Annotated in this window: 831 protein-coding genes, 14 pseudogenes, 2 CRISPR repeat arrays and 4 riboswitches (2 of these 851 running past the window's edge); of the genes and pseudogenes, 403 read left to right on the top strand and 442 right to left on the bottom strand. The window is 46.4% G+C overall.

What is annotated here, in order from left to right; genetic code table 11:
• Positions 1 to 110, bottom strand: partial view of a helix-turn-helix domain-containing protein gene (locus tag TSUB_RS20780; RefSeq protein ID WP_246616469.1) — the 5' portion only. Its footprint begins 418 nt before the window's first position; 110 of the gene's 528 nt are visible here — the first part of the coding sequence; its start codon is at positions 108 to 110; its stop codon lies off the left edge, out of view.
• 125 nt (positions 111 to 235) lie between these two features.
• On the opposite strand from TSUB_RS20780, the gene TSUB_RS20775 reads away from it, so the two are divergent.
• The 4 genes from TSUB_RS20775 (at position 236) to TSUB_RS20760 (ending at position 2,648) form a co-directional block, all read left to right on the top strand.
• On the top strand, positions 236 to 1,378 hold the full coding sequence (locus TSUB_RS20775) for a phage/plasmid replication protein, II/X family (RefSeq protein ID WP_087016515.1): 1,143 nt from the start codon (positions 236 to 238) through the stop codon (positions 1,376 to 1,378).
• A 26-nt stretch (positions 1,379 to 1,404) separates the two neighbouring features.
• Entirely contained in the window at positions 1,405 to 1,686 is a 282-nt protein-coding gene (locus TSUB_RS20770; RefSeq protein WP_087016516.1) for a single-stranded DNA-binding protein, read from the top strand.
• Positions 1,687 to 1,753: 67 nt separating this feature from the next.
• Positions 1,754 to 2,473, top strand: a complete 720-nt coding sequence (locus TSUB_RS20765) for a helix-turn-helix domain-containing protein (protein WP_087016517.1) — start codon at positions 1,754 to 1,756, stop codon at positions 2,471 to 2,473.
• The gene (locus tag TSUB_RS20760) at positions 2,466 to 2,648 is read left to right on the top strand and encodes a hypothetical protein (protein ID WP_087016518.1); all 183 of its coding nucleotides are present in this window, start codon (positions 2,466 to 2,468) and stop codon (positions 2,646 to 2,648) included. The genes TSUB_RS20765 and TSUB_RS20760 overlap by 8 nt, the downstream gene beginning before the upstream one ends.
• Before the next feature lie 866 nt (positions 2,649 to 3,514).
• Here the strand turns inward: TSUB_RS20760 and TSUB_RS20755 are convergent.
• Positions 3,515 to 4,042, bottom strand: coding sequence for a helix-turn-helix domain-containing protein (locus TSUB_RS20755; protein WP_246616469.1), 528 nt, complete (start codon positions 4,040 to 4,042; stop codon positions 3,515 to 3,517).
• A gap of 125 nt (positions 4,043 to 4,167) precedes the next feature.
• Here TSUB_RS20755 and TSUB_RS20750 point away from each other — a divergent pair, with 125 nt between their 5' ends.
• The 5 genes from TSUB_RS20750 to TSUB_RS25105 all read left to right on the top strand — a co-directional run bounded on the left by TSUB_RS20750 (position 4,168) and on the right by TSUB_RS25105 (position 7,188).
• Positions 4,168 to 5,310: a phage/plasmid replication protein, II/X family gene (locus tag TSUB_RS20750; protein ID WP_087016515.1), complete on the top strand. Its 1,143-nt coding sequence runs from the start codon at positions 4,168 to 4,170 to the stop codon at positions 5,308 to 5,310.
• Between the two features lie 26 nt (positions 5,311 to 5,336).
• Positions 5,337 to 5,618, top strand: a complete 282-nt coding sequence (locus TSUB_RS20745; protein ID WP_087016516.1) for a single-stranded DNA-binding protein — start codon at positions 5,337 to 5,339, stop codon at positions 5,616 to 5,618.
• Between the two features lie 67 nt (positions 5,619 to 5,685).
• The gene (locus TSUB_RS20740) at positions 5,686 to 6,405 is read left to right on the top strand and encodes a helix-turn-helix domain-containing protein (protein ID WP_087016517.1); all 720 of its coding nucleotides are present in this window, start codon (positions 5,686 to 5,688) and stop codon (positions 6,403 to 6,405) included.
• Entirely contained in the window at positions 6,398 to 6,580 is a 183-nt protein-coding gene (locus TSUB_RS20735; RefSeq protein ID WP_087016518.1) for a hypothetical protein, read from the top strand. Before TSUB_RS20740 ends, TSUB_RS20735 begins: the two co-directional genes overlap by 8 nt.
• Before the next feature lie 389 nt (positions 6,581 to 6,969).
• The gene (locus TSUB_RS25105; RefSeq protein WP_246616470.1) at positions 6,970 to 7,188 is read left to right on the top strand and encodes a DUF3653 domain-containing protein; all 219 of its coding nucleotides are present in this window, start codon (positions 6,970 to 6,972) and stop codon (positions 7,186 to 7,188) included.
• Between the two features lie 449 nt (positions 7,189 to 7,637).
• Here the strand turns inward: TSUB_RS25105 and TSUB_RS20725 are convergent, their stop codons facing one another.
• The 8 genes from TSUB_RS20725 to TSUB_RS20695 form a co-directional block, all read right to left on the bottom strand.
• The gene (locus tag TSUB_RS20725; protein ID WP_087023011.1) at positions 7,638 to 8,828 is read right to left on the bottom strand and encodes a zonular occludens toxin domain-containing protein; all 1,191 of its coding nucleotides are present in this window, start codon (positions 8,826 to 8,828) and stop codon (positions 7,638 to 7,640) included.
• A 1-nt stretch (position 8,829) separates the two neighbouring features.
• Entirely contained in the window at positions 8,830 to 9,150 is a 321-nt protein-coding gene (locus tag TSUB_RS20720; protein WP_087023013.1) for a DUF2523 family protein, read from the bottom strand.
• Between the two features lies 1 nt (position 9,151).
• Positions 9,152 to 10,747: a hypothetical protein gene (locus tag TSUB_RS20715; RefSeq protein WP_159064952.1), complete on the bottom strand. Its 1,596-nt coding sequence runs from the start codon at positions 10,745 to 10,747 to the stop codon at positions 9,152 to 9,154.
• Positions 10,748 to 10,884: 137 nt separating this feature from the next.
• On the bottom strand, positions 10,885 to 11,019 hold the full coding sequence (locus TSUB_RS25215; protein ID WP_281422936.1) for a hypothetical protein: 135 nt from the start codon (positions 11,017 to 11,019) through the stop codon (positions 10,885 to 10,887).
• Between the two features lie 243 nt (positions 11,020 to 11,262).
• A complete protein-coding gene (locus TSUB_RS20710; protein WP_087023019.1) occupies positions 11,263 to 11,589 on the bottom strand; it encodes a DNA-binding protein in 327 nt (108 codons plus the stop codon).
• Complete coding sequence (locus TSUB_RS20705; RefSeq protein WP_087023021.1) at positions 11,579 to 12,799, bottom strand: replication initiation factor domain-containing protein; 1,221 nt, start codon at positions 12,797 to 12,799, stop codon at positions 11,579 to 11,581. The genes TSUB_RS20710 and TSUB_RS20705 overlap by 11 nt, the downstream gene beginning before the upstream one ends.
• Positions 12,796 to 12,993, bottom strand: a complete 198-nt coding sequence (locus tag TSUB_RS20700; RefSeq protein WP_087023023.1) for a hypothetical protein — start codon at positions 12,991 to 12,993, stop codon at positions 12,796 to 12,798. The genes TSUB_RS20705 and TSUB_RS20700 overlap by 4 nt, the downstream gene beginning before the upstream one ends.
• Positions 12,990 to 13,274: a hypothetical protein gene (locus TSUB_RS20695; RefSeq protein ID WP_159064953.1), complete on the bottom strand. Its 285-nt coding sequence runs from the start codon at positions 13,272 to 13,274 to the stop codon at positions 12,990 to 12,992. Before TSUB_RS20695 ends, TSUB_RS20700 begins: the two co-directional genes overlap by 4 nt.
• 117 nt (positions 13,275 to 13,391) lie before the next feature.
• Here TSUB_RS20695 and TSUB_RS20690 point away from each other — a divergent pair, with 117 nt between their 5' ends.
• Entirely contained in the window at positions 13,392 to 13,754 is a 363-nt protein-coding gene (locus TSUB_RS20690) for a hypothetical protein (protein ID WP_221274593.1), read from the top strand.
• 719 nt (positions 13,755 to 14,473) lie between these two features.
• Here TSUB_RS20690 and TSUB_RS20685 read toward each other — a convergent pair.
• Complete coding sequence (locus TSUB_RS20685; protein ID WP_246616469.1) at positions 14,474 to 15,001, bottom strand: helix-turn-helix domain-containing protein; 528 nt, start codon at positions 14,999 to 15,001, stop codon at positions 14,474 to 14,476.
• 125 nt (positions 15,002 to 15,126) lie between these two features.
• Here TSUB_RS20685 and TSUB_RS20680 point away from each other — a divergent pair, with 125 nt between their 5' ends.
• From TSUB_RS20680 to TSUB_RS20665, 4 genes are all read left to right on the top strand, one after another.
• Positions 15,127 to 16,269, top strand: a complete 1,143-nt coding sequence (locus TSUB_RS20680) for a phage/plasmid replication protein, II/X family (protein WP_087016515.1) — start codon at positions 15,127 to 15,129, stop codon at positions 16,267 to 16,269.
• A 26-nt stretch (positions 16,270 to 16,295) separates the two neighbouring features.
• The gene (locus TSUB_RS20675) at positions 16,296 to 16,577 is read left to right on the top strand and encodes a single-stranded DNA-binding protein (RefSeq protein WP_087016516.1); all 282 of its coding nucleotides are present in this window, start codon (positions 16,296 to 16,298) and stop codon (positions 16,575 to 16,577) included.
• A 67-nt stretch (positions 16,578 to 16,644) separates the two neighbouring features.
• Complete coding sequence (locus TSUB_RS20670; RefSeq protein WP_087016517.1) at positions 16,645 to 17,364, top strand: helix-turn-helix domain-containing protein; 720 nt, start codon at positions 16,645 to 16,647, stop codon at positions 17,362 to 17,364.
• Positions 17,357 to 17,539, top strand: coding sequence for a hypothetical protein (locus tag TSUB_RS20665; protein ID WP_087016518.1), 183 nt, complete (start codon positions 17,357 to 17,359; stop codon positions 17,537 to 17,539). The genes TSUB_RS20670 and TSUB_RS20665 overlap by 8 nt, the downstream gene beginning before the upstream one ends.
• Positions 17,540 to 18,202: 663 nt before the next feature.
• Here TSUB_RS20665 and TSUB_RS20660 read toward each other — a convergent pair.
• The gene (locus TSUB_RS20660; protein ID WP_281422946.1) at positions 18,203 to 18,859 is read right to left on the bottom strand and encodes a ribosome recycling factor family protein; all 657 of its coding nucleotides are present in this window, start codon (positions 18,857 to 18,859) and stop codon (positions 18,203 to 18,205) included.
• A 100-nt stretch (positions 18,860 to 18,959) separates the two neighbouring features.
• The gene (locus TSUB_RS20655; RefSeq protein ID WP_087023031.1) at positions 18,960 to 19,922 is read right to left on the bottom strand and encodes a patatin-like phospholipase family protein; all 963 of its coding nucleotides are present in this window, start codon (positions 19,920 to 19,922) and stop codon (positions 18,960 to 18,962) included.
• Between the two features lie 135 nt (positions 19,923 to 20,057).
• Positions 20,058 to 20,142, top strand: a riboswitch (Fluoride riboswitch).
• Positions 20,143 to 20,210: 68 nt separating this feature from the next.
• Between TSUB_RS20655 and TSUB_RS20650 the strand changes: the two genes are divergently transcribed.
• On the top strand, positions 20,211 to 21,389 hold the full coding sequence (locus TSUB_RS20650; RefSeq protein ID WP_087023033.1) for a cation:proton antiporter: 1,179 nt from the start codon (positions 20,211 to 20,213) through the stop codon (positions 21,387 to 21,389).
• Positions 21,390 to 21,422: 33 nt separating this feature from the next.
• Here the strand turns inward: TSUB_RS20650 and TSUB_RS20645 are convergent, their stop codons facing one another.
• Positions 21,423 to 21,674 carry a hypothetical protein gene (locus TSUB_RS20645; protein ID WP_087023035.1) on the bottom strand — a complete coding sequence of 84 codons (252 nt, stop codon included), beginning with the start codon at positions 21,672 to 21,674 and terminating at the stop codon, positions 21,423 to 21,425.
• Positions 21,675 to 21,995: a stress response translation initiation inhibitor YciH gene (yciH, locus tag TSUB_RS20640; protein ID WP_087023037.1), complete on the bottom strand. Its 321-nt coding sequence runs from the start codon at positions 21,993 to 21,995 to the stop codon at positions 21,675 to 21,677. It lies immediately after the preceding gene.
• Positions 21,996 to 22,356: 361 nt separating this feature from the next.
• On the opposite strand from yciH, the gene TSUB_RS20635 reads away from it, so the two are divergent.
• Complete coding sequence (locus TSUB_RS20635) at positions 22,357 to 22,857, top strand: ATP-dependent zinc protease family protein (protein ID WP_087017096.1); 501 nt, start codon at positions 22,357 to 22,359, stop codon at positions 22,855 to 22,857.
• Positions 22,858 to 22,907: 50 nt separating this feature from the next.
• Here TSUB_RS20635 and TSUB_RS20630 read toward each other — a convergent pair whose 3' ends face one another.
• Complete coding sequence (locus TSUB_RS20630) at positions 22,908 to 23,273, bottom strand: DUF3319 domain-containing protein (protein WP_087017098.1); 366 nt, start codon at positions 23,271 to 23,273, stop codon at positions 22,908 to 22,910.
• A 238-nt stretch (positions 23,274 to 23,511) separates the two neighbouring features.
• Here TSUB_RS20630 and TSUB_RS20625 point away from each other — a divergent pair, with 238 nt between their 5' ends.
• Positions 23,512 to 24,432: a tyrosine-type recombinase/integrase gene (locus TSUB_RS20625; RefSeq protein ID WP_087017099.1), complete on the top strand. Its 921-nt coding sequence runs from the start codon at positions 23,512 to 23,514 to the stop codon at positions 24,430 to 24,432.
• A 29-nt stretch (positions 24,433 to 24,461) separates the two neighbouring features.
• Here TSUB_RS20625 and TSUB_RS20620 read toward each other — a convergent pair whose 3' ends face one another.
• Complete coding sequence (locus tag TSUB_RS20620) at positions 24,462 to 25,463, bottom strand: D-alanine--D-alanine ligase (protein WP_087017101.1); 1,002 nt, start codon at positions 25,461 to 25,463, stop codon at positions 24,462 to 24,464.
• A gap of 128 nt (positions 25,464 to 25,591) precedes the next feature.
• Complete coding sequence (locus TSUB_RS20615; RefSeq protein WP_087017172.1) at positions 25,592 to 26,107, bottom strand: SPOR domain-containing protein; 516 nt, start codon at positions 26,105 to 26,107, stop codon at positions 25,592 to 25,594.
• Between the two features lie 453 nt (positions 26,108 to 26,560).
• Between TSUB_RS20615 and TSUB_RS20610 the strand changes: the two genes are divergently transcribed.
• Positions 26,561 to 29,233: a bifunctional acetate--CoA ligase family protein/GNAT family N-acetyltransferase gene (locus tag TSUB_RS20610; protein ID WP_087017174.1), complete on the top strand. Its 2,673-nt coding sequence runs from the start codon at positions 26,561 to 26,563 to the stop codon at positions 29,231 to 29,233.
• 46 nt (positions 29,234 to 29,279) lie between these two features.
• On the opposite strand, the gene TSUB_RS20605 is transcribed toward TSUB_RS20610, so the two are convergent.
• A complete protein-coding gene (locus TSUB_RS20605) occupies positions 29,280 to 30,170 on the bottom strand; it encodes a LysR family transcriptional regulator (RefSeq protein WP_087017103.1) in 891 nt (296 codons plus the stop codon).
• 143 nt (positions 30,171 to 30,313) lie between these two features.
• Between TSUB_RS20605 and TSUB_RS20600 the strand changes: the two genes are divergently transcribed.
• A complete protein-coding gene (locus TSUB_RS20600) occupies positions 30,314 to 31,228 on the top strand; it encodes a YeiH family protein (protein WP_087017105.1) in 915 nt (304 codons plus the stop codon).
• Positions 31,229 to 31,242: 14 nt separating this feature from the next.
• On the opposite strand, the gene TSUB_RS20595 is transcribed toward TSUB_RS20600, so the two are convergent.
• From TSUB_RS20595 to TSUB_RS20585, 3 genes are all read right to left on the bottom strand, one after another.
• Positions 31,243 to 31,392 (bottom strand): hypothetical protein, encoded by a 150-nt coding sequence (locus tag TSUB_RS20595; RefSeq protein WP_159064789.1) that lies wholly within the window; start codon positions 31,390 to 31,392, stop codon positions 31,243 to 31,245.
• Positions 31,393 to 31,567: 175 nt separating this feature from the next.
• Positions 31,568 to 32,914, bottom strand: coding sequence for a sigma-54-dependent transcriptional regulator (locus tag TSUB_RS20590; RefSeq protein ID WP_087017107.1), 1,347 nt, complete (start codon positions 32,912 to 32,914; stop codon positions 31,568 to 31,570).
• A 200-nt stretch (positions 32,915 to 33,114) separates the two neighbouring features.
• Positions 33,115 to 34,302 carry a cystathionine beta-lyase gene (locus tag TSUB_RS20585; protein WP_087017109.1) on the bottom strand — a complete coding sequence of 396 codons (1,188 nt, stop codon included), beginning with the start codon at positions 34,300 to 34,302 and terminating at the stop codon, positions 33,115 to 33,117.
• A gap of 503 nt (positions 34,303 to 34,805) precedes the next feature.
• Between TSUB_RS20585 and TSUB_RS20580 the strand changes: the two genes are divergently transcribed.
• Positions 34,806 to 36,071: a hydroxymethylglutaryl-CoA reductase gene (locus TSUB_RS20580; RefSeq protein WP_087017110.1), complete on the top strand. Its 1,266-nt coding sequence runs from the start codon at positions 34,806 to 34,808 to the stop codon at positions 36,069 to 36,071.
• A 45-nt stretch (positions 36,072 to 36,116) separates the two neighbouring features.
• Here the strand turns inward: TSUB_RS20580 and TSUB_RS20575 are convergent, their stop codons facing one another.
• Positions 36,117 to 36,782, bottom strand: a complete 666-nt coding sequence (locus TSUB_RS20575; RefSeq protein ID WP_087017112.1) for a hypothetical protein — start codon at positions 36,780 to 36,782, stop codon at positions 36,117 to 36,119.
• Positions 36,775 to 37,839, bottom strand: coding sequence for a plasmid segregation protein ParM domain-containing protein (parM, locus tag TSUB_RS20570; protein WP_087017114.1), 1,065 nt, complete (start codon positions 37,837 to 37,839; stop codon positions 36,775 to 36,777). The genes TSUB_RS20575 and parM overlap by 8 nt, the downstream gene beginning before the upstream one ends.
• 280 nt (positions 37,840 to 38,119) lie before the next feature.
• Between parM and TSUB_RS20565 the strand changes: the two genes are divergently transcribed.
• The 6 genes from TSUB_RS20565 to TSUB_RS20540 all read left to right on the top strand — a co-directional run bounded on the left by TSUB_RS20565 (position 38,120) and on the right by TSUB_RS20540 (position 50,537).
• Positions 38,120 to 39,001: an NAD(P)-dependent oxidoreductase gene (locus tag TSUB_RS20565; protein ID WP_087017116.1), complete on the top strand. Its 882-nt coding sequence runs from the start codon at positions 38,120 to 38,122 to the stop codon at positions 38,999 to 39,001.
• Between the two features lie 4 nt (positions 39,002 to 39,005).
• Complete coding sequence (locus TSUB_RS20560) at positions 39,006 to 39,590, top strand: leucine-rich repeat domain-containing protein (RefSeq protein ID WP_087017118.1); 585 nt, start codon at positions 39,006 to 39,008, stop codon at positions 39,588 to 39,590.
• 208 nt (positions 39,591 to 39,798) lie between these two features.
• On the top strand, positions 39,799 to 41,757 hold the full coding sequence (locus TSUB_RS20555) for a PKD domain-containing protein (RefSeq protein WP_087017120.1): 1,959 nt from the start codon (positions 39,799 to 39,801) through the stop codon (positions 41,755 to 41,757).
• 257 nt (positions 41,758 to 42,014) lie between these two features.
• Entirely contained in the window at positions 42,015 to 45,323 is a 3,309-nt protein-coding gene (locus TSUB_RS20550) for a leucine-rich repeat domain-containing protein (RefSeq protein WP_087017122.1), read from the top strand.
• A 212-nt stretch (positions 45,324 to 45,535) separates the two neighbouring features.
• The gene (locus tag TSUB_RS20545) at positions 45,536 to 47,977 is read left to right on the top strand and encodes a leucine-rich repeat domain-containing protein (protein WP_087017124.1); all 2,442 of its coding nucleotides are present in this window, start codon (positions 45,536 to 45,538) and stop codon (positions 47,975 to 47,977) included.
• 154 nt (positions 47,978 to 48,131) lie between these two features.
• On the top strand, positions 48,132 to 50,537 hold the full coding sequence (locus TSUB_RS20540; RefSeq protein WP_159064790.1) for a PKD domain-containing protein: 2,406 nt from the start codon (positions 48,132 to 48,134) through the stop codon (positions 50,535 to 50,537).
• Between the two features lie 194 nt (positions 50,538 to 50,731).
• Here TSUB_RS20540 and TSUB_RS20535 read toward each other — a convergent pair whose 3' ends face one another.
• A complete protein-coding gene (locus TSUB_RS20535; protein WP_087017130.1) occupies positions 50,732 to 51,610 on the bottom strand; it encodes a DMT family transporter in 879 nt (292 codons plus the stop codon).
• Positions 51,611 to 51,885: 275 nt separating this feature from the next.
• Here TSUB_RS20535 and TSUB_RS20530 point away from each other — a divergent pair, with 275 nt between their 5' ends.
• The 3 genes from TSUB_RS20530 to TSUB_RS20520 all read left to right on the top strand — a co-directional run bounded on the left by TSUB_RS20530 (position 51,886) and on the right by TSUB_RS20520 (position 53,933).
• Positions 51,886 to 53,358, top strand: coding sequence for a carbohydrate-binding protein (locus TSUB_RS20530; RefSeq protein WP_159064791.1), 1,473 nt, complete (start codon positions 51,886 to 51,888; stop codon positions 53,356 to 53,358).
• A 227-nt stretch (positions 53,359 to 53,585) separates the two neighbouring features.
• Complete coding sequence (locus TSUB_RS20525; protein ID WP_159064792.1) at positions 53,586 to 53,732, top strand: hypothetical protein; 147 nt, start codon at positions 53,586 to 53,588, stop codon at positions 53,730 to 53,732.
• Between the two features lie 6 nt (positions 53,733 to 53,738).
• Positions 53,739 to 53,933 (top strand): hypothetical protein, encoded by a 195-nt coding sequence (locus TSUB_RS20520; RefSeq protein ID WP_159064793.1) that lies wholly within the window; start codon positions 53,739 to 53,741, stop codon positions 53,931 to 53,933.
• Between the two features lie 125 nt (positions 53,934 to 54,058).
• Here TSUB_RS20520 and TSUB_RS20515 read toward each other — a convergent pair whose 3' ends face one another.
• The 3 genes from TSUB_RS20515 to TSUB_RS20505 form a co-directional block, all read right to left on the bottom strand.
• On the bottom strand, positions 54,059 to 54,448 hold the full coding sequence (locus TSUB_RS20515) for a hypothetical protein (protein WP_087017133.1): 390 nt from the start codon (positions 54,446 to 54,448) through the stop codon (positions 54,059 to 54,061).
• Positions 54,445 to 55,269, bottom strand: a complete 825-nt coding sequence (locus TSUB_RS20510; protein WP_087017135.1) for a hypothetical protein — start codon at positions 55,267 to 55,269, stop codon at positions 54,445 to 54,447. The genes TSUB_RS20515 and TSUB_RS20510 overlap by 4 nt, the downstream gene beginning before the upstream one ends.
• A gap of 146 nt (positions 55,270 to 55,415) precedes the next feature.
• Positions 55,416 to 56,378, bottom strand: a complete 963-nt coding sequence (locus TSUB_RS20505) for a LysR family transcriptional regulator (RefSeq protein WP_087017137.1) — start codon at positions 56,376 to 56,378, stop codon at positions 55,416 to 55,418.
• 115 nt (positions 56,379 to 56,493) lie between these two features.
• Between TSUB_RS20505 and TSUB_RS20500 the strand changes: the two genes are divergently transcribed.
• Entirely contained in the window at positions 56,494 to 57,432 is a 939-nt protein-coding gene (locus TSUB_RS20500; RefSeq protein WP_087017139.1) for a sodium-dependent bicarbonate transport family permease, read from the top strand.
• Positions 57,433 to 57,658: 226 nt separating this feature from the next.
• The gene (locus tag TSUB_RS20495) at positions 57,659 to 58,288 is read left to right on the top strand and encodes a DUF2238 domain-containing protein (protein ID WP_087017141.1); all 630 of its coding nucleotides are present in this window, start codon (positions 57,659 to 57,661) and stop codon (positions 58,286 to 58,288) included.
• Between the two features lie 116 nt (positions 58,289 to 58,404).
• On the opposite strand, the gene gcvT is transcribed toward TSUB_RS20495, so the two are convergent.
• Together gcvT and TSUB_RS20485 are read right to left on the bottom strand one after the other, a co-directional pair.
• The gene (gene gcvT, locus TSUB_RS20490; RefSeq protein WP_087017143.1) at positions 58,405 to 59,523 is read right to left on the bottom strand and encodes a glycine cleavage system aminomethyltransferase GcvT; all 1,119 of its coding nucleotides are present in this window, start codon (positions 59,521 to 59,523) and stop codon (positions 58,405 to 58,407) included.
• Between the two features lie 45 nt (positions 59,524 to 59,568).
• Positions 59,569 to 60,162, bottom strand: coding sequence for a helix-turn-helix domain-containing protein (locus TSUB_RS20485; protein WP_087017145.1), 594 nt, complete (start codon positions 60,160 to 60,162; stop codon positions 59,569 to 59,571).
• 340 nt (positions 60,163 to 60,502) lie between these two features.
• Between TSUB_RS20485 and gcvH the strand changes: the two genes are divergently transcribed.
• From gcvH to TSUB_RS20470, 3 genes are all read left to right on the top strand, one after another.
• Complete coding sequence (gene gcvH, locus TSUB_RS20480; RefSeq protein ID WP_087017147.1) at positions 60,503 to 60,880, top strand: glycine cleavage system protein GcvH; 378 nt, start codon at positions 60,503 to 60,505, stop codon at positions 60,878 to 60,880.
• An 84-nt stretch (positions 60,881 to 60,964) separates the two neighbouring features.
• On the top strand, positions 60,965 to 63,847 hold the full coding sequence (gene gcvP / locus TSUB_RS20475) for an aminomethyl-transferring glycine dehydrogenase (RefSeq protein WP_087017149.1): 2,883 nt from the start codon (positions 60,965 to 60,967) through the stop codon (positions 63,845 to 63,847).
• A 143-nt stretch (positions 63,848 to 63,990) separates the two neighbouring features.
• The gene (locus TSUB_RS20470; RefSeq protein ID WP_087017151.1) at positions 63,991 to 64,590 is read left to right on the top strand and encodes a DUF4291 domain-containing protein; all 600 of its coding nucleotides are present in this window, start codon (positions 63,991 to 63,993) and stop codon (positions 64,588 to 64,590) included.
• Between the two features lie 196 nt (positions 64,591 to 64,786).
• On the opposite strand, the gene TSUB_RS20465 is transcribed toward TSUB_RS20470, so the two are convergent.
• The 5 genes from TSUB_RS20465 to nirB all read right to left on the bottom strand — a co-directional run bounded on the left by TSUB_RS20465 (position 64,787) and on the right by nirB (position 70,980).
• Entirely contained in the window at positions 64,787 to 65,905 is a 1,119-nt protein-coding gene (locus TSUB_RS20465) for a GNAT family N-acetyltransferase (protein WP_087017153.1), read from the bottom strand.
• A 144-nt stretch (positions 65,906 to 66,049) separates the two neighbouring features.
• Positions 66,050 to 66,898, bottom strand: a complete 849-nt coding sequence (gene cobA, locus TSUB_RS20460; RefSeq protein WP_087017156.1) for a uroporphyrinogen-III C-methyltransferase — start codon at positions 66,896 to 66,898, stop codon at positions 66,050 to 66,052.
• Positions 66,899 to 66,976: 78 nt separating this feature from the next.
• Positions 66,977 to 67,849, bottom strand: coding sequence for a formate/nitrite transporter family protein (locus TSUB_RS20455; protein WP_087017158.1), 873 nt, complete (start codon positions 67,847 to 67,849; stop codon positions 66,977 to 66,979).
• Between the two features lie 243 nt (positions 67,850 to 68,092).
• Positions 68,093 to 68,419 (bottom strand): nitrite reductase small subunit NirD, encoded by a 327-nt coding sequence (nirD, locus tag TSUB_RS20450; protein WP_087017161.1) that lies wholly within the window; start codon positions 68,417 to 68,419, stop codon positions 68,093 to 68,095.
• Positions 68,419 to 70,980, bottom strand: a complete 2,562-nt coding sequence (gene nirB / locus TSUB_RS20445; RefSeq protein ID WP_087017163.1) for a nitrite reductase large subunit NirB — start codon at positions 70,978 to 70,980, stop codon at positions 68,419 to 68,421. Before nirB ends, nirD begins: the two co-directional genes overlap by 1 nt.
• A 750-nt stretch (positions 70,981 to 71,730) precedes the next feature.
• On the opposite strand from nirB, the gene TSUB_RS20440 reads away from it, so the two are divergent.
• Entirely contained in the window at positions 71,731 to 73,419 is a 1,689-nt protein-coding gene (locus TSUB_RS20440) for an L-lactate permease (protein ID WP_087017165.1), read from the top strand.
• Positions 73,420 to 73,757: 338 nt separating this feature from the next.
• Complete coding sequence (gene lldD / locus TSUB_RS20435) at positions 73,758 to 74,903, top strand: FMN-dependent L-lactate dehydrogenase LldD (protein ID WP_087017167.1); 1,146 nt, start codon at positions 73,758 to 73,760, stop codon at positions 74,901 to 74,903.
• A 91-nt stretch (positions 74,904 to 74,994) separates the two neighbouring features.
• Here lldD and TSUB_RS20430 read toward each other — a convergent pair whose 3' ends face one another.
• A complete protein-coding gene (locus TSUB_RS20430) occupies positions 74,995 to 75,672 on the bottom strand; it encodes a hypothetical protein (RefSeq protein WP_087017170.1) in 678 nt (225 codons plus the stop codon).
• Positions 75,673 to 76,062: 390 nt separating this feature from the next.
• On the opposite strand from TSUB_RS20430, the gene TSUB_RS20425 reads away from it, so the two are divergent.
• The 4 genes from TSUB_RS20425 (at position 76,063) to TSUB_RS20410 (ending at position 83,124) form a co-directional block, all read left to right on the top strand.
• A complete protein-coding gene (locus tag TSUB_RS20425; RefSeq protein WP_087018342.1) occupies positions 76,063 to 76,821 on the top strand; it encodes a DUF1266 domain-containing protein in 759 nt (252 codons plus the stop codon).
• Positions 76,818 to 79,439 (top strand): hypothetical protein, encoded by a 2,622-nt coding sequence (locus TSUB_RS20420; protein WP_087018344.1) that lies wholly within the window; start codon positions 76,818 to 76,820, stop codon positions 79,437 to 79,439. Before TSUB_RS20425 ends, TSUB_RS20420 begins: the two co-directional genes overlap by 4 nt.
• A gap of 215 nt (positions 79,440 to 79,654) precedes the next feature.
• Positions 79,655 to 80,404, top strand: coding sequence for a DUF1266 domain-containing protein (locus TSUB_RS20415; protein WP_087018346.1), 750 nt, complete (start codon positions 79,655 to 79,657; stop codon positions 80,402 to 80,404).
• A gap of 2 nt (positions 80,405 to 80,406) precedes the next feature.
• Positions 80,407 to 83,124, top strand: a complete 2,718-nt coding sequence (locus TSUB_RS20410; RefSeq protein WP_087018348.1) for a J domain-containing protein — start codon at positions 80,407 to 80,409, stop codon at positions 83,122 to 83,124.
• Between the two features lie 62 nt (positions 83,125 to 83,186).
• Here the strand turns inward: TSUB_RS20410 and TSUB_RS20405 are convergent, their stop codons facing one another.
• Together TSUB_RS20405 and TSUB_RS20400 are read right to left on the bottom strand one after the other, a co-directional pair.
• Complete coding sequence (locus tag TSUB_RS20405; RefSeq protein ID WP_087018350.1) at positions 83,187 to 84,869, bottom strand: Hsp70 family protein; 1,683 nt, start codon at positions 84,867 to 84,869, stop codon at positions 83,187 to 83,189.
• Positions 84,870 to 85,010: 141 nt separating this feature from the next.
• On the bottom strand, positions 85,011 to 85,724 hold the full coding sequence (locus TSUB_RS20400) for a siderophore ferric iron reductase (RefSeq protein WP_087018352.1): 714 nt from the start codon (positions 85,722 to 85,724) through the stop codon (positions 85,011 to 85,013).
• A 394-nt stretch (positions 85,725 to 86,118) separates the two neighbouring features.
• Between TSUB_RS20400 and TSUB_RS20395 the strand changes: the two genes are divergently transcribed.
• The 10 genes from TSUB_RS20395 to cas6f all read left to right on the top strand — a co-directional run bounded on the left by TSUB_RS20395 (position 86,119) and on the right by cas6f (position 100,521).
• Entirely contained in the window at positions 86,119 to 86,883 is a 765-nt protein-coding gene (locus TSUB_RS20395; protein ID WP_087018353.1) for an ABC transporter ATP-binding protein, read from the top strand.
• A gap of 9 nt (positions 86,884 to 86,892) precedes the next feature.
• A complete protein-coding gene (locus TSUB_RS20390) occupies positions 86,893 to 87,828 on the top strand; it encodes an iron-siderophore ABC transporter substrate-binding protein (RefSeq protein WP_087018355.1) in 936 nt (311 codons plus the stop codon).
• Positions 87,825 to 89,801, top strand: coding sequence for a Fe(3+)-hydroxamate ABC transporter permease FhuB (gene fhuB, locus TSUB_RS20385; protein ID WP_087018357.1), 1,977 nt, complete (start codon positions 87,825 to 87,827; stop codon positions 89,799 to 89,801). The genes TSUB_RS20390 and fhuB overlap by 4 nt, the downstream gene beginning before the upstream one ends.
• Positions 89,802 to 90,145: 344 nt before the next feature.
• A CRISPR array of direct repeats spans positions 90,146 to 91,253; the repeat unit is 28 nt; unit sequence CTTCACTGCCGCACAGGCAGCTAAGAAA.
• A gap of 229 nt (positions 91,254 to 91,482) precedes the next feature.
• Positions 91,483 to 92,289 (top strand): helix-turn-helix transcriptional regulator, encoded by an 807-nt coding sequence (locus tag TSUB_RS20380; protein WP_087018359.1) that lies wholly within the window; start codon positions 91,483 to 91,485, stop codon positions 92,287 to 92,289.
• A gap of 118 nt (positions 92,290 to 92,407) precedes the next feature.
• Complete coding sequence (gene cas1f, locus TSUB_RS20375; protein ID WP_202819737.1) at positions 92,408 to 93,379, top strand: type I-F CRISPR-associated endonuclease Cas1f; 972 nt, start codon at positions 92,408 to 92,410, stop codon at positions 93,377 to 93,379.
• Positions 93,376 to 96,684, top strand: a complete 3,309-nt coding sequence (gene cas3f, locus TSUB_RS20370) for a type I-F CRISPR-associated helicase Cas3f (RefSeq protein ID WP_087018361.1) — start codon at positions 93,376 to 93,378, stop codon at positions 96,682 to 96,684. Before cas1f ends, cas3f begins: the two co-directional genes overlap by 4 nt.
• 60 nt (positions 96,685 to 96,744) lie before the next feature.
• Entirely contained in the window at positions 96,745 to 98,028 is a 1,284-nt protein-coding gene (csy1, locus tag TSUB_RS20365; protein ID WP_087018363.1) for a type I-F CRISPR-associated protein Csy1, read from the top strand.
• Positions 98,028 to 98,960 (top strand): type I-F CRISPR-associated protein Csy2, encoded by a 933-nt coding sequence (gene csy2 / locus TSUB_RS20360; protein WP_087018365.1) that lies wholly within the window; start codon positions 98,028 to 98,030, stop codon positions 98,958 to 98,960. The genes csy1 and csy2 overlap by 1 nt, the downstream gene beginning before the upstream one ends.
• A 17-nt stretch (positions 98,961 to 98,977) precedes the next feature.
• Positions 98,978 to 99,964, top strand: a complete 987-nt coding sequence (csy3, locus tag TSUB_RS20355) for a type I-F CRISPR-associated protein Csy3 (RefSeq protein ID WP_087018366.1) — start codon at positions 98,978 to 98,980, stop codon at positions 99,962 to 99,964.
• A 2-nt stretch (positions 99,965 to 99,966) separates the two neighbouring features.
• Positions 99,967 to 100,521 (top strand): type I-F CRISPR-associated endoribonuclease Cas6/Csy4, encoded by a 555-nt coding sequence (cas6f, locus tag TSUB_RS20350; RefSeq protein ID WP_087018368.1) that lies wholly within the window; start codon positions 99,967 to 99,969, stop codon positions 100,519 to 100,521.
• Positions 100,522 to 100,658: 137 nt separating this feature from the next.
• Positions 100,659 to 101,226: direct repeats of the CRISPR family, unit length 28 nt; unit sequence CTTCACTGCCGCACAGGCAGCTAAGAAA.
• Between the two features lie 66 nt (positions 101,227 to 101,292).
• Here the strand turns inward: cas6f and TSUB_RS20345 are convergent.
• The 3 genes from TSUB_RS20345 to TSUB_RS20335 all read right to left on the bottom strand — a co-directional run bounded on the left by TSUB_RS20345 (position 101,293) and on the right by TSUB_RS20335 (position 103,142).
• Positions 101,293 to 101,877: a 3TM-type holin gene (locus TSUB_RS20345; protein ID WP_087018370.1), complete on the bottom strand. Its 585-nt coding sequence runs from the start codon at positions 101,875 to 101,877 to the stop codon at positions 101,293 to 101,295.
• The gene (locus tag TSUB_RS20340; protein ID WP_087018372.1) at positions 101,870 to 102,424 is read right to left on the bottom strand and encodes a glycoside hydrolase family 108 protein; all 555 of its coding nucleotides are present in this window, start codon (positions 102,422 to 102,424) and stop codon (positions 101,870 to 101,872) included. The genes TSUB_RS20345 and TSUB_RS20340 overlap by 8 nt, the downstream gene beginning before the upstream one ends.
• 247 nt (positions 102,425 to 102,671) lie before the next feature.
• Positions 102,672 to 103,142 (bottom strand): Dps family protein, encoded by a 471-nt coding sequence (locus tag TSUB_RS20335; protein WP_087018375.1) that lies wholly within the window; start codon positions 103,140 to 103,142, stop codon positions 102,672 to 102,674.
• A gap of 219 nt (positions 103,143 to 103,361) precedes the next feature.
• On the opposite strand from TSUB_RS20335, the gene TSUB_RS20330 reads away from it, so the two are divergent.
• The 4 genes from TSUB_RS20330 to TSUB_RS20315 all read left to right on the top strand — a co-directional run bounded on the left by TSUB_RS20330 (position 103,362) and on the right by TSUB_RS20315 (position 107,020).
• Complete coding sequence (locus tag TSUB_RS20330) at positions 103,362 to 103,790, top strand: hypothetical protein (protein ID WP_087018377.1); 429 nt, start codon at positions 103,362 to 103,364, stop codon at positions 103,788 to 103,790.
• A gap of 20 nt (positions 103,791 to 103,810) precedes the next feature.
• Positions 103,811 to 104,959: a winged helix-turn-helix domain-containing protein gene (locus TSUB_RS20325; RefSeq protein ID WP_087018379.1), complete on the top strand. Its 1,149-nt coding sequence runs from the start codon at positions 103,811 to 103,813 to the stop codon at positions 104,957 to 104,959.
• Between the two features lie 72 nt (positions 104,960 to 105,031).
• Positions 105,032 to 105,925 carry a LysR family transcriptional regulator gene (locus tag TSUB_RS20320; RefSeq protein WP_087018381.1) on the top strand — a complete coding sequence of 298 codons (894 nt, stop codon included), beginning with the start codon at positions 105,032 to 105,034 and terminating at the stop codon, positions 105,923 to 105,925.
• A gap of 87 nt (positions 105,926 to 106,012) precedes the next feature.
• Positions 106,013 to 107,020, top strand: a complete 1,008-nt coding sequence (locus TSUB_RS20315; protein ID WP_087018383.1) for a linear amide C-N hydrolase — start codon at positions 106,013 to 106,015, stop codon at positions 107,018 to 107,020.
• A gap of 67 nt (positions 107,021 to 107,087) precedes the next feature.
• On the opposite strand, the gene TSUB_RS20310 is transcribed toward TSUB_RS20315, so the two are convergent.
• From TSUB_RS20310 to hutW, 5 genes are all read right to left on the bottom strand, one after another.
• Positions 107,088 to 108,887 carry an ABC transporter ATP-binding protein gene (locus tag TSUB_RS20310; protein ID WP_192867829.1) on the bottom strand — a complete coding sequence of 600 codons (1,800 nt, stop codon included), beginning with the start codon at positions 108,885 to 108,887 and terminating at the stop codon, positions 107,088 to 107,090.
• A gap of 91 nt (positions 108,888 to 108,978) precedes the next feature.
• Positions 108,979 to 111,114, bottom strand: a complete 2,136-nt coding sequence (locus TSUB_RS20305) for a TonB-dependent hemoglobin/transferrin/lactoferrin family receptor (protein WP_087018385.1) — start codon at positions 111,112 to 111,114, stop codon at positions 108,979 to 108,981.
• A 235-nt stretch (positions 111,115 to 111,349) separates the two neighbouring features.
• A complete protein-coding gene (gene hutZ / locus TSUB_RS20300; RefSeq protein ID WP_087017989.1) occupies positions 111,350 to 111,886 on the bottom strand; it encodes a heme utilization protein HutZ in 537 nt (178 codons plus the stop codon).
• Positions 111,883 to 112,398, bottom strand: coding sequence for a heme utilization cystosolic carrier protein HutX (gene hutX / locus TSUB_RS20295; protein WP_087017987.1), 516 nt, complete (start codon positions 112,396 to 112,398; stop codon positions 111,883 to 111,885). Before hutX ends, hutZ begins: the two co-directional genes overlap by 4 nt.
• A 65-nt stretch (positions 112,399 to 112,463) precedes the next feature.
• Positions 112,464 to 113,825, bottom strand: coding sequence for a heme anaerobic degradation radical SAM methyltransferase ChuW/HutW (gene hutW / locus TSUB_RS20290; RefSeq protein WP_087017985.1), 1,362 nt, complete (start codon positions 113,823 to 113,825; stop codon positions 112,464 to 112,466).
• Positions 113,826 to 113,968: 143 nt separating this feature from the next.
• On the opposite strand from hutW, the gene TSUB_RS20285 reads away from it, so the two are divergent.
• From TSUB_RS20285 to TSUB_RS20255, 7 genes are all read left to right on the top strand, one after another.
• Positions 113,969 to 114,772 (top strand): energy transducer TonB, encoded by an 804-nt coding sequence (locus tag TSUB_RS20285; protein ID WP_087017983.1) that lies wholly within the window; start codon positions 113,969 to 113,971, stop codon positions 114,770 to 114,772.
• A gap of 35 nt (positions 114,773 to 114,807) precedes the next feature.
• Positions 114,808 to 115,500, top strand: a complete 693-nt coding sequence (locus TSUB_RS20280) for a MotA/TolQ/ExbB proton channel family protein (protein ID WP_087017981.1) — start codon at positions 114,808 to 114,810, stop codon at positions 115,498 to 115,500.
• Positions 115,497 to 115,919, top strand: coding sequence for an ExbD/TolR family protein (locus tag TSUB_RS20275; protein ID WP_087017979.1), 423 nt, complete (start codon positions 115,497 to 115,499; stop codon positions 115,917 to 115,919). Before TSUB_RS20280 ends, TSUB_RS20275 begins: the two co-directional genes overlap by 4 nt.
• A complete protein-coding gene (locus tag TSUB_RS20270) occupies positions 115,916 to 116,773 on the top strand; it encodes a heme/hemin ABC transporter substrate-binding protein (RefSeq protein ID WP_087017977.1) in 858 nt (285 codons plus the stop codon). Before TSUB_RS20275 ends, TSUB_RS20270 begins: the two co-directional genes overlap by 4 nt.
• Entirely contained in the window at positions 116,773 to 117,831 is a 1,059-nt protein-coding gene (locus tag TSUB_RS20265; protein ID WP_087017975.1) for a FecCD family ABC transporter permease, read from the top strand. Before TSUB_RS20270 ends, TSUB_RS20265 begins: the two co-directional genes overlap by 1 nt.
• On the top strand, positions 117,828 to 118,595 hold the full coding sequence (locus tag TSUB_RS20260) for a heme ABC transporter ATP-binding protein (RefSeq protein WP_087017973.1): 768 nt from the start codon (positions 117,828 to 117,830) through the stop codon (positions 118,593 to 118,595). Before TSUB_RS20265 ends, TSUB_RS20260 begins: the two co-directional genes overlap by 4 nt.
• 106 nt (positions 118,596 to 118,701) lie before the next feature.
• A complete protein-coding gene (locus TSUB_RS20255; protein ID WP_087017971.1) occupies positions 118,702 to 119,343 on the top strand; it encodes an SDR family NAD(P)-dependent oxidoreductase in 642 nt (213 codons plus the stop codon).
• A 356-nt stretch (positions 119,344 to 119,699) separates the two neighbouring features.
• Here the strand turns inward: TSUB_RS20255 and TSUB_RS20250 are convergent, their stop codons facing one another.
• Positions 119,700 to 122,048, bottom strand: coding sequence for an arylsulfatase (locus TSUB_RS20250; protein ID WP_221274657.1), 2,349 nt, complete (start codon positions 122,046 to 122,048; stop codon positions 119,700 to 119,702).
• Positions 122,049 to 122,616: 568 nt separating this feature from the next.
• On the opposite strand from TSUB_RS20250, the gene TSUB_RS20245 reads away from it, so the two are divergent.
• Positions 122,617 to 123,018 (top strand): Crp/Fnr family transcriptional regulator, encoded by a 402-nt coding sequence (locus TSUB_RS20245; protein WP_221274656.1) that lies wholly within the window; start codon positions 122,617 to 122,619, stop codon positions 123,016 to 123,018.
• 115 nt (positions 123,019 to 123,133) lie between these two features.
• Here the strand turns inward: TSUB_RS20245 and TSUB_RS20240 are convergent, their stop codons facing one another.
• Positions 123,134 to 123,772 carry a Crp/Fnr family transcriptional regulator gene (locus TSUB_RS20240; protein ID WP_087017967.1) on the bottom strand — a complete coding sequence of 213 codons (639 nt, stop codon included), beginning with the start codon at positions 123,770 to 123,772 and terminating at the stop codon, positions 123,134 to 123,136.
• Positions 123,773 to 123,838: 66 nt separating this feature from the next.
• Complete coding sequence (locus TSUB_RS20235) at positions 123,839 to 125,086, bottom strand: anaerobic sulfatase maturase (protein ID WP_087017965.1); 1,248 nt, start codon at positions 125,084 to 125,086, stop codon at positions 123,839 to 123,841.
• A gap of 186 nt (positions 125,087 to 125,272) precedes the next feature.
• On the opposite strand from TSUB_RS20235, the gene TSUB_RS20230 reads away from it, so the two are divergent.
• The gene (locus TSUB_RS20230; protein WP_159064823.1) at positions 125,273 to 125,416 is read left to right on the top strand and encodes a hypothetical protein; all 144 of its coding nucleotides are present in this window, start codon (positions 125,273 to 125,275) and stop codon (positions 125,414 to 125,416) included.
• Between the two features lie 133 nt (positions 125,417 to 125,549).
• Here TSUB_RS20230 and TSUB_RS20225 read toward each other — a convergent pair whose 3' ends face one another.
• From TSUB_RS20225 to TSUB_RS20210, 4 genes are all read right to left on the bottom strand, one after another.
• Positions 125,550 to 126,440 carry a phosphotransferase gene (locus TSUB_RS20225; protein ID WP_159064822.1) on the bottom strand — a complete coding sequence of 297 codons (891 nt, stop codon included), beginning with the start codon at positions 126,438 to 126,440 and terminating at the stop codon, positions 125,550 to 125,552.
• A gap of 259 nt (positions 126,441 to 126,699) precedes the next feature.
• Positions 126,700 to 127,728, bottom strand: coding sequence for a hypothetical protein (locus TSUB_RS20220; protein ID WP_087024659.1), 1,029 nt, complete (start codon positions 127,726 to 127,728; stop codon positions 126,700 to 126,702).
• A gap of 4 nt (positions 127,729 to 127,732) precedes the next feature.
• Complete coding sequence (locus TSUB_RS20215) at positions 127,733 to 128,170, bottom strand: hypothetical protein (protein ID WP_087024657.1); 438 nt, start codon at positions 128,168 to 128,170, stop codon at positions 127,733 to 127,735.
• Positions 128,171 to 128,322: 152 nt separating this feature from the next.
• Complete coding sequence (locus TSUB_RS20210) at positions 128,323 to 128,799, bottom strand: hypothetical protein (protein WP_221274655.1); 477 nt, start codon at positions 128,797 to 128,799, stop codon at positions 128,323 to 128,325.
• A 338-nt stretch (positions 128,800 to 129,137) separates the two neighbouring features.
• Here TSUB_RS20210 and TSUB_RS20205 point away from each other — a divergent pair, with 338 nt between their 5' ends.
• From TSUB_RS20205 to sufE, 9 genes are all read left to right on the top strand, one after another.
• Positions 129,138 to 131,390 (top strand): ribonucleoside-diphosphate reductase subunit alpha, encoded by a 2,253-nt coding sequence (locus TSUB_RS20205; protein WP_087024653.1) that lies wholly within the window; start codon positions 129,138 to 129,140, stop codon positions 131,388 to 131,390.
• A 113-nt stretch (positions 131,391 to 131,503) separates the two neighbouring features.
• On the top strand, positions 131,504 to 132,436 hold the full coding sequence (locus TSUB_RS20200; protein WP_087024651.1) for a ribonucleotide-diphosphate reductase subunit beta: 933 nt from the start codon (positions 131,504 to 131,506) through the stop codon (positions 132,434 to 132,436).
• A gap of 13 nt (positions 132,437 to 132,449) precedes the next feature.
• Complete coding sequence (locus tag TSUB_RS20195; protein ID WP_087024649.1) at positions 132,450 to 132,692, top strand: glutaredoxin; 243 nt, start codon at positions 132,450 to 132,452, stop codon at positions 132,690 to 132,692.
• Between the two features lie 141 nt (positions 132,693 to 132,833).
• Complete coding sequence (locus tag TSUB_RS20190) at positions 132,834 to 133,202, top strand: iron-sulfur cluster assembly accessory protein (protein WP_087024647.1); 369 nt, start codon at positions 132,834 to 132,836, stop codon at positions 133,200 to 133,202.
• Between the two features lie 3 nt (positions 133,203 to 133,205).
• Positions 133,206 to 134,678 carry a Fe-S cluster assembly protein SufB gene (gene sufB / locus TSUB_RS20185; RefSeq protein WP_087024645.1) on the top strand — a complete coding sequence of 491 codons (1,473 nt, stop codon included), beginning with the start codon at positions 133,206 to 133,208 and terminating at the stop codon, positions 134,676 to 134,678.
• Between the two features lie 5 nt (positions 134,679 to 134,683).
• Positions 134,684 to 135,430: a Fe-S cluster assembly ATPase SufC gene (gene sufC / locus TSUB_RS20180; RefSeq protein WP_087024644.1), complete on the top strand. Its 747-nt coding sequence runs from the start codon at positions 134,684 to 134,686 to the stop codon at positions 135,428 to 135,430.
• Positions 135,423 to 136,685, top strand: a complete 1,263-nt coding sequence (gene sufD / locus TSUB_RS20175) for a Fe-S cluster assembly protein SufD (RefSeq protein WP_087024642.1) — start codon at positions 135,423 to 135,425, stop codon at positions 136,683 to 136,685. Before sufC ends, sufD begins: the two co-directional genes overlap by 8 nt.
• The gene (locus tag TSUB_RS20170; protein ID WP_087024640.1) at positions 136,685 to 137,944 is read left to right on the top strand and encodes an aminotransferase class V-fold PLP-dependent enzyme; all 1,260 of its coding nucleotides are present in this window, start codon (positions 136,685 to 136,687) and stop codon (positions 137,942 to 137,944) included. Before sufD ends, TSUB_RS20170 begins: the two co-directional genes overlap by 1 nt.
• 3 nt (positions 137,945 to 137,947) lie before the next feature.
• A complete protein-coding gene (sufE, locus tag TSUB_RS20165) occupies positions 137,948 to 138,358 on the top strand; it encodes a cysteine desulfuration protein SufE (protein WP_087024639.1) in 411 nt (136 codons plus the stop codon).
• Between the two features lie 112 nt (positions 138,359 to 138,470).
• Here the strand turns inward: sufE and TSUB_RS20160 are convergent, their stop codons facing one another.
• Positions 138,471 to 139,361 (bottom strand): EamA family transporter, encoded by an 891-nt coding sequence (locus TSUB_RS20160; protein WP_087024637.1) that lies wholly within the window; start codon positions 139,359 to 139,361, stop codon positions 138,471 to 138,473.
• 103 nt (positions 139,362 to 139,464) lie between these two features.
• On the opposite strand from TSUB_RS20160, the gene TSUB_RS20155 reads away from it, so the two are divergent.
• The 6 genes from TSUB_RS20155 to TSUB_RS20130 all read left to right on the top strand — a co-directional run bounded on the left by TSUB_RS20155 (position 139,465) and on the right by TSUB_RS20130 (position 145,410).
• Positions 139,465 to 140,868 carry an aminotransferase-like domain-containing protein gene (locus TSUB_RS20155; protein ID WP_087024635.1) on the top strand — a complete coding sequence of 468 codons (1,404 nt, stop codon included), beginning with the start codon at positions 139,465 to 139,467 and terminating at the stop codon, positions 140,866 to 140,868.
• Between the two features lie 198 nt (positions 140,869 to 141,066).
• Entirely contained in the window at positions 141,067 to 141,825 is a 759-nt protein-coding gene (locus TSUB_RS20150; RefSeq protein WP_087018930.1) for a hypothetical protein, read from the top strand.
• Between the two features lie 189 nt (positions 141,826 to 142,014).
• The gene (locus TSUB_RS20145) at positions 142,015 to 142,461 is read left to right on the top strand and encodes a hypothetical protein (protein WP_087018932.1); all 447 of its coding nucleotides are present in this window, start codon (positions 142,015 to 142,017) and stop codon (positions 142,459 to 142,461) included.
• 97 nt (positions 142,462 to 142,558) lie between these two features.
• Entirely contained in the window at positions 142,559 to 142,756 is a 198-nt protein-coding gene (locus tag TSUB_RS20140) for a hypothetical protein (RefSeq protein WP_087018934.1), read from the top strand.
• 317 nt (positions 142,757 to 143,073) lie between these two features.
• Positions 143,074 to 144,240, top strand: coding sequence for an enoyl-ACP reductase FabV (gene fabV, locus TSUB_RS20135; RefSeq protein WP_087018936.1), 1,167 nt, complete (start codon positions 143,074 to 143,076; stop codon positions 144,238 to 144,240).
• 222 nt (positions 144,241 to 144,462) lie between these two features.
• Entirely contained in the window at positions 144,463 to 145,410 is a 948-nt protein-coding gene (locus tag TSUB_RS20130; protein WP_087018938.1) for an alpha/beta hydrolase, read from the top strand.
• 100 nt (positions 145,411 to 145,510) lie between these two features.
• Here the strand turns inward: TSUB_RS20130 and TSUB_RS20125 are convergent, their stop codons facing one another.
• The 7 genes from TSUB_RS20125 to TSUB_RS20095 form a co-directional block, all read right to left on the bottom strand.
• Positions 145,511 to 145,837, bottom strand: coding sequence for a hypothetical protein (locus TSUB_RS20125; RefSeq protein ID WP_087018940.1), 327 nt, complete (start codon positions 145,835 to 145,837; stop codon positions 145,511 to 145,513).
• Between the two features lie 128 nt (positions 145,838 to 145,965).
• On the bottom strand, positions 145,966 to 146,262 hold the full coding sequence (locus tag TSUB_RS20120; RefSeq protein WP_221274654.1) for a hypothetical protein: 297 nt from the start codon (positions 146,260 to 146,262) through the stop codon (positions 145,966 to 145,968).
• A 206-nt stretch (positions 146,263 to 146,468) separates the two neighbouring features.
• Positions 146,469 to 147,152, bottom strand: coding sequence for a T3SS effector IpaJ family cysteine protease (locus TSUB_RS20115; protein WP_087016222.1), 684 nt, complete (start codon positions 147,150 to 147,152; stop codon positions 146,469 to 146,471).
• Complete coding sequence (locus TSUB_RS20110) at positions 147,152 to 147,637, bottom strand: helix-turn-helix domain-containing protein (RefSeq protein ID WP_087016224.1); 486 nt, start codon at positions 147,635 to 147,637, stop codon at positions 147,152 to 147,154. The genes TSUB_RS20115 and TSUB_RS20110 overlap by 1 nt, the downstream gene beginning before the upstream one ends.
• 227 nt (positions 147,638 to 147,864) lie before the next feature.
• Positions 147,865 to 148,935, bottom strand: coding sequence for a ribosome small subunit-dependent GTPase A (gene rsgA, locus TSUB_RS20105; protein WP_087016225.1), 1,071 nt, complete (start codon positions 148,933 to 148,935; stop codon positions 147,865 to 147,867).
• 376 nt (positions 148,936 to 149,311) lie between these two features.
• Positions 149,312 to 149,482, bottom strand: a complete 171-nt coding sequence (locus TSUB_RS20100; RefSeq protein WP_159064745.1) for a hypothetical protein — start codon at positions 149,480 to 149,482, stop codon at positions 149,312 to 149,314.
• Between the two features lie 171 nt (positions 149,483 to 149,653).
• Entirely contained in the window at positions 149,654 to 149,992 is a 339-nt protein-coding gene (locus TSUB_RS20095; protein WP_087016227.1) for a zinc ribbon domain-containing protein YjdM, read from the bottom strand.
• 262 nt (positions 149,993 to 150,254) lie between these two features.
• Here TSUB_RS20095 and TSUB_RS20090 point away from each other — a divergent pair, with 262 nt between their 5' ends.
• Positions 150,255 to 150,758 (top strand): glycine cleavage system transcriptional repressor, encoded by a 504-nt coding sequence (locus tag TSUB_RS20090; protein ID WP_087016229.1) that lies wholly within the window; start codon positions 150,255 to 150,257, stop codon positions 150,756 to 150,758.
• Positions 150,759 to 150,804: 46 nt separating this feature from the next.
• Here the strand turns inward: TSUB_RS20090 and TSUB_RS20085 are convergent, their stop codons facing one another.
• The 3 genes from TSUB_RS20085 to TSUB_RS20075 all read right to left on the bottom strand — a co-directional run bounded on the left by TSUB_RS20085 (position 150,805) and on the right by TSUB_RS20075 (position 153,757).
• A complete protein-coding gene (locus tag TSUB_RS20085) occupies positions 150,805 to 151,470 on the bottom strand; it encodes a DUF3047 domain-containing protein (RefSeq protein WP_087016231.1) in 666 nt (221 codons plus the stop codon).
• Positions 151,471 to 151,541: 71 nt separating this feature from the next.
• Complete coding sequence (locus TSUB_RS20080) at positions 151,542 to 152,570, bottom strand: metal-dependent hydrolase (RefSeq protein ID WP_087016233.1); 1,029 nt, start codon at positions 152,568 to 152,570, stop codon at positions 151,542 to 151,544.
• Between the two features lie 68 nt (positions 152,571 to 152,638).
• The gene (locus TSUB_RS20075) at positions 152,639 to 153,757 is read right to left on the bottom strand and encodes a GGDEF domain-containing protein (RefSeq protein ID WP_087016235.1); all 1,119 of its coding nucleotides are present in this window, start codon (positions 153,755 to 153,757) and stop codon (positions 152,639 to 152,641) included.
• Positions 153,758 to 153,953: 196 nt separating this feature from the next.
• On the opposite strand from TSUB_RS20075, the gene TSUB_RS20070 reads away from it, so the two are divergent.
• The gene (locus TSUB_RS20070) at positions 153,954 to 154,145 is read left to right on the top strand and encodes a DUF2986 domain-containing protein (protein ID WP_087016236.1); all 192 of its coding nucleotides are present in this window, start codon (positions 153,954 to 153,956) and stop codon (positions 154,143 to 154,145) included.
• 36 nt (positions 154,146 to 154,181) lie between these two features.
• Here TSUB_RS20070 and TSUB_RS20065 read toward each other — a convergent pair whose 3' ends face one another.
• On the bottom strand, positions 154,182 to 155,777 hold the full coding sequence (locus TSUB_RS20065; RefSeq protein WP_087016238.1) for an ABC-F family ATPase: 1,596 nt from the start codon (positions 155,775 to 155,777) through the stop codon (positions 154,182 to 154,184).
• Positions 155,778 to 156,160: 383 nt separating this feature from the next.
• Here TSUB_RS20065 and TSUB_RS20060 point away from each other — a divergent pair, with 383 nt between their 5' ends.
• Complete coding sequence (locus tag TSUB_RS20060) at positions 156,161 to 156,697, top strand: hypothetical protein (RefSeq protein ID WP_202819717.1); 537 nt, start codon at positions 156,161 to 156,163, stop codon at positions 156,695 to 156,697.
• A gap of 72 nt (positions 156,698 to 156,769) precedes the next feature.
• On the opposite strand, the gene TSUB_RS20055 is transcribed toward TSUB_RS20060, so the two are convergent.
• The 5 genes from TSUB_RS20055 to TSUB_RS20035 all read right to left on the bottom strand — a co-directional run bounded on the left by TSUB_RS20055 (position 156,770) and on the right by TSUB_RS20035 (position 160,929).
• Positions 156,770 to 157,117, bottom strand: a complete 348-nt coding sequence (locus TSUB_RS20055) for a DUF805 domain-containing protein (protein ID WP_087016240.1) — start codon at positions 157,115 to 157,117, stop codon at positions 156,770 to 156,772.
• A gap of 341 nt (positions 157,118 to 157,458) precedes the next feature.
• Complete coding sequence (locus tag TSUB_RS20050; protein ID WP_087016243.1) at positions 157,459 to 157,884, bottom strand: ClpXP protease specificity-enhancing factor SspB; 426 nt, start codon at positions 157,882 to 157,884, stop codon at positions 157,459 to 157,461.
• 14 nt (positions 157,885 to 157,898) lie between these two features.
• A complete protein-coding gene (locus TSUB_RS20045; RefSeq protein ID WP_159064746.1) occupies positions 157,899 to 158,624 on the bottom strand; it encodes a hypothetical protein in 726 nt (241 codons plus the stop codon).
• Positions 158,625 to 158,681: 57 nt separating this feature from the next.
• Complete coding sequence (locus TSUB_RS20040; protein WP_087016247.1) at positions 158,682 to 159,098, bottom strand: NlpC/P60 family protein; 417 nt, start codon at positions 159,096 to 159,098, stop codon at positions 158,682 to 158,684.
• 136 nt (positions 159,099 to 159,234) lie between these two features.
• Positions 159,235 to 160,929 (bottom strand): mechanosensitive ion channel family protein, encoded by a 1,695-nt coding sequence (locus tag TSUB_RS20035; protein ID WP_087016249.1) that lies wholly within the window; start codon positions 160,927 to 160,929, stop codon positions 159,235 to 159,237.
• A 402-nt stretch (positions 160,930 to 161,331) separates the two neighbouring features.
• Here TSUB_RS20035 and TSUB_RS20030 point away from each other — a divergent pair, with 402 nt between their 5' ends.
• On the top strand, positions 161,332 to 162,042 hold the full coding sequence (locus TSUB_RS20030; RefSeq protein WP_087016251.1) for a DJ-1/PfpI family protein: 711 nt from the start codon (positions 161,332 to 161,334) through the stop codon (positions 162,040 to 162,042).
• Positions 162,043 to 162,177: 135 nt separating this feature from the next.
• Here TSUB_RS20030 and TSUB_RS20025 read toward each other — a convergent pair whose 3' ends face one another.
• The gene (locus TSUB_RS20025) at positions 162,178 to 162,648 is read right to left on the bottom strand and encodes a RidA family protein (protein WP_087016253.1); all 471 of its coding nucleotides are present in this window, start codon (positions 162,646 to 162,648) and stop codon (positions 162,178 to 162,180) included.
• Between the two features lie 12 nt (positions 162,649 to 162,660).
• Complete coding sequence (locus TSUB_RS20020) at positions 162,661 to 163,317, bottom strand: HD domain-containing protein (protein ID WP_087016255.1); 657 nt, start codon at positions 163,315 to 163,317, stop codon at positions 162,661 to 162,663.
• A 401-nt stretch (positions 163,318 to 163,718) separates the two neighbouring features.
• Here TSUB_RS20020 and TSUB_RS20015 point away from each other — a divergent pair, with 401 nt between their 5' ends.
• A complete protein-coding gene (locus TSUB_RS20015; RefSeq protein WP_087016257.1) occupies positions 163,719 to 165,164 on the top strand; it encodes a sulfatase-like hydrolase/transferase in 1,446 nt (481 codons plus the stop codon).
• Positions 165,165 to 165,252: 88 nt separating this feature from the next.
• Here TSUB_RS20015 and TSUB_RS20010 read toward each other — a convergent pair whose 3' ends face one another.
• From TSUB_RS20010 to TSUB_RS20000, 3 genes are read right to left on the bottom strand one after another with little or no spacing between them, the layout of a single operon-like run.
• Positions 165,253 to 166,356 carry an ABC transporter ATP-binding protein gene (locus TSUB_RS20010; RefSeq protein ID WP_087016258.1) on the bottom strand — a complete coding sequence of 368 codons (1,104 nt, stop codon included), beginning with the start codon at positions 166,354 to 166,356 and terminating at the stop codon, positions 165,253 to 165,255.
• A gap of 4 nt (positions 166,357 to 166,360) precedes the next feature.
• Positions 166,361 to 167,215 (bottom strand): carbohydrate ABC transporter permease, encoded by an 855-nt coding sequence (locus TSUB_RS20005; protein WP_087016260.1) that lies wholly within the window; start codon positions 167,213 to 167,215, stop codon positions 166,361 to 166,363.
• Positions 167,212 to 168,135, bottom strand: coding sequence for a carbohydrate ABC transporter permease (locus TSUB_RS20000; RefSeq protein ID WP_087016262.1), 924 nt, complete (start codon positions 168,133 to 168,135; stop codon positions 167,212 to 167,214). The genes TSUB_RS20005 and TSUB_RS20000 overlap by 4 nt, the downstream gene beginning before the upstream one ends.
• A gap of 127 nt (positions 168,136 to 168,262) precedes the next feature.
• Here TSUB_RS20000 and TSUB_RS19995 point away from each other — a divergent pair, with 127 nt between their 5' ends.
• On the top strand, positions 168,263 to 169,288 hold the full coding sequence (locus TSUB_RS19995) for an IS110 family RNA-guided transposase (RefSeq protein WP_221274520.1): 1,026 nt from the start codon (positions 168,263 to 168,265) through the stop codon (positions 169,286 to 169,288).
• 383 nt (positions 169,289 to 169,671) lie between these two features.
• Here TSUB_RS19995 and TSUB_RS19990 read toward each other — a convergent pair whose 3' ends face one another.
• The 3 genes from TSUB_RS19990 to TSUB_RS19980 form a co-directional block, all read right to left on the bottom strand.
• Positions 169,672 to 170,919: an ABC transporter substrate-binding protein gene (locus TSUB_RS19990; RefSeq protein ID WP_087016264.1), complete on the bottom strand. Its 1,248-nt coding sequence runs from the start codon at positions 170,917 to 170,919 to the stop codon at positions 169,672 to 169,674.
• A gap of 250 nt (positions 170,920 to 171,169) precedes the next feature.
• Entirely contained in the window at positions 171,170 to 172,606 is a 1,437-nt protein-coding gene (locus TSUB_RS19985) for an ATP-binding protein (RefSeq protein WP_087016266.1), read from the bottom strand.
• Positions 172,603 to 173,319 (bottom strand): response regulator, encoded by a 717-nt coding sequence (locus TSUB_RS19980; RefSeq protein WP_087016268.1) that lies wholly within the window; start codon positions 173,317 to 173,319, stop codon positions 172,603 to 172,605. The genes TSUB_RS19985 and TSUB_RS19980 overlap by 4 nt, the downstream gene beginning before the upstream one ends.
• Positions 173,320 to 173,719: 400 nt before the next feature.
• On the opposite strand from TSUB_RS19980, the gene TSUB_RS19975 reads away from it, so the two are divergent.
• Positions 173,720 to 175,384, top strand: a complete 1,665-nt coding sequence (locus tag TSUB_RS19975; RefSeq protein ID WP_087016270.1) for an asparagine synthase-related protein — start codon at positions 173,720 to 173,722, stop codon at positions 175,382 to 175,384.
• An 84-nt stretch (positions 175,385 to 175,468) separates the two neighbouring features.
• Here TSUB_RS19975 and TSUB_RS19970 read toward each other — a convergent pair whose 3' ends face one another.
• The 4 genes from TSUB_RS19970 to TSUB_RS19955 all read right to left on the bottom strand — a co-directional run bounded on the left by TSUB_RS19970 (position 175,469) and on the right by TSUB_RS19955 (position 181,840).
• Positions 175,469 to 178,555 carry an error-prone DNA polymerase gene (locus TSUB_RS19970; RefSeq protein ID WP_087016272.1) on the bottom strand — a complete coding sequence of 1,029 codons (3,087 nt, stop codon included), beginning with the start codon at positions 178,553 to 178,555 and terminating at the stop codon, positions 175,469 to 175,471.
• Positions 178,555 to 179,994, bottom strand: a complete 1,440-nt coding sequence (locus TSUB_RS19965; RefSeq protein ID WP_087016274.1) for a Y-family DNA polymerase — start codon at positions 179,992 to 179,994, stop codon at positions 178,555 to 178,557. The genes TSUB_RS19970 and TSUB_RS19965 overlap by 1 nt, the downstream gene beginning before the upstream one ends.
• Before the next feature lies 1 nt (position 179,995).
• On the bottom strand, positions 179,996 to 180,670 hold the full coding sequence (imuA, locus tag TSUB_RS19960) for a translesion DNA synthesis-associated protein ImuA (RefSeq protein WP_087016276.1): 675 nt from the start codon (positions 180,668 to 180,670) through the stop codon (positions 179,996 to 179,998).
• 375 nt (positions 180,671 to 181,045) lie between these two features.
• Positions 181,046 to 181,840 (bottom strand): substrate-binding periplasmic protein, encoded by a 795-nt coding sequence (locus TSUB_RS19955; protein WP_087016278.1) that lies wholly within the window; start codon positions 181,838 to 181,840, stop codon positions 181,046 to 181,048.
• 364 nt (positions 181,841 to 182,204) lie between these two features.
• On the opposite strand from TSUB_RS19955, the gene TSUB_RS19950 reads away from it, so the two are divergent.
• The 3 genes from TSUB_RS19950 (at position 182,205) to TSUB_RS19940 (ending at position 184,199) form a co-directional block, all read left to right on the top strand.
• Positions 182,205 to 182,600, top strand: a complete 396-nt coding sequence (locus TSUB_RS19950) for a DUF805 domain-containing protein (protein WP_159064747.1) — start codon at positions 182,205 to 182,207, stop codon at positions 182,598 to 182,600.
• Positions 182,601 to 182,749: 149 nt separating this feature from the next.
• A complete protein-coding gene (locus TSUB_RS19945) occupies positions 182,750 to 183,373 on the top strand; it encodes a Crp/Fnr family transcriptional regulator (RefSeq protein ID WP_087016281.1) in 624 nt (207 codons plus the stop codon).
• A 64-nt stretch (positions 183,374 to 183,437) separates the two neighbouring features.
• Entirely contained in the window at positions 183,438 to 184,199 is a 762-nt protein-coding gene (locus TSUB_RS19940) for an SDR family NAD(P)-dependent oxidoreductase (protein ID WP_087016283.1), read from the top strand.
• A gap of 44 nt (positions 184,200 to 184,243) precedes the next feature.
• Here TSUB_RS19940 and TSUB_RS19935 read toward each other — a convergent pair whose 3' ends face one another.
• Both TSUB_RS19935 and TSUB_RS19930 read right to left on the bottom strand, forming a co-directional pair.
• Complete coding sequence (locus TSUB_RS19935; RefSeq protein ID WP_087016285.1) at positions 184,244 to 185,557, bottom strand: oligosaccharide flippase family protein; 1,314 nt, start codon at positions 185,555 to 185,557, stop codon at positions 184,244 to 184,246.
• Positions 185,558 to 185,656: 99 nt separating this feature from the next.
• Positions 185,657 to 186,658 (bottom strand): bile acid:sodium symporter family protein, encoded by a 1,002-nt coding sequence (locus tag TSUB_RS19930; RefSeq protein ID WP_087016287.1) that lies wholly within the window; start codon positions 186,656 to 186,658, stop codon positions 185,657 to 185,659.
• A gap of 79 nt (positions 186,659 to 186,737) precedes the next feature.
• Here TSUB_RS19930 and TSUB_RS19925 point away from each other — a divergent pair, with 79 nt between their 5' ends.
• The 3 genes from TSUB_RS19925 (at position 186,738) to TSUB_RS19915 (ending at position 189,106) form a co-directional block, all read left to right on the top strand.
• Complete coding sequence (locus tag TSUB_RS19925) at positions 186,738 to 187,535, top strand: AraC family transcriptional regulator (RefSeq protein ID WP_087016289.1); 798 nt, start codon at positions 186,738 to 186,740, stop codon at positions 187,533 to 187,535.
• Positions 187,536 to 187,952: 417 nt separating this feature from the next.
• Complete coding sequence (locus TSUB_RS19920; protein ID WP_159064748.1) at positions 187,953 to 188,669, top strand: winged helix-turn-helix domain-containing protein; 717 nt, start codon at positions 187,953 to 187,955, stop codon at positions 188,667 to 188,669.
• Entirely contained in the window at positions 188,654 to 189,106 is a 453-nt protein-coding gene (locus tag TSUB_RS19915; RefSeq protein ID WP_087016292.1) for a hypothetical protein, read from the top strand. The genes TSUB_RS19920 and TSUB_RS19915 overlap by 16 nt, the downstream gene beginning before the upstream one ends.
• A 122-nt stretch (positions 189,107 to 189,228) precedes the next feature.
• On the opposite strand, the gene TSUB_RS19910 is transcribed toward TSUB_RS19915, so the two are convergent.
• Together TSUB_RS19910 and TSUB_RS19905 are read right to left on the bottom strand one after the other, a co-directional pair.
• Positions 189,229 to 190,665, bottom strand: a complete 1,437-nt coding sequence (locus TSUB_RS19910; RefSeq protein WP_221274547.1) for an IS1182 family transposase — start codon at positions 190,663 to 190,665, stop codon at positions 189,229 to 189,231.
• Between the two features lie 117 nt (positions 190,666 to 190,782).
• Positions 190,783 to 192,063 (bottom strand): hypothetical protein, encoded by a 1,281-nt coding sequence (locus tag TSUB_RS19905; RefSeq protein ID WP_087020037.1) that lies wholly within the window; start codon positions 192,061 to 192,063, stop codon positions 190,783 to 190,785.
• A gap of 551 nt (positions 192,064 to 192,614) precedes the next feature.
• A riboswitch (TPP riboswitch) is annotated at positions 192,615 to 192,719 on the top strand.
• 56 nt (positions 192,720 to 192,775) lie between these two features.
• Here TSUB_RS19905 and thiD point away from each other — a divergent pair.
• The 5 genes and pseudogenes from thiD (at position 192,776) to TSUB_RS19880 (ending at position 196,734) form a co-directional block, all read left to right on the top strand.
• Complete coding sequence (thiD, locus tag TSUB_RS19900; protein ID WP_087020043.1) at positions 192,776 to 193,582, top strand: bifunctional hydroxymethylpyrimidine kinase/phosphomethylpyrimidine kinase; 807 nt, start codon at positions 192,776 to 192,778, stop codon at positions 193,580 to 193,582.
• Entirely contained in the window at positions 193,579 to 194,331 is a 753-nt protein-coding gene (locus tag TSUB_RS19895; protein WP_087020046.1) for an ABC transporter ATP-binding protein, read from the top strand. Before thiD ends, TSUB_RS19895 begins: the two co-directional genes overlap by 4 nt.
• A 28-nt stretch (positions 194,332 to 194,359) precedes the next feature.
• Positions 194,360 to 195,079 (top strand): annotated as a pseudogene (locus TSUB_RS19890) (ABC transporter permease); the annotation flags it as partial.
• A 32-nt stretch (positions 195,080 to 195,111) separates the two neighbouring features.
• Positions 195,112 to 196,050, top strand: a complete 939-nt coding sequence (locus tag TSUB_RS19885) for an ABC transporter substrate-binding protein (RefSeq protein ID WP_087020053.1) — start codon at positions 195,112 to 195,114, stop codon at positions 196,048 to 196,050.
• A gap of 9 nt (positions 196,051 to 196,059) precedes the next feature.
• Positions 196,060 to 196,734, top strand: coding sequence for a TenA family protein (locus tag TSUB_RS19880; RefSeq protein WP_087020055.1), 675 nt, complete (start codon positions 196,060 to 196,062; stop codon positions 196,732 to 196,734).
• Between the two features lie 67 nt (positions 196,735 to 196,801).
• Here the strand turns inward: TSUB_RS19880 and TSUB_RS19875 are convergent, their stop codons facing one another.
• The 5 genes from TSUB_RS19875 to TSUB_RS19855 form a co-directional block, all read right to left on the bottom strand.
• A complete protein-coding gene (locus tag TSUB_RS19875) occupies positions 196,802 to 197,428 on the bottom strand; it encodes a YdcF family protein (RefSeq protein ID WP_087020058.1) in 627 nt (208 codons plus the stop codon).
• Positions 197,429 to 197,490: 62 nt separating this feature from the next.
• Entirely contained in the window at positions 197,491 to 198,027 is a 537-nt protein-coding gene (locus TSUB_RS19870) for a YaeQ family protein (protein ID WP_087020061.1), read from the bottom strand.
• The gene (locus tag TSUB_RS19865) at positions 198,002 to 198,361 is read right to left on the bottom strand and encodes a GIY-YIG nuclease family protein (RefSeq protein ID WP_087020066.1); all 360 of its coding nucleotides are present in this window, start codon (positions 198,359 to 198,361) and stop codon (positions 198,002 to 198,004) included. The genes TSUB_RS19870 and TSUB_RS19865 overlap by 26 nt, the downstream gene beginning before the upstream one ends.
• On the bottom strand, positions 198,361 to 199,023 hold the full coding sequence (locus tag TSUB_RS19860) for a YceH family protein (protein WP_087020069.1): 663 nt from the start codon (positions 199,021 to 199,023) through the stop codon (positions 198,361 to 198,363). Before TSUB_RS19860 ends, TSUB_RS19865 begins: the two co-directional genes overlap by 1 nt.
• A gap of 127 nt (positions 199,024 to 199,150) precedes the next feature.
• On the bottom strand, positions 199,151 to 200,089 hold the full coding sequence (locus tag TSUB_RS19855) for a GGDEF domain-containing response regulator (RefSeq protein ID WP_192867841.1): 939 nt from the start codon (positions 200,087 to 200,089) through the stop codon (positions 199,151 to 199,153).
• 622 nt (positions 200,090 to 200,711) lie between these two features.
• On the opposite strand from TSUB_RS19855, the gene TSUB_RS19850 reads away from it, so the two are divergent.
• Complete coding sequence (locus TSUB_RS19850) at positions 200,712 to 201,164, top strand: DUF3069 domain-containing protein (RefSeq protein ID WP_087020075.1); 453 nt, start codon at positions 200,712 to 200,714, stop codon at positions 201,162 to 201,164.
• Positions 201,165 to 201,225: 61 nt separating this feature from the next.
• Here the strand turns inward: TSUB_RS19850 and TSUB_RS19845 are convergent, their stop codons facing one another.
• On the bottom strand, positions 201,226 to 201,942 hold the full coding sequence (locus tag TSUB_RS19845; protein WP_087020080.1) for a GGDEF domain-containing protein: 717 nt from the start codon (positions 201,940 to 201,942) through the stop codon (positions 201,226 to 201,228).
• A 376-nt stretch (positions 201,943 to 202,318) separates the two neighbouring features.
• Here TSUB_RS19845 and ovoA point away from each other — a divergent pair, with 376 nt between their 5' ends.
• From ovoA to TSUB_RS19825, 4 genes are all read left to right on the top strand, one after another.
• Positions 202,319 to 204,442, top strand: coding sequence for a 5-histidylcysteine sulfoxide synthase (ovoA, locus tag TSUB_RS19840; RefSeq protein ID WP_087020083.1), 2,124 nt, complete (start codon positions 202,319 to 202,321; stop codon positions 204,440 to 204,442).
• A gap of 120 nt (positions 204,443 to 204,562) precedes the next feature.
• Positions 204,563 to 205,039, top strand: coding sequence for a hypothetical protein (locus TSUB_RS19835; RefSeq protein WP_087020086.1), 477 nt, complete (start codon positions 204,563 to 204,565; stop codon positions 205,037 to 205,039).
• A 124-nt stretch (positions 205,040 to 205,163) separates the two neighbouring features.
• Positions 205,164 to 205,793, top strand: coding sequence for a chemotaxis protein (locus tag TSUB_RS19830; protein ID WP_087020089.1), 630 nt, complete (start codon positions 205,164 to 205,166; stop codon positions 205,791 to 205,793).
• A complete protein-coding gene (locus TSUB_RS19825) occupies positions 205,771 to 206,505 on the top strand; it encodes an oxygen-binding di-iron domain-containing protein (RefSeq protein ID WP_087020092.1) in 735 nt (244 codons plus the stop codon). Before TSUB_RS19830 ends, TSUB_RS19825 begins: the two co-directional genes overlap by 23 nt.
• A 63-nt stretch (positions 206,506 to 206,568) precedes the next feature.
• On the opposite strand, the gene TSUB_RS19820 is transcribed toward TSUB_RS19825, so the two are convergent.
• On the bottom strand, positions 206,569 to 207,372 hold the full coding sequence (locus tag TSUB_RS19820; RefSeq protein ID WP_159064890.1) for an EAL domain-containing protein: 804 nt from the start codon (positions 207,370 to 207,372) through the stop codon (positions 206,569 to 206,571).
• A 370-nt stretch (positions 207,373 to 207,742) separates the two neighbouring features.
• Between TSUB_RS19820 and TSUB_RS19815 the strand changes: the two genes are divergently transcribed.
• Complete coding sequence (locus TSUB_RS19815; protein ID WP_246616522.1) at positions 207,743 to 208,444, top strand: HAD family hydrolase; 702 nt, start codon at positions 207,743 to 207,745, stop codon at positions 208,442 to 208,444.
• Positions 208,445 to 208,531: 87 nt separating this feature from the next.
• Here TSUB_RS19815 and aroG read toward each other — a convergent pair whose 3' ends face one another.
• Positions 208,532 to 209,584 carry a 3-deoxy-7-phosphoheptulonate synthase AroG gene (aroG, locus tag TSUB_RS19810; RefSeq protein WP_087020101.1) on the bottom strand — a complete coding sequence of 351 codons (1,053 nt, stop codon included), beginning with the start codon at positions 209,582 to 209,584 and terminating at the stop codon, positions 208,532 to 208,534.
• Between the two features lie 212 nt (positions 209,585 to 209,796).
• Here aroG and TSUB_RS19805 point away from each other — a divergent pair, with 212 nt between their 5' ends.
• Entirely contained in the window at positions 209,797 to 210,033 is a 237-nt protein-coding gene (locus TSUB_RS19805; protein WP_087020104.1) for an HP1242/YdcH family protein, read from the top strand.
• A 375-nt stretch (positions 210,034 to 210,408) separates the two neighbouring features.
• Here TSUB_RS19805 and TSUB_RS19800 read toward each other — a convergent pair whose 3' ends face one another.
• Positions 210,409 to 211,569: a cyclic di-GMP phosphodiesterase gene (locus tag TSUB_RS19800; RefSeq protein WP_087020107.1), complete on the bottom strand. Its 1,161-nt coding sequence runs from the start codon at positions 211,567 to 211,569 to the stop codon at positions 210,409 to 210,411.
• 217 nt (positions 211,570 to 211,786) lie between these two features.
• Here TSUB_RS19800 and TSUB_RS19795 point away from each other — a divergent pair, with 217 nt between their 5' ends.
• Positions 211,787 to 212,269: a hypothetical protein gene (locus TSUB_RS19795; RefSeq protein WP_087020110.1), complete on the top strand. Its 483-nt coding sequence runs from the start codon at positions 211,787 to 211,789 to the stop codon at positions 212,267 to 212,269.
• 884 nt (positions 212,270 to 213,153) lie between these two features.
• A complete protein-coding gene (gene ylqF, locus TSUB_RS19790) occupies positions 213,154 to 214,101 on the top strand; it encodes a ribosome biogenesis GTPase YlqF (protein WP_087021093.1) in 948 nt (315 codons plus the stop codon).
• 77 nt (positions 214,102 to 214,178) lie between these two features.
• Here the strand turns inward: ylqF and TSUB_RS19785 are convergent, their stop codons facing one another.
• Complete coding sequence (locus TSUB_RS19785) at positions 214,179 to 214,832, bottom strand: SDR family oxidoreductase (protein WP_159064908.1); 654 nt, start codon at positions 214,830 to 214,832, stop codon at positions 214,179 to 214,181.
• A gap of 297 nt (positions 214,833 to 215,129) precedes the next feature.
• Between TSUB_RS19785 and TSUB_RS19780 the strand changes: the two genes are divergently transcribed.
• The 6 genes from TSUB_RS19780 (at position 215,130) to TSUB_RS19755 (ending at position 222,031) form a co-directional block, all read left to right on the top strand.
• Positions 215,130 to 216,116 carry a CobW family GTP-binding protein gene (locus TSUB_RS19780; protein ID WP_087021099.1) on the top strand — a complete coding sequence of 329 codons (987 nt, stop codon included), beginning with the start codon at positions 215,130 to 215,132 and terminating at the stop codon, positions 216,114 to 216,116.
• Positions 216,117 to 216,158: 42 nt separating this feature from the next.
• Complete coding sequence (locus tag TSUB_RS19775; protein ID WP_087021102.1) at positions 216,159 to 217,547, top strand: TldD/PmbA family protein; 1,389 nt, start codon at positions 216,159 to 216,161, stop codon at positions 217,545 to 217,547.
• Entirely contained in the window at positions 217,544 to 218,875 is a 1,332-nt protein-coding gene (locus TSUB_RS19770; protein WP_087021105.1) for a TldD/PmbA family protein, read from the top strand. The genes TSUB_RS19775 and TSUB_RS19770 overlap by 4 nt, the downstream gene beginning before the upstream one ends.
• Positions 218,876 to 219,026: 151 nt before the next feature.
• Entirely contained in the window at positions 219,027 to 220,670 is a 1,644-nt protein-coding gene (locus tag TSUB_RS19765; RefSeq protein WP_087021110.1) for a methyl-accepting chemotaxis protein, read from the top strand.
• A gap of 264 nt (positions 220,671 to 220,934) precedes the next feature.
• Positions 220,935 to 221,471 (top strand): cytochrome b, encoded by a 537-nt coding sequence (locus TSUB_RS19760; RefSeq protein ID WP_087021113.1) that lies wholly within the window; start codon positions 220,935 to 220,937, stop codon positions 221,469 to 221,471.
• The gene (locus tag TSUB_RS19755; protein WP_087021116.1) at positions 221,468 to 222,031 is read left to right on the top strand and encodes a YceI family protein; all 564 of its coding nucleotides are present in this window, start codon (positions 221,468 to 221,470) and stop codon (positions 222,029 to 222,031) included. Before TSUB_RS19760 ends, TSUB_RS19755 begins: the two co-directional genes overlap by 4 nt.
• 153 nt (positions 222,032 to 222,184) lie before the next feature.
• Here TSUB_RS19755 and TSUB_RS19750 read toward each other — a convergent pair whose 3' ends face one another.
• Positions 222,185 to 222,406 carry a hypothetical protein gene (locus TSUB_RS19750; RefSeq protein ID WP_087021119.1) on the bottom strand — a complete coding sequence of 74 codons (222 nt, stop codon included), beginning with the start codon at positions 222,404 to 222,406 and terminating at the stop codon, positions 222,185 to 222,187.
• 407 nt (positions 222,407 to 222,813) lie between these two features.
• On the opposite strand from TSUB_RS19750, the gene TSUB_RS19745 reads away from it, so the two are divergent.
• Positions 222,814 to 224,295, top strand: a complete 1,482-nt coding sequence (locus tag TSUB_RS19745; RefSeq protein ID WP_087021121.1) for a SulP family inorganic anion transporter — start codon at positions 222,814 to 222,816, stop codon at positions 224,293 to 224,295.
• A 12-nt stretch (positions 224,296 to 224,307) separates the two neighbouring features.
• The gene (locus TSUB_RS19740; RefSeq protein WP_087021124.1) at positions 224,308 to 225,165 is read left to right on the top strand and encodes a universal stress protein; all 858 of its coding nucleotides are present in this window, start codon (positions 224,308 to 224,310) and stop codon (positions 225,163 to 225,165) included.
• Between the two features lie 112 nt (positions 225,166 to 225,277).
• On the opposite strand, the gene TSUB_RS19735 is transcribed toward TSUB_RS19740, so the two are convergent.
• Both TSUB_RS19735 and murQ read right to left on the bottom strand, forming a co-directional pair.
• A complete protein-coding gene (locus TSUB_RS19735) occupies positions 225,278 to 226,150 on the bottom strand; it encodes a PhzF family phenazine biosynthesis protein (protein ID WP_087021127.1) in 873 nt (290 codons plus the stop codon).
• Between the two features lie 92 nt (positions 226,151 to 226,242).
• Positions 226,243 to 227,145, bottom strand: a complete 903-nt coding sequence (gene murQ, locus TSUB_RS19730) for an N-acetylmuramic acid 6-phosphate etherase (RefSeq protein ID WP_192867846.1) — start codon at positions 227,143 to 227,145, stop codon at positions 226,243 to 226,245.
• 285 nt (positions 227,146 to 227,430) lie between these two features.
• Here murQ and TSUB_RS19725 point away from each other — a divergent pair, with 285 nt between their 5' ends.
• Complete coding sequence (locus TSUB_RS19725) at positions 227,431 to 228,309, top strand: 6-pyruvoyl trahydropterin synthase family protein (protein WP_087021133.1); 879 nt, start codon at positions 227,431 to 227,433, stop codon at positions 228,307 to 228,309.
• Positions 228,310 to 228,393: 84 nt separating this feature from the next.
• On the opposite strand, the gene TSUB_RS19720 is transcribed toward TSUB_RS19725, so the two are convergent.
• The 6 genes from TSUB_RS19720 to TSUB_RS19695 all read right to left on the bottom strand — a co-directional run bounded on the left by TSUB_RS19720 (position 228,394) and on the right by TSUB_RS19695 (position 231,965).
• Entirely contained in the window at positions 228,394 to 229,242 is an 849-nt protein-coding gene (locus tag TSUB_RS19720) for an alpha/beta fold hydrolase (protein WP_087021136.1), read from the bottom strand.
• 74 nt (positions 229,243 to 229,316) lie between these two features.
• Positions 229,317 to 229,925 (bottom strand): TetR/AcrR family transcriptional regulator, encoded by a 609-nt coding sequence (locus TSUB_RS19715; protein WP_087021178.1) that lies wholly within the window; start codon positions 229,923 to 229,925, stop codon positions 229,317 to 229,319.
• A gap of 103 nt (positions 229,926 to 230,028) precedes the next feature.
• Positions 230,029 to 230,556, bottom strand: coding sequence for an NUDIX hydrolase (locus TSUB_RS19710; protein ID WP_087021181.1), 528 nt, complete (start codon positions 230,554 to 230,556; stop codon positions 230,029 to 230,031).
• A gap of 103 nt (positions 230,557 to 230,659) precedes the next feature.
• Positions 230,660 to 231,259, bottom strand: coding sequence for a pentapeptide repeat-containing protein (locus TSUB_RS19705; RefSeq protein WP_087021139.1), 600 nt, complete (start codon positions 231,257 to 231,259; stop codon positions 230,660 to 230,662).
• A gap of 78 nt (positions 231,260 to 231,337) precedes the next feature.
• A complete protein-coding gene (locus tag TSUB_RS19700) occupies positions 231,338 to 231,691 on the bottom strand; it encodes a DUF2750 domain-containing protein (protein WP_087021142.1) in 354 nt (117 codons plus the stop codon).
• Between the two features lie 31 nt (positions 231,692 to 231,722).
• Positions 231,723 to 231,965, bottom strand: a complete 243-nt coding sequence (locus TSUB_RS19695; RefSeq protein ID WP_087021145.1) for a DUF2960 domain-containing protein — start codon at positions 231,963 to 231,965, stop codon at positions 231,723 to 231,725.
• Positions 231,966 to 232,543: 578 nt separating this feature from the next.
• On the opposite strand from TSUB_RS19695, the gene TSUB_RS19690 reads away from it, so the two are divergent.
• A complete protein-coding gene (locus TSUB_RS19690) occupies positions 232,544 to 233,581 on the top strand; it encodes a Preprotein translocase subunit SecY (protein ID WP_087021149.1) in 1,038 nt (345 codons plus the stop codon).
• 179 nt (positions 233,582 to 233,760) lie between these two features.
• Here TSUB_RS19690 and hppD read toward each other — a convergent pair whose 3' ends face one another.
• The gene (gene hppD, locus TSUB_RS19685) at positions 233,761 to 234,834 is read right to left on the bottom strand and encodes a 4-hydroxyphenylpyruvate dioxygenase (protein WP_246616521.1); all 1,074 of its coding nucleotides are present in this window, start codon (positions 234,832 to 234,834) and stop codon (positions 233,761 to 233,763) included.
• A 278-nt stretch (positions 234,835 to 235,112) separates the two neighbouring features.
• On the bottom strand, positions 235,113 to 235,562 hold the full coding sequence (locus tag TSUB_RS19680) for a GNAT family N-acetyltransferase (RefSeq protein ID WP_087021154.1): 450 nt from the start codon (positions 235,560 to 235,562) through the stop codon (positions 235,113 to 235,115).
• A 274-nt stretch (positions 235,563 to 235,836) separates the two neighbouring features.
• Between TSUB_RS19680 and TSUB_RS19675 the strand changes: the two genes are divergently transcribed.
• From TSUB_RS19675 to TSUB_RS19650, 6 genes are all read left to right on the top strand, one after another.
• Complete coding sequence (locus TSUB_RS19675) at positions 235,837 to 236,127, top strand: DUF406 family protein (RefSeq protein ID WP_087021157.1); 291 nt, start codon at positions 235,837 to 235,839, stop codon at positions 236,125 to 236,127.
• A 438-nt stretch (positions 236,128 to 236,565) separates the two neighbouring features.
• The gene (locus TSUB_RS19670) at positions 236,566 to 237,549 is read left to right on the top strand and encodes a chemotaxis protein CheV (protein WP_087021159.1); all 984 of its coding nucleotides are present in this window, start codon (positions 236,566 to 236,568) and stop codon (positions 237,547 to 237,549) included.
• A 143-nt stretch (positions 237,550 to 237,692) separates the two neighbouring features.
• A complete protein-coding gene (locus TSUB_RS19665; protein ID WP_087021162.1) occupies positions 237,693 to 238,571 on the top strand; it encodes a LysR family transcriptional regulator in 879 nt (292 codons plus the stop codon).
• Between the two features lie 173 nt (positions 238,572 to 238,744).
• The gene (locus TSUB_RS19660) at positions 238,745 to 239,641 is read left to right on the top strand and encodes a cation diffusion facilitator family transporter (RefSeq protein WP_087021165.1); all 897 of its coding nucleotides are present in this window, start codon (positions 238,745 to 238,747) and stop codon (positions 239,639 to 239,641) included.
• Between the two features lie 163 nt (positions 239,642 to 239,804).
• Positions 239,805 to 239,966 (top strand): hypothetical protein, encoded by a 162-nt coding sequence (locus TSUB_RS19655; protein ID WP_159064909.1) that lies wholly within the window; start codon positions 239,805 to 239,807, stop codon positions 239,964 to 239,966.
• A gap of 200 nt (positions 239,967 to 240,166) precedes the next feature.
• Complete coding sequence (locus TSUB_RS19650; protein WP_087021169.1) at positions 240,167 to 240,823, top strand: YoaK family protein; 657 nt, start codon at positions 240,167 to 240,169, stop codon at positions 240,821 to 240,823.
• On the opposite strand, the gene TSUB_RS19645 is transcribed toward TSUB_RS19650, so the two are convergent.
• Positions 240,810 to 241,469 (bottom strand): DNA alkylation repair protein, encoded by a 660-nt coding sequence (locus TSUB_RS19645; protein WP_246616520.1) that lies wholly within the window; start codon positions 241,467 to 241,469, stop codon positions 240,810 to 240,812. The two genes, TSUB_RS19650 and TSUB_RS19645, sit on opposite strands and share 14 nt — an antisense overlap.
• A 430-nt stretch (positions 241,470 to 241,899) precedes the next feature.
• Here TSUB_RS19645 and TSUB_RS19640 point away from each other — a divergent pair, with 430 nt between their 5' ends.
• Positions 241,900 to 242,247 carry a hypothetical protein gene (locus TSUB_RS19640; protein ID WP_087021175.1) on the top strand — a complete coding sequence of 116 codons (348 nt, stop codon included), beginning with the start codon at positions 241,900 to 241,902 and terminating at the stop codon, positions 242,245 to 242,247.
• Positions 242,248 to 242,401: 154 nt separating this feature from the next.
• On the opposite strand, the gene TSUB_RS19635 is transcribed toward TSUB_RS19640, so the two are convergent.
• On the bottom strand, positions 242,402 to 242,551 hold the full coding sequence (locus TSUB_RS19635) for a hypothetical protein (RefSeq protein WP_192867845.1): 150 nt from the start codon (positions 242,549 to 242,551) through the stop codon (positions 242,402 to 242,404).
• 254 nt (positions 242,552 to 242,805) lie between these two features.
• On the bottom strand, positions 242,806 to 244,137 hold the full coding sequence (locus TSUB_RS19630) for an NCS2 family permease (RefSeq protein WP_343231791.1): 1,332 nt from the start codon (positions 244,135 to 244,137) through the stop codon (positions 242,806 to 242,808).
• Positions 244,138 to 244,628: 491 nt separating this feature from the next.
• Between TSUB_RS19630 and TSUB_RS19625 the strand changes: the two genes are divergently transcribed.
• From TSUB_RS19625 to TSUB_RS19605, 5 genes are all read left to right on the top strand, one after another.
• Complete coding sequence (locus TSUB_RS19625) at positions 244,629 to 246,419, top strand: choice-of-anchor I family protein (RefSeq protein WP_087023087.1); 1,791 nt, start codon at positions 244,629 to 244,631, stop codon at positions 246,417 to 246,419.
• 147 nt (positions 246,420 to 246,566) lie between these two features.
• Entirely contained in the window at positions 246,567 to 247,031 is a 465-nt protein-coding gene (locus tag TSUB_RS19620) for a hypothetical protein (RefSeq protein ID WP_087023089.1), read from the top strand.
• 260 nt (positions 247,032 to 247,291) lie between these two features.
• The gene (locus tag TSUB_RS19615; protein ID WP_087023091.1) at positions 247,292 to 248,194 is read left to right on the top strand and encodes a LysR family transcriptional regulator; all 903 of its coding nucleotides are present in this window, start codon (positions 247,292 to 247,294) and stop codon (positions 248,192 to 248,194) included.
• A gap of 132 nt (positions 248,195 to 248,326) precedes the next feature.
• Entirely contained in the window at positions 248,327 to 249,208 is an 882-nt protein-coding gene (locus TSUB_RS19610; protein WP_087023093.1) for an aspartoacylase, read from the top strand.
• 101 nt (positions 249,209 to 249,309) lie between these two features.
• Complete coding sequence (locus TSUB_RS19605) at positions 249,310 to 249,735, top strand: DUF3010 family protein (protein ID WP_087023095.1); 426 nt, start codon at positions 249,310 to 249,312, stop codon at positions 249,733 to 249,735.
• 137 nt (positions 249,736 to 249,872) lie between these two features.
• On the opposite strand, the gene ald is transcribed toward TSUB_RS19605, so the two are convergent.
• Positions 249,873 to 250,991 (bottom strand): alanine dehydrogenase, encoded by a 1,119-nt coding sequence (gene ald, locus TSUB_RS19600; protein ID WP_087023096.1) that lies wholly within the window; start codon positions 250,989 to 250,991, stop codon positions 249,873 to 249,875.
• Between the two features lie 642 nt (positions 250,992 to 251,633).
• On the opposite strand from ald, the gene TSUB_RS19590 reads away from it, so the two are divergent.
• Together TSUB_RS19590 and TSUB_RS19585 are read left to right on the top strand one after the other, a co-directional pair.
• Entirely contained in the window at positions 251,634 to 252,053 is a 420-nt protein-coding gene (locus tag TSUB_RS19590) for an META domain-containing protein (RefSeq protein ID WP_159064955.1), read from the top strand.
• An 821-nt stretch (positions 252,054 to 252,874) separates the two neighbouring features.
• Positions 252,875 to 253,084 carry a hypothetical protein gene (locus TSUB_RS19585; protein ID WP_087023102.1) on the top strand — a complete coding sequence of 70 codons (210 nt, stop codon included), beginning with the start codon at positions 252,875 to 252,877 and terminating at the stop codon, positions 253,082 to 253,084.
• A gap of 108 nt (positions 253,085 to 253,192) precedes the next feature.
• Here the strand turns inward: TSUB_RS19585 and TSUB_RS19580 are convergent, their stop codons facing one another.
• The 4 genes from TSUB_RS19580 to TSUB_RS19565 form a co-directional block, all read right to left on the bottom strand.
• Entirely contained in the window at positions 253,193 to 254,953 is a 1,761-nt protein-coding gene (locus TSUB_RS19580) for a lysophospholipid acyltransferase family protein (RefSeq protein WP_414718397.1), read from the bottom strand.
• A 549-nt stretch (positions 254,954 to 255,502) separates the two neighbouring features.
• Positions 255,503 to 256,066, bottom strand: a complete 564-nt coding sequence (locus TSUB_RS19575; protein ID WP_159064956.1) for a rhomboid family intramembrane serine protease — start codon at positions 256,064 to 256,066, stop codon at positions 255,503 to 255,505.
• Positions 256,067 to 256,118: 52 nt separating this feature from the next.
• Positions 256,119 to 256,649 carry a 3'-5' exonuclease gene (locus TSUB_RS19570; protein WP_087023108.1) on the bottom strand — a complete coding sequence of 177 codons (531 nt, stop codon included), beginning with the start codon at positions 256,647 to 256,649 and terminating at the stop codon, positions 256,119 to 256,121.
• A gap of 130 nt (positions 256,650 to 256,779) precedes the next feature.
• Positions 256,780 to 257,421 (bottom strand): DsbA family oxidoreductase, encoded by a 642-nt coding sequence (locus TSUB_RS19565; protein ID WP_087023109.1) that lies wholly within the window; start codon positions 257,419 to 257,421, stop codon positions 256,780 to 256,782.
• Between the two features lie 582 nt (positions 257,422 to 258,003).
• Here TSUB_RS19565 and TSUB_RS19560 point away from each other — a divergent pair.
• From TSUB_RS19560 to TSUB_RS19535, 6 genes are all read left to right on the top strand, one after another.
• Positions 258,004 to 259,869: an ABC transporter ATP-binding protein gene (locus TSUB_RS19560; RefSeq protein ID WP_087023111.1), complete on the top strand. Its 1,866-nt coding sequence runs from the start codon at positions 258,004 to 258,006 to the stop codon at positions 259,867 to 259,869.
• A gap of 15 nt (positions 259,870 to 259,884) precedes the next feature.
• Positions 259,885 to 260,202, top strand: a complete 318-nt coding sequence (locus TSUB_RS19555) for a YbjQ family protein (RefSeq protein ID WP_087023113.1) — start codon at positions 259,885 to 259,887, stop codon at positions 260,200 to 260,202.
• Between the two features lie 248 nt (positions 260,203 to 260,450).
• Positions 260,451 to 260,678 carry a hypothetical protein gene (locus tag TSUB_RS19550; RefSeq protein WP_159064957.1) on the top strand — a complete coding sequence of 76 codons (228 nt, stop codon included), beginning with the start codon at positions 260,451 to 260,453 and terminating at the stop codon, positions 260,676 to 260,678.
• Between the two features lie 132 nt (positions 260,679 to 260,810).
• A complete protein-coding gene (locus tag TSUB_RS19545; RefSeq protein WP_087023115.1) occupies positions 260,811 to 261,914 on the top strand; it encodes a phosphoribosylaminoimidazolesuccinocarboxamide synthase in 1,104 nt (367 codons plus the stop codon).
• A 164-nt stretch (positions 261,915 to 262,078) separates the two neighbouring features.
• A complete protein-coding gene (locus tag TSUB_RS19540; protein WP_087023117.1) occupies positions 262,079 to 262,408 on the top strand; it encodes a hypothetical protein in 330 nt (109 codons plus the stop codon).
• 300 nt (positions 262,409 to 262,708) lie between these two features.
• Positions 262,709 to 264,367 (top strand): AMP-binding protein, encoded by a 1,659-nt coding sequence (locus TSUB_RS19535; RefSeq protein WP_087023120.1) that lies wholly within the window; start codon positions 262,709 to 262,711, stop codon positions 264,365 to 264,367.
• Between the two features lie 166 nt (positions 264,368 to 264,533).
• Here the strand turns inward: TSUB_RS19535 and TSUB_RS19530 are convergent, their stop codons facing one another.
• The 15 genes from TSUB_RS19530 to TSUB_RS19460 form a co-directional block, all read right to left on the bottom strand.
• Complete coding sequence (locus TSUB_RS19530) at positions 264,534 to 265,454, bottom strand: sensor domain-containing diguanylate cyclase (protein WP_087023123.1); 921 nt, start codon at positions 265,452 to 265,454, stop codon at positions 264,534 to 264,536.
• A 76-nt stretch (positions 265,455 to 265,530) separates the two neighbouring features.
• Positions 265,531 to 267,495: a TonB-dependent receptor gene (locus TSUB_RS19525; RefSeq protein WP_087023125.1), complete on the bottom strand. Its 1,965-nt coding sequence runs from the start codon at positions 267,493 to 267,495 to the stop codon at positions 265,531 to 265,533.
• A 216-nt stretch (positions 267,496 to 267,711) separates the two neighbouring features.
• Entirely contained in the window at positions 267,712 to 269,400 is a 1,689-nt protein-coding gene (locus tag TSUB_RS19520; protein ID WP_087023127.1) for an ABC transporter ATP-binding protein, read from the bottom strand.
• A complete protein-coding gene (locus TSUB_RS19515) occupies positions 269,393 to 271,045 on the bottom strand; it encodes an ATP-binding cassette domain-containing protein (protein ID WP_087023129.1) in 1,653 nt (550 codons plus the stop codon). Before TSUB_RS19515 ends, TSUB_RS19520 begins: the two co-directional genes overlap by 8 nt.
• Positions 271,046 to 271,122: 77 nt before the next feature.
• Positions 271,123 to 271,986 carry an AraC family transcriptional regulator gene (locus TSUB_RS19510; protein WP_087023131.1) on the bottom strand — a complete coding sequence of 288 codons (864 nt, stop codon included), beginning with the start codon at positions 271,984 to 271,986 and terminating at the stop codon, positions 271,123 to 271,125.
• A gap of 261 nt (positions 271,987 to 272,247) precedes the next feature.
• Positions 272,248 to 272,691 carry a cupin domain-containing protein gene (locus TSUB_RS19505; RefSeq protein WP_087023132.1) on the bottom strand — a complete coding sequence of 148 codons (444 nt, stop codon included), beginning with the start codon at positions 272,689 to 272,691 and terminating at the stop codon, positions 272,248 to 272,250.
• Between the two features lie 26 nt (positions 272,692 to 272,717).
• Positions 272,718 to 273,776: a UDP-glucose--hexose-1-phosphate uridylyltransferase gene (locus TSUB_RS19500; protein WP_087023134.1), complete on the bottom strand. Its 1,059-nt coding sequence runs from the start codon at positions 273,774 to 273,776 to the stop codon at positions 272,718 to 272,720.
• 30 nt (positions 273,777 to 273,806) lie between these two features.
• Entirely contained in the window at positions 273,807 to 274,817 is a 1,011-nt protein-coding gene (galE, locus tag TSUB_RS19495) for a UDP-glucose 4-epimerase GalE (RefSeq protein ID WP_087023136.1), read from the bottom strand.
• A gap of 161 nt (positions 274,818 to 274,978) precedes the next feature.
• Positions 274,979 to 276,289 (bottom strand): MFS transporter, encoded by a 1,311-nt coding sequence (locus TSUB_RS19490; protein ID WP_343231792.1) that lies wholly within the window; start codon positions 276,287 to 276,289, stop codon positions 274,979 to 274,981.
• Positions 276,290 to 277,242: 953 nt separating this feature from the next.
• Entirely contained in the window at positions 277,243 to 278,331 is a 1,089-nt protein-coding gene (locus TSUB_RS19485; RefSeq protein WP_246616519.1) for an ROK family protein, read from the bottom strand.
• A gap of 244 nt (positions 278,332 to 278,575) precedes the next feature.
• A complete protein-coding gene (locus tag TSUB_RS19480; RefSeq protein ID WP_087016860.1) occupies positions 278,576 to 279,118 on the bottom strand; it encodes a hypothetical protein in 543 nt (180 codons plus the stop codon).
• Positions 279,119 to 279,640: 522 nt separating this feature from the next.
• Positions 279,641 to 281,605 (bottom strand): peptidase U32 family protein, encoded by a 1,965-nt coding sequence (locus tag TSUB_RS19475; RefSeq protein WP_087016862.1) that lies wholly within the window; start codon positions 281,603 to 281,605, stop codon positions 279,641 to 279,643.
• Between the two features lie 206 nt (positions 281,606 to 281,811).
• On the bottom strand, positions 281,812 to 284,172 hold the full coding sequence (locus tag TSUB_RS19470; protein ID WP_087016864.1) for a Lon protease family protein: 2,361 nt from the start codon (positions 284,170 to 284,172) through the stop codon (positions 281,812 to 281,814).
• A 412-nt stretch (positions 284,173 to 284,584) separates the two neighbouring features.
• Complete coding sequence (locus TSUB_RS19465; RefSeq protein ID WP_159064774.1) at positions 284,585 to 285,334, bottom strand: arylamine N-acetyltransferase family protein; 750 nt, start codon at positions 285,332 to 285,334, stop codon at positions 284,585 to 284,587.
• 49 nt (positions 285,335 to 285,383) lie between these two features.
• A complete protein-coding gene (locus TSUB_RS19460; protein WP_087016868.1) occupies positions 285,384 to 286,292 on the bottom strand; it encodes an ROK family protein in 909 nt (302 codons plus the stop codon).
• A 127-nt stretch (positions 286,293 to 286,419) separates the two neighbouring features.
• Here TSUB_RS19460 and TSUB_RS19455 point away from each other — a divergent pair, with 127 nt between their 5' ends.
• Complete coding sequence (locus TSUB_RS19455) at positions 286,420 to 288,129, top strand: NAD-dependent malic enzyme (RefSeq protein WP_087016870.1); 1,710 nt, start codon at positions 286,420 to 286,422, stop codon at positions 288,127 to 288,129.
• Positions 288,130 to 288,361: 232 nt separating this feature from the next.
• Here TSUB_RS19455 and TSUB_RS19450 read toward each other — a convergent pair whose 3' ends face one another.
• Positions 288,362 to 289,771, bottom strand: coding sequence for an FAD-dependent oxidoreductase (locus tag TSUB_RS19450; protein WP_087016872.1), 1,410 nt, complete (start codon positions 289,769 to 289,771; stop codon positions 288,362 to 288,364).
• A 290-nt stretch (positions 289,772 to 290,061) separates the two neighbouring features.
• On the opposite strand from TSUB_RS19450, the gene TSUB_RS19445 reads away from it, so the two are divergent.
• Entirely contained in the window at positions 290,062 to 290,496 is a 435-nt protein-coding gene (locus tag TSUB_RS19445) for an NUDIX domain-containing protein (RefSeq protein ID WP_087016874.1), read from the top strand.
• Positions 290,497 to 290,824: 328 nt separating this feature from the next.
• Here TSUB_RS19445 and focA read toward each other — a convergent pair whose 3' ends face one another.
• Positions 290,825 to 292,294: a formate transporter FocA gene (focA, locus tag TSUB_RS19440; RefSeq protein ID WP_087016876.1), complete on the bottom strand. Its 1,470-nt coding sequence runs from the start codon at positions 292,292 to 292,294 to the stop codon at positions 290,825 to 290,827.
• Between the two features lie 232 nt (positions 292,295 to 292,526).
• Here focA and TSUB_RS19435 point away from each other — a divergent pair, with 232 nt between their 5' ends.
• Positions 292,527 to 293,432, top strand: coding sequence for a LysR substrate-binding domain-containing protein (locus tag TSUB_RS19435; RefSeq protein WP_087016878.1), 906 nt, complete (start codon positions 292,527 to 292,529; stop codon positions 293,430 to 293,432).
• 56 nt (positions 293,433 to 293,488) lie between these two features.
• Here TSUB_RS19435 and TSUB_RS19430 read toward each other — a convergent pair whose 3' ends face one another.
• A complete protein-coding gene (locus TSUB_RS19430) occupies positions 293,489 to 294,406 on the bottom strand; it encodes a DMT family transporter (RefSeq protein WP_087016880.1) in 918 nt (305 codons plus the stop codon).
• A 135-nt stretch (positions 294,407 to 294,541) separates the two neighbouring features.
• Here TSUB_RS19430 and TSUB_RS19425 point away from each other — a divergent pair, with 135 nt between their 5' ends.
• Positions 294,542 to 295,354 carry an AraC family transcriptional regulator gene (locus TSUB_RS19425; RefSeq protein ID WP_087016882.1) on the top strand — a complete coding sequence of 271 codons (813 nt, stop codon included), beginning with the start codon at positions 294,542 to 294,544 and terminating at the stop codon, positions 295,352 to 295,354.
• 35 nt (positions 295,355 to 295,389) lie between these two features.
• On the opposite strand, the gene TSUB_RS19420 is transcribed toward TSUB_RS19425, so the two are convergent.
• The 6 genes from TSUB_RS19420 to TSUB_RS19395 all read right to left on the bottom strand — a co-directional run bounded on the left by TSUB_RS19420 (position 295,390) and on the right by TSUB_RS19395 (position 303,866).
• Positions 295,390 to 297,282 (bottom strand): BCCT family transporter, encoded by a 1,893-nt coding sequence (locus tag TSUB_RS19420; RefSeq protein WP_087016884.1) that lies wholly within the window; start codon positions 297,280 to 297,282, stop codon positions 295,390 to 295,392.
• 153 nt (positions 297,283 to 297,435) lie between these two features.
• Positions 297,436 to 298,050, bottom strand: a complete 615-nt coding sequence (locus TSUB_RS19415; protein WP_087016886.1) for a hypothetical protein — start codon at positions 298,048 to 298,050, stop codon at positions 297,436 to 297,438.
• Complete coding sequence (locus TSUB_RS19410; RefSeq protein ID WP_159064775.1) at positions 298,047 to 299,597, bottom strand: vWA domain-containing protein; 1,551 nt, start codon at positions 299,595 to 299,597, stop codon at positions 298,047 to 298,049. Before TSUB_RS19410 ends, TSUB_RS19415 begins: the two co-directional genes overlap by 4 nt.
• Positions 299,598 to 299,606: 9 nt before the next feature.
• Positions 299,607 to 300,770, bottom strand: coding sequence for a toxic anion resistance protein (locus TSUB_RS19405; RefSeq protein WP_159064776.1), 1,164 nt, complete (start codon positions 300,768 to 300,770; stop codon positions 299,607 to 299,609).
• Positions 300,771 to 300,793: 23 nt separating this feature from the next.
• Positions 300,794 to 301,879, bottom strand: a complete 1,086-nt coding sequence (locus TSUB_RS19400) for a hypothetical protein (RefSeq protein WP_087016892.1) — start codon at positions 301,877 to 301,879, stop codon at positions 300,794 to 300,796.
• 412 nt (positions 301,880 to 302,291) lie between these two features.
• Positions 302,292 to 303,866, bottom strand: a complete 1,575-nt coding sequence (locus TSUB_RS19395) for a cytochrome-c peroxidase (RefSeq protein WP_246616518.1) — start codon at positions 303,864 to 303,866, stop codon at positions 302,292 to 302,294.
• A gap of 174 nt (positions 303,867 to 304,040) precedes the next feature.
• On the opposite strand from TSUB_RS19395, the gene TSUB_RS19390 reads away from it, so the two are divergent.
• Positions 304,041 to 305,597 (top strand): ATP-binding protein, encoded by a 1,557-nt coding sequence (locus TSUB_RS19390; RefSeq protein ID WP_087016894.1) that lies wholly within the window; start codon positions 304,041 to 304,043, stop codon positions 305,595 to 305,597.
• A gap of 17 nt (positions 305,598 to 305,614) precedes the next feature.
• The gene (locus tag TSUB_RS19385) at positions 305,615 to 306,301 is read left to right on the top strand and encodes a response regulator (RefSeq protein ID WP_087016896.1); all 687 of its coding nucleotides are present in this window, start codon (positions 305,615 to 305,617) and stop codon (positions 306,299 to 306,301) included.
• A 27-nt stretch (positions 306,302 to 306,328) separates the two neighbouring features.
• On the opposite strand, the gene TSUB_RS19380 is transcribed toward TSUB_RS19385, so the two are convergent.
• From TSUB_RS19380 to TSUB_RS19360, 5 genes are all read right to left on the bottom strand, one after another.
• Positions 306,329 to 307,651: a sensor histidine kinase gene (locus tag TSUB_RS19380; RefSeq protein ID WP_159064777.1), complete on the bottom strand. Its 1,323-nt coding sequence runs from the start codon at positions 307,649 to 307,651 to the stop codon at positions 306,329 to 306,331.
• The gene (locus TSUB_RS19375; protein ID WP_087016900.1) at positions 307,632 to 308,306 is read right to left on the bottom strand and encodes a response regulator transcription factor; all 675 of its coding nucleotides are present in this window, start codon (positions 308,304 to 308,306) and stop codon (positions 307,632 to 307,634) included. The genes TSUB_RS19380 and TSUB_RS19375 overlap by 20 nt, the downstream gene beginning before the upstream one ends.
• Before the next feature lie 274 nt (positions 308,307 to 308,580).
• Complete coding sequence (nagE, locus tag TSUB_RS19370; protein WP_087016903.1) at positions 308,581 to 310,029, bottom strand: N-acetylglucosamine-specific PTS transporter subunit IIBC; 1,449 nt, start codon at positions 310,027 to 310,029, stop codon at positions 308,581 to 308,583.
• 674 nt (positions 310,030 to 310,703) lie between these two features.
• Positions 310,704 to 311,654, bottom strand: a complete 951-nt coding sequence (locus tag TSUB_RS19365; protein ID WP_087016905.1) for a TAXI family TRAP transporter solute-binding subunit — start codon at positions 311,652 to 311,654, stop codon at positions 310,704 to 310,706.
• 226 nt (positions 311,655 to 311,880) lie between these two features.
• A complete protein-coding gene (locus tag TSUB_RS19360) occupies positions 311,881 to 312,810 on the bottom strand; it encodes an exopolyphosphatase (protein ID WP_087016907.1) in 930 nt (309 codons plus the stop codon).
• A gap of 235 nt (positions 312,811 to 313,045) precedes the next feature.
• Here TSUB_RS19360 and arfA point away from each other — a divergent pair, with 235 nt between their 5' ends.
• A complete protein-coding gene (gene arfA / locus TSUB_RS19355; RefSeq protein ID WP_087016909.1) occupies positions 313,046 to 313,282 on the top strand; it encodes an alternative ribosome rescue factor ArfA in 237 nt (78 codons plus the stop codon).
• Between the two features lie 99 nt (positions 313,283 to 313,381).
• Positions 313,382 to 314,353, top strand: coding sequence for a phosphotransferase family protein (locus TSUB_RS19350; RefSeq protein ID WP_087016911.1), 972 nt, complete (start codon positions 313,382 to 313,384; stop codon positions 314,351 to 314,353).
• A gap of 50 nt (positions 314,354 to 314,403) precedes the next feature.
• On the opposite strand, the gene trpB is transcribed toward TSUB_RS19350, so the two are convergent.
• The 3 genes from trpB to TSUB_RS19335 form a co-directional block, all read right to left on the bottom strand.
• Complete coding sequence (gene trpB, locus TSUB_RS19345) at positions 314,404 to 315,627, bottom strand: tryptophan synthase subunit beta (RefSeq protein ID WP_087016913.1); 1,224 nt, start codon at positions 315,625 to 315,627, stop codon at positions 314,404 to 314,406.
• 219 nt (positions 315,628 to 315,846) lie between these two features.
• The gene (locus tag TSUB_RS19340; RefSeq protein WP_246616517.1) at positions 315,847 to 316,941 is read right to left on the bottom strand and encodes a mechanosensitive ion channel family protein; all 1,095 of its coding nucleotides are present in this window, start codon (positions 316,939 to 316,941) and stop codon (positions 315,847 to 315,849) included.
• 135 nt (positions 316,942 to 317,076) lie between these two features.
• Positions 317,077 to 317,721 (bottom strand): HAD family hydrolase, encoded by a 645-nt coding sequence (locus TSUB_RS19335; RefSeq protein ID WP_087016915.1) that lies wholly within the window; start codon positions 317,719 to 317,721, stop codon positions 317,077 to 317,079.
• Positions 317,722 to 317,935: 214 nt separating this feature from the next.
• Here TSUB_RS19335 and TSUB_RS19330 point away from each other — a divergent pair, with 214 nt between their 5' ends.
• Both TSUB_RS19330 and TSUB_RS19325 read left to right on the top strand, forming a co-directional pair.
• A complete protein-coding gene (locus TSUB_RS19330; RefSeq protein WP_087016918.1) occupies positions 317,936 to 318,634 on the top strand; it encodes a hypothetical protein in 699 nt (232 codons plus the stop codon).
• Positions 318,635 to 318,775: 141 nt separating this feature from the next.
• The gene (locus tag TSUB_RS19325; protein ID WP_087016920.1) at positions 318,776 to 319,051 is read left to right on the top strand and encodes a zinc-ribbon domain-containing protein; all 276 of its coding nucleotides are present in this window, start codon (positions 318,776 to 318,778) and stop codon (positions 319,049 to 319,051) included.
• Positions 319,052 to 319,103: 52 nt separating this feature from the next.
• On the opposite strand, the gene TSUB_RS19320 is transcribed toward TSUB_RS19325, so the two are convergent.
• On the bottom strand, positions 319,104 to 319,838 hold the full coding sequence (locus TSUB_RS19320) for an SDR family oxidoreductase (protein ID WP_087016922.1): 735 nt from the start codon (positions 319,836 to 319,838) through the stop codon (positions 319,104 to 319,106).
• Between the two features lie 139 nt (positions 319,839 to 319,977).
• On the opposite strand from TSUB_RS19320, the gene TSUB_RS19315 reads away from it, so the two are divergent.
• From TSUB_RS19315 to TSUB_RS19295, 5 genes are all read left to right on the top strand, one after another.
• Positions 319,978 to 320,910 (top strand): LysR family transcriptional regulator, encoded by a 933-nt coding sequence (locus tag TSUB_RS19315; RefSeq protein WP_087016924.1) that lies wholly within the window; start codon positions 319,978 to 319,980, stop codon positions 320,908 to 320,910.
• A 16-nt stretch (positions 320,911 to 320,926) separates the two neighbouring features.
• Positions 320,927 to 322,141 carry a retropepsin-like aspartic protease gene (locus tag TSUB_RS19310; RefSeq protein ID WP_087016926.1) on the top strand — a complete coding sequence of 405 codons (1,215 nt, stop codon included), beginning with the start codon at positions 320,927 to 320,929 and terminating at the stop codon, positions 322,139 to 322,141.
• Positions 322,142 to 322,387: 246 nt separating this feature from the next.
• Positions 322,388 to 323,044, top strand: coding sequence for a Qnr family pentapeptide repeat protein (locus TSUB_RS19305; protein WP_087016928.1), 657 nt, complete (start codon positions 322,388 to 322,390; stop codon positions 323,042 to 323,044).
• 431 nt (positions 323,045 to 323,475) lie between these two features.
• Positions 323,476 to 324,174 carry a hypothetical protein gene (locus tag TSUB_RS19300; protein ID WP_087016931.1) on the top strand — a complete coding sequence of 233 codons (699 nt, stop codon included), beginning with the start codon at positions 323,476 to 323,478 and terminating at the stop codon, positions 324,172 to 324,174.
• Between the two features lie 21 nt (positions 324,175 to 324,195).
• Entirely contained in the window at positions 324,196 to 325,059 is an 864-nt protein-coding gene (locus tag TSUB_RS19295) for a hypothetical protein (RefSeq protein WP_087016934.1), read from the top strand.
• Between the two features lie 152 nt (positions 325,060 to 325,211).
• Here the strand turns inward: TSUB_RS19295 and TSUB_RS19290 are convergent, their stop codons facing one another.
• The 9 genes from TSUB_RS19290 to TSUB_RS19250 all read right to left on the bottom strand — a co-directional run bounded on the left by TSUB_RS19290 (position 325,212) and on the right by TSUB_RS19250 (position 334,756).
• Positions 325,212 to 326,033 (bottom strand): siderophore-interacting protein, encoded by an 822-nt coding sequence (locus tag TSUB_RS19290; protein ID WP_087016936.1) that lies wholly within the window; start codon positions 326,031 to 326,033, stop codon positions 325,212 to 325,214.
• Between the two features lie 13 nt (positions 326,034 to 326,046).
• Positions 326,047 to 326,868, bottom strand: a complete 822-nt coding sequence (locus TSUB_RS19285) for an ABC transporter ATP-binding protein (RefSeq protein WP_087016938.1) — start codon at positions 326,866 to 326,868, stop codon at positions 326,047 to 326,049.
• A 164-nt stretch (positions 326,869 to 327,032) separates the two neighbouring features.
• Positions 327,033 to 328,079, bottom strand: a complete 1,047-nt coding sequence (locus TSUB_RS19280) for a FecCD family ABC transporter permease (RefSeq protein WP_087016940.1) — start codon at positions 328,077 to 328,079, stop codon at positions 327,033 to 327,035.
• Complete coding sequence (locus TSUB_RS19275) at positions 328,076 to 329,038, bottom strand: FecCD family ABC transporter permease (RefSeq protein WP_246616525.1); 963 nt, start codon at positions 329,036 to 329,038, stop codon at positions 328,076 to 328,078. Before TSUB_RS19275 ends, TSUB_RS19280 begins: the two co-directional genes overlap by 4 nt.
• Before the next feature lie 85 nt (positions 329,039 to 329,123).
• Positions 329,124 to 330,065, bottom strand: coding sequence for a Fe2+-enterobactin ABC transporter substrate-binding protein (gene fepB / locus TSUB_RS19270; protein ID WP_246616516.1), 942 nt, complete (start codon positions 330,063 to 330,065; stop codon positions 329,124 to 329,126).
• A 518-nt stretch (positions 330,066 to 330,583) separates the two neighbouring features.
• Positions 330,584 to 331,060, bottom strand: coding sequence for a hypothetical protein (locus TSUB_RS19265; protein WP_221274653.1), 477 nt, complete (start codon positions 331,058 to 331,060; stop codon positions 330,584 to 330,586).
• Positions 331,050 to 331,541 carry a hypothetical protein gene (locus tag TSUB_RS19260; protein ID WP_221274652.1) on the bottom strand — a complete coding sequence of 164 codons (492 nt, stop codon included), beginning with the start codon at positions 331,539 to 331,541 and terminating at the stop codon, positions 331,050 to 331,052. Before TSUB_RS19260 ends, TSUB_RS19265 begins: the two co-directional genes overlap by 11 nt.
• A gap of 322 nt (positions 331,542 to 331,863) precedes the next feature.
• Positions 331,864 to 333,387, bottom strand: a complete 1,524-nt coding sequence (locus TSUB_RS19255) for a methionine--tRNA ligase (RefSeq protein ID WP_087016948.1) — start codon at positions 333,385 to 333,387, stop codon at positions 331,864 to 331,866.
• A 373-nt stretch (positions 333,388 to 333,760) separates the two neighbouring features.
• Positions 333,761 to 334,756: an alpha/beta hydrolase gene (locus TSUB_RS19250; protein ID WP_087016950.1), complete on the bottom strand. Its 996-nt coding sequence runs from the start codon at positions 334,754 to 334,756 to the stop codon at positions 333,761 to 333,763.
• 564 nt (positions 334,757 to 335,320) lie between these two features.
• Between TSUB_RS19250 and TSUB_RS19245 the strand changes: the two genes are divergently transcribed.
• The gene (locus tag TSUB_RS19245) at positions 335,321 to 336,265 is read left to right on the top strand and encodes a bile acid:sodium symporter family protein (RefSeq protein WP_087016952.1); all 945 of its coding nucleotides are present in this window, start codon (positions 335,321 to 335,323) and stop codon (positions 336,263 to 336,265) included.
• 385 nt (positions 336,266 to 336,650) lie between these two features.
• Positions 336,651 to 338,033, top strand: a complete 1,383-nt coding sequence (locus TSUB_RS19240) for a short-chain fatty acid transporter (RefSeq protein ID WP_087016954.1) — start codon at positions 336,651 to 336,653, stop codon at positions 338,031 to 338,033.
• Between the two features lie 309 nt (positions 338,034 to 338,342).
• Here TSUB_RS19240 and TSUB_RS19235 read toward each other — a convergent pair whose 3' ends face one another.
• The gene (locus TSUB_RS19235) at positions 338,343 to 339,200 is read right to left on the bottom strand and encodes an NAD-dependent epimerase/dehydratase family protein (RefSeq protein WP_246616515.1); all 858 of its coding nucleotides are present in this window, start codon (positions 339,198 to 339,200) and stop codon (positions 338,343 to 338,345) included.
• 301 nt (positions 339,201 to 339,501) lie between these two features.
• Here TSUB_RS19235 and TSUB_RS19230 point away from each other — a divergent pair, with 301 nt between their 5' ends.
• The 3 genes from TSUB_RS19230 to TSUB_RS19220 all read left to right on the top strand — a co-directional run bounded on the left by TSUB_RS19230 (position 339,502) and on the right by TSUB_RS19220 (position 342,582).
• On the top strand, positions 339,502 to 340,398 hold the full coding sequence (locus TSUB_RS19230) for a LysR family transcriptional regulator (protein WP_087016958.1): 897 nt from the start codon (positions 339,502 to 339,504) through the stop codon (positions 340,396 to 340,398).
• 1,427 nt (positions 340,399 to 341,825) lie between these two features.
• The gene (locus tag TSUB_RS19225) at positions 341,826 to 342,212 is read left to right on the top strand and encodes a DUF2750 domain-containing protein (protein WP_087016960.1); all 387 of its coding nucleotides are present in this window, start codon (positions 341,826 to 341,828) and stop codon (positions 342,210 to 342,212) included.
• 16 nt (positions 342,213 to 342,228) lie between these two features.
• A complete protein-coding gene (locus TSUB_RS19220) occupies positions 342,229 to 342,582 on the top strand; it encodes a HopJ type III effector protein (protein WP_087016962.1) in 354 nt (117 codons plus the stop codon).
• Positions 342,583 to 342,630: 48 nt separating this feature from the next.
• Here TSUB_RS19220 and TSUB_RS19215 read toward each other — a convergent pair whose 3' ends face one another.
• The 12 genes from TSUB_RS19215 to TSUB_RS19160 form a co-directional block, all read right to left on the bottom strand.
• On the bottom strand, positions 342,631 to 342,930 hold the full coding sequence (locus TSUB_RS19215; RefSeq protein ID WP_087016964.1) for a DUF1330 domain-containing protein: 300 nt from the start codon (positions 342,928 to 342,930) through the stop codon (positions 342,631 to 342,633).
• A 107-nt stretch (positions 342,931 to 343,037) separates the two neighbouring features.
• Entirely contained in the window at positions 343,038 to 343,232 is a 195-nt protein-coding gene (locus tag TSUB_RS19210; protein ID WP_159064780.1) for a hypothetical protein, read from the bottom strand.
• A gap of 96 nt (positions 343,233 to 343,328) precedes the next feature.
• Positions 343,329 to 343,634, bottom strand: coding sequence for a DUF1840 domain-containing protein (locus tag TSUB_RS19205; protein ID WP_087016967.1), 306 nt, complete (start codon positions 343,632 to 343,634; stop codon positions 343,329 to 343,331).
• Positions 343,635 to 343,645: 11 nt separating this feature from the next.
• Positions 343,646 to 344,158 (bottom strand): GNAT family N-acetyltransferase, encoded by a 513-nt coding sequence (locus TSUB_RS19200; RefSeq protein WP_087016969.1) that lies wholly within the window; start codon positions 344,156 to 344,158, stop codon positions 343,646 to 343,648.
• Positions 344,159 to 344,292: 134 nt separating this feature from the next.
• On the bottom strand, positions 344,293 to 344,769 hold the full coding sequence (locus TSUB_RS19195; protein WP_087016970.1) for a GNAT family N-acetyltransferase: 477 nt from the start codon (positions 344,767 to 344,769) through the stop codon (positions 344,293 to 344,295).
• A gap of 171 nt (positions 344,770 to 344,940) precedes the next feature.
• Positions 344,941 to 345,468, bottom strand: a complete 528-nt coding sequence (locus tag TSUB_RS19190) for a GNAT family N-acetyltransferase (protein ID WP_159064781.1) — start codon at positions 345,466 to 345,468, stop codon at positions 344,941 to 344,943.
• A gap of 18 nt (positions 345,469 to 345,486) precedes the next feature.
• Positions 345,487 to 345,993 carry a peptide deformylase gene (def, locus tag TSUB_RS19185; protein WP_087016974.1) on the bottom strand — a complete coding sequence of 169 codons (507 nt, stop codon included), beginning with the start codon at positions 345,991 to 345,993 and terminating at the stop codon, positions 345,487 to 345,489.
• 232 nt (positions 345,994 to 346,225) lie between these two features.
• Entirely contained in the window at positions 346,226 to 346,660 is a 435-nt protein-coding gene (locus tag TSUB_RS19180; RefSeq protein ID WP_087016976.1) for a hypothetical protein, read from the bottom strand.
• Positions 346,660 to 347,145 (bottom strand): RDD family protein, encoded by a 486-nt coding sequence (locus tag TSUB_RS19175; protein ID WP_159064782.1) that lies wholly within the window; start codon positions 347,143 to 347,145, stop codon positions 346,660 to 346,662. Before TSUB_RS19175 ends, TSUB_RS19180 begins: the two co-directional genes overlap by 1 nt.
• Before the next feature lie 28 nt (positions 347,146 to 347,173).
• A complete protein-coding gene (locus TSUB_RS19170; protein WP_159064783.1) occupies positions 347,174 to 348,073 on the bottom strand; it encodes a DUF1444 domain-containing protein in 900 nt (299 codons plus the stop codon).
• Between the two features lie 1,096 nt (positions 348,074 to 349,169).
• On the bottom strand, positions 349,170 to 349,565 hold the full coding sequence (locus tag TSUB_RS19165; protein ID WP_087026489.1) for a hypothetical protein: 396 nt from the start codon (positions 349,563 to 349,565) through the stop codon (positions 349,170 to 349,172).
• Between the two features lie 164 nt (positions 349,566 to 349,729).
• Positions 349,730 to 350,260: a chloramphenicol phosphotransferase CPT family protein gene (locus TSUB_RS19160; protein ID WP_087026492.1), complete on the bottom strand. Its 531-nt coding sequence runs from the start codon at positions 350,258 to 350,260 to the stop codon at positions 349,730 to 349,732.
• A 235-nt stretch (positions 350,261 to 350,495) separates the two neighbouring features.
• Here TSUB_RS19160 and TSUB_RS19155 point away from each other — a divergent pair, with 235 nt between their 5' ends.
• The gene (locus tag TSUB_RS19155; protein WP_192867884.1) at positions 350,496 to 351,005 is read left to right on the top strand and encodes a DUF7000 family protein; all 510 of its coding nucleotides are present in this window, start codon (positions 350,496 to 350,498) and stop codon (positions 351,003 to 351,005) included.
• Between the two features lie 6 nt (positions 351,006 to 351,011).
• On the opposite strand, the gene TSUB_RS19150 is transcribed toward TSUB_RS19155, so the two are convergent.
• Positions 351,012 to 351,896, bottom strand: a complete 885-nt coding sequence (locus tag TSUB_RS19150) for a DMT family transporter (protein ID WP_202819791.1) — start codon at positions 351,894 to 351,896, stop codon at positions 351,012 to 351,014.
• Positions 351,897 to 352,397: 501 nt separating this feature from the next.
• On the opposite strand from TSUB_RS19150, the gene TSUB_RS19145 reads away from it, so the two are divergent.
• The 3 genes from TSUB_RS19145 (at position 352,398) to TSUB_RS19135 (ending at position 354,467) form a co-directional block, all read left to right on the top strand.
• A complete protein-coding gene (locus tag TSUB_RS19145; protein WP_087026498.1) occupies positions 352,398 to 352,802 on the top strand; it encodes an MbcA/ParS/Xre antitoxin family protein in 405 nt (134 codons plus the stop codon).
• A 5-nt stretch (positions 352,803 to 352,807) separates the two neighbouring features.
• Entirely contained in the window at positions 352,808 to 353,524 is a 717-nt protein-coding gene (locus TSUB_RS19140) for an RES family NAD+ phosphorylase (protein WP_087026501.1), read from the top strand.
• Between the two features lie 223 nt (positions 353,525 to 353,747).
• A complete protein-coding gene (locus tag TSUB_RS19135) occupies positions 353,748 to 354,467 on the top strand; it encodes an aspartate/glutamate racemase family protein (RefSeq protein WP_087026504.1) in 720 nt (239 codons plus the stop codon).
• A 97-nt stretch (positions 354,468 to 354,564) separates the two neighbouring features.
• Here the strand turns inward: TSUB_RS19135 and TSUB_RS19130 are convergent, their stop codons facing one another.
• From TSUB_RS19130 to TSUB_RS19110, 5 genes are all read right to left on the bottom strand, one after another.
• Entirely contained in the window at positions 354,565 to 357,336 is a 2,772-nt protein-coding gene (locus TSUB_RS19130; protein ID WP_087026507.1) for a calcium-binding protein, read from the bottom strand.
• Positions 357,337 to 357,364: 28 nt separating this feature from the next.
• Positions 357,365 to 357,443: riboswitch (cyclic di-GMP riboswitch) on the bottom strand.
• 1 nt (position 357,444) lies between these two features.
• On the bottom strand, positions 357,445 to 358,791 hold the full coding sequence (locus tag TSUB_RS19125) for an HlyD family type I secretion periplasmic adaptor subunit (protein ID WP_159065057.1): 1,347 nt from the start codon (positions 358,789 to 358,791) through the stop codon (positions 357,445 to 357,447).
• A gap of 1 nt (position 358,792) precedes the next feature.
• Complete coding sequence (locus TSUB_RS19120) at positions 358,793 to 360,505, bottom strand: type I secretion system permease/ATPase (RefSeq protein ID WP_087026513.1); 1,713 nt, start codon at positions 360,503 to 360,505, stop codon at positions 358,793 to 358,795.
• Between the two features lie 463 nt (positions 360,506 to 360,968).
• Positions 360,969 to 362,600, bottom strand: a complete 1,632-nt coding sequence (locus tag TSUB_RS19115; protein WP_087026516.1) for a methyl-accepting chemotaxis protein — start codon at positions 362,598 to 362,600, stop codon at positions 360,969 to 360,971.
• 173 nt (positions 362,601 to 362,773) lie between these two features.
• The gene (locus TSUB_RS19110) at positions 362,774 to 363,259 is read right to left on the bottom strand and encodes a GNAT family N-acetyltransferase (protein WP_087026519.1); all 486 of its coding nucleotides are present in this window, start codon (positions 363,257 to 363,259) and stop codon (positions 362,774 to 362,776) included.
• 247 nt (positions 363,260 to 363,506) lie between these two features.
• Here TSUB_RS19110 and TSUB_RS19105 point away from each other — a divergent pair, with 247 nt between their 5' ends.
• Entirely contained in the window at positions 363,507 to 363,767 is a 261-nt protein-coding gene (locus TSUB_RS19105; RefSeq protein ID WP_087026521.1) for a hypothetical protein, read from the top strand.
• 47 nt (positions 363,768 to 363,814) lie between these two features.
• Here TSUB_RS19105 and TSUB_RS19100 read toward each other — a convergent pair whose 3' ends face one another.
• Entirely contained in the window at positions 363,815 to 364,987 is a 1,173-nt protein-coding gene (locus TSUB_RS19100; RefSeq protein WP_087026524.1) for a hypothetical protein, read from the bottom strand.
• Between the two features lie 350 nt (positions 364,988 to 365,337).
• On the opposite strand from TSUB_RS19100, the gene TSUB_RS19095 reads away from it, so the two are divergent.
• On the top strand, positions 365,338 to 367,194 hold the full coding sequence (locus TSUB_RS19095) for a 5'-nucleotidase C-terminal domain-containing protein (RefSeq protein ID WP_087026527.1): 1,857 nt from the start codon (positions 365,338 to 365,340) through the stop codon (positions 367,192 to 367,194).
• Between the two features lie 108 nt (positions 367,195 to 367,302).
• Here TSUB_RS19095 and TSUB_RS19090 read toward each other — a convergent pair whose 3' ends face one another.
• Entirely contained in the window at positions 367,303 to 367,767 is a 465-nt protein-coding gene (locus tag TSUB_RS19090; protein ID WP_087026581.1) for a GNAT family N-acetyltransferase, read from the bottom strand.
• Positions 367,763 to 368,323 carry a class IV adenylate cyclase gene (gene cyaB / locus TSUB_RS19085; RefSeq protein ID WP_087026584.1) on the bottom strand — a complete coding sequence of 187 codons (561 nt, stop codon included), beginning with the start codon at positions 368,321 to 368,323 and terminating at the stop codon, positions 367,763 to 367,765. The genes TSUB_RS19090 and cyaB overlap by 5 nt, the downstream gene beginning before the upstream one ends.
• Positions 368,324 to 368,547: 224 nt before the next feature.
• On the opposite strand from cyaB, the gene TSUB_RS19080 reads away from it, so the two are divergent.
• Entirely contained in the window at positions 368,548 to 368,961 is a 414-nt protein-coding gene (locus TSUB_RS19080) for a VF530 family protein (RefSeq protein ID WP_192867885.1), read from the top strand.
• A gap of 99 nt (positions 368,962 to 369,060) precedes the next feature.
• On the opposite strand, the gene TSUB_RS19075 is transcribed toward TSUB_RS19080, so the two are convergent.
• Positions 369,061 to 370,320 (bottom strand): DEAD/DEAH box helicase, encoded by a 1,260-nt coding sequence (locus tag TSUB_RS19075; protein ID WP_087026530.1) that lies wholly within the window; start codon positions 370,318 to 370,320, stop codon positions 369,061 to 369,063.
• Positions 370,321 to 370,657: 337 nt separating this feature from the next.
• On the opposite strand from TSUB_RS19075, the gene TSUB_RS19070 reads away from it, so the two are divergent.
• Entirely contained in the window at positions 370,658 to 371,137 is a 480-nt protein-coding gene (locus TSUB_RS19070) for a YehS family protein (protein WP_087026533.1), read from the top strand.
• 192 nt (positions 371,138 to 371,329) lie between these two features.
• On the opposite strand, the gene TSUB_RS19065 is transcribed toward TSUB_RS19070, so the two are convergent.
• The 10 genes from TSUB_RS19065 to TSUB_RS19020 all read right to left on the bottom strand — a co-directional run bounded on the left by TSUB_RS19065 (position 371,330) and on the right by TSUB_RS19020 (position 377,221).
• Complete coding sequence (locus TSUB_RS19065) at positions 371,330 to 371,560, bottom strand: Imm32 family immunity protein (RefSeq protein ID WP_087026537.1); 231 nt, start codon at positions 371,558 to 371,560, stop codon at positions 371,330 to 371,332.
• Between the two features lie 19 nt (positions 371,561 to 371,579).
• Positions 371,580 to 371,927 (bottom strand): hypothetical protein, encoded by a 348-nt coding sequence (locus TSUB_RS19060; protein ID WP_087026539.1) that lies wholly within the window; start codon positions 371,925 to 371,927, stop codon positions 371,580 to 371,582.
• Positions 371,928 to 372,001: 74 nt separating this feature from the next.
• Positions 372,002 to 372,520, bottom strand: a complete 519-nt coding sequence (locus TSUB_RS19055) for a GNAT family N-acetyltransferase (protein ID WP_087026542.1) — start codon at positions 372,518 to 372,520, stop codon at positions 372,002 to 372,004.
• A 215-nt stretch (positions 372,521 to 372,735) separates the two neighbouring features.
• Positions 372,736 to 373,086: a hypothetical protein gene (locus TSUB_RS19050; protein ID WP_087026545.1), complete on the bottom strand. Its 351-nt coding sequence runs from the start codon at positions 373,084 to 373,086 to the stop codon at positions 372,736 to 372,738.
• A 57-nt stretch (positions 373,087 to 373,143) separates the two neighbouring features.
• Positions 373,144 to 373,680 (bottom strand): RNA 2'-phosphotransferase, encoded by a 537-nt coding sequence (locus tag TSUB_RS19045; protein ID WP_087026590.1) that lies wholly within the window; start codon positions 373,678 to 373,680, stop codon positions 373,144 to 373,146.
• 233 nt (positions 373,681 to 373,913) lie between these two features.
• Positions 373,914 to 374,345 (bottom strand): NUDIX hydrolase, encoded by a 432-nt coding sequence (locus tag TSUB_RS19040; protein ID WP_087026548.1) that lies wholly within the window; start codon positions 374,343 to 374,345, stop codon positions 373,914 to 373,916.
• A gap of 301 nt (positions 374,346 to 374,646) precedes the next feature.
• On the bottom strand, positions 374,647 to 375,153 hold the full coding sequence (locus tag TSUB_RS19035; RefSeq protein ID WP_087026551.1) for a hypothetical protein: 507 nt from the start codon (positions 375,151 to 375,153) through the stop codon (positions 374,647 to 374,649).
• Between the two features lie 72 nt (positions 375,154 to 375,225).
• Positions 375,226 to 376,056, bottom strand: coding sequence for a DUF2262 domain-containing protein (locus TSUB_RS19030; RefSeq protein WP_087026554.1), 831 nt, complete (start codon positions 376,054 to 376,056; stop codon positions 375,226 to 375,228).
• Positions 376,057 to 376,266: 210 nt separating this feature from the next.
• On the bottom strand, positions 376,267 to 376,620 hold the full coding sequence (locus TSUB_RS19025) for a hypothetical protein (protein WP_159065058.1): 354 nt from the start codon (positions 376,618 to 376,620) through the stop codon (positions 376,267 to 376,269).
• A 106-nt stretch (positions 376,621 to 376,726) separates the two neighbouring features.
• Positions 376,727 to 377,221 (bottom strand): DUF7832 domain-containing protein, encoded by a 495-nt coding sequence (locus TSUB_RS19020; protein ID WP_192867886.1) that lies wholly within the window; start codon positions 377,219 to 377,221, stop codon positions 376,727 to 376,729.
• 301 nt (positions 377,222 to 377,522) lie between these two features.
• On the opposite strand from TSUB_RS19020, the pseudogene TSUB_RS19015 reads away from it, so the two are divergent.
• Positions 377,523 to 377,699 (top strand): annotated as a pseudogene (locus TSUB_RS19015) (IS110 family transposase); the annotation flags it as partial.
• Between the two features lie 54 nt (positions 377,700 to 377,753).
• On the opposite strand, the gene TSUB_RS19010 reads toward TSUB_RS19015, so the two are convergent.
• Positions 377,754 to 378,077: a low molecular weight protein tyrosine phosphatase family protein gene (locus TSUB_RS19010; RefSeq protein ID WP_087026560.1), complete on the bottom strand. Its 324-nt coding sequence runs from the start codon at positions 378,075 to 378,077 to the stop codon at positions 377,754 to 377,756.
• A 99-nt stretch (positions 378,078 to 378,176) separates the two neighbouring features.
• Here TSUB_RS19010 and TSUB_RS25100 point away from each other — a divergent pair.
• A pseudogene (locus TSUB_RS25100) lies at positions 378,177 to 378,359 on the top strand (IS110 family transposase); the annotation flags it as partial.
• 148 nt (positions 378,360 to 378,507) lie between these two features.
• Here the strand turns inward: TSUB_RS25100 and TSUB_RS19005 are convergent.
• Positions 378,508 to 378,927: a hypothetical protein gene (locus TSUB_RS19005; RefSeq protein WP_087026563.1), complete on the bottom strand. Its 420-nt coding sequence runs from the start codon at positions 378,925 to 378,927 to the stop codon at positions 378,508 to 378,510.
• Between the two features lie 65 nt (positions 378,928 to 378,992).
• Between TSUB_RS19005 and TSUB_RS25295 the strand changes: the two are divergent.
• Positions 378,993 to 379,208, top strand: a pseudogene (locus TSUB_RS25295) (IS110 family transposase); the annotation flags it as partial.
• Positions 379,209 to 380,043: 835 nt separating this feature from the next.
• Here TSUB_RS25295 and TSUB_RS19000 read toward each other — a convergent pair.
• Entirely contained in the window at positions 380,044 to 380,367 is a 324-nt protein-coding gene (locus tag TSUB_RS19000) for a hypothetical protein (RefSeq protein WP_087026569.1), read from the bottom strand.
• A gap of 125 nt (positions 380,368 to 380,492) precedes the next feature.
• Positions 380,493 to 380,966 (bottom strand): hypothetical protein, encoded by a 474-nt coding sequence (locus tag TSUB_RS18995; RefSeq protein ID WP_159065059.1) that lies wholly within the window; start codon positions 380,964 to 380,966, stop codon positions 380,493 to 380,495.
• A 97-nt stretch (positions 380,967 to 381,063) separates the two neighbouring features.
• Here TSUB_RS18995 and TSUB_RS25290 point away from each other — a divergent pair.
• The 4 genes and pseudogenes from TSUB_RS25290 to TSUB_RS18980 all read left to right on the top strand — a co-directional run.
• A pseudogene (locus tag TSUB_RS25290) lies at positions 381,064 to 381,234 on the top strand (IS110 family transposase); the annotation flags it as partial.
• A gap of 327 nt (positions 381,235 to 381,561) precedes the next feature.
• Positions 381,562 to 382,442 (top strand): annotated as a pseudogene (locus TSUB_RS18990) (tyrosine-type recombinase/integrase).
• Positions 382,439 to 383,371: pseudogene (locus TSUB_RS18985) on the top strand (IS91 family transposase); the annotation flags it as partial. The pseudogenes TSUB_RS18990 and TSUB_RS18985, both read left to right, overlap by 4 nt.
• A gap of 50 nt (positions 383,372 to 383,421) precedes the next feature.
• On the top strand, positions 383,422 to 384,525 hold the full coding sequence (locus tag TSUB_RS18980) for an ISAs1 family transposase (RefSeq protein WP_221274624.1): 1,104 nt from the start codon (positions 383,422 to 383,424) through the stop codon (positions 384,523 to 384,525).
• Positions 384,526 to 385,835: 1,310 nt separating this feature from the next.
• Here the strand turns inward: TSUB_RS18980 and TSUB_RS18970 are convergent.
• Positions 385,836 to 386,246: pseudogene (locus TSUB_RS18970) on the bottom strand (peptidylprolyl isomerase).
• 222 nt (positions 386,247 to 386,468) lie between these two features.
• On the opposite strand from TSUB_RS18970, the gene TSUB_RS18965 reads away from it, so the two are divergent.
• Positions 386,469 to 387,800 (top strand): site-specific DNA-methyltransferase, encoded by a 1,332-nt coding sequence (locus TSUB_RS18965; RefSeq protein ID WP_087025042.1) that lies wholly within the window; start codon positions 386,469 to 386,471, stop codon positions 387,798 to 387,800.
• Positions 387,801 to 387,847: 47 nt separating this feature from the next.
• Here the strand turns inward: TSUB_RS18965 and TSUB_RS18960 are convergent, their stop codons facing one another.
• Positions 387,848 to 388,741: a hypothetical protein gene (locus TSUB_RS18960; protein WP_087025044.1), complete on the bottom strand. Its 894-nt coding sequence runs from the start codon at positions 388,739 to 388,741 to the stop codon at positions 387,848 to 387,850.
• A gap of 13 nt (positions 388,742 to 388,754) precedes the next feature.
• Between TSUB_RS18960 and TSUB_RS18955 the strand changes: the two genes are divergently transcribed.
• The gene (locus tag TSUB_RS18955) at positions 388,755 to 389,339 is read left to right on the top strand and encodes a DNA-3-methyladenine glycosylase family protein (RefSeq protein ID WP_087025046.1); all 585 of its coding nucleotides are present in this window, start codon (positions 388,755 to 388,757) and stop codon (positions 389,337 to 389,339) included.
• On the opposite strand, the gene TSUB_RS18950 is transcribed toward TSUB_RS18955, so the two are convergent.
• The gene (locus TSUB_RS18950) at positions 389,336 to 389,806 is read right to left on the bottom strand and encodes a TetR family transcriptional regulator (RefSeq protein ID WP_087025048.1); all 471 of its coding nucleotides are present in this window, start codon (positions 389,804 to 389,806) and stop codon (positions 389,336 to 389,338) included. The two genes, TSUB_RS18955 and TSUB_RS18950, sit on opposite strands and share 4 nt — an antisense overlap.
• 218 nt (positions 389,807 to 390,024) lie before the next feature.
• On the opposite strand from TSUB_RS18950, the gene TSUB_RS18945 reads away from it, so the two are divergent.
• The 11 genes from TSUB_RS18945 (at position 390,025) to TSUB_RS18895 (ending at position 397,933) form a co-directional block, all read left to right on the top strand.
• Complete coding sequence (locus tag TSUB_RS18945) at positions 390,025 to 390,561, top strand: hypothetical protein (protein WP_087025050.1); 537 nt, start codon at positions 390,025 to 390,027, stop codon at positions 390,559 to 390,561.
• A complete protein-coding gene (locus TSUB_RS18940; RefSeq protein WP_087025052.1) occupies positions 390,561 to 390,758 on the top strand; it encodes a hypothetical protein in 198 nt (65 codons plus the stop codon). Before TSUB_RS18945 ends, TSUB_RS18940 begins: the two co-directional genes overlap by 1 nt.
• A gap of 8 nt (positions 390,759 to 390,766) precedes the next feature.
• Positions 390,767 to 391,237 carry a hypothetical protein gene (locus TSUB_RS18935; protein WP_087025054.1) on the top strand — a complete coding sequence of 157 codons (471 nt, stop codon included), beginning with the start codon at positions 390,767 to 390,769 and terminating at the stop codon, positions 391,235 to 391,237.
• Positions 391,224 to 391,694: a hypothetical protein gene (locus tag TSUB_RS18930; RefSeq protein ID WP_087025056.1), complete on the top strand. Its 471-nt coding sequence runs from the start codon at positions 391,224 to 391,226 to the stop codon at positions 391,692 to 391,694. The genes TSUB_RS18935 and TSUB_RS18930 overlap by 14 nt, the downstream gene beginning before the upstream one ends.
• A gap of 175 nt (positions 391,695 to 391,869) precedes the next feature.
• Entirely contained in the window at positions 391,870 to 392,043 is a 174-nt protein-coding gene (locus TSUB_RS18925; protein ID WP_159065017.1) for a hypothetical protein, read from the top strand.
• A 113-nt stretch (positions 392,044 to 392,156) separates the two neighbouring features.
• A complete protein-coding gene (locus TSUB_RS18920) occupies positions 392,157 to 392,807 on the top strand; it encodes a hypothetical protein (protein ID WP_087025057.1) in 651 nt (216 codons plus the stop codon).
• Positions 392,808 to 393,023: 216 nt separating this feature from the next.
• Entirely contained in the window at positions 393,024 to 393,404 is a 381-nt protein-coding gene (locus tag TSUB_RS18915) for a hypothetical protein (RefSeq protein ID WP_087025059.1), read from the top strand.
• Positions 393,405 to 393,660: 256 nt separating this feature from the next.
• On the top strand, positions 393,661 to 394,356 hold the full coding sequence (locus tag TSUB_RS18910) for a hypothetical protein (RefSeq protein ID WP_087025061.1): 696 nt from the start codon (positions 393,661 to 393,663) through the stop codon (positions 394,354 to 394,356).
• Positions 394,357 to 395,302: 946 nt separating this feature from the next.
• Positions 395,303 to 396,250, top strand: a complete 948-nt coding sequence (locus TSUB_RS18905) for an IS30 family transposase (protein WP_221274651.1) — start codon at positions 395,303 to 395,305, stop codon at positions 396,248 to 396,250.
• 877 nt (positions 396,251 to 397,127) lie between these two features.
• Positions 397,128 to 397,799 carry a recombinase family protein gene (locus TSUB_RS18900; RefSeq protein WP_087016401.1) on the top strand — a complete coding sequence of 224 codons (672 nt, stop codon included), beginning with the start codon at positions 397,128 to 397,130 and terminating at the stop codon, positions 397,797 to 397,799.
• Positions 397,799 to 397,933, top strand: a complete 135-nt coding sequence (locus tag TSUB_RS18895; RefSeq protein ID WP_221274650.1) for a protein rep — start codon at positions 397,799 to 397,801, stop codon at positions 397,931 to 397,933. The genes TSUB_RS18900 and TSUB_RS18895 overlap by 1 nt, the downstream gene beginning before the upstream one ends.
• A gap of 28 nt (positions 397,934 to 397,961) precedes the next feature.
• Here TSUB_RS18895 and TSUB_RS18890 read toward each other — a convergent pair whose 3' ends face one another.
• Both TSUB_RS18890 and TSUB_RS18885 read right to left on the bottom strand, forming a co-directional pair.
• Complete coding sequence (locus TSUB_RS18890; RefSeq protein ID WP_087016402.1) at positions 397,962 to 399,455, bottom strand: recombinase family protein; 1,494 nt, start codon at positions 399,453 to 399,455, stop codon at positions 397,962 to 397,964.
• 68 nt (positions 399,456 to 399,523) lie between these two features.
• Positions 399,524 to 399,757 carry a peptidylprolyl isomerase gene (locus TSUB_RS18885; protein WP_087016414.1) on the bottom strand — a complete coding sequence of 78 codons (234 nt, stop codon included), beginning with the start codon at positions 399,755 to 399,757 and terminating at the stop codon, positions 399,524 to 399,526.
• 245 nt (positions 399,758 to 400,002) lie between these two features.
• Here TSUB_RS18885 and TSUB_RS18880 point away from each other — a divergent pair, with 245 nt between their 5' ends.
• Both TSUB_RS18880 and TSUB_RS18875 read left to right on the top strand, forming a co-directional pair.
• On the top strand, positions 400,003 to 401,649 hold the full coding sequence (locus TSUB_RS18880; protein WP_087016403.1) for an ABC-ATPase domain-containing protein: 1,647 nt from the start codon (positions 400,003 to 400,005) through the stop codon (positions 401,647 to 401,649).
• Between the two features lie 8 nt (positions 401,650 to 401,657).
• Positions 401,658 to 402,245, top strand: coding sequence for a GNAT family N-acetyltransferase (locus TSUB_RS18875; protein ID WP_087016404.1), 588 nt, complete (start codon positions 401,658 to 401,660; stop codon positions 402,243 to 402,245).
• A 129-nt stretch (positions 402,246 to 402,374) separates the two neighbouring features.
• On the opposite strand, the gene TSUB_RS18870 is transcribed toward TSUB_RS18875, so the two are convergent.
• From TSUB_RS18870 to TSUB_RS18830, 9 genes are all read right to left on the bottom strand, one after another.
• Positions 402,375 to 403,418 carry an FAD-binding oxidoreductase gene (locus TSUB_RS18870; RefSeq protein WP_087016415.1) on the bottom strand — a complete coding sequence of 348 codons (1,044 nt, stop codon included), beginning with the start codon at positions 403,416 to 403,418 and terminating at the stop codon, positions 402,375 to 402,377.
• 62 nt (positions 403,419 to 403,480) lie between these two features.
• Positions 403,481 to 405,142 carry a hydroxylamine reductase gene (gene hcp / locus TSUB_RS18865; RefSeq protein ID WP_087016405.1) on the bottom strand — a complete coding sequence of 554 codons (1,662 nt, stop codon included), beginning with the start codon at positions 405,140 to 405,142 and terminating at the stop codon, positions 403,481 to 403,483.
• Between the two features lie 286 nt (positions 405,143 to 405,428).
• Positions 405,429 to 406,964, bottom strand: a complete 1,536-nt coding sequence (norR, locus tag TSUB_RS18860) for a nitric oxide reductase transcriptional regulator NorR (protein ID WP_087016406.1) — start codon at positions 406,962 to 406,964, stop codon at positions 405,429 to 405,431.
• 295 nt (positions 406,965 to 407,259) lie between these two features.
• On the bottom strand, positions 407,260 to 408,300 hold the full coding sequence (locus TSUB_RS18855; RefSeq protein ID WP_087016407.1) for an HlyD family secretion protein: 1,041 nt from the start codon (positions 408,298 to 408,300) through the stop codon (positions 407,260 to 407,262).
• Positions 408,301 to 409,614 carry a glycosyltransferase family 2 protein gene (locus TSUB_RS18850; RefSeq protein ID WP_087016408.1) on the bottom strand — a complete coding sequence of 438 codons (1,314 nt, stop codon included), beginning with the start codon at positions 409,612 to 409,614 and terminating at the stop codon, positions 408,301 to 408,303.
• Complete coding sequence (locus TSUB_RS18845; RefSeq protein WP_087016409.1) at positions 409,607 to 410,947, bottom strand: TackOD1 domain-containing metal-binding protein; 1,341 nt, start codon at positions 410,945 to 410,947, stop codon at positions 409,607 to 409,609. The genes TSUB_RS18850 and TSUB_RS18845 overlap by 8 nt, the downstream gene beginning before the upstream one ends.
• Positions 410,948 to 411,167: 220 nt before the next feature.
• Entirely contained in the window at positions 411,168 to 413,405 is a 2,238-nt protein-coding gene (locus TSUB_RS18840; RefSeq protein WP_159064755.1) for a hypothetical protein, read from the bottom strand.
• Positions 413,406 to 413,621: 216 nt separating this feature from the next.
• A complete protein-coding gene (locus tag TSUB_RS18835) occupies positions 413,622 to 414,755 on the bottom strand; it encodes an ABC transporter substrate-binding protein (RefSeq protein WP_107924948.1) in 1,134 nt (377 codons plus the stop codon).
• A gap of 89 nt (positions 414,756 to 414,844) precedes the next feature.
• Complete coding sequence (locus TSUB_RS18830) at positions 414,845 to 415,801, bottom strand: hypothetical protein (protein WP_087016412.1); 957 nt, start codon at positions 415,799 to 415,801, stop codon at positions 414,845 to 414,847.
• 234 nt (positions 415,802 to 416,035) lie between these two features.
• On the opposite strand from TSUB_RS18830, the gene TSUB_RS18825 reads away from it, so the two are divergent.
• The 4 genes from TSUB_RS18825 (at position 416,036) to TSUB_RS18810 (ending at position 419,763) form a co-directional block, all read left to right on the top strand.
• Positions 416,036 to 416,452 (top strand): VOC family protein, encoded by a 417-nt coding sequence (locus TSUB_RS18825; RefSeq protein WP_246616514.1) that lies wholly within the window; start codon positions 416,036 to 416,038, stop codon positions 416,450 to 416,452.
• Between the two features lie 124 nt (positions 416,453 to 416,576).
• Positions 416,577 to 417,251, top strand: coding sequence for a DUF4336 domain-containing protein (locus tag TSUB_RS18820; RefSeq protein WP_087016525.1), 675 nt, complete (start codon positions 416,577 to 416,579; stop codon positions 417,249 to 417,251).
• Between the two features lie 115 nt (positions 417,252 to 417,366).
• Positions 417,367 to 418,305, top strand: a complete 939-nt coding sequence (locus tag TSUB_RS18815; RefSeq protein ID WP_087016526.1) for an NAD(P)-dependent oxidoreductase — start codon at positions 417,367 to 417,369, stop codon at positions 418,303 to 418,305.
• 528 nt (positions 418,306 to 418,833) lie between these two features.
• A complete protein-coding gene (locus TSUB_RS18810; RefSeq protein ID WP_087016527.1) occupies positions 418,834 to 419,763 on the top strand; it encodes a polyprenyl-phosphate transporter in 930 nt (309 codons plus the stop codon).
• 111 nt (positions 419,764 to 419,874) lie between these two features.
• Here TSUB_RS18810 and TSUB_RS18805 read toward each other — a convergent pair.
• Positions 419,875 to 421,308: pseudogene (locus tag TSUB_RS18805) on the bottom strand (IS1182 family transposase).
• Between the two features lie 198 nt (positions 421,309 to 421,506).
• On the opposite strand from TSUB_RS18805, the gene TSUB_RS18800 reads away from it, so the two are divergent.
• The 3 genes from TSUB_RS18800 to TSUB_RS18790 all read left to right on the top strand — a co-directional run bounded on the left by TSUB_RS18800 (position 421,507) and on the right by TSUB_RS18790 (position 423,479).
• Entirely contained in the window at positions 421,507 to 421,956 is a 450-nt protein-coding gene (locus TSUB_RS18800; RefSeq protein ID WP_087018944.1) for a hypothetical protein, read from the top strand.
• Positions 421,957 to 421,960: 4 nt separating this feature from the next.
• Entirely contained in the window at positions 421,961 to 422,527 is a 567-nt protein-coding gene (locus TSUB_RS18795) for an SCO family protein (RefSeq protein ID WP_087018946.1), read from the top strand.
• A gap of 676 nt (positions 422,528 to 423,203) precedes the next feature.
• On the top strand, positions 423,204 to 423,479 hold the full coding sequence (locus TSUB_RS18790) for an Lpp/OprI family alanine-zipper lipoprotein (RefSeq protein ID WP_087018948.1): 276 nt from the start codon (positions 423,204 to 423,206) through the stop codon (positions 423,477 to 423,479).
• A gap of 78 nt (positions 423,480 to 423,557) precedes the next feature.
• Here the strand turns inward: TSUB_RS18790 and TSUB_RS18785 are convergent, their stop codons facing one another.
• The 3 genes from TSUB_RS18785 to TSUB_RS18775 form a co-directional block, all read right to left on the bottom strand.
• Positions 423,558 to 424,457, bottom strand: coding sequence for a L,D-transpeptidase family protein (locus TSUB_RS18785; RefSeq protein ID WP_087018950.1), 900 nt, complete (start codon positions 424,455 to 424,457; stop codon positions 423,558 to 423,560).
• A 111-nt stretch (positions 424,458 to 424,568) separates the two neighbouring features.
• A complete protein-coding gene (locus tag TSUB_RS18780; RefSeq protein ID WP_087018952.1) occupies positions 424,569 to 425,702 on the bottom strand; it encodes an acyl-CoA desaturase in 1,134 nt (377 codons plus the stop codon).
• A gap of 75 nt (positions 425,703 to 425,777) precedes the next feature.
• Complete coding sequence (locus TSUB_RS18775) at positions 425,778 to 426,203, bottom strand: hypothetical protein (protein WP_087018954.1); 426 nt, start codon at positions 426,201 to 426,203, stop codon at positions 425,778 to 425,780.
• 428 nt (positions 426,204 to 426,631) lie between these two features.
• Here TSUB_RS18775 and msrP point away from each other — a divergent pair, with 428 nt between their 5' ends.
• Together msrP and msrQ are read left to right on the top strand one after the other, a co-directional pair.
• Complete coding sequence (gene msrP / locus TSUB_RS18770; RefSeq protein ID WP_087018956.1) at positions 426,632 to 427,633, top strand: protein-methionine-sulfoxide reductase catalytic subunit MsrP; 1,002 nt, start codon at positions 426,632 to 426,634, stop codon at positions 427,631 to 427,633.
• Positions 427,624 to 428,247, top strand: a complete 624-nt coding sequence (gene msrQ, locus TSUB_RS18765; RefSeq protein ID WP_087018958.1) for a protein-methionine-sulfoxide reductase heme-binding subunit MsrQ — start codon at positions 427,624 to 427,626, stop codon at positions 428,245 to 428,247. The genes msrP and msrQ overlap by 10 nt, the downstream gene beginning before the upstream one ends.
• A gap of 447 nt (positions 428,248 to 428,694) precedes the next feature.
• On the opposite strand, the gene TSUB_RS18760 is transcribed toward msrQ, so the two are convergent.
• Positions 428,695 to 429,720, bottom strand: a complete 1,026-nt coding sequence (locus tag TSUB_RS18760) for an IS110 family RNA-guided transposase (RefSeq protein ID WP_221274520.1) — start codon at positions 429,718 to 429,720, stop codon at positions 428,695 to 428,697.
• Positions 429,721 to 429,979: 259 nt separating this feature from the next.
• Here TSUB_RS18760 and TSUB_RS18755 point away from each other — a divergent pair, with 259 nt between their 5' ends.
• Positions 429,980 to 430,612: a hypothetical protein gene (locus TSUB_RS18755; RefSeq protein WP_159064864.1), complete on the top strand. Its 633-nt coding sequence runs from the start codon at positions 429,980 to 429,982 to the stop codon at positions 430,610 to 430,612.
• A gap of 254 nt (positions 430,613 to 430,866) precedes the next feature.
• Here the strand turns inward: TSUB_RS18755 and TSUB_RS18750 are convergent, their stop codons facing one another.
• The 5 genes from TSUB_RS18750 to TSUB_RS18730 all read right to left on the bottom strand — a co-directional run bounded on the left by TSUB_RS18750 (position 430,867) and on the right by TSUB_RS18730 (position 437,060).
• Positions 430,867 to 431,166: a hypothetical protein gene (locus TSUB_RS18750; protein WP_087018962.1), complete on the bottom strand. Its 300-nt coding sequence runs from the start codon at positions 431,164 to 431,166 to the stop codon at positions 430,867 to 430,869.
• Positions 431,167 to 431,428: 262 nt separating this feature from the next.
• Positions 431,429 to 432,085, bottom strand: a complete 657-nt coding sequence (locus tag TSUB_RS18745; protein ID WP_087018964.1) for a hypothetical protein — start codon at positions 432,083 to 432,085, stop codon at positions 431,429 to 431,431.
• Between the two features lie 874 nt (positions 432,086 to 432,959).
• On the bottom strand, positions 432,960 to 434,111 hold the full coding sequence (locus TSUB_RS18740; RefSeq protein WP_087018968.1) for a patatin-like phospholipase family protein: 1,152 nt from the start codon (positions 434,109 to 434,111) through the stop codon (positions 432,960 to 432,962).
• A gap of 113 nt (positions 434,112 to 434,224) precedes the next feature.
• On the bottom strand, positions 434,225 to 435,931 hold the full coding sequence (locus TSUB_RS18735; protein WP_087018970.1) for an SgrR family transcriptional regulator: 1,707 nt from the start codon (positions 435,929 to 435,931) through the stop codon (positions 434,225 to 434,227).
• Positions 435,932 to 436,037: 106 nt separating this feature from the next.
• A complete protein-coding gene (locus tag TSUB_RS18730) occupies positions 436,038 to 437,060 on the bottom strand; it encodes a sensor histidine kinase (RefSeq protein ID WP_087018972.1) in 1,023 nt (340 codons plus the stop codon).
• A 277-nt stretch (positions 437,061 to 437,337) separates the two neighbouring features.
• On the opposite strand from TSUB_RS18730, the gene TSUB_RS18725 reads away from it, so the two are divergent.
• Positions 437,338 to 437,814, top strand: a complete 477-nt coding sequence (locus tag TSUB_RS18725; protein WP_087018974.1) for a hypothetical protein — start codon at positions 437,338 to 437,340, stop codon at positions 437,812 to 437,814.
• 48 nt (positions 437,815 to 437,862) lie between these two features.
• Here TSUB_RS18725 and TSUB_RS18720 read toward each other — a convergent pair whose 3' ends face one another.
• Positions 437,863 to 439,044, bottom strand: coding sequence for an amino acid aminotransferase (locus TSUB_RS18720; RefSeq protein ID WP_087018976.1), 1,182 nt, complete (start codon positions 439,042 to 439,044; stop codon positions 437,863 to 437,865).
• A gap of 365 nt (positions 439,045 to 439,409) precedes the next feature.
• Here TSUB_RS18720 and TSUB_RS18715 point away from each other — a divergent pair, with 365 nt between their 5' ends.
• A complete protein-coding gene (locus tag TSUB_RS18715; protein WP_087018978.1) occupies positions 439,410 to 440,354 on the top strand; it encodes a chemotaxis protein CheV in 945 nt (314 codons plus the stop codon).
• A gap of 106 nt (positions 440,355 to 440,460) precedes the next feature.
• A complete protein-coding gene (locus TSUB_RS18710) occupies positions 440,461 to 441,177 on the top strand; it encodes an SPOR domain-containing protein (RefSeq protein WP_159064865.1) in 717 nt (238 codons plus the stop codon).
• A 243-nt stretch (positions 441,178 to 441,420) separates the two neighbouring features.
• Here the strand turns inward: TSUB_RS18710 and pdsO are convergent, their stop codons facing one another.
• Positions 441,421 to 442,119, bottom strand: a complete 699-nt coding sequence (gene pdsO, locus TSUB_RS18705) for a sortase-associated OmpA-like protein PdsO (protein ID WP_087018982.1) — start codon at positions 442,117 to 442,119, stop codon at positions 441,421 to 441,423.
• A gap of 177 nt (positions 442,120 to 442,296) precedes the next feature.
• Here pdsO and pdsR point away from each other — a divergent pair, with 177 nt between their 5' ends.
• From pdsR to TSUB_RS18650, 11 genes are all read left to right on the top strand, one after another.
• Entirely contained in the window at positions 442,297 to 442,989 is a 693-nt protein-coding gene (gene pdsR / locus TSUB_RS18700) for a proteobacterial dedicated sortase system response regulator (RefSeq protein WP_087018984.1), read from the top strand.
• Positions 442,990 to 445,149, top strand: a complete 2,160-nt coding sequence (pdsS, locus tag TSUB_RS18695) for a proteobacterial dedicated sortase system histidine kinase (RefSeq protein ID WP_087018986.1) — start codon at positions 442,990 to 442,992, stop codon at positions 445,147 to 445,149.
• 152 nt (positions 445,150 to 445,301) lie between these two features.
• Positions 445,302 to 445,841 (top strand): isochorismatase family protein, encoded by a 540-nt coding sequence (locus TSUB_RS18690; RefSeq protein ID WP_087018988.1) that lies wholly within the window; start codon positions 445,302 to 445,304, stop codon positions 445,839 to 445,841.
• Between the two features lie 59 nt (positions 445,842 to 445,900).
• Entirely contained in the window at positions 445,901 to 446,458 is a 558-nt protein-coding gene (locus tag TSUB_RS18685; protein ID WP_087018990.1) for a nucleotidyltransferase family protein, read from the top strand.
• Positions 446,459 to 446,568: 110 nt separating this feature from the next.
• Positions 446,569 to 447,501, top strand: a complete 933-nt coding sequence (locus tag TSUB_RS18680; RefSeq protein WP_087018992.1) for an ABC transporter substrate-binding protein — start codon at positions 446,569 to 446,571, stop codon at positions 447,499 to 447,501.
• A gap of 8 nt (positions 447,502 to 447,509) precedes the next feature.
• Positions 447,510 to 448,955 carry a PAS domain-containing protein gene (locus TSUB_RS18675; RefSeq protein ID WP_221274649.1) on the top strand — a complete coding sequence of 482 codons (1,446 nt, stop codon included), beginning with the start codon at positions 447,510 to 447,512 and terminating at the stop codon, positions 448,953 to 448,955.
• A complete protein-coding gene (locus tag TSUB_RS18670; protein WP_221274648.1) occupies positions 448,943 to 450,247 on the top strand; it encodes an ATP-binding protein in 1,305 nt (434 codons plus the stop codon). Before TSUB_RS18675 ends, TSUB_RS18670 begins: the two co-directional genes overlap by 13 nt.
• Positions 450,248 to 450,824: 577 nt before the next feature.
• On the top strand, positions 450,825 to 451,994 hold the full coding sequence (locus TSUB_RS18665; protein ID WP_087018996.1) for a D-alanyl-D-alanine carboxypeptidase family protein: 1,170 nt from the start codon (positions 450,825 to 450,827) through the stop codon (positions 451,992 to 451,994).
• Between the two features lie 254 nt (positions 451,995 to 452,248).
• Positions 452,249 to 453,073 (top strand): ABC transporter ATP-binding protein, encoded by an 825-nt coding sequence (locus TSUB_RS18660; RefSeq protein WP_087018998.1) that lies wholly within the window; start codon positions 452,249 to 452,251, stop codon positions 453,071 to 453,073.
• A complete protein-coding gene (locus TSUB_RS18655; RefSeq protein ID WP_087019000.1) occupies positions 453,070 to 454,014 on the top strand; it encodes an ABC transporter ATP-binding protein in 945 nt (314 codons plus the stop codon). Before TSUB_RS18660 ends, TSUB_RS18655 begins: the two co-directional genes overlap by 4 nt.
• Positions 454,011 to 454,430: a hypothetical protein gene (locus TSUB_RS18650; protein WP_087019002.1), complete on the top strand. Its 420-nt coding sequence runs from the start codon at positions 454,011 to 454,013 to the stop codon at positions 454,428 to 454,430. Before TSUB_RS18655 ends, TSUB_RS18650 begins: the two co-directional genes overlap by 4 nt.
• A 97-nt stretch (positions 454,431 to 454,527) precedes the next feature.
• Here TSUB_RS18650 and TSUB_RS18645 read toward each other — a convergent pair whose 3' ends face one another.
• Positions 454,528 to 456,426 (bottom strand): alkaline phosphatase D family protein, encoded by a 1,899-nt coding sequence (locus TSUB_RS18645; protein WP_087019004.1) that lies wholly within the window; start codon positions 456,424 to 456,426, stop codon positions 454,528 to 454,530.
• A gap of 559 nt (positions 456,427 to 456,985) precedes the next feature.
• Between TSUB_RS18645 and TSUB_RS18640 the strand changes: the two genes are divergently transcribed.
• From TSUB_RS18640 to TSUB_RS18590, 11 genes are all read left to right on the top strand, one after another.
• Positions 456,986 to 457,642 carry a beta-ketoacyl synthase chain length factor gene (locus tag TSUB_RS18640; protein WP_087019006.1) on the top strand — a complete coding sequence of 219 codons (657 nt, stop codon included), beginning with the start codon at positions 456,986 to 456,988 and terminating at the stop codon, positions 457,640 to 457,642.
• A 62-nt stretch (positions 457,643 to 457,704) separates the two neighbouring features.
• Complete coding sequence (locus TSUB_RS18635) at positions 457,705 to 457,977, top strand: phosphopantetheine-binding protein (protein WP_087019008.1); 273 nt, start codon at positions 457,705 to 457,707, stop codon at positions 457,975 to 457,977.
• A gap of 12 nt (positions 457,978 to 457,989) precedes the next feature.
• A complete protein-coding gene (locus TSUB_RS18630; RefSeq protein ID WP_087019010.1) occupies positions 457,990 to 459,396 on the top strand; it encodes an AMP-binding protein in 1,407 nt (468 codons plus the stop codon).
• Complete coding sequence (locus TSUB_RS18625; RefSeq protein ID WP_087019012.1) at positions 459,393 to 459,755, top strand: ApeI family dehydratase; 363 nt, start codon at positions 459,393 to 459,395, stop codon at positions 459,753 to 459,755. The genes TSUB_RS18630 and TSUB_RS18625 overlap by 4 nt, the downstream gene beginning before the upstream one ends.
• Before the next feature lie 7 nt (positions 459,756 to 459,762).
• Positions 459,763 to 461,295, top strand: coding sequence for an HAL/PAL/TAL family ammonia-lyase (locus tag TSUB_RS18620; RefSeq protein WP_087019014.1), 1,533 nt, complete (start codon positions 459,763 to 459,765; stop codon positions 461,293 to 461,295).
• Positions 461,295 to 461,768 carry an acyl-CoA thioesterase gene (locus TSUB_RS18615; RefSeq protein WP_087019016.1) on the top strand — a complete coding sequence of 158 codons (474 nt, stop codon included), beginning with the start codon at positions 461,295 to 461,297 and terminating at the stop codon, positions 461,766 to 461,768. Before TSUB_RS18620 ends, TSUB_RS18615 begins: the two co-directional genes overlap by 1 nt.
• 36 nt (positions 461,769 to 461,804) lie before the next feature.
• A complete protein-coding gene (locus tag TSUB_RS18610) occupies positions 461,805 to 462,998 on the top strand; it encodes a beta-ketoacyl-[acyl-carrier-protein] synthase family protein (RefSeq protein ID WP_087019018.1) in 1,194 nt (397 codons plus the stop codon).
• Positions 462,991 to 463,455, top strand: coding sequence for a hotdog family protein (locus TSUB_RS18605; protein ID WP_087019020.1), 465 nt, complete (start codon positions 462,991 to 462,993; stop codon positions 463,453 to 463,455). Before TSUB_RS18610 ends, TSUB_RS18605 begins: the two co-directional genes overlap by 8 nt.
• A gap of 1 nt (position 463,456) precedes the next feature.
• Complete coding sequence (locus TSUB_RS18600) at positions 463,457 to 464,197, top strand: 3-ketoacyl-ACP reductase FabG2 (RefSeq protein ID WP_087019022.1); 741 nt, start codon at positions 463,457 to 463,459, stop codon at positions 464,195 to 464,197.
• 249 nt (positions 464,198 to 464,446) lie between these two features.
• Positions 464,447 to 465,079 carry a LysE family translocator gene (locus TSUB_RS18595; protein WP_087019024.1) on the top strand — a complete coding sequence of 211 codons (633 nt, stop codon included), beginning with the start codon at positions 464,447 to 464,449 and terminating at the stop codon, positions 465,077 to 465,079.
• A gap of 234 nt (positions 465,080 to 465,313) precedes the next feature.
• A complete protein-coding gene (locus TSUB_RS18590; RefSeq protein WP_087019026.1) occupies positions 465,314 to 467,125 on the top strand; it encodes a YncE family protein in 1,812 nt (603 codons plus the stop codon).
• Between the two features lie 9 nt (positions 467,126 to 467,134).
• On the opposite strand, the gene TSUB_RS18585 is transcribed toward TSUB_RS18590, so the two are convergent.
• Positions 467,135 to 468,055 carry a LysR substrate-binding domain-containing protein gene (locus TSUB_RS18585; protein ID WP_087019028.1) on the bottom strand — a complete coding sequence of 307 codons (921 nt, stop codon included), beginning with the start codon at positions 468,053 to 468,055 and terminating at the stop codon, positions 467,135 to 467,137.
• Between the two features lie 109 nt (positions 468,056 to 468,164).
• Between TSUB_RS18585 and TSUB_RS18580 the strand changes: the two genes are divergently transcribed.
• Entirely contained in the window at positions 468,165 to 468,356 is a 192-nt protein-coding gene (locus TSUB_RS18580) for a hypothetical protein (protein ID WP_087016416.1), read from the top strand.
• A gap of 184 nt (positions 468,357 to 468,540) precedes the next feature.
• Entirely contained in the window at positions 468,541 to 469,518 is a 978-nt protein-coding gene (locus TSUB_RS18575; protein ID WP_087016417.1) for a DUF3179 domain-containing protein, read from the top strand.
• A gap of 28 nt (positions 469,519 to 469,546) precedes the next feature.
• Here the strand turns inward: TSUB_RS18575 and TSUB_RS18570 are convergent, their stop codons facing one another.
• Positions 469,547 to 471,379 (bottom strand): flavohemoglobin expression-modulating QEGLA motif protein, encoded by a 1,833-nt coding sequence (locus TSUB_RS18570; protein ID WP_087016418.1) that lies wholly within the window; start codon positions 471,377 to 471,379, stop codon positions 469,547 to 469,549.
• 477 nt (positions 471,380 to 471,856) lie between these two features.
• On the opposite strand from TSUB_RS18570, the gene hdfR reads away from it, so the two are divergent.
• Positions 471,857 to 472,717, top strand: coding sequence for an HTH-type transcriptional regulator HdfR (hdfR, locus tag TSUB_RS18565; protein ID WP_087016419.1), 861 nt, complete (start codon positions 471,857 to 471,859; stop codon positions 472,715 to 472,717).
• Between the two features lie 70 nt (positions 472,718 to 472,787).
• On the opposite strand, the gene TSUB_RS18560 is transcribed toward hdfR, so the two are convergent.
• The 3 genes from TSUB_RS18560 to TSUB_RS18550 form a co-directional block, all read right to left on the bottom strand.
• Positions 472,788 to 474,818: a bifunctional metallophosphatase/5'-nucleotidase gene (locus TSUB_RS18560; protein ID WP_159064756.1), complete on the bottom strand. Its 2,031-nt coding sequence runs from the start codon at positions 474,816 to 474,818 to the stop codon at positions 472,788 to 472,790.
• A gap of 1,030 nt (positions 474,819 to 475,848) precedes the next feature.
• Positions 475,849 to 476,529 carry a response regulator gene (locus TSUB_RS18555; RefSeq protein WP_087016421.1) on the bottom strand — a complete coding sequence of 227 codons (681 nt, stop codon included), beginning with the start codon at positions 476,527 to 476,529 and terminating at the stop codon, positions 475,849 to 475,851.
• The gene (locus TSUB_RS18550) at positions 476,523 to 478,103 is read right to left on the bottom strand and encodes an ATP-binding protein (RefSeq protein ID WP_087016422.1); all 1,581 of its coding nucleotides are present in this window, start codon (positions 478,101 to 478,103) and stop codon (positions 476,523 to 476,525) included. The genes TSUB_RS18555 and TSUB_RS18550 overlap by 7 nt, the downstream gene beginning before the upstream one ends.
• Positions 478,104 to 478,395: 292 nt before the next feature.
• On the opposite strand from TSUB_RS18550, the gene TSUB_RS18545 reads away from it, so the two are divergent.
• Positions 478,396 to 479,808: an anion permease gene (locus TSUB_RS18545; protein ID WP_192867811.1), complete on the top strand. Its 1,413-nt coding sequence runs from the start codon at positions 478,396 to 478,398 to the stop codon at positions 479,806 to 479,808.
• A gap of 103 nt (positions 479,809 to 479,911) precedes the next feature.
• Here the strand turns inward: TSUB_RS18545 and TSUB_RS18540 are convergent, their stop codons facing one another.
• Both TSUB_RS18540 and TSUB_RS18535 read right to left on the bottom strand, forming a co-directional pair.
• Positions 479,912 to 480,445, bottom strand: a complete 534-nt coding sequence (locus TSUB_RS18540) for a porin family protein (protein ID WP_087016423.1) — start codon at positions 480,443 to 480,445, stop codon at positions 479,912 to 479,914.
• 107 nt (positions 480,446 to 480,552) lie between these two features.
• A complete protein-coding gene (locus TSUB_RS18535; protein ID WP_221274647.1) occupies positions 480,553 to 481,095 on the bottom strand; it encodes an outer membrane beta-barrel protein in 543 nt (180 codons plus the stop codon).
• Positions 481,096 to 481,509: 414 nt separating this feature from the next.
• Here TSUB_RS18535 and TSUB_RS18530 point away from each other — a divergent pair, with 414 nt between their 5' ends.
• The 3 genes from TSUB_RS18530 to TSUB_RS18520 are packed head-to-tail and all read left to right on the top strand — an operon-like array spanning position 481,510 to position 488,613.
• A complete protein-coding gene (locus TSUB_RS18530; protein WP_087020421.1) occupies positions 481,510 to 482,706 on the top strand; it encodes an EAL domain-containing response regulator in 1,197 nt (398 codons plus the stop codon).
• A gap of 7 nt (positions 482,707 to 482,713) precedes the next feature.
• On the top strand, positions 482,714 to 487,462 hold the full coding sequence (locus TSUB_RS18525; protein WP_087020424.1) for a PAS domain S-box protein: 4,749 nt from the start codon (positions 482,714 to 482,716) through the stop codon (positions 487,460 to 487,462).
• An 11-nt stretch (positions 487,463 to 487,473) separates the two neighbouring features.
• Complete coding sequence (locus TSUB_RS18520) at positions 487,474 to 488,613, top strand: response regulator (RefSeq protein WP_087020427.1); 1,140 nt, start codon at positions 487,474 to 487,476, stop codon at positions 488,611 to 488,613.
• Here TSUB_RS18520 and TSUB_RS18515 read toward each other — a convergent pair.
• The 3 genes from TSUB_RS18515 to TSUB_RS18505 are packed head-to-tail and all read right to left on the bottom strand — an operon-like array spanning position 488,597 to position 489,802.
• Entirely contained in the window at positions 488,597 to 489,049 is a 453-nt protein-coding gene (locus TSUB_RS18515) for a YeeE/YedE family protein (RefSeq protein ID WP_246616513.1), read from the bottom strand. The genes TSUB_RS18520 and TSUB_RS18515 overlap by 17 nt on opposite strands.
• Before the next feature lie 10 nt (positions 489,050 to 489,059).
• A complete protein-coding gene (locus TSUB_RS18510; RefSeq protein ID WP_087020431.1) occupies positions 489,060 to 489,485 on the bottom strand; it encodes a YeeE/YedE family protein in 426 nt (141 codons plus the stop codon).
• Positions 489,479 to 489,802, bottom strand: a complete 324-nt coding sequence (locus TSUB_RS18505; RefSeq protein ID WP_087020453.1) for an ArsR/SmtB family transcription factor — start codon at positions 489,800 to 489,802, stop codon at positions 489,479 to 489,481. Before TSUB_RS18505 ends, TSUB_RS18510 begins: the two co-directional genes overlap by 7 nt.
• Before the next feature lie 219 nt (positions 489,803 to 490,021).
• On the opposite strand from TSUB_RS18505, the gene TSUB_RS18500 reads away from it, so the two are divergent.
• On the top strand, positions 490,022 to 491,689 hold the full coding sequence (locus TSUB_RS18500) for an FAD-dependent oxidoreductase (protein ID WP_087020434.1): 1,668 nt from the start codon (positions 490,022 to 490,024) through the stop codon (positions 491,687 to 491,689).
• 149 nt (positions 491,690 to 491,838) lie between these two features.
• Here TSUB_RS18500 and TSUB_RS18495 read toward each other — a convergent pair whose 3' ends face one another.
• Both TSUB_RS18495 and cuyB read right to left on the bottom strand, forming a co-directional pair.
• Positions 491,839 to 493,371: a methyl-accepting chemotaxis protein gene (locus tag TSUB_RS18495; protein WP_087020437.1), complete on the bottom strand. Its 1,533-nt coding sequence runs from the start codon at positions 493,369 to 493,371 to the stop codon at positions 491,839 to 491,841.
• 565 nt (positions 493,372 to 493,936) lie between these two features.
• Positions 493,937 to 494,668 carry a cysteate racemase gene (gene cuyB / locus TSUB_RS18490; protein ID WP_246616512.1) on the bottom strand — a complete coding sequence of 244 codons (732 nt, stop codon included), beginning with the start codon at positions 494,666 to 494,668 and terminating at the stop codon, positions 493,937 to 493,939.
• A 93-nt stretch (positions 494,669 to 494,761) separates the two neighbouring features.
• On the opposite strand from cuyB, the gene TSUB_RS18485 reads away from it, so the two are divergent.
• The 3 genes from TSUB_RS18485 (at position 494,762) to TSUB_RS18475 (ending at position 498,426) form a co-directional block, all read left to right on the top strand.
• Positions 494,762 to 495,736, top strand: a complete 975-nt coding sequence (locus TSUB_RS18485) for a LysR substrate-binding domain-containing protein (RefSeq protein WP_343231787.1) — start codon at positions 494,762 to 494,764, stop codon at positions 495,734 to 495,736.
• A 225-nt stretch (positions 495,737 to 495,961) separates the two neighbouring features.
• Complete coding sequence (locus tag TSUB_RS18480) at positions 495,962 to 497,002, top strand: porin (RefSeq protein ID WP_087020444.1); 1,041 nt, start codon at positions 495,962 to 495,964, stop codon at positions 497,000 to 497,002.
• Positions 497,003 to 497,286: 284 nt separating this feature from the next.
• Entirely contained in the window at positions 497,287 to 498,426 is a 1,140-nt protein-coding gene (locus TSUB_RS18475) for a DUF481 domain-containing protein (RefSeq protein ID WP_087020447.1), read from the top strand.
• An 84-nt stretch (positions 498,427 to 498,510) separates the two neighbouring features.
• Here the strand turns inward: TSUB_RS18475 and TSUB_RS18470 are convergent, their stop codons facing one another.
• A complete protein-coding gene (locus TSUB_RS18470) occupies positions 498,511 to 499,377 on the bottom strand; it encodes a MurR/RpiR family transcriptional regulator (protein ID WP_087020450.1) in 867 nt (288 codons plus the stop codon).
• A 200-nt stretch (positions 499,378 to 499,577) separates the two neighbouring features.
• On the opposite strand from TSUB_RS18470, the gene dcuC reads away from it, so the two are divergent.
• A complete protein-coding gene (dcuC, locus tag TSUB_RS18465) occupies positions 499,578 to 500,942 on the top strand; it encodes a C4-dicarboxylate transporter DcuC (RefSeq protein ID WP_087023945.1) in 1,365 nt (454 codons plus the stop codon).
• A gap of 125 nt (positions 500,943 to 501,067) precedes the next feature.
• Here the strand turns inward: dcuC and TSUB_RS18460 are convergent.
• Positions 501,068 to 502,503 (bottom strand): IS1182 family transposase gene (locus TSUB_RS18460; RefSeq protein ID WP_221274646.1). Its coding sequence is split into 2 segments (ribosomal slippage): positions 501,068 to 502,287 and positions 502,287 to 502,503, totalling 1,437 coding nucleotides; the frame shifts between segments, so codons are not numbered across the junction.
• Between the two features lie 140 nt (positions 502,504 to 502,643).
• Between TSUB_RS18460 and TSUB_RS18455 the strand changes: the two genes are divergently transcribed.
• From TSUB_RS18455 to TSUB_RS18445, 3 genes are all read left to right on the top strand, one after another.
• The gene (locus TSUB_RS18455; RefSeq protein WP_087025131.1) at positions 502,644 to 504,014 is read left to right on the top strand and encodes a class-II fumarase/aspartase family protein; all 1,371 of its coding nucleotides are present in this window, start codon (positions 502,644 to 502,646) and stop codon (positions 504,012 to 504,014) included.
• 166 nt (positions 504,015 to 504,180) lie between these two features.
• Entirely contained in the window at positions 504,181 to 505,185 is a 1,005-nt protein-coding gene (locus TSUB_RS18450) for an AraC family transcriptional regulator (protein ID WP_087025133.1), read from the top strand.
• A 102-nt stretch (positions 505,186 to 505,287) separates the two neighbouring features.
• On the top strand, positions 505,288 to 506,127 hold the full coding sequence (locus TSUB_RS18445; RefSeq protein ID WP_087025135.1) for an NAD-dependent epimerase/dehydratase family protein: 840 nt from the start codon (positions 505,288 to 505,290) through the stop codon (positions 506,125 to 506,127).
• A gap of 52 nt (positions 506,128 to 506,179) precedes the next feature.
• Here TSUB_RS18445 and TSUB_RS18440 read toward each other — a convergent pair whose 3' ends face one another.
• The 13 genes from TSUB_RS18440 to TSUB_RS18380 are packed head-to-tail and all read right to left on the bottom strand — an operon-like array spanning position 506,180 to position 516,806.
• A complete protein-coding gene (locus TSUB_RS18440) occupies positions 506,180 to 507,580 on the bottom strand; it encodes a VWA domain-containing protein (protein ID WP_087025137.1) in 1,401 nt (466 codons plus the stop codon).
• Between the two features lies 1 nt (position 507,581).
• On the bottom strand, positions 507,582 to 508,058 hold the full coding sequence (locus tag TSUB_RS18435) for a TadE/TadG family type IV pilus assembly protein (protein ID WP_087025139.1): 477 nt from the start codon (positions 508,056 to 508,058) through the stop codon (positions 507,582 to 507,584).
• Positions 508,042 to 508,512, bottom strand: a complete 471-nt coding sequence (locus TSUB_RS18430) for a TadE/TadG family type IV pilus assembly protein (RefSeq protein WP_087025141.1) — start codon at positions 508,510 to 508,512, stop codon at positions 508,042 to 508,044. The genes TSUB_RS18435 and TSUB_RS18430 overlap by 17 nt, the downstream gene beginning before the upstream one ends.
• The gene (locus tag TSUB_RS18425; RefSeq protein ID WP_087025143.1) at positions 508,512 to 509,243 is read right to left on the bottom strand and encodes a tetratricopeptide repeat protein; all 732 of its coding nucleotides are present in this window, start codon (positions 509,241 to 509,243) and stop codon (positions 508,512 to 508,514) included. Before TSUB_RS18425 ends, TSUB_RS18430 begins: the two co-directional genes overlap by 1 nt.
• A 4-nt stretch (positions 509,244 to 509,247) precedes the next feature.
• The gene (locus tag TSUB_RS18420; RefSeq protein WP_246616511.1) at positions 509,248 to 510,135 is read right to left on the bottom strand and encodes a type II secretion system F family protein; all 888 of its coding nucleotides are present in this window, start codon (positions 510,133 to 510,135) and stop codon (positions 509,248 to 509,250) included.
• Positions 510,135 to 511,034 (bottom strand): type II secretion system F family protein, encoded by a 900-nt coding sequence (locus TSUB_RS18415; protein ID WP_246616510.1) that lies wholly within the window; start codon positions 511,032 to 511,034, stop codon positions 510,135 to 510,137. Before TSUB_RS18415 ends, TSUB_RS18420 begins: the two co-directional genes overlap by 1 nt.
• The gene (locus TSUB_RS18410; RefSeq protein WP_087025145.1) at positions 511,031 to 512,320 is read right to left on the bottom strand and encodes a TadA family conjugal transfer-associated ATPase; all 1,290 of its coding nucleotides are present in this window, start codon (positions 512,318 to 512,320) and stop codon (positions 511,031 to 511,033) included. Before TSUB_RS18410 ends, TSUB_RS18415 begins: the two co-directional genes overlap by 4 nt.
• Positions 512,320 to 513,414 carry a CpaE/TadZ family protein gene (locus TSUB_RS18405; protein WP_087025147.1) on the bottom strand — a complete coding sequence of 365 codons (1,095 nt, stop codon included), beginning with the start codon at positions 513,412 to 513,414 and terminating at the stop codon, positions 512,320 to 512,322. The genes TSUB_RS18410 and TSUB_RS18405 overlap by 1 nt, the downstream gene beginning before the upstream one ends.
• The gene (locus TSUB_RS18400; RefSeq protein ID WP_087025149.1) at positions 513,407 to 513,961 is read right to left on the bottom strand and encodes a hypothetical protein; all 555 of its coding nucleotides are present in this window, start codon (positions 513,959 to 513,961) and stop codon (positions 513,407 to 513,409) included. Before TSUB_RS18400 ends, TSUB_RS18405 begins: the two co-directional genes overlap by 8 nt.
• Before the next feature lie 12 nt (positions 513,962 to 513,973).
• Positions 513,974 to 515,350, bottom strand: a complete 1,377-nt coding sequence (locus TSUB_RS18395; protein WP_087025151.1) for a type II and III secretion system protein family protein — start codon at positions 515,348 to 515,350, stop codon at positions 513,974 to 513,976.
• Between the two features lie 3 nt (positions 515,351 to 515,353).
• Entirely contained in the window at positions 515,354 to 516,193 is an 840-nt protein-coding gene (gene cpaB / locus TSUB_RS18390) for a Flp pilus assembly protein CpaB (RefSeq protein WP_087025153.1), read from the bottom strand.
• A gap of 18 nt (positions 516,194 to 516,211) precedes the next feature.
• A complete protein-coding gene (locus TSUB_RS18385) occupies positions 516,212 to 516,625 on the bottom strand; it encodes a prepilin peptidase (protein ID WP_087025155.1) in 414 nt (137 codons plus the stop codon).
• A gap of 4 nt (positions 516,626 to 516,629) precedes the next feature.
• Complete coding sequence (locus tag TSUB_RS18380) at positions 516,630 to 516,806, bottom strand: Flp family type IVb pilin (RefSeq protein WP_087025216.1); 177 nt, start codon at positions 516,804 to 516,806, stop codon at positions 516,630 to 516,632.
• Between the two features lie 272 nt (positions 516,807 to 517,078).
• Here TSUB_RS18380 and TSUB_RS18375 point away from each other — a divergent pair, with 272 nt between their 5' ends.
• The 4 genes from TSUB_RS18375 to TSUB_RS18360 all read left to right on the top strand — a co-directional run bounded on the left by TSUB_RS18375 (position 517,079) and on the right by TSUB_RS18360 (position 525,182).
• Positions 517,079 to 520,066, top strand: coding sequence for an Lcl domain-containing protein (locus TSUB_RS18375; RefSeq protein ID WP_087025156.1), 2,988 nt, complete (start codon positions 517,079 to 517,081; stop codon positions 520,064 to 520,066).
• 10 nt (positions 520,067 to 520,076) lie between these two features.
• Positions 520,077 to 520,985, top strand: a complete 909-nt coding sequence (locus TSUB_RS18370; protein WP_087025158.1) for an Lcl domain-containing protein — start codon at positions 520,077 to 520,079, stop codon at positions 520,983 to 520,985.
• Between the two features lie 395 nt (positions 520,986 to 521,380).
• Positions 521,381 to 524,248 (top strand): Lcl domain-containing protein, encoded by a 2,868-nt coding sequence (locus tag TSUB_RS18365; RefSeq protein WP_159065020.1) that lies wholly within the window; start codon positions 521,381 to 521,383, stop codon positions 524,246 to 524,248.
• A gap of 10 nt (positions 524,249 to 524,258) precedes the next feature.
• Positions 524,259 to 525,182, top strand: coding sequence for an Lcl C-terminal domain-containing protein (locus TSUB_RS18360; protein WP_159065021.1), 924 nt, complete (start codon positions 524,259 to 524,261; stop codon positions 525,180 to 525,182).
• A 59-nt stretch (positions 525,183 to 525,241) separates the two neighbouring features.
• Here TSUB_RS18360 and TSUB_RS18355 read toward each other — a convergent pair whose 3' ends face one another.
• From TSUB_RS18355 to phhA, 6 genes are all read right to left on the bottom strand, one after another.
• Positions 525,242 to 526,141, bottom strand: a complete 900-nt coding sequence (locus TSUB_RS18355; RefSeq protein ID WP_087025164.1) for a helix-turn-helix transcriptional regulator — start codon at positions 526,139 to 526,141, stop codon at positions 525,242 to 525,244.
• A gap of 126 nt (positions 526,142 to 526,267) precedes the next feature.
• A complete protein-coding gene (locus TSUB_RS18350; RefSeq protein WP_087025166.1) occupies positions 526,268 to 529,366 on the bottom strand; it encodes an efflux RND transporter permease subunit in 3,099 nt (1,032 codons plus the stop codon).
• Positions 529,363 to 530,535 carry an efflux RND transporter periplasmic adaptor subunit gene (locus tag TSUB_RS18345; RefSeq protein ID WP_087025168.1) on the bottom strand — a complete coding sequence of 391 codons (1,173 nt, stop codon included), beginning with the start codon at positions 530,533 to 530,535 and terminating at the stop codon, positions 529,363 to 529,365. The genes TSUB_RS18350 and TSUB_RS18345 overlap by 4 nt, the downstream gene beginning before the upstream one ends.
• 2 nt (positions 530,536 to 530,537) lie before the next feature.
• Positions 530,538 to 531,404: an ABC transporter six-transmembrane domain-containing protein gene (locus TSUB_RS18340; RefSeq protein WP_202819778.1), complete on the bottom strand. Its 867-nt coding sequence runs from the start codon at positions 531,402 to 531,404 to the stop codon at positions 530,538 to 530,540.
• Positions 531,405 to 531,581: 177 nt separating this feature from the next.
• Positions 531,582 to 531,917: a 4a-hydroxytetrahydrobiopterin dehydratase gene (locus TSUB_RS18335; protein WP_087025170.1), complete on the bottom strand. Its 336-nt coding sequence runs from the start codon at positions 531,915 to 531,917 to the stop codon at positions 531,582 to 531,584.
• A complete protein-coding gene (gene phhA / locus TSUB_RS18330) occupies positions 531,910 to 532,701 on the bottom strand; it encodes a phenylalanine 4-monooxygenase (RefSeq protein WP_087025172.1) in 792 nt (263 codons plus the stop codon). Before phhA ends, TSUB_RS18335 begins: the two co-directional genes overlap by 8 nt.
• A gap of 362 nt (positions 532,702 to 533,063) precedes the next feature.
• Here phhA and TSUB_RS18325 point away from each other — a divergent pair, with 362 nt between their 5' ends.
• The 5 genes from TSUB_RS18325 to TSUB_RS18305 all read left to right on the top strand — a co-directional run bounded on the left by TSUB_RS18325 (position 533,064) and on the right by TSUB_RS18305 (position 538,495).
• The gene (locus TSUB_RS18325) at positions 533,064 to 534,200 is read left to right on the top strand and encodes a homogentisate 1,2-dioxygenase (protein WP_087025174.1); all 1,137 of its coding nucleotides are present in this window, start codon (positions 533,064 to 533,066) and stop codon (positions 534,198 to 534,200) included.
• 31 nt (positions 534,201 to 534,231) lie between these two features.
• Positions 534,232 to 535,248, top strand: a complete 1,017-nt coding sequence (locus TSUB_RS18320) for a fumarylacetoacetate hydrolase family protein (RefSeq protein WP_087025176.1) — start codon at positions 534,232 to 534,234, stop codon at positions 535,246 to 535,248.
• An 11-nt stretch (positions 535,249 to 535,259) separates the two neighbouring features.
• The gene (maiA, locus tag TSUB_RS18315; RefSeq protein ID WP_087025220.1) at positions 535,260 to 535,877 is read left to right on the top strand and encodes a maleylacetoacetate isomerase; all 618 of its coding nucleotides are present in this window, start codon (positions 535,260 to 535,262) and stop codon (positions 535,875 to 535,877) included.
• A gap of 19 nt (positions 535,878 to 535,896) precedes the next feature.
• Positions 535,897 to 537,876 carry an acetoacetate--CoA ligase gene (locus TSUB_RS18310; RefSeq protein ID WP_087025178.1) on the top strand — a complete coding sequence of 660 codons (1,980 nt, stop codon included), beginning with the start codon at positions 535,897 to 535,899 and terminating at the stop codon, positions 537,874 to 537,876.
• 181 nt (positions 537,877 to 538,057) lie between these two features.
• Complete coding sequence (locus tag TSUB_RS18305) at positions 538,058 to 538,495, top strand: acyl-CoA thioesterase (RefSeq protein WP_087025180.1); 438 nt, start codon at positions 538,058 to 538,060, stop codon at positions 538,493 to 538,495.
• A gap of 98 nt (positions 538,496 to 538,593) precedes the next feature.
• Here the strand turns inward: TSUB_RS18305 and TSUB_RS18300 are convergent, their stop codons facing one another.
• A complete protein-coding gene (locus TSUB_RS18300; protein WP_221274645.1) occupies positions 538,594 to 539,421 on the bottom strand; it encodes a hypothetical protein in 828 nt (275 codons plus the stop codon).
• A 121-nt stretch (positions 539,422 to 539,542) separates the two neighbouring features.
• On the opposite strand from TSUB_RS18300, the gene TSUB_RS18295 reads away from it, so the two are divergent.
• Positions 539,543 to 540,511 carry an IS110 family RNA-guided transposase gene (locus TSUB_RS18295; RefSeq protein ID WP_246616343.1) on the top strand — a complete coding sequence of 323 codons (969 nt, stop codon included), beginning with the start codon at positions 539,543 to 539,545 and terminating at the stop codon, positions 540,509 to 540,511.
• A gap of 214 nt (positions 540,512 to 540,725) precedes the next feature.
• Here TSUB_RS18295 and TSUB_RS18290 read toward each other — a convergent pair whose 3' ends face one another.
• Together TSUB_RS18290 and TSUB_RS18285 are read right to left on the bottom strand one after the other, a co-directional pair.
• Positions 540,726 to 543,710: a zinc-dependent metalloprotease gene (locus TSUB_RS18290; RefSeq protein WP_221274644.1), complete on the bottom strand. Its 2,985-nt coding sequence runs from the start codon at positions 543,708 to 543,710 to the stop codon at positions 540,726 to 540,728.
• A 51-nt stretch (positions 543,711 to 543,761) separates the two neighbouring features.
• Positions 543,762 to 544,610, bottom strand: a complete 849-nt coding sequence (locus tag TSUB_RS18285; protein ID WP_087025184.1) for a hypothetical protein — start codon at positions 544,608 to 544,610, stop codon at positions 543,762 to 543,764.
• Positions 544,611 to 545,013: 403 nt separating this feature from the next.
• Between TSUB_RS18285 and TSUB_RS18280 the strand changes: the two genes are divergently transcribed.
• Positions 545,014 to 545,808 (top strand): helix-turn-helix domain-containing protein, encoded by a 795-nt coding sequence (locus tag TSUB_RS18280; RefSeq protein WP_159065022.1) that lies wholly within the window; start codon positions 545,014 to 545,016, stop codon positions 545,806 to 545,808.
• An 814-nt stretch (positions 545,809 to 546,622) separates the two neighbouring features.
• On the opposite strand, the gene TSUB_RS18275 is transcribed toward TSUB_RS18280, so the two are convergent.
• The 8 genes from TSUB_RS18275 to TSUB_RS18240 form a co-directional block, all read right to left on the bottom strand.
• Positions 546,623 to 547,582: an ABC transporter ATP-binding protein gene (locus TSUB_RS18275; protein WP_087025187.1), complete on the bottom strand. Its 960-nt coding sequence runs from the start codon at positions 547,580 to 547,582 to the stop codon at positions 546,623 to 546,625.
• Entirely contained in the window at positions 547,575 to 548,594 is a 1,020-nt protein-coding gene (locus TSUB_RS18270) for an ABC transporter ATP-binding protein (RefSeq protein WP_087025189.1), read from the bottom strand. Before TSUB_RS18270 ends, TSUB_RS18275 begins: the two co-directional genes overlap by 8 nt.
• A 10-nt stretch (positions 548,595 to 548,604) precedes the next feature.
• Complete coding sequence (locus TSUB_RS18265) at positions 548,605 to 550,404, bottom strand: extracellular solute-binding protein (protein ID WP_087025191.1); 1,800 nt, start codon at positions 550,402 to 550,404, stop codon at positions 548,605 to 548,607.
• Positions 550,405 to 550,475: 71 nt separating this feature from the next.
• Entirely contained in the window at positions 550,476 to 551,519 is a 1,044-nt protein-coding gene (locus TSUB_RS18260; RefSeq protein WP_087025193.1) for an ABC transporter permease, read from the bottom strand.
• A gap of 3 nt (positions 551,520 to 551,522) precedes the next feature.
• Positions 551,523 to 552,542, bottom strand: a complete 1,020-nt coding sequence (locus TSUB_RS18255; protein ID WP_087025195.1) for an ABC transporter permease subunit — start codon at positions 552,540 to 552,542, stop codon at positions 551,523 to 551,525.
• A gap of 562 nt (positions 552,543 to 553,104) precedes the next feature.
• Positions 553,105 to 553,371, bottom strand: coding sequence for a hypothetical protein (locus TSUB_RS18250; protein ID WP_087025197.1), 267 nt, complete (start codon positions 553,369 to 553,371; stop codon positions 553,105 to 553,107).
• 118 nt (positions 553,372 to 553,489) lie between these two features.
• Entirely contained in the window at positions 553,490 to 553,927 is a 438-nt protein-coding gene (locus tag TSUB_RS18245; protein WP_246616509.1) for an RNA-binding S4 domain-containing protein, read from the bottom strand.
• Positions 553,928 to 554,105: 178 nt separating this feature from the next.
• On the bottom strand, positions 554,106 to 554,612 hold the full coding sequence (locus tag TSUB_RS18240) for an outer membrane beta-barrel protein (RefSeq protein ID WP_087025199.1): 507 nt from the start codon (positions 554,610 to 554,612) through the stop codon (positions 554,106 to 554,108).
• 191 nt (positions 554,613 to 554,803) lie between these two features.
• On the opposite strand from TSUB_RS18240, the gene TSUB_RS18235 reads away from it, so the two are divergent.
• Complete coding sequence (locus TSUB_RS18235) at positions 554,804 to 555,301, top strand: NUDIX hydrolase (RefSeq protein ID WP_087025201.1); 498 nt, start codon at positions 554,804 to 554,806, stop codon at positions 555,299 to 555,301.
• Here TSUB_RS18235 and TSUB_RS18230 read toward each other — a convergent pair.
• The 16 genes from TSUB_RS18230 to TSUB_RS18155 all read right to left on the bottom strand — a co-directional run bounded on the left by TSUB_RS18230 (position 555,298) and on the right by TSUB_RS18155 (position 569,834).
• The gene (locus TSUB_RS18230; RefSeq protein WP_087025202.1) at positions 555,298 to 555,483 is read right to left on the bottom strand and encodes a hypothetical protein; all 186 of its coding nucleotides are present in this window, start codon (positions 555,481 to 555,483) and stop codon (positions 555,298 to 555,300) included. The two genes, TSUB_RS18235 and TSUB_RS18230, sit on opposite strands and share 4 nt — an antisense overlap.
• A 493-nt stretch (positions 555,484 to 555,976) precedes the next feature.
• Positions 555,977 to 556,462 carry a peptide deformylase gene (gene def, locus TSUB_RS18225; protein WP_087025204.1) on the bottom strand — a complete coding sequence of 162 codons (486 nt, stop codon included), beginning with the start codon at positions 556,460 to 556,462 and terminating at the stop codon, positions 555,977 to 555,979.
• A complete protein-coding gene (locus TSUB_RS18220) occupies positions 556,443 to 557,966 on the bottom strand; it encodes a GTPase family protein (protein ID WP_159065023.1) in 1,524 nt (507 codons plus the stop codon). Before TSUB_RS18220 ends, def (TSUB_RS18225) begins: the two co-directional genes overlap by 20 nt.
• A complete protein-coding gene (locus TSUB_RS18215) occupies positions 557,966 to 559,069 on the bottom strand; it encodes a YcjF family protein (protein ID WP_159065024.1) in 1,104 nt (367 codons plus the stop codon). Before TSUB_RS18215 ends, TSUB_RS18220 begins: the two co-directional genes overlap by 1 nt.
• A 175-nt stretch (positions 559,070 to 559,244) precedes the next feature.
• A complete protein-coding gene (locus TSUB_RS18210) occupies positions 559,245 to 559,574 on the bottom strand; it encodes a Rap1a/Tai family immunity protein (protein ID WP_087025210.1) in 330 nt (109 codons plus the stop codon).
• Positions 559,575 to 559,700: 126 nt separating this feature from the next.
• Positions 559,701 to 560,276, bottom strand: coding sequence for a hypothetical protein (locus tag TSUB_RS18205; RefSeq protein WP_221274643.1), 576 nt, complete (start codon positions 560,274 to 560,276; stop codon positions 559,701 to 559,703).
• 362 nt (positions 560,277 to 560,638) lie between these two features.
• The gene (locus TSUB_RS18200) at positions 560,639 to 561,226 is read right to left on the bottom strand and encodes a hypothetical protein (protein WP_087016465.1); all 588 of its coding nucleotides are present in this window, start codon (positions 561,224 to 561,226) and stop codon (positions 560,639 to 560,641) included.
• Between the two features lie 382 nt (positions 561,227 to 561,608).
• The gene (locus tag TSUB_RS18195) at positions 561,609 to 562,097 is read right to left on the bottom strand and encodes a hypothetical protein (protein ID WP_221274642.1); all 489 of its coding nucleotides are present in this window, start codon (positions 562,095 to 562,097) and stop codon (positions 561,609 to 561,611) included.
• A gap of 229 nt (positions 562,098 to 562,326) precedes the next feature.
• Entirely contained in the window at positions 562,327 to 562,938 is a 612-nt protein-coding gene (locus TSUB_RS18190) for a hypothetical protein (RefSeq protein WP_221274641.1), read from the bottom strand.
• Between the two features lie 33 nt (positions 562,939 to 562,971).
• Entirely contained in the window at positions 562,972 to 563,265 is a 294-nt protein-coding gene (locus TSUB_RS25285; RefSeq protein ID WP_414718402.1) for a hypothetical protein, read from the bottom strand.
• A gap of 100 nt (positions 563,266 to 563,365) precedes the next feature.
• Positions 563,366 to 563,953, bottom strand: coding sequence for a hypothetical protein (locus TSUB_RS18180; protein ID WP_221274639.1), 588 nt, complete (start codon positions 563,951 to 563,953; stop codon positions 563,366 to 563,368).
• Between the two features lie 311 nt (positions 563,954 to 564,264).
• Complete coding sequence (locus tag TSUB_RS18175) at positions 564,265 to 564,723, bottom strand: hypothetical protein (RefSeq protein ID WP_087022802.1); 459 nt, start codon at positions 564,721 to 564,723, stop codon at positions 564,265 to 564,267.
• Between the two features lie 304 nt (positions 564,724 to 565,027).
• A complete protein-coding gene (locus tag TSUB_RS18170; protein ID WP_221274638.1) occupies positions 565,028 to 565,723 on the bottom strand; it encodes a hypothetical protein in 696 nt (231 codons plus the stop codon).
• A 206-nt stretch (positions 565,724 to 565,929) separates the two neighbouring features.
• Positions 565,930 to 566,430, bottom strand: coding sequence for a copper chaperone PCu(A)C (locus TSUB_RS18165; protein WP_087016464.1), 501 nt, complete (start codon positions 566,428 to 566,430; stop codon positions 565,930 to 565,932).
• 175 nt (positions 566,431 to 566,605) lie between these two features.
• Positions 566,606 to 568,579 carry a BCCT family transporter gene (locus TSUB_RS18160; protein WP_087016463.1) on the bottom strand — a complete coding sequence of 658 codons (1,974 nt, stop codon included), beginning with the start codon at positions 568,577 to 568,579 and terminating at the stop codon, positions 566,606 to 566,608.
• Between the two features lie 367 nt (positions 568,580 to 568,946).
• On the bottom strand, positions 568,947 to 569,834 hold the full coding sequence (locus TSUB_RS18155) for a DMT family transporter (protein ID WP_159064759.1): 888 nt from the start codon (positions 569,832 to 569,834) through the stop codon (positions 568,947 to 568,949).
• 101 nt (positions 569,835 to 569,935) lie between these two features.
• On the opposite strand from TSUB_RS18155, the gene TSUB_RS18150 reads away from it, so the two are divergent.
• The 5 genes from TSUB_RS18150 (at position 569,936) to TSUB_RS18130 (ending at position 574,561) form a co-directional block, all read left to right on the top strand.
• The gene (locus tag TSUB_RS18150; RefSeq protein ID WP_087016461.1) at positions 569,936 to 570,460 is read left to right on the top strand and encodes a MarR family winged helix-turn-helix transcriptional regulator; all 525 of its coding nucleotides are present in this window, start codon (positions 569,936 to 569,938) and stop codon (positions 570,458 to 570,460) included.
• Between the two features lie 146 nt (positions 570,461 to 570,606).
• Entirely contained in the window at positions 570,607 to 570,855 is a 249-nt protein-coding gene (locus TSUB_RS18145) for a DUF6868 family protein (protein WP_087016460.1), read from the top strand.
• A gap of 125 nt (positions 570,856 to 570,980) precedes the next feature.
• Positions 570,981 to 572,360, top strand: coding sequence for a DNA-3-methyladenine glycosylase 2 family protein (locus TSUB_RS18140; protein ID WP_087016459.1), 1,380 nt, complete (start codon positions 570,981 to 570,983; stop codon positions 572,358 to 572,360).
• On the top strand, positions 572,353 to 572,817 hold the full coding sequence (locus TSUB_RS18135) for a methylated-DNA--[protein]-cysteine S-methyltransferase (RefSeq protein ID WP_087016458.1): 465 nt from the start codon (positions 572,353 to 572,355) through the stop codon (positions 572,815 to 572,817). The genes TSUB_RS18140 and TSUB_RS18135 overlap by 8 nt, the downstream gene beginning before the upstream one ends.
• 82 nt (positions 572,818 to 572,899) lie before the next feature.
• A complete protein-coding gene (locus TSUB_RS18130) occupies positions 572,900 to 574,561 on the top strand; it encodes an RluA family pseudouridine synthase (protein WP_246616508.1) in 1,662 nt (553 codons plus the stop codon).
• 85 nt (positions 574,562 to 574,646) lie between these two features.
• Here the strand turns inward: TSUB_RS18130 and TSUB_RS18125 are convergent, their stop codons facing one another.
• Both TSUB_RS18125 and TSUB_RS18120 read right to left on the bottom strand, forming a co-directional pair.
• Positions 574,647 to 575,666: an alpha/beta fold hydrolase gene (locus TSUB_RS18125; RefSeq protein ID WP_087016456.1), complete on the bottom strand. Its 1,020-nt coding sequence runs from the start codon at positions 575,664 to 575,666 to the stop codon at positions 574,647 to 574,649.
• 281 nt (positions 575,667 to 575,947) lie between these two features.
• A complete protein-coding gene (locus TSUB_RS18120; protein WP_087016455.1) occupies positions 575,948 to 576,877 on the bottom strand; it encodes an endonuclease/exonuclease/phosphatase family protein in 930 nt (309 codons plus the stop codon).
• An 83-nt stretch (positions 576,878 to 576,960) separates the two neighbouring features.
• Between TSUB_RS18120 and TSUB_RS18115 the strand changes: the two genes are divergently transcribed.
• Entirely contained in the window at positions 576,961 to 577,347 is a 387-nt protein-coding gene (locus TSUB_RS18115; RefSeq protein WP_087016454.1) for a ribosomal maturation YjgA family protein, read from the top strand.
• 236 nt (positions 577,348 to 577,583) lie between these two features.
• On the opposite strand, the gene TSUB_RS18110 is transcribed toward TSUB_RS18115, so the two are convergent.
• Positions 577,584 to 578,096 carry a metal-dependent hydrolase gene (locus tag TSUB_RS18110; protein WP_087016453.1) on the bottom strand — a complete coding sequence of 171 codons (513 nt, stop codon included), beginning with the start codon at positions 578,094 to 578,096 and terminating at the stop codon, positions 577,584 to 577,586.
• A gap of 36 nt (positions 578,097 to 578,132) precedes the next feature.
• The gene (locus TSUB_RS18105; RefSeq protein WP_087016452.1) at positions 578,133 to 579,080 is read right to left on the bottom strand and encodes a LysR substrate-binding domain-containing protein; all 948 of its coding nucleotides are present in this window, start codon (positions 579,078 to 579,080) and stop codon (positions 578,133 to 578,135) included.
• A gap of 108 nt (positions 579,081 to 579,188) precedes the next feature.
• On the opposite strand from TSUB_RS18105, the gene TSUB_RS18100 reads away from it, so the two are divergent.
• A complete protein-coding gene (locus TSUB_RS18100; protein WP_087016451.1) occupies positions 579,189 to 580,013 on the top strand; it encodes an aminotransferase class IV in 825 nt (274 codons plus the stop codon).
• Between the two features lie 111 nt (positions 580,014 to 580,124).
• Here the strand turns inward: TSUB_RS18100 and TSUB_RS18095 are convergent, their stop codons facing one another.
• Entirely contained in the window at positions 580,125 to 580,508 is a 384-nt protein-coding gene (locus TSUB_RS18095) for a hypothetical protein (protein WP_087016450.1), read from the bottom strand.
• 558 nt (positions 580,509 to 581,066) lie between these two features.
• Here TSUB_RS18095 and TSUB_RS18090 point away from each other — a divergent pair.
• Both TSUB_RS18090 and TSUB_RS18085 read left to right on the top strand, forming a co-directional pair.
• Positions 581,067 to 581,996 carry a TAXI family TRAP transporter solute-binding subunit gene (locus TSUB_RS18090; protein WP_087016449.1) on the top strand — a complete coding sequence of 310 codons (930 nt, stop codon included), beginning with the start codon at positions 581,067 to 581,069 and terminating at the stop codon, positions 581,994 to 581,996.
• Positions 581,997 to 582,026: 30 nt separating this feature from the next.
• The gene (locus TSUB_RS18085; protein ID WP_087016448.1) at positions 582,027 to 583,925 is read left to right on the top strand and encodes a TRAP transporter permease; all 1,899 of its coding nucleotides are present in this window, start codon (positions 582,027 to 582,029) and stop codon (positions 583,923 to 583,925) included.
• Between the two features lie 229 nt (positions 583,926 to 584,154).
• Here TSUB_RS18085 and TSUB_RS18080 read toward each other — a convergent pair whose 3' ends face one another.
• The 5 genes from TSUB_RS18080 to TSUB_RS18060 all read right to left on the bottom strand — a co-directional run bounded on the left by TSUB_RS18080 (position 584,155) and on the right by TSUB_RS18060 (position 587,185).
• A complete protein-coding gene (locus TSUB_RS18080) occupies positions 584,155 to 584,454 on the bottom strand; it encodes a hypothetical protein (protein ID WP_087016447.1) in 300 nt (99 codons plus the stop codon).
• 14 nt (positions 584,455 to 584,468) lie between these two features.
• Positions 584,469 to 584,780, bottom strand: a complete 312-nt coding sequence (locus TSUB_RS18075; protein WP_087016446.1) for a hypothetical protein — start codon at positions 584,778 to 584,780, stop codon at positions 584,469 to 584,471.
• A gap of 553 nt (positions 584,781 to 585,333) precedes the next feature.
• The gene (locus TSUB_RS18070) at positions 585,334 to 585,816 is read right to left on the bottom strand and encodes a pilin (protein ID WP_087016445.1); all 483 of its coding nucleotides are present in this window, start codon (positions 585,814 to 585,816) and stop codon (positions 585,334 to 585,336) included.
• 2 nt (positions 585,817 to 585,818) lie between these two features.
• A complete protein-coding gene (locus TSUB_RS18065; RefSeq protein WP_087016444.1) occupies positions 585,819 to 586,697 on the bottom strand; it encodes a hypothetical protein in 879 nt (292 codons plus the stop codon).
• A complete protein-coding gene (locus tag TSUB_RS18060) occupies positions 586,694 to 587,185 on the bottom strand; it encodes a hypothetical protein (RefSeq protein ID WP_087016443.1) in 492 nt (163 codons plus the stop codon). Before TSUB_RS18060 ends, TSUB_RS18065 begins: the two co-directional genes overlap by 4 nt.
• A gap of 366 nt (positions 587,186 to 587,551) precedes the next feature.
• A riboswitch (FMN riboswitch) is annotated at positions 587,552 to 587,717 on the top strand.
• Positions 587,718 to 587,824: 107 nt separating this feature from the next.
• On the opposite strand from TSUB_RS18060, the gene ribB reads away from it, so the two are divergent.
• From ribB to TSUB_RS18025, 7 genes are all read left to right on the top strand, one after another.
• A complete protein-coding gene (gene ribB, locus TSUB_RS18055) occupies positions 587,825 to 588,493 on the top strand; it encodes a 3,4-dihydroxy-2-butanone-4-phosphate synthase (protein WP_087016442.1) in 669 nt (222 codons plus the stop codon).
• Between the two features lie 409 nt (positions 588,494 to 588,902).
• Complete coding sequence (locus tag TSUB_RS18050; RefSeq protein ID WP_221274637.1) at positions 588,903 to 589,577, top strand: hypothetical protein; 675 nt, start codon at positions 588,903 to 588,905, stop codon at positions 589,575 to 589,577.
• 851 nt (positions 589,578 to 590,428) lie between these two features.
• On the top strand, positions 590,429 to 591,292 hold the full coding sequence (locus TSUB_RS18045; protein WP_221274636.1) for a hypothetical protein: 864 nt from the start codon (positions 590,429 to 590,431) through the stop codon (positions 591,290 to 591,292).
• Between the two features lie 337 nt (positions 591,293 to 591,629).
• Positions 591,630 to 592,130: a hypothetical protein gene (locus TSUB_RS18040; protein WP_087025759.1), complete on the top strand. Its 501-nt coding sequence runs from the start codon at positions 591,630 to 591,632 to the stop codon at positions 592,128 to 592,130.
• 44 nt (positions 592,131 to 592,174) lie between these two features.
• A complete protein-coding gene (locus TSUB_RS18035; protein WP_087025763.1) occupies positions 592,175 to 592,744 on the top strand; it encodes an SMI1/KNR4 family protein in 570 nt (189 codons plus the stop codon).
• 35 nt (positions 592,745 to 592,779) lie between these two features.
• A complete protein-coding gene (locus tag TSUB_RS18030; protein WP_159065036.1) occupies positions 592,780 to 592,944 on the top strand; it encodes a hypothetical protein in 165 nt (54 codons plus the stop codon).
• A gap of 238 nt (positions 592,945 to 593,182) precedes the next feature.
• A complete protein-coding gene (locus TSUB_RS18025) occupies positions 593,183 to 593,827 on the top strand; it encodes a hypothetical protein (protein WP_221274635.1) in 645 nt (214 codons plus the stop codon).
• A 138-nt stretch (positions 593,828 to 593,965) separates the two neighbouring features.
• Here the strand turns inward: TSUB_RS18025 and TSUB_RS18020 are convergent, their stop codons facing one another.
• A complete protein-coding gene (locus TSUB_RS18020; RefSeq protein ID WP_087025125.1) occupies positions 593,966 to 594,436 on the bottom strand; it encodes an Lrp/AsnC family transcriptional regulator in 471 nt (156 codons plus the stop codon).
• Positions 594,437 to 594,555: 119 nt separating this feature from the next.
• Between TSUB_RS18020 and TSUB_RS18015 the strand changes: the two genes are divergently transcribed.
• Positions 594,556 to 595,497, top strand: coding sequence for a hypothetical protein (locus TSUB_RS18015; RefSeq protein WP_087025124.1), 942 nt, complete (start codon positions 594,556 to 594,558; stop codon positions 595,495 to 595,497).
• A gap of 333 nt (positions 595,498 to 595,830) precedes the next feature.
• On the opposite strand, the gene TSUB_RS18010 is transcribed toward TSUB_RS18015, so the two are convergent.
• Together TSUB_RS18010 and TSUB_RS18005 are read right to left on the bottom strand one after the other, a co-directional pair.
• The gene (locus TSUB_RS18010; protein WP_221274634.1) at positions 595,831 to 596,031 is read right to left on the bottom strand and encodes a hypothetical protein; all 201 of its coding nucleotides are present in this window, start codon (positions 596,029 to 596,031) and stop codon (positions 595,831 to 595,833) included.
• Between the two features lie 386 nt (positions 596,032 to 596,417).
• Positions 596,418 to 596,957, bottom strand: coding sequence for a phosphatase PAP2 family protein (locus TSUB_RS18005; protein ID WP_246616507.1), 540 nt, complete (start codon positions 596,955 to 596,957; stop codon positions 596,418 to 596,420).
• Between the two features lie 129 nt (positions 596,958 to 597,086).
• Here TSUB_RS18005 and TSUB_RS18000 point away from each other — a divergent pair, with 129 nt between their 5' ends.
• On the top strand, positions 597,087 to 597,674 hold the full coding sequence (locus TSUB_RS18000; protein WP_087025120.1) for a DJ-1/PfpI family protein: 588 nt from the start codon (positions 597,087 to 597,089) through the stop codon (positions 597,672 to 597,674).
• A 4-nt stretch (positions 597,675 to 597,678) separates the two neighbouring features.
• On the opposite strand, the gene TSUB_RS17995 is transcribed toward TSUB_RS18000, so the two are convergent.
• Positions 597,679 to 597,984 carry a hypothetical protein gene (locus TSUB_RS17995; RefSeq protein WP_087025118.1) on the bottom strand — a complete coding sequence of 102 codons (306 nt, stop codon included), beginning with the start codon at positions 597,982 to 597,984 and terminating at the stop codon, positions 597,679 to 597,681.
• A gap of 243 nt (positions 597,985 to 598,227) precedes the next feature.
• Between TSUB_RS17995 and TSUB_RS17990 the strand changes: the two genes are divergently transcribed.
• On the top strand, positions 598,228 to 602,163 hold the full coding sequence (locus TSUB_RS17990) for an AsmA family protein (protein ID WP_087019530.1): 3,936 nt from the start codon (positions 598,228 to 598,230) through the stop codon (positions 602,161 to 602,163).
• Positions 602,164 to 602,243: 80 nt separating this feature from the next.
• Here the strand turns inward: TSUB_RS17990 and TSUB_RS17985 are convergent, their stop codons facing one another.
• The 5 genes from TSUB_RS17985 to TSUB_RS17965 all read right to left on the bottom strand — a co-directional run bounded on the left by TSUB_RS17985 (position 602,244) and on the right by TSUB_RS17965 (position 606,708).
• Positions 602,244 to 602,744: an ankyrin repeat domain-containing protein gene (locus TSUB_RS17985; protein ID WP_087019526.1), complete on the bottom strand. Its 501-nt coding sequence runs from the start codon at positions 602,742 to 602,744 to the stop codon at positions 602,244 to 602,246.
• 341 nt (positions 602,745 to 603,085) lie between these two features.
• On the bottom strand, positions 603,086 to 603,820 hold the full coding sequence (locus TSUB_RS17980) for a hypothetical protein (protein ID WP_221274633.1): 735 nt from the start codon (positions 603,818 to 603,820) through the stop codon (positions 603,086 to 603,088).
• A 224-nt stretch (positions 603,821 to 604,044) separates the two neighbouring features.
• Positions 604,045 to 604,641, bottom strand: coding sequence for a hypothetical protein (locus TSUB_RS17975; protein ID WP_221274632.1), 597 nt, complete (start codon positions 604,639 to 604,641; stop codon positions 604,045 to 604,047).
• 676 nt (positions 604,642 to 605,317) lie between these two features.
• The gene (locus TSUB_RS17970) at positions 605,318 to 605,746 is read right to left on the bottom strand and encodes a hypothetical protein (protein WP_221274631.1); all 429 of its coding nucleotides are present in this window, start codon (positions 605,744 to 605,746) and stop codon (positions 605,318 to 605,320) included.
• A 224-nt stretch (positions 605,747 to 605,970) separates the two neighbouring features.
• Positions 605,971 to 606,708 carry a hypothetical protein gene (locus TSUB_RS17965; RefSeq protein WP_221274630.1) on the bottom strand — a complete coding sequence of 246 codons (738 nt, stop codon included), beginning with the start codon at positions 606,706 to 606,708 and terminating at the stop codon, positions 605,971 to 605,973.
• Between the two features lie 464 nt (positions 606,709 to 607,172).
• Between TSUB_RS17965 and TSUB_RS17960 the strand changes: the two genes are divergently transcribed.
• Positions 607,173 to 608,009 (top strand): class I SAM-dependent methyltransferase, encoded by an 837-nt coding sequence (locus TSUB_RS17960; protein WP_087023083.1) that lies wholly within the window; start codon positions 607,173 to 607,175, stop codon positions 608,007 to 608,009.
• A gap of 55 nt (positions 608,010 to 608,064) precedes the next feature.
• On the opposite strand, the gene TSUB_RS17955 is transcribed toward TSUB_RS17960, so the two are convergent.
• Together TSUB_RS17955 and TSUB_RS17950 are read right to left on the bottom strand one after the other, a co-directional pair.
• Positions 608,065 to 608,577 carry a M23 family metallopeptidase gene (locus TSUB_RS17955; RefSeq protein ID WP_087023082.1) on the bottom strand — a complete coding sequence of 171 codons (513 nt, stop codon included), beginning with the start codon at positions 608,575 to 608,577 and terminating at the stop codon, positions 608,065 to 608,067.
• 221 nt (positions 608,578 to 608,798) lie between these two features.
• On the bottom strand, positions 608,799 to 609,227 hold the full coding sequence (locus TSUB_RS17950; RefSeq protein ID WP_087023080.1) for a VOC family protein: 429 nt from the start codon (positions 609,225 to 609,227) through the stop codon (positions 608,799 to 608,801).
• 191 nt (positions 609,228 to 609,418) lie between these two features.
• Here TSUB_RS17950 and TSUB_RS17945 point away from each other — a divergent pair, with 191 nt between their 5' ends.
• Together TSUB_RS17945 and TSUB_RS17940 are read left to right on the top strand one after the other, a co-directional pair.
• Positions 609,419 to 609,922 carry a tetratricopeptide repeat protein gene (locus TSUB_RS17945; protein ID WP_087023078.1) on the top strand — a complete coding sequence of 168 codons (504 nt, stop codon included), beginning with the start codon at positions 609,419 to 609,421 and terminating at the stop codon, positions 609,920 to 609,922.
• A gap of 10 nt (positions 609,923 to 609,932) precedes the next feature.
• Complete coding sequence (locus tag TSUB_RS17940; protein ID WP_202819763.1) at positions 609,933 to 610,523, top strand: HD domain-containing protein; 591 nt, start codon at positions 609,933 to 609,935, stop codon at positions 610,521 to 610,523.
• On the opposite strand, the gene TSUB_RS17935 is transcribed toward TSUB_RS17940, so the two are convergent.
• From TSUB_RS17935 to TSUB_RS17900, 8 genes are all read right to left on the bottom strand, one after another.
• Entirely contained in the window at positions 610,506 to 611,738 is a 1,233-nt protein-coding gene (locus TSUB_RS17935; RefSeq protein ID WP_087023075.1) for a phosphopentomutase, read from the bottom strand. The two genes, TSUB_RS17940 and TSUB_RS17935, sit on opposite strands and share 18 nt — an antisense overlap.
• Positions 611,731 to 612,945, bottom strand: a complete 1,215-nt coding sequence (locus tag TSUB_RS17930) for a YhfX family PLP-dependent enzyme (protein ID WP_087023073.1) — start codon at positions 612,943 to 612,945, stop codon at positions 611,731 to 611,733. The genes TSUB_RS17935 and TSUB_RS17930 overlap by 8 nt, the downstream gene beginning before the upstream one ends.
• 101 nt (positions 612,946 to 613,046) lie before the next feature.
• Complete coding sequence (locus tag TSUB_RS17925) at positions 613,047 to 614,348, bottom strand: YhfT family protein (RefSeq protein ID WP_087023071.1); 1,302 nt, start codon at positions 614,346 to 614,348, stop codon at positions 613,047 to 613,049.
• 9 nt (positions 614,349 to 614,357) lie between these two features.
• The gene (locus tag TSUB_RS17920; RefSeq protein ID WP_087023069.1) at positions 614,358 to 614,717 is read right to left on the bottom strand and encodes a DUF2620 domain-containing protein; all 360 of its coding nucleotides are present in this window, start codon (positions 614,715 to 614,717) and stop codon (positions 614,358 to 614,360) included.
• Positions 614,718 to 614,750: 33 nt separating this feature from the next.
• Positions 614,751 to 615,626: a phosphotriesterase family protein gene (locus TSUB_RS17915; RefSeq protein WP_087023067.1), complete on the bottom strand. Its 876-nt coding sequence runs from the start codon at positions 615,624 to 615,626 to the stop codon at positions 614,751 to 614,753.
• Positions 615,627 to 615,640: 14 nt separating this feature from the next.
• Positions 615,641 to 616,006: a hypothetical protein gene (locus TSUB_RS17910; protein ID WP_087023063.1), complete on the bottom strand. Its 366-nt coding sequence runs from the start codon at positions 616,004 to 616,006 to the stop codon at positions 615,641 to 615,643.
• Positions 616,007 to 616,024: 18 nt separating this feature from the next.
• Complete coding sequence (yhfZ, locus tag TSUB_RS17905) at positions 616,025 to 616,921, bottom strand: GntR family transcriptional regulator YhfZ (RefSeq protein WP_087023061.1); 897 nt, start codon at positions 616,919 to 616,921, stop codon at positions 616,025 to 616,027.
• Positions 616,922 to 617,260: 339 nt separating this feature from the next.
• A complete protein-coding gene (locus TSUB_RS17900) occupies positions 617,261 to 617,665 on the bottom strand; it encodes an ABZJ_00895 family protein (RefSeq protein WP_087023059.1) in 405 nt (134 codons plus the stop codon).
• A gap of 333 nt (positions 617,666 to 617,998) precedes the next feature.
• Between TSUB_RS17900 and TSUB_RS17895 the strand changes: the two genes are divergently transcribed.
• Positions 617,999 to 618,850, top strand: a complete 852-nt coding sequence (locus tag TSUB_RS17895; RefSeq protein ID WP_087023057.1) for an AraC family transcriptional regulator — start codon at positions 617,999 to 618,001, stop codon at positions 618,848 to 618,850.
• Between the two features lie 93 nt (positions 618,851 to 618,943).
• Here TSUB_RS17895 and TSUB_RS17890 read toward each other — a convergent pair whose 3' ends face one another.
• The 3 genes from TSUB_RS17890 to TSUB_RS17880 all read right to left on the bottom strand — a co-directional run bounded on the left by TSUB_RS17890 (position 618,944) and on the right by TSUB_RS17880 (position 625,193).
• Positions 618,944 to 621,670, bottom strand: a complete 2,727-nt coding sequence (locus TSUB_RS17890; RefSeq protein WP_087023055.1) for a M16 family metallopeptidase — start codon at positions 621,668 to 621,670, stop codon at positions 618,944 to 618,946.
• A 464-nt stretch (positions 621,671 to 622,134) separates the two neighbouring features.
• Positions 622,135 to 623,508: a Re/Si-specific NAD(P)(+) transhydrogenase subunit beta gene (gene pntB / locus TSUB_RS17885; RefSeq protein ID WP_202819764.1), complete on the bottom strand. Its 1,374-nt coding sequence runs from the start codon at positions 623,506 to 623,508 to the stop codon at positions 622,135 to 622,137.
• Between the two features lie 143 nt (positions 623,509 to 623,651).
• Positions 623,652 to 625,193, bottom strand: coding sequence for a Re/Si-specific NAD(P)(+) transhydrogenase subunit alpha (locus TSUB_RS17880; protein ID WP_087023051.1), 1,542 nt, complete (start codon positions 625,191 to 625,193; stop codon positions 623,652 to 623,654).
• 925 nt (positions 625,194 to 626,118) lie between these two features.
• Between TSUB_RS17880 and TSUB_RS17875 the strand changes: the two genes are divergently transcribed.
• The 6 genes from TSUB_RS17875 to tkt all read left to right on the top strand — a co-directional run bounded on the left by TSUB_RS17875 (position 626,119) and on the right by tkt (position 634,772).
• Positions 626,119 to 626,289: a XapX domain-containing protein gene (locus tag TSUB_RS17875; RefSeq protein ID WP_087023049.1), complete on the top strand. Its 171-nt coding sequence runs from the start codon at positions 626,119 to 626,121 to the stop codon at positions 626,287 to 626,289.
• Between the two features lie 52 nt (positions 626,290 to 626,341).
• Positions 626,342 to 627,052, top strand: coding sequence for a purine-nucleoside phosphorylase (gene deoD, locus TSUB_RS17870; protein ID WP_087023047.1), 711 nt, complete (start codon positions 626,342 to 626,344; stop codon positions 627,050 to 627,052).
• A gap of 41 nt (positions 627,053 to 627,093) precedes the next feature.
• Positions 627,094 to 628,557, top strand: coding sequence for a hypothetical protein (locus tag TSUB_RS17865; RefSeq protein ID WP_087023045.1), 1,464 nt, complete (start codon positions 627,094 to 627,096; stop codon positions 628,555 to 628,557).
• Between the two features lie 79 nt (positions 628,558 to 628,636).
• The gene (locus TSUB_RS17860; protein ID WP_087023042.1) at positions 628,637 to 631,330 is read left to right on the top strand and encodes a sensor histidine kinase; all 2,694 of its coding nucleotides are present in this window, start codon (positions 628,637 to 628,639) and stop codon (positions 631,328 to 631,330) included.
• Between the two features lie 427 nt (positions 631,331 to 631,757).
• Complete coding sequence (gene tal / locus TSUB_RS17855) at positions 631,758 to 632,708, top strand: transaldolase (protein WP_087023085.1); 951 nt, start codon at positions 631,758 to 631,760, stop codon at positions 632,706 to 632,708.
• A 60-nt stretch (positions 632,709 to 632,768) separates the two neighbouring features.
• Positions 632,769 to 634,772, top strand: a complete 2,004-nt coding sequence (gene tkt / locus TSUB_RS17850; protein WP_192867859.1) for a transketolase — start codon at positions 632,769 to 632,771, stop codon at positions 634,770 to 634,772.
• 615 nt (positions 634,773 to 635,387) lie between these two features.
• Here tkt and TSUB_RS17845 read toward each other — a convergent pair.
• Positions 635,388 to 636,224 carry a hypothetical protein gene (locus TSUB_RS17845; protein WP_087023039.1) on the bottom strand — a complete coding sequence of 279 codons (837 nt, stop codon included), beginning with the start codon at positions 636,222 to 636,224 and terminating at the stop codon, positions 635,388 to 635,390.
• Positions 636,225 to 636,462: 238 nt separating this feature from the next.
• Here TSUB_RS17845 and TSUB_RS17840 point away from each other — a divergent pair, with 238 nt between their 5' ends.
• From TSUB_RS17840 to TSUB_RS17825, 4 genes are all read left to right on the top strand, one after another.
• A complete protein-coding gene (locus TSUB_RS17840) occupies positions 636,463 to 636,753 on the top strand; it encodes a MazG nucleotide pyrophosphohydrolase domain-containing protein (RefSeq protein WP_087023038.1) in 291 nt (96 codons plus the stop codon).
• Between the two features lie 247 nt (positions 636,754 to 637,000).
• Positions 637,001 to 637,858 carry a hypothetical protein gene (locus tag TSUB_RS17835; RefSeq protein ID WP_087025751.1) on the top strand — a complete coding sequence of 286 codons (858 nt, stop codon included), beginning with the start codon at positions 637,001 to 637,003 and terminating at the stop codon, positions 637,856 to 637,858.
• Positions 637,859 to 637,863: 5 nt separating this feature from the next.
• Positions 637,864 to 638,493 (top strand): hypothetical protein, encoded by a 630-nt coding sequence (locus TSUB_RS17830; RefSeq protein WP_087025754.1) that lies wholly within the window; start codon positions 637,864 to 637,866, stop codon positions 638,491 to 638,493.
• The gene (locus tag TSUB_RS17825) at positions 638,468 to 638,722 is read left to right on the top strand and encodes a hypothetical protein (protein WP_087025757.1); all 255 of its coding nucleotides are present in this window, start codon (positions 638,468 to 638,470) and stop codon (positions 638,720 to 638,722) included. The genes TSUB_RS17830 and TSUB_RS17825 overlap by 26 nt, the downstream gene beginning before the upstream one ends.
• A gap of 20 nt (positions 638,723 to 638,742) precedes the next feature.
• Here the strand turns inward: TSUB_RS17825 and TSUB_RS17820 are convergent, their stop codons facing one another.
• The 4 genes from TSUB_RS17820 to TSUB_RS17805 form a co-directional block, all read right to left on the bottom strand.
• Positions 638,743 to 639,078: a hypothetical protein gene (locus TSUB_RS17820; RefSeq protein WP_192867880.1), complete on the bottom strand. Its 336-nt coding sequence runs from the start codon at positions 639,076 to 639,078 to the stop codon at positions 638,743 to 638,745.
• Between the two features lie 626 nt (positions 639,079 to 639,704).
• Positions 639,705 to 640,148, bottom strand: coding sequence for a hypothetical protein (locus TSUB_RS17815; RefSeq protein ID WP_087024113.1), 444 nt, complete (start codon positions 640,146 to 640,148; stop codon positions 639,705 to 639,707).
• A 141-nt stretch (positions 640,149 to 640,289) separates the two neighbouring features.
• Positions 640,290 to 641,027, bottom strand: a complete 738-nt coding sequence (locus TSUB_RS17810) for a metallophosphoesterase (protein ID WP_087024115.1) — start codon at positions 641,025 to 641,027, stop codon at positions 640,290 to 640,292.
• A 175-nt stretch (positions 641,028 to 641,202) separates the two neighbouring features.
• Complete coding sequence (locus tag TSUB_RS17805) at positions 641,203 to 641,574, bottom strand: MmcQ/YjbR family DNA-binding protein (protein ID WP_087024117.1); 372 nt, start codon at positions 641,572 to 641,574, stop codon at positions 641,203 to 641,205.
• Between the two features lie 273 nt (positions 641,575 to 641,847).
• Between TSUB_RS17805 and rarD the strand changes: the two are divergent.
• A pseudogene (gene rarD, locus TSUB_RS17800) lies at positions 641,848 to 642,732 on the top strand (EamA family transporter RarD).
• 45 nt (positions 642,733 to 642,777) lie between these two features.
• Here the strand turns inward: rarD and TSUB_RS17795 are convergent.
• On the bottom strand, positions 642,778 to 643,461 hold the full coding sequence (locus tag TSUB_RS17795) for an MOSC domain-containing protein (RefSeq protein ID WP_087024119.1): 684 nt from the start codon (positions 643,459 to 643,461) through the stop codon (positions 642,778 to 642,780).
• A gap of 364 nt (positions 643,462 to 643,825) precedes the next feature.
• On the opposite strand from TSUB_RS17795, the gene TSUB_RS17790 reads away from it, so the two are divergent.
• From TSUB_RS17790 to TSUB_RS17780, 3 genes are all read left to right on the top strand, one after another.
• A complete protein-coding gene (locus tag TSUB_RS17790) occupies positions 643,826 to 644,671 on the top strand; it encodes an AraC family transcriptional regulator (RefSeq protein ID WP_087024121.1) in 846 nt (281 codons plus the stop codon).
• A gap of 100 nt (positions 644,672 to 644,771) precedes the next feature.
• A complete protein-coding gene (locus TSUB_RS17785) occupies positions 644,772 to 645,386 on the top strand; it encodes a LysE family translocator (RefSeq protein ID WP_087024123.1) in 615 nt (204 codons plus the stop codon).
• 154 nt (positions 645,387 to 645,540) lie between these two features.
• Complete coding sequence (locus TSUB_RS17780; RefSeq protein ID WP_087024125.1) at positions 645,541 to 646,458, top strand: Gfo/Idh/MocA family protein; 918 nt, start codon at positions 645,541 to 645,543, stop codon at positions 646,456 to 646,458.
• Between the two features lie 134 nt (positions 646,459 to 646,592).
• Here the strand turns inward: TSUB_RS17780 and TSUB_RS17775 are convergent, their stop codons facing one another.
• From TSUB_RS17775 to TSUB_RS17765, 3 genes are all read right to left on the bottom strand, one after another.
• Positions 646,593 to 647,219 carry a LysE family translocator gene (locus tag TSUB_RS17775; protein WP_087024127.1) on the bottom strand — a complete coding sequence of 209 codons (627 nt, stop codon included), beginning with the start codon at positions 647,217 to 647,219 and terminating at the stop codon, positions 646,593 to 646,595.
• A gap of 345 nt (positions 647,220 to 647,564) precedes the next feature.
• Positions 647,565 to 647,810 carry a hypothetical protein gene (locus tag TSUB_RS17770; RefSeq protein WP_087024129.1) on the bottom strand — a complete coding sequence of 82 codons (246 nt, stop codon included), beginning with the start codon at positions 647,808 to 647,810 and terminating at the stop codon, positions 647,565 to 647,567.
• Between the two features lie 250 nt (positions 647,811 to 648,060).
• The gene (locus TSUB_RS17765; RefSeq protein WP_087024133.1) at positions 648,061 to 648,552 is read right to left on the bottom strand and encodes an acyl-CoA thioesterase; all 492 of its coding nucleotides are present in this window, start codon (positions 648,550 to 648,552) and stop codon (positions 648,061 to 648,063) included.
• A 469-nt stretch (positions 648,553 to 649,021) separates the two neighbouring features.
• On the opposite strand from TSUB_RS17765, the gene TSUB_RS17760 reads away from it, so the two are divergent.
• Positions 649,022 to 649,789 (top strand): hypothetical protein, encoded by a 768-nt coding sequence (locus tag TSUB_RS17760; RefSeq protein ID WP_414718394.1) that lies wholly within the window; start codon positions 649,022 to 649,024, stop codon positions 649,787 to 649,789.
• A gap of 189 nt (positions 649,790 to 649,978) precedes the next feature.
• On the opposite strand, the gene TSUB_RS17755 is transcribed toward TSUB_RS17760, so the two are convergent.
• Complete coding sequence (locus TSUB_RS17755; RefSeq protein ID WP_087024131.1) at positions 649,979 to 650,659, bottom strand: hypothetical protein; 681 nt, start codon at positions 650,657 to 650,659, stop codon at positions 649,979 to 649,981.
• A 348-nt stretch (positions 650,660 to 651,007) separates the two neighbouring features.
• Here TSUB_RS17755 and TSUB_RS17750 point away from each other — a divergent pair, with 348 nt between their 5' ends.
• The 4 genes from TSUB_RS17750 (at position 651,008) to TSUB_RS17735 (ending at position 657,847) form a co-directional block, all read left to right on the top strand.
• On the top strand, positions 651,008 to 652,201 hold the full coding sequence (locus tag TSUB_RS17750; protein WP_087022721.1) for an OmpP1/FadL family transporter: 1,194 nt from the start codon (positions 651,008 to 651,010) through the stop codon (positions 652,199 to 652,201).
• Between the two features lie 83 nt (positions 652,202 to 652,284).
• Entirely contained in the window at positions 652,285 to 653,652 is a 1,368-nt protein-coding gene (locus TSUB_RS17745) for a TolC family outer membrane protein (protein ID WP_159064941.1), read from the top strand.
• A 12-nt stretch (positions 653,653 to 653,664) separates the two neighbouring features.
• Positions 653,665 to 654,708, top strand: coding sequence for an efflux RND transporter periplasmic adaptor subunit (locus tag TSUB_RS17740; protein WP_087022727.1), 1,044 nt, complete (start codon positions 653,665 to 653,667; stop codon positions 654,706 to 654,708).
• Positions 654,709 to 654,721: 13 nt separating this feature from the next.
• Positions 654,722 to 657,847, top strand: a complete 3,126-nt coding sequence (locus tag TSUB_RS17735) for an efflux RND transporter permease subunit (protein WP_087022730.1) — start codon at positions 654,722 to 654,724, stop codon at positions 657,845 to 657,847.
• 171 nt (positions 657,848 to 658,018) lie between these two features.
• On the opposite strand, the gene TSUB_RS17730 is transcribed toward TSUB_RS17735, so the two are convergent.
• The gene (locus TSUB_RS17730) at positions 658,019 to 658,381 is read right to left on the bottom strand and encodes a hypothetical protein (RefSeq protein WP_087022733.1); all 363 of its coding nucleotides are present in this window, start codon (positions 658,379 to 658,381) and stop codon (positions 658,019 to 658,021) included.
• Between the two features lie 105 nt (positions 658,382 to 658,486).
• The gene (locus tag TSUB_RS17725; RefSeq protein WP_087022736.1) at positions 658,487 to 659,404 is read right to left on the bottom strand and encodes a sensor domain-containing diguanylate cyclase; all 918 of its coding nucleotides are present in this window, start codon (positions 659,402 to 659,404) and stop codon (positions 658,487 to 658,489) included.
• A 301-nt stretch (positions 659,405 to 659,705) separates the two neighbouring features.
• Here TSUB_RS17725 and TSUB_RS17720 point away from each other — a divergent pair, with 301 nt between their 5' ends.
• A complete protein-coding gene (locus TSUB_RS17720) occupies positions 659,706 to 660,137 on the top strand; it encodes a GNAT family N-acetyltransferase (RefSeq protein ID WP_087022747.1) in 432 nt (143 codons plus the stop codon).
• A gap of 100 nt (positions 660,138 to 660,237) precedes the next feature.
• Here TSUB_RS17720 and TSUB_RS17715 read toward each other — a convergent pair whose 3' ends face one another.
• A complete protein-coding gene (locus tag TSUB_RS17715; protein ID WP_087022739.1) occupies positions 660,238 to 661,287 on the bottom strand; it encodes a CobW family GTP-binding protein in 1,050 nt (349 codons plus the stop codon).
• A 4-nt stretch (positions 661,288 to 661,291) separates the two neighbouring features.
• A complete protein-coding gene (locus TSUB_RS17710; RefSeq protein ID WP_087022741.1) occupies positions 661,292 to 662,638 on the bottom strand; it encodes a dihydroorotase in 1,347 nt (448 codons plus the stop codon).
• Between the two features lie 565 nt (positions 662,639 to 663,203).
• Between TSUB_RS17710 and TSUB_RS17705 the strand changes: the two genes are divergently transcribed.
• Positions 663,204 to 663,734 carry an outer membrane beta-barrel protein gene (locus TSUB_RS17705; RefSeq protein WP_221274629.1) on the top strand — a complete coding sequence of 177 codons (531 nt, stop codon included), beginning with the start codon at positions 663,204 to 663,206 and terminating at the stop codon, positions 663,732 to 663,734.
• 368 nt (positions 663,735 to 664,102) lie between these two features.
• Here TSUB_RS17705 and TSUB_RS17700 read toward each other — a convergent pair whose 3' ends face one another.
• The 10 genes from TSUB_RS17700 to TSUB_RS17655 form a co-directional block, all read right to left on the bottom strand.
• Entirely contained in the window at positions 664,103 to 665,239 is a 1,137-nt protein-coding gene (locus tag TSUB_RS17700) for a patatin-like phospholipase family protein (protein WP_087019860.1), read from the bottom strand.
• Positions 665,240 to 665,329: 90 nt separating this feature from the next.
• Positions 665,330 to 666,544 carry a sodium/glutamate symporter gene (gene gltS / locus TSUB_RS17695; RefSeq protein WP_087019863.1) on the bottom strand — a complete coding sequence of 405 codons (1,215 nt, stop codon included), beginning with the start codon at positions 666,542 to 666,544 and terminating at the stop codon, positions 665,330 to 665,332.
• Between the two features lie 42 nt (positions 666,545 to 666,586).
• Positions 666,587 to 668,047: an efflux transporter outer membrane subunit gene (locus TSUB_RS17690; protein WP_087019866.1), complete on the bottom strand. Its 1,461-nt coding sequence runs from the start codon at positions 668,045 to 668,047 to the stop codon at positions 666,587 to 666,589.
• Complete coding sequence (locus tag TSUB_RS17685) at positions 668,028 to 671,087, bottom strand: efflux RND transporter permease subunit (RefSeq protein ID WP_087019869.1); 3,060 nt, start codon at positions 671,085 to 671,087, stop codon at positions 668,028 to 668,030. The genes TSUB_RS17690 and TSUB_RS17685 overlap by 20 nt, the downstream gene beginning before the upstream one ends.
• The gene (locus TSUB_RS17680) at positions 671,084 to 672,175 is read right to left on the bottom strand and encodes an efflux RND transporter periplasmic adaptor subunit (RefSeq protein ID WP_087019872.1); all 1,092 of its coding nucleotides are present in this window, start codon (positions 672,173 to 672,175) and stop codon (positions 671,084 to 671,086) included. Before TSUB_RS17680 ends, TSUB_RS17685 begins: the two co-directional genes overlap by 4 nt.
• Positions 672,176 to 672,261: 86 nt before the next feature.
• Positions 672,262 to 673,152, bottom strand: a complete 891-nt coding sequence (locus tag TSUB_RS17675; protein WP_087022718.1) for a LysR family transcriptional regulator — start codon at positions 673,150 to 673,152, stop codon at positions 672,262 to 672,264.
• A gap of 610 nt (positions 673,153 to 673,762) precedes the next feature.
• Positions 673,763 to 674,350, bottom strand: a complete 588-nt coding sequence (locus TSUB_RS17670; RefSeq protein ID WP_087018254.1) for an HD domain-containing protein — start codon at positions 674,348 to 674,350, stop codon at positions 673,763 to 673,765.
• 119 nt (positions 674,351 to 674,469) lie between these two features.
• Positions 674,470 to 675,555 carry a baeRF10 domain-containing protein gene (locus tag TSUB_RS17665; protein WP_087018253.1) on the bottom strand — a complete coding sequence of 362 codons (1,086 nt, stop codon included), beginning with the start codon at positions 675,553 to 675,555 and terminating at the stop codon, positions 674,470 to 674,472.
• A 206-nt stretch (positions 675,556 to 675,761) separates the two neighbouring features.
• The gene (locus TSUB_RS17660; protein WP_221274628.1) at positions 675,762 to 676,937 is read right to left on the bottom strand and encodes a patatin-like phospholipase family protein; all 1,176 of its coding nucleotides are present in this window, start codon (positions 676,935 to 676,937) and stop codon (positions 675,762 to 675,764) included.
• Between the two features lie 538 nt (positions 676,938 to 677,475).
• The gene (locus TSUB_RS17655) at positions 677,476 to 679,455 is read right to left on the bottom strand and encodes a putative ATP-dependent zinc protease (RefSeq protein ID WP_087018251.1); all 1,980 of its coding nucleotides are present in this window, start codon (positions 679,453 to 679,455) and stop codon (positions 677,476 to 677,478) included.
• Positions 679,456 to 679,770: 315 nt separating this feature from the next.
• Here TSUB_RS17655 and ggt point away from each other — a divergent pair, with 315 nt between their 5' ends.
• Together ggt and TSUB_RS25260 are read left to right on the top strand one after the other, a co-directional pair.
• Positions 679,771 to 681,507, top strand: coding sequence for a gamma-glutamyltransferase (gene ggt / locus TSUB_RS17650; protein ID WP_087018249.1), 1,737 nt, complete (start codon positions 679,771 to 679,773; stop codon positions 681,505 to 681,507).
• Between the two features lie 425 nt (positions 681,508 to 681,932).
• Entirely contained in the window at positions 681,933 to 682,829 is an 897-nt protein-coding gene (locus TSUB_RS25260) for a GNAT family N-acetyltransferase (RefSeq protein ID WP_343231786.1), read from the top strand.
• A gap of 48 nt (positions 682,830 to 682,877) precedes the next feature.
• On the opposite strand, the gene TSUB_RS17635 is transcribed toward TSUB_RS25260, so the two are convergent.
• Positions 682,878 to 683,468, bottom strand: a complete 591-nt coding sequence (locus TSUB_RS17635) for a LysE family translocator (protein ID WP_087018247.1) — start codon at positions 683,466 to 683,468, stop codon at positions 682,878 to 682,880.
• Positions 683,469 to 683,686: 218 nt separating this feature from the next.
• Between TSUB_RS17635 and TSUB_RS17630 the strand changes: the two genes are divergently transcribed.
• On the top strand, positions 683,687 to 684,130 hold the full coding sequence (locus tag TSUB_RS17630; protein ID WP_087018245.1) for an Lrp/AsnC family transcriptional regulator: 444 nt from the start codon (positions 683,687 to 683,689) through the stop codon (positions 684,128 to 684,130).
• Positions 684,131 to 684,173: 43 nt separating this feature from the next.
• On the opposite strand, the gene TSUB_RS17625 is transcribed toward TSUB_RS17630, so the two are convergent.
• Complete coding sequence (locus TSUB_RS17625) at positions 684,174 to 684,818, bottom strand: hypothetical protein (RefSeq protein WP_159064831.1); 645 nt, start codon at positions 684,816 to 684,818, stop codon at positions 684,174 to 684,176.
• Positions 684,819 to 685,100: 282 nt separating this feature from the next.
• Between TSUB_RS17625 and TSUB_RS17620 the strand changes: the two genes are divergently transcribed.
• Both TSUB_RS17620 and TSUB_RS17615 read left to right on the top strand, forming a co-directional pair.
• Positions 685,101 to 687,215, top strand: coding sequence for a marine proteobacterial sortase target protein (locus TSUB_RS17620; protein ID WP_087018241.1), 2,115 nt, complete (start codon positions 685,101 to 685,103; stop codon positions 687,213 to 687,215).
• Positions 687,215 to 687,952 (top strand): class GN sortase, encoded by a 738-nt coding sequence (locus tag TSUB_RS17615; protein ID WP_087018239.1) that lies wholly within the window; start codon positions 687,215 to 687,217, stop codon positions 687,950 to 687,952. The genes TSUB_RS17620 and TSUB_RS17615 overlap by 1 nt, the downstream gene beginning before the upstream one ends.
• Before the next feature lie 60 nt (positions 687,953 to 688,012).
• Here the strand turns inward: TSUB_RS17615 and TSUB_RS17610 are convergent, their stop codons facing one another.
• From TSUB_RS17610 to TSUB_RS17585, 6 genes and pseudogenes are all read right to left on the bottom strand, one after another.
• The gene (locus TSUB_RS17610) at positions 688,013 to 688,234 is read right to left on the bottom strand and encodes a TIGR02450 family Trp-rich protein (RefSeq protein WP_246616506.1); all 222 of its coding nucleotides are present in this window, start codon (positions 688,232 to 688,234) and stop codon (positions 688,013 to 688,015) included.
• 79 nt (positions 688,235 to 688,313) lie between these two features.
• On the bottom strand, positions 688,314 to 688,709 hold the full coding sequence (locus tag TSUB_RS17605) for an ACT domain-containing protein (RefSeq protein WP_192867828.1): 396 nt from the start codon (positions 688,707 to 688,709) through the stop codon (positions 688,314 to 688,316).
• 180 nt (positions 688,710 to 688,889) lie between these two features.
• The gene (locus TSUB_RS17600) at positions 688,890 to 689,354 is read right to left on the bottom strand and encodes a hypothetical protein (protein ID WP_087018235.1); all 465 of its coding nucleotides are present in this window, start codon (positions 689,352 to 689,354) and stop codon (positions 688,890 to 688,892) included.
• A 155-nt stretch (positions 689,355 to 689,509) separates the two neighbouring features.
• Complete coding sequence (locus tag TSUB_RS17595) at positions 689,510 to 690,934, bottom strand: 6-phospho-beta-glucosidase (protein WP_087018233.1); 1,425 nt, start codon at positions 690,932 to 690,934, stop codon at positions 689,510 to 689,512.
• Positions 690,935 to 690,996: 62 nt separating this feature from the next.
• Positions 690,997 to 692,472, bottom strand: coding sequence for a PTS cellobiose/arbutin/salicin transporter subunit IIBC (gene ascF / locus TSUB_RS17590; protein WP_087018231.1), 1,476 nt, complete (start codon positions 692,470 to 692,472; stop codon positions 690,997 to 690,999).
• A gap of 209 nt (positions 692,473 to 692,681) precedes the next feature.
• Positions 692,682 to 692,789, bottom strand: a pseudogene (locus tag TSUB_RS17585) (bifunctional 4-hydroxy-2-oxoglutarate aldolase/2-dehydro-3-deoxy-phosphogluconate aldolase); the annotation flags it as partial.
• A gap of 246 nt (positions 692,790 to 693,035) precedes the next feature.
• Here TSUB_RS17585 and TSUB_RS17580 point away from each other — a divergent pair.
• Together TSUB_RS17580 and edd are read left to right on the top strand one after the other, a co-directional pair.
• Positions 693,036 to 693,578, top strand: a complete 543-nt coding sequence (locus TSUB_RS17580; RefSeq protein ID WP_087018229.1) for a gluconokinase — start codon at positions 693,036 to 693,038, stop codon at positions 693,576 to 693,578.
• Positions 693,575 to 695,371, top strand: a complete 1,797-nt coding sequence (gene edd / locus TSUB_RS17575; protein ID WP_087018227.1) for a phosphogluconate dehydratase — start codon at positions 693,575 to 693,577, stop codon at positions 695,369 to 695,371. Before TSUB_RS17580 ends, edd begins: the two co-directional genes overlap by 4 nt.
• A gap of 111 nt (positions 695,372 to 695,482) precedes the next feature.
• On the opposite strand, the gene TSUB_RS17570 is transcribed toward edd, so the two are convergent.
• Positions 695,483 to 696,949: a DUF1254 domain-containing protein gene (locus tag TSUB_RS17570; RefSeq protein WP_087018225.1), complete on the bottom strand. Its 1,467-nt coding sequence runs from the start codon at positions 696,947 to 696,949 to the stop codon at positions 695,483 to 695,485.
• A 130-nt stretch (positions 696,950 to 697,079) separates the two neighbouring features.
• Positions 697,080 to 697,913 carry a LysR family transcriptional regulator gene (locus TSUB_RS17565; RefSeq protein ID WP_087018223.1) on the bottom strand — a complete coding sequence of 278 codons (834 nt, stop codon included), beginning with the start codon at positions 697,911 to 697,913 and terminating at the stop codon, positions 697,080 to 697,082.
• A gap of 146 nt (positions 697,914 to 698,059) precedes the next feature.
• On the opposite strand from TSUB_RS17565, the gene TSUB_RS17560 reads away from it, so the two are divergent.
• From TSUB_RS17560 to TSUB_RS25075, 5 genes are all read left to right on the top strand, one after another.
• A complete protein-coding gene (locus TSUB_RS17560; RefSeq protein ID WP_087018221.1) occupies positions 698,060 to 698,701 on the top strand; it encodes a Crp/Fnr family transcriptional regulator in 642 nt (213 codons plus the stop codon).
• Between the two features lie 166 nt (positions 698,702 to 698,867).
• Positions 698,868 to 699,431, top strand: coding sequence for a hypothetical protein (locus tag TSUB_RS17555; protein ID WP_087018219.1), 564 nt, complete (start codon positions 698,868 to 698,870; stop codon positions 699,429 to 699,431).
• A 259-nt stretch (positions 699,432 to 699,690) separates the two neighbouring features.
• Positions 699,691 to 700,011 (top strand): hypothetical protein, encoded by a 321-nt coding sequence (locus TSUB_RS17550; protein WP_087018217.1) that lies wholly within the window; start codon positions 699,691 to 699,693, stop codon positions 700,009 to 700,011.
• A gap of 255 nt (positions 700,012 to 700,266) precedes the next feature.
• Positions 700,267 to 700,491, top strand: coding sequence for a hypothetical protein (locus TSUB_RS17545; RefSeq protein ID WP_087018215.1), 225 nt, complete (start codon positions 700,267 to 700,269; stop codon positions 700,489 to 700,491).
• A 114-nt stretch (positions 700,492 to 700,605) separates the two neighbouring features.
• Entirely contained in the window at positions 700,606 to 701,538 is a 933-nt protein-coding gene (locus tag TSUB_RS25075; RefSeq protein WP_087018213.1) for an SEC-C metal-binding domain-containing protein, read from the top strand.
• A gap of 291 nt (positions 701,539 to 701,829) precedes the next feature.
• Here TSUB_RS25075 and TSUB_RS17535 read toward each other — a convergent pair.
• The 4 genes and pseudogenes from TSUB_RS17535 to TSUB_RS17520 all read right to left on the bottom strand — a co-directional run.
• Positions 701,830 to 701,985 (bottom strand): annotated as a pseudogene (locus tag TSUB_RS17535) (IS110 family transposase); the annotation flags it as partial.
• 101 nt (positions 701,986 to 702,086) lie between these two features.
• On the bottom strand, positions 702,087 to 702,356 hold the full coding sequence (locus TSUB_RS17530; RefSeq protein ID WP_087018209.1) for a type II toxin-antitoxin system YafQ family toxin: 270 nt from the start codon (positions 702,354 to 702,356) through the stop codon (positions 702,087 to 702,089).
• Positions 702,343 to 702,627, bottom strand: a complete 285-nt coding sequence (locus TSUB_RS17525) for a type II toxin-antitoxin system RelB/DinJ family antitoxin (RefSeq protein ID WP_087018207.1) — start codon at positions 702,625 to 702,627, stop codon at positions 702,343 to 702,345. The genes TSUB_RS17530 and TSUB_RS17525 overlap by 14 nt, the downstream gene beginning before the upstream one ends.
• A gap of 353 nt (positions 702,628 to 702,980) precedes the next feature.
• Positions 702,981 to 703,148: pseudogene (locus TSUB_RS17520) on the bottom strand (IS110 family transposase); the annotation flags it as partial.
• Positions 703,149 to 703,242: 94 nt separating this feature from the next.
• Between TSUB_RS17520 and TSUB_RS17515 the strand changes: the two are divergent.
• Entirely contained in the window at positions 703,243 to 703,692 is a 450-nt protein-coding gene (locus TSUB_RS17515; RefSeq protein WP_159064829.1) for a DUF4265 domain-containing protein, read from the top strand.
• A 46-nt stretch (positions 703,693 to 703,738) separates the two neighbouring features.
• On the opposite strand, the pseudogene TSUB_RS17510 reads toward TSUB_RS17515, so the two are convergent.
• From TSUB_RS17510 to TSUB_RS17500, 3 genes and pseudogenes are all read right to left on the bottom strand, one after another.
• A pseudogene (locus TSUB_RS17510) lies at positions 703,739 to 703,905 on the bottom strand (IS110 family transposase); the annotation flags it as partial.
• 115 nt (positions 703,906 to 704,020) lie between these two features.
• Positions 704,021 to 704,338, bottom strand: a complete 318-nt coding sequence (locus tag TSUB_RS17505) for a CcdB family protein (protein WP_087018203.1) — start codon at positions 704,336 to 704,338, stop codon at positions 704,021 to 704,023.
• Positions 704,338 to 704,583, bottom strand: coding sequence for a type II toxin-antitoxin system CcdA family antitoxin (locus TSUB_RS17500; RefSeq protein ID WP_087018200.1), 246 nt, complete (start codon positions 704,581 to 704,583; stop codon positions 704,338 to 704,340). The genes TSUB_RS17505 and TSUB_RS17500 overlap by 1 nt, the downstream gene beginning before the upstream one ends.
• A 514-nt stretch (positions 704,584 to 705,097) precedes the next feature.
• Between TSUB_RS17500 and TSUB_RS17495 the strand changes: the two genes are divergently transcribed.
• A complete protein-coding gene (locus tag TSUB_RS17495; protein ID WP_087018196.1) occupies positions 705,098 to 705,601 on the top strand; it encodes a hypothetical protein in 504 nt (167 codons plus the stop codon).
• Between the two features lie 132 nt (positions 705,602 to 705,733).
• Here TSUB_RS17495 and TSUB_RS17490 read toward each other — a convergent pair whose 3' ends face one another.
• Complete coding sequence (locus TSUB_RS17490) at positions 705,734 to 706,741, bottom strand: substrate-binding domain-containing protein (protein WP_087018194.1); 1,008 nt, start codon at positions 706,739 to 706,741, stop codon at positions 705,734 to 705,736.
• Between the two features lie 334 nt (positions 706,742 to 707,075).
• Between TSUB_RS17490 and TSUB_RS17485 the strand changes: the two genes are divergently transcribed.
• A complete protein-coding gene (locus TSUB_RS17485; protein WP_087018192.1) occupies positions 707,076 to 707,855 on the top strand; it encodes a TSUP family transporter in 780 nt (259 codons plus the stop codon).
• Here the strand turns inward: TSUB_RS17485 and TSUB_RS17480 are convergent.
• On the bottom strand, positions 707,782 to 708,651 hold the full coding sequence (locus TSUB_RS17480; protein ID WP_087018190.1) for a LysR family transcriptional regulator: 870 nt from the start codon (positions 708,649 to 708,651) through the stop codon (positions 707,782 to 707,784). The genes TSUB_RS17485 and TSUB_RS17480 overlap by 74 nt on opposite strands.
• A gap of 69 nt (positions 708,652 to 708,720) precedes the next feature.
• A complete protein-coding gene (locus tag TSUB_RS17475; protein ID WP_087018188.1) occupies positions 708,721 to 709,209 on the bottom strand; it encodes a GNAT family N-acetyltransferase in 489 nt (162 codons plus the stop codon).
• A 228-nt stretch (positions 709,210 to 709,437) separates the two neighbouring features.
• On the opposite strand from TSUB_RS17475, the gene TSUB_RS17470 reads away from it, so the two are divergent.
• Entirely contained in the window at positions 709,438 to 710,598 is a 1,161-nt protein-coding gene (locus TSUB_RS17470) for an MFS transporter (RefSeq protein WP_087018186.1), read from the top strand.
• A 67-nt stretch (positions 710,599 to 710,665) separates the two neighbouring features.
• Here TSUB_RS17470 and TSUB_RS17465 read toward each other — a convergent pair whose 3' ends face one another.
• The 5 genes from TSUB_RS17465 to TSUB_RS17445 all read right to left on the bottom strand — a co-directional run bounded on the left by TSUB_RS17465 (position 710,666) and on the right by TSUB_RS17445 (position 716,156).
• A complete protein-coding gene (locus TSUB_RS17465; RefSeq protein WP_087018184.1) occupies positions 710,666 to 711,370 on the bottom strand; it encodes a class I SAM-dependent methyltransferase in 705 nt (234 codons plus the stop codon).
• A 56-nt stretch (positions 711,371 to 711,426) separates the two neighbouring features.
• Positions 711,427 to 711,984, bottom strand: coding sequence for an RBBP9/YdeN family alpha/beta hydrolase (locus TSUB_RS17460; protein ID WP_087018182.1), 558 nt, complete (start codon positions 711,982 to 711,984; stop codon positions 711,427 to 711,429).
• A 244-nt stretch (positions 711,985 to 712,228) separates the two neighbouring features.
• Complete coding sequence (locus tag TSUB_RS17455; RefSeq protein ID WP_087018180.1) at positions 712,229 to 713,866, bottom strand: methyl-accepting chemotaxis protein; 1,638 nt, start codon at positions 713,864 to 713,866, stop codon at positions 712,229 to 712,231.
• Between the two features lie 23 nt (positions 713,867 to 713,889).
• Positions 713,890 to 715,569, bottom strand: coding sequence for an ABC transporter substrate-binding protein (locus TSUB_RS17450; RefSeq protein ID WP_087018178.1), 1,680 nt, complete (start codon positions 715,567 to 715,569; stop codon positions 713,890 to 713,892).
• A gap of 227 nt (positions 715,570 to 715,796) precedes the next feature.
• Positions 715,797 to 716,156 (bottom strand): DUF5329 family protein, encoded by a 360-nt coding sequence (locus TSUB_RS17445; RefSeq protein WP_087018176.1) that lies wholly within the window; start codon positions 716,154 to 716,156, stop codon positions 715,797 to 715,799.
• Positions 716,157 to 716,382: 226 nt separating this feature from the next.
• Between TSUB_RS17445 and TSUB_RS17440 the strand changes: the two genes are divergently transcribed.
• Positions 716,383 to 716,598 carry a ParD-like family protein gene (locus TSUB_RS17440; RefSeq protein ID WP_087024849.1) on the top strand — a complete coding sequence of 72 codons (216 nt, stop codon included), beginning with the start codon at positions 716,383 to 716,385 and terminating at the stop codon, positions 716,596 to 716,598.
• Positions 716,588 to 717,364, top strand: coding sequence for a type I methionyl aminopeptidase (map, locus tag TSUB_RS17435; RefSeq protein ID WP_087024851.1), 777 nt, complete (start codon positions 716,588 to 716,590; stop codon positions 717,362 to 717,364). The genes TSUB_RS17440 and map overlap by 11 nt, the downstream gene beginning before the upstream one ends.
• A 427-nt stretch (positions 717,365 to 717,791) precedes the next feature.
• Here the strand turns inward: map and TSUB_RS17430 are convergent, their stop codons facing one another.
• A complete protein-coding gene (locus TSUB_RS17430) occupies positions 717,792 to 719,264 on the bottom strand; it encodes a peptide MFS transporter (protein ID WP_087024853.1) in 1,473 nt (490 codons plus the stop codon).
• 416 nt (positions 719,265 to 719,680) lie between these two features.
• Here TSUB_RS17430 and TSUB_RS17425 point away from each other — a divergent pair, with 416 nt between their 5' ends.
• The 3 genes from TSUB_RS17425 to TSUB_RS17415 all read left to right on the top strand — a co-directional run bounded on the left by TSUB_RS17425 (position 719,681) and on the right by TSUB_RS17415 (position 723,440).
• A complete protein-coding gene (locus tag TSUB_RS17425; protein ID WP_087024855.1) occupies positions 719,681 to 720,967 on the top strand; it encodes an alpha/beta fold hydrolase in 1,287 nt (428 codons plus the stop codon).
• A 156-nt stretch (positions 720,968 to 721,123) separates the two neighbouring features.
• Complete coding sequence (locus TSUB_RS17420; RefSeq protein WP_087024857.1) at positions 721,124 to 722,011, top strand: LysR family transcriptional regulator; 888 nt, start codon at positions 721,124 to 721,126, stop codon at positions 722,009 to 722,011.
• A 94-nt stretch (positions 722,012 to 722,105) separates the two neighbouring features.
• The gene (locus TSUB_RS17415) at positions 722,106 to 723,440 is read left to right on the top strand and encodes an MATE family efflux transporter (RefSeq protein ID WP_087024859.1); all 1,335 of its coding nucleotides are present in this window, start codon (positions 722,106 to 722,108) and stop codon (positions 723,438 to 723,440) included.
• Between the two features lie 91 nt (positions 723,441 to 723,531).
• Here TSUB_RS17415 and TSUB_RS17410 read toward each other — a convergent pair whose 3' ends face one another.
• Both TSUB_RS17410 and TSUB_RS17405 read right to left on the bottom strand, forming a co-directional pair.
• Complete coding sequence (locus TSUB_RS17410) at positions 723,532 to 725,475, bottom strand: cation:proton antiporter domain-containing protein (protein WP_087024861.1); 1,944 nt, start codon at positions 725,473 to 725,475, stop codon at positions 723,532 to 723,534.
• The gene (locus tag TSUB_RS17405; protein ID WP_087024874.1) at positions 725,475 to 726,092 is read right to left on the bottom strand and encodes an NAD(P)H-dependent oxidoreductase; all 618 of its coding nucleotides are present in this window, start codon (positions 726,090 to 726,092) and stop codon (positions 725,475 to 725,477) included. Before TSUB_RS17405 ends, TSUB_RS17410 begins: the two co-directional genes overlap by 1 nt.
• Positions 726,093 to 726,535: 443 nt before the next feature.
• On the opposite strand from TSUB_RS17405, the gene TSUB_RS17400 reads away from it, so the two are divergent.
• Positions 726,536 to 726,910 (top strand): VOC family protein, encoded by a 375-nt coding sequence (locus TSUB_RS17400; protein ID WP_087024863.1) that lies wholly within the window; start codon positions 726,536 to 726,538, stop codon positions 726,908 to 726,910.
• A gap of 189 nt (positions 726,911 to 727,099) precedes the next feature.
• Positions 727,100 to 729,001, top strand: a complete 1,902-nt coding sequence (locus TSUB_RS17395; protein ID WP_087024866.1) for a leucine-rich repeat domain-containing protein — start codon at positions 727,100 to 727,102, stop codon at positions 728,999 to 729,001.
• A 196-nt stretch (positions 729,002 to 729,197) separates the two neighbouring features.
• Here TSUB_RS17395 and TSUB_RS17390 read toward each other — a convergent pair whose 3' ends face one another.
• Positions 729,198 to 730,901 (bottom strand): pyridoxal phosphate-dependent decarboxylase family protein, encoded by a 1,704-nt coding sequence (locus tag TSUB_RS17390; protein ID WP_087024868.1) that lies wholly within the window; start codon positions 730,899 to 730,901, stop codon positions 729,198 to 729,200.
• Here TSUB_RS17390 and TSUB_RS25210 point away from each other — a divergent pair.
• Positions 730,900 to 731,028 carry a hypothetical protein gene (locus TSUB_RS25210; RefSeq protein WP_281422941.1) on the top strand — a complete coding sequence of 43 codons (129 nt, stop codon included), beginning with the start codon at positions 730,900 to 730,902 and terminating at the stop codon, positions 731,026 to 731,028. The two genes, TSUB_RS17390 and TSUB_RS25210, sit on opposite strands and share 2 nt — an antisense overlap.
• On the opposite strand, the gene TSUB_RS17385 is transcribed toward TSUB_RS25210, so the two are convergent.
• The 3 genes from TSUB_RS17385 to TSUB_RS17375 form a co-directional block, all read right to left on the bottom strand.
• Positions 731,015 to 732,925 (bottom strand): methyl-accepting chemotaxis protein, encoded by a 1,911-nt coding sequence (locus tag TSUB_RS17385; RefSeq protein ID WP_087024871.1) that lies wholly within the window; start codon positions 732,923 to 732,925, stop codon positions 731,015 to 731,017. The two genes, TSUB_RS25210 and TSUB_RS17385, sit on opposite strands and share 14 nt — an antisense overlap.
• 743 nt (positions 732,926 to 733,668) lie before the next feature.
• A complete protein-coding gene (locus tag TSUB_RS17380) occupies positions 733,669 to 734,601 on the bottom strand; it encodes a LysR family transcriptional regulator (RefSeq protein ID WP_087020334.1) in 933 nt (310 codons plus the stop codon).
• A 121-nt stretch (positions 734,602 to 734,722) separates the two neighbouring features.
• Positions 734,723 to 735,178, bottom strand: coding sequence for a dCMP deaminase family protein (locus TSUB_RS17375; RefSeq protein WP_087020336.1), 456 nt, complete (start codon positions 735,176 to 735,178; stop codon positions 734,723 to 734,725).
• Positions 735,179 to 735,386: 208 nt separating this feature from the next.
• Between TSUB_RS17375 and TSUB_RS17370 the strand changes: the two genes are divergently transcribed.
• The gene (locus TSUB_RS17370; protein WP_087020339.1) at positions 735,387 to 735,851 is read left to right on the top strand and encodes an NUDIX domain-containing protein; all 465 of its coding nucleotides are present in this window, start codon (positions 735,387 to 735,389) and stop codon (positions 735,849 to 735,851) included.
• 78 nt (positions 735,852 to 735,929) lie between these two features.
• On the opposite strand, the gene TSUB_RS17365 is transcribed toward TSUB_RS17370, so the two are convergent.
• On the bottom strand, positions 735,930 to 736,547 hold the full coding sequence (locus tag TSUB_RS17365; protein WP_087020342.1) for a sugar O-acetyltransferase: 618 nt from the start codon (positions 736,545 to 736,547) through the stop codon (positions 735,930 to 735,932).
• A 354-nt stretch (positions 736,548 to 736,901) separates the two neighbouring features.
• Here TSUB_RS17365 and TSUB_RS17360 point away from each other — a divergent pair, with 354 nt between their 5' ends.
• Together TSUB_RS17360 and TSUB_RS17355 are read left to right on the top strand one after the other, a co-directional pair.
• The gene (locus TSUB_RS17360; protein WP_087020345.1) at positions 736,902 to 737,837 is read left to right on the top strand and encodes an alpha/beta hydrolase fold domain-containing protein; all 936 of its coding nucleotides are present in this window, start codon (positions 736,902 to 736,904) and stop codon (positions 737,835 to 737,837) included.
• Positions 737,838 to 738,073: 236 nt separating this feature from the next.
• Positions 738,074 to 739,339, top strand: a complete 1,266-nt coding sequence (locus tag TSUB_RS17355) for a DUF1835 domain-containing protein (protein WP_087020347.1) — start codon at positions 738,074 to 738,076, stop codon at positions 739,337 to 739,339.
• 48 nt (positions 739,340 to 739,387) lie between these two features.
• On the opposite strand, the gene TSUB_RS17350 is transcribed toward TSUB_RS17355, so the two are convergent.
• Complete coding sequence (locus tag TSUB_RS17350) at positions 739,388 to 741,469, bottom strand: TonB-dependent siderophore receptor (protein ID WP_087020350.1); 2,082 nt, start codon at positions 741,467 to 741,469, stop codon at positions 739,388 to 739,390.
• Positions 741,470 to 741,610: 141 nt separating this feature from the next.
• Between TSUB_RS17350 and TSUB_RS17345 the strand changes: the two genes are divergently transcribed.
• Together TSUB_RS17345 and TSUB_RS17340 are read left to right on the top strand one after the other, a co-directional pair.
• Positions 741,611 to 742,603 (top strand): AraC family transcriptional regulator, encoded by a 993-nt coding sequence (locus TSUB_RS17345; RefSeq protein ID WP_087020353.1) that lies wholly within the window; start codon positions 741,611 to 741,613, stop codon positions 742,601 to 742,603.
• 208 nt (positions 742,604 to 742,811) lie between these two features.
• Entirely contained in the window at positions 742,812 to 744,440 is a 1,629-nt protein-coding gene (locus tag TSUB_RS17340) for a methyl-accepting chemotaxis protein (RefSeq protein ID WP_221274627.1), read from the top strand.
• 1 nt (position 744,441) lies between these two features.
• Here the strand turns inward: TSUB_RS17340 and TSUB_RS17335 are convergent, their stop codons facing one another.
• The 4 genes from TSUB_RS17335 to kduD all read right to left on the bottom strand — a co-directional run bounded on the left by TSUB_RS17335 (position 744,442) and on the right by kduD (position 747,208).
• Positions 744,442 to 744,993: a sugar O-acetyltransferase gene (locus TSUB_RS17335; protein ID WP_087016538.1), complete on the bottom strand. Its 552-nt coding sequence runs from the start codon at positions 744,991 to 744,993 to the stop codon at positions 744,442 to 744,444.
• A 394-nt stretch (positions 744,994 to 745,387) separates the two neighbouring features.
• Positions 745,388 to 745,714, bottom strand: a complete 327-nt coding sequence (locus TSUB_RS17330) for a cupin domain-containing protein (protein WP_087016540.1) — start codon at positions 745,712 to 745,714, stop codon at positions 745,388 to 745,390.
• A gap of 120 nt (positions 745,715 to 745,834) precedes the next feature.
• On the bottom strand, positions 745,835 to 746,332 hold the full coding sequence (locus TSUB_RS17325; protein WP_087023996.1) for a YgjV family protein: 498 nt from the start codon (positions 746,330 to 746,332) through the stop codon (positions 745,835 to 745,837).
• Positions 746,333 to 746,446: 114 nt separating this feature from the next.
• The gene (gene kduD, locus TSUB_RS17320; RefSeq protein WP_221274626.1) at positions 746,447 to 747,208 is read right to left on the bottom strand and encodes a 2-dehydro-3-deoxy-D-gluconate 5-dehydrogenase KduD; all 762 of its coding nucleotides are present in this window, start codon (positions 747,206 to 747,208) and stop codon (positions 746,447 to 746,449) included.
• 299 nt (positions 747,209 to 747,507) lie between these two features.
• Between kduD and kdgK (TSUB_RS17315) the strand changes: the two genes are divergently transcribed.
• The 3 genes from kdgK (TSUB_RS17315) (at position 747,508) to TSUB_RS17305 (ending at position 751,091) form a co-directional block, all read left to right on the top strand.
• Positions 747,508 to 748,446 (top strand): 2-dehydro-3-deoxygluconokinase, encoded by a 939-nt coding sequence (gene kdgK / locus TSUB_RS17315; RefSeq protein ID WP_087023998.1) that lies wholly within the window; start codon positions 747,508 to 747,510, stop codon positions 748,444 to 748,446.
• A 14-nt stretch (positions 748,447 to 748,460) separates the two neighbouring features.
• Entirely contained in the window at positions 748,461 to 749,084 is a 624-nt protein-coding gene (locus tag TSUB_RS17310) for a bifunctional 4-hydroxy-2-oxoglutarate aldolase/2-dehydro-3-deoxy-phosphogluconate aldolase (RefSeq protein ID WP_087023999.1), read from the top strand.
• A 243-nt stretch (positions 749,085 to 749,327) separates the two neighbouring features.
• Positions 749,328 to 751,091, top strand: a complete 1,764-nt coding sequence (locus TSUB_RS17305; protein WP_087024000.1) for a sodium:solute symporter family transporter — start codon at positions 749,328 to 749,330, stop codon at positions 751,089 to 751,091.
• A gap of 78 nt (positions 751,092 to 751,169) precedes the next feature.
• On the opposite strand, the gene TSUB_RS17300 is transcribed toward TSUB_RS17305, so the two are convergent.
• The 3 genes from TSUB_RS17300 to TSUB_RS17290 all read right to left on the bottom strand — a co-directional run bounded on the left by TSUB_RS17300 (position 751,170) and on the right by TSUB_RS17290 (position 755,665).
• A complete protein-coding gene (locus TSUB_RS17300; RefSeq protein WP_087024001.1) occupies positions 751,170 to 752,915 on the bottom strand; it encodes a sodium:solute symporter family transporter in 1,746 nt (581 codons plus the stop codon).
• 165 nt (positions 752,916 to 753,080) lie between these two features.
• A complete protein-coding gene (locus TSUB_RS17295) occupies positions 753,081 to 753,797 on the bottom strand; it encodes a 3'-5' exonuclease (protein WP_087024002.1) in 717 nt (238 codons plus the stop codon).
• On the bottom strand, positions 753,794 to 755,665 hold the full coding sequence (locus TSUB_RS17290; protein WP_087024003.1) for a DUF294 nucleotidyltransferase-like domain-containing protein: 1,872 nt from the start codon (positions 755,663 to 755,665) through the stop codon (positions 753,794 to 753,796). Before TSUB_RS17290 ends, TSUB_RS17295 begins: the two co-directional genes overlap by 4 nt.
• Before the next feature lie 220 nt (positions 755,666 to 755,885).
• On the opposite strand from TSUB_RS17290, the gene TSUB_RS17285 reads away from it, so the two are divergent.
• Both TSUB_RS17285 and TSUB_RS17280 read left to right on the top strand, forming a co-directional pair.
• Positions 755,886 to 756,524, top strand: a complete 639-nt coding sequence (locus TSUB_RS17285; RefSeq protein ID WP_087024004.1) for an RpiB/LacA/LacB family sugar-phosphate isomerase — start codon at positions 755,886 to 755,888, stop codon at positions 756,522 to 756,524.
• A 255-nt stretch (positions 756,525 to 756,779) separates the two neighbouring features.
• Positions 756,780 to 757,499 (top strand): FadR/GntR family transcriptional regulator, encoded by a 720-nt coding sequence (locus TSUB_RS17280; RefSeq protein ID WP_087024008.1) that lies wholly within the window; start codon positions 756,780 to 756,782, stop codon positions 757,497 to 757,499.
• Positions 757,500 to 757,555: 56 nt separating this feature from the next.
• Here the strand turns inward: TSUB_RS17280 and TSUB_RS17275 are convergent, their stop codons facing one another.
• Positions 757,556 to 758,869 carry an anaerobic sulfatase maturase gene (locus TSUB_RS17275; RefSeq protein WP_087024010.1) on the bottom strand — a complete coding sequence of 438 codons (1,314 nt, stop codon included), beginning with the start codon at positions 758,867 to 758,869 and terminating at the stop codon, positions 757,556 to 757,558.
• A gap of 352 nt (positions 758,870 to 759,221) precedes the next feature.
• On the opposite strand from TSUB_RS17275, the gene TSUB_RS17270 reads away from it, so the two are divergent.
• Positions 759,222 to 759,866, top strand: coding sequence for a hypothetical protein (locus TSUB_RS17270; protein ID WP_087022694.1), 645 nt, complete (start codon positions 759,222 to 759,224; stop codon positions 759,864 to 759,866).
• 139 nt (positions 759,867 to 760,005) lie between these two features.
• The gene (locus tag TSUB_RS17265; protein WP_087022697.1) at positions 760,006 to 760,794 is read left to right on the top strand and encodes a DUF2989 domain-containing protein; all 789 of its coding nucleotides are present in this window, start codon (positions 760,006 to 760,008) and stop codon (positions 760,792 to 760,794) included.
• Positions 760,795 to 760,914: 120 nt separating this feature from the next.
• On the opposite strand, the gene TSUB_RS17260 is transcribed toward TSUB_RS17265, so the two are convergent.
• Positions 760,915 to 761,295: a hypothetical protein gene (locus tag TSUB_RS17260; RefSeq protein WP_087022700.1), complete on the bottom strand. Its 381-nt coding sequence runs from the start codon at positions 761,293 to 761,295 to the stop codon at positions 760,915 to 760,917.
• Positions 761,296 to 762,113: 818 nt separating this feature from the next.
• Between TSUB_RS17260 and TSUB_RS17255 the strand changes: the two genes are divergently transcribed.
• From TSUB_RS17255 to TSUB_RS17245, 3 genes are all read left to right on the top strand, one after another.
• Positions 762,114 to 765,443 (top strand): glycosyl hydrolase family 18 protein, encoded by a 3,330-nt coding sequence (locus TSUB_RS17255; protein ID WP_087023175.1) that lies wholly within the window; start codon positions 762,114 to 762,116, stop codon positions 765,441 to 765,443.
• An 87-nt stretch (positions 765,444 to 765,530) separates the two neighbouring features.
• Positions 765,531 to 768,392 carry an Ig-like domain-containing protein gene (locus TSUB_RS17250; RefSeq protein WP_087023173.1) on the top strand — a complete coding sequence of 954 codons (2,862 nt, stop codon included), beginning with the start codon at positions 765,531 to 765,533 and terminating at the stop codon, positions 768,390 to 768,392.
• Between the two features lie 315 nt (positions 768,393 to 768,707).
• Positions 768,708 to 769,484, top strand: a complete 777-nt coding sequence (locus tag TSUB_RS17245; protein ID WP_087023172.1) for a glycosyltransferase family 25 protein — start codon at positions 768,708 to 768,710, stop codon at positions 769,482 to 769,484.
• A gap of 88 nt (positions 769,485 to 769,572) precedes the next feature.
• Here the strand turns inward: TSUB_RS17245 and TSUB_RS17240 are convergent, their stop codons facing one another.
• The 3 genes from TSUB_RS17240 to TSUB_RS17230 are packed head-to-tail and all read right to left on the bottom strand — an operon-like array spanning position 769,573 to position 774,897.
• The gene (locus tag TSUB_RS17240; protein WP_087023170.1) at positions 769,573 to 770,691 is read right to left on the bottom strand and encodes an ATP-binding response regulator; all 1,119 of its coding nucleotides are present in this window, start codon (positions 770,689 to 770,691) and stop codon (positions 769,573 to 769,575) included.
• 40 nt (positions 770,692 to 770,731) lie between these two features.
• The gene (locus tag TSUB_RS17235) at positions 770,732 to 773,434 is read right to left on the bottom strand and encodes an ATP-binding protein (RefSeq protein ID WP_221274625.1); all 2,703 of its coding nucleotides are present in this window, start codon (positions 773,432 to 773,434) and stop codon (positions 770,732 to 770,734) included.
• A gap of 20 nt (positions 773,435 to 773,454) precedes the next feature.
• Positions 773,455 to 774,897, bottom strand: a complete 1,443-nt coding sequence (locus TSUB_RS17230) for a sugar ABC transporter substrate-binding protein (protein ID WP_087023166.1) — start codon at positions 774,895 to 774,897, stop codon at positions 773,455 to 773,457.
• Between the two features lie 438 nt (positions 774,898 to 775,335).
• Between TSUB_RS17230 and TSUB_RS17225 the strand changes: the two genes are divergently transcribed.
• Together TSUB_RS17225 and TSUB_RS17220 are read left to right on the top strand one after the other, a co-directional pair.
• A complete protein-coding gene (locus TSUB_RS17225) occupies positions 775,336 to 777,402 on the top strand; it encodes a TonB-dependent receptor (protein WP_087023164.1) in 2,067 nt (688 codons plus the stop codon).
• A gap of 2 nt (positions 777,403 to 777,404) precedes the next feature.
• Positions 777,405 to 778,583, top strand: coding sequence for an MFS transporter (locus tag TSUB_RS17220; protein WP_087023162.1), 1,179 nt, complete (start codon positions 777,405 to 777,407; stop codon positions 778,581 to 778,583).
• Between the two features lie 107 nt (positions 778,584 to 778,690).
• On the opposite strand, the gene TSUB_RS17215 is transcribed toward TSUB_RS17220, so the two are convergent.
• Positions 778,691 to 779,128, bottom strand: a complete 438-nt coding sequence (locus TSUB_RS17215; RefSeq protein ID WP_087023160.1) for a MarR family winged helix-turn-helix transcriptional regulator — start codon at positions 779,126 to 779,128, stop codon at positions 778,691 to 778,693.
• Between the two features lie 82 nt (positions 779,129 to 779,210).
• Between TSUB_RS17215 and TSUB_RS17210 the strand changes: the two genes are divergently transcribed.
• From TSUB_RS17210 to TSUB_RS17200, 3 genes are all read left to right on the top strand, one after another.
• Positions 779,211 to 779,648, top strand: coding sequence for a hypothetical protein (locus TSUB_RS17210; RefSeq protein WP_087023158.1), 438 nt, complete (start codon positions 779,211 to 779,213; stop codon positions 779,646 to 779,648).
• 144 nt (positions 779,649 to 779,792) lie between these two features.
• Complete coding sequence (locus TSUB_RS17205) at positions 779,793 to 780,086, top strand: Fis family transcriptional regulator (protein WP_087023156.1); 294 nt, start codon at positions 779,793 to 779,795, stop codon at positions 780,084 to 780,086.
• Between the two features lie 241 nt (positions 780,087 to 780,327).
• The gene (locus TSUB_RS17200) at positions 780,328 to 781,302 is read left to right on the top strand and encodes a serine hydrolase domain-containing protein (protein ID WP_087023154.1); all 975 of its coding nucleotides are present in this window, start codon (positions 780,328 to 780,330) and stop codon (positions 781,300 to 781,302) included.
• 315 nt (positions 781,303 to 781,617) lie between these two features.
• Here the strand turns inward: TSUB_RS17200 and TSUB_RS17195 are convergent, their stop codons facing one another.
• The 3 genes from TSUB_RS17195 to TSUB_RS17185 form a co-directional block, all read right to left on the bottom strand.
• The gene (locus tag TSUB_RS17195) at positions 781,618 to 781,983 is read right to left on the bottom strand and encodes a hypothetical protein (RefSeq protein WP_087023152.1); all 366 of its coding nucleotides are present in this window, start codon (positions 781,981 to 781,983) and stop codon (positions 781,618 to 781,620) included.
• A 284-nt stretch (positions 781,984 to 782,267) separates the two neighbouring features.
• Positions 782,268 to 782,777, bottom strand: coding sequence for a peptidylprolyl isomerase (locus TSUB_RS17190; RefSeq protein ID WP_087023150.1), 510 nt, complete (start codon positions 782,775 to 782,777; stop codon positions 782,268 to 782,270).
• Between the two features lie 216 nt (positions 782,778 to 782,993).
• Entirely contained in the window at positions 782,994 to 783,359 is a 366-nt protein-coding gene (locus TSUB_RS17185; protein WP_087023149.1) for a hypothetical protein, read from the bottom strand.
• Between the two features lie 639 nt (positions 783,360 to 783,998).
• Here TSUB_RS17185 and TSUB_RS17180 point away from each other — a divergent pair.
• Positions 783,999 to 787,313 carry a VPA1262 family protein gene (locus tag TSUB_RS17180; protein ID WP_087023147.1) on the top strand — a complete coding sequence of 1,105 codons (3,315 nt, stop codon included), beginning with the start codon at positions 783,999 to 784,001 and terminating at the stop codon, positions 787,311 to 787,313.
• Positions 787,314 to 787,731: 418 nt separating this feature from the next.
• Here TSUB_RS17180 and TSUB_RS17175 read toward each other — a convergent pair whose 3' ends face one another.
• Together TSUB_RS17175 and TSUB_RS17170 are read right to left on the bottom strand one after the other, a co-directional pair.
• Positions 787,732 to 788,097, bottom strand: coding sequence for a hypothetical protein (locus TSUB_RS17175; RefSeq protein WP_087023145.1), 366 nt, complete (start codon positions 788,095 to 788,097; stop codon positions 787,732 to 787,734).
• Positions 788,098 to 788,320: 223 nt separating this feature from the next.
• Complete coding sequence (locus TSUB_RS17170) at positions 788,321 to 789,181, bottom strand: SDR family oxidoreductase (protein WP_087023143.1); 861 nt, start codon at positions 789,179 to 789,181, stop codon at positions 788,321 to 788,323.
• Positions 789,182 to 789,306: 125 nt separating this feature from the next.
• Between TSUB_RS17170 and TSUB_RS17165 the strand changes: the two genes are divergently transcribed.
• Positions 789,307 to 790,230: a LysR family transcriptional regulator gene (locus tag TSUB_RS17165; protein ID WP_087023142.1), complete on the top strand. Its 924-nt coding sequence runs from the start codon at positions 789,307 to 789,309 to the stop codon at positions 790,228 to 790,230.
• Positions 790,231 to 790,380: 150 nt separating this feature from the next.
• Here the strand turns inward: TSUB_RS17165 and TSUB_RS17160 are convergent, their stop codons facing one another.
• Positions 790,381 to 794,367 carry a hybrid sensor histidine kinase/response regulator gene (locus TSUB_RS17160; protein ID WP_159064959.1) on the bottom strand — a complete coding sequence of 1,329 codons (3,987 nt, stop codon included), beginning with the start codon at positions 794,365 to 794,367 and terminating at the stop codon, positions 790,381 to 790,383.
• A 108-nt stretch (positions 794,368 to 794,475) separates the two neighbouring features.
• Between TSUB_RS17160 and TSUB_RS17155 the strand changes: the two genes are divergently transcribed.
• Positions 794,476 to 795,567 carry a response regulator gene (locus TSUB_RS17155; protein WP_087026594.1) on the top strand — a complete coding sequence of 364 codons (1,092 nt, stop codon included), beginning with the start codon at positions 794,476 to 794,478 and terminating at the stop codon, positions 795,565 to 795,567.
• 63 nt (positions 795,568 to 795,630) lie between these two features.
• Here the strand turns inward: TSUB_RS17155 and TSUB_RS17150 are convergent, their stop codons facing one another.
• Positions 795,631 to 795,996, bottom strand: coding sequence for a glyoxalase superfamily protein (locus tag TSUB_RS17150; protein ID WP_087026598.1), 366 nt, complete (start codon positions 795,994 to 795,996; stop codon positions 795,631 to 795,633).
• 147 nt (positions 795,997 to 796,143) lie between these two features.
• A complete protein-coding gene (gene ppsA / locus TSUB_RS17145; RefSeq protein WP_087026601.1) occupies positions 796,144 to 798,510 on the bottom strand; it encodes a phosphoenolpyruvate synthase in 2,367 nt (788 codons plus the stop codon).
• Positions 798,511 to 798,688: 178 nt separating this feature from the next.
• Here ppsA and ppsR point away from each other — a divergent pair, with 178 nt between their 5' ends.
• The 3 genes from ppsR to rimK all read left to right on the top strand — a co-directional run bounded on the left by ppsR (position 798,689) and on the right by rimK (position 801,118).
• Positions 798,689 to 799,522, top strand: a complete 834-nt coding sequence (ppsR, locus tag TSUB_RS17140; RefSeq protein WP_087026604.1) for a posphoenolpyruvate synthetase regulatory kinase/phosphorylase PpsR — start codon at positions 798,689 to 798,691, stop codon at positions 799,520 to 799,522.
• A 131-nt stretch (positions 799,523 to 799,653) separates the two neighbouring features.
• Positions 799,654 to 800,022: a MaoP family protein gene (locus TSUB_RS17135; protein ID WP_087026606.1), complete on the top strand. Its 369-nt coding sequence runs from the start codon at positions 799,654 to 799,656 to the stop codon at positions 800,020 to 800,022.
• 196 nt (positions 800,023 to 800,218) lie between these two features.
• Positions 800,219 to 801,118, top strand: coding sequence for a 30S ribosomal protein S6--L-glutamate ligase (gene rimK, locus TSUB_RS17130; RefSeq protein ID WP_087026609.1), 900 nt, complete (start codon positions 800,219 to 800,221; stop codon positions 801,116 to 801,118).
• A gap of 83 nt (positions 801,119 to 801,201) precedes the next feature.
• Here the strand turns inward: rimK and TSUB_RS17125 are convergent, their stop codons facing one another.
• Positions 801,202 to 802,227, bottom strand: a complete 1,026-nt coding sequence (locus TSUB_RS17125; protein WP_159065060.1) for a DUF2860 family protein — start codon at positions 802,225 to 802,227, stop codon at positions 801,202 to 801,204.
• Between the two features lie 448 nt (positions 802,228 to 802,675).
• Between TSUB_RS17125 and TSUB_RS25280 the strand changes: the two genes are divergently transcribed.
• The 4 genes from TSUB_RS25280 (at position 802,676) to TSUB_RS17105 (ending at position 806,004) form a co-directional block, all read left to right on the top strand.
• Positions 802,676 to 802,924, top strand: a complete 249-nt coding sequence (locus tag TSUB_RS25280) for a hypothetical protein (protein ID WP_087024626.1) — start codon at positions 802,676 to 802,678, stop codon at positions 802,922 to 802,924.
• 47 nt (positions 802,925 to 802,971) lie between these two features.
• Positions 802,972 to 804,075, top strand: a complete 1,104-nt coding sequence (locus TSUB_RS17115) for an ISAs1 family transposase (RefSeq protein ID WP_221274624.1) — start codon at positions 802,972 to 802,974, stop codon at positions 804,073 to 804,075.
• 475 nt (positions 804,076 to 804,550) lie between these two features.
• On the top strand, positions 804,551 to 805,120 hold the full coding sequence (locus TSUB_RS17110) for a hypothetical protein (protein ID WP_221274623.1): 570 nt from the start codon (positions 804,551 to 804,553) through the stop codon (positions 805,118 to 805,120).
• Positions 805,121 to 805,434: 314 nt separating this feature from the next.
• Positions 805,435 to 806,004, top strand: coding sequence for a hypothetical protein (locus TSUB_RS17105; RefSeq protein WP_087024573.1), 570 nt, complete (start codon positions 805,435 to 805,437; stop codon positions 806,002 to 806,004).
• Positions 806,005 to 806,010: 6 nt separating this feature from the next.
• On the opposite strand, the gene TSUB_RS17100 is transcribed toward TSUB_RS17105, so the two are convergent.
• From TSUB_RS17100 to TSUB_RS17085, 4 genes are all read right to left on the bottom strand, one after another.
• A complete protein-coding gene (locus TSUB_RS17100; protein WP_087024575.1) occupies positions 806,011 to 806,418 on the bottom strand; it encodes a hypothetical protein in 408 nt (135 codons plus the stop codon).
• 121 nt (positions 806,419 to 806,539) lie between these two features.
• A complete protein-coding gene (locus tag TSUB_RS17095) occupies positions 806,540 to 807,769 on the bottom strand; it encodes an MFS transporter (protein WP_087024577.1) in 1,230 nt (409 codons plus the stop codon).
• A gap of 117 nt (positions 807,770 to 807,886) precedes the next feature.
• Positions 807,887 to 809,446 (bottom strand): ABC transporter ATP-binding protein/permease, encoded by a 1,560-nt coding sequence (locus tag TSUB_RS17090; RefSeq protein WP_087024579.1) that lies wholly within the window; start codon positions 809,444 to 809,446, stop codon positions 807,887 to 807,889.
• Between the two features lie 14 nt (positions 809,447 to 809,460).
• Positions 809,461 to 810,519: a P-loop NTPase family protein gene (locus tag TSUB_RS17085; RefSeq protein ID WP_087024582.1), complete on the bottom strand. Its 1,059-nt coding sequence runs from the start codon at positions 810,517 to 810,519 to the stop codon at positions 809,461 to 809,463.
• A gap of 272 nt (positions 810,520 to 810,791) precedes the next feature.
• On the opposite strand from TSUB_RS17085, the gene TSUB_RS17080 reads away from it, so the two are divergent.
• Genes TSUB_RS17080 through TSUB_RS17065 form a run of 4 tightly spaced genes read left to right on the top strand, consistent with a single transcriptional unit; the run spans position 810,792 to position 814,113 of the window.
• Positions 810,792 to 811,268, top strand: coding sequence for a hypothetical protein (locus TSUB_RS17080; protein WP_107925028.1), 477 nt, complete (start codon positions 810,792 to 810,794; stop codon positions 811,266 to 811,268).
• Between the two features lie 55 nt (positions 811,269 to 811,323).
• Complete coding sequence (locus TSUB_RS17075) at positions 811,324 to 811,986, top strand: response regulator transcription factor (protein WP_087024585.1); 663 nt, start codon at positions 811,324 to 811,326, stop codon at positions 811,984 to 811,986.
• The gene (locus TSUB_RS17070; protein ID WP_087024587.1) at positions 811,973 to 813,346 is read left to right on the top strand and encodes an ATP-binding protein; all 1,374 of its coding nucleotides are present in this window, start codon (positions 811,973 to 811,975) and stop codon (positions 813,344 to 813,346) included. The genes TSUB_RS17075 and TSUB_RS17070 overlap by 14 nt, the downstream gene beginning before the upstream one ends.
• A complete protein-coding gene (locus TSUB_RS17065; RefSeq protein WP_087024589.1) occupies positions 813,343 to 814,113 on the top strand; it encodes an SH3 domain-containing protein in 771 nt (256 codons plus the stop codon). Before TSUB_RS17070 ends, TSUB_RS17065 begins: the two co-directional genes overlap by 4 nt.
• Before the next feature lie 57 nt (positions 814,114 to 814,170).
• On the opposite strand, the gene TSUB_RS17060 is transcribed toward TSUB_RS17065, so the two are convergent.
• From TSUB_RS17060 to TSUB_RS17050, 3 genes are all read right to left on the bottom strand, one after another.
• Entirely contained in the window at positions 814,171 to 814,593 is a 423-nt protein-coding gene (locus TSUB_RS17060) for a GNAT family N-acetyltransferase (protein WP_246616505.1), read from the bottom strand.
• Positions 814,594 to 815,027: 434 nt separating this feature from the next.
• Complete coding sequence (locus TSUB_RS17055) at positions 815,028 to 815,417, bottom strand: hypothetical protein (RefSeq protein WP_087024593.1); 390 nt, start codon at positions 815,415 to 815,417, stop codon at positions 815,028 to 815,030.
• A 44-nt stretch (positions 815,418 to 815,461) separates the two neighbouring features.
• Positions 815,462 to 816,034, bottom strand: coding sequence for a hypothetical protein (locus tag TSUB_RS17050; protein WP_087024595.1), 573 nt, complete (start codon positions 816,032 to 816,034; stop codon positions 815,462 to 815,464).
• A 465-nt stretch (positions 816,035 to 816,499) separates the two neighbouring features.
• Here TSUB_RS17050 and TSUB_RS17045 point away from each other — a divergent pair, with 465 nt between their 5' ends.
• The gene (locus TSUB_RS17045) at positions 816,500 to 817,555 is read left to right on the top strand and encodes a porin (RefSeq protein ID WP_159065001.1); all 1,056 of its coding nucleotides are present in this window, start codon (positions 816,500 to 816,502) and stop codon (positions 817,553 to 817,555) included.
• A gap of 159 nt (positions 817,556 to 817,714) precedes the next feature.
• Here TSUB_RS17045 and TSUB_RS17040 read toward each other — a convergent pair whose 3' ends face one another.
• Positions 817,715 to 818,770, bottom strand: a complete 1,056-nt coding sequence (locus tag TSUB_RS17040) for a permease (RefSeq protein ID WP_087024599.1) — start codon at positions 818,768 to 818,770, stop codon at positions 817,715 to 817,717.
• A gap of 225 nt (positions 818,771 to 818,995) precedes the next feature.
• On the opposite strand from TSUB_RS17040, the gene TSUB_RS17035 reads away from it, so the two are divergent.
• Positions 818,996 to 819,286, top strand: a complete 291-nt coding sequence (locus tag TSUB_RS17035; RefSeq protein ID WP_087024601.1) for an ArsR/SmtB family transcription factor — start codon at positions 818,996 to 818,998, stop codon at positions 819,284 to 819,286.
• A gap of 84 nt (positions 819,287 to 819,370) precedes the next feature.
• Here TSUB_RS17035 and TSUB_RS17030 read toward each other — a convergent pair whose 3' ends face one another.
• The 4 genes from TSUB_RS17030 to TSUB_RS17015 all read right to left on the bottom strand — a co-directional run bounded on the left by TSUB_RS17030 (position 819,371) and on the right by TSUB_RS17015 (position 822,823).
• Positions 819,371 to 820,858, bottom strand: coding sequence for a tripartite tricarboxylate transporter permease (locus TSUB_RS17030; protein WP_087024603.1), 1,488 nt, complete (start codon positions 820,856 to 820,858; stop codon positions 819,371 to 819,373).
• Between the two features lie 9 nt (positions 820,859 to 820,867).
• Complete coding sequence (locus TSUB_RS17025) at positions 820,868 to 821,308, bottom strand: tripartite tricarboxylate transporter TctB family protein (protein ID WP_087024605.1); 441 nt, start codon at positions 821,306 to 821,308, stop codon at positions 820,868 to 820,870.
• Between the two features lie 61 nt (positions 821,309 to 821,369).
• Positions 821,370 to 822,296, bottom strand: coding sequence for a tripartite tricarboxylate transporter substrate binding protein (locus tag TSUB_RS17020; RefSeq protein WP_087024607.1), 927 nt, complete (start codon positions 822,294 to 822,296; stop codon positions 821,370 to 821,372).
• A gap of 56 nt (positions 822,297 to 822,352) precedes the next feature.
• On the bottom strand, positions 822,353 to 822,823 hold the full coding sequence (locus TSUB_RS17015) for a hypothetical protein (RefSeq protein ID WP_087024609.1): 471 nt from the start codon (positions 822,821 to 822,823) through the stop codon (positions 822,353 to 822,355).
• Positions 822,824 to 823,202: 379 nt separating this feature from the next.
• On the opposite strand from TSUB_RS17015, the gene TSUB_RS17010 reads away from it, so the two are divergent.
• From TSUB_RS17010 to TSUB_RS16960, 11 genes are all read left to right on the top strand, one after another.
• Positions 823,203 to 823,871 (top strand): spondin domain-containing protein, encoded by a 669-nt coding sequence (locus TSUB_RS17010; protein WP_087018558.1) that lies wholly within the window; start codon positions 823,203 to 823,205, stop codon positions 823,869 to 823,871.
• A 10-nt stretch (positions 823,872 to 823,881) separates the two neighbouring features.
• Entirely contained in the window at positions 823,882 to 824,574 is a 693-nt protein-coding gene (locus tag TSUB_RS17005; RefSeq protein WP_087018556.1) for a spondin domain-containing protein, read from the top strand.
• Positions 824,575 to 824,707: 133 nt separating this feature from the next.
• Positions 824,708 to 825,436 carry a response regulator transcription factor gene (locus TSUB_RS17000; RefSeq protein ID WP_087018554.1) on the top strand — a complete coding sequence of 243 codons (729 nt, stop codon included), beginning with the start codon at positions 824,708 to 824,710 and terminating at the stop codon, positions 825,434 to 825,436.
• A 12-nt stretch (positions 825,437 to 825,448) separates the two neighbouring features.
• The gene (locus TSUB_RS16995) at positions 825,449 to 826,837 is read left to right on the top strand and encodes a sensor histidine kinase (protein WP_087018552.1); all 1,389 of its coding nucleotides are present in this window, start codon (positions 825,449 to 825,451) and stop codon (positions 826,835 to 826,837) included.
• Positions 826,838 to 827,142: 305 nt separating this feature from the next.
• Positions 827,143 to 828,309 (top strand): hypothetical protein, encoded by a 1,167-nt coding sequence (locus TSUB_RS16990; protein WP_087018550.1) that lies wholly within the window; start codon positions 827,143 to 827,145, stop codon positions 828,307 to 828,309.
• Positions 828,299 to 829,258: a metal ABC transporter solute-binding protein, Zn/Mn family gene (locus TSUB_RS16985; protein ID WP_087018548.1), complete on the top strand. Its 960-nt coding sequence runs from the start codon at positions 828,299 to 828,301 to the stop codon at positions 829,256 to 829,258. The genes TSUB_RS16990 and TSUB_RS16985 overlap by 11 nt, the downstream gene beginning before the upstream one ends.
• Positions 829,259 to 829,314: 56 nt before the next feature.
• The gene (locus tag TSUB_RS16980) at positions 829,315 to 830,487 is read left to right on the top strand and encodes a leucine-rich repeat domain-containing protein (RefSeq protein ID WP_087018546.1); all 1,173 of its coding nucleotides are present in this window, start codon (positions 829,315 to 829,317) and stop codon (positions 830,485 to 830,487) included.
• 217 nt (positions 830,488 to 830,704) lie between these two features.
• Complete coding sequence (locus tag TSUB_RS16975; protein WP_087018544.1) at positions 830,705 to 831,190, top strand: DM13 domain-containing protein; 486 nt, start codon at positions 830,705 to 830,707, stop codon at positions 831,188 to 831,190.
• Positions 831,191 to 831,235: 45 nt separating this feature from the next.
• Positions 831,236 to 831,625, top strand: a complete 390-nt coding sequence (locus TSUB_RS16970) for a VOC family protein (RefSeq protein ID WP_087018542.1) — start codon at positions 831,236 to 831,238, stop codon at positions 831,623 to 831,625.
• A 334-nt stretch (positions 831,626 to 831,959) separates the two neighbouring features.
• A complete protein-coding gene (locus TSUB_RS16965; protein ID WP_087018540.1) occupies positions 831,960 to 833,309 on the top strand; it encodes a CoA transferase in 1,350 nt (449 codons plus the stop codon).
• A 64-nt stretch (positions 833,310 to 833,373) separates the two neighbouring features.
• Positions 833,374 to 833,706, top strand: a complete 333-nt coding sequence (locus TSUB_RS16960) for a YnfA family protein (RefSeq protein WP_087018538.1) — start codon at positions 833,374 to 833,376, stop codon at positions 833,704 to 833,706.
• Between the two features lie 72 nt (positions 833,707 to 833,778).
• Here the strand turns inward: TSUB_RS16960 and TSUB_RS16955 are convergent, their stop codons facing one another.
• The 3 genes from TSUB_RS16955 to TSUB_RS16945 form a co-directional block, all read right to left on the bottom strand.
• On the bottom strand, positions 833,779 to 834,768 hold the full coding sequence (locus tag TSUB_RS16955) for an arsenic resistance protein (protein WP_202819739.1): 990 nt from the start codon (positions 834,766 to 834,768) through the stop codon (positions 833,779 to 833,781).
• A gap of 21 nt (positions 834,769 to 834,789) precedes the next feature.
• Positions 834,790 to 835,911, bottom strand: a complete 1,122-nt coding sequence (locus TSUB_RS16950) for an NAD(P)/FAD-dependent oxidoreductase (protein ID WP_087018536.1) — start codon at positions 835,909 to 835,911, stop codon at positions 834,790 to 834,792.
• 127 nt (positions 835,912 to 836,038) lie between these two features.
• A complete protein-coding gene (locus TSUB_RS16945) occupies positions 836,039 to 836,947 on the bottom strand; it encodes a DMT family transporter (RefSeq protein ID WP_087018534.1) in 909 nt (302 codons plus the stop codon).
• A 199-nt stretch (positions 836,948 to 837,146) separates the two neighbouring features.
• On the opposite strand from TSUB_RS16945, the gene TSUB_RS16940 reads away from it, so the two are divergent.
• Positions 837,147 to 838,574 (top strand): aminotransferase-like domain-containing protein, encoded by a 1,428-nt coding sequence (locus tag TSUB_RS16940; protein WP_087018532.1) that lies wholly within the window; start codon positions 837,147 to 837,149, stop codon positions 838,572 to 838,574.
• On the opposite strand, the gene TSUB_RS16935 is transcribed toward TSUB_RS16940, so the two are convergent.
• From TSUB_RS16935 to TSUB_RS16925, 3 genes are all read right to left on the bottom strand, one after another.
• Positions 838,571 to 840,484: a tetratricopeptide repeat-containing diguanylate cyclase gene (locus TSUB_RS16935; RefSeq protein WP_087018531.1), complete on the bottom strand. Its 1,914-nt coding sequence runs from the start codon at positions 840,482 to 840,484 to the stop codon at positions 838,571 to 838,573. The genes TSUB_RS16940 and TSUB_RS16935 overlap by 4 nt on opposite strands.
• Positions 840,485 to 840,931: 447 nt before the next feature.
• The gene (locus TSUB_RS16930) at positions 840,932 to 843,178 is read right to left on the bottom strand and encodes a hypothetical protein (RefSeq protein WP_087018528.1); all 2,247 of its coding nucleotides are present in this window, start codon (positions 843,176 to 843,178) and stop codon (positions 840,932 to 840,934) included.
• Between the two features lie 894 nt (positions 843,179 to 844,072).
• Positions 844,073 to 845,269, bottom strand: a complete 1,197-nt coding sequence (locus TSUB_RS16925; protein WP_087018526.1) for a CobW family GTP-binding protein — start codon at positions 845,267 to 845,269, stop codon at positions 844,073 to 844,075.
• Positions 845,270 to 845,460: 191 nt separating this feature from the next.
• Here TSUB_RS16925 and TSUB_RS16920 point away from each other — a divergent pair, with 191 nt between their 5' ends.
• Both TSUB_RS16920 and TSUB_RS16915 read left to right on the top strand, forming a co-directional pair.
• Positions 845,461 to 846,225: a hydratase gene (locus TSUB_RS16920; RefSeq protein ID WP_087018524.1), complete on the top strand. Its 765-nt coding sequence runs from the start codon at positions 845,461 to 845,463 to the stop codon at positions 846,223 to 846,225.
• Between the two features lie 206 nt (positions 846,226 to 846,431).
• On the top strand, positions 846,432 to 846,809 hold the full coding sequence (locus TSUB_RS16915) for a ParB N-terminal domain-containing protein (RefSeq protein ID WP_087018522.1): 378 nt from the start codon (positions 846,432 to 846,434) through the stop codon (positions 846,807 to 846,809).
• A gap of 43 nt (positions 846,810 to 846,852) precedes the next feature.
• On the opposite strand, the gene dbpA is transcribed toward TSUB_RS16915, so the two are convergent.
• Entirely contained in the window at positions 846,853 to 848,232 is a 1,380-nt protein-coding gene (gene dbpA, locus TSUB_RS16910; protein WP_087018520.1) for an ATP-dependent RNA helicase DbpA, read from the bottom strand.
• A 272-nt stretch (positions 848,233 to 848,504) separates the two neighbouring features.
• On the opposite strand from dbpA, the gene TSUB_RS16905 reads away from it, so the two are divergent.
• From TSUB_RS16905 to aqpZ, 3 genes are all read left to right on the top strand, one after another.
• Positions 848,505 to 849,215, top strand: a complete 711-nt coding sequence (locus TSUB_RS16905) for a HupE/UreJ family protein (protein WP_246616504.1) — start codon at positions 848,505 to 848,507, stop codon at positions 849,213 to 849,215.
• Between the two features lie 16 nt (positions 849,216 to 849,231).
• Entirely contained in the window at positions 849,232 to 849,849 is a 618-nt protein-coding gene (locus tag TSUB_RS16900) for a transmembrane anchor protein (RefSeq protein ID WP_087018516.1), read from the top strand.
• A 106-nt stretch (positions 849,850 to 849,955) separates the two neighbouring features.
• Complete coding sequence (aqpZ, locus tag TSUB_RS16895; RefSeq protein WP_087018562.1) at positions 849,956 to 850,657, top strand: aquaporin Z; 702 nt, start codon at positions 849,956 to 849,958, stop codon at positions 850,655 to 850,657.
• Positions 850,658 to 850,739: 82 nt separating this feature from the next.
• On the opposite strand, the gene TSUB_RS16890 is transcribed toward aqpZ, so the two are convergent.
• Both TSUB_RS16890 and TSUB_RS16885 read right to left on the bottom strand, forming a co-directional pair.
• Positions 850,740 to 851,099, bottom strand: a complete 360-nt coding sequence (locus TSUB_RS16890) for a GFA family protein (RefSeq protein WP_087018514.1) — start codon at positions 851,097 to 851,099, stop codon at positions 850,740 to 850,742.
• A 36-nt stretch (positions 851,100 to 851,135) separates the two neighbouring features.
• Positions 851,136 to 851,411 (bottom strand): hypothetical protein, encoded by a 276-nt coding sequence (locus tag TSUB_RS16885; RefSeq protein ID WP_087018512.1) that lies wholly within the window; start codon positions 851,409 to 851,411, stop codon positions 851,136 to 851,138.
• A 140-nt stretch (positions 851,412 to 851,551) separates the two neighbouring features.
• Between TSUB_RS16885 and TSUB_RS16880 the strand changes: the two genes are divergently transcribed.
• Entirely contained in the window at positions 851,552 to 852,268 is a 717-nt protein-coding gene (locus TSUB_RS16880) for a transglycosylase domain-containing protein (protein WP_159064849.1), read from the top strand.
• A gap of 67 nt (positions 852,269 to 852,335) precedes the next feature.
• On the opposite strand, the gene TSUB_RS16875 is transcribed toward TSUB_RS16880, so the two are convergent.
• Positions 852,336 to 852,893: a TFIIB-type zinc ribbon-containing protein gene (locus TSUB_RS16875; RefSeq protein WP_087018509.1), complete on the bottom strand. Its 558-nt coding sequence runs from the start codon at positions 852,891 to 852,893 to the stop codon at positions 852,336 to 852,338.
• Between the two features lie 181 nt (positions 852,894 to 853,074).
• On the opposite strand from TSUB_RS16875, the gene TSUB_RS16870 reads away from it, so the two are divergent.
• Positions 853,075 to 853,377, top strand: coding sequence for a PTS fructose transporter subunit IIB (locus TSUB_RS16870; RefSeq protein ID WP_087018507.1), 303 nt, complete (start codon positions 853,075 to 853,077; stop codon positions 853,375 to 853,377).
• Positions 853,374 to 854,189, top strand: a complete 816-nt coding sequence (locus tag TSUB_RS16865; protein ID WP_087018505.1) for a PTS sugar transporter subunit IIA — start codon at positions 853,374 to 853,376, stop codon at positions 854,187 to 854,189. The genes TSUB_RS16870 and TSUB_RS16865 overlap by 4 nt, the downstream gene beginning before the upstream one ends.
• Here the strand turns inward: TSUB_RS16865 and TSUB_RS16860 are convergent.
• Both TSUB_RS16860 and TSUB_RS16855 read right to left on the bottom strand, forming a co-directional pair.
• The gene (locus TSUB_RS16860; protein ID WP_087018503.1) at positions 854,186 to 854,716 is read right to left on the bottom strand and encodes a cytochrome b; all 531 of its coding nucleotides are present in this window, start codon (positions 854,714 to 854,716) and stop codon (positions 854,186 to 854,188) included. The two genes, TSUB_RS16865 and TSUB_RS16860, sit on opposite strands and share 4 nt — an antisense overlap.
• A 230-nt stretch (positions 854,717 to 854,946) precedes the next feature.
• A complete protein-coding gene (locus TSUB_RS16855; RefSeq protein WP_087018560.1) occupies positions 854,947 to 855,798 on the bottom strand; it encodes an AraC family transcriptional regulator in 852 nt (283 codons plus the stop codon).
• A gap of 417 nt (positions 855,799 to 856,215) precedes the next feature.
• Between TSUB_RS16855 and TSUB_RS16850 the strand changes: the two genes are divergently transcribed.
• From TSUB_RS16850 to TSUB_RS16840, 3 genes are all read left to right on the top strand, one after another.
• Positions 856,216 to 858,111, top strand: a complete 1,896-nt coding sequence (locus tag TSUB_RS16850) for a fructose-specific PTS transporter subunit EIIC (protein WP_087018500.1) — start codon at positions 856,216 to 856,218, stop codon at positions 858,109 to 858,111.
• Between the two features lie 519 nt (positions 858,112 to 858,630).
• Entirely contained in the window at positions 858,631 to 860,667 is a 2,037-nt protein-coding gene (locus TSUB_RS16845) for a methyl-accepting chemotaxis protein (protein WP_087021081.1), read from the top strand.
• Positions 860,668 to 860,984: 317 nt separating this feature from the next.
• A complete protein-coding gene (locus TSUB_RS16840; protein ID WP_087021078.1) occupies positions 860,985 to 861,422 on the top strand; it encodes a hypothetical protein in 438 nt (145 codons plus the stop codon).
• A gap of 29 nt (positions 861,423 to 861,451) precedes the next feature.
• On the opposite strand, the gene TSUB_RS16835 is transcribed toward TSUB_RS16840, so the two are convergent.
• Positions 861,452 to 862,171, bottom strand: coding sequence for a glutamine amidotransferase-related protein (locus tag TSUB_RS16835; protein WP_087021075.1), 720 nt, complete (start codon positions 862,169 to 862,171; stop codon positions 861,452 to 861,454).
• 131 nt (positions 862,172 to 862,302) lie between these two features.
• Here TSUB_RS16835 and TSUB_RS16830 point away from each other — a divergent pair, with 131 nt between their 5' ends.
• The gene (locus TSUB_RS16830; protein WP_087021072.1) at positions 862,303 to 863,190 is read left to right on the top strand and encodes an AraC family transcriptional regulator; all 888 of its coding nucleotides are present in this window, start codon (positions 862,303 to 862,305) and stop codon (positions 863,188 to 863,190) included.
• On the opposite strand, the gene TSUB_RS16825 is transcribed toward TSUB_RS16830, so the two are convergent.
• Positions 863,169 to 864,041, bottom strand: coding sequence for a MaoC family dehydratase (locus TSUB_RS16825; protein ID WP_087021069.1), 873 nt, complete (start codon positions 864,039 to 864,041; stop codon positions 863,169 to 863,171). The genes TSUB_RS16830 and TSUB_RS16825 overlap by 22 nt on opposite strands.
• A 410-nt stretch (positions 864,042 to 864,451) precedes the next feature.
• On the opposite strand from TSUB_RS16825, the gene TSUB_RS16820 reads away from it, so the two are divergent.
• The 4 genes from TSUB_RS16820 to ileS all read left to right on the top strand — a co-directional run bounded on the left by TSUB_RS16820 (position 864,452) and on the right by ileS (position 872,026).
• On the top strand, positions 864,452 to 865,885 hold the full coding sequence (locus tag TSUB_RS16820; RefSeq protein WP_087021066.1) for a glyceraldehyde-3-phosphate dehydrogenase: 1,434 nt from the start codon (positions 864,452 to 864,454) through the stop codon (positions 865,883 to 865,885).
• 434 nt (positions 865,886 to 866,319) lie between these two features.
• The gene (locus TSUB_RS16815) at positions 866,320 to 866,865 is read left to right on the top strand and encodes a hypothetical protein (RefSeq protein WP_087021063.1); all 546 of its coding nucleotides are present in this window, start codon (positions 866,320 to 866,322) and stop codon (positions 866,863 to 866,865) included.
• A gap of 10 nt (positions 866,866 to 866,875) precedes the next feature.
• The gene (locus TSUB_RS16810; RefSeq protein WP_087021060.1) at positions 866,876 to 868,591 is read left to right on the top strand and encodes an LruC domain-containing protein; all 1,716 of its coding nucleotides are present in this window, start codon (positions 866,876 to 866,878) and stop codon (positions 868,589 to 868,591) included.
• A 303-nt stretch (positions 868,592 to 868,894) separates the two neighbouring features.
• Positions 868,895 to 872,026, top strand: a complete 3,132-nt coding sequence (ileS, locus tag TSUB_RS16805; RefSeq protein WP_087021056.1) for an isoleucine--tRNA ligase — start codon at positions 868,895 to 868,897, stop codon at positions 872,024 to 872,026.
• Positions 872,027 to 872,077: 51 nt separating this feature from the next.
• Here ileS and TSUB_RS16800 read toward each other — a convergent pair whose 3' ends face one another.
• Positions 872,078 to 872,758: a glutamine amidotransferase-related protein gene (locus TSUB_RS16800; RefSeq protein WP_087021053.1), complete on the bottom strand. Its 681-nt coding sequence runs from the start codon at positions 872,756 to 872,758 to the stop codon at positions 872,078 to 872,080.
• A gap of 70 nt (positions 872,759 to 872,828) precedes the next feature.
• Here TSUB_RS16800 and TSUB_RS16795 point away from each other — a divergent pair, with 70 nt between their 5' ends.
• The gene (locus tag TSUB_RS16795; protein WP_087021050.1) at positions 872,829 to 873,038 is read left to right on the top strand and encodes a hypothetical protein; all 210 of its coding nucleotides are present in this window, start codon (positions 872,829 to 872,831) and stop codon (positions 873,036 to 873,038) included.
• 299 nt (positions 873,039 to 873,337) lie between these two features.
• On the opposite strand, the gene TSUB_RS16790 is transcribed toward TSUB_RS16795, so the two are convergent.
• The gene (locus tag TSUB_RS16790) at positions 873,338 to 874,018 is read right to left on the bottom strand and encodes a type 1 glutamine amidotransferase (protein ID WP_087021047.1); all 681 of its coding nucleotides are present in this window, start codon (positions 874,016 to 874,018) and stop codon (positions 873,338 to 873,340) included.
• The gene (locus TSUB_RS16785; protein WP_087021043.1) at positions 874,015 to 875,151 is read right to left on the bottom strand and encodes a permease; all 1,137 of its coding nucleotides are present in this window, start codon (positions 875,149 to 875,151) and stop codon (positions 874,015 to 874,017) included. Before TSUB_RS16785 ends, TSUB_RS16790 begins: the two co-directional genes overlap by 4 nt.
• A gap of 613 nt (positions 875,152 to 875,764) precedes the next feature.
• On the opposite strand from TSUB_RS16785, the gene TSUB_RS16780 reads away from it, so the two are divergent.
• On the top strand, positions 875,765 to 876,376 hold the full coding sequence (locus tag TSUB_RS16780) for a LysE family translocator (RefSeq protein ID WP_087021041.1): 612 nt from the start codon (positions 875,765 to 875,767) through the stop codon (positions 876,374 to 876,376).
• A complete protein-coding gene (locus tag TSUB_RS16775; RefSeq protein WP_087021038.1) occupies positions 876,373 to 877,212 on the top strand; it encodes an AraC family transcriptional regulator in 840 nt (279 codons plus the stop codon). The genes TSUB_RS16780 and TSUB_RS16775 overlap by 4 nt, the downstream gene beginning before the upstream one ends.
• A gap of 2 nt (positions 877,213 to 877,214) precedes the next feature.
• Here the strand turns inward: TSUB_RS16775 and TSUB_RS16770 are convergent, their stop codons facing one another.
• The 5 genes from TSUB_RS16770 to TSUB_RS16750 form a co-directional block, all read right to left on the bottom strand.
• Positions 877,215 to 878,843 carry a response regulator gene (locus TSUB_RS16770; protein ID WP_087021035.1) on the bottom strand — a complete coding sequence of 543 codons (1,629 nt, stop codon included), beginning with the start codon at positions 878,841 to 878,843 and terminating at the stop codon, positions 877,215 to 877,217.
• Between the two features lie 136 nt (positions 878,844 to 878,979).
• Positions 878,980 to 880,452 carry a sulfatase family protein gene (locus TSUB_RS16765; protein ID WP_087021032.1) on the bottom strand — a complete coding sequence of 491 codons (1,473 nt, stop codon included), beginning with the start codon at positions 880,450 to 880,452 and terminating at the stop codon, positions 878,980 to 878,982.
• A 78-nt stretch (positions 880,453 to 880,530) separates the two neighbouring features.
• Positions 880,531 to 881,166, bottom strand: coding sequence for an HAD family hydrolase (locus tag TSUB_RS16760; RefSeq protein ID WP_087021030.1), 636 nt, complete (start codon positions 881,164 to 881,166; stop codon positions 880,531 to 880,533).
• A 77-nt stretch (positions 881,167 to 881,243) separates the two neighbouring features.
• Positions 881,244 to 883,397, bottom strand: coding sequence for a heparinase II/III domain-containing protein (locus TSUB_RS16755; protein WP_087021027.1), 2,154 nt, complete (start codon positions 883,395 to 883,397; stop codon positions 881,244 to 881,246).
• Positions 883,397 to 885,544, bottom strand: a complete 2,148-nt coding sequence (locus TSUB_RS16750; protein ID WP_087021024.1) for a heparinase II/III domain-containing protein — start codon at positions 885,542 to 885,544, stop codon at positions 883,397 to 883,399. Before TSUB_RS16750 ends, TSUB_RS16755 begins: the two co-directional genes overlap by 1 nt.
• 301 nt (positions 885,545 to 885,845) lie before the next feature.
• Here TSUB_RS16750 and TSUB_RS16745 point away from each other — a divergent pair, with 301 nt between their 5' ends.
• From TSUB_RS16745 to TSUB_RS16735, 3 genes are all read left to right on the top strand, one after another.
• Positions 885,846 to 887,600: a sodium:solute symporter family transporter gene (locus TSUB_RS16745; protein ID WP_087016534.1), complete on the top strand. Its 1,755-nt coding sequence runs from the start codon at positions 885,846 to 885,848 to the stop codon at positions 887,598 to 887,600.
• 107 nt (positions 887,601 to 887,707) lie between these two features.
• Positions 887,708 to 888,643 (top strand): 2-dehydro-3-deoxygluconokinase, encoded by a 936-nt coding sequence (kdgK, locus tag TSUB_RS16740; RefSeq protein ID WP_087016532.1) that lies wholly within the window; start codon positions 887,708 to 887,710, stop codon positions 888,641 to 888,643.
• Between the two features lie 10 nt (positions 888,644 to 888,653).
• Positions 888,654 to 889,277, top strand: a complete 624-nt coding sequence (locus tag TSUB_RS16735) for a bifunctional 4-hydroxy-2-oxoglutarate aldolase/2-dehydro-3-deoxy-phosphogluconate aldolase (RefSeq protein WP_087016530.1) — start codon at positions 888,654 to 888,656, stop codon at positions 889,275 to 889,277.
• Between the two features lie 279 nt (positions 889,278 to 889,556).
• Here the strand turns inward: TSUB_RS16735 and TSUB_RS16730 are convergent, their stop codons facing one another.
• The gene (locus tag TSUB_RS16730; protein ID WP_159064764.1) at positions 889,557 to 890,957 is read right to left on the bottom strand and encodes a hypothetical protein; all 1,401 of its coding nucleotides are present in this window, start codon (positions 890,955 to 890,957) and stop codon (positions 889,557 to 889,559) included.
• 605 nt (positions 890,958 to 891,562) lie between these two features.
• Here TSUB_RS16730 and katG point away from each other — a divergent pair.
• Positions 891,563 to 893,749, top strand: coding sequence for a catalase/peroxidase HPI (gene katG, locus TSUB_RS16725; protein ID WP_087024202.1), 2,187 nt, complete (start codon positions 891,563 to 891,565; stop codon positions 893,747 to 893,749).
• Between the two features lie 227 nt (positions 893,750 to 893,976).
• Here katG and TSUB_RS16720 read toward each other — a convergent pair whose 3' ends face one another.
• From TSUB_RS16720 to TSUB_RS16705, 4 genes are all read right to left on the bottom strand, one after another.
• Complete coding sequence (locus tag TSUB_RS16720; RefSeq protein ID WP_192867869.1) at positions 893,977 to 894,870, bottom strand: alpha/beta hydrolase; 894 nt, start codon at positions 894,868 to 894,870, stop codon at positions 893,977 to 893,979.
• Position 894,871: 1 nt separating this feature from the next.
• Positions 894,872 to 896,809, bottom strand: a complete 1,938-nt coding sequence (locus tag TSUB_RS16715; RefSeq protein ID WP_087024204.1) for a TonB-dependent receptor domain-containing protein — start codon at positions 896,807 to 896,809, stop codon at positions 894,872 to 894,874.
• Positions 896,810 to 896,959: 150 nt separating this feature from the next.
• Positions 896,960 to 897,898 (bottom strand): LysR family transcriptional regulator, encoded by a 939-nt coding sequence (locus tag TSUB_RS16710; protein WP_087024206.1) that lies wholly within the window; start codon positions 897,896 to 897,898, stop codon positions 896,960 to 896,962.
• Between the two features lie 183 nt (positions 897,899 to 898,081).
• Entirely contained in the window at positions 898,082 to 898,351 is a 270-nt protein-coding gene (locus tag TSUB_RS16705; protein ID WP_087024208.1) for a hypothetical protein, read from the bottom strand.
• A 340-nt stretch (positions 898,352 to 898,691) separates the two neighbouring features.
• On the opposite strand from TSUB_RS16705, the gene TSUB_RS16700 reads away from it, so the two are divergent.
• Positions 898,692 to 899,057: a hypothetical protein gene (locus TSUB_RS16700; RefSeq protein WP_087024210.1), complete on the top strand. Its 366-nt coding sequence runs from the start codon at positions 898,692 to 898,694 to the stop codon at positions 899,055 to 899,057.
• 930 nt (positions 899,058 to 899,987) lie between these two features.
• Here the strand turns inward: TSUB_RS16700 and TSUB_RS16695 are convergent.
• Entirely contained in the window at positions 899,988 to 900,446 is a 459-nt protein-coding gene (locus TSUB_RS16695; RefSeq protein WP_087024212.1) for a hypothetical protein, read from the bottom strand.
• A gap of 201 nt (positions 900,447 to 900,647) precedes the next feature.
• Between TSUB_RS16695 and TSUB_RS16690 the strand changes: the two genes are divergently transcribed.
• Positions 900,648 to 901,730: a PQQ-dependent sugar dehydrogenase gene (locus tag TSUB_RS16690; protein ID WP_087024214.1), complete on the top strand. Its 1,083-nt coding sequence runs from the start codon at positions 900,648 to 900,650 to the stop codon at positions 901,728 to 901,730.
• A gap of 45 nt (positions 901,731 to 901,775) precedes the next feature.
• Here TSUB_RS16690 and TSUB_RS16685 read toward each other — a convergent pair whose 3' ends face one another.
• Complete coding sequence (locus tag TSUB_RS16685; protein WP_087024216.1) at positions 901,776 to 902,570, bottom strand: sulfite exporter TauE/SafE family protein; 795 nt, start codon at positions 902,568 to 902,570, stop codon at positions 901,776 to 901,778.
• A 121-nt stretch (positions 902,571 to 902,691) separates the two neighbouring features.
• Here TSUB_RS16685 and TSUB_RS16680 point away from each other — a divergent pair, with 121 nt between their 5' ends.
• From TSUB_RS16680 to TSUB_RS16660, 5 genes are all read left to right on the top strand, one after another.
• Positions 902,692 to 903,387, top strand: coding sequence for a Crp/Fnr family transcriptional regulator (locus tag TSUB_RS16680; RefSeq protein ID WP_159064986.1), 696 nt, complete (start codon positions 902,692 to 902,694; stop codon positions 903,385 to 903,387).
• A 214-nt stretch (positions 903,388 to 903,601) separates the two neighbouring features.
• Entirely contained in the window at positions 903,602 to 904,144 is a 543-nt protein-coding gene (locus TSUB_RS16675; RefSeq protein WP_087024219.1) for an outer membrane beta-barrel protein, read from the top strand.
• 79 nt (positions 904,145 to 904,223) lie between these two features.
• Positions 904,224 to 904,688, top strand: a complete 465-nt coding sequence (locus tag TSUB_RS16670; protein WP_246616503.1) for a GNAT family N-acetyltransferase — start codon at positions 904,224 to 904,226, stop codon at positions 904,686 to 904,688.
• A 217-nt stretch (positions 904,689 to 904,905) separates the two neighbouring features.
• A complete protein-coding gene (locus TSUB_RS16665; RefSeq protein ID WP_087024222.1) occupies positions 904,906 to 905,910 on the top strand; it encodes a substrate-binding domain-containing protein in 1,005 nt (334 codons plus the stop codon).
• Positions 905,911 to 905,985: 75 nt separating this feature from the next.
• Positions 905,986 to 906,162 carry a DUF6435 family protein gene (locus TSUB_RS16660; RefSeq protein WP_107925021.1) on the top strand — a complete coding sequence of 59 codons (177 nt, stop codon included), beginning with the start codon at positions 905,986 to 905,988 and terminating at the stop codon, positions 906,160 to 906,162.
• Positions 906,163 to 906,264: 102 nt separating this feature from the next.
• On the opposite strand, the gene TSUB_RS16655 is transcribed toward TSUB_RS16660, so the two are convergent.
• Positions 906,265 to 906,627, bottom strand: a complete 363-nt coding sequence (locus TSUB_RS16655) for a VOC family protein (protein WP_087024224.1) — start codon at positions 906,625 to 906,627, stop codon at positions 906,265 to 906,267.
• A 211-nt stretch (positions 906,628 to 906,838) separates the two neighbouring features.
• On the opposite strand from TSUB_RS16655, the gene nfsB reads away from it, so the two are divergent.
• From nfsB to TSUB_RS16640, 3 genes are all read left to right on the top strand, one after another.
• Positions 906,839 to 907,495: an oxygen-insensitive NAD(P)H nitroreductase gene (nfsB, locus tag TSUB_RS16650; protein ID WP_087024226.1), complete on the top strand. Its 657-nt coding sequence runs from the start codon at positions 906,839 to 906,841 to the stop codon at positions 907,493 to 907,495.
• 218 nt (positions 907,496 to 907,713) lie between these two features.
• On the top strand, positions 907,714 to 908,109 hold the full coding sequence (locus TSUB_RS16645) for a hypothetical protein (protein ID WP_087024228.1): 396 nt from the start codon (positions 907,714 to 907,716) through the stop codon (positions 908,107 to 908,109).
• A gap of 19 nt (positions 908,110 to 908,128) precedes the next feature.
• Positions 908,129 to 908,539 carry a GFA family protein gene (locus TSUB_RS16640; RefSeq protein WP_087024230.1) on the top strand — a complete coding sequence of 137 codons (411 nt, stop codon included), beginning with the start codon at positions 908,129 to 908,131 and terminating at the stop codon, positions 908,537 to 908,539.
• 16 nt (positions 908,540 to 908,555) lie between these two features.
• Here TSUB_RS16640 and TSUB_RS16635 read toward each other — a convergent pair whose 3' ends face one another.
• The 5 genes from TSUB_RS16635 to TSUB_RS16615 all read right to left on the bottom strand — a co-directional run bounded on the left by TSUB_RS16635 (position 908,556) and on the right by TSUB_RS16615 (position 913,490).
• The gene (locus TSUB_RS16635; protein WP_087024232.1) at positions 908,556 to 909,836 is read right to left on the bottom strand and encodes an ABC transporter substrate-binding protein; all 1,281 of its coding nucleotides are present in this window, start codon (positions 909,834 to 909,836) and stop codon (positions 908,556 to 908,558) included.
• The gene (locus tag TSUB_RS16630) at positions 909,833 to 911,275 is read right to left on the bottom strand and encodes a sensor histidine kinase (RefSeq protein WP_087024234.1); all 1,443 of its coding nucleotides are present in this window, start codon (positions 911,273 to 911,275) and stop codon (positions 909,833 to 909,835) included. The genes TSUB_RS16635 and TSUB_RS16630 overlap by 4 nt, the downstream gene beginning before the upstream one ends.
• A gap of 6 nt (positions 911,276 to 911,281) precedes the next feature.
• On the bottom strand, positions 911,282 to 911,992 hold the full coding sequence (locus TSUB_RS16625) for a response regulator (protein WP_087024236.1): 711 nt from the start codon (positions 911,990 to 911,992) through the stop codon (positions 911,282 to 911,284).
• 520 nt (positions 911,993 to 912,512) lie between these two features.
• Positions 912,513 to 913,052: a CueP family metal-binding protein gene (locus tag TSUB_RS16620; RefSeq protein WP_087024240.1), complete on the bottom strand. Its 540-nt coding sequence runs from the start codon at positions 913,050 to 913,052 to the stop codon at positions 912,513 to 912,515.
• Between the two features lie 69 nt (positions 913,053 to 913,121).
• On the bottom strand, positions 913,122 to 913,490 hold the full coding sequence (locus TSUB_RS16615; protein ID WP_087024242.1) for a hypothetical protein: 369 nt from the start codon (positions 913,488 to 913,490) through the stop codon (positions 913,122 to 913,124).
• A gap of 196 nt (positions 913,491 to 913,686) precedes the next feature.
• On the opposite strand from TSUB_RS16615, the gene TSUB_RS16610 reads away from it, so the two are divergent.
• From TSUB_RS16610 to TSUB_RS16595, 4 genes are all read left to right on the top strand, one after another.
• A complete protein-coding gene (locus TSUB_RS16610) occupies positions 913,687 to 914,073 on the top strand; it encodes a MerR family transcriptional regulator (protein WP_087024244.1) in 387 nt (128 codons plus the stop codon).
• 69 nt (positions 914,074 to 914,142) lie between these two features.
• Complete coding sequence (locus tag TSUB_RS16605) at positions 914,143 to 914,523, top strand: carboxymuconolactone decarboxylase family protein (RefSeq protein WP_087024246.1); 381 nt, start codon at positions 914,143 to 914,145, stop codon at positions 914,521 to 914,523.
• 105 nt (positions 914,524 to 914,628) lie between these two features.
• The gene (locus TSUB_RS16600) at positions 914,629 to 915,756 is read left to right on the top strand and encodes a DUF3626 domain-containing protein (protein ID WP_087024248.1); all 1,128 of its coding nucleotides are present in this window, start codon (positions 914,629 to 914,631) and stop codon (positions 915,754 to 915,756) included.
• Between the two features lie 42 nt (positions 915,757 to 915,798).
• Positions 915,799 to 916,605, top strand: coding sequence for an HAD family hydrolase (locus TSUB_RS16595; protein WP_087024250.1), 807 nt, complete (start codon positions 915,799 to 915,801; stop codon positions 916,603 to 916,605).
• 300 nt (positions 916,606 to 916,905) lie between these two features.
• Here the strand turns inward: TSUB_RS16595 and TSUB_RS16590 are convergent, their stop codons facing one another.
• Together TSUB_RS16590 and TSUB_RS16585 are read right to left on the bottom strand one after the other, a co-directional pair.
• The gene (locus tag TSUB_RS16590; protein WP_087024252.1) at positions 916,906 to 918,441 is read right to left on the bottom strand and encodes a sensor domain-containing diguanylate cyclase; all 1,536 of its coding nucleotides are present in this window, start codon (positions 918,439 to 918,441) and stop codon (positions 916,906 to 916,908) included.
• 420 nt (positions 918,442 to 918,861) lie between these two features.
• Positions 918,862 to 919,113, bottom strand: coding sequence for a DUF2999 family protein (locus TSUB_RS16585; protein ID WP_087024254.1), 252 nt, complete (start codon positions 919,111 to 919,113; stop codon positions 918,862 to 918,864).
• Positions 919,114 to 919,366: 253 nt separating this feature from the next.
• On the opposite strand from TSUB_RS16585, the gene TSUB_RS16580 reads away from it, so the two are divergent.
• The 3 genes from TSUB_RS16580 to TSUB_RS16570 form a co-directional block, all read left to right on the top strand.
• Positions 919,367 to 920,551 (top strand): multidrug effflux MFS transporter, encoded by a 1,185-nt coding sequence (locus TSUB_RS16580; RefSeq protein ID WP_087024256.1) that lies wholly within the window; start codon positions 919,367 to 919,369, stop codon positions 920,549 to 920,551.
• A gap of 212 nt (positions 920,552 to 920,763) precedes the next feature.
• Complete coding sequence (locus TSUB_RS16575) at positions 920,764 to 921,315, top strand: hypothetical protein (RefSeq protein WP_087024258.1); 552 nt, start codon at positions 920,764 to 920,766, stop codon at positions 921,313 to 921,315.
• Positions 921,316 to 921,481: 166 nt separating this feature from the next.
• A protein-coding gene (locus tag TSUB_RS16570) for a vWA domain-containing protein (RefSeq protein ID WP_087024260.1) crosses the window boundary here: on the top strand, positions 921,482 to 922,746 show its 5' portion. Its footprint extends 469 nt past the window's final position; the window shows 1,265 of its 1,734 coding nt (coding positions 1-1,265); it begins with the start codon at positions 921,482 to 921,484; the stop codon falls past the right edge of the window.

Genomic DNA, 922,746 nt, shown 5'->3' with positions numbered 1-922,746 from the left:
ACTGTTTGAACAGTTACATTCATCTGCTCTGCAATATCTTCCTGCTTAATACTCAGTGCTAAACGTCGGTCTTTAAGCACTTCACCAATACTCATCGTTAAGTCATCCATATCCACACCTATTAATGTTTAAGTTTACACCTACCTTTATATACCTTATGATTGGCATATACAAGTGTGTATGTTGGCAAACACAAAAATGTAAGTTTAACTTCTTGACAGGGTTTTCTGAGAGCATGTTTTTTATAGACCAACTTTTTATGCAGCAAGACCATCATGAAGGTGGTCTTCCGCTTGTTGGCCGACATGTTATTGAACGGGTAGAGCTAGAAACAGGTGAAAAGCTTCCTCCATCTGTTAATCAGAAAGTATTGGAAGGTTCATTCAGTACTAAGTTGACCGTTCGTTGTGATGGTATGCGTGTGCGTGTTGAGGGGAACCCGTCTCGCTGGCAAAGGGTGGATAATGTGTTCGGCCTTCAGACACTGGATGAGTGTGTTGAGGTCTATAACCATGTTCTGGCCTCGTTCGACTTACCATTGTTTACCAAGAACACACGATTACACCACCGCCAAACTCCAGAGAGCAAAGCGTCTTCATTGGTTGGTGATGGGGCGGAAATCACCTTGATAGATTGGACTCGAAATCACTCAGTAGGCAAGGGCAAGGAGCAGTCATTTATCCGAGGCTTGTCATCAATGCAGATAGGGCGTGGTCGAAAACCGAAACTCTATCCAGATGGACAAACATGTAACTGGGGTGAAGGGTCTACGTGGGTGATGAGTAAGCTCTATAACAAGGCTGTTGAGCTACAACGACACTTAAAGAAAGACCAAAGAAAGAAGCTAGGCGTCGCACCTGAAATCGTTGAATACATAAAAAATTTAATCGACTACTGCGAATCGACGGGCGTCGTTCGTGAAGAGCACAGTTTAAGACAAACCATGTTGAAACGACATAACCTCCAGTTCTATGGAATCGTCACCGAAAAAGACTTCTATCCGCACTTACAAGACATTGAGAATGCCATGAATACAATCCAGATATCCCATGACGAACACCAGTCTATAGCTCATCAATTACTAGCCGCAGGCGCGGTCGATACCATGCGGAAAGCCAATGTCACTATGCATTATTTTACCATGTGGCAACTTGGTGAAGACCTACGTCAGGTTCTCTCTGAAAGACAGTTTTATGAGCATAAAGCGCGCTTAAAAGTCATTGGTATCGATATAGGTCAGATGTTCGATGTCAGCCGTATGTGTCCGACGCTTAAACGCTCTGAGCGCATTGAAGTACAGCCGCTAACTGCACCGGACTGGTACAAGATGCCAGTCGTTGCCGAATCAAACGTATTGCCATTTAAAGCTATCGCTTAACAACAACCAATCTAGGAGCAATCACCATGTTAAAAATCGAAATCTTCCAAGACGATGTGAAAATTAATACACGTATATCCCCTGGTAAGGAAGGAAAGCCACCGCGAACGATCAGGGAGCAAGATGCTTATGCTCATATCTCAGGTCGCTTTCCTACGTTAATGAAATTACAAGTTGAGGAGGGGCAACCGCCTTATGAAGCCGGAGTTTATACAGTTCATAGCTCTAGTTTTGTTGTTAATAACTTTGGTGCACTTGAATTAAAAAGGTTCGGGCAAATGATAGAACCGTTGGAACTGGAGCTTTAAGGAAAGGGTGCGCCAAGGTCTCTCACCACCTTGGCGCGTTCCACAATCATGGCTAGGAGGCCAAATCATGGAAGGCACTAATTTATCACAACCGGCATGTATGTTCAGCGACTTACTGAAGAAGGTTAAACCTGACAACATACAGGAAAATATCAATACACTTCATAAGCCTACATCTACATCGTCCAAACCACAGCCTAAGATTAGGCGCTACACTAAGCTTGAAATTAGACAATTAAAAGAGATGGTAGAGCAGGGGAAAACCATTAAGCAAATTGCTAGGAAATTAGAGCGTTCTCCATCATCAATCCGCGTCAAACTGAAAGCCCTTGGTGTTACAACTAGCCCAAAGGTGCCTCAAGACAAAGTTGAGTATATTGCTCGTCACTACGCATTATACGGCGCGAAAGCTATCGCTGATAAACTTCGAATATCAGTTGATAAAGTGCGTCGTGTTGCGGGTTCACTTGGGCTCAGTTATAAGTCGCGTAATGCTTATAATCCACCGTTACCACGTAGTCCGTTACCGTATGAGATGACACAGCGTGTGGCTTTTTTACAGCGCGATAATCCATTATCGAAAGACAAGGTAGATGACTGTGTGATGCTGCTTTATAACACGCAAGGTCCATCAACTCCGATGATAGCTATCCACATGAATGACTTAATGATGGCGGTTGAAGATCACTTCGAACGTCGTCGTGGTGTTGTCAGTTCTGCATGTATGTTCGGTTGGCGACGTAAACAGAATATAAGCGATTCCATGTTGGAGAAAAACGATGAATGAGTATGATGAAGAACGTTACTGTATCTGCGGTGACTGTGGTGCCATCGTTGCTTTTACTCATGAACTACACAATGAAGAAAAGCTGTGTTCATGTGGTGGTCAAATGTGTGGCTGTGACTTCTGCAATGAGAAGTATGCTAGTCATCTTAATCCAATCCTGATAAACAAAATCTAGTTGTAATAAGGTACTGGTCAGTGAGCAACACGCATCATCGTTGCTTGCTGGTCAGTGCTCGACAAGTGATAACGCGTCAGAAAAGATTTAATAATCATGGCGTTACAACGTCCCAGTGCGTATTAGATGTACTGACATTATGTTGAGTGGTTGCGGTCAGTATCATTGCGCCAGCACTGACCGACTTTTGAGCCAGTAAGAGTGGGCGAGTGAAGTGCTCATTGTGGTTGTCAGCTTGCTGGCAAACGACATGCCGAGAGGGAGAATCGCTTACCAGCAAAAGCCCGTACACATAATGTTTCTAATACGCACTAAGGGGATAGGTGCGACGTCTTAATTCCTTTCTTCATACTTTTCATGAACAAAAGCACGCTTTGTCGTGGCTTCCTTTTTCGGTGTGGTTTCAATGTGGGTTCGAATGATGGCCTGCGCTCTCATCACCGCCAAGCGCTCGATGTTTCCTCTGTTCTTGATCTATCCAAAAATAAAAACCGCTTCACTACTAAGCTCGCTCTTTGCTGAATCTTCAACAACTCGGATTTTGACTGTCGAATGACAAGAGAAAGCATCAGCAAGAGAGTGATAGAGTGAGGTGAGAAGAGAGAAAATCGCACGGGGATGTGGGCGAAGCTTGCTGCCCAGACCTGTGCGCTTTTCTCGAACCACATACTTTAATAGTGGTTTATGGTCGGAATATCATATTCTTCTTACTGGCTTTCTCAGACTGGACTGTTACTGAAATGTTATCAAAGCAAGTTGGGGTTTCTGTTACACCCCAACTAACTGCGGAATTCCGCATAACTTCACTATCTCAAGTATGAAAAAAACCGCACCGGCATAAGCAGTGCGGTTTTGATTTTAAGTGATTAGATCTCGGATTTAAGGTAGTTGTCTACACCTTCCTGACCTTCTGCTTCATATATATCAGATAAAATCTCGTTCCGCTCTTGGCGTTTTTTGTACTCTAAATAAGCAAACCAATTCTCTTTTTCTGCTTCATCGATCACCATCCAGTGCTCTTCTGCTTGTTGTCTTAGTAGCTCATGCTCAAGTTTATCTAATAGCCCTTTTTTGTCAGGGATGTAATCGTAGACGGTCGAGAAAAATGCCACATCATCGAGTTTCATTTTTATGCTGGCGATTTTCTTCATGAAATCCATTTTAGAGACATTGGCCGAGTTAAGTTCTCCACGGCAAATTTCGCCTTCGGTTACGAGCAAAATCTCAGCGAGTTTACTTACATCACGAGCTTTGGGCTCTGTGACGCCTCGTTCCCACTTGCTAACTGTTTGAACAGTTACATTCATCTGCTCTGCAATATCTTCCTGCTTAATACTCAGTGCTAAACGTCGGTCTTTAAGCACTTCACCAATACTCATCGTTAAGTCATCCATATCCACACCTATTAATGTTTAAGTTTACACCTACCTTTATATACCTTATGATTGGCATATACAAGTGTGTATGTTGGCAAACACAAAAATGTAAGTTTAACTTCTTGACAGGGTTTTCTGAGAGCATGTTTTTTATAGACCAACTTTTTATGCAGCAAGACCATCATGAAGGTGGTCTTCCGCTTGTTGGCCGACATGTTATTGAACGGGTAGAGCTAGAAACAGGTGAAAAGCTTCCTCCATCTGTTAATCAGAAAGTATTGGAAGGTTCATTCAGTACTAAGTTGACCGTTCGTTGTGATGGTATGCGTGTGCGTGTTGAGGGGAACCCGTCTCGCTGGCAAAGGGTGGATAATGTGTTCGGCCTTCAGACACTGGATGAGTGTGTTGAGGTCTATAACCATGTTCTGGCCTCGTTCGACTTACCATTGTTTACCAAGAACACACGATTACACCACCGCCAAACTCCAGAGAGCAAAGCGTCTTCATTGGTTGGTGATGGGGCGGAAATCACCTTGATAGATTGGACTCGAAATCACTCAGTAGGCAAGGGCAAGGAGCAGTCATTTATCCGAGGCTTGTCATCAATGCAGATAGGGCGTGGTCGAAAACCGAAACTCTATCCAGATGGACAAACATGTAACTGGGGTGAAGGGTCTACGTGGGTGATGAGTAAGCTCTATAACAAGGCTGTTGAGCTACAACGACACTTAAAGAAAGACCAAAGAAAGAAGCTAGGCGTCGCACCTGAAATCGTTGAATACATAAAAAATTTAATCGACTACTGCGAATCGACGGGCGTCGTTCGTGAAGAGCACAGTTTAAGACAAACCATGTTGAAACGACATAACCTCCAGTTCTATGGAATCGTCACCGAAAAAGACTTCTATCCGCACTTACAAGACATTGAGAATGCCATGAATACAATCCAGATATCCCATGACGAACACCAGTCTATAGCTCATCAATTACTGGCCGCAGGCGCGGTCGATACCATGCGGAAAGCCAATGTCACTATGCATTATTTTACCATGTGGCAACTTGGTGAAGACCTACGTCAGGTTCTCTCTGAAAGACAGTTTTATGAGCATAAAGCGCGCTTAAAAGTCATTGGTATCGATATAGGTCAGATGTTCGATGTCAGCCGTATGTGTCCGACGCTTAAACGCTCTGAGCGCATTGAAGTACAGCCGCTAACTGCACCGGACTGGTACAAGATGCCAGTCGTTGCCGAATCAAACGTATTGCCATTTAAAGCTATCGCTTAACAACAACCAATCTAGGAGCAATCACCATGTTAAAAATCGAAATCTTCCAAGACGATGTGAAAATTAATACACGTATATCCCCTGGTAAGGAAGGAAAGCCACCGCGAACGATCAGGGAGCAAGATGCTTATGCTCATATCTCAGGTCGCTTTCCTACGTTAATGAAATTACAAGTTGAGGAGGGGCAACCGCCTTATGAAGCCGGAGTTTATACAGTTCATAGCTCTAGTTTTGTTGTTAATAACTTTGGTGCACTTGAATTAAAAAGGTTCGGGCAAATGATAGAACCGTTGGAACTGGAGCTTTAAGGAAAGGGTGCGCCAAGGTCTCTCACCACCTTGGCGCGTTCCACAATCATGGCTAGGAGGCCAAATCATGGAAGGCACTAATTTATCACAACCGGCATGTATGTTCAGCGACTTACTGAAGAAGGTTAAACCTGACAACATACAGGAAAATATCAATACACTTCATAAGCCTACATCTACATCGTCCAAACCACAGCCTAAGATTAGGCGCTACACTAAGCTTGAAATTAGACAATTAAAAGAGATGGTAGAGCAGGGGAAAACCATTAAGCAAATTGCTAGGAAATTAGAGCGTTCTCCATCATCAATCCGCGTCAAACTGAAAGCCCTTGGTGTTACAACTAGCCCAAAGGTGCCTCAAGACAAAGTTGAGTATATTGCTCGTCACTACGCATTATACGGCGCGAAAGCTATCGCTGATAAACTTCGAATATCAGTTGATAAAGTGCGTCGTGTTGCGGGTTCACTTGGGCTCAGTTATAAGTCGCGTAATGCTTATAATCCACCGTTACCACGTAGTCCGTTACCGTATGAGATGACACAGCGTGTGGCTTTTTTACAGCGCGATAATCCATTATCGAAAGACAAGGTAGATGACTGTGTGATGCTGCTTTATAACACGCAAGGTCCATCAACTCCGATGATAGCTATCCACATGAATGACTTAATGATGGCGGTTGAAGATCACTTCGAACGTCGTCGTGGTGTTGTCAGTTCTGCATGTATGTTCGGTTGGCGACGTAAACAGAATATAAGCGATTCCATGTTGGAGAAAAACGATGAATGAGTATGATGAAGAACGTTACTGTATCTGCGGTGACTGTGGTGCCATCGTTGCTTTTACTCATGAACTACACAATGAAGAAAAGCTGTGTTCATGTGGTGGTCAAATGTGTGGCTGTGACTTCTGCAATGAGAAGTATGCTAGTCATCTTAATCCAATCCTGATAAACAAAATCTAGTTGTAATAAGGTACTGGTCAGTGAGCAACACGCATCATCGTTGCTTGCTGGTCAGTGCTCGACAAGTGATAACGCGTCAGAAAAGATTTAATAATCATGGCGTTACAACGTCCCAGTGCGTATCGCTTATGTTAAATAGGTTAGCTAACTCGAAAATCGTTTCAAAACAATTGTTTACAATCCTTCTTTTGGAGAAATTATCAAAGGAAAGGTAAGAGATAATGCACATAAATACGAAGAATTTTAGATACAGACAAAAGAATGTATATTTTCGTGAAGTTGTATGTGGATTGACCGTTGAAGAGGCCGCCGCGCTATGTTTTAAAACTGCGAGCTGTGTCAAAAAATGGGACTCGGGAAAAGAGATACCACCGATATGCAAAAGGCTAATGCGAATGGCGAAGGGGCGGACATTACAGTGGTTCGATGAAGAGTGGCAAGACTGGAAATTCAACGGAAAGTATTTGATAACGCCGGAGGGGTGGGAGTTAAAGCCACATCAAGTCGTCACAGGGTACTATCTACTGCAAATAGGAGCAGAGCCGGACATCTCCGAAGTGACAACGCTAATGAAGACCGCCAGAGCTTTGCAAAGGTATTTAAGATAAAGAGACTAGAGGAGGGCGCCCTTTGAGGCGACCTGATTTTAAGAGCAAAAGCGGGACAGCGAATAAAAGAGAGTTATGTGTGTGGGGGAGTTTCTTCCCCCCGTTTTACTAGACGGGGGGCGCCCACCGACAGAACCGCAGAGCAAAAAGAGCAAAAGCGGGCTTATTAGGGCAAGGGGAGTGAGGGGTGGTAAGTGAGCCAAAAGAGACGATGCTAAGCATGCGCAGCGATGATGCGATACACCAAAGCTCATTCGAACCCACATTGATGCAAAATCGAAAAATGAGACGCCCACGAAGCGCGCTCTTGCTCAGTTAGCGTCCTGAGAGTGAGGGATAAGCGTCGCACCTATGAGCACATCAAGGGCGGGTAGAGGGCATTTAGGGGATAGGGTGCCCATATAGCAAATTAGGACAACCTCCCCGCAAGCGGGGTCCCCTCCTAATTTCTATATAGGCATTGCATCATCAAGAGTTATAAAGCCAGAATCATCTGATTTGTATACATCTCTACGGCAAAACGCATATATCTCTTCATTCTCATACGTCAACTTGCTAACGCACTCATCATAGACAGTGACCGTGTAACCCATCTTTTCTATTGCCTTCTTTGTGAGTTGAAATTGCTCGTTGCCACTAGAATACATAGAATAGTAGACTTTTGTGTAATTAAGAGAAGGGTCATAAGTCTCCACGCTTTCAAACTTAACCGCTTGGCTGATATATCCTTTTGTGTAGATTCGAAACTCCGAAAGAGGGTGTTTTTTTGAAGACTCTGAATGTTCTTTATTATTTTCTTGAGTTGGCTCTGTTATTGATTCCGGATTTTCAATGGATGAACTAAGTTGCTCGATGGTATTTATTTCGATTTCTTCAATCTGATTCGTCTCGAATGACTCATCTTTAACTTTCTCCTCGGTTCCTTTATTAAGAATACTTGACATTGATGAAGCGGCAAAATATAGAGTAATAGGCAACAACACAGCAGGCGCTAAAACGTACCATTTTTTCCAAATAGGCGTTATATCACTACTTCCTTGCTCATTAACAGAGCCTTTAGAGGCAGTGTGAGACTTATAGAACTTAAAGTAGCGCTTTTCATACTTTCTTATCTCCTCTTTAACGACAGCGCCAGTAACACCATCTTGCACCTTATACACATAACGATTATCAGCACCAAGAGCAGAAGCTTTTTGACAACGATAGCAGTTTTGAACCATGTCACACACGTCCCTGTGTAACTTCTTGTGACTCTGAGTAATAAACGTAATGTCATAGCCGTGATGTCGATGCATAGATAAGAATTCAAGCGTTTTAACATCAGCGCCTTGGCGTGGTAGCACCATATGGCACTCATCAACAACAATTAACGGCGCACGGCCATGACTGTCACGCCAGTCAGACTGGTAATGCTCAGGAGCCGAAAAAGCACGGTCGCGGTTTCCGTATTGGTCGTAGTTGGTTTCAACGATTTTAATAAGATAACGACACTGCTCGCCGTACACTGCGCAGAACTGGTCAACTTCAAGAGGGAGATTAGTTATCACCATGCGCCCCGTCTCGATAGCAGGAATGACATGCGTCTTTACCGCCTCGTAACTCTTTCCGCCACCTGGTCTACCCACAATTAGATTTAACATATTATGACCCCAATCGAACAAAAGGAATAAGCTGCAAGATAATACGAATTCCGATAGCCACCATTATTATGTTCATTGCCTCAGGTATCCCAATTGCCCCCATTATTCCCGCAACCGCATCAGGAAGCATATCAACGTACGCTTTCAAATCGAACAAATCGAAAAGCCCTTCAAAAACAGCCTCAATCACGGGAATTAAAATATCAAAGAGTATTTCTATGATAATGAAGAGCAAATCAAGAAGGGCGTCTAGAAGCGTTTTCAAGACACGCAATATAAAGTCGAGCAAATATCGAAAAGACTCACCAATCCATTCAAACATATTAACCACCGAATACGAGCATACGAGCAACGAAAACTGAAGTAATTATGATGATGATACGAATGAAGCCCCAAACGCTATCAGGAACACTCAACTCATGACACCCAAAATTACCGAGGAAACCCAAGTTAAAACAAATACGCCAAGACGGTACGTGATTAGGAAGATTTATTTTAAATGTATCTAGGAACGAAAATATCTCACCGCTTTTAAATTCATCAATATAAGAAGTAAATATCACTTTATAGCCATTTGGATAAACAGACGTGTAAAAGCCCTTACATGATGAAAAATCTTCCTGACAAGGCGTAGACGTTTCTATTTTCAAGTTTGCAAGCGCGTCAATATTGCCCTCAATCGAATCAAGGCTTTGCTCGACACCAGTCAAATCAACCGCACCGGACGCGATTGACGCAAATCCCTCTCTATTCACCTCGATAAGCTCATCAAAGCCCGTGCCGACCGCAGACGATACCGAAGCAAATCCACTCTGGTTGTTATCGATAAGCTCTTGCACCTTCTCGTTTGTCGTGTTGATGCTCGCATCGATGCGTTCTAGATTTTCATTCGGGTCAATCGCCTCAATAGCCTGAACAACATCAACCGTTTGCTGATTCACCGAATCATTGACATCACCAAGCGCGTTAAGGTTTTCATTGCCGAGCGTGATAACCTCTGATTGATGTTTGTAGACATGGTCAAAATGAGTACCAAACTGCCCACGAATATCTTTAAGCACTGCAAGCTCTTGCTCTGTGAAGTTCGCCATATGCTCGATATGACTTGCGGAAGTTTTGTATGTCTCGAAGTACTTATCTACAAGAGAGTATTGCTTATCAAGTGCGAGTAGCTCATCTAGCTGATTAGTGCGGATGAAGCCCAAGTGCTCGGTTATCTGTTTGTTGTTCGCGTTGACGGCATCAATAAGTCTGTCAAAATCATCGCTACCAGTGTCACCACCAGAGCCACCATCAGCCCCGCCGTCACTCCCACTCCCACCATCGCCTTCAGAGCCCCCTCCTGTGTCACCAGTCCCTCCATCAGAGCCTGTTCCATCGCCGTCACCCGCTCCGGAATCTCCACCACTGCCACCATCGCCAGTATCACCGCCGCCAGAATTATCACCCGTTCCATTATCGCCTCCATTTATTTCTTCACATAACACGCTTGCTGTTCTTGTTTGGTTATCACATGACGGAGTTGCTCTGCGATTAACTTCAGACAGACAGATATCGATTTCAGACTCGATGTACGCTTTTGTTTCTGGTAAATCACAAAAAGGCACATCTGAATTACACTGAGTATCAGGATATGATGGCTCATCACCGCTAGGGCATGACCCTCCATATCGATGGACATCATAGTACGCAACAACATCCCCATACGGAACATTCCAAGAGCAACTTACAAGCTCGAATTGATGCTTGGGAGGTGGATACTTGCCAAGAATATTTACATCAAACTCTGAACTCACAGCATCAGCGCATGATGAAAAATAACGCGACATAGCCTTCTCGGTAACTCTCATAGTAATCCAGTCAGAAGCGAGCGAATCTAAAGAGAGAAAACAAAGAAATATAATCGTAAATCTGTTCATTTATAATGCGTCAAAAAAAAAGGAGCCGAAGCCCCTTACGTTTCAGACCATCCTTTTAGTGTGGCCTGTGCAATTAATACACCGACCAACACCAAAATGACATGTATTAAGCTATGCAGTAGCGGAGCCATACATATTTAAGCAGCACGAACAGCGCGCTTACCGAGCCCAATTCCCTTGAATCCCATAGCAATCAAAATAATTGTTGCGCCAGTAGCAGCAACAAAAGCAGAGACGGTTGTGAAATCGACAGCAGCAAAGATATCAGCCATAGTGTTTTTCCTCTTATAAAAGATTGATTAAGTATTTAACGATTTTTACTGGATAAGCACTGAAATAAGCACCCATCACAATACTAAAACCAAAACCTATCGACATTCCGGCAGATTCCGGTGTTAGTTCATAGCTCACCCAGAAGTCGTTATATTCTTGCAGCGTAAGTGCTACATACTGACAATTTTCTATATCAGAGCGTTGAATATAATTCTCCGAATCCCGAGCGAGACAAACTGGCATTATTTACCCTCGACCACATCCACATTGCGAGCATTATCGAGATTGTATTGAGCCTGAGCCCCTGAGTTACCCGCCCACGCAGATACCCAGACAGGAACGCGACAAACCTTACCTTTAAGGCTATTTAGATGTGCAGGCATACCGCTTTGAACAGCGTCTTTTGATAAGCGAACGATAACAGTCTGTGACTCGTTGCCGCCGAAGCCGTCATCCCTTGGTAGAACGATACCCAACTCATGAAGCTCTGTATTTTTAGCGCCGACAACACGAACACGAGCACCTTTAATAATTCCCGTTACTGTAACACCCATTTCTTTATTTTCCATGATTCTCAGTCCTATCGTATATATGTGGTTTCAATTGACTTGCAGGAATATCTAAGCCTTCAATGCCTTCATCTAGAGGCGGTATGTTTAATCTGTCTGGTATTTCATCTATTTCTAAATGCTGAGTCATTCGGTCAACAATCTCTTTATCAGTCTTACCCATGACATTGCGCATGAAATTAACTAATTTACCGAAGCCAACAGCCGCATTTTCTACAGCTAATTCTACAGAGCGGATATAAGTTCGCTTTGTTGTTTTTATTGGTTTTCCATCTTCTTTTAAAATAGCAGCGAGGGCAGGGTAGGCACCCGCGAAATAATCATCCGTTTCAGTTAAAGCCGAGAAAGGAATAACTCTATCTTTCGCCCTGAATTCTACTTCCCAGCGAACCCAGTCTGGATTATTTTCAGATTGAACCTGTTTTCCTTTTTCGTAACAGCGTAACATCTTGCCGTTTTCGCGCTTACCGACATAGAAAGTGCGACCGTCGCAAGCGTCCAGTTTCGACATTTTGCCGTGATTGAGTTGACCGCCAACGAATATTTTGTATTTTGGAGCCTTTCTGTTTGGCAAAGAGAAAAGATTGCGCTTATAAAGCTTTGAGCAAGTTGCAAAGTTCGCAGAGCCGTCGAGTGAATCATAAGCCAAATCTAAACGTGTCAGCTTTGCACCAGGGACGCTATCAAAGTAACGGCGAATACTGTGCATATCTACAGCGCGGCAACCCATCCCCGTCAAAGAGATATAGCAACCATTGTTCTTACAGCCCCAAGCGACTTTCCCGACATCTGAGCCATTGCAAAGAAGTGAAGCGGAGTAGTCATAGCCAAACAAGCCTTTTTCACGTTGCTGAATTTCCCACTCAGCACCCGTAATATCAAACTCTCGGTTAAACATCGCTATGAACTCAACAAGCTCTGCATGACACAGCTTATCAAGTGCAGCAAGTCCGACGTGGCTCAAAAGCTCTTTACGGCAATGGTTGTAGTCATGCTTAACGCCATCACTGTCAGCGCTGTACTCAAAATCGAACTCACTCAGAAGGCGCTTCAGCTCAGCGCGATAATCACAGCCGACGTCTTGCAACGCAATGCGCCCTTGATAGCTTGTCACCGCTTTAACGCTTGCACCTTGTCTAGCCAGCTCATTGATTTGATTTATCACGTCCGGCGTATAGCTAATGCTGAGGTAATCGACAAACGTTTTCATGCGAACGCCCCAGAGTCCCTAAGAGACTGCCAGTTATCTTGCGTTACCTCACAAAGTTCAAAGTTGCCGTTAGAGTAGCTGGACACAATATCAATCAGCTCAGAGTAAGCAGAAAAGAATTCAGGCTCACCATCGACAAGCACAAAGCCAGAGCCGTCTAGCTCAATTTCGTAATAGAAGATAACGACGCTCATCGAGAAGCCCCAAAGTCAAAAGCCTCTTGAGGGCGCGCTTTTATAGAGCGAGGTGACATGCGCTTAGGTGGTTGATATTTGAACGATTTAATACGCGTTTCAGCAGTCTTACCAGCGAAATCAAGTGCAGAGCGAAAGGCATCGTTTTTATCGAGGTTTGAGCCGTTTTCGTAGTAGTACTTTTCACCGACACGAGCATAGTAAGAGGCAGAAGCGCGAGGCAGGCCATTTTCAAGCAAGTGCTTTTCGATGTTCGTCCTTACAAAATCGTTCCATGACATAAGCAACCAATCCACCATAATTTCCAATTTCGGAAAGTGTAAATTCCGGATTTGGAAATTTCAAGATGACAATTCCGGAAAGTAATGCGCTATCATTAGCTCAGGAGGTATTGATTTATGTACACAAACTATCTGTTAGATGCCTATAAACAGGCGAAAAACTACGTACAAGACAAGCAAATTGCACATGATTTGGGCGTGAGCGGTAGCCAAATAACCAAAATCAGACAAGGACATCGATTTCTTCCGGAAAATCAAGTAATTATGTTGGCGAAAGAAGCAAACATAGACTTAGAAGAAGCCATCTTGGGGCTAGCTGCTGATAAATCAAAGACTTACGAAGCGAAAAAAATTCTCGAAGGGATTTTGGAAAAGCTACAAAGGCAAGGAATTAGCCGCTATGTCCATGTTATTTCAGGAATTATGGCTGGTTACATTGTCACGCTTGAGTACGCATTAGATGTACTGACATTATGTTGAGTGGTTGCGGTCAGTATCATTGCGCCAGCACTGACCGACTTTTGAGCCAGTAAGAGTGGGCGAGTGAAGTGCTCATTGTGGTTGTCAGCTTGCTGGCAAACGACATGCCGAGAGGGAGAATCGCTTACCAGCAAAAGCCCGTACACATAATGTTTCTAATACGCACTAAGGGGATAGGTGCGACGTCTTAATTCCTTTCTTCATACTTTTCATGAACAAAAGCACGCTTTGTCGTGGCTTCCTTTTTCGGTGTGGTTTCAATGTGGGTTCGAATGATGGCCTGCGCTCTCATCACCGCCAAGCGCTCGATGTTTCCTCTGTTCTTGATCTATCCAAAAATAAAAACCGCTTCACTACTAAGCTCGCTCTTTGCTGAATCTTCAACAACTCGGATTTTGACTGTCGAATGACAAGAGAAAGCATCAGCAAGAGAGTGATAGAGTGAGGTGAGAAGAGAGAAAATCGCACGGGGATGTGGGCGAAGCTTGCTGCCCAGACCTGTGCGCTTTCTCGAACCACATACTTTAATAGTGGTTTATGGTCGGAATATCATATTCTTCTTACTGGCTTTCTCAGACTGGACTGTTACTGAAATGTTATCAAAGCAAGTTGGGGTTTCTGTTACACCCCAACTAACTGCGGAATTCCGCATAACTTCACTATCTCAAGTATGAAAAAAACCGCACCGGCATAAGCAGTGCGGTTTTGATTTTAAGTGATTAGATCTCGGATTTAAGGTAGTTGTCTACACCTTCCTGACCTTCTGCTTCATATATATCAGATAAAATCTCGTTCCGCTCTTGGCGTTTTTTGTACTCTAAATAAGCAAACCAATTCTCTTTTTCTGCTTCATCGATCACCATCCAGTGCTCTTCTGCTTGTTGTCTTAGTAGCTCATGCTCAAGTTTATCTAATAGCCCTTTTTTGTCAGGGATGTAATCGTAGACGGTCGAGAAAAATGCCACATCATCGAGTTTCATTTTTATGCTGGCGATTTTCTTCATGAAATCCATTTTAGAGACATTGGCCGAGTTAAGTTCTCCACGGCAAATTTCGCCTTCGGTTACGAGCAAAATCTCAGCGAGTTTACTTACATCACGAGCTTTGGGCTCTGTGACGCCTCGTTCCCACTTGCTAACTGTTTGAACAGTTACATTCATCTGCTCTGCAATATCTTCCTGCTTAATACTCAGTGCTAAACGTCGGTCTTTAAGCACTTCACCAATACTCATCGTTAAGTCATCCATATCCACACCTATTAATGTTTAAGTTTACACCTACCTTTATATACCTTATGATTGGCATATACAAGTGTGTATGTTGGCAAACACAAAAATGTAAGTTTAACTTCTTGACAGGGTTTTCTGAGAGCATGTTTTTTATAGACCAACTTTTTATGCAGCAAGACCATCATGAAGGTGGTCTTCCGCTTGTTGGCCGACATGTTATTGAACGGGTAGAGCTAGAAACAGGTGAAAAGCTTCCTCCATCTGTTAATCAGAAAGTATTGGAAGGTTCATTCAGTACTAAGTTGACCGTTCGTTGTGATGGTATGCGTGTGCGTGTTGAGGGGAACCCGTCTCGCTGGCAAAGGGTGGATAATGTGTTCGGCCTTCAGACACTGGATGAGTGTGTTGAGGTCTATAACCATGTTCTGGCCTCGTTCGACTTACCATTGTTTACCAAGAACACACGATTACACCACCGCCAAACTCCAGAGAGCAAAGCGTCTTCATTGGTTGGTGATGGGGCGGAAATCACCTTGATAGATTGGACTCGAAATCACTCAGTAGGCAAGGGCAAGGAGCAGTCATTTATCCGAGGCTTGTCATCAATGCAGATAGGGCGTGGTCGAAAACCGAAACTCTATCCAGATGGACAAACATGTAACTGGGGTGAAGGGTCTACGTGGGTGATGAGTAAGCTCTATAACAAGGCTGTTGAGCTACAACGACACTTAAAGAAAGACCAAAGAAAGAAGCTAGGCGTCGCACCTGAAATCGTTGAATACATAAAAAATTTAATCGACTACTGCGAATCGACGGGCGTCGTTCGTGAAGAGCACAGTTTAAGACAAACCATGTTGAAACGACATAACCTCCAGTTCTATGGAATCGTCACCGAAAAAGACTTCTATCCGCACTTACAAGACATTGAGAATGCCATGAATACAATCCAGATATCCCATGACGAACACCAGTCTATAGCTCATCAATTACTGGCCGCAGGCGCGGTCGATACCATGCGGAAAGCCAATGTCACTATGCATTATTTTACCATGTGGCAACTTGGTGAAGACCTACGTCAGGTTCTCTCTGAAAGACAGTTTTATGAGCATAAAGCGCGCTTAAAAGTCATTGGTATCGATATAGGTCAGATGTTCGATGTCAGCCGTATGTGTCCGACGCTTAAACGCTCTGAGCGCATTGAAGTACAGCCGCTAACTGCACCGGACTGGTACAAGATGCCAGTCGTTGCCGAATCAAACGTATTGCCATTTAAAGCTATCGCTTAACAACAACCAATCTAGGAGCAATCACCATGTTAAAAATCGAAATCTTCCAAGACGATGTGAAAATTAATACACGTATATCCCCTGGTAAGGAAGGAAAGCCACCGCGAACGATCAGGGAGCAAGATGCTTATGCTCATATCTCAGGTCGCTTTCCTACGTTAATGAAATTACAAGTTGAGGAGGGGCAACCGCCTTATGAAGCCGGAGTTTATACAGTTCATAGCTCTAGTTTTGTTGTTAATAACTTTGGTGCACTTGAATTAAAAAGGTTCGGGCAAATGATAGAACCGTTGGAACTGGAGCTTTAAGGAAAGGGTGCGCCAAGGTCTCTCACCACCTTGGCGCGTTCCACAATCATGGCTAGGAGGCCAAATCATGGAAGGCACTAATTTATCACAACCGGCATGTATGTTCAGCGACTTACTGAAGAAGGTTAAACCTGACAACATACAGGAAAATATCAATACACTTCATAAGCCTACATCTACATCGTCCAAACCACAGCCTAAGATTAGGCGCTACACTAAGCTTGAAATTAGACAATTAAAAGAGATGGTAGAGCAGGGGAAAACCATTAAGCAAATTGCTAGGAAATTAGAGCGTTCTCCATCATCAATCCGCGTCAAACTGAAAGCCCTTGGTGTTACAACTAGCCCAAAGGTGCCTCAAGACAAAGTTGAGTATATTGCTCGTCACTACGCATTATACGGCGCGAAAGCTATCGCTGATAAACTTCGAATATCAGTTGATAAAGTGCGTCGTGTTGCGGGTTCACTTGGGCTCAGTTATAAGTCGCGTAATGCTTATAATCCACCGTTACCACGTAGTCCGTTACCGTATGAGATGACACAGCGTGTGGCTTTTTTACAGCGCGATAATCCATTATCGAAAGACAAGGTAGATGACTGTGTGATGCTGCTTTATAACACGCAAGGTCCATCAACTCCGATGATAGCTATCCACATGAATGACTTAATGATGGCGGTTGAAGATCACTTCGAACGTCGTCGTGGTGTTGTCAGTTCTGCATGTATGTTCGGTTGGCGACGTAAACAGAATATAAGCGATTCCATGTTGGAGAAAAACGATGAATGAGTATGATGAAGAACGTTACTGTATCTGCGGTGACTGTGGTGCCATCGTTGCTTTTACTCATGAACTACACAATGAAGAAAAGCTGTGTTCATGTGGTGGTCAAATGTGTGGCTGTGACTTCTGCAATGAGAAGTATGCTAGTCATCTTAATCCAATCCTGATAAACAAAATCTAGTTGTAATAAGGTACTGGTCAGTGAGCAACACGCATCATCGTTGCTTGCTGGTCAGTGCTCGACAAGTGATAACGCGTCAGAAAAGATTTAATAATCATGGCGTTACAACGTCCCAGTGCGTATTAGATGTATTATGTTAAATAAGGTATTGGGGATTGATGGCGAATGTATCAACTTGTCTACTACATCGCCATTCTCTCCCCTTAAAGTGCCATTTTTACGGGGCTATCAAAAGTACTGTGCATTTAACCAGTGCGTGCTATTTACCATAAAATAGCTAATAAACACCTTATTTTTCATCCGTTCGCGAATGCTCTCTGTATGACAAAAAGCTGCTAATTAGCATTGAAGTGCTTTTGTTGTGCTGATCGATGAATAAACTGGCGTGCGCTACGTGAAATCTGCGCGAGTTTATGGGTATTTCCTTTAAAGAAATTGCGTAGCGTAAGGCCATCGTCAACGGTAACTAACTCTGGAAAAGTTTGTGTTTGCCGTGACGAGAACGCCTGTGAGTTTTGTGCGCACTTCGTTGATTGTATAACTCCGTTTAGCTTGAAACTCGAATAATGGCAATTTAACGATTCCTTGTTAATTTAATTGGTTTTTCCACTCTAGCGATGATGAATGTGATTCCGGAAACCTTATTAGCCGCATTGCCATGCTTTACAACAAAAACTCGTACTCATCCAGCGCTTCTCTGGCGGCTTTTGTTGTGCAGCCAAACTGAAAGCAAAGCTCAGCAACGGTGATACTGGGGTTAGCTCTAATTGCATTGATCAGTGATATCTTGGAGTCAACACGTGGAAGCGTTGCGCCAAGGGATTTCAACTGACGCTGCAGTGTATTGGTGACTGGCTGTAGTGATTGGACGGCGGTGCTATCTAATGCATGAGTGAAGGACGTCAGTTGTTCAACTTGACCAGTAATGTCGATATGGCGGCCATAGCGGATTCTTTTCATCGTCAAGCGCGTCTCAGTGATGAGTGCTATGAGCGCGTCTCTGTCCTGCTTATCAAGCGCATTGAACTTAGAAATACGTAGGGTATGCGTGGGTGTCAACACCCCTACCCTTAGCGTTTCTTTGTAAATAGACGCATGAACGCGTTTTAAACTGGCGCTGTCTTCAAGTTCAGCGTGCTCTTTGACCTCGATAAGTGACGCCAAGATACAGTCGTACTCGCCAATGAGTAGATAATTACGGCTGCGCCCGATGCGTTTTAGCTGGCATTGATGTGCTGCAAACAGCTCCGATAGTCGGTGCACTTCGATGCGACCGACACGACGCATGAGTGAGTTGATGGGTATCTTGATCGAGTGCAACGTGGGAAAATATCGCTGGTTGTAGATGCAGTGAATGGTACCAACTAGCGTAGCTCGCCACAATGCGAGTTACGCTATCCGTTATGCTGTTAGTTTGGGATTAAGTACAGTATTGATTGTCCTTTTCACACAGCAACGCTTTTATTTCTGGCATTTTGGCCATTGTGGCATCATAGCCATTCTTGATGGCTTCTCGCCTACCCGCGTCATCACCAAAATCATCAAAGCGCGTGTTTGTTGGTACCGGGGTGATGAGTATGTCTGCAGTGGTAACTTCGTGTTGTGGCTCAGCACAAGATTGCAACCAAAACGTACTGGCTAGCGTGCCAATGGCTGTCGGTTCGACTGGTGGCGGCGCGCCACACATGACATCAATCCCTATAACGATATCGGCTCCTAGATCTCGAGCGCCATAGACAGGTACCATTGAGAGGATGCCGCCATCAATAAAGGTATCCCCTTTAAAGCTGACAGGAACAAAAACACCCGGAACACTGGAAGATATCTGAACAGCCTGACCAGGATTCCCGCCTGTAAATAGGTACACTTCATGTGTTGTTAAGTTAGTCGTCGCAATGCCAACGGGAACTGGCATCGTGCTAAGATCAGTGTGAACAATTTGATTGTTTACCCAATCCGCGAGCGCTTTGCCTTGAATAAGGCCCTTTCGAGAGATAATAAAATCTTTGATAGCGCGGTCGGAAAAAGAAAGAATCGTCGGTGCCAGTACGTCATAGTCGGGATTGTTTGCATAGAGAACCGCCGCAATTGACCCGACCGAAGTCCCGGTGACAACATCAGCATAGATACCCTCTTCTTGCAGCGCTTGGATAACACCTAAATGCATCACGCCTCTCGCTGCACCGCCGCCAAAAGCAATGCCGATTGAAACTGTATCTCTTTCGTGTGGTTTTGCACTGTTCCCGCTGACTGGGGAGCCTTGTAATTCATCGTACTCATTAGGTACGGCACATCCGAATAGGGCCAATGTTGACGCGATAACGAGTGCGCCTTTTAGAATACCTTTCACCGTATGCTGGCTCCGTTGGTGAGTTAACTGCATGATGTTTCGAGTATATTCTCTATTGCATCAATTGTACATTGTTCGTATAAATCGAGTAAGTGTCTGTTCAATTTTGTGAATCGATATAATTCACGCTTGACTCGACAGGTGATCGCAGTAAACTTGTCGCGTAACTATCTATACGGTGATGGGGTTCCACCTTTAACCGCTCCATAAGTAGCCAAACAGTACTTATGCAGCTGATGACTCCTGTGTTTAGACCCGTTTAATTTGGGAGCACAGGATAGATCTAGCTGTTGTTTCCCGTTGTATTGTTTTGGAGGCTTTATGTCACTCGGCATTCTCTTTTTCTCTGTCCTTTTCTTTGGCTTATACGCAAGTAAACTTGTCGCAAAGTTTCGCCTGCCAGGTGTACTCGGTATGGTTTTCGTTGGGGGTGTGATTGGCCATTATGTTGGTGACAACCTCCCTGCCTCATTTGATGAAAGTGCCACTTTTTTGAAGTCGCTCGCCTTGACTATCATTCTTCTCAAAGCGGGATTAGGGATCAGTGTTGATCAACTGCGTCGTGCTGGGCGAGCTGCGGTACTTATGACATTTGTGCCCTGCTTGTTCGAAGGTGCAGCGCTAACATACATTTTTCACTGGCTTTTCGGGTTTGACTGGGCGGTAGCGGGCTTAACGGCTTTTATGATTGCAGCTGTTTCACCAGCGGTTGTCGTGCCGACAATGCTTGAAATGAAAGCAAAGGGGTTTGGCAAAAAACGAGAAGTGCCGACTATCGTGCTGGCTGGCGCGTCGGTAGACGATGTCATCGCTATTACGCTCTTCTCGGTTTGCTTGGGGCTTGCAACGACGGGTGATTCAGCAATCGGCGCTGCGCTATTAAGTATTCCAACGTCGATTATTATTGGCCTGATACCCGGTCTTGTTCTTGGTATGGTGCTCGCTTGGGTTTTTACGCGCTTCTCGGTTTCAATGATCGAGAAAGTACTACTGCTACTTACGTTATCAGTGCTATTAGTTGAAGTGGGGCATTATTTTGAAAGTGCAGCGCTATTAGGTGTCATGGCTGTCGGTTTTATCTTGTTAGAACACGCTCAGAAAAGTGCCAATGAGCTAGCTTCCCTGCTCGGGCACTTATGGTTTTTTGCCCAGATCGTTTTATTCGTGTTGATTGGTATGTCGGTCGATCTGGGCGTCGCTATGGAGTCTGGTGCAATGGGCTTGCTAGCCATTACTTTAGGTTTAGTCGCACGGTCAATTGGGGTCATGGTCGCAACGCAATTTTCATCGTTAAATTTAAAGGAAAGACTATTCTGTGTTGTTGCGTATTTGCCGAAAGCGACGGTACAAGCAGCACTGGGTGGTGTCGCTTTGGCTGCGGGCGTCCCGGAGGGACAAACTATTTTAGCGCTTGCCGTACTCGCCATTATATTTACAGCGCCTTTAGGGCTAATCGGTATCACAACGTTTGCGCCGAGATTGCTTGAAAAAGATGAATAGCGTGGATAGTAAGGCGATGTATCTCATCGCCTTTTATTTACACGTAACTTTGCCACCGATCATTTTGTACGCGGGCGTGCCACGCACTAAAGTTTCGCGGGCAAACTGGATGCCGCATCCGGGACATAGACAAGGTGTGTCTGTATAGTCGGTAACGATGCGTTCCTTAAAGCACTTTACTAAGCTCCCCTTGCCGCCTTTGCGATAATGAAACAACTTGTGTTTACATTTAGCGCAACTCACATCCACCGTTTTTGACGGCCCTTTCGGATTGGGCTTAGCCACTTAACCGCCAGCAAGTTTAACGGTGTGGCCTTTCTTTTCTAAGTAAGCTTTGATCTGATCGCGTTTGTCACCTTGAATTTCTACCGTACCGTCTTTCACCGAACCACCACAACCACATACCTTTTTGAGTTCTGCGGCAACAAGTTTCAACTCGGTGTCGGTAAGATCAAGTCCGGTGACAATACACACGCCTTTGCCCTTACGGCCTTTGGTTTGACGCTGGATACGGACAACACCATCTCCTTTGGGACGTTCTGCTTTGGGAGCTTCTTGTTTAATACGGCCAGTTTCTGTTGAGTACACTAGGTTATCGTTGCTCATGACATTCTCTTTAAGATGACTATCTCGCTATTATGCGTGGCGGAGCGTGAGGTCTCAAGACTGTCTACGCTGTGTGGCGATTTGCTGCACGATTTTTGTCATGAAGTGAAACTAATGTATGAAGATAACAAACTGTAAATAAGTATATTTTGTTGATATTCCCCTTACATTTCGCAGGTATTATGGTCGCCTTATACTCAAGCAGTCACAAGTTACGCGAGTCCGTATGAGTACCCCGCAACTTGTTGTAATGCGAGTATTTAGGTCATTCAAGTGATCAAAGAATGGCATTCTATATTTAATCAGAGTCTGTTTTGAGCAATGGATGCTTGTAACGCCTACTCTACGGAGAACAATAACGATGAAAGCGTTTTTAGCGTCAGTCCTATTGGCTATTACCTCATTCTCGGCGTCCGCCGAAAACAGTGCCCTCAACGAGAATATGCAGATCGTTGGCGAAACTGAGTACATTTTAGTAGAAGATGTCGCCATGAACTATTTGGCGCGTATTGATACCGGCGCGAACAGTACTTCTATTCATGCGATTGATATTGAGGTTGAAGGTGCGACAGATGATAAAAACATGCGCGATCATGTGGGTAAAACGGTTCACTTTACGACGATTAATGAAAACGATGAAAAGATCAGGCATCAAGCTGAAATCCATAAAGTCAGTATCATTCGTAACGCGCAAGGCGAGGAACGCCGATATAGTGTGGTGATGAATTTGAACTTTAACGGAGAGACTCGACCTGTGATTGTGAATCTTCGAGACCGTAGTCGAATGACCTATAAGTTGTTGATTGGCCGAAACTGGTTACGCGGTAACTATCTCGTTGATGTATCCAAATCAGCACATTGATGGGTTGGAGAAAAGAAAAAAAGCGCCTAGGTTTATAGGCGCTTTCTCGTTTAGGCTTTAATCTTATCGATATTTTTGTCTAGGAAGGCTTTTACGGCGGGCAATGAGCCTTTGAGCAGCTGTCCCTTCACGATGAGATACCATTCGTTATCTTTACCGGTATCATTGATGATTTTGAAGCCAAGGTGGGTATCAGTTTTCGTTTGAGGTTTCTCTTTCTTACCTAAGCTTGCATTGTGATTTGCTACTTGCTCTGGGCTGATAAACGTACGCATTTCAGTAGACCAGTCGATGCTTTTCTTAATCGCATCGAGCTCGCCTTTCACATCGTGCCCTTGAACTTTCGCTTGCCAATGACCAGGTTCACCGGTCGGATTATCAATAGTCACGCCTCGATGGAACACGCGCTGTCTCATGATGTCTCCTTAAGCCAACACCGAATAATGTACTAATATGGTGTTGCTTAGATTATTCATAGCCTTAATACGTTAATTGAAGCATCAAAATTATGTCATGTATAGCTAATTGACATGTTAAATTGAGATATAGTTAACGTTTTTTCATTTAGAAGTAAGTCTAACATAATTTCATCATAATAAATAAGTTATAGTGCGCTAGTGTTGCTATTAAGTTGATTTAAAAGTGATTAATGCCATGAAACCCACAAAAAAGTGCTTTTTGACCCCCGTAGAGGATATAGATATTTGGCGTTCTGTGACGGAAAACAAATATGCTCATAACTCCTTGCTCTCGTTAAAAAACGATTGGCATCACTTTCTTTCCTATTGTCATGCTGTCAGCGAATCTCCCTTGCCCGCCCATCCTAAAGTGGTCGTCCGTTATATCGATAAGGTGCAACGCGAGCGAAAATTCTCTACGCTTCGTCGTTATCTAATCTCTATCAACACCATGCATAAACTCTTTAGTCAGCCAGAACCGGGCAGGTTTAGAGAGGTACAAACCTTTATGAAGCGATGCCAAGAGAGCAAAGGAGAAGATCAAATCCAAGCCGATGCTTTTCGACATTCTCACCTTGAGGCGCTGATAAAGAAACTCGAGAAAAGCCAGCGGCTCAAAGATAAGCGAGATCTCGCTATCTGGTCTGTCATGCTTGACACCATGCTAAAGCGCAGTGAACTGATCAAACTCACACCTAGCCATCTTAACAAAGACACTGCTGTCTTACTTATCGAGGATATTGAATACCCTCTCAGTGAATTGTCATTGTCACTACTTAATGACTGGCTATTCAACGCGAATATCCTAGATGGCCCACTGTTTAGAAGCATGGACAGGCATGAAAATGTCGCTGAAACCGCAATGGACCCATCGGCAGTCTATCGAGTATTCCGGCGCGCCAGTACTTTGTTGGATTTACCTAAACATATCACTTTCTCTGGTCAATCCTCACGTGTCGGCGCCTCAAAAGACTTGTCCGCACAAGGGCTAACCTTAACAGAGATTCAATCTGCTGGCCGATGGCGAAGTCCAGCGATGCCTGCACAATACATCGATAACAAACAGAAAAGTGAACGCGAAAAAGCGCGCTACAAAAAGAAAAAGCAGTGGTTATAGCCACTGCTTTCGTCCTTTCTCAGAACCTTCTAAACGGCTTTAGCCTCAATCGCTCGATGAACCGCTTGAGCGAAGAAAGTTTGAATGTCATGCCCATTGGCAGTGAGCATCTTTGGGAACATCGAGATAGGTGTCATGCCCGGAAACGTATTGATCTCATTGAGTAATACCTCGTTGTCTTCCGTCAAAAAGAAATCAATACGGGAGAGGTCGCGAAGCTTCATATGTTCAAACGCTCGCTTCGCTAACAACATCATTTCATCACGAACTGCGTCGCTGATGTCCGCCTTGATCACGGTTGTGGAATGGCTGTCATTGCTGTACTTCTCTTCATAAGTGTAAAAAGTATCACCGGGCGCAACAACTTCACCGGGAACCGTCACCACGATGTCGCCATCATACTCATAAGCAGCAATTTCAAGCTCTCTCGGTTTAACCGCTTTCTCAATCAAGACCTGATTGGAGAACGAAAACGCATCTTGCAGCGCTTTTCTCAAATCACCCACATCAGAGACTTTATAGCAACCAATTGAAGAGCCTTGACTTGCTGCCTTAACAAAAATACTTCCCCACTCAACCAAGGCTGCTTCAGCTTTAGCAATCTCACTCTCTGTAAACTCAGACATGAAGTAGTAAGGCGTATTGGGAATGTGAAGCGTATCAAACCAGAGTTTGGTCGTGATTTTGTTGAAGCAGTTCTTGCTCGCCTCGGCGTCACAGCCGATGTAAGGCAGGCCAATCAACTCAAAAAAGGATTGCAGATCACCGGTTTCTCCAGGAAAGCCATGAACTACGGGAACAACGGCGTCTATTGTCAGTTGGCGATCGCCCACCGATAGCACGCGATCGAAACCTAGCTGACAAGCTTGGCCTTGTTCTGTCATCCAACCTTCAGGCTTAATCTCAACTCGAACAACGTCAAACCCCTCAACCTGCTCAAGTTGTGACTGAACATAACTTGCAGAAACAAGGGAAACTTCGTGCTCGGCGCCACCGCCGCCACACAGTAGCAAGATTTGCTTGGAACTCATTTAAAACCTTTTAATTCGCAATGGCTTAATCGCCAAAGAAAGATGCGCATTAGTTTATAAAAAAACAACGCCAGATGGCAGTAATGAATCCATCTGGCGTCAATTTAACGATGATACCTCGTCAGTGTTTATCGAAGTTGACGAAGGTCTGGTGATGATGAACGCTTAATGTCATCAAGACTGCGAATAAATGGACCGTATTGACGCACAGAAGATGGCAATGCGTTCAAGGCACGCTTGGCTTCTGCTTTAGAACTGTACTCACCGTATAGCAAGGTATACCAAGGCAAACCGTTAAGCATTTTCTTATTTACGTAGATAGGTTTACCTGAGGGCAAACGGTCAACATACTCTTGGAATCCACCGTCGTGGCTTAACGCCAACACCTGTATTGAATAGCGACCGCCAGACGTCATGGCGGGTTTCGTCGGTTTGTTGAGAACAATTTTGTTCTCTTCAACAGGCTTAACGACTTGTGCCATCGGCTCTTCTGCGGGCAGCGTCAGTATCGGGTCTGACTCCATTGGCATTGCGTTATTGTATTGTTCAATTTCAGCCTCAGACGCAACAACCGTAGTCGTTACATCACTGCTTGCACAGCCTGTCAATACGAGTACTGCGCCGATAAGCAACGTTTTTTTCATTATAGAAACACCTAACTCCATGATTAGATTCATATTGCCGTTGCAACGCGGATCATTCAAGAGACAATACGAAAAATTTCGCCACAACTAGCCTTAGTTCACATCGATAAATATGAAACACCGCCACTTTCGATGTTGAGGCTGCGATGGCATCCATCAGTCTTTTCGCACCGAATGGGTGCTAGCGGCTGAGCATCTGGCAACCAGCGCCTCCTCGCTTATATTTTTTGTACCGCCGACATACTAACAAAGGTCGCTAGTGTATAAGCATAGTCAATCTAGGCTTAGTTTTTGATTTTGTTTCAAATCGTCCGACGAGTGATGTAAGACAAGAGTCACACGAATGGCCTGAGGGCGTATCCGTCGTCAACTTATTGGGTAACAATGAAGCATATTGAAGAAAGGCTACCTGAAAATCCAAAGAACGTAGAACTAAAACTGGAAGGTGTATTTATGCTCAATGGCTTGGATGCTCTACTTAAACCTCGCTCTATCGCGATCATCGGCGCGTCAGATACTGAAGGCCGTGCCGGGCATATTGTCGTTAAAAACCTTTTAACGGCGGGTTTCCGTGGCCCCATCATGCCAGTGACACCCAAGTATGACGCCGTTTGCGGTGTACTTGCGTATGCCTCGATAGACAAACTCCCACGCGTACCCGACCTCGCTGTACTCTGTACAAACAGTCACCGAAACCCTGATCTCATCAGTGAATTAGGTAAACTAGGCGTGAAAGCAGCGATAGTCATGGCCTCTGGCATGCACCTTGGTGAGCCTTCTCATCTCGACCTAATGAAAGAAAATGCGCGTAAGTACGGCATTCGTCTGATCGGCCCCAATAGTATGGGACTGATATTACCTTGGCTAAACGTCAACGCCAGTTTCGCACCCATCCCCGCTAAACGTGGCAACATTGCCTTTGTGTCACAATCTGCAGCAGTCTGCACAACGATTCTGGACTGGGCAAGCAATAAAGATATCGGTTTTTCGACTTTCCTATCCATTGGTGATGGCAGCGATGTCGACTTTGACGAACTGCTCGACGTCCTTTGTCGTGACAGCAAGACGAGCGCGATATTACTTTACATCGACTCCGTCTCGGACCCACGACGCTTTATGTCTGCTGCACGCGCAGCCTCTCGAAACCGGCAAATTCTTGTACTCAAGAACGGCCGTACGACACAAGGCGCGATTGCTTCCCAACTCCATACCGGTGGCCCGCTAGGAATCGACCCCGTCTATGATGCGGCAATTCGTCGTGCTGGTATGCTTCGGGTACATACCACCCATGAACTCTTTGCCGCAGTTGAAACCTTAACTCACTCCGTACCTTTACGTGGCGAACGACTCGCCATTGTGACTAACGGCGGTGGGCCTGCGATTATGGCGGTTGATGCCTTGATGGAGCGCGGCGGTAAACTCGCCAAGTTGAGTGACGCCACCATAGAGAAGTTAAACAAGGTATTACCAACATCGTGGTCGACAACCAACCCCATCGATATCATGGGCGATGCGAATGTTAAACGGTATACGGAAACACTGAATATTCTGCTAGATAGCGATGATTTTGATGCGCTGATGATCATGCACTCGCCGTCCGCCATTGCACCGAGTACCCAAACTGCTGACGCTGTCATAGAAACACTTAAACACCATCCGCGGACCAAACGTTTTAACATCTTGACCAACTGGGCTGGAGAAGTGAGTGCCATAGAGAGCCGCAAGCGTTTTTTCCAAGCGGGTTACCCAACTTATCGTACACCTGAAAGTACCGTCGCTGGTTTCATGCACTTGGTCGAGTACCGAAGAAACCAAAAGCAGTTGATGGAGACCCCATCCTCCATCAATGAAGAACGCGCACTTGCGCCCCAAGCGCTAGGGATGATTGAAAACGCTCTGTTACAAGGACAAACTCAGCTACAAACCCATGATGTGAGGCCGATACTGGAATGCTATGGGCTGAGAACGCTACGGACTTGGCTCGCATCCGACCCCAGCGAAGCTGTCTATATCGCTGAACAAATCGGCTATCCGGTTGCCGTGAAGCTACGTTCGCCTGACATCGTACATAAGTCGGAAGTACAAGGTGTCGTGCTACAACTACGTGATGCAAAAGAAGTCGCTTCGGCCTCACAGGCCATTCTTGACCGTGTTGCACTCAATTTCCCTGCTGCCCATATCGATGGTCTACTTGTACAATCCATGGCCAGTAAAACAGGCTCCCAAGAGCTACGCCTTGGCGTCTATCGAGATGCGGTCTTCGGCCCAGTGATCGTCATTGGCGAAGGGGGTTCCGAATGGAATCTCAATAAGGATGCAGCGATAGCAATTCCTCCCGTCAACATGGCGCTTGCCCGTTATCTTGTCATCAATGCTATCAAGAGCGGAAAAATCCGCCAACGAAGTTTCCCTTACGAAATCAATATTCCCGCGCTGTGTAAGATACTGGTCCGAATCTCAAACCTCATCATCGATTGCCCACACATTCTCGAACTCGATATTAATCCGCTGTTGATATCCGGGGAAGATCATACGGTCATCGATGCTCGGATAACATTGCAAGATGGTCAGTTCAAACATAACAACCACCTTGCTATTCGTCCCTACCCGAAAGAGTGGGAAAAGGACATTACCCTACGTAATGGTGAAACCTTACTTCTGAGACCGATCTTACCGGAAGACGAACCTTTGCATAAAGATTTTATCAGTCACGTATCTGAAGAAGATCTTTATAAGCGCTTTTTTTCAGATGTCGGCGAGCTCGATCATGAAGCGTTGGCCAACCTCACGCAAATTGACTATGCGCGAGAAATGGCCTTTGTCGCGGTCACCAAATCGAATCAGATATGGGGGGTCGCGCGCGCCCTGTCCGACCCAGAAAACACCGAAGCAGAGTTCGCTATTTTGGTCCGTTCTGATTTGAAAGGGTTTGGCTTAGGGCGAATATTGATGGAGCAGATCATCGAATACTGTCGTTCTCGAGGAATGAAACATATGACCGGCATGACGATGCCTTCCAATAGCGGAATGATCGCCCTAGCGCAAAAGGTCGGCTTTCATATCGATGTACAACTCGCCGATGGGATCGTTGAAATGTTATTGCCGCTCTCCGTCAGTAATTCTTAGCGATACACTATAGGGGCGTAAGCATAAACAAGGCGACATTGTCGCCTTACTCCGTTAACTTCACCTTCTTTTTTACATTCTCGATAAGCCAACTTTTGGCGCGCCCCATCTGGCTGCGACGCCATGCCAAAACGAGATCGAGGGTATGCACCGGGTCGTTACCAACGATGGCAAGTTCGCCGGACTTAAGCTCGGCATCAATATCATCGACGTTAAATGTCCCAATACCTAATCCCGCTTTCAACGCTTTCAATTTGTCACTCATAGAGCGTACACGAAGCACGGCTTGCTTATCTAAAATGTTATAACTAATTGGCGGCGCGTTAATTGCGCTGTCACGCACCGCAATGACCCGGTGCTTGCGGCGCTCTTCTGGGTTGAGTGGGTCATTAGATTTAAAGATTGGGTGGTTAGGCGATGCCACCCAGTTCATAGAAAGTTGCCCAATCGTAACCACTTTCACATCATTTGGCACAACGGTTGGCATAGAAGCAATCAATAGATCAATGCGATCTTGGCTAAGCGCTTCCCAACTGCCTGCCAATATCTCCTCCTGAAGGTGCAATCGTGTCCCGCCTTTCTCTTCTAATGCAGGAACCAAAGGGAACAAACGGTTAATGTCTACAATGCCGTCGAAACCAAGCGTAATGTCTAACTCCCAACCATGCGCTAACGATACCGCATCGTTGACCATCTCATCCGCAGCATTTAGCAACTTACGGCCGCGTTCAAGCAAGAGTTCGCCGGCTTTAGTAAACGCCGCGCGATGACCAGAACGATCGAAAATAACAAGATCAAGATCTTGTTCAAGCTTTTGTACTTGGTAACTCAGTGAAGACGGAGCGCGTTGCAGTTCTTCTGCTGCCGCCGCAAAGCTACCCCGACGGTCGATAGCATCGAGTACTAACAAAGATTCAAAAGATAGTAACTTGTTCATAAAAGCCTGTTCGATAAAACAAAATAACGCATAGGGCTAAACTAACAGATAGTTAACACAATCGCCAAGTCGATGCACTCAGTATTTAATTCCCAAGGGTGACCCGTTATACTGCGCGCTCGTTACCTGATAGAGTTGTCATCATGCCTCAACGCGCTTTTGTGTTTTATTGTGTTGCTTTTGCGTGTTTTTTCCCGATTATTCAGTCACCCACGGCACTCATCTTGGGCTTTCTTCTCGCCAGTGTTGGCCTAGTACCGAAACACGTTGACCTCGCTGCACTGAGCAAAAGACTCCTCTCCTATTCCATTATTGGACTTGGTTTTGGTATTCAAATTGACGCGGCCATTTACTCAGTATCATCGAATATTGGCCTCGTGATTGTCAGCCTAATGATGACACTCATCTTAGGTGCGTGCATTGGGCGCTGGTTAAACATAGATAGCCGCACATCTCACCTTATCGCCTCTGGTACTGCCATTTGTGGCGGAAGTGCCATTGCCGCTGTTGCGCCAGCTATCAACGCTAAGAATGAGCAGATATCAGTCGCTTTGGCGACCGTATTTATATTAAATGCCATCTCACTTTACGCTTTCCCTATCATCGGCCACGCCCTGTCGCTAGATGAAGTTCGGTTTGGCACCTGGGCAGCGATCGCGATTCACGATACATCGTCGGTTGTCGGCGCGGCTGGCGCGTATGGAGAGCAGGCACTTCAGGTTGCAACGACGACCAAACTTGCAAGGGCCCTTTGGATCATTCCCATCGCGTTGATCAGCAGTTGGATTTTTAAAGGCGACAGCAGACGATTTACGTTCCCGGCGTTTATTGGCTGGTATATTGTTGCCTTACTGATTTCCAGCTATGTGCCGCAGTTCGGTACTTTCTATGGCGTCATCTTTCAAATTGCAAAGCAAATGTTGGTGGTTAGTCTGTTTTTGGTGGGCGCTTCAATGACAATCTCACAGTTTAAACGTGCTGGGATTAAGCCATTCATACTTGCACTAACCTTGTGGGTACTGATTTCAGTCGGTAGCTTGGCGTATTTGTTAATCTAGAGTGAAGCGAAGCGTTATTCGGAAGAGTGCATTGCCATATAGCCATGTGCGACCAATAAGCCAAAAGCGAGCGCATGCATTAATGATGCAATAAAAGGCGAGACAAACAAGGAAACCATCACTAAAGTAATGACCGTAATCGATGTCCATTTTCGGCTTCGCATCTGCTCTTCTCCCTAAGAAACAGTGCTTATTATGCCCGCTCAGAAATGACCTTGAACAATATCGCTTTACGATTACTTAGTGCTAAATTGAATATGCTTTCTATCAATACTGAAATAAAAGTATAAAAAAGCGCCTCCAATAGAGACGCTCTATCGAGATAACTACATACGGTAGTTAGCTGCTATTACGTATTTCTGCTAGCAAGTTGTGCTTGTTCAACAAGCGATACATGGTTGCTCTCGAGACACCTAACTCTTTAGCTGCAGACGAGATCTTCCCTTGATGCGTTTCAAGTACATTTAACAATGCTTCACGTTCAGCATCATTCTTCGCTGAGCGAAGGTTAGCTTTATTGCGCGCACTATCTGGCAGATCGAAGTGATCTACATCTATAGTCGCGCCCTCACACATTAGCGCAGCACGTTTGATTTGGTTCATCAATTCACGGCAATTACCAGGCCATTCATATTGTCCAAGTAGCTTATAAGCTTCTTCGCTGTAGTGTGTTGCATTGATATTGTATTCCGCTCTAAATTCTTGCAAGTACTGCTCAGCCAGTTGCGGAATATCAAGCATACGTTCACGCAATGCAGCGACTCGGATATGCATGACATTGAGGCGATAATAGAGCTCTTGATTAAATCGTCCTTCTTGCACCAGAGTTTCCATGTCGGCTGAAGAGGATACGACAATACGAAGCTCGGCCATATTCTGACTAAAGTCTCGATTTTCAAGGGCTTGAAGATAACCAAGAAGCTGAGTCTGCAAAGAGGGTGACAGCATCTCTATATTGTTGATGTACACCGTCCCTTCAGAGAAAGCTTCGTTATCGGGCTCGGTAAACTCAAGCTTCTCGATTGCATTGGCATTCAGCGAATGAAAAATGGTGCCACGACGATTCGACTGGTAGTGCACTTCCTCGGCAACCGTGGACTTTCCAACGCCCGCTTCCCCGGAAATGACAACATGCATATCTGTCATCGCAACACGTCTCACCAACTCACGCAACTGGCTGGCGGACTTAGATTCACCAATGATACCCGGCCTCTCGTTGTGAGGGCCGCTGCCTACGACACTACTCTCAATCGCTAGCATACCGAGTTGGTGACCGATCGTCGCAATCAGTTGGCTATGTGGTATTGGCGTCGTGAAGTAGTCAATACAGTAGTTGTTAATGAAAGTGCAGATTGCACTTAAGCTCAGTTGCTGTTTATTCAGTAACGCAATCCAACGCACTTGGTTAGATTTACTCGCCCGTTGGGCGATACTTTGAATACTGAAATCATTACTGCTTAAATCAACAACACAAATGCACGGACTCATGGTTTGCAGCATGTCGTCCGCTGCACGCAAATCGTAGCAACAATGGGTAATCCAACCGTCTTTCTCTAGCTGAGCTAGCCACGGTTCGTAATTACATCCAATCGCAACTAGCCTTGCGTTCTCTTTTTTAGATTCACTATAGGTTGCCACTGATTTCCCCTTCACAATCAATACGTCAGGCAGTTGGGCACTAATCATTTACGAAAACTTACAAAATTACTGTCTCAATATTGAGTCAGCTCCTTAAAACATAGCAGTGATTATCAGAAACACCACATTATGCCGCAAGAAGCCAACTTAATACGCTCAAGCTATATACAAGGTAAAGTTAATCCCACCATCATGTCTAGGAGGAAACCCCGTGTTGTAGGCCCAACTTTGTATTAAAAATGAGACCCTTATTGAGAAAGTACTTTATTAAATCGCTCGAATCCTGCTTCAAGGTCAGCGATCAAGTCATCAGTATCTTCTAAACCAATATGAAGTCTGATCAGTGGCCCCGCGAAATCAGGGGAAGTGGCGGTACGCAAATTAGCTATCGATTCGTTGGCAAGTATTAGGCTTTCGAACCCCCCCCACGAATAGCCCATACTAAAGTGTGTCATACCATCTAGAAGCGCCGTTAGGGCTTCGGTATTTCCTCGATTGAGGACAACAGAAAACAATCCGTTGCAGCCTTTAAAGTCGCGTTTATAGAATTCATGTCCCGGGCAGGTAGGAAACGCAGGATGTCTAACATGATCAACTTCCGGTCGTAATGCCAACCATTTCGCTACTTTGATACTGTTCTCTTCATGCTGCTTAAGACGAACGCCAAGCGTACGTAAGCCCCGACTAGCCAAGTAGATATCATCGGGCGAGGTGCACTGCCCCATTAGGTAACTTTGCTCGCGCAGTTGTGGCCACAAGGCTTCGGTAGCAACCGCAGTGCCGAGCATCACGTCTGAATGACCCACAATGTACTTAGTTGCGGCTTGCACTGAGATATCGACACCGTGGTCGAATGGAGAAAAGTTCACTCCCGCTGACCACGTGTTATCAAGCATCACGATGATATCGTGCTCATGAGCAATCGCAGCTAAGGTTGGGACATCTTGTACTTCCATCGTAATGGAACAAGGTGATTCCAAGAAAAGAAGCTTAGTGTTGGGTTGAATAAGATCGCGAATCCCCTCACCTATCATCGGATCGTAGTAAGTTGTTTCAACACCTAACTTCTTCAAAATTTTGTCGCAAAAGTCACGCGTCGGCTCATAGGTGCCATCGACCATTAGGATATGGTCGCCCTGCTCGACAAAAGAGAGAATTGCGTTTGAAATAGCCGCTGTGCCGCAAGGGTACAAGGCGCAACCAGCACCACCTTCTAGCTCAACCATTGCTTCTTGAAAAGAGAAACTCGTATTGGTACCTCGGCGACCATAAAAGAGCGTTTTGTCACCGCGATGCTTTGTCGCATGCGTTTTTTCTTCCACCGTATCAAATACGATAGTAGAGGCGCGGCTTACTGGAGTATTGACTAAACCTTGGGTCCATTTTTTGCTTCGCCCAGCGGTAACGAATTTGGTGTTAAGTTTTTTGCTGCTCATTGTTTTTTAGGGTCCTTGTTGAGCTAGTCCTCTCGATGCCCCTAAGTTACTGTGCCTTAATACAAACAGCAAGCTAGCACGCCTTTTTATTGAGCATATGCTATGTGTTATGCACGCTTTCTGAACGCTTCTTGCATGGTGCAGTTTTCTCAAGGTGCATCGTTAAGTCACGTTTAGCAACCAGTTCTAAAGGCTATTGCACAGTTCACCAAGCAATAAGTACGCATTTAAACCGTCCTAGAGAGAAGTATTGCGCTAAGGTTACCTATACGCCCAGCACATCAGACCAGAAGCAAAAATTGCGATTATGTGACGATAAGATGAATGAAAATCCCTAAACTCATTCGAAAGTGAGGCGTATACAATGCTACCGAAACGACCCTATACCGAGTAATAATTCATTTACAACAAACATTGATACAAATTTCTGATATTTTAAACGCGTAATTATCGATAAAAATAAGTACAATTGTTCGCCCAAAATGCAGTAACCAAAGAAGCAAATGCCTAAACTCAATTTCCAGCAGAAAAGTTTCGAACATGCCAAGCTCGGCAACCTATGCAGTGATGCGATTTCAGAAAAGCTTAGCCGCCCTGAAACACCGCTTCGTGCTGTTCAAACTCGCAATCCTTACATTTCCCCTAAGCAAGTAAGCAAACGCTGGAATGTGTTGGATAATGAAGATGCAAAAAGGCAGCTGTTCGATAGCAAAACCGAACAGGATATGGATGCCTATCAAAAGAACATTGAGAACTTTATTGGCACGGCAAAAATGCCCATTGGTTTGGTCGGCCCGATGCGTGTTAATGGGCTGTTTGCTAATGATGACTTCTACTTGCCGCTTGCGACAACGGAAGCCGCATTGGTTGCGTCCTATAATCGTGGTGCACAACTGATCAGTGAAGCAGGTGGTGCCAGTGCTATGTTGGTGAGCGAAGCCGTGTTACGCACACCGGGGTTTTGCTTCGATACACTCGCACAAGCTGGCCAATTCGTGGCTTGGGCGGTAACACGCTACGATGATTTTAAAGCTGTGGCACAAAAAACGACGCGTCACGGCAAGCTGATTGATATTAGCGTCAACATAGAAGCAAATAATGTTTACCTCATCTTCGAGTTCACTACAGGTGATGCCTCAGGGCAAAACATGGTGACAATCGCTACGAATGAGGTCTACAACTACATTCTTGACCATTCACCAATAACGCCGAAATATGCTTACGTTGAAGCAAACTTGTCAGGTGACAAAAAGGCGACAGCACAGAGCCTACGCAACGTACGTGGCAAAAAAGTCTCTGTCGAGATCATCATTCCCGCAGAGCTTGTTAAAAAGCGCTTGCACACCAGTGTTGACTCCATGGTGAACTATTGCCGACTTTCTGCGACAGGCGGTGTGTTGAGTGGCTCTATTGGCGTACATGGCCACTACGCGAATGGTCTTGCAGCACTTTATATCGCCTGCGGACAAGATGCTGCATGTGTCGCCGAGTCTGCGGTGGGCATTACGCGACTTGAAAAAACTGATGAAGGCGCACTGTATGCCTCGGTCACAATGCCTAACCTGATGGTGGGAACAGTTGGAGGCGGCACGTCACTGCCTAGCCAAAAAGCGTGTCTTGATATCGTCGGCTTAGCTGGTGAAGGTAATGCAAAAGCGCTGGCAGAAGTCACTGCCACCCTCTGCTTAGCGGGTGAACTTTCCATCATTGGTGCGCTTAGCGCTGGCCATTTCTCTCGCGCACACCACAAGCTAGCGCGACATAAATAACGCGCTTCTTTTGTCGTCACTCATGATCTGCCGCATTGAAGGGCATTAGAAAATGCCCTTTTTCTTCAACTTCTGTACGTGCTTCAATCGCGTATTAAGATCATCGACAACCTGAGTTTCTTTGCGCTGAGGTTTCACCGAACTTCCCTCTGATAACGCCGCTTTTAACTCGTTTACTGTTTTTTTCAGTTCAGCAATCTCGCTCGTTTGCTTATCAAGTTGCTGAACCAATTGACGGCAATCACGTTCGGCTGTTTTGCCCAAACGCGTATCCAAGCTATCCGATATTTTCGATACAATGCCATCAAAATGTGCATCTGTGTCTTGTCGCTGTCGTTCTAACAGTGCCCCTATCCGAGATAAGAGCGTGTCATGTCCTTCGCTCTTATCACTTTCCATTAGCCGCAACGGCTCGAGGCCAGCCCCTTCTAATGTGTTAAACAACGTGTCCGGCGTAATTTGTTCTTCCGTCAATTGCAGGCTCAGTCTTTGCGTCATCTCGGGTGAGAGCAAATGCAAGAACAGGCCACTTAAGTAGACCTGCTTATGAACATGAATGGCATTGTGCTTCTCGAGTGTTGACTGGTTGGAAGAAGGTGCCTGACGCGCCTTCGCCCACTGGTGCATAATCTGACTTGCATATAAGTCAGAAGGATTGTTGAGAGGGTCAAGAAAGATGGAATAGCTGATCCGCTTTAACCGACTAGCCATTAACAACCTCTACCGGGCGCGCGTATACATCCACCTCTTGATCCGGAATGCTGATCGTTTCACCATCAGCATGGTACAAGCAAAGTTCTCTTGCGAGTGCTTCTTGAGGTTGTTCAACAAGTACGACTTTTTCTCCGAGTGTCGCGTAAGCATTCTTTATCGCAGGGTAAATGAGACTAGCGCCTCCACCGACGAGATAGACACGGTTAGGGTTCTTGGCGAACTTTTTTGCTTCATACGCTACTTGTTTGCCCAATTCTTCAATTTTGGTATTAATCTTTTCGAGGATCATGGGGATCTGAGTTTCATCGTTCACGACTTCTGTTACGAACCCTTCATCGCCACGTCGCTTAATAAGTTCGTTTGCCACTAAGTAACTCGCATCACTGTCCGCGACTGCCAACGACTTTCTCGCGACATCTGTCACCATGGAAACACCAATTTCATTGTTGCCATAAATAGCAGAAACATCATCAAACTCGCCCACAACGACGCCCATATCGAGTGTCGTTCCGCCAATATCAATAACCAGTGAACGGTTGAAGGCACTGACATTTGATAGGCTTAACGTCGATAACACAGCAGGTAAACTCTCTGGCATCACCTCTACATCGACAATTTCAAATAGATTTCCCTTGTTCAATGAAATATCGCGCATTAGGTTTGCACGCTTTCTGGCTATTTTTTCTTCATTCTTTTGGCAATCTTCAGCATTGTAGTACTCAGTGATAGGCAAGGTCACAACTAACGCAACAGGGCCTGGCTCAATACCGGTTTGCAGTAAGGCATGATGTACGCTCAATAAGTTGAGGTCGTCATATTGATAGTCAACATGGGTGGTTTCAAGTGCCTTATCAGACGTCGCATCATAAGTGTATTTAGAGGTTCCGACGGTGTAGTTATAGATCTTTTTGTCTTTGCGAAGTGCAGCACTCTTCCAATTCGTTCGAAAGGAATTTGGTGAGATGATAGTGTTTAACTTACCATTATCTAACCAACTCACTTTCACGTTGGTAGAACCATCGTCAACTGCAAACTTTCTTACTACTTTGTTCATTGCTCGTCCAAATAAAACTTAGCTAACCCCAACGCCGTTCAGTGCTTTACCAACCACCGCCATTGAGCATGATATTTGTGCGACATTGAAACCAAATGCGCAATACACAGCAACTTTACCGAACGGGAATTGAAGCAAGCCATCAGATCCGCAATTTATTTAAAAATCCTTTAATTACACACCATTAATGGTCGTTACAGAGCACATCACCAGCGCTATCGCTAGCGCGCCTCAGTGCAGCGCGTTAATATAACCACCTTAAGAAACTCAACAGGAAAAAATAATGAGTCTAAATGTCGCTTTCATTGGATTAGGTACTATGGGCTATCCCATGGCTGGCCATCTGGCTAAGCACGGATACAACGTCACGGTCTACAATCGAACCACAAGCAAGGCTGAAAAGTGGGTCGAAGAGTACGCTGGTAGCTTTGCTACGACGCCAGGCGAAGCCGCTGAAAACGCGGATATTGTTTTTACCTGCGTTGGAAACGATAACGATGTGCACGAGGTTTATTGTGATGAACAAGGTATTTTCAGCCACGTTAGAGAAAATACCCTGCTTGTTGACCACACAACTGCGTCACCCGATATTGCAAGAAGACTCAATGCACTCGCCATCGAACATGGTTGTCGTTTCATTGACGCGCCGGTATCTGGTGGTGAAGCTGGGGCAGTCAACGGCGTGCTAACGGTGATGGCTGGAGGCGCTCTCGAAGACTTTGAAAGGGCAAAGCCAGTTATGTCAGCGTTTGCCAAGTCTTCTGCCTTGATGGGCGACTCAGGTGCGGGGCAAGTCACGAAAATGGCGAACCAAGTGTGCATTGCCGGCATCTTACAAGGCTTGTCCGAAGCCGTAACATTGGCACAAGCATCGGGCTTAGACATCGAAAAGATGGTTGATGTATTAAAGCATGGCGCAGCGGGTTCATGGCAAATGGAAAACCGTGCGGCTACTATGGCAGCTGACAAATTCGATTTTGGTTTTGCTATCGATTGGATGCGCAAAGATCTGGCGATTTGCTTCGAACAAGCCGATAAGCTCAATGTTGAGTTACCGCTTTCTAAGCAAGTTGACGCGGAATATGCCAAACTTCAAATAGCTGGCGAAAACCGCAGTGATACTTCGGTACTTATTAAGCAGTTCAAACGCGAAGCAGAATAAACCCATGATGAATGCCTTCTTCCAATTTCTTTCGACTTTTTCAGTTCGCCGCTTTTGGTGGAAGGCATGGTTACTGTGTTTTACTGCTTCGAGCTTTGCGGCAGGCCCCGGCGTCGCCGAGTTAAAAATGCTCGATTTTACGGATAGCTACGGTAACGTCAGAATGCGCCACCAGCCCAAATTTGACTTTCCTGACCCTCTGAAAGTTGAACGCGACTTTAATCTAGAAGGCTCCGACATTGCCCGCCTCCCTAACGATTTAACCGTAAATGGGAACCTCAATCTGTCCTATACGCCGATATCTCGCTTACCCAGAAAACTCTACGTCGGTGGGTATTTGAACCTCGCTTACACCAAAATAACACGATTAAAAAACGGCCTTAGAGTCAGAGGTGATCTTTCTTTGATCGGCACACCAATGACGCAGTTGCCGCAACGTATCACCATAGAAGGTGACCTTTATATCGGCAATACACAGATTAAAGCGCTTCCCGCTCTCCTGCGGCTAAAAGGTAATCTTTATTTAGGCGGTAATCCCATGCCTGAAATACCACAATCAGCGCAAATTGACGGTATGATTTATTACTGATAACGTATCTTTTTCGTAGTACTTTCACCCCATCCTATAACAACGATGTTTGTTTCACGATCGCCACAATTCACTTTAACCGTTTAAATACGCGTAGAGTAATATCACACTTGAATAGGTTGAAATCGATTACGATACAATTGCTCACAAATTAGCCAAAAACAGGTCATTAACCTTGTTCATAAGTTAGTCAACAAGGAAAAGACCAATGAAAGCCAAATACTATGCGTTTATATTTACGGCCATTTTGGGTATATCTGCATGCGGAAGTAGTACGGATGATGTAAAAAAGTCAAACAAGCCACCAACTGCAATCGCAGGGCCTGACTTCAGTGCCAATGGTAATACCACCCTGACTTTAAAAGGCAAGGGAATCGATCCTGAGAAAAGGCCATTAACGTTTAAATGGCATCAAATCGATGGACCTAAAGTGACACTTAACAATGAAAACACCGCTAACGCCCATTTTGTAACGCCTGTTTTAGACGCTCAAACCAAACTCACATTCCGCTTAACCGTCACTGACGATAAAAAAGCCAGTGCTACTGATGATGTAGTGGTGACAGTGAATGCCCATCGCCCGCTCAAACCTACATTTACATTAGAGTTAGATGACGAGTACTACGCCGCACCAGAAAGTGTGTTTATCGTCCCGTTAAAGATTAACTTAACGACACCACAAACAGTGATTACATCAATAGAATGGAAGAGAGTTGATGGATTAGACTTGCCTGTGACAATAAAAGATGACAAGGCAAAGCCACGTATACTTATCCCAAGTCGTGTTAAAAAGAATGACTATATCGCATTGCAAGTCACTGTTTCCTCCGAAGATGGCTATACATCATCTAAAGTTGTAAAGGTGATCTTTGAATCAAAACATGCGCTTATCAAAGACCTCTATTTTAATGACGATGCACTTGGTAAGTGTGTTAAGAGTAATATTAATAATAGTCAAACAAAAACAACGGAAGACATAAAGAGGCTATTCTGTGGTTCAAAATTCAACATTGTAAACTTAATGGACTTGAGCTTTTTCCCCAACCTAGAGGTTCTGAATATAAGCTCAAGAGCGCTAATCGACGTCAACAGTATTTCTTTTTCAAACGTTAAGAAACTCCACTTAAAGGGAGAAAACATTCAGTCCCTTGATTTTTCATATCTAAGACGACTCAAAGAGCTGCACTTACGTAACATGCCTGATGTCCAAGACGTGAAAATATCACACTCAAATTACTTGACCAGAATTGATATCAGAGCCCTACCTATTACTGAGTTCATCATACCTAAAGGTGCAGACAACCTTGAAATATTAATGCTAACATCGACGAGAATAAATTCTATAGACACGACAGAACTCGTAAAACTAAAAAGGCTATCACTTGTAAACAATACACAGCTGAACGATTGGAAGAGTGGCGTCCATAAGCATCTACAAGCACTCAAAATCACTCATACGAATCTACATGAAATTTCAGTAAGCGATTTTAAGAACCTGATGGTCCTGGAACTTAGTTCGATGAAGCATTTACAGCATCTCAATATCAAAGAGAATGTGAAAATGACGTACTTGACAATCTCGGATGTTGCACTTGATACCATTACGCTAGAAAACAACACACAATTAGAAAGAGTTATGATATCAGGAACTAAAGTAAGTAAAATTGATCTAAACAAAAATAAAAATTTAAGCATCCTAGAACTCAATAACAATCTCCTTGAAGAAATTTTCGTCAATGAAATACCCAATCTTCAATACGTTAATATTGAGAACAACCGACTTTCTTCAATAAGATTCAATGACTCATTTACACCCATCGAGATGAGACTATCGAACAACGTGGATTTAGACATTCACTGGTATTTTATGGAGCTAAAAGACCTCGTTACACTCACTATCGAAAATACTAAAGTCTTTGACATTGAGTTAGATTCAGCTCAGAGTCTTGAACAGCTAAACCTCGTAAATTCTGATGTAAAAACACTCACGTTCCACGATGACGCATTTACAGGCGATCACGCCTGCATCATGTACTTTGACTCCCAGTTGAACCAAGCAACCATTAATACCATCGATAGCTTCGCTAATTCTCGTGACAGTATAAAACTGTATAAGCAAAAACCTAGCGGCAGTGCGAGCTTCAGCTCACTTTGCCCTACTCCCTAAACCTATCGCCAGCGCGACAATCGCGCTGGCTTCTTGATTAACCTGCCCGTAGAGGTTACGCGCTCATTAATATACTCAAGCCGTACATTAACGATAATTAATGGCATTATTGACCCAACATAATTATCCATTGCGCGCCAAAATTAGCGACAGCATCCAATTTTCCTTTCAAGCCCCAAGTTAAAACAAACTATTACAAATATAGCACATAGCAGTTTTTATGATTACTCCAATGTCTACTATAGGGAGTAATATCCATGAATACAGTGCAGAAACTCTTCATTCTGCTTTCCACCATACTACTGCTCGCTTGTGGTGGAGGCGGCGGTGATAGCAATGAGCCCTCGCCCAATAAACCACAAAATCACGTCCCCACTGCCAACGCTGGTGACGATCAAACTGTTCTTTCAGGCGCACACGTGTCGATAAAAGGGACTGGCACCGACGCGGACAAGGATCCTCTCACCTTCCACTGGCAACAACTTTCCGGCGACTCGCTCACACTAATTGCGTCTTCAGATGAAGTACTCTCATTTAACGCGCCTATTGTTGAACAGGAAACCCATTTTCGCTTTGAGTTGACGGTCGCCGATCATCGCCAAGGAAAGGCGACAGACACTGTCACAATTACGGTAAAACCTAAACCCTCAGGTCCGCAACCCACGTTAACTGTAGACTTGGGTTTAGACCACAACACCCATGAAAAAATGCAGCACCATTTGGCCGCCAATATCACCACACTGAATGGTGCGAAAGTCGTTGCTTATAAATGGGAAGTCATTGAAGGTGTTGTCAATAGTCCAATTGTTGACCAAGTCAATTACTCTTTCATCGCCCCAACCGTTGAGCAAGCAAAGAAAGTTGTCATTCGACTGACTGTGACTGATCAACATGGGCAAACATATTCCGATGATGTCACGTTCACCATCAACCCTTTACCAGCTAAACCGCACGTTGAGGCAGGTGAGAATCAAACTGTCATCGCTGGCGAAACCGTGACCCTGACAGGGACTTTTGATAGCACACTCGAAGGAACCTGGTTTCAAGATGCAGGCACAAAAGTCACGCTAGCGGTAGTCAATTCACACACGGTGACATTTACTGCCCCCGACCTCAGCGATACTGAAACATTACGCTTTGAGTTGCTGGTCAAACACCCTGACCATCCTGACCAAGTTTCAAATGATGCTGTTTACATCACCATCAAACCTAAGCCAACCCTATCCTTTGTATTAAAAGGTCCCCGACTTGGCATAGAGGAAGGCAAAGCAGCAACCATTCACAATGAAATCACGCTAATGAATGGCGAAACCTTGGATAAGGTTACTTGGACACAAACCCAAGGTGAAACCGTCACGATTCAGAGCCAATCCGACGCGCAGCTCACCTTTATTGCCCCCAACAGTAGCGAACAAACACCCATCGTTAGCTTCAGTGTGACGGTTAAAGGCCAAAGTGGCGTATCCGTGACAGAGAGCATCGATATTCATATATTCCCGAAACCCAAACGCCCAATTGTTGACGCAGGCCCTAACAAAACTATCTTATCCAACCATACGACCTACTTATTGGGCAGTGTCAAAGGGAATGTTGCCGTTCAATGGGAGCAAGTCTCTGGGCCACAAGGGAAGATAACATCGCCCAATACTCAATCGACGGGATATATCGCGCCAAAAGTGACCGAGGCAACCCAAGTCGTCCTGCAACTTTGGGCATATAACGCTTACGACCGTGAGATAAAGTCGAGTGATGAAGTCACTATTACGGTGCTTCCTATCCAAGACCAAAGTAGTGAAATAGCATTAGATTTAGGGAGTAACCTGAAAAAAATGGCAGGTGAGGAAATCACCTTTAGACCCGTCATTCACAACCCTTACAAGCTAAAACTGTCCGAGCCGAAATGGCAACAAACGCTTGGCAGCAACGTCCTCGATGGCAACTCTCGCAACCAACTTGGCTACCTCCGATTTAGGCTTCCTCGCGATGCACAAGAAGGAGACCGTTTCAGTTTTAAATACAGTGTCACTACAGAAACGGGGAACGTTTATAGCGATGACATTACCATCACCATCGTAGACAAACATATTGTGATTAACGATATTGTCTTTACTGACGCTGCGATGAAAGCCTGTGTACTTGAGAATGCTGAGCGACACAGATGGACCACAACAAATCAGGTAGACAACCTCAATTGTGAATCTGGCCACAGAATCCAACATATTGATGACCTCAGTCACTTCGATCAGCTCAGCAAATTGAAGATTGCATCGCGCGACTTAACACAGTTTGACACACAAAAGGTGCCTGAACTTCGACATCTAAACCTGTCGGTGAGTCGTGATTTAAATACAATCGATTTTGCACTGGCACCTAAGCTCAATCACCTTACCCTCGTCGGCGAGATGACTCCCTATCAGGTCGATCTCTCTCCCTTATCTGCTTTACGCTATTTGCGCATTACTTGGTTAAAAATCGATACTTTCGACATTCAAAGCAACACGTTTCTTGAGCATGTAAGCCTAATGTCGCCATCGGTGAGGTCTCTCGATTTTAGCCAGCAACAAAAACTCGTCGGATTGACGATCTACAATGCCAAAAACCTCGCTGAACTTGTCGTAGAGAAGAAGCCGCTGATGCGAACCTTGCTCGTATCGCGCAGTGCACTCACATCTGTTGATGTATCAAGTGCGCCGAGCCTCGATCATCTTTGGCTATTTAAGAATACAAACCTCACCGCTCTCGATCTGACTGAAAATACCGTTCTAACAGGCTTAATAGCGACAGAGACAGGCCTAACTGAACTGAATGTGGGTCACCTTGGGCAGCTTACTGAACTCAACATTTCAGGCACAAGAGGCGTTGTCGACCTTGATATTACTCCTTTAACAGTGCTTGAAACGTTGAATATCAGTAACACGGGATTAAAGGGTATCGATTTGAGTAAACTTTCGAAGCTCAAACACTTAGAAGCGGCGGGCATGGAATGGACAGAAATCGATCTTAGCCACTTTGATCGGCTCGAAACCCTCTATCTTGCTAACAATCTGTTATCGGGTTTTGACTTTACTGATGCCAAAACGCTGAGACGGTTGGACCTAAGTAACAACAAGCTCGAAAGCTTCGACGCATCTGGCACTAACCAGTTGGTATACCTAAATCTAGCCAACAACCAACTGACAGATCTTACCCTCAGCCAAGATGTGCGCGCCCTTAAGCAATTGCGCATTGATGGAAACAATTTTGCTCAGTTCGAATTACCCAACCTCGAGAACTTGCAAGCATTAACGGTAGCTGGCGTAAATATTGATACGCTAAACCTGACACTTGTACCCAAACTGCGCTATCTCGACGTCTCTAATACGCCTTTGACCAGCCTAGAGCCGCATGAAAACATGACCAAACAGGACAGTTGTATCATTGCAATCAACAACCAGTTAACGGATGAGGTAAAAGACGCGCTCACTCAACTGGCGCGTGATCACTACCAATTCGGGGTTTACTTCCAAGAAGACGACTTATATTTGGATTGTCCAGACTTGAACTACTTAGGAAGGAATTACGACTAAATCGCAAAAAGCCCCAGCCATGGTGGGGCTTTTTGTCATCATCTTACTGAGATCGAAATGGTGCGTTACTGGCACATTACTACTGATTTCACAGTGATGCATGCCCATATGGCATATACAAACAAATTCAAACGTTAAACCTACACTCACTAACAATTTCAACTGTTTATATCAGTAGCATATAAGCCCTGAATCAAAGAAGGAGCTTATTCATGTTTCACCGTTCATCGATTGCGGTACTGATCGCATCTCTTGGGTTGGCTGGTTGTGGTAGTAGCAGCGGCGGCGACGCTGTTACCCCTACTCCTCCTGCTGGAAATAAACCACCGATTGTCGAAGCTGGCCCGAAAGATAATATTGGCTCAGAAAATGAATATACCTTGAATGGTGTTGCGGAAGATCCAGAGAAAAAAGCCCTCACTTATAGTTGGGCTCAGGTCAGCGGCCCACGTGTCATTGTCATTAATGCCGATAGCGCGAATGCCAAGTTCAATGCCCCAAGCGTTGATAAGGATACAGACCTTGTTTTCCGGCTCACCGTCACCGATGACAAAGGCGCGCAGGCAAGCGATGACGTAACCATTACGATCAAACCTATCCCGAATCCCCCAATGGCAAAAGCGGGACCTGACCAAACCGTTGTCGCAGGTGAGACGGTGCATTTGCGCGGTGAGTTTGACCTCAACACCTCACTTCGCTGGACACAGGTAGGCGGGACTCCAAAAGTAAACTTGCTTCGCGAAGTTACCCATTTTCCAGAGTTTGTTGCCCCTGAAGTTGATACCCCTACGCAACTGACTTTTCGTTTTAAAGTGACGCGAACCAATAACACCGATTCCTATGGCAGTGATGATGTCACTATCACCGTCAATCCAAAGCCATCTATTGCCATAGATTTAGGTGCTGATCTGACCGCTAACGAAGGCGAAAAAGTCACCCTGTCACCGAAAATCGTTCTTCACTACGGCGCGAAAGTTAAGGAGACAGACTGGACACAGTTAAATGGTGAGACACTCAACATTGATACACCAATTAATAGCAATTTGACGTTCACCGCGCCTTTAGACGCTGCCGCCTTCCCCTATGTCGAGTATCGCCTCACTTTGGTAGAAGAACACACAAACAAAACCTACAGCGATACCGTCCGCATCAATTTTAAAGACAGTGCCAGCACCATCGCTGAGATTAACTTTGCCGATCCAGGCATGGAAAAGTGTGTCAAAGACGCAGCCAAGGATAAAAAATGGACACACCCATCTCAAGTGACTCACCTCAACTGTTGGCGTGAAGCTGATTTGGTGTCAACGCGTGATCTGTTCCATTTCGATAATCTCACCAAGTTTGAAGCAAGAGGAGCCGGTATAACCGATTTCGATGCCGGTGCGTCCAAACATTTACGCGAGCTAAGACTGGCCACCGACAAACTCGCCTCAATCGATTTTAGCAAGATGCCGCGACTGGAATTTCTTTACTTAGAAGATATGGATTCGATGGCAACCCTTGATCTGTCGGCGCTACAAAGACTTGAGATACTGCACATTTACGGCATGCCAATTGGGGCTATCAACCTTGATGACAATGCCTTGCTAGAAGAAATTTATTTGCAAAGCACCAAAGTATCCACCCTGAGCACTGAGAAACTAGCGCATCTTAAGCTACTGAGTTTAAAGAAAAACCCCGACTTCAAACAACTTGACTTGCGTGCACACATTAAACTCCGCACTATCCTTGTAGAAGATAGTCAAATGGCAACCATAGACCTTTCCGAACAGAGAAATCTATGGTCTCTTTCACTCGCGAATACACCAACACTGGGAAATATTGACCTCTCAGCAAATACTAAACTTACCTCCCTTGATCTCACAAACACTGCAGCGACAGCCATAGCGCTTGATAAAAACACCCAATTGAAAGAGCTGAAGGTCAAAGGTAATCCCGCACTTGCGCAGCTCGATCTCAGTAAGCACAGTGAACTCGTTAAACTCGTTGCAGATGGAACAAAACTCGGCGATATCGATTTATCAGCGAATACCAAGCTTCAGACGATAGATTTATCTGGTCTTGGTATCACTACGTTTGATCCAAGTCGCTTCCCTAACCTTGGATGGCTGGATTTGAGCGAAAATGACATAGCAACATTAGACGTTTCGAAGAACGGTCAGATTCAATCGCTTTACTTAGCAAACAACAAAATTGCGGAATTGGATCTTTCTCATGTTAAAGACCTGATCACAATCGATATTCGCAACAACAACACACAAACACTGAACTGGCACCCAACGTCCACTCAGGAAGTGCTACGAACGGTTCGCATCGACAACAACAACGCCTTGCTACCACTACCCATCGATAAGATTAGCCGAGCAACAACGCTAACCCTGTCGAATACCCAGCAAGGGGATTTGGATCTAACCGCGCTCACACGTTTGCGCCTACTTGATATTTCAAATACCCAAGTGGCTAACCTTACGTTCCACGACAACTTGCGAGGAGATAATGCTTGTTTCTGGGTTCATGGCGCGCCAATCAACGAGACGACTCGAACCCACTTAAACACACTAAATGGTGACCCCCAGTCTACTGTCCATTTCACAAAGCCGGCTACTAGCTTTGATGAAAGTTGTCATTACTATCGGTACTACAATCATGATTAAGGTTAGACACATCGACTTAACAACGTACAAAGAAAAAATACGTTGGATAAAAATTCAATAACCCAAGGCCTCGGAGACGAGGCCTTTTTTGTGGTCCACATTCTGGACCAATAGATTTATCAATAAAATGACCCTCACGATAATAGGAAAAATAATGAAAGCTAAATTTAGACTCTCCCTCGTCGGTTTCGCACTATTACTTGCTGGCTGCGGCAGCAGCAGTGGAGATGGAAATACGCCGCCAGCGCCAAACATGCCACCGTCCGTGCAAGCTGGCGAAGATATCGCAGCCCATATGGGCAATATCGTTACGCTTACGAGTAAAGCAAAGGACCCTGAGAAAAAGCCATTGACTTATTTATGGCAGCAAACCCAAGGTCCTAAAGTCACCTTGCTTTCACCGACAACCGAAGAAACGCAGTTTGTTTTTCCCACGTACCGTAAAGACTTAAAACATGGTGATACACTGAGCTTTGAAATTACTGTTACGGATGATGGTGGTAAAACAGCGACGGACACGATAAATGTCAGCTTAGATACCAGCTTGATGGCAAACATTACCCAGAACGATTTTCATGCACAGAGCGGCACTGAAGTGCGTCTTTTTGCCGATGTGGTTGGGCAATCACGATTAGGAAAAACGTTAACCTGGAAGCAAACACAGGGACCAAAAGTAGACTTGTATACCAACCAGGGTGGGTATAATAAGTTTACAACACCCGATGTCGAGCGCATGGCTGAGGCGAGATTTTCCTTTACTGTCACTGATGATACTGGCAAGGTTTCGAGTGACTACATAACCATTACCTTTGTCCCTAAGTCAACGCAAAACACCCCTCCCACTATAGAACTGCCAGAAGCGTTAACCATTGAAGAAGGCGAAACCTTCACACTAACCGCTAATGGTAAAGATATTGACGGAGACGTTGTTGGCTATGAGTGGTATTTTTATATGCCAAACAGTGATGAAGCTGACTCCGCTGTTGTCAGCGACTTAAGCCAAAAAACCATCAAGGTCAGGCTTCCGGACAATCAGCCGGGCGCGCCTGGCACCCCCGGGGAGTACCGCTTTCAGTTTGACGTCGTAGCGCGAGATAACTTAGGTGCTATTGCCACAAAGACAATTGATATTAACGTTGTTCAAGCTAAAGATAGAATCAGCAACGTGGTACTTAAAGATCTTGGTGTGTGGATATGCTTGGATGAAGCTGCCAAAGAATTTGGCTATTTACGACTGGAAGAAATCGAAGACTTTAATTGTTCCAATGATAAAGTCATTCATATCGATGACTTATCGAAGTTCACTAATCTGAAAAACCTAAGCATAACCAGCAAAAACTTAATGCGATTTAACGCAAATAATGTTCGCGCTCTTGAAGAACTGACCCTAACCGATGGGGTAGTTACTGAGCTTGATTTATCTGAACTTGAACACCTCCGCAATGTCGATCTCCTCGGACAAGGTAATCTCAGTAAGGTCATCTTTGGTAACCATCCAGCACTTGAACACATTGCCATTCATGGTTCAGCACTCAGTGAGTTCAGCTTTGGTGACTTAAATTTGTTAAGTAGTCTAGCGCTTGAGCCTACCACGATGGAGCGTTTAAATGTTTCATCTCTCGAGAAGCTAAAATCTCTCGTGATAAAAGGCCCTCATCTCGAGCAACTGACGTTATCCGCTGATGTTAGCTTGTTCGGGATCTATCTAGATACACCGCAGTTGCAAGCATTAGACCTATCTACACAAAGCAAGTTAAAGTTCATTTGGCTACACTTATCACCTCAATTTAACGACATTTCTGTCTCTAACAAACCCGATTTAGCGCTACTGAGTTTACAAAACTTAGGGGTTAATACGCTCGATCTGTCAGCAAACCTAAAACTTGATGTGCTTAACCTAATCGGTCTAGTGAAGCTCACCTCAACAGAATTGACATCACTAACGCAGCTTGATGTTCTGCAAATGCAGAATGTCCCGTTATCGACAATTGATCTCTCTGCTAACACCAAACTGCGCGTCCTTGCATTAGAGAATGCCAACATATCAAAACTTGATTTGAGCAAAAACACCGCGCTTGAGCGGATCATTGTTAACGAGAATAACTTAAGCTCACTCGACCTATCGGCTCAATCCGACTTAATTGCGCTCTATGCGAGCAACAACTCACTCACCTCTATCAAACTACCAGAAAGGACAACATTACTGCGGTCACTAATGGTGGATGGCAACCCATCGCTTGCCCTCCCCTCTGAGGTATACAATCGCGAATCAATCAAAGCGTTAGACTTAAGTGCGACAGCGACTAACCTACTGAATTTTGACCAACTCAATGATCTGCGTTACTTAAATGTTTCTGAGATAGATGCAACACAGTTTTATTATCCTATGAACTCACTACGTTGCTTAATTACCTATGATACGCCTTGGAGCGCAACAACGCTTGCACACATACAAGCAATAAAAACCGCCAAACCTAGTATGACGTTAGTTACTCAAAAAACAGACAAAGACATGCAAAAAGCCTGCTCTGTGAATTGGGAGTATTTCTACTTAGATTGATCTTAGTTAGCCTAAAACGACAAAGGGGCATATCGCCCCTTTTTACCATCACTCTTAATGCCCAACTAACATCGCGGCCACTATTCAACGAGACTATATCGCTTTTTGATTTACCCACAAGATCTTCATGACAAGCCTAGAAATTCTCGCTGAACAAGTATTTTGACTTGGATTAAGTACAGATACCGACATTACTATGCCTGCTTTTTGCTCAAGGGTAACCTAAACCCAGTGACCAACGCCGTTCCAATGAGGGTCACAATCGCGCCGATCACAGTGTGAAAGCCGATAGGTTCATCAAGGAAAACGTTCCCCCAAAGCACACCAAATACTGGAATAAGAAATGTTACCGTCAGTGTAGAAGACGCGCCTATCTCAGTAATCAAATGGAACAGTATTAAGTACGCCACTGCCGTGCAGACAATCCCGAGCAAGAGTACATTTAATACCACTAGACCGGAAGGCGGCGTGTTTATCGGCATAAACCACGTCAATGGCAATACCCAAAGGCTAGCGGCCCACAAACAACCGTGTGCATTTTGCTCAGGTGATAACTTAGGCGCTGTTTGCGCATAGGTTGCGCCAATGCCATAGCTCATCGCTGCACAAACGGCAGCAGCGGCGGCAATATAAGCGTGTTTATCCACCATAACCGGGTCAAAACCCACTAAAATCGCCACACCTAGCAGACCGACGAAAAGCCCAACTAGCACTTTCGCACTGACTTTTTGTTTAAACCAAACGGCAGTAATCACCGTTCCCCACAGTGGCGCTGTTGCATTGAGGATTGAAAGAAGTGACGCGGTCACTGTTTGCGCGGCAAAAGCGTAGAGCATGAATGGGAGTGCTGCATTGAACAGGCCAATAACGAGAAAATGGCGCCAGCGAGCAACGGGCGGCATCTTGCGCTTGAGCAACATCGCCACGATCCAAAGTGTTAAAGCGGCAGAACCAACACGACCCAGTATCAATACTGCGGGCCCTAAAGATGGCACACTCACACGCATGAAAAGGAAAGAAGCGCCCCATATAAATGCGAGAAGTAACAACAGCAAAGCATGATTGAGTTTCATCTATGAATACTTCAGTTAGGTAACATGGGGCAAGACTAATACGAAACAGCCACCATGCATAGCCATTTTCGGCAATAAGCCTTTGTTTTATTTAGGACAAAGTACCTTTTTAACACAGTGAACCGACTGAAAGAATCAGGATTATTAATTACATAAACCAATGAAGTCACACGTAATATTGATCATATCCCATCCCATCGCACCTTCTATTGATTAGCTAAATGTTAGGGTTTCACTTGTCTAAACAACCAACTAAAAATCCAAGGACAAACGAGATGAATAGACATGCTTTAAGCGTCGCAATGGCCGTTACTATTGCCGTCAACGCCCAGGCTGAAACACCCACCAATACCACTCCTGCAGATGCCTATTATCTAGGCGTCGCAAATAATGTGGTCGAGTACTTTGACAAAACCGGTCAATTGCTAAAAAGTACCGAAATTCAAGACCCAGATCGCGAGATTGAAGTGCGTGACTTGGTCATGTCACCGCAAGGACTCGCCTACTACAATGGCACCTTTAATGCAGAGTTGGTCGTACAGACAGCCAATGGTGACTTCATTCAAACCCTTGAGGGGCTGAGCACTGCAAACAATTTAACTTACGGAGGCATTGCTGCTCTCGGACGCTATGTTTATCTGACGGACACAAACACGGCCTACGAAGGTCAACCTCAAGGCATTGTTCGCTTTGACATTGAGGGCCAATTGCCGCCGCAACGCTTTCTCAGCGATGAGTCTTATATCGATATCACTGTTGGTAATGATGGCTTGCTTTATGCCTTGCAAGATACATATGGCCATCTTGATGTGTTGGAACCCATTACTCTCAACAAGGTGAAATTCTTAGACCTTGGTCATGTCATCTCTTCGCGTGCGGTTACCGCAGATGATCAGGGCAACATCTATCTCGCCAGTTGGGATGGCCATGTCTATAAGTTCGACAGTCAAGGTGTTGAGTTAGACAAAGTAAACCTCGACACAGTAAGCCTAGCGGACATTGATATTAACCGACACAATGAGATGTTGGTGACAACACGCGATGGTGGTCTTTTTGCGTTAGAAAGCAACCTCAATGGTCATCTTGTCACCTACTTGAGCTACGGTTGGCGAAACTTTGCAGCATTTGCAGAGCCTCTCTCCAACTTCTCTCCTGTGCTCAGAACAAGCGGCCTTCCGTCTATGATTACCCAAGGCGAGACCCTTTCCCTCGACCTGACTAACAGTTACGACCCTGAGGGCCAGCCATTAAGCTACAGTGTCACAAGTGATCTACCCGGTTTAACGGTGCATCAGGCACATGATGGCGTATTTGAGATAACGGCTGAAGCGGAAGGATTTTATCAAGTTAATGTCTCAGTCCACGACGGTTTCGCTTCAGACGTTGATACTTATCGCATTGACGTTCCAGCAAAGAACTGCAGAACAGATCAAACTGACCCAACAGCCGATCAATATCCACAGTGGCAACCTGATACGGTCTATACCCATCAAACCGTCTCTTTTCAGGGGCTAGTCTGGAAATCGAAATGGTGGAACATCAATCAAGCGCCAAGCTTCTCCGGACCATGGACGCTCGTCAGTGACGTGAGTTTGCCATGGGATGCTACTCGCGCTTACCAAAGTGGTGAGACGACCGTTCACAACGGCAAAAAGTACATTGCAAACTGGTGGACTCGAGGTGAAGAACCGGGTTCAGGCAGCGCTTGGAACTATGTCGGTGATGTTAATGGTTGTAATGCGCAATAATCCCCTGCTGTCGCTTTAGTATACAAACTCGCTAACTCAAGCGTAGCGAGTTTTTATACGCACGCCCCAACTATATCTGTATTACCATCTGAATTTATGGGACAAATGTAACGTACAGCACCGCGAGTTACCTTTGTGATATAGACGCCATATTGTCAAAGTTGTCATTTTAATCACCTCCAAATAAATAGACATTAAATGCTTAATGACAATACAGAGGTAAGCGTATGAACAAGGTGGACAACCCCGTTCCTTTTGAAATAGATCAACTAGATAGCTTCGGACAACAGCACAACCAAGTTTGGCCTACACCACAGATCAACGATGGCGAGATCATTAAGCCAGTCCAGTATGTTAGCAAACCGCCAACATAAGAAGCGGTGGACACAAAACCCGTGACATTAGCGGATACTACCCACAGTGGCGAGACAGCAGCCGTGATGATAGAGATCTCAGAGCATCAACACACCGACATGGCATTAGCACCATTAATTGGGGCTACCATCCTCATCGGACTATTAATGATGTATTTAGGTCGCAAAAAGAGCAAAGTCTTCACGACGTTGAACAGCTAATTTTCCCTCAATCGGTTTGTTCGTTGAATTAGTCCAGACTTGGCAACAAGGTACTGCATTGGTGGTCTAGCGTACTTACTCCGCGGCAGTAGCACCCGTGACGAGCCTGGACATAAGCACGCTGACTATATCGATTCATGCACTAAATAGGGTGCATGTGGCGATAATCGAAACAGTGAGAAATAGCCCGTTTCTCTATCTGTTTCAATACCATCGCCAAGTTCCCAACGCGCGCTATACACGTTTTGCTCATCGAGAATCAGTTCTACAAGGACAAAATCAACATCTGACAGGGTGAGTTCCAAGCTACCTGCATCACAAAGCGCTTGCGTGCCGAATATCATCTCTTTCACCCCTTCCTCTTTTGCACTGGCGATACGCATATGGATGTTTCCGTCAATCGACCCGTCACATCTCGCAATAAGTGCATAGGTGCGAGCTTGATAGTCATGGTAAAGGTAACCCGCAATGGACATCATCACGACGGCTGTGAGCACGCCTACCGCTTTTTTCATAAGGTTGCCTCATTGATGTAATCAACAGCATCCTGCCGGTTTTGATTAATCAACTCAGCTTCAATGGGCGCCCAGTTAACGATATCGTTGACCTGCTGTTGAATGCTAACAACCGTTTTATACATACCGTGATAGAGCGCAACGGCAAACTTTAACGTATCTTCAGGTGTGCGTCCTTGCTTGGTCGCTTTATGAATACGTATCGCGAGATAGCCCGCAACGACAAAGTCTTCGAGCGAGGTTTCTGGATACACAACACTGTAGTTACTGGGTACCGTTACGCTATAAGGCGGCATATTAATTTGTGCGACACGCTGCAGCGGGTTGTTGAGCTGCTTAGCGATGAAATAACATTTAGCATATTGTTCGAAGGGAGATTTTAAGTAGTTAGGCGACGTGACATCAGTAAACGCGGATTGACCTAGCTGCCCTCTTCCTACTGTTTTTCCATCAATCCCCATCCGTTCGAGAAAACTGAGCCGTTGGTCTTCAACCCGATAGATACCCTTAACAAGCTTCGCTGATAAATGACTTTGCACAACTGGAGACTGTAAAAAATGCGCTTTCACACTGTCGACGGCAAGCTGCGGGGTAAACAAGGCTTTTTCAAACTGCGTTTGCGAAGCGAGGACCTTTACTGCGGCTTTATCACGTTGGGAAACGATTCTGGGTCTCAACTGGGTCAGTGCTTCAAAGAGCCTGAGCACATCCTCAGCACTTAATGCTTTAAGTGCTGAACGCGATAATGAGTGGATGATCTCTTGCGCGACGTTGTCTTTTTGGTTTCTAGGCGCTTGCGCTAATCTCGCTTTGATGTTCATACGGAATTCCTAACAAAAAACGCCATACTTCCATCTACCCTGTTGAACACAACATTGTCTCAATATTCACTAGACGCATTTCGCAAACTGCAGTGAGCTTGATACATTGGTGTCTTCAAATGCGCGACCAAGATCTCTATCGTGCTTTATACACCCAATCGATTGATGTCGGTTAACAGCGCTTCCATACCGTGCTCTGCCCACACTTTGCCCAAGCAGGCTTCGATATTGATGTCGGTATATTTGAGGAAGCCACGCGATGCTTTCGACAAGTAGCGATCATTCCGGACAATAAAATGCCAATGACTTTCTAATGGAAAGCCATCGATATTGAGTACATCAATCTGCTGTTCATATCCCTGAATCACATGTTGAGACAACAATGCCAGTCCCATACCTGATGCCACACCAGTACGTATCGCCTCGTTTGAGGCCATTTGAATACTGTCGGAAATGGTTAATCCACGTGATTGCAACACACTATCAAACATCATACGCGTTGCACTGCCTGGTTCACGCAACAAAAAGCGCGCTGACTTAACATCCTCCCAAGTCACACGCGCTTTCTTCGACAAAGGATCATTTTTTGCGGCGACCACGACTAATGGGTTTAACAGGAAGCGACCTGCCGTTGCGTGTTCTAACGAGGGCGGATGGCTAAACACATAAATATCATCAAGCCCTTGTTCAAAGCGTTCTAGCACCTGCTGTCGATTACCTATCTCGACGGTGAGCTCAACATTGGGATAGGCTTTTGAATAGGGGCCTAACAAGCGGGGTAAAACATACTGTGCCGTGTTCACCATCGCGATTTTACAGTGCCCTGCTGCGCCTTGACGCATTTCTACCAACGCACTTTTAAAATCCGCCACCTCACCAAACACATTGTTACATAAATTATACAAAGCATATCCGGCATCCGTCGGCATGATACGTTGCTGGTGAACCACGTACAAAGGTTCACCTACTGCTTCTTGCAGTCTTTTCAACTGCTTAGAGATAGTTGGTTGCGTCAAATGCAAGATTCGTGCAGATTCACTGACAGAACCAGTGTCAATGACCATTTTATAAACCTCTAAGAGCCGGAATGTGAGCTGCCTTTCAATCATCTGACCTCTCTATAGACAATCATCTATGGGGTTATCATCTAACTTTCATTATGTTCAATGTATCAGTACATATAAGATGACGCCAGTTTTAACATTGTTAGCGCGGATGCTTTACATGCCAGATATAGTTGTAATGTTCTTCTTACTCGGATTGTTCGCAGGGATTGTGCGTTCCGATCTTTCGATTCCCAAAGCCGTCTATGAAATTCTTAGCCTACTACTCATGCTTACCATCGGTCTCAAAGGAGGCATGGCGTTACATGGTAACTTAAGTTGGAGCCTTATCCCTTCGCTTGGTGGCGTAATGTTAATAGGTGCGGCGATTCCATTGCTCCTTTTTCCACTGCTGGTCAAAGTTGTTCGCCTTAACTTCGCCGACAGTGCCAGTATCGCCGCCCACTACGGCTCCGTCAGTGCTGGCACCTTTGCGGTCGCGCTCGCTTATGCCGACAGTCATGGCTTGACTGTCGATGCTGAAATTACCTTGTATCTCGTGTTGATGGAACTCCCTGCCATCATCGTTGGCCTGTTGCTTTTCCGTCAATTTTCTAAAGGCGAACACAACGTTTCAATCAAAGCGATGTGGCATGAGGCACTGACCAACAAAGGGGTAATCCTACTCGTCGGTGGCGTACTCATTGGTTTCATGTACGGGCCTCAACAAGGCGCTGCCGTGACCGACTTACTCATGGGTGGTTTTAAAGCGGTTCTCGCACTCTTTTTATTGGAAATGGGCTTAGTCGCGTCGCAAACACTGCGCCCATTCCCACTTCATCAATGGCGTATGATGCTATTCGCTCTCATTGCGCCGCTGTGTTTAAGCTTGGTAGGTATTGGAGCAGGTATTGCACTTGGTCTCAGTCATGGTTCTGCCATCGTCCTAGCGAGCTTAACTGCCAGTGCCTCTTACATCGCTGCGCCAGCAGCCGTCAAAGGTGCTATCCCAGAAGCAAACATTGGCTTAGCCATGCTAGCTTCCTTGGGTATTACGTTCCCCTTCAACGTAACTATAGGAATCGGACTCTATGACCAAATCATTCAGTGGTTAATGTAACCGGAATACAGTGTGACATTGTCACATAGCCAACCTTCACTGCGATGAAAAACGGCGAGACTACTTTTTCATATTCATGCCTTATGGTTTTAGCGCACTTCAATCGAAGTGCGCTTTTTTTTTGTTGCAATTACTCAACAATATGACATGATAGCAACAAATGAACGTCGTTCATTATTTTTAACTTATATTTTGCACACTGTTTTATAACGTTCAGGATGACATTATGAAGAACTCAATCCAGCGTTTTCCGCTCATACTCAACGTATTGAGCGGAGTATTTATTGCGACGCTGCTTTTCTCTATGTACCAGCCCCACTCAAGGCCAGTCTGGATTGCTGAAATCCTACCTGTAGTCGGCGTGTTTTCTATTGTCTTGTTAATTTCCCGCCGTTTCACATTCAGCAACACTGCTTATCTACTTATGTTTGTTTGGCTCATTTTGCACACCATTGGGGCAAAATATACGTTCGCAGAAGTGCCCTTCGATTGGTTTAACCATTTGATTGGGTCAGAACGAAACCATTTTGACCGCGTGGCCCACTACTCTATTGGTTTCTATGCTTATCCCATCGCTGAATACCTCTACCGCAAAGGTCACGCTAAACCGCTGATCTGTTCTCTTTTCGGATTGTTTGCCATTATGGCTATCGCAGCGGGCTATGAGATCATTGAATGGTGGTATGCCGAGCTTGCTGGTGGCGATGAGGGTATCGCTTTTCTGGGCTCTCAAGGCGATATCTGGGATGCACAAAAAGATATGCTGTGCGATACCTTAGGTGCGTTGACAAGCCTTGTGTTGTTTTCTTTTGCATTTAAAAGAATGCCCAAGCAACACATCACGGTTTATGTTTAAGCAATCGATAGCCAGTTAGAACGAAGACGACCCATGGTCAAAAACGCACGGTTACGGATGAAAAAAAGGAGCAAAAACTGTGCTCCTTTCTGTTTAAAATTCATGTTGTTGAACAATCAACCACGATAGTAGCGTTGCGGTACGAATGGCATCTTTTCTACCGTCATCGGCAGTTTTTTACCACGTACTTCTGCAAAGACTTCAGTACCAACCACAGCCAGTGCCGTCGGTAAGTACCCCATTGCGACAGGCGCGCCCTTTGTAGGGCCGAACGTACCTGATGTAACGATACCAATTTCATTGTCTTCTGCATCAAACAGTTTTGTGCCTTCTCGCACCGGTGCTTTACTGTGTCCGATCAAGCCAATACGTTTGCGATCCACGGCCTTTGTTTCAATCTGCTCAAGAATGATATCAGCGCCCGGAAAACCGCCTTCACGTTCACCACCGCGGCGGCGATTCTTGCTGATAGCCCACAGTAAGCTGGCTTCGACTGGCGTTGTTGTTGTATCAATGTCATGACCATAGAGACACAGGCCGCATTCTAGGCGAAGTGAGTCACGTGCGCCAAGGCCAATCCACTCAACGAGTTCATGATCGGTTAATACTTTAGCTAGCGCTTCCGCCCCATCTGCTGGTACAGAAATCTCAAAACCATCTTCACCGGTATAGCCAGAGCGACTGACAATACACTCCACACCATTCAGTTCAAGGCGGGCTGAATCCATAAACACCATTGTGCTAACGGCTGGGTTCAATGTCGCTAACACTTCTGCCGCTTTAGGCCCTTGTATCGCCAGCAATGCATGGTCGTCAAGACGCTCCAAGGTGACGCCGTCACTTAAATTCGCTTCCATATGGGCAATGTCTTGTGCTTTACACGCCGCATTGACCACAACGTAAAGGTGATCACCGTAGTTTGTGACCATTAAGTCATCCATCAGACCACCCTGTTCATTGGTGAACAACGCATAACGCTGTTTGCCAACAGGTAGGTCCACGATATCGACAGGAACCAGCTTCTCAAGCACCTTGGCAGCATTATCACCCCGTAAGATCACCTGCCCCATGTGGGAAACGTCAAACAGACCAGCGTTCTCACGACAATGAATATGCTCTTTTTTAACACCAAGTGCGTACTGCACTGGCATGTTATACCCGGCGAACGGAACCATTTTCGCACCAGATGCGATGTGCAGATCGTACAAAGGGGTATTTAGCAATGTTTCAGACATGTGTTCTCCTTGAGAAATTGCGTGTCGGCAGCGCCCGATGACAACTCATGATGTTGTCACCCATAAGATTTGGGCATCTTCCTCACTGTGTGATACCAACATATGTCCCATGGTGGCATCGTAGTAGGTGGAGTCTCCTTCATGGAGAATCCGTGGTTCATAAAATTCGCTATAGAAGAGAATGCTGCCACGGAGTACTAACAAGAACTCCTCGCCATCGTGGCGTATCCAATCAGGATAGTCTTCAAATTGACGTGCCCGCACGATAGTTTTAAACGGCATCATTTTCTTGTTGCGAAGCTGGGTCGCCAGCAACTCGTGTTCATAGGTTGTGGTTGGGTGTGGTTTGCCCTGCTCTTTTAACGTGACATCCATTCGGCCTGTCGCAACCACTTGCTTTGGCGGCGAAAACAGCTGTGGCATGTCGATGTTCAAGCCGCTGGCGAGCTTTTGCATTGCCTGAAAGGTAGGCGAAATTTGCTCATTTTCGATTTTAGATAACGTCGACCGCGCCAATCCCGTTAACTTGCTCGCTTCTTCGAGCGTTAAGCCTTGCTGCGCACGTATATCCTTGATCCGTTCGCCAAGCTTTAATGGTGCGACACTGTCCGTTTGTCCCTCACGACGTTCAATCGCCATCGATGGGTATTCATCCTGATTTTTCACATCAAACTCGCTTTACCATTGAAGATCTCGCAAAGTTTCACATAGGAAACTTCTGGTACAAGTAATTCTTGTCAAGAGTGTGAATAAGATAACCAAAACCATAACCGAGCCGATAAAACAATGAGGTGGCTCACTTTAACAGAGGAAATCGCTTTAAAAACACCCATTCAGTGGTCAATATTGTAAGAAACAGAGTGACAAGAAGCAAACGTTTGCTTAACATATTAGCAATATTACTTAAAACCAATTTCCACTATAAGAAACATAGTCATTACACTGCACTGTGTGTCTAGCGACAAGCAAGGAGAAAACAATGGAAAATACCCTGAAGTTCACTGAGTCTCACGAGTGGGTTCTGGATAACGGCGACGGTACCATCACGGTCGGTATTTCTAACCACGCTCAAGGACTATTGGGTGATGTGGTATTTGTTGATTTGCCAGAAGTGGGTGACGAAACAGAAGCGGGTGAGTCTTTCTCACTGGTTGAGTCAGTAAAAGCGGCATCAGACATCTACGCGCCAGTAACAGGCGAAATTGTTGAAATCAACGAAGAGCTAGAAGATAGCCCTGAGCTGGTTAACGAAGAACCTTACGAAGGCGGCTGGATTGCTAAGATTAAACTTAGCGATGCGAGTGAGCTAGAGAACCTTAAAGATGCTGAGACGTATCTAGAAGGTCTAGACGACTAAAAGCGTGCGCGAAGACGTACACAGAAAGTAAAGATACCCAAAGAGCAGCACTATGCTGCTCCTTTTCATAACAGGGACACCATTATGACAGAGATGACTTTCCTGCAATCACTGAGTGGCGATAGCGATTTTATTCGTCGTCACAACGGACCAGATGCTGCTCAACAATCCAAAATGCTGGACGTTGTCAACGCAACCAGTGTTGATCAACTGATTGAGGAAACCGTACCTGCCTCTATTCGACTGCCTAAGCCGATGGAATTGGATGCACCGCAAAGCGAAGCCGATATGCTGGCTAGTTTGCGTGCTATCGCAGAGAAAAACGTCGTTAACCGCAGCTACATTGGTCAAGGTTACTACAACACATTTACCCCAAACGTGATTCTTCGCAATGTGCTGGAAAACCCAGGTTGGTATACAGCATACACACCGTATCAGCCAGAAATTTCGCAAGGGCGCCTAGAAAGCCTGCTCAACTATCAACAAATGGTGATGGACCTGACGGGCATGGATCTCGCGAACGCATCGCTACTCGATGAAGCGACTGCCGCGGCTGAGGCAATGACATTGTGTCAGCGAGCAGGTAAGAGTAAAAGCAACCTGTTCTTCATTGCGAGCGATGTTCACCCGCAAACGATCGACGTCGTTAAAACGCGCGCGGAATTCATGGGCTTCGACATCGTCATCGCTGACACTGAATCGCTGCCACAGCATGATGCATTCGGCGCATTGTTGCAGTACCCAGGAACAACCGGACAAGTCCGTGACCTGACCGACATCATCAATGCAGCCCACGGTAACAAGACCTTAGTGGCGGTTGCGTCTGATCTACTAGCTCTGACAGTACTCACCCCACCTGGTGAGATGGGTGCGGATGTGGTTATCGGTAGTGCTCAACGTTTTGGTGTCCCAATGGGCTTTGGCGGTCCTCATGCCGCATTCATGGCAACCCGTGACAAATACAAGCGTACCATGCCGGGTCGTGTGATTGGTGTCTCTAAAGACCGTCACGATAACCAAGCACTGCGCATGGCGATGCAAACCCGTGAACAACACATCCGTCGCGAAAAAGCGACCTCAAACATCTGTACGGCACAGGCATTGCTTGCCAATATGGCCGCCTTCTACGCGGTTTATCACGGTCCTGAAGGTCTGAAAACCATCGGCCGTCGTGTACATCACCTAACCGCTGTACTTGCCAAGGCACTAACAGATGCAGGCGTATCACTCGCGCACAAGGCCTTCTTTGATACCGTGACAGTTGATAGCGGCGAAAATACCGATGCTATCTATGCACAAGCACTCGCCAGCGGTCTCAACTTGCGTAAGCTCCCATCGCAACTGGGTGTTAGCCTCGATGAAACCACAACACTGGATGACGTCAACGACATCATCGCGGTGTTTACTGATGCAAAACTGGATACGCAGGCTATCTCAGCCGCGATTGCCGCTGAAGAGTTTTGCGCGATTCCAGCCGCTTGTCGACGCGAATCTAAGTACCTCACCCACCCTGTTTTCAATACGCACCACAGTGAAACGCAGATGATGCGTTACCTAAAAGCACTTGAAAACAAAGACTTCTCACTGACTCACGGCATGATCCCACTGGGTAGCTGTACCATGAAACTCAACGCTGCCGCCGAGATGATTCCAGTGACTTGGCCCGAGTTCGGTGCGCTTCACCCGTTTGCGCCAGCAGCGCAAACTGAGGGTTATGATGAGCTGGCAACACGCTTAACCAAAATGCTTTGCGAAGTAACCGGTTATGACGCGTTCTCGCTACAGCCTAACTCAGGGGCGCAAGGTGAGTATGCAGGTCTCATTGCCATTCAGCGTTACCATCAACACAACGGTGAAGGCCACCGTAATGTGTGTCTCATCCCAAGCTCAGCTCACGGTACGAACCCGGCATCTGCCGCCATGGTATCAATGAAAGTTGTCGTTGTAGGATGTGACGATGACGGCAACATCGATGTCGATGATCTGAATGCAAAGATTGAAAAACACCGCGATAACCTGTCGTGCATCATGATTACCTATCCGTCAACGCATGGCGTGTATGAAGAAGCGGTACAGGAAGTGTGTGAGCTTGTTCATGAAGCGGGCGGTCAAGTCTATCTTGATGGTGCAAACATGAACGCACAGGTTGGTCTGACAAGTCCGGGCTTCATCGGCTCAGATGTTTCACACCTTAACCTCCACAAGACCTTCTGTATCCCACACGGTGGTGGTGGTCCGGGTATGGGCCCAATTGGTGTGAAGTCACACCTCGCGCCGTTTATCCCGGGTCACGTTGAGTTTGCAGATCAGAAAGAAGAGACCCAGTACGCGGTTTCTGCGGCACAACTTGGTAGCGCCTCTATCTTGCCGATCTCTTATGCATACATCGCGATGATGGGTGAACAAGGTCTTACTGAAGCAACCAAGCTTGCTATTCTAAATGCAAACTATGTGATGGAGCGTTTACGCCCACACTACCCTGTACTCTACCGTGGTACGCAGGGCCGCATTGCCCATGAATGTATCGTTGATATTCGCCCAATCAAAGAAGCATCTGGCATCAGTGAAGAAGATATTGCGAAGCGCTTAATGGACTACGGTTTCCACGCGCCAACCATGTCATTCCCTGTTGCGGGCACCTTGATGATAGAGCCAACGGAATCAGAAGATTTGGCTGAACTCGATCGCTTCTGTGATGCGCTTATCGCCATCCGTGAAGAAATCGAGAAAGTCCAAAACGGAGATTGGTCACTTGAAGACAACCCGCTTGTTAATGCACCGCATACACAAGTCGATTTGTCGCTCACGGAATGGCCGCATGCCTACAGCCGTGAAGTTGCCTGTTTCCCATCTGCTCAGGTGAAAGCATCAAAATACTGGCCGACCGTCAACCGTGTCGACAATGTATTCGGCGACCGTAACCTCATCTGTTCATGTCCTTCAATCGAAAACTATATTGAAGATTGATATGAGCAATGAATAACACAAAGGCGATCCGTTGGGTTCGCCTTTTTTGTTTGCTATCTTCCATTATTCTGAATGTTCGTTTGCAATCTGCTCAACTAAACAAAAAAATCTGTCACTAGTTACCCACAGAGGACATTTCTTTGATGCCCAATCGCCAGATTCGCGCTCTATTCAGCGATGAAACAATTCGTGTTTATCAGGCCTTTAATGACGCTATAGCCGATAGTGCGCTGTCTCACAAAACGTTTCAGTCTCCCCCTTTTAAACTAGAACGGATGACTTGGATAAAACCGTCATTTCTGTGGATGATGTATCGCGCCGGATGGGGCCTGAAAGATTCTGGACAGAACCGTATTCTCGCTATTGATATCACGAGGAAAGGGTTCGAGTGGGCGCTCGAAAACAGTGTGCTGAGTCATGATTACAAAAAGTATGCTGATAAAGAAGAGTGGCAACGCGTGAAAAAAAGCACACCGGTGCGTATCCAGTGGGATCCTGAGCGAGACTTTCACTTTAACCCTCTCGATCACAGATCAATTCAAATAGGCCTATCAAATCAGGCCGTCGAAAAATATGTCAATGAATGGATAGTGGCGATAGAAGATATCACACCATTAGCAGCCAAGATGCATAGCCACATTCAACTCGGAAATTTACAAGCGGCTAATCATCTATTGCCGAAAGAACAGCCTTACCCACTAAGCAATAAATTAACGAACCATTTATCATGTGAAAATTGTTAACCTCGCGATGCTACTTTCGACTGACACACTGTTAGTCTTGATATGCGAAGTCACCAACGCGATCCTCAAATGACTGGCACTCACAATCTGATAATTCACCAAATATCCTCAAGCCACTCGGCTATTATATCAAGGCCACCATAGTGGGCACACTTGTCTGCACCACTATGACGACGCTTTTTATTGGTCGGATCAATTAAATCAAATAAACCAGTCCGGCGGTTGGCAGTGCGATTAGGCCCCATATCACCTTGTTCCATTCCCATAATCGCCTGCCGTTATAAGAGGCTAACGGAAAGAAAGGTAACAGAATATCGATCACCAACAGGTTCATACCGAAGGTTAATAGTGTCTCACCGTATGGCAGATATTCAGCAGGCAGTCCGCCATAATTTACTAGCCAGTACACGGCGCTTAGCAACACTAGTAATCCGATTGAGGCAGTGAGGGCCATTTTAGCCATCAAAGGCATCTCATTTTGGTATTTCCACTGCTCACCTTTTGGATAGTAACTGCCGGGGGCTATGACACCACCGCCAAATACCGTCGCTATGAGCGTCGACAGTGTTAAGCCTGACTCCCAGATTCTAAATTCATAAGCGTGTTTGGCCGTTGTTGCCACGATTACCATTAAACTACTTCGTACCACAAACAGTGTGGTAAATGAAAATGCCAGTAAGCAAAACACCTCTGATTGCCACGTACCCATACGGAAATAAGAAAGCGAGAAAATCGCAATGTGCGCAACTAAGACAAACAACCAAGCAATCGCTTGATTGCCACTAGGTGGGTTAACACCTTGGCTGACTTGCTTATCTTCATTATTGGAAGTGTCTTTTTCCCACAAGAAAAATCCAATATCGAAGATGTGCAAGCTTTGGAACCAAATAGGTAAAATAGCAAGGCCATATCCTTTAAACTGTTGCCAAAGCGATAAACGCTCAAAGCCTTGGGCGACAAACAGTCGACTTGAGTTTGTATTATGCCCTTCAACACAAGCGAAGATTTTATCGCAACCTTCTTTCTCTAATAACTGAACCCCATCAGCCGCAAGTGCCTTTCCTACTCCGCGGCCAGCATGCTCACTTGAGGCAAAGATTAGCGACACGAGCCCCGCTTTTAAGCCCTTAGGCAGGGCAAACATCTTTAACACAACGCCACCTACAAGCGCGCCGTTACGTTCCGCAACTAACACCCATGGCGAAAATGAGAGAAAAAGCCGCATCAACAAGGGAAAAGCTCCTTGCATTAACGCTTTAACTAGTGGCCGCTCATCAGAGCGCATTCGACGGATAGTGACTGCCTGATCATTCACGATTGGACTCCTTAACGCATCGTGGTTGATTTCCTTTTAAAAACACAGGCAGATTAAAACTCCGCTATTGAGCTTTCAATAAACAAGAAAAATATCGCCTTTAATTGCGACTCATCGTTGATAGTATCTAAACTCTTATCGTTATTAATCCAATATTTCGTACTCATTAACCAGTACATTGGCGTGTGGGTTTTCGTTATTACAACATGAATCTATGTCGGATACGGAAAACCAATTTAGCTTTCGGTGCAGCTTTGTTACCTCACCGACCACGATGAGTGCTGGGCTTTTCGCTGCTTTCGCGGCTTCTGAAAGATGCGTTAAATCAGTCAACCATACTTTTTGATTCTCCGTCGTACCTTGTTGAATAATGGCGCAGGGGGTATGCGTATCCATACCGTGTTCAGACAGCTTTTCACTAATATACCCACTCTGTTTCAAACCCATATAGAAAACCAAGGTGTTATTCGTTGCCGTTAAGTTTTGCCATTGGACTTCCTCGCCCTGCTTTTGGACATGGCCAGTAATAAACTGCACGCCTTGCGCATAATCGCGATGGGTCAGTGGAATGCCAGCATAGGATGTCGCACCAGCCGCTGCGGTAATTCCGGGAACGACTTCATATTGAACATTGTGTTCTGCCAGAGTCTCTAACTCCTCACCACCTCGACCGAAAATAAAGGAATCGCCGCCTTTTAAACGCACCACGCGATTGCCTGCTTGTGCGTATTCCACCAGCAATTGATTAATCAGCGGTTGTGGCACTGAGTGGTAATCCAATTGCTTGCCGACGTAGACCATTTCCGCGTCCGCAGGCGCAAGCGCTAAGATGTCTTTCGAGACCAAGCGGTCGTAGACCACGACTTCGGCGTTCTGTATGACTCGCAACCCTTTGACAGTAAGCAGATCAGGATCGCCTGGGCCTGCGCCAACCAAAGACACAAAACCCGCGTTAGGTGTGTGAGTAGAATGTGAATGACGTACCGATTTCATTGTAACCCTTCTTGCTTCAGCAACTTATTCATTGATGAGTGAAAGGCGGCACCTAGTTTACCGCCTATCACGCTACACCTACACCAGCTCGCGCTCACCACTTGGCAAACACGCGTCGTTTGGCGTTTGCTCGTTTTGTGCAATTTGATTTCGCGCTGGCAACGTTCGACCGTGGGTAATGTAAAGGCTCATACCCGTTACTAGCAGTCCGCCAATGATATTCCCTAAGGTAACGGGAATTTGATTCCAAATAAGCCAATCCATCACCGTAAATTCAGCGCCAAGCATCATACCAAGTGGGAATAAATACATATTTACCACCGCATGCTCAAACACCAAGCCAAAGAAGATGAAGATAGGGAACCACATTGCCAGCACTTTACCGCCAACACTTTTCGAAACCATCGCTCCGACAACACCTAAGCACACCATCCAGTTACATAAGATGCCTTTCACAAACACCGTGATCCAACCATTCAGACCGTGCTCAGCAAAACCGAGTGTTCGAGCTGTGGACGCTTTTATAAAAGCTTGACCAACAGCTGTCGGCTCAAGGCTAAAGTTCATTGTAAAAGTTAACGCAACCAGAAACGCCACCGTGACTGCACCGATTAGATTACCAAGACCAACAAGCGCCCAATTTCTCAGTACCCCTTGCATTGTTACCCCGGGGCGCTTTTCTAGTAGTGAAAGAGGTGCTAGCGCGAACACGCCCGTTAACAGATCAAACCCCATCAAGTTGAGAATACAAAAGCCGACTGGGAATACTAATGCCCCGACAATGGGCATCCCTGTTTGCACAGTCGCAGTGATCGCAACAGCCACAGCAATCGCCAAAATGGCTCCAGCCATAATGCCGCGAATAACCGTGTCTCGCGTCGACATAAACACTTTACTTTCGCCAGCGTCGATCATGTTTTGAACAAATTCAGCGGGTTTGATATATGACATATGCGCCCCTTATTTCCTTATAAAAGTAAAAAATAAATAGTGAAGGCGTTGACGCACACTGAGCAGTTGGCAAATTCAAACGATACCTTTGCTATTTATTCTTTTTGGATGCATTTACTCAAGTCACTTCATGCCTTCACACCTTTGCCTTGAACTCGATGTGCTAGCCAGCATCTGATTCCTGCATTTTGAAATGACTTGAATATAATTTGGTGTTAGTTAAATAGGGCTTTCGCCCTACTTTCATTGAGTGGCCACGCTCACCTTGCCATCGTCAACACGCACTTGAAACGACGCGACGCTAAACCGTTCATCTTCTAAACATTGGCCTGTTTGAAGATTAAATCGCTGCTTTTTCAGCGGGCTGGCCACCCAAAGCTGGTTGTCGTGTTCACAAATGAGCCCTCGTGATAACACATTCGCGCGCGCAAAAGGGTCAGTATTGCTGATGGCATACACTTCATGTCCTTCTGTCGGTCTAAATAGCGCAACTTGTCGTTGATTAACCAAGGCGCAAACACCTGTACCCGCAATAATGTCATCGATATGACAAACTTGAATAAATTCCATTATTCACACTCCAACGCGACATGGAGAATATCGCCTTTTTTAGATTGGTCTTTCTCTTCTACTGTTGCTGGTCGATGCTGGTCGCGCTCAGGCACAACAACAATATTCTCATCACGCCCATCAGCATTGATAAAATGCGCAAAACGTTTTAGCTGCGACTCATCATTTACTGTCGACTGCCATTCACATTGAAATGCCTCCACCAAGCGCTCAACATCGGCTTCAAGTTGATGATTAATCCCCAGCTTGTCATCGACAATCACTTCACGCAGGTAGTCCACACCCCCTTCGAGATTATCAAGCCACACTGAGGTACGTTGCAGTGGTGCTGCGGTGCGAATGTAAAACATCATGAATCTATCGATGTACTGCACGAGTGTTTGCTCATCAAGGTCGGAAGCGAGCAAGTCGGCGTGTCTTGGCTTCATTCCACCGTTTCCACAAACGTACATGTTCCAACCGGCATCTGTTGCAATAATACCGAGATCTTTACCTTGCGCTTCAGCACACTCACGGGTGCAACCCGAAACACCAAACTTCATTTTGTGAGGCGTCCGAATCCCCTTGTAGCGATTCTCCAGCATCGCCCCCAAGCCCACAGAGTCTTGCACACCAAACCGACACCAAGTCGAACCGACACAGGTCTTCGCCATACGCAATGCTTTGGCATAGGCTTGCCCCGTCTCAAATCCGGCATCAATTAACTTGCGCCAGATCTCGGGTAGATCATCTTTGTGCGCGCCAAACAAACCCACCCTTTGTGCACCGGTTACCTTGGTATAGAGTTGATACTCTTCAGCAACTTCAGCTAAACGGCCTAATGCTTTTGGCGTGACTTCTCCACCCGGCATGCGTGGAATCACCGAATAAGTGCCATCTTTTTGGATGTTGCCCAGAAAGTTGTCGTTGGTATCGTGCAACTTAACTAGCTGAGGCTTAAGGATGTGCTCGCCCCAGCAAGATGCGAGAATCGAGCCGACCAAAGGCTTGCAGACTTCACAGCCATACCCTTGGCCATGCTTGGCAAGTACCTCATCAAACGTTTTGATTTCTTCGATGCGAATGAGATGGAACAACTCTTGGCGAGAGTAAGGAAAGTGTGCACAAACATCGCTTTTGACTTCGACACCCGCTTTTTCTAGTTCTGCATTCAACACCGACGTTACCAGCGGAATACACCCGCCGCACCCTGTTCCCGCGCCGGTTTCTGCTTTGATGGCAGCCACGGTATGATGCCCATCCGCCACCGCTTGCGCCACTTGCGACTTCGTCACATCAAAACAAGAACAGATCACAGCGCTATCAGGTAGTGCATCCGCACCCAGTGTTGGCTTTTCAGCCCCAGCATGTGCTGGCAAGATCAAGCTATCCGGATGTTGAGGTAGCTCAATTTGATTGAGCTTTAACTGCAGTAAGTCTCCATAATCCGCAGTATCGCCAACTAAAACAGCACCGAGCAGGTGTTTACCATCTTCCGAGACAGTCAGGCGTTTATAGACTTCCTCATCATCATTCTGATAAACGTAGGCTTTGCTACCGGGCGTTCTGCCATTGGCATCGCCAATTGAGCCGACTTTCACACCCAATAGCTTGAGTTTTGCGCTCATGTCAGCGCCTTCAAAGCGGCTTTCATTGCCTAGCAAATGATCAACCGCAACCGTCGCCATCTTGTAGCCCGGTGCGACCAAACCGTAAAACTGGCCGTTCCATGAGGCGCACTCACCAATTGCGTAAATATCGGCGTCAGATGTTTGGCAGACATCATTAATTTCAATACCACCGCGAGGCGCGATACCTAGCCCCATCTGTCGCGCGAGTTTGTCCTGAGGGCGAATACCCGCGGAAAAAACGATAAAGTCAGTATTCAGCTCTGTACCATCTGCAAAACGCATTACATTGCGTGATTCCCCATCTTGCGTGGCAATTTCCAGGGTGTTTTTGCTGGTATGAACCTGTACGCCCATCTGCTCTATCTTGCGGCGCAGTTGCAAACCGCCTTGTAGATCAAGTTGTTCCGCCATCAAGACTGGCGCAAACTCAACCACATGGGTTTGAACACCCAGCGCTTTCAGCGCGCCCGCCGCTTCTAATCCCAATAAACCGCCACCCACCACAGTGCCGACTTTGCTGCCCTTTGCAGCTTTTTCTATTGCTTTTAAATCTTCTATCGTGCGATAGACAAAACAGTCTTTATTTTCGCTACCTTTAATGGGTGGGACAAAAGGAAAAGAACCTGTCGCAAGTACCAGCTTGTCATACGTTATTTCGCGACCGCTGCTTGAATATACAGTCTTGTTTTCTCGGCTAACATTCATCGCTCGTTCACCGAGCAACACTTGGATGTTATGTTTTTCGTAGAAACCCTCTTTTACTAAAGAGAGCTCATCAGCAGTATGGTGTGAAAAATAGGAGGAGAGGTGGACTCTATCATAAGCGACGCGAGGTTCATCGCAGAACACGGTAATATCCATGTTGGAGACATCGGTTTTATCAACTAAATCCTCGATAAAACGATGACCGACCATACCATTACCGATAATGACCAGCTTCAACTTGCTCATTGCATTCCCTAACTTTTGTTATCCTGAATGAGCACATATTCTTCCTCGCAAATTAAGTAGAGTATGATTCAAGTCAATTCTGACTCTAAACTACCCTAAAGGGTTAGATGAAAAATCAAAACTGCCACCCTATCGCTACACAAAAACCCACTCAAAAAAACAAAGTGATCACATAATCAACAAAAAATCCACATGCCCCAAAAACCCAAAAACGAAGGGATAGACTTATAGAGCTAGGTCGTCATTTAGGGCAACACACGTTCGAAGCGCCGACATGGCGTTGGCGGATAAACATTAACCATGGGTGATCAAGGCGTTGTCGGATAACACTGAGCCAGTAAAAACCGAGCGATATTGCTCCGCCAGTCAAACCAACACAGTTCACAGTTTTAGGGTTTCATCATCCATCTATACCGGCGAAGGTTTCTCGTTTTACGTTCTATAACCTTAATTTATGCATGGAATAATACCATATCAAGACTGCCCCAAATTCAATTTAAATGACTGAATTAAATAGAAATATTCAGAATACAATGTATTTATAACGTCTACACAACGTCATCAAAAGCCACTATTCGTCAATCGCATCCGATCATTATGTGATTTTGGGAATCAATCTATTTCATTATTTCTATATATCACGCAAATCAATACCCCTACAATCCAAGCGATTTAACAAAACCTACACATAACAACAACGATCCATAAAGTCCGCCCAAGGAAAATATGAGCTCGTACGAGGATGTACCTATGAGTGAAACCCTTCTTGCCCTAGTCGCTTTTTCGCCCATTGTGGCAGCGGCTATCCTACTTGTTGGCCTCAACTGGCCAGCCAAAAAAGCGATGCCTGTCGCATTCGGCTTAACCGTCGCGATTGCCCTAATCTGTTGGGATATGTCAACGACCCGCGTGTTAGCTTCTATCTTCCAAGGGTTGGGGATCACCGTCTCTGTGCTTTGGATTGTTTTCGGCGCTATCTTCTTACTCAACACCTTAAAGCACACTGGTGCAATCGCGACTATTCGCAATGGCTTTACTGGCATCTCATCCGATAGACGTGTCCAAGCCATTATCATTGCATGGTGTTTCGGGTCTTTCATTGAAGGCGCGTCCGGATTCGGCACCCCTGCCGCGATCGCGGCACCTTTACTTGTGGCGATCGGTTTCCCAGCCCTTGCGGCGGTGCTAATGGGCATGATGATTCAATCTACACCCGTCTCATTTGGTGCCGTTGGTACCCCTATCTTGGTCGGCATTAACAAGGGTTTAGACACACACAACATCTCGGAAACCCTCGTCGCCAATGGCTCGAGCTGGGAAGCTTATCTTGCCCAAATTACGGCAAGTGTGTCCGTCATCCATGCAATTGTCGGCACCTTAATGCCCGTCTTGATGGCGATGATGCTGACCCGTTTCTTCGGCAAAAAGCGCAGTTGGACAGAAGGCCTTGATATTTTGCCTTTTGCATTATTCGCAGGGGTTGCCTTTACAGTCCCTTACGCCCTAACTGGCCTATTCCTTGGCGCAGAATTCCCATCGCTAATTGGTGGCTTAGTTGGTCTCTCTATCGTTGTGACTGCGGCGAAACGTGGCTTCTTAGTACCGAAAACAACCTGGCAGTTTGAGGACGAGCAACAATGGCCTGCAGAGTGGCTTGGCTCTTTGAAAGTGGACCAAGATGACGCGCCTGCGAAACCGATGAGCATGGCAATGGCATGGCTGCCTTATGTGTTACTTGCCGTCGTCCTTGTTGCGAGCCGTGTTAGCCCAGACTTTAAAGCGCTACTAAAGAGCGTTAGCCTCTCTTTCAGTAACATCCTAGGTGAGACCGGGGTGAGCACAGCGATCCAACCACTTTATCTTCCTGGTGGTATCCTAGTTTTTGTCGCTCTGATTGCCGCACTGCTCCATACTCGCAGCGCTACCCCTCTCGTCAAAGCGTTCGGTGAATCGAGTAAAACCTTAATTGGTGCAGGATTTGTGCTGGTCTTTACCATTCCGATGGTGCGTATTTTTATTAACTCCGGCGTCAATGCGGCAGACCTAGCCAGTATGCCAGTCACCACCGCCAACTTTGCAGCGGGATTAGTTGGCGATGCCTTCCCAGCACTCAGTGCAACAGTCGGTGCATTAGGTGCCTTTATCGCTGGCTCAAATACGGTATCGAACATGATGTTTGCTCAATTTCAGTTTGAAGTTGCCCAAACATTGTCTATCTCTACCGTCGCCGTTGTTGCACTGCAAGCCGTCGGTGCGGCAGCCGGCAACATGATAGCAATCCACAACGTGGTTGCCGCCTCCGCGACGGTCGGCCTCCTTGGTCGTGAAGGCGCAACCTTACGCAAAACCATTATCCCAACCCTCTACTATTTATTTGCGACCGCAATCGTGGGCTTAGTCATGGTTTACGGACTCACTGTGACCGATACGTTGATGTAACGGGTGTTTGATCTCTATTACACAACACGCATAAGCAAACTAGGATATTTAAGGCATATACTCAAACCACCTCAAGATACTCGTTCAGCGAGAATTTCTAGGCTTGTCAACAAGACACTGTTTTGAAGATCTAGTGGACTAAATCAAAAAACAGTAACGACGGTGGCGAGCCTAGAAAACTCGCCCTTCGGGAAGCAACTAGCGTCCCGACTTCTGCGTTAAAGGTGTTTGAAAGGGAAAGCCATTCCTTCACACCTTTGTCTTGAACTCGACCCGCTAGGCCGCTTCTGAATCTAGCATCTTGAGGTGGTTTGAGTATATTAGATTAGGAAACACATATGATTATTTCTGCCTCGACTGATTACCGCGCAGCGGCCAAAGCTAAACTGCCGCCATTTTTGTTTCACTACATCGATGGAGGGTCATACAACGAACACACCTTGCATCGCAACACGGCAGATTTAGCAGACATTGCCCTAAGACAGCGCGTCTTAAATGATATGTCTGAACTCAACTTAGAATCTGAGCTTTTCGGCGAGAAACTCGCGCTACCCATCGCATTGGCACCAGTAGGCCTGACTGGCATGTATGCGCGCCGTGGTGAGGTACAAGCAGCGAAAGCCGCAGATAACAAAGGCATCCCTTTTACCATGTCAACGGTGTCTGTCTGCCCGATTGAAGAAGTTGCTCCTAAAATTGAACGCCCGATGTGGTTCCAGCTCTATGTGCTTAAAGACCGCGGCTTCATGAAAAATGTTCTTGAGCGAGCGAAAGCCGCAGGTGTGACCACCTTGGTGTTTACCGTCGATATGCCAGTCCCCGGCGCCCGTTACCGCGATATGCACTCAGGGATGAGCGGCCCAAATGCAGCGGCACGCCGTGTGTTCCAAGCCATGCGTCATCCACAGTGGGCATTCGATGTCGGCTTATTCGGCAAGCCCCATGACCTCGGTAACATTTCGACTTATCGCGGCGAACCCACCAAGCTTGAAGACTATATTGGCTGGCTAGGTGAAAACTTTGACCCATCGATCAGTTGGAAAGATCTTGAGTGGATCCGCGACTTCTGGGACGGCCCTATGGTCATCAAAGGTATTCTCGATGAGGAAGATGCCAAAGATGCAGTCCGTTTTGGCGCGGATGGGATAGTGGTCTCTAACCACGGTGGTCGCCAACTTGATGGTGTGATGTCATCAGCACGCGCCCTTCCAGCGATCGCAGATGCGGTGAAAGGCGACCTTAAAATCCTCGTTGATTCAGGGATCCGTACTGGTTTAGATGTTGTCCGTATGCTGGCACTTGGCGCAGACTGCACCCTGCTCGGTCGTTCTTTTGTCTATGCATTGGCCGCCCAAGGACAGAAAGGGGTTGAAAACTTACTGGATCTTTATGAGAAAGAGATGCGGGTGGCAATGACGCTAACAGGCGCGAAAACCATTCAAGATTTAAACCGCGACTCACTGGTTTCCATTGACGCTAAATAAGCCCGAATTCAGATAATAGCTGCGGCAGTAAATAATAAGGCGAGCAGAGGCTCGCCTTTGTTAGACTTTTTATTAATAGCGGCGACTTTTGCTAGAACTTAATCTCGCGCTCTATGGTATGCCCAGACTTAGATGCCTGAATTACCAAACTATAACCATCATAGGGGCTCAAAACTAATGCCGCATATCCCGCGGTCCAGCTTCCCTCTAGCTCAGCGTTACTACAAGAAGTTGCGAAGCCATTAATGGCATAATAGCCTTCTGCTTCCGTAAGTTTAAAGTCAAAATCACAGCCTTGATAAAATTTAACACTCACGGCTTCGACGCCATCAACAATCTCTGTTTCTGTACGAAGTGCCTCAGCAACTGCTGCTACAGGAACGACGGTGCTAACCTTGACTAGACTGCCCTCAAATGGCGTCCCATCAACAGTTCCACTGTAGGTTGCGTTTATTTCCTCCGCATCAAAAGCCAACCTCAAAGTACCCGGCATCTCATAAGTTCCGGATATAAAATTAGATAACGTAAGCGTCTTGTTGTCATACCTAGCTGCTCTCGATTCTACCTGAATATAGTAATCCACATCTGCGAATAATACGTTATTAGGCACACCCAAGTGTGGATAGTGCACCAATATTCTATTTCGAGATGGGCTAGCCCAACTACCATAAGGCATACCACTCATATCAGAAGTGAAACCACCATCGGAAGAACTACCACAACCAACTAACGCCAACGAAATGCCAGCAAACAATAAACCCCGTTTCATTCTCTCACCATTTTTCTTCGAATAATCAATATCATTTTAAACATATTAGAGAGAAAACTAACGCCGCAAAGTAGTTACATTGGGTTAACCAGATCGCATTACAAAATGTAACTAAAGCACTTTGATTTCAATCATAAAAACTTAAACAGAAGATTAATCAATACCTAAATAGAAAGCAGGCCTCGCTACAAATGCCACAGAAGAATCATGCACATAACAAATTAAAATAAAAAAATAAGACATAAAGAGAATATTAATCACGCTACTTATTTAATAATCAATAGTCTTTTTCGACACAATACACATTCTTTAACGTTTTCGTTTTAGGCTGTTTTATTTGATTTTCTATTCATTAAAATCAAATAAATTAACGCCTTTGATTACATTATTATGTCCTTTGATCCTCTTTCTTTCGACACGTCACGGCAACATATTCGCTGGTGTTTAACACTTAGCGGCCCACTACATTATCAGCACTTTAGTACCGAGTTCTCCGATATCAACCCATACGATGGTTCGGATTTTACGCCAGAGCAAGCGAGAGGCAGTTTACGAGAACAGATACGCGTTGAAACCGAGCCTGAGTTCAAAGCGTTTGTTTTTGATGCATGCCGGAACGGAATAGACAAAGAGCCCTTGTTAAACGTCATTGACCAATGTGCCTGCACACGACCAAGCGAATGGTCAGAAACCTTAAAAACAGCAGAATCTCACACTCACCGTATTGAACTAGAATACGCAGCATTGGTTTGGCACATGGTCCAGCATAAAAAATTCAAAGCTTGGGATTTCGCACGGTTGGTCATGTTTACCCGACAAGCTCATTACGCTTCGATTATTACCAATAAAGAAGCCGAGTATTATCTGCTCTATGTCGGCCACATTGCACAAACTACGTTTTCTTCATGGAAAGAGTATTTGATCAGCTATACCTTAGGGGAACACTGGTTTAGCTACCAAGAAGGTCTATGTGATGCAGAGGCCCTCACAGAAAGCGATATGGTAATTGACTACAGCTCTGACCGCCTTGGCAAGTCATCTCGTTTTAACCTTCACCTCAATGACATTCCATGGCACACCCCTCTGCCAGAGGTAAATAGCCAATCATGGTTATTAACCCCACAAGTGGTCGATAAGGAAATCAAATGAATCACGCAAACCAAGGTAGGGTTCGTGTCCCTTTTCCATTGCTCAATCAAGCTGCTGAGGAACTGATAAGAAATTTGATAGAAATCTATGATGACCCTATGACGCGATACTGCAAGGCGACTTGGATAGCATGGCGTGTACAATATCTTGCAGCTCCACTATCAATCCAGGTTGAGTTATCACCCATCGTCTTAACGTGGATCTTCACGCACCGACAGTTACCTAGCGAGCTTATACAGATATTGTTCGACGCGCTGAATTGGCAACAACTACAAAGAGGAAGCGAAGAGGAACAAGGCATGTTCGACGCTTTGATTGCGTGGCGTCAACGACCAGAGTGGATAAACCCTGAAACGCTATGTCAGCTTCCTGAGCATATGCATCGGGCCATTTTTCACTATTACCTGAGCCTCGCGTTAGCGCTTAGTGACAAACAGCCAAAAGCGATTACCCAAGTCCTAGAACAGCACACTGTATTGCCGGAATATTTTCATTCCACCATCGCACCCAAAGTGCTCCAATGTTTCTATGCGATAGCATTTACAAACAAAACGATAATGCTGCCGTTCACTCTGGCCGCTGTCAACGAACCTTATAACGCATTCACAGCCGATGAATGGCACTACGTCGCTTGGGCATGTAGCCAACTAGGCCAAGAAAAGATGCTGTTTTCCGTGATCGATAAACTCATTGATCTCGACGCATTCGACATTGCTGCTTTTCACCTCAGTCAGTGGTGTGCCTACCGCTCCCCCGAACTCAGCATCGCCACCGCCTATACTTATCATCTTGTCTCACCTCAAATGCCTGCCTATTGGGAAATGCAGTTCACACTGTTAGAAAAAAAACATGACGTAGAAGATGCGCGCTACCAGCAGTTGCTGACGGTACTGAGAGATTATGAGACCAACTATTTCACATCGAATAAAACACTAACGGGCAGCTCGCCCTTTGATCAATTTTTCAATGCGTATTGGAAGATAAACTTTGGCAATCTTGCACAAGCAAAAAGCGCTATCAGCGATATAGATTGCAGTGCTCAGTGCGACAGGGCTTGGCAGCTTACACTTAAACTCTTTTCTCGATACCAGCTATTCAATCATCCAGACCACGCGTTACCTGAGTCAATCAAGTCGCTGCTTGGTGAATATGGCAAAGACAGTTGGCTTAATACACCTCCTATCTCTAATGAAGTCGTTGCAAGTATACCATCGCACCAGTGGCTCGCCATCTATCGACGTCACCCTCTTCTTTCTGATTCGTGGTTCAACGCGCTATGTAAGCAAGGTATTATCAACAAAGACATTCTTGACGACGAACCTTACAATGCGTTACATCGAAAACTAGGTATTTCGAGGATAAACAATCCAAGCTTTCGTATCACTTCGCCGATCAACGATACGCAATTTCCAGGCTGTTTTAAATGGTTAGAAAACTACTACCGATGCCTTTTACGCACCACCATCACTGACGAGTTCCACTCTCCCTTGCCTGCATTTTTAAATAACAGCCCTGTTGCTGTTGTCGCATCACATTACAAAGAAAATACGCCATCTACGACACCTGATCTTTCTTCATTTGAACCATTTTCAAGTCAATTTGTTATACAAGATCTTTTCGAGCGCACCGCTGAAGATCTTGCACATCAATACGATTTTGACTCGTTACTCACCGCTTACCAGCAACATGTACATCCTGCCAATCAACAGGTCTACCTAGCGGCGATATACATTCGAAGCCAATCAAAACATGAGCGCTTTACTGGTATTTTAAGTTGGCACTTGCTTAACCTAACGAGTCATAAAAGTACGCTTTCGCAAGCTTTCATCATAGAAAAAGCAAAGCAGTTGGCTAATAGAACTGACGATCAACCGCTAAAAATTAAAGACGAGGACTATGTTTACTCCCTAGTCGCCACTTCAAGAGATAGAATTCCTTGTCCATCAACACTCGACCTACATGCTCCACATCATGCTGATAATGAACTCAATTATTGCGCAAGCTACTTGATATCCCTGCTCTATCATGACATCGACCCAAACGGCACTCGACTTGAGAATCTTGCGGTTTTCACCAAGGAGTTTGTCCCAGAACAAAAGCACATGGAAACACTGATCGGTTTATTACTGGCGCGCGTTGAAAGTAAACTCGATTGTCACCTGCAAGACACAATACTGAAAGAAAAAAATGCTAACGCACACCGTTCAATCTCCCATAACCGACGTCTATTGACGCGATTAGTTTTTGTTCCTTTAATCATCACTCTGATTATTTCTCTAAGTACACTCGGGTTTATGGAAAACCCTGATCTGGCACCTTATTCTCACTATTTAGGGCTTTTAGGTGTTGCCGAAATCGGGTATTGGATCTGGCTCTGTAAAAGGCTTGAACTGGCGATCATCAAACCGAGCAATCGTAAGTTGCTTTATTGTCTGAGTATCCCGCTATTTGTCATCTTACTCTACACTCAGAGTGACATCCCAACATGGATTTTGATGTCCATCTATTACCAAACAGCTAAAAACCTCACTCCGATTAACACAAAGCGTGGTTGGGATTCGAAAACATACCAGCAGGGAAATACCAATCTAAAGAACCTGCTTAAAAATTACCTATAACTTCAGAAGCCGATGCAAGTTATGTAACAGAACGACTCTCGTTGAAAGATCTCGATCCAAAGCAAATCTTCGATTGTTTTGGTTCTGTTTTTTCATCGAGAATGCGAGCTAACATTCATTTACCATAAGCAACAACATGCACTTAAAGTAAAGCAGTCCTTTCTCCTATAACTTACACCCATATTCCGTTTCACATTGACAGATATAGTAAAATAATGAACCCCAAGTATATAGATACTCGCCCGCAGGAGATCCGACGAGGATTAGCGCTCACAGCCCCCCTTTTCGGTATTCTAGATCCATCCATTTACGATATTCCTCGTGTGGACGATAAAAACGAAACAAGAGAATACAACCTTCAAGCGCTATCAAAATGGTGGGGGATCACAGAAAAGTCCAAGCTAGTTGCAATGATACAGCGCCTCACAGTCGGTGATGCACATGGGTACTGCATTGACCACCTGTTTAAGATGCGTGCTTGTCTTACCCCAACAGAATGGAAACAGAAACTCGAAACGACAGAAGATTCTAACAAGCTCAACGAGTTGCATTTTATTAACCTCGTCTGGCAGGGCGTTGGGGCCCCTCAGCTCCTTGCTTGGGACGTTGCACGGGGTGCAATGTTGGTGCGCACTGGTTATATGGGCGATTTACTAAATAAAGAGGAGGCACTCTTTCTGTGGCGTGATATCGCTTGTCAAACTCAACATGCTTTTTCAAACTGGCAACAGTACTTCAATAGTTTTCAATGTGGCTCAAATTGGTACAGTCACGGCGACAATGAAGAAGATAATCGCGGGCTTCTCAATCACAATGAGCATTGGTTCAAGGAAGATACCAGACACTGTTACGCGCAAAAATTACAGGCGTTCATTAAAGAAATCCCATGGTCCATGCACATAAAAAATATCCCTATGCCTGAAAGCCTCACCCCTTTTTTGAATGCTAATTCGATCGCGGAGTAATAATGATGAGCTTCTGGAAAACATTAGATATTTCGCCAACCATCGACCAAGATATAATTAAAAAAGCCTACCGTGAAAAATTGCGATACTGCCACCCCGAAGATGACCCGGCGGGTTTCGCGGCCTTGAGAAAGGCTTACGATCAAGCATTGAGCGCGACTCAGCAAGAAGCGGTCATCGTTCCAGAGGCACACGATACGCCTAAGACTCAAGATTACATTTCATCAAAGACACTCATCGAAGAGGCAACTGCACTTATTGAGCACGGCTTGCCGATAGAAAACTGGCAATCTTGGCTTGTGAACTTTCAAGATGCCTCCCTCTCATCCCAAGCTGAAGTCAGTGCGACTGTGCGAGATAGAGTACTCAAATCGCCTTGGTTATCAGCCTCAATCATCACGAGACTCTGGCGCCCATTAGGATGGGATAAACTCAAGCGAGGAGACCGTAACGACTACGAAACGGCTGAATATCTAGAGCAATGGATGCGTCGTCGAGAATGGTTACCACAAGAAGTCATTGCCGATTTACCGATTAATATTCAACGGACTACACTTAACTATTACCATCGCTTAACCCAAATGCTCGCTGCACTTGAGCCTCATGCTTTGAGATATACGCTAAACCAACACACCGTTTTGCCAACCATCGCTTACCCAAAAGTACTTGTTGGCTTGATACACTGCTGTTACGCGACAGGCTATGGATCATCAACCTTACTGCTTTCTCTGATAGAAGACTTAGTGACCTTGCCAGCGACGATATTCACTCGTGACGAATGGCACTATATTGCCTGGGCATGCCGCGCGCTGGATCAAGAGTTATTTTTCTATCAAGTGATTGAAAAACTTTTGGAGCTGAGTGCATTTGATTTGGTATCAGAACATCTTTGCGAGTGGTTAAGCTACGAAGTCAGTGAATACACATTACTCAGCGCTTATATTCAACAGCTGCTTGCTCCACAAGTGCCTGGGTTTTGGCGAATTCAATATCACTTGCGTCAATTTTGCGATCAACATGACGATCCACGTTACGCACATATAGAATTGTTTTTACATGGAAAAACACAGAACCAGTTAACGAGTGTCGAGGCTTTACCTTCTCAAACCGACTTTGATCAATTATTTAAAGCGCTATGGCTCGCCCAGTTTGGCAATTACGCTGAGAAAAAGTCGTCATTGAACGGTATAACCCTGTCAGATAAAACACCGAAACCCGTCGAGTTTCTGTACCAACTACTCTGCGCTTGGTACACAAAACAACATGAAAAATCGCCCATTCCAGCCTCTTTGCAAGCAAAACTGGAACACTATCAATCTGACCAGTGGTTTGAAATCGAGCCACCCAGTGCACTTGAGATTTCTGCATTAGGACAACAACAATGGCTAGAGATTTATCGACAGCATCCGTTGTTGCCTGATAGTTGGTTTAAAGCACTATGTAACCACGGCCTTATTTCCAGTGCAGTGTTACTCGAAGAGCCTCGGAGCTTACTTTCTTCACAACTTGGATTACATCGACTCTCTAACACTGAGTTCCAACTGACTTCGCCTGCTTACAATAAGGCATTTATAGGATTATTCTCTTGGTTAAACGCCTATTATCATCAACTCGTACCATCTGACAAACAGACACAGCTTTTGCCAGAATTACCTCTTGAACTAGACACGAGCCCTTTAAAAGCAGCCGAGCCGTATCTCTATCATCATTTCGATGTAACTACCGAGAGAATTGAGAAGATGCTGGCGTTTTCTGACCAATTTGTGCTCGAAGCAATACTAGATAGACTCATTCAGCACCATGCTCAACATGGAAGCGATGATGATCTTTGCTTACTCGCAACTGAAAGCCCGTTTGGTTTCGCATGTTTAGCGACACGTGCGAAGACAGAACAAAATTATGTGTCCGAGTTACTCGCATGGCAGGCTTTTTTAACCGAGCCTAACTTGTCACCGCTATATCACAAGTTCAAAAACCAGTATCAAAAGCACCTTTTTGAGCGATATGGCCATCTTGAATGCGGGCCTGAACATAGCGACTTCATTTTTAGTCAATATAGCGCCAATCACAGTAATATCGCCTCTCCCGAAACATTACGAGAAGTCAATCTAACGGCAAGCGACAACCCACACCACGTCGCACTCGCTTACCTTATCTCGATGCTACACCACGGAGCCGATAGCAAAGGGATAAATATCAGCCTCTTGAAACAAGTTCATCAATCAAGCGATGATACGTTGCAGGCCAACCTAACCCGACTTTGCATTGATAAACTCGAGAAGCAGTGTGATCAAACACTCCGTCAGGACAAGATCGCAAAAAACGTAAAAATATCACACTCAATTCGTTTCCTGAGCCTACTGTCCTTCATTGTCCCGATATTGATTACAGGACTTATCGCGCCTGCCATTTTATTCACGGGGGAAGAGAACAGTATTTCAATTCCATTCACACTTGCCCTACAGTGCACACTTCATCTTGGGTTTTGTTGGTATTATTGCCGCAACCTGCTAGTTCAGAGTTCGCGAGTGTTAATGTGGATAGTAATAACCCCCTTATTAATTGGTACTGTTTTCTTTAATAGCGGATTCGCAATGATAGGTTTGATGCTAGTCTACTTTATAACAAGTCGATCACTTACTCGCCTCAACACCGCAAGAGGATGGGAAAGTAAAGCCTTCAAACGCGGCACTTGCATGTTGTCGCAGCAACTACGCTGATAGCGCCATACAGGGTGTTTTACAATACCCTTTGTTTGACATGCTAGAGCGCGACCTCACTGCTAGCGATAACCTAACTCTGCTAACCTAAGTGTGATCTCTTCGCGCACTTGATCTATCTTTTTGAGGTTTTGACCTTCAAGTACTTCGATGAAATAGCGAATGACTTGATTTAACCATTCGCGTTCCTCTTCCAGCTTTTCAGCATGCAACTGATTGAGTTTTTCAAGTAATGCGATGTTAGGTAGGCTGTCTCGCGGATGTTGCTTTAATAACGCTAATCGCTTTAGTGATGCTGCTCGTGCTTGCTCAGATACTCCACTTGGAGATTGATCGATTATACGATGATAGTGTTTCCCTGTTGAAAGCACCGTTGCATCGACTTCTAGCAGTCCGTTGATATCATAGGAAAAGCGCACCTCGACACGCTCATGCCCCGCAGGCGCCGGCGGAACATCAACGTGAAACTCGGAGATAGACAGATTATCTTTCACCCAAGGACTTTCGCCTTGAAACACCTCAACACAGATTCTGCGTTGATTATCGCTAACAGTATTGTAGATACTGGATCTGGAGGTCGGAATGACCGTATTTCGCTCTATAATAGGGGAGAAATAGTGCCCATTTTGATGGCCATGCGATGTCGTCGCTATTCCCATGCTATATGGACAAACATCAGTCAATATCAACTCTTCAACATCGCTTTCACGTGCACGACATGCCGCTTGCGTTGCCGCGCCTAGCGCCACAACATGATCTGGGTCCAAACGGTTTTCACCAAAGCGACCAAACAATCTTGTCGCCGCCTGCTGAACCTCTCTTAAACGGGTTGATCCTCCAACGTAAATAAGCGAATCGAGCGCATCAGTTGAAAGCCTTGAATCCTCAAGCGCCTGAATAATGGGTTTGCTTAACCGTTGTAGCGTTCCTTGCCATATTTTTTCTAAATCATGAGGACCAAAATGTAGCTCCACATTGTAAGGATCATTTAATTGAACCGTTACGCCTTCACGGCGCGCTAATTTAGCCTGTTCGCAAACAGCGCCTATACGGCTTAAATCCGCGAGAGAAAGATCAAAACGCTCTAACCCCAATCTCTCTAGTACCGCATCGACGAGATCGGCGGTGAAATCCTCGCCCCCAAGATAGTTGTCTCCTGTGGAGGCACAGACTTCGATCATACTATCTTGATACTCTACGATAGTGACATCGAACGTACCGCCACCAAGATCAAACACCATAAATTTTCGCGCTTGATTATCATAAAGCGAATAAGCCATACAAGCCGCTGTAGGCTCATTGATCAATCTAACAACATTCAAACCTGCAAGATCAGCGGCATACCGGACTTCTTTACGTTGAAAATCGTTGAAGTAGGCGGGGACAGAAATCACAACATCTTTAATCTTCTGGTCGAGATAGCTTTCTGCATCAGATTTAAGCGACTGGAGAACAATCGCGCAGAGTTCTGCAGGTGAAAACTGCTTATCCCCTAATTTATAGCGCTTTTCTGTGCCGAGAAAGCGCTTGAAGGCCATCGCACACTGACGAGGATAGGTATACATTCGAGACTTCGCTGCGTCACCAACAAGCACATTATTTTCATCGTCAATACTCACCACACTTGGTGTCAACACGTCGCCCAACGCATTGGGTACAAGAATGGCTTCGCCGTCTTGCCAAACGGCTATTGCGCTGTTTGTGGTGCCAAGATCAATTCCTATTAGCGTTTGCTGATTATCCACTCCCTTCCCTCCTGAGTTCAGTGTGATGGAAAATCAGTCTACTTAACGTGTATCGCTAAAACAGGAAAAGGAAAATTAGAATCTAAACAATGCGATGAGTTCGAAACTTCCATGAAATTAAGCTACCGTCTCACCCAGGCTTTAAGCTCGATTCTGCGGATGTCTCGGGCAGTCAAGACATAACGCTTGCCCTTCACACTTGTAAACTAAACAACAACTGGTTCTCACCAAGCTCAGTCTATCGGTGCGAGGATCAACACGCAGGCTATCAAGTAATTTCATTGGCAGTTGGCAGGCGTCTAACCAAAGTCGGCCTTGTTCTCGCAAGTATAGGGACGGAATATGAGGTAGAAACTGTTGCAGCTTTACTAAACTCGCTAAGATCAAATCAGCAAAGAGATGACGGGTAAACCCAGGGCGAATGCGGGTCCATTCACTCACCGCCTCGCGATAATGTTCAAACAATCGTCTGAGCCCTTCGCCTGCTTGTGGAATCAGCGTCTCTTCATCACCATGCGTGTGCGTCCTATCCGAAAATTGAAAACCTGCGACACCATCAAGACTAATGGATTGCCCCATTCGCGCTATATCCGGCAGTGTTTTAAAACCGTAGATAGAAAGAAAAGCGACATAAACGGGTTGCCAACAGAGAAGGTCCCATGTACGTGTTAACCAGTAGGCTGACCCTGCCTCTGGGTTTGCTTTGGCAATGTTTTGATAGAGCTGTTTTATCTTCTCTCCATCGTTAGCACCCAGTTGTAAACTCTCTGCCGGCATATGGCCAATGGACCCAACAAGGAACGGCGACACCTGCTGCGAATGTTCAAAAAGTTGTTCAAAAAATTGCTGTGACATGCTTGGTTTTTGGCGAGTTATTCTTTGATAAATAGCTTATTAGGACAAGATATCAATTGCAAATAGCAATTATTTTAAAAAAATATCGCAATGGTGATCTCACTATTTCTGTCCCAACCCTTGATCGTTCGCACTGCTCTAGACACCGCCACGAAAGGGTTTCGCTCATCTTCTATCGTTCAAACTGATTCGAAAAAACGTCCGCATCACTCTGCACCAAAATGATAACTATTGGCATTATCAGTTGCGCTAATATATAAACCGCTGATAATCCACTTATTAACAACTTACGCATTATTGCCAAGGCCATCGCGTAGCAAGTAGTCGACCTATCAACCGCTTATTTCTACTTTTGGACTTGTTCATGACGGTGATGTGCTAGAAAGGAAACACCATGCTGGAAGCCAAAGCGTTGCAATTTAATATCGATCAACGCCCCTTGCTCAACGCCTTTTCGAAGACATTTGAACCGGGCAAAATCTATGCCCTTGTCGGCCACAATGGTTCGGGAAAATCAACCTTGTTAAAGTTGCTTGCGAATCAACAACAAGCCTCTTCTGGTAATGTTTTACTGAAAGGGAAGCCCGTTAAGCAATGGTCAGACAAAGCCTTTGCACAACATGTCGCTTATCTGCCTCAGCATTTGCCAACCACCGACAGTCTTGCAGGCCGTGATCTCGTCAGCTTTGGCCGTTACCCTTGGCATGGCCTTTTAGGAAGACTATCAAAAACTGATCATGCTATCGTTGATGAGGCGATGGCGCTAACAGACACTACTCAATATGTTCATCGACTTGTTGATTCACTGTCAGGCGGAGAGCGACAACGCCTTTGGTTCGCGATGTTACTTGCTCAAAAAACGCCGTTTTTGCTTCTCGATGAGCCCTTATCTGCACTCGATGTCGCGCACCAAGTCGAAATGCTTAGCCTCATTAAATCGCTGAGTAATAAGCTTAATTTGGGCGTCATCATCGTGATTCACGACATCAACATGGCAGCGCGCTTTTGTGATGAAATTGTAGCGCTTCACTCCGGCAACTTGATTGCTTCAGGCTCCGTCGCATCCATTTTCCAAGAAGCGCAGCTCAACTCTATATTCGGATGTGATATGCATATTGTCGATCACCCTGCGGGCTATCCTGTCGCCATGCCATCATAAGAGGTCGAGATGATATACCTATCGACATTTCAAAAGAGATTATCAGCGTCGCTTCTTGTCGGCCTAGCGCTTTGCTGCTTCAGCGAAGCCTATGCAGAAACGCGCGGCGCACACGGCATCTCTATTCAATCGACATCACCATCAATTGCCGTCATTGATTGGACCCAAACCGAAACTTTTCTCGCATTAGGTGTCACACCGTTAGCGACCGCGCAGCAAGTAGATTACAACGCCTGGGTCAAGACGCCACCCATTCCCAATCACGTTGCGGATATGGGCTTGCGAAGCCAGCCCAATATGGAGCGGCTGACAGAGCTAGCACCCGATACCATTTTTATCTCTCCCATGTTTGAAGCGTTAACGGATCAGCTATCCCGTGTTGCCCCAGTGAAAAACATCCCACTTTACAAAGAAGGTGAGCTTAACTGGCTGGCGCTGAAAACCTATACACGCGCGTTAGCGAAAGAAGTGAATGCTGAAGGGGCAGCCGAAACCTTAATTCAAGACGCTGAAGATCTATTTTTGAACCTCAAAACCAACAATCATACCCCTAACGAACCTCTGCTCATCATCCAATTTATGGACTCCCGGCATGTTCGTGTCTACGGCGAAAATAGCTTATACGCCATTAGCGCGCGCCAAATTGGTTTTCATAACGCATGGAAAGAGAGCACCAGTCATTGGGGATTCTCACTCGTCGGCATCGATAAACTCCTAGGCATTAACGCACGCATTGTTGTTGTCGATCCTCTCCCCGCAGGCGCTGAAAAAAGACTCCAGCATGACCAGCTATGGCAACAAATTATCGCGCAAAGTACTGGCTCACTCATCCATATTGATTCGGTCTGGAGCTATGGCGCGATTCCATCGGCAACACGATTTGCCTCCCTGCTCTTCCAAGCCATAAAAGTATCTCAGACCAGTAAAGAAAGAGGGCCACAATGAACCGCCGTGCTTACCTGATGATTGGCACACTCACTGTGCTCTTTTTTGCCGTTTTCGGACTGCATGTTGCAAGTAACCCCCTCACTCAAGGCTATTGGTCCAGTATGTGGGTAGCAGATTGGACATCAAATCATTCCATTACCTTGCACCTCGCATGGTGGCCAAGACTCATCACGACTCTCTTGGCAGGGAGTGCGCTAGCCATCGCCGGTGTGTTGATGCAGCAAGTATTACGAAACCCGCTAGCGTCTCCCTCCACACTCGGTGTTGCCAGTGGTGCAAGCTTCAGTTTAATGCTCGCTTCATTATATGCCCCATGGTTGATCGAGATTTCACAAAGTGGTGTCGCGCTAGCGGGCGGCATCATCACAATGGCGCTGGTGTTTGCACTATCATGGCGAAGAGCGCTCTCACCCACTGTCGTTGTTGTCTCTGGCCTTGTTGTTAATCTCTATTTTGGTGCGGTAACAACGGTACTGTTAATGATGCACCAAGAACAGCTGTCGGGTTTAATGATTTGGGGAGCTGGATCATTAGTGCAAACAGGCTGGGATAATGTCGTCTACTTACTTCCCCGTCTTAGCGTTGCCGCTATTGCCACTCTATTGGTGTTGCGACCTTTAAGCTTGTTAGCACTCTCTGAGCAAGGGGCGAAAAGCCTCGGTGTTTCACTGTTAAAACTGCGTATCGTTTGTCTCGGTCTTGCAGTCATTTTAACCTCATGGGTAGTCGCAAGCGTCGGTGTGATTGGCTTTGTTGGTCTCGCTGCACCGGCTATCACCCGCCTACTTGGCATACATAAATTGTTACCGAAACTGCTTGTTTCCATCTTGATTGGTGCGTTATTGCTCACTCTTACCGACTTGATCATCCAACTCATGCCGGGGCTTATCGCCATGTTCTTACCGACAGGCGCTGCCACTGCGGCCTTAGGTGCACCTCTGTTACTATGGCTATTACCTAAACTCGCAACACATAATCAAGCCCAAACCCAGACCGTTCTCACCCGACAAACAACCCAGCCCAAAAAACTGAGTAAGCACGCGGTTGCCATCGCAGCGGTATTCACCGTTGTTGGGTTGATCGTCTTCACTACGTTTTCGATACAAGACCAAGGTTGGTCAAGTCTATTCACAACAGAAGACTGGCATCTTGTCGAATGGCGCCTACCTCGGTTACTTGCCGCGGGCCTCGCTGGCGCTATGCTAGCGAGTGCTGGCACCGTTATCCAACGGCTAAGTGGCAACCCAATGGCAAGCCCTGAAGTGATAGGTATCAGTTCAGGTACCGCGCTAGGGTTGATCATTGCGGTTTTCACGGGTCTTGGAACCAGTTTGATTGGCATGTACACCGGGGGGTTATTCGGCGCTCTTGGAGCCATGGCCTTGATAGTCTTTCTCAATCGGCGTAGTAGTTTTCAACCGGAACGGGTCTTACTCACAGGTGTCGCGATTACAGCGCTGATGAACGCGATTCAAGGTTTTGTTCTCGCAGGCGGCGACCCTCGCGCCTATCAAGTTTTATCTTGGCTTGCGGGCACCACATACTACGTCAACATGCAGACACTGACCCCGTTAGTCATTTCCGCTTTGGTGCTTGTCACCTTAAGTTTTCTCGCCGCACGCTGGCTAGACTTGTTACCGCTTGGCCAACCCAACGCAAAAGCGCTGGGCATCAATGTCAGCCGCGCTCGTATCCTTCTGCTTGTCCTCGCCGCGTGCTTAACGGTCAGTGCAACGTTAATCGTCGGCCCACTCAGTTTTGTCGGCCTTATGGCTCCCCATATGGCGCGTTTATTTGGATTCAGTCGAGCCCACCAACACCTGCTTTGCGCCGCGCTGGTGGGGACGGTATTAATGTTGGTGTCTGACTGGCTTGGCCGTCAATGGCTCTATCCTGCCGAGATTCCCGCAGGAATGGTCGCTGCCATCATTGGTGGTATGTACTTACTGTGGGGGCTAAAGCGGCTTTGAAGCTCTAGTCGAAGAAATCAAAAAGAAGTTACAAATATGGTGAGCCTTATAAACTCGCCCCTTGGGAAGTGACTATCGCCCGCAATTGCGGGCGAATTTCTAGCGTTGCTTTTCAAGGTTTCAATCACTTTTCATGCCAAAGTGAGAATTCTCTTTCAACACCATCATCGCATTATCAGTATCATAGCTCTTCCGGATACGTATACCGCGAGCCAACCCTTTTTTATTTGCCGCTCTAACCTACTGATTCTTGGGCTCGGTTTTGCCACCCCAAAAAAAGGGTTCTCGGCCGTTATTGTGATGTATGCTCTTTAACAACAAGCAGATAGGTTTAATTATGTCCACTTCACTGCCGCACAGGCAGCTAAGAAATACTGGAAAAACAAGCTACTACTACTGTGATGCTTCACTGCCGCACAGGCAGCTAAGAAAGTGCATTGTTAGAAGACCGCACGCTCGCTGTTCTTCACTGCCGCACAGGCAGCTAAGAAATTACAGCTAAAGGCGTGAGCGACATTTGCCAGCTTCACTGCCGCACAGGCAGCTAAGAAACGTCAAAATCAAAGCTAAGCGCGCATAGCTCACTTCACTGCCGCACAGGCAGCTAAGAAACTAATACGGGCGAAATTACACAAAAAGGTACGCTTCACTGCCGCACAGGCAGCTAAGAAAAGAAATTTTAGGTACAGAAGAAACAGAACCAGCTTCACTGCCGCACAGGCAGCTAAGAAAAACATCTAAGAAAAGCCCTGATATTTATCGACCTTCACTGCCGCACAGGCAGCTAAGAAATGAGATATTGCATCATTAAATTCCTGCTCCTTCTTCACTGCCGCACAGGCAGCTAAGAAAAAAAGGAAATATCGATTATGACAATGTTTCTCCTTCACTGCCGCACAGGCAGCTAAGAAATGCTAAGTATTTCCTCGAAAACTGGGTGATGGCTTCACTGCCGCACAGGCAGCTAAGAAACGACAGCCGCAACTGTCCTTAATAGGCGGCATCTTCACTGCCGCACAGGCAGCTAAGAAATGTTTCAGCATGCAGCTATAGGCGCGCTAGGACTTCACCGCCGCACAGGCAGCTAAGAAATTGCCGTTAAATTTGTAATACATAATGGCTGTCTTCACTGCCGCACAGGCAGCTAAGAAATAACAGAAATCCGCAAGTCAGTAGAGAAAGCTCTTCACTGCCGCACAGGCAGCTAAGAAATGGTAGGCCTGAGTAAGTATCTCGATATACGACTTCACTGCCGCACAGGCAGCTAAGAAACACTTAATAGCCGCAGCGCCTGAGATGTATCACTTCACTGCCGCACAGGCAGCTAAGAAACAGAGGCAAACCCACCCAGCCAGAGCAGAAAGCTTCACTGCCGCACAGGCAGCTAAGAAATGAAGGGGTGTTTGCGGGCGTCATCGGTGGCTCTTCACTGCCGCACAGGCAGCTAAGAAATACAGACAGCGCGTCTGATGGTATCACATCACCTTCACTGCCGCACAGGCAGCCTCTTCCTATCTGCTTTGTTAACTCAACGGACTTCTATCAACCAAGTTGTCTCACTGTCACGACATCTACAAGCGCTTGTTTTGTCAAGACGATAAATGTGACCCGAGATGCATAACAGCTTGCGCTAAACCCGTAAGATAAACTGACATGGAGATTTAAACAGTCAAGGACGTCGATGGCACCCCACAAGCATCAAGAGAAGCACTTTTTCTACATCGAAATGGTCGGTTACTGGCAAGTGCACCTTGCGATTAATGAGCTCAGTGATACGTTCGCGGTTTCTCGACAACGTGGTAGTGAGATATTCAAGCATTATCGCGAAGCCCATCCTGATAATTTTTATCAAGCGGGTAATCGCTGGTTCGCCAATAGTGAGTTTAGTTGCCATTACATTAACAAAAGCCCCCACCAGTACCTCAACTGGCTGCTCGGCAATACCGCCTTCTCTGCCAACACCTATCGACCACAACATCCGGCACGGAATATAGACGCCGACATTCTTCGTGATGTCTCCATTGCCCTTACCCGTCAACAAGCGGTCGATATCCGTTACACCGCGATGAAAGGCAAGCCAGAAGAACGTTTGATATCACCTCAAACATTAGTGTTTGCCGCAGGACGCTGGCATATACGCGCTTGGTGTTTTATGCGAAGCGAGTACCGTGACTTTGTTTTAACGCGTATCACGGACGCCGAAATCGACGATCTGAAATCTTGCCATGACCTGCCTATCGACCATCACTGGCAAGAGCAGGTTGATATCATTCTTGCCCCTGACCCAAGGCTCGATGCCCTAAGGCAACAACTGATTGCCGATGAATATGCCATGATTCAGGGCCGACTTACCCTATCGGTCAAGCGCGCAATGGTCACTTATCAACTGCACGAAATGGGGATCAGTTTTCCCTATACCGCACTAAGTGAAATCGAGCAGCAATTGGTGATAGTCAATAAATCTGACGTAGAAGCGTGGTGTTTTTAACCACTTTGCCCATTTAGGTGTTTTGTAAGTCAGCTTATCTGACATGGATAAATCACCATATCGCTTCACAATGCATGACGCGTAATACTGCATGAAACCACCAACAAGAGCATCCTGTATGAAAGACTTCACACCCAGTGAAATGAAAACCATCCTGCACTCGAAACGGGCAAACTTATATTACTTGCAACACTGTCGCGTGCTTGTCAACGGCGGGCGTGTGGAATATGTCACCGACCAAGGGAAAGAGAGTCTTTATTGGAATATCCCGATTGCGAACACCACTGCCATCTTGCTAGGCACGGGGACATCCGTGACACAAGCCGCCATGCGAGAGCTTGCTAAAGCGGGTGTCCTTGTTGGTTTTTGCGGCGGCGGGGGCTCACCACTGTTCACAGGAAATGAAGTCGACGTAGAGGTGTCATGGTTAACGCCACAATCAGAATATCGCCCAACCGAATACCTGCAAAAATGGGTCAGTTTTTGGTTTGATGATGCAAAACGCTTAACCGCTGCGAAGCATTTTCAACGAGTGCGCCTTGCGATGATTAAAAAACACTGGTTAGCAGCATCAACACAACAGCAGTTTCCTGTTCCTGAAACGCAGTTAACCAGTGTCTTAGCGCGTTTCGAGCGCCTACTTACCGATTGTGAGACAACCCAAGACCTCTTGTTGCTCGAAGCAACAACCACAAAAACACTCTACAAACTGGCTAGCCAAGCCGTTGACTACGGCGACTTTACCCGTTCAGAACGTGGCAACAGTAACGATGTTGCCAATCAGTTTCTCGACCACGGTAACTACTTAGCTTATGGCCTTGGCGCCACTGCCTGTTGGGTAATCGGTCTACCGCATGGATTGGCAATCTTACACGGTAAGACTCGACGTGGCGGCTTAGTGTTTGATGTCGCTGATATCGTTAAGGATGCATTGGTGTTACCGCAAGCCTTCATCGCGGCAATGGCAGGCGATGATGAACAAGAGTTTCGTCAGCGCTGCCTTAATCAACTACGTGCGGGTAACGCCCTTGATGTGATGATAGAGACATTGCAAGACACAGCTGAACGCTGCGCGGAGATAACACAATGAATATTCTGCTTATCTCCGAATGCAGTAAGCAAGCACTGGTTGAAACTCGTCGGGTGCTGGACCAGTTCGGTGAGCGCAAAGGACAGCGCTGCTGGCAGACGCCCATTACCTATGAAGGCATGAAAACCCTGCGCATGTTGTTAAAAAAACGTGCCCGCAAGAATACCGCCGTAGCTTGTTATCGTATCTACGGTAAGAACCACACAGAACTGATGTGGGTCGTGGGTAAACGCAGCAAATTTAATCTCGAAGGCACAGTGCCGACGAATCGTACTCAGAGAGATGTATTGCGAGCAGGCGATGAAAGCAGTATGCACAGTAATCAGGCCATCGCGATTATGGCAGGCATCGCTGGCTTGTTTCATGATTTTGGTAAAGCCAATGCCCTGTTTCAAGGTAAGTTACGCGGTAAAGGGGAAGGGTTTGAGCCATTTCGTCATGAGTGGATTTCCATGCAGCTCTTTTTGGCGTTTGTCGCTGAGCGTGACGATAAAGTCTGGCTCAATGCGCTTTGCGAACTCAAAGCAGATAGCGACCAAGATCTATTGGCAAAGTACAAACTCACGAAAAGCGTCACGTTTGGTGATATCGCCGCCTACAGCCCACTCGCCGCCGCCATCGCATGGTTAATCGTTTCTCACCATCGTTTACCTCAGCAGCAAGGAAAAAATCCTCCGAACACCAAACTGGACCAAGCTGACAATTGGGTAGCAGAGGAGATCGGCGTCGAATGGAACGCTTGTAACCATAAAAGCGACAAGTTTTCCGAGAGTACTTTTCAGCAATGCAGTGTGTTCCCCTACGGCTTACCCATGCAAAGCCGCACTTGGCGGGCGAAAGCAATCTCTTTGGCAACACGGGCACTGCAACTACCTAATTTAGCCGAGTATGCGCGCCTTGAATGTGCCTACCCAATGCACCTCGCCCGCATGGTGTTAATGCTCTCGGATCACACTTATTCGTCAGATAAGGCCCACACAGATTGGCAAGACAGCCAATATAACGCCTATGCCAACACCGATCGTCAAACCCGCCAGCTGAAACAGAAGCTTGATGAACACTGCGTCGGTGTTGCGCACAACGCCTATCTGCTTGCAAAAGTACTGCCTAACCTTCGCGGCGCGTTACCAACGCTGATTCGTCACCCGATACTGAAAAAACGGGTCAGTCAGCCTAAGTTCCGTTGGCAAAACCGCGCATTTGAAACACTCGTGGGCGAGCGCAGTCGCGCCGCAGCACAAGGGTTGTTCGCCGTGCTCGCGAGCTCGACAGGCACAGGTAAAACCATTTGCGGAGCAAAAATGGCTTACGCACTTGGCGACTTACATCAGGGGTGCCGATTTAGCGTTGCTCTAGGCCTACGCACATTGACCTTGCAAACAGGCGATGCGCTGCAACAAGCCTTGCATCTTGACCCTGACGAAGTTGCTGTCACCATCGGCTCGCAGGCAGTGAAAGATCTTTATGACCAATACAAAGAAAACGCCAACGGCAAGAAACAGCAAGACACCTTTACAGGCAGTGAATCACAGCAGATGTTTGATGATGACTATGTCAAGTACGATGGTGAACTAGAGAATACCTACTTAAACCGTTGGCTCGATGATCACAGTCGCGCAAGTTTACATAAGTTGATCAGTGCGCCGATATCCGTCAGCACCCTAGATCACTTGATTCCCGCCACAGAGGGCGTTCGCGGTGGGCGTCAGATTGGCCCCATGTTGCGCTTAATGACCAGCGACCTCATTCTGGATGAACCTGACGATTTTGGTGTTGACGACTTACCCGCCCTGTGTCGACTTGTTTACTGGGCTGGGCTGCTTGGCTCACGCGTTATCCTCTCCTCGGCGACCCTGCCACCCGCGCTTGTTAGCGAACTGTTTGACGCCTATCAACATGGCCGTATGCAGTTCAATGCTGCCAATGGGCATGCGACGAGTAATGCCGTTGTCGCCGCTTGGGTAGATGAGTTTAGTGCAACCAGCGCGCTCGTCGCCAACAAAGACGACTTTAAACAACAGCATGATACGTTCACGGACACCAGAGTCAGCCATCTTTCCACATCGCGTGCTCCGCTTCATCGCGGTAAGGTCATAGCACTGGATGTACAAGAAAACCCAGTCGATACCTTTGCAACGGCCATCTTAACGCACAGCCAAGTCTTGGCACGTCAACATCATACTGATAACAACGGCAAAACCTTTTCGGCTGGATTAGTTCGAATGGCAAACATAGAGCCCATGTTAGCAGTGGCGCAACAGCTACTGGCACGCACCCCTGCCCCAGATACCCGTATTCACTATTGCCTCTATCACAGCCAACACCCGTTAATTGTCCGCTCAAGCATTGAGAACCAGTTGGATAACTTGCTTAAGCGTGATCCGAATACGCCGATCACCACACACCCAGCCGTGCAAGAAATCTTCGCCGAGTACCCTGAAAAGCATCATATTTTCATCGTATTGGCGACCCCCGTAGCCGAAGTAGGCCGCGATCATGACTATGACTGGGCGATTGCCGAGCCAAGTTCGATGCGCTCTATCATTCAGCTTGCAGGACGCGTCCAACGTCATCGCGAGCTCGCCCCAAAAGAAGCCAACATTCTGGTATTCAATAAAAACTTTAAAGCGTGCAACAATCAATCTCCGGCATTTTGTAAACCGGGCTTTGAATCAACAAAAGAGTATTACGCCAAGCAGTCTGATCCGAACACAGAAGAAAAATGGCTAAGTCTACCAAGCCACGACCTCACCGATCCTGCATTACTGCCAGACAATGCGCTTGATGTCATCAGCGCAGTTCCACGTGTCAAACAACCCGATCCGCTGGCAAACGGTAAAACCAAAACCGCTGCAGGTTTCGTGGCGCTCGAGCATCTTGCCTTGAACTTTAATCTACGTGACAAGGGGCGGGTTTGGTGGACTTCTCCCTATTCACATTTGTTTGGCGAGATTCAGCGCCAAACCCGGTTTCGCAAAAGCACTTCAAACATTGAGTACGTTTTGGATATCGATGAGCACGGCATCGAAGTGAAGTTATTAGAGTGGGACGATTTAGCTCAAGCGTTTGAGAGTCAGGGCAATATCGAGCTCATCCCGCCCGTGACGCTTGCCAAAGGTGTGAGTGTCCTTGGGCAAGCCAATCTTTTTGAACTCGTCAGCGACTTGGCAGAGCAGCGAGATTTGGAACTTGAAGAGGCCCTACACCGCTACAGCACCATTCAGTTGCGCGAGTTAACCAGCGGGAAGAAGTGGCGCTACTCACCCTTGTTAGGGCTGTTTGAGGGGCAGTTTTTCTCATCATGAATCAAGAATCAAGAATCAAGAATCAAGAATCAAGAATCAGTATTATTGAAAGGAGGTGGTATGCCATCACTACTCACCGAGCGAATTGTTGCCTATATCGCAGAACGCAAGGCATTAAAACAAGAGGCGCTCGATAAAGAGATTAGCAAAGCGAGCGACGATAACGCATTGCTCGCCAAGCTGTCTGAAAAGCAACACAAGTTAAACGCCGATTTTACCGTCAGTGCTTGGCTCGACAGCGCAGCGACACGTGCAGGTCAGATAAGCATGGCAACCCATGCGGTAAAGTTTACCCACAGTGCGGCCAAAGGCAGCAACCTATTGGCCGAGCAATTAGGCAGTGACCCACGCTACCTAGATACCTTCTGCCTAGCCCAACCCGCAGTAGATGCGGTAGGCAACGCGGCCGCACTGGATGTCGCTAAGCTTCTGCAACTGGCTGATAGTGAGGGTGTCGCCCTGCTTGAGTACCTCAAGCAAAACGATGCTTTGCCACTGCGTCCATTGGCTGGTGATGAACAACAACTTTCGGCTTGGCTAGAAGGGCTGTCTGCGGCCTTGGTCGATCGCGCACCCAGTAGCCATACACTCAGTAAGCAAGTCTATTTTACCGTTGAAGAAGATCCATCCGGTTATCATTTGCTTGCGCCTGTTTACTCGTCGTCACTATCACACGCTGTTTATCAACAGGTTCAACATAGCCGATTCAGTCAAGAGATGAAGGCGATCCGTACGGCACGAAAAAATGCGCAAGCCTCTGACGGCACGCTAATTGGCTATCCCAATTTAGCCATCACAGTGGCGGGCGGCTCTAAGCCACAAAATATCTCGCAGCTTAACTCTGGTCGCGGCGGCTTAACGTATTTGTTCGATGCTCGGGCACCACACTGGCAAACCCAGATCCCTCAGCTAAGTAATACCCCAGTCATCTTTGAGCAATATACCTTGCGGCGGGTTGCTGGCCCGATGATCTATCGTTTAGCGCGGTTTATTAAAGTAAACATGCATGAACAAAGTACTCTCCCCCACCGTGAAAAACTCGCGCAGAAAGTCGATGAAATTGCTGAGGCACTGTTTAACGCAGTCGCGCCATGGCAGACCCAAGCGCCGGGTTGGAGCGACGCGCATCCACAACTATCACCCCATGCGGCTCGCTGGATTGATCCACATAACCCCAAATGGCAGCAGGAGAATTGCGATTGGCGTGAACCATTGAGCGCCGAATTTGGACTCTGGCTAAAAGAGAGTGTGGTCAAAGCAGCCAAGCGTGAGTTTGCTCTTAGCGCTGGGGAAGCGGATGAATGGCGGCAACAATTTAAACAACTGCTTTGGGAGGTCAGCTAATGGACTACTTAGTACTCAAACACATCGCGATTGCAAACGCCAATGCGATAGCGGGTATGACATGGGGATTTCCAGCCGTCAGCCATTTTTTGGGCTTCACCCATGCGCTGTCTCGTAAGGCGCAACAAAGCGAGCACGCACTCCAACTGCACGGTTGCGCGATAATTTGTCATCAACACCAAGTGCACTGCCATCGTGACACTCCTTATGAGCCATACGGCTTTGCGTTAACGCGAAACCCATTGACCAAGGAAGGTAAAACCGCGCCCATTGTTGAAGAGGGTCGGATGCATCTCACGGTGTCACTGATTATTGAATGTGAAGGATTAAACACCGCGAGTGAGGAAACCTGTCAAACGCAGCTTGCTTACATTCAGCAACTCGCCCAACAGCATAAACTCGCGGGCGGCGTAATTACCGACATCGCCGCGTGTTACCTGTTTGATGACGCCAACCACAAACGCGCGCTACGTCAGTTACTCCCCGGATTTATTTTGGCTAATGCCAGCCATCACCTCGCCACGCTCAATGCGTCGAGCCCCAATAATGCGCTACAACATTGGCTCGATTTCTCCGCCATCAAACACGCGTGTGAAATAACCCAAGACGCAGACGGCAATGACACCGTCGAATGGAATCGCGTCGAGAAACCTTTTCCCGGCTATCTCGTTCCAGTGCAAATTGGCTATAAGAAAATTGCTCCAACCTTACCCGCGGGTGAAGTGGCCAATGTACGGGATACCCAATCACCGGTGAGTTTTGTCGAATCGGTTTATAGTGTCGCCGAATGGATAGGCAGCCCCAGCCGTATTGCTCACCTCAACGAGGTGGTATGGCGCTACCAATACCACGACCCTTTTTATGTCTGCCACACCGCATCAACCACGCAGAGGTCAATGACGTCTGATGAAGCTGTCGAATTTGATTTTTAAGCATAAGGAAAACACAGATGACTAAATTAACTACACCTTCGGTTTTAGCATTCGAATCAAAACTCGCATGCTCTGACGCACTCATGTTCTCTGGTCGCTGGCAACAGCGTGACAAAGCGGTCAACTGGCTACCTATTCCCGTGATTGAAAAATCGGTCCGCGGCACCATTTCAAACCGAGTTAAAGGGGCGAAAGCCAGTAAAATAGATGCGGAAGTTGAAAAAGCAAACCTACAGACTGTTGATAACGCCGCTCTGCCCTTCGATGCCGATACGCTGAAGTTGCAATTTACCCTGCGCCTATTGGGCGATCTCTCCACGCCCTCAACTTGCAACAACCCAGAGTATCAAACAGCCCTAGCAGGGATTATTCGTGAATACGTCGCAGAGCATGGGTTTCATCACATCGCGCTGCGTTACGCGACCAACCTCGCCAATGGGCGTTTCTTATGGCGAAATCGTGTTGGCGCTGAAGCAGTAGAAGTACGGATCTCTCATGAAGAACAACAATGGGTATTTGACGCTCACACATTGAGCTTAAAACACTTTGATCAAGCCAACTCTGCAGTCGAAGAGATTGCCAATATCATCGCGCAAGGCTTACTAGGTGAAAAAGCCACCCTGTTAAAAATCGAGGCTTTTACTCAACTCGGCGATGGTCAAACCGTCTTCCCTTCACAAGAGCTAGTGATGAATACCGGCAGTGGCAACAAGAGTAAATACCTCTATCAACTCAATGGCCAAGCGGCGATGCACTCACAGAAAATCGGCAACGCGCTGCGTACAATTGATACTTGGTATCCAGAAGCAGATGCCTATGGCCCCATCGCCATCGAACCGTACGGCAGTGTGACAAATCGCGGCGTCGCCTACCGTAAGCCTAAAGAAAAAACCGACTTCTATACCTTGTTAGATAACTGGTTGCTTAAAGGCCAAGTGCCCGAACAAGAACAACAGCATTACGTGATGGCGATGCTTATTCGTGGCGGCGTATTCGGAGAGTAAGTATGGATTATTACCTCGATATCCACGTTAACCCTGACCCGGAAATTTCTGCCGCAGCCCTAATGAATAATCTGTTTGCGAAGTTTCATCGTGCTGTTTCGCAACATTTACCCGGTGAGATAGCAGTCAGCTTTCCCAAGTATCAGCGCTCATTGGGTGATGTCTTGCGCTTACACGGATCGGAAAATGGCCTAAACCAATTCATGGCATTGCCTTGGTTAAAAGGGCTGGGTGATTACACTGAACTCAGCCCAACCACCGCCGTGCCAACCGAAGTAAAAGGCTACCGAAATGTCTATCGTGTGCAGAAAAAATCGGTTCACAATCGACGTAAACGTTCTATCGCCAAAGGTTGGCTCACTGAGGAAGAGGCGTTGCATCGTATCCCTGACAGTGCAGAAGCAACACTCAAACTGCCGTTCTTGCAATTCAAAAGCTTATCGAGTCAGCAAATGATGCGGGTCTATATTGGGCTTGGTGAACTTCAGCCTCACCCAGCACAAGGCACACTTAACAGCTATGGGCTAAGTAAAACCCAAACGGTGCCTTGGTTCTAACCTTCTTAACCCTTTTTTTAGGAGTGTCTGTAAGCTTTTGATTTTTAGAAATCCTTACGGCAACCTGAAAAAAGGGTTTTCTCACGATTTTCACAAAAAGCTCTTTCACAATATGATCTTAGTGCGTATTCTTTCCACTTCACTGCCGCACAGGCAGCTAAGAAATTGAAATTACCAATTCCGGACTTTACACTTTCCTTCACTGCCGCACAGGCAGCTAAGAAAATAGAAAGGGCAATCGTCATACTGTCCTTCATCTTCACTGCCGCACAGGCAGCTAAGAAATACAGAATGACACTGCAAATAACGCGACTAACCTTCACTGCCGCACAGGCAGCTAAGAAATTGACCTGTAATACCACCGCTTACGTATGGACCTTCACTGCCGCACAGGCAGCTAAGAAATTTGAGAAACGGATCTATTTAATAACTCGCTACTTCACTGCCGCACAGGCAGCTAAGAAAAAGATTTGCACGATATGTCATGCAGGCTTTGGCTTCACTGCCGCACAGGCAGCTAAGAAAAATCCGTATTCTTTTAAGAAGAAGCCAAAATTCTTCACTGCCGCACAGGCAGCTAAGAAATTCGATTTTCAAATATAACCACACTTTAAAAACTTCACTGCCGCACAGGCAGCTAAGAAACGAAAATTCGATAAAAACTGTGTCATTGTTACCTTCACTGCCGCACAGGCAGCATTAAAAAAGGTGATAAGCCGAACGCTTATCACCTTTTTTCTTTCTAACTCTTTCGCCAACGCGCAGGAGCCACTAATGATTCGGTCCGTGTCGTCGCCAACGCTCGATAACCGTATTGGGTTTAACGATTTGCGGATCTTTTACTGCATCTTCGTACATTAATGATTCGGTGGTTTCGAGTTCATCTTCAAACGGTGTTTCATCGCGCTTTCTTTCCATTAGAATACCCGCAGCAGTGAGGGCCTCTTGGGTCACGGCAAAATCTTGTGCTTTGAGCTGCATTCTTCCGCCAAAATAGAAACCGACGATCACGCTAAGCAAGGCCCAGTAGCCTGCGGGCATAGCAGTATATGCCTGTGCAATCTTTAAGAAGTGATCTGGGTACATTGGCGCAACGATGAAAAAACCCAAGATAGAAAATGTCATCAATGGTCGCGGTAAACGGTTCAATCCATCAACAAATGCATCCCACCCAGTGCGGTTTTGTCTTGCATGAAACTCTGTCGCAAACTGCGCTAAGGTTGCGGCGTCGCGGTCAATATCGGCGATCGCTTCAATGTGCTTATGGCTATCGCGCGCGCTTTTACTGCCCAATAGCACACTGAGTAAGCGCCCCGCACTGTCGAGTATCGGGGTAATCAAGGGGATGTTAGGCATTTCGTAGCCTCCTCACTTTAGATTCAAACTCGGCGAGTCGATTCTCCCACCCTTTTAAAAAGACTTTTTGGCTGGGATTGGCTGCCACAATAATGTGATAAAAGTTGCGTCTTTCTTCAATTAGGGCTTCAAGAAAGTGCCCTTGCATCGCATTAAGGGTGTCCTTTACCGCACTCAAGGTGTTTGGCCCTATCGCACCATCTTCTTTGATCACCCGCGATACCGCCGCTTGGTTACAGACGCTTTGCACAAACTTAATCGCTCGGCGCGGGCCGTGATTAATCGCTGCATCAAAGATGAACGGTTGAATCTCTGGCGGTAGGCGATGAATGCTTGGTTTGAGATAGTAGTTTTGTAAGAAAATCTCTTTTGCCACGCTGACATCAAGGGATTTCACCTCTTCCCTGCTTGCTTGTCGGCCAATATAGCGCGATAGCGTTCGCTGCGTGACCCCATATTTCGTGGGTCCACCACGGTCAAACGGGTGATTAACATAACCACCCTCGCGTTTAAGTACATCCGCGATCATTGTCTCTATGGATTCCATTATTTCAGTTCCTTTCTTGTGAATAAGGTTTTCTCAACAAAGACGCTGTTGCTCAGTAGGCTGTGACAAGTTGGAGTACGCCTTGCCTTATTCGCCTGAAAGGTAGCTTTGTGGTTCTGGATGACAGAAATAATATGCGCGGCTTTCAATCCTGTGCTGCGATGAAAACTTCCTAAGTCCGTCGCAACATTCTGTGTAGACAATGAAAAAGCGGCACGATGGCCGCTTTGTTAATTCTTCGTTTCGATTATTGAAGGTATGCATTCAGCATCCACAATAGCTTTTCTTGCTCTCGGATATAGTCACCCATTAATGCCGCTGTCCCTTCATCGTTGGCTTCACCAGCCTGTTCTAGAATAACCCGTTGCTTACTGAGTAATGCACTGAAGCCTTCGACCAAACCACCAACACAAGCTTTTCCTGATGTGGCATTTTGATGTTCTTCAATCGCGCTCACGGCGAGGTAGCGGCTAAAGGCATGGTCAGGGGTTTGGCCCAACGTCAGGATACGCTCTGCGAGCTCATCAATTTTGGTTTGAAGATCTGTATAGATCTCTTCAAACTTCACATGCAGTTCAAAGAATGCCTCACCTTTGATGTTCCAGTGATAACCTCTCGCGTTCATATACAGGACTTGATAGTGCGCGAGTAGCGCGTTAAGTTCAGATGCCAGTGCCACTGCTTTATCATTGTCTAAGCCAATAAAGTTCTTCGCCATAATCGCCTCTCTATCATCAATTCTTTAGGTTAAACACGCTGTCGTGTTGATGTAGTTAATGTACTACCGAAACGTAGATAGATAAAAACGTTTGAAGTTATGAATTCGATAGGTGAAAGCAATCAAACTTGGGTGACCATCACATTGTGTCGATTCGGTATCCGGTGTGAAACCCGACTCAGGTATACTCTATGCAACTTTTGCTTGTATCGGTGCGCCATGACGACTGACATCCATCTTCAATTGTTTCTTCGTGAAACTGGTGATCAACGTCTTGTTGATCTTACCGATATTCCCAATGCGCTGGCGTCGACACCAGCATTCAACGCCTGGCTGAAAACGAAAAGAGCAATGACAACCGAAGACGTCGCAAACACGCTTTGGATAAAAACCTGCACCGCTGGCTACATCACTGAACTGCACTTTCACCCGAATGGGACCCTAGATGAGTTTCGCTTGTTTGATCGTTTTCATACTGAAGGCCATTGGCAACTCGCCGACGGCTTACTCCATGTCACGATATTCAAGGGTGAAAACCGTTACACCCACTGTGTTGTCGCGAACAAGACAAGCAATATTCACTCTGCGATTGAATACAAAAATGACCAGTTGCATGCCTATCTCAAGCATGCGCAAGTGAAGCCTTAACCTATTATTAATGGATTGTTATGCTGTCTCTCTCCCTTCATCAGGCGAGAAAGCTCGCCCTGCTCAGCCAAGGTTTATTGAGCTCTCTCCCCAAAGGTGCGGCACTCGATAAAGCACATGCAGTGATAGCGCAGTTGAGCTACGTCCAAATTGACACGATTTCCGTCGTTCAGCGTGCCCATCATCACGTGTTTTGGTCTCGTTCACCCAGCTATAAGCCTCAACACCTCAATCAACTCGTTGCCAGCAAGCGCGTCTTCGAATATTGGGCTCATGCAGCGGCGTATCTCCCTATGTCTGACTATCGCTATAGTCTGCCACGTAAGCACGCACTAAAAACAGGCCAACAGCAACATTGGTATAAGAAAAACCCGGCCTTGATGGCCGAGGTGTATCAACGCATTAAAGATGAGGGTCCTTTGATGGCAAAGGATTTCGAATCAGAGCGTAAAACGGTACAAGGCTGGGGAAGTAAACCGACCAAGCAGGCACTCGAGTCCCTGTTTATGCAAGGCGATTTGATGATCAGCGAGCGACGCCAGTTCCACAAGGTGTACGATCTCACTGAGCGCGTTTTACCCGCTGAGATCAACACGCGTCTGCCAACACCGCTTGAATATGGTGAGTATCTCGTCTTACGCTATCTCAAAGCGCACGGCATTGGTCAACTTGGTCAGTTCTGCTATCTATTGAAAGACGTAAAAACACCCGTTTCCGATGCCGTTAGATCGTTACTGGATAAAGCGAAGATTTGTGAAGTCACTGTCGAAGGAGAAAACTACTACGCCAGTTGTGACGCTTTAGCTCGGTTAGGCTCGCGTCTCAATCGAAAACGAGCCAAAATATTGTCGCCATTCGATAACCTCCTCATACAACGCAAACGCGCGTTGGCACTGTTTGATTTCGATTATCAAATAGAGTGCTATGTCCCAGCAGCGAAACGTCAGTTTGGCTATTTCAGTTTACCGGTATTATGGGATGGACGATTGGTGGCGCGCGCCGATTGTAAAGTCGACAAAAAGGCCGCTACCCTCAACCTCATCCACCTCTGTATCGAACCTCACGTCAAGCAAGCGGATTTTTTAGATGCCTTGCATCTAGAACTCGATGCCTTTGCTCACTTTAACCACTGTGACACCGTTAACATACAGCGAATCAGTGTTCGTTGAATAGACTCAGCCACCTCATCTTCGTGTTATCTTGTGATTATTCGATCCTCATAAAGAAAGAAAAGCAGCAATATGAAGATAAGTTATGAGCAAGTACAAGCTTTCGTTGCAGTCGCGGACACGGGATCTTTCAGCGCTGCTGGAAAGTTGCTTGGTAAGCACAGAACAACCTTGGGTCAGATCATCAGTAACCTCGAAATTGAAACTAACATGACCCTGTTTGACAGAAGCGGCCGTTATCCGTCACTGACGTTACAAGGCGAGACATTATATCAACAGGCTAAAGCACTCTCCGTCGCTTCCAGCGCATTCGAGCAACTCTGCCTTTACCAAGCCAAAGGTATCGAAACAGAACTGAATGTTTACTATTCCGAGCAACTGCCTGACAGCGTCATTGTTAAGACTATGATTGCATTGCACAAACACTATCCCAAAGTCCGTGTTCACTGGCGAAAGGACAATAATCAACAGATTCTGTCTAAGTTAGAACAAAACCAAGCTGATCTTGCGCTGGTTATCTGCCCGAATGGCAACTCAGTAACGTCGATAGAGTTTAGTTACATCGCAGGTATGCCCTATACCCTTTGTGCAAGTCCGAGCTTTGTTGAGCTACATCGACCTCAAGGTATGGTTTCATTGCAACAGTTACCCCAGTTAACCTTAACTGACTTTTACTCCAGTGGGATCGACCGATCTATTTGCACCTCAAATCACATTCAACAGTTTGATTCAATGCGCATTCTGACATCCCTGCTCATTAACGGCGAAGGTTGGGCAATCCTTCCTCGCCATGCTGTCATCGAAGCGATCAACAACGGTGACTTAATTCAGATGGATATTCAAGCGCTACAAGGAACGCTAAGGTTTCCCGTTGTGTCTTGGCAAGCGTCAAAAATGATGGGCCCCGTCGCCAGCTTTATCCTTGAACAGTTTAAAGCATTTGCGCCGACACTCGAATCTGTATGAGGATCTAATCATCACATAGCGAGTTTGGATTTTCTCTTAGACGAATTACTCTTTTCCGCGTACCCAATCACTACGTGGAATAACAATATGAATCTTAAACCTATCGCTTTTGGTCTTCTTATGGCTGGTCTCTCCGCTAGCGCAGCCCATGCTTGTACTTCTATCGCATGGAACACAGAATCACATGGTACGATCACTTCTCGGACTAATGATTGGATGGAAGCAACAAATCCTGATCTTGGCGGCATCGTCAAAGGTGAAAAGCGGCTTATCCAAGGACCCGGTGCAGGTGTTGAGTATACCGTTAAGTACGACGCAGTTGCGGTACTTCCCTACGGACTGGAGCTAGTGCACGATGGCGTCAATAGCGCTGGGTTACAAATTAACACGTTGTACTACCGCCCAATGACGATGGAGCAAGTATCAAAAGAGACCCAAATATCTCAACTTACCTTTAGTGAGTACATTCTTACCCAATACGGTTCGGTGGAAGAAGCCGTGACTGCAATTCCTGATCTCGACTATGGTTACCTTGCTCTTGAAGGTATGCCTGCAGATATTGTTTTACATTGGTCAATCACAGATAAAAGTGGCGACCGAGCCGTCATTGAGATGGATCCTGATGGCCTAAAAATCTATCGTGGCGAAGAAGCTGCAGTGATGACCAATGATCCTTCATTGCAAGAACACATCGATAACCTTAAAGAGGTCAAGCCGTCATGGGAAGGTGCCGACCGCAACCTACCGTATGGCTCTAACGGTAACAGTGCTTCACGTAGCCGTTTTGTCCATGCTAGCTACTTTTTGAACTGGCTGGATGAACCAAGCAGCCACTTCAATGGCATGATGAAACTTTCAACTGTCCCTTACCGTGTACCTGCAGATGCACCATACATGGACTTTGGACAAGGCATGACAGGCTATGCCACTGAATGGACCCTGTCGCAAAGCCTTGAAACCGGTGACAGTGTATTTGAATATAACTTCGGTGAAAGTTGGAACACTGTCCGATTTAACGTTTATGAACTTATGGGGCAATCATTCCGCGTTTCATTGACTGAATCTTCAATGGGCGAGCTCAACTTCTCACAGTAAGCAACCTGATACCATTAAAAACGGCAAGCGTTCGCTTGCCGTTTTTTATTAGGTATAACACCCTGACTTAACTCGCTTGGAGTTGTCCGTACAAAGTTTGGTAGAGCCCTTCTTCTTTGACTAACTCTTTATGGCTGCCCGACTGACTCACCTTTCCATCTTCAAGTACATAGATGAGATCAGCTTGCTTCACAGCTGAAAGGCGATGCGCAACGATCAATGTGGTTCGGTTGGCTAAAAACTCATTCAGCGCCTTGTGCAGCGCGGCTTCGGTTTTGGTATCCAGCGCTGAGGTTGCTTCATCAAGAATCACGATGTCAGGGTTGGTGAGCACCATACGTGCAATCGCTAATCGCTGACGCTGGCCTCCAGACAACCTTAAGCCTTGACGACCTAATTGCGATTCTAACCCTTGCGACAGCTTTTCGGTGACATCTGAAAGCTGGGCAACGCGTAACGCTTGCCAGAGGTCATCATCACTGTATTGCTCATCGCCCAGCGTCAGATTTTGCCTTAGCGTATCGTTAAAGAGGATTGGTTGTTGCAATACCACCGCCATCTTATCGCGCAGCGCTTCATAGCTAACGTTTTCGATCGTTTCACCATTAATAAGAATATCACCGTCATCCTTTTGATAGATGCCCATTAACAGCTGAATCAAGGTCGACTTACCGCCCCCCGATGCACCCACCAAAGCAACGCGCTTACCCGCAGGCACATGCAGATTAAGGCCATTCAAGACTTTACGTTCTGTGTTGTAAGCAAAATCGATATTTTTAAACACAATATCAACGGGTTGGTCGGCGGTGAAGGGGTTAACTGTCGCGACGGGTCGCTGCTCTTCTTCCAACGCTAACAAGGTATTGAGGCGGCCAATCGCAGCAGAAGCGCCATACCACGCATATTGAATGCCCAGCAGTTCCTGAACCGGGGAGAGCATAAACCATAAGTAACCAAACACTGCGAACGTTTGGCCAATTGTCATATCGCTCACCAGCACCATGATCATGGTCGCGGCGCGGAAGATCTCAAAGCCAATAATGAACATCAAGAAAGAGAGCCGATTCGCGGCTTCAGACTGCCAGGCAAACTGATCGGCATCGCGGCGAATGCCTTCTGCATCTTGTTTTAACGAGGTTAGGTAGTCACGTTCACGATTCGCGGCACGCAGCTGGTATAAGCCTTCAAGCGTTTCGACTAACCGTTGTTGAAAACGCTCAAACGACTGGTTTTCACGTTTCTTGAGATGCTTAACGCGTCGGCCCAATCGCTTAGAAAGAAACACTATGACAGGGTTAAGTAACAAGATGAACAGGCCTAATCGCCAATCAAGCCACAACAAGATACCGCCAATCCCGATAATGGTCAGCACACCGACAACGACCCGACTCAAGGTATCACCAATAAACTTATCGATGGTTTCTATGTCAGTCACAAGGTGTGCCGTAATGCCGCCACTGCCTTTCTCTTCGTACTGCTGCATGCTCACGCGACCAAGCTTATCGAGTAATTGCTGTCGAATGAGACAGGTAATTGACTTAGCGACCAAGGTAAACTGTCGACTCTGTAAGATATTCAACGCCGCACTTGAAGCACGCATCGCGATGATCATGAACAAGGCAAACCCGATATACACCATGGGCAGGTGCCATGCTTCTGGCAACACCGCATTCATCATGCCTACCCCGGTCGCCGGTTTTTCGAGTAACACTTCGTCTACCATTAACGGCAACAACATAGGAATAGGTACACTGATCATGGTCGCCAACAAGGCAATAACATTGGCGAAGACAAGGCGCTTTTTATTTTTCATGGCCTCGTTATAGATCCAACGGGTAGATAACTTGGTTAATACAGCACTGCTCACCAGCGTCTCCTATAAAACTAAAACAGCCCTTCCGAAGATCGGAAGGGCTTTTCTCTATACTGAGCGTATAGCGTTATGATAACTCAAATGATTAGAATTCGTAATCGAACTCGACACCCCAATTGCGGCCTGGTTGAGTACGGCGATCAATACCTTGTGTCTCATTGTCTGCACCGCTGAGGTCAGTGTAATGCCAGTACTTCTTATCAAAAGCGTTAAACAGGCCTGCGCGCAACGTCATCGCTTGTGATGGTTTATAATAAGCCGTGATATCTGTGACCGCGTAACCCGGTGCTTTCAGGTTATCGGCATCAGACCAATCACTGCCCTCTTTACCCTGTACCGCTTCAACAGACACGCGGCTTCCCCAATCCCCTTTCGGTGCATCATAACCTAGCGCAAAGTAGGACGTTAATGGCGCTACGCTATCAATGGCATCGCCAGTTTCTTTGTCTTTACCGTCAGCATACGCCAGAGAGAAGTCAAAATATGTCCCTGCAGGCGCAGACACTAAACGATTCAGGTCAGTGTGCGTACTGAACTCGGCACCATAGATTCTTGACTTGGCAACGTTCACTTTTGTCCAGATTTCACGGCCATCTTCAGTTAAGTCGCCCGTATTCTGATCTTCGATGAAGTTTTTGTAATCATTGTAGAATGCCGATAGTTCTAAACGACCATAACGGTGCGCCCAACGCGTACCGATCTCATAAGCAATGCTCTCTTCTGCTTTCAGATCTGGGTTTGGCATCAACTCAACACCCATTGAGTACTCGTAGTACAAATCTTGAATCGTTGGCGCTTTAAACCCTTGGCTGATCTGACCATAGGTACTGAAATTATCAGTCCAGTGATAAACCGCACCGACACGGCCGGTAAAGGCATCGTTGCTTGCTTTCGGGTATTGTGAACCATGGTTTGGTCTGGCTTCAAACGAGTCGTAGCGCCCGCCAAGCGTGAAGACTAACTGATCATCCAATAGGAAGATTTGATCTTGGGCGTAGATGCCCCAGGTCTTCGATTTTGCATTCGGTACTTCTGGCGTTGCATCAACAACAGAGCCATCTTTAAACATGAAGTTAGTGTAATCGAGCTCAAACTGGTTCACCAAGTAGCTCGCACCATAGCTAAACTCGTGGTAAGTATTGCCTTTTTCGAAGCCTTTAAATAGCTTTACATCAAACTGAGTGGATTCGTCAGTGCCATTACGCTCCCGATTTCGGTAACCCATCATAGGTGTGTGATCGTAGTTTTTGTGGAACGATTCACTCTGTTGCCACGCGAGTAGCCATTCGAGATCATCAACCAGCTTGTGATTCACTTGCCACTCATGCTCAAGGCTAAACCGCGTGCGAGTATCCTCGTCATCTGCTCGATTCTGAGTGTAAAGATAACCCGGCATCATCTCATAGCCTTCGTTATGAAGCAGGTCGCCTTGCGCTGTACGATTGAAGCGTTCAGCCGTGAAGCCAATGCGGTGATCGTCGTTCACTTGGTAAAAGAGCTTACCCAGAAAGTTATCTTGCTTAATATCAAATGGGTCTGCCTGACCACGCTCGCGGCCGAGGATATCAGCGCCACTGCTGTGAGTTTGGGTTTCATGACCATCACGTTTGGTATACATGATCAAAGATTCCCAGTCCCCTGTGCGATTAGCAATGGTAACCGTGGTTTTAAAGGCGTCGTTCGCACTGGTGTAGCCCGCAGAAAAACCTGCGTAGGTATCGTCACCCGTCTCTGCCAGAAAATCACTCGGGTTCTTGGTTCGCATCACAACCAGTCCTGCTAAGGCATCAGAGCCATACAAGCTTGATACAGGACCTTTGTTGATTTCGACGCTGGTCAAGGTATCCATCTCAAACATACCCTGATACTTACGCATTTGGTCGGCACCGGGGTTATAGATACTCGCCTGCTGAACGCCATCCACCAATACCTTGACATAGTTGTCTTCTCGACCACGGATGTTAAACCCGGATAAGCCAAATCGACCTTGGCCTTCCATGCTCACACCGGGTTGAGATTTTAAGGCGTGTTGCAGGTCCGAAGACATCGTCTTGGCCATATCATCGCTCGATAAAGTCGACACAGAAGCGGCAACATCGCGAACTTCCTGTTCGGTTCGTGTCGCTGAAACGACAACCTCGTCAAAAGTAAAAACCTCTTCAGCATTTGCCAATGGCGTACAGGCAATACTGACTAATACTGCTACTTTTGAAAGTTTCATTTTATTTCCCCAGAATTTTAAATTAAGTGAAGCCTATTTCTTAAAACCACACGCAACTCACAAGCACATTCAAACCATCTTTAGGTGCTCGAGTACAAATAGTCTTAAGAAATACAACTGAAATATATTTCAGCGCAGCTGCAAGCTAAACGCGTGTAGCGGAAATTAAACCCCCTCAATACACTTGCGCTGTTAGAGGGAGCTTTTCATTTACCGAATATCTAATTTGAAAATATTAGATATCTTCTTTCATGTTTTTAACATGACCTTCATTGAGATGAACAATATCTACCATTTCAAAACCTGTGACATCAAACGCTTTACCAAAGCCCTTTACATAACGGCCTTTTTCAGGCGTTAACAAGTAAAGTCGAAAATCACCCAGGTTGCTTAGATTATCTATCATCTCGCCAAAGCGATTTGTCAGCGTTTGAATGCCTGCGGCCCACGCTGGGGTGTCGCGTTCAATAAGCTGCGCGGCGGTATCAAAAGACAATCGGCGACGGGCAAAAATACTCTTTGCGTCTTGCTCGTCATCAATCATCATGATCGACAAGCTTTTGTTATGTTTTAGATTTTGACCGTGCGCCGCAAGATCACTCACCAAGATGTAAAAGCCCGCTTCATCAAAGGCGAAAGGGGCATAACTCGCGCTAGGAAGACCATTTTTCCCAATAGTTGCCAGTTGCAACGTCAAGCAATTATCGCGAAATTCTTGCATTTCAGGGACTAAACGACTTTCTAAGCGCGCTTGTTTCACTTCAGGGTTCATGCGAATTCCTTTTTCATTGCATGGAACTTTTCAACTTGTTCGGGAATAAGGTTACGTGCTTTGTCGCGACCAAGGTAGACTTTAAAAACACACTCGCCTTGTGCATTAAAGAAAGTAATTTGATGGGTCTCCATGCCGTGAAAAGGCTTACTAACAAATGCAATATCCGTAATTAAATCAAGTCTAAGGTGACCGTTTAATCCTTCGCGACTTAATAAATTGTAATAGCCATGATTTGTTTTTCCTTTTGGAAAGGTACCTTTAATTTCAAAGATAGAGCCAAAAGAAACAATGATCGTAGTTACCTTACCCCATTCAGGTAATTGAGTCAGGATGGCTTCAGCGTGTTTACCCTCTACCGCAGTGACCATTTCAGATGGCATCACGAGTGTCACTTCGGCTTCTTTTAGCCCAATGTTTTCTGCCATGTCAGGAATTGACATGCCAGCGTTTTCTTCAATCAGTGCTGCGACTTTTTGCTTTGCTTCTTCACGTGTACAAGTGGTGTACATGGTATCTCCTAGATTGAACCATGAGGTTCTTAATATTTTAGTCGTTAGAGTTTCTACAATTTTCGTTATGCCGCGACATGGTCAGATTGTGACGCGTCATTGAGCATGCCGATGGTGCGAATCATGGCTTGTGCTAAGGTGACATTCCAAAACTGCCCTGCGAGAGTTAGCGTGACATAACCTTCCGTTAACTTTACTAAGCCATTCTTTTCCCACGCCTGAAACAGGGGCATCAAGCGACCAAAAAGGTCTTCATTGACGATTAGGTTGAGTGTTCGTTTTGCAACTACACCACGATCAAATGCCGCTTTAACATAACTCGTTAATTCTCCACCCGGTGCAGCACGCATCATCATCGGCACTGGATACTGGTCTGCGTTTATCGCGGCAATGTAGTCTTCCATTTTGCGCGTTTGCATCATTTGTAGTCCACCAACATTCCCCCCGGCCCCAGCGCCGATCGGTAATACTTCAGCGGTGGTTTTAGCCAAACTGTTATAAATGCTGCGCTCGCGGTTATCTTTCGCCCAGTGGTTACAACTCAGCCTTCTTTGATGGTGGGTTGCCATAAACTGCACGCCACGTTCGAACATTGTCGCTTTGGTAGGTGTGTCAGCTGGCATAGGGAGTTTGCCTTGCTCAACCATGCGGTGCATCGGTAACCCTTGCATATCAATCAGTTGATAAAGGTCGACACCATGCGCACCCGACGCCAAATACCCTTCTAAGTCAGACTGCCAAATATCCAGAGTTTGATATGGCAAACCAAACAACAAGTCGATCACGATAGGGGCACTGTTATACGCCACCAGCTCTTGAATTCGCTTGATGACAACATCGCCATCATCAAGACGTTTCGCGGCACGGCGAACCTTGGAGTCAAAACTCTGCACACCAAATGAGAAGCGGTTAAAACCGCCAGCCAGCGCAGATTCAAACTTGTCGTTGCCAAATTTGTTGATGCGACCTTCTAATGTCAGTTCGCAATCTGGCGTCAATGGAAAATGATCATGAATCGCACGGCCTAAGATACGGAGTTGCTCAGCGCTCAAGTCTGTCGGCGTGCCGCCACCAATGTAGACCGCTTGAAAAGGCGCAGCTTGTGTCCAAGGTTGTGCCGCTTTTCGTTTTAGCTCCACCATCAATGCGGTGAAGTAGTCATCAATCATTGTTTTACTCGACGCATATTGAAAGAAATTACAATACGTACACCGAACGCGACAAAAAGGAATATGGATATAGAGACAACGTGCACCGCTTTGTGTAGGTACAGAATCAAGCGCCATTTGCAAAGCAGACTGAACTTGTGGAGGAGGAACAGGCGCGGACTTACCACCGCTGTGTGGTGCCGCTTTTCTTGCAAAAGCGTAACGAAGTGGGTCCGGCGTCGACTGCCCAACTAGTTCAACATTGTTAAAATCAATCATACTACTCACAGATGCCTCTATAATATTTAACACTCTCAAAACAAGTGATATCAGCTACTTGACGCATCATACAAAGTTTTATTGAGAATGCAATTGATAATTGATCTTATTCGGATTGTCTGTATTATTGATCATGTTTCGACATGACACGCATTTTTAAGACTATGAACCTACGCCGTTACATTACCTCTGGCGCTGTCGCACTACTGATACACGGTGTCGCTTTTCCAGATCAAAAACCGCATCTCGTCATCGGGCCGCAATCTGATACTGACGGGCACACTATTGCGTTGACTTTTGCTGCCCCTGCAGCACAAAAACCGACCATCGAACCCATAAAAGCTGAACCCGAGCTGAACCAACCAGCAGAAACACCTGAACAACCCCTGAACGAACCAGAAATACAGCCAACACCTGAAGACGTGCCACCAGAGCCAATACCAGAGCCAGAGCCAGAAAAAGTCAGACCGGTACCACAAGAAAACCCTCAACCCAAACCAGTACAGGAAAAACCAAAAAGGGAGCCTGTGGCTGAGGAACAACCTCAAGACGTAGAAAAAGAGGTGGTAGAGGAAGAGATTGAAAACACTGCTGTTGAAGAAATTAATGACGCGTCGCCAACAGAAGTCACGCAACAAGAAACCAACTTTGCCCAGTCAGCACCCGCTAAGTTGATTGAGAATCCTACTTTCTCGACTAAGCCCGGGCCAGTGAACTATCCACGTCAAGCGCGCCGACGCGGTATGCAAGGGACGGTTTGGCTAGACATTGAACTCGATGTCAACGCGTCTATCCGCAATATCGTTATCGCAGACTCATCCGGCCATGACGTACTCGACGACGCGGCAATCAAAGATGTCGCTAAGTGGCATTTTTCACCTTATTTAGAAAACGGACATCCCATCGCCTACCGTGTGCGGGTCCCTGTGCGTTTTAAACTGAATTAATTCACTGACGTGAAACTATACATAGAGAGACAATAATGAGTATTTTTTCAACAATCCAATCTCAGCTTGGTGTCATGAGCTGGCCGTTGATTGCCCTTTCCGTTATCACGCTGACGATCATCATTGAACGCCTCGTCTATATCGTGCTTAACAGCCGCTTTCATGGCCGGGCGATACTGAGTGCACTTTACGAGTTAGACGTCGCAGACCAGCAGCAACTTGCAGACTTTGCACAGGCCCATGGTAGTCAACGCTCTCCGCTTTCTCGTGGTGTGTCAATGTTGTTCAATCATCGTCATTTCCCAAAACAGTTGCGTGAAGAAGCGGTCTCTATCTGGCTTCACACCCAGCGTCAACGCTTTGTTTCTGGACTACGCGTTCTGAATATCATTGGTGTGATCAGTCCTTTAATTGGACTTCTCGGCACCGTATTAGGTCTGATTGGTATGTTTGAAGGCATTGCACAAACAACCGGTTCTGTCACCCCCTCTGACTTAGCTGATGGTCTCGGTCTCGCGATGGCAACGACTGCCGCCGGTTTGATCATTGCGCTACCTTCGATTACTTGTTCACAGCTTTTTTCGGTCTGGGCCGACAAGGTTATCGCGAAAATTGAGTACACACTGAATCATTGCAATCTCTATTTAGAAGGCGTCTCTATCGATAAACCGCACTGCCCTAAACCTTGTGAAGAGCACTGTGATAAAGAAGAGAAGTGTTGCGCATGATTAGTTCTCAAAGCCATCAATCATCACAAGATTTCAAGCCGGATTTAACGCCATTGCTCGATATCATCTTTATCGTCATGGTTTTCCTGCTCCTCACGGCAAGCATCAATATCCAAACGCTAGAAATTGATGTGCCTCAAACTGACGAAGAGAGTGTGCTAACTAACGTTGAGCAAGATGTCATTGCCATCAATATCAAATCGACGGCGCCGCATTGGGCCATCAATGGTACGACATACACCCATTGGGATGAGTTTACCCAAGCCTTGCTCGACAACGTTGCCGAGCACCCTGAGCATTCTTTGATTCTCGGTGCAGATAAGCAGGCCAACGTCGAGCTCATGTTGAAAATGCTTGCCTTTATGCAAAAGCACCATCTCTCACAGACACAAATTATTATGGAAGAGGCACCACAGTGAAAAAGACCTTCATCACCGCAATCACACTATTAGCAAGTGCTGTATCTAACAATGCAATCGCGGAGACTGAGCAACGCATCATCAGTGTTGGCTCCACGGCCACCGAAATTATCTACGCGCTCAATAAGCAAGATACACTCGTCGCGGTTGATTTCTCTAGTCGCCACCAAACGGCTGGCAGTGACATTCCTGAAGTGGGTTACCATCGTCAACTGTCGGCCGAAGGCTTACTTTCTCTCGCGCCGGATACGATCGTAGGCTCTGCCGAAATGGGTCCCGCTTCCACTATCAATACCTTGAAAAGTGCGGGCGTCGATGTCCGAGAAGTCTCTACAGGTAATGACAGCAGCGATCTCCTTACCCGTATTGACGAAGTGGCAACGCTGACCCATGCGGGTGACGAAGCCAATCTGTTAAAAGCCACAGTATCAAACCGCTTCAATGCCCTTGAAGAAAACCAACCTGCGCAAGCACCCAAAACTGTGTTTGTGATGCTCGCGGAAGGGCGTCCGATGACTGTCGCTGGTGAGAATACCCCAGTGAACTCGATCATCACACTGGCAGGCGGTATAAATCCCGCACAGGCGCAATTTGATTCTTACAAACCTATGTCCATCGAAGCCATCATAGAAATGCAGCCAGACTACATTCTGGTTGCTGAAAGAAGTTGGGAAGCGATGGGCGAACTCGACGGGATACTAAAGAAGATTCCGTTGCTTGCGGCGACACCAGCAGGCAGTGAGCAGCGCATCATTCCGGTACGTAGTGCTGCTATTATTAACGGGTTTGGCTTGCAAAGCTTAGATCTTGCTGAAACCCTTCAACACGCGTTTGTGAACGGAACAGCCAAGTAATGCAATCTTCAACCTCTAGACTGCCCTTTGGCATGTTATTGATGGGCGCGTTTGTCGCCCTTTATGTTGCGGTCATCAGCTCGATCACCCTTGGCCCGATGGACATTAGCTTCTTTGATAGCTTAAAAGCCTTGCTACCCAACAGTTGGTTAACGGGCGAATCCTCCCTCCCGGCCCATGTTCAGATGGTCATTCAGCAAGTGCGCTTACCAAGAACTTTACTCTGCATAGCGATTGGGGCTTTACTGGCGATGTCGGGTGCGGTGATGCAAGGTTTGTTTCGCAATCCTCTCGCCGACCCCGGCATTATCGGTGTCTCGGCGGGTGCGAGTTTAGGTGCTGCCATCGCTATCGTCATGTTTGGCTCCCTTGCCGCAAGCTTTCCTATTCTTCTTCTCTTTGGCACCGTGCCCTTATTCGCCTTTTTGGGTGGTGCGATAACGACTGTACTGGTTTACAAACTGGGCACGAGTGAAAACGGGACATCTGTTGCGATGATGCTGCTTGCGGGTGTTGCAATCGGGGCATTGGCTGGTGCGGGTTTAGGCCTGATGAACTACTTCGCTGATGATCAAGCACTCCGTGATTTGGCACTTTGGAGTATGGGTTCGTTAGCCGGTGCCAGCTGGAATGGCATCTTATTAAGCTTTTCTGCATTGGCGATCTTATTCGTCTTGTTCTATCGCGATGCCAACAAGCTGAATGCGTTGTTGCTAGGCGAAGCGGAAGCGAACCATATGGGGATTAACGTACAAGGACTAAAGCGCCGCTTGATTCTGCTAACCGCAGCGGGAGTCGGCATCACCGTTTCGCAAGCAGGGATGATCGGTTTTATCGGCCTCATCGTTCCCCATGTCGGTCGCATGATCTGCGGTCCAAATCATCGTCGGTTAATTCCCTTAGCCGCGATACTCGGCGCCCTACTCTTGCTTGTGGCTGATATGCTCGCCCGCACCATTGTTGCGCCGCTCGATATGCCTGTTGGTATTGTCACCGCAATTTTGGGTTCACCTTTCTTTATCTGGCTATTGATTCAACAAAAAGGAAAGCTGGCATGAGTGCGATCTCTTTTCAACATCTTGATCTGACGTTGGGACCAAAATGCATACTGAAGGATGTATCATCAGACATCCATGCGGGCGAAGTCACCATACTGTTGGGCCCAAACGGCACAGGCAAAAGCAGCTTGCTTAAATTGATCAGTCGCGAGTGGAAAACCAAAGGTGATGTCGCCTACTTTGGTAAAAACCTCAAAGACTGGCAGCCTTCTGACCTTGCTAAACACTTAGGCGTCCTTCCCCAACACAGTAACCTCACCTTTGGGTTTACAGCGCGAGAAGTCGTTGAACTCGGTGGGCTTAATTTAGACGCTTCACAGAAAATGATCGCACAAATCGCTGAAGATCATATGCGAACCACCGACACACTGCATTTAGCCGATCGTTTATTTCCTTCCCTTTCCGGAGGTGAAAAGCAACGGGTTCAACTCGCACGCGTATTAACGCAGATAAAACAAAGCGGTTCGCACCGTGCGTTACTACTCGATGAACCGACCTCGGCGCTGGATCTCAAGCACCAACACAAAACACTGGCTCTCGCAAAACAGATGGCAAAACAAGGTGCAGCCGTGGTTGCCGTTATTCATGATCTCAATCTGGCGGCACAATACGGGGATCGCCTACTCCTCCTCAACGCAGGCCACATTGTTGCTGACGGTACACCAGAAGAGGTACTTACCGCAGCGCGCATAGAAGAAGTTTATGACTGGCAAGTAACGGTAATGACTCATCCTCAACAAGGATATCCGCTGGTGATTGGCTAAATGATCATATTTTTCAACGTTTCTCCCTGCAGTAGACATAAATCTCTAGTGAAAACGCTGTAACGTGAGTGATAATTATTATCAAATTACATTAAAGGAACCATTTATGAATCCAATCGTAGTGTGGGGCGCAAGTAGCGGCCTTGGTTTGGCTATTGTTGAATACTTTTCTCAAGCTGGATTCGAGGTCATCGGTGTTGCACGTAATCCCGACAAATCCCCCGAGTTGAAGGCGGCTTGTAAAGCGACCCACATTTGTGACGCGACCGACCAACAGCAAGTTGAGGCGGTGGTTAATGCCTTACCAAATGACGCCTGGGTTATCTCGACCATGGGCAGTTTCCGCGCCCCTGTACCTGTTGATTATATCGGTCACCGCTACTTAATTGATGCCCTGCAAGAAAAGAATCTAATGCGCTTTTTCCTTGTCACCTCGCTAGGGTGTGGTGACTCTTGGCAGTTCCTGTCTGAACGTGCTCGCCAAGGCTTTGGTGACGCGGTTCGCGAAAAATCGCTTGCAGAAGCTTGGCTACAAAGCAGTGATTTGGACTATACCATTCTGCGCCCTGGTGGCTTAGTCAATGGCCCAATGACAGAAAGTGGCGAGTTATCACAAGGAATAGAAGTACACGGTATTATCCACCGCAGCGAAGTCGCGCGTCTTGTTCATCAACTCCTCGATTCACCCGACAGCGTAGGACAAGTTTACGCCTGTGTTGATAAGCAAGCAGTTGTCGCTGGCAAGTAGAACTTCAAGTGCATGTTAATACTCGGCTTGTTTTATCATCACTTGTGTTTCTGATGGAATACGTATGATTGAAACAGACTTATATTCAGCCCACCTCGCGATATAGGATTCAGAAGCGGCTACGTCGAGTCCAAAACAACTAACCCCTATGCACAATGTGTGACTAGGGGTTATTTTAAATACTTCAATAAATCTCTTTGTCGCCATGTCCCATTGGCCTCACTCGTTGTTACAACTGCTTCTCGGTATCCACAGGAACCTCGAAGTCAAACGGTGGAGCAATGAGCAACCTATGCCGTCATTGAAAAAGCCGCTTATGCAAAGCGGCTTAGTTTCATAACGCGATTGAGACGAGACTACTTATGAATAGCATGTAGCTTCATCGTTGCATTTTTCAGCTCATACGGGGCTTTATCGAAGTAGTACGCTGAGACTGGCGAACCGACATCGATACCCACATCAAAGGTGCTTGAGAAGCTGTAGATGAGTGGCGTTGTACGCGGGATAACCGTTTCAACAAGTGACTTACCATTGTAGGTAATATCCACACTCAACTCACCACCCCAGTTCTTGTCTAGACGACGAGACTCAATCAATAGCTGGCCTTCACCTAGTGGCAGCGGTTTCTCCGAGCGATGGATAAAGCGCTCTACAGCCATTTGGTTGAACTCATAGACAAGGTGACGATCTTCGTCAATATAGACAGCAACACCACCGGCAACATTACCCAGAGCAAACAACACACCCTCTGCACCTTCTTCAAGGTCCAAATCAATGGTTACATCGTTGTCCACCATACCTACTTTCGGGGCGTTAAACTCTGGAATACGTGTTTGACCTGCAATGAGTGACCATTCAGTCAAGCCAGCACTTACAATTTGGCTTGGATCAAGCATTGGCAACAAAGAAGCACCCAGCGGCAGTACTTTGTTATCAGCAGCTTGCTCCATGAATAACGCCTTCATTTCTTCCAGTTTTTCAGGGTATTGTGCAGCGACGTTGTTCTTTTGGTTGAAGTCTGAACGTAGATCAAACAGCTCCCACTCATCGTTATCTGGGTGCCAATTGATCACTTCTTGAATGGTTGGGTTCCAAGGCGTTCGAGCACCAAAGGCAGAGGCCATCCAGCCATCATGGTAAATAGCGCGACTACCAAAGATCTCAAAGTACTGAACCTTATCAGCAGCTTCAACATTGGCATCTTCGAACGTATAAGTCAGAGACACGCCATCAATCTTTTCTTGCTCGTGCCCATCAACGACTTTTGGTGCCGGAATATCTAGAACATCATAGATAGTTGGTGCAATGTCGTTCAGGTGGTGGAACTGGCTACGAGGCGCTTTATCTGCCTTAATACCGTCAGGCCAGTGAATGATCATCGGTGTTCTTGTACCACCAAAGTACGACGACGTTAGCTTCGTGTATTGGTAAGGAACATTACCAGCCCAAGCCCATGAAGCCGCGTACATTGAGTCAAGCTCCGGACCACCGAGTGCATCGAGGCCACCATACATTTCATCCAACGCATTCATTTGCGTTTCAGTATCATAGACGTGGTTTAGGTTGTTAATGGCGATCATTTCGTTGATCGTACCAAAACCACCTTCAGCAGATGCACCATTGTCACTGAAGATATAGAAAATCAGCGTGTTATCTAGCTCTTCTTGCGCTTTCAGTTCATCGATAAGCTTGCCAATGTTGTAATCCGTGTGCTCAAGGAAGCCAGCGTAAACTTCCATTAGCTTAGCTTGGTAAGCCTTTTCGCGATCACTCAGTGTATCCCACTCAGCCATACCTTCTGGCATAGTATGGTCAACGGCATCTTCAGGGATCCAACCTAACGCTTTTTGATTCTCAAAGACTTCGTCACGGTATGCTTGCCAGCCGGCGTCGAACTTACCTTCGTACTTTTCAATCCACTTTTTGTGCACTTGGTGTGGACCATGAACCGCACCTGGTGTCCAGTACATAAAGAATGGGCGATCAGGCGTCAGTGCTTTATGATTGCGCAACCAGCCAATCGCTTGCTCAGCCATATCATCGGTTAAGTGATAATCCGGATCGTGTGGGGGCTCGATTGCAACCGTGTTCTGATATAGGCCCGGTTCGTATTGGCTCGTCTCACCACCAAGAAAACCATAGAAGTAGTCAAAGCCATGGCCGGTTGGCCAGCGATCAAATGGGCCCATCTCAGTTGCGTATTGAATAGGGGTGTTATGCCACTTACCAAAAGCAGATGTGTTATACCCATAGTGACCAAGCACTTCAGCAATGGTTGCCGTCGTCTTTGGAATTTCTGCAGTGTAGCCTTCGAAATCACTGCCTACCTCTGGAACACTACCATTACCTACACGGTGATGATTGCGACCAGTCAGTAGCGAAGCGCGGGAAGGCGAGCATTGTGCTGTAGTATGGAAGGCATTGTAAGAAATACCGCCCTCTGCCAACTCAGTCATCGCTGGTGTGTCAATCAGCCCGCCGAACGTACTAGGATGGCCAAACCCCGCATCATCAAGCATGATGATCAGGATATTGGGTGCGTCCTCTGCCAACTTATCTTGGACCGGGGTTTTAACATAAGTTGACTCCGCTAACGCGTCATGAATCACACTTGGATTGGGTATTTTTGGAAACGGCAAGACATCCGATGCTTGTACAGCAGTCGCTGCCATCATCGCTGTCGCAATTACAGAAAGCTTATTCATGATATTCTTCTACCTTGAGAATACAATAACTACTATTGAAAAAATAAATTTCAGCCTAAGTTACTCTTTATTATTGGCAAATAGCCATGAGAAACACATTGTTAGCTATCTTTAACTTAAGACCAATTAAAAGAAACAACATCCTATATTTTATATGCTATTCAATTGCAAAGTAGCAAAACAGGCTCTAAAATGCTTAAATTAGACATTTCACGCTAAGTATGACCGTAGCGCGAATCATTTTATCGAAGGCCTTGGACAATGCCTTTGGTTTAGCAACGATAAAAGGCGAAAGGAAAGTGAAATTTACTTTTGAAGTTAGAAATGTGTTCAACACTTCCACAACACTATCCAACAAACTAATAACCTCTGGAAATATCGAATTACACCCGGCTGGTCATATTATTAGAGATCGTCAAGACTTCTCCGAACATGTCTATTTCATCTTAAGTGGACTGGTCTATGTCAGCAGCTACAGAGAGAACTGCACGCATCTCAATGCCATTTTGAATCAGGGAGACATCAGTAATATACTTGGTGTTCTAACAAAAACAAAATGCCATTAAAAATGGATTCATTAACAGATGTTAGGCTTCTCTCGATCCCTACCCATATAGCGATTGATATATTCGAAAATGATTTTGAATATGCAAAATTAATCGCAAAGGCGTCCGCAAATAATCTTTTCAAAGTCAATAATATTTTAGAGGTTCAACGACTGAAGAACCAAGCGAGTAAAGTAAAGTCAGTACTCTATTTCTTGTTTAGCTTGTCAGATCACGAATTCATTACAATAACCACGATGCAACTATCTGAATTTATTGCAATTTCAAGAAGCACCGCCACCAAGGTTTTAAAAGAGCTAGAAGCACAAGAATTGATCAAGATTAGCTATGGAAAGATTGAAAAAGGTGTGAACTGGGACGAGGAGTGGACCCCTTTTGGACAACAGGTGTTTACACTGAATTGAATTATGGAAATTAAATCAGGTTGTTACTGTAAGGTTTAGCTATTGATATGTGTAAGCACATATCTTTAGTAACTAATAAATCATAGCCTATGACGCAGTAAATCTAAGTTAGCCACTACTCCTTCAAGAGGTGAACTACTTTATTTTCGACTTTTATATGCCCTTCCTGCTCTAGCTCTTTAAGTACTTTTGGCATTGCATTTCTAGAGATATAACACATCGATGCTAAGTTTTTAATGCTCATTTTTATACTATTCTTTCCATTAAAAGAGGTAGCGGCTCTGAGCATACCAAGCACTTTCTTTTTATGATCTTTCTCAATACGAAAGTGAAAAGACAACCCCGCTATTTGAGATTTCTTCGCCAACGATTTTAAAATAACCCGATTAAACTCTATCGACGAGTCTAATAATGTATAGAAGTGATCGACTGGCAAAATAGCAAGTACCCCACTCGTTGTACATAAGATACTTTCGGTTTTAAAGCTATTATTAATGCTTGCACCATCGTTAATAATACTGCCAGAAGAAAAAACCGCATAATGATAGTCTACGCCTTCATGAAAAGGGGCTTCCATGGCAAGTTCTCCCTTAAGCACAAAAATAATATGCTCAGGGATCCGTCCTGAAAAACGGGCAAAGTTGCCTTTTTTTACTTTTTTAACAATGGAACGACTAAGTATGTCTTTAGCAAGATCAATGGATAGATTGAACTCTTCGACCAACAAAGAAACCTCTGCCTTATTACTGCTCAATATTACGACCTTTGATTCTTACAGTATAGTGATTGGTGCTGAAACCGTACTCGCTAATCATAGTTTTTAGAAACTTGGTGTCAAGCCTCTCGCATCCATATCACTTGCTAGGCGCATAATACCTGACGTGCTTTGATCCATCTTAATCAGCTCACGCATCGCTTTCATATACGGCGCAGTGCGCTCGAAAAACAGCTGATAACTTGCACAAAAATAGTTATGGTTTGGTACGCCTGTTTTAGACATCGCAAATCGATGCTTCGGACACCCACCATTGCAGAGTGGCTTCATTGGGCAGTGTTGGCAGTTAGCACTCAACCCTTTCTCTTTGTCTAGACCAAATTCGACAGCTTGACTCGATTGGTTAATCGCCTTAATGGTCGTGTCATGAATGTTACCCAGTAAATGCTCAGGATAGACAAAGTGATCACAGTTATACACATCCCCATTCGCTTCAAGGATGAAGGCATGACCACAATTTTGCTGGTGATGACATATTTCAGATCCCGCTCCAATCCAGAGACTAAGCGTACTATCAAAAGCATTCACGAAGATACGCCCTACATCATTTCTTACCCAATAAAAAAAGATCTGCCACAAAAACTCACCGTAGGCCTTGGCAGGCACAGACCATTCAGTCACCTTTGCGATCTCTTCACCCGGCATTACAAGTCGAAGTGTTTCATTTTTCGAATCCACACCATGTTGTAACTCGCGTTCAACCAAAGGAATGAACTGCATATGCTGAGCGCCTAAATGCTTAAAGTAGTTGTATACCTCTAAAGGCTGCTTGGCATTTTCTGCATTGACAACACAGAGGATATTAAACTCAACACCATGCTTTTTCAGAAGCTCGATCGCAGCGACAACCTTAGCGTGGCTACCTCGGCCTGCTCTGTTGACACGGTAATGATCGTGCAACGCTTCTGGACCATCTATTGAGATACCAACTAAGACATTATGTTGTTTAAAAAACTGACACCACTGCTCATCAACTAACACGCCATTCGTCTGAAACGCATGATGAATTTCTTTACCTTCACCGTAGCGATCACATAGCCTCATCGCATGTTCAAAGAACTCAATGCCTGCCATCGTAGGTTCGCCACCTTGCCAAGCAAAGTTCACGACACCACTGTCTTGTGCGTCAATGGTTTGCCTAATATAGATTTCGAGTGTTTCTAGTGACATCTGCCATGCTTTATCACGCGTTGGATAGAGCTTTTCTTTCTCAAGATAGAAACAATATTCACATGATAGATTACAGACCGGACCCGTTGGCTTGGCCATCACATGGCAATTGCTTGGACTCATTAGGCATACCTCTCTATTGAAAATAGCGCAGAAATTATATGCTCTCTGAAAATCCTAAACGCACTAAGAGTGCATGAATAGCCAATCATCATCTTAAATGACAATAGATCCCTCTAAAGCTGTTTAAAGATAGAAAGTAATGGAAACGGTGTTTTCTAGCAGGTATAGCATGGTAGGTGCCAATTTGTGGCAGTCACAAAAGTAGAAGTCGACGGCATTACCCACCGCAGTGTAGCCGCACGTTTTGTTCATCAACTACTCGATTCAACCGACAGAGTAGGACAAGTTTACGCCTGTGTTGATAAGCAAGCAGTCGTTGCTAATAAGTAGGCCGATTTCGCTTGCTAGATTAAGCCGAATTTACCTCGGGTTTAATTATCTATTTGCATGTAATTTTTTATGATCGGAGTGCTGTTTAATTGCGTAGAGACTCAGCAAACGAGCGCTATTAGCTCAACCTACATCACTTAGGCATCACCGAAGAGAGAAAACCAATGTGATGAGCAAAGAACTTTTCATGTAAATAGCCTGTCGCTACCGCAACGTCAATTTGTAATGCAATGATCCAGAGATGGCGGATTGCAACAAACATGTCAACGGCTTCAAGTTCTTGGCTTGTTAATGTGCGATGCTCTGTATATGCCTGAATAAAGCTTTCCCATCTCATATCTAGTTTATCAACGAGATGCGCTCGCCATTTAAATACAGCCAGATCATATGCTCGGTAGCCATAACCACAACAGTCAAAATCAAAAAATGTCAGCTGCGAACCATCATAATGGGCGTTTCCACCATGCAAATCGCCATGGCAAAAGCCATGCTTTAGCTGAGATGGCTCGATAGACTTAAGTCGTTGAAAGAGCTTATCTGCACCATTTTTTAACTCTTCCCACAATGCCGGATAACGGTATTCTACAAGAGGAGAAATCACTTGCATCGGTTTCTTAATAAGGTAATCGCCGTCAAGTACTCTTTCATGATTCACCGTCATTTTATCCGTTATATCATGGATTTTCGCTACTGCTCGGCCGTACATCGCACCGTCTTCATGACGACTAAAAGCTAACTCATCACCGGATGCATATGACATAAGTACCGCATATCTTGGCCCTTCAGGTGCGCTTAATTGCTGTACGCTGTTTCCCATTCTATCTTTCAAAGGTACAGAAACATTTACACCCATGAGAGAAAGGTATTCGACGGCCGCTATTTCGTATTCAATTTCTACCAATGTCCGCCATTGATAGCGATAAACGCGTAATAGATAACGCCCTGAAGCTGTCACGACTTTATAACTATCGTTAACCCCTTGGCAGATTAAGGTACAAGATTCGATTGAATCTAGTTTATACATGGACAGTATTTGCTTTTGTAATGACTGGCCACATAGTACAGAGCAGCTAGCTTTAACCACGGGGGACTTATTTATAAGTATAGACATTTGTTCACTTAATAAAAACGCACGAGAACTCGTGCGTTACTGAATCAGGTGAGCAATAGTAACAACTTAATTCCTTTAGTCCAGTTACAACTCTTTTTTAACCGTTATAAATCAACTAAAGCGAATAATATACACGCTAAATCTGAGATAAATTTTCATACTGGCTAATTATCTAGACAGATTTAAGATACCGAATCGCTTCTTTTTCTTCCGAAGACGTCCAACCACTCTCCATCGTTTGAATCAAATATTGTTTTAGTGCAGTATGTATTTTTAATGCCTGTTGTGTCACCGGATAATTTCCGTGTCTTACCGTATTCACATAGTGAGCAGCGACATCGTCTGCATCGGTCGAATACTTATCATTTAATTCGATAAATACTGCCATCACCTTGTCTAATTCATATCGACACTCTGAAACCAATGCTTCAGCCATTTTCTTTTCATTTGTCGAGACAAGATTAGTAAATCGAGGAATAAAGTTTCTCGCAAACTCACCATCAGGTCCGGCGAGCTCTATGTAGACCTGATCTGCCATGATCGCGCCTAAAACGCCACCCACAACGATACCCACACCGACCCCAATAGGACCAAACCAAATGCCTGCGACGGCGCCACCAGCCGCCCCGCCAGCGAAACCGCCACCGACATTGGCCACTTCTCGACCTGCTGCTTTGACCTTATTCTGTGAGTGACTAATGTTGTACACCGCGATACAGATCGTCAAAACCCATAGCGCCCGCCCCACTTTCCCGAGGTTTGCTGCACGCGTATTGACACGGGCATTGGGACGCCCAGCACTGTCAACAATGTACTTGTAGATTGAAAGCGCTTCAGCCTCAGTCAACTCACTAAAAGCTTTACCAAACTGACGTTGGGCATTTTTGTCGAGTAGCGCATCAAAATCGATACCACGTGCCTTTAGCTTAATGGCTTTGGCGTTACCGAGATCACTGGTTCGAGAGCGCGCAAATGCCATGATTTCATTCCGCATTTCAGTCGCTGTCATCGCCGCTTGTTTAGGCGTCAACCCACCCGTACGATATGCCGTTCTTAACTCGTTTGACATCCGTCTGGTGCGCTCGTTATAAAGCATTCGAACATTCGCATCATTGATAAACCTTGTCGCGAAATTGACTGCAGCGACCTCCATTTGACGAATACTATTTTCAACATCATCTTCAGTAACAAAGGTTTCCATTAATCTATTCCCTGATGAGTATATTTAATGCGCTTGTTGTAAAGCGCTTTTCATAGTGAATCCCTTCAGCCGCGAGTAGTTTTTTCCAAGTCGATGGTGCAGTATCACTGCCAACAAGCAACTGAAGCTCAGTCTTGTCCCAAAAAGTAAAAAGCAAACTACCATCTGACAATGGTTGTAAGGACTGAACAATACCGGCTGTATATGCTCGGAATAGGGTAACGCTGTCTCTCATGTGCCCATCTTTGTCAAACAACGAAATATACAGTGTCTCTTCAAACGGGCAGTTTTCCGTAGTTAAAAACAGCGTGCCCTGACTCCCAACGTCAAAAACAGCTTCAAGTGTTCTTCCAGCGACAGAGTAAATAGTCTGTTCTGGTTGCACTGTCACCTTGAGTTCATCATTTCGATCATCGATGAGGTAACTGTCTATCTGCTGCATAGGTATTCCATTATCACATTTTGGGGGGCACATAGTAGATTCGCCTTCAATATCGGAGCTAGTGCTAATTGAGCAAGGCAATATTTCTTTCGATCAAACACTTAAAAACAATATTGTTAGTTTCACAATATTTAGTTTTTTGTAGTAACCTCTTATTTCATTGATTCATTCTTGTATCTATGTTGATTTGCTTTTTCGTTACAGCGGGAGACGCGCAACTGACTCGGTTTAAAACGCTGCGAATAAAAAATCTCCCGGCGACGAATGAGACGGGAGAGGTCAAACTTCGCATTATCCTTCACGCTCACTGAATGTCGCAAGCCGCGAATAAACTGGAATGAGATGCCATTGCCCTCTTCGATTTCTACATACTTTAATATACTCGGTTCGTAAGCTTTAAAAATCTTCACCTTGTCAATCACTTCACCTTCAAAACTGTATAAGCAAAGATAAAGCGACTCTTCAAATGGACGACTATTTGCTGACAAACACAGGAAATACTTATCTCTACAAACGTATACCCGTTCGACATGATTACCCAGAACGGGTAAAACGAGAGCAAAATCAGGCACCAACAACGTCATATTTCGTCGTTTTTTTTGGACATGATAATTGCTGATCTCTTCCATTTTCCTACTTCTTTGTCTTTCGCTCTGTTAATTTTACGGCAGTTCGAAATAGACAACTGTATTTATTCTCAGACGAGTACGAAAATGCTAGCAAAATCCCTCTTTTTCGCGTTTTTTGCACAATAAACCACCATTCAAGCCCTACCTCACCGCCAACTTAGCCAAATGTCACCACACCCTCATCCAAGAGAGCCAGACAATGCTTTACCGAGATCGCTGATTTGGCATGTATCTCGATTTATTTCACTTTCACACTTGTAATGATAACGATTATCAATTAGATCTAAAAATAGAACATGTAGTGCTAGAATAGATTAACAAACACAAGATATAGAATCATGGACGTAATTAAACGCGACGGCCGCGTCGAGAAAGCAAGCCTCGATAAGGTCACCCGTCGTATCGAAACGCTTGCAGAAACACTCACTGTAGAACCTATCGCTGTTGCCCAGAAGGTGGTAGCAGGTCTTTATGATGGCATTCAGGTCACACAAATTGACGAATTCGTTGCCGAAACGTCAGCGGCAATGGCGGCAGAACATCCTGACTATGCGACATTGGCTGCGCGAGTCATGGTCAGTTCCCTGCACAAAGAAACCAAAGGTTTCATCGAAACCACTGAGATCATCGGCGCCACTGGCCTACTCTCAGAAGACTACTTAGATAAAGTCGCCCGTTTAGGCCCAGAAATTGTGGAACTCATAGATTACAATCGTGATTTCGAGTTTGATTACTTTGGATTTAAGACGTTAGAGCGCTCCTATCTGCTCAAACACCACGGCGTCGTTATCGAGCGTCCGCAAGACATGTACATGCGCGTTGCGCTCGCGATTGCACCGGAAGAGATCAGTGAAATTCAAGAACTCTATGATATGTTGAGTGCGGGTTATTATACCCATGCGACGCCAACGCTCTTTAATGCAGGTTTGAAAATGCAACAACTGAGCTCGTGCTTCTTACTCGGTATGCAAGAGGACTCGATCGAGGGCATTTACGACACCCTGAAAGACTGCGCACTCATTTCTAAGTCCGCAGGCGGCATTGGTTTGCATATCCATAATATTCGTGCATCAGGCGCACCCATTTTAGGTACCAATGGTGTTTCGAATGGCATCATTCCCATGCTCAAAGTTTTCAATGAAACAGCCCGTTACGTCGACCAAGGTGGCGGTAAGCGAAAAGGCTCGTTTGCCATCTATCTCGAACCATGGCATGCCGATGTCGAAGCATTCCTTGATTTACGCAAAAATCACGGCAAAGAAGAGTTCCGAGCGCGCGATCTTTTCCTCTCTCTTTGGGTTCCTGACCTCTTTATGGAGCGTGTTGAAGACGACGCAGACTGGACGCTCTTTAGTGAGCATTCCGCGCCAGGACTTTCCGATGCTTATGGCGACGCCTTTAAGACGTTATATGAACAATATGAAGCTGACGGTCGAGGCATTAAGACCATCAAAGCACGCCATTTGATGACACAAATTATCGAGTCCCAAGCGGAAACCGGCACCCCCTACATGCTTTACAAAGATGCATGTAATGAGAAGTCGAATCAGAAGAACCTAGGCACGATCAAATCAAGTAACCTCTGTGCAGAGATCATGGAAGTGTCGACCGCAGACGAAACAGCCGCGTGTAATCTCGCTTCCATTGCCCTACCTAAGTTTGTCGAGAATGGTACGTTCAACTTTGAGCAACTTCATCACGTCACGCAGATCGCGATCAAAAACCTCGACCGCGTTATCGACGTCAACTACCACCCGACCGATAAGATCACGCGTTCAAATCATGCGCATCGCCCTGTCGGTCTCGGCGTTCAAGGCTTGGCAGATGTCTTCTTCAAGCTTCAACTCCCTTATGATAGCGAAGAAGCTCGCCAGCTCAATCGAGACATCGCAGAAACGATGTACCATGCTTCGCTTCAAGCGTCAGTCGAACGGGCAAAACAACATGGCACTTACACAAGTTACGACGGTTCACCTGCGAGTTCCGGGCTGTTACAGTTCGATCTCTGGGGTGTCGTGCCGAGCTCACGTTGGAACTGGGAAGCGCTAAAAGCCCAGATAGCGCAACATGGTCTGCGAAATTCTCTGCTTATTGCTCAAATGCCCACCGCTTCAACCGCTCAGATCCTGGGTAATACCGAAGCGTTTGAAGCGCAAACCAGCAATATTTATAAGCGTCAAACCTTGTCTGGTGAGTTCATCATCATCAACAAACAGTTAGTAAAAGAACTCGAAAAACTCGGCCTTTGGACCCCCACTGTTCGCGATACCATCATTGCCCATAACGGCTCGATTCAAGACATTGCAGCAATTCCAGAACACCTCAAAGCTATCTATCGTACAGTTTGGGAAATGTCGCAAAAAGTGATCATCGACATGTCTGCTGAACGCGCGCCCTATGTTTGCCAATCGCAAAGTCTCAATCTTTGGCTTGCCACCCCAACCTTCGCACAGATTAATGCGATGCATTTTTACGCTTGGAAGCGCGGACTGAAAACTGGCATGTACTACTTGCGTACCAAGCCATCAACCAATGCCGTCAAAGTCACCGTCGGCAATCAGGATGAAGACTGTATTAACTGCGGTGCCTAACACCACCTTAGGGCATTGAGCCATGCATTCGTGATATCGCCACCAACATTTATTTACTTTTCCTAGCCACAGGAAGGGGGCGGTATCACGCTCAAAATGAAGAGAGAGACACGATGATAGTAAAAAACAAGTTCAGCCTTTTCCCCATCCAATATGAAGAGATTTGGCAAGCCTACAAAACGCATGAAGCCGCTTTTTGGACCACAGAAGAGCTAGATTTTGCGCAGGATATTCCCGATCTTCAAAAGCTCACCCCGGGGGAGCAGCACTTTATCCGTCATGTCCTTGCGTTCTTTGCCCAAAGTGAAGGCATGATCAATGAGAATCTCCTAACACGCTTTTATGGCGAAATAGAAATCGCTGAAGCGCGCTGCTTCCTCGCTTTACAGGCATTTAATGAAGTGATCCATGCGGAAACCTATGCCTTGCAGTTAGAGACCTATATTCCGGATGTGGAAGAGCGCGAACGCCTCTTCAATGCCATCGAGAATGTGCCAACCGTCAAACGTAAAGCTGAGTGGGTCATGAAGTGGATCTCTTCTGACAAACCACTCCCCATGCGTCTTATCGCTTTTGGTTTGGTTGAAGGGCTGTTCTTTGCGGGTAGCTTCTGTGCCATTTACTACTTCCGCAAACGGGGCTTACTAGCGGGTCTTGCCGCGAGCAATGACCTGATCGCCCGCGATGAAGGTTTGCACTTCAGTTTTTCAGCCTTGTTGTTTAAAACGCTAGGTCTTGGGCAGGTAAGCCAAGCCGAGTTTGAAGAAATCTGTCGCGAAGCCGTTGCCATCGAGAAGGAGTTTGTCACAGAAGCACTGCCCGTTGATCTGATTGGGATGAATGCCGAACTCATGTGTCAGTACATTGAACATACTGCTGACGTCATTGCGGGACTGTTCCAATTTGAGCCGATTTACAACGCAGAAAACCCATTCGATTACATGCGCTTACTTGACATGGAAGGCAAGACAAACTTCTTTGAAAAAAGGGTGACTGAGTATAAACGCCCACAAGACCGTCACTTAGCCTTTGATGCCGATTTCTAATTGGAGTAAGACGATGAAAATTGAAATGTTCAGCAAAGATAACTGTACACAGTGCATCGCCGCGGCGCATTGGCTCGCACAGCAAGGACATCAGGTGGAAACCTTGAAACTGAGTGTCGATTTTGACAATCAGACGTTATTTACCCTCTTTCCAAATGCACGCACCTACCCGCAGTTTCGACTCAATGGCGACACCATTGGCGACTTTTCAACCTTAAAGTCTCATCTCGCCTTCGTCACTGAAGCAGAATTCTAGCCGCGTTTCGTCGCGACTAGAAATACCGACAGTCCACACAATCATGCGCATTGTGTGGACTTATCCTCATTTCATTTGTGGTTGATATGTTAATGATAACCATTATCATTACATTCACATTAACATGCTTAGGGCAATCTCATGGATACAGTAAACAACGACACCATGGACTTCTCGCTTGATGATATCAGCTGGAAAGGACTGACCTTAACCGAGGCGGCGGCAAAGCGTATCCAACAGCTCACGAGTGAAGAAAGTTGGATTCATATTTCTGTTAAGCCTTCCGGGTGTACCGGGTATGCCTATGTGATGAAACAGATCGATGCGCCGACTGACGAAGACTTACGATTTGAATCTCATGGCGCAGTCTTCTTCGCATCTCAAAAAGCGATGCCCTTTATCGATGGCACCATCGTCGACTACACCCGCGATGGCCTCAACCAGAACTTTACTTACAGCAACCCCAACGTCAAAGCCGAATGCGGCTGCGGCGAGAGCTTTGGTGTTTAACAGATGTCTACCGTAGAAATTCAAGCCGACGTACAGGAGGCACTCGATAAGTCAGGGTACAAAGAAGGGTTTTACACCCAGTTGGACAATGACACACTCGATAAGGGCATTAATGAGGACGTAGTACGTGCCATTTCTGCAAAAAGGAACGAACCTGAATGGATGTTGGCATTTCGCTTAGAGGCTTTCCGCATTTGGCAGGAGATGGAAGAACCCCACTGGTTAAAAGCCGAGTATGAGAGTCTCAATTATCAAGACTACAGTTACTACTCTGCCCCCACCTGCGGCAAATGTGAGGGTGACGACGAGAGCAACGATAGCGACGGTTCAAACGCATTTTTGACCAAAGAAGTTGAAGCCGCGTTTGACCAGCTAGGCGTACCGGTTCGAGAAGGTAACGAGGTAGCGGTTGATGCCATATTTGACTCTGTCTCTGTGACCACAACCTATCGTGATGAACTGAAAGAGCACGGCATTATCTTCTGTTCATTCAGCGAAGCGATCCATGAATACCCTGAGCTCGTTCGCAAGTACATTGGTACCGTTGTTCCGCCCAAAGACAATTTTTTTGCCGCGCTGAATGCGGCCGTCGCTTCCGATGGATCATTTATCTATATCCCGCCCGGTGTAAGATGCCCACGCGAGCTGTCAACCTATTTCCGCATCAACCAAGCGAAAACAGGCCAATTTGAACGTACCATCTTAATCGCCGATGAAGGTGCGTATGTCAGTTACATCGAAGGCTGTTCTGCCCCAGTTCGAGACACCTATCAACTGCACGCCGCGGTTGTTGAAGTGATCATTCACGACAATGCAGAAGTAAAGTATTCAACCGTGCAAAACTGGTACGCAGGGAGTGAAACCACCGAAGGTGGTATTCTAAACTTCGTCACTAAACGCGCTCTTTGCGACGGGGTAAACAGCAAAATGTCGTGGACCCAGTCTGAAACAGGCTCTGCGATCACATGGAAATACCCCAGCGTTATCCTTAAAGGCGACAACTCGGTCGGTGAATTTTATTCGGTCGCCTTAACCAGTGGCACACAGCAGGCCGATACGGGCACTAAGATGATTCACATCGGCAAAAACACCCGCTCGACCATCATCTCTAAGGGTATTTCTGCGGGTCAAAGCGAAAACAGTTATCGTGGTCTTGTTAAGGTGCTGCCTACTGCTGAAGGGGCGCGTAACTTTACTCAATGCGACTCAATGCTCATTGGCCCTGATTGCGGTGCCCACACCTTCCCTTATGTAGAAGTCAAAAATAACAGTGCCCAGATCGAGCACGAGGCGACCACGTCGCGTATCGGCGAAGATCAACTCTTCTATTGCGTGCAGCGTGGCATCAGTGAAGATGACGCTATCTCAATGATTGTTAATGGATTCTGCAAAGATGTTTTTTCAGAACTCCCGTTAGAATTTGCGGTTGAAGCGCAAAAACTCCTTTCCATCAGCTTGGAACACAGTGTTGGCTGACCATTATGTTAGAAATTAAAGATTTAAAAGTCAGTGTTGAGGACAACCAGATCCTTAACGGTATTAACCTCTCAATTAAACCGGGTGAAGTTCATGCCATCATGGGGCCTAATGGCTCTGGTAAAAGTACCTTATCTGCGACATTAGCAGGTAAAGAGGACTATGAAGTCATCGGTGGCGAGATGCAGTTAAAAGGCAAAAATTTGATCGAGCTCGATCCGGATGAACGTGCTGGTGAAGGCGTGTTTCTTGCCTTTCAGTACCCGGTTGAAATTCCCGGTGTCAGTAACAAGCTGTTTCTTAAAACAGCATTGAATGGCATCCGTGAATATCGCGATCAAGCCCCGCTGGATCAATTCGATTTCGAAGACCTCCTCGAAGAGAAAGCTAGCCTCCTAAAAATGCCTGTTGATCTTCTAGAGCGATCAGTCAATGAAGGGTTCTCTGGTGGTGAGAAAAAGCGCAATGATATTCTGCAAATGGCGGTCTTAGAGCCTAGCCTATGTATTCTGGATGAAACGGACTCAGGCTTAGACATCGACGCACTTAAAGCTGTCTCTGACGGTGTCAACGCGCTGCGTGATGAGCACCGCGCATTTATCGTTGTTACCCACTATCAGCGTATCCTCGACTATATCAAACCTGATTTTGTCCATGTGCTCTACAAAGGCCAAATCGTTAAATCTGGCGACCATACGCTTGCATTAGAGTTAGAAGAGAAAGGCTACGGGTGGATCACAGGCGATGAATAATATCAGTGAGGATCAACGACCCAATGCCCTTTCATCTCTGACAGCTTTGGGCGAAAAATCGAGTTGGCAGCAAGTTCAATGGCGACATTTTAAAGCGCTTGGCTTGCCCACAGCAAAAGACGAGGATTGGAAATACACCTCGCTAGAGGGCTTTCTTAATCTCCCGCTGCGATCACCTTCGCGTGATGACATTCATACCGTCTCCATTGAAAGCCTTACTATCGGCTTTGATTGCTATCGCATTGTGCTTTTCAATGGTCAACTCATCCGCGAAATGAGTGATCCGATCCCCGGTGTGAACGTTGATAACATCGACCATATCAGTGATGCGAAACAGCAACTGCTTAATGCAGCCGTAAAGCCAGAAGCGTTTTCATTGTTGACTGATGCGACTGCCACAAGTGGTCTATTCATTGAAGTGGCGAAAAAACAGCGTATCGACAAACCGATTTATCTCTTTCATATCAACAGTGGTGAGCATGGTGATTTGTGCAGCTACCGGCACCATATTACTGTTGGCGATCAAGCCGAGTGTAGTGTGTTTGAACACCACACATCACTGGCGCAAGGTGGCGGTGTGACGTGCGCAAGACTGACCGCCTCTGTTGGCGCAAACGCCCAATTTAACCATCTAAAGTTAATTGAAGAAAGCCACCAGCAGCACCATTTTGGCCACAATGACATCGTGTTATCTCGCGATGCACAAGCGAGCTCTCATACCTTCTTATTGGAAGGACAAGTAAACCGTCATCACACCAGCGCCGTGCTTGCTGGTACAGGGAGTCACATCGAAATGAACAGTCTATCCCTACCGACATCAGGGCAGACATTCGACACCCGTACTTATTTGGATCATCACTCTGCACATTGCACCAGTGAACAAGCACATAAAGTTATCGGAAAAGGAGATTCAACCGCCGTTTTCAATGGCATGATCTATGTCCACAAAGGGGCCATCAAAACCGATGGGCAAATGGACAACCACAATCTTCTGCTTGATGACAAGGCACAAGTGAATAGCAAACCTCAGTTGGAGATCTACGCCGATGATGTGAAGTGCAGCCACGGTGCAACAACAGGCCAGCTCGATAAAAATCAGCTCTTTTATCTCCAAGCGCGTGGGATTCCCAAACAGCTGGCAGAAAAAATGGTGACGTTTGCTTTTGCCGGTGAGTTGACCGATGCCATTGATGATTTGAACGTACGGGAACACATAGTGCGACGAATTGAACAAAAAATAGAAAGCGAGCGCTGATGACTGTCGATACTCCAACATCCTCTCCTTGTTTTGATCATGCGCTTGCCCAACAATGGCGGGCGCAATTTCCTACATTGAGCCAAATCGTTAACGATAAACCGCTCATCTACCTTGATACCGCCGCCACTGCCCAGACACCGCAACCCGTAATCGATAGAATGACCCACTTCTATCAACATGAGTACGCGTCTGTGCACCGCGGTGTGCATCGGTTAAGTGCCGATGCCACTCAGAATGTGGAACAGGTTCGCGACGATGTGCAGCATTTTTTGAATGCAGAACAGCGAGAAGAAATTGTCTTCACCAAAGGGACCACAGAAGCGATTAATCTCGTTGCTCATGGTTATGTGAAGCCGCATTGTCAATCTGGTGACGAAATCATCATCACCGAGATGGAGCACCATGCGAACATTGTGCCTTGGCAAATTGTGGCAAAGGAGTGCAATTTAACGGTTAAAGTCTGGCCGATAACGCCTCAAGGCGAATTAGACATCAACGACTTGATGCCGTTGCTCAGTGACAGAACACGACTTATTGCCGTCAGCCATGTCTCTAATCTACTTGGCACAGTCAATGATATAGCAGCAATTAGTCGCATTGCCTCAGAGCGCGGTATAAAGCTGCTGGTTGATGGTGCACAAGCCGTCATGCATCAACACGTCGATGTCAGCAAACTTAACTGTGATTTCTACGTGTTTTCAGCCCATAAGCTCTACGGACCAACCGGTATCGGTATCCTTTATGGCCGCAAATCACTGCTTGATGAGATGTCGCCGTGGGAAGCTGGCGGTGCCATGATTGATACCGTCTCCATTCCCTCAGGGACAACATACAACCGTGCGCCTTGGCGTTTTGAAGCAGGTACTCCAAACATTGCCGGCATCTTAGGCTTAGGTGCAGCGCTACAGTACGTCAACGAACTCGATCTCGCCTTGGTTGAGAAGCAGGAAACCGTCCTGCTCGAGTATGCATTGAACGCCTTGGAAACGGTACCTGGGGTAGAGGTGTACGGTTCACCTCAACAACGCGCGGGGGTTATCCCGTTTAACCTCACTCCCCATCACGCCTATGACGTAGGTATGTTTCTTGATAACTATGGCATCGCGATCCGGACAGGCCACCACTGTGCAATGCCACTGCTGAAAAAACTCGACCAAAGTGCCATATGTCGCGCATCGATTGGTTGCTACACCACAAAAGAAGATATCGATGCATTTGTGCATGCACTGCACCGTATACGGACGTTACTAGGATAAGCAATGACACCAGAAAAACTACAAAAGAACTTTGCACGATGCAAAGATTGGGAGCAAAAGTATCTCTATATCATAGAGCTGGGTGAAAGAATCCCTGTCATTGATGCTTCAAAACAAACGTCAGACTACCTTATCCAAGGCTGTCAAAGTCAAGTTTGGGTCGATATGCAGATCGATCAGGACACCCAAACACTCACCCTCAAGGGAAACAGTGATGCAGCCATCGTCAAGGGTCTCGTGGCCGTTGTATTCATCGCCTTTCAAGGGAAAACACGCCAACAGGTTGTCGATTTTGACATCAAAGCATGGTTCTCAACATTGGAACTAGAGCAACAACTGACCCCTACTCGCACTCAAGGCTTGCATGCGATGGTGGGCGCAATTCAAAAGTTCGCTTTGCAGCAGTTATCGTGATTATTCTCAAGCTACGTCAAGATTGTTTCTATTGAACCCATGCCATCAGCCCTCTCGCAGTGAGCTGATGGCATCGTTAAAGCTCAGTTTAGGTGGTTTGCGTATTTGATGTTTACACTGACTTGAGCATCCCCGTTACACGCGCGAATAAACTCGATGGCAAAATGATGCTAAGAATGCCACCCAAAAACAGTACGCAGGCCAAGGTTTGCAGAGTGTTAAGCGCTTCACCAAGGATTAGATAGCCACTCAATAAACCAAATACTGACGTCAGCAAGGTTAAAGGTGATACGGTACTAAATGGATACTTCAATAACAGTTTATTCCATACCCAATAGCCGAATAACGTTGTTGGATAGGCCTGAAAAAGCACAGCGACTGTGGTATCAAGACGCCACAGATTAACGGTCTCTGCAATCACTTCGCCACCATGAATCCCCACTGCGAATAATATCAATGGAAGAGGTGCAAACAACATTCCCCAAATATTAAACGCAAACGCCTGCTTCACACCTGATGCTTTGACTATCATGCCGCTCGCTGTCCAACACATCGCCGACACAGCAATCAACACTAGCCCAAAGTAACTAAACTCGCCTTGCGTCGCGATAAGTAACACCCCTAGACCAGATACGGCCAAGATGGAACCGAGCAGCTTTTGCGCCGTCAATGTGTCTTTATAAAACAACACCCCTATAATAATCCCAAACAGCACGTTGGTTTGTAGTAGCACCGAAGAGACCCCCGCTCCCAGCCCTACGGTAATTGACCATGAGGCCATCCCCCAAACACCCACACCAAAAACAACGCCATAAGCAACCAGATACCGCCACTGCACCTGCGGCCTAGGGATAAAAAATACCAGTGGGAACACCGCCAATGCAAAACGCGCGGCTGTCATCATAAGTGGGTTTACTGCCGTTGCAGCTAGCTTGATCATGACAAAATTGAATCCCCAAACTGCCATGACTAACACCGCGAGCATACTGTCTCTCTTATCCATCCTCATCACTCCTCATTCTCAACCGTTGAAGTGAGTGTGACTTGTTAACCCATAACAATACAGATACAATTTTTACATAGTTTTCCAGTACAGATATCTAAGTATGGCGAAGTATCAAGAGATTGCTGACAAGTACATGTTGGAAATTCAATGTGGCCGCATTGCGCCGGGCACTCGAATGCCTTCCATACGACAGTTGGCTCAACTACATAATGTCAGCAACTCAACCGCAGTGACTTGCTATCAAGAATTAGAATCAAGGGGCTGGATATCAGCAAAACCCAAAGCAGGTTTTTTTGCCAAGGGGTTAAGTACTTCACGGCATAGTCCCGACTTCGCTTCCTTTAACGCAGGTATTAGTTTACCCACTGTCAAACTCGCCCCCTCCTTAGCGCAGAATGGGCCTTTAGGTACGGCTTCTAGTCCAATGGATGACACAATCGCGCGGCAACTGAATCGTGCGATGAAACGCGCCATGCAACAACTCAACAGCCACCTCACCTCTTATCCCGCTCCTGCTGGTGAACCTGAGCTAAGACAAGCACTCTCGATGCACTTCTCTTCTAACGGTTTTGCCTTTTCTCCTCAAGAGGTGGTCATTACCCACGGTTGTATGTCAGCGGTGAAAGCCGCCCTCGAATCATGCACGAAGGTCGGTGATGTCGTCGCGATCAGCTCCCCTTGCTTCAACGGTCTCATTACACTTCTCGCGCAAATGAATCGCAAGATCCTTGAAATCCCTTCAAAGCCTGATGGCATCGACTTAGCTCAACTCGAGCAGCATATGGCCAACGCTACTATTGCTGCGGGGTTGTTTTGTACGACGCATATGAATCCGCAGGGCATCACCATGTCTCCAGCGCAGAAAGAAACATTAGCATCGCTCGCCAATCGGTATCAGATCCCCATTATTGAGGATGACGTCTACATTGAACTCTCCTATGACGGTCGCAGCCCTTTACCGGCTAAGTTCTTTGACAACAATGGCTACATTCTTTGGTGTGGCTCTATCTCTAAGACACTGGCGGCAGGTCTGCGTGTTGGATGGTGCTTACCGGGGCGTTATTACGATAAGATGGTGCAACATTTCTCAGCGGGTAGCTATGGCGTATCCTCCCCCACGCAACATGCTATTGCTGAGATAATCAACAGTGGACATTACAACAAGTCACTCATACGCAAGCGCTTAGATCTAGTACAGCGATGCCACGAATATCGCCAATACTTGGAAGCTCGTCTACCAGCAAGTATTAAATTCAGCCAACCACAAGGCGGCCTCGTGCTTTGGATGCAAATCCCAAAAGAATATAGCCAAAGGTGCTTGCAAGAAATTAAGCAATCTCAATTAGACATTCGAGCAGGCGAATTATTCACAACGCGCGATTTATATTGCGACATGGTCAGGTTAAATATTGGCCACCCACTTAGCGAGAATGTAATTAAACATCTGAACAGGTTAATAAGTATAATTAATCAGCAAAACCTGAAGACTCAACCTATCATTTAGTACACATAACTCACCAAATGAACGTGTTTTTGCATGACAAAACCCACGACTTAAGACGTAAGTCGCAAAAATACTGCAACGTAATTTATTTGTTGGCATTCCGTTATAAAAACAACAAAATACCGCCCCAGTAATTATGTTTATTATTAATTACCATAATGAAAACAGTTTTCTTTATATCGAATAATAGGTATCTACTTGAAACTATCTAAGTCAATTCCCTTCGCAATTTTTTCTTCACTTTTTATTAGTGCTTGCGGTAGCAGCTCCACTGAATCTTTCATCGACTCTGGACCTACCACCGACAAAGCCGTGGGTAAAATCGTTGGCTATGCAGCTGACAGCGGCAAAGTCTCTCTTTACGTTCTCCCAAACGGTGCCATGACCGTTGAGTTTCTTGGTCAGAAAGGCTTTATCTACACCCATGACACACAGTCAGGTAATACCCTTTCTACAGATAACGTTTTACTCTATAAAGATGGCGATAAGCAGGGTGAGTTCAAAGTCTCACTGACCAAAGGAAATGATGGATTTTTCAGTCACGCAGAAATTATCGACAATACGGGTGTAAGTCATAAATATACACTCTCACATTCGGTGCTAGATCTGAAAGACGAAGAATTAGATGTGAATGTACTGACGGGATCAAATAAAATACAAATTACTGCCCCGAATGTTATTCAGTTTACTACCGAGCAAGGGTGTCATTACACAGCCAGCTACGAGGTCGCACACAGGGATATGCAAGTACACAAGGGGAGCACTGAGATGCATCTTTCTGCGCATCCTTATCTATTTAAGACGACAGAAGGCAATTGTGCACCGATTGAAGGCCATATTTCCTATACGAAATCAATTATCGACCAAAGTACCATTACAAGTTATTTGCTCGACGGTTTTGGTGAAGAGCAACTTCAAACACTGCATGAAGCCATTTATATACAGGCGGAAAACTAATTCGCCACATGGCAGGTATGTTAGCCTGCCTTTTTTCTTCCATTTCAGCTGATAAGATTCAAAAACTGACTCTCTTAGAACCACAACTAGACCCTTTCTTAGTTAATCTATAGCTCCTCTAGTAGTTTCCCCCATTTACTTTCAAAATGCCGTTTTATCTAAAAATCAAGTCGTCGTGAAGGAAGTATAATGAGCCGTATTCTAAAAGGCACAACAGCCGCTTTACTCGCATTAAGTTTGACCGCATGTGGTGGTGGCGGTAGCGAAGATGAAAGTGCTTCAACACCAAAGAAAAAAGGCACACATACCTATGCTACCACGAGTGGTCTATGGGCTTTATCAGAGCTTCCAGACGGCTCGATTATTGTTAATAACTTTGGCAGCAATGGCTTTATTTATAATGAACGACGTTCAGAAACCGGTGATTACAGTGTCAACGATTTTCATCTTTACGACAATAGGAGTAATGATAAGGAAGTCACTTACATTGGAAACATCAAACTCGATGACACAGGCTTTTCATCAAAAGCGGAGTTTGAGGTCGTTAATGGGTTCGGTTCAAATACCTTTCTGTCATTACGTATGGGTAAAGCCAGCAGCCATCGTCGGGTACCTAAGTGCCAATGCTATTCATGATTTCAGCGCACTGGATATCGTCGACCACAATACAGTACGCTTTACAACGCAACAAGGATGCCATTACACCGCCGACTACCGTGTCTCAGACCTTAGTATGATCGAAGTCGAGCAAGCGGGTATGACGGTTAAAACCGCCAATGCTGCCTATGTCTTTAAGACAACGGAAGGTAATTGCCAACCAATCACTGGATATATTGCCTATGGGGAATACACCATGGGAGAAAGTACACTGAAAGGCTTCTCTTTGGTGGGCTTTGGTGAAGAGACATTACAGACGTTAGTACAGATCTAATCGTTGCTAGAGATACTCAAACCATCTCAAGATGCAGAATTCAGAAGCGGCCTAACACGTCACGTTCAAAGTAAAGGTGTGAAGGAAGGCTTTCCCTTTCAAGCACCTTTAACGCAGAAGCGGTACCATCACTTATGGCGAGGCCAATATTGACGGACAAAAATACGCTGGCTTTATCCTAGAAGGCTATGGGGCAAACACCATTCAACAATTGGTTGAAATTCCAGGGCTGTAAAGCGTAAATCAAACACATGCCTTGTGCTTGATTCTCTTTCCTGTGTAACCTAGGGCTAAGAATTGCCTCTAGGTTACACGGTATGAAAATATCTCCCATCATCAAGGGGGTCGTGGCTAAGAATGCGCACCCCGCTGGCTGTGCTGCGGCCGTAAAACAACAGATAGACTTCGTCAAACACGCACCACAGGTGGCACAAAACCGTCAACGTGTCTTGATTCTCGGCGCTTCATCTGGTTTTGGTCTAGCAAGCCGAATTGCACTCACCTTTGGTGGCGCAAAATCTGATACTATCGGGGTGTCGTTCGAAAAAGGCCCTAGCGAAAAAGGCACTGGTACTGCAGGCTGGTACAACAATATCGCCTTTAAGCAATATGCGGCGTCGGAAGGACATATTGCCATCAACATTGTGGGCGATGCATTTTCTCAAGAAACACGCAACGCGGTAAACCAAGCGATTGACACCTATTTCGGTGGACAGGTTGACCTGCTTATCTATAGCCTTGCGACCGGAATTCGACCCAAACCGAACAGCGAGGAATGGTGGCGCTCATCCATCAAAACCGTCGAAACGCCCTTTTCCGGCCTCACAGCAGATTTAGAACACGATCGCCTCATCGAAACGCATGTCACTGCCGCTTCGGAGCAAGAAATCGATGACACTGTCAAAGTGATGGGCGGAGAAGATTGGCAGCAGTGGGTCTCTCTCCTTCTCGCGAAGGGACAATGCGCGCATCAATTTCAAACCTTGGCCTACTCCTACATTGGCCCTGAACTCACCTACCCTATTTATCATCACGGCACGCTCGGACTCGCCAAACAACATCTTCACCGCACAGCAAACACCATCAACGAGCAACTTACACCGCTCAATGGCAGTGCTTATATTGCTGTTTGCAAAGCCTTAGTGACGAAAGCCAGTGTTTTTATCCCTGCTTTCTCTCCTTACCTACTCGCCCTTTTTAAAGTGATGAAAGCAAAAGGCTTACACGAAGGTTGTATTGAGCAGATGCATCGTCTGTTTTATCACAAGTTTCAACCAAACAGTCTCGTGCCATTATCCGACGACAGCCGTTTAATTAGGCTTGATGATTGGGAGCTACAAGAAGAGGTTCAACAAGAAGTGCGTGCCCTTTATCGAAAGATCACCCCACTTAACTTTCAAGAAATAAGCGATTATGAAGGGGTTAAGCGCGATTTCCTTGCACTAAATGGCTTTGCGATTGACGGCGTAGACTATGGCGTATAATCAAGCGACTTACAGGCGCTGGATGTAGTAAAAGAAGGAGACTCAGACGAAGGCGTAAAGGAATCGGTTGCAACCTATGCTTGATGCGCTGGTACATTGCTGTACTGAAACCCTCGCCTCAACTTTCAAGAAGAAACGCGACCTTAGTGGCGAGGTTACGCCAATTTTTTGTAACACAGTGACTAAAATTATTGGCAAATAGTTCACATCAAGGAGAGCACTATGCGTCATGTCAGCGAAGACCTTGCCCTTTGGCTCAATAATTTTAATCAGCAACTTCCTATTTTGATTGGTAATGGCTACCGACCAACGTCAACCAACGCGCGTGAAGGGTTGGCAAACCTCACCCAAGAGCTCGTCACCTCATCACCGACCGTTGCAAGAGTACAGGACGATGTCGTCAGTGGTGATACGTTTGATGTGCCCGTAAGAATCTATCATCCAATTCCATCGCAGTCATTGCCTGTTCTCGTATTCTTCCATGGCGGTGGACATATGGCGGGCAGTGTCACCGTCTACGACCCCATCGCGCGAAAGCTTGCCACTGCCACCCAGCATATTGTGGTATCGGTTGATTACCGTTTAGCGCCAGAATGCCGCTATCCCTGTGGCGTAGATGATGCCTACACGGTTGTAAAAGGTATCTGGAACACGTTAGATAACAACAACATTCAATACCAAAAACAACTATCGATTATGGGAGACTCAGGCGGTGGCGCGTTAACAGCGACGATCAGTGAGAAAGCGCAACGGGATGAAGAAGTCATCATCACCAATCAAGTCTTGGTTTACCCCAGTCTTGATTACACTATGGATCATTACTCTTACACTGAAAATGGCAGTGGCTACCTGCTTCACACGGCCAAAATCAAATGGTACTTCGACAACTATTTTAACCCAGACGACGATCGCCGCGAAGCATCGCCACTTTATGGTGAGTTCACTGACAAACTGCCTCGCACTTTGCTTTTTACCGCAGAATTTTGTCCGCTTCGTGATGAAGGCATTGAGTATTGCAAAAAGGCTGAGTATGGCGGTGCCGAAGTAAAACATGTCCATTTTGAACACATGATCCACACCTTCTTGAACATGGAAGATGTTGCTCAAGAAGCCTGTGCCAGTGTCTACGGACAAGTGAATGCGTTCATCAATCACAAGCCGACAAACTGATCGCACTTGTGCGACAAACCACTAGGAATCTTCTCAGAAGAAGCCCATCAAAAAGGCCAAAGTATCTCTACTTTGGCCTTTTTCAGTCAATTCTCACTGTTTAATCGCGCGCTGCGTTGAATTCGCTGCGACGCTTTTCTAACTCTTCGGCTAAAAATTGAGCTGTATGCCGCATGTCGTTACGTTCAAGTGTAATCATCAACTGGATACGAAGGCTCTCTGCTTGCCGCTCAATCTGCAATCGTTTTGGTGCTTCAGGCGCTAACGTCGACGCTTTCTGATAATACTCGACGATCGCGGTATAGAGTTGAGATTCAAAACTGGTGCGCTTTAAAGGCTCAGCAGGCTTGTCACTGATTTTGCCTTCCGCTTTGCGACGGTTCCAATCCTGTATCTGATTTTCGGCAAGTAAGTCGAAAATACTCACAGCGCGCTCCTCTAAAATATACTTACGCTGTATACAGTATCAGAAGATAGCCACCATTTCCGCTAGCAAACACGCAACAAATTGATTACAACACGCATTTTCAGTAACAAAAAGTTAATTTTGTCTACTTATACATCATCTTTAGAGCACTCTAAGCGAGTGGTAAAGCAGATACCGCCCTTCTCTTTACACTTCGCAAGCGTCTTACCCTTGGCTTCAGCCTCTGTACGCCCAGTGCCAAACACACCACCAGCGTTAAGGTCGTCAATGTAGCAACCCCAAATATTATCGCGGCTATCGTCTTTACCCGGGCGGCCAGGAAGGTTAATGATGGTACCTTGCTTAGCGATCAGCTCCACCATCAATCGCTCCAGTTGCGCAATATCACTGCGCAATAGCCGCACTTCTTGTTTGAGCGCTAACACTTCCTCATGCGTTGCTTTTTCAACTTGGGATGTGTTCGCCGATACAGAACCACACAGTAGCAGAAAAGGAAGAAGTACAGAAAAAGCCGTTTCATATCAATACCTAATTTTGAGAATACACTCTCTTTTATCAAAGAAAGTATCAACAGAAAAGCCGAACTAAAGATTAATTACAAAACTTGAACACTTTGAAGACAACTTCAAACTTATGAGGTTATTTTTGCGTTTTTCTTATCTAGAAAAACGCGAATAGACACACCAGCCCAAAAAGCGCTTTCCCGTTTATTTTGCGACCTTTCCCAACATTCAATGGGAGCCCATTTTTGAGGTGAAGAAGCGATTTGACCATCCATCCATTCTCCAATCGCATTATTGGTAATGTAATGAGAGGTTAACTTCCCGTTTTTGAGCGGATACATAATGACTGAGACCAAAAATGCCGCCTCTCCGATAGCAGATTCACCTTGCGCTAACATAGAAACAGGGACATCAAGTTGGGCAAGTTTTGGAAGTTCATACCCATAGTGTGCGTTGAGTAAATCCACCACACTCTCATCACGAAGCACCACTTCCAGCTCAAAGCCAAAATATTTCAATAATGCCGCTAAAGCAAAGATAGGGCAAAACTCGCCATCTTCGGTAAGCGTAAAGGGCGGCTCTTTGGAGGTTAAGCTGATTGCGCGATAGATCTGGATGGCCTGTTGCTTAAAACTCATCTCTACACTGAGAGGCAAAGGCTCACCATCAAACTGCTCTGACTGCCAATTATAAGAAGGAATTTCGCTTGGAAACACAGCCATGCCACCTGAATACAAGCAACACAAAATACTATAGGGAGCACATAACAGGCTCCCTTTTTCTTGCTTAAAAGCGGGAAACGCGTCCAGCATTACAACTTACGCCCCAAACGCTTTTCAATCTGGCGCTTCTCCCATTCAGGGCCGAAGAAGTTCAACAGATCGAAGGCGTTCAGACCATGCGAAATAATCCCGACACCCCATCCTAAAGCTGGCCATACAACCCAGAAATAGTCAGGACTTGTAAATAAGTTAATCACAAGCAATAACGCCATCACCGTAACGTAAGAGACGACATGCGAATAGAAGCCACGAATTTCCCTTACACGCTTCATCACTTTTCGTTCATCATCTGTTACCGTTACGCTGTCACCATATAGAGGTTCATCTTTCATTTCCGACTCCTGCGATAAATTGTCTACTTGCACTTCAAAGACAGCAGCAAGGGATTTCAATGATTCCAAACCGGGCTTATCACCCTTTTCGATACGTTGAATAGTCCTGACACTTAAGCCACTCATTTCAGCTAATTGCTCTTGTGACCATCCACGTTGTAATCGAAGTTTTCTAACAATCATTTGCTTATCCCTAACTGCGGTGTGTGGTTGCAATGTATCCTAATTTATCGACTGTCGGACACGACGTCAGCGTGACACCATGACGACACCTACCTGACATTGACATGACAGCACTTGAAAATCAATGACTTAAGTCACTAAGATAACATTTGGTTATCTATCATGCTTATTGACTCATGCGACTTCAATATGCAGGCTTCAATAACGCGTTGACCTTATTCTGTTATCTAACGCCCCTTATGCTTACGACTCTCAGCTTGCGTCACCTTGATCACTTTAGTGAACTGTCGGAATCGCTCGCGTTGCTCCGCGAGCGAAGCACCATTACGTTGCTGCTCTCGCATCAACTTTTGATAGTTCGCAAAGCGTCGTGCTTCAAGTGTCCCTTGCTCAATGGCCTGCTTCACTTTACAGCCAGGTTCACTTTCGTGGCGACAGTCATTAAAGCGGCACGCTTGAGCCAATTCTACAATGTCAGCAAACGTTGCTTCTAAACCGTCAACACACTCGGTTAACTGCAATTCACGCATTCCCGGCGTATCAATCAAGATACCGCCTTCTGGTAGTATATGCAGTGAACGAGACGTTGTCGTATGACGACCTTTGGCATCATCTTCTCGTATGCCCCCAGTCGCTTGCTGGTCCGCCCCCAACAAAGCATTTACTAAGGTTGATTTGCCCACACCTGAAGAACCCATAAACGCAACCGTGTTCGAACCTTGACACCATCGCTTAAGCACTGAGGTCTCTTCGGGATTCAAACCATTAACCACCTCAACCTCTAGAGTTGAATCCATTTGGGTTACCGCTTGGCGGTGTGACTTGATGTCATCACAAAGATCGGCTTTGGTCAGTATCAACACAGGTTCCGCACCTGCTTCTCTCACGACGGCCAAATAGCGTTCTAATCGGCTTAAGTTAAAGTCATCGTTTAATGACGATACAATAAATGCCGTATCGACATTGGCTGCAATGTACTGCTCAGCAACTTTCGCTCCCGCAGCTTTACGGCTAAATAATGTCGACCGTTCGAGTACTTTGACAAACCGCTCTTCATGATCCAGCAGCAACCAGTCCCCAACCGTCAACATAGGTAACTGTTTACTGATAGCTAACTTGATTTCTGAGGATTCAGTACGTACGACATAGCCGTCTCGATGGTGCTCAAGAACACGCCCAATTTGACACTGTTCGTACTCTTCTAACGTTAGTTGCTGTTGAAAAAACGGCTTCCAACCCAATGAAGCGATTGAAAATCGTGGTTGTGTATTGGAAAAAAGACCAAATTTTGAATGCATTATTCTTAACCCTGATAGGTTACGTACTCGAATAGTTTGAGTAACAGAGCGCTGTATAGCGTTCATAAAAAAGAGATCAGGGGAAAATGTTTATAAGGGTCTAGCGCAAGCAGCGACATATATCAGCTTGATAACTAGAACTAAACGTCCCCGGCTGAAAAACCGGACATTCAGGTGGGAAAGGGATAAAGAGAGGTTACGAGCCACGCCTATATTGTTTAAGACGCTATATGCTCACGTTATCGCTTCAAACCTGCTGTCTGGCGAATAGTGAATACAATCATCTTATGTCCTCCTAGTGGAAAGTAGTGTCAAAGCGAAATCTAACAAGCGAATGCTTAATAAGCAAGTATTAATTGAAGCCCCTTTTACGTTGCTACATCTTGAGCTTTTCTTCTCGCTTTACTGATTCAATGCGGTGAATATCATCTTCAAGTAAGCTCTTGAGGTAAGCATTTGTGTTGGTAAAACCACGGAACTTCGCCACCTGCTCTGCTTTTTTCTTTAATGCTTCGTCCAACTGCAAGACTAAATGGATCTTAGACATACCTGTTTCCAAATAACAACGTTTGGCTTAAGTATATACTCAAGTAGATGTGAAATGGACGTTAATATCCATCACGTCGCAAAAATGAAGAGCAGTCAACGCAAATGGGAAGATCCGATTTTTCGGGCTAGTTTACACTAACCCGATACATCGCCTTTAGTCAGGGGGCTGTTACGCTTTTTTAACGAACTGAGATTTCAGCTTCATAAAACCGATGCCATCCACCTTACAGTCAATATCGTGGTCGCCCTCAACCAAACGAATATTTTTCACTTTCGTGCCCACTTTGACCACTGATGAAGACCCTTTTACTTTCAAATCCTTGATCACAGTGACACTGTCACCATCTTGCAACAAGTTACCCACAGAGTCTTTGATGACTAAGCTATCGTCCATGTCGTCAGATCCATCTTGAGACCACTCGTGTGCACACTCAGGGCAAATATAGAGATCCTGATCTTCGTACGTGTATTCAGAGTTACATTGAGGACAATTTGGTAAAGCCGACATAATGATTGCCTTTGGTGTTTTGAGAAAGTGCGACAGTGTATATCAATTGTGTTTGTGTGGGTACTTAAAAAGCACTGGCATCTATCCATCCAGTCCGCACATTCATCGTTACTGAACCATGACTGAACAAACCTCTCATAAACTGCACAGTTACAATATGAAATCAATGCCTTATATGAACTTGGTCACTGATGAACCCCAAAATCTTTGCTATGGTTTTAATAAGTTCGAGAAACCTCGAATTCCTATCGGGAGGTAGCCCATGAATACAGAATTCACTATCACAATTGCAGGCCATGACAGACCAAACCTAATGAATCAACTCGCCGCGACTACGCATTCCCTCGGCGGTAAATGGCTTGTCAGTAAACTGAATCGCCTAGACAACCAAATCGCTGGCATCATACGCATCGACGTACCAAACCAAAGTGCCGTTCAATTGAAAGCGGCGCTCAGCGAAATCACCGAGTGCCATGTCAGAATCATCGATGACCTTGAGCCACTGTCAAGCAGTGTTCAAAAAGTCTCCTTGAGTGTTGAGTCTCAAGATAGACCCGGGTTGGTTCACGACTTAACTCAACGCCTTGATGATCTGGGCGTACATACATTAGCGATGGAAAACACCCGCATTGGTGTCCCTGATGCAGGAAAAACAGTCTTTATGGCAAATCTGGATGTAGAAGTGCCCGTAGAGATGGAAATAGAGCAATTGCTAAACAGCGTAGAAACGATAGACCCAAACTTAAAAGCGCACTGTAGCGTATAAACAAACATCTTACCCCGATGTTAAAACCACCGCTTGCGGTGGTTTTTTATTCCTCATTTTTCACAAGCCCATCTGCGGATAATGATAGATCCAATGTTTCAGCAGTAAAAAGCAGCTCACCATAATACCCTGCGGCCACACTCGCGCTGTTATCACCGTCTGTCATGATCGCGACAGCATGAATCTTAGTCACTGGTTCATCAAAAAAACGCTCAAAATCAGCCGCGATATTACGCGTTTCTTTCTGCCATGCTAGGGGTGAGTTGCTATCTCGCAACGCAAGCATCACAACCCGTTCGCCTGCAAATGGGTTAGGCCAGTTCTCTCCAACGCGATGAGTCTGTGACCAAACATAACTGATTGCCTTTGTTCCCCACGGCCCAAAACCCGTTTTTGCCACAACGTACACACGTAAAGCAAAATCATCACCCTCTTTGAGGCGCTCATCCTTCACTTGGGGAAATTTCGCCGGTTTCCAATGCCAAGTTAAGATGGGGGTTTCGGTGAGATCAATGTGAGATTCATTAAACAGCCCAGAAGCTCCCCCCTCGCTATGCGCAAACACACTCTCTTGCTCAATGCGATAGTCTGTTTCAGAGCCAAAGGCTTTTTGCTCCCATAGCAACATATCTTTTGGCAAAAAATGAAGTTGATTTGCATAAACGGCAAAGCTCGAAATCAACAGTATTCCAAGCAAAAATGGTCTGATCATAGCGCCCCCTATACTCGCCTTCCTATTCAGACCGCTGTAATCCTGATTGCTTTCGATAAAACTGGCTTCAATCAACTCTCTGTTGCATTGCAATTACGACACAAATCAGCATCCAGCGATTGATCGCCCATTAGCCTTAAAAGAAGCTTAGGCAAGTAGAGTTCTGCTCCGTCTAATCCATTTAGTGCAAATGGCGTATGCTGCTGCCAGCGTTCGAGGTCATCCATAGTGGCATACTGAAATTGAAACGAAAGAAAGTCAGCGATGCCCATACGCAGATCAGCAACCACCACTCGCTCTTCATCCACTTGATATCGAACGTAATCCCCGGCGAACTTTAATTGCGCTTGTAAAACATCTGGCTGATGCGCAAAAGGCCATGATCCGCGCTCTCTCACTAAGAAATCGACTTTAGGATCACTATCAAGTAGCGACGCAAGCCCTTCTAAGTACTGCTCGTCATCTAATACCACTATCCGCCAAAGCACCGTATTAAAAGGCGTTGGGGTAAGAAATAGCGGCTGGTCACGTTCATAACCTAACTCAACGAGGCTGTCTCGCGTTCTGCTTTCAATCATCCCCATCGCTATTATGCTCCAAGCAAGATAGAGCGTCGTCACAACTAATCCCGCACGACAGCGCGATGCCGCTTTATCTCTCTGCCACAACGCCATCAAAATCACGAGCAATAGTGGCAAGGTATACAAAGGATCAATAATGAAAATACTCGACACCGCGAAGTAGATTTCGAAAGGCCATAGTAGTTGGGTGCCGTAAGTCGTAAACGCATCCAATAAAGGATGGGTAATCAAAACAGCACTAATTAACACCAACAGCTTTTTAAACGACCATGAGGGTGTTAGCCAAAGATGGCACAACTTAGCGAGTAATAGAGAGAGTGGGAATAAGATCAAAAGAGAGTGGCTAAAGCCACGGTGCTTCACCATATCCGTGACAGGGTCACCATAGCTGAGTACAACGTCTAAATCAGGCAATGTGCCGAGCGCAGCGCCAGCTAGCAAAACCTTCGCATTACACTGCTTACCCGCAACGGCACCTGCGACCACTGCCCCTAAGGCCGCCTGCGTAACTGAGTCCATGTTGTTCTCACTCTTTTACTATTGTTATCAAGACCATAACAATAGCCAACAAAAAGCTCAACAATCGTCTATCCGCTTGAGACAGCACTCGTCATCAAAGGATCACTATCAACAACACGGTTACGGCCCGTTTTCTTGGCGTGATACATACGTCGATCTGCTTTTCGGTAGAGTGTCGCGAACTCATTACCATCATCACCGGCAGACGAAATGCCGATACTGGCTGAAAGCGGAATCACCTGTTGCTCATGATGGAATGTGGTGTGACTGATTACACAGCGAATATGCTCGGCTATGCGTTTCGCCTCGTACTTACCGCTGCCTTCACTGGTTATGCAAAACTCTTCGCCACCAATGCGAAAGATTTTTTCTCGCTCTGATACATTCATTTTAATCACGTTTGCGACGTGAATTAACGCGAGATCCCCCACCTCGTGGCCATACCTATCATTCACCTGTTTGAAGTAATCAAGGTCAAGTAAGATCAAACTTACCGGTTTATCACCCGATTTTTCAACGATATCCTGATACTCAGCAGCCAGCGATAAACGATTACACAATCCCGTTAATGGATCCGTCATTGCGATATCCCTAAGCCGCTTCTCCACATTTTCCCGTTGTGCTTCATACACATCAGCAATGGCCCAGATAGTGAGCAAACAAAAGACCAAATTGAACATCGAAACCCGTGAAATACTGCTTTCAGGCAGCATTAGCATGAGTTGATACGACAGCACGCCTACTGTGATAAAAACAGCATTCACCCAAAAACCTGTTTTTCTACCCAGAAGAAGGTAGGACAACGGCGGACCAACCGCGAGCCAAAGAAATGACACGCTATGTGGCTCGGCACGGTTAATAGAAAAGATCACTAGGGCATAATATACGGCAAGAAAAAGAAAGCTCTGTATCCGAAGACGTCGCTTATCCGGGGATTGAAAGAGTAAAACCGCACAGAACGAGACAAAAGAGAGGTGAGCAAATACCAGCCAAAGCACGCCACGATATAAACCGAGACCAATGTAGAATGCGCCGATAAAAATCATAATGGCTAACACCATTTGGAAGGTTTTGCGTCTGTGCGTATCCACTGCCGCATCAGAGGCGAGTTCACGGTGAACTTTCATATCATCCCTAATCCAATCATTCCAAATGATGAGTGCGAAACTCAACCAAACTTCAGACATTGACCATATCAATCTATGCGCCTGAATTAATACACAAACATTAATTAATCTCAACAGCAATGCCGAAAAATCATACCTTCAACGAATTCAATCTGGCATACAAATCACAAGTAATCCATTACATGTGATGTGAAACAAATCACTTGCACTTCACTGTATTGATGGCACAATTCCCTGCTCTTGAAGAGGTGAGTAAATGAATAGAAAAAAGAAGATCAAAGAAACACTGCTTAAAAAGCACAAAAAGAAAATGTCTAGAATGCATAAAGCAAACAAGCCTAAGTATATCTCCAAAGCAGATCGCGCCAAAATGGAAGCAGAACAAGCGGCGGCTGAAGGCATTGATCAAAACCAACCAGAATCAGATATAGAAAAAGCAGGCGATTAGCGCCTGCTTTTTGGATTTGGTGAGTAAGCGTTAGTCTTACTCGTCAATACCACGTGACTTGAGGAACTCGGTGTACGTTCCACGGAAGTCAGTGATCTTGCCATCTTTGATTTCGATGATGCGGTTTGCAATTGAGTCAACGAAGACACGGTCATGAGAAACAAAGAACAAGGTGCCTTTATAAAGCTCTAACGCTGTGTTCAGAGATTCAATTGACTCCATATCCATGTGGTTTGTTGGTTCGTCCATGAGAAGCATATTTGGCTTATGCATCATCAGCTTACCTAATAGCATACGCCCTTGCTCACCACCTGACAGTACACCCACTTTCTTTTTGATGTCGTCTTGTGAGAACAACAAACGTCCTAGGAAACTGCGGACAACTTGCTCATCATCCCCTTCTTGCTTCCACTGAGACATCCACTCAAACAGATCCATGTCCACGTCAAAATCATCCGAATGATCTTGGGCGTAATAACCGATATTCGAGTTCTCAGACCACTTATACTCTCCGCTCTTAGGCTCAAGTACACCCGCCAGGGTATTCAATAGGGTTGTTTTGCCGACGCCATTTTCACCGATAATCGCAACACGCTCGCCGACTTCAAACAGCCCCGCAAAATCAGACCAAAGCACTTCCCCATCAAAGCCCTGAGACAGGTTTTCAATTTCAAGCGCATTTCGGAAAAGCTCTTTCGACTGTTCAAAACGAATGAAGGGGTTCTGGCGACTTGATGCCTTCACTTCTTCCAGCTGAATTTTATCAATCTGCTTTGCTCGAGAAGTCGCTTGTTTTGCTTTTGATGCGTTCGCAGAGAAACGGGCAACGAAAGTTTGTAGCTCAGCGATTTGTGCTTTCTTCTTTGCATTGTCAGCTAATAGACGTTCGCGCGCCTGAGTCGCTGCAAGCATATATTCGTCATAGTTGCCTGGGTATAGGCGAAGCTCACCGTAGTCAAGGTCAGCCATGTGAGTACAAACCGAGTTCAAAAAGTGACGGTCGTGCGAAATGATGATCATGGTGCAGTTACGTTCGTTCAACGTGTGCTCTAACCAACGAATGGTATCAATATCCAAGTTGTTCGTCGGCTCATCCAGTAGCATGATATCTGGGTCAGCAAACAAGACTTGTGCCAAAAGAACACGTAGTTTCCAGCCTGGTGCAACTTCACTCATTAGACCGAAATGTTGCTCCAACGGGATACCCACAGACAGGAGTAGCTCTCCCGCACGTGATTCCGCCGTGTAGCCATCCATTTCAGCAAATTCTGTTTCAAGATCAGCAACACGCATACCATCTTCTTCGCTCATTTCTGGCAACGAGTAAATACGATCACGCTCTTGCTTTACTTCCCATAGCTCTTGATGGCCCATGATAACCGTATCGACAACCGAGAACTCTTCGTAAGCAAACTGATCCTGATTCAGCTTAGCAATACGCTCATTAGGGTCTTTCGACACATTGCCGCCCGTTGGCTCCAATTCGCCGCTGAGGATCTTCATGAATGTGGACTTACCACAGCCATTGGCGCCGATTAAGCCGTAACGGTTACCTTCGCCAAACTTGACTGAGATGTTCTCGAACAATGGCTTAGCGCCAAATTGTTGGGTGATATTTGCAGTGGTAAGCACAATCAAAAACCTTTAGTAATCAATGAAACCGCGCAAGCCTATCGACTACGACTCGCAATAGCAAGTAATTCTCAGGAATCGCCACGCTTCAAACTGTTCACAGCTCGCATTTCAGAGCACCTTCTTGCAATCATGTGCCAAAATTGTGTCAATCTTTTGTCAAATCCTTCAGTCTGTTGAGACGCGTTCAAGCTAATTTTATAAACTGTTAATTATCGTTCATATAGAGCCGTTAATTTATATTTCAGCGCTAAGCCATTTTCGTCATTTGTCTCGGTACTCAAGTTTTCACTTGCCTTGTACCTATATATAGTTCCGGTCGTTGATGAAGGCTAAAGGCCGATATACCCCATACGGGCACACATTATTGTTAGGAGAGAATCATGAAAAACCTACTGATCGTAGCAAGCCTGCTTGCGGCCTCCTCTGCCGTTGCTGCAGACAACAGCTTTTACCGTTGTTCAAATGGCAATGGCGAGCGCCTTATTGAAGTCATTTACCCACAAGGCACACCCGTACCTTGTGAAGTTGCTTACACTAAAGCAGAAGGTCGTGAAGTCTTATGGCGTGCCGCAAACACTGAAGGCTTCTGTGAGCAAAAAGCGGCAGAGTTTGCCGAAAAGCAGCAAAGTTGGGGATGGCAGTGTGAGTTAGAGCAACGCCCCGCGATTGCACAGCCTATTGAGCTACAGGGTGTTGAAAAAGAAGTACACGTGCTAAGCCCAGATGACATGCCAGAACCGGTTCAGCTACCTGAAATCACCGATGAGGTTGAAGAAACCGTCGTCGAGACTATCGAAACACAGTCGCAAGCAATCGTATCAGACGCTGAAGCTGTGGTTGAACCTGTCGTAGAGCAAGTTGTAGAAACCGTTGAAGATAAAGTAATGACGGTTTCAGAAGCAGTATCAACCCAGTAACCGCACGAAACCACGAATGTATAAAGGCTCGCAGATGCGAGCCTTTATACATTCGTCGGGGAACAAGAAAGCTTATGCTAATTTAGGGTCCGCGCCCCAATCATTGTCTTTATCTTGGCCTTCCAGACACATAAAGACAATAAACACGATCGAACCGATAAACGGTACAAACGTAATTAACAACCACCAAGCACTTCGACCTGTGTCATGCAGACGACGAACAGTCAGTGCAATATTTGGAATCAATGTACCAAGAATATAGACGACAGAAAGAATACCCATTGTGCCTACAACGGCGTCAATGGTACCGATTACTAGCATAACTAATAAATTAATTAGGAAGAACATCCAATACTCTTTACGACGTGAACGACCGCCAAATTCCGCGTAGCGCTGTAGCGCCAATTTATACCAGCTCATTTTTTCTCCTTATGAAGCTGTCATTTTTTGATTTGGCTTTTTCGTACACCAAACCTAGCCGCCGAATATTCTAAGAAGTTTTCCCAATCAATTCACATAGAAATAAAACGCATGCATATAATTGCGACATAAATCTCACAAAGACAAAATAAACAAACCCAAAACAAGCATAAAGCACAAAAAGTAAGGCTTAGTAGTCATTAGTGCTGAAATAAAACCTATCTCTATGTTAGAGAATTCAGTCAAAAACTATGTACGCAAATGAGTTAAGCTTAATTAGCAACATATTATTCACGCATTTTCCAACCGCAAATCCACCGTTGCCGTTTTGAACTATCCGGTTATAAATAGCGGGCGTACTTTATCCCCTCTCCAGTTTCGAACGCATAAAGCGCTTTTATCGCTTCTATGGGTACACGTACTTGATAGTTATTATTGCCTCGCCTGGTCATAAAGACAAAACAGTCGCAAATTAGCTCAAATCCATGTATCGCGCTCGGAGACACATTCAGCGTTACCTCACCATTTTTCACATAGTCAGAAGGTACAACCACTTGCTTGTGGTTTGCATCAATCAGTAAATGAGGTATGTGCCTATCTTGTAGAATACGTTTATAAGCGAGTTGAAATTCGCGAACTTCTTCTTTTTCGGAAGGCAGCTTATAGATCGCACGTTTAACTCGATATTTATCTAGCCCAGTGATTAGCGCAGGCAAAAACGTCGAAATGACGACAAAGGCAATCACTAAAACTACGGATATATCCATATTCTCTCACATCATCAACACCGAAGACGAGCAAAGACATCATTGGCAGCACGAGTAAATGCATTTGGCGTCCAGACTCTACTTTTGAACTGACCTGAATCAACGTGAGCCACAACAAATGCATCTAGATCCACGGCTTCCTCTGCTTTTAAAAATGGTGCCCCCGTTCTCAGTACTCGCCCCGACTCAATTAACTTATGAGCATCAATATAGAAGCGATAGCCTGGCTGATAAGGCATGTCGAACCCTCCCATCTCACCTGTTTGATTTGATCGAACGACAACCTCAGGCATCGGGCTTTCAAAAGCGCCAAAATTGACATGATTGAGGTAGTCTAATGGCTCGCCAAAATGCGCATATCCCAGTGGAAGTGACTCTACATTCCTCTCATTATTGAGCCGCTGTTGTGATTTAATCACGCCATCACACAAAATAGCCTCGCCATTTTCAATGCTCGTCGAGTGCACTATCCATCGAGGGTCATAGTCTCGAACAAGATTTCGATATTCTGTCTTTTTCAATTGATTGATAATGCGCTTCAAATCATTTTTCGACGTATCAATGGCGACAACTGGCTCTCTATCTTGCGTATTTTCGTAACAGATAAAATCGACAATACGATCAATGATTCGACTATTTACTCCCGTCGCGACATGACAAAATATGCCTGCATCTCTATGACCACTCGACATCGGCTGATCGGAAGAAATTAAAAAAGCGGACTGAGGTTTTTTTGTCATATCCTCACTATCCACTTCATTGCGAAACATCGTATAGGTTACACAATCAAACTGCATTTATGCCCCATTACTCAACGTTGCTTTGACACGTTTAGCCCCAATGAAATGACAGTACTTTCGTTGCGTTAACAGCGCTTCATGAGACTCAAGCTTTGGTTTACCGTTATCAAGAGATAAATGCAGTACTTGACCATTTCCCCAATAGACACCGACGTGTGCGCCATACGCAACAGGAGAATGATTGTACATCATTATATCCAATGGTTTGAGTTCTGTTACCACATAAGTGTCCACTTCGTCAGCCCAAAGTTCGCTGGAACGCAAACATGGTGGCATTAATCCAAAATGACGAAGTAAGCTGTATGCAAAAACTTGGCAATTTGCGCCCAAGGTCAAATCTTCTTCGTTTTCTACACCGGGAATTCTCGCCGATACATAATCGACATCTAAAAATCTCGAGGGAATCTCTAACATCACCACTCCTTTGGTAAAAAACTATCTCGTTGCAATCATTGACGACAGAAAGAATGTCACAATAGCTAATGGCATCTGAGACAAAGTTTGTTGCATTTTGTATGGTCCCGAATATTGAGCCAGACACGCTCAATAATTAAACCTCATCGCTTTTTGCTTCGCTTTCAGGTTGATTAGCAACATGTAAGTGAACATCCTGCTGAGGAAAAGGAATCGTGATGCCCTCGCGATCAAAACGTAACTTCACTTCCTTTGTCACGTCCCAATAAACATCCCAGTAATCGTCCGTCTTCACCCAAGGTCTTACAATGAAATCAACAGATGAAGTATTCAAGGTTTGAACCTTAATCAACGGCTCCGGAGAGCGCAGTACTGCAGGGTGTGTCGCTACGATATCATTGAGTACCGCTTCCGCTTTAAGTAAGTCATCGGCATAACCAATGCCGAAGATCATATCAACTCGTCTAACCCGCTCATGGGTGACATTTTTAATCACATCACCCCAAATTTTGCTATTGGGAACAATAATAATCTGGTTATCAAAGGTACGAATTGTCGTATTAACCAAACTCATATGGCTCACCTTTCCATCCACACCACCCGCGTAAACAAAATCGCCGACATCAAAAGGGCGATAGATGAGTAACATCATACCCGCAGCAAAATTAGACATCGTATCTTGTAAAGCAAAGCCAATGATCACGCCCGCGATGCCGAAACCGGTCAAAATCGGCGTTAGATTTATTCCGATTTGAGAAAGGCCAACCAATATCCCGATAACCCAGACGGCTTTACCTGACATAGAGATGAAAAAATCTTGCATCAATTTAGAAATGCTCAAATTTTTCGTTGATACCGCATGGCTGACCGCTTTTTTTGTTAACTTTGACACGGCCCGTGTCAGCAACAAGATGAGCAAAAATATCAGTAACTTAAACACATGCTGAGGGGCGTTTTCCAATAGCCATTCAAGTGCAGCACTAGACCAACTATCGATGATAGAGAGCACCACGGTCAAATTGAGCAGATCATAGGTGATGCTGCCTGTCACCTCAAAGATCTGCCGTTTATATTCAGACGTTTCCAACGTCAATGCGTCACCAATAGGTAAAAGTTCACGCAAGCTGTTGGTCACGATGTTTAGCCTCAGGTCAACAACAAGCTCATTAATTTGCAATGCTGGTTTTTCCGACTCTGGGCTCATCGCCACTTGCGCACTAATACTTTTCTGTTGCTGACTTAAATAGCCTACCGATGCTGAGAGCAAGCGCATTCGATTGTCGAGTTTCCCTTTGAATTCGTTCAATGCAGCCTGATCTGGCTCTCCCAATACCTCAAGCCATTGCAAGTTTTCCCAGCTCGATTCATAACTATCAAACAGATACTGCTGTAACTCACGACTATTGTTGACTAAAGGCAGCTTATCTTGCCCCTTCACCCGATTTATCTCTTCGTTAAGAGACAAAATCTGGCTCTCTAAATAGCGCATCGAACCCGCTGAATGTTGCTGCTGCTTTTTAACTAATGCGACAAGTTCCGCTGTAGGAAGCGCTTTATTGTCAATCGCGATAGCAATACGATCTCGCAACAACTGGTTTTTATGAAACAGTTGCAGCTGAATAGCTTCATATTCTTCGCCACGCATTTGTGCTGCATTATCTGTCAACACGCTAATTTCGCTCATCAACTTGCTGATCGCCATACGTTCTGGGGAAGGGACATCTTCAACCTCACCCTTTGCGACAGTCGATATCGAATAGAACACAATCGAGAGGAGAAGAAACCACCGAAAAAGGTGAAGTGATCCCTTAAGTGGAAAAAATAGCGCCATAGTGAGTCACCTTTAAGCGTAGCCAGCAACACTGTACTCAAATCACCTCAAGGTGCAGGATTCAGAAGCGGCCTAGCGCGTCGAAGTCAAAATAAAGATACCAAGGCAAAGGTGTGAAGGAATAGCTTCCGACTTTCAAACACATTTAACGCAGAAATCGGGACGCTAGTTGCATCCCCTTGAGTGAGTTTTTTAGGCTCGTCACCGTCGTTACTATTCTTTGATGTCGCTCACTAGACCTTCAAAACAGTGCCTCTCTGACATGCTTAGGAATTCTCGCTGAACAAGCCTCTTGAGATGGTTTAAGTATAGAACATTGTTGTTAATTATAGGTTTACTCTATAGACTTCTATTGAACATACAACATATAAATACGTCTCGATAACTCAGTAATTAAACTTTATGCAAATTGCGATTGTTCTCTATCCTGGCATGACAGCACTCGATGCCATTGGGCCCTATGAGGTGTTTCACTTTCTTCCAGATGCCGAGATCAGATTTGTCAGCGATAGCCCTCAGCCGATCATCACTGACAGCAGGGTGTTGGTACTCGGCGCCACACACTCCTATGACGAGACACCTGAACCTGATATCGTATTGGTACCCGGCTCATCTGCTGATACCACAACCGCGATGGCCGATGGTGAGCTCTTGTCATGGTTAAACCAAGTCCATCAAACAAGCCAACTTACATTATCCGTCTGTTCAGGGGCGTTGATTTTAGGTGCTGCCGGCATATTAGATGGGCATGCAGCGACAACACACTGGATTGCGCAAAAAGCGCTGCCCACGTTCGGTGCTAAATCACAGAAAGACCAACGCATCGTTCGGTCTGGAAAAATCATTACCGGAGCAGGTGTTTCAGCGGGAATCGATCTCGCATTTTCAGTTGTTGAAGAACTGTACGGCAGGCAACGTGCTGAGGTTATTCAACTCCTGATCGAATATGACCCCCAGCCACCAATAGACTCCGGACACCCATCAAAAGCATCTCACGAAGTCTATCGTATTGCGAAAACCGAAATGATAAACGCCACAAAGAACACCAAAAACCTGATTTCAATACCAAAGATTTTGTGGCGGAATGTACTGATGCGGTTGCGTAAGAGGTAGAGTTTGCCCACATGACACCATGGGAAAGACGGCGACATTATCATTGAGGCTTACAGAGCGCGCATTAAGGACGCTAATAAAAACGACTAAGGTCCTTATAGTTAAGCTCACTCAATACACGCTCTAACAAGGGAGTTACACCTCCACCTCAAATATGGAGTCAATGATAATAGGTAGGTTGCCGCGTACGGATGTTGCGCCAAACACTGAACGCGCGTGGACACCCTTCTCGCCAAACACATTCGCCATCAAATCAGAACAACCATCGAGCACTTTCGGGTGTTGTTCAAACGCTTCTGTCGCATTCACAAAACCCTGCAGTTTTACCACACGGGTCACCTTTTCTAGACTGCCCAGTTCGAGTTTTACCGCCGCAAGAATATCTAACCCGGTGATACGCGCGAATTCATATCCTTCTTCAACACTGTACTCCCGCCCTAACTTACCTTTTGGCACTTCCGATAGGCCCGCCACTGGGCCTTTACCCGAGACATACAAGAGATTGCCTGTTTTGACACAGTTTGTATAACTGCCTTGCGGGTCACTCGCTTCTGGCAACACCAGCCCCAAATCAGCAATGCGTTGCTCGATACTCTGTTGAGTCATTATTACGCTTCCTTACGTTGCGTCATTAATTTCATTGGAAAGTTGAGTAAGAAAGTCTTGCATAAACTGACTACGTTGACGTGCTTCTTTTTTCGCCGTTGCGGTCTGCATCATGCTTTCGAGCTTGAAAAGCTTGGTATAAAAGTGGTCAACAGTGAAGGATTTGTCATCAAGTGCACGTGTTGCCGCGAACGGGTCATCGGCGGAATAGAGCGCCGAGCCAAAGCCAACCGCAACAAACAAGCACCGCGCTACGCCTATCGCTCCTAAAGAGCCGAGCCTATCTGCATCTTGGACTACCTTGGCCTCTATGGTCAACGGTGTCACATTGGCACTAAAACTGTGTGCCATGATGGCGTGATGGATAGCATCCAAATAGATGTCGGGGTATTGAATAGTGCGCAGAAAGTCGATGGCTTTATCCGCAGCCATTTTGGCACTCTCTTTGCGCTTGGGGTGATCTTTTGGATAGGTAAAACAGTCATGCAAGTAAGCCGCGGGAAGTACGATTTCCAGTTTGGCGCCTTCTTCCTCGCTCAACATTTTCGCTGTTTTCACCACGCGTTCAACATGCTGCAAATCGTGCGCCGCATCTGTCACCATCTCCTTCGCGATAAAGTCACGAAACTGTGCTTCAAATTCCAACATCCCTTGTTGCGCTATTGGCATCTTACTCTCCCTACCTGCTGATGCTATTCACCGAAACATCACTTTAATATCAAATAACCTCAAAGTAGTTGTTCTACAGCAAGCGTTAGTGCGCTAAATCTGTTCGCCGTTTCAGGGCAGCGCGCGTTGAGCGCAATGTGTTTACCCGCCTTTAAGGCCATCCCCTAAGGTTGTTTGAATATAAACTCCAACCACCTCAAGATACTTGTTCTGCGTGACCTTCTGGGCTCGCCCTAAGAGAGGCGAGAAAAGCATTCGAAACACTTAACGCATTTCGACAATAAGTCTATTTGGTTCAAAGAATCCCACATCCAGCCTGTTTGGATTCACGCCAATCGAATTACTGCCTTGCTGAAACAACCGTGATCATCAAAATAGAAACGTTTCTATTAGGAGTCACTATGAACAAGTCTACTGCGTTAGGGGTCATGCTTTGCCCCCTACTCTCGCCATTTATTGCTGAAGCCAGCCCCGTATCGCCAAATGTCATCATCATTCTGGTTGACGACCTTGGCTATGATGAACTTGGGTTTATGGGCTCAGACGATATTCTTAGCCCAAATCTCGATAAACTCGCGGCGGGTGGCACACACTTTTCGCAAGGTTATATGACCTCATCCGTCTGCGGTCCATCGCGTTCTGGACTGATATCTGGTCGCTACCAAGATCGTCTTGGTATCTGGGGCAATTTTGGTGCCCACTCTCAACGTGGCTTCCCCCTAAACCATGAAATGCTACAAGATAGGTTCAAGCATGCGGGTTACACCACTGGCGCGATCGGTAAATGGCATCTCGGTATGCATGACGACGCGTTTAAGCCTTGGAACCGTAATTTTGATTACTTTTATGGCTTCCTTGGGGGTGGACACAAATATTCCATGGCGCGCACCGAATACACAGGTCGCCCCAATGAATGGCCAATACAGCGCAATGCAGAGATTGTCGAATACCAGCAAGGTGATTACCTGACAGAGGTATTTTCTCAAGAGGCCGTTGACTTTATTGACCGCCATCACGATGAGCCGTTCTTTTTATATTTAGCCTACAATGCGCCGCATGCCCCTTGGGAAGCACCACAGTCATACTTTGATCGCGTTGACGCCCACTTTGATGGCCAGTTTGAAACCCGCTTTCGTCGCATCCTTTCAGCCATGATGCTGGCGGTCGACGATGGTGTTGGCGCGGTGATGTCGGCGCTAGAGCGACACGATATCACAGACAATACTGCGGTCATTTTCTTGTCTGATAACGGCTATCAAACCCGAATGCGAAGAGTGAATACCACTAACCATGCCGGGAATCCCGCTGACTTAAGAGGATTTAAAGGGGACAGTTATGAGGGCGGTATTCGTGTTCCTTACATTCTCCATTGGCCAAACGAAGTGCCCGCCGGATTAAAATATGAGAAGCCGGTGATGTCATTAGATATCGCGCCCACCATCACGCGTCACCTCACAGACGACGGTCCTCAACACCCTTATGACGGTGTCGACCTCATTCCCTTCCTAAAAGGTGAGAATACCGCGCGCCCTCATGAGTGGATGTTCTTCCGTTATGTTCATGACATCGCCTATCGCAAAGGAGATTGGGTCATTACCTGGAATGACCAACACAAGATTGCAGGCGAAAGACGTAACAACCGAGAACTCCCCATGGAAGAGCAGCAATTAATGTTGTTTAACCTAGCGGATGATGTCTCTCAGCAACAGGATTTACGCGCATCTCACCCAGAAAAATTCGCCGAACTGTATCGGGACTATCTCGCGTTACTTGATACCTTCCCGGATGAAGACTATCCAGCGCTATTTGATACACCTTATACCGTCATTAACGCTGACAGCCTTTAATCTTTTCCTAAATAAAACAGCAGTGGAACATGGGCTCCACTGCTGTTAGCTTTGGCGATCAAACCACTACCGCTCATGCATCATTGACTCACACCGCCAAGCGATCGGTCGTGGTCGGGTCAAAAAACACGGCTTTAGAGAGATCAAAATGAAGATCGGCTGTTTCTCCTACTTTCACATCTAGCTCTGGTGATAAACGGCAAGCGACTTCCTTACCATTCACCTTCACCATCGCCAACGTGTCCGGGCCTGTCGGCTCCAGCACTTCCAGCTTCAGTGGGATTTTCACTTCGCTTTTCTCAGTTGACTGCTCGGTAATGTTTTCCGGCCGCAACCCAATAACAATTTCTTGCCCATCTTTTGGCCGTAACGCCGCAGGCAGCGGTAAACGGTACACCTTATCATCAACAATCAACTGCGCGATCGGTTTGTCTTGACCATCAAGATCCACACGTGCATAGATGAAATTCATTGATGGCGAGCCCATAAACCCTGCCACAAACATGTTGCTTGGCTGACTGTAGATCTCTCTCGGCGTGCCAAGTTGCTGGAGTTCACCATCCTTCATCACCGCAATGCGGTCTGCTAACGTCATGGCCTCAATTTGGTCGTGAGTGACATAAACGATGGTCGTTTTAAGTTGCTGGTGCAAGCGCTTAATTTGGGTTCGCATCTCAACGCGCAACTTGGCATCGAGGTTTGATAAAGGCTCATCAAACAGAAACAGCTTAGGTTGGCGAGCCAATGCCCGCCCCATCGCTACCCGCTGGCGTTGACCACCAGATAATTGTGACGGTTTGCGATGCAATAGTTGATCTATCTGCAACATTTCAGCGACGCGATTCACCTCACGGTCAATCTCCTCATTGGGCATTTTGCGTATCTTTAGCCCAAAAGCGATGTTGTTATACACCGTCATATTGGGGTACAGCGCATACGACTGAAACACCATCGCAATATCTCTATCCTTAGGTTCAACATTTGCAACATCGTTACCGTCGATAAGGATCTCGCCATCAGAAATGTTTTCCAACCCCGCTATCGTGTTCATCAAGGTTGACTTACCGCAACCGGATGGCCCAACGAGGATGAGAAACTCACCGGAATCAATACTGATATCGATCCCTTTCAACGTTTCCACCGTCGCTTTCGGGTAGGTTTTACGTATCTCTTTTAATTGTAATGTTGCCATCGGTTTATCCTTTCACTGAGCCAGCGGTTAAACCGCGCACAAAATACTTTCCAGCCAAGACGTAAACAACCAGCGTAGGCAATGCCGCAATGATCGCTGCTGCCATATCTACGTTGTACTCCTTCACCCCAGTACTGGTATTCACAAGGTTGTTAAGTGCCACTGTGATGGGCTGTGTCTCCGATCCGGAGTAGACCACGCCGAACAGAAAGTCATTCCAAATAGAGGTGAACTGCCAAATCACCGTCACCATGATGATGGGCACGGAGAGCGGCAGCATGATGCGAAAGAAAATCGTAAAGAATCCCGCCCCATCCAGCTTTGCCGCTTTCACTAACTCATCGGGAATACCTACGTAGAAGTTTCTGAAAAAGAGGGTGGTAAATGCTGCACCGTAAATCACATGCACCAGCACCAGTCCTGCTGTTGTGTTGGCCAGTCCCATCTTGCCGAGCAGAGACGCCATCGGTAATAAAATCACTTGAAAAGGAATGAAACAGCCAAACAGCAGCAGGCTAAAGAAGAGATCTGAGCCCTTAAACTTCCATTTGCTGATCACGTAGCCGTTAAACGCCCCTAACAAGGTTGATATGGCGACTGCCGGAATGACCATCTGGAATGAGTTCCAGAAATAGCCCTGAATGCCTTCACACTTCACCCCGGTACACGCCGATGACCAAGCTTTTGACCATGCATCTAACACCCAAACTTCAGGGAGGGAAATCAAGTTACCCGCTTTGATATCCGGCAAGGTTTTAAATGAAGTCAGTACCATTACCACAAGCGGCATCAGATAAAAGAAACAGAACAGCACCAATAAGCTGTACAACGCCATACGTTGCCAAGGTAATGTCTTCATGACTTTTTCTCCCGCAGCTCTGAATAGAGGTATGGCACCAAGATAGCCAGCACTCCGCCTAGCATCATCATTGCACTGGCCGCTCCTAGCCCTATTTGGCCTCGGGTAAAGGAGTGGGCATACATAAAGAGTGCAGGTAAATCCGATGAATAGCCCGGCCCACCCGATGTTAATGCGGTGACCAAGTCAAAGCTCTTAATCGCGATATGGGACGTAATGATGACCGCACTAAAAAACACAGGTCGCAAACAAGGTAGAATGATCTTCCAATAGATCACGGGGAGTGATGCACCATCTATTTGTGCCGCTTTGATGATGGAATCGTCTATTCCACGCAACCCAGCAAGAAACATCGCCATCACAAAACCCGATGACTGCCACACACCGGCGATCACCAAGGTGTAAACCGACATCTCTGAGTTCACTAACCAATCAAACTCAAATCCTGTGAACCCCCAGTCATGCATCAGCTTTTCTAGCCCTAGTCCGGGATTTAAAATCCATTTCCAAGCGGTTCCCGTGACAATAAAACTCAACGCCATCGGATAGAGATAAATGGTACGGATTGCGCCCTCTTGACGGATGTTTTGATCCAAAAAGATCGCCAACGACACACCTAGCATGATCACAATGGCAATAAACAGGAAGCCGAATATCGCAAGGTTGCTCAATGAGGTGAGCCAACGATCATTTTCCATCAGCTTTGCATATTGGGAGAATCCCGTAAAATTGAAGCTGGGTAAAAATCGTGAGTTCGTCATCGAGAGTGCGGCTGTCCAGAAAATAAACCCGTAAATACACACCACGGTCATCACCATGGTGGGCGCGAGAACGATCTTCGGCAGCCAGTGTTGAAGGCGATCAGCAAAGCGTTTTTTAGGCTGGCTTTTACTTATCGACGTTGACATAGTGTGCTCCATTGCCAATCCCTTTTGTATTCAAGCAAACGCACGTTGCTTGATGTAATGGTCTTCCCTCGCACTAATCGGCATCGCAATGTGCCAAGATAGCGTTGATAAATCGCCTATCTAAAAACGAGGGAAGACCATGAATAAGTGTAAAACCATTGGTATCGATTTAGCAAAGAATACTTTTTACTTCATCATGTTGGACAAACAGGGTAAGCAAGTTGAGAGAAAGAAATTAAATCGACAACAGCTCATTGGCTATCTCTCGAAGCTAGAGACTTGTGTCATTGCGATGGAAGCATGCGGTACAGCGCATTACTGGGGACGAAAAATAGGCCAGCTAGGGCACTCTGTTGTATTACTTCCCGCTCAGCATGTGAAAGGCTATTTACGAGGCCAAAAGAATGACTATAACGATGCAAAGGCCATCGCAGAAGCGTGTCAGCACGGTGCGATTCGCCCCGTTGCGGTCAAATCCCTAGCGCAGCAAGACGACCAAACTTTTTTGCTCATGCGTCAACACGTGAGTAGTGACAGAAAGCGCTTAATCAATCATGTGAGAGGGTTGCTGGCGGAGTATGGGGTAGTGCTGGCGAGAGGAAGTCAGGTATTGCGTAAATCGCTGCCTTTTATTCTAGAAGATGTTGAGAACGGCTTAACCGACGAATTTCGAGCGCTTTTATTCAGGCAATACACACAACTCGAAAGGCTTGACGAAGAGCTACAGTGGTACGACGAAAGGTTGGCCGAAAAAGTGAAGCAAAAAGACGTTTGTCAGCGTTTGATAAAAGTGCCAGGTATTGGTCCCGTGGTGAGTTTTTCCTTAAGAGCCTGGATGGGAAGTGGTGAGCAATTTAAACGAGGGCGTGATGCGTCAGCAGCCTTAGGTTTAGTGCCCAAGCAATTTAGCACGGGAGGTCGAGAGGTATTGCTTGGCATTACAAAGCGAGGGAATCAGCAGTTAAGGTCATTCGTGGTTCATGGTGCAAGAGCGGTTGTGAGTCGAGCCGATGGCAAAACAGACAGGCTTAGTCAATGGATATTGCGGCTGGTTGAAAGGCGAGGTTTTAACAAGGCTGTGGTGGCGCTGGCGAATAAGATAATCCGTATCGCGTGGGTCATTATCTGTCGAGGAGAAAGCTATAAAGCGCCAGCGGCGGTTTAACAGAAAGATTTAACTAAAGCGTCACACACCAGATATTGCGTAGATAGCAGTTTAGATGAAAAACAGGTAAGACCAGCATATAGGGACCCTGATATACTCAAAGGTTTACCAAAACCGTTAATTTGATAAGGGCTATATGCGCGAAGTGTCATCAAGGCCAGAAGCCACACGAGCTTCACGCATAGGCCGGATATATGAAAGCAACCTGTCCCTTTTATCGACATTGGTATCTTGCCAATAGAGGGAAGACCATATATGAGTATACGTCCATTTCTTGCACCACTCTTTTTGCTGTATTGGCAACTGGTATTAACCCCCCGTTAATCCCCTTCTGCCACAAACGGCACCCGCTAGACACAGGTGCCGTATAGAGTGGTAATGACTTAAAGTGCAGACTTCACTGCGCGAACAAGCTTGTCGACGGCTTCGTTCGGGTTGGCATTATCGTCATTGAAGTAGTTCGTCACGACATCAAAAATCGCCCCTTGCACATAGCTGGTGGTCGACATGCCGTGCGCCATACTGGGCACAAGATCGCCACTTTCCGCGGTCGCTTTGAAAGAGTCCATTGCCGCAGTTGCGCAACTGTCGAAGGCACTCATTGACATATCTAAGCGCACTGGGATTGAACCTTTATTTAGGTTAAAGACTTCTTGGAAATCTTTCGTGAGAATGGTGCTAGCGAGGTTTTTCTGTGCGGTGACATTATCGCCTTCTTTGATCTTGAAGAAGGCAAAGCTATCTATGTTAAACGTAAACTGATCTGCAGTACCGAATGCTGGGGCACAGATAAAATCTTCACCCGCTTTCTTACCCGCTGCCGCAAATTCTCCTTTAGCCCAGTCTCCCATCACTTGCATCGCGGCTTCGCCATTGATCACCATCGAGGTCGCAATGTTCCAGTCACGGCCAGGGGAGTTTTCATCAATGTAGCTGCGCATACGTTTGAAGATTTCGAAAGTCTCTACCATCTTCTCTCCACCAAGCACCTCAAGATCGTGTTCTACAAACGCCTTGTTGTATCCCTCAGAGCCCAACACATCTAAGGCGATGGCTTCAAATAGGGTGGCATCTTGCCAAGGCTGGCCACCATGTGCGAGCGGAATCAAACCTGCCGCTTTTATTTTCTCTGCGGCGGCAAAGAAGCCTTCAATACTATTCGGTACGGCTGCACCTGCTTTCTCGAACACCTCTGGATTTGCCCACAGCCAGTTCACGCGATGCACGTTGACGGGAACTGCAACATATTTGCCATCGTGTTTCATGACCTCTGAAACCACACTGGGCAACATCGCATCCCACTTCTCAGCTGAGGCGACGCCATCGAGATCGGTCAGAAAACCGAGTTCGCCCCACTCTTGAATATCATGTCCTTTAATTTGTGCCGCTGAAGGTGGATTGCCAGAAACAGCGCGGGTTTTTAATACTGTCATCGCACTTTCGCCACCACCACCCGCTACTGCAAAGTCTTTCCAGCTATGGCCCTGGTCTTCTAGCATGTCTTTCAATACACCAATGGATTTTGCTTCACCGCCAGATGTCCACCAGTGAAGCACTTCCACTTCACCAGCTTGAGAAATAGGTGCGGCTAGCGCAATAGATAAAGCGATGACACTCTGTTTCATGTTCATTGGAACTCTTCCTATAAGTTTTCTAGTCAACCGTGTCATAGGGACATAGCGCACGCTTCTCGATGTAGGGAAAATAAGAAGCACAAAGCCCTATCTCTGCACGGGTTAACAGAATCTTAGCGAAGCTTAGGCACGGGTGACGTAACAAAGGGAAACATCAAAGTAACAACACTGTTACAGAGCAGAGTAATCCCCCCTTGTACGGTTTTATCTGGCGAAGAATCTAGAAGCTTGCGGTTGTGCTCCATCGCTACGCAGTGAGACTGACACGGGGAAGCTTAATCACGACTCTTAACCCTCTGGGGAGGTTATCGTCCAAGAATAGATCGCCCCCATGGGCGTGGGCGATACTTCGCGCAATGCCTAGCCCGAGGCCATGGCCTTGCTCATCGGTTGCGATACGGAAATGAGGTTCAAACACTTTCTCTCTTTGCGAGAGTGGAATACCGGGACCTTCGTCACAGACAGTGATCCAGTAGTGCTCTTCATCAGGCGTAGCAGACACGACAACTTTGTCTCCGTATCGGACACCATTTTCAATCACGTTGGTGAGACAACGTTTTAATGCCAGCGGTTTGCCGACAAAACTCGGCAACACATTGTCAGGCAATACCACGGCTTGTCGATGCTGATTCAGTGGCTCGGCAATATTTTCTAGCAATTGATGGATATTTATTTCTGTCAGGTTTTCATGTAAGTCGGTGTCTTTCACACATTGAAGGGCCGCTTTAACCATGAGTTCCAGTTCATCTAAGTCTCGATTGAACTTGGTTATTTTCACTTCATCGTCGATGAGTTCCGCACGCAATCGCAAGCGGGTAATCGGGGTTTTAAGGTCATGAGAGATGGATGAAAACAAGCGTTCTCGATCATCAATAAAGCGACGTAAACGCTGCTGCATCCGATTGAACGCCCGTGTCGCGGTAACAAGCTCACTGGCCCCTTCTTCTTTTAAAGGCGGCTGGTGGATATCCAAACTCAGTGCATTGGCTGCACGGGCGAGTCGCCGTAATGGCCGCGTCTGCTGCCTCACCATCACGGAAGTAAATGCGAGCAATAACAGTGTGCTGACGATTAAGAACCAGACTTGCTGGGTTGTCAGGATCTTATCTTCTAACGTCACATACGGGGCAGGCAGCAAAGCCGCGATATACAACCACTCTCCCGCCGCCAGCTTAATCTGCACCACTAAGATGGGCGGGTTAATCGGCTCTAGGCTTAAGGTGTAATGTGCCCAAGAGCGTGGCAGATCACTCAGTAAAATGTCGTTTTTCAGAATATGTAATGTGTCTGGAGAAGAGAATTCCACATGAATCTCCTCCACTCGCGGTAACTTGTCATCCAAAACACGATCAAACGCATTTACCGCGATCTGTTTTAAGCGTGTTTCGGGCACCGCTTCAATCGCGATCAGTTCCTCATTAAAGGAGACAAAGAAACGTGTACCGCCCATATTGCGCAGTTGGTCTAGCACGATATGGCGATATTCCCGTGGTAGCTTTTGAAAAAAGGTGACAGTCGAGGCGAAGTTATTCGCCATACTGACGGAGGTCGCTTCTAACCCTTGCAGTTCGCGCTCTTTGGTTTGAGAGTACCAGATTAGGGTGGCGATCAGTTGTGCACAGATAACCGCCACTAAAGTGAACAACAAGGTCCGCGCCAGCAACGAATGAGGAAAACGTATCATCGATATTCAGGCGTTACGTCGCAGATAAACATGTACCCCGTTCCCCGCAAGGTTTTTATGAATTGCGACGACGTGCCTCTATCCCCTAATCGCTGCCGTAATCGTGATAATTGCACATCAATCCCGCGCTCAAACGGCAATGATTCCCGCCCTTTTATTGCATTCGAAATCGTATCTCTATCGAGCAACTGATGGGGGTTGTTAAGAAAGAACATCAATAAATTGAAATCCCCAGCGGGCAAGGCATGTTGCTCTCCTGACTCCAGATTCGTTAGCGTATGCGTCACCAGCTCTAATCGCCACTCTTTAAATACCATGGCGATTGGCACCTCAGGGGCAACCTCATTCACACTTGCTCTTCGTAATACCGCTTTTAAGCGTGCTAAAAGCTGACGTGGGTTAAAGGGTTTGGCAATGTAGTCATCGGCACCAATCTCTAGACCGATAATCTGGTCTGTATCATCTGACACTGCGGTGATCATAATAATGGGCACATTCGAATTACGCCGAACCTGTTGGCATAAGCTAAAGCCATCGTCTCCCGGCAACATCACATCTAACAAGATGGCATCGATATGATTGGCCGCCATTTGCGTCGCCATCTCCACACCGTCACCCGCAGTCAGCACCCGATAGCCAGACTTGGAAAGATATTCTTCAAGCAGCTCTCTGATCTCTATATCATCATCAACAACTAGAACGTGCTTTGTCACTTTGCGCCACCATCAATAACAACAATTCGTTTACATATAACGTAGACTACTGACGAGGACACCTGCTTTTTACTCAAAATATGACAACCGCATGGCTTTGTTGTTAACTCTGTCGACATGATCGCTTCATCGACTCACAGACACTATCTCGCGAGTCACGTTGGCAAAGTTGTATACTCAAGCCGCCTCAAACTGGCGGGACACGCATCTTGCAGTCGTGAAATCTCTTTCGCGTTGCAAATTCGATATTTGCAAACGGCGCCGGAATCTATTCAGTGACAAAGCCTAGGCAGATGCCCTTTAAATCAATAAATTAAGTGCAGTATTTGTTCTATTTCCAGAAATGGCACGCTTTTCGTATAGAGAGAACAAGGTTATCGAAAACGCATAGGACAATATCATGAGCATCATCGCTGGCATTGTAAGCCATACTGGTTTGAACATTACCCATAAGCATCTAATCGAAGAGCTCACCGGTTATTTTCAACGCTTTCCAACCGATGAAACCCGTGTCAGTGCATCGAACAAGCACGCTATTTTCAATTTCGACTTTGATGCCTACGAGCAAACGGCATGGTTACAGAATGGGCAAACTACCTCAGCCTGTGTTGGACACCCGCTGTTAAGTAGCAATCGAACCGATGATTTAGTCACACTTCGTGATAGCGACTGTCTCAATCAAGCGCTGTCAGAATCTGAAGGCGCGTTTTGCTACCTGTCATACTGCCAAGCGACTGGCCGATTGACCCTTGCCACCGATCCCCTTGGACTACGCCCTTTCTATTTCATGCATTTTCAAGGCGCGCTTATTTTTTCTACCCAACTAAAAATCTTAAAACAGCTCTCACTGCCACTCACGCGCAACCTTGATGGTGTCACCGAATTCGCCACGCTCGGGTACTTTCTGCTTGATCATACGCCGTATAATGAAGTGCGCTGCGCGCGCCCCGGAGAACGCCTCGATTTCCATCATGGTGACACCCATCTGACAGAGTATTTTGATTGGGTTCAACTTGCGCAAGTCCGCTATCCCACCGAGTTTGCTGTCGATCTTATGGATGATGCCTTTAAGGTCGCCTGCCGAAAATATCTTCACCATGACACCAGTGTCGTAACGACACTCTCTGGCGGTCTTGATTCTCGCGTGATTGCCGCAGAGCTGCAACGCGCAGGTATGGATATCACAGCGCTTAACTTCTCAACCAGTAAAACACTAGACAGCCATTGCGCCGAGCGATTCGCCCAAACACAAGGCATTCCGCTTGACCTCGTGAGCGTTCGAGACACGCAAAGTCACTCTGTAGAGCAAAAACTTGGGAAACACTGGCGATGCCGCCCACACCGCGAATACGATCGCATTAGCCGACCACAGCTGGCATGGTCTGGCAATGGTGGTAGTGTCGGTATCGGCATGATCTATTACTCCGATGACGTCTATAACGCGGCGCTCTCGGAAAATGTCGAAGCCCTTGTCGATGCCTATTTAGATCAACAGTATGCCTATGCGCCTAAATCTGTCATCAATGGCGCATCTGACCTGCAACAAAACTTACGTAATAATCTCATCGCCTCGTTTGCGCCCTTGAAGTCACTCCCTCTGGATAAAGCGTATCAACTGTTTTTGTTCTTAAATGATCAGCATCACCACCTTGCCGTCCCCTTTGAGGAGATTGATGAATACCAAATGGAATTTTGTTTACCCATGTACTCTTGGAAAGTACTGCAATACCCGCTGAGTCAACCCATTCAAGAAATGCGCAAACACAAGTTTTACCTTGCTTGGCTAGCCCATGCTTACCCGCAGACACTGCAATCGCCATGGCAAGCGTATCCAGGCCATATTCCTTGCCCACTGCCTATCGAAGGTAAAAATCAATGGAGTATTGATCGAAGTAAGTTATTGCGCGTTCATGAAGTGATTGAAATATGGCAGAAAACAATGGACTTACCGATGCGCGATCGCGTCAATCGCCGGGTCTTTAGCGTGCAATGCCTGCTTCACGCACTGCACATTCGCAACAGTGCCAGCAGTATTAACTTCGCAAAGCGATTCACGTATTGGTAATTGGCGCGAGAAAAGACACAGCGAGGTGAGCCGCCTCGCTGTGTGCAGCTTACAATAAAGCTACCTCAAGATGCGTGTATCCCTTTAATGAAAGTCTCTTGATTTGCTTTTTAGCGCGGCAAGTTCACCGCTGATATCTTCCAATCGACCCGCGATAACGTGGATAACCTCGCCTTCTCGCTCCAAAATACCTTTGACTCTCAGTATTTTGGCGGTCAAATACGCCTTTTTCTGCGCCCGTGCTGTCCCTGCCCACACAACAACATTAATGTTGCCTGTATCATCTTCCAACGTAAAAAAAGTCACCCCGGCAGCCGTCCCCGGTGATTGTTTCCCCGTGACCATACCTGCAACAGTGACTAAGGATTTGTGTGCCTTATGCTTTAAATCTCGCATCCGTGTAAAACGATCTAATCTGCCACTCTCCGCTAATAAGGTGATAGGGTGACAATTCAAACTCAATCCGGTTGTCGCAAAGTCTTCAACCAAGGTAGTCAACTGATCGGGTTGATGCTGATACCTTGGCGCGCATTCGTTTACCCCTTTAAACAAGGGTAATTCATCCAGATCATCCATGGTTGACCAGCGCGCACTGAAGCGGTCTCCTGCGAGCGCTTTAAGCGCATCTGAAGATGCCAATAACTCAATATCACGCCGTTGGACTGGTACCGTTTTCAACATGCCAGTGTGTTGATACCCTTGCGTCGGGCGATGGGACACCAGCGTTTCTGCCGCCTGTTGGCTCAATCCTTTCACAATGCGCATCCCTAAACGGATGGCTAATGGTGGTGACGCCCCCTCCTGTTCGAGTCCAACCACTTGGTGGTCCCACAGCGAATGGTTAACACACACTGGCAAAACGGTGATCCCATGGCGTCGCGCATCTTGCACAAGTTGTGAGATAGAATAGAACCCCATCGGGTGGCTGTTCATCAATGATGTATAAAACGCATGGGGATAGTAGTGTTTTAACCAAGCGGAGGTATAAGCAAGCACAGCAAAAGAGGCGGAATGGCTCTCTGGAAAACCGTACTCGCCAAAACCACATATTTGCTCAAAGATGCGCTCTGCAAACGAGACATCATAACCGCGTGATTGCATGCCGGAAATCAACTTGGTACGAAACTGCATGAGCTGGCCATTTTTTTTCCATGATGCCATGGCGCGGCGCAACTGATCGGCTTCGCCCCCCGTGAAACCTGCGGCTACCATGGCCAGCTTAATCACCTGCTCTTGGAAAATCGGCACGCCCATGGTGCGAGATAATACCGCCTCGACTTCTTTCGATGGGTATTCAATTGGTTCATCTCCATTTCGGCGCTTCAAAAAGGGGTGGACCATATCCCCTTGAATGGGGCCGGGGCGCACGATGGCAATCTGTATAACAAGGTCATAATAATTGCGCGGCCGTAAACGAGGCAGCATACTCATTTGCGCCCGTGACTCTATCTGAAACACGCCAATGGTATCGGCACGTTGGATCATGCCATACACGGCAGGGTCATCTTGCATGCGAGTAATATCTGCAATGGTGAGGCGGCGCTGATGCCATTTTTCGACCAAAGCAAAGCACTTACGGATGGCTGTTAGCATCCCTAATGCCAACACATCGACCTTCAGCAGACCTAAACTTTCTAAGTCATCTTTATCCCATTGAATCACGGTACGATCGGCCATGGCGGCATTTTCAACAGGTACCAGCTCATATAAGGGCCCGGACGAAATCACAAATCCCCCAACATGCTGAGACAAGTGACGCGGAAACCCCATAATGTCATTCACAAGCTGAATAAAATGCTGCCCCTTCACCGATTCTGGCTGTAAGCCCAACTCCACTATCTGCCCCTGCCAATTTAGACCGCGATCCCGACGATTGACGTTCTTAATGAAGTAATCGAGCTGCGTCTCGGCGATACCCAGCGCCTTACCCACGTCCCGCACCGCACTTTTAAACCGATATGAAATTACTGTTGCCGCGAGTGCTGCCCGCTCACGACCGTACTTTTCATACAGGTATTGGATCACTTCTTCCCGACGTTCATGCTCGAAATCCACGTCAATATCAGGCGGTTCATTACGCTCTTTACTGATGAATCGCTCAAACAACACAGAGATCTGCCTCGGATCGACTGAGGTGATTTCCAAGCAATAACACACAATAGAGTTTGCCGCGGAGCCTCGACCTTGATAGAGAATCCCTTTCGTCTTCGCAAACATCACGATGTCATGTATGGTCAAAAAGAAGAACGGATAGTTCATCTCTTCAATCAGACGAAGCTCTTTATCAATCGTGCTTTGAATCTCAGCTGGCACACCTTCTGGAAAACGAAAAGCAGCGCCTTGCTTGGTTAATGCGCGCAGGTGCGCCATGGGCGTCATGCCTTGAGGAATCAGTTCCGCAGGATATTCATAACTTAAGGACTTCAATTCAAAATCACACTTTTGCATGATCGTCATGGTTTCAGCGAGCCACTCAGGACGAAACAAACGGGCAATTTTTTCTCGGGAACGAAGGCAACGCTCCGTATTCACCAATAACTTGTCTTTCACCGCTTCAACAGTTTCGCCATGCTTAATTGCCGTCAGCACATGCTGTAAAGGCAAACGAGTGGCATTGTGCATTAACACACCACCGCACGCCGCAATCGGGACATGAAGTGACTGTGAAAGCGTTTCACAATGTGCTTGATAGTCGCCGTCGTTATGGCCTAAATGTCGTTGCAAGCCAATCCACAACCGGCCTAAATGATGACGTTGTAACCACTCGCCCCAATGATTATCTCGCTCGCAGTGTGTAGGCAACCATAAAAACAAGCAGTGACGCACGGACATCAGATCCCATTCGGACAGCCGATATTCACCTTTTTCAGTCCGGCGACGGGCATTGGTGATAATTCGACACAACTCTGCGTACGCCTCTCGGCTAGGGCAAAGCAGAATGACTTCAAGTTCATCGTCTAGACGAAATAAGCTACCCACAATCAGTTTGACGCTTAATCCATGTGCTTGCTGCGCTGTCCACGCTCTTACCACTCCAGCGACGGAGCATTCATCGGTAATCGCTAAGGCTGAATAGCGTAAGAAGTCAGCCTGTAACATCAGCTCTTCGGCATGGGAAGCACCTTCGAGAAACGAAAAGTTCGTCTGACAAAATAGTTCGGCGTATTGCATTAGCTGAACATCCCGTGCACAAACCACTCTTGCCGCTGATTACGGAAAATCCATAACCAACGCCCTTCGCCACTCCGTGCCACAAAGTAATCTCTTACCACCGGATGGCTGTCCCACCAACCTGTGGCGATCCGCTCAGGCCCTTGCATCACGTCGACTTTTTCTTGTAATGGTTCTGGTTTCGGCAACAAAAAACTGGGACGCAATAAAGCCTCCGCTGCGTGTATTTGTTTGCTCTTCGTATAAAGCGGCATGCAGACTTGGCTCGCCAATTCAGGACGAGGATCGGCGGTGAGCACCACCCCTTGCACGGCATTTTCCCCCAACTTCGCTTGCAACAACGAGAGCAGTTCAAGAGGCATCATCGTGCCTTGCTTACCCGCAAAAAGGTCGACATCATCGCCCCGTTGCTCAGTCACACGCACCACTTTTAGGGTGATTCCCATCACTGGCCCATCTAATGCGACAGACTCTAAGGTTAATGCGGATAACGCTAACCATTTCTCGGCACTGTACTCACCTTGTGCCGAGGTTAAGGTCACCACAGACTCAGGAAGATCACGCTGATGTAGCGTGACGGCTAACTCCAGTGCCAGCAAATCACGTAATTTTAAGAATGCCGCCATCTCTTTCAGTAAACGACTCAAAGGGCGAGCCAACCACTGTACGTTCTCAATATCAAACAGTAGCTCTAAGTAGCGCTCAAAAGACTCAGGCGGGTGATAGAAATCAATGGGGTGTTTAAACTGTCCCGTCAAACGCCCCACATAATTAACCAACTCAATATCAAATCGACGAGCTATTTCCGCCATGGGAAGATTCAGTAGCGTTTGCAGATCGTTCACCCCAATCCGCGACAGTTTTTCAATGGTGTTTGGTAGTAGCTCAGTCGTCGCTAACGCATGTTGTTTCAAACGCTGCATCAGCCACTCACGGCTCTCTGTAACACAATTGCCACCTGACCTCGCTAATAGTCGTGCCGCATAAGGGGAATAACCCGTTGAATAGGTGTAGGTCAAACCCAGTTTATTAAGGTGTTCACTGAGGTGTTGCCAGTAATTATCCAGCCCATCATAGAGGGTCAGCATCTCTGTAACACGAAGTAATAAGCCATTTGGTGGGAAGAACGCCATATCGGATGTGACTAAATAAAGCCAGTGAGCTATCTCTTTTAAACGGCGTGCTTCACTCTCTTGTTCATACGGTATGACTTGCAAATCGGGACACAGAGAGGCTGCAGTCCCTAACCCCATCCCCAGTTTGACGCCCGCTGCCACAGCCGCGCTATTCATCTGTACGATTTCATGGCGCTTGCCATCAACGACGATCACGGCCTCAGTCAACAACCTGTCAGCTTCAGGTGCCCCCTGACCACGCTGTTGCGCAAACAGACTTTCAAGCTGTAGTGAGGGAAAATGCAGGTATAGCCATAATGTCATGTCACCCCCGTTGCGCGATTGGGAATGGAATAACATCACTATGGCGAGGCGCCACCGTCAATGCAGGCACTTGTGCTGTCATATCGACCACAAACTCTCCTTGTGACCATCCGCCTTTACGTTTTCTAATTTCGACAGCAATACCTTGCTCATGAGGTGCAAGGCCGAGGCTGAGAGAGACGGGCAGTGACATGCCATAATCTTGCTTAGGCCGGAATAAAAACTGTAGGCAATCCCCTGTCTCACTGGCGAGTTGTAGCCGCTTAACTTGATGTATCTCCATATTTTCAAGCCATAACATCACCGCAGCACAAGCACCACTCTTTAAACATTGTTCCGCAGCCCATAGCGCATCATTAGTCGAAGTAGGATAGATAATCACCACCTGCTCCGTTGCAATGCCTTGTGAAGCCAAATATGCCGCATTCACGTGTCCCGGAGGCGCAATAAAAACAATAAGACGCTGTTGATGTTTAGAGAGGAATGTCTGCAATAAGCGTAACTCACCAATACCCAGAGAGGTACAGATTTCAACCACACCATGACGCGGAAAGCCACCCGCGAGTTGATTATCTAATACGGTATACCCTGTCTGTTGAACCGCTTTCACACATGGCTGCTCACTCCCGTGCCAGACTAAATGTTGATTCTGTAATTGTTCAATTAACTCATGCATCGCTTCTATTGCGTACGCTGCATTAGCGCACACACCTCACAACTGTATATATATACAGTATATTCAGAGATACACTGGCTGCAAGCCATTTTTACGGAAGATCGCGTAAAGATCCGCCGATCAATCGCGCGCGTTTTCGCATAAGAAGCGGGATTTCTATCACTTAGCGCTGCTATTCAAGACCTCAAAGCACTGCACCAAAGAAGTACTCTCGCGTCAGTAACAAGTACGGTGCCGTAATAGGCCTACGAAAGGAAAAATCGAACAGCGGTAAAGAATAGCCAAGTCGATGCATTGACTATTCTCGATGAGAAGTGCGAAAAGGTCTTTATACTCAAGCCACCTCAAGATGCTTGAGTATATCGGTAACCCGACTTACTCATCCGAATCCCAATCCTCAATATGATATTTACTCAAGATTTCTTGCAGTACTCCTGAGCGGCGCATCACCGCCATTTCAGCATCAAATGCCTCTGCCAGCGCTGTCGCACCACGCATCTTAGGAGAAAAACCAATCTTCGCAATATCGCCCTCTAGACAGCCCACCACTAAAAAGTCTTCTTTGCGGTCAATGCTTTCTAAATAAGCACCGAAGACGGCTTCGTCTTCAATGACGGCACTGACACGGCCTCTATCCATTAGCGCAACCATTTTACCGAACAGATCGCCTTCTTCTTGCTGAACAGAAAAGATGCTATCGCTGGCATTAGCGATGTGTGCATCTATCTCGCCATAGGTATAACCACTTACGACCCCTAACCGAATAGATGCTAAAGAGGACGGGGAGTCATAGGACCAAACCGTCTCTTTGTGCGTAAAGAAACAGTTGCGTATCAATCCAATTCCCTGCTTGGGAAAAATTAAGTCGGGTGCATCTGACTCAAGCAATACGACCATCGCATCATATTGACCATGCATCGTGGCAGTAATCTGTCGCTTAAAGGGTTGAAGCTCGTAACTAAACTGATAGCCCAAACGCGCTAACGCAGTATTGACAATCTCAATACTAAATCCTGGCAATGTATTGGTGTGAATGTTGTCACCAATTGCAAAAGGCGGCCAATCTTCCGTTGTTAACTTTAAACTTTCCGCCGACACCGATAATGTCGCCCCTGCCGTCAAGATAAACAAACACCCTGCTCTGCACCACTGCCTAGACATTGCCTTCATAACCACTCCTCACCAATAACTTCCGTAAAGTATATACCCATATGAGATACTGAGCAGTTAAACAATAAGACCTGCAAAAAGCGGCACAAGGCGCTATGAGGATAAAATACTATGTCGCAGAAAACGGGCAGATCGACAGTACTTCATACTAAAAATATAAGTTCAAAATTCTCACACATAAAAGACCAAACAACCAGACAAGCCCGCATGTTTAGCTGTATATCCAATCATTCACTCTCGTTAGAAAACAAATCACTAAGTAACAAGAAATACAATTGAAGTGATTGTATTTTATAGATAAATTAGTCAAATGCTCGTCAATAATTGCAGGAAGCAATCTTCAATCACATTTCAAGGAGCTGAAATGGATCTTTATCTGATGGCTTGGCTAAAAAGCTTTCATTTCACAGGCCGTACGCGACGCGATGATTTTTATATGTTCAGTGTTATTCATCTCACTTTTTACATGATATTGGCTCAATTCTGGATATTGGGAGCGGTTTACTTATGCCTTTCTATACCTGCCATGTTTGCCATCTTAGTGCGTCGCTTGCACGACACCGGTCACAGCGGTAACTGGATGATGCTCATTGCAATTCCAGTTCTTTTTCTGATGATACCGAACCAATCCACATCGGGTATGCCCTTTCTCATGCTGACGGTAGGCACTATATGGCTCGTTTTACTTCTCTGTATGGACAGCGATCCTAACGAAAATGCCTATGGGATTAGTCCTAAATACCACAGCATCAATTTTTAGTGGCGTTATCACTGCGCGAGAGCATGAATAGACATATACTCAGGCAATCTCAAGATGCGCCCCTTAGGGTGGGTTTTCTCGCTGAACAAGCATCTTAAGGTAGCTTCACTATCAAACAAAATGCCTCAGCCGATAGATCGTGATACGTAATGGAACCAGTAAACTTACCGTACCAACCTTTATTTCAAGCGATTAATGCGCTTTCCCCCATCAATGCAAAAGAGTGGCAAGCATTACTCGCAATCGCAAAAGAAGAAAAGTTTCAAACCGGTACGGCCCTTTTTCATGCGGGGGATACCCTAAGTCTCGTGCGATTTGTTGTCACGGGGATTGCGTGCCACTACTACATCAAGCCAGATGGGAATCGAATGAATAAGTCCTTTCTCAGTTGCAGTGACGTTGCCTCAAGCCTCTCTTCATTACATACACAAACCCCGAGCCGCTTTGGCTGTGATGCGCTCACTGATGTCACCTGTCTTTCCTTACACTACCGTCATCTCCAAACGCTATCTGCGTCTTCCAACGCATGGCGTACAGTCTTAGAACGTTTACTCGTGAGGCTTGCATTGCGCAAAGAAAAAAGAGAGGCCGACCTGCTGCTCCTTTCCCCAACAGATGCTTACTTACAGTTCAAGGAAGCGCATCCCAACCTGGATGCCATCATACCCAACTACCATATTGCCGCGTATCTTGGCATATCAGAAGTATCACTTTCTCGCATCCGCTCTCGTTTGGGATTGCAGAAACCATATCGAAAACATCCGCCAAATTAACCCGTGTTAAAGTGCTCTGGTTTCTCATTCGTTAGGTTAGCACAACCACAAAGGAGAAAGACCTATGAGAACAGAGAAAATAACCGGAAGAACCATAGTGATCAGCGGCGGCAGTTCCGGCATTGGTAGTGAGTTGGTTAAGCGACTTTGCGATGCAAATCAGCTGATTGTATTAGGACGGGACAAAGAGAAACTTCGCCAAATTGCTGGCAACAACATTGCGACATACCAAATCGATATCGGTAATCACAATGCGCGTACAACCCTGTTCAAATGGCTTAATGACAACTACCCCCAATTCGATACACTCATCAACAATGCAGGATGGATGGCGCATCATAATCTAGCTTCTACCCAAGAGGACGGTGATGTGGATACACGATGGCAAGCCTATCAACTTGAACTCCGTGACAATCTTGAGGCACATATGGCGATGACAATTCATGCGCTACCAAACCTATTAACGCGCCCTAACGCTGTCATTGCCAATATGACAACAGGATTAGTCTATGCCCCAAAATCAAGCAGCCCTTTCTATTGTGCAGCAAAAGCAGGGCTACACAGCTTCAGTCAAAGTCTACGAGAACAAACAAAACACCAAGATATTCGTATCATTGAAATCATGCCCCCTCTGGTCAACACACCATTTCATCAGAAAGGCTTGCCCGAAACCGTCAAGGCACTCACGCCAGAATACGTTGCCGAACAGAGTATTAAAGGCTGGCAACGTGGCAAAGATGAAATTCGTGTCGGCTTATCCAATACCGCTTACTGGTTAAGCCGAATTGCGCCAAGCTTAGGGTTCCATATCGTCAATCGCAAGTAACCGAGACTCTACGTTGATGACACTGCCAAACTTTGTGTCCCCGATTACTTGAGCGCCGATTTCACTGTAAACACCCCTGCTCGCATCACATTGAACATTGCCAACAAGGTTAACAATGCGGCACTGCCTAACGCCAATAACGTCGCCAGTGCCGCTCCCTCAATACCCAGCGGTGGAATCAAGAGTAGGTTAGCAACGACATCCACCAGCAACGCTACACCACCAATTTTTAGGACAAGGTGACTGCGCTTTAAATACTGTAACCAAGTAGACGAAAACGACGCCACACCCCAAATCCCATAAGCGCCAATCAATAAATACAAGGTCATGTTCGCTTCAGTGTAGTCATCACCAAATAGTCCCAACAATACGTGACTAGACAAAAACAGCACGCCACAAACCAATATCACCGCCACAGAGACCCAGAGCATCCCTTTTTTAAACAACTGAAAACCACCATCGCCATCATTGGCAATAGCGGGCGCAATTAATGGTAAAAACAGGCCAGCAACCGTCGTTTGAATAATGGGGATAAAGTGTGCCGTTGTGGAAGCGGCAGCAAAGACGCCAACCTCGTGCTCTGTCGCCATCGCCTCCAACATAAACAGATCCACTTGATTCATCACCATTGTCACTAGCATCGCTAGCATCATAGGGATAGAGAGCTTTAACCATTCGGTTGCCGGTGCAGTGTCATGATGCGCTTCAACGTCCACTAAGTTAAGTTGACGGATCTTGTGCCACTGCCAAGCAATAATCACCACAACAGTTGTTGCACCCGCAAGAATAACCTCACTCAGGGTCAAGGATGGCAGGCTATAAAACATCACCCAAATGGCCCCTATTTTCGCTAGCGGTAATCCGATTCGCCAAGGAAGATTAGACCAAGCGAGCTGTTTTGCTGATTGCAGTATACGACTTAGCAACGCCCCAACCGCGATCAGCGGAATCACGAACGACATTTTTAACAGTGGATGATGGTCTTGAGTATCCGTCACACCGAGATGAAAATAGCTTCCAATTGCCGTCAGTAAGATCACCGTAAATGATGTCACCATCGCGACAATCAGATAGAACTTCAAGAAATACCAAACGTGCTGATTTTCACCCCGAGCCAATCTCTCAGACAACAAGCGAGGCGCAATGCGATCACCACCTAGTAAGCAAAAGACACTGGCTGTGGTTGCAAACGCGTAGGCAACCTTATAATCGCCATAAGTATGACTTTCTAAGGTGCGACTCAGTGTGAGATTGAACAAATAATCGCAAATAAACCCAACAACCACACCCAATGACACAACCAATGTGCCATTACGCAGATATTGATGCTGGGGTGATGAAACTGATATCGAACTCATTCCTTGATGTCCTTAATGTCATCTTCTCTATCGTTATAGAATATATCTAGACACAGATGAAAAGAATAATAGATAAACAGTTTCACATTATTTACATGATTATGGCACTGACTGCACGTGTGATTTCTCGGCTTGACTCGCGTAACGGTTAGCCAGTAACGCGCAATAGAAAATTTGAATTGGGTGGTAAAACATGATGGGTAATAAAAACATCCCCAAATTAGGATCAGCGCCAAAAATCACTTTCGCCATAGGAACACCTGCCGCAAGCGTCTTCTTGGTTCCGCAAAAAACCGCAGCAATTTCATCTTCTCGACTAAAACCGCATTTACTTGCACTCCACGTAATACCGTGTGCGGCAACCAATAGGATGATAAATGACAGCGCAACGGCGATGAACAAAGCGGTTGGGCTAAAGCCCTGCCATATACCCTCGGCAACAGAGTCACTGAAAGCATTGAAGACGATCAACAAGATCACAACCTTATCCACCTTGTTAACCACTGTTTTATGGCGCTCAATAAAATGAATTAAGACAGGACGAAGTAGTTGTCCTATCACCATAGGTAAAAGCAGTAGGGTTGAAATAGAGACGATCGTTGCCATCAAATCCATTTCTACCCCTTCAAGCCCCATAAAGACTTGAATCAGAAATGGGGTAATAAACACCCCTAAGACACTCGACAGCGACGCGTTGAAAATCGCCCCCGGTACATTGCCTTTCGCGATACTGGTCATGGCAACCGACGAAGAAATCGTACTCGGTAACACAAACAAATAGCAAAAACCAAACGCCAAAGCGCTAGGCATTAGCAGATGCAAACCATCACCAAACACCACCCATAACAATGGATAGGCGATAAATGTGGCAGTCTGTACGAACAAGTGTAATCGCCAATTGCTGACACCCGCTTTAATGGCACTCGGAGAGAGCCCGAGACCATGCAAGAAGAAAATCAGAGCAATACCTGCGCTGGTTACAACATCCAGATGAAGAAACCCAGCAGACTTACCGACATTCGGGATCACCATTGCCAACAAAATGGCGACAACCATACCAACCAAAAACCACTCTTTCTTTATCACTGATATAAAACGCATGTCATCAATTCTTCTATGCAAAACTTAACCAATATCATAAGCTAGCTGCAACTTCCTTCCACCGATAATAAGAAACATTATGTCGAATAAAGGACAAACCCGTCAGATACCCTTATTAACCTCATTACCTCGCCCCCTTTATGCGCGCTCAGAAAGTTGGGGACAAGAAGGCAGCGTTACACCCTGGCACCAGCACGCATGGGGACAGCTCACTTACGCCGTTACAGGGGTACTTAGTGTCAATACCAAACAGGGGTGTTACATGGCTCCCCCACAGTTTGCGGTTTGGGTTCCCGGTAACATGCAACATCAGGTGGTTGCACAAGGCGCGGCAGAAATGCGTGGCCTCTATATTCAAACAGAAGTGTTACATGACCAACGTTGGCAACATGCGTTTGTTTGTGAAATCACTCCCCTTTGTCGTGAACTGATTGTACGCTTTTGCCAGCAGCCCATTGACTACAAACCCGATACACCGCAAAGCAGACTGGTTGACACATTAGTAGATGAATTAACGGTGCAACGCGATGCGCACATTCAACTGCCACTGCCAATGGATAAACGTACACATTCGATCTGCCAGTACTTACAGACACACCCTTACAGCCAAGAATCGATTACCGATCTTGGTCAAAAAGTTGGCTTAACCGGACGAAGCATTAGCCGTCTATTTAAAACCGAAACAGGACTCACCTTTCAGCAATGGCGGCAACGATTACGCCTGTTACATGCACTGACTCGACTTGAAAAAGGAGATAACGTTATGAAAGTGGCCTTAGAGTGTGGATACGACTCCAACTCTGCATTTGTCGCTGCTTTCAAGAAACAGTTTGGGCAAACACCTGGACGGTATTTTCAGACTAAAAGCCAACTTTAGCCTTGAAGCTAGTTGCGGCTCGATGGGCAAATTTCATCGCCAAAGGACAGAAATAATGTCTAGATAATCGGCGAAATTGCCACATAAAATCATGCGTGTGTGACTCAAATTTCTGAACCTCCTTTTCACCACCCGAATTGAAACAAATTATTGATAAATTTGTAATAATTCCCACCGAGACACCCACAAGCCGTGACCTGCACACATATTTCACATCAAAAAATAAACCGATAAAGTTTCGTTTTCTCGGCCCGGTTTTGAACCGAAAAATTACAGCGCATATAACAGTAATTTTACCACTGTTTCATCAGTTACATTTCACAGGTGATATGCGCCGGAGCTTTTTGTTAGCAGCATTTAGCCTTACGCGGAAGGTGGTATAAATATTTGTAAATGCAAAATATGGTACCGAGAAATATGAGTATACAAGCAGTTGATGATCTAACTACCGCTGCACCACCCAAAACTGATGCACTCGTTTACAAAATCGGCGATATCACATGTGATTTCTCTAACAACTATCTCGATGATGGTGCAAACACACATTGGATGATGCTCAAGGAAGCACAGGTCTTATTGGCGCTAGTCCGAGCGTACCCAAACCCTGTTAAACCGATGGAGTTACATCAAAACATTTGGCAAACAGGTCAACTGAATGAATCCCTGATCGATAAAGTCATCATCAACTTGCGTGAAAAACTCAATGATTTGGAATCGGAGATCATCCGCAAGGTACCTGAATTTGGCTACGTGCTCACTATGGCACCTAAGCCAGTGATGCATGCCGCTACCTTTGTTGAACCAAGCATCAATTCATTTGATGAAATTTATCGACACCCTAAACCCACTGCTGATCTCTCCATTTTCAAACAAATCGGTGTCTACGCTTTGGTCCCTGTCATGATGGGCATAGCATTTAAACTTGGTGCTTTCACCTACGACCAAATTCTTGGCTATAGTGAAACAGCAAAATGGATTACGCTTTCACAAGAAATCACACCAGAAGAAATCGAGTCGCTGAAAGCGCACTACAGCAGTGGTGACACACTGTTCATTGATAAAACCAGGGAAGGACGATTGGTCGTCTGTAGTCAGCCGAACAATCTACAGGGAATCGCATGTACAGAAAGATAATTCCTCTAGTATTACTCTTTGTTATCAGCTTTGGTGCTGGTATGGGATATGTAAAATATCAAGAGTTTCGCAAAGGCAATTTCAAGTTTGATGGTCACTGGATTGCGACATCAAATTTTAATCACTTAGATGAGCCAGTGAGCATTACGTCACAAGCTTATATTGCTGGTGAAACCGCTTTATTTCATGACTACTTCAGTACGATATATTTAACAGAAAAATATGTCACCTCAACGGAAGCGAGTTTATTCCAGATATCAAAATACCGTTTGGTTATTCGTCACGAGCAGCATAAAGCTTCTCAAGATGACATTCCTAAGCCGAAGAATAAGATTGTCATCTCGACATTCTATCCACTAGACAATAACCAGTTCTTCCTAAAATACCGTACGGATAATAACGAACACGTCTATTACTTATACAATAAGAAAGTATAATCCTTACACTGATACAAAAGAAAAAGCTCAACTTAGTTGAGCTCAGATTGATGACGAACCCCGCTTTTTAAGCGGGGTTCTTTTTTGGAAGCGACCGTAGGTCGCGATCGCGATATTTTTTGCTATGTCGTGCGCAGAAGTTTCCGTTCATTACATAGGCATACAGAAGCAAGTATTTGCCTCATTTCTGCCATGTTTAAGCCTATTTTTCGGAGATAGTTCATCACCAGCGCTATCTTCTTGATGTTTTGGGCTGCCGCTGCCAACCAACATTGCATTTGCACATTGGCTAGACCGCGGAAGCGAGCATAACGATGACCGTGATGTTGCTTAGCGTCTGCAAAGCTACGTTCTACTGTTTCACTTCGACGTCTATAAGTCTTCTTGCCGTAGGAAGAGAGCCGCATTTGGTTTGCCCTCTCTACTGCGTCACTATAGATATGCCGTGTAATCACTTTCTTCATATTTCTGCTTTGAGTACAGTCATCCCTCATTGGACAGAACGCACATTCTTTGGGGGCTGAGTGGTATTCTCGATACGCATCGCGTGAGGTAGTTTTATAAAGCAACTCCTGACCATTCGGACATTGGTAGCTGTCTCTTTGCGCATCGTAAGTAAAGTGCTTCTTTTTGAACGTATTTTTCGTTCTAGATGGACGTCGATAACCGAACACGCCAAGAATAGCTCGACGTTCAAGTGACTCCGCCACTGGAGCAGTAAAGTAGCCCGCATCCAGTCCAACAGCTATCGGGTTCAATTGGAATGTGGCAAGCGTGTAATCTAAGCGTTGAACGTAAGGCTGTGAGTCATTGATGTTACCCGCGGTGGTGTAGGTATCGAGAATAATTCCGTGTTGACCATCAACGGTTCGATGGTCGAGATAAAAGAAGCCTTGAGGCTTATTATCACGAGTCATGAAGCCACTCTCTGGGTCAGTGGTGCTGGTTTTAGTATTCTTTGTTTTTGGCTCTGACTCCCGAGCCTTAAGTGGCTTCTTACCTGCTTTTTCTCGGTCTAAAGCGACGTCTTCATCCAGCATATCAAGATAGGTACTGGCACGAACCGCCGTGACTTTATTGGTGTGTTTATTCTTGTTGGCGTTCGCTTTGAGATGAGTACTGTCCGTAAAGAGCTCTTGACCCGCGACCAAGCCTTTCGACATGGCTTGCTCTACGATATTGATAAAAATACGTTCGAATACATCCGTGCCATTAAAGCGACGAATGCGGTTCTGGCTGAGAGTAGAAGCGTGAATGACTTTCTCTGTTAATGACATCCGCAAGAACCAACGGTAAGCGACATTCACTTCAATCTCTTTGACGAGCTGACGCTCACTTTTTATGCCAAAGATGTAGCCAAGTAAGATGATTTTGAAGAGGCGGACAGGGTCAACAGGTGGGCGTCCATTATCTTTACAGTAAAGATGAGCGACTTCATCTCGAATGAATTCGAAGTCGATAGCATTATCGATTTTACGCACTAAATGGTTTTTAGGAACTAACTGTTCCATCGTCACCATTTCCAGTTCGTATTGTTGCGGAGTAGGCTCTTGAAGCATAACGGAGTGTCCATATTTCGATACCCCTATTAGATCAAAGGTCTAGCTCGAAAGCTAGACCTTTGTCAGCAGTCTGAGCTCAACTTAGTTGAGCTTTTTTTATTGATGTATACACAATCATGCATCAGGACTTAAAATAATCACGCGCTTCTTTTTACCTGAATCGATCACTTGGCTGATGGGTTTTGACTCGGGCTCATCCACCTCAGCAGTGGCTTTTTCCTGAACATCAGATCGTGCTACCGATGTGGCATCACTTTCAGCCGCATCTTCAACTGCATCTTCAACTACATCGTGCTCAACGACTGCAGTTTCAACTGGTTCCTCAGCGAGGATCTCAACGTCTGCAACCTCTTCCTCGACCACAGTTTCAGGATCATCAAGGTTAGGAACACTTTCATCTGCAATCTCAAGATCCGACGCAATTTCATCACCATCATCAATGCGAACGTTACCCTCTACAGTGTCATCAGTTGCAGACTCTGTCTCAACAATAGAGATCGATTCGACGGGTGTTTCGGGCGCTGCTTCCGACGCTAACGCTTGCTCAGAAGCAGACTTCTCATCGATAACATCTAACATCTGATTATCTGCTTGCTGCTGCGCATAAACAGCCACAATCGCTTCACTGAATACTGGCGCAACGAAGCCCGCGATACGTGCTTCTTGTTCTTTAGATAACGTTATCGCTACGGGATCGACCGCCTCTTCAAGGTCACGGGTATTTTCTACCGCATGAGCGATTTCTTGACCGATATCACTCTCTTTCTCTGATGCCAAAGCGCCAAACTCTAGTTCACTAAAGGAAGCTTCAAGCTCCCCCTCTTTCTCTTCAAGAGTCAGTGCGGTAACTGCCGGCGGAGCCGACGCTGTTTCTGCCTCTTCAATATCACTCGTTACAACAACTTCTGAAGGTAGAACAGCCTGAGGAGACGGATTGATAGTAGGTGTAGTGGCAACCTTTGGCTCTGGTGACGACGTCACTTTTGGCGCCTCAGTAAACCAGCTCACTGGCAAAATCCAAGGTTGTCGTGCTTTCCAGCTGGCTGGTAGGTCAGCTTGCAGTGCTTTCGCGTTGGAATAGCCTTCCACCGGTCCGGCGACTAATACCTTGTATTGCACTCCCGACTGTACTTTCTTGCATAAATTGAGTTGAGATCGGATATCCAACGGCAACTCATTTAACTGTTCATTACTTGGTAAGCGCTTTTTATTGGTGCCGGAGAAAAGCTGGATTAAATATCCACCTTTTGATTGAGCATACTCCTGCTCGCACATATTTATATTGTTATCTTGAGCCAAGTCAGAAAATATATCAGCAGAGTCGATATCTGTTTGCGCGTGCAATGCGCTGGACACTGCAAATACTAGTGGCAACAAATGATACTTCTTCTTCATAATGTTCTGCTTAATTAAAATAAACGGTAACAAACAACATTGTCATTTGCATGGATTGTTGACCTCAATTGCCCAATGTTACCACATTAGCCGATTCAATCATCGCCAGATTGACAGACAAATTAGTAAATTCGGCACTAAGATCAACAGCATGAACTTGACGACTCTCAAATTTTCCGGCGAGGTACACAAAAATGCCATGACAATATGAAGTATTTGGCTCAAATTCGCACGGTAACAGCATTGATACTCAATCCACCTCACTCAGCATAGTGACGAATAACGTCCCTACCCCGTTGAGTAATTTATACGCTATCACCACATTCCATCTGGGTTGCATATGTTATCTTGACAACATTTCATGCATTATTTGCAACCAAGTAACTGGTGTGCTGTTTCCTGCATCTGATCTCCCTTCATGAAACGAAAGGTCAAAGACAGTTTGACACAGAGCACAGTTTTTTGATGTATTTAGCTTATTATTCGCAAAGTTAGCCTTACAAACCTATCTGTGAGGCTAACATTCACACTTTGTGCTGACATCAAAGCGCAAAAGTTAGTCGGGGAGCTCAAGTGAGAGCTGAGACTGTTAAATAACAGGACCCGTTGAACCTGATTCAGTTAATACTGGCGTAGGGAACTAACAGGCAGATCACGACTATCTTGCTTCCTGTTATTCGATCTACGTCGCTAAGAAAGGGAAGCAAAGCCTATGTCTACTCCAATCACTTTGACCATCGCAGGCTCCGATAGTGGTGGCGGCGCTGGTATTCAGGCGGATATCAAAGCGATTTCTGCCACAGGTGGCTACGCTTGCTCAGCGATTACCGCATTAACCGCACAAAACACCCAGGGCGTTCAAGGTATCTTACCCATTGATACTGACTTTGTTGCTCAACAACTTGATGCGATTTTCACAGACCTCAATGTCAAAGCCGTCAAAATTGGCATGCTGGCGGATAGCAATATCATTGGCGTTGTCGCGGAGAAACTGCGTCAGTATAGGCCACAGCATATCGTGCTAGACCCTGTCATGGTCGCGACGAGCGGTGATTTGCTGTTAAAAACAGACGCCATTGAAAGCCTAAAAAACGAACTGTTGCCCCTTGCCACGGTTATCACGCCTAATTTGCCCGAGGCGGCAGCACTCACAGGCCTACCAATCCCCCATAACGATGCGGAGACAAAATCACTGATAGCCGCATTGCAAGCACTCAATACCCACGCGGTATTACTCAAAGGCGGGCATCACCATGACGATAGCCAAGCCACTGACTATCTAATAAAAGACGGGAAAGTCACCCCGTATACCGTGGCTCGCCACCACACACACAACACCCATGGTACGGGATGTACTCTCTCGTCAGCGATTGCGAGCTACTTAGCGCAGCAGCACACTTTACATACCGCAGTGGAACTCGGCAAAGCCTACATAACCGACGCGATTAAACACGCCGATGACCTCGAAATTGGCAAAGGCCACGGGCCCGTTAATCACTTCTTTGCTCTCAAAAAATGACCATTACGGCTAATTCGCTGAGCTTGAGATTTGATAATGAAGCTCAGCCACTTTTTGACAACCTCAGCTTTGCTTTTCGTGACTGGACCTGCGTCCTAGGACGAAGCGGTTGTGGTAAAACGACCTTACTTCGTTTACTGGCGGGGTTAACGGACGACGCGCACTTTACGTCGGGCGATATCCGTCTCGGTGATGGTCAGCAAACACAACCACTTAGCCATCAACACGTGGCCTATATGGGACAACAAGACTTGCTGTTCCCTTGGCTCAATGTGCTCGATAACGTCTGCCTATCCTCGGTGATTAAAGGCAAAAAGCCAACCCAAAGCCAGTGTCAAAGAGCCAAGGCATTATTGAAAGAGGTTGGCCTTGAGGGTGAAGAAGCAAAAACACCAAACCAACTTTCCGGTGGAATGCGACAACGCGTTGCTTTGGCAAGAACACTCATGCAAGACAAGCCAGTGGTGTTGATGGATGAGCCATTCTCTGCCCTAGATGCCGTCACGCGACATAAGCTTCAGGCACTGAGTGCCAAATTACTCAAAGGGAAAGATGTGCTTTTAATCACCCACGACCCGCTGGAAGCGTTACGCCTTGGCAATGACTTGTATCTATTACAAGGCCGACCTGCTCAGCTTGTCCCCCTCGTCACTCCAGATACACCGACACCAAGGGAATTGACTGCTGATATTGCGGCGTTACACCAGCAAATCATCGCCAAACTAGAAGGCCAATATGCTGAAGTCTAAAGCACTGACAACCCTCTCCCGAGGTATCATTAGCCTACTGATCATTCTTGGTCTGTGGCAGCTAGCTATCACGGTTTTTGAGTTACCGCCTTTCATATTGCCATCGCCAGTAGCCGTCATGGATAGCATTATCGCGCGTCATGATGTCCTGCTTCGTCATACCAAAGTCACCGCTATCGAAATCGCCTTAGGGTTACTCTTGGGATTAAGCATGGGGCTCTTTTTCGCTTTGCAAATGCTTTTATTTGCCCCGCTACGTCGCTGGCTGCTGCCGATCCTCATCGCCAGCCAAGCCATTCCTGTCTTTGCCATTGCCCCGATTTTAATGCTTTGGCTAGGCTACGGTATCGCTTCAAAGGTTGTGATGGCCGCCATCATTATCTTCTTCCCTGTCACGACCTGTTGTTATGACGGCCTACGACAAACGCCAAAAGGGTATCTCGACCTTGCCAAAACCATGGATGTGAGTCGATGGCAGCTACTGCGCTATGTGCGCTTGCCTGCCGCTTTACCCACCATTGCTTCTGGCATTCGTGTCGCTGTCGTTGTAGCCCCCATTGGCGCTGTTGTTGGCGAATGGGTGGGATCCAGTGAAGGGCTTGGCTATCTCATGCTACACGCCAATGCACGAATGATGATTGCAGATATGTTTGCAGCCCTGTTCATGCTCGCTAGCATGTCCGTCGCACTCTATTTCATCACCGACCAAATTTTAAAACTCGCCATTCCTTGGAATGGCCAACAATAACCACAACAACATTCTAATTAATGAGAGAAAGTATGAAACTATTGAAAAATGCGACGCTTGCGATGAGTGTCCTCTTAACTGCAGGGCAGGCTAACGCAAAAGAGATGACCTTGATGCTCGATTGGTTTGTCAACCCGAACCATGGCCCTATCGTTATCGCTCAACAACATGGCCTCTTTGAAGATCAAGGGTTAACGATTAACATTCAAGAGCCAGCAGACCCAAGTGTGCCTGCAAAACTCGTTGCGGCGGGTCGTGTCGACATGGCGGTATCTTATCAACCAAGCCTCACTGTCGATGTTGCAGCAGGCCTACCGCTGATCCGCTCAGCAACTTTAATTGCGACACCACTGAACAGCATGATGGTGCTTGATAAAAGTGGCATTACTTCACTCGATCAACTCAAAGGCAAGAAGGTTGGCGTCGCTATTCCAGGCAATGAGCGCTCTACCGTCGGTACTATGGTTGAGAACAATGGTATTAAGTTCGAAGACGTTGAAATCATCAATGTTGGTTGGGCCCTCTCTTCCTCGCTTGCTTCAGGTAAAGTCGATGCGATTTGGGGTGGCTTCCGCAACTTTGAAAGCAATCAACTTGCGATTGAAGGCTACACTGCCGTCACTTTCTTCCCAGAAGAGCATGGTGTACCCGCCTATGATGAACTCGTTATCGTTGCGAATCGTGACAAGCATGATGCTGAAGCATTGAAAAAATTCAACCACGCACTCGAGCTGGCCACACAATACATCGTCAACAACCCAGACAAAGCTTGGAAAGAGTTCATTGCTTACTCGCCAGACACACTAGACAATGAACTCAACAAACGTGCATGGCGCGATACGCTACCACGATTTGCCCTACGTCCATCGGCAACAGATCCACAGCGCTACGATGTTTACGCACAGTATCTAGAAGCGAACGGCATTATCGAAAAAGCGCCAACAACCGCCGATTACCTCCCAACGCTATAAGGGTGACCTATGAACCACCACGATCTAGTCGCAGCCTGTCAATCTGAATGGCAAGGCTATACCGAACATGAATTTGTCAAATCCCTCGCACTGGGAAGCCTGGCGCAACGGCACTATCAGCACTATCTGCAGCAAGACTTTTTGTTCTTGAAGCACTATGCCCGCGCATTTGCTTTGGCGATTTACAAGTCTAATGATTTGGCTGAGATGCGTGACAGTTTACCTGTCCTACATGGCTTACTCGATCAAGAAATTCAGCACCATGTTGATTACTGCGGTCAGTGGGGCTTAACAGAAGCGGACATGGAAGCCGAGCCTGAAGACTTCGGCACTGTCGCTTACACGCGCTATGTCTTAGATTGCGGCATGCAAGGGGATCTGGTCGAACTATTTGTTGCACTCGCACCTTGTTCAATCGGCTATGGCGTCATTGGTGAAGCGCTGTTGGCAGAGTCAGCGCAACAAGCCGGTACCACCGTTCTGGAAGGCAATCCCTACCGGAGTTGGATTGAGATGTATGGCGGCGATGACTTCCAACACGGGGTCGAAATAACGCGTCAGCGTCTTGATCGACTATTGGCTGATATCCCACTAACCTCAGCGCGTGGACAACGATTGATCGAAGTATTCCGCACCGCAACACGAATGGAAATTGCATTCTGGCAACAGGGGCTCAACGCTTAGTCTTTTATAACGACAAATAAAAAAGCGCGTGTCATCGATTGGCACGCGCTTTTTCAATCATGTTGACCTAGAAACCGAGCTCTCGCAGCGTTGCAGCGGCTTGATGCACTTCCTCAGGGATATCCTGACTAATCTGAAAGCCTTTCTCCGGATAATCACGCACTCTATCAAAGTCATCCAACATGGCAGAAACCACATCCGCGAAAGGAAAGCTATCCGTAGGATAATCCACTAACGAAATAGGCGGTGACGCCACTGTCACTTCGACACCAGGCCATTGTTTCTTCACAGTCGCGTAGGCTCGTCGCTCCATATAAGGCTTTTGAACGACTAATACACGTCTCGGCGCTTTCCCATGCTTTTCTAGCAATGCCCGAGAAAACTGGACATTCTCGCCCGTATTTGTCGCTTCTTTTTCCAACGCCACAGCCGTTGCAGGTACCCCTTTTTCCATGGCAACCTGAGAAAACGCCTCTGCCTCAGTACAATCGAAAAGGTCACTCGTAAATCTGCCTTGCGCGCCACTAAATACCACTAATGGGGCTAATCCTTGTTTGTACAAGGCTGCGGCATGCTCTGCCACTCGCAGGTCATTGCTGCCCATCACTAAAATTACATCAGCAGTTTCAGGTTGCTGTGAGAGTAAATGATAATCCCAAATCACTTTCGCAGCAGAATACACAGCCGTTCCCATAAATCGTCACCTCAATGTGCGTTTTTTGGTTATCTCGATAGTCTTGTAAAGACTAGATCACGTTACTGCAATTTTTCCGGTGTTACTTCTAAGCTCAGATCGCCTGAGTTTAGCCAGATCTGACCATCTTGGATGGTGAACTGTAATTGCATAGTACGTTCACAACATTGCAGTAATGCGTCCATTATCTCGTCACTAACACGATAAATGGCTAAGTTGGTGAAGCTATAGACTTTCGGTTGATGCTGCTGCCACCAAGGGCCAAATGCATTGTCATCGTAAGCAAAGAGTACCGCTTGTTGCGCTTTCTGAGCGGCACGTTTCATGCGCTTCTCGTCAGGTAGGCCAAGGTCAATCCACACCTCGATTTCGTCAGCGAAGCTTTTTTGCCACAAAGCTGGTTCGCTTTCTTCTGACAACCCTTTAGTGAACTGAAGATGTTCATTTGCATACATAACCCAAGCCAACACTCGTAGCATCATGCGTTGCTGAGTCTCTGAAGGGTGTTGCGCTAACGTTAAGGTTTGATCAAGGTAAACGTGATCATCCATATTCGCGAGATTAATTGCTGCTTTATAAATCGTGGCTTTTAGTGCCATGGTGTTCTTCTCTATTCGTGTTTAAAAATGACCAGTCAGGAAACATCGCTTGTAGAGCCGCGATAGAATGGACGCTGGTCATCACCTGTTGTTTTTGTCTACGACGTAATTGCTTCAATCGGTACTCAATTTTAGCAGCGCAATGCTTGTCACCGACCTCTAAAGACCAGACCAATTTAAGTGGTGCTTTACCACGCAAATATTTTGCGCCTTTACCTTGTTCGTGTTGAGTCATTCGACGGGAAACATCATTGGTGATCCCACAGTAGTAACAACAATTGCTCGCTTCAATAAAGTAAACCCACCAAGAAGGTGGGTTTTTCTCACTCGCCATTACAGCACAGCATTCAGTTTTTCTTCCAATGCGTCTAAACGCGATTTTAGGCTAGCCACCTCCGCTTCAAGCGCGACAATACGTTCATCATTTGCTGAGGCGGCTGTCGGTGTGGCTGGTGCCGATACAGCGGCAAGATTGGAGACATCAACCTCACCACAAAACTGATGCATATAGCGCGATTCACGTTTTCCGGCCTCGCGCGGTAAGCGCACCACCAACTCACCAAGTGAATGCTGCATCAAGGATTCAAGGACTTGCTCTGTTTCTTTGACATCAGAAAACTGACAAAGGCGATTAGTGCGGGTGCGCAACTCCCCAGGTGTTTGTGCCCCGCGAAGTAACATCACACAAGCAATACCAAGCTGTTGTTCGGTTAACTTCAGTGAACCAAATTCCGTGTTACAAAAACGGTGCTTGTACTTGACAGCACGCCCACCGAACGCTTCATCATCACTCACTAAACGCTTTGTCTTTAGTGAAGACAACCCATCCATCACTTCTGCTTCCGAGAGTTGCATAACAGGCTCGCGGTTACTTTTCTGATTGCAAGCAGACGTTAGCGAGTTCAATGTCAGTGGGTAAAGATCTGGCGTCGTGATCTCTTTTTCAAGTAAGCATCCAATGATACGCGCTTCAATGGCATTCAGTGAAATTTCCATAAGTACACTTCCAACGTATTGTTTGTGAAGCAGAGTACCAACTCCAATTCGGTGTCTCAATAGCGTCGATCACTAAAACCCTTCGAAAATTTCGCAACTGCTTATTTTTCAAGCGCCCCATCATTCTCTAAAGGAAATCTGCAGCCACGTAGCAATCTCGCCCTTGTGCTTTTGCCTTATACAGGTACTCATCAACGAGGGCATAAATATTATCAAGCGTCTCGAGTCCGGTTGGGGTCCAAGACAACATGCCTTGACTTACCGTCACTTGATCTGACGTCGATGCAAAGGCATGTGGAATCGCTAAGGTATGCACCGCTTCTTTGAGTCGCTCACAGTGAGCAACAGCATCAAGTTTGTCGCAATTACCTAGAATCACAACGAACTCTTCGCCACCATACCGCCCTACAAGCTCCCCGGCACGCGAGAACTGTTGCTCTAAGGCCTGCGCTAACTTAATCAAACAACGATCGCCCTCTAAATGACCGTAGTTGTCATTAAATGCTTTAAAGTGGTCAACATCGACCATCAATACTGTCAGTGGATAACCGTTTCTGCCGTGCCACGCAATGGCTTCTTGCATTCGCGAGTCCAAATATCGTCGATTTGCAACCCCTGTCAGACCATCTTCTGTAGCTTGTTTAGAGAGTTGAAGATTGGCACGCTCCAACATGGCCGTCGCTTCAGCAAGTTTATGACGCATAGAGGCAATACGCTGCATCGCTTTCAACTTCGCCTGTAAAACAATTTTGTTTACCGGCTTGACCAAATAGTCATCCCCACCCATATCAATGGCTTTTGCTACCATCTCAGGCTCGTCATGACCACTCAGAAAGATAATGGGCACCCATTCAGGATAGAGTTCACGCAGTTTTTGAGCGACCTCGGTGCCGCTCATATCCGGCATGCTGACATCTAACAGCACTAAATCAGGGAGATACTTGCCATACTTTTCAATCGCATCAGCCCCATTTTCTGCCGCTTCAACCTGATAACCTAGCCTCTCTAAACGCAGCGATAGCTGCATTCTTTCGATATGGACATCATCGACTAACAGAATTTTCATCTCTGACATAGGCGACTGTTCCTTCATTGTTGTTATGAAATCAATTTAACTGTTTACGTTTATATCACATAAGGATAGGCATATGTTGAGATATCTTACTGAGACTCACCAACAGTATTGGTAAACTCTTACGCCTAAGCTCATCATTCCCTAATCAGAACAACTTTCAACATAATATAAGCATTTTTCTCACACCTCATTGTATACTCAAGCCACCTCAAGATGCAGGATTCAGAAGCTGACTAGCGGTTCGAGTTCAAGGCTAAGGTGTGAAGGAATGGATTTCCCTTTCAAACACCTTTAACGCAGAAATCGGGGCGCTAGTCGCTTCCCGAAGGGCGAGTTTTCTAGGCTCGCCACCGTCGTTACTGTTTTTTGATTTAGTCCACTAGATCTTCAAAACAGTGTCTTGTTGACAAGCCTAGAAACTCTCGCTGAACAAACATCTTGAGGTGGCTTGAGTATATGCCTATACACACCTTTCTGCCTGTATTTATGCCCACCACTCTTATAACAAACTGTTTATTTTGAGACCGTTCAAACGTTCGAAGCAGGTTACAGATTGACATTCCTCTCCGCCGTTTTACTATCACAGCAGAACTTGATACTCAGGAAAAACAATATGTCTGAACAAACCCCTGCAGCAGAAACGCAAACCACCCTAACTTTAGAGGAAGCTTCACCAGAGCTAAAGCAGGTGATTTCGTTTGAGAAGGTGCCAGAAGAGATGCTACCCATGGTACTTGGTGTTTATCAGGCATCAGAAGAGAGCGTGCGCGAAGCATGGGATAGCATGCCGGCAAGTGCGCAGAATGTGCTGGATAACTTTGAACAATTTCATGCCCTCGTCGCACTGAGCCAGAGCTACGTCGGTTTAGACTTTATGGAAGAGTTTAAAACAACACAATTACCTGAAAATATGCCGGAAGAGGAACAAGAGCTCTACAAAGCTCGCCTACTCGACGATGTGTTGCACACCGCAGTGAAAGACTTGATCAAGCAGATCAAGAAAGCACGTTTAAAGCCGAATATGAAGCGTGAGATCCGCGCTATTTTTGACAAAAATAGACCGTAACGTCCTTCAGAAAGCAGGCTTGCCTCCCGTTTAAGGCAAGCCTGTAAACAGTCCAAAAACGCTAGCTATCTTCCACCACTAACCTATCTTTGCCTGTCTCTTTCGCCTCTTGCAGGCATTTATCCGCCCGCACAAAGGCGCTGTAGATATCGTCTAAGTCACCCACCATGGCAATACCGATACTCACGGTGAGATTGAAGGGATGATCTTCATAATCGAACTGCGTATGACGCACCGCTTCAAGAATTCGGTTAGCAATCTTTTCGCTTTCACCTTGATGCTCGACCAACGCCAATACAGTAATGGCCTCCTCACCAAACCGAGCGGCAGTATCACGCGTCCCTATCTCATTTTCGACTAACAAAGCAATCTTCTTCATCGCCTTATCACCCGTAAGATGGCCATAATAATCGTTCACCTCACCAAAGTTATCGACGTCTATAAACAATACAGCTAACTGCAATGACGGTGATTGTTCTAACCACTTTTGATAACTTTCAAGCCGCTCGTACAAGTAGCGGCGAGTGGTCAAGCCCGTTAGTGCATCGGTACTCAACAGCTGTTTAAATCGTCTCACCGCGAGAATATTGAAGGCAAGGTTCGCCATGAACAAACAAAACGCAATGACAAAAAACAGCCGCATTGAATTTGGCTCCGTTTTCGAATAGAGCACATAAATAACGAAAATAGAGATGATGACCGACAACAAATTGATCGATAACAGATAGATAAGGCGTCGAATTAGCCAACGCTGAAGGGTTCGAATGCTCTTTTTCATGCCACCTGCCCATACCCTAGTCGGGTAGACTCTGCTCTTTTGAGACTAGTTCATGATCAACGCACCTTCCACCATGTGGCGATTTATCAATAGTTTGACGAAAGTGTCTAACCTCATTGCGTCGTAAAGATATCCCTGTGTTGTAATTTGTTCTCTTCAATCCTGTCTACTAAATTTATACGCAGATGGCATCGTAAGGATTATGTGCTTGCCGCACCACTCTCCCTTCATATCGAGAGAAAGGGGGAATCAAAGGCCTTAAACCACCTTAAAAGAAGTAACAAAGGCAACCTGATCCTTTCTGCCATTTTTTGCCGTATTTATTCATCTGATGAAGCATTAAAACAAACACTGTCTCCTCGACAAGGAAAAACCTATGCCTGTACCCACGTCTCATTACCACTCTACACTGCTACTCAACGGCGACGACCCAGAAGCGAAGCGTTTAGAAATCAAAGAGTACTTCAACCAAACCTATCGCCTCTATGAGAGCTTATTCGACACCATTAACACCGATGACGCATACTTCATCAAAGCAGAACCACTACGTCATCCTCTCATTTTTTACTATGGCCACACCGCTTGCTTTTTCGTTAACAAACTTAAACTCTCACAGTTGATCCAAGAACGAGTAAATGGTCACTTTGAGTCCATGTTTGCGATTGGTGTCGACGAAATGTCGTGGGATGACTTAGACGAAACCCACTATGACTGGCCTTCTCGCCAAGCTGTCGCCGCCTACAGGGAACAGGTTGAGGTACTGGTAAATCACGTGATTGATACCATGCCCATCTCCTTACCTATTCAACAAGATGATCCTGCTTGGATCATCCTAATGGGCATTGAGCACGAGCGCATTCACCTTGAAACCTCTTCTGTGATTATTCGCCAGCTGCCGATAGAAATGGTCACTGACCACCCAGCATGGCCAAGCTATACGGAATCGCAGCGAGCACCCGACAATGTCCTTGTCGATATTGCGGGCAGCACGCTTACTCTGGGGAAAGGCACACAGGAGCAGACTTACGGCTGGGACAACGAATACGGCACCCTTGATGTCACCGTCTTGGATTTCAAAGCCAGTAAATACTTAGTCAGTAATCAAGAATACCTCAGTTTTGTTGAAGCTGGAGGCTATCAAGATTCCCAATATTGGGATGAAGAAGGCACGAAATGGCTCGCATTCACACAGGCGAAAATGCCTCGCTTCTGGCTCTTTAGAGAAGGACAATATTGGCAACGTAACCTCACTACTATCATCCCGTTACCATTAGACTGGCCAGTAGAAGTCAATCAACTTGAAGCCGCCGCATTTTGCCGCTGGCTAAGCGAGAAACACCAAAAAGCGATTCGCTTGCCTGAAGAAAGCGAGTGGTATGCGCTGAGGAACCTATTGGACGAAACGTCAACGGGTGAGATAGACCTAGAAGGCAATATCGCATTAAAAGCTTACGCCTCCTCTATGCCCGTCAATCATTTTCAGCAAGGTGAGTTGTTCGACGTTGTTGGCAACGTATGGCAGTGGACGCAAACCGCGATAGACGGCTTCAATGGCTTCCAAGTACATCCGATGTACGATGATTTTTCAACCCCTACTTTTGACGGTCAGCACAACCTTATCAAAGGAGGATCATGGATCTCTACCGGAAACGAGGCAACGCGATCTTCCCGTTACGCATTTCGCCGCCATTTTTATCAGCACGCAGGTTTTAGATACGTAGAAGCAGAATCAACACCTTCTGCGCAGAAAAAAGTCAATGTGTATGAGACTGATGAGCTGGTCTCACAATACTTAGAGTTTCACTACGGTAATGAATACTTTGGCGTGCCAAACTTCCCTCTCAGCGTCGTCACCACAGCGTTAGGCAATGAAGCCGTTCAACAAAAACGCAAAGCGCTCGACATCGGTTGTTCTGTCGGGAGGGCCAGTTTCGAGCTAGCTCGACATTTTGACCATGTGGATGGCATTGACTTTTCCGCACGATTTATTCAACAGGCTTATGCACTCAGTGAGCGAGGCGAAACCCGCTATACCATACCGACAGAAGGCGAGCTTGTAGAGTACAAAAACATCGCTTTGACTCAGTTGGGCTATGAAGCAAGCATTGGGCAAAAAATTCATTTTGCCCAAGGTGACGCCTGTAACCTCAAACCCATGTTCAAAGACTACGACCTTATCTTGGCTGCAAACCTCATTGACCGGCTGAGTGAGCCACACAAGTTTCTCAACGACATGGCACATCGTCTCAATCCGGGTGGCATTTTAGTCATTGTTTCGCCTTACACATGGCTAGAAGACTACACAGAGAAAGAAAACTGGGTTGGCGGCAAAAAAATCAATGGAGAAAACCACACTTCCTTTGAAGGTCTAAGTGACATTCTTTCACCGCATTTCACCTTGCTAGAGGCGAAAGATATTCCTTTTGTTATCAGAGAAACCAAGCGAAAATTCCAGCACACTTTATCGCATTTCTCTTTATGGCAAAGAAATGCGGACTAGCTCATCTAGCTAATTGATAAAATACCTAAAAGCGCGCACAAATTGGCGCGCTTTCTATTTGCTTTGTCATTCAAACTAGTTAGTATGGCTGCGCTCATTCACTAGTACATTGGAACTCTCTTGAAACGCGCTGTTATTGGTTTATTTCTCTTTCTATTCGCCATTTTGGGCTACGAAGTCACTAAATACGTACAGATGAATCCGGTTGACCGCAGCTTTATCTATGGCGATGCGATAAACCAAAAGAATGAAAAAGAGCGCCACCGTGCCCTTTTCGCGCTTGCCAAGCTCAAAGAAGATATCCATGTGCCAGAGGGTAAGTGGAAGACAACAAGTAACGAAGGCCACATCCATCAGCTTGAGATCAATCCACAGGGCGGGTTTATCTGGTCCATTTTCAAAGATCAAGATGCTATCGGTATGACTGGCCACATGACCTTTAACGGCCATTCAATCCGAGCAAACAATGTTCAAGGTAAAGCGAAAACTCAACTACCACTAAATGGGAATATTGTTGTCCGCTATGCATCCAGCCATGAGCTCCACCTTGTCGACCATAACTCTATGAGTACGCTAGAATTCTTCAAAATCAATTAAACTGACGTACGGGCCAGATCTTCACACTATATGCACTGAAAGCAACACCATTGCGACAATTCTTATAATCAACCAGATTCATCGTCTATAGTTATAACAAACTAAGCTAAGTCGATGAGTGATAATGCATAATAAGAATTATTTTGTAATTGCTGCTGTCGTTGCAGGTGAACTTAACAAAGCAATGGTGATCGCGCGTCAAATTTTGCTCACTGCAAGTAACGCAAGAGCGTTAGCACTGCGCGCCGGGCAAGGCGCAGCGGGTTTTCGTCCCATCACTGACTTTATTGATGAACTCGCAGGGTCAACGGTTACCACCTCACAAACCATTAATCAAAAAGCGCAGCGCCTCAGCCAAATTGCCGCGGAGTCTGCTCGAGCGACAGCCGCACTAGACTATTTTAACGGGGTCTATAAAAAAGCCCCCGATGCGCCCTATTTGGGCAGCCTCAAGCCCGCCTATGAAAGGACGGCAAAATGTCAACGAGAGCTCGCGACCGAGTTTAGTGCAGAAGCCAAAGCACTCAATGAAGAGTTACAGCATCTAAACAAAGCGCTTCGAACCGCGCAAATCATTTCAACGATGTCGAGTGTCGAAGCCTCGCAAGCTGGCAGCGTTTTCGAAGCCCCCTTAAACAATGTGGCAACCAATGTCGCAGAGTCCGCCCAAGCGATTCAACATCATGTTCGCTACTCACTACAGCTATTTTCAGAGATTGTAAAGGACGACCATGCTTACAAAAGAACTGTATAAAGAGGGAGACCATCGTTGGCTGGTGTTTGGCCGCGATCCCGATAAACCCGAAAAAATTATTGATACTAACCAATATATGATCATCAATAACGGCGAGGCGATTATCCTTGATCCTGGTGGTATCGAACTTTTTTCCTCGATGTTGGCCAGTGTTATACGACAAGTGCCTGTCGAGCAGGTGACCCACCTTTTCGCGTCTCACCAAGATCCTGACATTATCTCGTCTTTAGGGCTTTGGGACCAAGCGCTTGAGAATGCCAAACTTCATTCTCCTTGGCTTTGGGAAGGCTTCATCCGCCATTTTGGCATGCAGAAAATCGAGTATGCCCCGATTCCTGATGAGGGTCGTACCTTAAATTTAGGCGGTAGAGAATTACAGTTTGTTCCCGCTCACTATTTACACTCTTCAGGTAACTTCCATGTCTACGATCCGGCGGCGAAAATACTCATGTCCGGCGACATTGGTGCAGCGCTTGATAAACAAGATGCCCCTATGTTTGTAGAAGATTTTAAAACCCATATCCCCAAAATGTCTTATTTTCATCAGCGCTGGATGCCTTCTAACAGAGCAAAATCGGACTGGATTAACAGGGTGAGTAAGATGGATATCGAACTTCTTTGCCCTCAGCACGGCGGCATATTCAGAGGCGATGATGTAAAACGCTTTTTGGAGTGGTTTGATAAGCTTCAAGTGGGCGTTGCGATCAAATAAACGTCCGGAACCAACGCCGTATTGTCTGACTACAAGAGCGACCTGATGTCGCTCTTTTCAGCTTTAAAAACTTAATACGCCACATTGATGATGGCGATGGCTTAAACTAACCGGATTCGCTGGATGGCCTAAGTAATACCCTTGTACATAGTCTACGCCCAAATCAGCCATCGCACTCAGCTCTTCTTCTGTCTCAACCCCTTCCACCACGATTTGAGCATTGATAGAACGCGCATAACTCACAGCGTCAGCGAGTAAGGTGCAAGCCTCTTTGAACATTCGTCTTAGCAGCAGTTGATCGATCTTTATGATATCTGGGCACAAGGTTGCTGCTCTGCGCGCATTTGAATAGCCAGAGCCGAAATCATCTAGCGCAATGTGATATCCCTTAATGCGTAAATGATGAGTACTTAACTGGAGAGAGAAAAGGTCTTCACATGCCGATTCAACCACTTCAACAAACACGCTGGATTCTGCCTGCTGGCGATTCAAACTCATACTATGATGTCCGGCAGAGCCGTATTCGTGAATCAGGGTATTCGGAAGCACATTAATGAAGAGAGATTTTTCATTGAGGAAGTGAGCGTAATTTTTGAAATGCAGTTTACGTGTCCACTGATCAATAAGAATGCACGTTTCAAGATCATCCTCTATCGCGCTAAAAAAGCGGTCAGGTGGAACAAACTGACTATCAACATCCGTGATCCGAACCAAAGCTTCATAGCCAAAACAGTCACCCCTTATCCTGTAAATCGGCTGAAACACACTTTTAAACTCATAGCCTTGGTAACGCAACACATAACCCACCTTCTGACAGAACCTTATCTGTGGCTCATCATCCAGTGACAAGTGATTCGATTGTAACAATGCCCAAGCCTCCCATCGTAACGTCCTTGTGCTTATAAAACGGCACAACGATGAAATTATTAATTCTCATCCCGCACTTGCTAGTACTTCATCCTCTAGTCTTCCAAGTTCTGTCTTGATGCCCTGAAGACTACGCGTTGACATGAACCTGAAGCGGGATCTCTTATTTTTGTATCATTACTAAATCTAGACTCGGGAGCACGCTAATTGTTGATATTTATTCCAAAAGAAGACATGACTCGAAGATTGCGCTGTTCGCGTTGTGACGATTGCATAAAAAATACATATATCTGAAAGAATTTCTTCACACCTCCTTCCTAGTATTTCGTGAACAAGAGCAAAGAAAAGACAGATAGAAAAGGAAGACAGTTTGACCTCCACTGAATCAATGAAAAAACCGCCCTACCTTGCCGTGTTCGATCTCGATGAAACGATTATCGCGGCAGACTCTTCAACGCTATGGGCAGAGTATTTAGTCAGCAACAAAAATGCAGACCCTGCATTGGTCACTGAAGACCAAGCAAAACTACGTAAGTCACGCCACAGCAAATTAGATATCAAAGACTACATGCGCCTGACGCTCGCCCCTTTGACGGGAAAAAGTGAACAAGAGATTTCAATCTGGGTGAATGAGTTTATAGAAGAGAGCATCATACCTGCCATTTACCCAGGAGCGCTAGAACGCCTAGAGTGGCATCGACGTCGTGGGGACCAAATTTTACTCGTTTCAGCGTCAGGAGAACACATTGTTGAACCGATAGCCAAACGACTCGATATCGAGCACGTGCTAGCGATTCAACTTGAAAAACACCAAGGTGTTTATACCGGTAATACGATCGGGACAATCAGTTACCAAAAAGGGAAAGTAGCTCGCATGAAAGCTTGGATAAACGCACAACCCGAACAGTTTAGAGGCTGTTACGGTTACAGTGATTCAATTAATGATCTGCCGTTACTCGAAGTTGTTGATCGCCCATTTGCCATTAACCCTGATCCCGCACTTGCGCTACATGCTCAAATGCAAGAATGGACGATTATGGAGTGGCAACACGAAAACAACATTCTTCGCTAATGAACCAAGAGCCCAACAAACAGCAATGAGAAACAACAAAGCCGGTCAAGTTGACCGGCTTTTCGTTACTTGCAACGTCACTAAAAATCACGCTTCTCTACGCGCTCGAACCGCGCCAGCAAGCTGACGTAATGCCGCTTCTGTGTCATCCCAGCCAATACATGCATCTGTGATACTTTGACCATATGTCTCTACTTTACCATCGACGATATCTTGACGACCTTCGACAAGATGACTTTCGATCATCACACCAAAAATAGCCTTATTGCCCTCGGCAATTTGACCGCTCACGTCTTCAGCCACAACAAGCTGACGCTGATACTGCTTATTACTGTTGGCATGGCTAAAATCGATCATGACTTTATTACGCAGGCCAGCACTGTTTAACTGCTCTGAAATCGCATTAACGTGCACGGCTGAGTAATTCGGCTCTTTACCACCACGTAGAATGATATGGCAATCCTCATTGCCTGCTGTGGAGACAATGGCAGAGTGACCGTATTTAGTCACTGATAAAAAGTGGTGAGGAGCACTAGAAGAGCCAATCGCATCGGAGGCAATCTTGATATTCCCGTCTGTGCCGTTCTTGAAGCCAACAGGGCAAGACAAACCAGAAGCCAGTTCACGGTGAACCTGAGATTCCGTCGTACGTGCGCCAATCGCACCCCAGCTAATGAGATCACCAGTATATTGTGGTGTGATCATGTCCAAAAATTCTGTCGCTGTAGGCATCCCCATATCGGTCAAGTCTGCCAGTAGCTTACGGCCAATACGTAGACCATCATTCAATTGGAAACTGTTGTCCATATAAGGGTCGTTAATCAAACCTTTCCAACCAACGGTTGTACGTGGCTTTTCAAAGTAGACACGCATGACCACTTCAAGATCACCAGAAAGCTCATCGCGCAATGCTTTTAATTTTTCGCCATACTCAACAGCAGCCACAGGATCATGAATTGAACATGGGCCAACAATCACTAATAAACGATCATCCTTGTCGTTCAGAATATTATGAATCGCCTGACGAGATTTAAATACAGTGTCGACTGCATTTTCACTGGCTGGAAAACGCTCTAGAATCGCAACAGGTGGCAGTAACTCTTTAATTTCTTGAATTCTTACGTCATCAGTTTGGTGCATTGTGTTTATATCCTGTATTCGTCCTTTGAAGATACGACATTATTAATTTATGTAAGCTTTGAGTAGTAACTTAACGTCAAAGAAGAATGGGTGCAACGAAAAATTGACGCCTTTATAAAAATCTTTTTCAAATCACAACCTTGACACAAACTTTGAAATATGATCTCAAATTGCTATAGTTTTAGTGATACAGCAAACAATAAGGTGTCAATATGCTTGGTGAGAAACATGATTTAGTGACTGACTTCCCACATTTTAGTGAACGCATCGCTGAAATGCGTCAGCAGAATGCCGACTTTAAAGAGATGTCCCAACAGTATGATGATCTTGACAAACAAATACGGGTGCTTGAGCTGAATGACTCGCCAATCTCAGACATGGCTTTTAATCGACTCAAAAAACACCGGGCACACCTAAAAGACAGGCTTTACCATATGTTGACTCACTGAGGGTAAATTCGTGCAAACGGAAAGGGAACGCGAGATAAAGTCGTTCTCCTCAACCTTTTTAATACCAGTAAATAAAGGCAGGCGAATTATCACCTGCCTTTATCTTTTATACTCAAACCACCTCAAGATGCAGGATTCAGAAGCGGCCTAGCGCGTCGAGTTCAAGGCGAAGGTGTGAAGGAATGGATTTCCCTTTCAAACACCTTTAACGCAGAAATCGGGGCGCTAGTCGCTTCCCGAAGGGCGAGTTTTCTAGGCTCGCCACCGTCGTTACTGTTTTTTGATTTAGTCCACTAGATCTTCAAAACAGTGCCTTGTTGACAAGCCTAGAAACTCTCGCTGAACAAGCATCTTGAGGTGGTTTGAGTATAGGAGTTATTTTCGGTATGGCGAAGGATCGATATTTTCAGCGCCAGGACTGAGCCCCCCTTCAACACGAAGATCTTTCATCGCTGCGACATCGACAATTTCAACGTCAATATAATGCTTGTGCTTAACAGAATAAAAACACTTTACAATCGGCGCGAGAGGCTTTTCTTCATTAGATTCCCAAACTAATCCAGCTCGCCCATCATTTAAAGCGACGAGTGACCCGACGGGATAAACGCCGACACAACGAATAAACTCATTGAGTAAATCACCATCAATTTGATGGGGTGCCATCGACTTAAGAATCTTAAACGCCGCCGCTGGACTCATGGCCTCTTTGTAACAGCGTGAAGCGGTAAGCGCATCGTAGATATCCGCGATTGCAGACATACGCCCCACTAACGAAATCTCATCGCCCTTCAAGCCTCTTGGATAACCCGTTCCATCTAACTTCTCATGATGTAACAAGCTCACTTGTCGGCTCATTTCACTTAGTCCAGGGATTTTGTCGAGGATAGGCTCTGATAAAACTTGATGAAGCTTCATATGTTCAAACTCTTCATCGGTAAGGCGAGCTGGTTTATTAAGCACCTCGATATTTACTTTTGTTTTTCCCACATCGTGAAGCACCCCACCGATCGCCAACTGCTTTAGCACCGAGTGGTCAAACCCCAAATAGCGCCCGAAACTAACCATCAAGAAAGAGACATTGAGCGAGTGCTCAAGCAGATAAGCGTCTTTTTCACGCAATGCAGCAACACACTGAATGGCATCCGGGTTACATCCGATAGAGTCAACGATACTCTCTGACAGCGCATTGATTGGCTCAATATCAATTTCACGCCCTTGATACAATCCATCAATCGCCTTACCCAGCAGGTCTTTAGACTCCGAAAGAATCGTCTCAGCGCGCTTGAGTTCTACGTTCAATGAAGCAGTTTTTTTGGGCCTCTCTCGTTTGCCTTGTAAATTAGGCACGTAACTGGTTAAGTCCGACTGATCGAAGTCGACCCACGCTCGACGCACACCGCTTTGCTTCATCTTTTCGACGAGCTCGAGAGAACGAATACGCCCTGGTTGAGAAACGCGTAATCGTCCCTTCGCGTTTTCTATCTCGACAACGTAGAGCCCTTCGCTTAAGCAGTCTACGGCGATCTCTTGAATCATGTACTACTCCATCGTTCACAGACCTCAATTGCATTAGAGCAATTAAATTAAACTTTAGTCGAGATGCATAAGAAAATGTAAGAGACTTATCAAGAAAAATCGGCTTTGACTTCACAAGAATTGGAGTTTTCGTTATGTTATTGACCAATTAACGCTTTTTTGAGAAAACATTTTGTTAAAACGAATTCTTCTAACAGCCGCGCTCAGCGTGTTACCTATGACCAGCTGGGCAAGTGCTTTTTCCCACCAGTTTGTACAAGTCAACATACTGACTAACCCTTCAGGACTGGGCGGACAACTTTCGATGACAATCCACGAGAGTGCCCGTTTAATCGTCGAAGGAGAAAGTAACTTTGATGATGCATGGAACTTTGGTGGAGGTGCCGGATTTTTTGCACCTGTCAACTCTGTGCTCGATATAAAAGGGGATATCATCGCGCGTTCGCAAAAAAATGATCGATACGACAACACCATTGGCAAGTTTGGTGTAGAACTGAACCTAGGATTTCGTGCTTGGGTTGCCCCTCAAGTCGAATTCGCAGCCGATGTAGGCCGTTTCATGCGTGATGGTAAAGACTATACCATTGTGAACCTGATTGGCCGTTACCATCCAACCGATCTCGTTTCCGTCAACGCAGAGTGGCGAATGAAAGGTGAAAATGACGGCCAATTTGTGCTTGGCGTACGTTTCCCATTTTAATGTGCGTTATACTCAATCGATGAACAAGAGGTCATACTTTAAGGTGACCTCTTTTTTAACAAGCATCGCGCATAGTCGCATTAATAATATTACTCTTATCCAATCGAAATCGAAGCTGTATCAGCCTATCAGATAACACCGCACCAAAACATGTAGTAATTTACTTGCTGATTTCTCTTTTCTAACATATTTATTAACAATCAACCTCACCCCTTCATTATAATGCTCACTGACGTGACATTCTAATAACAAGGTGATGAGTTCGGCACACATATGAGTAATAAGACCTTCAATATTCTCATCAATTAATTGCGCGTCAGCCATTTGTAAAAGTACTGACTTTAACTCAAGGTAGGAGTCTCTATTATCCAACGATAAACCTCAATCGTTCTATATTTCCCCTCTATTCTAACCCTTTTTATAAAAACCGCACTCCTATTATACTCCAGTCACCTCAGGATTCAGAAACGGACTGTCGCATCGACGTCAGGGTAAATATACCAAGGCAAAGGTATGAAGGAATAGTTTTCCCCTTTCAAATACCTTCAACGTAGAAATCGGCCCACTAGTCGCTTCCCGAAGGGCGAGTATTCTAGACTCGCCACCGACGTTACTGTTTTTTGATTTAGCCCACTAGACCTTCAAAGCAGTGACTTGTTGACAAACCTAGAAATTCTCGCTGAACAAGCATCTTGAGACGGTTTGAGTATAAGGAACTTACTGCATGAAAATCGCTCACATCGCCATTCCACATCGAAAGTGCTATTATCCGCCGCATTAGCACGTTTTGCTGAGAGAAAGCGCCCCCCAATCGATGCCGCTTTCATCCTGATGACCAACGCCAGCAAAATCGTCACCATTACAATCAAAGGCTATACATTCCAATGGTTAACAATACAATTCAGTGGTTTCCGGGCCACATGCACAAAGCGCGAAAAGAGATCGAAGAATCGATCCCTAAAGTGGATGTCATCATAGAAGTGTTGGACGCGCGCATTCCCTTTAGCAGCGAAAACCCACTGATTTCGTCGATCCGTGGTGAGAAACCCGTGGTTAAAGTGCTCAATAAGCGTGACCTTGCCGATCCAGTGATGACGCAGCACTGGATTGAACACCTGGAAAAAGAGCAAGGTGTTAAAGCGATTGCTATCACCACAGAGCAACAGCAAGAGGTGCATCAAATCATGGAGCTCTGTCGCAAACTCGCACCAAATCGCGAAGTAATGGGCAAGAACATTCGCACCATGATCATGGGCATTCCCAATGTTGGTAAATCGACCATCATCAACACACTCGCAGGCCGCACTGTTGCTGTTACAGGAAACCAACCCGCAGTTACTCGACAACAGCAACGCATCAATCTGCAAAATGGTATCGTGCTTTCTGATACGCCGGGCATTTTATGGCCAAAAGTGGAAAACCCGCACAGTGGCTTTCGTTTGGCTGCAACCGGTGCCGTTAAAGATACGGCAATGGATTATCAGGATGTGGCATTTTACACCGTAGAGTACCTTGCAGAAGCCTACGCTGACAATCTGATTTCTCGCTACCAACTCGACACCCCCCTTCCAGAGAATGAGATAGAACTTTTGGAAGCAATTGGTGCGAAGCGCGGCTGCAAACGCGCGGGCGGATTCGTTGACCTGCATAAAGCGTCAGAAATCCTCATTAATGACCTACGCAGTGGCAAGCTGGGCGACATCACCTTAGAAAAACCGGAGATGATCACACAAGAACTGATAGATGTTGCGATTGAAGCAGAACGAAAAGCCGAAGAAAAGGCTAAAAACAAAGAGATGCGTCGTAAACGCTATTTAAAGAACAAGCGTTAACAACGATTCAGAGACACCAAAAAAGAAACAAAGCTGGCATAAAAGATTATGCCAGCTTTTGTTCGGGTGTTTCTTGGTTACACCATCACCTGTCCAAGATCGACAGGGATTGTCTTCCCGTTACACTCCATACCGTGGTCAATCGCATACATTACCACTTCTGCGACCTCTTTCGGTTGAAGTAATCGTCTCGCGGGAATCGATTCGATAATACCTTCGAGAATATCCTCCCTCAGTTCACGGATCATCGGTGTATCAACGAAAGTCGGCGCGACAGATACGCAGCTAATTCCTTTCGATGCACCTTCTTTTGCAATCACTTCAGTTAAGCCCCTAACACCCCATTTACTGGCGCAGTAGCCACTTAAGCCTCGCTCACCTTTACGCCCCATAACAGAAGAGATAGTGACGATACGCCCCAATCCTGCCTCTCTGAAATGTGGCATCATGTAGTGAATAACGTTGAAAGTACCATTCAGGTTCACCTTAATCACATTATCAAACTCTGAAGTTTCCATAACATGAACGGGCTTACTGACTTGAATACCTGCACAGCATACCAAGACACTGGCATCTTCGTGCCCTTCTAGCGCTTGAGCAACGCTTTCTGGGCTCGTCACATCAACATCTGGGAATGACAAGTCAATCACCTCGTATCCTTGATGACCAAGCAACTCGATGACGCACTCACCAATACCACCACTACCACCTGTGACAATTGCTTTTTTCATAGCTACAGCTCTCCTTCCTATTAACATTAAGTCTTGTTGATGTTGAAATTTCTAGCCGTTGTATCGATACACAACAACTGTTAATCCATTATTAAGTGTTCGTTGCATGTTGAGGAAATTGCGTTACTTACAATTAGCTAAACAAGGCTGACTTATAAAAATATTTACACTTTTATCAACGACTTAGAAAAGTCTCTTTTTTACTTCGCGACTCATGCAATATTGGGGACAAAAAGTTACACGCTAAAGACTTTTTTGCAGTAGCATGTTGCAACCGTCCATTCAATAATAGCGAAAATGAACAAAATTCCAACAAATATAATCACTGGATTTTTAGGCAGCGGCAAGACAACCGCCATCTTGGATCTATTGAGTAAAAAGCCAAAAAACGAAAACTGGGCAGTGCTAGTGAATGAGTTCGGTCAAGTCGGAATCGACGGTGCTTTCCTCTCCGAACAAGGGGCTTTGATAAAAGAAGTGCCTGGTGGCTGCATGTGCTGTGTCGCTGGCTTACCCATGTCTGTTGGCTTAAATGCGCTGATCGAACAAACGCCTGACCGTATAATTTTAGAACCAACCGGGTTAGGTCATCCACAGAAAATACTCGATAAGCTTAGGTCCGACTCTTTTTCAAACTATCTTGACATGCGCGCGACCATCGCATTGGTCGACCCAAGAAACCTTGGCGACACACAATATACGAGCAACGACAATTTCCAAGCTCAGTTGGCATTGGCTGACATTATCGTCGGCAATAAAGCGGATTTGTGCGATGAAACGCTACGTGAAGCGTTTGAAGATCAAATCAAACCGCTGACTGATCGTCCCCAAGTTATTGCGCTTACTGAACAAGGTATTCTCAACCCAGCATGGCTAGAGCTGGAGGCTAAATCGCGCGAAGTGAGAAGTGGTCACCACCACCATCATGACCATGAAATTGCACCGCTAGTTATCCCAGAAAACCAACAGTACATCCGTAAAGAAAATCATGGTCAGGGCTTTCGCAGCTGCGGGTGGTGCTTTACTGAACAGCTAGAATTCGATTTCTCTAAGTTATTTACCCTATTTAGCCAACTTTCAGCGCAACGTATCAAAGCCGTTGTTAAGACACAGAATGGCTATATGGCGTTTAACGTGGTTAATCAAGTCGTCTCAGTAAATGAGCTTAGCTTGATGGATTTTGAATCAAGAATAGAGGTAATAGACCGCGAGATGCTACCTTGGGAAGAACTAGAGACCTATCTCATTGCGTGTCTAACCACTCCGATAGACAAAGCTCTCTAAACGTTACTACTACAGGCTGTTTTACATTTGCCAGGAGGCCTAATGTTAGATCAAAAAATCGCCAGCGAAGTGATTGATCATGCGCTCCATCATGGTGCTGATTTCGCTGAGCTCTTCATCGAGCATCATCAGACACACCATGTTGAGATGAGCTCTTCAAAAGTTGAAAGCATCGGCTCAGGTATCGAGTTCGGAATTGGTGTTCGTCTATTCTTTGGATTCAAAGTGCTATACGGCTACACCAACGAACCGACAAAGACTGAATTACTGCGTATTGTCTCAACCCTTATTGCCAATGAGCAGCGACAGCGCACGACGCCTTCCCACGCGTTCGGAAAAGCACCACATTTAAATCATCACCCTGTACAGGCTTCACTCAAGCAGGGTAGCCAAGTTGATAGCAAAGTCGCCTTCCTGCTTGCTGCAGACAGTGCTGCTCGCGCAGAGCATGACACCATCGCCCAAGTACAAGGGCGAATATTGCAACGTGAACAACAGATTGAGATCTTCAACTCAGAAGGCGTACACGCCGCCGATACGCGTCACTACTCACGAATCGCTCTCACTGCAATTGCCAAAGACGGTGACTTGCAAAGCACTGGCAGCGAATCACCGGGTGCATTCAATGGCTGGTCATTTCATCAAGCCTTTGACCCTCGCCAACTCGGACAAGACATTGCGAATCAAGCGTTGGTGAAGCTACATGCAGACGCCTGCCCATCGGGTGAAATGCCAGTCGTTATCGGAAATGGATTTGGTGGGGTTATTTTCCACGAAGCGTGTGGCCACCTTCTGGAAACAACCTCTGTTGCCAAAAAAGCCTCAGTATTTCACGACCAGTTGAATGAGATGATTGCCTCTCCCGTCGTTTCGGCCGTTGACGACGGTACAGATCCTTACGCTTGGGGTTCAATCAATATCGATGATGAAGGTATGCCGACACAGCGTACACAGCTCATTAAAGATGGCCGACTCACCAGCTTTATGGTCGATAAAATGGGTGGTCTAAAAACCGGCTACGCACCAACAGGCTCTGGCCGCCGCGAATCTTATAAGTTTGCCCCAACGTCTCGGATGAGAAATACCTATATTGAACCCGGCGACACGTCACTTGATGACATGATCAGCAGCGTAGACAAAGGTATTTATGCCAAGAAAATGGGGGGTGGCTCAGTGCAACCTGGCACTGGCGAGTTTAACTTTGCCGTTCAAGAGGCTTACTTAATTGAGGAAGGCAAGATTACCAAGCCACTCAAAACAGCAACGCTCATCTCAACAGGCCCTAAAGTCCTGAAAGAAATTAGCATGGTAGGCACCGATCTCGCGCTAGCTGCAGGCATGTGTGGATCAGTGAGTGGCGCCGTACCGACCAGTGTGGGTCAACCTGCTCTCAAAGTCGACAACATTTTGGTGGGAGGCAATAAAGGATGAAAATCTTAACACCAACAGAAGCAGCAGAATTCGCATTATCTGCTGCTAAGAATGCGCAGTGTGAGGCCGATGTCGTTGTCACAACGAGTAAGGATCTGTCACTAAAAGCCGATAGCGGTGCACTCAGTGAGTACAAGGTCACCTCTTCCAATGTGCTTGGGCTGCGACTGCTTCGTGATGGTAAAGTCTCAACCAGCTTTACTGAAGCGCTTGATAGTGAAAGCATCACAGCAAGCCTAAACATGGCACTAGAAAACCTGCCATATACAGAGCTGGCTGAACACGAGAGTCTTGTCGCCAACCGCGTTATCAAAACAGAAACCCCTGAGATTTACTGCGACGATGACACGCCGGAAGCAGACAAAGTCGCATTAGCGCTATCGTTAGAGTCTCAAGTTGCTGAAAAAGGTGGCAAATCACCTTATAACGCCTATTCAGATGGCGAATCTGAACTGATTTACATGAACAGCTTAGGCGCAAACGGCTACCACAAAGAGCGTGCATTTTCATGCTATACATCTGCACTGATTAGTGGAGATGGCACGCCATCAATGGGGATCAAAGCTTCTACCGCGCGTACCTTTGCTGAACTTGATGCTCAAGGTTGTGTTGATACAGCGCTTCAAAAAGCGACGTCGTTACTCGATGGTAAGCCTATTTCAACAGGCCGCTATGCGGTTATTTTTGATATTGCTTGTTTGAGTCAGCTGTTTTCTGCTTTCTCACTCTGCTTATCCGGTGAAGCCGCGCGAAAAGAGACAAACCCTTGGCGTGACAAACTCACGCAGCACGTTGCCAGTCCGTTGTTCAATTTGAGTGACTATGCAGCTTACGACAAAGGCCTTGCGATAAAGGCATTTGACGGCGAAGGGATTGAAACACAAGACACCGCCCTTATCGTCGGCGGCGAGTTACGTTCACTGCTCCACAACAGTAAAACAGCAGCACATTTCGGTCTTAAAACCACGGGCAATGCAGCGCGCAGTGCAAAAAGTGGTTTAAGTGTATCGAGCCGACACAAAGTCATTGAACCGGGCCAAGCTAGCGACACCGACCTTGAAACAGGCACCTACTTTGTTCCTATTGAGCTTCAAGGGGTGCACTCTGGTGCAAACGCAATTAGCGGTGATTTTTCTTTTGGTGCTTCTGGTTATCTCTATCGCGATGGAGAGCTCGTTCAACCTGTTAGGGGGGTTACCATTGCAGGCAACTTCTACCAAATGTTGAAAGACATTGACGCTGTTGGAGCGCATGTTGAACGTGCAGACTCAGGCACCTTTTTTAGCCCTAGAATCCGTTTTAGTCAACTCAATATCTCCGGACAATAATTAAGACAAGCGCTGCAATCCTGCAGCGCCTCTTATTCAAACAAACGATCTCTCCCGATGAAATTTCGTACTATACCTAATTAGTATTAATACAATACTCACAGAGTAGTTTCACTATACTTGTGGTATGCAATCGTGAGAGGAAAACAATATGCATAGGTTTATCCAGTCGCAAAGCGTGATGCGACGTCTGGTCATCATCTTTTCTGTCGTAGCCGCAATCATCATCTTCATTAGTGGCGATGTCATCATTACCCTCCAGAAAAACAGTCAAGATGGCCTCGTCATTAATGTCGCGGGGCGACAAAGGATGCTAACCAAGAAATTTGCCAGCGAAGTCTTGCTAGAGCTGCACGAACAAAAACAAGCGACCAATCCAGCCTTAGACTACCGCAATACGGTTCGCCTCTATGAAACATCATTAAATGCGCTCAAAAACGGAGGGGGCACTTTTTCAGACCTTGTACTCAAGTCGCCGATCACCTTAATTGAGAACCAAGCAGATGGTTTTAAAACCATGCTGAGTGAAGTTGAGTCCTTATGGCTAACGCAGAAACAGCTCGCACTTCAATTACTAGAACGTGGAAATGATGCGACTGTAGAAGAAATTGACGGTTTCATGACTGCCAACCATAAAACACTTGTTGCCATGCATAAAGCGGTGCTCGAATACAACCGCTATGCCGACAATCAAATACAGATTCTGATTAAGACCATTGTCATCGGTTCGGTTATTGGTCTTCTCATCATCTTATTGCTCTCAGTACTCGTCAGTAGGAGCATCGTCCTGCCTCTGGGTTCTTTAGTGCGTAATAGCCGCGAGATCAGTAGGGGCGACCTAGAACATAAACCTTACGTAGACGAGCTAATCAACGAAAGCGAACTGGGTAACCTCGCCTCAAACATTGATAAAATGCGACATACGCTCTCCTCCGTCGTTAAAGGGCTAAAAACTAGCGCGTCTGGCATTGTTCGTCTATCCGATCGTGTCACCTCACTGTCAGATCAAGTCAACGCCAGTAAATCAGAAGAGGAATCGCGTTATCAAATCATGACGCAGATTTCGCATGAACTCATCGAGTCTACCGATAACGTATCAAACATGGTTACCACTACCCTGAACTCAGCCAATGACGTCAAAGAAAACGCCGCGCATGGGCTCCAAAATGTCAAAGACAACATCGAAGTCGTTGAACGTGCCACGCAAGAATCCGAAACAGTTGCCAACAATATTGCAGAGTTAAGCAGTGTTGCCGCGCAGGTCTACAGCATTATCGATGTAATCCAAGGTATCGCCGAGCAGACCAATCTACTTGCACTGAATGCCGCCATTGAAGCCGCACGCGCGGGTGATCAAGGACGTGGTTTTGCCGTCGTTGCCGATGAGGTAAGAGTGCTTGCTAGTAAGACAAACGACTCAACAGCGGAAATTGCCGATCTCCTCAATAGCTTGACGGAAAAAGTAGAGACCGCCGTGAGCTCCGTCGGCCAACTCAAACAAGAAGTTGAAACCAGTCGCACACGCAGTGCTGAAACGGCTGACGCCATTGAGCAGATGTCTCAATCCGTCGCCCATACCGTTGAACAACAAAACCAAATTGCTTCGCTAATTGAGCATCAAGTCAGTCAGTTACACGAACTGCAGGCATCTCAGCAATTTTTGACAGATACCTTCCTTAGCACCTCTCAGAAAATCAGCGACACAACAGAAATATCTGCCGAGATGCGAGAAATGGCTGCCGGGATTAATATGACACTTGATGAATTTACCTACTCAGAAAAAACGAAACGATAACACTATATATTCAGCGCGCGGCAACGCGCGCTGACAGCAGACAAAAGCTCGGTCAACCAATCTCAGCCACAGCATTCAATCACCACAACAATCAACCATCACCCATGCATTTGAACCATAAATAACAACACCTTAATGACAATAAACACAATTTAACAGCGATCTCATTCAAAATATTCTAACAACTTGTTCCAAACAATCCGCTGCCATTTTAAGCAATAACTCGCTAACATATTTGCATCATTCAATACCAAAGCAATCTACATGAAAGCAGAGCAATATGACCTCATCACTCGCAGCATTCACTGGCTATCCGCTTTCGCCATTATTGGGCTTTTTGCGTTAGGCCTCTGGATGGTTGAACTAAACTACTACAGTGATTGGTATCGCACCGCGCCCCACTGGCATAAATCAATCGGTATTCTCGTCGCTATATTGACCATTGTACGCCTTGTTTGGAAGCGCTTTACCACACACCCAGAGATAGAAGGTAAACGTTACGAGGTAGTGGCAGCCAAAGCAGCCCACCACACGCTTTACCTGCTACTTTTCGTGTTGTTCGTCTCAGGCTACATGATCTCCACCGCTGACGGACGAAGCATTGACGTATTTGATTGGTTTGCAGTGCCGGGCGCCGGGGAGTTTTTCCCAAACCAAGCCGATATTGCTGGCCAAGTACACTTCTACGTTGCTTGTACCGTGATTGGGCTCGCTAGCCTTCATGCACTTGCAGCACTAAAGCACCACTTCATCAATAAAGACAACACACTAAGAAAAATGTTGGGAGTTAAAGGAAAATGAAAAAATCACTTATCGCGTTGGGACTAGGCACTCTACTTTCAACATCTGCCTTAGCCGCGGATTATGTTATTGATACCAAAGGCGCACACGCATCGGTTAACTTTACTGTTAGCCACCTTGGTTACAGCTTTATTAAAGGCCGTTTCAACAACTTTGAAGGCGAATTTAGCTACGATGCTAACGATGTAGAAGCGTCAGAGCTAACGGTTACCGTTGATACAACTAGCTTGGATTCTAACCACGCAGAGCGTGATAAGCATATCCGCAGTGGCGACTTTATCAACGCGAGCAAATTTAAAACGGCCAAATTTGAGAGCACAGACATCGAAGATCAAGGCGAAGGCAACTTCGTCATTAATGGCGATATGACACTGCATGGCGTCACCAAACCTATCGCTATCGAAGCGAAGCTAGTGGGTGAAGGTCAAGACCCTTGGGGTGGGTATCGTGCAGGGTTCACTGGCACGACGCGTCTTGAGCTCGCTGACTTCAATATCCCTGTCATGGGGACGTCTAGCTACGTCATCCTTGATCTCCATGTAGAAGGTATTAAAAAGTAGTGCTTTTATACTCAAGCTAGCAAAAGGAGCTTGGGTATAGACTCAAGCTATCTCAAGATGCTTGCGTATAACGCTGCCCGCAGGTGGAGCTGATGTTCCCTTTTCTCTTCGCTTCACCTGCGATACCAGCAGATACTGACTAGATACCTGGCGTCAGTTATTTATCTCATCATCTTCCCACTTAAACTTTCGACGCTCTGCAAACACATAGGCAGACTCATCAATCACGTACCCTTCTTCTTCTGCGTAGCAAAAATCGCTCGGAAAGGCATGACCATCAGCGGGGATCGGAATACGCATATCAGGCGAGTCATCCGCATTTTCGTAATCGATTAATCGCTCACGTTGCGCGGCAGTGATCTTTATCTGCTTCATTGTGTACCTCCTGTGTCAACATCACACACACTTCAGTCAGTATTAATGACATATAGCACAGTTACGGAAACGCAGGTAAAAAAGAAGAGCTGGGTCACACTCAATACAGTAAAGCAAGATCGTGTTCTGAGCACAGCTCTGCCATGTCGAAACACCCCTACTATTCAACTGAAGTAGATAAAAACAGCGCCTCACTAGCCCGATTCATGCATTTTGAGGTGGCTTGAGTAAATGTCATTCAGGTTCACTGAATGAGTTTACGCCTTTTGATGTTACTCGCATGTTGTAACCCCGATTGAAGTATGTTCCAATCCCCACCGAATATTTTTAGTGAGCCACATCACACAGCGTGATGTGGAACAACTAGAACAAACCTTTTTTCAACATCCACTTTACTAGGACAAATCATGCGACTTTTTCAGCGCCAGGATTGGCTCGGAAACGTACGTGGCGATGTACTATCAGGTATTGTCGTTGCTCTTGCCCTCATTCCTGAAGCGATTGCTTTCTCTATCATTGCAGGTGTCGATCCCAAAGTTGGCTTATACGCCTCATTCTGTATTGCGACCGTCATCGCTTTTGTTGGTGGCCGTCCGGGGATGATCTCTGCCGCTACTGGCGCCATGGCATTGCTCATGGTGACGTTAGTGAAAGACCATGGTTTAGAATACCTACTTGCAGCAACACTGCTAACCGGTGTCTTACAGATCATTGCAGGCTATTTGCAATTGGGCAATCTGATGCGTTTTGTCTCTAACTCCGTTGTCACTGGGTTTGTAAACGCACTGGCCATTCTCATTTTTATGGCCCAGTTACCTGAGCTCACTAATGTAACTTGGCATGTTTATGCCATGACGGCGGGTGGCTTGGGCATCATCTATCTGTTCCCTTACATCAATAAAACCATCCCGTCACCACTCGTGTGTATCTTGGTCATGACTGGCTTATACCTGTTGCTCGATCTCGATATTCGAACAGTCGGTGACATGGGTGAACTCCCAGACACCTTACCTATGTTCCTCTGGCCAGATGTAGCGTGGAATCTTGAGACGTTGAAAATCATCTTCCCATATTCTGCTGGTCTAGCCGTTGTTGGCCTGCTTGAGTCGATGATGACAGCGACCATCGTTGATGATCTTACCGATACAAACAGCGACAAAAACCGTGAATGTAAAGGTCAAGGCCTTGCGAATATCTTCTCAGGTTTGATGGGCGGCATGGCTGGTTGTGCAATGATTGGACAGTCGGTAATTAACGTCAAGTCAGGCGGTCGTGGGCGTCTCTCTACGCTTATCGCTGGGGTACTGTTGCTTATTCTCGTTGTCTTTTTTAGTGACTTCGTTGCTGAAATCCCAATGGCAGCCCTCGTCGCCGTAATGATCATGGTCTCGATCGGTACCTTCTCTTGGGACTCCATCCTCAAAGTACGCACCAATCCCAAATCGAGCACCATCGTCATGGTCGTGACCGTTGCTGTGGTGGTTTACACCCACAACCTTGCTTACGGTGTATTGGCTGGTGTGCTACTGGCAGCGCTATTCTTCGCCAACAAAGTCGGCCACTTTATGCTAGTTGATTGTAATCGCAGTGAAAATGGTTCGCTCACAACCTATACTGTTAAGGGACAGGTTTTCTTTGCATCTTCAGCAAAATTCACGCAATATTTTGATTTCAAAGAAGCTGTAGACAAAGTCGTTATCGATCTAAGTGCTGCTCATTTTTGGGATCTTACTTCAGTGACTGCACTCGATAAGGTTGTTATCAAATTCCGACGTGAAGGGACAGACGTTGAGCTTATCGGTATGAATGAAGCAAGCGCAACCATTGTTGACCGCTTCGGGGTACACGACAAGCCAGAAGAAGTGGAAAAGCTTCTCGGCGGACACTAATCAGGGACTGTTATGTCAAAAAAAATCATTGCCTGCATTGATGGCTCTGCTTCCTCTGCTGCTGTGTGTGACGCAGCAGCATGGGCTAGCAACTATATCGATAGCCCAATTACTCTTCTCCATGTGCTTGACCGTGAGGGTTATGTCTCCGAGGCAAATCTTTCAGGTGCAATCGGATTAGGTAGCCGTGAAAACCTCTTAGAAGAATTGGTTGAGCTAGATGCCCAACGCTCTAAGTTAGCACTTCAACAAGGCAAGGTAATGCTAGAGGCAGCAAGCCAGCGTATTGCCGCAGTCAGTGATATTGAGACAGAGAGTCGACAGCGCCATGGTGACTTGGTGGAAACACTCGAAGAACTCGATGAGAGTATGGACTTACTCGTCATTGGCCGCGAGGGCGCTGAGGTTGAACGTCACCCCGACAGCCATATCGGCTCTCACCTTGAACACGTTATTCGCACGCAACATCATCCGATTTTGGTTGCAGTACCAGACTTCAATGTGCCAAAGAAAGTACTTATCGCCTTTGATGGTAGCGACACAGCCAAAAAAGCGTTACAGCTACTCTGCACCACTAACCTGCTTAAAGAAGTCGAATGTCACCTTGTGATGGTGGCTGAAGATACATTATCGAATAACGCTGCGCTTAAAGACGAGTTCACCGATTTAGAGAGCCGTGGCGTCAATGTCACCGCGGAACTGTGCCCCGGTGATGTCGAGAGCGTACTGGTCGATTACGTTAAAACCCATGACATCGATTTACTCATCATGGGCGCATACGGCCATTCGCGCATACGCCAATTCTTCGTTGGTAGCACAACGACCAAGCTCATGGGTTCATCACCGGTTTCCATGTTACTTCTGCGTTAGTAACTACAAAAAGGGACGCAATTTAGCGTCCCTTTTCTATTTAAGAATGGCCACTTTACAAGGCCATGAAAATACCAGAAAGTACAAAAGACAAGCGCAACCTTTCTCACTTTCACCCTTCAAGAGTAATACCCTGCTGACCGATTTCTGTCGCAAAACCACCCACTTTGACCTTTTGTACAGTTTGATCTAGCGATGCGACCCAAGCTGAGATAAGTGAGGCTTGGTCCATTGCACGCCCCTGTTCAAAAGTAAAACGGTGCACATTCGAACGTTTCACATGCTTCACTAAATAGCAGGCCAATGCGCCACTCGCACTGCCTGTTGCTGATTCTTCTGGAATGCCAAACAAGGGCGCAAAGTTACGGCAGTTCGCCGTGATAGCGCTACCCTCCTCATTCATTTCAAACGCATGTATCCCAACAACATCGTGTGCTTGGCTAAACGCACTCAGCCCTTCATTATCGACAATTAGCGTATCCAAACAACCAAAAGGAACAGGCACAATAATATCACGTAGCCCAGTCGAAACTATTTCAATTGGCAGTTGCGTCGAACGAAGTTGATCAACATTGATACCAATCAGAGGCGCAATCGCTTCGTACTCCAAAACCCCTAAATATTCAGGCAACGTTTGCTCCATGATAACCTGACCATTAGCTTCAACATCCACGGTAAGCAATCCCGCTTTCGTACGCTGTGTATAGCGCCCCGGTATAATCTCTCCCAGTTTGAATAAGGTTGAGAATGTCGCGAGTGTTGCATGACCACAAAAATCGACCTCTTCCGTTACGGTAAAAAAAGAGACCGCAAAATCAGCCACATTATCTTGAGAGACAAATGCGGTTTCAGAAAATCCTACCGCTTGCGCTATTTTTAATTTTTCTTGATAAGAAAGACCATCAGCATTTAATACAACCCCTGCTGGGTTTCCGCCAGTCCCTTTTATCGTGAAAGAGTTCACCAAATATGCGTTTATTTTCACTACTCACTACCCTTCCATGCAAAGTTATATACTCTTTTTACTTTAATAACGCCTCAATAGCTGAAACTACCGTCCTCGTTACTATTTTCGGGTTAGCACTCACCGATAGCAGCACGGGTGAATCCATGATTCGCTGCCAACAACTGGGAAGCCTCTACCGCAGAGACATTTGCCAAAATCATCACGATTGCTGTTTTGCAATGACCGTTTGCCGCTTCCAACGCCACGATCGCTTCTTCACGACGACAATCCGTCGCATCCATCACGATTTTCTTTTGCCGCTCAACCAACTTAGCGTTAGTTGCTTCCACATCGACCATTAAATTGCCGTAAACCTTGCCTGACCTGATCATGGCGCCGGTAGTCAGCATGTTCAAAACAAGCTTTTGAGCCGTACCCGCTTTCATTCGAGAAGAGCCGGTCACAACCTCAGCCCCCACGACAGGTGTAATCGCAATATCAGCGACCTCCGTCATTGGCGCAGAGGGATTACAGCAAATACAGGCAACCGTTGCACCCACAGTCTTCGCATACTGCATACCTGCAATGACATAGGGCGTGCGTCCACTCGCTGCAATGCCCACCAATACATCCGCTGCACTCAGTTGGATGTCCTTCAGGTCTTGCTGTCCGAGTTCTCGGTTATCTTCCGCATTTTCAACCGCTTTCAAAATAGCTTGATGACCACCAGCGATAAGGCCAACAACTTGTTCTGAGGGAGTACCAAATGTAGGCGGACACTCACTCGCATCCAAAATGCCCAGTCTGCCTGATGTACCTGCGCCCATGTAGATAAGCCGCCCTCCATTTGCAAACGCGGTAGCAATCGCATCCACCGTTTGCGCAATCGCAGGCAAAACAGCGTCTACTGCTATCGCGACTTTCTTATCTTCATCATTGATCACTTTCAGCATATCCTCGGTGCTCAGAACATCGATATTCGCACTGGCTGGATTACGTGTTTCTGTGATCATTGTATTTAAGTCTACTGTCATCATTCCTCTCCCTATCCGGCAACATTCTATACTCAAACACCGGTTAACCAAGAAAATATTCGAACAAAGAAGACGTTATCGATTGCGCGACGCTTCAAGGTAAAGTGCATCATCAACTTGTTCTTTTATTGCCCGAACAGTTTCAAAAAGGTGGACTTTAATGCGTTGTTATAACATCCTGCGTATCTTTCTACCGTATCAATATCAATCTACTCAATGAGACGAAGTGTCTGCTGAATTCTTATTTGGCCTCCCGTATCTCATTTAAGCACTAAGGAGTTCAACTTGAACCTATTCGTAAGAGACCTCACCGTCATCGATTCTTCCTACCTCTGTTTGCAGCGTGGTGTCGTCGGTGAAAGTTGGATACTGGATGTCACCCTATCAGGGGAGTTGAATGAGATGAGTATGGTGTTGGATTTTGGGCGTGTTAAGAAGCAGATTAAACAATTGGTCGACGCTAATGTCGATCACCGTCTACTTGTGCCAATCCAGAATGATGCAATCACCTACCAATCGAGCAAGCCCGGCTATGCAACGCTTGATATGTTGCGCGGAGAAAGAAGTCTTCATTTACACTGCCCAGAAGAGGCGTACTGCTTGGTCAATGACAAGACGATAACCAAAGAGAGCGTCACTGAACATTTGTATCAAGTGCTACGAAGCAACCTACCTAGCAATGTCACTGGGCTAACGCTAACACTGCGTACCGAAGACATTGAAGGCGCTTTTTATCACTACACGCACGGCCTAAAAAAGCATGATGGTAACTGCCAACGGATTGCGCACGGACACCGTTCACCGATAGAAATCTGGGTAGATGAACAACGGGACAACGCACTCGAGCATGCATTCGCGGAAAGATGGCAAGACATCTACCTTGGCACAGAGGAAGACAGAGTCGCTGTCGATGCGTTAAACCTCAGTGAGAATGCGGCACAGATTTCAGACAAGTCACATTTCGGATTTAAATATACCGCACCTCAAGGCGAGTTCGAACTTGCTATAGCCAAATCAGAAACCGAGGTTTTACCAACCGATACTACGGTAGAATTGCTCGCCAACTATATCGCCGACGAAGTGAAAACTCACCTTATCCCAAGCCAATCGCTAAAAATTGTTGCTTATGAAGGCGTGGGGAAAGGTGCCATGGCATTTCGATAAGGCAGAGATTCTCGCTAAGCAAATATCTTAAGCTGGTTTGAGTACAATCAGGCGGGCCTCACTTAGCCCGCTTGTTTCATTTCGTTATGATGCTAACCAACGCTCGACCAGCACCATGATCTCTTCACACTGCATAATTCGACCATGACCCCGTCCCGTCGTTGTCACTAACGTCACATTGCGCATAGCAGACGCTTTTTCACTGTGCTCATACTTAGCAAAGCGGTCATCTTTGTCATGAATAATATGCGTCATCACCTCGCGTTGAGAAAGACGTTGCATCGGGTCAATGCTTTCAAACGGGATCTTATATTGGGCGCCTATATCATCGACAACATGCTGGAAAAGCTTCATTGAGTAACCAGAACGCTGCACGGTGGCCATCATATCTTCGATATAGTTAAGTGAAGGTGCAATTAAGAGCTGAGGCACAGATTCCATCACCTTATGCCGACTCTCCAAACTGCTTACCGTGCCCATACTATGAGAAATGATGCCCACGACATGCTCGCAGGTATCCAACACCGCCTCAGTGACCGCCATAAATGCGGGCAATGACGCAATTCGCCCTTCACTTTTTCCGTGGCCAACGTGGTCAAACGTTACGGCCGTAAAGCCAAGAGATGCGATTTTATCCATCAAGGGGAAATACTGACTCCCGGCGCCTGACCAACCATGGCTGAGAAGTATGGTAGGCCCTGAACCCAAGCGATAGACAGCCACCTTTCCTTCGGATGTCTCTAAGCGTGTTTCTCGCACCGACTGAGGTGCGTCTGGGGCTTTCTTGAGCTTAGCGGGTGTCAAAAAGACCTTTTTTGCCATGCGTTCAGCATGACGGGGGGCTATAAGGTGATGCAACCCTGTCACAGTATTTACCATGGTACGACGAAAGCTAGGGCCATTCGATGACTGAAAGTAAATCTTACTGCTCATAGTGAATCCTTAAAAAGCACGACCGTGCCATTACTTTCCAAAAAGAAACGCCTTACGGCGCTGCTCATCAATAATCAGTGTGTTGTCTTATCTCGCGATACCTCATCCAGCACCTTTTCTACCTCTCGCCAAAAACGATCGCGACTTTCTGTTTCCAGTCGCAAGGAGTAGAAAAGCTGGCTACTGAGATATGAACCATACAAACGATAGACAGTTTGCCAACAATCAAGGGTTTCAAGGAACTCCCCAGAGGCAACGCCCGCTTCGAACTGACGGTTCAAATACTCTAACCAATGTGACGTTAAGCCTTCGAGTGCGGCTTGCACATCCCCTTCCGGTGCATCTCCACTACGCCAAGCGTTTAAGAACATACATGATCCTTGGAATGCGTGGTTCCAAGCCATCCACTGTGTTAATAACGCCTCTAGTTTTTCACGCACCGTGGAATACTTTTTGCGCCTAACAGGCTGTACAACACGCTCTGTAAACGCATTTCCCGCGTACTCTAACACACTGATTTGCAAATTTTCTTTCGACTGAAAGTGAGAGAACAAGCCACTTTTTGACATGCCCGCTAACTTGGCTAACTCACCAATCGTCAAGCTTTCTAGCCCATGCTCACTGGCATGTTCAAATGCGATCCCCAAAATACGCTGACGAGTCTCTAGCGCTTTCTTACTCATTCGATCAGTCATAAATTTAATTTAAGCACGTTCGTTCTTTTTTGCAAAGCATTTGAGGTCGAACCAGTCATGGCAGGCAGCCTTCTCCCTCACAATATAAAAGTTAAGCTGCAACTCTGCGCTTATCATTTTTAATGGCACGCAGTAAAAAGAGCTCTCGCTCAACGGACAGTCCTTTTTTATCGCTCCCCGCAATCGTTGCTTCATTATGAGCAATAGCGTCATCGATTGATAACCAAACAGGCTTCATGCCATTGGTGATTTCATAGCTTTCAAACGCTGTGTCACCCAGCTCATCATCAATGTCGCAATAGCAGCAGTAAGAAAGCATATGGACACTATCAAACTCAGGTTTATGCCACGGTCGAAACTCTTCATAAATACCCAAAGGAACGATACTTCGGACATTTTTCGCTCCCGTCTCTTCCATCAACTCACGTACAAACGCAGCCTCAATGGCTTCGCCTTCATCGACGCCGCCGCCTGGAAGACTATAGTCATCATAACGCGCGGTGTAGAGCAGCAAGATTTTGTCACCACGGATAACGATTGCGCGTGTCGAATGCCGTGTGAAACAGCGTCCGAGATCATGACTAAGGTCAGGATGCGTCACAGAAGCTAAAAGTGGCAATGCGTCTGGGGAGATGGCACTCACAGAGGGTATTTCCTTTACGAAGATTTAACGAAGGAAGCATCCTAGCAAGGTTATCGGAAATGGCAATCAATAACACATATTAATCTACCAGCTCGATGCCTAAGCTCTCCAATAGATTGAGCGCTTGAAAACGAGACAACTTCGCCCCCGATAAGCGGTTCTCCAGCACATTGATGCAATAGTCAGTAGATTCAGTCAAATCTGCAGACGCCAGTATCGTACGCATAAACTGACTACCGCTAAAATCACAGTATGTCATTGATGCATGGGTAAAGTCGCCTTCGCGAAAATCAACATCACGTAACTTGCACTCTTCCAGTACTAACGCGTGTAAAGTTAACCCAAAGAACGCACTGTCGTTGAGGATAGAGCGACGAAACTTAAGTTCATGATCATGAATATAAGTGGGCCAGTCTGCCTGCGTCCAATCCACGCCAACTAACTTGCAATCCGCAAAATCGCATTCTGACACCCGTGTTGCTGGCAGAGCAATCAGGCTCAGGTTACAGCGCAAAAACTGGCAATTCAGAAAGCGACATCGTTTAAATGTTGTACGCGAGAAATCACAGTCAACAAATTCACAGTCTTCAAACTCTATCTCTTCGCGTTTTTCATCGGACAGTGCAACTTGTCTAAACACCTCATCATAATAGCTTTGATTATTTTCAATAGTGAGCATAATGAAATCCTAATAAAAAAGGAGAGCCACACAGGGCTCTCCTCAATATAAATACCAAAAAAGTTCACACAGGCAAGTTTATAGATAGCCTTTTGCTACATCTGTTGGCTCTGTTTCGCTACCTTCAAGCTTATCGTTCCAGTTTAAACCCACTAAAACGCCATCTTCAGACAAGGTAATCATCCAATCTTCAACAAACACATCCAAAGGAATTTCAGTGGCAGTGAACTCGGCCCATTCGTCAGCACAGTGTGACTCTGCATCTGCCTTGTCAGACCAAAATGGCATGACTTCGCTTTGCTCAAACTCGCTCGAGTCAACAGATAACCAACCTTCTTCCTCATTGCACAAGCCCCAAACCGTCTTTGTTTCACTGGTTTGCGCATAAAACAGTTCAACATTTTTAGCGATATCTGCGGTTAATTTTGACATGGTATGTTCTCGTATACTCATTTAGGTAGGGTTAATCTTTCGGTGCTAGGGTGATTTTGCTAAACCCTAACTCGCGGAAATAATTGTCGCGGTAGTTCCGTACCGCTTTCGCATCTCTCGTCACCATCTCGATCTGCTGTTCCATTTCGAGAAAGTCTTTAATATCGAGCCCTTCAGCGGCGGCGGCGGCCTCTTGGATAGTTCGATGCTGTTGATAACTAAACGGAATCGATTTCGTTTCGTTCTTAAAGGTGTAAACCAATGTACGTGCCATACAACGCCTTTTGGCAAGTGATTCTTCTCCACCAAGTTTACACTGACTTGGATCAGAACACCCTTTGTTTTTGATCTAAAGAAAGATCCGCTTTTACGAAACTATTTTCCCCAAAGTTATCCACTGATTTTGGGGATAACTTTACACTCAGATGACATTTTGACGAATACTCTCACAAATAGTATGCAATTAATCACTATGCATTCAGCTCTAAATTCATCAGTTTAGGCACTTTATTCACCGCCCGAAATGTTACAATCACCCACTCGTCACTGCTGTAGATCGATCACCAAGCTGACTGTTGATAACCCCTAACTATGCCATGGTGCTAACTTCAATGACTCAAATTATCTCTCGCTACGTGCTCAAGGCACGTTGAAACGCACTCTTCCATTTTAAATACGATTAAACAAACCATTGATTGGATGCGCTTCCCTTAGAGTCGAGAAACAAAGTGACTATCAGCTAAAGAGAAGAAAAAAGTTGGACATCCAGTCACATGTCCGTAAACTCGCGCGCTCACAGGCATTTTGTAAACTCGATAGCATGCCGCAGTAATTTTCAACCTTGTACCTCTCATGACTCAAAAACAGACTTCTGCCCAATTTTCTCAACGCCGACCGAAAGGCAAGTTCGCGATGCTGGTTGCCTACAGTTTTACCGGCGCTTCCATCCTTGCATCTATCATCTTTTCACTGCTGTTATTCTTATCGCTAGACGACAACCTAGATATGAAACTGCTCTTTGGATCACTCGCTGTGATCTTTGAGCTTGGAAAATTCTTTGCTTGGTATGAATTTGGTGAGCGACGGGCACACGGCAACTACAGTGGCGCGTTCGTTGCTGTCACTTTCTATGCCGTGCTTGCGGTTATCTCCATAGGCGGCAGCATCGGAGGTATTAACAGCGCCACCAACACTATCACCCAACAAGCTCATCTTGCCGCTAGCCAAACCAACAACTACGATATTCAAATCGCTGCACTACAAGAGCAAGTGATGTTAAACAACCAAGCCGCTCAACGTTACATTGAGTTAGATCGGCTCGCCACAGGGTTAACCCGCATTCAAAGTGAAAACCAAGCGATCCAAGAGCAAATTTTAGCACTCGGCATAAAGAGAGATAGCCTCCCCGTTAATCGTCAAGGCTCAGTTTTAGGCCTGATCGAAGGTTTAGCGCATAGCATCAACACTGACATTAACACCGCTAAACTCGCACTAGTGATCTTTTTATCCGTACTTCTCGACCTGTTTGCCGCCTTTTTTGTTGGCTTGCTGGGAGAAGAAGCGAGGTTCCGAGATAGTTACCTACGGCAACAGGCCAACTCAGAAATACATACTCAGTCTTCAATATCTCATGGCACCATAGCTAACACGCCTGAGCTAAAAGACGAACCAACACAACCGCATCAGTTTGAAGACAAAATAGTAAGAGACGCTGTCGCCTTACTGGCTGATGGTGAAGTGCCTTGTCAGAAAAAAGCGTTAGCCAAGTCCCTTACCCTCAACCAAGAACAAGTCGATCATCTCTTCACACAGTTAATGGATGCCGGTTGGGTGACCCAAAAGCCGAATCACCATTACAAGTGGGTTGGCAGCGAAATATCTGCTTTTTGATGTAGTCGACGAGAACTTCAAAGCAGTGCCTTGGTGGCAAACCTAGAAATTCTCGCTGAACAAGCATATTGAGGTGGATTTCGTATATAAGTAAGAGTGGCAACGTGAAATGGTTGCCACGTACTTGCGAATAGACACAGCGTTTTCTTAAATATTGGAGTAGATTGCTTCAAACCCATTTACTCATCGACTTTCAATACTCCCCTTCGAATTTGATCCAACTCTATGGACTCGAAGAGGGCTTGAAAATTACCTTCGCCAAACCCTTCGTTACCTTTACGTTGAATTAATTCAAAAAAGACTGGGCCAATCACTGTATCAGTAAAAATTTGCAGCAGTGTGCCCGATGTATCACCATCAATTAACACACCGAGAGCTTTGAGTTTAGCCACATCTTCTTCATGCCCTGGTAAACGTTTATCGATGCTTTCATAGTAAGTATCAGGCGTAGACATAAATTGCACACCATTGGCGATAAGGGCTTGCACTGAACTATAGATGTCGTCACAAGCCAACGCGATGTGTTGTACACCCTCCCCTTTGTATTGGTCTAAATACTCGGCGATTTGCGATTTATTATCATGCGACTCATTAATGGGGATTCTAATCTTACCGCATGGTGAGGTCATCGCTCGTGAAAGCAAACCAGATGCTTGTCCCTTAATATCAAAGTGGCGAATCTCGCTAAAGTTAGCTAATTTCTCGTAGTAGCCCGCCCACTTATCCATGTTTCCCTGAAAGACATTATGTGTGAGGTGGTCAATCACTTTGAGACCACAGTTCGCTTTTACCAGTCGAGCCTGCCAATCCGGATAGTATTCGAAATCGATACTGTAAATATCATCGCTACCATATCGATCGACCAAGTAGAGATAGGCGCCACCAATACCTTCTAGCGCGGGTATCGATAACTCCATCGGGCCTGACTGATAGGGAGCCTGAACTCCCCCTTGCGAGAGGGCGTAAGTTAATGCCTGTTGGCTGTCAGTGACTCTAAAGGCCAATGCATTGACACTGGCACCATGTTGTGCAGCAAAGGCGCTGGCTTGGCCGACACTTTCACCATTAACAATAAAGTTGATGTCACCCTGACGATAGAGCCACACCGACTTGTGACGATGACAGGCTATCTCAGCAAAGCCAAGCTGAGAAAAAAGCAGCTTTAATGCCTCTAGGCCATCAGCGGAACTCGCTGTGTACTCGACAAATTCAAAGCCATCCGTCCCCATTGGGTTAGCATTCAGTGCGTGCATTCTCTGCCCCTTATTTTTATAAACTGATCGTCGCATAGGACGCGTTATTTACTTTTTTTAGGCAAAGTTATTGAAAAGCACCAGCTATTGACCGGTTTATCATAATAGAGAATGTCAATTTTGTACGTCAAGAATTATTGACAGTCATTAAACCTGCGATAGGAAATACACACGGCGACCTTGAACTGATATTTATTGCGCTGAACAAAAACGAAAACAAAGCGTCAAATGACACTTTGTCCAATTACCAATACAGGAAGAGTGAAAAAATGTACTAATTAAAAATAAATCATTTGATACCAAGGCTTTTCCCTATTCAATGCGTCTTTGTCATGTCGAGCGACACTATAGAAACCTTGAGCATGAAACAGAGCCAATGCGGCTTCATTTTTTGCGGGAATTTCAGCCTTATGCGCACCATACTCGTCTATCGCAAAGTCCAATAAACGTTTTGCAAGGCCCTGTCGTTGATAGTTTGGTAACACACTGAGTAGAAAGACTTGTTTATTTGCGATACCGACCATACCCAAGATCTGCTGACGCTCATTTCGAATCGCTAAACAGGTCAACGTAGGCAGATAATCTTGTAACAATAGGCGGCGAAAAGACATCACTTCTTTTTTATCTTCCCACTCTTTTTGGCCGCGTACAGATTGCACCCAAACTTGGACGGCACAGGGGAACTCAAACTGTTGAATCTCACTGATCGTTAATACTTTTTGATTCATAGTCTTTCCTCCATCTTGGCTTTCATTACCTAGATTAGCCTTGATTCAGAAATAAAATAGAGTAACCGCATCCAATTTCTTATTTTTGTGACTATCTGTAAACATCATTTACAATATTACACAGCGTTACATATATGAAACATATACCACCAACTTCGATAACAAACCTCTGAATGATTTCATAAACTTATCATCAATTTCCTGGCGTTTTTTCTATAGCGACATACATCACAAAACGGTACACTTACCCTCAGTCTTTTTGAGGAATATCACTATGTCAGAAATCGATAACCAATACCAAACCTGTGAGGCATGCGGTGTAAGCGCTGAGATGGGCTTTGTCATCAAAGCAGGTGATGACGTCGCGACAGTGACCGTGATGGCAGAAAACGAAGCTCAAGCAAAAGTTGAGCTTGATAAATACCTTCAACTTGCCACAGAAGTAAATAGCCGCTTTAAAGCAGAATCAGCCGCCTATACCGATGGCAAACAAGAGACACGCATTCAGTTTGAGTGTAGCGCCGAAAAGCTCATCTTCGAACTACGCAGTCGCTCAATCGTTTAATCTGACCAGCTAATCTAAACAGCGCGGTTGACATCTCACCTCCTTTTTCAAGATGTCTTGCTCACGAAACCGCGCTCATTTCCGGTCCCACTTCCCAATTCCTGCATCTTGAGGTCTATCGAGTCTATAAATCTATCAATTAGCACGTGATAAGGCATAGACAATACTCTGAAGTATGATTAAATTGAGTTTTCAGTAGGATAGAGTTTGCTCTTTCTAGTGAAGATTCAATCTAGACGAGTAGCATTGCGGTTTTCACCTGCGTCAGCACTTCACGGTTTTCAGCACCGTTACCCGTGGTTCCGTAGCGCATACAAGCTTAGATTTCGCGACAAGTAAAAAGGAAATTAAAGACTTGTTGCATGTTGGCCGACACCTTTTACTATACTCTTGATCTACGGCGTCGCCTTCTAAAAATCAAACAGTAATGTGGGAACTATGAGCAGCACTGATTTAAGCAGCACAATATTAACGGAAAGTGGCACAAACGAACTCGAAATCATCGAGTTCCATCTTCGTAAACAGATGCCTGACGGCTCTGAAAAAACCTGTTACTACGGTATCAACGTCGCTAAGGTACGTGAAGTTATCCAAGTTCCCGAGACAACCGATTACCCAAACGCCCAACCTCACATGATTGGCGTTTTCTCTTCCCGTGAGAAACTTACCCCCCTTGTCGATTTGGCTGGTTGGCTCGGTGTACCGACAAAACAGGATATCAAACACAAGTTTGTTATCGTCACTGATTTCAACAACATGACCAATGGCTTCTTGATTGACAGCATTAGTCGAATTCACCGCATCTCGTGGGAAAGTGTCGAATCACCCAGCCAGTTTCTTGAAACAGGTCAGCATGATTGTGTCGTCGCCGTCGTTCGCCAAGAAGGCAAGCTGATCATGATTCTCGACTTCGAAAAGATTATCTCAGATATCAACCCAGAGCTGAGTATGGAAAAGTACGATGTCAGTTACGACCGTTCGGTCGATTTAAACACACGTATGGTAACAAAGCGCGAATCCAAGACCATTCTCGTTGTCGACGACTCCGCGTTTATTCGAAGCCTCATTGAGAATACCCTTCGTTCCGCTGGCTATAATATCATTTCTGCAAAAGATGGCGGCGAAGCCTACGAGAAACTGATGGAGTTCGAAAGGATCTCCAAAGACGAAAACGTGCCGATTGGCGAGCTTGTTAACGGTGTTGTCAGTGATGTAGAGATGCCTCGCATGGATGGTATGCACTTGGTCAAGCGTCTTCGCGAGAATGAAACTTACAAAACCACCCCGATTATCATGTTTTCATCTCTAATGAGTGACGACAACAGAACCAAAGCGTTGCAACTGGGCGCGAATGATACCATCACCAAACCGGAAATCGGTCGCATGATTACCATGGTAGATCAGTATATTTTTACCGACTAATCACACGTCCGCTGCAGGTTGACTGCAGCGGCGTTCCAAGCCTCTCCCGCGTATCCTCAAATTTTCATAAACTCGCTTTGACGTAATCTCAGCTTTGTTATACTGAGTGGCACTTACGTCGTACCAATTTAACGCATCGAATCATGAATTTATCTCAAATTGAGGCATTTTGCCGCATTGCCGATCTTAGTTCCGTCTCTGAAGCAGCGCGGAGTTTAGAGTGCAACCGAACCAAACTCAGCATGGCGATAAAAGCGCTAGAAAAAGAGCTCGATATTGCGTTGTTTGATCGCAGCGGCAACCACCTCGCCCTATCCGAAGCAGGTAAAGCGATCTATAAAGATTGTGAAAACCTTTTAGTGACAGCGTCACGAATAAAGCAGACTTGTCTACAAGTGTCTGGCGAGTTCAACGCAGAGATTTGGATTGCACGTGATGATTCTTTACCCGATGAATTTTGGCAAGATCTCGCGCACCAGCTGAATAACAAGTTTCCCGCGACGTCTTTCAATATCGTACTTGCTTCCAGCGGCGATTTGGCTAACTTAGTCGAAACACAGCAAGTCGACTTTGCTTTTGGGGTCGATTATGAACGTGTCGAAGATCCACGCATTGTCTATCAACCAATTGGTAAAATTCGCATGATGTCCGTCTGTAATGCTGGCCATCCATTGAGTCTGAAACGACGTGTCAGCGATGAGGACTTACGGGAAGCCATGCAAGCCTCTATTGCATACCTCAACGAAAAAGACAACCCAGAACTTCAGCCATTTTCGCGCCGTTACATCGGTTTTTCTAGCTTTGACTATATGCTAAATACCATTCGAACCGAAGATGCTTGGGGCGTACTGCCTGAACCATTAATTCGATCTTTGCTAAGAAAAGAAGAGCTCGCGGTTATTAAGCATACCTATGGGCTGACTCAAGAAGAATATTGCATGTTTATGTCAGCCGGCATGACCGAGCATCCTGGGATGAGTTGGCTTGCCGATAAAGTCAGTGAGTTTCTGTTTGATTTCTAGACAAAATCACTGAGCGTCAATTATTTTGACATATAAGGATTAATATAAGCTATTGATATTTAAACAATATCAATGCGAGTATGCACATAGTCTCCACTGGTGGCCAAATGGTTGATTGTCAAATCGCCATTTAGACCTAACAATAGATCGCGTGTTAGTAACCGAGATATTGTATGTGTGCCAGAACAAGCCAAAATGAAAGTCGTGTCCTCTCCTTCTCTGCCCTGTTAGCATCAGGCTTTGCAATTGGAGGCCTTGTTCTTGGACTCTGGGTTGGTTCACTCGTTATCGTTTTTGACGGGGTCTATTCCCTTGTCAGCCTGCTGTTAACTTTATTGTCGCTCGCCGCATCCCGCTTTATTGATAAACCCTCTGACGACAGTTTTCCTTTTGGCCGAGCAATCCTAGAGCCCATTGTCATTACCATTAAAGCCACCGTTATCTTGGCTATCGTCACTGTATCGCTTTACTCTGCCGTTACCGCGCTATTTACAGGCGGCCGGGAAGTTGATGCGTCGATAGCAACGCTATTTGGTGTGGTCAATGTCGCAGGTTGTGGTTACGCCTGGTGGTACATCGCTCGAAAGAGCAAACGCTTTTCTTCAGGTTTGATTGAAGCGGAAGCAAGCCAATGGAAAATGGACACACTACTGAGTGTCGCGGTTACTGCTGGCTTCGTTCTCGCATGGTTCATTACACTCTCACCTGCACAGGCTTATGCGGTGTACGCCGATCCATTAATGATGTGTCTCATGTCATTCTACTTCATTAAGGTGCCGCTTTTGATGCTTAAAGATGCCCTACGAGAGTTACTGATGATGCGGCCAGCTTCAGCGATTTGTCAGCAGGTAAACCAAGAGGTCTCTGCGGTATCTGAGCAAGCACAGCAAAGTATCGAACTTGCCGCGGTGACGAAAGTAGGTCGAGAGCTACGTGTAAACATCGATATCCACACCGAAAAGGCACAATCGATCCAGATTGCAGATATAGAACGCACCCGGAAAGCGCTTAAACGTCGTTTGTCTGCGTTGCCATTTCAGTTACAACTCACACTCAATGTTGCACGTTAGCGGTATCATTGCGCACACTGAAAACGGGATAATTTATTAACTCAATACTCGATAGCTATCCATAAGTAAAACTAATTGGGAATATGAAAAACCCTAGATAGACAAGGTTAAGTCCAGCGCGTAATGTAGCGATGCGATTAACCTTTGGTGATACAAGACTGCTATGAGTAATTGGGAACAATGGGTCAACACAAGTGCGAAAACCCGCACTCGACGTTCTGAAAGCGAAATCTCTAACCAACAGAAGCGTGTGAAACAGAAAAGAAAACGCGACCACGGCGAAGACTTCCTTTACTTCGATACCCTTGTCATGAGTAAACGATAATCTAACGTCTGACTCTAACAACTTCAGTTTGGGGGAGGTCTACTCCCCTACCACACACTGTTAATCATTAGAAAATCTTATTTTTCTATTTTCATCATCACGCCAAGCTTTCAATAGTGGTAGAGTGTAATCTCGCAACTGACTCTCAATACCTATCCGTTTGCACACTTTAACTCTAACGTCGAGGGCCTCTTTCATTCATGCTCACTCGCATTCCTTTGTGGATTTTACTCGGTGCTGTTTTGCTTGCCTTCAGCGCAGGCAGTATCAACGCCATCGCATTGCTCACTTTTTCTAACAATGCCGCCTCTCATGTCACAGGTACCATCACTCAAGCCATGAATAGCCTAGTGCATGACACCGCCAGCGACTCAACGACCCACTATTTACTCAGCATTGTTGGCATGTTTCTACTTGGCGCAGTGACCAGTGGCGTTATCGTTAAGAACGAAGCATTAAGGCAAGGACGACGTTATGGTATTGCACTTTTTATAGAAGCGATCGCCCTCTATGCCGCAACGTACTATTTTTATCAGCATCGCTTAACAGGTGAGTTACTCGCCTCATTTGCATGTGGCTTACAGAATGCCATGATTGCTACCTACAGTGGTTCGGTTATTAGAACAACTCACTTAACAGGCATTATTTCTGACCTAGGTGCAGCCATTGGGCAACGTATTAGTGGCGCTTCAGTGAATGGACGCCAAGTCATCATGCAATCCGCAATTCTAGTCGCGTTCTCACTTGGCGCTGTATCGGGTGCACTTTCTCTCAATGCGTTAGGCTTACTTGCCATGCTCATTCCAGCCAGTATCGTGCTGTTAGCAGCGGTCAGCTATCAATTTAAAGTGCGTTAATTGAAATCATAATACGGTTCGCTTCTCGATAAGAGAGCGGAGATAAGGGTTGCACTTTCAAAAACTCACGCACAAACGTCGGGTCTGTCTTACTGTATTCACGCAGTACCCACCCAATCGCTTTGCGAATAAAAAACGCATCTTCCTCCGCGAGCATACCGATGGTCTCTGTAAGCAGCTCAACATCTGTTGCGTCTTTATGCTTCAGGTGAACAAGTAAGGATGCGCGTCTTAGCCACATATTTTCAGATTCGCGCCAAGTGAGGATATGGGATTTCAAACTCGGATCTTTGAGGAGAAGTGGACCAATCAAATTAGACGCGATCTTATCGAGCGTATCCCAATGGTCAGCACTTTCAAGTAGTTCCACAAAAAGAGGAAACGCTTCAACAGTACGCAACTTTTTGTAATGCTCAGCAACATCGAGTGCGAGATATTGCTCTTCACGAAAATTTCCGCACCACAACCACCTCACAAGAGCACCAAATTGCTCTAAGTTATCTATTGTCGTGTGCGCTCGGGCTTCTTTGAATATCGCTTTTCTCTCTGGTGATTGCACTCCGTAAAAAGGCGTCGCTATTTTCATGTAGGCTCGCATTTCACGTGCCTTCTGATCGTCAGCCTGCTCAGCCAACTTTTTCTGCATAAAAATAACCATAGGAAATACAAACGACATAAATATACCAGTAGAGTGATAACTGCCTGCTATTATACCCAACTTAACGCAACATTCATGATCAAATATTTGTGCTCAAGCATCGCTCAAGTTACTTGCACAGCGACACCTTCGAGGTTTGTGATAAAAGTATCGGAGGGCCAAATAGATTGGAAAACGTCACAACGATGGAGAGCACAAGCATGACTGAGTTCCAAGAAAAACAATGTGATAAAGATAGAATTTTGTATATACAAAACCACAGAGTGTGACCGACTTCATGACAAGTCTGTCGATTTTGACCAATATTATAGTAAGACCCAATCGTAAGAATACAGATTTTAATAAGATGGGTTGTAACAACTCACACCACACCTTGCGCAGTGATGTGATCTTTAAAGGTAGTCAAAGAGGAAAGCCTATGAAATATACCCTTTTACTTGCCGTACTAATTAGTTTGAATACATTTGCCAATACTAGCGCCTCTAAAGCCTATTTCGATTCATGCATGGAAAACTATCACAACGAATCTCTTTGCTTGGGGTACGCGATGGGTGTATCTGATACCGTTAAAGCCCTAGAATGCACAACACCCTTAATGACGTTAGCGCGTATTGAACACCAACTTTCTCAGCAGACACACACAGACCACCAACAGTTGGTGAACTCATTTGCAGTGATAAAAAGTCAACTTGTGCCACAAGTCTGTCAACCTCTCCCTATCAGTAGTGCTGACAACGAGAGTAGCGATATTTTTGTCCCCTTCTAATATCGATGGTGTTTTCCCTCAATCTTGTAACCCATATTGGACTAGGTAACGCAGGATTGACCTCCAGTAAAAATAAGGGCCTGTATAAACAGGCCATTCTTATTCACACATATCCATGTGACGAGACAATCGCACTCTAAAGTTGATGTTATTACTACTCTTCTTTCGGTACGCTTTCCCAGTGCTCGTAAGGGTTTTGCTGTTTGTCGGTAAGCTCGATCGACATACCCATTTCAGCTAACTCTCTCAGAGTTAAATCGTCTGCAAGATATGTCCGCTCACCACGTTCATTACGTAATTCCATAATGCCTCCCAACTAAAACAACTGGCTCTTTAATATTAGTTGCTTCTCAGGAAAAACTGGCACCTTTTGCACATTAATTTACCGCTAACTCTGTCAGGATGTACGAATGTGTTTTAACGTTGTTGAGCACTCACGTTACCTCACTCCGCAACCTGTCGGCGAGCAATAAAGAGCGGCTGCCAGAGGCATTGGACTCAAATTTATCCAATAAAAAAGGCGCACGGTGAGTGCGCCTTAAGACCATTAAACCGCGATTATGTCAACAATAGGTAACCAACAAACAGCACCGACAACCCATAAATTAGAGGGTGTACTTCTCTGCCCTTGCCCGCAACAAGCATAGAGAATGCATAGCTAATAAAGCCCATCGCCATACCGTTCGCTGGCGAGAAGCTCAATAAGGTAAACATGATCGTAAAGAATGCCGCGATTCGCGATTCCATTTTACTCCAGTCGATATCGCCCAGTCGGCCAATCATGTAAACACCAATAACCACCATGGCAGGTGCAACCATAGCTGCTGAAAAAATCGAAAACAGAGGGAAGAAGAACAGTGATGCGATAAACAGAACAGACGCAACTACCGCGGCTAAACCTGTTCGTGCGCCTTGCGAAGAGGCAATACCCGATTCTGAAAACGCGGTAATCGATGTCGTTCCTAACACGGCGCCGATGACGGTACCACCCGCATCAGCAACTAATGCTGAACGCGCATTAGGCACTTTGCCGTCTTTGGTGATGATGCCAGCATCGCGCCCCACACCCACGATGGTGCTTAAACCATCAAAAAAGTCGACGATGAAGAAAATCACAATAACAAACAGCAGATCCATCCACTTTTCTGCCGTAAAGCCAGAGAGATCAAAAATGGCACCAAATGAAGGCATCACACTCGGCGGTAGTGACATAATTTCGTCGGGTAAGGGCGCGTAGTTTGTACCTAGTACCCAATCGGCCAGAATGGTGAGGATAATAGCCGAAACAAATGAGATAAATGTGGCCAGTTTAATACTGCGGATCATACAAGCCAAAGCGATAAAGATACTGATATACGCAATCATGACCTGAGGATCACTGATATTCCCCATACTCACCAGAATGATAGGGTTCGACACGATGATACCGGCATTTTTGAGGCCCAGAAATGCAATGAAAAGGCCTAATGACACAGATATCGCCAACTTGAGATCTTCAGGAATCGCTTCAATCATCTGCTGACGAATCTTGGTCATCGAGAAAATCAAATAGACAATGCCCGAAAGAAAGATACCAAACATCGCCTCATGCCAAACGAGCGAAATAGCCCCACTCAGTAGCATACCTTTGAAGAAGCCATTCATGCTCATGCCCGGCGCTAGCATAACAGGGTAGTTGCCAAACACCCCCATTATCAACGTCGCCAGCGCTGCGGCTACTGCAGTCGCTGTAAACACCGCTCCATGGTCCATCCCCGGAATGTCTCCGAGTATGGCGGGGTTAACCGCGAGAATATAGCTCATCGCCAAAAAGGTGATAAAGCCAGCATAAACCTCGGTTCCTACTGAGGTTTTGCGTTCTGATATTTTGAAGAAAGCTTCAATGTTCACTCTGATACCTATTCTGCTAATCAAATCTTCATCGCTGGGCGCAACATCCAACCAGTCGCATGATGTGAAGACTACCAATTAAGCAAATCCGCAAAACACGTATTCGAAACAGCCGTAAACTGTGGCATGCCGGCTAGCCAGCACAGAGAAATTTGGGGCTTATTACCGCTTAATAGGTAGATCGCGGCGAATTGTATCTTTTAAGATAAAAATCTCAATATCATGAATAAATCCAATATATTACAATCCCAAACAATTAACATTTCATATTCCGTGGTTCTAGACATGGCGCTATCGAACACACTGATTCACTATCGACAAATCAGATAGTTAGAGAAAGGCGTCAATTAGAGATCTACATCACAAGGCAAACGTTTGCGCAGCATTACAAAAGCAAAACAAATCATTTACATTAAATACAGTTGTAACAAATTGTAATTATGGTGATTTCTCAATAAATCTAGGTTCTCTCATTACTCAAGGATTCGAAAATGAAGCTTAAGTACTCTGCGCTCGCTGCGGCATGTACTCTCACCCTCACTGCTGGGTGTACCACGGAAACCCATACTGAAAAGCAAACAGCCGTTAAAGCGACCGCTGTAAGTTGCCAGAGTGCAAAAGCCGCACCACATTCAGAAATGTCAATTAGCGGCCTCACCTTAGTCGGCACCCATACTGCCCGTGCTGAGTTTGATAGCTCGGCAGCCGAAATCGTTAACTATGATGCTTGTACTGACCAGCTCTTTGTTGTTAATGCGCAGGCTGCACGTGTCGACGTATTACGCCTTGATGAAAACAGCAAGCCAAGTAGCAACAGCTACATTGATCTCACTCTAGCTGGACAACAAGCGGGGATTAACATCGGTGCGGCGAACAGTGTGTCCACCTATGAAGGCTACGTCGCCGTCGCAATTGAAAATGCCAACAAGCAACGTGATGGCATTATCGCCGTTTACCGCGCTGACGATTTAAGCCTAGTCGCGACGTACCCAGCCGGAGCGCTACCCGACATGGTCAGCTTCTCCAAAGATGGACGTTACATCGCATCAGCCAACGAAGGCGAGCCAAACGACCGTTATAGTGATGACCCTGAAGGCAGTGTCACGCTCATTGATGTACAAGCCGGATTCGGCAATGCCATCGTACATCAAATCGACTTCCGCGCTTTTAATCGCGGAGAGCATCGCCATAGTAGTCTGGGTAAAAATGTGCGAATTTCCGCGCCGAATGCCACTGTTGCGCAAGACCTAGAGCCTGAGTATTTAGCCTTCGCTGACAACGGTAAGCTCTACGTTGCAATGCAAGAAAACAATGCCATCGCGACAATAGATGTTAATTCTGCCACGGTAGATACTATTTGGGGACTAGGCAGCAAATCTTGGGGAGAATACTCCCTTGATGCTTCAAATAAAGACAAACTCATCGGCAACTTTCAACGCTATCAGGGGTTAGAAGGCCTGTTCATGCCAGATAGCATTGCAACTTACACAGTAAATGGCGAAACCTTTATCGTGACAGCAAACGAAGGGGATGGTCGTGAATACGGCTTTGACACCACACAGTTCAATTGCGATGAAGCCGGATACAAATGGGATGGTGATGATTTTGCAGGGACTGACGCCTATCAAACAGAACAGGACTTGTGTATCGTTTACCTTGATGAAGTTCGTGGCGCAAAACTTAACGTTGACCCGGCACACCCACTCGCAGAAGCGCTTGCAGACAAGAAACAACTTGGTCGACTCAAAGTCATAAAACCTGAAGGCATGTTAAGTGCAGATGAGCCTGTACAAGCGTTTGGCGCGCGCTCTTTCTCAATCTTCAATGCTGATGGCCAGCTTGTATTCGACAGTGGTTCTCAATTTGCCCATATCGTTTTCGCGGCAGATCGCTTGCATCTCAACAGCACCAATGACAGCAACAGCAGTGCTGATGACCGCAGTGATGATAAGGGGGTAGAACCAGAAGCAATCACCGTCGCGAACATCAACGATCGTTACTATGCCTTTATCGGGTTAGAGCGCCAAGGTGGCATTATGGCCTACGATGTCACAGATCCGCAGCACGCCCACTTTGTCACCTACCTCAACAATCGTCATTTTGAATACAACGTTTGTAGTGAAGTCAATGAAGATGGTGAGTGCGAAAGTGGCACCTACAATCCAGCCGCTGGCGATCTAGGACCAGAGTCAATTGTGCATTTCGAGCGCACTGGGCAGCATTTCCTTGCTGTCGGTAATGAAGTCAGTGGCACAACGTCTGTGTTTCGCATCGACTTCTAACCGCCCAGTCAATCCTTTCTAATCACAACGCCCCAATATTTGTTGGGGCGTTTTTTTAACTTGGTCGCGCAATCTTAAAATCCGCGCGTTTCTTATTCATTCAAGCTGGTATACTCGGTTGATTCATCTATCAAGGACGTTAAGACCATGAAATACCTTTACTTAGTAATGGCATTGGCAATCACAGGCTGTGCATCAACAGACGATGAGAGTAGCGCTAAAGAAGCCGCAATCAGTCACCCTGAACCCGCTGAGCAAGTACTGAATGTCGATACTCTTGTCGTGGACATCATGACAGAAAAACTGGAAAAAAATGGCCGTAGCATCTTTTGCGATCAGCCTAGCTACATCGGCTGCTACAATATTTCGCGTACCCAATGTTTAGCTGAGCTCGCCCTACCCCACGAGCGCTGCCTTGCACGTACTAATGATAAAACTGGAGGGCTGACTGCAGACAACTTAGAGTCTCACAGTCAGTATTACGGTGCTTGCCTTGCGTTAGAGCACATCATGAGTCGTATCGACAACCTCGACCAAGTAGAGCAAATCTCAGAATGCATCGGTAGCGCAGAAATCGATCCAAACACAGCCGCGCAGTCTCTACTGCAGTAAGTCTTTTAACGCCCTCACTCTTTTGTTCGTTGACCCAACACTCGCTTCACTCAGTTGGGTCTTCGCTCTGCCTTTTTGGGAACTCGCTCGCAAGACAGTGTCCTTAGACTCACATAGCCACCATTAAAACTATACATAACCCTGAATTCCCTCACCGCACCACGTCTTCAGCGCGACTTCCACTTCAAAAAAACGCTTTAATCGCTGCCATGCTCAATGCAATCACACCGCAATCCGTCCATCCTTAACGAGCAGGCACTATGACCCAGTTTGACGACCTCATCATTTTTTACCACTTAGTGACACGTGGAAATGTTCGCAGTGCTGCAGATCAACTTAAGCAGTCTGAACAGGAGTTAACTGAGAAGCTAGCGGCAATGGAACGAAAAGCTAGCTCTCAATTACTTCATCGGCACCTTCCAACCCTGACGCCAACAGAAGCAGGCAACACGCTCTTCGAATACGCGCAACAAGCGCAATCCTTGCTGACAGCGGCGAACACGGCGTTGCAATCTGAGCCCCTATCATTCAGTGGTACCATCAAACTGGCCGCGCCCTACGTAGACGGAGAGATAATTCTGCCCATCGCCTTGAGCCGTTTTAGTGCAAAGCACCCTCAGGTCAATCTAGACCTCACATTAACGCATGAATCGCTACCGCTCAGTGACAATCTTGATCTCGTTTTATCGACGACCAGCAGTGTTCACCCACAAATGATCAGCGAACCGATATTTGCTCACCGCTGGGTCGCTTGCGCTTCTCCGTCTTATCTCAACACTCATGGTTCACCGACCCACCCAGCAGATCTTTATCAACATAACTGCTTAGGGTTCAAAGCACAGACTGAAGGCGCATTTGAGTGGCAGTTTACTGATGGTCGTCACCACTATACACGCTCTCTATCTGGCAACTTTAGCGTTAACTCTCCCCAAAGCCTCGTCCAACTTTGCTTAGCGGGGCAAGGTATCCTTTTTGTTCCTTATTTACTTATCGCGAGTCAATTGCAGTCAGGACAACTTCATCAAGTTTTACCTGAACACATACACAAAGAAACCAAGATTTACGCAACCTTTCCTAGCCTGCGCTTTGTACCGCGTAAACTCCGCGAACTCAGTCGATTTATTCAACAAGCCTACAACGAGCACAACCACAATAATGAATAAAAATTCAGTGCAAACGCAATAAATATCACGTAAGCTGGGAATCATTATCAACTCGCCTCGCGATAGCTACATAAACTCTCTATCGCTATCTAGGCAGGCGACAAAGAAAGTACTTGGTATAAGGAAGATCAAATGAAGAAGATCGAATCAGTTGCAATTGTCGGCGGTACACATGGCAACGAATTTAGCGGTATCTATCTACTTCGTAAATGGGAACAATACCCAGAGCAAATTATTCGTGACAGTTTTTCAACCCAAACGCTCTTTGCCAATCCGAAAGCATTTGAAGAAAACAAACGCTATCTTGATTGCGATTTGAATCGCCAGTTTTTAGTCAGTGACTTGGAAAACCCCGCATTGACAAACTACGAGCAAAGCCGAGCAAAAGTGATGAATTTGCAACTTGGCCCGAAAGGCAATGCGAAAACGGATCTCATCATCGATCTCCACAATACGACCAGCAACATGGGTCCAACACTGATTCTTTTGCAATCAGATGATTACAATAAACAGATGGGTGCGTATCTTCGTCAGCAGATGCCCTCTTCAGTGATTGTATTTGAAGACCAGTCGACAGTTGACGAGCACTATTTCGTCAGCTCAATTGCTGAACAAGGCGTCATTGTTGAAATCGGGCCGCAACCTCAGTCGGTGCTTCGCCAAGACGTGTTAGATGAAATGGAAGAGATGACGCAACACATTCTCGACTACATCGAACATGTCAATGCTGGCACGTTACCTAAGCTCGACGACTATGATGCCTACCGTTATAAAGAGACCCTGACCTTACCGATGGATCACAACGGTGAACGCATTGGTATGGTGCATAAGAATGTGCAAGACAACGACTTCAAACCTCTCCGTAACGGTGACCCAATTTTTACACTCTTTTCAGGCGAAGAGATCTGCTGGAAAGGCGATTACGAAGCCTACCCGCATTTTATTAATGAAGCGGCTTACTACGACAATAATCTCGCCATGTCACTCGGTGAGAAGTTTACCGTTCAGCTATAAAGACGTTTCTGGTTAACGGCGACAGATTGGGTGTGCGTCGCGACTCGCAATTTAAAGCGACTCGGGTATAATGCCGCCCAAACTGTTCACAGGATTACACAATGAAAATTTGCGCCGTAGAAATCAAAAATCATGAAGCAATTGTTGTTCTTGCATCAATGGAACAAGGCATGATGGCGATTCATGACTGTCGCGTTACTGCGATTTCGATCCCGGTTACCCACACATCTGAAGACCTTGAGATTTTCCAGACCAAGTTCGCCAAACTGATGGAAGATTATCAGGTAGAAAATGTGGTGATTGGCGAGCGCATTAGCAAAGGTAAACTCGCTGCGCCGGGTTTGAGTTTCAAGTTAGAAGCTGCCATTCAATTGATCACTGCGCTGAATGTGAACGTCCTCTCTTTTGAAGACAGAAAAGCCAGTTTGAAGCGTAACCCTCTAAAAATGAAAGCAAAAGATGTAGGCCTTAAGCCTTTCCAAGAAGATACATTTACCACCGCATTTGCTTTCTTAAACATGAAATAATACGTCAAGTATTACGCCGAGTATCAAAAAACCCACACCTAGGTGTGGGTTTTTATTTTGTGACCTAAATTTGCCTACAGTGGATGTATCAGTGTGGCGCAAGAGGAAACCACACTGACAACACCGACTATTGCAAATTAAGCAACAATGACATCTTCTGCTGCAACATATGGAAGATCCAAAGCTTCAGATACTTCTTCACAAGTGATTTGGCCATTGAATACGTTCAAACCATTCATAAGGTGCTTGTCGTCAAGTAGGGCTTGCTTATAACCTTTGTTCGCGAGTGCAACAATGTATGGCAGTGTCGCATTATTTAGCGCGAAGGTAGAAGTACGCGCGACGGCACCCGGCATGTTTGCAACACAGTAGTGAACCACATCATCAACAATGTAAGTCGGCTCACTGTGAGTAGTCGCATGTGATGTCTCTGCACAACCACCTTGGTCAATTGCCACATCAACAATTGCCGCACCTGGCTTCATTCGCTTAACGAGATCGGCAGTAATGAGCTTAGGCGCAGCCGCACCTTTCACCAATACACCACCAATGACGAGGTCTGCGTCCAATACATGTTTCTCAATCGCGTCTTTCGTTGAGTATACCGCTTTCACTTTACCCGCAAACTGTGCGTCAAGTGAGCGCAGCACGTCGATATTGCGGTCAAGGATGGTTACGTCAGCGCGCAAACCCACAGCCATTTGTGCTGCATTCGCACCGACAACACCACCACCAATAACGACAACTTTCGCTGGTTCAACACCAGGTACACCGCCAAGAAGCATGCCACGACCACCGCGAGATTTCTCAAGCGCAAAGGCACCTGCTTGGATAGACATACGGCCAGCAACTTCAGACATAGGCGCGAGAAGTGGTAGTTGGCCCTTGTCATCTGTAACCGTTTCGTAAGCAATACACACTGCTTTACTATTGATAAGGTCATGCGTTTGCTCTGGGTCCGGAGCAAGGTGTAGATAAGTAAACAGAATCTGACCTTCACGCAGCATTGCACGTTCAACGGCTTGAGGCTCTTTTACTTTAACAATCATCTCAGCTTTGGCGAACACATCCGCAGCCGTTGGCAGAATCTCTGCACCAACAGCAACGTAGTCTTCATCACTGAAACCGATACCGGTACCCGCTTGGGTTTCCACGTAAACAGAGTGACCATGAGAAACCAGCTCTTTAACAGAGGCTGGAACCATACCTACACGGTACTCATGAACTTTAATCTCTTTAGGTACACCGATAATCATCTCTTTCTTCCTACTTCGTTGTTTGAGCGTTATATACAAAGTATGTGAAAAGTTTCGGAATGTGGCACTGTTTTTTCACCATTCTTTGAACACTCCATCCAACAAAATAATATATCGCAGAATATATAACTATTTGTGAATGCCGTCACAGTGTTAAATGTGGCTTAAATCACATTTTAGCAGTGTTAAGACCTGAATAAATTATAATCAGCCGACTATTCATCTGCCAATTAACAATAAAACCGATATCATATACAGCCACCATTAAGCGTTGTTTTGAAGTTTTCTGCTGTTAGTTAACGCAATAACACATGAAATTAACATGTATTTATCATAATAAATGGAAACTTAGCCCAATCTATGGTCGCTACCTTTGAGGAACTAAAGTAAAATTTTAGTAGTCACATTAGGCATATCCTCAAGCTACCTCAGGGCGCTCGTTCAGTGAAATGTTCTAAGTTTGTCAGCAAGGCACTGCTTCGAAGATCTAGTGGGCTAAATCGACAAGCAGTAACAAAGATGGCGCATCTAGAAAACTCGCCCTTTGGGAAGTGACCAGTTTCTTGAGATAGCTAGAGTATATTGATGGGCTCACCCCAATGTGAGCACGATTCTTTTCTTAAACACCAACAAAGGCTCATAATGAAAAAAACAATCGCAGCAATGGCATCTGCTTTGATATTGGCAGGTTGTATGACAAGTTCAAACTCAGCAAAGATCGGTGACCAGTTGTTTAATAAAGAATGGCAACTTTCTCAGATCGATGGTGCCTTTATCGATACCGAGATCGTCAAACAAGTGCCAAACTTTACCCTTGAAACCGGCGGACGCATTACAGGCGTTGGGGGTTGCAACCGCTTTTTCGGTGACGCGACGCTTGATGGTACCCATTTGTCTGCACCAGCATTGGCAAGCACTAAAATGATGTGCATTCAAAATGAAGTGGCAACGATTGAAGCTCAGTTTATGCAAGCACTGAGTCAGGGTGTCCATGTAGAGTTTCTAAACGAGAGTGAAGTCACCCTTAAAGGTGAAGCGCATACTTTTGTGTTTACTCGCTAACACGATACTCAAGTGACAAAGATTCACTAGCGGTGACGTGAGTGACAACATTCACCATCGGCACGCCCTCCTGACATAAGTCTCTGTTCATTTGTCGGTCGCGCGTGCCAACTTAAATCGCCTTTCTCCTTTTACGTCTCAGCGGTCTGTACTTATTAGCGGGCGTATACCTACCTTTCGATCTAGCCCACGAGACCGTTAAAGCTATGCTTTGCTGACAAACCAAGACATTCTCGCTGAGCATGTATTTTGAGGTTACTTGAGTATATTAATTGCAGGAATACTGCCTAACCATTCAAGTGCAAAGGTATAGCGCTATCACACTCATTTTCCCATCAAACCACCAAACTCAATGGATTACCAACCCAAAAGCACTGCCTTCAATGATTCGATACAGCGAATGTAACAAAATAAGACAAGATTATTTTTAAGGTATTCATTGCACATACATCTTAGTAAGCAATCATCACTTTTGCTTTAGCGGTATCGTACTTGCGAGTATCAGCATTCTGTCTACACAGCCACCACCGGATGCATTTTTATGCATATCAGTCAGGTAAAGTGCACAATGCGGTGGCTATTTCCACATAATCTGTACGAATTAATACCCAATACTGTAATAATTCACTACTAACTCACGCCCGCTGACAAATTAAAAATTCGCATCACAAAAAAATGAGAGAAAACGACGGCTTATGTCAATTCATTAATGCGTTGCAGTCTATTCACACCTCGTAACATTCTGGGACACCCGTTAAAACGAATCCCATATAGACTTTAAACACACTCATTAATTTTTATCGCGTATGAAGTCTCTTCTCATGACACACAAAGGAAAACTGAAAAAGCCTGCCTTTTTCATCTTCTTCTCGCTCTACTACGCGATGAGTGGGCTGATCTTACTTTATGTACTCCGCGAGACCTTTCGATTCAACGGGTTCATTGTCATCATGCCTATTGTAATTATCTCAGGCACGGGTATTGCTATCGTAGGAAACTGCTTGGCGAACTGGCTTGGCCGTCGGATATGACGGCCAAAAATGTAAATTACGGTGTTGGCTATGCCCACGAGACCTAAAAACAACGCCTTGTTGATAAGCTTAGACACTCCCACGGTACAAACTGCCCGAGCTAGGAGCTCAATGACGGCAATGGTGTGACAAGTAAACGACTGTTTCTGCCTTGCCCATATACTTGGCAAGTGTTTTTTCAGGCACCTTAAGTAAATCAACGACAATCAGCCCATCTAACGCGTTGTTAAACGCAGGGTCAACATTGAAGCAGACCAACTTACCGTTTAATCCCAAGTATTGTCTCAACAACACCGGCACTGATTTTCCATCCTCCATTCGGCCCAGCACCTTACCCAGCAGTTGCAGATCAGGTAACGCCGATAGCATGTCATGCTGCCAGAAAGCCTGCTTTTCTTCGGGTAGCGGATTACTTGGTGCGACTAATGCTGCTCGCTCAATATCATAATGATGAATCGTCATGGTTTCGGCGATCAACTTTCTCGCCAGCGCGCTGTAGTCATTGCTAATGCTGACGGGTCCAAACAACTTGGTGATATTAGGATGACGCGAGGCAAATGTCGCAATACCTTTCCACAGCAATAATAACGCACTCAAACTACGTTGATACTCGCGAGCAATAACCGAACGTCCCAACTCGATGGCGCCATCAAGTTGGGCGACAAAACGTTCGTCATAATCAAATAGTGTTCGAGAATAAAGCCCTTGAATGCCATGATTTTCAACAAGTTCATTCACTACACCAAGACGGTACGCGCCAACAATACAGGCATTTTCCCTATCCCAAACAAACAACTGCTGATAGTAGCCATCAAACGCATCGATGTCTGCTTCTAGGCCCGTCCCTTCGCCAACAGCGCGAAAATTAACTTCTCGTATCCTTCCTAGCTCACGCATAACCAAAGGGATATCACCACTCGGTGCACAATAGACATCAAATGCGCCTTGCGACAGCAGAAATGCACTAGGCGATAACCCGGCGATCTCTTTCGCTAAACTGCGTTTTTCTACTGGCTCAATAATATCAACATCATAGGTTGTACATTTTTCATGTTCATTGCGCCCGATTTGGAACGTTGAGCCCAGTAGATAGGTATTTAGCCGCAAGTAATGCACAAGACGAGTTTCATCCGATAACCCCTTTACTTCTGAATAGTGAATGGCTTCTCCAATCGCAATATCGATGCGCTGTTTCCGTTTGTTCAATAGTTCGCGCCCTAACATTAAGGTACGCAAAATCGGATGAATCTTCCCAGCAAGATAGAAGGGCTTACTGTTTCGACCGTTGATGAACATCGGCACCGTCGTCGCCTTGGTTTTTCGGATCATCTTTGCTACTGAGCGGCTCCACTCCTTATCCAAGAGCTTGCCGCTTTGCTTATCAAACGTCGATACCTCACCAGCCGGGAAAACCAATAATGCGCCACCATTTTGCAGGTGTTTATTCGCTTCTCGTAAAGCACGAATATTCGCCTTAACGGCATTTTCTCCCTCGAATACATCCACGCCAATAAAAAGCTCACTGAGCTCTGGTACGCTTTTTAGGTAATGGTTCGCGAGCACTTTGACATCTTTTCGGACGTTGCGTATCAGCTCAGCAAGAATAACGCCTTCTACTGCGCCGAGAGGATGGTTGGCAACAATCAAAGTTGCACCTTGCCGGGGTACTGCGTTTAGTTGACCACGCTGAACTTGATAGTCGATACCAAGCACATCCAAGGTATAGCGCAGAAAATGATCGAGCGATGCATTGTGGGGGCGGTGTTGATAATATTTATTGAGCTTCTTCAGTCCCGTTGCCCACTCTGTGACATGCTCAGCCACACCAAACGGGGTTTTTCGAGGGAGCCTAAATGGGCTAGTCGCCATAATAACCTCATACAGTTCTTAAATCAGTGTTGCCATTAACCAACAACACACTTACCAAACAGCGAACTCACTTACGTTGAGTGCGACATGGCATCATAGGCTAGCCATATCACCTGCAAGAAAAAGTGACTTTCGGGATGCAGAGGCAGATACAAATCAATATGGGTTCATTGAATATGCGATGGGCTGGACGACGATCTTTCGCTGACCGTTAGGTCTGATTAACTCATGTTATTCACGGTATCTGCGACTTATATACATCTAAAGTCTATCCTTGAAGACGTTCTTAAAAAGTATGAAATCGTAAGATGAATTATGTGTGTCATCTTCGCTTCAGTGGGATGCATCTTTGATGACAGATAGGTGACAATGATATTGGCTAGGAAACAAGCAAAGGAGAGATAGGACTAGGCTTGTCAGCACGGTACTGTTTGGTAGGCTAGTAAACTAAACAGAACCGCCGATAATGAGTTCAGAAACGACTTGTGGCAATAAAAGCGCAGTCCCCCACGCTAACAATTACTTTCAAAGGCTATCTACTTTCAAAGACTATCCGACAACACGATCAGCCATACGCTTATCTTTTCGCGCATAACGCCAACCAAAATAGCCGCCGACGATAGCGCCAAACAGATGGCTTTCAAAGCTGATTCTCGCCTGCCCAGGGAAGACACCGAAAACCATTGAGCCGTAAAAAATCAAAATTAAGAAAGAAATGAGCATCGACTTTACCGAGCGACGCATCACGCCGTAAATCAATAAGTAACTCCACAGTGCATAGATAACACCACTTAAACCAACATGGTAAGCATCGCGAGCAAGCAGCCAAACGGAGAGCCCAGTGAGCAACCAACTCACAGCAAGAACACGATAGAAGCGCTTCTCGCCAAACTGAAACAAGAAAACCGAGAGTACGGAAAAAGAGATAATATTACTAAAGAAGTGCTGCCAACCACTATGAATGAACGGTGAAAGAAACACGCCAATCAACCCTGTCGCAGATCGAGGATAGATACCAAGGTGGCTTAAACTACCATTGGTCAACACATTAACAATGGTAAGTATCAACAGCAACGCGGCGAATACACCTAAATATTGGACATGTTTTTTCAACTTCACGACTCCTTGTCTGTTCAATGGCTAAAACGTATTTTAAAGCAAACCGTTATAAAACTTTAAGTGCCAGTTTCGCCAAATTGTAAGCATCAACGTATCCTGAATGCTGACGCCCTTCCCACTCAATCTCAAGCACCTCCATCGCTGCTTTATGACCAAAGCGCACTGTTTTCATCCGTTGATGAATGCCAAACAGCGTGGCCATATTCAAGTACTCACTAAAGGGCATCTCCAGACCTTTCTGCTCGCACTCAGCTTTCAAAACATCATTATCATGTCCCCAAGCAGCGTATATCTTATTGGCACCACCAAAGTTTTTAATCATCGACTTGAGTACCGATGCCAGTGGTCGTCCTTGTTTTTCTATCTTTCTTGGCGTGATGCCAGTCAGCTCAACGCAAAACAGGGAAATATCATCATGCTCTGGCTTCACATAATACTGAGCACGTTTAACCACTTCGCCCAATTTCAGATCAATTTCAGCCAAGCCAATTTCAATGATTTCGCCTGTATTCTTCTCGCGACCGTCATTCCAGCAGCACATCTCTAGGTCAAAGCAAACAATGCGGTTGTAATTCATAACAGCTCAAATTAAATTTCGTTGCGCAACATTGTACCGCACCTTACCCACAACGAAAGTCTATAGCGAACAAAGGTCAACCAGTTGGCCTTTGTTCGAACAAAAATAGGATAATTGAGGATAAAACGTACTATTGAAGAATGTCGTTCAATGCTCTAACAAACGCATCGACAGGCTGACCACCAGTAATGACGTACTTTTTATTGAAGATAAACGTCGGCACTGCCTCAACACCCATTTGACGGTAAAACTCTTGTTCCTGCCTCACTTCTTGTTTGAATTGATCTGACGCTAGAACGGCACGTGCACTATCGCCATCAAGCTCGACGTCCTTGGCGACATCCACCAACACATTGTGATCACTGGGATCTCTACCCTCACTGAAATAGGCTCGGAACAGCGCCATTTTCAATGCCGTTTGCTTATTCCACAGCTTCGACCAATGCAAAAGACGATGCGCATCGAACGTATTGTAAATACGCGTTTGGGGTTCAAAATTGAAGTCAAAACTGAACTCCTTTCCCTTCTCCACCAGCATCTTACGATTATCCGCACTCTCTTCCGCGCTCAAACCATATTTTTCAACGATATGCTGAATCAAATTTTGGCCACTTTTTCCCATCGCTGGGTTCAACTCAAAGGCCCGCCATCGAATTTCAACATCCACGTCTTTTGGCAAGGTCTGCAACGCTTTTTGAAACGAGAGATAACCGATAATGCACCACGGACAAGAGACGTCGGAGATAAGCTCAACCGTCAAATTTTTTTGCATCGTGCCTCCTTTTGCTCAGGGCATTTATGCTATTAAGCATAGAGGAAAAATCCCGCCTATACACTCAGAGAACCCATTGAAGACAAAAGTCATGACTCAGTTCTAAATCATACATTTAGCGATTGCATCCTCTTACTCAATTGCATAATATGTGACCTGTTAAGTCCATCCGTTTCCGTTCTGTAAACGATGTGACTTCGATAGGAGAATACAAATGACATTTCTACTACTAGCCAATTAATGCGCTGCGTTAATCCATTGTCCCCCCGGGTACAAATGTGATTTTCGCCATTGCATGCGCATACCTTCATCGTCTAAAGCACGCAGTTGTCTGTGTTGTTTTCGTGTACTCATCAGTCAAAGATGCACTGGGCAAGTTTAGCCTCGCATTTTACTGTTTGTTCATGTGGCCTTAGGCGAAACCCTATACAAGCCTTCTCGATAAATCGCTTACTCACACAGTAATGCGCACTTTCGGTATAGAGCTTGTGACGAAATTGATAATAATGGTCAGTACACTGGTTGACGCGGTGAAAACACCGTGCCGTATACTGACTAAACGGTGATTCATCAGGAACAATTATGTCGTTATTAAAGTTTTTTGAACGCCTTATCCCAGCGTTAACAGACGACGCAGCGGAACAGCCTCCAAAAGGGCTATGGGCGTTTTGTCGTCATTACACACGTGGATATGAGATTCCATTGTTAGCGATGACAATACTTACCACACTGATCGCCATCAGTGAGGTAATCTTGTTTGGCTTTATGGGTACCTTAGTCGACTGGCTTGTTCAACATACCCCAGAAACCCTTATCGCTGAGGAAAAGCAAACCTTGTTCAAAATGGGCTTGCTGGTCTTGGTCGGTATTCCTTCGTTAGTATTGTTGCATTCGCTTGTCGTGCATCAAATACTGCTGGGTAACTACCCGATGAAGATTCGTTGGCTGGCCCACCGCTATTTACTACGCCAAAGCATCTCTTTTTATCAAGACGACTTTGCAGGTCGTATTGCCACCAAGGTGATGCAAACATCATTAGCGATCCGTGAAACTGTCATGAAGTTACTCGATGTGATGGTTTACGTCAGCGTCTATTTTACTTCGATGCTCATCATGATCGCGAAGGCTGACACCCGCTTGATGCTGCCGATGTTGGCTTGGTTGATTCTTTACGTCGGCATTCAATGGCATTTCGTGCCTAAGCTGAAGAAAGTTTCCACAGAGCAAGCCGATGCGCGTTCAACGATGACTGGACGAATCGTCGATAGCTACACCAACATTTCAACCGTCAAACTCTTCGCACACACAGACAAGGAAGAAGAGTATGCGAAAGAAGGCATGGAGACTTTCCTTGATACTGTCTATCGACAAATGCGGTTGGTGACAGGTATCAATTTGAGCGTTGAGATGATCAACTATCTATTAGTCTTCGTGATTGGAGCCGTCTCTATTCTACTGTGGTTAACCAACGCTATCACCGTTGGTGCGATTGCCATCGCGGTCAGCTTGGCACTTCGCCTTAACGGTATGTCGCATTGGATCATGTGGGAACTGAGCTCTCTGTTTGAAAATATCGGCACGGTGGCTGATGGTATGAATACCCTGTCGAAGCCGACAGACATTCAAGATGAGAAAGATGCCAAGCCACTCAATGTTGAGAAAGGCGGAATCACCTTTAAAGATGTCAGCTTCCACTATGGTGAAGAGAAAGGCGTGCTTGAAAAGCTTAACCTAGAGATCAAGCCTGGCGAGAAAGTCGGTTTAGTCGGGCGTTCAGGCGCGGGCAAATCCACCTTGGTCAACCTACTCATGCGCTTTCATGACGTAGAATCGGGGTCGATTGCCATTGATGGCCAAGATGTGAAAAAGGTGACCCAAGAGAGCTTACGGGCGCAGATTGGCATGGTGACGCAAGACACCTCTCTGCTCCACCGCTCTATTAAAGAGAACATTCTCTACGGTAAGCCAGACGCAACCGACGAGCAACTTGTTGCCGCAACCACCCAAGCACAGGCGCATGAGTTCATCGCGACGCTTTCTGACCCACATGGTAATGTCGGTTACGATGCACAAGTCGGTGAACGAGGTGTGAAGCTTTCTGGCGGTCAGCGTCAACGCATCGCTATCTCTCGCGTATTGCTGAAAGATGCGCCAATATTGTTGCTAGATGAAGCCACGTCTGCCCTTGACTCAGAAGTCGAGGCCGCCATCCAAGAAAGCTTGTATGAGTTGATGGAAGGCAAAACCGTCATTGCGATAGCACACCGTCTATCCACCATCGCTGCGATGGACCGCCTTATTGTGCTTGATAAAGGTGAAGTAGTTGAACAAGGTTCTCACCAAGAGCTGATCAACAACAATGGCATCTATGCGCAGTTATGGGCACACCAAACTGGCGGCTTCTTAGGGCTTGAAACAGAGCAATCGAAGCAACCTGAAGCGATTTAACTTCAAGGAGTGACAATGAAATACACGACTACCCCAGATTTCCCCGGGGAAACGATCGCATCCGTAATCGGCGTTGTTTCTGGCAACGTGGTGCAATCAAAGCATGTAGGACGCGATATCATGGCTGGCTTAAAAAGCATCGTGGGAGGAGAAATTCGCGGCTACACAGAGATGATCAATGAAGCGCGACAAATCGCCCTGTCTCGCATGATAGAAGACGCCGAAAAATTAGACGCTGATGCGATTGTTAACGTCAAATTTAGCACCAGTATGGTACAAGTCGGCACATCCGAAATATTAGCCTACGGTACAGCAGTCAAGCTTTCCCGTTAATCGAAACATCTATTTACAAACTACTCCAAAGAGGGTCTAATTTTTTAGACCCTCTTTTTTTAATTCTCATCCATCACATACACTAGAGAAAAATGCATAGTAACTGAAAAAAGTGCCATAAAGTCTTTAAGTTACGTGACTTTCCTTCCGTTAAATAAAAGTGTCACACTAAAGATGTAACTTGACGAACATCACACTTTTGGGTTTACTTAGCCCCTCACAGTTGAATATAAAAATACTAAATTTCTATGCAGAATAAATCTCACTTGGCTTTAAAGGCGCGCCTATCAAAATGTCACTCATTGGAGGAAGTCATCAAGCTTTCTCGCAAAGTGACTAACCCGTTTCTAAACCCAAATCACGAAGACAAATCATCTCAACAAGCTGCGGCGGCGAATGGTTCTGACTTTATCGAAGAGCCCGTAAAGCCCAAACGACCTCAACCACAACGATGGGCAGTGAGTTGCGAAGAGTAAACCGCTAACAAAGAATGCTCGATTTTCAAACGCAAACGTTTGCTTTTTTGCTGGCGGTTAGCAGTAGTTCTGGTATTATTCGCTGAGTTTTAGGGTTAACACCCAGTTATCATTGAAATAGGGACTTCAATCATGAGCCTTGCCGATTCCGTTCTTGCTGTTAACGATGACCTGCCAATTCGCACCGACAAGCCTGTCCACAGCGGTAAAGTCCGTTCAGTTTACTGGTTAACAGAACAAGACAGCCGCCGTCTCATCGAAGAAAAAGGCTATGACGTACCTGCAGATGCACCGCTTGCTATTATGGTCATCAGCGACCGCATTTCCGCATTCGACTGTATTTGGCACGGAGAAAACGGCCTCAAAGGTGTTCCCGGTAAAGGTGCGGCGCTTAACGCGATCTCTAATCACTGGTTCCGACTATTTAAGGAAAAAGGACTCGCTGATAGCCACATCCTTGATATTCCCCATCCTTTCGTCTGGATTGTTCAAAAAGCAAAACCAGTGATGATCGAAGCAATTTGTCGCCAATACATCACGGGTTCAATGTGGCGTGCTTATGAAAAAGGCGAACGCAACTTCTGTGGTATTGAACTTCCAGAAGGGCTACAGAAAGATCAGAAACTCTCAGAACTACTGATTACACCGTCCACCAAGGGTATTCTGCGTGACATCCCCGGCGTACCAGAACAAGATGATGTCAACATCACACGCGAAAATATCAGCGATAATTTCGCTGCTTTCAACTTCACATCCGCCGATGATATCCCTGTTTACGAAAAACTGCTCAAAGAAGGCTTTGGCGTTATCAGTGACGCGCTAGCAGAGCTGGATCAGATGTTTGTCGATACTAAATTCGAGTTTGGCTATGTCAACGATGCCGCTGGCAATGAAAAGCTCATCTACATGGACGAAGTCGGCACACCTGATTCCTCTCGTATTTGGGATGGTGCGCAATTCCGCCAAGGCAATATCGTTGAGAACTCAAAAGAAGATTTCCGTCAGCTACTATTGAATCACTTCCCAGATCCAGACATTCTTCTCAACAAAGACCGTATGCCTGAACGCGCTGCGTTAGCGAGAGACAATGCCTTGCCGCTAGAAGTGATGCAGAAAGTCTCAGATACCTATGTGGGTATCGCAGAAAAAGTGATTGGGAAAAAGCTGCATCTTAGCGAAAACCCAAAGCAAGAGATCATTGCGATTCTTCGTGACCAATACAGCCTGATTGACTAGAGTTAATTGGCCTGATTTAAAAGGTGGTAGCCTTCTTCTACCACCTTCTCTTCTCCAACTTACTCCCTTTATACCCGGCCATTTGCATACCACCAGCAAATAGTTGGCGCTTTATCGACCAGTTTCCGCTATACTTTAGTACAAAGTGCAAATTGGGTGTGATTATGAACGGTATCTCTCCGCTACAAGGTGGTTACAATATCCTGCAAAACGCTGATCAAATGGTGAAGAAAAGTGCCAGAGAGATCAACGAGCAAGGCTTTCAAAATCGCCGCCAAGAGCAAGCCAATGGTACCCAACAGAATGGTTTGGGCAATAACAACAACCAAAACCAAAATCCGTTTGCGACTAACACTGAAAATCAGGCCAATAGCCGAAATGTTGTCCAGCCTCTTGCTGATTTACAGCAAGCAGAGCTTTATGGCCGTGCTGGGACAAAAGTGGTTGAAGCAGAAGAACGGACTCGTGGCGGAATTTTAAACGTCAAAGTCTAACACCCGCTCAAAGTCTAACACCCGCATTGATATTGGCATCCGAACGCGCTTAGGCGCGTTTTTTGTTTCTACCTGTATACTCTGCCTAAAAACTCTCGCTGAACAAGCATCTTGAGGTGATTTGAGTCTAGTTTACGTCGCTCCCCGTTGATGCTGTCTCCCATTTAACGTCTCACCCTTTGCACTTCACCGACTCAAACCAAGTGCTATCTACGCTTTTTCGTCTATCCACCTTGATCTATGTTGCGAATAAACAATAATTTAACAAAACAACAACAAGTATTATTCTTGGGGAAAGCCATGAGTCAGACGTTAGTATGTGACAAGTTTCTACACTGGGCAGAGCAACGCAAAGATGATGTGTTTCTACGCCAAATCATCAACCGCCAATTTACCGATATCACTTATGGCGAAGTCTTAGACAAAGCACTTCGCCTAGTTAGCGCACTGCGCCACATGGATATCCAACCCGGTGACAAGGTCGCACTCGTTTCAAAAAACTGTGCCGAATGGTTTATTTGCGATCTTGCCTTTATGCTTGGCAGTTACATCAGTGTCCCTGTTTTCCCGACCGCAGGTGCGGATACCATTGCTCACATTCTTGAGCATAGTGAAAGCAAACTGGTTATTGTCGGCAAATTAGATAGCACAGACGCCATTGAGGCTTGCCTTACCACAAACTTAGCATCACCTTTACCGACCCTCTCCCTACCCTACTCCGGCACCATAGAAGGGGATTTTGAATGGAATCAGGTAATGGCGCACTATGAACCCTCCGCAGAGCGTCCTCAGCATAAACCAGATGATTTGATGTCCATTGTTTATACCTCAGGCACATCAGGCCTACCGAAAGGTGCAATGCTCACACACGGCGACTATGCTTGGTCAGCACAGTCACTCATCGATCACATTGGCATGTTGCCGGGAGAAAGGCTTTTCTCTTATCTACCTCTCGCGCACATTACTGAACGTGTCTATATCCAAGGAACGGCCATGCTATCTGGCATTACCACCGCCTTCCCAGAATCTCTCGATACTTTTATCGAAGATGTCAAAATGCATCGACCAACCTTATTCATTTCTGTCCCTCGACTTTGGACTGTGTTCCAGCAGCGCATTCTAGAAAAGTTACCGCAGCGCAAGTTAAACCTGTTGTTGAAGATACCCTTCGTCTCTAGCCTCATTAAGAAAAAGCTTGCTCAAGGACTTGGCCTCGACCAAGCACGCGTACTCGGCTGTGGCTCTGCACCCGTTTCTCCCGCATTATTACGCTGGTACGAAAGTGTTGGGCTCAACATTACTGAAGCCTGGGGAATGACGGAATCTTTCGCCTATAGCACACTCAACTACCCCTTCCGCAGTGACAAAGTGGGATCAGTGGGAAATGCTGGACCGGGTATCGAGATAAAAATCGCAGAAGATGAAGAAATTTTGGTTAAGAGCCGCGGCTTGTTTACTGGCTACTATAAAAATGACACTGCGACCGCGGAAACTATCATTGATGGGTGGCTTCATACCGGAGATTTGGGCTCTTTAGATGCGGAAGGATTTCTTTCGATCGTCGGACGTAAAAAAGACACGTTCAAGACAGCAAAAGGCAAGTTTGTCGCACCGGTTCCGATTGAAAAACGCCTCTTTGAACTCAGTAACATCGAACTGATGTGCCTCATAGGTTCTGGGCTACCGGCCCCTATGTTACTTGCCATCGCTCACGAGTTTCCCAACTTTGATCCTGCGCGCTATGAACGTAAGATTCATCGTGTTTTAGATAAAATTAACAGTGAGTTAGAGTCTCATGAACAAATTAAAGGCGTATTGATGATAAAAGAGCCTTGGAGTATTGAAAATGGCATATTAACGCCTACGCTTAAGATAAAGCGCCATGAACTGGAAAAACGTTATCACGATTTTTGCCAAGATTGGCCTAAGGATAAGCGTATTATTTGGGAAGAGAGCTGAGAGTGAAGTGCATAAGACAAGCTCAACGGATCTAAACGTCCAGCACACCAAATAGATTTCAATAGCGCCTTGCACGTTCTGCTCCGTCTCCAGCAAGCAGTACGTGCGTTTTTTTGACTACAAGTCATAAATGTCAACTTAGTCAGTTAACGAACCACTCACCTATCTATACGGCTCTACAGCAGTTTCTGCCCTGCTGCTTAGCGTTATAAAGCTCATTCCCCGCGAGAAAATAGAGCCGATTTCTATCTATGCTCTCATTTGGGACCAGACTTGCTACACCAACACTTACCGTAAGATAACGACTGATCTCCGTCGGAAAAGGAATCGCAGCCAGCGCAATCTCCTCTTGTAGCCCAACAGCGAGTTGCTTGGCTGCTTGAAGATCCGTATCAGGGTAGAGTAAGACAAATTCTTCATCTTGAATGCGCGCCGCGAGATCGCACGCTCGCTTTGCTCGGCTTTCTAACAATCGAGAAAACGACTTCAAACAGTTATCACCTTGCAGGTAGCCATAGAGTTCGTTGTAACGAGAAAAGTAGTCAATGTCGACAACGAGTAAAGACAAGGGCGTTTGTAATCGCATCGCGCGATGCCATTCTCTAGACAGTGTTTCATCAAACATGCGCCGATTGGCAATGCCGGTCAGTGTATCTTTCACTGAGTTTTTCAGCAGATGTTGGTTTGCTCTTTCAAGCTCTCTCTCCGCTAACTTTCGCTCGTGAATATCAATAATGATGCCGACCAACGCACTAATGTCATCATTGGCGTCTCGGATGACTCGAATGATGTTACGCACCCAAACATAATCCCCTTTTTGCGTAATAGCGCGATAATCAACTTCATGGTCATTACCTAACGTCGACTGAGTCAAACATGTTTCAACAACCCGCTCTCTATCTTTATGGTGTATTCGATCAATCCAGTCGTTAATGCTATCCCAGCTCGATGCAGGCCAACCAAGCAAACCATCAATTTGCGGGCCCATATACGTATAACGAAGACTGGGCCACTCCATTCTCCAAGGAATGGCTCGCGTTGATTCTAATAATTTGCGGTATTCATGGGGATGGAGTTCAACAACCATTCACTCACCCTTCGATTGACAAAGCTCAGAGTATATTCTTAGCAGTATATACCCTGAGCAGATAACTCGAGGCGGATTACCAATCCAAGTTCACTGTCACACCCACTTCTCTTCCTTGACCATAGTTAGAAGCAACACCCATTGGCGTGCTAAAAGCAAAGGTTTTGAATGATTTATCTCCGACATTGTGGCCATATAAGCGGAAACTGAGTCGGTCATCGAAATCGTAATTAAGCGCAAGATCAAAAAGCCCATAACCTGATTGAGACAGGGTATTACCTTCATCAAAATGAATTTTAGACTGGTAGCGACCGTTCACTAACATGGACAAATCACCTTGCAACCAATGGTCAGGAAGGAAGTATTCAACACTTGCAGTGATTGTTGTATCCGGTGCGTAAGGCAAGGTATTTCCTTCCAAATTCGGATTGCCTGATTCGAACCTTGACTCCCCAAACGCACCACCAAGGTTCACGATAAGGGCTTCGGTCGGATAGAACATAATAGCTAACTCAACCCCCTTACTTTGCGCCTCACCGTGATTTCGAAGTACCTGCTGCCCAGGCACTCCTGTATAGAGTTGCAAGTCTTTGGTTTCAATCCAATAGACAGCCCCCTCTAAAAAGAGCGTATGGTTAAGCAATGCTGTTCGCCATCCCACTTCTGCATTCAATGACTCTTCGGCATCAAATCCCAAACTGTCACCAGCACTTCGAGGGACTGGGCTGTAACCTCCGGGACGGTGGCCCGTCGTCAACGAGGCATATAGACGTGTATCTCGGCTTTTCTGCCAGCCTATGGCAACTTTAGGTGAAAACAGCGTGTCAGACTTCGTTGAATGAAATGACGGTATCTGCCATAGCGGGTGCCCACTATAATCGCTACGTGATTTCACTTTTTCACCACGCAACCCTAACGTCAGATCGACGCTTTCATTGAGTGAGTAAACCCCTTGTCCAAAAATGGCGTAGTTATCCATTTCCTGTTCATTTGAAACACCGTTAGTATCAACGTCAAAGCGACGTCGCTCGGCATAAGCGCCGATCAAGGTTTGCAATACCGGTGTCAACTGAGAAACGAAGCGCAACTCTTGACTATACGTCTTTTGATTTTCCTCCCAGTGACCGCCAATAAACGTTCGCTCCACCTCTCTATCTTGATAGGCAGTTATACTGGTGAGCTGGTGGTCCCCCCACTCATACCCGATATTCACTGCGTAACTTTTCACCTTGCGTTTAAGTTCTGGAATAGGTTGCAACGTCTGTTTGGCATCATATTCCTGCTCAAGAAGATACCACTCCTCATGACTGTCTAAGTCATCAATCCCCATTGAGAATGTCGCCGTCAACGGTGCGCTTTCTGGTAGGTAGTGCACACGTATTGTGCCGCCCTGCGTATCACTTTCATTGGCATCCCCCTTACCCGAAGGTAAATGCCTAATCTCGCCTTCTTCCTTCAGCGCACGAAGATGCATGTCGGCATACACATCCTTCGATACTTGCACCGCAAACCCACCATCAAGTTGTCGCGTTTTATCGCCCAATGTCACACTCGTCGTCGCTAAAGGCTGATCAACCGCTTTACGGGTAACGATATGAATAATGCCACCTTGGGCATTACCACCATAAAGTGTTCCTTGTGGTCCTCGTAACAGTTCCACTCGCTCAACATTTCGCAAAGGCTGTGTTAAGAACGCATTATCTTGTTTAATACCATCAACATAAACCGTGACAGTAGAGGAATAGAAATCTGGTGACGTAACCCCGCGCACGGTAGTGTTGGCATAAGTACGATTTCCACGAGATTGAATAACAAGACCGGGAAACACTTTTTCAAGATCAGACACGTCAGTCACACCTGCTCGAGCCAACTCCTCCCCGGTTTTAACGACGACTGAGCTATCGACTTGTCCTATCGGGGTACCTAGTTTAGTCGCTTCGACCACAATCACCTCATTCGCACGTGAATGATCGGCGTACCCTAAACAGGCCATAGCAATTGCGATGGCGACGTGAGTAGGTGCCTTATTATTCAATGGCATCAATTTCTCCTTACTACTGATTTTTTTATTACTTAAATGGCCGACGGAAATTAGCGCGAACACATCCCGCCCCATAACGAGGTGGCAAATAATGTTTGATAACGTTAACCTCACTCAACGTGAAGCAAACCTATATAGCCAGACTCCTCAAGCTGCTTACTTAGCGAGGAGAGTATCTAGGCTTTTAGCAAGACACCGCTTTGACGGTTTAGCGAGCTATATCAACTGAGAAGCACGCCATAGCGATTGATAATGTTCACAGCTTTCCATCAACGCCACATGATCACCGCTTGCTACAATACGTCCTTTATCCAACACTATGATGCGATCCGCATCCACCACAGTGTTAAGTCGATGCGCAACCATAATGACCGTTTTACCTTCGCTTAAAAGGTTAAGCGAACGCATAATCTGCGCCTGTTTATCGCTATCTAACGCAGAAGTGAACTCATCTAGCAGCAAGATGGGGGTGTCGTGTAAGAACGCTCGCGCAATACTGACGCGTTGTCTTTCGCCACCGGAAAGTTGACAACCGTTTTCGCCCAACTCAGTGTCCATCCCTTTTGGTAAGCGAGCGAGCAAATCTTCAAGGCCAGCAAGGCTGATGGCTTGATCGAGCAAGTATTGTGAGGCTTTCGGTGCAGCGATGAGTAAGTTTTCGTGTAAACTACCCGAGAACAATTGCACATCTTGCGTCACATAAGAGAGGTGTTGATACCAACGCTCAGTGCCGACTTCAGACAAGTTTTTACCACCGATCCTGATCTCCCCATCCGTCGGCATATAAAACGCGGCAATAAGATTAAGTAACGTTGATTTACCAGAACCACTCCGCCCGACAATCGCGACACGTTCGCCTTCAGCAATCGACAGGTCTATGCCAGCTAAAACATGCTCACCATCGAATCCATGCGTTAAGCTCTCCACTTCTAGATCAAAAGCGTGTGGTGATTCACCGTGTTGAGATTGTTGGGGCGCGCGAGCAAGCACATAAAGACGAAATGCTGCTTTCGTCATGTAACGTAATAACGCAGCATAGATGGCCATACGAGAAAAGGGACGAACACATGCCACACTAGCCATGACAACAACAAGCCAAGTACCTATCGCAAGCGTACCATCGACAACAGATAGAGATGTTACGCCCGCAACGATTGGAATACTAAGCTCTAGTACTAAAGTCGCAGCTACAACGCCAGCCCCTCCAGCCCACTCTAGACCAAGTCCATTTCGTCGCAAGTTCTCTATCTCATCACAAAGCGGAATCGACAATCGGTCACTGCGACCAAAAGTTTTTAGCATTGGCAGACAGGCGACGTATTCCAAGATTTTATTCGCTGTTTTAACTTGGCTCTGCTGATAACCAGTGGCTCGCTGTGAGAAACGTTTTTCAGCCACTAGCAACACACCACAAGCAATGAGAATGAAAAACAGCATGAGACAAGCTGCAAGTGGGGCAAGAATAGCAAGCCCAATCAACAGCAGTGCTGGCATTACCAAAGTGGCCACCACATCCGCGACAAGATGGCTAAAGATATCTTCAAACTGCTTCAGATCACTGGTGATAAGTTTCATCTTCTCACCAAGACCTTTACCCGTCAGCGTTGCCAATGGCTGACGACGGACGTCAGTCAATAACTGCCCGCGAAGACGATGGGTGATTTCATAAGCGCCGAGAAAACTCTGCTTTGCCGTCTGGCCTACCCACCATTGCAGAAAAACGACACTCAGCGCGCCTAAGATCATGTAAGGCCACGCAATGGCTAAATCAAAAACAAAGTAAGCGATGACCAATAGCCAGCCGAAAGCAGGCAGTGCTTCAACGCTCATTTTACCGAGGATTCCAATCCAAAATGTTCGGCTTTTGGCACCACTATGCATTAACAGAAACTGTAATTTACCCATGACTCAGCTCCTCGACATTTCCTTCATTCAACAAGAACACCCTTTGGTGATCCCTGACAGGTTGTGCTCGATGGCTAATGATCAATTGAATCTGTGCAGTGCAGTAACCCCTGATGGCCTGTAAAACCGCTTGTTCTGTCAATGAGTCCAAATGCGCGGTTGCTTCATCTAGAACCAAAATGGGAGCACGAGTGATAACCGCACGAGCGATGGCTAAACGTTGTAATTCGCCACCACTAAAATCTCGCTGAGTTTCCCCCATATCCGTGTCGAGTTGATGAGGAAGGCTGTCAACCAAATCGACCAGCTTCACGAGCTCAAGCACTTGCCAAATCTCTTCATCGGTCGCCTTTGGTGCTGCCAGCGTGATGTTGTCCCGTAAAGACCCACTAAAGAACACTGGAAACTGGTCAACAACGGCAAGATACTGACTTCGATTCTTATCGCTCAGCATTTCTACATTTTGATCATTGAAATACCAACCGCCATGATGCGCAGACAGTGACCCCGATAGCGATTCAAGCAGACTCGTTTTTCCACATCCAGACTTACCTTGAAAGATCGCGGTATCGCCCGGAGAGAATGACAAAGTCACCCCATCAATGATCCGACGCTCACCGCGTTCTATGATCAGATCGCGACATTGCAAAGTGTTCAACGGTGACAAGAAAGCCGCATTTCTGACTCGATCATCCCCAAACAGCGGCACTAAGCGAGCAACAGCAACGAATGACTGTTGCACTTGACCAAAAATCTGCGTCAGATCCAGCCATGGTTTCAGTAAACCCACCGACAGAATGATCGCCATCGCGCCATTGGCTGGCGGCAATGACCCAATAGCCATGAAAGCGATTGCCGCAGGCATCACCAGTAACAGCGACGCCTGTGCCAAGGTGACAAACGTCACCCAAGCACCAATCATCTGATCGGTAAACACGGTGACGATTTTGTTGTGCTTATCCATTGCTCGGCTCAATTGCAAATACGACGCTGAATCGACGCCATACAGCTTCATCACGCCAATACTGCGCAAAAACTCTAACTGGGCCTCATGCATACGGGCGACGATAGCATTGTACTTCTCATACCGCCCTTCAAACCCTCTCATCATCATGTATTGCACCACGGCAGCCACGGGCAATGGCAGCAAAGCAATAACGCCGAGCCGCCAATCGATGAAGAACATCAGACCAATCATTAAAATGGGCATCAATACCCCATTAATAATATCTGTGGAATGATGGGCAATAAGTGGTTCTAAACTTTGGGTGTCATCCGTAATGCGTTTCTCTACATCGCCACGATGATACGTTTGAAATTGTTCGCTAGAGAGGAGCGCCAGCGCGTTGATCATATGTTGGCGGACTTTCTGAATAACATGATAAGCGACAAGATGAGCTTGCCATACGGCGACCATATACAGCCCATAGCGGACAACAATCGCAATCGCCATACATAAAAAGGCAGACAACGCCGACTCGCCTTGCGTTACGGCAATAAGTCCAACGTAGAGTGATATCCAAGGCACTATTTCGATAAGCGTGCAGAGCAACGCGCTAGACAAAGAGAGAAACAAACGCTGACGTTCGCTGTCCAGCATTTGCTTCAGCGCTTGAAAACGATTCTGGTGTTGCGTGAGATACATAACAGACTCCTGTAGATAGGAATCATTCTCATCTTTTCATCTAAGAGTGGCTAGCAAAATCGGGAAACAAAATGACACTATCGGGAAATTAGCGCGCGCCGATATTGCTTAGGGGTTTGTCCTATATGCTGTTTAAACACTTTGGCGAAATAGCTACTGTTTTGATATCCGAGCTCTAAGGCCACTTCAGTAATAGAAGCGTGAGAATAGGCCAACTTCTTTTTTGCCAAGCTCACTCGATGTGATTGGATCCAGCTTGAAACCCCCATATTCAGCGTTTCCCTAAATGCGCGCTTCAAATAGCACTCATTGGTGGCTAACGCCTTTGAAAGAGAGGCAATATTCCAGTTGTCATTTGGCGACGCTTCAACCAATGCGCAAGCGCGTTCAACCAAAGTCTTAGGCTGCTTTTGAGCTAAAAGTAACGCCAATAACTCTCTTACTTTCCCCTGCATCCATAACAGCCGAACATCTCCGACAAAGTTACACTCCCAAATTGACTCGGCCACTGCTCGTAACTGCCCCTGAAGGGGCTGTTGCCACCCAGATTCATACAGGTCAAAAGGTTTAAACAGTTGGTCACTCTCAGGGGAAAGTCTCAGTGACAATGCATTATGTAATGGAAAATGAAAGCGAATCCCCTGCATTCGCCCCCCACTATCGATGGCAATTGGATTATGCGGTAACGGCGCCTGAACGATAGAAGCAATGCAACGGAAAGCAAACTGTTGGGGTGATGCGCTAGGATAAGCAGAACTGTAAGCGCCATTATCGCCAATAAAGCTGATATATAAACCCGTATCAACCGCATCATTAAAAGTGACACTGCCATTGGCAATACAATTGATGACATACGCGGTACCCGCCCCATCAAGGTCAATACATTCAGTGCTACCCGACAAATTCGCGACAGATTTCACGGTCTCGACGATACTTCCCATTGCGTTGTCCTACTCATCATAGTCAGCGTCCTACTCCTAATTAGGATCATGCAATAAATGATAATTATTATCAATATACTCAAACCACTTCAAAATCCGGGTTCAGCGAGAATTTATAGACTTGTCAGCAAAGCACTGCTTAGAAATCAAGGGGACTCAATCAAAAAGGCGAGCCTCGACGACTCGCCTAAAGGGAAGCGCCCTGTCTGACGACAACGCAGCCCCCACCTGATTGTTTATCCTCGACCTTCGTTGTGACGGTTAGGGAATAAATGTCAGTGAGTGGATATCCAGTTCATCCAAACCTTTGCTCAAGCTGTCCAGTTTTGCATCTGCTACCCAATCTTTCATGCTTCCCTGTCCATACTTAATGGTATGAATCAACACGTTTGCAGATAAATACACGTTGTGGATGACACCTGGCTCTATCGTAATTACCTCTCCTTCTCCATAGGTACGCATCGTCATACGATGTTGTTCTCTTATCGCTACGGCAATCCAGCCTGTTTGCACAATATAGATTTCACGCAGGGTGTGATGGAAATGACTGTTTTGCCAAGCCCCCTTGTCGGATGAACATGTCATCACATACGCTGACCTGTTATCAGCCACTAACCGGAAACGCTTCTCTCCGTTCTCCATCTGTTCAAAATGGCTTTCGATACCATACTTTTCTTTCGCGGCTTGCGGCAATATAGTACTCATAAACGACTCATATCCTCAGGCTTACCTCAAGAACGCACTTGCTTATAATGCAGATCACTCACCTCTCTGAGCCTCTGCGCCGCCTGTTCAGCAGTAAGATCACGTTGGGATTCTGCCAGCATTTCATAACCCACCATGAATTTTCGAATGGTGGCACTACGTAACAATGGCGGGTAAAACACGGCATGTAACTGCCAGTGATCGATGTTCCTCTCTGGGGAGAAAAACGGTGCATAATGCCAGCCCATCGAATAAGGAAATGAGCATTCAAACAAGTTGTCGTAGCGTGACGTCAGTTTTTTCAACGCTATCGTCAAGTCATCACGTTGCGCCTCAGTAAGCTCATTCATTCTGCGAACATGTGTTTTTGGTAACAGCATCACCTCGAATGGCCACACCGCCCAAAAAGGCACAATGGCTAACCAGTATTCCGTTTCGACAACAATACGCTCGCTGCTTTTAAGCTCTAATTCAACATAATCTAACAACAGGTTTGTGCCGTGCTTCTCGTAGTAGGCGCTTAAATTTTGATCCTTGCGGGTTAACTCGTTAGGCAGAAAACTCGTTGCCCATATTTGACCATGTGGGTGCGGCTGGGAGCAGCCCATACTCTCTCCCTTATTCTCAAATACTTGAACCCATAAGTAAGTTTTCCCTAACGTTTCTATCTCTCGATTCCACGTATCCACAATACCTTTGAGTTGATTTAAGCTCAGTTCGGGTAACGTCTTACTGTGATCGGCTGAGTAGCAAATCACCCGACTCACTCCTTGAACCGATTGCACCTGCATGAGTTCACTCGGCGGATACGGCATATCTTCTACGTCTGGCTTTAACGCTGAGAAATCGTTATCAAAAACATAGGTACCTTCATACAGTGGATTGCGATTTCCTGACACTCTTTCATTGCCGGCACACAGATAGCACTCGGGGTCATAGGGTGGTAATGCCACGGGTTGGATTTCATCCGTTTGACCACTCCAAGGACGCTTAGCACGGTGAGGAGAGACTAAAACCCATTGGTCAATAAGCGGATTGTAGCGACGATGGGGATTATCGATTGCAGAGAAGTTTAAAATAGACATGCGATTCCTTATGCATTAATGGTTTAAAAATCAATACCCTTTTGGGTTTTTGAACTGCCAGTTCCAGGCGTCCACACACATGTCTTCAATGCTGCGTTTCGCTTTCCAGCTCAGCGCTTTTTCTGCTTTTGTCGTCGATGCCCAACATGCGGCAATATCCCCCTTGCGGCGATCACATATTTCGAACGGAATGGATTGACCGCACGCTTTCCCGAAGGCTTTGACTAGCTCCAAAACACTGGTCCCTTTCCCTGTACCTAGGTTATAGGTATGAAGCCCCCTATTACCGCTTGCCTGCTTTAATGCTGCAAGATGCCCTGCGGCCAAATCCATCACATGGATATAATCCCGAACACCTGTCCCATCCGTTGTCGAATAGTCGTCGCCATAAATCGATAGTTTTTCCCTACGTCCGACAGCTACTTGAGCAATGAAAGGCATCAGGTTATTCGGCAAGCCGTTGGGATCTTCACCCAATAAACCCGACGGATGCGCACCAACGGGATTGAAGTATCGCAGCAAAGTAATACTTGTCTTCGGCTTTGCACTCGCATAATCCGATAACAGGCACTCCACCATAAACTTACTGCGGCCATAAGGGTTCGTTGTATTTCCAACTGACGCACTTTCAGTGATGGGTAATTCATAAGGGTCCCCATAAACGGTTGCTGAGGAACTGAAGACTAAATTATGTATGCCCGCTTTATCCATGGCATGAAGTAAGGTTATCGAACCCGCAACGTTATTTTCATAATATGCCACTGGATCAATGCTGGATTCTGCAACAGACTTTAATCCAGCAAAATGAATCACCGCACTGATGTTATGTGCCGAGAATATTTCATCAAGTTGTTTTGCATCCCTTATATCCCCAAGATAAAACTCAGGCCTTTCACCAGAAAGGCTTTCAATCCGATCAAGCACACCTATTTTACAGTTTGATAAGTTATCCAAGATAATTGGGGTAATACCTTCACATATCAATTGAACACAGGTATGGCTACCAATATAACCCAACCCACCAGTTACAAGAACTTTCATTTTAAATTCCTACATTCACCACCCTGAATAATTCTATTTGACATTCAAGGTGAAAAGATAATATCTCAATCTAAGAAGGGAAATCACCACCGCATAAAGCGGTGGCGTTTACACGATATATTCAAGCGACTTCAAGAAGCTTGCGAATCAACACTACCTATCTATGCTGTTCCGTTTTTAACCGCAGAAGCCTTAACTACCGCCTGATTTTTTCGGCTTTGTAAGAAGAAATAAAGCATCGCAAGCACCATCGAAACAACCGAAGCACCTACCCAAAATGTAATCGCCGCGTTGAAGTCATACACCTTTTGCTCAACACCATCGACCAACAATACGGAAGAAGTAATCAGCATACCGCTCAGCCACTCTTGGCAAGCAGCACCAATATAACTAAAGATACCTATCATTCCCATTGCCGCACCAGCCGCTTTCTTACCGGCAATATCAACAGCAATTAAGCCACCGAGTAACACTAATAATCCGCCCGTTGCAAACCCAAATAGTGCCATACCCAGCTTATCAGCCCAGTAAAAATGCTCGGGGGTAAAGAAGATCAAGCACATACCACCCACTTGCAGCAATCCGAAGAACAGTGTTACTGGGCCTCGTCGTGAGTTGAAGAGCGTATCGGAGATCCATCCAGAGGCGATTGAACCGAATATCCCGATAACGGCATAGATTGACATCACGCCACTGGCATCTAACAACTCGTAGCCTTTGTGTTCCTGCAAAAAAAGGATTGCCCAGTTATTTATCGCGTATCGGCTTACATACATCATTGCACTACTGATGCCCACCAGCCAAACTAGCGGATTTTTCAAAATTGTTTTTTGTTGCTCACTGATACTCTGGCTTGCATAAGGGCACGCCTCGTCGCGCTCTTTACCATGTTTATCAACGGTCTCATCTACGGGAGGTAAACCATAGGTTTCTGGCTTATCTGACAACATAAAGTAAAGAAACAAGGAGCCAACAACAGCAGCAATACCCGCGCCAATGAATCCCCAGCGCCAACCAAAAGCACCAACCAGCAGCGCCGTACAGACGAAACTCAACCCTTCACCAATATTGTGACTAATGCTAAACCAGCCATACACTGTTCCCATGCGCTTTTTGGGTACCCAGTTTGTTAGTGAGGAAATTGCCGGCGCAGCCCCCATCGACTGAAACCACCCATTTGCACCCCACAATACAACGAACAACCAAAAACTGAACGTAAACCCAAGCGCAAGGTTAATCAACGCCGACACCAGAAGGCCAAACGACATAAATCGTTTAATATTGGCGCGGTCAGCCAGAAAGCCATTGGTAAACTTACCGAATGCATAAGCTAAAAACAGTGCAGAACCAATCATCCCCATTTCTTGGGTTGTTAAGAAATTTTCGTCTAACATTGGCTTCTTAACAACGGACATACTTAACCTAGCGACATAAAATATGCCGTAACCTATTGTGGTTCCAAATATGGCCATCCACATATGACGAGTATGTTCCTTTTCTATCACCTTATCGTCTGTAACACGATTTTTAGATATAGGTCCTATCTTGAAAAAATCTATAATACTTCTAATCATAACCTGCCTCTAGAACATTGACTCCAGAGCGATGCTAAAAATTATTCATAGCCAGAATGATAAACTAGGCATTACATCAACATCAATTAGCATAAATTTAAGTTTAACATGGCTATATTTTCCAGCACGCAGCCGAAGCTCGTTAAGTATAGTAATAAACTTAACTTGATGAAGCGAACATGTACGCTTATACGATTATATTGATATTACTTAACCATCTGACACATTATTTCCTTACTGTGTCAGGACTTATCCTTTGATCTATTTAAATATCAGAGTACTGTCCCCCTCGATAACATTACTACCTAAAAAGCACACAGGATTGAAATAGCGACAACCCAATCTTTTTATAGTAAAAGTTTATTAATAAATACTCAAGCCACCTAAAGGTGCTTGTTCAGTGAGGTTAAGCCAGCCAACATTATGCTCTGGTTTATTATTTTTACTTACATTTATGCAGGCAGTCACTGCCGCAACGCTACCTAGAACGCATGTGATTCAACTCAATCCGCTTAATCTCCTCGCCGCCATCAGATCAGTCATTCCGATTGACACAAGATTAATATATTACATTGTGTAATGTAATATATTTGATCGAGACATGTGATGAGCATCATGCATAAAAGGCATTTACAGATTCTTATAGAGGATTTTCGGGATATTTACAGACAATCAAAGCTATTTTGTTAGGCAAAAATGGCGTGTGTAGCTGACAAGCCGAGCAACACGCGTAGAGTCAGCGCCTAGACGAGTGGGTAGCGAGAGACGAACAGGTCAGCAAAAGAGCGAAAGGCCCTTTCACATGACCATTGAGAAACAGTGAGGTTGAGCAATGAGAGGACTGATGGGTGTCAGCTATTTTTAAACACTCTTCCAGAATAGCGTGCAGGATTAATCAACGCGTCGATAGGCAACACTGCCGCCCCTAGATGGGGGTTATCATCCGTTGCGGCCTGAATGATATCAGGTGGATCAATGACGAAGTCTTCGCCAAACTCACGTTTTGCGGCAAGATTTCGATAAATATCCTTCAGTAACTGCGGTGCCAATGTGCCCCCGACGACAATTGCCTGCGGCGCAAAAGTGCGCGCAATGACCAAACAAAGCCACTCCAATTGAACGTGCGAGCGTGATAACCAATCTTGAACGCAAGGAAGCGTTAAGTGGGTATCTTCAATTTCATCCAAACGCTCAACATGAACGCCGTTGTCCTTCAAAGTATCGAGAAGATCTTGCCCTGATGGCCGAGGCTGAGACTTGGGAAACAGCCCCCCAAACTCCGCAGCAACATGGCTATGCCCGGTATACAAGCTTTGATTTATCACCGCTGCACCACCGATACCGTAAGATAACCAGACGTAACAATAGTTTTGGTAGGACTTACAGGAACCATAATATAACTCCGCCAAACAGGCGGCTTTTGCGTCATTGATATGGTACATGGGAAAGTCAAAATAGTCGGAGAAACTGCCTTTTAACTCAGCAGTAGGCCAATCGGAGAACTGGCGAATTTTTGCTGTTCCCTGCTTAGTATCAATGTACTGGCCAGGGTAAGTGATTCCGCCGCCTATAATCCTATCTGGATTACATCCCGACTGTTCAATCAACACATCAACACTGCGGCTGGCCTTTTCCATAATGACATTAAAGGCCCTATTCTCAATGGGAAAACGCTGCTCAGCAAGTATGTTACCTTCTAAGTCCGCTAAGCAAGTACGGAGAACATCAGGGTCAAAATAGATACCCACCGTTAAAATACTATGGGGTTTTATCTTTAATAATTTGGATGGAAAGCCTTTTTTTCCTTTCTTTGCCGGGTCTGGGATCTCTTCAAGTATGCCTAAATCTAATAGTTCATTCGTCAAGCGCGTGATGGTCGCAGGTGTCACGCCGAGTTCCTCAATCAATGCCGCTCGTGCTGAAGCTCCATGTCGATGCACATGCGAGACAATCCGTCGTATATTTAACTTTGAAAAGGCACTCGATACCATTCTTCCCTCTAAAACATTATTTTAAAATTGAAAATATCCTCCAACAGTATACTCAAGCCACTTCAAGATGCTAGTTCCGCGAAAACTTCAGCTGGTCAGCAAGGCATTGCGGTGAATATCGAGTGAGCTACATCAGAAAGCAGTAGCAAAAATGGCGAGCTTAGATAACTCGCCCGGTAAAAGGGTTAACGCACTATTCGCTGACTAATTCAACTGACTCACCTTCCCCGATCAGATGCACTGGGTCGACACGTTGGCCGACGAGTTTGATACCATCATGGTTATAAAAGCTCTGGTGGGTAAAAATGAAACCGTGATAATGACGGGCGATGGCCAGCAATACTTGCTGCGCCCTTGCGTCGGCAAGAAACGCCGGTTCAATGACACATCCCACAACATCTTCCGTGTTGCGTATACGTCGCCTAAAACTCACGAGTTCACTCGCATCTAAATCGAACAACCCAACCCAATTATAGATGCCTTCGATCTGTACGTCTCTATCGACCCATTCTTTTCGCGCCCCAAGTCGAATAGAGAGATCCGGCCAAGCAATAAGGTAAGACAGCTCATCATCACTGTGGATCGCTTGAATATCTGCTTCGGGTGCGAACTGCTGTAAGCTCGCAATATTCAAGTCGAATTTACTCGATAGATAGATCCCTGCTTTATCTGATGCCTGAACAGCGCAATGCCAGCTCAGCAGCCAAATCACAAGAACAAAACTAAGTTGTCGCACCCTTATCTAACTCCCATGTTATGGCTGCTTTCTCTGTCGCTATCATCAATCCGGCGAAACTACACCATTCGGATTAATTCAGCCACGATATGGATAGTTAAAACCTAACAAAGCCACACCTATTAAACACGGCAGACACGAGGAAAAATGCGGGATAGCACGCAATTAATGGTACAGAAGAAAGGAATATTCGACACAGATTCCAAGACAACAAAAGGTTATATGGTCACTAATACTGAGACAAAATCGCATAAATCACCAACAATGATCTTATGTTCCGTATTTTACGCTTAATGATGGCACTGCTTTTCCTCATAAACGAGATTTTCTAAAAATCGTTTATCCGCAAAGCCAGAAGTGACGACTTATCGTTGCATTTGAAGCCGTTCAACTCCGCCAATGCGCTAACCACCTTAAGGTGCTAACGACGAAGAGGACTCGCGTATCGAGTCCAAGTCAAAAGTGTAATCGGTTACTTTTCGTGTGAAGATGTAATACTCGTACGAGTTCGAACGCTTTCTATTAAACCCCTTTTACGTATTGTGGGTTTACCGTATTCCTTGGCAGGTCGTCCGCCCGATCACCGCGTAAAAGTGCATTGATATTTTCAACCAATGAGTATGGGGTTGTTTCTAAAACAGTGTCAGTTTCTACTTGGGTGAGATCAACCAATAATTCATCGAATCGTCTCGGTAAGTCAGCGATAACTTGGACATTTAGGTGGTGCTGCGCGGCATACAACCGATTGTAACTAGCGACTTGTTTATCGATAATGTACTGCATACCACTCCGCTGCGTAATACGCGTCTGTTTACGACAACGGGGTAAACAACCTTTATTCATTATGTGTTTTCTACAACCGCTACTGCGCTGAAACAAGCATTGTCGACTCGTCATTAGCGTCACTGGATTGTAGACACGATGATGCAAGGTAAAGCCTTCAGGACAAACAAGGCGCTGCATCTGTTTCTTACTCAGCTCACTCGAAACGAATGCCCCGACGCATCCAAACTCATCTTTTAAGCATTTCAACGCCCACGAATTTGCGATATTCATCTCTGGGCCAGCAATCCATTCAATACCAAGCTGACTCGCTGCGTAACCAAGGCCACTGTTATCAGAAACAATCCGTTCAGGTTGCCACTTTTGAAGCAACGCGACCGCGGCCTCATAGTCATCGCCTATTAATATCGCAGGAAACCACGGGACAATATGCCGATCATGTTCAAACAAAGCGTCTAATTGGGTGCCAACCTTGGCAAGGTTATCAGGGAGACGGTAATAGCATTGCGTTTCATCCTCAAAGCCACGCAACTGGGACAGTGATGAAACCACAATCGCGGCTGGAGAGACACTTTGCGTTTGCAGCTTACCTTCAAGATCTGCGACTTCTGTTGTCAATGTCCGCCCTTTTAAGCTTTGCGGCGTGCTTCTTTTCAGCACCACCTCATCCAGTCGCTTTTGCATATCCTGAATGATAGCGGTTTTATCCTGATAAAGTGCTTGTTTAACGGCCTTAAACGTTACCTTGTCACTCGATAGCTTTGCACGATAATGCGGCGCAAAGTCCTGCGGATCATCAATATACATCGCCTTCCCGACTTGACCGGAGAGATAGCCGTTGGAAAAGTCACGATTAAATACCGTATAGAGCGCTGACTTGTCGGCTAATGGCACCTGCTCGGTTTCATATCTATCAATTTGCTGACGCCACTGTCCGACCACTTGATATACGTAATGCGGTTTCTTAATTCGCCCTTCAATTTTCAATGAATAAACGCCAGCATCGGCCAGTGCCGCCATATCGTCAAAGGCAGAGTTGTCTTTCATATTCAATGGGTAGTTCGCGCCAGCAGCCGTGGTTTCAAACTGATCTCGACACGGCTGGCTACAACGCCCACGATTGCCCGACGCCCCGTTTCGAAATGAACTCGCATAGCAATGCCCTGAAAAGCCGATACAATATGAGCCATGGACAAACACTTCAGTTAAGAGATTGCACTTTCGCCCATAAGAAGCCAGCGCTTTTATTTCATCTAATCTTAGTTCCCGCGAAAGATTCACGCGACTGGCACCTAACTGACTAACCAACGCCATTTGACCCATGTTGTGCGTATTCATTTGGGTTGATGCATGCACATCAATATGAGGAAAGTAACGTTTGAGCAGGTAAGCGAGGCCTAAATCCTGAACAATGACACCATCAACATCTGTCTGCGTTAACTGCTCTAGTAAACGCAATACGGCGGGAATTTCACTCTCTAAGATCATAATATTGAGAGTGATGAACACTTCGCAGTCATGCTGATGTGCAAAGGCAATTAGGCCATCTAAGCTTTCTAGCGTGATGTTTTGAGCGCGATTACGTGCATTGAACCGATCAAGCCCGCAGTACACCGCATCAGCCCCTGCCAATATCGCCGCTTTCACCGCGTCTTCGTCACCGCCTGGTGCTAACAACTCAAATTTTTTACCTGCAACCGCCATAACCGCCCCTCAAAAACCGAAGCGAGGTATTCTAGCGGTTAGCCTTGATTGCAAATATGTACTGCATCAATAAAGCGAGAGGTATTCTTCTCCGTGTCAGGCGCGTTCAAAGAATGAAATTACGCCATAACACGATAGGTGAAGATTTTCCCTATCTAGATATCCTTGTAGCGAGAATCGCATGAAGCCGCTAACGAAAAACTTTCTTACTCAGCCTCTGAGCTCTTTTTTGTCTCTTTCTGATAGTGTGACAACGCATTCATCACTTTATCAAAAATGCCATCTTTGCCTTCCCATGATAAGCCAGTCATCGCCTCTATCGCTTCAAACACACTATCAACCGCGATAACCTCAAAGCGCCCTTTTTCCATGGCCGTAAGGACAGACTTTTTCAGCATCAAATGTCGGGCGTTGCAAGTCGGCACAACCACACCAACAGACTGTTTCGGATGAAGACGCTGACTCACATCGAAGAAGCCTTCCAACTTCTCGTTCACACCGCCGATCGCTTGAGACTGACCGAACTGATCCATCGAACCTGTGATGGCCATGTTCTGCTTGATTGGAATCTCCGCGATGGCCGATAACAAAGCAATCAACTCTGCCATTGACGCACTGTCACCATCGATAACGCCATAAGACTGTTCAAAGGTTAGTGTTGCTTTAATAGGTAACGCCGCTTGCTTAGCGAACAGCGACTCTAAAAACGCAGTAAGAATCATCACGCCTTTGTCGTGAATCGCACCACTCAGTTTAATGATCCGTTCAATCGCAATCACTTCCCCTTTGCCAATCGCACAGGTCGCTGACAAACGGCTTGGCAAACCAAACGCATACTCCCCGGTACTAAGTACGGTGAGTGCATTGATCTGCCCGACTTTATCACCTTGCAAGTCAATACGTGTCGCCCCTTCCTCGAAAGAGAGCAGCATCTGATCACGGGCGCGACTCATACGTTGCTCTTGGCTATCCAGTGCTTGCTCAATATGTTTGGCTCTGATCAGCGTGGACTCACTTTGCACCGACCAGTAATGCGCTTCTCGAAGCAGATTGGCAATTTCAGCAGAGTGCAGAGACAACTTAAATTGATCATCCGCTTGGCGCGCACTGAACTCGATGACTCGACAAAGTGCGTTGCGATCACAGTGGTTCAAACCATTTTCATTGACAATACTCGAAATAAATTTGGCGTAGTTCATTTCGCCTTCTGGCGTACGCGGCATCTCCTCCTCAAAATCCGCTGTTACACGAAAGAGTTCTACAAATTCAGGATCGTATTGCTGCAATAAGCGATAGGTATGCCTATCCCCAAACAAAATGATTTTCACGTTGAGTGGAATCGGTTGCGGTTCAAGTGAAAGCGAACCGGATAGAGTGACTTCGCGCTCCAACGAACTCATATCGAGTTGCTGTGAACGCAGCGCTTTCTTCAAGCCATCCCACACGTACGGTCGCTCAAGTACTTTAACAGCATCCATCATCAACACACCACCGTTGGCGCGATGCATGCTACCACCACGCAGCAAGGTAAAGTCGGTAACTACCGTCCCCTTAAACGTGGCGGTTTCTGCATAGCCAAATAAGCTGTGATAACTTGGACTCTCTTCAACCACAATCGGCAGACAATTGTCTTTATGTGTCACTAAAGCATTGACTTGATAACGGCGCGGGAGTTTTTTACCGGTAATCGCATAGGCAATGTCCGTGTGTGACTCTTTATCATCAAGGAACATATCAAGATTTTCGATAACATCTGCTTGCAATGCATCGATGTATTCAAGTACTTCTGGAATGTCGCCATAGCTCTCTTGAATCGCTTCAAAATGGTGCGCCATCACGCTAGTGGCAATTTCTGTCTCTAGTTTTTGCTGTTGATCAACAAACTTCTCTTCCCACTCGTTCATTAGTCGCGAGATACCGCGGAGCTTTTTCTCCAAACTATTGATGGCATCTTCTACGGCCTGTTGCTCAGCGTCGGGCAACTCAGCAAACGTCTCTTCCGTATGAGCATCTTCACCGTTCATCGCAACAAATTGATAATCACCTTGTGTGGTTAGCGATAAACTGACGCCGTGTTTTTTTGCTTCTTCGGTTATCTTGTTTAGCGCATGCTCTTGCTTGGTCGTTAGTTGCGTTTTAATTTTTTCTGCACGCGAGTAATAAAGGTCATTATCAAAGGCCAATGGTAAGGCTGTCAGCAGTTTGTTGATGATGGCCTCGATATCCTTTTTGAATTGCGCACCATTGCCCGGTGGAAAAGCGATTTTTTTTGCATAGCGACCATCATCAAAATCGGCGACATAGACCCAATCAAACGTATGCCCATTCGCGACAGGATGACTTTTCAGATAACGCATAACCATAGTGCGCTTGCCAAGCCCATTATGACCAACAGCATAAATGTTATAGCCTTTGCCGGGCATCGACATGGCAAAATGCACCGCTTGTTGTGCCCGCGCTTGACCAACAATTTCATCCAAGGGAGGAAGCGATTTCGTAGAAGGATCACTGAAAAGTGCTGGATCCGTTGTCGCATAGGCTTGCGACACTTTCAAAGAGTACGACATGAATGCACCTAGATAAGTTGTTGTTATATACCCAGTTTAGTCAACAAACTCGCGACATGTTGTGACATAAGGTGCTTTCAGCCCTCCAGCTTGGCGTGTTTGGTTAAGGTTTGAACAATATTCCAACTTATTCTGTGCTGAAGCAAACTGCCTCAAGATGCGTGTTTAGCGAGGCACTGCTTTGAAGATCTAGTCAACTAAATCGAAAAGGTGTAACAAAGGTGGCGAGCCTAGAAACCTCGCCCTTCGGGAAGTGACTTGCGCGCCGAGGTTAAGGCAAATGTGATAGGAATGGTTTGCCATTTAAAATACGTTTAACATAGATATCAGTGTGCTAAACGCTGCCACTCAAGCAATCTAAGCGCGTGATGCATTACACCTGATGTCTGTTAACCAGTATAAAACGTCTAAGTCACTCAATTTTGATGCCAAAATTCTCTAACAAAACTGCAGGTTGCTCAGCTGTTACGTTTCGCTCCTCTGGTTGTTCTCCCTCACCCGTTATGACGAGTTTATTGCCAGACAAGGTAATGCGCTTATCACCATCTAAACGTGTCACTAGTACTTTCTGAGTAAACGATGATTCGCTTGACGTTTCGATAAAGGTACATACCTGCTTAAAGTCAGCTAAACCCACAGGCTGGCGCTGAAAAGCATAACGATATTGCCACTTTCCTTCATTAAAAAAGCACAGTGCCAAATCGTTCATTGCATATGGTGCAATTTTGTATCTCACGCCCTCACCAACAGCTTCATTGGGCGAATCAATGTCTAGGGGCGGACCAAAATACTTCCCATTACCGACATCGACAAGATAAGTTTTGCCTTCAAGATTGACGAGCAAGGCCATATGATCAAAATGATTTCGAAAAGTCTCACCCGGGAACATCTCAGCGGCAATCAATTGAACATCAAACCCTATCTCTGACAGAACCCAACAAAACAAACTGTTGTTTTCAAAACAGACACCACCGCGATGATTCACCACGATTTTCGCGAAGACATTTTCTACGCTGAAATCAAGTGGTACGCCCGCCATAATATCGAGGTTTTCAAAAGGTACGCTATTGAGAAAACGCCACTGAAGTTCTGTAAGGCACGCCAGATTAACAACGGTATCTCCTTGATATTGAATGCGATCCAAAAAATCGTCAATGTTCATACTGCTCTGCCTTGCTCCCAACGACACCATACCAAAACGCGATCAATGTTTACTTCACCAACATCGCTGCACCAAAGACGCCCGCGCTATCGCCTAGCTTAGGTTTCACCAGTTTGGTCGCCACGTCTGGATTAAAGATATGTTTTTTAATTGCTGCTGGCGCATAGTCGTATAAGGCATCAATGTTGCCAACCCCGCCACCGATCACAATCACATCCGGGTCTAGAATGTTGATAACAACGGAGACGGCTTGACCAAAATGCTCAACCAAATGGGTCAAGGTATGACGGCACAAACCTTCACCTTCTTCCGCACCTTGGGCGATACTTTTCAAACTGCGCTTTTCGCCGGTTAACTCAAAATAGAAGCGCTCTAGAGAAGGGCCAGCAATGACAGTTTCAACACAACCACTTTTGCCGCAATAACAGTCAACACCATCGTCATGCACCAAGGTGTTGTGGCCCCACTCGCCACCAATACCATGATGACCATTGATCAGTTCACCATTCACAACGATACCAGCACCGACACCCGTGCCTAAGATCACCCCAAAGACCACTTTAGCGTCAGGGTCAACATCTTGTACCGCACCCAAGCGGGCTTCAGCGAGCGCAAAACAGTTGGCATCATTGGCAAGCTTGACTTCACAATCAAGCAGAATTTGCAGGTCTTTATCCAGTGGCTGACCATTGAGATGTGTCGAATTGCAGTTCTTCATGACACCAGACTGAGGATCAATGGTACCCGGCGTGCCAAAGCCGATAATATCTGGATACTCACCGACTTTTTCAGCGCAGCTTTCTATCAAATTACGGATATTATCGAGCACATGACGATAACCCTGATCACCTTCAGTTGGCGTTCGCTCACGCAGAATGCATTCATCTGTTTCGCGATCCATCACGGCGCACTCAATCTTAGTACCGCCTAAGTCGACGCCCCAATAATAGTTCTGCATGCTTTGCTCCCAGCTCCTTATCCGTTGACTCGCTGATTTACTTCGCTTTTTCGTTTCGTTCACATTAATTATGCACAAACAAGCATAGTATGTTCTCTACTCACAACAAACAGAAGGCAAAGCAGAGATGACTGAAGGTAAATACTTACGCTGGAAAGACGAACAAGGCAACGACTTTCGTCCAGTTTCGCTAACTGGGACAGCTTTATTGAATGACAGAACCCTGAATAAGAGTACGGCCTTCACTTACGAAGAGCGTGAAGCATTTGAGTTAGACGGCCTACTTCCGCCTCGCGTCCAGACTTTCGAAGATCAATTAAATCGTGTTTATGCTGGGTTTACTCATCTCGATATTGATATCGAAAAATACCAATACCTTCGTGCCCTGCAAGATCGGAATGAAACCCTCTTCTATGCCCTGCTCTCTCGTCATGTCGATGAGATGATGCCCATCATCTATACCCCAACGGTCGGAAAAGCCTGCCAGCAGTTCAGTCACCGTTACCAAAAAGCCCGTGGCCTCTACATTACTGAGGACAATGTTAATCAGATACCTGAACTATCACGGCACTTTCAAGGTAAAGACATCCGCATTATCGTCGTGACCGATAGCCAAGGTATTCTTGGCATCGGCGACCAAGGTGTTGGTGGCATGGGTATCCCGATTGGTAAATTGTCTCTCTATACCTTAGGTGCAGGCATTCACCCTGCTCATTGTCTCCCCATTGCACTGGATGTGGGTACAGATAACGCCGATCTCCTCAACGACCCTATGTACCTCGGTGTTCCTCGACGTCGAATGCAAGGTGAAGAGTACCATCAATTTATCGAACGCTTTGTAACACAAGTAAGACGCTGCTTCCCTCAAGCGGTATTGCAATGGGAAGACTTTAGCAAATCGAATGCATTCGATAATCTCACCAAGTACCAACAAGTTCTGCCTTCATTCAATGATGATATTCAAGGCACGGGCGCGGTTACTCTCGCGGGTATTCTGGCGGCGATGCGGACCAAAGACGCATCGCTTAAAGATCAATTGATTGCGATATACGGCGCTGGCGCAGGGGGCGTCGGCATCGCCGATCAAGTTTATGCGGGCTTGCTCAAGGAAGGTTGCGACCAAGCCAGTGCCAAAGCGCGCATCTTTGTATTGGATTCCCAAGGCGTCATCTTTGATGACCGCGATAATTTAGACGCGTATAAACAGCGCTTCGCGCAACCAGCCTCGTTACGTGATGAGTGGGGTTCGGGCCTCAAAGTGTCGCTTGATGAATTACTCGACAAACAACGAATCACCATACTGATTGGCGCAAGCGGCGTGGGGGGCGCTTTCAAAGCGAGCCATGTCTCCGCAATGATGAAACACACATCGCGCCCCGTTATCATGCCACTTTCAAACCCAACGGCGAACTGCGAAGCACTGCCACAAGATCTCTATGATTGGAGCGATGGCCAAGCCATTGTTGCAACAGGCAGTCCCTTTGGCGCGGTCATCTATCAAGATACACAGTATCGCATTGGCCAAGGCAACAATGTCTTCATTTTCCCCGGTGTCGGCTTAGCAGCTATTGTGGCGAAGCTTCCTACCATTGGCTTAGATATCTTTACGACATCTGCCTATGCCCTCGCTGAGTGTGTCAGTGAGGAAGACATTGCGAAAGGTTGTGTTTTCCCACCCGTCAATGAGCTCCGTCAGGTATCACTCCATGTTGCGAGAAAGATTCTTGAAGACGTCTGTGTGAAACACCCAGATTGCAATATCTGCGCGGTAAACATTGAAGAACATTTAGAGGAGCACATGTGGGAGCCGGTTTATCTGCCATACCGACGCGTATAAATAGAGAGACCGCATAGCCCTTGCAACCAAAGGAACGGCGATTTAGTATGAAAACTATCACTATCAACTAATTTGATATGTAATACCCGAAAATATGCAGAAAAAACACACAGGCTTGTGATTTCACAAGCCTGTTTTTCATTGCCAAGTTAAAAAGAGCGAGGAGCAGAGAACTCATAGCATCATAAACTCGCATTAAAAAATAATGGTAAGCCATTGAATGAAATGCGAATTATGCACTATAGACCTTCGCCAACGACGCCGGATAACCTCGATCCATCGCTAACGCCATTGCACGTTCCTCAACCTTTTTCGCATCAGGTTGCGGTAATGCGACTGGGTTGGTATGCATCAATAAACTTGATGATTTTAAATGACTCAATAGCGCTTCTGCGACCGTTAATGCTGATGAAGCTTTCACAATCTCAGCGCGAGCATACCGTTTCCCTTCAAACGAGATGTCTGCAGCGCGCAATGTTGGATCATCGCCGGGAATTTGTTGCGCACCACACAAAGGTTGCCCCGCGTATTCCGCGCTATTGAAACTTGGCATATATTGGCCAAAGTGCGTGATGGCTCTTTCTGTTCGCTCGCGCTGCTCACTAGGAGGCCAACGATGGGCGATTTTCTCTTCGAACCCTTGCGCCAAACGAGGTTGCGCATCAGAGCGGGATGAAGAAACCAATCCGGTTTTAAACAAGGTGATGTCTTCAGTCATGCCATGCAGTTGGAAATAACCATCAGCGTAAGGCGTAAACTGAGCCATGCCTTGCGGCGTACCACGTTCGCCATGAATGATGATTTCTGGCCAGTAACCTGAACCTGCGGGCCAATGAGAGACAAAGGCCGCTTTATACTCCACCATGCGATCTCTCGCTGCGCCGATCATATTGTCTATCGTACCTGTCTGATAGCCACAAGCATTGATAATAAAATCGACGGTTTGGGTGCCTTTGTTTGTCTCGACCTGCCAGCTATCTTCCTGCTCATGCAAACCGATCACTTTTGTGTTGAGTTGGACGTCAGCACGAGGAGCTTCCGCTAGCAGCAACTCCGCTGTCGACGCCATGCGAAATACGCTTAACCCATACTCTTGAACGAGCACGATAGGAAATTTTAACTTATCAAGATCTATCGTCTGCGCAAAAGGAATCATCCAATCATCAGGCTGCTGAGGGACTTCGACGCGTTGACGGCGTTGCAGCGCTTCCATCTCTGGTCGGGTGTAAAATCGATAATAATCCTTCGCTTCCCCCATCACTTTATTTGATGGATCTTTTGCAATTAACTCCGCATAAGCCTGTTCCAATAGGGCTAAACGTGGCGCCAGTGCATCGGGTGAACCTGGGTCACTCACGGGCACCGCAATCACTGTCGGTCGAACGTTGGCACAGTGTGGAAACTGTCGTAATGTCGCAACAGATTGTTCCAGCAACGTCAAGCACTGCTCATCGCTGATCTCGCGATACAAGTTACCGCCTGCATGCAGATGGCAAACCGGCGGTCCATTGACTAAACTTTCACCCGCCTCGAACAGGGTCACATTGAGCCCTTGTTCAGCGAGATGCATCGCCACTGTTGCGCCCGCAATACCGCCACCGATAATCCCCACACGGAAAGGATTCATTCTTTGATAGTCCATCGTCACTCAATAATAAGGATCTGTATTCTACTGAGACCTAGCGCACATTTAAACCCCAGTACGCCATGGTCTTTCTGTCAATGGCACACTTTTTGTGCTGTTAATACAGCAAGTTAGCCTAGACTCGATAATCAAAGGTTTCTACGCACCAAAAAATGATGGCGATCACTCAAATTTTGAGAAACTGCGATCGAGGCAAATTTATCCACTAAGTAACTGACAGAATACTTTAAAACCCCAATTACAGTCGGTATAGTGCCGAAAAAATTCAACGATTTGACGGAGAGTTTATGCAGTTCCATTACGTCACACGCGCAATTTTTCGCTCCCATGGGCATGTGTTAGTGGTCAAAGAGAAAGGGAGTGAAAACAGCTTTCTTCCGGGTGGCCATATCGAGATTGGTGAAGCTGCAGAAAAAGCGCTTCAGCGTGAATTTGAAGAAGAATGCGGGATTAAAGTCGATATCGAGTACTTTATGGGCGCAGTGGAATCCCAATGGGTTGAACACCAATCAGAGCACCATGAAATTAATCTGATTTTCTCTGTCAATTCGCCAGACGTCAGTTACCCTACAGGTATCCCGTCATTAGAACCGCACCTTGTTTTTCAATGGGTTCCGGAAAGCAAAATTGATCAAGTAAACCTGTTACCTGCACCTATGGTCACACTGATCCAACAAGACACCACTGACGCTTTTTGGGGCTCTTCGCTACTTGAAAAGTAGTCGAGTTGAGTGTGCGGAATACCTAAACGAAAAATAAAAAAATGGCCCGGAGACCGGGCCAAAAAATAAGTTTGAACACATAACTTATAAACAAAAACGGGTATCAGAAGTGGTTCCGTTCAACAGAACTTCACCATTCCGATACGTACCCCACTATTCCCTGCTTCACAAAAGGCATTGCCTTATCGCACAACAAGTCGGTCATGAGATACATAGCCAAGCTATTTCTGAAAACGAGATAAACAAAAATAACTTGGGTATGCAGTGAATCGTACCGAGGCTAGAGAGAGTGTGGTTTGTAACGAACAAACCACACCCTTTAAAACCATTACGCTGACGCTAGCTCTTGTTCTTGCTCTTTCTCTTCAACCACATTCAAGTGATTACCAAATAGAGGACGAATCGCTTTGATAATGTTTGAGCGCGCAATCAAACCAATCAACTCGCCGTGCTCAACCACTGGGTAGCAGTGAGGACGATTAATTTGCATGGTGCGGGCACGCTCATAAAGCGGCATGCTGCTCAAGCGGGTTGCGATACCCATATCACTGACAGGGTAAAGCACGTTTTTATCAATCGACATGTACTCAGCAATTTCTAAAATCGAATTATCTGGGCTCACCGTGTGGACTTCTGTCTTCATCAAGTCTTGCACCTGACGCTCATGATTAGGCATGTACTCTTCACACCACAAATCAACAAGCACGTCATGAACAGAGAAGAAGCCAACCAAGCGGTTATCTGTTGTCATCACTGGCGCACCAGAAACGTCGTTATCGATTAAAATATCCAGCGCCTTAGCAATTGGCATTTCAGGCAGAAGGGTCAGTGAAGGTGTAACCATGTGATCACGAACTAGCATGTTATCTGTCATGTTGATGTCCTCGAATAATTGTTTTCCGCCTGAAAAATCAGGGGTGACGATGGTAGCGGTTGGCAATGGGCCCGGTTTTGCACTGAAAATGGCCCAGTAACTCAAGCCGACCAGCACCCCACCACCGACAATATTGCCTAGCGTTACAGGTATTAAATTTGCTGTTAAGAAATGGCTCACAGTCAGATCAGCATACTGCGATGCCGGAGCCCCGATTTGCAGCCAAAAGCTGTCTGGCGCAAAGTTTTTAATCACGATACCTAAAGGCACCATAAACATGTTGGCGACGCTGTGTTCAAACCCAGTGCTGACGAACATCGCCACGGGTAGAATAAGTACGCTCAGCTTGGTTAGCGTGTTATTTGAACAAAACGTCATCCAAATCGCTAAACAGACCAATAGGTTACATAAAATGCCCAAGCTGAATGCTTGCAGCGGCTCATGGTGCAACTTGTGCTGGGCGATATTCAGAGCGTTTAAGCCCCACTGCCCGCCATCCATGATATATAGCTGCGCCATTGCGACTAAACCAAGCAGCAACATCGCGCCAAGGAAATTACCGATATAGACCTTGCCCCACGTTTTCAGCATGGTGAACGCCGAAATGTCTTTGTTGGCGCAAGCAATGCTGGTTAATACCGAACTGGTAAAGAGCTCACCGCCACATAGCACAACAAGAATCAAACCTAAGCTAAACGCGATACCACCAATTAAGCGGTTAACTCCCCAGCCAATATCACTGTTGCCTGTCGTCACCGTGATATAGAAGATAAATGCCAAGCCAATGAAGACACCTGCTGTCATTGCTAAGCCAATTGTCATTGACGTCGACTTACTCGCTTTCCCGATGGCGTAAGTCTCGGCCTTCTTCATCATCTCTTTTGGTGACAGGTGATGAAGATCGTTATATATCGTTGATTGCATTCAACACTCCTGGCTCACTTAGTCATTTTTCTAGGTCAAAGCAATCAGCGATGCCCCGTGACGTCCTATCACTAAAAACGCTAAGGATGTTTACGTTTCTGAACGAGAGCTAGACTAGGGTTTAAGTGGCTGAGAGTAAAATTGATTTTTCTTTTATCCCATATCATAAAAATTGATAGGGCTTTTGTGGTAAGATCTGCCTTGCTCAGCGCAAGACAATCATTGAGGTATTATGCGTTACTCATTAAAACAACTCGCCGTGTTTGAGGAAGTGGCTTCGTCCGGAAGTGTCAGTAAAGCGGCAGAAAAGTTATCGTTAACCCAATCCGCCGCCAGTATGGCACTTTCTCAATTGGAGAAGATGCTCGGTCGTCCCTTATTCGAACGTCAAGGGAAGCGGATGTCACTCACTTACTGGGGGACTTGGCTACGTCCACGCGCCAAGCAGCTACTTTTCGACGCGCAGCAAATTGAATTAGGTTTTTATGATCAACACCTTGTTAGTGGTGAGATCGACCTTGCTGCCAGTCAAACAGCGGCAGAACATCTCCTCCCTGATTTAATCAGTATTATTGATAGAGACTTCCCCGAACTACGCATTAATTTTAAGGTGAATAACACTCAGCATGTTATTGACCGCGTGAGGAGTTTTGAGAGCGATCTTGGAATAATCGAAGGACGTTGTGACGATAGCCGCTTACAACAAGAAGTGTGGTGTCACGACCATTTGGTGATCATCGCGGCGAACCACCATCCCTATGCCAAGCTTGATCAAGTCAGTCTTGCACAGTTAGAGCAAGCGAAATGGGTACTACGTGAACAAGGCGCGGGTACGCGTAAAATCTTTGATAGCGCTATGCATGGGGTGATCGAAGATCTTGATGTGTGGCGTGAGTATGAGCAAGTTCAAGTGCTTAGAACACTCGTTGGCAATGGCCAGTACCTCAGTTGCTTACCCTATTTAGATGTCGTGAAGTTTGTTGAACGTGGTGAACTCGTCGCATTGAATGTGCCAGAACTCAATATGCAGCGTACCCTCTCTTTTATCTGGCGCACTGACTCGGTAGAAAACCCACTTCGCGATTGCATTCGACGCGAAGCCAAGCGGATGATCAAGCAGCGTCACCTCGACATGTAATCAGCAACCAAACAAAAACCGCGCCAGTGTCAATTGATAACAAGGCGCGGTGTTGTTTAAGAGAACCTTTCGACTTCTTCCTGCCGTTGTTCCTCTTTGCGCCACCACCCGGGTAATCGCTGAATCTGAGCAATAATCACGCCACCTAACACCAGCGGCATCCCTATCGCGTGAAAAACGGTTAGCTGTTCATCCAGCATTATTGACGCCAACAACGCAGAAAAAACCGGGAGAAAATTCATATACATCGCGGCATTCCCAGCGCCTAAGCGCTCAATAGAGCGAATCCATAGCCAAGGCGCTAACACAGAAATTGCCAGCCCTGCATAAAGGACAATAGGCAGTGCGTCAGCGCTAATCGCCTGACTCTGCGCATTGAAAAGGAGTGGCATCAGCAACAGCACAGCAACGCTCACTTGTACATAGACCATTTGCCAGCTGGTTAAAAACGCGAGGCTCCACCGCTTTAAGAGAACACAATACAAGGCATAAGTCGTTGCTGCGCCTAACATTAACGCGTCACCAAGCACCATACCTTGGGAAAACAGCTGCGCTAACTCACCCCGGCTCAACATAAACGCAAGCCCGCCTAAGGAAATCGCAGTACCGACGAGCGCGCGTCCTTTAATACGTTGTCCTAATAGTTGTGCCGACATAAACAGGCTCAACAAAGGCACTAAGGCCATAATAAGCGCCATGTTTGTCGCGGTTGTCGTATGCGCGGCGTAGTAGCCTAAGGTCTGGTTTAACACCATCCCTAGCCCCGCCAGAATAGCAATCTTGCCTAAGTGCGGTTTGATTTGATGTCGCTTTCGCCACACCGCAGGTAAGCAAAACGGTGTTAACACAAGGAAAGCGACAAACCAGCGATAAAAGCTCATCGCGCCGGGCTCGATGACGCCAGCAGCCATGCGGTTTGCAATGGTATTGCCACCCCATAGCAACACCGTAAAAAGCGCTAAAAAATGGTACATATCAGATTCAAAACCAATAATAAGAAAAACGGAACAGAACGGAACTGGCAGAGGAGCATATCTGCCTCTGGTGATTATGCAACGTCTGATTTATTATATATATCTCCAATCGGACAATGCATATCGCTGGAAACCATGATCACGACCATTCCTGCCTCAACCAACAACGAACAGCCGTTAGCGGACACCTTTCTTACCTTTGATGCCTTTAAATCAAACACAGAAACCCATCCTCACCACCATCGCTGGGGGCAATTACAAGTGATCAAAGGTGGACTACTTGAACTCGCTACTCCTAAGCGCCGGTTTCTAACCCCACCTAACCTCGGTATCTGGGTACCCGCACATACGACACATTTCAGCTTTAACCGCCAGCCCATCGAATATTGCGCAATCAACATTATCGCTAGCCTCTGCGAGGGACTGCCCAAGCAAACCTGCCAAATTCCCATATCACCTATCGTGACCGCCATTGTTGACGACTTTCGGCGTCGCCAAATTCGGGTACCGGAAACAGAGCAAGATAAGCGCATGCTTGCCGTCATGCTTGATCAAATTCGTGCTGCAAAACCAAGCAACCCGTTTCTCCCATCGAGTCAACACAAGTTACTCGCACCCATACTCAATAAGTTAGAACGCTTTCCGGATCACAATCGTACACTGCAAACGTGGGCTGCAAGGCTCCACACCACAGAGCGGACACTCGCACGGCACTGCCAGAATGAATTAGGAATGAGTTTCACTGAATGGCGCACTCGCCTACGCTACGTCACCGCAGCAAAACTTTTGCGTGAAGGGATGGCTGTAAAAGAGGTGGCATTGACACTTGGTTACCACCAAACAAGCCCATTCATTACCATGTTTAAAAAATACGCCAACACCACCCCAGAACGGTATCGACAAGCGCTGTTGGCTGAGCGAGAAGCAGAACGGGGCACTGATATATAAAGGTTTAGTGCCTCGATTCTGCTAACGCATTGAGTTCACTCGATTGAATCGGCTTTCACCAATGAATTAAACGCACTCCTTGCTTGCTGGGCTTGCTCTGACAGCCATTGTTTCTCTGCTTGCGCGTCAATCAGGGCTTGAGAGAGTTTTTCCAGTTCTTGCTGCATCACTACAGGTAAGTGATGGTCGGCGTACTCCCTATCTTCATAATGCGCTAACACAAATGCCCGCATCTTCTTGCGCTGTTGCATCACCGCCGCCATGGCTTCACGCTCTGCTTCTGCGGCGGCTTGGGCGAGATCTCGCTGCTTCTCAAACTTTGCCAATGCGATACCCTGCCGCGACCACGGGTCAATATGTGGTAACGCTTCGATGTTGATGGTCGGCTCTTCGTACTCCTCTTGATGTTTGATATCGAGGCTGGCCGCCCTGATAAAAGAGACCATGAGCATGACGGAGATAACCAACAAAGGCAGTCCCCCAACAATGGCCGCTGTTTGCAACGTCGATAATCCCCCCACAAACATCAGTACCGTTGGTAAGAAAGAAAGAGTAAACGCCCAAAACAAGCGGTTCCAACGTAAGGGTTCAGTGGTGACTTCTTTTTGAACCACAGAGGCAAGAATATACGAGATGGAATCGAACGACGTCGCGGTGAAGATGATACACAACAAGGTAAAAACGCCAATCACCGCCAAACCCAACGGCAAACTTTCGAGCATTGCGAAGATCGCCGCGGGAGCACCTTGACGATTTAAGATTTCAATGACGTCGAGCTCACCGGTTAGTTGCAAGGACAAGCCATAGTTTCCTAGCACGATGAAGAAAAGAAAACACCCCATCGAACCATAAAAAATGGAACCTGCAATCATCTGCTTGATTGTTCTGCCCCGCGAAATTTTCGCAATAAACAACCCCATACAGGGTGAAAACACTAACCACCACGCCCAATAGAAGATGGTCCAGTCTTGGGGGAAATGCGTGTCATCAAACTGCCCGTAGCCACCAAAGGGTTCGGCCCAGGTAGCCATCACAAAGAAGTTGGAGAGCATACGACCCAGTGAATCCAGTCCCGTCTCCAACATGAAAACTGTCGGACCTGCCGCAAGCACAAACAACAATAGCCCCATCGCACCGTAAAAGTTGATATTGCTTAACAGCTTGATCCCTTTTTCCATTCCCACATAGGCGGAATAACCAAAGAGTACCGTGCAAACCAGTAGCACCCCAGCCTGACTCAGGGTGTTATTCGGTAGGCCAAATAAGTGATGCAATCCACCATTAATCAGGGGTGCAGCCAAACCGAGTGTTGTTGCCGCCCCGCCGAGCATACCAAAAATAAAGCAGATATCGATACATTTACCGACTGGGCCATTCGCGCGGCGCTCACCAATAACAGGCATCAATGCACTGGAAATTTTGAGTACCGGTTGTTTTCTTACATAGTAAAAATAGGCAATCGGTAATGCGGGTATCAAATAAATTGACCAAGCAATGGGCCCCCAATGAAACAAACCATAGGTGGCAGCCCAACGTATCGCTTCCTCACTTCCTGCTTCGAGTTGGAACGGCGGCGCTTGATAGTAGTAGGCCCACTCAATACATCCCCAGTAGAGTATGCTGGCGCCGATTCCGCCACAAAACAGCATTGCGGCCCACGATGCCGTACTGAACTCCGGCTGCTCATCGATTTCACCAAGCTTAATTTGTCCGAAGTCGCTAAAGAGACAATAAAGCATGAAGACAATGGCAGAGATACCCAGCGCAAGGTAAAAAACACCCAGTTTATCTGTCATTAAGTATTTGGCAGAGGCAATCCAATCCGCACCTTGGACTGGAAATAAAATCAGGGGTAGGACTACCGCAAGTAGCAAAAACATCGCACCGAAGAAGGTTGGACGGTCGATCAAGGAAAAGGCTTTTCCCATGTGTGTTTTATCCAATAAGAGACAAGTGCGCCATTATGGTGAGCGCACGCCACGCCATCAAATTGGATTATTGATAGTCAGAATAAAGCCAACTTATGATCAAGTTGTGACTGGTTACATAGCAACACCAATATAGGAGTGCGCAAATACCGCCTATATCCAACGATATTTAGCATCATACTTATCAGCCAAAAACTGGCCATGTGCTTTCAGCGCGTTAACGTCATCCATCAATAAGTTACCCAAAATATCTTCCAGCTCACGGTTTAACAGCGCTAGCTGTTCTATCAACTCATCACGTGGGGTTTTACCTGAAGACATCTGATGAAAACGGGCATAAGCAGGCGGCAATTTTAGGTAGCTGCTTAACATGTCAGGCAAGTAGGCAATGATCACTTGTTTGACGGTATGCATTTCATGGGTCACTTGGGTTTTATCAAGCAGTGGCAGAATCTCTTCAACTTTTTGCTCAATGTCTGACAACGGCTGCTGGACAGGTTCCGACAAACGACTTTTAGCACTTTCTAACAGCTGAGAGAGTTTCAATGAGAGCTCTTCTGTCGTCATTTGGTTAGTCATCTCAATCACTAAGCCGCGATTTTGCGGCGTAATGAGGGTACCCGCCGCATAAGAGCCAACCAATATAAAAAACAGGAATCGGTCGAGAAAGCCCGCGAAGTAAACCGCCAGCACGAGCAAGGCAAAACAGCACCCCACCAAGTGGGGGGTACTGTAAATATACAAAAGCACTTTTTGGCTTAGCTTCATTGATATCCTCGGATTTTCTTGAACACGTGGCTCAAACTCACTTTCCGCCCGTCAAAGGTACGGCCACCGGTCAATTCGGCGACACTTTTCATTTCTGAATCATCGGAGCCCGCAAACAGTACAGGGAAGGTTCGAATGTCGACAAACTTATCACTGCGCTGTTTATACCACGCTAAGAAAGATAAATAGTCTGATCCTGCTGTATTGCTGCCATCTGTCATCAATACCACCGAATAGAGTCGGTCTGGGTGCGCTTGACGCTCTTCATTGGCAAATGCATAGGCCGCTTCGAGCGCATCATAAATCGCCGTGCCGCCGCGCGGCTCTAGACGTTGAGCAAAGTTGGCTACATCCTGCATCACTTCGGTATCGTCAATCTCAAAGACGGTTGATTTCATGACATGTTCATTAAACGGTATCAACACCACTTTCTCACGTATTCGGAACTGTGCGAATTTGCCCGTCACACTGGTGTCTTCCCCCGTAAGATTCACAATCGCTTGCTTTAGCTGACGGATACGTTGTTCATTTTTCATTGAGCCACTGATATCCAAAACAAAGATGGCGGTATTCGGCTTGCGGTGAATGTTCAAAAAGCCAAAAAGCATTTCATTCACCACATCTAAACGCGCTGGGAAAGGCAACTCCATCAGGTAGTTATCTGGGAAAATGCCAATGGGTTTGACACCAGAGACCACAGGCCGACGATAGGTGTTTTCCATCATCCACTGCTGAAAGTCAGGTGTTTTGAAGTAAGCCACCAGCTTGTCGAATGCAGCTCGCTTCGATGGGTCAATCAGCAGTAACGGATAGTCTGCAGTGACAACGCCATCTTTGGGGTAAATCAACGTCAATGGCTCTTCGAGATCCCCCGACCGATTCATGGTGAGCAAAATACTTTCATAATTGAACAAACCATCAAGGCGATTTTGCTCTTTGACGAAGGTCCCAGCCAGCCAGCCGGAGCTACCGGAGGTTAACGTCTGACCGCTAAAAAAGTCCTTCAGTTTCGCTTGGTCGATACTTTCAACAGTAATGGCATCACTGGAACCTGAAAATGCAGCTTGAACCCCCATTACAGTGGAAAAGCCAGAGTTCGACGCTGTCGGATCTGTCAAGGCGTACTTGAACTCTCCTGTTCGCGCCTTTTCGGCTAAATCAGCCCATGTGACGTTGGGGTTATCTATCCATCCCCACTCCTTTGCTAAACTCTGTTTTACCGCTGGAATCACTGGCGATAATCCAATGCGCTCCGAGGCATGGATAACTTTTCTATCACCTTGGAGCAAAGTCAGGTACTTGGCATGCGAGAACCATGCTAAGTCATAGTGTTCACCTGACACCAACGCATCCGCCCCATCAAGTGTGCCTATGTACTTAAACTGGATATCGATGCCCGTTTCCTTGCGGATCTCTTGCAGTTTTGGTTCGATATCTTTCAGTTCTGAGCCCGCCAAAATGGTCACGGTTTCTGTTGGCTTAGATGACTCACCGCAACCAACAAGGGCAAGTGCAAATGTTGCGGCGGTTAAGATTCGCTTAAACATGTTCATTCCCTATAGTTGCAACGTCGCATCGTTGGATGAAACATTGACCTCTCGCATCAACGGCTTTGCTTTTTCAATACCATCAGACAGCACATCGACACTGCGCTGCATGCTTTCTAACGCCGCCGCTTTGTATGTCGACATTGCGTCGAACGTTTCATAAATGTCATTAAACGCGCCTTGCAGTTTATCGAGGTCAATCGTCGTGCTTGCGGCTTGTTGACCAATGTCGGCAGCTTGTTGCTTCAACATCGAAGCGGTACCCGCAATCATATCGCCTGTGGTTTTGTTCAATGCATTAATCTGATTAAGCACGAGTTTTTGATTGTTTAAAGCTTGTGCCACCATGACGGCAGTTCGCAATGCGCCAACGGTGGTCGTTGTCGCCCTATCAACACCTTTAATTAGTTCTAAATTGTTCTTTCGAATTAAATCCAGTGCCAAGTAGCCTTGTACTGATGATGCCAGCTGAGTCAGTAGGTCCTGTACCTTTTGACGCACGTAAAAAAGCACTTCTTCTTTTACCACACGCGCTTTTTCCGCATCCTGCGCTTCGATTTGTATAATGTTCGCCGCAAGCAAACGGTCGATTTCCTTGCCCATGTGGACATACTGTTCGAGCTTGCCCATCAGTTCCCACATCTGTGCTTTTTCAACTTCGATGGCCGCATTGTCTTTTGCCAGCTCATCTTTACCGTTCAGTAGCCCTTCGATAATGCCGTTAATATGGCTTTGTGCACTTTCATAACGACGAAAATACGCTTTGAGTTTGTTACCAAATGGAATAAGGCCGAGCAGCTTGCGAGGAGAAAGCAATGAGCCACCTTGTTTACTCGGATCAAGATCTTCAATGGTTTCACGCAACACCAAGAGCGATTCACCCACGGGCGAGGCATCTGACATCTTATGTGCCGCCACGGCCGGGCGTTCTAGCATTCGGTTAGACATCCCTGCAGCACGCTGAATTTCAGCCGACCCCATGGCATGAATCGCCTTCATTGAACTTTGAAACTGCGCATCGCCGACAGGTCTATCTATCATCACAGTGAGAAAGTCCGCTACGCGCTTATCAATATCTCGACGCTGCGCATCGGTCATCGGGACCATGCCGGCGGCTTTTTCCTGCTCGACAACGGCGACAGGCTCAGGGGGAGTAAGGGTTATCGTAGTCATCATTCTTCCTTTAATTTGGCTCATCACTGATAGTCTTGTTCGATGCGCGTGATCATGTATTCCAAGATTTCAAAGCTCGGGGGGTCAATGACGTTATAGAGCGTCGATGGTGCTGAGAACGTACTTTGTGCAATGTACTCATTAAACAGCGCGATGTTTTTAGGCCGCATACCATATCGAACCGCCACTTTTTGAATATCTTCATCATTGGCCAACGCGTTCCCAAGCGCTTCCCCCTCAGGCGACAACGGAATAAGCACATGCTTGCTGTAGATAGTTGGCTGAGGGTACAAGAGCACCATGTCATCGGTAATAGCGCTGTTCTCTTTGAACAGCTCTTCGATGAATTGCGCTTCATAGATCATCACCATGGGTGATTTTCCTGGCCCCATCGTTAGATAAGATTGAAACGGCACAGCGCTAGAGCTCTCGGTAAAGCCTTGACGCAAAAAAATAGAACTGAGGTCTTCTAGAATCACATCCGCTTGTTCTCGCTCGTGTAGCGTTCGCTCGTCGTTAAGTACATAACTGGCGAGAGATAAGTACATTGCCGCGGAGTTTGATTTACGCACATCGGTTGTGGTGACGAGAATGGACTTATTAGCGGGGTATTTTTCACTTCCTGTTAGCTCATTCCAGCGTGTTTTTTCAACAATAAGCTTAAGGAGCTTTTTCATATCAACCACATAGTGAACACCATCGCGCTGTTCTACCACACCATTCATCATTAAGACTTCGGCGACGGGTTTCCAAGACGCAATCACCATGGGCGAATGATAAACGTCAATCGCTTTGCGGATGTTGTGCTCACTTTGTATTTTGGCGGCAGCGGGGACGCCAGCTGGAAAGGCAAAATCGTAAGTGTTTAAATCGTAAGTCGCGATTTCTCGCGATCCGGCCTTTTCAACCGCAGCATCAATTTGGTAAGGCTTTCGTGCAAGTAAGTCGACTGTCTCTGCATCCCGAAAGAAGGGAATCTTCTCTGAGCCTGAAATGCCACGAACATGCTCTGTATTCCGAATCTCTATTTGCTCATTAACAGATATGTAAATGGCAGCGCCCACGCCGACAACCAGCAATGCAGTGGCGATTTTAGCGATTGTTTTCATTAACTGTCCCTGTCTCTATGAATCTGTTGTGTTGAACTGCGCACAACCTCAAGGAGAAGAACTTGAGAGAAAGGAATAGGTTGGAAACAACGCGTCCACTAAGGCGGCACATCGTTTATCACTGCTTTTCTCTGCTGAACCCTCCAGAGGCAGGTTGGGTATAGCAATCGATTATGACAGTTGTGTGAGAGGTCAGTGGGTGAGTAGCATTTCTATCGGCGCGCAGTGATAAAAGAGAAGCGCGTCGATAAATTTCGTGAGGGATATCGACTTTTCATAGGCTTAAGGATAAAGCAGCTACAAAAGCATCACCAATGATCGAAGATAAACAGGTAAATAAAACGGAATAAACGCAGCCATCCTACATTCCTTCTTCCAATGTTCGGCGTGAGTTAAACCCACGCCTGATGATTTACAACGCGGCACCACTGATATCGGTTGCTATCAATCGTTGTCCATCTGGACTATCACTGGCCTGCTCCGCAATCCACGGAGCTAAGCAGGCTCTACTGGTGACACAAGGATCCGTTAGCGCATCAAGAAAATCGGCCAGTTGCCTACGTTCTTGCGGGTTAATGTTGATGTTCTCGAACAAAGCAATATTCTCACGTCGTTCTTGCTGCAACTTACTCAGCGCCGCCTCGGTGTTTGTCGCGCCGTTGGGAAATAACAGACTACAGTTTGCTACGTTTTCAAATTGGGGAAGATCACACCATGCTTGGCGGTCAAAATAGTCCTGCACACTGTCACGGGGGTTGTTGTAATGTGCCAGTACCTCATCGAGGCTATCATACGCACCGGCATGGCCATAAGGCGCAGTCACCGCTATGTTCAACAAACTTGGCGTGCGAAAACGGTAGCGATCATCGGCGTCACCTGACACTAACTCTCGCCCAGTGTCGTCTTGATCTGCCTCTGTCTTACCAACGCCTATTTGAGGAAATGCAATGGTATGGTGTTGCTCATCACTGAAAAGCGGTCCTCGATGACAGGCTGCACATCCCGCTCCCCCTTCTGAAGCCGCGGTAAAGAATAAAATGGCCCCGCGTTTAGCGCTTTCATTCAGTGCCGCAACATCACCACTAAGGTATGACTGCCAAGGGTTTTCGACAAAAACCATCGAACGTTGAAATTCCCCTAAAGCCAGAGCGATATTATCAAACGTGATAAGTGTTTCTGCGTCGTCACCACTGTTGAACGCTTGCTGGAACTCAAATAGCCATTGGTTCAACGCCAGCTCGCCTGCCCCAAGACCAATATCACCTATCCGCGCCGCCAAGTGATCGCGAATCTGCGTATTATTGCTGTTCGCTTCAAAGTGCATCCCTTTCATCTCATCAACCGATGTCACGGGAAAGCGAGCTTGTGCCATCACCAAGTTATGGCCCGCATTGGGGTCCGCGATACCAGTACCACTCTCTGGCGTAGAAATGGGCGAAGCCGCGCCATTTTGTAACGCCTCTTTGCCGAGGCTTTCTACTCGTGAATCCCAGAACAAGCCTTGATCCCATAACCCAACATTGAAAGTCGTTGGGCTGTTTCTCGGCACATTGGGTACGCCATCGGCATCTCGACGGCCAACCCCTAACACATCACTTTGCAATGCATTAATGCCAACTGGCAGCGAGAGCCCATCACCACCGCCTAACATGGGGTGATGGCATGAAGCACAGGCAACATCAAACTCTCCACTCAAGCTTTTGCTGTAAAACAGTTTCTTACCTAACTGCGCCAGTGGATCAGTGATGTCTGGTAACGTCCTCCCCGCCAAAGGGGATTGCCTCAGCGCTAACGCATCGATGAGCGCATTTAACGCCAAGTCGGTTTCCGATACAGCGGGCAAATCGGGAACAGGGACACTCTCGCCCTCGGAAGTGTCGGCATTTCCAGGCGAAGGCGATACACCAAGATCACTGCCACCTCCACCGCAGCCAAAGAGCAATCCTATTAAGCTCGCCATCAGCCATTGTCTAGTTTGATTACACATATTGCCTCCCAATTTCATATTTTTAGTGAGGTTAGTCAGCAATTGCGCACGCTAGCCGCAAGAAATGAGGAACAAATGTGTAACTTCAGAAAAAAGCAGTCAAAATATCGAGTTACGTCTTAATATAGATCCTGCGCGGCACCTGCCAGGCCGTTGGCATTGCAAGGAGACGGAATGACGATATTCCAACGCCTTTGGTTAAGCTTCTTTTTCTCTGTCGGTATTGTACTACTGGTACTGTATCTTGCTATTCAATGGAGTTTTGACCAAGGGCTCATCAACCATATCAATGAACGCGAGAAAGCGTCCCTTGATCGATTAACTGACAATCTCGAAATCCTTTATGAATGGGACGATAGTTTTCAACTACTCGCAACATACCCATTTTTGTGGGGTGAGGTCGTCCGGCTTTCAGAAAGAGATCAGGACTTTACCGAGTCTACGCAGCAGTATCTCACTGCACTCCATCGGAGTATGGAAGGGGCTCCTACTAGAGAGACGCGCGATAGCAAGCCGCCGCGCGGCGAGAGCGTGCGCCCTAGAGATGAAGGTCGTCGCCCTCCACCTCGAGAAGATGGAAGACGCCCTCCACCACGCCGTGATAACGCCGAAGCGACGGGCCAACGTGGACAACGAGGCCCATCACGCTCGCCCAAACCACCCGGTGATCTGCGTGTGAGTTTACTCGATGCAGAGCGGATATCTATCGTTGGACCTTATGATACCCACTTCCTCACCACTGCACTTTGGCACGATGCGTCGATAGTGGGATACCTTGCGTGGCCACCTAAGCGCGAACTAGAAACCTCCTATGATTTAGCCTTCGCCGACAGTCAACAACGCGCCTTTTCCCTTATTGCAGGATTGGCCATTGTGATGGTGTCCGTGGCAGCCTTTTTCTTCTCAAGGCATTTTTCCCGTCCGTTAAAAACGCTCTCCTCTTTTACCACTGACCTCTCTAATGGAAACTATGAGGAAAGAGAAACACCCAGTGGACGTGATGAAATCGCTGTCTTAGGGCAAAACATCAACCGACTTGCCTTAACGCTAAAGCAAGCTGAAACGTCGCGAAAAGAATGGCTTGCAAGCATTGCTCATGAACTTCGCACGCCACTCTCAATCATTAAAGGTGAGTTTGAAGCTATCCTTGATGGTGTGCGGCCAGCGAATGAAGAAACCCTCGGCTCCATTGAAGAAGAAATCGCCCATTTACAGAAGCTGATTGAAGACCTCTACCAACTAACCAACGCTGAGATTGGTGCATTTCGTTACCATATGAGCGAACTCGATGTTGCCGCATTGCTCGAAGACATGCATGAAATCAATGTGGCTCGTTTTCGAAAAGCGGGCCTCACTTTGCGCTACCAAACCGATGTGAATAACGCTTGGATCCGTGCAGACGAAACCCGGCTCCAACAGTTGCTGGAAAACTTGCTCAACAACTCACTAAAATATACGGACTCTCCCGGGGAAACCTTGATCGTACTTAGGGAGAGCATCAAAGGTGTGACGATTACGGTGGAAGATACCTCGCCAGATGTTCCCCACGATGCCTTAACTAAACTGTTTGAACACCTCTATCGTGTTGAAAGCTCAAGAAACCGTAAAACAGGCGGCTCTGGACTAGGTTTAGCCATCACTCAAAAAATTGTCGAAGCCCATCAAGGAAAAATCCATGCTGAGCACTCTCCAATGGGGGGATTAAAAGTCGTGGTTTGGCTCCCGAAATAACAACAAGGAAGAACTCAATGCATCAGATACTTGTCGTGGAAGATGAAACAAAAATTTCTCAACTGCTTGCCGACTATCTAAAAAATGCAGGTTACGGCGTCACGCAGCTTTATGATGGCAGTAATGTACTCAAAACCGTTAAGACAACGCCTCCCTCTCTCGTCTTGCTCGATCTTATGCTGCCCGTTGTCGACGGCCTAACATTATGCCGAGAGATACGCCAACATAGTGACGTCCCTATTATTATGATCACCGCCAAGATTGAAGAAATAGATCGTTTATTAGGTCTAGAACTCGGCGCTGATGACTACATCTGTAAACCTTTCTCGCCACGAGAAGTGGTCGCGCGCGTCAAAGCGGTACTCAAACGATACCATCCGCCGAAAAGCAGCGACGAGCTCGTGGAATCGGCACCACCGACACCCCTTCAGCTGAATCCGGACAAACTTGAAGCCACCTTGCATGGCACAGCACTGACATTAACAGCGATTGAATTCAACTTGCTTCATCTGCTCGCAAGCGATCCGGGACGGGTATACTCTCGCAGCCAGCTCATCGACAATATTTATCGTGACCACCGCGTTGTGAGTGAACGAACCATTGATAGCCATATCAAAAAGTTACGTAAGAAACTCAATCAGATTCACACCGACGATGAGTTGGTACAATCCGTCTACAGTGTGGGATATAAATACTGCCCCTGATCCCATTCTTCAGGACATGGCCACTGGTTACCAAGGGCGAGGTTCAAAGTAGATTCTCGCTCTTAAACCGGGCCCATTGTCAGACAGAAGTAATCGCGCATGATGAAGTTGTGCCACGGTTTTTACCAAGGATAACCCCAAACCTAGCCCCGGTGATGAACGGCTAGGATCAAGCCGCGCTAAACGTTGTTGGACACGCTCTCTGTCTTGCAATTTGATACCCGGCCCACTATCACATACAACGAGCCCAAAGCAGTCGATGTTAATTTCGACATCGCGCTGAGAGGGACTGTACTTGATGGCGTTTTCGACCAAATTAAATACCGCGCGAAACAGTAAGCTCGGATTACCTTGGATAACACACGGCATCTCTTTGCGGATCACTAAACGAATTTCACGCTCTTCAGCCAGTGGTTCACAAAAGTCGTAGACATCTTCCGCAATTGCGCCGAGATCAACGTCCGTCATTTCCACTTTCGACTCTGCTGACTCCAGTCGCGATATCTCCAACACACCATTGAAGGTTTTCAACATGGCAGAAAAATCACCGTGCATCGACTCTAGCTCGACCATGGTGTCATTACTAATTTCTCGGTTTTCTAGTAGGCACTCCAAGCGCAATTTCAAGCGAGATAAGGGCGTACGCATGTCATGTGCGATATCGACCGTCAACGCATTCAGCGTCGACTCATTTTGCTCCAGTTGCTCAAGCATTGAATTCAAGTGAATGGCCAACATGTCAAATTCATTGTAACTCCGCCCGACAGGCAAACGTACTTGGCGCTCACCCATCATCACTCGACCCATCGTTTTGTTGACATGCTGAAGTTGATTAACGAGTCGAGAAGCAAACCACACAGCAATCACAATCAGCATAACCACTGGGATCACTGTCCCTTTCAACATGGTTTCTCGCAGCGAAGACTGAAACTCTTTTAGCACCTTGTCATCAAATCCAATGACCATTTCAAGGTCGTCATCAATTTTGATTCTCGTTGCATGCATTGAAGGTTGTGATGGCGAGAAGGTCACGCCCTGACTAACAAGAGGATAGCTAGATACTTGGCTTTGTAACTCTGCTTGTGTTTGATGGTAAGTATAGAGTCGCCCCTCTTCCAATGAGGACAACGTCTGCTGTAGTTCTTCAAGAGTCAGAATTTCTGACAACGCCTGAATTTGAGCACTTTCACTTAACAAGCTATCAACCACTTGCGTTTCAAGGTGCTGACTGGCTGTACGATAAAAATCATTCATCAGAGCGAAAATCAGCACGAACAGCATTCCCCCCACCCACAACCAAGTACGAAGAACAGAAGAGCGATAAAGGTGATCAATCTTCCCGGAGGACATAACCTGCTCCTCGCACGGTATGAATAAGCGCAGATTGATCATTCGCTTCGATCTTACGACGCAACTTAGCGATATGCACATCAATCACGTTCGTATTTGGATCAAAATGATAATCCCACACCGCTTCGAACAACATCATACGTGAGACAACTTCACCCGCATGCTCCATCATATAGCTGAGTAACTTGAACTCTTTGGGTTGGAGGTTAATCGCCACACCAGCGCGATAGACACGATGAGATAAATAATTGAGTGAGAGGTCAGCAACATTGAGCTCGGTGATCGGCACAGAGGTTTGATTGCGACGGACTAAAATTTTTACTCGAGCAATAAGCTCCGCTAACGCAAAAGGTTTTGTTAAATAGTCATCGCTCCCTGCGTTTAAGCCTCGCACACGCTGCTCAACACTGTCGAGTGCACTTAGTATCAGCACTGGGGTATGAATCTCTGCGGCGCGCATTGCCGCCAATACTTTTAAGCCATCTAACTCAGGTAACATTCGATCAAGAATAACCAACGCATAATCGCTACTTGTCGCCATCATCAAACCTTCACGGCCGGAAGGCGCAGTATCAACAACGTAATCATGCTCTTCCAAACCTTTTTTAACAAAGTCACGTGTGGTTAAGTCATCCTCGACGACCAATATTTTCATTGCGAGTCCCCCTTATTGAATTGTGACATTCTGAAGACAGGATACAGAGAATCTGATTCGCTGCCTTGATCCATTCACCAAGTAAACGAGTGTATTGAGAGTCACTTCATAATTTAATTTATTGAAAAGAGCGCCCTCTAAGCATTGTCGACAACCCGACTTAGAGGGCGCTAAGAAACCACAGGGGGATGTGGTTTATTCTGCTTGCTCTGTACCTAGGTAATGTACCGAGCATTTATTTTGTGATGTTGAGGTTTTGAGTAAAACGTTGTGCTTACTGGGTCAGCGATTTCATTGCTGAAGCCACTAGCTCAGCTTCACTGCCAATAATGACTTGCAAGTTCTTTTCTCCCACTTTAACCACGCCCATAGCACCAAGGCGCTTGAGCTGTGGCTCATCAATTTGAGCAACATCTTTAATTTCTAAGCGAAGACGTGTAATACACGCATCAATATTGCCAAGGTTTTGCTCGCCTCCAAGCGCTTTCAAATACGCAGCAGCGCGCTCTTCAAGCCCTTCTTCGGTCGCAACGGTGTCATTTTCGTCATCAACTTCACGACCCGGCGTTTTTAAATCAAACTTCACAATGGCAAAGCGGAATACCGTATAGTAAATCGCCGCGAAAGCGATACCTTGAACAATCAGCATATACGGTTTGTGTGCAAGCGGCGTATTAAATGATAAGACGAAGTCAATCAAACCACCGCTGAAGTTAAACCCTGCAATCCACCCAAATGCCGCAGCAAGAAACAGTGACAGACCCGTTAAACAAGCGTGAATAACATAGAGAGCCGGAGCAACATACATAAAGGCAAACTCAATTGGCTCGGTGACACCCGTAACAATTGCTGTCAAAGCGATAGCAAGCATCAATGAGCCTACTTTTTGCTTATTCTTTGCATGCGCCGTGTGATAAATCGCAAGACAAGCCGCTGGCAAACCATAACCCATGATTGGGAAGAAGCCTGCTTGATACATACCTGTCACACCCAGCTCACCGACACCTGACCAGAAAGTAGGAATATCATTGATACCGGCAACATCCCACCAGAATACCGCATTGATCGCATGGTGAAGCCCTAATGGGATCATCAATCGGTTGACAACACCATAGATACCCGCACCCACCGCGCCAAGGTCAAGGATACTTTTACCAAATGAGATCAAGCCATTGTAGAAGCTAGGCCAAACGATGATGAAGATAAGCGAGATCGCCAATGCTGCCACTGATGAAGCGATAGGCACAAATCGACGCCCACCAAAGAATGATAGCCAAGAAGGTAGCTGAATATTGTGGAAGCGATTGTAGAACTCCGCGGCAACCACACCAAAAATCAAGCCCGTTAACGCGTTCAAGCGTCCGTTATAAGCGCGTACCGAATCTGCACCCAAGGCTTCGACTGTGGTGTTGGTGAGGTTTGCCACCATACCGGGATCCAGCAGCTTGTCGAAAATCATTAACCCGACTAACCCCGCCAGTGCGGCTGCACCATTATTGTCTCGCGCTAGGCCATACGCTACACCCACTGCAAACAACCACGCTTGGTTGTCCATGATAGCGCCACCACCACCAATTAAGAAAGCAGCGATTGGGCTATTGCCCCCCCAACCCGCTGGGTCAATCGCATAACCAATACCAATCATTAAACCTGCCGCGGGCAGGGTTGCGATAGGCACCATCAGTGCCTTACCGATTCTTTGTAAGTAGCCAAATATGTTCACATTATTGTCCTTTTCATTGCGATATGAATTGTCGCTTCATTTGCGCTTTCACGGTTGAACATGAAAACTTGCCCTACAGCAATGACGCAGGCTCCCCCCTTTGTTATTGCTTTCATTCCCTAGCCAACATTTAACGTTGTTTAAGTGCTCTTTGGCTTTTGATTGCTCAAGCTAAATCTCTCTTTCAATAAGTTCATTTAGCTGTTAAGCAATCACGCTAATCGTTTCTTCGGGATTTTGGCTATTGACTTCGAATGAAGCTCACCCTCACTTCAATGCTGCTATTGTTCACGCAACCGAAAACTTGGGCTTTCCCTGCTATTTCAAATTCCCCCAAGGATCTCTCTCTCGATGCAAGATTGAAAAATATCCACCACGCCTACAACACGGGTTTCAACAGCGAGAGATTACCCGCCTAACTTGAAATAACAGGGCTAGTGTATCTGTGAAGAGATTAACCCTCGGTGGACTGAAGATTAACGATGATTAATAAAAGGCAGGATTAAAATGAAATGTGAAGTAGCTCAAATCTAAACTCAACAAACTGTTGAATTTGATGGCTAAAACAAAAAAAGGCACTCTCGAGAGTGCCTGTGCCTTTACCTCATATAAAATACCGACTCAGCAAGCGCTTTTATCGCTCCCTATCAAGGATCGGCGATGAAGGTCTATCACTATTTCTTTGCCAGTGGGAAGTATTCCCATCCTGTGCGCTTTTCTGCCTCGATCAGATCCAACGCACTGCGCCAAGCTGGAGAGGTCTCTGCGTCATCACTCAAATCCATCATGTTTTTACTTACACATGATGCTAACTTTGACATGGCAACGTTTTTATCGGGATTTCGGAAGTTCGCGCCCAATAGTAAAGCCCTAACGCCAATAGTCGAAACCGATACTGGGCTACCGCTCATCAGGTAAGTCACTGACGCATCACTGTAGAAGGAAGTACGGGGATCTTTTCCAAGCGCTTCATAATCAATAGAGACCAAACGGTATTTACTGGTATTAATCAAATCTTGTACAGGCTGGAAAGGATGCCCGCCAACGATAATCACGGGCATTTGCGGATCAAGACGCTTATCTACTTTCAACTCAACCAGCTCAATACTGAGGTCAAAGAAATGATTCAGTGCCTGCGCAGACACCATTGAGCCTCCCCACGATCCCACTTGCTGCCCTTTTAACATATCTAAACTAATAACAGGCGAAGGCTCACGTTTTTTTGAAAACAAGCTCCAGAATCCGCCATCTTGACTTTTGGGCTTGTAGTCACGAGGAATCAATAAATGCACTGCCTCTTGGTGCAATTCTGAAATCACTTTGACGTGGTTATCACTGACCTGATTCGGCATTGTATTGGCGTAGAAATAAAGTACATCTTCTTGCACGATCCCAGCGCGATACTTTTTATGTAACATCCCCATCAGGTTATCCACCGAGCCTTCGGAGTTAACCGCCACCAAACTGCCGTGTTTAGAGACAGGTTTCGCACAATAGCTAACGATATCATTGGCCATTTTAAAGTAGTTTCCCGTTGGTCCACCACTCGACAACGTAATTTCACTCGCTTGAGCAAAGCTCGTTGTCCCTGCCACCATTGCAAGCGCAAACAATGCGTTTCTCATTAAGTCTGTCCCCTTACTCATTTTCATCCATAAAAATCAAACGGAACAGTTTACTTTATGCAGCGGAACTCATTAGAGGATAGAAAATAAAAGATGGGAGGCATTACACAGAATAGAGGCGCTTTGCTGCTCAATGCAGCCTCTAGATATTTGAGTCTATCGATAGCCCAGCGAAAACTCGCCGGGCCTGTTGTCATTACAATATTGGTAAGAAATTCAAACGTACTTAACCGTCTCGATTGATTGCGGCAATCAACTCATCCAAGACCTCTGGCGATCTTTCTGTCTCAATCTGACACGTTCCTGCCGCCTGATGACCACCACCTTGGTACTTTAACATCAGCTCACCGACATTGGTTTTGGAGCTACGATCAAAAATAGATTTACCCGTAGCATACACAACATTTTGCTTCTTAAGCCCCCAAAGTTGGTGAATTGAGATATTACATTGAGGGAAGAGCGCATAAATCATAAAACGGTTAGTCGCAAAAATCACATCTTCTTCACGGAGGTCAAGTACAACGAGGTTATTGTAAACCGTCGCGCATCGCTTAATCTGCAGTTTCGCTTTTTCTTCATGCTCAAAATAAAGCTCTACGCGTTCTTTTACATCCGGCAACTCTAATATCTCTTCGATGGTGTGATCTTTACAGTAGTCAATCAAATCCATCATTAGGTTATAGTTTGAGATACGAAACTCTCTAAAACGTCCCAACCCGGTGCGGGCATCCATTAAAAAGTTAAGTAGTGGCCAGCCTCGCGGATTTAATACTTCATCAATGGTGTACTGGGCAGAGTCACCTTTATCCACGGCTTCCATCATGTCTTCCCACTCGCGTGGAAAGGCGTCATAGCCCCCATAGTAATCAAAAACAACTCTTGCCGCAGACGGTGCATTCGGATCGATAACGTGATTTTTGTTATCACCCTCGTTCCGTAATGTCTCCGATAGATGGTGGTCAAACGCAATGTGCGCATCTGCGACAAAGGGCAAATTGGTGGTGATATCCTTATCGGTAATCGTTATCTTGCCATCTTGCATGTCTTTGGGGTGAACGAACGTAATTTCGTTAATTAAATCCTTGTGCTTAAGCAGCACAGCGCAAACTAATCCATCAAAATCACTACGTGTTACTAGCCGAAACTGTTCCGTCATTACCGCTATCCTCGAAATCTTATAATTAAGACGCTGAGTTGAGTATAGCAACGGTTTAGCATTGATTAGGTTATCTCTCTCTAAAAACGCATTTTTTTCTCTTATATCTCACAGAGTCCCGCTTTCTTTAGCCCCATTCGGTTTTCATCCCCTTTTTCGCCTGCAATTAGCGCTGTTTTTTTGCGCATTGCACCAAAAATGCGTAGACTCAGACTCAAATTTACATGGAGGCCCTATGGCAAAGAAACAGAGAAAAAGACCTCAACAAGTCGAGCTGGTTGCAAAACCGCAATGTGAGCACGGTAGAGGCGAAATCCAAGACAACGCAATGGCAGCACTTGTCACTTCCAAACTGTTTAAAGCAAAAACAGAAACACCTAAAAAAGGAAAAGGGTCGTTTAAGCGCAATAAGTTCCGCTACAAAGGCAGTGAGCCTTATGCAATGTTGATCAATCTCGTCAACATTGCATAAGGTTCACGCCCTTCCTGACTTCCTAGCACACTTTTATCCCATCTCCATTGCAAAGCTGGCAATGATCCGCACTATAACCTACCAAATCATTGGTTAATCTTGCATAACTTCGCGGAGGATCTTCTGTCCACACCATCCAATTGGCAACCTGCAGCTAAAAAATGGGTCATCCAAACACTGAACACGCTCAACTATCGGACGGATGGCGCATTCGATACCGTTGAAGATTGGTACTTGGGCCAGGTTTGGCGTTTAGCGACACATCGCGGGTACGTCTATTTTAAAGCCACAACGTTATTACCTCTATTCGCTAACGAATCCGCTCTTTCTCATACCCTCGCGCAGTTGTTTCCTCAACATAGTGCAGAGGTGCTTGCTATTGAACCGAGAAAGGGTTGGATGCTAACCGCTGATTTTGGTCATCCACTTGATGAAAACGTAGGACTGGATGAATGGCATAGCGCTTATGGCGTATGGGGCCGCTTGCAATACGAATCATCACTTTATCGCGATCAACTGCTCTCTGCTGGCTGCCTCGACAGAAAAATAGAGCACTTAACGCACCAGCTTCACTGGCATTGCAAACAACACAAAATTGCAACACACCTCAAGGCGCATGGGTTCCAATGCGACTCTCGCTTACTAGAAAAACTCGCCAAAGCGATCGCCAAGTTAAACCAGTATGGTATCCCTGAGACACTGGTACATGGCGATCTACATGAAGGAAACATCGCCAAAACAAGTAATAGTCACTTATTCTTCGATTGGAGCGACGCTTGCATCACCCATCCATTCATGGATGGCATTTTTATCTATCAATTCTCTGACACCCCACAAAAACGGGCCTTGATCGAACAATACCTTATACCTTGGCGAAACTTATTCAATGCAGAAGCGTGTTATAACGCTTGGCTGGCGGCTAAGCCTGTGTGCTTTGCTCATCATGCCGTCAGCTATGCATCGATTGTTCTCAATGCACCAGCTGACAATGACGATAGCAAGGATTTCGCCGACAGCTTCTTACATCATTTCAAAAACCTCGCGATTGCTTTAACTGAAACGCAGAGATAAAAAAACGCAGTGAGCGTTTACGCTCACTGCGCTTCTCCCGCACACTGTGATTAAACTAACGATTCAATGCCATAATCCTTACCGTACTTCTCGACAACAAAATCGATATCCTTATCACCTCGGCCAGAGAGATTGATCAAAATAGAACCCCGCTTACCTTGTTGCGCCAACTGGAAGGCATAGGCCACAGCATGTGAAGATTCAATCGCTGGAATAATGCCTTCAAGACGCGATAGCTCAAAAAAGGCATCGATCGCGGCTTTATCATCAGCCGTGCCATATTGCACGCGACCTGCATCTTTTAGAAAACTGTGCTGAGGTCCAACGGAAGGATAGTCTAATCCACTTGCAACCGAGTAGACTTCCTGAGGTTCACCTAAATCGTCTTGCAGCATGTAAGATTTAAAGCCATGCATAACACCGGGTCGACCTAACGTCAGCGTTGCAGCGTGCTCGCCAACCTCTTGCAATGAACGTCCTGCGGGCTCCACGCCGTGAATTTCGACACCATCATCATCAAGAAACGCGGTAAACAGCCCCATTGCATTGGACCCTCCCCCCACACAAGCGACAAGATGATCCGGAAGACGCCCTGTCATCTCTTGTATTTGCACGCGCGCTTCATTACCAATAATCGACTGAAAATCACGCACCATCATCGGAAACGGGTGAGGCCCAACAACTGAGCCAATGGCATAAATTTGCGTAATGGGATCTTTAAGGTAGGCTTCAAATGCGGCGTCTACTGCTTCTTTTAAGGTCTTTCTACCATGGGTTGCCGGAATGACGTTCGCACCTAAAATGCGCATTCTCACGACATTAGGGTGCTCTTTCGCGATATCCACTTCGCCCATATAAATATCACACTCTAAGCCAACCAAGGCGGCTGCCGTCGCGAGCGCTACACCATGCTGCCCTGCCCCCGTCTCGGCAATCAGCTTTTTCTTACCCATTTTTTTCGCCAAGAGCGCCTCACCTAAGCAATGATTGATCTTATGCGCACCAGTGTGGTTCAAATCTTCTCGCTTTAGGAAGATATCCACACCGTATTTCTTCGATAAGTTCTCCGCGTGAAAAATGGGACTTGGCCTGCCAACAAAATGCTTATAGAGGCGAGCCAACTCTTCCAAGAAAGCAGGGTCTTGGCGACAAGTCTGATACGCCGCATTAATTTCCTTCATAATGACCTCGAGCTCTGGCGGAATAAAACTACCGCCAAACTCGCCAAAGTAACCGTCCGCATTCGGCATTGGGTGATCAAAACTGTTCTTCATCCTGCAATCCTTTAACCTCTATGACATAGTGGTTATTTAATCTACTACTCAATAAACCAATTGCACGTCCTTTTAACCATGGGTGTCTGATTCCGTGAGAGTGTTCTCATTGATGAGTACGCTTGCTTTAACTCACAAAAAAGCCTGCTTCTTTGGTAAAGAAGCAGGCTTTAGTTCAACCAATGCGCGCGAGTATGAGAAGACTCATGATACACACACTTACTGGGCAGTGGCTATTTCCGGCATTAGCTCTGGTTCCGGTTCTCCCGACACATGCAATGTCTGCGTCGGGAAGGCAATCTCAGCCTGATGCTCTTCAATGATCTTCAGTATTTGAAGCAGTACATCATGCTTAACTTCATGAAAATGCACCCAGTTCGTAGTTTTTGTAAAGGTATACACAAAGAAGTCCATCGAAGAGGGGCCAAAAGCGTTGAAATTCACTATCATGGTTTGGCGAGTGTCAATCTCGGGGTGAACGGTCAACATCGCCTTCACATTTTTGACAATAGACGACATCTGTTCAGCATCTGCATATCGAATGCCGATGGTCTCGTAGATACGTCGGTTTGTCATTCTAGACGGGTTTTCCACGACGATATTCGCAAAGACAGAGTTGGGTACATACAAGGGGCGCTTATCGAAAGTACGAATTACCGTAATGCGCCAACCAATGCGTTCGACCGTGCCTTCAATGCTGCGATCTGGTGAACGAATCCAGTCGCCAACCTTAAATGGGCGATCAAAATAGATGACCGCGGCACCAAAGAAGTTCGCCAACAAGTCTTTGGCGGCCATACCCACCACCAAGCCACCCATACCACCAAAAGCAAGAATACCGGAGATACTCACGCCTAGGCTTTGGATGATACTCAAAAAGGCAAAGATAACCACGATCATGCCGACGACTTTACCCAAAGCATTGACAGTCGTCGGATCATGCCCTTTCTTAACAAAATGCGCCTCTGCTTTTCCGATAAAGCGGAAACACCCCCAAGCAAACAGCAGAGAAACAGCGATCTGCCGTAACGTAGGCACCACGGCATTAATAGCTGGGTAGTCGAGGACTCGCGACAATACAGACAAACCAAAGACGACAATCATCCAGTTGACAGGCAAGCGCAATGCGTACCAAATGGCATCTCCCCAAACCAAGGAGGTGGAATGAATCCAGCGCTCAGTGCGCGATGAAAAAATGCGCCAGATAATGAAGGCTAAAATAGTCAAACCAACTATCATGCCAGCCTTGATATACCAAGTGCCTTCAAACAGCGTGAGGCTTTGTATCTCTAACTCTTCAAGCCATTGATCCACGATAACTTCTTCCTTGAAATAACATAGTGCCAAGTTATCGCAGATGACCGATGACTGCGACCCTCATTCTGTGAATTAGGTGCCAGATCGTAAAGGCATTCACAAATCAGTTGCAATAAGCTCAATTAAAAGCGATTACCCTGATTTATCAATAAACGCCAACGCTTTAGCCTGATCAATGAAGTCACGCATCTGCTGACGATAGGTGACCCGTGAACCGACTATCACAAGATTTATCTGCATTGTTTCACAAGCATCAATATCCCATTGCGCATCACCAAAATAGGTGACAGGCCATTGGTTTTTCGGGTCAGCGCCACGCAACGCTGTTTTCATGATCTCAATACGCTCGTGGTGGTCATTGGATGTCCCTATCACTAAATCAGATACATCAAACCCAGCTGACGCTAACTTTAACAGCGCAGACTCTCTCCATCCGCCAGTAGCAATCGATAGGGTATACTCCTTACTCTGTTTAAGCGCGTTGAAAAACGCTATCGCCCCGTCAACTGGCTCTGCGGGCTGCGCTGCTAAATGTTCCGTTACACGCCTTAAAAAAACCATTTTCACCGCGGCCTCAAGCGCATCAAGAGACCAGTGCGGTAACGCCAGCTCAATCAAGGTCATCAAAATACCGCGGTCTGTTGCATTAGGGTAAATCGTCCAATCGATAGCAAGCTCATGCCCTGTCACTTCACGTACTGCATCAGCAAAGCAGCGTCCATCGAACTCATACGACTGAATCAAGGTCCCATCAATATCAAACATCACGTGCTGCATAACCACTCCTTGTTAGCCATTGAAAACCTGAGTCTAAAAAAAGGCGCGACCTTTAAACATACTACCAATTAAACTCTCGCGACATTTGACAATTTGCTGTTCGCTCTCATTTCTAGAAGAAAGAATCGCTAATTCCGCGTCTTGCATTCGAAACTCTGGCAGACTGTTCCTTTTGAACAACGCAACGAATAAGAATTTATTCACAGTCAGCCCCATGTATAACAAAGTTAAACTCTTCATCATTGAATGTGTCGACCCATTGGACCTCCTCAATGATCGTTCAGAAGCTAAAGCCCTCGAACAAGTTTGCGAAATCTTCGGCCATAAAGTCGCTAACCTCACCGCCTATTCAGAAGCAGACCTACGAAAATACTGCCGCTATATTTCATCGATTGATTCTAGTCACGGAGTAAAGAGCCAACGAGAGATGCCACTTTGCATTCATATTTCTGCTCACGGAAACAAAACAGGCATTGAGTTTGGCAGTGATTTCTTAAAATGGCGTGATGTATTTGAAGCCATGAAACCGATTTTCACAGATATGAATGATTATCATGGTGATGTCTTTGTCTCTTTATCTTCTTGCGAAGCAGGTAATCAGGGATTGGATCAGTTAATCGCTAACGAATGGGAACATACCGGAAAAATTGACCCACCAGAGTACATTTTTACCACTAGCGACAATGGCAGTGTACGCTGGGACGATGCGCTTGTCTCATGGACTGTTTTCTATCATCGCATCGCGAATCTTCGCAAGCTGGATAAAGAAAAAGTACAGCTTGTTCTGGACGACATACTGCAAAGTATTGGTAACGAGCTGAACTACTTTCGTTGGGACCCTGAAAAAGAAGACTATTACTACTACACACCTCGCGAAGATACTGAGACCCTTGATGAGCACTTTACCCTTTAGTGAGAGGTAGTAATTTCATCTCAGTGTGAAACGCTAGTCGGTTGTTTTGCGAGGCAACATTAAAGATCAACACATAACCCTAGTGAATATACGTTTAAATTGTTCAAATAGCATCCAAATTTATTAAACAAGGACGCAACGATGTTTTTTATTTTTGGATGGGGAAAAACAACCACTAAACCGCTTGGTCAAGCGGATGATCATGCTGCCTGCGGCATTTGCAGCCAATCCGTGCCTTTTCATTTCATCAAGGTGACTCATTGGTTTACGCTGTTTTTTATTCCGGTCATTCCCTATAAGTCTCAGGCTTATATGATCTGCCCGCATTGTCAAAATGGCTTCGAGATTCCGATGAGTCAAATCTCTGCTGCCAACGGTGATTTAAACCAAGTTGCTCGCTCGCACTATTCAGCCTAACGCTTTCATCCAAGCGGTGCCAAGACTTGGATGAAAAAGCCATGCGCGATTGCTACAAACCCATACCACCATCAATATCCATAGTAGCGCCGCGCATCGCGATAGAAGCGGGTGAGACCAAGTAATCAAGAGCGCTCACCAAATCCTCAGCAACCATGATACGACCAAGCGGTGTATCGGACATGACATGTTTCAACCCGGCTATATCGTCATCACTCATTCCCGCTTTGCCTTGGATCTCTGTATGTGTCACACCGGGGCGCAATGCGTTAATTCGTATTCCTTTTGCCGCCAAATCTAAATTCAGTCCTCCCATCAAGCCTTCCAACGCGCCTTTACTAGCGGCATATAAAGACGCCCCAGCAAATGCCTTGTTGACGATTAGACTAGATAAAAGCACAACACTGCAGGGGTTACGCAGTTGCGGAAGTAATGACTGTAAGGTGAAAAAGGGACCTCTAACATTAATGGACATTGTCTTGTCAAAGTCCTCAACTGTTGTTCCCGGCACGGTGGTAGGATGAAAGACACCAGCATTCAACACTAAGGCATCGAGAAAAACATCTTGTGATTGGAGTGAAATCGCCAACGCTTCGATGGCCGATAGATCTTCACTATCACACAACATCGCGATCACATTGTCACCCAATCGCGTCGCGACCTCATTCAGTTTAGAACGATTGCGTCCAGTAATGACAACACGCCACCCCTGATCGATGAAATGTGTTGCTGCGGCTAAACCAATACCTGCCGTTGCACCCGTGATTAATATCGTTTTATTTGTCATCGTTCATTCCTTATTAACGTTGCATGCTTGACGACAAATACGATAACGTGCTCTATTGATCTCGATAAGACATCAATATTGAAACACTTTGTTCCCATACTGGAAACAATAAAATTCAATTTCCTATAAGGCATCGTTCATGATAGAGGCGATTAAAATTCTCCCTTACCTCCCCATGTTCCGGCTGGTGATTGAAAAGGGAAGCTTTCAAGGCGCTGCAGCTCACCTGTCTCTACCTCGATCTTCGGTGAGTAAGAAAATTCAGCAATTAGAAGTGCTCGTTGGTCAAAGATTAATCCAACGCACCACAAGACAGTTAGTATTAACGGAGGCAGGCGAACACCTGCTTACGCTATCTCAAAACTTACCGCAGCTTCTCTCGCAGTTAGAGACATTTTCACAAGCGCAACAAACTGAGCCGACAGGCGTCGTAAAAATAAGCAGTTCAACCCTGCTTGCTCAGCAGTGTATTTTGCCTCACCTTACCGCTTTAAAAGCCCGCTTCCCAAAAGTGACCATCGAGCTCAATCTCGATGACAATTATGTCGATCTCATCGCAACACGTGTCGACATCGCCATACGTATCGGTCACTTACCCGATTCCAATCTTGTGGCGAGGAAAATAGGAGAAAAAAGCATGTGCGTCGCAGCTAGTCCTGATTACCTGCAACGTCACGGTACACCGCAGACACCAGATCAACTCAGCCAACATCACTGTATCATTTTCAAGAGTCGAGAAAATACACACAATCATTGGCCATTCCGCGTTACCGATGGCGCTACAATAACAATAGATGTGACCGCTTCCCTCTACTCTGATGACGCTAGGTCATTGCTAGCGTTGGCATGTCAAGGTTTCGGTATCGTTCGAGTCGATCCCGCTTTCATCGCTGAAGAACTTCAAACTGGCAAGCTAGTGAGGATTTTACAAAGGTACGATGTCGATGACGTGCTGCCGATACAGTTAGTGTGCCTAAGTAGAGATAGCCGATCCCGCGCCAGTATGGCCGTTTGGGAGTACTTAGCTTCGATGCTACCAAACACGCTTCTGTCGCTACGCTCTCATTCATGAATCAGGCAGGTAAGCCATGACAAAAGCGCTTCGCTATATTTGGATGGCTCTTTTAGCAGGGTGCAATACGACATCAGGCGTTGACTCAGTCTCTCCGGCAGTGCACGCTTTGCCTTCTGCCACTATTGTCCATCAATCAACGCCAACGACGGTTCCACTGACGTTGCGCTATCAAAAGCTCTATGTCGATGTCATCATTAATCACCAACCTGTAACCATGGTTCTAGATACAGGCTCGCCAACCATTATTGATAAACAGCTAGCGGATCAGCTTGGATTGCAAACACTGAGTCTGCAAACGGGCCTTGATGGTAATCGTCTCCCAATCTCAATGGAAAAAGCAATGCTGCATGAAATGACACTGGGCAATATCGAAATAACAGATTTCCCCGTGCTCATTCATGATTTTCAGCGAGCTCCTGTTGCAAAATGTATCATTGAGAACGGCGTTATCGGCGCTGATCTCTTACCCTATTTCAATTGGCAATTTGACGTTCAACAACATGCGCTTACCATTGCGCCACGGTCAGTACCTTTCTCTACGGACGGCGCTTTATGGCATGGCGAGCTCGTTGATGCTGGCTATCCTCATTACCCAATTGTGAAGTATGGTGTCGGTGAATACTTTGTTGATAATGCGCTGCTCGATACTGGCTTCGGTGGGCTATTGCACATCAATCAACTTGCGGCCGAGGCCATCGGCCCTCACTCTATGATAGCGCAAGGTTTTGGACAGTTGATGCAATCAGCAGGAGGGGCGACAAAAAACAACGACTATCAACAAATCGCTCTCGAAAACATGACGATTGCGGGTAAACCCTTCGCCAATTTGGAAAGTTGGATTAGACCGACCCCTCCGACCCTCGTGGGTATCCAACTATTTGTCTCTCATCGCCTCACACTCGATTACCAGAACAACCGAATATCGCTAAGCCCCAACGATGTTGTGCCGCCAGTCACACCCAATTGGGGGATGCGTTTATACTTTGATAAAACACAACTAAAAGTCAGCTTTGTTGAGGCGGGTGGCATTGCAGATAATGCCAACATTCGCCTTGGCGATACCGTCCTTTCCATCAATGAGTGGGATTTCACACCAGCCACGAAAGAGACACTTTGCTCGCATTTTGATGCACTTTGGCATCAATTAAACCAGTCGGAGATCACCCTAAAACTACGTCGAGAACAAGACGTGTCGATTCTAAAACTCAACGCAACATCAACACGATGATCGCGGGTCTGCGCTAATCCGCTCAAATGACACACCAAAATCCGATGCTAAGCCGTTGAACTTTTTTCTTTACGGTTGCATCAATCCAACACCCTAATCGCTTCATCTACCCCCTTACAGGGCCAATAAGAAGCAAAAACACGTGATTTTAAGTTATTGAAATTAAAGAAATTAATTTCATGGACTACCAATCAATATCAATGTTAGCCTTGGCCATATTCTGTTGTAGACCAAGGAACACTACCTGTGAACACCCATAACCACACCTACGACCGCCATGATTTTTCGCGGCAAGATCTCAGTAGCCTCACCTTCTCAAAATGCCGTTTTATTCGCTGTCGTTTTAGTCGCGCTAACCTCAAGGAAACAACGTTCGTTGACTGCAAATTTATTGAACAGGGAGATATTGAAGGTTGCCATTTTGATGCTGCAGACTTGCGCGAGGCGAGCTTCCAACAATGTCAGCTCTCGATGGCAAATTTCAGTCATGCAAATTGCTACGGCATTGAGTTAAGAGAATGCGATCTAAAAGGCGCGAACTTTTCACGCGCAAACTTTGCCAACCAAGTCAGTACACGCATGTACTTTTGCTCCGCGTTTATCACGGGTTGTAACTTATCTTATGCCGACATGGAGAGGCTTTGCCTTGAAAAATGCGAGCTATTCGAAAACCGTTGGATAGGTACACACTTAACCGGAGCCTCATTAAAAGGCTCAGATTTAAGCCGCGGGGTATTCTCTGAAGACGTCTGGGGGCAGTTTAACCTCCAAGACACGAACCTCTGCCATGCGGAGCTAGACGGTTTAGACCCAAGGCGCGTGGATACCTCTGGTGTGAAAATTGCGGCATGGCAACAAGCACAATTGCTAGAGACTCTCGGGATAATCGTTTATCCGGATTAGTTTGAAAGCTGAGAAGACCAATAGTGCTTCACCTTCTATACTCAAGTGGCCTATCAACGCTTGAGTATAGACAACTAAACAAGGACCTAGCAGACCAAAAACACCTTAAAAAGTGTACCAGACGAATTCATAACCATCACATATAACCCCAGCACCAACCATCAAGCTGGCGTGATACCCGCTACAAACCAGTGACATTATTGACCCACTTCATCCACTTTATTTTCAATCTACCGATGAAAATCACAGAAACAAAGTAACAACATTAGTGAACTAAGATCACAATTGATGATTTCATTGATTTACGGATAATAACAGTTTCTTACATCCGTTTTTGAGTTCGAATTAGTTTTGACACTAAATATTCGTTCTTTCCATTTTAATACGTACGTAAGATTCACTATCCAAATATACGAATAAAAGGACATTTGATGTTTCGTCAGTTGCTAAAAGTTACTGCTGCTTTGGCAGTGATTACGCTATTATCCGCGTGTCAATCTACCCCGATTCAACCAACCATTAATCTTGATACCAACGAGTTGTTAGATAGTAAATCAAAAGTCGGTATCATCTACCTTCCTCCCATTCATGAGGCCACTACGCATATTGAAGGTGCAAGTTGCTTACTCTGTTATGGCGTTGCCGCAGCCCTAACCGCTTCACTGGATACCCATCTTGAAAGTACCATAGGTGATGATGAGTTGTTGAATATCAAGCAACTTATTATCGACGGTTATGAAGAAAGATTTGACCATGTTGAAATAACAAAACTGCCTGTGCTGTTCGCAGACTTAGAAGACTTCAAAGGTGGTCTAGGATTTGCCCCTCATGACTTCAGCCTACTAAAAGAAGAATTAGGTTTAGATTACTTGGTTGTTTATGAAGTGTATCGCCATGGTGCTTATCGTAGCTTTAGTAACTACTTCCCTAACGGTGATCCACTAGGCCACATCTCTGGAAGAGTCTACTCAGTCAACTTAAACAACAACGCTTACCTTCAATATCTAGAGTTTGATGAGAAAGTTCAGCCCGCAGGTAACTGGGATGAACCAAGCGATTTCCCAAGTGTGACAACCTCTTACTATCAAGCAATTGAAAACGCAAAGCAGAAGATCCGAACTGTTCTATAAATTAGGGATTAAAAGTCACTTATGAAAAAGTTTCTTTTTTGCTTTAGCTTATTTCTGACAGGGTGTGGAACCACACCCTATTCTGATGATTATGCTGAGCATACAAACACACTGACGAATGGATTTATTCCGGAAACTGAGCTCACGCTTGCTTTCATCGATGAGAACGTTGATTTGCGCGGAGTCTACAACCAAAACGACACCGTTGATAGTACACAGATGCTTTACGTTGATGCTGTCGGTGGAAGTGCTGGAGCTGCAGGACTCATCGGACAGTTAATTGCTCACTCTTTTATCATCGATAGCCAAAGAGATGAGAAACTCCAAGCCCAGCAGATGGAAGCAAATCAAGCGATTTCTGTCTTGTACGGTATGACAGCGAACCTCACTTTATCAGGCTTAGTCCAAGATCCTAATGCTAACCTAATCCCCTTCGAACTCGCCAAAGATGAAACCGTTAGGATTAAGCCGATCTTTTTCAGCGATCGTGAGTTCAACCGTCCTTATTTAACGGCGATTATTTGGGTTCCTTCAAATGAAACCGGACACAATGGTAAACCTCTTGTTAAGTATAGAAATCTGATCCAAGTCCATGGTGATATTCTTACTGACGATAAGATAGAGCGTTTAAAAAACAGCGATCAAGCATTGATGGTAGAGATACTGTCGGCGCTTTTAAACAAAACAATCGCCGTTGTTGAAAAAGAGATGACTGGTCACTACTCGGTAGAAGATAAAAACCCACAAACTTACTTCATTGAGAGCAATAGCCGTAAAAAAGTCGTTCGTGGTGTTATTGTAGAGGAAACTTGCCAAGACCGTGTCATCAAAGACCTGAGATCTTGGGTAATCGTTGTCCCATCGCAAAGCCTATGTACGAGCTAGTTAAGGAAGATATCCTTAGCCATTTTCGCTTTGCTTATTAAGAAAAATGCCTAGATTTGTCAACCATCACTGTTTGACAAATCTAGGTGAAATCAAACATCAACCTAGGACTGCAGCAGCAACCCTTTTTTGTACCTCATCCAGTTCACCGATCAGTACTCTTGATCCATGATTGTATGGCGCTCTTGGTGATAAGTCTCTTCGTCTTGGCCCCGTCGCCAATAAGGGATCGCATACATATTCTTTCGTGTGAGCTTGTAGTCTGCTTTCAGTTTGTCACGACAAGCAATGACACTACGACTCTCCCCTGCCACGAATGCCGATACCGTTTTTGCGTCGGAGGGTTTCTGCAACCCATCAATCGCTTGCACTAAAGGAGAGACTGAATCTCGCGGTCGGCTCTCAAGCCATGTGATTGTCATACCATCAGGCTTAGCAAAGTCATGCTTATCTGCTAAGTCATCAACCTCAATCAACACATGACCCCGTGTATCTGCTGGCAAACTTTCCAATATCGCACTCACGGCGGGTACGGCAGTTAAGTCGACGGCAATAACATGCCAATCAGCAGGTGCGAGCAGCGGATCTGGGCCACCCGGCCCTGCCAAACCAAGCGTAGAACCCTCTTTGGCATTCTGCGCCCATCCTCCACCCGGCGTGGCTTTGCCATGGGTCACAAAATCGATGGCGAGTTCATTCACCTCTGGATCATAATATCGTACCGTATAGGCGCGACTAACGGGCTTGTGTTCCGGCCAAATTATCTTATCGCCTTCTTTCGTCGGCAACTCTAATATCCCTGACACTTGGTTGGGAAGAAACAATTTAACATGCGCACCATTTTTGTCTTCAGGAAAACCAATAAGGTCATCTCCAGACAAAATGATCCTGACTAGATTGGGTGATATTTGCTCCTTACGAACAAACGCCAACAGTGAAGGCCTAACTCGCTGTGGTGCTTCCGCATCACTCATGTATTACTCCTTGTTACGATAACTCTGCACTTCGGGGAATGACCATAGGTGTATGGCTTACCGGATCTTCAATAATCATGCTTTGTAGCCCAAAGACTTCGGATACTAGAGACTCGGTGATTAATTCAGCGGGAGGGCCCACAGCTTTAACTTCGCCACCCGCCATGGCAATTAAATGATCCGCATATCGACAAGCTTGGTTCAAGTCATGTAACACCGCGATTAACGTGCGACCTGATTCTTGGTTAAGCCTTTTAAAAAGGTCTAACAATTCGATTTGATGGGCAATATCGAGATACGTTGTTGGCTCATCAAGCAATAGAATTGGCGTCTCTTGTGCCAAAGCCATCGCAATCCAAACACGCTGCCTTTGCCCTCCCGAAAGCGCGTCAACATCGCGTTCTGCAAACTCTGCCGTACCCGTCAACCTTAGCGCGTCTTCAATGGCTTTCTGATCTTCTACTCGCCATTGTTTAAACATTCCTTGGTGGGGGTAACGCCCTCTTGCGACCAAATCTATTACCCGAATCCCACTGGGTGCTTGCGCACTTTGGGGCAACAGGCCTAAGGTTTTGGCCACTTGGCGGGTAGGTTGTCGATGTATGTCTTGTCCACCCAAATATACCGTACCCTGTTCAGGTTTTAGCAAGCGACACAAACTTCGCAACAACGTCGACTTACCACAACCATTGGGCCCGATAATGACGGTGAACTTATGATCGGGGATAGACACGTCCATGTCTTTGCATATAACTCGCCCATCGTAACCCAGTGTCAGTCCTAGTCCCTTTAAACGTGTTTGAGCATCTAATTTATTTTGTTGTGCCTGGCTCATTCATTTCCTTTGCGTTACGTCATTGGTAGCACTATCAAGTGCGCACTCTGAGTAAAAGTGGCTGGCTGAAAAAGGTAGGGATTAATCACCAAACTGTAAACGTTTAACGACTATTTTGACCGCCTCGCATAACGGTTAACTTGTTTAGCATTATCCTCAAAAAATCAATGACGACGTGTGAGGAGCCATATGAGGTAAAGCCCGCCGATGATCCCTGTCACTCGGCCAACTGGGACAGTCATATTGAGAGGTAGCAGTTGAATAAACAGGTTTGCGAACAAAAGTAGACATGCCCCCATCAGTGCCGAACCAACAAGCGGTAAATTGTGATCGCGTAACAAACGACGTACAAGCTGTGGCGCTGCCAGCGCGATAAAAGCGATCGGTCCAGCCGCACCTGTTGCCAGCGCGGCTAGTACCACAGCGCAAAGAATCATGACAAAGCGGCAACGTTCAACACTGACACCCAACTGCATCGCAAGATCGTCGCCCATTTCAGTCAGGCTAAGTTGCTTTCCCATCGAGATCGCGATGGGCAGCAGTACTATGACGCCAAGCATCACTGGAAACACATGCATCCATGTTCGCCCATGTAAGGATCCAGAAAGCCAGAGACTGGCTAATATTGCATCGTCGATAGTACCTTTTACGAGAAGTAAGCCGTTAAAGGCACTGAGAACAGCGCCAATCCCGATCCCCGTTAAAATGAGCCGATATCCCCCGACACTGCCAGACTTCATTGACAGCAGGTAAACGGCCATTGCAGTAATAAGCCCGCCTGCAATTGCGGAACTTGAGACGGCAAGAGCACCACCACCAAAAATAACAATCTGCATTAAAGCGCCAGATGCGGCCCCCGTGGTAAAGCCAATCACATCGGGTGAACCCAGTGCATTTCGAGAAATGGACTGAAAGATCGCCCCAGAAATGCCTAACGCAGCACCAACAAACAGTGCAGTCAAAATTCTTGGCAAACGTACATTCATGACAATGCGCTCAACCATGCCTCCATCACCATTGCCAAGCACGATGTCGATGACTTGCAAGGTTGCGACCTCAATCCTACCCAATGTCATACTGTAGAATGCCACTGCCAGCGCAAGTAATAGAAGTATTGCGTGCACCATAAGTTGTCGGGTAGAAATGACCAACGAGAGAGGACCAACTTGCCAAAGTCGACCCTCAAAATAAGGTATAGAAATCTTACTCATAGCTGATTTATCTTCCATCGTCTTACCAAAAAGACAAAGAAGGGCCCGCCAATCAGCGCAACCATAATACCGACTCCAATCTCAGAAGGATGACCAATGATTCTTCCCGCAATATCCGCCCCCAACAAAAGAATGGCAGCAATCACCATGGCGTAAGGCAAGAGCCAATCGTGGCCGGGGCCAACCAGCAGGCGTGCAATATGTGGTGCAGTCAATCCAACAAAGCTAATCGGCCCTGCTGCGGAAGTTGCTGCTCCTGCCAATACAATGACCGCGATAGCTGATAGCGACCATACTTTAATCGGCTCTGCACCCAGAGCCTGACCAATATCTTCACCCAAAGAGACCGTATCTAACGCGCCACTCAGGATAAAGGCAATTGCACAACCGACCGCTACCAATACACTGACAGGAATCAACACATCGTAACCACGTCCTTGCAACGCACCCACAGCCCAATGACGGAACATATCCAATACTTCATTTTCACTGTTCAAAGTTATGACATGCGTCATCGCAAGCATAACCACACTAAATGCTGAACCTGCGAGGACCACCAACACGGGATTAATGCCTCCTCTTATTCCGGCAAGCAGGTATACGCCTCCACCGGCTATCGATGCGCCTAAAAGGCCAAACCACATGTAAGCTTGTGTCGTTGTCACCCCAAACAGCGTTATCCCACAGACAATAGCTAGCGCCGCCCCCGCATTCACACCGAGAATCCCAGGGTCTGCCAGTGGATTGCGGGTCAACGCCTGCATGACAGTACCAGCAACGCCAAGCGCACAACCCACAACGATGGCAAGAATGGTTCTTGGTATCCGGATATGTTGCACCAGTAGATGTGCACTATTGCTGCTATCAAACGCGACAATTGCATCTAGGCTGACGTTGATCGGAATATCACGTGAGCCAATAAATAGGCTAATGCCCGCCAATATCAGCAACAGAACCATTGAAAAAACAAGACCGAAGCGTTTCCAACGGGTCTCTTTCTGGCGAGCATGAGACACCGTAAGTAACAGTGCCTTTGCGTTGTCGTTATTCGGTACCATAACGCTTAACAATCAAGTCAACCATTTCCAACGCGCTAAAGTAGTCAATCCTAAAGCTGTTTTTTCCTAGGCCATAAACTTGCCCTGCCTTCACTGAAGGCACATTCACCATCACTGGATCGCGCAACATTTTTCGCGCTCCGGCGTCATCTTCACCCAATAAAAACGTTGTCGGCGCAGTCAGTTCAGTGAGTGTTTCATAATGAACACGTAAAAAGTCGAGAACTTCACCGTCTCGGTTATGCCAGTCTGGATTCGGTTCTTCGACATCAAAGCCCAACGCGGTCAACACTTGTGCATGAGAGCTATTTCTGGGGCTAATTGCATTTTCAGTACCCGGGCCAAAATAACCCACAATGTTCACTTTACCTTCAGGCAGAGTTAGCTTATTTCGACTTGCAACTAAGTAATCATTGAACGCGGTGATCTGTTCAGAAACACGTGATTCAGTGCCCGTCGCTTCACCCAATTTTACCGCTAATGATTGCCAAGACTGGTTCCCATAGCTCAATACTATGGTGGGAGCAATCTCCTGCAGCAACGCGACGTGTTCTAACACCGCATCCGCCCCACCAAGTGAAACAATAATTAAATCAGGGTTTAGCGCATAAACTAACTCAATGTCTATCGTGCCCGCAGGCCAAAGAGGCTCTACACCTCGTTCATCTGCGATCTCACTCCAATGTGCGAACCAGCGCCCGGCCCGATTGGTTGCCGAGCCAATAACCGGGGTATCAATGGCGAGTAAAGCCCCGGTGATGGAGACCGATGTCGATAAAATTCGCGTGGGTTTCTTCGGAATAACGGTCACCGTACCATCATCATTTTTAAACGAACGAGGCCAATCAGTATTATCAGCTAACACGGAAGAAGAAAAGAACACCCCTAAACACAATAATGCAATTATACTGTTTTTTATTATCATCATTCGTTCCATCTCGTTTGTTATCCCTAATAATATTGCTGATATATACTCCACTATTCGCATGGAGAAAATTAAATCAACATCAAAAGCTATAAAAGAAGCATGTTGCTATAGCCGCATGCTACACGGTTCGAACAGATAGATTCAAGAAAGAATTATTCATTTAATTATTATTCAAGCATTATGAAGAAATACATTATGCGAAATAACCAGAAACTAATGAGAACGGTTCATAAATATTAATGAGTGACCGTTTGTAAAGGTTATTAGAGGAAAAGAAACAGTAGATATATTCTCAAACCATCTCGAGAGGCATACTCAGCGCGAGTTTCAAGGCTTGTCAGTAAGGCACCATTTTGAAGAACAAGTGGACGACATCCCAAAACAGCAACGACTAGCACCCCGTGTTCTGCGTTAAAGCTGCATAAAAAGGAAATTCCATTCCTTCACGCCTTTACATTGAACTCGACGCACTAACCCGCTGCTAAATACCGCATCCTGGGGTTGGTTAAGCAGGATACTTACAGTATTCCCGTAATAAAGAGCAAAAATAGTCCCATTGCGACTAATGCGGCCCACCATGGACGATCTATGACCCAAAAATAGAGATAAAGTAGAATGGCTGCAGGAAACAACAACACTTTTTTCCCAAAAGAGAGAGAAGGTTCCGGCATTTCTTCAAGACGACGATGTCGAGGATGCGTAAAACTTGCCATTTCGCGCTCCACGATTTCAATGTCCACCGATTTTTCTTTCACTTTGGTTGTAATGTCCTCAACTTCAACAATCGTAACCGTTAAATCCGGCAAAAGATCGGTTTCCTGATCTTGATGATGGTGAATGGACTGGCGCTTTGGTTCTTCAAAATGTGTTGAACCTAACGACGCCGTGTTTGCTGCAGCCCTGTCATCACGAGGGTATTCAGAAAACACTTGCTCGTCCGGCAAAGTAAACTCAAGACGATTGTCAAGTTCAGGTGTCTCGCTCTCACCAACCAATGTTAGCTCTGGCTCTGGCTCTGGCTCTGGCTCTGGCTCTGGCTCTGGCTCTGGCTCTGGCTCTGGCTCTGGCTCTGGCTCCTGGCTCTGGCTCTGGAGCCTCCTCGACAGTCTCTGCAGATGCAACCTCTATTTCGATATTAGCGGGCATGTCAATTTCCACTTGCTCCGTCGGAATATCGACCAATTCAGCGTCATTAACTTCGGAGGATACCGGTGTGTTCTCCTCCACTTGCAAGTCAACAAACCCACGTTTTCTAAAACGGGCTAACTCTTTTTCAAAGAGAATTTCGGCTTCATCAAGCGTAATCGGTAATATGTTTACTTTACCCGTTGTGGGTGTATAACCTCGTCGACCTCGCTCGTACTCCAGTTGAAAACGTGCGGCTTTCTCGGTATCTAACTCATAAACCGTGAGTTGATAAATTCGCTCACTCGAGCCTTCCGCCTGAGTCAACGTCCCCCGCTTATATACTTTCATATCAATTACCTAGCCCTATAATCCACCTTCGTTATTCAAAACGACGCTAACACACGGGTGCAATTTTTTAACCCCACACCACTTTGTCATTCGGCAGACTGCACAAAACGCGAGCAACATCAGAGCAAGTATTCAGTTTTTCGGAAGGTTGAGCGTGAAGTCTATATGGCCACAAGTCAGGAACAATTTACTTACTTTGTAGATAGTGTAATGCGAGAGATTGACGCACGTCGAGTTCGAGTCAATAACAACTGAAGTAAGACAGCACATAAATACTCAGGAGCGCTCACGGCGCTCCGTTTTGATTTATGCTTACTTTCCCTCAAGAAATCTCAGCGTGCTTAGATGCAAATATCCTTTCGAAGTGACTATCAGCAGTACCAATTTCTACAGGTTCAATGTGCGACGGCATCGAGATTTCCCCTTCAAGACTGACGCCGAATTCTTTAAGTACCCGTATTGCTAGGCGAGGCGTTATCGGGTAATAACATCGTGCTAAAAGCTGAACAAAGTGCGCAATCACAGCACAAGTTTGTGCCACATGATCAGCAGACAGTGTTTTATGGATCAACCAAGGGGCGCGATGATGAAAATAGTTATTGAGATCATCAGTCAGCCTTCGAAGGAACAATGTCACTTGATAGACATCTCCGTTCTGATAGGCCTCCTCTACCGCGCGTAGGGTTGAGTTTGCACTATCAAACAGTACTTTCGTACTCTCATCCAGTGCCGCTCTAGAATAGGCGGGCAACCTGCCACTAAAGTACTTGAGTATCAGGGTGTTGTTCCGTTTCACTAAATTGGCGAAGTTATTCGCTAAATCCGCATTGATCACTTCACTAAGCTCATCCAGTGATAAATTACCGTCTCGATGAGCGGGTTTTTGCCGAACTAACGCGTAACGTAAACCATCTTCACTCAACGCCTGAGCAAAACTAGAAGGGTGTACCGTTGTTTCAGGAATAGATTTCGAAATCTTATGACCGTTGATTGTCCACCAGCCATGAACCAACAATCGCTTGGGTAACGGAAGTCCTAGCGCAAGCAAAAATATCGGCCAATAGACGGCGTGAAACTGCAATATGTCTTTGCCGATGACATGAGTGGTGTTTTCTAACGCCTCTGCAGTGTTTCCCTCTTTTTCAATCGCGGTGAGATAGCTAAACAGAGCATCTATCCAAACATAGATGGTGTGCGTTTGGTTATCTGGCACCTCCACCCCCCAGCAGTGCTGAAAACGTGAAATTGACAAAGGCTCAAGCGGTTTCTCCAATTGACTCATGATGGAAGCTTGAAAGTGATGCGGTGTGATGACACCCGGATTTTGCTGATAATAAGTGAGCAAGCGCGCTCGATATTTCTCTAAGTCAAAAAGATACGTCTCTTCTTCAACTTGCTGCGCTGGGGTCAAGTGAACGGGGCAGTTCCCGTCAACTAAATCACGTTCGACATAGTACTGTTCGCAACCAACACAATAGAGGCCCCCATAGCTACCTAGCTGAATATCACCTTGAGCCGCCAACTTTTCCCATACCCTTTTGACGTGTGCTTGGTGTTGAGGTTCTGTTGTACGAATAAATTGGCTAACATCAATGCCCAAGGATGGCCAGAGAGACTGAAAAACTGCAGATTTACCATCAACAAAGGATTGGACTTCCTCGTTTGCAACAGCGGCAGCCTTCGCAATTTTTTGGCCATGCTCATCCGTGCCTGTGATCAATCTGCAATCTTGACCTCGCACCAAGGCATAGCGATGAAGTATATCCGCTAGAATCCCACTATAGGCATGCCCTAGATGAGGGGCGCCATTCGCGTAGAAAATCGGGGTAGTAATAAAAGCTGTCATAACTTAGTCTCCAGTGTGTAAAAGTGATATAACTGGAGCAGAGGTACGAACTTAAAGATAACTCACCACTCCAGCATTCAATTGATTTGGAATGGTGATGCGTTCAAAGAAAACGTCTAGAACAGGCAGCCCATCCCACTCAGCATTCGCTGAGTAGGCATAAGCATCATTGAAGAAGTGTGTTTACTGAATCTGTTCATAACATTCAAAATAACAAATGGTTAGTTTAAGAACAAGCAGCAATTATCCGTGCTTGCTTGTGACTTTGTGAGTGGCTGAACCCGCATCCCGAGGTGATTTGAGTACAACGCCCTAGAAAGGGCGCCACTTGCCAACGACAGGCTTTTGCATGTAAAACGAACGGCGATGCAATCTAATCATTTGCGTGAAAGAAACGATCCGCTCGCAGAAATACGCGCCGCATTCTGTCGGCAATCTTGTCACAATGTCCGCCTTCAAAGACTTCGTAGTCTAGGTTCATTCCCTTACGTTTAAGTAATGCCATCACATCATTGAAGCGCTCCGTAATTGCCTTGCCTTTGTACTCCCCCTCTTGGGTTCCCATTTCTGCGAAATACTGTGGTGACAAACGGGTCGGTGTCCAATCAACAAATAACGTCTCTAAGTTATAATCCGCTAACTTGGCGAACTGCTCAGAAGCTGCCTGATGATCATAGTAATACGGTGGGTTCCCTGTATCTGGGAAATAGTGTTGAAGAAAGACTAAAGAGACATAGGTCATCCATTCTGGCTCCCCCCCTGCCTCCAATATCGACAGCTGCTGTTCAAAAAATTGCCAATCGCCCTCAGTAACGGGTGAGGACTCTAGCATTGGGTTAGCTGGGCTTAATGCCGCTACGTAACCAAAAAGTGTAGGGTAACGATTGGTAAGAGTCATAGCGCCAATGCCCCCCATAGAGTGACCGATTAACGCACGTTTTGAGGCCGAAGCATGCACCCGATAGCGCTGCTCAATTTCACTGACGAGCTCTTCACAGATAAAGTGTGGCCAATCACCCGTAATAGTAGATTCAAGGTACCAGCTTCCCCCCAATGCGGTTTTTGCACACGGTGCGACTAATATCATCTCATCCACCGCGCCACTTCGAATCAAGGTATTCATCGTAATATCGCACTGTGGATTATGAAAAGGAGATTCAAACCACTCTGCCGGCGAAGCGGTCATACCATGCAACAGATAGATCACTGGATACGTTTTGTTGCTGGTGGCATAACTCGGGGGTAAGTAAACCATCACATCGCGTTCTGCACTTTCACCAGCAGGATTCCCATCAATGGCCTTTGAGTACAAGCTAAAGCGCGTTAACGTGCCGACTTGTGTCACATTGGATGAAGCTATTTGTTCCATTCAAATCCTCTCCTTTCCTAAGACTCAGCGCTCCACCTGAGTGCGCCCAAGCGATAGAATGCAAAATTAACCACTAATTTTAAGGCTTAACGCATTACAAAATATGCAACGCACGCAATGATCTATACTCAAGCCACCTCAAGATGCAGGATTCAGAAGCGGACTAGCGCATCGAGTTCAAGGCAAAGGTATGAAGGAATGGCTTCCCCTTTCAAATACCTTTAACGCAGAAATCGGAGCGCTAGGCGCTTCCCTCTGGGCGAGTTTTCTAGGCTCGTCATCTTTGTTACTGCTTTTCGATTTAGTCCACTAGATCTTCAAAGCAGTGCCTTGCTGACAAACCTAGAAATTCTCGCTGAACAAGCATCTTGAGGTGGCTTGAGTATATCAACAAAGATAATAACAATTCTCATTGCCATGTTCATTATGAATATGAAATGATGCAAGTATTAAATTAACAAACACATTACATCCAACAATAAAAGCGACGCTGTCTAGCGCTCGTACAGATAAGTTCAAAGCCATAACCAAGGCCCACTCTGCTTGGAATAAAGAAGGAACGACATGATTAATCGCATCACACAACTTTTCCCCATATGGGCACTTTTACTCTCAGCCATGGCTTACTTCCAACCCGATCTCTTTGTGGCATTGAGACCTCAAATCGTGCCACTCTTAACCCTTATCATGCTAGCGATGGGGGTTAGCCTGAGCCATAAAGATTTCTTGGATGCCTTCAAACATAAAGCCGCCATCGGGGTCGGCGTGATACTGCAGTTTCTCGTTATGCCCGTCACGGCCGTCGCGATCAGTCTGCTGCTTGATTTCAGTACCGAGCTAACCGTCGGTATGGTGCTCGTCGGCAGCGTAGCAGGTGGAACTGCGTCAAATGTGATGGTGTTTCTCGCGAAAGGTAATGTGGCTCTCTCGATCTCTATGACCGCCCTTTCTACTTTGATCGGGGTAGTTTTAACACCATTGCTGGTTGAACTGCTTGCGGGGCAGACCGTCGACGTGCCAAAACTTGCGATGCTAGCCAGTTTGTTAAAGATTGTGCTCATTCCAGTCGCATTAGGTGTCGCGATTAATGTCTTTGCAAGTCGCGCTGCACAGGCCGTTAAACCTGTATTACCTCTCATCTCAATGGCAGCGATTGTTTTAATCATCGCGATCGTCGTCGCTCTAAATGCAGACAAGTTTGCCACACTTGGGCCTATCATTGCGCTGGCCGTCATTTTACACAATGGTATTGGTTTACTCGCTGGTTACTGGAGTTGCCGTGTTTTAGGCTTTGACGAAAGCATTTGTCGCACGGTGTCATTTGAGGTGGGGTTACAAAACTCAGGATTAGCGACTGCTTTGGCGATGAAGTTCTTTACGCCAGCCGCCGCGCTACCGGGCACCTTGTTTTCAATTTGGCACAACATATCAGGCTCACTACTCGCAGGTTGCTGGTCGAAGAAATCGTCAACTCGCGCCCAAACGCAATCACAATCAGCGCAATCCTGATATCGCGACTGACTCACGACTATTTGCCCCAATAGTCGTGAGTTCCAACTTTGTTGTCCGCGAAGGACTCGCCTAGATAGGATTCTTCACCTTGCAACGGCACGAAACTGAAGCTAATCATGTCGCTTTGACGCAGATGCCTCTCCCGCTAGTAACCCCTCACTAGGCCAACGTATCACTCCGACCAACTAGTAATTCGTCCTTCATCCTGTTGTTGAATATATGCAAAGCCACTTCCCAATATTAACAGTTTCATAAATAGAAAGGTTGCGCTTGAATAGAACGCGAACAAAACAATAAAAACAACCTTAACCCTACACAAGCGCAAGGATTGCGGAACCCAACAGTTTGGATGGGCATTCTGTCACCTTGCAAGGAGGAAACTATGTCCGCAGAGACACTTCCAGCCCAAAGAGCAACCTTGCTGCAACGGTTCTCTACCCTGTGCACAGCCATTGTACAACGCTATCTTCCTGACCCTTTCTTATTTGCTGCAATACTCACTTTCGTCGTCTTTTTAATAGCAATGCCAGTCACGCAACAAAGCCCGTTGCAGATGGTTGACGCATTTGCTGGCAGCTTCTGGAATCTACTCAAGTTTTCGATGCAAATGGCGCTGGTTGTTGTCACCGGCCATGCAATGGCATCTGCACCTGTCTTTCGCAAAGGACTGTCCTATCTCGCGATGACGGCCAAAACGCCAAGACACGCGATTTACATCGTCACCTTAGTCAGTGCATTAGCGTGCTGGATAAACTGGGGATTCGGTCTTGTTGTGGGTGCCATTTTCGCCCGTGAGTTGGCGGCAAGAGTCAAGGGCGTCGACTATCGTTTGCTCATTGCATCAGCCTATACCGGGTTTCTTTTTTGGCACGCTGGCTTGTCCGGTTCAGTCCCTCTCGCACTTGCGAGCGGCAGCAATATCGAAAGTGTTACGGCTGGCGCGCTAACGGAAGGTATCTCAACCTCTGAAACGCTATTTTCTGCGATGAACCTTGTCATCCTAGCAGCCATGCTCATTGTGATCCCATTGTTAAATCGCGCAATGCACCCAGCTCCACAAGCGGTGGTGACGATTGATCCCGCCCTACTCAACGAAAGTACCAACGAAGCAAAACAAAATTCAGCAACAACACCCGCAGAAAAGCTAGAAAATAGCCGTTGGGTCAACCGCTTACTGGCTATTATTGGCTTCACCTACATCTTTAGCTACTTTGCCAACAATGGCTTTGCACTCAATCTCAACATCGTCAATTTTATCTTCTTGTTCACCGCTATCTTGCTACATGGGACGCCAAAGCGACTCCTCGCCGCCATTGCTGAGGGCACCCGCAATACAACAGGCATCCTACTTCAATTCCCCTTTTATGCGGGCATTATGGGCATGATGGTCGCAAAAGGACCTGAAGGTGTTTCCTTAGCCGGTGCCGTCTCCGATTGGTTTGTCAGTATTTCCAACAGCTTTACATTCCCAATCTTTACCTTTTTGAGCGCTGGCATTGTTAACTTTTTTGTGCCCTCGGGCGGCGGACAATGGGCTGTCCAAGCCCCCATCATGATGCCAGCAGGTGCAGAACTCGGCGTACCAGCGGCAAAAACAGCCATGGCAATCGCTTGGGGAGATGCGTGGACCAATATGATACAACCCTTTTGGGCGCTTCCCGCGCTAAGCATTGCCGGACTGAGTGCCAAAGACATTATGGGCTTCTGTATTGTTGCGCTGCTTGCCTCTGGCGTCTTGATCAGTCTCGGGTTACTGATTTTCTAGCCCAATAGCGAAACAGCGAAACAGCGAAACAGCGAAACAGCGAAACAGCGAAACAGCGAAACAGCGAAACAATACGCTGTTTCGTATCCTCACGCGACGTCAAAATTCGACGGTCAGAATCGGGCTAGCGCCCTACATTCAAAGCAAAAGGGGTGAAGGAATAGAGCCGCCTTTCGAGCAGACTCTATACAAACCTCGGGGTGCGATATGCAACTATTAGGCACATTTTCCGCCTAACGCGCATTTTGAAGCAGCATAAATACGTATGAGGTCGCTTTTTCTAATATACCCAAGCCACCTCAAGGGAGGCTATCGCCCACCCGCGAAAGCCAGTTGAGAGACTTGTAGGGTTTCTTCCACATAATCAGCAACGGCGTACTTCGGCCTAAACAACGGCGATATGGGCAAACAAACGTTTAGTTTTTCAATATCCAACGCATCGTCACCAAATTTATCAATGAAAGTTGATTGACTGTAGGTCTGAATCTGCTTTATCCACCCATGATGAGTAAGTAGTTTTGCAAAAGCTAGCGGGCTATATCCAATAGGTTCGGCAATGGCATGCGGTTGACTGTGCACACCCGCTGCAATTAATGCTAAGAAGAAGTCCGCAACATCATCCACATGGACATACTGGTTGAAGCCTGTCGAGGGCAGTAAAACTGACATTTGTTGCGAATCTAAGTCATCAACAATGCGCTTTAACTGACAGCGTTTACCGCCATAAATCAAACTTGGGCAGAAGACAACGTTCCAGCCTTGATTCAGCGCATCCAAAACCGTTCGTTTGTCATGCGACACACATTCAAAAGGTGCCATCTTGAATTGATTCATTTCCTGTTGGGTTGCGTGACCAAACAGCCACACTCCCGAGGTATGAATTTTAACTGCATCGCGTTTCGCAAACTTGTCTAAATCTGCGAGCAACTGACGTTCGATCTCTGCAATCGTTTCGGGGTCATATTCTGACCAGTGCGGACGAGCACAGTTAATCACCACATCGTATGTGCCGAAAGCGTCACCATCATCAAGTTGTTGCACTCGCCCATGTAACACAGGGTGAGCCTTACCACGCTGCAAAATATAAACATTATGTTGGCGTTGACGTAGTAGCTCATACACATGATTACCAACATAACCATGCGAGCCAGATAGCAAGATCTTCATTCGCATTAACTCCTTATGCGACAGGTTTGCCTCGATTCCTTGAGGACTATGCAGGCTTCATGCCTTACTCTGTAATAATGACCTTATACTTGAGTCACAGTACCACTTTTTACTCCGCCGATCTGTTGGAAAATGTATGTTTTCCTGACGTATTCCGACACATTTGTGCAGATATTTCAAAGTTGCGGGATGATAGAAAGGTTTTGGTGCGTATTTGTCACGAAAACACGCAGCCATCGATGTTCACGACTCGGTTTGTGCGATAATCGCTTCTCTACCCAGCGAACGAAGGATGCAGTGTATGTTGGATAAAATGGCGTTTTTTGTCTGCGTCATTCGCAGTGGATCCATCTCGGCTGCCGCTAGAAAATATGCAATTTCTGTGTCGGCAGGGAGTCGCTGGCTTCAAGATTTAGAAGCCCATTTCGGTATGATCTTATTACGCAGAACGAATCGGTTGTTAACACCAACACCTGCAGGTAAAAAGCTTTTTGAAGAATTTGCGCCACTCGTCGACAATGCTGAGCAATTACAGCGTTCGCTGCAAGATTTTCAAGAGCACGATAAAGGTCATATCAACATCGCTTGCACACCTGTTTTTGCGAATCACTATCTCATGTCATTGATAGGTGATTACATCAAGACACATCCGAGTGTTACCTTCAACATCAATGTCACACCTTGGGCACTCGACTACGCTGGTGACGTAGACTTAATGATTAGTGCCAATGCAAACTACCAAGGCTATCAAGAAAAAGACCTTCATCTTGTACGTCGGGAAATCATGCAATGCCCCTTTGTGCCCGTTGCCAGCCCCTGCTACCTCGCAGCCCATTCAAAACCCTTAAAACCAGAAGATCTCGTCAACCATCGTTGCCTTTTCGCTTCGACATTAACAGGCAGCAACGATTGGATTTTTACGCGAGACGAAGAAAGTCAAATGATAAAGATCCCAAAGAACCTGGAAGTCAACGATAGTGATTTATTGCTGCAGGGCGTTCTTGAAGGTACGGGTATCGGCTATCTACCACAACGATTCATTACTCAAGAAATTGAAAACGGCCTTATCGTCCCGCTGCTTGAAGACTACAAAACCAGTATCTGGAGCTTGAATCTTTACTATCATCCTCCCAAGAAGGCCTCTGCTGTGGCAAGTCACTTCAAAAGCTTTTTGTTAGATGCCAGTTACCATCAGTAGCTCAAGAAAGACGCGATCTCACCATATACTCAAACCACCTCAAAATGTAAACGGTTACACAGAGTACCCTTTTTTCGCTATAGACAAATAAAACGGTTAACGCTTTCTTTTTATTTCGTCAGACAACCGGATAAGCATTTATTTCTATAAAGGCATATTCGTATTATTTGCACATTTTACTCGCCTAATACCTGACATCAGATTAATGATAGAATCAACTAATACTATTAATAGCCCTAGGGCGTCGCTAATATCTTCACCGGTGATTCTTACAATAATTAACTCAATGTATCACACATGACCTTTTTAGCTATCTTTAGCATGTCACTACTATTATCCATTCCTAGCGCTATTGACATTTTTCTGATAACCATTGATTCATTCTGACCTGTTATCTCGTTAATCCTCGATTAGGATACTGAAGACAACTGACTCTAGGCACATACCATTAACTTCATACTTCTCAACCACATAGCTTAAGGTAGCCACTAAGCTACAGAGGCAAGGTTCAGTGCGTTTCACTGTCAAAAGCGTATATTTTACTTATCACATTTGCAGCAAGCAATTTAAGTGGTAGGTCGTAAGGAAAAAATTAATCAAAACGAAACATTTGACTAATTAAAGACAAAAAAAACCCTGCCGACAATGGGAAGGAGTCCGGCAGGGAGGTTAGGAATTTGTAATCCAACTTTTGATAAATATAAATTGCATCAAACAGTTACTGTTTGCAACAGCTGAGGCATTTGCTTAGAGCTTGCCCCGCCATTTTGTGCGGGTTATTCACTGTATACACTCGTACACCCGACGTATATCACAATAATTCGTTATTCTGGTACTTTATCGATAACCAACATCTATTATACCGCACAAAATATATTCAGCACAGAGGTTATTGCCTAGTGATAATGTAAACGCTAACATCATTGCTGATATGAATATGGGATACTATACATCAACCTATCGCATATTTTCACCAAGCACATCCCATTTATTCAAAATAAAAGTGTTTAGATAACATAAACATTCCATTTCACCATTCGTTCGAATGTAAACGATTCCATCGCAATGTTCTTCTTTTCATCATTTCCCTTTTCGCAAGCTTCGTGCATCGCCCCGTATGGCTGCCATTGCGCTTTTAACAACACATCGTTATCAGCACTTTTGCCTTAAACTCGGCATGCTAGCTCACCCCTGCTAAAACCCATTGGAAACCGGCTCCTTGAACTATAACTGCTTTACTTCTGTACAAATAGACATGAAACACGAGCATAATTCATCATTTTGGAGGACGTCACGGTCACAATTCGCTATGCTTGTCACACTTTTTTGTCTACGGCCCCTTGATAGTAATCACTCTCTTCGGCCTAAACTAAGAAACGTTCAGTCCTCGCATCAACCGCAGTAGGACCTCATACAGGAACAGCACTATGACAATCGATCAACAAACTATTGATAACGTCTCTCAACTCGACGCTGAAAAACGCTATCAATATCTGCTAGATGAAGTGGCAACTCACCGCCAACTTTGGATTCTCGTTGATGAACACGGCAGTGTCATGCTCAACACTGAAGATGAAGATTGCGTCCCTGTATGGCCTCATCAAGCCTTTGCAGAAGCGTGGGCAACGGGCGACTGGGCAGATTGCAAAGCAGAGTCAATTTCACTGAACAAATGGTTGAGCCGCTGGACAAACGGCTTGTTGGATGACGAGCTCGCACTGGTTGTGTTCCCAGTCACAGAAGAAGATGGTCTCGTCCTCTACCCCGACGAATTTGATCTCGATTTGCAAAAAGCAAACAAACGAAAAAAATAATTAGTTAGGAAATCACATGGAAGTACTCATTCAAAAATTGCAAACGCAGCCAGAAACCGTTGAATTTGACGAAGTCATTGCCACGATTAACCGCTGCTATGAATACACACCAACCGCGTTCTCGAATGGCTTAGGTGATAACGTGTTGGTGAATGCTGCTGGCACCAACGAAGGCTCTTGTCGTATTTTTGCCTTCGCTAAACAGCAGAACCTCACCGAAGAACAGACGTTGCACTGTTTTGGTCATCACTATCGTGATGATGTGTTAGTCAACCCTGAAGGTGACAGCCATGGCAACATTCGCGCTTTTCAAAAGCACGGTTGGCAAGGCATTACTTTTTCAGGCACCGCATTGGCGCTGAAAGCATAAACGACTCCAGTGGTAAACTGGGTGCTGAGCAGGCCCCCAGTTTATCAACTAAGCCACTGTATACTCTGCTATGCAAGTGTAGTCACCCGCAGAGCCCTGAAAATGCGTCTCCTTAACGGCTAAATAGCTTTCGGAGGCAAAGAAAGCATCCCGCTTTTCTTCACTCGCAAAATAGATGGCGAACACTCGCTGCACCGGGTGTGTTGATGCCGAAGTCAAGGTTTCAGCGACTTTAAAGTCATACCGAAAACCGCCCCCATACTGGCGAAGAATCGGCAACATCGCCTCGCGATATCTTCCGTATCCTTGTTCATCTTTGATCTCCATGGCGATCAACATTTCATACATCTCGCTTCCCCTTTAAATAAAACGTATAAAATAGGGATGGCTACCAAGTAACCATCCCAATACATGTATTGCTGTCTTCAACTAAGCAGGCTTAGAGAATCGGCTATCTAGTAATCATCCATTGGCATATAGCCCTCGGTCGAGTACGGCCCTTCATTATGATTACTATCAAACACTGCTGAACGTGACTGCCTGAGTTTTTCTATCTCAGTCTCTAGCGCGTCCACCATCTCATAGTTCCCGTCGGCAAAAGCTAAATAGACTTGCTGCTCTAAATCAGCAATGCGTTCCTTACTCTTCATCTCAACACCTCCATTACTCTGCTTTGGCAAAATAACGTCGTTATCACTGTGAGTGTAGTGGAACATTTTTCAATCGGTCAACTCGAACGCGCCAAGCTACTCCCACATCACGCCGCTGTCATTGTTACGTGCTGACGTCAGTAATTCGATCAAAGGCAAAGCGCGTTGACGGAGATCGATCTCTGGCTCAGAGACTTCTTCGTCGTCATCCATTGGCTGCGATTTCGTTGGCTCTGGCAGCTGACCAAGCGAGGTTTGCAATAGCCTTAGGGCTTCCTCGACCTCTTCTTTGAGCAAGGCACCCGGCACTTTATCAGGGCGTCCCATCATAGCCAGCAACTGGATCGCAACACCGTCAAACATCATGATGTTGGCGTAATGCTTGGTCTTAAAAGTAATCATACTCTCGCTCCTTATTCACACTTTGTCTGATGACGCTTCAAACGGGCCATATGATAAGCTGCCACAAGCTCGCCATCGCGTAATGCGAAATCAGGAGATTCGCCCTCAATTTTGAAGCCAAACTTTTTGTAAAGCGCTATCGCTGCTTGATTATCTGTATAGACAGTCAGTTCAATGCGTGTTGCCCCCATCCAGTTTTCAGCCAAATTGATGGCTTCTCCTAGCAACTTGCTTCCGACACCACGGCCTTGGTAGGCATCATCAACACCCATGCCCAACTCAGCCACATGCCGGCGACGAAACCGACTCGACATCATTAAACCAAGCTGACCAATCACTTTTCCATCGCAGTCAGCGATCAAGCTTGCCATACCATCAGGAATCTCTGATGCGCGCTTTTCCCACTTATCTAATGATGGGTAAGGGAGTTGGAGAGTCTGCGCCTGCGTATTGGTATTCGCGTAGAGTTGCTGTAGCTGCTCTGCGTCTGACGCTTTAACGTGACGGATAATGATATTGTCCATGTGCTCTCCTTTTTATTGTCGTGTTTTCAACAACATAATACAAGAACAGCCCCATAACAATCATTTACACTCAAGCAACCTCAAGATACCTATTTAGCAAAAATTTCTAGGCTTTTCCGGGATAATTTCTAGGCTTACCAGCAAGGCACTGCTTTTTTCATGTGAATCAAGGTCACCTTCTTACCCGTATAGTCTTCCGTTGCTTCCACATCGTAAGGCAAGAAACCCAGGCTTTTATAAAGCATCGTTGCCGCAGTATTGAAACCAAAAACGGACAGATGCGCTTCTGCGCGATACTCATTTTCAATCAAAGCAATCATGTAGTTAAGCAATCGCTTGCCAAAGCCATGTCCTCTGTAACTTTCACTCACAACCACATTGCCAATAAACGCACTCTGCCCTGCTTGAACCTGATAAAGGTTCGCAAAACCAATGACTTTACCTTCATGAACGCAAACGGTGAGCGCTTCTCGTTGTCTCGCAACATCTTCTAACTGCGCGACGCTCCAAGGAAAGGTAGCACTGCGGCTGATCTGAAATAATGCTTCTGGCGTGTTAACCAACTGCGCGACTTCGACATAGTCCGATACTTCTGCTGGACGAATTTTCATATACTCAAGCCTCCTCAATATGCAGGATTCAGAAACTGACTAGCGCGTCGAGTTCAAGGCAAAGGTGTGAAGGAATGGCTTTCCCCTTTCAAACACCTTTAACGCACAAATCGGGGCGCTAGTCGTTTCCCGAAGGGCGAGTTTTCTAGGCTTGAGCATATTGCTTCCGTGTTATTGAGATTTTAACTGTTTAGAGGGATCGACAGCGATAGTAGGCTGTACCTTCAAGTGCAAATACATTTCGAAGCAAAGCCATTTCTCATCCTCGAAATCACAATAGCGTTCGCGCTTGTCATAAACAAAACCCAAACGCTCATAGCAACGTCGCGCCGCATAATTCTGCTCAAACACACCCAAGGTCATTGTTGACGCATTAAAGTGCTTCTTAGCGTACTCGATAGCGAGATTGACCAAACGTTCTCCTATCCCTTTTCCGCGCGCATTTGGGTCGACAACCAACACGCGGCATAGCCGAAATCTACCCTGACCTTGATCGACCACCTCAACGTAACCGATGACTTGGGTATCATCAACCAACATGAAGGGATAAACGCCTGGGGAAGATAAATGCATCTCTACCTGAGAAAGTGTCAATGGATATTGATAGAGCGGACCACCCCAGAGCAAGTTAAACGCGGCGTTCGGTACCCACTCAAGTAATCGCCAATAGTGTTCTTTTTCAAACGGAACAAAAATCAACGGCACCTCCAAACGTGCTTAGGCTCGGCGTTTCTTCTCGTATTTTTTCACTTTTTTCAACGCAATTTGACGTTTAAGCGGCGACAAGTAGTCAATAAATAGCTTACCTATCAAATGATCCATTTCATGTTGAATCGCAATGGCCAAAAATGCTTCATTCTCTATAACTTGCTCTTTTCCTTCCCGATCTAAATATCGAACCTTCACTTTTTTGAAACGCTCCACATCCGCATAATAATCAGGAATAGACAAACATCCTTCCTGACCGATTGTCGGAATTTCACCTTCTACTAACTCAGGATTAATCAACACAAGAGGATCATTTCTCTCATCTGACAGGTCGATCACAATCACCGCTTCACGACGGCCAACTTGTGTCGAAGCCAGACCGATACCGTTATCAGTGCTATACATCGTCTCTAGCATGTCATCAATCAAAGGTTGTACAGCGGCAACATCTTCAACAGGACGTGCTTTTTCACGTAATTTAGGGTCGGGAATCGTTAAAATATTTAAAATAGCCATAATCTCGACTTTAATTTACAGATATACTCAAACTACTTAAGTATATGCAGTGACTAAAAAAACTGGTGAACAAACAACTATACTGCCTTTTGATTTAGCCCACTAGGTCTTTAAAGCAACGTCTTGCTGACCAGCCTAGCAATGCTCGCTCAACAAACATATTGAGGAGGCTGAGTATACTCAAGCCACCTGTTTAGCAAAAAGAATGAATTAAGATAAAAAGAGGAGCGAATCAATACTGCTTCAGCCAATCGACAACAGCATCACACCGTTGCTTTCCTAATGCACCAATGCTGTGATACCGAGCTTCGCCATCGTGTATAACGATTTCACAACCACGGCGCTCAACGCGAAAGCTATAGCGAAAAGTGTTTGAAAGTTGCTTGGCTTCTGGGGGATAAATCAAATGAAGCGTAACCTGCCCTTTGGCATCAGCGGTCAGCATATGGAACCGATCAAGGTAGCTATTAAACCCGAGAGAAAGCATCAGAGCAGGTATAGTGAGAGAGATAAACACCGCTTTAATCGGTGAAACGGGTTCGAGCCGATAATCTCCGATCGCCCTCACCGCCAAGTATGAGATTGCACAACCAACCGCAGCGATACCAGCTAAAAACCAGAAGCTACCAAACGCGGAATCAGGGTTTGCTATCTCAAAAGCATTCATTATCGACCTGTCGTTATCACCACTGTCCCTGCCAACTTATCGTGCCATCCTTGTCGTCTTTCATCCCAAAGAATCCATGCAAAGCCGAGTCCGCACGGGAGGAATGAGACAAGATACCCAATGCAACGTAATGTCGCTTGTGGAAGCGTCAACCCTAAGCCCGTTTTCGCGTCCACCACTTTTGTCGCCAACATCATTTTGCCGGGTGTTGCAGCACGATAAACCCAAAAAGCTATCAGTACTAATAGTGACAAAACTGCAGGCAAGAAACTGTAAATGTCTGTTATCAATTCTGCACTATGTGAAAAACTGAAAGTACCACGCAGCACAAAGAGAAAAGGCAGATAGATACCAGCAATAAATGCGAGGTCTGTCAGCGCTGCTGCACAGCGTCGCCCAAAACCTGCATAGTCTTTGGACTCCTTTTCAACAGGGCCAGTGATATCAATCATACGTGGATGAAACTGCTGTAACTTTTTACTCAAACGGAATTACTCTAATTAAAACTGCGGCTCAACCGTCGCTTGGCTCGACTGCTTTTAACGGGGAATATCTCACCCATTTTCCGGCATCAAACATGTACCCATAGGGAGAAATAGCATGTCGGTTATGCTTATAAATGTCCTTTACCAGCGCTGAGATATGGCTCATCGCAAACGCGTCTTCACGAGGCACGAGGTACACATGGTCCCTCGCCGGCATAAAAAAAACCCAGCCTTCTTCCAACGCTGCTAACGACCAATCTGGTTGAGCGAGTAAACTTGAAGCTGCGTAAAAATCACGCTTACTTAATGTCAATACACCTTGCAGTTCTTGACTAAACACGACCCACTTCGCATCGGTTTGCTGCCAGTGCATTTGTAAATTATCATTCGCCAGCGCTCTTAAATGCGTAGCGCTTAACCCCAAAGCTTTGACCTGTGCTTTCGTGAGATATTGAGCGCTTTGCGGCGTATCGAGAACGTACAAGACAATGAGATCACTGTTGAGGTGCTCATAGTAAAACGGGGTCAAATCCTTATTAACGCCAGCTTCGCTCAACTGCTCGCGCGTGCGCACTAAAAAAGACTGCGGCTTGATGACGGGCAAAATTCGCGAAACCTGTTGATGACTGTCGTGATTCAGTTGCGCATCTACCACAACAATTTTACTTTGAATCGCCTCATAAAGCGGTTGCTGACCAAGTTCATAACTGTGGTATGCATTATCTAAAAAAACAATGAGCTCACCTCCACCCGGCTTATTCGCGCGAAGGTGAAGCTCATCAACAATGTCAAAACCTGTATCCGCCAATACAGTTTCTGCCTCCTGCTCAAAAAGAGCAGTAAATTCACCGCGTGTCAGCGTGCTGGCCGCCCCTTCCCATGACGGAACCAAACACGCGGCCACCAACATTACCCAATGCTTTCTCATTGTTATAACTGCCTAGCCAACTGGCATTTATTATGGTACGTGATGAGTATCAGCTATCGAATACTCGACGCCTTACTCTAAATATACTCAAATCACCTCAAGATGCCGGATTCAGAAGCGGCCTAGCGCGTCGAGTTCAAGGCAAAGGTGTGAAGGAATGGTTCCCCCTTTCAAACACCTTTAACGCAGAAATCGGGGCGCTAGTCGCTTCCCGAAGGGCGAGTTTTCTAGGCTCGCCACCGTCGTTACTGTTTTTTGATTTAGTCCACTAGATCTTCAAAACAGTGTCTTGTTGACAAGCCTAGAAACGCTCGCTGAACAAGCATCTTGAGGTGGTTTGGGTATACATTTACTTTTATTTGTTTTAATACAAACCTGTCTTGTTAATTAAACAGTAAATGCGCGGTTATTTTCACACTCTTCGCTTTACCGGAAATTCCAATTAAGAATATATGACAGATTTATGAATTAAATTTTACCAACTGGCAAAAGAAAATAAAGAGAAATCCGAATAAATTTCATAAAATCCGTACTCGATTTTAAGAAAAACACAGATAAAGACTATAATTTAAGGCAGACATCATTAAATGATGCTCTGAACCAACACATGACTCGAATAACACAAGATTCAACATCAATAGTTGTTTTTAATCTGTGTTCAGACAGAATAAAATTCCAATAACCCCGAGAATTGCGGTTAATTATTCATAGACAGGGGAATTCGAGTCACTCAGAAATGAACTTGATGCGCATAAAAATTCACCAAAACAGCATTTAAGTCACACAATACTCACAGTTTTGACTATATTTATATCTATCAATAAAGACATCGCATGACTGGACCGTCTAATTTGTAAGACTGCATTCGGCGTCCTTCATTGCTATTCTTTTTAGTAAAAGTTCGGTTAGCCCTAAGTATCTTAACCCCAGCAACAAAAGAGTCAAAAATAACTCAATAATTACCACGGAAAAATAACGCATACATTCTTATTGACTTATTTATTCCCAAGAAACATTAAAAAGGCGATAATATTATCGCCCTTTTATTATCAAATATATAAGCACTCAATGGATTGCAACTTTTGCATTGACACTCTTACCTTAGAGAGCGTAGGAATAAACCCAAGCCACCAACCGCCATCACTAAGATTGCCATTAGTTCAAATGCTGACATCGAGCGCATTGTAAAATTTATAGAACTAATAACACCAAATATGAATGCAGATACGGACCCAATCGTTAGCAGCCAGCCAATAATGTTTCGGCTATTGAAAAAGATAAGCCCTACGCCAAACATAAAAGGAATCAGTACCATACCACCAGTTACATTCAGCCCTTGTCCCATCATATTGAACGAGTACAAGCGCGTGCTCATGGCAAAATTATTGGTGATAACTATCGAGTTTAGCAGCATATAAAAACCACCACACATCATCACTAGGCCGATAAAAAAACTACCAATGCCTCCGGAAGTGCCGCCAGCCCCTTTCATCCCTTCTCTCCTTTTCGGTAAATCGTCAATGCTAAATCAAAGCAATAGGGAGTGTTTGCATCCGCGCAAACCCTCTTTCTTACATAGATTGAGCAACAGTACCGAGGAAACGACACAAAATCGTGGGCAATTAAATGCAGTCTGGTAAATCTGCGATGCATACCTTAGTTTTGGATCTGGTCAAGCATGCTTACAAGATAATCCGCTGCTTGTTGTGGGGTTTTGTCGGTGGTATCGACCTCTATATCGTACTCCATATCAGCGTGCACAAGTGGGTACTCATGACGCGCGAGACCGATCGCTCGATCACCTCGAGCTAACTCTCTTTGCTCGCAGACAGAAAGGTCACATTTCACACCAACGTAATAGGCATTAAAGCTTGAGAGCAACGAACGTAAATTGCGTTTATCCTGCTTCTCTATCCATGCATTATCGATAATGAGTCGGCACCCCGATTTAAGTAATCCCAAAACACATTCATGATAGCCCTGCACTAATACGGCATAATCATAGCCGCGACGCGTAATAGGCTTTCCTTCCATCATGCAGTGCAAGTCACTCGGTGGTAATGCATATAACACACTATCAATACTAAAATTAAGATACTGTACATCAAGCTGTTCTTGCAGGGCCTTCGCGACACTGGTTTTTCCAGCACTGCCTGTGCCGTTTAATATGATGATATCTGGACGCATTTCACGGTTCCGTTATTGATTAAAATAATGAATATACCGAATGACGTGTAGAGACGTTGTATCCGCTGACAAGGACGTGAAACAGTTCCAATAAATCATCGTCACTCAGTGACGTTTATCGTCTCGCAAAGAAGAAATTTGATAACCACATCAACAAAGTTCAAGAGTAGCTGCTACCCTCGCTATTAATAGGATTTTCATAACTACTCATTGCTCCACAGCAGCTAGGAATATCATGATGGAAAAGCCCGATTTACCAGAAACGCTAGGCGCACTTGCTCTGCACTACCAACGCGAACTCCAAGACCACCGCCTCCATCGCGCAAACATGCAACTGATACAGTTTCTCGGTAAAGTGAAAGCGCATTTTCTGCGTGAAACCACCTATCAATGTGGCAATATTTCACCGGGTTATCTCGACTATTCCTACTTCGCTTTTTTCAATACGGCACTCCGTGCGAATAAACTCCGTTTTGGCATCGTACTGAATCACCATGCTCTGCGTTTTGAGCTTTGGTTAATGGGGCAAAATGCGGATATGCAGCATCACTACTGGTCAATACTCAAAGCAAGCCCGTGGAATGTGGGCTTTGATGCAATGCCGATCTACTCTGTCTTAGAAACAGTCTTAGTTGAGTCACCAAACTTCGACCGTCCGGAACAACTGATCAAAGAAATCGAAGCAACGGCGACCTTAGCCGCCGAAGAAATTATGATGTGGCTGACCCCGCATTTGGAGCACTAAATACCGCTATGCAGGCCGTTTAAACAAGTTTAGCAGCGCGCCACCAATGATGAACACTGTGCCTAACAAGGTTGTCCAAGTTGGTATTTCATCAAAAAACAGCACACCAAATACTATGGCGAACACAACTTGTAAGTACGAGTACACCATAGTCTTACTCGCCGAGCCAACTTTCATCGCTTTGGTTAAATAGACTTGACCGACTTGTGTGAGTACGCCAACTAAAACCAAAAGTACGAATTGATAGAGATTAGGCATCACGAAATCACTACCAAGCAATACGAGCGAAACAGGGAGGGCAAATAGCGGAAAATAAAACACGATCACAGAAGGGTCTTCAGTACCGCTCAGTTTTCTCACAATGGTATAAGCAATAGAGCTTCCTAAAGCGCCAATCAGTGCGATTACCACACCGACTATAGGTAGATCCATCGCATCTGGTGCCATAAAGAGATCAGGCTTTACTATCACAACCACGCCAATGACGCTCAGCAGTAGACTGATCATCGTCGAGGTATGAACCTTCTCTTTTAGAAATAGAAATGCCATCACTGACGTGATAATCGGCGTCACGTTTTGAATGATAGTGGCTTCTGCTAATGGCAAAACCGTTAATGCACCGTATACGCAAATCAATGCCAACGCCCCGACAATGCCACGACATGCGAGTAAGAACTTATTGTTCCCCCAAATAGAGATGCCCTTTTTACTTACTAGCACATAGCTAAGCGACAAACTAATCAATGCCCTTGCTGCAATAATTTCAAACAGGGGGATACCGCTATTACTCACCGCCTTCACACAAACGGCCATCAACGAAAATCCGATAGCAGATATCACCATGTAACGAATACCTAGTACTGCGCTCTGCCCTATCTCGGTACGACTCATTAATCACTCCTAGTTAAACGCTCAAACCACCTCATAACCCGATAGCGAGCTCTCGTATCGAGTGGCTTGAGTGTAAGACGACAAAAACTGCCCGAGTTTACCCGATTTATACTCAAGCCACCTCAAGATGCTTGTTCAGCGAGAATTTCTAGGTTTGCCACCGAGGCACTGCTTTGAAGGTCTAGTGGACTAAATCAAAAAGCAGTAACAAAGGTGGCGAGCCTAGAAAACTCGCCCTTTGGGAAGCAACTAGCGCCCCGATTTCTGCGTTAAAGGCGCTCGAAAGGGGAAACCATTCCTTCACCCCTTTGCCTTGAACTCGAATCGCTAGTCTGCTTCTGAAACCTGTATCTTGAGGTGGCTTGAGTATATATGTATCCAACCTGACTATTTTCATCACGACTCTGCGATCCGTTCGTCATTCATCATCACTCCAAACTTAGACAAAATTGACAAAAATGTTCATAATTAAACTAGTGAATCAATAAAAGGATATTCACAATGAGTGTGACAAATACCCAGCCCGATATCAGTAAACAGCAGATGGCTGAAGCAGGCTTTAAAGCGGCCACTGTCATCCTGGATGGTTGGGGCTGCACCCAAGCAGAGATGCTATCCATACTACGCCTCAGCAAATCTTCTTTTTATAGCTTCAGAAAAGACAGCGAAAAAGTACGTCTTGATGACGACCAACTTGAACGGCTGAGCTACATCCTCAATATTCACTCCGCGTTGAGAATTATCTTCGACAACCCAGAAAATGTGCGCGGGTTTATGACAATGCCCAATCACAATGCGTACTTTGAAGGCAGAAAACCGCTAGCGATTATTGCTTCGGGTAAGTTCAGTGACCTCTACGAGGTGGCTATACGTATCGATGCACTTCGCTCAGGCATTTGGGGTTAATTGGCATGACGAAATCCGCACCGAACAAGGAAGCACGGCAAACAGGTTTTCGCTTGCTCAACTCCAAATACCCCACTATCGCCCTTTTCGAGGATGTCGCAAGCCCGGAAGACTTCGACGCCTTATATGAACTGCAAAAGCTGACCAATCCACGTATTCAACAAGAAGTGGGTAACATCGCGCTTATCGCGAGCGAAGAGATTCCCTTTCACTGTAAACGAGGAAGAAGCTACGCTGTGGCCCCTTTTACGCATATCAATCGAGATGGTACGCGCTTCGCCGATGGCAGCTTCGGTGCTTTATATATCGCAAATGATGTCCAAACGGCGTTGTTTGAGATTTATTATCACCAAGAAAAATACTGGCAAAACGTAGAAGGATTAAAGTTCGACCGCATCGTTTTACGCACTCTCGAATTTCAGTTTGATGCCAGTCATGTGCTAGACGTGACAGCCTACCCTATTGATGACCCCATTTACGATCAAACCCATTATGGCCAATCACAACAGCTTGGCCGACAAGTGAGAAAAGAGCAGTGCTATTCCGGCATCTACTACCGTTCAGTGCGTCATGATGGAGGGACGTGTTGGGCCATGTTTACACCCAAAGTAGTCTATGACGTCTATCAGCGTTATCACATTGAAATGATTTGGGATGGGAAAAAAATTGATTCAATTAAACGTATTGGTGAGATCAGCAAGTCACCCTTGAAAAAAGTGTAACGGCCAGCACAACCGTCTTGCCTGCATCGTCAAAGGGTGGTTAACCAACCCCAGCACGCAAATCTCTGCCATTTCAACACACTTTGTCGATTTAGGGTTGTTTTGTACAAGAATCAAGTCAAGCAACAGGCTATTTTAAATAGCAACTCTCCGGACAAAGCACGCGAACAACCTGCTTCGCCAATTGCCCGGACCGACACAATGCAATGAGGAGAAGGTGCAAATGAAGACAATAGGGTTGCTGGGAGGAATGAGTTGGGAGTCGACAGTAAGCTACTATCAAGCACTAAACCGCGGGGTGAAAGCGTCTTTAGGTCAATTACACTCCGCCAAGATCTGCATGTATAGCGTCGATTTCCAAGAGATAGAACGTCTACAGCATGCTGGCGAATGGGATGAAACAGCGAAAATCCTTTGTAAAGCGGCACAATCCGTTGAAGCAGGCGGTGCCGATTTCTTGCTCATTTGCACCAATACGATGCATAAAGTCGCCCCAGACATCGAAGCCGCTATTCATATCCCGCTACTGCACATTGCTGACGCCACCGGGGAACGCTTACAGCAGAATGGCATTACAAAAGTGGGCTTACTCGGCACCCGATTTACCATGGAACAAGCTTTCTACCGCGAAAGGATTGAACAGCATTTTGGTATTGACGTGATCGTACCAGACAGGTCCGCCAGAGAGACGGTACACAATGTCATTTACAATGAACTCTGCCAAGGCGAAGTACGTGAAAACTCCAAACAGGCGTATTTAGCCATCATCGAAGCATTAAAAGCAGCAGGTGCGGAAGCAGTGATCTTGGGTTGCACAGAAATTGCTTTGCTAGTACAACAAGCAGATACCACGGTACCTCTCTATGATACGACAGCAATCCATGCCCAAGCAGCCGTCGAAATGGCAGTCCAAAGTCATCCCACTCACAAGGTCGAGCCATAAAGGCCCCCAAAAAAGCGCCAGTATAAACACTGGCGCAATAGCCGGAGACAACCTGTTTACAGCTGGTTGTTATCGTTATCGTCTCAGTATTCCCTTTTTACATTGGAGAGCCAGAATCAAACAACCCCGTCTCATCGCTATAGATCAAGACTGTTTCACCTGACATTGCATCAGTAAAGGTATATTCATAAAGGGTATCACCGCTATCAATGCCTAACTGCGCCAATAGCGCGTCATCTAAGCTATTCGCTTGTAACGCATTTTCACCATGCGCACACCAACCAGCAAGGTCTAGATTGACCTCTTCAACACCAATGACAAAAAACGTCCCATTATCTGTGGCGTTCAAGCCAAAAACATCATCAGACTGCTTGGCTATTTTATCGAGACTCAGCGTGACACTATCATCACTGGCCGCGGAACCGACAACCGCTTCAATCCGATGGATATTGCTGGCTGTCATATCAACGTTTAACCCCTCCGCTTCCAGCCCTGAAGCAAACTCAGCACTCACCAAGGCGTCAAAACCTTTCCCACCGTGTAAGATGTCCGTAGTGGCATCATCACCAGAAATAACTAACGTATCATTGCCTTTCGCACCATAGACCCGGTCGATACCGTTTCCACCAACCAACAAATCGTTTCCTAACCCGCCTTTTAACGTGTCATTACCCGTGCCACCAATCAGGGTATCGTCACCGCGATTGCCCACAACCAAATCATCACCGGCACCACCATCTAACCAATCATCCCCTTTTCGACCATAAAGCGTTTCTTGGGGTGTAGACACGGAATCAAAGGTCACTGTTGTTTGCACGTCATTGAAGTCGTAGTCATTCGGGAACGGGTCCCCACTGGTATTGTCATTCCAATTCAGGACGATTTGGTTGCCATTAACCACATTCTGAACATGGCTCGGCTCTGAGAGCAACGCCGTAAATGTCTGTCCATTCGAACTCAATGATCCCGTTTCGGCATCCAGCGTCACAGCTCCCTCTCCGACACCTAACCGCCCTCCATTAGGTACAATAAACAACCCGACCTGATCGACGTCATGACAATCAAAATCTAACGTCAACGCATCCGTGGCGGTTTTCACATTACTCCACACGACGTTTGCTTCCATGACTTGGCCTTCTTCATCGAGCAGATAATAGCCTAAACTATTGTTATACCATGCATCTGACCCGTTGACGGCCAAGGTCATTTGGCCTTGAAACCCATTGACATCAAACTGACCTTCAGTCGCTACAAACTCGGGGATCATTTCACCGGCTTGTTGATTATCCCCTCCCAACACGACGTCATCGCCTCGTCCACCGTACATAATGTCATTACCATCTCCACTCAATGAGATAGTGTCGACACTGACTACATCAAAGGTATTTGTTGCCGCGGGTTCAAAGATCAATTCATCAAAGGCCTTCCAACCCGTTTGCTCCGGACCAATCTCAAACATGCCCAAGACATCGAGGATGGGCGAGACCCTCGGCTGTATCCCTGTCGCGAGATCCTCGGCGGTAAACGTCCCTTCAGCGACTTTGACGCCATCACGGTATGCCGTCCACGTCCCAATTTCTGTGTCACCGCTCGCTCCGTCATAGGGTCGAGAAATGGCAACCTGTGCGCCCATACTATGCTCACCCGTAGTAACCGAGACTGGCAAACTGCCCGCCGTATTCTGAGCAGGCATCACCGCCGCTTGCCCATTTGCAAAATCAAGCTCAAACTCACCCCTGTTTTCGTTGTAACTGTAAGCGTCAAAATGGTCACCAATCATCACGTCGTCACCATCACCGCCGCGCATCAAATCGTTACCTGCACTGTGGGCGAGATCCGAATCCGGGCCATTGTCGCCAATTAAAATATCGTCCTTTTTGACTTCTCTTAGGCTGACGTTATCAATCAGCGCACCGTAGGTATCCTCAACGCCTCCGGCTTGAAAAACAATCTCATGTGTCCCTGCATCAAGTTGTAAATCGATTTCAAAGTGCGACCATTGGTTTTCGGGATTGAACGTCATGATCACTTCACCATCCACAATCACCGAAAACTCGCTGGTTTCTGAAGCATTCTCTTGATTACCTCGATTACGCCCGGCATAGTCAAACTCAAAGCGGTACTTTCCGGTACTCTCGACCGTAATCGCTTGACCTACGGACGCATTTGAAACCCCTTCAGAGCCGGGGTCGCGGTGAGCATCTAACTCCAGTACCGTGTTGCTCGGTTCGGCATTCGCGCCCGTCGTTGGCGCGCCGCCAACGCGGGTATATTGCAGTTCAATGAGCCCATCATCGGTACTGGCGTCAAAGTCAGTCGCGGCCCAACCTTCGATTTCATCATATGTCGCCCATCGATGACCATGTGGGTTAAACACTGTCCCCGTTGCTGCACGGTTTTCAAAATCACCGTTAACGAATAAGTTTTCGCCAAGTGTTTGAGGGCCGCCCCCACCGTATATGATATCGTTGCCTGCACCACCTTCGATGTAGTCACTACCACGTCCCCCGGCAATCGCGTCATCAATGCACGACATGCCGCCTAACGCTTCAATATCTTTTTGTTTCGCGATGCCTAAACTATTATCAAACTCGCCCGGCTCATCACCCGCGTCCAACGTGTGATTCCAAGCCTCGATAATGTCATTACCAGCACCACCACGCACTTCATCAGAACCTCTTCCAGTCGCAATAAAGTCGTCGCCACGCCCGGCACGAATATCGTCATCGCCTTTCCCGCCGTGAATCTCATCATTTCCACCACCAGCATTGATGATGTCGTCACCGTCATAGCCGTGAATAAACTCGCCCTGACTTGTACCAGTCAGTTGATCGTCTTGGTTTGTGCCTTTGATGTCTTCTGCAGCCATGTGTATTTCCTCAGTTTTCATGGTCACAAGAGATAGCCCGGCTGTCTCACCCGTTGAGACCCGTGGTTTTCCGTCCCCACCTCGCGATGGGTTTGGCCTTCACTCTTCCTAGTGCTCTCGCATCGCTTTGTAAGCGGTGACATAGAGAGGGTCGAGCAAGTAGTCCATTGGGGTACGATTACCCAGTAGCACCATGACTTCAGCTGGCATACCTTGATACAAAGCACGATGAACCTCTGTATCAATCTCTTCCTTAAAAAGCCGTACCTTAATGAGATAGCCCGCTTGCTCGTTATCTTGTTCGGTCTGGTTGGCGGCGACATGGATCACTTCGCCGTTAATGGGGAGGGCAGTGCGTTGATCTAATGCGGTTAATCGGACACGCGTTTTCATCCCTTGTTGAATCACATCAATATCTTGCGGGGAAGCAAAGGCTTCAACGATAAACGCTTCTTGCTGTGGCACAATCTGTAACAAGGGCTGCCCCGGCGCGATCACTTCGCCAGACGATAACACCTTAAGGTCTGCAACTCGGCCAGATTGCGGCGCAACGATATCGATACGGCTCAATCGGTCTTCCGCCTCTAACATCGTCTCTTCCAATTCGTAGAGCGCCGCTTCAACCTGCTGCATTTCTTCTGCGATACGTTGCGTTTGATCATGGTGAATATTGGCGAGATGGAGTTTGGTTTCTGCCAAGTCGCCCTCTGCGGTGACAATGTCAGTGTTTGTCTCTGCGATTACCGAGGCTAAGCGCGCTGCTTCTCGCTTTAAATCAAGCAGACGTGACTTCGACGTACTACCTTGTGCCAGTAACGTAAGATGCATCGCGATTTGCTGCTGCAAGTAGTGAAGACTTTTTTGATCAGCAGCGAGTTTGCTGTGCAATGCCTTTTGACGGCTGAGGTGATTGCTGGCCTCTTGATCAAGTAAGGCCCGCTCACCTTTAAACAGCGCCATTCGTTGCATCATAAGTTGTTGCTGGGTTTGCATGAGTACCGCAACACGCGCATCCGCTTGCTGCTTTAATAACGCATCAGAAAACAGAATGGTTTCTGCTCCTGCCAACTCAGCCTGTAAACGATTGGCTCTGGCGAGATGGCTTTGCCATCGTGCCACCATCCGATTCAACTGAGAGCGAGCCGCAGCCGATTCTAAGGAGATAAGCCGATCCCCGGCTTCGACATACTGGCCATCATTAATCCAAATTTGGCGAACAATCCCGCCTTCTAAGTGCTGAATGGTTTTAGGGCGGCTTTCAACCGTCACTTTCCCCCTTGCAACAGCCGCAGCTTCGATCACTGCAAGGTTTGCCCACCCCAATAGGCCTATCAAAAGTAATAAGACAAAAAGCAATAACGACGCCTGCAATCGGCCTAGGCCCAACATTAGCACTCGCCCATCACCTAATTCGCGTTGCTCGGCCGAGAGCTGTGAGGTAAGTAAACGCAGCATCTCATGCTCCTTGGTTTTGCGAAGGCTGAGAGGACTTAGACGAATTGACAGACCCGCCTCTTTGCGGTTGTAAGCGACCACAAACATGTTGTACTGTGCCCGCTTTTGCAATTTGGCCTTGCTGTAACAAAATGGCCCAATCTGCAAGACGCAACAATGCTGACTTGTGCGTCACAACGATAACTGTCATTCCTTGCTGTTTACACCAAGAAAGAAGCTGCACTAACTGGGCTTCACCGTCTGTGTCAAGGTAAGCATCAGGCTCATCTAAAATCAGCAAGCGAGGCTTAAAATAAATCGCGCGCGCCAGTGCAATCTTCTGCCTTTGTCCACCGGATAACGGATACCCCCCTTCGCCAATCACCGTGTCATAACCCTGCGGCAACTGACAAATCAGTTCATGCGCACCAGCCCGTTGAGCGGCCTCTATCAACTGAACATCCTCCCCTTTCCCTCGAGAAAGGTGGCTAATATTGTCAGCGATAGAAGCGGCAATAAACTGTATGTGTTGCGGTAGATAGCCGACGACGGTTGTGCGCTGCGACTCCGGCCAGTTTTCAATTTGCCCGCCATCGAGACGAACTTCCCCTCGCGTTGCTCGGGTGACACCCGCAATTAAATCACATAACGAAGATTTCCCTGCACCTGAGGGCCCAACTAAACCTAAACAGTGACTCGCCTCTAAGCGAAACTGAATATTGCTTAATAAGGTGCGCTGGCTCTTCTCACACAGCCAAGTCACCTTATTTAACACTAACTGCCCTTGTGGATCGGGCATCATCACCTTGTCCGCTTCTGAGGATTGCGTAAAAAACCCAACCTTGACGCGACAATAGGCCTTATAGCCTGTCCGCAAACTCCGATACCCCGAAATGAGTTGCTCAAAAGGCTGTAACAATCGCCCAAGTAGGATAGAGGCCGCAATCATACCGCCGGCGCCCAGCTCTCCTTGAATAACCAATAGTGCACCTGCCGCCATCACAACGACCTGCATTACCATCCGTAACCCGCGATTAAACGCTTGCATGTTAGCGTGACTGGCAGATAACGCCGCGAGATACCAAAGTGTCATTTGCGATTTGCTTAGCCACGTTGCCAATACTGCATCACGCATGCCTTGCACGCGGACGTTATCACTTTGTGCCAACATCTCCTCTTGATATTGACGCACTTCACCTTGGCTTAGCTGCAATGCGAGGTGGTGATCACGCTGCAGCCAAGCGGTAAGCAAAGTCATAACCAGAATGACAACCACAGATACCAAGCCGATGGCGCCTAATACCGGGTGGAGAAGCTGCAATATCACTAAAAACACGGGGGCAAACGGTAGGTCGAACGCGCTAATAAATGCCGATGACATTAAGACTGATCGCGTTTCATGTAAGTCATTCAACAACCCGCGCTTATGCTTTTCTGTTCCTAGCATCTCTCGGTAAAGCGCATCACTCATATTGACCTCAAACCGCAGTGCATTGCGTTGCGCGAGATGGTCGCGCAGCGCGCTTAACACCCCCTGGATTAAAAGAAGAAAGAGTGTAATCACTAGCAAAGCTTTTAGGGTGGCGACACTTTCACTCGACAACACACGGTCAAAGACTTGAAGGCTGAAAACTGGCACCACAAGCATCAAGGCATTGATCAAAATAGTGACAATGATGAATGGAAATAGAAATCGAAGATGAAACGGAGATAGATGATCCCAATGTGAACTCATTACAGCGCCCTTTACTGCTTAATTGCGTCAGCCAACATCAACTTAGCAGGGTGTTTCATTCTTCAAGATGCGAAAAAAGTGGCTTCTTAACCGTGAGATATCAAGGACAAAAGGGTGCAACACTGTCTCAGTTGCAAGAGTAAAAAGACTCGACAATGCGATGCCCAGCTTTAATGAAACAGGATTCAAAACCATCCCGGCCATTTTTCAGCGACTTATTTCCAATGGACGCGATTAAACACATTGAACAACTCAGAAAAGGCGTCAGAAAAGTAAGAAATTGGACAAGGAAGCAATGCCAGTAAAACAAGGCGACACGTTAAACGACTTAGACAAGAAAAGAAATGATGCTCAGCAGCCTCTTGATGACTTGCTCAGCGAAAAAACGCCCATTTTCGCGAATGTTCGCGCCTGTGAGGTTCATCACAACGGCCTTGTGATGAACCTCACTGTTAAACAACGGCTAAGCGGCACTAAAACGGCTGATGCCTCCCGCAATATTCGCCGCCAATTGACGCACCTCTTCCGCGGTTAAATGGGTATGTTCAGCCACGCTGCGATTGGTCTGAACCTGCGAGTTCAACTGCACTAGGTTCTCCTTAATATCGGCAGCGGCCGCGGTCTGTTGCTCCGTCGCCGAAGCAGCTTGAATAGACATATCATTGACCTTTGTTAGCAGCTCGCTGGTTTCAATCAAGGTCGTTTCGGTCTGCTTCGACAACTCGACCGAGGTAGACACCTTGTCAAAGCCATCATCTATCTTACTCACCACATTGGTTACCGACTGCTGAATCGTCGCGATCATGGTTTCAATTGAATCCGTCGAATCTTGCGTCTTTTGCGCAAGATTACGCACTTCATCAGCGACAACCGCAAAACCACGTCCTTTTTCACCCGCGCGCGCTGCTTCAATCGCAGCATTAAGGGCAAGCAAGTTAGTTTGCTCCGCGATACCACGAATTACCTCTAGCACACTGGCAATGTTTGTCGATTCTTCCGCGAGATGACGCGCATCGGAAGATGTCGTCTCAATGGTTTGATAAAGCTCTTCAATCCGCGCTACCGCTTGAGTCAATGAGCCGATGCCTTCATTCGCATGGGCGATAGCTTCTGTCGTCAATGCTGCGCCTTCGCTGGCATTATCGGCCATCTCTTTCGTTGCCAAACTCATTTGATGGACAGCACTCAAAATCGTATCTGAAGAGGTACTCTGTGAAACGGCAACTTGAGACGTCTTCAACGCAGACTCATCCAGTACTTCGCTTTTACGCTGTAAAGCATCGACATCTGCATCGATGCGATGCACAACCTCACCCAACCCTTGTACAAAATGATTGAATGCTTTGGCTAGATCACCAATTTCGTCATTTTCTGACACCTTTATCTGCGCAGTAAGATCGCCTTCATCCGAGCTGATCTCCTCTATCCGCTCTGTTACTTCAGTAATCCTTGTCACCAAAATACGTTGACTCACAAAAGCCACGATTAACGAGATCGCCAATGTCGACACCAACACAACCCAGCCGATGGTCTTTTGCTGTTGATTCGTCGCTGCGGCTTGCTCTTTCAACAATGTCGCTTTACCCATTGCCAACTCACCCGACACGTCAAACACATCACGCAACGCACTAAAAGCCGCTAGCCCTTCCCCATCCAGAATGGCAAGCGCGCCCTCTTTATCGCCATCATTGCTCAAGGTTAGCACTTGATCTACGGAATTATTCCAACGCGAAAACGCCTGCTCAAAGCCCTGTGCTGATTGTTGAATGTCCGGGTAGTCACGCATTAGCTGCCGAAATGAAATGAATCGATCACTCGCTTGCTGGGCATTGTCAGCAATCGTCTCTTTCAATTGTGGCCGATGCTTGGCGTCATGGCTCACATATTTCACTAATGCGACCCGTACTTGATAAAGATCTCTGTCTCCATTCAATACCGCAGAAACCGCTGGTAAATAGACTTCCGTATAGCGATTCATATTTTGCTCTAAGGTACTAAAGCGCATATTGTCTGCAATCACGACGGCTAAAAGGGCGAGTGTTAGTATTGCGGTGGGCAAAGCGTACTTAATGCGTATGCTCAAATTCTTCATCATAGACTTCCTTTCTCTCAGTACTGTCGCAGCTAACCACTTCAGTTCGCGCTGCTGTTCCTCCTTATCGGCGGCTAAGATGAAATTTCAATGAATAACCACAGAGAATATTGATGAAATGCGCATTACTGCGAGCTATATCGACATTTGAGAAAGGTAACAGTAGGAGAATAGACCTAGAACCGCTTGTTTTCACTCAGGTTGCTTACCGGTGTTGACTTAGTGACAGCAAAATTCACCATCTCGAACTCGCAGTCGCTTTCATCTACCACCACAAAACCTAAACGCTCATACAACCGCTTAGCCGGATTGCTTTTAATGACACTCAACCCGACATCAAAGTTTTGCTGGTGGCTTTGTTCAATTAATTGTTGAATCAGCTGTCGCCCGATCCCTGCCCGTTGATAAATCGGCATTATCTGAATCTGCACGAGATACCAACGATGCTGCTTAGGCTCAAACAAGCTTTTAAACAAACCCGCAGATTCACCATTCACCTCAACAACCTTCGCATGTTCAAATTGGTACTGAACGCGCTGTAAGTATGCTTCCCGAGACGTAGGCATACCTGCATCAATCAGGTACTTGCGCATACTGGCATCACGCAATTGCTGCAAGAAATCAATATCGGAAGCTAATGCTTTTCGAAGTGATAGAACCATGAAAATATCTCGAACGCAATCAATGATACACTCAGTCTATAGCACCGTTAGCATAGCTAAGGTCCACACAGTTTTACAAAGCGGATTGGCTAAATCAGCGGTAGCTAAACCAAAACTGAGAGTCGTCTCTAAGTCGACGATTTGATTTGTCTTATCGACACTTTTGCCATTCCCTCCTGTCATCCGTCGCCACGAGACTAAAGCGCGTGCTAACCTCCGTACACATTATTCTCGAAGAGAAAAGACGATGACACCTCAACAAATAGCCCAAAAGTACCTCGAGCTAAAACTCCAATATGAAGAAATTAGCCATGTCGAGTGCGGCTTTAAAAAAGCCACACAACAAGAAGAAGATAGACTGAAACGCATCGCTAGCGGCATCATTACAAGCAAAGACTATAAACAACTTGCCCCCTTGTTTGCCGCGGCCGGCATTGAACTCAAGGAGTACCTTCAGATTAGAGAGGCGCGTCAACGATTCAGTCTATTCGGCGCACTTAAAAAGTAAACAACATCAAAGCATCATCTGCGACAAGCAGCACGATAACATCAACATTAGTGGTCATTCGATGGCTCAGAGCCACAATTTTCCACCGTAGCAATGTCATGCACCCGAATGGTGGTGGTCGCAGTAAATCCAACGACATCCATCAATTGAGGAACGACGATATCATCGACTCGATAGCTTACTTCATACTCTTCGTAAGCGGCGACGACACCATTCGTTTTCGACACGCTGGAAGTAAGCTGCTCAGAGACATGTTGAATGTGCTGACTCGCTATGACCCATTTGCCCATTGGCTGGACGAGATTTTTATCATCATTTATTCCATCATCTTGGGCAACAAACTCAACGATGGCTTGTGATGAAGCATCCTCTTCAAAAAACCAAATCCAGCCTTCCGGCGTGAAAGGCGTTGCATCACTGTATTTTATATAGATCGCTGCGTGCGCGCTTGGTAACGCCCACCGGTGCACCGAATACCCTTCCAAACACCCGCCACCAGAGAGATAAGGCACCACACCAACGTTAGCAGAAAAATCTGACGCCATACTAGAGAAATAGTAGGGTGGCTGAATGAGTGCGTTGCTCATGACATCCGCAGTTGCCGTATTTATCGCTCGCTGCGCAGAAAGCGCCTGAATCTCGTAGTCAGGCCCTGTTTCTATGTGGATATCGGTTTCATCAGAAAAAGCGGTGACTTCCACGCTCCCGTCCAGTAAGCGCTGGCTGGGGATGGTAAAGCGCCCCTTATGAATCGCAAACTTACCGTTGATTTCATCGAGCACATATTCCTGGAACGTGTCCTCACCCTGCTCAAACTCGACACCATAGCTCTGGTAGTCCAACACGGGGCCGACAACATCCGAGTTCACCGACGCGAGCCAACTCTCAATCTGAATATCCTCTGTCTTCTCATCAAATAGAACCAGTACCGCTTTACCCACAGTTGACATGTCTGGCTCTGGAGCAATCGAATTCACTGCATTCAAGCGACCGTAAGTCACGATCAAAGCCGACTTAGAAGCCGGGTGAAAATAGGTATTCGTTGAAAGCCCTGAAAACATCGCGGCATTGTGACCCGACTCAAAATGACTCACCACATCACTACCATTAAAATCAACCTTTCTTTCAGCGGTAGGTGCAACATCCAACACTGTGTCAGTTGAATCACTGTTGTTGCATCCAACCAATATCGCCATCAGCAACCCGATAAAAATTCTCATCCCTGTCTCTCCTTTGAAAACCACCATGCTTACGGCACCTGAGTTAAAGCTAGCCATAAAAGTATAGCTTTACAGACAATTTCGAATTATTGGAATATAGTTATCATTCCCTTTTGATAGACTTTCATCCCAATACAAGCCGCTACCTACTGCTCTATTAGTAGCCTAGATATGTTTAGGGCTGATTCTCAATTATCAGCGTCGTGTTTCATAATGCATCAAGATTAAGTCGGTCATTCTGATCAAGTTCAAATAATACAATGCAAGTTGAAGCCAAATTTCATTTAAATCCTATAATTATGTGCTCTAAATCGAGTCTGGCGTCTAACAAACATACATAGGGATATAAAATGAAAACAAGCCCATTCAAACTCGCAACGCTATCGGCAGTGGTTGCCTCAGCTTGTGCTTTCAGTAACGTACAAGCATCGCCTTTTGATCTCACGATATTGCATATCAACGATCATCACTCTCATCTTGAGCCTTCATCGCAAAAGTTAAAACTCGCAGGCGAATCTACATACGCGGAAGTGGGCGGCTTCCCTGCCCTGGTCACGGCATTGAACCAACGTGCCGCCGCAAATGAAAACGTGCTCAAACTGCATGCAGGTGATGCCATTTCTGGCACCTTGTATTACGCACTATTTAAAGGTGAAGCCGACGCAGCAATGATGAATCATGCTTGCTTTGATGCCTTCGCACTCGGTAACCATGAGTTTGATGACGGTGATGCGGGTCTTGCTCAGTTCCTAGATTGGTTGAAGGCAGGCGATTGTGCGCCAGATGTGCTCGCCGCCAATGTCATTCCAGAGCAAGGTGTTTCACCTCTTGCCCAAAAATCAGCAAACGACTACTTCAAACCTTATACGGTTAAGCAGTATGGTGACCACAAAATCGGTATTGTCGGCATCGATATTGCCAATAAAACCATGAACTCTTCAAACCCAGATACGACCACACAATTTTTGGATGAAGTAGAAACCGCACAAAAATACATCGACGAGCTTGTCGCCAACGATGTTTCTAAAATAGTCCTTCTCACCCACTATCAATACACCAATGACTTACAACTTGCTGCTGCGGTAACCGATGTTGACGTCATCATTGGTGGTGACTCGCATACCTTGTTAGGTGATTTTGATACCGTTGGGCTAAAAAGCGATGGGCCTTACCCAACCATTGTGAAGAATAAAGATGGCAACATGGTTTGTGTGGCACAAGCTTGGCAATACACCCAAATCCTTGGTGAACTGTCTGTTTCCTTTGACGAAAAAGGCAATGTGGCAGCATGTAGTGGTACCCCTCACCTGATGATTGGTCAAGAGTTCAAACGCAAGGACGAAAACGGCAAGAAACAACTGCTTTCAGGCGCGGCTCTTGAAGCCGTGATTGCTGACGTGAAAGCGCAGCCCAACTTGGTTCAAGTTGAAGCCGATGCCGCGACCCAAAAAACACTCGATGCTTTCTCTGAGAAACTCGATGTGATGAAAGGTCAGGAAATTGCCCAATCAACAGAGCTGCTTTGTTACGAACGCGTACCTGGCCAGCAAAAACACAGTGGTGCCGATGGCTGTGACACGCATACCGATGCCCACGGCTCACAGGTTGGCGATTTAGTCGCGCAAGCCTTCTTAGCGCAAACTAAACGTGCGGACGTCGCCATTCAGAATGGCGGCGGTGCACGTGCCAACATCACGCAAGGTACCTTTACCGCTGCCGACGCAACGAAAGTCCTGCCATTTAGCAACACCATGGTAAACCTGACAATGACAGGTGCACAGCTTAAGAAAGTTCTGAATGAAGCGGTAGATAAAGCCTATCTAGAGTACGTTGATAACAGTGCAGAAGGCTCTGACGGTGCCTACCCTTATGCAGCGGGTATTCGTTATGACGTTGATTTCAACAAACCTGCTGGCCAACGTGTTCACAACATCCAAGTCAAAGCGAAAGGTGATGGTTCTTGGTCAGCGCTCAGCGACAACCGTGAGTTAATCGTGGTTACAAATGACTATATTGCAGGTGGTAAAGATGGTTATCTCACCTTTGGTGAAATCTCCGCTGACCCATCAAAATACGAGAACACATTAAAACTCTACACTGAGACCTTCATTGATTACATCCGTGATCTCACCGCTAATGGTCAGAAAATTGAACCTGTTGCCGCAGAAGATCGCAGTACCCAAACCTTCACGCCAAAGGCAAACTAATTGCCTGTTAAGGTAAATAACCTATAAAAATGGCCAAGGTAGCGACCTTGGCCATTTTCTTATGTCATCGATGCTACCAAAAACGCGAGTAGCAATCGCTCCCTGTTCTCAAACCGCTTTCCACATCATTTTTGATTGCTCTGTGAAACCCAACTTTGCGTAGAACGCTTGTGCGGCTTTATTAAACGCCATCACTTCTAGCCTGATTTGGGTTGCTCCTTGAGACTCCGCCCACTGGGTACAATGCGCCACCAAGCGTGTACCAACCCCAGTCGCTCTAATCCCCTCATCCACAACAAGGGTGCCTATACGGCAAATGGGCGTCTTGACTAAAAACGGTATCGCTTCGTTCTGAGTCACCGTTGCCGTAATAAACCCAACAATCTCGTCATCAACTTCTGCGACAACAAAAAGCCGGGATGGATTATCTAAAGCGCTAAGCAAGAATGCTCTCTCTTCAGAGGTAGGTTCAACGAACGACTCTGGGGCGTTTTCAAAATGCAGTACACCAATTTGATAGTTCAAGCGCAATAGATCGACAATATCTGTCCTGACGGCGTTCCTTACCTTAATGTTCACTCTTTTTACCTTCCAGTAGCATCTGTTTATAAGACTTTGTCTGCAACGCAGTCGCTGTTAACCCAAATCGGCTTGCCAAAGTTTCAAGCTCTGCTTTATAGCCCGCAAGCTTCGATTCGTCATCCGTCATAATGGCGAATTCTGCAAAATCACCCAGCCCCTCTAAAACATCAACAGTGATATGAAATTTACCAACGAAGTAGATGCTTCTCTTTTTAGTTGCTTGCAAGGTAACTTCGTAACCCATGGTATTAAGCATACTCAACGCACTGCGCTCATCCGTGATGTTAGTTGCTTCACATCGGTCAGCTTCTGGCCCCTTGACGATCCAAAGCTTGATACCTGACGGTGACATAGTCCGTATACATACGCTCTTTTGCTGTGCTTCGAGTGCGCTATCCGGCGTATCAAAATACCAATCCGACTCAATGTTATCTTCAAGCATCACTTCATGAGGGATCTGTTCTAAAGCCGCTAAGAAATGGGCTTTGGACTCGAGACGATATTTAAGCTCCACCTCATATTTCCCACAGAAATGATCATCAGACATATATTCACCCAACATGAAAAACGATGAGCTTATCATAATCTGGCCGTTACCATTACCTATCGTTATCTCAGTCCTTCTTGCTATCTTCTGCCGCCTAAACTTGAACGACCTCGACGCGAGACTCTGTCGTTCGCAAGGGTAGCGACAGGATTCACTTGCGTTTAATTGCCTTTTGCGCGCCATATTTTGCTAAACTTCGTCCTTTAATCAGTAAGGCCGCAAAAATGATGACTGACGAAGAAAGAATCGAACTGCAACAAAACAACCCACTGCACGGGTTAAAGCTAGAAACAATGTTGCAGGAGTTAGTGGATTTTTATGGCTGGGACATTTTAGATGCCGCAATGCGCTTCAACTGCTTTAACACCAAGCCATCCATTGCCAGTAGTGTGAAGTATTTGAAGAAAACCGAATGGGCAAGAGAAAAGTTAGAAAACTTCTACCTTTACCGATTTAAACGCATGCCGCGCGCAAGCGCAGAAGAATACGAATTGCCGCCAAGAGCACGCACTTTCCGCCACGGTCTTGAGCCTAAAGAGCCGATGCCGCTCACTGTGGATTCTATTTTGAAATCACAAGCGAAAGCAGCGTCTGCCTTTAAACAGCGGTCTTCTCGCGGACGTTCGCCACGTCGATAATTGCTCCCTTCCACTGACAAAAGGGCCCCGCTTGATGACTCAAACGAGGCCCTATTCGTTTTCTGACTAGCCCTATTCTGAGCGAGAAATGTTAGCGAGCTACATTTCTAACTGATTGCGTTTTTTCTTCTTCTTTTTTCCCGTTCCAGCAGGCGCTGGCTGTGGTCTCATAGGCAAGAAGTAGGCTTCGCTTTGATCATCGTCCACTTCAAAACCTGCCACCTGCTCACGCTCCAATCGGAACTTATTTTTCTTTTCGATCACCTTGAAATGATGGTAATCATCGTAATCAATCAAAGATAACCCTAAACCGACTTCCCCTGCGCGACCACTTCGTCCAATACGATGCATATAGTCAGCAGGACTACGGGGAAGGTCAAAATTGATAACGACAGGGAGCTTCTCTATATCAAGGCCACGTGCGGCGATATCAGTAGCAATCAGCACTTGAATCTCTCCAGACTTGAACCCGTCAAGCACACGAGTACGAGCGCCCTGCCCTTTGTCACCATGAAAGACTTCCGCGGTGATGCCGCGTTTTGAGAGTTTCTGAGCGAGATGATTACAGGCGTTCTTCGCATTCACGAATATCAAGGTCTGACGCCACTGATGCTGCTTGATAAGATGAGCCAGCACTGCCGTCTTCTCACCTTTGTTAACACTGAACACGCGTTGCACCAACGTACTCTCTTCAGCACTCTGCAGCTGAACATCAACAGGATCGCTGAGCAGGTGCTTAGCCAACGTCGTGACTTTATCTGGGAACGTCGCTGAAAATAGCAACGTCTGTTTCTGCTCTGGCAGTAACGCGAGGATGTTATTGAGCTCTTCCGTGAAGCCTAGACTCAACATGCGATCAGCTTCATCAAGAACCAGTGTTTTGACACGGTCTAACTTAATCGCATTACTGGAGACCAGATCAAGCAACCGACCCGGTGTCGCCACAATGATGTCACATCCACCACGCAGTAACTGCATTTGTGGGTTCACTGACACACCACCAAATACCGCGACCGTTTTAATCTGCTCTCGAAGATGATAAGAGTAAGACTTAACGTTAGAAGCGACTTGTGCGGCTAGCTCCCGTGTGGGTACTAAAATGAGATGAGAGACAAAATTGCCACGACGACGAGGGGTGTCTTGCTGAAGAATCTGTTGCAGAATTGGCAATGCAAACGCCGCCGTTTTACCAGAGCCCGTATTCGCGCCACCCACCATATCCTTCCCTGCAAGGATATGAGGAATCGCTTGAAGTTGAATCGGCGTTGGTTGGTGGTATTCTAACTCGACTAATCGCTCGACGAGTGTTGGAATCAATCCCAGATTGGCAAATGTCGCTTGCTGTGTGTTATCTGTCATTAGGAGAATGGCTCGGTACTTAAGTAAAGGCCGCGTATCTTATGCTATTCCGCGCCAGGATGTTAGCGATAAAAAGGCTAATTGAACTAGCCCCATCCATTGACCGCCCGCGTACATCACTCATGATTTCCTGACGAATGCGGCCTGTCATTGATTACCCATTTTAGCTCAGCACACTATACTCAAATCGCCTCAAGATACGGGATTCAAAATTGGTCTCGCGAGCATAGTTCAAGGCAAAGATACGAACGTGTGGTGCATTACTTCTATCGAAACTCATTATTCTCTGTTAGAGTCGCCTTCCTCAATACTCCGATACCTTTTGTAGGACACGCTAGTGACTAACAACGAAATACTGCGTCGTATTCAACACGCCTTAAACCTCAAAAATGCCCAAATAATCAAAGCCTTTGAACAAGCAGGTCTCAATATCGCTCACGATAAGGTATTGAACTGGTTAAAAAGCGATAATGACAAATCATGCGTGAAGATAAAAGATAAGGAACTCGCAACTTTCCTCAACGGGTATATCAACTTAAAGCGTGGTAAAAAGGAAGGCGAACAACCGCAGCCAGAAAAAACACTCACAAACAACATGATTTTCATGAAGTTACGCATTGCGCTTAACATGAAAGCGGAAGATGTACTGGATGTATTGGAAGTCGTTGGCGTTAGTTTAAGTAAATACGAAATAGGGGCATACTTTCGCAAACCAAGCAACAAAAACTACAAGCCATGCGAAGATCAGTTACTGTGTCACTTTTTAGATGGCGTACAGTTTTCACACCGACCTGACTCAGAAGCATTCACTGACTAGCTTACTTGTTAACGCAAAGCGAAAGCGACACACGGCTTTCGCTACCTCATGTTTGCCTCCCCCTATTCTCGAAAAAGCACTCATCAACCAACAAACTTGGTTACCGATGAGTGAATTTTTTCGCCACAGGCTTCAAATAGTAAGGCCGCATTCACAACCACATGATAGCCCTTTCAATGACAACAAGACGCTTTATAAAGCATCTTCGTTAAACACGATGAGATCCGCACCTGTATAAGTCTCTCTGTAGTCAGATAAGTGTTCATGCTCAAAATCACGACCAAACTCTTCGATTTTGTTCGCAACTTGATTTAGAAACTTTGCCATTTCGCGCAGTTCATTTGCATTTGTCGATATCGTCACTTCGGATAGGCTTAACGGTGAGTCGGCCTGTATGCCTTCAGAATATCCATATAGCAACACAATGCTCTCCTTGTTTTAATCATCTACTTTTGTCCAGAACAGCGGCGTGTTTATTTGCCCGACATCCCTTCCTTGTTGTTTCTAGCTCAATGGCAGCTTCTTTGGCTCTGGACACCACGCTTTCATATTTTGACTGTTGTAAAAGGAGAATAAGTTGCTCCTCTAGCTCAGAGACACCTTCACCCAACAGGTACGCTAAGTGCTCTAACCGATTTTCAGGCCACGCCTGATAGTGTTCCAGAACTGCGCTTAATAATACCTCTGGAGCGCTGTCGATTATTTTTCGCGCTTCATCACTCAAAACATCAGCCCAATAATCATCGTCTGCATGATCTAATCGCTTAATGAATTCTTCAAATTGACTCAATGCGTAACACCTAACACGTGCCTAACGGGTTGAAAAAGGGGGACAGTATGGTAACTCTCCCTATTCATTTTCCGCTATTTACAGACTATCCAATATCTAGCCACCGGCTCTGGAAAAACTTTCCCCATAACCACTTTCTCAAACCTTCCGCCATTCGATTCTATTACCTTACGAGAAGCGATATTGTCTTCATCGGCAGTAATCAGCGCTTCGGCAATACCCAACAGTTTGGCTTTAGGTAATGCTAATTTTAACATCGATTTACCATACCCTAATCCGCGATGCGACGGGGCGACATCATAGCCAATGTGGCCCGCCTCTAGAGCAAGGAACTCATTTCTGATGTTATGACGTATACGAATCGCGCCTAAAACATTTTTATCATCATCAACAAGCCAATAATGGTTACAGGGCACGTAGCCATCAGGTAAGTTTATTCCCTGAGCTTCATCTTGAAGCTGCTGAACATACCGAGCAAAATCCGAAGCTCCGTCGCTATAGAATTCCGCATTATCAACGTCGTTTTTGTAGAAATCTTCGTAAAATGCCAGAAACTCGGGCTCAAATTCTAATGATGGGGAAACTAGTTTCATTTTTAACTTTCTCCTTCAGCATAAGGCCGATTTCTAACAAACACCCTTATATAATTGTTTGTGCTAACTGCTTTGCCGCTAGGCTATTTCTACTGCGATGTACTCATCGATATCCATAAGATCGATAACCCCGGTTCAGTCCAAACCATTTCAGCTATTCGACATTTTTCCTTGCGCTCCTCACGTCGAGGGTTAGGAGATTCTCCCAAGGATTATTATGTTTTAGTCTGATTTTCGATGATTTTTTCTCTGTATGATTCAATACTTTCACCCGAACATTCATTTGGGTGCACTTCCAATAAATTGCGCCAACTTGAGAACTGCATATCATCAATGACAATGACAGGTTTTGGTAAAAAGCCGACAAAGCAATCTTCAATATCAAACTCTCGAGCACTAGACTGAGCATACTCTGCCCCTCCAGAGCTCCAGCAATACATCAAGGCTCCCTGCTCAAAGAGGTCCTTAATATGACGAATCACACCAGGGACTGGAATGCGTTTAGAACCATAGTTTCTAACGAATGTTTCATCAACATCAACGTAAATGTACACAGGACGACTCATTTAACTCACCTTAATCATAACGCCGACGCAAACACCAATCAAAAAGGAAGCCGCTAGTTAAGTTCGCTTTAAATACTGACTCGGAACAGATTCAGTAAGCCAAACATTATTCACTGTTTTATAGAAAGAGTAACCATCCAAATGCATCCGTCTAGCGTCGACTGTAAAAATTACTGGCTTTCCATACCTGCTTCCGACAGCTTTCGCTACTGCCAAAGATTCTGTTAGGTGTACATGATGCCGGCTTCCCTTCGTTAAACCAGACTCACCAATGGATTTAACGTTTCGCTCAGCGGTTCCGTGTAAAAGATAATCAGGAGGAATTACCACACTCAATTGTAAGTCTACCTCAATCGAGTGTCCTTGATTTGCACGAATATGATTACCATTGCCGCCTATAGCAAAACGACGTTTATCGCTAGTTTCAACGACCAAATCGACTAGATCCCGAGTTAAAGCAACGTCGACAGTTTTTTCAATCAGTTCATCAATTAAAGCCCAACCTTGTTCATCTAATTTCAAACCAATCGAATCCGGTTTATGCCTTAAAACGTAGCTAAGATATTTAGATATTTTTACTAAGTCCTTCTCCATACCATCCTCATAGAACATAGAAATACGGGTTCCCTGTGTATCTGTTTGCCTCCTGCGGTTATCAAAGATTGCCCCACAAACTAGGACGCCTTACCAACGTTATACTGTGTAACAACCTAGCGTCTGACAACCAACGACCTATACCCGCATGCGTCGCACACTGGATAAAAAATAATTTAAAACATAGCGATAGTGCGTTACTGAATACTCCGAATTCACTCTATGGTCGTTTGCTATGCGCACAGTATTTCGACTTGCTTGATGGCGTCAAAGAATACTTTATGGCATTGAAAGTCAGGCTTACTTCCAATTTTATACCAGAAGAAATTGAACTCATGCCCCCCATCATCTTGAGTGAAAAAGCGCCATTTGCTCGATAACTCTTGCTCTATTTCGCAAAGCACAAAGTGCCACAATTGATTTTGAAAACCACTTTCCCAACAACCAAGATAATGAGTTCTCGCAACACTAGATAGTCCTGATTCTTCTTCCAATTCCCTCAAGGCAGCACTTTCAATAGAAATATCTGACTGCTCTAATGTGCCTTTAACCAACTGAACATCAGCCAATGGGTGTTCAAACAGCAGTAACTCAAGATTATTGCCTGTTTTTCTAAGCACGACAGGGCAAACTTTAACTTCCCTCTTTCGGATTCTATCTTCCACTCAACTCTCCCTTATCTATGGCACTGCCATTAACCTCAATCAACCAGAGTGTTTTTAGGCCTAGAATCGCCCTCGGGCTAAAATCAAAGTGCCCGGAAGAGACTTCTCTTAATGACAATAATCCACACTTGAGTGATCGCTGTGAGCAAACGCTGGAGGTAATCCAATCACATTCGGACTGTTATAATGACGTTGCCCTTGCTAGATAACTATTTGGTTTGCACGCCATCGATGAACAAGAAACAACGCTTCTTCATAAGTCTGTATCACGCACTAAGCCACTCACAACGATAGTCATTTATTAGAATCCTTTTTTGATGAGTCGACGAACCCTTGCTCTGACCGATGCCGGTTCTTGAACTAGTGCCAAATTAAGTATCTCACTAACTTCATTTTGTAGCTCTGGGTACTGAACGGCAAGCTCATACAATCCGTTAAAACTCCATGCTTTAATGAACTTATTTGCATTTGACAGTCCATGCCTCAAAAATGGCTCAAGCACTCTTCGAGTTTGTTGCGCAATACTAAAATGTGCCAACACTTGCAATATATGTAATATTGCTTCCGAATGTTGGTAACTAGGTATTCTGGCCAGAATTACCTGCTGTTCGTCATTGGATAATTTCCCATCGCACTCAAGATAACGCTTTAGCAACCATGTTCCACCTATACTTGAGCGCTCTTCGAGACAAAGATCGATTACGTCCGACCTAAAGTCGGCTTTAGTATGGTGCTCAATGTACACTTGCTCAATATCTTCTGCTGACCTCCCATCCCAACCTAGTACATCCCTGCCTATTTTTTTCATTCTGACCTCGCTAGGTTTTAATGCCCACATCTGCGGTGGTTATGGAGCGCAATGCAAAACCGATCGAACATATTAGCCTGGTATATCTGCATCATTGGGGCCTTCAGCGAGTGAGCCTGAAACAAGGATTGAATGCCCCCAGAATAAATCACCATCATTGTGCCAGAATTCAAACTCTCCATCGGGATAAACAGTAATTGAATCAAGCTTCATGGCACTAATAAAATCTGCAGCTGTGAGTGCTTCTTGGCCATCCATTAGCCAGTTGTCATTTTTCAACTCAAGAAGTTCTGAAACAGCATAGTTTGTTATTCTCTTAGACCAATCACTAGCGCCGCTATACAGTGCCTCTAGGGTTTTCATACTGGCGTCTGATGAGCCGTTTTCTTCATCCAACGAAACCGATACACTAATCGGCTCGTCAATCCAATTTACCGTACCTTCAAACCAATCTACCGTTCGATTGAGCACTAATATACCAAACTCAGGATGAGTGATTTCGACTGGCTCCTTAAATTTTCTGAGAACCGCTCTTAGCTCAGCATCATCTGGCGCATCCAAAACTGAGACAACTTGGGCTCTCGCATCACCGAACGGGCTCACTTTTGACAGCTTTACTTGCAACTGGACTAAGGATTCTCTCTTGATGGTGGCCTGAATGGCTTCTAGCTCACCATCAGCAAGATTCTTCGAAAGGATAAGCTTTGAATCATTAACTTGTCCCCCACGCTCCTTCCAAGCAATTAGAGAAAGGTTTAAGGACCAATATTGCTCGGAAGAAACCTTGCTTGCACCGGGGCCACTAGCACCAACAACACCAGATACAATTGTTTCTGGCAAGCTCGCAAACTCCTTCTCCAGCTTGTCATTTTTAATCGCAGCTTCTTTGAATATATCTTTCATCTACTTCGTTTCCAATTTAGACTTCATCGCACATAAACAGCGGGAAACCGTTGGCTAAACCTAGCGAGGAACGAACAATAGCCAATATTAACCGTTTGATCTTGATACACTTGTTAGGCACTACTACATGCAGCCCAGTGTGTCTTGAAAATCCTACCGTCGTAGCCATTTGTATTATTTTTGTACCTGTTCAAATGACATGTTAAGCAATTAACGCCAGTTTTTCACCGCACCCACTTTCTGTGCGTGATGCTTCGTGAACTTTATAAACGCTCTTGCGGACGCTGGTGTTTCTGGCAGTGTTTCTGATTCATGGCCACCGCTTCCTACATACCTAAAGCCTGCTTCCCAAAGTAACTTGCTAGCTAGCCATTTACTCTCCGCTGTCCTTTTGGGGCTGCGAAAGTTTCGCCCCATAAAGGCGAGTGTTTTTCCACAATTTGGGCAGACATACTCCAGCTCACTCTCGGCTAACCAAGCAGTGTAATTATTTCCCTTTTTGAAGGCTGGGCGATTAAACGACACGAAGCAATCAAAGCAAGCAAACTTGTACAATGAACTCATTATGACCCCCTTATTGCCTAACGAATGACACGGAAGATTTATTTCCATACTCCTTCAAGCCTTATAACGCCAACATTTTTTTATGCAAGCAACGGCCTTGCTAGGCTCACCAAAATTTCCACCAAGGCTTTTTAGGAGAATTATTTCCATCGGCTTTTCCCTGATTCAAAGGAACTCCACCTTTAGATTTCATTTGCTGCCAAGATTTAAACTGCTCAGTTAATTTAGGTGCTAATTTATGGTAGTTCTCCCATGTATCTTGCACATGATAAAGTGTTGGAAGGTTTTTTGATAGGACTGTCTCATAATCATTGAAATATGCGCCACCTTGGTAGTAGGAATTTGCAAAACTATTTGCGTCTTCACCTAAATCATCCTCCACTAACTTTTCATCGCAATATAATGAAAAGTATTCCCTACCAGTCATTTCTTCATTTTTGACTTTCTCTAGTTCTTCAGTATTATCAAAATGAAACTCACCTTCTAGCCCTGACTTTATTATCCAAGCCATAAACATTCCGATATGTGTACCACCATTTTCAGGAGGTAAATCTTTAGGGTAATCACCTCCTGAATGCCAATCAGTTCTATCGTATGTCACAACTACACTCCCAAATTAACCTAACGAATGACATGGATTCTCTCTCATAAAAATCAACCACACTCAAGTGATCATTGAGAGTAAATGCTCAAGGTAACCCTGCCACATTCCGTTTGTTATTATAATGTTAGCCTTGCCAAATGCCACTTCAGTTTGCGATACATTGATGAACGAGAAGTTACTCTTCATCACAAGTCTGTTTCTGGCGCTAAGTTACTCACAAACATAGCAAATATTCCGCTTATGCGTATAGGGCTTGCAGCGGCGCACAATATTGAGTGAGGGAATTCAGCAAACAGCTCGAATACGAACCGTATTATGCATGGACATGATGTCAGCCATGCAATGTAACCCTGTTTTCAAAACCACGTACTCACGACTTTTAGAAGCTGGAAAACCTAAAAAAGTGGCTATCATTGCCTGCGTTCGCAAGATGATTGTAATACTGAGCACAATATTACGAGATGGCGTCATGTAGAATGAAAATATAGCCAAAATTTAGCTATTGACGCCATAGTCGTTTGTTATGTGTTTACTTAATATATGCCAGAATTTTTGATTTCAGTATATCGATTAATGTCTGGTCCATATATTCATAATCATCTGGAATCCCCAAAGATATTACCGGCTGCCCATTGATGGCGTTACCAAATTTCTTTGATAGCTTCTTCTTATGGGCGTTTTCCATTACAAAAATATAATCAGCCCACTCGATGTCTTCTAGGGCCACATGTACTTCAGCATCGTTGCTGATTCCAGCCGAATATACATCCCATCCCTCTACTTCGCAAAAGATAGCCTCTGCCGTCGGGCTTCGAAGCTTATTCTTGCTACATAGGAATAAAATATTTGGCACAAGCTCTCCCGCTGGTTAGGCACATAACGAATGACATGGATTCCCCCTCATGAAGATCTGCCACACTTAGGTGACGCTGTGAGAGTACTGGAGGTAACCATGTCACATTCCATCAGTTATTGCGGTGTTGACCTTGCTAAACACCACTTCAGTTTACACGTCTTTGGTGAACGGAAAGCCACTCTTCTTCACTAGCCCGTATCACGCGCTAAGTTGCTCACAACCATAGCAAATATGCCGCCTATGCGTATAGGGTTAGAAGCTCGCAGCGGCGCACACTATTGAGCACGAGAGTTCAACAAAAGGCTCAAGAACGAACCGTACTCTACAAGGCAATGATGTCTGACACGAAATGAAACCCATTGTTTAAATTGACCTATACGCGGCCAGTCGATACTGGAAAAACTAAAAGAGTCACCATAGTCGTTTATTAGAGTACAATTTGCACTGTTGCACTCTTAGCCCCAAGAACAATTTCCGCTCCAGACTGAAAATAAAACGACCAAAGCCACTCTTCATCGGGGTCACATTCAGTCCAAAATTGACCATCACACCAATTTTCATTCGCTATAAAACCAAAGCTACTCAGACAGTTGTCTTCGGTGAAAGACATGTCTGAATCTCTTGGCCTTACCTCTGCCTGAAATACACCATTTATAGTCAAAATAATGTACTCAGGTTGATTTTTGTTAACCCAACTTCCAACCCCTCTTTTCCAGATAAGATTGACAGACTTAGTTTCAATGGAATAGCTATATTCCTTAAAATCAAAATCATTGTGAAGGTCATATTCAATTGATTCATGCTTTAGATGAATACTGCTAGACCATGAAAAGTTTTGCGAAATCATCCTTGTACCCTAACGAATGACATGGATTCCCCCTCATGAAGATCTGCCACACTTAGGTGATCGCTATGAGGGTACTGGAGGTAACCCTGTCACATTCCATCTGTTATTGCGGTGTTGACCTTGCCAAGCACCATTTTAGTTTGCACGCGGTAGACGAACAAGGAGTTACTCTTCTTCACAAGTCTGTTTCGCGCGCTAAGTTGCTCACAACCATAGCAAATATGCCACCTATACGTATAGGGTTAGTAGCTTGCAACGGCGCACATTATTGCGGATACACGACACAATATTCAGATGCTCAATCAACGAATTGATGAAACGGAGCAAAATTTCATGCAAGTACGAGGGGTTGGGCCTCAAACTGCAACCACTATCATCACTACGACTGGCAAAGGTGAGCAGTTTAATTAAAGCCGTGATCGGCAGCCCAAAAGCCAACACTTAAAGTTTAGCGGATGTTTGACAACCGGGGGAATCCATGTAACCCCAATAATCTGCCTAGCGAGCGCCGCTACACTGGTGGCGGCCTCGTGCCGACCCAGCGACGCTTACTAGCAGGCTTAACTGGATTGTTATCACTTTACCATGCTTCTGACTTTTCCGGCCCAAGAGTTATCTTTCGGTGACAGCACTAAAGACTGGCAGCCTTGGCGGGTACATTCAATACCAACCCCTTCAGAGTCATCGATCATTAGGTCGATGCCGAAATACTTTGGTGCCTTGCTGTAACAAGAATATTGACGATGTTTCCGAACTACGGAATCGTGCTCTGTTTGATTGATAGCCTTATCAATGCGAACCCCCCAAATCTTGAACCAAGATTTTATGTAAAACGAACTCCTAAGGCTTGTTGTATAAATCCAAAGCTCGTGATTGCGGCCCAGTTCCTTTAATAGAGATGCTGCTTCATTTCTAAGTTCTTCTCTATAAAGAAGGCTTAATGGGAATGGCAGTTTGCTGCTTCCAACTGAAAAATCTTGAGTTGTTGGAATTAGCAAATCATCTAAGTCAAAAGCTATTCGCATAGTGAAGAGTGATAACCTTGCTAACGGGCGATAATGCTAAACGACCCAACTTGAAATTTGAGCCCTTATTGCCTAACTACAAGCAGAAGGCTCATATGTATTGTGATGTGTCTCGCAGAAAAACCTGGTTACCCTTAATCTCAATGAAGCCAAAATCCCCTTCTAAAGTGAAAACACTACCTGAGAAAGAAACACCTTCAACCTCACCAAGAGTGGGAATAATGTTACTTGTTGTTTTATTTACAGAGAGACTCAACCCATGAAAACGCACAGTAATGGGATTAGTTTGTTCATTGCTGACTAACAAAATCCCTTTCTTGCCCGACTCAAGAAGAAACTGCATTTCTATGAATAAGTCGTTGAAATCTTGATTTATACTCAGGAGATCTGATTCAAATAAATCTTCTATTGTCATATACTCTTTAGCCTGAAAACGTCGCTATAATAGGACAGCGAGCTGTAGTTATGATTTATGTCAACGAAGCGCTAGCGGAGTGCATAGATTGCAACGAAAAACTGCTGTTCCGGTGGATAGATTTGTTATGCATTACGAATCTGACCTACTTCTATAAGGTACCGTATACAACTCTTGAACATATCATTGTCTTCTATCAGGAGAAAGAATGACTGTTCACCTTTATCATATAAAATTACAGGAATTTTCGTCGTGTAGTAATCTTTTAGCGTTATGTCTTTATTTTGGGAGGATAAATACTTTTCAACGAGATCTGGATCATAGCCTTTGATATAGTCACTCCCCGTTTTTATCATTTCTACTGAAACATCAATCTCATCTAGTTTTGCCATCTCCAATTTGGCTTTTTTTAAACTCAAGGAGGATTTAATAACTTGTACGCTATTTAGATGCTCTTTTGCTTCTAAAGCTGAGTAATTAAACTCTTTCCTGAGATAGCTGAGAAATCCAAATTTATTTTTCTCAAGACTAATCAATCGGAGTTCATATTCGTCTTCTAGTTGTTCAAGAAGAACATTCTTATAAAGCATTGCTAACACTCATTTTCCTAACGAATGACATGGATTCCCCCTGATGTAGATCTGCCACCCTTAAGTGGTCGCTGTGAGAGTACTGAAGGTCACCTTGCCTCATTCCATCTGTTATTGCGGAGTTGACCTTGCTAAACACCACTTCAGTTTACACATCTTTAGTGAGCGGAAAACCACTCTTCTTCACTAGTCCGTATCACGCGCTAAGTTACTCACAAACATAGCAAATATTCCACCTATACGTATAGGGCTAGAAGCTTGTAGTGGCGCGCACTTTTGAGCGAGAGAGTTTAACAAACAGCTCAAGATGGAACCGTTCTCTACAATCTGCCAAGCAATGGAATCCTGTTTTTAATGCCACCAACACTCGCTTAATTGACACTGGAAAGCCTGAAAAAGCCGCCATTATTGCGCGTGTAAGAGAGATAGTTGTGATCTTAAACTCGATGTTTAGAGATGGCGCATTTAGGATGAAAACATCGCCAAAAACTAATCATTGACGCCATAGTCGTTTGTTGAACGAAGCCGCTACGCGGCAGAGTGCTTTGATTACATACACTTAACTCTATGACCTTACCATACCGGTAAGCCGTGGAGAACCATCATGAACCCACAACAACAACGTCATTTTGACCAGCTTTATCAACAACATCTCGATAATCTCACTTTACAAGGCAAGCGGCCTGCAACTATTGATGCATACAGTCGCGCTGTGCGGCGTGTGGCAGCCTATTTCGACTGCCCACCTGACAACTTATCGCTTGATGATCTACGCCGGTATTTCCGTCAACTGATCGACAGCCACTCGTGGAGTACCGTCAAGCTCGATCGTATCGGCTTGCAGTTCTTTTACCGCTACACGCTCAACAAGAAGTGGCAATGGCTTAATATCGTTAAGCCACCGCAGGTGAAGCGTCTGCCGGATATTCTTACCCCCGCTGAAGTCGGTTTGTTGATCAGTATGACCCGACAACGGCGGTATCAGGTCTTTTTCTTTACCCTCTATTGCTTGGGGCTGCGCTTGGGGAAGCCCTTAGCCTCACCGTCTCCGATATCGATGCGCACGCGATGCAAGTCCATGTCCGTGACGGTAAAGGCGGGAAGGATCGACTTGTACCGCTACCGGCACGTACTCTGCAAGCGTTGCGCCTACATTGGGCTTCGCATCGCCATCCTCAGTGGCTATTTCCTGGGATAGCCAACGATGCGCCGATGGATCGCGGCAGCGTTCAAAAAGCGATGAAGCAAGTCTGCCGTGATACCCACATCCATAAAAAAGTCAGCCCACACTCGCTACGGCATTGCTATGCCACTCACTTATTGGAGCAGGGGCTCGATCTTCGCTCGCTGCAAGTGCTGCTGGGTCATGCCAGCTTAAATACCACGGCACGTTATACCCAGCTCACACAAGTGAAGACTGCATCGACTGTCAACGTTGTCAATCTGTTGGCTGACAACCTGACCCTGATGTGGGAGGCACAATGAATGACTTCGTCACACTACTTACCACGCACTTAGCCGCGTTCACTGCCCGCTATCACACCAAGCTGACACCCGAGATGCATCGTGCCATCCACGCGATGTGCCGTTGTCGCACTGAGCAGGCGGGTCGCTCACAGTGGTATTGCTACCATTGTCAGCATGATGATCGGTTACCGCTCGGTTGCGGTCATCGCCATTGCCCGCAGTGTCAACAGCACGCCAATGCACAGTGGCTCGAACGCCAGCAGGCCAAGCTCCTGCCGTGTGACTATTTTATGCTGACGTTTACCATACCCGCACCGCTACGTGCGTTGGCTCGCTATCATCCGAAGCCATTTTATACCGTGATGTTTGCGGTGGTGGCACAGTTGCTGAAGGACTTTAGTCAACGCCAACTTCATGGCCAGAGTGGGTTTACCTTAGTGTTGCATACTCATAACCGACGCCGCGATCTGCATCCTCATCTCCATGTGGTGATGCCCGCTGGGGTCTATCAGCCGCTTCGCAAGCAATGGCACAAGGGTAAAAAAGGCTTTCTCTTTCATCACAAGGCGCTGGCGAGTGTTTGGCGAGCGCGGTTACTCGATGCCATCAACCGTCATCCTTTACTATCACTGCCGGCAACACCACTGCCATCACACTGGGTCGTAGACTGCCGACATGTGGGGCGCGGCCTCCCCGCACTGCAATATTTGTCGCGCTATCTGTATCGTGGCGTGCTACCCGATAAGGACATCATCGATATCAGTGATAACACGGTGACGTTTCGCTATACCGATAGTCAGACTCGACAACCTACGACACGCACTTTGCCGACTCTTGAGTTCTTGTGGCTGATTGTGCAGCACGTCCTCCCCAAAGGGCTACAACGGGTACGTGACTACGGTCTGCTACACGGCAGTGGGAGGCAGTTACAGGGCGGGATCGCACTTTGATAGCTAATGTGATCTAATTGCGCCAAACCCTCTGAAATATAGCAATTGTGAACCTTATTGAACACTTATCTGTTGTAGAAGATACTCGGTCGAACATCAACCAGAAGCACGATATCATCGACGTGATGTTCCTTGTGATTAGTGCCATTGCATCAGGATGCGAAGGCTGGCAAGACATTGAATTTTATGGAGAAGAAAAGCTCGACTGGCTAAGAAAATACAGACCATTCGAACATGGTATCCCTCGCAGACACACGATAGCTCGTATCTTGCGTTCCGTTGTTGCCGAATCTTTGCTTGAGGCTTTAGCTCTTTGGATAAACGAACAACGAACTGGTCAGGACAGCAGCCCCATTATCGCCTTTGACGGAAAAGTACTTCGAGGCTCCTATCGTAACGATAGAAAAACAGCATTGCAGTTGGTCACGGCGTACGACACCGAGCGTGGTCTCGTTCTGAGTCAAAAGCCGACTGAGACTAAAAATGGTGAGATAAGCATTGTCCGCCAAATGCTTGATGTTATTAATGTAAAGGGTAGCGTTGTCACGGTTGATGCACTGCATTGTCAGCGTGAAACATTAGAGAAAATCAAAGAAAAGCAAGCCCATGTTGTTGTCCAGGTTAAGAATAATCAGCCTAAGCTTAGAGCGGCTGTTGTGGCGCAGTTCCAAGCAGTTTTTGATGCAGGCAAGGAGAAAATAGTCACTGAAATCAAAGAGAAAAAACATGGACGCAGCGAGGAGCGATACGTGTTTCAGCTAAAGGCCAAATTGCCTGCCGACCTGTCGGAGAAGTGGCCGACGGTAAGAAGCATTATAGCAGTGGAACGCCATCGTGTGATCAACGGTAAAGGCACTGTAGATACCTCATACTACATAAGTTCTTTATCGCCGAATCACAAACTACTGGGCCACTATATTCGCCAGCATTGGCGGATAGAGAACAGTCAACACTATGTTTTAGATGTTGTTTTTAAAGAAGATAGCTCTCGTATCACTTTAGATGGTGCGGTTGAAAACATTGCGTTATTCAGACGTTTTGTGATGAATATGCTCAAGCAATGCGACTGTGGTGCACCGAGTCAAAAAGTGAAGCTGAAAAAAGCGGGTTGGAACGACGATTATAGGGCAAGAGTTTTCTTTGGGTTATAAATCCATCAAAGTATGCTCCTGCCCTGGAGGCAGTTACGACTAACTATTCAACTACCGATGTTATGGTGGTCACCGTTTCGGCTGCCGCAACAATCAACGCGTCCACGGGTACAGCGCGTCTGCCCCTGCTGCCAGCACACGATGACCTGCGTCGGAGTCAGCCGACCGAGATAGCCGAAAGGCGAAGATAAGGAGAATGGCATTAGCACAGTGAAACAGGAGGTCAACAGAGAACACGCAAACAGAGGGTAACCTATTGAAGTGACGTTGCTTATCGTCGCTTCTGGTTGCGCTCGTTTTAAATTCGGTGCAAGGCATCATACCCCTTTCAATCTATCTGAGTAATTTCCTTATATAGTGGTCCGGGCTTGTTCAACACCCGGATAAAGTGTCGGCTGCGCGACACTTATCCTTATTTGTTAGTCGGTGGCTTTGCCATTGAATGCTGATTATTCGCACAATCTAATGCCATTAAAATCAATGCTCGACATTTGTAGAACTTACTTAGGGAAAGGCTATGAATTTTACTCGGCCAAACAAAGCGCCCTAAATTGAACATTAGCATCATGCGATCCAGTAGCGCCAACAAACGTAGCCAGTGAAACAATACGACGAAAGTTATTGAACCAACTTTAACCTTAAAACCTTTCAAAATATTAAACGACTAACGCTTTATATACGGATTATTTCCGTATAATACCCCAAATTTTGATTCCGTATAATCTGCCATCATTGGCGAAACGCATCTAACATTAACCATTAAAAACAATATATTAGAGTTGCAAGGACAATCGTGCTCGTCATGTTATGCGGAAAAAATCCGCATAACCTGCGATCTATTAGTCCGCTATCTTACTGTGCTGAAAAAACGCTCTAACGTTGTGACTCAACTCGAAATCAAGCGTTTGTTCTCTTCTCTTAACCCTCACTTCAGGCCTGCCGCACAATTCATATGTGGCTCTGGTTCACACTCGATGGAATGCCTTCGCCTAAGGTATGCTGACATCGAGTATGCCTACCCTGCAATAAAGGTTTGACGGGAGAAGACCACAAAACCGCACGCTACCGCCCTCGCGATGGGGCAAGGCTCCAATGGCGATAAACAAGAGTGCTGACCATAGCAAAGATTGTTATGCGTTCATACACGCATTGGGCAAACATTGTGAATCAACACGCAGAGGTAACCTATTGTTAAAATGAAGATTTTTGGAAGTGTGTGGAGTAAGTCATGGTAGGTGAAGAAGCCCCTACCATGATGTCTACTATTATGAGCACTTTGGCAGGAAGCCAACAATAGGAAAGCGCGCGGTTTATGTTCGGTAAAGTACCTTCACGATATGCCAACCAAACTTGGTTTTGACAAGTTGCGGTTTCAGGACTTCACCACTGAAACAAGCTTTATCAAAGCGGGTATGCTATATAACGCAAGCGCTGCCTTGAAATCAGGTTCTCCAAAGAGTCTTTACAATGTGCCAACCGAACTTGGTTTTCACTAATTGAGGAGTAATTGTCTCGCCTTGAAAGACCGCTCGATCAAATTGAGGAACCATCTGCCCTTTACGAAACTCTCCTAAATCTCCACCCTTTTTGCCTGATGGGCATGTAGAGTGCTTACGTGCAAGGTCAGCGAACTTCTTACCTTGTTTAAGCTGCTTCATTATCTCTTCAGCTTGTTCTTTATGCTTCACTAAGATGTGAAGTGCGTGGGCTGTTTGTGCCATGATATGTTTCTCAAAAACTACAAATAAGTGCGATAATACAGACTTTAGACGATCTTAACCACAAGTGGCTTCAAATACCGACTTTACGTAAACAACATAAATAATCACTGAGCAAAAACACTAAAAGACTGTATATAAATACAGCATTTTTGGTTTATTAAATCTAATCTACATAGTATACTTCATCCCTCAATTCTAAAATAAAGGGTAATAACGTAAGCTATGGCAACAGGAGTCCTAGGTAAAGAAAAGCTAAGCGAAGACGCTTTGCTTGCAGGTGGTATTAAATCAGAACCTTGGGATCTTCCTGATAGTTCAGCACCAATTTCCCTGCAATATGCTAACAAAGTTAGTGAAGAAGACATTCTAAAAACAATCAACCATAACTATCTGATATTTAATGGAAGCTCTGAACCAAAAGCTACCGAGTCTATTCCACTTGATAGTTTCGTTCTGGCTGACAACTTCTACGGTCTGAATAAGCTAACAGAGAACTATAAGGGCAAGGTCAAATTGATCTATCTTGATCCCCCATATGGTACAGGAATGGAGTTTCAATCACGTAGCCTAGAACACGCCTATAAAGATATTTATGGTACAGCATCATGGGTAGAAATGATGCGTAGACGTTTAATTCTCATGCGTGAGCTGATGGCTAGTGACGGAACGATCTATGTTCACATTGGTCATCAAATGTTGTTCCATCTTAAAGTGATCATGGATGAGGTATTTGGACCAGATAACTTCCGAAACCTAATTACACGCAGAAAATGTAGTTCGAAAAACTCTACTCGCAAACAGTACCCTAACCTGCATGATTATGTTCTTTTTTACAGTAAATCAAGTAAGTGGCTGTTTAATCAACCAGGAGTGCCCGCTCCTAAAGAGTGGATTGAAAAAGAATATCCTAAACAGGACGAGCGTGGTCGTTACAAGTTAGTTCCAATTCATGCTCCCGGAGTCCGAAATGGTGAAACGGGTATGGAATGGCGAGGAATGATGCCGCCTCCGGGCAAACACTGGCAGTTCAAGCCATCAAGACTAGAAGAATTTGATCAGAACGGTGAAATGCACTGGTCTAAAACTGGTAATCCACGCAGGAAAGTATATCTCGAGGAGAACAAGAAAGTTCCAATTACTGACCTCTGGGATCAGTATAGAGATGCACATCACCAAAGTAAGATGATCACTGGCTATCCTACGGAAAAGAACCTAGATATGCTTAAGATGATTGTAGAAGCTTCAACCAATGAGGGTGACATCGTACTAGATCCATTCTGCGGTTCAGGTACTACCATACATGCGGCGAGGGATCTGAATCGTCATTGGTTAGGTATTGATCAGTCATTTACTGCTGCTCATGCAAGTGTCAAACGTATGAAGCATGGCTTAGAGAGGATGGGTGACTACGTTAATAGTAATAAGTCTTCCAAACAAAATGAGCTACCGCTTGGAACTGATGAAAACAAGGTAGAAATTGGCTTTAATCTAGTGGTCGACGCAGATGTTTATGAACACTATCAAGATCTAGTTCAAGAAATAGCCAAAATTTAATTTATACGTGAGGCAAGGAGCTAATCCTTGCCTCATCTATTTTCTAATTAGGAATTCAACCACTCAGAAGTTAGTCTATCTTCAGCAGTTTTGAGTGTACTTACTCTAACATTACCTCCCCAACGACCATCTAAACTGCATGTTTCTTCCCAAGTATCACCATGAACAAGACCTGGACCATCAGCTAAGAAAATAATCTTAAAGTTATTACCAGAACGAGCACAATATGCCTCAGCCTTGTTTACTTTGTCATTATTACCGCCTGTACGGTCATCAGACTGCGAACCACCACGAGTACTGTCATAGCGAGCAAAACCAACTGCTAAAACTGCTTTTGAGTCGGCATCTTTAATCACAAAATCACACGGGTAATCACTGTCAAAATCTGTGAAGATTTCATTTAACTGAATATCTTTACCTGCTCCCCGTGGACCTTCAATGGTTAACTTCCCATCAAATTGCTCTTCAACCCAGTTAAAGAACATATCTGTCAGAATATAACCTTGCTCTCCTCGGCTATCATACTCGCCCAACAAAGCACTTAGCGCAGCATACTTATCATCTGAAATGTCAGAGAACTGACCTTTCAGAGTGTCAATGGCTTTAAATGTGTATCCATAATTATCTACAAAAACGGATGTAGGTGTTTTGGTGATTTTCTTAGTAGCTTCTGTATCACACACAGGACTTACACAACGACGAAACAGTTTTAGCAGTGACATACGAGTGTCTTTGTCGAACGCTTTTGGCGTTCTAATTTTCTCTAGTAGCTCCGCTGACGACTCACTTGAATTAACCAGTTCTGCAAACAAATCGATTTGTGGTTTGTATGTTTCAACTCGCTGATCCATAAACTCAGGGAACGTGCGACCAGAGTTAATTGCTGTAGTAACCGAGTGAGGGTCTGTTATAGTGCGAAAAAATGATAGCTCAACTGACATGGATACCTCTTGTATGTCTGAAATAATTCGTAAACACTTGATGTGTACTTATCCTGCTCTAGCCGAGCATATACAAAAATGCGATGTCATTGAAGAGAAAAAACCTAGTGATGATAAGGTGTTAACTATTTTGATCCAAACTGTAATAGGACAAATGCTTTCAAGAAAAGCTGCCGAAACAATCTTCAACCGTGTAGAAAGCCGTATACAGGTTGTTGGTCAACTCGGCTTTTTGAAAGAAGAAGATTTTACTTCGTGCGGTGTATCGAAAAGGAAAGCCAAATCAATCCTATTATTAATTGAGCGAGAGACTATAGAACCTGATTACTTCGAGAGCTGGAGGACACTATCGTACATTGAACTGCAAAACGTCATTAATAAATTTTGGGGTATTGGCGAGTGGACAGCTTCAATGTTAGCCATATTCCACTTCGGTAATCACGATGTTTTCCCATATAAAGACGGAACTATACAAAGGGCATTATCCCTACTAGAAGCTCAAGGCATTAAAATAAATCCCGAACTAGCATCACCTTACAGATCGCACCTAGCGCTTTATCTTTGGCAAATGATCGATGCCAAGATAATAACTAACTAAGTTTTTTCTGCTAAGGAGATTACTGACAACCCCAACACCCAGTTAATTGTATCGTTTGCAACCTTATCACTTGCCCATTTATCAGCCAGTAAATGCCTCAAACGAACCACTCCACCAACAGTAAGTACTGATGTAGCCTCTGATGTAGCGTTAGACACTAATAAATGAACAACCCTACGAAAGCGCTGGTCTGTTTTCATTGCGATCTCCCACGAGATCTTAAATTCTTCTGAACTGGTTAAATCGAGGCAATCAAGTACTACAGGCAGGACTTTTCCTTTTAGAGCCTCTCCAAAATCTTTCTTGTTTGGGTAATAATTCTGAACAGTAGACTTACGAATACCTAGTCGATCACTCACGTTGTTAAGTGTTATCGAATCCCAACCACTTTCCCAAAACATCTGAACTATTACTTCATCAAACTGAGCTTTGTTTGCAGCTCGTTGTTCTGCACTAATTTTTGCCATAGCAAACTCCTTCTATAGCCATTTTAGCATTCTACATATGTATTAGTCACTTACATCACCCTCTGTAAATTCAGTTATTATGCTCAATTTTTACGTCCTGAGAACTCATTGTTGACATTGCGTTCTCGGGACGCTATATTGCAAGCATCTCCTCAGCACACTGCTGAACATCGAGGCTGATTCTGGTCTTGGTGGGAATCTAAAAATGAGGAGATACTATGATTAACTTTAATACTGTAGATCTTTCTGTCGAAGATATTACGACGGTAATGATGCAACGCAAACCGATTGCCACACGTACCATAACGTTCTGGAATGAACTTGAGTACAGTAAGAAACGATATGTTAAGTACTGTATCGATGGTCAAATGGCAAACTCGGTTTGTTTGACTTATAGCACTGGTGGATATCGTTATTTGCTAGCTCTTTCTTCTAGTAAGAAGAAAACGTTCGATATTTACTATATAGGCGATAGGAAAGTTGAAATAATCAACTCACCGAGCATTATCAGTGCATTTGATAAGTCAATGGATACTCACCTGCTGCTTCAGGCATATAGGCAGTTAAAAGGTGAGCAAGGCACTAAGCCTTCAATATGGAAGCGAAAGACGTACCTCTCCGAAATCTATTTCGGATTGCTAACGTGTATTGGCGAAACGATTTATGGGAAACCAAAATTCGAATCGTTTAGTGAATGGGATTCTGCTAATTCACACGCTACATTGTCAGCATTAAGTGCGAAAGGTGGCGAATAATGAACAGTATCTATAATAGCTCTGCGTTCATTACTCGCTACTCAGAGAAAGGCTTTATTTCAGCGTTCAGTCGTTGCACCGTTTGTGAAAGTGAATGGGATGACATTGTCGTTGAAGTAAATGGGTCAATTCGTTCATCTATCCCTTTTCATCGGGATCAGATGCCTGAAATCGAAGACATTAATCTTTCTCTGTGAGGTCAACTATGAATATTGAAAATGTAACAGTAAGTATCACCGACGTGATAGATAGTTTGTCATCTAATAAGGCAAACTTTGATAAGCCTGACTATGTATGGCGCAATGAACTATTATCTCTCGGCTTAGTTGAGAAAGATAAAATGTTTACCATTCCTGGTCAGACTGCACCGTTGGCTATTGTATTAGCATCAAAAGGGTATCAAAGCCGTTGTGGTTCTAACCCTCGTATTTCGTTGTTTAGTCGAGCATTAAATGATCCTGTATTGATTAGTGTACTTGAGAAATATGACCTTGAAGTCACTAAGAATATGGGAACCACGATTAAGGGTTATGACTTCCCTGATGTAAAAGCCAGCGATGTACTCACAAATGTGCTTGCTGTAATCGTACAGGAGTATGAAAAACTGAAGGTAAGTAGTATTAAACCTCAGTTTGTCACTGCTTCTGAAGAGAGCATCTTCCGTGAGTTTGGTTGATCTCGAAACAGGTGAGATTGTCTGTAGCTATAGCGAAAACCGTAAAACAGTTTTCGATGCTGATACGGGCGAATTCATCAGCTTCCTAGACTTAGGAGATCGAGACGAAGGATTGTCTCTACCCTATTACAGTTTTGCTTGGTTGGAAGTTATCGCAAGAGAAAAGTTGAACCAACAAAGGCTTAAATTCTGGCTGAAATATGGTAATGATAAACGCTATTTTCGAAAGATGAGCTTTGAGGTGTTCAGGAGTAAAGATTATTACTATCGATGGCTGTTTAATACCGCTTTCTATAGTATCGAAGAGTTAGCACAGTCCAGTGGGAGTAACTATAACCGATGGGCACGAAAGAAACTTCTTCGAGACACCCAAACAAATCGTGTTGTACGGCATGTTTGGAGGTCTTACCCTCAACTGCGACGATATATTGAAGACCGAGAACTACTATCTAATTAATGCCCCAGACGCCTCATGGTATCTGGGGCTTTCTTTTTAGCTCGACCAAAGGGTCGCCTCACCATATTTCCCCTGTTTCCTGTGTTCCCCGTGACATAAGGCTTGCCGATTACACGCCCTATAAGGGAGGGAAGACCCTCCGCAACTAACATTAACATTTCCAAGGAGCATCATTATGGCTGCAATGGATATGGTTGTTGGGACACTTAACGAGGCTGAGAAATCTGCTTGGCGTAGGAAACGCACGAAACTGAACCTACGCAGTAATATCTCCAAGCATAAGTTAATCGCTATCCGTCGAGAGTTTATCCTCAACTACCGCACCGCTCGAACAACTTCAAACGGCTAATACTCCCTGTATTTAGCCTCAAATCATCTCATACAGGTTCAAACACTCGTCACTAGGGCAACCGTACCTTTTAAGCGGTGAGCGTCCTGTATTTATTGAAAAGGAGCAAATCAATGCTTATCAAACCTGAAGAATACATGCACGATGAACTGCCAATAATATCTAAACCGTATTTGCACAAACAGTCAGGTGCATTTAGATATGCTGATTGCTTGGATATAAGCCGTATAAATATGCTCTCATTTACATATCTTGGTGGGCTGTTCTTTCAGAAGCCAAATAAATCTCTAAAAGTGAAACTTAATCTGAGTGTTACTCCTGATGGTAAAGTTAACAACGAATTAGGTAGCATAACCACCTACACGGTAAACGATAAAAGCAAAGCCTTTCGTCGGCAGTTAATTGGCGTATACAACACTGGCAAAAAATATAATATTCGAGCCTATGTATACCATATGACCCAAATAAAAGAGTGGCTATCTGAGCACAACATTTCTATTGAGAAAGTTACTTTCCAGTCTGGCATACCTGTTGCTCACTCTCATAAGTCTTCAACATTAAGCCAATATCGCCTGAAAGATTGTTTCAACACAATTATTTGTGACCTCGACGGAATCCCAAGAGGAATTTTCATTACCATTGGTGATTTTAGTGCAGGGTCTGATATCGAGTATATTGAGAGTGAAACAGCTAAGTCTGGAGACAGTAAAGTTGCTAAGTTTGAAATCGATATTGATGCTGTTGTTGATAAATACTTAGACTAAAAATTGAAATATAAATGTAAATTTAAATGTAAAGGAAAGTACCCCCTGTATGGGGAGTATTTCTTTCGCTTCACTGACGTGACCAAAGCAGTTGCTTCGTGCTACTTCGCAATCACTGCTTTGGACGCTATAAGACGTTCCGTCCACCCGTAAACGGGCTGGACTCACGTAAATATCCTATCAGTCTCACTCTCTCCCACATCAAAGAGAACCACTATGTCAGATTCACTCTCACTCGAAAAATGGGATTATGTCCGTCAGAAATGTTATCGCATCAAATCTGAATTTGATAAACCAGTCAATTTACTAGAAGCAATCTATAACACTGTTGTTGATTCACGACGACGTAAAAGACTTGCTGTTGTTTCTGCATCTTCACTATACAACTGGACTATCAATGATACTGAACAATTGAAATATGCTCTGTTCGAGTTCATCAAGTATTACGGTAGATTCCGAATCAGAATCCATAACAAGCATGTCACTGAAGTTGCTATGTTAGTTGCTCATGAGCTATCGGATAAATTCAACTTCATGAAAGCTCTTCACCTTACTCGTTTCTCTTCAGTTGAAATGCAAGTTCTTACTCGGAAATAACTGAAGGTAATGCTGGCAGGAAAATAGCAATTTTCAACTCACTATAAATCAATAACTTACAACTCAAATATGGAGTCCATAGGTATACTCCACTCAAACGGAACAAATCGTTCCATTTCTACGAGCAATCGCAAGCTCTTCAATAAATCCCAAAACATTCCAAAAGTGCACATCATCTGACACCAAACTGTTTCTAATTTGGGTGTTTGGTGCATGCGAGCATTTGGTGTGTACTTCTGAAATGGAGAAACAAATTATGCCAAGCAAAGGCTATTGCAAGATCACCCGATTTATCGACCCCGATAGAATTACTCACTACTTATATGAAAGTGGTGGAAGCCAATCCAAGCTATCAAGGATGTTGAGCACTGAACTAGGTCATAATATTTCTGAGAGTAAGGTTAAGAACTTCATTTATAAATACAACCTGCATGGGGCTATGCAGCTAATTAAAGATATTCATCGAGAGGTAGCCAAGAATATCGCAGATAAAAGGGCTGATCGAGTTCCTGAACCCCCAACCGAATACCCTTGGGTAGAAATAAGGTCGCATGGTAGTAAACGATACAAATTTAACATGGAAACCTATCAGCTTTGGTCTCCAAGTTCCCGCAAGTACAAGCAGCCATTTATCTTATCTGATGGGCAACGACACTCTTATCCTGCTTATTCAATCAACATAGCTCTTAGTAAAAGGGTAAACGTCACCATCGGTAGACTGTACCTTATGTGCCGTGATGGACTTGATTCAGGACTAAAAAGCATTAGATATCAGAATATTCGAGCACTTATAGCCAAACAACCTGTACCTAGTGACCCAACATCGGCTTACTGGGCTATCAATGAGCATTCATCTGAACTATCGAAAAAGAACGCTTTAGCACTACTTCCAATAAAATACGATGAAAATGGTCGTATTAGAGCAGATTACTCACCATCTTACTCCATATAAATAGATAAACCCAAGAGCCCTTGCATTTCTCTTGGGTGTACCATTCTGCAAGTCAAATACTAGCCGCTTTCACAAGCAACACTAGTGTCATCCTCCTGCATCAAACCATCCCCACCATCTACATAGGTTGAATCAACATGAAATTTAAAGAAAACATCTGCTCATACATGTTTGCTGCATTTATTATCAGCATATCCATATTTGCAATTCTGGCACAGTAAGTAGGTTTTCTTATGCTTGAAGACCACATAAAACGCATAAGCAAAGTGAATCAAGAGCCTGACCATATCAAATCGTTGAGGAATCGAAACTTGAAAGTCCGTCGCTGACGAAGAGCTATTGCAAACATAGGCACTAAGCAAGACTATGCTTATCCTGAAGAAGAACTCAAACGTCCAACATAAACTAAATGCCCTGACCAATTATGGTTTGGGCATTTTATTTTCATTACATTTCATCTGAATCAATACGCTATCGTTTGCCCCCACTCCCTATTTAATACATGCAGATCGATCTGTATCCCTAGTAGCGAGATTTTTACGCTGTGCAGAATTTTGGCGATTTTTGACAGACATGAATTAGGCTTTCAAGTGATTCCGTTATGCTCCAACTCCTACAACCGTTAGACACTCGTTAGTAGGTGATTGAAGCAGACGGTATCACACAGTTTTCTCCTAACATGCGTCTCTCTGCCACTCAGACATTCCAACATCCCCTAGAGAATCAAATAACGTCGATATTCCTATTCAAACATATAGAGCATAATTCCTCTCTAAAGATCCTTACACCCTAAGCTCTGGTATCTGTGAATTAATTATCTCTGTATAGAAAAATACTGAAGCCCGATTTCAGATAATAAGTGCGACACTCATGGGAAGGTGTAGAAGAGGAAGCCAACTGCCGAAAGTGATACGCTCTTCTCGCCAAAGAAATAAGCAGTACTACCATGAGTTATCAGCAGTTGACTGAGGGGAGAAGATACCAGATTTCTGCCCTTTTGGAACTGGGAATATCAGTCTCTGAAATTGCCAAAAAGGTGAAGTGTCACCGTGCCACGATCTATCGTGAGTTAAAAAGAAACCGAACAAGCGATCTCTATTGCCCCGTGCAGGCTGAAGCCTCGACCATGGAAAGGCGAAAAGCGGCTCGTAAGTATCGTATACCTGTTGAACGTATTGAGTTCATAAAGCTTTTACTGAGTATCGATTGGAGTCCTGAGCAAATTGCTAATGTTCTAACGAGCGCTGGAGCGCCTGTTAGTCACGAATGGATCTACCAATACATTGCTTTTGATAAACGTACTGGCGGCAAGTTGTATCGCCACTTAAGGCAAGGGCACAAACGTTATCGCAAGGGACAGAGAGTAAAGGCGCCAACGATTAAGCATGCGGTTTCAATTGATGAACGTCCATCGGTCGTCGATACTCGTGAACGGTATGGGGACTGGGAGATCAACACTGTACTGGGTAAGCACGGCAGCGGCGCTATAGTCACCATTTTAGAGCGCAAGAGCCGATTTTATCTGATCAAAAAAGTGGTGTCGAAATCAGCGGTTGAGGTGACGAAAGCAACAATAGAGATGTTGATGCCGTACAAACACCTTGTGCATACAATCACAGCCGATAACGGTCGTGAATTTGCAGGTCATCAGGAGATCGCCGAGGCGTTGGAGGCTGAGCTGTACTTTGCTCATCCCTACAGCTCTTGGGAGCGAGGCGCAAATGAAAACGCTAACGGGCTTTTACGGCAATATGTGAAAAAAGGCACGGATTTGAGAACAGTCACTGATGAACAAATTGAGTTTGCTCAAACTAGGATAAACAACCGACCGAAAAAGTGTTTAGGGTTCAAGCAACCAGCCGTCATTTTTAAAACGATGGCGATGGTCGCTTGAAATTAAAGAGTGTCGCACTTCGGAGTTGAATTCGGGAGTAATTCACACTCAATAAGCATCTGATAAGCGGTATCTGCAATCAGACAAAACACATTGAATAATCTGCTAAATATTTCTGGTAATGAAAAAGACGGAAGAACTCCGTTACAGACGGACTCGAGGACTAGTGAGGTACTCGACACAGTAAAGAGAACTGTTCTGTGTGTAGCTAGAAACAATAGCCAGACCAAGATTCTAGACCTGACTTCCAGTGTGACAGACTCATCCATCACAGCCATGTAGCAGACTGATTGTCACATGCACTGGATATTCGTTCCTCGTATTACAATCATACTGTTTGACACAGAGATTACTACCCATAAACAAACTGTTGGTCTTTTTCTCTGACAATACAGACTCGACACACAACGGATACCTGTAGGGATCAGTGTCAATTCAAGGTAACATGATCCGTTGATAAATCAGACTCCTGATAGCTCGTCCAAGGCGGTTACATGTATCGGCTTCAATACATGACAGATAAACCACACAATAATCGACCTCCTGTAAGGAGCAGCACTGTGCAAGCTATCATGCTACGCTCGAAAAATAGACCTCTCACATAACCGTCAAAGCCCTTGCATGGGAAACATCCAGTACAGTCAACATATCCTGCACATGTAAGGATCATACAAAGGTATCTATATCTCCACTTAATGAATCTGCGATGTCAAAGATCTCGAGACTTACAGCCCCTCCAACTGAACACCAAGCCAGATAAACACTAATCTAAAACTAAGCATTATTCATTAGAAACAATGATTTACACACAATACTGTCACATCATACTTGCTCCTAATCCGTATAAATAACCAAACGTCCGTTAGGAATTGAATAAATGCAAAAGTATGTCGTTTACTACCGAGTCTCTACCAAAAAGCAAGGTGAATCAGGTTTAGGTCTTGAAGCCCAACAGCGTGATATCGGCTTGTTCCTCAATAGCTATGCTGAAAATTACGCGATAATCGGTGAATTTACTGATGTCGAGTCAGGAGCTAACGCTTCCCGTCCTAGCTATCAGCAAGCGATGAAATTAGCTGAAAAAGAAAGAGCTGTATTACTGGTTTCAAAGCTTGATCGTGTATCACGTGACGTTGAAGAAATAGCTCGTCTGATTAAGACCGTCGATTTAAAAGTGGCTTGCTTACCATTTGCCGATAAATTCCAACTTCATCTATATGCTGCTCTAGCTGAACAAGAACGAGACTTCATTAAGCAACGTACTAAAGCAGCCTTACAGTCAGCGAAAGAAAGAGGTACTAAGCTCGGTCGCCCGACTTCTGTTCAAGAGTTAGTCGAAATGGGTCGCAAGGCTGGCGCTGTAATGAAAAGTAAGGCTGATAAATTTGCTGAAAAGATTCGAGCGATTATCGTCCCTCTGCGAGAAGCAGGTATCTCGCTAAGAGGTATTGCTGATGCGTTGAATATTCAAGGGTTCAAAACTCAGCGAGGTAAAGACTGGACTGCTGCGGGTGTAAGGAACATTTTAACCCGTTTGGAGGCCAACTAATGAAAAGCATAGAAATCGGCGATACTTGCCCTCATTGCCATTGTTTGATCTTCATGCCACCAGAAATTGAACCTAACTGTCAGACTTGTGGTGAAAAGCTCTTCGATGAAGACGATTACTACCCTGATGAGTAAGCACTACAGATAAACGGAGAGGCATCAATTACTCCCAAGGCTCTCCGTTTTTCATTCGATCTTCACTCTCCGCCAAGCCTTTCATCAAGACATAACTAATTTTGATATTGTTGCCGTTTTTGAAGAAAATTCGACAATCCAAGTCGTCTAATACAACCTTATTGAGTACTGAGCATAGGATTGCATTTACTTTAAACTTGCCAGCTTCACTATTGAGATCGAAATTAAGGTCTACTTCATCGCTAACCTTTCTATTTTGAAGCTCTTGTAACTCCAAATTAGCACTAGCAATTTTATCATTAACATGTTCAATCTCTCGACCCGCATCCTGACGACTTGCCTCATCGGGAAGATAACGAAGTGATGCTATGATATTGTTTCGTTCATTACTAAGTTGCTCGATTTCGTGCTTTTTAGAGTCAATATCACGTAAGTTAATACCTCCACCTTTCATACCAACTGAGATAATCTTCCTCATATACTTATTGAAAGCATCAAATATCGGTTCTGCTATCAAGTAAGTGTGGTCACAATCTTTGAAACTCGCTCGACCACGGCAACGCAGCCATTTGTTACTGAGTGTCATAACTCGACCACACTTCGGGCATTCCATAAGCCCTCTAAGTGGGTTTGCTATCTTACTGCGCTTGCCTGAAGTCATTTTCTTAAAGGACATCTGAACTGCATTAAAATCTTCTTCTGAAATGATCGCAGGATAATAGTCCTTAATGACTTGATTTGTCGGGTGTCTTTCAGTCCTACCATCATCGGTATAGACAACTGTTGATTTCCTTAACCACCCCATTACTCGTTCATTTTTGAGATACTTACGAACTGTTCCAACGTTAAACCAGCGACCAGATGAAGTTTTAATTCCCTGTTTTCTTAACGAACGAACTATCGAATCAGCCCCCATGCCATCAAGTTTCATCTGAAATACTTTACGAACAACTTCGGCTTTTTCTTCAATCACTTCGTATTCTGATTTATCGGCATTCAATTTCAGCCAATAAGGGCACATTTTAGATTTAGTGACGCCAAAATTACGGGCATGTGCTGAACGTATCCGTTCAGCTTTTTGCTTTGACTCTTGGTGAGCAAGATCCATCATCACCGTAAGTTGAATGTCATAACCAAGCTCGAACTGATCGTCCCATCGAAATACCTTTTCTCCAAATCGAGCTACAGCAATGTTGATCCTAAGATGTTTCAACTTTCGCCAGAGTTCACGTTGCTCATCAACAGAACGTCGAGAAATACGGTCTATTGCTTCAACCAGTAACAAAGAGTTTTCTGGTATCTCCCCATATTCACATCGCTTAATGAACTCCCCTAGAGCTCCTGAAGATAGATTATGACCTTTATATGCAGAACGACCATCATCAATAATCGCTTCTTTGAAATGATACTCAGGACGCTTTGATAGCCAATCAAGAGCCATAGATTTCTGGCGGTCAAGACCTGTTTTCTCGACTTGAACCTCTAAGCTAACTCGACTGTATATGTAGCATGGTAATGTCATCCGAAACTCCTATATCAATATCTACTTCATATATTAATACATTCTTGGGACGCATTAAATGCAAAAAACTAGCTGAATACCGTTTTCAAAGGAGTTATAACACGTACTACCTTTTCAAATTGCGGCACCATATCGCCTTTACGAAACTCGCCGAGGTCACCGCCTTTTTTACCCGATGGGCAAGTCGAATATTTTTTTGCGAGTGTTTGAAACTTCGCACCTTTTTTTAACTGCTTCATAATGTCTTCAGCTTGCTCTTTGTGCTTGACCAAAATGTGCAGTGCCGCTGCTGTACGTGCCATCATAGCCCCCAATCGTCATTAAAAACGCGCTATTCTACCCTACCCCAGATGCGGTGCAACTGACTTTAACCACCTTGCGTTGGGTCTTTTTATAACACATCATTTCACTCTCAACGGACAATACCGCCGCACCAAGGTAAGCAACCAACACGCCTCTTGGCCGTTTGCTCAGATTGCTAGCAGTAAGTTTACCCAAAAACAGGTATCATTCGCCCCATTGATGCGTACCAACAGAGAATGCCCCCGTGGATGTCTTAGAGCACAAACTAAAGAAAATTGATCGCAAGAACTACCGCAGCTATACCAGCCTTAAAGGTGAATATACCTTTGCCGATTTCACTCTCCATTTTGACACGATTCAGGCAGACCCATACGCGCCCGCTTGTCGAGTCAGGGCCCGCCGTGATTGGTCGCTGACTGACCTTAACTGGTTGAAAGAGACCTCGCTCGACTTCCAACGCGCTGCGCGGGATTTTCTCACACGCGAATTTGCCCGTCTTGTCCAGCAAGATAATGCGATCAGTATCGATATGCCGGGTCAAACCGTGTTAGATCGCACTTCAGTAGTCTTTGATGACGATGCCATCGAACTCAGATTCCGATTAAACCTGCCGGCAGAGGGTCGCACCATCATTGCGAAGCAGACACTGCACTTGCTCACTTTTACGCTGCCAAAAGTCATTCGCAAAGTTACGCTAGCCCGTGAACTCAACATAGAAGCGCTTAAAGCACACTGTCGCAATATCGAAGATCAAGTGGCGTTACGCGCGCAATTAGCCGAACACAATCTCATCGCATTCGTGGCCAATGGTGCTGTGCTACCCCGCTTAGCGGGTAATGTAGATCTCCCGTTGCAAGACGCGGTGCCATTTGAAAGCCCTGCTACTCTTGCAACCACGTTGACCACGCCTCACAGTGGTGACATCACAGGTATGGGGATTCCTAAAGGGATTACGTTGATTGTCGGTGGGGGTTTCCACGGCAAATCAACGTTATTGAATGCCATTGAAGACGGTATTTATGATCACCTTGATGGCGATGGTCGTCACCATGTTGTCACTGACCACAACGCGGTAAAAATTCGTGCGGAAGATGGTCGCTGTGTGCATCAACTCGATTTATCGCCTTACATCAATCACCTGCCCCAAGGTAAGCCGACGACACAGTTTTCTACTCAAAATGCCTCCGGTTCCACCAGTCAAGCGGCGTGGTTACAAGAATCGCTCGAAGCAGGCGCTACCAGCTTACTGATTGATGAAGATACTTCGGCGACAAACTTCATGATCCGTGATGAGCGCATGCAGGCGTTAGTGGTCAAAGATCAAGAACCTATCACACCACTGGTTGACCGTATCGCTCAGTTGCGTGATGAACATGATATCTCAGTACTCCTCGTGATGGGCGGCTCTGGTGACTACCTCGATATGGCAGATACCGTGATTCAACTGCACGACTATCAAACCTTAGATGTTACCGAAAAAGCCCGTGAAGTGATTGCAGCGCACCCGACATCGCGCCAAATCGAAGCAAACCAAGCACTGGCAAAAGCGGCACCGCGTCAACTGAGTAGCGGCCAACTCAAAGGCTTACTGGAAGAAGGCAAGTTTCGTATCCAAGTCAAAGATAAGCATGCGCTCCGTTTTGGCCCAGAATGGGTTGACCTCTCCGCACTTGAACAAATTGCGCATCCTAGCCAGTTACATACTGTCGGCTGGATGTGGTTTCAAATGGCGCAACAACGCGGCTGGGTGAAACAACCCGCTCGACAATTTGATGCCATGCTGCATGCAGACTGGTTCCGCACCCTACCGCCTTACGGTGATTTGGCCCGCCCCCGTGCAATTGACGTGATGGCCGCCTTAAACCGTATGCGCAAAGCAGAATTTAAATAAGGATAACAATGCAATACAGCGCGATTAAACAAGGAGAGCGAGTCGCTTTCCTTAATGATATGACGATTGGGCTCATTCAGCCTTCTGACCTCGTTGATATCATCACGATGTTAGACGATGAGGCGGTGACAGAGTACTTGTTCTTTGCTCCTGCGCCGATTGAAGTCTACGAAGGTTACTTCAACCCCATCATTGAAGACACAAAAGAGGCACTCGACGCTGAACGTTGGCCTTCAAATCCCACTTTTGTGGTCAGGGATAACCAAAACAAGTTCCTTGGTATGGCTGGGATTGCGGGCGTCGCGCTGTTAGCCGGTAACTTTGAGGTCGGTTATCAGTTACCACAAGCCTCCTGGGGTAAAGGGCTTGGCACCGCCCTTTGTCAGTTCGCTACCCAACTGGTTTTTGAGCACCTCAATGGCCATAAAGTGGCCGCAGATTGCTATGCCAGCAATGTTGGTTCATACCGCGTCATGGAGAAGGTAGGATACGTGAAAGAAGGAACGCAAGTCGGCTACTACCTGCGCAACGACAAGTTAGAAGATCGGGTTATCTACGGCATGACGCTTGCCCAGTTTCGTGCATTAAATGCTTAACCCGGTTTGAGGCTCAATGAACAGAAAGTCGCGTTTTGCTAACGCGACTTTCTTACACCCCTTCCTTACACGTGCTTGCCTCATTGCTGTAACCTAGATTCATTCTCGTCAGGCTAACAGGCCAGAACGCTAACCCAGTTCGACCTCGACATCAGACTCAAGCGTCGACGAGCAGGCTAGTACATACCCTTGTTCAATTTCTTCGGCGGTTAATGTCTCCATGCTCGTTGAAGACACATCCCCTTCGCGCACTTTACACTTACAAGACCCGCAAATCCCACTTCGACAAGCCACAATCAAGGGTAAGCCAGCACCTTCTAATACCTCTGCCAAGACTTGCCCTTTATGAGCCACTATCGACTGAGAAAAGTCGGGCACCTTGACGTTCAAGCCAGCGTCATGCGCCTCGGCACTGTCTTTCGTCACAGGACTAAAGCTCTCTTGAAAGAAGTTTGCCATATCGAAGCCAAGTTCACTCAAGTAACCTTGCACATCTTGCATAAACGGATTTGGCCCACACAGGTAAACCGTACGCTGCTTAAAGTCAGGCACCAGCACCTGCAACCATGTCGCATTCAATCGACCTTCTGGATAGGACGTTTCACCCCGATGCTTTAACAGCAACGCGAGATTGAAATCGGCGTACGCCGCATGGTAAGTCTCTAGCTCATCCAAATAAATCGTTTCAGATTGAGAACGCGCGATATGCAGGAACGTGACATCAACCCCCGATGCATTGTGGAGCCATTGTTTCGCCATCGCGAAAACCGGCGTAATGCCGCAACCCGCGCTGATCAGTAGGGCTTTCTGCTGGCCCTCAACGACCAAGGGCGGATGGTCAATGCAATTAAAGTCGCCAGCAGGCGGTAAGGCTTGGACTGTATCGCCTATCAACAGTTGATCGAGTAGGTAATTAGAGACCTTACCGCCATCGACACGCTTAATGGTGAGCTGGAGGTAGTCGTCACCGGACAGCGAGCTGAGTGAGTAAGCGCGAAATGCCATCTTACCGTCGATTTCAACCCCAAGACTGATGAACTGACCCGCTTTAAACTCGAAACACAATGATTCTGACAAATCGGCCAATTTGATACTGACCGTATCGGCAGTCTCATGAAACTTATCGACACAACGTAACGTGACAGCTTGATTCCCTTGCCATTCAAAAAACATAACACTCTCTTTAAGAAAAAGACTGCGCCACCCAGCGAGGCGACGCATGGCTTAATAATCCATTACGCTGCGAGGATAGCTTTAAGGTCATCCTGCACGTTGCCAATACTGCGCATATCGAACTTTTCTTGGATAATGGCAATCAGATTGGGGGTTAGGAATGCCGGTGCCGTTGGTCCGGTGTAGATCCCTTTGACACCCAGCGCAAACAAGGTCAACAGAATGACAATCGCTTTTTGCTCGAACCAAGAGAGTACTAAGGTCAGCGGCAGATCATTAACGCCACAGTCGAACTCGTTTGCAAGCGCCAACGCAAGCTGGATAGCAGAATAGGCATCATTACACTGCCCCACATCCAACAAGCGAGGAATTCCCTGAATATCGCCAAAAGTGTTTTTATTGAAGCGGTATTTACCACACGCTAAAGTCAGGATAAGGGTGTCATCGGGTGCGGCTGCGGTGAAATCGGTGTAGTAGCTACGCTCAGCCTTATCACCATCACAGCCTCCCACAAGGAAGAAATGCTTAATGTTGCCTTGCTTCACTTGATCAATGACCGCCGGGGCGGCATTCATCAACGCATTGCGGCCAAAGCCGACGGTGATATGGTGCTCGATTTCATCGTGCTGGAAACCTTCGTGGGCAAGTGCGCACTCGACGACTCGGCTAAAATCATCGCCTTCAAGGTGTGCCACTCCCGGCCAACCGACAATGCTGCGTGTAAATAAGCGGTCTGCATATTGACCAACATCTGGGTTCAATAGGCAGTTCGATGTCATCACAATAGCGCCCGGGAAGTTGGCAAACTCTTTCTGCTGATTCTGCCAAGCACTGCCGTAGTTACCCACCAAATGGGGATATTTCTTCAACGCTGGATAGCCGTGTGCAGGAAGCATTTCACCATTGGTATAAACGTTGATGCCTTTACCTTCAGTTTGTTGCAGAATTTTCTCTAGATCATGAAGGTCATGGCCTGAAACCAGAATACACTTCCCTTTTACTGGCTTCACATTCACCGTTGTTGGCTCTGGATGACCAAACGTTGCCGTCTCACCATGATCCAACATTTCCATCACCTTGTAGTTCATCAGACCGATGCGCATTGAGCAGTCGAGTAACTCGCCGAGGTCTACAGGATCTGTCCCCAGCCACGCCATGATTTCATGGTACTCAGCGTAGATATCGTTATTGGTTTGCTCAAGTACTCGCGCATGCTCCATATATGCGGCCGCGCCTTTTAAACCGTATAGGCAGAGTAGGCGCAGACCGATAACATCTTCATGCACATGATCTTTACCACGATTGACAGCGACTTGAGGCGCGAAAGCCAAAATCTCTTCCGCACCCTTTGGCAGCTCAAAGTTAGCGACATCCGGCATTGCCGCGATGGCTTCACTTGTCAATGCAGCCAGGGTTATCACCTGATCTTTAAGGCGAGATTTGTAGTCAGCCGCTTGGGACGTGAGCTCAAGGATGCGAGCTGGGTCGAAGTTAACATTCGTCAACGTAGAGAAGAAGGCACTCGGTGCCCAGTGGTTGATTTCATCATTGACAATATTGAATTCCAACGCACGCGCTGCCCAAAAAGAGACCCCTTGTAGGGTATACACCAATACGTCTTGCAGGTCGGACACCTCCGACGTTTTACCGCACATACCTTGTGCGAAAGCGCAGCCTTTTACCGCCGGGGTTTGAATTGTCTGCTCACATTGAATACAGAACATAATGGGTTCTCCAGTCTTTAGAATAATTGTCGTTTGTTCCTCCTCTGCAGCAGAAAACATGCCAATAGTTAAGCTATTGATTATTATGAAATTAATCTAATCTTGGAGCGTAGTGCGTTGTACTTAGAACAACGCAGGCGATGTCTTAACGACAACACAATAGAGAAGGTGCTTTGAAAAGCACCTTTCGAACAGCGGCTAAAAGTCGCGAGCAAAAGAACGAGTGCTTCTAATGGACGGCTCTATCCCCCTAACGGCTCAAGCCACCTCAAGGTGCTTGGGTCTATCATTTGTTAACCCCTAATTTTTTCCCCATTCGGTATAGATTACCCCGGTCCATCTGCAAAAACTCGGCCGCTTTTGCCCAAACACCCCCTGTTTGATTCAGCGCGTACGCGATAACATCACGCTGATAGTCTTCCACTAGCGTTCGCAATGGTTGGCTCTCTTTCGGGAAATAGCTTGATGTATTTTTCACATCATCCAAATCTAGAGATGTGTCGAAATGGTGAAGGTGAAGGGTACTCACGCCTTGTTGAATCGCATGCAGGGCCGCTCGGGTTAAGGTGTGTTCCAACTCACGAACGTTACCCAGCCAAGGCAGCGCCTCTAATTGTGTCAACACCTTAGGGTGGACATGCAGGTTAGGGGCATTAAATTGTTGGCGCACTTTTTCCAGTAAATAGCCTGCTAACACCGGAATATCGCCGTCACGTGCTCGCAAAGGTGGCACTTTAATAGGAAAGACATTGAGCCTGTGGTACAAGTCAGCGCGAAATGTCCCCGCCTCTACCTCATTCTCTAGCTGCCGATTGGTCGCGGCAATAATACGGACATTGACCATCAGGTGTTGATCACTGCCGACACGTTGCAGTTCACCATGCTGAATCACACGCAGCAATTTAGCTTGCAGGAGCAGAGGTAGTTCACCCACTTCATCGAGAAAGATCGTTCCGCCATCGGCCAGTTCAAACTTGCCTGCACGATGGCCATTGGCCCCGGTAAACGCCCCTTTCACATGCCCAAACAACTCACTCTCCGCCAGCCCTTCAGGCAATGCGGCGCAGTTCACGTAGATCATGGGTTTATCGCGACGATGTGATTGGGCATGCACTGAATGGGCAACAAGCTCTTTGCCTGTCCCTGTTTCCCCTGTCACTAACACCGCATAATCTGTTTGCGCCACTGTCGCGATGTTATTGCGTAGTTGATTGACTTGCGGGCTGAGCCCCACCATCTCCCCATGTTGAGAGCGGGCTTGCTGAATTAAGGTTTGTGTCACGCTTTGCTGTTTTTGGTTCTGCGCTTTCAACGCCTGCAATTGGCCAATGTTTCGCAGTGTCGCGGCGGCCATCGCGGCAAAGGTTTCAATGGCTACCCTATCAATATCATCAAAGGCACCGACTGTAAGCGCATCCATCGTCAAGACACCGACTTGTTGCCCTTCAACATACAGGCTTATCCCCATGCAGTCGTGAACATCCATGCAGTACTCTTCACTCATCAACGCGCCATCAAACGGGTCTGGCAGCGTACAATCGGCATCAAAGCGCACAGGCTGCATGCTTTGTACAATGGCTTCGAGCCTTGGATGCGCCTTCGGAAAATAACGCTGTCCCAAAACGGATGACATCAGCCCTTTCACCGCGACAGGCGTTAAAAACCCATCCTCATCAAAGATAAATAGACAGCTCGCATCGCACGGAAACGCCTGTGCTACCCCCTCTATTAAGCTTTGGTACTGCTGCGTATGTGAACGACTCGTACTCAAATTCAAGGCGATATTCAGTAGCACTTTATCTATTGTTATCGATTGCTGCATTTTTGATGGTCAACCTGATCAGCCACACAAAGGTGATGTCACTTTAACATCAGCCCCAGATTAACGTTTGAGTGAATCTGAGAGAAATTGATCTCGGATCATGGACATGGCAATTGGCTACCCAATACCCACTCAATGCGCGCAGAACAAGCCACCTCGAGGCGCTTGTTCAGCGAGCGTTTCTAGGTTTGCCATAGAGGCACTGCTTTGAAGATCTCGTGGGCTAAATCAAAAAGCAGTCACATACGGTCACACGCATCAAAGGCAAGATAAAGGGGAGCTAAGTTAAGTTGGGCTAAAAATGGATCTGCACAGGCATACCTTCAACCCATTTTTCGTCATCAATAGGCTCGAGAAAGGCCAAAGTCACTTTCAGCAATGCGGGTTGTCCTTCAAACGGTTTCGCTAATTGAGGGGGAAGCTTAGAAGCCAACTCGGTTGGTAAACTCACTTCCGCTCTCAACCGAGTGCCGTCCGGAAGTTGTACCGTTGCCTCGCTGCCTTTGCTGGCATAGGCAATAAAACGTGGACTGAGATAACCCACAATCTTTGGCGATAGCTTTGAAGAGATGGTGGCAAGTTCATCACCTTTCTCAATACGCTGCCCCACTTTAATCTGCGAGTCCACCACAAAACCATGGTAAGGGCTGTGGACTAACAACTGCGCTTGGCGAATTTCATTTTGTGACAATGCCCGTTGCAAATCTAACCGTAGCCGCGCGATAGCACCTGCAATCAAGGTTTGTTGGTGATTGATCTGCGCTTGATTGAGATCGATATAGCCATTGCTAACCGTTTGCTCTGCAGCCCCTTTTAAATTGACAACGGTGGCATAATCAACCTGTGACACCTGCCGCGTTCGAAGGTACTCATCATATTTCGATTTTACATTGCTCAGCTCTCGTAAGGTGCGGTTCGCCTCTTTAATCGCGTCTTCATAGCGCGCAAAGTCTAACTCGGTTACTTCACGTTCTTCGATGTCAGCAAGGGCAAGGTGTAAGAAGGCGATATCATCCTCGATCAAGGCATTTTTTATAGAGATCAACCGTTGGCCTTGTTGCACAATCTCGCCTCGTTGATAGTGGACCTCTGCTATCACCCCATCCCCTGCGGCAGTCAACACAATCGGTTCAACCGTAACAATACCCGGCGCTTTAACCGTCAAATACTCTTGATAGATGTAATACAGCATCACTAACAGTGGGCTCACAATGAGCAACAGTAAGAAATACCACCGCAGCTGATACCCACTACGTTTCGCACTGCCATAGATCACTTTGACACCCTGCTCTGAGGTGGGTTGTTGCTGTTTATCTAAGTAAAATTTCACTTTCATTTAGAAGCGCTTCCCCCGTTTCAGTACCCACCACGGTGCCATACTCGACTCTTCGTGACTTCTTCTCACGACTTCATTGACCATGGAAAATGCCGTGACCATGCGCATAAAAAAGGCATAGAAGGGGTAAAGTAATAGCCACCCTGCCATCGTCGCATCCGCTTTGGCCCTTTCAGACACCAAACCGAGATAGATGATGAAATGAAAACTGATCATCACAAGGTAGACGAGATAAAGAACAAACATCATCGCAGCCATAAAGCTAAGGGGGTAAGCGAAGATGATTAATAAGGTGTAAAAGACCACCAATAATGGCAACACGACGTTTTGCACAACACCATAAGTCATAGTGAACACAAAGTTGCCCCATCCCAATAGGTGCGGACTCAACCCTTGGCGATGTTTACGTAAAAAGAGGAACAACAAATCCCCATCCCAGCGCAATCGCTGCATCACCAATCCTTTGAGCGTATCCGGCACGTCAGTGTGCCCCACCGCATGAGGATTAAACCCTAAACCTGCACTGGGATAACGCCGTTTGTACTGCTTCAGCCGCATGGTTAAATCCAGGTCTTCGGCTGTATGGGTATCCCACCCACCCACTTGCGTTAAAATCGGCTTTTTAAATGCCCCAAATGCGCCGGAAATATTGTTCAATACCCCCCATGTCGCCATCCCTGTTTTTCCTGCCTGCATCGACACCATATATTCGAGCGCTTGCATCCGAGTTAGTAAATTGTCTTGCCAGTTTCGTACTCGAAGTGCACCGCCACAGGCCACCACGTTTGCGTCTTGCAAACTGGTGATCATTTCCGTCGCCATCGTGTTATCAAAAGAGGTATCACCATCCACGTTAATCACAATGTCATGTGTCGCTTTGGATAAACCGGCGTTGAGTGTCGACACTCGGCCACCGCGCTGCCACTTTGGAATCACTCGAACGTCACGACGCGCTTTTCCTTTGTAACGTCGTGCGCCCTCAATGGCCGCCTTAAACGTCGCTTGATTCTGTACCGCACCATCCACAACCGCCAACACTTCGATATCGCCGGGATAATGCTGCTCGACCAAGGTATCGATGGTGATCGCGATGGCATCCCCTTCGCCATAACACGTAATCACAAAGCTGATGCCCGGGTAGGATGTAGGCAATGGGGGAGTAGGACGCGCAGACCAACGAAACACGCCTGTCAGCACCAGAATCGAGAGGGGTAATTCAACACCAATTAACATCGGCATTAGCACGAGCCAAAGCTCTTGGCTCTGCTCCAACCAACCAAAAATTGTGCGGACAAGATAATAGAACTCAGACATCTTGAAGCTCACCCGCACAGCTTTCTAACCAGTTCACCACATCATGCCCGCACTCCTCATTGGGCAGCGCCCACGCAGACACCAACATCGTAAACTCCTCATCTTCAATGAGGTCAGCAATTTGCTCTATTTTTCCCTGCAGAACATGCATATTGGCCATTTCCGTCATCGGCATCAGCAAGAACATCATATCGTTGTGATACTGACAACACAGGTCGGTATCACGCAATAGGCCATTAAACCGCTCAGTGATCTGATCAATTAATTGAAACAGCTTCAACTCGCCAAAATGATAGCCATACTCTTTCAAACCAGGAAAATAGAGGCCAATTAATAGATGTGCTTGATCATGACGACGCGCCAAGGTGTTCAACCACACCAATAACTGGCTAAAATAGTGACGCTCAACACGCCCTTTTAAACTCAACTCAGGAATAGTGAGCACGTGGCCATGACGCATCATTTGGTTGGTTTGCTCACCCGCTTTATAGGTAAAGATGTTTCTGGCTATCAGTTGATGAATGTCTTGCAAGCTATGGCACTCCATACACCTCGCCTTCGTCTCTGCTTCAACAAAGTTATGCCCGCACTGTCGGCACTCATACACCTCTAATGGCCTGTCATAATCCACACCAATATGGCGTAGCTTGGTCAAACAGTTTGGGCACTCAATCTTCCCTTTGCGGGTAAAGTGGCTCTGTAAATCAACATGGCCACAGGTAAAACAATGCAGAGAGACTTTCTCGGTGATATCCGCGCTATGGCAAGATGGGCAGGTTTCCAAGTAGTTGACATGACCTGAGTGACAATGACTACAAAGGCGAATTTTATCAAGGAGTTCGTCTTCTTCTAAGCGCTCATTTTTGACTTCTTGCACCAAGAAACCATAAGGCGAATCCGACTCCCCCATATAAGCACTCAATAAGGGATACTGATAAATAGACAGGCTGTCACGGACATAGTGTGGGAGTAGACGGCGACTTGGATTTAGCCACAGCCACGCCATCATTTTATCGTCTTCACCTTCATGAATCAGCGCAAGCCGTTGCTGGTGGTAATCCCAACGCGTTTGCCAGTCTTGCTCTGACCAGAGCCCATCACTGAGGGCATCAGACAACGGACTACTCTCGACAGTGTAAACTTGCCAAGCCCAGTAACCGCCAGAGCGATGCAACTGCAATAACACCTTATCTTGCTGCACCGTTGGCAGATCGATCACTAAAATCCCCGCGCGTTGCTGAGGGGATTCTAAAAGTGTTGCTCGATGTTCAGTGTGTAACTCACCCTTTGGCGGCGATGTGCTCAACCAATGGATAACTGGAGACTCGATCATAAACTCACCCGTAATTTTGATTTCCGTTCCAAATTTACGTAATTGATAAGTTTATTTTATTTCATTATTGCGATGTTTCACCTGTACCAATATTGACACTGAAGCATATAAAGGCACTGTCGCTTTCTCTGCAACCCATCACGGCAACGCCAACAGGCAAGGTAAACTTTTGAATTAAAAGAGAAGAATACAAAGCCAACCCCAAATAACCTAGATCTCGCTAGGCATCATCTAACGCTGAAAAGCGAAATTGTCGCGTTTCTTCATCAAACCAAACCCAGACGCGCGCGCCGTTATTGACCACTAAGACGGTTTTTTTCATCCCTTTATGCCAAATCGTCTCAAAATCGGTCACTTGACGCTGATTGTACACAGTGTCTTGACGCTCAAACGGATGCTGAATCGAGCGCTGACCTCGCGCTTCTATCCATGCAACTAACTCCCCGTTCGATAACAGCAACACACCCGGTGCGCCCAAAACGGGCACCAAGCGGGCATTAGGATCAGTCGACAAGGTAATGGTGTTGTCACGATGCCGTGGCTGCCAACAAGTGATACCGTCACCTTCACCACAAAACCAAAACGGCGTACCCACAACGTTACGATACGATGACACCCAACGCTGCGATATACCAAACTGCATCAGTCCCCACTGCCATAGAGTTCCGTCATCTTTGAGTGCAACAAAGTGGTCATGGGTATTGGCTATTTCAATGACATCTTGCTGCAACTCATCATGTTTGCGTCGATACTCACTTAAGCTGGCATAACTGGGATACCCAATCAAAGACTCTAATAGACTCCCGCCACGAAACGGGTCGCCCCACGCGATGACCTGGCCGTTGTTCAACAACGCGATGGTGGCATCATCAATGGCCGCCACCTGATTAAAACCATGCTGACTCAGGCGTTTAACTTGCTCCTTATCCAGTAAGCAGGCTTTATCAGACTCAGAAAGTGCAAACCCCTGCCCTGTCGCTCGCAGCCCTAAATACCCACAATGGGTCGCGATCACCCCTTCAACATTCACTAACGTCTGCCAATGCTGAATCCCTTGCAATACCCATCGGCGATCGCTAAACCGAAGGCCAGCGTTAGCCAAATACGCCACATTCGATGCCATTGTGTTGACAGTGTCAGCTTCACTCGCGTTCGTCATACACCGCAGCTTGTCTTCAACACAAGACAGGTCCGTTTGCCACACTTCGACAGAGGCACTATTTGACTGCCATTTTGCGCTCTCTAGACGTGATTTAATCGCTGGCGCGTATCCATTCACGGCAAGGGTCGCGATTAACTTATCGTCCCTTCGATTCTCCGCGTCACGATAGATCGCTTCTTCGTGCCCTGCCGCCGCTGACTGAGCCAAATATTGATTCATCTCGTAGGTGCGCCACTCCTCATCGGCAACAAGATAAAGCTGATACAATGATTCAGGTAACGTGGGATCTAATCCGGCGTAATAGTGGGCAATACTGTTGTTGTCATGCTGACGATAGAAACGGATTAAGGCTTCAATAGCCCGTTGACGTGCTGTCACCAACGGTTGTTCATCACTCCCTGCAACACCTTCGTCAATGACTTTCTGCAAGGTCGGTACCCACTCCTCAGGGGGCTTGCCAGCATCCGCTGCGACGAGCGCTAAGTTAACCACAGCAACCGGATTGCTGCGACGAACCGCTTGCTGATAGAACTGCTCTGCTTGACGCATATCCGGACTAACACTCGTTGCTTGACGCGCGACGGACGCATAATACTCTCCAAGTCGGTTATAGACCTCGCCATCTTTTACTCTCACTAAACTCGTGCGTAGCCCCCGTTCACATTGGTCCGGTAAATGAGGAAAGTATGCTTGTTCGCAAAGCGCGAGATAATCTTTTTGATGATCGCCCTGAGTCGATAACAAGTACACAGCCATCCGAGGCGAGTAAGGAAAGTCCGAAAGGCCATAAGCGCTAACGGCCGTAGAAGGCATTTTACGTGGCGTGGCTAGCTGTTCGATGCTGGGTTCATCGTCATGGGCGACGAAATCGGTCTTTGCCAAGGCATAAGCCGCTAGCCGTTGCGCTGATGTGTGCCCTAGCTGTGCGGAAAGAAATAGGTAGTTCGCGAACTGGCTCGGATCACTGCCCTGTAACTCACCCTCGCGGTGCAAAAAGGCCAGCTCTAACGCTGCCGTCGTGCGCGAACCTAGCGCGACGGACTGTGCATAAAGCGGAATAACTTGTGACATGTCACCAGCGCCACCAAATGACTTTTGATGGTAGAGGGCTAAGGTTGCGGCTGATGACGCGGTATGGTTTTCAATTCGTTCTAGCAGGGTTCGAATTCTTGCTTGATCATTCGAACCCTGAGCAAACAACTGGCCAATTTCTTCAATATAGTCAGCATCAGTGGCTAAAACGCTGCCGCTAGCGAGCAGCATCACAACCAATAAACAAACGCGAGATAATGACAACACAGACCCTTCACCGTTCAAAAATAAAGGTTGAATTTTAACTCTAATTCACTGAAATTTATAGGTTATATACTCACGCCACCTCAAAATGTACGGTTCAGAGGCAACCGAACGCGTCGAGCTCAAAGCAAAGATAAGAGGATGAAATAGGTCAAGCTAGAATGATAGAAATGGAGCACATCCGTGCTCCAAAAATCTCCACTATTTTTTCTGAGATTATTTTGACGTCATATCCCAAGGACAGGCGGCAGACAACTCGCCAACCCCCGCAGTGGCCATGGCTTCTCGCACCAAACGTTTATAGCGATTTTTGATTGGCGTCGGCAGATACGGGATCAAATACTCTTCATCAAACGTTGGCAGAGGTTGATCAGGCAATACGGCCACCTCCAAGTCAGTCAAACGCCGGTCAACATTCGTGGTTGAACCTTCTATGCTCGGTAAACCCGCTAAGAGACGTTGGAAATGCGCCTCACTCATCAAAAAATCGACCAGTAGATAGGCAGCTTCACGCTTCTCTGGATTGTTTTCAAGGTGTCGCCCCAAGGACAGACTGTCGAGAGAGAACAAGTTCCCTTCTTCCAATGTCGCCAACCGCCACTTCTGATTGTTTGCAGCGTTACATTCGGTAAGCTCTAACCCCCATGTGGTCGCCACCGTTTGGTTTTTCAAATCATCACAATCATTCACTTGGTTAAACCAGAACCCATCGGCATTCTTCAACTGAGCGGACACACTGACACGTAATGATGCCATCATATCGCTATCTTTGAGGATCTCTCCCGAGGTGAAAGCCTGTACATCCATGCCATTGGCCAGCACGGAGGTCAACACGAGCGGCTCAAATTGATCGCAATACACTCGAAAGCTTTGCTTTAACTGAGAACCGTAAAGATCACGCCACGAGTCGGGTGCATCAATTTTCTCCGAGTCATAGGCCAAGCTAAAGTGAGCAACCGTATGGGGCAGCGCATAGTGGTTACCCGCATCGTCAATATCATAATGGCGATTTTTAAACTCTGACTTAAGGAACTGGTAGTTACTCACTTTAGACAAATCCAGTGGCAACAACACCTTAAGTAGCCGTGAGTCATGGGTCTTGAAGAAATAGCTCGTCGGCATAACAACATCCGCTTGCTGTTTTCTAAGTGCATTATAAACGCTGTCAAAGTCGGTAATGAAAGGCTCGACTTTATTAAGAGTGACATTCATGCCTTGGCTTTTTGCGTACGCTTCAAAACGTGCCTTATAACCCTCCGGCAAGTAGCCCCACTCTAAAAAGTTGATTTCAACTTCCGCACTGACCGTAGCACTGGATAACAACAAGCATGCCAGAACTTTCATTCTCATTCCCACTTCCTCACCTAGGCAATAAATACCCTCAAAGTATAGGAAGTCAACGTGAGAATGCGAACCTAGGTGCAGTATCCCAGAGCCACCTAAAGAAGTTCGATGTTGTTTAATCTATCTATCGAGTCCCCAAACAAAAACGAAAAGGGTCTGCCAAGGTCCGCTGCTTTTTGGCGACATTGTGACTCCAATCTAAACTTCGAATGAATGTTTGTTTTGAAATTTTGATGATACACCTCGCCTATTTGCCCAAGGTTGAACTCAAAAAACTGTAGGCCATATCCGTTTTTTCGTATTCGAATTCGCAGATCGCTCAATGAGACATGTGTAGAGATTTCCATCTGCTGAGAATCCAACAAGTGCTGAAATGCAGGGGACGAAACTCTGAGCTCCGCAGGCATTTCATAATAACGATAGTTTGCTGACGAGCGTCTCGATAACGTCACATTCGAAAAACCCGCCTCACCACCGTCTAACGACATGCGATGAAAAGGAATACGCCGAGAAAGCTCTACACCAACGGTACACAAACCAGCACTTGTGGTGCCCACGCCTGCTGCGTGCGCGATAAGATCGGCAAACGAACTCGATGCAGCTACCATAATATCGTTAATTTTAAGGTCTGCCGTCACCTCATCGGGGAGATAATCCACATCGTTCCAAACCAAGGGATCTTCCGACTCAACCTGCTCTCCCAAAAGCTTAATGTGGAGAGCGATTTTTGAAGGATCGGCATTTTTTTCCATGACAATCTCATTCAGCGCAGTGTAGATGGCCGACTTTTGCTCATCAGACAATCGACTGAAAACCGACATACTCAGTATTATCGCTTTACTGTCCTTTTTATCTACTCGCACTTTCACCGCACTCGATGACAAACCAAGATCAGCCACCAGCGCTTTTATCTGGTTACTATAAATGGGATTAATTTTTTTATTATTGTAAATGTCCGCTGTGACAAACTGATCAAATTCCAGTCTTGCATAGTCACTATGGCACCCACTGAGTAGCAAAACTGCAATCGCAAAAACCGATCTTAAGCTCATTTCCTTCACTTTCCTTCTGAAAACCTCACTGCTGGCTATCGTTAACCAAAACGACCAAAAACCGCATTAAATAAAAGAAAAAATCGAGCACCATTGTACAAGGGGGAGATCGCGATCATTAACGGATAGATAATATAGAACTCGAAATAGATATAAGTAACAGTGATACCTTGCTATTAATGAAAGCGAATAAAAGAATATACTCGCTATGTTTAACTAGCTGAGAGGATAAACATGTCACCTATCGCTGTACTCATTCATGTGCCCAATGTCGATAAAGGCTTAGCGTGGTATCAAACCGCTTTCCCTGCGGCCTCACCGATCTACCATCCGGAATCCAACTTCACCGCCCTCGATTGTGAAGGGTTTCATATCGAGATAGTCCAAGCGGATGAAAAAGTCTCTAATGGGAAATGCGGTTCAGTGTTGTATTGGTCTGTGGAAGATCTCACTACTACCTTACGGCATTTTGAAGCACTCGGTGCTCGCCTTTACCGTGGCCCTATGAAAATTGAAAATGGGCTTTCGATGTGCCAATTGGAAGATCCCTTCGGTAACTTAATTGGCTTGCGCGGCCCAGGTGATGAGAAGCAAGGCACCTCATCATCTCTAGCAAATACGCCTTCTGGCAAATCGCCAAGAAGCGATTAAGATGGCAGGCGAGATGTCAAAAATGATGGTGTATTAGACAATATTGTCTACCCACCGAACATGTTACCATGAATGGATAAGTTGCCTTTGGCATGGATGCCGAATAGAGACAAAGGATGGCGTAATGAACGAGTGGTATCAGGATAGAGTTTGGACGCTAGACCATCCACTGCGCCGATGGTCAGTACCGATTGGTACCCGCATGACAGTAGTTCGCCTCAAAGACAATCAGCTCTTCATCCACTCGCCCATAGAGCTCAATACACAATTACAGCTCGCGCTCGCAGATTTAGGGCAAGTTGCGATGATTGTCACCCCCAATCATCGACACCACCTTTTTCTGTCTGAATGGTGGCTATCCTATCGCGAAGCTTACTTTTTCGCCCCACCACGGTTACAACAAAAACGCACCGATCTCGTGTTCGATGATGCACTCGGCGCAAAAACCCCCTCTCTTTGGCAAGGGCAACTCTATCAAACACTTGTCAGGGGCAGTGACGATATGGAAGAAGTAGTCTTTTGCGATCCAGTATCAAAGACGCTAATTTTGGGCGACACATTGGCTTGGCTGCATGTCTCTCACCCACTTACCGCCCTGACTGGGTTAGTGAATGGTTGCTATCATCATCCCGCGATGCCCTTTTTTTGGCGTCAAACCTTCAAAGATAAAACTCGATTGCGTCAATCGATCCAAGAGATCCTCACTTGGCCGTTCGAGCGCATCATCTTTAGTCACGGAAAGATGGTTACGGAGAACGGCAAGCAGGTGTTTGCGGCGGCATTCAAGTGGTTGCTGTAATCCGTACTGCTAACATTTAGCGCAAAACGTTCTGAGATGTAGCGAAAGGTTACTTGGGCATCACACCAGCATTCGCTACTATCCCAGCATCATCTTTCAGGAAGTGTTGATTCTTATGGACTTTTTCCCGGTTTTTCTCAAGCTTACCCAGCGTCCCGTTGTTGTCATTGGTGGTGGCGATGTTGCCTGTCGCAAAGTCGACTTACTTCTTGCTGCCAACGCTGATGTCACCGTTGTTTCACCAGACCTTCACCCTTATCTCAAACGCTATGTAGATGCAGGAAAACTGCATTACAAAGCAAAAGGTTATGAAAAGGATGATCTCACTAGCGCCATTCAAGTGTGGGCAACCACAGATGACCGCGCTTTAAACCATCAGGTTTACCATGATGCCCACAGCCTCGGCCTCTGGGTGAATGTTGTTGATGACCCTGACTACTGTGATTACATCACTCCCTCAATGATCGACCGCTCTCCAGTACAGATCGCATTATCAAGTGGCGGCGCTTCACCGGTCATGTTGCGCTTGATTCGCGAGAAACTGGAAACACAACTGCCGCATAATCTCTCCCTACAAGTTGATTTTGCTGGTCGTCAACGGGAGCGTATCAAAGCGCATTACGGGACAGTGGATGAACGTCGTAAGTTTTGGGAGCGCTACTTCCGTTTGCCCCAAGTTGAAAACGCAAAGGATGAACACGCCCTAGAAGCGGCATTTGTTGCTCTGCTTGATCAACCAGACGCGTATGAAGGTGCTGTCTACGTTATCCATCATGGTAGTGACACCGAGTTGCTGAGTCTCAAAGCACTCCGTTTAATGCAACAATCCGAACACGTGTTATATCCTGACCATACCGACGTCGCGCCTTTCATCGAGCTGTGCCGTCGCGATGCAGATCGTACACCTGTCCGTGCTGTCGACCTCGCATCCGAAGCCGATAAACTGGCGAAGCAAGGTGTTAGGGTGTGTGTTTTGACGCAGGAAATGACCCAAGATCTACAAAAAGTCGGGGAGAACATCACTTTGTTCGCCCAAAGTACTGACGCCCTATAAGAAGGTTACGCGAGCGAACCCAAGAGACAAGCCTTAAAAGCAAGCTAGGATACTGAAATCAAAGTAACTTGGTAAAAAGGGCGTTCCGCACTGCCTCTCAACGATTTGCGACGTATATACTCAAACCACCTCAAGATACTTGTTCAGCGAGAGTTTCTAGGCTTGTCAACAAGACACTGTTTTGAAGATCTAGTGGACTAAATCAAAAAACAGTAACGACGGTGGCGAGCCTAGAAAACTCGCCCTTCGGGAAGCAACTAGCGCCCCGATTTCTGCGTTAAAGGTGTTTGAAAGGGAAAGCCATTCCTTCACACCTTTGCCTTGGTATCTTTACCTTGACTTAGACGCGCTAGGCCGCTTCTGAATCCTGCATCTTGAAGTGGTTTGAGTATATAGAGGCAGTTTCGTATCAATAACGAGACAGTTCAACGCTTTATCTGTGATATCGCAGGTAAATGACCTCAACATACCTGCCTCAACACAGCGATTGTGTATATAATCACGTTTTCTTTTTTTAGCTAGCAAGTTATGTTCAACCGATTGTTTTTATTTCTCAAAGGAATGGCAATGGGTGCGGCGGACGTCGTACCTGGTGTATCAGGCGGTACCATCGCTCTCATTACGGGTATCTATGCCACGCTGCTGGATAGTATCCGTAGCTTTACTCCACAACTGTTTGGCATTTTTAAGAAACGGGGACTCAAAGGCGTTTTCAACCATGTAAATGGGGGCTTTTTGATTACCTTGTTTGCAGGTATTTTCACCAGTATCTTAACGCTCGCGCGTCTGATCACTTGGATGCTGGAAAACCACCCTATTCCTCTCTGGTCTTTCTTTTTTGGATTGATCCTCATCTCCGTTGTTCATCTCGCCAAGCAAATGGATGAGTGGGACATAGGCAAAGGGTTATTGTTGGTGGTTGGTGTGGCTTTTGCCTATCTCATCACCGTTGCGCACCCGTTGCAGCTAGAGCCGACAACCTTCAACTTCTTTCTTGGTGGGAGCATCGCTATTTGTGCCATGATCCTACCCGGTATATCCGGCAGCTTTATTCTCCTCCTCCTTGGCCTCTACGCCCCCGTCATTGGCGCGGTCAAAGGGCTTGAAATAAGCACTTTAAGTGTGTTCGCTGCGGGGTGTATCGTCGGTCTACTCTCATTTTCACATTTATTGGGATGGTTGCTCCGTCACTACAAAGACGCCACCATGGCTTTTCTCATCGGGTTAATGCTTGGCACACTCAATAAAATGTGGCCATGGAAAGAGGTGCTAAGCTACCGCACCAACTCAAGTGGTGAGCAAGTACCGCTTGCAGAGCAAAATCTTTCACCGTTTGCTTACGAGCAAATTGTTGCACAGCCGTCACAGCTTTGGCTCGCATTGGCTGCATGTATTGCGGGTATTTGCTTAGTATTGGCATTAGAGAGAATAAGCCAACAAACACCTGCAGATTCATAATCTATCACCAAGCCGCTCACTAAGAGCGGCTTCAGATTGATGACGAACCCCGCTTTTTAAGCGGGGTTCTTTTTTGGAAGCGACCGTAGGTCGCGATCGCGATATTTTTTGCTATGTCGTGCGCAGAAGTTTCCGTTCATTACATAGGCATACAGAAGCAAGTATTTGCCTCATTTCTGCCATGTTTAAGCCTATTTTTCGGAGATAGTTCATCACCAGCGCTATCTTCTTGATGTTTTGGGCTGCCGCTGCCAACCAACATTGCATTTGCACATTGGCTAGACCGCGGAAGCGAGCATAACGATGACCGTGATGTTGCTTAGCGTCTGCAAAGCTACGTTCTACTGTTTCACTTCGACGTCTATAAGTCTTCTTGCCGTAGGAAGAGAGCCGCATTTGGTTTGCCCTCTCTACTGCGTCACTATAGATATGCCGTGTAATCACTTTCTTCATATTTCTGCTTTGAGTACAGTCATCCCTCATTGGACAGAGCGCACATTCTTTGGGGGCTGAGTGGTATTCTCGATACGCATCGCGTGAGGTCGTTTTATAAAGCAACTCCTGACCATTCGGACATTGGTAGCTGTCTCTTTGCGCATCGTAAGTAAAGTGTTTCTTTTTGAACGTATTTTTCGTTCTAGATGGACGTCGATAACCGAACACGCCAAGAATAGCTCGACGTTCAAGTGACTCCGCCACTGGAGCAGTAAAGTAGCCCGCATCCAGTCCAACAGCTATCGGGTTCAATTGGAATGTGGCAAGCGTGTAATCTAAGCGTTGAACGTAAGGCTGTGAGTCATTGATGTTACCCGCGGTGGTGTAGGTATCGAGAATAATTCCGTGTTGACCATCAACGGTTCGATGGTCGAGATAAAAGAAGCCTTGAGGCTTATTATCACGAGTCATGAAGCCACTCTCTGGGTCAGTGGTGCTGGTTTTAGTATTCTTTGTTTTGGCTCTGACTCCCGAGCCTTAAGTGGCTTCTTACCTGCTTTTCTCGGTCTAAAGCGACGTCTTCATCCAGCATATCAAGATAGGTACTGGCACGAACCGCCGTGACTTTATTGGTGTGTTTATTCTTGTTGGCGTTCGCTTTGAGATGAGTACTGTCCGTAAAGAGCTCTTGACCCGCGACCAAGCCTTTCGACATGGCTTGCTCTACGATATTGATAAAAATACGTTCGAATACATCCGTGCCATTAAAGCGACGAATGCGGTTCTGGCTGAGAGTAGAAGCGTGAATGACTTTCTCTGTTAATGACATCCGCAAGAACCAACGGTAAGCGACATTCACTTCAATCTCTTTGACGAGCTGACGCTCACTTTTATGCCAAAGATGTAGCCAAGTAAGATGATTTTGAAGAGGCGGACAGGGTCAACAGGTGGGCGTCCATTATCTTTACAGTAAAGATGAGCGACTTCATCTCGAATGAATTCGAAGTCGATAGCATTATCGATTTTACGCACTAAATGGTTTTTAGGAACTAACTGTTCCATCGTCACCATTTCCAGTTCGTATTGTTGCGGAGTAGGCTCTTGAAGCATAACGGAGTGTCCATATTTCGATACCCCTATTAGATCAAAGGTCTAGCTCGAAAGCTAGACCTTTGTCAGCAGTCTGAAGCCGCTCACTAAGAGCGGCTTTTTCCCCTCAATCGCACATTCCAAACCACTTCAGTTTCCGATACTTTTTCAAGCTGTTAACATACCTGCCAAGTCTTTTAACTCACTTCAAGGTGCACAATGAAAGCCCTGCGGTTGATAATCCCTATTCTTCTCTTAGTCATCATCGGCTATGCGCTTCCTTCATTCCTTTCATCTCCGTTATTATCGGGTGGCACCACCATAGACGACGTGAATCGCGCGGAATGTTATGCCAAGCACGGACACTGTGAGTCCAGTAAAGGCTCTATCCACTTAGCCCATAGCCAATCCATTCTCGCCAATCAAATTACGGTTGAGCTGCCAGCATTGAAAACCAATAATCTCGTCCTTTCACTAGAAGGCGTGGAAATGGATATGGGCACTTACCAGGTCGCGATTCCTCGGCTGAGCCAAACAACCTACCAGACAGACCTCTGGTTTCCTGCCTGCACCCATAATGAGATGAATTGGGTTGGCACATTAGAAGATAAAGACGGTGACTTCTCTATGTCAGTCGCCATACGTGTGACACAAATTGAGGAGGATTAAAAACATGTTCAAAAAGGCATTGATATTGATAATTGCGCTAGGCGCCGGCCTCGGATTGCGTTGGTACGTTGATCAACAACCTAAGGCGCCAGTCAATTTACTGAGCGCAGATCAGATATTCACTTTAGAAGATGCAACTGACAGCCGCCTTCGCGTCGCCTACTTTGGTTTTACTCACTGCCCCGACATTTGTCCTACTTCGCTCGCAGTATTAGCCGCATCGTTACGTCAGATGGATGACAATGACCAAGCGAAATTGCTACCACTCTTTATTTCGTTAGATCCCGAGCGCGATACACCGGAGAAAAGCGCTGAGTATGCCCAATTCTTTCATCCCAACATCGTCGGCGTTTCCACCTCTGACACTGAACTCGAGGCGCTTGCGAAAACTTACGGTGTATTATTCAAGCGTACTGAGCTTGAAGACTCAGAGCTTGAATACTCGGTTGACCACAGCTCCTTTTTTTACCTTATTAATAACCAAGGCGAATTGCTCGATAAGGTGCCGCATACGATGAACCCAGCAATACTCACCGCTGCGATTGATGCGCAAATCAACCCTGAGTCATAAGACTAGGTTCTTCTTACCCTCCATTAAGCACGCAATGCGTGCTTTTTTCATTTAACCCATATACTCAAACCACCTCAAGATGCAGGATTCAGAAGCGGCCTAGCGCGTCTAAGTCAAGGTAAAGATACCAAGGCAAAGGTGTGAAGGAATGTCTTTCCCTTTCAAACACCTTTAACGCAGAAATCGGGGCGCTAGTTGCTTCCCGAAGGGCGAGTTTTCTAGGCTCGCCACCGTCGTTACTGTTTTTTGATTTAGTCCACTAGATCTTCAAAACAGTGTCTTGTTGACAAGCCTAGAAACTCTCGCTGAACAAGCATCTTGAGGTGGTTTGAGTGTAGGTATATCGTTTCCAAAGTGACTGTGATGTGCGCCGCTAAAATTGCTTACAAACACTAAAACACCAGTCCCCTAGCGAATAAAGTGGGAGCATCGTCATTCTTTTTAACTGTTTTTTGTGAGGAAGTGATCAAATGAGTTCGAATCTCGAAACCCTGTGTCATACTGGTTTTACTGCATTTTTATCATGCCGTGTAAGCGACGAGTCAATGCGTGTTACTTCAGTCTGTTGAAGAAGTCGCGATGCTAAAAATGAAACGCATATACCCAAGTGTCCTCAGCTTGTAGGACTCAGAGGTTACTTGGGTATAAATAACCAAAGAAAAAACCAGAGGTTGCTATGAAAAAAACACTATCAGTTCTTTCTATCGCTGCATTAACCATGTTCATGGTGGGTTGCTCAAGCTCACCTCAGGCCGAGATGGAAACAGACGAAATCAAAGAGCTGACTAAGCAGATCGAAATGCTATCTCAGCAGGTGCAATCACTTGAAAGGCAGCAACGCGATACGCGTTCTGCAGTACAGTCGATGGAATCAACTGCTGACGCTGCAATGAAAGAAGCGATGCGCGCCAACCAACGTATTGATAACGTACCAAGCTCTTACACCAAGTAATTCGCTCAATAAAAAGCGCCTCGATAGTCACTCTATCGAGGCGCTTTTTATTAACCTCATACCAGGCAATGTCGAGCGTTAGAAAACCTCGCCAACAATCTCAACGGGGACGCCCGCTTGCAAGCGAAGTGCCGCATTCATCATTGCTAAACCACGTCGGTCATCGCCAAGGTATTGCACAATCACCTCAGGAGGCGGAATACGCTTATAAATGTGCTGTTCATCTTCATTTGCAGACAGTGGTTGATGAACCTCCATATACAGGCTGCCATCCGGCTCTAGACTGGCTTTTAGTGGCTGGTTGATCACCGTGACTTTTGTTCTGCGCTGCACTTCCCCGAATAGCCACTCAATATCGGGAGGGAGCATTCGGATACACCCTGAACTCACTCGCATCCCTATCCCATAGGTTTTATTGGTGCCATGGATTAGGTATTCACCATTCCCAGCCGCCAAGCGTAAGGCATGATCACCAAGTGGGTTTTCCGGGCCTGCCGGTACAACATCCGGTAACACGATATCGTGTTTCTCTAAATACTCTTTGCGGATATTCGCGGTCGGCGTCCACGTCGGATGTTCAATTAAACTGGTAATGTGCGTGACCATTTCGGGGGTTTCTCTGCCTATCCGCCCAATACCAATCGGGAACACATGCACTGTTTCTGTGTCTGGAGGAAAATAGTAGAGACGCAACTCCGCCAAGTTAACCACAACCCCTTCTCTAGCCACGTCTGGTAAGAGCATTTGCGTTGGAATTGTCAGTAGATCCTCTTCTCTCGGCAGATAAGGATCGCTCCCTTTGTTCGCTTCCAACAGCGCGAGAATACCGACATGAAACTTATCGGCAATATCCGCCATACTCTCTTCGCCGGTTGGCTGATAGGTTTCGAGCTTGCCGATCAAACGCCCTTCTATCGGCAAGTTGTACTCGGTCGCTACACTGACCGAGCTAGCAAGAAGCAAGAGGCTACACCACATTCGTCGCACAAGAGTTACCTTTTAGCTATCGTTTTTTGACACTATATACCGAGAGTGAAATGTTCAACAAGCCATACCAAGCTGATAACAGCACAGCATAAGCGAATATACTTAAGCATATTGCGCGGTAAGCTGTCGCCATCGACGTCGCTGTTCACCCAGTGAGCGCTTCATCGCATCGTAATGGGTTTCCACATTTTCTAGCTTGGTTTTAATGCCCGACTGCAGCGCCTCTTGTTTGGCTTCAATACAGGCTTTTTTAGCCTGATAGTAATCAGAAATACGGGTGAGAAGGAGTTCATACTCTTGCTCCAGAAGCTCACGTGACAGTGTAGCCTGTGGTAATGCGGCGAGTTTTGTCTGCGCTTTCTTCAATGTCATCTTGGCTTTCATTTTTTCAATTCGATCTGCTGGGCTTCGACGCAGATCGGATGCCAACTTAAGGTACGACAGGCCATTGATGAGCCATTTGGTAGGATCAAATTGCCACCAGCGAATGCCATTTCGATAGTCATTTTCAAACAAGTGATGAAAGTTATGATACCCCTCCCCGAAGGTGAAGAGTGCCAATACCCCATTATCACGGGCGGTATTACGATCAGTGTAAGGCTGGGATCCCCAAAAATGCGCTAAGGAATTAATAAAGAAAGTCGTATGGTGACTCAATACCAAGCGAAGAAAACCAACGAGCAGTAACGCTCCCCACACATCCCCGGCGAAAAGACCTATCACGAGAGGCACACCAATGTTCATTAGAATAGCCAGCTCAACATAGTATTTGTGTTGCCACATGACGATGGCATCTCTCTGCAAGTCACGACAGTTGGCGTAATCAGCGTATCGTTCTGGCTGATACTCACGCAACATCCAGCCAATATGGGAGTACCAAAGCCCTTTCGTGGCCGCATAAGGATCTTTTTCTGGGGCATCGACGTGCTTGTGATGGACTCGATGATCAGAGCTCCAGTGCAACGCACTGTTCTGCAATGCAAACGCGCCGCCGAGCGCATAAATAAATCGCATCGACCAGTGCGCGTTGTAACTCTTGTGAGCCCACAGTCTGTGATAGCCCGCAGTGATAGAAAGGCCACAGTAACTAAAGCAAATCAACAAGGCGAACCACAGTCCAGCGCTATAGCCATGCACTACGCCATACCAAGGCACGACAATCACAGCGACCAAAAAAGTACTCAAAAATAGAAAATTATTAACCCAGATGAGTTTGGGTTTAACAGAATCAGACATGTCAGGACACCTTTCAGCTTACACGTGTAAGCCATAATAGCGTCCCGACCAAAAATCACAACAAGGAATTAACAATTAGAACTTAAAACGCACCCCTGCCTGACCTTCTAATCGCATCGTGCTCTCTTTATCTAAATACCAAGTTGGCCCTGCCTCTGCGTAGAATGTCATCAAATCTGTCATCCCCAATGGAAATTCAAATCCCACACCAAATCGTGGCCCCAATCGATGTTCATCATCATCCGTATACTGGATACCACCATAAGCATAGAGCGCCTCAAGTTGCGGCTGCCCAAGCGCTTCAGAGAGATTCATAATGATGTCACCTGAGAAGCTAAACGTATCGAGCCCGAGTGAGAATTTAAATAACGGATGCGGTTTGATGGTTAATCCTGAAGATGGCGAACCCAAGTAAATACCTGCATCAAATCCATAATTTGCCCAAGCTGTCGGCGCGCTGACCATCAGCGCAACCGCGGCAGCAAGTACTCTCTTTTTCATTCTTTTTCCCTAAAAAGTGACCATACCCAAATGACCTTTACACTCCCGATGCGCATCCACTGGAACGCCTAAGGAGCCACATTTACATTTATGACCGTTCACGGTTTGAACTTCTATCTAAGATTCAACAGCGCACGTTAAAGTCACTTGGGTATAGGCAAATACTACCGTCATTAAATGCTCAATGTCATTCTCTCCTTAAGCATATTCGTAACGAATTGTACTGAACTTTCTACACGCACAAACCCATTTATAAAATAGTTTGAAAGTGTTTTGCGACTTGGGCGGTCTAAAGAAGTAATTGTAAAAATAATCAATTGAGACAAATTCAATCCAATTGGAGAAAAGTGGCGTAAAGTTAAGCATAGCCTTAATTTTTTGTTTATATCGTCACTTTAACGATAACTTCAGCATCTTCAGGAACCACTATGTTGATTAAAAAAACCAGACGTTGGGAACTAAAAGAGAGTGAAGCAACCCCTGAGCACATCTACAAGGGCCGCAGAGAAATTTTAAAAAAGTTGGGCATCGCAGCCGCAACGTTACCCGTGGCCACCTCTGTTGATGCTAGCCTATTCGATTGGTTTGATGATGAACCCGTACCTGAGTTTGAACGCTCGCCACTGCAAGCAAAGGAGAACCCCAGCAACCTTATCTTGACTCCTGAAGATAAAATACTGAAGTACAACAATTTTTATGAATTTGGTACAGACAAATCTGATCCAGCAGAAAATAGCCAACACTTTAAGGTAGACCCGTGGACACTCAACGTGGACGGGATGGTAAACAATCCAACAACGCTCAGTTTTGACGATCTCTTTCGCCGCTTCGCCTTGGAAGAGCGTATCTATCGGTTGCGTTGTGTGGAAGCATGGTCAATGAACATTCCATGGATCGGCTTCCCGCTGGCTGATCTACTCAAAATGGTCGAACCAAACAGTGATGGACGGTATGTCGCCTTCAAAACACTGTACGATCCCGAGCAAATGCCCGGTCAAGCATCACGCCGAGTCGGAGGAGGCATCGATTACCCCTATGTCGAAGGCCTTCGCCTTGATGAGGCGATGCACCCACTTACTTTGCTGGCAGTGGGACTGTATGGCAAAAGTCTCGCACCACAAAACGGTGCACCTGTGCGTTTAGTCGTGCCATGGAAATACGGCTTTAAGAGCATCAAATCCATCGTTCGCATCAGCGTGACTCATGTTATGCCACCCACAACCTGGAATAAACTCGCGCCTAGAGAATATGGGTTTTATGCCAATGTAAATCCTCGTGTTGACCATCCTCGATGGTCGCAAGCATCAGAGCGCTTCATCGGTGAAGGTAACTTGTTCAGTAGTGAGCGCAAACCCACCTTGATGTTCAATGGCTATGGCGAAGAGGTCGCCAGTATGTACAAGGATATGGATCTCAGCAAATGGTATTAAAGCTCACGCCCAAGCGCCTGCTTGGATTAAAAATTGTTATTCACACACTCAACGTGATCGCCTTTGTTTATTTGGTTGTCGCGGTGTTATCAGGTGCAATGGGCGCAGACCCGCTACAAGAGATGAGCCATTATACCGGCAAAGCCGGACTACATTTACTGATCCTAACGTTACTTGTGTCTCCCATCGCCAAGCGTTTCAAGCTTGGCCAACTGATGCGCGTACGGCGGCTGCTTGGCTTATACTGTTTTAGTTGGGCCTTGATTCACGTACTCATCTATTTCTGGCTCGATTTAGGCTTGTCTCTCACTCTCTTTTTCGAAGAAACCACGCGTCGCCCTTATCTCATCTTGGGCCTCATCGCCTTCCTCTTGCTCACCGCGCTAGCCATCACCTCATTCAAAACACTGCAAGCCAAAATGGGGAAACGCTGGCAGCAACTACATAACACGGTGTATCTCATCGCCCTACTCGCCCCCATTCACTACCTTTGGTCAGTGAAGTCTGGGTTAACATCCCCTTTTCTTTATTTACTTGGCTTTATCCTCTTATTGGCAATGAGGTGGTCAAAACTCAAGCAAACAGTGACTAAACTCTCATTTAATCAACAGTAATGCTGCGTTTTTCCACGACGATCACTATCCAATGTCAGTGAGTTTTGTAAATATACTCAAGATGTTTGAGTATCAGACGCAAGCATGTGCCAAGTGATAGTCCAATATGACACGCCCTCTCTTTTAGACTATTTGTCACTTCACAGTCTTTTGGGGTATTTCCCTTCAATAATTTAAAAGGGCTATACTCATATATGGTCTTCCCTCTATTGGCAAGATACCAATGTCGATAAAAGGGACAGGTTGCTTTCATATATCCGGCCTATGCGTGAAGCTCGTGTGGCTTCTGGCCTTGATGACACTTCGCGCATATAGCCCTTATCAAATTAACGGTTTTGGTAAACCTTTGAGTATATCAGGGTCCCTATATGCTGGTCTTACCTGTTTTTCATCTAAACTGCTATCTACGCAATATCTGGTGTGTGACGCTTTAGTTAAATCTTTCTGTTAAACCGCCGCTGGCGCTTTATAGCTTTCTCCTCGACAGATAATGACCCACGCGATACGGATTATCTTATTCGCCAGCGCCACCACAGCCTTGTTAAAACCTCGCCTTTCAACCAGCCGCAATATCCATTGACTAAGCCTGTCTGTTTTGCCATCGGCTCGACTCACAACCGCTCTTGCACCATGAACCACGAATGACCTTAACTGCTGATTCCCTCGCTTTGTAATGCCAAGCAATACCTCTCGACCTCCCGTGCTAAATTGCTTGGGCACTAAACCTAAGGCTGCTGACGCATCACGCCCTCGTTTAAATTGCTCACCACTTCCCATCCAGGCTCTTAAGGAAAAACTCACCACGGGACCAATACCTGGCACTTTTATCAAACGCTGACAAACGTCTTTTTGCTTCACTTTTTCGGCCAACCTTTCGTCGTACCACTGTAGCTCTTCGTCAAGCCTTTCGAGTTGTGTGTATTGCCTGAATAAAAGCGCTCGAAATTCGTCGGTTAAGCCGTTCTCAACATCTTCTAGAATAAAAGGCAGCGATTTACGCAATACCTGACTTCCTCTCGCCAGCACTACCCCATACTCCGCCAGCAACCCTCTCACATGATTGATTAAGCGCTTTCTGTCACTACTCACGTGTTGACGCATGAGCAAAAAAGTTTGGTCGTCTTGCTGCGCTAGGGATTTGACCGCAACGGGGCGAATCGCACCGTGCTGACACGCTTCTGCGATGGCCTTTGCATCGTTATAGTCATTCTTTTGGCCTCGTAAATAGCCTTTCACATGCTGAGCGGGAAGTAATACAACAGAGTGCCCTAGCTGGCCTATTTTTCGTCCCCAGTAATGCGCTGTACCGCATGCTTCCATCGCAATGACACAAGTCTCTAGCTTCGAGAGATAGCCAATGAGCTGTTGTCGATTTAATTTCTTTCTCTCAACTTGCTTACCCTGTTTGTCCAACATGATGAAGTAAAAAGTATTCTTTGCTAAATCGATACCAATGGTTTTACACTTATTCATGGTCTTCCCTCGTTTTTAGATAGGCGATTTATCAACGCTATCTTGGCACATTGCGATGCCGATTAGTGCGAGGGAAGACCATTACATCAAATCACGGCAAGTGTTGGATTCGTGTACAGTTTCTACCTCAAATGCACTTTGCTTTATATCTGATATGGACAACAGAGAACACGATGTACGATTTGTACTTTTCACCTTCTGATCGATTAATGCCTATGACAGCCGAATTTAACGCGCCTAAAACAAAAGGGTGCCATCGTTGATACACCAACTCATTGAAGACTGTCTTGCTGCTTTTGACGTGGATTGCCGCCTACTGTGCGAGCACCATTACCCTACAGTGCACAATCGCGGTATGAAGGAAAACCATCTTGGGAAGGCGCTCGCTCGTCGCCTATGCCACCAGTTAATGAAGCTCGATATAAATGCCGAGACACAAGAAAAGAGAAGCGATCCTGCTTTTGCTCACCCAGTTTATATGGTGAGCTACGAGGGACATGAAATTTGGATTGTGGCACAGCAAATGCTCAGTGCTAATCACCATTGCAGAGAAACGCTCATTGAAGAACTCAATCTCATCGAATTACAGATGGAGCATGTCAACCAGCAGCACATTTTGATCATCGCAGATCACTGGTTTGATCGCAGTCGAGCCAGTAAACAACTGCCAGCATGGTGGATTGGCGAACTCCCTAATAACCTTCAAGCGTACTACAACGAAGGTATTCGTTTACAAGCTAGCCCGGACTCGCTGCGCTCGAACCTAAAACATCGCTTTGGGTGGCGAGAAATTAACACCGACCTCCGCCACCCTTTACTTAAAGTTAATACAGACCTGCCGATACATCGCTACATGCTGCTTTCCGCACATATCGACCTCTCTCGCTGCTGATTTAACAGCTCTCGATGCAACAGCTCAAATAATACACTAAATTATGCAACACCCATCACTTCATATTCATGCTTATTATTGCTAACGTAATGATTGGATTAAATAAAAAGGAGAAGTAAAAGATGGGAAAACAACGCGTATCGTCTAAGAAACTGAAGCAAATGCTCAAGTCACTAAAAGACAAAAAATGATTTCTAGAGCCTCCAATCGGAGGCTCTTACTTTTTAAACATTTCAGTACGCAATCACTGCCAGTTACAAGTCACGCATGAGGATCTCTAGTTCCTCTTCTGCACTTTCAATCAACTTCGCCAAATCACGTGCATCTTCACTGTTCATCCCCAAGTTCCAACACTCTTTTTTACCCGCCTCAGAATAGCAAACTAAATCCGTCATGCGGCCATGTGTTTTAAACGAGAGCTGTTCGAAATCGGCATCAATACTTTGCCGATTTTCTAGAATTTCGACATGTACCATGCCTGTAGGAATGACGTTTACTGTTGCATGTAACTCGGGCGTACCAGGAAGAGTATAGTGACGACATTTGGCTAACATAAGCGTTCTCCTTAACAAAACAGGTAGACTATTTAATCATAGGCGATAACGCTTTCATTCGTACTAGGTATCGAGTGCTTTTTGTCAATCAAACGGGATAGATAAAACAACACCTTGAAAGTTGGGAAAAAAAATTTTAGAAACGATTAGTTATATCAATATAAAAAACATGACCATGAATTATATTGCAATTAGGCATCTTGATGCACATCGAAATGCCCAATTCTAAGTAACTAATTATAAAGGCACTTTAGCCCAGTAATTAGAACCGATAGCCAAAAGTAACTTGTGACATACCTTTGCGAAGTTCGGTATCGCCATCATCGACTTTCACGGCGGAATTCAAACGCAACGCGAGTTCCCAGTGACCATAATGGCCGACTAACGCAAGGTGCGAAGAAAAGCCAAAACCGCTGTGACTCAATCGAACCGTATCGTTGCTGCTACTGACATCACCATCAATGTCGACATAACGACCACCAACACCAGCTTGTAGCCGAAGTCCCTTACAATTGCCACATGTTGATGCACTACCCCATTGATAAAACAGCACTGGCTCTGCCACGACACTGTAGCCTGATATATCACCATTGCGATACCGTGTCGCGTCTTCGGCATCAAACTTGTTATCAAGGCTCATCACATACAACTCTGTGTGGTAACCCCAGCGAGACTCTCCGAAGTAAGCGGCAGGCTGCATCAAACCAAGCTGAACAGCGAGATTATTATCCCCTTTAAACTTAACTTCTTCTCCAATTTTCGGAGACGTTAATTCTATCAAACCACTGTTAACCGAGAGGCCAACATAAACTGACGGCATACGAAAGATATCAATGCCTTCTAAGGCTGAAGGAAGCTCCTCAGCAAATAAATAAGGGCTAATTAGGGCCAAGCCAAGAAGTGAAGCTTTATACATCATTATTAGAGTCCATTCTTACTACATCTACAAAGACTTATAACACGACCATACAGATTCTTCCTCTGTTTTGACTCAAAACTTCGATAGCATCCTGCCCAAGAGCAGAAATCGCTCAACATCTCGAACTGCAAGCATTAGCGCGCTTGATCGTACACGGTAGTTGGGGCTGAATTAACGATAACCGAGGGTTATACTCAAGCCACCTCAAGATGCTTGTTCAGCGAGAGTTTCTAGGTTTGCCATCGAGGCACTGCTTTGAAGGTCTAGTAGACTAAATCAAAAAGCAGTAACAAAGGTGGCGAGCCTAGAAAACTCGCCCTTTGGGAAGCGACTAGCGCCCCGATTTCTGCGTTAAAGGCGCTCAAAAGGGGAAACCATTCCTTCACCCCTTTGCCTTGAACTCGAATCGCTAGTCTGCTTCTGAATCCTGCATCTTGAGGTGGCTTGAGTATAAACAAGGCTAGCAATTGATACACGGCAAGCAGAATAATGCCTTTCAATCACCTCTTTGCACCACTGTATTGCAAAGGTAGCCATTGATTCTGGAAAGTAAAAAGGCTTCCGAAGAAGCCTTATTACTACTAATCATTATCGAAATAGCCATCATCAGATTCCGGCCAATCATCGTAATCGAAGTCTTGACCGTAATCATCTGCCTCTGACCAATCGTCATCATCAAATTTATCTCTTGGATCGAGCATACCCTATCCTTCAAAAAAGCTTGATTTCACTAGGCCACTACAACTGCAAGCGGCCTGATTATTAATAAAGCGCAATTTTTAAGAAGGTGTTAACATCCAAAAGAAAAATTCATTGCTTCGTCACATTTCACTCTTTTCTCTAGAACGCCGCTGCAAAACGGCAGTACACCGCGTTACGATGCCTTTTTCTTTGCGGTAATTTTAGTCACTTTATCACCGCAATCCCATCCGTTTGTACGATCCTTACGGTGAACACAGGCGTTCAATGTTGAGGCGCGCTTCGTCCATGGCGAGCTTTCAATTGCCTTAGTCATATCTTCGTAACCACAGTTGCGACGAATCTCGATAGAACGACGAGAGAACTCTGTATCACTCAATGGAATATGCCCTTGAACAGCATCATAAGTGATGTGGACGATATCAATCTTGCCCCCCTCTTTTAGATTTGTTGCATTTGGCACTGCTTCAGAGCCCACTTCCAACTTCTTCTGCAAGTTGTGGAGGTTATGTCGATCGACGATAGCACTAATGTTATGACTACTGCGGCTAGCGTATTGAATTTCTTTTTGACGCCACATGACTTCATTCATAGTCTTAGGTAAGTCGCCATGTGCGTTCCACAAGTCGACCATAAAGATCAACAAATCGTCATTTTCATCCGCCACATCCAAGATGCCATCTAGCGGGGTGTTTGAAACGCAACCACCGTCCCAATAAAACTCATCTCCGACACGGGTTGCAGGAAAGCCCGGAGGCAGAGAGCCGCTCGCGATGGGGTGTTCTGCGCCCAAAGGTAACTTGTAGTTGTCGAAGAAGATAAGTTCACCATCAGTTACGCGCGTAGCACCTAAAATCAAGCGGTTTTTCTTGGTATTGATGCGCTCAAAGTCGCACAAGTCGTTCATTGTCGAAAATAGCGGCGCGGTGCTATAAAAACTGATAGCGCCTTCCGTACCCGGAAACGCAAAGAAAGGATTAACCGGTCTTGGGGTAAAGAAATTAGGTTGCCCAAACAGTAGCGCTTGTGAAGCACTGATCGTGTTGTATGACTCCGCCGTTTCACTCGGGATAACGACATCACTGCTAGGACGAGAAATACGATTCCAGAACGTTTCGAGTTGACTCAAACGGTTCTCTGGTTCGTTTCCTGCCAAGATGGCAGAGTTAAGCGCACCAATTGAGATACCGGCAAACCAATCCGGCTCAAAACCAGCTTCTTTCATCGCTTGATAGGCACCGATATGATAGGCACCTAACGCGCCGCCGCCTTGTAGAACGAGACAAACCTTTGGTTTTTTACTTTTTGAAGATCGCGTAGTGGCCATTTTCTATTCCTTAGATGAATTAGTCCAGCTATAGGTATAGTGCAAAATGGCGCATATTGTGACTTTTTTTAAAGGCAAAGATGTATTGATAAAAACCTAAATAAAACAAACGACTAAATATCAGGATCGACCCAAACAGAAGTGAAATCAAACCAACCCATACTGTTGGTTTCAGCGCCCTTTAACTGCTCAGCAGAATTGACCCCAGCCCAAGTATGAAACAAGGGGACAATGACACGATGCGACACAAAAGCATTCAGTAACTCCTCAGCAGGACACCCCCCTTGCTCTTGTGCCCGCCATAAACGAATGGCTTCGAACGCGTTTACCAGCTCTTGCTCAGGGACAGACCGAGTGACATTCGCATACTGAAAAAGCCAGTTAATGATCATGCTAGGGTGCCGTGAAACGAGGTTAATACTCCCAAGCCAAATATCGATATCCTTTCCGTCGCACGTATGGAACTCCATGTAACTCATCGTAACCAGTTCACAATGCAAACCATCTTCAAAAAGCAGCTCACGAATTGCATCCCCCATCTGAGTGAAAATTGGGTGACTCTCAATCACGGCTATTTTTAACGTTACTCCCGTCCGCGGCGGTTTAATATCAGCGGTTTTAGGTGCTGTATGAATCCATCCCGGCATGAAACCATATGCGGGGATCATTTGAAAAGCGGGAGTTTGATTGCGCAACAGCTGCTGGTGGATATCGAAAGGGTTAAGGCGATTAATCACATATTGCTGCCAAGCCTCTTGCTGACAAAAACCGCTGCACTGATTGAGCACCAAATAACTGCATCCTTCATCCAGGCGCGAGTATTGTGACGGTTGATGAAGGTTTTCACCAATCACAGAAATCGGCGAGTGATTGATGTCCGGATTAAGGTGGCAAGCACTGATATTCTCGAGCACCCAAATTTCGATCTCATCAATCAGGGCCCGAAAACCAAAATAGTGATCGAACGCTTCTAGTTTGATGCGCTGAGAATCCGCTTGCAAAATTCGGTAAGGCCCTGTTCCTATCGGCTCAAACCCATCCTGCGCTAGAGGCGTAGTTGCAGGGAGTATCACGGCCTCAATCGAGGCTAGCAGCTCAGGAAGATGAAAGTCATCGGTATTTAATTGGATATCAATGATATTAGCAAAAGGAGAAGTCACCGATTTAAAGTGCTGGAACAGAGGAAAGCTCGCCAAGCGTTGTAATGAGGCGATATAGTCATCAATACTCACCATCGCTCCAGAATGAAAGCGGACACTCGGGCGCAAAAAGAAGCGCCAATGTGACGGAGAAAGCATTTTCCAATGATGCGCTAGATCTGGTTGTATTGTTTCAGTCTTCTCACAAAAACGGCTCAAACCATTAAACACTTGCCGAGCAAGGTGATGCTCCGAGCGTCGCATGGGCTGCAGAGGATTAAGCGGGTTTATTGCTCGGTAGTATGGCAGGCGAAGCACTTGCCGGCCTTGTACCGTCGCATAACCCAGTTGCTCAGTAATAAAAGCAGCCAGCTTTTGCTTATCGTCACCTAGCAGATGCAATGCTCGCTCGAATCGCCCTTCTTGAATCGCCTCTGTGACATCAGCATGCAGCAAGGCGTCTTGCGTCAAGTTAAAGACTAATTGAGACAGCTTCCCTCGCCCAACGGCTGGTGTCCAGGTGATCCACCCTTCGTCACTGAGTTTGCCCATGACCATACGGACATTACGGCGCGTGCAGTGTAAAACTTCCATCAACTCGCCGACAGTGACCGCAGTGTCTTGGCCATTGAAGTGTTGAAAGAGTGTTTGGAATTGTTGTTTTAAGCGAGAGCCACTCATCAGTAGGAAGGTTCCGAAATGCTAAAAACTCTTATTTTAGCGATAGATAAGATGGCGTCCAGACTAAGGTACCGGAGCCAGACAAATTAGAAACGAAAAAATCGCACTAGCCTTCATAGTGCCATGCTAATCGGATACTTGTCTGCCCTTGGTCTTGTTTGAAAATCTCGAAACTGCCCTTCTCACCAAAGAGCTGAGTTAGTCGCCCCTGGATCTGTTTCAGGCTCTGTGACCCCTCTTGCTCAAGCAGTGCACCAAGTCCGGTGCCATTATCGATTACCAGCACTTCCAGTTGATCCGTTTCGCGCCTAAACGCCACAGAGAGATCTCTCGGCGTGGATTGCTCCAAATCCCCATGCAGCACCGCATGCTCAACAATGGATTGGATCAAATTAGGAGGTAATACGTAGTGAGGGGAAACACCATCATCAATTTCAATAGAGTAAGAAAAACCACCTTGAGAGCGGAGTTCATGAATACTCAAGTAAGTATCCAGCAACGCCACCTCATTGGTTAAAGTGGTACATTTGTCATAACTCAATGGCATTGAAACACGCAATAGGTCAGTTAATCGTGTGGTTAAGTGTGCTGCCAAATCTGGGTCTGTCGCAATGAGCTGACGAATATCCGTTAAGGTGTGATAAAGAAATTTAGGATCAACTTGGCTTTGAAGTAACTCCAACTCACTGAGTGCAAGCCGACGTTCCAAGTCTTGTCGAATCAATTGGTTTTTCATCAACTCAGACTCCAAACTCACCGCTTGACCTTGGAGATAAAACATAAAGCTCCCCGCTCCAGAAAACAAGACAGCAAGAGCAACAATGGGGAGAAAACGTAACCACTCTTCACCAAACCCATACCCTTTGATCCACAGGTACGCATTCACAGAACCAATGCTGATTCCAATCATACTCGCGATCAGTGAGTAGCGAAGTTGAGACCAATAAGGGTAGAGGCTACGAACGATTAAATTTGCGGAATAGCAAGAAAAGCCATAACCAAAAGAGATAGCCATATGGCGTATAAAAAGCCCATCAAAAATGAGATAGGTAAGTATACTGACAAGCAGACTCACCGCTGACACTATCCATATGCCACGATGAGACAAAAAGTAAAAAAAACTGGTCATGTTTTCCTCCGAAACTCATGGTTGTCATACCCATCGCACCCTGCCAAACGCAATTTCGATAAGATTTGAAATGCGCCGCATTTTTTCTCCATCATGACTAAAAAGCACGCATTATTGACTCGAAAAATGGATTGGTTAGTTTTTACTCACTTAAAGAAGGGACTTTGGCTTTCGTCCCCTATATCGCGTATGGTGTAAGGCTGTTTGAATCATCTAGCGCAATTGGTTGCGCAACATGTGTGCGATTATGCCCACTAAGGAAAGGTAACAAGGCGAAATGAGTAGTAGCAATCAACTCAATGAAGCGCGACGCGCATGGATGGCCTCACATGTTGACGATACCCAGTACCCAACGCCGGAGTCTCAGGAAGGGTTAGCGCTGTATCTCGACAGTGATGCCCCCCTTGTGCATTATGCATCCAACAAAACCTCCAACATTGAGCTAACCGTCTATGAAGTTGACTGTCACCCTCTGACCATCCGATACGCGCGAGTTGTTGCAATGGCTTGGCCAGAAGCACAACGAGGGTTGATCATTGAGTACCTCACCCAGCTTGACCAAGACCCTGAAGGGTTAGCAAAACTCTTTTTGGGTTATGTTGACCAAGTGCCTACCGTGACGGCGATGGTATATGGCAATGAGACTGCTTACATCATCACTGATCTCTTTGGAGAGCATGACCTCGCCAAACAAGCAATGTATCTTCATCTTCAGCAATCAGACTCGCGGACTTGTCTAAACGCGCCGCAATAATGCAAAAAGCGCCAGTTTTGGCGCTTTTTAATAGATTATGCATTAACTTCAAATAACAGACAGAATTGCCTCTGCCAATATAGTCAGCTTATCTTCTTGCATACCCGCAATGTTAATGCGGCCGTCACCAACGATATATATGCCAAACTCTTCGCGTAGACGATCGATTTCACTTACGGCTAAGCCCGAATGTGAAAACATGCCTTTATGCTCAACGATAAAGTCAAAGCGTTGGCAACCTCTCGCCTGAAAAGCCGCGACCAGCCCTTGACGTAGTCGCTGCAAACGCGCTTGCATCGCATTCAGTTCATCTTCCCAAATCTGAGTGAGTTGAGGATCGGTTAAAATGGTTGCTACCACTGCCGCACCGTGATCAGGTGGCATAGTGTACGTCGAGCGTGCCAATTGAAGGATACGTCCTTTCGCGACATTGGATGCCTCTAATGACTCACCCACAATGATAGCCGCCCCAGTTCGTTCACGATAAAGCCCGAAACTCTTCGAACAAGACGTAGCGATTAATAGTTCAGGTACACGTTCCGCTAACAGGCGAATGCCTTGCGTATCTGCTTCAATACCATCGCCAAAGCCTTGATAGGCGATATCGACAAACGGTGTAAAGCCTTTCTTTAAGGCGAGTTGAGCAACCGCTTCCCACCCTTCTAGACTTAAATCCGCGCCCGTAGGGTTATGACAACAACCGTGCAGTAGTACGATATCATCGGCCGTTGCGGCTTCCAGCGAGGCTAACATCGCGGCTTCATTCACTTGCATTTTGTCGCTGTCAAAGTAGTCATAAAAGGCGACTTTAAGTCCTGCCGCTTCCATCACGGGTTGATGGTTCACATAACTCGGGTTACTCAACCATACAACGGCATTAGGTCTTGCTTGCTTTATCAGGTCAGCAAGCATGCGTAACGCCCCCGACGCGCCCGGCGTTTGCACCGCGGCTGCGCGAGCATAAGCGGCACTTTTCTCACCTAGCACCAATTTCATCATGGCCTGATTAAAAACTTCATTACCTGCTAGACCGACATAGGATTTTGTATCTTGGATCTGAATGAGCTTTTCTTGAGCTTGCGCCACGGCTGCCATAATCGGTGTATGACCGCTGGCATCTTTGTACACGCCGATACCCAAATCCATCTTGTTTTCACGCTGATCTTCGCGAAACGCCATCGTTAAGGACAAGATAGGATCCAGCGGCGCTGGGGTGAGTTGTGACAGCATCTTTTTCTTCCTGTTTATAATTATTTAGATACCAACAACCTAACATTCATCGTTAACGAGTTCATCCATTTTTTGCTGCAACGAGATAAGGTAAAATTCGAACTTTATACCTTGATTTCACGAGGATAAAGACGTTTATACTTACGGCTCCAATACACCTCCCATCGACCAAGCACACCTTTCATTTAACACCCTACCGGATAATACATTGGGTTCATTTTGCCTTTGACACTGTGTCGACGGATAGCAGGTAAGTAAAACATGGATATAGCAACACTGGTTTCTATAAGCTACATTGTAAACATTGGAATATAGGCATACTGCCTAAGTAATAATTATTCCCATAAATGCTATAAAGGAAAGTCATGTCTAACCTGCTCGCTTCCGTCGATCAACGCACCCAATTAGTCGGTGAGAACCGTCTTGAGCTACTCGTCTTCAAACTCAATACAAGACATCTGTTTGCCATTAACGTGTTTAAGGTGCGTGAGGTTCTTAATTTACCCAAGCTCAACATGTTGCCAGGATCGCACCCTCACATTTGCGGTGTTGCAACGGTACGCGGCACGAGTATTCCGGTTATTGACCTGAGAGGGGCGATAGGCATGCGCCCACTCAATCGTGATGAAGAGTGCAACCTGATCATTACCGAATACAACCGCACTGTGCAGGCTTTTCTGGTGGGGCAAGTACTCAATATTGTCAATACGTCATGGGAAGAGATTCAACCTCCACCGGTGACGTCGGGTAAGAATAACTACCTCACCGCCATTACCAATCTGATCCGTGAAGGAAAAAACGAAATCGTTGAAATCATTGATGTCGAGAAGGTGTTAGCTGAAATTGTCGATTATGATGTGTCGGTCTCTGAAGAAGTCATTGATGATCAAGTGATTCACCACTTAAATGGCCATAAAGTGTTAATCGTTGACGATTCCATTACAGCGAGAAACCAGATTAAAGACACACTCTCGCCGTTTGGTGTCGAAATCATTGAAGCCAATGACGGATTGCAAGCATTAAAGCTATTGAAACACTGGGCGGATGAAGGGAAGAACATTTATGACGAAATACTCATGATGTTCACCGATGCCGAGATGCCAGAGATGGATGGGTACAAACTCACGCATGAAGTGAGAAATGACCCTAGAATGAAAGATCTCTTCATTGCACTTAACACCTCATTGAGTGGTAACTTTAACGAAGCAATGGTAGAAAAAGTAGGGTGTAACCGCTTTATTTCAAAATTCCAGCCGGATCTGCTGGTGGATGTCGTACAGGAGCGTTTGCGACAAATTGTAAACTCATAACGAAAGGACTCGCCGTTTGCGTTTTTTCACTTTGATATTCTTGGGAATAACCACTGCTTTCCCCACAATCAGCTGTCAAATCACCGACCACCCAAGTGGTGTTTCATTGCTTTCATCTCGCTGCGATATTGGGGATGGTGTATTCAAGTCCGAGGCAACTCGCTTAGAAATGGAAAATCGTCAGCTTTGGCTACAATGTGGCGTTGTTCGCGAAGAAAATTTCGTCAAAACACGCGATCACATCGAGTCGATACAGCCCTATCCTATGCGTGTTTCACACTACCAAGAAGACCAATACCGTTGCCTTTTAGGGCCTTTTGAAACCTCACAACAAGCGTTAGAGATCAAGCAAAAAATCAAATCCGAATCTCAGTTTAGCGATGCCTTTATTCGTGTTGTGCCCCTCAATGCTCCTTCCTCCACTATGGTGGCTACTGTGGAACGCGTTGATGCAAACCAAGTGCAACTCGCCGAACAGTCACAGCGCTTGAAACAAGAGTTTCTCACTTCTGTAGGCGCGAACTCTCGCTATACCCTGTCCATGGTCTACCTTGGTGACAACAACAGTTACTATATGGAGCAATATCAAAAATGGTCTCGTGTCGATTTTAAATCCGCTCAGCAAATTTGCGCTCGCCACGGCATGGATTTACCCGACCACGCCCAGTTCACTGACCTTGAGAAAACCAAATCACTGGAACGCTTTCCGCGGGTACTGCCATTTTGGCTAAGTGATGGTAGTGCTGTTGTCCGTGGAGAGAAGCAACCAAGACTCATCTCTCCACTCTCTGAACTTAACATTGCTTGTCTCACAATGCGTTAAGTAACATGATCAAGAGCACTAGGCTACATTGGTGAAAGCGAAGTAAACGGTTCATTGTCATCATTTCATCACCATAACCATACAAAAAGACATAACAGTACGCTGCTCATTAAGTAATAATCCATTTCTCTTACCATGATTTTCTCTCCTTACTGGATGGGGGCTGTATTGAGTGCCAACTGCATCAATACAAACCCCATCACCACAATGGGTATTAGTGCCACATCGGCCTTGAACAATGTCCTATTCCTTCACCATGCTCATACCCATGTAGCTAATAGAGACGCGACGGTCATACACATTGTTTTCTAAGGTTTCCTCCTCCATCACGGGCAGCGTATCGCCATACGCGTCCATCAATAATTGAGAAGGCTCAACGCCACGTTGAATCAAGTATTCGCGCACTGTTTCTGCTCGCATCTGAGAGAGAGCCAAGTTTTCTTCAGCATCACCACGGCGATCGGCATGCCCTTCGATTAACCAGGTTTGGTCTTCGCTGCCAACCATCATGTCGGCGATAGTGTCTAACTGCTCCTGATAGTGGGCCGCTAAGGTGTAAGAACCCGTTTGAAATTGCACATTGATGTTTAGCGGTTGAGGTGCAACATGCATCGCCTGTAAAGATTGACGAAGATGCGCATTGTCGCGTTGCGCAAGTTGGTAATCTCGCTGTACACCTTCTAAAGCGGCTTTCTCCGTCGTTAACTGTACAATCTGCTCGGCTTGGTCACGGCTTTCCGCTTCCAGTCCTGATGATGTTCCGACTAAACCACCGACAATCGCACCGATTACGGCGCCGGCTGGGCCTCCCACCAGCGCGCCAATGGTTGCGCCTCCACCGATACCATACATTTGATGCTGGCTCGTTTGATCTTCCGATGCATGAACGTTTGATACCAATAGTGCTGAAGAGATAAGAGTAACGATTGCTGCCTTTTTCATGTGTTGATTCCTTGTGTTTGTTTGATGGGTTAATTAAACCAAGGCAATCTGGCGCAGCGCAGGCAACAAAATGGCAATTCACTTATGAATTGTGGCGAGATTGTGGCTTTTGATCGAGAGTACTTTTCCTCCCCCCTTTTTCGGGTATAGTCAACCCATCAAAGAGGAAGTGACTGTATGAAAAGCATTGTTATTGTTGAAGATGAGACAGCGATTCGCGAAAATTACATCGACGTATTAACGCGACAAGGTTATCAGGTAAAAGGGTATGCAAATCGCACCGAGGCAATGGCCGGATTTGAACAAAGCCTACCTGATTTAGCGCTAATAGATATCGGTTTGGAAGATGAGATTGATGGCGGCTTTCAACTCTGTCAAACGCTTCGCGCCAAATCTCCCACACTACCCATCGTCTTTCTCACTGCCCGCGACAGTGACTTTGATACCGTATGTGGTTTGCGTATGGGTGCTGACGATTACCTCACCAAAGATATCAGCCTCCCTCACCTTATGGCACGTATTGCCGCCCTGTTTCGCCGCTCTGAGGCGCAAGGACAACAAACGGATGACAGCGATGTTATTGACCGAGGCCTACTCAGTGTTGATAAGGGAAAAATGCACGTACATTGGGATTCCCATGCAATAGACCTGACGGTGACGGAGTTTTGGATGCTGCATGCGCTGGTTCGTCGACCAGGCGTTGTAAAAAGCCGTCAAGCACTCATGGAAGAAGCACATGTGGTGGTTGATGACAATACCATCACGTCGCACATCAAACGTATTCGCAAGAAATTCATCGCTGTTGACAGCAATTTTGACCATATCTCTACGGTGTATGGCATGGGGTATCGCTGGCAGGAGCCCAAGTAGATGCGGAACAGTTTACGCGCTAAAACCCTATTGATTTGTAGCTTCTTGCTGCTGTTACCTTGGTTAGGTTATCGCTATATCTGGGAAATGGAAAAAGTCCTACGTGTTGGCCAAGAGCGTAATCTGCTGGGCACGGCACAAGCACTCGCAACAGCGCTGCATGAACGTCCTACGTTATTCTCATCGCAACCGCAAACTGGCACCAATACCCAACGCGATCTTTATGCTTATAGACTCCCGGCACCGATAACACTTGATGGCGAGTTTGATGATTGGCTCGGGTTTGAACAACATATCAAGACCTACGGCCGTCATTATGTGCAGTTTTCTCGTTACCCTTATCGGCAGGAAGATTATGCTTTTCGACATATGCTCGGACGGCACGGTGACCATCTCTATGCGCTCTTTGATGTCACTGACAACACGCTGATCACGCGTCGAAGCGCATCATCCAGATTGGATAGAAGCGATCACCTGGTGATTGCCATGACCACCCCGGAGGGGCGATTGCAGCATTATGCTATCGCTGGCCAAGAAACCGGCCCTGTGCAAACTTATGCGGTAGATGGTGAGATTTCAGATACCGCCGCCCTTTCCCCCATCAGCTACATTCAAGGCTATTGGCGCAATCACCAACACGGTTATAGCCTCGAATTGCAACTTCCAATGGATCACATCGGCGACATGCTAGGGTTTTCCTGGAGCAATGTTAACGATAGCTTCAACCGTGATATCGACACCGTCATTGCGACAGCAAGCATCAAAACAGCTACTAGCCTTGGTCAGCTCATCGCCCCCTCTGAAGAAATAGATCGTATTCTCAAAGCGATGACACATAGCCAAGCCCACTTGAAGGTGATCGACAACCAACGGCGTGTTCTTGCGAAAACAGGTCAGCTAAATCCTCAGCAAAGTTTATGGTCTAACTCATTAAACACGTCAGACAACGTGGTAAGCCGATTGCTTGCCCCACTCTATGAATGGCTATTCCCACTACCCAAACTGGATACAACACCGGAAAGCACCGATGACGCAAAAATTCTCGGACTTCATGTTACTCAAGCGTTAGCGGGACAACCGTATGTACGGTGGCGAAAATCTGAAGATGACAAAGATGTCATTATTCTCTCGGCTGCGCATCCAGTATATGTCGATGGCAAAGTCGTCGGCGTTGTCATTGCCGAAGAAACCAATCTCGGGATTCAGACCTTGAAGGTCGAAGCGCTAAAAGGGCTATTCTCACTAAGCAGTGCGATCATTCTTCTCGGCATCACAACCTTGTTGCTCTTTGCCTCACATATTTCCAACCGTATACGCCGTCTGCGCGATAACACAGAACGCGCAATAGATACGCAAGGACGCGTACAAGAAAAGATTACTATTGACCAACGCCAAGATGAAATTGGCGATCTGTCTCGTGGTCTTGCAACCATGATGGATCGGTTAGATGGCTATCATCAATACTTAGAGCAAATGTCTTCCCGCTTGGCCCACGAGTTGCGCACCCCAGTCGCAGTTGTGCGGTCATCGTTGGAAAACTTAGCATTTTGTGAAACTGAGCCCGCGAACATGCCATATATTACGCGAGCCCAAGAAGGGATTAATCGTCTCAACACTATCTTGTCTCTGATGACGGAAGCGACTCGGATCGAGCAAAGCCTCGAGCAAGTCGATAGAGAGCAGTATCGTTTAGATGAACTCCTTGATGGATGTACACATGGTTACTCCCTCGCCTACCCGGATACTCAATTCAATGTCGTGCTCCCTGAACAGCACCTTCATGTCATGGGTTCACCCGATCATCTTGTGCAATGCCTCGACAAAATCGTTTCCAACGCCATAGACTTCCATGTCGCTAATACTCCCATAGACATTCGCCTTGTCGTCTTGGGTGAGTCAGCAGTACAAATAACTATTGCTAACCAAGGTCCATTGCTTCCCGCTGAAATGGAAGATCAGCTTTTTAACTCTATGGTCTCATTGCGTAAGAAAGGCAAAGAAAGTGAACATAAAGCAAAGCAGGAGAAACCACACTTAGGCCTTGGGCTCTACATTGCTCGCTTGATTGTCCAGTTCCACAAGGGCGAAATCACGTTAGCGAACCGCAGTGATCGACAAGGTGTTGTCGTCACTATCACACTCCCTTTGATTGCTGCATAACTTTGCGATCTTGTCACATTCTCTCCCAACTGCATCCTTGAAACTGAGGCAAGCAGTTGGGTGGTTATGTGAGCTATCTATCATTCACGGCTCATCCTTAACAAATTCAAGCCATTGGCACTATTTTTAAAGAGTGCGTATAAGGAGACCACATGACCACCACCAATAATACTGTGCTCGTTGTTGTCGATGTCCAAGGCAAACTAGCACAATGCATGGATGACAAAGACGCGCTGTTTAAGCACCTTTCTATCATGGTGCAAGGTGCCAAATTACTGGATATACCGATTATTTGGGTTGAACAAAACCCGCAAAAATTAGGCGCTACTATTGCAGAGGTAAGCCAGCACTTAAGCGATCAAACCCCGATTGCAAAAATGACCTTCAGCTGTTACCAAACAGCGGAATTTAGCCAAATGCTCAACCAGCTCGATCGCGAACATGTGCTGGTTTGCGGTATAGAAAGCCATATTTGTGTCTATCAAACCGTGTTAGATCTTTACCAAGCAGATTACTTGGTGAGCTTGCTTTGTGACGCAACCTCTTCAAGACAGCGCTACCAAAAGGACATTACCATTCAAAAGCTCGTTCAACTAGGCATTCCGATCACCAGTGTTGAAATGGCGTTGTTTGAGCTGATGAAAACAGCCGACCATCCTCGTTTTCGTGATATTCAAGCGCTCTTAAAATAACCCTGTGGGCCGTGCTAGCACGGCCTACAATCATCCCGATGCAATAGAGGCATAACATTATGAGCGATAAAGCACTAAAGCAGTCTCTATGTGCGCTTTTACAACAAGATAAGACTCGCCTGCATTTACTCAAACTCGTCAGTCAGTTGCCCCTTCCGCAATGCTATCTCGCGGGCGATTTTGTACGACACCTCGTTTGGGATCATCTTCATCAACGTAGCCCATCACCGATTTCAAGGGTACAAGTCATCTATTTCGCGCCTAACGACCCCGAAACGGTAAAAGGAAAAGAGATAGAGTTGCTGCTCCGAAAAATCCACGCTGACGTGTTTTGGCAAGTCGACAATATGGCAACCACCCACACCGCTTACGAAGACTCTCCTTACAAAAGCGCTGAAGACGCCTTGGCACACCTCACCGAAAAAGAGTCGGCCATTGCTGTTCGCCTCAATGACAAAACACAGTTGGAAATCCTCTCGCCGTTCGGCCTAGCATCACTGTTTCGTGGAGAAGTGACCTTGAATCCCAAACGATCTCGACAAGCAATGATGAACCATGTTCTTAACAACCAATGGCTCCAGAAGTGGCCAGAACTGCGTATTGTCATGTCAGAATAACCACCGCCTTATGCACCAAATCCCTATAAGTCATCAGAAAAGGTATACACTTAACATCAGGCAATACTAAATTTGCTTTAAGTATCATTTGCGTTTTTGGGGAGTGTGGTATGCGTTGGATCTTTGGTTTTGTTTTCCTGCTGTTTGGCTGTGAACAACCCCAAGAGAAAGTGCGCATTGCTATCAACCCTTGGCCTGGCTATGAATTTCTTCATCTCGCTGAGAAAAAAGGATTTTTCGAGGAGGAAGGCTTACCCGTTGAGTTGGTTCAAGTGGCCAGTTTATCTGACGCGCAAAGCGTCTATGTCAACAACAATGTCGAAGGCATCACCAGCACCCTGATTGAAGCAGTGCAAATTGCGCCCTTAGGTGGCAAGCCCGCCCGTGTCATTTTAGTCATCGATTTTTCTAATGGTGCCGATGTGATTATCGGTAATAACATTCAGACGCCAGAACAACTCAAGGGAAAACGTGTCGGCGCGGAAGTGGGATCATTGGGTCTATATGTCCTCTCGCGCGCATTACAAAGCGTGGGCCTCAGCCTCGATGACGTGCAACTGATTAATGTTGAACAGTCAGAAACGGAGTATTTAATGCTCTCCGATGAGCTCGACGCTGTCGTCACCTACGCCCCTTACTCAGTGGATTTACTGCGTCACCAGCACTTCTCTACCCTATTCGACAGTGCCATGATTCCGGGGGAAGTCGTTGACGTAGTCTCTGTTTCCCAAGAAGTGCTCGACAATAACCCGCATTTTATCGAGAAGTTTCATCGTGTATGGACCCGAGTCATCAACTATTATGCTGAACATCCCGAAGCGTCTATCGCTATTATGGCCAAGCGCCAACGTATCCACAGCGATGAATTTATCGCCAGCATGGAAGGTTTAAAAATCCTCTCGCTCAAAGAGCAACAGGATCTCCTGTTAAAAAATAATAAAATCAACGACACAGCAAACCAAGTCTGCGAGGTATTGCTTTATGCCGGGGCTTTCGATGGAAACTGTGATCATACCGTTGCTCTATTTAGCCTCAAGGAGTAACACCCCTGATGTCTCGCAAACTCTTTAGGCAATCGATCACGGTCAAACTTATCGCATTAACGATTCTCATCGTGGTTTGCACATGCTTCATCATCGGGGCTTTTTACTATCAGCAAAGCCGCACGCAGACCGAATATGCAGCAAACAAAAATATCGACAACATCATTAATGCGCTTTTGCTTGCAGTTGAAAACAACGCCAGTAACGCGAACTTAATTCGTACCATTACGATATTGGCTTCTGAACCTGAAATCGTGCGGTTCAGTATTATCAACCCGAGCAGTCAAACCATCATTGCTGACAGCCACAATGAATATATTGACATGTCAACCGTGGCGGCATTTCACCCCGTTCTCTCTAATCAGATTGAACTCTTCGTTGCCAATGGCGACAACCAGCGCATCTTTGCCAAGCAAAATGCAGAGGATCAAAACCACCTTAACATCTTGCGTCGGGTCAACATGATCAACCCGACATACAACCGCCTGCGCCCCTACTTAATCTTTATTGAGTATGACATCAGCTCCGACATTGCTTTCCAAGTTTCACGTTTCTGGTACTACATGGGCGTCACCTTTATCGGCTTTATGTTACTGCTTCTTTCCATGATCTACTTGCAAATGCACGTCTTCATTAAGCCTCTTAAACAATTAGCACAGCAGGTTGGCTCGCAAGGGTTACGTCCTGTCGACGCGTTTTTTGATCGAGAAATACAGGTCCTCGTTGACAGCTACAACTCCCACGTCAAGGACTTAGTCACAAAGCAAAATGAGCTCACTCAAACTCGTCGCTATATCGACACCATTATTAAACGTATCCCCGTGATGCTCGCGTACACGGATAAAGATCTACGCTATCAGTTTATGAACAGTTACTACCGGGAGTGGTTGGGCAAACCCGAGCAAGATATTCTCGGCAAACGCGTTGATGAGCTATTGCCACCACTGACATTCCAAACAATTCGCCCTCATATTTCTCAGGCATTGCGCGGGATTACTGTCAACTTTGACAGTCAAATCATCTCGCCCCAAGGTGAACAGCGATTCGTTCAGGTGCGTTACATTCCAGATATTGACACTGATGGCCAAGTGAACGGTTTCTTTGCCTGTATTGAAGACGTCACATCACGCTACCGAGACGAAGAGAGAATCCGCCTCTATGCCACGGAGCTCGAAGAAAAAAATATTGAACTAGAGCGGGCAAATTTACAGGCGGAAGATGCGGTAAAAGCTAAGTCAACTTTTCTCGCAACGATGAGCCATGAAATTCGTACCCCAATGAATGGGGTCATGGGTATGTTAGAATTAATATCTCATACAAATCTCAATAAAAACAGAGTGAATACCTCAGCTTGGCTCAGTCCAGCTCATCGATCATGCTCGATGTCATCAATAATATACTCGATTTTTCTAAGCTCGAAGCGGGTCGAGTTGAGCTGGATGTGCAATCCATAAATCCCACTCAACTATTAAACGAAACGGCCAAAGTGATGGCAGTAAAAGCCGCTGAGAAACGCTTACCTCTTCTTCTCGAAATATCACCGCACTTCCCTATCAGTATTGAATCAGATCCCACGCGCATTAAACAGATATTGGTCAACCTGATCGGTAATGCGATTAAATTTACCAATGAAGGGTATGTCGCGATTCGCGCTACATTTGAAAACAGTACATTACTCATTTCTGTGCAAGATACAGGCATAGGAATGAACGAAAAGCAGCAGGCGCAGCTCTTTAGGCCATTCACTCAAGCGGATGCATCAACGACCCGTAAATATGGTGGTACTGGACTGGGGCTGAGTATTGTAAAACAGTTACTCGAATTATTTAATGGACGTATAAAAGCAACCAGTGCACTGGAAAAAGGCACCACGTTTTCCCTGCGCATTCCGTTGCACGAGTTTGAGATTAATGACACAACCGAAATCAACCTTAGCGATAAGAATCTCTTGCTCGTCTCACCCGCGGTAGAAATTCGCCGCTTGTTTGAGCCACATTGTCAACAGTGGTCTTTACCTTTTAGCGTCATTTCAGACCCCAATGAAATACTCTCAGCAATAGCAGATCACACGAATGTCATTATTGACACCCTTAACATTGAACACGCCTTGTTTGCGCGTCTCATCAGCATGAAGAACCGTTTTCCAAAGACTAACTTCATCGGTCTCAGCCCACCATCACACCCCAAGATTCGTCCAAATCCGATACTGGCAAGCTGCGATCACACCCTTACAGTGCCTTTTTGTCCAACGGCCATCGTACATTTGCTCGAAGAAGGCATCGCCTCTCCGCCTGCGCCATCCTCGATGACGACAAAACTACAGCCGTCGTCACTGCAACCGAAATACCTGCTCATTGTTGAAGACAACGAAGTGAATCAGCAAGTCATTACAGCGATGCTCGACCAGATCGGAATGCGGCATCGACTTGCGGTAGATGGCAATAAGGCCCTTGATACACTCACTGAAGAGCACCAACGCTTCGACATGATATTAATGGATTGTCAGATGCCCGTTATGGACGGCTATGAAGCCACTGCGTTGATTCGGGAAGGAAAAGTCGGGGACTATTATCGAACCGTGCCCATCATTGCGTTAACGGCGAATGCATTGCCCGAAGATAGACAACGTTGCTTAGATGCGGGGATGAATGACTATCTGAGCAAGCCACTCGCCATTGAAACATTAGAGGCATGCCTCGAGCGCTGGCTACAACCTGCTTCCCGTCAAGACCGCCCTGTGGCTTAAAACCTCCACTTTGCATTGCCTTTTTGAGGAGCTCGCTACTATGTTTTCAATAAAGATTGCACTTTTCTGACATTTCATTGTCTTTACTGTGTTTGCCTAAGTACTTCCAAATTGCGCCTGAAAAAGCATTTTCGTCGCAATTGAGCACTTTTTAGCATCTTGTTCGTATTCTTAGACAGAAACATTGACGCAAGCTATAGAGCCCGCATAATGGAACGGATTAAAAACATTAGCGTTCGCTGAACACTTACATGCTAGGTCGCTAATCAAATATGTGTCATCGAAAGGTATTACACTTGGACGCCTTAAGCGCTTCATTTTGATGGCCTGAGCCAATGAGGTATATACCTAATCGATCTCAAGGAACGAGGAGCACACCCCCACCTGAGATTGCCTAGGTATCTATCTGACGTTAACTGCGGCTAACTGCCGCCCAATGTGAACAAGTTGCAACCGACGTAACGAGATTATGTCAATCTGAAATAGATAGTTGCAATTTATCTTTTGTTCAAACTGCAAAGTCAGTTACGTTTAACGCAGAAACCATTAACGCATTCAATTTTTCAAAGGTTTTTCCATGAAATACGCCGCCGCATCACTGCGACTTGTTACATTCTCCACCTTATTCTCCGCTTCTGTGATGGCCGCTCCAACTGTCGTTCCTGACGCTCCGTCGATTGCCGCTAAGGGCTATATCTTGATGGACTTCCACTCAGGCACCATACTTGCGCAACAAAACGCTGATGAATCACTCAACCCAGCGAGCTTAACCAAGCTGATGACGAGCTATGTCATCGGTCAAGAAGTCAAGCGCGGTAACATTTCTTTAGAAGATAATGTCGTTATCAGCCAAAACGCTTGGGCGCGTAACTTCCCTGACTCATCAAAGATGTTTATTGAAGTTGGAAAAACCGTAAAAGCCGAAGACCTTAACCGCGGTATCATCATTCAGTCGGGTAATGATGCCAGTGTCGCTATGGCTGAGCATGTTGCTGGCTCAGAAGATGCCTTTGTCAGCCTGATGAACTCTTGGGCAAGCACCCTCGGCATGACATCAAGCCACTTTAGTAACGTGCATGGCTTAGATGCAGAAAACCTCTACACAACCCCGCGCGACATCGCAGTGTTGGCACAAGCCATTATCCGTGATGTCCCTGCACAACATCAGTACTACAGTGAAAAATCATTCACCTACAACGGGATCACCCAAAACAACCGCAATGGCCTCCTTTGGGATCGCAGCCTCAATGTCGATGGTATGAAAACTGGCTACACCCAAAGTGCCGGCTACAACTTAGTCTCAACGGCCACCCAAGGGCAGATGCGCCTCATTAGTGTCGTCATGGGTACCAGTAGCGCGCGAAGCCGCGAAGCTGAGTCAAAAAAACTTCTCAACTACGGCTTCCGTTTCTTTGAAACCGTTTCACCGCATAAAGCAGGACAAGAAGTTGTTTCAGAACGTATTTGGATGGGCGACGCAGAGCAAATCAGTTTAGGTGTCCCTTCAGATACTTTCGTGACAGTGATGCGCAGTCAACGCAACAATCTTGTGGCAAACGCTGAATTATCTGGCGAGCTAGAAGCGCCGATTCGTAAAGGTGATCAAGTTGGCCGACTCGTCTACCAACTCGACAATGAAGTGATCACTGAAGTGCCTTTAGTGGCACTAGAAGATGTCGAACGAGGTGGCTTCTTTTCACGTATAAAAGATATGTTTATTCGCTTCTTAAAAGGCCTGTTTAGCTAATTAAATGCCCAAAACCGTCTAGCCAGCGACACTCCGTCGCTGGCTTTTTTTTGTTTTCTATACTCCTTCCCTCTGCGCCAGTTCACGTGCTTTGTACGTCGTTATCGCATGACAACCTAAACCGAGTTCAAGCAAACACTTTTTTGGCTTTAAAAATAAAGTCGTGAAGCGGCTCACTCTTTTGGTGACACTACTTGCATGCAAAACGCATTGATAATAATTTGCATTACGTTTGTTATTAGGGAGAGAGCAATATGAATAACGCATTTCATCCGGACCCGCTATTGCAGGTTCGGGATTTGGATGTGGACTACATTACAGATGCGGGTGATTTTCGCGCTGTAAACAAGGTAAGTTTCGACATTGGTAAAGGGGAGATTTTCGGTCTCGCGGGCGAATCTGGGTGTGGTAAAAGTACCATAGCATTTGCCATTAACCAGCTTCACAAGCCGCCTGCATTTATCAGTGGTGGTCAAATCCTTTTTGAAGGCGATGACTTACTGAAGAAAACGTCAAAACAGATTAATGCCATTCGCTGGAAGGACATTGCGATGGTATTTCAGAGTGCAATGAACTCACTCAACCCTGTTCTACCCGTCGATGAGCAGTTTGTTGATGTTATGCGCCACCATCTCGGCTTTACCCGAGAAGAGGCGATAGAGCGCGCAGAAAAGATGCTTGATCTGGTGAACATTAGCCGCGACCGCCTTTTCGACTATCCACACCAATTCAGTGGTGGAATGCGACAACGTCTTGTGATTGCCATCGCGCTATCACTCAATCCCAAAATGATTGTCATGGATGAGCCAACAACCGCGTTAGACGTTGTTGTTCAACGTGAGATTCTGCAACAAATCTTCCAGCTTCGTGAAGAGTTTGGCTTCTCCATTCTATTCATTACCCATGACCTCGCACTCATGACCCAACTTTGCGATCGTGTTGCGGTTATGCGCAAAGGCCAGTTGGTTGAAGTCGCTGGCTCGAAAGAGATCCGCAACAACCCTCAGCACCCATATACGCAAAAGTTATGGGCATCATTCCCGAATATCCATGAAGTACACGAGGAGACGCCAGCATGACACAACCCATTATTCAGGTAAGAGAGTTGCGTAAAACCTTCACCATGGGTGGCGGCTTCAGTAAAACAGAGCAATTTGAAGCCCTACGCGGCATCAGCTTTGACCTTCATGCCGGTAAGACGCTCGCACTGGTCGGGGAATCAGGCTGTGGCAAAAGTACCGTCGCACGTATTTTAACGAAGGTACACAGCCCTACAGAAGGCGAGATCCTCTATAAGGGCAAAGACATTACCGAGATCCAAACCCGTGCCGACATCCTAGATTATCGCAGTAAAGTGCAGATGGTCTTTCAAGACCCCTTTGGTTCACTGAATCCAACGCATACCATTGCACACCATTTAACGCGCCCACTGATGATCCACAATCAAGTGAAATCAAAAGCAGAGATTCGCCCGCGTCTTGAAGAACTCATTAAACTCGTCGAGTTAGATGACGACACACTCGAAAAATTCCCGCATCAGCTCAGTGGTGGTCAGCGCCAGCGTGTTAATCTTGCGCGTGCCCTCGCTGTCGGCGCAAAAGTGATTCTTGCGGATGAACCCACCTCAATGCTGGATGTTTCAATCCGTCTAGGCGTGTTGAATCTTATGCAAGAAATGAAAGAAAAGATGGGGATCGGGTTCCTTTACATCACGCACGACTTAGCCACAGCCCATTACATTGCTGAAGAAACGGCGGTAATGTATCGGGGACAAATCGTGGAATGGGGCGATACGCGTAAGATATTGACCAACCCACAACATCCATACACTAAACTATTGATATCAGCTGTCCCTGACCCTGATCTTCCTTTTGGCAACTTACTGAAAGAGTCACCGAACTATTCAGTCGATGCCGAAAAGATCCGTGAGCTCAGCGCTCTACCGCAACCTGAGTACTCAGAGGTGAGTGACAACCATTTTGTTCGTCACTGGGAAAATGCCGGAGAAAACGCTGCATGATATCGATCACCGAATGGTTAGAATCGAAAAGCAACCTACAACCAGCCCTAGAGGGCTGGTTAATTGCGACCCCTAAAGCCATCTTTGATGCCCCACTCACGCCACTGAAACAGCAAGCAATTGGTCAGTGGTACATGGCTTGTATGACATGCTATCGAAGTAACAAAAGCGAACCAAAACAAGCGGCATCATGGATACAGCTCGCCTATAGCTACCTGCAAGTCATGGCAAGTGACCAAAGTCATACCCATGAAGTCAGACTTTGGTGCCTACAACGCCTCGATCACTTAATCGTCGCGTTATTAGAATGCGCACAGCATTCCGGTGAAAATACCGAAGAGGCAATTTCAGCGCATATCGCCTTTATGAGCAGCCAGCAACACCGAAATCTGCCCGCAGATCTACAAGCGCCCTAGAGAAAAAACTGCCCACTGCACAGTGTCAACGCGCCGAAGCAGACTGATTACCATCGCTCGCTCATTGCGATGGTGACAGCACGAAAAGACAGGTCGTCTAATTGCGCTTTCGGCGTCGCCTCAATGCCCTGCTAGGGCTCAACGCAGGAAATGCGACCTGCTTGCCATCATCTTGAAGTATTTGTATTTTCTCCGGCGCACCAGACTTGGACAGAAATAGCTCGCCAACTGCGCTTCGATTTACAAGCCGTTTACGCCCAGCGGTGTCGGGATCGCGTTTTAAAATCTTCATCCGTTTTCGTTTTGTTAACCAGTTCAGCGGCGAGTTGGGACTATACAGAAAACGGTCAAGCCCTTCACAAATCGACAATAGCGGCTCAGGAAACTCATTCCGAAAGCCACTGCAGGTGATCTGATAGATGTTTGGACGACAACGTCGAGAACGAATCTTCACATCGTAAGCAAAGGAGTAATGCACATCACCAGACAAAATCACGAAATTTTCCGGTGTTCGTGTATGAGTAAAGATACTCATCAAGGTGTTCGCTGCGCCTCGATGCGCCATCCAGTTTTCGGCATCGACAAGCAGTGGGTAACCAAGTGTTGTCATGCCCTTTTGCAGTGTTTCAATGAATTTTACGCCAAACATAGGGGCAGCTGACACAATCACCACCGAAGGCTGATTCAAGATTGCTTGTTGAAACTCTACCAATGCCTCCCAATCCATCAGCCCAGAGGGCTTATTCAAGTTACTTTCAGAATGCCAACGACGGGTTCGGGTATCCAAAACAACCACTTTCGGCATTGTGTCTATGGTGTAGTGCCATTGCTGATATGCTAGTACTTGATCAACCGCCTTCTGGTGCGTTGCGCTACCCGGGCGCGCGATGCCGTCTTTCATCGCGGTAATAAACGCATCATCATACTGTGTTGGGTTGTTTCCCCACCCTTGAAAGAGCCAATAGTCAATCAATGCATTCCCTACAATGCGGCGAGTGAGAGGATGCCCGTATACGGCATGTTCCCAGCCCACAGTGAGGTTCCAGTCATCGGTGACATCATGATCATCAAAGATCATATACGTGGGTATACGTGACAATAGCCAGCGGACATCATTGGAGCCATCGGCAAACGCGCGAAGTTGTAGGAGTTCTTGATACCATCGCTCTCGCTCTTTATCACTAAATGATGGCTGATTGGCATAATCGGCAACCTCACCCCAATCAATCGCTTTCCAGAGCTCGGGAGACCACACCAGTAAATACATCGCGTGGAACTCATTAAGGCTAATCAGATGGTTGTCGATATCTTTCGCGCTGAAAATAGGCTCTTGACGCGTCTGAAGCCCAAACCAGCGCTTCACTGAGTGCGTTGGCAGCACAGATTCACGACCATTGATATGTTGGTGGCTGGATTGCAACGTCTCACTACAAGGGTAAGTGCACCCGGGCAGTGTTTCAGTTTTCAAACCAAGTAACTGAATGACGCGAGTTAAGATTAGCATCATAGGCCCAGCGACATGATCGGCGTAGATCTGATCGCCACTCATCATCAACAACGCGGGCCTATCTAGCACATTTTGAGATGCTACCTTCTTTTTCGCCGCGACAAGTGCATCACCACACGCATGATGGGGGTGTCGACAAGAACCATGCAAAAGGTAGTCCGCTCGTGACGCACACTTGAATTCAATGCCGTCCTTTGTCGCCATATGAGGCATTGTTTCATGTAAGCATCCCATTTTTGTCACGATATCGTAGGTCAACACCGTGTCTTGAGGCACTGACAAGGCTACAGTGGCCAACGTTACCCATGCTCGCTCACCAATTTGGATTTGATGGCATGCGTTCAATGGTAAATTAGCCAGTACAGCGCCCTTGTGCTGAATCAGAAGCTCCCCTTCTGTCAAACACTCGCGACTGGTCCACCATATAGCGACTTGGTGCGGCGTAACAGCACGTAGAATTGGACCTGCGATGAAAAGTGGGATGGACATAATCGCTTTTGCTTTATCCTTTTGTTACTTTTGTGTTGGTATACTGTCTTTGATTTAGCCCACTAGACCTTCAAAGCATTGCCTTGTTTACAAGCCAAGAAATTCTCGCTGAACAAGCATCTTGAGGTGGTTTGAGTATGGCTAATACAGAATCAATGTTATTTTACTGTTACTGCCAATCAGCCGTCCACTGCACTCTCAAAGAAAACATCCAACCAACCAGCAGTAGCGAAGACGAAACGGCCAAAAAGCATACACCCTCCACCTAAAGCATCACACCGTGCCAAAGAACACAAGCCAACAAAATACCCATAAAGCATAGTTAGTCGTTGTTTTTTGACAAAAAAATCAATAAAACCTCACTTTATTCATGACCTTTATCGCGCTCAAAATGCAACAAGACACATAATATTTCATATGAAGATCGACGGAATCGCAAAATATTTTTTTTTGCTGGAAACCTACTTCTAAACATATTTATTACTAACGGCACTCCAGATAACCTATATCTACATTCTTCTCGTCGATTTATTTCGACACGCACCTAGAGCAGACGTTTATGGACACAGTCAGCTTTAATATAAAAAAATGGCATTACCTCTATAAAGATAAGGAGAATATTCTTCAGCATTACTCTAATGACAAAAATGTCACTCTTCCGGTCTGCAAGATACCTGCAGGCATGAAAAGAAGGATGAGCACAATTTCAAAAATGGCCGTCCAGGTTGCGATGGACGCCTCTTATGATGAGATGGTCGACTTTATTATTTTCACCAGTCAACATGGAGAAATAAATCGCACCATTGATATTTTAACGACAATTGCGAAACAAGAACCCATTTCGCCTACAGCGTTTTCACAAAGTGTACACAACACTGCCTCTGGCCATTATACCATTGCGACTAAAAATGCTTTGCCTGTCACTTCAATTTGCGCGGGCAGTGAGAGTATCAGAAGCGGCCTCATTGAAGCGTTTGCGTATTTGCATGGCAAGCCAAATGCGACGGTTTTATTAGTCGATTTTGATGAGCCCTGCCCTGATATGCTCAATAAAGGCGAGCAAATGGCGCCCAGCCATCATGCGCTTGCCATGCTGTTAAAAGCAGGTGATGAACACCAACTCATTTTCAATGAGATAGGTGCGCAAACAGTAACGTTAGGTAGCCAGTTTTTTCTTCAAGCCCAAAAAGGCACGACGAACAAATTCAACATATAAATTATTACTAATAACTTATAAACAGAAAAACAATCCATTATTGACTAATAGGGAAGGAATATATGGAAAACTTAGAGCTTACAATCAAAAAAATCATCATTGAATCACTAAATCTAGAAGATATCACTCCAGAAGATATTGATAGTGATGACGCATTGTTTAACGATGGTTTAGGTTTAGATTCAATTGATGCATTGGAACTAGGCTTAGCGCTGAAGAATCACTTTGACATTAAGATTGAAACGAATGACGAAAACATTCGTAATCACTTCAAATCAGTCGCGACACTTGCGACACATATCGGTGAATACATTTCTAATACTGAAGTCAGCTGATTCTATCATGCTATGAATAATCAAGAAAAAACAAAGCACCCTACTGGGTTATTATCTCACTTGATGATTTCACCACGGGATCTTAATGCCGTGGTTGCAAAAACGTCTGAAGGTAATAGAAACTGGTCAGCATTCATTAGTGACGTGAATAATCTTTCTGCGCAATTTGAACGACAGAAGGCAACACGCATTGCACTGTGTATGCGTAGCAGTTATGCCATGGCAGTAGCGCTGATTGCCTGCTTTTGTTCAAAGCGCCAAGCCATCGTGCCCGGCAACACGCAAACGGAAGCATTAAAAGCACTTGAGCATCAATGGGATCTCTTCATTCATGATGGTGACCATAATGCACAAAACAATGCGCAAAATATTCACACCCTACTGGCTTGTGTCGTTGGTCCTGTCCAGCAAACAAACATCATCGATACTGACTCATTGCGGCTCATACTTTTTACATCGGGCTCAAGTGGTACACCTAAGGCGATTAGCAAATCGCTAAAAGGGATTGAGAACGAGTTGAAAGCACTTGAACAGCAATGGCACCAGGATGTGGCCGAGAGTGAGTTTGCCAGTACTGTGTCTCATCAGCACATTTATGGATTACTGTTTCGCTTATTATGGCCACTCTCAACGGGTCGCCCCTTCTTAGATCGAGATTGGTTGTATCCAGAAGAAGTTCATCAAAAAAGTGACGCTAAGCGGACGCTTATCTCTAGTCCAGCGTTACTCAAGCGATTACTTCTCGACGCGTCGCCAACGCAATTTAGTGCAATTTTTTCATCAGGCGGCCCTTTGCCTTTGCAAGCTGCATCAAATGCAGAAACCTTGCTAGGTCAGCGGCCCAACGAAGTCTTTGGCAGTACAGAGACAGGGGGAATTGCATGGCGGAAACAGCGCACGGCGGAAACACCTTGGCGACTATTTAAGGGCCACAAAGCGACAACCAATGACGACCATTGCCTGTTACTCCAATCTTCATTTATTGAAGACGACGACTATCAAACTACGGACCGAGTTGCCTTTATCGATAACGATACATTTGTCCTAAAAGGACGTGCAGATCGTGTCGTTAAAATTGAAGAAAAACGCATTTCTCTCCCTGAGATCGAGCACCGTTTAGCACATCACCCTTGGATTGATGAAGCGGCGGTGATCGTCCTCAATGAGACAGGACGCCCTGCATTAGGCGCTGTTGTCGCACTGACGGAAGAGGGTGCTAATGAACGCCAAGTGCTTTCTGACGCTGAAACCTGGAAAACCCTCCGCGCCTATTTGCGTGAGTGGATTGAACCTATCGCGATTCCGCGTAAATTCAGAGTCGTACGACACTTACCGGTCAATGCGCAAGGCAAGTTGGTGCGCAATGACGTCCTCGCCTTATTCACTCCTTCCTCACAGAAAGCGGAGGAAGTACGATGAATAGGTCACCTCACATCATTAGCAAAGTCGTAGAGAATCACACTGCCACATTGAAAATGCAGTTCGATGAGACACTGTCAGATTTTAAAGGCCACTTTCCAGGCAACCCACTACTACCGGGCGTCAGCCAGATTGACTATGCCATTGCGATGGCTCGTCAGTTACTCAATGTTGATGCACCTTTCGCAGGTATTGAAGCACTCAAATTTCAACAGCCTATTTTACCCAATCAAGACGTTGAGCTTGCTCTCCAATGGCATCCAGCCAATCAAAAGCTCAACTTTCAGTTTTCTTCAGGGTTAGGAACCCACTCAACTGGACGCGTTCTGCTTCGCAGTGACGCCTCGTTAACGGACTAAAACTATTATGACTAAAACAATCGAATTCGGCGCAGAGCGCCTCACTATTGAAGACGTAATTGCCATCGCTAATGGTGCAGATGCGCACTTATGTGATCACCCAGAGTTCACGGCAAAAGTGAATAAAGGCGCAGCATTCCTCGATAAATTACTCGAGGATGAAGGTGTTATCTATGGTGTAACAACGGGCTACGGCGACTCTTGCACTGTTGCAATCCCACCAGAGCTGGTTAACACGCTTCCACTCCATTTAACACGCTTTCATGGCTGTGGATTGGGTGAAGATCTCGACCACCAGCAAGCACGTGCCGTCATGGCGACCCGTCTATGCTCACTCTCACAAGGCGTGTCAGGGGTAAGTCTGGATCTGCTTCAGCAGATCGTCACCATGATTAACAAAGATGTCGCGCCACGCATTCCACAAGAAGGTTCAGTTGGCGCAAGTGGCGACCTCACCCCCCTATCCTACCTTGCTGCCGCGATGATTGGTGAACGTGAAGTACTCTACAAAGGCGAAGTTCAAGACACTAAAACCGTATTTAGTCAGCTAGGCATTGAGCCACTAACCCTTCGCCCTAAAGAGGGTCTTGCGCTCATGAACGGTACTTCTGTCATGACGGCCTTGGCTTGTCTTGCCTACCAACGTGCAGAGTATTTGGTGAAACTTGCCACACGCATTACCTCAATGGTTTCTGTTGCCATGCAAGGCAATGATTTCCACTTTGATGAAACCCTATTTGCAGTGAAGCCTCACCCAGGCCAGAAGCAGGTAGCAACTTGGCTACGTGAAGACCTGCAAGCTGAGGCCCCGCCACGTAACAGTGACCGCTTGCAAGATCGTTATTCATTGCGCTGCGCACCACATGTTATCGGTGCAGTTCAAGATGCCCTACCTTGGCTACGTCAACTGATTGAAAACGAACTGAACAGTGCCAATGACAACCCAATCATCGACGGCGAAAAAGAGCGCGTGCTCCATGGTGGTCACTTCTATGGCGGGCACATTGCGATGGCAATGGACACGCTCAAAACGGCGGTTGCCAATATTGCCGATTTGATTGACCGCCAAATGGCACAGCTCATGGATTACAAATTTAACAATGGCTTGCCATTTAATCTAACGGGCGCTGAAGGGGATCAAAAGCCAATCAATCACGGGTTCAAAGCCGTACAAATTGGTATCTCAGCTTGGACTGCGGAAGCACTGAAACACACAATGCCAGCGAGTGTATTCTCACGCTCTACAGAGTGTCACAACCAAGACAAGGTCAGTATGGGCACCATCGCATCACGCGATTGTCTGCGCGTGCTTCAACTCACTGAGCAAGTGGCAGCTGCGGGACTGCTCGCGGCATCACAAGGCATTTACCTTCGTCAACGCCAAGGCGAACTTAACCCTTCGCATATGAGTAATGCAGTATTGAGCATGCAAAGTGCCGTGAAACGCGATTTTGACCCGGTCATTCAAGACCGTCCTCTTGAAGGTGAACTACGTCTAGTTGTCGCAATGATTCAAGAGCAGCACTGGGACCTTTACTAATGCCTCGCAAGCAATTGCGCGCAGAGATCTCCATGGTGACGGCGTTTCAAGACGCCGATCCCATGGGGATCGTTTACCACGGTAATTACTTTCGGTTTTTTGAAGAAGCTCGTCGCGTCTTACTCGAACAGATAGATTACGGTTATCGAGCGATGTCTGCGTCAGGATATAGCTGGCCGGTCATCGACACACAAGTTAAGTATGTAAAAGCGATACCCTTTAATCACCCCATCTGTATCACTGCAACATTGTCGGAATGGGAACACCGCCTTCGAGTTAAGTATCTGATCACCTCAGAAGATAAGCTCACCGTTTATACCCGTGCTCACACCACGCAGGTTGCGGTTAACTTAGAGACGGAAACCATGTGTCTTGCCTCTCCAAGTTGCTTCACAGATCGGATAACAAGCGCGATACGCCTAAACGACAATGATGTTGAACAGCGTACTGATTTACCTATCTCAGAAAACTAGACCTCGGCATCAAACATGACAAAGGGAGCCCCAATAATGAGTGACCCTATTTATATCCATGCCTGTAGCTTTATCTCAGCGCTGGGTGATACGCCAGAATTAATCCATCAAAGCTTAATCAGTGGTGATGCGCCAGGATTTGAGCGTGACCAGTCCTATTTAACCGATGGCACAGAAACCTGGCTTGGGCACGCAGCGACATCGCTTTTGCCTCTGCCAACGTCAAATACCCGATACCAGTCTAGAAACAATCAATTAGCGTATACGACGCTACAGCAAATTGACGATGATATTCGTGCCACGATCAAACAGTTTGGTGCTCACCGAGTGGCTGCCATCATAGGTACCAGCACGAGTGGCTCGGAAGAAGCCAGTCAGGCCGTCACCCAAAGATTGGCGTCACAATCCTTACCTGAAGGCTATTGTTATGCGCAACAGGAGCTAGGCAACCCCGCAGCGTTCATTGCTGATCATTACCAAATTAAAGGCCCCAAATATGTTATCTCTACCGCTTGCTCTTCCAGCGGTCGCGCCTTTATCTCAGCAAAACGACTGCTGCAAGCAGACCTCGTCGACGCTGTACTTGTTGGTGGGGTAGATACACTCTGTCCCCTCACGTTAAACGGTTTTCACTCACTGGAAGCACTCTCTAATGAACGTTGCCAACCCATGGGAGCAAATCGAAAAGGCATCAATATTGGTGAAGCTGCCGCTTTCATGATTCTTAGAAAAGATAAACCAAGTGATGAACAAGCCGTCTGCTTATGGGGGGTCGGTGAAAGCTCCGATGCACACCACATTTCCGCACCGCACCCGGAAGGACTTGGTGCAATTAGCGCGATGAAGATGGCACTCGAAGACGCAAACCTTCAACCCTCGGATATTGGCTATATCAATGCCCACGGTACCGCGACGCCACTCAATGACCAAATGGAAACAAAAGCCATTTTTAACCTGTTTTCAAATGATACGCCTGTCAGCTCTACGAAGCGTCTCACTGGGCACACCCTTGGCACAGCTAGCGCTGCAGAAGCCGCTATCTGCTGGCACCTGTTAAAGTTCCAGTTACCTTTACCTGCTCAAACAGGGCTTTATCCCCTTGATGAAACGCTAGCGCCTATTGCATTTACTGACAACACAACAGAGTTGAGCTCCCCATACATTTTGAGCAACTCGTTCGCGTTTGGTGGCAATAACGTAAGCCTTATATTTGGAGTCGAACATGGCTAATGCACAAAAGCTGTTTTCAACCTTCCCTGATATTGATCAACTATTACCCCATGAAGCGCCAATGGTCATGCTTGATGGCCTCGTCGCAGTCAGTGACAAAGGCGCAACATGCGAAGCATTTGTTGGGTCTGACAACCTCTACTTTGACGCCACTCAACAGCATATTCCAGCTTGGATTGGCTTGGAGATGATGGCGCAAGCCGTTGCCGCAAAAGCAGGATATCGCAGTTGGTTAGAGGGTCTCCCTCCATCACAAGGCATGCTATTAGGGACAAGACGCTATACCACATACTGCACCGGGTTTAAGCAAGGCAGCCGACTCGAAGTTCTGGTCTCTGAACAGGCCGACCTCGGTGAGATGGTTCGATACAGCGGCAAAATCTCTTGTAATGGTAAGTTACTTGCGGAGTGCGGCATGAACCTCTTTATCCAACAACCTCTTTCGGACACCAACTAACATGGACAGCACAATAAAAGGCAGACGAGTTCTCGTCACCGGGGCAAGTAAAGGGATAGGTAAAGCCATTGCCATCGCGTTGGGGCAACAAGGGTACGACATTGCTGTCAACTACCTTAGCGACCAAGCCGGTGCTGAGAATACCTTGGACCTGATTACAGAACTCGGTGGTTCTGGACATTTACTGCCATTCGACATCAGCAATCGAGCACAGTGTCGCCATACGCTAGAACAAGACATCGCCCAATTTGGCGCATTTTATGGCGTCGTCAGCAACGCTGGTATTACCGCTGATACCGCTTTTCCAGCAATGGAAGAGGCGCAATGGGACAGGGTGATTCACACCAACTTAGATAGCTTCTATAACGTGATACAGCCCTGTGTCATGCCGATGATCAGAGCGAGAAAAGGCGGGCGAATCCTCTCTATTGCTTCGGTGTCAGGCATGATCGGAAATCGAGGCCAAACCAATTACAGTGCCGCAAAAGCGGGTATTATTGGCGCGTCAAAAGCCCTCGCTCTTGAGCTAGCCTCTCGAAAAATCACAGTGAACTGCATTGCCCCTGGGCTCATTGATACAGGCATGATCGACGAAAGTGTAAAAGAGCGCGCACTACCACAAATTCCTATGAATAAGATGGGCAAACCCGAAGACATTGCACAAGCCGCAGCGTTTCTTATGTCTGACGGCGCAAACTACATTACACGACAAGTTCTCGCTATCAATGGTGGGCTCAACTAATAAATAGACTTAAGCCTTTCCCCTTAACTACGAGCACTAGGCCGCTTCCGCCCAGCCTCTTGATTTAGCTTGAATCAACACCACCCGGAGAAGATGGAATAACTTTATATTCTCCGGGCAATTTTCAGCCAATAAACCCAAACAACAAAACACAACCAGCTATAAAAACCAATAAAATCACAAAAACCAGTTGATCATCCAAATCATATCACTACAATCCGCTCTCTTTGCTTTATAAGATTGAGTTATATGATAGATACTACCATCCTGCCGATGTATCTCACTGCTGTCATCGCCTTACTCCTCATCCCGGGTCCAGATATGCTGTTGATTGCCAGCTCTAGCCTCAGCTATGGTAAAAAAGTCGGTTTGTCCGCTAGCCTTGGTAATGCCACTTCAGGCATCATCCTTTCCCTTCTTGCCGCACTAGGGATTTCTGTCATCGTTGAGGCAGCACCCATTACGCTCGATATTCTACGTCTTATTGGCGGTGCTTACTTAATGAAAATGGCTTGGGATTCATTTCGCACTGAGGTCACAGAGTGTACTTCCGAGCTTGGTGAAAAACTCGCAGGTCGTCTCTACAAACGTGCGATGTTAAGTAACTTACTCAACCCAAAAGCACTGCTGTTCTTTATTCTGTTCTTGCCGCAATTTGTATCGACAGACATTGCAACCTCAGCGGGCGTCCAACTTCTTTCTCTGGGTCTACTTCTCAATGTACTGGGACTGACATTTAATATCTTACTTGTACTTTTAGCCAGCCAACTCGGTAAGCCATTGCTACAAAATGCCCGCTTTAGAAACTTACAGCACAAACTCATGGGGGCTGTCTTTTTAATATTAGCTATTGGGCTATTGACAGCACAGATTGGAAGCTAAGTAATCGTGCCAGAGAGTTAACCTCTGGCTTTAGCTTAAACTTACCCCACCAATAAAAACAATATGCATTTCCTATAATTATAACTGACTAACCATTCATAAAGAATAAATTAGATGCATCTCCAACCGTAAAGATAAAACTCAATGTAATTGTTAACCAATGACACAAGTTGTTTTTCAATCATTTCATTAGCCATAAAATATTAGCGCTAAATAATTATCTTTGGAGCTCTTATGAAAAACAGCGTCTTTGGCTTGCTGGCTATTTTTCTCATTGGTTGTAACAGTAGTTCAAACAAAAGTACAGCGCCCCCAGAATTACCTGAAGTCCCACAACCAAAACCTCCCTCGATTGCGGTGACAAGTGACGATGTTGCCTCAGTTTGGCATCCTGGAGTAAAAGACCCAAAAAGCTATCTCCATTACCAGATCAATCATTGGGAAAACAGTACAGAGCAAGGCCCATTTATCACGCTGACGGCAATCTCAGACAATAGCTTCATTTCGGATATAACTCACTCGCAGAGCGACACAAATGGAACTTGGACATTCGCAATGTTACCAGGCTACGAGCTTGAGCATGGCAGCCATGACACACGCTATGAGCTGAAAGCCTGCTATGACGAGACGTGCTCACAAGAGTTACTCAATTCTCCCATTGAGATCAAGGTCGACTACCGTGTCGATTTAGACTATGAAATTGCCGTCAAGCCTGAAATCAATTTTAGCCAGCTATGGGGCCGTAATGAGGACAACTTTTCTATAACACCGACCGTGTTTGCGGAAATATCTGGTTCCTATACAAACAATTTATATGGTCAACTTGTTGTTGAAAACAGTGCTGTGAATGAACACATTAAACTAGCTCATGTATCCGTCGGGTGGTCATCAAGTTTGGCTGTGTATGGGAATAAACCCAAAGAGCTTTCGTTTGATATATTTCCAGGTGACATTAAGGTCGAAATTTGCTTTGACGAGAGCTGCAAATATCCTCTTAAGAACAGTCCTTTAACCTTTCCGTTTAATATTACTCATCAAGACAAACACACAGCGCCGGATAAAGCCCTTCCTCTTACGGCTCTCAACCTCAACATGCTCTCTACTGAACCAACAGACGTCATCATAGAGGGGAGCTATGTTTATTTTTTGTCGAACCTACCATCACCAAAATTACAAGTGTTTGATTTAAACGCTCAACCAATAATACAGTTAGATTTACCACACGCAGTAGAAAAAACCGATGTTACCGTTGCTGAGAGCGGTATCTCGATTGCCATGACGCATGAAAATGGCATTCTTGTTTACCAGTTGGATAGCAACACCTTAGCGCTTCTCGATACCAAACACATTGAAGTGCCCTTTACCATCAGCGCCATGGCCCAAACAGAGCAATATTTATGGGCAATCTCAACCAATAGCCAGCAAGTTGCCTTGATCGCCTTAGACACTGGCATCATTAGTTATCCTATTACCTCGTCGCACCCACTGCTCGATGTCAGTGTTAATCCTGACGGCAAATTTTTAACTTTGTTAGAGAAAAACGAGAGCACAGGCACGCTTACCGTTTATGATGTGTCATCGGCAACCGAGCCAACACGACTAGGTGTTAACTACGTGAACAACAGTGAGTGTACCCAAACGCTTCGCTGGCTTACCATCGATACGTTTGCATTAGATTGTAGATATACCTACCAGCTCCAAACAGAGTCTTATCGACCGTTGGATTACCTTGGTGACATTGAGAAAATGCAAATCCAGTCAATTCACTATGCTCAATCACTTCGTGACATAAATACGGCAGAAAACAGCTTGCTAGTCACCGATGACAATCGCTACGCAAGTGTTCGCTACGTGAATCCTGAGACATTCAACAACGACACTATCTACACCTTGAATACGCTTGCTGATTCGGGTGAAAGCGTTCAAGTATTCCCTGTAGCCGCCACTGAGCGCCCTGATAGCTCCCTACTGATTTTCGGGTATCGTTTTGATAACGAACAGAAAGTCTATGGATTCTACCAAGCACATGTTGATCCAATTCCATAACCTGACTAGCTAAGTACCAAGACTGGCTTCATGCTCTGACTCAGCAATCTCCCCTTGTAACCAAGCCGAAAAAGTCGCTATTCGCTGGCGTCGAGGGGAATCTGGGTCAGAGAACAACCAAAACTTTAGTCCCGGTGTGATACCAATATCAAACGGGCGTACCAACATGCCCCGTTCAACATAATCACTCGCTAAGCTCTCAGAGGCTAAACAGACGCCATGGCCAGCGATCACCGCATTCATCGCCAGATCGAACGTCCCTACTTCCATCCACTGCACTTTGCTTTTATCCATCTCAATACCAGCCAGCTCAAACCAGGTTTCCCAAGGAAAGTCATTCGAATCGAAGTGAATTAACCAACACTGCAATAACTGCGCTGCTTCCGTGAAGGCTAAGTGCTCCGCAAGTAATGGTGAGCAATAAGGATAAACCGCTTCTTGCAATAACAACTCTTTTAACAACCCCTCTGAGTTTCCCATCTCTTCACCTTGCCAAATCGCCACATCGATCCCACTGTGACGTAGCGCTAGATCAGCGCAACTTGTCATGATTTTTATCGGGATATTGGGGAAATGCATGGAGAACTTCCAGAGTCTCGGCATTAACCATCGGGCCGCAAAGGAAGGGGGCACACTCACGGTTAACACACCGTCAATAGGCTCACTGCTGATTTGATTTAAACCACTGATAATATGTTCAAAGCCATGGGAAATCTGCTTGTACAGCGTTGAGCCCTTTTCCGTCAGCAGCATTTCGCGCCCTTGACGAAGAAAAAGCTTACACCCGAGCGCCTCTTCAAGTTGACGAATTTTCTGACTCACCGCGGCCTGGCTAACGAACAGCTCTTCAGCGGCTTTACTATAACTTTTTAGGCGTGCGGCAACTTCAAAATACCGGAGACCGGAGAGATAACGCAATCGAGAGTCCATAACTATAACTTATATTACCTATGAGTATTGATTGTTGGTTTGATCATCATTCTCACTTCATAGTAACGAGAATGGTTACCAATAGACAAGCTTGAGAAGGAGTTCAGCGATGAAAATTGCACTGCGTTGGGGAATGAACTTAGAGGTATTTTTCTTTAACTATCACTTTAAATGGGGGCTTGGAGATACTCTAACTGAGAATGAGGGCAGCGTGCTTCCTCCGCTATCGGCGCACCTTGAACGCGATCTGGGCATTCATCGCAAACGTGATGATGCGCGAGACTATACAAAATACCTATAAGTTAAGATTATTGTGCTTTGCATAGCGTCTTTTGCGTCTCGTCCTCTGTCGCGTCAAACAGAGCATCACTGACAAGCCCAAGAAAATTTCACTAATCTAGATTTTTTAATAGCAAGGGGATCCCCCTGAAAGTCTTCTCGCCTACTCGGGTCTATCTCTGTACCCAGCTTGAGGTGTTAAGACGATGACTCGACTAAACAGACGTTGGATAGCCGTCAACTTTGCGTTGATTGTTACCACCCAGATACTCAGCCTGCTCGCTTCCGTAAGTGCCGCGCAGCTCAATGGCTTTTCGCTCGACACAACCAGTATCCCGAGGAATGAAATCCTCAGAGGCGGCCCACCAAGAGATGGTATACCTGCCCTACTCTCCCCCAATTTCATTGAGAAAACAGCAGAACAAGCACCGTTGAAGCCCGATGATGTGGTACTTGGCCTTTTTCTGAATGGCATCGCTAAAGCCTACCCCATCAATATCATGAACTGGCACGAGATCGTTAACGATGAGTTTGAAGGAAAGCCGGTGATGATTAGCTACTGCCCATTATGCGGAAGTGGTGTTGCTTTCGAACGTGCTATTGCCAAGAATGAAGCCTCCGCCACACCAGCACTCAGCTTTGGTGTCTCTGGGCTCCTCTATAACTCCGATATGTTGATGTACGACCATCAAACAGAATCTCTCTGGTCACAGATAAAAGGGGAAGCGATATCGGGAAAACACCTTGGGATGCGACTACAACAGCTCCCCATGCAGATGATGCGCTGGAAACATTGGTATGCCCGTCATCCAAATACACTTGTTCTCTCCACTCAAACAGGCTTTTCTCGCAATTACGATGTCAACCCCTATGCGGGTTACGAAAGCCATGAGCGTCTCTACTTCCCTGTATCCGAAACCGTCCCTGACCGATATCATGCCAAGGCGTGGGTCTATGGACTCACCCTCGAGAACCAGTCTTTAGCGATACCACTATCAACCCTCAAATCAAAACAAGAGACAGAGTTTAGTTATACCCTTGACGATCAAATTATTGACTTCATCTGGCAGCCTGAAAGTGAAAGCCTGCTCGCCTATGACCAACAAGGCCACCCACTGCCATTAACTCCACTCTATTGGTTTGCCTGGTATACCTTCTATCCCGCAACCCTAGTCTATGAATAAAGCACGGAATAGAATTGTTAGTGTATATCTATTTCAGCGAACGTAACAAAAAACGGACAATCGGATCTTCATGCTCCGGAGGCGAAAGTACCCATGGCGCAATATGGGGAGGCATCACAATCTGACGTTGAAGCAGCTCATCAATGACGGGCTTATACTCAAAAGCCGTTTTTCCGACAAACAGACTGGCCAGATCCTCGGTTTGGTAACGCTGAAACGCTTCCTTCACACCATTAAGGTACAAGTAGTCCTTAGTAAACCCACCACCGCGATAAGCTCGGGTTGTCACCGTAAATGCGTTATCGGGACTCGCACCATGCTCTTCATGTAAGCACTGATAAGTTTCAGCAAAACGATGACCATTTACCATCATGTTCACCGCAATCACGCGCAACGCGAGTACTTTTAATCTTTCAATAGAACAGCTATCAGACAAGTACTCTGCCAGTATCGCCAGCCCTTCTTGCGTGTGCGTATTGCCGGGTAGCCCTAGTTGAAAAATACGTAAAGGCTGTTGCTTGGCATTGAGGGTTGTTAGCATGTGTACACCCAGTTCATGGGCTTGCAAGCTGCGGATATCCAGAGCGCTAAACTGTTGGCGCCGATTCACTTTTAAACGTTCCCCACCGACTAGCGCTTTCGCGACGAGTTTGTCATTCGCCGCCACTTGGCATTTCAAATGATGAAAGTCACAATAAGTCTTAAACTTGTCGATAGCTTGTTTGGCATCAAACATCACCAACGAATCATCGCTTTGCTCCGAATGACTGTGCAAGATGAAACGTGCATTGTTAATATCAACTTCCGAAGGCTGCCCATAGTAACGCAGTGAGTTGTAAAGAAAGTCTTCGGTCCCAATTTGACTTAGAAGATCTATTCTGACAGCGAGTTGATCAATGGTACGCCGGTATAATGCTCTAATGGCAGGGTCTTCAATGCGCTCCAAAGGTAATCGATACAACTTTTCTCGAAATGCGTAGGGATCAAGATCGAGTTGACGATACTTGAACACTGGCGAGTAACACCAAGGTTTAGCGAGGAAACGGCGCTTTTCAGCTTTTACATTGATTGGGTTGATATAAGAAAGCGTGTTTACCCCTTTAGCAAGACGAAACAGGGCAAGATCGACCGCGATCAATCCTGGCGGAAGGCCTTCCGATAACAACTTGTTGTAGCTTGTTTTACGGCGCATCGCCTGCGGAGAAACAAGCTCGGCTGAGTGGGAGCTAAGAACAGAACGCAAGCCCATCTCAAAGGCCTCTTTCACAATAGGAAAGATGGTCCCCGTATTGGCGTCACGGTAGACACATGGCAAATGTAAGCAAAAAATGACCGCACTTTCCAAGCTCTTCAGCCAATCATCCGCCTCATAAAGTGCACCGACGTTTGATGCACTCACCAAAGTATCGAGGTTTGGCAGCTTGATCGCGCTCAATTGCGTCTTCAGGTGACTCAACGATTTTTTTGCCCGTCGCTTATCCAAATACTGGGTTCCAATATGATAATTAGCGACTTCACTGTCACAATGAGGCGTCGAAGACAATACGTAGACAGGTATCGTCTGAAATTGCGCTTTCAGTTTCAACCATACCGCCTGAGCAATTGTGGCAAGTGCCCCATCACGTGTTTCTTTGGTGCCGTGCAAAGTAAAAACAATCGGTAAAGAAGCTACCATTTCGGTTAAGGAACTCGCGCTATCTTCGTGTTCAGAGAACGACAGCGACGCCTCTTCGACCACTGCAATACAGGGCGCATAGCTGTTGATCCGCAAAGAGAAATGGCCGGATTCTGATGTGCCATTGAAACATTCTCCACGCTCAATTGCGCTCAACATGTTGGCTGTACTAAACATCGTTTTCATGACTGTTTTCACTATTAAACACTTCCCAATATACTCAAACCACCTCAATATGCTTGTTCAGCGAGAGTTTCTAGGTTTGCCATCGAGGCACTGCTTTGAAGGTCTAGTCGACTAAATCAAGAAGCAGTAACAACGGTGGCGAGCCTAGAAAACTCGCCCTTCGGGAAGCGACTAGCGCCCCGATTTCTGCGTTTAAAGGTGTTCGAAAGGGGAAAGCCATTCCTTCACACCTTTGCCTTGAACTCGACGCGCTAGTCTGCTTCTGAATCCTGCACCTTGAGGTGGCTTGAGTATATCATCGTGGATTGTTTGTCAGTCCCAACAGCTTGTAAATCAAAAAGCATTCATTCTGATGATGAAAACATTTGATCGAACTCTACTTCGTTTTGGCCTACTATCGACACCATGCACCAGTGCAACATGCACTGTTTTTAAGCGGCTTTCTATTGGGCTAAGCCGATGTGAATGAGGTTCACGATGGACACTGAGTTACTCCGAACATTTATAGAGGTTTCGAAAACACGCCATTTTGGCAAAGCGGCAGAAAACCTTTTTCTTACCCAGTCCGCGGTAAGCTTTCGCGTCAAACAGCTAGAAGAGCAATTAGGCAATGCACTTTTTTCGCGCCAAAGAGGGAATATTCACCTTACCGTCGCGGGAGAGCGCATGCTGCCCTATGCAGAAGCCATTCTTCAAACATGGGGGCGTGCTCGGCAGGATGTCGCCCTGACCAAAGAAAGTAATGTACAGATTTCGATAGGTGCCGCTCCTCAGCTTTGGCAATTTGATACATTGAGCAACTGGATCAGTGATGTATACCAACAAGTTGATGGTCTTGCGGTGCGCTTGGAGTCCATCAACCGGCGGGATCTGTACCATAAACTGCTGGAAAAACAGATTGATATCGCGATTACCAGCGAACCGCCGAAAAGCGAAGAGATCAGCTCACGAAATGTTCAGCAGTACGCTCTCGTATTAGTCACGTGTCAATCAGGGTTAATGATGGAAGAGGTAAAATCACTGCCATTGGTCTACCTCGATTGGGGGGTTAAATTTGCGATTGACCACACCAAGTTACCGGCATTAAACCGAGCACCTGTTTTGCACACCCACTCACCCAAAATAGCCTTAGACTTTATTCTCGCCAATGAAGGGGTTGGCTATTTACCTGAGCCAGTAGTGCAGCAAGCGCTCATTGAGCAACGGTGTTTTGTCGTTGATGACGCACCAGTCATTGACCAAGGCATACACCTTGTCTGGTTAGATGAAAACCCGAAAGTTGAACAAATCAACGCTATCACCCATGTTGACATTGGGTTTAACGCCAAATTTGGATAGTAAATTATTGATATTAAATAAAAAAACGGGCCACTGGCCCGCTTCTGTTTTTTACCTGCTCACTGCAAAATTAGTGAAGTGGTACGATTCGTGTATCCGTGTGCGTAACACTGATGAGGTCATCGCTGCCATTGTAAGCATTTGCCGCATCAGGGTGCACCGCTTTCAGGTACTCAGCTAACGCATCTTGCTCTTTACCCGTCGCAGAGAAGTCAGACAATGCCGGATCGTTGGTCATCGCTGTTTCTAGTCGCACTTGGTTGTCCGCACAGTCAGTGCCTGCACAAGGGAATGGATAGCCATCACCACCACGTCCAATGTAGCCTAGCGTTACAAGTTTGAAGGTGCGATTCGCATCACCTTGAATTGCCCCGTCAGCAATCACAACATCATTACCGACAGTCAACGAACGAACGCGCTCACCCGCAACCGTGACAGCGCCAGATGTGCCATCAACAGCGCGTGCGGCTTGGGTTGCGTCAAAGCTAAAGCTCATACCACCGATTTGTGGGAATCGGCCGCCACCATAACCAGACGCATCGGTTGCATCAACTTCACCAATCGCATGTTCAATGATGGCTTTTAGCTCAGTCGCAGTCACATCCATTAAGACAAGATCATTATTAAATGACAGTGCGGTTTGAATATCGTATTTAGAGATGTCACCTTGTGCTTTGTTTGCAGCTGGGAAAGCGGCCGTTTGCTCGTAAGTGATATCTTCTGGGTTTGTTGACCCTGCAGGGAAGTAGCTTTGACCAATCTCGGCACGAATACCACCACCGTTCTTAATCGAAATAACCGTGTTTGCATCATGCTGTTGCGCATACCAAAGGTTAGCATCCGCCGTCAGGTTACCGAGGTTTGATTCCTGACCACGGACATGGGCGCGAATACCGTTCAAGAACACATTTGAATGGCCAAGAATCACACTCTCAGACGCCACCAACACATCCTTCATTGCAGTGACAACCGCTTCAACATCCGCATTCGCTTCACCACCTAACTCGTCTGCACGTGCCTGTGTGCTGAGTACTGGTCCACTCACTGCGCTATCGATCGAATCTTCAACTAATACACCGTCTTTATCGAACTCAACAATCAAACGGCCAAGGTACTTATAATCACCCTCAACGTTCACTACCGCTACAGGTTGATCGCTTGCCGACTTCAATAGGATTGGGTAGGTATCCGCAGCAGTATCGCCGGGCCACAACTCATCTTCCGTCGTGGCTAGCAAGGTATTTGAACCACCTGCAACAATGATATCGACATCTTTTAGCAAAGTGGCAAGTTGCTTTTCGACATTAATATTCTGCATATGCGCAAGGAGTACAACTTTATCAATGCCGGTCGCGACAACAGCATCCACTTCTTGCTGAATGATAGCCGCTAAATCGGCAATCTCATTGTTAGCTGGAAGCACAGTCACATTGCCCACAGAGGTGATAACGTCTTGCGTGGGTGTCGTCGCGCCAATCAGCGCAATTCTTTGACCGTTGACTTCAACAATGCTGCTCGCTGCCAACTTGTTTGCTACTTCAGACACAAGTTGTCCCGCCTCAGTGACATGAGGAGCTGTGTTTGCGTCAGCAGAAAAGTCTAAGTTCGCGCTCAAGTAAGGGAACTGCGCGCCCGGATAAGCATTGTCTGCGCCAAAGATAGTCGCGAACTCTTCTGGTCCACCGTCCATATCGTGGTTACCAACCGCTGATGCTTTCACACCCATGGCATTCAGCATGGCGATATCACCACGGCCGACACCCGGTACGTTAACACCTGCAACGTTTGCAAACACATCATCGTCACTTGCTGCATAACGAGAACCCGGAATGTAGTTGTCACCCGAGCTGACAAAAAGTGTGTTTTCAGGATACTGTTTAGTCAGAGCATCGAGGTTACGGGCAAAGTTGCCAGCGTTATCAAGCACACGCGAGTTAGAACCATCCATATCCGCGACATGCAATAGTTGCAGTTTGTAGTTTTCAGCGACCTTGACAGGCGCAGTGTCACTGTCAGAGTTACACGCAGTCAGTAACGTTGAACCCAGTGCAACAGTCATCGTCAAGCGAATAGCCTGAGAGAGTTCTTTCTTTTTAAACATTGATACTATCCTTAAAAACATTCCAATATATGCAACAGATCATCCGCTGGCATTTGATATTTCTATTCCAGCGAGGAATAGAGATGACAGTCGAATCATCGCAAGGTTTAGAAAAAGAAAACACTGGCTTTGACGAATATTTTATGACCGATCACCAAATCAACATAGAAAGAAAATATGCAGTTTAGGTACACTTTTAAGTGCATTTCATCGTATCAAAAAGAGACAAAGCAATGTTTACTTACACAATTAACATTTAGAATCTTGTTAAGGTTAGAAGCGATTTATGAAAGTATTATTAAGTGAGTCTTTCAGTTGCATTATTTAATCGCCCGTTTCCATTTGATTTAAAAACCAGCAGACAAAATAAGTAGGCATTAGTCATTACAGGCAGCAGCATCAACACATTAGGTATACTTTTATTGGCTCGCCCATTGGCTACAACCGTTGCCGGCAGGGGCTAAAGCGGTCTAGCGACGAAGAACAATACACATTGTGATAGCATCAAAAACCAAGCGGTACAGTCGTTTATGCCGACGATAACAGAATAGGTGAAGTCATTATAACGGGTTAATATACTAGTTCCCCCCCTTTAATACTGACCCTAAACGGTAATAATTTTTCTCGTGCAATCGATTTCAATTTTCCAAGCAGAGCATCCTTCGCTAAAAATTCCCAGTAATTATGTTAAGGGCACTACCTCCATTAATCTCAAAACGCCCAGAAAGTTGACATATACATATGCAACATCATATTAAAACGGTCAAAAAACCTCTCTTAACTGGATAACGACTTAGGCATCCCCAACAGAGAAATAATACTCTCAACTAATAGAATATTTTTATACCAATAATCAAAAGTAACCCAAATATACTCAAGCTACCTCGAGGTAACGGACTCAGGATTGAACTCGCGCTTCGAGTTCAAGTCAAAAATGCTCAAACCATTTGTCGTTTAAACACATTCACCGCATGTACCGGCGCGACATCATGAAGCTATCAAAACCTATGGCTTCTACTGCGGTTTCACATCACTTAACCAAGCGATGATAAGTACGAATCGGCCTTCCAACACTTCCATGCTGCAAATACGCGGTCAGCAAACCTTCTCGCACGGCGTGGTCTAAATAACGGCGCGCGGTGGTTTTACTGATTCCTGTTTTCTCTGATAACGACGCCGCACTGTGTTCTTCTGTCACAAAGCGAAAACAGGCCATCACTTGGTCCATCGTGTAAGGGTCGACATGGTTATTCGCTTTATTACGTTTCAGCGCGCTTTTTTGTCGGCGACTTAACAGCCTATCGAGGGATTGCTGATCTAAAGATGACTCTTCTAAGAGCTGCTTATCAAAATCGGCAAAACGCGACAGTGTTTCTTGAAAGCGGTGATAATTGATCGGTTTGATGAGGTAATCAAACACCCCTAAGTTAAGGGCTTCTCGGATCACCGCCATCTCATTAGCCGCTGACAGATAAATCACCTGAGCAGCCGCACCTTGATTTCGCCAGTGGCGAAGTAATTCGAGTCCATTTCCATCGGGCAAGTAGTGATCAAGCAACACCAAATCGGGGACAAGCGTATCGAATAGCACGTTTGCTTGCTGCACTGAGCCTGCAATACCGACCACACGAAACTCACAGAGACGGTGAATCAATTGGCTGTGCAGATCGGCAATCTCGTTATCATCTTCGACAATCATCACATTCAACATTGCACTCTCTCCTTCAGGGCTGCGATATAGATGGTTATATTCGTCATACCCGGCTCAGAATCAACTTCAATGTATCCCCCTGCTTCTTCGACATACCGCTTCACCAAATAGAGACCAATGCCGTGTCCTTGCTCAGATTTGCTGCTGACCCCCATCTGGAAAACGTGATTGACTTCATCAGCTGCGATCCCTATGCCATTATCCGTCACCGAGATAACAAACTCAGCCCCCTTATCGCTAATAAAGAGCTCAACACAACCTGCATTAGGGGCGCATGCCGTAAAACTGTTATCAATCAGGTTACCTATTACCGCACACAACGCCTCTTCAGATAGCCCGAGCGGCACGCTACTCACTGCGCTATCTTCTGCAACTTTAAACGTAATTTGCTGCTCTTGCGCGCGGTGGTATTTACCGATCAGTAGTCCCGATAGCATATCCAATTGACATTGTACGGCGAGCTGGTCGACAAGACGCTGCTGCCCGGCAGAATGGAGATCGATCAGTGCCAACGCCTTGTCGGTGTTCCCCATTTGGATAAGCCCACCTATGGTGGTGAGTTTATTAGCATACTCATGGCGCATGATCCTGAGGCTCTCCGTATGTTGGCGTATTTGACTCAATTGCTGAGTCAACAAACTGATTTCATCACGGAGCCGGAAACTCACCACACAGCCCCCTAGTGGTTCGCCGAGATGCACACGGCTTGCGATCACGGTTTTACCATTGAATTGCGCCATCGCATCAGAGATGTCGCGACTTCTCGCACTACAAAACCCATCTGATTGGATAACATCATCCACGTTGGCTCCAATCACTGAAAAAGGCGTGCCATTGCCTGTGGTCAGTTCCAACCAATGCGCGGCATTCCGGTTGCATTCGACGATACAATTTTGCTTGTCTATCGCAATAACCCCCTCATGAGTCGCATTTAATACAACACGTTTTAAATCGAGCATGCGCACTAATTGATCGGGTTCCAACCCTTGCATACCACGGCGGATCCAACGCGAGATGACAAGTGTAAATAAGCTAGAGAAAAAGACCGTAGAGATGGCGATAATGAAGATTGGCCACCAATGTACCCGCTTCCACTCAGTGAGCGTGTCAATGAGATACCCGACCTTGATCATCCCAACCACACGGCCATCGTCATCAACAATGGGAGAAATGTAACGCAAAGAGCGCCCTAAAGAGCCCACACTTTCCGACAAGTAATGTTCCCCAGACTGCAACGCCGCCTCGATATCTCCACCCATAATCGGCTCGCCGATTCTCTCAGCAATCGGGTGTGCCATGCGGTGGCCTTGCTTATCGCCAATGACAATGAAGTCAGCATCCGTCACGGCATAAAGGCCGTCCACCAACGCTTTTACCGCGTCTACATCCCCCACTGAGACAGCGCGCCGGAGCGTATCAAGCTCTGCAATTTGTCTTGATTGCACCATGGCACGCGCGGCCACCTCTTGTCGTAGAATCGTCATTGCTTTCGGCACAACGGTGAGCCACCAGACAGCGGCTTGCAGCAACAATACCGCCAACAGGCTCAACAGAATTTTTTTATTAAATGTCACTCGCGTACTCCTTACCGCGATAGGTTACCGCAAACCGCCACCACGCTCGTTGCGCACCCCTTGATTCTTTAACAGGATCACATCGTGGTTTTTATGGTGTTAATCCAACGTTTTATGGTGAAAAGCGGCCATTATGCGCTTTATCTCATCCAATATTTCACCGTTTCATGTCCTCAAAGCCAATTCTCATATTATTGATGGAACGCATTTTAAGAACCTGATTTAGCGCAACTTTTTATTCCAATGCTGGATTAACGTAACAGACAGATTAATTCATGAAGGAGTAAACGTGATGCAATGGCTGCAAACTGCGAACGCACGCTTGGGTCTCTTGGTGTTGTTCAGCACCTTGGTTTGGTTTATGCCGATACCCGATGGCCTCTCGGTCGAGGCTTGGCAAATGATGACAATATTTATCGCGACGGTATTGGGACTGATCATTGCCCCACTGCCATTGGGCGCAATGGCCCTGATCGGTTTAACGGCCACAACCTTAACCGGGTTGCTGCCAATTAAAACCGCCCTCTCGGGATTTTCGCACCCGACAATCTGGATGATTGCTGCTGCGTTTTTCATATCGCGCGGGTTTATTCAAACCGGCTTTGGACGCCGAGTCGGGTATCTTTTTATCAGCAAATTAGGTCATAGCTCACTCGGTTTAGCCTATGGACTGGTGCTCACCGACCTCCTCTTTGCGCCCGCGACACCGAGCACCACGGCACGTTGTGGTGGGATCATTTCCCCCCTCTTTCGCTCGGTCGCCGAGGCCTATGACTCGTCTCCAGAGAAAGGGACAGAGAACAAAATTGGTGCCTTCCTCGTCCAATGTATTTTCCAATGTAATGCCATCACTTGTGCCATGTTCCTAACCTCGATGGCAGGTAACCCGTTAGCAGCCAACTTTGCCGCAGAGCAAGGAGTGGAAATTACGTGGGGCAGTTGGGCACTCGCGGCCATCGTTCCTGGCCTGCTTTGCCTCGCACTTATCCCTCTAGTGATGTACAAGGTTTTTCCACCAGAGTTAAAGCGCACACCTGAGATGCGTCAGCTTGCGCAAGATGAGCTCAAAAAAATGGGTAAGATGACCCAAAGCGAGTGGATGATTGCCGCCACCTTTATCGGCATGGTGACACTCTGGGTGCTTGGCCCAACGCTTTCACTGCACGCCACTGTCACTGCACTAGCCGGGCTAGTGTTCTTACTCGTAACACGTACCATTCAATGGGATGACGTATTAAAAGAGAAAGAAGCGTGGCATACCATTGTCTGGTTTGCGGTGTTAGTCATGATGGCAGGTCAACTCAACAAGCTGGGTTTTATCAGCTGGTTTGGTGATGCGGTGGGCGCTTCAATGGCAGGATATGGCTGGGTGACGACACTTGCCATACTGTTACTGGTCTATTTTTACAGCCACTACTTAATGGCCAGTGCGATGGCACACATCAGCGCGATGTACTCCGCATTTTTGGCCATTGCTATCGGTGCAGGCGCCCCACCCTTGCTGGCAGCGGTAGTACTCGGGATGTTCAGTAACCTGTATATGTCGACCACACACTATTCATCAGGGCCTGCGCCTATCCTGTTCGGCGCTGGCTATATGTCTTTGAAGCAGTGGTGGAAGATAGGCTTTATCTTTACCTTAATCGTCATCCCGGTCTTTATGATTGTCGGTGGCGCATGGTGGAAATTGATCGGCTTATGGTAGGCCAATAGCAAACGGGCTGGCCGACTCGCCAGCCCTGTTGCATCACAGCAAGCCCAAACCCAGCCTGAGCATGTTGTTTTCTCACTGTCCGCTCAGCTAACCATCAGAAGCGGTAACCGAAAGTCGCACTCATTTGGTTCGCATCTTCATAATCGGTCGAAAAGTGGTCGCGCTTTAGATCGACATAAAAACGGTCATAGTGAAAACGTACGCCGACGCCAAAATAGACCCCATCATCGTCATACGTTGTGTCAAAACAATTATCACAGCTTTTCGTGCTCTCATCGTAAGAATAGAACCCGACTGTCCCATAGGGCTTTAAAGAGAATTTATCCCACTCGAATGTATAACCGATATCAGTACCGACTTTTATATTCGTCGCTTTATCAAGTGATTCATTCACATCAGCATCTTCATTCATTTCAGCAGAAATAAATAGACCGACATACTGATTAAAGTCATAGCCGTACTCTAATTTCAGCCCTGAGCCGTAATCACCACTGTCCACTTCAGTGATGCTATAACCTAGACCTACTCGGTGTTTGAAAATACTAAAATCTTCCACTCCAATCGAAGCAAGAGCGTTAAAAGATAATGCGCCTAACAAGGTAGGCATAATAAGTAAGTTAAGTTTCATTTTTCTCTTTTTAATATCAGATTATATAAAAAAGCACCCATCTTAAATGAGTGCTTCTATTCTCAAGCATCGTCAAAGTGCTTGACCAGTCACATGACCAATCGTACTTAGAATCGATAACCTAGACTAAATGATAGTTGGTCTAAATCATAGTTTTCCACTTCAAGGAAGTCTTTCTGAACCTCGATATAAACTCGGTCGTAATTTAATCGCAGGCCTAAACCGTAGTACACACCTGAATCATCGTACTCAGTTGGAATACAGCCGTAACCATAGCGACTATGTAGACAAATTTCGCCCGTCTCATCATAAGAGAAGAAGCCCACTGCACCGTATGGCTTCACTGACAGTTTATCAAACTCAAAGGTGTAGCCGATATCGGTGCCTAGTTTCCATGTCGTACCATCCGACTCCCAAGAACCAGTAGAATCAGAAACACTAATATCATCATTCTTTTCTGCAGAGACAAAAAAGCCAAAAATTTGGTTAAAGTCGTAGCCATAGGTAAACTTAAATCCATCACCATAATCATGGCCATCGATTTCAGAAGACGATTTACCAAGACCAATTCTGTGCTTATATTCTGGCTGGTATTCATGTTGATGTTCGTGACTATGCTCTGCCGCGTTGACAGCAGAAAAAAGTGTCATCAATGACACAGCTATAATAGTTTTTTCATTTTTAATCCATCGCCTATTACAAATGAGCATTTATTCAATGCCAACATTTAAGCCAATATTTAATTTCAGCGCGATATTACACAATATGAATCGCCGCATCAATGCAAATGACATTAATTATCATTAATACTTATCAGCAAGACAGTTTATTTTTAATTTTGGGTCATTACTAACTGAAATAACCCTAAGCGACCAAGAAACGCAGAATTCAAAAGCGAGCGCTTCGAGTGCGAAACAAGAATTGAAAGAAATAGCCTCCCCCTTTCAAAGACGTTTGATGTAGAGACCGGGCACTCAATGCTCTGCCGCTATCATGACCAGCAATGCACTCCCCGCCACAGAAACTATACTCATAAGGCATACTTAACTAAGGGGTGAACAGTTGTGCAAAACTGCTTAGAGCGAATCTTGATTGTTGATGATCAGAGTGTCATTCGATTTGCACTCAAAACAGCGCTTCAGACATGCGGAGACTATGACTTAGTTGAAGCAAAAGATGGCTGTGAGGCGAAGGATCTGATCAATGAGAAAGATTTTGAGCTTATATTTTGCGATCTCAATATGCCCAATGAAAGCGGTATCGATGTCTTGCAACATCTTGCAGAACGCGCACATACGCACCCAATTGTCATGATTAGCGGAGAAGGTGAACCCTTACTGAATGCATGTTCACTCTTAGCTAAACAGTTTAACCTCAATATACTCGGTGTCGCTGAAAAGCCGATTCAAAGACAGACAATCGCGACTTTCCTCAGTGCAGCAGAAGAGACGCTCAATCGTGATAACCGACGCTCAATACCCAAACTTTCAGAAAAAGACGTTGAATTGGCGATCAATGAACATCGTGTCGTCGCCTATTTTCAACCGCAGATTGAGCTACGTGAAAATACCATTCATTGTGTAGAAGTCCTCGCAAGACTGAAAACTCACAATAATAATACGCTCTTGCCTGCTAGCTTTATTCCGGTTGCAGAGTCAAATCCAGAACTGATTAATAAACTTACAAAGTCTGTGATTCTTGATGCACTCGAAAAGTTTCAGCGTCTCAAGGAACGTCACCCGACTATCCTGATATCTATCAATCTCTCGGCTTCAATGATGGATGATCAATCCTTTCCAATGTGGTTAAGCCAGACCTGTTTCACCCACAACGTAAAGGCGGGAGATGTCACCTGTGAGCTAACAGAAACCGCGATCTGTAACCACCCGGCGCTGCTAACCGCTTCTATTCTCAGATTAAGTCTATTGAAGTTTAATCTGTCTATTGATGACTTCGGCACTGGGTACGCTTCGATGCAGCAACTCCATGCGTTGCCGTTCCAAGAGCTAAAAATTGATAAGAGCTTCGTGAAAGACTGCATGACAAATCTCAAATCCAAAGCCGTCATCGAGCAAACCATCAAACTCGCGAAGGCGTTGAACATGACGGTCGTCGCGGAGGGTGTCGAAAATGAGGCCGTTGCTCACTATTTGCAACAATTACACTGTGATGTCGCTCAAGGATATTACTACGCTCCGCCGTTAAGCATTAGGGCGTTGCTCTTTAGTGATAGTGCCAATATGCACTGGCCAGAGGGGTGAAAGCACGATGAAAATTGCCATTAAGCTGCCGTTATTTTATACCGCTCTCGCCCTTATGATCTTCGCATCTATTTACTATATTGCTGATCAAGGTCGGTCAATGCACATGACGGATGTGCAAAAGAGCACGGCACGAGAGGCAACAGCCATGATCAACCTCATCGAACAGCACATGTTCGAACGGTATGACGACGCCACGGCTTTCCCTCTCACGTTCGGAAGAGTCTCTAACAAGACATTTGCACACAATGCCACCAGTCCGGAAACATCGCGCTACCTCAATGAACTTGTGAAGCGCTACCCATTCTATCGCCGTATCGTGATTTTTGACGGGAACGGAAATGTTCTCGCTAGCAATACGCGCTCGGCTCTCGGAAAAACACTACCCAGTCTCGCAACATCCCCTGATGTGATTTCAAAAACTCGCTGGTTTCGTGATGTGTTGAATGGCGTAACCTTGAGCCCGAGCTTGCCTAACAGTGCCTATGTCGCTGGCCCGCTGCAAAGTGCCCTTGAACAAAAATCCCAGTATTACGATATGATTTTCGCTTCGCGCATATTAGACGACGAAGGCGAAGTGATTGGCATTTGGCTCAACTTACTTGACTTTGGCAGCGTCGAAGAGCTAGTAAAAGAGAGCTACCAACAACTCATCGCTCTCGGTTACCCGACGGCTGAACTCACCCTGATTGACCGACAAGGTAATGTCATTGTCGACTTTGACCCAACGGGACAAAATGAAGCGAATTATACCCGTGATCACAACGTCTTAGGCAAGTTCAACTTAGTGGAACAAGACCTAAAATTCGCGCAATTAGCTATCTCTGGCCTCACAGGCTCAAGCATATCCACCCATGCTAGAAAAAAAATCAATCAAGTCACCGGTTTTGCACATACTGCCGGCGCCTATCAATATCCAGGCCTCTCTTGGTCTGCGATCGTTCGCATTCCTACCGAGGACGCTCTCGTTTCTGCGCGCCCGATCTATGAGGCTGCAGTCTCTGCTGCCATGGGCTTACTTATCATCATCATTGGCTCTGCTTTATATGTCAGCTTGTACATGGTTCGCCCCATGCAGCACGCCGCGCGAACAATTAACCAATTAGCCATTGGAAAACGCAGCCTCGAGTTACCCGCACAACATGACAAAGATGAAGTCTATGCTGTTTTTGATTCCATCGACAATCTTAGAAACATGCTAGTAGAGCGAGATGCGCTGTTAACAACAAGCCATAATCAACAACTCGCGCTCGACATGCAAAAACGCATCATTGACTCAACCGCGACGGGCATTGTCGTCTGTGATTTTCAAGATAAACATCATCGCATCACTTTCGTAAACCGCGCCTTTGAAAACCTGACCGGTTACTTCAAAGACGAAGTCATTGGCAAGCCTTTCTCTTTTATTTATCTGAGCAAAGACGACCCCAACGCATCATCTATGTTCAAAAGCAGCATGTGCAATGGCGCCTCCTGGACATCGGCAATCAAAAGTCGCAAGAAAGACGGGAGTTACTTTTACAACAATATTCGTATTGATCCAGTCCATGACGAGAACGGTCATATCACTCACTATATTAGCGTGCACTCAGACATCACTGAGCTGAAGAGCGCCGAAGAGAAACATCGCCTCACCCTAAAACAGCAAGTTGATGATCGTACGCGTGAGAGCAAAGAAACAGAAAGCCGTCTTCGCGCGGTATTTGATACGACACATGATGGCACCGTTGTGATAGACAGCAATGGTATCATTCTTGACGTAAATCGTTCGCTGGAAGTCATTTTTGGCCATAGAAGAGAAGCGCTGCTCGGCGAAAACCTCTCTCGGCTCCTCGGAGAAGGGCATTACAGTTATATCAGACAACATCTCAGCACAGAGAACCCCAAAATCATCAGAAAGAACCTGAAAGTCAATGGCGTGCACAAATCGGGGCACACCCTGCCTATTGAACTTTCGATTGGTCAAACCCACCTCGGCGATGAAAAAGCATTTGTCATTATCGTCCGAGATATTACTGAGAAAGAGCGTGTTTTACTCCGAGAGCAGCAACTCAAAGACGAACTCACGGAACGTGAAGTCATCTATCGAGCTGCCTTCAGTCAAGCGGCAGTCGGCATCTCACGCATTGACCTAGATGGACGTTTTCTCGAGGTGAATGACAAAATGTGCCAGAGCTTCGAGTATCCGGAAAAAGACCTACTGAGAATGACCCTCAAAGAGGTCATCCACGGTGATGCTTGGCCTAATATACAGTCTGCAATGGCAACCCTTATTGAAAACGACAAAAAGTTTTTTACCGCTGATAGCCAGTACATCAAAAGAACCAGTATCGTGTTTTGGGCAAACCTTTCCATCTCGTTAGTCAGAGACATTTACGAACAGCCTAAATACTTTATTGCCGTCATCGAAGACATTACTGAGCGTAAAGCTTTCGAGAAGGAACTCAGTGACTCACGCAACGAGCGCGAAGAACTGTTACGTGGTATCAAACTCGCCTCAGACGCTGGCGGCGTTTGTAATTGGTCTTACAACCTTATTACAGGGGATCTCAAATGGGATGAAAGCATGTTCCAACTCTACGGCGTCCCCTCAAGCACCGAAACCGTTTACAGCACATGGCGAGATTGCGTACACCCCGATGATGTCGAGATGGCAGAGAAAGAAGTCATGTACTCGATAGACCATTGCTGCCCTTTCAACTGTGTATTTCGAATCATCAATGCCACGACGAAATCGGTGCAATACATTAAAGCTGCCGCAGATGTGATATGTGATGACGGAGGCAACGCGATTCAGATGTACGGGATTAATCTCGACATTACGGATGAGCGCCTGACACAGATAGAACTAGAGAAAGAGACCGTCGCCGCGCAACAGGCCAGTGAGGCTAAGTCTCGCTTTTTAGCGACGATGAGCCATGAGATCCGCACCCCAATGAACGGTATCATCGGGATGATCGACCTCCTTGGCAGTTCTAGCCTTGTCGCCGAGCAGCAACGAATGGTAACCACTATTCGCGATTCATCATTTTCACTCCTTGAAATCATTAACGATATTCTTGACTTTTCTAAAATCGAATCAGGGCAAATGGCCTTAGAAATTGTCGATACTTCATTACTTTCTATCATGGAAAAAACCGCTGACGCACTCTGGGTGAATGCCCACAATAAGCGTGTAGAGGTTTACATTGAGCATGATTTTAGTGTGCCCGCAACATTACGCTTAGATGCGATTAGAGTGCGGCAGATATTAATGAACTTGCTGGGTAATGCGATCAAATTTACCCACTCAGACACCGCTGCTGGTTTAGTCGTTATTTCCAATCAATACCTGAGTGAGCAGCAAGCGCTTTCCATCTCAGTAAGAGATAATGGCGTGGGTATGACGCAAGAGCAAATGTCGAAGTTATTCCGCCCATTTACACAGGCGGATTCCACTACCACACGAAAATATGGCGGCACGGGTTTGGGGCTGAGCATTACCAAATCATTTGTTGAGCTCATGGGAGGACAAATTACCGTCGAGAGTGAAATTCATCGCGGTAGCTTGTTTACAATCACGCTGCCACTCACGCCCCCCGTATTCTCAGGCGCATCAATACAGTACGACTTTTCTAACATTTTCGTGAGCCTGCAAGTCGATGAACTCAGGCTTCGCCATGCCTGCGCGTCAACGCTAGATCAGTTAAAAACCCAATCAGTACCCCAAGCGCACACCAAAACCATCACGGTAACAGACAATGTCGACTTCGATCCGCCTAAAAATGAGGCTGTTCTTTTCATCAGCCATCTTCAAGACCCAGCAAAACTCTGTTGGCAATGTTTCTCGATTGGCTGCCACCCGCTAAAACCAAGCGAGTTGATTGAAGGTCTCGCCATACTCAGCGGCCAAGCGAGCCCTAAACTAGAATGGCACTGTGAGGAAAATGACAACCTAGACGCAGTCCCGTTGAGCAGAGAGCAAGCGATTGCAAGAGGTGAGCTCATATTATGCGCGGAAGACCAGCCCACTAACCGATTAGTGCTCTCTAGCCAACTTGCCAAACTTGGGTTTGTTTTTGACATGGTCGAAAATGGTCAAGAAGCCTTAGAAGCGTGGAAAAGTGGCCAGTATCAAATCGTACTGACTGATTGTCATATGCCCATGATGGATGGCTATGAACTCACGGCAGAAATACGCCGCCTTGAAGCACATTTACCCGAACCGAAAACGACCATCATTGCCATTACCGCCAATGCCCTTTCAGGCGAAGCGGAAAACTGCATTTCTGCCGGTATGAATGACTATATCGCCAAGCCCGTTGAATTGAACTGCCTGAAAAGCATTCTCTCCCAATGGCTTCGTAGCGATGGCGGCTCGGCCAAATCTCCGCCCGTTGATGCGGGTTCAGAACACCCACAAGCGCATGTTGAAGACCTAACCGTCATTGATCTGCCGCATTTAATCAAGGTCATCGGGACTGACGACAGATCGTTAGTTGATGCCGTTCTCCAGATGTTTCTCGATAACGTCGGCAACGATATTAATGCAATCGACATGGCGACGAAGTGCCAAGACGCCGATACAGTGCGTAGCAAAGCGCATGGCGCCAAAGGCGCAGCAGCCTCGAGCGGGTTACTGAACCTAAGCGAAAAACTCAAAGAGATAGAGAAGCACGCAGAACACTTTGAGCGAGTTATTGAAGTGCTACCAGAGATACAACAAGCGCTAAATGCATTGAAAGAGCAATTAAAAACAGAAGGCGTCATTAACTAGAGAGCAAAATAATGAAAGTCACGGTAACTGTTGTGCTTTTTTACGAACATCAAGAAGCCCTTGATACGGTGCTGGAAGTCATCACGCCTCAGTTTGATATGGTGCATGAAATCGACATTCATCATGAGCAACACGAGTTCATCAAACTGTTACAGCAACATCATCAATGTATCTTGTATATTTATGCCATCGATAATCCTAAGACAGCCGCAGAACTCAAGCATATGCTGGATAACCATCCTTCATTGTCAGCGCTCAATCATTTCCCTCAGCAAGCCTTTCTCATCTGCGACAAAGTACATCGGGAGCTCGCCTTTCAGTTCTGTATGGAAGAGTCCTTCTACAGTTATGAAACCATGCGGCCAATTTATGATGTCGGCAAGATACGATTGGCACTCGCAAGGTTGAGCAACCAACTAGTGATTGAAACTGAGCTTTTGATTAGTACTCAAGACAAGAAGTCAATGGCGGACCAAATTTGCGAAAGCCATCAAGCGCTCGACACCATCATCAATGAGCTAAATCAACAAAAGCAAGCCCAACAAAGCGCGCTTGATCAGCTCTCTGCACCCATTTTTGACAAACTGCAGGAAATTCCCGATCAACAGTGGCGCAATGCGTTTGATGTCTTACTCAAGCATCGTCCAGATCAAGAGCGGCAAGCCGCTGAAAAAGTACTCTCAGGGCAGTTCATCAATCCAAAAGTAGAGGCGATAAAACAGAAAAGTTCAGCCGTGTTCGACAAAATATCTGACGCGATTGAAAAAGCTAAACCACACATCACTCAGGAAAAAGAGACTATTGTCGTGGCAGATGACCAACCCGTTATGCTGAAAATTTTAAGCACGATTTTACAACCCAACGGCTTCAATGTAGAGCTTGCTTCCAATGGTGTCGAAGCATTACTAAAAGCGAAAGTGTTTTATCCTAAAGTGGTGTTGCTGGATATCGATATGCCCATCATGAATGGGTTTGATACGCTATCGGCAATTCGAAAACTGCCCGCTTTGGAAGCGGTACCCGTTATCATGCTGACAAGCCACAATGACAAGCAGGTTTTTGAGAAATGTCTGCGCAATGGGGCTTCTGATTACATCATTAAACCCACCAACGCAGACACATTATTGAAGAAGATTAATCACTACCTTTAGCGGGTTTCATTACGTCGCGCTGCAACGGCGGAATGCGATTCGCGATGCGCTGCCCAAGTAACATAGAGGCGATGAACATCGCTATGCCAACATCCACGCTCCCCAGTGCCGTCACTGCTGGCCCAGGGCATATACCCGCAATGCCCCATCCAATGCCAAACAACGCAGCGCCAAGTAACAAGCGTCTATCAATCACGGTATTGTTCGACATCGCGAACCTAGAACCACAGATCGGCGCGGCCTGACGACGTATAATCAAAAAGTAAACGGGCATAAACACCATCAGCGCACCACCCATCACGAACGCCAAGCTTGGATCCCATTGCCCGGTAATATCTAGAAAGGCAATGACGTTCTGAGGGTCGACCATACCAGAGATCATCATACCCAATCCAAACAATAGGCCTGCAACTAAAGAAACCATCCGATGCAACATTTGTCTCTCCTTACAATACATGCAGACGAACAAACACAGTGATCATGGCGACTCCCATGAACACAGCGGTTGCTACTATAGAGCGTTTTGAAAGGCGTCCGATCCCACAAATCCCATGGCCACTTGTGCAACCATTCCCCAGTGTTGTTCCGGCTCCAACCAATAGGCCGGCGATAACAATATGCCCTAGCGCTCCCTCTGTAGCGACATCTAAGCTTGGATAAGCATACCCTGCCCAGAACGCTAAAACGCCTGCTGATACCATGCCTAGAATAAAAAACACTCGCCAAGCAACATCGTCATTAGCCCACTTAAATAAACCAGACACAATGCCACTAATACCCGCAATCCGACCATTCATCATCAGCAGCAAGCTTGCAGACACACCTAGCAACATACCGCCTAGTAATGATTCCCAAGGAATTCCACTCAGCATCCATCATCCTCCTTTCGAGTTTGCTGCGTTGATGCGACATCGGCGCAAAAGACCTGCTGAAGTGCTTCGATCACTGCTCTACTTTTATCATCAGCCAAAGAGTAGAACACCTGTTGAGACACTTTTCTCACCTTCACCAATTGGTGCTGACGCAAAATGGCAAGATGCTGAGAAAACGCAGATTGACTTAGGCCACTACTCTGTTGGAGCTGCCCTGCGGAGACCTCTTCTTTGGTTAATTGGCACAGCACCATTAACCTTTCAGGATGAGCCATTGACTTCAACAAGTCAGAGACAGCCTCCGCATGTTCACGCATGCCAGTCACATCAATCACAGTGAACTCCTAATAACACTAAAAACTACATTAGATAGTACTAATAAACATAGTTCAGTCAACCCTTATTTAGAAGTTTATTTATTAGACTTTTCTTAATTAGTGTTTTATTGTGCTGGGAGATATCAAGTTTTTGTAGCTCTCTAAGCTACGCATCGTTAATCTGACCCAAAGCAAAGAGTCCAAATTAAGGGGTTATTCATGACAAAGATCGTAATCATTGGTGGCGTAGCGGGCGGCGCATCCGCTGCAGCGCGCGCAAGACGTTTAAGTGAAGACGCTGACATCATCATGTTTGAGCGTGGCCCGTATGTCTCGTTCGCCAACTGTGGCCTTCCCTATCACATTAGTGGCGATATTAAAGAACGCAGTAAGTTATTGCTGCAAACACCCGAAAGCTTCCTTGCTCGCTTCAATGTCGATGTTCGCGTCATGAATGAAGTCGTAGCGATTGAGCGCGAAGCAAAAACCATCACAGTTAAAAACTTGCTTGATGGCAGTACCTACCAAGAACACTATGATTTCTTACTACTCAGCCCAGGCGCGGCCCCTGTCGTGCCTCCGATTCCGGGAATCGACAATCCTTTAACGCACTCCCTGCGTAATATTCCTGATATGGACAAGATCTTAAATACGCTCAATACCAATCAAGTCCAGCATGCGACGGTTGTTGGTGGCGGCTTCATCGGCCTAGAGATGGTCGAAGCGTTTCACGCTCGCGGTATCACTACGACGTTACTCGAGCTAGCCGATCAGGTAATGACGCCAGTTGATCGCGAAATGGCTGGGTTTGTACATGCGGAGATTCGCGACAAGGGCATCGATCTGCGTCTGAACACCGCACTCTCTTCGGTCGAGTTCATTGCAACGTCCGGCGAAGAGACGCAAGGCTCACTAAGTCTCGGTTTAAGTACTGGTGACACACTGTCAACCGATCTCTTGATCATGGCGATTGGCGTGAAGCCAGAAACCGCACTCGCTAAAAAGGCTGGATTAAAAATTGGTGAGCTCGGTGGTATCTGGACGACACCATCAATGCAAACGAGCGACCCTTCTATCTATGCGGTAGGAGATGCTATCGAAGAGCACGACTTTGTCACTGGCGCGCCAACACTGGTACCGCTAGCGGGGCCGGCAAATCGCCAAGGACGTATGGCCGCTGACAACATGCTCGGGCGCGAAGAAACCTATCAAGGTACACAAGGCACCGCTATCTGTAAGGTTTTTGACCTTGCCGTTGCCTCAACAGGAAAAAACGAAAAGCAATTGCAGCGTGAAGGCACGGACTATGAAAAAGTCTATGTACATACCGCTAGCCATGCCAGCTACTACCCGGGCGCAGAGACCGTCTCATTCAAGATGCTCTTTGAGCCAACATCTGGAAAAATCCTCGGTGCGCAAGCGGTGGGTAAAGAAGGTGTCGATAAACGCATCGATGTGATGGCGGTAGCCCAACGAGCGGGTATGACGGTCGAGCAACTGCAACACCTTGAGCTCACTTATGCACCACCTTATGGCAGTGCGAAGGATGTGATTAACCAAGCGGCGTTTGTTGCGAACAACATCATTAAGGGCGATTCAACACCAATCCACTTTGATGAAATGGATTCATTGACGGACGATCAAGTGCTGCTTGATGTACGCAACCCAGGTGAGCTGCAAAACGTTGGGTTTATTGAAGGGGCAATCAACATTCCAGTCGACCAACTGCGTGATCGAATGGCTGAGCTGCCTAAGGACAAAGAGATTGTCATTTACTGCCAGGTCGGCTTACGCGGCAACGTTGCCTATCGTCAACTTGTTAACAACGGCTATAAAGCACGCAACCTTTTAGGGGGCTATCGCACTTATCGGTTTGCTCAAGCGTAAGATTAGAAGCTTAAGATGCAATGAGGAAAGCCACCGCTTTCCTCGTTTTAACGCTCACGTTTACCGCACTCTTATCAGCTATTGGCAGACCTGCTATCAGATAGCAATAAATGAACCTAACGCGCAATCAACAGCAGGTCATCAAAGTGCTACTTCTGGGTAAAGGTTTGCCCCAGCCCAACCAGTGAGTCGACGCGCTCAGAAACCCCTGCACTTTGCGCGTTCACCACATCGGCTTGCTCTGCATTGTGTAACGACACATCGTTCACATTAACGATGCTTTTGCTTATCTCATGAGACACAACACTTTGTTGCTCGGCAGCCGTTGAAATTTGGATAGCCAGATCGGCAATATCAGATACGGCACTAAACACCCTATCGACAGCTTGCTGTGAGGCTTCTGCTTTGGCAACACAATCGCCCGCTGTTGCTTTCTCCAACTCCATCACTTTTGACCAACGCAACAGGGTGGTTTGGATCTCAGAGATAGAGGCCTGAATTTGCTCTGTTGCACTATTTGTTCGGCTAGAAAGCGCGCGAACTTCATCAGCAACCACCGCAAAACCACGTCCATATTCTCCAGCACGTGCGGCTTCTATAGCAGCATTCAGCGCAAGCAAATTGGTTTGGTCGGCAATCCCTTGGATCTCCGACATAATGGTCCCTATCTTCTCTGCCTCATCCGTTAGCTCTGCTGCCGCTTGAGAGGAATTGTCAATCTCACCCGATAAACTCTCTATACTCCCCATAGCGGCAGCCATTAAACTTTTTGCCTCGGCACAATCTTGATTCGCTAGCTTCACCTTCTCTGACGTTGACGCGGTATTACCAGCCACTTCATCGATAGTCGCAACCATCTCTTCAACCGCCGTTGAAACTTGGCCAAGTTCACTGACCTCTTTATCAACGCCTTGTTTCGTTTTTGTCGCGGCATGCTCTAAGGTATCCACGTTCTGACTCAAGTCAGCACAGCTATCCGTCACTCGCCCAATGATGGTTTTGATCTTTCCTGCGGCCATCTTTAAATGGTAATCCGCAATACTGTGAGGCTGACTGCCACTAAAAACTAAACGAGAGACACTGTCGTACTCCCGCGTGAGTGCTTGATAGAAAGTGGGGGTTTCGAAAAGCTCAGAATAGAAACAAAGAAACGGTAACAACACGATACCCAATGCAGCCCAAGGCATTGAAAATGACAACGCCATCAACCCCAACGCCAACGCGAAGAAGGCGACCAAGCGATATTTAAACTCGCTGAATATCGACGTCAGTCGCTTGCCTCGATTGACCTTATCATACAGTTTCTCCGCCTTGCGCTTTACGTCGGCTTGAAGAGGCGCTCGTACTGACTGATACCCCACAACCTTACCTTGGCTAATGATGGGTGTAACAAACGCATCAACCCAATAGTATCGACCATCTTTGCAACGATTTTTCACCGCCCCGCGCCAAGAATGACCTGCTTCCAATTGCACCCAGAGATCCTTAAATGCCGCCTTGGGCATATCTGGGTGACGAACAATGTTGTGATTTTTCCCTACTAACTCATCGATGCTATAACCTGAAACCCGGGAAAAAGTCTCATTGGCATAAGTGATAATGCCGCGTAAGTCCGTCGTCGACACTAACTCATCGTTAAATGTCACTTCTTCATCAATGACCTGTTGATTACGTCTTCCCATAGCCACCTCCTGCCGTCCCCGCTATTGGGCCCAAGTATGACAAGCCGTTTTCCTCTCTCCGACCAAAGATAGAGGCGTTACCCTATTCGAAAACCACTCAATAAAGCGCAGGCTTAATGTGTCAATCACACACAGTGCGAGGCGACAAAGGAATTCCAAACGGGCATATAAAAACAATAGCAGAGGGCGTAAATTCCATGTGTGTTAAGGCACTCAATGCCCAAGATGGGAGGGATAATAATGAAGTAAAATCTAAAAAAACAGGCACTCGTGACAAAAATGCCTGTCTATATCAACAAATTTGCAACACTGGCAAGGCAAATCTTGGATTAAACCAAATAAAGATCGGCCGATTACTCAAAATTTCCTGTCATAATCTGTTCCCCATGCAAGAGAACCGTGTTGCCCATCGCAAAGACTGAATCAATCTCGAAATGTGCGTTTAGCGCCTCTAATTAAAGTCATGGTTGTCATATTTTCAGAGTCTCACATTGGTTGCCCTAAACTCCGTTGTTCTAGGGCTTATTATAATTTTGCTATCTACGTTAGCTAGCGGGTTCAGTACTTACGCAGCATGTTCAAACTGGGGGTTCAGCTCTCCGAAGTACCAATTGACACAGGCTTTCGCCAAGACCTCAATCGAGTCAATGCACCACTCGGGGTGCGTTTTAGCCAGTGCAGACAGGGCTATCGGTATTTCAGTACAGCCTAAAATGACGGCTTGTGCGCCTTGTTGTCGCAAACGATCAAAAGCGTCCATCAATAGGGCACTGCCCTTATCATAGGCACCACTTTTAACGGCATAGATGCCAGCCATTACCTGTTCTTGCGCCTGACCATCGGGTACTACGCAGGCCACCTGTTCATCTGCTAAGCGAGATTGATACAAGCGCGTACTCAAGGTCGCGCTCGTCGCTAAGATGCCCACCTTGGTTAAACCTCGTTCCGCGATGTTGTTGACCACACTATCTATGATACTGATGCTCGCCAGCTTCGATTGCGCACTCAGCTTTTCATGCCAATAGTGTGCCGTATTACATGGCATCACAAAGAGCGACGCGTGCGCACTTTCCAACTCATTTAAATGTTTTTTCAGCATAGGGAAAGGGTCAACGCCTTGATTGAGTATGGCACTGGTACGATCAGGTATCTGAGGTACATTAGACACTATCATAGGTAAGTGGCCTTGATCCTGAACCGCATCTGTCAGCTCAATGATTTTTTGCATAAAAGCCACAGTGGCTAAGGGCCCCATACCACCTAAAATACCGAGTTTTCTCTCTGCTGACATTGTCATAACACGCTCTCATCCATCTTCGTCACAATATCGTCTTGACCAAGATCATCGCGCCACACAAGCCTATTGTGAAATGCCAAATATGGCTCTATCATGCAAAAAATGCATGACCTGTACTGCTACGCAACTATCGAAACACAGCGAGAAATGATGAACATTGAGACAAAATGGCTACAAGATTTCCTGACCTTGGCGGAAAGGCGTAACTTTTCGCAAGCGGCCGTTGAACGCAATGTCACTCAACCTGCATTTAGTCGCCGTATTCGTGCCCTGGAAGGCGCGATGGGAACGGAGTTAATAGACCGCAGTAAGTCCCCTATCGAGCTAACGCCCGCAGGTAAACAGTTTCGAATCACTGCACGATCGATCATGAGTCAAGTGGATGAAGAGATCAGTCGGTTAGCTGGCCTGTCGCTGCTCGGAGGACAAGCGGTTCAGATTGCTGCTGCGCACTCAGTCGCCACCAACTTACTACCTGATATACAGATAAAAGTTGCCGAAAAAACACCCGAGGTGACACTCAATGTTGAAGCGGTCGATGTCGACGATGCCATTGAAGCGCTGCAGCAAGGGGAGTGCGATATTTTGTTGGCATTTCATAACCAAAAACTGCTTTCTCGCCCCTATCAGTCGCATCTGTTAGATCAAAGCCACTTGCACCTTGTCAGTGCTACTGCCCAAGGTACTGATGATCCATTGTTCAACCCAGCAAGTGATGTCGATGTGCCTTTGCTGGCCTATTCACCGGGGAGTTTTATGGGCCGAGAAGTGCAAAAGAAGACGCAAGGGCTGAAACTAAAACCGGTATTCTCTTCTTCAATGTCGGATCTGATCAAAGCGCTTGTGTTGAAAAAACAAGGCGTTGCTTGGCTGCCTCACTATGCCATTAAACAGGAATTGGCGAATCACTCTCTCACCATCCTGTCACCAGAAATCTTTTCCATTCCTATCGCACTCTACGCCTACCGCTATGACACGCGACTTCACCCAGCCGGAGAAAAAGTCTGGGAGTTGCTTGTCTCAGAAAAACATTTAAGTACCGGTCATACCGCCTCTCTTCCGTCGTAAAACGCAAAAGCGCTAAGAGTTAAAAGTGGGATCTTTTACCCACTTTTTTAACCTCTCCTTGATGAAATGACATCACAAACAAGCACGCATGTATCTATACGCGCAAGCTATTAGTCGAGAAGATACATCACTGTATTCATTAAGTTTCCGTTCAGTTGTTGAGCGTTAGTTTTTATGCACAACACACAAGAACCTTGGACGTAGTTGTTCAAAATAGGAAATGACATGAATAAAAAATTACTTGCTATCGCAGTGGCCGCTGTAACCGCATCAACTTCCGCTCACGCACTAGAAGTGTACAACGATGATGTAAACTCATTCTCAGTTGGGGGGCGTCTTGCACTGAGTGCACGCTTTAACGACGGCGATCATGAGCTTCGCAACCAATCTTCTCGCATTAACTTCGCGTTCAAACGTGATCTTCAAAATGGTTGGACCGCGGGTGCGTTAGCCGAGTGGGGCTACGATGCAACAGCGAACAGCAGCGACGACTCTCACCTCTCAAACCGTCTGGGTAACATTACCCTGCAAAATGACGAAATTGGTCACTTCACCATCGGTAAAGCATGGTCAGTGCACTACGATGTGGCGGGCAAGACCGATAAGATGTGGATCTACGGTGGTGATACAGCAGGTAACTACACAGGTATCAGTGGAGATGGCGGCGTTCATGGTACGGGCCGTGCCGACGATGTTATCCAATATCGTCATGCCTTCGGCGGCTTCTCTGTGGCTGCCCAGTACCAGTTTGCTGGCGACGAAACTGTAGGCGACAACGTTGTTTGGGAACGCAAAAACGGTTACCAAGGTGCCGTGGGTTACCAATTTGACAACGGTTTAGGCTTCAGTGGTGTTTACGCACAAACTAACTTCGACGACCGTGAAGATGCAGAAATCTACAACTTAGTTGCGAGCTTCCAACATGACGCCCTTTACCTTGCAGCCAACTACAGTGAATCTCGTTTCCACGACACCTCACTAGATGGCGTTGCGAGCTCGAAAGGCGATGCACTCGATAAAGTACGCGGTGTGGAACTCTTTGCGTCTTACGACATCAACGACTTCCAGCTCCTTGCAGGTTACAACTCGCTAGAAGATCAAAACTCTCGCGCTGAAAACACCTACGCAACGGTTGGTGCGGCTTACTTCATGGGTAACATGATTCTCGCGACCGAATACAAAATGGACATCGACCTCAAAGATGCCACTGGTGGTGACCTGAAGCGTAACAATGAGCTAGGTCTGCTCGTCCGCTACAACTTCTAATCGAATCGCACGCGCTATTGGTGCGAGACGAACACTACCCGCCGCTGCACAACTTAGCTGCAGCGGCAACTGCCCCTACGATTTCTTGAGTATTTGTGAGTTTTCACAGTCCGGCACATCTCTCGATACCCGGACTTTTTTCATTTCTCTCGACACCGCTCGCTGGATGCTGTCTCTTGCTGGTTGCCTCATTTCAGTGAATCGCATCGCAGCTAGCAAAACGATGACATTATTCCGGAAAAAATAATTTATAATCAGGCTCCTGATCATTTGTGTTTCGAGTTATGGCTGTTTCTATTCGTTTTCTCTCTCTTCTCGTCTTCAGCGCAGCGGCTTTTTCAGGCACACCTGAGGTTCGTGACCAGCCAGCACGTCCATTTGCGAGCTTTCAAGGCACACAGCCACTCATTAATCAAAATACAATCACTGATAACCTCACGCTGCCTGACGATAAAGATTGGATTCAACTCAACTCTGGCGAGGTGTTACATGGTGCTATTGAAGAACTTTTCCATGAAACACTGACGTTTAAAAGCAAAGATCTCGGTACGGTCAAGATCAAGCTCAACAAAATCGCTCGCTTTTACACCCCCCGTCATATGGCCATCTTTATTCTCGATATGGGAAGTTTAGAAGGGACATTGTCACTCGATGGTGACGTACTCTCTGTCAATGGCGGTCCGGGTTTTAAGATTGATCCCGATGAGATTGTTTCGATTCATGAGGTGAAATCCCATGAGCTTGAACGTTGGGAAAACAAAGTTACGCTGAGTGCGAACTTCGCTCAGGGCAATAGCGATTCTCTCGAAATCAATGGTAAATTTTCGGGTGAACGCACCACCTACCGATCACGATTCAGGGTGAACTATAATGGCTTACTCACCGAAACCGACGGTGAGACATCCGCCAAGAACCACCGTTTGACCAGTAGCTATGACTATTACCGTCATAATAAACATGTCTTTCGCCCCATTCAGATCGATCTCTTTCATGCGCCACTGCAAAATATCGAGTTGCAATCAAAACTCAGTTCCCAGATCGGTTATGAGGTCTTTGATGTCACGAAAAAGAGTTGGGAGCTATTTATTGGTCCATCATGGCAATGGACCCAATTCGATACGGTATCAGAGGGGACGGATGAGACAGAATCGAGCATTGGTGCCACGATCAGTTCTCAATTTGAGCTTGAGTTGAACTCAACGATCGATGTTTCACACAATTATGACCTGACTATTGCAAGTGAACGTACGGGTGGCCTCATTCACCGTAATGTTTTGGCGTTCAGTGTCGAACTCACTGACATTATTGATCTCGATATTGATTTCATTTGGGATCATACCTCTAAACCCACCCCAGATAGCGATAATGTTCGTCCAGAAAAAAACGACTACCGGCTCACTTTCGGTATCGGATTAGACCTCTAAGTAGGTAACGCACCCTATGCCAGACACGCATAAGAGGGCATTCTGGGAAAAGTGACTTCCCTCCCGAAAATGCTTTTTGCACCCTTACTGATGGAAGGTATCAAAATCCGTCAGTATCTGCTCCAGCGACTCAAATCTATCCGGTGTACCCATTCGTTGGGTCAACGCATTGACTAACGCCTCTACCATCGCAAACCCAGCGATACGACTCTGAAATACCCCACTGGAGCCGCTTTCAACCAGCAACTGCACATCGCTATAAGGTAAGTAAGGATTCACACTGTTATTGGTCAATACAATCACTTTTCCGCCCCGCTTATGGAACCACTCCACCAGCTTCACCGCGAGATCGGAATAGCGATAATAAGAGATCACAAACAAGACATCGTCTTGGCGCATATCCAGCAAGTGGTGTGGAAGTAATGAGACATCTGGAGTGAGATGGTGCACGCTTTTCCTAACATAACGTGACAACATCGTAAAATACGTTACTAAACCATTAGAAGAAGCCGGACCAAAAACATACAAAGCGTTATCTCTATTCTCCATTAATGATAAAGCTAAATTAAACTTATCTTCGTCTATTAATTCTGCGGTTGTTTGAAAACTCGCCGCCAGTTCACTTAAATACCCCTTTGCGGTTATTTCCTCAACATCCGATTGAGCAAGACGAGAAGCTATTCGAGTCGGCGTGACTAACTGTGTTTCACGAATATGTAAAACGATGGCTTGCTTGAAGCGGCTATAGCCCTGAAAGCCGATGTTCTGTACAAAGCGGCCTACTGAGGTCTTACTGGCGCTGCTGCGCTTAGCAAGCTCCTCAATGCCCAAGTACGGGATTTGCTCAAAATTATCAATAATGAAGTCAGCGACACGTTGCTCGGAGTTAGGCAATGGTGAACGGGACGCTATTTTCAGCTTCAGTTCAGCAAGGTTTAAAGTCTGATCCATAATCGTTATTTTCGTTATCCAATTATTTCACTACTCGATAAAGTATTAATTTCGGCAGCTTAACAATACATTCTTCTATTATTGTTCTAGATTAAAGAAACATGACAAAAACACAATTAGGAATGGGAAAAGAGAATTCCCATTTATTTCCATCCGCATTTATTATCTTATATCGCTACTAAATAAATACGGAGCTAATTATGTTCTCTCTTATTGCCATTCCAATAGTAGCTGCTACTGGCTACTTTATCGTGAAAAAGTACAACACTCAGGCGTGCTTGTTTGCGGCTGGTCTTTTGATGCTACTACTGGGTGCATTGAGCGGAAACACAGATTTCATCCCATCGAATGCCTCTTCAAGTGGCGCGGTTGTATTTGATTTCTTTGTTGTTATTAAAGCACTTTCTTCCTCAACCCTCGCAAACCTTGGTCTCATCATCATGGCTGTGGGCGGTTTTTCTAAATACATGGGTCACATTGGTGCCGCCAATGCGATGGTTGAAGTTGTCACCAAACCGCTCTCAGTTTTCAAAAACCCTTATGTGGTACTGGCCCTCACCTACATCATCGGTCAAATCATCAACATCTTCATTCCAAGTGCGGTTGGTCTCGCCATGCTGCTTCTTGTGGCACTCTATCCCGTATTGGTGCGTATCGGTTGTACGCCAGCTGCGACTGCCGCTGTTCTAGCGACCACCGCATGTTTGGACTTGGGCCCAGGTTCCGGTAACTCAAACCGAGCAGCTGAAGTGATTGGCATCGACGCTGCTAACTACTTCTTAGCGAATCAAATGGTCATTGCCCCTGTCGTTATGATAGTGATCGCGGTGCTTCACTACTTCAGCCAACGCTACTTTGACCGTCGCGACGCCGCGATGGGTATCGTCGTTGAAGAACTAAAAGTCGATGAAAAAGAACAGCGTCAAGTACCAAAGTGGTTTGCTATTCTTCCTGTGATGCCTCTTGCATTGCTACTTGTATTCAGTGAGTTCCTCATTAGCTCTATCAAGGTTGATGTTGTCACTGCGATGTTCTTCAGCTTGGCTATCGCGATGATCGCTGACCTTATCTTCTCTAAAGATCTGAAAGGCGTTGCTGACTCAATGAAGGTTTACCTGTCTGGCATGGGCACCACGTTTTCTGGCGTTGTCGCCTTGATCATTGCAGCAAATACCTTTGTTGAAGGTCTAAAAGCAATGGGCTTCATCGATATGCTACTAGGCGCTGGTTCTAACCTTGGCCTCGGCTACATCGCGATGCTGACTGTGATGGTTGCCATTATTGGTGCAACGGCAGTGCTGTCAGGCTCGGGTAATGCCGCCTTCTTTAGCTTCTCACCACTTGCCCCAGAAGTAGCAACTTCTGTTGGCGTAAGCACAGCAGCTCTTGCGTTGCCTATGCAGCTTTCAGCGGGTATTTTCCGTTCATTCTCTCCTGTCGCAGGTGTGGTTATCGCATGTGCTGGTGCGGCGAACGTTTCACCTATCGCTGTCGTACAGCGCACAGTGATTCCAATGATGGGCGGTATCCTGACGCTTATCCTGATGAGTGCCATTGTCCTGTAATCAGTGACCACACATTCGCTATATTAAGGGCTGCTAACGCAGCCCTCAGATTGATGACGAACCCCGCTTTTTAAGCGGGGTTCTTTTTTGGAAGCGACCGTAGGTCGCGATCGCGATATTTTTTGCTATGTCGTGCGCAGAAGTTTCCGTTCATTACATAGGCATACAGAAGCAAGTATTTGCCTCATTTCTGCCATGTTTAAGCCTATTTTTCGGAGATAGTTCATCACCAGCGCTATCTTCTTGATGTTTTGGGCTGCCGCTGCCAACCAACATTGCATTTGCACATTGGCTAGACCGCGGAAGCGAGCATAACGATGACCGTGATGTTGCTTAGCGTCTGCAAAGCTACGTTCTACTGTTTCACTTCGACGTCTATAAGTCTTCTTGCCGTAGGAAGAGAGCCGCATTTGGTTTGCCCTCTCTACTGCGTCACTATAGATATGCCGTGTAATCACTTTCTTCATATTTCTGCTTTGAGTACAGTCATCCCTCATTGGACAGAGCGCACATTCTTTGGGGGCTGAGTGGTATTCTCGATACGCATCGCGTGAGGTCGTTTTATAAAGCAACTCCTGACCATTCGGACATTGGTAGCTGTCTCTTTGCGCATCGTAAGTAAAGTGTTTCTTTTTGAACGTATTTTTCGTTCTAGATGGACGTCGATAACCGAACACGCCAAGAATAGCTCGACGTTCAAGTGACTCCGCCACTGGAGCAGTAAAGTAGCCCGCATCCAGTCCAACAGCTATCGGGTTCAATTGGAATGTGGCAAGCGTGTAATCTAAGCGTTGAACGTAAGGCTGTGAGTCATTGATGTTACCCGCGGTGGTGTAGGTATCGAGAATAATTCCGTGTTGACCATCAACGGTTCGATGGTCGAGATAAAAGAAGCCTTGAGGCTTATTATCACGAGTCATGAAGCCACTCTCTGGGTCAGTGGTGCTGGTTTTAGTATTCTTTGTTTTTGGCTCTGACTCCCGAGCCTTAAGTGGCTTCTTACCTGCTTTTTCTCGGTCTAAAGCGACGTCTTCATCCAGCATATCAAGATAGGTACTGGCACGAACCGCCGTGACTTTATTGGTGTGTTTATTCTTGTTGGCGTTCGCTTTGAGATGAGTACTGTCCGTAAAGAGCTCTTGACCCGCGACCAAGCCTTTCGACATGGCTTGCTCTACGATATTGATAAAAATACGTTCGAATACATCCGTGCCATTAAAGCGACGAATGCGGTTCTGGCTGAGAGTAGAAGCGTGAATGACTTTCTCTGTTAATGACATCCGCAAGAACCAACGGTAAGCGACATTCACTTCAATCTCTTTGACGAGCTGACGCTCACTTTTATGCCAAAGATGTAGCCAAGTAAGATGATTTTGAAGAGGCGGACAGGGTCAACAGGTGGGCGTCCATTATCTTTACAGTAAAGATGAGCGACTTCATCTCGAATGAATTCGAAGTCGATAGCATTATCGATTTTACGCACTAAATGGTTTTTAGGAACTAACTGTTCCATCGTCACCATTTCCAGTTCGTATTGTTGCGGAGTAGGCTCTTGAAGCATAACGGAGTGTCCATATTTCGATACCCCTATTAGATCAAAGGTCTAGCTCGAAAGCTAGACCTTTGTCAGCAGTCTGAGGGCTGCTAACGCAGCCCTTTTGTCATTTCTGCTCACCCTTTCGTCACTAAGGAGTCCCGACCATGAATCCTGACAATGTCTCCGTTTTCGATTCAGCCCTTTACTCGCCACTTTTTACTCAAGCAGAGATGAAAGCCGTTTGGTCAGACAAGCATCTTGTCTCATGCTGGCTGCAGTTTGAAACTGAAATTGCCGCCATCCAAGCCGATCTCGGCATCATTCCCGCACAAGCGGCAAAGGCGATACAACAAGCAGCGACAATCGACAACATTAACTGGACGCGCCTTGCCGCTGAAACAGCCAAAGTGGGCATGGCAATAAAGCCCATGGTTGACCAAATCAGTGAAGCGGGAGATCCCTTGGTTAAGCAATATCTACACTGGGGATGTACCACGCAAGATCTGCTCGATACTGCACAAGCGATGCGTCTCAAGTCATCTCTGTCTTTAATTCGCCGTCAGGTCATCAATCTCATACGCTCACTCTCAACGATGGCTGACGCGCATCGAAACACCGTCATGGTCGCTCGGACGAATTCGCAAGATGCCCTACCAACTACATGGGGACTGCAGTTAGCCTCGTACCTAACGGAAATGACACGTAACCTGCAACGTCTCGATGCACTGACACCGCGTGCCACCATGGGCATGTATGGGGGTGCAGTGGGTAACTTGTCCTCTATTGGACGGGTTGGTTTAGAGGTCAGAGAGCGTCTCATGTCGGCGTTGGGGCTTACTCAACCCATCGGCCTTTGGAACGCAAGTTTAGACGGCATCGCCGAAACCATTCAGTGCTTTGCGATTATTCACGGCTCCTTGTGCCGTATTGCGAATGACATTGAGCTCATGGGACGTGCCCCACTGGCCGAGGTCCGTGAAGGAGAAGGCGGAGGAGGCTCTAGTACCATGCCTCACAAAGCCAACCCGCGGGCTTGCAACATGATTCAAACACTGTCTCGTATGGGCTGGATGTACGCATCCTCCGCACCTAACCTCATGGATCAGCAAGATGTACGTGCAGCGTCAATGCGCGTGCTCAACTGGTCACTGGTGCCTGAATCTTGCCTTGCCGTTTCAACATCGTTAGCGCGAGCACAACGTTTGCTGGACAACCTCATCGTCAACAAAGACAACATGCGACGAAACTTCGCGGCATCGCGTAACTTGATTATGTCTGAAGCAGTGATGATGCAAGTCGCTGAACAAAAAGGACGCGGCGAAAGCTATGCCATGATCAAAACGATCATCCATGATGGACTCGCCAGCGATATGAGTCTGGAAGAGATGCTGCTTAATAGCGAAGCCGTCACTGCGATGTTCAGCGAAGCGGAGATTACCGCTCTCTGCGATCCTCGCAACTACCTTGGCTGTAACGACGCACTGATTGACGAAAGCCTTGCCTACGCTCAAACCTTACTTGAAGGGACGGCATAACCCTCATACGATGCGCGATAATTCGGTCACACTTGCCCCTTTCAATGTCTATATGCGTTGACATTCTGTCAGCGCTTATTCATTTTTTGTCTCAGCCTCCTGACGCGTTGTCAACCCAAGTTAGCATAGCGTCATAGACGAACTGATATGCAAGGATCGCGCAGGTATGGCTTCTGCGATGAAAGAAAACAAACGTCACGGCCCAAAGCAAGGCGCATCACAACCAGCAAAAAGTGATGAGCGAGGTTTTCATGACACACTTAGCCACTTCATCGATCATCTCGCGCCTCAATGCGAAGTGTTCAATCAAATCCGCTTGTTTTCTCCTTGGGGGCTGGAAGATCAACTGCTTGATGGATGTCACTTTAGCTACCTTCGCCAAGGCGAGTGCTACGTCGAACTCCCGGGCGAGGCCCCCCTACGCGTTGAGAGTAGCCAGTTGCTGCTCATCCCCAACGGTATACCTCATCGCCTAATGAGTGCACCAGATGTGCCATGCTTGTCGGTCGAAAAGCTGTTCAATGGAAAGACTGACGAGGAAGTACGCGCCATGGCAATTGGTGGCTGCGGCCCGCTAAGCAAACTCATTTGTGGGCATTTTCGATTTTCAGACCAACAGCCCGAACATGCTCATATTCTGTTGCACAACTTGCCTGATATCATCATTTTAGATGCCCATGCTGGGACACGTCTTGGCCAGATTTTAGAATGGCTTTACGAAGAGAACAGTCAGCCTCAATCCGGTAGTCAAAGCGCAATCCGTCGCCTGCTTGATCTACTCGTGCTAGAAATTTTTCGCGCCTTGCCAGACCATGCCGCCCCCACAGGCTGGATACAAGCTATGCAAGACAGACACTTGATACCCGTGATGACAGCCATGGTGCACTCTTATCAAGCACCATGGCGTATTGAAGATTTTGCCAAACTTGCCGCGTTATCGCGCTCAGCCTTTAATGCGCGCTTTACGCAAATCGTCGGCTGCGCACCACTCACTTTCTTGCGTCGCTGGCGTGGTATGGCAGCAGCGCAATACCTTCGCCGTTCTAGTTATAGCATCAGCCAAATTGCCGCTTTGTGTGGATACCAATCTGCGGATGTGTTTATCCGAAATTTTCGCAGTCAGTATCAGGTCACACCGCGCCAGTACCGCCAAGAGAAATCGATGATTTAGCCATATTCATCGATGCCCCATCTTTGAAGCTCGCGCAATGCTGGGCTGGGTTTCCGCTTCGCATTTAGACTCAATCCAGTCATCCATTCAAAAGGAACTACTATGACATCTCGTATTTTGATCACAGGCGGGACCGGCAGCGTCGGCAGTGCCATTGTTGAAAACCTTATTGATCATGGTTACACCGTTACCGTGCTTTGTCGCAATGAAGCCAGTCAACACAATGCACTGGCCATGGGAGCGAATGTCCTACCTGGCGATATCGAAGCGCCCCAATACTGGATAGATGAAATCTGTCATTTTGAAACCTTGATTCACACTGCATGCAGCTTTGGTGAAGACATGGGTGCAATCGATCGCCGTTTCGCAGAGGCGATAATTAACGCAACAACCCAGCATAGTCACAACTTACTCGTCCTCTATACCACTGGCTGCTGGACATTTGGTGCCCATGATAAGGTCATTGATGAGACCTACCCAAAGCAATCTACCCCGGAATTTTCCTGGATGATCGACAATGCTGCTTACCTCGATAATGTCCCTCACATCGACTTACGGCGAGTCAGCCCTGTCAATGTCGTCACCGATGAACTCAAAGTACCCCCTCTCCTTAGCCTATCGGCCGAAGACAATGACTTCATTGAAATCCCCAATAGCGCCCCGTTGCATTGGTCACTGGTTGAACGCACCAGCTTGGCGGATCTCTATCGACTCGTTATGGAGAAAGGACAGCGTGGCGAAGAGTACATCGGTGCGGATGAGGTCGGTCTCCCCGTCGACGCGTTAGCTGCACAGGTATCAACCAAACCGATTAAGCGTGTTCCGATCAAAACATGGATGGAGAAATACGGTGACTGGGCAAGAGGTTACTCTCTCAATCAACGCTTTTCGAGTCAGAAAGCGCAAACCCAGCTAGGCTGGCAGCCTAAGAAGATATTCTAATTAAAAAAATGGACAGGCATGGCCTGTCCATCTCAGTTACCGAATAGACACGCTAGTTAGAGACGAGTACACGGTCGATCACTTGATCCGCAATTTGGTCAAACACGCGATCAACATTAAACAAGTCCGCAAGATGGTAAAACTCTGGCTTACTCGCGCAACGCTTCATCAACCGCTCACTGGCCTGCCCACCAAAATTCACAGTAATAATGTTGACATCACGACCACCACGTTTTAGCTGAGTACAAATAAGGCGCATTTTCTTATCACGATAGCCCGGCCGTATCAGGTGTTCACCATCGGAAAAGACAATGAGATATTTGTCATTCATGGGCTGACCATAGTTTCTGGGCAGTTTAGGATGATTCGAATCCCACAACCCTCGCCAATAAGGAGACAGCAGGCGCGCGGCCCAGACCATGCCTTCGGCATTGTTGGTGTTCATCCCCGCAATAAGCTCATTTGTCCGTCTCACAAACTCAGTTTTCGTCGTCATGAATGGACTGATTGCATTTTTGTGGCACTCGATCTCATCAAAGATCGCCTTATCCGCAAAGTGCTCGCGATAGCCATCCGCTGGGTTTGTCGACGGATACACGGGCGGGTCTAACGGCGTGCCATCATCAAACACATTCTGAATCGGCGGCACTGTTGGACGGATAATGCGACGCGTATTTCGCGGCGCATTTAACGGTGCTTTTTCAAGATTTCGGAAATAGAACAGCCCGAGCGCGCCAGCAGACTGTGGCTCGTAGGCCAAATCGCGGCACATTGCCCCACGCGCGCGGCCTGGCACCGCTGGAAACTCCCCTTGCGCCAGGTCAAACATATCATGCCAACTGTTTTCCAACTTGACCTGAGCATGGTCATAACGACGAATGTTGCCAGCAAAAAACTCGGGATACCAGCCTACGTTAGTGTTTCCAGAGGCCGGTACGAAGCTGATCGTGAACTCACGATTCTCGCCACCCGACGCATAAAGTTTATCCGCGAAACCGAGCAGTGCTTTTTTGGTCTTATCCAAGGGTGCCCCTGCCATTGAGCCAGAGACATCAAGCATAAAGACGATTTCTGCCGTCGAACGCGTAAGGTCGTTCGTCGCCTGAGCCCTTATATTCAATGGATCTTGTATAAATTGATTCATCAAATCAGGCTCATAGGTCAACGAGACATCGAGTGTTTGCTTATCTTCCGTATTGTCGACTGTGATCAAATACTGATCAGCGAACTGTGCCGTTACCCCTGAATTAAGGTTGGCATTGACAATCAGTCCAGCGTCAAACTCAACATTTTCGCTCGCCCCTGCAGAGGTTAACGCAGCATCGGCAGCCTGAGCCAAACGTATGTGCGTATTCTGCACTTTGATCACGTCGTATGTATAACCCGCAAAGCCGATCATGGCGACTATCAATACCAGCATAAAGACAGTCACACTGCCCTGTTGCTTTTTCATCTTACCTCCGCTTGTAAACGACGTGGTTGTACAACATTCTGTCCGACGTAATTAACGGCACCGCAAGCACCGCAATCACTTTCTCTGTGGGGACAAAACATGAACTCACGCGCCAGTAATTCCCTGTCGGCAACTGCGCTTCATTCACGGGTGGAATACAGTCACCGAATGATGCCCGCTCCAACTTGCCGTCCGCTTCAACAGTCACGGTCACACCAAACTGCCCTGGGTACTCATCCGCGAACATGCGTTGAAAAACAGGTTCATAGGCGCGCACTTGATCTTGGAGGTTAGAATCTTCCGGAATGCCTTGTTGGCTAATTGCGCGGGTCAGAATATTCGTCACATCTTGCAAACGATTGTCTGCTCTTAATATCCATGCAATGTCTGCCAGTGCAAAAATCAGCACAAGTACGACAGGGATGAAAAAGAAGCCTTCAATGGTCACGCTGCCGCGCTGTTTACTCTTGAGCTTCACTGCGTTTCTCCGGTATCAGCACAGTATTAACCTCATATTCATAGGCATCAGTATTTAACGAGAAGAAAGGGATACCTAATGGCGCCAAACGCACACGCACAGCAATTTCGACCACACCCTTTTGAAGTGGGTCTACCTTTTCTTCATCTTCTTCTATCCACGCAGGAATGGAGGTAAAGACGCGCGTCTTTATCTGAGATAAGCCAACATACTCTGCGCCGAACAACTCATAACGGGTAATGAATTTCTCGGCGAGCTCTTTAGCTGTGTCCACTTGCTCTACTTGTGCCGCTCGTTTTGCCGACTGCACCGCAAAATCGATACGACTGAGGTGAATATTGACGCGACCGACTTCAAAGAAAACTAACACTAAACCGATAAGCACAGGCAGGAAAAAGGCCGCCTCCAATGCGGCAGCCCCTCGCTGTCGTTGCCGTTTGTAGAGTATCGACATTAACGTTCAGCCTCGCCTAACTGCTTCACTAATAGTGCCATGTCATGATCCACCTCATCCTCTGACATGAACTGCAGCAGGACATTACGCGCATCGTCATCCTGTCCTTTCGCGATCAACACCAGCGCAAAAGTACGTTGCAAGTAATCGGGGACTTCAGGTCGGCTCACGAGCGGTTGCAACTCGTTGTACGCTTCGTCAATATCGCCAGAAAGCAGCAGCGATAACGCGAGATTAGAACGGAAATTTTTGTTATCTGGTGCCACGGCAATGGCTTGGCGATAGTATTCCTGAGCACCTGAAAAATCAGACAAGCTATCCTTCGCGACCCCAAGGCCATTCAAAAGCGCAGCATTGTCTGGTGTTGCTTGCAAGCCCTTTTCGAACCACTGCACCGCTGACGCCGCGTCTTGGTTATCTAAGGCCAAGCGCCCCAATAACAGTGCAGACTCGCTGGCAACCTCGTCTTGCGCATTCACAAGTTCAGCCAATAGTGCTTTCGCTGCATTGGGTCTATCTTCACGAAGTGCCACTTTCGCCTTCATCAACTTCGCTTCAGGGTGGTTGGGATCCACTTCAAGCACTTGATCAATCTTCGACTTCACCGAAGATAGCTGACCATATTTAAAAGCCGTATCCGCCAAGCCCATCAACTGCTCCGTGTCTACGTCATTCTGCTGGGTGGTTGCACAGCCTGTTAACAGCAGACAACCCATCATCAAGTATTTCATATTCTTACGCCAAACTATCCAGTAACTGAGACATCACTGGTGCGATTACCATCACCAGCATTGGGAACATAATCAACGTCATCTGGATAAGCGTAATTTTTCCCGGTAACTTACCCGCTTCTTCTTCAAGCGAAAGCGCACGTTGGCGACGCGCATCTTCACTGATTTGACGCAAGGTATCGGCAAGCGGCGAACCGTATCGTTCGGCCATCTGCAGTGTACTCGATAAGGTGTTCAACTCCGCTACCCCAGTTCGCCAACTCAAATTGGCCAACGCTTGTTTACGATCATTGAGCATTTCTAACTCTGCCGCCGTCATGCGAAACTGCTCGGCTAATGGCGAGCCTTGACGCATAAGGTGCTGCGCGACGCGGTTAAATGCCTTATTAAGCGATAAGCCACTCTCAACACACAGTACCAATAGATCAATGGCATCTGGCGTGGCTTGGCGCAGCAGTTTTCTAGCGCGGTCGGCATTCAGCTTCAACCACCACTCCGGAATGTTGGCACCTATCACAAAGCCACAAAGGTACTTTGTCACCGCAAATGAGCTGACTAATGTGCCGTTCTCAAAGAGTTCGTTGACACCAAGCATCAACACAACGAGCAAACCGATGCCATACTTCAAACTCATTAACCACAGCACCGCGTTGTCATGCAAAAAGCCCGCATTCGCAAGTAGTTGCTTCAATCGCTTGCGCTCTTTTTCTGTGGCGAGCTTTTGCATAAACAGCAGTTGAGAACGCCGCTCAGTTTGTGCGACCCCCATGTAACGCGTCAGTTGTGCCTGCTGCTGCCGCTTCACAGCTTGCCCTTGAAGAAGAAGGGCAACACAAAGCAACATCGGAACGATGGCCAATACCGCGACTTGTAGGTGAGTTAATCCTTCCATTACGACACTCTCATACGGGTTAGTTGGCGAATAAGCAGTAAGCCTACAAACACACTGATCACCACATAGAAGAGGATCCACTGCCCCTTGTCATCGGTGAATAGGTAATCAAAATGCTCGCGGGCAGAGGTATACAATACCCCCATCAGTACAAACGGTAAGCAAGAGAGCACACGAGCAGAGGTCCGAGACTCAGAAGTAATGGTGCGAATGCGACTCTCCATCATGCTGCGCTCTCGTAGCGTACTCGCGAGCTGATTCAGCATGTGTGACAACTTACCGCCTGTTTCATGCTGCAAGCTCAGCAATATGGTCAAAAACTGAAATTCAGGACTCGGCAACTGCTGATAGGCGTAGCTCATCACATGATCAACGCTATGGCCGAGCTTCAGTCTGTCGTGCATAGCGCGAAACAGACGTGACGCCACGCCTGGATATTGCTCGCTTAATACCATGAAGATATCGTGCAACGGCGCACCCACTTTCACTGCACGCACCATAGAATCAATGATATCCGGCATTTGTTGATTAAACGCTTTCACGGCGGCTTGTTCCAAATGCTTGACGGCAAAATAGACCGACACTGCAGACACAAGCGCAACCAGACCCAATGACAGTAATGGCTCCATGCCCTGCGCAATCAAGAAATAGACAGCGCCCGCAACCATCAGTACCGCAAGCAATCGATAGCGGCGCATTGTCGCTTCACCAAACAAGGTCTCTAAGCGAAAGTAAAACGCTAACCAAGAGGCGCGATTGCGCTGCACAGCAACCGCGGTATCCACATCGAGATATCTCGCTAGCTGCTTTTTAGCCTGTTGGTTTCGAACAGAGGCAAAATAGAGGCTGGCACCCATTGCCAGCCACAATAACGCGATTGCGATGATCAAGTGATTCACTTGGCCCCCTCAAACAACGCTTGCATTGATTCATGTAAGTCAAAGTGCCGCGCCCTTTCAACCAGTACCGATGGCAGCGCACCTTTGTGGTACTCGCCTTCACTACTTGTCGACAAGTGATACTCAAACAAAGGCGATAGCGCAATTTCACCATCAACGCATTCACCGACAGCCGAAATCGCAGTCACACGACGCTTACCGTCATGCGAGCGTTCAAGCTGAACCACAATGTCAATCGCGGCACTGATCTGTTGACGAAGGACATGAGAAGGGATTTTCTCAGCCCCCATCATCAACATGTTTTCCAATCGCAATAGCGCATCATGCGGAGAGTTGGCGTGCAAGGTACACAGCGAGCCATCGTGGCCTGTATTCATCGCTTGCAGCATATCAAACGCCTCAGCACCACGGACCTCACCCAAAATGATTCGGTCTGGACGCATACGCAGGGCATTCTTAACCAAATCACGAATGGTCACGGCGCCCGTGCCTTCTGAACTCGCCGTTCGGGTTTCTAACTGAATCCAATGCGGCTGAGAGAGTGACAACTCTGCCGCATCTTCAATGGTGATAATGCGTTCCGCCTCACTGATAGGCGCACTCATGGCATTCAGCAGTGTAGTTTTACCCGCACCTGTACCACCCGAAACAAGGACGTTTAAGCGAGCCTGCGCTGTCATCGTCAATAGCTGAGCCATCTCTTCGGTCAAGCTGCCAATCTTCGCCATTCCCATTAAGTCGAACTTGCGTTCCGGGAATTTACGAATAGAGATACAGACACCGTTGAGAGAAAGTGGCGGTGCAATGATATTGACACGGCTACCATCCGCTAAGCGCGCATCGACGAGAGGTGTTGATTCATCGAGACGACGACCTACAGCATTCACAATGCGTTGCGCAATGTTGAGGAGATGCTGCTCATCACGAAAAGACACATCCACTTTTGACAACTGACCATGACGCTCGATGTAAACCTGATCAGGCCCGTTCACCAATATGTCACTGATACTAGAATCATCAACAAGGGGCTGGATAGGCCCAACCCCTGTCATGTCGTCGGTAAGCTGCTGTACCAGCACTTCCAGCTCGGCGCGATTGTAAGCCAACAATTGATCAGCAGAAAGCTGATTCACAGCGGTCTCAATACGCATGACCAATGCCGCGCGCTCTAACTTAATGGCTGCAGATGGGTCAATGAGCTTTTCAAATGCCTCTTGTGCGGCATCAGACATTGCCAATGGCTTACCACGATGTAAAGCTTGTGCTTTAACCTGATTACCAAACATTAACGGCCTCCAGAAATTAGCGTCGTTAGACGCTTCATCTCTTTCGTCAAACCACCAGAAAGGGCGATGACAGGCTTAGCTTGTAGTTCACTTTTCGCAAAGGCTTTACCGTCAAACGGGAGAGTGCTCACTTCACGCAGCTCAACGCCGCTATGAAGCTGTGCTGACGTCCAACGTTTGTGACCACTCGCACGGCTAACATTCCCCACGGTCCAACGCTGCTGAGACCCTTGGGCTTCTAAGGTCATGAACTTCTGCAAACGGCGACCAGCCTGAAGTGAGAAGTCATGTACCATCAATACCGTATCTGCCGTTTCAATCAGCTCACGCATCGCCATATGAAGATGCGGCGGTAGATCGACAATCACATGCGAAAACTGACGACGCAGTTGTTGAATCGTGACCAGCAGTGCGCCTAGCGAGGTTTCCTCTTGTCCTTCACCATAGAATGCCTGCAGCTTGTCATTCACTTTATGGCCGAACTGTTGAATGAGCACCGCATCAATACGTTCACTTTCTACCGCAAGTTGCGCCAAAGTCGGCTTGTAATCCACTCCCAATAAAATCGGGTGCTGACTATGGGCTAGGTTCAAATCAACCAGTGCGACAGAGTGGTGGTCAGCGATACCATAGGCAAGGTTCGCCGCGACACTCGACACACCGACTCCGCCACTTGTCCCCGTCACTAGGGTTAACGCGCCTTGGTGGAAGCTACTTTCAGTCACTCGTCCTTCAAGGTGATCAAGTGTGCGACGCAACGCCACAGGATCGACGGGGAATGACAAGTAATCCCCTACTCCTAGCTGAATCAAACGTCGGTATGCCTCAACTGAGATTGCATGGCCAATCAAAATCACTTTGCTATGTGGCGGAATGAGAGCGGCAAGTTTGTCTAATGCATCAAGGTCTTTGCCTACAACTTCAATCATCATCACATCGGCAGCTGGGTTGCGTTGCAGCCACTTAACCGCGTCTGCAAAGCCCCCATTGTGCTCTGTTAAGCTGTAGTGCGAAAGATCTTGTGTCACGACCTGCGCGGTCAGTTGCGCTTGTGGTTGTTGTGAAAACAGCGCGATTGATTGTTGCTTAGTCACCAGAACCGCCTCCATTATTTTCTACAATAGCGGTAGGATCTTCGGCGATGCGTGTACGCCCTTGAAGCAGTCGTTGCACTGCACCGACTTCTAGCTCACTACTGCGTAATTTAAGCGCGAGACCATTGTTGAAATGTGCTTTATTAACCATGGATACATATCGATTTTGTGCTCGTCTGCACTGTGCTTCAGAAGTAAACACACCATCAAACTTGCACGTATCTGCATGAAGGTGAACTTGGGTGATCATATCGAAATCTGGACGCGCTTCTAAACTCCAGCGAATATCCACGTTCATCAGATAGAGATCGGCAAGTTCACGTTCCCACATCGCCAGTTTGTCGAGCTCAAGCTCGGGACCCACAAAAGTAATTTCTAATGTGCCTTCCTCTAACTGAGCAAAAAGGGGGGAAGTGACCGCATCAATCGCTTCTGCAATCTCCGCTTTGGTGATGTTACTCGTCACTTGCTCTTGGTACTTATCTTGTGTCGTCGCACATCCTGTCAGGATGCTGGCCAACATGAATGCATACAGTGTTTTCTTCATTCTCTTCTTCCCTTAGTAGCGATGGCCATATTGACCTAGCAGACGTGGCGATTCGTCTTCACCTTCAAGCTTGCCAAACAGCAGTCGCTCCAAGCGAGTTGGAGAACGAAAATCACTCAGTGGGCTTGCAATTTCTTCGATTGAATCAACGGGTTTAACGAGCGTTGCGGTGGCAATGATCACAAGCTCGCGCTCGACCATACTTGTGGTTGTTTTGCGGAAGAACGCACCAACAACGGGCAGTTCGCCAAGCACCGGAATCGCATCAACTTTGTTCTCTTCGGAGGTTCGAAGGAGGCCTGCTAACGCGAAGCTCTGGCCATCACCCAATTCAATGGTTGTTGTCGCACTGCGTTTATCAATACCAGGCACTTCCACACCGTTTAGCATGATAGAGTTTTGACGACTAAGGGCACTGACCACCGGCGTGACGGTCAGAGAAATACGATCTTCTGCAAGCACGGTTGGCGTCACCGATAGCGCTACACCAAATTTCTTAAACTCGATACCTACCGAATCGCCATCAATGTTAGGGAAAGGAAACTCTCCGCCCACCAAGAACTCTGCTTTTTCGCCGGATTTCGCGGTTAGATTTGGTTCTGCCAGTACATTAACTAAGCTTTTTGAGGCTAGCGCATCAACAATGCCCATAATGGACGAATCTGAGATCGCACTGTCAGGGTTTAAGATATCGAAAGGTTTAGCAAACTCACTCCCTGGCGATACACCCAGCATCCAATCAGGATGAACGGCTTGCCAGCGAATACCTAACTCTTCACTGGTGCTACGAGACATTTCCACCATGCGAATCGAAATATTCACCTGTGTTGCTGCCGCGATTTCGAGGCGATTGACGACAAGCGGGAAGTAGGCTTGTCCACCCGGCCCCTCTACATCACGTTCTTCCATCTTGCTCTTTTGATTAGAAAGCTGCTGATAGCGCTCCTTATCGGTGATACGTTGCATCGCAAAGCCATTCACCATAGACAAGATTTCTTGCGCGACCTGAACATTCGGCGCTTTACCCGCGACCGCAATCGCCTCTCCGACCGGAGACAAAGTCACGTCTACATCCGGATAGATATTTGATAAACGCTCTTCAAGCGATTTCAGCCCTTTACGTTGAACACTCACACGATAGTGACCGATAGCGTTACCTTCAGTACCAATCACAACGATGTCGGTTTGACCCACTTTGTTACCGTATATCAAGACGGTGCGTGTTGAAGGCGTATGCGCATTGGCCGTTTCTTGTGATGCGACGAACACACTGCGAACATCTTGGCTAAAACGAAGTAGACGCGTGTTGCCTTCTTCCAATTCAATACTTCTGCTTGCGTTTGCAAATGTCGCAAAGCAGATCAAAAAGAGTGCGATAAAATGTCGCATGACTTATTCCTTTGATCCATGCACGACAGTAACCGCGTGCGTAGGTTGTTGTTCCATGTCGTGTGCACCTGAAATGTCTTTCGCCCATTTCAATGCGTCTTGCTCTAACAAGCTGTCATCACCAATGCTGCGAAGCACCAATGAGATCTCACCGAGCTTACTCGCAAGTAACAGCTTCTCTGCATCAGGCAAATTCACTTCGAACGTAACGGGAACGGGGTCATAAGGAGAGCGTTCTAGGCTAGATTTCTGGTGAGCTGAGTATCGGGCATCTATCGCAAGCAAACGAATGTTTTGCAGCACAGTCTCAACCGCCATGTTGTTAAAGACAGGCTGGCCGTTGGTATCTTCTTCAATTTCGGATTGGCTTGTCAGTAAGACATCAACATAATTGCCTGGTCGCAGTTGACCGAAACCCGCACCTGAAGGATCCATTTCAAGTGAAATAGCTCGCATGCCCGGGGTAAGCAGTGCTGACAAAAAACCATTATCTTCTGGGCGAATAAGCTTATCCGCCGTCAAAACATCGCCTTTTTTCAGACTGCGATAGACCAAGCTACCCATTAAATCTGCGGGTTCAAACACCCCTTTTAAAAACACTTCACCCAGTTGTGCTTCATCGAGCTCGCCAGCGGGTTGCCATGTCACACTGCTTGCTTCTAGAAAACTACCTGTGGTTAAGTCGCGGCTCGCCGCCAGCACATAGGCTTGCTGTGCTTTCACTTCAGCCACCACATTTTCAACCACTTCGGGTTGCTTCGGTTGTGTGTCTACGCGAACAAATGCGAACAACACAAGTGCTATCGATACGGCAGCAAACACCACCATTAACAATCGATTCATGAGAATTGAATTTCCGTATTAAATTATGAAAAAACTGGCAGACGCTGCGATAGCAACGCCCAAAGGCAGAGTGGGTTTGACTGCGGTACAACGGAAACGCGCCATCCATAAAACAGCAATCGCCACCACACCAGAAGCTAATGCAGTGTAAAGCAGATAATGCTGCCAATTGCTGCCGACAAGTAGTCCTGCTGTCGCAAGTAACTTGACATCACCACCCCCTACCCATCCTGATTGCCAACACGCATACCCGAGAAAAAACAGCGCAAAAAACACGGTTGTCACAAGCAGCCATTGTGGCTCTGCCAATTGGCATCGGTAATACAACGCCAAAACGAACAAAGTCCCAACAGCAGCGTTTGGGATCTTGCGGGAAATCAGGTCAGTCATTGCACACAACGCTAGCAGGAACAGCAGCGTTGCTTCCAACATAGGGTTATTCACCCGCCGGATTTAGGCTATCGACAATCGCGATGAACTTCTCTTTAAGTGCGGAGATAAATACACCGTCAGAACCAAAGATGGTTAACACACCAGCAGCAAGTCCTGCTGCCAAAATGCCGTATTCGATTGCTGTAGCGCCATTCTCATCCTGGATGAACTTCTTGAACATGGGGTCCTCATTTTCGTAATAGAAGTGATAATAATTTTCACTTGCAAATGATAACAAGTCCATTAATATTCGCAACAAATAAATAGCATTAAATTCCGTACTCCGATCTATATGCAGATACATATATCGGGGTTGGGGTTTTTGACTCAAAATACATTATTAAATACAAAATACGCAAATAATTTTGTTTTTCCGAGCATCATTTCGCTCGAATTATGAGCCAAAAACGGCTCCGTTAACAATCTGTTACAACAATGAAATAGGGAAATAGAATGACAATTTTGAAGAGATCCTTGTTAGGACTTTCTATCGCCGTAGCGCTTTCAGCGTGCGGTGGTGGTGGCGGTGGAAGTAATGGAGAGGGAGGTTCACCAACCCCTGAACCAGTACCACCTACACCCGTCGTAACGAAGACAGTGACTGGTTTTTTAAGTGGTTACGCGCAAGATACAACTGTCCGTTTACTGGCAGAAGGTAAAGTACTTTTAAGTAGTACTGCGCAAACTAACCCAGGAGAAAGTCAACCGCGATATCAATTTGATGTCGACTCAGAATTGGTCGATGAGGACGTATCGTTAACGCTCGAAGTTGTTACAAACTATGTACCAAAGCCAACAGATCCGGAAAACATCCCAGAAACGAAAAACAGCACTTTAGGGACGCCATCTGACACCTCAAACAGTGCCACAACGCCTGAATACATCTCACTTTTTAAGACGGAAATCGGTACACGTGCTGAGTTATTCGCTTTTGATTTAAACCAAGATGGGATTGTGGAAGGTAAAGAGTTCAAAAGCCTCTACCTAAGCGGCACATCTTCAGTGCTTACTGCGCTAAGTATCGAAACAGACAATAATTTAAACGAGACAGTGTCACGTATTGGCCGCGAAAAGTTCCTTGCCCTCAGCGCTTGGGTGCACGCATGGACAGCAAGTAACGAGGATGGCAATGCCCTCGTCGACCTGCACAAAGAGCACGCGAATCACATTAGTCATGCTTCCATCAGAGCGTTGTCACTGCAAATTGATCAGCTCATTGCCGACTCAGGGAATAAATCAAATGTACCACCTGCTGCCGACACTTCGAACAGCAATGATGGCGCAACAAAAAGCACAGTAACGCCTAGTGAGCCAGACACGCCAACGCCAATGACCGCAAACGAAGCGGTCCTCGCTTTCGTTGCCGAGCGCTTCACTGATGAAGCACTCATTACCGCGATTAACGCGCAGTTAACTAAACAGACCGAATTACTCGCAAACGTGCCTTACACGGACGTACTTCGTGAACTAATCGATAGTACCTACTCTCAGCGAAGCCTTACCCTTCAAGGTGAGATTCTAGAATCCATTGCCAACGGGGCGCAAAGGCCACAAATCACCATTCAAATCGGTAATTTTAAAAACGACCCAAAAAAAGTGGATTACTACGACAAAGTCGACCGCCCTAAACGTCCAGTTGATCTCGCTGTGAGGAGTCAGAATAAAACGGCGGAAACCTTCTATCCGCAAGGCAATGATTTCACCGCGACTATCACCCTGCGCGATACCGCCGATACCTTTGAATCTTGCAGTCCAACGGGTATGGAAGTCCGAGGTGACTATGACTCATTTAAACAATGGGACAACATGCAAGACTTGCTGACGGCTATCGTCTACGATCCGAACACGGGTACCGAGATGCGATCGTTCCTCGGCGCATTTTGTGAGATTGCGACCTTAGATAGTAATAAAGATGGTGTTGTTGATTCGGACGAAATGCCCGCACTGAAAATGACCTTAGAACAAGCCGCCCATGCCATCCTTGCAGAGCGTTCAGGTCTTGTCCATCATGGTGGTAAACAGTATGCCACCCCGACAAGCCAAGCGGCCATTGCTCAGCTTTACAACAAACACCCACTCGATCAAGTCGAGTTCATGATGACCATCATTGCGATGCAAATCGCAGGCGCCGACAGCCGTACTGGTATCGTGCCTGACAGTGCCGACGACTTCTTTAAAACCGCGGCCACGTTACTCGACCTCGACTATAGTGCCGATAACCGCATGTATGGTAACCCTCGCGGTAACGAGGTACCCGCGATTACGGTGTTGCTCAATATGTTACAGCGTATAGAAGATGTCTCTTTTGGCCTTCGTGACAACGACATGACAATGACACAACTTCTCGCAGAGACCACACGTGAAATTAGCCAACTGAGTCAGTTTGAGTCAGACAAAGATATTGGCGATGCGATTATTCAGAAAATCTACAACAACGGCGCTTGGTTGCCATCCGCCCCCGTTGAAGGGTTGGACTCTACTTGTCAGCAAGTGATGAAAACAGATCAACTCCGCGGTATTGGCCTTCGAGGTCAAGGCGAAGGCTGGATGACAGTTGGCTGGTCCCCAAACAAGAATAGCAGTGAATATACCTTGCATTGGGATACGAAACCCTTCACGAAACCTGAAGACGCCGCGTATTCAACCACGACACAAAAAACCGTTGTCACTATCGATCAACTTGAAAAGTACACTGAATATCACTTTATGATCTCGCATACGGGTACACCAAGTGCACCATTCAGTTTCCGTCATGGCGATGCTGGTTTAAAAAATGCGCGTGTCGTAGATTTTGATGATTCATGTAACCAAGCGCTTGGTTATGCGCATAACTCCGATGTGAATGGCTACCGCAGCCTCAATCTACTGAAAATTGATGAGCAAGGCGCGCCACTCGAACGTCAAGACCTCCACTATCAAGCTGCGCCGTTTGCCTGTGTCACCGAAACGCAGCAAGGTCGTACTTGGGCAATTCCAAATGCCGTCCAAGAAGACGGGGATATCGTGCCGCACTTCTACGGTGCAGAAAACCGCTACATTAAAGGCAATGACATTACCGTCGAGGATAATGACTTTAACGGCTTCTGCGTCGATGACAGTGGTAACCGTTTGAAAACCGACCTTGCCAACCAATGTAACACTGAGCGTCTTGTCGAGCGCGTCAACGCCGCAAACTACTGTGGCATCAACAACTGGCGCCTGCCAAACATGATGGAACTTCGTAATATCATGCTCACCAATGGTGAAACACTCGACGATAATTTCTTCCCTGACATGGAAACGAACCGAGAGTTCTGGTTTGAATGGACCAATCCATATAAAAATGAGTTTGGGTATGTACAGCAGTTTATCAACAGCCAACAGTGGGGCAAACTCACACCGCGAACGACACCGAAAAACGTCGTACTCGTCAGTGACGGTCTAAACCTCAAGCAGCAGTAAGGAAAGAATCATGAAATTACAATTAGCTATGCTATCAACGCTGCTTTTGGCTGCGAACGTCAATGCGACCTGCCAGTCAGAACCGGGACGCTTTGAGCTAAACACCATTGCCACAGCCGACGGCGATATGGTGGTGGTTAACGACTATTTCACAGGGCTTCAATGGCAACACTGCCCTCATGGCCAGTTGACCGACCAATGCGTTGGTGAACTAAAAACCGTGTCTACGCGAGAAACAAACGATAACTACTACTCAAAAGTCACCGAAGCATTTAACGCTAAACTTGCCGCTGAAGATACGGGCTGGCGAGTGCCGGAAATCAGTGAGCTAGCCTCGATTGCTAACTACAACTGTTTGTACAGTACTGATACTCAGTACTTTAAACTGACTGTTTCCAGCGCAGCTATCGATGCTATGTACGCCGAGTTCGATGCCATCATAAAAAGCTATGATCCTCTCGTAAAAGCACGTGAAGAAGCGCTTCAGGCTTGGATTGATACCTATACGGCCGACGATGAGCTAAATAAACTGGAACAAGAGCGTGCTGCGCTGGAACACTTGTTATCAGACTATAAAAACTGGGATCCTGACAAATACGCACGCCTTAATGAAATAAAGAAACACTTCTCTGATACCGTACCTGAATGGACGGCCATGCACCAAGCAAATAGCAAACACTATCGCGCTTACCAGTGGGGCATTGAAAAAGAGGGCTATGTTTCTTTGATTAAAACTCGCAATAACAAGGGAACCGATCTATCCCAGCAGTACTTAACAACAACAGGCTACTACGTTGGTTTTAAAAATAGACCAGACTTTATGATGGACTGGAACAATAACGCCTTTACCGATCTCTATTGGCTATCGAATACAGGTGACTGGATAAACTATCCGGCTCGATTAGTCCGTAACATGTAATAATGCAATGCCAGAAGCCTTACCCTTAGGTAAGGCTTCTGCTAACAATCAACGCCCCGCCAAACTCTCAAACTAGTACGGTAGACGCCAGAAAACCTTGCTTGTATAGCAACAGATGCAAAGTTGCTCACACCACTCAACACAACAATAATAATTATCATATTGATAATTATTATCACTTGCATTGAGTGACAATATCATTAATATCCTGTGCGCCACGGAAGGACAAACATCCAACAAACCCACCCATGGCAGATCAATATGTCGCAATATCCACCTATACCGTATAGAAAACCGATAAAGGTGCAATCGTGACAAACATTCATACTTTGAAATCTTTGTGAATTAGCGCCGACCCTCGCTATTCACATCAATAAGGATTGATGATGACCTCAATGAAGAAATCACTTCTCGGCCTCTCTGTTGCCTTCGCACTTAGTGCTTGCGGTGGTGGTGGCGGTGGTGATACAACGACGCCAACCCCTGATAAACCAACCCCTTCTGTCACTAAAACCATTACCGGATTTGTTTCGGGATACACGCAGGATACTGTCGTTGTATTAAAAGCTGGGGATGAGATTCTTGGTCAATTTGTGCCTACCAAGTCTGAATCAGAGGCGCATCCACGTTACCAGTTTGATATTAAAGAGACGGATGTCCCCGCTGGCGTTGCACTTTCCGTTGAGGCCTATATTACAGCGAAAGCAGAGACTGACGCCGCAACCCGCGCCGATGATTCTAAAGATGGTGCAGCCAACGAGATTGACGGCCGACTTCTCTTCAAAACCGACTTAGGTAATCGAGAGACGCTTTTCTCCTCTGACACTAACAACGACGGCATTGTCGCTAACACTGAGAACTTAGCGCTCGATCTTGCGGCAACCACGACGACACTTTCAGCCCTGAAAATTCATGGTGAAAGCTATACCGATACCGTAAAACGTGTAGGTCGAGATAACTTCTACGCCATTGCGGGCTTGGTTCACTATTTCACAGACAGCGATGAGCAAGGTAAGTCAGTCATTGACACCACGACCGTTGATAGCAGTGACTTACTCGCCGAAGTGAAAGGTATTGCGGCCAAAATCAGTCAATATGGTGAAGGTGTTGATGCGCTAACCGCGTTGCTCGCAGATGATGATAAGTACAGTGTTTACCTTGTTGATGGCCACAATGAAAGTATCAAAGCAAAATCTGATCGCCTCAAGAACATGCCTTACACTGACTCGTTACGCAGTGTTATTGATGCCACTTTCCCAACCCGAACACTGACATTCGAAGGCAAATTAATCAAAGGGTTAAAATCACCTGAAATCAGCATTCAGATTGGCGCCTTTGAAAACAATCCGTACCTAGTGGGTACACCACAAGATGATTACTTTAACAATGCACACAAACCTAAGCGACCAGTAAACCTGCCTGTTACCAACAAAGGCAAAACGGGTGAAGTCGTCTACCCAGATGGGGAAAGCTTCCGCCTTACGATTGAGTTAACAGATCCTGCAAACACCTTCGAGTCTTGCCAACCCGCACATCTTGCCCCCTATACCAATAGCGGTGGTATCAATACCAATAGTGATCCTCGTTGGTTCTCTAATGCCAAAATGGACAATATGCAAGACCTGCTAACTGCGATTGTCTATGACCCAACAACTGGCGTCGAAATGCGCTCACTACTTGGTTCATTCTGTGAGCTGGCAAGCCGCAGTATCGACCGCAACCAAGATGGTGTCATTACAGACATCGAACTGCCAGCACTGCGCGTGTCAATTGAAAATTCTGCACATGCCATTCTAGCCGAACGTAGCTCACTTGCGCATCATGGCGGCGCACAAACCACTAAACCGGTGCAAGTTGATGCCATCCAAGAGCTCTTTTCCCGTCACCCTAAAGAGCAACTTGAATTCATGATGGCTGTTATTGCAATGCAAATTACTGGCTATGATGACGATGCGGGTATCGTTCCTGACAATGCTGATGATTTCTTCCGCACAGCAGCGACCTTGCTGGGAATTGTTTATGACGAAGAGAACCGCATGATTGGTCAAAACCACATGGGTGGCAATGATAGAAAATATCAGATGCCAGAAATGACAGTGCTGTACAACTTCCTATCGCAACTTGAAGACGTCTCTGTCGGTATGCTGCAATCGGGCTTAAATCTTCCTGACCTACTCAAGCGCAGTACTGAGAGTATCCTGAAGATTAGCCATTTCGACAGCGATGTTAACCGCAGTACCGCCTTACTTCAGGATATTAAAGACCGCATAAGCTGGTTACCTGATGTGCCACAAAATGGTCTCGACTACACCTGTAACACGGTGCTTGAGAAAGATCAGTTGGTGGGAATTGCACTTCGCGGCCAAGGGAAGGGTTGGATGACACTTGGTTGGAGTGACACCAAGAGTGCCAAATACACTATTTATTGGGATACCAAGCCATTTACCGACGTTACTAAAGCAGAAAATCAAGCATCAACAAGCCAAACGCTGCATACCTTAAACGGTTTAAAGGAGTATCAAACCTATCATTTCATTATCGAGCATGATGGTACAGCCAGTGCGCCTTTCTCAGTTCGTAAAGGTGACTTAGGTATCCTCAATAAAGCCGACCATGGTAATAGCGATTGTGACCCTCTCACGGGCGTGGCCGTGAACTCACATGCCAACGGCTATGGTGCAATGTCACTTCTCAAAGTGGGTGGCAACGGTCTACCAATTGATCGCCAAGATCTCCACTACCAAGTCATGCCTTTTGATTGCGTTACCGAAGTGAAACAGGGCCGTACTTGGGCTGTACCGCATGCCGTCGTGAAGGATGGTGACCGCGAACGTCATTGGTATGGTATCGACAATCGATACTCGTTCGGTAAGGACACCATTGTAGCCGATGCCAACTTCAATGGTTTTTGTGTGAATGAGCAAGGCGAAACGATCAAGTCAAATATGGCAAAAGAGTGTAATACCGACCGGCTTGTAGAACGCGCTAATACTGCCAACCATTGTGGTATCAGCAACTGGCGTTTACCAACCGCGATGGAAATGATGAACATCACTGTGATGCACACAAACCATTTCGACCGTAACTTCTTCCCTAACATGGATCAGAACCAACAACTTTGGATGGCATGGGATAGCGAACGTTATAAAAAAGCGGCTTTCTCACTCGATTTCAATACGGATACGCGCGGTAGTGCTTATCTAAGAACAGATCCAAAACAAGTACTCCTTGTGAGTGATGGTATTCGAGTCAACAAGCAGTAAGAAGGTAAAGATGATGAAACTTAAAACAATTGCAGCCCTAACCGCATCTGTTTTATCTCTACAAGTCCATGCTGCTTGTCTAGATGAAGCGGGTCGTTTTGAACTCAAAACCCTCAAAAGTAGTGAAGGGGACATCGTTGTCGTCAACGATTATGCCTCTGGTTTACAGTGGCAACACTGTCCAAACGGGATGACAACGAAGGAGTGTCTTGGCGACCCTAAAGTTGTCTATACCCGAGAAAGCAAAGACAGTTTTTACGGCAAAGCCGCTGAGGCGTTTAATGCGACTTTAGACGGGAAAGATCAAGGTTGGAAAACACCTGATCTTCGACAACTAATGTCAATTTCAGATCTCAGCTGTGCGCACGGCACCAATACCAAGTACTTTGGTCTGGGTATTAGCACAGCGAAGATCGACGAGTACATGGCCGCAATGGATAAACTAGAATCTGATTTCAAAGCAATCGTTGGAAAACCATTTTACGATGCGAAAGCACAATGGGAAGAGGACCTAGCAAATGATACTAAGATTCAAGCACTGATCGCCAAGCGCAACGAAATCGATGCAAAATTGAATGCTGTTTGGGATTGGGATCTCTATGATCGTCGTAATGAAATAGAAAAGGACTTGAAAGAAGCAAGTCCAGCCTACGGTGAGATGCTTACAGCAGCAAACACTTATTCCAATAAGTTTCAATGGGGAGACAGCAAATTGGGCATACTCTCTCCAATTAAAACCCAGAATAAACTACCCTTCATGTACCACCAACGTTACGTTTCTACAGACATGTTGTCGATGCACATCAAAGCACGTCCTTACATGACGTTAACAAGCGAAGGCGTAGAAGGTGTCTCTTTACCATGGATTTATACCTCAATGGGCCACATTCCTTACCTACAACGCTTAGTACGTCCTATTCCTGCTGAGGGCTAACTTAGGTCATTGATGATAGAAACCTAAAACTCAAACAGGCCGCGATGCGGCCTGTTTTTTTAGCATTCTTCTTGGCGTTGCACGGGAATTTCAAAACGAAATAAGGCAGCAGCTTCACTCTCATCGATATTCAATAAACTCTCGATACAAAACCCTGTCTCAGTGACTTCTAGCCCTTGCTGCAACAGTTGCTTGTATAAACTGTCCCACGCTGCCAAGTACCCGCCATCCGAGGACACCCATACTTCACAACTAAAATAATCACCCGCGGCGACATCTGTCTCACCTTGACGGACTTTGCACCACTCCCCTACCCAAAGCTGTGCTTCCTTAACGGGTTTATCCAACTCGGAAAAGGGAGTCAGCATGGTTAACCCAATGCCACCTTTGGGGTGAGAATAAAAATAGTCGTCCCACTGTACGCCCGTCAAATAGCGTCCTCGCAAACGTCGTGTGGGATGAGAAACAATCTGGCACTCTAATGACAAGGCCAATTGCTGTTCTAAACTCACGGGCGTATTACTCGGATGTGCCAGTTTGCGCCAAAAGGCAGACACATCCTGCATATCGCCCGCAAGCGCGATACGACGTATCTCTTTCGCTGTCATTCCCAAATCACGTTTTAGCGCTTTCGCCAACGCTTGCGACGAGGAGAAGCCGACCGCCAATGCGACGTCTGTTATCGAGCGATCACGTTGCTCAAACAGTAAACTTGCCGCGTATTGCAACTTCATCCGCGAAAAGTACTGTCCCGGCGTCTCTGAAAACAACGCTTGGAACTGACGCAAAAAATGATAAGACGAGACAGCACAAGCCTCACAGATCACACTCCAATCGAGCGATTCACCCGTTTCAATCGCTGTAAACATCAGGGATAACGCCTTCTCAAACCGTCGACGATGATGGTCAGGGAGCGTATTGAGTAGCGCAACTTCAGGAATCAATATTGTCGGTTTCATCTCCCCAAATTAATCGATTCAATCCAGTTACGCTACTCCGTTAGATGAAGATTGCAGCGTTTATGACAATCACTTACATTTCACTTCGTGCTTCTATACTCAAGCCCTATGCCCTATTTTTGAAACTTACTGCAATATCAGTTGTTCTTGCTGCTCAACTGGCACATGCTCTTTGCGGGTAAAAATGGCCAATAACAGCGGGATAAGCAGCAAGGTCACACCTGTCGCGAAAATTTCGCCAAAGACCAAAGAGACCGCTGCGGGTTTCAGATACTGCGCTTGCTCTGCTGACTCGGTGAGCAGTGGCAACAAGCCGCAAACAGTCGTGACGGTTGTGAGGAAAATCGCCCGCACACGACTAACTCCCGCCGTGATCAGCGCCTCTTGTTTTGGCATCCCTGAACGGTACAGCGCGTTAAAACGAGTAATCAAAACCAGTGAATCATTGATCACGATCCCCGTCATCGCCATCATGCCAAACAAAGACAGAATGCTCACCGGCATGCCAAGCAAGCCGTGACCAAAGATTGCGCCCGCAAAACCAAATGGGATCACTGCCATAATGATCAATGGTTGCCAGTAGGACTTCAGCGGAATCGCCAACAATGCATAGATGGCTAGCAGCGTCATCACCATGGCGGTTTTAAAGCCAGATTGCACTTCAGCAATCTCTTCGAACTCCCCTGCGGGGCCGATTTTCACACCTGGGTATCGCGTTTCAATCTCCGCGAGTGAAGGTTCGAGTTGTGCAAAGCTCTCCTCGGGTGACTGCACAGTTCGGTCCTGCCGCCAATAGACGTTCACGACATTACTGCGATTGCGACGATGGAGTATTTCAGGTTCTTCATCAAAGGAGAAAGTCGCAACATCACCAAGCATAACACTTCGACCATCTTGCAAGAATACGGGGGTATCCGACAGCTGAGACGTGTTGATCCGCTCATCGTCGCGATATTTCAATATCACTTTGGTTTCTCGCCCATGATGGAGTAAGCGATGAATTTCCATTTCACCAAACCCATTTCCTGCTATCTGAGCAATATCTGCTTGGGTGATGCCTAGCTGTCGACCATAGTCATTCAAGGTGACAATAAGCTGCGGCTGACCGCCTTGGCCATCATCGTAGATGTCCTCAACGCCCGCTATCTGTTGTAACTGACCGCGCAAGTCAGCGACGGCTAACCGCGCTAACTCTCTGTCCTTGGCACTGACCGTTAAACTGGTTCCGCCCATGTTCGCGCCACCACCGGAAAAACTGACCGCGTAAGCGCCTTCAAATTCTCCTGCCAGTGCTTGCCAACGATTAAGTATGGTATTGGAAGGTAATCGAGAGAGCGCTTCTGCACTCATCTCAATGGTGGCTTCAATCTGGCCATACCCATCAGAGTACATCAGCAAGTTGCTGATCGCTTCTTTCTCTAGCTGATAGTCACGCTGTAGCGCTTTACTCAATTGGAGTGCCGCGGATTCAAGCTGCATTAAACTTCGGCTTTGCAACGGTAAAGGTGCCCCTTGCTCTAGGGTGATCTCCGCTTGCACATAGCGTCCGGGAATATCAGGGAACATGGCACTTCGGATGGTCCCCCCCATCCAAAGACCATAACCGAGTACGACGAGAGCGAGGAAATTGATCGTCGCCGCAAACTTGCGCTTCAATACCCAACTCAACATCGGGCGATACACGCGCTCAATGAACCAACGCAATCCCCCATCAGCTTTAGACTGCAATGTGGCAATAAACTTCCCCACACCTTTCGTTGCGGGTGATCTTGGCGCTTGATTGAGGTGAGCGGGCAAAATGAACTTACTTTCAATCAAAGAAAAAATAAGGGCAAAAATAACGACCGCAGAAAAACCAGCCAATATTTTCGCGATTTCATTGTTTATCCAAAGCATTGGCGAGAAAGCTGCAATCGTCGTTAATACACCAAACACCGTTGCGACTGTCACCGCTTCTACCCCGTGCCATGCCGCTTCTTTAGGATCGCTGTGACGACTTCGCGCATCGTGGATACTTTCGCCAACGACCACTGCATCATCCACTAAGATACCCAGCACCAAGATCAAGCCAAATAGCGTAATGTCGTTAATGCTATAGTCAAACCAACCCATCATCGCCAGAGCACCTGCGACGGAAACGGGAATGCCGACCGCTACCCAAAAAGCCAACCTTAAGTTCAAAAATAACCCGAGCAATGCCAGCACAATCAATAGTCCTTGCCACGCATTGGTACCAAGGCGGTTAAGTTGTTCTGAAATATACGGCGCCATATCCGCTAAGGTATCAAGCGCGATATCATCTGGTAACAGATAGCGTTGTTCTTCTAGTACCTCTTGAATCGCTTCGCTCACTCTGAGCAAGTTATCTTGCTGACTGGTGGATATTTGTAAGGCGATAGCCGTATTGCCGTTATTGCGCACAATCGCGCCTGTTTCTTCAAAATCACGGCGCAATGTCGCGACATCGCTCAAACGAACCACACCACTCGGCTGGCTCAACACGACCAAGTCTTCAAGTTCTCGAACACTTTGCGCATAACCATCCCCCTTCACAACAAGGCGGCCGCGATCACTTTTCAACTCACCGCTACGCGTTTCAAACGAGGCTTGGGTAATGCTCTCAGAGAGACGACCAATCGACATACCATACCGCTTCAACGCAATAGGATCCGGCTCAATCACCAACAATGCGCTACGCGCTCCCCAGTTGCTGACCTTGCTAATCAATGGATGCTGCAATAGCGCTTGCTCAACTTGGTAAGCAACGGGTTGTAAATCAGCATCACTCCGCGCACCGGAAATCACAACGAAGGCAGCGAGATTCGTAAACTCCATCCGCGTCACCTTGGGCGTTTCCGCCGCGGTAGGAAAGCCAACAATCGCAGAAACGCGATTACGCACATCCTCAAGGAGCCGCTCCAGATCGGCATCCGCTCGTTTGCGAATCGTTACCGAGGCATATCCCGCCATCGATTCGCTGGTCATTGTTTTAATCCCAGAAAGATCCGCAATCGCTTGCTCTATACGCTGAGTGATCCCTTCATCCACTTGCTTCGCCGTGCCCCCGGGATAGGTCACCGTGACGCTGAGACTCGTCGGAGGGACTTGTGGAAAACTCTCCACGCGCATCTGTCGCATGGACAACACACCGCAGACCAAAATCGCGATCATCAATAGATTGGCAGCAACAGGATTATCTAAAAACCATCGGGATAACCACCTCATCCTTGCTCTCCTTTCACGTTAGCGTCGCGACTGTCAGCAAGCTGACGTTCATGCTGCGCCTCTTCTAGCTGCACGCGCACTTTTTGCCCTATCAACATTGAATTAAGAGGGAACTCAACAACGTCGCGGGCTAACGCCGCATCCTCTTCGAATCGAACCCAAACCTGTTTGCGACTTTCTTGGAGCACTTCAACCGCTTGGCGGCTCAAGGTGTCTCCTTCACCAATAGTCCAGACATAGCCATCTTCCGTCAGTGCGCTGACGGGCAAGGACACCACATCCTCTTGCGCTGGCAGCGTGACCGTGACACTGACCTGTTGATCGGCAAGTAGACGCTTTTGACCTTCAAACGGCGACGCCACTGTTAGCACCAACTGACGCTGGCGAGTTTGAGGATCAAACTTTGGCGAAAGATAACGCACGGAAGCAGGCCAGCGACGCCCCAGACGATCTTCAACATTCAATTGTTGTTGCGGCACCCCCTGCCCTAAGCGTCGCCATGTCTGCGCGGATAGTGGCACCATCACGTCCATGAACTCACTTGCTGCGAGTTCAAACAGGACATTGCCACTTTGTACATATTCTCCCGGAGAGACGCTGTTTTCCAACACAACGGCATCGAACGGCGCCACAATGGTGGCATCCGCCAATCGCGCTTTAGCACTTTCAAATCGCTGGCGAGCCGCCGCGAGTTCTGCTTTCGCCGTCTCAACTTGTGGAATTCTTCGGGCATATTGCGAAGCAGACTTGCCCTTTAGCATTGTCTGCGCAACCGTTTGTTCGTGGCGTTCTCGTTCAAGGTTTAATTTGGCAGTAGCGACTTCACCTTTTATCTGGGCTAGTTCGGCCTCCAAATGGACCGTTTCTAATTGCAACAGTACCTGCCCTGCTTTGACCAATGTCCCCGGCTGAATGCGCGCATCATACTCAGCCACATCGCCCTCGACTTGCGCGATCAACGCCGTTTTCCAACGCGGCTGGGTAATCCCTATCACGGTGTGAGACAAAGTCACACTCTGTGGCGTAGCTCGGATTGCCGTCACTGGCATCATGGCGGGAGGCGCGTCATTCATTGGTTCGGTTTGCACGCCAGAGGATTGAAAATAAAGACCACCGGCAACAAATGCAGGCAGGATCAACGAAGTGGCTATGGAGAGTAACTTTTTCATTTCTAAAGCTCCCTGACTTGAGGCAAGGTATTGATTCGCTCAGTTATTTCCCCTAAGCGCGATAGTTGCTGAAGCACGATAGGCAAGACAATCATGGCTTCAACATATTCCCAGGAGTAGCTAAGGATGGAGAAAATTGCGCCGGAAGTAATACCGTCGATGTCAGTGGCCATCCAAAGATTGAACAGAATGAAACCTAACTGAACCGTAAATACCCCGCCATAGAGCAGTGCTTCGGTGTCTGACAAGGCAATTTCACGTCGGCACAGTGCTCGCAAATACTGCTTCAGCGTCGGACGATGGCCTGAATTAAGGACTTCAACCTGCTGCTCAACCTTATCGTTGAGTTCACTATTGCACTGCACAAACCGACGATGAAACAAGCTATAGAACAGCATCGCCAGCACCCCAGTCGCGACAGCGCTGATGGCAAGATCGCCACAAAATGAGGCTAAGATCGCCACCGAAGCGACAATTTGAATCACAGCAGTAAAGAGTGGCGGTAGGTCTTCCTCTAAGAAGTCCACCAGCTCTCTGGCCATGGAGAGACGAGCTGTACGAACTGAGACAGGGAGTGCGTTTTGTCGCTTGTCGACGTGTAAGCAAATCGCCGTGCGAATCTGGCCATAAGCACGCGTATCGATGAACTTACGAATCACCGCGACAGTAATGAGCACTGCAAAAACAGCAATCAGCACGAATAAAGCGTCATATTGGTTGACGAGCAAACCGTCAATGGCAAAACCGAGGAAAAGAGGAATGAGCACCATTAGCCCATTTTCAACAATGACAAGGCTCCATGTCGTCAATATCGCGCGCGGATACTGCCGCATCAGTCCAGAAATGGTGACTGGTTGAGAATAATCCACACCGTTCTCCTTGTTTAAGTCTGTTGATTACCTAAACATTGTCGCGGTGTGGGCGGTGAGAAACTTGTCCGATATTGCTATTTTTTGTTAACTCTTTTTTTACTAACTCGTTTTTGTTGGCTCATAGACTCAAGTCACTTCAAGACGCTTGAGTATTTAAAACAGCAACGGCTCACGTTATTCATCCAATAATTGGTCAGATTTCGCCGCACAGATAAAATCGTTTTTGTGGAGCCCTTTCAAAGAGTGGCTCCACCATTCCACATGGACTTTTCCCCACTCGAGCACAATCGTCGGGTGGTGAAACTCCTCTTCCGCCAAGGCAGCAATCCGATTTGCAAATGCCCAAGCTAGCTTAAAATTCTTAAAGGTATACAACTTTCGCAATCGGGGGATATCCGCTTCAACAACAATTTCCCAATCGGCTAACGATGCCAGTAACGCCGTCTGCGCTTCGTGTGTGAGTGCAACAGCATCCGATGAACACGCTTCACAGCGCAACGTATCAAGCATGGACAGACTCCTTTGGTTCGAATTTAGGGGCAAAGAGGCCCAACTGTTTTGCCTCTTGAACTTTACGACGTAAATCCGCTTGGCTAAGTCGATAGAGGTCGGCAATATCCTGTAGGTAAAAGTAGATGGGTTGCAAAATATCAATGCGATAAGGTGTTCTCAATACATCTAACACGGAAAACAGTTGACGTTCAGCTTGATCGCTTTCCAGTGCATAAACACTTTCTGCCGGGGAAGAGAGAATCCCCCCGCCGTAAATTTTCAGTTTATCCCCCTCTTTCAGCAACCCAAACTCCACCGTAAACCAGTACAAACGGGCTAAAAAGACACGCTCCTCATGGCTGGCATTCAGGCCGAGTTTGCCATAAGCGGCGGTAAACGCGGCAAAGTCTGGATGGGTTAGCATGGCACAATGCCCGAAAATCTCGTGGAAATAGTCGGGCTCTTGCAAGTAATCCATTTCATCGCGATGGCGTAAAAATGTTGCCACTGGAAACTGTTTGTCCGCCAGCAAAGCAAAGAAACGATCGAAGTTGATCAATGCAGGGACAGGGGCGCAACGCCAACCCGTCGTTTGCTGCAATACGGCATTAATGGCTGGCAGTTGTGGCACAGAATCCATCGGGAGTGCCAGCGATTTCAATCCTTCGATGTAGGGCTGACAGGCACGTTGTTCGACCAGCGGTATTTGACGAGAAACCAAGGTAGTCCAAACTTGGTGTTCCTCATCATCCCAATCAACATACCCCTGTTTATCGACGAGTTTGGAATGGTACTTAGCCATCTTGCGCCCTCCTCTTCAATCCTACACTCGAGCGACTAGCGCCCCACTTCGACATTAAACCTGTTCGAAAGGGGAAAACCATTCCTTCACACCTTTGCCTTGAACTCTAGCCGCTAGTTTGCTTCTGAATCCTGCGTCTTGAGGATATAAGCTTATGCCGAGCAACGAATAAGTTGCCAACCCGTCACGCACTCTTTACTCGCCGAATTCGTAACAAAAATTTTACATTGTTATTTTTGAGCTATATTTCAATAAACAATCTAGACAATAAAAGCTCAAACACCGATGGGCTAGATACGCGGAGCTTGCACGCAAGCAACAATAAGATGCTTGTCCAACGAGAATTTCTAGGGGCGTTCACTATGCGACGTTGGTTTCAATTTCCGTTAAAACAAGGGCAGGCTTCTTCCCAAGCCCATTGCAACCTGCCTGAAAACAGTTACGAGCGGGAATGTGGGCGAGACGGATTTTTCGGCCCCGCCAGTCATATGTATCATCGTCACATGCCAACAGGTTGGACTCAGTGGCAGGGCCCCCACCGCCCTAAAGCGTTTGATACGTTCAAACTCGATCTCACTGCCGATTCCGTGTGGGATGCGCCGATATTGCTACAAAACGCTGCCCTAAAACTACGCTTTTGGCAATGCAATCAAGCGATGCCTTATTTAGCACGCAATGGCGATGGTGATGAGATGCTTTTTATCCATCAAGGGAGAGGTGACCTCTTCTGTGATTACGGCCATCTTAGTTATCAAGAAGGTGATTACCTGCTGATACCGAGAGGAACCAACTGGCGTATCGAGCCTCAAAACACGACGTTGCTAATGCTGATAGAAGCGACCCGTGACAGCTATCAGCTGCCAGATCGTGGTCTTGTCGGTCAACACGCTATTTTTGATCCGGGCGTACTTGTACCCGCAGCCATTAACAGCACCTTCATCGCTCAGCAAGATGATCACCAAGTCTGGCAAGTCAAACTGAAAGCACGCGATCAGATCAATGTGATCACCTACCCTTACAATCCACTGGATGCTGTTGGATGGAAAGGTGAGGTAACCGCTTTGAAACTCAACTGGCGTGACATTCGCCCCTTGATGAGCCACCGCTATCATCTGCCCCCTTCCGCGCACTCGACCTTTGTATGTCGTGATTTTGTGATTTGCACCTTCGTTCCGCGCCCGATAGAGCAAGACCCTGACGCATTAAAAGTTCCCTTCTTTCATAATAACGATGATTACGACGAAGTGATCTTCTACCACCAAGGCAACTTTTTTAGCCGCGACAACATCGATGCGGGAATGGTGACATTTCACCCCTGCGGTTTTACACATGGACCACACCCCAAAGCGTATCAACATCAAGGCGAAAAAGCGGCGACGGACGAAGTGGCCGTCATGATAGATAGTCGCGTTCCTTTCGATGTCACAGATGCCGCAACCAAAGTCGAAAATACGTCTTACTGGGCCTCATGGCAATCCGGGGCCACGAAGCCTGAGTAGGGCAATTTACAATGTAAAATGGAGGTAACCTATGAAGCTCGCTTCGCTCAACCATGGCCGTGATGGGCAACTGATCCTCGTTTCTCGCGATCATCAGTCTGCCATGTTTGTCCACGACATTGCGCCAACGCTACAGTTTGCGTTAGACAATTGGCATTTGGTTGAACAAGAGTTGCAGCATCAATACGAGTTACTCAATGCCGGGAAAGCGGAAATTGCCTTTAAGTTTAACCCACTCGATTGTCACTCCCCGTTACCTCGTGCTTTCCAATGGGCTGATGGCAGTGCCTATGTCAATCACATTGAACTCGTTCGTAAAGCGAGAGGCGCAGAGATGCCGCCGAGTTTCTGGGTCAATCCGCTTGTCTATCAGGGTATGTCGGATGGGTTTCTCCCTCCACATGGCGATATCGAAATGCGTAACCCTGAATGGGGCTGGGATTTCGAAGCTGAACTCGCCATCATTACCGATGACGTACCTATCGCCGTGACAGCAGACGATGCAGCGCAACACATCAAGTTAGTCATGCTAGTGAATGATATCTCGTTGCGAAACTTGATTCCCGATGAGTTAGCAAAAGGGTTTGGTTTTTTCCAATCTAAACCTACCTCAAGCTTCTCTCCTATCGCCGTGACCCCTGATGAGCTGGGTGAACATTGGTCCGAAGGCAAGTTGCATTTAGAGATGCAAGTCACCCTAAACGGTGAACACTTTGGGCACCCTAATGCCGGACAAGATATGACCTTCTCTTTCCCGCAGTTGATCGCCCACATCGCCAAATCCCGAGCTCTGGGCGCAGGCACCATCATTGGCTCAGGCACCATCTCAAACCGGGACAGCAGTGTCGGATCATGCTGCCTCGCTGAAAAGCGTATGCTAGAGAAAATCACACACGGTGAAATAACCACGCCATTTTTACAACCGGGTGATCACCTCTCCATTACGATGACACCCCCTGATGGTGCGCCATTATTTGGCGAGATCAATCAACGCGTCATCGCTTGTGAGCCTGTTAGTCAAACGCCGCCACATCAAATAAAGCGTTAGGAGACGCCATGCTGACGCTCTACGATTACCCACGATCATCCGCGGCTTATCGAGTGAGAATTGCGCTTGGTTTAAAAGGTCTGGATTATCAGCAACACCCTGTGCCACTGCTCGAAGATGCGCAGTTTGATAGCCAGTTCACGCGGCTAAACCCAAACGCCTCTGTACCCGTGTTAATGACCAAACATGGTGCTATTTCTCAGTCTCTGGCCATTATCGAATATCTAGAAGAAGCCTTCCCTTATCCGCGGCTGCTTCCCCCTTCGGCTCATGACAGAGCACGCTGTCGTGCCATCGCACAATTGATTTGTTGCGATATTCATCCACTTAACAACTTACGCGTACTCAATCATGTCAGCCAACTCGCAGGTGAAGAGACAAAAATGACTTGGTATTTCCATTGGCTCAAACGTGGTTTTGATGCCTTAGAAGCGCAATTAAAAGCCCGGAAAACCCATTACTGTTGCGCAAATGTACCAACACTCGCCGATATCTGCTTGGTACCTCAGCTATTTAACGCCCACCGATTCGAGTTTGACCTATCCCCTTACCCCAATCTGCTCGACATCGAGGCCTTGTGCATTGAACAAGAGGCGTTTATTGAGGCCCACCCTGAGAATCAACCTTAAGTGTAATGAGGAGTTCATTATGTCTGACAGCCTCTGGATGCCTTCTCGCGAACGTATTACCGACTCTAGACTCAATCAATTTATGGTCAGACTGAGCCAACAACATCAACAGTTGTTTCACGACTACCATCAACTCCACACCTGGTCTGTTGAACAAAACACCCTATTCTGGGCCGAAGTATGGGCATTTTGCGATATTGTCGGCGAGCGAGGGCGACGGATAACGGCGCACGGTAAGCCCAAGTTCGGCGACTTTGTCGCAAGCCGTGATACACAATGGTTCCCGGATGCAAAAATAAATTACGCAGAGAACCTGCTCGCCCACGCTTTTCGCTCGCCTGACGAACCCGCGATCCTCTTCGATAATGAACAAGGCAAGCAAGAAACACTCACTTGGCAACAGCTCTGCGACCGGGTTTCGGTTGTGCGCCAATGGCTCCAACAGCAAGGCGTAAAAGAAGGTGATGTTGTCGCTGGTTATCTTCCCCATATCCCACAGACAATCATCGCGATGTTGGCAACGACCAGCTTAGGGGCGATTTGGACATCCACTTCACCCGACTTTGGGGTAGAGAGCGTCATCGAACGCTTCGCACAGGTATCGCCAAAGGTCCTATTTTGCTGTGATGGCTACCCCTATGGTGGCAAACAGCACCCAATGGCGGCAAAAAACCAGCAAGTATGGCAAGCATTAGAAAGCGTCGTCTCCCTATGTCAAATCGAATACCTCGATATCGAGCAAGAGGAAGACTTCAATCTCGATTCGCCCGTCCAGAGCTGGGATGAGATTTTCAACCACTTTTTAGCGCGCCCGATGCGCTATCAACGGCTGGCATTCAATGCACCACTCTTTGTTCTGTACTCTTCGGGCACAACCGGAAAGCCTAAATGTATCGTTCACGGTGTGGGTGGCACCTTGATTAATCACTTAAAGGAGCATCAGCTGCATTGCGATGTTAAACCTCATGACAGGCTGTTTTACTACACCACATGTGGTTGGATGATGTGGAACTGGCAGGTCTCAGCGCTGGCGAGTGGCGCAACACTCGTCATCTATGATGGGCATCCGCTACAACAGCCGAGTACACTCTGGCAACTGGCGGAAAGGCGAGCGGTCACTCTCTTTGGAACCGCATCTGGTTACCTTGGGGCATTACAAAAAACCGGCTACAACCCTATGGATTCGGTTAACCTCACCCATCTAAAAACACTCTGTTCTACGGGTTCCGTCCTCTATCCATACCAATTCGACTTTGTTTATCACCATATTAAAACCGACTTGCACCTCGCTTCCATCTCAGGTGGTACCGACATTTGTGGTTGTTTTGTCTTGGGAAACCCAATCTCACCCGTGTTTAGAGGCGAGTGCCAAAGTCGCGCGCTGGGTATGGCCGTGAAAGTGATGAACGAGCACCATCAATCAGTGAAAGAGAAAAAAGGGGAGCTTGCCTGTATTAATAGCTTCCCGAATCAACCAATCGGCTTTTGGAACGATGACGGCCAAGCCTACCACAATGCCTATTGGGCAACATCGCCGGGGGTTTGGCACCATGGTGATGAAGTTCGCCTGACGATCAATGATGGCATGATCTTTTATGGCCGCAGTGACGCAACGTTAAACCCTGGCGGCGTCAGAATTGGCACCGCTGAGATCTATCGCGTTGTTAACCAGCTCAACGAAATCAAGGAGAGCCTTGCCATTGGTCTGCAACGGAATGAGACAGAAGAAGTCATTCTCTTCGTTGCACTCGCAGATACATACACTTTAGCGCCAACCCTTCACGACAAGATAAAAGCGGCGCTACGCGAGCACTGTTCGCCTCGCCATGTGCCATCGCAAATTTTTGTCATCAGCGATATGCCTAGAACCAAGTCGGGAAAATTAGTCGAACTGGCAGTTAAAAAGATCATGCATGGTGAGCAAGTGAACAATGAAAATGCGATAGCCAACCCACAAGTCCTTAATGAAATCCGTGACATCTTTAAGCACTGCACATGACTAAAAAGTTAGAGGCAGAGCAATATTTCAGCGCCGAGAGTAAAGAATTTATCGAAGAGGAAATATTTAGTGCCTATACTTCAGAAGGTTATCTGCTCTAGTCCTCTTAACAGGCTTGAGTATATATTCGCCACTCGACGAATGGCTAACATGTTAAACAAAGGAACAACAAGGAACGTTCATGAGCCGTATTAATATCGACCTGCCCGATTCACCGCTTTATGAGACGGAAATGCGAGTCCGGATCTCAGATGTGAACTATGCAAATCACCTATCCAATGATGCCATTTGGGGTTTTGTTAACGAAGCACGTGTACAGTTTCTCTACTCACGTGGCTTTAGTGAAGCTGATGTGGATGGCAAAGCCATTATTCTTGGCGATTCTGCGGCAAGGTTTGAAAACCAAGCCTTCTACGGCGAACCGATCAGCCTTGAAGTTTATGCCGATGACTTTACCGAACACAGTTGCTCGCTCTACTTTCACCTTTACCACGCTGACAAAGGCTACACCATTGCAAAGGCAATGAATGGTCTGGTGTTCTTTGACTATCACAATCAATCAGTGTGTGATGTGCCTAAGGCCTTTGTTGAAGCCTGTATTCCTCTCGAAGTAGATTGATCTCAGTAACCGAGTTCATCACTTATCCAGCGCACAAAAAAAACCGCTTTCTCACGAAAGCGGTTTTTGGTTTAGGTCTCGACAGTACGTATGAACGACTAACGTAAGCTTAGGCTAATGTTCAGATTAACGTTGTAGTAGTTGTTGAATACTGGCATTTTGTTCAAGCTCTGCGTGTAATGTGCGTAACGCTCATCTAGGTCTTTCTTGATTTCAGGATCTTGGAACTCTTCAGCCGTAAGACCGTTCAGTTCAAGCGTGCTAAAGTCAGTCACACCTTCTGCAATGGCTTTGTTCAACGCATCGTAATCTTCGATAAGTGAAATCATACGCCATGCATAGTCATTTTCGCGAGTTGCATAAACGTCCATGTAAGCCACACCATTATCCTTACGGGTAAAGGTTTTGTACTCTTGGTGGCTAGCAATGTCGTTACGAACACTGATCTTACGTGCAAGAATGATATCTTCTTCCGTCACGTAATCACCCACGGTTTGCTTCATTACTGCCATCAAGATTGCTTGGTTTAGCGGTACTTCTTTTGTAAACGGTAGGCCGTAGTAGTTACGTACAGCTGAACTACCCCAGTACGGCATTGGTTCAACCATCACATCCCAAGACCAAGCATTGAAGTCACCTTTTGGCGCACGGAACTTGCCGCTTTCGTCTTTGAAGTTAGCCGTGTAACCATCTGCACCCAGTAGGATTGAGTTGAACAGCAATATGCTACGGTCGTAGAAATAGAACTTAGTTTCGCCATTTTCTACTACACCACGACGCCATGGGATATCGATTAGGGCTTTAGTCGTGCGGTCTGTTGTCGCACGGAAACCATCACGGTCAACTAGCGTTGTAATAGCAGCGAGTTTGTCAGGCCAGTGGCCTAAGAAGTCAATAACGTTTGATGTAATGGTCTTCCCTCGCACTAATCGGCATCGCAATGTGCCAAGATAGCGTTGATAAATCGCCTATCTAAAAACGAGGGAAGACCATGAATAAGTGTAAAACCATTGGTATCGATTTAGCAAAGAATACTTTTACTTCATCATGTTGGACAAACAGGGTAAGCAAGTTGAGAGAAAGAAATTAAATCGACAACAGCTCATTGGCTATCTCTCGAAGCTAGAGACTTGTGTCATTGCGATGGAAGCATGCGGTACAGCGCATTACTGGGGACGAAAAATAGGCCAGCTAGGGCACTCTGTTGTATTACTTCCCGCTCAGCATGTGAAAGGCTATTTACGAGGCCAAAAGAATGACTATAACGATGCAAAGGCCATCGCAGAAGCGTGTCAGCACGGTGCGATTCGCCCCGTTGCGGTCAAATCCCTAGCGCAGCAAGACGACCAAACTTTTTTGCTCATGCGTCAACACGTGAGTAGTGACAGAAAGCGCTTAATCAATCATGTGAGAGGGTTGCTGGCGGAGTATGGGGTAGTGCTGGCGAGAGGAAGTCAGGTATTGCGTAAATCGCTGCCTTTTATTCTAGAAGATGTTGAGAACGGCTTAACCGACGAATTTCGAGCGCTTTTATTCAGGCAATACACACAACTCGAAAGGCTTGACGAAGAGCTACAGTGGTACGACGAAAGGTTGGCCGAAAAAGTGAAGCAAAAAGACGTTTGTCAGCGTTTGATAAAAGTGCCAGGTATTGGTCCCGTGGTGAGTTTTTCCTTAAGAGCCTGGATGGGAAGTGGTGAGCAATTTAAACGAGGGCGTGATGCGTCAGCAGCCTTAGGTTTAGTGCCCAAGCAATTTAGCACGGGAGGTCGAGAGGTATTGCTTGGCATTACAAAGCGAGGGAATCAGCAGTTAAGGTCATTCGTGGTTCATGGTGCAAGAGCGGTTGTGAGTCGAGCCGATGGCAAAACAGACAGGCTTAGTCAATGGATATTGCGGCTGGTTGAAAGGCGAGGTTTTAACAAGGCTGTGGTGGCGCTGGCGAATAAGATAATCCGTATCGCGTGGGTCATTATCTGTCGAGGAGAAAGCTATAAAGCGCCAGCGGCGGTTTAACAGAAAGATTTAACTAAAGCGTCACACACCAGATATTGCGTAGATAGCAGTTTAGATGAAAAACAGGTAAGACCAGCATATAGGGACCCTGATATACTCAAAGGTTTACCAAAACCGTTAATTTGATAAGGGCTATATGCGCGAAGTGTCATCAAGGCCAGAAGCCACACGAGCTTCACGCATAGGCCGGATATATGAAAGCAACCTGTCCCTTTTATCGACATTGGTATCTTGCCAATAGAGGGAAGACCATATATGAGTATTGGTTCTCAGGTGCTGGTACTGGCGCACTGCCACTGTTGAGGTATTTACCCGCTTCAGCTATCACAGTTTGACCTTTTGAATCCAGCAGTTTTACAACACTCTCATCAAAACAAGACTCTGGCACATGATTCATTTCGAAGTAACTACGGTTACGGAAATCATCAATCAAGTCGTAGAGGTTTACATAGCTGACTTTATCGTCTGCATCAGTCACTTCACAAGTGTGATCAGGTGTAGTTAATACAGAGTAAAGCTGGCTTGTTAGCTGACTAACTGATTTCGCAGCACCACAGAAGAAGTCATAATCAAAAGTATGTTCAGCAAAGTATGGATTCTCAGTGTTACAAATCCAAGAGTCACTCGCCGACACATTCATCATGTCATAGTCTGAGAAGTTATCTAAACCAAATGCACGACCAACAGGCCCACGGAAGTCCTCGTAATCCTGAATGGAGTCACGTAGACGCATAAAGAAGCTAATACGGCTTAATGCATAACGTGATAACGTTGATTCAGTAAATGTTGCACGGTCACCGCGAATAGTACGCGTGTAGTACCAGTCGTTGTATGACTCTAGATTGTAAGCCATGATTTCAGAGCGGTTACGGCCTTCATCGTGACGATTACAGTCGTTATTTAGTGATACGTTACCATCGGTACAGTATTTGAAATCACGGATGTTGATATCAGAGAATTTCGCTTCTGGCGTATCCGCTGATGACGCTTCTGGATTAAAGTTCTGCACTGATGCTGTCAGCCCTTTAATAACACCGTCATAAGTTGGCACAGGGAAATCTGCATATGGGTCTAGAACCGCATCCAACAACTGCTCATCAAGGTGCTTAACGCTGACGAACTCAGATTCAGCAATCGTACCATCTTCGCGAGACGTGACATCCGCTTCTACCTGACGGCTGTAGCCAAAGCGCAGTGCTGCTAGGTCATATGGACCAAATACAGGCAACGCATTTAGCATTGAAGGGTTGTAATCCATGATCGAAGAGTAGCCAGGTACCATTTTCAGACCATGTGTCGCCAACTCAGACTCAGTGAAGTAGTTCTCGTAATCGTTACTACCTTTGAAGTTGTGGCGAAGACCAAAGTTATGACCAAACTCGTGGACTAATGTTTTCGCATAGAAAACACCTGACAAGAATAAGCTGATATCCGCTTGTGTGCGCTTGTCTAGGTCTTTCCAACGCTTCAATCGACCTTCTGCAGTGCCCGCTTGCTCTGGGTTTTCCCACAGTACAGGGTTCATCCAATCAAACGTCATACCACCAATTTCAGTTGGTAGCGTTTTAAGCGTCGCGCCTGCACGAAGAGCCGTGATTGGGAACATGTTGTTCTCAGACCAAAAACGTGCTTCTAGCTCTTCATCAATAAAGAACTCTTCAACGTTTGAGTAATCTTCGCTGTTTGACATCACTTCATTGTAACGAAGAACGGCTTCTTCTAAAGACTCGAAACCTTCAGGTGTCGCTTCGTTATAAAGTGATGCAATCTCTTGGTCTAAGTAAGCACTCTCAAGCACAGTTGAAGCATCTTGTGAAGCAACAGCAAGGGATTTAGTTTCAGCGTCAGCAGGAACGTCTGCCGTTGGGGCTTCCTCAACAACTGGTTTTACTAATGGATCAACACGACCAGGGTTATTGTAGTCTTTAACAATGCTTTCCCATGTCCAGCTTGCACCGGCACGGAGTACGCCAGAGTATTGGTTAACGTGTGCGTGAACAATTTCGCCCGTTACTGGGTTAACAGCGGAAGGACCGTAACCTGCAAGACCGTTAGCCAATGGCTCATCAATCAGGTTAACCACGTTATAACGTAAGTCACCAGATTGCTTGCCTGATGGCTCATGGAGTTTAATTGGTGGCATACCAACCGCGGTCAATTGCGGGTTGATCTTATTGACAACATCAATGGTGATCTGCTTATAGAATTTAGTTTCTTCGTTCAGATCAAAGCTGTTCGACAGGTGGTACTCGATCGCTGGCAAATCAGGATTGAAACGGTGTAGGTAATCAAACTCTTGATCCATTTTGCCTGAGGTGTAAGACACATCTGGGCGACCAACTGTGCTCGCAAAGAAACCGAAAGAGTCACGGTCACCACGGCGGTATACGACAGGGTCGTACTCTTTACTGCGAAGCTCATCTAACGGTACTAGCGAGTAGAACTTAGAAACCGTAAAGGTGAGTTCGCTCATATCAAAGTTGTTGCGAGACAACGCACCGATCATACAACGCCATGAGTTGTTCACGGTGTAGTCTTGTTCTACTTCAAAGTTAAGTGCGCCGGTCTCAGATAACTCATAGCCTTCCCAACCGCTTGCAGCGTCAGTTGCTAGGCGTGGGCTACCTTTAACGCTGTAACAACCATTAGAGAAGGTAAATAGGTCATCCCACGTGCGCTCATGAACAACGACTTTCTCGTAGTCAGGGACGAAATAGCCACGGTCTTCCCATGCTACTTCGTTTTCGTCTACTTTTTCTTCTTTGTTAGTACAGTCACCCCAAGAGTCTTCTTTACATTGGTAGTCGACGTACTTACCTGGAATAGTGATAACTGGACGATGGTTCGTTTGCTCATCAGCCCAACGCGCCACAAAGCGGTCTATGTCTTCTTTTTGGCTCGCATCAATATCATTTTGACTGATGAAGTCTTTATTTAGCATGCGAACGTTTAAGCCATTTTCAGTAAACGCCACTGTTACTAGCTTCTCTTCACCTTGCCAGAACGGCTTCATGCTTACCGCATAATCAGGTGCTTTTGCCATAGAAGGCATATACAGATAAACCTTGTCTGTACGAATACTATTTTTTGATACTTGCTCGACAGGCTTTGAAACCGTGTCATACGCTTGATCGTCGGCGCCACAGCCTGACAGTGCCAGACCTATAGCAGCCGCGATTGGCAGCTTTCTAGTTATCATGTGCTACTCCTTAACTAATAGTCACATCCGGTTTGTTGTGGTTTTTGTGGTTTAAAAGTTGTAGTTTGCTGAGATAAAGAACGTTGAACTTCGCTCATCAAAGAACTCAAATACTGGGTCTGGCCCCTGCTCTCGGTCGAAGAAGGTCACGCTGTTGGTGTGACCAGCGCTAACACCGAACTTTGGTGTTACTTGGTATGAAATAGACTCAGTGTGAGTCATCGAGAGCGGCTTACGGGTGCCTTGATAGCTATAGTTAGCACTATTCAGGAAATCGATTCGTGCAGACCATTTACCATAGCTATAACTTAAAGAGGTGAGGTTACTGAGATTCCACTCAGTTAAAGAGCGAGTACCTACCGTTTTATATTCGTGGAAATTTTTTGTCACACGTGGCGTCAAACCCAGAGTGAAGTTTTCGAACAAGCCTTCTTCCGGCGAATAACGGAAAGCAATCGCACCACGCACTGACGTGCGCAATTTGTCTTTGCGAGACAATTCAGAGATAGGTAAAGAAAAGCGCAGGCTCGCAGAAGATTTAATTGTGTCAAAAAGTGTTACAAAATTTGATTTAGACACAGTGCCAAAGATATCGGTCTCGTACCAACCGATCGCCCCATCAAGTGAGCGGTAGCCACCACCCGATACGGTGAAGCGGTAATCATTCCAAAATTTCCTTGATACAGAGACGTTTGCAGAAAACGTACGCTTTGCATTATATGCCGAATCTTTGTAGGCATTTCGAGAGTAACTGCCCGAAAGGCCCACACTCCATGGAGAAGAAACTTTCACTTCTTCTGCTTTATTTTCTTCCGATTGCCCACTTTCATTTTCAGCTGCAATAACAGAAGCAGACATTAAAGCAGCACCGAGCAAAATCAGCGAGTTATATTTCGGCATATTTACGCTTCCTTGTGTTTACAATTACTTAGCTACCTTGAATTGAAAGTAGCTCCTTATAATAATCAGCATTCATGGATATTTATTATTCCTTTGTAGATTTGACTTTTTAATTTTGGGTCAAAAAGGAAACAAAACATTCAGCCGTTGAATTGAACTGATAAATTTATGTTCAAATTAGCAAAACCATTTGGGATTTGATTCTTTTTGTAATATGATTGCAACATACCACCTGATGAGACTTTCAGGTTCAAAAAGTGCTTCGAGATTGAACTCTCTGTTTGCTGGCTAGGACAGAAGAGCGAAGTATTAATAATTAAAAGCGTTTAAACACAATTGCGGATTCCATTAGCTTTTTATTCCTATACACAATGGAATGCATAGTCAGATCGGGAGTAAAACAATGCGAGCAGTTAACTCGGAATATCTATTAATGGCCCTGCGAAATATCATTAAGCAGAACGGCCTGACCTATAACAACCTAGCAGAACGTATCAACGTCCCCTTGTCGACACTGAAGCGTCATTTGCATAGCTCTAGTATCACGCTAGATAGGCTCATTACTTACTGTAATGAAGTCAATGTCACGCTTGAAGAAGTACACAAGCTAGCGTCGCAGCTTCAGCATAACAATGAAGATTGCTTCAATGCCGTTCAGGACGAAGTCTTCTTCCAGTTCCCTGAACTCTATGATTTTTATAGAGAAATCAAGCATAAAACCAATAACCTAGCCGACATACAGGCCCGGTACGACCTCGACGAGGCGGCCACCTACCGTTTTCTTCGTGCTCTCGAGATGATCGGTTTAATGAAGTTACACGAAGGCAACCGTTTCTCACTCATCGGGCCTTACCACTACAAGCTGTCTGATGACTCAAAACTCAGTAAGCAGCATGTCTCAATCCTCAAGCAACAAGCGATGAACTGTGAGGAGTCCACCAAGCTGGCGTGTTCACGCATGATGCTGAGTGAAGACCAAGTTGATAATATAGAGGCCATGGTAACACAAGAGATATTACGCTGCCATAATCAGAATGTACAAGAGGGTAACACTGACAAAGATTACCAGCGCAATATTTTATTTGTCATTGGAGAGCATAAAGCAGTGAGTTTCTCTGACGGAATAAAACCGATGCCGGGTGACTTCTTAAATCAAGTAAAAGGGCTAATTCAACAACACCAATTAGAAACAGCATAAGTTATTTCTAAATTAGTTTACTCGCATTAAATTTGGTCACTCGACTTAGATTAATTACTATTAGCGCACTAATAAAAAGTGCGCTTTTATTTTTTATTCAATTGTTACATTATAACAATATGGAAACGTGGTTACTTAATTAGTCAACACACCCAATTTCCTATCAGAAAAATATTTCCAATCAAATGCAAAATGTTCTCATTTACTACCTACGATGTGTTTAACACGCCTGCTTCAAATACATACGAATAACCAAATACAATCGTTTGCTTTTGCATTTAACCACAGTATTCAGTACAAAACAGGTAATGAGTCACACATATTAGAAAGGCAATCGTTTACCTTTGACCAAGATTTTGACATGAAGCCAATTTACCATCGGTGACCATTCAATCTCAAAAACACCGACTCAAAATAATTAGTCCCTAGAACTGAATAGACTCGTACCTCACATCATGAGTAACAAAACAGAAAACTGAAAGTTAATGCATTGTTAACGACTAGTTATTAACCAGCAAATACAAAGGCAACCTAGTTAAGAAAAGCCTTAAAGAAAAGGCAAAGCAGCCCATATAAGCCATCTTCGTCAACCCTCTCACATCACGAGCGACTCTTTGACACCAAGCGACACTGCTTGATACTTATACTCTGTCCAGCTCAAGGTGCTTGAGTACACAGACTAAGACCAAATACACTGCTGAGCCGCCTCAGGCGAACACCGCGCAGATAGCAATCTCTTCTGACTCAGAAAAAGCGCAACAAAAAAGGCCTCAATCTTCATTGAGGCCTTTGAAAACGTATTTGAACCTTACGCTTAAACCGCTAAGTGGCAAGCCACTTGGTGGTCATCGCCCTTTAAGACTGGGCGCTGTGATTGGCATGGTGGCTCTGCAAGACGACAACGGCTTGCAAAGTGGCAGCCTGCTGGTGGGTTCAACGGCGAAGGCACGTCACCTTGTAAAATGATTCGCTGACCTTTACGACGTGGATCTGGCACCGGAATCGCTGAGATGAGTGCTTGCGTATAAGGGTGTTTCGGATTGTCAAACAGCGTCTCTACCTCTGCCATTTCAACAATTTTACCTAGATACATCACTGCGATGCGGTCAGAAATGTGACGAACAACCGACAGATCGTGCGCAATGAAGATTAACGCGAGGTTAAGCTCTTCCTGCAGTTCGAGCAACAAGTTGATGACTTGCGATTGAACAGAGACATCGAGCGCAGAGACCGCTTCATCACACACAATCAACTTAGGCTTCAGCGCAATCGCTCGAGCGATACCGATACGCTGACGTTGCCCCCCAGAAAACTCGTGCGGGTAACGATCAATAGCGCTCTCTTGCAGTCCAACACGTACCAGTAGCTCTTTCGCCCACTGACGACGCTCCGCTTTGGTACCAATGCCGTGGATTTCAAACGGCTCTTCTAGAATATTGCCGATGGTATGGCGAACGTTAAGGCTTTCCATCGGGTCTTGAAAGACAATTTGCAACTCTTTGCGCAAAGACACCATCTCGCGCTGCGACAAATTGGTGATATCGCGACCTTCAAAGAAAATTTTGCCGCCCGTTGGATCGTGTAGCTTCAATAAGGTGCGCCCTACCGAGCTCTTACCACACCCTGATTCACCAACTAAGCCAAGGGTCTCGCCTGCTTTTAGGCTAAACGACACCCCATCGACTGCATAAACGTACTTCGCCGGATTGAACAGTCCACCACCGATTTTATAGTGCTGCTGCAGATCCTTGATTTCGAAAACTGTATCACTCATTGACTGCTGCCTCCGTGCCTACCCATTCCTGAGCATTAAAACAAGCTACCTGATGACCATGATTCACCAAAGTGAGTGGTGGACGTTCACCGCTACTGCACGCGGGTGAACTGCGGTCGCATCGATTACTGAATCGACAGCCAGATGGCATTTCAGACAATGCTGGCACTGAGCCAGGAATCGTATCTAGCTTGGTTTTTGTTTTACCTTCTAAACGCGGGATAGAACGTAGCAGGCCTTGCGTATACGGGTGGCGTGGGTTTTCGAACAACTCAAACACATTGGCTTGTTCAACAACGCGACCAGCATACATCACAACTACTTCGTCACACATTTCAGCAACAACGCCCAGATCATGGGTGATGAAGATAATCGCCATCCCGGTATCACGTTGCAACTCAAGCATCAAATCAAGGATCTGCGCCTGAATGGTCACATCCAACGCCGTCGTCGGCTCATCCGCGATCAAAATATCAGGTTCACAAGCCAGTGCGATGGCAATCATAACGCGCTGTCGCATACCACCAGAAAGCTCATGAGGATAAACATCCAAGCGCTTCTCTGGCGCTGGGATCCCCACTTTTTTCAGCATTTCTAACGATGCTTGTCGACGGCCAGCTTTATCCAGTTCTGGACGGTGCAGCTCAAACACTTCACTCAGTTGACGACCGATGGTATGCACCGGGTTTAGCGCAGTCATCGGCTCTTGGAAGATCATCGAGATTTTATTGCCGCGCAACTGATACTTCTCCGCTGGCGGAATGGTGGCGAGGTTGCGACCTTCAAATTCAATGCTACCCGCGGTAATTTGACCATAAGGTTGTGGAAGTAGGCCCATGATCGAGTTGGCGGTCACACTTTTACCACAACCTGACTCACCGACAACGCCGATGGTTTTACCGCGTGGTACGTCGAAGCTAACGCCATCAAGCACCTTTACCGGGCCATCATCAGTGGTGAATGTCGTTTCCAGTTGTTTTAGCTGGAGAATGATATCTCTATTTTCGCTCATCATTAACTCCTTAATTGCTCAGGAAGCGACGATCAATGGTTGTCGATGGTTCAAACACTTTGTCGTCATCCAGTGCTTCAAGAACCCGTGCTTTTTCTTCGGTATCAATCCAAAATAGACCGTACTCAATGCGTGAAGCATCAAGAATGTCACTTGAAAGCGACGTGCCTAGTCCTTCTGGCAGTTTGACATAGCGCCAGTGCGCGCCGCGTGCAAATGGCACAGAGTAAGTCGGAATGACACAGTCACAGTCAGCAATTTTGGTTTGAATTTTACGAGAAAGCGCTGCTTTAACGTCAGAATCAAACTCAGAATCGAACTGATCAATTAAGGCATCCATCTCAGGATCAGCATAGTTGGTAAAGTTGTTTGTCTGTGTCTTAGCATTGTCAGAATGGAAGTACTGCCAGTAAGCCGGCAACATACCTGAACCCATGCCCAAGAACGCAACTTGGTGTTTCTTTTCTAACAGAGACTTAAAGCCTGTCGCGCCATCAACCAACTTTAAGTTGATTTCAAGGCCCGTCTTACGTGCTTCCTCTTTTAAAACGACAACACGTGGCGTGTGCATCTTAGAGAGATACGTCATGGTAATTGCCAAGCGCTCACCCTTGGCATTGACGCGAACGCCATCATCACCCAAGGTGTCAAAACCCGCTTTAGCAAAGTAATCAATCGCGGCTTCAGGGTCGAAGACTTCAGCACGAATGTCTTTGTTATCATAGACGCCATAACCTGAACCAAAGGCTTGCAATTGGACATAGTCACCACGAAGAACGATATCAATCATCTTCTTAACGTTGAGACTGTGCGCAATCCCTTTACGGATATTGGCATCTGACATTAAGCCATCTTGCAAGTTAAGCCATACACCTGCCGCCCCTTGCGGCTGATTGTTGTAGAGCCATGACTTGTGAAGGTAACCCGTATCATAAAGTTCGCCTTTGCCTTTATCATGCCAAAGTGAAGGGAACGTCATTGCAAATGAATCGATGTCACCCTTCTCAAAGTGCTTAATGGCGATGTCTTTATCACGAATCACTTTGATACGAATGCGATCAACATTGTATCGGTGCTGATAGTACTTATTGGTGTAGCCCCACCAATCTTCCACTTTATCCAAGGTCACATAGCGACCCTTTTTAATCTTGGAGACATGGTATGGACCCGTCACGGGTTCGTTTTTCCAGTTATAACGGCGCACCCAGTCTGACGGAATGCCCTCTGGGTAATAGTGTGCTGGACGAGGACCAATGTTGAGGCGCTGACTCAGTTCATCTCGAGCCAATGCATCAGCAGAATGCAACGCAAAGGTATAGTCATCATAAACCGTGATACCAACTACTTTGGTCGAAAAGAAGTTTGTGTACCAAGGCGCTTTGATGTGCTCACTCGTCATGTACTCAAACACAAACTCAAAATCTTCCGCTGTGATCTCTTCACCGTCAGACCAACGCGCTGCGGGATCCAATCGGAAATACATGGTTTTGTTGTCGTCAGCATATGCCCATTCCTTGGCGATCGCCGGAATGTTCTTGCGGGTATTTGGATGCATTTGCATCAAAAGCGGGTTGCCATCTAACAAGAAGGGACGGAATGAACCGTTCGAATCCGGCCCCACTGTGCGCATGGTTAGCGGAAAACTCTCGATACGTAAGCGGTAAGTTCCGCCTTGTTTCGCATTTGCATCACCAAAGGTGGCTTGGTCGTTATTGTTAATCCAGTTCAGGCCTTCAGGCAGCGTGTTTGCCCAGCTCGGTGACAGCCACATTGCTGACAAGGCTGTCAGGCTCATTAGTAATTTTTTCATTGGCAGCTCCCTTGCTTTCTTGTCCGCCTTCGCGGCGGACAGTAAATATTGCTTCATAGTGAATCCGTGCATCAGGTGTAACGAGTGTGCTTTTTCGGGTCAAAGGCTTCGCGAACACCTTCACCGATAAAGGTCACCATAGTAAGAACAGTGACAATCGCGCCGACGACAGACGACATGATCCACCACGCATTCAGATTCGATTTACCTTGCTGAAGGAGATCCCCCCAACTTGGTGTGGGTGGCACAAGACCCAACCCTAAGTAATCCAACGCCGTCAGCATGGTAATGTTGGTGACGATACCGAAAGGGGCGAGCGTCACGATCATGACCATGGTATTTGGCAAGATGTGCTTAGTGATCACTCGCCATGTACCTGCACCCTGCGCTTTTGCCGCCATCACGTACTCTCGCGCTTTTTCTTTATAGGTCATGGTACGCATGTACCACGTTATCCCTATCCAGCCAAAGAGTACGTTTATCAACACGAAGAGGAAGAAACTCGGTTGTATGATCGACACCATAATCATGATGACGTAAAGGAACGGCACCATAGACCACACTTCGATGATCCGCTGCATGACCAAATCAAACTTGCCGCCAAGGTAGCCCATCAAGCACCCTACCAACACACCGATGGTATAACAGATTGCCAGCGTCAGTACCGCAAACCAGATAGCGATGCGAAAGCCGTAGATCAAACGGGCAAGGACATCTCGACCAGACTCATCAGTACCAAGGAAGTGACGGCTTTCCAATGACGGTGCGTTAGGCGGATACGCCTCACCGTTGAAGTCTTGCTCATAAGGGTTCCAAGGAACAATAGGCATCAACACCCAGTTACCTTCGTCCGCTTCATCAAACTTCTGTTTTAGCTCGCGATAATTTGCCTCGTACTCATAATCTTCGCCGAAGAACTGCCCGGTGCGCACAGCGCTGTATGTTGGGAAGTAAAGGCTACCCTGATAGGAGACAACCAGCGCCTTATTGTTCACAAACAGTTCAGCAACTGATGCCAGCAAGATCAGCGTCGAGAGAATAATAAAAGAGTAGTAGCTTCGTTTAATTGAACGAAAACGACGAATCTTCTTTTTCGTTAATGGATCCAGTTTCATCGCTTAGCTCCCGAACTTAACACGTGGATCGACGAGGGCAACACAGACATCCGACAGGACATTACCCAGCATCAGTAGCAGAGATGAAATCGCCAAGATACCCATCACAACAGGATAGTCGCGTTCCATGATGGACTCGTAACCAAGAAGGCCAATGCCGTCAATGTTGAAGACCACCTCAATCAAGAACGAACCCGCAACGAAAACAGACACAACGTTACCCAAGTGACTGGCAATTGGGATCAAACTGTTACGCAGGGCGTGTTTCTTCACCGCTTGTTTGAAAGGCAAACCCTTCGCGATTGCTGTTTTCACATAATCAGCGGCAAGGTTTTCCAACAAGTTGTTTTTCATTGTCATCGTTAAGATAGCGAAGTCACCAATGATGTAACAAATCATCGGCAGAACGGCGTGATGGGCGATATCTAGGATTTGTTGAACAAGGGTAAAGTCATCGAAGTCATCACTCGTAAAGCCACCCATCGGAAACCAATCCATATGGAAGGAGAAAATGGTGATCAAGAACACACCAACAACATAGTTTGGCAGGGCATAGCCCATAAAGACGGCGACAGAAGTGGCGTTATCTACCCGACTGCCGTGGCGGAGCGCTTTAAGCACCCCCAAGGGTATGGAAACGAGATAACTGATAATAAAGGTCCAGAACCCATAGAATACGGAGACGGGTAATCGTTCCGAGATCATGTCCCAAACCGGTTCGTAGTAGCGCGTCGACTCACCCAAGTCAAAACGGACGAGCTTGTTCAACCACTCCCAGTAGGCGACAAGAATAGGCTTATCTAAGCCATAGTAAGCATTAAGTTCTGCAATTTGGTCATCGGACAGTGTTTGGTTACCTTGCTGGCTCGCACGGCCACCTTCCATCGACTGCATTTGCATTTCTGAGATCATCCGCTCTACAGGGCCACCAGGGACAAAGCGGGTAAGCGTAAATACCATCAGTGTTACCCCGATAAATGTTGGGATAATTAACAGTAGACGCCGTCCAAAATAGGCTAACAAACAAAAGCTCCTTCTTCCGAATTCCTTCAACGACTCAAATCGCAATAACTAAGTACTTGAGTAATCGATTGATTACTCCTGTTCAACAGCATCACATTTGTAATGATAGATACGTTTGAATCGCGGCAGTGCATTGATTAATAGTTATACCCATCTCATCTCTGTGTACTGAGATAGCTGGGGGTATTCTCATTAAACACGATATAGCGCGAAGGACCCGAAACCAAGCGACTCAGCTAAAACACCAAATCATGATGTCTTTAGGCTCGGATGATGAATTCGTAACGCGAACTGGCTCGAAAAAACACCGTGTTTACATTTCATCAGCAAATACGGTGGGCGTAATACTTGTATCTGAAATCCAGCGGGAAAGTGCTTGGGATCAACATTTTCTGCAAGCTTTAAAAGAAATTTAGCAAACAAGCTTCGGAGGAGATGAGAGAGAGTAAATGGTGCAGGTTTGGACAAATCGTCGGTTTTTTCAGCAAAAAGGCTCAATAAATGAGCCTGTATATACTCAAGCCACCTCAAGGTGCTTGAGTATCACTCAAACGATTGAAAACTATTCAGCCTCTTCTTGCCAAGGCATCTCTGGCAAACAATCTAGGTTTTCAGCATAGCGCTTTGTATTGAAGGGCGCGTCATTCTTCATAACATCGAAGACCTCAATGGCAAGCGCGGATGCAATAAACGCAATCGCATCTTCGCGAGCATGACCCGTCATCATCAAACGCATCAAAGTCTCTTTGACTTTAATCGGGTTACCATCTTCTAGTTGATTTTCGACGATCTCAATCAAGGTATCGCCAGTCATGATATCTTCAGACATTGCTTGTTCCTATATGGTTACCCGTAGGGGCAATAATGCAAATTATCCCAGATTCACGCACAAACAAAAAGAGCAGCGAAGGCTGCTCTTTCATAAAAACCATCAATCTACAGTGACATTAAAAGCTGATCGCACGTCGTCCTGTGTTTTCATCACGCTTCGCACGTTTAGGTTTCGCCTCTTTTTTCGCTGTGGCCTTCTTTGCTTTAGACGTTACCGCTGGCTCTAAATCATGTTCAGTCGAACGCACAGGCACCGCAGGTGGCGAACTTGGTTGATGATACTCTGGCGTAAAATCCACTTGAGGCTGAAAGTCGATAAAGAAAAACTCGCCGTTAAACTCAATCACATCGCCTTCTTCCAGCTTGCGACGTTTGCGCTGCTCCAACTCTCCGTTGACAGCAACATACCCTTCAGAGATAACAAACTTCGCTTCCCCGCCACCGGAAACCACGTTAGCAATCTTTAGTGCTTTATATAGCTCTATTGGCAGGCTATCTACCTCAATCGGCGATGCTTCTACCTCAATTTCAGTGACATGATCGGTCATACTCATCAATCTCAGTCAGTACACTCAGCAAAATTGTCGGCGATTCTATATCAAAATGACAGTACTGTAATTAAAAAATGAGATTGGTGTATATACATTCCCTGAAAGTCGTGAAAAAACGAGCAAAAAAGAAGCCTTTCAGTGACATCACTGAAAGGCTTCTCATACAAACAGTCAATGTGACTTAAATGCCAATACCTGCGCTCAATACGATTGAGTCAGTAGTGAGCTCACCCATATCACGGTACTCATAACCGATAGTGAAATCGACCAATGGGAAGATGGTCAATACAAAACCTGCACCACCCGTAAAGCCTACGCCATCATCCGTGGTTGGATTATGGTCCACATCATAAAAGTTGGCGCCCGCACGTGCGTAAACATCACCGATGACAAGTGGGAAATCAAAACGGAGTTGAACCGGAATAGTGGTGTACTTGACGGTCTGCTTACCTGTTGTCAGAGTCGTGTTCACCTTACCTTCACCCGTGGTATAGCCAGCATTCACGCTGAGAAACGGCCCAATACCGTAGCTTGCGTTCACCCCGTACTCATAACCATACTCGTTACCGCCACTGCCGCTTAGGCGAGTTGCACCGCCATTTGCACCCACAGAAAGCCCAACCAATGCCATTGATGGTGCACTCGCTGTTAGTAGTGCCACAGCCAATAGTGTTTTTTTAAGTTGCATAGTCCCTCGCTTTCAGCTTACTCGCTAAGAATCAGAAAATATTTTATGGAAGCATCATTACATGACAGTATTACGTCCAAAAGTACCTTTTGAAAATCAATACCTTTGGTTTAAATTGTACATGAACATCTTCCGTTCGTACTTTTTTTATCGGTCTACTTCACAAAATCTTTAAAAAAATGAGGTATCCAATGTTTTGTCCCCGATGTGGTGCCAGCACGTTTGAGCGCGAAAGCCTTAAGTCTTTCCTTTGTAAAGCCTGCGGTTTTACGTATTTTCAAAATGCAGCGACAGCAGTCGCGGCGATCATCATCGCTGAAGGAGAAATGCTCATCGCAGAGCGCGCGCGAGAGCCTGGGAAAGGAATGTGGGATTTACCCGGTGGATTTGTCGACTATGACGAGCCTCTCGAAACCGCCCTACAACGTGAGCTCCAAGAAGAGCTAGGCTGGCACACAGATATCTTGCAATATATTGGCTCCCAACCCAATGTCTATCCCTACAAAGGCATCACCTATCACACCTGTGATTGTTTCTTTTTAGTCGAGCTGGATGCCAAACCCGAACACCTCAAAGCGAATGATGACGTGGCAAGCCTACGATGGGTCGCGATTGAGGAAATCAACCTCGATAAGTTTGCATTTCAGTCCATTCGCTCAATGCTGGAGACCTTGCTTACGAGTAGCTAGTCTTCCTGACTCTCTTCATCCCGCTTTTTACGCATAGCAAAGCCACAAAAGAAAATGCCAAGACCGGATACTGAAAGCACTTGGCTTTCCGTATTCACCACACCGAGTGACCCTGCATAAGCGAACATACAGACCCCCACCCATTGCAGTAAGTATTTAATCACCTTCTCATGAAGTTCCATATCGTTTAACCCCTTAGTTATCAAACTGACGAACAGTTTGCGTTCACGTCCTGTGAACGAGATATACTCAAACCACCTCAAGATGCAGGATTCAGAAGCGGCCTAGCGCGTCTAAGTCAAGGTAAAGATACCAAGGCAAAGGTGTGAAGGAATGGCTTTCCCTTTCAAACACCTTTAACGCAGAAATCGAGGCGCTAGTCGCTTCCCGAAGGGCGAGTTTTCTAGGCTCGCCACCGTCGTTACTGTTTTTTGATTTAGTCCACTAGATCTTCAAAACAGTGCCTTGTTGACAAGCCTAGAAACTCTCGCTGAACAAGCATCTTGAGGTGGTTTGAGTATAAACATAGAGATTTCCCGATTTATAGGCAACAGAGCGCATTATTCATCTAGAGAATGAGATCTGGAAAAAGACAGCGGGGCAATACCAATCACTATTTGATCACTTATAAGCAACAATACCGACTGGTGTCAGCGAGAATTTCGAGGCTAAATACTATTCAGACGGTGGGACGACATCAACAAGCTGCTCCGCTCTATCAACAAACAAAACACCATCAAGGTGGTCAAGTTCATGTTGGAAGATACGAGCAACAAAACCATTTAGTGACACCGTCACGCTTTCGCCATCGACATTTTGATATCGAACCACAATGTCACGATATCGATATACCTCGCCACGACGTTCAGGAACACTGAGACACCCCTCCCAACCCAACTCTTTCTCTTCGCCATGAGAAAGCAGCTCTGGATTGATCATCAGTTCTGGCGGCATAGAAGGCGCATCGGGATAACGAGGGTTAGGATTCGACGCAACAATAAAGGCCCGCACACTTTGCCCTAACTGCGGTGCGGCAATCCCCACCCCATTTGCCGCTTGCATCTGTATCAACATCTCATCGAACAACGTTAAATGTTCACCAATATCCGCAATGGGTTTGGCTTTCTCGCGCAGTACGTCATCACCCAGCTTTCTTATCATTGTCTTGTCCTACTACTTTCGATGCTTTTGAAGTGAGCGTTTGTACCGCAACCACCTTGCCTAAGTTCACCGCCCGTCGCCACTCTTTTTGCAAATCAAAGCGGATACCCTTGTGACGACGCCGGTTAAGTTGCACGCCCGTTGCGTCATCAAGGCTCGCAATGACCCCCGTTTCAAGGACGGAGACATTGTGAACATGCGGCGGCAATGTACAAACAGGTACCCAAGCAACATGCTCAGGGATGGGTAATGTGAGTTTTAGGTGATTGACAAGATCCGCCACCATTTGCGCCTTGCGCGAATCGGGCTGGTCAATATTGAGGGATTCGAGTGGCGTATCTGGGCCCAACTGATCTATGTGGGTAATCGCCACAAGCATAGGAGGAAATCGTCGCTCAGGGTTCGCCACATAATAGTCATTGAGGGCTCGGAAGAAACTCACATCAATCTGCCGCGCCGATTGTGTCGCTTTCATCGTCCAAATCAATAAATCGCTATTTACCGCCGTCTCGATACAACCGGACAAGTCAGCCATCGTGACACCCGGTGTATCCTGATAAATCACTTGTACATCACCTTCATAATCCGCCAAGTAGCCGAGTCGCTCCGCGGTCGTCGACAACACATCAGTTTCTGCCACGGTTTTATTAAGAAGTTGATTCACCAAAGAAGATTTACCCGCATTCGTCTGCCCCATGATCGACACGGTCACGGGTTGAACATCGGCAGCCATCGGTATTGGTGCTTCCTCTCGCAGTTGCCAACGGCCACTATACAGATCAATCGCCACGGCGCAGGACTGTTCTAACAGCAAACGCTTGGCGCGATACTGAAGTCGATCTCCCGCTTCATCAAACGCCTTACTGAACAGCGCGCCTCGAATCTCCCCCATCACCGCACTCATCGGGTTTATCCATCGCGCGACACGATAGGTATTGTTCGCCCAACGCCAACCACGCTGGATCTGATCTTTCTTACCATATACCGCGATTAACTTATCTATTCTCACCTGATTCGCTAACGGCAAATGAAGATCGACATATTGACGATAACGACGACTGACCTCTTCGTTAATCTGCAACAATTCAGGCAATGTAAACGCATACACTGCGCGACTGTTGTCGGGATAGTAAATCAATGCAACCCGCTCAAACTGCGCTAAACACAAGGGGTACAAACTGCCCCACTCGGGCTCATCCAAGTTGTCGAGCGCACTCATTTGCTCTCGCCAGACCAACTGCTCTTGCTCTCCCCAAGCGGGATCCGCCTCCGTCACCACGTCGCCCACATCAGGCTTGCGCTTTGCTATGCGTTGTTGGAGAAAATGGAGTGAGTAACTACTTACCGTTAGTAGCGTCACACCTGCGAAAAAGATCCACCAAAGCCCTTGCTGCCAAAGCCATACCCCGCCTGCTGCCGCTAAACCGAGAATCGGTACCAACCAGCAACAGACAAGGAGCAATTTCATCTTAGGAAACCACTGCCACCAAGGGGACTTATTCATTACTGTTTGTCTCCCGCATTGTTCTTCTCCCGCATAGATTTGGCTTCGCTCAAGGCTTGACGATAGATCACCTGCAAGCTGTCGGCATCCACCGGCAGATCCAGTTTGGACTGATACAGGTAATAGCAAGCGACACGCCCAAGTGCATAGGTCGTGGAAAAACTGATCACTGCTGCCGCCGCACTGCCTACCGTTTGACCAATGCCGGGAATCAACTTCGCTAATTGCCTTCCCCCTAGTTGCCCGCCATAGCGAAGTAACATACTCGCGCCGAGAGCGGAAGAAAACGCAGATAAACGGGCGCGGTCCCATTGATAGTCATACCGTTTCCCCAAGGAGTGCAGTAATTTTCCTTGAATAGTGGGCACAGTGACTAAGCCGACACCCGGTAAGGTATCACTCGCGGCAGCTGCCCCGGCATACCAAAGAATCTCGTTCTGATACCGCTGAAAACAGAGGCTTTCCGCATCTTTCGCTTGGCTGGATTGTAACCACAAATGCAAAGTTGGCAGAATTTCAGCCACCGTCGCCTTTAATCGCGCAACCTCAACGTCATCGTCGCTGTTGTAAATAACAGCAGGTAACGCTTTCCCCGCGATCGCTTCGAACTGTTGCTGCAAAATCGTCTGTGCGCGTTCAGCATCTTCTGCTGGCATTTTATGCTTACGACTAAACACTAACACCGTTGCGAGGTCTCGTTGGCTCATTAAAGCTTGCTTGTACGCGGCAATCACCGACGCTTGATCAGGTTCATCGAGCGCGCAGGCGATAACAACCGCATGCGATTTCGACTGGCAGTAAGCGATATCGTCGGTGGGGTCATAATCAACTTCATCTAAGCCGCGGCTATCGAGAAAAGCGACTAACGGTTTCTCATTCGGGAAGGTATAAAGCGAAGCGGTTTGGGTACAAGGCTGAAATCCGTTGCCAATCTCAATCTTGCTATCATTGGTGAGGGTTTTAATGAACGTGGACTTGCCAGCACCCGTCTTTCCCAGTAGCCACAATGTGGGCAGCGTCATCAATGCCGCTTCCACTGGCACCTCATCCGCAGGCGGGTTCATCACCGCATCATAAAGACGTTGAAAGAATGCTGACTTCATAAACTTACCTCTCCCCCACCACAACGACATTAATCGTTTACCTTTCTATCAAGTTTAGCGGGGAAGGGGAAATTTTTTAGGGACAAAAAGCGAGTAAGTGGTTGAAGTATTGGTCAAGTCAGCAAACAGTATGACTCGTAAGTCGCCAAGCGATACGATTTGAGTTTTCAGCAAGCTAGCAAGGAAAGTAATCCGAAATTACGCGAATGATCGCTTCTGCCGCCGAAAAGGATTTACGCTCTGTTGCAGACGTATTGGCGAGATCGCTGTTGACTCGGGCATGTACTTCCTCCATCTTGAACTTACTGGCATCACACCAGTACACACCTTCTGTTGCATCTATCACACCTTGCAAATAGTGCTGTGCATTCGCCTGTAATGCCCTATCGCTGCTGGCTAGTGCTTGATAAAAGTGATCGGCATTCTTATTGATATCTTGCCATTCACTTGCTTGCACGAGTGAAGAGCAGACGAAAATTATCAAGATAGCACCGACTGTTTTCATAGCGCCTCCCAGCAATGCGGATTCGAGTACGACACATTGAGATACACACTTCAAGGTTAGCCGACGAACCGTAAGACGAGCAAGATTACTGACCCTGCTTGATTCAACCCTAAGGCACGGCACTCGCTAACCTATAATTAATAGGGAAATCACCCCAGTTAACATGAAAACCTTGCTAGTAAAGTAAAAATCCTCTCGGACAACTAATGTAATACAAGAATTCTTCACCTGATGTGTGTTTATAATGAGGCCCAAGATCAACCGTTTCTGATATAACCTTTTAATATTACTTAGAAATAACGCCCTCACCCATTCATCAAGATGAGTTGCGAGAGAAAGAGCGGGGGAAGGAAAATCTTCACCTGGATCTTCAAATAGCATCATGTAATTACTATCATCTACATAACTCAATATATCATAATAATATGCGTCCGTACTGTAAAATATTGGACTAAATCTAATATAGGTTAGAGGTACTGCCATAAACTCTATATCAAACCTTAACTCATTGTTCTCCCTCAAAAGGCTGATCGCCTTCTTTAAAACAATCTCGGCATGAGCCCAACTTTCATCAAAAGATCCGTAGTATTTCATATGCCAGTTACGCAACACAGCTGGGTGATTATCTGTAAGGATATCAGTTCTAATAGGTTCACCACTGTTATATATTTCAAAAATACGTTTGCACTTATTTAAGTCCAACTGCGAAGCCGAAACTGAACCAGTAAAAGCAACAAAATAACCGCCATTTTATACAACATTGACCTTCCGACTCCGATGTTGAATTGATATGTATGAAATTATAAAACCACTTATTCCAATTCACAATATCACAGTTTAAACTATTCTTTTCTATACGTTCGGAATCAAAACAAATCAAAGGTCACACAATATCGATAGTAAGTAGTCAATTTCAGACATTAAGCACACAAGTTATTTGAAGTTGTTCACCGTTTATAGAATGATAATTCTCGAAGAAAAACTGATAGTGCGCAACACCTTTTATACTGTTCTAATAATAGTGAAGCGTTGGCATAAATGTTCTCCGTCTTACAGATTAATGGCTAAAACTTAATAAAGTCAAACCCTGAAAACGAACGCTTAATATCGTCTAAAGAAACATTGAATATTTTAGCCATTTTTCTAGCATCATAGCAGATCGCCTTTCTTTCCTTATGTAATACTTTTATATGCTCAAGAACATCTTCCACATTTTCGTCCTTCAATGCCGATTTTTCCAGTTGTAAAATGTTGTCTTCCGTAACAAAAACGACTAGAAATGGCCACTTAGGAAAAATGTGCTTTTCTACACTACCACTGTAAAAAACCGCTCCATCTATATCCGCCTGACTAAAATCACATTGCTCTACCAAACCTGATGAACCATTTCGACTACCAAAACGATTGTTATGAAACTTGCCTACAAACTTGCAGCGAATCAACGAAACATCATACCAATAAAATCCATTTAAAGGCTTTTTCGCCACAATCGTCGTATCCTCTAAGGTACCACGGATACCCAACGCAGAAGTGGGTACCTTAGACTGAATTACGCAGTTTTTTAATACTATTTCTGGCCCAATAACATTAAATATCAAACGGTCATCAATAACAATTTCTTCATTCTCGACTGTTCCATTTTTCAGCTTCATGCGTTCCTCACTTAAACTCTATATACCTAAATGACGAGCCAATCATCCTGAGCACATGAAAACAAGGATAATAAAACCTCCTTTAATCATCGCACCTGAGACAAGCAACATCGATGATAAGCAGCCCAATAATACCAATGACATCACATATTCTTTTGAAACTCTTGTTAATGCTTCTAATCATAGTAGTCAGCAAATCTAAACCCATACGAATTGCCATTTTCTAGCAAATAAGCGTTATAGCTGTCCCAGAAATCGACGAGATCAACAATTGGCTTTAGGTCCAAGACATTGTCCATGCTTGTATAATAAGTAATAGATGTATTTTTATCCAAAAGGATAACTTCATGACTACGAGTGTATATTAATACCTTGCAGTCCTTTATCCAACCATCAACAGAAGATATGTCTTCATTCGTAAACTCGATGCATTCTTCAAAAATTGTAGGCCAAGTATACAATATAGGTACATCTTTTTAAGATCTTTACTCTGGCCTTCCTTATGTATAAGAAATCCACTTGTCAGATAAAAGTATGATTCAATCTCCTTTTTCAAGTAAGTAGAACTGTCATCTAAAGCTTTTACATGATAATAATAAATATCGTAGAGTGGAACTTCAATCAACATATCTTGACTAACAAGTGCAAAGCAGATATCCCTTCGCCCCCAAAGTAGCCTAGAACCTAGTTTCATTTCGAAATTATTTTCAATTACATTGTAAGTTTTTGGTAAGTCAACTCTCATCTCCTCAGATAAAGATGGAATTCCACCACTAAACCTGTCTTTAAACACATCATTTAGTTCAGATGGCAAGGCCTGTGGCACATCCGTAATCTCTTTAAATTCCTTTTCGAAAAAGTCCAAAAACATAATATAGACGCCTACAGCAAACAGAGTTAGATCATCGCCATCTTATTGTCATAAGATCCATGTCCATGATGTAGAAACATGATTTACATCGCAAGTTGTTTATCGTTATTTCTAGGAATCAGTTGTTAAGAACACAATATGATAAGTAAAGCTAGCACCCCATTAACCCACGGGGCAGAGATACCTAATCCGATTTAGAATACCCATCAATGATGGTGATTACTGACAACTAAAACAGTTCCTCTTCTAACATCCGGATCCAAGTAGACACTGAGCTACTGTCTAATTCAAACTTCTCCAAACGAGAAGAGAATTCAATAAGTCCTGAGTTTTCATTTTCCTGATATGACATACTGATGTCATGAAGATTCCCAGCAAGAATCAAGAATTGCTCAAAGTTCTCTGCTAACTTAAGAAATACTGGGTTAGGGCCAGAGCTAATATCTACAAGAAACACTTGGCCTTCATTTCTTCCAGCGGCACTTCCTATGCAAACAGTATTTGCTTCACAACATGCAACCTCAACAAGATAATTATTACTATAGAACCCAAGAAAAGGATTACTGCAGCTTTCGTTGGCTTTGGTGAGACAGGTAAGTAAATCACCGCTTCCATACGTGACAGGCCATAAAGCAAATTGACCTATAGACACTCCAGTTAACTCAACCTGACGAACAACACGTATATAGCATAAGGGCAACTCAGGAATACGTCGGCTTAACTCAGCTATTTGTTCTTCTGAATAGTTAGAACTACCAAGCCTAATATGCGATGCAATCGTAGGAAATTTAGCCGCTTCTACATCTGTATATAACTTCAACTCATCAATGTTATTAATCATTTATTACCGCCTGTTTACCTGAATGCAAAGGTGTCAAATTCTCCAACCTGGTCGCTTACTATGTAGAGATTTAGGCAAAGGTATGGCACTATGCCCATAGTCCAAATGGTGATGGATAATGAGATCACCTAGGTGATCTGCATGTTCAGGAAAGTGATCAATCCAATGTTCATCAACAACTGGAGATCGGTTAGATTTAACAAAATATAAATTATCAGAACTTAAAGTGCCAGAGAAAGTATCTTTCCATTGCCTCCAGAACTGCCTTCTATTTCCAATATCACCATACATAGTAGTACGTCCTGAAGTGAATTTTGATGTATCAATGGCGATTGGCCCTTGAACTGTGATAGGGTTGATTTAATCCCACGGCACTCGCTAACCTATAATTAATAGGGAAGTCACCCCAGTTAACATGAAAACCTAGCTAGTAAATAGCAAATCCTATAGGGCAACTAGTGTAATATAAAAAGTCTTCACCTGATGTATTCTTGTAATAAGATCCAAGGTCAGCCGTTTTATATATGACATCTTTAATATTACTTAGAAACAACTCCCTCACCCATTCATCGTAGTGACCTGCGAGAGAGAGCGCGGGTGAAGGAAAAACATCACCTGGATCTTCAAACAACATCATGTAATTTCTATCATCTATATAATTAAAAATATCGTAATAATATGCATCCGTACTATAATTCATTCGGTCGAATTTCAAATACATTAATGGCAATAGCATAAATTCCATATCAAATCTTAACTCATTATTCTCTCTCAAAAGACTGACCGAATTTTTTATAGTAACCTCAGCATTCACCCAACTTTCGTCAAAAGACCCATAGTATTTCATATACCAGTTCTGCAACGCATCTGGGAACTTTTTTCCGTTAAAGTTAAGTCTAATTTTTTCGCCACTGTGATATATTCTTAATAATTTTTTGCACTTATTCAAATCCAACTGCGAAGCCGAAACTGAACCAGTAAAAAGCAACAAAATCACCGCCATTTTATACAACATTGACCTACTGACTCCGATGTTGAATTGATATGTATGAAGTTATAAAACCACTTATTACAATTCACAATATCACATTTTAAACTATTCGTTTCTATACGTTAGGAATAAAAACAAATCGAAGGTCACACGATATCGATAGTAAGTAGTCAATTTCAGACATTAAGCACACAAGTTATTTGAAGTGTATTACCGTAATCTAGAGTGGTAATCATCGAAGTAAAACTTCTTGTACGCAATACATTTTAGAGTGTTCTAATAAAAGTGAAGCGTTGGCATAAACGATCTCCATCATTACTGCTTAATCAGTGAAATTAAAACTTAATAAAATCAAATCCTGAAAATGAATGCTTAATATCATCCACGGTAGTATTAAACAACTTAGCCAGTTTTCTTGCGTCATAGCAAATACCCTTTACTTCTTCACCAAAGTGTTTAGAATGACTAAATATATAAGCAACGTTTTCGTTTTCCTTTGCGTATTGTTCCAATTTCGAGACATTTTCTCTGCTGTTAAATAAGAACAAAAAAGGCCATTTAGGGAAAGTGTTACTTTCAACATTGCTCCCGAAGAAAAAACACCTATCAATGTCCGCTTGACTAAAATCACATTGCTCAACCAAGCCTGGTGAACCATTTCTACTACCAAAACAATTATTATGGAATTTGCCTACAAACTTGCAGCGAGTCAACGAAACATCATACCAATAAAATCCACCTAAAGGCTTTTTAGCAACAATCGTCGTGTCCTCTAAAGTACCACGGATACCCAACGCAGAAGTGGGTACCTTAGACTGAATTACGCAGTTTTTAATACTATTTCTGGCCCAATAACATTAAATATCAAACGGTCATCAATAACAATTTCTTCATTCTCGACTGTTCCATTTTTCAGCTTCATGCATTCCTCACTTAAACTCTATATACCTAAATGACGAGCCAATCATCCTGAGCGCATGAAAACAAGGATAATAAGACCTCCTTTAATCATCGCACCTGAGACAGGCAACACTGATGATAAGCAGCCCCAAAATACCAATGACATCACATATTCTTTTGAAACTCTTGTTAATGCTTCTAATCATAGTAATCAGCAAATCTAAACCCATACGAATTGCCATTTTCTAGCAAATAAGCGTTATAGCTGTCCCAAAAATCGACGAGATCAACGATTGGCTTTAGGTCCAAGACATTGTCCATGCTTGTAAAATAAGCAATAGATGTTTTTTTATCCAAAAGGATAACTTCATGACTACGAGTGTATATTAATACCTTGCAGTTCTTTATCCATTCATCAACAGAAGATACATCTTCATTCGTTAACTCGATGCATTCTTCAAAAATTGTAGGCCAGGTATACAATATTGGTACATCTTTTTTTATCTCTCGACTTTGGCCCTCTTTATTTATAATAAATCCTCTAGATAGATTAAAATACGATTCAATTTCCCTCGGCAAATAAGCAGACCTTTCAAATAAATGCCTGACATGATAATGGTTAACACAATATAATGATACTTCCACTAACATGTCTTGACTAACAAGTGCGAAAAGAATCTGTCTTCTCCCCCAAAGTAATCTAGAGCCAAATTTTAATTCGAATTTTTTTTCAATTACATTGTAAGTTTTCGGCAAATCATCTCTCATCTCCTTGAATAAAGATGGAATTCCACCACTAAACCTCTCTTTAAAGACATCACTCAATGATGATGACAAGGCCTCTGGGACATCCGAAATTTCTTTAAATTCCTTTTCGAAAAAGTCCAAAAACATAATATAGACTCCTACAGCAAACAGAGTTAGATCATCGTCATCTTATTGTCATAAGATCCATGGCCACGATGTAGAAACATGATTTACATCGCAAGTTGTTTATCGCTATTTCTAGAAATCAGTTGTTAAGAACACAATATCACAAGTAAAGCTAGCGCCCCATGAACCCACGGGGCAGAGATACTTAATCCGATTTAGAATACCCATCAATGATGGTGATGTTCGCCATCATGAGCGTTATGATCGTGCTTCCCATTGTGGTGCATCGGTTTAATGGCTTCTTTGACTTTAAACATCAGCTCTACCTCCCCGGCTTTTTCAAACGTAACGATGACAGGGAACTGTTCGCCTAGCGCCGGGACCTTAGTGAGGTTAAAGAACATCACGTGGAAGCTGCCCGGCTTTAGGGAGACCGTTTCGCCTGCCGGTACTTCAATACTTGAGACTTCACGCATTTTCATCATGCCGTCTTCATGGATATGGTTGTGTAGCTCAACCTTACCGGCGATGTCTGCGCGAGCGGCAATAATACGGTCGTCAGCCTCACCTTCATTGGTCACATCAAAGAAGCCCGCAGTCACCGCAGATGTCGGCGGAACCAGCTTAGACCACGGTTTTTGGATGTGGAGATCGCCAACGTCAACATCCTGTGCGTTAACGAGCCCTGAAAAGAGCAGCGAGAGAGAAAGTAAAAGTGTTTTTTTCATGGGTATGCCTTGTCTCTGTCCATCGATAGAGAGCAACTGTAACACCCTGATAACAAGCAAATTGTGGGGAAGTGTAGAAATGTGATGCCTATTCACTATTGATGCTGTCAATCTATTCCCGATACAAACAAAAACACCCGCTGGCTGCGGGTGTTTTATCGTCTTGCTTGTCTCACTAGGCTTGCGCGGGTGCCTCTTCAGAGACCGCTAAGTGCAAGAAATGGAGGTGGCGTTCATACTGCGTCAGTGCATCCGCAATGATTTGCTCTTTGGTATAGCCCAATACATCGTACTGCTGACCACCTTGCAACAGGTAGACTTCAGCGCGGTAGTACTCTTCTTGACTCTCTGTCTCTTCATCATTGGCGTAACACGGTACGACAAACTGCTGAAGACGAATACCATAAGCGAAATCTTCCGCTTCATCTTTACGCACCACTAAACGCACCCGTTGTTCACTCAGTTTCTCGATACTGGCGTTCAGGCCATTTGCTTGCATCTCGTTCGCAAGATCGATCAAGGCAGGCTGCACCGTATCCGTAATAAACGAGGTCGCTTCGCCACGGTCAGGGTGAGAGACCAGCGCAGAAATACGGCTTTGCCAACTTACGTTCGCTTTCGCGTACTGTACCGCTGTATTGTGCGTTTGCACGCTGTTCATCAGCAAGTAATCATGACGCAGTGCTTTAAATAGCGAGTAACAGAACGCAAGCAGCATCACCGTAATCGGGAAAGCACTCACAATGGTCATGGTTTGCAGCGCGGCTAAACCACCTGCCCACAATAGTGCTGCCGCAACCACACCTTCGGTTGAAGCCCAAAATACCCGTTGCCATACAGGCGGCTCTGCTGCACCACCGCTGGTTAAGGTATCAATCACTAATGAGCCAGAGTCAGATGAGCTGACGAAGAAAGTAATGATCAACACAACACCAATAACAGATAGCACTGTCGACATTGGCATCAATTCAAAGAATTGGAACAACGCGGCAGGCACATCATTCGCCACCGTCTCACTCAGTGACGTCATGCCTTTGTTGATGATCGCGTCGATAGCCGTGTTACCAAACGCCGTGAACCACAAGAAGCAGAATGAGCTTGGAATGAGCAACACGCCGACAAGGAACTCACGAATTGTACGACCACGTGAAACACGTGCGATAAACATCCCCACGAACGGTGACCAAGAGATCCACCAGCCCCAGTAGAAAATCGTCCAACCGCCAATCCACTCTTCTTTCGGGTCGTAGGCATAGAGGTTGAAAGTCATGGTGACGAGATCAGACAGATACGCGCCAGTGTTTTGCACAAACATCTGCATGATCAATGCCGTTGGACCCGCAACGATCACGACGATAAGCAATGCGCCAGCCAAGACCATGTTCACTTTAGAAAGCTGCTTAATCCCGTTGTCTAAACCCAGAACAACAGAAATCGTCGCAAACAAGGTGATAACAACGATGAGCCCCATCTGCACGCCACTTGAAACCTCAAGGCCGAACAGGTAGTTGAAACCCGCATTCACCTGCATCACTCCAAAACCGAGCGAGGTGGCGACACCGAACAAGGTACCAATCACGCAGAACGCATCCACGGCATGACCAATCACACCATAGATACGATCACCAATGAGAGGGTAAAGAGCAGAGCGTGGTAACAGTGGCAACTTATGGCGATAAGAGAAGTAAGCGAGCGAAAGTGCAACAAGTGCATAAACGGCCCAAGCACTGATACCCCAGTGGAAGAACGTGATTTTTAACGCTTGCTGTGCCGCTTCGGCACTAAAGGCTTCGCCAACCGGCGGCCACATGGTGTGCATGACAGGTTCAGACACGCCATAAAAAACCAAACCGATCCCCATGCCTGCGGAAAACAGCATCGCGAACCAAGCACCTAGGCTGTATTCAGGTTCGGCATGGTCTGGACCAAGTTTGATATCACCTAATCGGCTACACATTACGCCAATCAAGAAAACGAAAAAGATTGCAACGGCAGCGAGATAGAACCAACTCGCATTGTTGATCAGCCACTTTTGCAAAATAGAAAAGTTAGCCTCAAGCTCAGCCGGCATAGACACGCCAAAGATGACGAGTAGAGCAATAATAAAAACAGAAGAGAAAAAAACAGGTTTATTTAAGTCCGTAGACAAAAGTGACTCCTTGTTGTGCCCCTAGCTTATGAATAGCGCAGCGTCATCCGACGGGTCACTATTCGCCTCAGAGCGAAAAATGTGCGCGGATGATATCACAATTAGTTAGTACACAAACCTTTTAAACTCAAAGTATCTAGTGTTTTTTACCGTATAATTGCTCATTAATAACACAAACGAATAATATGAACACAAAACATTTCCATGCCAAAAGTGTTTGATTATTCCTCATCACCCTGCCTTTGCCTACCTTTACCCTGTCCAACGATATCGTCCCATCTCCACAGCAGTGCTTCACTAACAAACCGAAATAGACGCACTGAGCCAACCTGTTTTACTACATTATGTTTATGCCCTCCTCCCAGCATCACTGCGCTTCACTGCCACTCAATTCCTTCGTCTTCCACCTATTTTGATTGGGTTTCAATTGCGCCAGCAGCGCACAGATCAACATCAGCGCCATTAACCCATATTGATAGAACTCGAATTGTTCTGACATCAATATCGCCCCTGCAGCAATGCCGGCCAAAGGGTTCGCTATCCCCGCAAACGCGAGCTGCAATATCGTCGCTTTGCGCAACAGATAGAGAAATGCACTGTAAGCAATCATGGTGTTGGCAATCACCAACCAAGTTGCTGAACCAAAGAGCTGACGACTGAACGTGACTGAAGGGGGCGACTGCCACCACTGCCAAGCAGCGAAAGGCACCAACATCAATCCCCCTAAAATCAACTGCCATACGAGCACTTGCCACCAACCTAACTCGGCTATCAAGGTTTTTGCACACAAGCTGCCGAAGAGAATCAACAGGATGCCGATGACCATTGCCGCAACACCAATAAGGTTGACCTCACCTTGCGCCGGATTAAACAACAGAGTTGCCGCCGTTAGCATAAGTAATGCCGCGGCTATTTGGCGTTTGGCGGGTGCGGCTTCGCCCCTAAAATGATTAATGATCATCGCAAACATGGGGGTCGTTGCAGAACCAACGGCAGCAAAGCCTGCAGGGAGTGTTTGCGCGGCAATGAAAATACAGGTGAAAAAAGCACCGATGTTCACCACGGCATTGATAAACAGCGGTTTCCAATAGCGTCGTTGCGGCCATGTCGGTTTAAGCGCCAATAAGATAAGTCCAGCTGGTAACGCCCTGAGCACACCTAGCGCAAAGGTCGGCCAAGACTCAAAGCCAAACTGGGTTACCGCATACGTTGTTCCCCAGAACATCTGAGGAATCATCAGAAGAAGAATAATCACAACAAGTATCTCCACGTAAAGATATTTGAATGCCACTATACTTCGCTTTTTCAATTCGGTAAAGTATCTTTACGTTAAGAAAGATAACCAAGGACTCGAGAATGGCTAATCAAACGCCAGCAGATACGATCGATCTGATCATTGAACAATGGCAGCAAGAAAAACCGCAACTCAACACCTTACCTATGGCGATGCTTGGCAGAATGAAACGCTTAGCCGCGCACTCCGAAAAAGCGATTGCGGATTGTCATAAGCAGTTTGGTATCAAGCTCGGTGAGTTCGACGTGTTAGCGACTTTACTTCGCTCGGGTCAACCCTACACGCTGACGCCTTCGGTGCTGTTTAAAACCATGATGCTGAGCTCCGGCGCAATGACTAATCGCCTTGATCGTCTCGAAGAGAAAGGTTTAATTACACGGGCGCACTCTAAAGATGATCGCCGCAGTGTGACCGTGAGTTTAACGGATGAAGGTAAGGCCCTGATCGAAGAGGCAATTGTGGCACACGTTAAAGTCCAAGAGTCCCTGGTGGCGGGAATCACTACAGAAGATCAACATGCGTTCTCTGAACTATCGAAGCGATGGTTGATTTCGCTCAAGCATGATGCTGATTTGCCTCAAGATTAGCCCAAATTGGCTTCCGTTCTTGATATACTCAAGCCACCTCAAGATGTAGGATTCAGAAGCAGACTAGCTTCCCGAAGGGAGAGTTTTCTAGGCTTGAGTATCAGATGAACGCGATGTAAAGATGAGAATCAGCTTAAGAGGTCACCATGATAGAAACGATGCGAAGTTTATTAGGTGTGAGCGCGTGCTTTAATGTTGCCGTCTTGTATTCTTGGTTTCTCACTTTCACGTTTGCACATCAACGCCTTTATCAATGGCAAACGCGGCACTCTGGCTGGGACGTTTCTCGTTTCAATCAATGGCACTATCGCGCGCTGGCAAGAATCAAAAACTTCACCATCACCTGTTTGCTCGTCCCTTCCGTTATTCTCCACCTCTATCTAATGGCAATCTAATTCACTACCGAAAATGGCCAGTATGTGTTAACAATGGCGCTAAAATGTACTCACGTTATCGCAAGACGCTTGAGTATGAATTCATTCCCGTCTGCTGCTGAGAATGAGATTAGAGGGCCTACGACATGGACGCACACTACTACCTGAAGGCACGCTTATCGCGTGACGCGAGATTTGATGGCCTCTTTTTCACTGCGGTAAAAACGACGGGGATCTATTGCCGTCCCATATGCCCTGCCCCAGCCGCCAAGGAAGAAAATGTCGAGTATTTTCCCGCCGCGTCGCAAGCCGCCGCTGCAGGCTACCGCCCTTGTATGCGTTGTCGCCCCGACAGTGCCCCTGGCTCACCCGCTTGGTTAGGTAGCCATACCACATTGCGACGCGCACTTTCACTGATTGAGCAGCAAGGGTTAAGTCATCAAGCGTTACCGGCTTTTTGTGACCGGCTCGGGATCTCCGAACGCTACCTGCGACACCTCTTTCAAGAACACGTAGGTATGTCACCAAAGACGTATGCTATCTATCGCCAACTGCTGTTCGCCAAGCAGATGTTGCACGAATCTCACTTACCGATCACCGATATCGCCTTTGCGGCTGGCTTCAATAGCGTTCGCCGTTTTAATGATGCTTTTCAGCAGCACTTTAAGCTATCACCCAGACAGATTCGTCAATCTAAGGTGCAAAATGACAACGGAGAACTCAGCTTGTTTTTAACCTTTCGTCCTCCTTACCACTGGCCATCCGTCCGTGATTTTTATGCCGCCAGAGCCATTAACGGCTTAGAGTGGGTAGATGAGCACAGCTATGGCCGTACCTTCACGCACCATGGCGAAACAGGGCATTTCACAGCCACCTTCGATGAAGACAAGCATGGTTTTCATGTCGCCATTGTCACCGATAAACCTGCGGATCTGCACTTACTGATCGCCAACATCCGTCGTTGCCTTGACCTTGATGCAGATGTCGCGCACATAGAGCAAGCACTCACCAAAGCCATCGGCATGCCACTGGATATTGCGGGCATTCGTCTTCCCGGGATTTGGAGCCCTTTCGAAGCCGGCATTCGCGCAATTCTCGGCCAGCAAGTGTCGGTCAAAGCCGCCAGGAATTTGGTGGAGAAAGTGATAGACAGCAACCCAGATAACGCGGAACCTTACCGCTATTTCCCCGAGCCCAATGCCATCAGCGAAGCCTTTGTACGTAGCCTAGGCATGCCAGAGCGTCGCAAAGAGACACTATTAACTTTCATCAACTATGCCATTGAAAATCCGATCTTTGACGCGGATGCACTCCTTAAGCTCAAAGGCATTGGGCCTTGGACCGTCGACTACCTTAAACTTCGCGGCATCAATGATCCCGACATCTTTTTAAGCGGCGATCTCGGCGTGCAACGTGCGATTAAAAACCTCAATGCTAGGCAAGATGCCACAGCATTTAACCCAGATGCCGCCGCACCTTGGCGCAGCTACCTCACCTTCTACTTATGGAATGTTATGGATGTTTAATCAACTCATAGATACGCCAATCGGGTGGCTCAATGTTATCGCTAACCACACCGCGGTTACCGCGATTCACTTTGATGCCGATCCTGATTTAGATACGCACACCAACCCGATCACTCAACAAGCAGTGCAAGAGCTCACTGAGTATTTTTCAGGACAGCGCATCAACTTTGATGTCCCCGTCGCTCCAAAAGGAACGGCCTTTCAACACCGTGTTTGGCACGCACTGCAAACCATTCCACATGGTGAGTTTTGCAGCTATGGCGATATTGCTGTCAAGTTAGACAACCCCAAAGCCGTACGTGCTGTCGGTGCCGCCAACGGGAAAAATCCGATTCCGGTTATTATTCCCTGCCATCGCGTGATTGGCGCGTCAGGCAAACTCACCGGGTATGCGGGTGGACTCGATAAGAAAACCACCTTGCTCAAGCTAGAGGGTATCGAAGGCATCAAAGCGTAATGCAGAAGATGAATTTTTCAGTCCAACCCGCTAGAATTGCCGCCCACATTCGCTGTTGATTGAAGACACCATGCAAGATCCGATGTTTTTTCCATTTCATGCTGACGTAGCGTCGTTACCCAGACCCGCGCAGTTCACCTTTCCGTTTTGCTATCAACCTCATCCGATGGCAATCGCAGCATCGGAGGCCTTGCAAGATGCACTCAGTCAACCTTTAGAGTGGGAACACGACTTTGGCTTAGTGCAAGAAAGTGAGTCGGCAACCGGAAAAATGTTCGGCGTACTCGTGGTTGAAAACGCGCAAGGCGAGCTAGGGTATTTACGTGCCTATTCAGGCAAAGTCGCTGAGAGTAATCACCTGCCCGGCTTCGTCCCGCCTGTGTTTGATATGCTGGATGAAGATGGCTTCTTTTTGCCTGAGCAAGCAGAGATCAACAAAATCAACCACCAACTCGATGCTGCATTAGCCTCACAAGACTATGTCGTTGCTAAAACACAATGGCAAACCGTGGCCAATGACGCTAAAACGGCGCTGTCGACGCATCGCGAGCAGATGCAAATCAACAAAAAATCGCGTAAAGCACAACGATTAGCCCTTAGTGAACTTCCTGAAGAACAACGCGCAGAAGCGCGGCAACGACTCAATGAAGCAAGTGTGATTGATAAACTGCAGCTACGCGACCTTAAATTGCAGTGGGAAGCGACAGTGAACGACGCGAAAGCGACGCTAGATGGTTTTGAAAACCAGATCGATGCACTCCGTCAAGAACGAAAGCAACGTTCGCACCGCTTACAAAAGCAGCTCTTTGCGCAATACCGCTTTCTCAACGCCGTGGGCGAGTATGAAGATCTTGGCGCAATTTTTGAGAAAACACCCTATGGTGTGCCCCCTGCTGGGGCGGGTGAGTGTTGCGCACCTAAACTGCTGCATTACGCTTATCAGCATGGCTATCAACCGCTTGCTCTCGCAGAGTTTTGGTGGGGACAATCGCCCAAATCTGAAATTCGTCGCCACCAGCATTACTACCCTTCCTGTCAGGGTAAATGCCACCCTATCTTGTCACATATGTTGATCGGGCTTGATGTAGAGCCGAGCCCTCTGCTAATGAGCGACAGCGACAAGAAACAAGTGGAGATCATTTATGAAGATGAACACCTTGCGGTGATCAACAAACCTGCTGAGTTTCTTTCGGTGCCCGGTAAGTCAGTTAACGACTCCGTCTATACCCGCATGAAAGCACGTTATCCCGATGCGACTGGGCCACTGATTGTCCATCGACTGGATATGTCGACATCGGGTTTAATGGTGATTGCCATTAGCGCCCGCGCTAACAAATACCTACAACAGCAGTTTATTCAGCGAACAGTAAAGAAACGTTACTGTGCTCTGTTAGAGCAAGATATTCCCAAGGAAAGTGGCACGATAAGCTTGCCAATGCGCGGCGACTTTTATGATCGCCCTCGCCAGCTCGTCTGTTTTGAACATGGCAAACCGGCTGAGACCTTTTATGAAGTGATCGAGCGCCACAATGGCAAAGCCAAACTTTTTCTTTATCCGAAAACAGGACGCACCCACCAACTCCGCGTGCATTGTGCGCATGTCGATGGCCTGAACAGTCCCATCGTCGGTGATGATCTCTATGGTACGCGTGCGAACCGCTTGCATCTGCATGCAGAGAGCATCACCTTTGAACATCCCATCACCCGAGAGACCGTCCACTTTCAGGTCGATCCAGATTTCTAAATTAGTATACTCATAAATAAAAACGCGCTGCTCACTCAGCGCGTTTTTTCTTTAAAGCGACAATTAATCCATTACGAATAATCCATTACGAATCAGGCAGCATACTCTTTACCGCATTGACAACAATGTCGGGATGTTGCAAGTGCAAGTAATGGTCACTATTGGGCACCTTAATATGGCGGCTATTGGCGGAAAGTGTTGCGAGGCGACGTTGGAACGACTGCCATTCTGCATTGAGATGGAAGTTATCGTCTTCACTGAGCTGCGGTAGACTATTGTCTGACGCACTGATCACCACTAACGGCATTTCTCCCATCCGAATCAAATGTGCATCCACCAAACGCTCATAGTTTTCCGCCATATGGCTTAACTCATCTTGCATACCATTAACATGGTCTGTCGTCGCTAACACTGAACGATACTGGCTAAGCAAGGTCTCTGGCATACCCGGATCTGGAATCTCCTCAGGTGAAAGTGCCAACAATCCTAGTTGCTGTAGAGTCGATACCGTCGCTAACTCGGCCAACGAGGCCTCATTAATCCCTTCGTAAATTGCCTTGGTTCTATCGCTAATCAACTCATAAGCAGCATCGACAAGTACCATTCCTTTAACACGATCAGCGTGCTCGTGCGCATAGCGCCTAACCAACATGCCACCAAAAGAATGGCCGACCAACACTAAATCGCCTTCCACTTGCGCCGCTGCCAATAGCTTTTCAAACTCCGCAAGCATCAACTCACTGCTCCGCAGTGCATCTGGATGACGCTCACTCCATCCGAGTCCAGCTCGATCGTAGCTACATACCCGCGTTTCGCGTGCAAGCTTGTCTTGAATATTTCGCCACGTCAGAGAGAAATCGCTGCCGCCGGCTTCCATCACTACCGTTGGTGAACCATGCCCAGCACAATACATATGCAGTCGATAGCCTCCCACATCATGCAACTGTCCCGGTGGTAAGGTCACCGCCGTGAGCGCTTTTTTAGTCGAATGGCCTTGATAGAGCACATAGGCGACAAACGCGATAACCAGCACCACAATCATGATGATAAAACGCCATAGCCATCGCCACGGGCTCAATCGCTTTTTGGTAAAAAGTGTGTCCATGATACATCCCTGAAGTGAGTAGTAATTTGCGATCACGTCAGTTGCATGCTCCCCACTCTCCGTGGGGTTGACGTGATACACAGGCCGCTTTTCGCAGCTGACTTAATTTTCCCAAACATCCGTTACGTGACATTCAGGCCAATTTGTTATTTTTTGTTCAAATTACCACTAATGGGGAGAAGATCACGTGCTTGTTATCGCGAAAAATAACATTTGGGACATATAAAGAAGAGTGTCTATACAATCAGATAGTTAGTGGTTCAATAAGGGACAAAATTGGCTCAAATTGTGAGTGTGGCTGTTACCTGCACAATGGCATGATCGCTACTCTCACTGTCAATTTCGTACCGCGGGTTAATCAGATGGCGGTCAATACAGTGATAAGCACAGATTCTGCCTCGGCATTCGACGCTGTTATGATCAAAATGATCAGTGAGCAAAATATAGTCCAGTACGCTTCCCACCGCGCCATGGTAATGAGTCGCAGGCCGAAGTATTTCTCTATTTTGTTGCGACTGATACAAAGCCCAACTGTCGTGCAGCCAGCCATTGTTCGCCAACGCCTTTAACTCACTACTCTGTAAATCGCGATTGAAATCCCCCATCACTACGGTAGGTAAGTGAGCATCGGGGCCTTGAGAGAGCTGCAGATTCAATAGTGCCGCTTCAGTACCGCGTTGCCGTGTTGAAGCCCACGAATCACAGAGCTTGAGTGCGATATTGCGCGGGTCTTGGCCCTCTATGTCGACTGATGCGCGCTGAGATTTGAGATGAATACTCACGCATCGGATATCACCTAAAATCGGATGTGTCACAACCGCAACGACAGGCGTACGACTAAATTGGAACGGCGGGGGAAGTCCTAGTGATACCAACGTCTCTGTATCAACCCTGATCGGGTAGCAACGTTTTAGGGGCAAGCGGGAGGCAATACCGACGACGGGAGACTCATAGATATAGCCATCTCTTACTCGGGGTTTGTCAACGATATGAAGTTTATATCCATAGGGTTGCAACAACTCATCTAACGCGTTGTCAGAAAAGATCTCTTGGAAGCCAATAATGTCCGCTTCCAATGCAGCGACGTGTGAACGAACCCACTGTTGTTTTTTCTGCCACTGCTCAGCCAAGAGAATGTTATCCATCTCGTAAGCGGCATTCGGCGGGGCAATAAAGTTGAGTAAGTTCCAAGTCGCTAAGGTAAGCTGCATCTTTTCTCTCTGAGTGCTAAACACATGGTTCAAGGTTGTTTACTCAGCTTTCTACGAATAAACAAGGATACGTTACACAAATCATGCTCACTTTTCACCGTCGCTATGCCATCTTGAATGTCGCGCTATTTGCATTGCTCGTCTTTATCGCACTATTCATCAATGATCGGATTATTCGCCCCTTCATAGGTGATGTGTTGGTGGTCATTTGGATCTATGCGTTTTTCTGCACTTTTCTCACCTTCTCACGATGGAAAATCGCACTCGGTACGCTGCTGTTTGCCTACAGCGTAGAGATAGCTCAATACTACAACCTAGTAGCGCTTCTCGGCTTGGAGCACAACCGAATGGCACGCATTGTGATCGGTATGACATTCGACTGGCTCGACCTCGTCGCGTATAGCCTAGGTTGGGGGATTATTACGATATACTCAAGCCTCCTCAAGATAAGGGATTCAGAAGCGGACTAGCGCATCGAGTTCAAGGCAAAGGTATGAAGGAATGGCCTTCTCCTTTCAAATAACTTTAACGCAGAAATCGGGGCGCTAGGCGCTTCCCTCTGGGCGAGTTTTCTAGGCTTGTCATCTGTGTTACTGCTTTTCGATTTAGTCCACTAGACCTTCAAAGCAGTGCCTTGCTGACAAGCCTAGAAATTCTCGCTGAACAAGCATCTAGAGGTGGCTTGAGCATATCTGCGCCGCTTGTTTTAGTGTCTAGTAAGTTGTGGCTGCCTCGTTTTTCGCCAAACATAGAAAGCAGCCACCACAATGGCTATCTCAACCAATGCGGTCCAATGAAAAAGAAAGTTAAACCACCAAGGCTGGTACAAAGCAGGCACGGTGACCAAGGTCGTCGCCACGTCAGAGAAAGGGAATAACCATTGTACTTGCCCTACAACGGAGTCCAGCACAAGGTGTAATACGCCTCCTAGGGCAAAAGCAACCATCAGAGCACTTTTTTCTCGCCAAAACTGACGACGATAAAGACAAAAAGCAGTCGCAGCGAAAAGTAACCACAAAATAGGTAAATGCGTCCAGTAACCATGATGATGGGTGGCTCTATCTGCGACAAAGTAAAACCAAAGTAAGTCGATGTCAGGAATAACGCTACCTACCATGGCCGCTTGTATGAAGTGGCGTTGGTTACCACCGACAGGCACGCAAGACGTTTGAAGTAATTTCGCAAAGAGGTAGCCGGCGGGAAGGTGCGCAATAAACATCAAAGTATCCTTTCATCGAACTGTATTCGGTAGCCTTTAAGCCTGAACTATCCACTCAACAAATCGCTCACCCAGCTTTGATAACGACGGCCGATTAAAAACCAGCTTATAAGATAGGTCTGTCGGCAAGGTCAGAGATTTGTCAGAAAGCCGCACGAGTTGACCTTTTGCGAGCTCCTTCTCAACCATTTTAGGTTCAACTAAACCGACCGCCTCAGCCTCTAACACAGTTTGTACCACATGACTGAGGTCAGTGAGTCCTACCATGTTCATCCCCTTGGGTTCTTCTACGCCTTCATTTGCAAACCACTGCAGCCAGTCAGGCCAAGTTCGTCCCTCTGTTTGGCAATCAACATAACAGAGCATCACATTTGTTAAGCGGCCGAGATCGTGAAGATCAATAGTGCGGGCGAGTGCCGGACGACAAACGGGGATGACTTCGGTAGAGAACAGTCGATGCTGCTGTAAAGGCTCAGCCACATCACACCCAAAGCGGATTGCGATATCAAGCTTATCTCCAGCCAGACACCGCACTTTATCTGTCACATCAAACACAAGGTCAGCATCAGGATAAAGCGCTTTGAACTCGGGTAAACGTGGAAATAGCCAGTTCGTTGCAAATCGCGGCATCACCGAGATAGTGAGTGTTGTCTTCGCTTTTTCCTCCTCCTGAGTCACAATATGTAATGCATCAAGATGGCTTTTATACATTACGGATAAGGCAGCATCTACCCCAACCAGATACACCCTACCCGCCTCCGTAAGACTAACTCGACGGCTTGTACGCTCAAAAATCGAAAAGCCCAACCGCGACTCAATCTCCTTCACCTGATAGCTCACAGCCGCTGGAGTAAGCCCTAACACATCTGCTGCTTTTGAAAAGTTTAAATGTTGAGCAACAGCATTTAGTACCCGCAGCGGTTGCATACCCGGTAACTGGGAGGAAGTAGGTTGATCTACTCGGTTTTCGGCGCGATATGACATTACAATCTTCAAGTATTTCTTAATGATGCTATCAGTAATACTCGTTTCTCTTCTGAACTGCAATTGCTCACAATCCAAATCACATCTAATTCAATCAAAGGAGATATTATGGCTGAGCAATTTCTATCAAGGCCACACCCAGCATTCATCAACGGTGAGCCTGCGCATTTCAACGACCTTCTTTCTCTTACCTTTGCGGGTTTCGCGCACTTTACGTTTGTTCAAGTGAGAAATGGTCAGGTAAGGGCACTGGATTTACATCTAGAGCGACTCATCACTGCGTCGCATCAATTGTTCGGACAACCCTTATCGGAAGATCGCATTGTTCGAGAAATGAAATTAGCCATCGGCTCATCTCAAGATATCGGTCTCCTTTACTATGTGTATAGTGACCAAGGCGAGTTCAACCATCATCGACCTACCCTTCAAACCTTGGTTCGGACACTTCCGGCTTCGAGTGGCCCCACAGGTCCACTACAGCTTAAAACAGTAGAGTATGAGCGCTTGCTGCCTGACATAAAACATGTAGGAGAAATTGCCAAAACCCATTTCATGCATAGCGCCGCCCAACAAGGGTTTGATGATGCCGCTTTTATCGACCGACAAGGCTATTTATTAGAAGCCTCAATATGGAATCTGGTCTTTTGGGATGGTGAGCACATTGTCTGGCCAGAAGGCCCCATGCTCAGAGGTACTATGATGGCGACAGTGCAACGCCAGCTGACACGTCGAGGCATTTCGCAAAAAACGCAAGCTATTCACATCAGTGATATTCGCCACTTCCGAGCCGCAGCAGTATTGAACTCTTGGTCAGCAGGCATCGCGGTATCTAAGATAGATGAGGTTGTCTTTACTAGTTCCAAACACTTTATCGCATTACTGCATAACGCGTATCAACAAGAACCTTGGGAAGTATTACCAAGCAAGACTTAAACCACATCAAGATGCTTGTTTGGAAGAAAAAGAAAAGAGCGTGTTATCTACTGACAACAACACACGCTCTTTCAGGGGGGATTTACAATGTAGGCATAGATGCCACGTTGATCACGCGATCTCTTTCAGGCTCATGCCTATCTGCTGCTCAAACTGGCTCGCGCTAATCTTCGTCCATTCAGGGAAACGTTCGTCTTCAAGTTCAATCCGCTGGAAACGCTCTTCACCGTAATTTGGCCCTACATCAGAAGGCTGGTGTTCAATCCAGACAATGGCATCATTGCTGGCATCAGACAAGTGCGCTTCTTTAACATCATGAATGATCTGCGCAATGTGCTTACGGCTACTAAGGTTGTACTTGTTCTCAGCGAGGTGGGTGCAAAGGCCAATGATTTTTGATTGCTGATCATCGCTGAATAATCTAACGCGGCAACTTCCGCCGATCGATGAGCTTCTTCCAGTGAATGAGTGTTTATAGTCGATAATTTTTTTCATTTAATAGTGTCTCATTCTTTCTAAGAGGCGGTGAGGTCAGTGTTATCGCTATGACATTCAGTACTTCACCTCGTAATGGCTATATGGATCCTGACCCTATGTACTGTCTCGTTCAATATTAATATCAATTCACGGTATCTATTATTAATAACTAATGACAATTTTTGTAGCTATCCAACCCGCCCAGATGTAACAATTTATTAATAACTTCCAGACACTCCATGCTAAACCTTACTGCAGTAACTTACTGATATCTCGTTTTTAGATCTAACAGTCGACACTCACCCCGCAAAAAGATAAGACATTCATCACATTTATTTACTAAGCACAAATATCAGCACCCGTACATTTTGAAACCAAAAGCATGTGCTCATAGTCTCATTTAACTATGCAAACCATCGCGGACTTCTCATTTCTTTTCGAATAGGATTGGAGCATGCTCTGCAACAAGGTATTAACATAGATGCTCAAGCCTCTTCAGTGGCTTAGAGATAATCTCCAACAATGATCGACACACAACACATCGACGATAAAACACAATTAAAAAGGAGTAACGCTATGCGTTCTGCAATCAAGAAAGGACTGATCGCGCTTTCGTTGGCTATTTCATTGCCGGTAGCGGCCAATAACTACACCATAGGAACGGGAAGCCAAAGTGGCACCTACTACCCACTAGGTGGATTGTTAGCGAAGATCTGGAGTGAAAATATTGATGATTTTAACATGCGCGCAGAAGTCACCGCCGCCTCTGTTGAGAACGTCATTAAAGTCTCAACCAATAAGCAGCTCGCAGGCATTGCAATGGGCAACGTTGTGCAGCAAGCCTATGAAGGAACGGACCCTTTCCCACGTAAGATGGATGTCTCTGTTTTATTTGCTCTTTATCCAAACGTGGTGCAGTTCCTTGTGCCTGCCAAATCAGATATTCAATCGATCGCCGACCTCAAAGGCAAACGCGTTTCGCTTGGCGCACCGGGCTCTGGCACACGAGTCAGTGCACTGAATATACTTTCAACACTTGGCATCGAGGAGTCTGATGTAAAAGGACAAGCACTAAACTATACCGCGACGACCGAAGCATTGGCCAATGGTCAGATTGACGCGGGTGTGATTGTGGGGAGTCTAGGCGTCGGTGCGATCACCGAGCTCGCCCTCACCCGTGATATCCGTATTCTCTCATTCTCACAAGAAGAAATTAGCCAGATCATCGCTGCCAACCCGTCTTATGCGGGGCTTGATGTCGAAGCTGACAGCTACCGTAATGTTCCTGCATTCACTGCGCCAGCCGTTTGGAATGTCCTTGTCGCTAAAGGTGACATGAGCGATGAGATGGCATACGAGATGACAAAAGTCGCGTTTGAAAACATCGAGCAAATTCGTCAATCCATTGGTGTGACGAAATTTACCACGGTCGAGAACATGAACAAGCTCGCGGGCATCCCACTGCATCCTGGTTCTCAGCGCTACATGGATGAAAAACTGAAATAAGCCAGTTTCACGTTTACATAGGAGCAATCAATGACAAACACGTCTTCGTTGCAGCACCGTGTGACCGAAACCTTAATGCTGATAGCCGCTGTTGCGGCTATCGCTTTATCGGTCTTCCAAATTTGGCAAGGTCTCACTGCCAACCTCTCCGCAACGGTGTTTCGCCCAGTACATTTAAGCTGGATTCTCGCGTTGGTCTTTCTCGCAAAGCCGATGGTTTCTTTACAACGCTTCCCTCAACTCTATCTCCCAGCTCGTCTCGTTGATGTTGCCTTAGTTGTGGCAACCCTATGGGCCGCGCAACACATTGTCAGGTTTGATTACGATGACATTACCTTTTTACTTGATGGCCTAACCACACCAGATATCGTCGCAGGATCACTGTTGATTGGTGTTTTGCTCGAAGCAACCCGCCGCACAGTGGGTATGGTGATGGTCGGCATCGCAGGCTTTTTCCTTGCCTATGCCATGTTTGGCGATGCGCTTCCCGCTAATGTCGCGAATAAAGGCTTTGAGCTTGAAGAGATCATCCGTTTTCATATTTTCTCAACCAACGGCGTTTTTGGTGCGCCGCTGGCCATCGCCGCAGGTGTGGTATTTATCTTCGTGCTCTTCGGCGCGTTCTTGCAAGTCACGGGTGCGGGGCAGTTCTTTATCGATGCGGCATTTGCCGTTGCAGGGAAGTACCGTGGCGGGCCTGCGAAAGCCAGTGTCATCGCTTCGGCTGCGCTGGGGTCCATTTCTGGCTCCGCGATTGCAAACACAGTAACAACTGGCGCGTTAACTATCCCCATGATGAAAAAGCTCGGCTATCGACCTGAACAGGCTGCAGGCATTGAGGCTGCCGCCTCGACGGGCGGGCAAATTATGCCGCCTGTCATGGGAGCGGGCGCGTTCGTCATGGCGCAATTTACTGGCATCGCGTATAGCGAAATCCTGCTAGTTTCCATTGCGCCAGCCATTCTCTACTTCGGCTGTACCTTGCTATACGTACATTTGATGGCTTGTAAGCTCGGCTTGAAAGGGATGGACAGCGTCACTCAACTTCGTGTGGTGATGAAGCAAGGGTGGCACTTCATTCTGCCCCTCGTGTTAATCACTACCCTGCTGCTGATGAGTTATTCGCCAGTATTAGTCGGCATCGCTGGATGTGCAGCCATTTTAGTGGCCGCTATGTGCCGCAAACACAGCCGTATCTCTCTGCGCCTTTTCTTTGAAGGAATGAAAGAAGGTGCGCTACTCGCCCTCCCCATTTCCGTCGCGTGTGCGACTGCGGGTATTGTGGTGGGTGTCGTTGGGCAAACAGGGATCGGATTACAGTTTACTCAGTTCCTCATGGCCCTTTCCGGTGGTTACTTGTGGTCGGTTATGGCATTAATTGCCATTGCAGCCGTCATTCTGGGGATGGGACTCCCTGTGACTGCGGCCTATATTGTACTGTCTATTATGGCGGTACCTGCTTTAACAGATTTAGGCCTTGGCATCCTCACCGCACATATGATCGTGTTCTGGCTGTCGCAGACGTCGAATGTGACGCCGCCTATCGCGCTTGCCGCCTTTGCAGGTGCTGGCGTCGCTGGTGCATCGCCCATGAAATCCGCAGTTCAGGCGTTTAAACTCGCCCAAGGCTTCTTCTTGATCCCATTGATGATGGCATTCTCTCCCCTCATTTTGGCTGAGGGTGAGCTGTTTGGCTTTGTCATTGCGATTGTCACAACCGCAGCCCTTATTGCCGCCTTTGCGGGTGCTATTGAAGGCAGAATGATACACAGTTTATCCATGGCTGAACGTGGCATCCTGTTTATATGCACTTATCCTTTAATCTTCAGTGGTGATATTTTTAAAGCCATTGCTATAGCGGTGGTCATTGCGGTAATCACCATTAATGCAATCCGTATTGGAAATAAACAGACAGTCACAGACAATTAAGCACCTACATATATAATAAAACAAGGCGCCTTATAATAGGCGCCTTTTTGCTATTGTATCTCATCACCACAACAAGAATAAAAAGTCACTCTGCGATAAAGAAACTCATTAGTACAATAGCAATTCTTATCTTATTTTATTTGTGCCATCAGATCTCTTATTGAAAACAGAATTATGTGTTCTACCTGAACAGAAATAATAAGGTAAGTTGAGTGCAAGGTCGCTGAAATTACTTACACTTGTGAGACACAACTTCGTAATTAACTTTATGCGTAATGCTGCCGTACTGGCCAATCACATAATTCTGTACTTTCGTTTTACATTGGGCTAGTGCGTCAGATTTTATGTAGATACCGACACCATCAAAGTTCCAACACTGTGCTTGATCTCGCGCTCGGTCTGTGGCCGACACGGCTTGCGAACTCGTCACATTGCATGAAGAGTACGTCCACTTTGAGGAGCCATCATCATTGGTTGAGTTGCAACCCGCAGCCATAAAGATGACGCTAAGCATAAGTAATTTTTTCATTTTTTAATCCCCTACTATTTTTTCTCATCACCTATAATAATTTCGCTACTGCAAGGCACGACAAAATAATCATGCTCTTGCGCAACAAAATCAATGGCTAACTCGTTATAACCGAGGCAGGGATAAAAAGTGCCACTGTCAGCATCGACAATCACTTGTTCACCGTATATTTCTAATTCAACTGGAGCGGCAGTAACATTTAAAATGGAAAGAAAAGAGTCTTTTGTCTCTACCACATCAATTCCAGAAATAATCGGCTGTGTACCAACCGCCATTGTGCATGTCGCGCAAAAAGCCAGCGCGATAAAAGATTTACTCACGTTCATTGTTGCTCCTCGGTAGTGGGATACCGCCACTTGGATAGGTAAAAAGAAGGCATAGGTAGCAACCGATACATGCGTGCCTCTATTAAATGAACCCCGATTAATAGAAGCAACATAGTCAAAACAGCGAAAAACTCGTCATCTATCAGTTGTCACTCGCTAACTATGCCCTACGAGAAGAATTGTAATCATCTACGAAACAAAGTCCTGTTATTGATTGTAAGGAATGGTCGACACGCTACTGCAATTCATAACAATTTCGTAACTCTGTAAGATTTTCTGCTTTAATATACTCAAGCCACCTCAAGATGCTTGTTCAGCGAGAGTTTCTAGGTTTGCCATCGAGGCACTGCTTTGAAGGTCTAGTAGACTAAATCAAAAAGCAGTAACAAAGAGGGCGAGCCTAGAAAACTCGCCCTTCGGGAAGCGACTAGCGCCCCGATTTCTGCGTTAAAGGCGCTCGAAAGGGGAAAGCCATTCCTTCACACCTTTGCCTTGAACTCAATGCGCTAGTCTGCTTCTGAATCCTGTATCTTGAGGTGGCTTGAGTATAGGCTTATTTAGGCGCCCTGCAGGCTTGAGAAAGATAAACGCCATCCACATCAGTACGATTTTCACCCTGTGCGCTCATCCCTTTCACGGGCTCATCATAACCACATAGCCATGCGATCGGACTTGTCGGGCTGCCATCAACCGTTGCCGGGCGGTATGTGATCACTGTCCCTTGTAAAGGTGCCGCCACTTTGTTTCCCAACCTTATATGTATTGCGCCGTCAACGACGTCAATTTGGGAAACGTAATTGCCAATCAACTGCTCTTTTTGCGGCAAGCCCGCTTCGCTGTTCGTGTAAGGAAAGGCAAGGTGATGGCGATAATACTCGGTAATTCGCTGTCTCAGAGTAGACGAAATATGGGTGGCTTCTGTCGTTTGCGCTTGATAGATATAACCTTGATAACTTGGCATCGCAACTGAGGCGAGTATCCCTATCATAGTAACCACGATCATCAACTCGATGAGCGTGAATCCTTTTTGCTTCATGACTAAAATCCTCCCGACATCATGACCAAGGGTTTGTATACACTGGCAAGAAATATCATAATGCTGCCGACAAGACTCATCGACGATACCATGATCAGTGCTTTCACCATGCGCGTTGTTTTCGCGGCTAATTGTCCAAGTTCGAGCTCAACCAGTTGACCAATCTCACGTGTGACGGAGAGACCTAGCCGCTCACTTTCTTCTAGGTATGAAAGATAATGGCCGCCAACTTCACCCGGTTTAGGAAAGCGGCAATCCTTCGGAGAACCGTTCGTCGACAAAGGATCGGCGGATTTTAAGGGATAATGTATCAGTGCCACCGCATTCCTGTAGTGATGCCGAAGCGCTTTGGGCAGTATGATCAACCACATCTTACTGGTATTGGATACCTCAAACATCAGCATACGCGCTGACAAAATGCTTAGAAACAAAGTGTAAGCACAAAGCAAAAGCACCAAGGCGACACACCACACCCCATTGTTCAAATAAAAACTCACTATCGGAGACACGAGCATTTCGAAGTGAGTCAAGACTTCAAGCAATCCCGGAATCACCATATTCAACACAAGCGCAGATAAAAAGGCATAGAGTACGGCCACCAAGCACAAATACTGCCCCGCGTTTTTTAGCTTTTCGATCTCTTCTGATTGCCGAGAAAAATTGAGTTGTCGATAGACATCCAGTGCCTGCACGCCTTGCGTTGCGCTCACTTGCTTTAACGCATCAAGCAATGAACCCTCCATCTTACTCAGCGGCACCATACCTTCTATCACCTTCGTGCACTGCGGCGTAGCAACCGTGTCGAGTGCTTGCTTCCAATCAACGTGCTCCTGCCTCTCGTAGGCACGCTGGCAAAGATACTGAAAACGACGAGGGATCACTGTTTGTTACCTCCGAACCCAAAACGATAAACGTAGAGAGCTACACCCAGAATACCGAGGCCAATACACATGCGATTCACATCATCCCAAGAGAGTAATCCAAGCAACGGCTGACTGGTCGAAAATGGCGCAAATAGATACATATCTGAATGAATCAACGCATCGAAGAGCACGTGCGATATCGTCCCTAAAAAGGCTGTCACAAACGCACATGTCCAAGTAATTGGCAAATAGTGACGTCGCCGAATGATAAGAAAACCGAGATGACATAAGGGTTTCCCCGTCACTGCAGCAACTATCGCTAATCCTATTGCACCAAGCAAGGTATGTGACCAACCATGGAGGTGCCCGCCTCCACTGAGTAAAACCACCAACGGCTGCACATCAATGACAATTTGCGACCAACCAAATAGCGTGAGAGAAAAGTGTCGCCCGGCAGCAGATTTCATCACGACGCCTGCTCCCATGTGGAAAGGTGTGAATGGCATGTTAATTCCTTATAGACTCAAGCCATCTCAAGACATAAATTATTTTCAAGCACAATACTCAGTTCACTGCCATTCCCCAAGGCCATATCAAAACATTCGCCAATCTGGCTCGAAAACTTGCAGCGCGCTTGCAGGTATCATCATTCCATAGCGTTAACTGCTTCGAAAAAGGAAAGCCATTCCTTCACACCTTTGCCTTGAACTCGAATCGCGAGTCTGCTTCTGAATCCTGCATCTTGAGGTGGCTTGAGTATATAAAATCTCCATTCGACGTAAGTCGCTCTATTTCTCTGTTGTTTTTTGATCTCGCCCCCTTGAAGGCAGATAAACGATTGCGTTACTCTCTCCGTCGCTGATAAGTCAGTAATTTATTCTCAGGGCGGGGTGAAATTCCCCACCGGCGGTAAATGTACTCGCGAACCCCTTTGCTATGTACATCAGCCCGCGAGCGCCTAACGCCGTTTTGTTAGGGTCAGCAGATCTGGTGAAAACCCAGAGCCGACGGTGATAGTCCGGATGGGAGAGGGTAAACAAAGGCATGGATCTCGAAAGAGTTCCGTGCGCTATTGGTTTGTTTCTAGACATAGAACAGACACCACTTCTTTACGCCCTGATTCTGGTGCACACAGGAGCATAACCATGAATCAGAACCCACAACACGACTCTTTACTTGCACCGTTCGGTAACCCTATCGAGCGAGTTGAAGCAGGTATCAAAGCACTACAGCAGGGCCAAGGCATTCTTGTCCTCGATGACGAAGATCGCGAGAACGAGGGCGACCTCATCTATTCAGCCGAAAGCATGACACCTGCTCAAATGGCCTTGATGATCCGCGAATGCAGTGGCATTGTTTGCCTTTGTTTGACCGACGAGCAAGCAGAGCAACTGGCCTTGCCGCCGATGGTGCAAAACAACAATAGCCAAAACCAAACCGCATTTACGGTTTCTATCGAAGCAAAAGTCGGCGTCACGACTGGCGTTTCAGCTGCAGATCGCGTCACTACCATCAAAACCGCCATTAACCCAACGGCAAAACCGGAAGATCTTGCGCGCCCTGGTCACGTATTTCCGCTTCGCGCCCGAAAAGGTGGCGTACTGGAGCGACGCGGCCACACGGAAGGCACGACCGATATGATGAAACTTGCCGGCTTAAACCCAGCGGGTGTGCTTTGCGAAGTGCAAAACGAAGATGGCACGATGGCACGCACTGCCGAGATCGTCGCATTTGCCAATACACACAACATGCCAGTATTGACCATTGAAGATATTGTGGCTTACCGACAATCACTGCTCGCCAAAACCGCATAATACGGCGTAAAAACCATTTATAAACCACGCTTCGGCGTGGTTTTTTATTCCCCTCATCAATGCAACCCTCCTGTAACAAAGCACACAAAATAAGATACAAACCGAACAATTCACCTAACCTGCATTATCACTATCAAAGCGATTAAAACACACGCAATTTGGTGAGAAAGCAACCAATCTCGATTGATACGCTCATAACACTCTGTTTTTAATGGATTCTAGTTATGGGTGTTACCGTCAATGCAAATGGACTTAGCGTTGTTCACCAAGGCTCTGGAGGAAGTGCGAGCGCGGCTTCCTTTGCAGCGACTGGTTTTAAAACGTATCATAATGAACGAGTAAAAATCATTGACGAATAAATATCGTAAGACGGTTTTTATAGAAATTCTAAAGTAATCAGGACTATCAAATGAGTGTCATTAAAGATGGTTTAGAGCAACTGCTTAAACCTTACCTCCATCAAAATGAAAGGGACACACTAGACCTTTACGATGAAAGTTGCCCATACCGAGATATCTTTCTCGATATATTATCAGAAAAAGATACAAAGAGCGCTTTGTGCTTATACCCTAATGGAGAGATATTGTATGGAAAGTACCTAGAAATATGCAAATATCAGCAAAAACAAGCTAATGCCTCTAAGGATGAAATTGAAAACGTCGTCAAGTCTTACACCAATCAATATAAAGAATTACTCTTGGAGTATAGCTATAATGAAGCGGCTAATTTCATTGATCGTATCGTTTCAATAGAGCCAGTTGCTCATACACCTGAGTTCAACGTCGGCGAAAACATTATACATAGATATATTTATGGATGTATTGGCGAAGTTGTTATTGATGATATGCCAGCGTGTGAAAGCATAGATCTTTTGTATAACTGGTCACTTAAAAAGACAGGATGGATTACAGTTACAGCATACTTTTTAGAGACCTTTTTCAACGAGGACGCTATTCCAAGCCGACAACCCAACTACTTCGAGCCGGCATTCAAACTTTGGTGCTATCGATACAGTAATAAGTACTGGGCAAAAGGTAATGACCTACTGAGTAGTGAACTATGCTTCATGTACAATGATGATTAACTGAGAATTTTGTCTCGATATATAATTAATATAACATAACTAGAGACAATAACTTCGTGCCTAACTTTTAGTTTAGCACCTCAACTTACAATAAACATACGCAAGAGGAATGACATTAACGTGAATCATCTTTAATTACTATGCTAATTAATTAAAGATAAAATGAATTACAATGGAGCAAGTGATATTCAAGGCTCTTTGATAAACCACTACCATATATCGACCAAAGATTTTTCAAAAGCAAACATGATATAATTTAAGTCCTCAATTCATAAGGTTGAAGTAAGGTATGAGTACTGTCAAAAATTAGGTATCGATTTATCTTCAGCAATAGTCGATGCGATAAGGGAGGATGTTTTTTCCATAAAAGAGTGTAATACTTGCAATGAAATATATTCCTATATCATATATTGCGATTCAGGATTTAGATCAATAGGCAGTGCATACTCTACAATGGATTACCTTCGCTGCCATCCATCAAGCGAGGTAGATGTAAATTCATGGCCATATATAAACAGTAGTTATTATAACTTCAAAAGGCTAACAGTTATATAGATAATATCTATGAAAGCTTTTATGATGAAGAATTCTCTGATGTTAATCTTGACTGTCTAGACTCCGAAGAACTAGAAGACTTCATACTAGACTTTTTATGTACTGCATAATCGAAGCTCTATCAACACTAACAAGTGATGACACGTTAGATGACAAATTTTTGTTGGGCATCTCTTTCCCTGATCCTTGTTCAAAATCAATAAATAGAATAGTTTACGTATCAGAATCAGTGAACAACACGAAATGGCACGAGAAAATAATCAACTTTTACAATGCCGATTTATAACCACGTTTGAATGACAATTTTAAACAATGAAGGTCATGAATTCCAAGAGCCGACTAACCATGAACTTGTTAAAAGCAGGATTTGCATACGTGACGATAAGTTATGTTTTAACGATAAGTTAGTTACTGGTAATGTTTATACATTATTAGAGAACAACCAAGGTATTGTCGAGGCTGTTAAAAATGGCGTAATACAGTCAGTTACCCATCTTGAACACAAGATATATCAAGAAGACGAAGTGGATTACTGTGAAGTCCACTACGTCAATGGTGAGCCGCTCACTGGTTACGTGATTGATATCGAAGGACCTTATGTTACGGCATTGACGTATTGCGAAAGAAGTTATGAAAAAAACTTCACGGTATGGGATGAGCAAGGTCGAGTCACTGAATATTACAATAGCAATAGCGAATCTATCGTTGAAATCTGCATTAGCTATGTAAACCCCGAAAGGCCTATCGTTGAAAAAATTGATGTAAATAAAGTTGGAGTTGGTCGATACAAAGTATCAATAGATACTAATCATCAACTCACTTCATTAGTCTTATCAATTGATAAATCTGACGCCCAATCATTGATTAATCAACAGAATTTATCGATAGACATATCCATAAATGATACATTGCACAGCATATCCAAATTTCGGGAAGCCGTTGTTCTAGAAATTGATAATTTAAACAGATCTGAAATGGGGCTACTATGTAAGAATTCCATCAACTTAGTCAAGCTTGTTCGTTCAAACTATACGGAAAATTTTATCATTGAACTCTGCCGAATGATAAATCCCATGAAGATCAAGTTGATGCACAAAGATCTAGCTACACAATCTCTAATTAATAAGCTTAATGACATTGGTGTGGAAACACTAATTTGAAGAATCAATAATCTTATATCATAAACTCTATGAAGTGATAAACTATCTGAACATAGTTATTATAGAATCGTGACCACCTTGATCTATTCGTCAAATCTATTTAACTTTAACTTGCATTAAGGCAGCTCCACATAGAAACGAACTTGAGATTCAGACCATTGAGATTTTAAAGAAACATACAACATATCATGCTGGAAAGACATACTTTAGTAGTGCTCTGTTCACTGGTAATGTTTACTCCATTACCGAGAACAACCAAGGATTCATTGAGCATGTTGAAAATGGCGTAATACAGTCAGCTACCCATCTCGAGCACAAGGTATATGAAGAGGACGAAGTGGATTACTGCGAAGTCTACTATATCAATGGGGAGCCGCTCACTGGCTACGTGATTGACATTGATTACTCATTAGAAGATAAGCTATTTGTCCATAGGATCGAAATAGAAAGCAGAGAGTTTGGCAGGTACGATATTTCTCTGAATGATGACGGAGAACTAGTCTCAATGCTGCTATCTATGAGAAAACAAGGCGCTCAAGGCTTGATCAATCAGTTGAATCTCCCTATTAAGATAGACCTAAATGATATAGTGACAAGCCTTGATGTTATTCAAGACACACTTGTTCTCGATGTTAATGAACTTGCTAGAAGTGAGTTAAAATCATTAATAAGCCCTTCTATCAGTTCAATTCATCTTTCTGGAAATCATTATTCAGAAGATTTTGTAGTCGATCTTTGTGAAATGATAAACCCGAAGAGCATTAAGATATACCAAGAAGACCTAAATTCAGAAGAGCTATCTATTGCACTTGGAAAAAGAAATATCAAGCTTATATAGTACGATAACTTCTAACTAATTGCTTGAATGGATTAAAGTGAGTCATGATACATACTGAAACGATTTTAAGAAAGATAGCAAAGTTTGCCGTAAAATACAGTTGTTACGGTATAAGCAATGAGAAACTCAATGAAATAGAGTGTAAGGAAAACATTTTATTACCAGAAAAATATAGGGTGTTTCAATCATACCTCGGGAAGTCATTAGAGATTGATGGTTTCATTCAATACCCAGATATTATCGGTTATAGAGATGAGCTACAAAAAGAGGCAGAGCAAGATGGTGTAGATTTCGACATACCTAAAAACGCCATTCTCTTACGAACATTTGACGGAATAGAATTCTGGTATATCGTATGCGATGGAAACCAGAACCCCGACGTCACTTACTATAATCTTGATGAAGGTGTCTCTTCAAGTACCAAGACAGATCTAGATTCGTATTATTCAGACATCATAGAAAAGTTAAGCAAATATTACGAAAGATTAATGATTTATAGCAAATTAAGAAAATACGAGATTACGCTTACTCTAAGCATGGTAATAAGGAAGATTTATCATGCGCAATTAATTTCATTAGAGAAAACCTTCACTTATACAAAAACATTGAACTAAGAGAACTATATCTTGGATATATTATAGATGGAATCATGAAAAGTAAATTAGAAGATCTAGATATTTTTGAAAATCTTGTGAAATTATTTTTAGATTTAAATGTGACCTCCGAAGAAGCTTTACAAATTTTATCGACTAGAAAATCAACTACAGCACATGAAATACTCAGTCAGTGTATATCGGGAACAGATATTTTCTGAACAGATAGTAAAGACTGGGTGCGCTAATCGATTATCGTTGCTCCGTTTACTATCCATGTATGAAAAGCGACTTATTTTCTCTACTTTTTGCGACCTGCTCGACCTCTCCTTGCCTTTCTTTTATCTGTGAATCATTTAATCTATCGCGAGATATCTACTAGACAGATCTTTGGCGGGGTAAGGCTTCACCTTTCTTTGTGGCCGACAGACTCCTTTAATATCTATTAAGGTGAAAGTGATGAAGGCAACGCAGCTGTTTAAAATCATCGACCGAGTAAACTCAATACTCTTTCTGATACTTCTTATAGCGTCTTCAATAATTGTCAGTATATTTGTCTATGAAGACGTGACGCATCGTCGCACAGGCACTGTAGAAGTCGAATCCTCGAATAGCGATGCAAAAGAAAAAATTGTACTTTCCCATATTGACCACATTCCCGGAAGAGGCATCAAATACATCCGTGTTTATTCTGAAAATGTGTTGGCAGTTCAATCAAAAGGTCGTCATCGTCGGCTAGTCAACATTCTATTTATAAACAGAGATAATGAAGAGCCATCTTGGCTGTTACCTAATCATAATCAAGAAATAGAAAAAATGGATCAGCTTAGATCGTATGATGTTGGAACGGAGAAAGCCGTTGTTGATCATCTCTATTTTCAAGTCAAAGACCAGTACCTAAGATCAAATGTATGCATGAGCGATGCTGACGGAAAGCACTACAGCTGCTTAAATGTAAAAGGAAATCAGGTAGTTAGTCATGAGTATGACTATTCAAACAGTCAACTAAACTTGCTAGTAAAAGAAGGTAACCAAATAATCTATAAGGTCTTTGACACCAAAACAAGATCATTAATTTCCGAAAAGTCTATTTTGAAAATGTAAGTTTATATACCCAAGCCACCTCAAGATGGTGAGCAACGGTTAACAGGCCTAATCCACCTTGCGGTGCTTGTTCAGCGGGAACGTCTAGATTTGTCAGCTAGGCACGGCAAGATTTTAGAGTAGTAAAGTCAACACCTATCAGTCCCTCTCTTCGACCACCATTTGTGTATCGTATTTCACGCGATTCATTGAAATCAAAGTCTTAAACGACTTCATGTTCGCATGGCTATAAAGCAGCTCTTCGCAGAGCAGTTCATAATCGGCCATATTAGGGACATCAATGATCAATACAAAGTCAACTTCACCTGTCACTTGATAGCACTCTTTCACCTGAGGTGTTTGTTGAACACGGCGGACAAAATCATCGTTCAGATGCTTTTGGTCACGCTCCATGTAGACTTCCACCACCAAGTGAAGCACTCCCCCCAGTTTTAACGGGTTCAATATCGCGACTTGACGATCAATCACGCGCTCTCGGTGCAAACGCTGCACTCTTTTCAAGCACGCTGGCGGCGACAAGCCTACTTTATCAGCCAGTTTTACATTCGAAATTGAACAATCCGCTTGCAATGTGCGCAATATGGCTTTATCCAGCCGGTCAAGAAACATTATTTACAATCCATGTAAAAGAAAGAAATTTTTATAAACTATTTGTCTTAAAAGAGAAATGATTTCTTCGCTGATTTATATAATAGCGTTATTCACTCCAATGCGGTCAGAGGCCCATCATGCGTCAACTCTCACTCCAGCCACTTCAACAAGTTGCTAGAGATATCTCTCGCGTTTATATCGCACTGCTAAAGGTACTGATCCCCGCTACCATCGTGGTTAAGATCTTAGATTTTTTTGGCGCAACCGACTGGCTTGCGAGCTTGCTTTCTCCTGTGATGGCATTGGTTGACTTATCAGACAGCATGGGGCTTGTTTGGGCAGTGGCCTTACTCACGAATATCTACACAGCGATGGTCGTGTTTTACAGTGTGGCTGCCAATGAAGTGATCACCATCGCGGACGTCTCTGTGTTAGGCACTATGATTCTTATCGGTCATGCCATTCCGGTAGAAGGCGCTGTTGCGAAAGCGACGGGCGTTAGTTGGCGAGCAACGATTATTGTGCGCGTAGGTGGTGCGATTGTACTCGGTGCGATACTCAACCAAATCTACACCTTCGGCCATTGGCAACAACAACCCGTATCCTTGATGTGGCAACCTGCCATCGCAATCGATACAACCCTACTCGGATGGATAAAAGATCAAGCCTCAATGCTACTCTCTATTCTATTCATTCTGAGCGGATTAATTCTTTTGCTGAGAATATTGCGCTGGCTAGGTATTGAAGCCCTAATGCACAAAGCGCTTTACCCTCTGCTTAGAAGTCTGACGCTTGGAAAAGAGGCCGCTAATATTACCGTCATTGGCGCAACATTGGGGCTGTCATTCGGCGCTGGTCTGTTGATCGATGAAGTGAAACAAGGCCACATTTCTAAACGCGACACCTTACTGGTAATGAGCTTCCTTGGCCTCTGTCACAGTGTGATTGAGGATACCTTACTTATTCTCCTACTCGGCGCAGATATCATGGCTATCCTATGGGCGAGACTCGTATTCGCCATTATTGTTATCGCGATTTGGGGAAGGTATTGGATGAGCCCTAACCCAGCGCTGCGCTAACAGGTGGTATCTACATACTACTTTTCACACACAATTCGATACCGAAATTCTTATGTGAGCATCTTTTTCTTGTCACTGCAGAAACTATTCACTTGTTCTTTTCTTAGAAAAAGTTCCAGCTGAATCGCTTCACGATAAATACGAAATAGGTGAGAACTTGTCGCTACAGAAAATAGAAAGTGCATCGCCGCCTACACCATTTGTTATTGATGCCAGACATACCATCAATAAAATATGGGACGGCTTCAAAAAGACTCAATAACTTAATGAGGCTAGGATACCTAAAAAGAGGTAGTCAACCTAAACCGACTACCACTCTCGCCATAAAGATCCTTACTCTTCCTGCTCCAAGTTGTCACGCCAGTTACTCATAATCTTCAAGCGTATATCCGGATCTTGGCTAGCTTTTTCAATAGCTTCTAGCCAATCACTCCAAACGGCACTATCAGCTGGCATACCATCATCTAGCAATGACATGCTGCCTAAGAAACCAGCTAAATCGTCGGAATTTGTCAGTGTGTAGAGTTTATCCAAGTATAAATACATCGCCTTATACGCGTGATCAATTGTTATTGAGTCTTTCATTGCTTTTGCCTCGGTTTTTCACTTGCTGATAATCCCGCAACCCGGATATGGGAATTACCAGCTACATTAATTCGTGGGAGCAGCTCTATAGCGATGTTTAACTACTCGTGATAGAAAAGTCTCCTGCCCTTGCTTGCCATCTTAGATTGCAGCCCGGACTTGGGTCGCCTTGTCGTTAAGTTTTTGCGTCTATAAATTTCGCAATGATCTTTACGCAGCTTACCCTTACCCCAAAATTATTCGCTTACAGCGCAGTTATGTACATTACGAGACTATTCACATTGGGTCTAGGACACAAGCGCTGTCACATCACTAGTATTGAACATTAACCTAAGTCACCACCGTGCCGACACATACACACCCGTGGCATCATCTTTCCACCATGGTGCCACATAAACCTGTCCAGATTGGCTATCGGTGAAGAGCCAACCCGTGAAAATACCAATCGCAGCACCTGCCAATACATCTTCCCAATAGTGTTTATCGGCTTCGACCCGAGCAACACCCGCAAGCGTCGCAATACCATAGGCTGGGAGCCCGACCCGCCAGCCGTGCCGAATGTGTAAATTTGTTGCCGCTGAAAACGCATTCACGGTGTGGTTGGAAGGAAAACTATCGTTATCGCTCATATCCGGTCTATCTTTCTCAAAACGCGCTTTCATGACTTCACCAATCACGGTACCCGATGCAACACTTAGCCCAGCCTGTGTCGCGCCATGCCAGTCTCGCTGATAAGCCGGCCAAGCAATCGAGGCCGTCACAAGACCGTAAGCTGTGTAATCGCTGATTTCTATCCAAGTATCTCGATCTACCGCATAGCTATCACATACCATTAGCAAGCCCGCCATTATTGCTGCGATCTTTAGTCCTTTCACATTGCCTACCTTTTTCAACACCCCAATAAACAACGTAGTGCATAAAAATGACATCTGTTTGATTTTGTTAACAGAGTACGTAGACTGATAAAACTACAAATTGGCAAGTAATGTCGGCAGGAGGCTAACATGCAGATAGGTATATATCTCTATAACGAAGCAGAGGTGTTGGACTTTTCCGGCCCTTTTGAAGTGTTCTCGACGGCCAATCGGCTCGCCTCTCGCGCCCAACAAACCAGTGTCTATCTCATTGCTGAACACCTCGCGCCTGTGAGTGCTCGAGGTGGCTACAAGGTGTTACCGCATTACAGCATTGACGCTCACCCTCAACTAGATGTTGTGATGATTGTCGGGGGAATGCATCTCGATGAACTCAACAACCCCAAGGCAATCCAATGGATTAAAACCGTCAGCCAAACTGCCACTATGGTGACCTCTGTTTGCACTGGCGCATTTCTTTTGGCCGAAGCAGGTATTCTTACACATCACTCAGTCACCACACATTGGGAAGATATCGCAGATTTGCGCGCACGCTACCCTAATCTTACTGTTGAAGAAGGGGTGCGCTGGGTAGATGAGGGGAACATTGTCACATCTGGCGGTATTTCTGCTGGGATTGATATGAGCTTACATTTAGTTTCTAAACTGATTGACCCAGAGCTCGCTGTCAATACTGCCAAACAGATGGAGTTTGACTGGCGACCTAGAGAGGAATGATTCACTAAACGCTTTTGCGATCTTTCCACGAAATGCGAATGAACACAGCGCCAATGACACCCTGAATTGCCACGGTTATTAAGAAAAGGTGCATGATAATTTCTGCCGCAATAACCGCATTCACGCCCGTTGTCGCCATAAAAGAAATAAAGTGCGACCAATGGGCTAACAAGCAAATTGGCACGATTGCTAGTGAGATTGCGGCACCTTTTATCAACCAATGGCGTGATTGCCACTGCGCCTTTGGAAGGATCTGATAACGGCCGACGGTCCACAGAATCGCGCTGATTAAGACTAATAAACTCTTCATGACTCACCAGAAAATCAAACAACTTTATCTTGTTGCCAAAGAGTATAAATTAAATTGATTGAACAAGAAATAGGCAACAGAAAAATAAATAACGCTTGTTCTCTTCTATGCGAGACATCCATTTTCGTCAGGAAGAACGTCATGTTTTGTTGCAAAAAGTCTTACAAAGACTCGGGATAAAAAGCGCATAATAGGGCTATCCTCTTCTCGCCTGAGCTGACCGTTAACTAGAAAGAAGCCAATATGGAAAAGCCACAACCCGCGCCCTCTCACCATAGCAAGCCCTCGGAAACGAAACCCGAATCAAGCGTCATCATAAAATCAACAACAAAAACGATAAAAGTACTCACATTAATGCTCGTTTTTCTCTGTGCGGCGATGAGCGCGTGCCTTACCGTTGGGGTCGACATCAACCTTAAACGCTTCCAAGCCTATATCTTAACCCTTGCCGCAGAGAGTACTGGACGACAAATCGATATCGACGGCGACTTAACGCTCTCATTGAGTTGGCAACCGCAGCTTAAGCTACAAGGCTTAACCATTCCCGGCTTACCGAGTGATGACGACAACTTTCCCAATCAGCCCTTGCTGATTGCTGGTGAGGCGCAATTGCAGCTTTCACTATTGCCTTTACTTTCAAAACGCATCGAAATTCAGCAATTTTTGGTTGCCGATACCCATTTACAACTTGTCGACGATCATCCGGGGCCAAACTGGCAGTTCCCTTCCCAAACATCAGCAACACCCTCGCCTGCCTCTTCAAGCGATCCTTTTCGTATTGCTATTGCCGGGCCGATCGCCGCAAGCAATCTCAGTGTCAGCTACTCCGACGATACGCAGCACTTTAGCGCTTACTTAGACAGTCTTGCGCTCTCCCCAATCTCCGACAGTGCAGTTGCAGATAACTGGCAACTCGATGCCAATGGGCAAATGTTAATGCAGCCCTATACGCTGACATTACAGGGCCAACTCATGCGTTTACTCGATGGGAATGCAGGGGAATTTCAGTTTGATGGTCACTATGCGGGAGCAGATATCTCCCTGACTGGCCAGTATGATCAAGATTGGCGCATTTCGACGCATATTGACTGGCTCAACACCCAGCCGATACAACAACTACTCGGTTTTGATGCACAGCACGCAGCGCCTTTAACCATCACTTCCACTATCGAAGCATCACCAAATCACCTTAAGGTGGACAATCTCTCAATTAACAGTCCAATCACCGAAGCGGATGGCAAGCTCGCGATTGTGTTAGGTAACCACAACCATATTGACGGCCACCTCAACATTCCTTACATCGATTTGCGCCCTTGGTTGCAACCCGAACCTATGCCAATGATGCGTGCATTCTCTAGCGATGAACCACAGAAATCACCACTACAATTGGCACTTGACCGCTGGCTTAAGGAAACCTCAACGTCTCTTTCGATTAAAATCGGTGAGATCTTAGGGCTTGGTACGCCAGTCGAAGAGCTCGCGTTACACGTTAATGGTCGCGAAGGGATATTAGAGGTACCGGTCAACGCCAACATCGCCAACGTGCGTTTTGAAGGTGCCGCCGAAATCGACGCGACGAACTGGGTGCCAGCACTCTCTATGACTCTAGGTGCAACAGACTCGCCATTAGGCGACATGGCCGGCTGGCTAACAGGCATGTATTACGCCAAGGGGCACCTAACTCACGCAGAGTTGGCCCTGCAAACACACGGTGTCAGTTTAAAAGAGTGGCTAAACAACAGTGCGCTATCCCTCGAAATCGACAATGCATTTGTCGATTGGGGCGCACAAGCACACTATGCCATTACAGAAGCGCGTTTAACCGGTGGCATGCACCGTCCCTTCCAATCACATCTTCAAGGTGAAATCTTGGGTACGCCCGCCACGTTTACCTTTCAAGCGGGCACCTTGAATGACGTCATCATGAACCAGGATTGGCAAGCAGCGATTAAGTTAGAAAGCCCTGCGCTGAATATCACAGGTGAGGGTTTACTCAAACAAACCCGCTGGCAAAACGGCAGCCATTTTAACTTCAGTGCATCCAGCGACAACATCGCATTATTGGGCCGTTGGTTGGGCACAACGGAAACCCTGACCGGTGACCTCTCATTACAAGGGCAACTGGTTTATCTGGATGATGAAATACACTTCTCTATGCCGGATATCGCCCTGCTGGATACTCGCGGCGATCTCGCTTTACGCTGGAAACCGAGCACCTCGCGCCCATTTCTTCAATTTGACGCCGCATTTAGCCGCCTCGACTTTAGCCAGTTCGCGCAGTTTCTTGAAGACGAACACCTGCCTCAGGTAGAGCAGACCATTCCCACCCAAGGGGTAAATCTCGATTTACCATTATTGCCAGAAGAGATAGTCATTGCGGATGCCGATATCAACCTCCACGTCAAGCACCTGCAATGGGAACAGCAAACGATTAAGCAACTGCGTTTCAAGGGGAAAGTAAGAGACGGCGAGATGGCAACCTCCCCCTTTTCTGCCCACTACCTTGGTAGCCACTACCAAGGCGACATCAGTCTCGCGTTGAGTAGCCACCAACTAAGCGCGCAACTAAATATTGGTGTGAATGATCCTAATATTAGTTCCATGCTGGAAGCGTTCGATATTGCAGGCCGTGATGATATAGAGATGACGCTAAACAGTGCTTCCTTAGCCCTAGCATTACAAGGCCGTACCCTGATTGAGCTGATGGAGCATGCAGACCTGACTCTCGAGATGACAGGCGGATACCTGAGGCTAAACGATGCCTTTTCAGATCATGCACTCACAATTGACGTTAACAACGGCCATTTCGTTACTGGGCCAAATAGTCAAACTCATTTGATAGTGACAGGCGAAGCGCAGTCGCTGCCAGTGTCTATCCAAGTCAACTCGCTATCCTTGAAACAAATTAACGATGGCCGCAATACCATACCGCTCGAATTGGACGTTAAACTGGGTGAACTCGATATTCGCGCTAAATCTACCATGGCATTCCCACTCACCATCCATGATCTACAAATGGCGTTACACCTTTCGCTTCCTGACCTTTCTACCCTGAACGCCTTCACTGGTGTCGACTTGCCGCCTTATGGCCCACTTTCGCTTTCAACCCATTTGAGTACACGCAATGACGGTTATTACCTTGATGACCTTCAACTCACAGTAAATGAAAGCCACTTAACGGGTAACGGCCATTTTCTACCGCCAGAAAATGACAACCTTGTCCCTCAGATAGGCTTACAGCTCAGCGCCCCTTATATTCAACTTGATGATTTCAAGACAGAAAATTGGCAAGCGTGGCTCAAAGAAGAAGCGACGTCGACGCCAATAGATCAACAGGCTGTGCCAGTGGTTAGCCCAGAGGGGCTTCACTGGGCAGAGGTTAACCTTGCGGTCAATGTCGATGAAGTACGCTCGGGTAAAGACTGGCTGGGCGCAGGCGAACTCAACCTGACACTTCAAGATGGTCAACTCGCCGTTGCACCACTTCATATCAACATACCGGGTGGCGGTGTCACGATCGAGTCACAAATCCGAGCTGAAGGTGAGATGTTCGATATTCGCTTACAAGGCGAGTTGGATACCTTTGATTATGGCATCATTGCGCGTCGACGCGATCCTGACACCTCTATGTATGGCACGCTAAGCACCCGGTTTCAGCTTTCTAGCTTAGCCAACTCACCCGATACCCTCATGAACAATGCGAATGGCTTTATCGGTTTCGCCGCTTGGCCAAAAGCCTATGATGCAGGTTTGATTGACCTCTGGGCAGTGAGCCTTACCAATGCGATTTTACCCAGCTTTACCGATGAGGAAACATCCTTGCTGAACTGCGTTGCCGCAGGTATTGATATCACTCAAGGCGAGATGACCCAACGCGAGCTTCTGCTAGATACATCCAGAATCCAAGTGAACGGCAGATTCAACGCTAGCTATGCAAACCGCGACTTTGCGCTTTATCTTGCCCCTCGCTCAAAACGCGCTCAGATTTTCGGCCTACAAACCCCCATTGAAATTCAAGGCTCATTTGAAGACTTTGATTTTAATGTCCCTTGGTCCGCCATCTTTGAGACGTCGATACGCTTTACCACCAGTCCAGTGATATCTCCACTGCGCTGGCTCTTTGAGCGCCCTATCCACCCCGATGGCTCCGCCTTCTGCCAAGAGATTTGGCAGGGATGACAACGCGCTCGCCATTAAAATGGCGAGCACCATCGCAATAAGTATTACGACCCAAGAATCACACTCAGGTGATTCTTGGATTAAAACTTAGAAAAAATTGCTTCGAGCTTTTCGTCTTGTCTTACTTCTGCTTGTTCCAACGCTAGGTCTTTTGTCGAAATACTGCCGGTTCCTACATCAAAAACATCGGCCCCATGCTTGATAAGCAATTCAATAACATCATGGTCTACGTTACTTCCACTATACGACGACTTTAAGGGGCTTCTTCCATCTTCACAAAGGGTATTTGGATTAGCGTTGTTTTCGAGTAACACCCGCGCGCACTCTCTGTGTCTATTTTGAACGGCATATTGCAACGGTGTTGCGCCAAAGCAATCTTGCAAGTTAACGTCTAGCCCTGAGTCAATTAAGAATTGCAGCATCTTGGGCGATGGTTTATATCTGATATTTTTTAGTGAGGTATGTAGATAGGTCCAGTTCTCTTTTTGAGAGATTTCTTGAATATCGAAACCATGTTCGCTTAGATTAGCGATTTCTTCAAAGTCATCTTCCATGATCGCTTCAAACATCTCAATTGCCATTTAAAGTTACTCCCTATAGTCAAACCACCCCAAGATGCTTGTTCTGGGTGGCCTGATATCAACGTTTTCAACTCTATCGTGTCCCACATCAGAGCATTGAACACCTAGTCTTCAAACTCGGTGATTACAATGAAGTCCTCTCCTGTGCTAAATGACCTCTCAACGATTCGTTCGATTTCTTTCAATTGCTCTGCGCAGACTTCAGCACAGTTACCCTCGAGCGCAAAGCCAAGTATTATGTCAACATCTTCAGCTGTTAACTCATTAAGAGGATATGTTGCGTTCAATTCTTCTTAATCATTGTCAAAAAGTTCCAGTATATACATAATTTTAAGCTCGATTTAGCTATGCTTTTTCTGACGGTTACGTAAAGCCGGATAGTATATCTTGGTACCTAATTTCTCAATCTCAGAAAGTATCTCTTTATATTGCTTTCCTTCATAATAAATAAAACCTTCAAAGTGTTTATAATAGTCACCATATTCACGATAACGACAATCATTTATAAACATATCTTTGGTTTTTCGCTCATGTTCAATTTCAATCTCATCACCAAACAAAATTGTAATAGGCTTTTCTCGACCCATTTGATTACGCAAAGAGAAAACCAATAATGCGCTACCACCGGCTCCTGCAAACGCCATCGGGCCTGCTACAAACAGGATAGCGATACAAGCAATCATGCCTCCCCAAACGATAGCCTTGCCTAAATGATGCCAAAACTCAGCGACATTTGAGCTTTCGACACCGCGAATTCCATAACATGTCAACTCGAATTTATAGGTCGGTTTGACCAGTATAATGTAATAAAAGAAGCATGTAAAAATAGGCATACAAACAGCAGCTAAAGTCAAAACGACCTGAATATTATCAAGTAATTCTTTTCCATCAATAACATTAACAACCATAACCATAGCCATAACCATGGCCATCATGAAGGTCATCATCACTATCGATATGTAAAAAAACTTGTAATCACTCTTATATACTTTTTTTTCTGCTTCCCACCTATAAGTAGCTTTCGCTTCCTCTAGCAACTTTATCCTCATAGAAACAACCTCTTTAATATTATTCAAGTTAATTCTCCTTAAGGTCTCTAAATAGCATTATTTGATGATTTTTGCTGGCGTGTTCACCCGGCGCATTATGCTTAACAAGATAGTCCCGCGAACCCATTTGAGCTCGAACCAAGTAACTTAGATCATTTCTATCACCATATTGCACTGAAATAAGTGTCGCGGATTGATTAAAGACCTCATTGGGTTCATACATCAGATACGGATAGACTTAGAGTAAAGAGTCATTGGCTATGAATTTTCTGACGATTACGTAAAGCCGGATAATATATCTTGGTACCTAATTTCTCGATCTCAGCCAGTATCTCTTTATACTGCTTTCCTTCATAATAAATAAAGCCTTTAAAGTATTTATAATATTCACCATATTCAAGATAACGACAGTCATTTATGGACATATCTTTATTTTTCCGCTCATGATCAATTTCAATTTCTTCATCAAAAAGAATTGTGATAGGCTTTTCTCGACCCATTTTATTACGTAAAGAAAAAACCAGTAATGCACTTCCACCCGCACCTGCAAACGCCATCGGGCCCGCTACAAACAGGATGACAACACAGAAAATCATACCCCCCCACACAATGACTGTCCCTATATAATGCAAATATTCTGGAACATTAGATCTCTCTGTGCCACGGATTCCATATTGGGTTAACTCGAATTTATAACTTGGTTTGACTAATATACTTACGTATAATCCATATACAAAGAAAGGTGAAAGAGCAGAAATTATAATAAGAAAACCTAGCATGTTATTATATGATTCATCTCCACGGCTTACATTAGAAATTAAAATCATAATCATAATCATAATTACCATAAAAGTTAGAAATCCTAACATAGCATAGAAGAAATTATAGTCACCTTTATGTATTTTTTATTCGCCTCCCAGGTATAATTAGACTCCGCTTCCTTTAATTTCTCTAGTTTAGAGGAAACAATCTCATTAAATTTATCCAACCTAACTCTCCTTTTGGTCTCTAAATATCATAATTTGATGATTCTTACTGGCGTGCACATCTAGAGAATTGTGTTTAACAAGATAGTCCCGCGAACCCATTTCAGCTCGGACTAAGTAACTTAGATCATTTCTCTCACCATACTGCACCGAAATAAGTGTCGCTGATTGATTGAAGACCTCATTGGGTTCATACATCAGATGCGGATAGACTTAGAGTAAAGAGTCATTGGCTATGAGTTTTCTGACGATTACGTAAAGCCGGATAATATATCTTGGTACCTAATTTCTCGATCTCAGAAAGTATCTCTTTATATTGCTTTCCTTCATAATAAATAGTTCCCGAAAAAATCTACGATAGTCACCATATTCACCTCTTTGAGAATCAACTATTATCATATCTTTAGTTTTTCTCTCATGTTCAATCTTTATCTCATTTCCAAATAGAATTGTAATAGGCTTATCTTGGCCCATTTTATTGCGCAATGAAAAACCAACAGCGCACTACCACCGGCCCCTGCAAACGCCATCGGGCCCGCTACAAAAGTATAACTATACATGCTACCATCCCTCCCCAAACGATAACCTTACCTAAGTGATGCCAGAACACTGGAACACTTGATCTCTCAATACCACGTATTCCATGTAGAGTTAACTCAAATTTATAATATGAATAAACAATTGCATCAACATAGACCATGTAAATGAATAGAGAATAGGCAGCTCCCCATGCTATTAAAAACATCACTATCCACACGGTTTCATAAACAGTATCATCTTGAATGTATAAAATAATGGCTGCCAAGAACAAAAAAATTAACATTCCAATCGAGATAAACAAAGTACCAATCCAAAAACGCCTATGATCTTGTTTAGTCGGCATAGGCATAACATCCCATGTGAAAATAGCTTTTGCTTCTTCAAGCTGCTTCAGTTTCTTAGAAACAACCTCTTTTACCTCACTCAAACTAACTCTCCTTTCATTCTCTGAACAACATAATTTGATGATTCTTGCTAGCGTGTTCACCTGGAGAACTGTGTTTAACAAGGTAGTCACGCGAACCCATTTCAGCTCGGACTAAGTAACTTAGATCATTTCTCTCACCATATTGTATCGAAATAAGTGTCGCTGATTGATTGAAGACCTCATTGGGTTTATACATCAGATACGGATAGACTTAGAGTAAAGATTCATTGGCTTTGCTTTTTCTGACGATTACGTAAAGCTGGATAGTATATCTTGGTACCTAATTTATCGATCTCAGCTAGTATCTCTTTATACTGCTTTTCTTCATAATAAATAAAGCCTTTAAAGTACTTATAATAGTCGCCATATTCACGATAACGACAGTCATTTATAGATATATCTTTGGTTTTTCTCTCGTGTTCAATTTTTATCTCACTCCCAAAAAGAATTGTAATAGGCTTTTCTCGACCCATTTGATTACGTAGAGAGAAGACCAGTAATGCGCTACCACCGGCTCCTGCAAACGCCATCGGGCCTGCTACAAACAGGATCACGATACAAGCTATCATCCCTCCCCAAACGATAACCTTGCCTAAGTGATGCCAGAACTCCGCGACATTTGAGCTTTCTATACCTCTGATTCCATATCGGGTTAACTCGAACTTATAGCTTGGTTTTATCAATATACTTACATATAAGCCATATGAAAAGAAGAGAGAAACAAGAGTGGATATAATTACCAACCCTAGTATGTTGTTAAGTAGTGCATTCCCGAGGCTAACATTTACAAATATAGCCATAATTATAACTATAGTTATAATTATGGCTAGAAATCCTGTCAAAGTATAAAACAACTTATAGTCACTTTTATTCACTTTTTCTTCCGCTTCCCACTTATAGGTTGTTTCTGCTTCCTCTAACTGTTTTAGTTTCTCAGAAACAAGCTGTTTGATATTGTCCACACAAACTCTCCTTTAAGTGCAATATAGTGGCTGGGACTTCGAATGCGGAATTAGTAGATCACCTAGCTTGACTGATTTTTTGCCCATCACTGCACACTCTTTTATCTTTTATGACGGCAATCTACTCAAAGTAGATGCGTGCAGCGATCAACCAAGAGATAGGCTTGAACCTAGCTCGCAGAGCGTATTGACGATCTCGTGTTAGTGCTCTTGTTATGCGACTGACCTCAAAAATCGAATGCACTTTCTCTAAAGAGAAATATTAAGCAAATCAAACAGCTGACCACATACAAAACACGGGCGCGCGCAATATTCTCAGGCCACCTCAAGATACGGGGTATAGCTTCTTCAGCTAAGGCTAAGACTCACCTCACAAAAGTACGTAGATTTACAAAATCCATCATGGTCTTTTATATTAATGAGAATTACTATTATTTGTAGTGATGTAATTATAGGCAATAAGAATGGATAACCAGCTAGATAACAAAGGATTAGACGATAGCGTTGCGCAGACATTGTTTATCCCTTTATACATGAAATCACAGCAGAGCCGCCGTAAGGATGCCTTTTTTTCCGATCCTGTCGCGTGTACATTGATCGACAAGCTCGACTACGACTTTTCGTTTTTCAAAAACTCACAACGCAGTGCGATTGGCTGCGCTATTCGTGCCCGATTCTTCGATGCGAAAGTCGTTGAGTTTGTCGCTCGCCATGACAACACTGTGATAGTCAACTTGGGTTGTGGCTTAGATGCTCGCTACCAGCGCGTAAAGGATAGGCTAAAGTACACGCCGCCTTTCTATCACCTCGACTTGCCGGAAGTGATCACCCTGCGTGAACAATACATTTCGCCAGTGTCAGAAGACATCGCCATTAAAGGCTCCCTGTTTGATAGTGAATGGATGGATACCCTACAACAAACACACCCTGACGCGCGGTTTATGTTCACCATTGAAGGCGTACTCCTCTATTTTGACAAAACAGAAGTACAGCGTGTGATCACCGAACTCGCAACTCGCTTTTCAGGCTGTGAAATTCTCTTCGATGCTTCGAACCAGTGGATGTGCAAGAACTCTCACCGTCACGACACGCTCAAGCACACCGGGGCGAGATTTAAGCTTGCATTAGATGATCCCATGGAAATAGAGCAATGGTGTGAAAAGCTCAAAGTCGTGAATACCACCTACTACAATGATTTTGAAGAATGGAAACAAGCGGGACTCTTTACCTACTATCTAATGAAAATTAGCCGGACGTTAAAAACATCCAGCTATATTGTCCATTGCCGTGCGCTGGCTTAGTACACTCAAGCCTCCTTCAGACGCCGGATTCAGAAACGTTCTCGTGCGTCGAGGGCTATCCGCACTCAGTAAAAGCATCGGCTGGATTGAGATAAAACATCTTTTTCCAGCCTTGTGTTTCTGTCGTGATTCGCCACGGATAAGGAAGCGGTGTCATCACTGAGTAGTGCACGTGGGCGGGTTTACCGGCGGCATTCCCTGTTTTCCCTACCAAACCAATCACTTCGCCTTGGTCAACCCAATCGCCCGGCTTCACCACCATGCCATTTAAATGCGCGTAATAGTGCAGGCGCCACTTAGGGCCAACAATGCCAATCACTAAGCCACTTTTGGCAAACTCTGTCGCAAAGACAACAACCCCATCCGTCGCAGCCAGCAAAGGAGTATTTTCCTTGGCGAAAATATCAATCCCTTTATGTACGCCCGAAGTGCCCCACGGCTCATACCAAAACGTCTTAGGATTCCAGTCATAACACTTTGCGTTCTCAACAGGAATAACAGAGTCAGCAGGAAAGAAAAGGCCCGCAGTGATAATGCCAACAATAACGAACAATGCATGCTTTAACATATTTTTACTCAAACAGCCTTAATATGCGTGTTCAGCGAGCGTTTAAAAGCTTATTAAAGGCACTGCATTGACACCAATGCATCGAATAATCAAGCTGCGACCTTTTCACTAACAATAGGGGCTGAACAATGTCATCAACACTCTATATCGATATCAGAAGCTTGCAAATATCTTAACCCGTTGGAATGCGACCCTATTCACGGATAGACCAGATCCTCCGATTACAGTGTATAATCATTTCTTTCTTCAGGGCGCTCACTGAAATATTCAACAAACTCAAATTCAAGGCCGTGCTTATCGACATAATAAGCACTTTTTCGATGGGGGTGATCACCGCCAAAATGGTCTATCGAGTACCCTGCTTCTTCTAAACGCTGAATCGCTTCGTCAAGATTTTCTACAACGATGCCGAGATGCTTTAGCCCCGTAAGGTGGCTTGTCCATGGTGTCGCTTCACCTTCACCTCCGCCCTGAATAGTCACATAAGTATCTTCCGTGCCGACGTGATACCAAGTCACCGTTTTGCCGAACCAGTTATCCATCACACCACTGCCTCGTACTTGCCAATCTGGCGCGGCTGCGGTCAATAGGTGAATGGTATGCTCTGGGTCTACAACAACGATATTGGCGTGTTCGACGTAACTCTTCATATTGCCTCCTGCAATTTTCTCTTTAAGTGGTACCACCTTAAATCCTCAACTTAACTTTAGGTAAAGCACTTTCTTGAAAATTTTTATCAACTTACCCCCCTCGTCCACGCAAAGCACGCCAAACAACCCCACGCCTTTTTAACTACACTTTATAGAGCGACTCGCTCAAATCCCTTTTAAAAGGACACCGTATGTTTGTTCCCTCTAAGCCGCAGGTTCTCGCTATCGCCTTGGTCGCACTTGTCATTACCAACGGCATCAATCTGCATCGCTGGCACGAAGGTGAGAAAGTGAAAGCGCAATTGCCGCAAATCTATCAAGAGTTGCTCGCAAAAAATGCCGACTTGTCTCGTCTTCCGTTAGCTGAAGAGGCACTGTTGAAAGGACAATATGACCAAGCCATACCTGTCATCAAAACGTTGGCTACGCAAGGAAACCCCAAAGCCCAACACACGTTAGGGTTTGCCTATCGCATTGGTATGGGGGTTGAACAAGATTACCGCCAAGCGCTTCATTGGTTTATGAAAGCGAGCGAGGGCGGGCAACAACAACTGAGCTACTCAGCGGCTTACTACATTGGAGAGATCTACTTCAAAGGACTCGGCGACGTTGATATTGACAAAGATAAAGCGATTCACTGGCTCACTTACGCCCGCGATAATGGTATCGAAGAAGCGGAGGTGTTCTTAAAATAAGGAGATGACATTGCACACAGCCCCACTAAAGACCCTCGAAGTAACGCTAACGTTCCTGCGCGAAATCGAAAAGCTCAAAACCATCACCCGCTACAATCGTACGTTGGATGGCCGCTATGAAAATTCGGCAGAACACTCTTGGCACGCCACGCTGATGAGCTTACTCCTTGTTAACCATAGCGAAGGCAACCCAGACCCGCTGACCGTAGCCAAAATGTTGCTCATTCATGACATTGTCGAAATCGATGCTGGCGATACTTGGTTATTTGACGAGGACCAATCACACAAACACAGCGACGAATCGACTGCAGCAGCTCGCCTTTTTGGACTGCTCCCTGAACCGCAAGCGACAGAATACAAACAACTTTGGGAAGAATTTGAAGCGCGGCAAACACCGGAAGCCCAGTTCGCTGCCGCTATCGATGGTTTACAGCCCTTGCTTAATCACGTGCTAACAGGTCGGCCCGAAGACGGGACGCTGCCCGCCTCCACCATACTTGAGAAGAAAGCCTATATTCGAGCGGCTGCACCACAACTCTGGCAAGCAGTCGAATCTCTGATCTCAGACAGTGTCAATAAAGGGCTATACACGCTTGAGTAACGCCTCAATCGGTTCACCGTGCTCAGGTTGCTCTGCACCAAAGAACGCCGTCACGGTTGCACCGACATCCGACATAGTGGCGCGTTCGCCAATATTGAGACCGGAAAGGCCATGTTGGTAAATCATCAAAGGGACCTGTTCGCGAGTATGTTTGGTATGACCGATAAACGGATCGTTGCCGTGATCGGCCATGACAACCAACAGGTCTTCGGGATCCATCAGTGCGATCACCTCAGCTATACCTTTATCTGACTTTTCAAGAACTTGCCAATAGCGTTTTGGATCTTGCTGATGACCGGATAAGTCAGTTTCCTGAATGTTGGCGCAGAAAAAGCCACGGCTTTGCGATTGAAGATCTTGATGTAGTAGTCGAAAAACTTCATCTGTATCCACCACGGAGGTGTAAGAGATGCCGTGAGGGTTTTGGACAATATCAGCTACTTTGCCATAGAGCCAGGTTTTGATACCCACATCGTGAAGCCGTTTAGGCACTTGCGTATTGGCATCAACACCGTAACCCAAATGCACAACACGGAATCCCTCATCATACGCACCGCTATCAGGGGAATTAACACCGATGTATTGAGGGATCCCGGTTGAATCCGGCTTTAATTCAATCGCATTAAGCACTCTTTGCATCCCATCAATGTTGCCACCAAACGCAATGTTACGCCCGACAGGATTCGCTTGGCGAACGACCGCAGCAATCGCCAGCAGCGTCTCAAACGGCACCACATTAAAATTACAGGTCAAGTTATAGACCTGTCCCAACTCGGCTTCTAAGTTATCACCTATCAATACCCCCTCATTCACGCTGAGCAACGACAACCCTTGCCGCGTGACACGCTCTACTCGATACCCGGCATCTAGTAGCGCAGTTTCCACTGTCTCCATCGCGTGCTGAAAGGGTTGGGTTAATGGCGGCTTTGGCCTTGTGCCCATAATCTCTTGATGCCCCATAAAGGTATCGCCACCTTGATGGGCCAACAATGCGCGGCCAATGTTGGCGCTAGGATTCGTTTGCATGACAGATTCAGCGCACTGCACAATATTCTGTAATCCGAGTTTTTCCAATGTTGGCAGCCGTTTGAGCTGGAAATGGGCTAGCAACTTACTCGCGGTGTTTGCTCCCCTGTCTTGCGGCCTGACTTGGGGCACATCTGGCATTTCACCAACACCGAACCCATCTAAGACAACCACGATAAACCTAGCCATGTTGCACCTCACTGACAGATTGGGTGGCACTTTTAGACATTAGCGCATCATCGATGCGATTCCCCAAAGCATCAAATGTCGCGATTAAGGTTGGCTTGCCAGAGGCAATGCCTTTCACTAAAGCAACATCGCTACGTGTCACAAACACTTGGGTGCGATAAGCCATAATCACCGGGGAGCCAATGGCGTGATGGCCAGGAATACGAAAGTGATAGTCAATACTTTGAGGATCATCATTCAATACAGGCACACGCGATTTGCCCTCAAACGTGGACAACAAACCGTGCTCTAGTTGGCCACGTCGATATAGCCCGCCGCCGAAGCAATAACTGTCTTGTTTATGGTGATGGGAGATTTCGCTCAAGTAGAGCAGCGCAATCTTCTCTTTTTGTTCTAACAAGGCATTCGCAGGCGTCGTGCCTGTTAATGCGTGCCCCGGCTCACCATGGGTGCACCCCATTTCTGCTAGCATGGGGATGATTTCACAACTGGTTGCAGACGGCGCATTCACCTGTTCACAATGTACACCGAGCGCTTCTAAACGGCATTTCGCCTCACCTAAAGTGGCTAAGTTCGGTGTCGCGGCTGTCGTCCCCGTCTTTGTATCAAACAAAAAGCAGGGAAAGTGAGTCACACCATGAATGCGAATACCGGGTAGTGCTCGAATCTCTGCAACCACGTGCTCCAGTTGCTCAAGCGGAAAACCGGATTCCTGATTTACATAAAGGTGATCTGTCGCTTGATAGAACTTCAATAACACAGGCTGCACTCGCCCCGCGCGCTGCGCTGTGTCTGAAATACGTTTGGCTTTTTCTAGGCTATAGACCGTCATCACCTCGGGTTTAACATCACGAACAATGTTTTCAATCATCCCATCCGGCGGCTGCACCAAGTGTCCAACATTGGCTATCGGTATACCCGCTTTTGCCATCAGTCGGGTTTCTTTAAAGTCCACACAAACGATGCCAGCATAACCGCACTCTTCCACCAACATTTTGGCTAAGAGTGGATTGCGACCAATTTGCTTGGTCATCGCATAGAGCGTAATACCCGCTTCATCAGCCGACGCCTTTATTGCCCGCGCGTTTGCGATAAACTGATCCACATCGATCACCGTTGTGTCCGGCAATATCTGCGCTTGGCGATGCAGCATAAGTGCCGCATCAATCAGGCCGGGATTTTGATTTTCCAGCGCTTTTAAAAACATGTATTCCCCTTTTCTAGGCACGAGCTGACCCGGCGCATTACCTCAGTAATACACTACAGAATGTCTCTGAATTATTTGGTCAGCTCGAAATTAACGCGCGTTTAAATCGCGAACAGACCCACAACATGCAGCAAGTTAAGGATGATACCCGTCAGGATCGCAGCCACAGCAGGCGCGGCGATTTTCAGCACTGGTCGGCCCATGACCTCATTGAGATAGAACAGCATGGCAAAGATGGTAAAGCCGGTTGTTGACCCCATTTTCATTACGGCGAGCACACCACCAATCAACAATGCGAACTCCATTAAGGTGTTCATTGAATTACGAATGTTGTCTGATGCATTTCGTATTGAGGGGAATTGCTCTAAGAATCGGCCAATACCGCGCAGTAAGAAAACTTCTGCACAAATGGTTATCGCGCCTAATGCAGCTGCAACAGGGATATTAGGAGACAAATAGCCGACGACGAAGACAAACGTCATCCCCACCACCCCATAAACACCTGTCGCTAAGGCGGTAGTGGCAATTAGCGGAATAAAACCGAGACCACGCATAAACTCCGACAAGGCGACTTGCTTCATCGCAGCATCGTGAGCGGCAGGGTCAGTCAGTTGGTACGCTTCCGCCAACGCATAAATCGAAACTTCTGAGCCAGCAAAGATGCCGCCATTTGATACCGCCGCGATCAGCGCACCAGTCGCCGCCAAAAACGGCAGATGTTTTACAATGCGTTTTGAACGTTCTTCAAACAGAGAGTGCATCCCAGACATGTCTGGCGGGGCAATACCTTGTTGGCGATCCCCAAGATCTTTTCGAACCGCAAAGAACACCAGCATCAGCATGCCCACGAAGATTTGAATGGATTCGGGGTAGATGCCCGTAAACTTCATAATCATAAGTCGGGAAATCAAAATGACGACGGCGGTGATCGCGCCTGCTCGCCAACCAAATTGATAGAAAATCGCAAGCAGTGGGAAAAGCGCAAACGCAGACATCACTGGCGTGCCAAGTTCGCCTAACGCCCCCAAAGCATCAATCGGGAGTCCGGTCAGCACCGCATTAACACCTGCGAGCGAGGTCACCACCAAGATACCCCATAAACCACCCGCAAGGGCTGCTAGCCAACGACTCGCAATCATGACGCCAAGAATGTCAGTCGGCAAGAACAGTAGCCAGGGGTTAAGTAGCCCGGTTGAAAGCGTAAACGAGATCCCCACCGATGCAACAAACCCAATAGAGAGACCAAACGCTACCGACCCCGCGTCACGCCGCGTCATATTACCTTCAAAGAGTTGTGGCAATACCGGGCGAATACCATCGTGGAAGACAGCGGCACTCATGTTTGCGATGAGTGCCGTTAAGGCACAGAGCGCTGCGACTAATCCAATGTGCATAATATCCATAGTAAGTCCTTACTTCTCTGCAAGCTGCTTAATGAGCAGGGGAACGGCATGTTCTACGTGCTCGACAGACAACCCAAAAGCTACCCGCCCTTCTGCAATGAAACCCCGTACCTCATCCTCTTTTGCTTGAATGGCAGGTTTCGCGATAGTGCAGCTTTTATCAAAGCCAATGATGGCAATCGCCATGGCAAGCGCGCCACCAGCTCCGGTATTACAACAGCCGATAAAATAGTCCAGCTCACCCGCTTTCACCTTCATCGCTGCGTCCATATCCGTGAGAATATGGCACTCAAATGCACCGGGTGCAGTGGCATCGATGTGGTCGCGGATTTGCTCCCGCTGCAATCCAGCAATCGCAATTTTTTTCATGTTCTATCCTTCTCTTTTTCTTGTACTGTTTAGTTAGCTGAAGAACTGTGTAGGGTTGGTTCTTAGCATGGTGTCTATGTGTTGCTCACTGAGCCCTTGCGCTCTTAGCAAAGGCACAAATGCTTCAATCAAATAAGTAAAACCTAGCCCGCCGTTAGCCTTAAGATGCGAGCGACGTGTGATATCCATCGACAGCATAATCTGGTTGGCGTACCCTCTTTCGCAAAGGTAATGAAGTGTTTCTGCCCGTTTGCTATCGGGGTAATAACTGTTCTTCCCTATCGTGTCGAACTGCACATAACAGCCACTATCGAGCATCCAAAGAATGTCGTCAGTGTTATCACGCAGGTCACAATGCCCTATCGTGACTCTATCCATGGCAACACCACACTGCTTCAGCAAGGCAATTTGGGCTTTACCCATTGTGCTCATCGATTGATGGGTTGATATCGGACGGCCAGTTTCGAAATGGGCACGTGCCGCAGCTCGAAACACGCGCTGTTCCGTTTCAGAAAAGTGATTCTCACTGCTGCCAATCTCACCAATCACTGTCGCTTTTAGCGACGAGTCATCAATCCCCACTTCAATTTCACGAATCATACCGTCGGCAATCGCCTGTTCTGATTGCTCATAAAGCGCACCTGGAAAAAATCCCTCAATGTAGTAACCCGTTGAAAGCAATACATTGATTCCCGTAGCAGCCATTATATTTTCAATAAAATGAGGATTTCTCCCCATAAAAGCATTCGTTACTTCAACGATATTCTTCACCCCAACCACTTGCAGGGCACGCATCTCATCACACAACAATGCAAACTGATCAAGACGACAATCCTCTGTGCCCTTTTGTGGTGATAAGTCAATGTGAAGGTGCTCATGGCAGTAGGTGAAACCACTCGGATCTATCATGGGGTGAACTCCACTTAATTGACGTTGGATAACTGATAAAGTGCATACACGTTGGCAAGCATAAAGCTCTCTTCTGCTTTCGGTACACTGGTTAATCCCACTTCAACGAGTAAACGTTGATGAAGATTGAGAATCGCCGAGTAGTCCGGATCTTCCTCAATTTCCTGCAAGATCTCTGCATCTAGCCCCTCTTCAATGGGGGTATGTTGCCATACCCTATCTGCGGCGCGGGCAAGATGGGTAATCGCCATTTGATACTGTTCACTCTCTTGTTGCAGAGACAACGCGTCATTAAGGCAAGCCACTGCTTTTAAACACCCTTGCTGTGCCTCTAAAGAGATAACGCCTGCTTGTTGCAGCACCGCGAGTCGTTGTTCCATTTCATTGTCCTTTTCGACTTAATAACTCGGCGTGATCACGCCAGAAACCACATCTGCTTGATGACGTAAAAGCCCATTTACATCGAGCAGTTTCCGCAATAACACGGTGACATGTTCTGAGCGCCCACTCACCAACATCACCGCCTCCGATGCTTGTCTGCACGCGGGCAAATGGCTTAATGATTGCTCTGCTAAACCGTATTTCTCCATATCAATCGCTTCCGGTAACCACACCACGGCATCAATGTCTCCATTCATGAGGTGATGCAAACTTTCTCCATAGTGAATCTCAACGATTTCTACGGCACCCTCGCTGAAGGCTTGGCTGGTCAATATTTTTTGGTCAGGAGAATCAGGGTCAACGCCGACACGGCAAATCGAATCGAACTCGCCTTGCCGATAAATTAAACGATGCTCGTGCGAGTAGGATTGATCACCCAAGTCTATCGCTGTTACTAGCCCGCCAGCTAACTCTTTCGCTGCTAACTTTGACATTATCGCCACATCATAAGTACCATTTCGCAGACACTCAGCTCGAACACTCGCACCACGCATATGCGCAAAGTAGAGAGGCAAATCCCCTATCTGAGCCTTCAGACCACTCGCAAGCCCTTCGTAGTGCCGGGTGTAAGGTAATGGCATCGCGCATACCACCGTATTGAGCCCTGCGCATGTCACCAACTCTCGGTAATTTAATTGGCTAATGAAAGTGCCATTTCGCCCTTGCTTGGAAAGTACCACCGCACCACGTTGTTCAATGGTGCTTAACGCTTTTTGTACAAATCCCACCGAAACCGCAAACTCTTCCGATAAAGAATCGATAGTGCGCAGGCGATCGCCCTCTGCAGTGGTCATCAGGTACTGAGCCACATTCATGATGGCCGTACCCTCTTTACTCATGTACTGAACTGGCATTTTCTATCTACTCAGTTATTATCTTCATTATTTTGAAGATAAGTTATCAGTTAATAATAAAAGCCAAAAGCCGCCTGAGGCGAAAATGTGAGCAAGAGCAAGGAGAATCAAACATCAGCCCCAAGAACAGGGGCTGAAATGAGGAGGTTAAGCGTTATCTTCCACTTCAGCTGGCGCTTCTTTTTTAGTGCCAAGGCTGAAAATAAAGTAGCCAAGCAGGCCTTCGATTGTTTTTCGATATCAACAGATACTTTCACAAATAACAATAAGCCATGTAAGAATCATCAGAAATACGCTTTACGCATTCACCTCAAGCACTTATGTTGGCTTGACCGAGGTTCACGCCTTATCCCACTCAGGAAAGCGTTTCTTCAGCGCACCTCTTGTCCCAAACTCGACCGCTATCAATATGAGAAAATGCAAAGGTAGCGCAATCGCCAAACCGACAAAAAGATACATAACAGGCACTCCCTGCGCAGCCAAGCTCATCCCACCGAGAACAATGCTCACTAGGGCATCACCTAAGATAGCTAAACCGATCAATGACCACTTCTCTTTTTTCTCGATGAGGCGCTTATGTCGAGCGCTATACAAGTAGAAAAGATAGAAAGCTAAACCCATTAGCAAAGGAGAATTCATTGCACTCGCATTGCTCAAACCTAGCGTATCGGCAGCAAAGCCCACCGCAACCATAAGTGCGAGGTACCACAACGTGAATCGCAAAAAGAAACCCAGTTTTGACATATTTTGACTCTAACCACGATTAAGAATAACGAATAGTCGCAAGGTAACACAGCCGCTATTGGCATAAAAGTCTTTGAATTCAAATGCTATTTCAAACACTTTATTTAACGCATTTAGCACCGAGTGACCTCATCATTTCCTGGCTTTGATACTAGTGTGAATCATCACAACACTGAATAGCGTAGAGCCATCACATTCAGCAAGATTTGATAAGATAGAGGTTGGTAATCTAGCGCTACTGGTCAAGGGGCAATGCCCCAAGTCAGTAACAAGTTGCTGTCATGACGTCTTATGACGGTAGGGAAATCATCAGATACATCACTGGAAAGAAACATGAACCAGACAACTCAACGTTATCAAGATCGATTACTTGTCGTTATAGACTACATATACAACAACTTGGACAAGAAGTTAGATCTCTACTCTTTGGCAGATGTGGCCTTCATTTCCCCCTATCACCTTCATCGTATCTATCGAGGCGTGTATGGAGAAACGTTGGCTCAAACGATACAGCGCCTGCGCTTACATATCGCTGCGGATAAGTTGGGATCGACACAGCTAAGCATTGAACAAATAGCCGCTGCCAGTGGCTATAACAGTGTGACTTCCTTTACGCGGCTATTCAAGAAGCACTATGGGCTTCCCCCCGCAACCTATAGACAGGTTGAAAAAGCCCATCGCTTTGAGTTAAGACCGCGAACAATAGAACATGGAGATACCACTATGTATGACGTCAGTTTCAAATCGCTAGATAAAACCTCGGTAGTGGGTGTTAACCATACCGGTAGTTATATGGATGTCGGCAAAGCTTTTGAAAAGCTCATGGCAATTCTTGCCACCAACAATGCGCTGAGTTCGCACACCCTCTCTTATGGCATCTACTACGATGATCCTAAAAGTGTCGAAGTCGAAAAGTTGCGCAGTATGGCATGTGCGACCGTGCCTGAAGGTACACGACTTGAAGGTTTGGAAACCACTACTTTAGGTGGTGGAGAGTTTGCGGTACTGCGCCATGTAGGTCCTTACTCAGACCTCGAAAAAGCCTATGAATGGTTCTATGGCGTTTGGCTTCCACAGTCAGGTCGAGAGCCAGGCGAACAACCCGCCTTTGAGCACTACGTGAACGACCCTCGTGACGCCGCGCCTACGGATCTCATCACAGATATCTACATGGCACTAAAATAGACCTGACTTCTCTCATCAAGTCAGGTCTATACTCAACCCTCCTCAAGGTGAGTTGAGTATAAACACCCAAGTCACAGGGATTGGTGACTTGGGTTACTTCGCTTCAAGTACTGTCGTGACCTGTTTTGTTCCGATGCCAAACACTTGATTCGCGCGTCGATTCAAATCATCAACCGTGATTGAGTCGATAAGGTAGCGTGGCTTAAAACCGACCGCATAACTATCAAAATGCAACCAATATCGCATAATTTGCTGTCTCAGATCTTCGACGGATGCGTTATCAAGCTTAGTGTGAAGATGTGCGCGTGCACGTTGCAGTTCTTTCTCAGTGATGCCTTGGCGCAAACTGGTCAGTATCTCGCCAAACACCACTTCAACTTGCTCTGCATCATTCGGCGTTACTTTTGCGTACAACTGCCAAAGATCAACCCCGCCACTATCAGGGCTCAGCAGCAAAGCATTGGGCGCATAATCAAGCCCTTCTCGATTACGCACTGTATTGAACAGACGCTGTTTTACAACTTGCAGCAATAATTGATCGGCGGCGAGTGTCTGTAGGTCATAGAGTGAACGCTGCGTGGATTGAAAATCCATCATCACTAGTGCGCTGTCTGGGCGGTCACCTTTTACCGATAAATATGATGCAAACTGGTCATTTAACGGTAAATCAAATGCCACTTTTTCCAAAGAAACCATTGGTATGGTCGCGATATAGCGTTTTAGCAGCGACGCCATTTCTTGTTGCGGTAGGTTCGCTTGTATTACCCATTTAAAAGGTGTCGTAAAGAGAGATTGATGCACGCTTTCAATGTCATGCAGTGTGAGTTGCTGATACTCTTCAGCAGCGATCAAGTCATAGAACCCGCCTTCTGAAAACACATTTTTCACCATGGCATGATTCAACTGACCAAATGGGGTTTCAGCATAATCGACGACTTCTTGAGAAAGCTGATTTTTCACCAGAGTAAGTACTGGTTCATCAAGACGGGGAGAAGTCAGCAAATGGTGTGTAATGGCGAGTGCATCAGCGACATTATAGGCATTCGCTTTAATTTCAACACCGTGCTGAGTGTGTTGAATAAAGGGCGTAACCGTGATACCTCGTTGGTGCAGAAAACTGAGCGCATGTGCACCTGCGAGTTTATCTACTCCACTTAGCATCAATACATCCGCAGCAGCATTACCCGCAGCCAATTGTTCATTTGGTAACGCCGCCAATCCACCTAACGCCGCCATTGTCATATGGACGTTCGCTGCCATAGAAGGGTCTTGTATATAAATCGCTTCGACACCATTTCCGAGTTGCCAAAGGGTCATATTATCCGCTAACCACTTGGAAGATACGATCTCACCATAGGTTGCCGGATGGGTCACGTCACTGCTAGCGGTAACTTGCAACGGCATTGGCGATTGCATCTCATAGGCACTACGCCATACCGCCAAGTCTCGCAATCGCGCATCTCGGTTTGCCAGCTCAGACACACTTGTCGATAGCATCATTGGATTGGAAAGATAGAAATTCATCGCGCGATTCACATTACGTTGAATCTGTCGTCGGAAAAATTCGTCTAAATCTGCCTGCCTCTGTTGTGGAGATTGAATAATTTGGTTGTCCCGATGGGCTCTCAGCCATTCGTCAGCTATGTCACTAGGGTGCATGGGCTGGGTTTCGATTGCTTCGCGCACAAACAACAGTGCGGTTTGTAGTTCTGCCTCACTGACCCCGTAATCTCGAAGCTGAGCTAACACCTGCATCGTCATTTGACTCGCGGTCTGCCTATCATCCTCTGTGAAGACCACGTCCACCACGTCCAGCTTTCTTCGAAACAACGCCATGTCAGTGACAGCAACCTCGACATGAGGTATGTCCCGCGCATACCGTTCACTCTCTAGCCTTTGCGCGATCAATCGCCGCAACAGCGCCTCTTGCCATACCCGATAGCGCTGTTCAAACGTCCCTATCGTCGTTTCATCTCGCAACAGTACAACACTAAAGCTTTGCGCCTCGTCGATAGTTATTTGGGCGACAAAATCCGCTAACTCACGTCGTTCCAATGAGACAAAATCGGGCCGAGGCGTTGCCCCTTGACGCCAGTTTCCAAACAAACTTTCTATGCTAGCTTGTACCTGTTCAAGCGTTAAATCTCCGACAAGGGTAATGTCTGTCAGTTGAGGCTGATACCAAGTATGGTAAAACGCTCTCAAAGACGCTGCAGTGAGATTTGAGATACTGGAATGCGTACCTAATGCGTGGGCATTTGAGAATGGCGTCTCATGGATAATCGCTTCATACGCTTGCAGCGAATATGGCTTGGGTTCTGGCATCTTAAGGCGGTGTTCACTGAGTACGATGCCCTTTTCCCTCTCAACAGCATAATGATCAAGGGACAAGCCATCACCGATATCACGAAACCAACGCAAGCCAGATTGCCAATGGTAGTGCTCAGGAAGATCTAATTTGTAAATCGTATAGTGGTAGTCCGTCGAAGCATTCAAGCCTTCTCCAAACAACACACCTTGTTGCGCGAAAAAATCGACAGCTTGATGTCGCTGAAAATGACGGCCACCTTGAAACGCCATGTGCTCGATAAAGTGCGCATAACCTTGCTGACCATCATCCTCTTGTAAACTCCCCACATGGACGCGCATTCGAAGTGATAGCGCTTTCCCTTCAACATGCTTGAAGTGATAACGTAGTCCATTGCTCAGCTGACCACTATGCCATTGATTATCGGGTTCGATGGCACGATCCAGCGAGGTCGTACTACACCCGCTCATCCATAACACCAAAAAAAATAGCAAAGATCCTTTTGCCAACATGATCACTCCCTATAAACCAAGACACCGCGACAACGACAGATTATCAACGCTCCTCATCAGACAGGCGCTATAACTGAAAAATTATCCCGCCAACAGTCGGTTGGGTAAAGTTGGATGCCGACAAAGTGCGTTCAATATCTTATAGAAAGATCGGAAAATCGAGATTCATCTTGTGTAAACACAAAGACAGGACTTACCTCTAACGCAAAAACATAGCTACCACTTATTTGGGCTGATTGAAGTACCGAACCTTATCAGTGACAATGCAATCAACACCTTCTTTTTCCAAGTCCATCGCATTGGTTGCGCAGCACTTGCTAGCTTAGTCGTATTACATATCTGTGCAGCACTACTTCATCAGCTAGTCATCAAGAATAAAATGATCAATCGCATGTGGTGACGGCTCAAAAACGGCAAAAAAAACCCAGCCATTTGGCTGGGTTTGAAGAGATGTAGGAGATGACTTAAGCAGCAAGCGCTTTAGCAATTGCACTGACACTTTCTTTTGCATCACCAAATAGCATCTGGGTATTGTCTTTAAAGAACAGTGGGTTTTGAACACCCGCGTAACCCGTCGCCATTGAGCGCTTAAACACGACAACGTTTTCAGCATTCCAGACTTCAAGTACTGGCATACCCGCAATTGGAGAGCCTGGCTCTTTCGCTGCTGGGTTCACGGTATCATTCGCACCAATAACCAACACTGTCGTTGTATCATCGAAGTCATCATTGATTTCGTCCATTTCAAGCACGATATCATAAGGTACTTTCGCTTCTGCAAGCAGTACGTTCATGTGACCCGGTAGACGACCCGCTACGGGGTGAATACCAAAGCGAACGTTCACACCCATAGCACGTAAGCGCTCGGTGATTTCCTGAACTGGATACTGAGCCTGTGCTACCGCCATGCCGTATCCCGGAGTAATGATCACGTTCTTCGAGTTCTTCAGCATATCTGCGACTTGCTCTGCGTCTGTCACTTGATACTCGCCTTCGACAACCTCGCCTGAAGCCGCGCTCTCATCAGCACCGAAACCACCCGCGATAACAGAAATGAACGAACGGTTCATCGCTTTACACATCACGTAACTTAGGATCGCACCAGAAGAACCAACCAGCGCACCAATGACGATAAGTAGGTCGTTACCAATCAGAAGACCTGTCGCTGCGCCTGCCCAACCAGAATATGAGTTCAGCATGGATACGACAACGGGCATGTCTGCGCCGCCGATAGACATCACCAAGTGAATACCAAACGCCACAGCGATGATAGACATGATAGCTAGCGTCCAACCACTTGCTGCAGGGCCAGCCGCAACAAACTGAATCAACATTGCTGTTACTGCAACCAACGCGACAAGATTCATCTTATGGCGGTGTGGCAAGGTCAAGGCACTAGATTTCACCTTGCCGTTAAGCTTACCCCAAGCCACAAGCGAACCAACAAAGGTCACAAGACCAATGAAGACGCCCAAGTAAACCAATGTAGAGTTAATACCTAGCATCACTGGATCGGTAATACTGTGATCCATAAAGCTGTTGTAGCCGATGAAAACCGCAGCCAAACCACCGAAGCTGTTTAGAATAGCGACCATCTCTGGCATTGCGGTCATCTCAACTTTGTTCGCCCAGCGAACACCTAGCAGACCACCACCTAGCATCGCCGCCAGAATGAAGCCTAAGTTTGAGACATTGTCGCCAAATAGTGTTGCTCCAACGGCAACAACCATACCAGCGATACCGACATAAATACCTTTCTGTGCCGTTTCCTGCTTTGAAAGGCCAGCAAGGCTAAACACAAAAAGAATCGCAGCAATAATGTAGCTCGCTTCCACCATTGCACTACCGCTTTCTGCAGCAGGAGCAGCAGCAACTTGGATTTCGCCTGCGGCTTGTTCAACCAGCGCTGCGCTCTCTTTAATTTGATCTACAGCATTCTGGATTGCTGTTAATGTTTCGTTTGACATAGTGTTAACAATCCTTATTTACGGAACATTTTCAACATGCGTTGCGTTACCGCGAATCCACCCGCGATATTCACGGTTGCAACAAAGGTTGCGAGGAATGCAAGCACAACGACGACGCCACTGGCAGAGCCCATCTGCAGTAACGCACCCAAAATCACAATACCGGAGATTGCGTTTGTTACAGACATCAACGGTGTGTGCAGAGAAGCTGTCACATCCCAGATGAGGTAGTAGCCAATCACACACGCAAGAGCAAAGACCATCAAGTGGTTAAGGAAATCCGCAGGTACAATACCCGCTAGTGAGGTATATGCAGCAACACCAAGAACACCGAGGGCAACTTTAGGCCAGATAGACTTCTTCTTCGGCTCTTCTTCTGCAGGCAACTCAACCGCTTTCGCTTCTGGCTGAGGCGCAGCGGCGACTTGAATTGGTGGCGCTGGCCACGTGATTTCACCTTCTTTGACAACAGTCACACCACGCACAACAACGTCTTCAAAATCGATCACGATTTCGCCGTCTTTCGCAGGTGTTAGCAGTTTTAGAAGGTTAACTAGGTTAGTACCGTATAGCTGAGAGGACTGCGCTGCCAAACGGCCTGCAAGGTCGGTATAACCAAGCACTTTTACGCCGTTATCCGTCGCGAACAACTCATCTTTCACTGTGTATTCACAGTTACCACCCGTGGCCGCAGCAAGGTCAACGATTACGCTGCCAGGTTTCATTGAGTCGACCATCTCTTTAGTAATCAGACGAGGTGCTGGTTTACCCGGAATAAGCGCAGTAGTGATAATGATATCAACGTCTTTCGCTTGCTCAGCAAACAGCTTCATTTCTGCTTCGATGAAAGCCTTACTCATCACCTTGGCATAGCCATCGCCATTACCCGCATCTTCCTCTTCCTCATAATCGAGTTCTAGGAATTCGGCACCCATCGAATTGATCTGTTCTTTCACTTCAGGGCGAGTATCGAAAGCGCGCACAACGGCACCTAAACTGCCCGCCGCACCGATTGCAGCGAGACCCGCAACACCGGCACCAATCACCAATACTTTCGCTGGTGGCACTTTACCCGCTGCAGTAATTTGGCCAGTAAAGAAGCGACCAAACTCGTTTGCTGCTTCAACAACAGCACGGTAACCGGCGATGTTGGCCATCGAACTCAGCGCATCTAAAGACTGTGCACGAGAAATACGTGGCACCGAGTCCATCGCCATGACATTGATGTTCTTTTGCGATAATTTTTCTAGCAGCTCTTCATTTTGAGCAGGCCAAATGAATGAAACAAGTGTTGCGCCATCTTGAAGCAGCGCAATTTCTTCATCACTAGGAGCGTTGACACGGAAAACAATGTCACTTGCCCAAACCATTGCCGTATCACTTAAAACTTCAGCGCCAGCAGATTGAAAAGCTGCATCGGTAAAGCTTGCTTTTTCACCTGCGCCACCCTCTACAACAACGCTAAAGCCAAGCTTCTGTAGCTGTTCAATCGTTGCGGGGGTTGCCGCAACGCGAGTCTCCCCATTAAGACTCTCTCTAGGTATACCTATTTGCATAACTATTCCATTTATTTAAAACAAAAAAGCGTCCCTCTCTGCTTTCTAACGCAAAGAGATGCTGAACTCCCACCAGTTTCAAGTTATTGGCAACGCTGAAGTCTTCTATCTGACTTTGAATATGAACCTACACACATCAAATGTCAGTTAGATGAAACTCAATAAACGTTAAAAATATGTAATTTCACTCTGAGACGCCGCTTCGGTTGTAATTATTATCTAATACATCAGTACTACTCGAATCGGTTGTAACGATTACATTGATAGGTAAAACCTTTTGTACACGACGTAAAAGTCGTGACATCGCCCACAAGATGCAGTCAAAAAATCTGGACTTAGTGGGTAATCGGTCACCAATCTCACAATGTTACTGCCGTCACAGTAAAACAAATTAGTGCAATCGACTAATTTGCGGCATTTGCTCCCCAAAGTAAATACTAAACTGGTAATACCTTATAAGCTTTAATACCAATCAATAAACTTTCGTTTTTATAATTATTTACAAATCATCTTGACAATAACTTTTCGCATAATTCCCATCCACCGAAATTAAACATTTATTTAACAAACGCCGCACTTCCACAACCTGGTTAATCAAAATGCATAACCATGCATTTACTGGGTCATTATGGCAATTTGCACGCCATTTTGTAATCGATTACAGATAGCAAGGCATAACCTATCCGCACCTAGAAACATTTTGTTGCACTTATGCTTGCTATAGCGGGGCCGAAGAGACTGGCGGATATTCAATACGCAAACGATTACGCCCGCCATTTCAACAAAATTGGTAAACGAAGGTGTTTTTACACCGCTCATGGCGCCATAATGTGACAATAATCACAAGTATCTATGACTTCGCTCCATAAACTACACCCAAGTAATCAGTGACTGAGTCACACATAGCAAACACATAGGAAACACAATGAACGAAATCCTGTTAGCGACCTTTGCAGGTCTAATCGTCGGTCTCTTGTTCAGCGCACTTAAACTGCCTCTACCTGCACCCCCTGTTCTTCCGGGCATTATGGGTATCGTAGGCGTTTACCTTGGCGGTATGGCTTATCAAACCATCATCGAACGTTTCTTTTCTTAATGAAGCAACCTTTCTTTAAACATTCGATTTTCATTTAATCAGGAGCGACAAGATGGCTACTCCACACATTAATGCACAACTTGGTGATTTCGCAGAAACAGTACTTATGCCAGGTGACCCACTGCGCGCTAAGTTTATTGCAGAAACCTACCTAGAAGACGTAAAGCAAGTCTGTGACGTCCGAAGCATGCTGGGTTTTACCGGCACCTATAAAGGACAACGTGTTTCCGTGATGGGCCACGGTATGGGCATTCCTTCGGCCTCTATCTATGTACACGAACTGATCGCTGAGTTTGGTGTGAAAAACATCATCCGTATTGGTAGCTGCGGCGCGGTCCACGACGATGTGAAACTGATGGATGTGATCATTGCGATGGGTGCGTCAACAGACTCAAAAGTAAACCGTATTCGTTTCAACAATCATGACTTTGCCGCTATCGCTGACTTCAACTTGCTTGAGAAAGCAGTGAATGCCGCGCGTGCTCAAGAAGTTTCAGTGCGTGTTGGTAATGTTTTCTCTGCTGATTTGTTCTATAGCCCAGAGACCGACCTTTTCGACAAGATGGAAAAGCTTGGCATGTTAGGGGTTGATATGGAAGCTGCCGGTATCTATGGCGTTGCAGCAGAACTTGGCGCTAAAGCCCTTACTATTCTGACTGTATCTGACCACATCAAGCGAGGCGAAAAACTCAGCTCTGAAGACCGCCAGAAGTCATTTGATGAAATGATGCGTGTCGCACTAGAAACCGCCTTGAGTGTTTAATCCACTTACTGCACTGAAATAGCATTTACAGGGGAAGAATCGTGTTCACAGGGAAGCTGCCTTCGCCGGCCGATGGAGTACAACTCAATTTTTGTAAAACATTGGCGTGTCGAAATTTTGGTTTGGAAGACGAGCAACACTATGTGCTGCAACAGTCGAATCCTTCGCGTCCAGCGATGGTATGCCGAGAGTGCGGCGCTTTTCCTCCCCTTCTTTCTAACCAAGAAGTAATCAACGAAGCGCGACGCCAAATTGTCAAACAGCAACTGGTGTGTTGTACAAACCCCGATTGTCATAACAATATGCGGCCAGCGGTGCTTCACCGCGATCAGTATCACCACTTTGGCTACAGTGGGAATAAACAACGTTTTCGCTGCAAAGCCTGCAAAACCACCTTTGTCGATCCATTTTCACAGTCGAACCCACACGCGGAGTTGCATCTCAACTTGTTAAACAAGTTATATGCCCAAGAGCCCGTGCGCGATATCTGTCGTGATTTGGCTCTCAACCCAAAAAGTTTTTACCACCATTTACAGTTAATCGCTGCGCGCTGTAACTACCACAATGCGATTTATCAGCACGCGCTTATTCGTCAGACTCGCCCGAGTGAACTCTCCTGCGTGCTCTCCGAGTTGCAGCCAGGCAGTTATAACGGGGTGGACATTATGACGGTCTGCGATGAGCAAAGTGGGTTCATTCTCTCACAGTCAACCAACTATGCCGCAGCACCGACGCCACCAGATCACGGTACGCACAACGCCTATATCGACGATTGCCACCTACTACCGACTGATAGCGTCTACAGTATGTCGACAACACCTCATCAGTGGCCAGAACAACTACTCGCGCGTGTCGATGACCGATATCGCCAAATCATGGCACGTAAAAATGTGGAGGAACCACTCCATCAAAACGGTTTTAAGCGTTATCCGGCAAATGGCAGCCTCATTCGTAGCCAATACATGGTATACGGCCATTTCCTTCGATTAAAACCGTTACTGAGTCATTGGCCGATTGAACTTTATCTACCACAAGAACCGCTCATTCGCTCTGCGGTTGTCTCCGTTTTCAAAGAAGAAGTCGCCAATCAGCAACTTAATCCTATCTATGTTGACCAATCGGGCACACCACCTAACGAGCACAAGAAGATAGATATTGTGCTGATGGGTTGGTGGCGCGACCGATGGGCCTTTAGTCACGGCGACGATGGCAGCAAGGGAATCTGTCACTTAGGCGGGGCGACGGGCGATGAAGCCCACTTGCTGCAACGAGCAAGGACTGCGGCTAATCACCAATACATTGCCGCTTTCCGAGCGCAATTTTCGGTCTACCTTCAGGAGAGCCGACGTGTCAGACACCCGAGTATGCTTGTGGCTTTGAGCCAAATATTCCGAGCGGGATACAACCTCAGTAAACAAGATAACAACCCTGTCGTGCGCGCAGGACTAGCAAAAACACCGTTAAGCTTCGAAAACTTACTACGCCACACAGACATGCAAAATTAACGATTTACCCCTTTTGGCGCTGAAAGCTAACACCATAAAGTAACATTTTGGCTACACTTATACCCAAAATGAATTTGAAATGGTCGAAATGCAACTTTCACACTTTAATCAGCGCCTTTTTTTTTCTCTTCTCCTGATCGGAGTGGTGCCGCTATGTTTTATCTACTGGGTAGTCACCGTCAAAACAGCTGATGCACTTAACCAACAACGTTATGACACCATTGCGCAGCAATCTGAATCTTTAGGCATTGAGCTCAACAATCAATTCAATCAGATTCTCACCCCTTTTTTTCAAACCGCTATCTCCTCACGACTACTCAATCGCCAAGAAGACCCTGAATACACGAGTCTGTTTTTACAAGAAGAGATGGCGCTCATGCCAACTGTGATGACGTTATCGATACTCCGTATTAAAGATGCACAGATGACACTCACCGCAAGTTCATCACCTCTGATAACCAACAACCCGTATCATTACTTTTCGACTAATCAGCTCACTTTGCTTAGACGTACATTAGACAGTGAAACCACCTTCGCAGCTAGCCCGGTGTTTGAGTTCGAAGGCGTGCCTAACATGCTGATCGCGACGACAATGAATCTCCCCACCTCGACCCACAATGTTGACCACATTCTTATCGCACAAATCGCACTCACTGATGTCGACCAATCCATTCAGCGTTTTTCTCGTCTTCAGAAAGGATTGCTCGGGCTCAGTGTTATTAACATCAATGGCGAACTTATCATCGGTGAACGCTTTCTTCATCGTGAGATCAGCCCAATTAAACAGAGTCGACTTGAAAATATCGTTAGCCAACGTGAGACCATTACTCCGCTCGATTTTGATGATGAACTCGGCGTCTATATACCATTAGATTTTCCGAAAAACAGCGCGATACCTGCTGTAAACCAACGTTGGGTGATAGTCGCCAATTTCCGCGCCTCCGTGCCGAGTCTCGCAACACAACAACTCATGCTCATATTTCTTGCAACACTAACCGCGACGGGCTTGTTTGCTTTCGTCTTCACCCAACTACTCTATCGCCCCTTGGCCCAAGTCACGCGATTTGCTGCTCAAGTCAAATTAGGCGACGTTTCTCACAGTAAAGTTAACCGCTCAACCCACGAATTAGACGTGATTACCAGTGCGTTGCAATACACCACCAACCGTATCAGTAGCGATACGATCGAACTAAAACAGGCTTTAAAGAAAGCAGAGCAATCGGCGCAAGCAAAAAGTGCCTTTTTGGCTAATTTGTCTCACGAAATTCGTACCCCCATGAATGGAATGCTCGGTCTTTCACAGCTTCTGCTCCGCACCGATCTCACCGAGGAGCAAGAAAAACACATTCAAAGCTTGATGGAATCAGGCAAGCATATGATGGCTCTCCTCAACGATATTCTTGACCTCTCTAAAATTGAGAAAGGTAAATTTCGTTTGGATGAAACACACTTCTCAATCGAAGAACTTTTAGGGAGCATTGAAAGCACTTATAAACCGCTAGCAAAAGAGAAAGGCCTCACCTTCACCGTCGACAATGCAATACCGTACGCCTTCTTATTTGCGGACAAAGCCCGCATCAGACAGATTCTTTTTAACTTAATCAGCAATGCGATGAAATTCACGCTCCAAGGTGGCGTGAAGCTTTCCTTTACTGTTGATCGCGCGGATCTTGCTGACCGATTTGCACTCAAGATCACTTGCGAAGATAGCGGGATAGGCATTCCACCAAAGCGCCTCAAAGCCGTTTTACAGCCTTTTACTCAAGCAGAAGAAGGAACAAGTCGGCAGTTTGGTGGAACTGGGCTAGGACTTGCCATTGTGAAACAGCTCGCCGAGCACATGGGAGGCTACCTTAAAATTGAGAGTGAGCAAGACAAAGGCACTAACGTGTATGTTGAGATCTATGTACACAAAGGGCAAGACGTGCTTACTGTCGGTCAAACAAAAGCCCCGAGCAGCGCACCCAACGTCTCAGGGTTGCGTACACTTGTTGTCGAAGATAACACCCTAAACTCTTTGATTCTGTCGACACTCCTTAAAAGCAAATCCATGATCGTTACCTGTGTTGAAAACGGCAAACAAGCGATCGAAATCGTTAAAAAGCAGCCCTTTGACCTGATTTTCATGGATAATCATATGCCTATTATGGATGGTATTACCGCAACCAAACTCATTCGCCAAGATACCAAACTTGGTTACATCCCTATTTTCGCGTTTACTGCTGATGTCTTTGTCGAAACACAACAAAGCATGCTCGATGCCGGGTGTGATTGTGTTCTCACTAAACCGCTTGATGACCAACAGTTAAACGATGCCTTGATACGTTTTCGGCACCTGTTTGTTGCCAATCAACCCCAGGCTCCTCAAAACGACAACAGCATGGTCGTGCAACAACCTCTTGAGTCAAATGCCCCGGTGACATTGCAAGTGTTACGGCACCTCAACGTAGAAAAACTCTTGTCCCACGCCGAGAATGACACCGCACTGGCTGTGCGATTCTTGCAGATGTACTTCTGGCAACATCGCCATGATATCGACAAGATACAAGCTGAGCTCAACAAAGGAGAGCGGCAGTATGCCACCACCTTGACGCACAACTTAGTCGGTGCGACACGCAGTATTTTTGCAGAAACACTGGCTGAGGACCTCCATACTATGGAAGCAGCGCTGCGCGGCGGTAAGACGATCTCAGAAGTGCAGATGCACCGGATAAAATCGCAAATGAACAAACTCATCGACGAAATAACACCGCTATTTCAAGACGGTAATTAACGAGACCGTCTGCAAACACCCCTTCGCGATGAAATTTAACACAGCAGGACTCACTCATAACCTTTTCGCAACAGCCCACCTCAAACCAATCCGTTCAAATGAAAAACTCAGTGAACATTAGAACAAAGTATCGTGATATCAGCACCAGCAAAGAAAAATATATTAAACCTTTAATAATCATACTATTAATAAACAGAAAACGTTTGCTTGTCTGGGAATGCCATTGACATTAGTACGGTAAAATCGTCATATTAAACCTATCAAGAGTTCATCACACGCTCATTAGTGCAACCATTGGCACCAACGCCAATCCGCAAAAATGTTAAGCCAGTGTAAGCGACAATCAGTTGCATGAAGTATGCTAGCTAACGTGACTGAACCAAATTTGAACCTCGCCGTTAATCAACCAAAACAAGGTCGTCAAGGTATGAGCAACAAACTAGAACAACTTCGTCAACTTACTACCGTCGTCGCTGACACTGGCGATATTGAAGCCATTCGTAAATACCAGCCAGAAGATGCAACAACCAATCCATCGCTCATTCTTAAAGCGGCGCAAATCGCTGAGTACGCGCCTCTGATTGATGATGCGGTTGCATGGGCTAAAGCGCAGAGTGATGATCGCACTCAGCAAATTGACGATACCGCTGACATGCTTGCGGTAAACATAGGTAAAGAGATCTTAAACGTTGTTCCAGGCCGCATTTCAACGGAAGTGGATGCCCGCCTCTCTTACAACACCGACGCCAGTGTTGAGAAAGCCCGTAAACTGATCAAGATGTACAATGATGCCGGTATTAGCAACGACCGTATTTTGATCAAATTAGCGTCTACGTGGGAAGGCATCCGTGCTGCAGAAATCCTTGAAAAAGAGGGGATCAACTGTAACTTAACCCTGCTGTTCTCCTTTGCGCAGGCTCGTGCATGTGCGGAAGCGGGTGTCTTTTTGATCTCTCCTTTTGTTGGTCGCATCATGGATTGGTACAAAGCCAAAGAAGGTCGTGATTTCGACGCGGCAGAAGATCCAGGCGTCCTCTCTGTGAGCAAGATTTACAACTACTACAAATCTCGTGGTTACAACACGGTTGTAATGGGGGCAAGCTTCCGTAATACAGGTGAAATCCTTGAACTTGCTGGCTGCGACCGCTTGACTATCAGTCCACAACTGCTTCAAGAGCTCAGTGACGCAGAAGGCGAAGTCGTTCAAAAACTCTCGGCTGACATCACGTCACAAGAGCGCCCAGCGGCAATGACGCACGCAGAGTTCTTGTGGGAACACAACCAAGACGCAATGGCCGTTGAAAAACTGGCGGAAGGTATTCGTAACTTCGCCATTGACCAGGGCAAACTAGAACAGATGATTGCAGACAAGCTGTAATCAACCCATTCAAAGTGCGGCAGTAGCCGCACTTTCTATTTAGAACTACTAATCGGATGTATGACTATGGATCGTAAAGTGTTAGCAAACGCTATTCGCGCACTCAGCATGGATGGCGTACAACAAGCTAATTCTGGCCACCCTGGCGCGCCTATGGGGATGGCAGATATCGCTGAAGTACTGTGGCGTGACCACCTAAACCACAACCCGACTAACCCAGAATGGGCTGACCGTGATCGCTTCGTGCTATCAAATGGTCACGGCTCTATGCTCATCTATTCTCTCCTTCACTTATCGGGTTACGCACTGCCTATCGGAGAACTAAAGAACTTCCGTCAGTTGCATTCCAAAACACCGGGCCACCCAGAGTACGGCTATGCGCCGGGCGTTGAAACAACAACAGGACCACTTGGTCAGGGCATTACCAATGCCGTCGGTATGGCGATCGCTGAAAAGTCGTTAGCGGATCAGTTCAACCGTGAAGGCCATCAAGTCGTGGATCACCACACCTACGCTTTCCTAGGTGATGGCTGCTTAATGGAAGGTATCTCTCACGAGGCATGTTCATTAGCTGGCACTTTAGGGCTTGGCAAGCTAATCGCATTCTGGGATGACAATGGCATCTCCATCGATGGTGAGGTCGACGGTTGGTTTACTGATGACACAGCGAAGCGCTTTGAGTCCTATGGCTGGCATGTCATTGCCAATGTCGACGGTCACGATAGCGACGCGATCAACGCCGCAATTGAAGCAGCGAAAGCGGACACAAAACGACCAACTCTGATATGTTGTAAGACCATCATCGGGTTTGGTTCACCAAACAAGAGTGGCTCACATGACTGCCACGGTGCACCACTTGGTGACGCTGAAATCGCCGCGGCGCGTGAATTCCTCGGTTGGGAACACACGCCATTCGTTATTCCTTCAGACATTTATGCGAAATGGGATGCCAAAGAGACAGGTAAGGCTAAAGAGCAGGCGTGGGACGAAAAATTTGCAGCGTACGCGCAGGCGTATCCAGAACTGGCTGCAGAATTCAAACGCCGGGTAAACAACGAACTACCCGCCAACTGGGAAAAGGCAACCGCAGAGATCATCGCCGATCTGCAAGCTAACCCAGCGAATATTGCTTCACGTAAAGCGTCTCAAAACGCCTTAGAAGCATACGGCGCCCTACTCCCTGAATTCATGGGCGGCTCTGCCGACTTGGCTCCGTCGAACCTCACTATGTGGTCGGGTTCAAAAGCCTTAACAGCCGGTGATGCGTCCGGTAACTACATACATTACGGTGTACGTGAGTTCGGTATGACGGCAATCATCAACGGTATTGCTCTTCACGGCGGCTTTGTTCCCTACGGCGCAACCTTCTTGATGTTCATGGAGTACGCACGTAATGCGATGCGTATGGCAGCCTTAATGAAGGTGCAAAACATACAGGTCTACACTCACGACTCAATTGGTCTTGGTGAAGACGGTCCAACACACCAACCTGTTGAGCAAATGGCATCTCTGCGCCTCACTCCAAACATGAGTACTTGGCGCCCTTGTGACCAAGTTGAATCGGCCGTTGCTTGGAAATATGCGATTGAACGTAAAGATGGCCCAACCTCACTCATATTCTCTCGTCAGAATCTTGCACAACAACCGCGAAATGCAGCGCAAGTTGCTGATATTGCAAAAGGTGGTTATGTACTAAAAGACTGTGATGGTAAGCCGGCGCTTATCCTTATCGCAACTGGCTCTGAAGTCGAGCTTGCGGTAAACGCTGCCGATTCACTCGCGCAGCAAGGTGTGGCTGTTCGAGTCGTCTCTATGCCTGCTACCGATGTCTTTGATGCGCAAGATGCGGACTACCGAGAATCTGTACTGCCTTCTGATGTCACCGCACGCATTGCCATTGAAGCGGGTATTGCCGATTACTGGTACAAGTATGTGGGTCTGAATGGTGATATCGTCGGTATGACAACCTTCGGCGAATCAGCACCGGCTGGCGAACTCTTCAAGATGTTCGGCTTTACTGTCGACAACGTAGTTGAAAAGGCGACAGCCCTACTCGCGAAGTAATCGACCCGCGAAATAACGCAAACTTAAATGACAACACCGGATAGCATCTATTATCCGGTGTTTTTTCAACCACCGTTTCTTATACCTAATCAGAGGCACAATTTGCCACTGGCTTTGAGCATTTAATGATCGCCCGTAAGTTCATCAGCAAAAATATAATGTTCGCGATGATCATTGAGCACTCAAGCTTCACTGAAGTTAATCCCTGTAAACCCACAACTATACCTTCGCTTATGATGAGCCAGAACTGTTTCGTTTCTTCCCGCTCTCAACAAGGGATAAGTCATCAAGTTCAAACCTGGTACTCAATTCTGGATAGCATTACCTTAGCTAGTCTATCGCTCAAACGGACATAAACAAATATAAAAGAGTATTTGCATAAAAACGAAAAAGATTACAGAGTGTATTAATTTACTTATTTACGGCCATGACTAATAAAAAACATTTTAAAGATAGAATACAATGCCGTCATGGTAGCCCAGTCCAAGGTATAAGGTACCTCCATTAACTAAGCAATCGTAGTGCCAAAAGGATATAGTATCAAAATAAACAACAGAAAAAATTACACATGTCTATAGCAGTACACTAAAGCACAGCGCCCTCATCTCAATAACGTTATAACACTTCATCAAAAATATACGCCGCCATCATTCCCCATTTGAAGTAATGCTCACTATCCTTGTCGGCTAAGCTCTCCGATTTTTCGATCTGGCTGTAGGTTGGCATGGCAGGCATATTGGATGCGAGCCAGCCTTCATATCGCTGTTTGGGCGCAATAAAAACACTTACCTCTGTCGCGAAACCTTGCTCCATTTTAATCGCATAGTCCATCGCGCCATAAGGGCTATCGACTCCCTGATTCGAGACAACACGAAATCCAGTTTTTGAAACCGAAATCCCATTTTCCAACACGGCCAGCCCATCAAACCGTGATGGTTGATAAAGTGAAGCCAACTTCTGTTGAGCATCAAACACGACATCGACACTGTCGCTCAGCCCTATGCAAGAACCTTCTAACACCGCCATGCCCACTTCATTGGAATATCGGTCATAAACGCGGCATGCATAACCTTCTTCAGCGTGTTCAATTGTTTTCTGAGTGACAAAAACAAAGCGCCCATCGTCAGAATAGCGCACATCTTCGGGCGAATTCATAACCATATGTGGCACAACATCAGCGCTAATCAGGGGAGAGGTTTGTAGTGAAGGAAACTGCATTGCCATTAACTCTGCGCGACCATCAACGTCCCTTTTTATGAACGCTAACATCGCCCCAACCGCTGGCTCAGAAGTGCTATGCCGCATATATTCTGGATAAAGGGGCCAAATACCATCGTGTTGAGAGCGCATCTCTTTAAGCAAGCGGAGATAGTGCTGCTCTTCTACGACTTCCGCAGACTCACAACCCAGCAAAAAAACGCTTATCACAAGTAACCAGCTCGCTCTGCTCATCGACGTATCCTTTCCGTAGTCAGCTTCACCTCACATAAGCTCACAGCGATCACCTTCTTGCTCTAATTGAGACTTATCTGTTCACGGTACACTGCGTCAATAGAACAAAAAAGACAACAACATTGACTGTTAAAGCAAGCAGTTTCAGGGAGAGTTAACACTTTTTTGGAAAATGAACTTTTCGTCAGGTTATCAAAATGTTAGCGTCTTCAGCTCACGATCAACAAGGACACCTTTCATGGATCTACAAGCATTACAAGATCACATCAAACAGTTTGATTACGCGCCTGATCAAGCCTCGCATTACTTTCTCAAACTGATCGAAGAAGTCGGCGAGCTTTCTGAAGTGATTCGAGCCAACAAATCAGGGCAGCCAGATTTGGAAAACTTAAAGGGAACCATTGCAGAAGAGCTGTATGACGTACTCTATTATGTCGCTGCACTTGCCAATATTTACGATGTCGACCTTGCCAAAACACATGAACTTAAAGAGATTCTCAACAAGGAAAAATGGGGCGGAAGAGAGTAAGACACTCACCATTCTACAATGAGGCAAACAGTGTTTATAACATTGTCACTTATCCCAATAAGGGATAGGTGATAGAGTTCAATTGTTAACTAGCGCTAACCAATAGTTAATTGACATTTTTAATGCCGCATTTTCATGTGATATCAGACTCAAAATAGATCTAGGAAACATTAATTTTATCAACTCCCTTATCCCGAATGTTAATAATCAACACAAATTTAACAACCACAAAACATAAGGGAAGCAAATGTCTACTAAAATCGCCTTTGATCATCTTCAGCCGCAGTTCGAAGTACAGCCATTCCTAGAGCAACACCAACCACTCATCGAGAAACTCGCAACGTTAACGGGCATTCTCGATGAGCTTAGCCCAGAGCGCATTGAGCAAGAAAAAGACAAGCTCAACATCGCAATAGAGAACGCATCGGGATATACAAAAAAGATCATTGAGCATGCGACAATGCTTCACGGCGAGTTTGTCGACATGGTGAGCACCATGGCAGCTGGCAATCAAATATCTAAAAAAGGCCTCTCGTATTACTTCATTCAAGGGTGGTATCACACAAGCTATACCACACGATTTGAACATATGTTTACTGAGAGACTCAACAATGGTGAACTCGATACATTAGACAGCCATCAGAATAAGTTCGCAAAGCTGACTGAACATAATATCGATGAGGAAGAAGGACATGAGTTGTGGGCACTTCAAGATATCGTCTTCCTCGGTGAGTTCGATACCATTGACCCGCTTACACAAGTTTTCCCAGAGACAAAAGCCATTGTAAGCACGCAACATGACCGCTTAACACGACTGCCATTTGTCGGTTTCTTGGGGTACTCATTTTACTTAGAACTGCTGATTGCCACTCAATCTTATGGCTTGCTAGGTGCCATTAACGGAGTGCTAGGCACAAAACCGGAAGATCACAAGTTCATTTACTACCATTACTTGGTAGACCAAGGCCATGCTGTTGATAATATCGAGCTTTTTGATCAAATGGTTACAACAGAGGCGGATTTTGTCGAAGTGATCGACAACATGAACTTAATCCATAATATGTACTTTGGCTTAACGAAGAAGTCCTTTGAAATGGGCAACTAACACAGATGGAAATTATCATTACAGACAGGGGGAAACCCCTGTATAAAGAAGGCAGAGCGTTGGCCGAAGTTATCTATAAAAAGATGTGGCAAACAGACAACTTTATCGATAATAACCATATTGGCATTGTAACCGTTCAAAACGACACGGTTGTAGGCAATATGAATATTTGTCTCCGACGTAACTCACTGCCGTGTGAACGTTTTTTCTCTTTTGAAATCGACAAATCCCCAACAGCAGAAATCTGTGGCTTGGCTATATCTGATACCTTGACGTCGGGTCAACGAGAAAAAGCATTAATCGCATTAACGGCAGCCGCTCATACTTTTGGTTTTCATAATGGGATTGAAAGTTACTATACTGTTCAGAAGAAATCGCTCTTTCATCGATTAACGAGGCGTCTCCAGTATCCATTTAAAATGATCCAAGATGCAGAAATTGCATCCAGTGGTATCCCAAATGATAAATATTGGCAAGGCATTGAACAACCCAAGCTCTACCGACTTAACAACCTTTGTCAGCACTCGATCTCTGCCAGCTTAACGTCTCTGGCAACATTGATGGGTGAGGGCTACATGTGCCATGAACAGTTAGCTGAGGAAAAAATTGATGCGTTCTTTAATGAAGTGGCATGATAAAAAACTGCTGTCAGAGGCAAAAAAACAAAGCAAAGGCCGTTGTTTGGCCTTTATTTGTGTCAGTATCATCTTATCGATAATCACTTTCTTTCTATTCAGTGGGGACAAAGCCGCATTGACCATCAATTTACTCTTAGGCGGTATTATTGGTGCAAACATCGAAAAGCTTGTCACAATCCGACTATACTCGAGCCACCTCAAGACGCAGGGTTCAGAAGCTGACTAGCGCATTGATACGGAGGAGTCTCAATCTCCTCCACCACAGCCACCACCATCACCACCTCCGCAGCTTCCACCGCCACTGTATCCGCCCCCGCCAGATGAGCCACCATCACAATATCCACCACCACCTGATGTATATCCAGAGTAATGCCCGCCCGACCTGCGCCGCTTTATACGTTTAGTGCCAACCCTACAGTAAACGTAAATACTGCCTAGCACGGGTATGCACCAGATGATTAATAATGAAAGGAATTTTTCATAACCTGTTCTTACTGGACATACCACTATCAGTACGGTGACAATAAATCCGAGTGCGACATGCGCTGTCATTACAAGCAACTCAAATAAGCCTATTTCCATAAACATTCTTTGCTCCTTGTTTTTTTACTCAACAATCAGTAAAAGATTATTCAGACATGGTATTCATTTTTCTACCAAAATGTCAAAGCTAAATAACTTTCTCAATCGGAATGTAACCCCCCTCGACGGAACCATAGGTGAAGTGTGAATTGAATCTAAGAAAAGACCGCCTATTAAACATCATCATATCAATTACTCTACAATAAACCATTTAAAGGGATGTAAAGATGAAACCATCAATTATACTTGGTATTCCTATTACTGTGTTTTCAGGTCTATTTATACATCAAGTAAAAACGATCCAGCGTTATATTCTTCATTTGTCGACTTTTAGTTAAACATTTATATATTGTTATTCCAATAGCTATGTTCTTCCTTTTTATTCTGTTAATTTCACCTTATGTATTAGAAAAGTCATTTCGCCGTTGGCTAAAAAGGGGTACGATAAAGAACTAGACTTAGTCAAACAGGAAAATAAGAGTGAATTATTGAAACATTCACCTATCGAAACAAGTTTATCTATAAACTCAAGTGAAAAGACTAATGAAAAACTAAAAGACAAGGAAAAAGATTGATGTGTCCAGCAAGCTGCGTGAAGCCCTTCACGCAGCCGATAGCGACCAAATTTAGATACGGCCACCGCCGTCTTTAATGGCGGCACGATCTTCATCGAGCTTCTGCTGAGTACAAATAAAGTTTGTTGCTTGTAATGCGCTAATAAGTAGCAGCATACTCAAGCCATTGACTGAACCCATAATATCACCAGTTTCAAGGTAACCCGCGACACTGTTAACGACTTCGATAACAATCAGTGCGATGGCTGCCCAAAACTTTCCTTTAAAAAGAAAGACACTACAAATCGCTTGAACACCGAGCAAACCAATTAGCAGCTCAATACTATGAAAGAGTTCCGGTACCTCTACCTCAACCGTGTCATTCAACAACAACAATACCGCACCGGCAATAATGAGGAAAAATAACTGAAAGCAAGCGACAAACTTTGCTACCTTCTGAGCGGCGGGTACTTCTTTTGGCCCCATGATTAATGCGTTAAAAAATCCTTGCGACATTTCCATCTCCTTGACTGATTTGCGAGCATAGCATTATTCATAATTACTGACGCGTTTCAATTAATAATATATAACTCACTAAAATACACACTTATTCGCCTTGTTTATTAGCCACTGTTAGACACTTATATACTCAGAGCCCTAGTTCACTTCTGAATCTTGCCTATATGGATAATACTCGCCAGAGTTTAACTCTAAAAACGTGAACGGACCTCGGTAGTCATCCATCGAAGCAGTATCGATAAATTGGCTGTTTGCGACATGCACAACATGCTCACTGCGCGTATGTCCATGAATCGTCAGGTCAACATTCTCAACAACGCCGGCTGGTTCGCCTTTAATCCGTGTCCTCCCCCATATCCAACGTGGGTTCACTCGCATATCGCCTTGCCATTGCTGCATTTCCGTCCAATCGAGGCTATGCGGCTGCGCGTGACTAATGCCGACCGTGCGACCATCTGAGAGCAAACAGGTCATCGCGCAAGGCATAGATTCCACTACCTCATTCAGTGCCACTAGTTCTTCGTAGCTGTACGCTTTGGTCCAATCGGCACCATTTTTAAACCAAATGTCGATCAAGCGCTGCTGTTCTGGACTGCGGTCGCGCTTCGTCCACACAGACATCGCATTCGACATCATTAATTCATGATTTCCGGCAACCGAAATAAACCACGGATGGGTAGCAAGAAAAGTTAAGGTCTCCGCAGACTGGGGCCCACGGTCGATCAAATCTCCAACCGCAATAACGAGATCTGTTGAAGGATTAAAACCAATCGCTGTTAAAGCAGATTTGAAGCAATCCAACTTGCCATGGATATCTCCGACGACAAACACACGCTGATACCGCGTTGTATCCACAAACTGATGACGAAACTCCATTTACACTCTCTATTCCCTAATGCAGTCACAAAAAACTAGCACAAGCAGAGCATGCGGCAAGCGACACGATGGCAAAGCTTACCTAGGAGTAGCCATGAGCTAAGAAAGTGATGCTTTCGCAGGACACACAACTCGGGTATCAGAATCAGTAGACATCAGACAATACCTTGGCTGGTCATTCGCGCGGTTCAACATCAATCCCCAACTCTTTGCGCTTTTTCTTACTCAAACCCAATGCCACTAAACGGTAAGACTCGGTGATGTAATACTCCAACTCTTCATCCAGTTCCCCATCAGTATCCGTTTGCTGAATCCATTTCATGCCACGTGTTGCAAAATAAGGGGCTGGTTTATAGCCATCTTTATGACTTAGAAATTCGAAGTTTAAATCCGAGGTTTTAAACGTGTATGCAGGCTTATCATCGCCCCACCCTCCAATAGCAAAAACCTTCCCGGCCACTTTCCATACCTGTGCATTCCCCCATTGCACAACATGGGAAGTCGCCGTAAATCTCTCGCAAAACGCATTAAAGGAATCGTAATCCATTATGTGGTTCTCTTGATGCTAAGTGTTGACTCTCTACGCTCTCAAAACCCTGACTGTTTCTCAATCTTTTTGATCACAATTTGCGTTAGGATGTACAAAATCCTGACAGGTAAACTCACGGAATTTAACCGTGCGTTTTCGATCATTTAGCGGCGAGTTAGCGACAGTTTGAGCCCACAGGCAAATTTGTTTGCCTTAGCAAATAACACTTTACATCAGAGGGTTTTGTCCCCCACTATGCAGTCCTGTTAGACTTTTCAGGTGTCCTTCTTTATGGCTTTTGGCAACTTGATAGCAGCACTCTCTTTTGCGCTTTGGGGATTGTTACCACTTTACTACCAATACCTCCCTTCTCCCGATATGAACGAGCTTCTTGCCTTGAGGATTTTGGTCTCTGTGCCTTGTGGCATTTTGATGGTGTTCGCGTTTAAGAAGGCCTTACCCAAGCTGACAACAATATGAAAAGATAAACGATCGCTACTCTTTTGCTTTATCGCCGGATTCATGATGTCAGGATCTTGGTATGCGTTCACTTGGGCGATGACCAATGGGCAGGTGCTCGAAGCAAGCTTAGGTTTTTTCATTAATCCCATCATGGTCATCGCACTCGGTGTGTTTGTCATGAAAGACAAACTGACCTCGATGCAAGTCATGGCCTTACTTTTGGCGATAACCGGTATTGGCTATCAAGTCTGGCATTATGGTGAACTCCCCATCATTGCCCTCTTTATGGCAACTTTTTTTACGCTATATGGTTGGGCAAAAAAGCAAATTCAGTTTGATGCGATGACCTCGCTTTTTCTTGAAGCGTTAACACTTGCCCCTTTTGCGCTGGCGTTCATGATTTGGAAAAGCACCACCAACGGCAGCATTGCATTTAACGCTGACACCATGACAACTTGGCTCTATTTAGGTGCTGCGCCAACAACCTTACTGCCGCTCGTCTTCTATTCTATTGCTGTAAAACGAACGACACTGTCTATGGTTGGCTTCATGCAATACATTGAACCCAGCTTGCAATTTTTGTTGGCGGTTTGGGTATTCGGAGAAGTGTTTGATGAGGAAAAAGCTGTCACATTTGGCTTTATTTGGTTCGGTCTGTTCCTTACGATTATCGAAGGTGCAGTCAGAATGCGGCGTACCGCACTCACACAATAACGCATGTCGTAAGACGTCAACACTATACCCAAGCCAGCTTGGTTGTTAAGGATGGCCAAACAAACGAAAGTTCCAGTTTTCGACATCTCCTGTTTGCAAACGCTTATCCACTTTATCCATCCAACTGCGTGATAGACGTTGCTGCGTTTGCAACTGTTTCAGTCCATCTTGATTCAACGGGTCGCCGAAAAATAGATCACACACCGCTTTTACCGTCATTGCATTGTCTGTGCGCTCAATGAGACTCAAAGGTGCATCAACACTCACCCATCCGGGTTGAATGACACGATAAAGCCAACCACAGCGGCTAATATTCTGCATCTCAACAGAGATAGCTTCGACACCCCAGCGTTTATTCAAGGTCAAGCAAGGCGATCGCGGTTGAGATACTTCAACAATGGCATCTCCCCATTGATAGCGATCACCAATACAGACCGTCTCTTCTGTCATGCCCTCTGTTGACAGGTTTTCACCCATACCAGGCGCTTGCCAACCCGAGATGTCGGGAAAACGCGCCTGCCAATATGCGTAATGCTCCCGGGGATATTGATGCAGCGCCCTGTCAGGGCCACCATGGTGCTTCTTATCTGCGCACTCATCTCCCTCTAAACCCAGTTCGCTTAAGTAAAGCCTCTCTTTAACACCTTGTTTGTTGATCGCGGTCTCCATGCCAAAACTCTGCATAACCTTGCCACGATAAACACCAAAAAGAGTGATAGTGGATGACATCTATATCTCCTGAACAGCGAAAAGAGTACTGAAGAGTAAAAGGCGAGCAGTCAAATAGCAATGTGTCGTAAGCTTTCACAACCCCAATCTTACAAAGGCTAACACACTGGCATCCAACCTAATGAAATAGCACTGATCACCGCGACAACAACGCCAGATAGCAATCCAGCAGCGATAGCAATTCCACGGCCAAGATAGATCCAAGGCTTTGTCATTCCGCTTCTCCTTGACTAGCAATAGATTGGGCATTTTATAAGAATGCGATAGAACTGGTCATCAAGCGCGCAATATTGTCCAAGCCAACCGGTTAAAAGTTGGTTAAAGTAGACGAATAATGCATTGAGTTCGCGATTAGGAATCCGCCATGACGACAATAGACAGCTCCAAAGCAGAAAACCGCTTTCGCTATACGCGCAGTCCGTTTATCGATGGCGTCACTTTTCTGAATGCGCAAATGCACGACTTTAGCTACGACAAACATGCTCATGAAGAGTTTAGTTTTGGGGTTACCCTCTCGGGTCGACAGGACTTTTTCTGTAGCCGAAGTTTCCACAAAAGTGCACCCGGCAACATCATCATCTTCAACCCAGAAGAAGTTCACGATGGCCAGCCCGGTGGCGACGACACGCTAAAATACGGCATGCTTTATATTCACCCCGAGCAGCTTTTTGGTCCGCTTGCCGCGGCGGGCGCAAAGCAACCGAGAGATTTTCGGTTAACCGACACGCTGTTTAACGATGTCCAACTGCGGCATAATCTTTTGGCTTTAATGTCCCAGATTGATCAAGGCAATACACTAGAGCAAGACGCTCACATACATGCGATCGCCGCACGTCTCGCTCAGCTCGAAGGCCAGTATTTGCCTAATCAGACAACCAGAAAAAGTGACCGCCTGATTCAAACCGCGAAATCCTTTGTACAGGCCTCATTTCAACAAGACATTACCATTGAAGATATTGCCCAAACAGCAAACATGTCGAAGTATCACTTCATTCGTCTGTTTCGCACCCAACAAGGCATTACCCCTCATCAATATGTAATCAACTGCCGGGTCAACTACGCCAAACGGCGGCTCGAGAAAGGTGATGATATCAACACTATCGCGCTTGACAGTGGTTTTTCTGATGTCAGTCACCTCAACCGCCGATTCAAACCGTTTTTCGGACTCACGCCAAAGCAATATCAAATGGCGTATTTAGCCACTCGCTAGCACCTCACGCCACCGCGACAACGTGAACCAGTCACCATTCGGTTGCTGCAGACTCGTGCACCCCAAAATTACCACCATAAAAAGAGGTTAAGGAGCCAACATGTTAGAGATATTTTTCTACGCCATCATCATTATGTATTCGCCCGGGCCAGTTAATATGATTGGCCTAAACACGGGAATTCAAGGTTTATTTCGCCAATATATGCCATTTTGTGGCGGTGTTGCATTGGCGATGTACCTACTCTTCAATGGTGTCAGTCTCATCAGCCATCACTTTGTCCCTGACGACTTTCTTCCCTATATCAGTGTTATTGGCAGCAGTTATATCGTCTACCTCTCGTTAAAAGTCTGGCGTTCTGCGAACAACGTAGCAGCCAATAATTCGCCTCAAGCACTCAGCTTTCGGGATGGATTTTTCATGCAGTTGTTGAACCCCAAAGCCTTTGTCGTCATCTTGCCCATCGTCACAATCCAGTTTCCTGCTGCGGGCATTACTGGCTTAAAAGCCTTCCTAATTTGTACGTTAATGGGGCTCCTCGCCTTTGGCGCTCCCGCATCCTATGCCTTTCTCGGCAACTTCATTGGCGATAAACTGCAAAGCCCAACCTTGTTGGCAGGCATCAGTCGCACACTGGCGGGGTTGTTATTTCTTGTTGGTCTCTCCATTGGCTATGAGCACGCGTTTTTGCACTGGTATGCAGGAACATCAGCATAAAAAGGGGAAGCGGCTAAGAAGCAAACCTTCCTCTATAACATCCTGAAAATTCGTGCCTTTTAGCATATCCGTGAATATACTCAATAGGCTTCACAAGCTTACCTTGCCAATAACACACTCACGCTACTTCAGAGATAGCAACAAAGGAAGAACCATGCGTATAGCCATGATAGGACTGGGCGATATTGCTCAGAAAGCGTATCTACAGCCGCTGAGCCAATCAAAGGACATTGAGCTCGTCCTTTGCACACGCAATGCCGACACACTTAACCAACTCGCCAGCCAGTATCGTATTCCTCATACTGTCACTGACTATCAAGACTTATTCAGACTCAACCTTGATGGGGTGATGGTTCATGCCGCGACGTCAGTGCATCCGCAAATTGCGCGCTACTTCTTAGAGGCAGGCATCCCCGTTTTTGTCGACAAACCATTAGCCGACAGCGCAGCCCAATGTGAAGCATTGTATGAGCTAGCCGAAAAAAAACAGACCCCGCTATACGTTGGTTTTAACCGTCGCCATTTACCGCTTTTGAACCAACATGCTCAAGATCTTTGCGATGAACCGAGCAAAGTAAGTCATCTTCGTTGGGAAAAGCATCGCGCAAATCTGCCGGGGGATTTACGCACTTTCATCTTTGATGACTTTATTCACCCACTCGACAGCATTAATCTATTCGCCAAAGCCGACCTCGATGATGTCGCACTGCATTGTCAGTGGCACGGAGAGCAATTACGTCGCATTGATATCCAGTGGCAACACAACAACACTTTACTCAGTGCCTCAATGGATCGCATGCACGGTGCAACCAAAGAGCACATCACAGTCGAAACAGAAAACCGCACGTTGCGACTCGACAACTTCTTATCCGGTACCGTTTACGAGCAAGGTGCAGCGACTCAAGTTCAAACCCCAGATTGGATGCCAATGTTAGAAACCAAAGGCTTTCACGGTATGCTTGATGAATGGAAAGCGGTCATTCAAACCGGCAGCGTAGACAGCCGTCAGATCGCACGAAATCTGGCCTCTCACCAGCTAGCGGAAGCGATTTGTCGTAAACTGGCTCGATAAACGCCAGTTTACGCCCCCTTATCTTAGCTCTAGTACTTAGCTTCAATAAAAATGCACCCGTACAGTGGGTGCATTTTCGTCTTCATACATCTTCATTTTCATACTATAGCGACAAAGCGCGTGCAATCAGGCAGTTATTTCTGGCGCATTGCAAACACCGCCAAACCCGAGCCGATAAAGGCCACGCCTGCACCAATGTTTAATCCTGCCATCATACGCGGTTTCGCTTCTAACCAGCGCTGTAAGTGAGAGGCGCATACGCCCATCAATGCAAACCCTACCCCGGTTAGTAACGCAAACCATCCCCCATAAGTGAGCATCTGCATAGTCACTGAGCCCAGTTCTGGGTTCACAAACTGAGGCACAAACGCAAGCACAAACAGTCCCGGCTTCGGATTCAACGCAGCAGACAAAAAGCCAGTGGAAAAAATCGTCCAAAGCGGTTGGCGTTTAGCAGGCGACAGCGAAAACAAGTTTCGATGGCGTAACACTTTCACACCAAGCCAAATCAAGTACATCGCCCCAACCGCCTTCACCACCATAAACGCAACTGCTGAGGTCTGGATAAGCATCGTCATCCCAAACGTGGCCGCCATGACATGAAAAATAATCCCACAACCTGATGAAGCCCCCGACACTATCGCGGCCAACTTCCCTTGGCTCAATCCACGGCCGATCGCCAACAGGTTATCGGGCCCCGGCGATATCACGAGCAATAAACACGCTAAGGTATACGGCACCACCACTTCTATCGGAAACATCACTACATCCTCTGTATTTTTCGAGACTCTCGTTTTTATCAATAAGTCCAGACTGGCCAAAAAACAACCGCGCCGCGATACAATTGCGACTAAATAAGGCACTTCTAACAAATCTTTACAATGGTAGCCCGCGAGAAGCGTAATCTAACATCGACTGGTGCCATGACCTTACAAGGACATTCAAGTAGTCTCAAAAACCCTGTTCAGCAAGGATTTCTAAGCATTTTAGCGAAGCAGTGTACGAGTGGTGTGATGCTTCAAGTTGGGAGCCTGAAGCCTTGTTTATATTAATTCAATCTCTAGACGATATACTCAAATCCGTTCGAGGTGGTTTCAGTTTACCCCTTACTCTATTGTAAAAAAGGCGTTTCGCTTCTCTTCCAACTGGGTCATACGCCATAGCGACTGCTCAAGATTATAGTGAACTTGAGGGTTATCGCACCCGACACAAATAGCGACTTGTCTATCGACTAGCTTATCAATCGACTCTTCTACATGACGACTGTGCGGGTCATCCTCCCATAACAAAGACTCTGGCATCAGATAACGGAAAAGTTGGCGTTTTGCCTGTTCTAAATGGGTCTCACTCACGCGGTCCTCCTTGGCTGTCACGAGATAAACCAGTCGACATCAACGAACTCGCCTACTCAATAACCACAGTAATTTTATGGTTGGAAGCATTTAAACCCGTTTTTGTCTACTCACGCCATGCGCCAGATAACAGTTTGAGTAACTTCGCTTCGCAAATAATCCCGCTCGTCATCGCACTGAGATACAACGCAAATTATCCCGCAAAGAGAGGGTATCTTGCGGCGAAAACTGAGGGTTAAAACAACGCACATCACTTCGACTTGAGATACTTCACATGCGCTTCCATTTCATCACCAATTTGCTTACGCATCTCAATTAAACGCAACGCGGAATCTCGCAGAGCAATGTCTTCTTCGTTTTTGGGGATCCATTCGGGCACGGGCGTTGGCTTACCTAGCTCGTCAACGGCCACCATGATCACAATACAGTGTGTTGTCAGTCTGCTCTCAAGTAACTTAGGATCAGCGGCTTGCACATCAATCGCAATATGCATTGATGATTTGCCGGTATAAATCACTTTGGCACTGACCTCAACTAAGTTGCCCACTAAAATGGGGGAGACAAATCGAATACCACCTGCATACGCCGTTATACAGTACTTACCACTCCAACCAGCAGCGCAAGCGTAGGCCGCTAAGTCGATCCATTTCATGGCGGCGCCGCCATGGACCTTGCCGCCAAAATTAACATCTGCAGGTTCGGCTAAAAATCGCAAGGTCACTTCACGTTGTTGCTTACTCATCATTACGAGCTCTTATTAAGTAACTAACTTAACAATAGCATCATCTGCATCGAAATATCAGAAATGCACTTAAAGTGCATCAAATTTTCATTTCGCTTGTTAATATAAATGGGAGTCACGCACGAGTAACTATTCGACTCAAATCCATTTTGACACTATTGCGATTGCAAACCAGCTCCCTCCGAGCTGGCTTTTTTTAAACGCCAAAGACAACCATTAACATCGTCGAAATAATGCTAAGTCACCTATTTCTTAACGCTATTATCAACACCCCACTCAAAAACATCAACATTATCACTACTTGTAATCAGCCTAAATAACTCAGCTTTCAAAGCTAGCCATTTGAAATTTATCGTTCATCAATCACTCTGTCTTTGAAATATTGAGTCGCGCACTGTCAGTGCATGGCCAAAATTTTCATTGTGATATTTTTCTTTGGTTCCTATTACTTCCTGTTCCCGGAATCTCAATGATGAATAAAAATCTAATTACACTAGCGACGCTTATTGCACTTTCTCCAGCATTAATTGCAAATGACGATGTGCAAGATATGTCTGATCCTTTAGCCGTCTACACACAAGTGGGCGCTGGCTATACTGACCGTGGTCTAAACCTAAAACTGGGTCAAACCTTTGACACTGGTTCGGATACCACCATGGGCATGAATATTCTTGAACTCAAAGGCGCAATGGGTGATACCTTGGGCTGGCGAGATTATGCCAACGACGGTATTGATAGCGTTCGATTCCGCCGATTTGGTGTCGATTTAACCAATGGCCGTGGCACACAAATTGATACCAGCTATGACTTCAATACCGAAATGGGTTCAATCTCCTACAGCTTTATTCAATCCTTACCTGCACTTGGCGCATTTCAAATGTTTCCACTTGGTGGCGTCGGCGCCGCTTTTGGTAACAACATTGTTGGTGATAACCTAGAAACCCAGAGTGGTTACTCTGTACCAGGCACTTTCGCGGTAGTGGGTACTTACACCAAGCTCACCATCACCGATAACATCTGGTTCAACTATAACCCAATGTGGATGACAACCTTGTCTGGCTCTGAGCTCTACAAAAACCATGCATTTGGTCAAGATAATAGTTCAGCCTTGGCACATGAAGTCGCGGCTTCCTACCAATTCAACCCGCGTTTTAACGTGCGTTATTTTGCGAACTGGACTGAGCACACTAAGTTCAAAGATGGCGAACACCGCATCGAGTTTAACTACCAACTATAAGCTTCTTCCGGAGAGGCATGAACGACTCATGCCTCCCATATCGGCATCTCTACTCTTTCTTGAGAAGCACCACTGCACTTGTATTTTGACCACTATACTCAAACCACCTCAAGGTGCAGGCTGAACAAGCATCTTGAGGTAGTTTGAGTATATCGCGTCACGCCACTTAAAAAGTGGCGTTTTTTATGGCTAAAATCGATAAGAGAAAGACCCGCCTACTTTGCGATTGCTACCAAAGTCATCTTCCGATGAAACGGCATACATGTTAAAAGATGCCTGTTCATTGAGCTTATAACTCACCCCGGCTCCGCCCCAATAGCTACGATACTTTTCTGAACCCAATGCACCACCAGCAAAAGCGAGTACCGTCCAGTTGGAACTGCCGAGTGGACGGAGCCCGAACATGCCCACATAGCCACTGTGAAACTTACTTCTGACCATGGTGTACTCATTCGGTGAATCGAGATCCAGCATTGCCACTTCGCCTTGGTTATAGCCATATCCCGCCATAGGAAATAAGTTCCAACCCGCAGGTGCAATGTCAAAGTAACTCAGCGGTACAAAGGTGCCGACACTGTAATTATTCTTGTAGCCTTCATTATCATAATCCGTGCGGCTAAAATTAAAGTTAAGGATACCCACATCAAACAACCAAGAACCGCCAATCCGCCACTCACCCTCTTCATTCACTCTGGCGGAAACCATTCGAGCATCATCGAGCCCAAGCGATCCAGAAATGGAGGCAACATCGCTGTATCCCACACCAACCTTGGTCACAATACGGGTCGGGTCTTCATGATGTTTTTCATCCGCACTCACGCCAGCACCAATAAATAAAGCGATAAAACTCGCAATTGATAAATATTTCATCTTCACATCCTCTGGTTCAGCTTGGAAACAGGAAAAAGCTGAATAATAGTGCGGTATTCTAATTAGACGAAGATGATTAACATGCACTCACAGTGCATTATCAATATTAAAATTAGTTGCAATGGCGAATATATTAGAGATGTTAGATAACAATCATAATAGGCAACAATAATCGCACCTTGACATTACATAGATATAAGTAAAGTTTAACAACAAGATCTCTTTAACATGATCTTGAATAAAGTTCCGTACTTCTATAATTAAATTACCCTGCCGACGCACTCAGAGTGCATTTCTAATTTATTTCATTCGATACCATGACGCCCTCTATTTATACTGAGTGATGTCATGAAAAAGACCCTTATTTCTCTTGCACTTCTTTCTGCTTTTTCTTCTGTCGCAACGGCGGGAAGTATCGCACTTCACGAAGTCGCGACTTTCGACAGTGTCGCGTCTGCGGGAGCAGCGAATGCAACCAACCGTAAAGATGCCTCAGCGGCGATCACGAGTCCTGCGGGCTTAGCCGCCATCGAGGACCGTAGTTGGTCTATCGGTTTACAGTACATTGATGCCGCTAATGAGCAAGCAGGGACATTGATGAGCAAAAATCAGCCAAGTTTCGCCTTGGTTGGAAAAGGTGAAAACCAAGCGCTCGCACCATCGCTTGCTTATGCTCAGCGTATCAACGATGAATGGGTTGTCGGCGCATCTTTACACGCAGATGGTGGCCTTGGAATGGATTATGACGGCGGCCTCATCGGTGCAGGTCTCGTGGACGCCATGGCACTGGAAGTTGCTAACCTCAATGTTTCTGCGGCCTACCAAGCGACACCTGAGCTTTCTCTTGGTGGCGCGATTGTCGCTCAACATCTCATGGTTTCAGCGGAGGCGTTTCGTGCCGTCTCTGGTGATACCGTCGAGGTCGCAGGTGACACCACATCGACCAAGCTGAGCTTTATCTTATCAGGTATGTACGATCTTTCTGAACGCACTTACCTTGCCGCCAACTATCACCACAAGATTGATCACTCAGGTAAATCGATGGGTCTCGATATTAACGGCCAGCATGTTGCAGATATGGCCATTAACACCGTATGGCCATCACGTTTGAGCTTTGGTCTTCACCATGCTGTGACAGATGCGGTTAACCTTAAACTCGCTACGGGTATCGAGTTTTGGTCGCAATACGACAAAACCTCCCATCCGAACGCCAAAGATGTTTACCACTTTGCTGCAGCGTTTGATTACAGCCACAACAGTTGGACCTATCAAGCAGGGGCACGTCTCGATTCAAAAGTGTTAAACAAAGAAGATTTCACCCCTGATTTTGCAGTGGGGCGTCAGTGGGCGCTAGGGCTTGGAGCAGAAAAAACGTTAACCAATGGGCATCGCGTTGCGCTCGCCTATGAGTTCCGTGACTTTGGCACTCCTGATGTCCATTACCACTATGACCTCAGCGCGTTAGACGCAGGTAAATGGGATTACGTTGGCCAGTTCAACAAAAACCGTCTCCATATTCTCAGCCTAACTTATGCCTACTAACGCAAGTTAGTTGGACCTCGCTGTACGACTCACAGGGAAGTGATGTCACCTCTGTACCTTTAATTTTTACCAAAGGTAATACTATGAAACTGACAAAAAACCTCATTGCTTCGGCAATATTGGGGTGCTTTTCTGTGCAACTACAAGCCAATGTCATTGACCTTGAGTCGCTTTACCAAAAAGCGGTGGAAAATGATGTCTTGGTTTCCACCGTCGCGTTGCGCACTAAAACGGCCGATCATGCTGTCGATGTTCAGCGTGCAAACTTATTGCCGCAAATCAATGCCTACTTTGCCGTTCAAGGATTAAAAGATAGCCGCGAACTGGAAGCTACATTTGGTGGTACAGGCAGTGCCGTTGAACTGGGTGCCAATCTCACCCAGAGCCTTTACAACCCGGCAGTGAAAGTCGGAGTAAACATTGCAGAGCAGAATGCAAAAAGTGCCGCCTTGTTGCTAGACAAAGCAAGGGATGCCCTCATTTTGCGCACCACGCGTGCCTACTTTAACGTACTGCGTGCGGATGAACTCATTCATGCGGAAGAAGCCAATATTCAAGCGCTAGAAGCCTTTCTAGCCCAAACGCAACTGCGCTTGAAACTGGGGGTCGCCTCTGAGGTAGATTACCAAGAAGCGAAAGCGCAGCACGATAATGCGATTGCCCGTCGAATTCGTGCTCAAGCTATGCGAGACAAGCATCTTGACGCGCTGACTACCTTAACGAACCAAACCTTTACCGGAGTTGAACCACTCGACACCGAACGCTTCAGTGCAAGTTTACCCAGCAGCCCGTCATACAGCTCATGGCTAGAGCACGCCATGACAAACAGTATCGATATACAGCTGAGTTTATCAGGTATCGACACTGCCAAACTGCAATTGACGCGAGCTAAATCTGGCCATCTACCGACCGTTAGTCTCATTGCTGGCGTTCAGCAGGGACTGCACGGCAAGGTGAAGGCCAATTTACCGCAAGGCGGGACAACTGAGGTTGCCTTAAATGAGCACTTAACCTCAGCCGATGTCACTGTCGCGGCCAACATGCCGCTCTATCACGGGGGGCGAACCACAGCGCTCGTTGAGATTGCGAAAACAGAATTAGACATCGCTTATCAAGTGCAAGAAGAGACCCGTCGCCAAGTCTCGGAGCAAATTAAAAACAGTGAACGCGGCGCGCGTACGGCCAAAGAGTCATTGCAGGCTTACGGTCAAAGCTTGAACTCCTCTCAGGCGGCCCTGCTTGCGGTCCAAAAGGGCTACGAAGTGGGAGCCCGCACTATGACTGAAGTGCTCACCGCGACTGGCCACGTTTATACCGCTCAGACACAAGTCGCGCATGCCCGCTATGACTTCATCGAGCAGGCATTGCTATTGAAGTTCGTTGCTGGCGAACTTTCTGAAGACGATATCACTAACATCAACGCTGGCTTGCAGTCGACCAACCGTCACTAATTTGAGGTAATCATGAAAAAACACTCTTTCTCCCTTGCAACTGTTGCGATTGTCCTATCGACACAAGCGATGGCGCAAGGCGTCCCTGTAAAAGCGACCATAACAGAGCGTGGCTACTATCAACCTACGCTCGTCGCCACGGCGAAATTCGAAGCACAAGAACACGCGAACCTTACCCCGCGTGTTTCTGGATACCTGACCCATCAACGCTATCTTGATGGTAGCCACGTCGAAAAAGGGGCTGTTCTTTTCGAAATCGATGCCACACCTTATCAGTTGGCCCTCGATGCTGCGCAAGCACAAAAACAACAAGCTGACGCCGCATTGGCACAAGCAACGCTTACCTTCAATCGCGTTAAAGAGCTGCAAGGTGCAGGCGGTGCGACCCAAGCGGACTTAGATGATGCCACCGCGGCTCTCGCCATGACACGTGCAGGTGTCGCCTTGGCCACAGCGGCACTCAACAAAGCCAAAGATGATCTTTCACATACTCAAGTTCGCGCGCCTTATGCTGGCACACTCGGCAAAGCACGCTTCTCAATTGGTGACATGGTGTCGCCAGCAACAGGATCACTGATTGACATTGCTCAACACGATCCGATCAATGCCAACTTCTCAGTAAGCCATGCGGATTTTAATCAATTCCGTATCGACCAAGCGGGTGCTGTCACCATTTCGCTCCAAGAACGCGCTGACGCTGGCGAACTCACGTTTGTTGATAACAAGATCAATGCGAACTCAGGCACCATTGCGCTGGCTGCGACGTTCGACAATGCCGACAACACGCTAAAACCGAACCAAATTACACGCCTCACATTAGAGAGCAGTGATGCACTTGAAGGCGTTTGGATCCCGCAAACAGCGGTAACCCAAGATTTAACCTTGCAATACGTCTACATCATCAACGCCGAGCAGACCGCAGAGCGTCGAGAAGTTAGTATCCGTGCCCAGCAAGGCAACCAAGCGTTTGTGACAGAGGGACTGACTGTCGGCGAGCAACTCATCACGGATGGTCTCATGCGTGTTCGTCCCAACATGCCTGTCAATGTGAAGTAAGGAGAGGCCCAACGTGTTAAGTCGTTTCTTTATTCATCGGCCAAAATTCGCCTTCGTCATTGCCATTGTCATGGCACTGATTGGTGCGATTGCGATAAAAATGATGCCGGTCTCTGACTATCCCGATATCACGCCACCTGTGATCAACGTGATCGCGGTCTATCCGGGTGCAGATGCCGAAACCATTGAAGGGGTTGTTGCTTCTGCCATTGAATCCGAAGTCAACGGTGTCGATGGCATGCTGTATATGGACTCACGCTCTGCCAACGATGGCTCGTATCGATTACAAGTGACCTTTGAGATCGGCACCGATGCTGACATGGCGCAAGTCAATGTGCAGAACCGGATCGCCGCCGCACTGCCTGCTCTTCCTGCCATTGTTAACAATATGGGTGTGCGCGTCTTTCAGGCGTCTTCAGATATCTTGTTAGCGCTTGCGGTCTATTCACCCGAAGAGACCTACACGGAAACACACATCAACAGCTGGGTTGAGCTCAACCTGCTTGATCGCCTTGTTCGAATCCCGGGTGTTGGGGAAGCAACCATTCTGGGTACCAGTTATGGTATGCGAGTGTGGCTCGACATCGACCAGATGCAAGCGCTGAATGTGACCACCAGCGAAGTTCGCCAAGCGCTGCTAGATCAAAACTCGCAAGTCCCTGCTGGCTCACTGGGTGCAACGGTAACCAGCGATCAAATTGCCTTGCAAGTGCCATTGCTGGGTCAAGCTCGCCTCAGTGAAGTGACCGAGTTTGAATCCATCATGGTAAAAACCGCGCCTAATGGTAGCAACATCTACCTTCGTGATATCGCCGACATCGAATTTGGCAACGATCGCTACGAATCCTATGCGCGCCTGAACGGGCAAGAAGCCGCCATCATGACCATCTCCCTCGCACCGGGCGCTAATGCGATTGAGACGGGGGAAGCTGTCAAAGCACTACTGGCTGAGGTAAATTGGCCGCATGACATGGACTACGCGTTCCCATTCGACATTACCGGATTTATCGAAGACTCGATCTCTGATATCACGGAAACCCTGCTGATCGCTGCGATATTGGTCGTACTGGTGACTTACCTCTTTCTTGGCAGTGTTCGCGCGACTCTCGTCCCCTTAGTTGCCATACCTGTATCACTGGTAGGCACGTTCTTTTTCATGGACGTCATTGGATTTACCATCAATACCATCACCTTGTTCGCGTTGATCCTCGCCATCGGTATCGTGGTGGATAACGCCATTCTGGTGATCGAAAATGTTGAACGTATCTTAAATGAAAGGGTAGACCTCACCCCGGCGCAAGCGACACTCGAAGCGATGAATGAAGTCACTGGCCCCATTATCGCATCAACACTGGTGATGCTAGCGGTATTCCTGCCAGTTAGCTTCCTGCCGGGTATTACCGGTGAAATGTTTGCCCAGTTTGGTCTAACAATCTGTATTGCACTGGTGCTTTCAGCCGTCAATGCGCTGACGCTGTCACCGGCACTGTGTGCCTTGATAATGAAACGTATCGACAGTCATCCACGTTGGTTCCTCGTATTCAATAAAGGCTTTGATAAAGTCACCGCTGTCTACGGCAAAGCCGTCACACTAGTGGTGCGCAAAGCTGCTGTTTTAACACTCGTGTTTGTTGGCACCCTCGCGACCATGGTGATGCTTAACCGTGGAATTCCGACGGCGTTCGTCCAAAACGAAGATAAGGGAAGCATGCTCGCCATTGCATCCTTGCCTGATGGCGCATCGCTTCACCGCACCACCGAACTCACCAAACAGTTAGAGGCGATTATTCTGGCTGATCCAGCGGTAGATAATGTCGGCGGAGCGGTCGGTTTTGGCTTATTAACCTTTACACGCAGTGCCAATGCCGCCACTTTCTTCGTTGACCTCAAACCTTGGGAGATGCGCCGTGAACTCGAAGGGGATAACACAGCACCTGCGGTACAACAGCGCTTAAACGCGGCCTTTAGCCAGCTACCCGAAGGTGTCGCGATGGCGATTACACCACCGGCAATCCCTGGTATTGGTAGCGGGTCTAATCTTGAGTTCATGCTCCAAGATACCCTCAGCCGTCCAAAATCTGAGCTCGCGAGCACCATGCAGCAACTCGCTGTCGCTGCCAATGAACAGCCTGAGTTACAAGGCGTTTTCTCGATGTTCCGAGCTAACGTACCGCACTTCTACATCGATATCGATCGTGAAAAAGCGCGTCAATACGGGGTGACTGTTTCCGCCATCAATGATGTCGTCATGAGCAGCATGGCCCAATCGCGAGTGAACGATTTTTCACTGTGGGGTAAGACCTTTTACGTCTATGTGCAAGCTAAGGCGGAACAGCGAGTACAAGTCGAAGATATTGGCCGCTTGCACGTTCGTACCGCATCTGGCGACATGCTGCCACTGTCTGAACTTGCACGAATCAAACCCGTGCTCGTCCCTGACGTGACAAACCGCTACAACATGCTGGCAGCAACCAAGATGTTTGTTGGCACCGCGCCGGGTTACTCATCAGGCCAAACCATAGAAGCGATGGAACGTGTCGCTGCAGAAGTGCTCACTGATGGCTACACCTACGAGTGGACGTCCATGGCACTGCAGGAAAAGATGGCAGGCAACGCCATTGCCTATGCGTTTGTATTGGCATTGATCTTTATCTACCTGTTCTTGGTCGCCCAATATGAGTCTTGGGCCTTGCCCGCAGCGATTATCATCGCCGCCCCTACCGCAGCATTAGGTACCATGGCAGGGCTTGCAATGGCAGGCATGGCTTTGACGCTTTACGCTCAAATTGGTCTTGTTTTGCTGATTGCTATCGCAGCCAAGAATGCCATTTTGATTGTTGAGTTTGCCAAGTTAAAACGCGAAGACGAAGGTCTAGAGATCGAGCAAGCGGCGATTCTTGGCGGCACCATGCGTTTTCGGGCGGTCAACATGACATCATGGTCTTTCGCATTAGGTATCGTGCCGATGATTTTCGCCAACGGCGCAGGCTCTGTGGCACAAAACAACATGGGCGTTGCACTCGTGGGCGGTATCCTTGTCATCATGACGTTGGGTGCCATCATTACTCCTGGGTTCTATGCCGTATTCCAGAAATTACGAGAACGCGTTAAGCAACCTCGTGCAGTGGTTCGCACTTAACCGTTAAAACAACACAGTGGCTCTCATTGAGAGCCGCTGTCCAGACTTGGAGTAACAGACTTGGTTTATTATGATGGTTTACCCTACTGCTTGCGCGCGGCGATCGTGGCAACGATCACCGCAATCGTTGTTTTGTATGCCTGTAAAAAGTACTGGTAATTCAAAGCCTCATTAATACACCGCTTTCAACTCGATTAACTCGTTGCTATCCAAGCAATAAAAGTCACTAAAATCGGTTTTGGTACCTGGCGCATCTAACATTTCCGCCTTTTCGCCCGGTATCAATGTATGGGCAATACCACCGCTCGTGCTGCTGGTACTACTGTGTATGATTTCATAACGGCCAGTCAGCTCGACGGTTTTGCTATCTCGCCCAACACTGACATAGGTACACCCGATAAAGCTTTCAAAATAGACCACATCGCAAGCCTCGCCGCGACAATCCGCCCGGGTGATATCATCCGCCGAACCAAACGCGAATGCAGTATTTACCGCACACACACTCATTAACACACCCAACAAAAGTTGTTTCATAACTCCCCCCTACAACAAACGGGCAACATTATATACACAAACAACGTCAAAAAGCTGGTTTAGCGATAACTTCAATGCTTATACTCAAGGGGATTGAGTATATTCTCATTGATTGGCTATCACACTGGTATTTTTGCCGCTTCGCTTTGCCGTATAGAGCGCGTTATCAGCGCGCTGGTAAATCGACTCAATACCCGTGTCATGCACATCAAACTGACTTGCTCCAATACTGACGGTAATCGACAGCGGCAGTTGTGGATCATTAAAACGCATCGAAGCCACTACTTCGTTGAGACGACGTGATAAAGCCTCGCCTTCAGCGCCTTGCGATGAGCAATGAAGGATGCCGAATTCATCACCCCCCAAGCGCCCAATAATGTCACTTTCTTTCAGAATCGAACGACACGCATCGGCAACACGTTTTAACACTGTGTCTCCAATTTGATGGCCATGCTCATCATTGATCGTCTTAAAGTTATCGACATCGAGCAGCAAGAAAGTGGCATTCACTCTTTCGTGCTGAAAAGCCTTAAAGGTTTCATTTAAACAAGCCAAAAGCTTACGGCGATTAAACACCTCTGAGAGAGGGTCCATTTCCGCTTGATACACCAGCTTTTGCTCTAGTTTACGTCGCTCAGTAATGTTTCTTGCTATCCATACGACAGCCTTTTCGCCGTAGCGACGTGTTTGCAACGGGCTAACTCGACCTTCAAACCACTGCTCACCAACGGGCCCAGAAGAAACGTCAACGGGTTTGACTTCCTCACCTGATAGGGAATACTCAAATACTTGCAGTGTGTTGGCGACTAGCGCCTCATGGATTTTGGACTTAAACCAGTGTGCCTTCCGCTCAGGTAGTACATCAAAAAGAGTCAGCCCCTTAAGTACTGAACCATCGTGATATTTTGACGTTTCATCACCTCCTAATACGCTGGCATACTTTCCTGATTCAGTAATAACGAACACCATATCTGGCAGCGCAGCAATAATTGCTTCAAAGTCATCTGATTTATCTGGATCCATATTAAATCCCAAGCGCGGTATCCTGGCGCAGTCGTTTAAGCAGACGAGTAAGGTATCGATATACTCTTATTAAAGCCCACCGTCTAAGCAAAAACCATTAACGACCTCATAAAATAATCGCAACCTGAACAAACGCTGCGTTTATTTCCACTCAGATTTATCGCCTTGCCACACCCATTTCCTCTGTTGTACTTAAAGCGGTAGTTGCGCAATGATTGCCCTAGACCCGCCATCAGTCTCCGCGCTATACTTCGCGCTCGCGGCTGCACATCACTTTCAATCAAATGACGAAGAGAACACCATGATTGTTGAAAATGTGCTTCCTGAATACTTCGCAGAAATGCTAAATGTTTGGGAAAACTCGGTCCGAGCCACTCACGATTTTATAACAGAAGAAGATATTGCGTTTTTTAAACCCATTATCATTGAGCAAGCGTTTCCCGCTGTCGACTTAAGATGTATAAAGCACGCTAATGGTGCCATTCTTGGATTCATCGGGACTCATGATACGAAAGTTGAAATGTTATTCGTTTCAAATGAGGCGAGAGGGCAAGGTGTCGGAAAAATACTGCTCACTTACGCCATTGAGCAGTTAGGTGTTCGCAACGTTGATGTTAACGAGCAAAACCCACTAGCAGTCGGGTTTTATGAACACATGGGCTTTCGCGTTGCCTCCCGCTCTCCTGTCGATGACATGGGTAAACCCTTTCCTATTCTGCATATGACATTGTAAACCTCGGTTGATTGTCAATCCGCCAGAGAGAAGAAAACCTCAACGCTAAGAACGTTGAGGTTTTCCGTTTCAGCCTACTCAGTCATTTGCATAAACGGGGTCACTTGACCACACACGCGAATAACTTTGATTCCAAGCTATCATCAAGTGTATCTGCGATAAACTCAACTCGGCTCTCTGGGCATGCACCTAACTCAGTTTTGGTCACACCCTCTTTTGTGGCATTGTAACCAACATAACCGTCATCCGTTACAAACACGCCTTTAATGCGCTCTGCGCAGACTTCAGCCAAGAGTGCATCTATCTTAACGCGATCAAAAATGATCTCAGGTTTAAAGCGCCAGCCTACACTTCGATATCCTTCACCTTGATTCATCGCTTTGATAAACCCACTTGCGGGAATCGGCAGGTCTGACGCGAGTAGCTTGTGGCTATGGCTATGGCTATGGCTATGGCTATGGCTAGAATGATGATGGTCGTGGTGATGACAATGCGAAATGCCTGCGGTGGCACCAACCAAATAAGCGGCATCTATGTTGCCATGTTGAGCAAAAACAACCTGTTGTTCTATTCCTTCAACGCCCGCTTTATTACCATGATTGGCGACATAATCCCTCAACGCCTGCCGATCGTTCTCTTCATAAAGGTCGACTTTGTTACCGATGACGCGATCAGCAATCGCAATTTGCTGGTTAAACGTCTCATGATTGGTATAGCGTGGATCAGATAACTTGCGCGCATCGACTAAAGTGAGGGTTTGATTCAGACTTAACACGTCACGATAGTGCTCTGTCGATAACACTTCCAACACTTCTTTTGGATGACCAAGCCCTGTTGGTTCAATCAACAAGCGGTCCGGTTTTGCTTCGTGTAGAAGCTGATTGAGCGCAATTTGCATTGGCAAGCCAGCCGCGCAGCACATGCACCCACCGGGAACTTCACGAATATATACCCCTTCAGCTTGATGGCGATGGCCTTCAAAAAGGCTACCATCGACCCCAATCTCACCAAACTCGTTCACCAACACCGCCCAGCGCTCATTCTCGGGCTTGTTTTTCATTAAATGTAAAATGGCCGACGTCTTCCCTACCCCCAAAAAACCCGTAATGATATTTGTTGGTACGCCCACTATCTTTCCTTTACTTATCATCTGATTAGCGCCTTCTTTCCTTATCAAATTCCAGGCGCATTGACACTATGTCCGCTGATACTGATGTATCATCAGCATATACCTGCTGGCCATTGACCCAAGTACGTTTGATTTTCGACGAAAAGGTGTGACCCGAGTAAGGAGTCCACTGACAGTGATAGAGACTATTTTCATGGGTAACTTCGGTCGAAGCGCTTGGATCAACTAACACTAGATCAGCGAAATAGCCTTCGCGGATAAAACCGCGCTCTTTGATTGCATAACGAATAGCAGGGTTGTGCGCAGTCTTCTCTACGGCCTTTTCAAGAGTCAGACGCCCCGCTTTAACGTGATCCAGTACCGTCAACAAGGCGTGTTGCACTAAAGGTAAACCTGCTGGCGCAACATCATAGTCCACCTGCTTCTCTTCCCATGTATGCGGTGCATGGTCAGTGGCAATAATATCGATTTTGTTGCTGTTTAACGCCGAAAGTAAGGCATCACGGTCGCTCGGGTACTTAATCGCTGGGTTACATTTGATCAAGTTACCCAATTGCGCATAGTCTTGATGACTGAACCATAAATGATGGACACACGCTTCCGCGGTAATCTGTTTATTTTCGATTGGCCCTGCATCGAAGAGTGACAACTCTTTTTCTGTTGTGATATGAAGAACATGCAAATTACTGCCATGCTTTTTCGCAAGTTCTACCGCATAAGAAGACGAGGCGTAACATGCCTCTGCATCACGTAGCCGCGGATGATCCTCAATCGTCAACACGGATTTCTGCTCCAACAACGTGCGACGGTTCTCTGCAATGAGTGGGCTACTTTCGCAATGCGTGACGATCAGTACAGGAGAGTCTCGAAAAATCGCGTCCAACGCTTCTGGGTGCTCAACGAGCAAATCCCCGGTTGAAGCGCCCATAAAAACCTTCACACCGCAATGATATTGGGGATCAAGCCGCTTAATTTCTTCGAGATTGTCCTCGGTTGCACCAAGGTAAAACGAGTAGTTAGCGACTGAATGTTCCGACGCTATCGCAAATTTGGCTTCCAACGCCTCTATCGTTGTTGTCGCTGGGTTGACGTTAGGCATTTCCATATAACTGGTGATCCCCCCGGCAACCGCGGCGCGCGATTCTGTCGCAATGGAGCCTTTATGGGTGAGCCCCGGCTCCCGAAAATGCACTTGATCATCAATCATTCCCGGTAGCAAGTAATGACCTGCGGCATCGATCACCGTCTCTCCCTTATTCGCGGTGAGTTCAGCCGCGATCTTCTCGATCCGTTGTCCGACAATGCGAACATCCGCTTCTATTACTTTCCCTTCATTTACAAGCTTCGCTCGCTTAATCAATGTTGCAGACATGTGCTCCCGTAACCTCGCTGTTTCCATATAATTCGACCAGACGCCAATTGTTATAATATAACATAACGGTTACTGGCGATAAATGGTGCACTTAGAGGCATATATACTCAAGCCACCTCAAGATGCTTGTTCAGCGAGAATTTCTAGGTTTGCCATCGAGGCACTGCTTTGAAGGTCTAGTCAACTACATCAAAAAGCAGTAACAAAGGTGGCGAGCCTAGAAAACTCGCCTTTCGGGAAGCGACTAGCGCCCCGATTTCTGCGTTAAAGGTGTTCGAAAGGGGAAAGCCATTCCTTCGCACCTTTGCCTTGAACTCAACGCGCTAGTCTGCTTCTGAATCCTGCATCTTGAGGTTGCTTGAGTATAAACAATCACTCGAAAACTATTTCACTCCAACGCCGATTAACAAGCCTAATCGAAACTGAACGTTAATCGAAAATAATTAAACAAAATTAAATTATTGAGTAATTGTAAATTAACTTAGAAATTTAATTTCTCCATTAAGGTGTAATTCAGCACAAAAAGAAGATAGTAGATATGTATTAAAAATAAAGGATTAACAATATGAAAAACGTAAATAAAGCGTTGGGCATAATCTCAATCACAACTCTATTAATGTCGCCATCGGTTTTTGCAAATGACTGGTTTATCGGTGCAGGTGTTGGCTATCAAAGCGACACGATAAAAGGTCACAACTATAAAAAAGACAGTGAAGACATGAGTTATCAACTCCGTGGTGGTGTTATTATTGATAACCAACACCGATTTACGGGTAACTGGAGTTATACTGACAACAAGTTTGATGGCACCAAACTTGAACAGCATCTTTTCTACGGCTCTTACGATTACTTATATTCTGTCGGACAGCATTCCTATCTGTTCGGTGGCGTGAGTATGGGTGTATCTGATAACAAAGTCTTTGGAAAGGCGTCGACAGATTTCTTATGGGGTGCACAAGTGGGTGCGGGTATTCGTATCAATGATAATATTTCAACAGAAATTGGCTACCAGTACTTTGACCAAGACTACAGTAGAGGCGGGTACAAAATTGATGATACCCATCAAATCATGGCGAGCATTAATTATCATTTCTAATCTTAACTGCATAAATATTTCTCACTGATGCAATGGAGTTGCTATTTTATTCTCACCGCCGCTATCTCCCTACGTCAACAACGCGGCTGCCGACAAGTGAGACTCTGGCTTCAGGATGAAGCCAGAGGTTTTTTTCATTATTCTCAAAATAAAAAACAACACATCCTTGCTAGTCCAGACCGCTAAGAAATGGTCATCTGTTGTCACATTTACAAAATCACTGATATCTGTTGACTAAATTAATGGTCTCGACCTCGCTGAAAGTCTATTTCGAGTTCTGTCCTTCTTACCCTATACTCAACTCACCTCAAGAGCCGTTTTCATATAGTCGAAATGCTCATTCCCTATGTTTATTTAATTAACCAAACTTAAAGTCGATTGATCAAACTAGGCGGTACTTCTTCCCACAATGTGTTGTTCAGTACCTTGTCATAACCATATTCATAAAGTTGCCACATATAAGACTGGGTATAGATATTGTCTTCTTCTGTATCAAAATCCAGGCCGATATGTGCAAGGTTAAAATCGAAATCATGATGAACTGCAAAATGATAAATATGCTCCACATCTCCAACACCTTGGTTTCGGATAATGGTAGCCATAGACCGTTCTGTAATCGTCGTAAGCCTATCTTCTATCACCCGATATCGAGGAAGTAGATAACCATTTCGAACAATATAAACTTGACTGTCTACTGCATATGACGAATGTTCGGATCGATACCATTGTGGTGCAAATACCACTTGACGTGCTAACCCGCCGTCCACATGCAACTCATCATACACCCTTTCACCATCACTGACAGATATCTTCTTTGCCGGAAAAGCACCTGGAATTGAGCTACTCGCAATAATTAAATCTTGAATCAAGGCTTGAGCTTCTGGCGTACCAACTTGAGCTATCTTGCCCACATCCCAAATCGCGAGTGTTTCATTGTCCAAATTCGTTGTGCCAATCAACAACAAGCGTCCGCTATCGCGTTCAACCGCCAATTTCGTCATTAAGTCTTTCGTAATGGCATCACGAACTTGACTTTCAAACCCACCTGTATTGAGCAAAGCACGATGAGAAAAAAGACGAAAAACACCATTTGCTTTGAACATCTCTTCGAGTGGTGTGCTTGTGTAGTAATTCTTTAATTGTTCATCGTATTCACTGCCAAGATAGGCAAAGACCGACACAATTGCGCCGGTTGAAATCCCAGTGACGACATCAAATTCAGGGCGATCACCGCGCTCCGTCCAACCATTGAGAATCCCCGCAGAGAATGCCCCATTGACTCCTCCACCCGAAAGAGCAAGATGTGTCATTTTATTGATCCCTTTCGTTAGACCACGATCGATCAGGCTTGCCTCTATCGCTTTAACACGTTGTCGATCAGCATCCCTTAAATTTCCATTGTCCCAATAACGCAGCCCCTCCACCGCTAGCGGCGCATAAGCCTCGCTATTCTCATGCGGGTTACGAGGAGACGTTACAGTGCATCCTGATAGTAGAACGCTCATTAACACACTATAAACACAGGGCCAACAGCGCAGATTTCGACCTGATAGCACAGGAAAAACAGACGATACCTTCAACATAAGTTCACCCCTTTAACCTAGTAACCAAGGAATGACCATGGCATTCGCCAAATCGATAAAGAAAGCGCAAACCAAAGGCACAATCACAAAGGCGAGATGAGAATGTCCATATCGCTGTGTTACCGCTGACATGTTTGCCATTGCCGTGGGTGTTGAGCCTAGCGATATACCACCAAAGCCCGCACATACGACGGCTGCATCATAGTTTTTACCCATTAAAGGAAACACAACATAAATGTTCACCAAAATGGCGACAATGAATTGTGTAAATAAAATTGTTAGTAATGGCCACGCGAGCTCAACCAATGTCCACAGCTGCATACTCATCAACGACATCGCCAAAAAAGCACCGAGTGAAATATCTGCAATGAGCGCTACAGCGGGCTTACGAGCTGGCCAAGCGGTTCCTGTCAAAGTGGGCAGGTTTTTAGGAACCAAATTTGTCATCACAATACCTGCGAACAGGCAGGTTACAAACAGCGGTAATTGAAAATCAATGGCTAACAAGGCTTCATTGAAGACGTAACCCAAAACAATCACAATGTGGATAGCCAACATAGCGTCAAGAAATTGAAACGCATCGATCGATGATTGTGTATTGCGCTCTACATCAATGGCGACTTCTTGATTTGTAGGTAAAGTCAGTTGATGCTTTTTAATCAAGAAACTCGCAATTGGCCCTCCCATTAAACTCGCCAGAATTAATCCAAATGTTGCACAAGCCACACCAATTTCCATCGCATTCGAGATGCCAAAATCTGACTCTATGCGTGGCGCCCATGCAATCGCTGTTCCGTGCCCGCCAATAAGGGAAACACTCCCTCCTAGTAGACCAACAGGTTTTGGCAACGTAAATAACTGAGCAATGCTAATACCAATGATGTTTTGCAATACCATGTAACCTATGGTGAGCCCCAGTAATATAGTGAGTGGCATCCCCCCTTTCAGTAGGTCTTTCAAACTGGCATTAATACCGATAGTCGTAAAGAAATAGACTAATAGGACATCCCTAACCGCGAGATCAAAGGTGATTTCATAGCCTGTGAGTAAATATGAAAACGCAACCGCGATTGAAACTAACAAGCCGCCGCTCACCGGCTCAGGAATGCTGTACTGGCGCAAAAACCGAGACCCCAAGGTCATTCTCCGTCCAGCAAATAAAACAATGATGCCGAGATTGAAAGTAGAAAAAGCATCAAGTTGAATAATGGTATCTGATATTGTCACAGTGATTCCTTACACCCCTCAACGATCGCTGAGGGGCTAAACTTATTGACTACTAACTTGCCAGTCACCGCCAAGAGATTTGTACAACCCCACCGCTAATTGCGCGAGTTGCAATTCGGCGTTGAGGGTCTGATCATCTAATGACAGTTGCTGTCGCTGAGCATCAATCAAGGTCAACTGATCAATCAACCCCGCTTCGTATAACGCATTGGCACGGCGCAATGCTTCATTACCAAATTGTTGAGCATCCAGCACCTGGTCATACCGTACTGTCGTGTTGCCATAGGCATTCAGTAAGGTTCTCACCTCCGAGAATGCGATATTCACTGCCTGCTCGTAACTCAATACAGCGGCGTTCACATTGGCTTCCGATACCGCTTTTAATGCCTCACTTCGCCCGCCATCAAAGATGTTCCAGCTTACCGTTGCAGAGCCTAGCCATGCCATAGAGCTTGATTTAAACAAGTCAGAAAAATCAGAGGCTGCCAACCCAGGGGTTCCACTTAAATAGAAACGGGGGTAACCGGCGGCAATGGCTGCCCCCAATTCATGATTGGCTGCCAGCATTTCTAGTTCAGCGACTCGGATATCAGGGCGTCGTTGTAATAGTTCAGAAGGCAGGCCGACAGGTATACCACCTTTAAAGGCAGGAACTGCCTTTACTTCAGCGAGCGACATTAAAAACTCGTCACTGTTATCACTGGTTAGTATTGCAAGTCGCTGCTGATGAATCACTTCCGCACTTTCCAACAGCGGCAAGATAGCTTGTGTACTCGCTAACATCGCCTTAGCTCTAACGAGATCCAGTTCAGCGGCTATGCCGTGGTCAACGAGGCTCTCGATCAAGCGTATCGCTCTCTGTTGGTCTTCAATCGACTCGGCAACGATCACTTGACGCTGCTGCGCACCGCGCATCTGCAGATAATTGTCGATGACATCCCCTGTCATCGCTATAAGCAGACCTTCTTTTAATAAAGCCGCTTGCTCTGCGCGCACCTCAGCGGCAGCGCTGAGGGCATCCATACGACCGAATAGATCCGCTTCCCAAGCAATACCTAACCCAAACAACGTGTTAGTGTGCTGTTCGTCGAGCAGTTGAATACTCCCACCATTAGGCAGAGGTAAAGGTGTCACCGCTATTCCGCCGAGCGACTCATTTTCACTCAACCCCATCCCCGTATAACTCACCCCAACAGATACCGTTGGCACCTTTAGCGATGATACCGCGGCCTGATAAGCCCGTGCGGCTTTGACTCTCTCTGCGGCAACCTGCAAGGTGATATTTTGTGACTGAGCCTGCTCTATAAGTTGGTCAAGCAACGGATCATCGAACTGTTTCCACCAGTTGTCGCCATCCTCTTCCACTACGGGATAATGCTGATTATCCGACAAGTAGTAGCTACCTAAAGCGATGTCGGGGACGACCAACTCAGGGGTGACACTACACGCACTCACCAGCACTGTAAGGCCGATGATCCAAACCTTATAATAACGACTTTGCATGATTAACTTCCTTCTCAGATTCTGTCTTTTCTTTAAAGAAAACCGCGTAAAGAGCAGGCATCACAAACAAAGCCAGCCCTGTCGCCGCGATTAAACCACCAATAATGGTGGCTGCCATCTGATCAAACAGTGCATCACTCATTAACGGAATCATACCGAGGGCTGTGGTAAGCGCACCCATCGATATCGCTAACGTACGGTTCGTCGTCGCTTCGACAATCGCCGCTTTTATTGGCATTCCCTTCTTCCGCTCAATATTGATTTGATCCATAAGCACAATGCCATTTTTAATAATCATGCCACTCAGACAAATCGCCCCGGTTAATGCCATAAATCCAAATGGCTTATCAAAGGCGATCAACGAGAACGTCGATCCTATTGCCGCCAAAGGCACGGTAATTAGGATAATGATTGGCTGTCGCAATCCATTGAATAACGCAACTAAAATAACAACCATCACGATGCCAGCTTTGGGAAGCTGTTCAAACGTGTCCGCAAGCGAGCGTGCTTCATCGTAATACTCTCCACCCCACTCCATTGAATACCCGGCAGGCAGCGGAATGGCTTCAATATCTGCGCGTATATCCTTGTGTACTTCAGAGGGCGTCGTACCGAACACATCTGCCTGAGCAGTCATTACTGGTAGGCGATTGCGACGCCAAATAATGTTTTGCTCCTGCTCAACAGAAATGCTTCTTACAACCTGTCCTAATGGGACGCTATATTTTCCCGTTACAGAGTTCATTGGCACACTGGCTAAACTGTCTAATGACACATCGTTTATCCGAACCTTAATGGGCACTTGGCGATCATGAATGTGCATATTTGCGATGGGTAATCCTTCATCAATAGCCCTCAAGACAGCGGCTATATCTGTTCGACTGATACCCGCTCGTCGCGCGGCTTCTAGATTGATTTCAGGACGCAAGACTTTACTCGTCTGTCGCCAATCATCTCGGATATATTTTGTGTTAGGGTGCGACGCCATAATGGATTTTGCATCTTCGGTTAACGTGCGCAATACCTCTGGATCTGGGCCGATAAAGCGCGCTTCCAAACTAAATTTGTCAGCGGTTGCCATCTTCAATGGTCGAAACCGTGGCTCCGCTTGCGGGTAGTGATTCTTTAACCACTCATCCCCTCGTGCAATTAATGGCGCGATACCTTCAAAGTCATGTGTAGTAATCAAAATCTGCCCATAGGCAGGATCAACAGGCTCTGGTTCTACCGTTACCGAGAAACGCGGCGCGCTCCCACCGACATAAGCTGAAATGTGAGAAACTTCAGGCTGAGCCAACAACCACTGTTCTATGCCTTTCATATCTTCTGACGTGGCAGCAATATCCGCGCCGTTTGGCAGCCAATAATCAAGAAAGACTATCGGGCGCGTTGAGCCTGGCATGAAGTTAACTTTGACATACGGAATTGATAACATCGTGGCAATTAAAAGCGGAACGAGCATTACGAGTACCGTCTTTGGACGTAAAACTGTCCAATTAATTGCTTTTTGAAAATAACGCCAAAAGAGGTTTGATTCTTGCTCCTTTGCAGTCTCTTTCGGGTGAATCCACCATAAACACATTATGGGTGTCACCACCATAGCCACCACCCAAGAAAACAGCAGCGATGCGCACATGACTTGAAACACCGACAATGCAAATTCTGCAGATTCAGTTTTCGACAATAAAACGGGTAATGCTCCACAAATGGCAATAATCGTTGCCCCTAATAAGGGAACGGCCATCTCTTTCACTGCGACCGCAGCGGCTTTATGTCGCTCAATGCCCTGACGGCATTTAACCGAAAACAGATCGACGATCACAATCGCGTTATCTACTAACATACCTAAAGCAAGGATAAAGGTACCCAAGGAAACACGCTGTAGATCCACATCATCAAAGTACATGTAAATCAAAGTAAGCAAGATCGTCAGAAGTAGACTTATCCCGACAATCATTGAGCTTCGCCACCCCATGAAAATGCACAAGACAACGACAACAATGCCAAGACTTTGAAGCAAATTGCTTATGAAGTTATTAATGGCTTGATCGACTTCATCGGGTTGAAACGCAATGGTCTCAATGTCAATTCCTACTGGAAGTTGCTGTTCATAGTTTGCCAACATGCTGTTGATGGTATCGCCTAAAGAAACAACGTTTATTCCATCTGCTGGGCTAACGGCTAGAACAATGGCATCTTTTCCATTAAATCGTGACATTAGTTGGGCGGGTTCTTGATACGCTAAATCAACATCTGCAATATCCCCCAAACGCACCATCCCCGACTCCAACAAACCCACCCCTGACTTTAACATCAAGTTTTCTACATCGGAGACGGAGTGGAGTTCACTCGGGTGATCAACGCGCATACGATACCCGTCAGCGACCATACTGCCTGCATCAAGGCGGGCATCTTGTGCTTGTAGTTGCGTGATAACTTGTAGCGGTGATAAACCTAAATCAACAAGACGGTCATTGGGAATATCAATATTGATAACTGGGCTTTGAACGCCGAGCAGCTCTACCTTTTTTATGCCGTTGATCGTATTCAGCTTACGCTGTAAGGTGTGCGCATAATCACGTAGCTGCCAATTATCAAAACCTTCTCCGGATATCGCAAACAGCATGCCATAGACTTCAGAGAACTCATCCATCACAACGCCAACTTGTGCGTTTAGAGGTAATTGAAGCTTATTGTCATTCACCTTTCGGCGTAGCAAATCCCACTGTTGAGGCAACTCACTTTCAGTCAAATCAGAGGCAAGATCGACAAAAATCATCGACACGCCTGGTCTCGATAAAGAACGTAACCGAAACAAACTCTCCATTGACTGCAGTTCAGCCTCAATCTTATCGGTGACGTGCAGTTCTACTTCTTGTGCTGTTGCCCCTGGATACAGGGTCACCACGAGCGCAGTTTTTACCGTAAATGAAGGGTCTTCAAGCTTGCCCAGCTTGATATAAGAGAGCACACCACCAATCACACATAGCACACAAAAAAACGCAATAAACGTGCGCTGGCGTAGAATGAAGTTCATCATAACGCACCCTCTCGGTTGAGTGTGATGACGTCACCAATGGTGTCACCCGGTTCCAAATATGCCGCCCCCGCAACAACGACATTTTGGCCAAATTCCAACTCGCCTGAAACACAAAGCGCGTTTTCTGTCGCCGAAGCATTCTCAACAAAAACCGGAGACAGGGTGTTACCATTCACCACCAATACAGCGCTACGACCGTCGTACTCCGTTAATGCTGCGTATGGGAGACAATGTTGATGATGGGTTACTGGCATGGGGAGGGTCACATTCACATTTTGCCCAGGCAGCAATGCCAGATCACCTTCGCTGAGGTGCAACACAACACTGAATGTTCCTTTAAACAGGTCCGGACTTGTTGCTACCTCAGCTACCATTGCTGTTCTGTGAGAGGCTGTACCACTTTGTGTGACTCGGGCGGTCATATCCAACGCAAATTGCTGAATCATGTTTTCTGGCACATCAATGGCCACTTGCAAGCGATCAGCTTGGTGTAACTCTATGACTGGCACGCCAGGCAGTGCCTGCTCGTAACGCTCAGCAGATCGAGACGCAACAACACCATCAAAAGGGGCTAACAGTTCCGTGTAGCGCAACGCATCTTGGCTTTTCTTTAAGTTCTGCTCCACCACCTTCACGGCGGCTTGCGCGCGCTCTAAACCACTCCGGGCACGATCGAGATTAACTTTCGCAACTGCAGATGCTTGGTTGGCTTGCGTGACTCTAGCCAGTTCGCTTGCGGCCAGATCTCGCGTCGATTTAGCCTCAGCCAATCGCGCTTCTAACTCAACGATAGTCACTTCATAATCGTGAGGATCGAGTCGTGCCAGTAACTCACCTTTCTTAACTCGCTCCCCCATCGCAACAGGCATTTCCAATAGCGTACCTGGAACACGAAAAGATAACTGAGAAGACAATTGAGACTCAACGACTCCCGCAAAGCGCTGGTCAATTGTCTTTGTACTTTCGCCAAGTTTAATCACCTGCACTGGGCGAGGTAGTTTAGCTATGTGCTGCTTTTCGCCCTTACACCCAGAGATTGCTAGACATAAACAAACAGATATCGAAGAGCAAAGAATTAATCTTTTCATATAAGCCTCCAAGTTTAATTGAGGCAGTATAAATAAGTATAAAAAGAATAATTAGATAGAAATTTTATAGTTCTGCGTCACGGAAATCATGACAATTCCACAGCCTTTGGAATCTCCGCCAATAGATACTCAATTAAAAAACTGGCTCCTAAAGATATAGAGTTTTTTTGAGGATACACAATGTATAATTCGCTTTCCGGCATCGTAAGTGAGGGCAATAAGACCGCTAGCTTACCCTTATCAACATAGGGAGATGAGAACATATCGGGCATAAGACCAAACGCTTGGCCTTCTAATATGACTTGTAGCATCATATCTACACTGTTGGTCGTGATGACAGGTTTAACATTAACAACACCAAAGTTTGAGTCCCACTTATTCTCTAAAGTCCCATCAGGCAATCTATAACAGACACTAGGCATAGTTGATAGCTGAAAAATATCACTAGGTTTACCAAACTGATGAATAAAATCATGGCTAGCGACAATTCGCTTTGAGTATGACATTACCCTACGAGCAATTAGATCCGATGGTGGCATCGTTCCCATATGCAAAGCGATATCAAGGCCTTGTTCGCAGAAGTCTTTGTAGCAATTATGAGTATAGAGCACTTCAATATCGAGATCTGGGTAGTTTTTCAGGAAACGTGTTATCAGCGTCACCGTACTACGCTCAGCAGTTGGAGGTAAGCCAATTTTAATCTTACCTGAAGGTGAGAGGTTCACTTTTTTAAGGTTATTACATGCGGTATTAAACGCTTGAAGAGCCAACTTAACATCATGGTAATAAGCCCTACCAAGCGGGGTTAAACTCAGCTGTCTTGTTGACCGTATAAAGAGAGTCACATCTAGCGCAGCTTCTATATCAGCTATTCGGCGACTGATATTTGCCCTTGGTAAATCCAGCTTTTTTGCTACCGCAGAAAAGCTTCCTAACTCTGCAACATCAACGAATAATTGTAAGCTGTCTATTTTCATGACCCCACCTCATTTCCTTATATACTCAAGTTACCTCAAGGTGCTTGTTCAGCGAGAGTTTCTAGGTTTGCCATCGCGGCACTGCTTTGAAGGTCTAGTCGACTACATCAAAAAGCAGTAACAAAGGTGGCGAGCCTAGAAAACTCGCCCTTCGGGAAGCGACTAGCGCCCCGATTTCTGCGTTAAATGTGTTCGAAAGGGGAAAGCCATTCCTTCACACCTTTGCCTTGAACTCGACGCGCTAGACCGCTTCTGAATCCTGCATCTTGAGGTAACTTGAGTATAGTAATATTAGTAAATATCAAGAGTTGTAACCGAACATTATCACCTCCCTGTCCTGTATATGAGGTAAACGCCATTCTAAAATTCTCAAGTCGATTATCGAATGTCGCATTAGGGTATTTTCAATTTCTTAAATTGCAATAATAATCGAGTTCAACTTCAGCTTTGGAATAAAGAGAAAATTAATGAGAAACAACACACTTGAGACTAACCGCAACGGCCTTACTCATACTTTCTACCCCTGTTTTTGCTTCCAGAGAAGAACGTCATGACGCATGATCCTCAAACACTGCTTGGCATGGCGCAATCGATGCAGACAAAGGAAGGATTAACTTAACCACCCCTTTTCTTCCGCAATACGCACCTGCTCGGTAAAGTACGTCCAGAGCGCAGGTGACAGCGTTTCTAGCTCGCTATTTCTCGCGACGACTTGTGCTTTGGTTACGGCTCGTCTTGACCACGTTCCTCCCTCGTTTGCCATGTTCTGCATCACGGGTAACAAACAATCGATCGCATTGGCATAACGCGCATCCGGCGTCTTCGCTTCTTCAAACTCTATCCAAAGTGATTTCAACTCGTCAAACTGCACGTTTGGCAATAGTCCGAATAGTCGATTTGCCGCATTCAGCTCTTTTTCTGCTTGATGCGCAATAGCTTCTGCATCGGCAAACGCAAACACATCGCCGGCATCAATTTCGACCACATCATGAATCAGCAACATTAAAATCACGCGCTGCAAATTAACGGGCTCAACCACATGTTCAACAAGTACATGTGCCATTAATGCAGCATGCCAACTGTGCTCAGCGCTGTTTTCTCGACGATTGTTTTCTGACTTAATGAATGTCTGACGATAGACGGCTTTTAAACGATCCAGCTCATGAACGAAGCCTAGCTGTTTCTCTAATTTATCCATTAGCGTACCTCTTATGATTGTTATATTCGAACCACATGAGCTCGAGTCAATTCGCTCTCCTTGCGATCAAAAAAGCTCGCTAATTGAATTAGCGAGCTTTATTGGTATTTTACGTGTAATTAACGAATGACGTAGTAAAGTGCTGCGCCTACTCCACCCATCTCTCGAAGTGTCTCTGCCGCTATGCCATGAACGAGTTCTACTTCGACATTTTCCAATACCGCTTCAATCAGCAAAGTATCAAAATCATCGGCGTCCATTGGATAAGGCAGATACAGCTTACGTACTTGCCCGTTTTGCAACGCATCCATCACTTCATCCATGCCTGATGCCGCTCGACCACAGGTTTCACCTCGTAGAATAAGCTCTTGAATCAACGCAAGGTCATGCACGGCTTCATACTCGTCCGCAAGGATTGATACTGTTTCTCGCAACTGCTCATCGGTTGCATCAAACGGAATTGGCTCGATTGAAACAAGCTGCTCGGCAACTGCATGATGTAAGTTATTTTTAACGCCGTGTGCAATCTTTAAGTTACCGCCAAACACAATACGGTCAAACAATGGCTCATCCATGAAATAGTCATTGATTTCACCTGCTGCCTCTCGCAACATGCGACGTTCGGTATCCAAATTACGACGCTCAGATGCCTGAGTACGTGTTTTGTTGCCGCCAGGACGCAAGAAGATTCCCTCGCCCAATGAAGATTGCAATGTCCCTTCAGACACTAACGTCGGCACATCCACGAAGACGGTTCGGTGTTCACGCTCCGAGAATAGAACAACCAAGTACTGGCCGTAGCGGTGTAATTGAGACAGCATATGTTTCACTTGCGGAATACCGTAGTAGACGCCAGTCTTTACCGGTAATGGTAAATCAATCACCACGGTATCTGACAGGTCCGTAAAAACAACAACTGAGCGACCTTTGGCTTCATGTTGCTCCAACGTTGAAATAATCTGCTCTTCAATACCGTTCCATGTTAGCGATGCACCATCAAATGTCATTAATGCGTTTTTTTGCTCTTCCGATAAGTTATCGAAAGTATTCTTTAATTCAATCAACCACGCTGGGCGCTCTTTACGATTAAGCGGATTAGCTTGGTCCAAGTTGGCATAAACCGTCAACATATGACTCTGCTCTGGAGAGTTAACAGAGAGAAAGTCACGTAGTGTTTCAAATACTTCTTGAAGAATGTTTTTCATATCGTTCCCAAATAAACGTCGTATGTTTTCGTTGATGAAGAATATAAAGTCTGGAACAACACTAGAGTCAAAGGTTTTTAAATTATTTTATACCGCCTGACGATCAAAGTCACAAAGCTCAATAAAACAACAATTTAAAACTTACATAAAACAAAAAGCCTGAGCACAAACGTATTCAGGCTTAGTACAGGTCTACTGTTGGTTTCTTATGGTGCTTCTCGGTGAGATAGACTTGGTGGTATTGCCTGCCACAGCTGATCTGCTTTTATTTTTTGAAAACCATAGTCATACAAGTCCCACATATATTCTGGCGTAAAACTGTTCTCTTCTTTGGGATTAAAATCTTCGTTGATGTGTGCCAAATGAAAATCTATTTCATGATGTTGGGCGAAATGATATATGTGCTCTACATCTCCGATGCCTTGATTAAGAATTAACGTAGAGATCGATCGTTCAGAAATATCTGACAGTGACAGTCCGACTTCCTCATACTGAGAAATCAACCGTCCATTGCGAATAACATAAAGATGTTGCGGCGACGAACTGGCACGCTCTTCAATGTTAAACCATTGCGGTGCAAACACGACTTGTCGAGATATCCCACCATCGACATGCAGCTCTTGATAGACGGATTCATTGTCAGTAACAGAGATCAACTTCGCTGGAAAAGCGCCCGGAATAGAGCTACTAGCAATGACTAGATCTTGCACTAGCGTTTGCGCTTCGGGTGTCCCCAACTGTGCAATACGCCCAATATCCCAAAGTGCCAGTTTCTGATTATCTAGGTTAGTCGTTCCAATGATTAAGAGTCGACCTTTAGCGCGCTCTGCTGCTAAAGCTGACATGGTCGCCTCATCAATCGCCATTCTGACTTGATCTTCAAAGCCTTGCGTGTTCAAAAATGCCCGCTGCGACAGTACCTTTAACCAACGATTAGTCCGAAACATCGATTCAAGCGGAGTTTGAGTATAGTAGTTCGTCAATTTCTCATCGTAATCACTACCAAGAAAGGCATAAATCGATACAATTGCGCCCGTCGAGATGCCTGTCACAACATCAAACTCCGGACGATCACCACGCTCTGTCCAGCCATTCAGTATCCCAGCCGAAAAAGCCCCATTGACTCCACCTCCAGACAACGCAAGCGCACTGATACCAGCTTCACCCTGCTGTTCCCGGCGATACTGCAGAGCGGATTTTATCTCCTCGACGTAAACATGTTCACTATCACTTACCATTTTTTCATCCCAAAAACGGATCCCCTCAACGGCCATCGGTGCCATTTGCTCACTGCTTTGATGTGAATGACGCTCTGGCGTCGCACATCCCGTCAAGATCAGTAGCAATAGTGCTGCCCCTATTTCACGACAATTTCTCAACACGTTAATCCTCTCTTTCCACTCATATAAACCCAAACGATATCCGCTTAATGTCTGCATTCGAGCGTCAGGAGAGCGGCATAACCAATGAAACTAATTACATACTATCGTGTATAGCTAAATGGTCACTGAATAGCGCGTGAAGCATTGTGCAAAGATAAGACAACATGACGGGTACTGGAGACCAACGCTATCCTGAAACAACAAAAAAGGGGCATCAGTCTCACTGATACCCCTTTGCGTTCAAGCCCACTAATGATGCTTGGCGATCTATTTTTAACCGCCGTCCCGACAGAATATGCTCTCAATCCTCGTTGGTATATATACTCAAGCCACCTCAAGATGCTTGTACAGCGAGAATTTCTAGGTTTGCCATCGAGGCACTGCTTTGAAGATCGAGTGGGCTAAATCAAAAAGCAGTAACAAAGGTGGCGAGCCTAGAAAGCTCGCCCTTCGGGAAGCAACTAGCACCCCGATTTCTGCGTTAAAGGTGTTCGAAAGGGAAGCCATTCCTTCACACCTTTGCCTTGAACTCAACGCGCTAGTCTGCTTCTGAATCCCGCATATTGAGGTGGTTTGAGTAAATAAAGCGTTCATCACTGCTGACGACAATATTATTGTTCAGGAAGTTACGGCCAAGGATCATGCTGTATTCAAAGTCAGACCGATCACGCAGATTGACATTGATTGATTCAACCACATCCCCCATTCTCACTTTAATCCGAATCACCGGACGTACGGTAGCTTGTTCTCCTGGTCGAGGGCGTACACGCATCTTGTTCACAACCTTCTCCGTGAACACCTTCTCATCACCTTGGGCATTTTGATAGGTGAACGTCACCCAAGTCTTGCCATCCTGCTCAAACAACTCAATATCCGTTGCACTTAAAGAACTGACGTCAGCGCCAGTATCTAACTTGGCAGGAAAAGTGAGATCATCAATCATCACTTTTTCAACGTAGCCCGCTTCAATAGGCGATGTTTTCTTTAACAAACCTTCTGAACGTGTGTTCACGAGCAAAGGCGCATCGATAATCGTTGGCGAAATCAACAAACGCGATACGGCATCTTCGCTTTCTTGCAGCGCCAACCGTCGAACTAACGCATGGCCATCAAACTGAAGCTCAGGCTCAACAGTGACGCGCGCGGTTTCACCAATTTGCAGTCGCGACTCAATCGGTAACGTCAACGCATGTTCGTTATGATCAACATCCGTTAAAGTAAAGGCGACATGACTGTTTGCCACCTCTTCCGCTTTCGCAACCGTCAATACAGACGTCCGCATCATTGTTGTTGGTTCCACCAGCACAGGGATACCTTCAATGTTGATCTGCTCCTTGGGACTAATCACGAAAAGGTCTGCTTCATCTGCCCAGGTTGTGATGGTTTTTAACCCGTCATCGGTCAAATATGACTTCGACAAGTCAATAATGAAGAAGCGATTTAAAGTTTCTATCCCCAAACGGAGCTGAGAAGAACTTGAGGAGCGATCGGTCAAATAGACTTGGATATGATCCACCTCTGCATCAGCGCCAAACTGAACTGGCACATACACCAAGGGTTTACGGCCATCACTGAATGGCACCATACGAACGAGCGGCACAGTAAGTGGTTGATGACTCGCGTCTTCCGCATTTAAGTTGAAACGAACTTGCTGTTTTTCTTCATCAATCTCGATATTTTCAGCGTGCAACGAGCTATATCGATTGGACAATGAAAAACTGACCTCGAGCGTTTCTCCATGAATTTTCGCCCGCTCTTTTCGACCAATCACCCGCGCAGAAGATTGACGTTGCAAATAGTCATAACCTGCATCGACCCATGCATTACCGCGCAAGAAGGTCTTACCGATCAAAATAGGGACGGAGAACCCTGATCGATCGGCCAAGTTGACTTCGGTTTCAACACTCATACCCGCGATGGTCATTGGCATGACAACAACCGGTCGGTAAAGGTGACTATCATCGTCTCGAGACTTGACTAAAGCGACTCGCAATAACGGCGCTCGATAGGTCACTTTTTCTCCAGTATGAGGATGAGGGATATCAAACTCCACTTCGATATCGGTAATGTCTTCACGATCACGCAACTCAGTTTTTCGTACTTTGTTATATTCGTGAATGATCGCTTCAATCAATGCATCACCTTCTAAATCACCGTAGATGTCCTCGCGAGGAATGATGCGGATATTCTCTGCATGAATCGATGTTGAATCTGCGCCCGTGTCGATTTTAGCTGGAAAGCCAACACCTGCGAGTGCCGGTACATCGTTGAACTCCACGAGTTCAGTACGACCCAGCACCAGCCTGTCATCAATTTCGGTTGGGTGTGCAAACAGACGGTCCTCACTCTCCATCTGCTTAGGCGGCTTATCGCTCTTCGAAGTTAAAGCGTTATCTGCTGTCATATCGCTTACTGTTCCTGTCTGCTGCTCAGTGAGTGGGGCTTCATCAGCCATCGTCTGCCCGCCACAGATCAGGCTTAACGATAATGCCAGTGTTCGCCAGTAACCTTTCTCCAAAACCTTCTCCACATCAGAAAAATTTAAATACACTCAAGCCAACCCAAGATGCTTGAGTATAATCGAATTGAACCAAACTATTGGCTTAGCCGAAGGGCGCACATGGTAAGAGTAGCCTTTGACCAAATCAATGATTATCACCCTTGAGATATGCCACTAGCCCTACGAATACATTCAGACAGTTAATGGACAGCACATCACAACTAAAGTTGCAAAAGCGCGCGGAGTGTTGAAAAACTGACTTTATTCGCACTTTACTTAAGTTCAAGCAACCTCAAGATGCTTGAGTGTAGACATAACAATAAGGAAAGTTTGATGCAAAAGCGCACGTTACTCAGCTTGGCCCTGCTAAGTGCCAATGTTTTCGCTCAACAAGCTGCCGATGACATCGCCCCTGAACTCAGTAGTGGCGTCAGCGACAAGCAAGCTGTCAACGCAAGTCAATTTATGGTGGCCTCTGCTAACCCACTTGCTACCGAAGCAGGTTATGCGGTGCTAAAGAAAGGGGGTAGTGCCATTGATGCCATGGTCGCCGTACAAACCATGCTCGGTCTCGTAGAACCTCAGTCTTCCGGTTTAGGCGGTGGGGCTTTTCTCGTCTATTACAACGCAGAGAAGCAGCAACTAACCAGTTACGACGGGCGAGAAACCGCGCCCCTCGCGGCGACTCCCGAACTCTTTCTGGATGACAAAGGGCAGCCTCTGGCCTTTTTTGACGCCGTAGTGGGTGGACGCTCTGTGGGAACACCCGGTACGGTCAAACTCATGGCCGATCTCCATCAACAGTATGGCAATCAACCGTGGGCAGAACTCCTTCAACCTGCTTTGCTAACCGCGCAACAGGGTTTCAAAGTATCACCTCGTCTAGCGGGTGCGATTGCGGCTGACCAAAAACGACTCTCTCGGTATCCCGACACGCGGGCTTACTTCTTTACCGCAGAAGGGCAGCCGTTAGCTGAAGGGCACCGACTTAAAAACCCTGACTATGCCAAGACTCTGACTCAGCTTGCGAAAGAAGGGGCTGACGCGTTTTATCATGGACAGATAGCCAGAGACATTGTGCATCGAGTTCAACATGCGGATGGCAACCCGGGAGTATTAGCGCTACGGGACTTCGCCGCTTACGAGATTAAGCAACGGGACGTCATCTGTGCGCCTTATCAACAATACGAAATCTGCGGAATGGGTCCCCCAAGTTCAGGCGCACTGACAATCGGCCAGATCCTTGGCATCGTCAGTCAGTTTGATCTCAAAACCTTGGGGCCGAATAATCCCATCAGTTGGCAGATCATCGGGGATGCCTCTCGCCTCGCCTTTGCTGACAGAGGGAATTACATGGCAGACACTGACTTTGTGCCTATGCCTGAGGGACTACTCGATCCCGATTACCTCAAGTCTCGTGCTGCCTTGATCAACCAAGGTAAGGCGCTAACCGACGTATCGGCAGGGTCTCCCCCATGGCAAACTCCTGTTGCCCGCCAAACCCTACCAGCGATCGAACTCCCCTCAACCACACACATCGTCATTATCGATGCCAAAGGCAACATTGTTTCGATGACCAGCACGATAGAGAATGGCTTTGGCTCTCGCTTGATGAGCAACGGCTTTTTACTCAACAACGAGCTAACCGACTTTGCCTTTGCACCCGTAAAAACTGGTCACTTAATCGCGAATCGCGTCGAACCGGGTAAGCGTCCGCGTTCATCCATGGCGCCCACCATTGTTATGAAAGATGATCAGCCCTACATGGCGATTGGATCACCGGGCGGCTCACGGATAATCGGCTATGTCACCAATGCGCTGATCCGTCACCTCACATGGGACATGGACATCCAACAAGCGATTTCTGCACCTCATGCCCTAAACCGATTCGGCACCTATGACATTGAAGCCGGCACAGCGGCGGAATATCTCCTCGAACCGTTAGAAACCATGGGATTTAAAGTCAATGTGCGCGATCTCAACTCGGGTTTACAAGCGATTTTGCTTGATGGAAAGGGGCTTGTCGGGGCTGCGGATCCTCGCCGAGAAGGCATCGCAATGGGTGAGTAGTACACTCTGATCATCGTGATAAGAACGTTCTACTCATTGCGATCAAGGGCAGCATATCGTGCTGCCCTTTGTCATTATCACACTTGGAGTAAGATCCACTGAAATCGCGCTATGGGCAACACCGTTTATTCACTATAAACAGATGTCTCATTAGTAAGAAATGAGAAGTTAACGAATTGTATCGGCGAAAACTTTCAGTCATTTACCCCTAAATTCACCCATTTTGTTACCCTGCTCCCAAAAATCGGTCAAAACCGCCCTAAAAAAGCGCATTATTTTGTTGGATAAGTGATAAATTACACTCTCTTACATGTAATCGAAATCATTTGAAGATCAAATAGATTGATCTCGTTGCATTCATACAGCTACCGAATCACCAAGTTCGTATGGGTAGCTTCAATGCGATACGCCAACAGGGAGTCGGCATGACACAAGTATACTTGTTTGACTGGGGAGACACGCTGATGCGTGATTTTGTCGATCAACCAGGAAAGATGTGTCATTGGGATACTGTCGAAGCCATGCCCGGTGCCGAAGCGACATTGCAAGCCCTGTCACAGTCACATTCTCTTTATGTAGCAACCAATGCCGCTGATTCCACTGAGGAAGACATTCGTGCGGCGTTCGCCCGAGTCGGCCTTGATCGATTTATCCGCGGTTATTTTTGCCGCCAAAATTTAGGGTTCGACAAATCTCACCCTGACTTTTTCCCCACCATTCTAGAAAAGCTAAACCTCGATGCGTCTCAAGTCACCATGGTCGGTGATAACGTCGAGAAAGATGTATTGCCTGCACTCAATGCAGGTTTATCCGCCTTCTGGTTGTCCCCAACAGAGACGCCTCCAGCGGACTTTGCGCAAATAAAACAGTTATCGGATTTATTAGGTTCCACGCAGATGCACGTTACTCACCTTACGAAAACGGAAGAAATTGATCCGCTGATCCCGCTCCTTTTGCAATTACGCCCTCAATACAGTGCCGAAGAACTCAAAGCACTGATCGAAGTGCAACGTGAGCTGGGTTATCAACTGGTTTATGTCAAAGATAGCGACAAGGTGATCAGTGTGGCGGGCTTTGCGATTAATCAAAAGCTCTCATGGGGACGCGCTATCTACGTTGATGATTTGATAACGGATGAAGTAGCCCGCAACAGGGGTGCAGGCAAACTACTGATCGATTGGATCAAGTCCTACGCCAAAGACAATCATTGTCAACAAGTGCACTTGGATTCCGGTGTTCAACGCTTTGATGCGCATAAGTTTTATCTGCGCGAAGGCTTTAAAATCGCCTCTCATCACTTCTCTTACGACATCGATGCGTGATTGATATTCAACAAAGATAGCCACTTTGCGTGGCTATTTTCACTTCACTCACCCAAGCATGGGCAACACCGCAATCAATAACAAGGCGGCCATACTGTAGTTGAAGCCTTGAATACGTTTGGGATTCGTTAGTAACAACTGCAACTGTTTACCGGCGACTGTCCAAATCAACACCGAAGGTACATTGACCACAGTAAAGGCCAGTGAGACTAAAAGTACTCCTTGCCAGTTTGCTGTCACGTTATAGACACTGATTGCGGTTATCGCCATTGACCATGCTTTAGGATTCACCCATTGGAAATTTGCCGCAGCGATAAAGCTCATTGGTTTAAAACCATCAAATGATTGCGCCTCTGCACGACTTCGCGCAATTTTCCACGCTAAGTAGACCAAATACGCAATACTGACGAACTGCATCCCTTGATGAAGCATAGGGTAACGGGTAAACATCCCCATCAAACCGACCCCGACCAAAATTACCATCACCGCAAAACCTATTACGATGCCCGCCATGTGCGGTACGGTCTGTTTCACACCCACATTGGCACCAGACGTCATGAGCATAATGTTGTTTGGCCCCGGTGAAGCGGTTGAAACAAAAGCAAAAGTCAGTAGCGCCAAAATGTGTTGATATTCCATTTCTATTTCCTTGAGATACACGATCGCCTTCGCAACCCCACCGCGATTATCAGCAACGCTATGGGTGTCGCATAAGCGATACCATTGAAAAGAAACAGAAAGCAGGGCCCTGTTCTGCCTTAAGTTATCGAGCTATTAATAGTATATTACGTCGATCCCGCATCAATTTTTCACCTATTTTTGTTTAATGATTACAACAGAAGCAACGAAATTTCACTATGGACAGATTTGACGAAAGGATATTGCAAGAATTAAAACAAAACGGCAGACTCTCCAATGTCGACCTCGCCGAAAGAGTGGGTCTCTCCCCTTCTGCCACGCTACGCCGAGTACAAGAAATTGAACGTAAAGGCGTGATCAAAGGATACCGAGCCATTCTGGATCCGACGCAAACGGGTATTGGCTTCATTGCCTATGTGACGGTCGGCCTCAACAATCACAGTAAGCACTCTCAACTCGCTTTCGAAGACAGTATCCTCGATGCTGTCGAAGTGACTGAATGCCACAATATTACCGGCGCAAGTGAATACCTATTGCGTGTCGAAACCAAAGATCTCGTCAGCTACAAACGATTCCATTCCGATATTTTGGGAGAGATTCCCCAAGTCAACGCCATCTCCACGCTGGTTGTGATGGGCTCACCGAAGGATGACAGGCAATAAAAAACCGCCTCAAGTGCATCAACTTGAGGCAGTTTTTTCGACGCTACTGCCTCGTCACAGATAAGACAATACCATCCGATTTCAATTGCTGAAGCTCAGGGATGTCGAGGTAAATCATATCTTCACTGTAGTAGGCATCATCATACGCTTCGCCATTACGAATATCCTCGCGTACACCTGAACGCTTGTTGTAAACGAACTTACTGAGTTCAAGCTCTACTTCATTGGCCGTGACATGTTTAACTCGCATTGCACCATAGTTGTAGCCAGGCTCAATATTGTCCAACAACAGGGTAAAGTCAGAAAGATAAACATCATTCGCAACAGGTTGTTTGAGATAGTCTATTGTGTTGCTATCTTCAACCTTGGCATTAATCGTACCGACACCAATTGCGGTTGCTATCAACATGACCCCAGCATACCGCCACCACAGTTTTTTCCCTGCGCATACCTGCGCTTTCACCTCTTTACGAAGCTCAGTTGGCATTTCTTTGTCCATCACTGATTTCTTACAATGCAAACACTCCATGTCGGTGACAGTACTTGTAGGGAAAGTGGGTATCCAATAGAGGTGAAAGTACCGAGCGACACCAAAGGTCGCAAACTGATCATGGTCGCAGTGAGGGCATTTAACCCCCTCTAGTACTGGGCCATTAATCACCTTGCCCCTTGTTCCAAAAAAGATCATAGATTCCTCTCTTAATGTAATGCTGGGGCGCCATGTAGCACAACAAAACCCCGCAAATACATAAACTTACTTAATTAACTCATCACAAATTAACAAAGCTTGAGGTATTCATCTGATAAATATCATTGGAGTGCGAAGCAGTTGGGATAATTATCGAAAACAGCCCGTAACATCGCCATATTTTCGCCACAATTCATCTCAATTGGTCACTTTCCGCCCTCAGGTTCGCCAGTTTTGTTTGGTCTACTAGACACATCAATTAAATTGGAATGGACGCACACTATGATGACGATACACTCAATCAGCGCCAATCGGCTGCTTCTCAAACTCTCTCGCTGGGTCGGCCCTGTGGTCATTCTGATGGCGATCAGTTTGTCTGCCCTTGCTTCACCTCACGAAGAGCAACGAGGTCTTGTCTACTACGACCAACAAGGCGCACAAACCGCGCCATTACTCAACACCGACGTAAAGATGACGATCAGTGGCTTGATTAATCGTGTGACGGTCAAACAGACCTTTACCAATAGCAGTGATAACTGGATCAACGGCGAATACGTTTTTCCACTACCTGACAACGCAGCGGTCGACCAACTACGTCTATGGATTGGTGATCGCTACATTGAGGGAGAGATCCAGCCAAAAGCACAAGCGAGAGAAACGTTTGAGCAAGCCAAACAAGCAGGAAAGAAAGCAAGTTTGGTTGAGCAACAACGTCCGAATCTCTTCACGACTGCGGTGGCCAATGTCGCGCCAAATGAAACCATCATCGTCGAAATCGAGTATCAGCAAAGCGTTAAATATGAAGCTGGCGAGTTTAGTCTGCGCTTCCCCTCAGTCGTTACCCCTAGATACATGGCAGGCCTTCCCACCACCCCACAACAAAGCGACGATACCCTTTTAATCGCACAACACTCAGAGATGCCACCACTCAGCGGCGGTTGGGGCATTGCAACGCCACCGACAAACAAGGTTAACCCGCGTTATCGTCGCGACACCGATCCTGTGCTACCACTTGCCATCAAGGTTGACCTCTTTGCAGGACTTCCGATTGTTCGTATCGACAGCCCTAACTTCAAAATTAAAACCAAAGAGTTAAACAACTTTCATTACCGCGTAACACTGAATGATTCGTCGGTCGCAGACCGAGATTTTGTATTGCGCTGGCGTCCGGCCGCCAATCAACGCCCAAGTGCCGCTTACTTCCAACAAAATAGCGCCCCAGACGGAAAACGATATGGTCTGCTAATGGCACTGCCACCGCAACAAGAGGTCGGCGATTCAGACAACACTCAAATCGGATTCGAACCAATTAAACAGCACATGACCTTTGTATTGGATATCTCTGGCTCTATGCATGGTGAGTCTATCAAGCAAGCAAAAGCCGCCCTCCTGTATGGTCTTGATCGCCTCTCCACGCATGATTGGTTTAACATCATTTTGTTTAACCATGAAGCAAAGACATACCAGCCGCAGCCATTACAAGCGACGCCAGAGCAAATCCGTCGTGCCAAAGCGTTTGTTAACACACTACAAGCAGATGGTGGTACAGAAATGTCACCCGCGCTTAATCTCGCATTCAATCAGCACGCGTTTCCTGATGCGTTAAATCAAGTTGTCTTCATCACCGATGGGGCTGTCAGTAATGAGCAGGCGTTGTTCGAGCAAATCCAAACACAACGCAATGACCGTCGCCTTTTCACTGTGGGGATAGGCTCAGCACCCAACAGTTACTTTATGCGCCGAGCGGCGACAGAAGGACAAGGCACTTATACCTATATCAGTGTCATTAACGATGTAGACAAGCAAATGCGCTTGCTGTTTGACCAAATCTCAAATCCCGTAATGAAAGACATTACCTTACGTTGGGATGACGGCTCAGACGTCGACTATTGGCCGAACCCCATTAATGATCTTTACCTACAACAACCCCTTCAAGTCACCTTTACGATTCCCGAGCAAGCCAATATTTTGATTGTCGAGGGTAAACAAGCAAACCGAGTATGGCGTCACGATGTGCCTGTTGGCGCGATTCGCCATGAAGGTGCGACGGGGCTCAACGTACTTTGGGCTCGCAATAAAATCGACAGTATTGAGCTTGATCCACACCTTAGCAAAACGGATCAACGTGCGAAGATTACCAACCTAGGCATGACGCATCACATTGTCACCGCACATACCAGTCTTGTTGCGGTAGATAAAACGCCAAGCCGGCCAGCACATGAAGAAGCAAAAGACAGTGCCGTCAAATCCCACCTTCCCAACGGCATGGCAGCACCGGTAATGGCGCAGACGGGCAATGGCAGCCTCCTACTCATGCTAATAGGGGGATTGATCAGTTTGTGTAGCGGCACTTTGTTACAACTCGCTCGTCGCCAACAGCGCAAGGAGGCGAAGTAATGACAGTGCCCAATCCTACATCGGTGTCGCACGGCGTGACACCAACACCAGAAAGTGAGCCAGAGTTTCAACGCCACTATGCAGACACTAAGCAAGATAGCGCAAAAATCAAACAGGATAGACGAGCAAGAAAAATGGCAGAAATGAGTGGATTTGCAGCCCCAATGCGCTGGAACATCACAATTTGGCTTTGTGGAATCGTACTCTGCTTCGCGATTATCATGATGGGTAAAGGCGCCTACATCCAAGCAAAAGCGTGGGCCGCTCAATGGCTCATTACTGACGCTTGGCAGCACCAACAAACGCACGGCGAAACCATTCCACCTTGGCCTTGGGCGGATACCTACCCAGTGGCGGCCCTTAGTCTCTCCGAGAATAACGAGATGATGGTACTTGCGGGCGTCAGCGGTCGAAATCTCGCGTTTGGCCCAACACTGCAATTAAATACAGCACAACTTGGTGAAACGGGTAACGTCGTCATTTATGGCCATAACGATACCCATTTTCGCCACTTAGAACACCTCCGCCAAGGCGATACGCTTTCGTTGACCGATGCAAACAACCAAGTGTACCAATATCGTATAGAACGTACCTTTATCGCCCATGAAAGTGAAACGCATTGGGTAAATCAAACCGATGAAGGGCTGCTCACTTTAGTGACTTGCTATCCTTTCAACACAGTGACGCTGAATAGCGACCTTCGCTTTATCGTCAGAGCAGTGAAACTGGCAAGCTAGGATACAAATCAAGTGATGATAAAGGCGCGATTGCGCCTTTATCACTTTTATTTTCCGCCATCACTTCCAACCTTGAAGCCATTTTGTCGTGTCTTTCAGTTCTTGCCAATCAATCAAGTAGGGCGTTTTTGAGATAATCGCTTCTAGGGAGCAGGACACGACCAAACCCTCTTCATCATATTCAACCTCTGTCACCATAAAGTGCTTTTCTCTGCGCACAGGGGCAACAGCCGTCCACTTACTGTTAGCTAATTTAGCGCGGTTTATACGATTTTTACTCACCAAATTACTCTCTTTAAAAAAGCTCACTTCGTCTACGCAACACATAAAAGAAAAGTTCAATTGCGTGACCGTTCAACCACTAATTAGAGAACTCACTCAGTGCAGCTATCGCCATTTCGGCTTTCTCTTTTTGAACAAAAATGTGATCGTGATAAAAGCCCGCAACCACATTGGCACTTATCCCATTCGATGCCAGTTTGGTCGCAAACGCAGCCGTTAACCCGACCGCTTCCAAGCTAGAATGCACGGTTAACGTTATCAGCTTGAATACACCATCAAACGCCAAGTTGGCTGCCAAGGCTTGTGACTCTTCAACAATGAGCGTTAGCCCCTCAGATTCTTGAAACGTCGCAATGGGGTTAAGCGAGAGAAACGCAGAGAGTTCACCTTGCACAGTACAAAAAACATAGTTGCCCGGCTTTAATTGTGGTGACATAGATTTTAGTAGTACATCGAGATCGGTAATCGCAGCCATATCCTCTTCCTTTATTAGCAATCGTCTGTGCTGATTACGATAAGCTGAGTACAATGAATAAGTAAAATTAATACTATTAATAAATCATTAGTATAACTAACTCACTTGGATATTAGCGTTGGTTGAACCTGACTTAGCACGCTTAAAAAAATGGCGCTAAATCGCGCCATTCTGTCTCTGTTATAAAGCGGTCGCTTCGGGGTTTTCGTCAGGCTCTTCCGACTTCTCTACCAACGAGACGTCAAAGATCTCTTCTTCTCCTTCAACTCGCTCAATACTGAGCTCATAGCCCTCTGGCACTTCTTCATCACTGATTTTAATCACGCGATCTGTCACTTCATTGACCGCTTTCACATAGTGCTCTAATTCGGAATTATGCATTCGGTTCGCCCCCCAAATACAAAAACCACCGACAGACGCAATCGGACCCGGATAGATCTGCAAAAATTGCAGAAAGGTCATGCCGGAAGGACTCACCCGGATTTGGTTCGGGCCAAAAATAATAAAGACAGCCCCTACGAACAGTAAGATGAATCCAATCCATAATAGGGGTGAGCTCGAAGAGGAATCGGGGGCATGAGGAAGTGAGATTCGCACTCTGCCAGGAAGATCGTTGATGGTTATTTCGTCTAAAACTTTCGTCATTTTACTATGCCGTCTGATAAGTATTGAGAGTTCAGCCCACTATGCAACTGAATACATTAAAAATAACGACATAACGTACTAAGGTCTTAATACATTTTGCGAGATGTTTTCAAAAAAAAGCGCTGCTTAAGCAGCGCCAAATACACTAATGCGAATCACGCTAAATCGCCGCCATTGCTAGCGATCACTTTCTTATACCAATAGAAGGACTTCTTGCGAGTGCGCGTCAGCGTACCCTTGCCTTTATCATCACGATCCACATGAATAAACCCGTAGCGCTTACTCATTTCGCCTGTCGATGCTGCCACCAGATCAATACAGCCCCAAGGGGTGTAGCCCATCAATGGAATGCCATCCTCTATCGCCTCCCCCATCACTTCGATGTGTGCGCGTAAGTAGTCGATGCGATAGTCATCATTGATATCCCCATCAGCCTCAATCACATCTTTGGCACCTAAGCCATTTTCGACGATAAATAACGGCTTCTGATAGCGATCGTAAAGGGTGTTCATGGTGATACGCAGACCCAAAGGATCAATCACCCATCCCCAATCACTGGCAGCCAAATGGGGGTTTTTAATCGACTTTACAACGTTCGCTTCACTGGTATTGCCATTGTTCATGTCAGCAGAAGCACAACGAGAGGCGTAGTAACTGAAAGAGATAAAGTCGACGGTATGCTTCAGGATCTCCGCGTCCTCTTCGTGAATATCGAGACAAATGCCTTTCTCTCTAAACACACGCTGCGCATAAGATGGGTAGTATCCACGGGCTTGCACATCGATAAAGAACAGGTTCTCTCGATCTTTTTGCAGCGCCATCATCACATCTTCCGGCTTACAGGAATAAGGATAGAAGTTCCCCCCTGCCAACATGCAACCCACTTGGTTTTCTGGATTCACTTCATGGGCGATCTTAGTCACCAAAGCACTGGCGACCAACTCGTGGTGGGCGGCTTGGTACTTGACCTGCTCTTTATTCTCGCCTTCTTTAAACAGTAACCCCGCCCCTGAGAATGGACTATGAAGCAGAATATTGATCTCATTGAACGTCAGCCAATATTTAACGAGCCCATCAAAGGCTTCAAAACAGGTTCGCGCGTAGTGCTCGAAAAAGCCTATCATCTTGCGGTTGCGCCATGAGCCATATTCGTTCACTAGGTGCATCGGCACATCAAAGTGGCAGAGCGTCACTAGCGGCTCAATGCCATGCTTCTTACACTCTTCGAACATCGATTGATAAAATGCGATCCCTTCCGCATTAGGCTCCAACTCATCCCCTTTCGGAAAGATGCGTGCCCACGCAATGGACGTACGAAATACCTTAAATCCCATCTCTGCTAGCAGGGCGATGTCATCTTTGTAGTGATGATAAAAATCGATAGCATCGTGACTTGGGTAGTATTCGTCTGCATCTAAACTCACCTGCTCACGAAGGCCGAGTTTCACTGGCATACGGTTTTCACCATAGGGAATCATATCAACCGTCGTTAAGCCTTTTCCTCCGGCCAAATGTGCCCCTTCGGCTTGGTTGGCAGCAATGGCGCCACCCCACAAAAAATCTGTTGGAAATACCGACATTTCTTATTCTCCTTCATGCAGAAAGCCACCCCTAAGGATGGCTTAGCTTTCAAACTCTCTATCTACGCCGTTACCGGTTTTTCTGGTACGTCGCTTGCTGATTTCGCGGTTTCCGTTTTCGGTTCAGACATGGGATCTTCTTCATCCTCAGGAATGTCATCAAAGCCCAACGCCAAGGTCAGCACAAACGAAAGCACGACCGACAAGGCCATCAACCCCAATACCCACACCAAGCTCATTGGGTCGTTCACATCAATGAACTGCACACTCGTGAACAGACTTGGCGCCGCCATTGAATGGCTCGCAATGCCCGCCATGCCCGCAAGGCCACCGACAATAAAACCAGTGATAAGCGCGGCAATCAAAGGTCGCTTCAAGCGAACTAACACACCATACAAAGCAGGCTCAGAGATACCGGCCATTAAGGCCGACGCACCCGCCGCTGTCGCCGTTTGCTTTAGCGCGATGTTGCGTGTCTTCCACGCCACGGCTAAACATGCGCCACCCATGCCGATATTGGCACCGATTTCCGACGGCATCACCATCGCTTCGGTACCTGTTTCGGCAATGGTTTGAATGATGGTTGGCGTAAACACACGGTGCATACCCGTTAAAACAAGCAATGGCCACAGTGCACCCATGATAGCAACCGCTAGCCACCCTAATGTGCCGTGAATGGTGTATACCAACGCAGAGATGGCTGTACCAATCCAGATACCCATAGGGCCAACCAGTACAATGCCAATTGGGGCAGCAATCAGCACGATCAACATCGGCTTAAGGAAGTTTTTCGTGACGGGAGGTGTGATGCTATCCACCCAACGCTCAATGTAAGAAAGAATCCACGTCATGATCAGCACGGGAATCACCGTGTAGGTGTATCGCACCGAGGTCACAGGAATACCAAACAGATCAACGTGGCGACCATCAGCCGCTTGCGCCATGAGATCGATAAAGTTTGGGTGCAACAACACACCAGCGATACCGATGGCGAGCGACATGTTTGTCTTGAACTTAATTGATGCCGACGCTGCTACCATAATGGGAAGGAAAAAGAAGGCGCCATCACCAATCGTGTTCAACAGAATGATGGTTGAATCATCCGCTTCATAGATGTTGAACATCAGCAGCAACATTGAAGCAAGCTTCACCATAGAGCCACCGATAATCGCTGGGATCAAGGGTGACATGGTACCGACGAGGGCGTCCAACATTTTGGCACCAATCACTTTGGGAGTCAGCTTCACCTTCGCAGGGGCCGCAGTCTCCTTTTCGCTTGTACCATTCACGTTAATCAACGCCATACACGCTTTGTAGGCATCCGCAACATTGTTGCCGATAATCACCTGACATTGATCACCATTGTGTACTACGCCCATCACACCTTTAATGGCTTTAAGTGCGTTAGCATCGATCTTAGTTTCGTCTTGCAGTACAAAGCGCAACCGAGTCATACAGTGGGTAAGGGCAACGACGTTAGCAGCACCACCTAAGTGCGCAATCACCGAGCGAGATACAGCGCTAAAATCTTTCGACATTTTTAACTCCAATTGACATCAGTGTAAGGTCTGGAAGCATGAGTTCTTTTCCGACTCACTTTTTCAACCCAGAAACAGCTGAGATCCCGTCGCCGTTTGAGTGCGGTGACAATAACTCAGCCAAAATAATCAGTTATTGATTGCACGCACGAGAGCGGCAATTTCATCCCATTTCCCTTCATCCATCAGTGAAGAAGGCACCATCCAAAGCCGTTTTCCACTAACGTTCGCGCTAGCGGCTCTGCGTGTTCGGCATCATTGATCGCCACAACAGGGACAACACCAATGGCAGATAAACGTTGTTCAAGTGTCAGCATGAGCATCCTCAATCATTCACGGAGTGATACAACGCAAGCACGCTATAGAAATACGTTTCAGTGCCCACGCTTGCTTCAATCTCCCTCCTCAACGGGTAAATCGGTTTTTTACTTTTTCCTTGTGTGGTTCTTCACAACATTAAAAGTTACGGGTAACATGTTACCGATAACATCAGTAAAATAAACTCGAATCTGCAGCAGAGTCAAAATATGAGAGTTTGATCAAGTTTTGGCTAAGGAGAGAGAATTTTGGGGAAATGCATCATTGTGATGGGGGTCTCTGGCTCAGGCAAAAGTAGCGTCGGCGCGGGAATTGCTGAAGCACTGCATGCCAAGTTTATCGATGGCGATGACCTTCATCCTAAAGCAAACATAGACAAGATGGCCCTTGGCGAACCACTCAATGACAGTGATCGCTCGCCATGGTTAGAGCGCATTCGTGATGCGGTCTACAGCCTAAATCAAAAGCATGAGCAAGGGGTCATCGTCTGTTCATCACTGAAAAAAAGCTATCGCGATCAAATTCGTAACGGCAACACCAACCTGGTTTTCGTTTATCTCGATGGCGACTTTGACTTGATTCGTCATCGTATGGCAGCGCGCCAAGGTCACTTTATGAAAGAGTCCATGCTGCGCAGTCAATTTGATGCACTGGAGTGCCCAACGTCAGAAAAGGATGTCATCCACATTACGATTGATCAGCCGCTCGAAGATATTGTTCGACATGCGGCGCAAGCCATCACTGATTTTGATCATCACGATCACCCAACACGAGAGGCCACCGGATGATTCACCCAACTGTTAACGCTGTGACACAACGTATTGAAGCGCGCAGTGCCACGCTTCGCCAAGCATTTGAAGCAAAAACAGCCGCGCAAAAAGCGGCTGGCAAAGGTCGGGGGCAACTCTCTTGTGGCAACCTCGCCCATGCTGTCGCCGCAAACTGCCAATCCGACAAAGAGAAAATTCTCGACTTTACCCGCGCCAACGTTGCCATTATCTCTGCCTACAACGACATGCTGAGCGCCCACCAGCTCTATCATGACTACCCTGACAAAATAAAAACAACCTTGGCTGATCTTGGCCATACTGCACAGGTGGCTGGCTGTGTACCGGCAATGTGTGACGGCGTAACGCAGGGGCAAGCAGGGATGGACATGTCGCTGTTCTCCCGTGACCTCATCGCGCAGAGTACCGCTTTCTCACTGAGCCATAACCTCTTTGATGCCACGCTATTACTGGGTATTTGCGATAAAATCGCTCCGGGACAACTCATGGGCGCGTTAAGCTACGCCCATCTTCCAACCGCCTTTGTACCCGCAGGCCCGATGGCAACTGGCATTACCAATGATGAGAAGGTCTCTGTCCGTCAGCAATACGTCGCCGGAAAAGTTGATAAAGATGCCCTGTTGAAGATGGAGTGTCAGGCTTATCATAGCGGTGGCACTTGTACCTTTTACGGTACGGCCAACACCAATCAGCTAGTCTTTGAAGCCATGGGATTAATGCTACCCGGCTCAGCGTTTGTGCCGCCACACTCTGCGTTGCGAGAGGCCCTGACAAACTATGCCGCACGCACAACCGCCAGCATGACCGTCGATACCCCGCAATATCGTCCATTGGTCGACGTTTTTACCGCCAAGAACTTGGTCAACGGACTCATCGCGCTGCTTGCCTCCGGTGGAAGCACTAACCACAGCATTCATATGGTTGCCATTGCGCGTGCGGCGGGTTATCAACTGACATGGCAAGATATTAGCGATCTCTCGGATGTTGTGCCGCTGCTCGTGAAAATGTACCCCAATGGGCCACTGGACATTAACGCCTTTGAAGAGGCTGGTGGTGTACCCGCGTTGATGCGACGCCTCTATGAGCTTGGTTTACTCCACAGCGAAGTAAAAACCGCCTTCGGCGAGTTTGAAGACCAACTTACCACCCCCATCCTCAAAGATGGCCAACTAAACTGGGTAGCCAGCAATGGCTCAACCAATCCGGATGTTATTGCTGCGAGTGGTGAACACTTTCAATCAACGGGTGGGACAAAGGTGTTAAGAGGTAACCTAGGGCAAGCCGTGATCAAAGTGTCTGCCGTTGCAAAAGCACATCAACGAATCGCTGCCCCTGCACGTGTGTTTAATTGTCAACACGCGGTAGAAGCCGCATACAAAGCCGGGGAACTCACCCAAGACTGCGTTATTGTCGTACGCTTCAATGGCCCAGCCGCGAATGGCATGCCAGAGCTTCACAAGTTAATGCCCATCCTTGGCAACATACAAAAAGCAGGGCACAAAGTCGCACTGGTCACGGATGGAAGGTTGTCGGGTGCTTCCGGTAAAATTCCCGCGGCGATTCATGTCTCTCCTGAAGCCTTACGGGGCGGGGCCATTGCCCTGATACAAGATGGGGATATGCTAAGCCTAGATTGTCAAACAGGTGAGCTTCAGGTGCTTAACAGTTTAGAGGGACGCACGCCCGCGACAAAAGAGACAGAAAGAGAACAGCAAACATGGGGACGTGATTTGTTCCGGGTTTTCCGGCAGTCCGTTTCAAGTGCAGAAGACGGTGCCAGCTTTCTGTTTTAACGCACTTCGTGTTCCTTAGGCCATGCTGACTCCCCCCTATTGGTATGGCCAACCAAAAAGCCCTTCGATACGATATCGAAGGGCTTTTTACTCAGGCATTAATCGTAACGATTAATTCAGTTTGTACATCTCAGGTAGTTGAAACTCGCCTTCATAGACTACTGGCTTAGGCTCATAGAGACGCACTTGCAACATGAAATCATCATTCGGCGCAGGTAACCAGTTCGCTAATTGTTTGGCATCTTCTGGCTTTTGATGAGAAATGTAAATCGTCAGCGAACCATCTTGATTGTATTGTAAGGTTTCGTCCATCGAGCCGACTTTGTATCGATTGATTTCATTCTCAACCATAAAACGGTCAGTCGCATCGTACATGGTCAATGACCAGAACCCACCCAGTTCATAGTTTACTGCCATATCCGCTGGGAAAGTAATCTCGTACTGGTTTTCACCGTGCAGTTGGTTACCTTGGTCATCAACATAACGCTTTGGATACATAGCGCGTTCTGGCGAGTTTAGACCGATTGAGTTCATGTTGACCGCGGCACGTTGTAGATAATCTGCCCCATAACGGCCGGCTTCATATTCCCAGTTCCAACCATTAACTGGCGTATCACTGTACATCGCAGCATCGCGAACAATTGCGAAACCATCCGCAAACGCTTGCTCCAATGCGGCTTTACGTACATCACTCAGCGCATCAATACCTTCACTACCAATACCAATGTATTCAAATGGCGCGACAATCTCGTGGTCACGAGCAAGTGGATTCTCGCTCAAGGTTTTATCTAGGCGTTTAAACCACTCCAAACCCGCTGGGAAAACCACTTCAGGCGCTACCGTTGCCACAGCAGGCTCTGGCTGTACGCCGCCATGCGGATAAGCGTCTAATGGCATCATGCGAAACTCAGCTTGCAGCTCACGCGCTATCGCTTCATCAGCGCTGTTCTTCACGCCTAAGCGACCCGCTAGCCAAATGTATCGCGTATCTGAGTAGTAAACCGGTAACCCTTCTGGTAACTCGCCCTCATACCCTGCTTTCGCCAACACAAAATAGCCGCCATCATTACCGACAGTCGCATTGCTCAAGTCCACCACTGACTCGGTATACATATCGACAATTTGCTGCATCCAGTAGCGATCTTTCACTTCTGGTACATAGAGCACTTGAGGCTGCGCTTCAAGATCTGCCCAACCTTGAATGTAAAGTGTGTCATTGTTAGGCGTGGTATAAGAACGATCGCGGTAATCCCACAAGCGCGTAATCGGCCCAAGCTGATTGATAGGCGCTTGACCATTATTCATTGGCTTATCAACGGACGTTTGCAGTTCTAGTGCGACATCCATCATGACTGGCGCCCAACCATAGACGACTGCTTGGACACCTAAAGCATACGCATAATTGAACTCTGCGGTTTCACGGGCATTGCGCTGCTCCACCTGTTGTTCAACGGGCGCGGCTACCGCTGGGGCTATGCTCGTGGTCGCGGTCATTCCAGCTGCAGTCAGTACCGCCGCAATGGTCACTGTGAGTAGACGTTTTTTCATCATTTCCACCTTGATAGTTAATCTTGTCATTGGATGGATTCATTAAACGCCTTTTACCGATAAGAAAAAATACATTGAAATTATAGCTAGCATAAGCATTGATTATGTTTACACTCAAGCCACCTCAAGATGCTTGAGCATAGAAGTGGGTTGGCAACCGTTATGAGAATGCCGCTTTGATTCTCTGCCTTAACGCTTGGTGGTGGGGTTCTTTTTCCATGCGTCGATGGTAAATCATATGAATGGGTACGCGATTATAAGCAAGCGGCAAAGCAAAGACTTTTAAACCCAGACGCGATGCCCACTTATGCGCAAAGGTCTCAAACACCGTACCAAGATAATCGGAATCGGCAGCGGCAAGCGCCATCGCTGCCTGACTCGACACTTCAAAGCGCTCACTGCGGGGAGCGAGAGATTGTTTGGCAAATAAATCGAGAAACTGCCGACCATCACGGCGAGCTTTGTAACCAATGTGCCCTTCTTGATAGAACGCAGCCTCTGTCAGCGGCATATTAGCCAAACGGGGATGATCCTCACGACACACCACACAAATCCTTTCACTCCGCACAAGCTCTATTTCAAACGCACTTTCTCGGCTTGTGGTGGTATCAATAACCAAGTCAACTTGCTGTCGGCGTAGCTCATCAAAAAGCTGCTGTTGATCCACAGGAGGCACCCGCAACTGAATGTCAGTGTCATCACCCAGTAAATGAGATAGCCCCTCAATGCAATAAACGGCATGCTCATCACTACTGACTAAGGCATCCTCGATCATCGCTAAGCCCTGTTGTAGCTTATCGGCCAAGGCAACCGCCCGATTTGTCGGCACGATGGTTCGCCCTTCTTTGACAAACAAACTTGTCCCAATTTCGTTCTCTAACCGACGTACTGCCATGCTCACAGCGGGCTGGCTGACCCCCAGATAATCGGCCGCACGGGTAAAAGACCCCTGTTGATAAACAGCAACAAAGGTACGAATCAGGTTCATATCCATAGCAATTCTCTTGGTTTCAATCGAGCTCACATAATCTTTGCTTATGTATCATATAACGCATAGAGGATAGTTAACTAGACCTACCGCTATTTATAATACGCACGATGCCATCGCATTGAGTCTCTGTTTTAACGTCGGGAGGGAATATGAACATTGCCGCTATTTTGCAAGAAAAGTATACCATTTGCGCTGATTTGGCAGAGTTAATCGCCCAAAAAGCACGCATTAAAATCCTACCTAAATCGGCTTATATCAGTTTTCAAGATAGCCAAGTAGAACAAGTTATCTTGCCGTTGAAAGGCGTGCTGGCATTTAGCCCGACCAATGCAGATTACGCTGGCATCACATATAACCTCATCACCCCCGGCATGATTGTCAACGATACCCCCTATCTGCTAAGTACACCCAGTATCGCTGAAATTCGTGCGACAACTGAATGCACCTTTCTCAGTCTCACCTTTGAAGAGACCGATGCTCTCATCGCTGCATACCCACAATTTTTAAAGACCCTGAGTCGAAGTGTTGCTCAAAAACAATATGTCTTTCACACTTTGTTCCACCTTCGTGCAGAAAAAAATGCGGATTTAAAGGTGAGACGTGCACTCGCAGTACTGGCTGATGTGATGGAAGACCGTATTGTGAGGCTCAATATCCTATCGTTAGCATCGCTACTTGGCATGTCACGAAATCGCGTTGGCGCCAGCATAAAATCGATGATCGCTAACGGTGAGGTGATAAAAGTAAAAGGCGGGTACGAAATCGTGACTTCACTCGCCTTGGCGGCATAAGCAGAAAATAGAACGTACCCTACTGAATGAAGGAGGCACTCCCTCGAATCAATGAAGTGAAATCATTGTTTTTATTGCGACCAAGAATAGCCTTACGCTATCTTACCCGTTGAAACGAAATGCACTGGAACGCATAAAACCAACCAACATCATTCATGGATGAAAAATGATAAAGCACATCAAGATCAACCCAGCAGGTCGGTTAGTGATCGCCTCTGTTGTTTTAACCAATATCGTATATGCCATTATGCTTTGCTACACGATACCAACACTGATGGCATTTTCATCAGGTTTGCCTATTTTTGACATGTCTCCAGCAGGCTACAACGTTGAACAAGCGACACGACTGCTCGATAACTTGGGTGAAACAGGGAGAGCCTTCTATCGATACCAACTTGCGTTGGATTTGATATACCCTGCGCTGTTTGGCTTGTCTTATTTCGCCCTCTTCCAATGGATTTTGAATAAAAATGCCATCACCCGTACAACATGGAGATGGATTTCAATTCTGCCTATTATCGCGGCCTTGTTTGATTATCTTGAAAACATCACAGTTTGGTTGATGCTAAGGTCCTTTCCCAATGTGTCGGAGTTATTGGTAAAAGTCGCGTCGACACTCACTGTTACTAAGAGCACGCTTGTGATGAGCTACTGGTGCAGCTTGCTTGTGCTGCTTTTCATCCTGACGATTCGCAAGTTTAAAAATCGCGATACTAAAGCGCAGCACTAGTGTTTTTCCGGCCATGAACATTTAGCTTTTTCTGCGGCTAACACAGCAAACATGTCATGCCATTGAGTCTGAAAAATAGATTGCAGGTTATACGGAATTTTTCCGCATAATGTGACAAGCTGGCTCTTGATTCTTGTGATAAGACCCTGTTTTTATTTATCAAAATTAGTCATGCCACACTGGCGGTGGTAGGTTATACGGATGTCAGTTTAGGGATATTATGCGGAAATATTCCGTATATAAAGCGTTAGGTGACTAAATGGAACTTACATCAATCGATAAAAGTAGGGTTCACGAGGTCTTGCTGTATTGGCAGAAGCAATGGGATTGGGAATCGCGGATTCTTTTTGGTATTTCGGAAGCTGACTTAAATGAAGTTATTTTGACATGGCCTAATGAACTAGAGCAACGAACTGAACGGATGGCTAGAGCTGTTTTTAAGGGTTTCGGGGAAATTCTCTATGGTGCTTCGAGCTTACCTGAGGCACAGTTTCGAAATGTTCTAGGAGAAAGTCGCAATGAGTTTGAGGTTCTCTTTTCCAGAATCAAAGGTGAACTAAGATACCTCGCCGCGGAGTGATCACCTAACAAGCGCATTAAGCTCAGACGGTTAACAGTTGGCTACCGTTCGTTCCTCACTAATTATAGCCAACTGTTCCCCGCTGCTTATGCGGGCGTTATGTTTTCTCAGGAAGTCATGGATAGAACTCCGAATTTTAGAATCCGATACAGGTTCTACTCACCAAGTGAAAGTGGTCGAAGCAGTCCTCCAAAGCAGGGCTATCGCTCCGACTGGTCATATGAATCGGAAAACATCGATACAGATGGTATTTATATGATATGGCCAAGATTTCTAAACGAGTCCGGAAAAGAGATTGCACAAGGCTCGGATATCCAGGCTGAGGGCGAGGCCAATATGTACATCGTTATGGAAGAAATGATTCCGCAACATGCACCCAAGCTAAGCGTCGGTGTTCGTGGGTTTCTAATGGAGGGCGGTTGGCGTGTAGCGGAAGCCACAGTCATAGAGGTATTATCTCTAGCCCAACCAAAAACATAACAAACCAATTAAGTCTGACCCAGTAAGCGCCGCTGGGTCGGCACGAGGCCGCCACCAGTGTAGCGGCGCTCACTGGGCAGCTTATTGGGGCGTTAGCATCCACAGGAGGACAATTTGAGAGTTAATAAATATGGACTAACCGACACAATTGCTTCTCCAGTAAAAAGAGAAGTGCGCCAGCGTTGCGGTTTCGGTTGCGTAAACTGTGGTAATGCAGTTTATCAATATGAGCATTTAGAGCCTACTTTCGCTGAAGCGAAGGAACACAACCCGGATCACATAGTTTTATTGTGTGGTGGTTGTCACGATAGGGTCTCAAGAAAAATTTTATCAAAAGAAACAATAAAAGTTCGTTCGCAAAACCCAATCTGTAAGCAAAAGGGATTCTCATTCGGTCCATTTGATTTAGGGTTAGTTGAGCCAACAGTGAAAATCGGCACTTTAACCTGTAAAAATGTAGAGTCACTTATTCAAATAGATGACGAGTCAATTTTTTCTATCAAAAAGCCAGAGTGTGAAGGTGCACCATTCCGTATTAATGCTTACCTCGCGGATCGCGATGGTGCTGAGGTTTTAAAAATAACAGATAACGAGTGGGTTACTTCAACATCCAATTGGGATGTTGAAGTTGTAGGCCCCAAAATAACAATTAGAAAAGCTCTTGGTGACATTACCTTAGTTTTACGCACTGAGGCTCCGCATAGCTTAATTGTTGAACGCCTAGAGATGGTTCATCGCGGTGTTAAAATCAGCTGTCGTGAAAACAGTAACCTAGAAGTCGTTACAAGAAGTGGGCAAGTCTTGAAGTCTGCGTCAATGAATATCACAGGCTGCAAAGTTGGCTTTGATATATCAAACAACTCCTTAGCTATAGGTGTTGGTGGTGGTAGTGTTTACATTGGTAATATGACTATCGGGCAACAGCCTACTTTTCCTATCCCGTTTCCCTCAAACCCAAAAGTAATATCAAGGAAAGTCGGTAGGAATGAACCTTGCCCATGCCAAAGTGGGAAAAAATACAAAAAGTGTTGTGGTAGTGTGTGCTAACAAATAAGGATACGTGTCGCGCAGCCGACACTTTATCCGGGTGTTGAACAAGTCCGGACCACTATATAAGGAAATTACTCAGGTAGATTGAAAGGGAGATGAAGCCTGCGCCGAACTTAAAACGAGCGCAACCAAAAGCGACGATAAGCTGGGTCACTTCAATAGGTTACCTTCTGCATCCGTGCTCTCTGTTGACCTCCTATTTGACTGTGCTAATGCCATTCTCCTTATCTTCGCCTTTCGGCTATCTCGGTCGGCTGACTCCAACGCAGATTGGCAGCATGGGCGATTGCAAGCTTCTAGACCTATACGCATAGGCGGCATATTTGCTATGGTTGTGAGTAACTTAGCGCGCGAGACAGACTTGTGAAGAAGCGTGACGCCTCGTTCGTCAACCGCGAGCAAACTAAAATGGCGTTTGGCAAGGTCAACACCGCAATAACAGATGGAATGAGATTGGGTTACCTCCAGTACTCTCACAGCGACCACTTAAGTGTGGCAGATCTTCATGAGGGGGAATCCATGTCATTCGTTATGTACCTATTTGTTCAAAAAAGTTCGCTGTGTGAGCCTATTCTGGCTAGTTGAAGAGTTCTATCGTGGATGCGATAGATTAGAACTAAGTCCGGCTTAATGTGACAGTCTCTAAATCCAGCCCAGTTCCCACTCAATGGATGGTCAACATTTTTAGCGCTAAGTGTTTCGCCACGCTGTAGTTTAGAAATAATGTTGCCTACTTCAAGTACATCAGGGATAGGCAGCTTAGTAACTTTCTTGAAGTCTTTTTTGAATTGCGTTGAGTATTCAAGAAGATACATTGCTTACTTTGTCATCGGTTAGTGTATTGAACAGAGAGTCGACCGAGTCAGCTTTATGGCCTTGGCCAGATACTAATTCTTGCATTGCAGCAATGCTCTCTTGATTCGGCTGTTTTACTTTGAGCTCGAATGGAATTCCACCGTGATTGATCACTGCGTGAGCAAACAGCTTAATGGCTTGTGAGGGGCTCAAACCAACTTCATCACAGATGTTGGTAAAAGCTACTTTGGTATCGTGGTCGATACGTGTACTTAGCATTTCATTTTTCATAGCGCGCACCATTTGTATTGCAATGTAATACATCGTAGCACAAGGCTAGGTCCGGTACATAACAAATAAGGATACGTGTCGCGCAGCCGAGACTTTATCCGGGTGTTGAACAAGCCCGGACCACTATATAAGGAAATTACTCAGGTAGATTGAAAGGGGTGTGAAACCTTGCACCGAATTTAAAGCGAGCGCAACCAGAAGCGACGATAAGCTAGGTCACTTCAATAGGTTACCTTCTATTTGCGTGTTCTCTGTTGACCTCTGTTTCACTGTGCTAATGCCATTCTCCTTATCTTCGCCTTTCGGCTATCTCGGTCGGCTGACTCCAACGCAGATTGGCAGCATGGGCGATTGCAAGCTTCTAACTCTATACGCATAAGCGACATATTTGCTATGGTTGTGAGTAAATTGGCGCGCGAAACAGACTTGTGAAGAAGCGTGACCCCTCATTCGTCAACCGCGTGCAAACTAAAAGGGTGTTTGGCGAGGTCAACACCGCAATAACTGATGGATTGTGACATGGCTACCTCCAGCATTCTCACAGCGATCGCCTAAGTGTGGCAGATCTTCATGAGGGGGAATCCATGTTATTCGTTAGGCTTCAAGGAGGAACCAGTGAATGAATTAGTAAAAGTTAAATTTGAACTAGAGCCTGAGAACACGCTGAACTCCTCTACAGAAACACTGTGGGCTATGCCTCTTGGAAACAACTTATATAGGCTTCAGAACTCGCCGTTTGGTGCATATGGTTATAGTTATGAAGATGTTGTTATCGCGGAAGGGACTGGAATACCAACCGTGGTAGGACTGTATGAAAATTCAGGTCGCTCCACCTACAGGGCTTTGTTGGGAGTGGGAGTGTTAGAAGCCAAGGAATTTAAGAAAGTCTGGGGCAAATTAGAAAGTATAGGTTGCACCTATGAAGGCTTAGAATCCAATTTGCTATCTATCGATGTGCCACCTGATGCTGACATTTTCGAAGCGTATAGTTACTTGGAGGCAGGAGAAAAGGCAGGTTTATGGGATTTTGAAGAAGCAAAGTGTGCACATAACACCGAAGCCTAACAAACGACTATGGCGTCAATAGCTAAGCTTTGGCTATATTTTCATCTCACATGACGCCATCTCGTAGTATTGAATTCAGTATTACAACCATCTTGCGAACGCAGGCAATGATAGCCACTTTCTTAGGTTTCCCTGCATCTAAAAGTCGTGAATAATGGTTTTGAAAACAGGATTACATTGCATGGATGACATCATCGCCATGTATAAAATGGTGTTTGGCAAGGTCAACACCGCAATGACATATGGAATGAGATAGGTTACCTCCAGTACTCTCACAGCGACCACTTAAGTGTGGCAGATCTTCATGAGGGAGAATCCATGTCATTCGTTATATGCCAGTAATCAAAAAGTCGATAGCAGCAATAATTTCGTTTCTAAACGTGGTGAGCTCGTTGACTGGGGTCGTAAGGATTTTAGTTGGTACACTAGCCATTTGTTGTGTAAGAATCACAAAGTCGCCTTCATCAATATTGATCGTAGGGCACAGGTGGCTAGGGGCTTTTTTCTCTAGCAGCTCGATAGGAGTTAAGGGAATAACCAAGCGAGTATTTAGTGAATCTAGCAACTCGCTTTGGACATCAACAAAATAGGGATAAGCGCTTGCGGTGTTCTTATCGTTGTTTTTGTAAAGCGTAAATTGTGACATTAGAATACTCGGTATGAATCGGAAAATAGTCCGTGTTTTGCAGTTAGGTCGTTACAAGCTTCAATAGCTTCGGCATTTTGTTCTAACCATTCGGCTTTCAATTGTTGTTTTACTTCCTTTTCCAAAGCCTTTTCCATTGTTGCTGATAGGTTGATGTTTAGGCGCTTAGCTTCAGCAAGTAACTCACTGTTTAGGCTAAGGTTTGTAGCCTTTTTAGGTGCATTTGTGCTATATGTATTTCTCATAAAGTAATCCTATACGCATTAATGGTGCGCATTTATTATAGGTGACAGCTAGGCATATAACAAATAAGGATACGTGTCGCGCAGCCGACACTTTATCCGGGTGTTGAACAAGCCCGGACCACTATATAAGGAAATTACTCAGGTAGATTGAAATGGGTATGAAGCCTTGCGCCAAATTTAAAGCGAGCGCAACCAGAAGCGACGATAAGCTACGTCACTTCAATAGGCTGCTTTCTGTTTGCGTGTTCTCTGTTGACCTCCTGTTTCACTGTGCTAATGCCATTCTCCTTATCTTCGCTTTTCGGCTATCTCGGTCGGCTGACTCCGATGCAGATTGGCAGCATGGGCGATAGCAAGCTTCTAGCCCTATACGCATAGGCGGCATATTTGCTATGGTTGTGAGTGATGGAATGAGGTAGGGTTACCTCCAGCACTTACTCTCAAAGATCACCTAAGTGTGGCAGATCTTCATGAGGGGAATCCATGTCATTCGTTATGTAACAAGGAGTGCTCAGTGATAGCTGAAGTCGTAGGAAATTTGGTCGGTTTGATTCTTGCACATAGCATCTTTATAGGAAGCGATCTCCAAGAAGATGAATTGATGGTTCCGAGAGTGATCTACTATGAAAATAGCGTCCGAAAAATGGAAGTTTTCGAAGCTGAAACTCAAGTGGATGCAGTGGCAAATGCAGACTTGTTCATTAAAAATTTACCCCAAGAGGTCGATAGTTGGGCTTATGCACAGGATGGTTTAGTTACATTGACGAGCGGAGAGAAGCAAGATGTTTACTACATCAAAGCATGGTCGCGTGGAATGTTGGCCCCCCTTGAACTCTACCAGCCATATACGTTTTCTCCATTTTCATTGGATGGGAACATTAAAGTATTGAACTATAAAGCAAGTGGTTTAGATATGAGAGAGGAAAATACCTTCATTCGTGCAATACAGGAAGGTGCTTTCGCACATCCATCTGCACCTAAAGCTTTACTTGAGCGTTGGTTCGGAAATGTTACATAACAAATAAGGATACGTGTCGCGCAGCCGACACTTTATCCGGTAATTGAGCAAGCCCGTGCCACTCCATAAAGAAATGATTCAGATGAGCTGAAAGGGATCTGAAACACTGCCTCATTCCTACCCAAAACCGACCTACAAGCTTTCACCATCTGTCATTGCAAAGCCCATATCAACCACTTTTTCTTCGTCAGGTCGACCTGAAAGCGAGGCCAGCAGTAGTTCAGCACTGCGTTTGCCAATCTCAAACAGTGGTGTCTCTACACTGGTGAGCTTAGGTGAGATCGCTTGGCCGATGTCGAGTGCATTGTAGCCGACAATACTCAACTGTTCGGGCACCTTAATAGCACGCTGCTGACAAGCGAGTATCGTACCAATCGCGATATCATCGTTCGTACAAAAAACACCGTCTAAGGCGGGCTGCGTGTCTAGGGCTTGCTCAAGCAATTGATGGCCGAGGGTAAAACTGGAATGTGCTTTGGTGAGAACATGCAACGGTGTCAGTCCTGCTTCATTCATCGCATTGTCATAGCCTTGCATTCGCAATCGGGTACGCGTATCAAGCCGCGCGCCAAAGTAGGCGATATGCCGCTTCCCCTTCGCGATCATCGCTTTTACCACGGTATACGCCGCATCGACATGATTGAGCCCGACCGCCATATCGATAGGGCTCTCCGGCAATTCCATCGCTTCGATCACCGGCACATTCGCCGTTTTGATCATTTGCAAGGTGCGCTCGGTATGGGTCGACGCCGTCAACACCAAACCATCAACCTGATAAGAGAGCAAGGCTTCAACTTTGCGCTCTTCAACGTCTTCATCGTAACTAAAATGGGCAATCAAGGTATCGTAACCATTGGCATTCGTCACAGACTCGATACCTTGCGCAAAGCGAGAGAACACTTGGTTAGATAGAGACGGCAATAAAACGCCAATCGCCTTACTGGATGCTTTAGATAACATCGCTGGCGTTCGGTTATGGATATAGCCTAACTCTTCAACAATGGCCGCTATTTTTTCCCGCGTTGCCTTTGCAACAGAATCGGGGTTGCGCATGTACCGACTTACCGTCATTTTTGTAATCCCAACACGATCTGCGATATCTTGCAGGGTTGGTCGGGTTCGTTTGCTATCGTTAGCCATCTCTATCTCTTTCGTCATGTTACAGTAACATTATCCGTTATCATGCCGACAATAGAAACCGCTTAGCACGGTAATCCATGAGGTTTTTCAGGCTTCTATTACGCGTGAGACGATGAATATTGCAAATAGGCATATTGGCGTGCACTTTGTACTCAAACCACCTTAAGTTGCAGGACTCAGCAATCCCAAAGACGTCCTACTTCATGCATTCAAACCGTGCGACTTCTTCATTTATGAATATGTGGAATAGATCGTTTTCGTGCTTTTCGTTGGGCTGCGAGCGGTCAACAGTGATAGTTTACCCGTAAGTTCTTGGTAGATTGATTGGGGAAGTATGGAAGTTACATTTGAGGTATTGGCATTTCTGTTTTTTGTCGCGGGTATCGCAGGCTTTATCGATGCCATGGCTGGCGGCGGCGGATTGTTAGTACTCCCTGCACTGCTTTCTGTCGGCGTACCACCAACACAAGCGCTTGCCACCAATAAGCTACAAGGTACCTTTGGCAGTTTTTCAGCAAGCTGGTATTTCATCCGCAATGGCATTGTCAGCATCAAAGAGCTCAAACTTGCCATCGTGTGCACCTTTATTGGTTCCGCTATCGGTGCGGAACTGGTACAACACATTGATGCGAATGTATTAACCAGCTTAATCCCGATACTGCTTATCGCCATCTCACTATACTTTTTACTGGCCCCGAAAACGGAAGCACAGGACGACAAGCCCGGCATGGCTACCAACCTGTTTGCTTTTTCAGTTGGTACCAGCATTGGCTTTTACGATGGCTTTTTTGGGCCCGGCACTGGGTCGTTGTTCACGGTCTGCTTTGTTGCGCTCGGCGGGTTTACTCTGGTACAAGCCACTGCGCGTACCAAAGTCCTCAACTTCACCTCTAACTTCGCCGCACTGTTGTTCTTTATTTTTGCAGGCTTGCCTGTTTGGGAACTCGGCTTGGTGATGGCCGTTGGTGGCTTCATTGGCGCGCAATTGGGGGCAAAAGCGGTGATCGGCAAAGGGCAGAAGTTCATCCGCCCCATGGTGATTACAATGTCGATGCTAATGGCGTTGAAGTTGCTGTGGGAGCAGCATCAAGAATGGCTTCTATCACTGCTTTAACACGGGCAATGCGATAGTTTGATTGCCGCACACAAATATGGATAGGTCGGTGCAGTGGTGCAAGGTCCTCAAAATAAAACAGATAGCGAGGATCGATCCCTAAGGTTCTTGCGACCATCAAAGGCACAATAGCGGGAGGAGCACCTCTCATCGCTAACTGCGCTGCAGCCACATAGTTACCAATCTCCATCACCGCCTCTATCCCTAAGCGCTGTAACACACTGGCTTGATAGGTATTCGCGGTGTTGGTGAGGTTATTCGTAATTAATCCAGCGGGTAACTCAGTAATTGCTTCACGGCTGACGATATAAAACGGCTCATCAAAGAGGTGAAACGTCATCAGGCCATGCTGCGGAGGAAGGTTGCCCGCGCAAACGCCAACCATGGCGCGGCCTGATTTTACATTCTCGACAATACGCGGCGTATTATTCGTTGTCAGCGTTAGGTGAGGGTCTGTCGCCATATAGGCAGGAATGATGTCATGGAGTAACCCAGCAAGGACCGTTTCAGAGCAGTCAATACGGATCAGGCTGCGCTCCTCTAACGACTGCTGCTCATAGATACGCCCACGCAACTCATTAAAACTCGGACCAATACTGGCAATCAACGCTTGCGCGTCTTCAGTCAGCCTGACGTAACGCCCGTCCGGCTCAATCAGTTTTTTACCGAGCTTTTTTTCTAGGTTGGTGATGCGCTTACTGACAGCCGATTGACTGATATAGAGCTTGCTTCCCGTGCGGCTCATGGTGCGCTCTTTCCCAAGCACTAACAGCGTTTCTATCCCTTCGAGTAACATCTTCTACCCATGAATGATTGGAATAGAGCCAGTATACGCCAATATACGCTCAGTAAGCGCGCCTCAGCTTCAAATCTCATACCGAATGGCTCGCGTATTATCAATCAAATATAAATAACCGCTTTCAAAGGCATTTTTTGAGGCCTTTATCCTTCTCCATCCTAAGCGGTTTGCTAAGCGAATACTCGCTAAATTATGCTCTGCGATAAAGACTTCTACCGTGCTGAAATCCGTACGGTTTGCTAACGCCTCGATTGTCATCTCACACATTCGCGTGGCGTACCCTTTTCCCCAGAACTGTCTTAACAGGAAATAGCCGAAATCTGCTTTGCCGCCTAACATCTTGATACCACAAAACCCGATTAGGTCATTGGTCGAAGCCTCACGAAAGACAAGTCGTGACGGGTTATTCAATGCATCATCAAACCACTGTTGCGCTTCTGCATCGGTTAAAGGGCGTCGAGGCCCCAGATATCGCATCACTTCTGGGTCTTTGAGCAGTGCAAAAACACTCTCTTTATCAGATAACGACAACTCTGATAGATATATCGCGGCCATCCCTTCTCTCTAACAACCTAAAAAACAACAACATACCCTGTTTAATCGCCACTTAAAACACCCTAAAACGTAAGCGAGTAAAGATCAGGTTTCTTCAATCAACATTTTTGCATGTCGCGACAAAAAAACATTGTTGTACTCGGTAAAGCGGAAACGGCATAGTCGCGCCGATCTCATTCAGATCATTTTCAATATTCTTTCAATCTATTTACTTCGAGGTATTGTTCTGTGGAAAGCTCACGTCTCTCCGCGGCGTCGCCGTCTGTTGCTATTCCTGTCGCTGCGCTATCACTTTATGCTGTCGCGTCTGGCTTCTTAATGAGCCTTATTCCGCTCATGGTAGCGCAAGCACACTGGAGCAATACCTTGGCTAGCTGGCTCGCCAGTGCATTCTATGCGGGCTTATTGATCGGAGCACTGTTCATTGAACCCTTGGTGAATAAGTTGGGCCACCGCAAAGCATTTATGGTTAGTTTGTTGGTCTTTATGTTCACCGTGCTACCACTGATGCAGCAGCAGTCACCTGTAGCTTGGTTAGCGGCACGCTTGATTGCCGGTATAGCCGTTGCCAGCATCTTCGTCATCGTTGAAAGCTGGTTATTGTTTGGAGAGCCAAGCCAACGAGCAAAACGCTTAGCCATTTACATGGCAGCGCTTTATGGCGGTGGCGCATTAGGGCAACTGGGCATAGGTTGGGTGGGCATTGAAGGCCTCTTACCATTCACGGTCATATTGATCGCGCTGGCTTCGGCATTATTGGTGCTTTTTCTACCCCTCGTCGAACCGGCTAAACAAACGCACAGCCACCCGCTTTCACTGAAGCGTGTGTTTGCACTGAACCACGCCGCATTGATGGGCTGTGTAGTTTCGGGGCTGCTATTAGGGTCCGTTTATGGCTTGTTGCCACTGGCACTCAAAATGCGAGAGATTTCTTTAGAGAACATCGGCACACTGATGGCGGCGATTGTCATGGGTGGCATGGTCGTTCAACCGTTGATTTCTCGCCTATCAGCCGTGATTGGTCGTACGCTGTTGATGGCACTTTGCTGTGTAGTTGGCATGGCGGCGGTGGGCGCAGCATCAAGCATCGCCAATGGATGGCCTCTTGCTGTGAGTCTTTTCGCCTTAGGGATGGCCGCATTTGCGCTTTACCCAGTGGCGATCAATTTAGGATGCCAAGCATTGCCAGAAGAGGAAATTGTGTCAGCAACCCAAATCATGTTGTTTTGTTACAGCATTGGCTCAGTCACTGGCCCACTGCTTGCAGACCCGTTTTTAGGCAGTGAAGCAGGATTAATGGGTTACCTGTTTGCTATTTTTGCAGCAACAACCGCTTACATGCTGATTGCCGCACTCAAACGCAAACCCGAGCTCTCAATGCCTGAATAATAACTAAACCTGTTGAAGGAGGCGTAAGCCTCCTTATTGAAGCAAACGCAACTAACCACAACATGGCTCACAGCGCATAGAGAGAATGATAGATGTTTACCGTCATTTCAAACTTGCTGCTGTGACGCGTCAACGCCTTCACCACAGTGTTAAACGTCTCTTCATTGCCATAGCGTGTTTGCAGAGCATGATACCGACGCTCGGATGAAAACAGCACATGGGCTAGCTGTTGTGGCGTGATAGAAAACGTAAGTTCGCCTTGTTGAACATGCAAGGTTTTCAGGCTTTCGACATCCGACAAGTTCTCGGCATGGTTGTAAGAAGATCCGCTTGTCCTGGTTTCTGCATCAAGTAATGCCATCATTGGCGCAAGCATCACTTCAAAATCATAAACCAAGATGCGCGCGTCAGTTTTGCATACCCGCTTCAGCTCTTTGATTAAGGTTGCCGATTTTGCATAGTAAAGAGAACCCGCAAACGACACGAGATCAACACGCTTGTCGTTTATCGGCAAGCACTCCCCTGTCCCTTGTCGATACCTAATCTTAGGGCTCTCAATCGCCTTAGCGAGCATGGCTTCACTTGGGTCTATACCCACTATTTCATCACAATAAGGGAGTAATGCGCGCGTCGATACGCCGGTACCACATCCAATATCTAGTGCTGTTGAGTAGGTTTTATTGGCAAGAATCTGCTCAAGCAGCGCATCATGAACCGGAGGACGATAGGCGGCATAATGTTGAGAGACCTCGTCGTTATAATTATCGCTCATATTGCTTCCTCAGACACAATTCGCGCGTTCCAATCACGCGAGCAAGAGTAATAGACTCAAACCATCGACTTACATTGAAACGATCGCCCCATCAGCCGCTCTATCAACTTCTCACCTTCAGGCCACTCACCATACCCCGCTTCCGTATGGAAATGATCTGCCCCCGGCTTAATGATGATTTCACTGCGCCACGCATCGGCAAAAAGGTGCGCTCTTTCTAACGAGACATGGGCATCATTATCGCTGGTCACAACAATGCTTGGAAAAGGTAATGGCTCGAAAGACAAAGGACGTTGTACTTGAATCTCTACGATGGCGGAAGGTGAATCAACATCGGCTGGGGCCACTAAGAGCGCACCAATCACCTTGTCTGATTGAAAGGCTTGCGACCACTGTGTGATGGCGACAGCGCCACAACTGTGCCCCACGAGCACCACTTCCCCTTCAATTGTCGACAATGTTTCATTGACGCGCGTAAGCCATTTTTCCCTGTCTGGCACTTCCCAGTTATCTTGCTGCACTCGTACAACATCTGCATATTTTCGCTCAATAATGGTTTGCCAATGCGCTGGCCCAGCATTGGTATAGCCAGGCACTAATACAACGGTGGTCATCTGGTCACACTCTCCCTTATCCTTGTCAGAGTTCGATGAAAATCACAGATAAACTAGCAATTTAGCACATTCCGGTAAGCACAGTAAAAACTAACACTAGAGTGTGAATGAGGTGTGAGCACAGGTCTAAGCCTATATTCAGGCCGACTTTAAAGATAAAAAAATCGCCCCTTGCGGAGCGATTTGTACTTAACCCATCATACTGCAATGGGGTCTATTCCCGTTGGTTGTGTTTCTTATTCTGTTAAAAACGGTACTGGCCAACAACGTGACGCAATGTAGTCACCTGTTCAGAAAGCGCATTAGCCTTTTCATTGACCAGTTCTGATGCTTGCGCGCTCTGCTGTGAGATGTCTCTTATCTCAACGACGCTGCGATCCATCTCTTGTGTCGCACCTTGCTGCTCTTCCGTCGCCGCGGCAATTTGCAAGTTCATTGCATTAACGTGATCAACTTGATTGGCAACCCGTGCCAAGCGCGACACAGTATTTTCGGCGCTCTCGATCGTTTGCTTCGCCTCATGTTGACTCGTCGCCATTTCAGACATGGCTTGGTGCGCTCGCTTTTGCAACGTCGTAATGATTTCGTTGATCTCCTCGGTCGAGCCGCTGGTCCGTTGGGCGAGGTTACGCACTTCATCGGCAACCACCGCAAATCCGCGCCCACTCTCCCCTGCACGCGCCGCCTCAATGGCTGCGTTTAAAGCAAGTAAGTTGGTCTGCTCAGAGATACCACCAATCACTTCGACCACACTGCCGATACGATCCGCATCCTCACGCAAACTATCGATGAGTTCTGACGTCTGGTTGATTTGTCGAGTCAGTGTTTGAATATCTTGCGAGGTACGCTCGAGAGTCAGTTTGGCATTTTCGACTTCTTGATTTGCTTCCCCTGTTGCCTCAGAGGTCGATGCCGCATTTCCTGCCACTTCAGCAACACTGGTGGCCATTTCTGTCATCGCAGAGGCCACGGTATCGGCATTCTCAAGCTGACGACCAATAATGGTGGAGACATCCGCTGACGTCTCACCCAGTTGCAACGACACCGTTTTGATCAGATCTGAGCTATTGTTGATGGTTTGCAAGTTTTCTCGAAGATGATCAACGGTCACTTGGACTTCACGCGCTAAATCACCCAGTTCATCTTTGCGATTTTGTCCGGAGATAGTCAGTGCCAGCTCCCCTTCAGCTAGCGCTTTCACTTTCTTTTGCAAACTGAGCAATGGGCGGGTGATATTGCCCGAAATTAAGAAGCCAATACCGGCCACCAACAACGCCGTAATCGCACTTACGATTAACGAGGCGCGCTCATTGCTTTCAGCGGCCACAACACTCTGGTTATATACCGCGTTGACCTGACGCTCCATATCCACAAACACCTGATTGACCTGATCACTCAACAACGCATATTGCGCACCTTCACGCTCGACGACATTTAAAAATGCCGCTTCTCGATAACCTTGAGAGACGCGTTCCCGGGTATAGTTCAAGAGGTTTAAGTATGCCGCCCACTCATTGCGAATCGTATTGACGTTTTGTGCCGTGCGATTATCAGATCGCGCTTGCCAGTCTTCAAACGCCCGTCCTAATTGAGCAACCAGCGGCGCCATTTCAGCTTCTACCTGCTGCTTCATCGCATCATCTGGCGCGAGTACCAAAGACAAGGATAGTGCACGTAACTCCCCCAATGGCTGCACAATCGATGAGCTCAACCAAACCAACTGACTACTGCTTACATTGACTGTCTCTAACGCTTCGCTATTTCGATTTGATTGCATGAAATTCATCGATGTCAAAAACACCAAACCCAATACGGCGGTCACAACGAGCCCAATAAGCTTCACACCAATACGGATATCACTTAACCATTTCGCGTTAATCATGATTTTCCCTTTCTACTCGTAATTTAAACTCGCTGGATCTGTAATGGCGCGGTGCGAGATGGCGGCAAGGCCCCTTCACGCACAGACCAGTGATAACGGCTTATTTTCAGTTCCCATAATGGGCTCGTCGCCATCGGATAGGGCACATAATGGACTTCCTTATTCGTCGCTAAGACTTGGTTAGGGGCAGGCACAAAGAGCATATAGCCTTGGTCATAGACGTGTGTCATGATCTGCCTGCTTAATGCTAGATACGCGTCGCTACCGACCGATTCGGCAAACAGCGCATCAATGTAACCATCGAGCCTGGCGTCCGGCATAATAGTGCTCCACACACTCGTAGTACGGTAAGCCACAAATACGCTCCACGGGTGATTGAAGTACCAATCATCCATACTCCAAATGAGCAAATCCCAGTCTTTGGTGTTCTGTTTTTGGTTGGTGGTAAGTAGCTGCGCAAAGATGTCTTTTTCACTGTCTGTGAGCTCAATATCTAACGTCACCCCAACACGTCCCAGTTGATAAGCAATGCCACGCCACAACCACAGAAAGCTTCGCTGGCTATACACCTTGAGGGTAATGCCATCTAATATCTGTTTTAGTGCTGCCTGCTGTTCTGGGTCATAGGGGTTACTGACTTCGGAGTAGGGTTTGAGACTCGTTGACAGTTCCGCGATACGTGGAAAGTTAGGGGAGGCGTTGGTGGCCTTGGCTTGCCCTTCATCCATGTAGACAAAGGACAGTAGATTGGCTTGGTGAATCGCTTTGTTTAAGGCGACGCGCACCGCCTGTTCTTGAAGCCGCGGATGGCCATTGCGCAAATTAAGATGAATCGCAAAGTTGTTGTTGCTTGATGCCGAAACCACCTTACTGTGCGGTGAACGCATCGTCTGCACCTTATCGTGAAACGGGATAGGCGCGATATCTAGTTGCCCTTCTTGTGCTTGCACTTGGTTGATGGCTGCTTGACTATCCAGCTCGGTGTAAATCGTGATCCGTTCTATATTGGGTTCATTTGGTCGCCAGTAATACGGGTTTGCTTTCAACATCACTTCTTTCGTCTGGCGATCCCCTTCAACATACCCTTCGATAAGTTGGTAGGGGCCAAGACCATATGGGCCTGCTTCGGCTAAATTGGGGCATGTCGCTTTGCCGTTCCACCCAAACTTTTCCAGATAGGTATCGGTGTAGAAATGCAGCCACAACAGGTCATTCATGAACTGGCCATAACGTTGCGATAAGTAAATCCTGACTCGCTGCTCATCAAGCGCAGTGGCTGAAAGTAAGGTTTCATGCAATTTTGAAAAAAGAAATGGCGATTGGCGAAAGGCGAGAATATTGCGAACGACAGATTGCGCAGTAAAAGGCGTACCATCTTGAAACTTGATCCCTTCACGCAAAGTCACATCGTAGGCTGTTTCAGAAACTTGGCGAATGTCGGTTGCCAACTCATACTCCCAGCCTTGTTGATTATTGGCTGGCCGGATCAAGCCAACATTAATGGCATGAGAGGTGTAAATGTAAGGAAGATTTGGAATATATATTTTGACATGAGACCCCGCCTGCAAGCGTGGTGCAAAATGTTCGGCGACATCATCCTCTTTTAAGGTCAGAGGCCCTTCAGAAGCGTAGCTTGGCATGGCTGCGCTGCCACTGAGCAATGCCATCCATTTTAGCCATTGCCGCCTAGTCAATTCATTCATTGAGTCATCGTCCTTCTATCATTCTGTTCATGTTAAGCAACGCACAAAAGTGTGAATGCAAATAGAGACAGTACAGATAAGAATGATAGGCAGCGATTATGGCTTTATCAATGAAACATGGCGCATATTAATGCAAATTTACGACTTCAAGTAAAACATCTCAAAGAGAAGACAGTTATGACTAGTTTTTTGCTCTTTATTGACAACTTGAGTTAAACCCAAGCAGTTTATTGCGCTAAGCGGTAAGACATCAAGGCTGACGATAGCCAATCAGCGGATTCAACAATCTCTTGCCCTTCACACTGAATAAGATAAGCCTTTCCAGAGGTGGTGCTCTTGGTAGCGCTAAACTTAATGAAATCTTCCGCGGACTTGATGCGCTTACTGAAATAGCCCTGTTTTACTTGCATATGCTCAACCGCCTCGAGGGTTGTATAAGATTTGCCATTTCTCACAAACACGCACTCTGTCGCCTCAGCGACATACTGGTAAAGGTACTCAATCTCTTTGTCCAACGATGCCGCTGACGTACTCCAAGAGGACAATGCCAAGATAAATAGGCTCAATAGACTCGAATGGCGTTTCACTTCAACCTCCTAACAGATTGTAAAATATACTTAAATCCCCTTTCACTTTACCACAGTAAACTCAATCGACCTCAAGAGTCTGGCTTCAAAAGTGAACTAGCGCATCGACAAGTAAAGCTGTGAGTCAATCGCTTTCCCCTTGCAACTCTGTAGCGCTACAACACGTTGCACTATATATGCACTTTATATACAATCCATATATAAACCACTTATAGAGATACAACGAATGGGTATCGTTAAGATCAGTGAGGATCTCCACGAAGAGATCCGTAAAGCCAGCAACGTAATGTCTCGCTCTATCAATTCTCAAGCTGAGTTTTGGATGAAGATGGGCATGCTCGCTGAGCTCAATCCCAACATGACGTTCAATCAATTGATTCGTCAACAATTAGCACAAGAAAACTTTACTGCGCTTGAACAGGAAGAACGCGATGCATCCTAGTGTCACAATTAAAAACGAAGCAGAACAAGCACTCATGGCGGAATCAGGGCGACTGCTGGCGCAAGTCTTTGCCATGCTTGATGACTTCGTAAAACCGGGCGTTTCCACCATGGCGATCAACAATCGGGTTGATGACTTCATCGTCAATGAACTTCATGCTCGCCCTGCCAGCAAAGGCCAATACGGTTATCAGTTTGTACTGAACTGCTCTATAAACGAAGTCGTTTGCCATGGGATTCCGAGTGATCATCAATTACTCAAATCCTCTGACATCATTAACCTGGATATCACCCTAGAAAAAGACGGCTTTATCACAGATTCGAGCAAGATGTATGTTATGCCTGATGCCCCGTTGCCAGCACGCCGTTTAGTCAACACAACACAAGAAGCCATGTGGGCAGGCATTGCACAGGTAAAACCCGGCGCAAAACTGGGTGATATTGGTGCAGCGATTCAGAAAGTAGCAGAAAAAGCAGGCTACAGTGTCGTGCGAGAATACTGTGGACACGGGATTGGCAGAGAGATGCACGAAGAGCCTAACGTTCTCCACTATGGTACAGCGGGGACAGGGTTAACCTTGAAAGCAGGCATGACGTTTACTATTGAGCCGATGATCAACCAAGGTACTTACAAAACGAAAACCAAAAAAGATGGTTGGACCGTTGTTACTCGCGACAAAAAACTCTCAGCACAGTGCGAACATACCATTCTTGTGACAAACACAGGTTATCAAGTCTTAACCTTGCGAGAAGAAGAAACGCAGTAAAACACATACTCGCATCACCAACCCGCGACTGAAATTCATCTGTCGCGGGTTTCGACGAACATTTATACTCACCTGCCGGTCGATTCAAACACCATCCCATCTATTGGGTTCAAAGCGAAAGTTTGCCGCAATAACGTCCCTTCAACCTTATTCCCTATGTATACTCAAGCCACCTCAAGATGCAGGATTCAGAAGCAGACTAGCGATTCGAGTTCAAGGCAAAGGGGTGAAGGAATGGTTTCCCCTTTCGAGCGCCTTTAACGCAGAAATCGGGGCGCTAGTTGCTTCCCAAAGGGCGAGTTTTCTAGGCTCGCCACCTTTGTTACTGCTTTTTGATTTAGTTCACTAGACCTTCAAAGCAGTGCCTCGATGGCAAACCTAGAAATTCTCGCTGAGCAAGCATCTTGAGGTGGCTTGAGTATAAGCATCACACTTCAATCAGTTCTTCGACTCGATTGTGCTCGTTTGCTTTTGCCAACATCTTGCGGATAACCACTGAAGATAAAAAGGCGACCCCAACCATGACAACCGCTAAGACTGAGAGCAACTGAAAGTACTCGCCATAAACCGTTCGCGCGATTTCTTGCGTAATAACTTGCCCCTTTTCCAACGCAATTGACGTTGAAAAAACAGCGCCGACAATCCCACTCAGGGCGATCGCCACTGAAAACAAGCTTACCGAAAAGTTCTCAATCTGCTTTGGTGCGACGGAGAGAATAAAAGCGACCACCAAACTACCCACAATGACTTCCGCAAATGCTTGGAAGAAATGCACCAGCAAAAACACTTCAGCACGAATCACCACCTCTTCGCCCACACCCATGACCGCCGCCGTTAACAAACCAAAAGCAATCGCCGTTAGAATGAATGCAAAGCCAATCTTGGTCGCTGTTGAAAAATGAATGCCTCGCTTTTCAAGACGAGAAAAAGTCATGGTGATAACAGGGCCCGCAACAATACACCACAACGGATTCATCGCCATAGAGGCTTCAGGGGCAATAGGAATCACACCAAACAAGTCACCACGCATGGTATTGATCGCCACCATGGTCATCGATGTCATCATTTGCCCGTAGTAAACAAAGAAACATGTCGTTATGACAACCATGATCAATATTGTGCCCATTTTCAGCGCTGCTGACTTGTTCGCTTTCACCATCAATGAAACAAAGTAAAGAATGGCAGCAGCCCCGATGGCGTAAACAATGTTTTGCCCTATATCCATGTTGGAGAACATAAAAAACACTAGCCCCACCATGCCTATCGATAAGAACATGAACGAGAGCCAGTTTTTCGCACCCACTGGCGCTTGATCTATCTCTGCGCCTACTTTCACCAAACGTTTGTTAAACAGAATTAAGGTTGCAAAAGCGAGCACGGCTAGCAACGTTGACAGTAAAAAACTGCCGTTGAAGCCAACGGTAAGGACGAACAGCGGGAAAAGATACTGCCCCAACAAGGCCCCGACGTTGTTTACGGAATAGTTAACTGGATAGCCATTTTCGAAGTCTTCTTCCGTTGCAAAAGTACGCTTATATAAACTCGGGTACGAAGGAGACATCAAACCACGGGCATAACTTGCTAACGCAATACCCACCAAGCTCAGTGGCACATTAACCGTTGATGCACCTAACACGAGCAAGAGATAACCTGTCGCAAAAGCGCCGTACGCAATTGTCAACGAGCGATATGCCCCGAGGAACTTATCTGCGATGAATCCGCCCGCAATCGCAAACAATGGACCAATGGACGAAAACGCACCAACGACCATCATGGTGTCCGCTTCGCTATAACCCAGCTCTTCTAGAAAAAAACGTGTCAGTACGACCATTACGCCATAAAAAGAGAGACCAAACATCATTTGGCAGAACATCATTGATTTATTGAGGATATTCCACATAATCACCTTCCTTTTGACCAAAAATACAACTTTATACCCAAAAGAATACAATAATTAGAATGTAATATTCTGAAACATATCGCTCAAAAAACAGCATTCTCTCAATGATAATTTCTAATTCCCAACGCACAAAAACTAATATGTATATACACAATAAGAACAAACAACATCGAAGCGCTGGTAGGTGATTGGTTCATTGCGATGCAGGAGATCATCTGAGAGATAGAAATATTCTCAAAATGCCTATACTCAAGACACGCATTTGAACATCGCGTCGGCTAAATCAGTAAGCAGTCTTTGCTCAATGGCTGTGACGACCTATCGCGTGAGTTCACAAATTCTTTTACACATCATTCATGACGCCTGAGTGCGCACTCTGCTAGAGTCTCCCTTTCTCTGCTTGAAAAGGATGTATGATGCAAGCTTCTTTCATTGATGGTGACTTGATTTACCGCCAACACCAATTCCAACTTCCACTCGATTACAACCAATCCCACGGCGCGAAAATCACTGTCTTTGCCCGCGAAGTGGTTGATTTAGCTAACGACGAAAAAGAGTTGCCATGGTTGGTCTATTTTCAAGGCGGACCAGGCTTTGCATCGCCGCGTCCTGAAGGTCGCTCTGGCTGGTTAAAGCGCGTGTTGCGCGAACATCGTGTTTTACTCCTAGACCAACGCGGCACAGGCAACAGTTCACCTATCCACGCACAAACACTGCAGCACCTAAACGCAACCGAACAAGCAGACTACTTGAGTCATTTTCGTGCCGATAACATCGTGCGTGATGCCGAGGCCATCCGCGAACAGTTCGGGGTCAAACAGTGGGCGATCTTAGGACAGAGTTTTGGTGGCTTTTGCTCGCTAACCTATTTGTCCCTGTTTCCACAGAGCTTGCTGCGTAGCTACATTACGGGCGGCGTGCCATCGCTAGCTCGTCATGCAGACGATGTGTATGAGGCCACTTATCAGCGTGTAGAAGACAAAAACAACGCCTTTTTCGCGCAGTTTCCTCAAGCACAAGTACAATGCCAAAAAATTGCCGACTTCTTGTTAGCGAACGAGGTCTACCTACCCAATGGTCAACGCTTTACCGTTGAACAGTTTCAACTTATCGGCATTAACCTTGGCCGCAGCCATGCTCACTTGCCTATGTTCTATTTACTCGAGAGTGCGTTCGTAGACGAAAACGGGAAACAATCGCTGAGCTACCCATTCCTCAACGCCATGCTGGCCGAGCAAAGCTACCTCACCAACCCCATTTACGCCATTTTGCACGAGTCCATCTACTGCCAGAATGAAGCTTCTCGTTGGTCTGCCCACCGCACTCGCCCGGAAAAATTTAACTATACGCCCGGAAAGCCTTTCCTGTTTACTGGTGAAATGGTTTATCCATGGATGTTTGACCAACTCGAGACCCTAAAACCACTCAAAGCCGCTGCTGAACTGCTCGCAGAAAAATCCGATTGGGGCACACTTTATGATCACGCCGTTTTAGCCCAGAACACCGTCCCGGTCGCCTGTGCTGCTTACGCCGAAGACATGTATGTAGAGCTCGCTTACACTCAGGAATCATTACGCCACATTCCAAACAGTAAAGCGTGGATCACCAACGAGTATGAGCACAACGGTTTACGCGAAGACGGTGAACGTATCCTTGATAAGTTGATTGCCATGGGCAATCGCATTGCTCATCTACCGACGTAAGCCAGCCAGCACCTCCAAGTGAAGAAAACACGCTCACTTGGAGGTTGCTTTCCATCTACGTCTCTCCTCAAAAAAACTCACAGTTTGATATAACGATCAATAACACTCAGATTGTTTGATATATTACTCAACATCAATGACTAATCGCCAAGCATCATGAGTAAGAGACACAAACAGTTTGAACGTTATGTTCTATTTACCGAAGTCGCCAAACAGCTGAGTTTTGCCAAAGCAGCCGAAAAGCTCGACATCTCTCGTAGCTATCTTTCTAGCCAAATCAATGCGCTAGAAAAGGAGCTTGGTGTAGTACTTTTAGCACGATCGACCCGCTCCGTCAGCCTCACCGATAATGGTGCTAAACTGCTCAATCGCATGCAAAAAGTTGACGAGACTTTGCTTGAAGTAGAGCGAGAACTCTCAGAAGATGCCACCCGATTCGAGGGAACAATCCGGATTACCGCACCGGGTATGCTTGGCTCAGCAATCCTGCCAGCAGCCTGTATCGCCTTCAATCAGACATACCCCAAGATCACCTTTGAGATCGAGTTAGATGCAGAACAACGTCATTTGGATAAAAGCTTGTTTGATATCGCGATCCGGTCCACACATACTCCACCGGATAATATGATCGCCAAGCCTCTGACTCATTATCGGCATGTTTGCTGCGCCTCTCCCGATTTTATCCGTCAACACGGTTTGCCCGAAACGCCTTCGCAGATTACTGACTACCCTTGTCTTATGACTTCGTGGGATAAGACTTGGACGTTTTACGATGGCGAAAATGTCATTGAAGTCGCACCTTCAGGCCCTTTTCATTGTGACGAACGCACCTTGTTAACGCGATTCGCTTTGCAAGGCGCAGGCATTGTCAAAGCCCCTGACTACTCTTTAAAAGAACACATTGACGCAGGACGCCTCATTCCATTGCTTGAAGCCTATACCTTAGGACAAAAGCCCATCTATCTCATCTATCCAGAGCGCCACCGCAGCAATGTGAAGATCAATGCGTTCATAGAACAACTCATCCAACAATTTAACGCATAAGTCCAATACTCAGCGATCTTCAGGTGCTGGTGCTGAAATACAGGTGAATCCCTGGGGTTTCGCACGCGTCGACTTTAGGGAAGGAGACCTATCGATGAACATTTATAAGCAAGTACTAAAACTCGCAGCGCCAATTGCGATGCACAGTGTGCTGTTTTCTAGCCTTGGTTTCATCGATGCGTACATGCTGGCGCAATTAGGTGGAGAGAGTGTTGCTGCAGGAAGTGTTGGCGGACGAGTGATGTGGGTATGCTTTAACATCATCATCGGCCTGTCCGGTGCTGTCGCCATTCTTGTCGCACAAGGGGCTGGCGCAAACAGTGATAAAGCCATCGGACAAAATCTCCATCTCGGTATGGGATTCGCCCTGCTCGTCGCAACCATTGTTTCACCATTGCTGTTTTATTTCGCTTCGCCTATCGTGAGCCTCATCTCTTCAGATAGGCAGGTTATCCTGCTCGCCGCTTCATACATTGAAATTACCGCCTTCACGCTTTTCGCTGGCGCGCTCTCAACGCTATGGGGGGCAGGATTGCGCGCGATAGGCAAACCGCAGATCGCGCTCTACCTCTTTCTCATCGAACTTATTCTCAATGTCACTTTCAATTACCTGCTGATCTTCGGCAACGCTGGATTCCCAGCGCTCGGTATCCAAGGCGCAGCTTGGGGGACTTTGTTAGCCAAAAGCCTCTCCACACTGCTACTGGCGGTCTATGTTCACCGCCGCATTCCCCTGCTCAAGCTCAACTATACGGTCATGAAAAGGGCGCTAACGATCGGTAAAATAAAGCAATACTGGGTACTCGCGTTACCGCTGATAGGAGGAGAACTGGTATGGAGCCTTGGGCTGTCAGTTTATCACAGTATTTATGGTCACATAGACAGCACGGTTCTGGCTGCGATGGCCGTACTCGCGCCGATTGAAATTATTGCCGCGTCCTTTAGCTGGGGATGTGCCGCCGCCACTGGGGTATTGATTAGCCAAACGATAGGCGCAAGAAATCACGCCGCACTATCGCGCTATATCCGCGCAGGACTCATTTGTTCACTCGTGGCAGCAACCGTATTAGTGTTGTCGCTTTGGCTATCACAAGGCTGGATCTGGCGGGGCTTAAATCAACTTGAACCCGCGGTCCTTGCTCAGACGGAAAGTCTCTTCCCGCTAATTTTAACCAGTATCCTGTTGCGTGCGATGACAATGACAATGATGTCTGGCGTACTCAAAAGTGGTGGTGATACTACCTTCACTTTTTGGTTGGATTTGATCGCCCAATGGGTGTTGGCCGTTCCACTTTCACTCTGCGCTGCATTTCTGCTTGATTGGCCAATTGAGGGCATCTATGCCGTCGTTCTACTTGAAGAAGTCACCAAATTAGTCCCTATGTTCTACCGAGTAAAAACGGGAAAGTGGATAAAGCAGCTCGCTTAATGACAATGCTATAGCCCATATCGGTATGTAACTAGCAACAGCACCAACAGGCATAAGGCAAAACGGGATGCTATCGCATCCCGTTTCTCTTTCATGACTCTTTGGAGGAAGGATCATCTTCACTGAATTGATCTGCGTATCCCTTAGGCGGCGGTGTCCAACTGCGTTCTGCCATCGAATGACCATCACTGCGATCAAAAGCCATCGCTTGCTTAATCCTCTCTTCCAACGCCATAAACAACTTCACATAATTGTTATCGTAGCGCTCACTGCCCTCTGATTCATCATTCCAAGCCGCATACAATTCGTCAGACTGTGCATCTTCCGCACGTTTAAAGGCATTTTTTTGCTGCTCGACAAGGAATGGATGCTGACCAAACTCACGCATCGCCGCCGCCCCCAACTCTAGCGCTGAATGATACGTTTCTGATTCAATCACATCAGCACCAGCTTGACGTAACTGGTAACCATGACCACGGTCGAACGCGCGGGCCAAGACTTTCACTTTAGGGAAGCTATGTTTAAGGTATTTCACCAATTCGACCGACGCCTCCTGATTATCAATCGCGACCACCACCATTGCAGCCTCTTCTACACCAGCGGTGTGCAAGAGATCCGGCCGAGTCGCATCACCAAAGTACGCCTGCGTATTAATTCGACGTAAGTTATCCACTTGGTCTGCTTGATGATCTAACACTACCGTTTTTACCCCATTTGCCACCAACACACGATTGACGATTTGACCAAAACGCCCGATGCCCGCGATGATGACTGTGCCTTTTTCCTCGATGACATCTTCTTCACGCTGATTCGATTGTCGCTCATATCGCGGCAGAATCACCTTATCAAACAAGATAAACAAGCCCGGAGTGAGGAACATGGATAGCGCAACCACCAAAGATAAGGTCTGCACAATCTCTGCTGGCAAGACATGGTTTTGTGTAGAGAAGCTCAAAAGTACAAAGCCGAACTCACCCGCTTGCGCCAAGCTCAAAGTGAATAGCCATCGGTTACTGCCTTTAATGCGGAAGATCAACGCCAGCACGAACAGCACCGCCGCTTTTAGTGCAATGACTGCCAACGTCAAACCAATAATGGTAAAGAACTCACCAAACAGCACATCAAACCGAATGCCAGCCCCCACAGTGATAAAAAACAGCCCAAGCAACAATCCTTTGAATGGCTCAATATTTGACTCTAGTTCATGCCGAAACTCACTATTGGCAAGCATCACACCCGCGATAAATGTCCCAAGTGCCGGAGAGAGGCCCACCAGACTCATGAGTGCCGCAATACCCACCACCAGCATCAATGCCGTTGCGGTAAAGATTTCGCGTAACCCTGAACCCGCGACAAATTTGAACAGTGGACGACTCAAGAAGTGTCCGCCCACCACGACTGCCGCGATTGATGCCGTGATCACCAAACCATAGGCCCAGCCCGGCAGCCCCGCTACTAGGCTCAACTCTTCATGATGATCTGCCGCAGTGTGCACTGCCTGCTGCGCTTGTGCGATCAACTCAGGTAGCGCTAGGAGCGGAATAAAGGCAAGCATCGGGATAACCGCGATATCTTGGAAAAGCAAAACAGAGAAGGCATTCTGACCACCTTCCGTTTTAGTCAGTCCTTTCTCATTAAATGTCTGCAATACGATGGCGGTAGATGAGAGTGAGAAAATCAATCCTATCGCGAGCGCAATAGACCATGGCTGGTTAAAACCCAACGCTATCCCCATCACTATCGCGGCCGTTAAACCGACTTGCAGCCCCCCTAGCCCGAGTAAGCGGTTTCTCATGCCCCACAACATGCGTGGTTCAAGCTCTAAACCGACTAAGAACAGCATCATAACGACGCCAAACTCAGCAAAATGCTGAATCGTTGTCGTCTCTTCACCCACCAGACCAATCACCGGGCCAATCACTGTGCCCGCAATCAAGTACCCTAATACCGAGCCCAACCCAAATCGCTTCGCTAACGGTACCGCAATAACGGCCGCAACAAGGTAAATAAACGCTTGAATGAAGTAACTAGTCATTAGGCACCATCCTTGATGAAGTTGCGCAGATTGTCGGTCAGTATTGGCAGAGCTTGCGCCGCCTTGATGTCTACCTTGTCATCGACCAAGGCATGTAACAGCTGCCGATATTGTTCAACATGGCCTGCAACTCGCTTATCTTCCACGGCCGTTCGCGATCCAAAAATCGCAAAGGGTGGCAAGTAAACCATACCGGTCAGGTTCGCCATTTGCTCAAGAGGTTGCAAAAGTTCGCCAATCGTAAAGTGGTTATAGCCATCTGCGCGATATGCTTCTGCTTTCCCTCCCGCTGATAGCGCGCACAAAAAGGGTTTACCGTGAAGTTGAGTACCTTCCTGCCCGTAGGCAAAGCCATACTCCAAAATCAAATCTTGCCACTCCTTCAATATCGAAGGCGTGGAGTACCAATAAAGAGGGAATTGAAAAATGACCACATCGTGGGAAAGCAGGCGCTTTTGCTCGCGATCGATGCAAATATCAAAATTCGGATATTCATAATAGAGATCAACAAGGGTTACTCCTTCGACTTCTTGCGCCGCTTGCCGTAATGGAAAATTGACTTCGCTTCGATGCTGCGAAGGATGTGCATACAGGACAAGTACCCTTTTCGTTGCCATAGTAACCGCCTTCCCTTTCAAAAACTCCATTGAATTTCATTATCTAAGCGCAACCAATCATAAATAGCAATGTTGCGACATAACCAACGGTACAATCGCGTCAGCGTCGCAATATCAAGAAGCTTATATACTCAAGTAACCTCAAGATACTGGATTCAGAAGCGAACTAGCGCGTCGAGTTCAAGGCAAAGGTGTGAAGGAATGGGTTCCCCTTTCAAATACCTTTAACGCAGAAATCGGGGCGCTAGGCGCTTCCCCTTGGGCGAGTTTTCTAGGCTCGTCACCGTTGTTACTGCTTTTCGATTTAGTCCACTAGACCTTCAAAGCAGTGCCTTGCTGACAAGCCTAGAAATTCTCGCTGAACAAGCATCTTGAGGTTACTTGAGTATATTCACCCAGTGCACTCTACACTTAAGAGCATTACGTAAAGTGAGGATAAAGCAATGAACATGGTTGGCTGGTTTGAAATTTATGTGAATGATCTAGAGAAAGCGAAAGCCTTTTATCAAACAGTATTAGCAAAAGAACTTTCTCAACTCCCGGCGTTTTCAGACAACATGCCCGAGATGTGGGCTTTTCCTTGGACGGACGGAGAAATGGGTGCGCCCGGCGCTATCTGCAAGATGCAAGGCGTAGACGCTGGAGGAAATTCCACCATGGTCTATTTCAATTGCAAAGATTGCGCAGAGGAGGAGTCGCGTATTGAGGGTGCAGGGGGAAAAGTGGTTTGTTCCAAAATGCAGATTGGCGAGTTTGGTTTCATCGTCGTCGCTTCCGACCCTGACGGTAACATGATTGGTTTTCATTCCGAGCAGTAGATCATTTCCTACCCCGTCTAGCCCCCTCTAGACCGCATGGGGTGCTATCTCATCATAGGCATCGCCGAGAGACCAAGTCATCTCGGCGATGCGCTCAATTAATTAATCACGTACAAATTACGAACAAAGGATAACAGAATCGATTTGCATACCGTCTTATTCTGACCGCTCACTCACAAGGAGACGTCTATGAAAAAGATAGGAATTGCCCTCTCTGCCATATGTGTCGCGATGATCAGCGGATGTGGTAGCAGTAGTGGCGATGGCAAGCTTGAATCGAAAACACCGCCAACGGTTAACGCAGGCGAGGATTTGCGCAGCATGAGCGGCAATACCGTGCGCTTACATGCGATTGGCAAAGACAAAGAAACCAAAAAGTTAGTTTATCATTGGCAACAAACCCTTGGCCCAGAAGTAGCAATTAACAATCCTTCTAACCCTTACCTTTCAATTGCTACCCCTGATAACCTGCCGCAAACCACGACACTAGAGTTCGAAGTCACGGTAGCGGATAGTCATGGCAAGACCGCGAGCGATAGGGTATCGCTGTTTGTTGAACCCTACGTATCACGCATGGATGAGGTGACGTTTGTAGACCCAGAACTTGCACGTTGCATAAACAACTGGCTACCCGAAGGCGATGCGTTAAGTACACTGGAGCGTGTTGAATGTGGTTATGATTATGAAATCACCCGAACCGATGACCTCATTTATCTCCCCAATCTTCGTGTTTTTCGCAGCCAATCAGAAAAACTCGCCAGCATAGATACCCGGACAGTCCCTAACCTGATCGCCCTGATACTGCACTCTTCACAACTTGAACACCTTGATCTCAATGTACTGCCTGAGCTTAACCACTTGAGCATCACACGCGGAGATAAGTTGCAGTCGCTCGACGTCAGTGAAAACGCAACGCTGAATCAATTGTTCATTGAAAACACCGCGATCAGAGAGATTGATCTTTCTCCATTGTCTGAACTTAAACAGCTAACGCTAAACGACAGCCAGCTTAAAACCATCGATCTCAACGCCAACCTAAAGCTCAGTAGTATTGAACTGGTAGGTAATCAACTCACCGAGATTCAACTCGCCCCTCTTGCGGACCTTCGATATGTGAACTTGGCTAACAATCAACTTACGCAAATCGACGTCAGTCAAAATTCGCAGATTCGATCATTGGACGTACATGGCAATCAGCTTGGTCTGCTTGATATAGACAAACTAGACAAAATTTACTCTCTCAATATCAGTGACAATACCCAATTACGTCATCTCGATGTCACCAACAATGGTCAACTGGAAGACTTGTTCGTCAGCAATACGGCAATAGCCCGTTTAGACTTAAGCCAAAACCCCAATATCACCCTGCTGCACCTTGCAGATACCAAGGTCGACGGCTTACAGTTCCATGAAGCAATGCGATTAAGGGATTTGGACATCAGCAATACAAACTTGGTACTAGAGCGAATCACACCGCGCCAATACCTTCGCACCCTAACCGCAAACAACGCGGGGATCACGACCTTCTCGCTGACCGACTACCCTTATTTGGACACCCTTTCATTGCAACACAATCAGCTCGCTACCTTCGATGTCGCGGCCGACCGTTCCCTCTTCTCTATCGATCTCTCACACAATCAACTCAGTCGATTTGAAGGCCATAAACTCAGTAACATTCGACGCCTGTTTTTGAATCAGAATCAACTTGAGCACGTCACCTTACCTGTGAACAAAGACCCCAATAAAGAAGCGCGGTTCTATCTTAATGACAACCAAATCGCCTTTCTTGAAGTCCCTGACACAAAAGTTGAGGTACTCATGATAGCGAGAAACCCACTGACTCAGTTGGTGACAACACCACAAAGCGACATCGCCCTGCTTGATATGTCCGGCACGGAAATCACAGATATCGAACTGGGAAAACTGTTCTGCCTTTTCGCCTATGATCACAATCTAGCGGCGGAAGCGGTGCAGAAAATAAAAGATAAGCATGACAGCCCAGATCCCTTCGTCGCTTTCTTCGACGAACATCTAGACAATCACTTTGAGGTCTGTGATACCGCGCTAAGACCCAAATTCCCAGACGCCTAACCGCCAGTTATCCGCACCTAAAGCAAAGGCTGCCAACACGGCAGCCTTCTATACTCAAAGCACCTCAAGGTGCTTGTTCAGCGAGACTTTCTAGGTTTGCCATCGAGGCACGGTTTTGAAGGTCTAGTGGACTAAATCAACAAGCAGTAACAAAGGTGGCGAGCCTAGAAAACTCGCCCTTTGGGAAGCGATACACTTAGCCCATCAGGCGACTAACAAAGGTATCTATTTGGGTTCGTCCTGTGGCTGGGTTCATAAAGACCGCTTTTTCACCCGGAATATAGGAATATTTGCCATACGGGTTGTACGCTGAGCGAGAAATAAACTCAACCCAATTGGTGTACAAACCAACTTTTCCGCGCTGTTTGAAGATTTGACGGTGCCATTTGCTGTTGCGCGCTAACATCGCCATGTAGGCTTCATTACTCATACACTGCTGCTCGTTGGCAAACTCAGCATTAACATCGTTGACCCACTCAGGGTTGTAAAGACGAAAGCCGACACTTGGCCCCTGATTTTCTGGCACCATCAATTTGACGTTCCCCAACTCAAGTAACTGGCTACGGAAATAGTTTGCGTTCTGTAAACAGTGAGCAAGGATGATTTGATAGCCTTCAATGCCCATGTATTTCATCGCGGCATAAGCACCAAAAACGCCGACAGCACCACGAGAGCACTCAATCGTTGACTGTAAGTGCGTTTGACCTTGCAGATCGTGCTCAAAGTACGAGAAGTTCTCTGGCTCATTTTCTAGCGCTTTCATATCGTCTTTGTTTTTGATCATCACCAAACTCGACGTATAAGGCACATATCCCCATTTATGGAAGTCCACCGTAAAGGAATCGGCATACTTCAGCTCACGAACACGAGCGACGGTGCGCTCAATACCTGCGAGCGTGACTTCATTAATGGCTAACGGGTTACGCTTGAAGTCATAATCGAGGAAGAAGATCATCGACCAACCTACCGCCGCATCCACATGCAAGTGAGGCTTCACGGGGACTTGGTATTCTTCGCACAAACGTTCACGCAAGTCATACACGGGTTTGATTTTGTCTACCGCAAAGGTATCTGTCGTTCCCATGGTGATCATGATGGTGGGAATCAAACACTTCACCGCGAAACAGGCACGCATTTGACGTTCAAGATCATCAAAATCAATGTCGTGGCTATCCGTCACTTTAATGCGAATCGTCTTCTCTTTAATATCAACACCCAGCAGCGACAAGTTGGTCATATTGGAGTAATGACCACCTTGCGAGTTAATGATGCGATAATCCGGTACTGACTGCATACCATGATGAATGGCCGTCGGTAGCGACTTACGCAAACCCAACAAGTAACCATATAAGTTGCAGAAAGTGCCACCTTGGGTAAACAAGCCCGTCGACTGTTCAGGATCATAACCAACATGCGTCGCGATTTGGCGAATCACATGTTTCTCCAACTGATCAGCCATGCCCGCATATTCACTATACGCAAGATTCGGGTTCGCCATTGCTCCCATCATAGAGCCGTAAATCGCGGGGTCGGCAGGCATGGTCACCACATTTTCCACCGAAGACGGGTTTTCCCAATCTTTTGACAAGGCTGCGGCAAACGCCAACATTTCATCCGGCTGACCACTCGGTCGCATGCGGCCTTGTGACAACGACGCATCGCCCACTAACTGCGCATGCAACGCTTCACCATTCGGATACCCAGCAATACGCTCATGAGGCGATAAACGCTGCTGCCTAAAATTGTGAATCGCCGCAAAGCCAGGCTCATTGAACACTGGCCACTTATTGGGGTCTCGCGAAAAGTAATCAGCAAACGCTTCGTTGTAATAACGTTCAAAGGCACTATTGAGTTGGTTTGCTTCTTTATTTTGAAGCAGCGAAAGACAGGAATTAGACATGTATCTACCTAAATGTATTTTATGTAGCGAAGAGATGGCGACCTCTGTTGAGAAAGAAGGCAAGTCACCACCTCAGAAAGAAACGGCAACCTGTGTCACCGTCATAAGGCTGGTTAAAGCGTCTTGAACTTTGAGACCATCGCATTGAGCGCTTCATTTGCTCGCGCGAGATCATCCGTGGCCGCAACGATGTGCTGACCATCGGTAAGCAAATTGTCAGCAATATCGCGAATCGCATGCATGTTCTTATTCACTTCCTGTGTCACGGCATTTTGCTCTTCAGCCGCCGTCGATATTTGCGTGCTCAACTGCTCAATATCCACCACCGCTTGGCTCATTCTATTCAAACTCACATTCACATCAGATGTGTTGGTCGCCGCACTTTGACAACGCTGACGCGTGGTTTCCATGGCATCAACTACGGCATCCTTCCCAGACATGAGCTGATTCAAAATGTCACCAATCTCCGAGGTACTCTGTTGTGTACGCCCCGCAAGCGCGCGCACTTCATCGGCGACAACGGCAAATCCACGACCTTGCTCGCCTGCACGCGCTGCTTCGATCGCCGCATTCAAGGCCAACAAATTCGTTTGGTCTGCAATATCACCAATAACGGATAACACCGCGCTAATCTCACTCGCGTCCTTGTTCATGGTGTCGATGTTGGCAGCCATCACATCAAACTCAGCCAGTAATGAGGTCACACTGCTCACCGCGCTATCAACCACCTGCTGAGATTTTGTCGCTTCTTCACCCGCACATTGAGTGATTTGATTTGCTTCACTGACATTCAGCGCAACAGAGCCTGACGCTTCGCTCATTTGCAGCATCGCAGAGACTATTTGCTCAGTTTCGACCGAGTGATGCGTTAACTTTTGCTCACTCTGTTTTGCAGATTGACTGAGTTGCTCAATACTGGTGGAAATCTCTTGAGTAGATTGAGAGATCTGTTGGATCATGTACTGCACATTCGAGACGAACTGATTAAAGGCTTCACTGATTTGCCCAAGGTCATCATCTCCTTTCACCTCAAGGCGCTGGGTTAAATCACCACTGCCAGAAGCCAAATCTTGTACTGCGCCCTTGAGGTTTAACAAAGGACGATAAATCTTATTCAAGATGGCAATGATGGCGGCAGACACCAAGCACATGAGAATCAAGATGGTTAACACTGCGCGCCACGTTGCTTGCTTGACCCCAGCCATTGCCGTCTCATCATCAATGAACACCATCAGTGTCCAATAACTACCATCATTGAGATCAATACGTTGGAAGTACCCCGACATCATGGTGCCAAGATAATCAATGGCGAGCAGACCTTCCGTTTGGCTCGCGAACGCGTCTTCGATAAATCGCCAAGCGGGTAAGACTTGTGACGGGGTTTTACCGATATCGGTCGGATCGTCACTGGCGATAAAAACATGATTGTGATCAGTCAACGTCGCCGCACCGCCAGCAAAGCGAAAATTACTGATCCCCTCAGTCACCTCAGTGATAGAGATATCGGCCGTTAACACGCCGATAAAGCGCCCCATCGACATCACTGGCGAGCTGATGCTCACCACTGTTTCATTGCTGACCACATCCACATAAGGCGCGCTGATGACCGTAGATTGGCGACGCTTGGCATTTTGATACCACTCGCGATTAATAAAGAAATCGGAGACATCAAACACACCGTTCGTTCCACCATGCGCGGCATAAGTTCGGCCATCTTCATACGCAACCGCCACATTCGACAACTGACCTGAATCTACGAGCAATCGTACGTAGCGTAAGTTGTCCGTTTCGGTCAAACTCAAACTAAAATGTGACGCGCTACGATCGATATGCTCATACCTCTCTTGCATCCATACTTCTGCTTCATCCGCATAAAAACTCAAACGGTCTACTGTAGCTTGCGTCAGCCCAGTCACCATCTGTTCTTTCAAAGTAGAAATATTTACAAGACCAAGGATACTTAATGACGCCGCGACCAATAAAGTCACCGCGACATTGATTCTTGCTTTAAACCCGAGTTTCATGTGCTTCCTTTATGCAATGTCAATTAATATAAACGCAGTGGTAAAACGACCAAAAGTACAGTTAATAAAACAGGTAACTTATAATTTGCTCACACGTGTGAATAAATAAAAATGACTTGCCATAAATTTTTATTAATAGAAATGGCGGGCGATTATAAACAGCTTTACCTTACTAAGTGAAGCATACAAAGCATCAATGTAACGTATTGATTACACGACAATACAGCGTCTTCTGGCTACAAAACCATCACGCGACACGGTTGACTATTAACATAGAGTTAGCATGCTGATTAAAATTCATTAGATATGATCTTTATTCGATCAATTTATCATCCCTTAAAGGAATGAAGATTCAAACTAAGACAGGGATAGATACATTGATAATACAAATAAAATAAAAAATGTGGCGGTTACTCATTCCTAATATTTTTTGTCCACATTCAAATAGTGTGAACCACATGGGGGTTAAATTCATTCTATTTATACCAATGAAAAAATGTCAGACACACACCCTGAAAATAAATTCACAAATAAAGAATAATAAATCACATTTGTCGGAGTCATTTTATTGAATGAAAATGTGCATTTCGTCAAAACACCTATATATTCAAGCCACTTCAAGGTACTTGTTCAGCGAGAGTTTCTAGGTTTGCCATCGAAGCACGGCTTTGAAGATCTAGTGGACTAAATCAAAAAGCAGTATCAAAGGTAGCGAGCCTAGAAAGCTCGCTAGAGGGAAGCGACTAGTGGCTTGAGTATATACCCTGCCTCTCGGCAAAGTAGGGCGCTAAATCAAGATACCGTTTGCGGATATGCTCAATGAGTAGACGGATTTTTAAGGGCGGTTGTCGGGTATAGGGATAGAGCGCATACACGCCAAGACACTTCGCGACTTTGCCTTCAAATAGCTCGACCAGCGCACCAGATTCAATGTCGGGATAAACCAGACACCTTGGTACGTAGATGATTCCAAACCCCGCAAGGGCAGACTGACGAAGTGCGGCTGTATTGTCGGTCGACAAGGAGCCAGAAACGCGAACGACACGCTCACCCTCTTCGTCATTAAAGGCCCACTCTGTCGCGCCAGAAGTGTGATAGTCATAGAGCAGACAGTTGTGATCTTTTAACTGCTCAGGTTCAGTGGGTGCGCCATGGGTGCGAATATAGTGTGGCGCTGCGCATACCACCCAGTAAGAGTCCAATATATGCCGAGCAATCAGGCTGGAATCTTCGAGATAACCTGTGCGGATAACGAGGTCAAATCCCTCTTCAATCACATCAACAAATCGATTATCCATCGACATTTCAACGCTTAACCCAGGATGTTCGGCACAAAACTCCGCCACCGCTTCGGCCAATAACAGCTCACCGGAGATGGTAGGGACTGACAGACGAATACGCCCACTCAGTCGCTCCCCATAACCCGAGACAAGATCGAACGCTTCACTTGTCATCTGGCGAACCAGTTTTGCTTTCTCGTAGAGCGCTTGACCTGCCTCTGTTAAGGTTAAACGGCGTGTGGTGCGATACAGAAGCTGCACACCCAGCTCATCTTCCAATCGACCAATCCGCTTACTGACCACCGAATGGGTGACATTCGCTTCGTCGGCAGCTTTGCTAAATGCCCCCAGCTCGACAACGCGGGAAAATAGGATCAGATCGTCACTTTTAGGCATGTTTTCACCGCTTTGGTTTACTGGGTTAATGGAAAGTCATCTGCACAACAAAAAAGCGTGCCTATATTGAAGGCACGCTTTCCACTATAGATATTATACTCAAGCCACCATATGGATAAGGCTAATTGTTGTCATTCTCTAACTCAGCTAACGGCAACCAATCCACTTTTACCCCTGCTTGCAAGAACATATCTTGGCTAACTTTGATCTTATCCCCCCAACGCGCTAAGAAATCAGCACTTTGCTCAGGACAATGCACATGAGAGATGCCCGTTTGGATGATTTTTGCGGCACAGTTCGGACAAGGAAAATGTGTTACCCAGATCTCGCAGCCATCCAAATCACGCTTTGCAAACAGAATCGCGTTTTCCTCTGCATGCAGCGTTTTTAGGTACTTCATCTCGCGCTCGTCTTTATCAGCGCTATCTGAAATACCATGGGGATAACCGTTAAAACCAACAGACACAATACGGTTATGCTTTGTGATCACTGCCCCGACTTGCGTAGAGGGATCCTTGCTCCAAGAACCGACCAATTCCGCCATTTGGTAGAATCGACGTGCCCATTTCGAGACCATACCTTCTCCTGAAATTCTGATAACTATCACGTTGTAATTTTCCAACATAATAACGTAAATCTGCTTGACTTCAAGAAATTAGCCGAGACCAGTTGTATTTAAACAACAACATAGGCAAGACAAACGCCAAGCGACTGAATGAGAATAGATTTTATCCTTGTGTTAAAAAACTGCTAACATCTAATGCGAACAATAAAAGGGTAGCACTGTGAAACATCGAATTCGCGCGGCAGGCATTTTAGAAAACGACGGTAAGATTTTATTACTCAAAGTGAAGGATCACTCTGGCGAGTACTGGATTCCACCAGGCGGTGGATTAGAAGATGAAGATAAATGTACTCGGGATGCGCTGAAACGCGAGTTTCTAGAAGAGACGGGACTTTCTGTCACTGTGGGCGCTTTCCTATTTGCACGAGAGTTCCTCGAAACTCACAAAGAACGCTATCACGCGGAGTTCTTTTACCGCATCACGGACTGGCAAGGCGAAGTGAGCCATGACAACCTGACAGGGCTAACCGATGAGGAATTTATCCTCGGTGCGGATTGGTTAAGCAGAGATGACATTCAAAAAGTCAAAGTCTATCCCGAAGAGCTCAAACACCAAGTCTGGGATATATTGAGAGAAAACCGCTACAGCCTGCACCTAGGCAGCTTTATTGAAGGCGTCGACTAAACACCGTTCCTTTGCCACGGCTTTTACGCAAACCGTGGCAACACTTCTTCAAATCAGCACCAACGGAGCAGCTTACGGCTAAAAATCCACCGGTTCGAAGCCAAGATCGAGGTACATCTGATTGATCTCCTCCTCAGATGGCATTTCACCATGATCAATCGTTTTAATCACTTTACATGGGTTTCCGACAGCGATAACGCCCTCAGGAATATCCTTCACAACAACACTGCCTGCACCAATTATCGACCGACTACCGATTGTGACACCCGGCATCACGATAGCACCCGCACCAATCCATACATTATCGCCAATATTAATCGGTTCACCGCACCCATAAGGTTTCACTCGCTCAGCCAATGCCACGGGGTGCGTTGCCGCAATAAGCTGCACGTTCGGACCAATCATCACCCATTCGCCGATCGTTATCGGTGCCATATCAAGCGCCACAAGCCCACTGTTTACAAAGCCGCCTCGCGCGAAGCTGAGATTCGACGCCACATCACAATGCAGCGGCGGTTCGATATGTACACCGTTGTAACCGCCTAAAATGTCGCGCAATACGTCTTGGCGTGTTTTGAGGTCTTTCGGACGAGAGTGGTTAAAGTCATACAGTTTTTCTTTCATTTCCAACTGCGCATCGAGAAAATCACGAGTAAGTAAATAGGTGACACTAAAATCTTCCAGTTTTTTCTGCATTGCTTCTGTTCCTTACTCTAGATGTTTTTGCCTTGAAAAACTCACGCCAATATCAAGCGGAGTTTCACTTTATTCGCCTAGCTCAATGTCGGTTTTTAAACCTAACAACCTGTTATTAAATGGGTCAATAGTCCGTCACTGCCCATATCCCAACTTTGAGACACTCTTAACTAACTGTCTAACTCCATAGGCAAAATTGTGGCACTGCCACCCTTTTACATTAACAAACTCTAATGTTTCGAGGTTTTTGTGCAGTAGGTCGCTATTAGGCACACCTGTATATCACTCTGGATGTATTTAGTAACTAATAGGAATAAGATATATCAAACGTTATGCACATAAGGATTCGTGATAATGTCCCCGTTACCAGCAATAGAAGATTTCTTGCATCAGGCTCAACTCAAGTCGCTAAACCGTCAAAAAACGCGTTTCCCCACCACACCCATCAGCGCAAGAGAAACCTTAAGCACGGTGACCAACCGATATGTCCCTGCTTTTACACCCTTTCCGCAAGCAGTGGAGTGCACCGCATCGGGATATTGTTTTAATGTCTCAGTGCGGGTCTATCACCCCAATCCTGAACAAGCGTTACCTGTTGCTGTCTACGCGCATGGTGGCTCGCCAGTCACGGGCAGCGTTGTCGTTTACGATAATATCTGCAGACAGCTCGCCTATTACACTAACCACATCATTATTGCCCCAGAGTTCCGCCTTGCGCCAGAAGCACGTTACCCTGCAGCGCTCGAAGACGTCTATACTGCGGTCAAGCAATCGGAGCAGATCCTCAACCAACTTGAGATCAGCTATCTGCCGCAACTCTCCGTGATCGGTGAGGGTGCTGGCGGTGCGTTAATCGCCACCGTTGTTCAGCAGCTTCAACATGAACGAGACACCCCTCTCTATCGACAAGTTTTGATCTATCCAGCCTTGGATTACACCCTTGCAATGCCTTCTGTCAGTCAGAACAGTGGGTATTTTTGGATGGGTGCTGAAACCATAAAACAGCACTATGATGACTATTTCCATCCTGCGGATAACCGTTACAATGCGTCGCCGCTTTATGGTGTCATTACGCCCGAGGTTCCCGACTCATTAGTCATCACAGCAAGTTATTGCCCTTTCCGCGATGAAGGTATCGCCTATGCTGATCGCTTAACGCTCACCGGTGTCACGACAGAAAAAGTGCAATGCGCCCAGCTCATCCATGGCTTTCTAAACTTGCAATCTTTGGTACCCGACCAGTGCAATAAGGTATATCGCACCATTAGTCGCTTTCTAAATCAGCCATAACGCATCGCCACAAAGCTTGAGGCCAATAATCATTCGCGTTAGACTGATGCCCACAGCGTGACCTACGCTGCCAGCTCGCGGAAAGACAAAAGTCAGGGTATGAGCCATATCACTCTGTTGGTATGGTTGTAAATGTTGTCATCTTGCATCGTATTGCAAAATGACGACCCATAATTCGGTACATTTACCATCTCTTCTGATCAGGCGAGCACAGAAGTCACGAGATAGGTGAATTTATGTCCAACAGTAACGCGTTTTCGCTCAACTTCCCGCTACTCAAATCCCAAGCAAAAAAACGTCTCAAGGCGATCCGAGACGGAGATAAGAAGGCACTTCGCGCTCTTCAACTTCATCATCCCAAAGGTGAAAAACTCACATTAAGCAGTATCCAGCTTGCTGATGTGCAGCTAGTCATCGCCAGAGAACACCATCTAAAGACGTGGCCTGAACTGAAGCGACATGCCGAGTCGTTAATGCAGCAACATCATGCGATGCTCACTCGACACGCCGCGTTAGATGCTGATATGACTACATTACATGTCCGCTGTGGTCATGACATACAAGCCACCCTCGTAAAGGCCGGATTTGAAGGGGACTTCCTGCCTTTCATTGAACCTTTTTGTCTTGGGCCACTCCATCATGATAAGCAAGTGATGGCACAAACTCGCGCACGCTATATCTGCGAACATTTACTCAGTATCATGGGGCAAAGCGAAGTGACGCCGGATACGATCATCCAAGATAACCAGCGAAAACGCGCTCAACTTGCTGACCCTAAGTACAAACGGATCGTTTTCTGGGCAGAGCACGATAATTATGATCAACTCATGCTGATCTCTTTGTTTGCAGAACATCTCCTGTTGCCTGAACAGACTGTTGAGCTCATCGAAATTGACCACTTTCCGGGCAAAAGCAAATTTATTGGTCTTGGACAGTTGCCTGCGGAAGCGATTCGATTACTTTGGCAAAGCCGCCAAACGGTTACATCGGCCCATCTAACCCAAGCCGCGCTGTTGTGGCGCGCATTCAAAGATGATCAACCTCACGCATTGCTCAACTTACACGGCACAGCATCAACACCCTGTTTTTCACACAGCGACAAGGTGATCCACCGCCATTTGCAAGAGCTTCCTCACTACACCACGGGGCTAGGGTTTACTCAGCACCAAAGTTTAAACCACATCGCCTCACACCCCGATGGGGTGACCGTAAAAGCCTTGTTTAGTCACTTTCAACATCACATTGACCCTCTCCCTTTCCTTGGTGATGTCATGTTTTGGTCGATGATCAAACCCATGACTTCAGGCACGACGCCACTACTGGCTCTAGAGACAGCTAACGATCACTGGTTAACACAAACATTGCAGATTACCGAGCAAGGGAAACGTTGTCTCGCTGGCGAAATAGCGCCCGAGCAGCATTACTGGGTTGGTGGTATAGACGTCACACCACAGTCACCTTGGCGTTGGGATCACCAAGATCTTGCGAGTCTACGAAGATAAAGAAACGCCCAGCGATCGCTGGGCGTTGTGACTCTGCTACTGAGGTTGTTAGAACTGGTAAGCCATTGACAACTTCACATTGCGTCCCGGCTCAAAGTCATCAGATGTTCGACCACGAGCAAGACCATCACGGGATGCATGGGCGGTATACGATTCATCGAAGACATTATCGATACCAAAGGTCAGCTGTAAACCATCTGCATTGGTTGGCATCCACTGCACATAGACATTATGCACATCATAGGACGGCTTAGGCGCATTACCTGGCAATACGTTATCTTCTTCCTGCACAAACTGCGCCCCCCAACCGGTGGTCACGCCATAGTCAAACCAGTGGTAATCAAGGTTCACGCTGATGGTATCGCCGATATCAGAAGAGCGACGATTCTTCACCACCGGCAGGCCTGACACAACATCTTTGTTGTCTGTCTGCGAGTAAGAGACACGAGCATTGAGATCTTGATAACCATAGAAGAATGCCGCTTCAAAACCGGTGTATTCTACATCGTTACCATTCTTGTAAAGGTAGCCGCCATTATCCCAACTCTCGGAAATGCGATCTTCAATCTTGGTCTCAAATGCTGTGAACGAGAATGACAAGCTTTGATCTTCGATTGTTCGCTTATAACGCACACCAATCTGATTGTTGTAACCACCCTCTTCTTTAGTGCCTTCTGCGATACGGCTCGTCTCTTGATAGTCGATGAAAGATTCAATCAACTTAGGCGCATTGAACAACGTACGGTGAGAGATAAATGAAGACCAATGATCGGTCACTTGCACGTCTGCCGCTAATCCATAAGTGAAACCACTGTAATCTGTGGTACCTGTTTTCGCTTTGCGATCGAAGTTTTCAAAGCGAATACCGGGGGTAACCGTCACGCGATCACCTACGCGAATCTTGTCTTCAAGATAAAGGGCCGTGCTAATCGCTTCTTCTGTCACACCACGTGTGCCGAAACTATTACGACTGCGCTGCTCGTTGTAATCCAAGCCGTAAGTGAAGGTATGTTCGAGTGAGCCGCTCGCCAACACCGATTGCGCGCGCACAGAACCGCCCAGATTACGGTTTTCAGCCCAGTTAACCGACCAACGATTGCCTGGCCAAACATACACTGGTCTTTGACCAATCACATTGCCTTTATCGTCTTCAATAGGACGAAACGCAGGTTTTCCATCAGGGCCAATCGCTTGCACATTGGTATACACAGACTCATCGCGTTCAAGTTTCATCTCATTGCGATAAATCGACGCATTTAGTAAGATCTTGTCACCGAGATCCAACTTGTAGCTTAACGTCACGGTTTCGCGGTCATAGGTTGTCGGCACCAAGATACCCTGAGTCATCCAACCATTAATCTCACCGTTCATATCTGGACGAGGGCTGTAGTCACCTTCATCACTGTATGTGTCGTAACTGATTTGGAAGCGCGAGTAATCATTCGGCTCCCAACCCAGTTTAAACAGCATGTTCTGCAGATCACCCGCGGCACCCGCGGTCTCAACGCCAGCACCATCTTTAAAGTTCTCACGTTCAATCTGATACAGATAAAGCATCGCATCAATATTGTCCGTTAACATGCCATAGCTGGTTAGCGAAGCCTGCTTAAAGTCGTTGCTCCCTGCTCCAAGGAAAACCCGCGATCCCCAGCGCTCGCCACCAAACAGCATGTCTTGGGCATCTTTAGTTTCAAAGTGCACCGCACCACCCACACCGCCATAAGTGACCGAGTTAGCGCCCACTTGAATATCGACAGCTTTGATGATGTCAGGGTTAAGCGTCAGGTTCCCGACATGGTGGAACATGTAAGCGTACTGAGATGCACCATCAAGGCGAATATCAAGGTCCTTCTCATGTAAACCACGAATAACAATGCGCTGGTTAACAGAGTGCGTCCCGCCAACATCGACACCGGGAATATCACGAAGCAGATCCGACATGTGGTCTGCTTGTCTTACCGAAATATCTTCATCGCTTAGAAACTCAGAACTACTGGATACTTTCGCCCCCCACACCACAACGCCGTCTTCTTGCTCAGCTTCAGCCATGGCTGACGGAGCAACAAGCGCGGCAGAGATTAAAAGGGTTAAGGTGGATAAAGGGAAGGTATTACTACTGCTGTGCGTCATTTTCTTTCCTTGGACTGCTAGGATAGATCCAATCATTGATATTAATGATATTGATTATCATTAATGCTACAATTGAGAAACTCCGTTTTAAAGTGGCTTGATTATGCGAAATCGCCAATGAGTTATGAGCTTGAGTAGGAAATGAACTTATTACACATGGATGAGGTCGAACGCGCGTCGTTGATCACCGAGATGGTCAGTAGCTTTGATCATCAAAAAATTATTAATGCAAAAAGAGAGACCCTTTCTGAGGGATATTTCTTCACGCGACGCTACTCATCTGGACTAGTATTAATGCTAAGTAGTAGCGTCGAAAAGCTACAAACAAAAGTAATTCAGTCTGTTAACCCCTGCCTTCACTTTGTCTTTGTGCTAGAAGGGACCTTAGCATTTAGCTACGATGATCATTTTTACGCTTTAGAGACAGAAAACAAAAAACCGCAAAGCATGGTGATTCACGTTGATAAGCCCTGTACATCTCGTCGCTTCATTGGCTGCAACGACAAACCTTTGCGAAAAATTCATCTCTTCTTAACCGCTGACTGGTTTGAAAAGCAACCAAAACTGTGGGAAGAATGGAAGCAGTACATCGATCTCTCTCATCAGGCCCATCTGCAATCGACCCCCATTGAAGTCAATCACGAAATGCACCTCCTACTAGAGAGCATTTTGGAAAGTAGCAGTGACAGTAATGAGTTCATGCGCCATATGAACTGCGAGCAACTCGCACTGAGGGTGATCATGCTGTGTTATAAGAACGTTCAGCAATCCCAAGCGCACGCTTCAAATCGCGCGCCCGATTATACTCGCTCACCAGCGCTAAATCGCATCATGACCTATATTGAGAAAAATCTGCATAAGCCCATTACACTCAATAGCATTGCAAGAGAGAATGGCTTCAGTGTGAGCGCATTACAGCGTTTATTCAAAAGCCGTACCGGGTTAAGCTTAATGGAATTTATTCGTCACCGTCGTTTGGAAATCGCCCGAGATGCCATGCGCGAAGAGCACCTCTCAGTCAGCCAAGCCGCCTACCTCGCAGGCTATAATCATAGCTCTAACTTCATCACCGCCTTTAAGCGCGCCTTTCACCTTACCCCAAAAGAGTATCTAGAAAGCGTAAGGCACCACTAGGCTCAATACGGCCTTCAACGCAAAATGCGAGTTCAACTTTGGAATCGCATTTTATAACTCAAGTCATCTCAAGATAATTTATACTCAAGCACATATTATTGATAACCACTATAGGTTTGAAGAAAAGTCATCTGAAAAGTAATAAACGTTGCATGTAAACTGCGAGCAAGATTATATTTCTATCCATTTATCTTATCTAGGTTTACTCATGCAGCGCAAACTTTCAATTTCAAAGAGTCTTATTTACTCATTCACATCAATAGGTATTGTGACTCTCCTTTTTATTACCTATATAACCAGTGCCATCCAAAGTATTCAAGATGAGTTAGAGCAATTGGTTGATAACAACGTGCAAGTAATGGGCACAGTATCTGACCTGCGCTTCTATACCGTGACGTATCGTCGTTATGCACTCGATTATGGCTTAACGACCGACCCTAGTGCGCATCGAGAGCTTCAAGTCATTATCGAAGCCAATCGTCAACATGCAGTCAGTGCCTTATCAACACTTCGACAAGATGAAAATAACCAGCACTTTTATTCGGCACTGATTGATATTGAAGGCAAGTTTTCTGACTATCAAGCAATGCAAAACCGGTATCTTTCTTTAATAGACAATCAAGAGATTGAACAAGCGAGGGCGTTAATCCTTGGCCCGATGTTAACACCATTCAATACTATTATTGAAAACCTAACAACATTTCAAAATGATACTCAACGACACGCACTTGAAATAAAAAACGAGCAGACTAACACCATCAATAAGGTAATGCGGAACTCGATGATCATCGGTATTACCTCGATTCTGTTTCTTATTGCTGTCGCAGCATTTATTATTAATAAAGTAAACAGACCATTATCACGCATTGTTAGCCAGCTCAAACAAGTAGAAAAAGGTAACTTGACTCAATCACTCGCCTTAGAAGATTTTAACGATGATGAAATCGGCGAAGTTGCCAACTCGCTCGATCATATGCAACAAGGATTAAAAAGCTTAACACAGCAGATAAAAACCGGTATACAACACCTCGACGGCACAGCGAGTAGCCTAACCAACAATGTTAACCAAACAACCGCCAACCTTACCTCACAACGAAATGATATCTCGGAAGTTGCTTCCGGTACGGCACAACTCCAAGTGGCGTTTGATGAGGTTGCAATGCAAACGCAATTAGCTTCCAGTACCTGTGACAAAGCTCAACAAATTGCCAAGACGAATCAACAATTGATTCAACAAACACAGCAGCAAAACCAAGCGTTAGCCAAGACAATTGCGACATCTTCTGAAATTTTTAGCGAGTTACACTCGCAGAGTGCAGATATTGGCGTGATTTCGGATGTGATCAGCAGTGTTACTGAGCAAACAAATTTGCTTGCGCTCAATGCAGCGATTGAAGCGGCACGCGCTGGAGAGGCCGGTCGCGGTTTCGCCGTCGTTGCCGATGAAGTCCGTCAGCTCGCACAGAAAACCCAAGACTCAATCGGCCAAATTGGCGATATCATTCACACCTTACAACAGCAATCCAACAAAGCCGCTCAAAGTATGCTGTCGAGCCAGCAACAGGTCGAAAGCAGCTTAACGTCGATCAATCACGTTGAGGATGCCTTCAATCAACTGCTTGAAATGACCAACGAAATAACGTCACTTAGCACTCAAATCGCTGTCTCAACGGAAGAGCAAACCCTTGTCGCAAAGTCACTTGTCGAAAACATTGAGAGTATCGATACCGCAGCTGAAGAGATCAACCAGCAAGCAAGGGTTACGCTAGAAAATAGTAAAGATATCCATCATTACAGTGAAACCTTGGGCCAAACCGCGGCGAGATTTCAGGTCTAACTCACTCGATGGTTTTAATTGGCACTGCTGGCGAACCCACACACACGGTATTCGCTGGCAGGTCTTTCACCACGACACTCCCCGCCCCAATCACCACATTGTTGCCGATTGTGACCCCTGGACACACTGTCACATTCGCGCCAAACCACACATCATCACCGATAGTAATCGACTGAGCAAACTCATCCCCTTCCCGGCGCGTGCGTGAATCTAATGGGTGCGCCGCTGTCGAAATAACCACCCCCGGGGCGAGCAAGCAGTTATCCCCAATATTCACTTCCGCACCATCCAAAATGGTGCAACCGTGGTTCGCATAAAAACCTTTACCTAGTTTGATGTTATAGCCATAGTCACAAAAGAAAGGCGACTCTAAATGTGCGTCACTGTCATAACCAAGTAATTGATTCACTATCGCTAATCGCGCATCTTTCTTAGTAGGACAAGTTTGGTTAAGCTGATGGCATAGGCGCTTCGCCATATGTCGCTCAGACGTCAGCTCACTGTCCCACGCTTGGTAAATCTCTCCAGCCAGCATTTTTTCTTTTTCAGTCATCCACTACATCCAATATCGATTTCAACAAAAGGTGGGTTGAATAATCAGTCTTCGCGCATCTTGCGAAAGAAATCGAGCGCCAGCAAACCAGAACCGGAAAAGTGGGATGTGGGGCAACAATTTACTCTGTGTCCTGAACGTCTGCTGAACAAAAAAAAGCCCTGCAAAGCAGGGCCAAACGTTCTGAAAAAGATAAGGGTAAGATTCCCAAAAAGGTAGTGCTCATGTCTCTTAGCATGTTGCTGCGTTAGCCCACAGCCACCACATCGAATATCAGGCCATCCGATGTCATACTAAGAGCACAAAAAAATCGACGATTCACTGGAATAACAACAGCAAAAGTCGAGACTCAAGCAACGTCGAGCTGCTCGAGAAAAAGTGCGTACAAAACAGGTTATGCGGCAACGAAGTCTTTGCGCATAGGGGTAAAGTTGTCTAACAAGATACCCGCTTTCAAGCATTTTGCGCCGTGCATGATTTCAGGCTCTTTGTACATAGTGTCGCCAGCTTTAACCACTTTCGTTTCGTCACCAATAGTGAACTCAAACTCACCTGAAAGCACATAAGTCAGTTGCTCATGCGGGTGGTTATGCATCGCTGCAACTGCACCTTCTTCAAAGTGGACTTCAACGGTCATCATATTGTCGCTGTATGCCAATACTTTGCGGCTAATGCCTTCACCTAGGTCTTCAAGCTGAACATCGTTGTTATATACAAACATGATAATTGCCTTACATTGTCTTCAAACCCTACCCGAGGAGCACGCATGAAACCCAGATACTCACTCGCGTAATCAATGAAGGTAGATTACTTTATTTGTAATACAATATCAATTATTAAATCATACAGGAGAGATCTTCATCACGATCATGGTGCGCAGATTCATCGCGAGCAAACAGGTTTCCAGAAGTACACCCCCCCAAGAACCGACAATGATATTGTTAGCTAGCCAGCACAACGCACCGATAACAAAGAAAAAACGCATTTTTAGTCCTTTAAGACAAAAAAGCGCATAAGTACCTAAGCAGAAACCCGCCATTGGAAAAAGGGCAGTCCAATCCGTTGCAACAAACCAACCCACGAAGAGATTAAGTATGATAAATACCCAAGCTAGTTGGTGAGATCGGTAACGGATCGACAGCCAGGTTCTTGCCCCAGAAAGCAAACTGCTTAGCGCAGCAGGCATGGCGGCAAGAAGCACGTAGTGAATAGCGTGATTGAGGTTAAACACCACCATGATCTGTTTTAGACGCTTATCATCTCGTTGATAAAACGCCGTCATACCTAATCCAAAACTGACAAAACCAAGTAATTGAGCCAACACAAAATCATCATACATACCGATCTCATCCTCTCTATTTTCTCTGCCGAAAACAAAAAATGGCCACCTAAGTGACCATTCCCATGGAGTAACGTGCCAGCCAACATCTTGTCCGAGCAGCCTCCAACCACTTTAGCGAGCTAACCAACCGCCGTCGACCGCAAGCGTATACCCATTGACATACGAGCCCGCATCGGACGCAAGGAATACGACTGGGCCAGCAAGGTCTTGTGGCTCACCCCAACGGTCTGCTGGAATACGCTCTAGAATGGCAGCATTTCGTGCTTCATCTGCACGCAGTGCCGCGGTGTTGTTTGTTGCCATATATCCCGGTGCAATCGCGTTCACATTGATATTGTGTTTCGCCCACTCGTTCGCCATCAAACGTGTAATCCCCATGACACCGCTCTTAGATGCCGTATACGAAGGCACGCGGATACCACCTTGGAAAGAGAGCATTGAAGCGATGTTGACGATCTTACCGCCATTCCCCTGCGCGATGAACTGTTTAGCGACCGCTTGAGACATGAAGAAAACAGACTTCACATTGATGTCCATCACTTCATCCCAATCTTTCTCAGAAAAGTTAATCGCATCTTCACGGCGAATAATGCCCGCGTTGTTCACCAAGATATCCACTTTACCAAACTCGGTCACGGCCTGATCAACGATGCCAGCAATGTCATCTGTCTTCATCAAGTTGGCACGGATATCAAGGAATCGACGCCCGGTCTCTTTGATTTTTTCAATAGTGTCTGTTGGTTCAACAATGTTGACACCCACAATGTCACAACCTGCCTGCGCCAAGCCAAGTGCCATACCTTGACCTAAACCTGTATCACAACCGGTGACAATTGCCACCTTACCTTCTAGATTAAATGCGTTAAGAATCATTCTCTTCCCTCTGAAAACACAGTGGTCTTTGCCACTGTTTTAAAAAGATTACCTCGATTTCGTGAACACATACTAACCATTACAAAAACCAACGCAAGTTTTTGAAAAGTCGTTTTAATTTTATTTATAATGGGACTAGAAAACTGGCAAAGTTGAGTGATGAGCATATTTTGTGAGAAGAGTTAATCTTGAGATCCAGATCGCTGTTTCACCATTGAACATAAAAACAACATTTCAATTTTATTGACTTAAGATGCTAAATTAGAAAAAATTGGTCAACCAATTTTTAAGGGGAAGACATGGTAATGCAAAAAGTCGCAGTGATCGGCGAGTGTATGGTCGAACTACAACGTCGAGACGGCCACCTTGTAGAGGCATTTGGTGGCGATACATTAAACACCGCGCTCTACCTATCCCGATTAACGCACCAGCAAGGGTTAGAAACTTACTACGTGACGGGCTTAGGTAAAGATAGCTTCAGTCGCGATATGCTAGCGGCATGGGAAGCAGAGCAAATCAACACCTCTTTAGTCACCCTTTCTGACACAAAGAAGCCCGGCTTGTATCTGATTGAGACAGATCAAACCGGTGAACGCACATTCCATTACTGGCGAAATGACGCTGCTGCACGCTATTGGCTAGAAGAAGGCGATGTTACGCAGATCTCTGCTTCTCTGAGCGAGTTTTCGGCGATCTATGTCAGTGGTATTAGTCTGGCGATCCTCTCTGAGCAAAATCAGAATCGTCTGTTTAAAATACTTGAACAATGCAAAACAAACGGCGCGAAAGTGCTATTCGATAACAACTATCGCCCCCACTTATGGCAGGCGGTGTCTGACGCCCAAAAGGCCTACGCGCGGATGCTCGCGCTCACTGACATTGCACTGTTGACCTTTGACGACGAAGTGATGCTCTACGGTGACAGTGATGTCGAAACCTGTATTCAGCGTACTCAGCAAGCCGGCGTCACCGAAATCGTCATCAAACGCGGTGCCGATGATTGCCTTATCGTTCAAGGCGAGTCACAAGTCTCGGTACCTGCGACTCGTGTTGACCGCGTTGTCGACACGACGGCTGCAGGGGATTCTTTCAGCGCCGGTTACTTAGCGCAGCGCCTCACTGGTGGCAGCGCTGAAGCATCAGCACAATCTGGCCATCAACTTGCCGGTACTGTTATTCAACACCCTGGTGCGATCATTCCTCGCGATGTCATGCCAGCTATCAAACTCAACCAATAAAGGACAACCCAACTATGTCAACATTGAATGCCCGCATGAGCGAGCTAAAAGTGATTCCAGTTATCGCCATTAAAGACGCGGACAAAGCAGTGAAACTGGCACAAGTGCTGGTTGAGAATGGCCTTCCTTGTGCCGAGGTCACTTTCCGTACCGACGCCGCCGCGGACGCCATCCGCTTGATGCGCGACGCCTACCCTGAGATGTTGATTGGTGCGGGCACTGTTCTGCGTAGCGAACACGTGGACGCAGCCATTGAAGCCGACGTCGACTTTGTTGTCAGCCCCGGCTTTAACCCAACCACAGTCAAATATTGTCAGCAACGTGGCATGCCAATCATTCCGGGCGTCAACAACCCAAGTTTGGTTGAACAAGCGATGGAAATGGGCTTAGAAACCCTGAAGTTTTTCCCAGCGGAGCCATCCGGTGGCGTAGGCATGCTAAAAGCACTAACCGCCGTTTATCCTGTTGCCTTTATGCCAACAGGCGGCGTTAGCCCGAAGAATGTCAACGACTATCTCGCCATTGACGCGGTATTTGCCTGTGGCGGTACTTGGATGGTGCCGGGCAACTTGATTGATGAAGAACGCTGGGATGAACTTGCAGCGCTAGTCAAAGAAGTGAGCAGTATCGTCGCTTAATATTCGTCTACTGCTTAGGTCGCCTGCGTCTGGGCGACCTATTACTCCTCCTTTCCAGCTCTCTGCTATCCCTCAAACTCAGGACAATCAAAACGAGACATCGCGGCCAAAAAACGAAGAGATTCGGTTTTCGCTCAACGATACGTAGAAATAACTTAGTCCAATATACAACCTGCATCTTATAACGCTGCGTGTTATGGTTTACTCCAATATTACTTAGCAAAAAATTCAGGTGACAGTTCAATGAGAACCGAAGTGTTAGTGATCATGGGTTATTTTGCCCTTATGGTCGCGATTAGCATTACATTTAAACGCATGGCAAGTAATTCCGCCAGTGACTACTTCCGTGGTGGCGGTCGCATGCTGTGGTGGATGGTCGGCGCAACCGCTTTTATGACCCAATTTTCTGCGTGGACTTTCACTGGTGCTGCGGGAAAAGGATTCAACGATGGCTTTATGGCCAGCGCGCTTTTTCTCGGAAATACCCTCGCTTATGGTGCCTCTTACCTTTGGTTTGCGGCAAAATTTCGACAAACTCGCGTTGATACGCCAACACAAGCCATCCGACAGCGCTTTGGCACAACCAGCGAGCAGTTTTTTACGTGGGCGATTATTCCGCTCAGTATTTTGAGCGCGGGGATCTGGCTCAACGGCCTTGCCATCTTTGTCGGTGCCGTCTTCCAATGGGAGATGACAACGACCATTTGGGCAACAGGCCTTGCCGTCCTGATGATCTCTTTACTCAGTGGAGCTTGGGGGGTGGTCGCCTCTGATTTCGTTCAAACCCTGATAGTCGCTGTCATCTCTGTCGCCTGTGCTGCCGTTGCACTCTTTAAAGTCGGCGGCATCGATAACATTGTGACGGAGTTCCCGAGTAATTTCTGGATAGGGCCAGACATGAACTACCCCTTAATTGTGGTCAGTGCGTTCTTGTTCTTTGTCGTCAAACAGCTGCAAAGCATTAACAACATGCAAGACTCCTATCGTTTTCTCAACGCACGTGACTCACAACATGCGAGAAAAGCGGCCCTCATGGCGATGGGCTTAATGGCGATAGGCAGCGTTATCTGGTTTATCCCTCCATGGGCATCAGCGATTCTTTACCCTGGCGCTGCAGATGAATATGCGGCTTTGGGCAACAAAGCCTCAGATGCGGTTTATCTTGTGTTCGCCCGCAATGCGATGCCTGCGGGCACGGTCGGCCTTCTCGTCGCGGGTTTGTTTGCTGCAACCATGTCTTCGATGGATTCCGCCTTAAACCGTAACTCCGGTATCTTTGTTCGCAGTTTTTACTCACCTATCCTGCGCAAAGACAAACATACCAGCGAGCAACACCTTCTTCGGGTCGGACAGGCCGTGTGTTTAGTCAATGGTATTCTGGTCATCTTGGTCGCGCAGTTATTTGCCCAACTAAAAGGGATGAGCTTGTTCGATCTCATGATGTCGGTCTCTACACTCGCTTCTGCGCCTATCTTGGTCCCATTGTTCTTTGGGATGTTTATCAAACGCACCCCGATCTGGGCAGCGTGGGTGACAGTACTCTTCGGCGTTGGCGTTTCATGGCTTTGTATCAATACCATCACACCAGTTCGGCTTGGTGAATGGCTCGATATTCAATTCACTCAGCGTGAAATCATTGAACTTCGCAGTATCATTGCCATTATTGCCCACCTGCTGCTTACCGGTGGATTTTTTGTCGCAACGCGCCTGTTCTACAAAGAAGAGACTTTAGATCCTAAACAGAAGATAGCCACTGAGACCTTCTTCAACAATATCGATACGCCTTGTATCGCAGACGATGAACAAGACCAGTTCGACCGCTTGCAACGCGAAAAGCTCGGTGTTATCACGATGATGATGGGCGGTGGCATGCTGTTGATGATGCTACTACCTAACCCGGCATGGGGTAAGGCCCTGTACTTCATCTGTGCCGCGTTAATCTTCGCCATTGGTTTTGCACTCAAGCGGCAGGCGAATAAAAGCGTCATCGCCTCAACCACCGCCTAGAACGGCGGTAGATGATTTTGGCCAAGCAACCTTGGCCATTAACAAAGAGGGTGACCAAATCGGTCACCCTCTCTCTTTCTACTCCGTGACAGAATGTCGTGTGGGCGCCGGACGCCGTAATCCTGCCCCTGCGGTAAAGATCAGTCCACCAATCAGCAAAAAAGCGACACGATCGAAGGGGAGGTTAGGGGCAAAAACCAACAACCCAACGCCAACACCCAATGCTTGCGTTAGCTTACCGAGATACAACCCTTGGCGGCCATCAACAGCAGCTTCTTCATCAAGACTGATCGGCGTAGCTAGATTTGAAACAAAATGCGTTAATGCTTGATGGTGTTGTGTATGACTTTCGCGGTAGAAACGCGAACTCAACAAGAAAAAACCACCCGTAATCACAATGTGCGCCGTCAGTGACGCAATGACCATCAAATCCACCGCTTCACGCCCAGTAAAGCGCTCAGCATTGAACAGAGGAAGCAACCAGTTCACCTCAAACACAAACTGCATAAACGCCGATACCATCAAACCAACAAGCAAGGTTGCCCAGCCTGACCACGCCGGTGTTCGTGTCACCACCACGGCAAGTAGCGCCGGAATCGCAAGCGGCGTTTGCAATAGCGCACCGAAAAGCATCATTAAATCAAAGAAGCTGTACTCTTCCATTGAGGCGAACAGCAGTGCCGCCCAGATAGCCACAACCCCGTTAACCACCGTCACCACTTTACCGACCACAAGCTGTTGCGCATCACGCGCATTCGGATTGATCAGCGATTGGTAGACATTTCGAACAAAAATCCCTGCATTGCGATTCAATGCCGTTGTCATTGGCGAGATCGTCGCTGCAATCATCGCAGCGAGAATCAGTCCTAACACACCATTGGGCATGTGGTGCTCAACAAAGTAAACGTAGGCGGCATTATTGGCATCATTCCCTAACGTCGGATAAATTGCCGCTAAATCAACACCGTGCGTTGCAGAAACCCAAGGTGGCACAAACCACATCACTGGCCCGATAACAAACAAAAGCCCTGTCACAAGTGCCGCTTTACGCGCTTCTCGCTCATTGACGGTAACCAGAAAACGGTAACATGTCATCGCATTGTTGGTGCTAATCGTCTGCTTGGTGAACATGAAGAAGATCCACAATAGGCCGATCTGCCAATATTGAATCGAGTCACCCAGCACTTGTGTCGACGGATAGTCTCGCACTAGCTCAGCTGGACCACCAGCGGCATAAAGCGCATAACCGCCCGCCACCATAGTAATTGCCATCAGTAAGATTAGCTGAATCACATTGGTTGCCGACACGGTCCACGATCCTCCAGCCACCGAAATCAAGGTAACAATCACCCCCACGCCAATAATGGTGACCGAGAGTTCGATACCAAAGACAGCAGAGACAAAGATGGCGAGGCCATTAAGCCAAATCGCAATCGAAAAGGTGGTCAGTGGAAACTGGAGCCAAGTGAAAATTTGCTCTGAGACTTTACCGAAACGTTGCCGAATGACTTCCATCGGCGTATCGACCCGCAGTTGACGAAAACGTCCCGCAAAATACCAAGCGGCGACAAAGAAGCCGATCGCATTACCCCAAAAAATGAATAACACCGTTAAACCGTCTTCATAGGCTTTGGCCGCAGCGCCAGTAAAGGTCCAAGCAGAAAACTGCGTCATGAATGCCGTAGCGCCAGCCATCCACCACATCATGGCCCCACCGCCTTTGATGAAACCACTTGAGTCCTTGGAAAAACGCTTAAAAATTAAGGCGGCTATCAAGATAAAGCCGAAATACCCCCCAACGATCATCAGATCAATTGTATTCATGCTGCTCTCTTAGTGTTTATCAATAACTCAGCCTTATTGATTCATGCAATAAGACAAATAAAAGATATATATCTAGTAATCCTTAGGCTCTACTAACAAGACGAGCGAAGCCTAAACCCGCACTGGGTCAGATGGAGATAAGGATTCAGTGCCACGCAAGCACCTTCATCTCAATGGGAGATGTTTGAGTTTTGCTCGCCCTTTGTTAGAGAATCGCTTCAACAACGCGAGGTAGAGCTCAGCGGTTGATACCGCATCAATCAATGCATTGTGCTCTTGGTAGGGCGGTAGTCCATGACGCGCTCGGCAAGCCCCCAGTCGAAAGTCACCACATTGCTGGCGTTCTTTGTTAAGGCACAGCGCCTTATCTAACGCCAAGGTATCAATCCACAATAGCGGTAAGGGTGGTAACTGGTAACGCTTTTCGATATAACGCGCTAAGAATGCTTTTTCAACTTTGCAACTGTGAACGACGAGCACACGGCCAACCATTTCGGCCAACAACATGTCCATCGCGTCATCCAATGCTTCCCCATCTGCAGCTAGCATTTCCGGTAGTATGTGGTTTATTACCGCTGTCTCTGGCTTGATCGCCTCCGGCGACTGAATATAGTGATGACTCGAGGAACTCAGCCCTATCATGCCCTGCTCAATCACCACCGAGCCATAAGATAAAATGGTATCTTGCGCTGGATTGAGCCCCGTTGTTTCAATATCAAAAACGAGGGTGTCGGCTTTCAGCAGATCATCGTCTAACATCGGCACGGGCGCTGAAAGTAACGCGCGCACAGCATCCGGTATCGCTTTATGTTGCCGCAAGTATTGTTCACGGGCTTTGACCAATTTATTGCGGGGATGAAACCCGGCTAACCATCCTTTCATCGGCCGCCAACTCCAAAACGCAATTTCGCCGCATCTTGTAAATTAGCGATAATACGAAACGCATCTTTCAAGTGCTTTCTCTCAAAGCTACTGAAGTCAGAAGGGTCAATATTGTTATCTGCTATTTCAGCGCTCTTTAATGACTTCAACTGATGGATATAACGCACTTGTGATACAAATCGGTAAGCGCCGATGATATCTTTCAGCATGCTCTCACTCATGGCACCTTTCTCATAAGCGCATTGAAAACGCGCTTCTGTACCGACTTTTTCACTTCCCACCTGAAGACCATAAATACGCGCCAAATCAACAATTAAGGTCAGTGCAAACTTTTTAATGTTTAGCGTGTTGCTGTTCTCGCCCCCTTTCTCAACAACCAAATTGTTAAAAATGCCTAAGGGCGGATTGACGCTCACTGAATCACGCATCATAGAGGCAAGAAACTCACGCCCTTTGCCGATTTCACTGAACAAATGACGCTGTAACTCCGTCGAGAAGGCCGCCTTTCCATAGATAGTGCGAACTTCCAAAAATACTGTCGCATTAAGCAACATTTCGTAGTGTGGGTTAGCCACCCATTTGGAATAGTAGGCTTTCCACACTTTCATCGGCTGGCACCACTTCGGCGTTGCTGCCATGAACTTACCACTGCAAAGCGGATAGCCACAAGCATCCAACCCATTGCAAACCATTGATGCCAAGTGCTGGAAATAGATTCGGTCGGCATCCGTCGCTGCATCATCGAAAACAATGGCATTATCTTGGTCGGACAGCATGTGCACTTCATGTCGAGCTGTTGAGCCGGCCACGACCCAGGCATAATCAACGGGTGGCGGGCCAAGCTTTTCTTCACTTATCTGGATAATACGTCGATTAAACGCATCCATAATCAAGGTCATCACCTGACCGATAATTTCAGCACTGACACGACCTTCAACCAAAGCTTCAAAGATGGCTTGGCGCTCAGAAGCAAGTATCGCCAACTCATCTATAGTGTTAGAAAACTTGATCTTTTCTATCAAGAACAAGGCTTGTACACGGTTCTTTTGCACGAGATGAGTGGTGGTTAATAAGCCGAGTGCCTGATTATCTTTTACCACGGGAAGGCTGCGTACATTGTGCTGCATCATCAATGAAACAGCATTAAGTACCAACTCATTGGGCCCAATCGTCAGCGCTGGGGATGTCATCACTTTACAGACTTGCGTGTCGAGCGGCACTTCACCTGCGATAACCCGCATGGTGAGATCACGATCAGTGATTAGCCCAACAATTTCTTCGTTTTCGTAAACTAACGCCGTAGAGGAACGATTGGCGCGCCGCATCGCTTTGGCAACATCACGAATGGACTCTGTCGACTGCACGGTCGCAATACGACCACTTGCGACATCTTCTACTCGCTTAACAAAAATGCCTTTTTCTTGTTCAGACCACACTACATTCAACGCAGATTGTAAACGCACCTGGGCTTGCGCCGCGAACAAGGTCGCGTACTCTGGCTGCGTCTGCAGCAGCTGCTGGATCTGCACGTGAGGCACTAGATACAACAAGGCGTTTTCTGACGCGGTGACCGTATAGCCATCTTCCGCATTCGCAAGTGGTTCAAGGAAAGTGAAGCCAAACAGATCCTCTTCGCCTAACTTTGCACGCAGGCGTCCGTCCGACTTACGCTGCTCGACTGACCCTTTGCGGATAATATAAAGATAGCGATCTTCACACGTCGCGCTAAAAGCTATCTGCTCTCCTTTCGCTAAGTAAGTAATCTTTATCGACTTAGCAAATTCCTTTTGCACGTCTGCTGGAAGTTGATCAAAGGGATCAATTTGCACAAGAAAATCGAGCACATTGGTCAGCAAGGTATGCGTCATGGCGAGTCACCTGAAACTTTAAAAGGCTATTATAATACAAATGCACAAAAGTGGCAGTGTTGATTATCCTCCATTTCCACACTGACTGCCCAAATTATCAGCAATTCTCCTACCGAGATCACACCAATTAGATACTGCTTTTTTGTATTTTTAAAAAGCCTTTTCATTTTTTGAGTTAGTTCTTATAATAGCTGACAACAAAAACAGGAGAAGTGACCTAATGAAAATTGCATTGATGATGGAGAACAGCCAAGCTGGCAAAAACGCTGCTGTCCTAAATGAGCTAAACGCAGTCGCTGGCGCTAAAGGTTTCCCAGTATTCAACGTAGGCATGTCCGATGAAAACGATCATCACCTGACCTACATTCACCTCGGTATCATGGCGAGTATTCTTATCAACGCGAAAGCGGTTGACTTTGTTGTCACTGGTTGCGGCACTGGCCAAGGCGCGATGATGTCATGCAACATCCACCCAGGTGTTGTCTGCGGTTACTGCCTAGACCCATCAGATGCATTCCTTTTCAACCAAATCAACAACGGTAACGCATTGGCACTTGCGTTTGCAAAAGGCTTTGGTTGGGGTGCAGAACTGAATGTTCGTTACATCTTCGAGAAAGCCTTTGAAGGCGAGCGTGGTCAAGGCTACCCACTAGAGCGTGCTGAACCACAGCAGCGTAATGCGGGCATCTTGAACGAGGTGAAAGCTGCTGTTGTTAAAGAAAACTACCTTGATACGCTGCGTGCGATTGACCCAGAGCTTGTGAAAACCGCGGTTTCTGGTGAGCGTTTCCAGCAGTGCTTTTTCGACAACTGCCAAAACCCTGAAATTGAAGCATTTGTTCGCGAAATCTTGGCTTAACACCCAATACGCAACATCCACTCCCTATGACGTAAAGCCAGCAATTTGCTGGCTTTTTTTCATTGACTCTGCGCTACAACGACGATCTTTACCTATCACTTACCCATAACATTAGTGCAGACTTTGCCCAATTAACCACACCAAAAATTTGCCTCATCTTTGATATACATCTGTTTTTCCAATAGGGAATATAGTGATTAATCACGATAATCTGGTAAGCTATTCGTCATACATAATTAGTAGTTAAGGTTACACATGCAATCCAAATTCGCGACTATTTCCGGCTCCAAACGCAGCCTTCATGTTCAAGTTGCTAGGGAGATAGCACGCGGCATCCTTTCTGGAGAACTTCCGCAAGGCTCTATCATTCCAGGAGAGATGGCTCTTTGTGAGCAGTTTGGCATTAGCCGCACCGCCTTACGTGAAGCCGTGAAGCTTCTCACCTCCAAAGGCCTGCTCGAATCTCGCCCAAAAATCGGGACGAAAGTCGTCGATAAAATCCACTGGAACTTCCTTGATCCTCAGTTGCTTGAATGGATGGAAGGCTTACAAAACTCTGAGATTTTTTATCATCAGTTCTTAGGCTTGCGTAAAGCAATCGAACCTGAAGCGTGTGCGCTTGCCGCCAAGAATGCGACAGCCGAACAACGCATCGAGCTTTCAGAAACCTTCCAAGAGATGGTCGAAATCGCCGAAGATTTTGATCAAAAGCGCTGGGCCGAAGTCGACATGCACTTTCACCGCCTGATTTTCCTTTCTACCGGCAACGACTTTTACTTACCCTTTGGCAATGTGCTCGCCACTATCTTTATGAGCTTTATCAATCACTCATCAAAAGACGGCGGGGTGTGTATTGGTGAGCATCGTGATATTTATGATGCCATCATGGCAGGTAATGAGGATCGTGCACGCGAGGCCTCTCGCTTACTCCTTCGTGAAGAGAAGCACCGTTTGCCCAGCGAAGCGTCCGCGTAATCACACCTTAAGCTTGCAAAAAACCGACCATCTGGTCGGTTTTTTTACTTGTATACTTACCCGCAGCAACGCTTATGCTTTTTGCCGCTTCCACAAGGGCAAGGGGCATTCCGCCCCGCCGCTTGACGGGTTTGCTGAGCGCGTTGCCTATCCGCTTGCGCGACAAGCAACATAATGTCTGCGGCCTGTCTCCCCTGCTCCAACAGCTCCCGCATTTTTGCCATATAGGGCGCAGAGTGCTTGAAGAAATGCTTGTAACCCTGACAGAAATAGTTGTGATTGGGAAAACCAGAAGGGGAAACATCAAAGCGATGTTTTGGGCAGCCGCCATGACAGGCAAAACGAAAATCACAGCGCTGGCAATCTGGCGTCAGCGTATTACGCTTGTCTTGTCCAAACTGATGTGCCGCGTCCCCTTCATTTAACTCTTTAATAGAGATTTGATGAATGTTCCCAAGCAGATATTCAGGGTAAACGTAGTGATCACAGCTATACAGATCCCCGTTAGCCTCAAGGGCGAAAGCGTGCCCGCAAGTTTCGGAAAACACACACACACCCGAGGGCTGACCACACCAAGACGCTAACGTGGTATCAAACATCTGCACGAAAACGCGGCCCACATCTCGACGTACCCAAACATCAAACACCTGATTCAGGAATTCGCCGTATTGCCATGACGGCACGGACCAATCTGTGACCGTTGCCATCGATTCACCCGGTAGCACCAAGCTCAACGCCGATGTATCTTGCTGCTTGGCTTCTCGCTCCACCAGCGGAATAAACTGTAGAAATGTCGACCCAATCTCCGTTAAAAACTGGTACAAGGCTTTTGGGTGCTTCACATTGACGCTATTGATCACTGTAAGCGTATTAAATGCCACGCCATGTTTTTTTAAACACACGATACCCGCCATCACTTTCTCGTGCGTCGGTTTCCCTGAGCGCGTCACCCGATAGTGGTCATGCAGTTCAGCAGGGCCATCAATGGATACACCAATCAAAAAATTGTGCTTGGCAAAAAACTGACACCAATCATCATTGAGTAATATGGCATTGGTTTGAAAGGCATGCTGAATGGTTTTTCCCTTACCGTACTTCTCGCATAAGGCAATCACACGTTCATAAAACGGCAACCCCATTAACGTGGGCTCTCCCCCTTGCCAAGCAAACTCAACATGTGGCCCCGGTTGTGCTTCAATTTGCTGTCGAACATAGGTTTCAAGGGTTTCGTCACTCATACGCCACTGAGCCTGGCGATCGGGGTAGAGCTTCTCTTTCTCGAGATAAAAACAGTAGTGGCAATCGATATTGCAGACAGAGCCACTGGGCTTCGCCATTACGTGGCAGCCCACTTGAGTTGCAGTCGACATGATACTTACGCGTTAAAAAACAATGTAGACCATTATACGCGGTACACAATGAAAAATAATCTCAACAAGCAATAAAATTAAAACATCTTTTCACAAAATGAGATCAATCACGGCTTGCGTCGCTACTCCTTGTGGCTTTTGCCCACTCTCATTAGTGGTTAAATTTACCAAAGAGTGTGTATATTTTATCATCCTCAACGTCAAAACAGATGTAGTTGAAATTAACTTATTGATTTTAAACAACATAAAAGTTGGCACGGTTATCGCTTTGTAGCAATACATTCATGGTGAACGTGATTGAGTCAACCACCCACCGCCACCTATTTCGTAAGATGCTATTAGGGAGAGACACATGCACATTGAAGAACTTGCTTCGAATTTAACCGCCGCTGTCGCGGCTCTGGGTATCAGCACCTTTGTTGTTGCTGATGACCGCACTATTAGCGAGTTTACTGAGTTATCCATCGCCAATGGTATTTCAGCTCATGTCATGTGTGATGACGTACCTCGCCTTACCAGCCCAGACGATCTCACCGACCTTGAAATCGTTGAAAAAAATGGTGAACTGACACTCATCAATCATTCAGAATGGCTTTGGGGTGATCACAAACCGGTCAAGCTGGTCATCTATACCAATCAACATATTGAGGACGTGACTGCAGTCAATGGCACTAAACTCACACTCTCTGAATGTGCCGTCTCACCCGACGCGATGAGAGTCAGAGGCCAGATGGGCACATTACTGCATGTCGCTGGCGAGACCGAGCAGCTTGACTTAGAAATTGGGATGGGCGCCGCCTTCAACGACGACGATGTCATCTTGAAAGCGCAACAAGTCAACCTCAGAGCCGCCATGGGCGCTTATGCCAACCTTTGTCATGCCGAGCAAATCCACGGGTCGTTGAGTGCGGGTGCTAAGCTCGATCACGGTCGCCATACTGACTTAGAGGTGAATGCCGACTTTGGTACCGCCACCAGCAGCCGAGATTGCCTCTAAGTATGACTAAAAAGCAACAGAGTTAAAAAAACAGAGCAAAACATTGAAAGAAGGTAACAAGTTAACTAAAAGTGAGAGTAGAAAGTCAGGTTTTTACCGTTAAGTCAGTTAAACTGGAAGAAAAACGACCGCGATAAACATGCAACGATTTACGCTTACTTTACTCACCTGTTCCCTTCTTGCTGGCTGTTTTGGTGGCGAGAAAGATGCCGATGAACTCTGCAAAGCCATTCCCGGTATGTGTGGCGATCTCAACATCGGCGATACGCACTGTAAAAAGGATCGCGACCCTTTAGTCCGCGCGCGCTACACGGCAATCATTTCTGGTCGCGATCTCGACAAGTTTGAAGAGTTAAAAGCAACCAAAATGTTCACACGTTGTATGGAGCTCTCCTCGGTCATTTCTGCCACTCAACTTTCTGATGCCAATGCGCGGCGCATGGCCGCGCTTGTCCACAGCGCAGCACAAGAAGACAAACTACTGATGGAGCTTTCGACTTCTCAAGCACCGGAGATCATCTACTATCGGTGGACACAAGGTGACGAGTTGGCAAAAGATCAGTTTCTGGCGTTGGAGAGCTCAGAAAGGCTGAATACACCCTACCTCAAGATGGCGCTCGCAGGATATTACACACATTCAGATAAAGCGCATGCTATCAATATACTCCACCAAGGTTTGGAGTTAGTGAACAGCCAAATGCCCCTCGAAAATCAGCTGATCCTTTCGCTAGCCACACTGAACCTACAAATCGACAACATCGAAGAGGCGTATGTCTGGACTATGGTAGCGGCGCAGTTTGAACTCACCAGTGGCACAGACAGGCTAATGCGCATTAAACCCATCGATATGGCAACCCATGAAATGCTACAAAAAAAAGCGATGTTGATTGCAGAAGAGATCGAAATGGGTCGGTATCGACGCCAATAGCGGTTTTTCCCTATACCATCAAAAATATACCTTCAAAAAGGGTCGCGATTTCGCGACCCTTTACTTTGACGATGACAACCGTTTCACTCAGTACAGAAGCGAATGTACCCTGTCACATCATTAACGATACAGACCGGTAGATTTGTCTTCTAAACAGCGGTCTAGGTTGTAATACAGGTTGCTACCTTTGCGGCCTTTAAAGTGTGCATTGAAGACAAAACCCGACTCTAGCAGTGGCAGGAAATCATCACACGCCGCGTGGAATGCCGCATCACGCATGTATTCCCTCTCCCACTCGTACCCCGCTGGCGCATACTCTGTCCAGACAACAAAACCATCATCGGTAATGTATAAGTTGTCGCTAATAATCTCTGCCAACTCGACGCGTACCATCTCCACTTGCTGAGGAGAAACGGTAGGTGTATAAGGGCTTTTTGCCGTCGTGGCACAACCCACTAATCCAGCTAACACCGCCATCACTGATAATAATTTGATTTTCATTGTTATATTCCTTTCTTTCTACTCCCACAGGGAGGGGTAAGCCGAAGCGTAACGAAACGAATTAACAATAGACATCCTCATCCAGCACATCCCAGCATCTAAGACAGTAAGGCTCACTTACTTAGACTCATAACCCTTGTTAAAAGAAATTGAAATAAATACCAAATAAGAATACCAATATTCAAACACGGGTGGCTAGCGTTATTACAAACACCATACAGCTGCTCAGAATTCAATGCTGAACGAAAGTCACAAACAGATTGAAATTAATTTCTTTCTCAAAACTGCTTTAAGAATAACTTTTGTCAGGATCCGGTAATTTTTATTTCATTTTATCATCAACCGAGACACACCTTGTTACACCCCTGAAACACCTCGCCTAATAAAAAGTCAGTAGAAACAAACCAAAAGAATAAATCACAAACCACTAAATACTTTAAAATCAATAATTTAAACGACTTATGGGTATGTTACGCTTTGATAAAGAAAGAGTTAACCATGCCTTAATCAGCACAAAATTAACGCAAACCCTGTCATCTATTTGATAATGTGAGCTTTATCCAAGTAATACAGCTTTTAAGCACTTCTCGAAAGAGTACTATATTTAACGTTACTGATTTATTTATTATTTCGCATATAAACCAAGCATAATCCATTAAGAATGCAGCATATTGACCCACGTTCAATTTATTCATATCTCTTTCTGAACCTAGTCAGTAATGCGACTGTGAGCATCATTAACGCTCTTTTCTTCATGTAGACAACGGATTTTATGTACTTCCCCCTCAAATAATACGAATAAGGAATATAGACCACGTATGAACACTATTCATCGTATTGGTAGTGCGGCCATGATTTTAGGATTAAGTCTGTCGCCTGTTGCCATTGCCGTTGCAAACCAGCTTGTTATCGATATCAACGCCCCTTCTTCCCCAAGTGATTGGTGGAACAACTACAGTATTGCGCTTGCTAACAGTACTTCCGAACCTGTTGAACTGCGTGACGCCATTATTGAGTTCACTTTAGACCACGAGGTATCAAGCTTACAGTGGAGTAGCACTGGGGGGGTAAGCTACCCACAAATGCACATTACGCATTCCCCACAAAATGGTGAAACCTTACACCGCGTTGTTTTGTCCTTCGATGAAGGCGACTGGGTGCGCACCGAACTGACTGCCGGACAATCATTTACCTTGGGATTCGGCCTCAGTGGCAAAATTGATGATCTCACTGCGTTCCAAAACAGCATCCGTTTTACAACTGATGGTGACGGAGGCACGCCTGTACCACCGCCTGAAACCGAAGTAATCATCACCTCGCCTGCGAATGGCGAGCAAAGAGAGCTCGGCGAGATCACGCCGATCGTCGCAGATATTGAGGCACAGACTGGCGAAACCATCACCTTTAGCATCAATGACAATGTCATCAACACGCAAACTGCACTGGATGGCCTCCATACCTATCGCCATGCTTGGACGCCAGACGCCTTGGGGCAGCATACGGTCACCGTATCAGTGCTCAATGAAGCCGGTGACTCCCTCGCTAGCGAAGCGATCAGTTTATTGATCATCGAGGAAGAAGAGCACCCCACCGCCCCGACCGTCTCATTCGCCACGCCAAGTCACAATCAAGAATTTGATATCGCGCAACGCATTGCGATATCCGTCAATGCCGCGGATGCGGATGATGATTTACGCAGTGTGAAGGTCTTTGCCGACAACCAAACCATCTGTGAGTTTGATGCAGAGCAAACCCAAGACTTTCGTTGCGAATACCAGCCGACTACCACGGGCAGCAAAACACTCAAAGCAGAAGCGACCGATGCCACTCACTTAACCGCGACATCACAAATCACCATCAAGGTGACCGAAGATACGGGAGTGGAGCCACCACCGATTGATCCGCCGCCACCGGGGCTTTCCTGTGATATCAAGCAAATTTACCGTGAAGATGGTCGCGAATGTATGGCCGACGACAAACCTCGCCGCATTATCGGTTACTTCACCTCGTGGCGAGATGGCGCAAACGACTTTCCTACGTACTTGGTATCGGATATTCCTTGGGAAAAAATCACCCATATCAACTATGCATTTGCTGGTGTCGATACCGATACCTTAGACCTACTCCTCAGCGAAAGCGCTACCGATATGGAGTGGCCCGAAATTGAAGGTGCCGAGATGGATCCCGAGTTTGACTACACGGGTCACTTTAACCTACTCAACAAATACAAGAAGCAGTATCCAGATGTAAAAACCATCATTGCGTTGGGTGGCTGGGCTGAATCCGGCGGCTTCTTCACTGGTACCACCAACGCTGACTGTAGTGTCAATATGGAAGGCATCCGCACGCTTGCTGGCAACGCCATTGAGGCAATGCGCAAATATGGCTTTGATGGTATCGACTACGACTACGAATACCCAACATCGATGACCAATGCCGGCAACCCGGTTGATTGGCCTCACGCAGACAAGTGTCGTGATGCCCTCTTCCCGAACTATGTCGAGTTGATGCGTGTTACCCGTGACATGCTCACTGAAGCAGAAAAAGAAGATGGTCGTCGCTATCTCTTCACCATCGCTTCCCCATCATCGGGTTATCTATTGCGTGGCATGGAGAACTTCCAAGTTACTGACTACCTCGATTTCATCAACATCATGACCTACGACTTCCACGGCACATGGAACCACTACGTTGCCCACAACGCAGCCTTGTTTGATAACAAAGAAGATCCAGAGTTAAAGGCCGCTGGCATCTACGATCAAGCGCAATGGGGCGGTGTTGGTTACCTCAATGCGGCTTGGGGTGCAGCTTACTTCCGTGGCGCTGTTGATCCATCAAAAATCAATGTCGGTGTCCCTTACTACACTCGAGGTTGGCAAAACGTCTCCGGTGGCGAACATGGCCTGAACGGCACCGCACCATTACCGAATCAGACTCAATGTCCAGAAGGCACAGGGATGAATGATCCTTGTGGTGATGGCGCGCGTGGTATCGATAACCTGTGGCACGATCTTGATGATAACAACCAAGAAATCGCTTCTGGCGTCGTCCCGATGTGGCATGCCAAAAACCTTGAGCATGCGGCATCACTTGGTTTAGCTGGCAGCATGCCTAGCTATGGCGAAGCATGGGGTCTCGACAAAGACAACCCTGATCACCTCATCACGGGCACCTATGAGCGCCACTTCGACGACAAAGCCCGTGTACCTTGGCTATGGAATGCGGAAAAACAGGTCTTCTTATCAACCGAAGATGAAGAGTCTATTCAGCACAAGTTGGATTTCATCAAAGATGGTGGATTTGGTGGTGTGATGATTTGGGAGCTAGCCGGAGACTACGCCTTTAATGCAGAGACAGGCGAATACTACATGGGCGACACACTCACATCATTAATGTATGAAGAGTTACGTACTGCTGACGACATGGATATCGATCATAACGATCTCCCGTTGCCTGTCGGTCACATCGATGTTGATGTCAGCGTCAGCGATTTCCCTATCGGAGACAACAACTATCCAATTAACCCCACCCTGCGCGTGGTGAACAACTCATCGCAAAGCCTACCAACGGGGACCAAGATGCAGTTCCAAATCGCTTCGTCAACTTCTGACACCATCAGCGATTGGAATGGTGCTGGGACAACCGTGGTGAAAAGTGCAGGACATGACAACTTCCACGGTGACAAGCCAAACAGTAATATCGAATACCAACATACCGTTGAAGTCACTCTCAACCCCTACGCAGACATTGCGCCGGGCGGCGAAGTTGACCTCAGCATGGTGTTCTACATCCCTGCCACCATTGGTACGGAAGGTGTACGTCTACTGAGTGCCGATGCCGACGGCAATGTCGTCACTGTCGGCTTGAAAAAACACTTTGCTGACCTGCCAGAACATGAATTTGGTAACAACAGTAACCCGGGAGGCCCAGGTGAGCCGGGTGGCGAATGCGACTTTGATATCAGTGCATTACCCGTCTACGACGGAGCTAACACCCAGTGGCCTCAAACCGACTGGCAAGGCAACCCAAGCCATGCGCTAAAACCGGATCTTCTTCGCCACAATGGGTTTGTCTATCAAGCGCAATGGTGGACTAACTCGGAGCCGGGCAGCGATAGTTCTTGGGAAATGTACTGCGAAATCAAATAGCCCTATCTCTTCACGACAAGGCCGACAACATGCTGTCGGCCTCCAAAACAACAACACATCTCTACAACATTCACATTGAGAGGACATATGCGCTCACTCACCCCAACAGGAAAAATCAATAAAATTACTGGCGCCCTGTTCGCCGCGGGTTTACTGATATCACCCATGGCAGCCCTTGCCTTAAACGTTGATATCGATGTGAACCCTCAAACCGAAGGGCAATACTGGAGCACTTATCAAATCGCTATCCAGAATGCCGATGATCAAGCAATTGATATGCGTGATGCGACGGTCACTTTTGTGCTCGACCACCACGTCAGCGACATCAACTGGTCATCAGCAACCTTGTCATACCCAAATTGGCGCATCGAGCACAGCACCACCAATGACGGTATTCTCCATACCATCACCTTCCTGTTTCCAGACGGAGACTGGGCAAACACCCTATTGCAAACTGCGGATCATTTCACACTGTCGATTAGCATGAGTGGGATGATTAATGATCTCGACGCCTTTAGTCAAAGCATCGCATTCAACGGTGAAGGAGGCACCCTGCCACCACAAGGTGACATCACACTCACCTCGCCGCAATCCGGCGCGCGTCTTGCCGTTAATGAAGAGACAACCATAGTCGCAGATGCTCATGGTGAGGATGCCTATCGCGTTGAGTTTTGGGCAGCAAATGAGAAGCTCGGCGATCAAATCATCGATGTTGACACTGAAAACTATCACCAACCATGGACACCGAGTGCACTAGGCGCAAGTCAAGTCGAAGTCATCCTGTTCAGTGAAGAGGGCAAACGGATCAAAGCCGCCTCGGCAAACGTCGACATCTACAATGACAACCCAGATTTTCAACCACCAGCGATCAACTTCATCACCCCAGCAGAAGGTGATGAGTTTAAGCAAACTGATAGCGTAAGAATTGAAATCAACGCGACGGATGCGGATGATGATTTAGCCCACGTCGCGGTTTCGGCGAACAATCAAACCATCTGTGAGTTTGATGCCAGTGAAGTGACAAATTTCGAATGTGATTGGCAACCCGATGTCATTGGCAGTGTCGAGCTCATTGCCACAGCGACCGACGAGCAAGCGCTCACCAGTACTGCAAACGTGAATATTCGAGTGACGCAAAGCTCGGGAGGCCAATGTGGTGACATCCCTCAGTATGAAGATGGTATGCACTATCAAGTTGGCGACCGTGTATCAAACATCGGCCATCTCTTTAGCTGCACCGTTGCGGGTTGGTGCGGCAATCCCGTGTGGACCCCCGGTACGGGTCATCCTAACTATCCGGACGCCTGGAAAGATGCTTGGCATGAAGAAGGCGAGTGTGACCTCACCCCAGTGCCAGAGATAGATCTCGTCGCACCTGGACAGGGTGAGCGATTCCGCCTCAACGAGCAGATCCCCGTCATTGTCGCCGCCGAGGATAGCGAAGGCACAGTGACTCGGGTAGAGGTTTTGCTCAATGGCCAACACATCGCCAATGCGGATACACCGACCAGCGGCAATCAATACCACTTCACACTACCGCCACAACAAGAAGGCATGTATGAACTCAGTGCGGTTGCACACAATGATCTAGGTGGCGAGAACCAAACCCAAGCCATTAGCATCGCGGTGACCGACATTGACCTTGTCGTTAGTCTCACCTCACCCGCGGATGGTTCTTCATACTATCAGGGCCGTGCTATTCGCATGGCCGCTGAAGCCAACACCTTTGATGGTGTCATCACAGGTGTTGAATTTATTGCCAATGGTGAGCGCCTCACCGAAGTCACGCAACCGCCTTACGAGTATCAATGGAATGGCGCGCAGTTAGGTGAGCACACCATTACCGCGATTGCGCACAACTCCGAAGGCGATAGCCAAACTTCCGTGCCCGCAAGCATTGAAGTGAAAGAACCGCAAGACGATCATGACTTACGCGATAACCCCGATCGTACTATCACGTACCTCACCTCTTGGGGACTACGTGACATTGAACAACTTCTGGACTCGCAAGGTGACGCCTATTTCCTCTCCTTCGGCAAATGGGACGCATCAGGGAATATTGCCGTCTCAGACGATATGATCACTCCGAAATATGATCCTTCGTGGATGGCGCCACAGTATCTCGCATGGACGCATCTCAAACACGCCCATCCTCGCAAAGCCATGATGATTGCGATGGGCGGCGCAACCTACGACAGTATGTGGAACCACATGGGTACCCCAGCGCAACGCGAAGCGATTGTTGATGGTCTCGTCGATCTCTTGAATACGCCCTACCCGGTCTACAAAAAGAATCTGTCACCGGATGAACTTGTCGGCGAATGTCAGGCGTTCGATTGGCAGGGCAATTGTGACTTTAGCGCTTACCAGCTAGCGGGATACGCCACAATTGATGGGGTAGATTTTGACTTCGAGCGCACGACACGCATCACAGAAGAGGACAACCGAAATCTCGAAGCCTTGGTAACACTACTCCGTGAGCGCATTGGTGAAAGTAAACTGCTCTCTCTTACCACCTACCATGTGGGTGCGGACCCCGTCGAGTGTGCAAATCCAGCCGTATTTGACGACTGTTCATTCATTGAACCTGACCGCTCTGCACACCATGGTGAAGTAATTTCGCTGCTAGAAAACACCCGTGATACTTTCGACTTCTTCAATGTCATGGCCTATGACGCAGGTGAAAACTTCCGCTATGAGGTCGCAATGGCGAACTATGCCAAGTATGTTGGTGACAAGGAAAAGGTGGTCTTAGGCAATACCATTAACAGCCAATGGGGACCGAATGGCCGATTTGTCGAAACCCGAGAGAACAACATCAAGCGCACCCAATGGCAAAAGCAAAATGGTTACGGTGGCTTCTTTATCTGGACGCTCGGTTCAAACACCGAAGGCTTAACGATGAAAGAGCAAGTGGCGTACTTCAATGAACTAGACGATAACAACTAAACCGAGCGAACTTGTCGTTTTCGACATGGTTATCGCCTTCAGCCCGGCCATTGCGCCGGGCTTTTTTACATCAGCGTCAAAGCAAGCCTCACAATTGTTACTGTGTCCACATCATAATTACACAATGAAATGCGCTGAAATGATGGGACATAAAAAGTACAGTCATACCAAATAAGCATTACAACACGCTGACCTCACCGCAACAAAGCCCTCAGAAAACCCACCAAGCCAACACAAGTTTTTCATTGTAAAAACACAATAAAAGCATAGTGTTAAGTATAATTCCCACACGCCAAACCAACCCTGAATGCAAAAATGAAAGCGGTAGTTATCTCACTAGAAAGCAAGATTGAGCGATACAAATGGACGCGTTCGCAACTCAAACAAATCCCTTCACTCGCCATCGAAAAGCTCTCTGCGGTGGATGCGCGCGCTGACAACCCACATGCGTTAATGGGGAGATACAATGAACAACGTTTCTTCAATCTCAATGGTCGAACCGCAGCGCCGGGAGAAATTGGTTGCTATGCGAGCCACTATCTTGCTTGGCAACGCTGCGTGGAGCTCAACGAACCCATTGTTGTTTTTGAAGATGACATTCAAATCGATGCACAGCTTTTCAATCACACCATTGAAGCAGCTAAGGCGCACATTGCAGAATGCGGTTATATTCGACTAGAAAACTACTCAAAAAAGCGCGAGCACAACTACACTGTTGCGTCACTGGGTCATCATCAACGTCTTATCCGGCATATTAAGACTCCTTTGTGTATGACTGCCTATGCCATCACACCCAGCGTCGCGAAAGCCTTTATCAAAAAGAGCAACGAGTTCCTTTATCCCGTTGATGTATTCATGCGAAACATATGGATTCATAAAAAGCCGACTTACGGCATCACACCCGCTGGACTCACAGGCGGAAAGTTTGATTCAGCCATTGGCACTCGTAATTTCAAGCACGAAAAAACCGTCAAGACAAAAGCGTTTAAACTGCTCAGCAAATCACGTGATGTGGCATTTAATGGACTTTACAATTTCACATACGCAGTAACGGTAAAAAAGTCTCGCCCAACCTTCCAACGACATCGGTAAAACAGCCAGCCTCGACCGATCGGCATACTCAAACCACCTCAAGGTGCTTGTTCAACGAGAATTTCGAGGTGGCTCGCGCGAAACGTCACTACTTATGAATGGGGATGCGTATATTATATTGGAGGCCGCTATTCGATTTAGCCTGAATACTCCCTTCGAGTCCCCATATCACTGTCATATAAATAATGGTTGCACTAAACCCAATGTGTTTTTCAATTCTCTTGGTCGTAAAGAAGGGTTCGAAGAGTTTCTTTAGATCATTGAACTCCATTCCAATGCCATTATCTCTATAGACTATCGCGATCTCTCTACCTACTTTTTCTAACGTTATATCAATCTTACGCTCTTCTTTATTGTCATCTTCAAACGCATGATCGAGAGAGTTATCAATTAACTTATCGAATAGTTTGACAAGGAGCTTCTTCTTTGCAGGAATAACCAAACCTTCACATTGTAAATTTAACACGACCTTTTTCTGGTCGAGGAAGTGCGTCTTCGCCTCTGCAAGTTCTTGTACCAATTGACCAAGATTCGTCTCCTCGACATCCGCCACATCATGGACCGGCAGTGTCTTGAAGGCAGTAATAAGTTGATCCAACTTATGCAGGTTCTTTGTCACCAACTGAGAGACATTTTCATCTTGATCAATCCAATCACTAATATCATCACGCGTTAGCGTGCTCGCTTCATGTTTCTCACGCATTTTCTTTGCTTGTGATTGCAAGCAGCTATTTGCCGTCACACAAACACCAATAGGCGTATTCATTTCATGTGCAACACCCATGGTGATTTGAATCATCGTCGAAAATAGCTGGGCGCGATATTTCTCATTTTGCGCTTGTAGTATGGATAGCACGCTTTTTACACGAATAAGCACTTCTCTTGCCCGAAAAGGCTTGGTGATGTAATCATACCCCCCTGCAGCAAACGCTTCCTCAATTGATTCCGTATCCGAACTTGCACTGATGAAAATCACCGGAACATCACACAATTCGGGGTCTTGCTTTAGCTTTTTGCACGTCTCAATGCCACTAATGCCGGGCATGTTAATATCCATCAAGATCAAGTCTGGTAGCGAGCTAGCAATGCTTTTTAAGGCCATGTCTCCATTGATAGCGACTCTGATGTGATAGCCTTCGCCACTCAGAATGGACTCAAGCAGCTTGAGGTTAGCCGGTGTATCGTCAACTATCATAATCTCGTTCATTTCAACTCCCTTAAGCGCACGATAACGTGCCAAGCATGTTTCAACTCACTAAGTCATCACTCAATTTCAACTTCACTAATAGTTTTTCTAGTTCGAAGTCATCCAACATGTCTGTGATCCATTGTGACTCATTCGAGAGCTCATCAGGTAAAGTGTGGCACAACTCAACCGCCTGTTTGGTATCGCCGATCTCAATAAGTGCAATCAGTTCGATAAGGATCTCTTCAGGAATGGATTGGAAATTTAACGCCTGAACGTCAATGCCATCACCTTGTGACAAGTGATCAGGTTTTATCTCAACGATTGAATGTTCTAAATACTGTGTTAATGACTGGACAAGGGTTTGTTTTGCCAACGGTTTAGTCAAAATCTCATTACACACTTTGAGCAATTTCTTCTGTTCTTCCACTAATGCAGACGCTGTGACCATGACAAGCGGCATACAATCTGTACCCAGTTCATCTCTTAGCTTAGCGCACAATTCATGACCATCAATGACGGGCATTTTCAGGTCAGTCAGGATCAAATCGGGATTGAACTCATGTACTTTTTCAAGCGCGTCTTGACCATTCTCCGCTTCCAGAATGTCAAAATCCCAGTCGGATAAATAACTTGAGATGAGGTTTCGGTTGTAAGCGATGTCATCGACAACCAGTATTTTGGCGAACTCGAAATACACTTGCTCAGATGTTGCTGTGTGACTCTCGGTGATGGTTTCAATGGCGTCAGCATGACACTTTTCTACATCCGGTATTGCAATGCTGAAACGCGCCCCCTTATTCTCACCTTCGCTGAACACATTGATCGTTCCCCCCATCAGGTGAACAATTTCAAGGGTGATCGCTAATCCTAGACCTGTCCCACCATATTCTGAACTTTTTTGACCTGCCATTTGCTCAAAGGCTTGGAAAATTCTTTCTTGTTGCGATTTGGGGATCCCCTTTCCGGTATCGGTAATATCGATGTAGATATCAACCCGAGCATCAGAGCTAGAGTTCGCGGTTCTCACAGCCACCGTCACGCTACCATCTCGGGTAAACTTCACCGCATTACTGCACAGGTTGATCAATACCTGCTTCATCTTCAGCGTATCTAACAAAACACCATCTTCAAGATCATCACTGATCTGCACATCAAAAAGAATGTCACGTTCACTTGCCTGCTGGTAAAAGAAGCTGTGCAGTTCGTTGACAAGCTGCCTAAGTGATGTAGGACGGTATTCCAACTCCATTTTCCCGGATTCAATCTTGGCAAGATCGAGGACAGAATTAATCAACGCGAGCAAAGTATTACCCGCACTGCTTATCGCCATTAGATAGCTCATGCTTTTACTATCTTGCATCTGCGCTTTGAGCATTTCTGAAAAACCCAACACCGCATTCAACGGCGTTCTCAACTCATGAGACATATTGGACAGAAACTGACTTTTGGCCTGATTTGCCCGCTCCGCTTCATCTTTTGATATTTCAGCTTTCTTGCGGGCTTCCTCAGACTGAATTTGCGCGATTGACAACTCTTCCGTACGTTCTTTAACCCGTTTTTCAAGATCTTGGTTTAATCGCTGGATATCATCTAACATCATCACCCTGAGAACCGCGGTGCTTCCCATTCTAAACAGGGTCGAGATAAACTCGTTACCAATCGAATCATAGTCAAAGCTTTCTGGCTTACCCCTCACATCGAAAACAGCGATGACATTTCCGTCATGAAGCATTGGCATACAACAACGCGCTTCTGTACGACGTTTATCCACCGCCACCTGCTGACTTTCAATGCTCTCGACAAGCAAGGGATCAGCGGGTGCAAGCTCACCGTTCTCTCTGTAAACCTGCTTATCGTTCTCGTCCCGGATAAACACATCGCAAGTTTCTAAATCTAAATACTCAAGAAGCACCCGCTTAACAATCGTGACGATGGAGAGTGTGGACTGTTGACGATTGTTCGATGCGATAATTTCAGAAAGTGCTTCTCCCGTCGTATTCAACGTATCTAAATCTGAGATTTTTTTTCGAATTGAGTCTCGCATGATAACAAAGCTATCTGCCAAGCTACCTATCTCATCCTTACGTCCAATATCAATATCAAATGATAGATTGCCTTTAGCCAACTCATCAGACGACATTTTCAACTTCTGCAATGGATTAATCACCACCATCATAAGAATCATGTAAATGGCGAAGTAGAGTACGGTAAACAGCAATATACTTTCGACAATAGTACTGATGACTAAATCGGTAAGTTTGTCTCTCAGAAATTTCTTTGTTGTATAAACTTTTGCATATCCCATTAACTCGTTGTCATCTGCATTATTCGAGCCTATCGGATTAAAGTATATTTCCACCTCTTTATAATAGAGTTCATCATCGCCATCGATGAGGTCCTTGTTGATATTTCTTAACTGCCAATCATCATTGCGACTTCTGCCATGGGTAACATATGATCCAGATGCATCTTTGATGAGAATGGTGTGCAGCTCTTCATCATTCATCTCAGAAACGATAATCTGATAAACCTGATCGCTGTAGATATTATAAAGTAGCTTTCCCAAGCCTAGAGATAATCGAGACAAAGCCGCATCCATTTTAGCTTCAACTTGTTTCTCTAGTTCCTTTTCAGACTCCGAGTAATTTAAGACACCAAGTATTGAACTCACGATAATAAACACAACAAGTAAGGTAAGACCAAACTTACTACTAATACTATGATATACACTCGCTTCTTTTATCATCGTTATTGCACGCATCTTTTTCAGCATAATGTCGTTCAAAAATCACTAATATCAAGCAACGTATATATATTGTCCTGCCTGTCTAGCGTTGATATCGCTTCAACTACCCCTTGATTTAACACATCAACCGAAGCCCAAATCCCGCCTTCAAAATCCGGGTGCTTTTCTAGAAAAGCGACGACTGACGCCTGTGCATCCGCAGCCGAGCTCGCTGAAATGCTGACATGGTTTCGTCCCTTCAGATCAAGGTTGCCATAGGTTTTAAGCACCGCATCCATAATTCTTGTTCTTCTTCGCGACGCATCGTTTTCATCTGTTGTGACAACCAATAAGTCGGTTTTACTGTCTTTGGTCATCTTATCGAATAGCAGCGGCGTAATGAGTGCTGACAATGTGTAGTCATTCAGCGTTAAGTCATCATTGGTTGTTGCCCCCCAGTTTCCATCCAGTGACGGCCAAACTGACGAGTCCGCATATTGTTGAGAAAACTCACCAGTTTCACTCCACGGGAACTGACCCACTTGAGGCAAATTCTCTTGAGTAACCAAAATGGTGGGCACATACATATTGTAGGGAACCACCTCTCCACAGTAGCGCTTTTCAGAATCCTGATCTTTGTTAAAGATATCGTTCATGCAGTCTGCGACTTGTCTTCCCATCATCTCAAAGTTCTGAGATTCAGTGGCGAGAAAAGGCGGCTTCTGCCTGATCATATCAAAGGTCCATTTGTTGCCATCGATCCCCGTGGTGTAAATCGTGTCTCCTTTTCGCGCATTCAAAATCGCTTGTGTCGCGCCCGCCGCAGGTTCATCCCACGCAGCCCAGACTGCACCATCAAAATCAGGATGGCTGCGTAAATACTCAGACACAAAGTTTCTAGAATCCTGCACCTGACCCGGAATACTGGTGTGATGCATTTTCACCAATGTGATTTCAGGGTACTCAGCCAAGATGGCTTCCATGATATCTGTCCGCTTTCTAATGCCATGGTGATCGAGCCATGTCACGGCAAGTAACTCGTTTTTGTTATCACGGCGCATTTTGTCAAACAGAAACTTGGTGATTCTTGCTGATAGAAAATAATTATTCGATGTAATATTGGTCACTACATCTTGATGGAAACCGGCATCGCCATTGATAACGGGAATTCCCGCCTCTTTTGCTTTAAGCAGGGCAGACTCGATTAATGTCGGGTCTAACATGTCGTTAAAAATCGCGTCGACTTCTAGCTCAACAAAGTTTTCAAAGAAAGCATCGGCCTTACTATAATCACCAAAAATTTCCGCTTTGATAACATTCCAGCCATATTCTTCGGCGCGCAGTGAAAAAGAGTCCCCAAACCTCAGCATGGTGTTCGATTGAAAATCAACCGTAATCACCGCTACCGTCTTCTGTTTTTCATCTGCTAATAAATTTAGCGGCAATAAAACAAATACAGTGAAGACAAACGTGAGTAGTCTAACTCTAGCATTCCGCATTTTTCACCTAGCTCCGTCTTTTACCCAAATACACCTTATTCAAAAACGACACATCCTTACCAAAGAAGAATGCGCTAAATTAGTAATGTTTCCCCCGACTTACTCGCCACCTCTGCATCCAAGTAGATATGGAAAAACACACATATAAAAGGTAGTTTACGTTGGTATGAAACGCCACTTAGCACCACCAACACATGATCTAAAAGGCATCATGAATACCTAATAAGTATCTATAGATTCAAAAAGCCAAACTTGAGAGAAGAGCCCGATAAAACACAACAACTCAGATTCACAAACGCACCCAGCCCAACCGCACCGAGACCATCAATCGCACCACTCCTCATTTGATACTCCGCTGTGCGCCATTTGATATTTTTCTGAGCAACTCATCATTAACATGGCACCCCTATCGTCACTTTGCCGACAAGGAGTAGCTAAATGACCTTGCCCCGTATCCGTTCCGCGTTCAGCCTAATAAGCGGCGCCATGTTCTTCACTCCGCTAGCTCATGCTGAGCAGCCGAGTTCCGAGACGTATATTGTCACGGCCCGCCATTGGCAAGAGCCTACTTTGATGATTCCCGCCAGCATCGACACCGTTAACGTCGAAGACCGCAAAGCGAGCCCAGAAACACTTGAGCAACAAGTGAGCAATGTGCGGGTCGAGCACTCTTCAGTACAAACACAAGTTGCTATTCGAGGCAGCACTGGCTACAACACCAGCTTGCAACAACCCGTCGGATATTACCTTGATGATATCGCGCTTCCCCTTGGTGGTACGCAGCTTCCTCCCTTGTTCAACTTCGAGTCGATAACAGTGATCAAAGGTCCCCAAGGGGATCTCTACGGACGCCACTCTCAAGCCGGGGTCATTAAGTTAACGAGCCAAAGCCCCGACTGGCAACCCCGTGCAACGGCCCAGCTTTCATCAGGTATTACTCAGGGTGCAAAGGACGATCAGCCCTCACATGTATTGGCAGTGCGCGGCAGTAATACGCTAATGGATGACGTGCTCGCAGGGTCGATCGCTATTCGAGCCGAGCACACGTCGGGGCCGCAATACAACCTATTTGATGACAACAAACAAAGTGGGAAGCAAGAAAACGTCGCTGCCAATATCAGTTTCGATGGGATTATAGGCTCGAATACACAATGGCAATGGCGCAGCCATAGTAGCCGTCTGGAGATGGGAAAAGCACAAATGCGCTACTTAACCGGTTTGGCAGCAACACCACGCTTTACCACGAATTACAATAGCAACAGTGTCGAACACCGAGATACCGACATTCACTCATTGCGTATTGACCACGATTGGCAAGGGCTTACCTTGACATCGATCTCAGGCGGAACCGTGTTTAGACGCGACTTTACCACTGATTTAGATCTCACACCGGCACCGATGCCACCAACGGTAATGACGTTGAAAGACAACATGTTATCGCAAGAACTGCGCCTGACCAACGCGCCTTCCAGTGAGACATTTCGCTGGCTCGTTGGCGCCTATCTCTTCCAGCAAGATAGCGATATCGATTTTACCATTGGCGGCAGTCAAATGATGCCGCGCACTCAACGTATCACTGCAATAGCGCAATCTGGCATTGCAGCGTTCGGGCAAGTCGAGTGGCAACTTCAGCCTGATTGGGCACTCACATTAGGCTTACGCGCTGAGCGAATCAACAAACAAGGCCACCAGCGCTTTTACAGCATCGCCGCCAACCAGTACCAGGCAGATCTTGATCATACGATTTGGCTACCGAAGACAAGCTTGCGCTATCAATTCTCGCCGACAAGCCAAGTTTATCTCTCAGCGGCACAAGGGTATTTACCCGCGGGCTTTAACTACGCATCAGCACAAAACTTGGCTTCTTTTACTTATGATGAAGAGACAAGCACCAACATTGAACTCGGTTATAAAGCCTTGCTACTCAAAGATAGACTGCAATTTTCCGGCGCTATCTTCCACATTACGACCCAAGATAAGCAGATTACAGATCTACAACCGGGGTTTGTTCAGACCATCTCAAACGCCGCAAAGACCACCAGTTACGGCGCGGAGCTCTCGGCCGATTATCGATGGTACAATGCCATCAGCAGCTTCGCACGTCTCGGCGCTATGACAGCCGAAGCAGACCAGTACATTGTTCATACCTTTAACGGCTCCGGCTTTGTTTCCCAAGATTTAGCAGGCAATGACCTCCCCTTGGCACCGGCATTGACGTACGCTGTGGGGATTGAATATCGTCCACAGCAAGGTTGGTTCGCTCGTCTGGTTGGCTCAGGCAGTAGTAAATACTACTTCGATTCAGCAAATACCTTATCGCATCCAAGCTACTTCACTCTTGATGCTGAACTTGGCTATCAGTTCAGCCATGCTTCACTTGCCTTGAATATTGACAATGCTTTTGATGAATTGCGCTATAGCCGCTCTGTCAGCACCCCACAAGGTGTCGTCGTCGAAGATAGCCACGAACGTTACTTTGGTCTCACCGTCAAAATGGATTGGTAAAGATGCGACAAACTCGACCACTACTTCTTGCATTGATTGCCAACGGCGCAGGCCATGCCTATTTCGCTATCAGCTTGCCCGCCCTTGGCAGAGCCCAAATGATGGCTGATTTACATGTTGGCCTGATAATGAGTTTATCCGCCCTACTATTAATCATAACTGGGCCTATTTGGGGTTGGGCTTGCGATAGGTTCGGTCGAAAGCAGATCCTTGCCATTGGCTTGATTTCAAGCGCTGTTACCACCTTTTTATTGGCCCTATTAATCAAAAACGCTGCACTCTTACCCGGTCTATTCGCCAACATGCTGTTGGGTATTCGAGTATTACAAGCTGCCCTGAGCGCCGGACTCAAACCGGCAACTCAAGCCACAGTCAGTGACATCACAGCGCCGAACAATCGAATGCAAGCCATGGGGGTAATGGGGGCAACGTTCGGTGCGGGCACCCTATTGGGTGGACTGTTAGCGATAATGAGCGGGCAAAACGGGCTTGTCGAAGGCTTTATTGCTCTGAGTGTATTAATGACGCTCTCCTCACTGTGGGTTTGCTTTAAGCTACCCGAAACACACAACGCAACGACAAAGGTGACCGCATCGACCTTCACGCTCACTGCGCCGATGATTTACCTTGTTTCAACGGTGATTTGCTTGACCATCTATAGCGCTTTACAACCCATTACCGGTTGGCGACTACAAGATGCATTCGCGCTTAATGGCGATCAAACCATCAAAACGACTGGCGGCATTATGATGAGTAGCATGCTTGCCATGATCGTCGCTCAAATCGGATTAAGTTGTCTCAAACACGCCAGTTTAACGGCCCAGCATCGCGTCAGAATGATGGGTAGCGTGTTCGCGGCAGTGGCGCTTCTACTCTGTGCTTTGAGTTCCAGTCCAATGGTGCTAGCACTTGGGATGGGTTTACTGGGCATGGGATTCGGGCTTTTCTTGCCTGCCAACTTGGCGTTGATGACAAGCCGAGTTGCTGATCACCAACAAGGTAAACTGGCAGGTTTAAATGGTTTAAGCCAAGGAGTTGGGCTGACACTTGGCCCAGCATTAGGATCCTTGATTTATCAATACCACCCACAGTTGCCCTTCTACGTGGCCGCTGCAGCAATGGTGTTTTTGGTGCTGCTTGCCATTCAAACACCCAAATTCAAACCACCTCAAGAGGCTTGATCAGCCAGAATGTCTAGGCTGGTCAACAAGACACTGTTTTGAAGATCGAGTGGGCAGGGACACAGTGCCTTAGCGTTACTCATGAAAATCACACAGTTTATGAGCCACTACTTATCAAAGTACTTAGCCATCTTCTGAAGGGTACGCAAGGTGATATCCAACTCTTCTCGTGTCAACGCTGCTGCGGCTTCTGTCGCCCATGTCCCTTGTATGCTATCAAGCAAGTCATATATGCGTTTGCCTTCGGACGTGAGTGTAATGTGCTTTGCTCGCTTATGGCTGGGATTATCGATAAATGCGACTAAGCCATCTTTTGCCATCACATCAACAATTCTTTGGCTGGCTTGCCGGCTTTGACCCATGGCTCGGCCAATCTCGGGGACCGTAAGCCGCACATCCGACTTTTCGATTGCACCCATAATTTTCCAGCGTGCACTGCTTAAGCCGAACTCCTCACTCATCCGGTCGCCTTCTGTGTTGAGTTGGCCACTGACTTTAAATATTCCCAGCACGATCTTTGTGAACATTTCACCATCTGAATCCATACAACCCTCCTGAGTTTGACAACATATTGTCAAACGATCTATATTGACAACATGTTGTCATAATACTGATTAGGTAAGCAATTTGAAACAGATAATCCATCGATCCGCGGCAATAACAGCAACCTTATGTGTCGCTACCTTTTTTAGCAGTACCTTGTTGGTAGAACTGTTTGGTTCAATTGAAGCGATGCGGAAAGTGAAGGCCCTGATCGTTTTTCCGGGGCTGTTTATCTTAGTTACTGCGATTGCCCTAACGGGAGCAACAGGGTTTTCATTGGCAAAACAGCGCTCTGGGCGAGTCATCAATCGTAAGAAAAAACGCATGCCCTTCATTGCCATAAATGGTGTTTTTGTCCTGATTCCTGCGGCGATCTTTCTTAATCAATGGGCGATTGAAGGGCGTTTAGATACGCAATTCTACTTGCTTCAAGCCGCTGAGGTGATCGCTGGTGCCGTTAATCTGGTCCTCATCACAATGAGCATCACTGACGGAAAAAAGTTTACGCAAAAGAGAAAGTAAGAGGCAGCGTGAAGAATGTGCTGAATAATGACTACAGTATCATCGCGTAGCAACCCCAGTTGGCTTGACATACTTCTTCTCATGCCTAAATCTCTCGGTATGTCGCCACCCTTACTCATCCACTACCATTAGGAACTATTCTACATGCGCAAATCCGATAAGAAGGTCGAGAACCTGATTAGGAATGTATTGACCGACGTTTGTGAAGATACGCTAAAAGGTTACGACGGCTTTCTTTGGGTCACTCACACGGTTAACTTCTCATCCTTTCCACAAAGCCTAAAAATTATCTGTGTATTTGAAACACAAGAAGATAGAGCAAGCTTTATAGCGAAAGAAGGCCAGCAGCATGTCGCCTCTACCATCCAAAAAGCCTTCAATAAGGTTGGGGTACAACTCAAGAACGTCAGTAAGCAAATCAGTTACGAAATACAATAAAAGCTCAGGTGCCGCGAAAAGGCGATGGGCCGGTTTAGAGTAGTGCAGAGTGCTCAAGAGTGAATCAAAGTATGACGTGCTAAGCCCTACTCAGTGACTCTCTATTCAGATTACATTTTCAAATTATTGTGCGCTCTTCCATTCGAATTAAAACTAACTCATCGCTGGCTGCTTTCAGCTTTCCATTTTTAAAATAATTTGCGTAGCCTTCAGCCTCATTAGTCGCGAATGAGGCTCCACGATGAACTATGTCAATGAATCCATAAGAGATCTTATCAGCAGTCAATACCCCAACGTCGCTGGACTGATTGCGACCCGGCGAGGCAAGGTAGCACTTGAATATTTCGCCCCCGGCATTTCAAGCCAAACCCCAATACATCTCTCCTCAGTCACAAAAAGTATCTTCTCGATGCTAATTGGGGTTGCGCTTAAACAAGGAGAGATACAAAGCATTGAACAGCGAGTTTTGGAGTTCTTCCCTGACTACGCATTAAAACGCGGCGAAAAAACACTCCCTCACCTTCGGATTAAGGAGCTACTAAGTATGACCGCCCCTTACAAGTTTAAGAGTGAGCCGTATACACGTATCTACTCGAGCCACGATTGGACAATGGCGTCGCTGGATCTTCTCGGGGGAAAAGGCGAAGTTGGGCAGTTTAAGTACACGACTCCCGCGTTGCATGTCTTATCTGGGCTGCTGAGCAAGGCGACTGGACAATGTGTGGCCGACTACGCAAATAAGGCGTTGTTTGCGCCGCTTGGCATTGCGCACGTGAAAAGCATTACCTTGAATGGTCGACAGCAGCACCTCGATTTTACTCGCTCTGCCCGTGATCGCGGCTGGGTTGCCGATCCTCGCGGCGACAACACGCCAGGCTGGGGGCTGGTGTTAAGTACATCTGACCTCATTAGGTTGGCGCACCTTTACCTTGCTAACGGGATTTGGGAAGGCCAACGCCTACTGCCAAGCACATGGATACACCAGAGTACTTCAGAGCAGAGCCGCTGGGGCGAGCGTCGATACGGCTATCTGTGGTGGCTAATGCCTGATATCAATAACGGCTATTGTGCTCTAGGTGATGGCGGGAACGCCCTGTTGATATCGCCAAATGATGAGGTAGTGGTCGCAATCACATCGTACTTCGTACCGCGCCCCAAAGACAGGGTCACGCTGTTCACTGAGCACCTATTGCCGTTACTCGTCTCTGAGTTCTAACCGTTTGGTAAGTAAACACTGACTATCAACGGGGATAAGGCAAGCGTTACATTCAGTCACAACCAACATCCTAAACGCCAGCACCGGATAGACGTCACCACTAAATAGTCAGCGCATTTTCACCAAACAAAAAAACGCCACCCAAAGCTGAGTGGCGTGAACAAAATTGGTTCCAATGGTTTATCGAATTTAAATGCTTATTTCCATGGCTTAGCAAATCGAACAAAGCATTCTAGGTGCTTCTTTACGCTAAGTAACCTCTTTGTTGCCAAAGGCATCTTCCTGCCTTTGGTACATCAATTCTATTGGAGCAACTTAACTAGCAAGTCGACCGACACACACATTCACATCACTGGCGGTGCCGCATTGGCGGGTCTCTTCAAGGCTTAGCGCTCCTGCAAATACCCCGTCTGACACGTCACCATTTTGAAGGCGCTGTGCGTGTACTCGCTGATGAAAATCACCTGAGGTCGCGAACGTGCGTACTTCTTCTGCGCTGTAAAGGCTCACTGCGTCAGCACTGTGGACGTTTTCACCTTGCAATGCACGGTGGTTTTGCACCTGAGCATGGAAGTTATCTGAACCCGCGAACATCTGCGTCTCTTCAAGTGTATAGCTTGCTTGTGCGCCTGCTGCGAAGAGACCCAAAGCCATAACTGTAGTAGCGATTACTTTTTTCATATTCAATTCTCCGACTAAACCGTTTTTGAGAGTGCGAGTTTTTCTCGCTTATTGAGATGATGGCTCGCGGCGTTTTGCCTTGGCCTCATCTCTCTTTGATGGGTTTAGAATACCAGCCCGAACTGAACATAAATTGAACAAATGTGACGATAGTCACTCATTACCACAATGAGTGCATATGAGGTCATATGGGGAGAGTGTCGTTGTTAATGTCACCGCTACCGTTCTTACTGCATCGCCTCACCTTCCATCTTGATTTAACTGGGATAGCATTGTCGACAGTATTATCCAACGTCTTCTGATGCGTCGATGGTCACCCGTTCAATCATAACTGTCTCTGCTGGCACATCATCATGCCCCATCCGTGATAACGTATGTACCTCAGCAATCTTATTGACAACCTCCATCCCTAAAGTCACTTTGCCAAACACAGCATAGCCCCAACCGTTGTTGGTTTTCGCTGTGTGATCGAGGAAGTCATTGTCATCAAGATTAATAAAAAACTGCGCAGTTGCAGAGTGTGGAGCATCCGTTCGAGCCATTGCGATGGTACCGGTGATATTCTTTAGGCCGCGATTTGCCTCATTGGTGATAGGCGCACGCGTTTCCTTTTCGTCCATCAATTCTGTCAGGCCACCACCTTGGATCATGAAGCCTTTAATCACGCGGTGGAAAATAGTGCCGTTATAGAAACCATCTTCACAGTATTTTCTGAAGTTACGTGAAGATACAGGTGCTTTGTCTTTGTTGAGTTCGATTTGGATGTCACCAAAATTGGTGTGAAGGGTAATCATTGTCTATTGCAATCTCAAATGAGTGATGCGCGCAATTATAGGGAGTAGTCACGACAAATAACAAGTTTCTGCCCCAAAGCCTTACGGATACCCACTTCTCATTTTCAGTTATCGCAGAGTTCTGCAAACTCAAACTACATTCCCTCAAAAGCATAATCGCCAAGATCAAAAAAAGACGCTCGCGCGTCTTTTTTGTGTTGAATGCTGTTCGTACTGTTAACTAGCAAGTCGACCTAAACACACGTTCACATCACTGGCGGTGCCGCATTGACGGGTCTCTTCAAGGCTTAGCGCCCCTGCAAATACCCCGTCTGGCACCTCACCATTTTGAAGGCGTTGTGCGTGTACTCGCTGATGAAAATCACCTGAGGTCGCGAACGTGCGTACTTCTTCTGCGCTGTAAAGGCTCACTGCGTCAGTACTAGTAACGTTTTCACCTTGCAATGCACGGTGGTTTTGCACCTGTGCGTGGAAGTTATCTGAGCCCGCGAACATTTGCGTCTCTTCAAGTGTATAGCTTGCTTGTGCGCCAGCTGCGAAAAGACCCAAAGCCATAACTGTAGTAGCGATTACTTTTTTCATATTCAATTCTCCGACTAAACCGTTTTTGATAGTGCGAGTTTTTCTCGCTTATTGAGATAATGGCTCGCGGCGTTTTGCCTTGGCCTCATCTCTCTTTGATGGGTTTAGAATACCAATCCGAGCTGAACATAAATTGAACGAATGTGACGATCGTCACGCATACATGAATGTAATAGTCACTAGCGACAAACTCGTTAAAAGAAGTTCTTCATTTGCGCACGACGCGTGTTAGATATTCTAAGCCATCGATGGTTTGGCGCACTGCGTTGAAGCAATGAGAGAACAACGCAACTTCTCTAGCACGAATAGAACTGGGTGGGCTGTCGAATGTAGCTAGATGATTTATGCCCCTTTTTCATTTAGAGTTGTTGCTCATAACAATTCTAATCCTGCTCGTTTGACCAAATTTATCTAATACCCTTAATATGCGCATATCTATATGCCATTAGTGGCATCCAATCAACCTTTTGACCTATCTTCGCTATTACTGCTAAAAAGATAAGTCGTGAGAGATAGGTAGGGTGAAGTGAGTATGTGGCACTATAAAGAGTAGTAATTTAAGTACGGTAAACTCGAAGTGAACTTTGGGGTCATACCAATTTAACTTATAACAATGCCTGCAAACCCAAAGGTAGCAAGATGATACAAGATTTCAATACATTGTCCTCAGACTTTAGGCTTTATGATTTGTTTGGAGATGCTAGCAACTCTAGTGTTTCCCAAATTTGGGTTTTAGAGATCGAACGCGAAAATGCTAGCGAGCTTCGGTTTCTTTACGGCAGAACATTGCCCGGAACCTTCCAGTCAAATGAATGGAACGGCAAGAATACCAAGAGAACACCATTGTATGAAAAATGTTCTGTCAGAATTCATACGTTGACATTGCATACATCAGCCGAAAAGCTCAAGGTATTCCTCCAAAGCTTCATCGACGGCTTCTCTCTTCATGAGGCGAGTCAACATGCAGCTCTCACACTAAGCGATAAGCTGAACGCCAAGATCGGTTCAGTCATCTTCGGCACCAACCCTTGCGTGCGCCCAGTAATGCATCTGCCAACACGAGATGACTTTCCTTTGCAAACCAAACGCCTAAGCCCTACCAGCTATGCGAGCGTCGACAGCTGTGCTGTTTTTCCAGAAGAAAAAACCAGCATTTTCACTGTCCCCGAAGGAAAAGATCGTCAGATTGCTGAGACAGTTTGCAATGCACTGGATGCTGACACTGGGATGGCTTTCGCAACGATAGATGCTTGGCGCTTGGGTGATTTAGAATTTATCTGCGCCCCAGGCCTGACCAATTCTGAACGCCGCAAATTTGAGATCATACTAAAAGGCAAACACTCCTCTCTTAAACTCTTCGAGTCGCTCACACAAGAACCAGCCGACCTAATGGTTATATTGAATGCATATAGCAATGATAGCGTGCAAGCTTCATACGTTTCTCGCCTTGATAAGAGTATGTCTTATCCGCTAGAGCACAAATTCATCATCGAAGACTTCAAGAACCAAGTGACCACAGCATTCACTCTAGAGATCTATGCATTAGGTAAAGCTGGCGAGGAATCATACCTGCTTTTAAAGACAGGGAAATACTTCGCCCGTGGTGTCAATCTGAACATGCAGATGGTTGAGCCGATTAGCTCAACTGATCGTATGGGTTGGCTAGAGAAGCAAGTGCCAGCCCGAGAGAAGGCAAAACTTGACGCTACTGGACGTGTTGCGCGGGCGGTTCGGAATTCGCATTCGGTCATTGGTGGACACTTCAATGATCCATGGGTTAGTCAAAGTTGTCTGATTGAAAGTAATGTGAATAATTTACTTCCGAAGGCATCGACCGGACGTTTCTTTCTAACACTCTCTAGTAGTGGTGGTACAAGTCGTTTGCACTTGGTCGATTGGCTACGCCGTATATTCGAGCGACATCATGATGCTCAAATAGCTTGGTTCGATCCGTTCATGGAAGATGTCGGAATAAATCTTCTAAATAGGCTCGGCACTGAAAAGGGAGACTACCTCATAATCACCACCGAGAAGCAGGTAAATAAGGACAGCGAGCTGTCGCCTAAACAGCCAACTCGCATCCAACGATTGCTTGCGAGTTGTGATGGATGGGGCAATGGTTACTTCGGCAATGTTCAGCTAAAGGTGCTGGCTGTGCCTGATAGCAAGATACATGATCGAATGATCTTGATTCGATCAGCCGATGGTAAACCACTCGCAGGCTACCACTTATCCAACTCGATACAGCGAGCCAATGACAACTTCCCATTGCTCGCAACTCCAATCCCACTTGATATATTGCCCAGCGTATTCGAGTTCGCTGATGGAATAATCCAGAGCACTTTGCATGGGAGTAGGAAGCAATCCCCTACCGCAAAGCTCATTTTCGACTCGAATACTTATAGCCCTGAAAATAAAACATGTGGAGTAGGACTAAACCATCAATCCTCCTTTATTGACGCCTGTCGGTCAGGTGAAGTTTTTGCGTGGTGGCTGAACGACCAGGAGTTAGCAGGGCTCTCTGGCTCTGCTCTGCTCGATATGATGCATTCTAAGAAGTACATGAAAGATGGAGAGCTTGCTCCAGAGCGCTTCGAAGAGCTTCCGTCGAAATTCTGGAATGAAGGTTTTCCACTCCAAGATTTTCACTCTGCTTGGGATGCACTTGGTTATGTTCTGGCTTACTCACATGCAGGTAGTTTATCCATAGAAGATAACTCCCCTTTATCTGGTGAGCTGAAACAGAAGCTTCTGGAACATTTGAACCCGTTAAGAGTCGATGCTCTACCGGCAAAAATCAAAAAGAGTTATCTCGATATAGAACATTACCGAGCGAAGAGCCTCCGCGAGCTTCTCCTGTCTAACGAAGAACCAAGTAGAGTGCTCCGCGGCTCGGGTTTTGAAACTGCATGGAGTGACTATTACGCCCTCAATATCCTATGGTCAAGAGCTCCTCAAGACCTCATCGACTGGTTGAGTGTTGCATGTTCTAACACTGTTGGAGAACATCACCGAAAACGTGCTCTGGTTGAGCAAGCACTCTATATTATTTATTTGGGATTAGAATTTGATAAAAATTCCGAAAAGATCGAAGCGCTTCTTAAAAGCGATGCGAGCGTAGCAACTTGGTTAGGGCTTCATGCCTTAAAGAATGCAATCAACTACGGTAATTTCAGTACCGATGCACTATCTAAACTCAGCCTTGTCAAGTCAACCTGTGAACAGAAAGCTGTCTTATGTTGGCTTATCAACGAGGCAAATAACGATAATTCTGATGCCAAATCACAATTGATCATCAAACTCCTTCAGTTGTTTGAAACCCCATTGACTGACAAACAACTACAAGACACCCTTCAACCTCTACGTGACAGACTGGGTAAACTTCATCACTCCACGCCGTGGATTCTAGAATCTTTGCTGATACCTATGATCGAAATGAAGGTGATTGATATAGCACAAGTGTCAAGGACATGGCTGGGAGAACTGAAAGCCCAGTGGCTATCGATACTTGATGGTGGTGACAACCTGTATTTCAAAATTGAAGGTGATGGTGCATTCACCGATGAGCTAGCCATTTTGGTGGCACATATTAACACAACAGACCAAGCACATGTCATCAGTGAACTCTGGAAAATATTCAACTCGCTTGCTCGAACAATCAGGAAACCATTGAGCGCTCAGATCAGTTGGTCATCCTACATCAACGCGTACAATGTTAACCTTTGGCTCTATGCTCTATCTTGTCGAATTTCATTTTTCGTTGATTGCGATGAAAGCCAGCAATTAAAGGGGCTTTTAGAGCAAAGCGAATCGTTGATCGAACGCCTATCGGATTCTGATAGGGAAAACTTTACGAATCAAGACCTGTTGAAATACTTCAGGCGCGAACCTGATCAGATCAAGTGCAATAACATCTTAAATACCGTTGATACTGCAATCAACTCCTGTCAGTGATTCTCGAAGAGACTGTGTTCTCAGCGCAGTCTCTTATGTTACTTACTTATCTAAGTGGATAAGAAATGCTGGCCAGTTAAGTGTGAGTTTTCGATACGAAAAGTAATCTGTAATTTACTAATTTAGCAAAACCTATAAAACGTTCATGTCCAAAAACAATCTACAACTAGCCCCCATAGCCCATAGCCCATAGCCCATAGCCCATAGCCAGTCAGCGCATTTTCACCAAACAAAAAAACGCCACCCAAAATTGGGTGGCGTAAACAAAATCGGTTCCAATGGTTTATCGAATTTAAATTCTTATTTCCATGGCTTAGCAAATCGAACAAAGCATTCTGGGTGCTTCTTTACGCTAAGTAACCTCTTTGTTGCCAAAGGCATTTTGCTGCCTTTGGTACATCAATTCTGTTGGGATAGCTTAACTCGCAAGTCGACCTAAACACACGTTCACATCACTGGCGGTGCCGCATTGGCGGGTTTCTTCAAGGCTTAGCGCCCCTGCAAATACCCCTTCTGGTACCTCTCCATTTTGAAGGCGTTGTGCGTGTACTCGCTGATGAAAATCACCTGAGGTCGCGAAAGCACTTACTTCTTCTGCGCTGTAAAGGCTCATCGCGTCAGTGCCTACCTGGTTTTCACCTTGCAATGCACGGTGGTTTTGCACCTGCGCGTGGAAGTTATCTGAGCCCGCGAACATTTGCGTCTCTTCAAGTGTATAGCTTGCTTGTGCGCCAGCTGCGAAAAGACCCAAAGCCATAACTGTAGTAGCGATTACTTTTTTCATATTCAATTCTCCGACTAAACCGTTTTTGAGAGTGCGAGTTTTTCTCGCTTATTGAGATGATGGCTCTCGGCGTTTTGCCTTGGCCTCATCTCTCTTTGATGGGTTTATAATATCAATCCGAACTGAACATAAATTGAACGAATGTGACGATCGCCACGAAAGCTCTTATCAATATAAAAAGCCAAAATACAAACCTGTTGATATCAAGGTGACAACCAATCAGTTACGAACCTGTCACTCGGGTGTCCAACCAATTCTCAAAGTGGCTACCTAGCACTAATGGGTGATCAAGCGTTTTCGGATCGGCGTGTTCACCCACTTTCTCGGTATAAAGTAGTAGATCAACCGCATCTAATAGCGTGTCGTCCTGAGTATCCTTTGCGTAGCTGATGGCTTCTTCATTACTCATGTGGAAGCGCTGATAGCCCATATGTTCGGCATATTTATCGGCAGCCTCATTGATGGTCATTTTTTCTGGGCCAAAGAGGGTAAGGCGGCGATTAAACAAGCTTGGCTGCTGGTAACTGTCTACTACCGCATTGGCAAAACTCTCTGCACTGACCCAATGCAATGGCTGTGTTGCGTCACACATGGTGGTCACCGTATTGGTGTCCACAAGGAGTTCTAGCGTTTCGTAAAACCAACTCGGGAGATAGGTCATGTAATGAGTCCCTGACTCCTTGAGTAACTGCTCGGCCGCAAGTTTTGCTTTGGTATCCACGCGAAAGTCATTCTGCGGATAGGCGGTCGCGGTGGAGATCATCGTGATCAATTGGGTGTGCGTTGGCTTCGCTCGCAGCACGGCTTCAGTACCTTGAATGTGATTCTTTTCATAGGTTGCCGGAGAGTTGCCACTCAAGTTGATGTGAATCGCATCCGCATCATGCAAAGCCTGTTCGAGCTGGGCGGGATGAAACATATCCGCTTCTCTTACTGTGATATCAAGTTGCGGGTTAAATACGGCGGCGGCCTTAGACGCATTTCGTGACACCACAACAACCCGATATCCTGCACGCGCAAATGCTTCACTCACGGGTTTACCTAGCATGCCTGTTCCACCAATCACTGCGACAGTTTTAATCATTGTGCTGTTCCTTCTGTTAGCTCTTCTCATCGAATAGAAACAGTCTACCGCTAGCCAATTCACTTAATAATGGGTTAAATTGACTATCAGTTTCTCAAATATGGTGAAATTAATCAGAGGTAGATATGGATATTCAAGCGAGCTTTTGGTTTGTCACCGTGGCTAAGCTGGGCTCTTTTAGCAAAGCGGCAGAAGAGCTCGATCAACCCGCCAGCACCGTCAGTCGACGAATTGCCCATCTTGAAAAAGCGATTGGTCGCCAACTGTTAGTGCGAAATACACGCAACATGCGTTTAACCGAGTCTGGGAAGGAGCTGTTGGCACTGATGACCAACCTCGACCGCGACTATCTCACCGTTTTAGATTGGGTCAACAGCCATGGCGCCATCTCTGGCAGGTTTCGCGTCACCGCCCCAAACCAGTTTGTAGAATATCCGCTGAGTGATTGGTTAATTGAGTTTAAACAAAGGCACCCAGACCTTGTGATTGAAGTGGTAGGTAGTAATGAATACTTAGACTTTTATCAGCATCGTATTGATCTGGCGTTTCGGCAGGGGCCATTACCTGACTCAGGCTTACATCAACGGCGCATCTTCAGCTTTGAGTATGGGTTGTATGCCGCCCCTTCATACCTAGAGCAGAGAGAGAAGAAAGACAAGCAGCTGCAAGAGGATAGCTTGGCATGGCTGAAGCAGCAGCAAACCGTGGGCGTTGGCGCACAAGGGCGGCGCTTTCCGTGGTCTTTGAATGATGGCGGTAAGCTCACACACTATACCCCAACCACGAACATTCTGCTGGAGTCTCCCGCTCAGGGCGTCCGTGCCGCAGTCGCTGGATTGGGCATACTCTACACCAATGCCTACGACGCACATCAAGCGGTAGAGTCCGGCAGTTTAGTCCCGGTATGCCGCTCCCTCTGGCCCGAGGCGATCGGTTTTTACATGGTCTTTGATGAAGCAAGGGTGAAATCTCAAACACTGCAGACATTTATGGCCTTTGCGAGCGAAAAAGCCCGACAGCTTCATCAACTGCCGGGCATATCCGAATAATTGCAAATACAAACGCTTGTTTGGTTTTCACCTTGAGAGACTTAGCCCATTTTGTGATCTAACCGCAAGATATGTTTCGTTCGGCGAGCTTTCTCGCTGAGTCAGTCTGTTGAGATAATAGCCGAATGCGAGTCGTCACAACGCGCGGATCTACTCAGTTTGTGCCACCAGCTTCCTCGCCAACTCAAAATCAAACACGGCGAGGGCATCTTTTATCGCTGCTTGTTGCGCGCTATCCCAGCGACCGAACTGCTCCAACTGATCAAAATATCGCACAGCCGCCACATCATTCCCGTCAACGGCGGCAAGAAATGCGTCGAGTTGTACTTGAACTTCTTCATCATTCACTGCCATATCACTCTTCCTACTCTCGCTAGGCTGCTGTTTTGCGTCGAGCAAACGCTGCAACGCCTCCATGATGGTGAGACTGATCTCTCGAACATCCGCCTCTTCAACCGCTTCACCTTGCTCTAACTTTTGCTCTGCCATCGCGGCGGCTTGTTCAATCGCGACTGCGCCTAAATTTGCTGCGGTTCCTTTAAGCGTATGCGCAAGATCCCGCGCTTTTTCCATTTTTTGGTGATTGTCCGGATGTTGAGAAAGACGACACAGCAACTCGAAATCGTCTTCATGCCGCTGCAAGAAGATGGTTAACAGTGATAAATAACGGGCGTAATCCCCTGAGCAAAACTGGCTTACTCTGTCGATGCTATCTACTTTAAGAATGGCTAACGCTTGCTGCTCTGGCTCACTCAGTACGGCATTGTCCGACCACGCCTCTTCCGGTGTTTTTACATGGCTAAACTCAGCTAAGAACTGATTCAAAATTCGATAGAGCTGTAGCATGACGATGGGTTTACTAAGGTGATCGTCCATACCCGCCTCATGGCAGGTATCAATGTCTCCTTTCATGGCATTCGCCGTCAACGCCACAATGGGCAATGCCTGCCAGCGGACACTTTCTCTCAATATTTTAGTCGCCTTGATCCCATCCATGACAGGCATTTGCATATCCATAAAGACGAGGTCAACATCGTGATCCTGAAGATAATCAATCGCCTCTTGTCCATCACTTGCGAGCGCTACTCGAATCCCAAGGTTCTCTAAAATGCCAGCAATGACTTCTTGGTTTATCTCGTTATCTTCTACAACCAATACGTCAGCGCCTTGATAGCTGATACCTGTTAAGGTTTCTTCAGGCGCATCAGGCGGGCACGCCAACGCCATGCCGTAGCAGTTCACAACCGCATCGACGAGGTTTGAAGGTGTAACCGGTTTCAATAACAACGCATCCACAAGATCATTGTTCTCTTCTCGAAGCGCAACTTCCCGGCCATAACCTGTGACCAAGAAGCGTTTCATCGGTTGCGCTTTCTGTGCTGGCTCTATCGCTTTCAACAGCTCAAAGCCATTCATATCCGGCATGTTCCAATCAACAAAGATCATGTCGAACTGGTTATGCTGTAACACATTTAACGCTTCACGACCCGACAACACCGTTGCGGCGCGAATCCCCATCCCTTCCAGTAAGCCAGCCAAAATAGTGCAGGCGTTACTGTTATCATCAACCACCAGTGCCGTCTTGCCGACGAAATGCGTTTTTTGAAACGCTTTGCTGCGCATCTTTTCCGCTTGTAGGCCAAATTCTAGAGTAAATGAAAACGTTGAACCCTCTCCCACCACGCTTTCAACCTCGATGGTCCCGCCCATCAACGCAACCAACTGCTGGCTAATTGTCAGACCCAAACCGGTTCCGCCGTACTCTCGGGTCGTGCTACCGTCAGCTTGCGTAAACGAGTCAAACAGATCATCAATCTTGGCTTGCTCTATCCCAATGCCATTGTCGATAACCCTAAATCGCAGACTGATAGTCTTCTCCGTTTGCGCCGCGATAGTCACGGCGACCACAACCTCTCCTTCGTCAGTAAACTTCACTGCATTGCTGCTTAAATTAACCAGCACTTGTCCCAAACGCAGCGGATCGCCCACCAAGTTAACAGGAATATGTGGGTCAATATCGAGAATAAACTCAACCTCCTTCTCGGCGGCTTTAATCGAAATCATCGAGGTCATACCATCCAGGACGTCATCTAAGGCGAAGTTAGTCTCTTCAACCGATAACTTTCCCGCTTCAATTTTCGAGAAGTCGAGGATGTCATTAATGATGCCAAGTAAAGTGGCGGCAGATTCATTGATCCGTGAAACATAACGGGCCTGCGTATCATCCAATTCAGTATTTAGGGCAAGATGGGCCATCCCCAAAATCGCGTTCATTGGCGTGCGAATCTCGTGACTCATATTGGCGAGGAACTCCCCTTTTGCCCGACTCGCAGAATCGGCCACTTCAATCGCTTCACGCAGTGCAATTTCCATCTGCTTGCGTTCAGTAAGATCGAGCAACATGCCGACAATGCCCGAGACATTGTTCTCATCGTCTTGAAACGCCGCTTCGAACACCACCATTTCATAGGCGTGATCACCTTCGGTTTCCAAGCGGATTTCATACTCTTTCTGTGCTTCCGTACCAAGCAACTCACCATGCACCTTGCTCATCGCTTCGGCCACATCCGGGGCAAACAGATCCCCCGGTCGGGCGCCGATAATGGCCTCCGCTGGGTGGCCGATCAAGTCAATGAACTTGGCATTGATGCGTTGATATTGGCGCGTGTTAGACAGGAAATACATCGGGTTTGGTGACGCATTGAGAATACTTTGATTGAGCTGCGATTGCTGACGGACGCGCATTTCGGCTTCGCGTTGTTGCTCATTATTGAGGTTAACTTGAATACTCAATGCCAGATCATTGAGGACTTTATCTAACCAGTCAAAGCTCCCTTTGGCGGGCGTATTGGCAGCACCCAGTTCAAGCAAAGCCACTGCCTCGTTGTTGACGTGCAAAGGAAAAAAGATCAACTCTTCTAATTGCAATATCCCGCCGTTAAGGTCAACGGAATATTTTCCTTTCAAATCTGCCATATGATACTTCTTACAAGACAACAGAATTTCGAGTTGAGTCAGCGTGTAACCTTGATGGGGGCTCTCGATTTGATCGTCATACCCCACACCGGCAAGACGGGTTAGTTTGCCCTCTTGATAGATATACATACCCACCATCTCGACAGGCAGGCTCCGCACCAAAAAGTGGGTCACTTCACGGCTCAAGCTCTGTACATCTCGGCTACGGCGCAAAATGATATTGAAATCTTTCACCAGCGTATTTTGAGTTAATTGACTGGCAACATGTTCAAAAACCACGTTTAAGCTATCCACAAATTGCTTTAGGTCACCACGCACTCGCTGATCTAACGTGAATGCAAAGTCTTTCTGCTGCACATGACTCACCACTTTTTTCAGCAACTTACTCAACGGGAAGATGTAAAACACCCAAAGCAACATAAACGCCAGTGCCACCACAAAGACCAAGGTGCTCATTAAAGCGAGGTTAAGGGATTCATAACGCTCTGCTGCTTTGTCTCGAGTCAGCACTTCGGCCTTCATACGCTGCACAATCACATTATGTGCATTGCCGATTGCCGTCATGATCTTGGTTTTTTCTTCGAAGTAACGCTCGCTAAACAGCAAGGCTTTTGCCAATGGCGGGTTGGGTTTTCCAGTGTCAATCACCTGCCCGAGCGGCCCTTTTTCTTTTCCAGCCATCGCCAAAAACGCCTGCTTTTCAATAAGAACAAGATCATCTGACAGTGCCAAAGCGGCTTGCAACTCGACAAACTCCACGGGCTGTATCCCGGATAGACGAATGCGAGTAAGCAGAGGTTGCATCCTACCTACGGGCTTTGTGAATACAAATGCATCAGGATGACTAACAACGCCACTCCAGAACTGATATTCCTCTCCTTCAGGGATCACCAACTCTCCACTTCTAACTGCCAACACCTGTTCATACAACTGCAACCACCGTGCTTCCCCTGTCGACACATACGCGCGCGCAAATCGACTCAATAGCTCAGAGCTCTCCTGTAATTCATGAGAAAGCAAATAGAAAGTCTGTAGCTGTCGGTTATAAAAGCTATTTTCATCTCGCAACTCAGAAATATTCATCGTCACGTTAAACATTGCAGCGGAACAAAATGAAATAACAACAAACAGCATTATCAATAAGGATTTAACCGACCCCATTGAATCACCTAACGATAAAATCGCCCACGTAATAAAAATCACTCTATACTTATTAATAATAATATTAGTAAAAGAAGTTATTTAGTCAAATTTTGAAGGAGTTAGGCAATGCTATTATCTAACCTCAGTGACTGTACGGTCTTGATCGTCGATGATTCCCCAGAAAACATCACATGGATGTCTGAGGCTCTATCAAGTTTTTATCAAATAAAAGTCACCACCTCAGGCAAAGAAGCACTTAAACTATTAAAAAACAACCAGATAGAACTTGTTTTACTCGACATAATTATGCCGGGTTTAACTGGGTATGATGTCATAAAAGAGATACGACGAGATCCCAAAACCCATGATATCCCTGTCATTTTTCTTACCGCAAAAGACACCAAAGAAGATGAGAAAATAGGGCTAAAATTAGGTGCTTCAGATTATATACACAAGCCTATTAATGTCTCAATTTTGAAATCAAGAGTAAAAACCCACCTCCAAAACAAGCGCTCTAGAGATATTTTATCCAACCAGAATGATTATTTAGAAAAGGAGATTAAAAATCGATATGAAGAATTAAATCAGATGCAAGATGCCATTGTCTATTCCTTAGCCGGACTGGCTGAAACACGCGATCCAGAGACGGGAGATCACATACTTAGAACGCAATATTACGTAAGAGCATTGGCGGAGGAGCTCTCTCAGAAATCCAAGTACCATGAAAAGTTATGCGATAACGTCATCGACGCTTACTTTAAAGCGGCCCCACTGCATGATATTGGCAAAGTGGGGATCACCGACAATATCCTTTTAAAACCGGGAAAATTGACCTTTGAAGAGTTCGAAGAGATGAAGAAGCACCCCATGCTAGGGCTGCAAACACTGCTCAAGGCTGAAAAGCGGTTAGGGAAGCCCAATATGCTGCTAAACGCAGCAAAAGAGATTGCGTATGGTCACCATGAAAAATGGGATGGTAGTGGTTATCCAGAAGGTTTGAGTGGTGAAAATATTCCATTGAGTGCGCGCCTAATGGCATTGGCCGATGTCTATGATGCATTGATTAGCCGACGTGTGTATAAAGACCCAATGAGCCATGATGCAGCCAAGTCCATTATTGTCAAAGGCAGAGCAAACCATTTTGACCCGGAAGTTGTCGATGCATTCCTCGCTATCGAAGACAAGTTTATCGACATCGCTGAGACGTATAGCGGGTGAGCTCATCGCAGTATTGCCAATATCTCATTCCCACGGCATAGCACATGAGCTAACGTTCAGGGTTCAAAGCTCGCGAGAGGCATTGAACAAGATCTTGTTTGAAAACGGATCGACAACAGTAAAGCAGTGTCCTCCCCAAGGGGCTTCCTCGATCTCAGGCTTGCAATAAGGGTAGGCTTTCGCGCTAATTTCCTTAAACAACGCATCGAGATCGCTGACGTTAACAAATAGCTTGCTGCCCGGCGTGCAATCGCCTGAATGCTCACTGAGATGCAGCACAAAATCACCTTTTGACACTTGCATATACAATGGAAAATCATCCCCAAATCGATGCTCCCAATCCAGCGTCATTCCGAGAAATCCAAGATAAAAGTCTTTCGCTTTTTGCTCGTCAAAAATACGGGTGATAGGGATAGTCTGCGATTTCATCGCCTCTGCCTGTATGGTTCTATTCAGATGATTGAGGCTACACCCTTCAACATCAGTATTCATCCACAAATATCTTGGCAGTAATTTAACGCATAAAACATCACACCCTACAAATGCAGGGCGTGATATATCGCTCTAACCTCGAAACTACGCTTTTTCCCCAAGATGCAGCCATGTCTCTAGAACTGTATCTGGGTTAAGGGAAACAGAGCTGATCCCTTGTGCCATGAGCCAGTCAGCAAGATCATCGTGATCAGAAGGACCTTGACCACAAATACCCACGTATTTGCCAGCTTTATGTGCGGCTTGGATTGCCATGGTTAACATGGCTTTCACCGCCTCATCTCGCTCATCAAAGAGATGGGCGATATCGCCAGAATCACGATCTAATCCCAGTGTCAGTTGGGTCATGTCGTTCGAACCAATCGAGAAGCCATCAAAGTACTTCAAGAACTTGTCCGCCAGCACCGCATTGGAAGGCAGCTCGCACATCATGATCACCTTTAAACCCTGATCACCACGACGAAGATCGTGCTGCGCCAATAAATCAATCACCGACGCCGCTTCGCTCACAGTACGGACGAACGGGATCATGATCTCGACATTTTTCAGCCCTTTCAGCCCTCGAACTCGCTTGATCGCTTCACATTCCAGTGCAAAGCAGTCTTGGAACTGGTCCGAGATATAACGAGATGCGCCACGATACCCGAGCATTGGGTTTTCTTCTGTCGGTTCATAGCGCTCACCCCCCAATAGGTTTCGGTACTCGTTTGATTTAAAATCCGACATCCGCACAATCACACGCTTCGGCCAGAATGCCGCCGCAAGCGTTGAAATTCCTTCCGTCAGCTTTTCAATGTAAAACTCTACCGGGTCCGCATAACCCGCAATACGCTTGTCAATGTCCGCTTGAATCTCTGCGGTTTGATCATCGTAATTGAGTAAGGCTTTAGGGTGAATGCCGATCATTTTGTTGATAATGAACTCTAGACGAGCCAGACCAACCCCTTCATTCGGGATCGTCGCAAAATCAAAAGCGCGATCTGGATTACCAACGTTCATCATGACTTTTAACGGTAAATCAGGCAGGTCGTTCACCGAAGAGCGGCGAATTTCAAAATCTAGCTCACCTTGATAAACATACCCCGTTTCACCTTGGGCACAAGAGACAGTCACTTGCATGCCGTTCGTCAATTGCGCTGTCGCCTGACCACAACCAACAACGGCTGGAATACCCAACTCGCGAGCGATAATCGCTGCATGACAGGTACGACCGCCGCGGTTTGTGACAATCGCCGCGGCTTTTTTCATCACTGGCTCCCAATCTGGGTCAGTCATATCCGCTACGAGCACATCGCCCTCTTGGACCTGATCCATCTCATCTAAGGAGTTCACGACACGCACCACCCCAGCACCAATGCGCTGACCAATCGCACGGCCTTCTGTGAGTACCTCAGCTTGTTGGTTTAGATGAAAACGCTCCATCACATTCTTATCATCACGCGAGCGCACCGTCTCTGGCCTCGCCTGCACGATAAGTAACTCTCCCGTAACACCGTCTTTTGCCCACTCGATATCCATCGGCCGGCCGTAATGCCTTTCAATGATCAAAGCTTGCTGCGCCAACGCTTGGATCTCTTCATCGTTAAGCGAGAACTGACCGCGTTCTGCCTCTGTGGTATCCACAACGTCAACTTGCGTGCCCAACGCTTCGCCTTCGGCATAAACCATTTTGATCAATTTAGAACCAATGGTACGGCGTACTACAGCTTGATGGCCAAATTGCAAACTTGGCTTATGAACATAAAACTCATCAGGGTTCACACTGCCCTGTACCACCATTTCTCCAAGACCCCAAGATGAAGTGATAAACACCACTTGGTCAAAGCCAGATTCGGTATCCAAGGTAAACATCACCCCTGACGCCGCCTTGTCTGAACGCACCATACGTTGAATACCCGCAGAGAGTGCAACGCCTTTATGATCAAAACCTTGGTGAACGCGATAAGAAATCGCTCGATCATTGAACAATGAGGCAAACACATGCTTCACCGCTTCAATCACCGCATCAATCCCGCGTACATTCAAGAAGGTCTCTTGCTGACCAGCAAAAGATGCATTGGGAAGATCTTCTGCCGTCGCAGAGGAACGCACTGCGACAGACAAGCGATCATCGCCTTCCCCAAGCTCGGCATAGCAGCGGCGAATGTCTGCCTCTAGCTCAGGCGTAAAAGGATGCGCAAGCACCCAATTGCGAATCGTCTCTCCTGTCGATTTCAACGCCTGTACATCGTCCACATCCAGCTTGTCGAGCAACGCATAGATGCGGTCATTCAAGCCTCCATACTCAAGAAACTGATTAAACGCAAACGATGTGGTTGCATAGCCATTGGGCACTTTCACGCCTGCATTAGCGAGGTTTGCCACCATCTCTCCGAGGGATGCGTTTTTACCACCCACTTTATCCACGTCATTCATTGATAAAGCGTCGTACCAAACAACATTCTGTTGCATGGGTTTGTCTCCTTGTGATTGGGTCTGTAGAGTTTTATTAGGGTTTCCTGTTACGCAAACGATTGGCTGGCAAATTAAAAAAAATGCTTCAGCGTCACATTTACTCAGTTTAAACCCTTGTAAGGTAAGTACACCGTAAAAACCACACTACAAATAAATTTTAAGGGTTCAACTTTTTATGCAAGCCAAAACTAGTTTTCGTGATGTGTTTTATGTTTCCGATGGTACGGCAATCACTTCTGAGACAATGGGACACGCTGTTTTAGGTCAATTTTCCATCGAAACTAAACAGACCACCGTCCCTTTTGTGGAGAATATTGAGCGCGCAGAAGAAGTTAAGCTATTGATAAACAATGCTTTTGAAAAGAGAGGAACGAAACCGTTAGTCTTCTATTCCATTGTAGTGCCAGAAGTGCGAGAAATTATTGAGCAAGCCAATGGCCAATTCTATGACGTGCTAAAGACCCTTGTGGAACCGCTAAGCCGTGATCTGGGTCTCACTCCAACCCCTAAGCTACAACGTTCACATAGTATTAACCGAGATGCCCGAAGTTACATGGACAGGATCGCGGCAATTGAATACACATTGGCGCACGATGACGGCATATCCCTTAATAATCTTGAAGAATCCGACATCATTTTATTAGGCGTTTCGCGCTGCGGAAAGACCCCTACAAGCCTCTATTTGGCCATGCAATTTGGCATTCGCGCCGTGAATTATCCTTTCATTCAAGAGGACATGGACAGCCTAAAATTGCCGTCAGCCATTGAACCCTACCGCTATAAAACCTTCGGCCTAACCATTACTCCAGAGCGCTTACATGCCATTCGAGAAGGAAGAATGGCGAATAGCGAATATGCCAGCCAAGACCAATGTGAGAAAGAACTCGGTAAGGTAGAAGCGCTCTTTAGAAAAGAAGCTATCCCCTATCTCAATACCACGTCGTTATCTGTTGAAGAGATTTCAACACGCTTACTGGATATGAGCGGCTTACAACGCAGAATGTGCTGACAAATCGAGAGCATAAAAAAGCCCCGGAGAATGATAACCAGCCATCATCGTGACGAGAAAATTAATTCGTTGTTCTTTTAGTCAGTCCGGATTTATTTTCTGGTGTATTCCACAAGCCATGAGATTCAACAATGGAAGAGATTCAATTTCGGATGGGCAACCGACGCTTTTATGATGACAAAGCCTTTCCTCGCGGATTTGCAAAATCCGGTAACTTTACTCGTCAAGAAGAAGAGTTGTTAGTCGCCTACGGCGGCACCATGTCTGATCTGGAATCTGGCCGTATCGCCCCAGAGAACGACGATGAGTACCATTTCTTGTTTGTCTTACATGATCCTAGCAAAGCAAAAAGTAAGCTAGAAAAAGTGTGGCTGAAATACGTCAAACTTGCTCGTGAACGCAAGCCGTACTACACCCTAAACGTCAAGCGTGCCGCTTTTGGCTGGCCAAATCGTGATTTTGAAGCCACCACTGGGGAAGAGTATTACGAGGAAGACTAACCCTGCTGTTCAAGTCATCACTCATTGGACTCTCGCGACGATAAGCAAAATTCATCGTCAGCAGAAAAATTGTTCGCTTTCCACACCGCGATACTCAGATTATCTTTCGCACCTCATCGCTGAATGAGGTGCTTTCACTTCTTCAGTCTATTATTCGTATCCGGATTCTCCGGCTTTTTATTTGGAATCGACCATTATGCGCATTGCTATTCTTTCGGTTGAAAAAAACTGCTACTCCACCCAAAGACTAAAAGAAGCTGGAGAAGCCAAAGGGCATCAAGTCGATATCATCGACACCACGCAATGTTACATGGATATCACCAGCAGCTCTCCGACTGTTCATTACAAGGGTGAGGTGCTGCCATATTACGATGCGGTCATTCCGCGCATTGGTGCTTCTATCACCTTTTACGGAACGGCAGTGGTTCGCCAATTCGAAATGATGGGCACATTTGTGGTCAATGGCTCGCTCGCGATCAGCCGCTCGCGCGACAAACTGCGTTCGTTGCAGCTATTGTCACGCAAAGGCATCGGCTTACCTCGTACGGGATTTGCCTGTAAATCCGATGACGTCAAAGATGTGATCCAAAATGTCGGCGGCGCGCCTGTGGTGATTAAGCTACTCGAAGGTACACAAGGGATTGGCGTGGTATTAGCAGAGACTAACAAAGCCGCAGAAAGCGTAATCGAAGCCTTTATGGGATTGAAAGCGAACATCTTGGTGCAAGAGTTCATTAAAGAAGCCAATGGTGCCGATATTCGCTGCTTTGTGGTTGGCAACCGCGTTATCGCTGCCATGAAGCGCCAAGCGCAAGATGGCGAGTTTCGTTCTAATTTACACCGTGGTGGCTCTGCTACCTTGGTAAAACTGAGCAAAGAGGAGCGACAAACCGCGATTAACGCTGCAAAAGCGATGGGGCTAACACTGTGCGGCGTTGATATCTTGCAATCCGCGCGCGGCCCGGTGGTGATGGAGGTGAACTCTTCCCCAGGCTTAAAAGGCATTGAAGCAGCAACAGAAAAGGATGTGGCAGGCTTGATCTACGAGTACATCGAAAAGAACGCCAAGCCAATGGCATTAAAAAGGCCCGCTTAAAACGCTCACCATCAGCATTCTTGGTAAGGGATGCTGATGGTGACAAACTCAAGCTACACCAAAAAGCGTGAATCGCTGCGCCTTTAGAAACGGTAAAGCAATGACACGTTACCCGCCAAAATCTCCGTATCATAAAACGCAATATCGGACTCAGCTTTCGTCCACGCTAACCCAATTAACACGTCCCACTGCGAGTGATTCAACACATTCCGTAGCAATAAAGAGCCTGCTAGCCCGACACCTTGGGTATTCGCCTTACGCTCAAACACCGGATTTTCAGCGTCGTAACGAATATCCGACAACATCGCACTTAAGGCCAATGTGTAGTTTGGGGTAAATTTCAGATAAGAGAGTTGCCCCACATACACATCCATCGAACTGGCTGCGCCAATACGGTCATGTCGCGCATAAGAGGCTTCTGGAATGAGAACTTTTCCAGCGCCAAGGTCTATGGTCGAAATAAGATCTATTTTGTGAATATCACCATCACGCTTTAGCATCGCGGCTTGCTCAACGGTCAAGATACCTTCATTGACCAATGTCTCGCCGCTGCGGTCATGCTCCACTTCCACATTGCGGTAACTGTAGCTGACACCAACAGGCTGCCCGAACATGCTGTCCCAGCCAAAACGCACCCCTCGCGCATCCCTTTCTACACGTGTACGTTCAACCCCGTGTTTAAACGGGTCTTGCCACACCTCAGCCGGTAAGGATGAAAAGAGATACCCCGCCGAAAACACCCCGAGATCGTCGCGCTTATGTCGAATACCAAGTTGCTGAGAAAAATCGAGGCGAACCAAATCCGCTAAGGCATTACCCAACATGATTTCTGTCTTGCTGCCTTCAAAGGTATAGCGAACATCAATTTGGATATCAGGAGAAGTTGCACGCGCTTGCGATGGTGACGAAAACAAAGAGTCCGTATTGCTGTTATCAAGATCAGCAAAGCGGTTACCGCCAAGAAAGTTAGATTTCACATCAAAAATTGCAATACCTGCACCCACTGCACCTGAAAAACCACTATCCTCAGAGAACTCTGTCGTGGTCGCAAATGCAGCAGAATGTAACACTGCCATTGTCCCTAAAATCACATTTGCGTACTGTTTCACATCCACCACCCTATTCGATTTTGAAGTCATAAAGGCGGAGTTTTACGTGCAAATTTTCACCGCATCAATCACTCAAAGATGCGATGATTTAAAGCTGAAAGTTTAAACAATGATTGATGGGAAAAAGTAGATAGAATTTCTTTTCGTCCTTTAAGCGTGTTCAACTCTCCTCCATTATGTCGATAAAGTGCTCGACAACCATCCAATGACACTATTGACATATCAACCGATTACATTTTCATAGAAATCAACCTAGGCTTGCAAATTTTCACTCCCGCAAACAAAAATAATGGACGAATAGTCCACGCCTTTAATATTGCACTAACCTAGATAAGTGAAATAAAGAAGTGAAAAATTCTCTAATTAAGTGAGAGCTTAACATAAAACCTCGAATGTTAATGTCAAAAAATTTTATTGAAAAATTAATATATAAGTGAGGCTACAAACAATGAAGCATCATCATGCGTGTGTCAGAGTTCAGAATAGTAAAGACAATACTCGTACTATTGCAACTGTATCTGTGTACCACAAATATAATCATGATCGAGAGAGACAGACATGGAAAGGATTTCTAAAGCCCGGATCAAGTACAGAACCCACTCTGGAAGTAAGTTACGAGACTGGCTTTGGTGGTACATCCAAAGATTGGTGGTATGTCACATGGCAGTATCAGGGTCAGGGCGGGATCGCACTTTGATAGCTAATGTGATCTAATTGCGCCAAACCCTCTGAAATATAGCAATTGTGAACCTTATTGAACACTTATCTGTTGTAGAAGATACTCGGTCGAACATCAACCAGAAGCACGATATCATCGACGTGATGTTCCTTGTGATTAGTGCCATTGCATCAGGATGCGAAGGCTGGCAAGACATTGAATTTTATGGAGAAGAAAAGCTCGACTGGCTAAGAAAATACAGACCATTCGAACATGGTATCCCTCGCAGACACACGATAGCTCGTATCTTGCGTTCCGTTGTTGCCGAATCTTTGCTTGAGGCTTTAGCTCTTTGGATAAACGAACAACGAACTGGTCAGGACAGCAGCCCCATTATCGCCTTTGACGGAAAAGTACTTCGAGGCTCCTATCGTAACGATAGAAAAACAGCATTGCAGTTGGTCACGGCGTACGACACCGAGCGTGGTCTCGTTCTGAGTCAAAAGCCGACTGAGACTAAAAATGGTGAGATAAGCATTGTCCGCCAAATGCTTGATGTTATTAATGTAAAGGGTAGCGTTGTCACGGTTGATGCACTGCATTGTCAGCGTGAAACATTAGAGAAAATCAAAGAAAAGCAAGCCCATGTTGTTGTCCAGGTTAAGAATAATCAGCCTAAGCTTAGAGCGGCTGTTGTGGCGCAGTTCCAAGCAGTTTTTGATGCAGGCAAGGAGAAAATAGTCACTGAAATCAAAGAGAAAAAACATGGACGCAGCGAGGAGCGATACGTGTTTCAGCTAAAGGCCAAATTGCCTGCCGACCTGTCGGAGAAGTGGCCGACGGTAAGAAGCATTATAGCAGTGGAACGCCATCGTGTGATCAACGGTAAAGGCACTGTAGATACCTCATACTACATAAGTTCTTTATCGCCGAATCACAAACTACTGGGCCACTATATTCGCCAGCATTGGCGGATAGAGAACAGTCAACACTATGTTTTAGATGTTGTTTTTAAAGAAGATAGCTCTCGTATCACTTTAGATGGTGCGGTTGAAAACATTGCGTTATTCAGACGTTTTGTGATGAATATGCTCAAGCAATGCGACTGTGGTGCACCGAGTCAAAAAGTGAAGCTGAAAAAAGCGGGTTGGAACGACGATTATAGGGCAAGAGTTTTCTTTGGGTTATAAATCCATCAAAGTATGCTCCTGCCCTGTAAAATATATAGAGTTGCTCTCTAGGTCGAGTCTTTATCACGAATGACTTCATCTATGGAGTGCTCTTTACATTCCTTCACACTCTATCGCTGTTGTAGACGCATTGGCTATCCTTAACCAGAGAAAGTATTGCGACATCCAAACACTCCATCCAAAGTGCATCAATAATATGCTATAAATTAAACAACCAATCTAATAAAAGTGTCCAAAGCAATATTGTTTATTCTCTACCTTTTAATGATTAGAAAAAGGTAATTCTCTCTAAAAATCACAAAAACACTTGCAAATTTTATCTCTACGCTTGAACTTACCTCCATAATAAAAACATCACTGTACATTGAAACAACAATTGATTATTATTCCATTTTAAATTATTCGATATGTTTAGTAAGTTAAATTTTAAAAACAATATCGCGTTTATATCATTATTTAAGCCATAATGAAAAATATGAATTTAACCCGAATTAGTATTATTTTATTTTTTATTCTTTCTTTACTGTGGATAGCTTCAAGTAAACTCTTTGAGGCAGATTTGGGTTCAGAATGGAAGGTGAGTGGCACGCAATATGTGTTAAGTGGAGATTGGATCTTTAACTGTAGCAATGGTCACATAATAAATCGAAAGATTTTGGAAATTCCCGAAGACATTTCTCGTTATAATGTCAAAGATGCGCTTGGTTTACTGAATCGTTTTGAAAGCGACAAAGAGCAGGTTAATTCAGCAATTAGGTCATTATTTTTATCGCAACCTTGGACAGACGGCTTCCAATACAGCCATTCACAGCTTCTTGGCTATAAGCGCGGAGTTCATTTCGATACGTGGGTAAAGTCTCATCCGTTTGAAGGCAAAACATACCTTTTATCGCTGGTTAGAAGAACGGTCAATGATGAGTATGTTTGGACCTTAAGAGTGGACACAGACACTAACCATTCACAGTTTGGCTATGACTATGAGATTCGCTCTGCGATCAAGAGTTGTCCTTTAGAGCAGCCTTTGTTTTTTAACGAACCGCTTTAAGGCACTTTATATATGCCAACGCTCCATCCACAGGGCATCGATGGCGCGTTGTTGGCTAGGGAAATAACCCAGCAGCACAGGAATGCCATCCGCCATATCATTTACACCGCACTGTATTTATAAAATTAACGATTAACCGCAACATAGATAATGACACCCTGTAGAATTTGCAACTAATTTTAGATTTCACTCTCATTAAAATTCAAACCCCTTTGAATTCTATTGATTAGATGTTTAACCTAACATGAGATTTCATATCAACTATCTTAAAAATAAAGACTAATTTCACACCTTACCAATCTCCAGGTAAATACATGAATTCAAAAATATTTATAATCATACCATTTGTTGTTATTTTTATACTGTGGATAGCTTCAAGTAAACTCTTTGAGGCGGATTTGGGTTTAGAATGGAAAGTGAGTGGCACTCAATATGTGTTAAGTGGAGATTGGATTTTTAACTGCAGTAATGGTTACATAATAAGTCGAGAGATTTTGGAAATTCCCGAAGACATTTCTCGTTATAATGTCAAAGAAGCGCTTGGTTTACTTAATCGTTTTCAAAGAGATAAAGAGCCGGTTAATTCAGCAATTAGATCATTATTTTTATCGCAACCTTGGACAGACGGCTTCCAATACAGCCATTCACAGCTTCTTGGCTATAAGCGCGGAGTTCATTTCGATACGTGGGTAAAGTCTCTTCCGTTTGAAGGTAAAACGTACCTTTTATCACTGGTCAGAGACACGGTCAATAATGAGTATGTTTGGGCTTTAAGAGTGGACGCAGACAATAACCATTCACAGTTTGGCTATGACTATGAAGTTCGCTCTGCAATCAAGAGTTGTCCTTTAGAACAGCCTTTGTTTTTTAACGAACCGCTTTAAGGCACCTTATATATGCCAACGCTCCATCCACAAGGCATCGATGGCGCGTTGTTGGCTAGGGAAATAACCGAGCAGCACAGGAACGCCATCAGTTACGATTGAGACTTTCCACAAACCGTCGTGCTCTCCGCCTTCAACACGTTCGCCTTTGCCTAGGCAGTGATGTTGCGGTGCATCTCGTCGACAAAGCGTGACATTCGCCTGATTAAACGGCGCGTTATCACGCAGGGAGATAAAGTAGTCACTGTCTTCCCTGACAGGCGCTGGCTCGATTTCGGTCATTTTGACGACAAAATTCTCACCCTGCCGGGTTTGTAAGGTCACAATGCCATCAGCCATATAAACCGCTCGGCCGCGACGTTTTTCTGCTTTGTCTTGATAAGCTGCATTGCGCTCGACGTGATAACTTAGCATGCCCGACTTCCAACAACGTATATACACTAAAGATTAACTCATTGTATAGAAAGGACAAGTCCAGTTGGTCAGAGTTTGAACAAGGCAACATTATTGACGAAAAAGCACGACACGATGAGAGTCAGTTCGTTACTTCGGTTGACGGTCTTTTCGTGTAACTGACCACGCCAAAGGCGACACTGCCAATCAGAATTAACACTGCTGAAAGATAAAAACTCGTTTGTCGCGTGCCAGTCACATCCGACAACCATCCCGTTAAGGCTGGCGCGACAATCGCTGAGCTCATCCCGAAGAAATTCAACAAACTCAGCGCCCTTGCCATCCTCGCTTTTGGGGCGAGCTGCGACACATACGCAATCAATAACGGGTCTATGGCTAACTTCCCCAGCAACCCATACAAACCTAAGCTCAAGAAAAGGACTGACGTACTCTCTGCATACACCATCAGAGTTAGCATAGCGGCCGCGGCGATTTGTAACACGAGGATAAGAGCAACTTTCTTGTCTCGATACTTATCCGCAAACTGGCTGAAGAAAAGCGCCCCCGGGATCCCTGCAAACGCGACGATGGCGGCAGTCATCCCGATGGCAGCCCCTTCAAATCCTCGCTCGTTCTGTAAGTAACTGGGCAACCAAGTCACGATCAAGTAGTAACCATAACAAGTACAAAAATAGAGAAAATAAGCACTCGCGAGCGCGTAGCTAAACAATGGCTCAGTTGGCGATTCGATTGCTTGTGTTGGCGCAGGGCTAGCCTTGGTCGATAGGCTAGGAATAGTTCGGGCAAAAACCCCCATCATCACCACAGATAATGCGGCAATCCCAAACAGTAACCATTGCCAAGGGAGAGCGAAGGTGGTGACTAGCACACTGGCAGCGACGAGTCCTAGCCCCATCCCTAGAGCCGAGCCACTGTTGATCATTGCATTGGCAAGAGCACGACGAGCCAGCGGCACGTAAAGTGATGACAATGAGTACGCAGAGCTAAAGAAGGACGCACAGCCCGCCCCGGCGAGCAGTGAGGCGATATAGAGCCCTGTCAGGCTAGAGGTAAGGGCAACCCCCAACGTGGCAAGAAAGAAAAGCCCAAAGCCTAGCAGTAACATCGCTTTTTGGCCGAACTTATCGGCAAGCATGCCGCACGGGACTTGTAACACACAGTAGCTTAGAAAATAGAAACTGGCGATAGCGCCTACCTCGGCGTCACTAATCCCATTAAACGAGGCTTGGATTTGCGGATAAATAGGGGTGAGCGCAGTCCGATAGATCCAAATAACGACCCAACCCGCACACAATACCGCCACTAGCGTTTGCCAGCGTATCCCCTCTGCGTTTGCCGCCTCTGCTTTCATACACGTCCGCCCTGTGGTGATGACGTTTTCACCATAGCTAGCAGCAAAACTGACATCAAACCCAGCGAGGATTTTTGCTAAGGGTGACGTGTGTAATAAGTGAATTCGGGATCTTGGTTAAATTTCCCACACTGTGTCCCATTGCGCTTTTAGTTTGCTGTTGAGCTTGCGTCGTGTTGTCAGTAAGTAGGTGAATCCACCCTCTTTCTGCAAGGTTAGCATGGCTTGCTGTAGTGGGTTGTCTCGGTCAACACCCGCGCGATCAACCATTAGCAAACCCGGTTTTTTTAGCAATGCGCGCGCAATCAAGATACGTTGCGTCAGCCCAGAAGAAAGGTTACTCCCTAACTCTGTCACTGTCTGATTGAGGTCTTCAAGTTCTAATACCTGACAAATACGCTCAAACCACGCGGTATCAATGTGACGATTGCCGTAAAGTAGATTGCTTTCAATACTGCCACGCATCAACTGGGCATCATCATTAACCAGCTGTACCGCACGATGTAAACTCGCCGCGGTAAGCCACTCCAAGCGCCGACCTCCCAACACAATACGCCCTGACGCAGGTAATGCCTGCCGGCACAGCATTAACGTGAGTAAACTCTTTCCACTACATTGCAATCCACTCAGTATGATTCTGTCGCCCGCCGCTGCACTCAACTTAAGTAATGGTGAATCAGGGATTAACGCGAGATCTCGAAGCTTAATACTCAAGGGCTGGTTAGTCAGTTTGGTGGATTTTTCCGCTGGTATCGGCTGCACCTTACGCATCGCAAACTCTAGCCTTTGCTTGGCGGCATAGTAGGTCACACCGTGCTCCCATGCCTGCATTATGCGTGTCAGCGATACAAACATCAGTCCTAGTACCAACAGTAACATCGCCTGATGATCACCATCACCTAGTGCGCTCACCGCCAACACCAACAACGCCAACTGTTGCAACAGCATGGGATTCACCGCGAGCAAACTGCGCAATCTGGCATAATTCACTGCGCTATCTGCCAGTAGATCACTGTGACGGCCGAGCCGTTTCGCTTCTCGGTTTACTCGCCCCGCTTGTTGTACCGACAAATTGGCAATGATCATTTCACCGATATGCCCGCTCAACCGCCCCCGATCACGGCGCAACGTTAACGCCGTGCGCATCATCGGTGCCGTTAGCAAAGCCGTTGCCATCAATGCAAAGGCCATCAATGCCAAAAGCAGCCATCCTACATGCGGCCATTGCACCAGAATCAAGATGCAGTAGCCAACGAGAGAGAGTCCATGGGTGATAAAAACGGGGGCACCCAAACTTGCCCAGTTTTTAATGTTATTGGCGTCAGTAATTAAACGCGTCATCGCCACTCCCACCCGTTGAGGCGACTGCTGCTGTGGCGCTGACATTAAGGTGGCATACAACTGCTGACGTACCGCTTTAACGTAATCTAAACCCAACTTTTCCGCCAATACCGCTTCGGCATAATAAAGGCTGCCCATCACTGCGACTAAAACCACAAACAGGGCAATCGATAGCGGCAAATTCTCGGATGCATCATGACCTTGCCAAAGGTGCTGAATCAAGAGCACGCCACCCACATTCAATGCGGTGAGTACCAAACCCAGCGCCACCAAATAGGTAATTAATCGGCGGCGCTTACCCGCTTGCAAGGCAACAAGCGTGATTGTTGAACTCATTATTCACGCTCTTGTTAGGCTATCGCGCGGGTATTGTGTGTCAGCGGTAAGTGCAGTACGGACGCTGCTGTCCCCGAGGCAATCAAGTTGTCGAGATCTAAGATAGGCATCGCAACTTGATGCTCGGTCTCACGCAAGGCGAGTGGCGAGGCACACAGCTGTCCACTGATCGCCGGAACGTGATAGCCACGTGATTTCAACCACTCTACACCCGACGTTGCGCCCATGGCTTCGCGTGCAGTGAATATCACGTTATGGAACATGGCTTTAAACTCAGGGTTTTCCAACAAGGCTTTGGTTTCTCGCTGATACAGGCCATCGGCAATTTCAATCACAATGGCGTTACAGCCCGCCTCGATCAAAGCATTACCCAAACTGCGTACAATCGGCATCAGTTCCTTCAAATCGATTTTAAATGACGTAGGAAAGCCTGCGTCGGTAAAGTCGATAGCCAGATGCGCACCCGCGTCTTCCATATACCAAAGGTCGCCGCCAGCCCCTGTCCCGGTGACTTTCATCGCTCCCACTTTGTATCCGTCCTTTTGCAAACCATGAATAAGGTGCGCTGCGGTTGTGGTTTTTCCGGCATTCATCGAGGTGCCGACCACCACAATGTTCGGAACGTTGACAGGCAATGACGAGGTCGCCACCGCAAAGTCACGTAAGTTAAGGACTTGGCCATTTTGATCGCCAATTAATCCAATGGGTGTTATCTCGGTTGGAAATTGAATACGGGCATGCCAGCTCAAGGCTTTCGAGGCAATGCCGCCCGCCGCGGCCATGTGACAAGGAGAGAGGTCCTCCGGTACTTCCGATTCAATTTGATCCGGTGCGTATCGGTTGCCATAAGCCAAAATCACCTCATCACCTTCAAACAAGCGAGCACGGCGTCCATCAACACGTTCAGAACGCTTGTGATGACCGAGACGATCGATTCGCGCTAACACTAAGTCACCGGATTGAGGCTTGTGTGCACCAGTCAGCAAGGTACACATTGCTGCTTGAGGAACGCGGCGTGTCACGAAAGATTGCTTAGCTTGGTTAAAACGTTGTTGCTGATGAAAAGTAATCATTTTTTTGCTCCATGCAGGTGTTCGTTGAATGTGGAGCCATGTTAAGCAGCACTGACTGACGTTTATCTGATAACCCCTGTAAGCTTGATGTAAGGTTGCAAAAAATCGCGATAAGCAACTGATTATGAACATAAATATTTTTCATAATTTTCTTTATAAACCACTTTATAACCGCTGTCCTATTTTCTTCTGTAAGCTTGTTGTAAGGTTGCGGCACGTAAAGTGAACGGTGAAAAAATCGCTCTAAACGAGCGCTTTAGTAGGAAGGTAAATTGAGTCAACACATTCGTCAGATAGGCGTCGCTATTTTTTGCATCATACTGCTATGGGGAAGTTTACCCTCCGTAGCCGTTGCGCGTTGCGAAACCAAACCATCGGCCAATGTCTTCTTTACCTTTATGAAAGCCGTCAAAGAGGAAACGGCAGACAGTGGTGAAACCCTGTTGAAGGCCTCTTCTGGCAACCATGACTGTACACCCACCTTTGAACTCAAAATCCTCGACGAAGATGGCCATGTCGTCACTCGCATTTATGACGCGGAGAGCTTTGCATTGCTATTCGAAAAGAAACCGCCTCGGATTCGTTTTAATGAAGACAGCGGCGACGATCGTCACCGTGATCGCCATGATAACGACGACGATGATGATGACGACGATGACGACGATGATGACGATGATGACGATGATAGCGGCGATGATGACGATGGCGATGATGGTGGTGATGACGACGGCGGCGATGATGATGACTAACCGTTGTTAGTATCGGTTTCCCTCAAGGATTAGATAGAAACAAGGCAGAAGAGTAATGAGAGCGCTGGTAGTAGAAGACAACATCCAAGCCGCAGAGCAGATTACGCAGGCATTAATCGGACACGGCTTCGCAGTGGATACCGTTCACGACGGCAACGACGCTTGGTTTCAAGGCGATACAGAAGAGTACGACATCGCGATACTCGATCTCGGACTACCGGGGCGAGATGGTTTAAGCGTGCTGACTGACTGGCGACGTGGTGGCAATAAAATGCCCGTGATTATTTTAACTGCCCGTGACACATGGCGTGAAAAAGTCACAGGCTTACGTGCTGGTGCTGATGACTACTTAGTGAAACCCTTCGAAATGGAAGAGTTATTGGCCCGGGTTGAAGCCTTGGTGCGCCGCGCATGCGGCCATGCCAGTTCTATCTTACGTTGTGGCGAGTTAGAAATTGATACCGCGACTCAGCGCGCCACACTCAAAGGGGCTCACCTTGATTTGAGCTCACTCGAATATCGCTTGCTCGCTTATATGATGAACCATGCGGGCGAAGTCGTTTCCAAGGCCACGCTGACAGAGCATCTCTACCAGATGGACTTCGAACACAACTCAAACGTCATTGAAGTATTAGTAAATCGCGTCCGTAAAAAAATAGGGACGCAACACATTCAAACTCGGCGCGGCATGGGATATCAGCTGAATGAAAAAGGCTAATCACTCCGAGTCGCTCACCCGCATTGTTTTAAAGTCCGGGTTGATTTGGTATCTCAGTGCGATTCTCGCCACCGGCGCGGGATTACTGTTGATATTCGAACACTTCATCGAAAAGCGTTTTGATCAATCCATTCGCAATCAACTTTATGATCTGGTTGCCGCCGCAGAGATCACCCCCAATGGCAATGTCACCTTGGCATGGCGTCCCTCTGCACCTCATTTTAATCAACCGCTTTCCGGCTGGTACTGGCAAATCATCTCGCCCAATGGCGAGGTGATAGAGCAATCGCTATCGCTCTACAGTGATGAACCTCTCCCCCTGCTGCGTCCTGATTTTATCGGTCAGTATCACTGGCAAGAGATCAATGGCCCACTCCAAGAGCTGCGGGTCGGTCTACAAAGCATTCGTTTTGCGGGCAGCGACCAACCTTGGCAATTTCTTGTCGCGGGGCCAAGCGCGGATATCGATAACGATGTTGCCGGGTTCGCCAAACTAGTCGCCGGCATGCTCTGTGTGTTGGGGATATTTATGCTCGCCTCACTGTGGTTTCAGGTGCGCCAAGTCCTCAAGCCCATTCATGCCATGGGTGATGAAATAGGTCGGATCCGCCGCGGTCAACAAAGCCGTTTCGAACAAACCTTACCTCGAGAGCTTCAATCCGTCGGAGACGAACTCAATACATTGCTTGAGCACAATAGCGCCATTTTAGAGCGTTCTCGATTACAAGCGGCGAATCTAGCCCATGCATTAAAAAACCCCATCTCAGTGATCCAAAATGAGCTCAATCACCTTGATGCAGACTCAGCAAAAGTGATGACTGAACAACTAGACAAACTTAACCAGAATGCGCAGACACATTTATCACGGGCCCGCCTCTCGGGAGCAATAAACCAACTTGCTTCGCAAACAAATGTATCAGAAAGTCTCAGTGATATTCTTTTTTCGATGGAATTGCTATATAAACAGCGCGGATTATCACTTGGTTTTCGCTGCCCACCCGACTTTTATTTCGGTGGCGACCAGCATGACTTGGAAGAAGTACTGGGGAACCTGATAGACAACGCGTGTAAATGGGCGGATAGCCACATCTACGTCAACGTGGAGGAAGGAGACCATCAAGTTGTTCTCCACATCGATGATGATGGGCCGGGGATCCCAGAAAGCGCGCGCGACACCATCTTTAAAGCAGGAAAGCGACTCGACGAAACCACCGAAGGCAGTGGCCTTGGCATGGCGATCGTCACCGATATTGTTACCCTTTATGGTGGCGATATCAGCATAGAACACTCGCCATTAGGCGGAACAAGAATTCGTCTGGCTTTGCCGGGCGGTCGACAAGGGGAATCATCACCACTATGAAAAAACTGTGTGCCTTGCTCATCACGTTACCGATGGTAGGTTGTCAACTCACCTCACAAACGACCGACGTTGCGAAAGTTTCTCAAACCCGCAAAGCGGAGCACGCAACGGGTGTATCGACATTAAGCGATCACCTTGATCAATACTTTACCCAATCCGGTAGAGAATCCATGTTGAGCGCTTCCGTGAGACTGCTTGAATCAGCGAATACCACCACGCGAAAAGGACGCGATCGTCAAACCAACGCGCGCTGGGAGCTCACTGTGGGGGGAACGGATTGGCAAGCCGTCGAGGTAAAACGCCCCACCGTTGAGCAAGTTGAACCAAACCAGAATTTTGTATTCATGGACATGCCCTATCGAGCTAACACTCGCGTTAATTTACGTTCAGGCCCCAGCACAAAGCACACACGTTTACGCCAACTTAAAAAAGGTGAGGTGTTTAATGTAATGGCACAGGTGATCAGCCAACCTTGGGTACTGGTCGAGCAAGGCGGCACGGTACAAGGCTATGTCCATCAAAACTATGTCACCGCCAACGTGACAAAGCGTGATTTACTCAGTACCCAGCCAAACCCTATCGTCTCACCAGTTGGTAATCCGCTCGCCCTGCCGGAGCTGGGTTATGTCGGTATTCTGACTTGCCGTCCGCTTGCTTACAAATTTTCCAATGACACCAGTGTCGAAGAAGGTAAGTTCCTCGCCTGTCAAAAACAAACCGGTGTCTGGTATATCGATAGCTGGTTACCGCTTGAGGCAAAGGGGTAAATATCCCTTTATAGATCAAGACACGCGGTAGTAAGTGACCGCGTGTCTCGACACCGTTTAATTGACCGATAGTGCCAGTGTATAGATATGATCAGCGTACCGTTCACCACCAATTTCATAGGCATTCGGTACAACCTCATTGAGAATAAAACCACTCTTGGTCAATACTTTTTCAGAGCCAACATTGCCTTGCGTCACGATCGCCTTAAACGACTTTATGTCTTGCTCTGCATACGCCCACTGAATAAGCGCTTTTAACGACTCCGTACCAAAGCCCAAACCATGGTATTGAGGCAAAAGCAGATACCCCACTTCGGCAATTCCGTCAACAAGGCGAAAGCCTGTTACCCCGATTTTCTCACCACTATTACGCTCTCGTAGGGTCAAGCATAACCAGTGCGTAGAGCGCTTATCCCAGGCGGGAAGCCGTGATTCAAAGCTCGCTTTAATTTGTTCCGGCGATGGCTCATCAAAACACAATCGAATATACTCAAGCCACCTCAAGATACGTGTTCAGCGAGAGTTTCTAGGTTTGCCATCGAGGCACTGCTTTGAAGATCTAGTGGGCTAAATCAAAAAGCAGTAACAAAGGTGGCGAGCCTAGAAAACTCGCCCTTCGGGAAGCGACTAGCGCCCCGATTTCTGCGTTAAATGTGTTTGAAAGGGGAAAGCCATTCCTTCACACCTTTGCCTTGAACTCGACGCGCTAGTCTGCTTCTGAACCTCGCATCTTGAGGTGGCTTGAGTATAACATCAGGATGGCGGTTTAAGGCTTCAAACAACGCCCAATCTTGCGCCTGAATACGGGTCATTTCGAGTCTATGGGTAGTTATCATTTTGCTATAGTTAATTATCATTTGGCTATGGTTACTCAGTATTAAACGAAGGCCGTGCAGTGACTACAGTCAAAATATTCACGCCCCCAAAAACCGCAACTGTAAAAAAACAGCATAATACAAAGGCACTGAAACAACATGAGCAAGGATACATCCTAACCACAGCGCACGCTTACCTACTGTATGCTTTACATGCTTCATTTTGGGTGAAATAAAAGGACTAAACATGGCATAAGCGAAGAAGAGAACTAACCAAGTCATCCATACTGTTTGGTTGAAGTAGAACTCTGCTTTAACTTGCCCATACACAGCTAACAGTCCAACGAAATAAAGCGCATTGCTAACGATTTCCTCTAATTTAACCCCCAAAGTGCTCACCTCTTTACCAGACCAGTAGTGGTATATCTTAAGTGGAATTGCACCTAGAAAGTAAAACGTATAAACAAATAAAAACAGCTTCCAGAACACCGAATATTACCTTTCATTAATGGGTTATTGAGCTGGAACTCGGTTTAAGCCAACTCCCCTTTGACACTAACATCTTTAATACCCAGATACGCTTCAATTTCTTGCTGTAAGAAAAGGGCTTGCTCACTGCTCTCAAAACCGGAAACCAATCCAATATGACGTTGGTCTTTCAATACAACACGCACCTCATAAGAGACATGCTTGCGATTCCTTCCCTCTGTGGTGACTTCCTTACAATAAACCTGCTCGATTGACTTAGAAGTAATCGATTTCTTAAATCCAAATGGAATAGGTGTAATGCGAGATTCAACCACGCTAGGGCTCACCGTCACCGTGGTTTTATTGAAATAACTTGCAATGACGTAGTAGGTCAAACTTATCCCCACTGAAACATGTATCAACGGAAATAAGGCGGCCATCATATTTTCAGCGTTGATTGGCCAGATGTTAGGGATATTAGTATACCAGTTAAGCAAAAAGCCATACCAAGCAATGGTAAACACCGTAAGAAAAAGTGTATTACTCGAAAACCACTTCCGTTCAATGATTAAACCTACAGGGGTTGTGGATATATTCATTCCGTTAGAAATACCTATCGCTATTCTTTCTTTTTCCAATGTAAGTATTCCTTTCGCCTTTGAGCATAGAGATAATGAAATGTATAACTCAACTACTCTATACTCAAGCCACCTCAAGATGCTTGTTCAGCGAGAGTTTCTAGGTTTGCCATCGAGGCACTGCTTTGAAGGTCTAGTAGACTAAATCAAAAAGCAGTAACAAAGGGGGCGAGCCTAGAAAACTCGCCCTTCGGGAAGCGACTAGCGCCCCGATTTCTGCGTTAAAGGCGCTCGAAAGGGGAAAGCCATTCCTTCACACCTTTGCCTTGAACTCAATGCGCTAGTCTGCTTCTGAATCCTGCATCTTGAGGTGGCTTGAGTATAAACCTGCTCGTTCACTGAAGTAACGCCAACCTTACCACAAGCTTACCGCTACGCTCAGGTTTGCGTCATTGCCAGTAAGGTAACGTTATCGCCATCAACGAACAAGCTGCGCCATTGCAGCGCAAGGGAATGGAGGCGACCATGAACACCCCCTTTTTTAAAACATCACTACTTAGCCTAAGTATGCTCGGCATGCCAGCGCTAGCAAACATTGCGCTTATCGACACCGATACCACCGACATCGACCTGTATGGCCAAGCGAAAACCATCGTTCGCTATCACAGTGAGCCCGCTGCGAATACCGATGCATGGCAATGGCAAGACAACAGCAGCCGTATCGGCATTCGTGCTCGCTATAAACTAGGCGACTTCGCGAACATCAGTCAATGGCGGCTTCGTGCGCAGTATGAACACGGCTCAAAGCTGCATGCTGATGAGAGTAGCGATCGCTTTTTCACCCGCCAAGCATGGGTAGGGATCAGTAACGAGTATGGCCGCATTTATTATGGCCAACAAAATAGCCTCTACAAACAACTCGAGGGCTACGAATTCAGCCACAAACTGGGCGGGAATGCGTTCAATGACCGCGAAGAGCTCAGCAATAAACGTCCTGAAAACACATTGTATATGCGCACCCAGCTCGGCGACGTACGCTTGGAAGGGCAATACTTCCTCAGTCGCGATCTGGAACGTAGACCCCGAATTCGCGTCGGCGGTCATGACGTATCGCTTAAAGAGACAGAAGTCGATTATGGCTATGGGATCGCGGCACGACTGAAACCCATAACAGGAATGCAGCTGCGGGCTGTTTATCAAACCACAGAATATGCGTTAGGTGGTATCGCAACGTCCACAGGCACCACGCTCATTTATGAAGAGCCCAAAGACAAACGTTGGCGCATCGGGACACACATTGGCCACGTTGGGTTAGAAAACACCACTCGCCAAGGCAGCGCATTGGGTGTCGGCATTGCGGGACGCTATGCACTAACTGATGATTGGCGCGCTTATACAGGTGCGGATTGGTTGAATGGCAGTGACGATATCGAGCAAGGCAGTGAATTTTCTTGGACTGCGGGCAGTGATTACCAAGTGATAGATGATCTGACTGTCTATGCCGAATACAAACAGTCCCAGTTCGACGACTTAAAAAAGGACGCCCACGAATTTGCGGTTGGCGCAAGCTACCGATTCTAAGTGTCATTATTTACGACATATACTCGAGCCACTTCAAGATGCGCTATTCAGAAGCGGTTTGAGTATACCCATTTCGACACCTTCACAGGTCGCCACTACCAGGGTGTCAGGCAGCCTAATCATGTTTTATAGGCTGCCTTTTTTCTCATTATTGCCTGTTTAAAACAGCACAGGGTAAAGATAGCCTGCCCCAACAGCCATACCCAAAATCACCACCAAAAACGCAATGATCATCGGCGTTTTAAAGAGTGATTTCAACAAGATCACTTCGGTTAAACTTGCTCCTGCACTGCCAATGATCAATGCCATCACCGACCCCAACGCCATGCCTTTTTGCACCAAGGCCGCACTGAGCGGAATCACCGCTTCTGCGCGCAAATAGAGCGGGATACCAATCACGGCCGCCAATGGCACTGCATACCACTTGCTCGCATCCGCATGCGCGGCAATGAAATCGGCAGGAATGAATCCATAGATCATCGAGCCTATGAACACACCCAGCATTAAGTACGGCAGCACCTGCTTGAAATCTTTCCACGTTGACTGCCAGATGGTTAACCAAAATGACGGTGTCGCTGGGGCAACGGCGCAACACCCCGAGACATCAGGCAACAGTTCGCTCTGTGCTACAGATACGCTCTCTGTAGCAGACTGACTGCCACAGCGTGCCATCACTTCACTCGCGGAGTGACCAAGATTAGCGTTCTTGTCCTCGCTGCATGATGACGACATCGTGCAACCTCCCGCTACGCTGTTGTTTTGATACGCTTCCGCTTTGACGTAACGTTCAAAACCGAGCTTTTCCAATGTGAAGCCCGCAGTGACAGCAACACTCATCGCAATGCCAAAATAGAACAGCGCCACTTGCCAACCAAACGTCACCACAAACAGCCCAATAATCACTGGATTGAGCAGTGGGCTCGCAAACAAAAAGACCATCATGGGACCAAACCCGGCTCTTGCTCGCAATAAACCTTTCAAGAAGGGAATGGTTGAGCAGGAGCAAAATGGCGTCACTGAGCCCAACAACGCGGCAATGACGTAACCTCGACCCTGTCGAGCGCTGAGAATGGCCTGCATTTTCTGCGGTGTCAGGTAGTGCTGAAGTAGCCCAACCAAATAGCTAATCACCAAAAATAGCGCAATAAGCTCAACAGCGAGAAACGCAAACATGCCTAGTGCCTCATGTGCCATCTCTGTCCAACTCATTTTCATTTGATACCTCGTCTATTCACACTGCCATCCCACGTTAGGGATTGGCATCTCTATAATTCGATATTTCTCGAATTATAGAATCAAATACGAACAGATCAAGAGAATATTTCCATATATATGGAAATAATAGATAAGCGATTGAATTGATTAGATGCCGTCGCGAAGGGGTTTTCTTTTATCGACGCAAGGCTTATATTTCGAGAAAAGCAGAACTGAGTGAACAGAATGAATATCGAGCAAGTTGCTAAAGCATTGAAAGAGCTAGGACACCCAACACGTCTCGCCATCTTCAAAAGCGTGGTAAAAGCGGGCTTTCAAGGAATAGCCGTGGGCAATATTCAAGCGCAACTGGCAATACCCGGGTCGACCCTATCTCACCATATCTCTAGCTTGGCATCCGCTGGCCTGCTTTCGCAACGTCGCGAAGGTCGAACCCTTTATTGTGTCGCCGAATATGCCCAACTAGAAACCGTGATTCAGTTTCTTCAAGATGAATGCTGCGCTGACGAGCAATGAGTCAACAAAAAGGCCGAGCTTCTCAGCTCGGCACTCTCTTCAACTTTCGACGTTATTGTATTGACTAGACCTTCATCATTACAGCTAAGTTTCAATGGCCTGCTGCTTCTTTTTCATTTTCAATGTCGAGTAAACAGAGAACACGGCGAGCAAGATAAAGCCTAGTGCAATGGGTCGCTCGTACAAGAAAGACCAACTGTTGTTGTACATGAGTAAGGCTTTTCTCAGGTTGGTTTCTGCCATCGGGCCTAGGATGATCGCCAATAATATCGGAGAAGAAGGGATATCTAACTTACTCAAGATAAACCCGAACACACCAAAGCCAATCGCGATACCTACATCAAACATCGAGTTGTTTATCGCGTAAGCACCAATGATAGATAGAAAGACAATCACGGGGATCATCATCACTTTCGGTACTTCGATGATACGGCAGAAAAAACGAATCCCCACCAAGCCTATGACTAGCATGACAAAGTTTGCCACTAGCATGGAGCTAAATACCCCGTAAACCACATCGGGATTTTGCGCGAACAGCAGTGGCCCCGGCGTTAACCCTTGTACAATCAACGCCCCCAGTAATACCGCAGCAACCGCATCGCCGGGAACGCCCAATGTCAATAAGGGGACTAACGATCCCCCTGTGACACCATTATTGCCCGCTTCTGCCGATGCCAATCCACGCACTGAACCTTGACCAAATTCCTCAGGGTTTTTCGCAGAGCGCTTGGCTTCGTTGTAGCAAACAAAGGCTGAGATATCCGCGCCAGCACCGGGAACAGAGCCGATCGCCGTCCCCATTAGGCCGCTTTTCACTGCCGTTGGCATCATCTCTTTTAGATCATCTTTACTCATCAAGCTGCGGTCAAATGTCGGACGGGCCGCTTTCTTCTCTGAGAGCACTTTTTCCATTTGGCTCAGTGCTTCAGAAAGTGCAAATAGACCAATCAGTACTGGAATCACATTGATACCGCTATACAAGTCCATCACTCCAAAGGTGAATCGCGGTACGCTGCTGATCGGGTCTAAACCGACAGTAGAAATCAGCAAACCGATCGCGCCGGCTAGCAAGCCCTTGAAGATATTTTTTCCAGAAACACTCGCGATGATCGTCAGGCCGAACACGGCCAAGGCAAAATACTCAGGCGCATTAAAGCGTAAGGCGAAATCCGCTAGCAACGGCGCGACCGCAATTAAAATCACTGTACTGATTAAGCCACCAGTGAACGACGCAACCGCAGAAATACTGAGTGCACGGGCTGCCTGCCCTTTGGCTGCCAATGTATGGCCATCCAACACTGTCGCCGCAGAAGCCGGTGTGCCGGGTGTTTTCAATAAAATCGCGGCTATTGAGCCACCATAAATGCCGCCAATGTAGACGCCGATTAGCATCACAAGTGCGGCAGTAGGCTCCATACCAAAGGTAAATGGCAACAGAATCGCCACCCCCATGGTCGCGGTTAAACCTGGCAGCGCACCTAAAATAATGCCACCGAGGACACCGAAAACCAATACAGGCAAAACGGATAAACTGAAGGTTGTCGCCAACCCTTGGATGAGATGTTCAAACATAAGCGCCTCCTAAAACCAGATACCTTGAGGCAAAGCAATCACAAACACTTCCCCAAACAGATAGTAAATTGCCGCTACAAATGTCCATGCCGTCAGATAGTAAGTTGGCTTTCTGATTTTGCAGGCCAGTAAATAGATCGTGAATGCCGTTAGGGTTGCTAATAAATAACCAGCGAAATGAATGGCAATGGCGTAGCCAAACAGGAAACCCATCCCCATCAGGGCGCGTTTGGAGAAGATGGGTTGAGAGTGATTTGCTGCTTTCAGTTTGTCTTGAATCACAATCGCTACAGACAAACCTATGATGGCGATGGCAATGACCGTTGGAAAGAAGCTCGCGTCGACGCTGGCATCTTGAAACATCGGCGCATCAAACTGCCTAATTAAAACGAGGGCGAGAATACCGAGTCCCGCCATACAGGAAGAGAAGATGAGATTTCGTCTATCCATAGTGTTACCTCTCTGAAACTAAAAGGCGAAGGTCTTCAACCACCTTCGCCTCGTTCAGAATTTATTGAATCAATTGACCTAGCGCTTGCGTATCTTCTTCAACAAATGCGGTAAATTCTTCCGCATTAAGGTTGTGAATCGTCATCGCACCTTGCTCCATAAAGCTAATGAACTCAGGTGAAGCCATTGCCTTATCAAACGCTTCACCGAGTGTTTCGATAACGTGGTCAGGCGTATCTTTTGGCGCACCAATACCACGCCATGTGCCGGTCACCACATCAACACCTTGCTCTTTTAGGGTCGGCACATCAGGAATAAAGCTAATACGCTCTTCAGACATCACGCCTAATGCTTTTAGCTGGCCTGAGCGAAGCTGTGCAATCGCTTCACCCGGTGTCACCATGGTGACATCGGTATGCTTGCCCAGTACCGCTGGGATTGCCTCAGACGCACCATTGTAAGGAATGGCATTCATCTTAATGTTCTGATCTTGCTCTAATGCCATCAGGTAGAAGTTTGGCGCCGCTGTTGAAGCAAAACGTAGTCCACCTTCTTGTTTCTTCGCCTCTTCAATCAAATCATTAATGGTGTTGAATGGGCTATCTGCAGATACCAACACCACAGCAGGATCTAAATTCACCATCCGGATAAGGCGAAAATCATCGACATTGTGCTGCATCAACCCCATCTGCGGTAACGACGCAATCTCACGTGTTACTACCGTTAAGGTATAGCCATCTGGACGCTGCTGGGCGCCAAAGCTCATGCCTACCGCACCCGCACCGCCCGTGCGGTTCATGATGGAGATATTCTTACCCAACTCATCTTTTGCAGAATTGGCCAGTGTACGGCCAACAGCATCGGTACCACCGCCTGCGCCAAAGGGCACCACCAAGCGAATATTTTTTGTCGGATAATCTGCCGCTATCGCCGTTGTCGACAGTAAAATGCCTGCTGTCACTAAGATTTTCTTCAGTAAGTTGCTCATAGTCAGTCCTTTATCTTCAATTGTTATCTTCAACAAATACCTAATATCGCCAGTGGTTAGCGGTACTGCTGGGTCGGGTTTTCGAGTTTATTGGTTTGATATTCATGAACGGTAAGCTGCTCAATGGCAGTCGCAATCCAACTGCTGATCAGCATGTCGAACCATTGCTGTACGCCACTGCAGGCAACGACGATGTCGCCATACACAAAGGAGCCATAAAACAGTACATCACCTTCGCGTAGTGAAGCAGGATGCACAGATTGCTGCATGAGGTTAGCTTGTTGGTGACGCCACGCCTGGTGCGCCTTTTTACGTGCTAGTTGGTCAAAGGCAATCGTCCATTTTTCGGGCGAGCCGATACTTTGCTCAACCAAAATGGCGTCTTCGAATGTCGATTCCCAAGGTTTGAGTTGTGGATTCATCACCACAATGTGTAGTTCCTGACGATTGGTACTTTCAAACAATCGCTCAATGGCGGGTTTAACAAGTTCAATCGCGTCTAATGCAATGGCTTTCTGATCTTTCATGATCACCTCCCTTTGCACTTACTATATTGTAAGACAAAATTATTGTTCACCCCGCAATTATTCAGAGTGATAAACAGGTCACACCACTAAACCAACCATTGAGATTTTGATCAAAAATGCCAATAAATAAGGGGATTTTTACGTGATCCTGTCGCGATTTATCAACATTCATAAATCGTGATCAATACATCATTTTGTATTAAAAATTACTAATAAACTATCATTTCGACACCATTCATTCACCACGCAAATACTTACCCTTATCAGAATGGGAAACGGGCTTTTTGGCGTTGTGAGAAATTTATGAGAATTGTGAGAAGTTCTTGCTAACTCTGTTTGCCAACCTAGATGGTGACAATTCACAACAAGGACTTGAACGATGAAATACGTTACCTCCATTGCAGCCCTCACACTTCTTTCTGCCTCTGTCGCACAGGCCGCAGAAATCGACGTCACCATCACCAACTTAACCAAAGGGATTCACTTCACCCCATTCATTTTGGCCGCGCATGATAGCAACGCTCACCTTTTCCAAACTGGGGAACCGGCATCCGCCGAAATTGAAGCGATGGCTGAAGGTGGCGACATCAGCGGTCTGGCGACACAAGCCGGCAACCTTGGCGCCGTTGTTGTCGAAAATCCAGCGAACGGGATTCTCAACCCGGGCGCGAGCACGACCACATCGATGAGTACTGGGTCTTTGGATCGGTTGACCATTGCTTCCATGCTACTGCCCACCAATGATGGCTTTGTTGGTATAGACAGCTGGCATATTCCTGCAGAAGCCGGGACTTACACCGTCTACCTCAATGGCTACGATGCAGGTACCGAAGCCAATGATGAACTCGCAACCAGCATGCCTAATCCACCCTTTATTACCTTTGGTAATGGCGGTACTGGCGTTGAAGCGACGGTCACCAACGCGGATATTCATATCCATCCGGGCAATCTTGGCGACACCAATGCCACAGGTGGGATAAGTGATCTTGATAGCAGTGCGCACCGCTGGTTAAACCCTGTTGCCATGCTAACAGTCACCGTGAAGTAAGGAGACGAGCATGAAACTCAAAGCACTCTCAATACTCGCCGCCACAGCGCTGCTCGCGGGCTGTCCTGATGACGATGAAACCGTGGCTAAGCCGATTTATACCTTTGATGTGAAAGTAGAAAATCTCACCGCAAATCAACCATTATCGCCGCTGGCGGTGTTGGTACACGATGCTGACTTTACAATGTTTACCGCTGGCAATGCGGCATCACAAGCCATAGAACACATGGCAGAAGCGGGCGACAACAGCCAACTCTTGGCACTCAGTGGCAGTAATGCCCATGTCAGTGCAAGCTATGGCGGTACGGGCATCATCGCGCCCGGCAACAGCGAAACGGTCAGCTTTACGCTCAAAGTGAAAGGGGATACCCGTGTCTCACTGAGCAGCATGTTGGTCAACACCAATGACGCTTTTATCGGCTACAACCATGCGAAGCTGAATACGCTAGGGGCAAATGAGTCTCTGACCTTGATGCTACCCGTGTGGGACGCAGGCACGGAAGCCAATAGCGAAACGGCTGCCACTGTCCCCGGCCCTGCGGGTGGCGGTGAAGGCTTCAATGCCGCAAGAAATGATGATGACATGATCGCCCTTCACAGCGGTGTTATCACTGCCGACGATGGTCTAGCCACCTCGGCGCTCAATGCCAGTCATCGTTTTCTCAATCCTGCGGCAAAAGTCATCATTACGCGAACCAAGTAACGTGATGTGAAAGATTCCGGGCTGAATCTGGGTCATCTGTAGCTGAGTTGTTGTTAGTCGCGGTTTAATCCGTCTCCTTAACGGCTAACAACAACGCAGAATTCGGTGCTCAGTCTTCAGTAGGGATCTCTCAATGACCTTCAATAACGCAGTGCAAGCCGCCAATATTTTATTGGTGGAAGACGATAAAGACCTCAGTGAGCTCATTGCTATGCAACTGACTTTTCAAGGCCATAAGGTCACTAAAACGCAGTGTCTTAAGGATGCTGATCAACAGCTCGCTGAGACCGCCTTTGATCTTGTAGTGTTAGACCGTGGGCTTGCCGATGGTGATGGCGCTGACCTTTGCCAACAATGGCGTCAACGAGGTGTGACGCTACCCATTCTTATCTTAACGGCCCGTGATGGTGAAATGGATAAAGTGGCCGGGTTGGAATCCGGTGCAGACGATTACATGACAAAGCCCTTTAGCGTCCTAGAGTTTCAAGCTCGGGTCAGAACCCTACTCCGTCGTCTCAAGTCCGAACCCTCCACGTCGCCCCCGCCAACAGATAACAGTCCTGACTTGCAATTTTCTGGGCTCACCATCTACCCCGAGCTGCATAAAGTTGAAATCGACCAACAGAGTGTCACGTTAACTGCGAACGAATTTGCATTACTCATGCTGCTAGCCAATCGACCAGGGCGGGTATTCAGTAAAGAAGAGATCCTCAATCAAGTGTGGGAAACCAACTTCAGTGGTTATCACCACACGGTATGTAGCACCATCAATAGGCTTCGCAACAAACTGACTTCGCCTGAGTACAAGTATGTACACACGGTATGGGGCGTTGGTTACAAGTTTGAAGTCGCAGCCCTATAAACGAGTGACCCAATGAATTTCAAACTCCGCTTGGCGACCCTGACAATTGGCTGGCTGCTCTTTTCCAGTATCTTACTCGGCAACTTGTACTTTACACAGCAGCAAAAGGTCGCGGATAAAACCCGCCAAACACTGCACCGCGAACTCGCTTTACATATGCGCGACGACAACCCTTTGATGGAAGGGGCGGACTACAGTTCAACCGCGTTAAAGTCTATCTTTCATACATTAATGTTGCTTGGCCCTGATTTTGAGATCTACTTTCTTGATCGTGAAGGCAATATCACCACCCATGCAGCCCCCAAAGAGAAGATCCAACAGCATCAGATCGATATCCGCCCCATTCAGGCTTTTCTTGATAGCCAGCCGTTTCCGATTATGGGCGATGACCCCAGAAACCCCAGTGAAAAAACCGTTTTTTCTGTCGCGCCCATACTTGATAACCGGGAAACCGTAGGCTATCTCTACGTGGTCATTGGCAGTGAAAAACATGCGTTACTCAGCGAGCAAGAGAGCCAACAGCCCTTTTATTTTACCCTCGCGATGGCGTTGTTACTCATGATTGGGCTCGCGTTGGCAGCCTACTTATTGATCAAAGACACACTGCTTAAACCGATAGAAAGCGTGACTCGAAATCTACGCAGCCAATCGGAAGACAACTTTCGATTGAAGCCGGATTTCGTGCGTCAAGTGCCTGAACTACAACCTATCGCGAAGCAGCTTTATCTTATGTCTCAGCACATCCAGCACCAATTTTTACATCTACAACAACAAGAGACAGAGCGACGAGAACTCTTAATGCAGCTCAGCCACGATCTTAAAACCCCGTTGTCGAGTGTCCTGGGTTACTTAGAAACATGGCGATTGCAGCACCCCGACAATTCAGATCCTCTCATCGACACAGCCTTTCGCAATGCGCAGCGTCTATCGGAGCAACTCCAACAGCAATTGGCGTTAGCTAAGAATACCTTGCCGCGTCCAGAGCCAGAATTCCAGCCCCTCAACTTACGGCTATTAGTGTTGGATGTGGCAGAGTCATTGGCTGTCTCAGCTCAGAAAAAACAGCTGTCATTGCAGATAGATATCGATGCTAGCCATCATGTCAATGGTGATGAACAGCTGCTTCACCGACTGTTTTCGAACTTACTTGAAAACGCGATTCGCCATGCAGGCAAGCAAGCAACCGTGGTGGTTGAAGCGCATCCAGAACAAGATGGCCGATTACTCGTCACGCAATCCAATCCGATTGATCAACATGCGCCGAAAGGGAGTTTAGGGCTTGGCAATAAAATCATTGAATCCATCTTACTGCTGCACAATAGCCAAGTAGAAAGACAGGAAAGCACTAGTGAGTACTCACAGCGGTTCACACTGCCTTTAATTGAGCGCAGTGACACCTAGTACACTCAAACCTTATTCAGTTGGAGTGCAGATAACCTTTCTGCGCCTCAACTGCTGAAATGAAAAATGTGTCGAAATCACCGCCAACACCAAGCCGCTTGTTAACCCGCCCCTTCTCCTCTGTAATAATCCTTGTTGCGAAAAACAGATTTTCAGTATAAAAACCCACAATTAATAAACATCACAAATAACAATGCTACAAACGAAAAGATTTATTACATATTAATCCAAGTAAAATGAATGTAATAGTATAACATCACTGCCAATTTAATTGATGTTATACCATAACAGTAGTGGAGTATCCCTTGAAGAAGTCTGTGATCAGTCTGTTTGTCTGTAGCGCCTTGGCAGCCCCAGCGGCATTCTCAAGCCCAATTTCAAATCCTGAAATCGGCGTTGTACTAGACGGTTATTACCAGAGCGGTGAGCGTCAACTGTCTGAGCGTGAAGAAGGCTTTGGCCTAGGGCACACGGAAATCAATATGTCTGCCAATATTGATGACAAGTTCCGCGGCTCACTGACAACCGTACTCGAAAGTCATGGTGACCATGCTGACCTACTGATTGAAGAGGCTTTTATTGAGACAACGTCTCTCCCACATGGACTCAACATCAAAGGTGGCCGATTCTTGTCAAGCTTTGGTTCCCTCAACAATCAACATCTGCACGAAGACGCTTTTGCAGAACGTCCCGTTGCTTACCGAAACTATCTTGGCGGCCACTTTTATGATGACGGCGTATCGGCAAGCGTCGTCCTTCCTACTGATTTATATATTCGCTTGGGTGTTGAAGCATTGAGCGGCCAACAGATGTCGGCGATTGACGATCCTTCTACCGTCGGTATCTACAGCGCAACGGCAACCTTTGGCGGCGACATCTCCACGGCTTCTAGCTGGCAGCTCGGCTTCAGCTATCTGCGCAACGACAATGGTCGCGTAGATAGTTTTGGTGATCATGACCATGACCATGACCACGATCATCCTCATCGCTTTGGACATGACCATGATCATAGCCACAGTGCTTCAGTGACAGGTAAACACCTTTACGGCATGGACTTTGTTTGGAAGTGGGCGCCTAACGGCAACTACAAGTATCAAAACCTCACCGTAAGTGCAGAGTGGTTACGACTGAATGATGCGACCAGCCGAGATTACAAGTTCGAGCATGACTACCCCGGCACCCTAGATGCATTCTATCTTTCTGGCGTTTATCGCTTAAGCCCAAGTTGGTCAGTTGGCGCTCGCTACAGTGAAGCCGAAGACTTTGATGTAAAAATGTATGGCCATTACCCGTACTTCAAACGTGAAACGGAAAGAGAGTTCGATCTCATGCTGGCGTGGAACTCATCGCACTTTGGCACTATCCGTGGCCAATACACGCGCGCAGAAAATCAACGCCATGACCGCGAGGACAACATTTTCACGCTGCAGTATGTCATGAGTTTTGGAGCTCACGGTGCCCATGCTTTCTAAATGGCTTAAGCCAGCGACACACAACCAACAATCACGCTTTGCGCCGAAAACGTTAGCGCTACTGGCAATCTTTGCTGCCAGTTACGCCTTACCGAGCCATGCGTTGAATGTCTTTGTTTGTGAACCTGAATGGGGCGCACTTGTGCGCGCCCATGCACCGCATGCAAACATCTATGCGGCGACAACGTCGCGCCAAGATCCGCATTATGTGCAAGCTCGCCCATCGCTGATTTCTCAAATGCGCCGTGCAGATCTGGCAGTGTGTTCAGGGGCAGAATTAGAGATTGGTTGGTTACCGATGCTACAAGCGCGCAGTAACAATGCCAAGGTACAAGATGGGCAATCAGGCATGTTTTATGCCTCTGAGTATGTCGCCATGCTCGATACCCACGACCACGTGGATCGCAGTATGGGAGATATTCACGCTCACGGTAATCCGCATGTTCAATTTGCAGTCAAAGACATGCCTCGTATTTCTACCGCACTGACAGCCCGACTTGTCGACATAGACCCGGATAACGCCCGCCAATACCAAGCAAACGGCATTCGTTTTCGAGGCCACTGGCACAGGCAGATCACGCAATGGGAAGAGGTCGCGGAACCACTTCAAGGGCTAAATGTCGTCGGCTATCACGGCACCTATCGCTATCTATTCGATTGGCTCGGTATCGCGCAAGTGGGTGATTTGGAGCCGAAACCGGGATTATCCCCGACCAATGCCCATATACACTCGCTTGCTCAACTGGGTGCGGATGCGGTCGACCTCATTGTTTATTCATCGCACCAAGACAGCCGCCCAGCAAGCTGGCTTCAGCAGCGAATAGATAAACCCGTGTTGGAACTCCCTCTGACTGTCGAAGGTGACCAAAGCCTCACCGAGATGATCGATATCGTCATTGGCGATCTCCTCAAACAGACAGGGAAACAGACTCACCTTCCTGTGCAGTAGGCATAGGACAGGGCAACCCATTGTTTAAAAATGACAACAAGAATTTGAGACACATTATGAAAAACGTAAAACTAACGCTCGTTGGCGCAGTGGCCGCAGGCCTACTTACTGGCTGTCAGTATCAAGATCAAGAACGTCTCTTGATTTCAGACCTCACCGTAGAAGATCAACAACTACAAGCGTGTATCGACTACAACGTACAGTTCCACCCTGCTAATGCAGGCGCAAAATATGCTGACGAAATCAAGCTAATTGAATGTAATGATGTACGCACGCTGAATGGCATCCACCGCATGCCAAATCTAGAGTTCCTCGGCTTCAACTCAGGTCCACACCTTGCGTCCGCAGAAGACTCTGCACGTCGTGATGCGGCACGCGAGTTATTCCAAGAAAAAACGCTGGGTTATACCTTTGCTCTGCCAGATACATTACATCCTGACCACGATGGTGAGAAGCTAGAAGACCTTGCCCCTCTGGCTACCTTGAAAAACTTGAAATCACTCTGGTTTGAAGAGCAAACCTTGACGGATTTCAGTCCTCTTGCAGAGTTGAACAGCCTTGAACATTTCATGAACCATCGCAGCTTCGAATTTGAAGATCTTTCTTTTGTTTCCCAGCATCCAAATTTAAAGCTGTTGATGGTTATAGAAACGGGGGTTACTGACATCACGCCATTGCAACACAGCGATCAATTAGAAATATTGGCACTTTGGGAGAACAATATTGATACAGATATTAGCCTTTCACATATGGATAAGTTAGTTGAAGCTAATTTTGCTGGCGCATTTCGAAATGCTTCAAACATGCCAACGTTAATCGAGAGCGTCACAAAGTTACCCATCACCGATTATCTTGAAATTAGCTACACTAATCTTACTGATTTACCTGTGTTTGAAACTCACAATCTGCAAAAGCTGAATCTGGACAATAACAACTTGCAGAATACCCAAATGCTGAGTGAGCTAGAGTCAATGAGTCATGTTTGGATGAGTGGTAACAATATCAACGACATTTATGAGCTGTCAAAGCTAAAAGGCCTGCAAGATGTTGAGCTAGCCAGAAATAATCTGACAAGCATTCCAAGTAATATTATCGACAATTTTGTCTCTAATTCTCCGGATATCCGAAGAATCAATCTTTACTGCAATCCAATTCCAGAGACGGACATTGAGGCGCTGAAAGAAGCGCTACCAGATGCGAACATCAACTTCCCTAACTGTGTGCACTAAAAACTGCACACTCAGCACCTAACCGCGCTTCAAGGTTTACCCGTCGACACCCTCTTACTTCAAGAGGGTGTTTTTTCTCGCCACAGCAACCCCTTATCATTAGATAGCGCAATCGACGCCTGTGACTATACTCAAGTCACCTCAAGATGTTTAAGCAAAAGGCTAGGCACGATTTGTTTACCCATCAGCCACGCGATTCAAGGAGTTGAAAAAACCAATGAGAGTAAAAACATTCGCTGCCCTTACCCTGTCTCACCTCGGCATGGCTGCCGCAGGTTTCGCCCTCGGTATTTACCTGCTACCTATCCTCATTGCCCCGCCTGCGCCCACTCAGTCCGAAGTCTCAACCATCGCCAGCCAAGCGCAATTCACTGCTCAGTTCAGGCGTGACCTAGAAGACAGTGACGCATTTCACTGGGGCGAAGGCGAGGTGGCCATTACACCCACGTTTATTACCTTAATGGGCGAGCTCGCACCGGGGCCTGACTACAAGCTCTATTTGTCGCCACAGTTTGTTGAGACAGAAGCCGCATTCAATCAGCTTAAATCCAGCATGGTCCTCGTCGGCGATGTGAAGACCTTCGAGAACTTTGTGGTTCAAGTCCCTCAACACATTGATGTATCGAAATACAGCACGGTCGTCGTTTGGTGCGAAACCTTCGGTGAGTTCATCACTGCAGCAAACTATCAAACTCGACAATAAAACCACCTTGAGGCAAAGTATGGATATGCAACCAAGGAGGTTAAGATGTTTAGTCATATCATGATCGGTTCGAACAATATCCAGCAGTCAAAGCAATTTTATGACGCCATCATGGCGGTGCTCGGCTATTCAGAAGGCATTATTGATGCCAGAGGACGCTGCCTCTATTTAAGCCAAGAAGGGGTGTTAGGCATTACTGCGCCAGTCAACGGTGAGCCTTCTACTGTCGGCAATGGCATGACGGTGGGTTTTAAAGCCAGTAGTCCAGCGCTCGTTGATGCTTGGCACGCCGCTGGGGTGGCAAATGGTGGCACGACATGTGAAGAGCCACCGGGAGTCCGCTCTAGCCCTGAGAGAAAACTCTATCTTGCGTACCTACGAGACCCTTTCGGTAACAAAGTCTGTGCAACGCACTTTATGACAACGACAAAGTAAACGACGCAGGGAAAGATAGTTATACTCAAACCACCTCAAGATGCAGGATTCAGAAGCGGCCTAGCGCGTCGAGTTCAAGGCAAAGGTGTGAAGGAATGGCCTTCCCTTTCAAACACCTTTAACGCAGAAATCGGAGCGCTAATCGCTTCCAAACAACCCACAATGTTCGACGTTACTTCAACAGCAAATTTGCCGAGCAATGTCAGTTCGATAACGCGTTTTTGCATTTATTCATTTATGCATAGGATAAAAAACGCGCTCGGATTGACGATGAAAGAGATACAGAGGAGTGGCGTTAACGTCAAAAATCAACGCAGTCTCAAGGAGCAGAGAGATGATATATTCAGAAATTCAAACAGCGCTACATCGTGAAACGGAAAATACATCCCCTCATCAAACCCTCTCTGCTGGCTTAGATTCGCCAATGCAAGGTGTGAACGAGCTTGCGACGTCATCGGTACGTGCCGCGGTAGCATCTACACAAATGTTCATCAAAGAGTATTTTGGCACCTCTCCACAAGCCAATGTAAACCGTTCATTGGTCGACCAGTGGTGTATGAGCAGTGTTATGCCTCAAGGATGGTCTCTGCCTTCCGAGTGGGACGCCTTTGCCCGCGACTATCAAACCCGAGATGGTTGGATTCGTCTCCACACCAATGCCCAACACCATAGAGAGCGGGCGATTGCGGTACTCGGAGGCGTCACTGCGCCTGAGGAAGCACAAGAGGCGGTTGCGCAATGGCAAAGCCAAGCGCTTGAAACGGCCATTGTTGACGCGGGAGGCTGTGCCGCTAGCTTACGCACCCGGAGCGAATGGCAATCTCACCCGCAAGGTATCGCGATTGCCAAAGCGCCTATTGTAGATTGGCAGCTTGCACCACATGCCAGCCCTGAATGGCAATTGCGATCTCCTCAGCGACCACTACAAGGCCTACGTGTGCTTGACCTCACACGCGTGATCGCAGGGCCTGTGGCAACACGCTTTCTTGCCAGTTTGGGCGCGAACGTGTTACGTATCGACCCGCCTCACTGGGATGAAGGCGGCAACTCCATTGATATCGGGGTTGGCAAAAACTGTGCTGAACTCAACTTTCATCAGCCAGAAGATTACGCCCAATTGATTGCCCTCATTCAATCAGCGCATGTCTTAGTGCACGGCTATCGAAAAGATGCCCTGCCTCGTCTCGGCCTCACCACAGCCCGCCTATCAGAACTGAACCCCGCGCTCATTTCTGTCAGCATCAACGCCTACGGCGCCACGGGGCCATGGGCGCATCGCCGTGGATTCGACAGTTTAGTCCAACGCAGCAGTGGTTTGGCCGTGCAACATGAAGGGGCGATCACCGCCTTGCCCTATCAAGCGCTCGATCATGCAACGGGCTATCTTGCCGCGGCGACGGTCATGCAAGCACTGCGCATACAACACGCTGGAGGAGGTGTCGCAACAGCGCATTTGTCATTGGCTCGTCAAGCACAGCTGATGCTGGACGCCGAGGTCATTGAAGCGCACGAGATGGATAAACCGTCCGCGACAAGCAAAGACTCTTATGCGGCAACCAGTATCGCTGAAAAAACCGATTGGGGCCCCATATTGCGCTTACCGTTACCTTATCAACTAGAAGGTGTTGACGTCGGTTGGGCGACACCGGCTCGAAAACTGCGTTCATCTCCGCCATCATGGTAGGTATACTTAGGCTCCTGTTCAGAAGCGAACAAGCGCATCAAGTGAAAGCAAAAAGGAAACAACCTTGCTAGACGTTAAAACCATTGGACTCTTTTTTATCACTGCTATCGCAGAAATCTTAGGCTGTTATCTGCCCTATCTTTGGTTAAAGGAGGGAAAAACAGTTTGGCTGTTGCTCCCAGCGGCCTGTTTTCTCGCACTCTTTGCTTGGCTACTGTCGCTTCATCCTACCGCTGCAGGACGCGTCTATGCCGCCTACGGTGGTGTGTATATTTTTGTCGCCATCCTTTGGTTATGGCTCGTCGATGGCATTCGGCCAACGGTTTGGGATATCGTCGGTGTTTCTGTCGCTATCTCAGGTATGGCGATTATCATATTTGCCCCACGCGGCGCTTAACGGAAAACTCATCCGCCAAGCGCCTTATGGATCCATGGGCTCAAGCGACTTCAGGGTGCTTGAGCCAACCCTCTATGCCTCTCTGTTAACCAATGATGGTGCCGATTCCGACGCTTTGTAGCGCCTTAAGAAAATCGCCTTTAATGCTGTAAGGTGCGGGAACTCAATCAGCATGCCGATGGTAATCGTCGCATAGATCAATGGCTGATCAGGCATCGCGACCGTGGTCAGTCCGAGCATCAAAGGGGCGTTTCTCGCACCCGTCGTAAATGTCAGCAAGCAATGCTCTGGAAAGGCAAGCTTTGCTACTTTGGCAACCAGTTCACCCACAGCGAATGTCACAATAAAGAAGACAAAAATAGCAAAGAGTAACAGTGGCACAATCGATAAATGAGCTGCCAGTTCATTGATATTTGCTGCAAAAATTTGACCAACTAACAGCATCAAGACAAGTGGAATTAATGCACTACACAAGGGAAGTATTCTATCAATGAATCGATGTAGGCAGAATCGTAATACAGCCGCAGCGATAAGGGGCTGAATAAACCAATCCATGAGTACCGAGAGATCAATTTTATATTCAATCACCGTATTAAAGGCGAGTAGGTACACAGGAAATAACACCAGCTGGCTGATCATATTAATGGGTAATAATGTCGCCCCTAGCTCCACGTTGCCTTTTGCCAAACGGGTAAAACCTAAATACCAATCCGTACAAGGCGCCATAAAATAGATCACAAGGCCCGTATAAAACAGTGGTTTTCCTGATAAGAACAGTGAGGCGATTCCAAAACCAATCAAGGGAATCACCATAAAGTTGAGTATCCAAGCCAGACTAATAAATCGTATATTAGCGCCACCTTTAAAGATCCCTTTTATCGGCACTTCAAATAGCAACAACACCACCAAAGCTAAGATGGTTGGGTCAATATAATTGCCGGCCACACTTCCCATCTTGGGTGACATCAATCCAACTATCGAACCGACAATAATGGCCGCCAGCAGCAAACTGGTTGAGTGAGTAAACAAGCTAACCGTTTTAGCAACACGATTTTTCAACATACATTCCCTCGTCTTTTATCGTTAACAGAAACACTCTTGTGCTTCACAACAGGTGAAATCATCAAGCAACATGCCCGCTTGTTGATAATGACGTAAGATCGACGTGTCTAATTCAAGCTCTGCGCCAATCACACTGCATGGAGTAGCAAATCTGCCGCGAAACTTGTAGATAAAGCACAGCAAGTTGTTGCCATGTACCAGTTTCGGGCCTGCTAAGAAAAGGTTACGGTGCAGGGTCGATTCATCAAAGGTATTAACCTGAGGAAAGCCTTCAGCGTTAACGTCAAACAGCTCAGACGCCGGCCCCAAATACGTATCAAACCCAGTGCAGTTGATTGGTTGCCCGCTACTCGTGAGTAGATCACCCGTCTCAGAGATCAACTCAAAGTGATCACCCGAATTACGCACCTCAATCACCTTGAAGCCTTGCTCAAGATCGACAAGGTCCATATTGGCCATTGAGGCAAGTCGTTCAGAGGTATATGGGCTCAATACACGACTAGGATCATAGGTTGCCTGCTCATCATCGCCTGCTTCAATCAAGGTGACACGTTTGCCACGAATCGCGAGGTTGTACGCGGCATCCACACCGCTCTCGTAAGTCCCAATCACCGCATAATGGTCATCATTGAAATTGTCCCACGAGTCGACACGGCCGTTATGTATACATAGTTCACTGCCTTTAAAGGTGTTCAATCGAGGCGCTGCGTATTCACCGGTTGCCCAGATCAAATACTGGCAATGAAAAGCGTCTCCAGTGGCCGTTTTTAGCCAAAAGCCTTCATCACTATGGGGTGCCACATCGACAATACGCGTCTGCTCATCCACATTGATGTCATAGTGGCGAACGACATTGCGCAAGTATTGGGCATATTCAACGCCACTTGGGTGCTCTTTATGCAAACTAAAGGCGGGGGAAGTATCTGGCGTGATCGCATTTAAATCAGTTTGATGATAACCATTGCTGGGAAATGACGGGGTGATCATGCGCATCTCTTTGGGCCAAGCTTCGAAGCTGCTGCCAATCGTGCTCGCCTCAAAAACCCGCATGTCTTTGTCTTGAATACCCATCTGTTTGAGTAAAGCCGCGCAGCCCAATCCAGCTGGCCCTGCACCGACGATAACAACACTTGTCTCTTTCACCTTCTCTCTCACCTAGTGCAAATTATTGTTATGTTATAACATAATTTAACACTAGGTGATAACGATTATCATTTGATATTCAAGAGGGAGAGATTTGCCTGATCAACACCACTCTCACTCTCGTTGGTTAAAGCAACTTAGGCTTCATTTCGGTTTGCTTAGCGGTAGGCATCGCCGTCGGTTTAGCGGACACGAGATAGACGGCGATCGCAGACAATACAAAACCGATGCCACCTTGCCAACTCATGGTTTCACCAAATGCAATCCACGCTTGCAATGCCGTGACGGGTGGAACCAAATAGAAGGTTGCGGCAACTTTCGATGCTTCACCAAGCCGCACCATGACGAGCAATAGCAATATGGCGGTAAACGACAAACCAAACACCAACCATGCGAGCGCTGCCATAAACGTTGGCGTCCACTCAATTTGATTCGTTTCAAAGATCAGCGCGAAAGGTGTCAGTAGTAGCGCCGCGGCAAAATATTGAATCAAGCCACCCGCAATAAGATCCACATTTGCACAAAAACGTTTTTGATAGAGCGTCCCCAGTGTCATTCCCAATAATGCCAGCGTGACAAAACCCGCCGCAGGCCACCAACCAGCATCCGACTCCCAGCTCAACTTCCCGCCGAGAACAAGACTAATCCCGATGAGGCCAAGCAATAGTCCAAACCATTGAGAAGACGCTAACCGTGCACGACCATTACTGACCAGTATCACCGCCGTAAGCAGCGGCTGTAAACCCACCAGCAAAGAGACTAAACCTGCAGGCATGCCTAAAGAAATCGCCGTAAAACACCCCGCAAGGTACGCGGCATGAATCAACACACCGACCACCATAGAGTGCCCAATCAGCGCCAAAGATGGCAAACGGCGGCGCAACACGATAAGCAAGCCAGAAAAGAGCACAACATTGGCAGCAAATCGCAAACTCAACAGCGTTAATGGCTCTGAATGTTGCAGACCAAATTTGGCACCAATAAAACCTGATGCCCATAAGATCACGAAAACAAACGGCACGATTCTAATCATCATTCTTCCTTTCTATGCCAAGCCACTTAAGTGCCCTCTTGATGACATCTCATTATTGTCTCGCTTGGCGACACTGACCTTTTCATTTACTCTATGCAGGTACAGTTATGGAAAAAAGTGACAGATTACTTCTTTTTATTGGGTACAGATAGAAAGGAGTCTGATCTACGCTATTGGGTAACCACCGCCGAAGGAATTGCAGATGCTCAACGCCGCCAAATATCATCAAGTGAAAGACTACATCGAGGCCGCCATTCAAACGGGTCGATTAGTGGCGGATGAAAAATTGCCTTCCATTCGGGCACTGAGCCAATCGCTCGCCGTGAGTAAAAATACCGTTATCCGTGCTTATCAAGAACTCGAAGCAAGCGATATCATTTATGCCTTACCACGCTCGGGATACCGCGTTAAATCTCAGCAGCCGACATTACCGCCAATTCCCATTTCCCCTGCAGACGTCGATTTACACGCCTTCTCTCATCATATTCTCAAGCACGATCCGACAGAGTTCACTATGCCCGCTGGCTCAGCACACCCGAATATCGATACGCCAGCAATCAAAAGTTTGTATGCGGAGATAGGCCGCCAGAGTCGCCATCAATCCTACTCGCCAAGTCATTACCAACTACCTCCGGGGGATGATGACTTACGCAAAGGACTGGCAAAAGTGAATGAAGAACTTGGGGTGCTTGCGCCTGCATCTGCTATTACAGTGACATATGGCGCACAGCAAGCGGTCAGTTTGGTCTTGCGCGTGTTGACCAAACCCGGTGACATCGTGTTAGTTGAGTCACCGTGCTATTTCGGCATTTTACTTTTGATGGAATCGTTACAACTTCAAGTAGTTGAAGTCCCTAGCCATCCTGCAACAGGCATCGATTTGGACGCGATGCAACAGGCGCTAGATGCTTGGCCGGTGAGCCTCATGGTGCTGACGCCAAATTTTAGTAATCCCACGGGATCTCAGATACCCCTCGCCCACCGCCAGCAGATTTTAGCCATGAGCGGTCATATTCCGATTATTGAAGACGACGTATTTGGTGCCTTACACTTTGATGCAACGCTTCCTCCCCTCTATGCTCTCGATACAGAAGACCGTGTTATCTATTGCAACTCCATGTCAAAAACCCTCGATTCACGGCTACGATTAGGCTGGATCATCGCGGGTAAACACCAGCAAGCACTCGAAAAAATGATGATGGGCGACCACATGGGCAGCATCAACCTCGTCCAAACCGCTGTGGCAAGTTTTCTCAAGACAGGCAAGTATCGCCAACAGCTCCACCGCGTACGCAGACTCTATCAACAAAACCAAAAGTGCTTTCATCAACACTTGTGCGAAGCACTCGACGCCCACGAAAACGTAAAAGGCCGGTATCAACTCACTCGTCCGAAAGGCGGGTTTATTAGTTGGCTTATTTTGCCTGAAGGGGTCGATGGCAATGCCATTTACGATCAGTGCGTCAACGAGAAAATTGGCGTATTGCCAGGATCCCTATTTGGCACAGCGGGCCAGTTTAATCACTGCGTACGCTTTAACAGCGCCTGTTATCGCGATACACCCCAATGGCAAACTGGCATTAGCACCTTCGCTCGCATCGTCTCACACACTGTCTCCCAGCAGTGCTAATCGCAATGAAACACGGCACGATTTCGACCTGCGTCTTTCGCCTGGTAAAGACACTGATCCGCCTCGACAAACGCCGTTGCGTTAGTGCGTAATGAAGCGGCTGGGTAAACGGCACTGACTCCCACAGAAACGGAAACATCCATCATGCCATGCGCGGTCGTCATAGGCTTACCATTGACAGCAGCCAGTAGTGAAGTTACCCGTGCAGACAACCTCGCATCATCTCGCATTAAGCAGAGGAACTCTTCGCCTCCCCAGCGCACCAACATTTCATCTTGGTTGAGCACACTTTGCAAAGCGCGCGCGGTTTGGACGAGGACTTGGTCGCCGACTTCATGGCCATACTGATCGTTAATACGTTTAAACCAATCGATATCGGCTAACACAACACGATAGCTCGCATGTTTGTTCAGTACTTCGAACTGCTCCACTTCTTGTTGATAAAATCGTCGATTGTGGACATTTGTCAATTGGTCCCTAAACGAGATGTCCTGAAGTTCTAAGTTTTTGTGGCGCATGATCTGCGCGCGGCGCAACATGACCAACGCAATCATCACTGCCAACACCGCCCACACCAAAAGCACGCGAAAACGCAGTTTTTCTTTACTTAACTGCACCACTTTCAAATCATTTTGCGTGTTCAATAAATCACGTTCTTGCTGAATTTTCTGCGTTTCTAAAGCAAACTCCAACGCATACACTTCACTGAGTAACTGAGCGCGTTGTCGCTCATGATAGGTTTTGTATAGCGGCAATGCTTCATCACTGCGGCCCACTTTTTCGAGCACCTCAGCCTTTTCGAGATGCGCTTGAATTTGCCAACGCTTGTGATCAAGCAGGAGGAAAATGGCAATCGCGCGATCAATGTCCGCCAACGCCCTTTCAGGATCTTCTAACGCCATTGCACTTCTCGCCGCGATCAGCAAGCAGATACCCAATTGTTTCGGAAAGCTGGTTGCGTATGGGTGCTCATGACAGGCAGTGGCAAGCTGCAACCCTTTCTCATGTTCGCCCAATAGGTTCTGAAGACGTGCTGCCCCTTTTAAGTCAAGAATTTGATAGAAAGGTGGCGACGCATCGGAGAGATACTTCACCGAACTCAGGTAGGCCTGTTTGGCTTTTTCGCCATCGCCCAGCTTGATATAGACAAAGGCTTCATTGAGTAATATCACTTGCATCAAGGAAGGTTTATCCAACCCTTGTTGTTCAAAGATCTCTCGGGCACTTTGTAAGTGTGTCAGGGCTTTTTCCCACTGCTCCAAATGCACATAAAGCAACCCCAAATTATTATAAAATCGTGCATTAAACTCATTGTCTGGGTACTTCTCACCCAGAACTAAACCTTGGGTAAAATAAAGCTGAGAGAGTTTCAGTTGATTAGTCGAGTTGTAGAGAATGCCACCGATGTTATAGGCGTTAAGTAGCAACAGCTCGGCGTTATGCGTTTTTGCTTGCCTCACCGCCATGTCAATGAACTCCAGCCCCGTTTGATAATCACCACGACGCAGATAGAGCTCCGCAAGTTCAATATTGAACTTGATTTCAAACCAAGTCAGCCCGTGCTCCTCAATAAATGCAGTCAGCTTGGCGGCCGTCTCTTTTTGCTCACTTGGTTGGTTTAAGGCTAAATGGCAATGCCACTTGATCCAATGAAGGTATGCCCACTCGCGTTCAGTATACGTCGCAAGTTGTGCTGCATTGATCGCGCTAATCTGTGCCAACACCGCCGCAGGGTCAGATTCACTTAGGCCACGCCACTCAAGCAGACGTTGGCCTCTCGCCGTGTTTTGAAAAGCCACTTCTGGCGAGTCAAGCACCGTTGTTTCATCAGAAAATGAAATAGGATGGAAGTAAAGCACATCCAACATAGCCGCGATAAGCAAGACTAAGCCACAAGCACCGATGACCATGGGATTTCTTTTGATTATCGTCACTTCCTCTTACTACCCCAAGTGCTGTTGTAACACTGTGTGAGAAATGTACAGGTATTTCATCATTCGCTCTTCCCTCGCATGTAAGGGCGCATATCATACCTATTTCGACATAGGATTAATAACTTAGATAAATATATACCCTATAAGCCAATACACACCACTTAAAGGATGAAGATGACAGACTCGCACCACTTCTCTATCAATACGCAGAAAGCGCAAAACAAAAAAAGCGCCAGCACATCACCGTGCTGGCGCTTTCTCTCTTTGCTGGACTTATGCTCAAGACGCGCCCCACTCTGCAAGTATTTTACGTCCGCTATCGCTGTGTCTTATGATTTAGCTGGCTAAACCCTTAAAACAACCTCTCGATGGCAAACGGAATCATTATCTACTCGCAAAACAGGTGGCTTGAGCATCAAGCGATTATTTTAAGTAAGCATCAATGCTCAACAGTGGATACTTCATGCGATAGTTGGTTGCTTCACTTTTCGCACTATCCCACACTAAAGGCTGAACATAGACTCCCGTGATCGCTTGATTGGCCGCAAGTTCACCTTTCATCACTGCGATCTCCTGATTGATTTGCTCAATCGTTAACAAACCAACATGCTCAGTACCCGTTTTCACTGATAACACACGGTGACTTTTACTACGATCTTTCCCCTCGGTTTTCACTTTGGCCACTACCGTGAACTCGTAGTAAAAATCGGCTTGGTTATCACCATCTTTTGTGACATCAACTTGAATCAAGGTTGGCTTCGGCTGAGTAATGTTGACATCTCGAGCAGTAGTCGGCGCTGATTTATTATGGTCAAAATAGCTGTAGCTCGTAAAAGTGCCACCCTGCGTGTCGTAGAACTGGTATCTGAACAACGTCGGTACATCCGTTAATTCCACCGTATCGTCGCGGAAATAACCATCAAGATATGGCGCATCTTGTCCGGTAAGCAGTTGGTACCATTTACTCAAGCTCTCGTCTTCAAGCTCGTAGTAATCCCCAACCTTAGACAGGCCTTCTTTGTCGTTCCACATGATCGCATCTTTGGTGATGCCCATGTCGTAAGCGCCTGTTTTCTCATTCCACGCTTCAATTTTTACCGTTTGCAGCACAGGCTCCAAAGGTTGGTCGCCAACCACAGGTTTTGTCACATTTTGCACATTAAATTGCAGGACAAAGCTAGAGTGAACCGTTTGTTTTTCAGCCTCTTGCTTCACAATCACATTGTGCATGGTGCGCTCAAACGTACCTTGTAGAGAGGTATTGGCTTTTTCAAAACCAAAGTCATAGATATGCTGGATATAATTGACTGACTCAATATCATCGCCGTCAGATTCATAAATCGACACTCGAGCCACACTAGCAGGATCGATCTCTTCAGGTAACCACAGTTTATTGCGTCCTAAACGTGGTGATTTGTAGTAGACAACGTCGCCATCGGTGTTGAGAAGATCAAGGGAGTAGTAACGATCTGATCTAAATACAGGAAACGAGAAGAACACTTCACCCTCATCAGTCCCCCAGTAAAGGGTGCCATCTGTGACAACATCTTGGTCATAGAGTGTGCCGCCCAGATCTTGATAAGCTTGTGAAGCCAACACGAACGGCTTTCCACCCTCTTTATTGATTTGGATTCGGTAGACTTGCTCTGTTAAAACGATATCACTATTCGATAAGTCAGCAACCAGCTTGACCTGACCATCATCAATACCGAAGTCTTTTTCGACAAAGGTGTAGATGACATCATTGCTTTCATCCAACAGAGTCACCTCGTAGTCAGCCAGGAAGTCAGTTTGATCGGTAGCAAACGCCACTTCGGCTTCGTAGCTCACATCTCCCTCAAGATTGATCACTTTCACAACGCCAGCTGATTTCAACGCGGGGTACTGCTTTTCCGCATCGATAGTATCTTGGCGATCTTGCAGATCAATGCCTTGTGCCTCTGCTTGCCACTCTTTCTCTTTTAGCGCTAAAACCACATCAGGATCATCATAAACTTGTGCAATTTGCTTCAGTTCCTCAAGGTTACTCACTGCGTCATCAGCGGCAACAGCAAGCTGGCTTTTTGCATCCGCGTTATCATCCAAATTTGCTAAAGTGACACCAAGTTTACGCGCAACAAGTTGAGCAGTTGCATGCACAGCTTGATAGTCTTCATCCCCTGCGCGTCCCTTTTCAACAAAGTCTGCAAACAAATCTACATCTTCATCTAAACCCATTTTTTCGCGAAGCAACACCTCTGCAGCTTCAATACTCTCCTGTGAGTAATCTTTCGCGTTGGCTGCCAATAAGGTTGTCATTGGACTGACAAAAGCATGACGGCCAGGCGGCGCTACCAGCGTATAAGGGTTAACAACGGTTTCTTTTGTGTCGTCATCAATGACTGAGCGATCAACGATAGCAATGATGGGATGGCGATTCGCTTGATCTAGATTTTCTATTTCAATGCTATATTGGCCATTCTCATCACTATGACCTTGCGGCTCTTCTGCATCGCAAAGCATATTATTATTTATATCTAGGCAAACAGTTGCACCTTGCAAATAACCGTCAGCGACCTTACCTGACAAACTTTCTTTTTTTCCGCTAACCGGTGACGAAGTTTCAGAAGAACCTCCATTACAACCTGATAAAACGGCCAAAGCTAATATCGATAGAGATATTCTCTTCATGTTCTGTCCTTAATGATTTTTATGGGTTCAAGCTATTCCAGCACGTTCTCTGCGTGCCAATCGGCATATTTGTAACACATAAAAACTATCGATAATAACCTCTCGACTTTGACAAACTGAGCTAACGCCAGCAAGGCTATAAAAGGGCCAAAAAAGCATAAAAGGTAATAGAAACCCTCAATAAACAGCTGAAGATCACCACAAATGAAACCTAAAAGGAATTCAAAACAAATGAATTATTCCCAAGTAAAAATCCGACCTTGTACTCTACGAGTCCAGTTAGGCGCTGCGCCACCGTTATGTAAACGATTACTTAAATAAACGCTATCTGCGAATAAATAATCGTACAGCACGCCGATTGAATAGCACAACGTTTTGACAAACAGTTATTCACAACACTTTATCGATCCACCTTACGAATTAATAATTTCACCATAACCATTTATTATATCAAGAGATAAAGATCCCGACGTCATCACTACAATCATACGTACCAAATAATATAACCTTTAAGGCAATGATTTTTCTTCCACACAATACTGAGTACTTTTTTAGATTATCTTTAACATCCGTTAATTTTTATTTTGATCAAGTTCTCATTTATTGATATTTGTGAGTGACGATGGATATTAGTTGGCAAAATACAACCTTAAACCAAGCAGATTCAAACTTTTTTAAAATGCAACAGAATTCCTATTCGAGGACGTCGCATAGGCAAGTATACGCAAACCACTTCAAATGCATGCACGGCGAGGCACTGCTTTCAGAGGCGCGTGGCCAATGCAAAAAAACGCCAGCCCATGACGATGCTGACGCTTTCTCACTTTTTTACACTTTGCGGCTAAGTGCAGAGTTTAATCGCAGATGAGTATGTCGCGCTCAAAGCGACTGACGTTACAACGACGCCACTTTCTGAGGCCATGGGTCGTCAAACGGCTCGCCATTTTGCCAAGCCACCAGCTCATCGTCCGTTAAGAAGCATCGGTTCAAGGCGATGACAAATTGATCAACTTCCTCATTCTGACCAATCACAGTGAGGCGGCACCGACGGTCACCAAAACGACTCTCCGTGCTATCAACTCGCGCCTTAAGCATCTCATACTGCTCAGACGTAAACTTCTGACTTTCATCATCAAGTATTGGCGCGCGCCAAAACCCCACCACTTCTAAGCCCACACTGCCATTGGTTTGGCTCCAGAGCAGAGAGACATCATCACGGGTCGGCATCCAAAAGAAACCTTTGCTTCGAAACACCCCTTGGGTGAGATAACGATGGCACGTATCCCAGAGCCGTTGGGGGTGAAAAGGACGATCATCATGAATCACCTTGGAAACCAGTCGTTGGCCGTGTTTGCCTGAGATGGTCAAGGGGTCATTCACGCTATCTCGCAGCTCATTTGCTAACTGCTCAATCAGGAAGAAATTATAACTCTCAATATCGCGTAGCTGCTCGAAACCAATGTTGCCCCAAGAGGTTTGCACAATCGCGGCATAAGGGTTTATCGGATGAATTGCTTCAGCGATAGCTTTAATCTCACTGCTTTTAAGCCGATCCGATTTGGTCAGAAGAATACGATTTGAAAACATGAGCTGTTCGACTAATAGATTCTCTATTCCGCGCACATTGGCTTGCAGATTTGCCTGCCACTTCGGAATGAGAGATTGCCCTTGCTGATAGTCATCTCTTAGCCAAACTGCATCCACCAGCGTCACCACCCCTTGCAACGACAATAGCGAGTGGCCTTTAAAGTACTCAATCAAGGGCAAGGGATGACTACTACCCGAGGTTTCAATCAACAACCAAGGCGGGTTTTCCGATTGTAATAACGCACTTAACGCTGTATCTAGCTGAGCAATGCCATTGGGGCTGCTGATACTGTCGCCACTGATCGTGATGAAGCGCTTATCGTCTCGCTCAATCACTTCGGTATTGGCAATGAGCACACCGTCGACATCCAGCTCACTCATGTCATTAACGACAATCGCTGGCACCGCATCTGCTTGCTGGGATTGAGTAAGCAGATTGCGCAATAACGTTGTTTTTCCAGAACCCAGAAAACCGTGCAAAATAGTGACAGGGATAGTGGCCACGAGTTAGTTCCTTAACCGCATTGAAGTAGGCGGACTGTTATAACATAACGATGATTTTGTTAAAAGTTAGCTTCTCTATGCCCTCGCCTGCTCGATAAGCCTATTCACATCGCATTTCAAGCGAGTAATCCTGTTGTTCAACGTCGAGATTCGGTAAAATTTTCAAAACCCCAGAAATTAAGTAATACAATATGACTAAAATATATCAAGCTGCCGCGACTGAGCTATTGAATCGCCGCGTACCTGGCACGAAAGCGCCACGCTTAAATGAAGCCCATCGTCCAACCTCTCTCGACGACGCCCTAAACATTCAAGCCTCAATGATCGACCTGCGTGCCGACAAGGTCGGCGGCTGGAAATGTCTGCTCCCGCTAGCTGACGATAAGTTTGTTGTTGCCCCTATTTTTGCTGACACCGTTCAACAGGGCGACGACTGCAAATTGTTTGCCGATAACAATGCAGCACGCGTAGAGCCTGAGATTGCGTTTATCCTTGGCAAAGACCTACCTGCAAGCCCTGAAGGTTATAGTGAAGAAGCGATCAACGCCGCCATTGGTCGTTGTCATATGGCGCTTGAATTGATGCAAGCGCGCTTTGCGAATGACAGCGGTGCTGAATTTTATGAAAAGCTGGCTGATTGCTTAGTGAACCAAGGCATGTTCATCGGCCCTGAAATTGCGCGAGAAAAAGCATTCAACGCCGGTAAGATCGCCATCACTGTGACACAAGGTGATGAGGTCCAAACGTTTGAGGGTGAGCACCCAAATGGGTTAGCACAAACCCCTATTTACTGGCTCATTAATTACATGACACGTCGTGGCGTGGACTTTAAGGCAGGTGAAGCGATCATCACTGGTTCTTACTGCGGTATTGTAGAAGTGGCATTCAACACCACAACCACGATCGACTACGCCGGCATTGGTCAGTTTGACGTGACATTCATCGAGCAACAATAGATTCATCAAGATATACTCAAGCCATCTCAAGATGCTTGAGTATAACCACATCGCAGCTTTCTTTGCCGCGATATACCCTGTATCTCACTCTACAATTTCGCTTTCACAATGGCTTGAGTCTAAATAGAACAATCGTGTATGTTCTATCGAAGTGAGCCCATTCATGACGACGAAAAACCATTGAGAACGTATTGTAGGAGAGACCCATGCGTCAGCAGTATCACTTCCGCACATCAGAACAAGGCCTGTTAGCTTGGAATGTTTTTCGGCTTATTGAAGCCGCAAAGGGATTAGCCGTGATTGACGTACCCCTGTCAGCGATTAAAGAGCTCGATGAGGCCTTTTGGTATGATCTTGGCGGCGCGAAACCCACTTGCCGCAATGTATTAGAACATGCCACCTTGATACAACAAGCCGATTTAACCTATCCCATTTTACTTTGCCATCAAGGTCGCGTGATGGATGGGATGCACCGAGTCTGTAAGGCTTTGATGCTCGGGCAGACCAGTATCAAAGCGGTACAATTTTCCGACTACCTCGCCCCTGACTATATTGATGTGAGTGCCGATGCGCTTCCCTATTAGAGACGCGCATCGTTCAGTCAATCATAGTCAGCGCTAAGTACGGTTACTTACACAACCACACACGAAATTTGCGGCCTTTTAAGTTGCCACGTTCAAGTTTGTTCAGGGCCGCACGCGATACTGATTTCTCAACCGCAACATAGGCACAGAAATCAAACAGATTAATCTTGCCTACCTGCTTGCCTTGAATACCATTTTTACCCGTTAAGGCACCGAGAATGTCACCAGCACGTACTTTTTGCTTCTTACCACCATCAATACGCAGTGTGACCATTGATGGCTTAACTGGGCGGGCATCGGCATCCACGCTTGGCAAGGTTTCAGGCTCGTACTGCGCGTTGGTGTAATCTTCTAGCGCAATTAGCTTATGGGCATCTTTGGCGGTAAATAAGCTACAGGCCACCCCTTGATTGCCTGCACGGCCCGTGCGCCCAACACGGTGAACGTGGACTTCAGGATCGTGAGAGAGTTGATAGTTCACGACCATATCCAGTTCATCGATATCCAAACCGCGAGCCGCGACATCGGTCGCAACCAGCACGGAAACGCTCTTGTTCGCGAATCGCACCAGTGTCTGATCTCGCTCACGTTGTTCTAAATCGCCATTAATTTCAATCGCGCTGAAACCATCAAAATGCAGTGCATCGGCGATATCGACTGTTTCGGCTTTGGTATTACAGAACACGACACATGAACGCGGTTGATGTTTTAGCAATAAGGTTTTTAGGGCTTCAATACGCTCAGCATGGCTATCAACTTGATAGAAGTGCTGTGAAATAGAGCGATCATCGTGTTGCTCTTCCGCTTCCACTTTTTCAGGCTTGCGCATCACTTTCGCCGCCATTTCATCAATCTCTCGCGGAAACGTCGCACTGTAGAGTAAGGTTTGACGATCTTGCGGGGCATAGTCCAACACTGCATCAATGGCTGATTGGAAACCCATCTCAAGCATGCGATCCGCTTCATCAAGGACTAACGTATTAAGCTCACTAAGGTCGATACGCCCTTTGACTAAGTGGTCTTCTATCCGACCGGGGGTGCCGACAAGAATATGCGCGCCATGCTCTAGTGAGCCAATTTGTGGCCCAAAGGGTACGCCGCCACATAGGGTCAAGATCTTAATATTATGAATTTGACGCGCTAGCTTTCGCAATTCCTTCGCGACTTGATCAGCAAGCTCACGCGTCGGGCAAAGTACCATGGCTTGAATACGAAAACGCTTCACATCAAGGTTGTGCAAAATCCCTAAACCGAATGCCGCTGTCTTCCCTGACCCCGTGCGCGCTTTAGCAATCACGTCTTTCCCCGATAAAACCAAAGGTAAAGACTGAGCCTGAATCGGTGTCATGGTGCTAAAGTTCAAAGATGCGAGGTTATCAAGCAACTCACCACGCAGCGGCAGTGAAGAAAAGTTCGTGTTCAAAGGGATTTTCCTGTTAAAGAAGAGAAAGGCGTAGCCTCAGATTCAGGGGTAATTATACCTAACTCCATCCAAGATGCTTTAATTATCACCGAGTAGTAAGGAAAGCCCCCACATCGTGCATGTGTTACTCATGGTGTCATTTCAGTGTTATATTGTAACAACATCATTATTATCAATAAGTTTGTCATCATCATCTAAGCGATAGGTAACGATGAGTAACGGTACAACTGCCTGTCAAACGGGGAAGGAACATGCTTCAAGGAAGGCGACAAATGCTTAACAAACAGAATAATCGCTATTTCAATGTCGTGCTTTTGCTCGCATCTCTTACGCTGCTTACCCTATTTAGCAGCAACACATTTGCCCACGCGGTTGCAGAGGGCGACAAAGGCTACATTCAAGAAATCACAGGGGTGCACCTCATCCCTTTTGCCTACCTTGGCGCGAAACACATGGTGACTGGGTTTGACCATATTCTGTTTCTTCTCGGGGTCATTTTCTTTCTCTATCGCCTTAAAGATATCGCTCTGTACGTCAGCCTTTTTGCGATTGGCCACTCCTCAACCATGTTGTTAGGTGTCTATTTCAATATCGGTATCAACAGCTACCTGATTGATGCCATCATCGGGTTGTCAGTCGTTTACAAAGCACTGGATAACCTTGGCGCTTACCAACGTTGGTTTAATGTTCAGCCCAACACGCAACTCGCCACGCTCTTCTTTGGTTTCTGCCACGGATTTGGCTTGTCGTCGAAAATTATCGACTACGACATCTCACCGCAAGGATTACTCCCCAACTTAGTGGCATTCAATGTCGGTGTTGAACTCGGTCAGCTCATTGCATTGGGTGCAATACTGATTGTGATGGGCTATTGGCGCAAGAAGACGCACTTTTTCCGCCAAGCCTATACCGTTAACGTCATGATGATGTGTGCTGGCTTTGTCTTAATCGGCTATCAACTCACTGGCTACTTTGTCGCCTAATTAGAAAGGACCCCGCATGTTTAATGCTGAGATGCCCCCAAAAAATGCCCTGCCGAGCAGTAAACAGTTACTTCGCTCTACCCTCATTGCATTGATCAGTGCCGCCGTGCTGCTTGTCACTGTCATCCTTCCCGCAGAATATGGCATCGACCCGACGGGAGTCGGCCGTACGCTAGGGCTTACCGAGATGGGAGAAATCAAAACACAGCTTGCTGCTGAAGCAGAAAATGATCGCGTCTCACAACAACCCACTTCCACGTCACTGACACACTCAGCCGAAACAGCAAAGGTGCTGACCCACTTTGCGCATCAAGAAACGATTGAGTGGCAAGATCGCGTGCTACTCACGCTCTCACCGGGAGAAGGTGCTGAAGTCAAATTCGCCTTACAATCGGGCGAAACCATGCAGTTCAGCTGGGAAGCGAAAGGCGGCGCGGTGAACGTTGACGCCCATGGCGATAATGCAGAGAAGATGCTCAGCTACGAGAAAGGCCGAGGAAAAATGGCAGACAGTGGTGAGTTAACCGCGCCGTTTAGCGGCCATCATGGCTGGTTCTTTCGAAATCGCAACGACGAGCTAGTGATGGTGATCATCAAAGCGCGTGGCGAGTATTCGGCAATCAAGCGGTATTAACCCTAAGGCCTCGCCTCAATAGTGAGACCTAGAGAGATTCACATCACTATCCCAACAAAACTCTCCCATACTGTGCCATTAAGCGAATAGAAAATAAGGGCACATGATGAACAAGTACATTGCAGAATGCTTTGGCACCTTTTGGTTGGTACTCGGAGGGTGTGGTAGCGCGGTCTTAGCGGCTGGGTTTCCCGACGTAGGCATTGGTTTACTCGGCGTCTCGCTTGCGTTTGGCCTGACCGTTGTCACAATGGCTTATGCGATCGGACATATTTCAGGCTGTCACCTGAACCCTGCGGTCTCGGTTGGACTCTGGCTTGGCGGCCGTTTCCCCGCCTCACAATTACTGCCTTATATTGTCGCTCAGGTACTTGGCGGGATTGTTGCTGGTGGCGTCTTATATGTCATTGCCACAGGGCAAGCGGGATTCGATGTCGCTGCTTCTGGCTTCGCCTCGAATGGATTTGGCGAGCACTCACCCGGTGGCTACTCATTTATAGCTGCATTAGTAACAGAGATCGTGATGACAATGATGTTTTTAATTGTCATTTTGGGCGCAACTGATAGCCGAGCGCCGCAAGGGTTTGCCCCGATTGCTATTGGCCTTTGTCTCACCTTGATTCACCTTATCTCTATTCCAGTCACCAACACTTCAGTTAACCCAGCAAGGAGTACAGGTGTGGCGCTCTTCGTCGGGGAGTGGGCAACGGCGCAACTGTGGTTATTTTGGGTCGCCCCTTTAATCGGGGCTGCATTAGGCGCAATTGCCTACAAGCTTTTTGCGGAAAGTCCCAATAGCGCAGAGTGAAACTTAGCCAAACTCAACATACCCATTCCCATCCTTTCATCAGGTACCATCGCTCTTCCCGTTCGGGATGGCGATGGCAGGCTTAATCTAAATACTGCCATGTCTTTGCGCCATCAAAAGTACGAACCGTAATTTGCTCCAGCACCTCAGAAGGAAACATACGATAGTTTACTGCTAGTCGAGTCTTAGGCGTTGGGGTTGTATGCGTATAGTGTGTCACACAACCGCATTGTTGACAGCGATTGAAATTAATCAGCTTATCGCCATGACAATAGCAACTGATACCAAACTCACCAATACTCACCACAACATCTGCTTCAGTAAAGTACCCCCATATTGCCGCGTAACGCGCACAAATAGAGCAAGTACACTGTGTCCCTGTGGCCGTTAGCTGTTGTACCCTGAGCTTAACGTTGCCACAATGGCATTGACCTTCATACATCAGCCTTCTCCTTATCGCTAAGACCGACAAGCGTCGTTACTTCACGCGCACAAAACTGTGTTCGACCTCAGCGATGCGAAAAGTAATCGATTCAGAGCGACGCAGAGCATCCAGTTGTTCGATCTGCTGTTGATCGTAGCAACCTTTATCCACCATCCACCCCATGGGTTTTGTAAAGCCATCTTCATTGAGCAAAAAGCACTCATTCTTTATCGCGCTTTCGCGGATATTCACGACCCACATCCGCTGCTGGAAATCCAAATTCTCTTTCACTGCGTCCACAAACTTGGACGCCATACCTTTCAAAAACATATATTTACTCAGTTATATACTCAAGCAGTAAAACCATCACCGCACCATTGCCACAATTCATCACGATTTCGCCAGCCTGACGCCATATCAAGGTGGTTCAATGTTTGACCATTGAAATGACCCAACGAACAGGGAAGCACATGCTCAAGAAAATCTTCCTCATCTTAACACTGACTGGCATCTGCGTTGGAGGGACGACAATGCATATCATAAAAGAAGCGAGAAATTATACTGAAGATGTGATTTTAACAGACCTTGCAAAAGGCCATTGGCGTGGATTCGACAAAAAACCAATGCCAATAATCACTGAATTTTCAGAACTGCCCGACAGGTGGCAAGAATGGCTCATCCAAATCGAAGATCCAGGATTCTATCGCCATACTGGCGTTGACCTTGATACCCCCGGGGCAGGACTCACCACCATTACCCAATCACTGGTAAAACGTCTCTACTTTGCAGAGTTCACTCCCGGGCTGAAAAACAAAATCATCCAATCGATCATTGCTAAGCACGTCGTCAACGACATGATCTCAAAACCCGCGCAGCTTTCTCTGTTTCTCAATGCCGCTTATCTGGGTCATCTTGACGGACACGCCGTGATCGGTTTCGAAGACGCGGCTTTTGCCTACTTTGAAATGCCACTCGCAGCGCTCAGTGATGAACAGTATCTCGCATTGGTTGCCATGCTCATTGCTCCCAACCATTTTAGTATTACTAAACATCCGCAAGAGAACCATGAAAGAGTCACCCGAATTAAACGCGTGCTCAACGGCGAATACTCACCACAGGGGTTAACCGACCTTTACTATGATATCTGCAATCCCATCATCACTGACTGTGAGGCACATGAAGGTTAACAATAAAAAACCGCGCCTTCGGAAGTTAGCGCGGTTTATTCATACTCTCATATGCGATTAAATCAACTTAACGCTCTGCTGAATAAGGGTCTTCAGCCAGTAAGTAAGCGCGCAAATCCGCTTTTTGCGGATGCGTAGCAAGCCATTCACGAATATCACGTAACTTGCTGTAATCGTCTTGCCCAAACTTCGCATGGTAGATATCAGAGAAGCTTTCTTGTGCCGATGTCTCGCGCAGTTTTTGCTGCCAACTGTTGGTCACAATCGCATTCAAACGCCCCGCCACACCCTCTTTTTTTAACAGCTCCCATTCGCCGTTATCAAGCCAAATGCCGCCCACAGCCGAGCTATAATCTAAGCGATGACCTGATTGTGCGGTAATGCGAAACTTGCGCATAAACGTCCCCGTCGCCGGACACATCATCGCTTTGGTTGTGTCATCGATCTCATCTTCTTCGACATTAAACATTGGGGCAAATTCGTAGTCTGGATTATGCTCACGCCATGTCACGAAGTCTTCAATCAAAATCCAGTCACCACGACATGAATCACACTGGTGCGCTCGGAACTGTGCATCGATGAAGTTCGGCATCAACTGGCCTTCACGGCACTGTGGACATTTCATTTTCAAGTCTCTCCTTATTCGATTGCGCGTAGTGCACCATGTTCGTTATAAAAAGTTAATTAGTGATGCATTCAATAGGTTAAGTTTGTGAAATAGCACACAAAATGCAATTGATACTTGACTGGAATAAGGGAACAGCGACAATTCAATCATTGTTGTTTTTTGCCTTCTGGAACCCTCAATGAAAATCGTTGCTGTGACTGCTTGTCCTACGGGGATTGCCCACACCTATATGGCGGCTGATGTGTTGCGCAAGACCGCGCAACAAAACGGCATCAGTATCCAAGTTGAAACCCAAGGGGCGATGGGCATTGAAAACCCACTCACACCACAAGATATCAACAACGCGGATGTCGTGCTGATTGCTTCCGACATTGAGATAGCCCACCGAGCACGTTTCACTGGCAGTAAAATTCACTGTGTCACTATCGAGGAAGTGTTAACCGATGCGCAAAGCGTATTAGTGCGCTGCCAACGGCTATGATTGAGCGTCGCATTGCCTTCGTCACCGACCATGAAGGTTTGCCAAGTTGGGTGCTGAGTAAACTGAAAAGCCTCGCGGGTTACTTTAAATCTTGTATTGTCATTCACAATATTAGCCAAGATCAGCAAGCCGATATCTCCCAGCTCTTTCATTTATTGAGTATGGGGACGCAAAATGAAGATCTCTGCCAACTGTGTATTGAGGGAATAGACGCTGAGCTCGCCGCCATGGTGCTCACGGATGTTATCGCAGAACATTTTACCTTGATTTGTACGGACCCGCGTCAATCTGCCAAGGGCGCGATCTTGATCGACAACCACCCCGCGTTTTCTTTACCATTTGAATGCCATATTGATGTCGTTACTGGACTTGCTGTCGCCAACAAAGCAGAAATGCTTGGCAAACAAGCGACCCTGCTCGCGGCCTGTTTTCCAGATCGCCACAACAATGAGATCACAACGCAGCTCTTTGACCAGTTCCATGAACGCGAGGCGATTTCCTCAACCGGGATGGGCAAAGGCATCGCGCTACCCCACATCATGGCAGATATCGCACCACGCCCCGCCATCTCAATCATCAGTTGCCTCGATCCCATTGACTGGTACTCAGCGCAAGGCGATATCGGCTTGAGCATTGCTATGCTCCTTCCTGAGCCAGCACAGCGTGCACACATTGTGGCTTTTGCAGGGCTTTCCAAAGCGCTGTTGTCGCCGCGGTTTTCACAATCTCTTCTAGCCAATGCCGAGCCGGATGCCCTGAAAGCCATTATTCTCAATACTATGAGCCAAGCGATTAAACGTCACGACACTTAACGCCCTAAAATACGGAATAACGAGCCATCTCTATCTACAAGCTGGTGTTTAATTGCACCACCTACGTGAAGTAACAGCGCGAACATCACCACCTTCACCGAACCATCGTGAATACCGCGCCCGAACCAACTCAGCCATTCAATACTGTTGCCGGCCGCAAGCAACTCAAATCCAAACAGTTCGGTTGGTCGCCCCCCGCCGATATTCATCATCAATCCTGACAGTGGGAACGTCAGCGTTGAAATCAGCAAACCAAGGTGAACCAGTTTTACAATCCTAGCCTGCCATGCGGGTAACGATGATAAGGGTTCAAGAAACCCTTCTCTTAATCGCCACAGCAATCTCAATACCGCTAAAATCAGAATGAGTAACCCGAACGATTTATGATAGTGAAGCAGCGCCCACTTTTCTGGGCTTCTTGGCAAGTCTGCGATATATAAGCCAAATCCAAACACGGCTAAAAAAGCGAGTCCCGTGACCCAATGGAATAGAACGGTTGTCTTTGATAGTGAACTACGCTGGCGCATTTATACTTCCCCCCTACGCACTTATCTCACGCCACATAGAGTGTCTAAAAATAGAGTCGCTATCGACTCATTTTTGGGGTTATTACGTAAAGAACGGGTTATTTCACAATTATCAAAACAGCATACATTCACCCGAGTGATGTCGGACTCGAGCAGCCCGAAAATGCTTACTTAGCGAGCCTTTATAGACGTGTTAGCAAAGCGCTACCGAAGCATAGCTCACCGTAGCATTAAACTGCCGCGTTGCTCGCGCGGTACTCACTTGGCGTCATGCCTGTTTTATTTTTGAACACCCGAAAAAAGTAGTTCACATCTTGATAGCCACAACGCATCGAGACTTCATTCAAACGAAAGTCATAGCGTTTTAGCATGAATTTAGCGCGGTCGATTCGCACCCAAGTAATGTAATCAGCCAGTCGCATGTGCCCTTGCTGACGAAACAGGCGCGATAGATGGTTAGGGGAAATACTGAATCGTCGTGCGATCGACTCTCGATTGATGTCGCGGTGAAAGTTCTCTTGAATATAGATGCAGATACCTTGATACAAGTTTTCGCTGCGCTTTTTAACTGACTCTCCTGGTGCGGCGAGCATAGAGTGGGCATAACTTAACAGTGCCAATAAAAGGTGTTCATCCATTGGCTTCTGTTTTGGTTCTTTTGCAAGGGCATTGAGCGCTTCGAGAATATGATCGATCGCATGTCCCGTTCGCGTCTGCACACTGTGCTTCTGAACATCGTAAAAACCGGATTGGTCTTTCGCTTTGCTGACAAGACTAAAACCGAGCTGGCGTCGACCAAACAACAAACTCAGCACAGAGCAATCCGTCTCCCATCTGGGTTTATTCCAACAGTTAGGCGGGATGTACAATGCATCACCGCCTAACACGCGAACCTCATTGATCTCACCGTGCTCTTCTAACGCGTTAACATACTCGCCACTGACCACCAGCTCCAAGCGCGGAAAGTTAACCTGATAACTAAACTCCGGCGGGGTCAGTTCATCATTGGCAAACCAAATGCGATTAAAGCTATCGCGTTCAGCCACTAAGGTTTCAAGTAAAGCGTGAAAAACAGATGCCATATCATCACTGTCAACAAAATAAACCGTTGTCACCCTAAGCCATAGGATTGCAGAATCCATGAAAAAGCAACTGAAACGTGATCAACATCACTCCAAAATGTGCATTCACCCTATAAATATGTGGTGTTTTTTTCTAGCCACAATTCTTACTGTTCAAAAACAAACCATTAAAACCAGACAGAAAATAGACAATAAACTATTGTTATATCGATTAATTTTTGCGAATTAGCAGACTTTATCATTAAAATACTAATTGAGAGTTCTATCACACGCCAATACATAGGTTACAAAAATCCAGTAATTGTCTCTCTCGTCCTCTATCTGAACTTGAAATTCTGTTCAAAAATAACCCTATCAGCACAGACGTACACTGACCCACGTCCTGTGCTACCACCAAAATAAAAAAGGGGAAACCTCATGATCACTGATTTGATTAATGAGTCGTTGATTTGCCTAGACCTAAAGGCAACGACCAAGAATGGCGTATTTGAAGAGTTAATTGAAAGCCTTTACCAAAATGGCCGAATTAATGATAAAGCTGCATTCCTAGCCGATATCCAAGCACGTGAAGCACTGGGCAACACAGGTTTTGAATCTGGTGTTGCGCTACCTCACGCGAAAAGCAATGCGGTCGTCAAACCCGCTGTTGCTATTGGTATCAGCCGCACAGGGATCGATTATGGCGCTGAAGATGGCGAAGCCTCTAAGCTCTTCTTTATGATTGCTTCACCTGATGGCGGCGCTAACCACCATATCGAAGTCTTGGCAGAGCTTTCCTCAAAGTTGATTGAAGATGGCTTTATTGAACGCTTTCTCGCAGTAGACTCAGAAAAATCAGCCGTCAACCTTCTCCTCGAAGCCCGCCAAACGGTGCCAACAGGGTCAACTGAAAATGGCTTGATAATTGGCGTCACGGGTTGTCCAGCCGGGGTTGCCCATACCTATCTCGCTGCTGAAGCGATAGAAAAAGCCGCCGCTGAACTTGGCTACGAAGCCAAAGTGGAAACCAATGGTTCTATCGGGGTAAAAAACAGTCCGACAGCAGAAGAAATCGAGCGTGCGAGTGCCATTGTTGTTGCCTGCGACAAACAGGTCGATCTCAACCGCTTCTCCGGTAAAAAGCTGATCAAAACTGGGGTTAAAGCACCGATTAAGGATGGGAAAGGCGTTATCGAGCAAGCGCTCAATGCTGCCCCTTATCAAGGCAGTGAGACACCCGCAGACAGCAGTGAAAGCAAAGTATCTCAAGCGCGGTCTGACCTCTACCGCTACTTAATGAATGGTGTCTCGCACATGATTCCATTTGTGGTCACTGGGGGTCTATTGATCGCACTAGCGCTCGCATTAGGCGGTGAGCCCTCTGAAGCGGGTATGGCAATTCCTGATGGCAGTATGTGGAACAAAGTCCTTGATGTGGGTGTGATTGCATTCACCTTGATGATCCCTGTTCTTGCTGGCTATATTGCTTACGCAATCGCTGACCGACCAGCACTTGCACCGGGCTTAATCGGCGGCTGGATTGCCAACAATGGCTCCTTCTATGGCGCAGATGCGGGCACGGGTTTCATTGGTGCAATCGTTGCGGGCTTACTGGTTGGTTACTTCGTGAAGTTCATTACCACACGCGAATATCACAAGTTCATTCAACCTCTAGTGCCGATCATGATTGCGCCAATCACAGGTAGCTTGTTCATCTCAGCCTTGTTCATCTTTGTCATTGGTGCGCCAATCGCTAACTTGATGAATGGCCTTGAAGCCATGCTTGTATCAATGTCTGGTGGCAGCGTGATTTTACTCGGCATTGTCTTGGGCGGCATGGCAGGGTTTGACATGGGTGGCCCATTCAACAAAGTGGCCTTCCTTTTCTCTGTCGGCATGATCGCCAGTGGCCAAACCCAGTTTATGGGCGCAATGGCGTGTGCCATTCCGGTCGCGCCACTGGGTATGGGTCTGGCAACAGTGCTGGGTCGTAAGTTAAACCTCTTTGAAGATTCTGAGCTGGAAGCGGGTAAAGCCGCTGGCGCTATGGGCCTCGTCGGTATCTCAGAAGGTGCGATTCCTTTTGCGGCACAAGATCCAATCTCAGTCATCCCAGCAAACGTTATTGGTTCTGCCGTCGCCGCTGTTCTTGCCTTCTCTTTCGGTATCACGAACAGCGTTGCACACGGTGGCCCAGTTGTCGCCCTGCTTGGCGCAATGAACTCTCCACTGATGGCACTACTTTGTATGGCCGCAGGTACAGTCACAACAGCGATGGTGTGCTTGTCACTGAAGAAAATGCGTCAAGCAAAAGCACTTGCAGCGACGGCGTAATAACCTAAGTAACATCCGGTAAGATTAATTTTGCACTCGCCTGATAATGTTATTACTTTGTTATCAGGCATCAATCTCGAAGCCAAAGAGCGGCTAAAAGGCGACACCTCCCGTAACCTTCAAGCCCCCTAACCTATTTAGTGCAACGCCTCTCTGTAATCAGTGAGGCGTTTATTTTATCCACGACGATAAAGTACGCTCGACGAATATTACAACTCTCAAGATTCGAGTATTTACCCTTTAAAATCATTTACTTTTCAAAGTATAGCCCTCTCTCATTGCACTTTCTCTCAGCAAGTAACATTTATATTAATAATTGTTCGCACTAAGGTGCGTTTCAAAAACTGAAGTCAAAATATTAGTGGCATAAGTGACACATTCTTATTTAAATGGGAAATTTTATTGATCAAAATCCAAATTAAATAACAGATGACTATTATTTCATCGCCGAACTATCAATATTCCAGATGATTTAACGCATAATTCACTTTCTCAGGATATTAATCATAGGCATATACTATGTTCAGCTTTAAAACACGGAGTGTTGGGTTTCAACTCCAAGCGATAATTTCTCTTTGTCTCTTACTCGCATTTGTTGCTATTGGCGCAACCGTCTACAAAACCGCCTCTAACATCTTGCTCGAAAAAACCATGTTTGAGCACCAGCGCCGAATTGATGCTGTCGGTGCCATGCTGGAAGGTGAATTTCAAATCCTGCTCGACAGTACGCAAAAGCTGGAATCCGCGTTCCGCCAAGGCTACGCCTCTGGGCTACGTGTCGAACCTCGCTATGTCGAGTTCAACAACCACAACGTCCGCGACATTACCCTACTGGGCAAATCCTTGGTTAACTACAACCGTATGGTTGACGCATACACCCGAGATACGGGCGCTGTGGCGACAATCTTCTCAGCAACTGAACATAATGACTTTTTACGCATTTCAACATCTCTCGAAGATCAAGATGGACAACGGGTCATTGGTACACTGATGGGGCAGCAGCACCCAGGCTATAACAACATCATTAACAACAAGCCTTTCTATGCGGCAGTTGAACTCTTTGGCTCCCGCTACCTGACCTATTACAACCCACTCACTGACCGCGACAACCAAGTTGTCGGTATCTTATTTATTGGATTACCGGTTGAAGACGCCTCGCAGCGCATGTTTGATATTCTTGAAAAAATGCAGTGGGGTGAAACAGGCTATACCTTTATTCTTGATAATGATGATCGCAATCTCGGCCAGTTTATTTTGCACCCAACACAGACGAAAAATGATCCACCGTTGATCGAGCAAACTGACTACGACGGCAAACGTGTTTTTCACGAGATGTTTGAAAATGAGCAGGGCATCATCACCTACCGTTACCAACATGGCGATGTTGTTGGCAACAAATATGCGGTCTTTACCCATGTACCTGGATGGGACTGGAAGTTGGTTGGCGGCACTTTCATTAATGAAGTGACCAAAGAGAGTCAAAAGCTGCTTACCTTTATTGCGTTGATCTCTGTCATCGTCGCGCTGCTTACTGCTCTCGCCATGTATTTCGCTTTACGCCGAATCTCTCGTCCTCTGACAGAGCTCACCGGGTATATGCACCGTGTCGGCGAAGGTGAAGTCAGCATTCAAATCGATTGCCAACGCACTGAATCTAACAACGAAGTCGACCGACTAACCAACAGCCTGCATAGTATGGCGTTACGCCTCAACCAACTTGTCACAGAAATTCGCACCACCAGCGATGATGTCTACCAGCAAGCACAGAGTGTCTCTAACAACGCGCATGACAGCCTCACGCAATCCGATACCCAACTTGATAAAGCAGAGCATATGGCAACCTCTATCGAAGAGATGGCTGTTTCCGCGAAAGACATCGCCGTGCAAGTCGAACACATTGTCAGTAATGTCCGCCAAGCTGACCACGATAGCCAAAACGGATTACACGTTGTGGAAAACGTCAGTACCGACGTTGCAGAACTGAATCAACTCCTCAACCAAAGTGCCCTTGCCATCGAGAAGGTCGCCACTGAAAGCGATAGTATTCAGGACGTTACCCGCATGATTGACGAAATTGCCGAGCAAACAAACTTGCTCGCATTGAACGCTGCCATCGAAGCGGCACGCGCTGGAGAACAAGGGCGTGGGTTTGCGGTGGTTGCAGATGAAGTCCGTACCCTCGCCCATCGCACGCAAACATCGGTGCAAGATGTTGTCAGCATCATCAATCAACTGCGCAGCTCAACATCTGATGCAGTGACCTTGATGAAGACAAGTCAAAGCCATGCAAACCACGTGTTGACGAAAGCCGGCGAAGCAGGTTTATCACTAGAGTCGATTGTTGAGCAAACGCGTGCCATTGCCGAGCAAGCAGAGTCCATCGCCGCCACGTCAGAGCAACAGGCGCAAGTCTCGCAACAAATTGCCGCTAGTGTCAGCGATGTGACGAAGCTCAGTGGCGAAACCAAAACCGTTGCCGAACAATCCGTCTCGTCCGCTGAATCCCTAAAACAGCAATCAAATGCATTGAAAGCGCAAGTGGACTTTTTCAAGTAACCCTCGTCCTCTTCAAAACGCTCCCCTGCAAAGGGAGCGTTTTCTAGGCTTGGCCCCTTAATGAAGGTTTTCGATTTAGCCCACGAGATCTTCAAAACAGTGTATTGTTGATAAGCTCAGAAATTCTCGCTGAACAAGCTTCTTGAGGGAGATTGAGTAGATTATTTGCACTTTTATTTCTCCTCAGGCTATACTCGCCACCAGGCTGACAGGAAGCCTTCCTCGCAAAAGCGACCGCACCTGCATAGTTATCGCAAGCCTACAGCTTGTATATCATCTCTGACCAGAAGCGAGGCGGTCAAATTTATGGAGGCGATATGCAAATAACCCATACCCAAGCCATCTCTATCTTACGTCGAGAAGCGAAGAGGCTGCATAAGTTAACTCAGTCAGAATCCCATTCTCACGCGCTACCCGTGTTACGCCGTTTAATCGCTGCGCAAGCAATACGTGGATTCACCCTGCCCGATCTCAGGCGTCAATGTGATATCATTCAACGTAAGCACTTACTCACTCTTCTCGCTAAAGAAAAAGGACACCAGGACTGGGCAAGCTACAAGGCATCTCTCGAAGCGATGTCCGACGATGAGCTCGTTCAGCACACGGTATTGATGCACAAAATTGGCTACCCCAACTTGTGGTTTTCAACCTTAGAAGAGGCGGCCGATTACAGCCAAATCCATGGCGGCATTGCGGTCGAAGTTGGTGAACAAGCCATGGTTGTCGTCGATGAGATGTTGCACCCATCGACCTAAACTAAACAGCCTGAGCTAATCACTCAACGCTAAACACCATGAATCAAGTGGTCCAAAAAATGCTTCAACGCTTGATTCATGGCACTAAAATCCAGTTGGCGGAGCGCTGCTGGCGACATCACGAAAGGCTGGTTCGCTTTGCTTGCAAGTTCAGTTTCACTTGCCGCAATCAGCCCTTCAATAAGTGCAGGCGTGAACTCTAAGTGGCATTGAAACCCGAACACCCTGTCGGAATAAGCCACCAACTGTCGAGGACAACCTTGACTGTGTGCCAGAATCTCCGCTTGTTCTGTCAGCCCTGGCATATCATTATGCCAATGACCCACCGTCGCCAACGCGGCAAAATGTGCGACAAACTCATTACTCAAACCACTCTCAGTCAAAGAAAGTGGAAACGCACCAATCTCCGTATGTGGGCTCTGTGCGTATCGCGCCCCCAACGCTTCACCAATGAGTTGCGCCCCTAAGCAGATCCCTAACACCGCTCTCTTCGCGGCGATCGCCGCCAGAATAAAGGCTTTTTCCGCTTCCGCATCGAAGTAGTGGCATTCCTGTCGCGTTGTGGACGGGGACTGAGGCCCACCTAAAACCACAACAAGATCAATATCGTTGAGGTGCTTTGGAAGTTGCTCACCATTGTAGAGGTGCGTGTCGCTGGATTGATAACCTCGCTCTGTGACCCAATCGGCTATCGCACCCGGCCCCTCAAACGCTTCATGAATAACAAAATGAATATGCGGTGTTTTCATCTTAATTCGCTCCGTTGTGAATTCACAGGTATGCTAAATCACGCGATAGCGTCTTTTTGTCGATACTAAGACAAATAACATAGATAAACCGCCACATCTCACGGCGGTAATAAAGCAAAGAGAGTATCTCGATGGCGAAACAACGAGGGGATTATCAGGCAGTATCAGCGAATCGATGGATAGAGATGTATCCCCAGCGTCACGTGCATATTCGCGAAATATCGATGCCAAATGGCCATATTGATCATTGGCATCGGCATCCTTGGCATCAAATCATCTTCCCTCAGCGCGGTATGCTGAGCAATCAATCCGGGGACGATTACTTCTTTTTACCCGAAAGTCATGGGATATTGGTCCCTGCGGGTGTGCCGCATGAATCGACCGCCCTTGCGAACACGGAATTTGTTGGCATTTACTTAAACCCTAACGCGCCATGCTGCCAAACGGTGACCTCGACACGTTGTACGCGTTTGACACCAAGCGCCTTTTTAAGCCACTTAGTACCACACCTCATAGACTCACTTTGCATGGCTGAACAGCATTGTTTTCAATCTCAACGTCGCACGATGAAAACACACCAAGAAGAGCCTGCGGCACTCCATCACCTCATCACCGTGTTGCTCGATCAACAGGCGAAATATGATAACTCTTCTTTGACACTGTCTCTCCCGGACGATCCATTACTGCGTCGGTTGACCCATGCATTAATACAATCGCCCCACTGCGCACTCCCCCTAACGGCATGGGCAAGCGATCTCGGCTGCTCACCAAGAACACTTTCTCGCCGCTTCCAACAGCAGCTCGGCACAACCTTTCCACGCTGGCGTCAACAAGTCCGTCTGTTACTGTCATTGTCCTTACTCAGTGACGGGCTACCGATACAAGTCATTGCTCACCGAATGAGTTACCAGTCAGATTCCGCCTTTATCCATGCGTTTCATGCCTATTTTGGCTGTTCACCGCAGCAATTTAGGCAGCGTCATATACTCAAGCCAGATCAAGATGCAGCACCAGAGTAAGGGAACCATTTCATTTCAACGCAAGGTTTGTTCGCATCATTCAATAGCGCGATGTGATCGTCTGCCGTTGCAAATGCCATCTGCTGCGGTAATAGAAGCGGTCGTTTAAACTCAACATGCAGTTCAGTACACTGTGCACTTTGAGTCACGTTAGCGCACAGCGCCCCAACCAACTCCATGCCATGAGCAATGGGGTGGCGGAAACCAAACAGTCTCGCAAACGCAGTATGAAGGTGAATGGGGTTGTAATCACCAGAAAGTCGCGCATATCGACGGCTTCGAGAGACATCGAATGTCCATGAAGAGGCATCTTGAATTACCGATGAATAGACACTCAGGTCTGTTGGTGTCTTCGATGTTGTCACTTTCCCTTGCGCCTTTTGTTTACCTTTCACCAAATAACGACTCCGGTAGCGTGCCACTTCACCACTTGTCGGAGACGAAAAAACACCCACCAGCTCAAACACACAACCCCGCTCAGTTTGCTGCTGTTCGCCTAACTGCAACGTGAACACGTAAGGAGTATCGGCCAACAACTTAGTTCGCTTCTCAAAACTAACCCCAACATGCACCATGCCTAGAGGTTGAATCGGCATTTCAGGATGGGTGAAAAGGTAGAGTTGCATCGGTTGCGTCGCCACAAATAGATAGGGAATCGGCACTTCCTCATGCGAGAAACCAAAATAGTCGCAATAATCAACCAAATCCGTTGATTTGAACTGAAAATGACGCTTTTCCAATAAAATAGGTGGCAAAACACCGCCATGGCTCCGCTTCCACAACGCACGCCACAGGAGACGACCATAGGAAGGGATAACCGGGTTATCAAGTTGTAAGAAAGCACTGGTCATAAATGGTTTCCGAACATCAAAACTCACTGCATGGTATGGCTAATAATCTGATTTACCAATTCTTTTTTCAACATAGCGGTTCAACATCGTCAAAAGACGTAATCGCCCCTCAACCTCATAACAAAGCGATAATCAATCGCTTAACCCACTAACAAAAGCGTAATCATCTGGCCAAGCAATGTTAAAAAGTGTGTTATCGCGCAATTATTTTTCCTCACGCAAAAAGAAAAGCGGTGATACATTTCCGCCACATAAAAACAACAAAAATGATAACAACAATACGTTCTCAAGGACGATAACAGAATAACTACAACGATTCGGCAACCTGCAATGCCGTGCTGTGAAAATGCAAAGCGCTAACTCACAACAGCCTGTCAGCCCTACTCTTAACGTGAAAGGTTTTAAAAAGGATGAATCAACAACATCAACTCGACTGGCAAACCAGTCAGAGCCACACTGAAATTGCTATTCCTCTTATTGCACAGCTTTACCGCTTAAAAGGCGTTGAGATCCGAATGTTCGGAAAATCACTTATCAATGCGTCTACCATTGATATTTTAAAAGCGCATCGTATTGCCCGTCGTTACAGCGACACGCCCATCGATACCGAGAAAACCCTGCAAATTATCGAGCAACTGCATCAGTTCCCCCTTTCACGTTGTTGCATCGATATTGGTCGTTTGGCTCAAGCGTATTGGGAAAAATACGATAACGCTGACAACCTCTCTGACTACCTGCAAACGGTTCTCAACGCCTCTCTTCACAATGCGGATGTCAATGTTGAACCGCGCGACGTCGTCCTCTACGGCTTTGGTCGAATCGGTCGCCTATTGGCGCGCTTGTTGGTCGAAAAAAGTGGCCCCAATTACCCGCTACGTCTTCGTGCCATAGTGGTGCGCGGCAAAGAGACCGACTTGGAGAAACGAGCCAGTTTGCTCCGACGTGATTCGGTACACGGTCCTTTCAACGGCAGTATCATCGTCGATCACGAGCAAAAAGCGATCATTGCTAACGGTAACTTCATCCAAATTATCTATGCCAACCAGCCAGATCAGGTTGATTACCCAGCCTACGGTATCAACAATGCGCTGATCGTCGATAACACTGGCGTTTGGCGTGACAGCGAAGGGCTAGGCCGCCACCTCGCTGCCAACGGGGCTGAAAAAGTCTTACTCACTGCACCAGGTAAAGGGGATATTAAAAACGTCGTTTTCGGTGTTAATGACGCCGTGATCAACGAAGATGACACCATTATCTCCGCAGCAAGCTGTACCACCAATGCGATTACCCCCGTATTGAAGGCCCTCAACGATAAATATGGCATTCACTCAGGCCATATTGAAACCGTACACTCCTTTACTAACGACCAAAACCTGATTGATAACTTTCACTCTGGCGATCGTCGCGGCCGCTCGGCATCGCTCAATATGGTGTTAACGTCAACAGGTGCCGCGAAAGCCGTTTCCAAAGCCTTACCTGAGCTCGCGGGCAAGTTAACTGGGAATGCGATTCGTGTACCAACACCGAATGTGTCGATGGCAGTTGCAAACCTCAACCTCAATGCCAGCGTCGATAAAGAGACATTGAATAGATATCTTCGCGACATCGCCCTTCACTCCTCAATGTCAGGGCAAGTGGATTACACCGAATCCACAGAGTTGGTCTCAAGTGATATCGTTGGCTCACGTCATGCGGGCGTGGTCGATGGGACCGCGACGATTGCCCAAGACAACCGTTGTGTCCTCTATATCTGGTATGACAACGAGTTTGGTTATAGCTGCCAAGTACTGCACTGCATGGAGCAGATGTTAGGGGTCAAATACCCTGTTTATCCCCCAGCCTAAATGCCATAGAAAACGTAGTTAACTCTCCACAACATGTAATTAACTCTCCACAACATAATAACGATATGCATCCCGATCTTACCGCCTCTATGAGGCGGTTTTTTTGCCTGTCTATCTATGATGTTCTTGCCTAGATTAAAAAGCCACATTGAGAAAATAGAGTAAAAGCACTTTCAAAATGCAAATTTTGACTCACGCTATTCTACTTCTCACTTCCCTATTTATCCCTCGCTACCTCAAGATAATTATTCAGCGCGAGTAACAAAACGTGTCAACCAGGCACTGCTTTGAAGGTCTCGTGGGCCAATCAAGAAGTAGTCATGAAGGCGACGAATAGACAAAGCGTTAATAGCCTTCGCTGCTGTGCCAATTGATCGGCACGGAAATTGATTGAGGTGGGTAACGTATTGCATAACGATGAGAAAGGAACGATCATGTGCCGAAGACTTTACCAGCAAGTAGCGAACTCAACAGGGCAGCCAAGAAAAACGGGTTTCTCATTCATGAAGTACCCGCTTGCAACAACATTACTCACCTTCATCATTGCAGGCTGCGGAGGTGGGGGCGGCGCATCAGAAGGGAGCTCTCCCGCACCAGCGCCTGCGCCAGCAGTCAAAGACACGTTTAGCTCACTCGTAGTGAGTAATGATTTCAACTGGGAAACGACCGAAAGTATCAACCGCCCACTGCAACTCACCAGCAGCATCACTCAAGCTCAAGGTGAAAATGCCTTTCTGGCAGGTCATCACATCGTGCAAGTTTATTCAGTACAAAGCGAAGGACAAACACCATTGCTCATCGGCACAGTAAGAAGTGACCAGTTTGGGCAGTTCACTCCCAATTTACTCATACCGAGTAGCCTAAGCAGCCTCACCTTTAGAGTACAAATTCAAGATATAGCTTGTGAGATACAGATCGAGCAAAACGATATCGCCACGCTCACTGAAATACCCTGTCCCATTGCTGTCGCTTTCGACTGAGGAGTTCATCATGGTTTTATCTCGCAATCACATCGCGCCCCTTGCCTTCACCGTGATCTTCTCTGGCTCCGCCATCACAGCACCAACGAGTGAATCAACCGTCGACAATGGTGATGGTACCTTCACTTACACACAACGCATTAGTGCCGCCAGTACACCACCGCATTATACTGCCCCCAATGGCTATGGTTTCGATCAATATTCTTGGTTCGACGAAGACTATACTTGGCAACATAGCTTTGCTGGCTTTGCGGTTCCCAACGTGCAATTCATTGAAGCGACGCTCTTCATTCGAGGCTGGGACGTAGATTCTGAACCTTTCCATGGGACCAATGGCGAATATGATGGCATCAGCGTCGATGGCACCGCCCTCTCTCCCGGCCTACTCCAAGGTCAACACGCCACGTGGAGTGAAACCAGTTTTACCTTACCCATCAGTTCGGTCACTGACGATGGTTTAATTAATGTGGCTCTCGATATCGACATGAACCACACACAACGGACATGGGCGACCACTTTAGATTACAGTGAACTCACCCTCACTTACTCCATTATCGAGAATGAACCACCAGCAGCACCTCTCCTCTCAGCGGTGCCTAACGGCATGGTGAGCGTTGATGAAGATCTCTCCGTCACTGTCATAGGGCCTAACCCATCAGATCCGGATGGCGATAGCGTGACCTATCGTTATCGCTGGTTTGTCGATGTCGGACAAGGCTTTTATGTCGATGATGAATTTGCAGGAAAGCCAGAAAATACAACCGCAATCCTACCTGCTGCCAATACCGCTCTCGGTGAAAAATGGCAGGTCGAAGTCGTTGCTGTAGACAGCAATGGCTTAATAAGCTCACCAACTTATATTACGTGGCATCGCATTGGGGATAGTGATGGTGACGGCGTTGAAGATAGCTTAGATGCATTTCCACTGGACCCTAATAGAGCTTTCTCAACTCGAACACCAACAAATGGTTTCTACACTTTGGCTTTTGAAGACACCTGGCCAAGTAAAGGCGATTATGATCTCAATGACTTTGTGATCCACTATGCTTTCACCCAAATAGCAAACGCCAACAACGATATTGTCGAAATCCAATTCGAAGGTGACGTGATCGCCAGAGGGGCAATAAAGGCCAATAGCTTCGCAATTAGTTTTCCTAACACTACACAAAGCAACCTCTCTACTAGTTCACTCTTCATCGAGGGCGAGCCCCAGTCAGGCTTCATTGAGGAAGGGCATGATAACGCCATAGTCGCTGTGTTGATGGACAACGCGAATGAATACCTGCGCAGCGATGAGCAGTTTACCTTTTACAATACCGAGACTGGCGATGCGCGTTTGCCCGTATCGATTCAAGCGACGTTGGTTTTTAACACCCCCGTCGCCTCAAATCTACTCGGCTCAGCACCATACAACCCTTTCATTTTTAACACCTTTCAGCGGGGTATTGAAATACACTTACCGAACCATTTACCGACCCAAAAAGCGAATTCAGCGCTGTTTGGCAGTGCAGACGACAACTCCAACATTGATGCCGGACGCTATTACTCTACCGTCGGCAATCTGCCTTGGGGGTTAAACATTGCTGAAGAATGGCTGCACCCTTATGAGCGCGTCGACGTGCTAGCCGCATACCCAAGCTTAAAAACGTGGGCAGAGTCGGCCGGGTTGGCATCGCAGACATGGTACTTAAACGCCGAAAACGGTAAACACTGGTCAAGTAACTAATCGGTTACGTTATCAAGAGTTCAGCGAGCACGTAGAGATTAACTCGTGCTCGTTGGACACCATTCTCGCCCTCAACAAATATTTAAGTCGATACCTTTGTTTGCGAATCTCTCGCATTTGGACATTGACAGTGGTTAAAGTTAATGCAATCCTACTTTTATGAATACGCATGCAATCCTTCACCGAATTATTATCATCATTTCATAGGAAATGGTGGGAATGTTTGCGCAACGAACACATTGAACCCGCCTAAGAGGCGGGTTTTTCATAACTGGCCTCTTAGGACACAACTCAGAGGCAGGTATGGCAACAGATCAACAACAGACATCCAGCAGTTTCTCCTTTGTCAATGCAGAACACGATGTCCTGCAATTTTGGCAAGACCATCAAATCTTCCAGCAATCGCTGGCACAGTCAAAAGGCAAACCCGAGTTTGTCTTCTATGATGGGCCTCCTTTTGCAACGGGCCTACCGCATCACGGCCACCTTGTCGCCTCCACCATTAAAGACATTGTGCCCCGCTACCAAACCATGCTGGGGCATCATGTCGAGCGCCGTTTCGGTTGGGACTGTCATGGCTTACCGATCGAACATGAGATCGATAAAAGCCTCGGCATGTCGGCCAAAGAAGCCGTTGAGAAGTTTGGTATCGCTAAATACAACAATGAATGCCGTGGCATCGTACAGCGCTATACCCAAGAGTGGGAGAAAACCATCACGCGTATCGGTCGCTGGGTCGACTTCGACAACGATTACCGCACCATGGAACCTTGGTACATGGAATCTGTCTGGTGGGTGTTCAAACAGTTGTGGGACAAAGGCTTGGTGTATCAAGGGGAAAAAGTGGTTGCCTACTCCACCGAACTTGAAACCGTCCTCTCGAACTTTGAGGCTTCTTCAAACTATAAAGACGTTCAAGACCCTGCTGTGACTGTCCTGTTTAAACTGGCTGATGACGATGCCTACCTAGCGGCATGGACGACCACACCATGGACACTGCCCTCTAACCTCGCACTTTGTGTCAACGCAGGCATTGATTACGTCAAAGTACAAGACAGTACGATCGGCAAAGCGGTTTGGGTTGCCGAAGCCCTACTGGAGAATGTCACCAAAGGTCATGACGTTGCAGTGCTTGCGAAAGCAAAAGGTGCAGATCTCGCTGGCCGCACATACCAGCCTCTGTTCCCTTACTTTGCTGACCAGCAGGAAAATGGCGCATTTAAAGTGCTTGCTGATAACTTTGTCTCTGTCGACAGCGGAACGGGTATCGTTCACATGGCGCCCGCTTTTGGTGAAGATGACCAACGTGTTTGCCGTGATCACGGTATCACAGTCAGTGTCTGTCCACTCGACAGTCGCGGCCGATTCACAGCACAAGTGACTGATTTCGCAGAGTGCTACGTGAAAGACGCGGATAGGCAGATCATCGCCACATTGAAAGGGAATGGCCAACTTTATCGCCAAGAAACCTTAGTGCACAGTTATCCTTTCTGCCCACGCTCTGACACTCCCATCATCTATCGAACCGTCCCCTCTTGGTATGTGCAAGTCACGGCAATTCGCGACAAGTTGGTAGAAAACAACCAACAGATCCAGTGGGTACCTGAGCATATTCGCGATGGCCGTATGGGTAAGTGGCTAGAAAACGCCATTGATTGGGCGGTGTCACGTAACCGCTATTGGGGCACCCCCTTACCCATTTGGATTAATGACGTTACTGGCAATCACCACTGTATTGGCTCAATGGAAGAACTCGCCTCGCTAACGGGCGAAACCGTTACCGACCTGCACCGTGACCATATTGATGATTTAACTTTCTCGCTTGATGGCGAAGAAGGCACTTACCATCGCATCTCTGAAGTCTTCGATTGCTGGTTTGAATCAGGGGCGATGCCTTATGCGCAGCAACACTACCCCTTTGAAAATAAGGCGCACTTCGAAGCCAATTTCCCCGCCTCGTTCATTGCTGAAGGCGTTGACCAAACCCGTGGCTGGTTCTACACCCTGCAAGTGCTGAGTGAATGCTTGTTTGGCAAGCCCGCATTCAAAAATGTCATCGTTAACGGCATCGTGATGGCCGAAGACGGCAAAAAGATGTCGAAGCGCCTCAAGAACTACACCGCACCCGATAGCCTCATGGAGCAATACGGTGCGGATGCGCTGCGCCTATACCTCATCAATTCAGGGTTAGTCAAAGCGGAGGAACAGCGCTTTGCCGATGCGGGTGTGCAAGAAATGGTACGCCAAGTGCTGCTACCTTGGTACAACGGGTTCAAGTTCTTTAAAACCTATGCTGATATCGATGGCTGGAAAGCCTCAGAAGACACGGGTAAAACCAACATTCTCGACCAATGGATCGTCTCTCGCTTAGAGAGCTTGAAAGAGAAAGTGAATGCAGAAATGCAAGCCTATCGTCTCTATGAAGTCGTGCCGCCACTGTTCGAGTTCTTGGAAGATCTTACCAATTGGTACATTCGCCTTAACCGTTCGCGTTTCTGGCAAACCGAAATGAATGACGACAAGGCGCAAGCTTACGCCACGCTTTACTACTGTTTGAACACCTTCTCGACCTTGATGGCGCCCTTTGCACCTTTCTTATCAGAGCATATTTACCAAGCGCTCAAAGCCTTCCAAGATCAAACGACGCTGCCGCTGTCCGTCCATCTGTGCGACTACCCTCAACCGAGTAAAGCGCGCAAGCGCCCATCCCTTGAGCAAAGTGTCCAGCGCTTCCAACATTTAGTTGTGATGGGACGCCAGCAACGCAACGAACTGAAAATTAAACTGAAAACACCACTCAGCCGTGCGACCATCCTCCATCGAGATGCCGCGGTGTTGGATGATGTTAAACAGCTATCAAACTACATCGAATCTGAGCTCAATATTAAAGCGCTGTCGTTCAGTACCGAGGAAAACCAGTTTATCGACCTCTATGCCAAGGCGAACTTCCCAATACTCGGAAAGCGCTTGGGCAAACAGATGAAACACTTCGCTAACTTGATTGCGAACTTAAACGCTGACCAAATCGACCAACTCCAAAACCAAGGCACGATAACCCTTGATGGGGAAACTTTCGGAAGCGATGAAATTGCCATTTATCGGAAAGCCAAAGAGGGAGTCAATGCGGTATCGAACCGCTACATTTCGATGGAGTTCGATCCAGAGTTAACAGAAACCTTGATTGCTGAGGGAATGGTGCGTGAAGTGATCAGCCGCATCCAAAAGCAACGTAAATCACTCGATTTTGGCATCACCGATAAAATTACACTATCAGTGCGAACATCAGAAACCGTACAAGGGTGGATCGCCGCTCATCAAGACTACTTGATGAACGAAACACTCGCCGTTGCGCTCGACTTTGACCTCTCAGACCAAGCAGGAGAAGACTACCAGCTTGAATTTGGCAATATTGCCATTCAAATCACTAAAGCCTAAGTGCTATCGAGATGCGCCGTAAGGTGCATCTCCACTTCTCTCATGCTGGTGTCATGCCAGTAAAAATGCATTCATTAATGCCAGCACCAAGCTCGCATCATTGCGAAAACGGGTGCTGTTTTTTGCCGCATTTAGCAACTCGGCAGAGAATCGATCTTGGCGCGTCTGCAAGTAATCATGAAAGAAATCATTGGAAAATTCAGGGTGTCCCTGCACAGTGAGAAACTGATCGCCACGGCCAGTAAAGTAGTTCGGACACCAATCTGCACCTGCGATGACCTTAAACCCTTCCGCCGCTTCACTGACTTGTTCTTTATAAGCAGAAATCAGTGACAGGGGACGGCCACTCGTTGGTAACGCTGCCGCATAATTTCCCATTAGCCAACCTTGGTCATTCGGCTCGACTTTACCCCCTAACGCATAGTGAACAAGGTGATGACCGAAACAGATCCCCGCGACACGTTTCATCTCATGTTGAGCGCGGCGGACAAATTCAGCTAAGCCTTCTATCCAACCTTCGCCCTCATTGACGCTCGTAGGATGCCCTGCAATTAAAAAACTGTCATAGCCAGTGATATCGTCAGGCAATTCACCTCTGTCGGCATGCCAAGTGATACATTCCGCGTGTTGGTCAATACGCATTGTCTCTTTTAAGATAGAGGCGTAATCACCATGCTTTGCGACAAGGGAGGATGGCAAGTCGCCACCTAATATAATGCCAATTTTTTTCATCTCTAAACCACAGCAAGTAGAGTACGGTGACCGTTGCACCGCAAGGCTGCGACATTGAAAGGCAATCGGGATGAAAGGAAAGCGACATCAGCTGATACTACCGAATACTCTCGGCATCAGTCCTTTTCCTATTCCTTGGGAAGCTAAAATCGACTCTGGTGAATACCAGAGTAGGCAATGCGCGGTAAACATGTTGCTTACTCGCATCCTCGGTTCATTTTCAAACCATACTGCAGAGAATACGCCGCAGATGACATTGGCATTTCAACTGATTTCATAATTTAAGGCGAGTACGAAACGTAACGTATTATGAATGCGTCGGCATGGTGTTATGCCTGCCAATCACTCCCCACACCTGTCATGACCAAACGTCCCCACAACCTGCATCGGAAAACGTGATTCATCATTGCTTACACTTAGGCGAATCTTTGCAGTAAACAGTTAATATAAAAGGCAAATAATTTAACACCCAGCTTCATCGTTGTAATAAACAACGGCCGAAAAGCGGGTAACAACATCGTGCTTGACCATCACATTTGCCAACTGACGTATTTGTACAATGCCGTTACCCAGAAGCGACTACGACAATAGAAAGGCCCGCATTTTAGCCAGTACTTCACGAGCATCGTTGCTCATGTGGATACTCGCTTTCGCACGGTTAAACAGATCCGGATTAAATCGTCCTTTTCGAACATCTAAAAAGTCATCAAAGAACGCCGCCGAAAACTCTGGATGACCTTGAACAGTCAAAAACTGATCGCCATAGCCAGTACAGTAGTTAGGGCAACAGTCGGCACTAGCATAGACTTCAAAGCCTTCCGCCGCTTCAATCACTTGGTCTTGATGCATGGCAATCAACGCAAGCGACTCCCCACTATCGAGATGTTGCGTCGTGTAGTTACCAAGAAGCCAGCCATGGGCATTTCGGGCGACCTTGCCCCCAAGGGCATAGTGAATTACTTGATGTCCAAAACAGATCCCCGCCACTCGCTTCATTTCACGTTGCGCGCGGCGCACAAATTCTGCCAATCCTTCAACCCAGCTCAAACCATCGTTCACGCCAGAGGGACTCCCACCAATCAGAAAGGCATCGTAACTGGAGAGATCCTGGGGTAGCTCGCCGAGTGTTGCATCATAGGTAACGCATTGTGCCTGCCGATGTATTTCGGTTTTCTCAATCAACATCGACGCATAATCGCCATGTTTATCGGTGAGTACAGAGGGGACATCGCCCCCCAAAATAATGCCAATTTTTTTCATAGCCCAACCACTGAAAAGACAACACCACCGGTAATCGCTATCACCACCACTGACACCACAAAAGCAACCACCGCTTTCGGGCGCAGAATGGAAGAGATAATCGCAATCTCAGGCAAGCTTGCCCCGGTACCACCAATCAATACCGCCATTGCCGCTCCCATGCCCATCCCTTTAGAAATCAACACTTGCAACAAAGGTATCGCCATCTCAATACGCAGATACAGGGGAATACCAATCACAGCAGCAATCGGAATCGCAAACCAGTTATCGCCACCGACATACTTTTCAACCAATTCTGCGGGTAAGAATGCCGCTGACAAGGCGCTGATGAAGGCACCAACAAGCACGTACGGCATAATTTTCTTAAACAAGGCGAAGGCAAAGCCAAGCGCATTTTGCATACGTGAGTTTGTTGCTTTCCCACCACACGTAACGGGCGCGGCACCACAACTCGGTGCTTCAGTCGCCACCTCATTCGCAGCAGCGAACGCCATATCACAACTATTCACCGCAGGTGTCATAGTGACGGCGGTTTCACAGTGAGCGGCGATCGGCGCGTCGCAAGAGCTTGCAACTGGCTCGGCACAACCCTTCGAGGTCACTGGCGTTTCGCCACATGTTTGTGTTGCTTGAGTACTTGGCTCTTCGCAACTCCCTGCACTCGGCGTTTCTCCGTTAAAAAGCTCACGCTTCACGCCGGTATGACGCAATGGCGATAAGCCAATCAAGTAACCCGAGAGCATGGCGCCTCCCAAGGTCAAAAGCAGATAAATAGCGGCAACTTTAAAGCCAAATACGGTAAAGATGACGCCAACAACGACGAAATTACACAAAGGTGCAGAGATCAAGAATCCAAAAATGGTACCAATTGAAGCCCCCATCGACACCATGCTCATAACAACAGGCACCATTGACGCACTACAAAACGGTGTCAGTGTGCCTAACAAAGAGCCAACTAACGGTCCGTGTTTTTCATGTTTGGCTAACTTCTTTTGTAGCTTACCCTGCGGCACATACTCTTTCACAACCCCTGTTAGTAGCGCAACAAAGGCAATAATGAGGAACAACGCGCCCCCCACATAAATAAACTCGTTTAGGGCAATTTCCCAACTCGACAATTCGCTCGTTTCCATTATTCATCCAATTAAATGTGATAACCGAACTACAAAATACGCATACTTGCACAATCATGCAAGTATGCGTATTTTTAAAACGAGAAAATACAGCGTAAAAGTAGGGCATTAGAGAACACGATCACAAAATCGTGGTGAGAGTAGAGAAACAAACATCTTCCTCTAGCGGTATCAAATGACGTGTTCAACGAGGTTTCTAAACTGCTCAGCGAGGTACTGCTTGTGAGGGATAGTAAGCAACATCAAAAGGGACCGCGTACAACTTAACCGCGGCTGTTGAAGGCAACAAAAGGAAGTCCTTTCGAGTCAAAGTGATATAACCTAGCTGGTTATATTTTACTCACCAATGTATGCAGTGTGCCTGAACGCTTCAGTAAAGAACACTGGCCCATTGTCCAGTTGTGAACTTGGTTGGATAAATATTTAAAATTTCATACTTTTAACGCATCAAAACTCACATAAAAGGCTGCCCTTACCGCGCTCAGTATACCTAAAGGTACTTATACGACGTCATGGCTCAAGAGCAAATCTGCACTACAAGGCCAATTTCGTTCAATACTTCTGTCAACAGCGCCACTACTCTGATAACAAACTCACTAAATAGACATGAATCATGAACACGCTTTATCTTTCTATGATGGCCTTTGTACTTGTTGGCGCAGCAACACCCGGCCCTGTTAACATCGTCGCCACCGCAACGGGCGCACACTATGGCTTTGTTCGTACCTTGCCACACATCATAGGTGCAAGTGTTGCCTATGCGGCGGTAGTGTTGAGCTGTGGGGTAGCGATGATGTTGCTTGAAAGCTGGCTTCCTAACGTCGTCAGCTTATTGAAGCCCCTTGGTAGCCTGTTTTTACTCTACGTAGCGTTAAAGATAGCTACCACCGCTAACGAAGTCACAGCCCACCAATCAGCACCGGCACCACACTGGATACAAGGCGCGTTGATGCAACTCCTTAACCCCAAAGCTTGGATAGTCGCTTCTGCTGGGATTAGCCTGTATGTGATTGAACAGCCTTCCCAATGGTTACAAGTTGGCTTATTTACGCTAATCTCATTAGTTCTCTGTCTTGTTGGCATTTCACTTTGGGCAATCGCAGGCAGTTTTATTCGTTCTTGGCTATCCACACCGCGTCGACAAATGGGCTTTAATCTAATGATGAGCAGTCTGTTAGTCGCTGCTGTCGCGAGTATGTGGCTTGGAGGAGATACCTTGATATGAAGCAAGACCCGACCGCATCCTTAATGCTCTGTCCTTCCCTGCCATTTGTTGAGATGCGACAGGCCAATCAGTCCGCCGCTTGCTATCATGCGCACTCTCACGACGAGTTTTCATTTGGCGTTATCGATCACGGTAGCGCGACCTACCAGAATTTGAAGCGTCGCCATGCCATACAGATCCGCGATACCGTCACCATAAACCCAGGTGACGTCCATGCGTGTAACCCCAATACGGGTAAATGGTCATACCGAATGTTGTTCGTCGATACCCAGTGGCTAAGTCGGCGTCAACAAGAGTGGCGTGAAGAGATAAAGCACTATCGCGGAACCAGTGCGGAGGATTGGCACCCATTCCGAGCCCCATTTGAGCGTGACTTGCCCTGCTACGATCGCTTTCATCACCTATACGGTGCTCTGCAGCAGGAGCCCAACCCTCTGGTGACCGAAACCCTGCTTATCACCACGATGCAGCCCTATTTTTGTCCTCCAGAGCAGCTAGGTTTGCAACCCAAACCGCGCCGAAAACTCGAACGTGTTCGTGAGCAGATGCTCGATCAAATCCATCTTAACTTATCGTTGGAGGCCTTATCTGACGAGGCAGGGATGAGTCGATATGGGCTGATCAAAGCCTTCAATCAACAATACGGGGTTTCCCCTCACGCGATGCAACTGGATGAGCGGATTAAACGCGCTAAACAGCTATTAAAATCAGGCCTGTCGTTAACAGACACTGCCGCCAATCTCGGTTTTTCAGACCAAGCTCACTTTCAGCGCCATTTCAAAAAGCGCCTTGCTATCACGCCGAAGCAGTATCAAATAGCCTTTTATACTCAATGACCTCAATAAAAATAGGCAAAGTACTTCTCGAGTAACACCGCCTTCAGTTTCTGTTGATTGGCGCTAAGCGAAGAAGCGCTTTCGATAAAACGCACACTCGACTTCAACTTTGGACTTTCAAAGTCACTCAGCCGTATTTTGATATCGATGAACTGCAAGTTTAAGTCCGTCGAGATCGGATACTGCTCTAACATCGTATCGATATGCTCATCAGCTTGGCGCAGATCCGTTTTCTTCAATGCATCAAGACGTCCCAGATCAATCCGCAGCATTTTCACTCGGCCCCAAAATTGGGTCTGGCCTTGCAGATAGCTGATCCGCTCTTTACATGCCGGGCTGTAATCCACCTCTTTGATCATCCGCAGTACATAGGTTGCCAGCTCTAAATCGCCGAAAAGCAGCAAGGGTTTAATCAGGTTAACGAGCACATTGGTTGGAATCTTTTTTAAGGCACGCCAGTCACTCGGCATCGTCGTGTACAGTTGCTGCTTGGCATCAAAATCGTCGGAATCATGAACGGTTAAAGCAACAACAAAGACGTGATAAAGGAAGTCAATCTTGTAGTGTTGTGAAGGTCTCACTCGGTTCTTTGCCCGTTGATAAGTCACATCAACATCATGAAGCAGTTGTTTCTGGATAAGATCGTCGGCGTCATCATAGAAGCGCACAACACGATCAAGGTATTGGCAATAGAGATCTATGCACTGCTTGGTCACTATCGGCAGGTGTTGAGACAGCATATGCCCAGCATAAACAAACTCATCGACATCTTTGGTGTGCAGTGCGGCTTCCGCTAATTGCAGGGCGCGTTGCGATGAAACCGGTGTCAATCGCAACGCACTGTGGCAATGAAACTGCGCTTCTTCCCATTTCTCTTGTTCTGTAAGCAGATCAATCAGTAAATCATAAGCTTCAATGACATTGGGGTTATTGCCCAACACGCTCAATCCAAGATCTAACGCCTCCTCGATCTCTCCTTGCTGCGCCAATATGCGTGCCTTCGCAATGTCCAGTTGATGGCTATCAATACTTTTAGCTAACTCTTCAAGTGTGAACAGAACGTCTTGCTCATCTTTATACTCGATCAAAATATCGATATAGAGACGCAACAGCCCTTCATCCCAGTCTGAGCTCAATAAGTGCTCCTCACAGATCGACATGGCGTCCTCGACGTCTAAACGATTTAAACAGCGATAGACTAAACCTCGACACTGACTTCGCTTCCAAGCGACATCCATGGCTTGCTTGAACAGATCAACCGAGTAAGGCTTGGGTAAAAAATAATCGGCGCCCATATCCATACAGGTCACCTGCACCGCTTCATCATCATCACAAGAAGAAAAGACAATGGTTGCCTTGGGGGAAATCAGTTCTCGCTCTCTCAAGACGTGAAGCAACTGTGCGCCATTAAGAGAAGAATTGAGGTGATAATCCAAGAGCAGTATGTCAAAGGGGTTTTCAGAACAACGCACAATGGCTTCGTAAGGATCCGTCACATGAATCACATCGCAAACTGCGACCTTGGTCAGCATCGACTTGACCAAGATGCCCTCAGTACGCACATCATCCACCACCAGTACCGAGCGGCCAAACCAGTCAGGCATCGTATCGAGAGTCGCCATATCCGTCATTCTACTGCTTCCGTTATTGTGATTTGCTATGCATTCATGCTCACAATAAGTGTAGTCAACATTGACCGTGAGAGACGAGGAAGTCGTAACGACGTGACTGATTTAAAAGCCATTTAAGACTACTTAGATTTACACCTCAACGTATATCAGGGAACAACTGCGGCAGAATCTGTAATTGATGCCAAGGATCATCAATGCGTTCCAACTCCTTTGCCAACAACAAAAGCAAATGCGCTTCCGGTGCATGAGTTGGATCGAAGGGTAAGTTTCGTTGCTGATAGGGATCAAGACTATCGTCAAAGAACAGGATCTCTTGCAACTCACCGTGTTGATCGATTTCAATCGCGAGTGTGTGTTGCGCTGTTCGAATCCCGCGACTCTGCGCAAAATACCCTATCACCTGACCTTGTTGATTGAGTTCTCCATCAAGATTACGCAGATAGAGTGTTCCTTCTGGTGTTGTTTGCATCGATAACGGATCAGCAAGTTGGACATCTCGGCCATGACGACCACGGGGCATTGCGTCAGAAAGCCCCAAGGCACCTAGCACCGTTGGCATAATATCCGCGCTATTCAACGGGGTAGCATTAATGGCATGGGTGTGTTGATTGGGCAGCTTACACAAAAACGGCACCGCGTAAGCCTCGTGAAAAATCACATTTTTTGCATCTTCAATCCCTTGGCTACACAAGGTTTCACCATGATCGGATGTGAAGACAACCAGCGTGTTATCCCACTCTCCGCTCGCTTTCAATGCTTCGACAATACGACCAAATTCCGTATCGACGCCGCTGACATTGGCAAAGTAGTATCTCGCCGCCTCTGCTTTTGCGAGCTGACGATCGGCGTTGTCTCTAACGAGTAGCGCATCGTCATCTAAGTGGGCATATTTAGCGACATCCTCTTTTCGACAATCGGCTTCAGACCAATACGGTGAATGCGGCGGATTCATCGAAACAAACAGTGCAAACGGCTTATCTGCATCACGCTCATCATGGTTGTTCTCGATATAGGCGATCGCTTTGTCGGCTTCATGCTCTGCTGACCACTGCTGCGGTTCATGTCGGCGACCTTGCGCATCGTAGTAATGTGGCGCGTTGTGGACATCAAAGGTGCCATAGCCATACCAATAATCAATACCGTGGCGTCGACTTGGTTCCGTGTAGGAATCCCAAGCAGGACGACGATGATCAACGAACTCACCCGGTTTCACAGGGTCGTTCTTGGTCGGCAAATCCAAATGCCATTTGCCAATATAACCAATGTGATAGCCTTGCTCGGAAAGCACATCGGTAAAACAGTGTTCATCCGCAGGCAAATCACTGCATACTCTCTCTGAGTGGCAGTTGAGCGGCACGCCACTTTTATTGGGGAAATTGGCGGTCATCAGACTGCCTCGGTGTGGACTGCATACCGGGCAATTACTCACCGCACGAGTGAGGATAGTCGCTTGCTCAGCAAAGCGATTTAAATGAGGGGTAAAAACAGGATCTGACTGACCTTGATGGTAAGATTCGAAATCAGATTGTTGCCACAAGCCAAGTGAAGCTAAACGAAATTGGTCCGGAAAAACATACAGCAAATTAGGGCGTTGCGACTTGTTATTCATTCACTCTCCATTGAATAAAGAAAACATACACCCCTATTATACAAAACATTAAACCGATAAAATAGAAATGGTATTTTATTAAATGTCTGAATAACTCCGAATGGCACGCTTAGCAAGTGACATATCGTTACCGCCATTATAGTCATGCTGCACCGCAATCACTTTACATCCCGCCCGCTTAGCCGCTGAAATACCGTCCCTTGAGTCTTCAAACGCTAAACTTCGACTGGCATCAACGCGCAATTTCGCTAGCGCAACCTGATAGGGCATCGGATCGGGTTTGGACAAATTAACGCTTTCTTTGCTGACAACCACATTAAAGTGATCGCGTAAAGAAAAACGATCCAATACTTGCTCAACCATTCCGCGAGAACCAGAACTGACAATCGCACACTTTTTCCCTTGCTCACGAAGCTGCACGAGGAAAGACTGTACCCCGGGAATCAACTGCGCTTTTGACATCATCAGAGATTGGTAGTGTGACTGGAATTTTTCGTTAAATGCATTGAGATTAGGAGAAATAGCACCTTCTATAAAAAAGTGAATCAACACATCTTGCCAAGACTGCCCCATCACTGCTTTATACAAATCGCTATTGAGTGGCGCGCCAAAATCGGCACAGGCCATCGCAAGCGCTTGTCCCGTCAATGGCTCTGAATCAACCACCGCCCCATCCATGTTAAACAGATATCCGTAGTATTTTTTTGCTGTCATCGTCAGTTACCTTCATTCAAACCCAAGCATTAAAAAAGCCGGGTACGCAACCCGGCTTCTTCGAACAAAGCAATCACTTAAAGCATTGCAACGTTACCCGTCCAAGAGAACGTTTCGCCGTTAAAGCTTACGTTGTGCTCGCCATCTTGCGCGCCGCCAGTTTGGTTAGATACACCCAGCGTGTGGACCTTACCGTCAGTGCGATGCAGACGTACGACTGAAGCTGTGTCATTCATACCCACAACTTCTACACGCTCAATCAAGCCACGTGCTTCCGTAGAGGCTTCAATCGCTTCGTTAAAGTAACCGTGCGTCTCAAGTACGTTCGCGAATAAATGCGTCTTGCCTTGCTGACGCAGTACAAATGCTGGCTCACTGCGTAGATTGAAATCTGGATCATTCGCACCCAAGCGCGCAAAGATAACTTCACTGCCTGCAGGTGCGCTACTCACCATGGAGTAGTAGCTTTCACCGTGCAGCCAGCTAACAAGCGTGCTGCCTTCTACTTCACCTTGCGCAACTTGCCATAAGTGCTGATAACCATTGTCTTCACCCATAGGGGCAAGTGTGTTGTTCGCTTGGTAATCAAAGTCGGTTCGGATCAATTGACCAATGTGGTGCACCGGATAGTCGTAGCTATGCGTCTCTTCAGAAATCAAACGGAACAGATCAACAACCACTGGGCGCGCAATGCCTTCAAGCTCAGCAACTAGCACGGTACGTTGCATATCAACACCGTCGTAGTAGCCGCGAATAATGCCGCTCATTGACTGCAACGCTTTGTTATCTTTATTAAAGAAGTGCAACTCACCCCACTTCGACTCTGCGGTGGCAGTATCAAAGTTGTTTTGAGTCTTCTTATCAACGACTACGGTGTTGTGCGCAATAGTCTGCTTACAGTAGCTCTTGTTTTCTGGAATGTAACGACCACCAAACTTAGGCTCGATGTTGACCCAACGACCGAAGCCGTAGTCTTGCGTTACTTCTTGGCCACGGTTAAAGATACTGAGGTGCAAGCCATCGTAATGACCATGATCCAATGCAGAGTGATACTGGTGATCACTACCATGCTGACCAAACCAAAGTAGTGCCATGGTGTCTTCTTCATTCGCATCGCGATGACGCAGAATTGTCAGGCCACCTTTATCCCCTTCAGGACCATCAGTCACATAGAGGCTACCCCAATCAAAAGCTGGGATGCTCTCTGTCGCTGCAACCGCATCAGACAGTTTCTTACCAGCAATGTGCACCCAAACATCTTGTTGGTGATTTGCCATTGCAAGTAGGTTCGCATCTTCCTCGTAACGCTCAAAGCAGACGCTCGTCCCGATCAGGATACCTTCGTCATTGATGTCCATGGTTTTGGAAGAGTCGTTCAGTGCGGGTAATGTGCCGTCAGGGAACGCCGTCGACATTACTGCATAGGTGGTAGTTTGAATCACGCCGTCTTTGTGGGCAAAAATACCCACTTCTGGCTGACGGCGCTCAATTACTTCGGCAAACAGATGAATCGGACGCAGTGAGAAACGGTGATAGTATGGGCCTTCCATGTAGTAGCCATCTGGCGAGAACAACTGAGAAAGCTGAGCTAGGAAGCCGCCGCTCACGCTATCACCTTTAAGGCCATATAGCGCTTTGCCTACCGTGTCTTGGCATTGAATAGCGTAACCACAGATACCTACTGCCGCCACAGCCCATAGACCGTGGTTGTGGATGATATCGAAATCGTGCGCGTAAGTATCAACGAACATCTCAACCATGATGCGGAACAGATCGTTTTCGATCAAAGTACGTTCATCAGCAGACAGCGTGTGGTGAATGCAGCTATACGCACAAGAAGAGTACAGCATCCACATATTTTCGTTCAGTGTTTGGTGGAACAAACGACCTGGGTGGTTGGTATCACGGCTGATGTTCAACTCTAGCGATGGATAGACTTCTGCGTACGCCACCAGTAGATCACGAATATAATCACGGTATTGCGCCTCTTCAGTGATCAAGAACAAGCGGCCAGCGATGTCCATGTGGATGTAGTTTTGCTTATGGCGGTTGTGCTCATACCCCCCCGCTTCACCGTGCCCCGGCACTTCAATGCCCACAGTGGCGATATAGTCTTGCACTTTTGCAATATCACGCGCGAGGGCTTTGCCCATTAGCGTCTCTTTACCCAAATCTTCACGAAGCGCTGCGGCTTCGTCCATGGTCATCAATAAAGGCTGATAATCTGTCATTATTTGTTCTCCTGCTGCACAGCAAGAAATCCTTTCCAGCTATAAGTTGTGTTATTAAATTCAATCTTGTGTTCGGTCGCATCGGTGACATCAGGACGGTTGCTGATCATGACGGTCAATTCAACGTCTTGACCTTTCAATGACACAACCGTACCCATCGCGTTGTGACCAATCACGGAAATATGTTCAAACTGACCGCGCGCATCGGTTGATGCTTCAATCGCTTCATTAAAATAGCCATGTGTTTCCAGCACGGATGCAAACACATGATTGCGGCCTTTCGAGCGCAGCATAAAACCAGGTTCGCTGCGTAAGTTAAACTGTGGATCATTCGCCCCGGTACGGGTAAAAATCAGAGACTGACTCTCACTATCGGCCGTCCCCAGCCAGCTGTAGTAGCTGTTATTTTGCACCCAGCTCAAGAGCGTGGTGCCAGACACGTCAGCGCGTGCTATTTCCCACACGTGTTGGTAGCCGTTTTCATTACCCAGCGTATTCAAGGTTGGATGCGAGGTGTAGTCGAAATTAGTACGAATAATCTGACCCATATATTGATGAGAGTAATCATACTGACGCTCAGCATCACTTTGAATACGGTAAACGTCAAGCAATACTGGGTGAGAAAGGGTGTCATGATTGATCAATGCGACCGTGCGCTGCATTTTTGCATGAGGGTAATGATCATTCGCAAAAGCACTCATCGCTTGGAGATGTTCATCATTCCCCATGAAGAAATGCGGTATACCATGTTTAGCATCGGCTTGCTCTATGCTGAAGCCGTTTTGACACCCTTCATCAATGGTGACGCCATTGTGCGCAATCGTTTGGCGCGCATAGCTCTTGTTCTCAGGCAGGTAGCGCCCCCCAAATTTAGGCTCAACGTTGACCCAACGGCCAAAGCCGTATTCACGTAGCACTTCTTGGCCGCGACTAAAGAAAGCGATGCCAAGTGTATCAAAGTGACCATGATCCATCCCGTGCTGACCATAGTTCATCACGAGTTGGCAAATATCGTTATCGCGGCTTTTCATACGTAAAAAGCCTTGTGCGCCTCGATCACCCTGTGGACCTTCATTCAGCTCAACACTTGGCCAAAATGGCGCATCAATTTCACGCGTATCTGATGCTTGTTCATAAGCGGCTGAAAGCGCTGCACCGCAACCGCTGAGCCAAACGCCCTCTTGGATTTTTGCCATACCTAAGATGTTGTCATCCAGCGTGTAGTGCTTGGCATACAGGCTAACCGCGACTTGCACGCCCATATCCGTAATTCCCATAGTGCGAGATGCATCATTCAGTGCAGGAAACTCACCATTTGGATAGGCGGTGGCCAATAAAGCCTGCACCGTATTACCAATCACCTGATCTTTGTAGTGATAGATGTCAATTTCCGGCATGTGACGATGAATCACTTCCGCAAAGACACACAAAGGGCGAATCGCATAGCGATGATAATAAGGGCCTTCCATATAGTAGCCGGATGGCGCAAACAGTTGAGAGATCTGCGCGAGGAAGCCCCCCGTGCCATTGTTCTCCATGCCATAAACAGCCATTTCAAGGTATTCGCGTTTCCCGACCACTAAACCACAAATGCCCACAGCAGCAACAGCCCAGATACCGTGGTTATGAATACGATCAAAATCATGGCCATATTTAACGGTAAACATCTCCAGCATTGGTTCGAAAATACCTTCGATCACCGCCGCACGCTCTGTCTCTGTCATGGTCGAAGCCACGCATGAGTAGGCAAGGCTAGTGAACATTAACCAACAGTGTTCATTGAGAATTTGATGGAAAAGGCGACCTGTGGGATTGGTGTTCTTCTGCACATGAAAATCGAACGTGAGGTACTTCTCAGCATAGAGAGCAAGAAGGTCTTTAACGAACTGGGCGTATTTCTCTTCTTGTGTCACGAGAAATAGACGACCCGCCATGTTCATGAAGGTGTAATTCTGCTTATGGCGATTGTGTTCATATCCGCCCGCTTCACCATGACCCGGTACATCTAGAGGCAATAGCATAAATGCATCAACGTCTTTGCGATACGCATCGATAGTGTTACCCATCAATGAACTGCGGCTCACTTCTTGTTGCAGTTGAACAATTTCTTCTGGAGTAAAAAGTACCGGCTGGGGCGTCGTCGACATCAATACCTCTGAAGTGATAGATAAACAGAAATTCGTTAAGCTATAAAATAATACAAAAACACATTTCGATCACCTCTATTTAAACAAATGTTGATCCGGCTCACAATTCACCACAGTGATGTTTTAGTGAGCAAGAAGGTAGTCATATCGTTGTTTTTAATATCAAAAGCCTATTTTAAGCCCCTTTAGAACCATTGATCAAATTGATTTAAATCACACTAAATAAGATATTGTATTACAATAGCGCTAGAGCAGTGGTAATATGCTCGCAGTTCAAATCACCAAGAAAAGAAGATCGATTATGACTATTGATATCTTTGTTGTATTAGCGTACTTCTGCTTCCTCATTGCGATAGGCTGGATGTTCCGCAAATTCACTACCTCGACTAGCGACTACTTCCGCGGGGGCGGTAAAATGTTGTGGTGGATGGTTGGTGCAACCGCCTTTATGACACAATTCTCTGCATGGACGTTTACTGGCGCTGCTGGACGCGCATTTTCCGACGGTTTCACCATCGTCATCCTTTTCCTAGCAAACGCATTTGGTTACTTCCTTAACTACTTGTACTTTGCGCCTAAGTTCCGTCAACTGCGAGTCGTCACTGCAATCGAAGCCATCCGTATGCGCTTTGGTAAGACAACAGAGCAGTTCTTTACTTGGGGTGGTATGCCTGACAGCCTTATCTCTGCAGGTGTCTGGTTGAACGGTCTTGCTATTTTTGTTGCGGCTGTTTTCAATATCCCAATGGAAACCACCATCATCTTTACGGGTGCGGCGCTGACCTTAATGGCAGTAACCGGTGGTTCATGGGCTGTTATCGCTTCTGACTTCATGCAAATGCTCGTCATCATGGCGGTGACCATTACCTGTGCCATTGCAGCCTACTTCCACGGTGGCGGCTTGGGCAACATTGTTGCTAACTTCCAAGGCGACTTCATGGTCGGTAACAACCTTAACTACATCAGCATCTTCGTGCTTTGGGTTGTATTTATCTTCGTGAAGCAGTTCGGTGTGATGAACAACAGCATCAATGCTTACCGTTACCTAGCAGCAAAAGACTCTGAGAACGCGCGTAAAGCAGCAGGTCTTGCTTGTATCCTCATGGTAATTGGTCCACTCATTTGGTTCTTACCACCTTGGTACGTCAATGCCTTCATGCCTGAGTTTGCGACTGAGTACGCCGCAATGGGTGGAGACGCAGCCTACCTCGCATTCGTTCAAAATGTCATGCCAGCAGGTATGGTAGGTCTACTGATGTCAGCGATGTTCGCAGCGACCATGTCTTCAATGGACTCTGGCCTAAACCGTAACGCAGGTATCTTCATCGTTAACTTCTACCAGCCAATTCTGCGCAAGAACGCAAGCCAGAATGAGCTTGTATTGGTGAGTAAAATTACCTCAGTATTCATGGGTCTGATTATTATCTCAATCGGTCTCTTCATTAACTCACTGCGTCATCTGAGCCTATTCGATATCGTACTCAACATCGGTTCTTTGATTGGCTTCCCAATGTTAATTCCTGTACTACTCGGTATGTGGATTCGTAAGACGCCTGACTGGTCAGGTTGGTCAACGCTGGTTGTTGGTGGTTTCGTCTCTTACATCTTCGGTATTGCACTAGCACCGCATCATGTAGAAGGCTTGTTAGGCCTAAGCCAAGAGCTAACGTCTCGTGAGTGGAGTGACCTCGTGGTTGGCCTAAGCCTAGCCGCACATGTTATCTTTACCGGTGGTTGGTTCGTCATGACGCGTCTGTTCTACAAGCCTCTGCCAGCAGAGCGTGAAGCTGAAGTTGAACAGCTATTTACAAACTGGAACACACCGCTCATCGCAGAAGGTGAAGACCAAGACAATCTAGATACAGCACAACGCTCTATGCTAGGTAACCTTATCAGCGTAGCGGGCTTCGGTATCATCGCAATGGCACTGATTCCAAATGACCCATCAGGTCGCGGTCTGTTCGTACTGTGTGGAACCATTGTATTGTGTGTTGGCATTATGCTTGTTCAAGCGGCACGTAAGCCTGTCGCTAAGAAAGTAAAAGTTTCAGCATAAAACACAACCCAAAGGTGCGCGTTTTCGCGCACCTTGTCTCGTTCCGACAGACTAACCTATCATCTACCCTTTGATTCCATGGCGATGACGCCAAAGAGAGAACCATTATGGCAGACTTCAAAATTGCAATTCTTGGCGAATGCATGATCGAACTTCAGCAAAAAGGCGATCAAATTACGCGCTCTTTCGGTGGTGATACCCTTAACACCGCTGTTTATTTTGCACGTTTAACACAAGAAAAAACCATCACAACGTCTTACATCACCGCACTAGGCAACGATACCTTCAGCAATGAAATGCGCGCAAAGTGGGATGCAGAAGGCGTTGATACACAACACATCGTCACCATTGAAAACAAAAACCCTGGTCTTTATATGATAGAGACCGACGACACGGGTGAGCGTAGTTTCCACTACTGGCGCAATGACGCAGCAGCAAAATACATCTTTGAACAGCCACAAACCCCAGCACTACTCGAAACGCTCATGGGTTACGATGCGCTATACCTAAGTGGGATTAGCCTTGCAATCCTCACTGACACAGGCCGAGATGTGTTGATGAGCTTCCTCGCTCAATTTAAAGCGAAGGGCGGCAAAGTGATGTTTGATAACAATTATCGCCCTCGTCTCTGGGAGAGCAAAGAAGACGCCATGGCGGCGTACAAAGCTGTTCTTGCTCACACTGACATCGCTCTGCTGACCTTTGATGACGAAGAAATGCTATACGGCGACACCGATGTTGAGCAGTGCATTGCCCGCACTCAAGATCTTGGTGTAAAAGAGATCGCAATCAAACGTGGCGCAGACGATTGCCTCGTCGTTGAAGGCGAAGCACGCACTTCTGTACCAGCATTAAAAGCAGATTCGATTGTAGATACCACGGCTGCTGGCGACTCATTTAGCGGCGGCTATCTCGCTAAGCGCCTAACCGGTGGCGATGCACCTCAATCTGCCCATATGGGTCACATTGTTGCTTCTACTGTGATTCAGCACCGTGGTGCCATCATCCCTACTTCTGCAATGCCAGCTAACGCAACTGTTTAAGGAACACCTAATGACAACGCTAAATGATCAACTAAAAGCACTGAAAGTTATCCCAGTTATCGCAATCAACAATGCAGAAGATGCCGTAGAACTCGGCCGCGTACTGGTTGAAAACGGCATGCCGTGTGCAGAAATTACATTCCGTACCCCTGCTGCTGCGCAAGCTATCAAAAACATGCGTGAAGCGTTCCCTGAAATGCTCATTGGCGCGGGTACTATCCTGAACTCGAAGCAAGTCGATGAAGCGATCGACGCAGGTGTTGATTTTGTCGTTAGTCCAGGCTTCAACCCAACCACAGTGAAGTACTGTCAGCAGCGCAACATGCCAATCATCCCAGGTGTGAACAACCCAAGCCTTGTAGAGCAAGCAATGGAGATGGGTTTAGATACATTGAAATTCTTCCCTGCAGAACCTTCTGGCGGCGTAAACATGCTTAAAGCCCTAACGGCCGTTTATCCAGCGAAGTTCATGCCAACGGGCGGCGTTTCACTTTCAAACATCGATAACTACCTATCAATCCCTGCAGTCCTTGCTTGTGGTGGTACGTGGATGGTCCCAGGCGATCTTATCGACAACCAAAAGTGGGATGAGCTAGCAGTATTGGTTAAAGACGCTGTTGAAAAAACCCGCTAATCAATACAAATCGCCAAGAAAACAGATAATAGTCTGTCAGAGGTGCTATCACCTTTGGCCCTACACAAAAGCCGCAGAGACGGCGACCATAAATCGAAGATCTTGAAATCTGCCTCGCTCTGCGGGGCTTTTTTTTGTCCATATATGACTATAAAAAGGCGCTAAGTAAGCACTTAGCGCCTTTTTCTCTACTCAAGCAGCTGCAATATACCTGAGGATATCAATAGCTATTTGAAATCGATAGCGACTTGAAATCCGCCGCTCGGGTAAGTGATTTGCTTACTTGGCTGAGACCCACTTATTAAGAATGTTTGCAGCAAGTTCACCATTTTGCGTCATGAATGAGAAGACGTCTTCAGTGTGCTCATGGTTACGTACAATGGTTAAACTGCCGTTAGTCGCTGCAAAGCTGACAATCAAAGGTGTGTCACCCTCTTCCTCATCAAACTCAACACGCAAACTGCCATCTGCGATTGACCATGTCGTTTGGTAATTTTCGCCATCTTCAACGAGCGTCACGTCGCCAGTGTTGTTATCAACATCAAAAGTACCAAAGCGGAACTCTGCAAATGTCGGCACGGATTCTTCAGTCTGACCATCATCCAGTACCATAAACCAAGTCTGCTCAGCAAAGTATGAGTTATCAAATACGGTGTTTGCACCGAGAAGATCTTCCGTCGTCCAAAGGGTCAAGTCACCTTGTTCTGGCACAGCAAAAGCGATGCTCGATGAGGTGTAGATGAACTCATCGTGCTCTATCTCTTCACCTTCTCCCTTACTTAACACATTGCCGGTTACGCTGTACGTCATCGACGCTGGAACACCCTCTTCTAAAGCATACAACGCATCTTCCGTTAACCATACGTCAAAGACGCCTTCTCTCTTCGCCCAAAAGGTGCTGAAGTTAGCGATGCTCCACACGGTTTGCGGATCTTCCGCGCTTTCATTTCCGCCCACTAAGTAGGTTTTCAAATCGTTAATGACATCAACAACCTCAAAATCACCGCTTTCTGAACGAACAAAATCAATGTTATCTAGGTTCTCCGAACCGACGTTGTTGACGTGATCATCAATCGCATCTTTGATATCACCAGCGGTTTTCACCAGCGCGTCGCCATCCAAATCATTGGCATTTTCAGGTAGCTCTGCAACGAGACTGCGCGCAAGTGCATGCACAGCAGCTGCCGCTTCAGCACTCTCTTCATCGCCTTTTGCCGCAACGTAATCACCACTAACAAGATCGGCCTCGAGCCCTAACTCAGCGGCTAGTGCTTCAACCGTCTGGTTTGAAGCCATCGCAACCGTTGTAAATGGCGTCACTACCGCAGAGTCTGCTTCTGCCGCCATGGTGTACGTTTCGGTGACATAGCCAATACGATCTTGGTCAATGGAAGAGCCCGCTACAACACGCACTAAGACAGGATAGTTAGCATTCGCCTTTGACACGGTGAATTTGCCTTGGCTATTCGTCGTCCCGAGAAACTCACCTTCATCACAAACCGCATTTTCATTGCGATCCACACACACTTCTGCATTGGCTAAATACCCATCGATCACTGTGATAACACGATCCGAACCTTCACCTCCGCCATCGCCACCCACATCACTGCTTGAACCACTGTTACAACCCGCAAGAATTAATGCCATCGCACTGGCACAAAGCGACATTTTAAAATTCATTTCCATTGCCTTAATGTATAGATAAATGCACAAATGCGTAACAACAATAACAATAGGCTCACTCTCTTAGACCTAAATGACGAAAGGGAAATGTTTCTAATTATGTCAGAAAATTTCAAAAAGTTTAGACAATCTAGCTGAGCTTGTTTTTTTACGTACTTTACGTTATATATTTTCTCTTTGCGTGACTTTAGTTCAATCGATTACATGCAACACCGCAATAAATAAAACAAATACTCTTTCAAGATCTAATTACTCATCTCAATGTATAAATTAGTTACAACTTGCTCAATAAACAACCTCGATTATTATTAGGCAAACTTATCTATTTACACCAAACGATTAACTGCAACAGTGAAACAAAAACACAAGCACTTTCACAAAGATATTTATCACACCAATAAATTCATCTGAAGAGATGGTATTTATATATTTTATGGAATGTAAACTAATGTAAATAGATTGAGAACACGAGTAAACAATTGATCCAAGTCAATAGAAAACAACGTCTATTAGATAATTCTGTCTTTAATAAAAATAATTATTCTCAGTAACACTAATCTAACGCTGTCTTTTTAACGGACGAATAACTGGAGCAATAAACTATGCACGGAAAGTCAACGGGTAAATGTCCTGTCATGCACGGTGGAAATACACGTGTAGGCGGGAAAGCGACCAAAAACCTAGACTGGTGGCCCAACCAGCTCAACCTAAAAATTCTCCATCAAAATGATACTAAGGCGGCACCATTGAAGGCCGACTTTGATTACAAGTCGGCATTTAACGCCCTTAATCTCAAAGAAGTTAAACAAGACATTGAAGCCATACTCAAAACGTCCCAAGCGTGGTGGCCAGCTGATTATGGTCATTACGGACCACTGATGATCCGAATGGCTTGGCATGCCGCGGGGACTTATCGTACTGCCGATGGTCGAGGGGGCGGTAACACAGGCAACCAACGTTTCGCGCCGCTCAATAGTTGGCCTGATAACGGTAATCTAGATAAAGCGCGCCGACTCATATGGCCCATTAAGAAAAAATATGGCAAAAGCCTCTCTTGGGCTGACTTGTTCATCTTGACGGGGAATGTCGCAATCGAATCGATGGGTTTAAAAACTTTTGGTTTTGCTGGCGGACGTGAAGATATCTGGGAACCTGAAGAAGACATCTATTGGGGTATGGAACGCGAATGGCTCGCTGACCAAAGATACTCAGGTGACCATGAGCTTGAGGCTCCACTCGCGGCGGTACAAATGGGTTTGATCTACGTTAACCCTGAAGGGCCGAATGGCCAGCCAAGTGTACTGGCATCTGGGCGCGATATTCGCGATACATTCGCTCGAATGGGCATGAATGATGAAGAGACAGTGGCACTGGTTGCCGGTGGACATACGTTTGGTAAAGCACATGGTGCAGGAGATCCAGACCTTGTTGGCCCAGAACCTGAGGCGGCTGCTCTTGAAGAAATGGGCTTTGGGTGGAAAAACGACCACGGCTCTGGGATCGGTGATGATACAACAACCAGTGGTATCGAGGGTGCATGGACACCAAACCCAATTCAATGGGATAACGGCTACTTTGACATGTTATTCGGCTATGACTGGGACTTAGAGAAGAGTCCAGCCGGTGCATGGCAATGGGTGCCCGTCGGTGTGAGTGAAGAGCATAAAGCGCCTCAAGCCCATGACGCATCGAAGCGTGTCACGACCATAATGACCACAGCCGACATGGCCATGCGGATGGATCCTATCTACGGCGAGATATCTAAACGATTCCACCAAAATCCGGACGAGTTCGCTGACGCCTTTGCAAGAGCTTGGTTCAAACTCACGCATCGTGATATGGGCCCTAAAGCACGTTATCTCGGTGAGGAAGTACCGAACGAAGATCTTCTTTGGCAAGACCCACTTCCTTCATCAGCGACAGAAACGCTTAATGAAGACGACATAGCCAAACTCAAAGCAGATATCATTGCATCAGGGTTATCTGTATCAGAACTTGTTTATACAGCGTGGTCTTCCGCTTCCACTTTTCGTGGCTCAGACTATCGTGGCGGCGCGAATGGGGCTCGTATTCGCCTTTCGCCACAATGCAATTGGGAGGCAAACCAGCCAGAACAATTACAACGTGTACTCAGCGTCTACGCGGACATCCAAGTTAGCTTTAATCAAACCGTCACCACTCGACAGGTTTCTATCGCTGATCTCATTGTGCTAGGCGGTAATACCGCGATTGAACTCGCAGCCCAAAAATACAATGTCACTGTGCCATTTACCGCAGGACGTGTCGATGCGCTCGAAGAGCACACCGATGCGGATGCTTTTTCTGTCTTAGAGCCCATCGCCGATGGATTTAGAAACTACCAAAAGAACGAATATTCAGTGCGCGCTGAAGAGTTACTTCTCGACAAAGCGCAACTCCTCACGCTCACTGCGCCAGAAATGACGGTACTTATTGGTGGTATGCGTGTACTTGGTGCTAACTTTGCCAACTCATCACTGGGTGTACTCACAGACAATGTTGGCACGTTGAGCAACGACTTCTTTGTCAATCTGACCGATATGAACATTGAATGGAAGCCTATATCAAAATCTCGTTATCAAGGTATTGAACGCAACACGGGGCAAGAAAAATGGCAGGCAAGCCGAGTGGATTTAGTCTTTGGGTCAAATTCGCAGCTACGCGCCCTGACCGAAGTGTACGCTTGCGATGATGCAGAGGAGCAGTTTATACAAGACTTCATTGCAGCCTGGAATAAAGTGATGAACGCTGACAGGTTTGACATCAAATAGCGCCTGATAAAAGGTTCACAGTCGCTTAACTAACGTCGATAACGCAGCAGCGACAGGCCTCAAGAATAAACACTTTAACTTGAGGCCTGATCGTTTTGATCTATCTAACTCACTTGCAGTATCCGCAATTTGCAGCCCAAGTATGCCGAGATACTGCGAATACTCTTGCGAAAAAAACATATACAAAAAAAGGCGCATAACGCCCTTTTTTGACACCTTCAAGCGCCCTATTTACTCGGATAATGTGTAGATAGGAACTGTATGACATGTGATACATACTTGTTAGTATCAAACACCGGAGCGCTATGCCCTACCCCTTCTTCAATGAAAAGCAAGTTCTCTACTTGATACTGATCGAGTTGTTGCTTTAACGCTTCACTTTGAGAGAGTGGTACGCGTTTATCAAGTGTCCCGTGAAACTGTATATAAGGCGGTGTATTTGCGTTGATATAAGAAGTCGTTGACGCCTGTTTCGCAACCTCCGGGATATCACTAGGGATACCACCTAAAAACCTTGCGACCGAAGACCGTTCACTCACCACTTGATTGCCTTTAAAACCCAATGCCAGTAAATCGGTCGGACCAAAGAAACTCACTACCGCCGCAACTTTATATTGTGGTGTCGCGTAGAAGTTAACATCGGTATAAGCTGAGTTTGTTGCGCCGACTAAGCCTGCCAAGTGACCGCCCGCAGAGCGTCCCATCATGACTAAAGTTTCGGCTTGAAGATGATAACTCTCAGCATGCTCATTCAAGAAATTCAACGCATCATTAATATCTTGTACAGGTGCAGGAAAATTCGCTTCACCACTTAACCGATAATCAATTGACGCCAGTGCATAGCCTTCATTCAAGACCGACTCTAATAGTCGTGGGTTCTTCTCCGGTATCGCCCCTTTACTTCCCCGCTTCCATGCCCCGCCATGTACCCAGACAAGCAACGGATAGGGGGCGTCACTGACTGCCAGTGGCGTGTATAGATCAAGTTTAATTTCTCGTTCTCCAACCGTTTTAAAAACAATGTCTTTCTCAACGTGATAGCGCTGATTCGCATTGGCCGAAGACAAAGAAAGTAGTGTTACGCATAAACCCAAAGTCGCTTTTTTTATCACCTGATTCATCTTAGAATGCCGCCTCAATCGCGAGCCAATAGCGTCGCCCATCTTCGATATAACCAAACTCTTCTTCTGACGTTTGCTTATCAAATAGATTGTATATACCACCCATAATTTTAACATCGTCGGTAATACGCCAGTTCGCGCCTAAATCAACGTATGTGACCGCTGGAGATAATGTGCGGGAACTAGTGCTTGTGATGTTATCTTTCTCTTTACCTTGATAGTTCACTCGGGCCCATGAGTTCACTGTTTCTGTCATCGCCCAGTTACCATTCAAGGATGCAACATACTGCGGCGCCTGTACTAATGGCAAACCGTTATCATCATCATCGGTGTTTTTCTCGCTGCGCGTATAAGAATATGTCGCACTCAATGTGACGTTTTCGCTCAGGCTCTTAGAGACGGCACTTTCAACCCCGTATACCGTTGCATCACTGATGTTGACATAAGTACGGTCACATTTTCGTCTATCGGTACACGCTGGATCGGCAAACTCATTCTCTATCTTATCTTTAAAATCACTATAAAAAACGGTCACATTGGCAGATAAGTCATGAACGTCTGCATAATAAAGTCCCATCTCAGTGTTAACTGAAGACTCTGGTTTAAGGTCGGGGTTACCGTATACACCGCAGCGTCCTCGGCAGCTCTCTTGCACCCACTCTTTATCCATCTCTGTCAGACTGGGCGCGCGGTATCCTGTTGACACGCCGCCCTTTAATGTCCAGTCATTGTCTATCATCCACACACCATAAACACGCGGACTCAAGTGGCCATTAAAGGTGTCATTTCGGTCATATCGCAAGCCTGCTGTTAGTGTAAAGGCATCTGAAAGGGACCACTCATCTTCAATAAACAGTGACCATTGATCATTTTTCGAAGTGAGGTTCAACTTATCATCATCAAGCTGTTTGCTATCAAACGAGGCTCCAAAAGTCACAAAGTGTCCCTCAACTGGCAGAGTCCATTGCGTATTTACCAATAAGTTCTCAACCTCTTTCTTCGCACCAAGGTTCTGCACTGTTTCAGTTGAAACGAAAGAGGTTCCTGTCCCCCAATTGTAATGCCCTGAATGTGAAAGGCTCATTGATGTGCGATCGTAACGGCGCTCCCCGGCCTGAGACTCGCGAGAGACAGTACTTCCCATTGTTGTTTCACGTTCTTGCTCGTGCTGGGTAAATTCGAAGGAGAACGTATCATCAATTGTTGGGGTTAAATGGATAGCAGCGCGATAATTTTCTAAGGTTTTACCCGCGTAACCACCATCTATCTCATCTTCTTTTCGTTCCTGATATAACCCCGATAACGAAGCACTCAATAGACCATCAACAATTGGCCCCGCCAGCATAACTTGCCCCTGATGACTATTCCCTGAGTCTGAGTTCTCTTGGAGTATTGTTTCAGCGCGGACACTACTATGCCACTCTTGAAAATCTTTACGGGTAATAATGTTAATCACACCGCCCAACGCATCAGAGCCGTACAATGTCGACATTGGCCCTCTTACAATTTCGATGCGTTCAATGTTTTTAAGTGGTGGAAGCCAGTCTTGCTCTGTAAAGGTGCTGCCATTTGTCTGCAACTCCCTTCCTGATTGCTTTCGACCATCCACAAGTATTGCCGTGTACTTTGCAGGCATGCCACGAATTGATATATCTCTACTATCGCCGCCACCCGTTACCGTAACACCCGGTATATCTCTTAACGCATCGGTCAGATCTTTGTAAGAGCGATTCTCGAGGGTTTCACGTGTGATCACGCTGATCGTCGCAGGCGCTTCTGTCACGATGTGTTCATAACCTGAAGCAGTCACAACAATGGTTTCTGAATCATTTGTGTTCGCTGTACCTTCATTAGCGAATCCATAACCTGGAATCGCGGCAAAAACGGCGGAAACAATCAAAGAGAGCGGAGAGCGTACTAAGTGTGTAATGGTGTTCATAACGGTTCAGTTTAGCATTCAATTGCAGATGATAATTATTCGCAATTAAACCTGTTTCCACCGATGTTGACAAGAAAATCACTATCGCTGTTGTAGAAAATGACTATTCGATAAATGCATAGTTAGAGTGATACTATCCAAAACGTGCAATTACGCTAATGTGTCTTCTCCGACATAAAGCTGCTTAAACAAAGCTCTAACCCACTCACACATGGGGTCATCATGAAAGCGTTTATGCCAGTACAGGTAGACTTCTTGAAAGTCCAAACGAAGTGCTTGCGGCACTTCTCTTGTTATCAAGCGGGGATCTTGGCAAGCAGATTCAGCAAATGGCGTCGGTAAATGAAAAACAATTTCTGTTTCCGCAGCGATACTCGCAGCTGAACTAAAATTGTTTAGCTGTACCGGGGCCGACAAGCATTGCTTTTTCGTCGCTAAACCAAGCTCTTGGTACTTATGCTCGAAGGAGAGGCGTTTTTCACCCTGCAAAGACACTTGCCCAAAATCATAATCAACCAATATTTCTGGGGTAAGTTCTTTATCTGCTAGCGGGTGCTCGCGACTCATTAACAGGCGGAAACTACGCTTAGCGATAGCCATGCGATAGATACTTTGCTCTGAGCTTGGAGGCTGATGAGAAGAGAGAGCAAAGTGCACATCGCCATCAACCAATGCATCAAAATGGCGTTTCGGGGTAGAATCAATACTCACGATCAGGTTGGGTGCTTGTCTTCTAATCTCTGCAATCACCTTTGGCATTAACGTATTTATTTGGGGGACAAGACCATAAAATTTGACAGTACTACTCACGGTTTCGGGCTCAAAAGATTGCTTATGTGCCAATGCTTCTAAACTGGTAATAACCGTATTGATATCATGTTTCACTGATTCAGCTTTCGGTGTTAGTTCATAGCCATACTTCTTTCTCACTAATAATTCATCATCAAAAAATAACCGCATTTTTTGCAGTGCTCTGCTGACGGCTGACTGACTCATATTCAAGGCCATCGCGGTATTCGAGACATGTTTCTCTTCTAACAAATGCTTCAATACAAACAGCAAATTTAGATCAATTTGTGAAAGGTTCATCAAGGGGTAGGTTCCTCATAGACTAACCACGCTGATAATACACAACAGTCTTACATCAGCACACCCTATTCCCCTATCATTTGCTAGCAACACGCGTGGTGCTTTTTTTACGACAAAAAAGCCGCTCGATACTCAGAGCGGCTTAAGTGCAAATCATACTTACCATTTAACGACATCCACCCTTTAAATCTTATGGATATTAGTAATATGAGGTTGGCCTTCTAAAGGTTTAAAGATCTCTACCACCGCTTCCCACTCCATGATCTCAGGACCTGGCAGAGAGGCGTTACATTTGTAGCGATAGTTAATACCCGCAACGACTTGGCTAGAGACTTCAGTAGGTTGATAGTTTACACCAACAAACCCCTTAAGGGCGGTATCAAACACAGCATGATCTTCAGGTGTCAATGGACGATACTGCGTCCATCCACCCACGATTGTCACATCAGACATATTTTTCTCCTTTTAGTGATCAGCATATCTAAACACCAATATGCACTTCATTTTATATGATAAGTGTATTTTTGAACCAAAAACCCTGACGCAACGCACAAAACACATCTATTAACTTGTGAAAAAAGAATCCTTTTAAACCAAAGTCAATAGTTGATGTAAGTCAGCAAGCCCCACCCTCACAATACAGATCAAGATCACATTTGTTCATTTTATGTTCAGCTCGCTTTGATAAGCTACATCTATCAAACAGAGATGAAGCCAACGCAACTGCTGGACGCCAATCATCCTACAGCGAGAAAAACTCGCAAATTCAAAAAACGGTATAGTCGGAGAAATGATGATGAAAAAAGTGATCGCTACTACATTGATGACACTCGGTCTCTTCGCAGCAGGCGCGCACGCAAGCTACACACTTGAAGAGACACAGATGTTCGCAGGCTCAGATAATTTCCATGCGCAAGTAGAAAACCACCAAGCACTGCAGAGTGATGACAATCAGGGTGTCGCGTCTACCAGCCTATTTAGTGCCGAAGAAGTACGGCAGTTTGCCACCGCTAGTAATTTCCACCAACGGGTTGCGGAAAACCGCGCAGATGAAGACGAGAGTGAGTCCCTTTACGCAGGCGCATTTACCAGCGAAGAGACCCGTTTATGCGCCACCGCAAGCGATGTTAATCAGTGCGTAGCGAAAATTCACAGCTAACCCGCGCACATCAAACAACCCAAAGGCGCTTTCGCGCCTTTTATACATTCACCAATCACATAATAAGCCACCAATCATTCATTCAGCTATCATTAAGCTTTAATTGATAACATAGGCACATCAAAGAGATAGAGGCAAACAGTTAGGTGAATAACACCGACGAAAAAGATTGCCACTGCCTCTCGTCCTTGCCAAAATACGCAGCAGTCTTGCTTGCCCTGTGGCAAAAAGGATGACAATCGCATTCAAAGAAACCGCAAACGCGTTTTCTATCCCGTATTGATCAGCGACACGCTGAGAAATCGATGAAGATCGTTCTTTGACTAAACCGTTTTGATTTTCATCGTTCACGCCATCCCTCTTGGATGGCGTTTTTTTATCTGCGATTTAAGCCACCCTGAGTTAAGTAGAAAAAAAATTTCACTTACATATTCGAATACTGAAAGCAGCTCTCATACTTTCCAGTAATTAATATAATAGATAGCATCAATCAATCAGCACTATACATTAATAAAAACAACCGGCAAGTAACAAAATATGAATACTCCCAACAGCTAAACCTCTTATATAGACTAGCTTAACCTCTAAAATATATAGATAAATCTCACTTTTACTATTTGATAGTGCTTAAATGAAAACAATTACAGCAAGCAGCGACCGTGATTTAGATACTGGTCAGCATAAACTCTGCTCAATTCAGGATTAGTTTGATGAACTGGAACAAGATTATAAGCCAATGCCTCCGAAACTACGCGCTTGGTTCGACGAAGGTGGTGAATCTAAGGAAGCTCCAATACATCTCAATAAACTAGCGTCGCTATGATCATTAACCTACAGATATGTAAACTCATAGAAGGACGCTGAAGAAGCCAATCATACTGATACTCTAACGACATGATTGGCTTATCTGCTTCTAAAACCCTGAAACGATCATGTCGTTGTAATGCTGTTCAACCGAAATAGATGAACATACTGTTCGCCCTCGTGCTCGACAAAGGCTATCGAAAGCCCAGCATGACCTTTTTCAAAATGACATTGTGCTGAAAAGATAACGGTGTCTACTTTTCTGGCGTCAGTACTGAAGTGAACCTCCGCCCTAACAAAATTCGGCTCCTCACATGCTTCGAGCTTACCTAACCGATCGCTAAGAGCTGTTAGCAAGGTGCTGTTATCTTCATGCTCCAAGCTAGCGATGAGGTCATCGGTCAAAATATGTCTAAAGCTATCAAGGTGCCATGTACCGATCATTTCAGCATATTCTATAAAATAAGACTTGAGGAACATGTTTTTTTGAGTCTCTCTGTATATCAATGCAGTCACCATTGCATAGAATAAAATCAAAAGCAGACTTAACATCCCAACAAATTTTAAAAGTTTAATCGTTTTCACATCAATAGTTTAAAGAGTTCCATTGATGAGCATTATAACTATCAACAAAAAGGAATTTAACGATAAACGTTGGGGGCATGTACTCAATCCACCTCAATGGCTCATTCAGCTAACCCTGTAAACTCTCCCGAAAAGAAGCGACTAGCGCTCTTCCCTTGGTTAACGTATAAAAGATAGACAATCACCCACAAGGAGCTTGTGATGAGAACACTCTCTACTGCTGCTATCACGTTGACGCTTTCCCTTACTAGCTATTCATCGCACGCACTCGACGTAGAACCCGTCGCCTCAGGGCTTGTTGTACCATGGGGTATGGCCTTCATCGATGCGCATCAACTACTCGTCACCGAACGAAATGGCACCGTTAAATGGCTAAACATTGCTCGCAACCAACAGCAATCCTTGACTAAACCCGATGATGTCGCCGCTTCCGGCCAAGGGGGATTGCTCGATATTGCTATCGACCCGAATGCGACCAACACCGTCTACTTAACCTACAGCAAGCAAACCTCAAAAGGCGCGGTCACTGCTTTGGCAACCAGTCAACTTCAGCAAGGTTCGCTGAGCCCTTGGCAGGATATCCTCGTTTCTGTCTCCGCTACGGGCACGAGTCGACACTATGGCAGTCGCATCACTTTTGATGGCGAAGGTAGCGTTTACCTCAGTATTGGTGATCGCGGCGAACGTGATAATGGTCAGGACCTTAGCACACACGCCGGGGCCATTTTACGCCTCAATAAAGATGGCAGTGCCGTTGAATCCAACCCCTTTAACAAGCAAGAAAATGCCCTACCAGAAATCTTCAGTTATGGTCACCGTAACCCACAAGGCCTCTATTTCGATAACCATACCCAATCACTCTGGTCGATCGAGCATGGCCCTCGTGGCGGTGATGAAATCAACTTAATTGAGCAAGGCCAGAACTATGGTTGGGCGACCGTTTCGCACGGTAAAGAGTATTGGGGCCCTATCTCAGTGGGCGAAGCCAAAAGCTTGCCCGGCATGGAGGATCCTAAACTGGTTTATATTCCCTCCATCGCCCCCTCTGGCTTAGTCCTGTATCGCGGTGAACGGTACCCAAGCTTAGATGGCAAACTCCTTGCGGGTGCATTAAAGCTTACCCATATCAATGTGGTTGGGATTCACAACGGTGAACTCAAAGAAGAAGCGCGACTTTTTGAAGATTTAGGTGAGCGGATTCGCGATATTGAAGTCAGCCCAGATGGGTTAATTTACTTCTCAACCGACAGCGGGACCATTTACAGAATAAAACCAGAGCTATGAATGATGCACAAGCCACGCCCGAGTTATCATCGGGCGTGAGATGAATTAATGCAGCAGCGTCAGCGCTAAGCTGATACTGATGATGACTAATGTAAACAGATAAATCTGACTATCAGAGAGCTTTTTCAATAATCGCACGGCAATCGGCACGCCAATAAATGCGCCCAGAGACATCACAATCGCCGCTAACATGTCACTCTGTCCGCCGCGGCCATAGTTCAAGGCTGTCAACGCAGAAAGCACTAATGCCATCACTACAGAAGAACCGATCGACTTTTTAATGTCTACGCCCATCACGGTATTAAAGGCGGGTAACAGCATCACACCGCCTCCCACACCAGTCGACCCCAAAATCGATCCGCATGCCATGCCTGACATCACCGCCGTCGAGGTTGAGCGCGATACTTCCGTCTGTGGCTTCGTTGCGGTTCGGTACTTTCTAAAAATCGAAATCAATGCAAACACCATCACGCCCACAATGGTCGCCTCAACAGCCAACGCCACACGAGGCCCCCAGACCTGGTGCTGATTTAACAACAAAATCCCTGAAGTAGTCGCGAGTGTCATCGGAATCGCGCCCAATAACATCCAACGTAATGGCCGCCAAGCTACATTCCCAGCTTTAATGTGCGCAAACCCAGCATTCACTTTCACAATAGAGGAGATCAAGCTTGCCGTTCCGACGGCCATAATGGTTTGCATGCCAAAAAAGACGGTCAATACTGGTATTATCAGCACTCCGCCGCCAACACCCGTCAGCCCCAAACACAGACCGATCAAAGTGCCAAAACCCAGTTTCAATAGCGTATCGAGAGAAAAAAGCAGAGAAAAAATGTCCATCAGACGCCTTAGTCAGTAAGAATTTCGTTAAGCAACAACGATAGGCTTAACCATGTAGCTAGCTTACTGATAACCCCAAAATTGACTTATGTTGGAGGACATAAACTGCTGCACGACATTTATGTCCCAGAACATAAACTTAAAGTGGAATGGCGGTTCATTTTCAGTTATGGTCGCCCTAATTGAAGTCACCGGACCTGCTATGATCCCCGATGCATTGCATTGCCACCCTATGAACGTGGCCAAAAAACAAGTCATCTATCGCGCGACACAACATGCGAATGGTTTCTACTATTTAGAAGAGGGCTTAGTCGGGCTGTATCGCATCACAGAAACCGGGAAAGAAAGCTTGCTGCGTGTCTATGGCCGAGGCGATTACTTCGGCTATCGAAGCCTCTTTAGTCAGCAACGCTATCATTTGACTACCCGTACGTTGTTACCGACATCGCTACAACACATTCATTTGAAAAGCATCGATGAACTACAACAACATGCCCCCGATTTACTCAAGTTCCTGATGACATCGGTCTGTCAAGAACTCGGGGAAGCCGAGCAACGTATGGCGGATATCGCAGGCCACTCTGCCGCGGTGCGCATTGTCGATGCGATCTTGTACCTGTTTAAACAGTTTGATTACTACCCTTGGACGAGCCGAGAGATCGCTGAATTCAGCGGGACCGAAACCCAAACGGTGATTCGTGTTTGCCGTCAGTTAAAACAACGTGAGTTGCTTGACCCCAACAGCCGCAAGATCTCACCTTTAGATTTCAATCGCTTACAAAGCTATCGCGTTGCGCTCATCGGTGAAACTCGTTAAGAATTCGATATGGATTCCAAGAAATTCAGGTAAACCCACATAAAACATCGTCAAAATGACGCAATCTTGCGGAGAATATCGCAAAATTGCGCCGTTCTGACTTTCTTTACCTAATTTGACATAGCCCTTACTTTGCCTGACACCCTACATGATAACCTTCGCGCCAGAAATTTAGGCAGGGCGTGTATGCCCTCACATTCGTAGGAAACTCTTTATGCGCAAGCTTATCACTCTTCTCTCTCTTCTCGCGGCAAGTGCAACCCATGCCAATGGCCTTTATGGCACCGGAGATTCAGGGCTCTATGTCGGTTATGCCTATGGCAACTACAAACAAGAACTGGCCGCTGATACAAACTATGGCCTCGCTCGTTTTAAAGCCGATGAGTGGAGTAACAAGTTCTATGGCGGTTTCCAGTTGAACGAAAACTTAGCGGTTGAAGCCTTTTACACTGACTTCGGCCGTTTAAACTTTAATGACACCACGGCGACAGACACAACCGCAACTGGTGGCGCGTTAGTGGCGTCGTTTCCTCTTGGCTTAGACTTTAATGCTTACGGTAAAGTCGGTATGCACAAATGGCGCCAAACGTTGGACGTCAATACAAATCACCACCGCCGTTCAGGGAATGACATCGTTTACGGCGCAGGCGTATCTATGGATGTAGCCAACTTCAATCTGCGTTTTGAGTACGAACGTTATGATATGGACAGTGACCACGCAGGTGTCACGAGTGTTGGCATTGCTTACCGCTTTTAATTTTTATGATGTATAGCAAAGCGGAATAAAGAAGACTCGGTCATCATGGCGACAGCCACCCATGCAAGAGAGAGTAGCTATGTTACGCCTAATGACCGAGCAAGATATCCCTGCCGTTGCAGAGATCCACGCGATTAACTTTCCCCGTCAGCACCATTCAGAACGCTGGATTCAATGTGCTTATCAAGCCAAACCCCGTGCGATCCCCATGGTGTTTGAGCGCGATCATCAAGTGCTAGGGTTTGCTATTTGGATGCAAAAAGCGGGCTTTCGTAAAGAAGCGGTTGTAGAGCTAGAACTGTTTGCGGTGACACCAACGGCGCAAGGACAAGGGATAGGCAGAAGTATGCTCAAAGAGGCGTTGCCATTACTTCGCCACGCCCTTGCGGAAATGGGTGCCAGTTTGAAACACATTCTCATCACAACGCGAAACGATAATCACGCAAAGGCACTGTATCAGTCTGCTCTCGGTGCGGAAGAGGAAGCCATCATTACCAACCTCTATTCTGCTGATGAAGTGCTCCTGATAGCTCGAAATCTATAACCATATCAACCACGCTACACCACCAGCGAGTCGAGGCTATCCCGGAACAAAGCGCTATATACTCATCGATTCGCTGTTTTTGCGACACTTATTGCCCCAACCTGGTGCATATGCAATCAAATTTGGGAGCCCTTCCACGGCCTTATTGTGACAATTGTGATTTAATGAACCGGTATCACATCCGACGCACCCGCTCGGTACTGTTTTAAGGAAGTTCATGGCCACAATTAAAGACGTTGCAAAAGCAGCTAACGTATCTATCGCCACCGTATCCCGCGTCATTAATCAATCCCCTAAAGCCAGTGCCGCCGCTATTACCGCCGTCGAGAGCGCAATGAAACGCCTAGATTATCGGCCCAATGCAAATGCACGCGCACTCGTTAATCAGTCCACGCACACCTTAGGAATAATGGTGGGGGATATCGCTGATCCTTTTTTTGGCACCATGGTCAAAACTATCGATGACCTCGCTCATCAACACGGAAAACACCTGCTGCTTGGCAATGGTTACCATGATGAAGAAAGAGAAAGACAGGTGATTGAGTGGCTGATTGATAGCCGTTGTGATGCGCTACTCTTACACAGCAAAGCGCTCAGCGATGAGACACTCATTCACTACGCTAACTCTCTCTCTAGCATGGTGATAATCAATCGCCACATACCCGAAATCGCCGATCGCTGTATCTCTTTTGATGTCGAAAGTGGCGCTTTCTTAGCCACCGAGTATTTGATTAAACACGGCCACAAGAACATTGGCTTTTTGAGCTCAAACCAAGACATTGAAGATACGCGCTTAAGGCTCTCCGGCTACCGCGCGGCACTACAAGCGCACCAGCTTCCTTATGACGAACGGTTTATCGAGTATTGCACGCCCAATGAAGCGGGTGGTGAGAAAGCGATGACCTATCTACTCTCTAAAGGGCTTCCAATCACTGCCATTGCCGCCTTCAATGACTACATGGCAGCAGGGGCGCTATCCGTGTTAGAAGACAATGCCTACGATGTGCCACACCAGCTCTCTTTGATTGGCTTTGGTGACAGTCTCATTGCAAGCTATCTCACCCCAAAACTTACCACTGTTCGCTACCCCATTCACATGATGGCAGAACGCGCCACGCAACTTGCACTCAACCTTTCTGGTTGCAATGTCGGCAACCTAGACACCCGCCAATTTGTGCCAACCTTAGTGCGCAGACAATCGGTTCAACGATTAACAAGTTAATCCTAATTGCTTGCCACTACGTAACTACAGTCAAACCACCGCAAGGTGCTTGATTGTTTTTATTTAGAGGCGCTCATGTTTTCATTTCTCAAACGCGATCCAGTCAAAAAGCTGCTCAAACAGCACGCACTATTGCTTGAACAAGCGATGCAAGCACAACGACGAGGGGATATCCGCTCATACTCGCAGCTCACAGCCGACGCAGAGGCAGTCTATGAAGAGATTCAACTGATTAAAGCCTCTCAGACATAATGAATGGCGAGCACCACAATGGCTAAGACACTGTCATATCGAGGAAACAAGCACTCTTTACCACATAAAGTGTGTAAGACCTGTGGCCTAATCTTCTTATACTCAAAGCTGCTGGCCAATACGAATAAGTACACCACTCGGGTCAACGACAAAAAACTCTAACATTCCCCAACGCTGCTCAGATAAATCAGTCACTTTTGCAGAAAACTCGTGTTCTAGATTTAAGCCACTGACCTTATCAAACCAAGCTTGCGCATCTTCGACAAGGAGATGCAATGTCGTGTTGATCGCATGCTCTTCAAGGTAGAAGTTCTGCAACATAAACGCACAGCTTTGACATCGGAGGGAAGCCGCATTTCCCATATCCGCCAGCACATCAAATCCAAGTGCATGGTAAAAACGTATCGACTGCTCATAATCCTTCGCTGGAACAAACGCCTTAATTTCTACGAGATTCAAGTTCATCTTACTCATCCTTGTGGCACAGACATTCTCCACGATAAACGATAACAATTATCATTTAAAGGAAATCAACGTAAGATATCACGCTTCACTGCGAGTCACTGCCTAAACCCGCGCCATCAGCACACCCACAGAGACAGATACCCTTGTCTTTAATAAGGGTAGCGATATCATTAGCGTAAATTTCTCAAATTCACATCCCATAGGCATTCTCATGAACTTGACTGACATTGCGCTAAACCGTTACTCGACCAAAGCATTTGATCCTGACAAAAAGATCCCTTCAGAGCAGTTTGACCAGATTAAATCACTGCTGCGTTTCAGCCCATCCAGCGTCAACTCGCAGCCTTGGCATTTCATCATTGCTCACAGTGACGAAGGCAAAGCACGCTTCATGGCTGGCGCGCAAGGCCGTTATGAGTTTAATGGTCAGAAAATACACAATGCATCACATGTTATTCTGTTCTGTGCAAAAACCGATATTGATGACAACTACCTCGAAGCGCTGCTCGCACTCGAAGATCAAGATGGTCGATTTACCGACCCCTCATTTAAAGACATGGTGCACGCGGGTCGCTCTTTCTTCGTCAACATGCACCGTTTCGATCTAAAAGATGCACAGCACTGGATGGAGAAGCAGGTCTACCTCAACATGGGGACAGTGTTGCTTGGTGCGGGTGCGATGGGTATTGATGCCGTGCCAATTGAAGGCATGGATATGTCAGCACTGAACCAAGAGTTTGGTCTCACCGCAAAAGGTTACACAGCTGTTGCCGCCGTCGCACTGGGCTATCGCGATGAGAACGACTTTAACGCTGCGTTGCCAAAATCACGTCGCAGCGAAGATGACATCTTCACCGAGCTTGCTTAACCCTCGAACCCGGTTTCCCCCAGCCTCTTCAGGCTGGGGATGAAAAAACTAGCCCTCTCCTCAACCTACAAGCACCCAATACTTTCTCGAGTGGCTTCAAACAATGATCAACTCAACTTCGAATTGAGTGAAGATCACACAAAGCCTAACAATTTATTGATGAGTTCCATGTTAACGTCTGGCGAAAAAGGCAGCAGCGCACAGCACAGGATCAAATCATGCAGCACGAGAAGCCAGATGCACAATGGGTTGAGGACAACTTTTGGAAATGGTTAAGTCATGCCGTCACACTGACCTACAACTTAGATAAGAAGCAGCCCAGTGATGCGGCTGATGTAACGGCGTTTATCAGTTTTATCAGTGATCTGATTTTAAGACCCATGGCCGAGACACATGCAGCGCGTGATCAGCTCACCTTAATCGAAAAGGTCAATCAGCACCTCTATGAAAACGCTACTCAAGACTGCTTCTTGGAATCCTGTGCGCAATGCGCCACTATTTACCTCCAGCTTCGGGAAGAGAACAGGCTTACCATTAATTATTCGGCACAAGACCAAGCATTAAACTATCTTCAAGACATTTGGCGAGAGCAATTTTCCGCTGTAAACAGTTAATCACAACGTAAGGATGACCATGAGCAAATCCTACCATGGCAGTTGCCTGTGTGGCGCAGTAACGTTTAAGGTTTCAGGCTTTAGTAAAAAGGCCGCACATTGCCACTGCACCATGTGTCGAAAATTCCACGGCGCAGCGTTCGGCACTTTGGTCGAAGTGCATGGCCTAACATGGCTTAGCGGTAAAGCGCAGCTAAAAGAGTTCACCGCGCCCAGTAATGGTGCCATTCGCTCCTTTTGCCAACACTGTGGCAGCAGTATTGGTTTTCGTTGCAAAGGACAACCACTTGAGGAGATGGAGCTGGCTATCGCCACCTTTGATGAGCCTATACCTGTCACAATAGATGCTAATATCTACACTCAATACAAGGCAAATTGGCACGAAATATTAGAGGATGTTCCTCAGCATCCTGAAGGAAGGGACAGTTAACATACTGTCCCCATCACTATCTTCCTACCCCATCGGCGATAGCGCCTAGATGGATGATGAGCGAGTCTGCACTCATTTCAGGATCGGAAAAGAAACGATAGAGTTCGCTCGAAACCGCATTTTGCACGATCGGACTCAAGGCCATTGAGTTGCTCAAACTCGGTGTACTGGCATCACTCTTCATCGCCGTTTGAAAATCTTTTGCCGCTTGCTGCTGGCAATGCGTCATCCCTTCTAATGAGACATTAGCCTGCGCAGGAATCGAGCCTTTCACTTTATTAAAGTTGTAGAGAAAGTCCGTATCCGCCAACACCGACGACGCTGTATCCACCGCTTTTGCGGATGTACTCAAGGTATTGAAGAAGGTGAAGCTGTCCATGTTGTAGATAAAGCCACGCTCAGTGGTAGGGAAAGGCACGCACTCAATGTGCTCTGGATAGCCATTATTCAGTGCCAACAATTCGCCTAATGCCCAATCACCCGTGAATTGAAAAGCATGCTCGCCCTGATATAAGCGCTCTGTTGCCTCTTCCCAACGGCTGGGTGATAGTGTCGCTTGGGCTATACGGCTGATTTCACGAAAACGTGCCAATGTCTGTTTAGTTTCATCACTGTTAAGCGCTTCAGGATCTAGCTCAATAAAGGCTTTGTGGTAGTACTCACTGCCGCCGACGCCAAAAGCGATATTTTCAAAGATCTGCACCACCTGCCATTGGTCATCGCCGATCGCGATGGGATCAAGACCTTTGGCTTGCAAACGACGCAGCACATCGATCAGTGTCGGCCAATCCCGCGGCACCGGTAAGTTATAGCGCGCTAGCACCTGCGTATTCACCCACATCCAGTTAAGGCGATGAATGGTCACTGGCGCTGCGACATAGTGCCCTTGATATTGATGAATCTCGCGTACCAAGGGAAACAGTTGACTATCCCATTCCCGATTTAACGCCTGATCGTCAATATCGTGGAGAAAACCGAGTTTCGCCCACGCTTGAATGGCTGGCCCTTCCATTTGCGCCATATGGGGCAAGTTACCTGCGATAGCGCGCGCCTGCAAAATCGACTTGGCGGCGGCACCACCACCACCAATCACCGGATCACTAATCAGCTTGATGGGCGAATCTGCAAACGCTTCAAGCATCACTTCAAGCGCCGCTGCCTCACCCTTCGATGTCCACCAATGCAGCAACTCAACGCTATCTTGTGCGTCAACGGGAACATGTTTGCTTTCTCCACCATTGCCTGCCTGAACGGAGAGCGGCAGTGCCAATATGGCTGCTAAAATTTGTTTCTTCATACAATACTCATCATCACTACATCCACTACCAAACCACCGTCGGGATGATTAGATAACTTAATATCGCCGCCATGGCTGCGGGCAATACTTCGTGAGATGGATAAACCCATCCCAGTGCCTTCCACACTGCTACCTTCTGCGCGAAAGTAAGGTTCAAACACCTTCTCTAGCAGTGCATTGTCGATGCCCGGCCCACCATCACGTAGGATGATGCCAACCGCGTCGTCGCTTTCCAGCACATCAATTTCCACACGATCGCCATATTTAATCGCATTATCGACCAAGTTAAACACCAGCCGTTTAATCGCCAATGGTTTACCAAATACTCCAGCCGATGGCTCACAGCGCAACGTCACACATGGCTTTTCACGGTTATAATAATCAGCACACTGGGTAAACATTTCGTGCATGTTCACCCACTCAGGCTCTTCATGAATATCCGTATCTCGGATACACTGCAACGCGCCTTTCAGCATCATTTCAACTTCGCCTAGAAGCTTCTCAAAACGTGCCTTAGTTTGCTCATCATCCAACATTTCAGTACGCAGCTTGAGGCAAGCGAGTGGGGTTTTCAAATCATGCGATATAGCGCTAAACAGCATTTCTCGATCGAGAAGATAAGCCTTAATCCGCCGATTCATCTTGTTAAACGCATGGATAGCCGCGCGCGTTTCAACACTGCCTTCCTCTTCAATCTCTTCGACACGCATTTGTGCCCCCATTAACGTCGCGGAACGCGCAAGAGATTTGAAGGGCCGGATCTCTTTTTGCAGCACGACGTAAGAACAGAGCATCAACATGGCGGTGACAATAAACAAAAACAAGACCTGCCGCTGGCTAATAAACTCATCGGTCAGAGCACTAAAAGAGAGGGGTAACACCGTCGCTAAATAGAACCACTCTTTTTCAGACATCTGGATTTGAATGACGACAATCGGCAAGTCGAGCTCCCCCAGCACAAGACTGTACTTGGTCCAAAGCTCAGGTAATTCCGCTAGCTTGATCCCCGCATTAAAGAGTTTCACTTCATCACGTCGGGTGATACTGACTCGCATCCCTTCCATCTGCTGTACGTCTTTTTGCAACTGTAACTCAGCGGCGGTGAGCAGTTCGGCCGTCAAAGAAAGATGATCAAGCGTTGGAATATCCAGTGGTTGATTATTAATTGAAATGAAAAAGCGCGTACCACCGACATCCCGTAGCTGGTTTAAGACCAAGTGACGGTAATTCACTGGCAATTGATGGAAATAGTTGTAGGTATCCGCAGCCGCTGTTGTTACCGCGGTTAACGCACTGTGCGCCGACTCTCGCTTAGTCAACGCGGTATTTTTGTACCATATAAATCCGGCTAAAAGCTCTGCTAACAAAATCACCGTCAGCATGGCAATTGACACCCGGAAGATCATGGAGTTGAAAATACGTGAAGAGAGCAATGCCATAACAAATCACACTTCTGTCAGTGATTCAATCACCATCATGTAGCCCTTGTTTCGTACTGTCATGATCAATGAACGGTCATCATCACGCAGATGCTTGCGTAGCCGGCTGATTTGCACATCAATGCCTCGTTCAAACGGGTCTGCTTCACGCCCCCACAAGGCCATGGAAATATCATCGCGGCTGAGTAGCTTATTCGGATTGTGAACCATCAAGGTGAGTAAAGAGAAATCAGCACCAGAAAGCGCGATACGGTATCCGTCATCATGAATCAACTGCCGCTTCAGAGAATCAAACGTCCACGCCTCAAAACGCAATTTGCGCTGCGGCCCGCCTTCACTGCCATACTGGCTGCGGCGCAGCAAGGCTTTAATGCGCGCCAATAGCTCTCGCGGATTAAACGATTTGGTGATGTAATCATCCGCACCAATCTCTAAACCCGCAATACGATCCGCATCGTCAGTCACGGCCGTCAGCATTATAATGGGGACATGGGAGATATGACGTAACTTGCGGCACAGCGTCAAGCCATCATCGCCGGGTAGCATGATATCGAGAATCACTAAAGCCGGTGTGCAGTTTTGCAGTTGCTGCCACATTTCATCGCCATTTCTTGCCGTCATGACGTCAAACCCCGACTTGCCTAGGTATTCACTGAGTGCATCGAGGATCTCCTGATTATCATCGACCACCAACAGCGTTTTGTTCTCTTGCGTCATCTGCCTCAATCCCCCATCCAGACACTGACTTGGTATAATCTCCCTATTATCTATTTAACTCGATTATCAGAAAACCACCGCTTATCACTGTTTTGTAAGTGTTCTCTTACAAAACCAACGATTTATGAGGTGTGCCACGCTATTCATGCGCAACAAGAACATAACAAAGCCTTACAAACTCCTCCATCACAAACCGTTACACTGCCTGCACTCCCCCAGAGAGAAGTGATCATTAACTTATGCGTCAATACCAATGCCGCACAGATAACAACATTAACTTCACTGCAGTCATGCAAAACGTCAGTCAGGCTAAAGAAGGGAAAGGAATGGCTAAACATACCGCTTTCAAAAGGCGCGAGTTGAAAGAGACCAAGTCTTTTATTTACGGTCGATTCGTCAACACCCCGACCTACCCGCAAAATAAAAACAATCATAGCGATAATCGGTCGCGCGTGTTCTTAGGATAATAAAAAAGCCGTAACCCCATGGTTACGGCTTTTTATCAACTTAACGACGCTCACTAGATCGCAACGAGCTGCATCGTTGTAATGCACGTCCTGCTATCTCCCTTAGTACTGAGTACCTCAGACGCAACACGATCTCCTTGTCGAAGCGTAAATTCATATTCGCCGTCCCTTGGCATCCAGATGTCGATAAAGCCATCTTTCTGCGTTGTCACTGTCTCTTCGCGAATGACCTTACCGGTTGTCTGATCAACAATAGATAACTGCATGGTTTCAGCGACCATCTCACCTTGGCAACCCGTCGGCACGTGGTAGGTACAAGGGTGTGTTTGAGTCACAAATGGGGCGATCGACAGCAAAAACGCATCGTCGAGCGGGATTGAAACTTGCTCACCATTCGGCAATTGCGCTTCCAACACATTCGGCAGTACCTTTACGCTGGCTTCACCTGTTCTATGCCATTGATGAGATTGCTTTAATGCCGCTTGTGGCGATAATTGGCTGAACGCTTCCGCCGTCATCGCCGATGCCTGAACGGCAGCAAATAGCGGCACAACCACGGTTAACATTGCTAGCGATTTCACTAAATTTTTCATATCTCTGCGTCTCTTTTCTTAATTCAATATCTCATGTCTATAAACGACTAAACGTCACAATTTGAGTGATTAACCAAGTTGAATAGGAGGGCGATAAAACCCAGAGACATTGGGAGAAAGATACAGAAAGACCCATTCCAGCACAGCATGTGCATCGAGCTCATAGTGCGGAACGCCGAACTGTTGTGTAAGAATACCCATAGGAACAGCGCAAGAGACCGTTAAGCAGCAAGCCGTTTGTCTATCATGCTGACACGACGGCGTTAAAGAACCCACAGAGACAAGATGCTCGCTTTGATGATCTTCACCCCGATTCGAATGGCAATTTTCTTTGCTCATCGCTAGCGGCATTTCTGTCAGCGCTGAAAACCTCGGCAAACTCCCAAGTGACAAAGCCAGTAGCAAAAACCAAAGTGTAAGGCGAGGTATTCGATCCATCAATGCGCGGCAGTCCTATGCATGGTAACAATCTCTCTAAAGTCAACAGAGTGTAAACCTTCCCCTTGGGGTAAGGTCAATATTCATTGTCCATTGAGACGCATTTGGCGTGCGGTAACGACATCGACATTCATTTTACACCTCCTCGCTGAAGTGCAATCATGGTATCCATTGTTACCTATCACGATCACTTCCTATGGATATGAAAACCTTCAGCGAGCGTACAGGCCTGTCTCCTCACACGTTACGCTATTACGAGAAAATTGGTCTTCTCAAGCAGATTCAGCGCGACCAAAGTGGTCGACGAATTTACACTGTAAAAGCGCTCTCTTGGGTCACTTTCATCTTGCGCCTCAAAAATACCGGTATGCCACTTGCTGATATCCAGCTCTACGCTCAAATGCGTGAAAAAGGTGATAGTACCTTGCGTGAGCGACAAACTTTACTGCAAGCGCATCAACACAAGCTCATTCAACAAATCGCGGAACAACAGACACATCTCACTGCATTAAATGAGAAGATCGCGCTCTACGATGATCTCATCCAAAGTGACTCAAACCACCTTACCAGCACTGAAAAATAATCCTTGCGTTAGAGTTCACTCTAACAGGTAGCCTAGGTCTTCCATCGAACCAAATGAATAGGATGACTTATGCAAAATACACGATATACCCGGGGACTTAAGGCTCTGAAAGAGATTGATGGTGACGCCGGGCAACGCGTCATCGATAGCCTCGCCGATATCTGCCCAGATCTCGCCCAATACACCATCGAATATCCTTTTGGAGATATCTATTCCCGCTCAGGTTTAGACCTAAAATCTCGCGAGATTGCCACTGTCGCCGCACTCACGTCATTGGGTAACTGTCAGCCTCAACTCAAGGTTCACCTGCATGCTGCACTCAATGTCGGATGCACCGAAGACGAGCTTAAAGAAGTGATTTTACAAATGTCGGTCTATGCAGGTTTTCCCGCGGCATTAAATGGCATGTTTGCGCTAAAAGAGGTGTTGTCGGAACATAAAAGCCAATAAGTCTTTGCTTTAGCAATCTATGCTCCAGCCTCCTCACATTGTCGGGGTCACAGTAAGTCTGTTACGCTATTGAAAACAAAAGGATAGAACCACAGGGTAACAAGCATGCTGTTGACCACCGCCCAGCGAAACGCCATTCACTATGTTGAAAATTATGCCCAGTCATTGATGCAAAAAGCGCAGAGTGAGGTGAATCATATCCTTGCGATGAGCGATGTATCCCCGCAAGCATTGCAAGCCTCGCTCTCCAACATTGCCGCGCATGCGCGGGTATGCGCTCACTTTCACCCAGATCGGCTGACTACCACAGCAGACAACCAGACGGTCAACGTCGTGCAATCACTCCTTCAATCAGGCCGCTATGTCAGCCAGTTTGAATCCCGGATATCCAACGGCAAACTTGACCCCAGCGCCAAAGGCGAGCGCGCTGATTGGGAGAATCACCTTTTCGGAGATCATTTTACCCAGGCTTCACTGCCTGAGCGGCCTAAATACGGCGCATTAAACATCGCCCAACATGCAGATGGTCCTTGCCCTCGGTTTGGGAGCTGTTTCTTCGTTTTTGCCCCCGATGTTACCCAACGCAGTACTTTCAGCTTTGGCGATTCTCATCTTGCGCCACCAATACGGGGCACCATCAACCACTTTTTGCCATTACTCGCCGCGATGCTCAATGAGAGCTTTGAACGTGAGACCTGTCTAGGGCTCAGTGACATCAGGCCAAAATCCATCATCAATGACGTGCTTACAACACTAGGCAAGTGCGAAACCGAAGTTCAAAATGCTGGAAATCTGGATCACTACATCGAAGCACAAATACATGGTGACTTGCGCTTGGCGGATGATGTCACCCACCTCGTTGCCGATAGTAGCTATCGAGGCACCCCGATTGAGCGCGATTTACAGACCTTATGCGAACGCTACGACATCGTTCTGCAGTGGCGACAAGGGTATCAGCTCACCCTGTCGGAGGTGCCAACGGATTTTCGAGGCCCAAGCATGCCCGAGATCGCGAAACAAATCGCTGAATTTACTCAGCAACCGACATTAAACGCGCATGCTCTTGGCCAATACGTCAATCATCGCTATCAAGCTGTGGGCACAGCAAGTGCAATGGATATTGCTGCCGCGCTGCAACCCTACAAACTGCTCTGGCATGTGTTAGTGAGATATGGATCTATGTACCCTCTGTGTACAATTCCTCACGGCTTTGTTTTTGATCTTCAACCTTAAACAAGGTAGCGTGATGGCAAATTGCTAGCGAAGAGCGCGCTTATGACGTCATCTAAAATTAAGTTTATCGCCACCGATATGGACGGCACCTTGCTGGACAACAGCAAAGTCTTATCACCCGACTTTCACACGTTATTTCCTCGTCTTGAACAGGCCGGGATTCTGTTTGCTGCGGCATCTGGCCGCCAATACTACAGCTTACTAGAGACCTTCTCGGCGCAACAAAATGAGATGGTATTCATTGCTGAAAATGGCACCCTCGTGATGTACAAAGGTGAAGAGCTCTACAGCGCCACCATTGACCGCGACGAAATCACCCAAGTCATTGAAACAACCCGCGCCATTGATGATGCGTTTATTGTTTTGTGTGGCAAAAAATCAGCGTATATCGAGACCCAAGACCCGACAGCATGTGAAGAGATTGCGCGCTATTACCATAGATGCGAGTACGTCGATGACTTACTCAGCGTAGAAGACGAGTTCATCAAAGTAGCAATCCTCCATTTCGGCGGAACAGAAGCCTTGGTTTACCCGAGCATCCATGCCGCATTCGGAGACAGTCATCAAGTCGTTGTGAGTGCCGCGATCTGGTTAGATGTCATGAATGCTCGCGCCTCAAAAGGCGATGCCATTCGGCACCTTCAAGAGACCATGGGATTCACCTATGAAGAAACCATGAGCTTTGGCGACTACTTTAACGATGTTGAAATGCTGGAGGCGAGTTACCACGCATACGCAATGGAAAACGCCCATGAGAAAGTCAAAGCGTATGCCCGCTTTATCGCACCCAGCAATGAAGACAAAGGCGTGTATGTCGTTTTAGAGCGGCTTCTCGAACAAAGGCAGTAACCGCTTTATTGAATATACTCAAGCCACCTCAAGATGCGAGATTCAGAAGCAGACTAGCGCGTCGAGTTCAAGGCAAATGTGTGAAGGAATGGCTTTCCCCTTTCAAACACATTTAACGCAGAAATCGGGGCGCTAGTCGCTTCCCGAAGGGCGAGTTTTCTAGGCTCGCCACCTTTGTTACTGCTTTTTGATTTAGCCCACTAGATCTTCAAAGCAGTGCCTCGATGGCAAACCTAGAAACTCTCGCTGAACACGCATCTTGAGGTGGCTTGAGTATACAGTAAAACCGCAATGGGTGGATTACGTCGGCAGAAAGACCTCTGTACGATTCCGCCCGTTCTTTTTCGCGCGATATAATGCTTCATCAGCTTGATTGATCACCCATTCTGGCAGTTTATTACCGCAACTGATCGATAGCCCTATACTGATAGTTATCGCAAGTTGATGTTGGCTATGGCGGGTTGTCTCTACCCGTGCACGAATAGACTCGGCAAGATTGAATGCATCATTTAGGCTGATATTCGGAATGAAGACTAAAAACTCTTCCCCACCCCATCGGCTACACACTGCACCTTCACGATCCATTGAGCTGATTATTTCAGCCATAGAACGAATAACCTCGTCACCCACACTGTGTCCATAGTTATCATTGACCGCTTTAAACTTATCAATATCCAGCAATAAAAAAGCGCCTGTTTCCTCGCTATCTATCAAGCTATCATAAATAGGAGAAACGATATTTTTAAAACCTCGTCGATTATACAGTCGAGTAAGCGGGTCGAGTCGCATCAGTTTCTTATGCTTGATAGACACCCGATACATGTAATAAGCAAAGCCGCCCAACAAATAACCAATAATTAAAAACAACCACGTGGTTAACGACGCTTTGATTGAACTTGTCATTAATTCTGACTTCGATAACTCATGTACAAAAAACAGCTGTCCCTCTTCAATAGGTGTCGCATAAACCCAACGATCAGCATATTCTTGCCACTGTTGCTTACTGTCCAGAGTGGTAGTTTGAAACACTTGGCCAACATGAATCTCTTCCGCTTTTGCAGCTAAAAGCCCTTCTTCATCAACTAACACCGATTCTCCCACTGCGTCACCAATGGTCAGTACTGAACGCATGTACGCAATCCCCACGTCGACACAGATCACCCCTAAGAACGTATCGTCTGAATACACCGGACTAGCAATTGTCACCATTAAGCCTTCTCCACCCGCGTCTTCGTAAAGTGGGGTGATTATCTGTTTCCTTGCGGGATTAACTTCAGGGATGACTTGGGTCCAAAACGGTTTCTCATAAAGGCTTGGCGTAATCTGAAAATCACGCACTCGCAATTTTGGCAGTAAGTAAAGAAAACGATGCTGAGAAAGATAGTACGTCCAAATAGCGAGTTCAGCGTCGCCCACGTAAGCCGCCAACTGTTCATCAAGCGTAATCACAGCGGTCATTTCATGTTGGATATGAGGAGCAGAAATATCAACATCAGCCAATGCGGTTAGTGTACCCAGTAGCTGAGACGCATACTGGGGGGAGTCGAACGCAGATAACCCGTAGACATTCTGTTGAGGAAAAAAGGTTATCCCTTCCACAACCTCACTGTATAGATACCCTTTTTTCGCTAATTGATAGTGGCTCTGCATAGAGTCATGCATTGAGAGGTTGTTGACTGCCATCATATGCAAATACTGATTAAAACTATCCACACGAAATGACAGCGTTTCTTTGGTAGAGCGTTTAATTTCCTGATATGAAGAGAGATAGCTCAGAAAGCCGATGATAAGAAAAACAGCGCCCCCAATAAACACAATAGCTCTTCCGAATTTCATCTACATACCTATACTCAAGGGGCCTCAAGATGCTTGAATCTGTACTCAAACCACCTCAAGGTGCTTGTTCATCGAGAGTTTCTAGGCTTGTCATCAAGGCACTGCATGAAGGCTTGGGCTAAATCGAAAAGCAGTCACAACGATAGCGAGCCGGAAGCGACGAGTGCCCCGATTTCTGCATTAAAGGTACTTGCAAGGGGAAACCATTCCTTCATGCCTAGCCTTGAACTCGACACGCTAAGCCGCTTTTGAATCCTACTTATTGAGGTGGTTTGAGTATATTGATAAGTATGTATAAAAACGCCAGTTTCGCCAGTATCTTGAAGGTTTATCTGAACTATCTGATGGCAACAAGAAGGTATGAGCAAAGGAGGGAAACCACCTCGATAAGAAAACTTGAGGTGGTTTGAGTATAACGGTCTATTTTTGGAGTTTCTCTTTCGCCGCTTCTACCTTGGCAAAATCTAAACCTAATTCTTCAACCGCCTCTTTAATCAGCCCAGGATTTTGCATCACTTGCGTCATAAGGAGTTGCAGCTTATCTTGTGGCAAACCAAGCTGACCAACGGTCGCCATCGCTGCCAGCGGGTTTTCTGTCAACGCTTGAAACACAGCGTTAATTTGCTCATCACTGATATTGTTTTCTTTTAATATCGCTAAAATTGGGTTCATCACTTTACCTTTACGTGACCAAATGAATCATGGAAAGAGTCTATCACTTGCAAACGCAACGGCAAGTCGCTTCGCATTCGTATCAACGGCAGCAAGACGAGTGACATTGTTCTGCTAGCCGTTTTCCATTCACGTTTATTTACACAGTTATTGCGAAATTCAATGTGTTGTTTTTGTTTTCCCCCACAGAGCTGAATAGAATAACGCCTCGCCACTCTCTTCCCCTCCATGCTTTCACTAAGGTTGCTCGTTCATGCCTAAGCCGTTTCATAAACGCCCCATTCTACTCGCTTGTTTGATCATCAGTATTGGTCAGCTCAGCATGGGGCTTATCTTCCCTGCGCTGCCCGGCATTGCCCATGATTTCAATGTCAGCTTGGATGAGGCTCAACTCTTGGTCGCCATCTATCTATTAGGTTTTGGGCCATCTCAATTTATCTATGGCCCGATATCTGATGCACTAGGACGTAAGAAAGTATTGCTTACCGGTTTGCTGCTCGCACTGGCTGGTCTCTGCCTCGTGATAGCGTCGAAAGAGAGTCTGTATGGCATGGTCGCTGGACGCTTCATCCAAGGTTTAGGCACCGGCTGTTGCGCCGTACTCGCGCGTGCGTCTACCCGCGATAGTTATTCAGGAGAGCAGTTGCCTACTGCGCTCTCCTATCTCGCCATGGTTGCCTCCATCACCCCCATGTTTGCTCCGGTAATAGGTGGTTTGATCAATCACCATCTCGGTTGGCCTATGGTCTTTGTTACCCTACTGAGCTATGTCGCCTTAGCTTGGTGTGCAATTTCAATGCTGTTTAAAGAGACGATGACCAAGCGCAGTCGCGTACCTAATCCAAAGAAAATCGTCAGCCAATATGGCCAACTGCTGCGCTCACGCTACTTTGTCAGCTTCGCGAGTATCAGTTGGCTAAACTTCAGTTTGGTGGTCACCCTTATCTCAGTCATGCCGTTTATCATGCAAAACCAGATTGGCATGACCTCGGATGAATATGCCTTGTGGGCGATTATTCCTGCGCTTGGCATGTTCCTCGGCACCGCTTTAACCAGCCGTTTACGCCCGATGATTGGTATAAAGAAAATGCTGTTGTGTACCCCGATGCTGCACGCGTTAGCTGCCATCTGGTTATGTTTAGCGCCATTAGAGCCCTTAGCCATGATGTTTGGCCAACTGATCATGGTGATAGGTAATGGCATTGCCTTACCCTGCTCGCAAGCCATGGTGATGCAGCCTTTTCAGCATCAAGCGGGTGCTGCTGCCGCATTGGCTGGCGGCGGGCAGATGATCATCTCTTCATTCGTCAGTATGGCTTTAGTGCAACTTGGCATTAGCCAGTCTTGGCATCTCGGTTTGGTCATCGGTGTTTTTGCTTGCATCACGCTAACCAACATCTTACGCGGATTTAATGCCCCTAAGCCTGAGTTTTCCTAATCAGCATGTCAGCTCGTCAAGCACCGACCGCGAGCTGACAGCACCTTTTCGCAGTTAATTAGACATTGAGTGACCACACTCGCACCTCTACTCACTGCGCGGTGAAGGTATCAACCAAAATATTGAAGTAAGGCGAAGAAGCGAATCTTACATCTTTGAGAGCAGACGGATTTCCATACAGTAGCTGCTTTTGACGTCAACGGATGTTCGCTATGCTTTCACTGATTCTCTCTCCTGGACAATTCATCCAAAACAAAGTCGCCGCACGCGCAGATTATCGCCCTGTACGTATGTGGGTAAGCTTGGTGACTGTCGTTTCAACATTTGTCACGCTATTTGTCTTCGGCGAGTACTCTCGCTATTTAGGCGAGCTACTTATTGGCTTACTCGTGACCTATTTCATCACGATTGGCTTCATTAAGTTGTATACCAAAGTGACCTTCCAAATCGCCAACTCACGGTTCAACATTGTGTATCCTCACTTCGCCTTATGCGTTAGCTACGGAGTGCTCGCCAGTATCGTGATCAGTGTCATTTTGACCCCGGTGAGTTTGTCGTTAAACAACATGGTATCCATGGCGCTGTGGCAACTCGTGATGATGCTATTACCAGTGAGCTATATCGCGATCATGATTGCCGAAACCAGTGTGGCCACGTTCTGGCAAGCGTTTTGGCGTTTGGTTGTCGGTATGCTGCTTACCTGTGTGATCATCACTGTTGTACTATTCGTGCCTATTACTTATGTCGTTGAGACGTATTTCTAAGCACCCCATACTCAAACCATGATGATTCAAACCAAGATAACTCAAACCAAGATGACTCAAGCCACAATACTTACGTGGCTTAGTTTTAAAATAGTTAAAATTTTTTAACCCCTTTTTCAGTTTCATCCGTTTATACCCCTACAACACCAATGAACGGGACAGAAACATGAATAAAACATGCCGCTACACCAGCATCGCCATTGCACTCACTTTGCTATTTGGTTGCAGCGCCGACAATGAACAAGCCCGCCTTGTTCAGCAGCAAGAAGCGATGGAAGCGCAAAGAAAAGCGCAGGAACTGACCAAGCAACGTCAGGCAGACGAGGCATATCAACAGCGCCACCAAACAGAACAAGTGTTGAAAACCCAACGAGAAAGCACGCTTGCTGAGATGGGCACCGTATTGCAACTCAGCAGTCCCTCTCTATCTCGAGTACAAACCATGGCTATCATGCCAATCCCCTCACAACCGCTGTTCGAAAACCATGACAACTATCTTGATACCCCCTCTAATGGCGTGCATCAAACCATAACAACACCACTGTCTACCTTTTCAATCGATGTTGATACGGGCAGTTACGCCAATGTCCGCAGCTTGCTTAACTCAGGGCAAAGGCCTCCTGCGGATGCGGTGCGTGAAGAGGCATTCATTAACTACTTTCCCTATGATTACCATGAGCCAGAGAACCGTCAGCAGCCATTCGCAGTGCATACTGAAATCGCCCCATCACCTTGGAACGTTGAGCGTCAACTTCTGCGCATCGCCTTAAAAGGCTACGAGATCCCCGCAGATCAGCGTCAAGCATCTAACCTCGTCTTCTTAATTGATGTATCTGGCTCAATGCATGACAGAAGTAAACTGCCACTGTTGGTCAATAGCCTCACCATGCTCACCAAACAACTGAACGAGAACGACAGTGTCAGCATTGTGACTTATGCCGGCAATGCGGGCGTTGTGTTACCCGCGACCAGAGGCGACGAAACAGCGACGATTCTCAATGCGTTGCAATCCCTTCAAACAGGAGGCGGGACAAACGGAGAAGGCGGCATTCTTGCAGCCTATCAACAAGCGCAACAACACTTCATTGACGGTGGCGTCAATCGTGTCATTTTAGCAACCGATGGGGATTTCAATGTCGGTATGGCCGACATTGATGACCTGATCACGCTGATTGAAGAAAAGCGACAACATGGCATCTCTTTGACCACATTAGGGTTTGGCCGAGGAAACTATAACGACGGTTTAATGGAACAGTTAGCCAACAAAGGGAATGGCAATCATGCGTATATTGACTCACTCCATGAAGCGCAAAAAGTCTTGGTGAGACAGATGAGTGGTACATTGCAGAGCATTGCTAACGATGTCAAAATCCAAGTGGAATTCAATCCCGTAACAGTCAAAGAGTATCGCCTGATCGGTTACCAAAATCG

Origin of the sequence: Thaumasiovibrio subtropicus (assembly GCF_019703835.1) — a bacterium.
In the GTDB taxonomy this organism is placed as follows: Bacteria; Pseudomonadota; Gammaproteobacteria; order Enterobacterales; family Vibrionaceae; genus Thaumasiovibrio; species Thaumasiovibrio subtropicus.
The sequence above is the reverse complement of the archived record's forward strand: the minus strand, read 5'-3'. Positions and strand labels throughout refer to the sequence as shown.

Coding starts and splice junctions, on each gene's coding strand:
- TSUB_RS20775 (WP_087016515.1), top strand. CDS start 236: ATGTTTTTTATAGACCAACTTTTTATGCAGCAAGACCATCATGAAGGT.
- TSUB_RS20770 (WP_087016516.1), top strand. CDS start 1,405: ATGTTAAAAATCGAAATCTTCCAAGACGATGTGAAAATTAATACACGT.
- TSUB_RS20765 (WP_087016517.1), top strand. CDS start 1,754: ATGGAAGGCACTAATTTATCACAACCGGCATGTATGTTCAGCGACTTA.
- TSUB_RS20760 (WP_087016518.1), top strand. CDS start 2,466: ATGAATGAGTATGATGAAGAACGTTACTGTATCTGCGGTGACTGTGGT.
- TSUB_RS20755 (WP_246616469.1), bottom strand. CDS start 4,042: ATGGATGACTTAACGATGAGTATTGGTGAAGTGCTTAAAGACCGACGT.
- TSUB_RS20750 (WP_087016515.1), top strand. CDS start 4,168: ATGTTTTTTATAGACCAACTTTTTATGCAGCAAGACCATCATGAAGGT.
- TSUB_RS20745 (WP_087016516.1), top strand. CDS start 5,337: ATGTTAAAAATCGAAATCTTCCAAGACGATGTGAAAATTAATACACGT.
- TSUB_RS20740 (WP_087016517.1), top strand. CDS start 5,686: ATGGAAGGCACTAATTTATCACAACCGGCATGTATGTTCAGCGACTTA.
- TSUB_RS20735 (WP_087016518.1), top strand. CDS start 6,398: ATGAATGAGTATGATGAAGAACGTTACTGTATCTGCGGTGACTGTGGT.
- TSUB_RS25105 (WP_246616470.1), top strand. CDS start 6,970: ATGCGAATGGCGAAGGGGCGGACATTACAGTGGTTCGATGAAGAGTGG.
- TSUB_RS20725 (WP_087023011.1), bottom strand. CDS start 8,828: ATGTTAAATCTAATTGTGGGTAGACCAGGTGGCGGAAAGAGTTACGAG.
- TSUB_RS20720 (WP_087023013.1), bottom strand. CDS start 9,150: ATGTTTGAATGGATTGGTGAGTCTTTTCGATATTTGCTCGACTTTATA.
- TSUB_RS20715 (WP_159064952.1), bottom strand. CDS start 10,747: ATGAACAGATTTACGATTATATTTCTTTGTTTTCTCTCTTTAGATTCG.
- TSUB_RS25215 (WP_281422936.1), bottom strand. CDS start 11,019: ATGGCTGATATCTTTGCTGCTGTCGATTTCACAACCGTCTCTGCTTTT.
- TSUB_RS20710 (WP_087023019.1), bottom strand. CDS start 11,589: ATGGAAAATAAAGAAATGGGTGTTACAGTAACGGGAATTATTAAAGGT.
- TSUB_RS20705 (WP_087023021.1), bottom strand. CDS start 12,799: ATGAAAACGTTTGTCGATTACCTCAGCATTAGCTATACGCCGGACGTG.
- TSUB_RS20700 (WP_087023023.1), bottom strand. CDS start 12,993: ATGAGCGTCGTTATCTTCTATTACGAAATTGAGCTAGACGGCTCTGGC.
- TSUB_RS20695 (WP_159064953.1), bottom strand. CDS start 13,274: ATGTCATGGAACGATTTTGTAAGGACGAACATCGAAAAGCACTTGCTT.
- TSUB_RS20690 (WP_221274593.1), top strand. CDS start 13,392: ATGTACACAAACTATCTGTTAGATGCCTATAAACAGGCGAAAAACTAC.
- TSUB_RS20685 (WP_246616469.1), bottom strand. CDS start 15,001: ATGGATGACTTAACGATGAGTATTGGTGAAGTGCTTAAAGACCGACGT.
- TSUB_RS20680 (WP_087016515.1), top strand. CDS start 15,127: ATGTTTTTTATAGACCAACTTTTTATGCAGCAAGACCATCATGAAGGT.
- TSUB_RS20675 (WP_087016516.1), top strand. CDS start 16,296: ATGTTAAAAATCGAAATCTTCCAAGACGATGTGAAAATTAATACACGT.
- TSUB_RS20670 (WP_087016517.1), top strand. CDS start 16,645: ATGGAAGGCACTAATTTATCACAACCGGCATGTATGTTCAGCGACTTA.
- TSUB_RS20665 (WP_087016518.1), top strand. CDS start 17,357: ATGAATGAGTATGATGAAGAACGTTACTGTATCTGCGGTGACTGTGGT.
- TSUB_RS20655 (WP_087023031.1), bottom strand. CDS start 19,922: ATGCAGTTAACTCACCAACGGAGCCAGCATACGGTGAAAGGTATTCTA.
- TSUB_RS20650 (WP_087023033.1), top strand. CDS start 20,211: ATGTCACTCGGCATTCTCTTTTTCTCTGTCCTTTTCTTTGGCTTATAC.
- yciH (WP_087023037.1), bottom strand. CDS start 21,995: ATGAGCAACGATAACCTAGTGTACTCAACAGAAACTGGCCGTATTAAA.
- TSUB_RS20635 (WP_087017096.1), top strand. CDS start 22,357: ATGAAAGCGTTTTTAGCGTCAGTCCTATTGGCTATTACCTCATTCTCG.
- TSUB_RS20630 (WP_087017098.1), bottom strand. CDS start 23,273: ATGAGACAGCGCGTGTTCCATCGAGGCGTGACTATTGATAATCCGACC.
- TSUB_RS20625 (WP_087017099.1), top strand. CDS start 23,512: ATGAAACCCACAAAAAAGTGCTTTTTGACCCCCGTAGAGGATATAGAT.
- TSUB_RS20620 (WP_087017101.1), bottom strand. CDS start 25,463: ATGAGTTCCAAGCAAATCTTGCTACTGTGTGGCGGCGGTGGCGCCGAG.
- TSUB_RS20615 (WP_087017172.1), bottom strand. CDS start 26,107: ATGAAAAAAACGTTGCTTATCGGCGCAGTACTCGTATTGACAGGCTGT.
- TSUB_RS20610 (WP_087017174.1), top strand. CDS start 26,561: ATGCTCAATGGCTTGGATGCTCTACTTAAACCTCGCTCTATCGCGATC.
- TSUB_RS20605 (WP_087017103.1), bottom strand. CDS start 30,170: ATGAACAAGTTACTATCTTTTGAATCTTTGTTAGTACTCGATGCTATC.
- TSUB_RS20600 (WP_087017105.1), top strand. CDS start 30,314: ATGCCTCAACGCGCTTTTGTGTTTTATTGTGTTGCTTTTGCGTGTTTT.
- TSUB_RS20595 (WP_159064789.1), bottom strand. CDS start 31,392: ATGCGAAGCCGAAAATGGACATCGATTACGGTCATTACTTTAGTGATG.
- TSUB_RS20590 (WP_087017107.1), bottom strand. CDS start 32,914: ATGATTAGTGCCCAACTGCCTGACGTATTGATTGTGAAGGGGAAATCA.
- TSUB_RS20585 (WP_087017109.1), bottom strand. CDS start 34,302: ATGAGCAGCAAAAAACTTAACACCAAATTCGTTACCGCTGGGCGAAGC.
- TSUB_RS20580 (WP_087017110.1), top strand. CDS start 34,806: ATGCCTAAACTCAATTTCCAGCAGAAAAGTTTCGAACATGCCAAGCTC.
- TSUB_RS20575 (WP_087017112.1), bottom strand. CDS start 36,782: ATGGCTAGTCGGTTAAAGCGGATCAGCTATTCCATCTTTCTTGACCCT.
- parM (WP_087017114.1), bottom strand. CDS start 37,839: ATGAACAAAGTAGTAAGAAAGTTTGCAGTTGACGATGGTTCTACCAAC.
- TSUB_RS20560 (WP_087017118.1), top strand. CDS start 39,006: ATGATGAATGCCTTCTTCCAATTTCTTTCGACTTTTTCAGTTCGCCGC.
- TSUB_RS20555 (WP_087017120.1), top strand. CDS start 39,799: ATGAAAGCCAAATACTATGCGTTTATATTTACGGCCATTTTGGGTATA.
- TSUB_RS20550 (WP_087017122.1), top strand. CDS start 42,015: ATGAATACAGTGCAGAAACTCTTCATTCTGCTTTCCACCATACTACTG.
- TSUB_RS20545 (WP_087017124.1), top strand. CDS start 45,536: ATGTTTCACCGTTCATCGATTGCGGTACTGATCGCATCTCTTGGGTTG.
- TSUB_RS20540 (WP_159064790.1), top strand. CDS start 48,132: ATGAAAGCTAAATTTAGACTCTCCCTCGTCGGTTTCGCACTATTACTT.
- TSUB_RS20535 (WP_087017130.1), bottom strand. CDS start 51,610: ATGAAACTCAATCATGCTTTGCTGTTGTTACTTCTCGCATTTATATGG.
- TSUB_RS20530 (WP_159064791.1), top strand. CDS start 51,886: ATGAATAGACATGCTTTAAGCGTCGCAATGGCCGTTACTATTGCCGTC.
- TSUB_RS20525 (WP_159064792.1), top strand. CDS start 53,586: ATGAACAAGGTGGACAACCCCGTTCCTTTTGAAATAGATCAACTAGAT.
- TSUB_RS20515 (WP_087017133.1), bottom strand. CDS start 54,448: ATGAAAAAAGCGGTAGGCGTGCTCACAGCCGTCGTGATGATGTCCATT.
- TSUB_RS20510 (WP_087017135.1), bottom strand. CDS start 55,269: ATGAACATCAAAGCGAGATTAGCGCAAGCGCCTAGAAACCAAAAAGAC.
- TSUB_RS20505 (WP_087017137.1), bottom strand. CDS start 56,378: ATGATTGAAAGGCAGCTCACATTCCGGCTCTTAGAGGTTTATAAAATG.
- TSUB_RS20500 (WP_087017139.1), top strand. CDS start 56,494: ATGCCAGATATAGTTGTAATGTTCTTCTTACTCGGATTGTTCGCAGGG.
- TSUB_RS20495 (WP_087017141.1), top strand. CDS start 57,659: ATGAAGAACTCAATCCAGCGTTTTCCGCTCATACTCAACGTATTGAGC.
- gcvT (WP_087017143.1), bottom strand. CDS start 59,523: ATGTCTGAAACATTGCTAAATACCCCTTTGTACGATCTGCACATCGCA.
- TSUB_RS20485 (WP_087017145.1), bottom strand. CDS start 60,162: ATGGCGATTGAACGTCGTGAGGGACAAACGGACAGTGTCGCACCATTA.
- gcvH (WP_087017147.1), top strand. CDS start 60,503: ATGGAAAATACCCTGAAGTTCACTGAGTCTCACGAGTGGGTTCTGGAT.
- gcvP (WP_087017149.1), top strand. CDS start 60,965: ATGACAGAGATGACTTTCCTGCAATCACTGAGTGGCGATAGCGATTTT.
- TSUB_RS20470 (WP_087017151.1), top strand. CDS start 63,991: ATGCCCAATCGCCAGATTCGCGCTCTATTCAGCGATGAAACAATTCGT.
- cobA (WP_087017156.1), bottom strand. CDS start 66,898: ATGAAATCGGTACGTCATTCACATTCTACTCACACACCTAACGCGGGT.
- TSUB_RS20455 (WP_087017158.1), bottom strand. CDS start 67,849: ATGTCATATATCAAACCCGCTGAATTTGTTCAAAACATGATCGACGCT.
- nirD (WP_087017161.1), bottom strand. CDS start 68,419: ATGGAATTTATTCAAGTTTGTCATATCGATGACATTATTGCGGGTACA.
- nirB (WP_087017163.1), bottom strand. CDS start 70,980: ATGAGCAAGTTGAAGCTGGTCATTATCGGTAATGGTATGGTCGGTCAT.
- TSUB_RS20440 (WP_087017165.1), top strand. CDS start 71,731: ATGAGTGAAACCCTTCTTGCCCTAGTCGCTTTTTCGCCCATTGTGGCA.
- lldD (WP_087017167.1), top strand. CDS start 73,758: ATGATTATTTCTGCCTCGACTGATTACCGCGCAGCGGCCAAAGCTAAA.
- TSUB_RS20430 (WP_087017170.1), bottom strand. CDS start 75,672: ATGAAACGGGGTTTATTGTTTGCTGGCATTTCGTTGGCGTTAGTTGGT.
- TSUB_RS20425 (WP_087018342.1), top strand. CDS start 76,063: ATGTCCTTTGATCCTCTTTCTTTCGACACGTCACGGCAACATATTCGC.
- TSUB_RS20420 (WP_087018344.1), top strand. CDS start 76,818: ATGAATCACGCAAACCAAGGTAGGGTTCGTGTCCCTTTTCCATTGCTC.
- TSUB_RS20415 (WP_087018346.1), top strand. CDS start 79,655: ATGAACCCCAAGTATATAGATACTCGCCCGCAGGAGATCCGACGAGGA.
- TSUB_RS20410 (WP_087018348.1), top strand. CDS start 80,407: ATGATGAGCTTCTGGAAAACATTAGATATTTCGCCAACCATCGACCAA.
- TSUB_RS20400 (WP_087018352.1), bottom strand. CDS start 85,724: ATGTCACAGCAATTTTTTGAACAACTTTTTGAACATTCGCAGCAGGTG.
- TSUB_RS20395 (WP_087018353.1), top strand. CDS start 86,119: ATGCTGGAAGCCAAAGCGTTGCAATTTAATATCGATCAACGCCCCTTG.
- TSUB_RS20390 (WP_087018355.1), top strand. CDS start 86,893: ATGATATACCTATCGACATTTCAAAAGAGATTATCAGCGTCGCTTCTT.
- fhuB (WP_087018357.1), top strand. CDS start 87,825: ATGAACCGCCGTGCTTACCTGATGATTGGCACACTCACTGTGCTCTTT.
- TSUB_RS20380 (WP_087018359.1), top strand. CDS start 91,483: ATGGCACCCCACAAGCATCAAGAGAAGCACTTTTTCTACATCGAAATG.
- cas1f (WP_202819737.1), top strand. CDS start 92,408: ATGAAAGACTTCACACCCAGTGAAATGAAAACCATCCTGCACTCGAAA.
- cas3f (WP_087018361.1), top strand. CDS start 93,376: ATGAATATTCTGCTTATCTCCGAATGCAGTAAGCAAGCACTGGTTGAA.
- csy1 (WP_087018363.1), top strand. CDS start 96,745: ATGCCATCACTACTCACCGAGCGAATTGTTGCCTATATCGCAGAACGC.
- csy2 (WP_087018365.1), top strand. CDS start 98,028: ATGGACTACTTAGTACTCAAACACATCGCGATTGCAAACGCCAATGCG.
- csy3 (WP_087018366.1), top strand. CDS start 98,978: ATGACTAAATTAACTACACCTTCGGTTTTAGCATTCGAATCAAAACTC.
- cas6f (WP_087018368.1), top strand. CDS start 99,967: ATGGATTATTACCTCGATATCCACGTTAACCCTGACCCGGAAATTTCT.
- TSUB_RS20345 (WP_087018370.1), bottom strand. CDS start 101,877: ATGCCTAACATCCCCTTGATTACCCCGATACTCGACAGTGCGGGGCGC.
- TSUB_RS20340 (WP_087018372.1), bottom strand. CDS start 102,424: ATGGAATCCATAGAGACAATGATCGCGGATGTACTTAAACGCGAGGGT.
- TSUB_RS20335 (WP_087018375.1), bottom strand. CDS start 103,142: ATGGCGAAGAACTTTATTGGCTTAGACAATGATAAAGCAGTGGCACTG.
- TSUB_RS20330 (WP_087018377.1), top strand. CDS start 103,362: ATGACGACTGACATCCATCTTCAATTGTTTCTTCGTGAAACTGGTGAT.
- TSUB_RS20325 (WP_087018379.1), top strand. CDS start 103,811: ATGCTGTCTCTCTCCCTTCATCAGGCGAGAAAGCTCGCCCTGCTCAGC.
- TSUB_RS20320 (WP_087018381.1), top strand. CDS start 105,032: ATGAAGATAAGTTATGAGCAAGTACAAGCTTTCGTTGCAGTCGCGGAC.
- TSUB_RS20315 (WP_087018383.1), top strand. CDS start 106,013: ATGAATCTTAAACCTATCGCTTTTGGTCTTCTTATGGCTGGTCTCTCC.
- TSUB_RS20305 (WP_087018385.1), bottom strand. CDS start 111,114: ATGAAACTTTCAAAAGTAGCAGTATTAGTCAGTATTGCCTGTACGCCA.
- hutZ (WP_087017989.1), bottom strand. CDS start 111,886: ATGAACCCTGAAGTGAAACAAGCGCGCTTAGAAAGTCGTTTAGTCCCT.
- hutX (WP_087017987.1), bottom strand. CDS start 112,398: ATGTACACCACTTGTACACGTGAAGAAGCAAAGCAAAAAGTCGCAGCA.
- hutW (WP_087017985.1), bottom strand. CDS start 113,825: ATGATTGATTTTAACAATGTTGAACTAGTTGGGCAGTCGACGCCGGAC.
- TSUB_RS20285 (WP_087017983.1), top strand. CDS start 113,969: ATGACACGCATTTTTAAGACTATGAACCTACGCCGTTACATTACCTCT.
- TSUB_RS20280 (WP_087017981.1), top strand. CDS start 114,808: ATGAGTATTTTTTCAACAATCCAATCTCAGCTTGGTGTCATGAGCTGG.
- TSUB_RS20275 (WP_087017979.1), top strand. CDS start 115,497: ATGATTAGTTCTCAAAGCCATCAATCATCACAAGATTTCAAGCCGGAT.
- TSUB_RS20265 (WP_087017975.1), top strand. CDS start 116,773: ATGCAATCTTCAACCTCTAGACTGCCCTTTGGCATGTTATTGATGGGC.
- TSUB_RS20260 (WP_087017973.1), top strand. CDS start 117,828: ATGAGTGCGATCTCTTTTCAACATCTTGATCTGACGTTGGGACCAAAA.
- TSUB_RS20255 (WP_087017971.1), top strand. CDS start 118,702: ATGAATCCAATCGTAGTGTGGGGCGCAAGTAGCGGCCTTGGTTTGGCT.
- TSUB_RS20250 (WP_221274657.1), bottom strand. CDS start 122,048: ATGAATAAGCTTTCTGTAATTGCGACAGCGATGATGGCAGCGACTGCT.
- TSUB_RS20245 (WP_221274656.1), top strand. CDS start 122,617: ATGGATTCATTAACAGATGTTAGGCTTCTCTCGATCCCTACCCATATA.
- TSUB_RS20235 (WP_087017965.1), bottom strand. CDS start 125,086: ATGAGTCCAAGCAATTGCCATGTGATGGCCAAGCCAACGGGTCCGGTC.
- TSUB_RS20225 (WP_159064822.1), bottom strand. CDS start 126,440: ATGTATAAACTAGATTCAATCGAATCTTGTACCTTAATCTGCCAAGGG.
- TSUB_RS20220 (WP_087024659.1), bottom strand. CDS start 127,728: ATGGAAACCTTTGTTACTGAAGATGATGTTGAAAATAGTATTCGTCAA.
- TSUB_RS20215 (WP_087024657.1), bottom strand. CDS start 128,170: ATGCAGCAGATAGACAGTTACCTCATCGATGATCGAAATGATGAACTC.
- TSUB_RS20210 (WP_221274655.1), bottom strand. CDS start 128,799: ATGGAAGAGATCAGCAATTATCATGTCCAAAAAAAACGACGAAATATG.
- TSUB_RS20205 (WP_087024653.1), top strand. CDS start 129,138: ATGGACGTAATTAAACGCGACGGCCGCGTCGAGAAAGCAAGCCTCGAT.
- TSUB_RS20200 (WP_087024651.1), top strand. CDS start 131,504: ATGATAGTAAAAAACAAGTTCAGCCTTTTCCCCATCCAATATGAAGAG.
- TSUB_RS20195 (WP_087024649.1), top strand. CDS start 132,450: ATGAAAATTGAAATGTTCAGCAAAGATAACTGTACACAGTGCATCGCC.
- TSUB_RS20190 (WP_087024647.1), top strand. CDS start 132,834: ATGGATACAGTAAACAACGACACCATGGACTTCTCGCTTGATGATATC.
- sufB (WP_087024645.1), top strand. CDS start 133,206: ATGTCTACCGTAGAAATTCAAGCCGACGTACAGGAGGCACTCGATAAG.
- sufC (WP_087024644.1), top strand. CDS start 134,684: ATGTTAGAAATTAAAGATTTAAAAGTCAGTGTTGAGGACAACCAGATC.
- sufD (WP_087024642.1), top strand. CDS start 135,423: ATGAATAATATCAGTGAGGATCAACGACCCAATGCCCTTTCATCTCTG.
- TSUB_RS20170 (WP_087024640.1), top strand. CDS start 136,685: ATGACTGTCGATACTCCAACATCCTCTCCTTGTTTTGATCATGCGCTT.
- sufE (WP_087024639.1), top strand. CDS start 137,948: ATGACACCAGAAAAACTACAAAAGAACTTTGCACGATGCAAAGATTGG.
- TSUB_RS20160 (WP_087024637.1), bottom strand. CDS start 139,361: ATGGATAAGAGAGACAGTATGCTCGCGGTGTTAGTCATGGCAGTTTGG.
- TSUB_RS20155 (WP_087024635.1), top strand. CDS start 139,465: ATGGCGAAGTATCAAGAGATTGCTGACAAGTACATGTTGGAAATTCAA.
- TSUB_RS20145 (WP_087018932.1), top strand. CDS start 142,015: ATGAGCCGTATTCTAAAAGGCACAACAGCCGCTTTACTCGCATTAAGT.
- TSUB_RS20140 (WP_087018934.1), top strand. CDS start 142,559: ATGATCGAAGTCGAGCAAGCGGGTATGACGGTTAAAACCGCCAATGCT.
- fabV (WP_087018936.1), top strand. CDS start 143,074: ATGAAAATATCTCCCATCATCAAGGGGGTCGTGGCTAAGAATGCGCAC.
- TSUB_RS20130 (WP_087018938.1), top strand. CDS start 144,463: ATGCGTCATGTCAGCGAAGACCTTGCCCTTTGGCTCAATAATTTTAAT.
- TSUB_RS20115 (WP_087016222.1), bottom strand. CDS start 147,152: ATGCTGGACGCGTTTCCCGCTTTTAAGCAAGAAAAAGGGAGCCTGTTA.
- TSUB_RS20110 (WP_087016224.1), bottom strand. CDS start 147,637: ATGATTGTTAGAAAACTTCGATTACAACGTGGATGGTCACAAGAGCAA.
- rsgA (WP_087016225.1), bottom strand. CDS start 148,935: ATGCATTCAAAATTTGGTCTTTTTTCCAATACACAACCACGATTTTCA.
- TSUB_RS20100 (WP_159064745.1), bottom strand. CDS start 149,482: ATGTCTAAGATCCATTTAGTCTTGCAGTTGGACGAAGCATTAAAGAAA.
- TSUB_RS20095 (WP_087016227.1), bottom strand. CDS start 149,992: ATGTCGGCTTTACCAAATTGTCCTCAATGTAACTCTGAATACACGTAC.
- TSUB_RS20090 (WP_087016229.1), top strand. CDS start 150,255: ATGAATACAGAATTCACTATCACAATTGCAGGCCATGACAGACCAAAC.
- TSUB_RS20085 (WP_087016231.1), bottom strand. CDS start 151,470: ATGATCAGACCATTTTTGCTTGGAATACTGTTGATTTCGAGCTTTGCC.
- TSUB_RS20080 (WP_087016233.1), bottom strand. CDS start 152,570: ATGGACTCAGTTACGCAGGCGGCCTTAGGGGCAGTGGTCGCAGGTGCC.
- TSUB_RS20075 (WP_087016235.1), bottom strand. CDS start 153,757: ATGTCTGAAGTTTGGTTGAGTTTCGCACTCATCATTTGGAATGATTGG.
- TSUB_RS20070 (WP_087016236.1), top strand. CDS start 153,954: ATGAATAGAAAAAAGAAGATCAAAGAAACACTGCTTAAAAAGCACAAA.
- TSUB_RS20060 (WP_202819717.1), top strand. CDS start 156,161: ATGAAAAACCTACTGATCGTAGCAAGCCTGCTTGCGGCCTCCTCTGCC.
- TSUB_RS20055 (WP_087016240.1), bottom strand. CDS start 157,117: ATGAGCTGGTATAAATTGGCGCTACAGCGCTACGCGGAATTTGGCGGT.
- TSUB_RS20050 (WP_087016243.1), bottom strand. CDS start 157,884: ATGGATATATCCGTAGTTTTAGTGATTGCCTTTGTCGTCATTTCGACG.
- TSUB_RS20045 (WP_159064746.1), bottom strand. CDS start 158,624: ATGACAAAAAAACCTCAGTCCGCTTTTTTAATTTCTTCCGATCAGCCG.
- TSUB_RS20040 (WP_087016247.1), bottom strand. CDS start 159,098: ATGTTAGAGATTCCCTCGAGATTTTTAGATGTCGATTATGTATCGGCG.
- TSUB_RS20035 (WP_087016249.1), bottom strand. CDS start 160,929: ATGGCGCTATTTTTTCCACTTAAGGGATCACTTCACCTTTTTCGGTGG.
- TSUB_RS20030 (WP_087016251.1), top strand. CDS start 161,332: ATGCAAATTGCGATTGTTCTCTATCCTGGCATGACAGCACTCGATGCC.
- TSUB_RS20025 (WP_087016253.1), bottom strand. CDS start 162,648: ATGACTCAACAGAGTATCGAGCAACGCATTGCTGATTTGGGGCTGGTG.
- TSUB_RS20020 (WP_087016255.1), bottom strand. CDS start 163,317: ATGCCAATAGCGCAACAAGGGATGTTGGAATTTGAAGCACAGTTTCGT.
- TSUB_RS20015 (WP_087016257.1), top strand. CDS start 163,719: ATGAACAAGTCTACTGCGTTAGGGGTCATGCTTTGCCCCCTACTCTCG.
- TSUB_RS20010 (WP_087016258.1), bottom strand. CDS start 166,356: ATGGCAACATTACAATTAAAAGAGATACGTAAAACCTACCCGAAAGCG.
- TSUB_RS20005 (WP_087016260.1), bottom strand. CDS start 167,215: ATGAAGACATTACCTTGGCAACGTATGGCGTTGTACAGCTTATTGGTG.
- TSUB_RS20000 (WP_087016262.1), bottom strand. CDS start 168,135: ATGGAGCACACTATGTCAACGTCGATAAGTAAAAGCCAGCCTAAAAAA.
- TSUB_RS19995 (WP_221274520.1), top strand. CDS start 168,263: ATGAATAAGTGTAAAACCATTGGTATCGATTTAGCAAAGAATACTTTT.
- TSUB_RS19990 (WP_087016264.1), bottom strand. CDS start 170,919: ATGAACATGAAACAGAGTGTCATCGCTTTATCTATTGCGCTAGCCGCA.
- TSUB_RS19985 (WP_087016266.1), bottom strand. CDS start 172,606: ATGATACGTTTTCCTCATTCGTTGCTGGCGCGGACCTTGTTGTTCACT.
- TSUB_RS19975 (WP_087016270.1), top strand. CDS start 173,720: ATGAGCATCATCGCTGGCATTGTAAGCCATACTGGTTTGAACATTACC.
- TSUB_RS19970 (WP_087016272.1), bottom strand. CDS start 178,555: ATGCAATACGCCGAACTATTTTGTCAGACGAACTTTTCGTTTCTCGAA.
- TSUB_RS19965 (WP_087016274.1), bottom strand. CDS start 179,994: ATGACATTATGGCTATACCTGCATTTTCCCTCACTACAGCTTGAAAGT.
- imuA (WP_087016276.1), bottom strand. CDS start 180,670: ATGCATGAGTTAATTGAACAATTACAGAATCAACATTTAGTCTGGCAC.
- TSUB_RS19955 (WP_087016278.1), bottom strand. CDS start 181,840: ATGAAGGCAATGTCTAGGCAGTGGTGCAGAGCAGGGTGTTTGTTTATC.
- TSUB_RS19950 (WP_159064747.1), top strand. CDS start 182,205: ATGGATCTTTATCTGATGGCTTGGCTAAAAAGCTTTCATTTCACAGGC.
- TSUB_RS19945 (WP_087016281.1), top strand. CDS start 182,750: ATGGAACCAGTAAACTTACCGTACCAACCTTTATTTCAAGCGATTAAT.
- TSUB_RS19940 (WP_087016283.1), top strand. CDS start 183,438: ATGAGAACAGAGAAAATAACCGGAAGAACCATAGTGATCAGCGGCGGC.
- TSUB_RS19935 (WP_087016285.1), bottom strand. CDS start 185,557: ATGAGTTCGATATCAGTTTCATCACCCCAGCATCAATATCTGCGTAAT.
- TSUB_RS19930 (WP_087016287.1), bottom strand. CDS start 186,658: ATGCGTTTTATATCAGTGATAAAGAAAGAGTGGTTTTTGGTTGGTATG.
- TSUB_RS19925 (WP_087016289.1), top strand. CDS start 186,738: ATGTCGAATAAAGGACAAACCCGTCAGATACCCTTATTAACCTCATTA.
- TSUB_RS19920 (WP_159064748.1), top strand. CDS start 187,953: ATGAGTATACAAGCAGTTGATGATCTAACTACCGCTGCACCACCCAAA.
- TSUB_RS19915 (WP_087016292.1), top strand. CDS start 188,654: ATGTACAGAAAGATAATTCCTCTAGTATTACTCTTTGTTATCAGCTTT.
- TSUB_RS19910 (WP_221274547.1), bottom strand. CDS start 190,665: ATGCTTCAAGAGCCTACTCCGCAACAATACGAACTGGAAATGGTGACG.
- TSUB_RS19905 (WP_087020037.1), bottom strand. CDS start 192,063: ATGAAGAAGAAGTATCATTTGTTGCCACTAGTATTTGCAGTGTCCAGC.
- thiD (WP_087020043.1), top strand. CDS start 192,776: ATGTCTACTCCAATCACTTTGACCATCGCAGGCTCCGATAGTGGTGGC.
- TSUB_RS19895 (WP_087020046.1), top strand. CDS start 193,579: ATGACCATTACGGCTAATTCGCTGAGCTTGAGATTTGATAATGAAGCT.
- TSUB_RS19885 (WP_087020053.1), top strand. CDS start 195,112: ATGAAACTATTGAAAAATGCGACGCTTGCGATGAGTGTCCTCTTAACT.
- TSUB_RS19880 (WP_087020055.1), top strand. CDS start 196,060: ATGAACCACCACGATCTAGTCGCAGCCTGTCAATCTGAATGGCAAGGC.
- TSUB_RS19875 (WP_087020058.1), bottom strand. CDS start 197,428: ATGGGAACGGCTGTGTATTCTGCTGCGAAAGTGATTTGGGATTATCAT.
- TSUB_RS19870 (WP_087020061.1), bottom strand. CDS start 198,027: ATGGCACTAAAAGCCACGATTTATAAAGCAGCAATTAATCTCGCGAAT.
- TSUB_RS19865 (WP_087020066.1), bottom strand. CDS start 198,361: ATGGCGAGTGAGAAAAACCCACCTTCTTGGTGGGTTTACTTTATTGAA.
- TSUB_RS19860 (WP_087020069.1), bottom strand. CDS start 199,023: ATGGAAATTTCACTGAATGCCATTGAAGCGCGTATCATTGGATGCTTA.
- TSUB_RS19855 (WP_192867841.1), bottom strand. CDS start 200,089: ATGAAAATTCTGTTAGTCGATGATGTCCATATCGAAAGAATGCAGCTA.
- TSUB_RS19850 (WP_087020075.1), top strand. CDS start 200,712: ATGTCTGAACAAACCCCTGCAGCAGAAACGCAAACCACCCTAACTTTA.
- TSUB_RS19845 (WP_087020080.1), bottom strand. CDS start 201,942: ATGAAAAAGAGCATTCGAACCCTTCAGCGTTGGCTAATTCGACGCCTT.
- ovoA (WP_087020083.1), top strand. CDS start 202,319: ATGCCTGTACCCACGTCTCATTACCACTCTACACTGCTACTCAACGGC.
- TSUB_RS19830 (WP_087020089.1), top strand. CDS start 205,164: ATGCATAATAAGAATTATTTTGTAATTGCTGCTGTCGTTGCAGGTGAA.
- TSUB_RS19825 (WP_087020092.1), top strand. CDS start 205,771: ATGCTTACAAAAGAACTGTATAAAGAGGGAGACCATCGTTGGCTGGTG.
- aroG (WP_087020101.1), bottom strand. CDS start 209,584: ATGCACCAAACTGATGACGTAAGAATTCAAGAAATTAAAGAGTTACTG.
- TSUB_RS19805 (WP_087020104.1), top strand. CDS start 209,797: ATGCTTGGTGAGAAACATGATTTAGTGACTGACTTCCCACATTTTAGT.
- TSUB_RS19800 (WP_087020107.1), bottom strand. CDS start 211,569: ATGATTCAAGAGATCGCCGTAGACTGCTTAAGCGAAGGGCTCTACGTT.
- TSUB_RS19795 (WP_087020110.1), top strand. CDS start 211,787: ATGACCAGCTGGGCAAGTGCTTTTTCCCACCAGTTTGTACAAGTCAAC.
- ylqF (WP_087021093.1), top strand. CDS start 213,154: ATGGTTAACAATACAATTCAGTGGTTTCCGGGCCACATGCACAAAGCG.
- TSUB_RS19785 (WP_159064908.1), bottom strand. CDS start 214,832: ATGAAAAAAGCAATTGTCACAGGTGGTAGTGGTGGTATTGGTGAGTGC.
- TSUB_RS19780 (WP_087021099.1), top strand. CDS start 215,130: ATGAACAAAATTCCAACAAATATAATCACTGGATTTTTAGGCAGCGGC.
- TSUB_RS19775 (WP_087021102.1), top strand. CDS start 216,159: ATGTTAGATCAAAAAATCGCCAGCGAAGTGATTGATCATGCGCTCCAT.
- TSUB_RS19770 (WP_087021105.1), top strand. CDS start 217,544: ATGAAAATCTTAACACCAACAGAAGCAGCAGAATTCGCATTATCTGCT.
- TSUB_RS19765 (WP_087021110.1), top strand. CDS start 219,027: ATGCATAGGTTTATCCAGTCGCAAAGCGTGATGCGACGTCTGGTCATC.
- TSUB_RS19760 (WP_087021113.1), top strand. CDS start 220,935: ATGAAAGCAGAGCAATATGACCTCATCACTCGCAGCATTCACTGGCTA.
- TSUB_RS19755 (WP_087021116.1), top strand. CDS start 221,468: ATGAAAAAATCACTTATCGCGTTGGGACTAGGCACTCTACTTTCAACA.
- TSUB_RS19750 (WP_087021119.1), bottom strand. CDS start 222,406: ATGAAGCAGATAAAGATCACTGCCGCGCAACGTGAGCGATTAATCGAT.
- TSUB_RS19745 (WP_087021121.1), top strand. CDS start 222,814: ATGCGACTTTTTCAGCGCCAGGATTGGCTCGGAAACGTACGTGGCGAT.
- TSUB_RS19740 (WP_087021124.1), top strand. CDS start 224,308: ATGTCAAAAAAAATCATTGCCTGCATTGATGGCTCTGCTTCCTCTGCT.
- murQ (WP_192867846.1), bottom strand. CDS start 227,145: ATGACAGTAGACTTAAATACAATGATCACAGAAACACGTAATCCAGCC.
- TSUB_RS19720 (WP_087021136.1), bottom strand. CDS start 229,242: ATGAGCAGTAAGATTTACTTTCAGTCATCGAATGGCCCTAGCTTTCGT.
- TSUB_RS19715 (WP_087021178.1), bottom strand. CDS start 229,925: ATGAGTAAGAAAGCGCTAGAGACTCGTCAGCGTATTTTGGGGATCGCA.
- TSUB_RS19705 (WP_087021139.1), bottom strand. CDS start 231,259: ATGCTCACTATTGAAAATAATCAAAGCTATTATGATGAGGTGTTTAGA.
- TSUB_RS19700 (WP_087021142.1), bottom strand. CDS start 231,691: ATGTCAAAATTAACCGCAGATATCGCTAAAAATGTTGAACTGTTTTAT.
- TSUB_RS19695 (WP_087021145.1), bottom strand. CDS start 231,965: ATGGCACGTACATTGGTTTACACCTTTAAGAACGAAACGAAATCGATT.
- TSUB_RS19690 (WP_087021149.1), top strand. CDS start 232,544: ATGACTCAAAAACAGACTTCTGCCCAATTTTCTCAACGCCGACCGAAA.
- hppD (WP_246616521.1), bottom strand. CDS start 234,834: ATGCACGCACTGAATGCTAACCCAATGGGGACGGATGGCTTTGAATTT.
- TSUB_RS19680 (WP_087021154.1), bottom strand. CDS start 235,562: ATGAATCAAAAAGTATTAACGATCAGTGAGATTCAACAGTTTGAGTTC.
- TSUB_RS19675 (WP_087021157.1), top strand. CDS start 235,837: ATGTCAGAAATCGATAACCAATACCAAACCTGTGAGGCATGCGGTGTA.
- TSUB_RS19670 (WP_087021159.1), top strand. CDS start 236,566: ATGAGCAGCACTGATTTAAGCAGCACAATATTAACGGAAAGTGGCACA.
- TSUB_RS19665 (WP_087021162.1), top strand. CDS start 237,693: ATGAATTTATCTCAAATTGAGGCATTTTGCCGCATTGCCGATCTTAGT.
- TSUB_RS19660 (WP_087021165.1), top strand. CDS start 238,745: ATGTGTGCCAGAACAAGCCAAAATGAAAGTCGTGTCCTCTCCTTCTCT.
- TSUB_RS19655 (WP_159064909.1), top strand. CDS start 239,805: ATGAGTAATTGGGAACAATGGGTCAACACAAGTGCGAAAACCCGCACT.
- TSUB_RS19650 (WP_087021169.1), top strand. CDS start 240,167: ATGCTCACTCGCATTCCTTTGTGGATTTTACTCGGTGCTGTTTTGCTT.
- TSUB_RS19645 (WP_246616520.1), bottom strand. CDS start 241,469: ATGCAGAAAAAGTTGGCTGAGCAGGCTGACGATCAGAAGGCACGTGAA.
- TSUB_RS19640 (WP_087021175.1), top strand. CDS start 241,900: ATGAAATATACCCTTTTACTTGCCGTACTAATTAGTTTGAATACATTT.
- TSUB_RS19635 (WP_192867845.1), bottom strand. CDS start 242,551: ATGGAATTACGTAATGAACGTGGTGAGCGGACATATCTTGCAGACGAT.
- TSUB_RS19625 (WP_087023087.1), top strand. CDS start 244,629: ATGAAGCTTAAGTACTCTGCGCTCGCTGCGGCATGTACTCTCACCCTC.
- TSUB_RS19620 (WP_087023089.1), top strand. CDS start 246,567: ATGAAATACCTTTACTTAGTAATGGCATTGGCAATCACAGGCTGTGCA.
- TSUB_RS19615 (WP_087023091.1), top strand. CDS start 247,292: ATGACCCAGTTTGACGACCTCATCATTTTTTACCACTTAGTGACACGT.
- TSUB_RS19610 (WP_087023093.1), top strand. CDS start 248,327: ATGAAGAAGATCGAATCAGTTGCAATTGTCGGCGGTACACATGGCAAC.
- TSUB_RS19605 (WP_087023095.1), top strand. CDS start 249,310: ATGAAAATTTGCGCCGTAGAAATCAAAAATCATGAAGCAATTGTTGTT.
- ald (WP_087023096.1), bottom strand. CDS start 250,991: ATGATTATCGGTGTACCTAAAGAGATTAAAGTTCATGAGTACCGTGTA.
- TSUB_RS19590 (WP_159064955.1), top strand. CDS start 251,634: ATGAAAAAAACAATCGCAGCAATGGCATCTGCTTTGATATTGGCAGGT.
- TSUB_RS19585 (WP_087023102.1), top strand. CDS start 252,875: ATGACACACAAAGGAAAACTGAAAAAGCCTGCCTTTTTCATCTTCTTC.
- TSUB_RS19580 (WP_414718397.1), bottom strand. CDS start 254,953: ATGGCGACTAGCCCATTTAGGCTCCCTCGAAAAACCCCGTTTGGTGTG.
- TSUB_RS19570 (WP_087023108.1), bottom strand. CDS start 256,649: ATGAATTACAACCGCATTGTTTGCTTTGACCTAGAGATGTGCTGCTGG.
- TSUB_RS19565 (WP_087023109.1), bottom strand. CDS start 257,421: ATGCAAAAAAATTTGACGGTTGAGCTTATCTCCGACGTCTCTTGTCCG.
- TSUB_RS19560 (WP_087023111.1), top strand. CDS start 258,004: ATGTCGTTATTAAAGTTTTTTGAACGCCTTATCCCAGCGTTAACAGAC.
- TSUB_RS19555 (WP_087023113.1), top strand. CDS start 259,885: ATGAAATACACGACTACCCCAGATTTCCCCGGGGAAACGATCGCATCC.
- TSUB_RS19550 (WP_159064957.1), top strand. CDS start 260,451: ATGCAGAATAAATCTCACTTGGCTTTAAAGGCGCGCCTATCAAAATGT.
- TSUB_RS19545 (WP_087023115.1), top strand. CDS start 260,811: ATGAGCCTTGCCGATTCCGTTCTTGCTGTTAACGATGACCTGCCAATT.
- TSUB_RS19540 (WP_087023117.1), top strand. CDS start 262,079: ATGAACGGTATCTCTCCGCTACAAGGTGGTTACAATATCCTGCAAAAC.
- TSUB_RS19535 (WP_087023120.1), top strand. CDS start 262,709: ATGAGTCAGACGTTAGTATGTGACAAGTTTCTACACTGGGCAGAGCAA.
- TSUB_RS19530 (WP_087023123.1), bottom strand. CDS start 265,454: ATGGTTGTTGAACTCCATCCCCATGAATACCGCAAATTATTAGAATCA.
- TSUB_RS19525 (WP_087023125.1), bottom strand. CDS start 267,495: ATGCCATTGAATAATAAGGCACCTACTCACGTCGCCATCGCAATTGCT.
- TSUB_RS19520 (WP_087023127.1), bottom strand. CDS start 269,400: ATGGGTAAATTACAGTTTCTGTTAATGCATAGTGGTGCCAAAAGCCGA.
- TSUB_RS19515 (WP_087023129.1), bottom strand. CDS start 271,045: ATGTATCTCACGCAACACCAGAATCGTTTTCAAGCGCTGAAGCAAATG.
- TSUB_RS19510 (WP_087023131.1), bottom strand. CDS start 271,986: ATGGGAAGTATCGTCGAGACCGTGAAATCTGTCGCGAATTTGTCGGGT.
- TSUB_RS19505 (WP_087023132.1), bottom strand. CDS start 272,691: ATGAGTACTATATTGCCGCAAGCCGCGAAAGAAAAGTATGGTATCGAA.
- TSUB_RS19500 (WP_087023134.1), bottom strand. CDS start 273,776: ATGTCTATTTTAAACTTCTCTGCAATCGATAATCCCCATCGTCGCTAC.
- galE (WP_087023136.1), bottom strand. CDS start 274,817: ATGAAAGTTCTTGTAACTGGTGGGTTGGGTTATATTGGTAGCCATACC.
- TSUB_RS19490 (WP_343231792.1), bottom strand. CDS start 276,289: ATGGCCATATTTGGAACCACAATAGGTTACGGCATATTTTATGTCGCT.
- TSUB_RS19475 (WP_087016862.1), bottom strand. CDS start 281,605: ATGGCGGTTGCAGGTAAAAAATTTGAGTTGTTAGCACCAGGCGGTGAC.
- TSUB_RS19470 (WP_087016864.1), bottom strand. CDS start 284,172: ATGTCGTACTCTTTGAAAGTGTCGCAAGCCTATGCGACAACGGATCCA.
- TSUB_RS19465 (WP_159064774.1), bottom strand. CDS start 285,334: ATGAACATTGACGATTTTTTGGATCGCATTCAATATCAAGGAGATACC.
- TSUB_RS19460 (WP_087016868.1), bottom strand. CDS start 286,292: ATGCAGAACTATTATTGGGGCGTCGACTTAGGCGGTACTAAGATTGAG.
- TSUB_RS19455 (WP_087016870.1), top strand. CDS start 286,420: ATGACTGAAGGTAAATACTTACGCTGGAAAGACGAACAAGGCAACGAC.
- TSUB_RS19450 (WP_087016872.1), bottom strand. CDS start 289,771: ATGGACTATCAAAGAATGAATCCTTTCCGTGTGGGGATTATCGGTGGC.
- TSUB_RS19445 (WP_087016874.1), top strand. CDS start 290,062: ATGCAGTTCCATTACGTCACACGCGCAATTTTTCGCTCCCATGGGCAT.
- focA (WP_087016876.1), bottom strand. CDS start 292,294: ATGCAATCAACGATATATAACGATCTTCATCACCTGTCACCAAAAGAG.
- TSUB_RS19435 (WP_087016878.1), top strand. CDS start 292,527: ATGCGTTACTCATTAAAACAACTCGCCGTGTTTGAGGAAGTGGCTTCG.
- TSUB_RS19430 (WP_087016880.1), bottom strand. CDS start 294,406: ATGTACCATTTTTTAGCGCTTTTTACGGTGTTGCTATGGGGTGGCAAT.
- TSUB_RS19425 (WP_087016882.1), top strand. CDS start 294,542: ATGATCACGACCATTCCTGCCTCAACCAACAACGAACAGCCGTTAGCG.
- TSUB_RS19420 (WP_087016884.1), bottom strand. CDS start 297,282: ATGGGAAAAGCCTTTTCCTTGATCGACCGTCCAACCTTCTTCGGTGCG.
- TSUB_RS19415 (WP_087016886.1), bottom strand. CDS start 298,050: ATGAAGCTAAGCCAAAAAGTGCTTTTGTATATTTACAGTACCCCCCAC.
- TSUB_RS19410 (WP_159064775.1), bottom strand. CDS start 299,597: ATGTTTAAGCGAATCTTAACCGCCGCAACATTTGCACTTGCCCTTGTT.
- TSUB_RS19405 (WP_159064776.1), bottom strand. CDS start 300,770: ATGACTACGATAACCCTTACTCCCCCTGAGCCTGTCGCCGTTGTCGAG.
- TSUB_RS19400 (WP_087016892.1), bottom strand. CDS start 301,879: ATGAAAACAATCGCTAAAATCGCCACTGCATTGCTGGTTGTCGGCGTG.
- TSUB_RS19395 (WP_246616518.1), bottom strand. CDS start 303,866: ATGTGTAATCAAACTAGACAATGGCTGATGGCGAGCTTAATAGGATTG.
- TSUB_RS19390 (WP_087016894.1), top strand. CDS start 304,041: ATGACGATATTCCAACGCCTTTGGTTAAGCTTCTTTTTCTCTGTCGGT.
- TSUB_RS19385 (WP_087016896.1), top strand. CDS start 305,615: ATGCATCAGATACTTGTCGTGGAAGATGAAACAAAAATTTCTCAACTG.
- TSUB_RS19380 (WP_159064777.1), bottom strand. CDS start 307,651: ATGTCCTCCGGGAAGATTGATCACCTTTATCGCTCTTCTGTTCTTCGT.
- TSUB_RS19375 (WP_087016900.1), bottom strand. CDS start 308,306: ATGAAAATATTGGTCGTCGAGGATGACTTAACCACACGTGACTTTGTT.
- TSUB_RS19365 (WP_087016905.1), bottom strand. CDS start 311,654: ATGAGAAACGCATTGTTTGCGCTTGCAATGGTGGCAGGGACAACGAGC.
- TSUB_RS19360 (WP_087016907.1), bottom strand. CDS start 312,810: ATGACGGAACAGTTTCGGCTAGTAACACGTAGTGATTTTGATGGATTA.
- arfA (WP_087016909.1), top strand. CDS start 313,046: ATGGCAAAGAAACAGAGAAAAAGACCTCAACAAGTCGAGCTGGTTGCA.
- trpB (WP_087016913.1), bottom strand. CDS start 315,627: ATGAAGAACAGTTTTGATCACCCAATGCCGAATGCGGACGGTTACTTT.
- TSUB_RS19335 (WP_087016915.1), bottom strand. CDS start 317,721: ATGCAGCACGTGATGTTTGATATTGATGGGACCTTGATTCAGTCGTAT.
- TSUB_RS19330 (WP_087016918.1), top strand. CDS start 317,936: ATGTATAACAAAGTTAAACTCTTCATCATTGAATGTGTCGACCCATTG.
- TSUB_RS19325 (WP_087016920.1), top strand. CDS start 318,776: ATGTTTTTTATTTTTGGATGGGGAAAAACAACCACTAAACCGCTTGGT.
- TSUB_RS19320 (WP_087016922.1), bottom strand. CDS start 319,838: ATGACAAATAAAACGATATTAATCACGGGTGCAACGGCAGGTATTGGT.
- TSUB_RS19315 (WP_087016924.1), top strand. CDS start 319,978: ATGATAGAGGCGATTAAAATTCTCCCTTACCTCCCCATGTTCCGGCTG.
- TSUB_RS19310 (WP_087016926.1), top strand. CDS start 320,927: ATGACAAAAGCGCTTCGCTATATTTGGATGGCTCTTTTAGCAGGGTGC.
- TSUB_RS19300 (WP_087016931.1), top strand. CDS start 323,476: ATGTTTCGTCAGTTGCTAAAAGTTACTGCTGCTTTGGCAGTGATTACG.
- TSUB_RS19295 (WP_087016934.1), top strand. CDS start 324,196: ATGAAAAAGTTTCTTTTTTGCTTTAGCTTATTTCTGACAGGGTGTGGA.
- TSUB_RS19290 (WP_087016936.1), bottom strand. CDS start 326,033: ATGAGTGATGCGGAAGCACCACAGCGAGTTAGGCCTTCACTGTTGGCG.
- TSUB_RS19285 (WP_087016938.1), bottom strand. CDS start 326,868: ATGAGCCAGGCACAACAAAATAAATTAGATGCTCAAACACGTTTAAAG.
- TSUB_RS19280 (WP_087016940.1), bottom strand. CDS start 328,079: ATGAGTAAGATTTCTATACCTTATTTTGAGGGTCGACTTTGGCAAGTT.
- TSUB_RS19275 (WP_246616525.1), bottom strand. CDS start 329,038: ATGGTTCTGTTGCTGATATTGGCGGGCATTAGCCTATTTATTGGCTCA.
- fepB (WP_246616516.1), bottom strand. CDS start 330,065: ATGATGATAATAAAAAACAGTATAATTGCATTATTGTGTTTAGGGGTG.
- TSUB_RS19260 (WP_221274652.1), bottom strand. CDS start 331,541: ATGAAAGTATATAAGCGGGGGACGTTGACTCAGGCGGAAGGCTCGAGT.
- TSUB_RS19255 (WP_087016948.1), bottom strand. CDS start 333,387: ATGACAGCTTTTATTACTACCCCGATTTTCTACGCGAATGGCGCCCCT.
- TSUB_RS19250 (WP_087016950.1), bottom strand. CDS start 334,756: ATGGAACAAATAGCTTCATCCAATGTGACACAAGTCGGCACGTTAACG.
- TSUB_RS19245 (WP_087016952.1), top strand. CDS start 335,321: ATGATTAATCGCATCACACAACTTTTCCCCATATGGGCACTTTTACTC.
- TSUB_RS19240 (WP_087016954.1), top strand. CDS start 336,651: ATGTCCGCAGAGACACTTCCAGCCCAAAGAGCAACCTTGCTGCAACGG.
- TSUB_RS19235 (WP_246616515.1), bottom strand. CDS start 339,200: ATGAAGATCTTGCTATCTGGCTCGCATGGTTATGTTGGTAATCATGTG.
- TSUB_RS19230 (WP_087016958.1), top strand. CDS start 339,502: ATGTTGGATAAAATGGCGTTTTTTGTCTGCGTCATTCGCAGTGGATCC.
- TSUB_RS19225 (WP_087016960.1), top strand. CDS start 341,826: ATGACAATCGATCAACAAACTATTGATAACGTCTCTCAACTCGACGCT.
- TSUB_RS19220 (WP_087016962.1), top strand. CDS start 342,229: ATGGAAGTACTCATTCAAAAATTGCAAACGCAGCCAGAAACCGTTGAA.
- TSUB_RS19215 (WP_087016964.1), bottom strand. CDS start 342,930: ATGTATGAAATGTTGATCGCCATGGAGATCAAAGATGAACAAGGATAC.
- TSUB_RS19210 (WP_159064780.1), bottom strand. CDS start 343,232: ATGAAGAGTAAGGAACGCATTGCTGATTTAGAGCAGCAAGTCTATTTA.
- TSUB_RS19205 (WP_087016967.1), bottom strand. CDS start 343,634: ATGATTACTTTTAAGACCAAGCATTACGCCAACATCATGATGTTTGAC.
- TSUB_RS19200 (WP_087016969.1), bottom strand. CDS start 344,158: ATGGACAATATCATTATCCGTCACGTTAAAGCGTCAGACGCAGAGCAG.
- TSUB_RS19195 (WP_087016970.1), bottom strand. CDS start 344,769: ATGAAAATTCGTCCAGCAGAAGTATCGGACTATGTCGAAGTCGCGCAG.
- def (WP_087016974.1), bottom strand. CDS start 345,993: ATGGCTATTTTAAATATTTTAACGATTCCCGACCCTAAATTACGTGAA.
- TSUB_RS19180 (WP_087016976.1), bottom strand. CDS start 346,660: ATGAATGCTTTTGAGATAGCAAACCCTGATTCCGCGTTTGGTAGCTTC.
- TSUB_RS19170 (WP_159064783.1), bottom strand. CDS start 348,073: ATGAGAAAGCATTGGGTAATGTTGGTGGCCGCGTGTTTGGTTCCGTCA.
- TSUB_RS19165 (WP_087026489.1), bottom strand. CDS start 349,565: ATGAAAGGGGCTGGCGGCACTTCCGGAGGCATTGGTAGTTTTTTTATC.
- TSUB_RS19160 (WP_087026492.1), bottom strand. CDS start 350,260: ATGCGTCCAGATATCATCATATTAAACGGCACAGGCAGTGCTGGAAAA.
- TSUB_RS19155 (WP_192867884.1), top strand. CDS start 350,496: ATGATGGAAAAGCCCGATTTACCAGAAACGCTAGGCGCACTTGCTCTG.
- TSUB_RS19150 (WP_202819791.1), bottom strand. CDS start 351,896: ATGAGTCGTACCGAGATAGGGCAGAGCGCAGTACTAGGTATTCGTTAC.
- TSUB_RS19145 (WP_087026498.1), top strand. CDS start 352,398: ATGAGTGTGACAAATACCCAGCCCGATATCAGTAAACAGCAGATGGCT.
- TSUB_RS19140 (WP_087026501.1), top strand. CDS start 352,808: ATGACGAAATCCGCACCGAACAAGGAAGCACGGCAAACAGGTTTTCGC.
- TSUB_RS19135 (WP_087026504.1), top strand. CDS start 353,748: ATGAAGACAATAGGGTTGCTGGGAGGAATGAGTTGGGAGTCGACAGTA.
- TSUB_RS19130 (WP_087026507.1), bottom strand. CDS start 357,336: ATGGCTGCAGAAGACATCAAAGGCACAAACCAAGACGATCAACTGACT.
- TSUB_RS19125 (WP_159065057.1), bottom strand. CDS start 358,791: ATGCTGCGTTTACTTACCTCACAGCTCTCGGCCGAGCAACGCGAATTA.
- TSUB_RS19120 (WP_087026513.1), bottom strand. CDS start 360,505: ATGAGTTCACATTGGGATCATCTATCTCCGTTTCATCTTCGATTTCTA.
- TSUB_RS19115 (WP_087026516.1), bottom strand. CDS start 362,600: ATGATGAAGAATTTGAGCATACGCATTAAGTACGCTTTGCCCACCGCA.
- TSUB_RS19110 (WP_087026519.1), bottom strand. CDS start 363,259: ATGGTTCTATCACTTCGAAAAGCATTAGCTTCCGATATTGATTTCTTG.
- TSUB_RS19105 (WP_087026521.1), top strand. CDS start 363,507: ATGACACCTCAACAAATAGCCCAAAAGTACCTCGAGCTAAAACTCCAA.
- TSUB_RS19100 (WP_087026524.1), bottom strand. CDS start 364,987: ATGAGAATTTTTATCGGGTTGCTGATGGCGATATTGGTTGGATGCAAC.
- TSUB_RS19095 (WP_087026527.1), top strand. CDS start 365,338: ATGAAAACAAGCCCATTCAAACTCGCAACGCTATCGGCAGTGGTTGCC.
- cyaB (WP_087026584.1), bottom strand. CDS start 368,323: ATGTCTGATGATCATTTCTGTGGGAAATATGAGGTGGAGCTTAAATAT.
- TSUB_RS19080 (WP_192867885.1), top strand. CDS start 368,548: ATGATGACTGACGAAGAAAGAATCGAACTGCAACAAAACAACCCACTG.
- TSUB_RS19075 (WP_087026530.1), bottom strand. CDS start 370,320: ATGACAGATAACACACAGCAAGCGACATTTGCCAATCTGGGATTGATT.
- TSUB_RS19055 (WP_087026542.1), bottom strand. CDS start 372,520: ATGAAACTAGTTTCCCCATCATTAGAATTTGAGCCCGAGTTTCTGGCA.
- TSUB_RS19050 (WP_087026545.1), bottom strand. CDS start 373,086: ATGAGTCGTCCTGTGTACATTTACGTTGATGTTGATGAAACATTCGTT.
- TSUB_RS19045 (WP_087026590.1), bottom strand. CDS start 373,680: ATGGAGAAGGACTTAGTAAAAATATCTAAATATCTTAGCTACGTTTTA.
- TSUB_RS19035 (WP_087026551.1), bottom strand. CDS start 375,153: ATGAAAAAAATAGGCAGGGATGTACTAGGTTGGGATGGGAGGTCAGCA.
- TSUB_RS19030 (WP_087026554.1), bottom strand. CDS start 376,056: ATGAAAGATATATTCAAAGAAGCTGCGATTAAAAATGACAAGCTGGAG.
- TSUB_RS19025 (WP_159065058.1), bottom strand. CDS start 376,620: ATGAGTTCATTGTACAAGTTTGCTTGCTTTGATTGCTTCGTGTCGTTT.
- TSUB_RS19005 (WP_087026563.1), bottom strand. CDS start 378,927: ATGATTTCGCAAAACTTTTCATGGTCTAGCAGTATTCATCTAAAGCAT.
- TSUB_RS19000 (WP_087026569.1), bottom strand. CDS start 380,367: ATGACAATAGAAGATTTATTTGAATCAGATCTCCTGAGTATAAATCAA.
- TSUB_RS18965 (WP_087025042.1), top strand. CDS start 386,469: ATGGCAACAGGAGTCCTAGGTAAAGAAAAGCTAAGCGAAGACGCTTTG.
- TSUB_RS18960 (WP_087025044.1), bottom strand. CDS start 388,741: ATGTCAGTTGAGCTATCATTTTTTCGCACTATAACAGACCCTCACTCG.
- TSUB_RS18955 (WP_087025046.1), top strand. CDS start 388,755: ATGTCTGAAATAATTCGTAAACACTTGATGTGTACTTATCCTGCTCTA.
- TSUB_RS18950 (WP_087025048.1), bottom strand. CDS start 389,806: ATGGCAAAAATTAGTGCAGAACAACGAGCTGCAAACAAAGCTCAGTTT.
- TSUB_RS18945 (WP_087025050.1), top strand. CDS start 390,025: ATGATTAACTTTAATACTGTAGATCTTTCTGTCGAAGATATTACGACG.
- TSUB_RS18940 (WP_087025052.1), top strand. CDS start 390,561: ATGAACAGTATCTATAATAGCTCTGCGTTCATTACTCGCTACTCAGAG.
- TSUB_RS18935 (WP_087025054.1), top strand. CDS start 390,767: ATGAATATTGAAAATGTAACAGTAAGTATCACCGACGTGATAGATAGT.
- TSUB_RS18925 (WP_159065017.1), top strand. CDS start 391,870: ATGGCTGCAATGGATATGGTTGTTGGGACACTTAACGAGGCTGAGAAA.
- TSUB_RS18920 (WP_087025057.1), top strand. CDS start 392,157: ATGCTTATCAAACCTGAAGAATACATGCACGATGAACTGCCAATAATA.
- TSUB_RS18915 (WP_087025059.1), top strand. CDS start 393,024: ATGTCAGATTCACTCTCACTCGAAAAATGGGATTATGTCCGTCAGAAA.
- TSUB_RS18910 (WP_087025061.1), top strand. CDS start 393,661: ATGCCAAGCAAAGGCTATTGCAAGATCACCCGATTTATCGACCCCGAT.
- TSUB_RS18905 (WP_221274651.1), top strand. CDS start 395,303: ATGAGTTATCAGCAGTTGACTGAGGGGAGAAGATACCAGATTTCTGCC.
- TSUB_RS18900 (WP_087016401.1), top strand. CDS start 397,128: ATGCAAAAGTATGTCGTTTACTACCGAGTCTCTACCAAAAAGCAAGGT.
- TSUB_RS18895 (WP_221274650.1), top strand. CDS start 397,799: ATGAAAAGCATAGAAATCGGCGATACTTGCCCTCATTGCCATTGTTTG.
- TSUB_RS18890 (WP_087016402.1), bottom strand. CDS start 399,455: ATGACATTACCATGCTACATATACAGTCGAGTTAGCTTAGAGGTTCAA.
- TSUB_RS18885 (WP_087016414.1), bottom strand. CDS start 399,757: ATGGCACGTACAGCAGCGGCACTGCACATTTTGGTCAAGCACAAAGAG.
- TSUB_RS18875 (WP_087016404.1), top strand. CDS start 401,658: ATGCAATACAGCGCGATTAAACAAGGAGAGCGAGTCGCTTTCCTTAAT.
- TSUB_RS18870 (WP_087016415.1), bottom strand. CDS start 403,418: ATGTTTTTTGAATGGCAAGGGAATCAAGCTGTCACGTTACGTTGTGTC.
- hcp (WP_087016405.1), bottom strand. CDS start 405,142: ATGTTCTGTATTCAATGTGAGCAGACAATTCAAACCCCGGCGGTAAAA.
- norR (WP_087016406.1), bottom strand. CDS start 406,964: ATGCAGCAATCGATAACAATAGATAAAGTGCTACTGAATATCGCCTTG.
- TSUB_RS18855 (WP_087016407.1), bottom strand. CDS start 408,300: ATGAAAGTGAAATTTTACTTAGATAAACAGCAACAACCCACCTCAGAG.
- TSUB_RS18850 (WP_087016408.1), bottom strand. CDS start 409,614: ATGTCTGAGTTCTATTATCTTGTCCGCACAATTTTTGGTTGGTTGGAG.
- TSUB_RS18845 (WP_087016409.1), bottom strand. CDS start 410,947: ATGATCGAGTCTCCAGTTATCCATTGGTTGAGCACATCGCCGCCAAAG.
- TSUB_RS18835 (WP_107924948.1), bottom strand. CDS start 414,755: ATGAGAATGAAAGTTCTGGCATGCTTGTTGTTATCCAGTGCTACGGTC.
- TSUB_RS18830 (WP_087016412.1), bottom strand. CDS start 415,801: ATGAGCTTAAGATCGGTTTTTGCGATTGCAGTTTTGCTACTCAGTGGG.
- TSUB_RS18825 (WP_246616514.1), top strand. CDS start 416,036: ATGTCACCTATCGCTGTACTCATTCATGTGCCCAATGTCGATAAAGGC.
- TSUB_RS18820 (WP_087016525.1), top strand. CDS start 416,577: ATGAACGAGTGGTATCAGGATAGAGTTTGGACGCTAGACCATCCACTG.
- TSUB_RS18815 (WP_087016526.1), top strand. CDS start 417,367: ATGGACTTTTTCCCGGTTTTTCTCAAGCTTACCCAGCGTCCCGTTGTT.
- TSUB_RS18810 (WP_087016527.1), top strand. CDS start 418,834: ATGTTCAACCGATTGTTTTTATTTCTCAAAGGAATGGCAATGGGTGCG.
- TSUB_RS18800 (WP_087018944.1), top strand. CDS start 421,507: ATGAAAGCCCTGCGGTTGATAATCCCTATTCTTCTCTTAGTCATCATC.
- TSUB_RS18795 (WP_087018946.1), top strand. CDS start 421,961: ATGTTCAAAAAGGCATTGATATTGATAATTGCGCTAGGCGCCGGCCTC.
- TSUB_RS18790 (WP_087018948.1), top strand. CDS start 423,204: ATGAAAAAAACACTATCAGTTCTTTCTATCGCTGCATTAACCATGTTC.
- TSUB_RS18785 (WP_087018950.1), bottom strand. CDS start 424,457: ATGTGGTGTAGCCTCTTGCTTCTTGCTAGCTCGGTCAGTGTAGCGACC.
- TSUB_RS18780 (WP_087018952.1), bottom strand. CDS start 425,702: ATGTCTGATTCTGTTAAACCCAAACTCATCTGGGTTAATAATTTTCTA.
- TSUB_RS18775 (WP_087018954.1), bottom strand. CDS start 426,203: ATGAAAAAGAGAGTACTTGCTGCCGCGGTTGCGCTGATGGTCAGCGCG.
- msrP (WP_087018956.1), top strand. CDS start 426,632: ATGTTGATTAAAAAAACCAGACGTTGGGAACTAAAAGAGAGTGAAGCA.
- msrQ (WP_087018958.1), top strand. CDS start 427,624: ATGGTATTAAAGCTCACGCCCAAGCGCCTGCTTGGATTAAAAATTGTT.
- TSUB_RS18760 (WP_221274520.1), bottom strand. CDS start 429,720: ATGAATAAGTGTAAAACCATTGGTATCGATTTAGCAAAGAATACTTTT.
- TSUB_RS18750 (WP_087018962.1), bottom strand. CDS start 431,166: ATGTTAGCCAAATGTCGTCACTATACTCTTCCTGGTACGCCCGAGTTA.
- TSUB_RS18745 (WP_087018964.1), bottom strand. CDS start 432,085: ATGATGTATAAAGCTTCACTTCTTGGCTTGGCCCTAATTAGCCCTTAT.
- TSUB_RS18740 (WP_087018968.1), bottom strand. CDS start 434,111: ATGGCCACTACGCGATCTTCAAAAAGTAAAAAACCAAAGGTTTGTCTC.
- TSUB_RS18735 (WP_087018970.1), bottom strand. CDS start 435,931: ATGAGTGGCTCTCGCTTAAAACAACAATTCCAAACACTCTTTCAACAC.
- TSUB_RS18730 (WP_087018972.1), bottom strand. CDS start 437,060: ATGACCAGTTTTTTTTACTTTTTGTCTCATCGTGGCATATGGATAGTG.
- TSUB_RS18725 (WP_087018974.1), top strand. CDS start 437,338: ATGAGTAGTAGCAATCAACTCAATGAAGCGCGACGCGCATGGATGGCC.
- TSUB_RS18720 (WP_087018976.1), bottom strand. CDS start 439,044: ATGCTGTCACAACTCACCCCAGCGCCGCTGGATCCTATCTTGTCCTTA.
- TSUB_RS18715 (WP_087018978.1), top strand. CDS start 439,410: ATGTCTAACCTGCTCGCTTCCGTCGATCAACGCACCCAATTAGTCGGT.
- pdsO (WP_087018982.1), bottom strand. CDS start 442,119: ATGAAAAAGGCAGCAATCGTTACTCTTATCTCTTCAGCACTATTGGTA.
- pdsR (WP_087018984.1), top strand. CDS start 442,297: ATGAAAAGCATTGTTATTGTTGAAGATGAGACAGCGATTCGCGAAAAT.
- pdsS (WP_087018986.1), top strand. CDS start 442,990: ATGCGGAACAGTTTACGCGCTAAAACCCTATTGATTTGTAGCTTCTTG.
- TSUB_RS18690 (WP_087018988.1), top strand. CDS start 445,302: ATGACCACCACCAATAATACTGTGCTCGTTGTTGTCGATGTCCAAGGC.
- TSUB_RS18685 (WP_087018990.1), top strand. CDS start 445,901: ATGAGCGATAAAGCACTAAAGCAGTCTCTATGTGCGCTTTTACAACAA.
- TSUB_RS18680 (WP_087018992.1), top strand. CDS start 446,569: ATGCGTTGGATCTTTGGTTTTGTTTTCCTGCTGTTTGGCTGTGAACAA.
- TSUB_RS18675 (WP_221274649.1), top strand. CDS start 447,510: ATGTCTCGCAAACTCTTTAGGCAATCGATCACGGTCAAACTTATCGCA.
- TSUB_RS18665 (WP_087018996.1), top strand. CDS start 450,825: ATGAAATACGCCGCCGCATCACTGCGACTTGTTACATTCTCCACCTTA.
- TSUB_RS18660 (WP_087018998.1), top strand. CDS start 452,249: ATGAATAACGCATTTCATCCGGACCCGCTATTGCAGGTTCGGGATTTG.
- TSUB_RS18655 (WP_087019000.1), top strand. CDS start 453,070: ATGACACAACCCATTATTCAGGTAAGAGAGTTGCGTAAAACCTTCACC.
- TSUB_RS18650 (WP_087019002.1), top strand. CDS start 454,011: ATGATATCGATCACCGAATGGTTAGAATCGAAAAGCAACCTACAACCA.
- TSUB_RS18645 (WP_087019004.1), bottom strand. CDS start 456,426: ATGTCCATCCCACTTTTCATCGCAGGTCCAATTCTACGTGCTGTTACG.
- TSUB_RS18640 (WP_087019006.1), top strand. CDS start 456,986: ATGGACACAGTCAGCTTTAATATAAAAAAATGGCATTACCTCTATAAA.
- TSUB_RS18635 (WP_087019008.1), top strand. CDS start 457,705: ATGGAAAACTTAGAGCTTACAATCAAAAAAATCATCATTGAATCACTA.
- TSUB_RS18630 (WP_087019010.1), top strand. CDS start 457,990: ATGAATAATCAAGAAAAAACAAAGCACCCTACTGGGTTATTATCTCAC.
- TSUB_RS18625 (WP_087019012.1), top strand. CDS start 459,393: ATGAATAGGTCACCTCACATCATTAGCAAAGTCGTAGAGAATCACACT.
- TSUB_RS18620 (WP_087019014.1), top strand. CDS start 459,763: ATGACTAAAACAATCGAATTCGGCGCAGAGCGCCTCACTATTGAAGAC.
- TSUB_RS18615 (WP_087019016.1), top strand. CDS start 461,295: ATGCCTCGCAAGCAATTGCGCGCAGAGATCTCCATGGTGACGGCGTTT.
- TSUB_RS18610 (WP_087019018.1), top strand. CDS start 461,805: ATGAGTGACCCTATTTATATCCATGCCTGTAGCTTTATCTCAGCGCTG.
- TSUB_RS18605 (WP_087019020.1), top strand. CDS start 462,991: ATGGCTAATGCACAAAAGCTGTTTTCAACCTTCCCTGATATTGATCAA.
- TSUB_RS18600 (WP_087019022.1), top strand. CDS start 463,457: ATGGACAGCACAATAAAAGGCAGACGAGTTCTCGTCACCGGGGCAAGT.
- TSUB_RS18595 (WP_087019024.1), top strand. CDS start 464,447: ATGATAGATACTACCATCCTGCCGATGTATCTCACTGCTGTCATCGCC.
- TSUB_RS18590 (WP_087019026.1), top strand. CDS start 465,314: ATGAAAAACAGCGTCTTTGGCTTGCTGGCTATTTTTCTCATTGGTTGT.
- TSUB_RS18585 (WP_087019028.1), bottom strand. CDS start 468,055: ATGGACTCTCGATTGCGTTATCTCTCCGGTCTCCGGTATTTTGAAGTT.
- TSUB_RS18580 (WP_087016416.1), top strand. CDS start 468,165: ATGAAAATTGCACTGCGTTGGGGAATGAACTTAGAGGTATTTTTCTTT.
- TSUB_RS18575 (WP_087016417.1), top strand. CDS start 468,541: ATGACTCGACTAAACAGACGTTGGATAGCCGTCAACTTTGCGTTGATT.
- TSUB_RS18570 (WP_087016418.1), bottom strand. CDS start 471,379: ATGAAAACGATGTTTAGTACAGCCAACATGTTGAGCGCAATTGAGCGT.
- hdfR (WP_087016419.1), top strand. CDS start 471,857: ATGGACACTGAGTTACTCCGAACATTTATAGAGGTTTCGAAAACACGC.
- TSUB_RS18560 (WP_159064756.1), bottom strand. CDS start 474,818: ATGTTTAAAAAGAAAGAACTCTCTCAGGCTATTCGCTTGACGATGACT.
- TSUB_RS18555 (WP_087016421.1), bottom strand. CDS start 476,529: ATGTTGAATGTGATGATTGTCGAAGATGATAACGAGATTGCCGATCTG.
- TSUB_RS18545 (WP_192867811.1), top strand. CDS start 478,396: ATGCAATGGCTGCAAACTGCGAACGCACGCTTGGGTCTCTTGGTGTTG.
- TSUB_RS18540 (WP_087016423.1), bottom strand. CDS start 480,445: ATGAAACTTAACTTACTTATTATGCCTACCTTGTTAGGCGCATTATCT.
- TSUB_RS18535 (WP_221274647.1), bottom strand. CDS start 481,095: ATGACACTTTTTTCTGCTGTCAACGCGGCAGAGCATAGTCACGAACAT.
- TSUB_RS18525 (WP_087020424.1), top strand. CDS start 482,714: ATGAAAATTGCCATTAAGCTGCCGTTATTTTATACCGCTCTCGCCCTT.
- TSUB_RS18520 (WP_087020427.1), top strand. CDS start 487,474: ATGAAAGTCACGGTAACTGTTGTGCTTTTTTACGAACATCAAGAAGCC.
- TSUB_RS18515 (WP_246616513.1), bottom strand. CDS start 489,049: ATGTTGCATCGGATGGTTTCTTTAGTTGCAGGCCTATTGTTTGGATTG.
- TSUB_RS18510 (WP_087020431.1), bottom strand. CDS start 489,485: ATGCTGAGTGGAATTCCTTGGGAATCATTACTAGGCGGTATGTTGCTA.
- TSUB_RS18505 (WP_087020453.1), bottom strand. CDS start 489,802: ATGCGTGAACATGCGGAGGCTGTCTCTGACTTGTTGAAGTCAATGGCT.
- TSUB_RS18500 (WP_087020434.1), top strand. CDS start 490,022: ATGACAAAGATCGTAATCATTGGTGGCGTAGCGGGCGGCGCATCCGCT.
- TSUB_RS18495 (WP_087020437.1), bottom strand. CDS start 493,371: ATGGGAAGACGTAATCAACAGGTCATTGATGAAGAAGTGACATTTAAC.
- cuyB (WP_246616512.1), bottom strand. CDS start 494,668: ATGACAATGTCAGCAGAGAGAAAACTCGGTATTTTAGGTGGTATGGGG.
- TSUB_RS18485 (WP_343231787.1), top strand. CDS start 494,762: ATGCAAAAAATGCATGACCTGTACTGCTACGCAACTATCGAAACACAG.
- TSUB_RS18480 (WP_087020444.1), top strand. CDS start 495,962: ATGAATAAAAAATTACTTGCTATCGCAGTGGCCGCTGTAACCGCATCA.
- TSUB_RS18475 (WP_087020447.1), top strand. CDS start 497,287: ATGGCTGTTTCTATTCGTTTTCTCTCTCTTCTCGTCTTCAGCGCAGCG.
- TSUB_RS18470 (WP_087020450.1), bottom strand. CDS start 499,377: ATGGATCAGACTTTAAACCTTGCTGAACTGAAGCTGAAAATAGCGTCC.
- dcuC (WP_087023945.1), top strand. CDS start 499,578: ATGTTCTCTCTTATTGCCATTCCAATAGTAGCTGCTACTGGCTACTTT.
- TSUB_RS18455 (WP_087025131.1), top strand. CDS start 502,644: ATGAATCCTGACAATGTCTCCGTTTTCGATTCAGCCCTTTACTCGCCA.
- TSUB_RS18450 (WP_087025133.1), top strand. CDS start 504,181: ATGGCTTCTGCGATGAAAGAAAACAAACGTCACGGCCCAAAGCAAGGC.
- TSUB_RS18445 (WP_087025135.1), top strand. CDS start 505,288: ATGACATCTCGTATTTTGATCACAGGCGGGACCGGCAGCGTCGGCAGT.
- TSUB_RS18440 (WP_087025137.1), bottom strand. CDS start 507,580: ATGAAAAAGCAACAGGGCAGTGTGACTGTCTTTATGCTGGTATTGATA.
- TSUB_RS18430 (WP_087025141.1), bottom strand. CDS start 508,512: ATGTCGATACTCTACAAACGGCAACGACAGCGAGGGGCTGCCGCATTG.
- TSUB_RS18425 (WP_087025143.1), bottom strand. CDS start 509,243: ATGAAATACTTGATGATGGGTTGTCTGCTGTTAACAGGCTGTGCAACC.
- TSUB_RS18420 (WP_246616511.1), bottom strand. CDS start 510,135: ATGGAAGGATTAACTCACCTACAAGTCGCGGTATTGGCCATCGTTCCG.
- TSUB_RS18410 (WP_087025145.1), bottom strand. CDS start 512,320: ATGTTTGGTAATCAGGTTAAAGCACAAGCTTTACATCGTGGTAAGCCA.
- TSUB_RS18400 (WP_087025149.1), bottom strand. CDS start 513,961: ATGAAGAAAACACTGTATGCATTCATGTTGGCCAGCATCCTGACAGGA.
- TSUB_RS18395 (WP_087025151.1), bottom strand. CDS start 515,350: ATGCGACATTTTATCGCACTCTTTTTGATCTGCTTTGCGACATTTGCA.
- cpaB (WP_087025153.1), bottom strand. CDS start 516,193: ATGAATCGATTGTTAATGGTGGTGTTTGCTGCCGTATCGATAGCACTT.
- TSUB_RS18385 (WP_087025155.1), bottom strand. CDS start 516,625: ATGTTGGAAGCAACGCTGCTGTTCCTGCTAGCGTTGTGTGCAATGACT.
- TSUB_RS18380 (WP_087025216.1), bottom strand. CDS start 516,806: ATGTTCAAGAAGTTCATCCAGGATGAGAATGGCGCTACAGCAATCGAA.
- TSUB_RS18375 (WP_087025156.1), top strand. CDS start 517,079: ATGACAATTTTGAAGAGATCCTTGTTAGGACTTTCTATCGCCGTAGCG.
- TSUB_RS18370 (WP_087025158.1), top strand. CDS start 520,077: ATGAAATTACAATTAGCTATGCTATCAACGCTGCTTTTGGCTGCGAAC.
- TSUB_RS18365 (WP_159065020.1), top strand. CDS start 521,381: ATGAAGAAATCACTTCTCGGCCTCTCTGTTGCCTTCGCACTTAGTGCT.
- TSUB_RS18360 (WP_159065021.1), top strand. CDS start 524,259: ATGATGAAACTTAAAACAATTGCAGCCCTAACCGCATCTGTTTTATCT.
- TSUB_RS18355 (WP_087025164.1), bottom strand. CDS start 526,141: ATGAAACCGACAATATTGATTCCTGAAGTTGCGCTACTCAATACGCTC.
- TSUB_RS18350 (WP_087025166.1), bottom strand. CDS start 529,366: ATGAGGTGGTTATCCCGATGGTTTTTAGATAATCCTGTTGCTGCCAAT.
- TSUB_RS18345 (WP_087025168.1), bottom strand. CDS start 530,535: ATGAAAAAGTTACTCTCCATAGCCACTTCGTTGATCCTGCCTGCATTT.
- TSUB_RS18335 (WP_087025170.1), bottom strand. CDS start 531,917: ATGCTTGATACGTTGCGCTGTGAAGCGTGTTCATCGGATGCTGTTGCA.
- phhA (WP_087025172.1), bottom strand. CDS start 532,701: ATGGCTAAGTACCATTCCAAACTCGTCGATAAACAGGGGTATGTTGAT.
- TSUB_RS18325 (WP_087025174.1), top strand. CDS start 533,064: ATGCGACGTTGGTTTCAATTTCCGTTAAAACAAGGGCAGGCTTCTTCC.
- TSUB_RS18320 (WP_087025176.1), top strand. CDS start 534,232: ATGAAGCTCGCTTCGCTCAACCATGGCCGTGATGGGCAACTGATCCTC.
- TSUB_RS18310 (WP_087025178.1), top strand. CDS start 535,897: ATGTCTGACAGCCTCTGGATGCCTTCTCGCGAACGTATTACCGACTCT.
- TSUB_RS18305 (WP_087025180.1), top strand. CDS start 538,058: ATGAGCCGTATTAATATCGACCTGCCCGATTCACCGCTTTATGAGACG.
- TSUB_RS18295 (WP_246616343.1), top strand. CDS start 539,543: ATGTTGGACAAACAGGGTAAGCAAGTTGAGAGAAAGAAATTAAATCGA.
- TSUB_RS18290 (WP_221274644.1), bottom strand. CDS start 543,710: ATGATAACTAGAAAGCTGCCAATCGCGGCTGCTATAGGTCTGGCACTG.
- TSUB_RS18285 (WP_087025184.1), bottom strand. CDS start 544,610: ATGCCGAAATATAACTCGCTGATTTTGCTCGGTGCTGCTTTAATGTCT.
- TSUB_RS18280 (WP_159065022.1), top strand. CDS start 545,014: ATGCGAGCAGTTAACTCGGAATATCTATTAATGGCCCTGCGAAATATC.
- TSUB_RS18275 (WP_087025187.1), bottom strand. CDS start 547,582: ATGAGTGATACAGTTTTCGAAATCAAGGATCTGCAGCAGCACTATAAA.
- TSUB_RS18270 (WP_087025189.1), bottom strand. CDS start 548,594: ATGAGCGAAAATAGAGATATCATTCTCCAGCTAAAACAACTGGAAACG.
- TSUB_RS18265 (WP_087025191.1), bottom strand. CDS start 550,404: ATGAAAAAATTACTAATGAGCCTGACAGCCTTGTCAGCAATGTGGCTG.
- TSUB_RS18260 (WP_087025193.1), bottom strand. CDS start 551,519: ATGAAACTGGATCCATTAACGAAAAAGAAGATTCGTCGTTTTCGTTCA.
- TSUB_RS18250 (WP_087025197.1), bottom strand. CDS start 553,371: ATGTCTGAAGATATCATGACTGGCGATACCTTGATTGAGATCGTCGAA.
- TSUB_RS18245 (WP_246616509.1), bottom strand. CDS start 553,927: ATGAGTATGACCGATCATGTCACTGAAATTGAGGTAGAAGCATCGCCG.
- TSUB_RS18240 (WP_087025199.1), bottom strand. CDS start 554,612: ATGCAACTTAAAAAAACACTATTGGCTGTGGCACTACTAACAGCGAGT.
- TSUB_RS18235 (WP_087025201.1), top strand. CDS start 554,804: ATGTTTTGTCCCCGATGTGGTGCCAGCACGTTTGAGCGCGAAAGCCTT.
- TSUB_RS18230 (WP_087025202.1), bottom strand. CDS start 555,483: ATGGAACTTCATGAGAAGGTGATTAAATACTTACTGCAATGGGTGGGG.
- def (WP_087025204.1), bottom strand. CDS start 556,462: ATGATAAGAAAGCTGGGTGATGACGTACTGCGCGAGAAAGCCAAACCC.
- TSUB_RS18220 (WP_159065023.1), bottom strand. CDS start 557,966: ATGAATAAGTCCCCTTGGTGGCAGTGGTTTCCTAAGATGAAATTGCTC.
- TSUB_RS18215 (WP_159065024.1), bottom strand. CDS start 559,069: ATGAAGTCAGCATTCTTTCAACGTCTTTATGATGCGGTGATGAACCCG.
- TSUB_RS18210 (WP_087025210.1), bottom strand. CDS start 559,574: ATGAAAACAGTCGGTGCTATCTTGATAATTTTCGTCTGCTCTTCACTC.
- TSUB_RS18200 (WP_087016465.1), bottom strand. CDS start 561,226: ATGAAGCTGAAAAATGGAACAGTCGAGAATGAAGAAATTGTTATTGAT.
- TSUB_RS18195 (WP_221274642.1), bottom strand. CDS start 562,097: ATGTTTTTGGACTTTTTCGAAAAGGAATTTAAAGAGATTACGGATGTG.
- TSUB_RS18190 (WP_221274641.1), bottom strand. CDS start 562,938: ATGATTAATAACATTGATGAGTTGAAGTTATATACAGATGTAGAAGCG.
- TSUB_RS18180 (WP_221274639.1), bottom strand. CDS start 563,953: ATGTTGTATAAAATGGCGGTGATTTTGTTGCTTTTTACTGGTTCAGTT.
- TSUB_RS18170 (WP_221274638.1), bottom strand. CDS start 565,723: ATGTTTTTGGACTTTTTCGAAAAGGAATTTAAAGAAATTTCGGATGTC.
- TSUB_RS18165 (WP_087016464.1), bottom strand. CDS start 566,430: ATGAAAAAAACACTTTTACTTTCTCTCTCGCTGCTCTTTTCAGGGCTC.
- TSUB_RS18150 (WP_087016461.1), top strand. CDS start 569,936: ATGGCTAATCAAACGCCAGCAGATACGATCGATCTGATCATTGAACAA.
- TSUB_RS18145 (WP_087016460.1), top strand. CDS start 570,607: ATGATAGAAACGATGCGAAGTTTATTAGGTGTGAGCGCGTGCTTTAAT.
- TSUB_RS18140 (WP_087016459.1), top strand. CDS start 570,981: ATGGACGCACACTACTACCTGAAGGCACGCTTATCGCGTGACGCGAGA.
- TSUB_RS18135 (WP_087016458.1), top strand. CDS start 572,353: ATGTTTAATCAACTCATAGATACGCCAATCGGGTGGCTCAATGTTATC.
- TSUB_RS18130 (WP_246616508.1), top strand. CDS start 572,900: ATGTTTTTTCCATTTCATGCTGACGTAGCGTCGTTACCCAGACCCGCG.
- TSUB_RS18125 (WP_087016456.1), bottom strand. CDS start 575,666: ATGGACACACTTTTTACCAAAAAGCGATTGAGCCCGTGGCGATGGCTA.
- TSUB_RS18120 (WP_087016455.1), bottom strand. CDS start 576,877: ATGCAGCTTACCTTAGCGACTTGGAACTTACTCAACTTTATTGCCCCG.
- TSUB_RS18115 (WP_087016454.1), top strand. CDS start 576,961: ATGCTCACTTTTCACCGTCGCTATGCCATCTTGAATGTCGCGCTATTT.
- TSUB_RS18110 (WP_087016453.1), bottom strand. CDS start 578,096: ATGTTTATTGCGCACCTTCCCGCCGGCTACCTCTTTGCGAAATTACTT.
- TSUB_RS18105 (WP_087016452.1), bottom strand. CDS start 579,080: ATGTCATATCGCGCCGAAAACCGAGTAGATCAACCTACTTCCTCCCAG.
- TSUB_RS18100 (WP_087016451.1), top strand. CDS start 579,189: ATGGCTGAGCAATTTCTATCAAGGCCACACCCAGCATTCATCAACGGT.
- TSUB_RS18095 (WP_087016450.1), bottom strand. CDS start 580,508: ATGAAAAAAATTATCGACTATAAACACTCATTCACTGGAAGAAGCTCA.
- TSUB_RS18090 (WP_087016449.1), top strand. CDS start 581,067: ATGCGTTCTGCAATCAAGAAAGGACTGATCGCGCTTTCGTTGGCTATT.
- TSUB_RS18085 (WP_087016448.1), top strand. CDS start 582,027: ATGACAAACACGTCTTCGTTGCAGCACCGTGTGACCGAAACCTTAATG.
- TSUB_RS18080 (WP_087016447.1), bottom strand. CDS start 584,454: ATGAAAAAATTACTTATGCTTAGCGTCATCTTTATGGCTGCGGGTTGC.
- TSUB_RS18075 (WP_087016446.1), bottom strand. CDS start 584,780: ATGAACGTGAGTAAATCTTTTATCGCGCTGGCTTTTTGCGCGACATGC.
- TSUB_RS18070 (WP_087016445.1), bottom strand. CDS start 585,816: ATGAAGCAAAAAGGATTCACGCTCATCGAGTTGATGATCGTGGTTACT.
- TSUB_RS18060 (WP_087016443.1), bottom strand. CDS start 587,185: ATGCCATTCACACCTTTCCACATGGGAGCAGGCGTCGTGATGAAATCT.
- ribB (WP_087016442.1), top strand. CDS start 587,825: ATGAATCAGAACCCACAACACGACTCTTTACTTGCACCGTTCGGTAAC.
- TSUB_RS18050 (WP_221274637.1), top strand. CDS start 588,903: ATGAGTGTCATTAAAGATGGTTTAGAGCAACTGCTTAAACCTTACCTC.
- TSUB_RS18045 (WP_221274636.1), top strand. CDS start 590,429: ATGACAATTTTAAACAATGAAGGTCATGAATTCCAAGAGCCGACTAAC.
- TSUB_RS18035 (WP_087025763.1), top strand. CDS start 592,175: ATGATACATACTGAAACGATTTTAAGAAAGATAGCAAAGTTTGCCGTA.
- TSUB_RS18030 (WP_159065036.1), top strand. CDS start 592,780: ATGAAAAGTAAATTAGAAGATCTAGATATTTTTGAAAATCTTGTGAAA.
- TSUB_RS18025 (WP_221274635.1), top strand. CDS start 593,183: ATGAAGGCAACGCAGCTGTTTAAAATCATCGACCGAGTAAACTCAATA.
- TSUB_RS18020 (WP_087025125.1), bottom strand. CDS start 594,436: ATGTTTCTTGACCGGCTGGATAAAGCCATATTGCGCACATTGCAAGCG.
- TSUB_RS18015 (WP_087025124.1), top strand. CDS start 594,556: ATGCGTCAACTCTCACTCCAGCCACTTCAACAAGTTGCTAGAGATATC.
- TSUB_RS18000 (WP_087025120.1), top strand. CDS start 597,087: ATGCAGATAGGTATATATCTCTATAACGAAGCAGAGGTGTTGGACTTT.
- TSUB_RS17995 (WP_087025118.1), bottom strand. CDS start 597,984: ATGAAGAGTTTATTAGTCTTAATCAGCGCGATTCTGTGGACCGTCGGC.
- TSUB_RS17990 (WP_087019530.1), top strand. CDS start 598,228: ATGGAAAAGCCACAACCCGCGCCCTCTCACCATAGCAAGCCCTCGGAA.
- TSUB_RS17985 (WP_087019526.1), bottom strand. CDS start 602,744: ATGGCAATTGAGATGTTTGAAGCGATCATGGAAGATGACTTTGAAGAA.
- TSUB_RS17975 (WP_221274632.1), bottom strand. CDS start 604,641: ATGGTAATTATGATTATGATTATGATTTTAATTTCTAATGTAAGCCGT.
- TSUB_RS17960 (WP_087023083.1), top strand. CDS start 607,173: ATGGATAACCAGCTAGATAACAAAGGATTAGACGATAGCGTTGCGCAG.
- TSUB_RS17955 (WP_087023082.1), bottom strand. CDS start 608,577: ATGTTAAAGCATGCATTGTTCGTTATTGTTGGCATTATCACTGCGGGC.
- TSUB_RS17950 (WP_087023080.1), bottom strand. CDS start 609,227: ATGAAGAGTTACGTCGAACACGCCAATATCGTTGTTGTAGACCCAGAG.
- TSUB_RS17945 (WP_087023078.1), top strand. CDS start 609,419: ATGTTTGTTCCCTCTAAGCCGCAGGTTCTCGCTATCGCCTTGGTCGCA.
- TSUB_RS17935 (WP_087023075.1), bottom strand. CDS start 611,738: ATGGCTAGGTTTATCGTGGTTGTCTTAGATGGGTTCGGTGTTGGTGAA.
- TSUB_RS17930 (WP_087023073.1), bottom strand. CDS start 612,945: ATGTTTTTAAAAGCGCTGGAAAATCAAAATCCCGGCCTGATTGATGCG.
- TSUB_RS17925 (WP_087023071.1), bottom strand. CDS start 614,348: ATGGATATTATGCACATTGGATTAGTCGCAGCGCTCTGTGCCTTAACG.
- TSUB_RS17920 (WP_087023069.1), bottom strand. CDS start 614,717: ATGAAAAAAATTGCGATTGCTGGATTGCAGCGGGAGCAAATCCGCGAC.
- TSUB_RS17915 (WP_087023067.1), bottom strand. CDS start 615,626: ATGATAGATCCGAGTGGTTTCACCTACTGCCATGAGCACCTTCACATT.
- TSUB_RS17910 (WP_087023063.1), bottom strand. CDS start 616,006: ATGGAACAACGACTCGCGGTGCTGCAACAAGCAGGCGTTATCTCTTTA.
- yhfZ (WP_087023061.1), bottom strand. CDS start 616,921: ATGCCAGTTCAGTACATGAGTAAAGAGGGTACGGCCATCATGAATGTG.
- TSUB_RS17900 (WP_087023059.1), bottom strand. CDS start 617,665: ATGTCAAAACTGGGTTTCTTTTTGCGATTCACGTTGTGGTACCTCGCA.
- TSUB_RS17895 (WP_087023057.1), top strand. CDS start 617,999: ATGAACCAGACAACTCAACGTTATCAAGATCGATTACTTGTCGTTATA.
- TSUB_RS17890 (WP_087023055.1), bottom strand. CDS start 621,670: ATGTTGGCAAAAGGATCTTTGCTATTTTTTTTGGTGTTATGGATGAGC.
- pntB (WP_202819764.1), bottom strand. CDS start 623,508: ATGGTGGAAGCGAGCTACATTATTGCTGCGATTCTTTTTGTGTTTAGC.
- TSUB_RS17880 (WP_087023051.1), bottom strand. CDS start 625,193: ATGCAAATAGGTATACCTAGAGAGAGTCTTAATGGGGAGACTCGCGTT.
- TSUB_RS17875 (WP_087023049.1), top strand. CDS start 626,119: ATGAACGAAATCCTGTTAGCGACCTTTGCAGGTCTAATCGTCGGTCTC.
- deoD (WP_087023047.1), top strand. CDS start 626,342: ATGGCTACTCCACACATTAATGCACAACTTGGTGATTTCGCAGAAACA.
- TSUB_RS17860 (WP_087023042.1), top strand. CDS start 628,637: ATGGTCGAAATGCAACTTTCACACTTTAATCAGCGCCTTTTTTTTTCT.
- tal (WP_087023085.1), top strand. CDS start 631,758: ATGAGCAACAAACTAGAACAACTTCGTCAACTTACTACCGTCGTCGCT.
- tkt (WP_192867859.1), top strand. CDS start 632,769: ATGACTATGGATCGTAAAGTGTTAGCAAACGCTATTCGCGCACTCAGC.
- TSUB_RS17845 (WP_087023039.1), bottom strand. CDS start 636,224: ATGAGCAGAGCGAGCTGGTTACTTGTGATAAGCGTTTTTTTGCTGGGT.
- TSUB_RS17840 (WP_087023038.1), top strand. CDS start 636,463: ATGGATCTACAAGCATTACAAGATCACATCAAACAGTTTGATTACGCG.
- TSUB_RS17835 (WP_087025751.1), top strand. CDS start 637,001: ATGTCTACTAAAATCGCCTTTGATCATCTTCAGCCGCAGTTCGAAGTA.
- TSUB_RS17830 (WP_087025754.1), top strand. CDS start 637,864: ATGGAAATTATCATTACAGACAGGGGGAAACCCCTGTATAAAGAAGGC.
- TSUB_RS17825 (WP_087025757.1), top strand. CDS start 638,468: ATGCGTTCTTTAATGAAGTGGCATGATAAAAAACTGCTGTCAGAGGCA.
- TSUB_RS17820 (WP_192867880.1), bottom strand. CDS start 639,078: ATGGAAATAGGCTTATTTGAGTTGCTTGTAATGACAGCGCATGTCGCA.
- TSUB_RS17815 (WP_087024113.1), bottom strand. CDS start 640,148: ATGTCGCAAGGATTTTTTAACGCATTAATCATGGGGCCAAAAGAAGTA.
- TSUB_RS17810 (WP_087024115.1), bottom strand. CDS start 641,027: ATGGAGTTTCGTCATCAGTTTGTGGATACAACGCGGTATCAGCGTGTG.
- TSUB_RS17805 (WP_087024117.1), bottom strand. CDS start 641,574: ATGGATTACGATTCCTTTAATGCGTTTTGCGAGAGATTTACGGCGACT.
- TSUB_RS17795 (WP_087024119.1), bottom strand. CDS start 643,461: ATGTCATCCACTATCACTCTTTTTGGTGTTTATCGTGGCAAGGTTATG.
- TSUB_RS17790 (WP_087024121.1), top strand. CDS start 643,826: ATGACGACAATAGACAGCTCCAAAGCAGAAAACCGCTTTCGCTATACG.
- TSUB_RS17785 (WP_087024123.1), top strand. CDS start 644,772: ATGTTAGAGATATTTTTCTACGCCATCATCATTATGTATTCGCCCGGG.
- TSUB_RS17780 (WP_087024125.1), top strand. CDS start 645,541: ATGCGTATAGCCATGATAGGACTGGGCGATATTGCTCAGAAAGCGTAT.
- TSUB_RS17775 (WP_087024127.1), bottom strand. CDS start 647,219: ATGTTTCCGATAGAAGTGGTGGTGCCGTATACCTTAGCGTGTTTATTG.
- TSUB_RS17765 (WP_087024133.1), bottom strand. CDS start 648,552: ATGAGTAAGCAACAACGTGAAGTGACCTTGCGATTTTTAGCCGAACCT.
- TSUB_RS17760 (WP_414718394.1), top strand. CDS start 649,022: ATGATGAATAAAAATCTAATTACACTAGCGACGCTTATTGCACTTTCT.
- TSUB_RS17755 (WP_087024131.1), bottom strand. CDS start 650,659: ATGAAATATTTATCAATTGCGAGTTTTATCGCTTTATTTATTGGTGCT.
- TSUB_RS17750 (WP_087022721.1), top strand. CDS start 651,008: ATGAAAAAGACCCTTATTTCTCTTGCACTTCTTTCTGCTTTTTCTTCT.
- TSUB_RS17745 (WP_159064941.1), top strand. CDS start 652,285: ATGAAACTGACAAAAAACCTCATTGCTTCGGCAATATTGGGGTGCTTT.
- TSUB_RS17740 (WP_087022727.1), top strand. CDS start 653,665: ATGAAAAAACACTCTTTCTCCCTTGCAACTGTTGCGATTGTCCTATCG.
- TSUB_RS17730 (WP_087022733.1), bottom strand. CDS start 658,381: ATGAAACAACTTTTGTTGGGTGTGTTAATGAGTGTGTGTGCGGTAAAT.
- TSUB_RS17725 (WP_087022736.1), bottom strand. CDS start 659,404: ATGGATCCAGATAAATCAGATGACTTTGAAGCAATTATTGCTGCGCTG.
- TSUB_RS17720 (WP_087022747.1), top strand. CDS start 659,706: ATGATTGTTGAAAATGTGCTTCCTGAATACTTCGCAGAAATGCTAAAT.
- TSUB_RS17715 (WP_087022739.1), bottom strand. CDS start 661,287: ATGATAAGTAAAGGAAAGATAGTGGGCGTACCAACAAATATCATTACG.
- TSUB_RS17710 (WP_087022741.1), bottom strand. CDS start 662,638: ATGTCTGCAACATTGATTAAGCGAGCGAAGCTTGTAAATGAAGGGAAA.
- TSUB_RS17705 (WP_221274629.1), top strand. CDS start 663,204: ATGAAAAACGTAAATAAAGCGTTGGGCATAATCTCAATCACAACTCTA.
- TSUB_RS17700 (WP_087019860.1), bottom strand. CDS start 665,239: ATGAGCGTTCTACTATCAGGATGCACTGTAACGTCTCCTCGTAACCCG.
- TSUB_RS17690 (WP_087019866.1), bottom strand. CDS start 668,047: ATGCAAAGTCGTTATTATAAGGTTTGGATCATCGGCCTTACAGTGCTG.
- TSUB_RS17685 (WP_087019869.1), bottom strand. CDS start 671,087: ATGATGAACTTCATTCTACGCCAGCGCACGTTTATTGCGTTTTTTTGT.
- TSUB_RS17680 (WP_087019872.1), bottom strand. CDS start 672,175: ATGAAAAGATTAATTCTTTGCTCTTCGATATCTGTTTGTTTATGTCTA.
- TSUB_RS17675 (WP_087022718.1), bottom strand. CDS start 673,152: ATGAAAATAGACAGCTTACAATTATTCGTTGATGTTGCAGAGTTAGGA.
- TSUB_RS17670 (WP_087018254.1), bottom strand. CDS start 674,350: ATGGATAAATTAGAGAAACAGCTAGGCTTCGTTCATGAGCTGGATCGT.
- TSUB_RS17665 (WP_087018253.1), bottom strand. CDS start 675,555: ATGAAAAACATTCTTCAAGAAGTATTTGAAACACTACGTGACTTTCTC.
- ggt (WP_087018249.1), top strand. CDS start 679,771: ATGCAAAAGCGCACGTTACTCAGCTTGGCCCTGCTAAGTGCCAATGTT.
- TSUB_RS25260 (WP_343231786.1), top strand. CDS start 681,933: ATGACACAAGTATACTTGTTTGACTGGGGAGACACGCTGATGCGTGAT.
- TSUB_RS17635 (WP_087018247.1), bottom strand. CDS start 683,468: ATGGAATATCAACACATTTTGGCGCTACTGACTTTTGCTTTTGTTTCA.
- TSUB_RS17630 (WP_087018245.1), top strand. CDS start 683,687: ATGGACAGATTTGACGAAAGGATATTGCAAGAATTAAAACAAAACGGC.
- TSUB_RS17625 (WP_159064831.1), bottom strand. CDS start 684,818: ATGATCTTTTTTGGAACAAGGGGCAAGGTGATTAATGGCCCAGTACTA.
- TSUB_RS17620 (WP_087018241.1), top strand. CDS start 685,101: ATGATGACGATACACTCAATCAGCGCCAATCGGCTGCTTCTCAAACTC.
- TSUB_RS17615 (WP_087018239.1), top strand. CDS start 687,215: ATGACAGTGCCCAATCCTACATCGGTGTCGCACGGCGTGACACCAACA.
- TSUB_RS17605 (WP_192867828.1), bottom strand. CDS start 688,709: ATGGCTGCGATTACCGATCTCGATGTACTACTAAAATCTATGTCACCA.
- TSUB_RS17600 (WP_087018235.1), bottom strand. CDS start 689,354: ATGACGAAAGTTTTAGACGAAATAACCATCAACGATCTTCCTGGCAGA.
- TSUB_RS17595 (WP_087018233.1), bottom strand. CDS start 690,934: ATGTCGGTATTTCCAACAGATTTTTTGTGGGGTGGCGCCATTGCTGCC.
- ascF (WP_087018231.1), bottom strand. CDS start 692,472: ATGTCGAAAGATTTTAGCGCTGTATCTCGCTCGGTGATTGCGCACTTA.
- edd (WP_087018227.1), top strand. CDS start 693,575: ATGATTCACCCAACTGTTAACGCTGTGACACAACGTATTGAAGCGCGC.
- TSUB_RS17570 (WP_087018225.1), bottom strand. CDS start 696,949: ATGACAAGATTAACTATCAAGGTGGAAATGATGAAAAAACGTCTACTC.
- TSUB_RS17565 (WP_087018223.1), bottom strand. CDS start 697,913: ATGGATATGAACCTGATTCGTACCTTTGTTGCTGTTTATCAACAGGGG.
- TSUB_RS17560 (WP_087018221.1), top strand. CDS start 698,060: ATGAACATTGCCGCTATTTTGCAAGAAAAGTATACCATTTGCGCTGAT.
- TSUB_RS17555 (WP_087018219.1), top strand. CDS start 698,868: ATGATAAAGCACATCAAGATCAACCCAGCAGGTCGGTTAGTGATCGCC.
- TSUB_RS17550 (WP_087018217.1), top strand. CDS start 699,691: ATGGAACTTACATCAATCGATAAAAGTAGGGTTCACGAGGTCTTGCTG.
- TSUB_RS17545 (WP_087018215.1), top strand. CDS start 700,267: ATGATATGGCCAAGATTTCTAAACGAGTCCGGAAAAGAGATTGCACAA.
- TSUB_RS17530 (WP_087018209.1), bottom strand. CDS start 702,356: ATGTATCTTCTTGAATACTCAACGCAATTCAAAAAAGACTTCAAGAAA.
- TSUB_RS17525 (WP_087018207.1), bottom strand. CDS start 702,627: ATGAAAAATGAAATGCTAAGTACACGTATCGACCACGATACCAAAGTA.
- TSUB_RS17505 (WP_087018203.1), bottom strand. CDS start 704,338: ATGTCACAATTTACGCTTTACAAAAACAACGATAAGAACACCGCAAGC.
- TSUB_RS17500 (WP_087018200.1), bottom strand. CDS start 704,583: ATGAGAAATACATATAGCACAAATGCACCTAAAAAGGCTACAAACCTT.
- TSUB_RS17490 (WP_087018194.1), bottom strand. CDS start 706,741: ATGGCTAACGATAGCAAACGAACCCGACCAACCCTGCAAGATATCGCA.
- TSUB_RS17485 (WP_087018192.1), top strand. CDS start 707,076: ATGGAAGTTACATTTGAGGTATTGGCATTTCTGTTTTTTGTCGCGGGT.
- TSUB_RS17480 (WP_087018190.1), bottom strand. CDS start 708,651: ATGTTACTCGAAGGGATAGAAACGCTGTTAGTGCTTGGGAAAGAGCGC.
- TSUB_RS17475 (WP_087018188.1), bottom strand. CDS start 709,209: ATGGCCGCGATATATCTATCAGAGTTGTCGTTATCTGATAAAGAGAGT.
- TSUB_RS17465 (WP_087018184.1), bottom strand. CDS start 711,370: ATGAGCGATAATTATAACGACGAGGTCTCTCAACATTATGCCGCCTAT.
- TSUB_RS17460 (WP_087018182.1), bottom strand. CDS start 711,984: ATGACCACCGTTGTATTAGTGCCTGGCTATACCAATGCTGGGCCAGCG.
- TSUB_RS17455 (WP_087018180.1), bottom strand. CDS start 713,866: ATGATTAACGCGAAATGGTTAAGTGATATCCGTATTGGTGTGAAGCTT.
- TSUB_RS17450 (WP_087018178.1), bottom strand. CDS start 715,569: ATGAATGAATTGACTAGGCGGCAATGGCTAAAATGGATGGCATTGCTC.
- TSUB_RS17440 (WP_087024849.1), top strand. CDS start 716,383: ATGGGTATCGTTAAGATCAGTGAGGATCTCCACGAAGAGATCCGTAAA.
- map (WP_087024851.1), top strand. CDS start 716,588: ATGCATCCTAGTGTCACAATTAAAAACGAAGCAGAACAAGCACTCATG.
- TSUB_RS17430 (WP_087024853.1), bottom strand. CDS start 719,264: ATGTGGAATATCCTCAATAAATCAATGATGTTCTGCCAAATGATGTTT.
- TSUB_RS17425 (WP_087024855.1), top strand. CDS start 719,681: ATGCAAGCTTCTTTCATTGATGGTGACTTGATTTACCGCCAACACCAA.
- TSUB_RS17420 (WP_087024857.1), top strand. CDS start 721,124: ATGAGTAAGAGACACAAACAGTTTGAACGTTATGTTCTATTTACCGAA.
- TSUB_RS17415 (WP_087024859.1), top strand. CDS start 722,106: ATGAACATTTATAAGCAAGTACTAAAACTCGCAGCGCCAATTGCGATG.
- TSUB_RS17410 (WP_087024861.1), bottom strand. CDS start 725,475: ATGACTAGTTACTTCATTCAAGCGTTTATTTACCTTGTTGCGGCCGTT.
- TSUB_RS17405 (WP_087024874.1), bottom strand. CDS start 726,092: ATGGCAACGAAAAGGGTACTTGTCCTGTATGCACATCCTTCGCAGCAT.
- TSUB_RS17400 (WP_087024863.1), top strand. CDS start 726,536: ATGAACATGGTTGGCTGGTTTGAAATTTATGTGAATGATCTAGAGAAA.
- TSUB_RS17395 (WP_087024866.1), top strand. CDS start 727,100: ATGAAAAAGATAGGAATTGCCCTCTCTGCCATATGTGTCGCGATGATC.
- TSUB_RS25210 (WP_281422941.1), top strand. CDS start 730,900: ATGTATCTACCTAAATGTATTTTATGTAGCGAAGAGATGGCGACCTCT.
- TSUB_RS17390 (WP_087024868.1), bottom strand. CDS start 730,901: ATGTCTAATTCCTGTCTTTCGCTGCTTCAAAATAAAGAAGCAAACCAA.
- TSUB_RS17385 (WP_087024871.1), bottom strand. CDS start 732,925: ATGAAACTCGGGTTTAAAGCAAGAATCAATGTCGCGGTGACTTTATTG.
- TSUB_RS17380 (WP_087020334.1), bottom strand. CDS start 734,601: ATGCCTAAAAGTGACGATCTGATCCTATTTTCCCGCGTTGTCGAGCTG.
- TSUB_RS17375 (WP_087020336.1), bottom strand. CDS start 735,178: ATGGTCTCGAAATGGGCACGTCGATTCTACCAAATGGCGGAATTGGTC.
- TSUB_RS17365 (WP_087020342.1), bottom strand. CDS start 736,547: ATGCAGAAAAAACTGGAAGATTTTAGTGTCACCTATTTACTTACTCGT.
- TSUB_RS17360 (WP_087020345.1), top strand. CDS start 736,902: ATGTCCCCGTTACCAGCAATAGAAGATTTCTTGCATCAGGCTCAACTC.
- TSUB_RS17355 (WP_087020347.1), top strand. CDS start 738,074: ATGTCCAACAGTAACGCGTTTTCGCTCAACTTCCCGCTACTCAAATCC.
- TSUB_RS17350 (WP_087020350.1), bottom strand. CDS start 741,469: ATGACGCACAGCAGTAGTAATACCTTCCCTTTATCCACCTTAACCCTT.
- TSUB_RS17345 (WP_087020353.1), top strand. CDS start 741,611: ATGAACTTATTACACATGGATGAGGTCGAACGCGCGTCGTTGATCACC.
- TSUB_RS17340 (WP_221274627.1), top strand. CDS start 742,812: ATGCAGCGCAAACTTTCAATTTCAAAGAGTCTTATTTACTCATTCACA.
- TSUB_RS17335 (WP_087016538.1), bottom strand. CDS start 744,993: ATGACTGAAAAAGAAAAAATGCTGGCTGGAGAGATTTACCAAGCGTGG.
- TSUB_RS17330 (WP_087016540.1), bottom strand. CDS start 745,714: ATGTTTGTATATAACAACGATGTTCAGCTTGAAGACCTAGGTGAAGGC.
- TSUB_RS17325 (WP_087023996.1), bottom strand. CDS start 746,332: ATGTATGATGATTTTGTGTTGGCTCAATTACTTGGTTTTGTCAGTTTT.
- kduD (WP_221274626.1), bottom strand. CDS start 747,208: ATGATTCTTAACGCATTTAATCTAGAAGGTAAGGTGGCAATTGTCACC.
- kdgK (WP_087023998.1), top strand. CDS start 747,508: ATGGTAATGCAAAAAGTCGCAGTGATCGGCGAGTGTATGGTCGAACTA.
- TSUB_RS17310 (WP_087023999.1), top strand. CDS start 748,461: ATGTCAACATTGAATGCCCGCATGAGCGAGCTAAAAGTGATTCCAGTT.
- TSUB_RS17305 (WP_087024000.1), top strand. CDS start 749,328: ATGAGAACCGAAGTGTTAGTGATCATGGGTTATTTTGCCCTTATGGTC.
- TSUB_RS17300 (WP_087024001.1), bottom strand. CDS start 752,915: ATGAATACAATTGATCTGATGATCGTTGGGGGGTATTTCGGCTTTATC.
- TSUB_RS17295 (WP_087024002.1), bottom strand. CDS start 753,797: ATGAAAGGATGGTTAGCCGGGTTTCATCCCCGCAATAAATTGGTCAAA.
- TSUB_RS17290 (WP_087024003.1), bottom strand. CDS start 755,665: ATGACGCATACCTTGCTGACCAATGTGCTCGATTTTCTTGTGCAAATT.
- TSUB_RS17285 (WP_087024004.1), top strand. CDS start 755,886: ATGAAAATTGCATTGATGATGGAGAACAGCCAAGCTGGCAAAAACGCT.
- TSUB_RS17280 (WP_087024008.1), top strand. CDS start 756,780: ATGCAATCCAAATTCGCGACTATTTCCGGCTCCAAACGCAGCCTTCAT.
- TSUB_RS17275 (WP_087024010.1), bottom strand. CDS start 758,869: ATGTCGACTGCAACTCAAGTGGGCTGCCACGTAATGGCGAAGCCCAGT.
- TSUB_RS17270 (WP_087022694.1), top strand. CDS start 759,222: ATGCACATTGAAGAACTTGCTTCGAATTTAACCGCCGCTGTCGCGGCT.
- TSUB_RS17265 (WP_087022697.1), top strand. CDS start 760,006: ATGCAACGATTTACGCTTACTTTACTCACCTGTTCCCTTCTTGCTGGC.
- TSUB_RS17260 (WP_087022700.1), bottom strand. CDS start 761,295: ATGAAAATCAAATTATTATCAGTGATGGCGGTGTTAGCTGGATTAGTG.
- TSUB_RS17255 (WP_087023175.1), top strand. CDS start 762,114: ATGAACACTATTCATCGTATTGGTAGTGCGGCCATGATTTTAGGATTA.
- TSUB_RS17250 (WP_087023173.1), top strand. CDS start 765,531: ATGCGCTCACTCACCCCAACAGGAAAAATCAATAAAATTACTGGCGCC.
- TSUB_RS17245 (WP_087023172.1), top strand. CDS start 768,708: ATGAAAGCGGTAGTTATCTCACTAGAAAGCAAGATTGAGCGATACAAA.
- TSUB_RS17240 (WP_087023170.1), bottom strand. CDS start 770,691: ATGAACGAGATTATGATAGTTGACGATACACCGGCTAACCTCAAGCTG.
- TSUB_RS17235 (WP_221274625.1), bottom strand. CDS start 773,434: ATGCGTGCAATAACGATGATAAAAGAAGCGAGTGTATATCATAGTATT.
- TSUB_RS17230 (WP_087023166.1), bottom strand. CDS start 774,897: ATGCGGAATGCTAGAGTTAGACTACTCACGTTTGTCTTCACTGTATTT.
- TSUB_RS17225 (WP_087023164.1), top strand. CDS start 775,336: ATGACCTTGCCCCGTATCCGTTCCGCGTTCAGCCTAATAAGCGGCGCC.
- TSUB_RS17220 (WP_087023162.1), top strand. CDS start 777,405: ATGCGACAAACTCGACCACTACTTCTTGCATTGATTGCCAACGGCGCA.
- TSUB_RS17215 (WP_087023160.1), bottom strand. CDS start 779,128: ATGGATTCAGATGGTGAAATGTTCACAAAGATCGTGCTGGGAATATTT.
- TSUB_RS17205 (WP_087023156.1), top strand. CDS start 779,793: ATGCGCAAATCCGATAAGAAGGTCGAGAACCTGATTAGGAATGTATTG.
- TSUB_RS17200 (WP_087023154.1), top strand. CDS start 780,328: ATGAACTATGTCAATGAATCCATAAGAGATCTTATCAGCAGTCAATAC.
- TSUB_RS17195 (WP_087023152.1), bottom strand. CDS start 781,983: ATGAAAAAAGTAATCGCTACTACAGTTATGGCTTTGGGTCTCTTCGCA.
- TSUB_RS17190 (WP_087023150.1), bottom strand. CDS start 782,777: ATGATTACCCTTCACACCAATTTTGGTGACATCCAAATCGAACTCAAC.
- TSUB_RS17185 (WP_087023149.1), bottom strand. CDS start 783,359: ATGAAAAAAGTAATCGCTACTACAGTTATGGCTTTGGGTCTTTTCGCA.
- TSUB_RS17180 (WP_087023147.1), top strand. CDS start 783,999: ATGATACAAGATTTCAATACATTGTCCTCAGACTTTAGGCTTTATGAT.
- TSUB_RS17175 (WP_087023145.1), bottom strand. CDS start 788,097: ATGAAAAAAGTAATCGCTACTACAGTTATGGCTTTGGGTCTTTTCGCA.
- TSUB_RS17170 (WP_087023143.1), bottom strand. CDS start 789,181: ATGATTAAAACTGTCGCAGTGATTGGTGGAACAGGCATGCTAGGTAAA.
- TSUB_RS17165 (WP_087023142.1), top strand. CDS start 789,307: ATGGATATTCAAGCGAGCTTTTGGTTTGTCACCGTGGCTAAGCTGGGC.
- TSUB_RS17160 (WP_159064959.1), bottom strand. CDS start 794,367: ATGGGGTCGGTTAAATCCTTATTGATAATGCTGTTTGTTGTTATTTCA.
- TSUB_RS17155 (WP_087026594.1), top strand. CDS start 794,476: ATGCTATTATCTAACCTCAGTGACTGTACGGTCTTGATCGTCGATGAT.
- TSUB_RS17150 (WP_087026598.1), bottom strand. CDS start 795,996: ATGAAATCGCAGACTATCCCTATCACCCGTATTTTTGACGAGCAAAAA.
- ppsA (WP_087026601.1), bottom strand. CDS start 798,510: ATGCAACAGAATGTTGTTTGGTACGACGCTTTATCAATGAATGACGTG.
- ppsR (WP_087026604.1), top strand. CDS start 798,689: ATGCAAGCCAAAACTAGTTTTCGTGATGTGTTTTATGTTTCCGATGGT.
- TSUB_RS17135 (WP_087026606.1), top strand. CDS start 799,654: ATGGAAGAGATTCAATTTCGGATGGGCAACCGACGCTTTTATGATGAC.
- rimK (WP_087026609.1), top strand. CDS start 800,219: ATGCGCATTGCTATTCTTTCGGTTGAAAAAAACTGCTACTCCACCCAA.
- TSUB_RS25280 (WP_087024626.1), top strand. CDS start 802,676: ATGAAGCATCATCATGCGTGTGTCAGAGTTCAGAATAGTAAAGACAAT.
- TSUB_RS17110 (WP_221274623.1), top strand. CDS start 804,551: ATGAATTTAACCCGAATTAGTATTATTTTATTTTTTATTCTTTCTTTA.
- TSUB_RS17105 (WP_087024573.1), top strand. CDS start 805,435: ATGAATTCAAAAATATTTATAATCATACCATTTGTTGTTATTTTTATA.
- TSUB_RS17100 (WP_087024575.1), bottom strand. CDS start 806,418: ATGCTAAGTTATCACGTCGAGCGCAATGCAGCTTATCAAGACAAAGCA.
- TSUB_RS17095 (WP_087024577.1), bottom strand. CDS start 807,769: ATGAAAGCAGAGGCGGCAAACGCAGAGGGGATACGCTGGCAAACGCTA.
- TSUB_RS17090 (WP_087024579.1), bottom strand. CDS start 809,446: ATGAGTTCAACAATCACGCTTGTTGCCTTGCAAGCGGGTAAGCGCCGC.
- TSUB_RS17085 (WP_087024582.1), bottom strand. CDS start 810,519: ATGATTACTTTTCATCAGCAACAACGTTTTAACCAAGCTAAGCAATCT.
- TSUB_RS17075 (WP_087024585.1), top strand. CDS start 811,324: ATGAGAGCGCTGGTAGTAGAAGACAACATCCAAGCCGCAGAGCAGATT.
- TSUB_RS17070 (WP_087024587.1), top strand. CDS start 811,973: ATGAAAAAGGCTAATCACTCCGAGTCGCTCACCCGCATTGTTTTAAAG.
- TSUB_RS17065 (WP_087024589.1), top strand. CDS start 813,343: ATGAAAAAACTGTGTGCCTTGCTCATCACGTTACCGATGGTAGGTTGT.
- TSUB_RS17045 (WP_159065001.1), top strand. CDS start 816,500: ATGAACACCCCCTTTTTTAAAACATCACTACTTAGCCTAAGTATGCTC.
- TSUB_RS17040 (WP_087024599.1), bottom strand. CDS start 818,770: ATGAAAATGAGTTGGACAGAGATGGCACATGAGGCACTAGGCATGTTT.
- TSUB_RS17035 (WP_087024601.1), top strand. CDS start 818,996: ATGAATATCGAGCAAGTTGCTAAAGCATTGAAAGAGCTAGGACACCCA.
- TSUB_RS17030 (WP_087024603.1), bottom strand. CDS start 820,858: ATGTTTGAACATCTCATCCAAGGGTTGGCGACAACCTTCAGTTTATCC.
- TSUB_RS17025 (WP_087024605.1), bottom strand. CDS start 821,308: ATGGATAGACGAAATCTCATCTTCTCTTCCTGTATGGCGGGACTCGGT.
- TSUB_RS17020 (WP_087024607.1), bottom strand. CDS start 822,296: ATGAGCAACTTACTGAAGAAAATCTTAGTGACAGCAGGCATTTTACTG.
- TSUB_RS17015 (WP_087024609.1), bottom strand. CDS start 822,823: ATGAAAGATCAGAAAGCCATTGCATTAGACGCGATTGAACTTGTTAAA.
- TSUB_RS17010 (WP_087018558.1), top strand. CDS start 823,203: ATGAAATACGTTACCTCCATTGCAGCCCTCACACTTCTTTCTGCCTCT.
- TSUB_RS17005 (WP_087018556.1), top strand. CDS start 823,882: ATGAAACTCAAAGCACTCTCAATACTCGCCGCCACAGCGCTGCTCGCG.
- TSUB_RS17000 (WP_087018554.1), top strand. CDS start 824,708: ATGACCTTCAATAACGCAGTGCAAGCCGCCAATATTTTATTGGTGGAA.
- TSUB_RS16995 (WP_087018552.1), top strand. CDS start 825,449: ATGAATTTCAAACTCCGCTTGGCGACCCTGACAATTGGCTGGCTGCTC.
- TSUB_RS16985 (WP_087018548.1), top strand. CDS start 828,299: ATGCTTTCTAAATGGCTTAAGCCAGCGACACACAACCAACAATCACGC.
- TSUB_RS16980 (WP_087018546.1), top strand. CDS start 829,315: ATGAAAAACGTAAAACTAACGCTCGTTGGCGCAGTGGCCGCAGGCCTA.
- TSUB_RS16975 (WP_087018544.1), top strand. CDS start 830,705: ATGAGAGTAAAAACATTCGCTGCCCTTACCCTGTCTCACCTCGGCATG.
- TSUB_RS16970 (WP_087018542.1), top strand. CDS start 831,236: ATGTTTAGTCATATCATGATCGGTTCGAACAATATCCAGCAGTCAAAG.
- TSUB_RS16965 (WP_087018540.1), top strand. CDS start 831,960: ATGATATATTCAGAAATTCAAACAGCGCTACATCGTGAAACGGAAAAT.
- TSUB_RS16955 (WP_202819739.1), bottom strand. CDS start 834,768: ATGTTGAAAAATCGTGTTGCTAAAACGGTTAGCTTGTTTACTCACTCA.
- TSUB_RS16945 (WP_087018534.1), bottom strand. CDS start 836,947: ATGATGATTAGAATCGTGCCGTTTGTTTTCGTGATCTTATGGGCATCA.
- TSUB_RS16940 (WP_087018532.1), top strand. CDS start 837,147: ATGCTCAACGCCGCCAAATATCATCAAGTGAAAGACTACATCGAGGCC.
- TSUB_RS16935 (WP_087018531.1), bottom strand. CDS start 840,484: ATGGTCATCGGTGCTTGTGGCTTAGTCTTGCTTATCGCGGCTATGTTG.
- TSUB_RS16930 (WP_087018528.1), bottom strand. CDS start 843,178: ATGAAGAGAATATCTCTATCGATATTAGCTTTGGCCGTTTTATCAGGT.
- TSUB_RS16920 (WP_087018524.1), top strand. CDS start 845,461: ATGACTAAAATATATCAAGCTGCCGCGACTGAGCTATTGAATCGCCGC.
- TSUB_RS16915 (WP_087018522.1), top strand. CDS start 846,432: ATGCGTCAGCAGTATCACTTCCGCACATCAGAACAAGGCCTGTTAGCT.
- TSUB_RS16905 (WP_246616504.1), top strand. CDS start 848,505: ATGCTTAACAAACAGAATAATCGCTATTTCAATGTCGTGCTTTTGCTC.
- TSUB_RS16900 (WP_087018516.1), top strand. CDS start 849,232: ATGTTTAATGCTGAGATGCCCCCAAAAAATGCCCTGCCGAGCAGTAAA.
- aqpZ (WP_087018562.1), top strand. CDS start 849,956: ATGAACAAGTACATTGCAGAATGCTTTGGCACCTTTTGGTTGGTACTC.
- TSUB_RS16890 (WP_087018514.1), bottom strand. CDS start 851,099: ATGTATGAAGGTCAATGCCATTGTGGCAACGTTAAGCTCAGGGTACAA.
- TSUB_RS16885 (WP_087018512.1), bottom strand. CDS start 851,411: ATGTTTTTGAAAGGTATGGCGTCCAAGTTTGTGGACGCAGTGAAAGAG.
- TSUB_RS16880 (WP_159064849.1), top strand. CDS start 851,552: ATGCTCAAGAAAATCTTCCTCATCTTAACACTGACTGGCATCTGCGTT.
- TSUB_RS16875 (WP_087018509.1), bottom strand. CDS start 852,893: ATGAAATGTCCACAGTGCCGTGAAGGCCAGTTGATGCCGAACTTCATC.
- TSUB_RS16870 (WP_087018507.1), top strand. CDS start 853,075: ATGAAAATCGTTGCTGTGACTGCTTGTCCTACGGGGATTGCCCACACC.
- TSUB_RS16865 (WP_087018505.1), top strand. CDS start 853,374: ATGATTGAGCGTCGCATTGCCTTCGTCACCGACCATGAAGGTTTGCCA.
- TSUB_RS16860 (WP_087018503.1), bottom strand. CDS start 854,716: ATGCGCCAGCGTAGTTCACTATCAAAGACAACCGTTCTATTCCATTGG.
- TSUB_RS16855 (WP_087018560.1), bottom strand. CDS start 855,798: ATGGCATCTGTTTTTCACGCTTTACTTGAAACCTTAGTGGCTGAACGC.
- TSUB_RS16850 (WP_087018500.1), top strand. CDS start 856,216: ATGATCACTGATTTGATTAATGAGTCGTTGATTTGCCTAGACCTAAAG.
- TSUB_RS16845 (WP_087021081.1), top strand. CDS start 858,631: ATGTTCAGCTTTAAAACACGGAGTGTTGGGTTTCAACTCCAAGCGATA.
- TSUB_RS16840 (WP_087021078.1), top strand. CDS start 860,985: ATGCAAATAACCCATACCCAAGCCATCTCTATCTTACGTCGAGAAGCG.
- TSUB_RS16835 (WP_087021075.1), bottom strand. CDS start 862,171: ATGAAAACACCGCATATTCATTTTGTTATTCATGAAGCGTTTGAGGGG.
- TSUB_RS16830 (WP_087021072.1), top strand. CDS start 862,303: ATGGCGAAACAACGAGGGGATTATCAGGCAGTATCAGCGAATCGATGG.
- TSUB_RS16825 (WP_087021069.1), bottom strand. CDS start 864,041: ATGACCAGTGCTTTCTTACAACTTGATAACCCGGTTATCCCTTCCTAT.
- TSUB_RS16820 (WP_087021066.1), top strand. CDS start 864,452: ATGAATCAACAACATCAACTCGACTGGCAAACCAGTCAGAGCCACACT.
- TSUB_RS16815 (WP_087021063.1), top strand. CDS start 866,320: ATGTGCCGAAGACTTTACCAGCAAGTAGCGAACTCAACAGGGCAGCCA.
- TSUB_RS16810 (WP_087021060.1), top strand. CDS start 866,876: ATGGTTTTATCTCGCAATCACATCGCGCCCCTTGCCTTCACCGTGATC.
- ileS (WP_087021056.1), top strand. CDS start 868,895: ATGGCAACAGATCAACAACAGACATCCAGCAGTTTCTCCTTTGTCAAT.
- TSUB_RS16800 (WP_087021053.1), bottom strand. CDS start 872,758: ATGAAAAAAATTGGCATTATATTAGGTGGCGACTTGCCATCCTCCCTT.
- TSUB_RS16795 (WP_087021050.1), top strand. CDS start 872,829: ATGAAAGGAAAGCGACATCAGCTGATACTACCGAATACTCTCGGCATC.
- TSUB_RS16790 (WP_087021047.1), bottom strand. CDS start 874,018: ATGAAAAAAATTGGCATTATTTTGGGGGGCGATGTCCCCTCTGTACTC.
- TSUB_RS16785 (WP_087021043.1), bottom strand. CDS start 875,151: ATGGAAACGAGCGAATTGTCGAGTTGGGAAATTGCCCTAAACGAGTTT.
- TSUB_RS16780 (WP_087021041.1), top strand. CDS start 875,765: ATGAACACGCTTTATCTTTCTATGATGGCCTTTGTACTTGTTGGCGCA.
- TSUB_RS16775 (WP_087021038.1), top strand. CDS start 876,373: ATGAAGCAAGACCCGACCGCATCCTTAATGCTCTGTCCTTCCCTGCCA.
- TSUB_RS16770 (WP_087021035.1), bottom strand. CDS start 878,843: ATGACGGATATGGCGACTCTCGATACGATGCCTGACTGGTTTGGCCGC.
- TSUB_RS16765 (WP_087021032.1), bottom strand. CDS start 880,452: ATGAATAACAAGTCGCAACGCCCTAATTTGCTGTATGTTTTTCCGGAC.
- TSUB_RS16760 (WP_087021030.1), bottom strand. CDS start 881,166: ATGACAGCAAAAAAATACTACGGATATCTGTTTAACATGGATGGGGCG.
- TSUB_RS16755 (WP_087021027.1), bottom strand. CDS start 883,397: ATGACAGATTATCAGCCTTTATTGATGACCATGGACGAAGCCGCAGCG.
- TSUB_RS16750 (WP_087021024.1), bottom strand. CDS start 885,544: ATGTCGACGACGCCCCAGCCGGTACTTTTTACTCCAGAAGAAATTGTT.
- TSUB_RS16745 (WP_087016534.1), top strand. CDS start 885,846: ATGACTATTGATATCTTTGTTGTATTAGCGTACTTCTGCTTCCTCATT.
- kdgK (WP_087016532.1), top strand. CDS start 887,708: ATGGCAGACTTCAAAATTGCAATTCTTGGCGAATGCATGATCGAACTT.
- TSUB_RS16735 (WP_087016530.1), top strand. CDS start 888,654: ATGACAACGCTAAATGATCAACTAAAAGCACTGAAAGTTATCCCAGTT.
- TSUB_RS16730 (WP_159064764.1), bottom strand. CDS start 890,957: ATGAATTTTAAAATGTCGCTTTGTGCCAGTGCGATGGCATTAATTCTT.
- katG (WP_087024202.1), top strand. CDS start 891,563: ATGCACGGAAAGTCAACGGGTAAATGTCCTGTCATGCACGGTGGAAAT.
- TSUB_RS16720 (WP_192867869.1), bottom strand. CDS start 894,870: ATGAATCAGGTGATAAAAAAAGCGACTTTGGGTTTATGCGTAACACTA.
- TSUB_RS16715 (WP_087024204.1), bottom strand. CDS start 896,809: ATGAACACCATTACACACTTAGTACGCTCTCCGCTCTCTTTGATTGTT.
- TSUB_RS16710 (WP_087024206.1), bottom strand. CDS start 897,898: ATGAACCTTTCACAAATTGATCTAAATTTGCTGTTTGTATTGAAGCAT.
- TSUB_RS16705 (WP_087024208.1), bottom strand. CDS start 898,351: ATGTCTGATGTGACAATCGTGGGTGGATGGACGCAGTATCGTCCATTG.
- TSUB_RS16700 (WP_087024210.1), top strand. CDS start 898,692: ATGATGAAAAAAGTGATCGCTACTACATTGATGACACTCGGTCTCTTC.
- TSUB_RS16690 (WP_087024214.1), top strand. CDS start 900,648: ATGAGAACACTCTCTACTGCTGCTATCACGTTGACGCTTTCCCTTACT.
- TSUB_RS16685 (WP_087024216.1), bottom strand. CDS start 902,570: ATGGACATTTTTTCTCTGCTTTTTTCTCTCGATACGCTATTGAAACTG.
- TSUB_RS16680 (WP_159064986.1), top strand. CDS start 902,692: ATGTCCCAGAACATAAACTTAAAGTGGAATGGCGGTTCATTTTCAGTT.
- TSUB_RS16675 (WP_087024219.1), top strand. CDS start 903,602: ATGCGCAAGCTTATCACTCTTCTCTCTCTTCTCGCGGCAAGTGCAACC.
- TSUB_RS16670 (WP_246616503.1), top strand. CDS start 904,224: ATGTTACGCCTAATGACCGAGCAAGATATCCCTGCCGTTGCAGAGATC.
- TSUB_RS16665 (WP_087024222.1), top strand. CDS start 904,906: ATGGCCACAATTAAAGACGTTGCAAAAGCAGCTAACGTATCTATCGCC.
- TSUB_RS16660 (WP_107925021.1), top strand. CDS start 905,986: ATGTTTTCATTTCTCAAACGCGATCCAGTCAAAAAGCTGCTCAAACAG.
- TSUB_RS16655 (WP_087024224.1), bottom strand. CDS start 906,627: ATGAACTTGAATCTCGTAGAAATTAAGGCGTTTGTTCCAGCGAAGGAT.
- nfsB (WP_087024226.1), top strand. CDS start 906,839: ATGAACTTGACTGACATTGCGCTAAACCGTTACTCGACCAAAGCATTT.
- TSUB_RS16645 (WP_087024228.1), top strand. CDS start 907,714: ATGCAGCACGAGAAGCCAGATGCACAATGGGTTGAGGACAACTTTTGG.
- TSUB_RS16640 (WP_087024230.1), top strand. CDS start 908,129: ATGAGCAAATCCTACCATGGCAGTTGCCTGTGTGGCGCAGTAACGTTT.
- TSUB_RS16635 (WP_087024232.1), bottom strand. CDS start 909,836: ATGAAGAAACAAATTTTAGCAGCCATATTGGCACTGCCGCTCTCCGTT.
- TSUB_RS16630 (WP_087024234.1), bottom strand. CDS start 911,275: ATGGCATTGCTCTCTTCACGTATTTTCAACTCCATGATCTTCCGGGTG.
- TSUB_RS16625 (WP_087024236.1), bottom strand. CDS start 911,992: ATGACGCAAGAGAACAAAACGCTGTTGGTGGTCGATGATAATCAGGAG.
- TSUB_RS16620 (WP_087024240.1), bottom strand. CDS start 913,052: ATGAAAAATTTAGTGAAATCGCTAGCAATGTTAACCGTGGTTGTGCCG.
- TSUB_RS16615 (WP_087024242.1), bottom strand. CDS start 913,490: ATGGATCGAATACCTCGCCTTACACTTTGGTTTTTGCTACTGGCTTTG.
- TSUB_RS16610 (WP_087024244.1), top strand. CDS start 913,687: ATGGATATGAAAACCTTCAGCGAGCGTACAGGCCTGTCTCCTCACACG.
- TSUB_RS16605 (WP_087024246.1), top strand. CDS start 914,143: ATGCAAAATACACGATATACCCGGGGACTTAAGGCTCTGAAAGAGATT.
- TSUB_RS16600 (WP_087024248.1), top strand. CDS start 914,629: ATGCTGTTGACCACCGCCCAGCGAAACGCCATTCACTATGTTGAAAAT.
- TSUB_RS16595 (WP_087024250.1), top strand. CDS start 915,799: ATGACGTCATCTAAAATTAAGTTTATCGCCACCGATATGGACGGCACC.
- TSUB_RS16590 (WP_087024252.1), bottom strand. CDS start 918,441: ATGAAATTCGGAAGAGCTATTGTGTTTATTGGGGGCGCTGTTTTTCTT.
- TSUB_RS16585 (WP_087024254.1), bottom strand. CDS start 919,113: ATGAACCCAATTTTAGCGATATTAAAAGAAAACAATATCAGTGATGAG.
- TSUB_RS16580 (WP_087024256.1), top strand. CDS start 919,367: ATGCCTAAGCCGTTTCATAAACGCCCCATTCTACTCGCTTGTTTGATC.
- TSUB_RS16575 (WP_087024258.1), top strand. CDS start 920,764: ATGCTTTCACTGATTCTCTCTCCTGGACAATTCATCCAAAACAAAGTC.